669 protein-coding genes, 9 tRNA genes, 2 rRNA genes, 2 other RNA genes, 11 pseudogenes and 1 riboswitch (2 of these 694 cut by a window edge) are annotated in these 768414 nt (G+C 63.2%); of the genes and pseudogenes, 429 read left to right on the top strand and 264 right to left on the bottom strand.

The annotated features are described in order from the left end of the window. The 8 genes from AB688_RS24565 to AB688_RS24530 all read left to right on the top strand — a co-directional run. Positions 1–1703, top strand: a 23S ribosomal RNA gene (locus AB688_RS24565) (it extends 1190 nt beyond the left edge of the window). A gap of 133 nt (positions 1704–1836) precedes the next feature. Beyond that, positions 1837–1952 (top strand): 5S ribosomal RNA (gene rrf, locus AB688_RS24560). A 166-nt stretch (positions 1953–2118) separates the two neighbouring features. Further along, positions 2119–5601 (top strand): exodeoxyribonuclease V subunit gamma, encoded by a 3483-nt coding sequence (recC, locus tag AB688_RS24555; RefSeq protein WP_063546228.1) that lies wholly within the window; start codon positions 2119–2121, stop codon positions 5599–5601. Beyond that, positions 5598–9275, top strand: a complete 3678-nt coding sequence (gene recB, locus AB688_RS24550) for an exodeoxyribonuclease V subunit beta (protein WP_063546226.1) — start codon at positions 5598–5600, stop codon at positions 9273–9275. The genes recC and recB overlap by 4 nt, the downstream gene beginning before the upstream one ends. Continuing rightward, positions 9272–11347 (top strand): exodeoxyribonuclease V subunit alpha, encoded by a 2076-nt coding sequence (gene recD / locus AB688_RS24545; RefSeq protein ID WP_063546224.1) that lies wholly within the window; start codon positions 9272–9274, stop codon positions 11345–11347. The genes recB and recD overlap by 4 nt, the downstream gene beginning before the upstream one ends. A gap of 76 nt (positions 11348–11423) precedes the next feature. Then, on the top strand, positions 11424–11999 hold the full coding sequence (locus AB688_RS24540; protein ID WP_416767831.1) for a YfiR family protein: 576 nt from the start codon (positions 11424–11426) through the stop codon (positions 11997–11999). Further along, entirely contained in the window at positions 11996–13240 is a 1245-nt protein-coding gene (locus AB688_RS24535; RefSeq protein WP_063546222.1) for a diguanylate cyclase domain-containing protein, read from the top strand. Before AB688_RS24540 ends, AB688_RS24535 begins: the two co-directional genes overlap by 4 nt. Positions 13241–13303: 63 nt before the next feature. Further along, positions 13304–13771 (top strand): OmpA family protein, encoded by a 468-nt coding sequence (locus AB688_RS24530; protein WP_081255350.1) that lies wholly within the window; start codon positions 13304–13306, stop codon positions 13769–13771. 32 nt (positions 13772–13803) lie between these two features. On the opposite strand, the gene AB688_RS24525 is transcribed toward AB688_RS24530, so the two are convergent. After that, the gene (locus AB688_RS24525) at positions 13804–14754 is read right to left on the bottom strand and encodes a LysR family transcriptional regulator (RefSeq protein ID WP_063546220.1); all 951 of its coding nucleotides are present in this window, start codon (positions 14752–14754) and stop codon (positions 13804–13806) included. A gap of 131 nt (positions 14755–14885) precedes the next feature. On the opposite strand from AB688_RS24525, the gene AB688_RS24520 reads away from it, so the two are divergent. Continuing rightward, on the top strand, positions 14886–16409 hold the full coding sequence (locus tag AB688_RS24520) for a CoA-acylating methylmalonate-semialdehyde dehydrogenase (protein WP_054894278.1): 1524 nt from the start codon (positions 14886–14888) through the stop codon (positions 16407–16409). A gap of 10 nt (positions 16410–16419) precedes the next feature. Further along, positions 16420–17307, top strand: a complete 888-nt coding sequence (mmsB, locus tag AB688_RS24515) for a 3-hydroxyisobutyrate dehydrogenase (RefSeq protein WP_063546218.1) — start codon at positions 16420–16422, stop codon at positions 17305–17307. Positions 17308–17410: 103 nt separating this feature from the next. Here the strand turns inward: mmsB and AB688_RS24510 are convergent, their stop codons facing one another. After that, complete coding sequence (locus AB688_RS24510; RefSeq protein ID WP_054894280.1) at positions 17411–18094, bottom strand: FadR/GntR family transcriptional regulator; 684 nt, start codon at positions 18092–18094, stop codon at positions 17411–17413. A 341-nt stretch (positions 18095–18435) separates the two neighbouring features. Between AB688_RS24510 and AB688_RS24505 the strand changes: the two genes are divergently transcribed. Together AB688_RS24505 and gudD are read left to right on the top strand one after the other, a co-directional pair. Next, on the top strand, positions 18436–19788 hold the full coding sequence (locus AB688_RS24505; RefSeq protein ID WP_063546216.1) for an MFS transporter: 1353 nt from the start codon (positions 18436–18438) through the stop codon (positions 19786–19788). A gap of 20 nt (positions 19789–19808) precedes the next feature. Then, positions 19809–21158, top strand: coding sequence for a glucarate dehydratase (gudD, locus tag AB688_RS24500; RefSeq protein WP_063546214.1), 1350 nt, complete (start codon positions 19809–19811; stop codon positions 21156–21158). Between the two features lie 97 nt (positions 21159–21255). Here gudD and AB688_RS24495 read toward each other — a convergent pair whose 3' ends face one another. Continuing rightward, entirely contained in the window at positions 21256–22362 is a 1107-nt protein-coding gene (locus tag AB688_RS24495) for a peptidase C39 family protein (RefSeq protein WP_063546212.1), read from the bottom strand. A 200-nt stretch (positions 22363–22562) separates the two neighbouring features. Between AB688_RS24495 and AB688_RS24490 the strand changes: the two genes are divergently transcribed. The 16 genes from AB688_RS24490 (at position 22563) to AB688_RS24415 (ending at position 41558) form a co-directional block, all read left to right on the top strand. Beyond that, on the top strand, positions 22563–24041 hold the full coding sequence (locus tag AB688_RS24490; protein WP_231100340.1) for a RimK family protein: 1479 nt from the start codon (positions 22563–22565) through the stop codon (positions 24039–24041). Between the two features lie 12 nt (positions 24042–24053). Next, positions 24054–24986 carry a magnesium transporter CorA family protein gene (locus AB688_RS24485; protein WP_063546208.1) on the top strand — a complete coding sequence of 311 codons (933 nt, stop codon included), beginning with the start codon at positions 24054–24056 and terminating at the stop codon, positions 24984–24986. A gap of 418 nt (positions 24987–25404) precedes the next feature. Continuing rightward, complete coding sequence (gene gabP, locus AB688_RS24480; protein ID WP_063546206.1) at positions 25405–26796, top strand: GABA permease; 1392 nt, start codon at positions 25405–25407, stop codon at positions 26794–26796. Between the two features lie 148 nt (positions 26797–26944). After that, positions 26945–27970 (top strand): PDDEXK nuclease domain-containing protein, encoded by a 1026-nt coding sequence (locus AB688_RS24475; RefSeq protein ID WP_063546204.1) that lies wholly within the window; start codon positions 26945–26947, stop codon positions 27968–27970. A 249-nt stretch (positions 27971–28219) separates the two neighbouring features. Beyond that, positions 28220–29569: an NAD(P)/FAD-dependent oxidoreductase gene (locus tag AB688_RS24470; protein ID WP_081255316.1), complete on the top strand. Its 1350-nt coding sequence runs from the start codon at positions 28220–28222 to the stop codon at positions 29567–29569. A gap of 12 nt (positions 29570–29581) precedes the next feature. Beyond that, complete coding sequence (locus AB688_RS24465) at positions 29582–31012, top strand: gamma-aminobutyraldehyde dehydrogenase (RefSeq protein ID WP_419555255.1); 1431 nt, start codon at positions 29582–29584, stop codon at positions 31010–31012. 122 nt (positions 31013–31134) lie between these two features. Then, positions 31135–32163, top strand: coding sequence for an ABC transporter substrate-binding protein (locus AB688_RS24460; RefSeq protein ID WP_063546200.1), 1029 nt, complete (start codon positions 31135–31137; stop codon positions 32161–32163). Between the two features lie 50 nt (positions 32164–32213). Continuing rightward, on the top strand, positions 32214–33245 hold the full coding sequence (locus AB688_RS24455; protein WP_063546198.1) for an ABC transporter substrate-binding protein: 1032 nt from the start codon (positions 32214–32216) through the stop codon (positions 33243–33245). Positions 33246–33314: 69 nt separating this feature from the next. Next, positions 33315–34397, top strand: coding sequence for an ABC transporter ATP-binding protein (locus tag AB688_RS24450; protein ID WP_063546196.1), 1083 nt, complete (start codon positions 33315–33317; stop codon positions 34395–34397). After that, positions 34394–35278 carry an ABC transporter permease gene (locus AB688_RS24445; RefSeq protein WP_054894307.1) on the top strand — a complete coding sequence of 295 codons (885 nt, stop codon included), beginning with the start codon at positions 34394–34396 and terminating at the stop codon, positions 35276–35278. Before AB688_RS24450 ends, AB688_RS24445 begins: the two co-directional genes overlap by 4 nt. Before the next feature lie 4 nt (positions 35279–35282). Continuing rightward, positions 35283–36104, top strand: coding sequence for an ABC transporter permease (locus AB688_RS24440; RefSeq protein ID WP_054894290.1), 822 nt, complete (start codon positions 35283–35285; stop codon positions 36102–36104). Further along, the gene (locus AB688_RS24435) at positions 36101–37564 is read left to right on the top strand and encodes a 2Fe-2S iron-sulfur cluster-binding protein (protein ID WP_063546194.1); all 1464 of its coding nucleotides are present in this window, start codon (positions 36101–36103) and stop codon (positions 37562–37564) included. Before AB688_RS24440 ends, AB688_RS24435 begins: the two co-directional genes overlap by 4 nt. Next, positions 37561–38730 (top strand): NAD(P)/FAD-dependent oxidoreductase, encoded by a 1170-nt coding sequence (locus AB688_RS24430; protein WP_063546192.1) that lies wholly within the window; start codon positions 37561–37563, stop codon positions 38728–38730. The genes AB688_RS24435 and AB688_RS24430 overlap by 4 nt, the downstream gene beginning before the upstream one ends. Before the next feature lie 89 nt (positions 38731–38819). Then, positions 38820–39611 carry an IclR family transcriptional regulator gene (locus tag AB688_RS24425; protein ID WP_054894293.1) on the top strand — a complete coding sequence of 264 codons (792 nt, stop codon included), beginning with the start codon at positions 38820–38822 and terminating at the stop codon, positions 39609–39611. A gap of 89 nt (positions 39612–39700) precedes the next feature. Next, a complete protein-coding gene (locus tag AB688_RS24420; protein ID WP_054894294.1) occupies positions 39701–40060 on the top strand; it encodes a RidA family protein in 360 nt (119 codons plus the stop codon). Between the two features lie 4 nt (positions 40061–40064). Beyond that, positions 40065–41558, top strand: a complete 1494-nt coding sequence (locus AB688_RS24415; RefSeq protein WP_063546190.1) for a CoA-acylating methylmalonate-semialdehyde dehydrogenase — start codon at positions 40065–40067, stop codon at positions 41556–41558. Between the two features lie 149 nt (positions 41559–41707). Here AB688_RS24415 and AB688_RS24410 read toward each other — a convergent pair whose 3' ends face one another. From AB688_RS24410 to AB688_RS24395, 4 genes are read right to left on the bottom strand one after another with little or no spacing between them, the layout of a single operon-like run. Beyond that, entirely contained in the window at positions 41708–43549 is a 1842-nt protein-coding gene (locus AB688_RS24410) for a hypothetical protein (protein ID WP_063546188.1), read from the bottom strand. Positions 43550–43557: 8 nt separating this feature from the next. Next, positions 43558–47391: a filamentous hemagglutinin N-terminal domain-containing protein gene (locus AB688_RS24405; protein ID WP_063546186.1), complete on the bottom strand. Its 3834-nt coding sequence runs from the start codon at positions 47389–47391 to the stop codon at positions 43558–43560. A gap of 10 nt (positions 47392–47401) precedes the next feature. Beyond that, positions 47402–50434 carry a porin gene (locus AB688_RS24400; protein ID WP_063546184.1) on the bottom strand — a complete coding sequence of 1011 codons (3033 nt, stop codon included), beginning with the start codon at positions 50432–50434 and terminating at the stop codon, positions 47402–47404. A 42-nt stretch (positions 50435–50476) separates the two neighbouring features. Beyond that, positions 50477–51493, bottom strand: a complete 1017-nt coding sequence (locus AB688_RS24395; RefSeq protein WP_063546182.1) for an alpha/beta fold hydrolase — start codon at positions 51491–51493, stop codon at positions 50477–50479. Between the two features lie 287 nt (positions 51494–51780). On the opposite strand from AB688_RS24395, the gene AB688_RS24390 reads away from it, so the two are divergent. Continuing rightward, positions 51781–53373 (top strand): argininosuccinate lyase, encoded by a 1593-nt coding sequence (locus AB688_RS24390; RefSeq protein ID WP_063546181.1) that lies wholly within the window; start codon positions 51781–51783, stop codon positions 53371–53373. 647 nt (positions 53374–54020) lie between these two features. Here AB688_RS24390 and AB688_RS24385 read toward each other — a convergent pair. After that, on the bottom strand, positions 54021–55235 hold the full coding sequence (locus AB688_RS24385; RefSeq protein WP_063546180.1) for a cation:dicarboxylate symporter family transporter: 1215 nt from the start codon (positions 55233–55235) through the stop codon (positions 54021–54023). A gap of 101 nt (positions 55236–55336) precedes the next feature. Between AB688_RS24385 and AB688_RS24380 the strand changes: the two genes are divergently transcribed. The 12 genes and pseudogenes from AB688_RS24380 to AB688_RS24330 all read left to right on the top strand — a co-directional run bounded on the left by AB688_RS24380 (position 55337) and on the right by AB688_RS24330 (position 69434). Then, positions 55337–56284, top strand: a complete 948-nt coding sequence (locus tag AB688_RS24380; RefSeq protein WP_063546177.1) for a LysR substrate-binding domain-containing protein — start codon at positions 55337–55339, stop codon at positions 56282–56284. A gap of 269 nt (positions 56285–56553) precedes the next feature. Next, positions 56554–58077, top strand: coding sequence for an MFS transporter (locus AB688_RS24375; RefSeq protein WP_063546176.1), 1524 nt, complete (start codon positions 56554–56556; stop codon positions 58075–58077). A 95-nt stretch (positions 58078–58172) separates the two neighbouring features. Further along, positions 58173–58661, top strand: a pseudogene (locus AB688_RS27620) (MCP four helix bundle domain-containing protein); the annotation flags it as partial. Positions 58662–58775: 114 nt separating this feature from the next. Then, complete coding sequence (locus AB688_RS27615) at positions 58776–59837, top strand: methyl-accepting chemotaxis protein (protein ID WP_419555272.1); 1062 nt, start codon at positions 58776–58778, stop codon at positions 59835–59837. Positions 59838–60010: 173 nt separating this feature from the next. Continuing rightward, positions 60011–60922, top strand: coding sequence for a LysR family transcriptional regulator (locus tag AB688_RS24365; RefSeq protein WP_054895270.1), 912 nt, complete (start codon positions 60011–60013; stop codon positions 60920–60922). A gap of 131 nt (positions 60923–61053) precedes the next feature. Beyond that, positions 61054–62511 carry a gamma-aminobutyraldehyde dehydrogenase gene (locus tag AB688_RS24360; RefSeq protein ID WP_231100275.1) on the top strand — a complete coding sequence of 486 codons (1458 nt, stop codon included), beginning with the start codon at positions 61054–61056 and terminating at the stop codon, positions 62509–62511. An 84-nt stretch (positions 62512–62595) separates the two neighbouring features. Next, entirely contained in the window at positions 62596–63741 is a 1146-nt protein-coding gene (gene ydcS, locus AB688_RS24355; protein ID WP_054895268.1) for a putative ABC transporter substrate-binding protein YdcS, read from the top strand. Between the two features lie 142 nt (positions 63742–63883). Beyond that, positions 63884–64909 (top strand): ABC transporter ATP-binding protein, encoded by a 1026-nt coding sequence (locus tag AB688_RS24350; RefSeq protein ID WP_063546173.1) that lies wholly within the window; start codon positions 63884–63886, stop codon positions 64907–64909. 1 nt (position 64910) lies between these two features. Further along, positions 64911–65861: an ABC transporter permease gene (locus tag AB688_RS24345; RefSeq protein WP_063546172.1), complete on the top strand. Its 951-nt coding sequence runs from the start codon at positions 64911–64913 to the stop codon at positions 65859–65861. Beyond that, positions 65851–66657: an ABC transporter permease gene (locus AB688_RS24340; RefSeq protein ID WP_063546171.1), complete on the top strand. Its 807-nt coding sequence runs from the start codon at positions 65851–65853 to the stop codon at positions 66655–66657. Before AB688_RS24345 ends, AB688_RS24340 begins: the two co-directional genes overlap by 11 nt. Positions 66658–66692: 35 nt before the next feature. Next, complete coding sequence (locus tag AB688_RS24335) at positions 66693–68117, top strand: gamma-aminobutyraldehyde dehydrogenase (protein ID WP_063546170.1); 1425 nt, start codon at positions 66693–66695, stop codon at positions 68115–68117. Positions 68118–68477: 360 nt separating this feature from the next. After that, complete coding sequence (locus AB688_RS24330) at positions 68478–69434, top strand: IS110 family transposase (RefSeq protein WP_063545967.1); 957 nt, start codon at positions 68478–68480, stop codon at positions 69432–69434. A gap of 241 nt (positions 69435–69675) precedes the next feature. Here AB688_RS24330 and AB688_RS24325 read toward each other — a convergent pair whose 3' ends face one another. Then, positions 69676–70137 carry a hypothetical protein gene (locus tag AB688_RS24325; protein WP_054895259.1) on the bottom strand — a complete coding sequence of 154 codons (462 nt, stop codon included), beginning with the start codon at positions 70135–70137 and terminating at the stop codon, positions 69676–69678. A gap of 132 nt (positions 70138–70269) precedes the next feature. Next, the gene (locus tag AB688_RS24320) at positions 70270–71214 is read right to left on the bottom strand and encodes a helix-turn-helix transcriptional regulator (protein ID WP_063546169.1); all 945 of its coding nucleotides are present in this window, start codon (positions 71212–71214) and stop codon (positions 70270–70272) included. Between the two features lie 177 nt (positions 71215–71391). Here AB688_RS24320 and AB688_RS24315 point away from each other — a divergent pair, with 177 nt between their 5' ends. The 3 genes from AB688_RS24315 to AB688_RS24305 are packed head-to-tail and all read left to right on the top strand — an operon-like array spanning position 71392 to position 73111. Further along, the gene (locus AB688_RS24315) at positions 71392–71838 is read left to right on the top strand and encodes a hypothetical protein (protein WP_063546168.1); all 447 of its coding nucleotides are present in this window, start codon (positions 71392–71394) and stop codon (positions 71836–71838) included. Positions 71839–71841: 3 nt separating this feature from the next. After that, complete coding sequence (locus AB688_RS24310; protein ID WP_063546167.1) at positions 71842–72492, top strand: hypothetical protein; 651 nt, start codon at positions 71842–71844, stop codon at positions 72490–72492. Then, complete coding sequence (locus AB688_RS24305) at positions 72485–73111, top strand: hypothetical protein (RefSeq protein ID WP_196759875.1); 627 nt, start codon at positions 72485–72487, stop codon at positions 73109–73111. The genes AB688_RS24310 and AB688_RS24305 overlap by 8 nt, the downstream gene beginning before the upstream one ends. A 214-nt stretch (positions 73112–73325) precedes the next feature. On the opposite strand, the gene AB688_RS24300 is transcribed toward AB688_RS24305, so the two are convergent. Continuing rightward, positions 73326–74243, bottom strand: a complete 918-nt coding sequence (locus AB688_RS24300; RefSeq protein WP_063546165.1) for a LysR family transcriptional regulator — start codon at positions 74241–74243, stop codon at positions 73326–73328. Positions 74244–74369: 126 nt separating this feature from the next. On the opposite strand from AB688_RS24300, the gene AB688_RS24295 reads away from it, so the two are divergent. From AB688_RS24295 to dctM, 8 genes are all read left to right on the top strand, one after another. Then, positions 74370–75209, top strand: a complete 840-nt coding sequence (locus AB688_RS24295; protein ID WP_063546886.1) for an FAS1-like dehydratase domain-containing protein — start codon at positions 74370–74372, stop codon at positions 75207–75209. Between the two features lie 30 nt (positions 75210–75239). Continuing rightward, positions 75240–76403, top strand: coding sequence for an acyl-CoA dehydrogenase family protein (locus tag AB688_RS24290; RefSeq protein WP_063546164.1), 1164 nt, complete (start codon positions 75240–75242; stop codon positions 76401–76403). Between the two features lie 10 nt (positions 76404–76413). Beyond that, positions 76414–77763, top strand: coding sequence for an MmgE/PrpD family protein (locus AB688_RS24285; protein WP_063546163.1), 1350 nt, complete (start codon positions 76414–76416; stop codon positions 77761–77763). 20 nt (positions 77764–77783) lie between these two features. Continuing rightward, complete coding sequence (locus AB688_RS24280; RefSeq protein WP_063546162.1) at positions 77784–78983, top strand: CaiB/BaiF CoA transferase family protein; 1200 nt, start codon at positions 77784–77786, stop codon at positions 78981–78983. 19 nt (positions 78984–79002) lie between these two features. Continuing rightward, positions 79003–79830, top strand: a complete 828-nt coding sequence (locus AB688_RS24275) for an HpcH/HpaI aldolase/citrate lyase family protein (RefSeq protein ID WP_063546161.1) — start codon at positions 79003–79005, stop codon at positions 79828–79830. 618 nt (positions 79831–80448) lie between these two features. Then, positions 80449–81447: a TRAP transporter substrate-binding protein gene (locus AB688_RS24270; protein ID WP_054895249.1), complete on the top strand. Its 999-nt coding sequence runs from the start codon at positions 80449–80451 to the stop codon at positions 81445–81447. A gap of 70 nt (positions 81448–81517) precedes the next feature. Next, positions 81518–82150 (top strand): TRAP transporter small permease, encoded by a 633-nt coding sequence (locus AB688_RS24265; RefSeq protein WP_063546160.1) that lies wholly within the window; start codon positions 81518–81520, stop codon positions 82148–82150. Continuing rightward, positions 82150–83433 (top strand): C4-dicarboxylate TRAP transporter large permease protein DctM, encoded by a 1284-nt coding sequence (gene dctM / locus AB688_RS24260; RefSeq protein WP_063546159.1) that lies wholly within the window; start codon positions 82150–82152, stop codon positions 83431–83433. Before AB688_RS24265 ends, dctM begins: the two co-directional genes overlap by 1 nt. Before the next feature lie 59 nt (positions 83434–83492). Here the strand turns inward: dctM and AB688_RS24255 are convergent, their stop codons facing one another. Next, positions 83493–83978 carry a hypothetical protein gene (locus tag AB688_RS24255; RefSeq protein WP_063546158.1) on the bottom strand — a complete coding sequence of 162 codons (486 nt, stop codon included), beginning with the start codon at positions 83976–83978 and terminating at the stop codon, positions 83493–83495. A 344-nt stretch (positions 83979–84322) separates the two neighbouring features. Between AB688_RS24255 and AB688_RS26940 the strand changes: the two genes are divergently transcribed. The 3 genes and pseudogenes from AB688_RS26940 to AB688_RS26655 form a co-directional block, all read left to right on the top strand. Beyond that, a complete protein-coding gene (locus AB688_RS26940; protein WP_155738236.1) occupies positions 84323–84484 on the top strand; it encodes a hypothetical protein in 162 nt (53 codons plus the stop codon). Positions 84485–84502: 18 nt separating this feature from the next. After that, positions 84503–86056 carry a GMC family oxidoreductase gene (locus AB688_RS24250; RefSeq protein ID WP_063546157.1) on the top strand — a complete coding sequence of 518 codons (1554 nt, stop codon included), beginning with the start codon at positions 84503–84505 and terminating at the stop codon, positions 86054–86056. A gap of 203 nt (positions 86057–86259) precedes the next feature. Continuing rightward, positions 86260–86538: pseudogene (locus tag AB688_RS26655) on the top strand (integrase core domain-containing protein); the annotation flags it as partial. A 112-nt stretch (positions 86539–86650) separates the two neighbouring features. Here the strand turns inward: AB688_RS26655 and AB688_RS24245 are convergent. Further along, entirely contained in the window at positions 86651–87910 is a 1260-nt protein-coding gene (locus AB688_RS24245; protein WP_081255315.1) for an MFS transporter, read from the bottom strand. A gap of 671 nt (positions 87911–88581) precedes the next feature. Between AB688_RS24245 and AB688_RS24240 the strand changes: the two genes are divergently transcribed. Both AB688_RS24240 and AB688_RS24235 read left to right on the top strand, forming a co-directional pair. Then, positions 88582–89535: a LysR family transcriptional regulator gene (locus tag AB688_RS24240; RefSeq protein ID WP_081255314.1), complete on the top strand. Its 954-nt coding sequence runs from the start codon at positions 88582–88584 to the stop codon at positions 89533–89535. 182 nt (positions 89536–89717) lie between these two features. Next, positions 89718–90005 carry a DUF1330 domain-containing protein gene (locus AB688_RS24235; RefSeq protein WP_063546156.1) on the top strand — a complete coding sequence of 96 codons (288 nt, stop codon included), beginning with the start codon at positions 89718–89720 and terminating at the stop codon, positions 90003–90005. 440 nt (positions 90006–90445) lie between these two features. Here AB688_RS24235 and AB688_RS27610 read toward each other — a convergent pair whose 3' ends face one another. Beyond that, on the bottom strand, positions 90446–90547 hold the full coding sequence (locus AB688_RS27610; protein ID WP_419555254.1) for a hypothetical protein: 102 nt from the start codon (positions 90545–90547) through the stop codon (positions 90446–90448). A gap of 183 nt (positions 90548–90730) precedes the next feature. On the opposite strand from AB688_RS27610, the gene AB688_RS24230 reads away from it, so the two are divergent. After that, a complete protein-coding gene (locus AB688_RS24230; RefSeq protein WP_063546155.1) occupies positions 90731–91060 on the top strand; it encodes a YybH family protein in 330 nt (109 codons plus the stop codon). Positions 91061–91273: 213 nt separating this feature from the next. On the opposite strand, the pseudogene AB688_RS24225 reads toward AB688_RS24230, so the two are convergent. From AB688_RS24225 to AB688_RS24175, 12 genes and pseudogenes are all read right to left on the bottom strand, one after another. Then, positions 91274–91568, bottom strand: a pseudogene (locus AB688_RS24225) (integrase core domain-containing protein); the annotation flags it as partial. A gap of 5 nt (positions 91569–91573) precedes the next feature. After that, on the bottom strand, positions 91574–93214 hold the full coding sequence (locus AB688_RS24220) for a LeoA/HP0731 family dynamin-like GTPase (protein WP_231100272.1): 1641 nt from the start codon (positions 93212–93214) through the stop codon (positions 91574–91576). 62 nt (positions 93215–93276) lie between these two features. Next, positions 93277–96525: a DUF726 domain-containing protein gene (locus tag AB688_RS24215; protein ID WP_063546153.1), complete on the bottom strand. Its 3249-nt coding sequence runs from the start codon at positions 96523–96525 to the stop codon at positions 93277–93279. A gap of 290 nt (positions 96526–96815) precedes the next feature. Continuing rightward, positions 96816–97727: a restriction endonuclease gene (locus AB688_RS24210; RefSeq protein WP_063546152.1), complete on the bottom strand. Its 912-nt coding sequence runs from the start codon at positions 97725–97727 to the stop codon at positions 96816–96818. A gap of 327 nt (positions 97728–98054) precedes the next feature. Next, positions 98055–99923 (bottom strand): DUF2075 domain-containing protein, encoded by a 1869-nt coding sequence (locus AB688_RS24205; RefSeq protein ID WP_063546151.1) that lies wholly within the window; start codon positions 99921–99923, stop codon positions 98055–98057. A gap of 24 nt (positions 99924–99947) precedes the next feature. Continuing rightward, entirely contained in the window at positions 99948–100331 is a 384-nt protein-coding gene (locus AB688_RS24200; protein WP_063546150.1) for a nucleotide pyrophosphohydrolase, read from the bottom strand. A gap of 534 nt (positions 100332–100865) precedes the next feature. After that, the gene (locus AB688_RS26930) at positions 100866–102308 is read right to left on the bottom strand and encodes a hypothetical protein (protein WP_155738235.1); all 1443 of its coding nucleotides are present in this window, start codon (positions 102306–102308) and stop codon (positions 100866–100868) included. A gap of 339 nt (positions 102309–102647) precedes the next feature. Beyond that, positions 102648–102932, bottom strand: coding sequence for a hypothetical protein (locus AB688_RS24195; RefSeq protein WP_063546149.1), 285 nt, complete (start codon positions 102930–102932; stop codon positions 102648–102650). Continuing rightward, on the bottom strand, positions 102929–103909 hold the full coding sequence (locus AB688_RS24190; RefSeq protein ID WP_063546880.1) for an integrase domain-containing protein: 981 nt from the start codon (positions 103907–103909) through the stop codon (positions 102929–102931). Before AB688_RS24190 ends, AB688_RS24195 begins: the two co-directional genes overlap by 4 nt. A gap of 949 nt (positions 103910–104858) precedes the next feature. Then, positions 104859–106115, bottom strand: a complete 1257-nt coding sequence (locus tag AB688_RS24185) for an integrase domain-containing protein (protein WP_063546148.1) — start codon at positions 106113–106115, stop codon at positions 104859–104861. 188 nt (positions 106116–106303) lie between these two features. Further along, positions 106304–106695: a transfer-messenger RNA gene (gene ssrA, locus AB688_RS24180) on the bottom strand. A 105-nt stretch (positions 106696–106800) separates the two neighbouring features. Next, entirely contained in the window at positions 106801–107094 is a 294-nt protein-coding gene (locus tag AB688_RS24175) for a hypothetical protein (protein ID WP_063546147.1), read from the bottom strand. A 352-nt stretch (positions 107095–107446) separates the two neighbouring features. Between AB688_RS24175 and AB688_RS24170 the strand changes: the two genes are divergently transcribed. Genes AB688_RS24170 through AB688_RS24160 form a run of 3 tightly spaced genes read left to right on the top strand, consistent with a single transcriptional unit; the run spans position 107447 to position 110051 of the window. After that, positions 107447–108886: a cytochrome ubiquinol oxidase subunit I gene (locus AB688_RS24170; protein ID WP_063546146.1), complete on the top strand. Its 1440-nt coding sequence runs from the start codon at positions 107447–107449 to the stop codon at positions 108884–108886. 3 nt (positions 108887–108889) lie between these two features. Further along, positions 108890–109897 carry a cytochrome d ubiquinol oxidase subunit II gene (gene cydB, locus AB688_RS24165; protein ID WP_054894034.1) on the top strand — a complete coding sequence of 336 codons (1008 nt, stop codon included), beginning with the start codon at positions 108890–108892 and terminating at the stop codon, positions 109895–109897. 13 nt (positions 109898–109910) lie between these two features. Beyond that, positions 109911–110051, top strand: coding sequence for a DUF2474 domain-containing protein (locus tag AB688_RS24160; RefSeq protein WP_063546145.1), 141 nt, complete (start codon positions 109911–109913; stop codon positions 110049–110051). 168 nt (positions 110052–110219) lie between these two features. Here AB688_RS24160 and AB688_RS24155 read toward each other — a convergent pair whose 3' ends face one another. Continuing rightward, positions 110220–110465: a DUF3077 domain-containing protein gene (locus AB688_RS24155; protein ID WP_054894036.1), complete on the bottom strand. Its 246-nt coding sequence runs from the start codon at positions 110463–110465 to the stop codon at positions 110220–110222. Positions 110466–111176: 711 nt separating this feature from the next. On the opposite strand from AB688_RS24155, the gene AB688_RS24150 reads away from it, so the two are divergent. Then, positions 111177–112133, top strand: a complete 957-nt coding sequence (locus AB688_RS24150; RefSeq protein WP_063545967.1) for an IS110 family transposase — start codon at positions 111177–111179, stop codon at positions 112131–112133. Positions 112134–112331: 198 nt separating this feature from the next. Here the strand turns inward: AB688_RS24150 and AB688_RS24145 are convergent, their stop codons facing one another. Both AB688_RS24145 and AB688_RS24140 read right to left on the bottom strand, forming a co-directional pair. Further along, positions 112332–113456, bottom strand: coding sequence for a methyltransferase (locus AB688_RS24145; RefSeq protein ID WP_063546144.1), 1125 nt, complete (start codon positions 113454–113456; stop codon positions 112332–112334). Positions 113457–113547: 91 nt separating this feature from the next. Further along, positions 113548–114261 (bottom strand): autoinducer binding domain-containing protein, encoded by a 714-nt coding sequence (locus tag AB688_RS24140; RefSeq protein ID WP_063546143.1) that lies wholly within the window; start codon positions 114259–114261, stop codon positions 113548–113550. A gap of 204 nt (positions 114262–114465) precedes the next feature. Here AB688_RS24140 and AB688_RS24135 point away from each other — a divergent pair, with 204 nt between their 5' ends. Continuing rightward, a complete protein-coding gene (locus AB688_RS24135) occupies positions 114466–115242 on the top strand; it encodes a ferredoxin--NADP reductase (protein WP_054894039.1) in 777 nt (258 codons plus the stop codon). Between the two features lie 42 nt (positions 115243–115284). Here the strand turns inward: AB688_RS24135 and mscL are convergent, their stop codons facing one another. Beyond that, the gene (gene mscL, locus AB688_RS24130) at positions 115285–115698 is read right to left on the bottom strand and encodes a large-conductance mechanosensitive channel protein MscL (protein ID WP_054894040.1); all 414 of its coding nucleotides are present in this window, start codon (positions 115696–115698) and stop codon (positions 115285–115287) included. A gap of 179 nt (positions 115699–115877) precedes the next feature. Between mscL and radA the strand changes: the two genes are divergently transcribed. The 8 genes from radA (at position 115878) to AB688_RS24090 (ending at position 127199) form a co-directional block, all read left to right on the top strand. Further along, positions 115878–117245, top strand: a complete 1368-nt coding sequence (radA, locus tag AB688_RS24125) for a DNA repair protein RadA (RefSeq protein ID WP_063546142.1) — start codon at positions 115878–115880, stop codon at positions 117243–117245. Positions 117246–117317: 72 nt separating this feature from the next. Next, positions 117318–117821, top strand: a complete 504-nt coding sequence (locus AB688_RS24120) for an RNA polymerase sigma factor (protein WP_063546141.1) — start codon at positions 117318–117320, stop codon at positions 117819–117821. Positions 117822–117889: 68 nt separating this feature from the next. Next, positions 117890–118879, top strand: coding sequence for a FecR family protein (locus tag AB688_RS24115; RefSeq protein WP_063546140.1), 990 nt, complete (start codon positions 117890–117892; stop codon positions 118877–118879). A gap of 334 nt (positions 118880–119213) precedes the next feature. Then, positions 119214–121883: a TonB-dependent receptor gene (locus AB688_RS24110; protein WP_196759915.1), complete on the top strand. Its 2670-nt coding sequence runs from the start codon at positions 119214–119216 to the stop codon at positions 121881–121883. Between the two features lie 78 nt (positions 121884–121961). After that, a complete protein-coding gene (locus tag AB688_RS24105; protein WP_054894045.1) occupies positions 121962–122579 on the top strand; it encodes a heme acquisition protein HasA in 618 nt (205 codons plus the stop codon). Positions 122580–122741: 162 nt separating this feature from the next. Beyond that, positions 122742–124505, top strand: a complete 1764-nt coding sequence (locus AB688_RS24100) for a type I secretion system permease/ATPase (RefSeq protein WP_063546138.1) — start codon at positions 122742–122744, stop codon at positions 124503–124505. A gap of 2 nt (positions 124506–124507) precedes the next feature. Continuing rightward, positions 124508–125854 carry an HlyD family type I secretion periplasmic adaptor subunit gene (locus AB688_RS24095; RefSeq protein ID WP_063546137.1) on the top strand — a complete coding sequence of 449 codons (1347 nt, stop codon included), beginning with the start codon at positions 124508–124510 and terminating at the stop codon, positions 125852–125854. Positions 125855–125858: 4 nt separating this feature from the next. Continuing rightward, complete coding sequence (locus AB688_RS24090) at positions 125859–127199, top strand: TolC family outer membrane protein (protein WP_063546136.1); 1341 nt, start codon at positions 125859–125861, stop codon at positions 127197–127199. 123 nt (positions 127200–127322) lie between these two features. Here AB688_RS24090 and AB688_RS24085 read toward each other — a convergent pair whose 3' ends face one another. From AB688_RS24085 to AB688_RS26925, 3 genes are all read right to left on the bottom strand, one after another. Continuing rightward, a complete protein-coding gene (locus AB688_RS24085; protein WP_063546135.1) occupies positions 127323–128840 on the bottom strand; it encodes a nucleobase:cation symporter-2 family protein in 1518 nt (505 codons plus the stop codon). A gap of 260 nt (positions 128841–129100) precedes the next feature. Further along, complete coding sequence (locus AB688_RS24080) at positions 129101–129475, bottom strand: PilZ domain-containing protein (RefSeq protein WP_063546134.1); 375 nt, start codon at positions 129473–129475, stop codon at positions 129101–129103. An 86-nt stretch (positions 129476–129561) separates the two neighbouring features. Then, entirely contained in the window at positions 129562–129702 is a 141-nt protein-coding gene (locus AB688_RS26925) for a hypothetical protein (RefSeq protein WP_155738234.1), read from the bottom strand. Between the two features lie 208 nt (positions 129703–129910). Here AB688_RS26925 and AB688_RS24075 point away from each other — a divergent pair, with 208 nt between their 5' ends. The 3 genes from AB688_RS24075 to yjiA all read left to right on the top strand — a co-directional run bounded on the left by AB688_RS24075 (position 129911) and on the right by yjiA (position 133243). After that, the gene (locus AB688_RS24075; RefSeq protein WP_063546133.1) at positions 129911–131977 is read left to right on the top strand and encodes a carbon starvation CstA family protein; all 2067 of its coding nucleotides are present in this window, start codon (positions 129911–129913) and stop codon (positions 131975–131977) included. A 13-nt stretch (positions 131978–131990) separates the two neighbouring features. Continuing rightward, positions 131991–132188 (top strand): YbdD/YjiX family protein, encoded by a 198-nt coding sequence (locus AB688_RS24070; RefSeq protein ID WP_054894051.1) that lies wholly within the window; start codon positions 131991–131993, stop codon positions 132186–132188. 80 nt (positions 132189–132268) lie between these two features. Beyond that, positions 132269–133243 (top strand): GTPase, encoded by a 975-nt coding sequence (yjiA, locus tag AB688_RS24065; protein WP_063546132.1) that lies wholly within the window; start codon positions 132269–132271, stop codon positions 133241–133243. Positions 133244–133311: 68 nt separating this feature from the next. Here the strand turns inward: yjiA and glyA are convergent, their stop codons facing one another. Both glyA and AB688_RS24055 read right to left on the bottom strand, forming a co-directional pair. Beyond that, positions 133312–134565: a serine hydroxymethyltransferase gene (gene glyA, locus AB688_RS24060; RefSeq protein ID WP_054894053.1), complete on the bottom strand. Its 1254-nt coding sequence runs from the start codon at positions 134563–134565 to the stop codon at positions 133312–133314. A gap of 322 nt (positions 134566–134887) precedes the next feature. Then, positions 134888–138709, bottom strand: coding sequence for an EAL and GGDEF domain-containing protein (locus AB688_RS24055; protein WP_063546131.1), 3822 nt, complete (start codon positions 138707–138709; stop codon positions 134888–134890). Positions 138710–139081: 372 nt separating this feature from the next. On the opposite strand from AB688_RS24055, the gene AB688_RS24050 reads away from it, so the two are divergent. Then, positions 139082–139474: a hypothetical protein gene (locus AB688_RS24050; protein ID WP_063546878.1), complete on the top strand. Its 393-nt coding sequence runs from the start codon at positions 139082–139084 to the stop codon at positions 139472–139474. A gap of 86 nt (positions 139475–139560) precedes the next feature. Here the strand turns inward: AB688_RS24050 and AB688_RS24045 are convergent, their stop codons facing one another. Then, entirely contained in the window at positions 139561–139860 is a 300-nt protein-coding gene (locus tag AB688_RS24045) for a hypothetical protein (RefSeq protein WP_063546130.1), read from the bottom strand. A gap of 360 nt (positions 139861–140220) precedes the next feature. Here AB688_RS24045 and AB688_RS27605 point away from each other — a divergent pair. From AB688_RS27605 to gdhA, 5 genes and pseudogenes are all read left to right on the top strand, one after another. Next, a pseudogene (locus AB688_RS27605) lies at positions 140221–140481 on the top strand (general stress protein); the annotation flags it as partial. Beyond that, entirely contained in the window at positions 140467–140574 is a 108-nt protein-coding gene (locus AB688_RS27300; RefSeq protein ID WP_231100338.1) for a general stress protein, read from the top strand. The pseudogene AB688_RS27605 and the gene AB688_RS27300, both read left to right, overlap by 15 nt. 60 nt (positions 140575–140634) lie before the next feature. Next, entirely contained in the window at positions 140635–141510 is an 876-nt protein-coding gene (locus AB688_RS24035; RefSeq protein WP_063546128.1) for a manganese catalase family protein, read from the top strand. Positions 141511–141896: 386 nt separating this feature from the next. Further along, on the top strand, positions 141897–143564 hold the full coding sequence (gene ettA / locus AB688_RS24030; protein ID WP_054894058.1) for an energy-dependent translational throttle protein EttA: 1668 nt from the start codon (positions 141897–141899) through the stop codon (positions 143562–143564). 299 nt (positions 143565–143863) lie between these two features. Then, on the top strand, positions 143864–145204 hold the full coding sequence (gene gdhA, locus AB688_RS24025) for an NADP-specific glutamate dehydrogenase (RefSeq protein ID WP_063546127.1): 1341 nt from the start codon (positions 143864–143866) through the stop codon (positions 145202–145204). 132 nt (positions 145205–145336) lie between these two features. Here the strand turns inward: gdhA and AB688_RS24020 are convergent, their stop codons facing one another. The 4 genes from AB688_RS24020 to AB688_RS24005 form a co-directional block, all read right to left on the bottom strand. After that, positions 145337–145834, bottom strand: coding sequence for a GreA/GreB family elongation factor (locus tag AB688_RS24020; protein ID WP_063546126.1), 498 nt, complete (start codon positions 145832–145834; stop codon positions 145337–145339). A 68-nt stretch (positions 145835–145902) separates the two neighbouring features. After that, positions 145903–146259 carry a hypothetical protein gene (locus tag AB688_RS24015; protein ID WP_063546125.1) on the bottom strand — a complete coding sequence of 119 codons (357 nt, stop codon included), beginning with the start codon at positions 146257–146259 and terminating at the stop codon, positions 145903–145905. A gap of 110 nt (positions 146260–146369) precedes the next feature. Continuing rightward, positions 146370–148223, bottom strand: a complete 1854-nt coding sequence (locus tag AB688_RS24010) for a DUF4105 domain-containing protein (protein WP_063546124.1) — start codon at positions 148221–148223, stop codon at positions 146370–146372. A gap of 78 nt (positions 148224–148301) precedes the next feature. Continuing rightward, positions 148302–148790, bottom strand: coding sequence for a DUF3015 domain-containing protein (locus tag AB688_RS24005; RefSeq protein ID WP_063546123.1), 489 nt, complete (start codon positions 148788–148790; stop codon positions 148302–148304). Between the two features lie 253 nt (positions 148791–149043). Between AB688_RS24005 and AB688_RS24000 the strand changes: the two genes are divergently transcribed. From AB688_RS24000 to AB688_RS23980, 5 genes are all read left to right on the top strand, one after another. Continuing rightward, positions 149044–151482 (top strand): Lon protease family protein, encoded by a 2439-nt coding sequence (locus tag AB688_RS24000; protein WP_054894063.1) that lies wholly within the window; start codon positions 149044–149046, stop codon positions 151480–151482. 160 nt (positions 151483–151642) lie between these two features. Beyond that, positions 151643–151981, top strand: coding sequence for a hypothetical protein (locus AB688_RS23995; protein ID WP_054894064.1), 339 nt, complete (start codon positions 151643–151645; stop codon positions 151979–151981). 99 nt (positions 151982–152080) lie between these two features. Further along, positions 152081–152569: a TIGR00645 family protein gene (locus AB688_RS23990; protein WP_003247486.1), complete on the top strand. Its 489-nt coding sequence runs from the start codon at positions 152081–152083 to the stop codon at positions 152567–152569. A 136-nt stretch (positions 152570–152705) separates the two neighbouring features. Continuing rightward, entirely contained in the window at positions 152706–153011 is a 306-nt protein-coding gene (locus AB688_RS23985; RefSeq protein ID WP_054894066.1) for a DUF6482 family protein, read from the top strand. Positions 153012–153097: 86 nt separating this feature from the next. Beyond that, positions 153098–153715 carry an FKBP-type peptidyl-prolyl cis-trans isomerase gene (locus tag AB688_RS23980; protein WP_054894067.1) on the top strand — a complete coding sequence of 206 codons (618 nt, stop codon included), beginning with the start codon at positions 153098–153100 and terminating at the stop codon, positions 153713–153715. Between the two features lie 117 nt (positions 153716–153832). Here AB688_RS23980 and AB688_RS23975 read toward each other — a convergent pair whose 3' ends face one another. The 3 genes from AB688_RS23975 to AB688_RS23965 all read right to left on the bottom strand — a co-directional run bounded on the left by AB688_RS23975 (position 153833) and on the right by AB688_RS23965 (position 155707). Then, complete coding sequence (locus AB688_RS23975) at positions 153833–154078, bottom strand: hypothetical protein (protein WP_054894068.1); 246 nt, start codon at positions 154076–154078, stop codon at positions 153833–153835. Between the two features lie 146 nt (positions 154079–154224). Then, positions 154225–154566 carry a zinc ribbon domain-containing protein YjdM gene (locus AB688_RS23970; RefSeq protein WP_063546122.1) on the bottom strand — a complete coding sequence of 114 codons (342 nt, stop codon included), beginning with the start codon at positions 154564–154566 and terminating at the stop codon, positions 154225–154227. Positions 154567–154738: 172 nt separating this feature from the next. After that, on the bottom strand, positions 154739–155707 hold the full coding sequence (locus AB688_RS23965) for a polyprenyl synthetase family protein (protein ID WP_063546121.1): 969 nt from the start codon (positions 155705–155707) through the stop codon (positions 154739–154741). A gap of 244 nt (positions 155708–155951) precedes the next feature. Here AB688_RS23965 and rplU point away from each other — a divergent pair, with 244 nt between their 5' ends. From rplU to AB688_RS23940, 5 genes are all read left to right on the top strand, one after another. Next, on the top strand, positions 155952–156266 hold the full coding sequence (rplU, locus tag AB688_RS23960) for a 50S ribosomal protein L21 (protein ID WP_063546120.1): 315 nt from the start codon (positions 155952–155954) through the stop codon (positions 156264–156266). Positions 156267–156304: 38 nt separating this feature from the next. Next, a complete protein-coding gene (gene rpmA / locus AB688_RS23955; protein WP_029614211.1) occupies positions 156305–156562 on the top strand; it encodes a 50S ribosomal protein L27 in 258 nt (85 codons plus the stop codon). Between the two features lie 187 nt (positions 156563–156749). Then, positions 156750–157973, top strand: a complete 1224-nt coding sequence (gene cgtA / locus AB688_RS23950; RefSeq protein WP_063546119.1) for an Obg family GTPase CgtA — start codon at positions 156750–156752, stop codon at positions 157971–157973. A 215-nt stretch (positions 157974–158188) separates the two neighbouring features. Next, on the top strand, positions 158189–159307 hold the full coding sequence (gene proB, locus AB688_RS23945) for a glutamate 5-kinase (protein ID WP_054892485.1): 1119 nt from the start codon (positions 158189–158191) through the stop codon (positions 159305–159307). Between the two features lie 11 nt (positions 159308–159318). Next, on the top strand, positions 159319–159774 hold the full coding sequence (locus AB688_RS23940) for a CreA family protein (RefSeq protein ID WP_063546118.1): 456 nt from the start codon (positions 159319–159321) through the stop codon (positions 159772–159774). A gap of 59 nt (positions 159775–159833) precedes the next feature. Here the strand turns inward: AB688_RS23940 and AB688_RS23935 are convergent, their stop codons facing one another. From AB688_RS23935 to mksB, 4 genes are all read right to left on the bottom strand, one after another. Beyond that, complete coding sequence (locus AB688_RS23935; protein WP_063546117.1) at positions 159834–161378, bottom strand: Fic family protein; 1545 nt, start codon at positions 161376–161378, stop codon at positions 159834–159836. Positions 161379–161574: 196 nt separating this feature from the next. Beyond that, the gene (gene mksF, locus AB688_RS23930) at positions 161575–164406 is read right to left on the bottom strand and encodes an Mks condensin complex protein MksF (protein WP_054892488.1); all 2832 of its coding nucleotides are present in this window, start codon (positions 164404–164406) and stop codon (positions 161575–161577) included. Beyond that, the gene (gene mksE / locus AB688_RS23925) at positions 164403–165110 is read right to left on the bottom strand and encodes an Mks condensin complex protein MksE (RefSeq protein ID WP_054892489.1); all 708 of its coding nucleotides are present in this window, start codon (positions 165108–165110) and stop codon (positions 164403–164405) included. Before mksE ends, mksF begins: the two co-directional genes overlap by 4 nt. After that, positions 165100–166386: an Mks condensin complex protein MksB gene (gene mksB / locus AB688_RS23920; RefSeq protein ID WP_054892490.1), complete on the bottom strand. Its 1287-nt coding sequence runs from the start codon at positions 166384–166386 to the stop codon at positions 165100–165102. Before mksB ends, mksE begins: the two co-directional genes overlap by 11 nt. Positions 166387–166654: 268 nt before the next feature. Here mksB and AB688_RS23915 point away from each other — a divergent pair, with 268 nt between their 5' ends. Next, positions 166655–167449, top strand: a complete 795-nt coding sequence (locus AB688_RS23915; RefSeq protein ID WP_063546116.1) for a hypothetical protein — start codon at positions 166655–166657, stop codon at positions 167447–167449. After that, the gene (rimI, locus tag AB688_RS23910) at positions 167446–167901 is read left to right on the top strand and encodes a ribosomal protein S18-alanine N-acetyltransferase (RefSeq protein ID WP_054892492.1); all 456 of its coding nucleotides are present in this window, start codon (positions 167446–167448) and stop codon (positions 167899–167901) included. Before AB688_RS23915 ends, rimI begins: the two co-directional genes overlap by 4 nt. A gap of 12 nt (positions 167902–167913) precedes the next feature. Here the strand turns inward: rimI and AB688_RS23905 are convergent, their stop codons facing one another. Both AB688_RS23905 and cra read right to left on the bottom strand, forming a co-directional pair. Next, complete coding sequence (locus tag AB688_RS23905; protein WP_063546115.1) at positions 167914–168690, bottom strand: TatD family hydrolase; 777 nt, start codon at positions 168688–168690, stop codon at positions 167914–167916. Positions 168691–168692: 2 nt separating this feature from the next. After that, positions 168693–169685 (bottom strand): catabolite repressor/activator, encoded by a 993-nt coding sequence (gene cra, locus AB688_RS23900; protein ID WP_063546114.1) that lies wholly within the window; start codon positions 169683–169685, stop codon positions 168693–168695. 279 nt (positions 169686–169964) lie between these two features. On the opposite strand from cra, the gene ptsP reads away from it, so the two are divergent. Genes ptsP through AB688_RS23885 form a run of 3 tightly spaced genes read left to right on the top strand, consistent with a single transcriptional unit; the run spans position 169965 to position 175493 of the window. Then, positions 169965–172817, top strand: a complete 2853-nt coding sequence (gene ptsP / locus AB688_RS23895; protein ID WP_063546113.1) for a phosphoenolpyruvate--protein phosphotransferase — start codon at positions 169965–169967, stop codon at positions 172815–172817. A 1-nt stretch (position 172818) separates the two neighbouring features. Then, complete coding sequence (pfkB, locus tag AB688_RS23890) at positions 172819–173769, top strand: 1-phosphofructokinase (protein ID WP_063546112.1); 951 nt, start codon at positions 172819–172821, stop codon at positions 173767–173769. Further along, complete coding sequence (locus AB688_RS23885; protein ID WP_063546111.1) at positions 173766–175493, top strand: PTS fructose transporter subunit EIIBC; 1728 nt, start codon at positions 173766–173768, stop codon at positions 175491–175493. Before pfkB ends, AB688_RS23885 begins: the two co-directional genes overlap by 4 nt. A 61-nt stretch (positions 175494–175554) precedes the next feature. Here AB688_RS23885 and AB688_RS23880 read toward each other — a convergent pair whose 3' ends face one another. Beyond that, positions 175555–175770 (bottom strand): DUF3820 family protein, encoded by a 216-nt coding sequence (locus AB688_RS23880; RefSeq protein WP_054892498.1) that lies wholly within the window; start codon positions 175768–175770, stop codon positions 175555–175557. A gap of 224 nt (positions 175771–175994) precedes the next feature. Between AB688_RS23880 and AB688_RS23875 the strand changes: the two genes are divergently transcribed. Beyond that, on the top strand, positions 175995–176471 hold the full coding sequence (locus tag AB688_RS23875; RefSeq protein WP_063546110.1) for a ferritin-like domain-containing protein: 477 nt from the start codon (positions 175995–175997) through the stop codon (positions 176469–176471). Here AB688_RS23875 and AB688_RS23870 read toward each other — a convergent pair. The 11 genes from AB688_RS23870 to norR all read right to left on the bottom strand — a co-directional run bounded on the left by AB688_RS23870 (position 176468) and on the right by norR (position 190335). Next, the gene (locus tag AB688_RS23870; RefSeq protein ID WP_063546876.1) at positions 176468–177973 is read right to left on the bottom strand and encodes a sensor domain-containing diguanylate cyclase; all 1506 of its coding nucleotides are present in this window, start codon (positions 177971–177973) and stop codon (positions 176468–176470) included. The two genes, AB688_RS23875 and AB688_RS23870, sit on opposite strands and share 4 nt — an antisense overlap. A 213-nt stretch (positions 177974–178186) precedes the next feature. Beyond that, on the bottom strand, positions 178187–179518 hold the full coding sequence (locus AB688_RS23865; protein WP_063546109.1) for an OprD family porin: 1332 nt from the start codon (positions 179516–179518) through the stop codon (positions 178187–178189). 204 nt (positions 179519–179722) lie between these two features. Continuing rightward, positions 179723–179947, bottom strand: coding sequence for a hypothetical protein (locus AB688_RS23860; RefSeq protein WP_063546108.1), 225 nt, complete (start codon positions 179945–179947; stop codon positions 179723–179725). A gap of 129 nt (positions 179948–180076) precedes the next feature. After that, a complete protein-coding gene (locus AB688_RS23855) occupies positions 180077–181489 on the bottom strand; it encodes a heavy metal sensor histidine kinase (RefSeq protein ID WP_063546107.1) in 1413 nt (470 codons plus the stop codon). Further along, on the bottom strand, positions 181464–182138 hold the full coding sequence (locus tag AB688_RS23850; protein WP_063546106.1) for a heavy metal response regulator transcription factor: 675 nt from the start codon (positions 182136–182138) through the stop codon (positions 181464–181466). The genes AB688_RS23855 and AB688_RS23850 overlap by 26 nt, the downstream gene beginning before the upstream one ends. Before the next feature lie 9 nt (positions 182139–182147). Beyond that, positions 182148–185237, bottom strand: a complete 3090-nt coding sequence (locus tag AB688_RS23845) for a multidrug efflux RND transporter permease subunit (RefSeq protein ID WP_063546105.1) — start codon at positions 185235–185237, stop codon at positions 182148–182150. Beyond that, positions 185234–186397, bottom strand: coding sequence for an efflux RND transporter periplasmic adaptor subunit (locus AB688_RS23840; protein WP_063546104.1), 1164 nt, complete (start codon positions 186395–186397; stop codon positions 185234–185236). Before AB688_RS23840 ends, AB688_RS23845 begins: the two co-directional genes overlap by 4 nt. Before the next feature lie 250 nt (positions 186398–186647). Beyond that, positions 186648–187382: a YkgJ family cysteine cluster protein gene (locus AB688_RS23835; RefSeq protein WP_063546103.1), complete on the bottom strand. Its 735-nt coding sequence runs from the start codon at positions 187380–187382 to the stop codon at positions 186648–186650. Further along, entirely contained in the window at positions 187379–187690 is a 312-nt protein-coding gene (locus tag AB688_RS23830; protein ID WP_054892507.1) for a hypothetical protein, read from the bottom strand. The genes AB688_RS23835 and AB688_RS23830 overlap by 4 nt, the downstream gene beginning before the upstream one ends. Positions 187691–187780: 90 nt before the next feature. Beyond that, positions 187781–188680, bottom strand: coding sequence for a chemotaxis protein (locus AB688_RS23825; RefSeq protein ID WP_054892508.1), 900 nt, complete (start codon positions 188678–188680; stop codon positions 187781–187783). Positions 188681–188790: 110 nt separating this feature from the next. Further along, positions 188791–190335, bottom strand: coding sequence for a nitric oxide reductase transcriptional regulator NorR (gene norR / locus AB688_RS23820; RefSeq protein WP_063546102.1), 1545 nt, complete (start codon positions 190333–190335; stop codon positions 188791–188793). A 155-nt stretch (positions 190336–190490) separates the two neighbouring features. On the opposite strand from norR, the gene hmpA reads away from it, so the two are divergent. The 26 genes from hmpA (at position 190491) to AB688_RS23695 (ending at position 229475) form a co-directional block, all read left to right on the top strand. Next, positions 190491–191669, top strand: a complete 1179-nt coding sequence (gene hmpA, locus AB688_RS23815; RefSeq protein WP_063546101.1) for an NO-inducible flavohemoprotein — start codon at positions 190491–190493, stop codon at positions 191667–191669. A gap of 352 nt (positions 191670–192021) precedes the next feature. Next, positions 192022–192528, top strand: coding sequence for a disulfide bond formation protein B (locus AB688_RS23810; RefSeq protein WP_054892511.1), 507 nt, complete (start codon positions 192022–192024; stop codon positions 192526–192528). A 556-nt stretch (positions 192529–193084) separates the two neighbouring features. Beyond that, positions 193085–194029 (top strand): ubiquinol oxidase subunit II, encoded by a 945-nt coding sequence (cyoA, locus tag AB688_RS23805; protein WP_054892512.1) that lies wholly within the window; start codon positions 193085–193087, stop codon positions 194027–194029. Between the two features lie 3 nt (positions 194030–194032). Then, positions 194033–196051, top strand: a complete 2019-nt coding sequence (cyoB, locus tag AB688_RS23800; protein WP_063546100.1) for a cytochrome o ubiquinol oxidase subunit I — start codon at positions 194033–194035, stop codon at positions 196049–196051. Between the two features lie 3 nt (positions 196052–196054). Continuing rightward, a complete protein-coding gene (locus AB688_RS23795) occupies positions 196055–196678 on the top strand; it encodes a cytochrome o ubiquinol oxidase subunit III (RefSeq protein ID WP_054892514.1) in 624 nt (207 codons plus the stop codon). Next, positions 196678–197010, top strand: coding sequence for a cytochrome o ubiquinol oxidase subunit IV (cyoD, locus tag AB688_RS23790; RefSeq protein ID WP_054892515.1), 333 nt, complete (start codon positions 196678–196680; stop codon positions 197008–197010). The genes AB688_RS23795 and cyoD overlap by 1 nt, the downstream gene beginning before the upstream one ends. 11 nt (positions 197011–197021) lie before the next feature. Continuing rightward, on the top strand, positions 197022–197909 hold the full coding sequence (gene cyoE / locus AB688_RS23785) for a heme o synthase (protein WP_054892516.1): 888 nt from the start codon (positions 197022–197024) through the stop codon (positions 197907–197909). A gap of 120 nt (positions 197910–198029) precedes the next feature. After that, positions 198030–199157, top strand: a complete 1128-nt coding sequence (locus tag AB688_RS23780; protein WP_063546099.1) for a hypothetical protein — start codon at positions 198030–198032, stop codon at positions 199155–199157. A gap of 163 nt (positions 199158–199320) precedes the next feature. Continuing rightward, complete coding sequence (alaC, locus tag AB688_RS23775) at positions 199321–200529, top strand: alanine transaminase (RefSeq protein ID WP_054892518.1); 1209 nt, start codon at positions 199321–199323, stop codon at positions 200527–200529. A gap of 198 nt (positions 200530–200727) precedes the next feature. After that, entirely contained in the window at positions 200728–201111 is a 384-nt protein-coding gene (locus AB688_RS23770) for a YkgJ family cysteine cluster protein (protein WP_054892519.1), read from the top strand. Positions 201112–201422: 311 nt separating this feature from the next. Next, complete coding sequence (locus AB688_RS23765) at positions 201423–215408, top strand: autotransporter-associated beta strand repeat-containing protein (protein WP_063546098.1); 13986 nt, start codon at positions 201423–201425, stop codon at positions 215406–215408. 480 nt (positions 215409–215888) lie between these two features. Beyond that, positions 215889–216038, top strand: a complete 150-nt coding sequence (locus AB688_RS26920; protein WP_155738233.1) for a hypothetical protein — start codon at positions 215889–215891, stop codon at positions 216036–216038. Between the two features lie 15 nt (positions 216039–216053). Continuing rightward, positions 216054–216965, top strand: a complete 912-nt coding sequence (locus tag AB688_RS23760) for a dihydrodipicolinate synthase family protein (RefSeq protein WP_063546097.1) — start codon at positions 216054–216056, stop codon at positions 216963–216965. 14 nt (positions 216966–216979) lie between these two features. Beyond that, positions 216980–217360, top strand: coding sequence for an L-rhamnose mutarotase (locus AB688_RS23755; protein WP_063546096.1), 381 nt, complete (start codon positions 216980–216982; stop codon positions 217358–217360). After that, positions 217357–218379, top strand: coding sequence for a homocitrate synthase (locus tag AB688_RS23750; protein WP_063546095.1), 1023 nt, complete (start codon positions 217357–217359; stop codon positions 218377–218379). Before AB688_RS23755 ends, AB688_RS23750 begins: the two co-directional genes overlap by 4 nt. 9 nt (positions 218380–218388) lie before the next feature. Next, on the top strand, positions 218389–219123 hold the full coding sequence (locus AB688_RS23745) for an HAD family hydrolase (RefSeq protein ID WP_063546094.1): 735 nt from the start codon (positions 218389–218391) through the stop codon (positions 219121–219123). Then, entirely contained in the window at positions 219120–219821 is a 702-nt protein-coding gene (locus tag AB688_RS23740) for an SDR family oxidoreductase (protein WP_063546093.1), read from the top strand. Before AB688_RS23745 ends, AB688_RS23740 begins: the two co-directional genes overlap by 4 nt. A gap of 14 nt (positions 219822–219835) precedes the next feature. After that, positions 219836–220564, top strand: coding sequence for an SDR family oxidoreductase (locus AB688_RS23735; protein ID WP_063546092.1), 729 nt, complete (start codon positions 219836–219838; stop codon positions 220562–220564). After that, complete coding sequence (locus AB688_RS23730) at positions 220561–221556, top strand: hypothetical protein (RefSeq protein WP_063546091.1); 996 nt, start codon at positions 220561–220563, stop codon at positions 221554–221556. The genes AB688_RS23735 and AB688_RS23730 overlap by 4 nt, the downstream gene beginning before the upstream one ends. Positions 221557–221660: 104 nt before the next feature. Further along, complete coding sequence (locus AB688_RS23725) at positions 221661–222980, top strand: lysine N(6)-hydroxylase/L-ornithine N(5)-oxygenase family protein (RefSeq protein WP_081255311.1); 1320 nt, start codon at positions 221661–221663, stop codon at positions 222978–222980. Next, positions 222964–224028, top strand: a complete 1065-nt coding sequence (locus AB688_RS23720; protein ID WP_063546089.1) for an NAD(P)/FAD-dependent oxidoreductase — start codon at positions 222964–222966, stop codon at positions 224026–224028. Before AB688_RS23725 ends, AB688_RS23720 begins: the two co-directional genes overlap by 17 nt. A gap of 10 nt (positions 224029–224038) precedes the next feature. Continuing rightward, positions 224039–226042 (top strand): class I tRNA ligase family protein, encoded by a 2004-nt coding sequence (locus AB688_RS23715; protein WP_231100269.1) that lies wholly within the window; start codon positions 224039–224041, stop codon positions 226040–226042. Continuing rightward, entirely contained in the window at positions 226043–226858 is an 816-nt protein-coding gene (locus AB688_RS23710; protein ID WP_063546088.1) for an ABC transporter substrate-binding protein, read from the top strand. A gap of 2 nt (positions 226859–226860) precedes the next feature. Further along, complete coding sequence (locus AB688_RS23705) at positions 226861–228240, top strand: pyridoxal phosphate-dependent decarboxylase family protein (RefSeq protein WP_063546087.1); 1380 nt, start codon at positions 226861–226863, stop codon at positions 228238–228240. An 81-nt stretch (positions 228241–228321) separates the two neighbouring features. Continuing rightward, on the top strand, positions 228322–228885 hold the full coding sequence (locus AB688_RS23700) for a GNAT family N-acetyltransferase (RefSeq protein ID WP_063546086.1): 564 nt from the start codon (positions 228322–228324) through the stop codon (positions 228883–228885). Between the two features lie 50 nt (positions 228886–228935). After that, complete coding sequence (locus tag AB688_RS23695) at positions 228936–229475, top strand: hypothetical protein (RefSeq protein ID WP_054892522.1); 540 nt, start codon at positions 228936–228938, stop codon at positions 229473–229475. A 10-nt stretch (positions 229476–229485) separates the two neighbouring features. Here AB688_RS23695 and AB688_RS23690 read toward each other — a convergent pair whose 3' ends face one another. After that, positions 229486–229965, bottom strand: a complete 480-nt coding sequence (locus AB688_RS23690; protein ID WP_054892523.1) for a DMT family transporter — start codon at positions 229963–229965, stop codon at positions 229486–229488. Positions 229966–230055: 90 nt separating this feature from the next. Here AB688_RS23690 and AB688_RS23685 point away from each other — a divergent pair, with 90 nt between their 5' ends. Together AB688_RS23685 and AB688_RS23680 are read left to right on the top strand one after the other, a co-directional pair. After that, complete coding sequence (locus AB688_RS23685) at positions 230056–230973, top strand: LysR family transcriptional regulator (protein ID WP_063546085.1); 918 nt, start codon at positions 230056–230058, stop codon at positions 230971–230973. Positions 230974–231060: 87 nt separating this feature from the next. Next, on the top strand, positions 231061–231450 hold the full coding sequence (locus AB688_RS23680) for a lysozyme inhibitor LprI family protein (RefSeq protein ID WP_063546084.1): 390 nt from the start codon (positions 231061–231063) through the stop codon (positions 231448–231450). A gap of 157 nt (positions 231451–231607) precedes the next feature. On the opposite strand, the gene mnmH is transcribed toward AB688_RS23680, so the two are convergent. Both mnmH and selD read right to left on the bottom strand, forming a co-directional pair. After that, a complete protein-coding gene (gene mnmH, locus AB688_RS23675; protein ID WP_063546083.1) occupies positions 231608–232711 on the bottom strand; it encodes a tRNA 2-selenouridine(34) synthase MnmH in 1104 nt (367 codons plus the stop codon). Next, complete coding sequence (selD, locus tag AB688_RS23670; RefSeq protein WP_063546082.1) at positions 232711–233745, bottom strand: selenide, water dikinase SelD; 1035 nt, start codon at positions 233743–233745, stop codon at positions 232711–232713. The genes mnmH and selD overlap by 1 nt, the downstream gene beginning before the upstream one ends. A gap of 124 nt (positions 233746–233869) precedes the next feature. Between selD and AB688_RS23665 the strand changes: the two genes are divergently transcribed. The 4 genes from AB688_RS23665 to phnE are packed head-to-tail and all read left to right on the top strand — an operon-like array spanning position 233870 to position 237100. Further along, complete coding sequence (locus tag AB688_RS23665; RefSeq protein WP_063546081.1) at positions 233870–234724, top strand: putative selenate ABC transporter substrate-binding protein; 855 nt, start codon at positions 233870–233872, stop codon at positions 234722–234724. After that, positions 234721–235515 (top strand): phosphonate ABC transporter ATP-binding protein, encoded by a 795-nt coding sequence (locus AB688_RS23660; protein WP_063546080.1) that lies wholly within the window; start codon positions 234721–234723, stop codon positions 235513–235515. Before AB688_RS23665 ends, AB688_RS23660 begins: the two co-directional genes overlap by 4 nt. Then, the gene (locus tag AB688_RS23655; RefSeq protein WP_063546079.1) at positions 235509–236336 is read left to right on the top strand and encodes a PhnE/PtxC family ABC transporter permease; all 828 of its coding nucleotides are present in this window, start codon (positions 235509–235511) and stop codon (positions 236334–236336) included. The genes AB688_RS23660 and AB688_RS23655 overlap by 7 nt, the downstream gene beginning before the upstream one ends. Next, the gene (phnE, locus tag AB688_RS23650) at positions 236333–237100 is read left to right on the top strand and encodes a phosphonate ABC transporter, permease protein PhnE (protein ID WP_063546078.1); all 768 of its coding nucleotides are present in this window, start codon (positions 236333–236335) and stop codon (positions 237098–237100) included. Before AB688_RS23655 ends, phnE begins: the two co-directional genes overlap by 4 nt. A gap of 15 nt (positions 237101–237115) precedes the next feature. Here the strand turns inward: phnE and AB688_RS23645 are convergent, their stop codons facing one another. Further along, positions 237116–238006 (bottom strand): bestrophin family protein, encoded by an 891-nt coding sequence (locus tag AB688_RS23645; protein ID WP_054892532.1) that lies wholly within the window; start codon positions 238004–238006, stop codon positions 237116–237118. Positions 238007–238264: 258 nt separating this feature from the next. On the opposite strand from AB688_RS23645, the gene AB688_RS23640 reads away from it, so the two are divergent. From AB688_RS23640 to AB688_RS23625, 3 genes are all read left to right on the top strand, one after another. Beyond that, on the top strand, positions 238265–239320 hold the full coding sequence (locus AB688_RS23640) for a diguanylate cyclase (RefSeq protein WP_063546077.1): 1056 nt from the start codon (positions 238265–238267) through the stop codon (positions 239318–239320). A 533-nt stretch (positions 239321–239853) separates the two neighbouring features. Beyond that, positions 239854–241071 carry a type II toxin-antitoxin system HipA family toxin gene (locus AB688_RS23630; protein WP_063546075.1) on the top strand — a complete coding sequence of 406 codons (1218 nt, stop codon included), beginning with the start codon at positions 239854–239856 and terminating at the stop codon, positions 241069–241071. Positions 241072–241109: 38 nt separating this feature from the next. Beyond that, positions 241110–241574 carry a hypothetical protein gene (locus AB688_RS23625; protein WP_063546074.1) on the top strand — a complete coding sequence of 155 codons (465 nt, stop codon included), beginning with the start codon at positions 241110–241112 and terminating at the stop codon, positions 241572–241574. 61 nt (positions 241575–241635) lie between these two features. Here the strand turns inward: AB688_RS23625 and AB688_RS23620 are convergent, their stop codons facing one another. Further along, the gene (locus tag AB688_RS23620; RefSeq protein ID WP_054892538.1) at positions 241636–241893 is read right to left on the bottom strand and encodes a DUF3077 domain-containing protein; all 258 of its coding nucleotides are present in this window, start codon (positions 241891–241893) and stop codon (positions 241636–241638) included. Between the two features lie 13 nt (positions 241894–241906). Beyond that, positions 241907–242140 (bottom strand): hypothetical protein, encoded by a 234-nt coding sequence (locus AB688_RS23615; RefSeq protein WP_063546073.1) that lies wholly within the window; start codon positions 242138–242140, stop codon positions 241907–241909. A gap of 369 nt (positions 242141–242509) precedes the next feature. Between AB688_RS23615 and AB688_RS23610 the strand changes: the two genes are divergently transcribed. Further along, positions 242510–243130, top strand: coding sequence for a LysE family translocator (locus tag AB688_RS23610; protein WP_063546072.1), 621 nt, complete (start codon positions 242510–242512; stop codon positions 243128–243130). 87 nt (positions 243131–243217) lie between these two features. Here the strand turns inward: AB688_RS23610 and AB688_RS23605 are convergent. Beyond that, positions 243218–243302: transfer RNA gene (locus AB688_RS23605), tRNA-Leu, on the bottom strand. A gap of 108 nt (positions 243303–243410) precedes the next feature. Between AB688_RS23605 and queA the strand changes: the two genes are divergently transcribed. The 6 genes from queA (at position 243411) to AB688_RS23575 (ending at position 249484) form a co-directional block, all read left to right on the top strand. Beyond that, positions 243411–244460, top strand: coding sequence for a tRNA preQ1(34) S-adenosylmethionine ribosyltransferase-isomerase QueA (gene queA / locus AB688_RS23600; RefSeq protein ID WP_063546071.1), 1050 nt, complete (start codon positions 243411–243413; stop codon positions 244458–244460). A gap of 14 nt (positions 244461–244474) precedes the next feature. Next, complete coding sequence (gene tgt, locus AB688_RS23595; RefSeq protein ID WP_162144435.1) at positions 244475–245590, top strand: tRNA guanosine(34) transglycosylase Tgt; 1116 nt, start codon at positions 244475–244477, stop codon at positions 245588–245590. 41 nt (positions 245591–245631) lie between these two features. Further along, a complete protein-coding gene (gene yajC / locus AB688_RS23590) occupies positions 245632–245967 on the top strand; it encodes a preprotein translocase subunit YajC (RefSeq protein WP_054892542.1) in 336 nt (111 codons plus the stop codon). Positions 245968–246032: 65 nt separating this feature from the next. Continuing rightward, the gene (gene secD, locus AB688_RS23585; RefSeq protein WP_063546070.1) at positions 246033–247895 is read left to right on the top strand and encodes a protein translocase subunit SecD; all 1863 of its coding nucleotides are present in this window, start codon (positions 246033–246035) and stop codon (positions 247893–247895) included. Positions 247896–247905: 10 nt separating this feature from the next. Continuing rightward, positions 247906–248814 carry a protein translocase subunit SecF gene (secF, locus tag AB688_RS23580; RefSeq protein ID WP_063546069.1) on the top strand — a complete coding sequence of 303 codons (909 nt, stop codon included), beginning with the start codon at positions 247906–247908 and terminating at the stop codon, positions 248812–248814. 121 nt (positions 248815–248935) lie between these two features. Next, positions 248936–249484 carry a glycine zipper 2TM domain-containing protein gene (locus AB688_RS23575; RefSeq protein ID WP_054892545.1) on the top strand — a complete coding sequence of 183 codons (549 nt, stop codon included), beginning with the start codon at positions 248936–248938 and terminating at the stop codon, positions 249482–249484. A 97-nt stretch (positions 249485–249581) separates the two neighbouring features. On the opposite strand, the gene suhB is transcribed toward AB688_RS23575, so the two are convergent. After that, positions 249582–250400: an inositol-phosphate phosphatase gene (gene suhB / locus AB688_RS23570; protein WP_054892546.1), complete on the bottom strand. Its 819-nt coding sequence runs from the start codon at positions 250398–250400 to the stop codon at positions 249582–249584. A 151-nt stretch (positions 250401–250551) separates the two neighbouring features. Here suhB and trmJ point away from each other — a divergent pair, with 151 nt between their 5' ends. From trmJ to AB688_RS23465, 21 genes are all read left to right on the top strand, one after another. Then, positions 250552–251310 carry a tRNA (cytosine(32)/uridine(32)-2'-O)-methyltransferase TrmJ gene (gene trmJ / locus AB688_RS23565; RefSeq protein WP_063546068.1) on the top strand — a complete coding sequence of 253 codons (759 nt, stop codon included), beginning with the start codon at positions 250552–250554 and terminating at the stop codon, positions 251308–251310. A gap of 5 nt (positions 251311–251315) precedes the next feature. After that, a complete protein-coding gene (gene cysE, locus AB688_RS23560; protein ID WP_054892548.1) occupies positions 251316–252101 on the top strand; it encodes a serine O-acetyltransferase in 786 nt (261 codons plus the stop codon). 167 nt (positions 252102–252268) lie between these two features. Further along, on the top strand, positions 252269–252760 hold the full coding sequence (iscR, locus tag AB688_RS23555) for a Fe-S cluster assembly transcriptional regulator IscR (RefSeq protein ID WP_054892549.1): 492 nt from the start codon (positions 252269–252271) through the stop codon (positions 252758–252760). Positions 252761–252801: 41 nt separating this feature from the next. Further along, entirely contained in the window at positions 252802–254016 is a 1215-nt protein-coding gene (locus AB688_RS23550) for an IscS subfamily cysteine desulfurase (protein ID WP_054925565.1), read from the top strand. Between the two features lie 46 nt (positions 254017–254062). Beyond that, positions 254063–254449 (top strand): Fe-S cluster assembly scaffold IscU, encoded by a 387-nt coding sequence (iscU, locus tag AB688_RS23545; RefSeq protein ID WP_003443374.1) that lies wholly within the window; start codon positions 254063–254065, stop codon positions 254447–254449. Positions 254450–254473: 24 nt separating this feature from the next. Beyond that, positions 254474–254797 carry an iron-sulfur cluster assembly protein IscA gene (iscA, locus tag AB688_RS23540; RefSeq protein ID WP_003248536.1) on the top strand — a complete coding sequence of 108 codons (324 nt, stop codon included), beginning with the start codon at positions 254474–254476 and terminating at the stop codon, positions 254795–254797. A gap of 8 nt (positions 254798–254805) precedes the next feature. Beyond that, on the top strand, positions 254806–255327 hold the full coding sequence (gene hscB, locus AB688_RS23535) for a co-chaperone HscB (protein WP_054892551.1): 522 nt from the start codon (positions 254806–254808) through the stop codon (positions 255325–255327). A gap of 43 nt (positions 255328–255370) precedes the next feature. Then, a complete protein-coding gene (hscA, locus tag AB688_RS23530) occupies positions 255371–257233 on the top strand; it encodes a Fe-S protein assembly chaperone HscA (protein ID WP_054892552.1) in 1863 nt (620 codons plus the stop codon). 3 nt (positions 257234–257236) lie between these two features. Then, entirely contained in the window at positions 257237–257578 is a 342-nt protein-coding gene (fdx, locus tag AB688_RS23525) for an ISC system 2Fe-2S type ferredoxin (protein WP_063546067.1), read from the top strand. Positions 257579–257588: 10 nt separating this feature from the next. Continuing rightward, positions 257589–257789 (top strand): Fe-S cluster assembly protein IscX, encoded by a 201-nt coding sequence (gene iscX / locus AB688_RS23520; protein WP_027920277.1) that lies wholly within the window; start codon positions 257589–257591, stop codon positions 257787–257789. An 87-nt stretch (positions 257790–257876) separates the two neighbouring features. Beyond that, complete coding sequence (gene ndk, locus AB688_RS23515) at positions 257877–258302, top strand: nucleoside-diphosphate kinase (protein ID WP_011532343.1); 426 nt, start codon at positions 257877–257879, stop codon at positions 258300–258302. 28 nt (positions 258303–258330) lie between these two features. Continuing rightward, positions 258331–259479 carry a 23S rRNA (adenine(2503)-C(2))-methyltransferase RlmN gene (gene rlmN / locus AB688_RS23510; protein WP_063546066.1) on the top strand — a complete coding sequence of 383 codons (1149 nt, stop codon included), beginning with the start codon at positions 258331–258333 and terminating at the stop codon, positions 259477–259479. A gap of 12 nt (positions 259480–259491) precedes the next feature. Continuing rightward, positions 259492–260253 (top strand): type IV pilus biogenesis/stability protein PilW, encoded by a 762-nt coding sequence (gene pilW / locus AB688_RS23505; RefSeq protein ID WP_063546065.1) that lies wholly within the window; start codon positions 259492–259494, stop codon positions 260251–260253. Further along, the gene (locus AB688_RS23500) at positions 260250–261257 is read left to right on the top strand and encodes a RodZ domain-containing protein (protein ID WP_063546064.1); all 1008 of its coding nucleotides are present in this window, start codon (positions 260250–260252) and stop codon (positions 261255–261257) included. Before pilW ends, AB688_RS23500 begins: the two co-directional genes overlap by 4 nt. Before the next feature lie 3 nt (positions 261258–261260). After that, entirely contained in the window at positions 261261–262370 is a 1110-nt protein-coding gene (ispG, locus tag AB688_RS23495) for a flavodoxin-dependent (E)-4-hydroxy-3-methylbut-2-enyl-diphosphate synthase (protein ID WP_054892556.1), read from the top strand. A gap of 24 nt (positions 262371–262394) precedes the next feature. Further along, positions 262395–263681: a histidine--tRNA ligase gene (gene hisS, locus AB688_RS23490; protein ID WP_054892557.1), complete on the top strand. Its 1287-nt coding sequence runs from the start codon at positions 262395–262397 to the stop codon at positions 263679–263681. Between the two features lie 39 nt (positions 263682–263720). After that, positions 263721–264362 (top strand): tetratricopeptide repeat protein, encoded by a 642-nt coding sequence (locus AB688_RS23485; protein ID WP_054892558.1) that lies wholly within the window; start codon positions 263721–263723, stop codon positions 264360–264362. Between the two features lies 1 nt (position 264363). Further along, positions 264364–265506 (top strand): outer membrane protein assembly factor BamB, encoded by a 1143-nt coding sequence (gene bamB, locus AB688_RS23480; protein WP_054892575.1) that lies wholly within the window; start codon positions 264364–264366, stop codon positions 265504–265506. 117 nt (positions 265507–265623) lie between these two features. Then, on the top strand, positions 265624–267087 hold the full coding sequence (gene der, locus AB688_RS23475) for a ribosome biogenesis GTPase Der (protein ID WP_054892576.1): 1464 nt from the start codon (positions 265624–265626) through the stop codon (positions 267085–267087). Positions 267088–267281: 194 nt separating this feature from the next. Then, positions 267282–268430 carry a pyridoxal phosphate-dependent aminotransferase gene (locus tag AB688_RS23470; RefSeq protein WP_063546063.1) on the top strand — a complete coding sequence of 383 codons (1149 nt, stop codon included), beginning with the start codon at positions 267282–267284 and terminating at the stop codon, positions 268428–268430. After that, complete coding sequence (locus AB688_RS23465) at positions 268418–269209, top strand: amidohydrolase (protein WP_063546062.1); 792 nt, start codon at positions 268418–268420, stop codon at positions 269207–269209. The genes AB688_RS23470 and AB688_RS23465 overlap by 13 nt, the downstream gene beginning before the upstream one ends. A gap of 112 nt (positions 269210–269321) precedes the next feature. On the opposite strand, the gene AB688_RS23460 is transcribed toward AB688_RS23465, so the two are convergent. Beyond that, positions 269322–271877, bottom strand: coding sequence for a PepSY domain-containing protein (locus AB688_RS23460; RefSeq protein WP_063546872.1), 2556 nt, complete (start codon positions 271875–271877; stop codon positions 269322–269324). Positions 271878–272115: 238 nt separating this feature from the next. Continuing rightward, positions 272116–274404, bottom strand: a complete 2289-nt coding sequence (locus AB688_RS23455) for a TonB-dependent receptor (RefSeq protein WP_063546061.1) — start codon at positions 274402–274404, stop codon at positions 272116–272118. A 246-nt stretch (positions 274405–274650) separates the two neighbouring features. Here AB688_RS23455 and AB688_RS23450 point away from each other — a divergent pair, with 246 nt between their 5' ends. Together AB688_RS23450 and AB688_RS23445 are read left to right on the top strand one after the other, a co-directional pair. Beyond that, complete coding sequence (locus AB688_RS23450; protein ID WP_063546060.1) at positions 274651–275331, top strand: Fe2+-dependent dioxygenase; 681 nt, start codon at positions 274651–274653, stop codon at positions 275329–275331. A 2-nt stretch (positions 275332–275333) separates the two neighbouring features. After that, positions 275334–276083 (top strand): tetratricopeptide repeat protein, encoded by a 750-nt coding sequence (locus tag AB688_RS23445; RefSeq protein WP_063546059.1) that lies wholly within the window; start codon positions 275334–275336, stop codon positions 276081–276083. Between the two features lie 139 nt (positions 276084–276222). Here the strand turns inward: AB688_RS23445 and AB688_RS23440 are convergent, their stop codons facing one another. Next, positions 276223–277386, bottom strand: a complete 1164-nt coding sequence (locus tag AB688_RS23440; protein ID WP_054892564.1) for a type III PLP-dependent enzyme — start codon at positions 277384–277386, stop codon at positions 276223–276225. A gap of 606 nt (positions 277387–277992) precedes the next feature. Between AB688_RS23440 and AB688_RS23435 the strand changes: the two genes are divergently transcribed. From AB688_RS23435 to AB688_RS23425, 3 genes are all read left to right on the top strand, one after another. Then, positions 277993–278481, top strand: coding sequence for a sigma-70 family RNA polymerase sigma factor (locus AB688_RS23435; protein WP_063546058.1), 489 nt, complete (start codon positions 277993–277995; stop codon positions 278479–278481). 17 nt (positions 278482–278498) lie between these two features. Continuing rightward, complete coding sequence (locus tag AB688_RS23430; RefSeq protein ID WP_063546057.1) at positions 278499–279461, top strand: FecR family protein; 963 nt, start codon at positions 278499–278501, stop codon at positions 279459–279461. Positions 279462–279569: 108 nt separating this feature from the next. Beyond that, entirely contained in the window at positions 279570–281999 is a 2430-nt protein-coding gene (locus AB688_RS23425) for a TonB-dependent siderophore receptor (RefSeq protein ID WP_054892567.1), read from the top strand. Positions 282000–282165: 166 nt separating this feature from the next. Here the strand turns inward: AB688_RS23425 and AB688_RS23420 are convergent, their stop codons facing one another. From AB688_RS23420 to AB688_RS23405, 4 genes are read right to left on the bottom strand one after another with little or no spacing between them, the layout of a single operon-like run. Then, on the bottom strand, positions 282166–283323 hold the full coding sequence (locus AB688_RS23420) for a betaine/proline/choline family ABC transporter ATP-binding protein (protein ID WP_063546056.1): 1158 nt from the start codon (positions 283321–283323) through the stop codon (positions 282166–282168). Beyond that, entirely contained in the window at positions 283320–283973 is a 654-nt protein-coding gene (locus tag AB688_RS23415; RefSeq protein WP_054892569.1) for an ABC transporter permease, read from the bottom strand. The genes AB688_RS23420 and AB688_RS23415 overlap by 4 nt, the downstream gene beginning before the upstream one ends. Next, positions 283970–284881 carry a glycine betaine ABC transporter substrate-binding protein gene (locus tag AB688_RS23410; RefSeq protein WP_054892570.1) on the bottom strand — a complete coding sequence of 304 codons (912 nt, stop codon included), beginning with the start codon at positions 284879–284881 and terminating at the stop codon, positions 283970–283972. Before AB688_RS23410 ends, AB688_RS23415 begins: the two co-directional genes overlap by 4 nt. A gap of 13 nt (positions 284882–284894) precedes the next feature. Beyond that, complete coding sequence (locus tag AB688_RS23405; protein WP_054892571.1) at positions 284895–285608, bottom strand: ABC transporter permease; 714 nt, start codon at positions 285606–285608, stop codon at positions 284895–284897. 510 nt (positions 285609–286118) lie between these two features. On the opposite strand from AB688_RS23405, the gene AB688_RS23400 reads away from it, so the two are divergent. Both AB688_RS23400 and AB688_RS23395 read left to right on the top strand, forming a co-directional pair. Continuing rightward, on the top strand, positions 286119–287702 hold the full coding sequence (locus tag AB688_RS23400) for a peptide chain release factor 3 (RefSeq protein ID WP_054892572.1): 1584 nt from the start codon (positions 286119–286121) through the stop codon (positions 287700–287702). A 205-nt stretch (positions 287703–287907) separates the two neighbouring features. Continuing rightward, positions 287908–290301 carry a TonB-dependent siderophore receptor gene (locus tag AB688_RS23395; RefSeq protein ID WP_063546055.1) on the top strand — a complete coding sequence of 798 codons (2394 nt, stop codon included), beginning with the start codon at positions 287908–287910 and terminating at the stop codon, positions 290299–290301. A gap of 60 nt (positions 290302–290361) precedes the next feature. Here AB688_RS23395 and AB688_RS23390 read toward each other — a convergent pair whose 3' ends face one another. Together AB688_RS23390 and AB688_RS23385 are read right to left on the bottom strand one after the other, a co-directional pair. Continuing rightward, on the bottom strand, positions 290362–290811 hold the full coding sequence (locus AB688_RS23390) for a hypothetical protein (RefSeq protein ID WP_063546054.1): 450 nt from the start codon (positions 290809–290811) through the stop codon (positions 290362–290364). Between the two features lie 110 nt (positions 290812–290921). Beyond that, on the bottom strand, positions 290922–291815 hold the full coding sequence (locus tag AB688_RS23385) for a helix-turn-helix domain-containing protein (RefSeq protein WP_063546053.1): 894 nt from the start codon (positions 291813–291815) through the stop codon (positions 290922–290924). Positions 291816–292011: 196 nt separating this feature from the next. Between AB688_RS23385 and AB688_RS23380 the strand changes: the two genes are divergently transcribed. From AB688_RS23380 to AB688_RS23365, 4 genes are all read left to right on the top strand, one after another. Next, on the top strand, positions 292012–292917 hold the full coding sequence (locus AB688_RS23380; protein ID WP_063546052.1) for a DMT family transporter: 906 nt from the start codon (positions 292012–292014) through the stop codon (positions 292915–292917). A gap of 84 nt (positions 292918–293001) precedes the next feature. Beyond that, positions 293002–294513, top strand: coding sequence for a glucosyltransferase domain-containing protein (locus AB688_RS23375; protein WP_063546051.1), 1512 nt, complete (start codon positions 293002–293004; stop codon positions 294511–294513). Next, positions 294510–294896 carry a GtrA family protein gene (locus AB688_RS23370; RefSeq protein ID WP_331249976.1) on the top strand — a complete coding sequence of 129 codons (387 nt, stop codon included), beginning with the start codon at positions 294510–294512 and terminating at the stop codon, positions 294894–294896. Before AB688_RS23375 ends, AB688_RS23370 begins: the two co-directional genes overlap by 4 nt. Continuing rightward, positions 294893–295831: a glycosyltransferase family 2 protein gene (locus tag AB688_RS23365; RefSeq protein WP_063546050.1), complete on the top strand. Its 939-nt coding sequence runs from the start codon at positions 294893–294895 to the stop codon at positions 295829–295831. Before AB688_RS23370 ends, AB688_RS23365 begins: the two co-directional genes overlap by 4 nt. Before the next feature lie 134 nt (positions 295832–295965). On the opposite strand, the gene AB688_RS23360 is transcribed toward AB688_RS23365, so the two are convergent. Both AB688_RS23360 and AB688_RS23355 read right to left on the bottom strand, forming a co-directional pair. After that, complete coding sequence (locus tag AB688_RS23360; protein ID WP_063546049.1) at positions 295966–296940, bottom strand: 2-hydroxyacid dehydrogenase; 975 nt, start codon at positions 296938–296940, stop codon at positions 295966–295968. Between the two features lie 114 nt (positions 296941–297054). Beyond that, positions 297055–298002 (bottom strand): LysR family transcriptional regulator, encoded by a 948-nt coding sequence (locus tag AB688_RS23355; RefSeq protein ID WP_054894897.1) that lies wholly within the window; start codon positions 298000–298002, stop codon positions 297055–297057. A 180-nt stretch (positions 298003–298182) separates the two neighbouring features. Between AB688_RS23355 and AB688_RS23350 the strand changes: the two genes are divergently transcribed. Genes AB688_RS23350 through AB688_RS23335 form a run of 4 tightly spaced genes read left to right on the top strand, consistent with a single transcriptional unit; the run spans position 298183 to position 302914 of the window. Next, positions 298183–299697, top strand: a complete 1515-nt coding sequence (locus AB688_RS23350) for an efflux transporter outer membrane subunit (RefSeq protein WP_063546048.1) — start codon at positions 298183–298185, stop codon at positions 299695–299697. Then, positions 299697–301853 carry an FUSC family protein gene (locus tag AB688_RS23345; RefSeq protein WP_063546868.1) on the top strand — a complete coding sequence of 719 codons (2157 nt, stop codon included), beginning with the start codon at positions 299697–299699 and terminating at the stop codon, positions 301851–301853. The genes AB688_RS23350 and AB688_RS23345 overlap by 1 nt, the downstream gene beginning before the upstream one ends. Next, a complete protein-coding gene (locus AB688_RS23340; RefSeq protein ID WP_054894899.1) occupies positions 301843–302043 on the top strand; it encodes a DUF1656 domain-containing protein in 201 nt (66 codons plus the stop codon). Before AB688_RS23345 ends, AB688_RS23340 begins: the two co-directional genes overlap by 11 nt. A 10-nt stretch (positions 302044–302053) precedes the next feature. Then, on the top strand, positions 302054–302914 hold the full coding sequence (locus AB688_RS23335; RefSeq protein ID WP_063546047.1) for an HlyD family secretion protein: 861 nt from the start codon (positions 302054–302056) through the stop codon (positions 302912–302914). A 3-nt stretch (positions 302915–302917) separates the two neighbouring features. Here the strand turns inward: AB688_RS23335 and AB688_RS23330 are convergent, their stop codons facing one another. After that, positions 302918–303364, bottom strand: a complete 447-nt coding sequence (locus AB688_RS23330; RefSeq protein ID WP_054894901.1) for a universal stress protein — start codon at positions 303362–303364, stop codon at positions 302918–302920. Between the two features lie 274 nt (positions 303365–303638). Between AB688_RS23330 and AB688_RS23325 the strand changes: the two genes are divergently transcribed. The 4 genes from AB688_RS23325 to AB688_RS23310 all read left to right on the top strand — a co-directional run bounded on the left by AB688_RS23325 (position 303639) and on the right by AB688_RS23310 (position 308797). After that, complete coding sequence (locus AB688_RS23325; protein WP_063546046.1) at positions 303639–304544, top strand: LysR family transcriptional regulator; 906 nt, start codon at positions 303639–303641, stop codon at positions 304542–304544. 181 nt (positions 304545–304725) lie between these two features. Further along, positions 304726–306267 (top strand): MFS transporter, encoded by a 1542-nt coding sequence (locus tag AB688_RS23320; protein ID WP_063546045.1) that lies wholly within the window; start codon positions 304726–304728, stop codon positions 306265–306267. Positions 306268–306290: 23 nt separating this feature from the next. Continuing rightward, positions 306291–307352 carry an HlyD family secretion protein gene (locus tag AB688_RS23315; protein WP_063546044.1) on the top strand — a complete coding sequence of 354 codons (1062 nt, stop codon included), beginning with the start codon at positions 306291–306293 and terminating at the stop codon, positions 307350–307352. Then, entirely contained in the window at positions 307349–308797 is a 1449-nt protein-coding gene (locus tag AB688_RS23310; RefSeq protein ID WP_063546043.1) for an efflux transporter outer membrane subunit, read from the top strand. The genes AB688_RS23315 and AB688_RS23310 overlap by 4 nt, the downstream gene beginning before the upstream one ends. A 103-nt stretch (positions 308798–308900) precedes the next feature. On the opposite strand, the gene AB688_RS23305 is transcribed toward AB688_RS23310, so the two are convergent. The 15 genes from AB688_RS23305 to yaaA all read right to left on the bottom strand — a co-directional run bounded on the left by AB688_RS23305 (position 308901) and on the right by yaaA (position 328123). Beyond that, positions 308901–309713 (bottom strand): SDR family oxidoreductase, encoded by an 813-nt coding sequence (locus AB688_RS23305; protein ID WP_063546042.1) that lies wholly within the window; start codon positions 309711–309713, stop codon positions 308901–308903. Positions 309714–309802: 89 nt separating this feature from the next. Continuing rightward, positions 309803–310267 carry a hypothetical protein gene (locus AB688_RS23300; protein ID WP_063546041.1) on the bottom strand — a complete coding sequence of 155 codons (465 nt, stop codon included), beginning with the start codon at positions 310265–310267 and terminating at the stop codon, positions 309803–309805. Between the two features lie 132 nt (positions 310268–310399). Next, positions 310400–311854, bottom strand: a complete 1455-nt coding sequence (locus tag AB688_RS23295; RefSeq protein WP_063546040.1) for a mannose-1-phosphate guanylyltransferase/mannose-6-phosphate isomerase — start codon at positions 311852–311854, stop codon at positions 310400–310402. A gap of 35 nt (positions 311855–311889) precedes the next feature. Then, complete coding sequence (locus AB688_RS23290; protein ID WP_054894909.1) at positions 311890–312537, bottom strand: alginate O-acetyltransferase AlgF; 648 nt, start codon at positions 312535–312537, stop codon at positions 311890–311892. 17 nt (positions 312538–312554) lie between these two features. Continuing rightward, positions 312555–313712, bottom strand: coding sequence for an alginate O-acetyltransferase (locus AB688_RS23285; protein WP_063546039.1), 1158 nt, complete (start codon positions 313710–313712; stop codon positions 312555–312557). A gap of 10 nt (positions 313713–313722) precedes the next feature. Beyond that, complete coding sequence (locus AB688_RS23280) at positions 313723–315183, bottom strand: MBOAT family O-acyltransferase (protein ID WP_063546038.1); 1461 nt, start codon at positions 315181–315183, stop codon at positions 313723–313725. 182 nt (positions 315184–315365) lie between these two features. After that, the gene (locus AB688_RS23275) at positions 315366–316469 is read right to left on the bottom strand and encodes a mannuronate-specific alginate lyase (protein ID WP_063546037.1); all 1104 of its coding nucleotides are present in this window, start codon (positions 316467–316469) and stop codon (positions 315366–315368) included. 7 nt (positions 316470–316476) lie between these two features. Further along, on the bottom strand, positions 316477–317922 hold the full coding sequence (locus AB688_RS23270; protein ID WP_063546036.1) for an alginate O-acetyltransferase: 1446 nt from the start codon (positions 317920–317922) through the stop codon (positions 316477–316479). Between the two features lie 13 nt (positions 317923–317935). After that, on the bottom strand, positions 317936–319495 hold the full coding sequence (algG, locus tag AB688_RS23265) for a mannuronan 5-epimerase AlgG (RefSeq protein ID WP_054894914.1): 1560 nt from the start codon (positions 319493–319495) through the stop codon (positions 317936–317938). Positions 319496–319513: 18 nt separating this feature from the next. After that, the gene (locus AB688_RS23260; protein WP_063546035.1) at positions 319514–320992 is read right to left on the bottom strand and encodes an alginate export family protein; all 1479 of its coding nucleotides are present in this window, start codon (positions 320990–320992) and stop codon (positions 319514–319516) included. Beyond that, positions 320989–322500, bottom strand: a complete 1512-nt coding sequence (algK, locus tag AB688_RS23255; RefSeq protein ID WP_081255310.1) for an alginate biosynthesis TPR repeat lipoprotein AlgK — start codon at positions 322498–322500, stop codon at positions 320989–320991. The genes AB688_RS23260 and algK overlap by 4 nt, the downstream gene beginning before the upstream one ends. A gap of 13 nt (positions 322501–322513) precedes the next feature. Further along, entirely contained in the window at positions 322514–323680 is a 1167-nt protein-coding gene (locus tag AB688_RS23250; protein ID WP_063546034.1) for an alginate biosynthesis protein Alg44, read from the bottom strand. 36 nt (positions 323681–323716) lie between these two features. Then, positions 323717–325198 (bottom strand): glycosyltransferase family 2 protein, encoded by a 1482-nt coding sequence (locus AB688_RS23245; protein ID WP_172964813.1) that lies wholly within the window; start codon positions 325196–325198, stop codon positions 323717–323719. Between the two features lie 62 nt (positions 325199–325260). Further along, positions 325261–326577 carry a nucleotide sugar dehydrogenase gene (locus tag AB688_RS23240; protein WP_063546033.1) on the bottom strand — a complete coding sequence of 439 codons (1317 nt, stop codon included), beginning with the start codon at positions 326575–326577 and terminating at the stop codon, positions 325261–325263. A gap of 766 nt (positions 326578–327343) precedes the next feature. Beyond that, positions 327344–328123: a peroxide stress protein YaaA gene (gene yaaA / locus AB688_RS23235; protein WP_063546032.1), complete on the bottom strand. Its 780-nt coding sequence runs from the start codon at positions 328121–328123 to the stop codon at positions 327344–327346. A 134-nt stretch (positions 328124–328257) separates the two neighbouring features. Between yaaA and AB688_RS23230 the strand changes: the two genes are divergently transcribed. The 5 genes from AB688_RS23230 (at position 328258) to moaE (ending at position 332561) form a co-directional block, all read left to right on the top strand. After that, on the top strand, positions 328258–329385 hold the full coding sequence (locus tag AB688_RS23230) for a polysaccharide deacetylase family protein (RefSeq protein WP_063546031.1): 1128 nt from the start codon (positions 328258–328260) through the stop codon (positions 329383–329385). A 465-nt stretch (positions 329386–329850) separates the two neighbouring features. Then, on the top strand, positions 329851–331245 hold the full coding sequence (locus AB688_RS23225) for a PhoH family protein (protein ID WP_063546030.1): 1395 nt from the start codon (positions 329851–329853) through the stop codon (positions 331243–331245). Between the two features lie 151 nt (positions 331246–331396). Next, positions 331397–331867 carry a cyclic pyranopterin monophosphate synthase MoaC gene (gene moaC, locus AB688_RS23220; RefSeq protein WP_054894923.1) on the top strand — a complete coding sequence of 157 codons (471 nt, stop codon included), beginning with the start codon at positions 331397–331399 and terminating at the stop codon, positions 331865–331867. Further along, positions 331867–332112 carry a MoaD/ThiS family protein gene (locus AB688_RS23215; protein ID WP_063546029.1) on the top strand — a complete coding sequence of 82 codons (246 nt, stop codon included), beginning with the start codon at positions 331867–331869 and terminating at the stop codon, positions 332110–332112. The genes moaC and AB688_RS23215 overlap by 1 nt, the downstream gene beginning before the upstream one ends. A gap of 2 nt (positions 332113–332114) precedes the next feature. Next, on the top strand, positions 332115–332561 hold the full coding sequence (gene moaE / locus AB688_RS23210) for a molybdopterin synthase catalytic subunit MoaE (protein WP_054894925.1): 447 nt from the start codon (positions 332115–332117) through the stop codon (positions 332559–332561). Between the two features lie 143 nt (positions 332562–332704). Here the strand turns inward: moaE and rhlB are convergent, their stop codons facing one another. Beyond that, a complete protein-coding gene (gene rhlB, locus AB688_RS23205; RefSeq protein WP_054893970.1) occupies positions 332705–334162 on the bottom strand; it encodes an ATP-dependent RNA helicase RhlB in 1458 nt (485 codons plus the stop codon). Between the two features lie 114 nt (positions 334163–334276). Beyond that, entirely contained in the window at positions 334277–334933 is a 657-nt protein-coding gene (locus AB688_RS23200; RefSeq protein WP_063546028.1) for an alpha/beta hydrolase, read from the bottom strand. A gap of 336 nt (positions 334934–335269) precedes the next feature. Between AB688_RS23200 and AB688_RS23195 the strand changes: the two genes are divergently transcribed. The 4 genes from AB688_RS23195 (at position 335270) to AB688_RS23180 (ending at position 339427) form a co-directional block, all read left to right on the top strand. Next, positions 335270–336298, top strand: coding sequence for an amino acid ABC transporter substrate-binding protein (locus AB688_RS23195; protein WP_054893972.1), 1029 nt, complete (start codon positions 335270–335272; stop codon positions 336296–336298). A 67-nt stretch (positions 336299–336365) separates the two neighbouring features. Beyond that, positions 336366–337544, top strand: coding sequence for an amino acid ABC transporter permease (locus AB688_RS23190; RefSeq protein ID WP_063546027.1), 1179 nt, complete (start codon positions 336366–336368; stop codon positions 337542–337544). Positions 337545–337554: 10 nt separating this feature from the next. Further along, on the top strand, positions 337555–338652 hold the full coding sequence (locus AB688_RS23185; RefSeq protein ID WP_063546026.1) for an amino acid ABC transporter permease: 1098 nt from the start codon (positions 337555–337557) through the stop codon (positions 338650–338652). A 10-nt stretch (positions 338653–338662) separates the two neighbouring features. Then, positions 338663–339427: an amino acid ABC transporter ATP-binding protein gene (locus AB688_RS23180; protein ID WP_054893975.1), complete on the top strand. Its 765-nt coding sequence runs from the start codon at positions 338663–338665 to the stop codon at positions 339425–339427. Positions 339428–339462: 35 nt separating this feature from the next. Here AB688_RS23180 and algW read toward each other — a convergent pair whose 3' ends face one another. Continuing rightward, positions 339463–340623: a Do family serine endopeptidase AlgW gene (algW, locus tag AB688_RS23175; RefSeq protein WP_063546025.1), complete on the bottom strand. Its 1161-nt coding sequence runs from the start codon at positions 340621–340623 to the stop codon at positions 339463–339465. Positions 340624–340823: 200 nt separating this feature from the next. Between algW and AB688_RS23170 the strand changes: the two genes are divergently transcribed. The 3 genes from AB688_RS23170 (at position 340824) to cysN (ending at position 344562) form a co-directional block, all read left to right on the top strand. Then, entirely contained in the window at positions 340824–341582 is a 759-nt protein-coding gene (locus AB688_RS23170; RefSeq protein ID WP_063546024.1) for a Nif3-like dinuclear metal center hexameric protein, read from the top strand. Positions 341583–341727: 145 nt separating this feature from the next. Continuing rightward, positions 341728–342645 carry a sulfate adenylyltransferase subunit CysD gene (cysD, locus tag AB688_RS23165; RefSeq protein ID WP_009408193.1) on the top strand — a complete coding sequence of 306 codons (918 nt, stop codon included), beginning with the start codon at positions 341728–341730 and terminating at the stop codon, positions 342643–342645. A 15-nt stretch (positions 342646–342660) separates the two neighbouring features. Continuing rightward, positions 342661–344562 carry a sulfate adenylyltransferase subunit CysN gene (gene cysN, locus AB688_RS23160; RefSeq protein ID WP_054893978.1) on the top strand — a complete coding sequence of 634 codons (1902 nt, stop codon included), beginning with the start codon at positions 342661–342663 and terminating at the stop codon, positions 344560–344562. 61 nt (positions 344563–344623) lie between these two features. Here the strand turns inward: cysN and AB688_RS23155 are convergent, their stop codons facing one another. The 3 genes from AB688_RS23155 to AB688_RS23145 form a co-directional block, all read right to left on the bottom strand. After that, positions 344624–344869: a bacteriocin immunity protein gene (locus AB688_RS23155; protein WP_063546023.1), complete on the bottom strand. Its 246-nt coding sequence runs from the start codon at positions 344867–344869 to the stop codon at positions 344624–344626. Further along, entirely contained in the window at positions 344866–345186 is a 321-nt protein-coding gene (locus tag AB688_RS23150) for an S-type Pyocin (RefSeq protein WP_054893980.1), read from the bottom strand. The genes AB688_RS23155 and AB688_RS23150 overlap by 4 nt, the downstream gene beginning before the upstream one ends. 167 nt (positions 345187–345353) lie before the next feature. Next, positions 345354–345833, bottom strand: a complete 480-nt coding sequence (locus AB688_RS23145) for an Lrp/AsnC family transcriptional regulator (protein WP_054893981.1) — start codon at positions 345831–345833, stop codon at positions 345354–345356. A 127-nt stretch (positions 345834–345960) separates the two neighbouring features. On the opposite strand from AB688_RS23145, the gene AB688_RS23140 reads away from it, so the two are divergent. After that, the gene (locus tag AB688_RS23140; protein WP_063546022.1) at positions 345961–347166 is read left to right on the top strand and encodes a methionine gamma-lyase; all 1206 of its coding nucleotides are present in this window, start codon (positions 345961–345963) and stop codon (positions 347164–347166) included. Positions 347167–347227: 61 nt separating this feature from the next. Here the strand turns inward: AB688_RS23140 and AB688_RS23135 are convergent, their stop codons facing one another. After that, on the bottom strand, positions 347228–347665 hold the full coding sequence (locus tag AB688_RS23135; protein WP_054893983.1) for a YhcB family protein: 438 nt from the start codon (positions 347663–347665) through the stop codon (positions 347228–347230). 136 nt (positions 347666–347801) lie between these two features. Here AB688_RS23135 and AB688_RS23130 point away from each other — a divergent pair, with 136 nt between their 5' ends. From AB688_RS23130 to zapE, 3 genes are all read left to right on the top strand, one after another. After that, positions 347802–348437: an alpha/beta hydrolase gene (locus AB688_RS23130; protein WP_063546021.1), complete on the top strand. Its 636-nt coding sequence runs from the start codon at positions 347802–347804 to the stop codon at positions 348435–348437. Between the two features lie 25 nt (positions 348438–348462). Continuing rightward, positions 348463–349812 (top strand): tryptophan--tRNA ligase, encoded by a 1350-nt coding sequence (locus AB688_RS23125; RefSeq protein ID WP_054893985.1) that lies wholly within the window; start codon positions 348463–348465, stop codon positions 349810–349812. Between the two features lie 84 nt (positions 349813–349896). Next, positions 349897–350991: a cell division protein ZapE gene (gene zapE, locus AB688_RS23120; protein ID WP_054893986.1), complete on the top strand. Its 1095-nt coding sequence runs from the start codon at positions 349897–349899 to the stop codon at positions 350989–350991. A gap of 63 nt (positions 350992–351054) precedes the next feature. Here zapE and AB688_RS23115 read toward each other — a convergent pair whose 3' ends face one another. Further along, positions 351055–351951 carry a GlxA family transcriptional regulator gene (locus AB688_RS23115; RefSeq protein WP_172964850.1) on the bottom strand — a complete coding sequence of 299 codons (897 nt, stop codon included), beginning with the start codon at positions 351949–351951 and terminating at the stop codon, positions 351055–351057. Positions 351952–352188: 237 nt separating this feature from the next. Next, positions 352189–353229 carry an NADP(H)-dependent aldo-keto reductase gene (locus AB688_RS23110; protein WP_063546020.1) on the bottom strand — a complete coding sequence of 347 codons (1041 nt, stop codon included), beginning with the start codon at positions 353227–353229 and terminating at the stop codon, positions 352189–352191. Between the two features lie 257 nt (positions 353230–353486). Here AB688_RS23110 and rplM point away from each other — a divergent pair, with 257 nt between their 5' ends. The 7 genes from rplM (at position 353487) to AB688_RS23075 (ending at position 358355) form a co-directional block, all read left to right on the top strand. Beyond that, positions 353487–353915, top strand: a complete 429-nt coding sequence (gene rplM / locus AB688_RS23105; protein ID WP_054893988.1) for a 50S ribosomal protein L13 — start codon at positions 353487–353489, stop codon at positions 353913–353915. A gap of 14 nt (positions 353916–353929) precedes the next feature. Next, on the top strand, positions 353930–354322 hold the full coding sequence (rpsI, locus tag AB688_RS23100) for a 30S ribosomal protein S9 (protein WP_054893989.1): 393 nt from the start codon (positions 353930–353932) through the stop codon (positions 354320–354322). Between the two features lie 262 nt (positions 354323–354584). Further along, complete coding sequence (gene petA / locus AB688_RS23095; RefSeq protein ID WP_054893990.1) at positions 354585–355178, top strand: ubiquinol-cytochrome c reductase iron-sulfur subunit; 594 nt, start codon at positions 354585–354587, stop codon at positions 355176–355178. Next, complete coding sequence (locus AB688_RS23090) at positions 355178–356389, top strand: cytochrome b (protein WP_054893991.1); 1212 nt, start codon at positions 355178–355180, stop codon at positions 356387–356389. The genes petA and AB688_RS23090 overlap by 1 nt, the downstream gene beginning before the upstream one ends. Continuing rightward, positions 356389–357168 carry a cytochrome c1 gene (locus AB688_RS23085; protein WP_054893992.1) on the top strand — a complete coding sequence of 260 codons (780 nt, stop codon included), beginning with the start codon at positions 356389–356391 and terminating at the stop codon, positions 357166–357168. The genes AB688_RS23090 and AB688_RS23085 overlap by 1 nt, the downstream gene beginning before the upstream one ends. Positions 357169–357289: 121 nt before the next feature. Next, a complete protein-coding gene (locus tag AB688_RS23080; RefSeq protein WP_063546019.1) occupies positions 357290–357913 on the top strand; it encodes a glutathione S-transferase N-terminal domain-containing protein in 624 nt (207 codons plus the stop codon). A 10-nt stretch (positions 357914–357923) separates the two neighbouring features. Continuing rightward, positions 357924–358355, top strand: coding sequence for a ClpXP protease specificity-enhancing factor (locus AB688_RS23075; RefSeq protein ID WP_054893994.1), 432 nt, complete (start codon positions 357924–357926; stop codon positions 358353–358355). A 46-nt stretch (positions 358356–358401) separates the two neighbouring features. On the opposite strand, the gene AB688_RS23070 is transcribed toward AB688_RS23075, so the two are convergent. From AB688_RS23070 to AB688_RS23050, 5 genes are all read right to left on the bottom strand, one after another. Further along, entirely contained in the window at positions 358402–358620 is a 219-nt protein-coding gene (locus AB688_RS23070) for a YgdI/YgdR family lipoprotein (protein WP_063546018.1), read from the bottom strand. 80 nt (positions 358621–358700) lie between these two features. Further along, on the bottom strand, positions 358701–359279 hold the full coding sequence (locus tag AB688_RS23065) for a BON domain-containing protein (RefSeq protein ID WP_063546017.1): 579 nt from the start codon (positions 359277–359279) through the stop codon (positions 358701–358703). Then, entirely contained in the window at positions 359276–359869 is a 594-nt protein-coding gene (locus AB688_RS23060; protein ID WP_054893997.1) for a phosphoheptose isomerase, read from the bottom strand. The genes AB688_RS23065 and AB688_RS23060 overlap by 4 nt, the downstream gene beginning before the upstream one ends. Positions 359870–359957: 88 nt before the next feature. Beyond that, on the bottom strand, positions 359958–360329 hold the full coding sequence (locus AB688_RS23055) for a YraN family protein (protein WP_063546016.1): 372 nt from the start codon (positions 360327–360329) through the stop codon (positions 359958–359960). Continuing rightward, the gene (locus tag AB688_RS23050; protein ID WP_063546015.1) at positions 360329–362146 is read right to left on the bottom strand and encodes a penicillin-binding protein activator; all 1818 of its coding nucleotides are present in this window, start codon (positions 362144–362146) and stop codon (positions 360329–360331) included. Before AB688_RS23050 ends, AB688_RS23055 begins: the two co-directional genes overlap by 1 nt. 268 nt (positions 362147–362414) lie before the next feature. On the opposite strand from AB688_RS23050, the gene rsmI reads away from it, so the two are divergent. The 18 genes from rsmI to lpxC all read left to right on the top strand — a co-directional run bounded on the left by rsmI (position 362415) and on the right by lpxC (position 381749). Continuing rightward, positions 362415–363209, top strand: coding sequence for a 16S rRNA (cytidine(1402)-2'-O)-methyltransferase (rsmI, locus tag AB688_RS23045; protein WP_231100337.1), 795 nt, complete (start codon positions 362415–362417; stop codon positions 363207–363209). Between the two features lie 67 nt (positions 363210–363276). Then, positions 363277–363636, top strand: an RNA gene (gene rnpB / locus AB688_RS23040) — RNase P RNA component class A. A 309-nt stretch (positions 363637–363945) separates the two neighbouring features. Further along, a complete protein-coding gene (gene mraZ / locus AB688_RS23035) occupies positions 363946–364401 on the top strand; it encodes a division/cell wall cluster transcriptional repressor MraZ (RefSeq protein ID WP_004575120.1) in 456 nt (151 codons plus the stop codon). After that, on the top strand, positions 364398–365345 hold the full coding sequence (gene rsmH / locus AB688_RS23030; RefSeq protein WP_063546013.1) for a 16S rRNA (cytosine(1402)-N(4))-methyltransferase RsmH: 948 nt from the start codon (positions 364398–364400) through the stop codon (positions 365343–365345). The genes mraZ and rsmH overlap by 4 nt, the downstream gene beginning before the upstream one ends. Continuing rightward, positions 365342–365635 (top strand): cell division protein FtsL, encoded by a 294-nt coding sequence (gene ftsL, locus AB688_RS23025; protein ID WP_063546012.1) that lies wholly within the window; start codon positions 365342–365344, stop codon positions 365633–365635. The genes rsmH and ftsL overlap by 4 nt, the downstream gene beginning before the upstream one ends. Then, a complete protein-coding gene (locus AB688_RS23020) occupies positions 365635–367365 on the top strand; it encodes a peptidoglycan D,D-transpeptidase FtsI family protein (protein ID WP_162714455.1) in 1731 nt (576 codons plus the stop codon). Before ftsL ends, AB688_RS23020 begins: the two co-directional genes overlap by 1 nt. Continuing rightward, positions 367365–368852 carry a UDP-N-acetylmuramoyl-L-alanyl-D-glutamate--2,6-diaminopimelate ligase gene (locus AB688_RS23015; RefSeq protein ID WP_063546011.1) on the top strand — a complete coding sequence of 496 codons (1488 nt, stop codon included), beginning with the start codon at positions 367365–367367 and terminating at the stop codon, positions 368850–368852. The genes AB688_RS23020 and AB688_RS23015 overlap by 1 nt, the downstream gene beginning before the upstream one ends. Beyond that, positions 368845–370212 (top strand): UDP-N-acetylmuramoyl-tripeptide--D-alanyl-D-alanine ligase, encoded by a 1368-nt coding sequence (locus tag AB688_RS23010; protein ID WP_063546010.1) that lies wholly within the window; start codon positions 368845–368847, stop codon positions 370210–370212. The genes AB688_RS23015 and AB688_RS23010 overlap by 8 nt, the downstream gene beginning before the upstream one ends. Beyond that, the gene (gene mraY / locus AB688_RS23005) at positions 370212–371294 is read left to right on the top strand and encodes a phospho-N-acetylmuramoyl-pentapeptide-transferase (RefSeq protein WP_054894005.1); all 1083 of its coding nucleotides are present in this window, start codon (positions 370212–370214) and stop codon (positions 371292–371294) included. The genes AB688_RS23010 and mraY overlap by 1 nt, the downstream gene beginning before the upstream one ends. Before the next feature lie 6 nt (positions 371295–371300). Beyond that, a complete protein-coding gene (gene murD, locus AB688_RS23000) occupies positions 371301–372647 on the top strand; it encodes a UDP-N-acetylmuramoyl-L-alanine--D-glutamate ligase (protein WP_063546009.1) in 1347 nt (448 codons plus the stop codon). Continuing rightward, entirely contained in the window at positions 372644–373858 is a 1215-nt protein-coding gene (gene ftsW, locus AB688_RS22995) for a putative lipid II flippase FtsW (RefSeq protein WP_054894007.1), read from the top strand. The genes murD and ftsW overlap by 4 nt, the downstream gene beginning before the upstream one ends. Further along, positions 373848–374927 (top strand): undecaprenyldiphospho-muramoylpentapeptide beta-N-acetylglucosaminyltransferase, encoded by a 1080-nt coding sequence (murG, locus tag AB688_RS22990; RefSeq protein ID WP_063546008.1) that lies wholly within the window; start codon positions 373848–373850, stop codon positions 374925–374927. The genes ftsW and murG overlap by 11 nt, the downstream gene beginning before the upstream one ends. Beyond that, positions 374920–376374, top strand: coding sequence for a UDP-N-acetylmuramate--L-alanine ligase (gene murC, locus AB688_RS22985; protein ID WP_054894009.1), 1455 nt, complete (start codon positions 374920–374922; stop codon positions 376372–376374). The genes murG and murC overlap by 8 nt, the downstream gene beginning before the upstream one ends. Continuing rightward, positions 376371–377327: a D-alanine--D-alanine ligase gene (locus AB688_RS22980; RefSeq protein WP_054894010.1), complete on the top strand. Its 957-nt coding sequence runs from the start codon at positions 376371–376373 to the stop codon at positions 377325–377327. Before murC ends, AB688_RS22980 begins: the two co-directional genes overlap by 4 nt. Positions 377328–377332: 5 nt before the next feature. Continuing rightward, positions 377333–378202: a cell division protein FtsQ/DivIB gene (locus tag AB688_RS22975; protein WP_054894011.1), complete on the top strand. Its 870-nt coding sequence runs from the start codon at positions 377333–377335 to the stop codon at positions 378200–378202. Between the two features lie 14 nt (positions 378203–378216). Next, entirely contained in the window at positions 378217–379473 is a 1257-nt protein-coding gene (gene ftsA, locus AB688_RS22970) for a cell division protein FtsA (protein ID WP_054894012.1), read from the top strand. A 55-nt stretch (positions 379474–379528) separates the two neighbouring features. Further along, on the top strand, positions 379529–380725 hold the full coding sequence (gene ftsZ / locus AB688_RS22965) for a cell division protein FtsZ (protein ID WP_054894013.1): 1197 nt from the start codon (positions 379529–379531) through the stop codon (positions 380723–380725). Positions 380726–380837: 112 nt separating this feature from the next. Then, a complete protein-coding gene (lpxC, locus tag AB688_RS22960) occupies positions 380838–381749 on the top strand; it encodes a UDP-3-O-acyl-N-acetylglucosamine deacetylase (protein ID WP_054894014.1) in 912 nt (303 codons plus the stop codon). A gap of 106 nt (positions 381750–381855) precedes the next feature. Here the strand turns inward: lpxC and AB688_RS22955 are convergent, their stop codons facing one another. Further along, entirely contained in the window at positions 381856–382311 is a 456-nt protein-coding gene (locus AB688_RS22955; RefSeq protein ID WP_063546007.1) for a DUF721 domain-containing protein, read from the bottom strand. A 350-nt stretch (positions 382312–382661) separates the two neighbouring features. Between AB688_RS22955 and secA the strand changes: the two genes are divergently transcribed. The 4 genes from secA (at position 382662) to AB688_RS22935 (ending at position 388456) form a co-directional block, all read left to right on the top strand. Beyond that, positions 382662–385397, top strand: a complete 2736-nt coding sequence (secA, locus tag AB688_RS22950) for a preprotein translocase subunit SecA (RefSeq protein WP_063546006.1) — start codon at positions 382662–382664, stop codon at positions 385395–385397. A gap of 161 nt (positions 385398–385558) precedes the next feature. Continuing rightward, on the top strand, positions 385559–386776 hold the full coding sequence (gene argJ / locus AB688_RS22945) for a bifunctional glutamate N-acetyltransferase/amino-acid acetyltransferase ArgJ (protein ID WP_063546005.1): 1218 nt from the start codon (positions 385559–385561) through the stop codon (positions 386774–386776). 106 nt (positions 386777–386882) lie between these two features. Further along, complete coding sequence (locus AB688_RS22940) at positions 386883–387515, top strand: glutathione S-transferase family protein (protein WP_063546004.1); 633 nt, start codon at positions 386883–386885, stop codon at positions 387513–387515. Next, a complete protein-coding gene (locus AB688_RS22935) occupies positions 387512–388456 on the top strand; it encodes a Nudix family hydrolase (protein ID WP_063546003.1) in 945 nt (314 codons plus the stop codon). The genes AB688_RS22940 and AB688_RS22935 overlap by 4 nt, the downstream gene beginning before the upstream one ends. Before the next feature lie 35 nt (positions 388457–388491). Here the strand turns inward: AB688_RS22935 and AB688_RS22930 are convergent, their stop codons facing one another. Genes AB688_RS22930 through AB688_RS22920 form a run of 3 tightly spaced genes read right to left on the bottom strand, consistent with a single transcriptional unit; the run spans position 388492 to position 392044 of the window. Then, the gene (locus AB688_RS22930; protein ID WP_063546002.1) at positions 388492–389058 is read right to left on the bottom strand and encodes a cob(I)yrinic acid a,c-diamide adenosyltransferase; all 567 of its coding nucleotides are present in this window, start codon (positions 389056–389058) and stop codon (positions 388492–388494) included. A gap of 1 nt (position 389059) precedes the next feature. Continuing rightward, positions 389060–391090 (bottom strand): ATP-binding protein, encoded by a 2031-nt coding sequence (locus tag AB688_RS22925; protein WP_054894021.1) that lies wholly within the window; start codon positions 391088–391090, stop codon positions 389060–389062. A gap of 36 nt (positions 391091–391126) precedes the next feature. Then, positions 391127–392044 (bottom strand): putative 2-dehydropantoate 2-reductase, encoded by a 918-nt coding sequence (locus AB688_RS22920; protein WP_063546001.1) that lies wholly within the window; start codon positions 392042–392044, stop codon positions 391127–391129. Positions 392045–392145: 101 nt separating this feature from the next. On the opposite strand from AB688_RS22920, the gene AB688_RS22915 reads away from it, so the two are divergent. The 3 genes from AB688_RS22915 to AB688_RS22905 all read left to right on the top strand — a co-directional run bounded on the left by AB688_RS22915 (position 392146) and on the right by AB688_RS22905 (position 394957). After that, entirely contained in the window at positions 392146–392631 is a 486-nt protein-coding gene (locus tag AB688_RS22915; protein ID WP_054894023.1) for a YajQ family cyclic di-GMP-binding protein, read from the top strand. Between the two features lie 113 nt (positions 392632–392744). Beyond that, positions 392745–393587 carry a mechanosensitive ion channel family protein gene (locus tag AB688_RS22910; protein ID WP_054894024.1) on the top strand — a complete coding sequence of 281 codons (843 nt, stop codon included), beginning with the start codon at positions 392745–392747 and terminating at the stop codon, positions 393585–393587. A 125-nt stretch (positions 393588–393712) separates the two neighbouring features. Continuing rightward, complete coding sequence (locus AB688_RS22905) at positions 393713–394957, top strand: MFS transporter (RefSeq protein WP_063546000.1); 1245 nt, start codon at positions 393713–393715, stop codon at positions 394955–394957. 58 nt (positions 394958–395015) lie between these two features. Here the strand turns inward: AB688_RS22905 and AB688_RS22900 are convergent, their stop codons facing one another. Next, complete coding sequence (locus tag AB688_RS22900; RefSeq protein ID WP_054893837.1) at positions 395016–396563, bottom strand: AmpG family muropeptide MFS transporter; 1548 nt, start codon at positions 396561–396563, stop codon at positions 395016–395018. 43 nt (positions 396564–396606) lie between these two features. After that, positions 396607–396960: an MGMT family protein gene (locus AB688_RS22895; RefSeq protein WP_063545999.1), complete on the bottom strand. Its 354-nt coding sequence runs from the start codon at positions 396958–396960 to the stop codon at positions 396607–396609. Positions 396961–397113: 153 nt separating this feature from the next. Here AB688_RS22895 and AB688_RS22890 point away from each other — a divergent pair, with 153 nt between their 5' ends. The 5 genes from AB688_RS22890 (at position 397114) to groL (ending at position 401717) form a co-directional block, all read left to right on the top strand. Next, positions 397114–398121: a DUF481 domain-containing protein gene (locus AB688_RS22890; protein WP_054893835.1), complete on the top strand. Its 1008-nt coding sequence runs from the start codon at positions 397114–397116 to the stop codon at positions 398119–398121. Between the two features lie 96 nt (positions 398122–398217). Further along, positions 398218–398949 (top strand): HugZ family protein, encoded by a 732-nt coding sequence (locus AB688_RS22885; RefSeq protein ID WP_063545998.1) that lies wholly within the window; start codon positions 398218–398220, stop codon positions 398947–398949. A 65-nt stretch (positions 398950–399014) separates the two neighbouring features. Further along, positions 399015–399476 carry an FxsA family protein gene (locus AB688_RS22880; protein ID WP_054893833.1) on the top strand — a complete coding sequence of 154 codons (462 nt, stop codon included), beginning with the start codon at positions 399015–399017 and terminating at the stop codon, positions 399474–399476. Positions 399477–399735: 259 nt separating this feature from the next. Beyond that, entirely contained in the window at positions 399736–400029 is a 294-nt protein-coding gene (locus tag AB688_RS22875) for a co-chaperone GroES (RefSeq protein WP_029614823.1), read from the top strand. 44 nt (positions 400030–400073) lie between these two features. Further along, positions 400074–401717: a chaperonin GroEL gene (groL, locus tag AB688_RS22870; RefSeq protein ID WP_054893832.1), complete on the top strand. Its 1644-nt coding sequence runs from the start codon at positions 400074–400076 to the stop codon at positions 401715–401717. Positions 401718–401798: 81 nt separating this feature from the next. Here the strand turns inward: groL and AB688_RS22865 are convergent, their stop codons facing one another. Next, complete coding sequence (locus AB688_RS22865; protein WP_063545997.1) at positions 401799–402524, bottom strand: phosphatase PAP2 family protein; 726 nt, start codon at positions 402522–402524, stop codon at positions 401799–401801. A 189-nt stretch (positions 402525–402713) separates the two neighbouring features. Between AB688_RS22865 and colR the strand changes: the two genes are divergently transcribed. The 5 genes from colR (at position 402714) to AB688_RS22840 (ending at position 406480) form a co-directional block, all read left to right on the top strand. After that, positions 402714–403397: a two-component system response regulator ColR gene (colR, locus tag AB688_RS22860; RefSeq protein WP_054893830.1), complete on the top strand. Its 684-nt coding sequence runs from the start codon at positions 402714–402716 to the stop codon at positions 403395–403397. Beyond that, entirely contained in the window at positions 403387–404706 is a 1320-nt protein-coding gene (locus AB688_RS22855) for a sensor histidine kinase (RefSeq protein WP_063545996.1), read from the top strand. The genes colR and AB688_RS22855 overlap by 11 nt, the downstream gene beginning before the upstream one ends. Positions 404707–404857: 151 nt before the next feature. Continuing rightward, on the top strand, positions 404858–405538 hold the full coding sequence (locus AB688_RS22850; protein WP_063545995.1) for a class I SAM-dependent methyltransferase: 681 nt from the start codon (positions 404858–404860) through the stop codon (positions 405536–405538). A 7-nt stretch (positions 405539–405545) separates the two neighbouring features. Further along, positions 405546–406244 carry a lipopolysaccharide kinase InaA family protein gene (locus tag AB688_RS22845; protein WP_054893827.1) on the top strand — a complete coding sequence of 233 codons (699 nt, stop codon included), beginning with the start codon at positions 405546–405548 and terminating at the stop codon, positions 406242–406244. After that, positions 406244–406480 (top strand): hypothetical protein, encoded by a 237-nt coding sequence (locus AB688_RS22840; RefSeq protein WP_063545994.1) that lies wholly within the window; start codon positions 406244–406246, stop codon positions 406478–406480. Before AB688_RS22845 ends, AB688_RS22840 begins: the two co-directional genes overlap by 1 nt. Positions 406481–406525: 45 nt before the next feature. On the opposite strand, the gene AB688_RS22835 is transcribed toward AB688_RS22840, so the two are convergent. The 9 genes from AB688_RS22835 to AB688_RS22795 all read right to left on the bottom strand — a co-directional run bounded on the left by AB688_RS22835 (position 406526) and on the right by AB688_RS22795 (position 420060). Continuing rightward, complete coding sequence (locus tag AB688_RS22835) at positions 406526–409609, bottom strand: multidrug efflux RND transporter permease subunit (protein ID WP_063545993.1); 3084 nt, start codon at positions 409607–409609, stop codon at positions 406526–406528. A gap of 13 nt (positions 409610–409622) precedes the next feature. After that, positions 409623–410753, bottom strand: a complete 1131-nt coding sequence (locus AB688_RS22830) for an efflux RND transporter periplasmic adaptor subunit (RefSeq protein WP_063545992.1) — start codon at positions 410751–410753, stop codon at positions 409623–409625. A gap of 219 nt (positions 410754–410972) precedes the next feature. Then, positions 410973–412070, bottom strand: a complete 1098-nt coding sequence (locus AB688_RS22825; protein ID WP_054893823.1) for a DUF1513 domain-containing protein — start codon at positions 412068–412070, stop codon at positions 410973–410975. A gap of 2 nt (positions 412071–412072) precedes the next feature. Continuing rightward, entirely contained in the window at positions 412073–413137 is a 1065-nt protein-coding gene (locus tag AB688_RS22820; protein ID WP_054893822.1) for an imelysin family protein, read from the bottom strand. Between the two features lie 18 nt (positions 413138–413155). Next, positions 413156–414583 carry a di-heme oxidoredictase family protein gene (locus AB688_RS22815; RefSeq protein ID WP_063545991.1) on the bottom strand — a complete coding sequence of 476 codons (1428 nt, stop codon included), beginning with the start codon at positions 414581–414583 and terminating at the stop codon, positions 413156–413158. A gap of 237 nt (positions 414584–414820) precedes the next feature. Further along, positions 414821–416152, bottom strand: coding sequence for an imelysin family protein (locus tag AB688_RS22810; protein ID WP_063545990.1), 1332 nt, complete (start codon positions 416150–416152; stop codon positions 414821–414823). A gap of 160 nt (positions 416153–416312) precedes the next feature. Continuing rightward, the gene (locus tag AB688_RS22805; RefSeq protein WP_063545989.1) at positions 416313–418364 is read right to left on the bottom strand and encodes a putative bifunctional diguanylate cyclase/phosphodiesterase; all 2052 of its coding nucleotides are present in this window, start codon (positions 418362–418364) and stop codon (positions 416313–416315) included. A 307-nt stretch (positions 418365–418671) separates the two neighbouring features. Beyond that, entirely contained in the window at positions 418672–419268 is a 597-nt protein-coding gene (locus AB688_RS22800) for a superoxide dismutase (protein ID WP_054893818.1), read from the bottom strand. 192 nt (positions 419269–419460) lie between these two features. Next, a complete protein-coding gene (locus AB688_RS22795; protein WP_054893817.1) occupies positions 419461–420060 on the bottom strand; it encodes a LysE/ArgO family amino acid transporter in 600 nt (199 codons plus the stop codon). 126 nt (positions 420061–420186) lie between these two features. On the opposite strand from AB688_RS22795, the gene AB688_RS22790 reads away from it, so the two are divergent. The 3 genes from AB688_RS22790 (at position 420187) to AB688_RS22780 (ending at position 423027) form a co-directional block, all read left to right on the top strand. Beyond that, positions 420187–421077 (top strand): LysR family transcriptional regulator ArgP, encoded by an 891-nt coding sequence (locus tag AB688_RS22790; RefSeq protein WP_063545988.1) that lies wholly within the window; start codon positions 420187–420189, stop codon positions 421075–421077. Between the two features lie 49 nt (positions 421078–421126). Continuing rightward, positions 421127–422122 carry an NAD-dependent epimerase/dehydratase family protein gene (locus AB688_RS22785; RefSeq protein WP_054893815.1) on the top strand — a complete coding sequence of 332 codons (996 nt, stop codon included), beginning with the start codon at positions 421127–421129 and terminating at the stop codon, positions 422120–422122. An 86-nt stretch (positions 422123–422208) separates the two neighbouring features. Then, on the top strand, positions 422209–423027 hold the full coding sequence (locus AB688_RS22780; protein ID WP_063545987.1) for a hypothetical protein: 819 nt from the start codon (positions 422209–422211) through the stop codon (positions 423025–423027). A 12-nt stretch (positions 423028–423039) separates the two neighbouring features. On the opposite strand, the gene AB688_RS22775 is transcribed toward AB688_RS22780, so the two are convergent. Further along, positions 423040–424299 carry a DUF2599 domain-containing protein gene (locus AB688_RS22775; RefSeq protein WP_081255309.1) on the bottom strand — a complete coding sequence of 420 codons (1260 nt, stop codon included), beginning with the start codon at positions 424297–424299 and terminating at the stop codon, positions 423040–423042. A gap of 409 nt (positions 424300–424708) precedes the next feature. On the opposite strand from AB688_RS22775, the gene AB688_RS22770 reads away from it, so the two are divergent. From AB688_RS22770 to AB688_RS22750, 5 genes are all read left to right on the top strand, one after another. Next, on the top strand, positions 424709–426718 hold the full coding sequence (locus AB688_RS22770; RefSeq protein WP_063545985.1) for a hypothetical protein: 2010 nt from the start codon (positions 424709–424711) through the stop codon (positions 426716–426718). Positions 426719–426830: 112 nt separating this feature from the next. Beyond that, positions 426831–432020, top strand: coding sequence for a hypothetical protein (locus AB688_RS22765; RefSeq protein ID WP_063545984.1), 5190 nt, complete (start codon positions 426831–426833; stop codon positions 432018–432020). A gap of 93 nt (positions 432021–432113) precedes the next feature. Next, complete coding sequence (locus AB688_RS22760) at positions 432114–434000, top strand: hypothetical protein (protein ID WP_063545983.1); 1887 nt, start codon at positions 432114–432116, stop codon at positions 433998–434000. Beyond that, positions 433997–435844, top strand: a complete 1848-nt coding sequence (locus AB688_RS22755; RefSeq protein WP_063545982.1) for a hypothetical protein — start codon at positions 433997–433999, stop codon at positions 435842–435844. Before AB688_RS22760 ends, AB688_RS22755 begins: the two co-directional genes overlap by 4 nt. A 197-nt stretch (positions 435845–436041) precedes the next feature. Next, positions 436042–438240, top strand: a complete 2199-nt coding sequence (locus AB688_RS22750; protein ID WP_063545981.1) for an autotransporter outer membrane beta-barrel domain-containing protein — start codon at positions 436042–436044, stop codon at positions 438238–438240. A 58-nt stretch (positions 438241–438298) separates the two neighbouring features. Here AB688_RS22750 and AB688_RS22745 read toward each other — a convergent pair whose 3' ends face one another. The 4 genes from AB688_RS22745 to AB688_RS22730 form a co-directional block, all read right to left on the bottom strand. After that, entirely contained in the window at positions 438299–440086 is a 1788-nt protein-coding gene (locus AB688_RS22745) for a hypothetical protein (RefSeq protein WP_063545980.1), read from the bottom strand. A 225-nt stretch (positions 440087–440311) separates the two neighbouring features. Further along, on the bottom strand, positions 440312–441361 hold the full coding sequence (locus tag AB688_RS22740; RefSeq protein WP_063545979.1) for an alkene reductase: 1050 nt from the start codon (positions 441359–441361) through the stop codon (positions 440312–440314). A gap of 19 nt (positions 441362–441380) precedes the next feature. Further along, entirely contained in the window at positions 441381–442553 is a 1173-nt protein-coding gene (locus AB688_RS22735) for an MFS transporter (protein WP_054893812.1), read from the bottom strand. A 13-nt stretch (positions 442554–442566) separates the two neighbouring features. Then, positions 442567–442869 (bottom strand): ArsR/SmtB family transcription factor, encoded by a 303-nt coding sequence (locus AB688_RS22730; protein ID WP_054893811.1) that lies wholly within the window; start codon positions 442867–442869, stop codon positions 442567–442569. A 152-nt stretch (positions 442870–443021) separates the two neighbouring features. On the opposite strand from AB688_RS22730, the gene AB688_RS22725 reads away from it, so the two are divergent. Next, positions 443022–443594, top strand: a complete 573-nt coding sequence (locus AB688_RS22725) for an ACP phosphodiesterase (RefSeq protein ID WP_063545978.1) — start codon at positions 443022–443024, stop codon at positions 443592–443594. A 133-nt stretch (positions 443595–443727) separates the two neighbouring features. Here the strand turns inward: AB688_RS22725 and AB688_RS22720 are convergent, their stop codons facing one another. Both AB688_RS22720 and olsB read right to left on the bottom strand, forming a co-directional pair. Further along, positions 443728–444519: a lysophospholipid acyltransferase family protein gene (locus AB688_RS22720; protein ID WP_063545977.1), complete on the bottom strand. Its 792-nt coding sequence runs from the start codon at positions 444517–444519 to the stop codon at positions 443728–443730. Next, positions 444519–445274, bottom strand: a complete 756-nt coding sequence (olsB, locus tag AB688_RS22715) for an L-ornithine N(alpha)-acyltransferase (protein WP_063545976.1) — start codon at positions 445272–445274, stop codon at positions 444519–444521. The genes AB688_RS22720 and olsB overlap by 1 nt, the downstream gene beginning before the upstream one ends. A 136-nt stretch (positions 445275–445410) precedes the next feature. Between olsB and AB688_RS22710 the strand changes: the two genes are divergently transcribed. The 7 genes from AB688_RS22710 (at position 445411) to AB688_RS22680 (ending at position 450885) form a co-directional block, all read left to right on the top strand. Further along, positions 445411–446298, top strand: a complete 888-nt coding sequence (locus tag AB688_RS22710) for a hypothetical protein (protein ID WP_063545975.1) — start codon at positions 445411–445413, stop codon at positions 446296–446298. 42 nt (positions 446299–446340) lie between these two features. Next, positions 446341–447429 carry a serine hydrolase domain-containing protein gene (locus tag AB688_RS22705; protein WP_155738232.1) on the top strand — a complete coding sequence of 363 codons (1089 nt, stop codon included), beginning with the start codon at positions 446341–446343 and terminating at the stop codon, positions 447427–447429. Next, complete coding sequence (locus tag AB688_RS22700; RefSeq protein WP_063545974.1) at positions 447426–447722, top strand: hypothetical protein; 297 nt, start codon at positions 447426–447428, stop codon at positions 447720–447722. Before AB688_RS22705 ends, AB688_RS22700 begins: the two co-directional genes overlap by 4 nt. A gap of 45 nt (positions 447723–447767) precedes the next feature. After that, positions 447768–448349, top strand: a complete 582-nt coding sequence (locus AB688_RS22695; protein ID WP_054893805.1) for a YceI family protein — start codon at positions 447768–447770, stop codon at positions 448347–448349. 1 nt (position 448350) lies between these two features. Continuing rightward, the gene (locus AB688_RS22690; RefSeq protein WP_054893804.1) at positions 448351–449508 is read left to right on the top strand and encodes a phospholipase D-like domain-containing protein; all 1158 of its coding nucleotides are present in this window, start codon (positions 448351–448353) and stop codon (positions 449506–449508) included. Between the two features lie 79 nt (positions 449509–449587). Then, positions 449588–450166, top strand: coding sequence for a DJ-1/PfpI family protein (locus tag AB688_RS22685; RefSeq protein WP_054893803.1), 579 nt, complete (start codon positions 449588–449590; stop codon positions 450164–450166). Positions 450167–450294: 128 nt separating this feature from the next. After that, on the top strand, positions 450295–450885 hold the full coding sequence (locus tag AB688_RS22680) for a GNAT family N-acetyltransferase (RefSeq protein ID WP_054893802.1): 591 nt from the start codon (positions 450295–450297) through the stop codon (positions 450883–450885). A gap of 108 nt (positions 450886–450993) precedes the next feature. Here AB688_RS22680 and AB688_RS22675 read toward each other — a convergent pair whose 3' ends face one another. Beyond that, the gene (locus tag AB688_RS22675; protein ID WP_054893801.1) at positions 450994–452517 is read right to left on the bottom strand and encodes a fumarate hydratase; all 1524 of its coding nucleotides are present in this window, start codon (positions 452515–452517) and stop codon (positions 450994–450996) included. Positions 452518–452758: 241 nt separating this feature from the next. On the opposite strand from AB688_RS22675, the gene AB688_RS22670 reads away from it, so the two are divergent. Then, the gene (locus tag AB688_RS22670) at positions 452759–453679 is read left to right on the top strand and encodes an iron-sulfur-binding ferredoxin reductase (protein WP_063545973.1); all 921 of its coding nucleotides are present in this window, start codon (positions 452759–452761) and stop codon (positions 453677–453679) included. A 104-nt stretch (positions 453680–453783) separates the two neighbouring features. Here AB688_RS22670 and pyk read toward each other — a convergent pair whose 3' ends face one another. Continuing rightward, a complete protein-coding gene (gene pyk / locus AB688_RS22665; protein WP_054893799.1) occupies positions 453784–455238 on the bottom strand; it encodes a pyruvate kinase in 1455 nt (484 codons plus the stop codon). A 238-nt stretch (positions 455239–455476) separates the two neighbouring features. On the opposite strand from pyk, the gene AB688_RS22660 reads away from it, so the two are divergent. From AB688_RS22660 to sbcB, 3 genes are all read left to right on the top strand, one after another. Then, positions 455477–455860 carry a hypothetical protein gene (locus AB688_RS22660; RefSeq protein ID WP_054893798.1) on the top strand — a complete coding sequence of 128 codons (384 nt, stop codon included), beginning with the start codon at positions 455477–455479 and terminating at the stop codon, positions 455858–455860. A gap of 114 nt (positions 455861–455974) precedes the next feature. Then, positions 455975–456334: a PilZ domain-containing protein gene (locus tag AB688_RS22655; RefSeq protein ID WP_054893797.1), complete on the top strand. Its 360-nt coding sequence runs from the start codon at positions 455975–455977 to the stop codon at positions 456332–456334. A 49-nt stretch (positions 456335–456383) separates the two neighbouring features. After that, complete coding sequence (gene sbcB, locus AB688_RS22650; RefSeq protein WP_063545972.1) at positions 456384–457820, top strand: exodeoxyribonuclease I; 1437 nt, start codon at positions 456384–456386, stop codon at positions 457818–457820. 57 nt (positions 457821–457877) lie between these two features. Here the strand turns inward: sbcB and mvaT are convergent, their stop codons facing one another. Beyond that, on the bottom strand, positions 457878–458255 hold the full coding sequence (gene mvaT / locus AB688_RS22645; RefSeq protein ID WP_063545971.1) for a histone-like nucleoid-structuring protein MvaT: 378 nt from the start codon (positions 458253–458255) through the stop codon (positions 457878–457880). A gap of 293 nt (positions 458256–458548) precedes the next feature. Between mvaT and purU the strand changes: the two genes are divergently transcribed. Both purU and AB688_RS27295 read left to right on the top strand, forming a co-directional pair. Then, a complete protein-coding gene (gene purU / locus AB688_RS22640; RefSeq protein WP_063545970.1) occupies positions 458549–459400 on the top strand; it encodes a formyltetrahydrofolate deformylase in 852 nt (283 codons plus the stop codon). Between the two features lie 15 nt (positions 459401–459415). After that, entirely contained in the window at positions 459416–459649 is a 234-nt protein-coding gene (locus AB688_RS27295) for a hypothetical protein (RefSeq protein ID WP_081255308.1), read from the top strand. On the opposite strand, the gene AB688_RS22635 is transcribed toward AB688_RS27295, so the two are convergent. From AB688_RS22635 to AB688_RS22625, 3 genes are read right to left on the bottom strand one after another with little or no spacing between them, the layout of a single operon-like run. Further along, the gene (locus tag AB688_RS22635; RefSeq protein WP_063545969.1) at positions 459555–460547 is read right to left on the bottom strand and encodes a lysylphosphatidylglycerol synthase transmembrane domain-containing protein; all 993 of its coding nucleotides are present in this window, start codon (positions 460545–460547) and stop codon (positions 459555–459557) included. The two genes, AB688_RS27295 and AB688_RS22635, sit on opposite strands and share 95 nt — an antisense overlap. Beyond that, entirely contained in the window at positions 460544–461308 is a 765-nt protein-coding gene (locus tag AB688_RS22630) for a DUF2334 domain-containing protein (protein ID WP_063545968.1), read from the bottom strand. The genes AB688_RS22635 and AB688_RS22630 overlap by 4 nt, the downstream gene beginning before the upstream one ends. After that, a complete protein-coding gene (locus tag AB688_RS22625; protein WP_054893791.1) occupies positions 461301–462422 on the bottom strand; it encodes a glycosyltransferase family 4 protein in 1122 nt (373 codons plus the stop codon). The genes AB688_RS22630 and AB688_RS22625 overlap by 8 nt, the downstream gene beginning before the upstream one ends. A 376-nt stretch (positions 462423–462798) precedes the next feature. Between AB688_RS22625 and AB688_RS22620 the strand changes: the two genes are divergently transcribed. Further along, on the top strand, positions 462799–463755 hold the full coding sequence (locus AB688_RS22620) for an IS110 family transposase (protein ID WP_063545967.1): 957 nt from the start codon (positions 462799–462801) through the stop codon (positions 463753–463755). A gap of 172 nt (positions 463756–463927) precedes the next feature. Here the strand turns inward: AB688_RS22620 and AB688_RS22615 are convergent, their stop codons facing one another. Beyond that, positions 463928–465802: a methyl-accepting chemotaxis protein gene (locus AB688_RS22615; RefSeq protein WP_063545966.1), complete on the bottom strand. Its 1875-nt coding sequence runs from the start codon at positions 465800–465802 to the stop codon at positions 463928–463930. A gap of 168 nt (positions 465803–465970) precedes the next feature. Here AB688_RS22615 and AB688_RS22610 point away from each other — a divergent pair, with 168 nt between their 5' ends. Continuing rightward, entirely contained in the window at positions 465971–467446 is a 1476-nt protein-coding gene (locus AB688_RS22610) for a helicase HerA-like domain-containing protein (RefSeq protein WP_063545965.1), read from the top strand. A 58-nt stretch (positions 467447–467504) separates the two neighbouring features. Here AB688_RS22610 and AB688_RS22605 read toward each other — a convergent pair whose 3' ends face one another. Both AB688_RS22605 and AB688_RS26620 read right to left on the bottom strand, forming a co-directional pair. Beyond that, on the bottom strand, positions 467505–468977 hold the full coding sequence (locus tag AB688_RS22605; RefSeq protein ID WP_054893788.1) for an inorganic phosphate transporter: 1473 nt from the start codon (positions 468975–468977) through the stop codon (positions 467505–467507). A 315-nt stretch (positions 468978–469292) separates the two neighbouring features. Next, positions 469293–469493: a hypothetical protein gene (locus AB688_RS26620; RefSeq protein WP_081255307.1), complete on the bottom strand. Its 201-nt coding sequence runs from the start codon at positions 469491–469493 to the stop codon at positions 469293–469295. 415 nt (positions 469494–469908) lie between these two features. Between AB688_RS26620 and pcaR the strand changes: the two genes are divergently transcribed. The 9 genes from pcaR (at position 469909) to pcaC (ending at position 479616) form a co-directional block, all read left to right on the top strand. Then, the gene (gene pcaR, locus AB688_RS22595) at positions 469909–470778 is read left to right on the top strand and encodes a pca regulon transcriptional regulator PcaR (protein ID WP_054893786.1); all 870 of its coding nucleotides are present in this window, start codon (positions 469909–469911) and stop codon (positions 470776–470778) included. Positions 470779–471081: 303 nt separating this feature from the next. After that, a complete protein-coding gene (locus tag AB688_RS22590) occupies positions 471082–472428 on the top strand; it encodes an MFS transporter (RefSeq protein WP_063545964.1) in 1347 nt (448 codons plus the stop codon). 331 nt (positions 472429–472759) lie between these two features. Then, positions 472760–473608, top strand: a complete 849-nt coding sequence (locus tag AB688_RS22585; protein ID WP_054893784.1) for a CoA transferase subunit A — start codon at positions 472760–472762, stop codon at positions 473606–473608. Further along, positions 473605–474384 carry a CoA-transferase subunit beta gene (locus AB688_RS22580; RefSeq protein ID WP_054893783.1) on the top strand — a complete coding sequence of 260 codons (780 nt, stop codon included), beginning with the start codon at positions 473605–473607 and terminating at the stop codon, positions 474382–474384. The genes AB688_RS22585 and AB688_RS22580 overlap by 4 nt, the downstream gene beginning before the upstream one ends. Beyond that, positions 474381–475586, top strand: a complete 1206-nt coding sequence (pcaF, locus tag AB688_RS22575; protein ID WP_196759913.1) for a 3-oxoadipyl-CoA thiolase — start codon at positions 474381–474383, stop codon at positions 475584–475586. The genes AB688_RS22580 and pcaF overlap by 4 nt, the downstream gene beginning before the upstream one ends. Before the next feature lie 172 nt (positions 475587–475758). Further along, positions 475759–477048, top strand: a complete 1290-nt coding sequence (locus AB688_RS22570; protein WP_063545962.1) for an MFS family transporter — start codon at positions 475759–475761, stop codon at positions 477046–477048. A 9-nt stretch (positions 477049–477057) separates the two neighbouring features. After that, positions 477058–478410: a 3-carboxy-cis,cis-muconate cycloisomerase gene (locus tag AB688_RS22565; protein WP_063545961.1), complete on the top strand. Its 1353-nt coding sequence runs from the start codon at positions 477058–477060 to the stop codon at positions 478408–478410. Between the two features lie 11 nt (positions 478411–478421). Next, a complete protein-coding gene (gene pcaD, locus AB688_RS22560) occupies positions 478422–479213 on the top strand; it encodes a 3-oxoadipate enol-lactonase (protein ID WP_063545960.1) in 792 nt (263 codons plus the stop codon). Between the two features lie 10 nt (positions 479214–479223). Then, the gene (pcaC, locus tag AB688_RS22555; RefSeq protein WP_063545959.1) at positions 479224–479616 is read left to right on the top strand and encodes a 4-carboxymuconolactone decarboxylase; all 393 of its coding nucleotides are present in this window, start codon (positions 479224–479226) and stop codon (positions 479614–479616) included. Positions 479617–479680: 64 nt separating this feature from the next. On the opposite strand, the gene AB688_RS22550 is transcribed toward pcaC, so the two are convergent. Then, positions 479681–480205: a DUF962 domain-containing protein gene (locus AB688_RS22550; protein WP_054894504.1), complete on the bottom strand. Its 525-nt coding sequence runs from the start codon at positions 480203–480205 to the stop codon at positions 479681–479683. Between the two features lie 92 nt (positions 480206–480297). Here AB688_RS22550 and AB688_RS22545 point away from each other — a divergent pair, with 92 nt between their 5' ends. Then, complete coding sequence (locus tag AB688_RS22545; protein ID WP_063545958.1) at positions 480298–480993, top strand: Crp/Fnr family transcriptional regulator; 696 nt, start codon at positions 480298–480300, stop codon at positions 480991–480993. Here AB688_RS22545 and AB688_RS22540 read toward each other — a convergent pair. The 5 genes from AB688_RS22540 to AB688_RS22520 form a co-directional block, all read right to left on the bottom strand. Further along, positions 480893–481876, bottom strand: a complete 984-nt coding sequence (locus AB688_RS22540; RefSeq protein ID WP_063545957.1) for a LysR family transcriptional regulator — start codon at positions 481874–481876, stop codon at positions 480893–480895. The two genes, AB688_RS22545 and AB688_RS22540, sit on opposite strands and share 101 nt — an antisense overlap. 137 nt (positions 481877–482013) lie before the next feature. Next, positions 482014–483267: an OprD family porin gene (locus AB688_RS22535; protein ID WP_063545956.1), complete on the bottom strand. Its 1254-nt coding sequence runs from the start codon at positions 483265–483267 to the stop codon at positions 482014–482016. Positions 483268–483510: 243 nt separating this feature from the next. Continuing rightward, on the bottom strand, positions 483511–484965 hold the full coding sequence (locus tag AB688_RS22530) for an AdeC/AdeK/OprM family multidrug efflux complex outer membrane factor (protein WP_063545955.1): 1455 nt from the start codon (positions 484963–484965) through the stop codon (positions 483511–483513). Next, the gene (gene ttgB / locus AB688_RS22525) at positions 484962–488114 is read right to left on the bottom strand and encodes a multidrug efflux RND transporter permease subunit TtgB (protein WP_054894499.1); all 3153 of its coding nucleotides are present in this window, start codon (positions 488112–488114) and stop codon (positions 484962–484964) included. Before ttgB ends, AB688_RS22530 begins: the two co-directional genes overlap by 4 nt. A 3-nt stretch (positions 488115–488117) precedes the next feature. After that, positions 488118–489272 (bottom strand): efflux RND transporter periplasmic adaptor subunit, encoded by a 1155-nt coding sequence (locus AB688_RS22520; protein WP_054894498.1) that lies wholly within the window; start codon positions 489270–489272, stop codon positions 488118–488120. 254 nt (positions 489273–489526) lie between these two features. Between AB688_RS22520 and AB688_RS22515 the strand changes: the two genes are divergently transcribed. After that, on the top strand, positions 489527–490159 hold the full coding sequence (locus AB688_RS22515; RefSeq protein ID WP_063545954.1) for a TetR family transcriptional regulator: 633 nt from the start codon (positions 489527–489529) through the stop codon (positions 490157–490159). 82 nt (positions 490160–490241) lie between these two features. On the opposite strand, the gene AB688_RS22510 is transcribed toward AB688_RS22515, so the two are convergent. Next, positions 490242–491693, bottom strand: a complete 1452-nt coding sequence (locus AB688_RS22510) for an MDR family MFS transporter (protein ID WP_063545953.1) — start codon at positions 491691–491693, stop codon at positions 490242–490244. Positions 491694–492070: 377 nt separating this feature from the next. On the opposite strand from AB688_RS22510, the gene AB688_RS22505 reads away from it, so the two are divergent. After that, positions 492071–492940: an isocitrate lyase/PEP mutase family protein gene (locus tag AB688_RS22505; protein WP_054894495.1), complete on the top strand. Its 870-nt coding sequence runs from the start codon at positions 492071–492073 to the stop codon at positions 492938–492940. Positions 492941–492958: 18 nt separating this feature from the next. Here the strand turns inward: AB688_RS22505 and AB688_RS27080 are convergent, their stop codons facing one another. Together AB688_RS27080 and AB688_RS22500 are read right to left on the bottom strand one after the other, a co-directional pair. Continuing rightward, on the bottom strand, positions 492959–493132 hold the full coding sequence (locus tag AB688_RS27080) for a hypothetical protein (protein ID WP_172964814.1): 174 nt from the start codon (positions 493130–493132) through the stop codon (positions 492959–492961). A 126-nt stretch (positions 493133–493258) separates the two neighbouring features. Beyond that, positions 493259–494167 carry a LysR family transcriptional regulator gene (locus AB688_RS22500; protein ID WP_063545952.1) on the bottom strand — a complete coding sequence of 303 codons (909 nt, stop codon included), beginning with the start codon at positions 494165–494167 and terminating at the stop codon, positions 493259–493261. Positions 494168–494271: 104 nt separating this feature from the next. On the opposite strand from AB688_RS22500, the gene AB688_RS22495 reads away from it, so the two are divergent. Further along, positions 494272–495147, top strand: a complete 876-nt coding sequence (locus tag AB688_RS22495; protein ID WP_063545951.1) for an MBL fold metallo-hydrolase — start codon at positions 494272–494274, stop codon at positions 495145–495147. 29 nt (positions 495148–495176) lie between these two features. After that, complete coding sequence (locus AB688_RS22490; RefSeq protein ID WP_063545950.1) at positions 495177–495791, top strand: NAD(P)-dependent oxidoreductase; 615 nt, start codon at positions 495177–495179, stop codon at positions 495789–495791. A gap of 67 nt (positions 495792–495858) precedes the next feature. Here AB688_RS22490 and AB688_RS22485 read toward each other — a convergent pair whose 3' ends face one another. After that, a complete protein-coding gene (locus AB688_RS22485) occupies positions 495859–496734 on the bottom strand; it encodes a LysR substrate-binding domain-containing protein (RefSeq protein ID WP_063545949.1) in 876 nt (291 codons plus the stop codon). A gap of 112 nt (positions 496735–496846) precedes the next feature. Here AB688_RS22485 and AB688_RS22480 point away from each other — a divergent pair, with 112 nt between their 5' ends. Continuing rightward, a complete protein-coding gene (locus AB688_RS22480) occupies positions 496847–498481 on the top strand; it encodes a 5-guanidino-2-oxopentanoate decarboxylase (RefSeq protein ID WP_063545948.1) in 1635 nt (544 codons plus the stop codon). Between the two features lie 21 nt (positions 498482–498502). On the opposite strand, the gene AB688_RS22475 is transcribed toward AB688_RS22480, so the two are convergent. Continuing rightward, positions 498503–499426: an AraC family transcriptional regulator gene (locus AB688_RS22475; protein ID WP_063545947.1), complete on the bottom strand. Its 924-nt coding sequence runs from the start codon at positions 499424–499426 to the stop codon at positions 498503–498505. A 202-nt stretch (positions 499427–499628) separates the two neighbouring features. Here AB688_RS22475 and AB688_RS22470 point away from each other — a divergent pair, with 202 nt between their 5' ends. Then, entirely contained in the window at positions 499629–499922 is a 294-nt protein-coding gene (locus AB688_RS22470; RefSeq protein ID WP_063545946.1) for a putative quinol monooxygenase, read from the top strand. Positions 499923–500033: 111 nt separating this feature from the next. Beyond that, positions 500034–500267, top strand: a complete 234-nt coding sequence (locus tag AB688_RS22465) for a hypothetical protein (RefSeq protein WP_063545945.1) — start codon at positions 500034–500036, stop codon at positions 500265–500267. On the opposite strand, the gene AB688_RS22460 is transcribed toward AB688_RS22465, so the two are convergent. After that, the gene (locus tag AB688_RS22460; RefSeq protein ID WP_063545944.1) at positions 500268–500873 is read right to left on the bottom strand and encodes a flavin reductase family protein; all 606 of its coding nucleotides are present in this window, start codon (positions 500871–500873) and stop codon (positions 500268–500270) included. Positions 500874–500991: 118 nt separating this feature from the next. Then, positions 500992–501435 (bottom strand): hypothetical protein, encoded by a 444-nt coding sequence (locus tag AB688_RS22455; protein WP_063545943.1) that lies wholly within the window; start codon positions 501433–501435, stop codon positions 500992–500994. Positions 501436–501790: 355 nt separating this feature from the next. On the opposite strand from AB688_RS22455, the gene AB688_RS22450 reads away from it, so the two are divergent. Further along, positions 501791–502543 (top strand): hypothetical protein, encoded by a 753-nt coding sequence (locus tag AB688_RS22450; protein ID WP_063545942.1) that lies wholly within the window; start codon positions 501791–501793, stop codon positions 502541–502543. A 117-nt stretch (positions 502544–502660) separates the two neighbouring features. On the opposite strand, the gene AB688_RS22445 is transcribed toward AB688_RS22450, so the two are convergent. The 4 genes from AB688_RS22445 to bglX all read right to left on the bottom strand — a co-directional run bounded on the left by AB688_RS22445 (position 502661) and on the right by bglX (position 509755). Continuing rightward, a complete protein-coding gene (locus AB688_RS22445) occupies positions 502661–503980 on the bottom strand; it encodes an MFS transporter (protein WP_054894483.1) in 1320 nt (439 codons plus the stop codon). A gap of 278 nt (positions 503981–504258) precedes the next feature. Next, positions 504259–505596: a sigma-54-dependent transcriptional regulator gene (locus AB688_RS22440; RefSeq protein ID WP_063545941.1), complete on the bottom strand. Its 1338-nt coding sequence runs from the start codon at positions 505594–505596 to the stop codon at positions 504259–504261. Further along, positions 505590–507347: an ATP-binding protein gene (locus AB688_RS22435; RefSeq protein WP_063545940.1), complete on the bottom strand. Its 1758-nt coding sequence runs from the start codon at positions 507345–507347 to the stop codon at positions 505590–505592. Before AB688_RS22435 ends, AB688_RS22440 begins: the two co-directional genes overlap by 7 nt. A gap of 116 nt (positions 507348–507463) precedes the next feature. After that, positions 507464–509755, bottom strand: coding sequence for a beta-glucosidase BglX (bglX, locus tag AB688_RS22430; protein WP_063545939.1), 2292 nt, complete (start codon positions 509753–509755; stop codon positions 507464–507466). 201 nt (positions 509756–509956) lie between these two features. Here bglX and AB688_RS22425 point away from each other — a divergent pair, with 201 nt between their 5' ends. After that, positions 509957–510574 carry a TPM domain-containing protein gene (locus AB688_RS22425; RefSeq protein WP_054894479.1) on the top strand — a complete coding sequence of 206 codons (618 nt, stop codon included), beginning with the start codon at positions 509957–509959 and terminating at the stop codon, positions 510572–510574. A 103-nt stretch (positions 510575–510677) separates the two neighbouring features. After that, the gene (locus tag AB688_RS22420) at positions 510678–511886 is read left to right on the top strand and encodes a class I SAM-dependent methyltransferase (RefSeq protein ID WP_063545938.1); all 1209 of its coding nucleotides are present in this window, start codon (positions 510678–510680) and stop codon (positions 511884–511886) included. Positions 511887–511993: 107 nt separating this feature from the next. On the opposite strand, the gene AB688_RS22415 is transcribed toward AB688_RS22420, so the two are convergent. The 4 genes from AB688_RS22415 to AB688_RS22400 form a co-directional block, all read right to left on the bottom strand. Continuing rightward, complete coding sequence (locus tag AB688_RS22415; RefSeq protein ID WP_063545937.1) at positions 511994–514546, bottom strand: TonB-dependent receptor; 2553 nt, start codon at positions 514544–514546, stop codon at positions 511994–511996. Positions 514547–514661: 115 nt separating this feature from the next. Continuing rightward, complete coding sequence (locus AB688_RS22410; protein ID WP_063545936.1) at positions 514662–515615, bottom strand: FecR family protein; 954 nt, start codon at positions 515613–515615, stop codon at positions 514662–514664. Then, positions 515612–516139: an RNA polymerase sigma factor gene (locus tag AB688_RS22405; protein ID WP_063545935.1), complete on the bottom strand. Its 528-nt coding sequence runs from the start codon at positions 516137–516139 to the stop codon at positions 515612–515614. Before AB688_RS22405 ends, AB688_RS22410 begins: the two co-directional genes overlap by 4 nt. An 87-nt stretch (positions 516140–516226) precedes the next feature. Continuing rightward, entirely contained in the window at positions 516227–517246 is a 1020-nt protein-coding gene (locus tag AB688_RS22400) for a DUF4917 family protein (protein WP_063545934.1), read from the bottom strand. 128 nt (positions 517247–517374) lie between these two features. Here AB688_RS22400 and AB688_RS22395 point away from each other — a divergent pair, with 128 nt between their 5' ends. Further along, positions 517375–518445 carry a glycerophosphodiester phosphodiesterase family protein gene (locus AB688_RS22395; RefSeq protein ID WP_063545933.1) on the top strand — a complete coding sequence of 357 codons (1071 nt, stop codon included), beginning with the start codon at positions 517375–517377 and terminating at the stop codon, positions 518443–518445. Positions 518446–518711: 266 nt separating this feature from the next. Here the strand turns inward: AB688_RS22395 and nadS are convergent, their stop codons facing one another. The 7 genes from nadS to plsB form a co-directional block, all read right to left on the bottom strand. Next, positions 518712–518999, bottom strand: coding sequence for a NadS family protein (nadS, locus tag AB688_RS22390; RefSeq protein ID WP_063545932.1), 288 nt, complete (start codon positions 518997–518999; stop codon positions 518712–518714). 118 nt (positions 519000–519117) lie between these two features. Further along, complete coding sequence (locus AB688_RS22385) at positions 519118–520818, bottom strand: SulP family inorganic anion transporter (protein ID WP_063545931.1); 1701 nt, start codon at positions 520816–520818, stop codon at positions 519118–519120. A gap of 203 nt (positions 520819–521021) precedes the next feature. Continuing rightward, positions 521022–521095: transfer RNA gene (locus AB688_RS22380), tRNA-Gly, on the bottom strand. 111 nt (positions 521096–521206) lie between these two features. After that, positions 521207–522088 (bottom strand): alpha/beta fold hydrolase, encoded by an 882-nt coding sequence (locus AB688_RS22375; protein ID WP_063545930.1) that lies wholly within the window; start codon positions 522086–522088, stop codon positions 521207–521209. Between the two features lie 452 nt (positions 522089–522540). Continuing rightward, positions 522541–523227, bottom strand: a complete 687-nt coding sequence (locus tag AB688_RS22370) for a DUF4197 domain-containing protein (RefSeq protein ID WP_054894470.1) — start codon at positions 523225–523227, stop codon at positions 522541–522543. 33 nt (positions 523228–523260) lie between these two features. After that, positions 523261–523659, bottom strand: a complete 399-nt coding sequence (locus AB688_RS22365) for a YbaY family lipoprotein (protein ID WP_063545929.1) — start codon at positions 523657–523659, stop codon at positions 523261–523263. A 194-nt stretch (positions 523660–523853) separates the two neighbouring features. Continuing rightward, positions 523854–526340 (bottom strand): glycerol-3-phosphate 1-O-acyltransferase PlsB, encoded by a 2487-nt coding sequence (gene plsB / locus AB688_RS22360; RefSeq protein WP_063545928.1) that lies wholly within the window; start codon positions 526338–526340, stop codon positions 523854–523856. A gap of 231 nt (positions 526341–526571) precedes the next feature. Between plsB and AB688_RS22355 the strand changes: the two genes are divergently transcribed. Next, a complete protein-coding gene (locus tag AB688_RS22355; RefSeq protein ID WP_029614930.1) occupies positions 526572–526781 on the top strand; it encodes a cold-shock protein in 210 nt (69 codons plus the stop codon). A 64-nt stretch (positions 526782–526845) separates the two neighbouring features. On the opposite strand, the gene AB688_RS22350 is transcribed toward AB688_RS22355, so the two are convergent. From AB688_RS22350 to AB688_RS22335, 4 genes are all read right to left on the bottom strand, one after another. Continuing rightward, positions 526846–527223, bottom strand: coding sequence for a hypothetical protein (locus AB688_RS22350; protein ID WP_054894467.1), 378 nt, complete (start codon positions 527221–527223; stop codon positions 526846–526848). 19 nt (positions 527224–527242) lie between these two features. Then, on the bottom strand, positions 527243–528055 hold the full coding sequence (locus tag AB688_RS22345) for a putative RNA methyltransferase (RefSeq protein ID WP_054894466.1): 813 nt from the start codon (positions 528053–528055) through the stop codon (positions 527243–527245). After that, positions 528055–529206 (bottom strand): succinyl-diaminopimelate desuccinylase, encoded by a 1152-nt coding sequence (gene dapE, locus AB688_RS22340; RefSeq protein WP_063545927.1) that lies wholly within the window; start codon positions 529204–529206, stop codon positions 528055–528057. The genes AB688_RS22345 and dapE overlap by 1 nt, the downstream gene beginning before the upstream one ends. A gap of 200 nt (positions 529207–529406) precedes the next feature. Further along, positions 529407–531998: a glycosyltransferase gene (locus AB688_RS22335; protein WP_054894464.1), complete on the bottom strand. Its 2592-nt coding sequence runs from the start codon at positions 531996–531998 to the stop codon at positions 529407–529409. A 217-nt stretch (positions 531999–532215) separates the two neighbouring features. Between AB688_RS22335 and tcdA the strand changes: the two genes are divergently transcribed. Continuing rightward, a complete protein-coding gene (gene tcdA / locus AB688_RS22330) occupies positions 532216–533025 on the top strand; it encodes a tRNA cyclic N6-threonylcarbamoyladenosine(37) synthase TcdA (protein ID WP_065862293.1) in 810 nt (269 codons plus the stop codon). A 63-nt stretch (positions 533026–533088) separates the two neighbouring features. Here tcdA and AB688_RS22325 read toward each other — a convergent pair whose 3' ends face one another. The 4 genes from AB688_RS22325 to AB688_RS22310 all read right to left on the bottom strand — a co-directional run bounded on the left by AB688_RS22325 (position 533089) and on the right by AB688_RS22310 (position 536240). Continuing rightward, positions 533089–533499, bottom strand: coding sequence for a SufE family protein (locus tag AB688_RS22325; protein WP_063545926.1), 411 nt, complete (start codon positions 533497–533499; stop codon positions 533089–533091). Beyond that, on the bottom strand, positions 533496–534701 hold the full coding sequence (locus tag AB688_RS22320; RefSeq protein ID WP_063545925.1) for a cysteine desulfurase: 1206 nt from the start codon (positions 534699–534701) through the stop codon (positions 533496–533498). The genes AB688_RS22325 and AB688_RS22320 overlap by 4 nt, the downstream gene beginning before the upstream one ends. A 121-nt stretch (positions 534702–534822) precedes the next feature. Next, positions 534823–535857 carry a 2,3,4,5-tetrahydropyridine-2,6-dicarboxylate N-succinyltransferase gene (gene dapD / locus AB688_RS22315; RefSeq protein WP_054891087.1) on the bottom strand — a complete coding sequence of 345 codons (1035 nt, stop codon included), beginning with the start codon at positions 535855–535857 and terminating at the stop codon, positions 534823–534825. A gap of 35 nt (positions 535858–535892) precedes the next feature. Continuing rightward, positions 535893–536240, bottom strand: coding sequence for an ArsC family reductase (locus tag AB688_RS22310; RefSeq protein ID WP_063545924.1), 348 nt, complete (start codon positions 536238–536240; stop codon positions 535893–535895). Between the two features lie 281 nt (positions 536241–536521). Between AB688_RS22310 and AB688_RS22305 the strand changes: the two genes are divergently transcribed. After that, a complete protein-coding gene (locus AB688_RS22305) occupies positions 536522–538168 on the top strand; it encodes a Na+/H+ antiporter (protein ID WP_054891085.1) in 1647 nt (548 codons plus the stop codon). A 2-nt stretch (positions 538169–538170) separates the two neighbouring features. Here the strand turns inward: AB688_RS22305 and AB688_RS22300 are convergent, their stop codons facing one another. The 4 genes from AB688_RS22300 to map (AB688_RS22285) all read right to left on the bottom strand — a co-directional run bounded on the left by AB688_RS22300 (position 538171) and on the right by map (AB688_RS22285) (position 543934). Then, on the bottom strand, positions 538171–538908 hold the full coding sequence (locus AB688_RS22300) for a M12 family metallopeptidase (protein WP_063545923.1): 738 nt from the start codon (positions 538906–538908) through the stop codon (positions 538171–538173). A gap of 303 nt (positions 538909–539211) precedes the next feature. Continuing rightward, entirely contained in the window at positions 539212–540408 is a 1197-nt protein-coding gene (dapC, locus tag AB688_RS22295; RefSeq protein WP_063545922.1) for a succinyldiaminopimelate transaminase, read from the bottom strand. Positions 540409–540429: 21 nt separating this feature from the next. Further along, entirely contained in the window at positions 540430–543129 is a 2700-nt protein-coding gene (locus AB688_RS22290) for a [protein-PII] uridylyltransferase (protein ID WP_054891083.1), read from the bottom strand. Positions 543130–543151: 22 nt separating this feature from the next. After that, positions 543152–543934, bottom strand: coding sequence for a type I methionyl aminopeptidase (gene map / locus AB688_RS22285; RefSeq protein WP_054891082.1), 783 nt, complete (start codon positions 543932–543934; stop codon positions 543152–543154). A gap of 344 nt (positions 543935–544278) precedes the next feature. On the opposite strand from map (AB688_RS22285), the gene rpsB reads away from it, so the two are divergent. The 23 genes from rpsB (at position 544279) to ispD (ending at position 570243) form a co-directional block, all read left to right on the top strand. Continuing rightward, the gene (gene rpsB / locus AB688_RS22280; RefSeq protein ID WP_054891081.1) at positions 544279–545016 is read left to right on the top strand and encodes a 30S ribosomal protein S2; all 738 of its coding nucleotides are present in this window, start codon (positions 544279–544281) and stop codon (positions 545014–545016) included. A 186-nt stretch (positions 545017–545202) separates the two neighbouring features. Next, positions 545203–546066 carry a translation elongation factor Ts gene (gene tsf / locus AB688_RS22275; RefSeq protein ID WP_063545921.1) on the top strand — a complete coding sequence of 288 codons (864 nt, stop codon included), beginning with the start codon at positions 545203–545205 and terminating at the stop codon, positions 546064–546066. 180 nt (positions 546067–546246) lie between these two features. Beyond that, positions 546247–546990: a UMP kinase gene (gene pyrH, locus AB688_RS22270; protein ID WP_023381972.1), complete on the top strand. Its 744-nt coding sequence runs from the start codon at positions 546247–546249 to the stop codon at positions 546988–546990. Beyond that, on the top strand, positions 546987–547544 hold the full coding sequence (frr, locus tag AB688_RS22265) for a ribosome recycling factor (RefSeq protein WP_054891079.1): 558 nt from the start codon (positions 546987–546989) through the stop codon (positions 547542–547544). Before pyrH ends, frr begins: the two co-directional genes overlap by 4 nt. Positions 547545–547559: 15 nt before the next feature. Continuing rightward, positions 547560–548315 (top strand): polyprenyl diphosphate synthase, encoded by a 756-nt coding sequence (gene uppS, locus AB688_RS22260; protein ID WP_054891078.1) that lies wholly within the window; start codon positions 547560–547562, stop codon positions 548313–548315. Then, positions 548315–549130: a phosphatidate cytidylyltransferase gene (locus AB688_RS22255; RefSeq protein WP_054891077.1), complete on the top strand. Its 816-nt coding sequence runs from the start codon at positions 548315–548317 to the stop codon at positions 549128–549130. Before uppS ends, AB688_RS22255 begins: the two co-directional genes overlap by 1 nt. Then, positions 549127–550317 carry a 1-deoxy-D-xylulose-5-phosphate reductoisomerase gene (ispC, locus tag AB688_RS22250; RefSeq protein WP_054891076.1) on the top strand — a complete coding sequence of 397 codons (1191 nt, stop codon included), beginning with the start codon at positions 549127–549129 and terminating at the stop codon, positions 550315–550317. Before AB688_RS22255 ends, ispC begins: the two co-directional genes overlap by 4 nt. 46 nt (positions 550318–550363) lie before the next feature. Further along, complete coding sequence (rseP, locus tag AB688_RS22245; protein WP_063545920.1) at positions 550364–551716, top strand: RIP metalloprotease RseP; 1353 nt, start codon at positions 550364–550366, stop codon at positions 551714–551716. Positions 551717–551792: 76 nt separating this feature from the next. After that, complete coding sequence (gene bamA / locus AB688_RS22240; RefSeq protein WP_063545919.1) at positions 551793–554156, top strand: outer membrane protein assembly factor BamA; 2364 nt, start codon at positions 551793–551795, stop codon at positions 554154–554156. A 44-nt stretch (positions 554157–554200) separates the two neighbouring features. Continuing rightward, positions 554201–554704 (top strand): OmpH family outer membrane protein, encoded by a 504-nt coding sequence (locus tag AB688_RS22235; protein ID WP_054891073.1) that lies wholly within the window; start codon positions 554201–554203, stop codon positions 554702–554704. Between the two features lies 1 nt (position 554705). Further along, entirely contained in the window at positions 554706–555761 is a 1056-nt protein-coding gene (lpxD, locus tag AB688_RS22230) for a UDP-3-O-(3-hydroxymyristoyl)glucosamine N-acyltransferase (protein WP_063545918.1), read from the top strand. Between the two features lie 113 nt (positions 555762–555874). Further along, the gene (gene fabZ / locus AB688_RS22225; protein ID WP_054891071.1) at positions 555875–556315 is read left to right on the top strand and encodes a 3-hydroxyacyl-ACP dehydratase FabZ; all 441 of its coding nucleotides are present in this window, start codon (positions 555875–555877) and stop codon (positions 556313–556315) included. After that, entirely contained in the window at positions 556312–557088 is a 777-nt protein-coding gene (lpxA, locus tag AB688_RS22220) for an acyl-ACP--UDP-N-acetylglucosamine O-acyltransferase (RefSeq protein ID WP_054891070.1), read from the top strand. Before fabZ ends, lpxA begins: the two co-directional genes overlap by 4 nt. Position 557089: 1 nt before the next feature. Beyond that, the gene (gene lpxB / locus AB688_RS22215) at positions 557090–558217 is read left to right on the top strand and encodes a lipid-A-disaccharide synthase (protein ID WP_054891069.1); all 1128 of its coding nucleotides are present in this window, start codon (positions 557090–557092) and stop codon (positions 558215–558217) included. 1 nt (position 558218) lies between these two features. Beyond that, entirely contained in the window at positions 558219–558842 is a 624-nt protein-coding gene (gene rnhB, locus AB688_RS22210; protein WP_063545917.1) for a ribonuclease HII, read from the top strand. A 90-nt stretch (positions 558843–558932) separates the two neighbouring features. Next, a complete protein-coding gene (gene dnaE, locus AB688_RS22205) occupies positions 558933–562457 on the top strand; it encodes a DNA polymerase III subunit alpha (protein WP_063545916.1) in 3525 nt (1174 codons plus the stop codon). A 105-nt stretch (positions 562458–562562) separates the two neighbouring features. Beyond that, a complete protein-coding gene (gene accA, locus AB688_RS22200; RefSeq protein WP_054891066.1) occupies positions 562563–563510 on the top strand; it encodes an acetyl-CoA carboxylase carboxyl transferase subunit alpha in 948 nt (315 codons plus the stop codon). Positions 563511–563615: 105 nt separating this feature from the next. After that, positions 563616–564911, top strand: coding sequence for a tRNA lysidine(34) synthetase TilS (tilS, locus tag AB688_RS22195; RefSeq protein WP_063545915.1), 1296 nt, complete (start codon positions 563616–563618; stop codon positions 564909–564911). Positions 564912–565180: 269 nt separating this feature from the next. Then, a complete protein-coding gene (locus AB688_RS22190) occupies positions 565181–566809 on the top strand; it encodes a CTP synthase (protein ID WP_054891064.1) in 1629 nt (542 codons plus the stop codon). A gap of 3 nt (positions 566810–566812) precedes the next feature. Continuing rightward, positions 566813–567658: a 3-deoxy-8-phosphooctulonate synthase gene (gene kdsA, locus AB688_RS22185; protein ID WP_054891063.1), complete on the top strand. Its 846-nt coding sequence runs from the start codon at positions 566813–566815 to the stop codon at positions 567656–567658. Between the two features lie 153 nt (positions 567659–567811). After that, entirely contained in the window at positions 567812–569101 is a 1290-nt protein-coding gene (gene eno, locus AB688_RS22180; RefSeq protein WP_054891062.1) for a phosphopyruvate hydratase, read from the top strand. A 156-nt stretch (positions 569102–569257) separates the two neighbouring features. Then, on the top strand, positions 569258–569539 hold the full coding sequence (gene ftsB / locus AB688_RS22175; RefSeq protein ID WP_054891061.1) for a cell division protein FtsB: 282 nt from the start codon (positions 569258–569260) through the stop codon (positions 569537–569539). Continuing rightward, entirely contained in the window at positions 569536–570243 is a 708-nt protein-coding gene (gene ispD, locus AB688_RS22170; RefSeq protein WP_063545914.1) for a 2-C-methyl-D-erythritol 4-phosphate cytidylyltransferase, read from the top strand. Before ftsB ends, ispD begins: the two co-directional genes overlap by 4 nt. A 31-nt stretch (positions 570244–570274) precedes the next feature. Here ispD and AB688_RS22165 read toward each other — a convergent pair whose 3' ends face one another. Further along, a complete protein-coding gene (locus tag AB688_RS22165; protein ID WP_054891059.1) occupies positions 570275–571171 on the bottom strand; it encodes a LysR substrate-binding domain-containing protein in 897 nt (298 codons plus the stop codon). Between the two features lie 106 nt (positions 571172–571277). Between AB688_RS22165 and AB688_RS22160 the strand changes: the two genes are divergently transcribed. The 8 genes from AB688_RS22160 to rpoS all read left to right on the top strand — a co-directional run bounded on the left by AB688_RS22160 (position 571278) and on the right by rpoS (position 578437). After that, on the top strand, positions 571278–572390 hold the full coding sequence (locus AB688_RS22160; protein ID WP_009686067.1) for an S-(hydroxymethyl)glutathione dehydrogenase/class III alcohol dehydrogenase: 1113 nt from the start codon (positions 571278–571280) through the stop codon (positions 572388–572390). 8 nt (positions 572391–572398) lie between these two features. Beyond that, a complete protein-coding gene (gene fghA, locus AB688_RS22155) occupies positions 572399–573253 on the top strand; it encodes an S-formylglutathione hydrolase (protein ID WP_063545913.1) in 855 nt (284 codons plus the stop codon). Between the two features lie 72 nt (positions 573254–573325). Continuing rightward, on the top strand, positions 573326–573799 hold the full coding sequence (gene ispF / locus AB688_RS22150; protein WP_054891057.1) for a 2-C-methyl-D-erythritol 2,4-cyclodiphosphate synthase: 474 nt from the start codon (positions 573326–573328) through the stop codon (positions 573797–573799). Then, a complete protein-coding gene (gene truD, locus AB688_RS22145; protein WP_063545912.1) occupies positions 573796–574854 on the top strand; it encodes a tRNA pseudouridine(13) synthase TruD in 1059 nt (352 codons plus the stop codon). The genes ispF and truD overlap by 4 nt, the downstream gene beginning before the upstream one ends. Continuing rightward, positions 574842–575591 carry a 5'/3'-nucleotidase SurE gene (gene surE, locus AB688_RS22140; RefSeq protein WP_054891055.1) on the top strand — a complete coding sequence of 250 codons (750 nt, stop codon included), beginning with the start codon at positions 574842–574844 and terminating at the stop codon, positions 575589–575591. Before truD ends, surE begins: the two co-directional genes overlap by 13 nt. A gap of 41 nt (positions 575592–575632) precedes the next feature. Beyond that, positions 575633–576271, top strand: coding sequence for a protein-L-isoaspartate(D-aspartate) O-methyltransferase (locus AB688_RS22135; protein ID WP_162714454.1), 639 nt, complete (start codon positions 575633–575635; stop codon positions 576269–576271). 188 nt (positions 576272–576459) lie between these two features. Then, positions 576460–577320: a peptidoglycan DD-metalloendopeptidase family protein gene (locus tag AB688_RS22130; RefSeq protein ID WP_063545911.1), complete on the top strand. Its 861-nt coding sequence runs from the start codon at positions 576460–576462 to the stop codon at positions 577318–577320. Positions 577321–577429: 109 nt separating this feature from the next. Then, positions 577430–578437: an RNA polymerase sigma factor RpoS gene (rpoS, locus tag AB688_RS22125; RefSeq protein WP_054891052.1), complete on the top strand. Its 1008-nt coding sequence runs from the start codon at positions 577430–577432 to the stop codon at positions 578435–578437. Between the two features lie 503 nt (positions 578438–578940). Here rpoS and fdxA read toward each other — a convergent pair. Then, complete coding sequence (gene fdxA, locus AB688_RS22120) at positions 578941–579264, bottom strand: ferredoxin FdxA (protein ID WP_054891051.1); 324 nt, start codon at positions 579262–579264, stop codon at positions 578941–578943. A 136-nt stretch (positions 579265–579400) separates the two neighbouring features. Beyond that, positions 579401–581971 carry a DNA mismatch repair protein MutS gene (gene mutS / locus AB688_RS22115; protein WP_063545910.1) on the bottom strand — a complete coding sequence of 857 codons (2571 nt, stop codon included), beginning with the start codon at positions 581969–581971 and terminating at the stop codon, positions 579401–579403. Positions 581972–582118: 147 nt separating this feature from the next. Between mutS and AB688_RS22110 the strand changes: the two genes are divergently transcribed. From AB688_RS22110 to recX, 24 genes and pseudogenes are all read left to right on the top strand, one after another. Further along, a complete protein-coding gene (locus tag AB688_RS22110) occupies positions 582119–582559 on the top strand; it encodes a hypothetical protein (protein ID WP_063545909.1) in 441 nt (146 codons plus the stop codon). Positions 582560–582623: 64 nt separating this feature from the next. Continuing rightward, positions 582624–583358, top strand: a complete 735-nt coding sequence (locus AB688_RS22105; RefSeq protein ID WP_063545908.1) for a LexA family transcriptional regulator — start codon at positions 582624–582626, stop codon at positions 583356–583358. Between the two features lie 540 nt (positions 583359–583898). Further along, entirely contained in the window at positions 583899–584222 is a 324-nt protein-coding gene (locus AB688_RS22100) for a phage holin family protein (RefSeq protein WP_054891048.1), read from the top strand. An 11-nt stretch (positions 584223–584233) separates the two neighbouring features. Then, positions 584234–584731: a hypothetical protein gene (locus tag AB688_RS22095; protein ID WP_063545907.1), complete on the top strand. Its 498-nt coding sequence runs from the start codon at positions 584234–584236 to the stop codon at positions 584729–584731. Continuing rightward, positions 584728–585288 (top strand): phage baseplate assembly protein V, encoded by a 561-nt coding sequence (locus AB688_RS22090; protein ID WP_063545906.1) that lies wholly within the window; start codon positions 584728–584730, stop codon positions 585286–585288. Before AB688_RS22095 ends, AB688_RS22090 begins: the two co-directional genes overlap by 4 nt. Positions 585289–585375: 87 nt before the next feature. Beyond that, positions 585376–585702 (top strand): GPW/gp25 family protein, encoded by a 327-nt coding sequence (locus tag AB688_RS22085; RefSeq protein ID WP_063545905.1) that lies wholly within the window; start codon positions 585376–585378, stop codon positions 585700–585702. Then, entirely contained in the window at positions 585699–586580 is an 882-nt protein-coding gene (locus AB688_RS22080) for a baseplate assembly protein (RefSeq protein ID WP_063545904.1), read from the top strand. The genes AB688_RS22085 and AB688_RS22080 overlap by 4 nt, the downstream gene beginning before the upstream one ends. Before the next feature lies 1 nt (position 586581). Beyond that, positions 586582–587190, top strand: a complete 609-nt coding sequence (locus AB688_RS22075) for a phage tail protein I (protein WP_063545903.1) — start codon at positions 586582–586584, stop codon at positions 587188–587190. After that, positions 587183–588919: a phage tail protein gene (locus AB688_RS26610; protein ID WP_081255306.1), complete on the top strand. Its 1737-nt coding sequence runs from the start codon at positions 587183–587185 to the stop codon at positions 588917–588919. Before AB688_RS22075 ends, AB688_RS26610 begins: the two co-directional genes overlap by 8 nt. 39 nt (positions 588920–588958) lie before the next feature. Next, positions 588959–589555: a hypothetical protein gene (locus tag AB688_RS22065; RefSeq protein ID WP_063545902.1), complete on the top strand. Its 597-nt coding sequence runs from the start codon at positions 588959–588961 to the stop codon at positions 589553–589555. 106 nt (positions 589556–589661) lie between these two features. Continuing rightward, positions 589662–590828 (top strand): phage tail sheath family protein, encoded by a 1167-nt coding sequence (locus AB688_RS22060; protein WP_063545901.1) that lies wholly within the window; start codon positions 589662–589664, stop codon positions 590826–590828. 13 nt (positions 590829–590841) lie between these two features. After that, positions 590842–591351, top strand: a complete 510-nt coding sequence (locus tag AB688_RS22055; RefSeq protein WP_054891039.1) for a phage major tail tube protein — start codon at positions 590842–590844, stop codon at positions 591349–591351. Positions 591352–591362: 11 nt separating this feature from the next. Further along, positions 591363–591665 carry a phage tail assembly protein gene (locus AB688_RS22050; protein WP_063545900.1) on the top strand — a complete coding sequence of 101 codons (303 nt, stop codon included), beginning with the start codon at positions 591363–591365 and terminating at the stop codon, positions 591663–591665. Between the two features lie 124 nt (positions 591666–591789). Further along, entirely contained in the window at positions 591790–593820 is a 2031-nt protein-coding gene (locus AB688_RS22045; RefSeq protein ID WP_155738231.1) for a hypothetical protein, read from the top strand. A 15-nt stretch (positions 593821–593835) separates the two neighbouring features. Further along, positions 593836–594681: a phage tail protein gene (locus AB688_RS22040; RefSeq protein WP_063545898.1), complete on the top strand. Its 846-nt coding sequence runs from the start codon at positions 593836–593838 to the stop codon at positions 594679–594681. Then, positions 594656–594862, top strand: coding sequence for a tail protein X (locus AB688_RS22035; RefSeq protein WP_063545897.1), 207 nt, complete (start codon positions 594656–594658; stop codon positions 594860–594862). Before AB688_RS22040 ends, AB688_RS22035 begins: the two co-directional genes overlap by 26 nt. A 40-nt stretch (positions 594863–594902) precedes the next feature. Further along, positions 594903–595937: a phage late control D family protein gene (locus AB688_RS22030; protein ID WP_063545896.1), complete on the top strand. Its 1035-nt coding sequence runs from the start codon at positions 594903–594905 to the stop codon at positions 595935–595937. A 30-nt stretch (positions 595938–595967) separates the two neighbouring features. After that, a pseudogene (locus AB688_RS27290) lies at positions 595968–596111 on the top strand (zinc finger domain-containing protein); the annotation flags it as partial. A 52-nt stretch (positions 596112–596163) separates the two neighbouring features. Next, positions 596164–596520 (top strand): hypothetical protein, encoded by a 357-nt coding sequence (locus AB688_RS22020; protein ID WP_063545894.1) that lies wholly within the window; start codon positions 596164–596166, stop codon positions 596518–596520. 70 nt (positions 596521–596590) lie between these two features. Further along, positions 596591–597139, top strand: a complete 549-nt coding sequence (locus tag AB688_RS22015) for a glycoside hydrolase family 19 protein (RefSeq protein WP_063545893.1) — start codon at positions 596591–596593, stop codon at positions 597137–597139. Next, positions 597133–597633: a lysis system i-spanin subunit Rz gene (locus AB688_RS22010; protein WP_081255303.1), complete on the top strand. Its 501-nt coding sequence runs from the start codon at positions 597133–597135 to the stop codon at positions 597631–597633. Before AB688_RS22015 ends, AB688_RS22010 begins: the two co-directional genes overlap by 7 nt. Before the next feature lie 59 nt (positions 597634–597692). Continuing rightward, the gene (locus AB688_RS22005; protein WP_063545892.1) at positions 597693–598175 is read left to right on the top strand and encodes a CinA family protein; all 483 of its coding nucleotides are present in this window, start codon (positions 597693–597695) and stop codon (positions 598173–598175) included. Positions 598176–598279: 104 nt separating this feature from the next. Then, complete coding sequence (gene recA / locus AB688_RS22000) at positions 598280–599347, top strand: recombinase RecA (RefSeq protein WP_063545891.1); 1068 nt, start codon at positions 598280–598282, stop codon at positions 599345–599347. A gap of 67 nt (positions 599348–599414) precedes the next feature. Beyond that, entirely contained in the window at positions 599415–599834 is a 420-nt protein-coding gene (recX, locus tag AB688_RS21995) for a recombination regulator RecX (RefSeq protein WP_063545890.1), read from the top strand. Positions 599835–599897: 63 nt separating this feature from the next. Here recX and AB688_RS21990 read toward each other — a convergent pair whose 3' ends face one another. Continuing rightward, the gene (locus AB688_RS21990; protein ID WP_063545889.1) at positions 599898–601016 is read right to left on the bottom strand and encodes an LOG family protein; all 1119 of its coding nucleotides are present in this window, start codon (positions 601014–601016) and stop codon (positions 599898–599900) included. Positions 601017–601372: 356 nt separating this feature from the next. Between AB688_RS21990 and AB688_RS21985 the strand changes: the two genes are divergently transcribed. Further along, a complete protein-coding gene (locus AB688_RS21985; RefSeq protein WP_054891026.1) occupies positions 601373–601576 on the top strand; it encodes a hypothetical protein in 204 nt (67 codons plus the stop codon). A 1-nt stretch (position 601577) separates the two neighbouring features. Here AB688_RS21985 and AB688_RS21980 read toward each other — a convergent pair whose 3' ends face one another. Beyond that, positions 601578–602000, bottom strand: coding sequence for a quorum-sensing-regulated virulence factor family protein (locus AB688_RS21980; RefSeq protein ID WP_063545888.1), 423 nt, complete (start codon positions 601998–602000; stop codon positions 601578–601580). Between the two features lie 222 nt (positions 602001–602222). Here AB688_RS21980 and AB688_RS21975 point away from each other — a divergent pair. Next, positions 602223–602801, top strand: a pseudogene (locus tag AB688_RS21975) (tRNA-uridine aminocarboxypropyltransferase); the annotation flags it as partial. Here the strand turns inward: AB688_RS21975 and AB688_RS27600 are convergent. Beyond that, positions 602769–602909, bottom strand: a pseudogene (locus AB688_RS27600) (hypothetical protein); the annotation flags it as partial. The pseudogenes AB688_RS21975 and AB688_RS27600 overlap by 33 nt on opposite strands. A 280-nt stretch (positions 602910–603189) precedes the next feature. Between AB688_RS27600 and erdR the strand changes: the two are divergent. Beyond that, a complete protein-coding gene (gene erdR, locus AB688_RS21970) occupies positions 603190–603840 on the top strand; it encodes a response regulator transcription factor ErdR (protein WP_054891023.1) in 651 nt (216 codons plus the stop codon). Positions 603841–603912: 72 nt separating this feature from the next. Continuing rightward, on the top strand, positions 603913–604278 hold the full coding sequence (locus AB688_RS21965) for a diacylglycerol kinase (RefSeq protein WP_054891022.1): 366 nt from the start codon (positions 603913–603915) through the stop codon (positions 604276–604278). A 3-nt stretch (positions 604279–604281) separates the two neighbouring features. Here AB688_RS21965 and finR read toward each other — a convergent pair whose 3' ends face one another. Beyond that, positions 604282–605208, bottom strand: a complete 927-nt coding sequence (finR, locus tag AB688_RS21960) for a LysR family transcriptional regulator FinR (protein WP_054891021.1) — start codon at positions 605206–605208, stop codon at positions 604282–604284. A 121-nt stretch (positions 605209–605329) separates the two neighbouring features. Here finR and fpr point away from each other — a divergent pair, with 121 nt between their 5' ends. After that, positions 605330–606109, top strand: coding sequence for a ferredoxin-NADP reductase (fpr, locus tag AB688_RS21955; protein WP_054891020.1), 780 nt, complete (start codon positions 605330–605332; stop codon positions 606107–606109). A gap of 66 nt (positions 606110–606175) precedes the next feature. Here the strand turns inward: fpr and tsaA are convergent, their stop codons facing one another. From tsaA to rimO, 5 genes are all read right to left on the bottom strand, one after another. Further along, positions 606176–606871: a tRNA (N6-threonylcarbamoyladenosine(37)-N6)-methyltransferase TrmO gene (gene tsaA / locus AB688_RS21950; RefSeq protein ID WP_063545887.1), complete on the bottom strand. Its 696-nt coding sequence runs from the start codon at positions 606869–606871 to the stop codon at positions 606176–606178. A gap of 7 nt (positions 606872–606878) precedes the next feature. After that, entirely contained in the window at positions 606879–607340 is a 462-nt protein-coding gene (locus AB688_RS21945; protein ID WP_054891018.1) for a DUF1456 family protein, read from the bottom strand. A gap of 49 nt (positions 607341–607389) precedes the next feature. Then, positions 607390–608100: an rRNA pseudouridine synthase gene (locus AB688_RS21940; RefSeq protein ID WP_054891017.1), complete on the bottom strand. Its 711-nt coding sequence runs from the start codon at positions 608098–608100 to the stop codon at positions 607390–607392. Positions 608101–608211: 111 nt separating this feature from the next. Next, complete coding sequence (locus AB688_RS21935) at positions 608212–608670, bottom strand: GNAT family N-acetyltransferase (RefSeq protein WP_063545886.1); 459 nt, start codon at positions 608668–608670, stop codon at positions 608212–608214. A 109-nt stretch (positions 608671–608779) separates the two neighbouring features. Further along, positions 608780–610111 carry a 30S ribosomal protein S12 methylthiotransferase RimO gene (rimO, locus tag AB688_RS21930; RefSeq protein ID WP_063545885.1) on the bottom strand — a complete coding sequence of 444 codons (1332 nt, stop codon included), beginning with the start codon at positions 610109–610111 and terminating at the stop codon, positions 608780–608782. 268 nt (positions 610112–610379) lie between these two features. Between rimO and AB688_RS21925 the strand changes: the two genes are divergently transcribed. Continuing rightward, entirely contained in the window at positions 610380–612278 is a 1899-nt protein-coding gene (locus tag AB688_RS21925) for a potassium transporter Kup (protein ID WP_054891014.1), read from the top strand. Between the two features lie 37 nt (positions 612279–612315). Here AB688_RS21925 and AB688_RS21920 read toward each other — a convergent pair whose 3' ends face one another. From AB688_RS21920 to AB688_RS21900, 5 genes are all read right to left on the bottom strand, one after another. Continuing rightward, positions 612316–613608 (bottom strand): virulence factor family protein, encoded by a 1293-nt coding sequence (locus AB688_RS21920; RefSeq protein WP_054891013.1) that lies wholly within the window; start codon positions 613606–613608, stop codon positions 612316–612318. Further along, on the bottom strand, positions 613608–616250 hold the full coding sequence (mprF, locus tag AB688_RS21915; protein WP_063545884.1) for a bifunctional lysylphosphatidylglycerol flippase/synthetase MprF: 2643 nt from the start codon (positions 616248–616250) through the stop codon (positions 613608–613610). Before mprF ends, AB688_RS21920 begins: the two co-directional genes overlap by 1 nt. Before the next feature lie 238 nt (positions 616251–616488). After that, positions 616489–616565 (bottom strand) — tRNA-Met (locus tag AB688_RS21910). A 120-nt stretch (positions 616566–616685) separates the two neighbouring features. After that, a tRNA-Met gene (locus AB688_RS21905) sits at positions 616686–616762 on the bottom strand. Positions 616763–616882: 120 nt separating this feature from the next. Further along, positions 616883–616959: transfer RNA gene (locus tag AB688_RS21900), tRNA-Met, on the bottom strand. A 246-nt stretch (positions 616960–617205) separates the two neighbouring features. Here AB688_RS21900 and dinB point away from each other — a divergent pair. Next, entirely contained in the window at positions 617206–618264 is a 1059-nt protein-coding gene (gene dinB, locus AB688_RS21895) for a DNA polymerase IV (RefSeq protein ID WP_196759912.1), read from the top strand. Between the two features lie 30 nt (positions 618265–618294). On the opposite strand, the gene AB688_RS21890 is transcribed toward dinB, so the two are convergent. From AB688_RS21890 to AB688_RS21880, 3 genes are all read right to left on the bottom strand, one after another. Further along, on the bottom strand, positions 618295–619248 hold the full coding sequence (locus tag AB688_RS21890; RefSeq protein ID WP_063545882.1) for a hypothetical protein: 954 nt from the start codon (positions 619246–619248) through the stop codon (positions 618295–618297). A 20-nt stretch (positions 619249–619268) separates the two neighbouring features. Continuing rightward, the gene (locus AB688_RS21885; RefSeq protein WP_063545881.1) at positions 619269–620984 is read right to left on the bottom strand and encodes a proline--tRNA ligase; all 1716 of its coding nucleotides are present in this window, start codon (positions 620982–620984) and stop codon (positions 619269–619271) included. Positions 620985–621143: 159 nt separating this feature from the next. After that, on the bottom strand, positions 621144–622445 hold the full coding sequence (locus AB688_RS21880; RefSeq protein ID WP_063545880.1) for an OprD family porin: 1302 nt from the start codon (positions 622443–622445) through the stop codon (positions 621144–621146). A gap of 749 nt (positions 622446–623194) precedes the next feature. Between AB688_RS21880 and AB688_RS21875 the strand changes: the two genes are divergently transcribed. Together AB688_RS21875 and AB688_RS21870 are read left to right on the top strand one after the other, a co-directional pair. After that, the gene (locus tag AB688_RS21875) at positions 623195–623614 is read left to right on the top strand and encodes an HIT family protein (protein ID WP_063545879.1); all 420 of its coding nucleotides are present in this window, start codon (positions 623195–623197) and stop codon (positions 623612–623614) included. A gap of 3 nt (positions 623615–623617) precedes the next feature. After that, positions 623618–623824 (top strand): SlyX family protein, encoded by a 207-nt coding sequence (locus AB688_RS21870; RefSeq protein ID WP_054891006.1) that lies wholly within the window; start codon positions 623618–623620, stop codon positions 623822–623824. A gap of 18 nt (positions 623825–623842) precedes the next feature. Here the strand turns inward: AB688_RS21870 and AB688_RS27370 are convergent, their stop codons facing one another. Further along, positions 623843–624436 (bottom strand): cold-shock protein, encoded by a 594-nt coding sequence (locus AB688_RS27370; protein WP_054891005.1) that lies wholly within the window; start codon positions 624434–624436, stop codon positions 623843–623845. 281 nt (positions 624437–624717) lie between these two features. Here AB688_RS27370 and AB688_RS21860 point away from each other — a divergent pair, with 281 nt between their 5' ends. The 21 genes from AB688_RS21860 (at position 624718) to AB688_RS21760 (ending at position 641252) form a co-directional block, all read left to right on the top strand. Then, positions 624718–625191, top strand: coding sequence for a Dps family protein (locus AB688_RS21860; protein WP_023381917.1), 474 nt, complete (start codon positions 624718–624720; stop codon positions 625189–625191). A 179-nt stretch (positions 625192–625370) separates the two neighbouring features. Next, positions 625371–625688, top strand: coding sequence for a ribbon-helix-helix domain-containing protein (locus AB688_RS21855; RefSeq protein ID WP_054891004.1), 318 nt, complete (start codon positions 625371–625373; stop codon positions 625686–625688). A 92-nt stretch (positions 625689–625780) separates the two neighbouring features. Beyond that, entirely contained in the window at positions 625781–625999 is a 219-nt protein-coding gene (locus AB688_RS21850) for an FmdB family zinc ribbon protein (RefSeq protein ID WP_063545878.1), read from the top strand. 94 nt (positions 626000–626093) lie between these two features. Then, positions 626094–627869 carry an aspartate--tRNA ligase gene (aspS, locus tag AB688_RS21845; RefSeq protein ID WP_054891002.1) on the top strand — a complete coding sequence of 592 codons (1776 nt, stop codon included), beginning with the start codon at positions 626094–626096 and terminating at the stop codon, positions 627867–627869. Between the two features lie 108 nt (positions 627870–627977). Continuing rightward, positions 627978–628724, top strand: coding sequence for a YebC/PmpR family DNA-binding transcriptional regulator (locus tag AB688_RS21840; RefSeq protein WP_063545877.1), 747 nt, complete (start codon positions 627978–627980; stop codon positions 628722–628724). Positions 628725–628788: 64 nt separating this feature from the next. After that, positions 628789–629313: a crossover junction endodeoxyribonuclease RuvC gene (gene ruvC / locus AB688_RS21835; protein ID WP_054891000.1), complete on the top strand. Its 525-nt coding sequence runs from the start codon at positions 628789–628791 to the stop codon at positions 629311–629313. A gap of 109 nt (positions 629314–629422) precedes the next feature. After that, entirely contained in the window at positions 629423–630040 is a 618-nt protein-coding gene (ruvA, locus tag AB688_RS21830; protein ID WP_063545876.1) for a Holliday junction branch migration protein RuvA, read from the top strand. Next, positions 630037–631083 (top strand): Holliday junction branch migration DNA helicase RuvB, encoded by a 1047-nt coding sequence (ruvB, locus tag AB688_RS21825; protein ID WP_054890998.1) that lies wholly within the window; start codon positions 630037–630039, stop codon positions 631081–631083. The genes ruvA and ruvB overlap by 4 nt, the downstream gene beginning before the upstream one ends. 125 nt (positions 631084–631208) lie before the next feature. Next, positions 631209–631661, top strand: coding sequence for a tol-pal system-associated acyl-CoA thioesterase (gene ybgC, locus AB688_RS21820; protein WP_054890997.1), 453 nt, complete (start codon positions 631209–631211; stop codon positions 631659–631661). Between the two features lie 2 nt (positions 631662–631663). Next, the gene (tolQ, locus tag AB688_RS21815) at positions 631664–632359 is read left to right on the top strand and encodes a protein TolQ (protein WP_054890996.1); all 696 of its coding nucleotides are present in this window, start codon (positions 631664–631666) and stop codon (positions 632357–632359) included. A gap of 14 nt (positions 632360–632373) precedes the next feature. After that, positions 632374–632826, top strand: coding sequence for a protein TolR (gene tolR, locus AB688_RS21810; RefSeq protein WP_054890995.1), 453 nt, complete (start codon positions 632374–632376; stop codon positions 632824–632826). Then, positions 632826–633893 (top strand): cell envelope integrity protein TolA, encoded by a 1068-nt coding sequence (gene tolA, locus AB688_RS21805; RefSeq protein ID WP_054890994.1) that lies wholly within the window; start codon positions 632826–632828, stop codon positions 633891–633893. The genes tolR and tolA overlap by 1 nt, the downstream gene beginning before the upstream one ends. A gap of 26 nt (positions 633894–633919) precedes the next feature. Next, positions 633920–635191 carry a Tol-Pal system beta propeller repeat protein TolB gene (gene tolB, locus AB688_RS21800; RefSeq protein ID WP_054890993.1) on the top strand — a complete coding sequence of 424 codons (1272 nt, stop codon included), beginning with the start codon at positions 633920–633922 and terminating at the stop codon, positions 635189–635191. Between the two features lie 53 nt (positions 635192–635244). Next, positions 635245–635742, top strand: a complete 498-nt coding sequence (gene pal, locus AB688_RS21795; RefSeq protein WP_023381906.1) for a peptidoglycan-associated lipoprotein Pal — start codon at positions 635245–635247, stop codon at positions 635740–635742. Positions 635743–635748: 6 nt separating this feature from the next. Beyond that, entirely contained in the window at positions 635749–636555 is an 807-nt protein-coding gene (ybgF, locus tag AB688_RS21790; protein WP_063545875.1) for a tol-pal system protein YbgF, read from the top strand. A gap of 160 nt (positions 636556–636715) precedes the next feature. Further along, positions 636716–637363, top strand: a complete 648-nt coding sequence (gene queE / locus AB688_RS21785) for a 7-carboxy-7-deazaguanine synthase QueE (protein WP_063546860.1) — start codon at positions 636716–636718, stop codon at positions 637361–637363. Between the two features lie 16 nt (positions 637364–637379). Further along, positions 637380–638054, top strand: a complete 675-nt coding sequence (gene queC / locus AB688_RS21780; RefSeq protein ID WP_054890991.1) for a 7-cyano-7-deazaguanine synthase QueC — start codon at positions 637380–637382, stop codon at positions 638052–638054. Between the two features lie 60 nt (positions 638055–638114). Continuing rightward, positions 638115–638190 (top strand) — tRNA-Lys (locus AB688_RS21775). Positions 638191–638405: 215 nt separating this feature from the next. Further along, positions 638406–639617 carry an N-acetylmuramoyl-L-alanine amidase gene (locus tag AB688_RS21770; protein WP_063545874.1) on the top strand — a complete coding sequence of 404 codons (1212 nt, stop codon included), beginning with the start codon at positions 638406–638408 and terminating at the stop codon, positions 639615–639617. Between the two features lie 110 nt (positions 639618–639727). Beyond that, positions 639728–640606: a glycosyltransferase family 2 protein gene (locus AB688_RS21765; protein ID WP_063545873.1), complete on the top strand. Its 879-nt coding sequence runs from the start codon at positions 639728–639730 to the stop codon at positions 640604–640606. Between the two features lie 76 nt (positions 640607–640682). Then, positions 640683–641252 (top strand): CatB-related O-acetyltransferase, encoded by a 570-nt coding sequence (locus AB688_RS21760; RefSeq protein ID WP_155738254.1) that lies wholly within the window; start codon positions 640683–640685, stop codon positions 641250–641252. Between the two features lie 4 nt (positions 641253–641256). Here the strand turns inward: AB688_RS21760 and AB688_RS21755 are convergent, their stop codons facing one another. The 7 genes from AB688_RS21755 to AB688_RS21725 are packed head-to-tail and all read right to left on the bottom strand — an operon-like array spanning position 641257 to position 647816. Beyond that, a complete protein-coding gene (locus AB688_RS21755) occupies positions 641257–642312 on the bottom strand; it encodes an ABC transporter substrate-binding protein (protein ID WP_054890984.1) in 1056 nt (351 codons plus the stop codon). Between the two features lie 16 nt (positions 642313–642328). Continuing rightward, the gene (locus tag AB688_RS21750; protein WP_063545871.1) at positions 642329–643465 is read right to left on the bottom strand and encodes an NAD(P)/FAD-dependent oxidoreductase; all 1137 of its coding nucleotides are present in this window, start codon (positions 643463–643465) and stop codon (positions 642329–642331) included. After that, on the bottom strand, positions 643462–644817 hold the full coding sequence (locus AB688_RS21745) for an NAD(P)/FAD-dependent oxidoreductase (protein ID WP_063545870.1): 1356 nt from the start codon (positions 644815–644817) through the stop codon (positions 643462–643464). The genes AB688_RS21750 and AB688_RS21745 overlap by 4 nt, the downstream gene beginning before the upstream one ends. Beyond that, positions 644814–645104, bottom strand: coding sequence for a (2Fe-2S)-binding protein (locus AB688_RS21740; protein ID WP_063545869.1), 291 nt, complete (start codon positions 645102–645104; stop codon positions 644814–644816). The genes AB688_RS21745 and AB688_RS21740 overlap by 4 nt, the downstream gene beginning before the upstream one ends. Position 645105: 1 nt before the next feature. Beyond that, positions 645106–645900 carry an ABC transporter permease gene (locus AB688_RS21735; protein WP_063545868.1) on the bottom strand — a complete coding sequence of 265 codons (795 nt, stop codon included), beginning with the start codon at positions 645898–645900 and terminating at the stop codon, positions 645106–645108. Between the two features lie 3 nt (positions 645901–645903). Beyond that, a complete protein-coding gene (locus AB688_RS21730; protein WP_063545867.1) occupies positions 645904–646794 on the bottom strand; it encodes an ABC transporter permease in 891 nt (296 codons plus the stop codon). After that, positions 646791–647816: an ABC transporter ATP-binding protein gene (locus AB688_RS21725; RefSeq protein ID WP_063545866.1), complete on the bottom strand. Its 1026-nt coding sequence runs from the start codon at positions 647814–647816 to the stop codon at positions 646791–646793. The genes AB688_RS21730 and AB688_RS21725 overlap by 4 nt, the downstream gene beginning before the upstream one ends. 237 nt (positions 647817–648053) lie before the next feature. Here AB688_RS21725 and AB688_RS21720 point away from each other — a divergent pair, with 237 nt between their 5' ends. Continuing rightward, complete coding sequence (locus AB688_RS21720; protein WP_063545865.1) at positions 648054–648878, top strand: IclR family transcriptional regulator; 825 nt, start codon at positions 648054–648056, stop codon at positions 648876–648878. A gap of 18 nt (positions 648879–648896) precedes the next feature. Here AB688_RS21720 and AB688_RS27595 read toward each other — a convergent pair. The 3 genes and pseudogenes from AB688_RS27595 to AB688_RS21710 form a co-directional block, all read right to left on the bottom strand. Then, positions 648897–649409: pseudogene (locus AB688_RS27595) on the bottom strand (methyl-accepting chemotaxis protein); the annotation flags it as partial. 393 nt (positions 649410–649802) lie between these two features. Next, a pseudogene (locus tag AB688_RS27590) lies at positions 649803–650804 on the bottom strand (chemotaxis protein); the annotation flags it as partial. 284 nt (positions 650805–651088) lie between these two features. Next, complete coding sequence (locus tag AB688_RS21710) at positions 651089–652441, bottom strand: APC family permease (RefSeq protein ID WP_063545863.1); 1353 nt, start codon at positions 652439–652441, stop codon at positions 651089–651091. Between the two features lie 593 nt (positions 652442–653034). On the opposite strand from AB688_RS21710, the gene AB688_RS21705 reads away from it, so the two are divergent. After that, on the top strand, positions 653035–654543 hold the full coding sequence (locus tag AB688_RS21705; protein ID WP_063545862.1) for a YdgA family protein: 1509 nt from the start codon (positions 653035–653037) through the stop codon (positions 654541–654543). A gap of 261 nt (positions 654544–654804) precedes the next feature. Further along, positions 654805–655863 (top strand): quinolinate synthase NadA, encoded by a 1059-nt coding sequence (nadA, locus tag AB688_RS21700; protein WP_063545861.1) that lies wholly within the window; start codon positions 654805–654807, stop codon positions 655861–655863. A 94-nt stretch (positions 655864–655957) separates the two neighbouring features. On the opposite strand, the gene AB688_RS21695 is transcribed toward nadA, so the two are convergent. Beyond that, positions 655958–657391: a M48 family metalloprotease gene (locus tag AB688_RS21695; protein WP_063545860.1), complete on the bottom strand. Its 1434-nt coding sequence runs from the start codon at positions 657389–657391 to the stop codon at positions 655958–655960. A 119-nt stretch (positions 657392–657510) separates the two neighbouring features. On the opposite strand from AB688_RS21695, the gene AB688_RS21690 reads away from it, so the two are divergent. Both AB688_RS21690 and AB688_RS21685 read left to right on the top strand, forming a co-directional pair. Beyond that, positions 657511–657750 (top strand): sulfurtransferase TusA family protein, encoded by a 240-nt coding sequence (locus AB688_RS21690; protein ID WP_063545859.1) that lies wholly within the window; start codon positions 657511–657513, stop codon positions 657748–657750. A 22-nt stretch (positions 657751–657772) separates the two neighbouring features. Continuing rightward, on the top strand, positions 657773–658843 hold the full coding sequence (locus tag AB688_RS21685; RefSeq protein ID WP_054890969.1) for an AI-2E family transporter: 1071 nt from the start codon (positions 657773–657775) through the stop codon (positions 658841–658843). A gap of 69 nt (positions 658844–658912) precedes the next feature. Here the strand turns inward: AB688_RS21685 and AB688_RS21680 are convergent, their stop codons facing one another. Both AB688_RS21680 and AB688_RS21675 read right to left on the bottom strand, forming a co-directional pair. Continuing rightward, complete coding sequence (locus AB688_RS21680) at positions 658913–659386, bottom strand: peroxiredoxin (RefSeq protein WP_054890968.1); 474 nt, start codon at positions 659384–659386, stop codon at positions 658913–658915. Positions 659387–659395: 9 nt separating this feature from the next. Continuing rightward, positions 659396–659953, bottom strand: a complete 558-nt coding sequence (locus tag AB688_RS21675) for a glycine cleavage system protein R (RefSeq protein ID WP_054890967.1) — start codon at positions 659951–659953, stop codon at positions 659396–659398. Positions 659954–660213: 260 nt separating this feature from the next. Between AB688_RS21675 and dapA the strand changes: the two genes are divergently transcribed. The 5 genes from dapA to AB688_RS21650 all read left to right on the top strand — a co-directional run bounded on the left by dapA (position 660214) and on the right by AB688_RS21650 (position 663914). Beyond that, entirely contained in the window at positions 660214–661101 is an 888-nt protein-coding gene (dapA, locus tag AB688_RS21670; RefSeq protein WP_054890966.1) for a 4-hydroxy-tetrahydrodipicolinate synthase, read from the top strand. Between the two features lie 17 nt (positions 661102–661118). Continuing rightward, on the top strand, positions 661119–662234 hold the full coding sequence (gene bamC / locus AB688_RS21665; RefSeq protein WP_063545858.1) for an outer membrane protein assembly factor BamC: 1116 nt from the start codon (positions 661119–661121) through the stop codon (positions 662232–662234). Next, positions 662235–662993 carry an MBL fold metallo-hydrolase gene (locus tag AB688_RS21660; protein ID WP_063545857.1) on the top strand — a complete coding sequence of 253 codons (759 nt, stop codon included), beginning with the start codon at positions 662235–662237 and terminating at the stop codon, positions 662991–662993. Between the two features lie 29 nt (positions 662994–663022). Continuing rightward, on the top strand, positions 663023–663733 hold the full coding sequence (gene purC, locus AB688_RS21655; RefSeq protein ID WP_063545856.1) for a phosphoribosylaminoimidazolesuccinocarboxamide synthase: 711 nt from the start codon (positions 663023–663025) through the stop codon (positions 663731–663733). Positions 663734–663824: 91 nt separating this feature from the next. Then, a tRNA-Ser gene (locus tag AB688_RS21650) sits at positions 663825–663914 on the top strand. A gap of 495 nt (positions 663915–664409) precedes the next feature. On the opposite strand, the gene AB688_RS21645 is transcribed toward AB688_RS21650, so the two are convergent. The 3 genes from AB688_RS21645 to choX all read right to left on the bottom strand — a co-directional run bounded on the left by AB688_RS21645 (position 664410) and on the right by choX (position 667715). After that, a complete protein-coding gene (locus AB688_RS21645; RefSeq protein ID WP_063545855.1) occupies positions 664410–665702 on the bottom strand; it encodes an MFS transporter in 1293 nt (430 codons plus the stop codon). Positions 665703–665859: 157 nt separating this feature from the next. Continuing rightward, on the bottom strand, positions 665860–666780 hold the full coding sequence (locus tag AB688_RS21640) for an alpha/beta hydrolase (RefSeq protein WP_063545854.1): 921 nt from the start codon (positions 666778–666780) through the stop codon (positions 665860–665862). Continuing rightward, entirely contained in the window at positions 666780–667715 is a 936-nt protein-coding gene (choX, locus tag AB688_RS21635) for a choline ABC transporter substrate-binding protein (protein ID WP_054890954.1), read from the bottom strand. Before choX ends, AB688_RS21640 begins: the two co-directional genes overlap by 1 nt. Positions 667716–668037: 322 nt before the next feature. Between choX and hda the strand changes: the two genes are divergently transcribed. The 3 genes from hda to AB688_RS21620 all read left to right on the top strand — a co-directional run bounded on the left by hda (position 668038) and on the right by AB688_RS21620 (position 670181). Then, positions 668038–668742, top strand: a complete 705-nt coding sequence (gene hda, locus AB688_RS21630; protein WP_054890953.1) for a DnaA regulatory inactivator Hda — start codon at positions 668038–668040, stop codon at positions 668740–668742. Positions 668743–668867: 125 nt separating this feature from the next. Further along, on the top strand, positions 668868–669509 hold the full coding sequence (locus AB688_RS21625) for a C40 family peptidase (RefSeq protein WP_054890952.1): 642 nt from the start codon (positions 668868–668870) through the stop codon (positions 669507–669509). Positions 669510–669644: 135 nt separating this feature from the next. Further along, the gene (locus tag AB688_RS21620; RefSeq protein WP_063545853.1) at positions 669645–670181 is read left to right on the top strand and encodes a C40 family peptidase; all 537 of its coding nucleotides are present in this window, start codon (positions 669645–669647) and stop codon (positions 670179–670181) included. Positions 670182–670216: 35 nt separating this feature from the next. Here the strand turns inward: AB688_RS21620 and AB688_RS21615 are convergent, their stop codons facing one another. Further along, positions 670217–670795, bottom strand: coding sequence for a hypothetical protein (locus AB688_RS21615; protein ID WP_063545852.1), 579 nt, complete (start codon positions 670793–670795; stop codon positions 670217–670219). 136 nt (positions 670796–670931) lie between these two features. After that, a riboswitch (cobalamin riboswitch) is annotated at positions 670932–671152 on the top strand. A 144-nt stretch (positions 671153–671296) separates the two neighbouring features. On the opposite strand from AB688_RS21615, the gene cobO reads away from it, so the two are divergent. From cobO to AB688_RS21545, 15 genes are all read left to right on the top strand, one after another. Then, the gene (gene cobO, locus AB688_RS21610; RefSeq protein ID WP_054890949.1) at positions 671297–671908 is read left to right on the top strand and encodes a cob(I)yrinic acid a,c-diamide adenosyltransferase; all 612 of its coding nucleotides are present in this window, start codon (positions 671297–671299) and stop codon (positions 671906–671908) included. After that, complete coding sequence (locus AB688_RS21605; protein WP_063545851.1) at positions 671905–673203, top strand: cobyrinate a,c-diamide synthase; 1299 nt, start codon at positions 671905–671907, stop codon at positions 673201–673203. The genes cobO and AB688_RS21605 overlap by 4 nt, the downstream gene beginning before the upstream one ends. Beyond that, positions 673200–673850: a 5,6-dimethylbenzimidazole synthase gene (gene bluB / locus AB688_RS21600; RefSeq protein WP_054890947.1), complete on the top strand. Its 651-nt coding sequence runs from the start codon at positions 673200–673202 to the stop codon at positions 673848–673850. Before AB688_RS21605 ends, bluB begins: the two co-directional genes overlap by 4 nt. Beyond that, positions 673847–674755, top strand: a complete 909-nt coding sequence (cbiB, locus tag AB688_RS21595; protein WP_063545850.1) for an adenosylcobinamide-phosphate synthase CbiB — start codon at positions 673847–673849, stop codon at positions 674753–674755. Before bluB ends, cbiB begins: the two co-directional genes overlap by 4 nt. Next, positions 674748–675740 carry a threonine-phosphate decarboxylase CobD gene (gene cobD / locus AB688_RS21590; RefSeq protein WP_063545849.1) on the top strand — a complete coding sequence of 331 codons (993 nt, stop codon included), beginning with the start codon at positions 674748–674750 and terminating at the stop codon, positions 675738–675740. Before cbiB ends, cobD begins: the two co-directional genes overlap by 8 nt. Further along, the gene (locus AB688_RS21585) at positions 675737–677191 is read left to right on the top strand and encodes a cobyric acid synthase (RefSeq protein WP_063545848.1); all 1455 of its coding nucleotides are present in this window, start codon (positions 675737–675739) and stop codon (positions 677189–677191) included. Before cobD ends, AB688_RS21585 begins: the two co-directional genes overlap by 4 nt. Before the next feature lies 1 nt (position 677192). Continuing rightward, positions 677193–677714, top strand: coding sequence for a bifunctional adenosylcobinamide kinase/adenosylcobinamide-phosphate guanylyltransferase (gene cobU, locus AB688_RS21580; protein ID WP_054890943.1), 522 nt, complete (start codon positions 677193–677195; stop codon positions 677712–677714). After that, positions 677711–678766, top strand: a complete 1056-nt coding sequence (gene cobT, locus AB688_RS21575) for a nicotinate-nucleotide--dimethylbenzimidazole phosphoribosyltransferase (RefSeq protein WP_063545847.1) — start codon at positions 677711–677713, stop codon at positions 678764–678766. Before cobU ends, cobT begins: the two co-directional genes overlap by 4 nt. After that, entirely contained in the window at positions 678763–679332 is a 570-nt protein-coding gene (cobC, locus tag AB688_RS21570) for an alpha-ribazole phosphatase family protein (protein WP_063545846.1), read from the top strand. Before cobT ends, cobC begins: the two co-directional genes overlap by 4 nt. Then, a complete protein-coding gene (locus AB688_RS21565) occupies positions 679332–680066 on the top strand; it encodes an adenosylcobinamide-GDP ribazoletransferase (protein WP_063545845.1) in 735 nt (244 codons plus the stop codon). Before cobC ends, AB688_RS21565 begins: the two co-directional genes overlap by 1 nt. 106 nt (positions 680067–680172) lie before the next feature. Continuing rightward, positions 680173–681351, top strand: a complete 1179-nt coding sequence (locus AB688_RS21560) for a glycoside hydrolase family 5 protein (RefSeq protein WP_063545844.1) — start codon at positions 680173–680175, stop codon at positions 681349–681351. Positions 681352–681404: 53 nt separating this feature from the next. Then, positions 681405–681809 (top strand): MarR family winged helix-turn-helix transcriptional regulator, encoded by a 405-nt coding sequence (locus AB688_RS21555; RefSeq protein ID WP_063545843.1) that lies wholly within the window; start codon positions 681405–681407, stop codon positions 681807–681809. A gap of 63 nt (positions 681810–681872) precedes the next feature. Then, complete coding sequence (locus AB688_RS21550) at positions 681873–683075, top strand: MFS transporter (RefSeq protein WP_063545842.1); 1203 nt, start codon at positions 681873–681875, stop codon at positions 683073–683075. Next, positions 683072–683194: a hypothetical protein gene (locus tag AB688_RS27365; protein WP_256673900.1), complete on the top strand. Its 123-nt coding sequence runs from the start codon at positions 683072–683074 to the stop codon at positions 683192–683194. The genes AB688_RS21550 and AB688_RS27365 overlap by 4 nt, the downstream gene beginning before the upstream one ends. 41 nt (positions 683195–683235) lie before the next feature. Next, entirely contained in the window at positions 683236–683787 is a 552-nt protein-coding gene (locus tag AB688_RS21545; protein WP_063545841.1) for a glutathione peroxidase, read from the top strand. A 24-nt stretch (positions 683788–683811) separates the two neighbouring features. On the opposite strand, the gene AB688_RS21540 is transcribed toward AB688_RS21545, so the two are convergent. Next, on the bottom strand, positions 683812–684069 hold the full coding sequence (locus AB688_RS21540; protein ID WP_063545840.1) for a DUF2798 domain-containing protein: 258 nt from the start codon (positions 684067–684069) through the stop codon (positions 683812–683814). A 118-nt stretch (positions 684070–684187) separates the two neighbouring features. Here AB688_RS21540 and AB688_RS21535 point away from each other — a divergent pair, with 118 nt between their 5' ends. Then, on the top strand, positions 684188–685117 hold the full coding sequence (locus AB688_RS21535) for a LysR family transcriptional regulator (protein ID WP_054890936.1): 930 nt from the start codon (positions 684188–684190) through the stop codon (positions 685115–685117). A 43-nt stretch (positions 685118–685160) separates the two neighbouring features. Here the strand turns inward: AB688_RS21535 and AB688_RS21530 are convergent, their stop codons facing one another. The 3 genes from AB688_RS21530 to AB688_RS21520 all read right to left on the bottom strand — a co-directional run bounded on the left by AB688_RS21530 (position 685161) and on the right by AB688_RS21520 (position 687522). Beyond that, positions 685161–686423 (bottom strand): OmpP1/FadL family transporter, encoded by a 1263-nt coding sequence (locus AB688_RS21530; RefSeq protein WP_063545839.1) that lies wholly within the window; start codon positions 686421–686423, stop codon positions 685161–685163. Positions 686424–686568: 145 nt separating this feature from the next. Then, a complete protein-coding gene (locus AB688_RS21525; protein WP_063545838.1) occupies positions 686569–687051 on the bottom strand; it encodes a hypothetical protein in 483 nt (160 codons plus the stop codon). 246 nt (positions 687052–687297) lie between these two features. After that, on the bottom strand, positions 687298–687522 hold the full coding sequence (locus tag AB688_RS21520; RefSeq protein WP_054890933.1) for a hypothetical protein: 225 nt from the start codon (positions 687520–687522) through the stop codon (positions 687298–687300). Positions 687523–688478: 956 nt separating this feature from the next. Between AB688_RS21520 and AB688_RS21515 the strand changes: the two genes are divergently transcribed. Together AB688_RS21515 and rmuC are read left to right on the top strand one after the other, a co-directional pair. Next, positions 688479–688901, top strand: a complete 423-nt coding sequence (locus tag AB688_RS21515; protein WP_063545837.1) for a tetratricopeptide repeat protein — start codon at positions 688479–688481, stop codon at positions 688899–688901. Between the two features lie 168 nt (positions 688902–689069). Continuing rightward, on the top strand, positions 689070–690443 hold the full coding sequence (gene rmuC / locus AB688_RS21510; protein ID WP_162714452.1) for a DNA recombination protein RmuC: 1374 nt from the start codon (positions 689070–689072) through the stop codon (positions 690441–690443). Here rmuC and AB688_RS21505 read toward each other — a convergent pair. After that, complete coding sequence (locus AB688_RS21505; RefSeq protein ID WP_063545835.1) at positions 690415–693891, bottom strand: NahK/ErcS family hybrid sensor histidine kinase/response regulator; 3477 nt, start codon at positions 693889–693891, stop codon at positions 690415–690417. The genes rmuC and AB688_RS21505 overlap by 29 nt on opposite strands. 112 nt (positions 693892–694003) lie before the next feature. Then, the gene (locus AB688_RS21500; RefSeq protein WP_063546859.1) at positions 694004–695188 is read right to left on the bottom strand and encodes an MFS transporter; all 1185 of its coding nucleotides are present in this window, start codon (positions 695186–695188) and stop codon (positions 694004–694006) included. A 163-nt stretch (positions 695189–695351) separates the two neighbouring features. Here AB688_RS21500 and AB688_RS21495 point away from each other — a divergent pair, with 163 nt between their 5' ends. The 4 genes from AB688_RS21495 to AB688_RS21480 all read left to right on the top strand — a co-directional run bounded on the left by AB688_RS21495 (position 695352) and on the right by AB688_RS21480 (position 699693). Further along, on the top strand, positions 695352–696491 hold the full coding sequence (locus tag AB688_RS21495; protein ID WP_063545834.1) for a TDT family transporter: 1140 nt from the start codon (positions 695352–695354) through the stop codon (positions 696489–696491). A 208-nt stretch (positions 696492–696699) separates the two neighbouring features. Beyond that, the gene (locus tag AB688_RS21490) at positions 696700–697431 is read left to right on the top strand and encodes a GntR family transcriptional regulator (RefSeq protein ID WP_063545833.1); all 732 of its coding nucleotides are present in this window, start codon (positions 696700–696702) and stop codon (positions 697429–697431) included. A gap of 128 nt (positions 697432–697559) precedes the next feature. Beyond that, positions 697560–698834 (top strand): MFS transporter, encoded by a 1275-nt coding sequence (locus tag AB688_RS21485; protein ID WP_054890927.1) that lies wholly within the window; start codon positions 697560–697562, stop codon positions 698832–698834. A 16-nt stretch (positions 698835–698850) separates the two neighbouring features. Beyond that, positions 698851–699693, top strand: coding sequence for an amidohydrolase family protein (locus tag AB688_RS21480; RefSeq protein WP_419555250.1), 843 nt, complete (start codon positions 698851–698853; stop codon positions 699691–699693). Positions 699694–699950: 257 nt separating this feature from the next. Here the strand turns inward: AB688_RS21480 and AB688_RS27585 are convergent, their stop codons facing one another. After that, a complete protein-coding gene (locus tag AB688_RS27585; protein ID WP_414156012.1) occupies positions 699951–700655 on the bottom strand; it encodes a methyl-accepting chemotaxis protein in 705 nt (234 codons plus the stop codon). A gap of 198 nt (positions 700656–700853) precedes the next feature. After that, positions 700854–701870, bottom strand: a pseudogene (locus AB688_RS27580) (methyl-accepting chemotaxis protein); the annotation flags it as partial. Positions 701871–702138: 268 nt separating this feature from the next. Between AB688_RS27580 and AB688_RS21470 the strand changes: the two are divergent. After that, on the top strand, positions 702139–704013 hold the full coding sequence (locus AB688_RS21470) for an MFS transporter (RefSeq protein ID WP_063545830.1): 1875 nt from the start codon (positions 702139–702141) through the stop codon (positions 704011–704013). A gap of 15 nt (positions 704014–704028) precedes the next feature. Here the strand turns inward: AB688_RS21470 and sugE are convergent, their stop codons facing one another. From sugE to rdgC, 3 genes are all read right to left on the bottom strand, one after another. Further along, complete coding sequence (gene sugE, locus AB688_RS21465) at positions 704029–704346, bottom strand: quaternary ammonium compound efflux SMR transporter SugE (RefSeq protein ID WP_063545829.1); 318 nt, start codon at positions 704344–704346, stop codon at positions 704029–704031. Between the two features lie 199 nt (positions 704347–704545). Continuing rightward, positions 704546–705511: a bile acid:sodium symporter family protein gene (locus AB688_RS21460; RefSeq protein WP_063545828.1), complete on the bottom strand. Its 966-nt coding sequence runs from the start codon at positions 705509–705511 to the stop codon at positions 704546–704548. Between the two features lie 108 nt (positions 705512–705619). Further along, on the bottom strand, positions 705620–706540 hold the full coding sequence (gene rdgC / locus AB688_RS21455; protein WP_054890921.1) for a recombination-associated protein RdgC: 921 nt from the start codon (positions 706538–706540) through the stop codon (positions 705620–705622). 185 nt (positions 706541–706725) lie between these two features. Between rdgC and AB688_RS21450 the strand changes: the two genes are divergently transcribed. Together AB688_RS21450 and AB688_RS21445 are read left to right on the top strand one after the other, a co-directional pair. Further along, positions 706726–706801 (top strand) — tRNA-Val (locus tag AB688_RS21450). 13 nt (positions 706802–706814) lie between these two features. Next, a tRNA-Asp gene (locus tag AB688_RS21445) sits at positions 706815–706891 on the top strand. A 131-nt stretch (positions 706892–707022) separates the two neighbouring features. Here the strand turns inward: AB688_RS21445 and AB688_RS21440 are convergent. Continuing rightward, complete coding sequence (locus AB688_RS21440) at positions 707023–707403, bottom strand: hypothetical protein (RefSeq protein ID WP_054890920.1); 381 nt, start codon at positions 707401–707403, stop codon at positions 707023–707025. A gap of 267 nt (positions 707404–707670) precedes the next feature. Here AB688_RS21440 and AB688_RS21435 point away from each other — a divergent pair, with 267 nt between their 5' ends. After that, positions 707671–709377: a molecular chaperone HscC gene (locus AB688_RS21435; RefSeq protein ID WP_063545827.1), complete on the top strand. Its 1707-nt coding sequence runs from the start codon at positions 707671–707673 to the stop codon at positions 709375–709377. Here the strand turns inward: AB688_RS21435 and AB688_RS21430 are convergent, their stop codons facing one another. From AB688_RS21430 to AB688_RS21415, 4 genes are all read right to left on the bottom strand, one after another. Continuing rightward, positions 709378–712056, bottom strand: coding sequence for a DUF805 domain-containing protein (locus tag AB688_RS21430; RefSeq protein WP_063545826.1), 2679 nt, complete (start codon positions 712054–712056; stop codon positions 709378–709380). Next, positions 712053–712745, bottom strand: coding sequence for a DUF1266 domain-containing protein (locus tag AB688_RS21425; protein ID WP_063545825.1), 693 nt, complete (start codon positions 712743–712745; stop codon positions 712053–712055). Before AB688_RS21425 ends, AB688_RS21430 begins: the two co-directional genes overlap by 4 nt. Before the next feature lie 69 nt (positions 712746–712814). Next, positions 712815–713591 carry a type I methionyl aminopeptidase gene (map, locus tag AB688_RS21420; protein WP_063545824.1) on the bottom strand — a complete coding sequence of 259 codons (777 nt, stop codon included), beginning with the start codon at positions 713589–713591 and terminating at the stop codon, positions 712815–712817. After that, entirely contained in the window at positions 713588–713791 is a 204-nt protein-coding gene (locus AB688_RS21415) for a ParD-like family protein (protein WP_054890915.1), read from the bottom strand. Before AB688_RS21415 ends, map (AB688_RS21420) begins: the two co-directional genes overlap by 4 nt. 335 nt (positions 713792–714126) lie before the next feature. Here AB688_RS21415 and AB688_RS21410 point away from each other — a divergent pair, with 335 nt between their 5' ends. The 3 genes from AB688_RS21410 (at position 714127) to nirD (ending at position 721390) form a co-directional block, all read left to right on the top strand. Next, positions 714127–718155, top strand: a complete 4029-nt coding sequence (locus tag AB688_RS21410) for a bifunctional nitrate reductase/sulfite reductase flavoprotein subunit alpha (protein WP_063545823.1) — start codon at positions 714127–714129, stop codon at positions 718153–718155. 320 nt (positions 718156–718475) lie between these two features. Next, on the top strand, positions 718476–721028 hold the full coding sequence (gene nirB / locus AB688_RS21405; RefSeq protein ID WP_063545822.1) for a nitrite reductase large subunit NirB: 2553 nt from the start codon (positions 718476–718478) through the stop codon (positions 721026–721028). Further along, positions 721028–721390 carry a nitrite reductase small subunit NirD gene (gene nirD / locus AB688_RS21400; protein ID WP_063545821.1) on the top strand — a complete coding sequence of 121 codons (363 nt, stop codon included), beginning with the start codon at positions 721028–721030 and terminating at the stop codon, positions 721388–721390. The genes nirB and nirD overlap by 1 nt, the downstream gene beginning before the upstream one ends. Positions 721391–721951: 561 nt before the next feature. Here the strand turns inward: nirD and AB688_RS21390 are convergent. The 5 genes from AB688_RS21390 to AB688_RS21370 all read right to left on the bottom strand — a co-directional run bounded on the left by AB688_RS21390 (position 721952) and on the right by AB688_RS21370 (position 728624). After that, positions 721952–722449, bottom strand: coding sequence for an Imm42 family immunity protein (locus AB688_RS21390; protein WP_063545819.1), 498 nt, complete (start codon positions 722447–722449; stop codon positions 721952–721954). 368 nt (positions 722450–722817) lie between these two features. Next, complete coding sequence (locus tag AB688_RS21385) at positions 722818–723087, bottom strand: hypothetical protein (protein ID WP_063545818.1); 270 nt, start codon at positions 723085–723087, stop codon at positions 722818–722820. A 6-nt stretch (positions 723088–723093) separates the two neighbouring features. Further along, on the bottom strand, positions 723094–723531 hold the full coding sequence (locus tag AB688_RS21380; RefSeq protein WP_063545817.1) for a hypothetical protein: 438 nt from the start codon (positions 723529–723531) through the stop codon (positions 723094–723096). 19 nt (positions 723532–723550) lie between these two features. Continuing rightward, positions 723551–728170, bottom strand: a complete 4620-nt coding sequence (locus AB688_RS21375) for an RHS repeat-associated core domain-containing protein (protein WP_063545816.1) — start codon at positions 728168–728170, stop codon at positions 723551–723553. A gap of 28 nt (positions 728171–728198) precedes the next feature. After that, on the bottom strand, positions 728199–728624 hold the full coding sequence (locus AB688_RS21370) for a DcrB-related protein (protein WP_063545815.1): 426 nt from the start codon (positions 728622–728624) through the stop codon (positions 728199–728201). A gap of 150 nt (positions 728625–728774) precedes the next feature. Between AB688_RS21370 and pcaQ the strand changes: the two genes are divergently transcribed. Beyond that, positions 728775–729707, top strand: a complete 933-nt coding sequence (pcaQ, locus tag AB688_RS21365; protein ID WP_063546857.1) for a pca operon transcription factor PcaQ — start codon at positions 728775–728777, stop codon at positions 729705–729707. Positions 729708–729739: 32 nt separating this feature from the next. Here pcaQ and AB688_RS21360 read toward each other — a convergent pair whose 3' ends face one another. Continuing rightward, on the bottom strand, positions 729740–731095 hold the full coding sequence (locus AB688_RS21360) for a hypothetical protein (protein ID WP_063545814.1): 1356 nt from the start codon (positions 731093–731095) through the stop codon (positions 729740–729742). A gap of 271 nt (positions 731096–731366) precedes the next feature. On the opposite strand from AB688_RS21360, the gene AB688_RS21355 reads away from it, so the two are divergent. From AB688_RS21355 to AB688_RS21340, 4 genes are all read left to right on the top strand, one after another. Further along, on the top strand, positions 731367–732101 hold the full coding sequence (locus AB688_RS21355) for an FKBP-type peptidyl-prolyl cis-trans isomerase (protein WP_054890905.1): 735 nt from the start codon (positions 731367–731369) through the stop codon (positions 732099–732101). Positions 732102–732392: 291 nt separating this feature from the next. Further along, positions 732393–732833, top strand: a complete 441-nt coding sequence (locus AB688_RS21350) for a YkvA family protein (RefSeq protein WP_063545813.1) — start codon at positions 732393–732395, stop codon at positions 732831–732833. 89 nt (positions 732834–732922) lie between these two features. Continuing rightward, positions 732923–733282: a helix-turn-helix domain-containing protein gene (locus AB688_RS21345; protein WP_063545812.1), complete on the top strand. Its 360-nt coding sequence runs from the start codon at positions 732923–732925 to the stop codon at positions 733280–733282. Beyond that, on the top strand, positions 733279–733656 hold the full coding sequence (locus tag AB688_RS21340; RefSeq protein ID WP_054890902.1) for a hypothetical protein: 378 nt from the start codon (positions 733279–733281) through the stop codon (positions 733654–733656). Before AB688_RS21345 ends, AB688_RS21340 begins: the two co-directional genes overlap by 4 nt. 2 nt (positions 733657–733658) lie before the next feature. On the opposite strand, the gene AB688_RS21335 is transcribed toward AB688_RS21340, so the two are convergent. Then, on the bottom strand, positions 733659–735413 hold the full coding sequence (locus tag AB688_RS21335; RefSeq protein WP_063545811.1) for a bifunctional diguanylate cyclase/phosphodiesterase: 1755 nt from the start codon (positions 735411–735413) through the stop codon (positions 733659–733661). A gap of 120 nt (positions 735414–735533) precedes the next feature. Next, entirely contained in the window at positions 735534–737615 is a 2082-nt protein-coding gene (locus AB688_RS21330) for a carboxy terminal-processing peptidase (protein ID WP_172964815.1), read from the bottom strand. A gap of 141 nt (positions 737616–737756) precedes the next feature. Here AB688_RS21330 and AB688_RS21325 point away from each other — a divergent pair, with 141 nt between their 5' ends. After that, entirely contained in the window at positions 737757–738719 is a 963-nt protein-coding gene (locus AB688_RS21325) for an NAD(P)H-quinone oxidoreductase (RefSeq protein ID WP_063545810.1), read from the top strand. 51 nt (positions 738720–738770) lie between these two features. Here the strand turns inward: AB688_RS21325 and AB688_RS21320 are convergent, their stop codons facing one another. The 6 genes from AB688_RS21320 to AB688_RS21295 all read right to left on the bottom strand — a co-directional run bounded on the left by AB688_RS21320 (position 738771) and on the right by AB688_RS21295 (position 744073). Beyond that, complete coding sequence (locus AB688_RS21320) at positions 738771–739424, bottom strand: HAD family hydrolase (RefSeq protein WP_063545809.1); 654 nt, start codon at positions 739422–739424, stop codon at positions 738771–738773. A 13-nt stretch (positions 739425–739437) separates the two neighbouring features. Continuing rightward, positions 739438–740427 carry an ABC transporter ATP-binding protein gene (locus AB688_RS21315; protein WP_063545808.1) on the bottom strand — a complete coding sequence of 330 codons (990 nt, stop codon included), beginning with the start codon at positions 740425–740427 and terminating at the stop codon, positions 739438–739440. Further along, positions 740427–741221 (bottom strand): ABC transporter permease, encoded by a 795-nt coding sequence (locus tag AB688_RS21310; protein ID WP_054895577.1) that lies wholly within the window; start codon positions 741219–741221, stop codon positions 740427–740429. Before AB688_RS21310 ends, AB688_RS21315 begins: the two co-directional genes overlap by 1 nt. Next, a complete protein-coding gene (locus AB688_RS21305) occupies positions 741211–742050 on the bottom strand; it encodes an ABC transporter permease (protein ID WP_063545807.1) in 840 nt (279 codons plus the stop codon). Before AB688_RS21305 ends, AB688_RS21310 begins: the two co-directional genes overlap by 11 nt. Continuing rightward, positions 742047–742853 (bottom strand): alkaline phosphatase family protein, encoded by an 807-nt coding sequence (locus AB688_RS21300; RefSeq protein WP_063545806.1) that lies wholly within the window; start codon positions 742851–742853, stop codon positions 742047–742049. Before AB688_RS21300 ends, AB688_RS21305 begins: the two co-directional genes overlap by 4 nt. Positions 742854–743008: 155 nt before the next feature. Then, the gene (locus AB688_RS21295; protein WP_054895574.1) at positions 743009–744073 is read right to left on the bottom strand and encodes an ABC transporter substrate-binding protein; all 1065 of its coding nucleotides are present in this window, start codon (positions 744071–744073) and stop codon (positions 743009–743011) included. 346 nt (positions 744074–744419) lie between these two features. On the opposite strand from AB688_RS21295, the gene AB688_RS21290 reads away from it, so the two are divergent. Continuing rightward, entirely contained in the window at positions 744420–745133 is a 714-nt protein-coding gene (locus AB688_RS21290) for a UTRA domain-containing protein (RefSeq protein WP_063545805.1), read from the top strand. Positions 745134–745163: 30 nt separating this feature from the next. Here AB688_RS21290 and AB688_RS21285 read toward each other — a convergent pair whose 3' ends face one another. The 7 genes from AB688_RS21285 to minC all read right to left on the bottom strand — a co-directional run bounded on the left by AB688_RS21285 (position 745164) and on the right by minC (position 751817). Beyond that, the gene (locus AB688_RS21285) at positions 745164–747317 is read right to left on the bottom strand and encodes a mechanosensitive ion channel family protein (RefSeq protein ID WP_063545804.1); all 2154 of its coding nucleotides are present in this window, start codon (positions 747315–747317) and stop codon (positions 745164–745166) included. 48 nt (positions 747318–747365) lie between these two features. Beyond that, positions 747366–747530, bottom strand: coding sequence for a hypothetical protein (locus AB688_RS27075; RefSeq protein ID WP_172964816.1), 165 nt, complete (start codon positions 747528–747530; stop codon positions 747366–747368). Between the two features lie 140 nt (positions 747531–747670). Next, positions 747671–748960, bottom strand: a complete 1290-nt coding sequence (locus AB688_RS21280) for a M18 family aminopeptidase (protein WP_054895571.1) — start codon at positions 748958–748960, stop codon at positions 747671–747673. 151 nt (positions 748961–749111) lie between these two features. Further along, complete coding sequence (locus tag AB688_RS21275; RefSeq protein ID WP_054893839.1) at positions 749112–749747, bottom strand: RluA family pseudouridine synthase; 636 nt, start codon at positions 749745–749747, stop codon at positions 749112–749114. A gap of 145 nt (positions 749748–749892) precedes the next feature. After that, entirely contained in the window at positions 749893–750147 is a 255-nt protein-coding gene (minE, locus tag AB688_RS21270; RefSeq protein ID WP_003252572.1) for a cell division topological specificity factor MinE, read from the bottom strand. Between the two features lie 3 nt (positions 750148–750150). Continuing rightward, on the bottom strand, positions 750151–750963 hold the full coding sequence (gene minD, locus AB688_RS21265) for a septum site-determining protein MinD (protein WP_054893840.1): 813 nt from the start codon (positions 750961–750963) through the stop codon (positions 750151–750153). 95 nt (positions 750964–751058) lie between these two features. Next, positions 751059–751817, bottom strand: a complete 759-nt coding sequence (minC, locus tag AB688_RS21260; RefSeq protein ID WP_063545803.1) for a septum site-determining protein MinC — start codon at positions 751815–751817, stop codon at positions 751059–751061. 111 nt (positions 751818–751928) lie between these two features. Here minC and AB688_RS21255 point away from each other — a divergent pair, with 111 nt between their 5' ends. Further along, positions 751929–752864, top strand: a complete 936-nt coding sequence (locus AB688_RS21255; RefSeq protein WP_063545802.1) for a lipid A biosynthesis lauroyl acyltransferase — start codon at positions 751929–751931, stop codon at positions 752862–752864. Positions 752865–752953: 89 nt separating this feature from the next. Beyond that, a complete protein-coding gene (locus AB688_RS21250) occupies positions 752954–754108 on the top strand; it encodes a patatin-like phospholipase family protein (protein WP_063545801.1) in 1155 nt (384 codons plus the stop codon). Between the two features lie 24 nt (positions 754109–754132). Here AB688_RS21250 and AB688_RS21245 read toward each other — a convergent pair whose 3' ends face one another. Then, positions 754133–754948 carry a VacJ family lipoprotein gene (locus AB688_RS21245; protein WP_054893844.1) on the bottom strand — a complete coding sequence of 272 codons (816 nt, stop codon included), beginning with the start codon at positions 754946–754948 and terminating at the stop codon, positions 754133–754135. Beyond that, positions 754941–756239: a hypothetical protein gene (locus tag AB688_RS21240; RefSeq protein WP_063545800.1), complete on the bottom strand. Its 1299-nt coding sequence runs from the start codon at positions 756237–756239 to the stop codon at positions 754941–754943. Before AB688_RS21240 ends, AB688_RS21245 begins: the two co-directional genes overlap by 8 nt. Positions 756240–756463: 224 nt before the next feature. Between AB688_RS21240 and AB688_RS21230 the strand changes: the two genes are divergently transcribed. After that, positions 756464–756826 (top strand): hypothetical protein, encoded by a 363-nt coding sequence (locus AB688_RS21230; protein WP_063545798.1) that lies wholly within the window; start codon positions 756464–756466, stop codon positions 756824–756826. Positions 756827–756880: 54 nt separating this feature from the next. Here the strand turns inward: AB688_RS21230 and AB688_RS21225 are convergent, their stop codons facing one another. After that, the gene (locus tag AB688_RS21225; protein WP_063546855.1) at positions 756881–758437 is read right to left on the bottom strand and encodes a hypothetical protein; all 1557 of its coding nucleotides are present in this window, start codon (positions 758435–758437) and stop codon (positions 756881–756883) included. Between the two features lie 209 nt (positions 758438–758646). Here AB688_RS21225 and AB688_RS21220 point away from each other — a divergent pair, with 209 nt between their 5' ends. The 6 genes and pseudogenes from AB688_RS21220 to AB688_RS27275 form a co-directional block, all read left to right on the top strand. Beyond that, positions 758647–759507 carry a glycine betaine ABC transporter substrate-binding protein gene (locus AB688_RS21220; RefSeq protein WP_063545797.1) on the top strand — a complete coding sequence of 287 codons (861 nt, stop codon included), beginning with the start codon at positions 758647–758649 and terminating at the stop codon, positions 759505–759507. A 188-nt stretch (positions 759508–759695) separates the two neighbouring features. Continuing rightward, a complete protein-coding gene (locus tag AB688_RS21215) occupies positions 759696–760007 on the top strand; it encodes a DUF485 domain-containing protein (protein WP_063545796.1) in 312 nt (103 codons plus the stop codon). After that, entirely contained in the window at positions 760004–761668 is a 1665-nt protein-coding gene (locus AB688_RS21210; RefSeq protein ID WP_063545795.1) for a cation acetate symporter, read from the top strand. The genes AB688_RS21215 and AB688_RS21210 overlap by 4 nt, the downstream gene beginning before the upstream one ends. 193 nt (positions 761669–761861) lie before the next feature. Then, the gene (locus AB688_RS21205) at positions 761862–762341 is read left to right on the top strand and encodes a CS1 type fimbrial major subunit (protein ID WP_063545794.1); all 480 of its coding nucleotides are present in this window, start codon (positions 761862–761864) and stop codon (positions 762339–762341) included. A gap of 148 nt (positions 762342–762489) precedes the next feature. Then, on the top strand, positions 762490–763893 hold the full coding sequence (locus AB688_RS27280; RefSeq protein ID WP_063545793.1) for a transporter substrate-binding domain-containing protein: 1404 nt from the start codon (positions 762490–762492) through the stop codon (positions 763891–763893). Then, positions 763793–764779, top strand: a pseudogene (locus AB688_RS27275) (response regulator); the annotation flags it as partial. The gene AB688_RS27280 and the pseudogene AB688_RS27275, both read left to right, overlap by 101 nt. Positions 764780–764881: 102 nt before the next feature. Here AB688_RS27275 and AB688_RS27270 read toward each other — a convergent pair. Then, a complete protein-coding gene (locus AB688_RS27270; RefSeq protein ID WP_065862157.1) occupies positions 764882–765034 on the bottom strand; it encodes a DUF3309 family protein in 153 nt (50 codons plus the stop codon). Positions 765035–765267: 233 nt separating this feature from the next. Between AB688_RS27270 and AB688_RS21190 the strand changes: the two genes are divergently transcribed. Further along, positions 765268–766080, top strand: a complete 813-nt coding sequence (locus AB688_RS21190; RefSeq protein ID WP_063545791.1) for an SDR family oxidoreductase — start codon at positions 765268–765270, stop codon at positions 766078–766080. A 132-nt stretch (positions 766081–766212) separates the two neighbouring features. After that, complete coding sequence (gene csrA, locus AB688_RS21185) at positions 766213–766401, top strand: carbon storage regulator CsrA (protein ID WP_063545790.1); 189 nt, start codon at positions 766213–766215, stop codon at positions 766399–766401. Here csrA and AB688_RS21180 read toward each other — a convergent pair. The 3 genes from AB688_RS21180 to ngg form a co-directional block, all read right to left on the bottom strand. Next, the gene (locus AB688_RS21180) at positions 766398–766625 is read right to left on the bottom strand and encodes a YheU family protein (protein ID WP_054893888.1); all 228 of its coding nucleotides are present in this window, start codon (positions 766623–766625) and stop codon (positions 766398–766400) included. The genes csrA and AB688_RS21180 overlap by 4 nt on opposite strands. Positions 766626–766737: 112 nt before the next feature. Continuing rightward, positions 766738–767922 carry an osmoprotectant NAGGN system M42 family peptidase gene (locus AB688_RS21175; protein ID WP_063545789.1) on the bottom strand — a complete coding sequence of 395 codons (1185 nt, stop codon included), beginning with the start codon at positions 767920–767922 and terminating at the stop codon, positions 766738–766740. 84 nt (positions 767923–768006) lie between these two features. Then, positions 768007–768414: the 3' end of an N-acetylglutaminylglutamine synthetase gene (ngg, locus tag AB688_RS21170; RefSeq protein WP_054893859.1), read on the bottom strand. The gene runs 1335 nt beyond the window's last position; only the last 408 of its 1743 coding nucleotides appear in the window; its start codon lies beyond the right edge, outside the window — the gene reads right to left on this strand; the stop codon is at positions 768007–768009.

The following is a 768414-nucleotide window of genomic DNA, read 5'->3' as shown; positions in this document are numbered from 1 at the left end:
TGTAAGCCTGTGAAGGTGAGTTGAGAAGCTTGCTGGAGGTATCAGAAGTGCGAATGCTGACATGAGTAACGACAATGCGAGTGAAAAACTCGCACGCCGAAAGACCAAGGTTTCCTGCGCAACGTTAATCGACGCAGGGTTAGTCGGTCCCTAAGGCGAGGCTGAAAAGCGTAGTCGATGGAAAACAGGTTAATATTCCTGTACTTCCAGTTATTGCGATGGAGGGACGGAGAAGGTTAGGCCAGCCTGGCGTTGGTTGTCCAGGTTTAAGGTGGTAGGCTGAAATCTTAGGCAAATCCGGGATTTCAAGGCCGAGAGCTGATGACGAGCGCTCTTTAGAGTGCGAAGTGGTTGATACCATGCTTCCAAGAAAAGCTCCTAAGCTTCAGATAACTGGGAACCGTACCCCAAACCGACACAGGTGGTTAGGTAGAGAATACCAAGGCGCTTGAGAGAACTCGGGTGAAGGAACTAGGCAAAATGGCACCGTAACTTCGGGAGAAGGTGCGCCGGCGAGGGTGAAGGACTTGCTCCGTAAGCCCATGCCGGTCGAAGATACCAGGCCGCTGCGACTGTTTATTAAAAACACAGCACTCTGCAAACACGAAAGTGGACGTATAGGGTGTGACGCCTGCCCGGTGCCGGAAGGTTAATTGATGGGGTTAGCGCAAGCGAAGCTCTTGATCGAAGCCCCGGTAAACGGCGGCCGTAACTATAACGGTCCTAAGGTAGCGAAATTCCTTGTCGGGTAAGTTCCGACCTGCACGAATGGCGTAACGATGGCGGCGCTGTCTCCACCCGAGACTCAGTGAAATTGAAATCGCTGTGAAGATGCAGTGTATCCGCGGCTAGACGGAAAGACCCCGTGAACCTTTACTATAGCTTTGCACTGGACTTTGAGCTTGCTTGTGTAGGATAGGTGGGAGGCTTTGAAGTGGGGACGCCAGTTCTCATGGAGCCATCCTTGAAATACCACCCTGGCAACCTTGAGGTTCTAACTCAGGTCCGTGATCCGGATCGAGGACAGTGTATGGTGGGTAGTTTGACTGGGGCGGTCTCCTCCCAAAGAGTAACGGAGGAGTACGAAGGTGCGCTCAGACCGGTCGGAAATCGGTCGTAGAGTATAAAGGCAAAAGCGCGCTTGACTGCGAGACACACACGTCGAGCAGGTACGAAAGTAGGTCTTAGTGATCCGGTGGTTCTGTATGGAAGGGCCATCGCTCAACGGATAAAAGGTACTCCGGGGATAACAGGCTGATACCGCCCAAGAGTTCATATCGACGGCGGTGTTTGGCACCTCGATGTCGGCTCATCACATCCTGGGGCTGAAGCCGGTCCCAAGGGTATGGCTGTTCGCCATTTAAAGTGGTACGCGAGCTGGGTTTAGAACGTCGTGAGACAGTTCGGTCCCTATCTGCCGTGGACGTTTGAGATTTGAGAGGGGCTGCTCCTAGTACGAGAGGACCGGAGTGGACGAACCTCTGGTGTTCCGGTTGTCACGCCAGTGGCATTGCCGGGTAGCTATGTTCGGAAGAGATAACCGCTGAAAGCATCTAAGCGGGAAACTTGCCTCAAGATGAGATCTCACTGGGATCTTGAATCCCCTAAAGGGCCGTCGAAGACTACGACGTTGATAGGTTGGGTGTGTAAGCGCTGTGAGGCGTTGAGCTAACCAATACTAATTGCCCGTGAGGCTTGACCATATAACACCCAAGCAATTTGCTTTGCAGATTGCGGTGGTGAAGACGAAACGAACCGAAAGTTCGAAGCGACTCACAAAGATCACATATCCGAATTGGCTGGCGTGTCTGCAAAGACGCACTGGCAACCGAATTTCTTGACGACCATAGAGCATTGGAACCACCTGATCCCATCCCGAACTCAGCAGTGAAACGATGCATCGCCGATGGTAGTGTGGGGTTTCCCCATGTGAGAGTAGGTCATCGTCAAGATTCATTTCGCAAAACCCCTATCTGCGCGAGCAGGTAGGGGTTTTGTCTTTCTGGCGTTCGCCAGGTCGCATCGCTCCCCCACGCCGACACCACGCACGCCACGGGACAAGCCTGCCTCTACAGGGTATGGTTCCGTCAGCGCACCCCGTCTTCCAGAGAGCACCCAATGGCCAACAGCACGTCACTGCACCCAGGTTTCATGATCGTCCAGGGCAACCGCCTGGACGATTTGCGCAACCTGGTCGTGAGCGTGATGCGCAACTATCCTCTGGCGCCTCTGGAGAACGAAATCGCCCTAGTGCAGAGCAACGGTATTGCCCAATGGCTCAAGCTCGCACTGGCCGAAGATCCGCAGGACGATGATCAAGGCGGCTGCGGTATCGCTGCGGCCATCGACGTCCAGTTGCCCGGCACTTTCATGTGGCAGCTCTATCGCCTCGTGCTGGGCCGCGACGAGATTCCCGAGGTGTCGCTGCTCGACAAGGCACCGCTGACCTGGCGCCTGGTGCGCTTGCTGCCAGCACTGATCGAGCGACCGCACTTCGAGCCACTCAAGCGCTTTCTCACCGACGACAACGACCTGCGCAAGCGCTACCAGCTCGCCGAACGTCTGGCTGACTTGTTCGACCAATACCAGGTCTACCGCGCCGACTGGCTCAAGGACTGGGCCGCTGGAGAGCACGTGCTCAACACTGCCCGCGGCGAGCGCAAGCCCCTGGCGGATGGCAACCGCTGGCAGGCCGAGTTGTGGCGTGCATTGCTCGACGATGTCGGTGCAGAGGGTATGGCGCAGAGCCGTGCCGGCGTCCATCAGCGTTTCATCGCGCGCATGGATACCCTTGAGCAAGCTCCCGCGGGCCTACCGTCGCGGGTAATCGTCTTTGGTATCTCGTCGCTGCCGGCCCAGGCCCTTGAAGCCCTGGCCGGGCTGGCCCGCTTCAGCCAGGTATTGCTGTGCGTGCACAACCCTTGCCGCCATCATTGGGGGGATATCGTCGCGGACAAAGACCTGCTCCGGCACCAGTACAAACGCCAACAGCGCAAGCACGGCATGCCCCTGCAACTGGACGACGAATCGATGCACCAGCACGCTCATCCGCTGCTGGCCGCCTGGGGTAAGCAGGGCCGTGACTACATCAACCTGCTCGATAGCTACGATGATCCAAACAGTTACCGTGGTGTCTTCAGCGACGGGCGCATCGACCTGTTCAGCGACGCCCAGCCCACCACGCTGCTCAACCAGTTGCAGGACGACATCCTCGAACTGCGTCCCCTGGCTGAAACCCGCGACACCTGGCCTGCCATCGATCCCAGCCGCGACCGTTCGGTACGTTTCCACATCGCCCATAGTCCGCAGCGCGAAGTGGAGATCCTCCACGACCAGTTGCTTGCGCGCTTCAGCAGCGATCCGACCCTGCGGCCGCGCGACGTCATCGTCATGCTTCCGGCCATCGATGACTACGCCCCGCATATCCGCGCTGTCTTCGGCCAACTCGACCGCCATGATCCGCGCTACATCCCCTTCACCCTCACCGACCAGGGCCAGCGCGGCCGCGATCCATTGCTGATCGCCCTGGAGCATCTGCTCAAGCTCCCCGACAGCCGTTTCGCGGTGAGCGAGATCCTCGACCTGCTCGATGTCCCCGCCGTGCGCGCCCGCTTCGGGATCAAGGAGAGTGACCTGCCGACCCTGCACCGCTGGATCGAGGGGGCCGGCATCCGTTGGGGGCTGAGCGGTGAACAACGTGCACGCCTCGGGTTGCCCGAAGGCCTGGAGCAGAACAGTTGGCGGTTCGGCCTGCGCCGGATGCTGCTGGGTTACGCCGTAGGTGTCGGCGAGGCCTGTGACGGCATTGAGCCCTATGACGAGATCGGTGGCCTCGACGCGGCCCTTATCGGCCCGCTGGTGGCCCTGCTCGATGCCCTGGACGTGGCGTTCCAGACACTCGCCGAGCCGGCCAGCCCCGTGGTGTGGGGGGCGCGCCTGCATGCGCTGTTGCAGGTGTTCTTCCTCGCCGAGGAGGAGCACGACGAGCTGCTGCTGGTGCAATTGCAGGACCTGCGTGATACCTGGCTGGAAACCTGCGAGACCGTCGGCCTGTACGATCCACTGCCGCTCACGGTCGTGCGCGAGGCCTGGCTGTCGGGGTTGGACCAGGGCAAGCTGTCCCAGCGTTTCCTGGCCGGCTCGGTGAACTTCTGCACCTTGATGCCCATGCGCGCCATCCCATTCCGCGTAGTCTGCCTGCTGGGCATGAACGACGGCGACTATCCTCGCGCCCAGCCGCCGTTGGACTTCGATCTGATGGCCAGCGATTACCGTCCTGGCGATCGTTCGCGCCGCGAAGATGACCGCTACCTGCTGCTCGAGGCGCTGCTGTCTGCCCGCGACCAACTCTATGTGAGTTGGGTGGGGCGCAGTATTCGCGACAACAGCGAACGCCCAGCCTCGGTGCTGGTTGGCCAGTTGCGCGACCATCTTGCCGCCGGTTGGCAACTGGCCGGTGCCCAGCAAGGCCTGCGTGATGACCCCGGCCAGCAGTTGTTGCATGCCCTGACCCAGGAGCATCCCCTGCAACCCTTCAGCCTGCGCTACTTCCAGAAGGGCAGCGCACTGTTCAGCTACGCCCACGAATGGCAGGTATTGCATCAGCCCGTCGAGCCGGTCTCGGAGGTCGATCAGGCGCTGCCGCCCTACGACAGCGATGAGCCACTGAACCTGACGCAACTGCAGGATTTTCTCCGCCATCCGGTCCGGCATTTCTTCAGCCAGCGCCTCAAGGTGTTCTTCGAAGCGCTGGAGGCGCCAACGCCGGACGAGGAGCCTTTCGTGCTCGATGCCCTGCAACGCTACAGCCTCAGCGAGCGGCTGCTTGGCGCTGCATTGGCCACACCCGACGACGCCGAACAGGCGCTGCGTACCCAGGCCCGACGCCTGCAGGCATGTGGGCTGCTGCCATTGGCGGGTTTCGGCGAGTCGCTGCAGGCGGAACTGATCCAGCCCCTGCCAGACCTACTGCAACGCCATCGCCAGCTGTTGCAGCGCTGGCATACCGTGGTAGAGGGCGCTCTGCCGCTGCACTTCGAGCGTGGCCCGCAGCGCCTGGAAGGTTGGCTTGGGCGCGTCTATCAGGATGATGAACAGAGCCTTCTGAGCATCACCACCGTGCCCAACAGCCTGGGTGCCGGGCGCAACAGTCTCAAATGGCATCGGCTGATTCCAGCGTGGGTCATGCACCTGGCGGCCTGCGCTGCCGGTTATCCATTGCACACGGCCCTGGTCGCCAGTGACCGCACCTTGCTGCTCGCACCGATGGCCGCGGCACAGGCGGGGGATCTGCTTGCCGACCTGCTGGTGGCGCGTCAGGCTGCAATGAATGCGCCCCTGCCGGTGGCGCCCAAGACTGCTTTCGCCTGGCTGGCCCAGCCAGACCCGGACAAAGCCCAGGCTGCCGCCGAGCGCGCCTATGAAGGCGACGGCCAGAACAGCTTCGGCGAGCGCAGCGAGAGCCTTGCACTGATGCGTCAGTTCCGCGACTTTGCTGCGCTCACGGCCGACGAGACCTTCGAAGGCTGGTGCGAATCCCTCTACCGACCCCTGTTTGCCGCCGCCTGGCAGACCCAAGGCAATCCGGAGACCGCCGCATGACCCAGGCCCGTCCCTTGGCCCTGAGCTTTCCCCTGCACGGCAGCCAGCTGATCGAAGCCAGTGCCGGCACCGGCAAGACCTTCACCATCTCGGCACTCTACCTGCGTCTGATCCTCGGCCATGGCGGCGAGCAAGGCTTCGCCCGCGAGCTGCTGCCGCCGCAGATTCTCGTCGTGACCTTCACCGACGCTGCGACCAAGGAGCTGCGCGAGCGGATTCGCGCGCGCCTGGCCGAGGCTGCACGTTTCTTCAGGGGCGAGCTGGACGACGCCGACCCCTTGCTGCACCTGCTGCGCGACGATTATCCACAGGAGCTCTGGGGCCGTTGCGCCAGTCGCCTGGAGGTCGCAGTGCAGTGGATGGACGAAGCGGCGGTCTCGACCATTCACGGCTGGTGCCAGCGCATGCTGCGCGAGCATGCCTTCGACAGCGGCAGCCTGTTCACCCAGAGCCTGGAGACCGATCACAGCGAGCTGCTCGGCCAGGTCATGCGCGATTACTGGCGGCGCTTCTGCTACGGCATGCAGGGCGAAGCGCTGGCCTGGGTGCGCAGCCATTGGGTGAGCCCGGACGCGTTGCTGCCACGCATCCGTCCGTTGTTCGGCCGCGTCAGCAGGGAAGACGACGGTGCCGATCCACAGGCGCTGATCGAATCCGCTCTGCAGCGACGCCAGGCGCAACTGGGCGCGCTGAAGGCTCCCTGGGGCCAGTGGGCCGACGAGCTGCACGAAATCTGCCGCGCGGCGGTGGCCGCCAAGCAGGCCGATGGCCGCAAGTTGCAGGCGCGTTACTTCGACCCCTGGTTCGACAAACTGCGCGCCTGGGCGGGTGACGAGCAGGCCATGGAGCTCGACCTGGGCACCGGCTTCACCCGCCTGACGCCTGCAGGCATGGCCGAGGCCTGGAAATCGGGCGAGCCACCGGAGCATCCGGCATTGCACGCCATGGAGACACTGCGCGAAACCTTGCAGGGGCTGCCTGGCCCCGATTCGGCGGTGCTGGAACATGCTGCCGCGTGGGTGGCGGCGCGTTTCGAAGTGGAGAAGCGCCGGCGCGCCGAAATGGGTTTTGACGATATGCTGTTGCGCCTCGAGCAAGCGCTGCGTAGCGAGGCCGGCGAGCGCCTTGCCGCGCTGATCCGCGAGCAGTTCCCCGTGGCCTTGATCGACGAGTTCCAGGACACCGACCCGGTGCAGTACGGCATCTTCGAGCGCATCTACCGGATCGCCGAAAACCGCCCGGAAACCGGCCTGTTCATGATCGGCGATCCCAAGCAGGCGATCTACGCCTTCCGCGGCGCCGATATCTTCACCTACCTCGGTGCCCGCCGTGCCACGGCTGGGCGCCTGCACAGCCTGGACACCAACTACCGCTCCAGCCAGGCCATGGTCGAGGCGGTCAACCGCGTGTTCCTGCTGGCCGAGCAACGCCCCGAAGGCAAGGGGGCGTTCCTGTTCCGCGAGGCCAACGACAACCCGCTGCCGTTCATCGAGGTTCATGCCAAGGGCCGCAGCGAGCGCCTGCTGATCGACGGCCAGCCCTGCGCCGCCCTGCATTGCTGGCAGTTGCACAGTGACGAGCCGGTTGCCAACACACTGTACCGTCAGCAACTGGCCGCCAGCTGCGCCAGCCATATCGTTGCCCTGCTCAACGGCGGCCAACGAGGTGTGACGGGGTTTGCCAATGCGCAGGGCGAAGTGCGCGGCTGTCTGCCTTCGGACATCGCCATCCTGGTGCGCGATGGCCGCGAGGCGCAGTTGGTCCGTGCCGAGCTGGCTGCCCGTGGGGTACGCAGTGTCTATCTGTCGGACAAGGATTCGGTCTTTGCCGCCCAGGAAGCCCACGACCTGCTGGCCTGGCTCAAGGCCTGCGCCGAGCCCGACGCCGAGCGCCTGCTTAAGGCCGCCCTGGCCAGCCTGACGCTGGACCTGCCGTTGCTCGAACTGGAGCGGCTTAACCAGGACGAGCGGGTCTGGGAAGACTGGGTGATGCGTTTTCGTCTGTACCGCGACACCTGGCAGCGCCAGGGCGTACTGCCCATGCTGCGCCGCCTGCTGCATGACTTCCAGCTGCCACGCACGTTGATCGCTCGCACCGACGGTGAACGTGTGCTGACCAACCTGCTGCACCTGGCCGAACTGCTGCAACAGGCGGCCGGAGAGCTGGATGGCGAGCAGGCCCTGATCCGTCACCTGGCCGAGCACCTGGCCAATGCCGGGCAGGCCGGTGAAGAGCAGATCCTGCGCCTGGAGAGCGACGAGCAACTGGTCAAGGTCGTGACCATCCACAAATCCAAGGGCCTGGAGTACCCGCTGGTCTATCTGCCGTTCATCTGCACCAGCAAACCGGTGGATGGCCAGCGCCTGCCATTGGCCTGGCACGACGACGATGGCCAGGTGCTGCTGACGCTTACCCCCACCGACGAGCAGATTGCCCTGGCCGACGATGAGCGTCTGGCCGAAGATCTGCGCCTGCTCTACGTGGCTCTGACTCGTGCCCAACATGCCTGCTGGCTGGGTGTTGCCGACCTCAAGCGCGGCAGCCAGAAAACCTCGCAATTGCACCGCTCGGGTCTGGGTTACCTGCTGGGCGGCGGCGCCCCATTGGCGGCTTCCGTGCAGTTGGCCGACTGGCTGCAGGCACTGTGTGCCGAGGGGGCGCCCATTGTCTGTACACCGCTGCCCGACGCTGACGAACAGTGTTATCGCGCGCCGCAGGACGGCGCTGAACACCTGCCTGCGCGCAAGCCGCGCCGCGCCGCGGCAGAGCAGTGGTGGATCGCCTCCTACAGTGCCTTGCGCGTCGGCGACCAGAGTCTCGGTGCCGACAGCTCCCAGGCCCAGCAATTGCTCGACGATGAGAACGTCGACGCACAGCGGCTGCGTGAAGTCCCGGCGGAAAACGGCGATATCCACCGCTTCCCTCGCGGGCCGAACCCCGGCACCTTCCTTCACGGCCTGCTCGAGTGGGCCGGGCGTGAAGGGTTTGCCGACGTGGTCAGCCAGCCTGCGTTGATCGAACGCACTGTCGGCCAACGCTGCAACCGCCGCGACTGGACCGGATGGATCCCGACCCTGGTGCCCTGGCTGCAGCAGCTGCTGACCCAGGCCATGCCGCTGTCGTCGGATGGCCCGGTCCTGACCCTGGCGCAGCTTCAGCAGTACCAGATCGAGATGGAGTTCTGGTTCGCCAGCCATCAGGTCGACGTGCTGCGCCTCGATCAGCTCGTCGTCCGCCACACCCACGGTGGCGCCGCGCGACCGGCAGCGCTGGCGACCCAGCTCAATGGCATGTTCAAGGGCTTCATCGACCTGGCGTTCGAGCTGGACGGGCGCTACTACGTGGCCGACTACAAGTCCAACTGGCTCGGCCCCGATGGCAGCGCCTACAGTACCCTGGCCATGGAACAGGCGATCCTCGACCACCGCTACGACTTGCAGTACGTGCTCTACCTGCTGGCCCTGCATCGCCAGTTGCGCGCACGGCTGCCCGACTACGACTACGACCGCCATGTGGGCGGTGCCCTGTTCATCTTCCTGCGCGGTATCGGCGGCGCCGGCCATGGCCTGTATTTCGCCCGGCCGCCACGTGAGCTGATCGAGCAGCTCGATGCGTTGTTTCGCGGCGCCTGTGCGCCCGAGCAGCAGGACCTGTTTGCCGGAGCCGCACCATGAGCCGCACCCTTGATGACCTGTTGCCGACACCGTTGCAGGCCGAGCACCTGGCGGCCCTTGCGCCGTTGAAACACAGCCAGGACCTGCTGGCCCTGCTCGACCGTTGGGTCGAGCGCGGCTGGTTGCGTGCGCTGGACCGGGCATTCGTCAGCTTCCTCGAGGAGCGTGAGGCGGGCAGCGATCCCTTGCTGTTGCTGGCTGCGGCGCTGGCCAGTCACCAGTTGGGGCATGGGCATGTCTGCCTCGACCTCGAGCAGACCCTGGCCGAGCCCGATTTCGCCTTGTCGCTGCCGCCAGAGGGCGATGCGTTGGCGGGGCCTTTGCTGTTGCCGTCGCAGTTGCTCGCCACGCTCGAACCGAGCACCTGGCGCCAGCGCATCGCGGCCAGTCGGCTGGTGGCGTTGGGCGATGCCGAGGGCCAGGACGCGCGGCCTCTGGTACTCAGCGGTCAGCGTCTGTACCTGCGCCGTTACTGGAGCTATGAACGGCGCATCGACCGGTCGCTGCAGCAACGCATCGTGGCGGACGAGTCGATTCCCGCCGACCTGCCCGTGCGCCTGGAGCAGTTGTTCGAGGACGGCGCCCCGGCCGGTCAGGTGGACTGGCAGAAGCTCGCCTGTGCCCTGGCGACGCGTGCCGCGTTCAGCATCATCACCGGTGGCCCGGGCACCGGCAAGACCACCACGGTCGTACGCTTGCTGGCCTTGCTCCAGGGACCGGCGGTGGAGCAGGGCAGGCCCTTGCGCATCCGCCTGGCCGCACCCACCGGCAAGGCTGCTGCGCGCCTGACCGAATCCATCGGCCAACAGGTCGAGCGTTTGCGGGTCAGCGCCGAGGTACGGGCGCAGATTCCTACCGAAGTGAGCACGGTACACCGCCTGCTGGGCAGTCGCCCCGGTTCGCGGCATTTTCGGCATCACGCCGGTAACCCACTGCCGCTGGACGTGCTGGTGGTCGATGAAGCGTCGATGATCGATCTGGAAATGATGGCCAACCTACTTGATGCCTTGCCAGCGCAGGCTCGCCTGGTGCTGCTGGGCGACAAGGACCAGTTGGCCTCGGTGGAGGCCGGCGCGGTGCTCGGCGACCTGTGTCGGTATGCCGAAGAAGGGCGTTACACGCCCGCCACCCAGGCCTGGCTCGAGCAGGTCGGCGGCCAATCGCTGCAGGGCAGCGGTCTGCAGCCAGGTGATGCGCAGCAGCATGCGCTGGCCCAGCAGGTGGTGATGTTGCGTTACTCCCGGCGTTTCGGCGAAGGCAGTGGCATTGGCCAGTTGGCGCGCCTGGTCAACCTGCAGCAAGCCCGCCAGGCGCGGGATCTGCTGAGCATGCCGCCTGAGGATGTGTTCGGCCTGTCCCTGCGTGGCGAGCATGACCGCGCCTTCGATCGCCTGCTGCTGGACGGTCTGGGCCGCGGTGAGGACGGCCCGCAGGGGTATCGCCACTATCTGCGCAGTATCGGTCGCCATCGGCCGGCGCCAGGCACCCCCGCCGATGCCCCGACGTGGGAGCAATGGGCTGCCCTGGTGCTCAACAGCTTCGAAAGCTTCCAGCTGCTGTGCGCGGTGCGCAAAGGGCCCTGGGGGGTGGAAGGGCTGAACGAGCGTGTGGCGCGGGTGCTGCACAACGCTGGGCTGATCGATACCCGCCAGCCCTGGTACGAGGGCCGTCCGGTGCTGGTCACCCGCAATGACTACGGCCTCGGCCTGATGAACGGTGATATCGGCATCGCCCTGCGCCTGCCCGACGAGAATGGCGAGCCATTGCTGAGGGTCGCCTTCCCGCGCAACGACGGCTCGGGCGGGGTGCGCTTCGTGTTGCCCAGTCGCCTCAATGAAGTGGAAACGGTGTTCGCCATGACCGTACACAAGTCCCAGGGCTCGGAGTTCAGCCATACCGCGCTGGTGTTGCCTGATGCGCTAAATCCTGTGCTGACCAAGGAACTGGTGTACACCGGCATCACCCGTGCCAAGCACTGCTTCAGCCTTGTGGAACCACGGGCGGGAGTCTTTGAGGAGGCTGTCGAGCGCAAGGTGCGTCGGATTTCTGGCCTAATGCTCGACCAAGGGTGACATTCGTCAATACCTTGGCACTGCGGCCTTATGCTATCGTGCGGGTTATCTGAATCTAATTTGAGAGATTTCCCACATGACAGTGGTTGTCTCGCCCAGGGGGCGAGTGACGGGCTGTGTGCTTTCGCTAGTGATTGCCGCCCTGTCGCTGTTCGCCTCACCGGCCTGGGCGGACCCCCCTGCCACTGCAGCCCAGGTGCAGCAACGCGCCAAAGCGGTGACCCAGGTCGTGCTGGGTATCTTCAGCTATGCCCGCTGGCCTGCTGATCCTTCGCCGCTGCGCCTGTGCCTGGTCGGCCCCACCGAATATGCCGACGACCTGATCAAGGGCAATGTGCAGAATGCCGGCCAGCCCCTACAGGTGCGTCGCCTGCTCGTCGACGATTCGGGCGTTTCCGGCGCCTGCGACGCGGTGTACATCGGCAAGCTCGACGCCGGACAGCGTGACCGCCTGTTCCAGGCTCTGGTCGGGCATCCGGTCTTGAGTATCAGCGAGGCCGATGACCCGTGCACCGTCGGCAGCCTGTTCTGCCTGCACGTCGATGACGAACAGGTCAGCTTCGATGTGAACCTCGACTCGGTGGCTCGCAGTGGCGTGCGCATCCACCCCAGCGTGCTGCAATTGTCGCGGCGCAGGGCGGCGCAACCATGAAACTTACCGGCAGCCGCAGGACGCGGCCGACCTTGCGGTCAGTGCTGGGGCGAGGGCACCTGGGTGTCGCGCTGATCGCCGTCGGACTCGTGGGCGTGTCCCTGACCGTGCTCGGGGTAGCGGCATTGCGCGTCTATGCCAATCACAACCTGCACCTGATCGCCCGCTCGATCAGCTATACCGTGGAGGCGGCGGTGGTGTTCGACGACAGCGGGGCGGCCAGTGAAGCCCTGGCGGTGATTGCCGCCACCGAAGAGGTGGCAGATGCCAAGGTCTTCGACAGCCAGGGCGAGCTGCTGGCGCACTGGCAACGCGATGACACGGGCTTGCTGGCACCACTGCAGCGCCAGGTGGCCAAGGCCTTGCTGGGCGAGGCCATCCACCTGCCGATCGTCCGTCAGCAGCGCACGGTCGGACACATCGAGCTGCTGGGCCAGGGCGGCAGCCTGCTGCGTTTCCTGCTCAGCGGCCTGGCGGGCATCCTCTTTTGCAGCTTGCTCAGCGCCGCAGTCGCCATCCACCTGTCGCGCCGGCTGTTCGGCGATATCGTCCGTCCTCTGCGGGGCCTGGCCAGCGTCGCCCATGCGGCGCGGCGCGAGCGCAGCTTCGACCGGCGCGTGCCCGAGACGCGGATTGCCGAGCTCAATGAGCTGGGCAACGACTTCAACGCGCTGCTCGACGAGCTGGAGGTCTGGCAGAGCCACTTGCAGAGCGAGAACGAGACCCTCGCGCACCAGGCCAGCCATGACAGCCTCACCGGCCTGCCCAATCGCGCCTTCTTCGAAGGGCGCCTCAACCGTTGCCTGCGCAACGCCGCCCGGCAGCAGGACCATTTGGCGCTGCTATTCCTCGACAGTGACCACTTCAAGCAAATCAACGACAACCTCGGCCATGCCGTTGGCGACGAGGTGCTGATCAATATCGCCAGCCGCGTGCGTGCGCAGTTGCGCGAGCACGACCTGGTGGCGCGCCTTGGCGGTGACGAATTCGCGGTACTGCTGACCCCCCTTCATTCGCGCGAGGATGCCCAGCGCATCGCCGAGAAGATCGTCGCCAGCATGAGGCTGCCGATCCTGCTGGACGATGGCCAGCGCGTCAGCACCTCGCTGAGTGTCGGCATCGCCTATTACCCGGACGATGGCCAGGATTCGGCCAGTCTGCTCAATGCCGCCGATGCGGCGATGTACCAGGCCAAGCGCAATCGGCGCGGCCATTGGCAAGTGGCCCAGACGGAACGCTGAGCCAAGGATATGAACAACAGGAGCTGAACCGTGAAATACCCCGTTTCCCTACTGCGTTTTTCCATGCTGGCCATGTTGCTGGCGGTATTGGCCTTGACCGGTTGCCAGACCGTACCGCCCAGCGGGCTGACCCCTGAACAGATTGCCGTGCTCAAACGCGAAGGGTTTACCCCAAGCGACGAGGGCTGGGCGTTCGACCTGTCGGGCAAGGTGCTGTTCGGCAGTGACCTGGACGGGCTCAACGGCCAGAGCCAGGCGATTGTCGAGAGGATCGGCAAGGCGTTGCTGTCGGTGGGCATCAAGCGTGTGCGCGTCGACGGCCATGCCGATGCCTCGGGCAAGGCGGCCTATAACCAGCAGCTCTCCGAGCGTCGGGCCCAGAGTGTGGCCAAGGCGTTGATCAACGTCGGCATGCGGCCGCGCAACATCGAGACGCGTGGGTTGGGCAGCAGTCAGCCGGTGGCGGACAACCGCACCAGTGCCGGGCGTACCGAGAATCGGCGGGTGTCGATCGTGGTGGCGTCGAACTGAGGAATCGGGGAATGGCACCGGTGCCATCCGCCTCAATCCTGTGCAAACACCATCTCCCGTGTCTGCCCCATCAACAGCGGCGCATTCGCCTCGGTCACATCGCGGATGTAATCCCACAGTAGGGTGATCCGCTTCAGCTTGCGCAGGTCCTCCCGGCAGTACATCCAGAACTGCCGCGTCACCTCCACCTCCTGCGGTAGCACCGTCACCAGCCGGTCGTCCTGCGCCGCCAGGAAGCACGGTAGGATCGCCAGCCCGCGTCCCTGCAGGGCAGCGGTGTACTGCGCGATCACGCTGGTGCTGCGCAGGTGGGCGCTGGCGTTGGGGATGAGGTTGGCCAGGTACAGCAGCTCGGAACTGAATGCCAGGTCGTCCACGTAGCTGATAAACGGATGGCGCACCAGGTCGGCGACCTGGCGGATCGGTTCGTGGTGGTCGAGGTACTCACGGGTGGCATAAAGGCGCAGGCGGTAGTCGCACAGCTTGCAGCACACGTAGGGCCCATGCTCGGGGCGCTCCAGGGCGATGACGATGTCGGCTTCGCGCTTGGACAGGCTGATGAAGTGCGGCAGCGGCAGAATGTCCACCGAGATCGCCGGCCAGGTGTCGACGAAGCGGCTCAACTGTGGGGTGACGAAGAAGCTGCCGAAGCCCTCGGTGCACCCCATGCGTATGTGCCCCGACAGCGCAACGCCCGAGCCCGACACCTGCTCGCAGGCCATGTGCAGGGTGCTTTCGATCGACTCGGCATAGCCCAGCAGGCGCTGGCCTTCGGCGGTCAGCACGAAACCGTTGGTTCGCGATTTCTCGAACAGCAAGGTACCCATCGCCCCTTCCAGCGAGCTGATGCGCCGCGACACCGTGGTGTAGTCCACGGCCAGGCGTTTGGCTGCACTGCTGGCCTTGCGGGTGCGCGCTACCTCAAGAAAGAACTTGAGGTCGTCCCAGTTCAGCGCGCTGAGGGAGGTCAGGTCTTTTTGCATGTTGATCCGGTTTTTTTGTGCATTCTTGTTGGATGTTTGCACATCTATACTCGAACTCAGCCCCTGCACGCCACCCCGTTCGCTGCGGCGTAGGCGTCTTCGTTCCGACAATAATTCCAAGGAGAGCGCAGATGAACGCACCCCACACGCCCCACACCCAGGTCGAGCAGGTCAAGCTGCTGATCGACGGCCAATGGGTCGAGTCCAAGACCACCGAATGGCGCGACATCGTCAACCCGGCCACCCAGCAGGTACTGGCGCGCGTTCCCTTCGCCACCCCCGAGGAAGTCGCCGCGGCAGTCGCTGCTGGCGAACGAGCCTTCAAGACCTGGCGTGACACGCCGATCGGTGCGCGCATGCGCATCATGCTCAAGTTGCAGGCGTTGATCCGCGAACACAGCAAGCGCATCGCCGCGACCCTGAGCGCCGAGCAAGGCAAGACCCTGGCCGATGCCGAGGGCGATATCTTCCGTGGCCTGGAAGTGGTCGAGCATGCGGCGTCCATCGGCACCCTGCAGATGGGCGAGTTCGCCGAGAACGTCGCCGGTGGCGTCGATACCTATACCCTGCGCCAGCCCATCGGCGTGTGCGCCGGTATCACCCCATTCAACTTCCCGGCGATGATCCCGCTGTGGATGTTCCCGATGGCCATCGTCTGTGGCAACACCTTCGTCCTCAAGCCCTCCGAGCAGGACCCGCTGTCGACCATGATGCTGGTCGAGCTGGCGCTCGAAGCCGGCGTGCCGGCCGGTGTGCTCAACGTGGTGCACGGCGGCAAGCAGGTGGTCGATGCGATCTGCACCCACCCGGACATCAAGGCGATCTCCTTCGTGGGCTCCACCGAGGTGGGCACCCATGTCTACAACCTTGGCAGCCAGCACGGCAAGCGCGTGCAGTCGATGATGGGCGCCAAGAACCACGCCGTGGTACTGCCCGACGCCAACCGCACCCAGACCATCAACGCCCTGGTCGGCGCGGCCTTCGGTGCGGCAGGCCAGCGTTGCATGGCCACGTCGGTGGCGGTGCTGGTGGGCAAGGCGCGTGAATGGCTGCCGGATATCAAGGCGGCGGCAAGCAAGCTCAAGGTCAATGCCGGCAGCGAGCCGGGCACCGATGTCGGGCCGGTGGTTTCCAAGCGCGCCAAGGAGCGTGTGCTGGGGCTGATCGAAAGCGGCATCAAGGAAGGCGCCAAGCTCGAGCTGGACGGCCGCGACGTGAAGGTGCCGGGGTACGAGCAGGGCAATTTCGTCGGCCCGACCCTGTTCTCCGGGGTGAAGACCGACATGCAGATCTATACCCAGGAAATCTTCGGCCCGGTGCTGGTCACCCTCGAGGTCGATACCCTCGACGAGGCCATCGCCCTGGTCAATGCCAACCCGTTCGGCAATGGCACCGGCCTGTTCACCCAGAGCGGCGCGGCAGCGCGCAAGTTCCAGAGCGAGATCGACATCGGCCAGGTCGGCATCAACATCCCGATTCCGGTGCCGGTGCCGTTCTTCAGCTTCACCGGTTCGCGCGGCTCCAAGCTCGGCGACCTCGGCCCGTACGGCAAGCAGGTGGTGCAGTTCTACACTCAGACCAAGACCGTCACCGCCCGCTGGTTCGACGACGACAGCGTCAACGACGGTGTGAACACCACCATCAGCCTGCGCTAAGGAGACTGCCATGCGCATTGCATTCATCGGTCTGGGCAACATGGGCGCGCCCATGGCCCGCAACCTGATCAAGGCCGGGCATCAGCTCAACCTGTTCGACCTGAACAAGACCGTGCTGGCCGAGCTCGCCGAACTGGGTGGGCAGATCAGCACCTCGCCCAAGGATGCCGCCGCCAACAGCGAGCTGGTGATCACCATGCTGCCGGCCGCGGCCCATGTGCGCGGCGTGTACCTGAACGAGGACGGCGTGCTTGCCGGCATCCGCCCCGGCACGCCGGCGTTGGACTGCAGCACCATCGACCCGCAGACCGCCCGCGACGTGTCCAAGGCCGCGGCGGCCAAGGGCATCGACCTGGGTGATGCGCCGGTGTCCGGTGGCACCGGCGGCGCGGCGGCCGGCACCCTGACCTTCATGGTCGGCGCCAGCGCCGAACTGTTCGCCACGCTCAAGCCGGTGCTCGAACAGATGGGGCGCAACATCGTGCACTGCGGTGAGGTCGGCACTGGCCAGATCGCCAAGATCTGCAACAACCTGCTGCTGGGCATCTCGATGATCGGCGTGTCCGAGGCGATGGCCCTGGGCAACGCGCTGGGGATCGACACCCAGGTGCTGGCCGGCATCATCAACAGCTCGACGGGCCGTTGCTGGAGTTCAGATACCTACAACCCCTGGCCGGGCGTGATCGAGACCGCCCCGGCATCGCGCGGTTACACCGGTGGTTTCGGTGCGGAACTGATGCTCAAGGACCTGGGCCTGGCGACCGAGGCCGCGCGCCAGGCGCACCAGCCGGTGATCCTCGGCGCTGTGGCGCAGCAGCTGTACCAGGCCATGAGCTTGCGAGGCGAGGGCGGCAAGGATTTCTCGGCGATCGTCGAGGGGTATCGCAAGAAGGATTGATACGCGAGTGGGCTTGATCGCGGGCTGGATGGCCTTTCCCCTGTTACTGCGCACCAGGGGGGGGGCGCCGGTTCCGCGATTTTTTTTGCCCGCTGCACGCGGCTCAGTCGGGTAGCAGGCGATCGCGGCTGTTGGACAGGTGCAGGCAGATCGCCGCCCTGGCCGCTTCCGGGTCCTGGCGGCGGATGGCGTTGAGAATCGCCTCGTGTTCCAGGTTGGCCAGATAGGCATGCCCCGCCAGGTTGGCCCCGGCGCGCTCGGCCTGGGCCATGCGTTTGCGCGGGATCAGGCCGTCACCCAGTTGTGCCATCATCTCGCTGAAATACAGGTTGCCGGTGGCCTCGGCGATCAGCAGGTGGAAGCGCCGGTCGGCTTCGATGCAGCTGTCACCGGCGGCGGCCAGGTCCTGGTAGTCGTCCAGGGCCTGGCGCATCTGCGCCAGTTGCCGGTCGTTGCGGCGCAGGGCCGCCAGCGCGGCGGCCTGGCCCTCCAGGCCGATGCGCAGTTCCAGCAGGTCGCGCACGCTGGCTGCGTTCTCGGGGCCTACGCGCAGGCCGGAACGGGCCTGGCGTTCGATGACGAACGTACCGATCCCGTGACGTGCCTGCACCAGGCCCGCAGCCTGCAGCTTCGACAGCGCCTCGCGGACCACGGTGCGGCTGACGCCATACTCGCGCACCAAGGTGTTTTCCGAGGGCAGCTTGTCGCCCGGCTTGAACGTGCCCAGCAGCAATTGCTGGGTGAGGCTCGAGACCAGGTCGTGGGCGCGGCTGTGGGTGCGGGGCATGGCGTGGGCTCTAAGTAATACCTGTGGAAGCGGCGGCTCGCCGCTGCGACGTGTTCAGCGAAAGGACTCGGCTGAACGCCCTCACATTACTTGTATGACAAGTTATCCACAAAGATTTTTTTCATCCTGATATTCACCCTCCCATTGCCTTGGGTAATCGACCTTATAAAAGCATTTCGCCGATTTTTACCCAGTTAAACGCTTGTATTTTGCTTTTTTCGCTCAATTTTCAACTTGTCGTACAACTCCGTCGGGAATATGCTCATTTCCACCTGGATGTCAGACAACTGCCTCGTCTACCGCCAGCACCCTCAATAAAAACAATGACTGGGAGATATCCCGTGAACGACACCCCCCCTGCGTCTGCCTTGCCCGGCGACGATGCGCTGGCCAGCGCCGTGACCAAGGTCAAGCGCCATGTCCTGCCGCTGTTCGTCATCATGTTCGTGGTCAACTACCTGGACCGCGTCAATATCGGCTTCGTCCGCCCACACCTTGAAAGCGACCTGGGCATCAGCGCCGCCGCCTATGGTTTCGGTGCCGGTCTGTTCTTCATCGGCTATGCATTGTTCGAGGTGCCGTCGAACATGCTGCTGCAACGGGTCGGTGCGCGTCTGTGGCTGACCCGCATCATGTTCACCTGGGGCCTGGTCGCCACCGCCATGGCCTTCGTGCAGAACGAAACCCAGTTCTACGTGCTGCGTTTTCTGCTCGGGGTCGCCGAAGCCGGCTTCTTCCCCGGGGTGATCTACTACTTCACCCGCTGGCTGCCCGCCGCTGAACGTGGCAAGGCGATCGCCATCTTTCTCAGCGGCTCGGCCCTGGCCTCGCTGATCTCAGGTCCGTTGGCCGGTGCGCTGATGCAGATCCAGGGCATGGGCCTGCACGGCTGGCAATGGATGCTGTTCATCGAGGGCATGGCCTCGGTGATCCTGTGCTTCTTCGTGTTCTTCTGGCTCGACTCCCGCCCGCAGGATGCCAAGTGGCTGAGCCAGGCCGAGCAGCATGCGCTGGTCGAAGCCATCGACCGCGAGCAGCGCGAGCGAGAGGCGGGCGGGGTGATCAAGACCTCGGCCTGGCGCCTGCTCAAGGACCGCCAGATCCTGCTGTTCTGCCTGATCTACTTCTGCATCCAGTTGACCATCTACGCCGCGACCTTCTGGCTGCCGAGCATCATCAAGCGCATGGGCGAGCTGAGCGACCTGCAGGTCGGCTTCTTCAACTCGATCCCCTGGCTGATCTCGATCCTGGCGATGTACGCGTTCGCCGCCGGGGCCGCACGCTGGAGATTCCAGCAGGCCTGGGTCGCCGCCGCGCTGGTGGTGGCCGCCATCGGCATGTTCATGTCGACCACGGGCGGGCCGGTGTTCGCCTTCGTTTCGGTGTGCTTCGCCGCCATCGGCTTCAAGGCCGCCTCGTCGCTGTTCTGGCCGATTCCGCAGGGGTACCTGGATGCGCGCATCGCTGCGGCGGTGATCGCACTGATCAACTCGGTGGGCAACCTCGGCGGCTTCGTTGCGCCCACCACCTTCGGCCTGCTCGAGCAGCAGACCGGCTCGATCCAGGGCGGGCTGTATGGCCTGGCGGTGACCTCGGTGCTGGCCGCCATCGCCGTGTTCTTCGTCCGCACCCGTGTCAAGGGTGCCCCTGTCCCTGACCTCAAGGCCTCATCGGCCCTGGGCCAATCCCATTGAACGCCTGCCAGACAAGGACAATGACCATGCAGACGACGCCTCACTCCTCGACCCCGGTCGTCACCGACCTGCGCGTGATTCCGGTGGCCGGCCACGACAGCATGCTGCTCAACCTGAGCGGCGCTCACGGCCCGTTCTTCACCCGCAACATCGTGGTACTGCGCGACAGCGCCGGCAACACGGGCCTGGGCGAGGTGCCTGGCGGCGAGAACATCCGCCAGACCCTCGAAGACAGCCGCAGCCTGGTGGTCGGCCAGCCGATCGGCCATTACCAGCGCGTGCTCAATGCCATGCGCCAGACCTTCGCCAACCGCGATGCTGGCGGGCGCGGGCTGCAGACCTTCGACCTGCGTATCACCGTGCACGCGGTGACCGCCATCGAGTCGGCCCTGCTCGACCTGCTCGGCCAGCACCTGAACGTGCCGATGGCAGCGCTGCTGGGTGAAGGCCAGCAGCGCGAGTCGGTGAAGATGCTCGGCTACCTGTTCTACATCGGCGACCGTACCCGCACCGATCTGGCCTACCACAACGAAGCCGAGGCCGATGACGACTGGCTACGCTTGCGCCACGAGCAAGCCCTGACGCCCGAGGCGGTGGTGCGCCTGGCCGAGGCCGCCAAGGCCCGCTACGGCTTCAACGACTTCAAGCTCAAGGGGGGCGTGCTGCGTGGCGAGGAAGAGATGGAGGCTGTCACTGCGCTGGCCGAGCGTTTCCCCGAAGCGCGCATCACCCTCGACCCCAACGGTGCCTGGTCGTTGAAGCAGGCCATTGCCCTGTGCCGCGACAAGCACGATGTGCTGGCCTACGCCGAGGATCCGTGCGGCGCGGAGAATGGTTATTCCGGCCGCGAAGTGATGGCTGAGTTCCGCCGCGCCACCGGCCTGCCCACCGCCACCAACATGATCGCCACCGACTGGCGGCAGATGGGCCACGCTATCCAGTCGCAGTCGGTGGACATCCCGTTGGCCGACCCGCATTTCTGGACCTTGCAGGGCTCGGTGCGGGTGGCGCAGATGTGCCATGACTGGGGCCTGACCTGGGGTTCGCACTCCAACAACCACTTCGATATTTCCCTGGCCATGTTCACCCAGGCGGCGGCTGCCGCGCCGGGCGAGATCACCGCCATCGACACCCACTGGATCTGGCAGGACGGCCAGCGTCTGACCCGCGAGCCGCTGCGCATCGTCGACGGCCATGTACGGGTGCCGACGCGGCCGGGGTTGGGCGTCGAATTGGATGAAGACCAACTGATGAAGGCCCATGAGTGCTACCGCAACATGGGCCTGGGCGCCCGGGATGACAGCGTGGCGATGCAGTTCCTGGTGCCGGGGTGGACCTTCGACAACAAACGGCCTTGCCTGGTGCGTTGAGGCGATTGACCCGCCTGTGTGCAGGCTTGCCCGTGAGAAGGATCGCGCAGTGATTGGTGCCAGCAAACCGCTGCCAATCACCGCGCCCCAGCGCCCTTTACGCAGACGTTATCCCCCGCTCGAACAGCACCACCGCCGCCCGCACCTTGCGCCCACCGAACAGGCTCATGCGCTGGAACTCGCCGTGGCTCACCGGCAGGTGCTGGCAGTCCAGCGCCAACCGGTGCCGGCCGTGGTCGGTGTCCGGATCGTGCAGGTAGACGAAGTCGGCATTACAGCCAGTCACCAGCACCCAGTGCGGCGCCTTGCTGCCGGTCAGGCGGTAGTTGCTGATCAGCACCAGTGCCAGGCCGCCCTCGGCCAGCAGTGACGGCAGGTCGAGCGGGCCGTAGCCGAGTTGCACGTCGGTGCCCTGCAGTTGCGTGCAGAAATCCTCGTGTACCAGACGCATCACCTCTTTCTTGTTGGTCTGGCGCACGCCATCGAGAAACAGCGGGCCGTCGTTGCTCAGTTGCAGGTGCACGCGAAAACCACGGCGCCAGGCGGCCAGGGCCAGGCCGTGCGGGCTGCAACCGCCGTGTCCTGAGGTCATGAACACGGTGGTTGCCTCGCGCCACAGGCGCACCTCTTCCTGGCGTGTCGGTTGCAACTGCGGGCGCAGCGCGGCCATGGCCATCAACAGGCACGCCGGGCCACAGGTGAAGTCGGTGGTCTGCGGGTAATAGGGCACCGCGCGTGCCTCGCTGGTCGGGCGCTGGAGGATGCGCTTCTCGTAACGCAGGGCGCTGACGTGGTCCTCATAGTAGTCCTCGACCTGGGCGAAGCGTCGGTAGCCGTGGCGTTCGTACAGTGCGATGGCGCGCGGGTTGTCGACGCGCACCTCCAGGCGCAGGTAGGCGCGATCGTGCTCCAGTGCGCAGCGCTCGGCACGTTCCAGCAGTCGCGCACCAAGCCCTTCACCGCGCGCCGCTGGGGCGATGGCGATGGAGTACAGCCGCGCCAGCGAGGTGTTGCGATGGAACAGCAGCAGCGCGTAGCCCATCAATTGCCCATCGCGCTGTGCCACCAGCAAGCTGGCGTTGGCGTGGGCAATCATCCAGCGCAGGCTGCGGGCGTTGAGCCGGTCCGAGACGAAGCACTGGTTCTCGAGGGCCAGCAAGGCCGGCAGGTCTTCAAGTGTTGCCAGGCGAAATTCGATTTGCATGGGGCCGCCGTAAAAGTTGCGTAATGAAACGAGACATTCGAAAAACATCGTGCTTAATAGAAGCGTGTGTCCCAAACACAGGGCTTCAGGCAATGTCTTCGTTTCAAGAAACCTTATCGACCGGCTCCGAGGAAAGTGCGTTATCCGGCGTGCACGCTGCGAGTTATCCGCCGACGGGCACCCCCAAGTCAAGTCAATTGATGATTATCGTGGAGCGCCGTGAGGACTGGGCTTCGTACCTTCCAAGCGAAGATATGATGACCGCTCAGGAATACCTCGAACAATCGCCAGATCCTTCGCCAGGTCAACGTGTGCAAGTTATAAACTTGTGCCGAAACTATAAGTATCTGGGTCACGGTTATTATTGTTCTTTATTAGCCGAGGCCCGGGGTCATCATGTCATTCCGTCTGTAAAAAGTATCAGCGAACTGACGCGCAAGTCGTTATATGGGTTGGCGCTGGATGAGATGGCAGGCCGCCTGGAAAGTGCGTTGGTCAATCACCCTTATGGCGAAACCGAAGGTTTCACCTTGAGCCTGTATTTCGGTCGAACCGATCTGGAACCGCTGCAGGACATCGCTCGGCAGTTGTTCGAGGCGTTTCCCTGCCCGATCCTGCTGGTGGAGTTTCGCAAGACCACCTCCTGGCACATCGCCGGGGTCAAGGCCGGGGCGTTGCACAAGTTGCGGGAAAACCAGCAGGACCAGTTCGCCAACGCCCTGGACGGTTTCAGCCGCAGGATCTGGCGCCAGCCACGCTCACGGCGGATGGCGCGCTACGACCTCGCCATCCTGCATGACCCCGACGAGGCCCTGCCACCGTCCAATGCCAAGGCGCTGGAGCAGTTCGTCAAGGCCGGCCACCGCTTGGGTATCGATGTCGAGCTGATCGAGCGCAAGGACTACGCCCGCCTGGCTGAATACGACGCCTTGCTGATCCGTGAGACCACCAGCGTCGACAACCACACCTACCGTTTCGCCAAGAAGGCCGAAAGCGAAGGGCTGGTGGTGATGGACGATCCGGCGTCGATCCTGCGTTGCACCAACAAGGTCTACCTGACCGACCTGCTGCGCAGCAACCGCCTGGCCATGCCGGCCAGCGAGATTCTCTACCGCGACAACCCGCAGGACCTGGAGCGGGTCGGCGAGCGCCTCGGTTTCCCATTGGTGCTGAAGATTCCTGACGGTTGTTTTTCCCGGGGGGTGATCAAGGTCAAGGACCAGGCCGAGCTGCTCGAGGCGACCAGCGAGCTGTTCGAGCACTCGGTGCTGCTGCTGGCTCAGGAGTACCTCTACACCGAATACGACTGGCGTATCGGCGTGCTCAACCGCAAGCCGATCTTTGCCTGCCAGTACTTCATGTCCAAGGGCCACTGGCAGATCTTCAACCACCAGGCCAAGCGCGACGAGGTCAACGGCGAATGCCGCACCCTGGCCGTGCACGAAGCGCCACGGGCGGTGGTGGAGTTGGCGGTCAAGGCCGCCAACCTGATCGGTGACGGGCTGTACGGGGTGGACCTCAAGCAGGTGGGCGAGCGCGTGGTGGTCATCGAGGTCAACGACAACCCCAACCTGGATGCCGGCATCGAAGACGCCTACCTGCACGAAGATCTCTACACCTTGGTACTCGAAGAGTTCATCCGCCGCCTGGAGCAGAAGCGCCGCGGCCAGGCCTGGTAAGGAGGATTGAGCATGATCACCTGCTATACCCTGGCCCACGGCCAGTTGCGCGAAGGTGACGGGCTGGACAGCGAGGTGCTGCTGTTCGTCGACCCCGACAGCGCCGAGCGCGAACTGCTGCAGGCATGGTTCCACCTGGATGCCCACGCCCTGGCCTCGGCGCTGGACCCGGACGAGGTGTCGCGCATCGAGGCGCATCGCGACGGCCTGTTCCTGATCTGGAAGCGCCCACAGAACTACTCCGGTGGTGACAGCTTCGCCTTTCAGGTGTCCTCCTTCGGCCTGTTGCTGGATGAACGTCGCCTGGTACTGATCGCCCCGGACAGCTCGCCCCTGGACGGCCTGGGCAATCGCCATGCGCTCGAGCGCCCGCTGGATGTGCTGCTGGGCATCCTGCTCGACAACCTGCACCACTACCTTGGCCACCTGAAGGTGATCAAGCTGGTTGGGCGCGAGTTGCAGCAGCGCTTCGAGCAGTTGCTGGAAAACCGTCACCTGATGCAGATGTTCAACCTCAGCGAGAGCCTGATCCACTACATCAACGCCATCCACAGCAACGGCGCAGTGCTTGCCCGCCTGCGCAGCCACGGCGAGAAGCAGCATTTCGACGCCGCTGCGCTGGCGCTGATCGACGACCTGGTCATCGAGAACACCCAGTGCCACAAACAGGCCGAGATCTACTCGATGGTGTTCGCCGGGCTGATGGACGCGCGCGGCAACCTGGCCAACAACGCGATGAACGAAACCTTGCGCAAGCTCACCCTGATCAACGTGGTGTTCCTGCCGCTGAACCTGATCGCCAGCATCGGCGGGATGTCCGAGTTCAGCATGATGACGGCCGGGGTGCCGTGGTGGGCGTCCTATTCGTTGCTGGTGCTGGCGATGATGCTGCTGGGGGCGGGAATGGTACTGGGGCTCAAGCGCATGGCGCGGAGGATGGCATGAGCAATCTGCAGATAGGGCTGTGCGTGGTGTCGGTGATCGTGATCTTCGCGGTGGTGAACTACTACTGGGATCACCGTCGCGACCAGTAGCAACTGTCTTGCTCAAAATCTGAAGGTCCAGCCCAATTCCTGTGGGAGCGGGCTTGCCCGCGAAAAAACCTTCGCGGTGGATAGCATCGATTTGACCCGCCTTCGCAAGTCCCGGTGTCGTGATCGAACAGCTTCATGGCGCGCTGGAACAATTTGCCCTGCACCCGCGCTGTTTGAATGAAGCCGATCTCGACGCCGCCGCTCGCCCAACCCGTGAACAACGTCAATAAAATCACTTGAGCCGCGTGCAACTCATTGTCCAGAAAGGAGATAGTTTTCGCCTACGCCTGCCCGTCCTTCCTTGTGTCAGCAAAAAGAGAACAAGATCAATGAACACCGTGGGAACTGATGGCAACCTTGCACAAGGTTTCAAGCCACGTCATGTAACGATGTTGTCCATCGCCGGCATCATCGGTGCAGGACTTTTCGTCGGCTCCGGACACGCCATCGCGGCTGCCGGGCCCGCCACCATCCTCTCCTATTTCGTCGCCGGCACGCTGGTCGTGCTGGTCATGCGCATGCTCGGCGAAATGGCCGTCGCCCATCCCGACACCGGATCGTTTTCCACCTACGCCGACCAGGCCATCGGCCGTTGGGCCGGCTACACCATCGGCTGGTTGTACTGGTGGTTCTGGGTGCTGGTCATTCCCATCGAAGCGTTGGCCGCAGGCCATGTGCTCAACGCCTGGTTCCCGCAGGTCGATAGCTGGATCTTTGCCCTCGCATCGGTATTGCTGCTGGCCTGCACCAACCTGTTCAGCGTGGCCAAGTACGGCGAGTTCGAGTTCTGGTTCGCGATCCTCAAAGTCACGGCGATCCTGGGCTTCATCGGCCTGGGCTTTGCCGCGCTGATGGGCTGGTTGCCCAACCGTGAAGTCAGTGGCCTGAGCACACTGATGAGCGAGCACGGCGGCTTCGCGCCCAAGGGCTGGTCGGCGGTGATCGGCGCCTTCATCACCGTGATGTTCAGCTTCATCGGTACGGAAGCGGTGACCATCGCCGCCTCCGAATCCAACGACCCGGCGCGCAACATCGCCAAGGCCACCCGCTCGGTGATCTGGAGGATCAGCACCTTCTACATCCTGTCGATCTTCGTGATCATCTCCGTGGTGCCGTGGAACGATCCGCAGCTTGCGGTGGTGGGCTCGTACCAGCGGGCGCTGGAGATCATGAACATCCCCAACGCATCGTTCATGGTCGACCTGGTGGTGCTGATCGCCGTGACCAGTTGCATGAACTCGTCGATCTACATCGCCTCGCGCATGATGTTCTCGCTGGCCAAGCGCGGCGACGCCCCGGCCATGCTCAAGCGCACCTCGAAGGTTGGCGTGCCGCGTGCGGCGGTGTTCGGCAGCACACTGATCGGGGCGGCCATCGCCATCCTCAACTACTTCGCCCCCAAGGGCGTGTTCGAGTTCCTGCTCGCCAGTTCTGGCGCCATCGCCCTGTTGGTGTACCTGGTGATCGCCATCTCGCAACTGCGCATGCGCCGGCGCCTGGAGCGCGAGAGCACGGAACTGAAGTTCCGCATGTGGTTGTTCCCCTGGCTGACCTGGGGAGTGATCGTGTTCATCAGCTGCGCGCTGGCAGTGATGATGTATACGGAGGAGCACCGCGCAGAGGTCAGCGCCACGCTGAGCCTGGCGATCCTCATCTCGTTCCTCGGCATCGTCACCACGCGCGGGCATGACCGCAAGGTAGCGGTGCGCTCAATGGGCTAGGCAGGGCGCATGTAACGGTTGATGACGAGGGGCGCTTTTACCAGGCGCCCCTCTGTCGTTTACCACAGCGACCTCGGAGCGGTCCGACATCTTTAGGATGCACCCCTGGATAGGCTTCCTGGCTTCGAACCATGCCAGGAACCCTTCGATGAAAGACCCACAGCAACATGACCACGCAACCAACGCCACACCCGCCAGGGAGGAGCGCTTCGATGAGGTCGTGAACCTCATCCACTCGGCACGACAACGCTGCATGCAAGCCGTCAACACACAGCTCATCGAGCTGTATTGGCAGGTCGGTGCCTACATCAGTCGCAAGATCGAGAATGCCGAATGGGGCGATGCCGTGGTCAGCCAACTGGCCGCCCACCTGGCGCGCACGCAGCCGGGTTTGCGTGGTTTCACGCGACCGAACCTGTTCCGTATGCGCCAGTTCTTCGAGGCCTATCGTCACGACGAGGTTGTCTCACCGCTGGTGAGACAACTGCCGTGGACCCACAACATGATCATTCTCGGGCAGAGCCGACGCGTGGAGGAGCGAGAGTTCTATCTACGGATGGCCATCAAGGAGGGATGGTCCAAGCGCGAACTGGAGCGCCAGATGAAAGCCGCCCTGTTCGAGCGCAGCGTTGCCGACCCGCTCAAGGCATCAGCCTCTCTTGCCCAGGCCCACCCGCAAGCCCTCTCGGTGTTCCGTGATGCCTACATGCTGGACTTCCTCGATCTGCCCCAGGGGCATGCCGAAGCCGATCTGCACAAGGGCCTGCTGCAGCGTTTGAAGGACTTTCTCGTGGAGCTTGGCCGCGACTTCTGCTTCGTTGGCTCGGAGTATCCACTGCAGGTCGGTGGGCGTGACTTTGCCGTGGATCTGGTGCTGTTCCATCGCGGGCTGAACTGCCTGGTCGCGGTGGAGCTGAAGGTCGGGCGCTTCGAGCCCGAGTACATGGGCAAGCTGGACTTCTATCTCGAGGCGCTGGATCGCAACGAGCGCAAGGCGCATGAAAACCCCGCCATCGGCGTACTGCTGTGCGCCAGCAAGCATGACGAGGTGGTCGAGTACGCGCTCAACCGCAGCCTGTCACCGGCCCTCGTCGCCGAGTACCAGACCTGCCTGCCGGACAAGGCGCTGTTGCAGGCCAAGCTGCAAGAGTTCTACGCCCTCGACGCCCGCTGACCCTCCCCCGAAACCGGCTCGATCCCTATCTGAACGCCAGCCCAACCGTTGTAGGAACGGGCTTGCCCGCGAACACGGGCGTAGCCCGCGCCAGGCTGCGCGATGTCTTTTTCGCGGGCAGCCCGCTCCTGCAAGTGCGCCGGAGCTATCACCACTCGTCAAATAATCAATTGACGAATATCAAAATCACTATTAGCTTAACCATTAAATCGAACAATAAATATCGCACAGCGATACGTGAGGCTTGAATTGTACGATCCATTGGTTGATGCGAACCCAGGCCGGGCCCAGCCCCATGCGCCGTCCTACTGGGCCGATACCGCAGGCTCGCCGATCGCCGACGATGGCCCGGTGCGTGGCAACGAAGACGTCGAAGTGGCGATCATCGGTGCCGGCTACACCGGCCTCAGCTGCGCGCTGCACCTGGCCCGCGAGCACGGGGTGCGGGCGGTGGTGCTGGAGGCGAACCAGACTGCCTGGGGTTGCAGCGGACGCAATGGCAGCTTCGCGCGCATTTCCGGTGGCCGCGTACCGCTGGCTGCACTGATCGAGCGCTACGGCGCCGACACCGCGCGCCAGTACTTCAACGAGATGCGCCAGGCGCTGGACACCACCCGCGGCCTGATCCGCGACGGCAACATCGACTGCGACGCGCAGCCGGATGGCGTGTACAAGGTCGCCAGCAAGGCCATTCACGTCGAGTCGCTCAAGCGCGAAATGGGCCTGTACAACGACCTGCTCGACTACCCGGCCCGCTTCGTCGAAGCCGCCGACCTGCAGGCGGTACACGCGGGTGCCGAGTCGTTTGGTGCACTGCACATGCCCGACGGTTTCAGCATGCATCCGCTGAAACTGGCCTGGGGCGTACAGCGCATGGCCCGCGAGGCTGGCGCGCGGGTGCACACCGGCTCGCCGGTGACCGCCTGGACCAGCAGCGCGCAGGGCCATCGCCTGGTTACGCCAGGCGGAGTGATCACCGCGCGCAAGGTGGTGGTCGCCACCAACGGCTACACCTCGCGCCAACTGCACCCGGCACTGACCGGGCGGATCCTGCCGGTGCATTCGCAGATCATCGTCACCCGGCCGATGAGCGCCGCCGAAAAGCAGGCCAGCCTGCCGGGTGCCGACTGCATGTTCGACACCCGCAACCTGCTGTTCTATTACCGCCGCCTGCCGGACGATCGCATTCTCTTCGGCGGTCGCAGCGCGGTGAACGGCCGCGACGCGGAAAACCCACTGCACCGCGAGCGCCTGCTGGCGGCGCTGTGTCGCAAGTTCCCCGCGCTGCAGGGCATCGACGTGGATTACAACTGGGGCGGCTGGGTCGCGGTGACCAACAACTCGCTACCGCACTGCTACCCGATCCAGGGCGTGGCCAATGCCTACACCGGCGGCGGTTATGCCGGCAGTGGCGTGTCGTTCTCGCTGCAGACCGGCAAACGCCTGGCGCAGATGGCCTGCGGTGAAGCCCGGCCCACACCGGTGCCGTTCCTGCACCAGGCGCCCAAGCCGTTCCCGTTCCAATCCTTCCTGCGTGTCGGCCAGCGCATGGCCTACGCCTGGTATCGCTTCAAGGACGCCGAGCGCGCGTCCGTCTAACTGGAGAGCGTCATGATCTATAGCGAGTACCTTATCGACGGTGAGCTGGTGCGCGGGCAGGGCGACGAGTCGCCGATCCTGGCGCCAGCCGACGAGCGTGTGCTGCATGTGCTGGCCGATGCCTCGCCGGCCCAGCTGGATGCCGCCGTCGATGCCGCCGAGCTTGCCTTCACCGGTTGGGCGCGCACACCACCGCGCCAGCGTGGCTACCTGCTGCTCAAGCTGGCCGAGCGCATCGAAGCCGACGCCCAGGCGCTAGGCACCCTGGAAAGCCAGAACTGCGGCAAGCCGCTGCAAAAGGCGATTGGCCACGAAGTGCCGGCGGTCGCCGATGTGTTTCGCTTCTTCGCCGGGGCTGCGCGTTGCCTGCCGGGCAGCGCCGCCGGTGAATACGTCGCCGGAAGCACCAGCATGATCCGTCGCGACCCGCTCGGCGTGGTCGGGCTGATCGCGCCGTGGAACTACCCGCTGCTGATGGCCGCCTGGAAGCTGGCCCCGGCCCTGGCAGCCGGCAACACCGTAGTGTTCAAACCGTCCGAGCTGACGCCACTGAGCGCCCTGTACCTGGCGCGGCTGTGTGCCGAGATCTTCCCGCGCGGCGTGGTCAACATTCTCTCCGGCCGTGGTGCCACCCTCGGCGCGCAGCTCAGCGCCCATCCCAAGGTGCGCATGGTCTCGGTCACCGGTGACATCGCCACCGGGCAGGCTGTGGTCCGCGCCGCTGCAGGCAACCTCAAGCGCACCCACCTGGAGCTGGGCGGCAAGGCGCCGGTGCTGGTGTTCGCCGATGCCGACATCCCGGCTGCAGTGCGCATGATGCGTACCGGGGGTTACTACAACGCCGGGCAGGACTGCACCGCAGCCTGCCGCGTGTATGTCGCCGAGTCGGTGCGCGAGCAATTCCTGGAACAACTGGCTGCCGAGGTCTCGACCCTGCGTACCGGGCACCCTGAAGATCCGGCCAGCGACTTCGGCCCGCTGATCAGCCGTCGCCAGCAAGAGCGCGTGCAGGGCTTCGTCGAGCGTGCCGCGGCGCTGGCGCACAGCGAAGTGCTGGTCGGCGGAAAGGTTGTCGATGGCCCGGGCTTCTTCTTCCAGCCGACGGTCATCGCCGGTGTGCGCCAGGACGACGAGATCGTGCAGAAGGAAGTCTTCGGTCCGGTGGTGTCGGTCACGGCGTTCGACGATGAAGAGCAGGTGCTCACCTGGGCCAACGAAAGCGAATACGGCCTGTCGGCCTCGGTATGGACGCGCGATGTGAAGAAGGCCATGCGCACCGCCAGCCAACTGCAGTACGGTTGTGTCTGGGTCAACCAGCACATGACCCTGGCTACCGAGATGCCCCATGGCGGGCTGCGCCAGTCAGGCTACGGCAAGGACCTGAGCCTGTACGGTCTGGAGGATTACACCAGCGTGCGGCACATCATGATCGACATCGGCTGAGGCCGAGCAACTACACAAGAACACAAGAACACAAGAACACAACAACAAGCAGGGATGACTGCAGGACTGGATGTCCAGACGTTTCGCCAACTGTCTAACTACAACAAATGCAGGGGTTGAACATGAAACGATTCGAATGGCGTGCAGGCACCGTGGCGGTATTGCTGGGGCTGTGCACCTGGCAGGCCCACGCGGCCGAAAGCGTGACCTTCGCCGGCTGGGGTGGCGCCTTGCAGGACGCCGAACGCAAGGCCTACCTGGAGCCCGCGGCGAAGAACCTGGGCATCGCCGTCAAGGAAGACAACATGGACGGCCTGGCGGCGGTGCGCGCCCAGGTGATGTCCGGCAAGCCCAAGTGGGATGTGGTTGAGCTGGCCTCAAACGACTGCATGGTGGCCGAGAAGGAAGGCCTGACCGAGCCGCTGGACTTCTCGGTCATCAAGACCGAGGGCGTCGATCCCAGGTTCTACGGCAAGAACTGGATCGCCAGCCACGCCTATTCGACGGTCCTGGCCTGGAGCACCGAAGGCGGTGCCGCCAAGGCCCAGACCTGGAAAGACTTCTTCGATCCGTCCGTGAAGGGGCCGCGCGCCCTGTACCGCAACCCGTTCACCACGCTCGAAGTGGCCCTGCTGGCCGACGGCGTGGCGCCCAAGGATCTTTACCCGCTGGACGTCGAGCGCGCCTTCAAGGTGCTCGAGCGGATCAAGCCGCAGGTGGTCAACTGGTGGAGCAGCGGCACCGACTCGGCGCAGTTGCTGCGCAGCCATGAGGTGGATTTCCTGGCTATCTGGGCCTCGCGTGTCGAAGACCTGAAGAAGGCCGGCCAGCCGGTGGACTACACCTACGACAAGGCGCTGCTCGACTATGACTGCGTGGTAGTGCCCAAGGGCGCGCCGAACAAGGCCCAGGCCATGAAGCTGATCGCGCAGATCATGTCGCCGCAAAGCCAGGCCATGCTTGCCACGCTGATCCCCAATCCGCCGGTCAACAGCAAGGCCTTCGACACCGGCATCATCCCGGCGGAGCTGGCCAGCAAGCTGCCCACGGCACCTGCCAACGTCGACAAGGTGGCCTTCTTCGACCCGGCCTGGTGGCAAGGTCGCCAGGCCGAACTCCAGCAACGTTTCGACCTGTTCATCCAGAACTGATCGACCTTTCCGCGCCCGCTGCGAATGGGCGCGCACCTGGAGAAAAGCACATGCACAAACACATGATCAAAGGCGCTGCGTTCAGCCTGCTGGCCAGCGCGCTGTTCGCTGCCACGGCACATGCCGACGGTGGTATCACCTTCGCCGGCTGGGGTGGCGCCCTGCAGGACGCCGAGCGCAAGGCGTACCTGGAACCTGCCGCCAAGGCGCTGAACATTGCCATCCGCGAAGACAACATGAACGGCCTGGCCGCCGTGCGCGCCCAGGTGATGTCGGGCAAGCCGAAGTGGGACCTGGTCGAGCTGGGCATCACCGACTGCGTGCAGGCCGAGAAAGAAGGGCTGTCCGAGCCGCTGGACAAAAGCGTGATCGATACCCGTGACATCGACCCGGCCGTGGTCGGCAGCAACTGGATCGCCAGCCATGCCTACGCCTCGGTGGTGGCCTGGGCCAAAGACACCGGCAAGCCGGTGGCCCAGACCTGGCAGGCGTTCTTCGACCCCAACGTCAAAGGCGCACGGGCCATGTACACCAAGCCCTGGCAAACGCTGGAGGCCGCGCTGATCGGCGATGGCGTGGCCCCGGCGCAGCTGTATCCCCTGGACATCGACCGCGCGTTCAAGGCCCTGGAGCGGATCAAGCCGCAGGTCGTCAACTGGTGGAGCGCCGGTGCCGATTCGGCGCAATTGCTGCGCAGCCGCGAGGTGGACTTCCTGGCGATCTGGAACGGGCGCGTGGCCGAGGTGGCCAAGTCCGACGATGCGGTCGACTACAGTTTCGATGGCGCCATCCTCAGCTACGACTGCCTGATCGTGCCGCGCGGTGCGCAGAACAAGGACCTGGCCATGCGTGTGATCAACCAGATCATGCAGCCGACCAGCCAGGCGACGCTGGCGACCTTGATCCCCTACGCGCCGGTCAACAGCCGCGCCTACGAGGTCGGCCTGATCAGCGCCGAGCAGGCCAGTCGTCTGCCGACCTCGCCGCAGAACATTGCCAAGGTGGCGAAGATCGACCCGCATTGGTGGGTGCAGAACCAGCAGGCGGTGCAGCAGCGTTTCGAGTTGTTCATCGCCCACTAGGACGAGGCGGGCCGTGCTGGCCCGCGTCATAACCCGTGTTCCGTGCCGCTTGCGGCCCCGAGTCTGACCATGTCTGAAGATACGAAGCTCTCGACCTCCATCGACATCGAGCATGTCACCAAGACCTACGGCAGTTTTGCCGCGCTCGATGACGTCTCCCTGAACATCCGCAGTGGCGAGTTCCTGTCGCTGCTGGGCTCGTCCGGCTCGGGCAAGACCACCTTGCTGATGGCCCTGGCCGGCTTCGTGCGCCCGGACGCCGGCAGCATCCGCTTCGGCGGGCGGGAAATGGTGTTCGAGCCGCCGCACAAACGCGACCTGGGCATGATGTTCCAGAACTACGCACTGTTCCCGCACATGAACGTGTTCCAGAACGTCGCCTACCCACTGAAGTTGCGCGGCTACAGCCGTGACGAGATCCGCAAGCGGGTTGGCGAGGCGCTGGAAATGGTCGAGCTGGACAAGCTGGTCGGGCGGCGCATCGACGAGATGTCCGGTGGCCAGCGCCAGCGTATCGCCCTGGCCCGGGCGATCGTCTTCGAGCCGAAGATCCTGCTGATGGACGAGCCGCTGTCGGCGCTGGACAAACGCCTGCGCGAAACCATGCAGCTGGAGATCCGCCGCCTGCACGAGCGCCTGGGCATGACCGTGGTCTATGTCACCCATGACCAGCGCGAGGCACTGACCATGTCCGACCGCATCGCGGTGATGAGCCAAGGCCGGATCCAGCAGATCGACACCCCCGAGAGCCTCTATGAACGCCCGGCTAACCGCTTCATCGCCGAGTTCGTCGGCGAGTCGTCGTTCCTGCCGGTTGCCATGCGCGAGGGCAGGGCGTGGTTCCGCGACCAGCCGTTGCAGGCGGTGTTCAGCGAAGGCTGCCTGAACAACCCGAGCATCCTCCTGCGCCCCGAGAAACTGCGCTTCGTCGATGACGGCCAGCAGGGCCTGAACCTGTTCCGTGGGCAGGTCCACGACGTCATCTACCAGGGCGAAAGCCAGTTGCTGCAAGTGGACCTGGGCGAGGGCACGCAGGTGTCGATCCGCCGCCCCTCGCGCAGCTCCTCCGGTGACCGCCTGCCAACGCGGGGCGATCGCGTGGTGCTCGGCCTGCACCCGCAGGACAGCCTGATCGTGGGGGACTCGGCATGACTGCGCTCAACCTGCAAGGCGCGCTGCATGGCCAGGCCCTGCAACGCGCGGGCAAGCGCCACGGCTGGTTCCTGCTCTCGCCGATGCTGCCGGCACTGCTGCTGGTGCTGGTGACCTTCGTGCTGCCAATCGGCTGGCTGTTCGGCCTGTCGCTGTTCGATGCCGACGGCAACCTCAGCGCCGAGAACTACACGCGCCTGCTGCAACCGATCTACGTGCTGGCGTTCACCCAGACCTTCAAGATCGCCCTGATCGTCACCGTGGTCTGCGTGTTGCTCGGCTATCCCTACGCCTACTTCATGGTCCACGCACCGCGCCGCCTGGCGGGCCTGGCGATGGCGCTGCTGCTGATCTCGCTGTGGACCTCGCTGCTGGTGCGCACCTACGCCTGGCTGGTGCTGCTGCAGCGGCGCGGCCTGGTCAACGACGTGCTGACCTCGCTGGGCATCGTCGACGCGCCGCTGGCGCTGGTGCACAACCTCACCGGCACGGTGATCGGCATGACCCACATCATGCTGCCCTACATGGTGCTGCCGCTGTATGCGGCGATGAAGAGCATCAACCCGCTGTACCTGCAGGCCGCCTCGACCTTCGGCGCATCGCCGGTGCGGGCGTTTCGCGATGTGTTCCTGCCGCTGTCGCTGCCGGGCCTGGCCGCGGGCGCGACCTTGGTGTTCGTGCTCAGCCTGGGCTTCTACGTGACCCCGGCGCTGCTCGGTGGCGGCAAGGTGCAGATGCTGTCGATGCGCATCGAGAGCGATGTGTCGATGTACGCCAACTGGGGCGCTGCCTCGTCGCTGGGCGTGGTGCTGCTGGTGGCCACCCTGCTGATCCTGTTCATCGTCAAGAAGATCGCCGGCCTGGGCCGGCGCAGCGAGTGAAGCCATGAACCGACCCCTGAACCACTGGCTGGGCCTGGCCGCCCGCCGCGCCTGGCTGTACTTGCTGGTGCTGGCGATCATGGTGTTCCTGCTGACGCCAACCCTGATCGTGCTGCCGATGTCGCTGTCGGATGCGCGCTACCTGAGCTTTCCGCCCAAGTCGCTGAGCCTGCAGCCGTTCTTCAGCTATTTCGCCTCGATCGAGTGGCAGAGCGCAACGCGCATTTCGCTGATCACCGCGACCCTGACCATGATCCTGGCCACCACCCTGGGCACCGCGGCGGCCTACGCCCTGCACAACAGCCAGCAACGCTACCTGGGTGTGCTGCGCGGGTTGATGATGGCGCCGATGATCGTACCGTCGATCTTCATCGCCATCGGCCTGTTCTTCGTCTATGCGCGGCTCGACCTGAACAACAGCATTCCGGGGCTGGTGCTGGCGCATACGTTGTTGGCGCTGCCCTACGTGATCATCAACGTCGGCGCCGGGCTCAAGAGCTACGACATGACCCAGGAGCACGCCGCCTGCATTCTTGGCGCCAGCCGCCTGCGTGCATTCTTCGACGTGACCCTGCCGCAGATCCGCTTCTCGGTGGTGTCTGCGGCCATGCTGGCATTCGCCGTGTCGCTGGATGAGGCGGTGATCTCGCTGTTCATCAGCGGCGGCGACAGTGCGACCCTGACCAAGCGCATGTTCAGCTCGCTGCGTTCGGAGATCGATCCGCTGATCGCCGTGGTCGCCACCTTGATGACGCTGTTGTCGATCATCATGCTGGCGGTCAGCCTCACTGCGCAGCGTCGCGCCCAGCGCCGGAGCGAGTCATGAGGCTGCGCCTGCCAGGCGCCAGTGGCGCGCCGCTGAGCTTCAGCTGGAACGGCCGCCGCCTGCAGGCCCTGGCTGGCGACAGCGTCGCCCAGGCACTGCTGGCCAACGGCATTCGCGGCCTGGCCTGGACGCGCAAGACGCACCGGCCCATGGGCCTGTCGGGGCTCTACACCACGGGCGTGCTGGCGCGTGTCGATGGCGTACCCAACGTGCGCCTGGACCAGTGCCTGGTGCGCGAAGGCATGCAGGTCAGTCGGCAGAACAGCTGGCCGAGCCCACGCTTCGACCTGCTGCGCCTGGCGCGGCTGGTGCCGTCCGGCTGGATCAAGGGCGGTTTCGAACAGAGCAACCTGGTGCCCAGCGGTGGTCGACTGTTCCAGCACTGGGAGGCGTTGCTGGCGTTCCTGGCCGGGGTGGCCGAGCCCGCCGACCAGGGCTTCGCCGGCCCACCTCCGCCAGGCCAGCGGCTGCGAGCCGAGGTGTTGGTGATCGGTGCCGGGCCTGCTGGCTGCGCAGCGGCCAACCGGGCTGTGCAGGAGGGGCGCGAGGTGCTGCTGGTGTCCCGTGGCGAGTCGCCCGCGCGCTATGCCCGGCAAGCCGGTGCTGCGCTGCCGACGCTCGATCCGCGGGTGCGCTGCCTGTTCGGGGTGGAGGTGTTCGGTGCCTACCGTGAAGGTCGCCTGCTGCTCGGCGCACCGATCGATTCTGCACGCGGCGCCGTGGCTCTGGAGGCCGGCGAGGTGGTCCTGGCCACCGGGCGCAGGGTGGTGCCGACCTTGGTCGCCGGTGCCTGGCTGCCCGGGGTGATGGATGCGCGCACGGCCCTGGCGCTGGCCAGCGACCGCCGCATTGCGCCGGGCAAATCGGTGGTCGTGCTTGGCGACGGGCAACAGCAGGCCTTGGCCAACCGCCTGCGCCAGTTGGGGGTGCAGGTGGTGGCCGTGGCCGAGGTCAGTGAGCTGCAGCGGGTCGTGGGGCACAACCGGGTCAGGGCTGTACAACTCGAGCGCCTGCAGCCCTGCGATGCGCTGGTGCTGGCCGGCCCCGGGCTGTTCGACGACAGCCTGAGCTTCCAGGCCTCGGCCAGCGGGCGTCTGCAACTGGTCGGTTCGCGTTCTTCGCTACGCCGCGCAGGCAGCGCCGCCGAACCGGACCCGGCGCTGACCCCCGCGCAGGATGCTGCTGTGTTGCTGTGTCCCTGCTTCGACGTATCCGGACGCGAGGTCGATGAACTGCTGGAGCAAGGCATCGACGACCTGGAGGTGATCAAGCGCCTGACCTCCTGCGGCATGGGCCCGTGCCAGGGCCAACCGTGCTGGGACTCGCTGCGAGCCTACGTCGCCGGACGCCTCGGCGTGCCCGTGCTGCAACTGGCCCGACCGACCCTGCGCCCGCCGCGCCGGGCCCTGACCGTGGCCCAGGCCGCCGGTCTTTGCGACGTCGTGGAGCCTCTGCAATGAACCTGAATGCCCCGCTGCCCAAGCGCTGCAGCATCCTCATCGTCGGCGCCGGCATCCAAGGCCTGTCGCTGGCGTTCAACCTGGCCGAGCGCGGCGTGCGTGACATTCTCGTGCTGGATGCCGGCTACTGGCAGGGCGGTGCGTCGGGGCGCAACGGCACGCTGATCCGTGGTGCCTTCAGCTCGGTGGAGTGGACGCGCTTCTTTGCCTACTCCAACCAGCTCTGGCATGGCCTGTCGCGGCGCCTGGGCGAGAACGTCATGTACTCGATGCGCGGCTACAGCATGATCGGCGAGCGCACGGCCACCGCCGAACTGCTGCACCGTACCCGCGAAGTGCACCGCGAATGCGGCATCGATTCGCAGCTGCTCGACCCGGCACAGTTGCGCAGGGTGCTGCCGGCCCTGGCCCACGAACGGGTCAGCGCCGCCCTGCATCTGCCGGGCAGTGGCGTGGCACCGCACCATGCGGCGATGCATGCCTATCACAAGGCCTGCGAGCGCCTGGGCGTGACCCTGCGCTATCGCACGCCGGTCGCGGCCATCGACCGCAGCGCGGGCCGCGTCAGCGGCGTGCGGGTAGGGGAGCAACGCATCGATGCCGACGTCGTGGTGCTGGCCGGTGGCGCCAACAGCAATAGCCTGGCGCAGATGGCCGGCGTGCCGCTGGAGGGTTACCCGATGCGCCTCGAAGCCATGGCCCTGGAGCCGACTCGCCCGCTGATCGGCCCGGCCGTGGCCCTGCTCGACCGGCTCTGCTACATGCACCAGACCGCCCGTGGCGAGGTGGTGGGCGGCGCCGAGGTGGCCGAGCGCCCGCAGGACACCCTCAATGCCGACGTCCCGGTGATGGCGGCGACCGCCAAGGCCTACATGGAGATGTTCCCGCAACTGGGCCAGGCGCGTATCCTTCGCCAGTGGGCCGGGCTGGTCCACATTTCGCCCGATTTCGGGCCATTGCTGGGGGCGCATCCCGCCTTGCCGGGGCTGTTCGTCAGTGCCGGCTGGTGCTACGGCCATGCCGGGGCGCCGGCGGCCGGCGAGCTGCTGGCCAGGGCCATCGTCGAAGGGACGGTGGACGAACGCATGAAACCCTTCGCTGTCGAGCGCTTCGTACAAGGGCGTCCGGTGGTCGAGCCGGGCATCGTGCTGAGTCATTTCGAATGAACAACCGTGAATGGGAGCATCCTTTCGCGGCGGCCGAGCCGGCCGTCCGGGTTGCCTCCCTCAGAGCTGTCAAAAAAGGATCGAACGCCATGAGCGCCGCTGAAGAATCGCCCCTGTTCGTCACCGCCCTGTCCAAGGGGCTGGCGGTCGTCACTGCGTTTCGCAGTGGCCGGCCGAGCATGAACCTGGTCGAGCTGGCCGAAGCCACGGGCCTGAACAAGAGCACGGTGCAGCGCTCGGTGTACACCCTCGAAACCCTCGGCTACCTGGCCAAGGATGCCGTGACCAAGCGCTATCGCCTGACCCCGCGCTCGCTCGACCTGGGCTCGGGCTACCTGCAGACCAGCGAGCTGGTCGAGCGCGCCAACCCCTACCTGCACGAGCTCAACCGCGACACCGGCGAGAGCTGCAACCTGCTCGAGCCCTGCGGCATGGACATGCTCTATGTGGCGCGCTTCCCCAGCCACAAGCAGATCCCGATCCACGTGCCACTGGGCCGTCACCTGCCGATGTACTGCACCGCCGCCGGCCGTGCCTACCTGGCGGCGCTGCCGGAGCGCGAGAGCGAGGCCATCCTCGATGCCTCGCAGCTGATCGCGCACACCTCCAGCACTGTGACCGACCGCGAGCGCCTGCGCGAGATCATCGCCAATGCGCGCAAGGACGGCCATGCCTTCGCCAGCGAGCAGTACTACGTCGGTGACATCAGCGTGGCGGCGGCGGTGGTCAATGCCGATGGCTACCCGCTGGGCGCGGTCAACGTCGCCGTGCCGCTGGGGCGTTGGAGCCTGGAGGAGGCCAGGAAGGACCTGGCGCCGAAGGTGATCAACACCGCGCGTTCGATTGCCAGTGCCGTGCGCAGCCTGCGCCCTTTGACCTGAAAAAACCTGTGAAGCCCTGTGGGAGCGGTGAATCCGCTCCTGCACGGCACCGCTTTGCCCAAAAACCAGCCCAACCCCAGGAGCCAACCATGTCCATCCAACGTTTCCAGCCCAACAACAACCGCCTCAGCCACGCCCTCGTGCACAACGGCATCGTCTATGTCACCGGCCAAGTCCCGGCCGACCGTACCCAGGACGTGCGTGGCCAGACCGCCCAGGTGCTGGCGCGCATCGACGAGCTGCTCGCCGAGGCCGGCTCCGACAAGTCGCACATCCTCTTCGCCCAGGTGTGGCTCAAGCACGCGGTGCAGGACTTCGCCGAAATGAACGCCGCCTGGGACGCCTGGGTACCGAAGGATGCACTGCCAGCCCGCGCTACCGTCGAGGCCAACCTTGCCGCCGAGAATATCCTCGTTGAAATCGCCGTTCAGGCCGCAGTCAAGGAGTAAGGTCATGGCGACGATCAAGCATCTGATCCACGGCGAATCGGTCGCCAGCGGCGGGCGCACTGCCGAGGTGTTCAACCCCGCCACCGGCCAGGTCATCCATCAACTCGAACTGGCCAACCGTGCCACCGTGCAGGCGGCCATCGATTCGGCCAAGGCCGCGTTCCCGGCCTGGCGTAACACGCCACCGGCCAAGCGCGCCCAGGTGATGTTCCGCTTCAAGCAACTGCTGGAGCAGAACGAGGCGCGCATTTCGCAGATGATCAGCGAAGAGCACGGCAAGACCATCGAGGATGCCGCCGGCGAGTTGAAGCGCGGTATCGAGAACGTCGAGTTCGCCTGTGCTGCGCCCGAAATTCTCAAGGGCGAGTACAGCCGCAACGTCGGCCCGAACATCGACGCCTGGTCCGACTTCCAGCCGCTGGGCGTGGTGGCCGGGATTACTCCGTTCAACTTCCCTGCGATGGTGCCGCTGTGGATGTACCCACTGGCCATCGTCTGCGGCAACGCCTTCATCCTCAAACCCTCGGAGCGCGATCCGAGCTCGACCCTGTTCATCGCCCAACTGCTGCATGAGGCTGGCCTGCCCAAGGGCATTCTCAACGTGGTGCATGGCGACAAAGAGGCGGTGGACGCGCTGATCGAGGCTCCGGAAGTCAAGGCGCTGAGCTTTGTCGGTTCGACGCCGATCGCCGAATACATCTATGCCGAAGGCACCAAGCGCGGCAAACGTGTGCAGGCGTTGGGCGGGGCGAAGAACCATGCGGTGCTGATGCCCGATGCCGAGCTGGACAATGCGGTCAACGCGTTGATGGGCGCCGCCTACGGCTCGTGCGGCGAGCGCTGCATGGCGATCTCGGTGGCGGTGTGCGTGGGCGACCAGGTTGCCGATGCGCTGATCGCCAAGCTGGAGCCGCAGATCAAGGCGCTGAAGATCGGTGCCGGCACCCAGTGTGGTCTGGACATGGGCCCTCTGGTGACGGCGGCTGCACGCGACAAGGTGCTGGGCTATATCGACGATGGTGTCGCGGCAGGGGCCGAGCTGGTGGTCGATGGTCGCGGTTTCTCGGTGGCGGGCAACGAGAACGGCTACTTCGTTGGCGGTACCTTGTTCGACCGGGTGACGCCGCAGATGCGCATCTACCAGGAGGAGATCTTCGGGCCAGTGCTGTGCGTGGTGCGCGTGCAGAGCCTGGAGCAGGCCATGCAACTGATCAACGATCACGAATACGGCAACGGCACCTGCATCTTCACCCGCGATGGCGAGGCCGCACGGCTGTTCTGCGACGAGATCGAAGTAGGCATGGTGGGTGTGAACGTGCCGTTGCCGGTGCCGGTGAGCTACCACAGCTTTGGTGGCTGGAAGCGCTCGCTGTTTGGCGACCTGCATGCCTATGGGCCGGATGGCGTGCGCTTCTATACCCGTCGCAAGGCGATTACCCAGCGCTGGCCGCAGCGCAAGAGCCACGAGGCGTCGCAGTTCGCGTTCCCTAGCCTTTGAGGATGATCTGACTGGCGCTTTCGCGGGCAAGCCCGCTCCTGCAGGTTTATGAGCAGCCTCTCAAATGTTGGACACCCGTCCGCTTTTGGGGGGCAGCTCATGTGGGAGCGGGCTTGCCCGCGAAAGGGCCGGTCAGGCCACCACAACACTCAGCTACGGCACGCCAGTAATGCCAGCAAATGCTCGGCAAAAATCTCCGGCCTGCCCTCGAACAACCGCTGTAACGGCTTTCCACTCCCCAGATGCGCATACAGCGCGCCACGCTGCGTCGGCTCGCTCACCATGCGCACTGCCGCCTCGATGTACTGCTCCACCGTCGCGGCAATGGTCCACCCAGGCAACCCCGCCCGCCTGAACAACCCCTCGTCGATATGCTCGAACACCTCCGGCCCGGTCTTGCACACCCCCGGCAACCCCAAGGTGAAGGCGTCGATGATGCCGTTGGTGTTGCCGAACGGAAACGGACTGAGGAACAGGTCGCAACGGTCGAAGGTGTCCAGGTACTGCGCATAAGGCTGGTGCGGGTGCACTACGGCATCCGGGACATAGCGGCGGATCAGGCGCTGTAGCTGCGGATAGAGCAACCCCTGCGCCTGGCCGATGAGAAAGTGCAGGCGCACGCGGCGGCCATGGCGCTCGCTGCTGCGCTCGACGATCTGCTGGCAGGCCTGGAGAAACTTCGGATTGAGCTTCATGGTGGTGGCCGCCACGGCAATGGCCACCTCGGGGCTGTCGAGGCGTTCGCGGGCACCGAGCCTGACTTCGATTGCCGAGGGGCGGTACGGCTGGCCGTCGCTGGGCAACAGCAGCAGGCGCTCGCTGAAGCACGCAGGGTCGCCGACGAAGTCCTCCTCGACGCTGATGTAGTCCACATGCCGCGAGCCGGTGGTCGCCGGGTGCCCGAGCGCGGCCACCTGCAACGGCGCCAGGCGCAGGTTGGCGACGAACAGGGTGAGCGGGAACATGCCGACACTGGGCATGTACAGCACCTGCGGGCGCGCTTGTTCGGCGAGGCTGCGCACCTGGCGCACGCAGGCGAGCAGGTCGTCCGGGGCCTTGAGTTCGATGAAGCGGTCGAACACCTTGCGCCCCAATTCGTCGACATTGTTGGCATAGCCGACTGCCCACAGCTCGAAATGCTCACGGGCCGCTTCCAGGGTGCGCGAGTGGGTGCGGTAGATCGAATGAGCACCGGAAAACCATTCCAGCACCACCAGCATGCGCGGCTTGCCTTGGCGCGTGCTGGCTGGCGCAGGCAGCGAGGCGATGCCTTCGGCGTCCAGCTTGCGCTCGATCAGGCGGCAGATCGAACGCTTGATGCGGTGACGCTGCGGCAGGTCAGCGTAGCTGCAGTGCATGTACACGTCGTGGATGATCGCCAGCGGCAACTGATCGAGGCTGTCGAGGCTGTCCAGCCGTTCGGGCAGCCAGGCCAGCAGCACCTCGCGCTTGGAGTGCGCCGCAGGCGTGCCGAGAAAGCGCGGCGACAGCAGGGCCATGAACAGCGCCATCGCCAGTTGCGGGTTCTGCGTCCACAACAGTTCCACATCCAGCGGCAACTGCGACTCCGGCGAGTAGAGAATGCAGAACTTCACCTGTTGTTCCGGCGCCACTTCGAAGCGCTGGCTGTCCTGGCCGTGCAGGTTGAGGGTGCGCAGGATGTGGTCGGCGTTGATGAAGGCGCTGGCGGCGAACAGCGCCGACAGCCAGCGCTGGAAGTTGATCAGCTGGTCGAAGCCACCGGGGCTGATCTGGAACTGCGGATCGCTGAACAGTGCGCTGATCGCGCAGGTCAGGCGCGTCAGCACGTGGGCTTCGAGTTCGTCCTCGGGCACTGCCGGCGACACCGACAGCCTGAACTCCCCGGACAGCTTGCCGTAGTGGCGGTCGATGATCAGCAGCAGGCGCACCAGCTCGCGCGCCGCCTCCTCGTGCTGGCGCGTGTAGCAGAGCTGTTCGAAGTGTTCCAGCGCGAACGGGGTCTGGTTCATGGCGGGCCTCAGTCTTGCGCGAGCGTGTCGTCGCCGAGCAGGGCCAGGTCCAGGTGGATCTGGTCGAGCTGCGGCTGCAACGGCGTTTGCCGGTAGTCAGGGTAGAGCACCTGACTCCAGTTGGCGTTGGCCATCTGTTTTTGCTGGTAGCCCCGCACATCGGCGCTGCTGCGCTCGAGCAGCGTGGCGTTGACCAGCCCGCCCAGGCGCTGCAGCACCGCGCCGCCGTTGGCGGTGAGGGTGGTGCTGTCGCTGCCGTGGACGATATAGGCGCCGCTGTCGCTGTCGGTATCGATCAGCAGCACACCGTCGTCGACCTGCAGCAGGTTGCTGCCGCTGGCGAAGTTCAGCGCCGTGCCACTGTCGCTGCGGGCGGTGAGGGTCAGGTTGCCGTGGCCAGCGGCGATCAGGCTGTTGGCACCGCTGCCCGAGCCGTTGAAGGTGATGCCGGTGGCGCCGTTGCTGCCGGTGCCGCTCAGGCTGATATCGCCACCTGCCGACTGGATCATCACACCATTGGGCCCGGTGCGCAGGAACACGCCGTTGCCGTTGGCGCCGCCGTCGCTGCGCCCGTTCAGGCTGATGGCGCCATCCTGGGTGGCGATGGTGACCGAGCTGCTGGCGCTTGAGGGGTAGAAGTGGATGCCGTTGGCCTGCTGCGAATAGCCCTGGAGGCTGATCGAGCCGCTGCCGGTGGCGCGCAGGTCGGTCTGCCCGGTGAGCATGCTGATGCCATGGGCAGCGACCGCGCTGCCGTCGAGGCTGAGGGTGCCGTTTTCGACGCTCAGGCGGTTGATGCCACTGCTGTAGAAGTCGATGGCATCACCTGCGGCGGTAGCGCGGCCGACCAGGCTGACATTGGCGGAGCCGGTGGTCTGGATGATGTTGGTGACGCTGAGCAGGGCGATACCGTGGTCCAGTTCGTCGTTGTTGGGCGAGTGGAAGTGGCCGTCGAGCAGGATGTTGCCGCCTTTGGAACTGATGCGGTTGGTCGAGGCGGTGCCGCTGCCGCCCAGGGCGATGGCATCGGAGGTGCCGACCGAGTCGCCACGCAGGGTGATGTTGCCAGTCCCTGTGGTGATGGCTACGCCGCGCGAGCTGCCCGTGGAGTTGAGGAAGATGCCGTAGCCGCCCCAGCTGTTGCTGCTGGTGCCGCTGATCAGCACATCGCCGCTGTCGCTGCCCAGGTCGATGGCGGCGCCACGGCCGGATGGCGCGATGTCGACGCCGCGCCCCGAGGCGCTGGTGCCTTCCAGCACCAGGTTGCCGCTGGCGCTGTTGACGCGGATGTTCGAGTAGTCGCCGCTGGCATCCAGGTAGAGCGCACGGAACGAGCCGGAGCCGGTGTTGATCACCGCGTTGTCGGCTCTGAGCCGCACGTCGCCTGCGCTGCTGGCGATGTTGATGCGTGAGCCCGGTGTGTTGGCGTTGCCGTTGCCCGCCGCGATCAGCGCCAGGGCCGGGGTGCTGCCGCCAGTGGTATTGCCTTCGACGGTGATGTCGCCAGCGCTGGTCAGGTTGATCGAAGCGCTGGCGCCCGTGACGTTGAGCGCGGTGCCATAGCTGCCGCCGCTGTCGCCACCGAGCACGATGCGCCCGCCGTTGTCGCCGCGCAGGTTGACCGCGCCGGTGCCGGAGGCGGCTACATACAGGCCGCGGTTGCTGGCGCTACTGCCCTTGACCGTAAGCGTACCGCTGCCCACCGAAAGATTCTGCGTGGAGCCTGCTGCGGTGGAGCAGACCAGCACGCCGAAACCTGAAACGGCATTGCCGCTGAGGGTGACATTGCCCGCGCCGCGGGCGGCGATGTTGTTGCTGGTGCTGAACACCCGCGCGCCGTTGCCGCCGCCGAGGTTGTCGGCGCTGATGGCGATGGAGCCTGCGCCGTCGGTGAGCAGGTTGCTGCCGCCGGTGAGGATGAAGGCATCGCCTGTGCCGCTGGTGCTGGCCTGGCGGGCAATGATGTTTATGTTGCCGCCACCGGCATCCAGGGTACTGCCCGAGATGCTCACCGCCGTGGCGCTGGCGCCTGATGCCAGGGTACTCGAGGTCGCGCCACGGAGGCTGATGTCGCCACCGTTGGTGGTGATCCGCGTGCCGTTGCTGATGGCCACGCCCGTGCCGTTGCTGACGTTGGTGCTGGCGTAGCCGTTGACCGGGTCGGCCGCGCTGCCGAGGGTGAGCTTGCCGCCGTTGGTGTTGATGGTGGCGTTGTTCAGAGCGATGGAGCCGTTGCCGCTGTTGTTGAAGTTCGACAGCATCGAGACGTTCAGCGACTTGCCGTCGGCGTTGCTGATGCTGGTGCCGTTCATGTTGACGTTGCGGTGGGCGATCAGCGTCAGACTGGCATTGCCTCGGGCCTTGACGTTGTCCAGGACGTTGATGTCGCCGGAGGTGCCCGCCCCGGAAGAGGTCTGCACGATGATATTGGCGCCTTCGCTGAGCGAAGCGTTGAGCGTCGCCGAGCTGAGGTTGGAGCTGCGCCCGGCGTTGGGGGTGAATGGGCTGCTGCTGGAGGTGCCATTGCTGGCACCGCTGGTGATGTTGATGTTGAACGGATCGAGCAGCCAGGTGCCGCCCTGGCCGGACGCTGCCGCCAGGTTGACCAGGCCGGTGACGTCCAGCGCGTTGCCGGAGGTCTCGACCAGCCCGCCCTTGCCGGCACCGGCGCCCGTGGCGCTGATCACTCCTTCGAAGCGGGTGCTGTCACGCGACCAGAGGATGACCTTGCCACCGTCGCCGTCGCCCAGTGCGTTGGCCTCGATGCGCGCATTCTCGCCCATGTAGGTCGCCGTGGCCTGGTGCAGCGGGCCGCTGCCCTGGTAGTCGCCGCCCAGCAGTACGGTGCCGCCGCCGGTGCTGCCGGAGGTGTCGATGCGGCCTTGCTCGAACAGGCCGACGTATTCGCCGGTCAGGGTCACGTTGCCGCCATGCTCGCCTGCGCCACGGCCGGAGGCGTCGATCACCCCGCTGTTGGCGACCATGCCATTGTCGCCGCCGTCCAGGACGATCCGGCCGTTGCGCTGTTGCAGGCTGCGCGCCTCGATCACGCCTTCGTTGTTGACCACGCTGCCGACCATTGCATCGCTGGTGCGCGCGCTCATCAGCACGGTGCCGCCGTCGGCCTGCAGCAGGCCGCGGTTGGCGACGCTGGCACCGACTGCCGCTTCATCGACCTGCAGGTTGATCAGGCCGTCGCCGTTGTAGTCGAGGGTAATCTTCTCGCCGCCGCCGAGCACCACCGAGCCCATCCGCGCGATCACCGCGCCTTCGTTGCGCACCTCGCCGCCGAGCAGGGCAACGCTGCCACCGTCGGCGGCGCGCAGGGTGCCCTGGTTGATCACCGCGCCGCGCTGGCCGTCACCCTGGAAGCGCAGGCGACCGGCCTTGAAGTCGTCGTCGTTGATATCCAGGGTACTGGCGACCAGGCCGCCGACGTTGACGGACGCACCGTTGCCGAACAGCACGCCGCTGGGGTTGATCAGGTACACCTGGCCGTTGGCGTTGAGCTGGCCGAGGATCTGCGAGGCGTCGCTGGCGGTCACCCGGTTCAGCGCGACCGCCGAGGCGTTGGGCTGGTGGAAGTTGACCTGGGCGTCCTTGCCGATGTTGAAGCGCTCCCAGGTGGCGATCAACTGCTGGCTGTTCTGGGTCACGTCCAGCACATTGCCGGCCTGGCTGATGCCGCCGCTGCCGGAGGTGATCTGGCCGTTCGTTGGCAGGGCGCCTGCGTCCAGCGCCATGGCGTGCTGCGGCATCAGGCCGTGCACGGCGCAAAGTACCGCGAGGGCCAGGGGTTTGAGTGTCGGTCGTTGGCGACGACGGGAAAGGGTGGCGTGCATGGTCGTCTCCTCAGAACGAATAGTTGAAGCCGGTGCCGATGGCGTTGATCGTGGTGCCCACGCCCGGCGAGTAGCCGCTGGCGGCAAAGGCGCCGACCACGGCGAAGTTGTAGTTGGCCAGCGACTCGTTCTGCAGCAGCACGTAGTGGGCGAAGATCTCGCTGTTGCGGCTCAGGCGATAACCCACGCCCAGGGCGTACTGGCGTGCACCCATGCCACTGGTGTCGCACTGATAACCGGCCGCCGAGATCATCTTGCAATCGCCGGCCAGGGCGCGGGCGTAGCTGGCACGCAGGCGCCAGGCGCCGAGGCGGTGGCTGACGCCGAGCATGTAGGCGCGGCGCTTGTAGTCGGACAGGTCGCTGACGTTGAGGCTGTTGTTCACCACGCCATCCTCGGCGTAGTGCAGTTCGTCTGCCACCAGCGACAGCTGGGTGTTGCCGATCTGGTAGCCCAGGCCCAGGCGGTAGCTGTAGTCGTTGGACGATGTGCCGTCGGTGACGTGGGTGTTGCTGCCGACCCCACGCGAGTTGCGGCCAAGGCTGGCGATGCCGAAGTAGTCGACATGGCGCTCGGCCGCAGCCACCGCGGTGAAGCCACCGTTCTGGTACGTCAGGCTGCCGCCATAGAGGTAGCCGTTGTCGACGTCTTCGGCGGCTCGGGTGCCGTTGTTGGAGTAGGCCAGCTTGAGCGTCAGGCCGTTCCACTCCGGCGACCACCAGGCGACCATGCCGGACTGGCGCCGGTTGAACGCGGCATCGGAGCTTTCGCTGCTGTCGGCCCTGCTGGCCGGGCCGTTGACGTTGCTGGCCATGCTGACGTTGAAGCCCGGCGAGCCGATGATGTTGTAGTAGGCGCCAGCGGTCTTGCCGTTGAACGGATCGAGGCTGGTGGTGCTCTCCTTGAGCGGCATGTCCCAGACCCCGTAGAGCAGGGTGCCGTAGCGGTCGTCGTCGAAGGCCACGGCGGAGTTGCGCAGGCGGGTGTTGGGCGAAATCGACTTGGGCGCGGTTTCGTCGCCCGACAGCGTGTAGTTGACCGAGATGCCGTATTCGAGCTGCCACAGGAAGCGCGAGGTGTCGTTGATCGGGATACCGGCACGGGCACCGACATAAGAAACGTTGTCGCGGGCACGCAGGTAGCTGTTCATGTTGCGCCCGTTGGGCGTGGCCAGTTTGCTCTGGTCGGCGGGGGCCGCGCGGGTCGAGTCGCGCCGATCGACGTACTCGGGCACCAGGCCCAGCGAGCCGTAGAGGGTCAGCTCGGTGCTCTTGTCACGAAAGTCCTCGCGGGTGCCGAGGTCTTTGGCCAGGCCCGCGAAGGCCTGCGGCGAGCCGCTGACCGAGAGCCAGAAACGCTTGGCGTCGCGCTCGTCGCTGGTCGGACCGTCGCCGTTGGAGAAGGCCAGGCTGGCGTTCATCACCAGGTCGCGGTGATAGATGTTCAGGCCCACCCCGTAGCCGTGGCGGCTGAGGCTGTTCTCGCTGTCGTCCCAGGGCTTCTTGTTGACCTTCACCCGCCCCGCATCGGCGAACAGCGCACCTTCGGCGATGGCGCCATGGATGTTGCCCAGGTACTTGCGCAGCTCGACCCGGCCGAGCAGGCCTTCGTCACCGGCCGCTTCGCCGACCCCGTAGGCGCGCACGCCGTTGGGGCCGCCGAGGGTGAATTTCTCCGAGCTGTCGAGGTTCTTGTCGGCCCACTGACCGCTGATGGCGGCATACAGCGAGTAACCGCCGCCGAGCGCCTGCAGGCGGCTGAACGACAGGGTGCCCTTGTGGTAGGTGCCGGCGGCCTCGGCAGTCAGCGCGTCGAGGGCTGCGTCGAGCGGGGTGTTCTTGTCCAGGTGGCCGATGCCATAGCCCAGGCTCCAGCGGTTGCTGCCGGCCCAGCCGTCACGCCAGTCGCCGTACAGGGTCAGGCCTCGGAACACGGCGCTCTTGCGCACCTCGAAGGCGCCAGCGGCGTCGTCGAAGTAACGGTGTTCCTGCGCCAGGTTCAGGCCGATGTTGGCGTCGCGGCTGCGCAGCAGCGAGGCATCGACGAACAGTGCCGAAACCTCGGCGCTGCCGCTGGCGTTGGCGGTCTTCAGGCCCTTGCCGATGCTGTAGTCCATCTCGGCGTAGCTGGCGCCGACGCTGATGCCGCTGGCACCCAGCGGCAAGCGCATGCCCACGCCCTTGATATCCAGGCCCTCGAAGCTGGCCTGGTTGTTGAAGTACAGGCTCTCGCCGAAGCCGAAGGCGTCGTTGAGGCTGACGTTGGTGCTCATCCGGTTGCTGCCGGTGTAGTAGTTGCCGTAGTTGTCGAAACTGACCCGGCCGGTCCAGGCAGTCATCTCGCTCAACTTCAGTACGATGTCGACGGCGCCCGGCTGGCGCGAGGGTTGCAGAACCGCGCGCACGGAAACCCCGGCGATATCGGAGAGGCGCAGCAGTACGCGCTCCATGTCCTGCTCGCGAATCACGCTGCCGCTGGGCAGTGCGTCGACGAAACGCTGCTGCATGCCGGCATTCAGGCGCACACCCGGGCCCGGCTCGGTGCGCACCGTGCCGACCTTGCCCTCACGCACCTCAAGGGTGACCACGCCGCCTTCGATTTCCTGCGGCGGCAGGTAGGCGCGGGCCACCAGGTAACCGCGGCTGCGGTACAGCGCGGTGACTCGGTCGGCGGCGGCGCGCAAGCCGTTGAGGTCGAGTTCGCGGCCGAGGTCGTTCTGCAATTCCTGTTGCAGGCGCGATTCGCTGATCTCGCGGTTGCCGGTGAGCTTGAAGGCCGTGACCTTGAAGCTGAACGACGGGCCCGCCTGGGTAGTGCCCTGGGCCTGGCGCTGGTCGTCCTCGGCCTCGATGCGCACGTTGCCTTGGGGCTGCTGGCTGCGCTGCGCCGGGCGCAAGCTGTCGCGGTTGGTGTCGAACAGTGAGCCGGCGCTGGGCAGGGTTTCACCCTGGGCCTGGCCGGCGAGCACGGCGGCGGTGAGGAAGGTCAGGGCGCGCGGGTGCAACGCCCGGCGCACGGAGGCGGCGAGATAAGTCCGGGTCATGGCAGATTCTTTTTGTTGTTTTTGTAGGAAGTGCGAACGGCGTCAGCGGGTCGGGAACAGGGTCCTGGCAACGCTTTTCGCGGCGAACAGGCGGGCGGCGTTATGGCCGACCTTACTGACCTGGAATTGCAGGTGGTCGATGGGGATGTGCCATTTCTGCGCGAGGAAGGCTTCGTAGCGCAGGTAGTTGAGCTGACGCTCGACACGGGTAGCGCCCTGCATGGCAGCGCCACAGGCGCGGTCCATGACCCGGTCGTCCGGTTTGTTGTCGAGCTCGCCGACCATGTAGGTCAGGTTGCGTGCGGCATAGCGCTGGAACACCTGGGTGGCGTTCAGGCCCTGGCGGGTGAAGTACGCCGGTGCCCGCTCCAGGCCATAGCGGTATTGGTTGTAGCTTGGGCACATGACCGTGAGCACCGGCTTGAAGGCGCCGTCCTGCACGCGGTTGTCGTCCAGGTAGAGGTAGGACGAGGGGCTCGACACCACGTAGCGCACCTGGATGCCGCTGGCGCGCAGGCGTTGGTCGCCGTCGCCGAGCAGGGTGTAGCGCTGCATCAACTGACCACCGGCGGAGTGACCGATGAGCACGATTTCCTTCAGTGCCGGGAAATGCTGGCGGTTGCCGAGGTAGGTGAGCAGGTCGTCGAGCACGGTGAAACCGGCGATACCGGCGCGCCCGCTCTGCGACTCGGTGCCGTGCATCCACTTGTCCTTGGGCCACAGCGGCATGTCGTCGCCGGCACGGCGGTCGCTGGGGGTGAGGAAGTTGGGCGCCAGCAGCAAGGTGTCGCTGGCGCTGAAACCCGCGTTTTCCAGCAGCTTTTCGCCGCTGTCGTAATAGTCGTCGGCGTTGCGGCGCACACCATGCAGCAGCACCACGGCGCGCTGCACGGGCAGGCTGGCACGCTGCAGGTCGTTGTTGGCGAAGGCAAGGAAGTTGTAGGGGGCAGTGTCGCCCAGGCGCAGGGTCTGGGGGGCGGCGACGGCCTGGACGGCCAGCAGGCTGGCGGCCAGGAGCAGCAGGGAGCGGGCGAATGTGCGCAGAGCGTGATGCGGCATGTAACCACCTCGTAAGAGTGCGGTGCCGGTCGTATCCCGTGGCAGTGTGTGGGGATCGGCCGGTTTGATTGGAGTTATGGCGCCGATCCTAGCAGCGGTTTTTGCCGAGATAAAATATCTTGAATCGAGTGTCTTGATATCTTGAAAGTATCAAGTTGCCATCGCCGCTCTCCATACTAGAGAGATATTGGTTGGATATTTTTAATATATTTTTAATCTTCCAAACCCGCCGCTAGCATCCCGCCATGTTCGCCCCTCCTGAGCGACACACTCGCGGAACCGAAACCATGACAACAAGAAAGACCCCGCTCTACCTGGCCATTACCTACGCCCTGTTCGCCGCTGCCACGGCCCAGGCCGCCAACACTGCCGACCTGCCGTGCAAGACCACCGCCGAATGCGCCGAGCAGGCGCGCAAGATCGGCGCCACCGTCGACAAGTCCGCGCTCAAGGGGGGCCAGCAGGAAAGCCAGTTCGACTGGCTCAACCGCATCAACAAGGCCTCCATCGTCATGCTTACCGAGCAGGGCATCGTGCCGGCCGACCAGGGCAAGGTGATCGCCGGCGGCGTGCGCTATGCCATCGACCAGGCCAAGCAGCCCGACGGCAAGCGCCCCAGCGATGTGTTGCAGCTTGAGCAGGTGATGATCGACAAGATTGGTCCGCAGGCTTCGTTGATCCACTCCGGGCGCAGCCGCCAGGACATGTACGCCACCTATCGCCTGGCCTCGCTGCGCGCCGAAGTGCTGGACTACAGCGACGCCCTGAACGCCACCCGCCAGCGTCTGCTCAAGCTGGCCTCGGTCAACGTCGACACTCTGGTGCCGGCCTACACCAACGGCGTGCAGGCCATGCCGATCAGCTACGCCCACTACCTGCTGGCCTACGAGGCGTCGTTCCAGCGCGATGCCCAGCGCATCCATGACCTCTATGCGCGCCTGAACCTGAGCCCGATGGGCACCGCGGTGCTGGCCAACTCCGGTTACCCGCTCAACCGCGAGCGCCTGGCAACGCTCTTGGGCTTCGATGGCCTGCGTGAGAACTCGCTGGATGCCAGCCAGGTGTCGACCTACGACATTCCGCTGGAGGCTGCGAGCATTGCCTCGTCGTCGGCCATTCGCGTGGGCGCGATCATTGGCGATATCCACACCCAGTACCACCAGACCCGCCCGTGGCTGCTGCTCGACGAGGGTTCGACCTACACCAGCAGCGCCATGCCGCAGAAGCGCAACCCGGGCTTGCTGATGCGCACCCGCGAGTCGGCCTCCGATGTGGTCGGGCTGGCCAACGCCACCACCGTGCGAGCGCATAACGTCACTACCGGTATGACCGACTACAAGGCCGCGTTCGACGATCTGGGGCTGTTCAAGTCGGCCAACGAAATGTTCGAGCGCATGGACCTGGTGCTCGATGCCCTGCAGATCAACGCTGCTCGGGCCGAAGAGGAACTGGACGCAGACTGGACCACGTCGATGGAGCTGGCCGACACCCTGGAGCGCCAGCACCACGTGCCGTTCCGCATCGGCCACAGCTTTGCCTCGCTGATCGTCGAGAAGGCCCGTGCCGAGGGCACGCTGCCCAAGGACTTCGCCTACGCCGATGCCCAGGCGCTCTATACCCAGGCCGCGAAGAAGTACAAATGGCAGGACGACCAGCTGCCGCTGAGCGAGACCGCCTTCCGCGCCAGCCTGTCGCCACGGGCGATGGTCGAGAGTCGCCAGGGCACTGGTGGGCCACAGCCGAACGAAGTGCGGCGCATGCTGATGGAAGCGGGCAAGCGCCTGGCGGCGGACCAGGACTGGATGAAGCTGCACCGGCAGAAGCTGGTGGATGCCGATGCGGCGCTGGACAAGGCCTTCGACAAGCTCGCCGGGCAATAACGGCATCGCAATCTCAAAAATCTAAGGCGTGCCCAATCCCTGTGGGAGCGGGCTGGTCCCGCGATCGGGCGCGAAGCGGCCGCAAACCAGGCAACCGAGAGACGTCCAGATACACCTTAGCGCCTGATTTTACGGCCGCTTCGCGCCCGATCGCGGGACCAGCCCGCTCCCACAGGGATTGGGCTGGCTCTAAGATTTTGAGCAAGACTGTTGCTCCTACAGATGTGGTGGATGCCTGTGGAGCGGCGGTGTCTTCATACTTCAGAAAACTCCGAATCTCGCCGACATCCCTTCAGTTCAAGGTTGCTTGGGAATTATCCTGCGCGTCACACAGCCGTTTCTCTGTTGTTGAAGATAAGCATCGGGACTAACTTCCCTGGGGCGCCACAGGGTGAGCCGGGTTTGAGAGCTATGCCTTTCAAGGTGTTTGTGTAGAGGCTGGCAGGTGCCTGCCGAAAGGTTTTCAGCACCTATGAGATCGAGCGCCGCGCGGGCGGCGCTCGATCTCACAGGCGCTGAAAAGCTTCAGGCAAGCACCTGTCAGCCCTCACGCAATGACATGCGAACCCCCTGAAAGAGAAGGGTGTGAGAACCCCGCTATCCATCTGCACTTCAACGGCTGCCACCCATTTGAGAGCGAGCTTGTTCTAACCCAACACCTCGCGCAACCGCCCTCGATCCACCTTCCCGTGCCACCAGGCAATCGCCAGGCACGCCACACAATTGCCCACCACATTGGTCACCGACCGGCATTTCATCAGCCGCTCCACGCCAATCAGCAAACCGATGCTCTCCAGCGGCACGATGTCCAGCACGCTCAAGGTCGCCGCCAGGGTGACGAAGGCCGAGCCGGCCACGCTGGTCGAGCCGAGCGAGGTGAACAGGCTGACCAGCACGATGGTCGCCAGCAGCGAGGGAGTCAGGTCGATATGCCCAAGCTGTGCGAGAAACAGCACCGCGACGATCAGGTACAGGCTCGAGCCATTGAGGTTGAAGCTGTAGCCGGCAGTGAGGGTCAGGCGCAGGGTCTGGCTGTCGCAACCCGCCGCTTCGAGCTTTTCCACCAGGCGCGGCAGGGCGGCCACCGACGAACCGGTCGAGATCACCAGCAGCAATTCTTCCTTGATGTAGCCCACCAGCCGCGCCAGGCGACAGCCGAGCAGACGCATCACCAGCAGCGGCACCAGCAACAGGTAGGCCAGGCACGCGGCGTAGGCAGCAACGACGAACTTGGCCAGGGGAATGGCGGCGTCCAGGCCGTACTTGCCGATGATGAAGGCGATGGCACCAAACGCGGCCAGCGGCGCGAAGCTGACGATCAGGCGCATGATGCGGAACATCCAGGCCATGGTCCGGTCGAGCTGGCGGGCCAGGCGCCGGCCGGTTTCGCCGCTGCGCCCCAGCAGCAGGCCACACACCAACGCGGCCAGCAGCACCTTGAGGATCGGGCTTTCTTCCAGCGAGTCGAGCAGCAGGGTCGGCAGGCGGGAGAGCATCGGACCGTCGCCGGCCAGCAGCGGCACCGACCACACATGGCTGGAGCTTTCCAACCCCGCACCAGGGCGCAGCAGCAAAGCCACCACCAGGCCAATCAGCAGCGAAAGCAACGACATCAGTTGCCAGTAGGCCATGGCCTTGAGGCCGAGGCGGGCGGTGGCGCGGTAGTCGCTCAGGGCGGCGGTGCTGGAGCAGACCAGGATGAACATCACCACCGGGGCACAGACGCCGATGATGGAAATGAACAGGTCACTGAGCGGCTTCATCTGCACCGCCAGGTCCGGCTGCCAGACGCCCAGCAGCGCACCGGCCAGCAGGGCGAGCAGGAGCAGGGCAAGGTCTGAGCGAGAGCGATTAGGGATCATCGGGATTTTTTGTTGTTTTCCGGTTTGCCGATTCTAGCGTGAATGGTGCGAGGACTGCGCATGCGCCACAATGCTCCTCGCCACCCGTCCCCGGAGCCTGCATGGAACTTCGTCACCTTCGTTACTTCGTCATGGTTGCCCAGGAAAAGCACTTCACCCGTGCCGCCGCGCGGCTGAACATGCAGCAACCGCCACTCAGCCAGCAGATCCGCGCACTGGAACAGGAACTGGGCTTCGACCTGTTCATCCGCCATGCCAAGGGTGTCGACCTTACCGCTGGCGGCGAGGTGTTCCTTCAAGAGGCACTGGACATCCTGCAACGGGTCGAGAACGGTGCGCAGAAGGCGGCGCGCACGGCCAAGGGCATCGAAGGCAACCTCAAGGTCGGCTTCACCAGCTCGGCGGCGTCCCATCCACTGATCCCCCGCATCATCCGGCGCTACCGCGACTTGTACCCGGACGTCGATATCGCCTTGCACGAAGGCAACGCCCGCGAGCTGACCGACGAGGTGAGCGACGACAGTGTCGATATCGGCATCCTTCGCGCTCCGGTCGATCGTCCACGCGGCATCGCCTATCACCGGTTGCTCAACGAAGAACTGGTGCTGACCCTGCCGGTTGGCCATCGCCTGCTCGACAGCGGTGCGGCCATTGCCCTCAAGGACCTGGCCGACGAGCCGTTCATCCTGGTGCGCCGCCCGGGGGCGCCGGGGATGTACGCCAATTTGCTGCAGGCGTGTCGCAATGCCGGGTTCGAGCCGAAGGTGGCGTTCGAGGTCGAGCGCATGCTGACCAACGTCAGCCTGGTGGCCGCAGGTGCCGGGGTGTCGGTGGTGCCGACCTCGATGCGCGGCTTTCACGAGCACAGCGTGGCCTATCGGCCAATTCGCGACGCCCGGCCACGGCTGGCGGCGCCTATTACCTTGCTGTGCCGGCAGGACAACCCGTCGCCGCAGGCGGTGAATTTTGTGGCGTTGGCGCGGGAGCTGGGCAGCGAGTTGCGCCGTGAACGACGGGAGGCCGGTGGTGCTGCGTTAGCTACAGGCTAATGACAACGCGGCGCCTGGCTAACAAGGCCGGGGCGCTGGGAGGGTAGGGTGGTCGCAACACTGCAAAGTCTGTGGCGAAGCGATTTTGGCCGACAGGCTTGTGGTGGCTGTTCCGGCCTCATCGCGGGACAAGCCCGCTCCCACAGGGATTGGGCTGGCCTTTAGATTTTGAACAAGACAGTTGCTCCTACATGTTGTACTACCTCTGTGGGAGCGGGCTTGTCCCGCGATGGGGCCCTGAAGATCACCCCCCCTTCGGGAGCCTCACCATGTCATCCGCCCGCTTCACCCTGTTCACCGCCTCGGCGGTGTGCGCCCTGATCATCCTCGACACCAATATCGTCGCGGTCAGCCTGCCCAGCATCGCCCGTGACCTGTCCGGCTCGTTCGCCGACATCGAATGGGTGGTCAGCGCCTACCTGCTGGCCTTCGCCGCAGCCCTGCTACCGGCCGGCAGCCTGGCCGATCGTTTCGGCCGACGGCGCATGCTGCAACTGGGGCTGGGCCTGTTCGGCCTGGCCTCGCTGGCCTGCGGCGCCGCGCCGACACTGGTGTTCCTCGACCTGGCCCGGGCCGCCAAGGGCCTTGGTGCGGCGCTGCTGCTCACCGCCGCGCTGGCGGCCATCGGTCACCGCTTCCACGAACCCGAGGAACGCCTGCGCGCCTGGGCGTTCTGGGGCGCGTGCATGGGCGCGACCATCACCTTCGCACCGCTGCTTGGCGGCCTGATCGCCAGCACCCTGGGCTGGCGCTGGATCTTCTACATCAACCTGCCGCTGGTGGGGGTGCTGTCGATCATGGTCCGGCGCAGCGTCGAGGAATCGCGCGACAGCGCCACCGCGCGCCTCGACCCGTTCGGCAGCCTGACCTTCGCGGGTGCGCTGGGCTACCTGATCTGGGCACTGATCGATGCCAACCGCGTCGGCTGGGACAGCGCCCCCACCCTCGGGCGCCTGGTGATCGCGGCGTTCCTGTTCTTCCTCTTCGTGTTGGTCGAGCGCAACCAGTCGCGGCCGATGATCGATCTGCAACTGATGCGCAGCGGACGCTTCATCGGCGCTCTGCTCGGCATGTTCGCCTACGCCGCCTGCGCCCAGGTGATGATGACCCTGCTGCCGCTGTACCTGCAGAACGGCCTGCAACTGCCAGCGCTGGCCGCAGGTGCAGGCATGCTGCCGTTCGCCCTGGCGATGCTGCTGACACCCCGCCTGGGCATGCGTCTGTCGGCACGGCTCGGCTCGGCGCGCGTGTTCGCCCTGGGGTTGCTGCTGGTGGGGCTGGGCAACCTCTTGTGTTCGGCCGCAGCCGCGTACGGCGGTTATACCCGCTTCGCCCTGGCCAGCCTGGTGCTTGGCGCCGGGGCCGGGCTGCTCAACGGCGATACGCAGAAGAACATCATGGCCTGCGTACCGCGCGAGCGCACCGGCATGGCCTCGGGATTGAGCACCACCACCCGCTTCGGCGCGATCGTGCTGGCCATCGGTGTGCTGGGCGGGATTCTGGCCAGCCGCAGCGGGCAGTTGTTGCGTGAGGCGGTGGCGGGCGTGGCGCCGGGGCAACTGGACAAGGTCGGCGACATGGCGACCCGGGTCGCGGCGGGCGATCTGCCGGCGGCGCTGGCGGTGGTCGATCCGAGTCTGCGCGACACCCTCGCGCCGCTGGCACGCCAAGCCTTCGTCGGCGGTTTCGAAGCGGTGCTGACGAGTGCCGGGGTGGCGGCGCTGGTGTTCGCCGTAGTGGTGGGGCTTCTGCTGAACCGACCACTCCCCGTGCCAGTCACGCAGCCGACCTGATGATTTAATTTCATGGTCGTTATCAATCAACGCGATTAGAAGGCTTCACATTCTCTGGGTATAAAGCATGCAAAAAATGATGGCAAAAAGCTTTTATGCACTCGGGGGAGGACACCATGTTCAGAGGAATCAGCATCACCATGAGGTTGGCGCTGGGGTTTGCATTGGTCGTTGGGTTGATGCTGGTCATCACCGCCATCGGCGTGCACCGGGTGGGCGGGATCGACGCGCTGCTCACCGAGGTCAGCGGCAACACCACGGTCAAGCAGCGCTATGCGATCAACCTGCGCGGCAGCGTGCATGACCGCGCCATCGCCATCCGCGATGCCGTGCTGACCCACGATGACGGCCAGCTTTCTGGCTTCCTCCAGGACATCAAGCGCCTGGACGACTTCTACCAGACCTCCGCGGTGCCGCTGGCCAAGATGCTCGGCGAGCCCAAGGCCGGTGCCGACGAGCAACGCCTGCAGCAGCAGATCCAGGGTATCGAGCGTACCGCCCAGGCCGCCACCGCACAGCTGCTGGAACTGCGCCACAAGGGCGACTTCGAGCAGGCCCAGGCGCTGCTACTGGCCCAGGTCGCGCCGGCGTACAAGGAATGGCTGCGTAGTATCAACGCCTTCATCGACCTGCAGGAAAAGGATGTAGTGCGCGACATCGGCATCGTGCGTGACAGCGCTTCGGGCTTTGCCGGTTTGATGCTCTGGGCCGCGGCCCTGGCTGCGCTGCTCAGCGTCGGCGCCTCGCTGCTGATAATCCGCAGAATTCGCTCGACCCTGGGCGCCGAGCCCGAGGAAGTGGCGCAACTGCTGCGTGGCCTGGCCCGTGGAGAGATCGACCAGAGCGTACGCAGCCAGCACCCGGACAGCGTGATGGGCGCGCTGGGCACCACCAACCGTCACCTCACCGAGATCATCGCCCAGGTCAACCAGGTGGCGACCGACCTGGTCGCCTCGTCCAGCCGCATGAGTCAGGGCGCCGCCGCCAACCAGGGGCGCATGCAGCAGCAGAGCGACGACACTCAGCACATGGCCAGCGCCGTGTCGCAGCTGGTAGCCGCGATCAACGAGATCGCCGGTTACGCCGCCGCGGCAGCGCGGGCCTCCGAGGCGGCCGACCAGGAAGTGGATGCTGGCAAGACCGTGGTCGAAGGCACCGCCAGCTCCATGCACGAACTGGCTCAGGTGCTGGAGTCGGCCACCGAGGCGGTGTTGCAGGTCGCCTCTGACAGCCAGGCCATCGAGAGCATCATCGAGGTGATCAACTCCATCGCCGAGCGCACCAACCTGCTGGCGCTCAATGCCGCGATTGAAGCCGCGCGTGCCGGCGAGTTCGGCCGGGGCTTCGCGGTGGTCGCCGACGAGGTGCGCTCGCTGGCCAACCGCACCCAGGAGTCGACTCGCGAGATCCGCGGCATGATCGGCAAGCTGCAGGAGGGGGCCGGCAAGACTGCGCAGATCGTCGGCGACAGCCGCGAGCTGGCGCAGGGCACGGTGGAGCGTACCCAGGTCGCACAGCGTTCGCTGAACGAGATCCGTCGCGAGGTGGCAGCGATCAGCCAGATGAACAACCAGATCGCCGCGGCTTCGTCGCAGCAGGATGTGGCGGCGAGCATGCTCAGCCAGGACATCAATCGCATCCACGCCTCCTCGCGTGATGCCCACGCAGGTTCCACGCGCCTGGCCGGAGACAGCCAGGAGTTGCTGGAGCTGGCGGATGCACTGGGCAGCCGGATGGGCTTCTTCAAGACTGCCGGGTAGTTCCCCCAGGCCCGACCTTTTCGCGGGTAAACCCGCTCCTGCAGGGGTTGCTGTGGGAGCGGGTTTACCCGCGAAAAGGCCAACACTGCCCTCAACCCTGTTCGATAAAAAAGAACGCTCAATCACACATTCGATAAACCATACTGCGGAAAAAACAACAGGTGTTTTTCCGCATGATGACCCTGCGCCAGATTCGCCACTTCATCGCCGTCGCCGAAACCGGCTCGATCTCCGCCGCCGCGCAGGCGGTGTTCATCTCCCAGTCGACACTCACCCAGGCGATCCAGCAACTGGAAGACGAGATCGGCGTGACCCTGTTCACCCGCCATGCCAAGGGCATGAGCCTGACTCACCAGGGCCACCAGTTCCTGCGCCAGGCGCACCTGATCCTGGCCACCGTGGAAAACGCCAAGCGCAGCCTGCAGCAGAGCACCGACCAGGTCGATGGCCTGCTCACCATCGGCGTCACCAGCCTGGTCGCCGGCTATTACCTGGCCGACCTGATCACCCGCTTCCAGCACGCCTATCCCAACGTCCAAACCCGCGTGGTGGAGGACGAGCGTCCCTACATCGAGCATTTGCTGGTGGCCGGCGAGATCGATGTCGGCGTGCTGATCCTGTCCAATCTCGAAGATCGCCACGCCCTGCAGACCGAAGTGCTCACCCACTCGCCACACCGCCTGTGGCTGCCGCCGCGCCATCCGCTGCTCGAGCGCGACAGCATCAGCCTGGCCGATGTCGCGGGCGAGCCGCTGATCCAGCTCAACGCCGATGAAATGGGCCTGCACACCCAGCGCATCTGGAGCCGTGCCGGGCTTACGCCCAAGGTCACCTTGCGCACCGCGTCGGTGGAAGCGGTGCGTAGCCTGGTGGCGGCGGGGCTTGGGCTGTCGATCCAGGCCGACATGACCTACCGCCCGTGGTCGCTGGAAGGCGACATCATCGAAGCCCGCCCGCTGGCCGACCTCAACGAGACCCTCGACGTGGGCCTGGCCTGGCGCCGGGGCACGGCGCGCACGCCGCTGGTGGACCCATTCCTGACATTGGCCAGGGGGCAGGGCAGCCAGCGCAAGGTATCGCTTTAATCGAACGAGACTTTCTATATTTAGAATTTGTGAAGCTGCCTGTCGGGCCCTAGTCTCGTTTCTAGTGGACGCGCCCGACCCACAGCGGAGGCGCCATGCACGACGACACGAAAAAAAGAAGAAGTCCGAAAATGCCCACCAGTCTTCCGCTGTACAGCGCGCAGTTGATCGATGGCCACCTGGTTGCCGGGGAAGGGCTGGTCGAGCCCATCGTCAACCCGGCGACCGGCGAGTTGCTGCTGAATGTCGGCGAAGCCTCCCTCGAACAGCTTGAGCGCGCAGTGCAGGCGGCCCAGCGCGCCTTTGCCGGCTGGTCGCGCACGACCCCTGCGCAACGCGCTGCCACTTTGCTCGCCATCGCCGACGCCATCGACGCCAATGCTGACCTGCTTGCCCGTCTCGAGGCGCTGAATTGCGGCAAGCCCCTGCACCTGGCGCGCCAGGATGATATTCCCGCCACTGCCGACGTGTTCCGCTTCTTTGCCGGGGCCGTGCGCTGTCAGCAGGGGCAGCTCACTGGCGAGTACGTCGCCGGGCACACCAGCATGGTGCGCCGCGACCCAGTTGGCGTGGTGGCGTCGATCGCGCCGTGGAACTACCCACTCATGATGGCCGCCTGGAAGATCGCCCCCGCCCTGGCCGTAGGCAACACCGTGGTGTTCAAGCCCTCCGAACACACGCCGCTGTCGATCCTGGCTCTGGCGCCGCTGCTGGTCGATATCCTGCCGCCTGGCGTATTGAACATTGTTTGCGGTGGCGGCGAGGCGGTCGGCAGCCATCTGGTCGGCCATCCCAAGGTGCGCATGGTGTCGCTGACCGGCGATATCGTCACCGGCCAGAAGATCCTCCAGGCCGCTTCGCGCACGCTCAAGCGCACCCACCTGGAACTCGGCGGCAAGGCCCCGGTGATCGTCTGCGACGATGCCGACCTGGAGGCCGTGGTGCAGGGCATTCGCACCCATGGTTACTACAACGCCGGGCAAGACTGCACCGCCGCCTGCCGCATCTACGCCCAGGCTGGCATCCACGACCGGCTGGTGGCCGCACTGGGCGACGCGGTGGGCAATATCCGCTTCGCCCGCAAGAAAGACGCCGACAACGAGATCGGCCCGCTGATCAGCGCCCGCCAGCGCGACCGCGTGGCCAGCTTCGTCGAGCGCGCCCTGGGCCAGCCGCACATCGAGCGGGTGACCGGTGCCGCAGTGCATTCGGGCCCCGGCTTCTACTACCAGCCGACGCTGCTGGCCGGCTGCCGCCAGCAGGACGAGATCGTCCAGCGCGAGGTGTTCGGGCCGGTGGTCACCGTGACCCGCTTCGAACACCTGTCCCAGGCGCTGGACTGGGCCAACGACTCCGAATACGGCCTGGCCTCCTCGGTGTGGACGCAGAACCTCGACAAAGCCTTCCAGATCGCCAACCGCCTGCAATACGGCTGCACCTGGATCAACACCCATTTCATGCTGGCCAGCGAGATGCCCCATGGTGGGCTCAAGCGCTCCGGCTACGGCAAGGACTTGTCCAGCGACTCGCTGCAGGACTACAGCGTGGTGCGCCACATCATGGCGCGTCACGGCGAGCTGCTCGACTGACACAAGAATCCGCTGGCGCCGCCAGGGACGTTGTTCGCTTGATACTGCCCCCGACAATAGAAAGAACAATTTGGGAGATGAACGATGTACAAGACAGCGTTGCTCAGCGGGCTCGCCACCGCGCTCCTGGCCAGTGGCAGCCTCCAGGCCGCCGAAGCCCTGAAGGAAGTCGGCAAGGGCGAGGGCCAGCTCGATATCGTCGCCTGGCCGGGTTATATCGAACGTGGCGAGTCGGACAAGGCCTATGACTGGGTCAGCAAGTTCGAGCAGGACACGGGCTGCAAGGTCAACGTCAAGACCGCTGCCACCTCCGACGAGATGGTCAGCCTGATGGCCAAGGGTGGCTACGACCTGGTCACCGCTTCGGGCGATGCCTCGCTGCGGTTGATCTATGGCAAGCGTGTACAGCCGATCGACCCGAAACTGATCCCCAACTGGAAGAACCTGGACCCGCGCCTACACGATGCGCCCTGGTACACCGTCGATGGCAAGACCTACGGCACGCCCTACCAGTGGGGCCCGAACCTGCTGATGTACAACACCAAGGTGTTCCCCGCCGCACCGGATAGCTGGAAAGCCGTATTCGAGGCCGAGAACCTGCCCGATGGCAAACCGAACAAGGGCCGTGTGCAGGCCTACGACGGCCCGATCTACATTGCCGACGCCGCGCTCTACCTCAAGGCGACCCAGCCGGCGCTGGGCATCAGCGATCCGTACCAGCTCGATGAAAAGCAGTACGCCGCCGTGCTCGACCTGCTGCGCAAGCAGCACGCCTTGATCCACCGTTACTGGCACGACACCACGGTGCAGATGAGCGACTTCAAGAACGAAGGCGTCGCCGCTTCCAGTGCCTGGCCTTACCAGGCCAACGCGCTCAAGGCCGAGGGCCAGCCGATCGCCACGGTGTTCCCGAAGGAGGGCGTCACCGGGTGGGCCGACACCACCATGCTGCATGTCGAGGCCAAGCATCCCAACTGCGCCTACAAGTGGATGGACTGGTCGCTGCAGGACAAGGTGCAGGGTGACGTGGCGGCCTGGTTCGGTTCGTTGCCAGCGGTGCCGCAGGGCTGCAAGGCCAGCGAATTGCTGGGCGCCGAGGGCTGCAAGACCAACGGTTTCGACCAGTTCGACAAGATCGCCTTCTGGAAGACCCCGCAGGCCGAGGGTGGCAAGTTCGTGCCCTATAGCCGCTGGACCCAGGACTACATCGCGATCATGGGCGGGCGCTAGGCCGGGCGCTTGCCTGGGCCGGCCTCATCGCGGGGCAAGCCCGCTCCCACAGGGCTGCAAAGTATCCTGTGGGAGCGGGCTTGCCCCGCGATGAGGCCGGCAGCGACACCACAAAACCACCCTTCACCCCGGAGCCTCCACCATGCCCCCAGCCGTCCAGTTCACCCAGGTCTCCCGTCAGTTCGGCGAGGTGAAGGCCGTCGACCAGGTGTCGATCGACATCCAGGACGGCGAATTCTTTTCCATGCTCGGCCCCTCGGGCTCGGGCAAGACCACCTGCCTGCGCCTGATCGCAGGTTTCGAGCAGCCCAGCGCAGGCTCCATCCGCATCCATGGCCTCGAAGCCGCCGGCCTGCCGCCCTACCAGCGTGACGTCAACACGGTGTTCCAGGACTATGCGCTGTTCCCGCACATGAACGTGCTGGACAACGTCGCCTATGGCCTGAAGGTCAAGGGTGTGGCCCGCACCGAGCGTTTGCAGCGTGCCGAGCAGGCGCTGGAGATGGTCGCCCTCGGCGGTTATGGCACGCGCAAGCCAGTACAGCTTTCCGGCGGGCAGCGCCAGCGTGTGGCCCTGGCCCGCGCGCTGGTCAACCGCCCGCGGGTGCTGCTGCTCGACGAGCCGCTGGGGGCGCTCGACCTCAAGCTGCGCGAGCAGATGCAGGGCGAACTCAAGCGCCTGCAACGCCAACTGGGCATTACCTTCATCTTCGTCACCCACGACCAGAGCGAAGCGCTGTCGATATCCGACCGCGTCGCGGTATTCAACAAAGGGCGCATCGAACAGGTCGACACCCCACGCAACCTGTACATGAAACCGGCCACCGCCTTTGTCGCCGAATTCGTCGGCACCTCCAACGTGTTGCGTGGCGAACTCGCCAGCCAACTGGTCGGTGATGCCCGGCCGTTCTCCATTCGCCCCGAGCACATTCGCTTCGCCTTGGGCGAACGGGGAGCCAGCGACGTGGAGGTCAGCGGCCTGCTGCACGATATCCAGTACCAGGGCGCCGCAACGCGCTATGAGATCCGCCTGGACAATGGCCAGCACCTGAGCCTGAGCCAGGCCAACAGCCAGTGGGGCGACGGCCCGGCCAGCCACCAGCCGGGCCAGCGCGTCACCGCCCGCTGGGCGCGCGAGGCCATGGTGGCGCTGAGCGAGGGCGTGTGAGATGAGCCTGACCCTCGATGCCACGGCGCCGGTAGTCCGCCACGGCGCCCTGCGCGGGCTGTCCAACCTGCTGTACCGCAAGCCGGCGCTGTACCTGTCGCTGCTGCTGGTGCCGCCGCTGCTGTGGTTCGGCGCGATCTACCTGGGCTCGTTGCTGACGTTGTTGTGGCAGGGCTTCTACACCTTCGACGATTTCACCATGACGGTGACGCCGAGCCTGACCTGGGCCAACTTCGCCGCGCTGTTCACCCCGGCCAACTTCGACATCATCCAGCGCACCGTGCTGATGGCCGTGGCGGTGTCCATCGCCAGTGCTGCGCTGGCGTTTCCCATTGCCTACTACATGGCGCGCTACACCAGCGGCAAGACCAAAGCGTTCTTCTACATCGCGGTGATGCTGCCGATGTGGGCCAGCTACATCGTCAAGGCCTATGCCTGGACCCTGCTGCTGGCCAAGGGCGGGGTGGCCATGTGGTTCGTCCAGCACCTGGGCCTGGAGCCGTTGCTGAACCTGCTGCTGGGCGTGCCCGGTGTGGGCGGCAACACCTTGTCGACCTCGAACCTGGGGCGCTTCCTGGTGTTCGTCTACATCTGGCTGCCGTTCATGATCCTGCCGATCCAGGCCTCGCTGGAGCGCCTGCCGCCGTCGCTGCTGCAGGCCTCGGCCGACCTCGGGGCGCAACCGCGCCAGACCTTCATGCAGGTGATCCTGCCGCTGTCGGTGCCAGGCATCGCCGCGGGCTCGATCTTCACCTTCAGCCTCACCCTCGGCGACTTCATCGTGCCGTCGCTGGTCGGGCCGCCGGGCTACTTCATCGGCGGCATGGTCTACGCCCAGCAGGGCGCCATCGGCAACATGCCCATGGCCGCGGCCTTCACCCTGGTGCCGATCGTGCTGATCGCCGTCTACCTGTCCATCGTCAAACGCCTGGGGGCCTTCGATGCACTCTGAAAAAGCGTCCTGGGGGCTGAAGCTTGCGGCCTGGGGAGGGCTGGTGTTCCTGCACTTCCCGATCCTGATCATCTTCCTGTACGCCTTCAACACCGAAGAGGCCGCGTTCAGCTTTCCACCGCAGGGCTTCACCCTGCATTGGTTCAGTGTGGCGTTTGCCCGCCAGGACGTGCTCGATGCCGTGACCCTGTCGGTGAAGATCGCCGCCCTGGCCACGCTGATCGCCATGGTGCTGGGCACGCTGGCGGCGGCTGCGTTGTACCGGCGTGATTTCTTCGGCAAGGAAAGCATCTCGCTGATGCTGATCCTGCCGATCGCCTTGCCCGGCATCATCACCGGCATTGCGTTGCTGTCGGCATTCAAGACCTTGGGCATCGAGCCCGGCTTCATGACCATCGTCGTCGGGCACGCGACCTTTTGCGTGGTGATCGTCTACAACAACGTCATCGCCCGCTTCAGGCGCACCTCGCACAGCCTGATCGAAGCCTCGATGGACCTGGGCGCCGACGGCTGGCAGACCTTCCGCTACGTGATCCTGCCCAACCTCGGCTCGGCGCTGCTGGCTGGCGGCATGCTGGCGTTCGCCCTGTCGTTCGACGAAATCATCGTCACCACCTTCACCGCCGGTCATGAACGCACCTTGCCGATCTGGCTGCTCAACCAGCTCGGTCGCCCGCGCGATGTGCCGGTGACCAATGTGGTGGCGATGCTGGTCATGCTGGTGACCATGCTGCCGATCCTGGGCGCCTACTACCTGACCAAGGGTGGCGAAGGCGTTGCCGGCAGCGGCAAGTGAACACGCGAACAAGAACCTGAGAAAAGGAGCGCTTCATGCAAACCAAACTGCTGATCAACGGCCAACTGGTCGCCGGTGAAGGCGAGTCGCTCGCCGTGCTCAACCCGGCGCTCGGCACCACCCTGGTGGAAATTGCCGAAGCCACGCCGGCCCAGGTCGACATCGCCGTGCGCGCAGCCGACGCGGCGTTCGAAGGCTGGTCCCAGACCGCCCCCAAGGATCGCTCGCTGCTGTTGCTCAAGCTGGCCGATGCCATCGATGCGCATGCCGAAGAGCTGGCGCGGCTGGAGTCGAACAACTGTGGCAAACCCTACCAGGCTGCGCTGAACGACGAACTGCCGGCAGTGGCCGATGTGTTCCGCTTCTTCGCCGGCGCCAGCCGTGTGCTGCAGGGCTCGGCGGCGGGTGAGTACCTGCCGGGGCACACCTCGATGATCCGCCGCGACCCGGTGGGTGTGGTGGCGTCGATCGCACCGTGGAACTACCCGTTGATGATGGCCGCCTGGAAGCTTGGCCCGGCCTTGGCGGCGGGCAATACCGTGGTGCTCAAGCCGTCCGAGCAGACGCCACTGACGGCCCTGCGCCTGGGCGAGCTGATCGCGGGCATCTTCCCGGCGGGTGTGGTCAACCTGGTGTTCGGCCGAGGCCCGAGCGTGGGCGAGCCGCTGACGACCCATCCCAAGGTGCGCATGGTCTCGCTGACAGGCTCCGTGGCGACCGGCAGCCGCATCATCGCCGGCACTGCCGATACCGTGAAACGCATGCACATGGAGTTGGGCGGCAAGGCGCCGGTGATCATCTTCGACGATGCCGACATCGATGCCGCAGTCGAAGGTATCCGTGCGTTCGGCTTCTACAACGCCGGGCAGGACTGCACGGCGGCCTGCCGGTTGTATGTGCAGAAGGGTGTGTACCAGGCCTTCGTCGACAAGCTCACGGCGGCGGTGGCGAGCATCCGCCTTGGCGAGCAGGACGATCCCGAGACCGAACTGGGACCGTTGATCACCCAGCAGCACCTGGAGCGCGTCAGCGGTTTCGTCGAGCGGGCGCGGCAGGTGCCGCATATCCAGGTCACCACTGGCGGCAAGCGAGCCGACCGGGCGGGGTTCTTCTTCGAGCCGACGGTATTGGCCGGCGCGCAGCAGGACGATGAAGTGGTGCGGCGCGAGATCTTCGGGCCGGTGGTGTCGGTGACCGAGTTCAGCGACGAGGCCCAGGCGTTGGAGTGGGCCAACGACTCGGACTATGGGCTGGCGTCGTCGGTGTGGACTCAGGACGTTGGCCGCGCGCACCGGCTGGCGGCGCGCTTGCAGTATGGCTGCACCTGGGTGAACACCCATTTCATGCTGGTCAGCGAAATGCCCCATGGCGGGGTGAAGTTGTCCGGGTATGGCAAGGACATGTCGATATATGGGCTGGAGGATTACACAGCCATTCGGCATGTGATGATCAAGCACTGATCGGCGTTGGGGGCATCCCTGGGAGCTAGCCCAATCCCTGTAGGAGCGGCGGTTCGGCGTCCCGACTTGCCCGCGAAAAAGACACCGCGCTGCCTGGCACGGGCTACGCTTGTGTTCGCGGGACCAGTCGGAGCGCCGAACCGCCGCTTGTGTCTTGATAGGGGATTAGAATCTGGAGTGAGAGCGGTGAATGGCAAGCTGAATGCCGCGTGTGCCTTGAGCACGAGTGGGAGCACAAGCTGCCATTCACCGTTCCACTTTGGCGAGAGCCCGAACAGTTGGATGCGGCCTTGATCTCGAATCACAAGCGTGGGCCAAGCCAAAGTCCTCTCACTCTGTTGAGTCTAGGAGATTTTGGTGATGGTTTCCTTTGTGGGTATCGATGTTTCTAGTCGCACGCTGGACATAGCGGTGCGTCCCCAGAGCCTCAAGATCAATGTCACCAACGATCAGGCAGGGTTCGAGGTATTGGAGAAGAGCCTTCGAGGCCTCAAGGTCAAGCGTGTCCTGCTGGAGGCGACAGGCGGATACGAGCGTGAGGTGCTGAGCTTTCTGCAGAGCGCTGGCTACAAGGTCATTCGCGTAAACCCTAGGCGAGCCAGGTCGTTTGCCGAGTCCATGAATATCAAAGCCAAGACCGACGCCATCGATGCAGCGGTATTGGCGCATTTCGCCGAAGTTATCCCCGATAAACCTACTCTGCAGGTCAGTCCGCAGAGGGCGTTGCTGCGCGAGCTGCTGCAGCAGCGTGATCGTCTGGTCCAGCAGCGAGACGACGACCGGCGGCGCCTGAAACAGGCTCAGTCTGAGGTGGTCGCTCGCTTCCTGAAGTCCAACCTCCAGCACTTCAGGTCTCAGATCAGACAGATTGAGCATGAGCTCAAGCTGCATGCCGAAGGGCTGGGTGATGAACGAATTGCTCAACTAGTCCAGGTCAAAGGTATCGGGCTGGTGACGGCTGGGAAGCTTGTGACGCTGCTGCCGGAGTTGGGCCATGTGGAGGCCCGAGAAATAGCCTCGCTGGTTGGGGTGGCACCTTTCAATCACGACAGTGGAACATCCGTAGGCAAGCGCTCGATCTCGGGAGGCCGTTTCGGGATAAGGTGCGCGTTGTACATGTCGTGTTTGGTGGCCGTAAGGCAAAACCCCTCGCTCAAGGCGAAGTACCAAGCACTGCGTGAAAGGGGCAAGGCAGCCAAGGTCGCGATTGTGGCCTGCATGAGAGTTTTCATCGTACGACTCAATGCGATGCTAAGAACAGGCACCCCCTGGCAGGATGTGGAATTGCCTCAGTGCAAGAGCGCAACACCGGCGTAAATCCGAACGCCGTACGTGTGGGAGCGGGTTTACCCGCGAAAAAGACACCGCGCTGCCTGGCACGGGCTACGCCCGTGTTCGCGGGACAAGCCCGCTCCCACAGGGGATTGGGCTGGTCTTTAGATTTTGAGCAAGACAGTTGCTCCCACAAGGGATTGGGTTGGCCTTAGAGTGTGAACAACACAGTTGTCCCCACAAGGTACTGAGCGGCAGCAGGGGATAACCCGCATACCGCCTTGAATCAGTTGCTTGGCCGCTGCTTGGTCGCATCCAGCTCGGCTTTCTTGCCTGTGGTCACTTCAGTGATCTTCGCCGACTTCTCGATCGCCAGGTCGAAGGTGTCCTGCATCTTGGCGATGGCGTCGGTCGGGGTGCCGGCCAGGCCGCCCTTGGCCGCCCAATCGAAGTTCCACACCCCGGACAGGTTGTCGGCGCCGGGTACGTCATGGGTTTCGATGGCAGTGAACACATCCGGGTGGCGCTGCATGTATTTCGCCGCATCCGACACATTGGCCGGCACGTTGCCTGACTTGTTGTCGGCCAGCTTGTCGAGTTCGTCCTTGGTGATGGCCGACTTGCCGGTCTGGCGCATGTAATCGGCGATTACCTGGCTCGACTTGGCGGTGTCCAGGCGGTTGTCGAAGGCCGAGCTCGAGGCTTTTGGAGTGTTGGACCCGCTACCAGCGGGGGTGATGGTAGACATTGGCGCTGCTCCCGAAACGGAAATGAAAGGGTCGTCTTGATGACGGCTCCGGACGGTAGCATGGGCAATTGGCTAGTATTGTGAGGCTTCACAACGATTCACAACAGCTCACAGCTTTCACAGCGCAGGCGATCACTCCATACCCGGCGGATGCCCGTGGTAGGCCTTGTAGGCGTTGCTGAAATTGGCCGGGTTGGCATAGCCCAGGCGATAGGCGATCTGTGCCACTTGCCATTTGCGTTGCAGCAACAATGTGCGGGCCAGCTCCATGCGCTGCTGGCGCAGGTACTGCAGCATCGACTGGCCGAACACCTTGGCGAAGGCGCGGCGCAGGGTGGTTTCGCCCACCCCTAGCTGTCGGGCCAGCGCCAGGCTGCCGGGCGGGTCGACCAGGTTCAGGTCGAGCAGGCGTCGCGCCTCATGGGCCAGGTCGCGCTGGCCGCGAACCGTCGGCGCAGGCGCCAGCGGGCGGTTGCCGAGGTGCGTGGCCAGCTCCACCAGCACGGCCAGGCTCAGGCTTTCCTGATGCAGGCGCTTGAGCGTGCCGTGGTAGGGCGAATGGTAGAGCTGCTGCAGCAGGCGACCCAGCGCCGGGCAGCGCTCGAAATCGGTGAATTTCATGCCGTCGTCGAGCAACCCGATCAAGGATTGCAGGTGCGGATCTTCCTCGGCCAGTTCGCGCAGATAGTCGGCACCGACGCGCAACCCGGCCATGCGCGCGTGGCTGTCGGCGGGCAACTGGTCGAAGGCTTCCATGTGCTCGCTCAGGCCCAGCGCATAGGTCTTGCCGGTGAGGTAGTGGTTGAGCTGGCCGTCGACCCGGTGCTGCCATTGGCCGCTGAGCATGTGCACCAGGCACAGGCTGTCGGGCAACACCTTGTGGATGCGCAGCGGCTCGGGAAATTGCAGGTCGCAGTCGAAGTACTGCAGGTGCGCACGCACGGTGTGGGCGCGGTAATGACCGATCGCACTGCCCATGACGTGGCTGGCGGCGCTGTCGAGGACGCCCGCCTGGGCCAGCGAGCCTGGGCGGTCGAAGCTGAACTGCATGTCCAGGTAAGGGGTCCAGTGTTCCATCTGCCAAGCCTGTCCATAGGGTGTCGTGGCGGGTGGCGGAATGTTAACGCGAACACGCCTCGGGCGTCAGCCATTGTGCGCGACGGCCTGTTTGTTGTGCGCAGCGGCCAGGCCGGTTGGCAGGCTGGCCCATGCCCCTTTCAATACAAGGCCCCAGAATTTCGAGGAGCAAGCAGTATGTCGATTCATCGCAGATGGGCGGCCGGCATGGTCGCAGCGCTGGCGCTTGTGGGCGCCATGGCCCAGGCCGAGGAGCGTCCATCGGTGGCCGAAAAGGTCGTGGCGTATGCCGGCGAGCAGGGCGTGAAGGTCTGGACCCTGCGTATCGGTGAGCGCAGCGCCAACGAGGCGCTGGTGCAGGTCGAGGGCGTCGACCACGACTGGAACATGCGCATCCAGAAGATGAAAGTCGAGAAGACCGACAAGCTGACCCGCTACTACACCACGGTCGACGGCCAGAAGTTCGCTGCATTGGTGATCCAGGGTTCGGACAGCTGGAGCGCCAGCGAACTGTACCTGCCGGGCGAAGCCCAGGCGCTGAAGATCGGCTACTCGCAGGCCCTGTCCGAACAGGGCAACGCCCAGGCGTTCCTGACCGATTACCTCAATGCCCGTAACGAGTAAGCCATGAACACGCCACAACACCCTGATCCCTCCCTTTCTCCCGATGAGTACGGCCAGTCCCGAGCGGCCCAGCGCGACCGCGTGATCGCCGAACTGCGTCTGATGATCGAGCGAGTTCCTGAGCAGACCGAATTCACCAACTCCCGACGCTACAAGCTGTGGGGCCCGATCATGTTGCTGGTATCGCTGGGCATGCTGGCGATGGCCATCAACATGGGGCGAACCGGGCTGACGGTATGCGCTGGCTTCCTGGTCGTGTTTTCCCTGCTCGTCACCTGGCAGCACCGGGACGCGGGCAAGCAGGTGTTCATGCGCCTGACCCGTCGCCAGCTGTTCGTCGATACGCTCGATGCGCCGATCGAAATGGCCGAGGTGCAGGACATCCTGGTCAAGGACGAAGGGCTGCTGACCCTGCAGAAACTCACGCTCGACTCTCACGCCCATCTGCCCACGCACCATGTGGCGAGGTTGCAGGTATTCGGCAACCAGGCCATGGCGCTGAACAAACCCGAGCCGCATGTACGCATCCACTCTGCCGGGCTGATGACCGGTGGGCGCAAGCTGGACTGCGATGAAATCGCCGCGCTGCTGGGTGCCTACCGCGACGCCGCCTGTGCACAGCAGCAACTGGATGCCCTGCAGGTTCATGGCTGACACCGACCGGGAAACCTTGCTGGCCTGGCTCAGGGCTCACGCGGAGGAGTCCTGCAAGCCATGGGCGCTGCACGAATCCTCGCGTGGCAAGGCGCTGGCCTGTGGGTTGCTGGCGTTTTCGCTGGTGGTGGTCGGCGGCTGGCTGGCCAGTTTGCCTGCGCAGTGGCAGATGCAATCCGGGCACTGGTTGCTGTGGGGGCCTGGCGTGCTGCTGCTGGTTGCCGGCGTGGCTGGGCTGGCGCTCGCCGAGGGGCTGCGCCGAAGACATGGCAAGTGTGTGTTGAGTGTGACTGACGACTCTGTGCTGTTCGCCAACTCGCACGCGCCGACGCCCTTGTACTGTTTCGATGGGTTCGAAATCTACCAGCGTCATCTGAGCATGACGCTGGTGTTTTCGCTGGCAGCCATCAGCCGTGCACCGCAGCTCGCGCCGGCCTGCTTCAAGTCACTGGTGGCGCCGGATGCGTGGCCAGTGGCCGGTGGCTTGCGGGTGAAGTTGTGGGTGTGCACGCCGGTGGTGAACGGGCGGCGCGTCGATCTGCAGGCGCTGACCGACCGGCTGTATGTCTGCATGGAAGCAGCCCAGGCGCGGCGCACGCTGGGGCAGTTGGGGATGTGATCTTGAGGGAGCTTTGGGGGAACAACTGTCTTGTTCAAGACCCCAAAGCCTGCCCAATCCCTGTAGGCGCGGGCTTGCCCGCGAACACGGGCGTAGCCCGTGCCAGGCAGCGCGGTGTCCTTTTCGCGGGCAAGCCCGCTCCCACAAAAGCCCCCCGCAGCTGTGAAGGCAACTGTCTTGTTCAAAATCCAAAGGTCAGTCCAATCGCACAGGGTCACCCGCGAACACCGTCAGCGTCGGTGCCATCCGCTTGCGGCATCAAGGTCGCGATCAACGCCCGTACCGTCCCCGGCAATGCATCCAGCTCGCGCACCAGGATGCTGCGCTCACGCACTGCCCACGGCTCATCCAGCTCGATGGTCAACAGGTTCATGGTGTGGCTGTGCCGCATCGCCGAAGACTCGGGGATGATCCCGATCCCCACGCCGGCCTCGACCATCCGGCAGATCGCCTCGAAGCTCGACATCTGGATCCGCAGCGCCAGGCTCTGGCCAATACGCTCGACGTGATCGCGCAAGAAGGTCAGCAAGGTGCTGCCGTCATGCAGGCCGATGTGCTGGTAGGCCAGGGTCTGCTTGAGCGTCACCTGCTTGCGGCCCGCCAGCTCGTGACCGGCCGGCACGATCAGCACCAGCCGGTCGGTACTGAAGCGCATCACCTGCAGCCCGGCCGCCTCCACGGGCCCGGCGATGATGCCCATGTCGCTGCTGCCATCGAGCACCCCGCGCACGATATCGCGTGACAGCCGCTCCTGCAGGTCGACCGTCACACCCGGCCGCTGGGCGAGAAACCCGGCCAGCACTTCGGGCAGGAACTCGGTCACCGCAGTGGTGTTGGCGAAGATGCGGATGTGCCCGGCCGAATCGGTGCCGAACTGGGTGAACTCGGCCTTGAGGTACTCCACCTGACGCATGATCAGGCGCGCATGGGTCAGCAGTTTCTGACCGGCGGGCGTCAGCTCCACGCCACGGCTGTCGCGGTACAGCAGGCGGGTGTCGAGCTGCGCCTCGAGGGCCTTGATCCGCGCGCTGGCTGCGGCGGGGGAGAGAAACGCACGGCGCGCACCTTGGGTGAGGCTCGGCGATTCGCCGATGTGGATGAAGAGCCGCAAGTCAGCCAGGTCGAAGTGCATGGGGGAGTCCTGTCGTAGCAGAGGCGTTCGGCATTTATGAACGCTGGTTTACGCAAATGCAAATTCACAGAATGCCGGGCGCCTCGCATGATCGGCCCATAACAACAAATGCAGAGGCCCATGCTCATGACTGCTTCGACTTCGCCCACCGACTTCAGTGCCTGGATCGGCCGCACCGAAGAGGCCTGGGATGTGCTCAGCCGCAACCTGGTCAAGCGCATTGCCGCGACCTTCGGCGAGGCCGCGCCAGGCCATGGCGACGCGCTGCCGCACCTGTGGACCTGGTGCTTCTTCCAGGAGCCGCTGCCAGAGCCGCAACTGGGCAGCGACGGTCATCCTGCCCGTGGCGGCTTCCTGCCACCGGCCGACAACCGCAACCGCATGTGGGCTGGCGGGCGGGTCGAGTTCATCGCGCCGCTGAAAGTCGGCGGTGAAGCCCACCGCCTGTCGACCATCCTGCACATCGAAGAAAAGCACGGACGCACCGGCGCACTGTTGTTCGTCACCGTGCGCCACGACTACTCCCAGGACGGCCGCCTGTGCATCCGCGAGGAGCAGGACATCGTCTACCGCGAGCCCAACCCGCCCAAGCGCGGCAGCGGCACGCCGAGCGAGGTGGGTGAGTGGAGCGAAACCATCACCCCGACGCCGACGTTGCTGTTCCGCTACTCGGCGATCACCTTCAACGGCCACCGCATCCACTACGACCACCCCTACGTCACCGAGACCGAAGGCTACCCCGGCCTGGTGGTGCATGGCCCGATGATCGCCACCCTCAACCTGCGCGCCTTCGTGCGGGCCCACCCCGACAAGCCCGTGCGCCACTTCGCCTACCGCGGTGTGCGGCCGCTGACCCTGCCTGCAGCGTTCCAGGTCAGTGGCTGCATCGAAGCACCTGGCAAGGCGCGGCTGTGGGCCGGCAACGCCGACGGCACTGCACAGAGCGCCGAAGTGACCTTCGACTGACTTCCTCAAGCCTTCGCAGAGAGTCCACACATGCACAGCTACGACAGCGATGACCTCAATGCCATCCGCGAGGGCGTGCGCGCCCTGTGCGCCGAATTCCCCGCCGAATACTGGCGCCGGATCGATGAAGAAAAAGGTTTTCCGGAAGCCTTCGTCAAGGCCATGACCGATGCCGGCTGGCTGTCGGCGATGATCCCCGAGGAGTACGGCGGATCAGGCCTGGGCCTGGCCGAGGCGTCGGTGATTCTCGAGGAGGTCAACCGCTGCGGCGGCAACTCCGGCACCATCCACGGGCAGATGTACAACATGTTCACCTTGCTGCGAAACGGCAGCGACGAGCAGAAGCGGTTCTACCTGCCCAAGCTTGCCAGTGGCGAGCTGCGCTTGCAGTCGATGGGCGTGACCGAGCCGACCACCGGCACCGACACCACCAAGATCAAGACCACTGCCGTGCGCCAGGGCGACAAGTACGTGATCAATGGGCAGAAAGTGTGGATCTCGCGCGTGCAGCATTCGGACCTGATGATCCTGCTGGCGCGCACCACGCCGCTGCCGGAGGTGAAGAAGAAATCCGAAGGCATGTCGATTTTCCTGGTCGACCTGCGTGAAGCGATCGGCAACGGCCTGACCGTGCAGCCGATCGCCAACATGGTCAACCACGAGACCAACGAGCTGTTCTTCGACAACCTGGAAATCCCGGCCACCAGCCTGATTGGCGAGGAAGGCAAAGGCTTCCGCTACATCCTCGACGGCCTGAACGCCGAGCGCACGCTGATTGCCGCCGAGTGCATCGGCGATGGGCGCTGGTTCGTCGAAAAGGCCAGCCAGTACGCCCGCGACCGCGTGGTGTTCGGTCGCCCGATCGGGCAGAACCAGGGGGTGCAGTTCCCCATCGCCGAAGCCCATATCGAGATCGAGGCCGCCGACCTGATGCGCTGGCGCGCCTGCGCCGAATACGACAGCGGCGCCAACGCCGGGGCGGGGGCGAACATGGCCAAGTACCTCGCGGCCAAGGCCTCGTGGGAAGCGGCCAATGCCTGTCTGCAGACCCACGGCGGCTTCGGCTTTGCCAACGAATACGACGTCGAGCGCAAGTTCCGCGAGACCCGCCTGTACCAGGTGGCGCCGATCTCCACCAACCTGATCCTGTCGTACGTGGCCGAGCATTTGCTCGAGCTGCCGCGCAGCTTCTGAGGAGCCGACCATGCGTGATACCCAAGCCCTGGCCAGCTTCCTGGCCGACCTGCGCTATGAGGCCATCCCCGGCAGCGTGCTGGACCGCACCGAAGACCTGTTCCTCGACTGGCTCGGCTCGGCCCTGGCCAGCCAGGGATCGCACCCGATCCCGCTGTTCGAGCGTTACGCCGAGCGCATGGGGCCCTCGTCAGGCCGTGCGCGGGTGCTGACCAATGGCCGGCGCACCTCGGCCTATTTCGCCGCGCTGGTCAACGGCGCCGCCTCGCACCTGGTCGAGCAGGACGATCTGCACAACAGCTCCGTGCTGCACCCGGCCACCGTAGTGTTCTCCGCCGTGCTGGCGGCCGGGCAAGACCTGGGCAAGTCCGGCCAGGACCTGCTGCTGGCCTCGGTGGCTGGCTACGAAGCCGGCATTCGCATCGGCGAATTCCTTGGCCGTTCGCACTATCGGATCTTCCACACCACCGCCACGGTCGGCACCCTGGCTGCCGCTGTGGGCGTGGGCAAGCTGCTGGACTTCAACCAGGAGCAGTTCATCAACCTGCTCGGCAGCGCCGGTACCCAGGCTGCAGGGCTGTGGGAGTTTCTGCGCGACGCCGCCGATTCCAAGCAACTGCACACTGCCAAGGCCGCCGCCGACGGCCTGCTTGCCGCCTACCTCACCGCCGATGGCCTGAGCGGGGCGCGCAACATTCTCGAAGGTGACCAGGGCATGGCTGCGGGCATGTCCAGTGACGCCGACCCTGCGCGGCTCTCCGACCGGCTCGGCACGCGCTGGGCGCTGGCGGAAACCTCGTTCAAGTTCCACGCCTCGTGCCGTCACACCCACCCGGCGGCTGACGCGCTGCTGCACCTGATGCAGCGCGAGGGGCTGGGCCATGAGCAGATCGCTGAAGTCATCACCCGCGTGCACCAGGGCGCCATCGATGTGCTGGGGCGGGTGACCACGCCGAGCACCGTGCACCAGGCCAAGTTCTCCATGGGCACGGTGCTGGGCCTGATCGCCGTGCACGGCAGCGCGCAGTTGCTGGAGTTCCGCGACCTGGCACTGACCGACCCGCGCATCGCCACGTTCCGCGACAAGGTGCGCATGCAACTGGACCCCGAAGTGGACGGTGCCTATCCAGCGCGCTGGCTGGGGCGGGTCGAGGTGCGCTGCGTCGATGGCCGGCAGTTCAGCGCGGCCATCGACGACCCCAAGGGCGACCCCGGCAATACCCTGTCGCGCCCGGAGCTGGAGGCCAAGTTCCAGCGCCTGCTGGCCTATGCCGGGCAGCGCAGCGAGGCCGAGGGCCGTGCGCTGATCGAGCGCGTCTGGCAACTGCGTGACGCGCAGTCGCTGGCGGACCTGCATTGAACACCGAACAGGAATTTGCCATGACCCAATCCGCTCCCCGCCCCTTGGACGGCATCACTGTCGTCAGCCTGGAACATGCCATCGCCGCGCCGTTCTGCACCCGCCAACTCGCGGACCTGGGCGCGCGCGTGATCAAGATCGAGCGCCCCGGCAGCGGCGACTTCGCCCGTGGCTACGACCAGCGTGTCGATGGCCTGGCCTCGCACTTCGTCTGGACCAACCGCTCCAAGCAGAGCCTGACCCTGGACCTCAAGCAGGACGAGGCCGACGACATCCTCCAGGCATTGCTGGCCAAGGCCGATGTGCTGGTGCAGAACCTCGCACCAGGTGCGGCGGCGCGCATGGGGTTGTCGTTCGAGGCCCTGCACGCGCGTTTTCCGCGGCTGATCGTCTGTGATATTTCCGGCTACGGCGAAGGTGGCCCGTACGAGAAGAAGAAGGCCTACGACCTGCTGATCCAGAGCGAGGGCGGCTTCCTCTCGGTGACCGGCGGGCCGGGCGACGAGCAGATGGCCAAGGCCGGATGCTCCGTCGCCGATATCGCTGCCGGTATGTATGCCTACACCGGCGTGCTGTCGGCGCTGCTGCTGCGTGACAAGACTGGTATCGGCAGCCGCATCGACGTATCGATGCTGGAGAGCCTGGTGGAATGGATGGGCTACCCGATGTACTACGCCTACAACGGCGCGCCGCCACCACCGCGGGCCGGCGCTTCGCACTCGACCATCTATCCGTACGGGCCGTTCCCCACCGGCGGTGGCGGCACCATCATGCTCGGGCTGCAGAATGAGCGGGAATGGCAGTTGTTCTGTGAAAAGGTCCTGCTCGACCCGGCGCTGGCCAGCGATGCGCGTTTCTCCGCGAACTTCCGGCGCTCGGAGAACCGCGAGGTGCTGCGCCAGATCATCATCGACGGCTTCGCCGAACTGTCGCTGGATGAGGTGGTGGCACGTCTCGAAGACGCGCAGATCGCCAACGCCCGGGTCAACGACATGCAGGGCGTCTGGCAGCACCCGCAGCTCAAGGCCCGCGACTGCTGGCGCGAGGTCGACAGCCCGGCTGGCAAGCTGCCGTCGTTGCTGCCGCCGGGGCGCAATGCCGCCTTTACCCCGCGCATGGACCCGGTGCCGGGATTGGGGCAGCACAGCGCGGCGATCCTCGAGGAGCTGGGTTTCTCGGCCGACGACCAGGCCCGACTGGCGGCTGCTGGTGTCGTTTGATGACAAGGAGTGATTGCTGATGCCGCAAACCATCGTCCGTTCGGCGCTGTTCGTGCCGGGCAGCCGTCCCGAGCGTTTTGGCAAGGCCCTGGCTGCGGGCGCCGATGCCGTTATCGTCGATTTCGAGGATGCCGTCGAGGAGCCGCTCAAGCTTCAGGCGCGTGATAATCTCGCGGCCTTTCTTGCAGCCCATCCGCAGGCGCGGGTGTGGGTCAGGGTCAACGCCCCGGAGCATGCCGGGCATGCCGATGACCTGGCGTTCTGTGCGCAGCAGTCCGGCGTCAGCGCCGTGCTACTGCCCAAGGTGGAAAATGCCGCCCAGGTCGCAGTCGCTGCGCGCACTGGCAAACCGGTGCTGCCGATCATCGAGACGGCCAAGGGCTTGCTGGCACTGGAGCGCATTGCCGGTGCCGAGGGGGTCGAGCGTTTGTCGTTCGGCAGCCTGGACCTGGCGCTGGACCTGAACCTCAACACCGACAGCGCCTCGGCCCAGCGCTTTCTTGACCAGGCGCGCATGGCGGTGCAACTGCATTCACGCGGCGCCGACCTGGCGCCGCCGCTGGACGGCGTGTTTCCGGCCATTGGCGACCCGCAAGGGCAGCAGCGGGCCATGCGCCATGCCTATGACATGGGCTATGGCGGGGCGCTGTGCATCCATCCCAGCCAGGTGCCGTTGATTCATGGCGTGCTGGCGCCGAGCAGCGAAGAGCTGGCCTGGGCACGGCGGGTGGTGGACGCCAGTGTGGCGGCCAAGGGGGCCGGGGCGTTCCAGCTCGATGGGCAGATGATCGATGCGCCGGTGCTGTTGCGGGCGCAGCGGCTATTGGCATTGGCCGAAAGCACCTAGGCCTTTCGCGGGGCAAACCGGCGGCATCCCCACCGATGCATTTGTGGGTGCAACTGTCTTGATCAAAATCTAAAAGCCAGCCCAATCCCTGTAGGAGCGGGCTCGTCCCGCAAACACCGGCAAAGCCGGTGCCCGACACCGCGGTGTCCTTTTCGCGGGCAAGCCCGCTCCCACAGGAGCTGGGCTGGTTTAAGACTTTGAACAAGACAGTGGCAGCTACAGCGCTGACTCTGGGCTCAACGCTGTACCTGTAGGAGCGGGCTTGCCCGCGAATACCGGCAAAGCCGGTGCCATACCCACTGATGTATCTGTAGGAGCGGGCTTGCCCGCGAACACCGGCCAAGCCGGTGCCATCCCCACTGATGCATCTGTAGGAGCGGGCTTGCCCGCGAATACCGGCAAAGCCGGTGCCATACCCACTGATGTATCTGTGGGAGCGGGCTCGTCCCGCGATCACCGGCATAGCCGGTGCCATCCCCCACCCATCCAGGAGCGTTCACCCCAGCCAAACGCGGGCTTACACAAAAGCTGATTCTCGAAACACGCCCGATTGGGCCATCGTACCCTTGGCAACGCTTCCCTGCTGACCCCTTCCAACAACAATAAAAGGTGACACCGATGTTGAAGCTGACCCAGGCGCTGTTGTGCGCCGCCGCCGTGTCCATGGCCGGGCTCGCCCAGGCTGCCGATCCTGTGATCATCAAGTTCGCCCACGTCGTGGCCGACAGCACGCCCAAGGGCCAGGGCGCGCTGATGTTCCAGAAACTGGTCGAGGCCGACCCGCAGCTCAAGGGCAAGGTCAAGGTCGAGGTCTACCCCAACTCCTCGCTGTTCGGCGATGGCAAGGAGATGGAAGCCCTGCTGCTGGGCGATGTGCAGATGCTCGCGCCGTCGCTGGCCAAGTTCGAGCACTACAACAAGCAGGTGCAGCTGTTCGACCTGCCGTTCCTGTTCAACGACCTCGCCGCCGTCGACCGCTTCCAGCAAGGCCCGCAGGGCAAGGCGCTGCTGACCTCGATGGAAGACAAGGGCATCCGTGGCCTGGCCTACTGGCACAACGGCCTCAAGCAGCTGTCGGCGAACAAGAAGGTGATCCTGCCCAAGGACGCCCGCGGCCTGAAGTTCCGCGTGCAGGCCTCCAGCGTGCTCGAGGAGCAGTTCAAGGCCATCCGCGCCAACCCGCGCAAGATGAGCTTCGCCGAGGTCTACCAGGGCCTGCAGACCGGTACCGTCAACGGCACCGAGAACACCTGGTCGAACTACGAGAGCCAGAAGGTCAACGAAGTCCAGCCGTTCTTCACCGAGACCAACCACGGCCTGATCGACTACATGGTGATCACCAACGCCAAGTTCTGGAACAGCCTGCCTGAAGACGTGCGCGGCGAGCTGCAGACGATCATGGACAAGGTCACCGTCGAGGTGAACAAGCAGGCCGAGGAACTCAACCAGGCTTCCCGGCAGAAGATCATCGACGCCAAGACCAGCGAGATCGACCCGCTGACGCCAGAGCAGCGCGCCCAGTGGCGTGAAGCCATGCGCCCGGTGTGGGACAAGTTCTCCGACCAGATCGGCGCCGACCTCATCAAGGCTGCCGACGACGCCAACAAGCCGTCCTGATCGTCGCCCCCATCACCCATGGCCACCTGCAGCGCAGGTGGCCCGGCTTCCTTCTGTCCGGAGAATGCCCATGCACAGGATCAGACGCGTCTGGGAGCACTTCGAGGAGGGCATGATCGCCTTCCTCCTGGCAGCCATGACCTTGATCACCTTCATCTATGTGGCGCTGAACAACCTCTACACCCTGTTCTATACCCTCAGCGACCACTGGAGCTTCGCCAGCGAGCTGATGCTCGGCATCGGCGACCACCTCATGGGCTACGCCCAGGAAATGACCTGGAGCATCGCCCTGACCAAGGCGCTGTTCGGCTGGCTGATCTTCTTCGGTATTGCCTACGGCGTGCGCACCGCCGGCCACCTTGGCGTCGATGTGCTGGTGCGGCGCGCGCGCAAGCCGGTGCAACGCATCCTGGCGATGATCGCCTGCGCCTGCTGCCTGGCCTACGCCGGGTTGTTCCTGGTCGCCAGCATCAAGTGGGTGAACGCGGTGTTCGTCGCCGGTATCGGTGCCGAAGACCTCGACCGCTACGGCATCAAGATCGGCCATATCGCGCTGATCGTGCCGTTCGGCTTCGCCCTGATCATCGTGCGCTACCTGGAAATCCTCTACCGCATCTTCACCCACCGCCAGACCAGTCTGGGCCTCGCGGATGAAGCAGCGGAAGCGAGCAAACTGGCCAACCCGGGCGAGGAGTCACACTGATGACCGTTATCTGCCTGTTCCTGCTGCTGTTCGTGTTCATGTTTCTCGGCGTGCCGATCGCCATTTCCCTTGGCCTGTCGGGCGCGGTGTCGATCCTGCTGTTCAGCCAGGACTCGCTCAGCTCGCTGGCGATCAAGCTGTTCGAAACCTCCGACAGCTACACCTTCCTGGCGATCCCGTTCTTCCTGCTGTCGGGCGCGTTCATGACCACCGGCGGCGTTGCTCAACGTCTGATCGACTTCGCCAACGCCTGCGTCGGCCACATCCGCGGCGGCCTGGCCATTGCCGCAGTGCTGGCATGCATGCTGTTCGCCGCGCTGTCCGGCTCCTCGCCCGCCACCGTCGCCGCAGTCGGCTCCATCGCCGTGGCCGGCATGGTGCGCTCGGGCTATCCGAAGGAGTTCGGCGCCGGGATCATCTGCAACGCCGGCACCCTCGGCATCCTCATTCCGCCATCGATCGTCATGGTGGTGTACTCGGCCGCCACCGAAACCTCGGTCGGCAAGCTGTTCATGGCCGGTGTGATACCCGGGATCCTGCTGGGCGTCTTCCTGATGGTGACCATCTACATCGTCGCCCGCATCAAGAAACTCCCCGCCCAGCCGCGTGCCAGCTTCGCCGAATGGCTGCGCACCGCACGTCGGGCGTTCTGGGGCCTGTTGCTGCTGGTGATCATCCTCGGCGGCATCTACAGCGGCATGTTCACCCCCACCGAAGCCGCGGCCGTGGCGGCGGTGTACTCGGCGTTCATCGCGCTGTTCGTCTACAAGGACATGCGCCTGAGTGATTGCCCCAAGGTGCTGCTCGAGTCCGGCCGCCTGACCATCATGCTGCTGTTCATCATCGCCAACGCCATGCTCTTCGCCCACGTGCTGACTACCGAGCAGATTCCCCAGCAGATCACCCAGTGGGTGCTCTCCGAAGGCCTGACGCCGATCGGCTTCCTGATCATGGTCAACGTGGTGCTGCTGGTGGCGGGGAGCTTCATGGAGCCCTCGGCGATCATCCTGATCCTGGCGCCGATCTTCTTCCCGATCGCGATGAAGCTGGGCATCGACCCGATTCACCTGGGGATCGTGATGGTGGTGAACATGGAGATCGGCCTGGTGCATCCGCCGGTGGGGTTGAACCTGTTCGTGACCAGCGCGGTGACTGGGTTGACGCTGGGGCAGACGATTCGTGCGGCGTTGCCGTGGCTGTCGATTCTGTTGTTGTTCCTGGTGCTGGTGACGTATGTGCCGTTTATTTCGCTGGCGTTGCCGGAGTGGTTGGGGATGCCGTAGGGGAGGTGGCTTCTCGGCCCGAAGGCGCTGGCGATGTCAGCGCCTTCGGGCCGCAGCACTCAGGAGCCCTTGATCTGGGCGAGTCCATGGGTGACGGAGATCAAACGCATCGTCAGTCCGAACTCTTCCACGGTGCCTTCGTAGACTGCTCGATAGATACCGGGGCCGGAATACTTCACAACGGTTCCGACATTGACAGGGGCATCGTGCAGCGGGTTGCCGTCTTTGTCATAGATGACCACACGGCTATAGCCCCAGGAAGAAGAGAAGCATTCCAGCGCTACATAGTTTGTGGGATTGTCGAAGGTCAGTTCAAAGGACGCCTCAACCGGCCAATGCCCGTTATTTCCGAAGACCACAAGGCTGTTATTACCGTCGCGGTCGATCACCATGAACGTGGCATCGCTGGTATTGGGATTCAGCGTGAGCGTGTATCCCGGCCTTTGCACTTCACCTTCGAGTGTACTGCCGGGTTTCAGGTCTTTAAAAGAATCAGTGATGTAGGAGATCTTGCGGCTCTCATAAAGCTCATTCATCTTGGTCATCTTGTGCTCCTGAGGGGCGAACCTCTGAGTTTCGGTTTGGATAACGACGAACGCATGAGGGCCGGTTGTATGCCAGGCCAAACAAGAAGGAGACCTACCCGCCCTACAGGCTTGGGGTCCATGTTGGGTGAGGAATAACAGGGCCGGCAACTGGCAGACTTGTCAGTTGCTGGTGGCCTGTAGGGCTTCTATATTCAGCGCTTTTGTTTGCATTTGGATTGAGTCGGCTACGAGCATTCACAAAGCCAGCACCCTGTGTCGGCAGGGGAGCAGCATTCAGTCATACAGCCACGGCTTGAGCTCGGCCAGGTTGCTGATGACCACCTGCTGTACCAATTCACTCCGTGGCTGTCATCCTGCTGCTGCTGCTGCTGCTGCTGCTGCTGCTGCTGCTGCTGCTGATGACCTACGTGCCTTTCTTTTTGCCGGCGCGCCCTGCGCCGGGTCGGATAATCGACCGATACCGGTGCGGCATGCTGCGCAGCAGAATCTTCGGTCCCTACTGACACTCAGGCACTGAACGCATGCAGCAACTGACTGATCACACTTACGATTTCATCGTCTGTGGCGCCGGCACCTCGGGGTGCGTGGTCGCCGCCCGCCTTGCCGACCAGCCCGGCGCCCGGGTCCTGCTAATCGAAGCCGGCAGTGCCTACACCGGCCCGCAGGTCACCGACCCCGCGCAATGGCCGGCGAACCTCGGTTCCGAGCGCGACTGGGGGTTCGAGGCCCAACCCAACCCCGCCTTGAACGGCCGCCGCATGGGGTTGAACATGGGCAAGGGGCTCGGGGGCGGCTCCAGCATCAACGTGATGGTGTGGGCGCGCGGACACCGCACTGACTGGGACCACTTCGCCGAGGAAAGCGGCGACTCCGGCTGGGGCTACGAATCGGTGCTCGGCTACTACCGCCGCATCGAAAGCTGGCAAGGCCAGCCCGACGGCCTGCGTCGCGGCTCGACCGGCCCCGTGCACGTCGCTCAACCTCGCGCGCCCCAGCCCCTCGCCTTGGCCACCCTGGAGGCCGCCAGCCAACTGGGCATCCCCCGTTTCGACAGCCCCAACGGTGAGATGATGGAAGGCCCCGGCGGCGTCGCCATCGCTGACCTGCGCATCAAGGAAGGCAAGCGTGACTCGGTGTACGACGCTTATATCGTGCCACGGCTGCACAACCCGAACCTGCACATCCTCACGCAGGCGCTGGTGGCTCGCGTGTTGTTCGATGGCCGTAAGGCGATAGGTGTCGAGGTCGTGGTCGAAGGCCAACTGCAGCGTTTCTACGTGACGGGTGAAGTGATCCTGTCGATGGGCGCGGTGAACACCCCCAAGGTGTTGATGCAGTCCGGCATCGGCCCGGAAGACGAGCTACGCGCGCACGGCATCCCGTTGCTCAACCCATTGCCAGGCGTGGGGCAGAACCACCAGGACCACGTCGCCTTCGGCTGCACCTGGGCGTACTCGCAGCCGCAGCCAGTCGGCGGCGGAGGTTGCGAGGCGACCCTGTACTGGAAGAGCGACGCCCGCCTGGACGCACCGGACTTGCTGCACTGCCAACTGGAATTCGCCGTACCTTCACCCCCCGAGGTCGGCATCGCTGCGCCCGCGCAGGGGTGGACGATGTTCGCCGGCTTGGCCAGGCCCGTCAGCCGCGGGCAGTTGCGGCTTTCGGGCGCTGGTGTGCTGGACAGGATGCTGATCGAGCCGAACACCTTGAGTGCGCCGGAGGACATGGCCGCCGCGTTGGCTTCGGTCGAGTTGTGCAGGGAGTTGGGGAACCACCGTGCGTTTGCCGGGTTGGTGAGCGGAGAGGTCGTACCTGGACCGCGGGATAAGCAGGGAATGGAGCGATTCTTGCGCAACTCGGCGGTGAGTTTCTGGCACCAGTGCGGGACGGCGAAGATGGGCCGGGATGAGAGGGCGGTGGTGGATCGCGCGTTGAGGGTTTACGGGGTGAGCGGGTTGCGAGTGGTGGATGCTTCGGTGATGCCGCGGATCACCGTGGGGAATACGATGGCGGCTTGTGTGGTGATTGGAGAGCGCGGGGCGGACCTTTTGATGGGCAGTCGAGCGGTGTTGTAAGGGGTCTGCTGATACGCAGCTTTCGAGGGGACGGGGGGCGTGCGCTGTTGGCATTCTGTGTCGGCGCGCGCGGACATTCAGTCTTCCAGCCACGTCTTGAACTCGGCCAAGTGCTGATGGCCAACTGCCGTGCCAATCCAGCCCCTGGCTGCCGGGACTGGATCTTGTGAACTTCACCGATCGTTGCGTAGTGACGGTGAATGAGCCGTCAGTTGCGCCAGAGACTGTGGCGCTACCGCATTCGCCAGAGCATGAGCCGCCGAGGGAACTGCTGGGATAATGCATCGATGGAGCGTGTACTTCGCAGTTTGAAATCAGAGTGGATACCGACCACGGGCTACCTCACCGGGCAACAAGTTCAACGAGACGTTGGCCAATACCTGATGAGCCACTACAACTGGATCCGACCTCATTAGTTCAACGATGGACTGGCGCCGGCGAAAGCTGAAGAAAAACTCAAAACCGTGTCCGGGATGAGTTGACCACTACAAGGTGTTGCCATCGAGAAATGGTCAAACACCACACCGGGGCATCCAAGCTTGGATCCTGAGGCCAGCAGAAGGACCGTGCCCGACTCAATTTCGCAGCGGTGCTTTAAGAACCTTGCTCAAGGCGCTCGGCAGCCGCGGGGCGCCGCCCGGAGAACAGTGCTATCGCCAGGCCCGCAAGCACGAATCCCGCGGCAGCAGCCGGGGTTGCGACAAGGCCGTAATGGGCAACAACAGCGCCCCCGGCCAATGCGCCGGCCGCATTACCGACGTTGAAGGCGGAGACTGCGACCGACGAGGCGACATCGGACTGCGCCCTAGCGAGTGCAACCACGCGCACTTGTACGGCCGTGACGAACACCCATGCTGCGAAGCCCCACAGCATGGCGATCACGAGCGACACCGTAGCGGTCGTGCTGAACATCATCGCACCAAGCAGGATAGCTTGCGCCCCTACCGATCCCAGCATGGTAGTGGTCGCATGACCGTTCGCGAGTTTGCCACCCGCTGCCCCGCCGATAGCGGAAAAGATGCCATATGCGAGCAGCGCGGTCGGCACCGTGGCGGCGGATACACCGCTAACTTCGGTCCAAAATGGCGCTATATAAGTGTATAAGGCGAACCAGCCAGTGTTTACAAGGATGATCGCCAGGTACAGAAGCGTTAGAGGGCGGTTGTCGAATACCGAGAACAGCGAGCGGATCCCGTCGATAGCGCCCTTGACTCCCGAACCTAAATTGGCCTGTCCGGGAATGCGCGGTAACAGCAAGTGGACCGCGGCGGCGACTCCGAATGTCAGAGCCGAGATGAGGCCGTATGGCGTGCGCCAACCCAAGTGTTGGCCAATCCAAGCGCCCAGCGGCGTGCCCAGTACGGTGGCCATCGTGACCCCGCCCATCACAATCGCCATCGCCGCGCCTTGGCGGTTCGGCGCCGCTGTCGTGGCCGCGGTGGAAAAGGCGATCCCATAGAACAGGCCGCCGAAAGCCCCCGCCACGAAGCGCATCACGATCGCCAGGCTGTATACAGGCGCGATGACTCCCACAGCATTGGCCGCCATAAAGGCCAGCAGCGCGCCGACCAGCACCTTTCGCCGGTCATAGCGGCTCACGGCGCCCGCCAGCAGCGGGCCTCCCACCGCAATGCCTATCGCGAATGCTGAAACCAGCTGGCCGGCAGCCGCTACTGAGACACCAAGGTCTGCAGCAACGGCGGGCAGCGTTCCCATCATCAGAAATTCGGAGGTGCCCACAGCGAACGCCCCCGCCGCCAGAATCAATAGCTTGCGCCAGCCCAAGCTCTGGTCGGGCCCGACGGCGGGCGCAGATAGAGCTACGCCGTCTGGTTGATTCACTGTATCCATCATGAAAGCTCCTTTTGGTGGTCTGTAATTCAGCCGTTGCCGGGCACGTTAAGTGAAACGATGGTCGCAAGCGTCGTAGTCGACTCAGGGCGGCCCCGTAATCGGGGTTCGCCTGTGCCATCACGATCTTGCCGCCGGTACCGATGGCATAGCGCGCCGACAGCAGCATTCGCCAGAAGTGGCGCCGTTGTATTGCTACCGTCAGACGCCGCGGGGGCGATCACGGCCTTGGTCAGGTTCTCTCCCGCGCGGCAGGCGATACCGAGCCTGTCGGCCAGTGCGTTGCCCGCGTCGCTGAGCAGGTTGAAGCCCAGGCCGTAATCGCGAACGGACTTGAGGTTGTGAGTGACCGTCTGCGGCGAGAACGCAACCAGGGTCGCGCCGAGGTCCTCCAGTGCGGCGCGACGCTCTTCGAGCGCCTACAGCTCAATCGTGCAGTAAGGACATCAAGCGCCGCGCCAGAGGGTGATCACCAGCGGGCCGCCGGCTAGCAGGGACGCCAGTGACATGGGGACCTGCTCTGTTGACGGTGACATCGAGTGCGACGGCTTCAAGATGTTCAGACATCGAATGCTCCTGGCTGGGTTGGCAAGTTCGGGACCGGCTGGCGTCGTGGTAGCAACATTGCCGCAAACTAGAGTCAGTTGCGTAGGGGGCCAAACTGGATTAGGTTCATGCGCATTGCGAATGAAGGGTTTGCCATGCCGAAGACTCTGGACCGCCACGACTTGATGCAACTCTTCGTGCGCATCGTTGACACCCAGTCGATCTCTGCTGCGGGGCGCCTGATGGGCTTGTCCCAGCCGGCGGCCAGTCGCCGGTTGCGCATGCTCGAGGACATGCTGGGCGTACGGCTGCTCATGCGCACCACACAACAGCTCTCGCTGACCGAGGATGGCTGCATGTTCCTAGAAGATGCCCGGCGCATGCTGACCGATTGGCAGCGTAGTGCGGAGGCTCTGAAAGGGGAGCAGGGCGAATTGTCAGGCCCCATGAAACTGGCGGTCCCGTCGGCCCTGGGGCAGTCGCTGTTCGCGGATATTGCCTGTGACTTCCTGCGCCTACATCCGCGCGTTCGGCTTGACTGGCGTGTATGCGACGACCCGTGCGATCTGGCGACTGGGGGCTTTGATCTGTGGATACGGGTCGGGCCAGTACGGAACGAGTCTCTGGTCATGCGTACGCTGGGGAGCGTCGAAAGGCTGGTGGTATCAGTGCCTGGCCTAGGCGGGCTTGAGGATCCATGTACCGGTCCGGCTGAGCTGGACAGCCTTCCGGCGGTGTTGCTGTCGTCTTATGATGGGCGAGAGTTTACCTTGACCAGCCCCGGCGAAGAGGCACGCAAAGTCAAGCCGGTTGCGGCCTTCGCGACCGACAACCTGTTCGCGGCACTGCAAGCGACCACCCGTGGCATCGGCTATTCGCTGCTACCGCGCTGGCTGATTGCGGAGCATTTGCGACAGGGCAGCCTGATCGTCCAGTGTCCGCGCTGGCGACCGGAAAACCTGCGGTTGTGCATTGCGTTTCCGCAAGGACGCTTCCGTCCAAAACGCGTTAGCGCCTTTGTCGAATTCCTGCGCAGTGCTATCACCGAATCGTCGTTCGGCATCTATCTCACACCTGAGTAGGTAATAGCCCTGTGATCCGGATTCGTGAACAGGACGGCGAAGATGCCTCCAGACCGATGGCCTTTGCCGCTTTGATTCCGACGCGTGAAAGCCATCACGTGGGCGCCCTGGGATCGCGACAGTTTGATACCGATATACTCTCTGCTTGAAGCTAGTTAATTTTACTACGGGGTGTAGCTGCAATGGGTTGCGCATATGTTGTCGGTCATTTTTCAGTAAAAGACGAAAGGAAATGGGAAGCATATCGCGCCCAAGTTCCAGCCACTATAGATGCGTTTGGTGGAATGATCGTCTTCCGTGGGGAAAAGGTGCGCGACTTGGCGGGCGGGTGTTCAGAGGAAGGCGTTGTAGTGATTAAGTTTCCAGATATTGAAGCTCTGAATAACTGGAATGCGTCTGCGATGTATCAGGCGTTGATTCCACTTCGTCAAGAGGCGTCAGTTATGACGCTCACCGCCTATCAGGAATGAAGTTCATGTTGAGCGGGGTGTAATTAGTACTGATCTGCACGCTTCACTTCAACCACTCGGGTAAGTATGAGTCGCGTGCGAGTAACCTAAGCTGCTAATGGCGTGAGACACATGATGTATTGAGCTTCCAGAGTGTGTCAGATTTAAGACACGAGCTTGGCCAAGCGCAGGCTGGTCAGGCAGATTCCCACGCCGTTTATCACCGCGATCCGGGTCAAGGAGACCTCGTCGAGGGTGATTAGCCCCTCGACGTCGAGTTGCACTTCTTCACCGTCCTTCTCGAATCGTCACCGGAACAATCCGCCATTGGGAAGTCGCCCGCGAAGGCAGGGGCACGAGAGCAGGTCCTGCGGCACGTGGTGACAGCCCTGTCTTCCAAAAAGGAGGGGGATGCGGCAACCGCCATGGGGCGCATCTTGCCCAAGGGTATGGCAATCGCGTCACTGGGCACCAGATCCGCGCTGCGAACTCCCAGATCGAAGCCTGTCGCCACTACCTCGCTCGAGTTTGCCGACCGCATTGCTGATGGTGGTAGTCGACATGCCGAGATCAAGCGCCGCCGCTCGAAACGAGCCACACCGAACGATGGCGATAACTGCTTAAAGTTCGATTAGCGAATGGCGAGCCATTGTCCCGATTTCCGTAATACGTAATGCCGGTTTATCTGGCTTATCAGGAGAAAAGGCTATTGCTAACTTAGCCTCATCACGATCAAGGAGATGAACATGTCAATGAACCTACCCAAGCCAATCGCCGACTATGTCGAGGCAAACGCCCATCTCGATATCGACGGCATGATGAAGCCCTTCCTGCGCGACGCCGTCTTAATCGACAACGGCAAGCATTTCGAGGGGCAACCGGCAATCCGGCAACTGTTCGAAGAGGAAGTGATCCCGGTGAAGGCCATCTTCGTGCCCGATACTGTTCGGGAAGAAGGTGGGGATGTTATCGTCGAAGGTCCCGCGCATGGTGATTTTCCGGGCAGTCCGCTCCGCTTCACCTATCGCTTCACGCTTGTGAACGACGCCATCAAGACCCTGCAGATCACGGTATGAGCATCCAGGCAGATCCCAAAGAGTTCGCTGGCAAGCGCGTCCTCATTAGCGGCGGCACCAAGGGTCTGGGTCGCGCCACGGTTTAGCGCTTCCTCGCAGGCGGAGCCCGTGTTGTCACAGCTGCACGCATGATCAAGGACCCTACCGAGGGCGTTGAATATGTCCTGGCAGATTTGACCACTGCGCAGGGCAGCGAAGCGATAACTGTAGTGGTCAACTAATTCCGGACACCGGATTAAGTTTATTTCCTCGGCAATCGCCGCAGGTAACCCACCGTTGAACTGATGCGGTCGCTCCCAGTTGTAGCGCTGCATCAGAAACCTGCCGATGTCCTGCTGTGCCTGCGCAGCACTCATGTAGCCCACACTTGGCACCCACTCCGTTTTCAGGCTGCGGAACAAACGCTCCATAGGCGCATTGTCCAGCAATTACCTCTGCGGCTCATGCTTTGCTTGAAGCGGTAACGCCACAACCGCTGACGAAAAGCTCGGCTGCCATACTGGCTGCCGGCGGTTAGCTCAACGTTCTGAACTCAGCATCGATGGTTTCAGCTTCAACCCGCCATGCCTGGAAGAGCTGTTGACGCACCCGGCTTTCATCCAGATTGCTTTGCAGCTCTTGTCGGCGAGTATTGAGCTGAAGGTAGTCGGGGAAGAATTCTTCCTTGAAACGTTCAGCGTTCACCAGAGCGATGAAGTCCTGGCGCTGTTTTTCGAAGTTGTCGACCATCGTTGCAATGGTTTTCTTGAAGGCTTCTTCGCGTTTGTATTGCTCCCAGCTGTCCCACGCTTCGAGTGCCACACCCAGCAAAGCCAGGGCACCATTAGCGCCCTTGGCGAATTTCACTGCGCCCCAGGGTTTGAATTTCAGGTACTTGCCGATATCCATGCCAACCGTCTTGGCAATTGTCGAGATGCCATCTCGAGCGGCCAGTACCGTGGTGTTGTTGATGAGATTGCCCTTGAGCACGTGGTTGATGCCTTGTTTTCCGAGGGCTTTGACCGTCGTATTGAAGTGATTGACCTCACTGTCGAAGCCAACCTGCATCTTCTCGACCTCAAGCGTGATCGACTGGGTCTGGCGGCTGAACTCGTTTTGCAGCCGTGTAGCGAGGATGATGCCTTCGGCACCGACCTCTCGTTCGAAGAAATCGGTGAACGTTTCAAGGCTACAGCCTTTGGCCTGCAGGATCAGATCGGCGAAGTAGCGCGTGGCAAACTCGCGCAGGCTGATACGTGCTTCTTCGATCTGCTGACCGGTGCTTGCCAATTGCTTACCTAACCGACCATTGAGCTCGTCGAGCTTGCTGACTTCGAGGGAAACCTTGTGCTCGTTCTCGACAGCGATCGGCAGTTGGTTGTTGAGCACATCGCGAATTACGCTGGTGCGCATTTCATTGGCCAGCGCAGCGCTGCCACCATTGTGCTCGATCTTCGCTGTGGTCGCCGTCTGCAGCGTTGCGATATGCGACAGCGCCTTGAATTCTTCAAGGTTGGACAGCCAGTGCTCGGCCCCCAGGTCAAAGGGATTGGCAGCCACTGCAACTATCGAAAGATCGGCTGCTTCCTGATCGCTCAGACCAATCTGTTCGCGAAGCCTGCCCGTGACGTTATCGCGCTTGATCTGCAGATTGGACTGATAGTCCTGTTCGTCTTCAACATCAGCCACCTCATCGAAGCGACTGAGCACGAACACCGTGCGCGGCAGCAGACCCAAGGTGCGGAACAACCAGGTCAGATCTTCCTTATGGCTTTCCTTGATCGGGTTGGTCGAGTTCATCACGTACAGCACCAGGTGAGATTCGCTCACGTACTTCTTGGTGATGTCCTTGTACTTCTCGATGGCATGGGTTTCGGCGTTTTCCTGCTCTTTGAAACCGAACAGGCCCGGGGTGTCGATCAGTACGAAATCATCATCGACCTCGTAGATTTTCACCTCGTTAGAGGACTCTGCATGACTGATCTTCATACTGGATTTATCCAGCTTCTCCATCCAGGCTGCTGCAATCGATGTCTTGCCCTCGGAGAAGCCGCCGATCAGTGCGACCTTGAGTTTTTCACCGGATACGCTGTTGATGGCGTTCCTCAACTTGCTGCTCAGGGCCCCGTCGATTGGCACACCGGCCTGTGCACCCTGATCGAGAAAACCTTGCAACCGTTCGAGCAGCGACAGTGCGTCGGCCTGTTGGGCCTTGAATGTCTTGAGGGTATTTTTCATTACAGTTTTCCTGCGATTTCGATTTGGCGGGAGAGCACTTTCAGGCGTTTGGTGGAGCGCGCCAGCGTTTCAACCTGGCTGGAAGCTTGCTTGGCAGGCGCTTCCAGCGCCCGATCAAGTTGCTCGATCGTCTTCTGCATTTCGTTCAGTGCGCTTTCCAGATTTTCACGTAGCGCACTGCGCAGTTGTTCGGTAGCGCTGAGCAGGTTTTTATCGGTTGCCTGGCGTTGCTGAGATTTCTTGAAGTCGGAATCGAATGCGCCCCAGATCGCTTTGCCAACCGAGATCAAAGCGGTCAGTACCGAAGCCCCCACGAACCACAGGCTGGCACCGCCGGTGAAGGGGGCTGCTGCGATTCCCAGAAGGCTGGCGATCAGTCCGGCAACCTTGATGCCATTGTCGATTTTGATATTGAGTTTGAACGGCTGATTGAACTTCATGCTGCCGAGCTTTCCATAGCTCGCGGTCAGTTCCTGAGCATGCTTTTCGAATCGCTTGAGAATATCTTCGGCAGCCTTCTGGAAGGTGCTCACTTCAACGTTGATGACCTTGGGTAACTGCTTGCCCAACGCGTGTTGCTGTTCCTCAAGCTGTTCGCTCAGGGCTGCCTTGAAGGCATCGTTGCTGATGTCTCCTTCGATCTTCGCATAGACGCTGTTTCGCACCTTGCTGGCGAAGCTGTGGATCAAGGTCTCGCCTGATGATTCAAGGCGCTTCTTCAGCGCACTGAAGCTGCTGTTCAACTGACTCTTGGCGCTTTGCTCTTCTTCGTTGAGCTTGGCCGCCAGCGCCGAAAGCGTTTGTTGAACACCTGAGAGCGTGCCGGTGGTGTCGGTGAGTGCTTCATTAGCCTTATTGAAGTTGGCCCGAATGATCTTGGACTGGCCGTCACGGATCAATTTCTCGTCGAGCAACTGCAGGAAGCCTCGCAGGCGAGACTTCTCCAGGAGTTCGTCGGCACCAAAGTCCGCGAGCACCTTGGCCCGACGATTGGCGTTCGATGAACCCGGCGCGAAGTGATGGGTCGAGGCAAGGAATGCTGGCAATGCGGTCAGCGCGAACACCTCCCGGTAGTGTTTGCCAAGCTGGTCGGCCATCTTCTGATCCAAGCCAGCAAGACTCGTGTTTTCGTCTTCGGAAACCAGTGGTCGGCCGTTCAGGGAGTTCTTGGGGCTGGTGATCTTCTTGTTGAAGATTGTCCAGACTTCGGTTTGTGCAGAGAGATGCTTCTTGATCTTCTCCAGTGTGCCCAAGTTCTGCCCATCGCCCGTCTGCGGAGGTGCTGCCTGGTTGGTGACGTAGAATACGGCGTGAGCAATTTGTACGGCGCGCTCGATTTCCTCCACTACCAACCCTTCCTTGCCTTCGATACCCGGTACATCCAGCAAGGCGAAGGGGTGGCCGTCCAGTTCGAGGTCATAACGCTGTGTTTTGCGCGTGAAGTCGGCACTACCGTCACCGATGATCTGCCCGTCGGCATGGACCTTCAGCTCGGTCACCAGTTGCACCAACTGAGTTTCAACTTCCAGGCGCTGTTGTACGAGCGTCCGTTGCTGCTCAGTAGTCGCTGCCTGTTGAGCGGTAAGCGCCGTACAAGCATCGTCGCGTGCACGGGTGACTTCGGCTAACTTCTGCTCGAGTTCAGTGCGGGCGTGCTCGGCTTTCTGCCGTTCGGTTTCCAGTGTCACCGCAGCGCTTTCGCGTGCTGCCGTGGCGGTGGCCAACCGGGCAGTGGCATCGTTGAGCTGTAGTTCTTCCGGCATTTTTCTGAACAGGTTCAGCAGCCTCTGCCAGAGCGAAGCCGTGCTTTTACGTTCGGCGAGAAGGCTGTGCAAACGGGTAACGGCAGCTAGAGCATCTTTGTGTGCGTGCTCGTGTTGCTGGAGCGTGTTGTCCAACCTCTGTGTCAGCTCGCTGGACTGGGCATTGGCCCGATCCAACGCTTCGCGAGCCTGCTGGTAGGGTTGCTCGTACTGCTGCACTGCGGCGGTCAACTGCCGCGTGAGTTCATCAAGTCGCGCTTCGGTCTCCTCAATGCTTTGTTGCAAGCGCTGGAGGTTTTCTTCAGTCAGTTCGTACTGTTCGTGCAGCTTGCGGAAGGCCTCCTGGCTCGCCCGCTTGCCTGGCTCCTGCAGCAGAATCCGCAACGTCTCGATGAGTGTCGACTTGCCTGCCCCGGTTTCACCATAGAAGGCGATGGTGAAGGTGTTCCACTCGGCGTTCTTCTCCAGTTCCGCCAACCGATCGAACAGCGCGGTACGATGTTCGGTGAGCCGCCGCAGCGCTTCCTTCCTGGCCAGGTTCAAGGCTTCGTCGTCCGAAGAGTGCCTCAGCTCCCCGATAATGAGGGCCAACTCATCGTTGATTTGCTGGTAAACCTCGCGGGGGCTGTTCAGTTCGAGAGTCATGTAGGGTTCTTCGGTGGGTTTTTCGGGCGCCTGGGTTGGCGGGAAAGCATCAGCATGAACGAGGGGTGGCTCAGGAGCGTTCGGCGTAATTGCTTTGAAGCGTGTTTCGGTCAACACCTGGGGGAGTCGCTCCCAGTAATCTGTGTGACCGAAGTCGTTCATTTCGACGCTTTCGAAGTGCTCGACCACATTGCGTCCCAGGCAGGTTTCGCCCCAATTGAGCAGCAACGTCCGGTCTGTCTTGGAATACGCGTTGATCATCCTGCCTTGCAGGAGCTTGCGCATCTGACTCGCTTCAATGGCTGAGACCTCGACTGCCGCAGCCATCAGCAGTACATCGTTGATTGCCAACTGGTGCCTTTTGGAGAAGCTTTTCAGACTGCTGACGACCACCCGACCGCCAAGAGAGTGGCCGATCAGATTGATGGTTTCTACCTGAGGGTGTTTGGTGCGCAGGTACTCTTTCAGTTGATCGAGCAGCACAACACCCATGCTCTCTGCACGAGCGCGGGCATCGCTGAAGTTCTTCAGACGGTCTTTGACCACGGCCCCCACCAATCCCAAGGAAGGACCGAAGCCCCCGGTAGCGCCGACCGGTACGAAGTTAAGGCTGCCCGCACCCAGCGACCAGAATGAAGCGATGTCGAAGTGCAGATAATGGTTTGATGGCCAGAACGCAAAGATATTGATGAAGTTACCGAGTTGCGCGGGAATTCTTTCAAGCAGGAGTTGCTTGTCTTCGTCGTTGTGCCCGGCGCTGTAGCCGTGGATGAAGATATTGGCTTCGGTCGTGTTGGTGCTGGAGGACGGCGACGACTGGAACAGGAATGGCAGGGACATCGGCGGCTCCCTATCTGCAGGCGTGCTGCTTGCGGGGCGGTATTGGCCGAGAGGGGGAGTCTGAGTACTCCAGACACAGATGCGATGAGGTCTGGCGCCTGAGGAGGGAGTCCTTGGCTTGGTCCATAGCTGCAACTTCCTTGTGATCGTGAACCGGGTGTCGTGGGGATGCCTGGAAGGGAATTTACCTCGTTTAGGTGGCATATTGCCATGCCTGGAGTAGGGACGACTCAGATTCCCTGCGGAGATCGGCGCAGGCGCATCGGCAGGAGATCAACGCCTCGCCGCAGTTAGTCCTCGGTGAAGTAGTCGCTATCCAGCTGCTTCACTTCGTAGACCTGTTTAACACTGCAGCCCAGGTTGTAATCGACCATCAGGCCGGCGAGTTCGGCACCATCAATAAGCACTACTTTGATGTCCAGGCTCAGGGCAGCGTCGCGGGCTCCGGCGGAGAAGTCGGATGTAGTGATGAAGACGCCTTTACGGGCGCGTTTACGGGTCAGCGCCCCGATGAACTTGTCGATCTCCGGCCGATGCACCGTGTTACCCCAGCGCTTGGCTTGCAGATAGATGACATCCAGCCCGAGCTTGTCTTCCTTGATGATGCCGTCGATACCATCGTCGTTGGTTTGCTGGGTTGCGCTGCCGGCCTCTTTGCGTGAACCCCCGTAGCCCATGGCGATCATGAGATCGACTACTAATTGCTCGAAGAATGTCGGCGAAGCGGCACGGACTTGGGCGAGGAGGTCGTCTGCCAGCGATTGCATCAGTGCTTGATGGGCTGTGGACAGTTGTTCATCAGGAGTGGATTGCTCGGTGGGGTCAGGTTGGGCTGCCAGTATTGAGTTGGTGGCAGGGTTCGCGGTGTGGAACGCGGCGAACTCTGGAAATTGCTTGAGCCAACTGACAGTGATGCGGCCAGGGCCGTTGTTAAGGGCCTCAAGGCCGCGTGGAGTGATCTGGACCAGGCCTTTGGCCGGGATCACGAGCAGACCGGCTTTGTTTAGATAGGTGCGCGCCCAGCCGACTCGGTTGTTGATGACTGTTTGCTTACCGGAGGGGAGGCGTTCGGTGCGTTCTTCCTCGGTTAGGTTGAACTCGTTGGCTACGTGCTCGCGTAGGTCACTGAGCGTGAGCGGAGCGCGGTCGGCGACGATGGCCAGGATTGGGCGCATGAGGGTTTGGAAGTCTGGGATGGGCATGAGGGAAGTCCTTTTCAGAATTTGGGGCTGATGGCGAAGCGGGATAGGGGAAGCTTGGGGAGGTTGGGCGTTTTTGTCGAGCCGGGGTAATTTGAAACCGGTCGCTATCTATTTGTTTTTTCTAGTTAATAATTTATTGGTCAACTTGCTTGGAATACCAGTTGGAACGCAGCGTGGTCTGGATTCCGATGGATGGTGCTTTTGTGAAGCGCCCCCAGACGCGAATCGGGTCCAAATCTATCAAGCAAATGATCGTGCTGTTGATTGTCGCCCCTGCGCGTACGATGTCCCCACTCGCACGTACAGGAGCTCCCGACGACGATACCGTCAATGATTACCGTGCTGGCTAAGCCGACTCTCGAAGTACTGCGCAGTCTCTTTGTCGGTGCAGTACAGGTAGCAACCCTTCATCCCGCGTGTCATCAGGGTTCGGTACGTATTTTTGATGATCAGGTCTGTTTCACTTTTCGCGAGGGTAGGTTGCTCTTTCATCATTTTTTTCCAGCCGCGAATCGATTTATCGTGCTTGTCGCGCTCATCTGGGGATGTCACGACCTTACCGTCACGTACAACTAGGTCTGGCCCGATGATCACCCCGACGTAGTCGACTTCCAAACCTTGGCAGGTATGAATGCAGCCAACCTGCTCGATTGAGTTCTCAGCGATGATCCACAGGCTGCCATCCTGATCCAGGTTCCATTGGCGTTTGTAGTCGCCAATGACGATATCAGCAGCGGCGGGGTCTTTTTTGCTCAACCACGGCCAGCAATAGCCGGCGACCACACGAGCTTTGTTTCCGTGGTTTTTTTCATTGATCGCTTCATGCATCGCCTGAGGTGAGTCGAACACTTTAAATTCGTACTCTTGAGTCTCAAGCGTCGGATTTGCCGTCGAACGAATGCCCAGCGTGTCATCCAGCCATGCCAGGTAACCGTCAGAACCACTGCAGCGAAACTGCGAAGACAACACGTGTTCCTCCATCACAGCACCCTTGGCTTTTGCAAAGGCGCGTATCGCCTGCTTGCTTCCGATATCGCTCAAGGTTACACGCTGGTCCTCATCAATAAAGAAAATGGAGCATTTCGCTGAGTCAATCAGCTCCTTGATCTGGTTCTCCCCAAGGTTTCCATAAAGCCCGCTTTTCTCATTCAGTCGGTGAGCTTCGTCCACGATGAGCGCATCGAATGTGTTGGGCTCAGTATCGATGAATGCCCCAGAGCCTGAAAAGAAATTCGAGAAATGGCTGCGCTTGATGGTGCCGACCAGTTTGCTTTCGTAGACCTTGCGTGGGGCTGCATTCTTGGAGACGTATTTGCTCATCAGCTTCAATTCGGTGAGCTTCACCAGCAGATTGATAGCCAGAACAGTTTTCCCGGTGCCTGGTCCACCTTCGATGATCATCACCTTGGGTGCTTGGTCCGAGGCCTCGCTTGCCGCCGCCAGCGCCGACTCAAAAATTGCTTTCTGATCGTCAATCAATACGAATTCGGGTTTGCCTTTCATCAACCCCCCGAGGGCTTCGGCTAGCGCCTTGGACGGGCGAGTTTTCCCTTCGGACAGTTCGTAAAGAACCTCTTTGTTGTCGCCATGACTTATATGCTTTTTCAGAAAGCTTCTGAGTTTACTGAGCTCTTCCGGGCCTTTCAGAAACAGCGGAGCCTTGCTGATGTGGGGCTCATAGTGGGCTGAATCTATGACCCCGTCGCTGACGTAGTTATGGAGGTAGGCACACGGACGGATTTCGATGCTTTTGTCATACACCGCCTCGTTGAAGCCTTCCAGCAGCGCTGCATAGGACCATACCTGATAGGACGGGTGAATGGTCTCAATGAGGCCGCCACCCAATGCCGTTTTGACGATGGCGTCTTTGGTGGTGGCGTTGGCCTTGCTCCATTGCTTCAGCTCGATCAGTACGGCCTTTTTTGCCTGGTTTTCGTCGCGACCGGTGAGTAGAAAGTCGATTCGCTTTGACGACTGCGGAATGTGCAATTCAATGGCCAGGCCTGCATCGCTCGGGAGGCCCTCATCTCTAAGGACCTTGGCCATGTACGTCAGGGACCCTTGCCACGACCTGATTTCCGAGGAGCCAACGTTCTTGCCGGTAGCTTCCTTGTAATGCCTGAGGATGACCTCCTCAATGTCATCGTTATCGTTGTCTTTAAGAAATTGCTGTTTGGTCGCAGCGTAAACGATCACGGGTTGTCCTTAGGTGCGTGTTGGTCAGAGTCGGTCGTACTTTTTGCTGCTGCTTCTGGCTTTATCCACGGGGTACTTCTGGCCATTCGAGGCGAGTTTCCGTGTCACCGCGTCGTTGAGGTCGATACCGAGCACGCTGCTCAGGCGAACCAGGTACATCAGTACGTCCGCCAATTCGTCTTTTACGGCTAGTCCGATTTCAGGATCTTTAGCTACGGAGAGCGAATCGGCATCGCTCATCCATTGGAAAATCTCGCACAGCTCTCCTACCTCTCCAGTGAGCGCCAAGATGAGATTTTTTGGAGAGTGGAACTGCTGCCAGTCGCGATCATCTGCGAAACGCTGAAGGGATGCGGCAAGCTTCACTACGTCGATCAGTGGAGCGGATGAGCTGTCTGAGTTACTCACGGGGCTATCTCTTGAATATCGGGGGCAAAAAATGTGTAGGAAATCTAGCGTAAGATTGTAAGAGTTTTCGCCGCTTGCGCAGCTTTTTTGTGTTTTCCTCACACGCTCTCTGCTGGCCGCATTGCTTTCCAGCATTCGCTAGGTACTTTGAGCGTGGCTAAGGGGGCGCGACGCCACCCATGCCCACCGACTAGTGGCCTTTTCTCTCTCTGTTCGTTAGTTTGCAGAATGGGCCGTTTCTGGCTAGCAGGTGATGGCAATCGGCACCAGACGAACGGATGTCTGCCGTGACGTAAATCATTGCTGGGGCTGGACACATCCTCCCCGAACTGGTCAGCGGCAACAGCACTGGGCGGGCCTCCGGCGAGAGGAATCGATTGCACCAAACTACACCTTTACTCCTCTTCGACGGGAGGCGCGTCGGCGGAGGAGGTGAGTACCTATTCAGCTGAATTTTTTAGTCGAGAGTAATGGATTAAGAGTGGCAATAATCGGATCACTACTCCCAAATATTGCCGCTAATAATGTTCTCTGTTACGACATAATAATAGTATTTTTTATATTATTAAGCACCTCTTCTAGTGGCGTTTTATGTTCGAGCTTTAGCTTCTCAAGTGCAGATATTAAATCTGTGTCAGTTAATGGTATAATTAATCCGTGGCCATTTTTAAATGAGTCTCTGCATCTTTCAATGAATAATTCTTTTTTGGATATCTCTCTGCAAGTTATGATCCCAAGCATTCCTCGATTAACGGTTAATCGACCGATCATTTGATCAAGTTCAGGGTTTTGTATGTCCTTTGAATAATTCTTGCATTCGATAATTAGATACGGGCAGGGTATCTTGTGAATCATATGGAGGGTATGAAAAAAACCTTCCTTAGCTGAGTTTTCGAAGTATATATCAATCCTCTTTCTGCCCTGGTTTATCTCGGCTTCTAGTACAGGTGATGAGGCGTTTGGATAAAGTAGCATTTCAAGAATGCCAACTATTGTTTTGTGATAGTCTGATGCCGTGGATGGCCCCTGCTTAATAGAGCGTAGTTTCGCAATCAGGTGCTCTACTACTGAATTCAAGTTGAGCTCGGGATCAATTGACTCAGATGGGAGAGATCTAACCTGCTGCGCTTGCTGATCTCTGAAGGATTTAAAAACCAATGGGTGTTTTTCTGTGAAATCGAATAGCCATTCTTTCGTAAAATCCTTTACTACATTTTCCTTTAGACTCTTTTTTGAAATGTAAGGAGTTCCATCCTTCCGATGCTCGACCCATATACTGCCTGTTCTTATGTGCTCATGTTGGAGGTATTCAAGTACATGTTTATTATAGTAGTTCTCAGGCGCATAAGCCTTGCTATAAGAAACGATTGCTTTCGGGGTGAGAAGGATCTTTTTTCCTTCAACAAGCAGTGTGTCTTCATGAGTAAATATCCACTTTTTTCGAGATGCATCCCATATAGGTCCAGCGGAAACACCAGCTGTTAATTCTATTTTATGTAGTTTGCATTGGGACTGCGTATAGGTAATTAGGCTCCCTCGTATGAGGTTGGTAGTCATATCTGAAACTTTATCTTTGCCGATTCCTGGAATAAATAGTCTAAAGTCTTCTAGGTCGGTGATTTTTCCGGACTGTATTGCCTTACTTCCCATGATACTTTCGAAGAGTTTCTTTGCATCCTCACTACCAATTCCGTTACCCCTAGGTTTCCCTACAGAAAGCCCGAGGCAGGTCTCATTAGGCTCATGGAGATGTGAGAAGAGTTCAAAAGCATCGTCCTCTTTCCCTTGGCGAACTAGATCTAAGAAATGAGAAAAAAATGACCTTACTGAACTGGCAGCTTTTATCGACCAGCGATCCGGTCTTAATCCAAGAAGATAAGGATCCACAAATAATCGCGTGTCAAAATCAGTGTCAATATCGACAAAGTCAAGTTCGAATTGACTTTTGGACAGTTTGAATCGTTCCGAAAGTTTCATGTTTTTGCCTTTTTACAGTGGTCTAAGCTAGATAAATATTAAAATTAAAGTGTGAAAGTGCCGGAGGGTGATTGTCCTTGGGGTTCACGAAATGCCAGATTCGAAATAGAGGACTTCAATCCTAGAATAATTATCTGCATCCTTGACCTCTAGGGGTTGGCGAGTTTCTTTGCGCAACAGTGAACTCTAGCTCAATAGAGGCATTTTGCAATCATTGGGGCGGCAAGTGCTTGGTAGTCGAGGCTAGCGGCGTACGAGAAGGACGCAGAAGTATTCCTATACGCCCCGGCCCTGGTGGATTAGATGACGGCGTTTAGGATGAAAAAGCAGATAATCTGTCTAGTCCTGAAATTGCTTGAATATCCATGATTTCTCTAAACGGCGGGCGAGCAGCCGTACTGTCAGCCTGTAGTAGGACCGAGTCGCCTTACTTCGCCTATCGAGGCAATGATCGAGAAACCACGCAACATGCTTTCTCTGCCAAGCCCAGGGCGTATCTCGCTGCCAGCGTGCTGCGATTGCAGCTTGGATAATCGCGGCCTGTCGCAAATGGCGTTGCCGCGTTGCATGCGATCCGGTCAGCACGCCAGCCAAGAACAACTCCATATCGAATGGCTTGCTCATGTCCGCCCTCCAATGTAGGCCGCGACCACGTCGATCCGACCGTGCCCCAGCTCATTGCTGATTTGCCTCCGGGCCTCACAATCAAGGTGCCTATCTACCTGGCAACATTGGCCGCCGTTGATAGGCGCGGGGTGTTGGGTGATTTGCTCATAACGCTCACATGCGTACGCCGCTCGTAGCTCATGAAAGCCTTTGAGGTTGTGTGTATGCAGGACGTCCCGTGCAGGGCGGACGATTTCTTGGAGAACATTCAGGTATCTTTCGTGTGGCGCAATCAGGTTGTGGCTACCCGCAGGCGACACCTGCCATGCAAACCTCGTTGCCTCGCGAACTCGGTCATTCACTCCAATCCAACGTGGCGCCGAGGCCCCGGCGCGGCCGCCTTTGGTACCATCCTGAATGTTTATCCTGCCTAGCTCGTCAGCCTCACGGCTTAGCCGTGGCAGGTCAGCCAAGATGGCCTCACGCAAGCGCATGCCGGTGGCTCGCGCCAACAGAACAAGCGCGGCGGCGCGTAGCTGATGTTGGCTGCAAAGCGCATCGACGATCTGTTTAACCTGTTCGCGGTCTTGGCCCTGGGGCACCGAGTGGCGAACCCCGGTGCGCTTCATACCCAACGCCTTGCTCGGACTTGGCAGTTTCACGCACTGATCACCGCGAAGCGCCGCCATGGTCCTGTTTACGCTGGATAGCCGGTTTTGTGCGGTGCTGACGGCGAGGTCGCCGCGCACAACCATGTCGCGCAGATATGCTGCATAGTCGGCCAACACCCTCCGATCAATCTGCCGCGCATCATTGATACCGGGCCCCTGTTCGGAGCGGCACCATTTGACGAATGCCTGCCACCGATCACAGTGCGCTTTGACCGTGCCGTAATGACCGCCGCCGAACATGTCTTTCAGCGCCTGCGGTCCTGCGTAACTCAATTGCCTGCCGTAACCGAAATTGCGACCATCGCGTCTACCCACCAATGCCATATCGGTCACCTCATCTTCTGCTCTCCAATCCTCGCCCCACGTCATCCCGCCAGGAATGCTGAGTGTTATCAGGGATCAAGGCCCCTGCGACCTGTGGGGAATGTCCACTACGCAGGACTGGCGGCTCCGTACGACCAGGAGCGAGGGCATCTCATGATCTGGCCTCCTGAACACCGTTACCGGTGGGCGGGTGGAGGCTGCGCTGGCTGACGAGACCAGCGCCTGAAGATCCTGAGCCGGGTGAACGCAGCACTGCGATGACCGGTGCATGCCTGACTGTCAGTCAGGTGCAGTCCATTCCCTGGTCTGCGGCACCATCATCTGCACGGCTGTTGCTGGTGACATCAGCGTTTGTCACGCCGATTGTCATGGGGGGGATTGCCGCAAAGCCCTGTGCGATGAGGGCTGCAGCAGTGGTAGAAGTGCCCGTCTCTTTCCAGAAGAAAGAGACGGGCACAGGTTGGCGCAGGATTCGGCCAAGCGGATAGGTTGCTGCAGGGCAGCGCAATAGGAAGTGTCGTCTGGCGCACGAGGGCCATGAAATGTAGTTGGCATCCATCACCGGGGAGGTGACCGGGCGAGCTGCCGGATGCGAATCGCCCTTGGGGAGAACCACCGCGGGGCGGCGTGACCTTTAAGGTTCGGGTCACCTGGGGTGCTGTCATCGACAGCCTTTGCACGGCCAGTTCTACGCCTGTGGATAAACCCGGTCAAGGGCCGAAATTCAGCGCTCTTGGGACGTGAAAAGCGGTTATCCACCGGTGAAATTCCATGGTAAATCCCGGACAACGTCGTGGCTTTTAGCTCTTCAGAGTAAGGTCCATCCAAACAGGGCGGCTTTGCAGCCCTGTTTGGATGGACCCGCGCTGAGAAGCGGATAAATGAGGCTGCTTTCCCTGAATCTTGAGCCTTCAGTTGCTGTCGCCGGTGTTATTGCGCCTGCACAGTCCTAGCGGATCGGCACCACGTTCTTGTCTCTAACTTGGCCGTATGCAGAGGCGAGCAGGCTGCCAGTGGCGGCTTTCTGGATGTACTCACTCCACCAGGCCATCATCGGGCGACGGCGCTCAATGTAGTCGGCTCGGTTGTAGGCGCTGCGCACCTCATCCTTGTCGACATGCGCCAGTGCAACCTCAATGAGCTCCGGGTCCCAGCCATGCTCATTCAAAATGGTGCTGGCCATCGAGCGCATGCCGTGGCTGACCAACCGATCCTGGAAGCCCATGCGTTTCAACGCCATGTTGGCCGTTTGGCTATTGGCGTGGGTGCGCGGATTTCTGTCTGCCGGGAAGACGTATTCGCGATGGCCGCTGTGAGTCTTCAGTGACTCCAAGAGTGCGGTAGCGTGATCACTCAACGGGATGCTGTGAGGGCGGCGCTTCTTCATCCGCTCCGGTGGGATAGTCCAGACACGCCTTTCAAAGTCGATGTCTGCCCAGCGAGTAGTCGCCGCCTCGGCGGGGCGAGTCATGGTGTGCAACTGCCATTCGATCAGGCAGCGAGTGGTGCGCTTGATGCTGGCGTTCGCGATCTCCAGCATGAGCTCGGGGAGCTCTTCTGGCGAAAGCGCGGCCATATTCTCTTTCTTGGGCTTCTTGAATACCGCCCTGATGCCAGTGAGTGGGTTGGCGAAAATCAAGCCGGAATTCACGCCGTAGGTCATGATCTCGTTCAGCCGCTGGCTAAGACGCTTGACCGTTTCCAAGCTGCCTTTCGCTTCGATTGGACGAAGCAACGCGATCACCATCGGCGCGGTAATTTTCGTCAGTGGTGTTGTCCTCAAGTCGGGGAGCACGTGCAGTGTGAGCGACCGCCAGATGTCCTCGGCGTAGGCTGGGGTGACCGAGTCTTTCTTGAGCTCGAACCAGGCGGTGGCCACGTTCTCGAAGGTGTGTTCCGTTTCTGCGCGCTTGGCTTCATTCAACGTATTGCGCTGCACCTTCGGATCGATGCCTTGAGCTAGCAGCTCGCGAGCTTCGACTGCCATCTTTCGCGCATTCGCCAGTGACAATTCGGGGTAGGTCCCGAAGCCGATGTTGATGCGCTTCTTGGTCACCGGTTCGCGGTAATTGAAATTCCACAGCAACGAGCCGTTGCTGCGGACGCGGAGCTGCAAACCGTCACCGTCAGTAAGGACGTAATCCTTGGACGCGGGTTTGACTCCCTTGAGCTGTCGATCGGAGAGACGGAGGTTTTGAGCAGGCATGAGATTGTCCTCAAGCACTGATTCGGTATTCCAAAGATTAGCACCGGATGGGCTGGAATACCGTCTGGAATACCAGAATGGCTGGAACTCAGAAACTCTTAAAAGACCGCAAAAAGCGCTGGGAGCCTCGTATTTACTGGATCGCAGGCACAAAAAAAGACGTCCGTGGACGTCTTTGATTGATCATTTGGTGGAGCCGGGGGGATTTGAACCCCCGTCCGCCAGTACTCCGCTGTCGGTACTACATGCTTAGCCGTGTCTATTGAGTTAATCCGCAGCCGCCCGACGGGCAGGGTGCTTTGGACGAGTTGGGTAAGTTTTAGTCGCTTTGCCCCCAACGTGCTACACGACGATCCTGTTCTGTATGACAATCACTTCGGGTTTACAGGCATCCCCTAGTGATTGCTGGAGCCGAAGCTACCAGGAGAGCGGGCTCAGCTGCTTACGCAGCGAGAGCGTAGCCCTCGTAGTTTTCGTCATTGGCAACTATAGAAAGTTGCAACAGTGGATTTACGAGTTCTGTTACCAACTCGGCATGCACCTAGAGTTTCGCTACCGGCGTCGAATCCTGATCGGCCCCACACTCAGCTCTAGCTGACGTATCTCTCGACACGTGCCGCCGAGTATACGCCTTTGCACGGGCGGCGTCGACTGCTGGTGCCGCCGCCCGTTGCAACAGAGCGGCTCAGGCGCCGCTGCCGCCGGCCGAGCCGCTGCCTTTCTCGGTCTTTTCCAGGCGCTCCAGCACCTTGCTGGTGATGGCGATGCACTCCTTGGTGTCGCCGCTGGCCTGGGCGGCCTTGGCTTTGTCGACATGCTCGGTGAGTGCCTTGTCCAGGCCTTCGGACGTGGCGCCGGCGGTAGCCATGCTGTCGTTGATCTTCTGCAGGTTGATCGCGCACAGGTCATCGGCGGCGAATACAGGCGAGGCCAGCAGGGTGGCGGCCGCGAAGAGGGCGGAAAGCGCTGTACCTTTCATGGGTGTCTCCTGGTGAAGGCCTCTGGAAGGTGGGCCTGAAGGGTGGACTGTGGCCATTGGCCAAGGGTTCCATCGGGTTGATCGGGCGATCCACCAAACCCGTCGCGAGTAAAGAGGGTGAGGCAACCGGTCACGCGGCAAACAACCACACAGCCTGCCCTGGCATTCGGGACTATGCTTCCCAACAGTCGTTGATTTGGATCAATCGTTCCAGATGAAACGAGTTGGCCGCCTGGCCAGAATCCCTGCGATCGAACAGAACAATTCGACAACAGCGCACTCGATTACCGTGGGGGCAGTGAGCGCGAGGGTCACGAGCCCGAACGCGCGGATTACCTGAAGAGGAAGCACTATGTTCGGTTTAGAGGCCTTGGAGCTCGCCCGAATCCAGTTTGCGTTTACCGTATCCTTCCACATCCTGTTCCCGGCCATCACCATTGGCCTGGCGAGCTACCTGGCGGTCCTAGAGGGCCTCTGGCTGAAGACCAACGACAATGTCTACCGCGACCTCTACCACTTCTGGTCGAAGATCTTTGCCGTCAACTTCGGCATGGGGGTGGTCTCCGGGCTGGTCATGGCCTATCAGTTCGGCACCAACTGGAGCCGTTTCTCCGACTTTGCCGGTGCCGTGACTGGGCCTTTGCTGACGTACGAAGTGCTCACTGCCTTTTTCCTCGAAGCGGGTTTCCTCGGGGTCATGCTGTTCGGCTGGAACCGCGTGGGGCGGGGGCTGCACTTCTTCGCCACGGTGATGGTGGCGCTCGGCACGCTGGTGTCGACCTTCTGGATCCTTGCCTCCAACAGCTGGATGCAGACGCCCCAGGGCCACGAGATCATCGATGGCCGGGTGGTGCCGGTCGACTGGCTGATGGTCATCTTCAACCCCTCGTTCCCCTACCGCCTGATGCACATGGCCACCGCTGCGTTCGTGGCCACGGCGTTCTTCGTCGGTGCCTCGGCGGCCTGGCATCTGCTGCGCGGGCGGGATAATCCGGCGGTGCGCAAGATGCTGTCGATGGCCATGTGGATGGCGCTGATTGTCACGCCGATCCAGGCGGTGATCGGTGACTTCCATGGCCTGAACACGCTCAAGCATCAGCCGGTGAAGATCGCCGCCATCGAGGGCCACTGGGAGAACAAGCCCGGCGAGCCGACGCCACTGATCCTGTTCGGCATCCCCGACATGAAGGCCGAGACCACGCGCTTCAAGGTAGAGATTCCAGCGTTGGGCAGCCTGATCCTGACCCACAGCCTGGACAAGCAAGTGCCGGCGATGAAGGAGTTTCCGCCTGAAGACCGGCCGAATTCGACCATCGTGTTCTGGTCGTTCCGGGTCATGGTCGGACTGGGCTTCCTGATGATCTTCGTCGGCCTGTGGAGCCTGTGGCTGCGCAAGCGCGGTACGCTCTATACCTCGCGGCCGTTCCTCCACCTCACGTTGTGGATGGGGCCGTCGGGGTTGATCGCGATTCTTGCGGGCTGGTTCACCACCGAGATCGGTCGTCAGCCGTGGGTGGTGTATGGGCTGATGCGCACGGCGGACGGGGTGTCGAACCACAGCTACGGGCAGCTCGGCTTCACCCTGGTGATGTTCGTGGTGGTGTACTTCGCGCTGTTCGGTACCGGACTGGGCTACATGATGCGCCTGGTACGCAAAGGGCCGCACACCGGGGAGGGTGACGCACAGCCGCCGGGCGGTCCGGGGCAGAAACGCACGCCAGCGCGGCCGTTGTCGGCTGCCGACGATGGTGGTGCGGACCACGATACTGCCAGCCTGAACAAGGGGAACTGAGCCATGGGTATCGATCTTCCGCTGATCTGGGCCGTGATCATCATCTTCGGGGTGATGATGTACGTGGTCATGGATGGCTTCGACCTGGGAATCGGCATGCTCTTCCCCTTCGTCAAGGGCGAGCGTGACCGTGATGTGATGATGAACACCGTCGCCCCGGTATGGGACGGCAACGAGACCTGGCTGGTGCTGGGCGGTGCGGGGCTGTTCGGGGCTTTCCCGATGGCCTATTCGGTGGTGCTCGAGGCGCTGTACCTGCCGCTGATCCTGATGTTGGTGGGCCTGATCTTCCGTGGCGTGGCCTTCGAGTTCCGCTTCAAGGCCAAGGACGACAAGCGCCACCTGTGGGACAAGGCGTTCATCTGGGGTTCGCTGGTGGCCACTTTCTTCCAGGGCGTGGCACTGGGGGCCTTCATCGAGGGCTTCAAGGTGGTAGACCGCCACTACGCTGGTGGCGCGTTTGACTGGCTGACGCCGTTCAGCATCTACAGCGGCCTGGGGCTGATAGTGGCGTACACGCTGCTGGGTTGCACCTGGCTGATCATGAAGACCGAAGGGCCGCTGCAGAAGCAGATGCACGACCTGGCGCGGCCGCTGGCGCTGGTGCTGCTGGTGGTGATCGGCATCGTCAGCCTGTGGACGCCGCTGGCTTATCCACAGATCGCCGATCGCTGGTTCAGCATGCCCAACCTGATCTGGTTCATGCCGGTACCGGTGTTGGTGCTGGTGACCTTCTATGGGTTGCTCAAGGCGGTGGCGCGCAACGCCAACTACACGCCGTTCCTGCTGACCTTGGTGCTGATCTTCCTGGGCTACAGCGGGTTGGGTATCAGCCTGTGGCCGAACATCATCCCGCCGTCGATCTCGATCTGGGATGCCGCTGCGCCAGCGCAGAGTCAGGGCTTCATGCTGGTGGGGACGCTGTTCATCCTGCCGTTCATCCTGGGGTACACCTTCTGGAGCTACTACGTGTTCCGCGGCAAGGTGACCCACGACGATGGCTATCACTAGGGAGTGCCGGGCGATGGATATCGAGGAGAAGAAACCGTTGTGGCAGCGCCTGGGCTGGCTGGTGCTGATCTGGGCGCTGAGTGTCGCGGCGCTGGGCATCGTGGCCTATGGCATGCGCATGTTCATGAGTGCGGCGGGGTTGAGTACGCATTGAGCCGGGTAGGAGCACCTTCCTGGTTCAAAATCTAAAGGCCAGCCCAGTCCTTGTGGGAGCGGGCTGGTCCCGCGATCACCGGCGCAGCCGGTGCCAGACACCGCAGTGCCCTTTTCGCGGGACCAGTCGGGACGTCGAACCGCCGCTCTCACAGAGGTCACGTCCGGGTTAATGGACGCTGTTGCGGGCGATTTCCAGATCGTTCAGCAGGCCTTTGGCCAGTGCGCTGAGGTAATGCAGTGCTGTGATGGAGGCCGGGGCGGCCTGTTCCTGGTCGCTCAGGTCGCGAATGCAGCCCAGCAATACCGAAACTTCCTCCAGCACCCGCTCCGGTGACAGGCCGGGTTGCACGCGGAACATGTCCAGGAAGCTTGCGACGCCTGCGGTGGTGTAGTCGTTGGGGTGATCACTCATGGTCGAGCCCTCGCATCTACGGGGCTGGGGATGAAACGGGGTGGGTCGGGGACGATCTTTTTCATGATCTGCAACCTTGTGTGGGTTCGGGGTGCGACCACCTCGTCATTCTCACAAGACATAGGGTGGCAGCCGTGAACGGGGTGAGAAATCCGGGACACAAGAAACCCGGTCAGACCGAAGCCTGCCCGCACACGGCTGCCATAAAGGAAAACGTGTTTTCTTGAGTTTCGGGTTTCTCACACCCGGTCGCCAACTCGACGACCCAGCGACGGTATCCCTGAGACATTTCCCCGACAATCAAGACGCTTCCGCAAAATGCGTAGGATAGTTCCCAGGAAGATTTGCTTGAAGCTGGCAGGCTGCAGATTCAGAAACATCCTATCCGGCGCCTGCATTTTTTTTGTGGGAGCGGGCTTGCCCGCGAAAAGGACACTGCGGTGCATGGCACCGGCTTCGCCGGTGATCGCGGGACAAGTCGGGACGCCGAACCGCCGCTTGTGTCTTGATAGGGGATTAGAATCTGGAGTGAGAGCGGTGAATGGCAAGCTGAATGCCGCGTGTGCCTTGAGCACGAGTGGGAGCACAAGCTGCCATTCACCGTTCCACTTTGGCGAGAGCCCGAACAGTTGGATGCGGCCTTGATCTCGAATCACAAGCGTGGGCCAAGCCAAAGTCCTCTCACTCTGTTGAGTCTAGGAGATTTTGGTGATGGTTTCCTTTGTGGGTATCGATGTTTCTAGTCGCACGCTGGACATAGCGGTGCGTCCCCAGAGCCTCAAGATCAATGTCACCAACGATCAGGCAGGGTTCGAGGTATTGGAGAAGAGCCTTCGAGGCCTCAAGGTCAAGCGTGTCCTGCTGGAGGCGACAGGCGGATACGAGCGTGAGGTGCTGAGCTTTCTGCAGAGCGCTGGCTACAAGGTCATTCGCGTAAACCCTAGGCGAGCCAGGTCGTTTGCCGAGTCCATGAATATCAAAGCCAAGACCGACGCCATCGATGCAGCGGTATTGGCGCATTTCGCCGAAGTTATCCCCGATAAACCTACTCTGCAGGTCAGTCCGCAGAGGGCGTTGCTGCGCGAGCTGCTGCAGCAGCGTGATCGTCTGGTCCAGCAGCGAGACGACGACCGGCGGCGCCTGAAACAGGCTCAGTCTGAGGTGGTCGCTCGCTTCCTGAAGTCCAACCTCCAGCACTTCAGGTCTCAGATCAGACAGATTGAGCATGAGCTCAAGCTGCATGCCGAAGGGCTGGGTGATGAACGAATTGCTCAACTAGTCCAGGTCAAAGGTATCGGGCTGGTGACGGCTGGGAAGCTTGTGACGCTGCTGCCGGAGTTGGGCCATGTGGAGGCCCGAGAAATAGCCTCGCTGGTTGGGGTGGCACCTTTCAATCACGACAGTGGAACATCCGTAGGCAAGCGCTCGATCTCGGGAGGCCGTTTCGGGATAAGGTGCGCGTTGTACATGTCGTGTTTGGTGGCCGTAAGGCAAAACCCCTCGCTCAAGGCGAAGTACCAAGCACTGCGTGAAAGGGGCAAGGCAGCCAAGGTCGCGATTGTGGCCTGCATGAGAGTTTTCATCGTACGACTCAATGCGATGCTAAGAACAGGCACCCCCTGGCAGGATGTGGAATTGCCTCAGTGCAAGAGCGCAACACCGGCGTAAATCCGAACGCCGTACGTGTGGGAGCGGGTTTACCCGCGAAAAAGACACCGCGCTGCCTGGCACGGGCTACGCCCGTGTTCGCGGGACAAGCCCGCTCCCACAGGGGATTGGGCTGGTCTTTAGATTTTGAGCAAGACAGTTGCTCCCACAGGGATTGGGCTGGTCTCCAGATTTTGAGCAAGACAGTTGGCTCTACGATCACTTGCGCGCCTTGAGCACCACGAACTTCGGCGTCGCCGCGACCTGCTCCACACCGCGGAACAACCGCGACAGCTTGCTGTGATAGCCCAGGTGGCGATTGCCGACGATGTACAGCGCGCCGCCGACCACCAGCGCCTCCCGAGCCTGCTGGAACATGCGCCAGGCGAGGAAGTCGCCGACCACTTGCTGCTGGTGGAATGGCGGGTTGCACAGCACCACATCCAGCGACTGCTTCTGCTGCCCGGCCAGGCCATCATCGGCGCGAATGTCCACTGCGCGATCGCCCAGTGCCGCCTGCCAATTTTCCCGCGCCGATTGCACGGCCATGTACGACTCGTCCACCAGGGTGTAGTGCGCATCGGGGTTGACCTGTGCACTGGCGATGGCCAGCACGCCGTTGCCGCATCCCAGGTCGGCGACGCGGGCGCTGCCGAGGTTGCGCGGCAGGTGCGGGAGGAAGGCGCGGGTGCCGATGTCCAGGCCTTCGCGGCAGAACACGTTGGCATGGTTGATCAGCTCCAGCGCGGGGCTGTCCAGGTGGTAGCGGGTGGGGTAGGGCGAGGTGGCGACAGGTCGCTCGCCGACCGTGGCGATCAACAGGCGTGCCTTTTTCTGCGCAAGCGACGCCTGGACCGGGCCGATGTACTGCTCCATCAGGTCGCCGGCGGCGCGGGGCAGGTGCTTGATCATCGCCCCGGCGATCACCTCGGCGCCGGGCGCCAGCTTGCCTTGCAGGCGGATCAGTTGTTCCTCGAGCAATGCGAGGGTCTTGGGCACGCGAATCAGCACACGGTCGAACGGCCCTTGCCAATGCTCGCTGGAGGGTATGAAGGGCACGGCGTCGTAGGGTTTGCCATTGCGCGCGAGGTTTTTTTCCAGGGCCAGGTGGGCCAGGTGGGAGTCGCCGCTGCTGGTCACCTGCACCTGGCCGGCGAGGCTGGCCGCCAGGGCGCCGAAGCTGTCGTTGAGGATCAGCACGCGACACGTGGTTTGCGGTGCCTGGGCTGCCAAGTGGCTCAGCAGGTACTCGTCGGCAGCGTCGAAGGCTTGCAGGGGGTCGTTGTTCTGCTCCGGTTGACGGATCAGGTCGAGTTCGGCGAATGGGCTGGTCAGCAGGGGCATGGGGGAACGGGCTCGATGCGGCTTTGCCTGCGGTGGATGATCGCTGGCGTCAAAGCGTTCGATTCTACAGGGCTTTGCCGGTAGCGGGCAGTTACTTCCAGATCAGGCCGCGGGCGGCGGCAACTGCGGCGGCAGCGGTCTTGTTGGACACGCCGAGTTTGGCGATCACACTGCGGATATGGAAGTTCACGGTACTCTGCGACAACGAGAGAATGCAGGCGATGTCGGACGCGGTCTTGCCGTCAGCGGTCCACTTGGTGACTTCCAGCTCACGGTCGGTCAGGGCAGGGGCTGGGTCCATCAGTCTGCGGTGATGTTCGCAGATCAGTTCATGCAGTACGTTGTGCAGCCAGAGCAATTGTGCGCTCTTGGTCAGGAATTCGAGCGTCGAGACCTTGTGCTCGGGGCGGGCCACGCTGAGCTGGCTGGCGTGGTTGATGTGGTCGTAGAGCGACTGCGTCCACCCATGACGCAGGCCATGGCTGCAAGCGAGGCTGCGGTATTCGGGGGCTTCGTCGTAGAGCTTGTCTTCCCAGAGCACCGGGACCGTGGAGCGCCGGCTGAGGGCTATGATGGGGTCTTGCTCGATGAAGTTGCGATCCGCCTGATAGTGGGCATTCCATTCTTTTGGAAAATTGTTGTACAGGATTACATGGGCACGTTGCGCGGGAACATGCAGGTGCAGGGCAAGCCCTACATACTCCATGTCCATCTCCTGAACGAGTGCGATGGCATGGTCGAACATACGTTCGGGGTGCCTTTCGCCCAGCAATATCTGGAGATTTTCCGGCTTCCAATGCGACATGTTGTTGCTCCAAGTGGATCCAAATTTCGGTGGCATCCATCCGAGTGTAGGAAAAGCTGACTAAAGCGCTGGAAATTTTTCGCTATAGCGTGTGCTATCGATATAGATTTAGTTGTACCGATTTTGTACGAGAACCTACAGCTCCTCGGTGTTCCTGGGCGTCACTTTGCGCCACACTTGGCGCATTCACCTCGGGAGTCCGTCATGACCGCCAGTGCCGACAAATTCACTTCACAAACCCTGCTCGATGTCCAACCCCTGACGCCGAACCTTTTCAGCCTGCGTGTCACCCGTGATGCGGGGTTCCGTTTCCGTGCCGGGCAGTTCGCGCGCCTTGGGGTGGCCAAGGCCGACGGCAGTGTGGTGTGGCGGGCCTACTCGATGGTCAGCGCGCCCCATGACGAGTTTCTTGATTTCTTTTCCATCGTGGTGCCGGGCGGTGAGTTCACCAGTGAGTTGAGCCGGCTGGGAGAGGGTGACACCCTGCTGATCGACCGCCAGGCCTTCGGCTACCTGACCCTGGACCGCTTCGTCGGTGGCCGCGACTTGTGGCTGCTGGCCACAGGCACCGGTATCGCCCCCTTCGTGTCGATCCTCCAGGACTTCGAGGCCTGGGAACGCTTCGACAACATCAAGCTGGTGTATTCGGTGCGCGAAGCCAAGGAGTTGGCGTACGTGGATCTGATCGCCGGGCTTGAACAGCGCGACTACCTGGCCGAGTTCGCCGGCAAGCTGCAGTTCATTCCGGTGGTTACGCGTGAGCTGCACCCTGGCGCGCTGAATGCGCGGATCACCACGCTGATCGAGAACGGCGAGCTGGAGCGGGCCGCGGGGCTTGAGTTTTCGCCGGAGCATTCGAGGATCATGCTGTGCGGCAACCCTGAAATGATCGACGAGACACGCAAGGTGCTGAAGGCGCGTGACCTGCAACTGAGCCTGAGCAAGCGGCCGGGGCAGGTGGCGGTGGAGAACTACTGGTAGAAACGCTATCCGGGGCCGTATCGCGGCCCCGGAACGTTTTGGTCAGGGCTGGCGGTTCTGCGCCTTGAGCAGGTCGCGGATCTCGGTCAGCAGGGTTTCCTGCGGCGTCGGCACCGGCGGGGTGGTGGGCGCCACGGCCTCTTCGCGCTTGAGGCGGTTGATCGCCTTCACGCCCATGAAGATGGCGAAGGCCACGATCACGAAGTCGATGACGGTCTGGATGAACTTGCCGTAAGCCAGCACCACTGCCGGGATATCACCCTCTGCAGCCTTGAGCGTGATCGCCAGGTCACTGAAGTCCACCCCGCCGATCAGCAGGCCCAGTGGCGGCATGATCACGTCGCCCACGAATGACGAGACGATCTTGCCGAAGGCCGCGCCGATGATGATACCAACCGCCATGTCGACGACATTTCCCTTGACCGCGAAGGCCTTGAACTCGCTGAGCACGCCCATGTTTTATTCCTTTGTAACAAATGGTGAGGTAAACGCAGTGTAAGCCACTAAAACGCTTCATGCGCTGCATTCAGGGCTACAGACTGCCATTAGAACGAATAGTTTTGTCGCACGCAGCAGCGCCCGAGGCACATCGGGCTTGGGCTATCATGGCGGTCTTTGCCCAGGAGACTGACCCGATGGCCAAGGCCAAGCGCTTGTATGGCTGCACCGAGTGCGGCGCGACCTTTCCCAAATGGGCCGGCCAGTGTGGCGAATGCGGCGCCTGGAACACCCTGGTCGAGACCATGATCGAAAGCGGCGGCGCTGCAGCGCCTGCCGGGCGTGCGGGCTGGACCGGGCAGCAGGCGCAGATCAAGACCCTGGCCGAGGTGAGTGTCGAGGAGATCCCGCGCTTCACCACCAGCAGCACCGAGCTTGACCGTGTGCTCGGCGGCGGCCTGGTCGATGGTTCGGTGGTGCTGATTGGCGGTGACCCGGGTATCGGCAAGTCCACCATCCTGCTGCAGACCCTGTGCAACATCGCCACGCAGATGCCTGCGCTGTACGTCACTGGCGAGGAGTCGCAGCAGCAGGTGGCCATGCGTTCGCGGCGCCTGGGCCTGCCCCAGGACCAGCTCAAGGTGATGACCGAAACCTGCATTGAAACCATCATCGCCACGGCGCGGGTGGAAAAGCCGCGGGTGATGGTGATCGACTCGATCCAGACCATCTTCACCGAACAGCTGCAATCGGCTCCCGGTGGCGTGGCCCAGGTGCGCGAGAGCACGGCGCTGCTGGTGCGTTACGCCAAGCAGAGCGGCACGGCGATCTTCCTGGTTGGCCACGTGACCAAAGAGGGCTCGCTGGCAGGCCCGCGGGTACTCGAGCACATGGTCGACACCGTGCTGTATTTCGAGGGCGAATCGGACGGACGCCTGCGCCTGCTGCGAGCGGTGAAGAACCGTTTCGGCGCGGTCAACGAGCTGGGTGTGTTCGGCATGACCGACCGTGGCCTGAAGGAGGTCTCCAACCCTTCGGCGATCTTCCTCAACCGCACCCAGGAAGAGGTGCCGGGCAGCGTGGTGATGGCCACCTGGGAGGGCACCCGGCCGATGCTGGTCGAGGTGCAGGCGCTGGTCGACGACAGCCACCTGGCCAACCCGCGACGGGTCACCCTGGGCCTGGACCAGAACCGCCTGGCGATGTTGCTGGCGGTGTTGCACCGCCACGGCGGCATTCCCACCCATGACCAGGACGTGTTCCTAAACGTGGTCGGCGGGGTCAAGGTGCTCGAGACCGCCTCTGACCTGGCGCTGCTCGCAGCGGTAATGTCGAGCCTGCGCAACCGCCCGTTGGCCCATGGCCTGCTGGTGTTCGGCGAGATCGGTCTTTCTGGCGAGGTGCGTCCGGTGCCCAGCGGCCAGGAGCGCCTGAAGGAGGCGGCCAAGCATGGCTTCAAGCGCGCCATCGTGCCCAAGGGCAACGCCCCCAAGGAATCGCCGGCAGGCTTGCAGGTGATTGCGGTGACGCGTCTGGAGCAGGCCCTGGACGCACTGTTCGAGTGATCGCACTTCTTGCAAGTGATTCTCAGTAGCGAGTAGCATTCCGCCACCTTGCGACCACCAGCTGGAGTGCGTGTGGCGGAGTCCGACCTCAAGCGCTTGTTCATCAAGCATGCGAAAACCCTGCAGGGGCTGCTGACGCGCAAGGTGCGCGATCCGCAGCTCGCTGCCGATCTGGTGCAGGAAAGTTTCCTGCGCCTGGCCGAACAGCAGCGCCAGGAAACCATCGAAAACACGCCGGGCTACCTGTACCGCACGGCGCACAACCTGATGATCGACCACCTGCGCCAGCAGCAGCGGCGCAAGACCGACCCGGTGCCCCACGAGGCTCTCGAAGGCATCGTCGAAGAACGCCCAGGGCTTGAGGAGCAGGCGGCGCGCGAGCAGCATCTGCGGCGCCTGCAAACCATGCTCGAAGAGCTTCCCGAGCGCACCCAGCAGGTGTTTCGTCTCAACCGCCTGGAAGGCATGACCCACGCCGAGGTCGCCCGCCACCTGGGGATTTCCGACAGCTCCGTGCAGAAGCATCTGGCCAAGGCCCTGGCCTATGTGATGCAGTGCCTGCAGGACGGTGGATGACGAGCGGTTTACTGACAATTGCCCCTTCGGACGTCAGCCCAGACATAACCAGATCGCGAGAGAACCGTGTGAGCAGCGAGAACCAGCCCGAGCAAGCGATTCGCGAGCAGGCCGCCGAGTGGGCGGTGCGCGACAGTGCCGGCCCCTTGAGCGATGAGCAGCAGCGGGCGCTGGAGCAGTGGTGCGCCGCCGATCCGCGGCATGCCCAGGCCTATGATTTCGCCCGCACGACCTGGGCCGACCTGGGGGCCTTGGCGCAGATCGCGCCGCCTGTGCGCCGCGCATCGCCCTCTACCCTGGCCCGGCCAGTGCCTCGACGTTCGCGCCTGCGCCGGGCGATGACCGGCGTGGCTGCACTGCTGGTGCTGGCGTTTGGTGTCGCGCAGGCGCCGCAGTTGCTGCTGGACTGGCGTGCCGACTACATCACCGTGGCCGGCGAAGTACGCCGCGTGACGTTGCCCGATGGCAGCCTGGTCGACCTGGACAGCCGCAGCGCCATCACCCTGGCCTTCGACGACCGCGAGCGACGTGTGCACCTGCTGGCGGGGGAGGCGGTGTTCAGCGCCGCGCCGGTGTCGGCGCACGAGCGCAGACCTTTCGTGGTCGAGTATGCCGGGGCGACTACTCGCGCGCTGGGCACGCGCTTCGTGGTGGGGCAGGCGGGCGAGGGCGGTTGGGTCGGGATGCTCGAACACCGCGTGGCCGTCGATCTGCTGACGCCGCCAGCGCGTGGCCGTGCCGATCAGGTGGTCGAACAGGGGCAGAGCGTGCGTTATGACCACGCCAGTGGTGTGCGGCCCTGGCCGGAGCAGAATCTGCAGCGCGCCACCGACTGGGAGCGTGGGGTGCTGGTGTTCGAGCGTCAGCCGCTGGCCGAGGTGGTGGCGCGGCTCAACCGCTATCGTCCGGGGCGCTTGATGGTGGTGGATTCGCAGTTGGCGCAGCGCGAGGTAAGCGGGGTGTTTCGCCTTGACCAACTGGCGGCGGTTGGCGGGGTGTTGAGCGATGAGCTGCAGGCGCAGCGGCTCGAGCTGCCTGGGTTGACCTTGATCTACTGATCTTTGCTCGGTGGTGGGCTTTTCGCGGGCAAGCCCGCTCCTACAGGTACTCCACTGATTTTTGTAGGAGCGGGCTTGCCCGCGAAAAGAACACCGCCGTGTATGGCACCGGCCATGCCGGTAATCGCGCACCCCTCCAGCCCCCGCACAATCTTTTTTCATTTCCCCTTACTGACTTTTCCATCCCCGCACGTCTGATTGTTGAGATTGATTTTCATTACTAGAAAACGCCAACAACAGACGAGCCTTCGCAGTGACCACGCCACGACAACAGACCCTTCGACCTTTCGGTCGCCTCGCCCTGGCCAGCAGCCTGGTCCTGGGCACCTGTGCCATGCCGATGGGGATCGGCGTGGCGCACGCCGCGCCAGCGACCAATGCCGCCAGCCGCCAGATGATCCAGTTCGACATCCCGGCCCAGGCCCTCGACAGTGCCGTGCTGGCCTACGCCGAGCAGTCGGGCGTGCAGGTGTTCTTCGACAGCCGCAAGCTGGCCGGGCTCAACAGCGCCGGCCTGCACGGCGCGCATGCCGCTGAAGACGGCCTGCGCCAACTGCTGCTGGGCACCCCGGTACGCTATCGCTTCAGTGCGGCTGGCCAGGTAGGGCTGGAGCGGGTGGAGGCCGATGGCCAGGCGCTGGAGCTGGGGGCTACGCATGTCGAGTCGACCCGTGACGGCGACTGGGTCTACATGACCCCGCGCTCGGTCAGCGTCGTCACCCGCAAGCAGATCGACCAGCGCCCGCCGCGCCACGCCGCCGACATGCTCGAGCAGACCGCCGGGGTGTACACCGCGGTCAACCAGCGCGACCCCGGGCTCTCGGTGAACATTCGCGGCGTGCAGGACTATGGCCGGGTCAACATGAACATCGATGGCATGCGCCAGAACTTCAGCGTCAATGGCCACCAGCAGCGCAACGGCGTGATGTTCATCGACCCCGAGTTCGTGCAGAACGTCGAGATCGACAAGGGCACCTCCGCCGGCATGGGCGGCGCCGGGGTGATCGGCGGGATCGCCAGCTTCGCCACCATCGATGCCCGCGACCTGCTCGCCCCTGGCAAGGAAATCGGCGGCCGCCTGCGCGCCGGGCACGGTATTGGCGAGTTGGGCAACGGCACCTACTTCAACGGCAGTGCGCTGTTCGCCGTGGGCAACGAAGTCGGCGACATCCTGGTCGGCCACAGCGAGCGGCATTTCGGCGACTACCGCAGCGGCACGCAGAACGCCGGCAACCTCGGCACCCAGATGCGCGGCAAGCTCGAAGACCGTCAGGCCTGGAAGAGCTGGCTCAACGGCGAGGTCGGCGGCATGGACAGCGTGACCCGCTCGCAGATCTTCAAGCTCGGCCTGAACCTGCCCGATGAGCAGCGTCTGCAGTTCAGCTACTTCGAGACCGACACCGACAGCAAGGACGCCTGGACGGTAAAGGACTCCGGCAGCCACGACTACTACTACCGCGTCACCGGCACCAACGACATCAACGCCAGGAACGCGGCCCTGGACTACAGCTTCAACCCCAACGAGCTGATCGACTTCAAGGCCAAGCTTTACTACGTCACCACCCGCCAGGATCGCTGGAACGCCAACAACGCCTCGTCCGAGAACAGCGGCAACCGTGTCGAGGACTACACCGATCGCTACCAGACCGACACCTGGGGCCTGCAACTGCAGAACACCTCGCGCTGGCATCTGTTCCAGGCCGACAGCCTCACGTTCAACTATGGCAGCGAGGCTTTCCAGGATACCTTCCGCCCCAGCACCAACCGTATCGCCGCGGTCAACGAGACCGAGTCGCTGCCGTACGTGCAGGGCGCGAACCCCAAGGGCAAGCGGGTCATGGCCAGCCTGTTCGGCAACCTCAGCTACGAGCATGACGACTGGCTGGTGGTCGATGCCGGGCTGCGCTATGACCGCTATCGCCTGACCGGCAAGACCGGCGTCACGACCTGGATGTACCCCGAGGGTGTCACCGAGACCAACCTGCGCCGTCAGCGCACCGACCTGTTGTTCGAGGAAGACCGCGAAGAAGGCCGCTTCTCACCGACCTTCGGTATCGCCGTGAAGCCGGGGCTGGACTGGCTGCAGGTATACACCCGCTGGGGCCGTGGCTGGCGTCCGCCGGCGGTGACCGAGGCGTACATGAGCGGCCGCCCGCATGGCGGTGGCAACGAGATGGTCTATCCCAACCCCTTCCTCAAGGCCGAGGAGTCGCACAACTGGGAGCTGGGGCTGAACATCTTCAAGGAGTCGCTGCTGCGCAGTGGCGACCGCTTCGCCGCCAAGATCGCCTACTTCGACACCCGTATCGACAACTTCTCGTTTCTCGACACCAACGCCAGCCTGCCGGGCTCCAGCGTATCGGGCATCGCCCTGGGCCGCTCGGTGTACCAGAACAACCTCGAAACCACACAGTTTCGTGGCGTGGAATACAGCCTCGACTACGACGCCGGCGATTACTACGGCCAGCTCAGCTACACCCACATGATCGGCAGCAACGACTTCTGCTCCAACCAGTTCTACCTCGGCGGCGCCCAGCAACTGGTCAGCGCCGGTACCGTGCTGCGCCCGGTGCAGGTCGGCAGCCGCATCATCATGCTGCCGGTGCGGGTCTCGCGCGCCGAGGCCAATGCCACCGAGAACAACCGCGTCAGCTGCGGCGACATCATGGGCAACGCCTCCTATATGCCGGCCGACCGTGGCTCGCTGACCCTGGGCATGCGTTTTCTCGACAAGACCCTGGATGTCGGCATGCGCCTGCGCTACAGCGAGGGCAATGGCAAGAACCTCGACACCCACGGCTACAGCCAGATCGACCAGGCCATGTGGCCCAAATACAAGGTCTACGACCTGTACGCCAGCTACTGGATGACCCCCAGCCTGAACCTTGCGCTGTCGTTGGAGAACGCCACCGACGAGGCCTATTTCGTCGCCATGGGCGACGTCAACAACCTGTCCCTGGCCCGCGGCCGGACCTTGAGCGGCATGCTCGAATACCGATTCTGAAACACCCGCGTTCGCCCACTCCGGGCAACACGAGGGCAAGACGCCTTCGTTCAAACCAAGCAGCACAGAGGAACCGTCATGACTATTTCCGTCACCTACGATCCAGCATTCGGCAGCGCCACCGTCGACGACTACCTGGCCTTCTGGAGCGCAGGTTTCGTCACTGCCGGTCACGGCTACAGCAACACCGGCGGGTTCAGCAACGGCAGCCGTGATGGCGACCAGTACGCCACCCATGGCGCCAACGGTTCGGACTACGCCTTCATCGCCGACTCCGACACCTCCAACGGCCTGCACTACGTCTTCGATCCGCTGAAGGCGCCGGGCGACAACCTGAACCACTACCTGTGGGGGTCGCTGGACAACGTCAGCCTGGGCGAAGTGCTCGGCGGTGGCGGCGGCAGCGACTTCAGCCTGAGCAACTACGTGGTCAGCTTCAACGGCCTGGACCTGGATGCCGCGCTGGGTGCCGGCCGTGCCGGCAACGAAGTACAGGGCGTGATCTACGGCCTGATGCAGGGCAACACCTCGGCGCTGGAAGGTGTGCTGGACAACCTGCTGGCCAGCTACGGCGTGTCGACCGACAGCACCTTCGACGCCATTGCCGCTGCACTGAGTGGTGGTGCTGCGAACGTCGCGGCTGCCGAAGCCGTGGGTATCCAGGCACTGCCTGAAGACCTGGCCCTGGCTGCCTGACGCCAGGCATGAAAAAGGCCAATGGCAGATCGCTCTGTCATTGGCCCTGTTGCATGCACCCTGGCCCGTGTCTTGTCGGGCCCAGGCCGGGGTGCCGCGAAATTCTGCGAGGTGGCGGCTGCCAGGTCAATGGCGACGCCGCCTCGCCCTTCGAGGTCAGCGATGAGTACACCGCGCAACGCCGCCGCCGATGAACTGTGGCAGGCCCTCAAGTCCTGCCGGGGTGGGCTGGGCAATATCGCCCTGTTCACCGCCGTGGCCAACGTGCTGATGCTGGCGCCGGCGCTGTACATGCTGCAGGTCTACGACCGGGTGCTGTCGTCGGGCAACGAGATGACCTTGCTGATGCTCAGCCTGATGGTGCTGGGCCTGTTCGCCTTCATGGGCGTGCTGGAATGGCTGCGCAGCCTGGTGGTGATCCGCCTGGGCACGCGCATGGACCTGCAACTCAACCCTCGGGTGTTCGATGCCGCATACCAGGCCAGCCTCGACGGGCACAAAGGTAGCGCCCAGCAGGCCCTGGGCGACCTGACCCAGTTGCGCCAGTTCGCCACTGGCCAGGCGTTGTTCGCCTTCTTCGATGCGCCGTGGTTTCCGCTGTACCTGCTGGTGATCTTCCTGTTCAGCCCGTGGCTGGGCCTGCTGGCGGTGGTCGGGGCGCTGCTGCTGGCCGGGCTTGCCTGGCTCAACGAACGCCTGACCCATGGCGAGTTCATCGAGGCCGGGCGGCTGTCGCAGCAGGCGATGCAGCAGGCGTCGGGCAACCTGGGCAATGCCGAGGCGATCGCCGCCATGGGCATGCTTGGCGCCGTACGCCAGCGTTGGAACCTGCTGCACCATGGCTTCCTGGCCCGGCAGAACCTGGGCAGCGAGCGCAGCGCGGCAATAACTGCGGTGTCCAAGAGCGTGCGCCTGGCATTGCAGTCGCTGGTGCTTGGGCTGGGGGCCTGGCTGGCGCTGGAGCACCTGATCAGCCCGGGGATGATGATCGCCGGTTCCATCCTGATGGCGCGGGTGCTGGCGCCGATCGATCAGCTGATTGGCGTGTGGCGCCAGTGGGGGTCGGCACGCCAGAGCGCCGAGCGGCTGGGTTTGCTGTTGCGCCGTTATCCACCGTTGGCCAGTGCGATGCCGCTGCCTGCGCCACAGGGGCGGCTGCGGGTCGAGCAGTTGCATGCCCGGGTGCCTGGCGGGCAGCGGGTCTGCCTGAGTGGTATCGATTTCGAACTGGCGGCCGGTGAGTCTCTGGGGTTGATCGGTGCCTCGGGGTCTGGAAAATCGACCCTGGCCCGCCTGTTGGTAGGCGCTGCGAACCCTGAGTCGGGCAAGGTCTGCCTCGACGGAGCGGCGCTGGCCCAGTGGGATCGCCAGGCGCTCGGCGAGCACATCGGCTACCTGCCGCAGGACGTGCAACTGTTTGCCGGCAGCATTGCCGACAACATCGCCCGGCTTGGCCCGGTGGACGCCTCGGAGGTGGTCGCAGCGGCGCAATTGGCCGGTGTGCACGAGCTGATTCTGCAACTGCCGCAGGGCTACGACACGTTGCTGGGCGAAGGTGGCGCGGGGCTGTCCGGTGGACAGCGACAAAGGATCGGCCTGGCCCGGGCGCTGTATCGCTTGCCAGCGCTGGTGGTGCTCGACGAACCCAACGCCAGCCTCGACGAGGCCGGCGAGCGCGCCTTGCTGGCGGCGCTCGCCGAGCTCAAGGCGCGGGGGCGTACGCTGGTGATGATCAGCCACAAGTCGAGCCTGCTGCTGGGGCTGGACAAGCTGCTGGTGCTGCACGGCGGCGTGATCCAGCAGTTCGGCCCGACCGCACGGGTACTTCAGGCTGCGGCCCGTCCTGCAGCCCCCAGCGTCGCACCACCCTCCGCGGTGCGTAGCGGCGTGACCTACAGCTTCAACCAGGGCGGCCAGAGATCTTGAGCATGAGTGTGCACCCGTTGTTTACCCCCGCGTCTGGCGCTGCGTCTGACAAGGTTCATCAACTGCGCGACGATGCCCGAGGCCCGGCGAAGGCCGGGCGTTGGCTGGTGTTGGCAGGCTTTGGCGGCTTCCTGTTGTGGGCGGCGCTGGCGCCGCTGGACAAGGGCGTGCCGGTCAGCGGCAATGTGGTGGTGGCCGGCAGTCGGCAAGCGGTCCAGCATCCCACCGGAGGGGTGATCGGGCAGCTTGCGGTGCGCGACGGCGATCAGGTCCAGGCAGGCCAGGTACTGCTCAGCCTCGACCCAACCCAGGCCCAGGCACAGCGCGGTTCGTTGCAGGTGCAGTACGTGAATGCGCGGGCCATGGAGGCACGTCTGCTGGCCGAACGCGATTCAGCGCCCGGCGTGACCTTTGCCGCCGACCTGCTCGAGGAGGCCGCCACGCCGTGGGTGGCGACGGTACTGGAGACCCAGCGACAATTGCGCAGCAGCCGCGCCCAGGCGCTGGAGCTGGAGTTGGCGGGTGTGAGCGAAAGTATCGCCGGGGCCGAGGCGTCGCTCAGTGGCCTGCAAGGCTCGCTGAGCAGCAAACAGGCCCAGCGCGTCGCGCTGGACGAGCAACTGCGCGGCCTGCGCGAGCTGGCCCGTGACGGCTACATTCCGCGCAACCGTCTGCTCGACAGCGAGCGCCTGCTGGCGCAGGTCAACGGCTCGATTGCCGAAGACCTCGGCAATATCGGTCGCACCCGGCGCCAGGTCCAGGAACTGAAACTGCGTGCCAGCCAGCGCCGTCAGGAATTCCAGAACGAGGTGCGCCAGCAGTTGAGCGAGTCCCAGGCCAGCGCCGAGGACCTGGGCAACCGCCTGCGCAGCGCCGAGTTCGACCTGGCCCACACCCAGGTGCGTGCGCCGGTCGCCGGTACCGTGGTGGGCTTGAGTGTGTTCACCAACGGCGGGGTGATCGCGCGCGGGCAGCAGTTGATGGAAATCGTCCCCAGCGATGCGCCGTTGCTGGTCGATGCTCGGGCACCGGTGGAGCTGGTCGACCGCTTGCAGCCGGGCTTGCCGGTGGAGTTGCTGTTCGTCGCCTTCAACCAGAGCACCACGCCACGGGTGGCAGGTGAGGTAAGCCTGGTCTCGGCGGACCGCCTGCTCGATGAAAAGACCCAGCAGCCGTATTACCAGGTGCGCATCAAGGTCAGCGAGGACGGCGCGCGGCAGCTTGCTGGGCTGGACATTCGCCCCGGTATGCCGGTGGAGGCTTTCGTGCGCAGTGGCGAGCGCTCGCTGCTCAGCTACCTGTTCAAGCCGTTGGCCGACCGGGTGCATATCGCCCTGAGCGAGGAGTGAGCCGATGCGCCTGTTGTTGCCCACGGTATTGTCGGGCGTGTTGTCGGGCCTGGTACTGCCAGCGCAAGCCCTGGACCTGAGCGATGCCTATGCCCTGGCCCTGCGCAACGATCCGACCCTGCGCGCGGCAATCGCCGAGCGCGACGCGGGTGTCGAGAACCTCGCCATCGGTCGCGCGGGGCTGTTGCCGAATCTTTCCTACCGCTACAGCCGTGCCCGCAACGACTCGGAGGTGACCCAGCGCAGCCAGCTCGGTGATGTCACCAGCCAGCGTGATTACCGCAGCTACAGCTCGACCCTGACCTTGCAGCAGCCGTTGTTCGATTACGCCGTATGGAGCGACTATCGCCGCGGCGTGGCCCAGGCTGCGCTGGCCGACGAGCGCCTGCGCGGTCGCGGCCAGGAAATGATGGTGCGGGTGTTTTCGGCCTACAGCGAAGCATTGTTCGCCGACGAGCAGATTGCCCTGGCCCAGGCCCAGCGGCGCACCTACGCCGAGCAACTGCAGCTCAACGAGCGCCTGCTCAAGAATGGCGAGGGCACCCTCACCGACGTGCTGGAAACCCGTGCCCGCTACGAGTTGGCCCAGGCCCAGGAGATCGAGGCTGGCGACAACCTCGACGCGGCGCTGCGCAGCCTGCAGGCGATCACCGGCGAGGCGATGAGTGCCGAAGACCTTGCACCGATGTTGCCGTCACTCGCCGTGCAGCCGCTGGTACCGGCGCGCTTCGAGCCCTGGCGCGACCTGGCCGTGGCGCATAATGCCGAGCTGGCCAGCCAGCGACATGCCCTGGATGTCGCTGACCAAGGTGTGGAGCGTCAGCGTGCAGGGCACCTGCCGAGCTTGAGTGCCTACGTGAGCAAGGGCATTTCCAGTTCGAGCTCGGAAAGCACCTACAACCAGCGCTATGACACCGACAGTGTCGGGATTCAGTTGAATGTGCCGCTGTTCGCCGGTGGCGGTGTATCGGCGCGCGTGCGCCAGGCACAGGCGGAGCGAGATGGCTTGCAGTTCCAGGTCGATGCGCAGGTCAGCGACACGCTCAATCAGTTGCGTCGCCAGTTCAACCTGTGCGCCAGCAGCACCGCGAAGATCCGGGCCTACGGGATGGCGGTGAATGCTGCCAGTGCGTTGGTCGAGGCGACTCGGCGCAGCGTGCAGGGGGGAGAGCGGGTCAACCTCGATGTGCTCGATGCCGAGCAGCAGTTGTACGGGGCGCGGCGTGATCTGGCCCAGGCCCGGCATGAGTACCTGCGGGCCTGGGTGCAGTTGCGCTACTTGGCGGGAGTACTGGATGCCAAGGATGTGGAGATATTGAACGGGTACTTCGTGACGCGCGGTTGAAGGCGGTTCGCCGCTGCGACTTGTCCCGCGAACACGGGCGTAGCCCGTGCCAGGCACCGCGGTGTCATTTTCGCGGGCAAGTCGGGGCGCCGAACCGCCGCTCCTACAGGTATGGCATCTGGGTCAGTGCTCCGCCACCGCCTTGCGTCTGAGCACCTGTTCGCCGTGTTCATCGATGTCCATCACCGGCACTTCATTGCCATCGGCATCGAACAGCTTGCCATCCTTGAAGTAGTCGCCATCGCGCAGCACCGAGATGTCCGAATACTGGATGGTGCGCTCGTACCCGGCGGCAAATACCGACTGCTGGTCCGAATTGCCGGCCTTGAAGTGGTTGAAGATCAGGTTCAGCAGGATCGCCATGATCGCCGCCGAGCTGATGCCCGAGTGGAAGATGGTCTCGAACCAGTTGGGGAATTGATGGTAGAAGCTCGGCGCGGCGATGGGGATCATGCCGAAGCCCAGCGAGGCCGCCACGATGATCAGGTTGACGTTGTTCTTGTAGTTCACCTTCGACAGGGTACGGATGCCGCTCGCCGCCACGGTGCCGAACAGCACGATGCCCGCGCCGCCCAGGACCGGGGTGGGTACTGCGGCGATGATCCGGCCCATGATCGGCAGCAGGCCAAGCACCACCAGGATCACCCCGCCCGTGGCCACCACGTAGCGGCTCTTCACCCCGGTCACGGCCACCAGGCCGACGTTCTGGGCGAACGCGCTCTGGGTGAAGGAGCCGAAGATCGGCGCCAGGATGCTCGATGCCATGTCGGCGCGCAGGCCGTCGCCCAGGCGCTTGGAGTCGACCTTGGTGTCGATGATCTCACCGACCGCGAGGATATCCGCCGAGGTCTCCACCAGGGTCACCATGATCACGATGCACATCGACAGGATCGCCGCGATGTGGAACGTCGGCATGCCGAAGTGGAACGGGGTAGGGAAGGCGAACACCGGGCCTTCGCCGACCTTGCTGAAATCGGCCATGCCCAGTGCCCAGGCGATCAGCGTGCCGGCAACCATGGCCAGGAGGATCGACAGGCGCGAGATGCTGGCGCTGCCCAGCTTGCTCAGCAGCAGGACGATGGCGAAGGTCAACGCCGCCAGGCCGATGTTGGCCATGCTGCCGAACTCCGGCGAGGCGCTGTTGCCACCCATCACCCAGCGCGCGGCCACCGGCATCAAGGTCAGGCCGATGGTGGTGATGACGATGCCGGTCACCAGCGGCGGGAAGAACTTGGTGATCCGCGAGAACACCGGAGTGATCAGAAAGCCGATCAGCGATGCTGCCATGACTGCGCCCAGCACCGCCGGCAGGCCGCCGCCGCCCTGGCTGCCGAGAATCGCGCCCATGGTGGCCACGCCAGCGAACGACACGCCCTGCACCAGTGGCAACTGGCAGCCGAAGAAGGGTAGTCCGAGTGTCTGCAACAGGGTGGCCAGTCCGCCAGCAAACAACGATGCGGCAATCAGCAGGCCGATCTCCGCCGGGGCCAGGCCGGCGGCCTGACCCAGGATCAGTGGCACGGCGACGATCCCTCCGTACATGGTCAGGACATGCTGCAGGCCATAAGCCAGGTTGGCACCAAGCCCGAGGTTTTCGTCCTCGGGGCGCTTGGCAGGAGACGTGCTGGTGGACGTAGTCATTGGAGCAGGCTCTCTGTTTATTGTTGTGCCGATACTGTAGACAGCTCCGATAAAATATTGCCAGATAAATTGTATACAATATTTTGATCTGGGCAGCCGCAGATCCGGCAGGGCGGTGTCTCTGACCGCAATGCAGATAGCGTTCCAACATGGGAAAGGCGGTTTAGAAGGGTGTGTACAAAAAGCTCGGCAGCCCGTGAAAAGCTGTCTAGGTAGGCAGGAAATGCGGGTCGGTCATGTTCTTAGCAAGCTAAAAGATTTCAATCTTCGATAAGTTCGCGCAGCTCGCGCATCATTTCGGTGCTGTCGGCCAGGTTCAGTTCCACAAGACGGTGCAGATGGGTCATCGAGTCAACGTCTATATAGAGGCAGACAAAACCCAGCCGAGTGGGTTCTTCGTGGCGTAATTCCACCTGCATACGGACCGTGACCTCTTTGTCGAGGTGGATGAGCGCATCGAAATCCTGGGTCAGGTCTGCGTCCCAGGGCGCTGGCCGTTCGATCAGCAGGCCTTTGAGCGACAGGTCGAGCAGTTTCACAGGCCACTGTCGGTCGCCTTGGCGCAGTTCGGTGGGGGCGTCGAAGTCGATGCGCTGGAAGCGCCTGCGCTCGTCAGTTCCAGAGGGATGTGTCATGGCGGATCCTCGTCAGTTGATCTGACTATAGACCAGCCACGCTTGTCGCGGCCTGGCGGCGACTGATGCGATTCAGCCTGCGTGCCCTAACGGGTGCTGGGTTGTTCTGCGTGCTGGCGCGGCGTGGGGGTCACCAGCGGCTCCTTGCGGGCCAGCAGCGCGAACAGAATCCCTGCCGCCAACAGCACGAGCAAGCCGATTTGTATGGCCCGGATACGGTTCTTCATTGCGACATCTCTGTCCGATCAGCGATGTCGAAATATTCGGGCGGCCTGGGCCACGGCACAACTGGTAGAAATATCAGGTCGCTTTTCGCACCCTGCCCGCGCCGCTCTAGGGCGGCGCGGGCAGGGTGCAATTCAATATGGTAAAGCTGGCAAGCAGGCCCTAGACTCAGGGAGCTGTCTATTCCAACCACTTAGCTGGAAGCATGCCATGAATAACAATAACAGCCTGCTACGTCACATTCCGTGGCTGGCGCTGGCAGTCATAGGAGCCTGTGCGCTGGGTGTGGTCGCCCTGCGTCGCGGTGAAGCCATCAACGCCTTGTGGATCGTGGTTGCGGCTGTGGCCATCTACCTGGTCGCCTACCGCTACTACAGCCTGTTCATCGCCACCAAGGTGATGCAACTCGATCCGCGCCGGGCTACTCCGGCGGTACTCAACAACGATGGCCTGGACTACGTCCCGACCAACAAGCACATCCTCTTCGGTCACCATTTCGCCGCCATCGCTGGCGCCGGCCCGCTGGTCGGTCCGGTGCTCGCCGCGCAGATGGGCTACCTGCCCGGTACGCTCTGGCTGATTGCCGGCGTTGTACTGGCAGGGGCCGTGCAGGACTTCATGGTCCTGTTCCTCTCCACCCGCCGTAACGGCCGTTCGCTGGGCGACATGGTGCGTGAGGAAATGGGCCGCATTCCGGGCACCATCGCCTTGTTCGGCTGCTTCCTGATCATGATCATCATCCTCGCGGTGCTGGCGCTGATCGTGGTCAAGGCCTTGGCCGAGAGCCCATGGGGCATGTTCACGGTGATGGCGACCATCCCAATCGCCATGTTCATGGGCATCTACATGCGCTTCATCCGCCCGGGTCGCATTGGCGAGATTTCGCTGATCGGCGTGGTGCTGCTGCTGGCATCGATCTGGCTGGGTGGCGTGATCGCGGCCGATCCGGTGTGGGGCCCGGCGTTCACTTTCACCGGCGTGCAGATCACCTGGATGCTGGTCGGCTATGGCTTCGTCGCCGCCGTGCTGCCGGTGTGGCTGGTGCTGGCACCGCGTGACTACCTCTCGACCTTCCTCAAGATCGGCACCATCATTGGCCTGGCCATCGGTATCCTGATCATTGCGCCTGAGCTGAAGATGCCGGCCCTGACCCAGTTCACCGACGGTACGGGGCCTGTGTGGAAGGGCACCCTGTTCCCGTTCCTGTTCATCACCATCGCCTGCGGCGCGGTGTCCGGCTTCCATGCCCTGATCAGCTCGGGCACCACGCCCAAGCTGCTGGACAACGAAACCAACGCCCGTTACATCGGCTACGGCGGCATGCTGATGGAGTCGTTCGTCGCCATCATGGCCATGGTCGCTGCTTCGGTGATCGAGCCGGGTGTGTACTTCGCCATGAACAGCCCGGCCGCCGTGGTCGGTGCCGACGTCGTGTCGGTGGCGCAGACCGTCAGCAGTTGGGGCTTCACCATCACCCCCGAGCAGCTCGAGGCCACTGCCCGTGACATCGGCGAGCACACCATCCTGGCGCGTGCCGGTGGTGCACCGACGCTGGCGGTGGGGATCGCGCAGATCCTCCACCAGGTACTGCCGGGTGAAAACACCATGGCCTTCTGGTACCACTTCGCGATTCTGTTCGAGGCGTTGTTCATCCTGACCGCCGTGGATGCCGGTACCCGTGCCGGGCGCTTCATGCTGCAGGACCTGCTGGGCAGCTTCGTGCCAGCGCTCAAGCGCACCGAGTCGTGGACGGCCAACCTGATCGGCACCGCCGGTTGCGTGGCCCTGTGGGGCTACCTGCTGTACCAGGGCGTGATCGACCCGTTGGGCGGTATCAACACCTTGTGGCCGCTGTTCGGTATCTCCAACCAGATGCTGGCCGGTATCGCGCTGATGCTCGGCACCGTGGTATTGATCAAGATGAAGCGCGAGCGCTATATCTGGGTCACCTTGCTGCCGGCGCTGTGGCTGCTGATCTGCACCACCACCGCAGGCCTGATCAAGCTGTTCGACCCGAACCCTGCGGTCGGCTTCCTGGCCCTGGCCAAGAAGTACAGCGCCGCGCTGGATGCCGGTCAGGTCCTGGCACCGGCCAAGGACATCGGTCAGATGCAGCATGTGATCTTCAACGCCTACACCAACGCCGGTCTCACCGTGCTGTTCCTGGTGGTGGTGTTCAGCGTACTGTTCTTCGCCATCAAGGTCGGCATCGCCGCCTTGGGTCGCAAGGAGCGCAGCGACAAGGAAACCCCGTTCCAGGCCCTGCCTGACGCTTGAGAGGATTGCAGCGATGTTCAACGACCTGGGTCGGCTGGGTAAGTATCTGGGGCAGGCTGCCCGACTGATGGTTGGTATGCCCGACTACGACACCTATGTCGAGCACATGCAGAACAAGCATCCGGACAAGCCGGTGATGAGCTACGAGGACTTCTTCAAGGAGCGCCAGGAAGCTCGTTATGGCGGCAAAGCCGGCCCCAAGTGCTGTTGAACCTGCACCCTGCTTGAACCTGTGGGAGCCCGCGCAATCGGGCTCCCACAGTCATTTTCGGCTTCAATGGAGGCAAACGCGTGCATACCCCCATTCCCGTCACCGTGCTCACTGGCTTTCTCGGTGCTGGCAAGACCACCCTGCTCAAGCACATGCTCAAGGCCGAGCATGGCCTGAAGATCGCCGTGATCGAGAACGAATTCAGCGAGGCGGGCATCGACAGCCAGCTGCTGGGCGACGAACCGGTGCAGGTGATGACCCTGGCCAACGGTTGTGTGTGCTGCAGCATCCATGGCGACCTCACCCGTGCCCTGTACCTGCTGCTCGAACGCCTGGATGCCGGTGAAATCGCCTTCGATCGTCTGGTAATCGAGTGCACCGGCCTCGCCGACCCGGCGCCGGTGGCGCAGACCTTCTTTATCGACGAGGAGCTGCGCGAGCGCTATATCCTCGACGGCATCATCACCCTGGTGGACGCCAAGCATGCCGAGTTCCACCTGACCCAGACCATCGCCCAGGCCCAGGTCGGGTTTGCCGATCGCCTGCTGCTGAGCAAGACGGACCTGGTCGAAGCAGACGTGGTCGACGCGCTGCGCGAGCGTTTGGCACGGATCAATGGCCGTGCACAGATTCGCGTGGTCGAGCATGGCCGTATCGACCTGGCCGAGCTGCTCGATGTGCGCGGTTTCAATCTCAACCCGGACTTGGGACTGAGCCCGAGGCCGACCCTGCGCCCGGTGTTCAAGCCCGCGACCCCGGACCGTATCTCCACCCTTGTGCTGCGCACGGAAAAGCCGCTGGATATCGATCGGCTCAGCGACTTCATGAACGAGCTGCTGGAAGAGCACGGCAAGCAATTGCTGCGCTACAAGGGAGTACTGAACATCGCAGGCGAGGACCGCCGGCTGGTGTTCCAGGGCGTGCTCAAGCTGTATGGCTTTGACTGGGATGCCGAGTGGAAGGAGGGCGAGGCGCGCGAAAGCGTGATGGTGTTCATCGGGGATGAGCTGCCGCAAGACAGCATACGCGAGGGTTTTGCCGCCTTGGCCGGCTGACAGGGCCGCAAGACATCAGCAAAAAGCCCGGCACAAGGCCGGGCTTTTTCACATCAGGCGATTGCCAATCAGTTGCCGTACACCGGCAGCTTCTTGCAGATGGCCTTGACCTTCTCGCGAACGGCGTCGATCACCGCTTCGTTGTTCAGGTCGGCGAGGATGTCGCAGATCCAGCCGGCCAGCTCGCGGCACTCGGCTTCCTTGAAACCACGGGTGGTGACGGCTGGGGTGCCGAAGCGCAGGCCCGAGGTGACGAACGGCGAACGTGGGTCGTTCGGGACCGAGTTCTTGTTCACGGTGATGAAGGCTTTGCCCAGTGCGGCGTCAGCGTCCTTGCCCGAGATTTCCTGCTTGATCAGCGACAGCAGGAACAGGTGGTTTTCGGTGCCGCCGGAAACGACGTCGAAGCCACGCTCGATGAACACGCTGGCCATGGCCTGGGCGTTCTTCACCACTTGCTGCTGGTAGGCCTTGAACTCAGGCTGCAGCGCTTCCTTGAAGCAGATCGCCTTGGCGGCGATGACGTGCTCCAGCGGGCCACCCTGGGCGCCCGGGAAGACTGCGGAGTTCAGCTTCTTCTCGATGTCGGCGTTGGCGCGGGCCAGGATCAGGCCGCCACGTGGACCACGCAGGGTCTTGTGGGTGGTGGTGGTGACCACGTCGGCGAATGGTACTGGGTTCGGGTAGACGCCAGCGGCGACCAGGCCAGCGACGTGGGCCATGTCGACGAACAGGTAGGCACCGACTTTGTCGGCGATTTCGCGGAAGCGGGCGAAGTCCAGGACCTGCGAGTAGGCGGAGAAGCCGGCGACGATCATCTTCGGCTTGTGCTCGACAGCCAGGCGCTCGACTTCGTCGTAGTCGATCAGGCCGTTGCCGTCGATGCCGTACTGGACGGCGTTGTACAGCTTGCCCGAGGAGCTGACGCTGGCGCCGTGGGTCAGGTGACCGCCGTGGGCCAGGCTCATGCCCAGGATGGTATCACCGGCCGACAGCAGCGCCAGGTAGACAGCAGCGTTGGCTTGCGAGCCAGCGTGCGGCTGGACGTTGGCGTAGTCGGCGCCGAACAGCTCCTTGGCGCGGTCGATGGCCAGCTGCTCGACGACGTCGACGTACTCGCAACCGCCGTAGTAGCGCTTGCCTGGGTAGCCTTCGGCGTATTTGTTGGTCAGAACCGAGCCCTGGGCCTCCATGACCGCTGGGCTGGTGTAGTTTTCCGAAGCGATCAGCTCGATATGCTCTTCCTGGCGCAGGGCTTCTTGCTGCATGGCTTCGAAGAGCTCGGCGTCGTACTTGGCAATGGTCAAATCACGGCTGAACATGGCGGTCCTCAAGGATCGGGGCTGAATTGGGATGGCATTCTAACCGATTGGGTCGGGGCTGGCATATGAAGTGGCATCAAGTCGCGGACCAATGGGCTTCATGTTGCAGGCCGCACCGGGACTGGGCTGAGATGGGGCGCTAGTTGACCCCGAAGTCCGTTTTTCGATGCCTGGTGGAGGCTGGATTGGTGTCCAGCTTCTTGGGGGCGGTCCACCCTGTAGGAGCGGGCTTGCCCGCGAACACGGGCGTAGCCCGTGCCAGGCGGCGCGGTGTCCTTTTCGCGGGCAAGCCCGCTCCTACAGGGACTGCGTGGCGGCACGATCACTGGAACATGAACAAGGTTTCGTTGCTGAACTGCGCCTCGAACTGGTTGGCCGGCATCGGGCGGCCGAACAGGTAGCCCTGGACTTCGTCGCAGCCGTGCTCGCGCAGGAACTCCAGCTGTTCATGCGTTTCCACGCCTTCGGCGATCACCGCCAGGTTGAGGCTGTGGGCCATGGCGATGATCGCCCGTGCGATCTGCGCATCCTGCTCGCCTTCGGGCAGGCCGTCGACGAAGGTACGGTCGATCTTCAGCACGTCGATGGGGAACTGCTTGAGGTAGTTGAGCGATGAATAGCCCGTGCCGAAGTCGTCCACCGCGATGCTCAGCCCCAGGTTCTTCAGGCTGTCGAGGATCTGCATGGCCTCGTTGACCTCGCGCATCAGGATACTCTCGGTCAGTTCCAGCTCCAGGCACGCCGGCGGCAGGCCGGTCTCCTCGAGAATAGTGGCGATCCGCTTGCCCAACTGGCCGTCGGAGAATTGCCGGGCCGAGATGTTCACCGACACCTTCGGCACCCGCACCTTGGCCTTGTGCCAGGCCTTGAGCTGGCGGCTGGCCTCTCGCAACACCCAGTCGCCGACGTCGACTACCAGGCCCAGTTCCTCGATCACCGGAATGAAGTCGCCCGGCGGCACCAGGCCGCGGCGTGGATGGCGCCAGCGCAGCAGCGCCTCGGCGCCGGTCAGGCGCTTGCCGTCGCCGCTGAACTGCGGCTGGTAGTAAAGAATGAACTCGTTCTGCTCCAGGGCGTGACGCAGGTCGCTTTCCAGCTCCAGGCGTTCCAGGGCGCTGGCGTTCATGTCGGCCTGGTAGAACTGGAAGTTGTTCTTGCCGCGCTCCTTGGCGTGGTACATCGCCGTGTCGGCGTTCTTCATCAGCTGGCTCAGCTCGTTACCGTCCTGCGGGCTGAGGGCGATGCCGATACTGGCGGTGACGAAGAACTCGCGACTCTCCAGCACGAATGGCCGCACCAGGCTGGCGAGGATGTTCTCGGCGACGTGAATGGCGCGGTTCAGCGCCATTTCACGGCTGGTACGCGACTGCAACAGCAGGGTGAACTCGTCGCCGCCCATGCGCGCCACGGTGTCGTCTTCATCGACACAGGCCAGCAGGCGCTCGGCCATGTCCTTGAGCATGCGATCGCCGGCGGCGTGGCCGAGGGAGTCGTTGATCGGCTTGAAACGGTCAAGGTCGAGGAACATCAGCACCACCCACGACTTGTGCCGCTCGGCCTGCTGCAATGCCGTGTGCAGACGGTCCTGGAACAGGGTGCGGTTGGGCAGGTGGGTGAGGGCGTCGTAGTACGCGAGGCGGTGGATGCGCTGCTCGCTGGCCTTGCGCTCGCTGATGTCGGTGAAGAAACACACATAGCTGGCAAGGTCGCGCTCATCGTCGAGCACCGCGGTGATGCCGACCCAGGCCGGGTAGTGCTCGCCGCTGCGGCGCTTGAGCCACACTTCACCTTCCCAGGTGCCGCGTTGGTTCAGTTGCTTGAGCACATAGCCCAGGTGCGCGTCCTGCTGGCCTTCGACGGTGAGCATGTTCGGGCGCTGGTCGAGCACTTCATCGGGCGCATAGCCGCTGACCCGGCTGAAGGCCTCGTTGACCTGGACGATGTAGCCCGCCGGGTCGGTGATCAGGATCGCCGAGGTCGAGTGCTCGAATACCGTCGCGGCCATGCGCAGGTCTTTCTCGGCGCGTCGTTGCTGGCTGATATCGCGCGCTACCCCAAGGACGCCCTCGAAGCGCTCGTGGTCGTCCCACACCAGCACCAGGCGCAGCTCGATGGGTATCTTGCGACCGTCGGCACGCAGGCAGTCGAACAGGAACACCTGGGTCGGCAGCTGGCTGCGCAACTGGCGCAGTTGCTCGCGGTCGTCCAGCGCCTTGCTGACCCGCTCCATGAGCGTCTGCATGCCGCTGAGCTGGGAGGGGTTGGCGATGATCGATGGCCAGCCGTTGTCGAAGATGTAGTCCACCGAGTAGCCCAGCACCGTCTGCACCGAGGGGCTGATGTAGTTGAGCTGCAGTTGGTTGTCGGTGGAGAAGATCACGTCACTGATGCTTTCGGCGAGCATCCGGTAGCGCTGCTCGCTGTCACGCAGCGACTGGCTGGCCTCGATCTGCACCGTGACATCCTTGCCCACACCGATGATCCGAGTGACCTGGCCTTCGCCATCGCGGGCCAGGACCTGCTCGCGGATGTCGTAGCAGCGCCAGCCGCCGTCGCGGTGGCGGAAGCGCAGTTGGCAGTGCAGTGATTGGCTGTGACCGCTGTCGCGCTGTTGCTGGCGCAGGCTGCGGTAGTGCTCGGCATCCTCGGGGTGCAGCAGCAGCTCCCAGAAGTGATCGCCCATCTGCGCAAGTTCCGAGCGGTCGTAGCCCAGGGTTTGTCCCAGGTGGCGGTTGCTGAAGATCATGCGTCGGTTGTGCACGTCCTGAACGTAGAGCTGGTCGGGTACGGTACGCACGACGTCCGACCAGAAGCTTTCACGTTCGAGCAGCGACAGTTCGACCTGCTTGCGGCTGGTGATGTCGCTGATGCTGAGGATCACGGCCTGGTAGTCGCGCCGCTGCTGGGGCAGGCGGGCCATCAGCCACAGGTGCAGCTCGCCACCCAGTGGCGCGGGCAGGCGTACTTCGAGCTCGAACTGTGCGCGCTGCTCGATCAGCGCGTCGAGCAACTGCATGCCGATGCTCTCGCGGCCATCGCCGCTACCCTCGATCAGCCGTTGCCAGGCGCCCTCGTTGCAGGTCACGTTGAGCAACTGGCGTGCAACTTCGTTGATCTCGGTGATCTTCAGTTCCTGCAGCAGGTTGCGCCGCAGGCCCGGCTCCAGTGCCAGGCTTTGCTTGAGTGCGGCGAGGTTGCGCAGGTGGTAGCGATCGAGCTGGCCGGGCAGGCTCGACAGGTCGAGCACGCACAGGGCCACGCCGGTGCTCTCGAAGATATCCTGATAGCGCCGGCGGTCTTCCTGCAAGGCACGCTGGCGACGGCGCATGTTGATCAACGCCAGGCCCGGCAGCAGGGCGCAGAACAGCACCAGCAAACTCTTGCCCAGCAGCGCGGGCAACAGTTTCTCGCGGGCCGAGGTTGGGTCGTACAGGCCGCGGACCTGCCAGGTGCTGTTGTCGATGAAGGCCAGCAGCACGCTGTGCAGTGCCGATGGGTTGGCGTGGGCGACACCGCTGCGCTCGATCACCGTGCCGTCACGGCTGTTTTCCAGCAGCCAGAGCGGGTGGATTGGCGTGTTGAGCTTGCTGGCCAGCTCCTGGTAGTAGTCGGTGGACAGGCGCAGCAGCCAGTAGCCGCGGTCCTGTTCGGCGGGCTGGCGCAGTAGCAGGTAGACCAGCTGGTTGTCGCTCGAATTGCCATAGAAGTAGGCATTACCCTGGTTCAGGCGCACCAGGCCGTCGATCGTTTGACGGTCTGGGCTGTCGCGCAGGCTGTCGCCGCGGATCTGCCCATTGCTGTCTAGCCAGGCCAGGCCGCGCAAGGCCGGCAAGCGTCCCCTGAGGGTCTGCAGCAGCGCTGGCAACGCCGCCGGTGACGGTGGCTTGACGTAGGGCTGCACCAGATTCATGGCTTGCTGCGCCTTGAGCGCCATGTTCAGGGTGAGGTGGTCGGCCAGTTCCGCACTCGTCGCCACGCTTTGCTGGCGCAAGTCGGCCTGTGTGTGGCGGAACTGCGAGAACAGTTGCCAGAACAACAGACCCAGCAGGACCAGGGCCAGCAGAGCAAGCGCACCCTTGAGCGAGCCTCGCAACGAAGCAGACGGCGCAGGGCGCTGGATGGGCGGTTGGGTGAAGTTGGTCAAGCGTTGGTCCTGCGATTGGGCTGGCGAAGGCAGGGGAGATCATGCACGCGGCATGCCGCCGTGGCGCACTATAAGGCCGGACATACGAAAGCGGCTAGGTTCAACCTCATATGTATCTGCACTCGCCCATACTGCGTTGAAACGGAGCGAGCAATGCGCATGTACTTCAGTACACTGGGCTTGCTCGCTCCGTTTCGCCTTGTCTGGCCTTCGCGCAGACACATTTTCAGACTGACCCTAGCATGCCTTGGATTATGGCAAAGTGCCAGTCCATATGTCGCCGATCCAACGCTGACCGTGCATTCGGCAACCCGCTTCCACCTGTGCGAGAATGCCGGCCGTTTCATAGTCAATGCATCGGAGAAGTACGGTTTGGTTACTCACTATTCCACCAATGGCCTCGATTCCGCCTGTGGGCGCAGCAGTCAGACCCTGGTCAGCACTGCCGTGGCCGACGACGTATCCTGCAAGTCCTGCCAGCGCTCGTTCACCAAGCCCGACGCCGCGGCTGCGCAGCGCAAGACACCCTCGCTGGCCGAGCTGCGCAAGTCGGCCAAGGTTGCGGTCGAGCCTGTCGCGGCGGCGGTCGTCACGGCCGATTTGGAGCCCGCTGCCAAGGTTGTGAACAAGTCGGCGAGCAGGTCCGTCCAGACCCCTGCCCGTGCCGGCGGTTTCAGCACCAAGGCTGCCTGGGCCGCGCGCCTGGCCGAACAGAGCGGGCAGTCTCGCCTGCCGCGCGGCATGGGCAAGCAACGCCACGTCTGACCCACGCTGCTTGTGGTGGCGAGGCTTGCCTGCGAAAAAGCCCCTGCGCTGTCTGGCACCCGCCAAGCCGGTGTTCGGGGCCAGGCCTATCGATCTGTTACCCGTTCGTCATTGAACGCCTGGCCCTCGATCGCGATGCGCCTGGCATACCCGACGCCCCATACCAACGCCCGGCTCATGTTTTCGCCCGGGCGTTGGACATAGGCTTGTTCGTATAACGCCGAGCCATCGGCGCGATAGACACCGATGAACAACTGTGTCGCCCCCGTACGTGACAAGCGTGCCTGCACTTCAAGGCAGGCGCCGGTGTCCAGCGTCTCCTCATGGATTTGGTGGTGCAGGATCGGGTCGTACCACTGTCGATAGGTTTTACCTCTTTTTTTCATCTGCCTACCCTCTGCATTGTTGTCAGCGGTAGATCACTTCCTGTGCGTATTCCGTCCAATTCAAACGGCACCATCGGACAGTCGGCAGACGTGTACAAATAGTCCTTGTTTGTACACCTAAGTTGTCGTCAATCCATAAATCCAAACCCATTCCTGATTGTCATTGGACAAGACTTTCGGGCCGTTGATAAGCGTGGCTGATATGCCCGCTCGCCAGGTTTGTGTCTACAAGATTAAAGACTCAAGTTCATTAGAGCCTTTCGTCCCCGCATTCAAAATCTTTTGCACGATGAGCCGCTTGCCCCCGGTCACTCATTTACACAGACCGTTCTGTGTAACTAACGACATGAGGTGTCAATCATGGCTAACAATCAAGACAATCGTGGCAATCAGGGTGGTAATGCCAACACCAATCCGGGCAATTTCGCCAACGATCGCGAAAAAGCCTCCGAAGCGGGACACAAAGGCGGCCAGGTGTCTGGGGGTAACTTCAAAAACGATCCGGAACGCGCTTCGGAAGCAGGTCACAAAGGTGGTCAAGCATCCGGTGGCAACTTCAAGAACGATCCTGAGCGTGCCTCCGAAGCTGGCCATAAGGGAGGCCAGGTGTCGGGCGGCAACTTCGCCAATGATCGTGAGAAAGCCTCCGAAGCGGGGCGTGTCGGTGGACAGCATAGCCACGGCGGCGGTCGCAAGAGTGACGACAACCGCTAGTCATCCGTGAAAAGCGCAAGGGCAGCCGAGCTGCCCTTATGCGTTGATGAGGACCCGCTTATGTTCATGCACAACAAACGATTGCAGTACACCGTGCGCGTGGCGCAACCCAATCCCGGCCTTGCCAATTTGCTCTTGGAACAGTTCGGAGGTCCACAGGGTGAGCTGGCTGCAGCCATGCGCTATTTCACCCAGGCTGTCAGTGAGGACGATCCAGGACGCAAGGATATGCTCTATGACATTGCGACCGAAGAACTCAGCCACCTGGAGATCATCGGTTCGATCGTGGTGATGCTCAACAAGGGGGCCAAGGGCAACCTGGCCGAAGGCATAGAGAGCGAGGGCGAGCTTTACCGCTCGCTGACCGGCGCCGGCAACGACTCCCATATCACAAGCCTGTTGTATGGGGCTGGGGCGCCGCTGGTGAATTCCGCCGGCGTACCCTGGAGCGCAGCCTACATCGATACCATTGGCGAACCGACTGCCGACCTGCGTTCGAACATTGCCGCCGAGGCTCGCGCCAAGATTGTCTACGAACGGCTGATCAACGTCACCGATGATCCTGGCATCAAAGATGCGCTGGGTTTTCTGATGAGTCGCGAGATCGCCCACCAGAAGTCGTTCGAAAAGGCGTTGCACGCCATCCAGCCAAACTTTCCACAAGGCAAGCTGCCAGGAGACCCTGAACTCAATCGCACCTACTTCAATCTGTCCAAAGGCGGTGAAATGCGCGGGGCGTGGAACGAGGGACAAGACTGGGTCTACGTCGACGAGCCCCAGCCTGCAGTGGACGGCGGCGATGGATCGGCCAGTGTCCAGCTCGACGAAACCAGTGCGCAGGTTGTCGAGGCAATGAAACTCCGTACTCAGTCGAATCCAGAGGCGCAACCTTTGACCGGGGCGGAGCTCGGCAAGGTCAACAATGGACAGCAATGAGAACACCCCGCGCCGGAGCTGATTCGGCGCGGGGCGCTGGTCAACGCTTGGCTTCGGTGTCTGGAGGGGCGATCGGGCCGGGAACGCGCGGTTCACCTCTGGCGAATGGTCCTTCAGCTATTCAACCATGGCCACTTCTTCCTTGAGAATTGAGCGGCAGGCTTGCGCAGTGGCACTCTCTCCGACCGCAACCCTAGGTGGCCCGCCCCGCAAGCGCTGCCGCGGGCGTTTGGCCGCCAGCGACATGAGACCTCTTTTCAGACAGGCACATCGTACCCAGCAAGCGAATTTGCGCTGAACGCCCTTAAAGCTCGACAATGGCCCATTTTGCAAAGCTGGCCAGGTAGTTGTCAGTTTTATTCACGTTTGTGCAAGAGGTCCACAGAATGGCTCAATACGTCTACACCATGCATCGGCTGAGCAAGGTCGTGCCGCCGAAGCGGGAAATTCTCAAGAACATCTCCCTGTCGTTCTTCCCCGGCGCCAAGATCGGCGTACTGGGCCTGAACGGCGCCGGTAAGTCCACGCTGCTGCGGATCATGGCGGGTGTCGACAAGGAATTCGATGGCGAAGCCCGTCCGATGCCCGACATCAATGTCGGCTACCTGCCGCAGGAGCCCCAGCTGGACGCGAGCAAGACCGTGCGCGAAGTGGTCGAGGAAGCGGTCAGCGTGATCAAGGATGCCCAGGCGCGCCTGGACGAAGTCTACGCGGCTTACGCCGACCCGGATGCCGACTTCGACAAGCTGGCCGCCGAGCAGGCCAAGCTCGAAGCCATCCTGCAGGCCGCCGACGGTCACAACCTGGAGCGTCAGCTGGACGTCGCCGCCGATGCCCTGCGCCTGCCGGCCTGGGATGCGAAGATCGAACACTTGTCCGGTGGCGAGAAGCGTCGTGTGGCCCTGTGCCGCCTGCTGCTGTCGGCCCCCGACATGCTGCTGCTGGACGAACCGACCAACCACCTGGACGCCGACTCGGTGGCCTGGCTGGAGCGCTTCCTGCACGACTTCCCTGGCACCGTGGTGGCCATTACCCACGACCGTTACTTCCTCGACAACGTCGCCGGCTGGATCCTGGAATTGGACCGCGGCGCGGGCATCCCGTACGAAGGCAACTACTCGGGTTGGCTGGAAGCCAAGTCGGAGCGTCTGGCGCAGGAATCCAAGCAGCAAAGCGCCCACGAGAAGGCCATGAAAGAGGAACTGGAGTGGGTGCGCAAAGGCGCCAAGGCTCGCCAGTCCAAGTCCAAGGCCCGTCTGCAGCGTTTCGAAGAGATGCAATCGCAGGAATTCCAGAAGCGCAGCGAGACCAACGAGATCTACATCCCGGCAGGTCCGCGTCTGGGCGACAAGGTCATCGAGTTCAAGAATGTCTCCAAGGGCTATGGCGATCGCGTGCTGATCGACAACCTGTCGTTCTCCATGCCAAAAGGCGCCATCGTCGGCGTTATCGGTGGTAACGGTGCCGGTAAGTCGACCCTGTTCCGCATGCTGATGGGCAAGGAGCAGCCGGACTCGGGCAGCATCGAGATCGGTGAAACCGTGCAACTGGCCTGCGTCGACCAGAGCCGCGAGGACCTGGACGGCAGCAAGACCGTGTTCCAGCAGATCTCCGACGGTTCCGACCAGATTCGTATCGGCAACTACGAGATCCCGTCGCGTACCTACGTGGGCCGCTTCAACTTCAAGGGCGGCGACCAGCAGAAGTTCGTCAAGGATCTCTCCGGTGGTGAGCGTGGCCGTCTGCACCTGGCGCTGACCTTGAAAGAGGGCGGCAACGTCCTGCTGCTCGACGAACCGTCCAACGACCTCGACGTCGAGACCCTGCGTTCGCTGGAGGAAGCCCTGCTGGACTTCCCGGGCGCCGCCATCGTGATTTCCCACGACCGTTGGTTCCTGGACCGTGTGGCGACCCACATCCTGGCCTACGAGGATGACTCGAACGTGGTGTTCTTCGAGGGCAACTACACCGAGTACGAAGCCGATCGCAAGAAGCGCCTGGGCGACGCCGCTGCCCAGCCGCACCGGGTACGGCACAAGAAGCTGGCGCAGTAAGCCGGTTTCAGTTGCACAAGGATGGGGCCCTCAGGGGCCCCATTTTTGTGCCTGGCTGGGAGCGGTGGTGGCTCCATTCGCGGGCAAACCCGCTCCTGCAAGGGCTTGGAACTGCAAGCTTCCCTGTGGGAGCGGGCTTGCCCGCGAATGCCACACCTCGGTGACAATTTGTATACATTTATATAAAACGCACCAAAAAAATTCAGAAAAACGACATTTTGCCCTGTTCCAGTGCGATTGCTTCTTGATAGAGTCCGGGAAAAATCAATAAGTCCAATCCTCTTGGTGAGATGTCTACCATGATCGAATCCGTCGACCATTTCCTTGCACGCCTGAAGCAGCGTGACCCTGCCCAACCCGAATTCCACCAGGCCGTCGAAGAGGTGCTGCGCAGTCTCTGGCCATTCCTCGAAGCCAATCCCCACTACCTGCAGGCCGGCATTCTCGAACGCATGGTCGAGCCGGAGCGTGCGGTACTGTTCCGTGTGTCGTGGGTCGATGACCAGGGCAAGGTCCAGGTCAACCGCGGCTATCGCATCCAGATGAGCAGCGCCATCGGCCCGTACAAGGGCGGCCTGCGTTTCCATCCGTCGGTGAACCTGGGTGTGCTCAAGTTCCTGGCCTTCGAGCAGGTGTTTAAGAACTCGCTGACCTCGCTGCCCATGGGTGGCGGCAAGGGCGGCTCGGACTTCGACCCCAAGGGCAAGAGCGACGCCGAAGTCATGCGCTTCTGCCAGGCGTTCATGAGCGAGCTGTATCGCCACATCGGTGCCGACCTCGACGTGCCGGCCGGCGATATCGGTGTGGGCGCCCGTGAGATCGGCTTCATGTTCGGCCAGTACAAGCGCCTGGCCAACCAGTTCACCTCCGTGCTGACCGGCAAGGGCATGACCTATGGCGGCAGCCTGATTCGGCCGGAAGCCACCGGCTACGGCTGCGTGTATTTCGCCGAGGAGATGCTCAAGCGCAAGGGCCTGCGCATCGACGGCCGCCGCGTGGCGATCTCCGGTTCTGGCAACGTCGCCCAGTACGCTGCGCGCAAGGTGATGGACCTGGGCGGCAAGGTGATCTCGCTGTCCGACTCCGAGGGCACGCTGTTCTGCGAGGCCGGGCTGAACGACGAGCAGTGGGATGCGCTGTTGGAGCTCAAGAACGTCAAGCGCGGCCGCATCAGCGAGCTGGCCGAGCGTTTTGGCCTGGAGTTCCGCAAGGGCCAGACGCCGTGGAGCCTGCCGTGCGACATCGCCCTGCCGTGCGCCACGCAGAACGAACTGGACGTCGAGGACGCCCGCACCTTGCTGCGCAACGGCTGCATCTGCGTCGCCGAAGGCGCCAACATGCCGACCACGCTCGAGGCGGTGGACCTGTTCATCGAGGCGGGTACCCTGTTTGCACCGGGCAAGGCGTCCAACGCCGGTGGCGTCGCGGTGTCGGGCCTTGAGATGTCGCAGAACGCCATGCGCCTGCTGTGGACGGCGGGTGAGGTGGACAGCAAGCTGCATGCGATCATGCAGTCGATCCACCATGCCTGCGTGCACTATGGCGAGGAGGCCGATGGGTCGGTCAACTACGTCAAGGGCGCGAACATCGCCGGCTTCGTGAAAGTGGCGGATGCCATGCTGGCGCAGGGCGTGGTCTGATTCGAGATCGTCGGGGCCGCTTTGCGGCCCAATCGCGGGACAAGCCCGCTCCCACAGAGATTGGGCTGGCCTTTAGATTTTGAGCAAGACAGTTGTTCCTACAGGAATCGCGCTTGGGCTGCGCAGCAGCCCCTAACCTTCTCCCAGGATCTCGACCACCTCGATGGACAGATCCCCCGCAGGCCGCCGCCATACCACTTCATCCCCAGGCCCCGCGCCAAGCAGCGCCCGCCCCAGCGGTGAGCCCCAGTTGATCAGCCCCCGCGCTGCATCGGCCTGGTCTTCCCCGACCAACTGCACCCTGTGCTCCTCATCCTGCTCATCGACGAATCTCACCCGGCTACCGATCTGCACCTTGTCCTGCGAGGTTGCAGGTGGCACCACCTGGGCGCTTTGTACGCGTGCCCGGAAATAGCGCAGGTCGCGCTCGGTATCGGCCAGGCGCTGTTTGTCGGCATGCTCACCCTGGGCTTGCAGATCGCTGTGCAGGGCAATGAGCGCCGCCACGCGTTGCTGCAACTGTGCAAGCCCGCTGGCGGTGACGTAGTTGGGCTGGTCGCTGACCCGTCGCTCCACCGGCTGGCTGGCCTGGGCGGCGGCCTGGTCTTCGTTGACGAATGCTCGGCTCATGAACGGCCTCCTTGTTTCTGGAGACCATGGTGAGGGCTGTCGGGTTTCCCTGAATGTCTGGCTGCGACCTAATTGTGGCGATAGGCGCGCGCGGCACCGCGGTCTTTTTCCTGTTGCCAGTCGCGGTCACGCTCGTCCCAGTAGCGCTCTCGGTACTGGCGCGTGTCTTCGCTGTTCTGCATGGCATGGCACTGGCGAAAGCCGTCGTCCCAACCGCTTTCGTAGCGGCGGTCGTGCAGGTAGCGCGGCACGTCCTTGCGAAAATCACCGACCATCAACCCCGCTGCCTGGCGGCCGCTGCTGCAGCCGTCCTGGAATCCATCGGCATAGGCCGGTGGATAGCCCTGGTCGAGCATCTGCTCGTGGGTGGACTGGCAGCCGACCAGCAGCAGGGTTATCCACAGGGCAAACACGTACCGCAACATAGACTCTGGACCTCCGGGTGATAGGGGAAGTCTAGGTCGCGGATTGTCGTGGCGATGTCAAAACGCCGTCGAAGGATTGCACGTCATGATGCGAATCCCTGTGAGTGGTATCAGTACTGATACCACTTCAATTCGAGCATCACCTCGTTCTGCGCGGTGGCCAGGTGGCTGAACTCGCGCTTGGCGCTCAACCGCAGGCCCAGGTTCTGCGAAATCTCCCACTGCTGGTTCAGGCTCAGGCTGCGCCGCACTTCGCCATTGGTGAAGTAATCGCCTTTCGCCTCCAGGGTCATGTTGCCCAGCCCGTTGCGCCACAGCAGGCCGCCATTGAAACCGGCTGCCGGCGAGATGAACTCGGCGAAGTCGTTGTGGTGTTCGACCCGCACCGTACCGAGGGCGAAGCCCAGCAGGCCGTCGGCGAGCTGCCAGGTGCCACCGCCGCCACCGTTGACGTGGCTGACCAACACCTCGTCGTCATGCTTGCCCGGCACCCGCTCGAGGCCGCCGGCCACCTGCCACGACCAGGGTTTGAGCAGCTCGTTGCGCGGGGTCAGTGAGCGGATGGTGGCCAGGTCGAGGCGTTGCACCTGCCAGTCGTTGCCCTCGTACTGGCGCAGCTTGAGCTGGAGGATCTCGATCTGTGCACCGAGCGGGAAGCCGTAGGCGTTGTCGTTGAGGTCGTGGTAGGCCATGCGCAAGCCATACTCGGCGAAGGCGCGGTCTTCGCGGGTGCCGACACCCAACTGCCAGGTCCGCGACTGGTGACCGTCCTCAGGCAGGCCGGGGCGTTCGATCTGCAGCGGTGGCGGCGGGTTGCGGTTGATTGCCCGCAGCAGCTCGAAGCTGCGCTTGGCCTGTTCGGGGTCACGCTCCTGGCCGGTGGCGCGGTAGCGTTCCAGGCGATAGGCCGCATCTTGTACCAGGGCCTGGCGTTCGCGGGGCAGGGCGGTGAACGCGGGGCTCTGCAATTGCGCGGTGTCGGCGCTGACGGCCAATACCTGCTGTTTTTCGTGATGGTCCAGTGGCTCGGCGCGGGCCAGCAGCTCGCGTTCGCGCGATGGCCGGTAGCGCACATCGGACACCAGCCCCGACTGCTTGACGGCCTTGACCGTGTCGGTGGGGATGGCGGTGAGCGGGAACTGCGAGGTCAGGTCCAGCCCGGGGCGGGCGACCTGCAGCAGCTCCAGCAGGCGGTAGGAGCAGTTCTCGTCGAAGAAGAAGTAGTCGAACTGCACCTGCTTGAGTTCCCAGACGTGCTCGACCATGCGCCCGGTCTCTTCAGGCGTCAGGTCCAGCTGGTACTCCCACAGGTCGCGGTTCTCCAGGCTGCGGTATTCGGAGAGTTTCTCCTGGTACGGCATCATCGCGAACAGCCCGGGGTAGCCGCCCATCAGGCCTTTCCAGGCGTAGAGGATGCTGTTGTCGCTGCCTTCGATATAGGCGCCGAAGTTGATCGCGTAGCTGAGCAGCGTGGTGTCGTTGCTGCGGGTGTCGGCTTTGTCGATGCGCAGCAGGGTATGGCCGAACATCGAGGACGGGCTGTTGAGGTAGGCCGCCGGGAAGATCAGCACCGCGCTGTGCGGTGCGACGTCGGCGTACCAGCGGCTGTATTCCTGGCAGTCCGGGGTCGGCAGGTCGCTGAGCTGCAGTTGTTCACGTAGCCAGCGGGTGCGCGCCGGAAAGACGCATTGGGCGTGTTTGTCGCCCAGGCTCGCCGGGGCATACAGCGCATCGACCGTGGCCCGCAGTTCGCGATCCGGATGATGGGCGCCGTCCTCGGCGAGAAAGAATTTGTCATCGTCCACATAACTGCGCCAACCGCCCAGCTTGGCGGTTTCGTAGTGACCCAGTGCGATCCAGTAGCGGTCGGCGGCCAACTGCTGCACGCGCGCCTCATCCAATGAAGGTGCCGCGTAGGCAGGGGCGCAGGCGCATAACGTCAGGTAGGCGAAGCGTTTGAGCATATCGGGCAACTACTTCTGAATGATGCCGAAGGGAGGCGGGCGAAACCCGCCCCGCAAGCGGGGCGGGCAGGGTCGAACTTACGCTTCGTTAGCGTATTTCGCCAGTTGCGGATCTTTTTTCAGGACCGCGATGGTGTTGTTGTGGACATCTTCGGCAGTGACGTTGGCGCTGCTGAAGATCTGCTGGAAGTGGTCGTGGGTGACCGAGGCGAAGTGCGCGCGGTCTTCGGGTTTGACGCCCAGTACCACGGCGTAGGTGGTCAGGGCTTCGCCCTGGCCCTGGGCCATGTCTTCGGACAGTTCGTTCATGGTGCCATTCATGGCCAGCCACGATTTGCCGCCGTAGGTGAGCGCTGCCTTGGTGGAGCAGCCGTTGGTGCCGGAGGTCATGCCGAAGGTGGCGTTACCGGAGGTGCCGTTGGTGGTGGAGGCCAGGAAGTGCGCCGGAGTGCCGCGCTGGCCTTCGAACAGCAGGTTGCCCCAACCGCAGTTCGGGCCGCCTGGCGCTTCGGCCATGGCATTGATCGAAACCGCGGCGAACAAGGTACCCAGAAGAATCCGTTTCATAGCGTTATTCTCTTTTTCGATACGTATCAATGATCAGGGTTGTCTGGCAGTTCACTGCCAGGACGGGGAAGCGTTTTACCCACCCGCGCAGTTTGGAGTTTAGGCACGATCCAATAGTTGCGTAGTTGATTGCGAAAAAATCTTGGACAAACCTTTTTAACGCCTGCGACATAAAGTCCCGCGGAGCCTTGCAAGGCGCGCGCCCCCGGCGCCAGAATGCTGCGTATCCGCCCCGCCGAAGTAAGGAAACCCAATGCCCGATCCTGTTGCTGCGCGCCTGCGTCTCGCGCCCGAAGCCCTGACCCGGCGTTTTTCCCCCGAGCAGTTTGCCTTCACCAACACCGATGATCTGGAGCCGTTTCGCGGAGTACTGGGCCAGGAGCGTGCCGTCGAGGCCCTGCAGTTCGGCGTGGCCATGCCACGCCCTGGCTACAACGTCTATGTGATGGGCGAGCCGGGCACCGGCCGCTTCTCCTTCGTCAAGCGCTACCTCAAGGCCGAGGGCAAGCGCCAGCAGACCCCGGCCGACCGGGTCTACGTCAACAATTTCGAAGACACCCGCGAGCCGCGTGCGCTGGAGTTGCCGGCAGGCACTGCTGGCGAGTTCATCGCCGACATGAACGGTTTGATCGGCAACCTGCTGGCGACCTTCCCGGCGGTGTTCGAGCACCCGTCCTACCAGCAGAAGAAGGGCGCCATCGATCGCGCCTTCAACCAGCGCTACGACCGTGCGCTGGATGTGATCGAACGCGCGTCGCTGGAAAAGGACGTGGCGCTGTACCGCGACGCCAGCAATGTCGCCTTCACCCCCATGGCCGACGGCAAGGCGCTGGATGAGGCCGAGTTCGCCCAGTTGCCTGAAGAGGTCCGCGAGCAGTTCCACGAAGACATCGCCGAGCTGGAGGAGCGTCTCAACGAGGAGCTGTCCAGCCTGCCGCAGTGGAAGCGCGAGTCGAACAATCAGCTGCGCGAACTGAACGAAGAAACCATCACCCTGGCCCTGCAACCGCTACTGGCCCCTCTGTCGGAGAAGTACGCCGAGAACGCTGCGGTGTGCGCCTACCTGCAGTCGGTGCAGTTGAACCTGCTGCGCACCGTGGTCGAGCAACTGGTCGACGATGCCAAGACCGACGCGGTGGCGCGCAAGATGCTCGAAGAGCAGTACGCGCCAAGCCTGGTGGTGGGGCATCCGGTCAATGGCGGCGCGCCGGTGGTGTTCGAGCCGCACCCGACCTACGACAACCTGTTCGGTCGCATCGAGTACAGCACTGACCAGGGCGCGCTTTCCACTTCCTACCGCCAGCTGCGTCCCGGTGCATTGCACCGCGCCAACGGCGGCTTCCTGATCCTGGAAGCGGAAAAAATGCTGGGCGAGCCCTTCGTCTGGGATGCACTCAAGCGCGCGCTGCAGTCGCGCAAGCTGAAAATGGAGTCGCCGCTGGGCGAACTGGGCCGCATCGCCACCGTCACCCTGACGCCGCAGATGATCCCGCTCAACGTCAAGCTGGTGATCATCGGCTCGCGTCAGCTCTACTACGCGCTGCAGGACCACGATTCGGACTTCCAGGAGATGTTCCGCGTACTGGTCGACTTCGACGAAGACATGCCGATGGTCGACGAGAACCTCGAGCAGTTCGCCCAGCTGCTGCGCACGCGTACCAATGAAGAGGGCATGGCGCCGCTGACCAGCGATGCCGTGGCGCGCCTGGCGACCTTCAGCGCGCGCCTGGCAGAGAACCAGTCGCGGCTCTCGGCGCGTATCGGCGACCTGTTCCAGCTGGTCAGCGAGGCGGACTTCATCCGCCAGTTGGCCAACGACGAGATGACCGACGCAGGCCACATCGAGCGTGCGCTCAAGGCCAAGGCGACCCGCACCGGGCGGGTGTCGCAGCGGGTGCTCGATGACATGCTCGCCGGCATCATCCTGATCGACAGCGAAGGCGCTGCCATCGGCAAGTGCAACGGCCTGACGGTACTGGAGGTCGGCGATTCGGCATTCGGCATGCCTGCGCGGATCTCCGCCACGGTCTACCCGGGTGGCAGCGGCATCGTCGACATCGAGCGTGAGGTCAACCTCGGCCAGCCGATCCACTCCAAAGGCGTGATGATCCTCACCGGATACCTGGGCAGCCGCTACGCCCAGGAGTTTCCCCTGGCGATCTCGGCGAGCATCGCCCTGGAGCAGTCCTACGGCTACGTGGACGGCGACAGCGCCTCGCTTGGCGAGGCCTGTACGTTGATCTCGGCGCTGTCGCGTACGCCGCTCAAGCAGTGCTTCGCCATCACCGGTTCGATCAACCAGTTCGGCGAAGTGCAGGCGGTGGGCGGGGTCAACGAGAAGATCGAAGGCTTCTTCCGCCTGTGCGAAGCGCGTGGCCTGACTGGCGAGCAAGGGGTGATCATCCCGCGCGCCAACGTTGCCACGCTGATGCTCGACGAGCGCGTGTTGCAGGCGGTCGAAGCCGGGCGCTTCCATGTCTATGCGGTGAGCCAGGCCGATGAAGCGCTGAGCCTGCTGGTGGGCGAGGATGCCGGTACGCCCGACGAGAAGGGCGAATTCCCTGAAGGCAGCGTCAACGCGCGGGTGGTCGAGCGTCTGCGGGTCATCGCCGAGATGATCAGCGAGGAAGAGATCAAGGAGGCCGAGAAGGAACGGCTGGAGGAGATGGTGGCCCAGGCCAAGCCGGCTTGAGTCAATAATCCGGCGCTGGCGGCCAAGTGCTACCGTTCAGCGCCGGTTTTCCAGCAATGCCCACCTGTCATCTATGCTGGAACTTAAGGAGTTTTCAGGGTTCAGGATGGAAACAGCCTGTCTTGCAGGCTGAACAGGGCTTCTCAGAGGGGACGCCGCCATGCGCAACCTCAGCCTCACCCGCCAGTGCCTTGGCCTGGTGACCCGCATCGAGTGCAGCATCCGTCCGCTGGCCGGCGACAACGGCATGTGGACCTTGCTGTTTGCCGCCGGCATGTCCGGTGAACAGCCTTCGGCGATCAAGGCACAAGGGCCGTTTCATGGGCCGATGGTGGCCGAATCGGTGATGAACGCCGTTGTCGACAGCCTGACCCTGCACGGCTACCAGGTGGCTGAAGACCCGCAGATCTGGTGCCTGCACCTGCAGGCGCAATTGCGGCGGATCAACGGAGAACGTTGCCGCAATATCGGGGACTACCAGTTCCGTCCGGATAATTGAAGAGGACTCTGCGGCAACCCGCCGCAGACTTTTGCTGTCATTGATGGCTGGCTATACTCGCGCACGCTTTTCCAGTCCTCTCATGAGTCCCTATCCTCCATGGAACGTATTCTCGAAAACGCGATGTATGCCTCTCGCTGGCTGCTCGCACCCATCTATTTCGGCCTGTCGCTGGGCTTGCTGGCGCTGGCGCTGAAGTTCTTCCAGGAAGTGGTCCACGTCCTGCCCAACGTCTTCGCGCTGAGCGAAGCGGACCTGATCCTGGTGATCCTGTCGCTGATCGACATGTCGCTGGTCGGCGGCCTGCTGGTGATGGTGATGATCTCCGGCTACGAGAACTTCGTCTCGCAACTGGACATCGACGAGAGCAAGGAGAAGCTCAACTGGCTGGGCAAGATGGACTCTTCTTCGCTGAAGATGAAGGTTGCGGCCTCGATCGTGGCCATTTCCTCGATCCACCTGCTGCGCGTGTTCATGGATGCGCAGAACATCTCCACCGACTACCTGATGTGGTACGTGATCATCCACATGACCTTCGTGGTCTCGGCCTTCTGCATGGGCTATCTGGACAAGCTGACCAAGCATTGAGTCGGTATTGCCCTTTTCGCGAGTTCGCCCGCGAGAAGGGCGACGTGCTTCCGACCGACGAGTGGCCCCTTGTCTAATCCCGGCTTCTGTACAAAAAATGAGCACTCATGTGGGCTTCCCGCAGCGAGGTGCATCCATGAACCTGCATCAGCTCAATACCGAGGCCAGGGCCGGCCACGTCGATGAACTCAACCTGATCGCCATCGAAGGTGGCGATTACCTGCTCGAGGCCCGGATCAAGGGCCATGCCCATCCGCTGAACGATCCACGTGGCGAGCGCCTGCGGGTGCACTCGGTCGAAGATGCTCGCTTGCTCCTGCAAGCCCTGCCCATGCTGTCGATGAACCTGGTGCACTGGTCGGTGCAGGATGAGATGTGCGGGATGGGCAGCCACCCGGAGGAAGACCTCAAGGTCCCGATATCCCAGCGTTCGGCCTGGTAGCTGCTTCGCGCGGCCCCAGTGTGCTAGGCTGCTTGCCCTTTTGACCAAGGGCGCGGATGCAGTGCGCCCTTAAGCGGAGCAAGCCAATGTCCGAACTCAACCTGTCCACCGACGAATCCCGCGTCAGCTACGGCATCGGCCGCCAGCTGGGCGGCCAGCTGCGAGACAACCCACCACCAGGCGTGAACCTGGAAGCGATTCTCGCTGGCCTGACCGACGCCTTCAACGGTGCCGACAGCCGTGTCAGCGAAGCCGACCTGTCTGCCAGCTTCAAGGTTATCCGCGAAGTGATGCAGGCCGAAGCTGCCGCCAAAGCCGAAGCTGCCGCCGCCGAGGGCAAGGCCTTCCTGGTCGAGAATGCCAAGCGTGATGGCATCACCACCCTGGCTTCGGGCCTGCAGTTCGAAGTGCTGACCGCTGGTAGCGGCGCCAAGCCGAGCCGCGAAGACAACGTGCGTACCCACTACCACGGCACCCTGATCGACGGCACCGTGTTCGACAGCTCCTACGAGCGTGGCCAGCCTGCCGAATTCCCGGTAGGTGGCGTGATCGCTGGTTGGACCGAAGCGCTGCAACTGATGAACGCTGGCAGCAAATGGCGCCTGTACGTGCCGAGCGAGCTGGCCTATGGCGCGCAAGGCGTTGGTAGCATCCCGCCGCACAGCGTGCTGGTGTTCGACGTCGAGCTGCTCGACGTTCTGTAAGACTGCGTTGTCTTCATCGCGGGACCAGCCCGCTCCCACATGTGCCCTGCAGGCTCTAGTGCGTAGGTGTATTGGTGGGAGCGGGCCTTGCCCGCGAAGATGCCGGTAATGCCGGCCTCAATTCCAATCCGTTCCCCCTGGGCGCAACGCCCGCGCATAGCAGAACAGAAACAGATTCCTCACCAGTTCCTTCAGTACTCCAGGCTCGCTCGAGTTCAGGCCGTTGAGGTCCAGGTCGCCCTGGTCACGCAGTTCGTCGAGCGCTTCTTCCTCGAGTACGGCACAGACTTCGCCGGTCTCGCGATGGAGGATGCGCAGGTAAGGATGGGGGCGGTCGAGCCAGGCGTCGATCAGGTAGGTCATGGCTATTCTCCTTGGAAAGCGTTCCAATGAGAATAATTCTTATTATCAAAATAGCAAGTGACTATTGGATTAATCTTGCCGAAGGGTGCAGATGATCCCGTTGCAGGATCTGTCAGGGCCACCCGAGGGCAGCCCTGCAAATAGCCTCAGACCTTGCGCACGAACTCGGACTTGAGTTTCATCGCGCCGATGCCGTCGATCTTGCAGTCGATATCGTGGTCGCCGTCGCACAGGCGGATGTTCTTGACCTTGGTGCCGACCTTGACCACCAGCGACGAGCCCTTGACCTTGAGGTCCTTGATCACGGTGACGGTGTCGCCATCCTGCAGGACGTTGCCGACCGAATCTTTTTTCACCACGTCATCGCTGGCCGTCTCGGCGTCGCCGGTGGCCGACCACTCGTGGGCGCATTCAGGGCAGATCAGTTGGGTGCCATCCTCGTAGGTGTATTCGGAGTTGCAGGCGGGGCAGGGCGGCAGAGTGCTCACTTCGGTTCCTTGGTGTACAGAGGGTTAAAGGCGCACATTGTATAAGGTTTTGCGGCGAAAATGTTTTTTGTCCGCACCAAAGCATTCGCGGGCAAGCCCGCTCTCACAGGACCCAAGTACATCAAGTCCTTGTGGGAGCGGGCTTGCCCGCGAATGAAGACGATGCGATCTATCAGTGTGTACGCGCGACCGCAAACTCGCTCAGCTCGACCAGTGCATCACGGTATTCGCTTGCTGGCAGCACTTCCAGGCAGGCGATGGCGCGGGCGACGTAGTCGCGGGCCATCCGTGCGGTGTAGTCGAGTGCGCCGGAGGCTTCGACGGCAATGCGGATCTGCTCGAGGTCTTCCAGGCCGCCCTTCTGGATGGCCTGGCGCACCAGCGCCGCCTGCTCTGGCGTGCCTTCGCGCATGGTGTAGATCAGTGGCAGGGTGGGCTTGCCTTCGGCCAGGTCGTCACCGACGTTCTTGCCCAGGGTTTCGGAGTCGCCCTTGTAGTCGAGCAGGTCGTCGACCAGCTGGAAGGCCACGCCCAGGTGGTCGCCGAAGGTGCGCAGGGCCTCGCGCTGTTCGTCGCTGGCGCCGGCCAGCGCCGCGGCGCTGTGGGTCGAGGCTTCGAAGAGCATGGCGGTCTTGCCGCGGATGACGTCCATGTACACCTCTTCGGTGGTGCTGGCATCACGCACGCGCGACAGCTGCAGCACTTCACCCTCGGCGATCACCCGGGTGGCCTTGGACAGGATCTGCATGACCGGCATCGAGCCCAGTTCGACCATCATTTCGAACGAGCGCGAATAGAGGAAGTCGCCGACCAGCACGCTCGGGGCGTTACCCCACAGGGCATTGGCAGTGGAGCGGCCGCGGCGCATGCCGGACATGTCGACCACATCGTCGTGCAGCAGGGTGGCGGTGTGCAGGAATTCGATGGTCGCGGCCAGCAGGCGCAGGTCGTCGCCTTCACGGCCCAAGGCCTTGCCGCACAGCAGCACCAGCAATGGACGCAGGCGTTTGCCACCCGCGGATGTGATATAGTCGCCGATCTTCGATACCAGCGGCACGCGCGAGGTCAGCTGCTTCTTGATGATCTCGTCGACGGCGCTGAAATCGTCAGCTACCGCGCGGTAGAAGGATTGGGGTTGCATCGGCTGCTCCATTGAGGTTGCGCGGCATGCTAGGTCGCGGGTCCCGGTGTGTCAAGGCGCGCTGCCTGCACCCTCGGGGCGGCACTTGCAAGGCTTTACCGGGTTGCGTACAATCGCGCACCCTAACTTCCTGGGCAGCACCTGCCTTACGCAATTGCACCGGGCCGTTCCAGCCTTGTGCAGCCATGCCAGCCAATACTCATCATATAAAGCGCTGGGTGAGCAGGATTATCGGAGATTCAAAATGTCCTACGCAGTAATCGTTACCGGCGGCAAGCAGTACAAAGTCGCTGAAGGTGAATTCCTCAAGATCGAAAAACTGGAAGTCGCCACTGGCGGATCCGTGACTTTCGATCGCGTTCTGCTGGTCGCCAACGGTGAAGAAGTCACCATCGGTGCTCCAGTCGTTGCTGGCGCCAAAGTAGTGGCCGAAGTTGTTTCGCAAGGCCGCCACGACAAGGTTCGTATCATCAAGTTCCGTCGTCGTAAGCACCACATGAAGCGCATGGGCCACCGCCAGTGGTTCACCGAGATCAAAATCACCGGTATCCAGGCTTAATCCCCTAGGTCCCCTGAATTTATTTGGAGAATTGAACCATGGCTCACAAGAAGGCTGGTGGTAGTACTCGTAACGGTCGCGACTCAGAATCGAAACGCCTTGGCGTGAAGATGTATGGCGGCCAGGTTATCAAGCCGGGCAACATCATCGTCCGTCAGCGTGGCACCGAATTCCACGCTGGCTACGGCGTTGGCATGGGCAAGGATCACACCTTGTTCGCCAAGATCGACGGCGTGATCAAGTTCGAGAAGAAAGGCGAGTTCAACCGCCGTTACGTGAGCATCGTCGCCGCTTAATCGCGACGTCGCTCCAGAAGCCCCGTCATGCGACGGGGCTTTTTCGTTTGTGGTGAGCCTCTTGCAAAGCTGTTTGTCTGGGCTGCCGGCGTTGGTTTCTGATGATACGGGGCCGCCGCGCTCATTTTTGCAAGAGCCTCAGGGTTTTCTGGTTTTCAGCTCGTCGTCCGACGAGAGGCGGTTTTGAATGAAGTTTGTTGACGAAGTATCGATCCGGGTAAAAGCCGGTGACGGCGGTAACGGTTGCATGAGCTTCCGCCGCGAAAAATTCATCGAGAACGGTGGTCCCAACGGCGGTGACGGTGGCGACGGCGGCTCGGTGTACATGGTGGCCGACGAGAACCTCAACACCCTGGTCGACTACCGCTACACCCGCCACCACGAGGCCCAGCGCGGCCAGAATGGCGGCAGCACCGATTGCACCGGCAAGAAGGGCGAGGACCTGTTCCTGCGCGTGCCGGTCGGCACCACGGTGATTGATGCCTCCACCCAGGAAGTCATCGGCGACCTGATCACCCCGGGTCAGAAGCTGATGGTCGCCCAGGGCGGCTGGCACGGCTTGGGCAACACCCGTTTCAAGTCGAGTACCAACCGTGCGCCGCGCCAGACCACGCCTGGCAAGCCGGGCGACCAGCGCGACCTGAAGATGGAATTGAAAGTGCTGGCCGACGTCGGCCTGCTGGGCCTGCCGAACGCCGGCAAGAGCACCTTCATTCGCGCCGTCTCGGCCGCCAAGCCGAAGGTTGCCGACTACCCGTTCACCACCCTGGTGCCGAACCTGGGCGTGGTCAGCGTCGACCGCTGGAAGAGCTTCGTCATCGCCGACATTCCCGGCTTGATCGAGGGCGCCTCCGAAGGTGCCGGCCTGGGTATCCGCTTCCTCAAGCACCTGGCCCGTACCCGTGTGCTGCTGCACCTGGTCGACCTGGCGCCGCTGGACGAGAGCAGCCCGGCCGATGCGGCCGAAGTGATCATCAACGAGCTGGCGCAGTTCAGCCCGGCGCTGATCGATCGCGAGCGCTGGCTGGTGCTGAACAAGGCCGACATGGTAATGGAAGACGAGCGTGACGAGCGTGTGAAGGAAGTCGTCGATCGCCTGAACTGGGATGGCCCGGTCTACGTGATCTCGGCTATCTCCAAGCAGGGCACCGAGAAGCTCAGCCACGACCTGATGCGCTTCCTCGAAGACCGCGCCGACCGCCTGGCCAACGACCCGGCCTACGCCGCCGAGCTCAACGAACTCGACCAGCGCATCGAAGACGAGGCCCGTGCCCAGCTTCAGGCCCTGGACGACGCTCGTACCCTGCGTCGTACCGGCGTCAAGAGCGTCCACGACATCGGCGACGATGACGACTGGGATGACTTCGAGGACGACGAGGACGGCCCGGAAATCATTTACGTGCGCGACTGACCGGTTGCAGTACACTGGACGCCGCTCTTCGAGCAGTGTGCCGTGATCAGGCTTGGGCGTTGAGCCCATCGCGGGACGAGCCCGCTCCCACAGGTCCGCTGCGATCCTTGTGGGAGCGGGCTTGTCCCGCGATGGCCTCAACACCCTCTCACGGTACGCCGCTCAAATGAGCGGCGTTTTGGTATCTACAGATTCGACATAGGTTGGAAGAGAAGATGCGAAGCAAGGTGACGGGCGCCAAGCGCTGGGTCGTGAAGATCGGCAGTGCGCTGCTGACCGCCGATGGCAAGGGCCTCGACCGTGGTGCGATGGCGGTCTGGGTCGAGCAGATGGTCGCACTGCGTGAAGCGGGCGTGGAACTGGTATTGGTCTCCTCCGGGGCCGTGGCCGCAGGCATGAGCCAGCTGGGCTGGACCACGCGACCGAGCGCGATGAACGAGCTGCAGGCGGCTGCCTCGCTCGGCCAGATGCGCCTGGTGCAGGCCTGGGAGTCGAGCTTCGGCGAGCACGGCAAGCACACCGCGCAGATCCTCCTGACCCACGACGACCTCTCCGACCGCAAGCGCTACCTCAATGCCCGCAGCACCCTGCGCACCCTGGTCGACCTGGGCGTGGTGCCGGTGATCAACGAGAACGATACCGTGGTCACCGACGAGATCCGCTTCGGCGACAACGACACCCTGGCCGCGCTGGTGGCCAACCTGGTCGAGGCCGACCTGCTGGTGATCCTCACCGACCGCGACGGCATGTTCGACGCCGACCCGCGCAACAACCCTGAAGCCCAACTGATCTATGAAGCCCGCGCCGACGATCCGTCGCTCGACGCCGTGGCGGGCGGTACCGGTGGCGCCCTGGGGCGCGGTGGCATGCAGACCAAGCTGCGTGCCGCACGCCTGGCTGCGCGCTCCGGTGCCCATACCATCATCATCGGTGGCCGTATCGAGCGTGTACTGGACCGCCTGAAGGCCGGCGAGCGCCTGGGCACCTTGCTGTCGCCTGAGCGCGGCATGCTCGCTGCGCGCAAGCAGTGGCTGGCTGGCCACCTGCAGACTCGCGGCACGCTGGTCCTCGATGCCGGTGCGGTGAAGGCCCTGCGTGAGTCGAACAAGAGCCTGTTGCCGGTCGGCGTGAAGACTGTGCAGGGCAGCTTCCGCCGTGGCGAGATGGTGGTCTGCGTCGGCCCCGATGGCCTGGAAGTGGCCCGTGGCCTGGCCAACTACAGCGCCCTGGAGGCGCAGAAGATCATCGGCCAGCCGTCGGACGCCATCGAAAGCCTGTTGGGCTACAGCGCCGAACCCGAGCTGGTGCACCGCGACAACCTGGTCCTGGTCTGAAGGAGACGCCCATGCTGAAAAGGATGTTTGCCGTGGCAGCGCTGATGCTGCCGATGCTGGCCGGCGCCGAGGAAATCGGCCAGGTGTCCACCGTGTTCAAGTTCCTTGGGCCCAACGACCGCATCGTGGTCGAGGCGTTTGACGATCCCAAGGTCGAGGGTGTGACCTGCTACCTGTCGCGAGCCAAGACCGGCGGCGTGAAGGGTGGGTTGGGGTTGGCGGAGGACCGCGCAGAGGCATCGATCGCCTGCCGTCAGGTTGGGCCGATCAACTTCAAGGGTGAGCTCAAGGATGGCGAGGAGGTGTTCAAGGAACGCACCTCGCTGGTGTTCAAGACCATGCAGGTGGTGCGTTTTCTCGACAAGAAGCGCAATACGCTGGTGTACCTGGTGTACAGCGACCGGATAGTCGAAGGTAGCCCGCAGAATGCGGTGACAGCGATTCCGATCCTGCCTTGGGCGCATTGACTCCCTCGTGGCACTGGTCGATTTCGGCCAGTAGGCCCTTCGCAGCGCAGGCTTGAGGGCTACTCGTCGGTTTCGTCGATGTCGTCGCCTTCGAATGCGGACCGGACGGCTTCCACAATACGAGTCGCCCGGCGTTCGTCATCCAGTGGCGGATACTGTTTCTTGAGCTTCCCGGAAATCTTCCAGCCGTTCTCCTTGACGGAGCGAATGATGCGGTTGGCATCTTGGTCTGGCATCTCGACAACATCCTTGATGCGCTCCAAGGCACGCTGGAAGACCATCAGTACTCTGGCCTCCTCCGCCATTTCCGTGCGAACGGTGTGGGCGACAACGCGTGCGGTGTACAGCACGTGCTCGGTCAAGTCCGGGTATCGCCAAGCGAACCTGGCGTCCTCGTAGTCGTCGAAAAAGAAGTTGCTCGGTGTTCCGTCCTCGTGATCAATCGTCTCGCCGAAGTGGTAGGCCGTCGCATAGCGTCGCATGAAAGGCCGCGAAAACACTTCCAGTGCACGGTCATAACCTGCTCTGAATTCGGCCGAGCTGGTAATGGTGGCTGACACCGGCAGGATCACACCTTCCGGTATGGCCTTGTCACGCGCGAGGGTGTCGTTGATCAGGAAGCGATGGATTCGCCCGTTACCGTCCCGCATGGGATGAATGTAGACGAAACCGAATGCGATCACTGCGGCGCGGGCGAGTGACTCCGCCCCTTCAGTTGCGCGCTCAAAGCCCTTCAAGCCATCGAGCATCGATGTCAGGTCATCGAAGTGAGGCGCAATGTAATGCACGATGTTGTCTCGCATCGTGGCCTGCCCGACGAAAACGGGTGACCGCCGCAGCCCCAGACCAAATGCATCGTGGCCAAGAATCTCGGTTTGCAAAGCCTGGAGGCTTTGGCCGCTGAGCGGATCTTGGATACGGCCGCAATGTTGGGCGATGACATGGGCGAAGCGTTGGATGCGATCCGCCTGGTCTGCCTCCTTCTCGATCAGGAAACTGGCGCGCGATTCCTTGAACGTCAGCCAGCTGGCTGTTCTCAGGAGTATGTCCGCCCCGTAAGTACGGTCCAGTTCATTCAGCTCGGCACCAAGATCGAATCGCAATGCCTCTTGGACCGCTGCTGTCCTTCGTACGATAGGACAGAAATTATCGGTGCCCGGGAGATTGTTATTGATCCGCCAGCGTCGGATGCGCACTGGCTCGGTGCGTGTGAGGTATTGGTCGGATGCGATGGCGTCGATGTAGCCGCCATTGGTGATGTCTGGAAGATCCAAACGTTCTTGGGTCAGCCATTCGTAAAGGAATGCGCAGCGACGGGCGTACTGGCCGAAAGGCTCATCCCGGCACCAGGATTCGATTGGCTGAGGTCCGATGGCCGCGAATAGCCGTGCGAAGAATTCGAGATGGATCTCTTCGTATTTGAGCCCGAATGCGAATTGGCCGGCGAAGTCGTCGTTTGGGCGGTAGTTGGGAGGGTAGCGATTCTCGATCTGGTCCCCACTGTCACGGCTCTGGCGACTGGTTCCGATCAGAGAGTTGACGCGCAGGGGTTGCACCAAGGAGATGCCGTACCGTTCGGCGAGGGCATTGAAACCAACCTGCATAGTGGAAATCCTTTAATCGCGGTGCAAAAGCATTAATTTTCGTTTGGCAGGATGCCAAAACGATAATGGCTGGAGCTTGGCCAAAACGCTAATGCTGGCTCCAAAGCGCTAAAAAAACGCTCGTCTCATGTAAAAACAATAATATTCCGCTGTGATGGCCCCGATCGGGGCCTGGAAAGCCCCGCCCTGATAATTCTCAGGCTGTCGTCTCTACAGCTTGCTCCCGAATCACCGCTGTCTCCACATCCCGGCGGCTGATGTACTTCCAGTCCGCCTCGTCGATGTAGATCCCGTTCGGCCCGCTGCCGCCTTCCAGGTCGATCGCCACGCGCGCCGACACCTGCGGCTTCACGCTCGCCAGAATCGGCACGAAGCCCAGTTGCTGACTGGTCTCCAGCAGCGCCGCCTGGTTGCGTTCGTCGATGTCCGCCGCTTCGTCGAGGTAGTAGGGCAGGCGGATGCGCCCGGCCAGGTCGCGGTCCATCAGGTGCAGCAACAGGTACATGTTGGTCAGCGCCTTGATGGTCATGGTGGTGCCGTTGGATGCGGCGCCGTCGATGTCGGCGTGGATCACCGGCTGGCTGTTGATCTTGGTGATCTCGAAGGCCAGCTCGAACAGGTCTTTCAGGCCCAACTGGTTGTGGTTGGCCGCTACCAGCCGCGCCAGGTACTCCTTGGCCTCTTCGTTCTTGTGATCCTGCTCGGCGCTCTGCGTGAGGTCGAACACCGACAGCGTTTCGCCTTCCTCGTACTGGCCGGCACTGTGGATGATCTGATCGATGTGCTTTAGCGCTTCCTTGTTCGGCGCCAGCACCACGCGGAAGCTCTCCAGGTTGGACACCTGGCGCTTGTTGATCTCGCGGTTGAACAGCGCCAGCTGGTGCTCGAGGCTGTCGTAGTCGCTGCGGATGTTGCGCAGGGTCCGGGCGATGTCGGTGACTGCCGCGCGGCGCGCCTTGGCCAGGGTGAGGGCTTCCTCGGTGCGGTGCGAGTAGGCGTTGATCAGCAGCATCAGGCGACGTTCCATGTCGTCTTCGCTGTCGAACTTGGCCACACCTTTCAGGCGCACCTGGGCATACAGCGCCTCGATCTGGTTGTCGACGCGCTGCAGCGCCTGCCAGCTGTCCTGGTAGTCGTTGAGCAGCGGCAGCAGGTTGTCCATCGAGTCGTCGACCGGCTCCATGAACGGCGTGCCGAACGGCAGGTCGGCCGGCAACAGCTGGCGGCGGCGCAAGGCGTCGTCCAGGGTGCGCTGCTTGGCTTCCATGTCGGCGATCTGGCGGCCGACCAGTTGCAGCTTGGCCGACAACTGCTGGACGCGTTCGGTGAAGGCGTCGCTGGAGCGCTTGAGCTCGTCCTGGGCGGCTTCGAACTGCGCCAGTTGCTCCATTTTCTCTGGCTCTTCGGCGCTCAGGGTCTCGGTGCGGCGGAAGTCCTCAAGGGCCTTCTGCGCATCCAGCACCTGCTGGTACAGCGCCTCGGTCTGGGCCTTGCTCGCGGCGCGGTCCAGGGCCACGGCCTGCTGGGTCTTGAGCTGCTTGAGCTCCTTTTCCAGGCGCTCTTTCTGGTCGCGCAGAGCCGCACGGTCGGCCAGGGCCTGCAGCGCTGGCGGCTCGATGTGCGACAGGTCGATGGACAGGCCCGGCACTTCGAAGCGCTCGCCCTTGAAGCTGTCGAGCACGCCTTCAAGCGTCTTGACCCACAGGTCGCTGTCGTCCAGTTCGATGCCCCGGTCACCCAGCGGCAGGCTGAACAGCGCGCCGTTGAACAGGCGCATCAGGCGGTCGACGTCCTGTTGCGAGAACTCTTCGCGCAGGCGTGCGTAGCTGTTGTTGTCGGCGTGTTCGAGCTGCTGCTTGACCGCCTTGACGCGTTTTTCGAGGTCGCGCACGCGCTCGTCGAGGTCTTCGGCGGAGAACTGGCGCGACTGCGCCAGGGCGCCGGCCAGCTCGTCATGGGCGTCCTTGGCGGCGAGCAGTTGCTGCTCCAGGACCTTGACGTCATCGACCAGGGCGAAGCGGTGCTTGAGCACCGACAGCTCACCGAGCCAGCGCTGGATGCCGGTGATCTCGCGTTCCAGGCGCATCAGCTCCTGGGTGCCGCCACGCTGGTCGTTCTGCAAGCCATCCTGCTCGGCGCGGTAGTGCTCGGCCTGGATCACCAGCTCTTCCTTGCGCGCTACGGCGTAGTCCTGCCAGGTGCCGAGCAGGCTGTCGAGCAGGGGGGAGAGGCGGTGCAGCTTGCCGCGCAGGATGTCGCGCTGGGCCACGCCGCCGGCAAGTGCTTCGACCAGCGGGCCGGCAGCGACCAGGGCGTTGTAGTCCTGCTCCATGCGGCGCACGTCGCGGAAGGCTTCTTCACAAGCCGCGATGTAGTCGACGCTGCCCGAGCGCAGGCTGTGCTCGAAGGCATCCAGGAACAGCTGCTTGAGCTTGGCGGCAGTGATCTCGCGCATGTGCAGCAAGTTGATGAACAGCGCGCGGAAGGTCTTCAGGCTCTGCTCGCTGGTCGAGCGCAGCGGGATCAGGGTGAGGTCCAGCGGCACCGAGGTGTGGCCGCCGACCAGCAGCCGGCGCAGTTCGTCCGGCTTGAGTTCGTACGCCTTGAGGCCGTTGCGCTCGAGGTTGGTGAACAGCTCTTTCTGGCGCAGGCAGGTGTCGTCTTTCTGGTAGTGAGCCAGGTCCAGCTCACCCTGGTAGGCGAAGAACTGGTGGCCGAAGCCGCCGCCCGGGCCGCGCCCGACCACGCCGATCACGTGCGGGCCGTGGGGCAGGTTCAGTTCGCAGAGGATGTAGCTGGTGTCGCTGGCGAAGTAGAAGCGCCGCGATTGCTCCAGGCTGTACTTGCCGAAGCTCATGTCCGACATGCGCGCCAGGATCGGGAATTGCAGGGCGTTGATCGATGCCGATTTACCCAGGTTGTTCGCGCCATAGACCGAGAGCGGATGTTCCAGCGGGAACAGGCCGAGGCTGTAGCCGGCGGTGTTGAGCAGTGCGAAGCGGCGAATGCCGTAGCGTTCCTGGCTCATGCGTCAATCTCCTGTTGCTCTTCGCGGATGGCCCGGGCCAGGGCGTCCTCTTCGCTCTCTTCGCCCTCGAAGGGGGTGAGGTCGAGCGGATCGTCGGTGCGGTTGAGTTGTTCCGGGGTTTCTTCCTCGACCAGCACCGGGACCGGCAGCGGCAGGTCGCTGTGCAGGGTGGCGGCCAGGTCGCGGTCCTGCTGGACCGACAGGCACACATCGAGGAAGCGGTGCATCGGCGGCAGGAAGCGGTAGATGCCGCCTTCTTCGTGGGCGAAGCCCAGCTGGGTCATGCGGCGCAGGATCTTCTCTTCGAGCTCCTCGACCGTCTGCACTTCGGCTTGCAGGAACAGGTCGCGGTATTTCTCCAGCAGCGAGGGCAACTCGTCGCGGCCGATGCTGCCGCCGTCGAGCACGGCCATCGGATCGCGGCCCTGGTCGGCCAGGTGCTCGACCAGGATGAAGGTGAACAGCGACAGGCGCTGGGCGGTCTTGTTGACCTGCGCGGCGGCCTGTTCGGGGACGAAGTAGTAGAAGCCACGGGTGTCGCAGACCAACTCGAAACCGAGCGCCTTGAACAGGGTGCGGTACTGGTCCTGGAAGTTCGACAGTTGGGCGTACAGTTCCGGGTCGCGGCGGCTGACGTGGAAGCCCTTGAACAGCTCGCGGAAGATCGGCGCGAGCTGGGACAGTTCGGAAAGATCAAGATGCATTGGCTGGGCTCGCGGTGGATTCGGTGGCTGCCGGTTGTTGTTCGCGGCTGGATGTCAGGGCGAAGGAACGCAGGCTGACCAGGTGTTCGCGGGTGGTGTAGTCCTGGCGTTGCAGGCGCTCGCGGCTGAAGCGCTTCTCGCGCGAGAGGCGCGAGAACCAGTACAGCAACTCGTCGGTGGCGCCTTCGGGTTCCTGCTCCAGCAGCCAGACCATCAGGTCGGGCAGCGGGAGGGCGTCTTCGCAGCGCTCGAGCATTTCCTTGACCGTACGCGGCGCACGTGGCAGCGGGCCCTTGTGGGTCTTGTGCGCCTTGGGGAAGCGCGCAGGCTTGGGCTCGAAGCGGGCCAGGGCATAGACATAGGCCTCGACCTGGCTGGCGCTGCCGAGGAAGGTGCTTTGCGGACGGGTGAACATCGGCATGGCCGCTTGCGGTACGGCATCGATGCCTTTCTTGCGGATCACCGACAGCGCCAGTGCCGCGCCGCGGGTGACGGCGTTATGCCGGCGCGCTTCCTCGCGCAGCGGCAGCAGCAGCTCGCGGGCGTGGCGCAGGGTGAGCTGGGCGCTGGTCTGCATCTCGAGGATGCGCGCGTGGGTGCGCAGCAGCATGTCGTCATCGACCAAGTGGCCGAGGCGCGCCTGCTCGCCCAACAGGCGCAGCAGCACGGTCTCGACCTTGCGTACGCCCTGCTCGAAGGCACCATCGGCGTTGACCAGCTGGATCATCGGCTCGACGTATTCGTCCCAGGTCGCCAGCACTTCGGCGTAACGCTGGCGCAGCGGGATCTGGCGGTTGCTGGTCTTGGCCCGTTCGGCCACCGCGACCAGCGCCTGTTCGTCGTTGTCGAGCTTCTTCAACACATCGCGCACGCGCATGTCGAGCAGGCGCAGTTGGCGCGCCAGGTCGTCGCTGTCGCGGTTGTCGAAGGCGTCCTGGATGTGCCCGGCCAGGCGCTCGAGGTGGCGCAGGTAGGCTTCGATCTCCAGGCACAGGCCCAGGCGGTGCTCGCGACGCAGGTAGGCGAGGAAGTCGTGGATCTGCGCGTTGAGCTCGAAGCGGTTCGGGCTCTTGGCCACCGGGACCAGGATATCCAGGCGAATCCACACGTCGAGCAGCTGGGTGATGTCCTGCGGCGTGCTCTCTACCTGCTGGCGGGCCAGTTGCTGACGCAGCTCGACCAGGCTCAGGGTGCCCTGGTCGAAGCGCTCGCACAGCGGCTCGATCAGGGCCCAGTGTTCGGCTAGGGCGCGCAGGACGCGCTTGGGTTCGATCATTGGCGGGTCGACTCTTGCCAAATAAAAGGGGCGATTGTACTGCATACGGGGGGGAGGATTTCACCCCTTGGTCCGGGATTTGCGTTGATCTGTGCCAGCCTCTTCGCGGGCTTATCACCGTCGGTGGGGCTGGCGCTGTACCTGTGGGAGCGGGCTTGCCCCGCGATAGGGTCGGCACAGGCGATAAATTTCCGCCAGCCTGTTGCGGCACGCCGCCGCCAACAGCGTTAGAATGCCCGACTGAACCAAGCCCCCGGATACCCGAGCCTTGCTGACCGAACCCCGCCGCCGCGCCTACCTTTCCGCCATGCAAGTGGTGCACTGGCTGCCGCGTGCCGAACTGCCGTTCGCCGCGCCTTCGCGCCCCGAGCTGCTGTTGCCGCTGGCGCCGGTCGAGGATCTGGATGTCGAGGCGCAGCCGGTGCGCCAGGCGCCTGCGCAAGGCGAAGCCGCGCCGACCCATGCCCGCTCCGGCGAACGCCCGAAAATCGAGATCCCACGCCCCGGCAGCACGCCCAAGCCCGTTGCCAAGCCGGTCGAGCGCGAAGAGGAAGCCCCCAAGGCCGCACGTCCGGCGCCTGTGCCGCCGCCGCGTTTCGCCCTGCAGCTGCTGCGTGCCGGCACGTGCCTGTTGCTGGTGGAACTCGCCACCGGCCAGCCGTTCCAGAGCCGCGACCCTTCTTACCTGTTGCTCAAGGACATGCTGCGCGCCGCCGGCCTGCCGGACGCGCCGCAGATCATCGGCGAGCCGGTGCGCTGGCCGCTGTTCGTGCGCGGCAACATGGAGCAGGGGCCGGAGGCTGCGCGTGATTTCGTCCAGGGTTTCATCCAGGCCCGCCTCGAAGAGGTCCCCTGCACCTGCTTGTGGCTGATCGGCCTGCCAGCGGTGCGTTTTGCCGGCGACGCCGATGCCCAGGCCTACTACCAAGCACTGAAGATCGATGGCCTGGGCGACGTCTGGGCGTTGCCGGGTCTTGAACTGTTGATGGACGAGCCGCAACGCAAGGCGGACGTCTGGAAAGCGATGCGCCAGCTGATGGCGCGCTGGAAGAGCGTTGAATGAGTGACTCGATCAGTTTCCGCCCGATGACCGAGGCGGATCTGGATAGCGTGCTGAAGATCGAATATGCCGCCTTCAGCCACCCCTGGACCCGCGGGATCTTCCAGGATGCGCTCAAGTCCTACGAAGTGTGGCTGATGTTCGACGGCCAGCAACAGGTCGGGCATGGCGTGATCAACGTGATCATCGACGAAGCGCACCTGCTCAACATCACGGTCAAGCCAGAAAACCAGGGGCGCGGCCTGGGTTTGCGGCTGCTCGAACACCTGATGGCGCGAGCCTGGCAGCTCAATGGGCGCGAATGTTTCCTGGAAGTACGTGCCAGCAACCAGTCGGCCTATCGTTTGTACGAACGCTACGGATTCAACGAAATCGGTCGGCGTCGGGATTACTACCCGGCCGCTGGCGGACGTGAAGACGCCCTGGTGATGGCCTGCACCCTGTTCGAAGAGTGACCGCCTGCCAAGCTACCAGCCGAACAGCTCACAAGCGTTGCGCGTACTGGCCGCGGCCAGCGAAACGTACTCCACGCCCATGACCTCGGCCAGCGCTCGGGCGATATCGGGCAGATGTTCGGGGCTGTTGCGCGCATTGGGGTGCATCACCGGCGGCATGTCTGGCGCGTCGGTTTCCAGTACCACGCTCTCCAGTGGCAAGCGCGGCAAGGTCTTGCGCAGGCGCAAGGCTTGCGGCCAGGTGGCGGCGCCACCCAGGCCCAATTTGAATCCGAGCTTGATGTATTCGCGTGCTTCTTCGTAGCTGCCGGCGAAGGCGTGGATGATGCCTGCGCGTACGGGCTTGTAGCGCTTGAGCGTGGCGATCACCTGGGCATGGCTGCGGCGTACGTGCAGCAGCGCAGGCAATTCGAAGTCGCAGGCCATCTGCAATTGCGCTTCGAACAAGGCCTGCTGGCGTGCCTTGTCGAGCTCGGGCAGGTAATAGTCCAGGCCGAACTCGCCGACCGCGCACAGGCGCGGGTCGCCCCGCAGGCGTTCGAGCCACCCGCGCAGTTGCGCCAGGTGTTCGGGCTGATGCTGCTCGAGGTACACCGGGTGCAGGCCGAGGGCGGCCGGCAGGCGTGTGTCGCTGCAGGCCAGGTCCCAGACTCGCTGCCAGTTGCCCTGATCCACCCCCAGTACCACCATGCGCTCGACCCCCAGCGCCGCGGCGTTGCCCAGGAGGCGCTCGCGGTCGGCGTCGAAGTCGGGGAAATCCAGATGGGTGTGGGTGTCGATCAGGCGCATGTTCAGGCCGAGATGCGCTGCTTGAAGGTTCGCGCCACGGCGTGTACGCCGGGGGCGTAGGTCTTCTGCTCAATGGCGGCCAGGGCCAGTTCCAGCGCGGTGGCGGCGATCTGGCCGTGCTGTTGGGCCATGGCGTTGACTGGCAGCGGCAGGAAATCGAGCAACTGGTTGTCGCCGAAGGTGCCCAGTTGCAGCTCGCGTGGCTCGCTGGCACGGGCTTGCAGGGCATCGAAGACGCCTTGCAGCAACACATAGGAGGTCGTCACCAGGGCATCGGGCAGGTCGCCGAGCTCGTCGATCAGCGTTTCCATCAGGCGCTGGCCACAGGCGCGGCTGAAGGCGTCGCCTTCGTAACGGCGAACTTCGCCATCAAAACGCTGCAGGGCCTCGTCGAATCCTCCGGCGCGTGCCTGGCTGACCGACAGCTCCGGACGCGCACCGATCAGGGCGATGCTGCGAGGCTTGCTGCCCAGCAGGCTTTCGGTGAGTTGGCGGCTGGCCTCGCGGTCGTCGCTGATCACCGAGCAGAAGTGCGCGGGGTCGAGGCGACGGTCAATGGCAATCACTGGCAGGCCCTTGCTCTGCATTTCGCGATAGCTGTCATCTTCCGGCGGCAGGCAACTGGCGACGAACAACGCATCGCAGCGGCGAGCGCGGAACAACTGCTGCAGCTGGCGTTCGCTTTCGGGCTGGTCATCGCTGCTGGCGATCAGCAACTGGTAGCCACGGGCTCGCGCGCCTTGTTCGAGCTGCTTGGCGATGCGTGCGTAGCTGGGGTTTTCCAGGTCCGGGAGGATGAAGCCGAGGGTGCGTGTGTGCCGGCTGCGCAGGCCGGCCGCCTGGGGGTTGGGCGTGAAGTCGTGGGCCTCGACCACCGCGCGCACCCGCTCGACGGTGGCGCTGCTGATGCGCTGCTGTTCGGCCTTGCCATTGATGACGTAGCTGGCAGTGGTCACGGAAACACCGGCCAGACGTGCGATATCGCTGAGTTTCACCGCATTTTCCTTGTTATTACCGGGGCGGCCAGGGGCGCCTGATCGGGTAGTCTTACTCAGAATTGTGTCCAAGTGCAGGCGACCATTGTCGCAATTGTTCCGACAAACTGGGGCTTTTTCCTACGCAGATTATCGAGTAACGTGGCCGCCTGGTCAGATTAAACGTTTCAGCATCCGATTGAACGGGAACTGCCCCTGAGCCCGCGGGTGAAAAAACGCGTTGAATCCCACAACAATAACCTCAGTCCCGAACGACGGGTACTGCAAAAGGAGAAGGTCATGCTCGAGCTCGCGAGAGAGCAGATAGCCATGGGCCAGGTTGCCAGCGATAAAGCGGCGGCATTGCGCTTGCTGGCCGATCGGCTGGTCAGCGACGGTCTGGTCGCCGAGGGTTACCTACAGGGCCTTGAGGCGCGCGAGGCGCAGGGCTCGACCTTTCTCGGCCAAGGCATCGCCATCCCCCACGGTACCCCGCAGACCCGCGACCTGGTGTTTGCCACCGGTGTTCGCCTGTTGCAGTTTCCCGAAGGGGTGGACTGGGGCGACGGGCATATCGTCTACCTGGCGATCGGCATCGCCGCACGCTCTGACGAACACCTGCGCCTGTTGCAACTGCTGACGCGCGCCCTGGGTGAAACCGACCTGGCCGAGGCGCTGCGCCGCGCCAGCTCCGCCGACGCACTGCTCAAGCTGTTGCAGGGGGCGCCGCGCGAGCTGGCGCTGGATGCACAACTGATCGGTCTGAACCTGCCCGCCGAAGACTTCGCTGAACTGGCCTGGCGCGGTGCGCGCCTGCTGCAGCGTGGCGGCTGTGTGGACAGTGGTTTCGCAGCGCTGTTGCAGCAGGCCGAGCCACTTCCGCTGGGAGAGGGGCTGTGGTGGTTGCACAGCGAGCGCGAGGTGCTGCAGCCGGGCCTGGCGTTCGTGACCCCGCAGCAGCCCCTGCGGCATCGCGATCAGCCCTTGAACGGTCTGTTCTGCCTGGCCAGTCTTGGTGCTGCGCATCAGGCCTTGCTCGAGCGTCTTTGTCAGGTGCTGATCGAAGGGCGTGGGCAGACCCTCTACCAGGCCACCAGCAGTCGCGATGTGTTGCAGGTGCTGGGCGGCGAGGCGCCGCCCGACTGGCCCAGCGTGCGCGTGATACTGGCCAACCCCCATGGCCTGCATGCCCGCCCGGCGAAGGTGCTGGCGCAACTGGCCAAGGGCTTCGAGGGTGAAATCCGCATCCGCCTGACCGACAGCGGCCATCCCGGCGTGTCGGTGAAAAGCCTGAGCCGCCTGCTGTCACTAGGGGCCCGGCGTGGGCAGGAACTGGAGCTTATCGCCGAGCCGGCCATCGCCAGTGATGCCCTGCCGGTGTTGCTGGAAGCCATCGAACAGGGCCTGGGCGAGGACGTCGAACCGTTGCCAGCGCTTGCCCAGCCGGTCGCCGAGGTGGTGCGCGAAACCGTGCAAGCGCCGCTGCCCGGTAGCCAGGTCCAGGGCGTCGGTGCAGCGCCAGGCATCGCCAGCGGGCCGGCCCATGTAAGGATTGAGCGCCAGTTCGATTATCCGCTGCGCGGCGAATCCTGCGCCCAGGAGCGTGCCAGGCTGCGCGCTGCCCTGGCGGCGGTCGATGCCGAGCTGCAGACACTGGTGCAGCGCAGCGACAAGGCCATCGGTGAGATCTTCATCACACACCAGGAGATGCTCGCCGACCCGGCACTGGGCGATGAGGTGGATCTGCGCCTGGCCCAGGGCGAAAGTGCCGCAGCGGCGTGGATGGCGGTGATCGAGGCGGCCGCCAGCCAGCAGGAGGCGCTGCGCGATGCGTTGCTCGCCGAACGTGCCGCCGACCTGCGCGACATTGGCCGAAGGGTGCTGGCGCAGCTGTGTGGCGTCGCCGAGCAGGCCGAGCCGCAACAGCCCTATGTGCTGGTGATGGCTGAAGTCGGGCCGTCCGATGTGGCGCGTCTCGACCCGGCGCGGGTTGCTGGCATCGTGACCGCGCAAGGAGGGGCCACCGCACACAGTGCCATCGTCGCCCGTGCCCTGGGCATTCCGGCGGTCGTCGGTGTCGGGGCGGCGATCCTGCGGGTGGAGGCGGGCACGCCGCTGTTGCTTGACGGCCAGCGCGGCAAGGTCAGCGTTGCGCCAGCTGCCGATGAGCTGCAGCGTGCGTTGGCCGAACGCGATCAGCGTGAGCAGCGTCTGCAGGCCGCCTGGGCGAATCGCCATGAGCCGGCCGTGACCCGCGATGGCCATGCCGTCGAAGTCTTCGCCAACATCGGTGACAGCAGTGGCATCGACAAGGTGGTGGAGCTTGGCGCCGAAGGTGTCGGCCTGTTGCGCACCGAACTGATCTTCATGGCCCATCCGCAACTGCCGGATGTCGCCACCCAAGAAGCGGAGTATCGCCGCGTGCTCGATGGCCTGCAGGGGCGCCCGCTGGTGGTGCGCACCCTCGATGTGGGCGGTGACAAACCCTTGCCCTACTGGCCGATCGCCGACGAAGACAACCCTTTCCTCGGCGTACGTGGCGTGCGCCTGACCCTGCAGCGTCCGCAGGTCATGGAGGAGCAGTTGCGCGCCTTGCTGCGGGCGGCCGACGACCGGCCACTGCGGATCATGTTCCCGATGGTCGGCCAGATGCACGAGTGGCGCGCGGCCAAGGCCATGGTCGAGCGGCTGCGTGAGGAGATCCCGGTCAATGACCTGCAGGTGGGGATCATGGTCGAGGTGCCGTCGGCTGCGCTGCTGGCCCCGCAACTGGCCCGGGAGGTGGACTTCTTCAGCATCGGTACCAACGACCTGACCCAGTACGCCCTGGCCATCGACCGTGGCCATCCGAGCCTGTCGGCCCAGGCCGATGGTCTGCACCCGGCAGTGCTGCAACTGATCGACATGACCGTGCGCGCCGCCCATGCCGAAGGCAAGTGGGTGGGCGTGTGCGGTGAGCTGGCGGCCGATCCGCAGGCTGTGCCAGTGCTGCTGGGGCTGGCGGTGGACGAACTGAGCGTCGCGGCGCGCAGTGTCGCCGAAGTCAAGGCCCTGGTGCGCCAGGCCGATTACTCGACGGCCCGCGCCCTGGCGCGCGAGGCCCTGCAACAGGACAGCGCCGAGGCGGTACGGGCGCTGGTGGAGCGTGACTGAAATGGCCAAGATTCTCACCCTGACCCTCAACCCTGCGATCGACCTCACGGTCACCCTCGAGCAGCTGCGCGCAGGCGAGGTCAATCGCACTCATGAACAGTGCAGCCACGCCGCCGGCAAGGGCCTGAACGTTGCCCAGGTGCTGGCTGACCTTGGGCATCAGGTGACGGTCAGCGGTTTTCTGGGGCGCGATAACCTGCAACCTTTCGAAGCGCTGATTGCTCGTCGCGGCTTCGACGACGGGTTCGTTCGCGTGCCAGGCGAAACCCGCACCAACATCAAGCTGGTCGAGGCCGATGGCCGGGTCACCGATGTCAATGGCCTGGGCCCTCAGGTCGACGACGCGGCCCAGGCCGAGTTGCTCGAGTACCTGGCGCAACGGGCGGCTGGGCATGAGGTGGTGGTGGTGGCGGGCAGCTTGCCACGTGGCGTCAGCGCGCAGTGGTTCTGCCAGTTGCTGGGCCAGTTGGTCGCCCAGGGCCTGAAGGTGGCGTTGGACACCAGCGGCGAGGCTTTACGCGCCGGTCTGCAAAGTACGCCCTGGTTGGTCAAGCCCAATACCGATGAGCTCGGCGAGCTGTTCGGCATCACCGTGCAGGCTTTTGCCGAGCAGCGTGATGCCGCCCGGCGCCTGCTCGACGGCGGCGTCACCCACGTGGTGGTGTCCCAGGGCGAGCACGGGGTCAACTGGTTCGCCGCTGACCTGGCCCTGCATGCCCAGCCGCCCAAGGTGAGCATCGCCAGTACCGTGGGCGCGGGCGACTCGCTGGTGGCGGGCATGGTTCATGGCCTGCTGCAGGCCGAGAGTACCGGGCAGACCTTGCGCCGCGCCACTGCCATCGCCGCCCAGGCGGTGACTCAGGTGGGCTTCGGCATCGACGACCGCGAACAGCTGTCGCGCCTTGAAGCTGCCGTGCAACTGACAGAACAACAACAAGAGGCTCGCCGATGAACATTGCGATCGTCACCGCCTGCCCGAATGGCCAGGTGTCGAGTGTATTGAGTGCACGCTTGCTGGCCGCCGCGGCCCAACGTCGGGGCTGGAGTACCAGTGTCGAGGTCTGGGATGCCGAACACCCCGAGCGGCGCCTGAGCCCTGCGCAGATCGCCGAGGCCGACTGGGTGCTGGTGGTCAGTACCGGTTCGGTGGACCTGAGCCGTTTCGTCGGCAAGCCTGTGTACCAAAGCACCCCCGCCCAGGCGCTGGCTGATCGCGAAGGTTTCCTCGATGAAGCCGCGGCCAACGCCAAGGTGCTCGAGGCGAGCGTCGCCGAGGTGCCCGGTCGCAGCGCTGCGCCGCGTATCGTGGCGGTCACCGCCTGCCCGACCGGTGTGGCCCATACCTTCATGGCGGCCGAAGCCCTGCAGCAGGCCGCCCGGGAGCTGGGCTACGGTTTCAATGTCGAAACCCAGGGCTCGGTGGGCGCCCGCAACCCATTGTCGGCCGATGCCATTGCCCAGGCGGACGTGGTGCTGCTGGCTGCCGACATCGAGGTGCCGACGGCACGCTTTGCGGGCAAGCGCATCTATCGATGCGGCACCGGCATCGCCCTCAAGCAGGCGCGGGCGACCCTCGACAAAGCGCTGGCCGACGGCAAGCAGGAAAGCGCCGGAGGCACGGCCGATACACCCGCGAAAAGTGAAAAGGCCGGGGTCTACAAGCACCTGTTGACCGGTGTGTCGTTCATGCTGCCGATGGTGGTGGCGGGCGGGCTGCTGATCGCCCTGTCGTTCGTCTTCGGCATCGAGGCGTTCAAGGAGCCAGGCACCTTGCCTGCGGCCTTGATGCAGATCGGTGGCGAGGCGGCATTCAAACTGATGGTGCCGATGCTGGCGGGGTATATCGCCTGGTCCATCGCCGACCGTCCGGGCCTGGCCCCAGGCATGATCGGTGGCCTGCTGGCCAGCACCCTGGGTGCGGGGTTCATTGGCGGTATCGTCGCGGGCTTTCTTGCCGGCTACAGCGCCAAGGCCATCAGCCGCTGGGCGCGTCTGCCCGCCAGCCTCGAAGCGCTCAAGCCGATCCTGATCATTCCGCTGCTGGCCAGCCTGTTCACCGGGCTGGTGATGATCTACGTGGTCGGTCATCCGGTGGCGGCCATGCTCGAGGGGCTCACGCGCTTTCTCGACAGCATGGGTACCACCAACGCGATCCTGCTCGGATTGCTGTTGGGTGGGATGATGTGCATCGACCTTGGCGGGCCGATCAACAAGGCGGCCTATGCCTTCTCGGTGGGCTTGCTGGCCTCGTCGAGCTACGCGCCGATGGCGGCGACCATGGCCGCTGGCATGGTGCCGCCGATCGGCCTGGGAATCGCGACCTTCCTGGCCCGGCGCAAGTTCGCCCAGAGCGAGCGCGAGGCTGGCAAGGCGGCATTGGTACTGGGGCTTTGCTTCATCTCCGAAGGCGCGATTCCCTTTGCTGCGAAGGACCCGTTGCGGGTGATTCCGGCGAGCATCGCCGGCGGTGCGCTGACCGGGGCGCTGTCGATGTATTTCGGCTGCAAGCTGATGGCGCCGCACGGTGGCCTGTTCGTGCTGCTGATCCCCAACGCGATCAACCATGCGCTGCTGTACCTGCTGGCGATCCTTGCCGGAAGCCTGGTGACGGCGGTGGTGTACGCGCTGATCAAGAAGGCTGAGCGGGTGGAGATGGTGGTGGCCCCGGCCAAGTGATCGCCCTGGGGGCAATGGTGGAGGCTTCGCAGGCGTGCCCGCGAGGCCTCCACCACCGATCTCAACGTTTGTGCCGCAAGGGCACCAGCAACTCCCCCAGACCGTTGTGATCGATCTCATGCATCAATGCCAGCAACCCGCCCAGCTCTCCGGGCGGAAAGCCCTTGCGCGCGAACCAGGCCAGGTAGTCGCCCGGCAGATCGGCGATGATCCGGCCTTGGTATTTGCCGAAGGGCATGGTCCGTGTGACCAGCAGTTGCAGGGATTCGGGTTTCATTCGGTGAACCTGGTGCGCTGAAAACGCCGACCATACAGCAATCGCTGCGCGCATCCACCCTGCAATCTGCACGAGCGCGCAAGCGGCAATCATGCAGAACACCGCTTCCCTGCCGTTGCGCTTAAAAAATAACTATATGATTTTTATGGATTTTTCATATTTTCCAGGCTTGGCATGAAGACTGCTCCTGTCATAGGGACTATCACCTGCCAAGGAGTTACCCCATGAGCAACCCCAACAAAGACGTGATCGACGTGCTGAACAACCTGATCGAGTACAGCAAGGATGGCGAGAAGGGTTTCAAGGAGTCGGCCGATGACGTCAAGAATCCTGAGCTGAAGGCCTTCTTCGTCCAGCGTGCCGGCGAATGCGCCAGTGCCGCAGGCGAGTTGCAGAGCGAAGTACGCCGTCTCGGTGGCGACCCGGAAACCTCCACCAGCTTCAGCGGCGATCTGCACCGTGGCTGGGTCAACCTCAAGTCGATGGTGACCGGCAAGGATGAAGAAGCGGTGCTCAACGAAGTGGAGCGGGGCGAGGACCATGCGCTGAAGGCCTACAAAGAGGCTCGCGAGAAGCTGGTCAAACTCGGCCGCGGCGCCAGTGATCAAACCTATGCGCTGGTGGAGAAGCAGCTGCAAGGCGTACAGCGCAATCACGACCAGGTGAAAGTCCTGCGTGACGCTGCTCGCGCCCGCTCCTAAGCAACAGGCGTGACAGGCCCTTCTACCCGGTTACGGCCCCCCGCCTTGGCCCGGTAAAGGGCTTCATCCGCGGCACCCAGCACTGCTGTAAGGTCGTGCTGGGTGCCGGGTTGGTAAAGGCCGATGCCAATGCTGACCGTGATCGGTCGCTCATCGGCACCGAATCGCGGCATCGCCTCGACACTCAGGCGAATGCGTTCGGCCAGCAGCAGCGCGCCGGCCAGTTCGGTTTCCGGCAGCACCACCTGAAACTCCTCGCCACCATAACGCGCTGCCAGGTCGGCCGGCCTGCGAATGCAGCGATTGATGGTGCGCGCCACTTCACGCAGGGCATGATCACCGCCGGCATGACCGTGGCGCTGGTTGAACGCCTTGAAGTGATCCACATCCACCATCAGTACCGCCAGCGCCGAGCGGTTGCGTTGCGCGCGTGCCCATTCCTGGCGCAGGACCTGATCGAGGCGACGTCGGTTTGCCAGGCCCGTAAGGCTGTCGGTGGCTGCCAGCGTGGCCAGGCCTTGCTCGGCATCGTGGCGCCGACGCAGTTCGCGCCCCAGCAGCACGGTCAACCAGAGTATGCCCAGGCACAGTACTCCCGTGGCCAGGCCGACGATCAGCGCCGTGCGCCGCCAGGCCTGGAAAACTTCGGAAGAAGAGTGCGCCACCAGCACGATCAGCGGCAGTTCGCCCACGCGCGCAAACGTATACATGCGCCGCTCGTCGAACAGGTTCGAGTGCGCGCTGAAGCTGCCACTGTGCTCCTGGAGAATGCGCTGGAAATTGGGTTGCTGGCTGAAGTCGCTGCCGATCGCTGGGTCTTGTGGCCGGGTCGGCTCGCGAGCGAGCAACTGGCCGCTGGTGTTGAGCAGGTTGATGCTGCTGTGCTCGCCGATGTCCAGGCGCTGGAACAGTTCGTTGAAATATGACAGGCGCAGGGCGCCGGTGGCCAGGCCTGCGAACTCACCGTTGGGGCCGGGGATGCGCCGGCTGAAACTGATGCACCAGTCCAGATCGCCAAGCCGCGCCTTGAACGGTGGGCCGACCAGCAGACCGAGGTTGGCGTTGGTCTGGTGGGCCCTGAACACCCCCGTGCCGGCGAAGTTCGCCTGGCGTGGAATGATGCTGCTGGAGTCGCCCACCACATCGCCTTGGGCGTCGAGCCACAGCACATCGCCGCGGCTGCGGTCGACGAAGGCCTGGTTGAACAGCAGGCGTTGGCGCAACGGGCCAGGCACCTTCGGCAGCTCGCTGCGCCCGACTGCCCAGATCAGTCCCTTGAGCGACTGGTCATAGAGCTCGGCGTTGCGCAGGATGTCACTTTCGATGAGCTGGACGATGTTGCTCGAGGCGCGGATGGAGGACTGTTCGACACTGTCCCGTTCGCGGCCGAGCAAATAGCTGACGATACCTACAATCGCGAGCACGGCGAGGCAACTGCCCAGGTTGAGGATCAGCTCGGGGTGAGGCCTGGGGAGGATGGGGCGCGGGGATCGGGTGTGCAACATCGGGCTCGCTACTGCATAGGCCCCTCTTTCCGTGAGGGTTGGGCTATAAAGCGGCGGCGATATTCTAGGGAAGTGGCAATTGTCGGACAAGATTAGTCCGTCGGAAATGCATCAGGGGCTTTGCGGGACGAGCCCCCCTACAGGACTGTAGGAGCGGGCTCGTCCCGCGATCACCGGCAACGCCGGTGCCATCCGCTGAGGGAGGGCCGATCAGAACACGTTCAGCGGATAGTCGACGATCACACGCAACTCGTCGTTGTCGTTATCCACAGCCGAGTACCCCTGGCTGCCACGATGGCTGGCATAGCGCAGCAGCACCGACAGGTCCTTGAACTGGCCTTCCTGGAACACGTACTTCACGTCCAGGTCGCGTTCCCAGTGGCGCGCATCCTTGCCGTCCTCGCTGTACCAGTGGCCATAGCCGACGCTGTTCGGATCGGCCTTGGTGAGGTCCAGCTTGCCGCGCGAATACGACAGCGACGAGGTCAGCCCCGGGATGCCGAGCCCGGCGAAGTCATAGTCGTACTGCAGCTTCCAGGAGCGCTCGTTAGGGCCGTTGAAGTCCGAGTACATGCGCGAGTTGTCGAGGTAGATGCTGTCGCCCAGGTTGATGTAGTCGAACGGCGTATTGCCGTTGACCCGCTGGTAGGCGGCAGTGACGCTGTGATGACCGGCCGCCACGGTGAAGTGCAGGCTGTAGGTGTTGTTGTCGATCTTGCCCAGTTTCGACTGGCCAGTGTCCTGGGTGTGATAGAAGTGCACGCCCGGGTTGAGGCTGACCAGATCATTGACCGCGTAGGTGTAGTCGAAGTCGGCGTAGTACTGGTTCCAGATGTCTTTCAGTTCGGCGGCATAGAGGTTGGCGGTGATGTTCTCGGTGCCGTTCCACGCGGCGCCAGCCCACGACAGGTGCTTGCTGCGCTGGTCGTCGGTCTGCTGGCTGTAGTAGGTGTCGATGCGGCGGTGGCCGCTCTGGTTGTAGGGCTTGGTGAAGCTCACCTGGCCGCCTTCGAGCAGCAACCCTTCGACGCTGGTGTTGGTCAGTGCCACACCACGGAAGGTCTGCGGCAGCATGCGCGTCTCGCCACCGGCGATCACTGGATTGGTGAGGAACAGGTCACCGGCCTTCAGTTCAGTGTCGAAGCCCTTGAGCTTGACCGCGGCGCCTGCGGTGGAGAACGAATGCGGCGCGGCGCCCAGTTCGTCTTCGTTCTTCTGGTGAGTCGGCAGGATGCTGGTGCCAGCGTGGCCGCCACCGCCATCGAGCTTCAGGCCCAGCATCGCGTGGGCATCGACACCGAAACCGATCACACCGGGCGTATAGCCCGACTCGAAGCGGGCGACGGCGCCCTGGCCCCACTCGCGATTGTCGCGCACACCCTGGTTGAGTTGGTTGCGGTTGAAGTAGGCGTTGCGAAAGTGCAGGTTCAGCGACGAACCCTCGATGAAACCATCAGCTTTTTCGTCGTCCGCCTGGGCGGCATGGGGAATCGTTGCGGCCAATGCAACGAACAGAGGCGTGAAACGGAAAGCGAGGGACACGAGTAAATGCTCCTTTGGTCTAACAGTGAGGCAGTTTCTAATTGTCGGAATTGCAGTTTCTTATGAGGGACGTTACAAACCGGCTGATAATTAAAGCGCATAAAAAAAGCCGCTGATGCGCAGCGGCTTTAAAAGGCTAACATATCGACACAGGCACTGCCCATGGCGTAGCCGGAGGAAAACAGGGCGTGTTCCGGCTGCCGATCAGCTGTCGGCATTGTCATCGGTCGTGACTTTGGAAGCTGTCTGTTGCGCGTCTTTTGCTGCACCTTGGTGCTGCGCCGCATAGGCGTCCTGCGACTGTTGCAGGGTGGCGGCGATCTCTGCGTTACGGGCGACGAAGGCCGGCGATTCCTCAGCCATGGCCAGGGGCGACAACAACAGGGACGACAGGACGAAGACGCTGGCAATACCCATACTGTTGGACATTTGAAACAACCTTCTTGCGTGGCAAGTGTGAGTGAAGACAGGGCTAAGTTAGTCCTGAAGAGGCACTTGAAACAGCACCGCAGAGGATAATCACTCTTGCGCAAAAAGTAAGAATGCCTGCGTGGGTCTTCAGACTTTTACCCTAAAACCGCGTAGTTGAGCGCTCGGCAGGTTGATGCCGAAAGTATTGGCGCCCCCTTCGCTGCGTACAAAAACACTGCCGCCATGCATCAGCGCAATGGCCTTGACGATCGCCAACCCCAACCCGTGGTTACCACCGCCGCTGTTGCTGCGCGCGGCGTCGACCCGATAGAAGCGTTCGAACAGTAGCGGCAGGTGCGCTTCATCGATAGCCGGGCCGGGGTTGCTTACGGCGATGCTGACCCGCTCTTGCTCAACGTCGATTCGCACCTGGATCACCTGCCCGGGCGCAGTGTGTTGTACCGCGTTGTTCAGCAGGTTGATGAGCGCGCGGCGCAGTTGCGCCTTTTCGATCGGGGCCTGGGCATCGCCGCTGACCTCGACGCTGACGCGTGCGTCTTCGAGGATGTAGTCCAGGTAGTCGAGGGTGGTCGCCACTTCCTCGGCCAGTGACGCCTGGGTCAGGGCGGTGGCCTTGCTGCCCTGATCGGCGCTGGCGAGAAACAGCATGTCGTTGATGATGCTGCGCAGGCGCTCCAGCTCTTCCAGGTTTGATTGCAGCACCTCGAAGTAGTGCTCGGCGCTGCGCCCGCGGGTCAGGGCCACTTGGGTCTGGCCGATCAGGTTGGTCAGCGGCGAGCGCAGTTCGTGGGCAACGTCGGCGTTGAAGGCTTCGAGCCGCGAATAGGCCTGGCTGACCCGGTCGAGCGCGGCGTTGAAGGCCTCGGCAAACTGCGCCAGCTCCGGCGGCAAGTCCTGGGTGCGCAGGCGTCCGTCCAGGCGCGGTGGGGCCAGCGCCTGGGCTTCTGCCGACAGCGCCAGCAGCGGGCGCAGGCCGATGCGTGCGACCCAGTAGGCCAGCAGCGAGGCCAGCAGCACACCGAGCACGGCCAGGCCGACAATGGCCACCAGCAGGCTGTGCTGGGCCTGCCAGAAGGTTTGGGTGTCGATACCGATCATGAAACGTACCGCCGGCCTTTCACCCAGTGCCGGCAGTTGGCTGACCAGGATCTTGAACGGGTAGGGGTTGTCGGTCAGGCGCAGGTCGCGCATGCCTTCCGGGCCCTGGGCGAAGCGGCGCAACTGTTCGTTGGGATGGCCGTACTCGAAGCGCGGATCATCGCTGACCACCCAGAAGCGGATGCGCCGGTCTTCTTCGGCCAGCAGGTTGAGTTTGTTGTGGATCTTCACCCAGTGCTCCAGGGTGCCGAAGCGGTTGAGGGTGGACTCCAGCACGCTGAAACGCGCATCCAGCTCGGCCGCCGGCAGCAGGTCGAGGCTGCGATCGACCTGGCGGTACAACGCACTGCCGATCAGCACGAACACCGCCAGCGCCACCAGCGTGAACAGCAGCGACAGGCGCAGGGCCAGGGAGTTAGCCCGCACGGTTTTCCAGGACATAGCCCATGCCTCGGATGGTGTGCAGCAGCTTGTTGTCGAACGGCCCGTCGAGCTTGGCGCGCAGGCGCTTGATCGCGACCTCGACAACATTGGCGTCGCTGTCGAAATTGATGTCCCAGACCAGCTCGGCGATGGCGGTCTTGGACAGGATCTCGCCCTGACGCCGGGCCAGTACGCTGAGCAGCGAGAACTCCTTGGCGGTCAGTTCCAGACGCTGGCCCGCGCGGCTGGCCTTGCGCGCCATCAGGTCGATCCACAGGTCGGCGACCTGGATCTGCAGCGGCTCGTGGCTGGTGCTGCGACGGGTCAGGGCCTGCAGGCGGGCGACCAGTTCGAGAAAGGAGAACGGCTTGCCCAGGTAATCGTCGGCACCTTCGCGCAGGCCATGAATGCGGTCCTCGACCCGCTCGCGGGCGGTGAGCATGATCACCGGCGTCTGCTTGCGCGCACGCAGGGCGCGCAGCACGCCGTAGCCATCCAGACCCGGGAGCATGACGTCGAGCACGATCACCGCGTAGTCGCCTTCGAGCGCCAGGTGCAGGCCGTCGATACCATCACGGGCCAGGTCGACGGTGAAGCCCTGCTCGGTCAGGCCACGATGCAGGTAGTCGGCGGTTTTTTCTTCGTCTTCGACGATCAGCACACGCATGGGTTTGTCTCAACTGGCAGTCGCGGCCGCGTTGGCGACCGTGCGGCGGTGGAACACACGTTCCAGGGCCAAGTATATGACGGGGGTGGTGAACAGCGTCAGCGCCTGGCTGACCAGCAGGCCGCCGACCACCGCGATGCCCAGCGGCTGGCGCAGCTCGGCACCGGTTCCGAAGCCGAACATCAGCGGCACGGCGCCGAGCAGGGCGGCGAGGGTGGTCATGATGATCGGCCGGAAGCGCGTCAGGCAGGCCTGGTGGATCGCCTGCTCGGGCGTCATGCCCTGGGTGCGCTGGGCGTCGAGGGCAAAGTCGATGAGCAGGATGCCATTCTTCTTGACGATACCGATCAGCAGCACGATGCCGATCAGGCCCATGATGGTGAAGTCTTGGCCCATGGCCCAGAGCAGGATCAGGGCACCAAGCCCCGCCGAGGGCAGGGTGGAGATGATCGTCAGCGGGTGCACGAAGCTCTCGTAGAGCACACCGAGGATGATGTACACCGCCACCAGTGCGGCGAGGATCAGCCACGGTTGGCTCGACAGCGAACTCTGGAACGCCTGTGCCGCGCCCTGGAAACTGCCGACGATGGCGTCGGGCATGCCCAGCTCGCGCTGGGTCTGTTCGAGGATGCGCACCGCATCACCCAGGGCCACGCCGGGGGCGAGGTTGAACGACAGGTTGGCGGCCGGGAACAGGCCGTCGTGGGCGATCGACAGCGGGCCGGTGCTGGGCGGTGCGACATGGGCCAGGGCCGACAGCGGCACCATCTCGCCCGACAACGGCGAGCGCAGGTAGAAGTAGTTAAGGCTCTCGGCCTTGCCGCGCTGGCGGGCGTCGAGTTCGAGGATCACCTTGTACTGGTTGGTCTCGGTCTGGAACTCGCTGATCTGGCGCTGGCCGAAGGCGTCGTACAGCGCCTGGTCGACGTCGGTGGTGGTCAGGCCGAAGCGTGCGGCGGCCTGGCGGTCGATGTCGATGTGGGTGACGCTGGCGCCCAGTTGCAGGTCGTTGGACAGGTCGCGCAATGCCGGGTTTTCCCGCAGGCGTTCGGTCAGGCGCTGGGTCCACAGGTTCAGGGCCACGCCATCGTTGCTCTTGAGCACGTACTGGTACTGGGTGCGCGACGGGCCGGAGCTGAGGTTGATGTCCTGGCCGGCGCGCAGGTACAGGACGATGCCGGGCACCTGGGCGAGTTTCGGGCGCAGCCGGTCGATCAGTTCGCTGGCTGATACATCGCGCTCGCCGCGGGGCTTGAGACTGATCCAGAAACGGCCGTTGGCGATGGTCTGGTTGCTGCCGGTGACCCCGACGGAATGGGAGAAGGCGCGCACCGCAGGGTCGGCTTCGATGATCTTTGCCAGGGCCTTGTGCTTCTCGATCATCGCCGGATACGACACGTCGGCTGCGGCCTCGCTGGTGCCGAGGATGAAGCCGGTGTCCTGCAGCGGGAAGAAACCCTTGGGGATGGCGACATAGCCGATCACTGCCAACGCCAGGGTCAGGCCGAACACACCCAGCGTCAGGCGTTGGTGGGCGAGGGCGCGGTCCAGGCCCTTTTCGTACCAGCGCACCAGGCGCTGGCCAAAGCCGTCGTGGTGTTCCTGCGGCGGTTTGCGCATGAACAAGGCACAGAGGGTCGGGGCCAAGGTCAGTGATACCACCACCGAAATCAGGATGGTCGAAGTGGCCGTCAGGGCGAATTCCTTGAACAATCGCCCGACCACGCCGCCCATGAACAGCAGCGGAATGAACGCGGCGATCAGCGAGAAGCTGATCGAGATCACCGTGAAGCCGATCTCCCCGGCGCCCTTGATCGCCGCCGTGCGGCTGTCATCGCCGGCTTCCAGGTGACGGTGGATGTTTTCCACCACCACGATGGCGTCGTCGACCACGAAGCCCACGGCGATGACGATGGCCACCAGCGTGAGGTTGTTGAGGCTGAAGCCTGCCACGTACATCAGTGCACAACTGGCGATCAGTGATACCCCCAGCACGCTGGAGACGACCAGGGTTGCCGACCACTGGCGCAGGAACAGCGCCATCACCCCGATCACCAGTACCACCGCGATCATCAGCGTCAGTTCCACTTCATGCAGCGAGGCGCGGATGGTCTGGGTGCGGTCGTTGAGTACCGACACCTCGACCGAGGCCGGCAGCATTTCCTGCAAGCGGGGCAGGGCGTCGAGCACGCGATCGACGGTGTCGACGATGTTGGCGCCGGGCTGGCGGAAGATCACCAGATTCAGCCCAGGTTTGTCCCCGGACCAGGATTTGACATAGGCGTTCTCGGCGCCTTCGATCACCTTGGCTACGTCCTGCAGGCGCACCGGGGCGCCGTTGCGGTAGCTGACGATGAGCTGGGCGTAGTCTTCGGGGTGGAACAACTGATCGTTGGCGGCGATGGTCGAGACACTGTGTTCGCCGTACAGCGCACCCTTGGCCAGATTCAGGCTGGTCTGCTGGATGGCCTGGCGGATATCGGCCAAGGTCAGGCCGATGGCCGCGAGCTTCTCGGGCTGCGCCTGCACGCGGATTGCGGGGCGCATTTGCCCGGTGATGTTGATCAGGCCGACCCCGTCGATCTGGCTGAGCTGGCGCGCCAGCAGGGTTTCGGTGTAGTCGCTGAGCTCGTTGCCAGGCATCTGCTCGGAGCTGACGGTCAGCACCAGCACGGGGCTGTCGGCCGGGTTGACCTTGCGCCAGGTCGGTGGGCTTGGCAGATCCTGCGGCAGGCGCGCAGTGGCAGTGTTGATCGCGGCCTGGACTTCCTGGGCGGCGGTGTCGATGTTCTTGTCGAGGGTGAACTGCAGGATCAGCGTGGTCGAGCCCAGGGCGCTGCTGCTGGTCATCTGGGTCATGCCGGGGATGGCGCTGAACTGTACCTCCAGCGGCGTCGCCACCGACGACGCCATGGTTTCCGGGCTGGCGCCAGGAAGCTGTGCGGTGACCTGGATGGTTGGGAAATCTGCTTCGGGTAACGGCGCCACCGGCAGGCGCGGAAAGGCGATGGCCCCCAGCAGCACCAGGGCGAAGGTCAGCAGCAGGGTGGCGATGGGGTGGTCGATGCACCAGGCCGAAACGCCTTTGCGGGTGATCATGGCTGGCTCCGATGGTCAGCCACTTCGGGGTTGGCAGGCACGTCGGGGGCGACCTCGACCCGTGCCCCGGGCTTGAGGCGCGACTGGCCGTCGAGCACCAGGCGATCACCGGCCTTGACCCCAGCGATGATGTTCAGGTCGCTGTCCTGGTAGAGCACCTTGACCGGCACGCTGGCGACCTTGTCGCCATCTAGACGGTAGACGTAATGACCATCGACGCCGCGCTGCACCACCGGTGGCGGCACCACCAGCGCCTGCTCATCGACAGCGGTGCGCAGGCGGATGGTCACCAGTTGGCCGGGCCACAGCAGGCCATCCTTGTTGTCGAACTCGGCCTTGATGCGCACGGTGCCGGTGTTGGCCGAGATCTGGTTATCGATCAGCGCCAGGTGGCCCTGGCCGAGCAGGCTGCGTTCGCCGCCGGCGTCCATGTAAGCCTCGACCAGCGCCGGCGAGGGCGCTTTGAGCAGGGTCTGCAGAGTCGGCAGCATCTGCTGGGGCAGGGCGAACTCGACGGCGATCGGGTCGATCTGGGTGACGCTGAACAGACCCTGGGTGTCGCTGCTGCGCACCAGGTTACCGGGGTCGACATTGCGAATGCCGACGCGACCGGTTACCGGTGAGCGGATCTGCGTGTACGACAGCTGCACTTCGGCATTGGCGATGGCCGCCTGGTTGCCCTTGACCGTGGCCTGGAGTTGATTCACCAGCGCCTGTTGCTGGTCGAGGGTCTGCTTCGAGACACCGTCGTCGCTGCTCAACAGGCGGTAGCGCTTGAGGTCGACACCGGCCACCTGCAACTGTGCCTGGCTCTGGCCGAGTTGGGCGCGGGCCTGATCGAGGCTGGCGCGAATCGCACGGTCGTCGAGGGTGGCGACCAGGTCGCCTTCCTTGACCCACTGGCCCTCCTTGACCAGCACTTGGGTGAGGGTGCCCTCGACCTGCGGCCGTACATCGACGCTGTGCAGCGAAAGCACCGAGCCGATCGCGCTGGCAAAGCGCGGCACGTCCTGCTGGGTGACGCTGATCACCCTCACCGGCACGGCGTTTTGCGCGCGTGGGGCAGGCGTATCCTGGCGCAGGCGCAGCCAACCGGCCAAGGCGATAAGCAGGAGGATGGCCAGGGCGGCGAGGACGAGGGGGCGGGAGGGACGTCGCATCGAGGCTGATACCGGTCAGTGGGGGAGGGCTGGAAACCGTGCTGGCGTCTTTCGGTTCCAGACTTTTGTCAGATTCTTTTCTGCTTATAGCCCGCCGATCGGGTCGGCAACGTGACGTCTGGCTGACAGCGCTGACAGTTTCCAATCATTGATGGCCAGTTGCCAAGGAATTGAGCTGGACCAATGCTCGTCCGGGATTTGCCCTGGAGTCGAACGCCAACGTTGGAGGTGAGGGACCCTAGATTCCAGCTCAGAACCCGATAAAGGCGTAGTACACCGGCGCTTCGCCGGTCGTCAGCAGCCCATGCTCCCGCAGCCCGTCGGCCAGTTCGGCATCTTGCACATGCACAGTCCATGGCACGTGCGCTTGAGCGCTCACCTGATCCAGCGCCGCGAGAAACGCCGGCATGTCTGGCAGCCAGGCGGTAAAACCGTTGCCCTTGAGCGCGCTGGTGGTCATGCCCAGCGCCTGGCAGACGGCAACCTTGGCGGCGATGTCGTCGCGGTCGGCCTGGCGCGAGGCTTCGATCAGTGCGACCAGTTGCGGATCGACGGCCCTGTTGCCGACGATCAGTTGCGGGCCTTGTTGCCAGGCTTCGGGTGGGCAATCCTTGGCTTCGACGCGCAGAGGCAGGTGCGGGTTGACCTCGGCCGGATAGATACGACAGACCAGCGGGCGTGTTTCATAGATGCCGCACAGGTTGTTGGCATCCAGGTTGCGACAGCGCCCTGGATTGAAGGCCGCGAAGGTCACCGAGACCCGCACCTCGGCGCTCCCGCAAGGCACGGCGAGCGAACGGCGCAGCACATGATCGCGTTGCTCGACCGGCATGCCCGGGCCATCGGTGATGAAGCCTTCGATCAGCACCACGACCTGGCCGCCACTGGCAGCCCACTGGCGGGACTCGGCGAGCGTGAGGGGTACGTGGTGGCCGGTGCAGCACTTGCCGCAGCCGGTGCAGGCGAAACGAATGCCGTCGCTCACTTGGCGCCTGGCTTCCATTCGGTGACGTAGGCTTGCTGCTGGGCGCGGTCGTACAGGCACAGTTCGGTGCCTGTCTGGTTCTTCATGGATTTTGGCTTGTACACGCCTTCGATCAGCAGGGCGCTGTAGGCGGTGCGGTCGTCGAATTCGGCGGGCTTGCCCAGGGCGTGGGCGTCCTTGAACTGGCTGGCGGCCAGGCAGCGCTTGACCATCTGCTGGCGGTACTCGTTCCAGGCGTCGGGGCTGGAGGCCTGGGCAAGACCACTGGTCATGGCGAGGGCAATCAGGGCAATGCGAAGAAGGGTCATAAGCGGTACCGGCAAGAAAACCTCGGAAGGGGAGTGATTATGCCCGAGTCCTCCCCACCATCAAGTGAAGGCATTGTGTCGCCAGATGTATCAGCGCTCGGCGAACCCGACCGCTCGCGCCGCGACGACCAGGCAGTCGGTCAGCTCGGGCGAGGAAAACTTGGTGAGAATCGCGTTGGCGCCTGCGACCTTGGCTTTTTCGGCGCTCATGGCGCTGTCCAGCGAGGTGTGCAGCAGCACGTAGAGGTGCTTGAAGTCCGGGGTCTCGCGCACGGTGCGGGTGAAGGCGTAGCCGTCCATCTCGGACATTTCGATGTCCGACACCACGATGTTGATTTCCTGGGCGGTGCCCTGCAGCTCCAGCAGGACGTTGATCGCATCCTTGGCGCTGCGCGCGGTATGGCATTCGACGCCGAGGTGGCGAAGGGTGTGCACCGATTGCTGCAGCGCCACCTGGCTGTCGTCCACCACCAGGATGTTGGCGGCAGCCAGCAGGCTGGCGTCTTCTGCGCTGAGTTCGCCGGGATGCGTTTCAGGTTCCGGCGGGGCGATGCCGTGGATGACTTTCTCGATGTCGAGCACCTGTACCAGCGTATTGTCGACCCGGGTCACGCCAGTGATGAAGGAGCGGTTGCCCGAGCCGTAGGGCGGTGGCTTGATGTCGGTGCTCAGGCAATGGACGATGCGGCTGACCGCCTGCACGTGCAGGCCCTGGCGGGTGCGGCTGATGTCGGTGACGATCAGGCAGCCGCCATCCGGGTCGGCCAACGGCATTTCGCCGATTGCCCGCGACAGGTCGATCACCGACAGCGAGTTGCCGCGAAGGGTCGCTACGCCTTTGACGTGGGGATGCGACTCGGGAAGCTTGGTCAGGGGCGGGCAGGGGATGATCTCGCTGACCTTGAGCAGGTTGATAGCCATCAGCTTGCCGCTGCGCAGGGTGAACAGCAGCAGGGACAGCGAGTCCGCGCGGGCATTTTGCGTGGCCATGTGTAACCTTCAGGTATGTCTGGAAAGGAGAGATGTCGGGTTATCGGCCTGGAGTAGCCAGGCTTTAGGCCCTCATCCTGATGGTTGGCGCGGGTCCTGTGGGGCTACCGTCAGCGCAACCCCAGGCGCTTGGCCAGTCGGCTCAGGTTCGCCCGGTCCAGCCCCAGTTCGCGGGCGGCAGCAGCCCAGTTGTCCTGATGGCGCGTCAGGCAAGCTTCGATCAGTTGTCGCTGGTAGTCGTCCAGCGCCTCGCGCAGCCCGCCTTGTGGTAGATCCGTGGGCGATACGGGGACACTGGCAGCGGGTATGGCAACGGTTGGGCGCAGGTCGAGGTCGGGCGCTTCCAGCGTGAGGATGCGTGGACGCTGCGGGTGTGAGCCGAGGGCCTTGAGCGCCGATCGCCCGATCAGATGCTCCAGCTCGCGCACGTTGCCCGGCCAGTCATAGGCCAGCAATGCCGACTGGGCACCGGCGCTCAGGCGCAGGCTGTTGAGCCCCAGGCGCGAACGGTTCTGCTCGAGGAAATAGCCCGCGATCATCAGCACGTCACGCCCGCGCTCGCGCAGTGGCGGCACCAGCAGTGGATAGACGCTCAGGCGATGGTAGAAGTCGGCGCGGTAGTTGCCATTGCGTACCTCTTCGGCAAGATCGCGGTTGGTCGCCGCGATCAGGCGCACATCGACCCGGTGTTCGCGGTCAGAGCCCAGGCGTTGCAGTTGCCCGCTTTGCAGTACCCGCAGCAGCTTGGCCTGCACGGCCAGCGGCAACTCGCCCACTTCGTCGAGGAACAGGGTGCCGCCGTTGGCCAGCTCGAACTTGCCGCGTCGCTCGCCGTGGGCGCCGGTGAACGCGCCGCGCACGTGGCCGAACAGTTCGCTTTCCACCAGGGTGTCGGGCAAGGCGGCGCAGTTGAGGCTGACCAAGGGCTTGTCGGCGCGATTGCTTGCGCGGTGCAGGGCCTGGGCCACAAGCTCCTTGCCCACGCCGGTTTCACCGGTGATCAACACGGTCAGGTCGCTGCCCCCGACCAGGCGGATTTCCTCGAGCAGCCGCTTGTGGGCCTTGCTCTGGCCGATCAATTCCTTGTCCTGCCCGCTGGCCTGGCGATAGACCTCGGCGCGCAGGTGCTCGTCCTCGGCACGCAGGGCCAGGCCCTCGATACGCTCGGCCACGGTGACGGTCGCGGCGGCGAGGCTGGCGAAAGCCTGCAGTGCTTCGAGCTCGAGGCTCTGGAACTGGCCGGGAGTGAGGGCGTCAAGTGTGACTAGGCCCCAGGGTCGTTCATCGACCATCAGCGGACAGCCCATGCAGTCGTGCACTTCCAGGTCTGCATCGTGGGCGTTGACCAGGCCGTCATAAGGGTCGGGCAGGTCGCTGTCGCTGGCGAAGCGGGTGGGCTCGCTGCGGCTGAGCAGAATCTTGAAGCGGGGGTGTTCGCTGACACGGAAACGCCGTCCCAGGGTGTCCGGCGACAGGCCATCGACCGCCAGCGGCACCAGCCATTCGCCGTCAAGCCGCAGCAAGGCGGCCGCATCGCAAGGCAGCAAACCGCGCATGGCCTGCAGCAGGCGACGATAGCGCTCCTGGTCGGGCAGGTCGCGAGACAGGTCGCTGACGAGGGGGAGGAGCGCGGTGAGCAGGGGCTTTGCAGTCATTTGGACTCCTGTTGGTCATCATGACTATATATCGGAGTAGGTCTTTTTGACATGGGTTGCTTGCAGGCCTTGGTTTCATTGGGCTTTCGAGTTGGCACGATTGCTGAAGTGGGCTGGGTAACCATTCGTAGCCCAAGGCTCAGGGAGTCACTGCAATGCTCAATGCCGACCAACGTGCAATCATCAAGGCTACCGTCCCACTGCTCGAAAGCGGTGGCGAGGCGCTGACCACCCACTTCTACAAGATGATGCTCAGCGAGTATCCCGAAGTGCGTCCGCTGTTCAACCAGGCGCACCAGGCCAGCGGTGACCAGCCTCGTGCGCTGGCCAACGGCGTGCTCATGTATGCCCGCCATATCGACCGGCTGGAACAATTGGGTGGTCTGGTTGGCCAGATCATCAACAAGCATGTGGCCTTGCAGATCCTGCCCGAACATTACCCGATCGTTGGCAGTTGCCTGCTGCGCGCCATCGAGGAAGTGCTGGGCAAGGACATCGCCACCGCGGAAGTGATCGCTGCCTGGGGCGCGGCCTATGGCCAGCTGGCCGATATTCTTATCGGTGCCGAAGAGGGCCTGTACAAGGCCAAGGAAGAGGCTGACGGCGGCTGGCGTGGTGCCCGGGATTTTCGTGTGGTGCGCCGTGAGCAGGAAAGCAGCGAGATCGTCTCGTTCTACTTTGCGCCTATCGATGGCAAGCCGGTACTCAAGGCCGAGCCTGGTCAGTACATCGGCCTGCAGTTGTTTATCGACGGTGCCGAACAGCGCCGCAACTATTCGCTCTCGGCATTGTGCGATGGCGAACAGTACCGCATCAGTGTCAAGCGCGAGGCCGGGGGCAAGGTGTCGAACCATCTGCACGATCAACTGCAGGTCGGCGACACGCTCAAGCTGTTCCCGCCGTCTGGCGACTTCACCCTGGCACCTGGCGACAAGCCGCTGGTGCTGATCAGTGGTGGTGTCGGCATCACCCCGACCCTGGCGATGCTCGAGGCTGCGCTGAAGACCGAGCGTCCGGTGCACTTCATCCACTGCGCACGCAACGGTTCGGTGCATGCTTTCCGTGACTGGATCGACAGCCTGGCGGCGCAGCATCCGCAACTGCAACGCTTCTATTGCTATGCCGAGGACGACGGCAGCCGTGACGCCAATGCGGTCGGCCTGCTGACCCAGGATCTGCTGGTCGAGTGGCTGCCGCGAGCGCGTGACGTGGATGCCTACTTCCTTGGACCGAAGGGCTTCATGGCGGCGATCCGTCGTCACCTCAAGGCCCTGGGGGTTCCGGATGCGCAGAGCCGCTACGAGTTCTTCGGGCCGGCGGCTGCTCTGGAATGATCTACTGACCAGGCTGGCGTCTTCGCGGGCAAGCCCGCGAAGGGGTTGGCCTGTCCATATATAAGGAAGGATGAACAGCGCCCCGCAGCTTTCATCTTTAATCCTCCTTTAATCACTGTATCCTTCACTCCCGGGTATCGAGGGGCTGGTCCCTGCGCGACGCCCGGGCAGCCGCTTTTTTTTACCGGCCAAGGTTGAACCGATGTTGCCAACGCCGGTCACAGCATCTCCGGATAGCCCTGCGCAGCGCTGTCTCGCCGCTTCCTCGACACGCTAAGAGACCATCCCTGCGTGTAGACTTGCGCCCAGGCAGGCGGAACACGCTGCCACCTATCCATCCAAGGAATCGGCAATGAACGAACAAACCCTGCGCCTGAATCGGGAACGGCGCTTCCTCGTGCTGTTGGGGGTAATCTGCCTCTCGCTGATCGGCGGCGCGCTGTACATGCAGGTCGTGCTAGGCGAGGCACCTTGCCCGTTATGTATCCTGCAGCGCTATGCCTTGCTGCTGATCGCGCTGTTCGCGTTCATTGCCGCAGCCATGCCCGGACGACGGAGCCTGACCTTCTTCGAGGCGTTGGTCGTGCTGAGCGCAATTGGCGGAATCGTTGCGGCCGGCAACCATGTGTATATACTCGCCAACCCGTACGCCAGTTGCGGTGTCGATGTACTGCAGCCGATCGTCGACGACCTGCCCCTGGCGCGACTCTGGCCCCTGGCATTCCAGGTCGACGGTTTCTGCACCACACCGTACCCGCCCATCCTGGGTCTGTCGCTGGCGCAATGGGCGCTGGTGGCGTTCGTCCTCACTGCCATCCTGGTGCCGCTGGGCATCTATCGGAATCGGCGCCGGGCTTAGACAAAAGTCCCGATTTGATGCAGGTCTATTGCACGGTGAGATAACCGGCAAAATTTCCCCAGAGACTGATCCTGATCAACGTTGAGCCCTTGTAATACAAGGGTTTCAGGGCTATCAAGCCGGGTGCGACAAACTGTCGCGAAGTTGATTTTTCAGGCAGGATTATTACAAATCCTGTAAAAGACTGTTGCTCAATAAGTCATAGTCAAGGGGGGGCGACCTATCTACAATCGCCCCCAATTTCCGTTCGGCACTGCTTGCGAGTCGCAGGATTGAAGGAAGCCCCAGCGCTCCTTTTGCTGACTTCGACAAGTTTCGCCCAACGGCGATCCGGGCGGACACCCCTCCGCGTTTTCCCGCACCAAATGGAATTGGTCTGAAGTACAGGCCTTTAGCCTAAGAAAACCCCAAGCTCGTCCATACGCTCAACGCCCAGATCCAGCAGTCGGATCCCAGGCAGGCGCGGGTTCGAGCTCGAAATGCTAACGCTTGGCAGGACGAAGTGTTGGCGAACAAAACACATTGCATTGAAGCAAGCTGATCTAGAGGTCGTGAGATGAGTAAAAAGCGTTACCCCAGACTGTTTGGCATATTGCCCTTTTTAGGCATGCTTTTACTCAGTGGGTGCAACTGGACCCTGCTCGACCCGAAGGGCCAGGTCGGCATTGAGCAAAAGAACCTGATCCTCATCGCTACCGGCCTGATGCTGCTGGTCGTGGTGCCAGTCATCATCATGACCCTGGTCTTCGCCTGGAAGTACCGTGCTTCCAACAAGGCTGCCACCTACACCCCCGACTGGTCGCACTCGACCAAGATCGAAGCTGCGGTGTGGATCATCCCGATCCTGATCATCATCGCCCTGGGCTACGTCACCTACCACTCCACCCACAAGCTCGACCCTTATCGTCCGCTGGATTCCGATGTGAAGCCGGTGCAGATCGACGTGGTCGCTCTGGACTGGAAATGGCTGTTCATCTACCCGGAGCAGGGTATTGCCACGGTCAACAAGATCGTCTTCCCGGCTAACACCCCGGTCAACTTCCGCGTGACCTCCGACGCCGTGATGAACTCGTTCTTCATCCCTGCGCTGGGCGGCCAGATCTACGCGATGGCTGGCATGACCACCAAGCTGCACCTGATCGCCAACGAAAATGGCGAGTTCGACGGTATCTCCGCGAACTACAGCGGTGCTGGCTTCACCGGTATGAAATTCAAGGCAACCGCCACTTCGCAAGCCGACTTCGATGCATGGGTCGCGCAAGTGAAGGCTTCGCCGAAGAAGCTGGACAAGGCCGAATATGACGCCTTGGCCAAACCAAGCGAAAACAACCCAGTCGAGCTGTACAGCGAGGCTTCGCCTGACACGTTCCAGCTCATCGTCGACAAGTACGAAGGCATGAACCGTGGTCGTCCGAGCCACGAAGAAGCAGGCAGCAAAGACCTGGCCACTACCAAGGGTGTGGAAACGAGTATGCAACCAGCTGCCGGTGCAGAGGAGTAAGAGATGTTCGGTAAATTAAGCCTGGAGGCGATTCCCTATCACGAGCCGATAGTCATGGTGACGCTTGCCATTGTCGCGCTCGGGGGCCTCGCCGTCGTTGGTGCCCTCACCTATTTCCGCAAGTGGTCCTACTTGTGGACCGAGTGGCTGACCACGGTCGACCACAAGAAGATCGGGGTGATGTACATCATCGTCGCGATGGTCATGCTGCTGCGCGGCTTCGCCGACGCCATCATGATGCGTACCCAGTTGGCTGCCGCTACCGGCGGCTCCGAAGGCTACCTGCCGCCTGAACACTATGACCAGATCTTCACCGCCCACGGTGTGATCATGATCATCTTCATGGCGATGCCGTTCTTCACCGGCCTGATGAACCTGGCCCTGCCTCTGCAGATCGGTGCACGTGACGTTGCCTTCCCGTTCCTGAACTCCCTGAGCTTCTACCTGCTGCTGGCAGGTGTGCTGCTGGTCAACATCTCCCTGGGCGTCGGCGAATTCGCCAAGACCGGTTGGGTTGCCTATCCGCCATTGTCGGGGATCCAGTACAGTCCGGGCGTAGGGGTTGACTACTACATCTGGGCGCTACAGCTATCAGGCTTGGGTACGACACTCACAGGCGTGAACTTCCTGGTCACCGTCCTGAAGATGCGCGCACCTGGCATGAAGCTGATGGACATGCCGATCTTCACCTGGACCTGCACCTGGGCCAACGTGCTGATCGTCGCTTCCTTCCCGATCCTGACCGCCGCACTCGCCCTGCTGACCGTTGACCGTTATCTGGACTTCCACATCTTCACCAACGAGCTTGGTGGGAACCCGATGATGTACGTCAACCTGTTCTGGGCCTGGGGTCACCCTGAGGTGTACATCCTGATCCTGCCGGCGTTCGGCGTGTTCTCGGAAGTGACCTCGACCTTCTCCAGCAAGCGTCTGTTCGGCCACCACGCGATGATCTACGCATCGGGTGCCATTGCCGTACTGGGCTTCGCGGTCTGGCTGCACCACTTCTTCACCATGGGTGCAGGCGCCAGCGTCAACACCTTCTTCGGCCTGGCGACGATGCTGATCTCCATTCCGACCGGTGTGAAGCTGTTCAACTGGCTGTTCACCATGTATCAGGGCCGCGTGCGTTTCACTCCGCCGATGCTCTGGACCCTGGGCTTCATGGTCACCTTCTCCATCGGTGGCATGACCGGCGTACTGCTGGCCGTTCCAGGTGCTGACTTCGTGCTGCACAACAGCCTGTTCGTTATCGCCCACTTCCACAACGTGATCATCGGCGGCGCGGTGTTCGGCTACATTGCCGGCTTCGCCTTCTGGTTCCCGAAAGCCTTCGGTTTCACCCTCAACGAGAAGTGGGGCAAGGCGGCATTCTGGTTCTGGCTGTCCGGTTTCTACGTGGCCTTCATGCCGCTGTACGCGCTGGGCTTCATGGGTATGACCCGTCGTCTGAACCACTCCGACAACCCACTGTGGGAACCCTACCTGTACGTGGCCGTGGTCGGTGCAGTGCTGATCCTGTTCGGTATCGCCTGCCAGCTGATCCAGCTGTACGTATCGGTTCGCGACCGCAACCAGAACCTGGACGTCACCGGCGATCCATGGGGTGGCCGTACCCTGGAATGGTCGACTTCGTCGCCACCTCCGTTCTACAACTTCGCCCACATGCCCGAGAAGGTCGGCCTGGACGCCTGGCAAGAAGCCAAGGAAGCCGGTGTCGCCTACAAGGTGCCGGCCAAGTACGAAGCGATCCACATGCCGAACAACACCGCTACCGGTCTGTTCATGGGTCTGTTCCTGACCATCTTCGGCTTCGCTTTCATCTGGCACATCTGGTGGCTGGTGGGTGCGAGCCTGGTAGCAACCATCGCGGTCTTCGTTCGCCACGCTGCGCGTGACGACCAGGGCTACATGGTCCCTGCCGAAGAAGTGGCGCGCATCGAAGGCGAACGCCAGCGGGCCCTGCAGCTTGCCGGTGTACCTACCGGTGGCGCACGTGTCGAAACCTTTGAACGGGTGTAATCAATGTCCAGTCAAGTAATTCACGGCGATGCACATGGTCACGACCATGGGCACGACGATCACCACCACGACTCGGGCCAGATGACCGTCTTCGGTTTCTGGCTGTACCTGATGACCGACTGCATCCTGTTTGCGTCGCTCTTCGCCACCTACGCGGTGCTGTCCGGCAGTTTTGCCGGCGGCCCGTCGGGTCATGACATCTTCCAGCTCGACTTCGTGCTGGTCGAAACCGCATTCCTGCTGCTGTCCTCGATCACCTTCGGCTTCGCCATGCTGAAGATGTTCGCCGGTAACAAGGCAGGCGTACTGGGCTGGTTGGCAGTGACCTTCCTGTTCGGTGCAGGCTTCATCGCGATGGAAATCTACGAGTTCCATCACCTGATCGTTGAAGGCTACGGCCCGCAGCGCAGTGGTTTCCTGTCGGCGTTCTTCGCGCTGGTCGGTACCCACGGCCTGCACGTGACCTCGGGTCTGATCTGGATGGCCATCCTGATGTACCAGATCAACAAGCACGGCATCACGCCGACTGCCAAGACCCGCATGAGCTGCCTGAGCCTGTTCTGGCACTTCCTGGACGTGGTCTGGATCTGCGTCTTCACCGTCGTCTACCTGCTGGGGGTTCTGTAATGGCTAACGCACACGACACTCACCACGAAGGTAACCACGGCAGCGTGAAGTCCTACATGATCGGCTTCATCCTGTCGATCATCCTGACCGCGATCCCGTTCGGCCTGGTGATGTATCCGACCCTGCCGAAGAACCTGACCGTCCTGATCGTGGTGGCCATGGCCGTCATCCAGGTCGTGGTGCACCTGGTGTACTTCCTGCACATGGACCGCTCGAAAGAGCAGCGTTCCACTGTCTCGACGTTCCTGTTCACCGCTCTGGTAATCGCACTGCTGGTAGGCCTGTCGCTGTGGATCATGTTCAGCATCCACTACGAAATGTTGGCCAAGTGAGGTAAGACTGCATGTCCGTGAAGCACTTTATCCAAATCACCAAACCGGGGATCATTTTCGGTAACGTGCTTTCCGTGGCAGGCGGTTTCTTCCTTGCCGCGAAGGGCCATGTGGACTTCGCCCTGTTCCTGGCGGTGGTAGTAGGTACTTCGCTCGTGGTTGCGTCCGGTTGCGTGTTCAACAACTGCATCGACCGTGACATCGACCAGAAGATGGAACGTACCAAGAACCGCGTCATGGTCCAGGGCGGTATGTCGCTGCCCCTCGCACTGATCTACGCCACCCTGCTTGGGGTGGCGGGCTTCAGCCTGCTGTATGTCCAGGCCAACCCGCTGTCGGCGTTCTGCGCGCTGATCGGCTTCGTGGTCTACGTAGGCTTCTACAGCCTGTGGCTCAAGCGCAAATCGGTGCACGGCACCCTGGTCGGCAGCCTGTCCGGTGCCATGCCTCCGGTGATCGGCTATTGCGCAGTGAGCAACAGCTTCGACCTGGCAGCGGTCACGCTGCTGGTGATGTTCAGCTTGTGGCAGATGCCGCACAGCTTTGCCATCGCCATCTTCCGCTTCAAGGATTACAGCGCTGCCAACATCCCGGTCCTGCCGGTGGCTCGCGGTATCCTGGCGGCGAAGAAGCAGATCGTGCTGTACGTGCTGGCCTTCGTGCTCGCCACGCTGATGCTGACGCTGGGTGGGTATGCCGGTCTGGGTTACCTGGCCGTTGCGGCTGCCATGGGTCTGTACTGGTTGTACATGGCCTGGGGTGGCTACAAGGCCGAGGACGACAGCAAGTGGGCACGCAAGGTGTTCGGCTTCTCCATCCTGACCGTTACCGCGCTGAGCGTGATGATGTCGGTGGACAGCCAGACCGCTGCCGACGTGCTGATGACCTACGCACGCTGAAGCCTTCGCGCTTTACAAGAACCCGGCCTTTGGCCGGGTTTTTTGTTGGCAGATTTTCCGTCTGCGTGCAGGCGTTCGAACACACTAGTTTGGGCCTCCAAACCATCAGGAGGCATCCAAATGAGTGTTTTTACCGTCTATTTCTGTGGCACCGGGTCCCATCGTTTCGATGACAAGAACCCCAACTTCTGGAATGGTGAGCTGATCGCCACGCTGGCGAGCAATCACTCCGGCAGGGAATTCGTCGATTGGATCACAGTCGATGGCCCAGGCAGTGGCAACTTGCAGGACGATGCCCTGTTCGTCGATGACGGCGACTACTACAAAGTGACCGGCACCCTGTTCGGCAAGGGTTGGGATGAGAATGTGCAGCACGCCCTGCAGGTCATCAAGGGCAAGAGTACCTGGGCCCGCACCAAGCTCACCGAGCAGCAATACCAGAACCTGAAGAGTGCAGGCATTCCCATTCCTGATGCCGAGGCCGGCGGCTCGTGGTTCTGGCGCACTTACGACTACGGCGATCGCGCGGTGACCCCTCAGGCTTTGCAGGAGCAGTTGATCAAGCAACTGCGCAAACCCCTGATCCCGGCCACGGTCAACCTGGTGGGGTGGAGCAGGGGCGGAATCAGTTGCCACATGCTTGCCAACGCCATGGCGCAAGACCCGGAGCTGTGCGATGTAAAGGTCAACATCTTTGCCATCGATCCGGTGCCCGGCGTGGGTAACGTGCAGTCTGAGCGTGTGCAACTGGGAGCCAACGTGAAGGAGTACGTGGGGTTCTACGCACGAGACGAGCGATCAAAAGGTTTCGCCTGTGTGGTGCCTGTCACTGCATACGGTACGCGTATGAGCGTTCTCCCGATGCCGGGCCGTCATGCAACGCTGGTGGGCAATGCTTCGATAGACGGCGCAGGTTCCGGCAAGGCACTGCCTGAACCGGGGATGATCGTGCGGCACTTCGCCGAGGTTTGCCTGAAGCGTTGGGGTGTAACGTTGGACAAGTGTCTGGATTTGAGCGATGCGGCGCTGATGACCTATCACAAGACCATCGACGCGAACGATGAGCTCTACCGCGCCATGCGCAAGAAGTCCTATACCGTACTGACCGAAGGCACTGCCGATGAACGTATGGTTCACCGCGGCAGCATTGCCACGGAGTTCACCCAGGTGCGTGGCGAGCACATGGACCCCAGCGATGGGTTGAGCATCCAGCGCTTCGACTTGAACGCCTACAAGGCTTTGCGCTGATTTACACGCTTACCCGCCAACGAGCGAGTCTCGCTGGCGGGGCTGCCAATCTGTCGGTAGCCCCTTTACAACGCCAGGGCAACCAGACTATTTTCTGCCTCGGCCACCGCAGTGGCCAACGTCGCTCGGACGGTTCCGGGCGCTTACGTCTCTCGAGGAAAGCATGGCCAACCCAGGTTCGCCGCGCCGCTTTGCGCGCATCGATCGTCTCCCCCCCTACGTCTTCAACATCACTGCCGAGCTCAAGATGGCGGCACGCCGTCGCGGCGAAGACATCATCGACCTGAGCATGGGCAACCCGGATGGCGCGACCCCGCCACATATCGTCGAGAAGCTGGTGCAGGTCGCCCAGCGTGAAGATACCCACGGCTACTCCACCTCGCGCGGCATCCCGCGCCTGCGCCGCGCCATCTCCAACTGGTACAAGGAACGCTACGAGGTCGAGATCGACCCGGACAGCGAAGCCATCGTCACCATCGGCTCGAAAGAGGGCCTCGCGCACCTGATGCTCGCCACCCTCGACCATGGCGACACGGTGCTGGTGCCCAACCCAAGCTACCCGATTCACATCTACGGGGCGGTGATTGCCGGTGCTCAGGTTCGCTCGGTGCCGCTGGTACCGGGCGTGGACTTCTTCAATGAGCTGGAGCGGGCGATCCGCGAATCGATCCCCAAGCCGAAGATGATGATCCTGGGCTTCCCGTCCAACCCGACTGCACAGTGCGTGGAGTTGGACTTCTTCGAGCGTGTGGTCGCCCTGGCCAAGCAGTACGACGTGCTGGTGGTGCACGACCTCGCTTACGCCGACATCGTCTACGACGGCTGGAAGGCCCCCTCGATCATGCAGGTGCCCGGCGCCAAGGATATCGCGGTGGAATTCTTCACCCTGTCCAAGAGCTACAACATGGCGGGCTGGCGGATCGGTTTCATGGTCGGCAACCCCGAGCTGGTCAGCGCCCTGGCGCGGATCAAGAGCTACCACGACTACGGCACCTTCACTCCGCTGCAAGTGGCGGCAATCGCTGCGCTGGAAGGCGACCAGCAGTGCGTACGCGACATCGCGGAGCAGTACCGGCAACGCCGCAACCTGTTGGTCAAGGGGCTGCATGAGCTGGGCTGGATGGTCGAGAACCCGAAAGCCTCGATGTACGTCTGGGCCAAGATCCCCGAAGCTTATGCGCACCTCGGCTCGCTGGAGTTCTCCAAGAAGTTGCTGGCCGAGGCCAAGGTCTGTGTCTCGCCCGGTATCGGGTTCGGCGACTATGGCGATGACCATGTGCGTTTTGCCCTGATCGAGAACCAGGATCGTATCCGCCAGGCCATCCGCGGCATCCGTCAGATGTTCCGCGCCGACGGCCTGACCAGCAAGTAAGCCCCAGGCTCAAGCCGCAAGCAGGTCTGCGATGGCAGGCCGTTTGCGGCTTTACCTGCCACTGGCAACATGGCGCTCGAGGGTCGCGACCAGCGGCCGTCTTTTTTTCATTTCCCCTCTATCCAGCCGCTCGTGCTTGGATTAAAAATGGCGCCGCGAGCGCCCGCTCGATAACAACAACTTCCCTTCCTGGCCATCATGTCCGAACAGAACCCTTGCCTGACCTGCGGCGCCTGCTGCGGCTACTTTCGTGTGTCTTTCTTCTGGGGTGAATGCCAGTCCTCGGGCGGGTTGGTGCCCGACGATCTGGTGGTGCAGATCAATCCGACCCGTGTGGCGATGATCGGCACAGACGCCAAGCCTTGCCGCTGTATCAGCCTGGACGGCGAGATCGGCAACAAGGTCGGGTGCACCATCTACGAGAATCGTTCCACCCCCTGCCGCGAGTTCGACGCTTCATGGGAGAACGGGGTGCACAATCCCAGCTGTGATGACGCCCGTGCCGCCTATGGCCTGCCACCACTGACACCGCCCGGTGCCAACGAGCCGCACTGGCCTGACGATGGGGCAGAGGTCGCCTGAAAGTGAACGGCCGGATCATTTGCGAAACGGCCAAGCCCATCACGTTTTGCCTGCCGGACACGACCGTTCGTCGGTTGGATCCAAGCGGCGCACAGCTGTAGCCCGCGAAATACGGGCTGCCTTGAAAAAGTATTAACACCATTTGACCGCCCCGGCGGAGCCTCACGCCTGCTCGCCAGCGGCTACACATTCCCAACAAGGAATCATGTAGCCATTGGTCAGGTGTTTCGTCGTCGCGTGTTCGACTAGCCGGCAACATTGCAGTGCGAGCGTTCAAGGACCGAACCACCTGATCCACGAAGGAGCTCTCCGTGGACAGAAGCGTCGCCTCCGTTTTGCCTACCCGTCTCTCCCATTTGTCGCTCGCTGTGAGCCTGGCTGTCGGAGGACTGGCCTTCGGTCTTTCGAGCGAGCAGGCCCTGGCTGCGTGCAGCGCGGCCGGGTCCATCATCACTTGCAGCGGTGCTGCCAACCCGCTGGCGCCGAGCTATAGCAATGGCGGTAGCGGCCTGACGGTCAACGTGAACCCTGGCGCCAGCCTGGGTACCCTGCTGGGCGTGGGAGGCACGTCTCTGTCGCTGGCGGGCAACGGCAATACGTTGAACAACTCCGGCACCATCGACCCCACGTTGCTAGGGGCGTTGAGCATTCAGTCCAGTGCTGTGCTGATCGGCAATACAGGCACCGGCAGCACGCTCAACATCAACAACAATGCCACGGGTGTGATCAAGGGCACGGGTGCCTTGCTTGGCGCCAACCTTCTTAACCTGACGGGCATGGCGCTGGACGCGCGCAATGGTGCGGCCGGTACCACCACCATTACCAACGCCGGCAGCATCGGTTCCTCGGCGTTGCTTGGCCTCACGCTGCTCAGCGAGGACACGCCGGTCATCGCTGTGACCGGCGGGAGTACGGTTAACTTCACCAACACCGGCACCATCCTTGGACGGGCAGCGTTCGAGGCTTCTGCTGCGGGCAACACCTTTACCAACGCCGGCACCTTGACCGGCAGCTTGTCGATGGGGGCCAACAGCACCAACCGCTTCAATGCCATTACCGGTTCGAGTGTCGGTGCCGGGCTTGGTATCAGCGTTGCACTGCTGGTCACCAGTAATCCCAATCTGGGCTTCGCAGCCGCCGGCAAGATCGATGGCGGTGCCGGTGGCACCAACACCCTGGCCTTGCAGAATGCCATTGGTGGCGGTAGCGGAACCACCGGTTCCGGCACGATCAACGCCAACAACTACATCAACTTCAACCGCCTGATCGTCGACAGCGGGACCTGGAGCCTGATCGGCCAGGTGCTCAACGGCACCACCCAGACCACCCTCAATGGCGGTTTGGTCAACTTCGACAATGCCAGCGCCTTTGGTACCGGCGGCATCACCGTCAACGGTGGCGGGCTTGCCGGTACCGTCGCAGGTCTGAGCCTGACCAACGCCCTGACGCTCAACGCCGGCATCAACGTCGGCGGTGCTACCGACATGGCCCTCAATGGGGTCATCTCCGGCGTTGGCGGCTTGACCAAGACTGGCGCCGGCCTGCTCACCCTTGGGGCCACCAACACCTATAGCGGTGGTACCACCCTGGCCGCTGGCGGCCTCAACCTGACCAGCGCTGCGGCGCTCGGCAGTGGTGCGCTCACCGTCAGTGGTGCAAGCAGTCTGCAAGGCAGCGTGCCGCTGGTATTGAATAATGCCGTGGCGCTGAACGCGGCGCTGACCTTGCCCGGCAGCAACGCCCTGACCCTCGGGGGCGTGCTCAGCGGCACGGGCTCGCTGGTCAAGAGCGGCACCAGTAACCTGACCCTCAACGGCGCCAATACCTTCTCCGGCGGCACCAGCCTCGGCGGCGGCACGCTCACCCTCGGCAACAGCGCTGCCCTGGGCATTGGCGCGCTGACCCTGACCGGCAGCGGCGTGCTGGACACCACGGCCGCCATGACGCTGGCCAACGCGGTCAACCTCGGTGCCAACGCCCTGACCCTGACGGGCAACAACGCCCTTACGCTGGGCGGCGTGATCGCCGGCGCGGGTGGCAGCTTGATCAAGAACGGCGTCGCCGACCTGAACCTGAACGGCACCAACACCTTCAGCGGTGGCACCACGCTCAACGCCGGCAAGCTCACCGTCGGCGCCAACGCCGCGCTCGGCACCGGCGCCCTGACCCTGGGTGGCAACGCCAGCCTCGACGCCAGCACCGCAGTCAGCCTGGGTAACGCAATCAACCTCGGCGCTAACACCCTCAACCTGTTGGGCACCAGCGCCACCACCCTGGGCGGGGTGATCAGCGGCACCGGTGCGCTGGTCAAGAACGGCGCCGCCGACCTGGCGCTCAACGGCAACAACACCTTCAGCGGCGGCCTGACCCTCAACACCGGCAAGCTCACCGTGGGTAACAACAACGCCCTGGGCGGCGGTGCCCTGACCCTGGGTGGCAACGCCAGCCTCGATGCCAGCACCGGGGTCAGCCTGGGCAATGCCATCAGCCTGGGCGCCAATACCCTCAACCTGCTTGGCACCAGTGCCACCACCTTGGGTGGAGTGATCAGCGGCACTGGCGCGCTGGTCAAGAACGGCGCCGCCGGCCTGACCCTCAACGGCGCCAACACCTTCAGCGGTGGCACCACCCTCAACGCCGGGGTGCTGACCGTCGGTAACAACAACGCCCTGGGCACCGGTGCCCTCAGCCTGGGCGGCAATGCCAGCCTCGACGCGGGCGTGGCGGTCAACCTGGGCAACGCCATCAATCTGGCGGGCAACACCCTGAGTGTGGTGGGTAGCAACGCCACCACCCTGGGCGGTGTGATCAGCGGCACCGGTGCATTGGTCAAGAATGGCGCCAGCAACCTCACCCTCGGTGGCACCAATACCTTCACAGGTGGCCTGACCCTCAACGCCGGGACCCTGACCCTGGCCAGCGCTGCGGCGCTGGGCACCGGCGCGCTGACCGTGGGCGGCGCATCCACACTCGCCAACAGCGCGGCGATGACCCTGAACAATGGCGTCAATCTCGGCGCCAACCTGACCTTGGCCGGCGCCAACAACCTGAGCCTTGCAGGCAACCTGAGCGGTACCGGTGGCCTGATCAAGAATGGGGCGAGCACCCTGACCCTGAGCGGCAACAACACCCAGAGCGGTGCCACCGCGCTCAACGCCGGCACGCTGGTGGTCGGCAGCGCCACTGCCCTGGGCACCGGCGCACTCAACGCCGCCGCCAACACCACGCTGGATTCGTCGGTGGCCGGGCTGACCCTGGGCAACGCGCTTAACCTGGCCGGCAACCTCAACCTCGCCGGCAGCAACAACCTGACCCTCGGAGGCGTAATTGCCGGTGTCGGTGGCCTGACCAAGAACGGCAGCGCTACCCTGACCCTCAACGGTGCCAACACCCAGATCGGCGCCACCAACCTCAACGCCGGTACCCTTGTGGTCGGCAGCAACACGGCCTTGGGCTCTGGCGCGCTGAATGCCGCTGCCGGTACCCACCTGGACGCCAACGCCGCAGTCAACCTCGGCAACGCCGTGAACCTGGCCGGTGCCCTGACCCTCGACGGCACCGCCAACCTCGGCCTTGGTGGCGTGATCGCCGGTGCCGGTAGTCTGGTCAAGAACGGTGCCGCCACGCTGACGCTTTCCGGTCCCAACACCTACCTGGGCGGCACGACCCTCAATGCCGGTGGCCTGGTGCTGGGCAATGGCGCCGCACTGGGCGTCGGCAAGCTGACCGTGGCGGGGGCCGGTAGCCTGGATACCTCGGCTGCGCTGACCGTTGGCAACGCCGTCACCCTGGATGCCGACCTCACCCTGGCCGGCAGCAACAACCTCAACCTCACCGGTCTGGTCGACGGCACCGGCCGGCTGATCAAGAACGGCACCAGCACGCTCACCCTCGGCGGGCTGAACACCTATGCCGGTGGCACGCTGCTCAACGGTGGCGCCCTGGTGCTGGGTAATGGCAGTGCCATCGGCACCGGCGATCTTACCGTCGGTGGCGCCGCGAGCCTGGACAGCAGCGCTGCACTGAGCCTGGGCAATAACATTGGCCTGAACGCCGACCTTACCCTCACCGGCAGTAACGCGCTGACCCTCGGCGGTGTGGTCAGTGGGGCAGGGCAGTTGGTCAAGAACGGCAGCGCCACTGTGACCTTGAACGGGGTCAACACCTATGCCGGTGGCACCACGCTCAACGCGGGTGGCCTGGTGATAGGCAACGGCAACGCCCTGGGGACCGGCGCCCTGACCGTGGCCGGCGCCGCCAGCCTGGACAACAGCGCGGTCGCTACCCTGGGCAACGACATTGCGCTCAACGCCAACCTGACCCTCGGCGGCAGCAACAACCTGACCCTTGGCGGCATCATCAGCGGTACCGGAGGCTTGATCAAGAATGGCCTGGCCGACCTCACGCTGACCGGCAACAACACCTTCAGCGGTGCCGTCGACTTGCTCGGCGGCACCCTGACCACCGTTGGTACGGGTGCGCTGGGCAACGCCTCGGCGGTCAATGTCGGCGCTGGCGCCAACCTCAACCTTGGCGCCAGCACCACGGTCGGCGGGTTGAGCGGTGCCGGCGCGGTGAGCGTGGCGGGGGGCAGTGACCTGACGGTCGGCGGCAACAACCTCAACAGCGTATTCAGCGGCGCCCTGGCCGGTAGCGGTGGCCTGATCAAGGCTGGCACCGGTGCTCTGGAACTGTCCGGCGTGAACGTGCTTGGCGGCGCCACCACGGTCAATGGCGGCCTGCTCAATGTCAGCGGTTCGCTCGCCAGCTCCGGCGTACAGGTCAATGTCGGCGCCAGCCTGGGCGGCACCGGCAGCGTGATCGGCCCTGTGGACATCGCCAACGGGGCGCACCTGCTGGCCAACAGCGGCGCGACCCTCAACACCGGTGCGCTGACCCTGCACAGCGGCTCGATCCTCGACTTCGGCCTCGGCTCGCCCTCCACGGGCGGCACTGCCTTGGTCAACGTCAACGGCAACCTGACTCTCGACGGCACCCTCAACGTCACCGATCTGGGTGGTTTCGGCACCGGTATCTATCGGCTGTTCGACTACACCGGCGCGCTGATCGACAACGGCCTGCTTGTTGGCGCGTTGCCGGGTAGCGTACTGCCGGGCGATGTCCAGGTGCAGACCGCCATCGGCGCGCAGATCAACCTGCTGGTGGGCGGTGCCACCGGCACCGTGCAGTTCTGGGACGGTGCGCAAAGCGTGCCGAACGGCGTCATCGACGGTGGCGCCGGCACCTGGGACGGCAGCAATACCAACTGGACCGACATCAACGGTGTGCTCAACGGCAGCTGGGCCAGCGATTTCGCCGTGTTCCAGGGCACCGCTGGCGATGTCAACGTGGTGGGCACCCAGGCTGCCACCGGTCTGCAATTCGTCACCAACGGCTATCGCCTGATCGGTACCGGTGGCCTGAACCTGGTCAATGGCAGCAACGGTGCATTCGCCGTGCGTGTCGATCCGGGCGCTACTGCGACGATCAACGTCGGCCTCTCCGGCAGCGGCCAACTGGCCAAGCTCGACACCGGAACCCTGGTGCTGAACGGCGCCAACAGCTACACCGGTGGGACCCTGCTCAACGGCGGCACCCTGGTGGTAGGCACCAACACCGCCCTGGGTACTGGCGCGGTCAGCGCCGCAACGGGCACCACGCTGGACAGCAACACCGCAGTCACCCTTGGCAACGCCCTGGCCCTGAGCGGCGCCCTGACCATCGCTGGCAGCGCCGACCTCGGCCTGTCTGGTGTGGTTTCGGGCGCCGGCAGCCTGGTCAAGAACGGCGGTGCCAACCTGACGCTGGGCAATGCCAACACCTACAGCGGCGGCACCACCCTTGCCGCTGGCACCCTGACCCTGGGTAACGACCTGGCCCTCGGCACGGGCGGCCTGAACGTCACTGGTGCCTCCACCCTCGCCACCACGGGTAACGTGGCGTTGGCCAACACCGTTGCGCTGAACGCCAACCTGACCGTGCCAGGCACTGGCAACCTCACGCTCAACGGCGCACTCAGCGGCACCGGTGGGCTGATCAAGACCGGCACCGGCGTGCTCACCCTGAACGGCAGCAACAGCCAGCAGGGTGTTACCAGCCTCAATGGCGGAACCCTGGTGGTCGGCAGCAACACCGCCCTGGGCACTGGCGCGCTGAATGCCACAGGTGGCACTACCCTGAGCGCAGGCGCCAACGTGACCCTGGCAAACGCCCTCAACCTGGCGGGCAACCTCACTATTGCCGGCGCGCAGGACCTGACCCTGGGTGGCAACATCATTGGCGTCGGCGGCCTGACCAAGACCGGCAGCGGCACACTCACCCTCAATGGCACCAATGGCAACCTGGGCAACACCAACCTCAACGCGGGCACCTTGGTGCTCGGCAGCGCAAGCGCGCTCGGCCTCGGCCAGCTCAACGCGGCTGCGGGCACCACGCTCGATAGCAATACGGCGCTCACTATCGGCAACACCGTCAATCTGGGCGGCAACCTCACCATCGCCGGCAGCAACGACCTGGGCCTGGGTGGGCTGGTCACGGGCGCTGGCAGCCTGACCAAGAATGGCGCCGGCAACCTCACCTTGAGTGGCCCCAACACCCTGTCCGGTGGCGTGACCCTTAACGCCGGCACCCTGACCCTGGGCAATAACTCGGCACTGGGCCTCGGCAACCTGACCGTCGGCGGCGCCAGCAACCTGGCCACTACTGGCCCTCTGATCGTGGCCAATCAGGTCACGCTCAACGACACCCTGACCCTGCCTAGTAACAACGACCTGGCCCTGAGCGGCGTGATCAGCGGTACCGGCGGGCTGACCAAGACCGGCACCGGCAACCTGACCCTCGGTGCCGCCAACACCTACCAAGGCACCACCACGCTCGCCGCAGGCACCCTGACCCTGGGCAACGGCAGCGCGCTGGGCGCTGGCAACCTCTCGGTGACCGGCAACAGCACCCTGGCCACCACCGGCGCCCTGCAAGTGGCCAACGCCATCGGTCTGGGCACGGGCGCCACCTTGGGTGTCAACAACGCCCAGACGCTGACCCTCGACGGGGTCATCAGCGGCGGCGGCAGCCTGAACAAGACCAGCACCGGTCAACTGGTGCTCAACGGCGCCAACAACTACACCGGCGGCACCTCGCTGCAGGCCGGCAGCCTGCTGCTGGGTAACGCCAGTGCCCTGGGCAGTGGCGCCCTGAACGTCACCGGCGCCGCAGCCCTCGACGCCAGCCAGGCCCTGGCTCTGGCCAACGCGGTCAACCTGACCGGTGGCAATCTTACCCTCGGTGGCAGCCAGGCCCTCACCCTCAACGGTGTGGTTTCCGGCGCCAACGCACTGGTGAAGAACGGCGCCGCCGGCCTGACCCTCAATGGCAACAACACCTACAGCGGCGGCACCACCCTTAACGCCGGCACGCTGACCGTCGGCAGCAATACCGCGCTGGGTACCGGGGATCTGAGCACTGCTGCCAACACCTCCCTCGATGCCAGCGTGAACGTCGCATTGGCCAACAATGTGCACCTGGGCGGCGCGCTCAACCTGCCAGGCACCGCCGACCTGACCCTCAACGGCGTGGTCGACGGTGTCGGTGGCCTGGTCAAGGCTGGCGCCAGTACCCTGACCCTCAATGGCGCCAACAGCTACCTGGGCGGTACCACCCTGGGCGCCGGGCAACTGGTGGTGGGTAACGACAACGCGCTGGGGCAGGGCGGCCTCACCGTCGCGGGGGCCTCCACCCTGAGCAGCGGCGTCGCCAGTACCACATTGGCCAATAACGTCACCCTCAACGCTGGCCTCACCGTCGCCGGCACCAACGACCTGACCCTCAACGGAGTGATCAACGGGGCCGCCGGGCTGACCAAGAACGGCAGCGGCAACCTCACGCTCAACGGTAACAACGGCTACCAAGGCGGCACCCAGCTCAATGCCGGGCGCCTGACCCTCGGCAGCAGCGGCGCCCTGGGCACCGGCACCCTCGACGTGACCGCCGACGCCACCCTGGCCAACAGCGCGCCGATGGCACTGGGCAATACCATCGCCCTGAGCAACGGCGCCAACCTGACCGTCGACGCCGCCAATGCCCTGATCCTCAGTGGCGACGTGGGCGGCACAGGTAACCTGATCAAGGCCGGTGCCGACGACCTGACCCTGGTCGGCGTCAAGACCTTCGCCGGCAACGTCGATATCCAGGCCGGCTCGCTCACTACGCTCGGCAGCGGCGTGCTGGCCAACGTCGACACCCTCAACATCGGTGCCAGTGGCCAGCTCAACCTCAATGGCAACACCAGCCTCGGTGCCCTCACCGGCAGCGGCAACGTCGATGTCGGCGTTGGCAGCACCCTGAGCCTGGGCAGCAACAACGTCAGTACGACCTTCGCGGGTGCCCTCAATGGCTCGGGCGGCCTGGCCAAAGATGGCACCGGTACCCTGACCCTCACCGGTACCAGCAATCTGGCTGACAACACGCAGGTCAACGCTGGCACCCTGAAAGTCGATGGCAGCCTGGGCAGTAACCTGCTGACCGTCGCCAGCGGCGCAACCCTCACCGGCAGCGGCTCTGCCAATGCCTCGGTGGTGATCGACAACGGCGGCCACCTGGCAGGCCAGAGCGGCGCCACCCTGGGCCTCGGTTCGCTGGTGCTCAACAGCGGATCGATCGTCGATGTCGGCCTGGCTTCGCCAAGCACTGGCGGCACCGCGCTGTTCAATGTCGGCGGCAACCTGACCCTCGACGGCACCCTCAACGTCAGCAATATCGGTGGCTTCGGCAACGGCGTGTACCGCTTGTTCGACTACGCCGGTGCGCTGACCGACAACGGCCTGGACTTCGGCACCCTGCCGCTGGGCGTGAGCCTTGGCGATGTGTCGCTGCAGACCGCCCTGGCCAACCAGATCAACCTGCTGGTCAGCTCCAGCGGCCTGAACATCCAGTTCTGGGACGGCAGCCAGACTGCCCCGAACGGCCAGGTCGATGGTGGCACCGGCGTGTGGAACGCCGGCAACACCAACTGGACCGACCTCAACGGCACCGTCAACACCACCTGGGGCAGCACCTTCGCGGTGTTCCAGGGCACGGCAGGTGACGTCACTGTCGACGGCAGCCAGAGCGTCAATGGCATGCAGTTCGTCAGCAACGGCTATCGCCTGCTGGCTGGGACCGCCGGCCTGCTCGACCTGGTCAACGGCAGCGGTGGCGATACCAGCGTGCGGGTCGATCCCGGCGTGATCGCGACTCTCGAGGTTGGCCTGGGCGGTGTCGGCAAACTGAACAAGCTCGACACCGGCACTCTGGTGCTCAACGGCAACAACAGCTACAGCGGCGGTACCCAGCTCAGTGGCGGCACCCTGGTGCTGGGCAGCAACACCGCGCTCGGCACCGGCCTGCTGGACACTGCCAGCGGTACCACCCTGGACACCAACAAGAGCGTGAGCCTGGCCAATGCGATCACCCTCGCCGGCCCGCTGAACCTGACCGGCAACAACGACCTGGCGCTCACTGGCAACATCGGTGGCGCCGGCAGCCTGGTCAAGGCCGGGAATGCGCAACTGGCCTTGTCCGGCAACAACAGCTACAGCGGCGGCACCGCACTGAACGGCGGCACCCTGGTGGTAGGCTCCAACACCGCCTTGGGGACCGGCGTGCTCAGTGCGGCGGCAGGCACCAGCCTGGACAGCAGCCAGGCCGTGACGCTGGCCAACAACGTCAACCTCGCCGGCAACCTCAACGTGCTGGGCGGCAATGACTTGAGCCTCGGCGGCACCGTTGCTGGCGCTGGCCGTCTGATCAAGTCCGGCAACGCGCGGTTCAGCCTGCTGGGCGCCAATACCTTCAGCGGCGGCACCGAGCTGCAGGCCGGCACCCTGGTGGTCGGCAACAACGGCGCGCTCGGCACTGGTGGCCTCGACGTGACCGGCAATGCCAACCTCGACAGCAGCACTGCGGTGACGCTGGCCAATCCGGTCAATGTCAGCGGCGTCCTCAACGTGCTGGGCAGCAACGACCTGCAACTGGCCGGAGTGCTCAGTGGCAACGGCGTGCTGAACAAGAACGGCCTGGCCGACCTTACCCTGTCGGGCAACAACACCTTCAGCGGTATCCTCAACATCCTCTCCGGCAGCCTGAGCACTATCGGCACCACCGCGCTGGGCACCCAGAGCGAGTTGAACGTCAGTACCGGCGCGAGCCTCAACCTTGATGGCAACACCACCCTGGGCGAGATCGGTGGCACCGGCGCGATCCAGATTGCTGCAGGCAACAGCCTCAACGTCGAAGGCGGCGTGTTCGATGGCAACATCAGCGGCACCGGCACGCTCAACAAACTCGGCACCGCCACCCTGGCCCTGAGCAGCAGCAACAGCCATACCGGCAATACCAACGTGCAGGCCGGTGGCTTGAAGGTGGATGGTTCGCTCGCCAGCAGCGCGGTCAACGTTGCCAGTGGTGCGACGCTGTCGGGTGCGGGCAACCTCGGTGGGGCGGTGACGGTCGCCAGCGGCGGTAGCCTGGCTGCCGCCAGCGGCGCGACCCTGAACGCGGGCAATCTGGCGCTGGATGCCGGTTCGAACTTCAACGCCGCGCTCGGCACGCCGACCGGCGGCAATTCGCCGCTGGTCAACGTCGCCAACAACCTGACCCTCGGTGGCACGCTCAACGTCACCGACATCGGCGGCTTCGGTGCAGGCGTCTACCGCCTGTTCGCCTACGGCGGCAGTCTGATCAACAACGGCCTGGCCTTTGGCACCACGCCCGTTCCAGTGACCGACCTCACCGTGCAGACCGCCGTTGCCAATCAGGTCAACCTGGTGGTTGGTGGTGCCAGCAACGTGCTGTTCTGGGATGGTAGCAACACCGTCGCAAACGGTGTGATCGAGGGTGGCAGCGGTGTCTGGGATGCCACCAACAGCAACTGGACCGATGCCAACGGCGTACTCAACAGCACCTGGAACGACACTTTCGCAGTGTTCCAAGGCACTGCCGGGACCGTCACCGTCAACGGCAGCCACAGCATCACTGGCCTGCAATTCATCACCGATGGCTACGTGCTCAACGCAGGCGCAGGCGGCGAACTGCTCACCAGCACCAGCGGCACTACCAACCTGCGGGTCGATAGCGGCGTCACCGCCACCCTCAACGTAGCTCTCAACGGCACCGGCAACGTGGCCAAGTACGATGCCGGCACGCTGGTGCTCAATGCTGCCAACGGCTACAGCGGCGGCACCGCGCTCAACGGCGGCACCCTGGTGGTCGGCAACGACAGTGCGCTGGGCAGCGGCACGCTGACCGCCGCAGCGGGCACCACCCTGGACAGCAACACCGCTGTCACCCTGGCCAACGCCGCAGTCCTCAACGGCGCACTGGCCATCGGCGGCAGCAACGCGCTGACCCTCAACGGCGATATCAGCGGTGCTGGCGGGCTGGTCAAGAATGGCGCAGGCCTGCTGATCCTGGGCGGCAGCAACAGCTACAGCGGCGGCACCCAGATCAACGCGGGCAGCGTGGTCGGCAACACCACCAGCCTGCAGGGTGCGATCCTCAACAACGCGGCGCTGACCTTCGAGCAGAACGCCAACGGCAGCTACACCGGCAACCTCACTGGTAGCGGTACGCTGACCAAGAACGGCAGTGGTGAACTGCTGCTGACCGGTGTCAACGGCTTGACCGGCGCCACCACCGTCAATGCCGGCAGCCTGCTGGTCAACGGACGCCTGGACAGCGCCACGGTACAGGTCGCTACCGGCGCTCGCCTGGGCGGCAGCGGCACCTATGCCGGGGCTGTGCAGATCGCCGACGGTGCCACCCTGGCCGCGGGCCAGAGCAGCACACCGCTGACGTTAGGCAGCCTGAACCTGAGCTCCGGCAGCGCCCTGGACTTCTCGCTCGGGGCGCCAGCGGCGTCCACTACGGTAGTCAAGGTCGACGGCAACCTGGTGCTCGACGGTACGCTGAACATCACCAATGCCGGCGGCTTCGGCACCGGCGTCTACCAGCTGTTCAACTATGGCGGCGCACTGACCAACAAAGGTCTGGTCTTCGGCGCCATCCCCGGCAGCGTGGCGCTGGGCGACCTGAGCTTGCAGACCGCCATCGCCAACCAGATCAACCTGGTGGTGCAAGGCGCGGGCGACCAGTTGCAGTTCTGGAACGGTGGCAAGACCAATCCGGACGGCAGCATCGGCGGCGGCAGCGGCACCTGGGGCCCTGGTACCAACTGGACCAACTCCAACGGCACCACCGGCGAAACCTGGAGCGATGCCTTCGCTGTGTTCGGTGGCCAGCCTGGCACCGTCACCGTGGTCGGCAACCAGTCGTTCAGCGGCATGCAGTTCCTCAGCGACGGCTACCAGGTGGTGCCGGGTACAGGCGGCAGCCTGACCCCGGTCAACGGTGCCGATGGCAGCCTGGCCCCGGTACGGGTCAACGCAGGTGCCAGCGCCGTGATCAGCGCGCCACTGGTAGGCACTGGCGGTATCGAAAAACTCGACGCTGGCACCCTGCTGTTGACCGGAGCCAACACCTACACAGGTGGCACCATTGTCAGCGGCGGTACCTTGGCCGGTAACACCACCAGCCTGCAGGGCAACATCACCAACAACGCCAACCTGGTGTTCGCGCAGGGCACCAACGGCACCTTCAACGGCACCCTCAGCGGTACCGGCACCACCACCAAACAAGGGGCGGGCAGCCTGTTGCTGACTGGCAACCAGCCGTTCAGCGGGGCCTTCAACGTCAACCAGGGCACGCTTCAAGTCGGCAATGCCGACAACCCAGGCACCAACCTTGGCGCCCAGGTCACCGTGGCCAACGGCGCGGCGCTCACCGGCAACGGTACTGTCGCCAGCCTGACCAACCACGGCACTGTGCTGCCAGGGCCTGCGGGCAACCTCAATGTCAGCGGCAACTTCACCAACGCCAGCGACGGCAACCTCGTCATCGACCTGGGCACCGCGCCGGTGAACTACCTGAATGTCGGCGGCACGGCCAACCTGGGCGGCAGCCTGACGGTGGCCAACCTCGCCGGTGGCAACGGGCAGTACACCGTGGTCAGTGCAACTGGCGGCATCAACGGCACCTTCGCCAGCAACAACCTGATGAACTCGGCATTCCTCAACAGCTCGCTCGACTACGGTGCCAACCAGGTGACCCTATCGGTCAGCCGCAACGGCAACGCGTTCGCCGATGTCGCGGCCTCCAGCAACCAACGTGGTGTCGCCACGGCCCTGGAAAGCGCCGGTGCGCCGACCAGCCTGCGCGACAACATCCTGCCGCTGGACCGTCAGGCCGCGCAGTCGGCGTTCGACAGCCTGTCCGGGGAAATCCACGCCAGCACCGCGACCGTGCTGATCGAGGATTCGCGCTACATCCGCGACGCGGTCAACGACCGTATGCGTCAACCGGATTGCAGCCGCGAGGACGATCCACGCCGTACCCTGGCGCCAACCGCCAACCAGCAACTGACCAGCGAAGGTTGCCAGGGCCAGGCCGTGGGCTGGATCCGCGCCATTGGCGGCTGGGGTGACTACGACGGCAGCAGCAGCCATGCCAGCGTCGACCGTGACCTGTCGGGCTTCATGCTCGGTGTCGACCGCGCCCTGGACGATCAGTGGAAAGTCGGTATCGCTGCCGGATACACCCGCAGCAGCATCGATGCTCACCGTCGTCAGTCGGACGCCAGCGTCGACAGCTACCACCTGGCCACCTACCTGGGTTACCAGATGGATGCCTTCGCCGCACGCCTGGGCGCCAGCTACACCTGGCATGACATCGACACCAAGCGCGATGTCCAGGTGGGCAGCTACGACGACCGCCTGAAAGCCAAGTACAAGGCTCGCAGCGCCCAGGTGTTCGGCGAGGTGGGTTACGCCATCGACGCTGGCGGTATCGCCCTGGAACCGTTCGCAGGTCTGGCCTATGTCAACTACGACAGCGACAGTGCCCGTGAGAAGGGGGGCGACGGCCGCCTGAAGGCCAGCGTCGATCAGGATGTGACCTTCTCCACCGTCGGGGTGCGCGCCGGCAAGCGCATCAAGCTGGACAGCGGCAGCGAGATCACACCACGGCTGTCGGTTGGCTGGCGGCATGCCTTCGGCGACACCAAGCCCGATGCCGATGCTCGCTTCATCGCCGGTGGCGCTGGCTTCAGCACCGAAGGCGTACCGATCGCCCGCGACGCTGCGGTGGTCGAGGCGGGTGTCGACCTGGCTGTCGGCCAGAGCGGCAAGCTGGGGGTGGGGTACTCCGGGCAACTGTCCAGCGAGAACCGCGACCACGGTGTGGTGTTGAGCTTCAGCATGGGCTTCTGACGCGACATTGCAGTTGGGGTACTACAGGCGCCGTTCGCAAGAACGGCGCTTTTTTTGTCAGAGCGAAACTGTGCAGGGCGTCAAGAGGCGAAAAATCACAGGCGAATTTTACATGTCCTGTTTGAATTGATTCGGGCGGGCCGGGCATTCAAATAGAGCTATCCAGTTGGTGTGTGCCGATTATTACGCTGCTTTAATTGGGTGGATGGTCACGCCAAGAGGGTCGTTGACCCCACTGGCGCGCCACTTTGCCAGGGCGAGGATTTATTAACTCTTGTTACATTTTTGTAATAAGTAGAAACAGATGCACCGCGTATTAATATGCATTTTTTCTTTTTTCCAGCGTCGGTAACAGGTTGATACAAATACCAATTCGACAATATTCAGGACGAGCCATTTAATTGCCACCGACTTCCAGTCATGCCGATTTGCAACTTTTTGGATGTTGCACCTTTATTAGGTAGTCGTCGGTATGTCGCCATGGAAATCGACAACGTATTGAAACTTTCGGCGCGGTTTTCTGGCGTTGAACATGCACTTTATCGATGGGCGAAGGCCTGTCGTGAGGCTTTCGAAGTTGCCCTTCAGGTACTTCGCTGTGCTGTTTCTGTTGTCTACGTCAACATTTGATAAGGAGTATCAAACATGACGCAACGCCCTCTTCAAGGCGTCCTTCCGGTCGCCATCCTGCCTTACAACAGCGACCTGTCCCTGGACACCTCCGCCCTGCGCCTGCAGATCGAGCACATTCTGCATACCGGCTGCGATGGTGTGGTGATCGGGCAGATTTCCGAAGTTTCCCGACTGACCACCGCCGAGCGTTTCAGCCTTGCGGAACTGATTGCCGAGCAGACTGCGGGCAGGGGCCTGTCGATCATGAGTACGGGCGGCGAAAGCATTGCCCAGGCCGTGGAGTATTCGCGTCAAGCTGAGCGCGCCGGCTGTGATGCCTTGCTGGTAATGCACCCGTCGATGTGGGCGCTGGATGACGAGCAGATGTATACGTACTTCGCCAACGTCATCGAGAGCGTACAGGTGCCGGTGCTGGTGCATCATGCCAAGTCCCTGGCCAAACGCCCGCTGTCGATCGACGTGCAGGCACGCCTGCTCAAGGCGTTCGGCCCCGAGAAGGTCCAGTTCAAACCCGAGTCGGCGCCGACTGCACCGAAGGTCTCCCTGCTTCGTGATGCCACTGCAGGGCAGGCGCGGATTTTCGAGGGTGATGGCGGCATGATGCTGGTCGACACTTATCGACGCGGCTTGGCCGGGGTGATCCCGGCCACCGAGATCGCCGAGATCACCGTGGCCTTGTGGCGCGCCCTGCAAGCAGGTGACGAACGTCTGGCCCGAGCCATCGGCTATCCGCTCTCCTACCTGATGTGCCACATGATGGCGAGCATCGACTGCTACCTGCAGTTGTCCAAGCACTTGCTCAAACGCCGTCAATTGATGAGCAACACTTTGATCCGCCCACCGGTGGACTTCACCATGGACCCGGAAACTCTTCGGGAAGTCGAGAAAGTCTACGACCAACTTCTCGAATTCGTCAGCCAGTAATAAGGATATTACTCATGAAGCGTTTTGGTTTTTCGATTCAACTGAGCAGCGAACAAGCCGTTGAGGCCTACAAGATGCTGCACCAGGATGTGCCGCCGCAAATTGCTGGCGAACACGGCGTGCTGCGTGAAATCGGCCTGCAACGTATGTCGATCTACCTGCTGCCACCCAATACCTTGTTCATGCAGGTCGAGGCGCACGAGGCGTTCGATCCGCTGCGCGATTTCACCCACGCCTTGTCGGTCCACCCGGTCATCCAGGCCTGGGACGACCGCATGCATGGCGCCGAAAGCCCGCTTCTCAAACGCATCGCCGGCAACCAGACCGAGCTGAACTGGTGGCGTCTGGAGCAGGTGTACGACTGGGCGATCGAACAGGTGAGTGGGCAGAAATGACCGGGCGAAAACAGTCATTCGTGCTGATGGATTGCACCTTGCGTGACGGCGGCTTCCAGACCGATTGGCGGTTTTCCGATGCCATGGCGCGACAGTACTTCGATACCTGTCACGCCATGGGCGTGGACATGGTCGAACTGGGCTATCTGAACCTCGCCGCACCGGGCACTCCGGTAGCTATGGGGTCTTACAAGGCGCTCCCCGAGTCGCTGAGCGAGCAGCAGCGCGAACTGGTCAAGCCGGGGACGTTGCGTGCAGCGGTGATGATCGATGCGTGGCGTATCCTCGATCTGCCGACCCATGAGGTCGCCCAGGTCATTCTCTCGGCAGTGGCTCGTGCGCCGTTTCGCATCGAGGTCTTGCGCATCGCCGCGATGAGCAGTCAGTTGGATGCCAGCTTCGCACTCGCCCAGGTACTGGCTGAAAGCGACCTTGCCGTGATGATCAATCTGATGCAGGTCGCCGAGCTTTCGCCCGAGCAACTGGCGCACGATCTGCGCGGCCTCGGCCAGGTACCGATACAGGCGTTCTACTTTGCCGACAGCTTCGGACGCATGCTGCCGGAGCAGGTGCACCGCGTGCTGCGCCAGGCCGGCGAACTGACTGACCTGCCGCTCGGTTTTCATGCCCATGACAATTATGGGCTGGCAGTTGCCAACACGCATGCGGCACTGCAAGCCGGAGCTCGTTACGTCGACGGAACCTTCGCCGGCATCGGTCGCGGTGCGGGCAATGCGCCGACCGAGACCTTGGCCTTGCTCAAGCCCGGCCAGCAGGAAATGGCGTCCTGCGAGCGGTTTCTCGCCGAGCACATCGAGCCGCTGCGACAAGAGGCCAACTGGGGCTACTCGCCGACCTACCGCTGCCAGGCAAAACACAACGTGCACCCGACCTATGCGCAGAAGTTGTTCGAAGGTGCGCCGCTTTCGGCACTCGAGCGCATCGATATTCTCGGGCGCATCGCCGGGCACGCGGGGGCAGGCAAGTACGACCCGAGTATTCTCAACCACTACATGTGAGTGCGGGCCATGCGAATCAATCAGGCCAGGCTGGGTGACAGGCTGGCAGGCAGCAAACTCGTGTTCTTCGACTGCGATGGTGTGTTGCTGGACTCCAACGGTGTGAAGCTGGCGGCCGTCGAACACGCCCTGGCCGCCTATCCGTCGGCACTGCGCGAGCGCTGCAAGGTCAGTTTCAAGCTCAACTTCGGGCGTTCGCGGCGTTGGCACTTCGAGGCTTTCGAGTCATTGGCCGGCACGGCCGCCGAAGCGGACTTCGTCAGCACCAGCATTGCCCGTTACGAGCACTACCTGCAACAACACTACAGCGCGGCGCCACCGGTGGCCGGTGCCGCAACGCTGTTGCAGCAACTGGCGGACTGCGCGGTGAAATGCGTGGTGATCAGCGGTGGCAATGAAAAGGAAATCAATCTGGCGCTGGCAGCCAACGGCATGGACCACTATCTGGCGCGCATCATCGGCTCCCCGGTAGCCAAGGCAGCAGCGATCCGCACATTGCTTGAACAGTACGACTGCACACCCGGCGAAACGGTGTTTCTCGGTGACGCGATCGCCGATGCCGAAGCTGCCATCGTCTGCAATGTGCCGTTTCTGTTTGTCAGTGGCCACGCCCTGGTCAAGCGTGATGCCCTGAGCCAGTGCTGGCCCGTCGGGCATTGGGCGGGGGAGGTCGAGAACCTGCAGCCGGATGCACCGATCACGCGCTTCAATCTTGTCGCACAGACTATCCAGGAGGACTCATGAGCGACCATCGACATCGGCCATTACGCATCGTCGTCACTGGCGTCAGCCGTGGGCTGGGCAAAGCTCTCAGCCAGGCGCTGGCGTCCCGTGGACACCAGGTCTTCGGCTGTCAGCTGTCGGCCGAGGCGCAGTCTGCATCCACTGACAATCCGGCGCTGTTCAACGCCTCGGTGACCGAGGCTCACGAGATGCGCGAGTTCGCCAGGACTGTCATGCGTGACGGCGGGGTGGACATCGTGGTGTGCAACGCCGGGGTCATCAACCCACGGCAACCGGCCTGGGAAATCGCCGAGCAGGAATGGGCACGGGTACTGGATGTGAACGTGCTGGGTGTGGTCAATACGATGCATGCCTTCCTGCCGATGATGCTCGACCGCGGCCAGGGCTTGTTCATCGCCATCAGCTCCGGCTGGGGGCGTTCGGCCTCTTGGGGGTTGGGGCCGTATTGCGCGAGCAAGTTCGCTGTAGAAGGGTTGATCGGTTCACTCGCTGCAGACCTGCCCAACGGTGTGAACGCCATCGCTCTGGATCCGGGTAACGGGGTCAATACCCAGATGCTCTCGGTGTGCTTGCCTGATGAACACCAAAACTATATCGCACCGCAGTTGTGGGCCGAACATGCTGCCGACTACATCGTCGGGCAGCTTTACCAGGAAAATGCCTCAGGTAGCCGCACGGTTCCACATCCGGGCCTTTGACAGGAGTCGCAACGATGCTGAAAGACAAACGTGTGGTGGTCACCGGTGGTGGCCGTGACTTTGGACAGGCCGTGTCGGTCTGGCTGTCCCGCGAGGGCGCCCATGTCGACCTGTGCGCGCGCCAGTTGCAAAGCGCTCAGGCCACCTGCGAGATCATCCAGGGTGAGGGTGGCTCGGCGCGTGCGTATGCCTGTGATATCGCCGATCCTGCCTCGGTACGGGATTTCGTCCAAGCGCTGCAAGCCGATGCGCGACCTGTGGATATCCTGGTGCTCAGCGCTGCGCAGTGGCTTGAAGGCCCGCTCGGCGAGGATGACAGCGACGAGGACATTGTCAGCACCATCAATTCCGGGCTCACCGGCTCGATCACCCTGACGCGTGCGTTGCTGCCAAGCCTGCGACGTTCTGCTGCGGCAGATATCGTGGCCATGGTATCGGTGTGCGGTGTGCCACAGTTCACCAATTCGGTGGCGCATCCGGCGTTCTTTGCCGCCAAGCATGGCCTGAGCGGCTTCTGCCAGAACATGACCCACCATCTGGCTGCCGAGAACATCCGCGTCACCGGATTCTATCCGCCAGACTTCGAGGTGACCGGACTCGAGGAAACGGTTGATCCTGCCGGTCGGTTGCTCAATGGCCGCTCCATCTGGGAAACCATGCGCTTCGTGCTGACCCAGCCGCGCAACTGCCATATCGACGCCGTGCACTTTCGCGGCCCGACCCGTGCGGAACTGGGCGAATGAAACCGGCCTACGATTCGCCTGCGCGCGCCGCGTACCGGCTGGCCAGCGATGACCTGCAACTGCGTGAGGTGATGCCGGAGAATATCGAAGCCGGGTACTTTCGCGCCGATTGCGACCCTGCGGTGTTCTACGACAAGTGCGAGCAGTATCGCGCGCTCAGTCGTCTCGACCCAGGGCTGGCGTTCAGCGCTCAGGTGCTTGGCTCCTGCGCCGAGCTGTCGGGATATACGCAAGGCGATTGGGTCGTGCGTCCGGCGATTTCACCGCACTCTCGGGGCTGCGCCGTGTTGCTGGGCGAGCACGGCATCGCGGCTGCCGAAGCGGGGTTGCAGGTTGTGCCAGGGCCTTTGCTGGTCCACCGCCATGAAGCCGGTTACACGGTGTTCATCAATGGGGTACTGGAGGAGGGGCAATTCCAGGTCAGTGACGCGTGGCGTTGCCACACCCAGGACTGGCTGGCGCGGCGCATTCTCACCGCGGTAACCAGTTTGCCCCCCGCTGCCTTGCCTGCTGATCTGGTGCCGCGTCTAGCGCGGCTGGCCTCTGGCCTGGGCCTGCTGTACGGGCCACTGCACGCTGAAGTGGTGATCACTGCGCAGGGGCCGCGTCTGGTCAAGCTGGCGCCACGGCTGGCCAGTACGCCACTACCTGAGCTATGCCAGCTTGGCGGTTGGCCCAGCCAGCAGGATCTCTGGCAGAAGCGCCCGGTAGTTGACGTCGCGAGCGCTGCGCAGGCGGTGGCCGACTACTCGTTCGTGATCACCCGGCCTGGGCGTGTCCTGGCGATGCGTTTCGATCAACAGGTGCGGGCGCTGTCGAGCTTCAGCCACTATTTCCTGGCGCCGCCGACAGGCCAGTGGGTGCAGACCACCACCGACGGTACCACCTATGGCTGCACGGTGTTCCTGCGTAACAGCAGCGCCGAGGCATTGGAGGCAGATATCGCGCAGCTTCAGGCGCTCAACCTGACGGACGCCTTCGTCTTCGGCTAGCCCTCAACCGTTCAGGCAAAACCAACCGGCCCCCGGGACTGTCATCGCGTAATGACCTTCCCGTGGCCTCGCTCAGCCCGAAATTCTGTAGACAGGGAGTTCACATGAGTTTTGCAACAGACTTGGCCAGAAGCCCTTGCGAGCACAAGGTTCACGATGTGGTGGGCATCGGGTTCGGCCCTTCGAACATCGCACTCGCCATCGCACTCCAGGAAATGGCACCGCAACTGGATGTCGCGTTCGTCGACAGCGCCCCCGGCTTTGCCTGGCACAAGGGCATGCTGTTCAAGAATGCGACGATGCAGGTGTCCTTCCTCAAGGATCTGGTCAGCTTCCGCAACCCGCGCAGCCACTTCACCTTTGTCAATTACCTGCACAGCAAGGGCAGGATTGCAGCGTTCTGCAACCGCAAGGACTTCTTCCCTGCCCGCGTGGAGTTCCATGACTATCTGAGCTGGTGCGCGGCCGAGTTCAGTGATCAGGTGTACTACGGGCACCAGGTGATACGCATCGTCGAAGGCGGTGTCAGCGACGACGGTGCAGCACTGTTGCGCATCGAGATGCGCGTAGGTGATACCACCACCTCGCTGCTGACCCGGTCCGTGGTGCACTCTCTGGGGTTGGAGCCGCGCTTGCCGGAAGGCCTGCACGCCGACGCACGCATTACCCATGTTCATCATTTGCTGAAGCACTTGCAGGAAACCCCGCCCAAGGCTGACGGGCATTGTGTAGTAGTCGGAGGAGGACAAAGCGCCGCCGAGGCGGTGGAGTACCTGCTGGAGACCTACCCATCGTTGCGGGTGACAGCAATCCTCGGTCGCTACGGCTACACGCCTGCCGACGACAGCCCCTTCGTCAACCAGATCTTCGACGCCGACGCCGTCGACGATTTCCATGCCGCGCCACCCCACGTGCGCCAGCATGTCCTGCGAGTCCACGCCTCTACCAATTACGCCGCAGTGGACCTGGCGCTGATCGAGAAGCTCTACCGGCAGTGGTATGACGATGAAGTCACCGGCCAGCAACGCCTGGTGCTGGAGCGTCTGAGTCGTTTCCAGATGGCGAGCACTCATGGGAATGAGCTGCAAGTGACGTTCAGCCGACAGCTCAGTGGTGACGTGCAGAGCATCGCCTGCGACTACCTGATCTGCGCAACGGGATTTCGCCCACGCAACATCGCCGACCTGCTGTGCAGCGGGCTTGCCGCGCGACTGGTCAAGGACGAAGGTGGCGCCTGGCTGTCGCGCCACTATCGGCTGACCTTCAAGGGTGAAGCGGCGCCGCTGCTTTACTCCACCGGCATTGCCGAGTCTTCGCATGGCCTGAGCGCCACATTGATCTCCAACATGGCCATTCGTGCGGGCGAAATTGTCGACGACCTGTGTGCCAGCCTGACGCGGAGGCAGTATGAGCAAGCCGTTTGACGTAATCATCGTCGGCGCCGGGATCATCGGCGCCACCTGTTTCAAGATCTTCGGCGATATGGGCAAGCGCTGCCTTCTGATCGACGAGAAGCCGCTGGGGTGCGGCATCACCGGCGCTTCCGGGTGTATCGTGCGGGTCGCTCACAGTCACGCAGCAGCCACTGCTGCTGCGGCGCAGGGGTATCACTTCTACCGGCAGTTGGCGGACACGGCGCAGGTGCCATTCGCCCGCACCGGCTACCTGCATTTCGCCGAGCCCGCAGCCCTGGCGCGCATGCACGACTGGCTCACCGAGCACGACGTGCCTGCCGAGCTGGTCGGGCCAGAGCAACTGGCGGCGCATTATCCAGGCTTTGCGATCAGCGCCGAGCAAGCGCTGTTTGAACCGGGCTCGGGCTATATGCAGGCACGTCCTACCCTGGAATACCTGGTCGGCGCGGGGATTGCCAACGGTGGTGTCTACCGTGATGCCGTGCGCGTGCAGGGCCTGAACCTCGATGGCGCCGGGGGACGGGTAGTCGGCGTGCAGACCACTGCCGGCGAGCATGCAGCCACGCATGTGGTGCTGGCGATGGGGAACGCGACTGCAGAATTTGTGCAGACGCAGTTCGGGCAGGCGTTTGGCCTGTGGAACCAGCACATCCAGGTCACCCGTTTCAAAGGTGAGGCAGCATTGCTGACGGCGCCGTGCTTTATCGACGACGAGCACGATCTGAACGGCCGTTGGTGCCCGCTGACCCAGGGGTTCTATGTGGGCCATCCTACTGGGCAGCGGGTACCGGCCAGCCACGCCTACGCCCCGGCCGATCCTGCGCATGTGCAGCGTACCCGCGAGCGCGGCCAACTGCGTTTCCCGTGGTTACGCCATGCCCAGATGGATGGCGCGTTGTGCCACAGCGACTGCTACAGCACCCAACCGATCGCCGTGCTCGGCCAGCAGCCTGGCCTGCCGGATGGGGTATTGCTGGCCTCAGGCTTCAGCGGCGGTGGCTTCAAGATGGCGCCTTACGCTGCCATGACCCTCGCTCGTGAAATCACTCAAGGATAGAGAGACGACCGTGAAGAAGATCAACATGTTTTCCCCTGCCAAGCGCTTCTACAATGTCCACGCCCGTGCCGTCGAGTTGCCAGGCTCGAACCTCAACCTGATGGGGTGTACCTTGGCGCCAGGCGAGCAGAGCCAGGCGCACAATCATTTCGAAGATGAAATCTTCGTGTTCACCGCCGGGCATGGCGTGGTGCGTACCGCGAACGAATCGCTGCAAGTAACGGCGGGTGACGCCGTTCATTGCCAGCGCTTCGAATCGCACACCGTGCACAACCTCAGTGAAGACGCACCCCTGCAGTTTCACTCGCTGTACTGGGATGCCGGTACCGCGAACCCGGTGGCCGTGCAGCCTGTGCGCGACACACTGATTTTCGCCACTCCTCCCACGCCCAATGGCGACCTGCACCTTGGCCATCTCAGCGGCCCCTATGTTGCGGGCGACGTGCTCAAGCGCGTTCTGGCAGGTGCAGGGGCAAAGGCGTTCTATGGCAGTGGCCGGGATGACAACCAGACCTATGTGGTCACCTGCGCGGCGAAGGAAGGCCGCACAGCCGTCGACTGCGCCGAGCACTATGCCGAAGCGATCCGCCACACCTGGGGCATGTTCGGCATCGACATGGACCTTTTCATCACCCCGGACAACCAGGGTGCCTATGCCGATTTCGTGCATCAGTACCTGCAACGCCTGCATGACAAAGGCCTGATCTATGCCAAGGACACCCCGGTATTCGTCGACGACCGCGGTGATGCCTTGCACGAGGCGTTCATTCATGGCGGCTGCCCGCATTGCGGCGAGAGCAGTGATGGCAACGCCTGCGAAGCCTGTGGCCGGCCTAACCAGTGCGTCGACCTGTCCCAGCCACGGGTCAAGCGCGATGGTCGCCAGCCCCAGCTGAAGATCGAGCCGCGCCTGTTCTTCCGCCTGAGCGCGCTGGCCGATGAACTGGCCCAGTATGTACAGACGGCGAGCATGCCGGCACATGTCTATCAGCTGTGCCATTCCATGCTTGTCCAGGGCCTGCCCGATATCTGCATCAGCCACCGCAGCGACTGGGGTATACGGCACCGCCTGCCAGGGTTCCAGGACCAGATCCTGTATGTGTGGTTCGAAATGGCCTTCGGTTACCTGTGGGCTGCCGGCGAGTTGCCGGTCGCCGGCCAGGATCGTTTGGCGCGAGCCGCCCAGTGCTATTCGGGGGCGATGGATATCGTTCACTGCTATGGCTTCGACAACGCCTACTACCACACGCTGTTGTTCCCCGCGGTGTATCTGGCGCTGGGGCTCACACCGCCGGGTCATCACGTGGTCAACGAACTGCTTGACCTCGATGGCAGCAAGTTCTCTACCAGCCGTCGCCACCTGATCTGGGGCAAGGACTTCCTGGCCGAGGCGGGACGCGACTACGCCCGCATGGCGCTGATGCTGACCCGTCCCGAGGGTGTTCGCAGCGACTTCACCGTGGCCCGGATCAGCGAGCGGATCAACACCTTGTTCGCCCAGCAGTTGTCCGACTGGACCGAGAGCCTGCAGCGCAGCCTGGCGCGACAGGCAGGCAAGGTGCCGGAGCCGGGCGCTTGGTTGGCAGACCACAAGGCCTACTACGACGAACTGTGCCAATGGATGCAGAGCTATCGCCAGGCGGCGTCGCTCGATAGCTTCTCGCCACGGCGCATGGCCGAGCAAGTGGCCCAGGTGATCGACCGTGTGGCGCGTTTCGGCCTGGCCCAGGTCTACCTGGTGGATACAGGGCAGGGGCCTTGGTCCAATCATGCCCGCACTGCTGTGGCGCTTCAGGCCTTGACTGCACGTTGGCTGGCCCATGCGCTGGCGCCGTTGGCACCTGACCTCGCCCAGCAGTTGGCCGAATGGCTCGGCCTGGAAGCCCCTGAGCAGGATGCCGCCAAGGCTTGCGCATTCTTCGATGCAACCCAGGTGCTCCCCTGCCAAGGTGGCTTGCGGCTACCGACGATGTGCGCCAAGACGCTGGAACGGTTGATGCCGGAGCGTGCCTGAGTGGAACAGGTCGGCATAGTAGGTCCATTCACCGGCCCGCGTGCGGCCTATGGTCGGTGGTTGCGCCGGGCCGCCAGTGGCACGACGCTGCGAGTGTGCTGGGCGGACGATGGCGCCGATCCGGCCTTGGCGTTGGTCGCTGCCCGGCGTTTGCTGGAGGCCGGTGTGAGTGCGGTGGTCGGGCATTTCAACAGCGAGTGCGCGCGTGTCGCGGGTGCTTTGTATCAGGCGGCGGGCGTGCCCTTGTTGCTGCCCGCCGCCACGGCGCCAGACCTGTGTCAGGCCGTCGGTGCGTACCGGCTGTGTGCAAGCGAGAGGCAGCAGGTCGCAGCGATGCTGGAGTACCTTGCCAGTGCATCAGGGTACCTCGAAGAGGTCTGGTCGGATGGCTCGGTCTACGGCGAGCGCCTGGCACAGTCGCTGCGGGCTGGCGTTGGTCAGGTGCCGCAGCCGCGCGCCGGGCCGCCGATCCATGCGTTGATGGGCTCACACGTCAAGGTTGCACAGCAGATCCGCCTACATGGCCGCTCCGACACTCTGTACCTGCTGCCTGACGACTGTGTGATCGATGAGTTCGATGTGCTGCTCGAGGGCTACGAGTTGTCGACGCTGTGCCCACACGCTACTCCGGACTTCGGCACGTGCGTACGCCTGGCGCTCGGTCACGTCGAGACCGCCATCGCCCAGGGACGAAGCGTTGCCGAGTACCTGCGCAGCCACCCCGACTTCCAGGCCGGCGAGCACCGGCATGCCGGTTTTACCCTGGTGCGGCGCGATTATCGAAGCGCCGCCTCTCTGCTTACAAGGATGTCCTGAACATGCGCGCACCAAACCCCGCACTGCCCGGCATCGGCGACGCCGGCCTGACGCATGAATCGCTTGAGCTGATGCTGGAGGCGATGCGTCAGGCGCTGCTCGGCCAGCGTGCGCCGATGGCGGCACCCGCCTCGGCTGCGACCCTGCAAACCCAGGTCGGTGCCTGCATCACGGCACAGGGCCTCGGCTTGCAGGCATCGCTGAAGCTCTTCACTGAAGTGCTCAGCCGTCAGGGTGTGCCCACTGATCACCCAGGTTATCTGGCCTACATCGGCTCGGCGCCGACACCGGAAGCGGCATTGATGGATGGGCTGCTGTCGGCCAGCGGCATGATTGGCTCGGGCTGGCTGGGCGGGGCGGGTTTGATCTGGGCCGAGAACCAGGCCCTGCGCTGGCTGGCCGATCTTGCCGGTTTGCCTGCCCAGGCCGCAGGCTGCTTCGTCAGTGGCGGAACGGCTGGCAACTTCTCTGCGCTGGTTGCGGCTCGGCAACGCTATCGGGCACGGGGAGGAGAGCGTGACGGAGTGTTGCTGGCCACCGAGGGCGCGCATTCTTCCATCGTCGTGAGTGCCGGCCTGCTGGACCTCGAGGTGGTGACAGTGGCCGCCGATGCGCTTGGCCGGATGACTGCCGCGAACTTGGCGCAGTCCTTGGCCGCACTGGCCGCCGAGGGGCGTTCTGAACACGTGGTGGCGGTGGTGGCGGTGGCGGGCTCGACCAATACCGGGCAGATCGACGAGCTGTCTGGGATTGGGCGCATCGCACGCCAGCAGCAGATATGGTTGCATGTGGATGCGGCCTACGGCGGAGCATTTCTCTGCGCTGCGAGTGTGCGAGATCGCTTTCAGGGGATCGAGCTCGCCGACTCGCTGATCATCGATCCGCACAAGGGCCTGTTCGTCCCCTACGACTGTTGTGCGTTGCTGTACGCCGCGCCCGAGGAAGTGCCCGCCGCCTTCACCCAGGATGCCGTGTACCTTGATCGGATCAACGCCTCGCAAGCCTGCAACCCGATGCACTACGCGTTTCATCTGTCCCGGCGCGCCCGGGGGGTACCGCTTTGGTTTTCGTTGGCGGTACATGGTACCCGTGCTTATCAGGACACCCTGGAGCAGGTCCTGGCCCTCACCGAGCGGTTGCGGGCGTGTATCGCCGAGCATCCACGACTGGAGTTGATCGAGGCGTCAGGGCTGAGTGTCATCCTGTTTAGGCGTCTGGGCTGGCAGGCACCGGACTACGACGATTGGGCGCAACGGTGCTTGCAGGAGGGAATTGCCCTGGTGGTGCCAAGTGAGTGGCAGGGGCAGACAGTCATGCGCCTGTGCGTTATGAACCCGCGACTCGAGGAGGCACGCTGGACACGACTGCTGGCGATGCTCTAGCCCGTCGGGAGCGACTGTTCCATCCTTGACGCTGACGCTAGGCTAACGTGTTGATCTACATCTGTGCGAAGGAGCCCTGGAGTGACCCACCCCCGCAGTTTCCCCAGCGACCTGTGCCTGGACAGCCCGCGCCTGCAGCTGCGCCCCATGCGTCACGGCGATGCCGCGCAGTGGCTGACGATCATGGCTGATCCTGAGGTCATGCGTTTCTGGCACCACGCCCCTTGGCAGGAACTGGCCGAGGCCGAAAGCGCCCTGGCCGCCGACCGCGAAGCCTATGCCGCCGGCAATCTGCTCAAGCTCGGCATGTACCGTCGCGACAACGGCGAACTGATCGGCATGGTCCAGTTGTTCAATCTCGATGACGATTCGCGTCGCGGCGAGATCGGCTACTGCCTGGCCAAGGCGGTGCAAGGCCGGGGTTACATGGACGAGGCGCTGACCTGCTTCATCGACTACCTGGCCCATACCCTGCACATGCGCCGCCTGGAGGCGGAGATCGACCCGCGCAACCAAGGCTCGGCGCGCACCCTGGAGCGCCAGGGCTTCGTCCTCGAAGGCACCTTGCGTGCCCGTTGGTGCGTGGCGGGCGAGTTGTCCGACTCGGGGATCTACGGGTTGTTGCTGGAACCGCCTGTCGTCTGATGCGCGGGTGCGGTAAGGTCGGGGTTTCGCCCGATCCGATGGAGCTCCGGTTGCCAGCCTACTACATCAGCATCAGCCTGCTGCTTTACCTGCTTGGCCTGTTTTTCGATGGCGCCCTGATGGGCGCCGAGCAGCATATGCCTGCTTTGCAGATGCTGCTCTACGGCCCCTGGGGCGTGGCATTCGAGCTGTATCAGTGGTTCGCCAACCCCCTGCTGGCGCTGGCGATCCTGAGCCATCGGCGCTTGCGGCGGCTGTCGCTGCTGTTCGGCCTGCTGGCGCTATATCTGGCGGCAAGCAGCCTCGGCGTTGAGCGGCTGCCCGACAACCGCAGCTACGCGTTCCACGATGTCACAGGTTTCGGGGCCGGGTTCTACCTGTGGTCGCTGTCGATCCTGACTTTCTGCGCAGGTCAGGCCTGGTGGTGCTGGAAGGCCCGCAAGGCCGACGACATGCCGGGTTGGAACTGGCTGGACGTGGCCCTGATCGCAGCGCTCGGCGTGATGCTGTATGCCGCCACGCAAATGCCCTCGCTGCGCTTCGAGGTGGATCAGGTGCTGATGCCGCCCGAGCCTGCACACAGCCTGTAGCGGTCTGGGCTCAGGCGCTGCGTGCCGTGCCCCACTGCACCACCAGCATGCCCCCAACGATCATCGCCACCCCCAACAGCCGTGGCAGGTTCACGGGTTTCTCCGGCAGGCCCATCAAGCCGAACTGGTCGATCAGCAACGACGACAGCACCTGTCCGGCGATCACGCAGACGATGAACCCCGCCGCGCCCAGGCGTGGCGTCAGCACCAACGCGGCGGTGATGTAGATCACCCCGGCGACGCCCCCCAGCCAGGCCCACCAGGGTGCCTGGGCCAGGTTCTGCAGCTGTGGCATGGGCGCGCGCATCAGCAGCAGCGCCGGCACCAGCATCATCAGGCTGACCAGCAGCGAAACCCCCGCTGCCCACAACGGGTGCCCGAGCAAGCGCCCCAATGCGGCATTGCTGCCAGCCTGAAAAGGCACCGCCGCCCCGGCGAGCAGGGCGATGAGCAAGGGAAGGGTGGCAGACAAGGCAATGACCTTGGGCATGGCGTGAACTCCTGTGGATAACCTTGGCCCAGTCTCCTGTATGCGCTTAAATGATGGAAATTCGAATTCTGCACAGGCTTTATTCGTCATATGGATGATTTGCGTCGCATCGACCTCAACCTGCTGCTGACCCTGCATGCACTGCTCAGCGAGCAGCACGTGTCCCGCGCAGCTATCCGACTGCACCGCAGCCAGCCGGCGGTGAGCCATGCCTTGGCGCAACTGCGCGATATCTTCGCCGACCCGCTGCTGGTGCGTCGTGGCGCACGCCTGGTGCTCAGCCCCCGCGCGCAGGCCCTGCGCGACCCATTGCAGCAGGCACTGGCGCAGCTCGACGGGCTGCTGGGCAGCCCGGGGTTCGAGCCGGGCAGGGCGCGCCGCACCTTTCGCCTGGCGATGTCCGACTACGGCGCCCAGGTGGTCCTCCCTGCGCTGATGCGCGAGTTGCGCAGCGTGGCGCCGCAGATCGATCTGGTCATCTCCCAGGGCAGCCGCGAAGCGATGCTCGGGCAGTTGATCGACGGGGAGGTCGACCTGGCGCTTGGGGTGTTCCCCGAGTTGCCCTCGGAGATCCATGAGCAGGGTTTGTTCGACGAGTCGTTCGTCTGCGTGGCCGATCGCGGCACCTTGCCGGTGCGCGGCAACCTGACCCTCGACGCCTGGCTGGCGCGTCCGCATGTGCTGGTGGCAGTACGCCCCGGTATCGACAACGAGATCGACCAGGCACTCAAGGCCCTCGGCGTCCGTCGGCGCATTGCCCTCACGCTCCCGCATTGGGGGGTGGCCCAGACCGTGCTGGCCGGGACCGATCTGGTGTTGACCGTGGCCCGGCGCAGCCTGGCAGCAAGCCCGCCAGACAAGGCCCTGCGCGTATTCGAGCCGCCGCTGCCGATCAGCGCGTTCAGCTTTGCCCAGGCCTGGCATGCCCGGCGCGAGGGCGATGCTGGGCATCAGTGGTTGCGCGAGCTGATCCTTGCCCATTGTCGGGGCTGGCATTCGCGCGCGTAGGACAGGTCCGATTTCACAGGGTCACAGGGGCCATGCGGCGCACTTGCTGCTAGGCTGGCAATCTTTCCGATCAGAGGGTTCTCTTCGATGTTCAAGCATTCCCTGGCAGCCGTCGTTGCCGCGCTGATGTTCGTCTCGCAGGCCCAGGCCGACGAGAACTCCCCCACCTATACCAAATGCATGGACAAGGCCTCCAGCACCGTTGCGATGAGCGCCTGCATCAAGGATGAAACCAAGCTGCAGGACGACCGCCTCAACCGTGTCTACAAGCAGTTGCTCGGCAAGCTCGATGCGCCGCAGCAGAAAAGCCTGCGTGAAGTGCAGCGCGACTGGATCAGCTTTCGTGACAAGAACTGCAAGTTCCATGTCCAGGCCAGCGGCGGGACCATGGCGCAACTCGAAGGCGGCATGTGCGTACTGGACATGACCCGCGAGCGCGCCGCGGAGCTGGAGCGGATTCTCAGCCCCGGACAGTGAACGGTCTCGAACCCTGTAGGAGCGGGCTTGCCCGCGAAAAATACACCGCACTGCCTGGCACGGGCTACGCCCGTGTTCGCGGGACAAGTCGCAGCGGCGAACCGCTGCTCCTAGAGGTACCGCACCGGCAAAGCCGGTGCCATGCCCCGCGGAGCAATCAGCGCCGGCGCATCGCCCGTGCTTTCAAGTACTCCCGCACCTCGAGTGCATCACCGGCAAACTCGATCCTGCCCGACTTCGCCTCACGCTGGTACGCATACATCGGGTCGTAGTACTCGTTGAGCAAACCCTCGATCCAGCCTCGGTGCAGGTCCACCTCACCGCTGTGCAACTGCACTTGCAGCGCCTGCTCCAGCAGCCCATACAGCCGCTGGAAGCGTTCGCCCCCCAGACGCTTGTGGATATTGCCCATGCTTTGACGCAGGCGCTCGGCAAACAGGCGGCGCCCATCCTCTTCGCCATGCAGGGCAACGAATTCGGCACACAGGTTGATCACGTAGTCGCGCAGGATGCGCTCGACGCGATTGGCAAAACTGTCCTCCAACCACACCAGCGGATACTGCTGCATGCCTTGGTACAGCGCCAGCGGCACCGAGCAGCTGCCGACCATCCGCCCCTCGTCCTCCAGCACGAACTGCTGCACGCCCCGCGCGCGTTTTTTCAGCACGTCGATGGCCAGGCGGTTCTCGAAATCGATCGGTGCCGGTTGCACGGTGGCGCGCTTGCCGAAGCTGGAGCCGCGGTGGTTGGCGTGGCCTTCGAGGTCGAGCACGTTGTCCAGTTGCAGCAGCACGTCGGTCTTGCCGGTGCCGGTCAGGCCGCCCAGCAGCACGAAGTCACATTGCTCGACCGCCTGTTGGGTGGTGTCCATCAGGAAGGTCCGCAGGGCCTTGTAACCGCCTTTGACCCGCGGATAGTCGATGCCCACCTCTTTCAGCCAGCCCTGGACGATCTGCGAGCGCAGGCCGCCACGAAAACAGTAAAGATACCCCTGGGGATGGGCCTGGGCGAATGCGGCCCAGGCCTCCAGGCGCGCCTGCTTGACCGCGCCGCTGACCAGTTGGTGCCCCAGGGCGATGGCTGCGCTTTGGCCCTGGTGCTTGTAGCAGGTGCCAACCTTCTGCCGCTCCTGGTCGTTCATCAGCGGCAGGTTGATGGCGCTGGGGAAGGCGCCCTTGGCAAACTCGACCGGTGCGCGCATGTCCATCATCGGCGCATCGTCGAGGAACAGCTGTTTGAAGTCGGTGCAGTCGGGGCGCATCAAATCACCTCGACTGCGTAGGTCTGTCGCTCGACCAGCGTGCCGATCGGCGCCAGATCCAGGCCCAGTTCAGCGGCGATCGCCAGAAACTCCGCCTGACCCTCTGGGCTCACCGCCACCAGCAAGCCACCGCTGGTCTGCGGGTCGCACAGCAGGTGCTTCTGTTCATCGCTAAGGGCACCGATCTTGTGGCCATAGCTTTCGTGGTTGCGCAGGGTACCGCCGGGGATGCAGCCCTCGGCCAGGTAGTGCTCGACACCCGGCAGGCGCGGTACCGCATCGAACTGCAGGCGCGCGGTGAGACCGCTGCCTTCGGCGACTTCGACCAGATGGCCGAGCAGGCCGAAGCCGGTCACGTCGGTCATGGCCTTGACCCCGTCGAGCTTGCCGAAGCGGCTGCCGGGTGTGTTCAGGGTGCACATCCAGTCGCGCGCCAGGCCTTGGTCCTGTTCCCGCAGCTTGGATTTTTTCTCGGCAGTGGTAAGGATGCCGATCCCCAGAGGCTTGGTCAGGTACAGCGTGCAGCCGACGGTCGCGGTGTCGTTGCGCTTGAGATTGCGCTTGCCGACCACGCCGGTCACCGCGAGGCCGAAGATCGGCTCGGGCGCATCGATGGAGTGGCCGCCGGCCAGTGGAATGCCCGCTTCGGCGCAGACCGCACGCCCACCACGGATCACCTCGCGGGCAACTTCAGGCGACAACACGTTGACTGGCCAGCCGAGGATGGCGATGGCCATCAGCGGGTCGCCGCCCATGGCGTAGATGTCGCTGATGGCGTTGGTCGCGGCGATACGGCCGAAGTCGTACGGATCGTCGACGATGGGCATGAAGAAGTCGGTGGTCGAGACCACCCCGCGCTCGTCGTCCAGGGCGTACACGGCAGCGTCGTCACGCGAGGCGTTGCCGACCCAGAGCTTGGGGTCCAGCGCCTGGCTGCCGCTTTCGGCAAGGATCACATCCAGCACCTTGGGGGAGATCTTGCAGCCACAGCCTGCGCCGTGGCTGTACTGGGTCAGGCGAATCGGCTCGCTCATAGGTACCTCGGGGTCCAATTGTTGCGCGATTGTAGCAAAGCTGGCCTTTGCGCCATCGGCTCTTATAATTCCCGCAGTCGGTGCGTCGCCGGCACTTTCCCCGCTATTGAACCGGAGAACTCCCATGCTCAAACGCCCCTTGGCGCTCGCCGCCGGCCTCGTGCTGTCCTGCTGCGCCGTCATCGCACAGGCCGCCGACACGTTGCGGGTCAGCGCGATTCCCGACGAAGCGCCGACCGAATTGCTGCGCAAGTTCAAGCCGCTGGGTGAATACCTCGAGCAGCAACTGGGCATGAAGGTGCAGTTCGTACCGGTCGCCGACTACCCGGCGGTGGTCGAGTCGCTGGCCAGCAATCGACTGGACCTTGCCTGGCTGGGTGGCTTCACCTTCGTCCAGGTGCACCTGAAGGACCCGACCGCCACACCGCTGGTGCAGCGCGAGCAGGACGCGCAGTTCACCAGCAAGTTCATCACCGCCAACCCGGACGTGAAGAGCCTGGCCGACCTCAAGGGCAAGACCTTCGCCTTCGGCTCGATTTCCTCGACCTCCGGCAGCCTGATGCCGCGCTATTTCATGCTCAAGCAAGACAACATCAAGCCTGAGAGCTACTTCAGTCGGGTTGCCTATTCCGGCGCGCACGACGCCACCGTGGCCTGGGTTCAGGCGGGCAAGGTCGATGCTGGCGTACTCAACGCCAGTGTCTGGCAGAAGCTGGTCGATGCGGGCAAGGTCGACACCAGCAAGGTGAAAGTGTTCGCCACCACGCCGACCTACTACGACTACAACTGGACCGTGCGCGGCAACATGGACCCGGCCCTGAAAGACAAGATCAAGCAGGCGTTCCTCGCCCTCGACCCGGCCAAGCCTGAGCACAAGGCGATCCTCGACCTGCAGGCGGCCAGCCGCTTCATCGAGACCAAACCCGAAAACTACGCCGGCACCGAACAGGCTGCCCGTGAGGCCGGCTTGCTCAAGTGAGTATTCAACTGCACGCGGCAGGGCTTCGGCACGGCCAGGTACGCGCCCTCGAAGACGTGAGTCTGCGCATCGACAAGGGCGAGCGGGTGGCGGTGATCGGGCCGTCGGGGGCGGGCAAGTCCAGCCTGCTGCACCTGATGGCTACGGCCGTGCAGCCCGGCGCCGGGCACCTGGAATTGCTTGGCGACCAGCCCTGGGCTCTGTCGGCAGGTGCGCGACAACGCCTGCGGGCGCGGGTCGCGCTGGTGCATCAGGCACCGCCGTTGCCGCCGCGCCAGCGGGTGGTCACCGCCGTATTGGCCGGGCGTCTTGGCCAGTGGGGCACCTTGCGCGGCCTGCTCAATCTGCTGCACCCCAGCGATGTGCCGGGCGCGCGACAGGTGCTGGCGGAGCTGGGGCTGGCCGACAAGCTGTTCGTGCAGTGCGGGCAGTTGTCTGGTGGCCAGTTGCAAAGGGTGGGTATCGCCCGTGCGCTGTACCAGCAACCTGAAGTACTGCTGGCCGACGAACCGGTCTCGGCGATGGACCCGGTGCTGGCTGATCACAGCCTGGCCCTGCTCAATCGCCACGCGCAAACCCATGGCGTGACACTGGTCGCCAGCCTGCATGCGGTGGAGCTGGCGCTCGCGCATTTTCCCCGGGTGATTGGTATCCGCGAAGGGCGTGTGGTGTTCGATTGCTCGGCAGCGGCGGTGACCGATGCCTTGCTCGACGCCCTCTACGCCAATGAGCAACTGGCGTCGCCGACGACCGTGGGGCCGACGCTGACGGTGCAGATTCCGCGATGCTGAAGACCGATGCCCGCGACCCAGCGGCGCTGCCACGCCTGTTGCTGACCCTGTTGTGCCTGGCCCTGTTGTGGCCGGGGTTGCAGTTGAGCGAACTCGACCCTGGGGTGCTGTTGCAGGCCGAGAACCGTCGACAGATGGCAAGCTTCGTTGGCGCCTTCTGGCCGCCTGCCCATGATCGGGAGTTTCTGGCGTTGCTGTTCGAAGCCACCCTGCAGACGCTTGCCGTGGCCACTGCCGGCATGACCCTGGCATTGCTGCTGGCCATCCCGGCCAGCCTGCTGGGCAGCCGGGCATTGTCGTTAAGGGCGGCATCCCGCGCCGGTCGCCCGGGGCCTTGGTCGCGGCTGGTGCGCATGCCGGTACGCGGCCTGCTGGTGTTCCTGCGCAGCGTGCCGGAGATCGTCTGGGCGTTGTTGTTCGTGCGCGCCGTGGGGCTGGGGCCGACAGCGGGGGTACTGGCCATCGCCATCACCTACAGCGGCATGCTTGGCAAGGTCTATGCCGAGATCTTCGAGTCGGTGGACCAGCGCCCGGCTCATGCCTTGATGCAGGCCGGCAGCGGGCGGCTGAGTGCGTTCTGCTATGGCATCCTGCCGGTGGCGGCGGCGGAGGTTGTGTCTTACACGGTCTACCGCTGGGAATGCGCGGTGCGAGCTTCGGTGGTGATGGGCTTTGTCGGTGCCGGTGGGCTGGGGCAGCAGATCGACCTGTCGATGCGCATGTTCGCTGGCGCCGAGGTGGCGAGCATGCTGCTGGCGTTTCTCGTACTGGTGACCCTGGCCGATGTGTTGAGCCGCGTGTTGCGCGGGAGGCTGACATGAACCGGGCGATCAACCTGCTGGTGATCGTCGCCATCGTTGCGGCGGTGGTGTCGTCGTTCGCCTACCTGGAACTCGACCTTGCGTCGGTCAACGGCAATGGTGGCCTGGCGCAGATGGGCGAGTACGCCTCGCGTTTCCTGAGCCCCGATCTTTCTTCCGAGCACCTGCGTGCAGTGGCGCGCGGTGCGCTGGAGACCCTCGCCATGTCCGGGCTGGGCACCTTGCTGGCGATGCTGCTCGGCCTGCTGTTGGCATTGCCTGCGGCCGGGCGCTTCGGCTGGCCGCTACAGGGTGCGGCGCGCTTGCTGCTCAATGCCCTGCGGGCTATTCCTGAGCTGGTGTGGGCGGCCTTGACCGTGCTGGCAGCCGGGCTCGGGCCAAATGCCGGCACCCTGGCCCTGGCGCTGCATACCGCTGGCGTGCTGGGGCGCCTGTTCGCCGAGGCGCTGGAGAATGCCCCGGCAGAGCCGGCGGCGGCGATTCGTTTACAGGGCGGGAGCCAGGTCGCGGCGTTCTGCTTTGGCACCTTGCCCAATCTGTGGCCGCAGTTGCTGGCCTACAGCCTGTATCGCTGGGAGAACAACATCCGCATGGCCAGTGTGCTGGGCTTCGTCGGCGCGGGCGGGCTGGGGCAGATGCTCTACACCACCCTCAGCCTGTTCCAGGAAGCCCAGGCCAGCACGGTGATCATCGGCATGCTGGTGCTGGTGTTGCTGGTGGATGCCTTCAGTGATGTGCTGCGCCAGCGCTATGTGCGGGCGTAGGTGAATGGGTCGACCTCAGTCCACCCACTCCCCACACTGCGCCTCGCGCTGCATCGATTCCAGGTTCCGTTCGATGGTCTCGCAGATCGTGTCCATCGGAATCTGGTGCTCGCTGCGTCGAAACGGGCTCTGCAGGTCGGTGCCGATCCGCTCGATCGCCAGCAGCATGAACCCCACCACTGTCGAAGCCAGCGGCGTGAACCACTCCAGCGACTCGACCAGCCCGATCGGCACGATCACGCAGAACAGCGTGATGAACAACCGCGGAAAATACACGTAGGGGTAGGGCAGCGGTGTATTGGCGATCCGCTCCATCCCGCCCTGGGCGTTGGACAGGTCTACCAGCGTCGACTCCAGCCGCGCCAGGCGAATGCTGTCCAGCCGCCCAGCCTTGTATTCGCCTGCCAGCAAGGCGGCGGAGCCGGCCAGAATGTCATTGGCGAAGTTGTTCGAGCCATTGCGCCGCTCGAACTCGTGATGGGGGATGAACGCCATCAGTTCCGGCGGGCACGGCTCGTTCTTCAGGTGCGCCGCCAGGCAGTTCACATAGGCCACATGCCGACGCAGCAAGGTCGCCTTGACCGGATTGAGCCCGTCATCCGGATCGTCCACCAGCGTCAGCACCTGCCGTGCGAAGCTGCGAGAACTGTTGACCATCGCCCCCCACAGCGTGCGCGCTTCCCACCAGCGGTTGTAGGCACTGCTGTTGCGAAAGCTCACCAGCACTACAAGGGCCGAACCCAGCAGCGTCAGTGGGATCAGCGGCAGGCTGAACTTGCTGTTGAAGAACAGCATGAAATCGATGGTGACCAGGATGTCCCACACCAGCAGCCACAGCAGCGACCAGCCGATGTAGTTGAAGGTCTTTAGGACCAGGCGGTACTTGCGCACGAGGTAGTTTTTCACGCAGGGATCTCTTCGTGGAGCGGATGAAGGATCCGACGTCGGGGGCGGGGCAAGGTTCGGTGGACTGGATGTTACCGGACGTGTTTCTCGCGAGGTCGAGACGGAATTAACCCGACGGTTAGTGTATTTCGTCCAGCACGTTTGAAGTCCTGTTTTCGATAGTGGCACAATGCTCGAACGCCGACCCCCAGGGCATTTTCCCGCCTGGCTGCCTGTCCGGTGCATTCAAGGACAGTCCATTTTTTCGGTGAGCCCTCGATGATCGAGCGAACGGGTAAGGGTCTTTCCTTCGCCAAACGCATGTACCCACCCCGCGCCATCGGCACCGGGCTTGGGTTCTTCTGTGTGCTGATCGGCATCTGGCCGCTGCAGCCGGCCTGGTGGACCTGGGCCTTGCTCGCGCTGCACGGCTTCGTCTGGCCGCACGTCGCTTATCAGCTGGCCCGGTTGTCGAAGCAGCCCTTTCGCGCCGAGCAGCGCAACCTGGTGTTCGATGGCTTCGCTGGAGGCTGCTGGGCTGGTGTCATGGGGCTCAACCCCCTGCCGAGCGTGATCATCCTGTCGATGATCGCCATGGACAAGATCGCCGCTGGCGGCTGGCACATGCTCGGCAAGACCTTCCTCGCCCAGGCGCTGGGCATTGGCCTGGGGCTCTGGTTGTACGCGCCACCGCTATTCCCGCCTACCAGCCAGGCACAGATGCTCGCCTGCCTGCCGATACTGCTGATCTACCCCATGGCCATCGGGCTGATCTGCTATCAGGTCACCGTCCAGCTCGCCCTGCACAAACGCACTCTCTCGCGGCTGAGCCAGACCGACAGCCTCACCGGGCTGATCAACCACGGCGCCTGGAAAGACCTGCTGCTGCGCGAATTCCAGCGTTGCCGCCGCGACAATCAGGCCAATGTGCTGGCACTGATCGACATCGACCATTTCAAGCAGATCAACGACCGTCACGGCCATCTGATGGGCGACGACATCCTGCGCACCCTCAGCGCCTTCCTGCCGACCCACCTGCGCAAGAGCGACCCGGTGGCGCGCTATGGCGGTGACGAGTTCTGCGTGATGCTGCCCGGCGTCAGCGTGGCCCAGGCCGAGGAAGTGCTCGAGCGACTGCGCGAGGCGGTGGAGTGTTATCGCCATCCTGAATTGCCGGAGCAGGGGTTGAGCCTGAGCATCGGCGTCGCGCCTTTTGGCGGGCATCTGCAGAGCGCCGAGGCCTGGTTGCATGAGGCGGATATGGCGCTGTATCAGGCCAAGAGTGCGGGGCGGAATCGGATTGTGGTGGCGGGGCGGTATGGGGCGCTGGTGTGACACCCGCAATTGCATAGCTGCTATGTGTTGGTTTTGAGTTTGCTCAGCAGGTCGACCTCTTTTGACCCGCGCAGCTCAGAAATAAACGGAAGCCAATCATCCGATTGTTTTCGATAAGCAGGCTCCTCAGCTATGCTTAGGCGTACCCAACCCTATGGATAAACGGATTTAATCGTCCGTTTATTTAAACTAGTCGGACATATTTAGCCGCTTATGGAAAGATTTTTTCCGGTAGATTGTGAAGCAAGCCTCCAGCGTATAGGGCTTCTGGTCAAAACGGCACGCCTGGAGCAGGGTGTCCGGCAACTGGATGTCGTCAGTAGACTCGGCGTTACCGAGAAGATGCTGCGTCGCATCGAACGTGGTGATCCATCCGTCAGTGTCAGATCGTTGATGCTCGTGTTGTGGAACCTTGGTCTTACAGACAAGGTTTTCCGTCCTCTGGAGGATGCTTCAGTCTCCTTCGTTGAGTTGAAGGACGAGACCAGTGGCCGCCGAGCGCGTAGACGCCGCGCCAAGCCGGAGGACTTCTGATGCCCAGTGCCTACATCTACATGGAGCACCCCCAGACCGGTGAGGTTCTGACGCTTGGGCGCCTGACCTTGAATGGCAACCGCCCTGGCGAGTTCGTCTATTCGCCCGCCGTGCTGGACTCGAAGGTATGGGTGCCCGACCCTTTCCACTACCCCTTGTCGGATCAAGTCTTCAGCGTCGCCAGTAATCACGGGGTTCCGGGCTTTATCGACGACGCCCTGCCAGATGGCTGGGGCGAGAGGCTGCTCCAGCGCCTCAAGCGTGACCCGATCACACGTTATGACCTGCTGATCGATTCGCCCAACAGCGATCGCGCGGGAAACCTGATGACCGGGCGCGACAAAACCCCACCTATCGGTGTCGGCCAAAAGCCACTGCCACGGCTGTCGGGGTTGGACAAGTTCATCGAAGCCTGCGATGTCGTCTACGACCAGGACATCGATGAAGAGACCGCCAGAACCCTGGGCGTGCGAGACCAGCGCTCATCGGCTGGAGGAGCCCGTCCGAAGCGCACGTTCCAGGGTGACGGAAAACTCATTCTGGCCAAGCCGCATGATCGCTTTGACCAATATGAGCTGGCCCCGGTAGAGCATGCCTGCATGACCTTCGCCGCCATGAAAGGCATGCGCGTCGCCAACACCTCGCTGTACCTGGATGGAAAGGGGCCGACCTTGCTGGTAGAGCGCTTTGATCGTCGGTACGTGGACGGCGTCTTCCGGCGAGTCCCGATGCTCAGTGGCCTGACCTTGCTGAAGACGGATTGGACGCTGCTGGATCTCCAGGCCCGTTCGTACGCTCGCCTGGCCAACGAAATGCATCGTCGTGGCGTGCCGGATCAGGATCTGCGTGAGCTGTACATGCGCATGGCCTATAACGCCCTGGTCGGCAACGCGGACGACCATCCCCGCAACCACGCCGTCATTTTCATCAACGATGGATGGCGACTTTCGCCCATGTACGACGTGCTGCCGATCCTGGATGAGGGGCCTGCGAAATATCTGTCCATGAGCGTCGGACTGGATGGGGCGCGGGTGTCGCGCGCGAATCTGCTTAGCCAACGGCAGCACTTCGGGCTCGCGCAGGATGAGGCGGAAGGTATCCTTGACCTGGTTGCTGGTTGGGCCGACGAGTTGAAGGAGTACTACGCGGACTTTCTGCAAGGCAAGGTGTTGGAGCTGGCGCGCGATGCGACCAGCGCACGGAGGATTCTGGGCTGAGTCTTGGTGGTGGATTGTGTGGGAAAAAGGAGAAGCTTTTGGCCCTGATGAATGATCGGCATCAGCGATGCACCCAATTATGCTGGGGCGCGATGGATACGCTCATCATCGTGCTCTACGCATTCGGCAGTATTCGCCGTGGTCGGATTCCATTTTGGGATGATCTGCAAAGCATTGTGGCCTTGTCACGCGAGCATGGCGAGCTGGCATTATTTATCGGCCTTACAGGCGTAGCGGTGCATCTCTCGGTAGTCGCCAGTGGTTTGCTGTTTATCAAAGGCGTGCGTGCTGCGGCCTATGTCGGCCTGGCCCAGGCGCCATTTCGAATGATCCTGCTTCCCTCGATACCTATCGCCTTCCTATGGCCCAACGTCCTTGTTACTCCGGCACCCTGGCTGCTTTTTCTGCTGGGAGTTGTCGCGGAAGCCGTCAAAGTGTGGAGTTTGGTACTGTTGGTGCGAAGCCAGCGGTTCGCTCAAGCGACTGAATCACAGCCTGTGTAGCCGATTCGATTCAATGCTGGGGCTACGTGCAGCCCCAGCCTATCGACAATGCTGCTCTGACCTAGCGGCTTTCCCGCCCGCGTCCTATCTCCACGTCATCCATCACCGCCTTGACCATGTCGCACAGCAAGTGTGCGGCCCAGCCCAGGTCGGCCTCGCCGTCGGTGGAGGCGAGCAAGGTCATGCGCTTGGCGCAGGCCATCATTGCCGAGGCCTGTTCCATTGCCAGTTTCGAATCATGTCCAGGTTCGACCCGGAACAGCGGCTTGTCGCCATCGCCGTAGCCGAACCCGGTGACGCCTGCAGTGGTATCGCTCATCTCCGATGCTCCTTCAGTGACGGACCTGGATCCTGCTCAGTGCGGTTTCCGCCAGCGTCAGGGCGGCATCGACTTCGTGGGCGGTGGCGATGGTCAGCGATTGCGCGGGAGTGCCGAGGGTGAGGAGGCTGCTGTGGTGAGTGATGGCGAGGGCGCAGGTGAGGTGTTCGATGAGTTGGAGGACGAGGTCTTCGAGGGCGTGGGGATTTTCGGGGGCGAAGGGGGGATCGGGGACGATCTTTAACATGGTAAATCCTTGAGCCGTTTTCAGGAGTTGCGGACCATCGCTGTCAAACGAATGGAGGCAACCGTACGTGGGTTGACAGACCGGAGGCTCAAGAACCCGGCGCACACGAATGTGCCCCACGTACAGCTGCCATTGAGGCCAGCCGTTTGGACTTGAGCATGCGGCCTGTCAAAGCCGGTCGTTGATGAGCAACGACCGGGCGAGACTAGAACGCGCCCCATGGCACCGCAACGGCTTTAGGCGGTCGAGAGTATGTTTGGGAAACGGACTACAGGGAATGGGGAAAAACTGAAAATCGAGCCACTTATCCACAACGAAAAAGCGTCGCTCAAGCTAATCTAGGGCAACTTCCTTCCAGGCTGACCACCCATGTCCATCGCCGACAATCTGATTGCCTTCACGCTCGCCGCTACCCTGCTGACGGTAACCCCCGGCCTCGACACCGCCTTGATCCTCAGAACCTCTGCTGTGGAGGGGCGCAAGCAGGGACTGCGCGCGGCCCTGGGCATCAACGCCGGCTGCCTGCTCTGGGGCGCAGCGGTCGCCTTCGGCCTTGGCGCATTGATCGCCGTCTCCGAGCTGGCGTACGACATCTTCAAGTACTGTGGCGCTGCCTATCTGGCATGGTTGGGCGTGAACATGCTCCTGCGCCCACGCCAGTCGCTGGCGCCTGCCGAGGCCGAGGGGCGACCGGCAGCGAATTGGTTCCTCAAGGGCATGATGGGCAATCTGCTCAATCCCAAGGTCGGGATTTTCTATGTGTCGTTCCTGCCGCAATTCATTCCGCAAGGCCAGCCATTGATTGCATGGACCTTCGGGCTTGTGGGCATTCATGTGCTGCTGGGGTTGATCTGGGCGGTGGGGTTGATCAGTGCGACACAATCCATGGCGGGTGTGCTGCGCAAAGGGAAAGTGATCCAGTGGATGGACCGGGTGACTGGAATGGTGTTTGTATTGTTTGCGGCGCGTTTGGCGTTGAGTCGGCGTTGAGGTGGGCGGCGGTTCGCTGCCCCGAAAACGTCGGTCTGAATCCCGCCCACAAAAAAACCGACCATAAGGTCGGTTTTTTCTGGATCTTGGTGCCCCGAGGGAGACTCGAACTCCCACTCCTTTCGAAAACGGATTTTGAATCCGCCGCGTCTACCAATTCCGCCATCAGGGCTTGTGGCGCCGCAGTATAGAGAGGCTCCTGCAGTCGGTCAATCGGCTTTCATGGTCAATTTTCATGCATTGGGCTAAACTTCCCGGCCCTGCCAAGCCGAACACGATCATGCGCGTCGCCGATTTTTCCTTCGAACTCCCCGATTCCCTCATCGCCCGCCATCCCCTGGCCGAGCGCCATGGCAGCCGTCTGCTGGTCCTTGACGGGCCGAGCGGGGAGCTGGCGCACCGGCGCTTCACCGATTTGCTCGAGTACCTGCGCCCGGGCGACCTGATGGTGTTCAACAACACTCGGGTGATTCCGGCGCGGCTGTTCGGTCAGAAAGCCTCCGGCGGCAAGCTGGAAGTGCTGATCGAGCGGGTGCTCGACAGCCACCGGGTGCTGGCCCATGTGCGTGCCAGCAAGGCACTGAAGGTCGGCGCCACGGTGCTGATCGATGGCGGTGGCGAGGCCGAGATGGTCGCGCGCCATGAGACGCTGTTCGAGCTGCGCTTCACCGAAGAGGTGCTGCCACTGCTCGATCGCGTCGGTCACATGCCGCTGCCGCCGTATATCGACCGCCCGGATGAAGGCGCCGACCGTGAGCGCTACCAGACCGTGTACGCCGAGCGTGCCGGTGCCGTCGCCGCGCCCACTGCCGGCCTGCATTTCGACGAGGCTCTGCTGGAGCAGATCGCCGCCAAGGGCGTCGAGCGCGCCTTCGTCACCTTGCACGTGGGCGCCGGCACCTTCCAGCCGGTGCGGGTCGACAAGATCGAAGACCACCACATGCATAAAGAGTGGCTCGAAGTGAGCCAGGACGTGGTCGATGCCATCGAGGCCTGTCGCGCCCGTGGTGGGCGGGTGATCGCGGTCGGTACCACCAGCGTGCGCTCGCTGGAGAGTGCGGCGCGCGATGGTGTGCTCAAGGCGTTCAGTGGCGACACCGACATCTTCATCTACCCCGGTCGGCCGTTCCATGTGGTCGATGCGCTGGTGACCAACTTCCATTTGCCCGAGTCCACGCTGCTGATGCTGGTCTCGGCCTTTGCGGGGTATCCCGAGACCATGGCCGCGTACGCCGCGGCGGTCGAGCAGGGGTACCGCTTCTTCAGTTACGGTGATGCCATGTTCATCACCCGCAATCCGGCGCCGCGCGGCCCCGAGGATCAAGCATGAGTCGCACCTGTCGAATGTCCTTCGAACTGCTGGCCACCGACGGCAAGGCCCGTCGCGGTCGGCTGACCTTCCCCCGTGGCACCGTGGAAACCCCGGCGTTCATGCCGGTGGGCACCTATGGCACGGTCAAGGGCATGCTGCCGCGGGACATCGAGGCCATCGGCGCCGAGATCATCCTGGGCAACACCTTCCACCTGTGGCTGCGCCCGGGCACCGAGGTGATCAAGAAGCACAACGGCCTGCACGACTTCATGCAGTGGAAAGGCCCGATCCTCACCGACTCCGGTGGTTTCCAGGTGTTCAGCCTGGGCGCGATGCGCAAGATCAAGGAAGAGGGCGTGACCTTCGCCTCGCCGGTCGACGGCTCCAAGGTGTTCATGGGCCCGGAAGAGTCGATGCAGGTGCAGCGCGACCTGGGCTCGGACATCGTGATGATCTTCGACGAGTGCACGCCGTACCCGGCCGAGCACGATGTGGCGCGCACCTCCATGGAGCTTTCGCTGCGTTGGGCCCAGCGCTCGAAGAACGCCCACGGCGACAATACCGCGGCGCTGTTCGGCATCGTTCAGGGTGGCATGTACCAGGACCTGCGCATGCGCTCGCTGGAGGCGCTGGTCAATATCGACTTCGACGGCCTGGCGATCGGCGGCCTGTCGGTGGGCGAACCCAAGCACGAGATGATCAAGGTACTGGATTACCTGCCGGCACAAATGCCTGCTGACAAACCTCGTTACCTTATGGGGGTAGGCAAACCGGAAGATCTGGTTGAGGGTGTGCGCCGCGGCGTCGACATGTTCGACTGCGTGATGCCCACGCGCAACGCGCGCAACGGCCATCTGTTCGTCGATACAGGGGTGATCAAGATCCGCAATGCGTTCCATCGCCATGATGATTCGCCGCTGGATCCGACCTGTGACTGCTATACCTGCACCAACTTCTCCCGCGCTTATCTGCATCACCTGGACAAGTGCGGCGAAATGTTGAGCAGCATGCTGAATACCATCCACAACTTGCGCCATTACCAGCGCTTGATGGCCGGTTTACGCGAGGCTATTCAACAGGGTAAATTGGCCGCCTTTGTCGACGCCTTCTATGCCAAGCGCGGACTTCCCGTTCCGCCTTTGGACTGACTGTTCGCACACATAACTAAATTCAGCAACTGGAGTGCTACATGAGCTTTCTGATTCCCGCCGCTTACGCGGACGCTGCAGCCCCTGCCGCCGGCCCAGCCGGTACTGGCTTCGAGTGGATCTTCCTGGTCGGTTTCCTGGTCATCTTCTACCTGATGATCTGGCGCCCACAGGCCAAGCGTGCCAAAGAGCAGAAGAACCTGCTCGGCGCCCTGCAGAAGGGTGACGAAGTGGTCACCAACGGCGGTATCGCCGGCAAGATCGTCAAGGTTTCCGACGACTTCGTGGTGCTGGAAGTGTCCGACAACGTCGAGCTGAAGTTCCAGAAGGGCGCCATCGCCGCGACCCTGCCAAAAGGTACGCTCAAGGCTATCTGAGTTACCGGTTTCATTTTTTCCAGTCGGGGCGCGCAAAGCGCCCCGCGTCTTGAACGGGCGGCGTGATGCTGAACAAATACCCTCTGTGGAAATACCTGCTGATCCTGGTGGTACTGGCGGTCGGCTTTATTTATTCCGCTCCCAACCTCTACCCGGATGACCCGGCGGTGCAGATCAGCGGTGCAAGTTCCGCGCTGCACGTGAGCCAGGCCGACCTCGACCGCGCCACCAAGGCGCTGGCCGATGCCGGTATCACCGTCAAGGGTGGCAGCCTGGGCGAGAAGGGCAGTGCGCTGGTGCGCCTGACCAACCAGGAAGACCAACTGCCGGCCAAGGATGTGGTGCGCAAGACCTTGGGTGACGACTACGTCGTCGCACTGAACCTGGCCCAGACCACCCCGCAGTGGCTGCGCAACCTGGGTGCCAGCCCGATGAAGCTGGGCCTGGACCTGTCCGGTGGTGTGCACTTCCTGCTGGAAGTGGACATGGACAAGGCCATGAGCGCCCGCCTGAAGGTCTACGACGGCGAAGTGAAGACCCTGCTGCGCAAAGAGCGCGTGCGCTACCGTAGCCTGCCCCAGCAGGACGGCAGCATCATGCTGGGCTTCGCCGACGATGCTACTCGCGAACAGGCACGTGCCCTGGTCCGCAAGAATTTCAATGATTTCGACATCACCACCACCGAGCGCAACGAGCTCTCCGTGCTGCGTCTGGCGCTGACCCAGGCCAAGGTCGCCGAAATCCGCGAATACTCCATCAAGCAGAACCTGACCACCGTCCGCAACCGTGTGAACGAGCTGGGCGTGGCCGAGCCGCTGGTTCAGCGCCAGGGCGCCAACCGTATCGTGGTCGAGCTGCCGGGCGTGCAGGACACTGCCGAAGCCAAGCGTATCCTCGGCAAGACGGCCAATCTGGAGTTCCGCTTCGGCGCTGAGCCAGGTGCTTCGAAAGCGACCACCGAGGTCTTCGAGTTCCGTGACGGCAACCGTTCGGCTGCGGTCGAGCGTGGCTTGATCATCACCGGTGACCAGGTTACCGATGCCCAGGCGAGCTTCGACGAGCACGGTCGTCCGCAGGTGAACATCCGCCTGGATGGCCACGGTGGCGAGTTGATGAGCCGCGCCACGCGCAGCAACGTCGGTCGCAGCATGGCGGTGATCTTCATCGAGCAGAAGCCGGTGACCCGCTACGTCAAGCAGACCGTCGACGGCGTCGAGAAGGAAGTGGCGGTACAGAGCTTCCAGGAAGAGAAGAAGATCATCAGCCTGGCGACCATCCAGTCGCCGCTGGGCAGCCAGTTCCGTATTACCGGCCTGAACGGCCAGGGTGAGTCGTCCGAACTGGCCCTGCTGCTGCGTGCCGGTGGTCTGGCCGCACCGATGTACTTCGCCGAAGAACGTACCATCGGCCCAAGCCTGGGTGCCGACAACATCACCAAGGGTGTCGATGCATCGCTGTGGGGCATGTTGTTCGTCTCGCTGTTCATCATCGCCATCTACCGTGGCTTCGGCGTGATCGCCACCGTCGCCCTGGCGGGCAACATGGTGCTGCTGCTGGCGCTGATGTCGCTGTTGGGCGCGACCCTGACGCTGCCGGGTATCGCCGGTATCGTGTTGACCATGGGTATGGCGGTCGACGCCAACGTGCTGATCTTCTCGCGGATTCGCGAGGAGCTGAAAAACGGCATGTCGGTGCAGCGCGCCATCCACGAAGGCTTCAACCGTGCCTACACCGCGATCATCGACGCCAACCTGACCAGCCTGCTGGTCGGCGGCATCCTGTTCGCCATGGGTACCGGCCCGGTCAAGGGCTTCGCGGTCACCATGTCCCTCGGGATTTTCACCTCGATGTTCACCGCCGTCATGGTGACCCGCGCAATGGTCAACCTGACCTGTGGCGGGCGTGACATCAAGAAGCTGTGGGTTTGAGGGAGCTGCGATGAAAACCATCAACTTCATGGGCGTGCGCAACGTTGCGTTCGCCGTCACTGTCCTGCTGACCGTACTGGCGCTGTTCAGCTGGTGGCACAAGGGCTTGAACTTCGGCCTGGACTTCACCGGCGGTACGCTCATCGAGCTGACCTACGAGCGTCCGGCCGACCTCAAGGCGGTGCGTGCCGAGCTGGTCGAGTCCGGCTTCCACGAGGCCATCGTGCAGAGCTTCGGTGCCACCACCGACCTGCTGGTGCGCATGCCTGGCGATGACCCGCAACTGGGCAATCAGGTTGCCCAGGCGCTGCAGAAAGTGGGCGGGGACAACCCGGCCACCGTCAAGCGTGTCGAGTTCGTCGGCCCGCAGGTCGGTGAAGAACTGCGTGACCAGGGCGGCCTGGGCATGCTGCTGGCGCTGGGCGGGGTACTGATCTACCTGGCGTTCCGCTTCCAGTGGAAGTTCGCGGTGGGGGCGATCGTCTCGCTGGTGCACGACGTGATCGTGACCGTGGGCATCCTCTCGTTCTTCCAGATCACCTTCGACCTGACGGTGCTGGCGGCAGTGCTGGCGATCATCGGCTACTCGCTCAACGACACCATCGTCGTGTTCGACCGCGTGCGTGAGAACTTCCGCGTCATGCGCAAGGCGTCGCTGATCGAGAACATCAACGTCTCGACCACCCAGACCCTGCTGCGCACCATCGCCACCTCGGTGTCGACCTTGCTGGCGATTGCTGCGCTGCTGTTCTTCGGTGGCGACAACCTGTTCGGCTTCTCGCTGGCGCTGTTCCTGGGCGTCATGGCGGGTACCTACTCGTCGATCTACATCGCCAACGTGGTGCTGATCTGGCTGAACCTGAACAGTGAAGACCTGATCCCGCCGGTCAAGGCCGAGGGTGTGGACGACCGGCCGTAAGGGCTTGTCCTACGCCGTTTGGCGTAAAGAGAGGCGCGAGTGTTGAACTCGCGCCTTTTTTTTTGCTCCAAGGCAGGGAGAAGGCGGGCAATGTCCCGCGGGTATGATCAGGAGATTCCACGTGAACAAATCAATGCTGGTGGGTGCGGTTCTGGGTGCTGTCGGTGTTACAGCCGGAGGTGCTGTGGCGACCTACAGCTTGGTGAACAAAGGGCCGGAATACGCCCAGGTCACTGACGTACAACCGATCAAGCAGCAGGTGAAGACACCGCGCGAAGTGTGCAAGGACGTGACCGTGACGCGCCAGCGTCCGGTGCAGGACCAGCACCAGATCGCCGGTACCGTGGTGGGCGCCCTGGCCGGTGGCCTGCTGGGTAACCAGATCGGTGGCGGCACCGGCAAGAAGATCGCCACGGTCGCAGGTGCGGTGGGTGGTGGTTATGCCGGTAACAAGGTGCAGGAAGGCATGCAGGAGCGTGACACCTACACCACCACGCAAACGCGCTGCAACACGGTCAACGACATCAGCGACAAGGTGGTGGGCTACACCGTGAAGTACACCATCGGTGACCAGGCTGGTGTGGTGAAGATGGACCACGAGCCAGGTTCGACCATTCCGCTGGACAAGAACGGCAAGCTGGTCCTGAGCCAGGCGCAGCCCGGGCAGTGATCAGGATGCTGGCCTCATCGCGGGCCAGCAGAACCACGGAAAGCAGGCACAAAAAAAGCACCCCGAGGGGTGCTTTTTTTGCATCCGAAGCCCTGGCTCAGCGCTTCAGGTTTTCCGGCAGGTGCGGCTGGATGGCGGTCAGTACCGCTTTGAAGCACTTGATGTTGCCGGCAACGATGTGGCCTTTGTCGAGGAAGTCGTGGCCACCGTTGAAGTCGCTCACCAGGCCGCCCGCTTCCTGGATCAGCAGTACGCCTGCCGCCATGTCCCACTCGGACAGGCCCGACTCCCAGAAGGCGTCGAAACGACCAGCGGCAACGTAGGCCAGGTCCAGGGCGGCGGAACCTGCGCGGCGGATGCCGGCGGTCTGGCCGGTGAGGGCGCGGAACATGCCGAGGTAGTTGTCCAGGTCAGCCATCTGGCTGTCGCGGAACGGGAAGCCGGTACCCAGCAGGGCGCCTTCCAGGCTGGTGCGCGAGCTGACACGCAGGCGACGACCGTTGAGCTGGGCGCCACGACCGCGGCTGGCGGTGAATTCTTCCTGGCGGACCGGGTCGACGATGACCGCGTGCTCGAGACGGCCGCGGTATTTGCAGGCGATGCTGACCGCGAAGTGCGGAACGCCACGCAGGAAGTTGGTGGTGCCATCCAGTGGATCGATGATCCACAGGTAGTCCTTGCCTTCCTCACCGGAGCCGGCGTGCAGGCCAGTCTCTTCACCCTGGATCGAGTGGTTCGGGTAAGCCTTGCGCAGGGCGTTGACGATGGTCTGCTCGGCGGCGCGATCGACCTCGGAGACGTAATCCTTGGCCTCTTTCTCGTCGACCTTGATGCTGTCCAGGCGTTCGATGGAGCGGAAAATCAGTTCACTGGCGCTGCGAGCGGCGCGCAGGGCGATATTCAGCATAGGCTGCATGGGCGTTTCACCTGGAGATGTTAAAGAAGAAAGCAGCCTAGTCTATCAGAAAACTGTTCCGGCAGAAGGGTGACATTCGCATTCGTGGCGTTACGCCCGTCGCTTAGGTAAGATCGTTCCCCCCTTTATAGGCATCCGTGAGCTCGACACCTTGCTGCAGAATATTCGTGTTGTTCTGGTCAATACCAGCCACCCCGGCAACATCGGCGGCGCTGCTCGTGCCATGAAAAACATGGGCTTGTCGCGCCTGGTGCTGGTTCAGCCACTGGATTTCCCCGCGGCCGACGCCAGTGCCCGCGCCTCTGGTGCCGACGATGTGCTGGACGGCGCCATCGTGGTCGATACGCTCGAGCAGGCGCTGGCCGGTTGCAGCCTGGCGATTGGTACCAGCGCCCGTGACCGCAGCATGCCGTGGCCGATGCTCGACCCGCGCGAATGCGGGGTGCAGAGCGTCGCGCGTGCGGCCGCTGGCGAGGAGATCGCCCTGGTGTTTGGTCGTGAACACGCAGGCCTGACCAATGACGAACTGCAGCGATGTCACTTCCACGTGCACATTCCATCGAACCCCGATTTCAGCTCGCTGAATCTTGCCGCCGCGGTCCAGGTGCTCGCCTACGAGGTGCGCACAGCATGGCTGGCGGCGCAAGGTACGCCGGCGAAGGTCGAGAAGGTCGATGCCAGCGATGAGCTGGCCACCCTGGACGAAATGGAGCTGTTCTACGAACACCTGGAAAAGACCCTGGTGGACATCAGCTTCCTTGACCCTGAGAAGCCCAAGCACCTGATGGCGCGCCTGCGCCGGTTGTATGGGCGCAGCTCGGTCAACCGTTCGGAAATGAGCATTTTGCGCGGCATCCTCACCGAGACCCAGAAGGTCGCACGGGGTGATGCGCACAAGCGGAAGGACTAGAAACAATGTTCGAGCGTCTGCGTGAAGATATCCAGAGTGTGTTTCATCGTGACCCGGCGGCGCGCAATGCCTTCGAGGTACTGACCTGCTACCCGGGGATGCATGCCATCTGGCTGCATCGCCTGGGCAATGCCCTGTGGAAGCGCGACTTCAAGTGGCTGGCGCGCCTGGTGTCGAACTTCGGGCGCTGGATGACCGGCATCGAGATCCACCCGGGCGCCACCATTGGCCGGCGCTTCTTCATCGATCATGGCATGGGCATCGTCATCGGCGAGACCGCCGAGATCGGCGATGACGTGACGCTCTACCAGGGCGTTACCCTCGGCGGCACCAGCTGGAACAAGGGCAAGCGACACCCGACCCTGGAAAACGGCGTAGTGGTGGGGGCGGGCGCCAAGGTGCTCGGCCCGTTCACGGTTGGCGCCGGGGCCAAGATCGGCTCCAATGCGGTGGTGACCAAGGCCGTGCCGGCCGGCGCCACGGCAGTCGGGATCCCGGGGCGGATCATCGTCAAGACCGAAGACAGCGAGGTCGAGGCCAAGCGCAAGGCCATGGCCGAGAAGATCGGCTTCGATGCCTACGGCGTCAGTGGCGACATGCCCGACCCGGTGGCGCGCGCCATCGGCCAGATGCTCGACCACCTGCAGGCGGTCGACGAGCGCCTGGAGGGCATGTGCGGGGCGCTGACCAACCTGGGCAGTGACTACTGTGCCAAGGCCCTGCCGGCGCTGCCGGAAGAAGACTTCGCCGAGGTCAAGCAGGCTGCGCAGAGCGACACTCCGTCGCATTGATTACGCCCGGCTGATACACGGGGCGTGTGCTCGCGCCCCTTGTCTGCTATCATCGCGCCCGCTTCCCGCATGCAAACCCGACTAAAGCACTAGGTCTTATAGTTGACTTAAATGCTCGGGAATCGCATACTCGCACACATCCTGTAACTCCCGTGGTACCCATAGCCATGCGATTGACTACCAAAGGCCGTTACGCCGTCACCGCCATGCTCGACCTGGCGTTGCACGCGCAGCATGGGCCGGTATCCTTGGCCGACATTTCCGAGCGCCAGGGCATCTCCCTCTCCTATCTGGAACAGCTGTTCGCCAAGCTGCGCCGCAGCAGCCTGGTATCCAGCGTGCGCGGTCCGGGTGGCGGCTACCAGCTGTCGCGGGGCATGGAAACCATCCAGGTGGCGCAGGTAATCGACGCGGTCAACGAGTCGGTAGACGCCACTCGCTGCCAAGGCCTCGGGGATTGCCACGCCGGTGATACCTGCCTGACCCACCACCTGTGGTGCGACCTCAGCCAGCAGATCCACGAATTCCTCAGCGGCATCAGCCTGTCCGACCTCGTCATGCGCCGTGAGGTGCAGGAAGTCGCCCAGCGCCAGGACCTGCGTCGAGTCGCCGGTCGCGTTGCCCAGCTGGACAAGATTGAGACGTCCGCCGTCGACTGATGCAGCGACGAGCGACGCCAACGCCTGATAGGAGATACTCAATGAAGTTGCCGATCTACCTCGATTACTCCGCGACCACCCCGGTCGATCCCCGCGTCGCCCAGAAGATGGCCGACTGCCTGCTGGTCGACGGAAACTTCGGTAACCCGGCCTCGCGTTCCCACGTGTTCGGCTGGCGCGCTGAAGAGGCGGTCGAGAATGGCCGCCGCCAGGTCGCCGAGCTGATCAATGCCGACCCGCGCGAAATCGTCTGGACCAGCGGTGCCACCGAGTCCGACAACCTCGCGCTCAAGGGTGTCGCGCACTTCTATCAGACCAAGGGCAAGCACATCATCACCTCCAAGATCGAGCACAAGGCGGTCCTCGACACCGCTCGCCAGCTCGAGCGCGAAGGTTTCGAAGTCACCTACCTCGAACCCGGTGAAGACGGCATCGTCACCCCGGCGATGGTCGAGGCAGTGCTGCGCGACGACACCATTCTCGTCTCGCTGATGCATGTGAACAACGAAGTCGGCTCGATCAACGATATCGCCGCCATCGGTGAACTGACCCGCTCGCGCGGCGTGCTGTTCCACGTCGATGCCGCTCAGTCGGCCGGCAAGGTCGAAATCGACGTGCAGAAGACCAAGGTCGACCTGATGTCGTTCTCGGCGCACAAGGTCTACGGCCCGAAGGGCATCGGCGCGTTGTACGTCAGCCGCAAGCCGCGTGTGCGCCTGGAAGCCATCATTCACGGCGGTGGTCATGAGCGCGGCATGCGTTCGGGCACCCTGCCGACCCACCAGATCGTGGGCATGGGCGAGGCCTTCGCCATCGCCAAGCAGGAAATGGCCGCTGAAAACGTGCGCATCAAGGCGTTGAGCGACCGCTTCTTCAAGCAGGTCTCCGACCTTGAAGAGCTGTACGTCAACGGCAGCCAGACCCAGCGCGTTCCGCACAACCTGAACCTGAGCTTCAACTACGTCGAAGGCGAGTCGCTGCTGATGTCGCTCAAGGACATCGCCGTCTCTTCCGGTTCGGCCTGCACCTCCGCGTCGCTCGAGCCGTCTTATGTACTGCGCGCCCTGGGCCGCAACGACGAGCTGGCGCACAGCTCGATCCGCTTCTCCTTCGGTCGCTTCACCACTGAAGAAGAAGTCGACTACGCCGCGCAGGAAGTCTGCAAGGCCGTGAACAAACTGCGTGAACTGTCGCCGCTGTGGGACATGTACAAAGACGGCGTCGACATCTCCAAGATCGAGTGGGCCGCCCACTAAGCAGTCGCCAGCAAGAGCGGCTCCCTGATGAGGAAGGAATTGCACCATGGCATACAGTGAAAAGGTCATCGACCACTACGAAAACCCGCGCAACGTCGGCAAGATGGACGCCGAAGATCCGGACGTCGGTACCGGCATGGTCGGCGCCCCGGCTTGCGGTGACGTGATGCGTCTGCAGATCAAGGTCAACGAGCAAGGCATCATCGAAGATGCCAAGTTCAAGACCTACGGCTGCGGTTCGGCCATCGCCTCCAGCTCCCTGGCCACCGAGTGGATGAAGGGCAAGACCCTGGACGAAGCCGAAACCATCAAGAACACTCAGCTGGCCGAAGAACTGGCGTTGCCGCCGGTCAAGATCCACTGCTCGGTACTCGCCGAAGATGCCATCAAGGCAGCCGTTCGCGATTACAAGCAGAAGAAAGGCTTGATCTAAGTCGCCGCGAGGTAAGGAGTTCCGATGGCTATCAGCATGACAGAAGCCGCCGCCAACCACATTCGCCGCTCCCTCGACGGGCGCGGCAAGGGTGAGGGCATCCGCCTGGGCGTGCGCACCACCGGCTGCTCGGGCCTGGCCTACGTGCTGGAGTTCGTCGACGAGCTGGCCGACGAGGACCAGGTGTTCGAGAACCATGGCGTGAAGGTCATCATCGACCCGAAGAGCCTGGTGTATCTCGATGGCACCGAGCTGGATTTCGTCAAGGAAGGGTTGAACGAAGGCTTCAAGTTCAACAACCCCAACGTGCGCGGTGAGTGTGGCTGCGGCGAAAGCTTCAATGTCTGAGGCTTGACGTGGGTACTCCTTGCCATTTCGCCCTGTTCGACCTGCAGCCGGGCTTTCGCCTGGACCTCGACAAGCTGGCCACCCGTTATCGTGAGCTGGCCCGCGAGGTCCATCCGGACCGCTTCGCCGACGCCTCCGAGCGTGAGCAGCGTGTCGCCCTGGAAAAGTCCGCAGCACTCAACGACGCCTACCAGACGCTGCGCAGCGCGCCGCGTCGCGCGCGTTATCTGCTGGCCGTCAGCGGTCATGAAGTGCCCCAGGAAGTCACGGTCCACGACCCCGACTTCCTGCTGCAGCAGATGCAGTGGCGCGAAGAACTCGAAGAGCTGCAGGACGAAGCCGACCTCGACGGTGTTGCCGTGTTCAAGAAGCGCCTGAAGGTCGCCCAGGACACGCTCAACGAGGATTTCGCCGCCTGCTGGGATCAAGCTGCCGAGCGCGACAGGGCCGAGCGCCTGATGCGCCGCATGCAGTTTCTCGACAAGCTCGCCCAAGAAGTGCGCCAACTCGAAGAGCGCCTCGACGATTAACCCCGGCGTTGCCCGTGATGACGCCTAAGGTATTCAGATAAGCATGGCCCTACTGCAGATCGCCGAACCCGGTCAGAGCCCCCAGCCGCACCAGCGTCGCCTGGCGGTGGGTATCGACCTGGGTACCACCAACTCTCTCGTCGCTGCGGTGCGCAGCGGTCGCAGCGAGCCCCTGCCCGACGCCCAGGGCAACGTCATCCTGCCGTCCGCAGTGCGCTATTTGCCAGGGCACAGCGACGTTGGCCAGGCGGCTCGTGATGCAGCCGCCAGCGACCCGCTGAACACCGTGCTTTCGGTCAAGCGCCTGATGGGGCGCGGTCTTGCCGACGTCAAGCAGCTGGGCGAGCAACTGCCCTATCGCTTCGTTGGCGGCGAGTCGCACATGCCGTTCATCGACACCGTCCAGGGGCCGAAGAGTCCGGTAGAGGTGTCGGCCGACATTCTCAAGGTCCTGCGTCTGCGCGCCGAGCAAACCCTCGGTGGCGAACTGGTGGGGGCGGTCATCACCGTGCCGGCCTATTTCGACGACGCCCAGCGCCAGGCCACCAAGGACGCGGCGCGTCTGGCTGGCCTGAACGTGCTGCGCCTGCTCAACGAGCCGACCGCTGCCGCCGTGGCCTATGGCCTGGACCAGAACGCCGAAGGCGTGGTGGCGATCTTCGACCTGGGGGGCGGCACTTTCGATATTTCGATCCTGCGCCTGACCGCGGGCGTCTTCGAAGTGCTGGCCACGGGGGGCGACACTGCCCTGGGCGGCGATGACTTCGACCACGCCATTGCCGGCTGGATTATCGAGCAGGCCGGTCTGTCCGCCGATCTCGACCCGGCGACCCAGCGTCAACTGCTGCAGACGGCCTGTGCCGCCAAAGAGGCCTTGACCGACGCCGATACCGTCAGCGTCGCCCATGGCGCCTGGCAGGGCGAGCTCAGCCGTGCCGCCTTCGAAGCCATGATCGAACCCCTGATCGCCCGCAGCCTCAAAGCCTGCCGCCGCGCCGTGCGCGACAGCGGTGTCGAGCTGGAAGAGGTCGGTGCGGTGGTCATGGTCGGTGGCTCGACGCGCGTGCCGCGTGTGCGTGAAGCCGTCGGCACGCTGTTCGGCCGCGCTCCGCTGACCTCGATCGATCCGGACCAGGTCGTCGCTATTGGTGCCGCGATCCAGGCCGACACCCTGGCCGGTAATCGCCGCGAGGGTGGCGAATTGTTACTTCTGGACGTCATCCCGCTGTCGTTGGGTCTTGAGACCATGGGCGGGTTGATGGAGAAGGTGATTCCGCGTAACACCACGATTCCCGTGGCTCGCGCCCAGGAGTTCACCACCTACAAGGATGGCCAGTCGGCCATGATGATTCACGTCCTGCAGGGCGAGCGCGAGCTGATCAGCGACTGTCGTTCGCTGGCCCGCTTCGAGCTGCGCGGCATCCCGGCGATGGTGGCCGGTGCAGCGAAGATCCGCGTGACCTTCCAGGTCGATGCCGACGGCCTGCTCAGCGTCGCGGCCCGCGAACTGGGCTCGGGCGTGGAGTCGAGCATCCAGGTCAAGCCGTCGTACGGTCTGACCGACGGCGAGATCGCTCGTATGCTCAAGGACTCCTTCGAGCACGCAGGCTCCGACAAGCAGGCGCGCCAGTTGCGCGAGCACCAGGTCGATGCCGAGCGGTTGCTCGAAGCGGTGCAGGGCGCCCTGGATGCCGATGGCGAGCGTCTGCTCAGTGCTGACGAGCGCGAGGCCATCGCCTTCCAGATGCAAGAATTGCGTGATTTGCTCAGCGGCACCGATGGCGCTGCCATCGAGCAACAGACCAAGCGTCTGTCGCAGGTGACCGATGCCTTTGCCGCCCGTCGCCTTGATTCGACGGTCAAAGCCGCACTGGCCGGGCGCAACCTGAATGAGATCGAGGAGTAACCGATGCCCCAGGTGATTTTCCTGCCGCATGAGAAGTTCTGCCCGGATGGGCTGGTGGTCGAAGTGGAGCCAGGGACCAACATCCTGGAGCTGGCCCACGAGCACCATATCGAGATGGAAAGCGCCTGCGGTGGCGTGTGTGCCTGCACCACCTGTCACTGCATCGTGCGTGAAGGTTTCGACTCGCTGGAAGAAGCCGACGAGCTGGAAGAAGACATGCTGGACAAGGCCTGGGGCCTGGAAGCGCAGTCTCGCCTGGCGTGCCAGGTGATCGTGGGTGATGAAGACATCACCATCGAGATTCCGAAATACTCGCTCAACCACGCTGCCGAAGCGCCGCACTGAGGTTTTCAGCATGAGCCTGAAATGGATTGATGTACTTGAGATCGCCATCCAGCTTGCGGAAAGCAAGCCGGACGTCGATCCTAAATATGTGAATTTCGTCGATCTGCACCGTTGGGTGCTGGCTTTGCCAGAGTTCAGCGACGATCCGTCACGCGGCGGTGAGAAAGTGCTCGAGGCCATCCAGGCGGCCTGGATCGAAGAAGCCGACTGAGCGTCTCTGCAGGTTAGGCAATCCCCTGGAACCCGCGTATAATTCGCGGGTTTAATTTTTCGCAACACTCAAATTCTGGAGTTTTCCATGGCTGTTCAACGTACTTTCTCCATCATCAAGCCTGACGCAGTTGCCAAGAACGTCATCGGCAAGATCACCACTCGCTTCGAAGAAGCTGGCCTGAAAATCGTCGCTTCGAAAATCAAGCAACTGTCCAAGGCCGAAGCCGAAGGCTTCTACGCCGAGCACAGCGCTCGTGGCTTCTTCGGTGATCTGGTTGCCTTCATGACTTCCGGCCCGGTCGTTGTCCAGGTGCTGGAAGGCGAGAACGCCATCGCTCTGAACCGTGAGCTGATGGGCGCCACCAACCCTAAAGAAGCCGCTCCAGGCACCATCCGTGCCGACTTCGCCGAGTCGATCGACGCCAACGCCGTTCACGGTTCGGACTCCGAAGCCGCTGCAGCTCGCGAAATCGCTTACTTCTTCGCTGCTACCGAGGTAACCACTCGCTAAGCGAAAGCTTACGAGTGAGGGTGAATCCATGACGACATCTACTGGCAAAATCAACCTGTTGGGGCTGACCCTGCCGGAAATGGAACAGTTCTTCGACTCGATCGGGGAGAAGCGCTTCCGTGCCGGTCAGGTGATGAAATGGATTCACCATTTTGGCGTGTCCGACTTTGCGGACATGACCAACGTTGGCAAGGTCTTGCGCGAAAAGCTCAAGGCCGTTGCCGAGATTCGCCCCCCGGAAGTGGTCAGCGAGGACATTTCCGCTGACGGTACCCGTAAATGGGTAGTCCGCGTTGCCTCCGGCAGCTGCGTCGAGACCGTCTACATTCCCACCGACGACCGCGGTACCCTCTGCGTTTCGTCGCAAGCCGGCTGTGCCCTGGACTGCAGTTTCTGCTCCACCGGCAAGCAAGGCTTCAACAGCAACCTCACCGCCGCCGAAGTGATTGGCCAGGTGTGGCTTGCCAACAAATCTTTCGGGACCGTCCCCGCCAAGATCGACCGCGCTATCACCAACGTGGTCATGATGGGCATGGGCGAGCCCTTGCTGAACTTCGACAATGTCATCGCCGCGATGAAGATCATGATGGACGATCTGGGCTATGGCATTTCCAAGCGTCGCGTCACCCTGTCCACCTCGGGTGTCGTGCCGATGATCAACGAGCTGGCCAAGCACATCGACGTGTCGCTGGCGTTGTCGCTGCATGCGCCCAACGACGCGCTGCGCAACCAGTTGGTCCCGATCAACAAGAAGTACCCGCTCAAGATGCTGCTCGAGTCCTGCATGGGCTACATGTCCACGCTCGGTGGCAAGCGGGTGCTCACCATCGAGTACACCTTGCTCAAGGACGTCAACGATCAGCCTGAGCATGCCGCGCAGATGATCGAATTGCTGCGTGACGTGCCGTGCAAGATCAACCTGATTCCGTTCAACCCGTTCCCGCACTCCGGTTACGAGCGCCCCAGCAACAATGCGATCCGTCGCTTCCAGGATCTGCTGCACCACGGCGGCTTCAACGTCACCACCCGCACCACCCGCGGCGAAGATATCGACGCGGCCTGTGGCCAGTTGGTGGGGCAGGTAATGGACCGCACCCGCCGCAGCGAACGCTACATCGCCGTGCGCCAGATCAACGCCGATGGCAGCGAGCTGCAAGACAGCGCTGCGCGCCACTGACGGACTCCGCCGATGACCCTGCGCGCCGCGCTGTCGATCCTGTCGCTTTTGCTGCTGGCCGGCTGCGTGTCCGGCGGTGCAGGTGATCCGCTTTCCAGCCGACAGGGCAGGGCGGAGGCAGGGCGTGCCTACGTGCAGTTGGGCTTGGGGTATTTGCAACAAGGCATGACTGAACAAGCCAAGGCCCCGCTGGCAAGGGCGCTTGCGTTGAACAGCCGTGATGCCGATGCACACGCCGCCCTGGGCCTGGTCTTTCAGGCCCAGGGCGAGCCCGATCTGGCCGATGGCCATTTCCGCGAAGCCTTGTCGCAACGCCCGGATGACACGCGGATTCGCAACAACTACGGCAGTTTCCTATATGCTCAAGGGCATTTTCGCCTGGCAGAGCAGATGTTTCGCCAAGCCGCCGCCGATACCCTGTATCCTGAGCGCTCCCGGGTGTACGAGAACCTTGGCCTGACCGCACTCAAGCAGGGGCGCCGCGAGCAGGCGCACGAATACCTGGACAAGGCCCTGCGGCTCAATCAACGGCAACCACGAGCGCTGCTGGAAATGGCTGAGTTGTCCTACGAAAACAGGCATTATGTGCCGGCCCGGGACTACTACGAACGTTTCAGCCAGCAAGGCGATCATGAAGCCCGCAGTCTGTTGTTGGGCAGCCGCCTCGCCCGAGTCTTCGAAGAGCACGGCACCGCGGCCGAGCTGGGCAAGAAATTACAACGACTTTATCCCGGTACGCCGGAATATCAGCAATACCTGTCGGAGCAACGATGAAAGCCGCGCACCCCGAAGCAGCAGCAGCGATTCAGCAGAATCCCGGTGATGTCTTGCGCCAGGCCCGCGAGAACCGGAACTGGTCGCAGGCCGAGGTCGCCCGTAAGCTGAATCTCACGGTCACTTCGCTGAACAACCTGGAAACCGGCGCCTTCGACAAGCTTCCCGGACACACGTTCGCGCGCGGCTATATCCGCGCCTACGCCAAGCTCATGGACATGGACCAGGCGCCGCTCGTCGAGGCTTTCGACCAGATCACCGGGACTCACGCCAAGGGCAGCGAAGTGCACGCCCTTGGTCGTATCGAGGAGCCGGTGCGCCTGTCGCACAACATTCTGCGTGTCGTCAGCCTGTTGCTGCTGGTGGCTGTGGTCGGTGGCGGCTTCTTCTGGTGGCAGGACCAGAGCAGCCTGCGTGGCAAGGACCTGGCCAAGATCGCCCTGGAGCATGTCGAGGTCGAAAGCGCCGACGGTACCACCCAGATCCACCCGCTCGACGAGCCGGAAGACCAGGCCGTGACTGCTGGCCAGCAGCCTGAAAGCGCGCCACTGCCGCTTGAGCAGGCTCCGACCGAACCCGCCGCCGAGGCGCCTGTGCAGAGCGACCCGGCCACCTCGGCATCAGCCGCCGCTCCAGCCGCTCCGGTTGCCCAGGCTTCTGCCCAGACCCACACGCCGGCCACCACGCCCGCACCGACCGCGCCTGCCACCCACGCCGCACCGACCGCTCCCGCTGCTGCCGAGCCTGCCGTGGTGGCTGCTGGCGATGGCAAGGTCGCCATTCAATTCACCGCCGATTGCTGGACCCAGGTCACCGACGGCAACGGCAAGGTGCTGTTCAGCGCGATCAAGCGCAAGGGTGACAGCCTGGAACTGACCGGCAAGCCGCCGTTCGCGGTCCGCCTGGGCTTTGCCCGCGGCGCTCAGGTCAGCTACAACGGTCAGGCCGTCGATGTCGCCCCGTTCACCAGTGGCGAGACCGCTCGCCTGAAGTTGGGACAGTAAGTCATGCACGGCGAATCTCCGATCAAACGTCGCGAATCCCGCAAAATCTGGGTCGGCAATGTGCCGGTGGGTGGTGATGCACCCATCGCGGTACAGAGCATGACCAACACCGACACCAATGATGTCGCCGCCACCGTTGGGCAGATCCAGCGCCTGGTCGATGCCGGTGTCGACATCGTCCGCGTCTCGGTGCCAGACATGGACGCGGCCGAAGCCTTCGGCAAGATCAAGCAACTGGTCAGCGTGCCATTGGTCGCCGACATCCATTTCGACTACAAGATTGCCCTGCGCGTCGCCGAGCTTGGTGTTGACTGCCTGCGCATCAACCCGGGCAACATCGGCCGTGAAGACCGCGTACGCGCGGTGGTCGATGCCGCTCGCGACCGTGGCATCCCGATTCGCATCGGCGTCAATGCCGGCTCGCTGGAAAAAGACCTGCAGAAGAAGTACGGCGAACCGACCCCGGCTGCGCTGGTCGAGTCGGCGCTGCGCCATGTCGAGCACCTTGACCGCCTCGACTTCCAGGACTTCAAGGTCAGCGTCAAGGCCTCCGACGTGTTCATGGCCGTCGAAGCCTACCGCCTGCTGGCCAGGCAGATCGTGCAGCCGCTGCACCTGGGCATCACCGAAGCCGGTGGTCTGCGCTCGGGGACGGTGAAATCCGCCGTCGGCCTCGGTATGCTGCTCGCCGAAGGCATTGGCGATACCATTCGCATCTCCCTTGCTGCCGATCCGGTCGAGGAAGTGAAGGTCGGCTACGACATCCTCAAGTCGCTGCACCTGCGCTCGCGTGGCATCAACTTCATCGCCTGCCCGAGCTGTTCGCGGCAGAATTTCGATGTGGTCAAGACCATGAACGAGCTTGAAGGGCGCCTGGAAGACCTGCTGGTGCCGCTGGACGTCGCGGTGATCGGCTGCGTGGTCAACGGCCCGGGCGAAGCCAAGGAATCCCACGTCGGCCTGACCGGTGGCACCCCCAACCTGGTGTACATCGATGGCAAGCCGGCGCAGAAGCTGACCAATGACAACCTGGTCGATGAGCTGGAAAAGCTCATCCGCCAGAAAGCGGCCGAGAAGGTCGAGGCCGACGCGGCGCTTATCGCCCGCGGCTGATAGACAGATTCGTAAGGACTTTTCGTGAGCAAATCGCTGCAAGCCATCCGTGGCATGAACGACATCCTGCCCGAGCAGTCGCCCCTGTGGCGCTACTTCGAAGGCACCGTGGCCGGCCTGCTGGACGGCTACGGCTACAGCCAGATCCGCACGCCGATCGTCGAGTTCACCGAGCTGTTCAAGCGCTCGATCGGTGAAGTCACCGATATCGTCGAAAAAGAGATGTATACCTTCCAGGACAACAAGGACTCGCTGACCTTGCGTCCCGAAGGCACTGCCGCCTGTGTGCGTGCTGTGCTCGAGCACGGCATCATCGGCAACGGCCAGGTCCAGAAACTCTGGTATGTCGGCCCGATGTTCCGCCACGAGCGCCCGCAACTGGGGCGCTATCGCCAGTTCCACCAGATCGGCGTCGAGGTATTCAACCTGGCCGGTCCGGACATCGACGCCGAACTGATCATGCTCACCTGGCGCCTCTGGGCGCGCCTGGGTATCCAGGACGCGGTCACGCTCGAGCTCAACAGCCTGGGCACCAGCGAAGCCCGTGCGCGCTATCGCGACGCGCTGGTCGAGTTCCTCAGCGAACGTATCGATCAGCTGGACGACGACAGCAAGCGTCGTTTGCAGAGCAACCCGCTGCGCATCCTCGACAGCAAGAACGAAGGCACCCAGGCCGCCCTGGTGGGCGCTCCGAAGCTCGAAGAGTACCTGGACGAAGAGTCCCGCGTGCACTTCGAGGGCGTGAAGGCCCGCCTGGACGCTGCCGGAATCCCGTTCGTGATCAACACCAAGCTGGTGCGTGGCCTGGACTACTACAGCAAGACCGTGTTCGAGTGGGTGACCGACAAGCTCGGTGCCCAGGGCACTGTCTGCGCTGGTGGCCGCTACGATGGCCTGGTCGAGCAGATGGGCGGCAAGCCGACGGCTGGCGTGGGCTTCGCCATGGGTATCGAGCGCCTGCTGTTGCTGATCGAGACGCTGGGCAAGGTGCCCGAGTCGATCAGCCGCACGCTGGATGTCTATCTGTGCGCCTTCGGCGAGCAGGCGGAGCTGGCGGGCCTGAAGATCAGCGAGCAACTGCGCGATCGCTTGCCGGGCCTGCGCCTGGCGGTCAACGCCGGTGGTGGCAACTTCAAGAACCAGTTCAAGAAGGCCGACAAGAGCGGGGCGCTGTTCGCCCTGATCCTGGGGGACGACGAGCTGGCGCAACAAGTGGTAGGTTTCAAGCCCCTGCGTGGCCAGGGCGAACAACAGAACATTGCCTGGGATGCTCTGGCCGAGCACCTGCAAGCTGCTCTCGCGCAGGCGTGAAGCGGTCAAACAGCCGAATTGCTGAAAAGGAGTATTGGGGTGTCGAGTACCGATGATGATGGCCTGGCCGCAGCCAAGGACTGGTGGAACCGCAACGGCAAGCCGCTGCTGACCGGTGCCCTGCTCGCCGCCGCGGTGGTGATGGGCTGGCAGGCCTGGCACAAGTACCAGAGCAACCAGTCGCAAGGCGCTTCGGCGCTGTACCAGGCGTTGCTGGAAACTACCCTGACGCCTGACGGCAAGCCGGATGCGACCAAGGTCGCCGAATTGTCCGGCAAGCTCAAGAGCGAATTTGGCGGTTCGGCCTATGCCCAGTACGGCAGCCTGTTCGTGGCCAAGGTCGCGGTCGACAGCGGCAAGCTGGACGATGCCGCCGCCGAGCTCAAGAGCGTGATGGACAAACCGGCCGATGCCACCCTCGGCGAGATCGCGCGCCAGCGTCTGGCCCGTGTGCTCGCTGCCCAGGACAAGGCCGAGGAGGCCCTCAAGCTGCTCGACGGTGACGCCGACAAGGCGTTCCTGGCCAGCCGCGAGGAGCTCAAGGGTGACTTGCTGGTCCAGTTGGGCCGTGCCGACGATGCCCACGGTGCGTATGAAAAAGCCAAGGCCGCGCTGTCCGACGACGCCGCGATCGGTGGCCTGCAACTGAAGCTGGATGACCTGGCCAAAGGGGACGCGTGAAGTGACCGGTTGGAAACAAGCAGCAGTGCTCGCCCTGGCCGTGCTGGCCGCGGGTTGCAGCAGCAACAGCAAGAAGGAACTGCCCCCGGCCGAACTGACCAAGTTCACCGAAGAGGTGGTGCTCAAGAAACAGTGGAGCCGTTCGATCGGTGACGGCCAGGGTGACAAGTACAACACCCTGGTGCCGGCCATCGAGAACGACCGCATCTACGCTGCCGACGTCAACGGCAAGGTCTTCGCCCTGAACCGCAGCAACGGTGACGTGGTGTGGAAGAAGGACCTGGAGGTGCCGGTTTCCGGCGCTGTCGGCGTGGGTTACGGCCTGTTGATGATGGGCACTCTGAAGGGTGAAGTCATCGCCCTGGACTCCAGCACCGGTGAAGAGCGCTGGCGCTCGCGCGTCACCAGCGAAGTGCTGGCTCCGCCGGCGACCAACGGTGATGTGGTTGTGGTGCAGACCCAGGACGACCGTCTGATCGGCCTGGACTTCAGCACCGGTGATCGCCGCTGGATCTACGAGAGCTCGCCTGCGGTACTCACTCTTCGTGGTACCGGCGCGCCGATCGTCACCAACCGCCTGGCGGTGGCTGGCCTGTCCACCGGCAAGGTGATTGCGGTCGACACGCAGAACGGCGTGCCGGTGTGGGAAGCCCGCGTGGCCGTGCCGCAAGGCCGTTCCGAGCTGGACCGCGTGGTGGACATCGACGGTGGCTTGCTGCTGTCCGGTGGTACCCTGTACGTCACCAGCTACCAGGGTCGCGTCGCGGGCCTGGATCTGGAAAGCGGCCGTGTACTGTGGCAGCGCGATGCCTCCAGCTACGTCGGTGTCGCCCAGGGCTTTGGCAACGTCTACGTGAGCGAGGCTTCGGGCACCGTCGAGAGCGTCGATGAGCGTTCGTCTTCGGCGCTGTGGACCAACGATTCCATGGCCCGTCGCCAACTGTCGGCACCGGAAGTGTTCTCCAGCTATGTCGCGGTGGGTGACTTCGAGGGTTACCTGCACCTGCTCAGCCAGGTCGATGGTCGCTTCGTCGGCCGTGAGCGTATCGACAGCGATGGCCTGCGCGCCCGTCCCCTGGTGGTCGGCGACACCATCTATGTCTATGGCAACAGCGGCAAGCTCGAGGCACTGACCATCCGCTGAAGCTATGCTTGAGACCGTCATCGGTTTCAGGCTGCGGCGCAGGAAGCGCCGCCCGAACTCCGGCCGCTGCCTTGCAGCGGCCTTTGCATTTTCAAGAATTCACGAATGGAGAGCCGCATGGTTCCCGTAATCGCCCTGGTGGGACGGCCGAACGTCGGCAAATCCACCATGTTCAACCGCCTGACCAAGACCCGCGATGCCATCGTCGGCGACCTGTCGGGCCTGACCCGTGACCGCCAGTACGGCGATGCCAGTTGGCAGGGTCGTTCGTTCATCCTCATCGACACCGGCGGTATCACCGGTGACGAAGTGGGCATGGACGAGAAGATGGCCGAGCAGTCGCTGATGGCCATCGAAGAAGCGGACTATGTGCTGTTCCTGGTCGATGCCCGCGCCGGCATGACCGCCGCTGACCAGATGATCGCCGAGCACCTGCGCAAGCGGAACAAAGAGGCGATCCTGGTCGCCAACAAGATCGACAACATCGATGCCGATGTCGCCCGCGCCGAGTTCTCGCCGCTGGGTATGGGCAACGCCATTCCGGTCGCTGGCTCGCAAGGCCGTGGTATCAATGCGCTGATGGAAGCCGTGCTTGGCCACATCCCGCGCGACCAGGTCGAGGAAGCGCTGGATGCCGAGGTCGCCGAAGGCGAGGAAGCGGTGCGTATCCCCGGCCCGAGCGAGAAGGATGGCATCAAGATCGCCATCATTGGTCGCCCCAACGTCGGCAAGTCCACGCTGGTCAACCGCATGCTCGGTGAAGAGCGCGTGGTGGTCTACGATCAGCCGGGCACCACCCGTGACAGCATCTACATCCCGTTCGAGCGTGATGGCGAGAAGTACACCTTCATCGACACTGCCGGGGTGCGCAAACGCGGCAAGATCCACGAGGAAGTCGAGAAGTTCTCGGTGGTCAAGACGCTGCAGGCGATCAAGGACGCCAACGTGGTGATCTTCGTCATGGACGCGCGCGAGGGTGTGGTCGACCATGACCTGAACCTGCTGGGCTTCGCCCTGGACGCCGGCCGTGCCATCGTCATTGCCCTGAACAAGTGGGACGGCATGGAGCCGGGCGAGCGCGACTACGTGAAGACCGAGCTGGAGCGCCGGCTGTTCTTCGTCGACTTTGCCGATATCCACTTCATCTCCGCTCTGCACGGCACTGGCGTTGGCCACCTGTACAAGTCGGTGCAGGCCGCGTTCAAGTCGGCGGTCACCCGCTGGCCGACCAGCCGCCTGACCCAGATCCTCGAAGATGCGATCAGCGAGCACCAGCCGCCGCTGGTCAATGGTCGTCGGATCAAGCTGCGCTATGCCCACCTCGGTGGCGCCAACCCGCCGCTGATCGTGATTCACGGTAACCAGACCGACAAGATCCCGCGTTCCTATTCGCGTTACCTGGAAAACACCTACCGCCGTGTGCTGAAGCTGGTCGGTACGCCGATCCGCATCGAGTACAAGGGCGGCGAAAACCCCTACGAGGGCAACAAGAACACCCTCACCGATCGCCAGGTCAACAAGAAGCGTCGCTTGATGTCGCACCACAAGAAGGCTGAGAAGAAGCGCAAAGACAAGCGCTGATTCTCGCGTCTGCTTCTTCGCGGGCAAGCCCGCTCCCACTGGGTAACGCACAGGCATTGAGATCTGTGAGCGACCTGTGGAGCGGGCTTGCCCACGAATGAGCCTTTAAATGTTTCAACCTTTTTCCTGCCTGCCCGATCCGCTATGCTCGGACTCCACCCCGTGCCGGACCACCCCGCAGGAAAGAGGGCTCCATGATCCGCAGCAAACTGCCGAACGTCGGCACGACCATCTTCACCACCATGTCCCAGCTCGCCGCGCAAACCGGCGCGCTCAACCTGTCCCAGGGTTTCCCCGATTTCAATGGCCCGCAGCCGCTGCTCGATGCGGTCGGCCGACACGTGGCCGCTGGCAACAACCAGTACGCGCCGATGACCGGGTTGCCGGTGTTGCGGCAGCAGGTCGCGGCGAAAATCGCCCGGCTTTATGGCGCCCAGGTGGACGCCGATCAGGAAGTGACCATCACGCCGGGCGCCACCGAGGCGATCTTCTGTGCGATCCAGGCGGTGATCCAGGCTGGCGATGAGGTGATCGTCTTCGACCCGTCGTACGACAGCTACGAGCCGTCGGTAGAGCTGGCCGGTGGTCGCTGCGTGCATGTGCAACTGAGCGATGGCGATTTTCGCATCGACTGGCAGAAGTTCAGCGATGCCCTGACCCCGCGCACGCGCATGGTCATCCTCAACTCGCCGCACAACCCCAGCGGCGCCCTGATCACCCGTGAAGACCTCGACCAGCTTGCCGCCTTGATTGCCGAGCGCGACATCTACCTGGTGAGCGACGAGGTCTACGAGCACCTGGTCTACGATGGCATACGCCATGCCAGCGTGCTGGCTCATCCGCAGCTGTATGCGAGGGCCTTCGTGGTCAGCTCGTTCGGCAAGACCTACCACGTCACCGGCTGGAAGACCGGCTATGTGATTGCACCGCCTGCGCTGAGCGCCGAGCTGCGCAAGGTCCACCAGTACGTCAACTTCTGCGGCGTGACGCCGCTGCAATGGGCGCTGGCCGACTTCATGGCCGAACACCCGGAGCATATCGACGAACTGCCAGGCTTCTACCAGGCCAAGCGCGACCTGTTCTGCGACCTGCTGCAAACATCGCGATTTGCCTTCACCCGCACCGCGGGTACCTATTTCCAGTTGGTGGACTACTCGGCGATCCGTCCCGACCTCAATGATGTGGAGATGGCCCTGTGGCTGACCCGCGAACACGGCGTGGCGACCATCCCGGTGTCGGTGTTCTACCAGCGCCCCATCCCCGAGCAACGCCTGGTGCGCCTGTGCTTTGCCAAACGTGAGGAGACGCTGCGTCAGGCGGCGGAAAAACTATGCGCGATCTGAGTCAACTGCCGAACCTGAAGCTCGCCCTGGTGCAGACCACCCTGGCCTGGCATGACCGCGAGGGCAACCATGCGCATTTCGAGGTATTGCTGGAGCAGGCCCGTGGCGCTGACCTGGTGATCCTGCCGGAGATGTTCACCACCGGCTTCTCGATGGAGTCCGAACGCCTTGCCGAGCCCGAGCAGGGTCCGACCTACAAGTGGCTCAAGGCACAGGCAAAGAAGATCGATGCGGTGATCACCGGCAGTGTGATCATCCAGGCTGCCGACGGCAGCCATCGCAATCGCCTGCTGTGGGCGCGACCGGACGGCGAGGTGCTGCATTACGACAAGCGCCACCTGTTCCGCATGGCAGGTGAACACAAGCACTACACGCCTGGCGAGCGCCAGGTGCAGTTCGAGCTCAAGGGCTGGCGAGTTCGCCCGCTGATCTGCTACGACCTGCGCTTCCCGGTGTGGAGCCGCGACGCCCAGGACACCGACCTGCTGCTGTACACGGCGAACTGGCCGGCCGCGCGGCGCCAGCACTGGAACCGGCTGCTGCCGGCGCGGGGGATCGAGAACCTGTGCTACGTGGCTGCGGTGAATCGGGTGGGGACCGACGGCAAAGGCTTTGCCTATTCGGGGGACAGCCAGGTGCTGGACTTCCAGGGCGAGAGCCTGCTGAGTGCGGGGGAGGCCGACGGGGTGTTCAGCGCGGTGTTGAGCGCCGCTGACCTGGCGGCGTATCGGGCCAAGTTCCCGGCGAACCTGGATGCCGACACCTTCGAGCTGCATTGAAACTGCAGTGCTCTTTTCGCGGGCAAGCCCGCTCCCACAGGTAAAGCGTTACTCAATGCTTTACCTGTGGGAGCGGGCTTGCCCGCGAAAAGACCGATACATCAGGCGCTGGTCAGTACACATCCCGCCGATAGCGCCCATCCTCGATCAGCCGCTCGACGAGCTCTTCACCCAGAAGCCCCTTCAGCGCTGCATCCACGCCGCCTGCCATCCCCTGCAGGCTGCCGCAGACATACACACAGGCACCCTCGTCGATCCAGCGGCGCAGCTCTTCGCCTTGCTGCAACAGCACATCCTGCACATACACCTTTTCCGCCTGGTCTCGCGAGAACGCCAGGTCCAATCGTGCCAGATCGCCGCTGTCCAGCCAGCCTTGCAGCTCGCGGCCGCAGAGCAGGTCGTGGGCGCGGTTGCGTTCGCCGAACAGCAGCCAGTTGCGCTGCTCACCACTCGCGATCCGGGCCTTGAGCAGGCTGCGCAGGCCTGCCAGGCCAGTACCGTTGCCGATCAGCACCATCGGTACCGAGGCGGCCGGCAGGTGGAAGCTGCTGTTGCGGCGCAGACGCAGGCTGGCATGGCCGTCCATGGGCAGGTATTCGGTCAGCCAGCCGGAGCCCAGCCCGAGGCTGCCATCGGCATGACGCTCCTGGCGCACGATCAGTTCCAGCACGCCGTCGCTGGCGATCGAGGCGATGGAGTATTCGCGGGCACCGAGTGGAATCAGCGAATCGACCAGGGCCTGGGCGTGCAGGCCGACCAGATGCTCGCGGCTGGTTGGCAACTGGCGACTGGCCAGCGCCTGGCCAAGCGGCTCGACAAGACCCTCAAGTTGCACCGGCAGATTCGCATCGAGCCCCAACCCTTGCAGGAAGGCATCGATCCGCGCCTGGCTGTGGCGGGGCAGCACCTCGACCAGGTCGCCAGCGTCCCAGACGCTTGGGTGTTCGGCACTCAGGCCCAGCAAGTACACCGGTGCGCCCTGGCTACCGGGGTTGAGGCGCTCCCGTCCTACCAGGCGCCAGTTGCCGTAGCTGGGCGGTTGCCAGGCGGCGAGCGGACGTGCGCCGGTCAGTTGCCCCAGGGCCTGCTGCCATTGTTGCAGGGCGTTCTGGTCGGCACTGTCGACTTCGATCGGGCTGAACGCGGTGGTCGCGCCACGCTCGGCCAGCCAGGCCTGCAAACGCCGGGCGAAACCGCAGAAATGCGGATACTGTCGATCGCCCAGGGCGAGCAGGGCGTAGTTCAGGTGTTGCAGGGCCCAGGGCTGGCCCAGCACCTTGCGCTCGAAGCCGCGGGCGCTGTCAGGCGCCTCGCCGTCACCGAAGGTGCTGACCACGAACAGCGCGCGACGGGCCTGGCGCAGCTCGTCCTCGCCCAGCTCGGCGAGCGAGCGCACCTGTACCGGCAAGCCCGCCGCCTGCAACTGCCCCGCGCTCTGCCAGGCCAGTTGCTCGGCCAGGCCACTCTGGCTGGCGAAGCCGATCAGCCAGCTGTCGCCGCTGGCGTTGGCGGTGTCGACCGAGCCTCGGGCGGCACGGACCTGGCGCTTCTTGCGGCGGCGATCGAGATACAGCAGCCAGCCGGTGACGAAGAACAGCGGCATGGTCAGGCTGGCGATGGTGAGGATGATCCTGCCCGGCAAACCGAAATAGCTGCCCACGTGCAGGGCGTAGACGCTCTGTAGCAGTTGGGCTTTGAACGACTTGTCGGTGTAGCGCTCGTGACGTTTGATCTGGCCGGTGGCGGGGTCAAGCGTCACGGTGTTGAAGGCGCGCTCGTGGGCCGAGTCATCGAGCAGGTAGAACAGCGTCGCCGGCTGGCCGCCGCCAGGTGGCAGGCGCAGGTTGTAGCTGGCAAGGCGTGGGCCTGCGGCATCCTTCAGATTGCTCCAGATGGCGTCGTAGTCGACCACCAGCGGCGCTGCCTTGGCATCCGCTGCTTGTGGCCCGGGCCGGCCGCGACCTGCGCCGCGCTGATGCTGCTCGCCGGCTGCGGGTTTGTCGGCGAGCAGTTTGTTCAGGCCCTCGCGGTACCAGTCGTAGGACCAGAACAGGCCAGTCAGGGCAAACAGCAGGTAGAACAGCAGGCACCAGGTCCCGGCAACCGCGTGCAGGTCCCAGTTGAAGGCGCGGCCTTTCTTGGCCCAGTCGAAGCTCAGCCAGACCCGCCAGTTCAGGGCCCGGCGCGGCCAGCGCAGGTACAGGCCGGAGAGGCAGAAGAAGATCAGCATCAGGGTGCAGGCACCGGTGATCTGCCGGCCGGTATCGCCCATGGCCAGGAAACGGTGCAACTGCAACATGAGGTTGAAGAAGCCCAGGCCCGTCACTTCACCCTTGAGCTCGCCAGTGTACGGGTCGGCATAACGCAGCTCACCGCGGCGTTCGCCGGGCGGCGGGGTGAAGAAGAGGCGTGCGGCAGTGTCGGCGTGGGTATCGACCCAGAGCATCGCCACCTTGTCACCCTGGGCCAGTTCCGCGCGGCGCACCAGTTCCGGCAGCGGCAGCACACCCTCCTGGCGCACCTCGACCTTGAGCACATCGGCGTTGAACAGGCGCAGCAGTTCTTCCTGGAACGACCAGATCGCACCGGTGATGCCCATCAGCGCCAGCACCAGGCCGGCGGTGATGCCAAAGAACCAGTGCAATTGGAACAGCGACTTCTTCAGCACATCGATCACCTTGTGTTGCTGCCACAGACCGCGCGGCGTGCATTATGCCTTGATACGTAAAAGCCCCGCTCACAGGAATGATCGGGGCGGGGGGCGTTCTGTCTAGTGCTCGACTGCACCGGCCTCTTCGCGGGCAAGCCCGCTCCCACAGGTGTTCCACAGGTTTGAGGATTGTGGTGTCCCTGTAGGAGCGGGCTTGTCCCGCGATGGGGCCCTGGCAGACGCCAGGGCGTTCAGGTCAGAAATGCACGCTGGTGGTCAGCAGCGCCGTACGCCCGGCCGCCTGGTTGGCGAAGTGGGTGGAGAAGGCCTTGTCGTAGTACACCTCGTTGGTCAGGTTCTGCACGTTCAGTTGCAGATCGACGTTCTTGGTCAGCTTGTACGCTGCCATGGCGTCGTAGCGCACGTAGCTGTCGACCATGGTGGTGTTGGCCACGCTGCCATACACGTCATCCACATAGAAGGCGCCGCCGCCAACGGTCAGCTTCGGTGTGATGGCGTAGGTGGTCCAGAGGCTGGCGCTGTTGTTCGGCGTATTCGGCAGCTGGTTGCCGTCGTTGGCCTTGCCCAGCGGGCCACCGTCGATCTGGCGTGCCTGCATATAGGTGTAGCCGGCGAACACCTGCCACTTGTCGGTGAGCTTGCCGCTGGCCGACAGCTCGATGCCCTGCACGCGAGTTTCGCCGACGTTCTCGTAGGTGGTGGTGTTCACCTGGACGCGGGCGTTTTCCTTTTCGGTGCGGAACAGCGCAGCGGCCAGGGACAAGCGCTGGTCAAGCAGGTCCCACTTGGTACCGATCTCGTAGTTGGTGGTTTCTTCGGGTTCCAGGTCGCTGGACAGCAGGTTGCCCGAACGGTCCGGGGTGCCCGGCAGCGGGTTGCCTTCCTGGCCTTCGCCGAGCATCGCGCCCGGTGGCGTGGCGGAGGTGGCGTAGGACACGTAGATGCTGCCGTTGTCGGCCGGTTTCCACACCAGGCCCAACTGGCCGGTGAGGAACTCGCTCTTGTCGCGGCCCTTGGCTGTGGTGGCGCCGGCTGCGGTGTAGGTCTTGTAGTCGGTGTCGAAGTGGTCGTAGCGCAGGCCCATGTTCAGCAGCCACTGCGGGGTCAGTTCGAGGGTGTCGAAGACGTACAGCGCGCGGGTCTTGCTGTTGGTGGTGGTGCCTGCGTAGTTGCGCGAGATCGCGCCGTTCCACGGGTCGTCCGGGTTGGGGTTGCTCAGCGAGGTGCAGTTGTAACCGCTGGAGACGATCATGCCCGGGGTGCAGTTGGTGCTGGCGTTGCCGGGCGAGGCTGGCGTGGTGTCGGTGTTGACGTTGTAGGAGGACCGTTCGCTTTCTTCGCGGCTCAGTTCGATGCCGGTGGAGAAGCTGTTCTTCAGGCCGCCCAGGTAGAACTCGCCGAACAGGTCGGTCTGGTTGGTGGTAGTGGCGGTATTGCCTACGCGGGTATTGGCGCGGCGCCAGACACTGCCGTTGTTGACGTTGCCCTTGCTGTCGTCCGGCTGGGTGAGGATGTAGTCCTGCATGCTGTTGCCGTGGCGCAGGGTGTTCTTGATGGTCAGCGAGTCCGACAGGTCGTGTTCGACGGCGATGGTGGCGATGTCTACCCGCGACTTGCGGAAGTCGCGGCCGGTCAGGCCGTAGAAGTTGTCGTGGTCGCCACCTGCGTAAGGCTTGCTCGGGTTGGCCGAGGTACGGGCGCCGGTGCCGCCGGCCGGTACGGTGTAGGGGATGCCCGAATCCGGCAGGTCGTCGCTTTCCAGGTGGTAGTAGTCGAGGTTGACGCGGGTCGGGGTGCCCAGGCCGAAGGCCAGCGACGGGGCGATGCCCCAGCGGTCGTAATTGACCTTGTCGCGCCCGGCGACGTTGCTCTCGTGGGTCATCAGGTTGAGGCGCCCGGCCACGCTGTCGCTGAACTGGTAGTTGCCATCGAAGGTGTAGCGCTGGGTCTGGTCGCTGCCCCAGGTCCAGGCGCCGTCGAGCGAGTTGCCCAGGTGGGCGCGCTTGCTCACCAGGTTGATGGTGCCGCCTGCCGCGCCGCGCCCGCCAATCGCAGAGTTCGGGCCCTTGGCCACTTCCACCGATTCGATGGCGAAGATCTCGCGTGTCTGTGCACCCGTGTCGCGCACGCCGTCCAGGTAGGTATCGCCCTGGGCGTCAAAGCCGCGGATGAAGGGGCGGTCGCCTTGCGGGTTGCCGCCTTCGCCGGCACCGAAGGTGATACCTGGTACGGTACGCAGTGCATCCTGCAGGCTCAGGGCGTTGGTGTCCTTGATCACCTGCTGCGGGATCACCGTGACCGAGCGCGGGGTGTCCACCAGCGGCGCAGTGTATTTCTGCGAGGAGGCTTTCTCGACCTTGTACTCGGTGCTCGCCTGTTCGGCCTTGCCGTTGACGCTGGTGGCGTCGAGCGTCACGGGCTGGGCTGCGGGGTCGGCGGCATAGGCCGAGGTCGCGCTGATGGCGACGCCGATGGCGCAGGTGAGCAGGCGTGGAGAGCTGACAGCGGATGGTACATGGCGCATGTTGTTTTTGACCTTCCCCAAGGTGTGAAGGCCGCGGATGTTAATGTAAGCAATTGTAAGTAACAATTGAGACTCGTTACCATTCGCAAGAAACTTACAATCTTTACATTTTGCCCTTACGGTTTTTCCGGGTTCATGCGTCTGCGCCCGCCATCTGTATCAAAGTGATTGCCCAAACGGCACTTGCCTGTCGCAAAAGGCAATCAATATCATTGGGGCCTTTGCCCTCTGCCAGGTAACCCGCGCATGCTTCTGCACATCCCCGGCCTGTTCGACGCCGACGAGATTTCCCGCATCCGCCAGGCGCTGGAACAGGCTGACTGGGCTGATGGCAAGGTCACTGCCGGCTACCAGTCGGCCAAGGCCAAGCACAACCTGCAACTGCCCGAAGGCCACGCCCTGGCCAAGGAGATCGGCAGCGCGCTGATCGACCGGCTATGGCGCAATTCGCTGTTCATGTCGGCGGCGTTGCCGCACAAGGTGTTCCCGCCGCTGGTCAATTGCTACCGCGAGGGTGGCAACTTCGGCTTCCACATCGACAATGCATTGCGCCAGCCCAAGGGCAGCCCCGAGCGGGTGCGCACCGACCTTTCGTCCACGCTGTTTCTCAGTGAGCCGGACAGCTACGACGGCGGCGAACTGGTGATCCAGGACACCTACGGTGTGCAGCAGGTCAAGCTGGCGGCAGGCGACATGGTGCTGTATCCAGGCACCAGCCTGCACAAGGTCAACCCGGTGACCCGTGGCGAGCGTTACGCGGCGTTCTTCTGGACCCAGAGCCTGGTGCGCGACGATGGCCAGCGCACGCTGCTGTTCGAGATGGACAACGCCATACGCCAGCTCGGTGCCGATGTGCCCGATCATCCGTCGCTGCTGCAACTGACCGGCACCTACCACAACCTGTTGCGTCGCTGGGCGGAGGTTTGAGCATGTCGTATCAGTTGCGCCGTGAGGACGTGGTCGATGTCGCCGGGCTCAAGGCCATGCTTGAGCACAGCCCTGGCAAGGCCGCCCAGGCGATTCTTGCCGCAGCGGGGCAAGGTGTGGTCGAGGCGCAGGCATTGCTTGGGCAGATCCTGCTCGACGGGCACGGTATCGAACAGGATGAACGCTTGGCGCGGCATTGGTTTGCCATTGCCGCGCAGGCTGGCAATGCCATGGCCTTCAACATGCTGGGGCGTTGCCTGGAGCACGGCTGGGGTGGGGAGATCGACCTGACCCAGGCGGCCATCCATTACGCACAGGCCGCCGATGCCGACTCCGAGTGGGGCCTCTACAATCTGGGCAACCTGCTGGCGACCGGACGTGGAGTGCCGGTGAACCAGGCGCAGGCGCTGTTCTGCTACGAGAAGGCGGCGCATATGGGGCATGCCAAGTCGATGAACCTGTACGGACGTTATCTGGAGCAGGGCATCGCCACGACCGCGAGCCCGGTGCGGGCGGTGCGCTGGTATCGGCGTTCGGCCGAGGCGGGGGATTTTCGCGGAATGTTCAGTTTGGCGCTGGTGCTGGTGGAGCGAGGTGAGGTCGCCGAGGCTGCGCCATGGTTCGAGCGGGCGCGAGGGGAGGGCAACCTGAGCTTTCTGCGCAGTGCATTGGTGACGTTACAGAACGCAGGGCCGGTGCTGATGAGCTTTGCCGCGCGCTATGCCGAGGAACTGGAGCGGCGCGAAGAATGATGTCGCCTGTACTGGCCTCTTCGCGGGTAAACCCGCTCCCACAGGGACCGCGCCACATTGAAATCTGGCGCTGTACCCGCGAAGGGGCCAGTACAGGACGACACGAACGAGAACGGGGCCTTGCGGCCCCGTTCGGGTATTACAGGTAGAACGCCTTCAGCGGCGGGAAACCGTTGAACTCCACCGCGCTGTAGCTGGTGGTGTAGGCACCAGTCGACAGCCAGTACAGGCGGTCGCCAATGGCCAGGTTCAGCGGCAGGCCGTACTTGTAGTTCTCGTACATGATATCGGCGCTGTCGCAGGTCGGGCCGGCGATCACCACTTCTTCGGCTTCACCTTTCTTCTCGGTCCAGATCGGGAACTTGATGGCTTCGTCCATGGTTTCGATCAGGCCGGAGAACTTGCCCACGTCGGTGTAGATCCAGCGCTCGACCGCGGTGCGCGACTTGCGCGCCACCAACACCACTTCGCTGACCAGGATACCGGCGTTGGCGATCAGCGAACGGCCCGGCTCCAGGATGATTTCCGGGAGGTCGTCACCGAAGTCTTCCTTGAGGAAGCGGATGATCTCTTCGGCGTAGGTTTCCAGGCTGTTGGTGCGGGTGATGTAGTTGGCCGGGAAGCCGCCGCCCATGTTGATCAGCTTCAGCTCGATGCCGTCTTCTTCCTTCAGGCGCTCGAAGATCACCTTGACCTTGGCGATGGCCGCGTCCCAGACGCTGATGTCGCGCTGCTGGGAACCGACGTGAAAGGAGATGCCGTAGGGCACCAGCCCCAGGTCGCGGGCCAGGATCAGCAGGTCCATGGCCATGTCGGTCTGGCAACCGAATTTACGCGACAGCGGCCAGTCGGCAGTGGTCGAGCCTTCGGTGAGGATACGCACGTACACCTTCGAGCCCGGCGCGGCCTTGGCGATGTTGCGCAGGTCGGCTTCGGAGTCGGTGGCGTAGAGACGCACGCCCTTCTCGTAGAAGTAGCGGATGTCCTTGGACTTCTTGATGGTGTTGCCGTAGCTGATGCGGTCGGCGCTGACACCACGGCCCAGCACCTTGTCCAGCTCGTAGATCGAGGCGATGTCGAAGCTCGAGCCTTTATCCTTGAGCAGGTCGATGATCTCGACCGCCGGGTTGGCCTTGACTGCGTAGTAGACTTTGGCGAATTCGAAGCCCGCGCGCAGGTCGTCGTAGGCCTGGCTGATCATCTGGGTGTCGATGAGTACGAACGGGGTTTCCTGCTTGTCGGCGAACGCCTTCATTTTCTGGAAGGTATCGCGCGCGAAATAGTCTTCGACCTGGATCGACATGCTTAGGGACTCCATGGGCAAACTGAAAAGATAAGTGGCTGCAAACTGAACGTCCTCCGTATCCCCACTTTGGTTCGCCTACTTCCCAAGGCATGTCGCCGAAAGCAAAAAGGTCGCTGTAAAAAGCGGCGGCCTTGCTGTCTCGTCGTCAGTACTTGAGCCGGATGGATCGTTTCCAGCATGGACGTTCGGCGCGCACTTTAGGGCGTGAGGAATGCAGAATCAACCCGCAATCCCGGCGTGTTCCGGTGCAATCGACGAGCAGCCATTTGAATAACCGACTCGTGTGACCGGCAGATGTTCCCCAGGCCAATTCCAGCGTAAAGAATTGTGGAATGGAGCATGTCGGCCCGTTCGCCAGCGAACCCGTTTTCATAGGCGTCACGGTGTTTTGGCGGCGCCGTACTCGTTCGCGAAAAGCACTTGGGTGTTCATATTTATGGCCACGCAGAGCGGGTACATCCGTGCCGGAATCCATCGATAAATTTTTTGTTACCAAGGCGAAAAAATGCCCTCGGTCGAACAGGCACACGCCGATTTGCCGCTTTTAATAAGAAGTATTACTATTTGCGACTTCTTGTCCCCGCCTCCCTGACGAGCCAGACCGTGTCCGGACACAAAGGCTTTCTCGACCACTATCACGAGCTGATCGGCACCTGGACGCGCAAGTTGCGCAGTCGTCAGCAGGCCGAGGATCTCGCCCACGATGCCTTCGTCCGCGTACTGGAAAATCCGCGCGAGCAGGTCGAGCAGCCGCGCGCCTATCTGCACCAGACCGCGCGCAATATTGCGGTGGATGGTTTCCGTCGCGAAGACCGCCGTCAGGCCCTGGAAATTGAACTGTTCGATGAAGGCACCGGCCATGGCGGCGACCCGGAAGCCTATATGCACGCGCTGGAGTTGGCCGACACGGTCGAGCGGGCGCTGGCGCAACTGCCGGTCAACTGTCGGCGGGTGTTCATCTGGCAGAAGCTCGAAGGCTTGACCCAGGCCGAGATCGCCGAGCGCATGGGTTTGACCAAGAACATGGTCGAAAAGTATATGATTCGCACGCTCCGACATCTGCGTGAGCACCTGGACGTGACTACCAGATGAGTCAGGAGACCCTTTCGATGAATCAGCAAGGCGCCGACAACCCGCGCGAACAGGCCGCCGCCTGGTTTGTTCGCATGCAGGACGCGCCCGATGACAGCGCCCTGCGCGAGCGTCTGCAGCATTGGCTGGACGAGCGCCCCGAGCACCGGCAGGAATACGAACTGCTCGGCAGGTTGTGGTGTGCAGCCGATTTCATCCCTCCCGAGCGCCTCGAAGCCTTGTGGGAACCAGAGCCAGTGCGCCAACTGCCGCGCAGGCGCCTGCTGCGCCAGGCCCTGGCCGCGGGGGTGGCGCTGGCTGCGCTTGGCCTGGGTTGGGGCGGCTGGCAGTACCAGCAAATGAACCACCACGAGGTGCTCGCCACGCAGGCGGGCGAGCGGCGCCTGTTCGAGCTCCCGGACGGCTCGCGCCTGGAGCTCAACAGTGCCACGCGCATCGACGTTGCGTTCAGCGCCGGGCGCCGGCAACTGCGGCTGCTGGCCGGCGAGGCGATGTTCAGCGTCGCCCACGACAGCAGCCGACCGTTCGTGGTCGATACCGCGCAAGGCAGCGTCACCGTTACCGGCACCCGTTTCGACGTGCGTCAGGACAACGGCCTGACCCGGGTTGCCGTCGAGCAGGGGGCGGTGAAGGTCGAGGGCGCGGCGGGCTCGCTGGCGCAGTTGGGGGCAGGGCAGGGCGCGCATATCGACCACCAGGGCAAGGTCGCCGCGCCCTACACGATCAACGCCGCCACGCTCACCGCCTGGCGCCAGGGCAAGCTGGTGTTCGATAACGCCACCCTCGCCGAAGTGGTCAGTGAAGTCTCGCGCTACCGCCGCCATCCGCTGTATGTCGCACCGGGCAAGGTTGCCAACCTGCGCCTTTCCAGCACCTTCAGCACCGACGATCCGGATGCGCTGCTGCGGGCCCTGCCGAACATCCTGCCGGTGGCCGTGAAAACCCACTCCGACGGCTCCAGCGAAATAATCGCGAAATAAATTCAGGTTTTTTTCGCCTCGTTCGTCTTCCCCGCCAGCTGCAACTGCCAAGCATTTACATTTGCATGCGGTTGGCATTCATCCCGACTTTCAGGACTGATCGAAGACGTGAACAACAACAAGCCCCTGCTTCATCTGCGCCGCCTGGCGCTAGCCCTGGCGGTCAGCGCCGCTGCCACCCACGGTTATGCCGCCCAGGCCCCGGCCGCCATCCAGATCCAGGCCCAACCGCTGGCCCAGGCCTTGGCCCAGCTTGGCCAGCAGACCAACCTGCAACTGTTCTTCAGCCCGGACCTGGTGGCCGGCAAACAGGCGCCGGCGGTGTCCGGTAATCTGGCCCCCGAGCAGGCACTGCAACAGTTGCTGCAAGGCAGCGGGCTGACCTACGAGATGTCCCAGGACACCGTGGTGGTCAAGCCGGTGCAGAGCGCTGGCACCTTGACCACCGGTAGCCTGGAACTGGCGCCTACGGATGTGAAGGTGGTGGGTGACTGGTTGGGCGATGCCGACCAGACCGTGGTGCAGAACCACCCCGGTGCGCGTACCGTGGTGCGCCGCCAGGAAATGGTCGAGCAGGGCACCATGAACGTGCGCGACGCGCTGCGTGGTATCCCGGGTGTGCAGGTACAGGACTCCAACGGCACCGGCGGCAGTGATCTGTCGCTCAACGTCGGGGTGCGCGGCCTGACCTCGCGCCTGTCGCCACGCTCGACCGTGCTGATCGACGGCGTGCCGGCGGCCTTTGCTCCTTATGGCCAGCCGCAGTTGTCGATGGCGCCGATCTCCTCGGGCAACCTCGACAGCATCGACGTGGTCCGCGGTGCAGGCTCGGTGCGTTATGGCCCGCAGAACGTCGGCGGGGTCATCAACTTCGTCACCCGGGCGATCCCTGAAAAAGCCACGGCCGAGCTGGGCACCACCCTGGAAACCTCCAGGTACGGTGGCTGGAAACACACCGAGTCGGCCTTCGTCGGCGGTACTGCCGACAACGGCATCGGCGTCGCGTTGCTGTACTCCGGCGTCAACGGTAACGGCTACCGCCGCAGCAACAACGACAACGACATCGATGACGTGCTGCTCAAGACCCACTGGGCACCCACCGACAGCGACGAGTTCTGGCTCAACTTCCACTACTATGACGGCCGCGCCGACATGCCCGGTGGCCTGACCCAGGCGCAGTTCGACCGCGATCCTTACCAGTCGGTACGCGACTACGACTACTTCAGCGGCCGTCGCAAGGACGTCTCGTTCAAGTGGCAGCGCCAGCTCGACGAAGCCACTCAATTCGAAGTGCTGACCTACTACACCGACAGCTTCCGCGGCAGCGCCATTGCCGCCCGCGACCAGCGCACCCTGTCGTCGTTCCCGCGTAACTACACCACCTTCGGTATCGAGCCACGCGTGTCGCGGGTCTTCTTCACCGGGCCTGTGACCCAGGAAGTCAGCGTCGGTTATCGCTACCTGAAGGAAACCATGCGCGAGCAGGCATCACGCCTGGCGCTGATCGACAACGTGCCGACCGTCACCCCGACCTCCGATGGCCACGTCTACCAGGACCGTACTGGCGGTACCGAGGCCAGTGCCTACTACATCGATGACAAGATCGACGTTGGCAACTGGACCATCACCCCAGGCATCCGCTTCGAGCACATCAACACCGATTGGCGCGACCGTCCGGTGCTGGACACCAACAACCGCCCGGTGCCGGAGAAGAACCGCAGCATCACCAGCAACGAGCCGCTGCCGGCCCTGAGCGTGATGTACCACATGTCCGAGGCGTGGAAATTGTTCGCCAATTACGAGACCTCGTTCGGTAGCCTGCAGTACTTCCAGCTGGGCCAGGGCGGCTCGGGTGACAACACCGCCAACGGCCTGGAGCCGGAGAAAGCCAAGACCTACGAGATCGGTACCCGCTATGACGACGGCCACTTCGCTGGCGAGCTGACTGCGTTCTACATCGACTTCGACGACGAACTGCAGTACATCAGCAACGACGTGGGCTGGACCAACCTGGGCGCGACCAAGCACCAGGGTATCGAGGCATCGGTGCGCTATGACCTGGCCGGCCTGGATCCGCGACTGGACGGCCTGTCGGCCAACGCCGGCTTCACCTACACCCGTGCCACCTATGAAGGTGAGATCCCTGGCTTCAAGGGCCGCGACCTGCCGTTCTACTCGCGCCAGGTGGCCACGGCCGGGCTGCGTTACCAGATCAACCGCTGGACCTGGAACCTGGATGCCTATGCCCAATCCAAGCAGCGCGCACCGGGCACCGGGGTCAATGCCGACGGCAGCTTCACCGGCAACTACATCACCCAGCCGAGCGCCGATGGACAGTACGGCAACATTCCGGGCTATGTGACCTGGCATGCGCGTGGTGGTTATGACTTCGGCCCGCAGCTGTCGAACCTGAAGCTGGCGGCGGGGGTGAAGAACATCTTCGACAAGCAGTACTACACCCGTTCCAGCGACAACAACGCGGGGTTGTACGTGGGTGAGCCGCGCACTTTCTATGTGCAGGCCAGTGTAGGGTTCTGATACCGAGTCGCCCCATTCGCGGGCAAGTCGGATCGCCGCACCGCCGCTCCCACAGGGTCCAGCGCAATCCCTGTAGGAGCGGGCTTGCCCGCGAATAGGCCCGTACAAGCACTACCTATCCAGGATTTGATTCGACATTGCCGGGGCGCAAAGCGCCCCCGGCAATCTAAAGCGCCACCGCCTCGGCAGGCGACACGATGCTGGTCTTGGCCCCGCGCGAGCGCCCGGAACTCAGGTAGGCCGCAATGGACTCCTGGGTCACCTCGCCAAGAAACACCTGCTCGGCATCCAGCACCGGCAACCAGGCCCGATTGAACTCGTACATGCGCGACAACAGGATGCGCAGGTGCTCGTCATGGGATGCGGTGGCATTGAACGATCGCAGGAAGTCCCCACAGGTGCCTTGCTGGCGGTGCATGTCGCGCCGACGCACATACCCCATCGCCTTGTTCGCCGCATCTGTGACCACCACGTAGCGGCGGTCGTGCTCGTCGAGCAACTCCAGCGCCTCGCTCACCGGGGTCTCGGGGCTGACCGACGGCGCGTTGTCCGCGGCATCTTCTGCGCGCACCAGCAGCAGGCGCTTGAGGGTGCTGTCCTGGCCGACGAAGTTGCTGACGAAGTCGTCCACCGGGTGCGCCAGCAGCGTGTCCGGGTGGTCCAGTTGCAGCAGCTTGCCTGCGCGGAAGATGGCGATCTTGTCGCCCAGCTTGATGGCCTCGTCAATGTCGTGGCTGACCATGATCACGGTCTTGTTCAGCTCCCGCTGCATTTCGAAGAACTCGTTCTGGATCATCTCGCGGTTGATCGGGTCGACCGCACCGAACGGCTCGTCCATCAGCAGCACCGGGGCCTCGGCCGCCAGCGCGCGGATCACGCCGATGCGCTGCTGCTGGCCACCCGACAGTTCGCGCGGGTAGCGCTGGAGGTACTGCTTGGGTTCGAGCTTGATCATGCTCATCAGCTCGCGGGCGCGGTCATGGCAGCGCTGCTTGTCCCAGCCGAGCAGGCGCGGCACCACGGTGATGTTTTCCTCGATGGTCATGTTGGGGAACAGACCGATCTGCTGGATCACGTAGCCGATGTGTCGGCGCAGGGTCACTTCGTCAAGGCCGGTGGTGTCCTCGCCATTGATGAACACCTGGCCGGAGGTCGGGGTGATCAGGCGGTTGATCATCTTCAGCGTGGTGCTCTTGCCGCAGCCAGAAGGGCCGAGGAACACGCAGATTTCGCCTTCGTTGACGGTGAGGCTGACCGAGTCGACGGCTTTGACGTCCTTGCCGTTGACGTTGAAGGTCTTGCTGAGGTTCTTGAGTTCGATCATGAGCGCAGTCCTTCTGGAGTCAGGGCACGTTGCAGGGTTTGCAGGAGCAGGTCGGCGATGATTGCCAGCAGGCTGACCAGTACGGCGCCGACCAGCAGCATCGACATGTCGCTGCGGCTGATGGAGGTGAGAATGAGCACACCCAGGCCACCGGCACCGATGGTCGCGGCGATGGTCATCACGCCGATGTTCATCACCACGGCGGTGCGCACGCCGGCGAGGATCACAGGTACGGCGATGGGCAGCTCGACCATGCGCAGGCGCTGGCCGAAGGTCATGCCGATGCCGCGTGCCGCTTCGCGGATGCCTGGCTCGACGTTGGTCAGGGCCAGGTAGGTGTTGCGCAGGATCGGCAGCAGCGAATAAAGGAACACCGCCGTGATCGCCGGCAGCGGGCCGAGGCCCTGGCCGAACTTGCTGTAGAACGGCAGCAGCAGGCCGAACAGGGCAATCGACGGGATGGTCAGCAGTACCGTGGCGCTGGCTTGCAGCGGGCCGGCCAGTACCGGGAAGCGGGTCATCAGGATGCCCAGCGGCACGCCGATGACGATGGCCAGGCTGACGGCGATGCCGACCAGCATGATGTGTTGCCCGGTCAGTTGCAGGACCAGGGCCCAGTCGAGATGGGCGAAGGTATCGATCAGGTTCATCGCGCGACCTCGCTGAAGGCATGTTCACGCAGGAAAGCGGCCGCCACGCTGGACGGGCTCTGGTGCTCGACATCGACCTTGGCGTTGAGCTGGCGCATGGTCTCGTCGTCGAGCGTCTCGGCCAGCGGCTTGAGCAGGTCGGCCAGTTGCGGATGGGCGTCGAGCACGGCCTTGCGTACCACCGGCGCGGCGGTGTAGTCGGGGAAGTAGTGCTTGTCGTCGTCCAGCAGCTTGAGGTCGAAGGCGCTGAGGCGGCCGTCGGTGGTGTAGACCAGGCCGGCGAACACTTGGTTGTTGCGCAGGGCGGTGTAGACCAGGCCCGCATCCATCTGGCGGATGTTGGCGCGCCCCAGTTGCATGCCGTACATCGCCTGCAGGCCATCGAGACCGTCGGGGCGATTGGCGAACTCGGTGTCCAGCGCCACCAGGTGCTTGCGCGCCTGTTCGTCCTGCAGCACCTGGTTCAGCTGGCTGATGGTGGTGACCTGCGGGTAGGCTTCGGCGACCTTGCGTGGCAGGGCCAGGGCATAGGTGTTGCTGAATTTGGAGGGGGTCAGCCAGATCAGGTCCTTCTTCGCATCCAGGGCCTTGACCTTGTTGTAGGTCGCTTCGGCGCTGGGCATGCGTTCCTCGATGTGGTTGTAGGAAACCAGCGATACCCCGGTGTACTCCCACATCAGGTCGAGCTGCCCGGTTTCGTGGGCCTGGCGCGCCAGGCTGCTGCCCAACCCGCCGGTGACTCGGACCTGGAAGCCGTTGGCACGCAGGTACTGGGCAGTGATTTCGGCGAGCACGGTCTGCTCGGTGAACACCCGCGCGCCGATGCGCACCAGGGGTTTTTCTGCAGCTTGGGCAAAACCTGCGCATAGCAGTGCCGCGCCCAGCAGCAAGGCGATTGTCTTTTTCATGGGTTCCCTCTTGTTATCCGGCCAGGCCGCGTTCCAGCCAGCGCTTGCTGGAGAAGCTCACCAGGGCATCCAGTACCAGGGCCAGGAGCGCCGTGCAGGCGGCGCCCAGCAGCAGCTGTGGCTGGTTGTTCAGGGCGATGCCGGGGAAGATCAGGCTGCCAAGGCTGTTGGCGCCGATCAGAAACGCCAGTGGTGCGGTGCCCACATTCAACGCCAGGGCCACGCGCACGCCGCCGACGATGATCGGCACGGCGTTGGGCAGCTCCACCTGCCAGAGTTGCTGGCGCGGGGTCATGCCGATGCCGGTGGCGGCTTCCTTGAGCGAGGCGGGGACGTTTTTCAGGCCCTCGTAGGTGTTGCGCACGATGGGCAGCAGGGAGGCGAGAAACAACGCGAAGATCGCAGGACCTGCGCCGATGCCCAGAATGCTCAGGGCAATGGCCAGAACGGCCAGGGGGGGAATGGTGTTGCCAACGTTGAAGAACTGCATGAAGCGCTCGGCTTTGTCGACCCGGTGCGGTCGACTGAGCGCAATGCCGGCGGGGATGCCCACGGCCAGCGCCGCCGCCATCGAAGCCAACACCAGTACCAGGTGCGCTTGCAGGTAAAACCCAAGATCGTCGCGGTAACGCGCGATCGTGTCAGTGCCGATCCAGTGGATCAGCAGGGCCAGGATGACGAGCACGCAGGCCCATCCCATCAGCCCTTTTCCGTAGCGTTTCGCCACAGGTGGACTCCTTATGTCGTCGGCGGACACACTTCTTCGTAGCCGGCCCGTGCGGGAGGCGGGTGGTGTGTTCGCGAGTAGCAGCGTGACGCCTGCGAGGCAGTGCGTTCATGCCATGAGTCGAGCCCCGTCAGGCTCGTGAATGCTGGTGAAACCAGCCCTGAACCGAAACGGGTTGCAGGGGAGTGGACGTCTCCGAGGGCGTAAAGGTTCCCATCTGAGGCGGCATTTGGCCAGTGTTAATCACTGGCTAAGCAGGATAAAGGCGCGTGAAAAATGCGATTTGTCGCGCTGCAGGCGTTGAAAACACTAAGCTGGAGCGTTTTCGGGCGATGCCACGAATTTACAGGGACTGGGCAGGCCTCTTGGCAGGGCATCGCAAACCGGTAGGCGCGGACGTGCCACGCGAAGAGGCTGGTTCTGCAATCACTCGTGCAGCCGGCTTTGGTCCAAGCCCGAGTTCAGGTATGATATCGCCCCATTTTTCGATCCCCAGTCAGGCGATTTCCCATGACCAACCAGGCCGCCGAAGTCGCGAAGCGCCGCACTTTCGCAATCATTTCCCACCCCGACGCCGGTAAGACCACCATCACCGAGAAGCTCCTGCTGATGGGCAAGGCAATCTCCGTCGCGGGGACCGTGAAGTCGCGCAAGTCCGACCGCCATGCCACCTCCGACTGGATGGAAATGGAGAAGCAGCGTGGCATCTCCATCACCACCTCGGTGATGCAGTTCCCGTACCGCGAGCACATGATCAACCTGCTCGACACCCCCGGCCACGAAGACTTCTCCGAAGATACCTACCGTACCCTGACCGCCGTGGACTCGGCGCTGATGGTGCTGGACGGCGGTAAGGGTGTAGAGCCGCGTACCATCGCCCTGATGGACGTGTGCCGCCTGCGCGACACGCCCATCGTCAGCTTCATCAACAAACTCGACCGTGACATCCGCGACCCGATCGAACTGCTCGACGAAATCGAAGCGGTACTGAAGATCAAGGCCGCGCCGATCACCTGGCCGATCGGTTGCTACCGCGACTTCAAGGGCGTGTACCACCTCACCGGTGACTACATCATCGTCTACACCCCGGGTCACGGCCACGAGCGCACCGAAGCCAAGATCATCCAGAAGCTGGATTCCGATGAGGCCCGCGCCCATCTGGGCGACCAGTACGATGGCTTCGTCGAGCAACTGGAGCTGGTGCAGGGCGCCTGCCACGAGTTCAACCAGGACGAGTTCATCAACGGCCAGCTCACGCCTGTGTTCTTCGGGACCGCCCTGGGCAACTTCGGTGTCGACCATGTGCTCGATGCGGTCGTCGACTGGGCACCGCGTCCGCTGGCACGCGTGGCGCACGAGCGCACCGTGGAGCCGGTGGAAGAGAAGTTCACCGGTTTCGTGTTCAAGATCCAGGCGAACATGGACCCCAAGCACCGCGACCGTATCGCCTTCATGCGTATCTGCTCGGGCAAGTACGAGAAGGGCATGAAGATGCGCCATGTGCGCCTGGGCAAGGACCTGCGCATCGGCGATGCGCTGACCTTCTTCTCTTCCGAGCGTGAACAGCTCGAAGAGGCATATGCCGGCGACATCATCGGCCTGCACAACCACGGCACGATCCAGATCGGCGACACCTTCAGCGAAGGCGAAGCGCTGGGCTTCACCGGTATCCCGCACTTCGCCCCGGAACTGTTCCGTCGTGTGCGCCTGAAGGACCCGCTGAAATCCAAGCAGCTGCGCCAGGGTCTGCAGCAGTTGGCCGAGGAGGGGGCGACCCAGGTGTTCTTCCCCGAGCGCAGCAACGACATCATCCTCGGTGCGGTCGGTGTGCTGCAGTTCGATGTGGTCGCCAGCCGCCTGAAGGAAGAGTACAAGGTCGAGTGTGCCTACGAGCCGATCACCGTCTGGTCGGCACGCTGGATTGCCTGCGACGACAAGAAGAAACTCGAGGAATTCCAGAACAAGGCCATGGAGAACCTCGCCATCGATGGCGGTGGCCACCTGACCTATCTGGCACCGACCCGGGTCAACCTGTCGCTGATGGAAGAGCGCTGGCCTGACGTGCAGTTCCGCGCGACCCGCGAACACCACTGATCCCCTGCAGGATTGCGGCACAAGGCCGCTTCCGGGTAATGCGCCGATGGGCGCGTGATACCCGGAAGCGGCCTTTTGCCGTTATCGGGGGTGGTGTGCGCAATTTTTTTTCACGGGGGGGTGAGGTAACCCGGCGCGGCATCCGTGTAGTGAGTGAAAGTGCGATTCATTCGCAATAAATCCGGTCTCTCACAGGTCAGCGTCCATGAAGTTCACCCCGCGTTGCGTCCCTCTCTGGTTTGGTCTCTGTGCCCTGTCCGCAGTGGCGCTGGCACCCTTGGCTCGCGCCGCCGAGCAGGTTCAGGTGTATACCTTCGCCCAGCCCGGCCAACCACTGGCCCAGGCCCTCAACGCCTTCAGCCGCACTACCGGGCAAAGCGTGGTGTACACCTTCGAGCTTCCCAGCCAGCAGGCGCCGGCGCTCAACGGCTCGTTCAGCGCCGAGCAGGCCTTGCAGCAACTGCTTGGCCAATCCGGTCTGGCCTGGCGCCGCGTCGATGCGCGCACCCTGACCCTGGAACCTCTCGACACGTCCGGCGCCTTGAACCTGCAGGCCACCACCGTGACCTCGCAGATGGACAGCTTCAGCTACCAGCCACTGGCCAGCCCCTCGATCATGCGCGGCCAGGGGACGAACCTGGAAACGCCGCACGCAATCAACGTGGTTCCGGCCCAGGTGTTGCGCGACCAGGCGCCGCGCAACCTCGATGATGCCCTGGCCAACGTCAGCGGTATCACCCAGGGCAACAACTTTGGCGGCACCTCCGACACGGTGATGAAGCGCGGCTTTGGCGACAACCGCGACGGTTCGATCATGCGCGACGGCATGCCGATCGTGCAGGGTCGCAGCCTCAACGCCACCACCGAACGCGTTGAAGTGCTCAAGGGGCCGGCGTCGCTGCTGTACGGTATCCAGGATCCGGGCGGGGTCATCAACGTGGTCAGCAAGCGTCCGCAGCTCGAGCAATACAACGCCCTGACCCTGCGCGGCTCGACCTACGGCAGCGGCAAGAATGGCAGCGGTGGCAGTTTCGACAGCACCGGTGCACTGGGCGACAGCAACCTGGCGTATCGCTTGATCGTCGATCATGAAGATGAAGACTACTGGCGCAACTACGGCGTGCACCGCGAGTCGCTGGTGGCGCCGTCGCTGGCCTGGTTTGGCGAGGACACCCAGGTGCTGCTGGCGTATGAGCACCGCGAGTTCCTGTATCCGTTCGACCGTGGCACGGCGATCAGCAACCGCACCAATCACCCGCTGGATATCCCGGCCACTCGCCGCCTGGACGAGCCGTTCAACGACATGGAAGGCCGCTCGGACCTGTATCGCCTTGAAGTCGATCACCAGTTGGCGGACGACTGGAAACTGCACTTCGGCTACAGCTTCAACCGTGAAACCTACGACGCCAGCCAGGTGCGGGTGACCGGCGTCAACGAGGCCCGTGGCACCCTGACCCGCAGCATCGACGGCACCCACGGCGCCATGAGCCGCGACCAGTTCGCCACCCTGAGCCTGAACGGCAATGTGCAACTGGGCGGGATGCAACATGACCTGCTGCTGGGCTTCGACCATGAAGACCGCAAGGTCTATCGCGCCGACCTGATCCGCCAGGCCAGCCGTTCGACCTTCAGCTACCTCAACCCGGTCTACGGCCAGGAGCCTGAAGGCAGCACCGTGCGTGCCAGCGACAGCGACCAGACCGACAAGCTGCGCACCGACTCGCTGTTCTTCCAGGACGCCGTGCACCTGGACGAGCACTGGATCGCCGTGGCCGGTGTGCGCCTGCAACAGTACGACCAGCTCGCCGGTCGCGGCCGACCCTTCACCACCAACACCGACACCAGCGACCGCGCCTGGACCCCGCATGCCGGGCTGGTCTACAAGGTCGACGAGCAACTGTCGTTCTATGGCAGCTACAGTGAGTCGTTCAAGCCCAACTCCAGCATCGCCCCGCTGAGCGGCGGGCTGGTGCTCGATTCCTCCATCGCCCCGGAGGAGGGCAAGGCCTGGGAACTGGGGGCCAAGCTCGACATTCCCGGGCAGATCACCGGCACCCTGGCGCTGTTCGACATCACCAAGCGCAATGTCCTGGTGGCCAACTTCGACACCCGCACCGGCGAAACCCTGTACAGCAATGCTGGCGAAGTCAGCTCGCGTGGCGTCGAACTGGACCTGAGCGGCCAGCTCAGCGAACGCTGGAGCCTGATCGGCAGCTATGCCTTCACCGACGCCGAAGTGACCAAGGACCCGGCCCTCAAGGGTAATCGCCTGCAGAACGTGGCGCGCCATACCGGCTCGCTGTCGGCGGTGTACGACTACGGCAGCCTGTTCGGTGGTGATCGTCTACGTTTGGGAGCCGGTGCGCGTTATGTCGGTGAGCGGGCAGGTAACCCGACCAACGATTTCGACCTGCCGGCCTACACCGTGGCCGACGCCTACGCCAGCTACGAGACCAAGCTGGATGCGCACAAGGTGCGTTTGCAGTTGAACGTGAAGAACCTGTTCGACAAGGTGTACTACAGCTCGGCGGTGAACCGGTACTTCGTGGCTATTGGCGACGCACGGCAGGTGAGTGTATCGAGTACGTTGGAGTTCTGAGGCAGGTCAGCAGCACTCTACTTCAATGGCGAACTAGAGTGCTTTCAATATACTCAGTCATCAACGTGGTTCACGCGGGTAAGGGAAGTTGAAATACCCTTTTCTGAGGATGAACCCGTCTGCCGTTCCAGAGAGGCTGACGATGCACCTTCCGTCGATGTTGTTCAGATCGACAACACCTTTTATTGAACGGAGGGCGGTTCCTCCCAGGATGATTCCGGGGATGATGCCGACTTTCCCGCCTTGATGTTCATCCAGGGTGACAAAAGGGTAACTCCCATCTTTGGAACCATTGGGAACATTCAGAACGACCCGGTCAAGCGAGAGGGCCATACGCGCTATGATCTGAGTGAAGCCTGCGAAGAACTCATAATCAATCTTGGCATTCGAGGTCTCGGAGGTATGTTCGCTCTCGAAGCCATACCACCTCAGATTAAAGTAAGGTTCCTGCGATGTATCCGGCGCAGATGAACCATAAGATTTGTCGGGTAGTTCTGTGATTTTTTCCATTGTTTTCTCCTGGGCGATAGATTCAGTGAAGGGCGATAGGTGCCTGCTGAAACTAGACACATGATCAGGAGCCCACAACTAGCAGAATTATCAGGTACCCAGGCGAAGGTTTATCGGCTCGCAAGTTCTATTCTGCCCAACGCAGCACGATACTCCCCGGGCGTTGCGCCCATCGCCTGCCTGAAGCGATTGCTGAAATGGCTGGCACTGGCAAACCCGCACAGCAATGCCACCTGCCCCAGCGGCAGGTCGCCCTGGCGCAGCAACCGGCACGCCTGGTGCAGTCGGCGCGCCAGCAGGTACTGGTGTGGCGGCAGGCCGAAGCTTGCGCGGAACATCCGGGCGAAGTGGTACTCGGACAGATTGCAGCGCAGCGCCAGTTCATTCAGTGAAAGCGGCTGGTCGAGATTGGCCTCGATGTAGTCCACCAGATGCCGACGCTGGTGCGGCGCCAGCCCGCCCTTGAGCCGTAGCCCCTGGCGCAGGCCGGCCTGGCCCAGCACGGCATGGTCGATGATGGCGTGGGCCAGGCTGCTGGCCAGCAGGCGCTCGGCAGGTTCGTTCCAGTCAAGCCCGATCAGTTGGTGAAAGCGCAGGGCCTGCTGTGGGTCGTCGAGGAAGGTGGCTTCGTGCAGCTGCATTTCCCGTGGCTCGCGGTCGAGCAGGCGAATGCAGCCGAGGGCGAACTGTTCTTCGCTGATGTACAGGTGCGCCAGGCGGATGGTGCCGTTGACCACCCAGTTGGACTCGTGACCGGCGGGCATGATGCACAGTTTGTTCGGCGCGCCCTTGTCGCCCGGGCGCTGGCGGCGGAAGGTGCCGGTGCCGTCGGCGATGTAGCACGACAGGGTATGGTGGCTGGGGGCGAGGTAGTCACGCGCATCGTCACGGTTGCGCCACAGGGCTGCGGCCAGGCCCTCGCCCATTTGCGCGCTGGCTTCCAGGCGGGCGTTGGGCGAGCTGTGCATGGCGTTGAAGACTTGCAACTGATGAAGTGGCGGCATGGGCGATTCCTCTGGAGGGCTATCGTACTGCGGCGCGAGCGCAAGGGGAGTGGTTGCCGACGGAAAAGCGCAAGTTTGTGCAAGCGCGGGGCGGGGCGAGGGGGACAGACTTCGTGAGCGGCGGTGGGTTCTTCGCGGGCAAGCCCGCTGCCACCGCCGCTTCCGCAGACCGCCGCCAGACCCAAGGACCCCGCCCATGAATCTGTCGCTCTATTTGCTTACCGTCCTGATCTGGGGCACCACCTGGATCGCCCTGAAGCTGCAATTGGGTGTGGTCGAGATCCCGGTATCGATCGTCTACCGCTTTGCCCTGGCAGGTCTGATCCTGTTCGCGGTCCTGCTGCTGACCCGTCGCCTGCAACCGATGAATCGGCGTGGGCACCTGATCTGCCTGGCCCAGGGGCTTTGCCTGTTCTGTGTCAACTTCATGTGCTTCCTCACCGCCAGCCAGTGGATCGCCAGCGGCCTGATCGCCGTGGTGTTCTCCACCGCGACCCTGTGGAACGCGCTCAACGCGCGGATCTTCTTCGGCCAGAAGATCGCCGCCAACGTGCTGGGCGGTGGCGCCATGGGCTTGCTGGGGTTGGGCCTGCTGTTCTGGCCCGAGCTGTCCGGACACGCCGCCAGCCGTGAAACCCTGGTCGGCCTGGGCCTCGCGTTGCTGGGTACCCTGTGCTTCTCGGCCGGCAACATGCTTTCCAGCCTGCAACAGAAGGCGGGCCTCAAGCCGATGACCACCAACGCCTGGGGGATGGTGTACGGTGCGACCCTGCTGGGGTTGTATTGCCTGGTCAATGGCGTGCCCTTCGCCATGGAGTGGAACACCCGCTATATCGGTTCGCTGCTGTACCTGGTGATTCCAGGTTCAGTGATTGGCTTTACCGCCTACCTTACCCTCGTCGGGCGCATGGGCCCGGAGCGGGCGGCGTATTGCACGGTGCTGTTCCCGCTGGTAGCGCTGAACGTGTCGGCATTCGCCGAAGGCTATCAGTGGACGGCACCGGCATTGCTGGGGCTGGTCGCCGTGATGGCCGGTAATGTGCTGGTGTTTCGCAAGCCCCGGGTTGCCAAGGCCACCCAGGCAGCGTTGGCCATGAAGTGAGGCCTGTGCCCGACACCGTTGCAGAAGACGCTGGCGCTGCGCTGTCTACACTTGGCCAAACCCCTTGATCCTGCAAGGTAGGCCATGCCGACAGCCCAGCCGTGGAACCGCCCCCTGACACCGCGCCAGGCGCACCTGCTCTGCCTGCTCGCACTTGCCCTGCATGTGCTGCCGCTGATTCTCGCCGACTCGATGTACCTCGACGATGTCTGGCGCGCGCAGACCGCCACGGGGAACTGGACCGCCGAAGGGCGCCTGCTCACCCAGTGGCTGCATGCAGGGCTGAGCTTCGCCGGCGGGGCGATCAACCTGTTCCCCTTGCCGCTGCTGTTGAGCCTGCCAGTGGCGGCCTATGCCCTGGCGCGTCTGGCCATTCACTACTTCGGCCAGCCGCGCCCGACCGACCTGCTCGTGGTGTTGCCGCTGTGGTACAGCCCGTTCTTCCTGCAGAACCTGTCATACCAGTACGACGGGCCCGCCATGGCACTGGGTCTGGCGGCGATGATCCTGGCGGTGAGCCTCGATCCACGCCGGTTGTTCGCCGGCACCGTCTTGATTGCCTGCGGCCTGGGTTTCTACCAGGTGACGCTGAATGTATTCATCGGCTTGTGTTGCATCGACGCGGTGCGCGGCCTGTTGCGCGGCGATCCGCTGGCCCGGCTGGGCAAGGTGGTGACCTTGCGTGTGGTGCAGATGCTGTTGGGCGCGCTGGTGTATCTGTTGGTGGCGATGCCGTGGATGTCCGAGCAGCGTTTGACCATGCTGGCAGTGGATGCTGCGCTGCCAGGCGAAGTGATAACGCGCCTGGGCACGGCGTTCGAGCATATTGCCCTGCTGCTGACGCCCGGCAACCTGGTCCTGGCGGTGGGGCTGGCGCTGCTGGCCGCCGCTGGGCTGTGGCGCGATGGTCGAGGTATCCATCGGCAGCACGGCCTGCCAGGCCTGCTCGTGCGCGTCGCCGGCCTGCTGCTGGCGGTGCTGGTGCTGGTGGTGATGACCAGCGGCGTGATGCTGGCATTCGACTATTTCATTCATGGCGCACGCACCCTGATGGGCTTTGCCTGCGTGCTGGTGCTACTGCTCTACCTGGCCAGGCGCGGGCTGGGTGACCGCGCGCCTGATCGCGCGCTGATTCTCTGCCTGCCGCTGTTGTCGATGCTGGCGCTGGCCTACGCCCATGGCCGTCTGCTGGAGGCGCAGAAGGCGCAGTTCGCGGCGATCGGTCAGTACATCGGTCAGGACATCCTCAGCCACCCCGCGTTGGACAAGGCCCGCGCCTATTACTTGCTCGAACGCAACCAGGCCGAGGGTTGGTTACCTGCTGCCGCTGGCGCGCAGGCCCGGGCACCGTTGCTCAAGTTCATCCGCAGTTCGGACTTCGTACTCTTGCCGGAGATGATGGCGCGCGTCGGTATCGGCCAGTTCTATATCAACAGCACCGCCAACCAGAGCCCGGCGCCGACCTGGCGCGCCGATGACCTGCTGGCCCGCGGCGGCACACCGGTAGTGGACAACCGCCTGTACAGCATCTACCTCATCGGCGACCAGGGTTATGTGGTGACCAAGCCGCAGCCCAAACCCTGGACGTTGCCTTGAACGCCGGTGCGGGCGGGCTGTTGGACCAGATGCGGCGCTATGTGCTGGTCGGGTTGGGCAACACCCTGGTGCACGGGTCGGTGTTCTTCCTGCTGCACCTGCTGCTGGGGTTGCGCCAGGCGCCAAGCAACCTGCTGGCGTTTGCCGTTGCGGCGAGCCTGTCGTACTACGTCAACGCCCGCTACACCTTCGCGGCCAGGCCCAGCAAGCGGCGCTACTTGCTGTTCCTGCTGGGCATGGGGATAGTGAGTGTGGCGGTGGGTGCGCTTTCCGACTGGGCGCGCCTGTCACCCTGGCTGACCCTCGTGATCTTTTCCACGGTCAGCCTTGTAGTGGGTTACAGCTACTCGCGCAGTGTGGTCTTCAGACGGAGGACGCCATGAATATCACCCTCATCGTGCCGGTGTACAACGAGCAGGACACCCTCGAACACTTCTACCGCACCGTGCGTGCCGAGCCGTCGCTGCAGGGCATGACGGTGGAGATCCTGTTCGTCAATGACGGCAGCAGCGACGAGACCGAGGCGATCTGCGCCGAGCTTGCGCTACGCGATGAATGGGTCACGGTGATCAACTTTTCGCGCAACTTCGGCAAGGAGTCGGCGCTGTTTGCCGGGCTCGAATATGCCGATGGCGATGCCATGGTGCCGATCGATGTCGACTTGCAGGACCCCATCGAACTGATCGCGCAGATGGTCGAGCGTTGGCAGCAGGGCGCCGACGTGGTCCTGGCCAAGCGTCGCAGCCGCGATGCCGACACCCCGCTCAAGCGCTGGAGTGCGCGCCTTTATTACCGGCTGCACAACCGTATCGCCTCCACTCATATCGAAGAGAACGTCGGTGATTTTCGGCTGCTCGACCGCAAGGTGGTCGCCGCGATCCGCCAGTTGCCGGAGCAGCAGTTGTTCATGAAGGGCGTGTTGTCGTGGGTAGGATTTCGCACCGAGATCATCGAGTACGACCGCCCGCCGCGGGTGGCGGGGGAGAGCAAGTTCGGCCTGTGGCGACTGTGGAACCTGGCGCTGGACGGCATCACCTCGTTCAGTACCGTGCCGTTGCGGTTGTGGACCTACATCGGCGCGGGGGTGTCGCTGTTCGCGCTGGTATTCGCGGTGTACCTGATCGTACAGAAGGTACTGTGGGGGATCGACCTGCCAGGGTATCCGTCGTTGCTGTCGGCGATCCTGTTCCTGGGCGGGGTGCAGCTGATCGGGATCGGGATACTGGGCGAGTATGTCGGGCGGATCTACCAGGAGACCAAGCACCGGCCGCGGTATGTGGTGCGCAAGGTGCTGGGTAGGCGGCGCCAGCCGCGGTGAGCCTCCTGGATGGGTGCTGGCCTCTTCGCGGGCAAGCCCGCTCCCACAACAGCCCACATAGCTTCTGAATACGGTGGTGTTACCTGTGGGAGCGGGCTTGCCCGCGAAGAGGCCGGTACAGTCAGCGGCCAGGCTCAGCCCTTCCACACCTGCGGATTCACCAGGTCCCGTGGTCGCTCGCCCAGTAACGCTGCGCGCAGGTTCTCCATTGCCCGGTTGGCCATGGCATCGCGGGTCTCGGCAGTCGCCGAGCCGATGTGCGGCAGGGTGAGCGCGTTGGGCAGCTTGAACAGCGGAGAATCGGCCAGCGGCTCCTTCTCGTACACATCCAACCCTGCGCCACGGATGGTGCCAGCTTGCAGCGCCTCGACCAGCGCCGCCTCGTCCACCACCGGCCCGCGGGCGATGTTGATCAGGAAGGCGCTCGGCTTCATCAGCTTCAGCTCACGGGCGCCGATCAGCTTGCGGGTGGCATCGGACAACGGCACCACGATGCAGACGAAATCGGACTCGGCCAGCAACTGCTCCAGGCTGCGGAACTGCGCGCCCAGTTCCTGCTCCAGCGCGCTCTTGCGGCTGTTACCGGCATACAGGATCGACATGTTGAAGCCCAGGCGACCACGGCGTGCCACGGCGGCGCCGATGTTGCCCATGCCGACGATACCGAGGGTCTTGCCGTGCACGTCGCTACCGAAATGTGCCGGGCCTACGGTTGCCTGCCAATTGCCGGCCTTGGTCCAGGCGTCCAGCTCGGCGGTACGGCGGGCGCAGCCCATGATCAGCGAGAAGCCCAGGTCGGCGGTGCTTTCGGTGAGCACGTCGGGAGTGTTGGTCAGGGCGATGCCGCGTTCGTTGAAGTAGTCCAGGTCGTAGTTGTCGTAACCGACCGACACGCTCGACACCACCTCCAGTTTGCCGGCACCTTCGAGCTGCGCGCGGCCGAGCGTGCGGCCGACGCCGATCAGGCCGTGGGCCTCAGGCAGCGCTTCGTTGAACTGGGCATTGATGTCGCCCAGCTTGGGATTGGGCAGGATCACGTTGAAGTCGTGCTGCAGGCGCTCGGCCATGGCCGGGGTGATACGGCTGAAGGCCAGGACGGTCTTTTTCATCGGGCTACTTCTCTGCAAGGCGGTGGGACGATGGCGGCCTTGCGAAAAGGCCGCCGCGAATCAACGATTGGTTAGCAACCTACCATTGTCCCCACCTTCAGTGCAGCAGCTTTTTCAGGTGGCGATCAGCAATTCATGGGTCTTCAGGTCCGCTTCATGCGCCGCCAGGATTTCCGGCAGCGAGTTGCGCAGGTACTCGACCCAGGTCTTGATCTTGGCATCCAGGTACTGGCGCGACGGGTAGATCGCGTACAGGTTCAGCTCCTGCAGGCGATAGTCGGGCATCACCCGCACCAGGCTGCCGTCGCGCAGGCCGTCGATGGCAGAGTAGATCGGCAGCACACCCACCCCCATGCCACTGCGGATCGCGGTCTTCATCGCGTCGGCGGAGTTCACCTGGAACGGCGAGCTGGTGATGTTGACCATCTCCTGGCCTTCCGGGCCGTCGAACAACCATTTTTCCAGCGGAATCACCGGGCTGACCATGCGCAGGCACTGGTGCTTGAGCAGGTCGGCAGGCTTGTGTGCGATGCCGTGGCGAGCAATGTAGTCGGGCGAGGCGCAGACGATGCTGTAGGTGATGCCCAGGCGCTGGGAGACGAACCCCGAATCCGGCAGCTCGCTGGCCAGCACGATGGACACGTCGTAGCCCTCGTCGAGCAGGTCGGGCACGCGGTTGGCCATGGTCAGGTCGAATGTGACGTCTGGGTGCGTTTCGCGGTAGCGGGCGATGGCATCGACCACGAAATGCTGGCCGACGCCGGTCATCGAATGCACTTTGAGCTGCCCGGCCGGGCGGGCGTGGGCATCGCTGGCCTCGGCTTCGGCCTCCTCGACGAAGGTCAGGATCTGTTCGCAGCGCATCAGGTAGCGCTTGCCCGCTTCGGTCAGGGCGATGCGCCGTGTGGTGCGATTGAGCAAGCGGGTTTGCAGATGGGCTTCCAGGTTGGAGACCGCTCGCGACACGTTGGCGGTGGTCGTATCCAGCTGCGCAGCGGCAGCGGTGAAGCTGCCGAGCTGGGCTACACAACTGAAAGCACGCATGTTTTGCAGGGTGTCCATGGGTCACTCTCGATCTAGAGGACAAAATTGTGACATGAAGTGACGAAAAAGAACGTCCGACCAAAGCCGGATTATCGCTGTTTTGGTAACAAAGATTCGCAGGAATATGCGCTTATCGCCAATGAAACCCGCCCCTAGAATTGCCCGGCCCCTTCACCTCTTCCTCGGGAAATCGCAGCTGTGCCGCGTCGCAACATCGGAGCGCTTCGAGCGCTCAGTGCCTGTGCCCTTAGCCTGTCCTTGAGCGGCTGTATCGGAACCTGGGGCATCGCCCCGCAAAGCAAGACGCTGCAAGCCAACCAACTCGCCACCGACACTGCCATCCGCGAAGCCGACCGCGACGCCCATTGGCCTGCGCAGCAATGGTGGCGCGCCTATGGTGATCCCCAGCTCGATCGCTGGATGGACCTCGCGGTTGCCGGTAGCCCGAGCCTGGCCATGGCCGCGGCGCGGGTGCGCCAGGCCAGGGCCCTGGCTGGTGTGGTCGAGTCGGCGGAACGCCTCCAGGCCAATGGCGAGGCGACCCTCAAGCGCCACAACTGGCCGGAGGACCAGTTCTACGGCCCCGGCGCCCTGTCCGGCGCCAATACCTGGGACAACAACGCCGCAATTGGCCTGAGCTACGCCCTCGACCTGTGGGGCCGTGAACGCAACGCCACTGAGCAGGCGCTGGACCAGGCGCACATGCGCGCCGCCGAAGCCCGCCAGGCCCAGCTCGAATTGCACGACAACGTGGTGCGCACCTACATCCAGCTGAGCCTGCATTTCGCCCAGCGCGACATCGTCCAGGCCGAGCTGGAACAGCAGGAGCAGATCCTCGCGCTGGCCAGGCGGCGCCTCGAAGCCGGGATCGGCACCCATCTGGACGTCAGTCAGGCCGAAGCGCCGTTGCCGGAAACCCATCGGCAGCTCGACAGCCTCGATGAAGAAATCGCCCTGACGCGCAATCAATTGGCGGCACTGGCCGGCAAGGGGCCGGGCGAGGGGGCCAGCCTGCAGCGCCCGACACTGACGCTCGCGGCGCCGCTGTCCTTGCCCTCGGCATTGCCCGCCGAGCTGGTCGGCCAGCGCCCCGACGTGGTCGCCAGCCGCTGGCAGGTGGCAGCCCAGGCCCGCGGCATCGAGGTCGCCCACGCAGGCTTCTTCCCCAATGTCGACCTGGTCGGCGGCCTTGGTTTCATGGCCACCGGTGGCGGGCCGCTCGAGTTTCTCACCGGCCGCAAGTTCAACTACAACGTCGGGCCTGCCATCAGCTTGCCGATCTTCGATGGCGGGCGTCTGCGCGCGCAGTTGGGTGAAGCTTCGGCCGGCTACGACATGGCTGTTGCCCATTACAACGAAACAGTGGTCGGGGCGTTGAAGGGGATTTCCGACCAGTTGATCCGTCGCGAGTCGATGGCGCAGCAGGCACACTTCGCGGCCGAATCCGTCGCCGCCGCGCAGAAGACCTACGACATCGCCACGGTTGCCTTCCAGCGCGGGCTGACCGACTACCTGAACGTGCTCAATGCGCAGACCCTGCTGTTCCGCCAGCAGCAGATCCAGCAGCAGGTCCAGGCCGCGCGCTTGAGTGTGCATGCCGAGCTGGTCACGGCGTTGGGCGGAGGTCTGGGTGCGGGCAGCGACGTGCCGGATGAAGGGCATCAGGCGGCGCCGAAAGCGCCGGCCCTGATTGCCTCGGGACGCGGGCAATGATGCGTTGGCTGTCCAACCTGGAATGGCGCCGGGGCTTCTTTGCCTGGGCGCGCACCGACGGGGTGACCTGGGTCTACATCTTCAAGGTGCTCGCTGCGGCGTTCCTCACCCTTTGGCTGGCCATGCGCCTGGAGCTGCCGCAGCCGCGCACGGCGATGATCACCGTGTTCATCGTCATGCAGCCGCAGAGCGGGCATGTGTTCGCCAAGAGTTTCTATCGCATGCTCGGCACCCTGGCCGGTTCGGCGATGATGGTCGCGCTGATCGCGATCTTCCCGCAGAACACCGAGCTGTTCCTGCCCAGCCTGGCGCTGTGGGTTGGTCTGTGCTCGGCAGGGGCCATGCGCTATCGCACCTTCCGCGCCTATGGCTTCGTGCTGGCCGGTTATACCGCGGCGATGATCGGCCTGCCGGTGCTCCAGCACCCTGACCAGGCATTCATGGCCGCGGTATGGCGGGTGCTGGAGATCTCTCTGGGGATTCTCGTCTCGACCCTGGTCAGTGCCGCGATCCTGCCGCAATCGGCCAGCGCCGCCATGCGCAATGCCTTGTACCAGCGCTTCGGCGTGTTTGCCGGGGTGGTGGTCGAGGCCCTGCGCGGCAACAGCCAGCGTGCGCTGTTCGAGTCGTGCAACGTGCGTTTCATCGCCGAGGCGGTGGGGCTGGAGAGCCTGCGCAACGTCACCGCCTTCGAAGACCCGCACATGCGCAGGCGCTCCGGGCGCCTGGTGCGCATGAACAGCGAATTCATGGCCATCACCACCCGTTTCAACGCCTTGCACCGTTTGCTCGAACGCCTGCGTGCACGCGGCCCGGCGCAGATCGTCGGCGCCATCGAGCCGGGCCTGCATACCCTGGCGCAATTGCTCGAGCCCTACGTCGGGCGAGCCCTGACCGATGCCGATGCGCTACGCCTGACCCTGGAACTGGCAGCCTACAAGGATGGCCTCCAGGCGCAGGTGCGCGGGCTGCGTGCGGCGTACCTGGAGACCGGCCCCAGCGACGCCGACCTACTGGACTTCCACACCACCTACGAGCTGCTCTACCGCCTGGTCGACGACCTCTACAGCTACGCCCAGACCCATGCCTCGCTCGCCGCGCACAACCACGAACGCGAGCAGTGGGACGAGCCCTATGTGGCACAGACCAGCTGGCTGGTGTCGCTGGCCGCCGGCGTGCGTGGCGCCGCGGTGCTGTTGCTGCTGGGCAGCTACTGGCTGCTCAGCGACTGGCCCAGCGGCGCCATGATGACGCTGATCGCCACGGTCACCGCCGGCCTTTCGGCAGCCTCACCCAACCCCAGGCGCATGTCGTTCCAGATGGCGTGCGGCACCTTGCTCGGGGCGTTCATCGGGTTCTTCGAGACCTTCTTCGTGTTCCCCTGGATCGACGGTTTCGCCCTGCTGTGCATGGTGCTGGCGCCGGTGTTCGTGCTCGGGGCGTTCCTCTCGTCGCGTCCGGCCTATGCCGGTTATGGCGTGGGCTTGCTGGTGTTCTTCGCCATCGGTTCGGTGCCCAACAACCTCACGGTCTACGACCCATACGCCTTCATCAACGATTACATCGGCATGATCATCGGCATGCTGGTCTGCGCTGCGGCCGGGGCGATCATCCTGCCGCCGAACAGCCGTTGGCTATGGAGCCGCCTGGAGCAGGACCTGCGCGAACAGGTGCTGTTCGCCATCGGTGGGCGCCTGCGTGGCCTGGGCTCGGCTTTCGAGAGTCGCACTCGTGACCTGCTGCACCAGGCCTATGGCCTGGCGGCCGGCAAGCCGCAGGTGCAGGCCGAGCTGATGGGCTGGATGTTCGTGGTATCGGAAGTCGGCCACGCCGTGATCGAACTGCGCAAGGAGCAGGCCAACGCCCCGGTGCACCCGGCCTATGCCGAATCGCAGCCCTGGCGCCAGGCGATCCGGGTGATGGGGCGCGCCCTGGCGCGGCTGTTCCTGCAGCCCAACGCCAGCAACCACGAGCGCGCGCTGGTGGCGGTCGACCACGCCATCAGCCGCGTGCAGGCCACCGACGAACCTTTCGCCCGGCACTTCGACACGTCGGTGCTGCGCCGCGCGCAGAGCTACCTGCACTTCATCCGCACCTCGCTGCTCGACCCCCAGTCACCCCTGGCCCCGGCCAAAGGATTGCACCATGCCCCGTGAGATCGCCTTCCATGGCGTGTACATGCCCACCATGACACTGATGTTCCTGTTCGCTGCAGGCCTGGCTTGGGGCCTGGACCGCTTCATCGCCAGCCACGACGGCTATCGCTTCTTCTGGCACCCGGCGCTGTTGCGCCTGTCCCTGTTCGTCTGCCTGTTCGGCGCACTGGCGCTGTCTGTCTACTGGTGAGAAACCTTCGATGAAAAAGTTCTTCAGCCTCCTCGCCACCCTGCTGGTGCTGACCGCTGCCGTGGTGATCGGCCGCCAGTTGTGGCTGCACTACATGACCACGCCCTGGACCCGCGACGGTCGCGTGCGCGCCGACATCATCAACGTCGCGGCCGATGTGCCGGGCTATGTGGTGGACGTGCCGGTGCGTGACAACCAGCAGGTGAAGAAGGGCGATGTGCTGATCCGCATCGACCCCGAGCACTATCGCCTGGCCGTGGAGCAGGCCCGGGCGCTGGTCGCTTCGCGCAAGTCCACCTGGGAGATGCGCAAGGTCAACGCACGGCGCCGTGCCGACCTGGACAACCTGGTCATCTCCAAGGAGAACCGCGACGACGCCAGCAATATCGCCAACGCCGCCCTGGCCGACTATCAGCAGGCCCAGGCACAACTGGCAGCGGCCGAGCTGAACCTCAAGCGCACCGAGATCGTCGCCACGGTCGACGGCTACGTCACCAACCTGAACATCCACAAGGGCGATTACGCCCGCACCGGCGAGGCGGTGATGGCGGTGGTGGACGAGCACTCGTTCTGGGTGTACGGCTTCTTCGAGGAGACCAAGCTGCCGCATGTGAAGGTGGGGGACCAGGCCGAGCTGCAGATGATGAGCGGCGAGTTGCTCAAGGGGCATGTCGAGAGCATTGCCCGCGGCATCTATGACCGTGACAACCCGCAGAGCCGCGAGCTGGTCGCCGATGTGAACCCGACCTTCAACTGGGTGCGCCTGGCGCAGCGGGTGCCGGTGCGGATTCATATCGATGAAGTGCCCGAAGGCTACCTGCTGGCCGCTGGCACGACCTGCACGGTGGTGGTCAGGCCGGGCGGGGCGTGAGGGTCACTCGCCTGCCGGGCAGACCAGCACTGGTACCTGTACCCGGTCGATCACCTTGCTGCTGATCGACGGGTCCAGCAGCCTGCCGAGGCGCGACAGGTGCCGGTGGCCCATGATGATCAGCTCGCAGCCGAGTTCCCGGGTCTTGTCGACGATGGCCTCGACCGGTTGCGCAGCGACCATGCAACCCTGGCATTGGAAACCCGCTTCGCGCAGCGTGGCCACGGCTTGTTGCAGGGCGCGTTCGGCCAGTTGCTGCTCCTCGCAGGCGGCGGGGTATTCCTCCAGTTCCTGCTCGGTATAGGACGCCGGGCGCTCGTGCACGGCGAAGGTCGGGTCGATGGCCAGCAGTACCTGCAATGGATGTTCGCCGGGGCGGCAGTAGCGGCGGGCGAGGTCGATCAGGGGGGCGCTGGCGGGGGAGGCGTCGATGGCGATGAGGATGGGCATTGGCGGGGCCTTGTGTCAGGGCGGGTGAGCGGTGTCGATCTTTTCGCGGGCAAGCCCGCTCCCACTGGTTGCCATGTGAGAGCAACTGTCAGGTTCAAATTTGACAGCCAGCTAAATCCTTGTGGGAGCGGGCTTGCCCGCGAAAAGATCGACACCATTCTCGAACCTTCCCCCAACCTGGATAAATGGCCCCCCACGCACGGCGTCATTGCACCAGACGCAATCGTGCGACCTGCTACCATCGCGTTTCCCACACTCGCCACGGAAACCGGCCATGCAACTCCCGGACATGAACCTGCTTGTCGCCCTCGATGCCCTGCTCGACGAGGGCAGTGTGGTGGGCGCTGCGCAGCGCATGAACCTGAGCCCAGCGGCGATGAGCCGCACACTGGGGCGCATCCGCGACGCGCTGGGCGACCCGATTCTGGTGCGCGCCGGGCGCGGCCTGGTGCCGACACCCCGCGCGCTGGCCCTGCGTGACCAGGTGCGGGCGCTGGTCGAGCAGGCCGGGCTGGTGTTCAACAGCGGCGAGGACGTCGACCTGCCGAACCTGGAGCGCGCTTTCAACATCCGCACCAACGACCTGTTCGTCGCGCTGTATGGCGCGCGCCTGCTGCACATGATGCTGGCCGAGGCACCGCGCACGGTGCTGCGTTTCGTGCCGGAAGCCCATGGCGATGACGACCTCGTGCTGCGCCACGGGCAGATCGACCTGGTGGTGAGTTCGAGCATCGAACTGGGGCCGGAGATCAAGGTGCAGCATCTGTTCGATACACACTTCGTGGGCCTGGCGCGGGACGACCATCCGATCTTCGACGCGCCGATCACCCCCGAGCGCTTTGCCCGCTATCCACAGATCAGCGTGTCGCGGCGCGGGCGGGCCAATGGGCCGATCGACGTGGAGCTGAGCAACTACAAATTGCAGCGGCGAGTGTCGCTGATCACCCCGAGCTTCCACTCGGCGATGTTCTCCCTGCCGGATTCCGACCTCATCCTGCCGATGCCGGCGAATATCCTCGGCAATGTGCTGAAGTTCGGGCTGCCGCTGCGCTCCTTCGAGATTCCGGTGGAGTTGGAGAAGGTGCGGGTGATGCAGGCCTGGCATCCACGCTTCGACAATGACCCGGCGCATCGGTGGCTGCGGCGCACGCTGAAGGCGTGTTGCAGTGCCGAGCCTTGAGACCTGCACTGTTTTCAAGAGCAATGATTTACCTGTAGGAGCGGGCTTGCCCGCGAAAAGGCCACCACCGAAAGCGGATTGCGTCTGGCGCAATATAAAACTGCCAACAAGTCAGTTTTCGTAAGCATTCCCCACCCCTAGACTTCCCACAGCTGAAAAATGTTGCTGGAGATGTCTAGAAATGAGTTCCCTGAGCGCACCCGCCGCTGCACTCGCTGCCGCCCCGGTGGCTGCTGCGCCCGCGCAGACGCCATTCGGCCTGCGCGTGGTGGTGGGGTTGTTCGGTGTGTTGCTTGCGGTGCTTTGCGCCGGGCTCAACGAGGCGGTGACGAAGATTTCCCTGGCCGATATCCGCGGCGCCATGGGCATCGGCGCCGACGAGGGCGCCTGGCTGGTGGCGGTGTATGCCGCTGCATCGGTTTCGGCCATGGCCTTCGCACCTTGGCTGGCCACCACCTTCTCGCTGCGCCGCTTCACCATGACAGCCATTGGCCTGTTCGCCGTGCTGGGCCTGGTCCAGCCCTTGGCCCCCAACCTGCATAGCCTGATGCTGCTGCGGGTGCTCCAGGGCTTTGCCTCGGGGGCATTGCCGCCGATGCTGATGAGCGTGGCGCTGCGCTTCCTGCCGCCGAACATCAAGGTCTATGGCCTGGCCTGCTACGCCCTGACTGCCACGTTCGGGCCCAACCTCGGCACGCCACTGGCGGGCCTGTGGACCGAATATGTCGGCTGGCAGTGGACGTTCTGGCAGATCATCCTGCCCTCGGCACTGGCGATCTTCTGCGTCGGTTGGGGCCTGCCGGAGGACCCGCTGCGCCTGGAGCGCTTCCGGCAGTTCGACTGGCGTGGCGTGCTGCTGGGGTTGCCGGCCATCAGCAGTATCGTGCTGGGCCTGTCGCTGGGCGATCGTTGGGGCTGGTTCGATTCGCCCTTGATCTGCTGGCTGCTGGGCGGTGGCCTGCTGTTGCTGGTGCTGTTCATGTACAACGAATGGTCCGAGCCCTTGCCGTTCTTCCAGTTGCGCATGCTGTCGCGGCGCAACCTGAGCTTCGCCCTGGTGACCTTGGCCGGCGTGCTGGTCGTACTTTCCGGCGTAGGTAGCATTCCTTCGGCGTACCTGGCGCAGATCCAGGGGTATCGTCCGGCGCAGACCAGCCCGCTGATGATGCTGGTGGCCATGCCGCAACTGATCGCGCTGCCGCTCACCGCAGCGCTGTGCAATATCCGCGCGGTGGACTGCCGCTGGGTACTGGCGAGCGGGCTGGCGATGCTGGCGGCCTCGTGCGTGGGCAGCAGCCTGCTCACCAGCGAATGGATCCGCGGTGATTTCTACCCGTACTACCTGTTGCAGGTGTTCGGCCAGCCGATGGCGGTGCTGCCACTGCTGATGCTTTCGACCAACGGCATGACCCCGCAGGAAGGCCCGTTCGCGTCCGCCTGGTTCAACACCGTGAAGGGCCTGGCGGCAGTGATCGCCACCGGCCTGCTCGATGCCCTGGGCACCCTGCGCAGGCATTTTCATTCCAACCATCTGGTCGACAGCCTGGGCAATGCGCCACTGCTGGACGATGGCGCGGCGAACCTGGCCAGGCGCCTTCACGAACAGGCCCTGGTACTGACCTCGGCCGACCTTTACCTGGTGATGGCCTGCATCGCCGTGGCCCTGATCTGCCTGATTCCCTTTGTGCCTACCCGGGTCTATCCGCCCCGTGCGGTGGCCTGACCCTGTAGTTCGAGACAAATGACATGACCCAAGCACGCAAGACAGTTTTCATCGGCTCGGTACTCGCCGTGGCCGTCCTCGCCGCCATCGTCGGCCCCTGGATGTTCGGCAGCGACCACCGCCAGAGCACCAACGACGCCTACGTCACCGCCGACTACACCGTGGTCGCGCCGAAGGTAGCAGGCTTCATCAAGCAGGTGCTGGTCGAGGACAACCAGCAGGTCAAGGCCGGCCAGTTGCTGGCGACCATCGACGCCCGCGACTACCAGGCCGCACTGGATGCCGCCCAGGCCCAACTGCTGGTGGCCAAGGCGCAGGCCATCGATGCCCGCGCCACCCTCGAGCGCCAGGCGGCGCTGATCGCCCAGGCCGAGGCCGCAGTGAAGGCGGCGCAGGCCGAGGCCGGTTTCGCCGACCATGAAGTGACGCGCTACAGCCGCCTGGCCGAGCAGGGCGCCGGCACTGTGCAGAACGCCCAGCAGGCGCGCAGCCGCGTCGACCAGGCCCGCGCGCGGCTGGCCAACACCCAGGCGGCACTGGTGGCCACGCGCAAGCAGGTGGACATCCTCCAAGCCCAGGTCGCCAGTGCCGATGGCCAACTCAAGCGCGCCGAAGCCGGCGTGGAAAAAGCCGAGCTGGACCTCTCCTACACCCGCATCACCGCGCCGGTGGACGGCATGGTCGGCGAACGCGCGCTGCGTGTTGGCGCCTACGTCAATCCAGGCGCGCGGCTGCTGTCGGTGGTGCCACTGCAACAGGCCTATGTGGTCGGCAACTTCCAGGAAACCCAACTGACCCATGTGCAGCCCGGCCAGCCGGTGCGCATCAGTGTCGATACCTTCTCCGGCGAGACCCTGCACGGGCATGTCGAGAGCATCGCGCCGGCCACCGGCGTCACCTTCGCCGCGGTGAAGCCGGACAACGCGACCGGCAACTTCACCAAGGTGGTGCAGCGGATTCCGGTGAGGATCGTCTTCGATGATGGGCAGCCTTTGCTCGAGCGTCTTCGTGTGGGCATGTCGGTGGAGGCGACCATCGATACCCAGGGCGACACCCTGGCTGGCAAAGAGGTGACTGCGCGATGAAAGCCCATCCAGCGATTGCGGCAGCCGCTTCCACAGTGCTGCTCGCCGCGCTGTTGGCCGGCTGCACCCTCGGCCCGGATTTCCAGCGCCCCGACAGCCAGGCCCCGCAGCAGTGGAACGCCCTGGAGGGCGAGCAGGCGGCGAGCCAGCCTGTGGCAGAGCCGCTGCAACTGCGCTGGTGGGACAGCTTTCATGACCCGCGCCTGAGTGCGCTGATCGAGCAGGTCGCGGCGCGCAACCTCGATCTGCAGATCGCCAGCGCACGCCTGCTGCAGAGCCGGGCGCTGCGCAGTACCGTCGCAGCCGACGAGCTGCCGTCGGTGGATGTCAACGCTGGCTACAGCCGTGCGCGCAACAGCGCCGAAGGGCTGAGCGACCCGTCTGGCAAGGCGGGCAAGTCGGCCTTCAACTTGTGGCAGGGCGATCTTGTAGCGGGTTGGGAGCTGGACTTCTGGGGGCGGGTACGGCGCCAGGTCGAGGCGGCCGATGCCAGTGTCGAGGTGGCCGAGAATGACCGCAATGGCGTGCTGCTGGCGCTGCTCGCCGAGACTGCGGGTGACTACATCCAGTTGCGCGCGGTGCAGCATACCCTGCAGGTCACCGAGGATAACCTGAAGGTTGCCCGACACAGCCTGAAGCTGTCCGAGGACCGCCAGGCCGAGGGTGTCGCCACTCGCCTCGACGTGGCCCAGGCCAATGCCCAGGTGGCGTCCATCGAAGCGCGCCTGCCAACCTTGCAGGCGCGTCGCGATGACCTGATCAATGCCCTGAGCCTGCTGGCGGCCGAGCCGCCGCGCAGCCTGCAGACCACGTTGCTGGACGCTGGCGCGTTGCCGGCGCCGGAGCAGAAGTTCGCCATCGGCGTGCCTTCGCAACTGGCCGAGCGCCGCCCGGATATCCGCCAGGCAGAAGCCCGCCTGCATGCCGCCACCGCGAGCATCGGCGTGGCCAAGGCGGATTTCTATCCCAGCATCCGCTTGTCCGGGAGTGCCGGCTTCCAATCGATGCAGCTGGCTGATTTCGGCAACTGGGATTCGCGGCGCTTCGCCTTCGGGCCGCAGTTGTCGTTGCCGATCTTCGAAGGCGGCCGCCTGAAAGGCACGCTCCAGTTGCGTGAGGCGCAGCAGCAGGAGGCGGCGCTGAACTACCGCAAGGTGGTGCTGGGTGCCTGGCACGAGATCGACGATGTGCTGCGCTTGTACAACGCCAGCCAACTGCGCCGTGACCATTTGGCCGAGGCGGTGCGGCAGAACCGCATTGCCCTGGAAACGGCGCAGCGGCAGTACGTGGAAGGGGCGGTGGACTTTCTCAACGTGCTGACCGTGCAGTCGGCACTGTTGGCCAGCCAAGAGCAGTGGATCGACAGCTCGGCGGCCGTATCGCAGGCGCTGGTGGGGCTGTACAAGGCGCTTGGGGGCGGCTGGCAGGCGTTCGACAAGGTTTGAGATGGGTGGTGGATTCTTCGCGGGCGAGCCCCCCCCACAGGATGGACAGCACCGATTCTGTACTTGTGGGAGCGGGCTTGCCCGCGAAGAGTCCACTACCGCTTCAAAGCGGCCGCAACAACCCGAAGCGCTTGCGCAACACCTTGTCCAGCAACCGCTGCGGCAGCAGCCGTGCCATCAACGGCAAGGCGGTGCTGCCATTGCCCAGCCTCACCAGCGCCGGTGTCGGCGTCTTGCGTGTGGCTGCCAGCAATCCCTGGGCAAAGGTCGCCGCTGGGGTCGGCCTGTCCTGCGAGGCGCGAGCCCTGGCCTGCACCTGCTCGCGCAACGGCCACCACGGCGAATCCGCTACCAGTACCTGCTCGGCTTCGTGCTGTGCATTGCTGGCGAACTGCGAAGCGATCGCCCCGGGCTGCACTTCCATCACCCGGATCCCGAACGGTGCCAGCTCCAGGCGCAGGGCGTCGCTCAGCGCATGCACGGCGGCCTTCGAGGCACAGTAGGCCCCGGCGAAGGGCGTGACCAGGACTCCGGACACGCTGCCGATGTTCACCACCAGGCCTTTGGAGCGGCGCAGCAGCGGGAACAGGGCGCGGGTTACGCCGACCAGCGAGAAGACATTGGTTTCGAACTGGCGCTGCAGGGCTTCGACGCCGCCGTCGAGCAGCGGGCCCATGGCGCCGTAGCCGGCGTTGTTGATCAGGATGTCGAGTTCTGGCAACTGCTCGGCCAGCAGTGTCAGGGCCTGCGGGTCGTTGACGTCCAACTGCCGGGCGCTGAAGCCAGCGGCGGCGAGGCGCTCGACATCTTCAGGCTTGCGGGCGGTGGCCCAGACCTGGTGGCCGGCATCGCGGAAGGTATCGGCCAGGGCGCGGCCGATGCCGCTGGAACAACCGGTGATAAGAACGGTGGGCATGGTCAGGGTCTGCTGTCAGGTGAGATGTACAGCGTCTGCACCGGCCTCTTCGCGGGCAAGCCCGCGAAAAGCTCGACGCGGTCGCCCGGTCAATTGGCAAATGTACCCTGCAGGTGCTCGGCACGAAACTCCAGGGTCTGCGCACGATAGCCAGAGCGCAGCGGTGGCAATGGCAGGCAGTCTGTCCATTCGGCACCCGGCTGCAGCTCACCGGGCCCACGATAGCGCGGCGCGGCATAGGTGTTTTCGGCAAGGTTGACCGTATCGCCCGGGGTGTAGGCGGCAACCCGCCAGCGCAGCTCGGTGAGCGGCACCTTGTTGCCGTTCTTCATTCGTACTTGCAGGGCGCGGTCGGCGGGGCATTGATCGGGCGCATAACTCAGGCGCAGATCGAGACGGGCCAGTTGCGAGGCTTCGCGGCTGTCCTGCCAGACCACGAACAACGCAACCAGACCCAGGCCGCACACGGCGGCCATGGAAATCGGCAGGGCCTTGGCCGGGTAGCGCAGCAGCAGGACCAGCCAGGTGAGGATGAGAAAGGCGCCGATGATCATGAGGGTGCAGGCCTTGGTTGGGCGGTTCGATCATCGTAGCGGGAAATGACGCATGGCTCAAAAACGCCATCGCGGAACACGTCGCAGCGGCGAACCGCCGCTGCGACTTGTTCCGCGATGAAAGCGCTGCCGTTACTGCGCGATGGTCTTCACCGAAACCCCACGCTCCACCGGCGTGGAAGTACGCCCGTACACATCCTCGAAGCGCTCGATATCATCCTCGCCCAGGTAGCTCCCGGACTGCACTTCGATGATCTCCAGCGGGATCTTGCCCGGATTGCGCAGGCGGTGCACCGAGGCAATCGGGATGTAGGTCGACTGGTTCTCGGTGAGCAGGAACACGTTCTCGTCGCAGGTCACCTCGGCGGTGCCGCTGACCACGATCCAGTGCTCGGCGCGGTGGTGGTGCATCTGCAGCGACAGGCTGGCGCCTGGTTTGACGGTGATGTGCTTGACCTGGAAGCGTCCACCCATGTCCACCGAGTCGTAGGAGCCCCACGGACGGTACACCTCGAGGTGGTTCTGGGTCTCGCTGCGGCCTTGCTGGTCGAGGGTGTTGACCAGTTGCTTGACGCCCTGGACCTTGTCCTTGTGGGCAATCATCATTGCGTCCTTGGTCTCGACCACGACGATGTTCTCAAGGCCGATCACCGATACCAGCTTGCCGTTACCGTGGATCATGCAGTTGTGGCTGTCCTGCACCACCACATCGCCCTTGGTGACGTTGCCGTTGTCGTCCTTCTCGTGCACATCCCACAGCGACGACCAGCAGCCCACGTCGCTCCAGCCGGCCGACAACTGCACCACGCAGGCGCGCTGGGTCTTTTCCATCACCGCGTAGTCGATGGAGTTGTCCGGGCAGCAGGCGAAGGTGGCTTCGTCGATGCTCAGCACGTCGGCCTCTTCGTCGCTGCGCTCCAGGGCCAGCAGGCAGGTGTCGTAGATGTCCGGGTCGTGCTTTTTCAGCTCTTCGAGGAAGCGGCTGGCGCGGAACAGGAACATGCCGCTGTTCCAGAAGTAACCGCCAGCGCGGACGAACTCGTTGGCGCGTTTCTCATCGGGCTTTTCGACGAACTGCGCGACCCGCGCCACACCCTCTGGCAGCAGGGCGTCCTGGCTGGAGCGGATGTAGCCGTAGCCGGTCTCGGGTTTGGTCGCCGGCACGCCGAACAGCACCATCTCGCCGCGCTCGGCCGCCACGGTGGCCAGGGCCAGGGCGCGTTGCAGGGCTTTCTGGTCCTCGATCACGTGGTCGGCGGGCAGCACCAGCATCAGCTCGTCGCGGCCCTCGTTGACCAGTTTCATGGCGGCCATTGCCACCGCTGGCGCGGTGTTGCGCCCGAAGGGCTCCATGAGAATGGCCTGGGTTTCGAGCTTCAGGCCCGCCAACTGCTCCTGGACGATGAACTTGTGGTCCTTGTTGCAGACCACGATGGGGGTATCCATGCCCTCGAACACCAGGCGCTGGAGGGTCTGCTGGAACAGGGTGTGTTCGCCGGTCAACGCCAGGAACTGCTTGGGGAACTGCTTGCGCGACAGAGGCCACAGACGCGAACCGCTACCACCAGAAAGAATTACCGGGATCATCATGTTTCTCCAATAGTCGTTTAGAGGCAGGGGGATCAGTTGCTAGCCACGGGGCGAGTTACCCACACCGGCGACAAGCTGTTGCCGGAACCGGTGACATACAGCACGGCCGCTTCGCCGCGCTCCAGGGCGACGGGTTTGACGTCGCTGACTTTCTTGTTGCCGTCGAACAGGGCCAGGTTGACCTTGACCGGATTGATTTCGCGCTCGCCGCGACCCTTGGCGGCCACCGGCTTGACCACTTCGGTCTTGCCGTCGGCGGTCTTGAGGGTCAGCGACTGGTCGCTGAGGTTCTGCACGCGCACCAGCGCTTTCTGCTTGTTCTTGAACGGCGGCTCCTCGATCAGTTGCGGGTTGCCGCCGTTGTTGTTGACTAGGGTGTAGTACTTGTCCGAGGCCAGCTTGACCGGCACGCTCTTGCCGCCGACCTGGGCGGTGTAGTCGCCGCCAGGCAGGAAGCTGAAATCGCTGCTGGCCTGGGCACCGACCTGCTTGATCTGGGTATTGCCGACCGAGGCCGCGGTGGGCGCGGAGCTTGCGTTGTACAGGCGCACGAAGGTCGAGCCTTTCGGGGCGCTAGGGCCATAGAGTGCGGCGTCGGCGCCGGCGAAGGCCTGCAGCGATGCCAGGGAAAGGCCGGCCGCGAGGGTGAGGGCTTTGGCGATGGATGGCTTGTGAGTCATGTGCGTGTTCCTCTCTTTCAGTGGTCCGTCCGGTTGGACGAAAGGGCCAGGTTTTCTTCGGATTTACGGGTGTTCTTCAGTTGCGCGATCCACTGCGGATCGAAGCTGCTGAGGTCGTTCTTCATTGGCAGATAGCGCTCGGGGAACTCCCACACCACGACCTGTGGCGGGGCATTCTTGAAGGCGTCGCTCTGCAGGTACTTGAGCATCGGCAGCAGCGGGCCGTGGCCGTCCTCGGCATAGTTGGCGACGTCGCTGTGCAGCGCCTGTTGCAGGGCCCCGAGGAAGTTCCAGTGCGGGTTGGCGCTGTAGCTGGTGCCCACCAGTGCCACCGGGATGGCGCTGTCGGCGAACAGCGCATCGCCGTCGTCGCCCTCGGCTTGCGCCGGGCGGGTGGTGCGCTGCTGCAGGTTGTCCGGGGTTGGCAGCAGGTTGCTGAACAGCGGGTCGAGCGGCAGGAAGTTGGTCAGGTCGCCTTTGTATGGCGCAGTCTTGCCCGCCTCGGTGATGTAGGCCTGGGGTTGGCCGTCGAGCAGTTGCTGGCGCTTCACGCCTTCGGCGATGGACTGGGCAACCACTTCGGCGCCCATTGGCGTCCAGTGCGTGTCGGTGCGCAGGAATACCTGGCCACGGGCCTTGGCCTGCTCCAGTGGGGCGAGCAGGTCGGGGGCGAACACGTTGGCCTGGCGCGCCTGGGCGTGGAACTGGTTGAACAGCTCGCCGTGCAGGCTGGCGGGCGTCTCCTTGCCCAGGTACTCGGCATAGACCCGTGCCTTGGCCGGCACGATCGCCAGCACCAGCTCGATGTTCTGGCGCTGCAGGGTGTCGCGCACGCCGCGGATCAACGCCAGGTTGTCCTGCATCAGTTGGTCGGCGTTGGCGGTGGGGTTGAATTCCTCATCGCTGAACAGCCACTGGTCGCGGCCCAGCACCACGCCGGGGCGGCCTTCGTTGAACAGCTTGAAGTCCAGTGCGGCCCAGAGGTTGGTGCCCAGGCGCTTGATCGGGAACTGTTCGTCGTAGTGGGTTTCGGCGGCCTTGGCCAGCTTGCCGTCGAGCAGGGTCATCTGCCCGGTACGGTTGAAGCTCTCCAGGCCCCCGACCGACCAGGCGCCCAGGCCTACCAGCAGACCGAGGAACGACAGCGAATAGGTGATGCGAAGTGTGCGGTTCATGTCATCCACCTCAGAACTGGAAGTACAGGAACGGCGAGTAGCTCTGCGCCGAAAGCTTGAGGATCGAGGCCACGAACAGCAGCAGCACCAGTGCGCGGGTCATGACCCGGGTCCAGTCCAGGCTCAGCGTGCCGTCGCCATGTACTTGCGCCGGAATGCGCGGGGCGGCCGGTGGCGTTGCGTTGCGGTAGAAGTCGCGCAGGCCGAAGAACGCCAGGGTCAGGTAGGCGACGATCAGCGTGGCCACCTGCAGGCCGGTGAGTTGGGCGCGGTTGAGTTCCGACAGCTGCCACTGGCCGAAGCTGAACATGGCGCCGTACATGCGGCCGGCCACTTCGAGGTTTTCGGCGCGGAAGATCACCCAGCCGACGACCACCAGCAGGAAGGTGAAGGCCCATTTGATCGGGTTGAAGCGCTGCGGGTTGGTGTCGATGCCCAGCGCGCGTTCGATCGCCAGCCACATGCCGTGCCAGGCGCCCCAGATGATGTAGGTGAAGTTGGCGCCGTGCCACAGGCCGCCCAGCAGCATGGTCAGGAACAGGTTGCGGTAGGTGGCGAAGGTGCCGCCGCGGTTGCCGCCCAGGGTGATGTACAGGTAGTCGCGCAGCCAGGTCGACAGGCTGATGTGCCAGCGCCGCCAGAACTCGGTGATCGACTGGCTGATGTAGGGCTGCTTGAAGTTCTCCATGAAGCGAAAGCCCATCATCAGGCCCAGGCCGATGGCCATGTCGCTGTAGCCGGAGAAGTCGAAGTACAGCTGCGCGGTGTAGGCCAGCGCGCCCAGCCAGGCATCGCCGGTGGTGGGGTTCTGCAGGGCGAAGCAGTGGTCGGCGACCACCGCCAGGGTGTCGGCGATGAACACTTTCTTGATGAAGCCCTGCATGAAGCGGGTGCAGCCTTCGGAGAACTTGTCCAGGGTGTGGGTGCGGTTGTTGAACTGATCGACCAAGTCCTTGAAGCGCAGCACGGGGCCGGCGATCAGGTGCGGGAAGATCGCCACGAACGCGGCGAAGTCGATCAGGTTGCGCGTGGCCGGGGTGTCGCCGCGGTACACGTCGATGATGTAGCTGATCGACTCGAAGATGTAGAACGAGATACCGATCGGCAGCAGCACGTGGGTGAGGATGAACGGCTCAAGGCCGAACGAGCTGATGATCGCGTTGAGGCTGTCGACGCCGAAGTTGGCGTACTTGAAGTAGCCGAGGATCGCCAGGTCCACGCCCACGCCCAGCAGCAGCCAGCGCTGGGCCGGCTTGGTGCGCACGCCGGCAGCGCCGACTTTCAGACCGATCCAGTAATTCCACAGGGTGACGCCTGCGAACAGCGCCAGGAAGTCTACCCGCCACCAGGCGTAGAAGATGTAGCTGGCCACCAGCAACAGCAGGTTGCGATAGCGGTTCCCGCTCAGGTAGTACAAGCCGAGGAAAACCGGCAAGAACAGGAACAGGAACACGTTGGACGAGAAGACCATCCCGGTTCTCCTTTTTGTTCACAGCATCCGGGGCACAGCGCCCCCCAAACCCCCCACGGAAATGCGGGGGATCACCTTGGTCCCTGTGGGAGCGGGCTTGTCCCGCGATTGCGTCAGTCGATTCGCCGGTGTTGTCCAGTCGGACGCAATCGCGGGACAAGCCCGCTCCCACAGGGGTCACTTCATTTTTTGCTTTCAGCGCTCGGGTCGTAGACCCGGGTCATGTCGCCGCCCATGCGGAAGCTGTTGAACGGCTGCATGTCGTGCTTGCGCTTGAGGGTGTCGCCGACGCACTGGTACAGCGCGCACCAGGGTTCGAGCCAGGCGTACTTGCTGTCGACCTTGAGGTCCTTGAGGTCCTGCTTGACCCCGGCGCGCTCGGCGAAGTGCACCGGATCGCGGGCACCGGCCAGCACGCCTTCGCCCAGACGCTGCAGGGCGAAGTTGTTTTCCTTGCGCAGGTCCACGCCATTGACCTGGGCGAAGCTGGCGATCATCGCCAGCGGCGGCAGGGCGTAGTTGTGGTAGGCCAGCGCGCGCTGGCGACGTTTGATCTCGTTGGGCAGGAAGCCTTGGTCGTCGATCTGGTTGGCGCCGACCTTGAACTCCTTCACTGCCCAGTCGAACAGGTCGCGCCGGTCGGTGGCCACTGCCGTGGCCATCACCGACCAGGCCGCCCAGTAGCTATGGTTGTTGATCTTCTCCAGCGGCAGGTCGCTCCAGTCGCGCACGGTCTGTGTCGCCAGCTTGGCGAGCCACTTCTCGATCAGCTCGGCCTCGGCCTGATGCGCGGCCAGTGGCTGGGAGTTGGAGAACTTCAAGCGCAGCCACGAGCCGCTCATGCTGCCCAGCGCCCATTTGCGCATGGACTTGCCGGTGTGGTTGAAATCGGTGGACTCCAGCGCATCGGCGCGCGCCCAGGTGCCGAGCCAGGTCAGCACGCAATCGAGCTGGGCCGGGCGACCGTCGCGCATGTACTGGCCGACCATCTTGCTGACGCCCTTCTCCAGGGTGGTGATGTCGGCGGTGGAGTCGCGGAAGGCTTTTTCAGAGGCGACGTTGAGCGTTGCCCGAGCCTTGTCCGAACCCTCGTACTTGCTGCGAAACTGCAGCGCGCCGGTGTAGGGCTTGGGCGCGGCTTCGCAAGTGAAGTTGCCGTCGCTGGTCTTGAGTTTCTCGATGCCCTCGTAGTAACCCTGCGGGGGCACCAGCGCAGCCTGCGCGGCACCGCCGAACAAGGCCAGCGCGAGCAGGGCGGGGCTGAAGGTTCGCTTCAATGTCGTCATGTTCGCCTCACTGGCCGGCTTGCGCGGTGTTGCGCGCGCTGCCGGCGAAGTTGTTGCGTTTGCAGAGCTTGGCCTCGACTTTCTGGGTGCCGTTTTCCGGGCCCTGGACTTCCAGGGCCAGCAGGTTCTGGCTGGCCCAGTCTTCGTCCTCGCGCATCTGGAAGACGAAGCGTCCGTCGGTGTCGGAGGTCTCGGGTTTTTCGATCTTGATGTCCTCGTGGCGCCCGTTCAGGTACCAGAGGGTGGCCTGCAGCACCTTGACCGAGGTGTCCTCGAAACGGATGTCGAGCTGGTGATTGCGGTTGACCAGGTCCTTGATCACGCCACCCTTGCCGTTGACCATCAGCTCGTTCTTGCCCGGCTTGAGTGTGGTGCTGGCGCTCATTTGCGCCGGGCGGCCATCGCAGCCATCGTCGAGCAGGCCGAGGATCTGCCGCCAGATGGTTTCCTGGTCCAGGCGGTACAGCGGCGAGAATTCCCAGATCAGGATCTTCGGCGGGTTCTTGTGGAACTCCTCGCTGCCCAGGTACTGGATCATCGAGCCTTCCAGGCCACCGCCGGGGAAGGCGACGTTGAGTACGTCGGCGCCGATGTACTGTTCCAGAAAGCCCGAGAAGTTGTAGTTCTTGCCACTGTGGCTGGTGCCGACCAGGGTGATCTGCGCGTTGCCTGAATCGCCGAACAGGTCGTCGCCGCCGCTGGCGCCACCCTTGGGTTCGGTAGCGAACTGGTCCATGTACTGCACCGCATAGCTGGTGCCGCACAGTTGTCCGGCGACGTTGTGCAGGGTGCCGGTCTTGCCCATGCGTCCGGATTTCCGGGTTTCGAATTCCTTGCGTGGAATACCCTCGAAAGCCGGCATCTTGTGCACGGTGTCGGCCACGATCTTCGCCGCGCGCTCGGCGCCGTAGGGCGTCCAGTGCTGGTCGCCGCGGAAGTAGAAGTCCTTGCCCTGGTCGGCGGCGGCGAGCTGCTCGTTGGTCAGGGGCGAGAGGTCGGGCACGTTGTAGCCCATCCGGGCGAAGCGCTGCAGCATCGCCTGGTAGTTGTGCAGGGCTTTCTGGTAGTCGAAGGCAGCTTTCTCCTCGGGCTTGAGCATGTTACGGTTTACCAGGCCACGGGTCGGCTGGTAGACCACCACCAGCTCCACGCCGCGTTTCTTGAACGCATCGTGCACCTGCTGCAGGCGCTTGTAGCCGCCGGGCGTGGTGTCGAATTCGGTGCGCAGGTCTTCGCGGGTACGGAACAGCCAGTCGCCCTGGGCCTGCACCAGGGTGGTGAAGTTCTGCTGGTAGCGAGTGGTGTAGCGGCTGGCGTCGTGGGCCTCGGGGCACAGCTGGCAGCACGGCTCGGCGCTGAAGCTCGGTGGCTGCACGTCCTCGGCGCGCACGCCCTGGCTGATGGCCAGGAGGGCGGCGGACAGGCCGAGCAGTTTCATCAGGTGTGGGGTCATGGTCTGGGCTTCCTTAATCGATCATTTCGGTCTGGCGTTCGACCGGGTCGATCAGCACGGCCTTCTGCTGGCGTACCAGCAGGTCGAGGATTTCGTCCTGGCGCTCGCCGAGCACGCCGTTGAGGCTGATGCCGCTGGACTTGCGCGGGGCGAGCATGGAGACCTTGTACAGCTCCACCGACAGCGGCGAGTCGATCGACAAGGGCCCGGAACCGTTGGCCGCCAGCTCGCCGCCAACCACGATCAGCGACACCTTGGTGTCGAACGGGTCGAGGGCGATGTCGCGGTCGGTGTCGGAGAGGTCCTTGATATGCCCGTACACCCCGACCAGGCCGTTGGCCATGGCGATGTTTTCGTACAGGCGGATGTTCACGCTGTTGCGTACGCGGATGCCGTGGCGACGGTTGTTGATCAGCTTGTTGCCCCAGATCAGGTTGTCGCCGCTCTCGTAGAGGGTGATGCCGTCGGTGTGGTTGCGGTAGATCTCGTTGTAGGCGATCAGGTTGTTGACGCTGTTACGGTCGATCACCACGCCCGAGAGCTTGTTGTCGTAACTCTTGTTGTTGATGATCCAGCTGTCGTTGACCTCGCGCGAGACGATGATCCCGTGCTTCTTCTTGGTGCCGTACACGGTGTTGCCGGCAATGATCAGGCGGTGCGAGCGGTCGTGCGGGTCGATGCCGTAGACGATGTTGTCGCGGTAGGTCGAGTCCTTGACCACGAAGTCGCTGGTCTCGTAGCAGTAGAAGCCGTACCACATGTCGCTGAACTCCGAGCCGATGATCCAGCCGGTCGGTTCAGGGCGGCCCATCTGCTTGGCCATGTTCGGCGTGTACTGCGAGATGCTCACGCCATACGACTTGGACTTGGCATAGCCGAAGCTGGCCATCTTGCTGTTGACGATGTACGTCTCGGTGCCGCCCCAGCTGAGCAGGAACGGGCGGAATTCCTTGGGCGAGCGGAAAGTCGCCGGGCCGTTGGCCTGCTCGCGCCAGCCGGTGACCTGGGTATCGCTGACGAACAGCTTGCCGTCGTTGACGATGAACGAGCCGCCCTCCTGGGACAGGCGCAGCTCCTTGACCTTGCCGTCGATCTCCAGCACGCCCTTGCGCCCGACCACGATCGGCAGGCGCGCCAGATACACGCCCGGCGCGGTTTCGCGCAGGTACTGGGCGGGCACCTTCTTGCTCAGTTCGACCAGGTCGACATGCCCGTCATCGACGAAGATCGCCTGGGGGATACCGTGCTGGCGCTGGACCCACTCGGCGGCCTTGTTGTCGCCGCCGATGAATTCCTTGAGCGACTCTTCCTGGAGCATGCGGCGCACGCTGACCTTGCCCTTGTGGCGGCGGTCGATCTTCTGTTGCACGGCCTGCGCGGTGTAGCCGGAGAGGTCGGGCAGCTTGGGCGGATCCATCTGCAGCGGCTCGATCGGCGCGCTGGCGACGGTGTAGGTCTTGGCCTGTTGCAGCTCCTTGGCGATCACCGCCGGCTGGGCGGCGGCGGCCATGCCGCTGGCCAGCAGCAGGGCGCTGGCGAGCAGGCTGTGGCGGAGGTTCGGGTGCAGGTTCATAACGGTCCTCTCCCGGCCTCAGAAGCGCCAGATCACGTCGACGAAGGCGCGGTGCATGTACGAGTCCGCTTCCTTGCCATAGGCATCGCCGGGCTTGAACACACCGGCGCGCAGGCGTACCAGGGCCGACGGCTCGTCGATCGACTGGCTCAGCGAGGCGGGCAGCAGGCCCTGCTTGAAGTACTTGGTGACCACCACGTCCATCTCTTGGCCCAGGTCTTTCTCGCCGTTGATCAGCGGACGGTTGATGCCATCGTCGTTGACCACCGCATTGATGCCGCTGGAGCCGATGTTCTGGTTGCCATCGACGCGCCAGAACTTGTGGTAGATGAAGCTTGCGTCGTAGTCGTCGCGCAGCTGCCAGGAGGCGAACAGGGTCGCGGCCTGCAGGTTGCCCAGCTCGCCGCGGAACGCCTCGCCGAAGCGGTGCACGCGCGAGCGGGTGCCGGTGAAGTTGGAGCGGTTGCTCTCAAGGCCGGTCTGCTCGAAGTTGTTCGAGCCATCGCTGCCGCCACCACCGCTGCCACGGGCGTAGGCCGCGCCGACCTGCCACTGCGGGTCGAGGCGCAGGCGGATACCGAGGTCGGTGGCCCAGGCATTGACGTCGCCGCTCTGTTTGCCGGTGGCGACCTGGTCTTCGCCGACCAGCTGGCTGCTGAGGCTGTCGCGATTGCCGGTCAGCCAGGTAACGCTGCCCCAGTAGTTGACGGTGTGGTCGTTGCGCCAGTTGTAGGCGTCGCTGTTGGCCTCAAGGCCCAGCCAGGTGAGGTCGCCGGTGCGGGTCTTGTCGAGGGCATCGACGGTCTCGCCGGGGTTCTTCAGGCTGCCGCTGTCATGGGTATGGTGGGCGCGCAGGCCGACCCAGTGGCCGGGTGTCCACTGCGTGGCGATGTTGCCGTAGACGTGCGTGCGGTCCTTGTCTTCTGGGGCCAGCTCGGTGAGGTCGGTGCGGTATTCGCTGAAGCGTTGGGCGACACCGAGGTCGGCCTTGAGCAGGGTGGTGTCGAAGCTCCAGTTCAGCGCCTCGATGTTGGTGTCGCGCCACATGCCGTCGTCGCTGCGCAGGCGCTGGCGGCCGAAGCGCAGTTGCTCGCCGGGGTAGGGCGTGAAGCCGCTGTAGCCGATCCAGAATTCGCGCAGGGCCAGGTAGCTCTTGTCCGGCTTGCGGCTGTCGTCGCCGGTGTCGACGGCGGTGCCGTCGTCGTTCTGGCGCAGGGTGTCGGTCTCGATGATGTCGGTGGCAGTCACCGCCTGGCCCATGGCGAAGGCGCTCCAATTGCCGCGCTCGCCATACACCCAGGGACGCAGGTCCAGGCCCAGGCCGTTGACGTCGCCGCCGGAGCGGGTGCCCAGGTCACGGTCGTCCTCGGACTGGCCGGTGATCTTCACGTCCAGGCCGAAGTTCTTCACTGCGGTTTCCGCGGCCAGGGTCGGCAGCGACCACAGCAGGGCGAAGCTCAGGCCGATTCCGGCTTTCACGAAGGGATTGAGCGTCATAGCGAGTCCTCGGCGTCTACGTCTTTCTCGTCTTGCAGGGCGTCCAGGGCCAGCGGGCTGTTGCTGGCCTGGAGCATCCCGGCACGCGCCTTCTTCTCCTGCTCCAGCAGGCGCTGGGCCTGGCTGCGCTGGTCGGGCGTGAGTTGCTGGTCGAGTTGCTGCAGCAGTTCGCTGGACTGCGGCGTCGGGTTGGCCTGGGCAAGCTGGGCGAATACCCAGGCGTTGCCGGTGTTCTGGCGGATGCCGTGGCCTTCGCTGTAGAGCTGGGCCAGGGCGTAGTCGGCACTGAGCTGGCCGCCACGGGCGGCACTGAGTAGGTGGTCCACCGCTTTCTGCGGCTCGACATGGCCCAGGTAGCCGCGGCGGTAGAGCTGGCCGAGGTAGTAGTGGGCGCTGATTTCGCCGGCGTCGGCGGCGGCCTGCAGGTGTTGCTCGGCCTTCACGGCATCGGCCGGGACGGTCTTGCCTTCGTAGTAGAGGCGGCCCAGCAACAGTTCGGCGCGGGGCTGCTCGGCTTCGCGGCCCTTGTCGATGTAGGCCATCAACTGGTCGGTGTCGCCCAGTTCGGGGAAGTCGTAAAGCAGTTGCGCAAGGCTGACCCAGGATGCCGGGTTGGCCGGGGCGACGTGTTCGAGCAGATCCTTGGCGGTCTTCTCGTCGGTCTGGCCGAGGCTCCGGTCGGCGAGCACGCGGGCGACGCTGTCGACCCGTGTGGCAGGCACCGCATTGCGGGCATAGGCGGCCTTGAGCTGGTCGAGCAGGGCGGCCTGCTGGTCGGGTTGGGCGCGTTTCTGGTAGACGGTGGCCAACTCCACGTAGCAGATGTCGGTGCTGCTCAGCGCGGCCTTGCAGATCTTCTCCACCTCGGCCAGGTGCTGGTCGTAGGTGCCTTGGGTGCGGTACAGCAGCACCTGGGCCAGGCCCGCCTCGGGGTTGCCGGCGGCGCGCCACTGGTCGATCTGCTGCTGGGCGTTGATGTTCGGGAAGCTCTGCGGGTATTGCAGGTAGAGCATCGCCAGCGGGATCAGGGTGTTGCCCTCACCTTGCCTGGCCGCGAGCTTGAGCAGGGTTTCGGCCTCTTCGCGTTCGGCCTGGGTGCTGTCGGGCTTGGCCACCAGCAGGCGGCCCAGGCGTGCCTGGGCACGTGGCGAGGTAGCGGCTGCGGCGCGGTAGGTGGCTTCGGCCTGCTTGAGCTGGGCCGGGTCGCGGGTGCCAACCTGGATATCGGCCAGGCCGACCTGTGCGTCGCTGTAGCCCAGGTCGGCAAGTGCCTTGTAGTTGGCCTCGGCGGTGGCGGTGTCGCCGCGCTTCAGGGCCTCGTTGGCCAGGCGCTGGTCAGGCAAACCGACGCAGCCGGCCAGGGTGATGGCCAGGACGCAGAGCCCGAGAGCCCTGTGGGAGCGGGCTTGCCCGCGAATGGCCGGGACGTGCGATGAAGGTGTGCCTGCTGGCCCCTTCGCGGGCAAGTCCGCTCCCACGGGGACGCAGGGATAATTGTTCGGCGTCATCGTCCTGTCCCCCTCAGAGCCCGCGGGCCACGGCCTTGTCGATCAGCCAGTTCAGCGAGGGACCGCGGTCGCTGTTCACCGAAGCCGGGCGGCCGGCCAGCGCTGCAGGCAGCGACTCGTCTGGCTTGATCTGCACGCGAATGTCCGAAGCCAGGTTGTCGTTGTCCAGGCTGGCGCTGCCGACGATCACACCGGTGCGCACCTCGTCTTCGCCGGCGATCTGGAAGTTGACCCGGGTGCCCGGCTTGACCTCGTCGAACTGGCGATAGCTGAAGCGTGCCTCGACCATCGGGTTGGTGGTGCGCGGGATCAACTGGTAGACCACCTGGCCCTTGCTGGCGTACTGGCCGTCATCCACCAGCTGGCGGGCGACCACGCAATCACAGGGGCTGGTGAGGGTGCCGGAAAGTTGCTTGCCGAACAGTTCCTCGACCTTGGCTGGCTCCAGTTGCGAGTCGTCCAGATGGCCCTTGAGCAGGTCGAGCATGCTGGTGTTGAAGGTTGCCAGCGGCGCGCCCTTGACCACCTGCGCACCGTTTTCCACCAGGCTCTGCATGCTGCCGTCGCGGGGCATGGTGACGTTGGTAGTCGGTACTGCGACCACACCGGCCTCGGCGTGGCTGACGAAGTACAGACCGTACAGCGATTTGGCGACGAAACCGAAGGCGGCGATGCCGACCACGAACACGCCCAGGGTGACGGTGACGGCACGCAGGCGACCGAAGGCCGAAAGGCCGGAGCCTGCGTCCTTCTGCTTGCGCGCCTTGGTGAAGTTGTCGCGCTGCAGGGTACTGAGCACATCACCGACGCTGATCAGCTCGCCGGACAGGTGGGAGGTGATGATGTGGCGCAGGGTGGCGATATCGCGCGGTTCCAGGTTCTGGAATTCGACACCGGTGCGGCCGCTTTGTGGATCGCTCGAGCGCACCAGGAACTCGATGTCCATCGACAGCCCCAGGTTGTCGACCACGAACTGTAGGCGACCACGCACGACATCACCGACCGGGAGGGCTTTTTTGGCATGGAACGACAGACCACCGGCGGAGAGGTCGTCGACCTTCACATCCTGCGGCTGGCGCTCGCTGTCCAGGTAGCGCAGCTTGGCCGGGATGCGCACCCGGGCGTGCTGGCGCTGGGCTTCGGACTCATGCACGACGTTGACGTTCACGGCGGTATTCATGGCGATTTGTTCCTGTTGGATCGATCCGGGTTGGGCTCACACGACCATGAACAGCACAGCGACGAAGATGCTGGCGGCCGAGAAGGTCATGGTCCGAGAGGACCAGGTGTTGAACCATTGTTGAAAGCTGGCGAGGTCACGTTTCAGGGCAGTCGGCTGGCGGGTCCAGGACTGCTTGTCGAGGCGGAAGAACACGTAGATCTTCATCAGCGCGCCGACGATCTGGTTGTAATAGAGGATCAGCGGATAGGCCGGGCCGACACTGTGGCCCGAGCACAGCAGCATGATGGTGAGGATCAGGCGGGTGATGCCGATCCACAGCAGGTACACCAGCAGGAACTGCAGGCCGAACTTGAAGCTGGCGATCACGGCCACGGTCAGGCCCAGCAGGCTGGTCCACATCGACACACGCTGGTCGAGCAGCACGATGCTGGTGAACAGTCCCAGGCGCTTGAGGCCCAGGCCCAGGGCGCGGGAGTTCTGCCGCAGGTTGTTGCCATACCAGCGGTACATCAGCTTGCGGCTGGCCTTGACGAAGCTCTTCTCCGGCGGATGCTCGACCGTGTTGATCGCCGCGTCCGGCACGTAGAAGGTGTCGTAGCCCAGGCGCATCAGGCTGAACCAGCTCGACTTGTCGTCGCCGGTGAGGAACTTGAAGCGGCCCAGGCGCCAGTGCATCAGCGAGTCGCTTTCGACGTCGGCGATGAACTCAGGGTTGGTGACCACGCTTGCGCGGAACATCGACATGCGCCCGGTCATGGTCAGCACGCGCTTGGACAGCGCCATCGAGCACATGTTGATGTGGCGCTGGGCGAAGCGCAGCTTGTGCCACTCGCTCATGATGTAGCCGCCGCGCACTTCGCAGAATTCGTTGGTGGTCAGGCCACCGACATTGGGGTAGAGCTTGAACCAGGGCACGGTCTTGCGAACTACGCCCTCGGCCAGCACGGTGTCGCCGTCGATCACCGCGACCACGGCGTTTTCATCCGGCAGCATCCGCGAGATGGCACGAAAGCCATACGCCAGACCGTCGCGCTTGCCGGTACCGGCGATGCGCACGAAGTCCAGGGCGACGTGCTCGGGCGGGTTGTACTTGGCCCACAGGCTCTTGACCAGCAGCTCGTCGGACTTCTCCACCAGCGAGCAGACCACGGTGGTCGGATAGCCGCATTCGATCGCTTCGCGGATCACCGAGCTGTACACCTGGGCGGTGGTCAGCGCATCGATGCGAAAGCTGGTGACCATCAGGTACACATGAGACGGTTCGGCTGCCTTGCCCAGCTTCTGCACTTTGCGGCGCAGGTAGGGGTAGACCAGGTACAGGAAGATCATGCCGCGGATGAAATGGGTGGCGCCCATGGAGTAGCGCCAGATGCCGACTGCGCCGACCAGGAAGATGAAGTGCTTCGACTGCGAATCGAAGATATCGCTGGGCAGGGCCAGGGCGATCAGCATGAGCAGGCTCATGTAGAGCAGCCATCCGGCGCACTGCAACAGCACTGTCTGGAGCCTTTGCATGTTCAGCATCCGTCGCGAGAATCAGGAGAATGCGGGGCCGACCGGCCCCGCGTCGGGCTGGCTTACCAGCAGATGCCTTCGGTGCGGGTGAGGGTGCTGGTGGGCTTGCTCATGAAGCCGACCAGGTCGATCACCTGCTTGCCTTCCGGCGCCTGCTGGGCAAGGGCGCGGAACTGTTCGTCGCGGTTGCCGAGGATGATGACGTCGGCGCCATCGACCACCTGCTGGAAGTCGGCGTTGAGCAGCGACGAGACATGCGGGATCTTCGACTCGATGTAGTCCTTGTTGGCGCCGTGGACACGGGCGTACTCGACGTTCTGGTCGTAGATGTTCAGCTCGTAACCTTTGCCGATCAGGCGCTCGGCCAGTTCCACCAGTGGGCTTTCGCGCAGGTCGTCGGTGCCGGCCTTGAAGCTCAGGCCCAGCAGGGCGATCTTGCGCTTGTCGTGGCTTTCGATGATGTCGAAGGCGTTCTGCACCTGCGACTCGTTACTGCGCATCAGCGAGTCGAGCAGCGGCGCCTTCACATCGAGGCTGGCAGCGCGGTAGGTGAGGGCGCGCACGTCCTTGGGCAGGCACGAACCGCCGAAGGCGAAGCCAGGGCGCATGTAGTACTGCGACAGGTTCAGGGCCTTGTCCTGGCAGACCACGTCCATCACTTCGCGACCATCGACGCCGACCGCCTTGGCGATGTTGCCGATCTCGTTGGCGAAGGTCACCTTGGTGGCGTGCCAGACGTTGCAGGTGTACTTGATCATCTCGGCCACTTCGATCGGCTTGCGGATGATCGGCGCGTCGAGCTCTTCGTAGATCGCCTGCAGCACGTCGCCGCTGGCGCTGTCCAGTTCGCCGATGACGGTCATCGGAGGCTGGTCGTAGTCCTTGATCGCGGTACTTTCACGCAGGAACTCGGGGTTGACCGCCACGCCGAAATCGACGCCGGCCTTCTTGCCCGAGCAGTCTTCAAGGATCGGGATCACCACGTTCTTCACCGTGCCTGGCAGCACGGTGCTGCGTACCACGATGGTGTGGCGGCGGGTGGTGTCGCGCAGCACGTAGCCGATCTCGCGGCACACCGATTCGATGTATTCCAGGCCCAGGTCGCCGTTCTTCTTGCTCGGGGTGCCGACACAGATCATCGACACGTCGCTGGCGCGGATCGCCTCGGCGAAGTCGGTGGTGCCACGCAGGCGACCATTGGCGATGCCTTGCTGCAGGAGTTGCTCCAGACCCGGCTCGACGATTGGCGACTTGCCCTGGTTGATGAGGTCGATCTTGGTGGTGGATACATCCACACCAATCACTTCATGGCCCCTTGCCGACAGGCAACCTGCACAGACGGCACCCACGTAACCCAAACCAAAGATGCTGATACGCATCGTATTCACCTCGTGTGTTTATCACGCCGGCTCTTTCGAAGAACCGGACCGGGTTGATTGACCTGCTTTTACGGGCGCACGGATCCATGGCGAATTGACACTTCACCGAACGCAGGCATGAATGAATCCGGAGCGCAAACAGTGCTGCGCTCAAAGTTGGCAGTAAAAGGCCAGTTATAAAAAGGCGTGCCCTGAGATGCAGCCGTCTTTATTGCAACGCGTTATCGGGTGCGCTGCTGTGCTTGTTCTTTCAAGTGAATAAATCCTTTGAAATCAACCACTAGGACGATTAGTAAGGGGCGCGGCTCTCCTGCTTTAACAGACCGCTTGGTTATACCGAAGCGGTAGTCGAAGTTATCAGTGCAGGTAGTGAGTACCTGCCACTTGTCCTCTGTAAGTCATCTCTCACGTTGCACGCTCGTGATTCGTTACGGGTGCTATGAGCGATCTGCGAAGGGAGAAGTTCCGAGGTGCGTTCAGGGCAGATGAAAGATTTCTAAATATTTTTTCAGTGAGAAATACTTTCATTCTGATAGCACGGATGGGTTTCACCCCTATATATAAAGGGCGAAAACAAGATGAGATGGTTATATGCCAGTATCGGAAAAATTTTTTCAAAATTCGTCAAAAAACTACGAACGGTCTTATGGCGTTTGGCGATAAGCTCAGCCTTGCCTGTTTTTTGGCGCCGGTAATTTGGCTTTTTTGAGGCGGGGTTTGCAGGAGCGCGCTTGTTGGAGCGCTCCTGCAAGACGGGGAAGCAGGGCTAGTCCGCTGGGTGGTCGCGCAGGAACACCAGGTGGTCGGGCTTCGATTGTTCGGCGCTGTAGTAGTAGCCTTGCACGTCGAAGCGCTTGAGCTGCTCGGGATCGTTGATGCGCTCCTGGATCACGAAGCGGCTCATCAGGCCACGCGCCTTCTTGGCGTAGAAGCTGATTATCTTGTACTGGCCGTTCTTCAAATCCTTGAAGTCGACGTTGATCACGCGGGCATTCAGCGCATTCTTCTTAACGGCGCTGAAGTACTCGTTGCTGGCCAGGTTCAGCAGCAGGTCATCGCCTTGTTCGGCCAGGGCCTGGTTCAGCCATTCGCTGATGCGCGTGCCCCAGAAGGCGTAGAGGTCCTTGCCGCGTGCGTTCGCGAGCTTGGTGCCCATTTCCAGGCGATAGGGCTGCATCAGGTCCAGCGGCCGCAGCAGGCCATAAAGGCCCGAGAGCATGCGCAGGTGTTGCTGGGCATAGCTGAAGTCGTCCTCGCCAAGGGTTTCGGCATCCAGGCCTGTGTATACGTCGCCCTTGAACGCCAGCAGCGCCTGCTTGGCGTTGGCGGGGGTGAAGTCTGGGGTCCAGCTGCCGAAACGCGCGGCATTGAGGCCGGCAAGCTTGTCGGACAGGTGCATCAGCTCGGCGATCTGCGCCGGCGACAGCTCGCGCAGTTGGGTGATCAACGTCTGCGAATCGTCCAGGTACTGCGGCAGGGTATGGCGCTGGGTTACCGGTGGGGTGTCGTAGTCGAGGGTCTTGGCGGGGGAAATCACCGTCAGCATGGGTCGGCTCCTGAAATCGTCGGCGACGATTCTACGGGGCCAGCAGGGCAACGCCAAACTATGGTGACGATAGTCACAGACCATCGCCGGGGCAGGCGCTATAGTGCGCATCATCCGTTTAGGGAGAACCGATCGTGCGCATTGCCTTCGCCGTGCTGGCCGGGTTGTTCAGCCTGGCTGTGCAGGCCGCTCCAGCCAATTCCGTCAGCTTCGACCGCAGCCATTGGCCCGAGCAACTCGACAGCCCGGTGCTGTTCGACGTGGCATCGCGCGCGCAGATCCTCTCCTTCGCGCAGGTGCTGCATGAAAGCGAGATGCTCGATGAGCGCGCCCTGGCGGCGCGCCTGGGGCTGCGGCAGATCAACCTGGCGATGATCCGTTCGGTGCGGGCGCGCATGTGGCAGCGGTTGTGGGAAAACTTCCAGCAGGCCCAGCTTAGTTGCGAGCAGGATGCATCGTTCTGCTATCCGCTGGATTCGATGGCAGATTTGCGTACACGTTCGGCTACGTTCGCTACAGATGTCGGCGAATTCTACAAAGAATGGGTCGAGCCTAGCCATCAGTTCAACGTCCGTTACCTTGACGAGCAATTGCGCAAGGCGGCCTTGTTTCCACAGACCAGCAGCGAGATCGAGCGGCTGTCGAATGGCGAGCGAAGTGGCGATGAACTCAACGACCGGATGTTCCTGCTGACGTTCGTCGGCGGCCCTGGCCCGGTCGGCAGCAACACGGACCTGCTCAGCGATTACCTGCGCCGGCAAAAGCTGGGCGCAGTGTTCTTCGTGCTGGGCAACCGTGTGCAGCAGCGCCGCGACATGGCCCAGGGGGCCAATGTCGCGGCGCTCTACGCTGGACAGTGCGTGGGGATTCAGGGCTGGGAGTATCGCTCCCACGCCCAGTGGCAGGGCTGGCAGGATTCCCTGCGGCGCAGCCAGGCGCAGGTGCAGGGGCTGATGCCCGAGCAGTACGTGCCGCTGTTCCGCCCACCCTATGGGCAGCGCCGCGCCGACGGCGAGGCGTTCATGGCGGCGCAAGGGCTGCAGGTGTCACTGTGGGATATCGACGCCCAGGACGACAGCGCGCTGGATGCCGAGCAGTCGGCCCAGCGGGTGATGACCTTGATGCTGCTATGGCGCAAGGGTGTGATCCAGTTCCACGATACCTTGCCCAAGGCACAGCCGGCGCTGGAATGGCTGTTGCAGCAAACGGCGCAGAGCGGAATCGGGTGGGAGGATTGCATGGAATACGCGCATCTGCGCTAGGCTCTGTCTGAAAGCCTTGATACTCGGTGATGCTGCGTTGAAAACAGCCTGGTGCGCCAGCCCGGTCGGAATGCTCATTTACAACCCGTAAAGTCGAGCGCGACTCCGACCGTTCCTCGGCTGTTTTCGCCTTGCCTGACCTTCGTCTCAAGGCTTTTCATACAGAGCCGAGGCAGAAAATCCAGGGTCCATCATTGACTGTAGTCCCCCGTCACCTTATCGCCAAGCGCGGTTCGTCATTCGGCAAAATAAACTTCACCGGAGCGTAAAAAGTCTTTTTTCCGTCACGCCTTTTGCGGTATGAAGGAATCAGACAGCCGATTCCTGCAGCACAGGTGGCGTCATCCAGGCCCTCCTTTGCCAGGTGCGCTCCCCGCCCGTAACGACGCGGATACGGGGAGAACGGCGGTCACTCTGCGGTGCAGCGAAGCTGTGCCGTCCTGCTTTCACATAAGGTGACCGAGTATGGATGACCAAGGACGCAACCCTTCCTCCACCCAGCCAATCCTGTATGTGCTCGATACCAACGTCCTGATTCACGATCCCAACGCTTTGCTCAACTTCGAGGAGCACCACGTCGCCATACCGATGACGGTGCTGGAGGAACTCGACAAGCTCAAGACCGGTAAACAGACCATCGCCGCCGAATGTCGCCAGGCCATTCGCCTGATCGACCAGACCCTCGGTGATGCATCGCCCAACGATGTCGAGCAAGGGGTGCCGATCCAGCGTGGCAAGGGCGGGCCGAAGGGCTTCCTGTCGATCCTGATGAGCCCGCGCAACGAACCGAACCGGCTGCTGCCGGAAAACCTCAACGACAACATCATCATCAACCAACTGCTGGAGCTGCGTGCCAGGCGGGCTGACCTGGACGTGGTGCTGGTCACCAAAGACATCAACATGCGCCTGAAGGCGCGCGCCTGTGGCATCGCCGCCGAGGACTACAGCACCGACCAATTGGTCGACGATGTGTCCCTGCTCTCGAAGGGCTACCACTCGGTCACCGGCTCCTTCTGGGACCGGGTCAGCAAGGTCGACACCCGCCAGGAACGGGGCCGCACCTGGCATCGCGTACAACTGATCGACAACCTGCCGGCTGTGCACGTCAATGAGTTCATCATCGACGAGCAAGGCTTCGTCGGCTGGATCAAGGGCATTCGCGAGAACGAGCTGCTATTGCTCGACCTGCACCAGGAGCCGCTGCTGCATCAGGAAGCCTGGGGCCTCAAGCCCCGCGACATCCACCAGAGCCTGGCGCTGTTCGCCCTGCTCGACCCGGACATCCACCTGGTCAATCTCACCGGCGCGGCCGGCTCGGGCAAAACCATCCTGGCACTGGCTGCAGCCATCGAGCAGACCATGGTCAGCAAGCGCTACCGGCGTATCATCGCCACCCGCAGCGTGCAGGGGCTGGACCAGGAGATCGGCTTCCTGCCGGGCACCGAGGCGGAAAAAATGGAGCCCTGGCTGGGCGCCATCACCGACAACCTCGAGGCGTTGCACATGGATGACGAAAGCACCCATGGCAGTGTCGAATACATCCTCGAACGGGTCCCGCTGCAGTTCAAGTCGCTGAACTACATCCGTGGCCGCAGCTTCCAGCAGAGCCTGATCCTGATCGACGAATGCCAGAACCTCACCCCGCACCAGATGAAGACCATCATCACCCGTGCAGGCTCTGGCTCCAAGGTGGTCTGCCTGGGCAACCTGGCGCAGATCGACACCCCCTACCTGTCCGCGACCAGCTCGGGCCTGACCTACCTGACCGAGCGCTTCAAGGACTTCCCCCATGGCGTGCACATCACCCTGCAGGGTGTGCCGCGTTCGGTACTGGCCGAGTACGCCGAGTCGCATCTGTAGACTCGGATCGCTCATTACGCAGGCTCGCCCGCTCCCACACGGTTGTGGGGGCGGGCGAGCCCTGTTATGAGGCCGAGCCTGCCGACACATTCCCCTGCGCAAAGCTGACCCACAGGTTTACACTCTGCTTTCCCTTCACAGGAGCAGAGCAGTGCTGACTCATCTCGATTCCCAGGGGCGTGCCAACATGGTCGACGTCACTGAAAAAGCCGTGACTGCGCGCGAGGCGATCGCCGAGGCACGGGTGCGCATGTTGCCGCAGACCTTGCGGATGATCGTCGACGGCGAGCATCCCAAGGGCGATGTGTTCGCCGTGGCGCGCATCGCAGGTATCCAGGCGGCGAAGAAGACCAGCGACCTGATCCCGCTGTGCCATCCGCTGATGCTCACCAGCGTCAAGGTCGAGCTGGCTGCCGAAGGCGAAGATGTGGTGCATATCGTTGCCCGTTGCAAGCTGGCCGGGCAGACCGGTGTCGAGATGGAGGCCCTGACCGCCGCCAGCGTCGCGGCGCTGACGATCTACGACATGTGCAAGGCCGTGGACAAGGGCATGGTCATCGAGCAGGTGCGCCTGCTGGAGAAGCTCGGCGGCAAGAGCGGCCACTACAAGGTGGAGGGGTGATGAAGATCAAGGCCCTCTATTTCGCCCGTTACCGTGAGCTGCTTGGCGTTGATGCCGAGCGTCTGGAAGGGGATTTCAAGGTGCTCGACGACGTGCGCCAGGCGCTGGTTGCCAGAGGCGGCGTTTACGCCGTGCTGGCCGAGCAGAACCTGATGTGCGCGCGTAACGAGGAGCTGTGCAGGCTCGATGAGCCGGTCGAGGACGGCGATGAGCTTGCCTTCTTCCCGCCGGTGACCGGAGGTTGAGCATGGGCGTACGGGTACAGCAGGCGGCGTTCGACCCCGGTTCCGAGGTCAATGCCATGCACGCTGCCAATGTTGGCGTGGGCGCGGTGGTGGGGTTCGTCGGTTATGTGCGCGACTTCAACGATGGTCGCGAAGTGGCGGGGATGTTTCTCGAGCACTACCCAGGCATGACCGAGAAGGCCCTGGCCAAGATCGTGGTCGAGGCCGAGCAGCGCTGGCCGTTGCTCAAGGTCGAGGTGCTGCACCGCATCGGCGCGCTGGAGCCGGGTGAGCCGATCGTGTTCGTGGGTGTCGCCAGTGCCCATCGGCAGGCCGCGTTCGATGCCTGCAACTTCATCATGGACTATCTCAAGACCCGGGCGCCGTTCTGGAAGAAGGAGAACACTCAGGAAGGTCCGAGGTGGGTCGAAGGCAGGCAGAGTGACCAGGATGCTGCCGGGCGCTGGTAGAACCTCTGCCTGATGGCCGGGGCGTTGCCCCGGTTCGCGGGCAAGTCGGCGCCTACAGGTACCCGCTGCCCTCAGGTCCAGCACATTACCTGTGGGAGCGGAGGTGCGGCGACCCGACTTGCCCGTGAAGAATCCAGTACCGATCAGTGATGCTTGCGCGGCACTGGCGTGAGCAATTCATCCGGCGGCATCTCGCACTTGATCTTGCGCCCCAGCAGTTCCTCGATCGCCGGCAACTGGTAGGAGTCATCCTCGCCGGCAAAACTGATCGACACACCACTGGTGCCTGCACGGCCGGTACGGCCGATGCGGTGCACGTAGTCGTCCGGGTCTTCCGGCAGGGTGAAGTTGATCACGTGGCTGATACCGTCGATATGGATCCCGCGCCCGGCCACGTCGGTGGCCACCAGCACGGTGATGCGCCCTTCGCGGAAGTTTTCCAGGGTACGGATGCGCTTGTGCTGCGGCACATCGCCCGACAGTTGGGCGGCATTGATGCCGTCGCGCACCAGCTTCTCCTCGATGCGCCGCACCTCGTCCTTGCGGTTGGCGAAGACCATCACCCGTTCCCACTTGTTCTGCGTGACCAGGTTGTACAGCAGCTTGTACTTGTCGCTGCCCGCCACGGCATAGACGTGCTGCTCGACCGTCTCGCTGGCGACGTTCTCCGGCTCGATCTCGACGATGGCCGGATCAGTGGTCCACTGCTTGGCCAGGTTCATGACGTCGTCGGTGAAGGTGGCGGAGAACAGCAGGGTCTGGCGTTCGCTCTTGGGCGGGGTCTGGCGGATGATCTGGCGGACCTGTGGGATGAAGCCCATGTCGAGCATGCGGTCGGCTTCGTCCAGCACCATCACCTCGACCATATCCAGGTGCACTTCGCCGCGTTGCTGGAAGTCCAGCAGGCGGCCCGGGGTGGCGACCAGGATGTCGCAGTAGCGCTTTTCCAGGGCCTTGAGCTGCTTGTCGTACTCCATGCCGCCGACGAAGCTCATCACGTTCAGCCCGCTGTACTTGGTCAGGGCCTCGGCGTCCTTGGCGATCTGCACCACCAGTTCGCGGGTCGGGGCGATGATCAGGGCACGCGGCTCGCCCATGTAGCGTTCCTTGGGCGGCGGGGTCTGCTGCAGCTGCGAGATGATCGAGATCAGGAACGCGGCCGTCTTGCCGGTGCCGGTCTGGGCCCGGCCGATGGCATCCTGGCCACGCAGGGTGTAACCCAGGACCTGGGCCTGGATCGGCGTGCAGTAGGGGAAGCCCAGGTCGTGGATGGCATGCATCAGCTCGTTGGAGAGCTTGAAGTCGTGGAAGCGGGTCTTGCCTTCCTGAGGCTCGACCACGAAGTCCTCGGGCTTCCACAGGCTGGCCTGGGGCTTGGGTTTGCGCTCACGGCGGGTTTTTTCCCGGGGCGGCTCGACAGGCGCGGCTTCAGCCTTGGCCACAGGTTCGGGCTGGCTGCGCGGCGCAGACTTCGCTCTTGGCGGTTTCGGGGGCCGGGCCGGTGCAGGCTGAGGCGTGGGTGCAATCACGGGGGCAGCGGGCGCGACGGCCTGTGGGGCGGCGTCTCCCTTGCCGAATATTTTCTTGAGTGCCTTGAGCACGGTCGTCTCGTCAACTGGTTAAGGAATGTACGCCGGGCAGTGTAATGCAAGATCCAGGCTCGGCGTAGTACCGGGTGTAGTCCAATGCGCCGACGGCTACAGGCGCACGTCGATTTACAGCAGGCGCTTGGCCAGCCAGTCGTGGATATCGCTCAGTTCCTCGACCACCACCTCGTGTTCCATGGGGTATTCGTGCCAGCGCGCGGCCACGCCCCAGGTGTTCAGGTACTCGAAGGCCGTGCGGCCCATCGACGGGATCACCACCGGGTCATGCACGCCATGCAGGCATAGGGCCGGGGTACGTTGCTGGCAAGCGCTGAGCTGATGGCTTTCGTTGAAGGTCGGTGCGTAGGTGGACAGGGCGATCACCCCGCCGAGCGCTTCCTGCCACTTTATATAGGCGGTATGCAGCACTACGGCGCCGCCCTGGGAAAATCCGGCGAGGATGATCCTCGACAGGTTGATGCCCTTGGCCTGCTCGGCCTTGATCAGCTCGATGACCTGGTCGGCCGATTCTTCAAGTTGCGCCTCGTCGATGGCCCGGGCCGGGGTCATGGCCTTGATGTCGTACCAGCTCGGCATGGCATAGCCGCCGTTGATGGTGACCGGCCGGGTCGGCGCCTGGGGCATGATGAAACGGGTGCTTTGCAGACGTTCCTGCATGAATTCGGCCACCGGTAGGAAGTCGTAACGGTCGGCCCCCAGGCCGTGCAACCAGATCACACAGGCGTCGGCGGTCTTCTGGGGTTCGAGAATCAGCGGGTTGGTCATGACTGCTCCGAAAAAGTGCGTAAGAACTTATTGAGTGCGTAAAAAGAAGGCGCTGGTGGTTAGTGCCATAAAAAGATGTCGCAACTCTACAACTTTACCCCCTTGACGCATGCTTAAACGCTTAAGGCGGCAACTATGGTACGCGCTTTGCTACGTTCGTACCGATGCGATGGACGGGGACCTGAACGGTAACACCCGCCCACGTGGATGGAAGGCTGTCACAGAACAGCCCATTGCGCCAATTGACCCAAAAACAAGCCAACAAGGGTCGGATGCGCCTCATAAGGGTGCGGTGCAATTCCGGCTCGGTACAACAAGAGCATTTGGAGGTTGTTGATGAAGATGTTGAAAACCACGCTGGCAGTCCTGACCGCTGCCGCCACCCTGGGCACCGTGGGCGCCGCCCAGGCTGGCGCCACGCTCGATGCGGTAAAGAAGAAGGGCTTCGTCCAGTGTGGCGTGAGCGACGGCCTCCCGGGCTTCTCCGTTCCTGACGCCCAAGGCAAGATCGTCGGCATCGACGCCGACGTCTGCCGCGCCGTGGCTGCCGCCGTGTTCGGCGACGCCACCAAGGTCAAGTTCAGCCAGCTCAACGCCAAGGAGCGCTTCACCGCGCTGCAGTCCGGCGAAGTCGACGTACTGTCGCGCAACACCACCTGGACCAGCTCGCGTGACGCTGGCATGGGCCTGGTATTCGCCGGTGTCACCTACTATGACGGCGTGGGCTTCCTGGTGAACAAGAAGCTGGGCGTTTCCAGCGCCAAGGAGCTCGATGGCGCGACCATCTGCATCCAGGCCGGTACCACCACCGAGCTGAACGTCTCCGACTACTTCCGCGCCAATGGCCTGAAATACACCCCGATCACCTTCGACACCTCTGACGAGAGCGCCAAGTCGCTGGAGTCCGGTCGTTGCGACGTGCTGACCTCCGACAAGTCGCAGCTCTACGCACAGCGCTCCAAGCTGGCGGCTCCCACCGAGTACGTGGTGCTGCCGGAAACCATCTCCAAGGAGCCCCTGGGCCCGGTCGTGCGTAAAGGCGACGAGGAGTGGTTCAGCATCGTCAAGTGGACCCTCTACGCCATGCTCAACGCCGAAGAAGCAGGCGTGACCTCGAAGAACGTCGAGGCCGAAGCCAAATCCACCAAGAACCCTGACGTCGCCCGCCTGCTGGGTGCCGACGGCGAGTACGGCAAGGACCTGAAACTGCCCAAGGACTGGGTAGTGCAGATCGTCAAGCAAGTCGGCAACTACGGTGAAGTATTCGAGAAGAACCTGGGCAAGAGCACCCCGCTGGAAATCGACCGCGGCTTGAATGCCCTGTGGAACAACGGCGGCATCCAGTACGCACCGCCTGTGCGCTGATGGCTGCCCCCCGCGACGGCATCCGGCCGTCGCGGGTCGTTCGACTCCCTTCTTTTCGGGGCATTTCATGCAAAATCATATCGGCGCACGGAAAGGGTTATCCCTGAGCGATCCACGTGTGCGCGCGTGGCTGTTCCAGATCCTCACGGTCGTGGCCGTGATCGGCCTGGGCTGGTACCTCATCCACAACACCCAGACCAACATGCAGCACCGAGGGATCACCTCGGGCTTCGACTTTCTCGAGCGCAGTGCCGGTTTCGGCATCGCCCAGCACCTGATCGACTACACCGAAGCCGACACCTATGCACGGGTGTTGCTGGTTGGCCTGCTCAATACCCTGCTGGCAAGCGTCATCGGCATCATCATCGCCACCGTGCTTGGCTTCGTCGTCGGCGTTGCCCGGTTATCCTCGAACTGGGTGATCAGCAAGCTGGCGGCCGTTTACGTCGAGACCTTCCGTAACATTCCACCGCTGCTGCAGATCCTGTTCTGGTACTTCGCGGTATTCACCGCCCTGCCGGGGCCACGCGGCAGCATCAACATCGATGACCTGTTCTTCATCAGCAGCCGTGGCGTGAACATGCCCGGAGCCTCCATCGGCGAAGGGTTCTGGCCGTTCGTCGTGGCGGTGCTGCTGGCGGTCGTGGCCACTGCCCTGATGGTGCGCTACGCCAACAAACGCTTCGATGAAACCGGCCAGCCGTTCCACAAGTTCTGGGTAGGGCTGGCGCTGCTCGTTGGCATTCCCGGTATCAGCGCGCTGCTGTTTGGCAACCCATTGCAGTGGGAAGTGCCGCAGCTCAAAGGTTTCAACTTCGTCGGCGGCTGGGTGCTGATTCCCGAATTCCTCGCGCTGACCCTGGCACTGTCGATCTACACCGCCGCCTTCATCGCCGAAATCGTGCGCGCGGGTATCCGCTCGGTCAGCCATGGCCAGACCGAAGCGGCCCGTTCGCTGGGGCTGCGCGAAGGGCCGACCTTGCGCAAGGTCATCATTCCGCAGGCGATGCGGGTGATCATTCCGCCGCTGACCAGCCAATACCTGAACCTGACGAAGAACTCGTCGCTCGCGGCGGTCATCGGCTATCCGGAATTGGTGTCGCTGTTTGCCGGCACGGTGCTGAACCAGACCGGCCAGTCGGTCGAGGTCATGGCGATCACCATGGCTGTGTATCTGACGATCAGCATCAGCATCTCGTTGCTGATGAACTGGTACAACAAGCGCATTGCGCTGATCGAGCGGTGAGGACAGGCGCATGACTTCCCATGTTTTCAAACCCGATATGCCGCCACCGGTGAAGACCGTCGGCGTGCTGGCGTGGATGCGCGCCAACCTGTTCTCCAGCTGGATCAACACGCTGTTGACCCTGTTCGCGATCTACCTGATCTGGCTGATCGTGCCGGCACTGCTGCAGTGGGCGTTCCTGGACGCCAACTGGACGGGCACGACCCGCGCGGACTGCACCAAGGACGGCGCATGCTGGGTGTTCATCCAGCAACGCATCGGCCAGTTCATGTACGGCTATTACCCGAGCCAGTTGCGCTGGCGGGTCGACCTGACCGTGTGGCTGGGCGTGATCGCCGCCGCACCGCTGTTCATCCGCCGGTTCCCGCGCAAGGTGCCCTACGGTATTGGTTATCTGGTGCTGTATCCGATCCTCGCCTACCTGCTGCTGCACGGTGGCAGCTTCGGCCTGACGCTGGTGCCGACCTCGCAATGGGGCGGCCTGATGCTGACCTTGGTCATTGCGACCGTAGGCATCGCCGCAGCCTTGCCGCTGGGCATCCTGCTCGCACTGGGACGGCGCTCGAAGATGCCGGTGGTCAAGGCCGTGTCGGTGACTTTCATCGAGTTCTGGCGTGGCATTCCGCTGATCACCGTGCTGTTCATGTCGTCCGTGATGCTGCCGCTGTTCATGCCCGAGGGCACGAGCTTCGACAAGCTGCTGCGGGCGATGATTTTCGTGATCCTGTTCGAGTCGGCCTACATTGCCGAGGTGGTTCGCGGCGGCCTGCAGGCGATTCCCAAGGGGCAGTACGAGGCAGCCGCGGCGATGGGGCTGGGCTATTGGCGTGCCATGGGCCTGGTGATCTTGCCGCAGGCCCTGAAGCTGGTGATCCCCGGCATCGTCAACACCTTCATCGCGCTGTTCAAGGACACCAGCCTGGTGATCATCATCGGCCTGTTCGACCTGCTCAACAGCACCCGCCAAGCCACGGCAGATCCTGCCTGGCTCGGCATGGCGACCGAGGGCTACGTGTTCGCGGCCCTGGTCTACTGGATTTTCTGTTTCGGTATGTCCCGCTACTCCATGCACCTGGAGCGCAAGCTGGACACTGGCCACAAGCGTTAGGAGTTTCGAAATGAGTGAAGCGATCAAGCAGCCTGCCGGCCCCGAAGGCATCATCCAGATGCAGGGTGTGAACAAGTGGTATGGCCAGTTCCATGTGCTCAAGGATATCAATCTGAACGTACGTCAGGGCGAGCGCATCGTCCTGTGCGGGCCGTCCGGCTCGGGCAAGTCCACCACCATCCGCTGCCTGAACCGATTGGAAGAGCACCAGCAGGGGCGCATCGTCGTCGATGGCGTGGAGCTGACCAACGACCTCAAGCAGATCGAGGCGATCCGTCGTGAAGTCGGCATGGTGTTCCAGCACTTCAACCTGTTCCCGCACCTGACCATCCTCGAGAACTGCACCCTGGCACCGATGTGGGTTCGCAAGATGCCCAAGCGCAAGGCCGAGGAAATTGCCATGCATTACCTGGAGCGTGTGCGTATTCCAGAGCAGGCGCACAAGTTTCCGGGGCAGTTGTCGGGCGGTCAGCAGCAACGTGTGGCCATTGCCCGCGCGCTGTGCATGAAGCCCAAGATCATGCTGTTCGACGAGCCGACTTCGGCACTCGATCCGGAAATGGTCAAGGAGGTGCTCGACACCATGGTCGGCCTGGCCGAAGACGGCATGACCATGCTCTGCGTCACCCACGAGATGGGCTTCGCCCGCACCGTGGCGAACCGGGTGATCTTCATGGACAAGGGCGAGATCGTCGAGCAGGCCTCGCCGGATGACTTTTTCGACCGGCCGCGCAGTGACCGGACCAAGTTGTTCCTGAGCCAGATCCTGCACTGATGTGACTGGGGCCGCAAAGCGGCCCCATCTTGTTGTTACTTTTCTTCCTTGGTCGCCACCGGCGCCGGTGGCGGACGCAGCCCGACCTCGGCAATCAGCTTCAACTGCTTGCCATTGCGCATCACCTCGATGCTGATCTTCTCGCTGGGTTTGATTCGTGCCACCTGGTTCATCGACCTGCGACCATCGCCGGCCGGCTCGCCATTGATGCTCATGATCACGTCACCCAGTTGCAGCCCCGCACGCTGGGCCGGGCCGTCGCGGAAAATACCGGCGACAACGATGCCCGGACGCCCCTGCATGCCGAACGACTCGGCCAACTCTTCGCTCAATGGCTGCACCTCGATGCCCAGCCAGCCGCGAATCACCTGGCCATGCTCGACGATCGACTTCATCACCTCCAGCGCAAGCTTGGCGGGGATGGCGAAACCGATACCCTGCGAACCGCCGGATTTGGAGAAGATCGCGGTGTTGATGCCGATCAGATTGCCGTTGGCGTCGACCAGTGCACCGCCGGAGTTGCCCGGGTTGATGGCCGCGTCGGTCTGGATGAAGTCTTCGTAGTTGTTCAGCCCCAGCTGGTTGCGGCCGGTGGCGCTGATGATGCCCATGGTCACGGTCTGGCCGACGCCGAAGGGGTTGCCGATGGCCAGGCAGACATCGCCGATGTGGATGTTGTCGGAGCGGCCGATGGTGATGGCTGGCAGGTTCTTCAGGTCGATCTTCAGCACCGCCAGGTCGGTTTCCGGGTCGCTGCCGATGACCCGGGCCAGGGTCTCGCGGCCATCCTTGAGCGCCACCACGATCTGGTCGGCCCCGCTGGTCACGTGGTTGTTGGTCAGCAGGTAGCCTTCAGGGCTCATGATCACCGCCGAGCCCAGGCTCGACTCCCAGCGCCGCTGCTTGGGCAGGTTGTCGCCGAAGAAACGACGGAACTGCGGGTCTTCGAACAGCGGATGGGCGCTCTTGTTCACCACTTTGGTGGTGTACAGGTTGGCGACCGCGGGCGCCGCCAGGGTGACGGCGTCGGCATAGCTGACCGGGCCCTGCATGATCCGGGAAGTCTGCGGTGCCTGTTGCAGGTTGACGTCCTGGCTGGGCAGGCCGACCCATTCCGGGAAACGCTGGATGATCAGTGCGGCGATCAGTACGCCAGTGAGCAGGGGCCAGCCAAAGTAACGCAAAGCCTTGAGCATCGAATGAATCCTGGAAATGGGACGAGGGCCGGGGCGCGAACGCGCGCGATCATACACCTCGGTGATCGGTGAGGGTATGGATCGCGAAGCAGCCGAAGCTGATGTACGCCGGTTTCCCCGAGTCCGGCGACGGCCCATAATGGCGCCCAGTATACGAGGCCTGGCGCCCGTTGAAGCAGCGAATTACGAGGAGATTTTCCATGGCCGTCGCCCTTAGCACCCTGGTCGAGGAAGCCGAGCGCTACCTGTCCAGCGCCAAGATCCAGGATTACTGCCCCAACGGCCTGCAGGTCGAGGGGCGTCCGCAGGTCAGCCGCATCGTCACGGGCGTCACGGCCAGCCAGGCCTTGCTCGATGCCGCAGTCGAAGCCGAGGCCGACCTGGTGCTGGTGCACCATGGCTACTTCTGGAAGGGCGAGAGCCCGTGCATCACCGGGATCAAGCAGCGACGCATCAAGACCCTGCTCAAGCACGACATCAGCCTGCTGGCCTTCCACCTGCCGCTGGACGTGCACCCTGAGGTGGGCAACAACGTGCAGTTGGCGCGCCAGCTCGACATCACCGTCGAAGGCCCTCTCGACCCCGAAAACCCGCGGGTGGTCGGCCTGATCGGCTCGCTCGCCGAGCCCATGTCGGCCGGCGATTTCGCCCGCCGCGTGCGCGAAGTCATGGGCCGCGAGCCGCTGTTGGTCGAGGGGGAGGGGATGATCCGCCGGGTCGGCTGGTGTACCGGTGGCGGCCAGGGCTATATCGACAACGCCATCGCCGCGGGTGTCGACCTGTTCATCAGCGGCGAGGCCTCCGAGCAGACGTACCACAGCGCGCGCGAGAACGGCATCAGCTTCATTGCAGCAGGGCACCACGCCACCGAACGCTATGGGGTGCAGGCGCTGGGCGACTACCTGGCCAAGCGCTTTGCCCTGGAGCACCTGTTCATCGATTGCCCGAATCCGATTTAGGCAGGTGCGGTCCTCAAACCCCCAGTCATATCATTAGACCGTTTCGATCTAGCAGCCCGCCTAAATAGAATCAGGCGCTGTGATAAAGTGGCTCGCTCGAACACGGCCCGCTGGCCGTCCATAAGATCGTTTTTCGTGAGTAGCCATGGTCGACAAACTGACGCACTTGAAACAGCTGGAGGCGGAGAGCATCCACATCATCCGCGAGGTGGCCGCCGAGTTCGACAACCCGGTGATGCTGTACTCGATCGGCAAGGACTCCGCCGTGATGCTGCACCTGGCGCGCAAGGCTTTCTTCCCGGGCAAGCTGCCGTTCCCGGTGATGCACGTCGACACCCAGTGGAAATTCCAGGAGATGTACCGCTTCCGCGACAAGATGGTCGAGGAAATGGGGCTGGAGCTGATCACCCACGTCAACCCCGAGGGTGTGGCGCAGGGGATCAACCCCTTCACCCACGGCAGCTCCAAGCACACCGACATCATGAAGACCCAAGGCCTGAAGCAGGCCCTGGACAAGCATGGTTTCGACGCCGCCTTCGGTGGCGCGCGCCGCGATGAAGAGAAGTCGCGGGCCAAGGAGCGCGTCTACTCGTTCCGCGACAGCAAGCACCGCTGGGACCCGAAGAACCAGCGTCCGGAGCTGTGGAACGTCTACAACGGCAAGGTCAACAAGGGCGAGTCGATCCGCGTCTTCCCGCTGTCGAACTGGACCGAGCTGGACATCTGGCAGTACATCTACCTCGAAGGCATCCCGATCGTGCCGCTGTACTTCGCCGCCGAGCGTGAAGTCATCGAGAAGAACGGCACCCTGATCATGATCGACGACGATCGCATCCTCGAGCACCTGAGCGACGAGGAGAAGGCGCGCATCGTCAAGAAGAAGGTGCGTTTCCGTACCCTGGGCTGCTACCCGTTGACGGGCGCTGTCGAGTCCGAAGCCGAAACGCTGACCGACATCATTCAGGAAATGCTTCTGACGCGTACTTCCGAGCGTCAGGGCCGAGTCATCGACCACGATGGCGCCGGCTCCATGGAAGACAAGAAACGTCAGGGCTACTTCTAACTTCAGGGTTACTCCATGTCGCACCAATCCGATTTGATCAGCGAAGACATCCTCGCTTATCTGGCTCAGCACGAGCGCAAAGAACTGCTGCGTTTCCTCACCTGCGGCAACGTGGATGACGGCAAGAGCACCCTGATCGGGCGCCTGCTGCACGACTCCAAGATGATCTACGAGGACCACCTCGAGGCCATCACCCGTGACTCGAAGAAGTCCGGTACCACGGGCGAGGAAGTCGACCTGGCGTTGCTGGTCGATGGCCTGCAGGCCGAGCGCGAGCAGGGCATCACCATCGATGTCGCCTACCGCTACTTCTCCACCGCCAAGCGCAAGTTCATCATCGCCGACACCCCGGGCCACGAGCAGTACACCCGCAACATGGCTACCGGCGCCTCGACCTGCGACCTGGCGATCATCCTGGTCGATGCCCGCTACGGCGTGCAGACTCAGACCCGCCGCCACAGCTATATCGCCTCGTTGCTGGGCATCAAGCACATCGTCGTCGCGATCAACAAGATGGACCTCAAAGGCTTTGACGAGCAGGTCTTCGAGTCGATCAAGGCCGACTACCTGAAGTTCGCCGACGCCATCGACCTGAAGCCGTCGAGCCTGCACTTCGTGCCGATGTCGGCGCTCAAGGGCGACAACGTCGTCAACCGCAGCGAGCGCTCGCCGTGGTACACGGGCCCGGCGCTGATGGAGATCCTCGAGACCGTCGAGGTTTCGGCTGACCGCAACGTCACCGATCTGCGTTTCCCGGTGCAGTACGTCAATCGCCCGAACCTGAACTTCCGCGGCTTTGCCGGCACCATCGCCAGTGGCGTGGTGCACAAGGGCGACGATATCGTGGTGCTGCCGTCGGGCAAGAGCAGCCGCGTCAAGTCCATCGTCACCTACGAGGGCGAGCTGGAGAACGCAGGCCCAGGTCAGGCCGTGACCCTGACCATGGAAGACGAGATCGACATCTCCCGCGGCGATCTGCTGGTGCATGCCGACAACGTCCCGCAGGTGGCCGACCAGTTCGAGGCCATGCTGGTGTGGATGGCCGAGGAGCCAATGCTTCCGGGCAAGAAGTACGACATCAAGCGCGCCACCAGCTATGTGCCAGGCTCGATTGCCAGCATCACCCACAAGGTCGATGTGAACACCCTGGAGCAGGGCGCCGCCAGTGCGCTGCAACTGAACGAGATCGGTCGCGTCAAGGTCGCCCTGGACGCCGCCATCGCGCTGGACGGCTACGACAGCAACCGCACCACCGGTGCGTTCATCGTCATCGATCGCCTGACCAACGGCACCGTCGGCGCCGGCATGATCATCGCGCCGCCGGTGCTGCCGCACGGCGGCACCGGTCAGCACGGCAAGCTCGCCCACGTCTCCACCGAGGAGCGTGCCCTGCGCTTCGGCCAGCAGCCAGCTACCGTGCTGTTCAGTGGCCTGTCGGGCGCCGGCAAGAGCACCCTGGCCTACGCCGTGGAGCGCAAGCTGTTCGACATGGGCCGTGCTGTCTACGTGCTCGACGGCCAGAACCTGCGCCATGACCTGAACAAGGGCTTGCCGCAGGATCGCGCCGGTCGCACCGAGAACTGGCGTCGCGCCGCTCACGTGGCGCGCCAGTTCAACGAAGCCGGCCTGCTGACCCTGGCCGCCTTCGTCGCCCCGGATGCCGAAGGCCGCGAGCAGGCCAAGGCGCTGATCGGCAAGGAACGCCTGGTGACCGTCTACGTCCAGGCTTCGCCGCTGGCGTGCCGCGAGCGCGACCCACAGGGCCTGTATGCCGCCGGTGGCGACAACATCCCGGGTGAAAGCTTCCCGTTCGATGTGCCGCTGGATGCGGACCTGGTGATCGACACCCAGAGCACCAGCGTCGAGGACGGCGTGAAGCAAGTGCTGGATGTGCTGCGCCAGCGCGGCGCGATCTGACGTTCGCTGCTGCACCAGAAACCCCGCTTCGGCGGGGTTTTCTGTTGATGGCCAGACCCATTCAGGCCAGCCCATTGGCCTGCCGCCACGTCATCACCTTTTGAACTATGCTGTTCGCCGACTCGCTGGTGCCTGATTCAGGGTGATAGATGAGGTCTGACCCCTGCGGATGAGAGGTGATGTCGATGAAGTGCTCCAGCAACCCATCCTGGAACTCGGACGAACCTTGTGCGGTGATGAGCATTTCGACCAGTGATTCGAACTCGTCAGGTGCGTAGTCGTTCAGCTGTTGCCTGAAGGTGATCATTCCTCGACCTCCGAGGACAGCGCATATTGCAGGGCGCTCATGATCCGCATGTTGTCCATGTCGTACACCACTGCGCTGAGCTCCGGTGGCAAGAGGTGGCAGATCTGGTAGGAGCGCAAGCCTCTGGCCGTTTCACCGAACGGCGCGCGAGGCGCCCAGCCTTTCTTGATTCGGTTCAATTGCGATTCGACAAATTGCTTCGAAAGTACCGGGTCTTCGGCGATGGTCATCCAGAAGGTGCTGGAGAACTGGTCGAAGCTTGTGAAATGGTGTCCGGCGAGTTTTTGGGCAATGTGAGTGGGGATGGGTGTGGCCATGCTGTTAGTGCTCCTTGTGCATGACAGGGTGAGGTGCCCCATGATCAACGCTTGGTCAGCCAGGGAATAGATTCCGATTGCCGAGTTCTGCGCGGGTTGTTTTCGTGTGGCGAGTCAGAAAACTCCGCTACTGGTGTCGTCCAGGGCTGGCACCCACTGCAAGACGCCTAGATATGCTTCTCCCCCACCGGAATCACCCGCCTTTCCTTCACCGCCTTGTACGAAAAGCTCGAATAGATTTCCTTCACCCCGGGCAGTGTCTGCAGCACTTCGCGGGCGAATTCGCCGAAAGACTCCAGGTCCCGCGCGAGGACCTCCAGGAGAAAGTCATAGCGCCCCGAGATGTTATGGCAGGCGACGATTTCCGGGATTTCCATCAGGCGCTTCTCGAAGGCGCGGGCAGCGTCCTTGTTGTGCGATTCCATCATGATGCTGACGAATGCAGTGACACCAAAGCCCAGAGACTTGGGCGAAAGGATGGCCTGGTAGCCGGTAATGTAGCCGCCTTCCTCCAGCAGCTTTACCCGACGCCAGCAAGGTGAGGTGGTCAGGGCGACCTGGTCGGCGAGGTCGGCGACGGTGAGGCGGGCGTTGTCTTGCAGGGCGCCGAGCAGGGCGCGGTCCGTTCGGTCGAGAGGGGCTGGCATGGTATGCCCTTTTTTCGGTCTGATTGTTGTTTTTGTTCCAGAACTGCCGATGTTCACGGGGCAATTTGGAAAAAAATCCGGTGTGCCAAGGCATAAGCTTAGAACAAACAACAAGGAGGCTGTTGTCATGCGCGCCACTGTCGACAAGACCGGTTTTTCCACGCGGGCCATTCACCATGGCTACGACCCGCAGTCCCACGGTGGTGCGCTGGTGCCGCCGGTCTACCAGAACGCGACCTACGCGTTCGAAAGCGTCGAGTATGGTGCGGCCTGTTTTGCCGGCGAGCAGGCCGGGCATTTCTACAGCCGTATCTCCAACCCGACCCTGGCCCTGCTCGAGCAGCGCATGGCTTCGCTTGAAGGTGGCGAGGCGGGCCTGGCGCTGGCCTCGGGGATGGGCGCCATCACTTCAACGCTGTGGACGCTGCTGCGTCCCGGTGATGAGCTTATCGTCGGCGATACCCTGTATGGCTGCACCTTCGCTTTCCTGCACCATGGCATCGGCGAATTCGGCGTCAAGGTGAAACATGTCGATCTGAACGATCCCGCTGCGCTCGAGGCGGCGATCACCTCCAGTACACGGATGATCTATTTCGAAACCCCGGCCAACCCCAACATGCACCTGGTGGACATCGCCGCAGTGGTGGGCGTGGCGCGCCAGCATGAGCTGCTGGTGGTGATCGACAACACCTACTGCACCCCCTATCTGCAACGCCCGCTGGAGCTGGGCGCGGACCTGGTGGTGCATTCGGCGACCAAGTACCTCAGTGGCCATGGCGATATCACCGCCGGGTTGGTGGTAGGGCGCAAGGCGCTGATCGACCGCATTCGCCTGGAAGGCTTGAAGGACATGACCGGCGCCGTGCTGTCGCCGCACGACGCATCGCTGCTGATGCGCGGTATGAAAACCCTGGCCCTGCGCATGGACCGCCATTGCAGCAACGCCCTGCGCGTGGCGCAGTTCCTGGAGCGTCATCCGCAGGTCGAGCTGATTCATTACCCGGGCCTGCCTAGCTTTGCGCAGTTCGGCCTGGCGCAGCGGCAGATGCGTTTGCCGGGCGGGATGATTGCGTTCGAGCTCAAGGGTGGCATCCAGGCGGGGCGACGCTTCATGAACGCGTTGCAGCTGTTCAGGCGTGCAGTGAGCCTGGGGGATGCCGAGTCGCTGGCGCAGCACCCGGCGAGCATGACCCATTCGAGCTATACGCCCGAGGAACGGGCGCAGCATGGGATTTCCGAGGGGTTGGTGCGGTTGTCGGTGGGCCTGGAGGATGTCGACGACCTGCTGGCAGATCTTGGGCAGGCCCTCGGGAGCCGTGTTCGAGTTGAGTGATGGCCACTTCTCACGGGCACAAAAAAGGCCGCTTTTAGCGGCCTTTGTCATGCTTGCTGGGTCAACGCTTGAGGCCGTAGCTCTCGTCGAGCATGCCTGGCGAGTTCGGCGCCTTGGGCGCGTAGTCGCGTGGGACTTCGGCGGTATCCTTCGGCGGTGTCAGGCGATCGCGCGGACCTTGCGCGGCTTCGGAGTGCAACGAAGCGAGCAGGCGCTGACGGGTCAGTTCGTCCAGGGCCAGGCGATTGGCCCCGTCGGCCAGGTGATCCTGCACATCCTGGTAGCTCTGGGTCAGTTTCTTGACCAGCGAAGCAGTGCTGTTGAAGTGGGTGACCACTTCGTTCTGGTAATTGTCGAAACGCTGCTGGATGTCATCCAGCTGGCGTTGCGTACTGCTGGGAGCCGCGTTGGGGAGAAGGCGGGCCAGGGCGAAACCGACGACGACACCAACGACCAGTGCCAGGGTCGGCAGCAACCAAACAAGGAGCGAGTGTTCCACGAGTCCTTCCTCTATAAACGGCTTTGCTTTACGTTAACGGCTCAGACCTGCGCTGTATACCGCGAGCAATCGCAAATCAGAACAGATTTCCCCCCTCTAGACGAATCGACCCCCCTCGAGGTCACGGAGTAGTGCCTTGCTTGTCCGCGAAACCCCCTTGTTCATCGACGGCCCCAGTGGCCCGCTGGAAGCCTTGTACCTGGACGTGGCCGATGCCCGCGGCGTGGTGCTGATCTGCCACCCCAACCCGGTCCAGGGCGGCACCATGCTCAACAAGGTGGTCTCGACGCTGCAACGCACGGCTCGCGATGCCGGCTACAGCACCCTGCGCTTCAACTACCGTGGCGTCGGCCAGAGTGCCGGCAGCCACGACATGGGGGCTGGCGAAGTGGCCGATGCCGAGGCCGCCGCGGCCTGGCTGCGCGACAAACACCCTGAGCGGGCGCTGGTACTGATGGGCTTCTCGTTCGGGGGCTTCGTCGCCGCCAGCCTGGCCGGACGCCTCGAGGCCGACGGGGTGACGCTGCAACATCTGTTCATGATTGCCCCGGCGGTGATGCGCCTGACCGAGCAGTTCCCGCTGGCGCAGCAGTGCCCGACCACCGTGGTCCAGCCCGACGCCGACGAGGTGGTCGATCCTGCGCTGGTCTATGAATGGTCCGACACACTGACGCGCCCCCATGAGCTGCTGAAAGTGGCAGAATGCGGACATTTCTTCCATGGCAAGCTGACCGATCTGAAGGATCTGGTGCTGCCGCGTCTTTCGAACTGAGCCAAGCCTGAATAAGCGATCACCCATGACCACGCGCATTCTCACCGGTATCACCACCACCGGCACTCCGCACCTGGGCAACTACGCCGGTGCCATCCGCCCGGCGATCCTCGCCAGCCAGCAGCCCGGTGCCGACTCGTTCTACTTCCTGGCCGACTATCACGCCCTGATCAAGTGCGACGACCCGCTGCGCATCCAGCGCTCGCGCCTGGAAATCGCCGCCACCTGGCTGGCCGGTGGCCTGGATCCGGACAAGGTCACGTTCTACCGTCAGTCCGACATTCCCGAGATCCCCGAGCTGACCTGGCTGCTGACCTGCGTGGCTGCCAAGGGCCTGCTCAATCGTGCCCACGCCTACAAGGCCTCGGTCGACAAGAACCTGGAAAACGGCGAAGACCCGGATGCCGGTGTGTCCATGGGCTTGTACAGCTATCCGGTGCTGATGGCTGCCGACATCCTGATGTTCAACGCACACAAGGTCCCGGTCGGTCGCGACCAGATCCAGCACGTTGAAATGGCCCGTGACATCGGCCAGCGCTTCAACCACCTGTTCGGCCAGGGCAAGGAGTTCTTCGTCCTGCCCGAGGCGGTGATCGAGGAGAGCGTGGCCACGCTTCCGGGCCTGGACGGTCGCAAGATGTCCAAGAGCTACGACAACACCATTCCGCTGTTCACCAGCGCCAAGGACATGAAGGACGCCATCTCGCGCATCGTCACCGATTCGCGTGCCCCAGGCGAGGCGAAGGATCCGGACAACTCGCACCTGTTCACCCTGTACCAGGCCTTTGCCAGCGCCGCACAAGCCGGCGAGTTCCGCGAAGAGCTGCTGCAGGGCCTGGGCTGGGGCGAGGCGAAAAGCCGCCTGTTCCAGTTGCTCGACGGCCAGCTGGCCGAGAAGCGCGAGCACTACCATCAACTGATCTCGCGGCCGTCGGACCTGGAAGACATCCTCCTGGCCGGCGCCGCCAAGGCCCGCAAGATTGCCACGCCGTTCCTCGAGCAGTTGCGTGAGTCGGTGGGCCTGCGCTCCTTCCGCAGCAGCGTCCAGGTCAACGCCGAAGTGAAGAAGAAGGCCGCCAAGAGCGCGCGCTTCGTCAGCTTCCGCGATGAAGACGGCAGCTTCCGCTTCCGCCTGCTGGCCGCCGATGGCGAGCAACTGTTGCTGTCGCGCAGCTTCGCCGACGGCAAGAGTGCAGGCGCGGTGAGCAAGCAACTGCAGCAGGGTGGCGAGGCGGATGTGCGTGTAGATGGCCTGGGCTTCAGCCTGTGGCTCGATGGCGAGCAGGTGGCCGACGGGCCGCAGTTCGCCGATGCAAGCGCCCGTGATGCGGCGGTGCTGAGCCTGCGTGAGGCGTTGGCGCCCCAGCAGGACTGAGGCATATTGACACAAGTCTGATTGCCATTAAGCGGGCCGGTCGCTACAGTGACGGCCCGTTTTTTGTTGCCTCGCTAACGAATCATGACGCCCCTAGAACGATATCAAGCAGATCTGAAACGCCCCGATTTCTTCCATGACGCGGCGCAGGAAACGGCTGTGCGTCACTTGCAGCGCCTGTACGACGACCTGGTCGCCGCGCAGAACAACAAGCCGGGCGTGTTCGGCAAGCTGTTCGGCAAGAAGGAGCAGACGCCGGTCAAAGGCCTGTATTTCTGGGGCGGGGTAGGGCGTGGCAAGACCTATCTGGTCGACACCTTCTTCGAGGCGCTGCCGTTCAAGGAGAAGATGCGCACCCACTTCCACCGCTTCATGAAGCGTGTGCACGAGGAAATGAAAACCCTCAAGGGTGAGAAGAACCCGCTGACCATCATCGCCAAGCGCTTCTCCCAGGAAGCCAAGGTGATCTGCTTCGATGAGTTCTTCGTGTCCGACATCACCGATGCGATGATCCTCGGCACCTTGATGGAAGAACTGTTCAAGAACGGCGTCTCGTTGGTGGCGACCTCCAACATCGTGCCGGACGGCCTGTACAAGGACGGCCTGCAGCGTGCGCGCTTCCTCCCGGCCATCGCCATGATCAAGCAGTACACCGATGTAGTGAACGTCGACAGTGGCGTCGACTATCGCTTGCGCCACCTGGAGCAGGCGGAGCTGTTCCACTTCCCGCTCAACGAAGCTGCCCACGAGAGTCTGCGCGCCAGTTTCAAGGCACTGACCCCCGATTGCACCCAGGCGGTCGAGAACGACGTGCTGATGATCGAGAATCGCGAGATCCACGCGTTGCGCACCTGTGACGACGTCGCCTGGTTCGACTTCCGCGCCCTGTGCGACGGTCCGCGTAGCCAGAACGACTACATCGAGCTGGGCAAGATCTTCCATGCCGTGCTGTTGAGTAATGTCGAGCAGATGGGCGTCACCACCGACGACATCGCCCGCCGCTTCATCAACATGGTCGACGAGTTCTATGATCGCAACGTCAAGCTGATCATTTCGGCCGAAGTCGAGCTCAAGGACCTGTACACCGGTGGACGCCTGAGCTTCGAGTTCCAGCGTACGCTCAGCCGACTGCTGGAAATGCAGTCCCACGAGTTCCTGGCGCGCGCGCACAAACCCTGAAGCAGTACCTGTCCCCTGGCATGAACGGGCTTGCCCCGCTCTTGCCAGGGGAGGCTGGTGTTCTCAGGCTTCCTGCATGAACTGCTGCCGATACTGGTTCGGCGACAGTTCAGTGTGCTGGCGGAAGAGCCGGGCGAAGAAGCTCGCGTCGTCGTACCCCACCTCATAACTGATGGTCTTGATGCTCTTGCGGGTGCTCGAGAGCAAGCCCTTGGCTGTCTCGATGCGCAGGCGCTGCAGGTAGTGCAGTGGCTTGTCCCCGGTCGCGCTCTGGAAGCGGCGCATGAAGTTGCGGATGCTCATGCCATGGTTGCGCGCCACGTCCTCGAAGCGGAACTTGTCGGCGAAGTGCTCCTCCAGCCAGTGCTGGATCTGCAGGATGATCAGGTCCTGGTGCAGCTTCTGGCCGCCAAAGCCCATGCGCCCTGGCGTGTAGTTGCGCTGCACTTCGTAGAGGATGTCGCGAGCCACCGCCCGCGCGACGTTGGCGCCGCAGAAGCGCTCGATCAGGTAGATGTACAGGTCGCAGGCCGAGGTGGTGCCGCCGGCGCAGTACAGGTTGTCGGCGTCGGTCAGGTGCTTGTCCTGATTCAGGCGGATGGTGGGGAAGCGTTCGGCGAAGCTGTTGAAGAAACGCCAGTAGGTGGTCGCCTCCTTGCCATCGAGCAGGCCTGACTCGGCGAGCCAGAACACGCCGCTGGCTTCACCGCACAGCACGGCGCCACGGGCGTGCTGCTCACGCAGCCAGGGTAGGACTTGCGGGTATCGGGCGAGCAGGTTGTCGAAGTCGTCCCAGAACGCCGGCAGGATGATCACATCGGCGTCACCCAGGCCACTGTCCACGGGGAGTTGTACGTCGCTGAAGCTGTCCACCGGCTGGCCGTCAGGGCTCACCAGGTGAATTTCGAACATCGATTGCAGCCCCAGGCCCAGTTGCTTGCTGTAACGCAGGCTGGCCAGGTGGAAGAAGTCCTTGGCCTGCATCAGTGTCGAAGCGAACACCTTATCAATGGCCAGGATGCTGACGCGCCGCAACGACGCGGAGGGTTGGGTAAACATCATTGTCATTGTTCTTATAGGGTAGAGTGGTCAATCACCGGCTGGATCGTCTTATTTTTTGGCGATTGTGTCTACCCCGAAGAAATGCGCTGCCTTCTTCGCGGGCCTACCTGCGAAGAAGGCAGCAATGCTATCGCCTCAAGGCGCCGGATTCGGCTGCCCCTGGTGAATCGCCTCGATCGCCGCCAGTAGTTCGTCGCCAAGTTTCAGTTCGATGCTTGCCAGGTTGCTGCGCAACTGCTCGAGGCTGGTCGCCCCGATGATGTTGCTGGTCACGAACGGCTGGCGGGTGACGAACGCCAGGGCCATCTGTGCCGGATCCAGGCCATGTTCGCGGGCCAATTGCACGTAGCGGCTGCAGGCGGCCACGGTCTGCGGGTTGGAGTAGCGGGCGAAGCGGCTGAACAGGGTCAGGCGTGCGTTTTCAGGGCGCGCGCCGTTTTCGTACTTGCCCGACAGCATGCCGAAGGCCAGCGGCGAATAAGCCAGCAGGCCGCACTGCTCGCGGATCGCTACTTCCGCCAGGCCCACCTCGAAGCTGCGATTGAGCAGGTTGTACGGGTTCTGGATCGACACTGCCCGTGGCCAGCCCCGGCCTTCGGCCAGGTGCAGGAATTTCATGGTGCCCCACGGCGTTTCGTTGGACAGGCCGATGTGGCGGATCTTGCCGGCGCGCACTTGCTCGTCGAGCACCTCCAGCGTTTCCTCCAGCGGCGTGAACAGGTCGTTGGGCAGGTGCTGGTAGCCCAGCTTGCCGAAGAAGTTGGTCGAACGTTCCGGCCAGTGCAGTTGGTAGAGGTCGATGCGGTCGGTCTGCAGGCGCTTGAGGCTTTCGTCCAGCGCGGCGACGATGTGCTGGCGGTTGTGCTTGAGCTGGCCGTCGCGGATATGGCTGATGCCGTTGCCGGGGCCGGCGACTTTGCTGGCGAGGATCCAGTCGTCACGGTCGCCATTGGCGGCGAACCAGTTGCCGATGATGCGTTCGGTGGCCGCGTAGGTCTCCGGGCGCGGCGGCACCGGGTACATTTCGGCGGTATCGATGAAGTTGATGCCGGCGGTCTTGGCCAGGGCGATCTGCTCGAAGGCCTCATCCTGGACGTTCTGCTCACCCCAGGTCATGGTGCCCAGGCACAGTGCGCTGACGTTGAGGTCGGTACGGCCGAGCTTGCGGTATTCCATCGGAAGGCTCTCTGCTGGACAAAGAAACCATCAAAGCAGGTTGAAAATCTTTGCGCAATCTGGATAATGCTGGGCCTCTCCGTGTGGCGGAAGTGATGCACCACCACGCAGGAAGAACCCCGTCGATCATGGGCGTGCCCGACCCGAGCCCCCAAAAGCGTCCGTGCTCGGCTGCGCGCTTGCCCTTGGCAAGTTGTGCACTATCCAGTAAGATTCGCCGTCTATTTTTCGCTGGGCGGCCTCTGAGGCTTTAGAGAATGAAAACTTTTACTGCTAAACCGGAAACAGTAAAGCGCGAGTGGTTCGTAATCGATGCCGCTGGTCAGACCCTGGGTCGTCTGGCTACCGAAATCGCTACCCGTCTGCGCGGCAAACACAAGCCTGAGTACACTCCTCACGTTGACACCGGCGACTACATCGTCGTCATCAACGCCGAGCAGGTTCGTGTAACTGGTGCCAAGTCTTCGGACAAGATGTACTACTCCCACTCCGGCTTCCCAGGTGGCATCAAGGAAATCAGCTTCGAGAAGCTGATCGACAAGGCCCCTGAGCGCGTCATCGAGACCGCGGTCAAAGGCATGCTGCCGAAGAACCCGCTGGGTCGCGACATGTACCGCAAGCTGAAAGTGTACGCGGGTGCTACCCACCCTCACACTGCTCAGCAGCCTCAAGAACTGAAGATCTAACGGGATAGTTCATTATGTCGGCGACTCAAAATTACGGCACTGGCCGTCGCAAGACCGCAACCGCTCGCGTTTTCCTGCGTCCGGGTACTGGTAACATCTCCATCAACAACCGTCCTTTGGACACTTTCTTCGGCCGCGAAACCGCTCGCATGGTTGTTCGCCAGCCGCTGGAACTGACCGAGACCGTTGAGAAGTTCGACATCTACGTCACCGTCGCCGGTGGTGGTGTCAGCGGTCAGGCCGGTGCTATCCGCCACGGTATCACCCGCGCCCTGATGGAATACGACGAAACCCTGCGTGGCGCTCTGCGTCGTGCTGGCTACGTCACCCGCGACGCTCGTGAAGTCGAGCGTAAGAAAGTGGGTCTGCGTAAAGCGCGTAAGCGTCCTCAGTACTCCAAGCGTTAATACCGCTTCGGCAGTCGAAAAAGCCCGGTTCCCTGGAACCGGGCTTTTTTTATGTCTTGAACTAACCTGTCAGCATGTCCGGGCCGAGTTGCCACATAGACGCAGATCAAGCAAAGCGAGGGTTGTAGCCCGAACCAGGGGTAATCACCTTGTCAGTGTGTGGATTTGTTTCTTACCATGGCGGCCAATTTTTAGCGCCACAGACATTACTAATAGACGCCTGATCCAGCGGGCGAGAAGAAAGCTGATGGGAGAGGACTGAATGAGCAATGACGGCGTCAACGCAGGCCGGCGCCGCTTCCTCGTAGCTGCCACATCCGTGGTGGGGGCTGCGGGGGCAGTGGGGGCTGCGGTACCGTTCGTGGGGTCATGGTTCCCCAGTGCCAAGGCGAAAGCCGCTGGCGCACCGGTGAAGGTCAACATCGCCAAGGTAGAGCCCGGGCAGCAGATGGTTGCCGAATGGCGCGGTCAACCGGTGTTCATCGTGCGGCGAACGCAAGAGATCCTCGGCAATCTGAAAAAAATCACCGCAGACTTGTCCGACCCCGAGTCCAAGGCTTCGGTGCAGCCGACCTACGTCGATCCCGAGGTCCGCTCGATCAAGCCGGAAATCCTCATTCTCGTTGGCTTGTGCACCCACCTGGGGTGCTCGCCGACTTTCCGTCCGGAAGTCGCTCCCGCCGACCTCGGTCCGAAGTGGGTCGGTGGCTATTTCTGCCCTTGCCATGGCTCGCACTACGATTTGGCTGGTCGCGTCTACAAATCGCAGCCAGCCCCGCTCAATCTGCCAGTGCCGCCGCACTCGTACGAGTCGGACGACATCATCGTCATCGGCGTCGATCAGGAGAACGCATGATGAGCAAGTTCATGGACTGGATTGACGCTCGCTTCCCCGCCACGAAAATGTGGGAAGACCACCTGAGCAAGTATTACGCGCCCAAGAACTTCAACTTCCTGTACTTCTTTGGCTCCCTCGCGCTGCTGGTGCTGGTCAACCAGATCGTCACGGGAGTCTGGCTGACCATGAGTTTCACGCCCTCGGCAGAAGAGGCGTTTGCCTCGGTCGAGTACATCATGCGCGATGTCGAGTACGGCTGGATCCTGCGCTATCTGCACTCCACCGGCGCCTCGGCGTTCTTCATCGTGGTCTACCTGCACATGTTCCGCGGGTTGCTCTACGGCTCCTACCAGAAGCCCCGTGAACTGGTGTGGCTGTTCGGCATGCTGATCTACCTGGCGCTGATGGCCGAGGCCTTCATGGGTTACCTGCTGCCCTGGGGGCAGATGTCCTACTGGGGCGCCCAGGTGATCATCTCGCTGTTCGGTGCCATTCCGGTGATCGGCGATGACCTTACTCAATGGATCCGTGGTGACTACCTGATCTCCGGCATCACCCTGAACCGCTTCTTCGCCTTGCATGTGGTAGCGCTGCCGATCGTCATTCTCGGGCTTGTGGTACTGCATATCCTGGCCCTGCACGAGGTAGGTTCGAACAACCCGGACGGTGTCGACATCAAGAAGCACAAGGACGAAAACGGCGTACCGCTGGATGGCATCCCCTTCCACCCGTACTACACGGTGAAAGATATCGTCGGGGTCGTGGTATTCCTCTTCGTGTTCTGTGCTGTGGTGTTCTTCTTCCCGGAAATGGGTGGCTATTTCCTGGAAAAACCGAACTTCGAGCAGGCCAACGCCTTCAAGACGCCTGAGCACATTGCGCCGGTGTGGTACTTCACGCCCTTCTACGCGATCCTGCGGGCGGTGCCTGACAAGCTGTTCGGTGTCATCGCCATGGGCGCGGCGATCGCGGTGCTGTTCGTGTTGCCCTGGCTCGATCGCAGTCCGGTGCGCTCCATGCGCTACAAGGGCTGGTTGAGCAAGATCTTCCTGCTGGTGTTCTGCGTGGCCTTCATCATTCTCGGCGTGCTCGGTGTACTGGCGCCTACGCCCGGTCGGACCCTGCTGTCCCAGGTCTGCACCGTGCTGTATTTCGCCTACTTCCTGCTGATGCCGTTCTACACAAGGCTCGAGAAGACAAAACCGGTTCCGGAAAGGGTGACTGGCTGATGAAAAAGTTTATTGCAGTAATGTTCCTGGCATTGATGCCTGCCTTATCCTTTGCTGCCGAGCAGGGTGTGGAGCTGCAGAAGGTCGATATCGACCTGACCGACAAGGCCGCGTTGCAGGATGGGGCGCGAACCTTCGCCAACTATTGCATGGGTTGCCACAGCGCCAAGTTCCAGCGTTACGAGCGGGTTGCCGATGACCTCGGCATCCCCCACGAGCTGATGCTCGAAAAGCTGGTGTTCACGGGGGCCAAGATTGGCGATCACATGAAGATCGGCATGCAGCCCAGCGATGCCAAGACCTGGTTCGGTGCGGCGCCGCCCGATCTCACGTTGGTCGCCCGAGTGCGGGGTAACGATTGGCTGTACAGCTACCTGCACAGCTTCTACGAAGACAAGTCGCGCCCTTATGGGGTGAACAACAAGGTCTTCCCGAACGTGGGCATGCCCAATGTGCTGGTCGGGCTGCAGGGCAACCAGGTGATTGGGTGCAAGCAGATCCAGACAGTGGTCGACGGCAAGAAGCAGTTCGACCCGCTGACTGGCAGTCCTTTGACCCATGAAGCCTGTGACCAGCTGACCATCGAGCCGAAATCCGGTACCCTGACGCCCGAGCAGTTCGACGAGAAGGTCAAGAACCTGGTGACCTTCCTGGCCTATTCGGCCAACCCGGTCAAACTGGAAAGTCAGCGCATCGGCACCTATGTCCTGCTGTACCTGGCTTTCTTCTTCGTGTTCGCCTACTTGCTCAAGCGCGAATACTGGAAGGACGTGCACTGATCACGCAGTAGTTTCTGGTAGTTGAACGCGCCCTGGGGCGCTCCTGCGCAATCGCGAGGAGCCTCCCAGGGCGCGTTTGCATTTGCAGTTTCACAAGCATCCCCATGCGAGGAGGAGCTACATGGGCGCGACCAACAGGTTAGCCTGCTATTCCGACCCCGCTGACCATTATTCTCATCGGGTACGCCTCGTTCTCGCCGAGAAGGGCGTCAGTGTGCAGATCATCGACGTCATCGCCGATCGTCTGCCGCCCAAACTGATCGAAGTGAACCCCTATGGCAGCGTGCCAACCCTGGTCGACCGCGACCTGGCGTTGTACGAATCGACCGTGGTGATGGAATACCTCGAGGAGCGTTATCCTCATCCGCCGCTGATGCCGGTATACCCGGTGGCGCGCGGCAACAGCCGCCTGCTGATGCACCGTATCCAGCGTGACTGGTGTGCACTGGCTGATGTCATTCTCGATCCGCGTGCCGCCGAGGCTGCGCGTGGCGAGGCGCGCAAGTCGCTGCGCGAGAGTCTGACTGGTGTCTCGGCGCTGTTCGGCGAGTTTCCCTGCTTCATGAGCGAGGAGCAAAGCCTGGTCGATTGTTGTCTACTGCCCATACTCTGGCGATTGCCGGTCCTGGGTATCGAACTGCCGCGGCAAGCCAAGCCGCTGCTGGATTATATGGAGCGACAGTTCGCCCGCGAGCCTTTCCAGGCGAGCCTGTCCGCTGCTGAACGTGAAATGCGCAAGCTTTAAGGAGCCGTTGATGAACTCCAGTCGCCCCTATCTGGTTAGAGCACTGTACGAGTGGATCGTCGACAACGATTGCACCCCCCATATGCTGGTCAATGCCGAGTATCCGGCGGTCCAGGTGCCCCAGGGATTTGCCAGCGATGGCCAGATCGTCTTGAACATCTCGCCCAGCGCCGTGCGTAACCTGCACATGGACAACGACGCGGTGAGCTTCGAGGGGCGCTTCAGTGGCGTGGCCCATTCGCTCTATGTGCCGGCAGGCGCGATCCTGGGGATCTATGCTCGAGAGAATGGCCAGGGCATGGTGTTCGAGCTGGAGCCGCCGTTGATGGATGGCGAAGAGCTCGATGAGGAAGGCGTCGAGCCTGATGATGATGGCCCGCCGGAGGGTGGTGGCCAGCCGCCGCGACCCACTGGGCGGCCGAGCTTGAAAGTGGTCAAGTAATAAAAAAGGCGATCCATCCGGATCGCCTTTTTTATTCAAGTTCGGATTACAGGTCCTTGATCGTACGGACCTGGTCCTTGTTGATGCGGGTCGGCTTGCCGTCCAGCTGCTTGAATTCGTAGAAGCCCGAATCTTTGTCGAACTTTGGCGTGTCGAGCGTCTGCAGCTCGCGGCCGTCGTTGAGGGTGATCGTGCTCGGGGTGGAGCAGCCGGCCAAGGTGGCGAAGGCGGTGATGGCGAGAAGGGACAGCAGGGACTTCTTCATGGGCTTTCCTGGGTTGTTTGCGGCAATACCTGGTGCGATGGGCCACAGCGCGCATTCATCGCGCGCCGTGGCCCTGGATATCAATCGATGTACTCGAACAGCTTGACGATCTTCTGTACGCCAGACACACCTTGAACCACGTTGGTGGCGGCGTTGGCTTCCTGCTGGGTGACCAGGCCGAGCAAGTAGACGATGCCGTTCTCGGTGATCACCTTGATGCGCGAGCTGGGCACGTTGGCGTCACCGATCATCTGGGTCTTGATCTTGGTGGTCAGCCAGGTGTCGTTGTTGCGTGCCAGGATCGACGAGGGCTGCATCACCTGCAGTTCGTTATGCACCTTCTTGACCCGTTGTACCTGGCCGGCGGTCTGCTCGGCGAGGCTCTTCAGGTCGGCGCGCGGGGTCTGGCCTGCGAGCAGGACGATGCCGTTGTAGCTGCTGACGACGATGTGCGAGCCCTTGTCCAGGTCTGGGCTTGCCTTGGCCACATTGACCGAAACCTTGGTTTCGATCAGCGAATCGTCGATCTTGCTGCCAATGGTGCGTGTGCCGCGGTCATCCTCGATCGGCGAGTTGCGGGTCGAGGTCAATACCGAGCTGCAGCCGGAAATACCGAGGCACAGGGTCAGGGCCATGAGGCCGAGGCGCTTGGGGATCATTCTTCACTCCCGAACAGTTGGCTGTCGATCAGATCGCACAGGCAATGGATCGCCAGCAGGTGGACTTCCTGGATGCGCGCAGTGACCGTGGAGGGGACGCGGATCTCCACATCCTCGGGCAGCAGCAGCGAAGCCATACCGCCGCCGTCACGTCCGGTCAATGCTACGACAATCATTTCACGATCATGTGCGGCCTGGATCGCCTGAATCACATTGGCCGAGTTGCCGCTGGTGGAGATCGCCAGCAGTACATCGCCTGGTTGGCCCAGGGCGCGGATCTGCTTGGAGAAGACTTCGTTGTAGCTGTAGTCGTTGGCGATCGAGGTGATGGTCGAGCTGTCGGTGGTCAGGGCGATGGCCGGCAGGCTCGGACGCTCGCGCTCGAAGCGGTTGAGCAGTTCCGAGGAAAAATGCTGGGCGTCACCCGCCGAGCCGCCGTTGCCGCAGGCGAGCATCTTGCCCTCGTTGAGCAGCGCGTTGACCATGACCAGGCTGGCCTGCTCGATGTGCGGTGCCAGGATGTCCATTGCCTGTTGCTTGGTATCGATGCTGGCCTGGAACAGCCGGCGAATTCGGGATTGCATGTCCATCTGGTGTGACCTTAAGTGCGGCGGAGGCCTGCGCGACGCGCGACAGGGGCCAGCCCGCGAAACATAGAGCAAAGAAATCGGAATGGGTTCAGCATTCGAAGGCGTTTTTCAGCCATTGAAGCGGTCGACCTGCATGGTGGCTGCCCTGCAGGGCGACTACGTCGAAGCGGCAGGGGTGATCGGCCCAGCGGGGCTCCTTCAGCAGGAACATGTTGGCGGCAAGCGCCAGGCGTTTCTGCTTGCGCCCGTCGATACTTCCGACGGCGCCGCCGAAGTCCACGTGCAAGCGGTAGCGGACTTCGACGAATACTACTGTATCGGCGTCGAGCATGACCAGATCAAGCTCGCCTTCCTTGCATCGCCAATTGCGCGTCAGCAGCTGCAGGCCTTGCCCTCGAAGATAATCGAGGGCTTGGTTTTCTGCCGCGAGCCCGGCGCTGGTAGGCGAGGCGTCGGGCATCAGCGAGCCGTGTCCGGCAGGCGCTTGACCTGGCCGCCGGAGAACTCGGCCCAGGGCAGTTGGCGCTCGATACGCTGGTTGGCGTTGATGCTCAGGCTGCCGGACAGGCCCTCGACGCGGTTGTCAGGCAGCGCCTTGAGCTGGCCGAGGCGTGGCGCCAGGCTATAGGCATCGACCCCCATGGCGTACAGGCGACCCAGGCTGCCGGCAGCCTGTGGCCACTGCTGGACCACCTGCTGGCGCAAGCTGTTGGTGTTGTCCAGCAGCCATGGGGTTTCGCAGAAGCGAATGCCGTTCATGTCGTTGTACTGGTTCACGTCTCCACTGGCGCTGTAGAGGTTGGAGGTCGCATAGACCGGCACGTCACCCGCGTACTGGAAGTTGAGGGTCGGCTTGATCTGTTGGGCCTGCTGCGGGGTGGCAGCGAGGAAGATGAAGTCGATGTCCTGGCGACGCGACGGTTGTGCGGCGACATTGCCACCCACGGCACTCTGCAGGCTCTTGGCGCGACCTTCGCTCTGGCGCAGCTGGAACAGATCGGCGATCTGTTGAGCCAGGGCCACCGGCTGGGCGATGCGCTCGGCAGCGAGCAGGGTGCCGCCGTTGCCTTCCCAGTCCTGGCGGAAAGCTGCGAGCACGCGGTCGCCCCATTCGCCGCTCGGCACCAGGGCCACGGCGCGGACCAGGCCGTCTGCGCGGGCACGGCGAGAGACTTCGCGGGCTTCGTCCTCGGCGGCGAGGCCGAACTGGAACAGTTGTGGTGGCGATTTCTGCCCGGCCTCGGCGTAGTTCAGCGCCAGGGTGGTGATGGGCAGTTGCGGGTAGTCGGCGAGTTTCTTCACCAGTGGTTTTTCGAGCGGACCGATCACCAGCTGTACGCCGGCCGCCTGGGCCTGGCGATAGAAGTCATCCAGCGAGGTGAGGCGCGAGCTGTCGAAAACCTGAACCGCCGGCGCTGGCTGGCCGGATTGCTGGGCCTGGAAGTGGGCTGCCATGAAGCCGTCGCGCAGTGCACGGGCTACACCGGCCAGCGGGCCTTCCTGTGGCAGCAGCAGGGCGATCTTGGTCAGCGGCTGGCTGGCCAGTTGCTTGAGTTTGACCAGTGCGTCAGGCAACTGCTTGGCGGCCGGATGATCGGCATGTTGCTGGCGCCAGCTATCGATGGCGGCCTGCTGCTGTTCCAGGGTGCCGGCGCTCTTGACCGCCAGGGCCAGGCTGGTCCAGCCGGCGAGGGTCGGGTTGCTGGCCGGTTGCTGCAATTGGTCGGCGGGCAGCGAGGCTACCAGCGACCAGATGGCATCGTTATTCTTTGTCGCGTCCGGGCCGCTGAGCAGCGGAGCCAGCAGGATGCGCTGCTGGGCCGCAGGAAGTGCCTGGCCGTCGGCTTCGAGGGCTGCAGCATGCACGCTATAGGTGCGTACCTGCAGCTCTTCGGGCAGCTCGCCGACGCGTTGCAGGCTTGGGTGCGACAGGGCGCCGAGGGCGGCTTTGGGCTGGTTGCGGCTCATCGCCAGTTCGGCGGCCAGGGTGCTGGCGAACACCTGTTGGGCGGGTTTGAGCGTGTCCAGTGGAACCTGCTCGAGGATGCGTGCGGCGCGTGGGAAGTCCTTCTGCCGGTAGGCCATGTCGGCGGCGCTCAGGCGCAGCAGCGCGGCGTCTTCGGCGGACTTGCTGGAAGCCGCCTTCTCGAGCAGTTGCTCGATGCTGGCGTCGGGGGTGCGTGGCAGTTCGCCCAGGCTGGATGAGGGCGAGCTGGCGCAGGCTGCCAGCAGGGCAGCGAGACAGAGGGCTGTGAGCAGCCGCAGGCAAGCGATCATGTAAGGGTCCTGTTACTCGATCAAGTTGGCCGACAATTGTACCCAAGCGCTGGCCGGGGCGCGATCTTGCTGACGCTGATCCTTCACTATAGGTCGCATGTCAGGGGATGGCGGCCAAGTTCTTTGCGCCTTGTTGCGGGCGCTCGGGCTACAATGGCGCCTTTGATCGGCAAGACAGGTGTGTGCAGTGACTGATGTTGCAGGGGTTCCAAAATCCATAGCGGGTACGCTTTACGTCGTTGCGACGCCCATCGGCAACCTCGACGACATGAGCGCCCGGGCACTCAAGGTGCTGGCCGGCGTGGCGCTGATCGCGGCCGAGGATACCCGCCATTCTGTGCGCCTGCTGCAGCACTTCGGCATCGAGACGCCGCTGGCGGCCTGCCATGAGCACAACGAGCGCGACGAAGGCAGTCGCTTCATCACGCGCTTGCTGGCGGGTGACGATGTGGCGCTGGTGTCCGACGCCGGCACACCGCTGATTTCCGATCCGGGCTATCACCTGGTGCGCCAGGCGCGGGCTGCCGGGGTGAGGGTGGTGCCGGTGCCAGGGGCGTGTGCGCTGATCGCTGCGCTGTCGGCAGCGGGGCTGCCCTCTGATCGCTTCATCTTCGAAGGCTTCCTGCCGGCAAAGGCTGTCGGGCGCCGTGCGCGACTGGAGCAGGTCAAGGAGGAGCCCCGGACCTTGATCTTCTATGAGGCGCCGCATCGCATCCTCGAATGCCTGGAGGACATGGAGGCGGTATTCGGGGGAGCGCGCCCGGCCGTTCTGGCGCGAGAGCTGACCAAGACGTTCGAGACGCTCAAGGGGTTGCCGTTGGCCGAGTTGCGCGCCTTTGTCGCAGCGGATACCAATCAGCAGCGTGGGGAATGCGTGGTGCTGGTCGCGGGCTGGAGTGCGCCGCAAGACGATCAGGCGATCAGCAGCGACGCCATGCGTGTACTGGACCTGCTGCTGGCGGAATTGCCGCTCAAGCGGGCGGCGGCATTGGCGGCGGAAATTACCGGCGTGCGCAAGAATCTTCTTTATCAAGCGGCGCTGGATAAACAGAAAAGCCATTGATGGCGTAATGATATTATTTGCGGTATTGCTTGTTCTTGCTCGCGCCTGCCGTTACCCTTACCGGCGGAGAGTCGATCGGACAGTCGCTGCCTGCATTTGTTCCGCAAAAGCAGGGGGAGGAAAGTCCGGGCTCCGCAGGGCAGAGTGCCAGGTAACGCCTGGGAGGCGCGAGCCTACGGAAAGTGCCACAGAAAACAACCGCCTAAGCACTTCGGTGCCGGTAAGGGTGAAAAGGTGCGGTAAGAGCGCACCGCACGACTGGCAACAGTTCGTGGCTAGGTAAACCCCACTCGGAGCAAGACCAAATAGGGTTCCTTATGGCGTGGCCCGCGTCGGAACCGGGTAGGTTGCTAGAGGCGTCCAGTGATGGCCGTCGTAGAGGAATGACTGTCCTCGACAAAACCCGGCTTACAGATCGACTCTCCACCTCTTCTTTTCCTGCTTGAATCGATAGCAGATCCCTTCTGGTAATGCCGAAAAGTTCTTACTCTTGATAATTCACTTTAACTTCACACTCTATCCGTTTGAGTGCGCTTGATTTTTCCCGCCAGTTTTTTCTCCCGGTAGTCCTTCCGCCTTCCTTTGTTGCGCTAAATCTCGGTCCTGTAAGGGTTTTCCTTATGAACGCGCCTTGACGGTGTGGCGGACGGATTCCTATAGTGTGCGCAAGTGGCAGAAAGTGGGATGAAGTGGGTTTTCTGGCACAAAAAAGTTAACATTGTGGGGAATCGCAGCCGTGTTCCGCGGAGCCAACGCCGTCAGCCTCGATGCAAAGGGCCGTCTCGCCATGCCGAGCCGGTACCGTGACGAGCTCGATTCGCGTTGCAATGGTCAACTTATCGTGACCATCGACGCTGTTGACCCCTGCTTGTGTGTTTATCCCCTCGATGAGTGGGAACAGATAGAAGCCAAGTTGCGTGCCTTGCCGTCGCTGCGTGAGGAAAACCGTCGCCTGCAGCGTTTGCTGATCGGTAATGCGGTGGACCTGGAGCTCGATGGCAGTGGTCGTTTCCTGGTGCCGCCCCGTTTGCGTGAGTACGCCAAGCTCGACAAGAAGGCGATGCTGGTGGGGCAACTGAACAAATTCCAGCTGTGGGATGAGGATGCCTGGAACGCGGTTTCGGCAGCCGACCTCGCAGCTATTCAACAACCGGGCGCCATGCCCGATGAACTGCGTGACCTGATCCTGTGACGATAGATAGCGGCTTCAACCACATCACCGTATTGCTCGACGAAGCTGTCGAGGCATTGGCCCTGCGCGCCGACGGTTGCTATCTGGACGGGACCTTCGGTCGCGGAGGGCACAGTCGTCTCATTCTCAGCAAGCTCGGGCCGCAAGGGCGGCTGTTGGGCTTCGACAAGGATCCACAGGCGATTGCCACGGGGCAAGCGCTGGCGGCCGAAGACGGCCGCTTTGTCATTGTGCAGCGCAGCTTCGCCGAGCTCGGTGATGAAGTGCGCACGCGCGCGCTGGATGGCAAGGTCAGCGGTATCCTGCTCGACCTGGGTGTCTCCTCTCCACAGCTGGACGATCCCGAGCGCGGCTTCAGTTTCCTCAACGATGGCCCACTGGACATGCGCATGAATCCGGGCCAAGGCATCAGCGCGGCCGAGTTCATCGCGACCGCCCCCGTCGAAGAAATAGCCCGCGTGTTCAAGGAGTATGGCGAGGAGCGTTTTGCCGGCCGCATGGCGCGTGCGGTGGTCGAGCGTCGCGAGAAGCAGCCGTTCACCCGTACTGCCGACCTGGCCGAAGTGCTCAAGGTCGCCAACCCTGCTTGGGAAAAGGGCAAGAACCCGGCAACTCGCGCCTTCCAGGGGCTGCGCATTCACGTCAATAACGAGCTGGGTGACTTGGAGGCCGGCCTCGAAGCCGCGCTCGAGGCGCTGGAAGTCGGCGGTCGTCTGGCGGTGATCAGCTTCCACTCGCTGGAAGACCGTATCGTCAAACTGTTCATGCGCAAGCTGGTCAAGGGCGAGGCGGATAACCTGCCACGCAACCTGCCGGTGCAGCACAAGGTCTTCGAACCTCGTATCAAGCTGATCGGTAAGGCGCAGTTCGCCTCCGATGCGGAACTCAAGGCCAACCCGCGTGCGCGCAGCGCCGTCATGCGCGTGGCGGAGAAACTGCGGTGAGTCGCCTGTTCGCCAAGCCATTGCCAGGCGGAAGCTTCCTGATGCTTCTGCTGTTCGTTGGCGTGCTGGTGTCGGCCATCGCTGTCTCCTACAGCGCGCACTGGAACCGCCAGTTGCTCAACACGCTCTACAATGAGCTGAGCGAACGCGACAAGGCCCAGGCTGAGTGGGGGCGCCTGATTCTCGAGCAGAGCACCTGGACTGCCCACAGCCGCATCGAAAGCCTGGCCGCCGGCCAGTTGAAGATGCGCGTGCCCAACGCTGACGAAGTGCGGATGGTGACGCCATGATGAAGCTCGAGGGTGCACTCTACCCCTGGCGCTTCCGGGTCGTCGTTGGCCTGCTGGCGTTGATGGTCGGCGCCATCAGCTGGCGGATCATCGACCTGCAGGTGGTCGATCGCGACTTCCTCAAGGGCCAGGGTGATGCTCGCAGCCTGCGCCATATCCCGATTCCTGCACACCGTGGCCTGATCACCGACCGCAATGGCGAGCCTCTGGCTGTCAGTACGCCGGTCACCACGCTGTGGGCCAACCCCAAGGAGATGCAGGCGTCCAAGGATCGCTGGCCGCAACTGGCCGCCGTGCTGGGGCAGAACCCGCAGCAATTGATCGAGCGCCTCACCCAGCAGGCCAACAAGGAGTTCATCTACCTGGTTCGTGGCCTCACGCCCGAGCAGGGCCAGCAGGTGCTCGACCTTAAAGTGCCCGGTGTCTACGGCCTCGAAGAGTTCCGCCGCTTCTATCCGGCGGGTGATGTCACCGCGCACATGGTGGGTTTCACCGACCTGGATGACCACGGCCGTGAAGGTGTCGAGCTCGCCTATGACGAGTGGCTGGCCGGGGTGCCTGGCAAGCGACAAGTGATCAAGGACCGGCGCGGTCGCCTGATCAAGGATATTCAAGTCACCAAGAACGCCAAGGCCGGTAAGACCTTGGCGTTGTCGATAGATCTGCGCCTCCAGTACCTGGCGACTCGCGAGCTGCGCAACGCCATCGCCGAACAGGACGCCAAGGCCGGCAGCCTGGTGATCATGGACGTCAAGACCGGCGAGGTCCTGGCGATGGTCAACCAGCCAACGTACAACCCCAACAACCGCCGCAGCATGTTCCCGGCAGCCATGCGTAACCGGGCCATCATCGATGTCTTCGAGCCCGGCTCGACGGTCAAGCCGATCTCCATGAGTGCGGCCCTGCAGAGCGGGCGCTGGAAACCGACCGACAAGGTCGAGGTGTATCCGGGCAGCCTGCAGATCGGTCGCTACACGATCAAGGACGTTTCCAGGAGCGAGGGCCCGATCCTCGATCTGACCGGCATCCTGATCAACTCCAGTAACGTCGGCATGAGCAAGATCGCCTTCGATATCGGCGGCGAAGCCATCTATCGGGTGATGTCGCAGGTCGGCCTGGGGCAGTACACCGGCCTGGGCTTCCCGGGCGAGCGTGTTGGCAACCTGCCCAATCATCGCGAATGGCGCAAGGCCGAGACGGCCACGCTTTCGTACGGCTACGGCGTATCGGTCACCGCCCTGCAGTTGGTTCACGCCTACGCCGCGCTGGCCAACGACGGCAAGATGGTGCCGCTGTCGATTCTCAAGGTCGACAAGGCGCCGGAAGCCGTGCAAGCCATTCCGCAAGAAACCGCCAAGACCGTGCAGGGCATGTTGCAGCAGGTGATCGAGGCGCCGCGTGGTGTGTTCCGCGCCCAGGTGCCGTTCTACCACGTCGCTGGCAAGTCGGGTACGGCGCGCAAGGCCACGGTCGGCTCCAAGGGCTACACCGAAAACGCCTACCGCTCGCTGTTCGCAGGCTTCGGCCCGATGAGCGACCCGCGCTACGCCATCGTCGTGGTCATCGACGAGCCGGGCAAGGGCGGTTACTTCGGTGGCCTGGTCTCGGCGCCAGTGTTCAGCAAGGTCATGTCCGGCACCCTGCGGCTGATGAACGTGCCGCCGGATAACCTGCCGCCCGCGAACGCGCAGCAGGCCAGCGCAGTACCCGCCAAGGGAGGGCGTGGTTGATGACGATGCCATTGAGCAAGCTTTTCGCCCACGCCAGCCGCGATCCGTTGATTCGCGAGCTGACACTCGACAGCCGCCAGGTGCGGCCGGGTGATCTGTTCCTGGCGGTGCCAGGTGCCAAGGTCGATGGTCGTGATCACATCGCCGATGCGCTTGCCCGCGGTGCCGCCGCCATCGCCTATGAAGAGCAGGGCGCCACGGTGTTGCCGCTGACCGACGTGCCGCTGATTCCGGTCAAGGGCCTGATCGCGCAACTGTCGGCCATCGCCGGCCGCTTCTATGGCGAGCCGAGCCGCCAACTCAATCTGGTCGGTGTGACGGGCACCAACGGCAAGACCAGCGTGACGCAACTGCTCGCCCAGGCCCTTGATCAGTTGGGCCAGCGCTGCGGTCTGATCGGCACCTTGGGTACCGGTTTCTACGGGGACTTGCAGAGCGGCCGCCTGACCACGCCGGATCCGATTGCCGTGCAAGCCACGCTCAACGACCTGAAGAAGGGTGGCGCTGAGGCCGTGGCGATGGAAGTGTCTTCCCATGCCCTGGAGCAGGGGCGCGTGGCAGCACTGGCCTTCGATATCGCGGTGATGACCAACCTGTCGCGCGATCACCTGGACTACCACGGCAGCATGCAGGCCTACGAGGCCGCCAAGGCCAAGCTGTTCGCCTGGCCGAGCCTGCGTTGGCAGGTGGTCAACCTGGACGACGCCTTTGGTCGTCGTCTGGCCGAGGACTTTGCTCGCCGCCCGAGTGCCGATCATATCGAGACCCGGCTGCTCAGCTATAGCCTGGAAAACCCGGACGCGTCGCTGTTCTGCCGCGAAGCCCATTTCGACGACGATGGCGTGCGCGCCATCCTGGTCACCGCTCAAGGCGAACGCACACTGCGCAGCCAACTGCTCGGGCGTTTCAACCTGAGCAACATGCTCGCAGCCGTGGCCACGCTGCTGGCGCTGGATTACTCGCTGGACGAAATCCTGAAAGTCATCCCGCAATTGCAAGGGCCTGTCGGTCGCATGCAGCGCCTGGGCGGGGGCGCCAAACCGCTGGTGGTGGTCGATTACGCGCACACCCCCGATGCGCTGGAAAAGGTGCTCGAAGCCCTGCGTCCACACGCCCACGGCAAGCTGCTGTGCCTGTTCGGTTGTGGCGGGGATCGCGATCGCGGCAAGCGTCCGCTGATGGCCGAAGTGGCCGAGCGTCTGGCTGACCGCGTGCTGGTCACCGACGACAACCCGCGTACCGAGGATCCGCTGCGGATCTTCGATGACATTCGCCCAGGTTTCGCCAAGCCTGCCGACGCCGAGTTCGTCGCCGGTCGTGGCGAAGCCATCGCACACCTGATCGCCACCGCTGCCGCCGACGATGTGATCGTGCTGGCCGGCAAGGGGCACGAGGATTACCAGGAGATCAATGGCGAGCGCCTTGTTTTCTCCGATCTGGTCGAAGCCGAGAAGGCGCTTTCAGCCTGGGAGGCTCCACATGCTTAAGCCCATGACACTCAGCCAGCTGACCGCAGCACTGAGTGCTCGTCTGGTCGGGGCCGACGCCACCTTCACCGGTGTCAGCATCGACAGCCGCAGCGTGGCTGCGGGGCAACTGTTCATTGCACTGACCGGCCCGCGTTTCGATGGCCACGACTACCTTGCCGATGTGAAGGCCAAGGGCGCCGTGGCCGCGTTGGTCGAGCGCGAAATCGCCGATGTCGACTTGCCGCAGTTGCTGGTCGCCGATTGCCGCGTGGCGCTTGGCCTGCTGGGCGCGCTCAATCGCGCCGCCTTCGACAAACCGGTGGTCGCCATCACCGGCTCCAGCGGCAAGACCACGGTCAAGGAGATGCTGGCCTCCATTCTGCGCACCCGTGGCCTGGTACATGCCACCCGTGGCAACCTGAACAACGACCTCGGCGCGCCACTGACGTTGCTGGAGATCGCGCCCGATCACAGTGCGGCGGTGATCGAGCTGGGTGCTTCGCGCATCGGCGAGATTCGCTACACCGTTGGCCTGACCCGGCCACAAGTCGTCATCCTCAACAACGCTGGCACCGCCCACGTGGGTGAATTCGGCGGGCCGGAGAAGATCGTCGAGGCCAAGGGCGAGATTCTCGAAGGTTTGGGTGAGGGCGGTATCGCCGTGCTCAACCTGGACGACAAGGCCTTTGACATCTGGCACAAGCGCGCCGGCGCGCGCCAGGTGCTGAGCTTTGCCCTGAGCAACGAGAAGGCCGACTTCTACGCCAGCGACATCGGTCGCGACGCGCGCGGCTGCCCCTCCTTCACCCTGCACGGCCCAAGCGGCAGTGCGCCGGTGCAGTTGAACCTGCTTGGCACGCATAACGTCGCCAACGCGCTGGCCGCTGCGGCTGGCGCCCATGCCGTAGGTGTGAGCCTGCCGGGCATCGCCGCCGGCCTTGCCGCAGTGCAGCCGGTCAAGGGCCGTTCCGTGGCACAGATCGCGCCCAGCGGTGCGCGGGTGATCGACGACACCTACAACGCAAATCCCACCTCGATGTGTGCCGCCATTGATATACTCGCCGGCTTTTCCGGACGCACCGTCCTGGTGCTCGGGGATATCGGCGAACTGGGGCAATGGGCCGAGGAAGGCCACCGTCAGGTGGGCGACTACGCACGCGGCAAGGTCGATGCCTTGTACGCGACTGGCACCAACATGGTTCACGCGGTTCAGGCGTTCGGCGCCAATGGCCGCCATTTCGCTACTCAAGCTGAGCTGATCGACGCCGTTCGTGCCGAGAGCGTCAGCGATACCACTATCTTGATCAAGGGCTCACGCAGCGCTGCGATGGAAAACGTCGTGGCTGCATTGTGTGGTGCCAGCGGGGAGAAACATTAATGCTGCTGCTGTTGGCTGAGTATCTGCAACAGTTCTACAAGGGCTTCGCGGTCTTCCAGTACCTGTCCCTGCGCGGGATCCTGGGTGTGTTGACGGCGTTGTCCTTGGCACTGTGGCTGGGGCCCTGGATGATTCGTACCCTGCAGATTCGCCAGATCGGCCAGGCTGTGCGTAACGACGGCCCACAATCGCACCTGTCCAAGTCCGGCACCCCGACCATGGGCGGTGCGCTGATCCTGTCTGCCATCGCCATCAGCACCCTGCTCTGGGCCGACCTGACCAATCGCTATGTATGGGTGGTGTTGATCGTCACCCTGCTGTTCGGCGCCATCGGCTGGGTCGACGACTACCGCAAGGTGATCGAGAAGAACTCGCGTGGCCTGCCGAGCCGCTGGAAGTACTTCTGGCAGTCGGTGTTCGGCCTCGGGGCTGCGGTCTTCCTCTACATGACCGCCCCGACCAGCGTCGAAACCACGCTGATCGTGCCGTTCCTCAAGGACTTCACCATTCCCCTGGGCGTTGGCTTCGTGGTGCTGACCTACTTCGTCATCGTCGGTTCGAGCAACGCGGTCAACCTGACCGACGGCCTCGATGGTCTGGCGATCATGCCGACGGTGATGGTCGGCGGTGCGCTGGGCATCTTCTGCTACCTGTCGGGCAACGTGAAGTTCGCCGAGTACCTGCTGATCCCTTATGTGCCGGGCTCGGGTGAGCTGATCGTGTTCTGCGGTGCGCTGATCGGTGCAGGCCTGGGCTTCCTCTGGTTCAACACCTACCCGGCACAGGTCTTCATGGGTGACGTCGGTGCCCTGGCGCTGGGTGCGGCGCTGGGCACCATCGCCGTGATCGTCCGCCAGGAAATCGTGCTGTTCATCATGGGCGGCATCTTCGTGGTGGAAACCCTGTCGGTGGTGATCCAGGTCGCATCGTTCAAGTTGACCGGCAAGCGTGTGTTCCGCATGGCGCCGATCCATCACCATTTCGAACTCAAGGGTTGGCCCGAGCCGCGGGTGATCGTCCGATTCTGGATCATCACCGTGATTCTGGTGCTGATCGGCCTTGCCACCCTGAAGCTGAGGTAAACGAGCGTGTCACTGATCGCTTCCGACCAATTCCGCATCGTTGTCGGCCTCGGCAAGAGCGGCATGTCCCTGGTTCGCTTCCTGGCGAACCGGGGCATTGCCTTTGCGGTCGCCGATACCCGCGAGCAACCGCCGGAACTGGAAACCCTGCGCCGTGAATACCCGCAGGTGGAAGTGCGCTGTGGTGAACTGGATGTGGACTTCCTGTGCCGCGCTAACGAGCTCTACGTAAGCCCGGGCCTGGCCTTGGCTACCCCGGCGTTGCAGCAGGCCGCCGCGCGCGGCGTGAAACTCTCCGGTGACATCGAGCTGTTCGCACGCCATGCCAAGGCGCCAATCGTTGCCATCAGCGGCTCCAACGCCAAGAGCACGGTGACCACCCTGGTCGGCGAAATGGCTGCCAAGGCCGGCAAGCGTGTCGCTGTCGGCGGCAACCTCGGCACCCCGGCGCTTGACCTGCTCGACGATGCGGTCGAGTTGTACGTCATGGAGCTGTCGAGCTTCCAGCTCGAGACTACCGATCAGCTCAACGCCGAAGTGGCCACCGTGCTGAACATCAGCGAAGACCACATGGACCGCTACAGTGGCCTGCCGGCTTATCACCTGGCCAAGCACCGCATCTTCCGCGGTGCGCGACAGGTGGTAGTCAACCGTCAGGACGCCCTCAGCCGGCCCCTGCCTGTCGAAGGTCGTCCATGCTGGACATTCGGCCTCAACGCCCCGGACTTCAAGGCCTTTGGCCTGCGTGAAGTGGAGGGCGAGAAGTATCTGGCCTTCGAATTCCAGACCCTGATGCCGGTGCGCGAGCTGAAGATCCGCGGTGCGCACAACCAGAGCAATGCCCTGGCAGCCCTGGCTCTGGGCCATGCCGCCGGTCTGCCGTTCGAACCGATGCTCGAGGCTCTGCGCGAGTTCAAGGGCCTTGTCCATCGCTGCCAGTGGATCCGCGAGCGCAATGGCGTGAACTGGTACGACGACTCCAAGGCTACCAACGTTGGCGCGGCACTGGCCGCCATCGAAGGCCTGGGTGCCGACATCGAAGGCAAGCTGGTACTGATCGCCGGTGGCGACGGCAAGGGCGCTGATTTTGCCGCCTTGCGTCAGCCAGTCGCCGCCTATTGCCGCGCTGTGGTGTTGCTGGGGCGTGACGCCGAGCGCCTGGCCGAGACGTTCGGCGACAGCGTGCCGCTGGTCCGGGTCAAGACCCTGGACCAAGCCGTGCAGCGCTGCGCCGAGCTCGCCCAGCCAGGTGACGCGGTGCTGCTGTCGCCGGCCTGCGCCAGCCTCGACATGTTCAAGAACTTCGAAGAACGCGGGCGCCTGTTCGCCCAGGCAGCGGAGGGGCTGGCATGATCTTCGGCATCATCAAGCCGTATCCGTCGCCGCTGATCAGCGGTCGTGGCATCGACATCGACTTCGCCTTCCTTGCCGGCTGCCTGGCCTTGCTGGGGTTGGGCCTGGTGATGATCACCTCGGCGTCCTCGGAAGTGGCCGCCGTGCAGTCCGGCAATCCGCTCTATCACATGATCCGTCACCTGGTGTACGTCGCGATCGGCCTTGTTGCCTGCGGTGTGACCATGATGGTGCCGATCGCCACCTGGCAGCGCATGGGCTTCATGATGCTGATCGGCGCCTTCGGCTTGCTGGTGCTGGTACTGGTGCCGGGGATCGGTCGGGAAGTGAACGGTTCGATGCGCTGGATCGGCTTCAGCTTCTTCAACGTCCAGCCTTCGGAGATCGCCAAGGTCTTCGTGGTCATCTATCTGGCGGGTTACCTGGTACGCCGCCAGACCGAGGTGCGCGAGAGCTGGATGGGCTTCTTCAAGCCGTTCATCGTCCTGCTGCCCATGGCAGGCCTGCTGCTGATGGAGCCGGACTTCGGCGCCACCGTGGTGATGATGGGCGCTGCGGCGGCCATGCTGTTCCTGGGAGGGGTGGGGCTGTTCCGCTTCTCGCTGATGGTGGTGCTGGCGGTGGTCGCGGTGTTCATCCTGGTCCAGGCGCAACCCTACCGGATGGCGCGTCTGATCACCTTCACCGACCCCTGGTCCGATCAGTTCGGTTCGGGCTACCAGCTGACGCAGGCACTGATCGCCTTCGGTCGTGGCGAGTGGCTGGGCGTCGGCCTGGGCAACAGCGTACAGAAGCAGTTCTACCTGCCCGAGGCGCACACTGACTTCGTGTTCTCGGTGCTGGCCGAAGAGCTTGGCGTAGTCGGCTCGCTGTGCACCGTGGCGCTGTTCGTGTTCGTCACCATCCGCGCCTTGTACATCGGCCTGTGGGCCGAGAAGGCCAAGCAGTTCTTCGCCGCCTACATGGCCTTCGGCCTGGCCTTCCTGTGGATCGGCCAGTTCCTGATCAACATTGGTGTGAACGTGGGTCTGCTGCCGACCAAGGGGCTGACGCTGCCATTCCTCAGCTACGGGGGCAGCTCGCTGGTGATCTGCTGCGCCTGCGTGGGGCTGTTGCTGCGTATCGAGTGGGAGAGTCGAACGCACCTGGGTAGCGAGGAGCACGAGTTCAAGGAGAGCGATTTTGCCGAGGAGACCAGTCATGGCCGCTGATGGCAAGAACGTACTGATCATGGCCGGTGGCACCGGGGGGCATGTGTTCCCGGCCCTGGCCTGCGCCCGCGAATTCCAGGCGCGCGGCTACAGCGTGCACTGGCTCGGTACGCCACGGGGTATCGAGAACGAACTGGTGCCCCAGGCTGGCTTGCCGCTGCACCTGATCCAGGTCAGCGGGCTGCGTGGCAAGGGCAAGCTGTCGCTGCTCAAGGCGCCGTTCACCCTGGTCAAGGCCGTGCTGCAGGCGCGGCGCATCATTCGTGAGCTCAAGCCGGTGTGCGTGCTGGGCTTTGGCGGCTATGTCACAGGCCCAGGCGGTGTTGCCGCGCGGCTGTGCGGTGTGCCGCTGGTGATTCACGAACAGAACGCCCGTGCAGGTACCGCCAATCGCCTGCTGGTGCCACTGGCCGCGCGAGTCTGCGAAGCTTTCCCCGACACGTTCGCTGCCAGCGAGAAGCGTCGGACCACCGGTAACCCGGTGCGCCCCGAACTGTTCCTGGAAACGCCTCGTGCGGCACTTGCCGGGCGTCGTGCGCGTCTTCTGGTGCTCGGCGGCAGCCTCGGTGCGGAACCATTGAACAAATTGCTGCCTAAGGCCCTGTCCGAAGTGACTGCAGACCTGCGGCCAGAGGTGTTCCACCAGGCTGGCAAGCAACATGCGTCGGTCACCGCCGAGCGTTATCGCGAGGCCGGGATCGAGGCTCAGGTAGAGCCGTTCATCAAAGACATGGCCCACGCTTATGGCTGGGCCGACATGGTGGTGTGCCGGGCCGGCGCCCTGACCGTCAGCGAACTCGCGGCGGCGGGCCTGCCCTCGATGCTGGTGCCCTTGCCCCACGCGATCGACGATCACCAGACCCACAACGCCCAATATCTGGCTCGCGAAGGTGCCGCCTTCCTGATGCCACAAGCGACAACTGGCGCAGCGCAGCTCGCTGAACGCCTGAACGAGGTGCTGATGCAACCCGAGAAACTCAACACCATGGCCGGCACTGCGCGCCGCCTGGCCAAGCCTGCTGCAACCAGCACCGTGGTCGATATCTGCCTGGAGGTGGCCCATGGTTGAAAGCCAGAAAGCCATGCCGCAGCCCAAGATGGGCCGCATTCGCCGCATTCACTTCGTCGGTATCGGCGGCGTGGGCATGTGCGGTATCGCCGAAGTGCTGCTGAACCTGGGCTACGAAGTGTCCGGTTCCGACCTCAAGGCCTCGCCGGTCACCCAGCGCCTGGAGTCGTTCGGCGCCGAAATTTTCGTGGGGCACCGTGCCGAGAACGCTGCCACCGCCGATGTACTGGTCGTCTCCAGCGCAATCAATCCGGCCAACCCTGAAGTTGCCACCGCGCTCGAACGCCGTATCCCGGTGGTGCCGCGTGCCGAGATGCTGGCCGAGCTGATGCGCTACCGCCACGGCATCGCTGTCGCCGGTACCCACGGCAAGACCACCACCACCAGCCTGCTGGCCTCGGTGTTCGCTGCCGGTGGCCTGGATCCGACCTTCGTCATCGGTGGCCGTCTGACTGCTGCTGGCACCAACGCCCAGCTCGGTACCAGCCGCTACCTGATCGCCGAAGCCGATGAAAGTGATGCGAGCTTCCTGCACCTGCAGCCGATGGTCGCTGTCGTCACCAACATCGACGCCGACCACATGGCGACCTACGAGGGTGACTTCAACAAACTGAAGAAGACCTTCGTCGAGTTCCTGCACAACCTGCCGTTCTACGGCCTGGCCGTGATGTGCCTGGACGACCCGGTCGTGCGCGAGATTCTGCCTCAGGTCAAGCGTCCGACCGTCACCTACGGCTTCAGCGAAGAAGCCGACATCCGCGCCATCAACGTGCGCCAGCAGGGCATGCAGACGCATTTCACCGTGCTGCGTCGCGACTGCGAGCCGCTGGAGGTGTCCGTGAACATGCCGGGCAACCACAATGTGCTCAACGCCCTGGCCACCATCGCCATTGCCACCGACGAGGGCATCAGTGACGACGCCATCATCCAGGGCCTGTCGGGCTTCCAGGGTGTGGGGCGACGCTTCCAGGTGTACGGCGAGCTGCCAGTCGAGGGCGGTAGCGTGATGCTGGTCGACGACTATGGCCATCACCCCACCGAAGTGGCGGCGGTGATCAAGGCCGTGCGCGGCGGTTGGCCGAGCCGGCGCCTGGTGATCGTCTACCAGCCGCACCGCTACAGCCGCACCCGCGATCTTTACGACGACTTCGTGCAGGTGCTGGGTGATGCCAACGTGCTGCTGCTGATGGAAGTCTACCCGGCCGGCGAGGAGCCGATTCCCGGCGCCGACAGCCGCCAGCTGTGCCACAGCATCCGCCAGCGCGGCAAGCTGGACCCGATCTACATCGAACGTGGTGCCGAGCTCGCGCCACTGGTCAAGCCACTGCTGCGCGCTGGCGACATCCTGATCTGCCAGGGTGCCGGCGATGTGGGTGGCCTGGCCCCGCAACTGATGAAAAGCCCGCTGTTCGCTGGCGCTGTCGCCAAGCAGGAGAAACCGCTGTGAGTACCGCCTACGACAAACTGCACTCCACGCTCGACGTCAAGGCCTTCGGCCGCGTCGCCGTGCTGTATGGCGGCAAGAGCGCCGAGCGTGAGGTTTCGCTCAAGTCGGGCGCCGCGGTGATCGAGGCGCTGACCTCGGCCGGCGTGGATGTGGTTGCCATCGATGTGGGTGACGATCTGCTCGCCCGCTTGCAAAGCGAGAAGATCGACCGCGCTTTCATCATTCTTCACGGCCGTGGTGGTGAAGACGGCAGCATGCAAGGCCTGCTCGAGTGCCTGGGCATTCCCTACACCGGCAGCGGCATCCTTGCCTCGGCGCTGGCCATGGACAAACTGCGCACCAAGCAGGTGTGGCAGAGCCTGGGCATTCCGACCCCGCGTCACGCCGTGCTGGCCAGCGAAAGCGACTGTGTCGAGGCCGGCAAGGAACTGGGCTTCCCGCTGATCGTCAAACCGGCCCATGAAGGTTCCAGCATCGGCATGGCCAAGGTGAACAGCGTCGAAGAGCTGGTTGCCGCCTGGAAGGACGCTGCCAAGTACGACTCCCAGGTACTGGTCGAGCAGTGGATCCACGGTCCGGAGTTCACCATTGCGGTGCTGCGCGGGCAGGTGCTGCCACCGATCGCACTGGGTACGCCGCACGTGTTCTACGACTACGACGCCAAGTACATCGCCAACGACACCCAGTACCGCATTCCATGCGGCCTGGACGCTGGCAAGGAACAGGAACTGATGGACCTGACTGCCCGCGCTTGCGATGCCATCGGCATCGAGGGCTGGGGCCGTCTGGATGTAATGCAGGACGAGCAGGGCCGGTTCTGGCTGCTCGAAGTCAACACCGCACCCGGCATGACCGATCATAGCCTGGTGCCCATGGCGGCCCGCGCGGCCGGTCTGGACTTCCAGCAGCTGGTGCTGGCGATCCTGGCCGAAAGCGTAGCGACGCGAGGTTAAGAGCCATGCAAGGCGCAATGATACGTCAGCAGCAACCCGTCACCGGCCGCAGCAAGCCGGTGCCGCGCGGTGCCAGCCGACTGGTGGCCGACGAGCCCGTATCGGCGCGCCTGCCACGGCCCAGCTTCGGTGGGTTGAAACGCCTGCTGTGGCCGGTGCTGCTGGTCGCTGCCGGCTTCGGTGCCTACGAAGGCGCGATCCGGTTGATGCCTTACGCCGACCGCCCGATCACCAAGATCGCCGTGCAAGGCGACCTGAGCTACATCAGCCAGCAGGCGGTGCAGCAGCGTATCGCGCCTTATGTCGCGGCGAGCTTCTTCAGTGTCGATCTGCCGGCGATGCGTACAGAACTCGAGCAGATGCCATGGATCGCCCACGCCGAAGTGCGTCGGGTATGGCCGGATGAGGTGGTGATCCGCCTCGAGGAACAACTGCCGGTCGCGCGCTGGGGCGATGAGGCCTTGCTCAACAACCAGGGCCAGGCGTTCACCCCGCGTGAGCTGGCCAACTATGAGCATTTGCCGCAGCTGTTCGGGCCGCAGCGCGCTCAGCAACAAGTCATGCAGCAGTATCAGGTATTGAGCCAGATGCTGCGCCCCATGGGCTTCTCCATCGCTCGCCTGGAGCTGCGCGAGCGAGGCAGCTGGTTCCTGACCACCGGTGCGGGTAGCGCCGGTCCTGGCATCGAGCTGCTGTTGGGGCGCGATCATCTGGTGGAGAAGATGCGCCGGTTCATTGCCATATACGACAAGACACTCAAAGAGCAGATCACCAACATCGCCCGCATCGATCTGCGATACGCCAACGGATTAGCGGTTGGCTGGCGGGAACCGAATGCACCGACGACGGCCCAACCCGCCGTTGCGAAGAATTAGAGAGAGGCAGGACCATGGCAAACGCGCATAGCGGCAAAATGATCGTCGGGCTGGACATTGGCACCTCCAAGGTGGTGGCGCTGGTTGGCGAAGTGGCGGCGGACGGCACCCTCGAGATCGTCGGGATCGGTACGCATCCGTCCCGCGGCTTGAAGAAAGGCGTGGTGGTAAACATCGAGTCGACCGTGCAGTCGATCCAGCGCGCGGTGGAAGAAGCGCAGCTGATGGCCGGCTGCCGCATCCACTCGGCGTTCGTCGGTGTTGCCGGCAACCACATCCGCAGCCTGAACTCCCATGGCATCGTCGCCATCCGCGACCGTGAGGTCAGCGTCGCCGACCTCGAGCGCGTGCTCGACGCTGCCCAGGCCGTGGCCATCCCGGCCGACCAGCGCGTGCTGCACACCCTGCCCCAGGACTACGTGATCGACAACCAGGAAGGTGTGCGCGAGCCACTGGGCATGTCTGGCGTGCGTCTGGAAGCGAAAGTCCATGTGGTCACCTGCGCGGTCAACGCCGCCCAGAACATCGAGAAGTGCGTGCGCCGCTGCGGCCTCGAGATTGACGACATCATTCTCGAACAACTGGCCTCGGCTTATTCGGTGCTGACCGATGACGAGAAAGAACTGGGCGTGTGCCTGGTGGACATCGGCGGCGGCACTACCGACATCGCCATCTTCACCGAAGGTGCGATCCGCCACACCGCGGTGATCCCGATTGCCGGCGACCAGGTCACCAACGACATCGCCATGGCCCTGCGTACACCTACGCAGTACGCCGAGGAAATCAAGATCCGCTACGCCTGCGCCCTGGCCAAGCTGGCCGGCGCCGGCGAGACCATCAAGGTGCCGAGCGTCGGCGATCGTCCGCCGCGCGAACTGTCGCGCCAGGCCCTGGCAGAAGTGGTCGAGCCGCGTTACGACGAGCTCTTCACCCTGATCCAGGCCGAGTTGCGTCGCAGCGGCTACGAGGATCTGGTGCCGGCCGGTATCGTCCTGACCGGCGGTACATCGAAGATGGAAGGCGCCGTGGAACTGGCCGAGGAAATCTTCCACATGCCGGTACGCCTCGGCGTGCCGCACAGCGTTCGGGGGCTGAGCGACGTGGTGCGCAACCCGATTTATTCAACCGGCGTGGGACTGCTCACCTACGGCCTGCAAAAGCAGACCGAGGACCTGCCCCTGACCGGCAACAGCAGCAGCAACAGCTATGGCGATGAACCTAAGGCCCCGGTGCTTGAGCGCTTCAAGCGCTGGGTCCAAGGCAACTTCTAAGTTTCAAAGCAGTAGTGGTAGGCGCAAAAACTAGAGAACTGTAAGGAGAGGGAAAATGTTCGAGCTCGTAGACAACGTCCCGCAAAGCCCGGTCATCAAAGTGATCGGTGTCGGTGGTGGTGGTGGCAACGCCGTCAACCACATGGTCAAAAGCAGCATCGAAGGTGTGGAATTCATCTGCGCCAACACCGATGCCCAGGCGCTGAAGAACATTGGCGCACGCACCATCCTGCAACTGGGGACCGGTGTGACCAAGGGCCTGGGTGCCGGTGCCAATCCGGAAGTCGGTCGTCAGGCCGCGCTGGAAGACCGTGAGCGCATCGCCGAAGTGCTGCAAGGCACCAACATGGTGTTCATCACCACTGGCATGGGCGGCGGTACCGGTACCGGTGCTGCGCCGATCATCGCCGAAGTGGCGAAGGAAATGGGCATCCTCACCGTTGCGGTGGTGACCCGTCCGTTCCCGTTCGAGGGGCGCAAGCGCATGCAGATCGCCGATGAAGGCATCCGCATGCTGGCTGAAAGCGTTGACTCGCTGATCACCATCCCCAACGAGAAGCTGCTGACCATCCTGGGCAAGGATGCAAGCCTGCTGTCTGCCTTCGCCAAGGCCGACGACGTGCTGGCTGGCGCCGTGCGCGGTATCTCCGACATCATCAAGCGTCCGGGCATGATCAACGTCGACTTCGCCGACGTGCGCACCGTGATGGGCGAGATGGGCATGGCCATGATGGGCACCGGCTGCGCCAGCGGTCCTAACCGTGCTCGTGAGGCCACCGAGGCGGCGATTCGCAACCCGCTGCTCGAGGACGTCAATCTGCAGGGTGCCCGCGGTATCCTGGTGAACATCACCGCAGGTCCTGACCTGTCGCTGGGTGAGTACTCCGACGTGGGTAGCATCATCGAAGCCTTCGCCTCCGACCACGCGATGGTCAAGGTCGGCACCGTGATCGATCCTGACATGCGCGACGAGCTGCACGTCACCGTGGTTGCCACTGGCCTGGGTGCGCGCATCGAGAAGCCGGTCAAGGTCGTCGACAACACGCTGCAGACCGCACAGCAGGTGTACGAGTCCTCCAACCCGGCTCCGGTTCGCCAGGAGCAGTCGGCGGTGAACTACCGTGACCTGGAGCGTCCGACCGTGATGCGCAACCAGGCACACGCAGGCGCTGCGGCTGCGGCTAAACTCAACCCACAGGACGATCTGGACTACCTTGACATCCCGGCCTTCCTGCGTCGCCAGGCCGATTGATGGAATTTATCAGGGGTATAAGGGTGATTGGTGTTCAGCAAAGGCCGGGTCTGCTATCATTCTCAGCCTTTGTTGATACCAATTCGCAATTAGCGCTAAAGCGGCCAATGCCATGATTAGACAACGCACCCTGAAGAATACCATTCGTGCCACAGGTGTCGGCCTGCATTCCGGAGAGAAGGTCTACCTGACTCTCAAGCCAGCACCCGTGGATACCGGCATCGTTTTCCGCCGCGCTGACCTCGACCCTGTGGTCGAAATCCCGGCGCGTGCGGCCAACGTCGGCGAGACAACCATGTCGACGACGCTGGTCAACGGTGACGTCAAGGTCGATACGGTCGAGCACCTGCTCTCCGCCATGGCGGGCCTGGGCATCGATAACGCCTACGTCGAGCTCTCCGCCTCGGAAGTGCCGATCATGGATGGCAGCGCCGGTCCCTTTGTATTCCTGATTCAGTCCGCCGGCCTGGAAGAACAGGACGCCGCTAAAAAGTTCATCCGTATCCTGCGCGAAGTCAGCGTGGAGGAGGGCGACAAGCGCGCCACCTTCCTGCCTTTCGACGGGTTCAAGGTGAGCTTCGAGATTGACTTCGATCACCCGGTCCTCAAGGGCCAGACCCAGAGTGCAGTGGTTGATTTCTCCAGCACGTCGTTCGTGAAGGAAGTCAGCCGAGCACGCACCTTCGGTTTCATGCGTGACATCGAGTACCTGCGCAAGCACAACCTTGCGTTGGGTGGCAGTGTCGAGAACGCCATCGTGGTCGACGAGACCGGTGTGCTCAACGAAGACGGACTTCGCTCCGATGACGAATTCGTCAAGCACAAGATCCTCGACGCGATCGGTGACCTCTATCTGCTGGGCAACAGCCTGATCGGCGAGTTCAAGGGCTACAAGTCCGGACACGCGCTGAACAACCAGTTGCTGCGCAAGCTGATCGCAGAAACGGACGCCTGGGAAGTGGTTACTTTCGAAGATGCCAGTACGGCACCGATCTCCTACATGCGCCCTGTTGCGGCCGTGTAAGTTCGAACACTCTCTAGTTCATTGAGGCCACCTTCGGGTGGCCTTTTTTATTGGCGCGCCCATGGCCGAGCGGTGTTTGAGGCCTTCGCAGATAACGCCGGGAACTTCAGGTCTTGTCGTGGGCGTGTGCTGCCAGCCGTTCCAGCGCGGCCCGCAGTTTTTCGTCATCAATGCCTTGCGCCGTCTCGCGCAGGCTTTGTGCCGCTTGTTGCGACAACTCGGTGGTGTGTGTCGGGCGCGCGGGTGCGCCAACTGGTGGTTGCACCTGGAACTTGATGCGCTGCAGGTTGGCGAAGGCTTCCATGGCTCGCAGCGTTGTCAGCAGGCGCTTCTGCTGGTAGCGCAGACGCGTTGCCCAATGGCCGTCCGTCACCACCAGGAGCAGACAGCCATCGCGCCATGAGGCCACATGACAGTGTGCCCGGGCAGCGGGCTGCAACTGGCTTTCCAGCAAACGCTGCAGGTGCTCGAGGCGCTCGGCCTGGTTGAGCAGCAGGCGCAGCGGCCTGGCCTGGCGCAGCAAGGCGGCGGGTGGCTGGGCAGAAGGGGGTTTGTAGGCCATCGGAGTACGCATGAGGTTACAAGATTGGCAGTCTAACAGATGCCACCGGGGCCGTTGCCTGTGCCGGACGCTTTGCCGGCAGTACCGATCCTGAGGGCGGTGCAGAGGGGGTGGGCGCAGGCCTGTCCGCGAGGAGGCCAAACACGTTTCATGTCTTGCCGCCTTGAACTTGAGGAAAATGTCCCTATGTTAGAGAGGCCCCGTTTAAAGCGCTGTGCCAGCATCGTGGAAATCCACCACTTTCCTCACCAACGTTTCCGGGTAGAATGCTCGTTCGCATGCGGCCCAAGGGCTGCACGGGCGACTCACGGGGCCGCCCTCCATCCCTAAGTGTGGAAGATCCTGCCGATATGTTTGCGCCTTTGTTAAAAAAACTTTTTGGAAGCAAGAACGAGCGTGAAATCAAGCGCATGCTCAAGACGGTCAGCACCGTCAATGCCTTCGAAGAGAAGATGGTGGCCCTCTCCGACGAGCAACTGCGTGGCAAGACCGCAGAGTTCAAAGAGCGCCTGGCCAAAGGCGAAACCCTCGACCAGTTGTTGCCCGAAGCTTTCGCCGTGGCCCGTGAGGCCGGCAAGCGTGTCATGGGCATGCGCCATTTCGATGTCCAGCTGATCGGTGGCATGACCCTGCACGAGGGCATGATCGCAGAAATGCGTACCGGTGAAGGCAAGACCTTGGTCGGTACCCTGGCGGTCTACCTGAATGCGCTGTCCGGCAAGGGCGTGCATGTGGTCACGGTCAACGACTACCTGGCTCGCCGTGACGCCAACTGGATGCGTCCGCTGTATGAATTCCTCGGCCTCAAGGTGGGCATCGTCTCGGCCTTCCAGCCGCCGGAAGAAAAGCGCGCCGCCTATGCTGCCGACATCACCTACGGCACCAACAACGAATTCGGTTTCGACTACCTGCGCGACAACATGGCGTTCAGCCAGGACGAGAAGTTCCAGCGTGAGCTGAACTTCGCCGTGATCGACGAAGTCGACTCCATCCTCATCGACGAAGCGCGTACCCCGCTGATCATCTCCGGTCAGGCCGAAGACAGCTCCAAGCTGTACATCGAGATCAACCGCCTGATCCCGCGCCTGAAGCAGCACATCGAAGAAGTCGAAGGCCAGGTGACTCAAGAGGGTCACTTCACCATCGACGAGAAGAGCCGCCAGGTCGAGCTCAACGAGGCCGGTCACCAGTTCATCGAGGAGATGCTCACCCAGTCCGGCCTGCTGGCCGAAGGCGAGAGCCTCTACTCGGCCCACAACCTGGGCCTGCTCACCCATGTCTACGCGGGCCTGCGTGCGCACAAGCTGTTCCACCGCAACGTCGAGTACATCGTCCAGGACGGCCAGATCCTGCTGATCGATGAACATACCGGCCGTACCATGCCGGGCCGCCGCCTGTCCGAAGGCCTGCACCAGGCCATCGAGGCGAAGGAAAACCTGAACATCCAGGCCGAGAGCCAGACCCTGGCTTCGACCACCTTCCAGAACTACTTCCGTCTCTACACCAAGCTGTCCGGCATGACCGGTACTGCCGACACCGAAGCGTTCGAGTTCGCCCAGATCTACAACCTCAACGTGATGGTCATTCCGCCGAACAAGCCGCTGGCACGGAAGGACTTCAACGACCTGGTCTACCTCACCGCCGACGAGAAGTACGCGGCGATCATCGCCGACATCAAGGAAAGCATGGCCAAGGGCCGTCCTGTCCTGGTGGGTACCGCGACCATCGAGACCTCCGAGCACATGTCCAACCTTCTGCAGAAGGAAGGCATCGACCACAAGGTCCTGAACGCCAAGTACCACGAGAAGGAAGCCGAGATCATCGCCCAGGCCGGTGCGCCGGGCGCCCTGACCATCGCCACCAACATGGCCGGTCGTGGTACCGACATCCTGCTGGGCGGTAACTGGGAAGCCGAGGTCGCTGCCCTGGAGAATCCGACCAGCGAGCAGATCGCGCAGATCAAGGCCGACTGGCAGAAGCGCCACCAGCAGGTGCTGGAAGCCGGTGGCCTGCACGTGATCGCCTCCGAGCGTCACGAGTCGCGTCGTATCGACAACCAGCTGCGTGGCCGTGCCGGCCGTCAGGGCGATGCCGGTTCGAGCCGCTTCTACCTGTCGCTGGAAGACAGCCTGATGCGTATCTTCGCCTCCGACCGGGTGAAGAACTTCATGAAGGCGCTGGGCATGCAGTCCGGCGAAGCCATCGAACACCGCATGGTCACCAACGCCATCGAAAAAGCGCAGCGCAAGGTCGAAGGTCGCAACTTCGACATCCGCAAGCAGCTGCTCGAATACGACGACGTGGCCAACGAGCAGCGCAAGGTGATCTACCACATGCGCAACAGCCTGCTGGCTGCCGAGAACATCGGCGACACCATCGCCGAGTTCCGCAAGGAAGTGCTCGACGCCACCATCAGCCAGCACATTCCGCCGCAGTCGCTGCCCGAGCAGTGGGACGTGGCGGGCCTTGAGGCCGCGCTGTCCAGCGACTTCGCCATGAAGCTGCCGATCCAGCAGTGGCTCGACGAGGACGATCACCTCTACGAGGAGACCCTGCGCGAGAAGCTGCTGAACGAGATCACCACCGCCTACACCGAGAAGGAAGACCAGGCCGGCATCGACGCCCTGCGCACCTTCGAGAAGCAGATTCTGCTGCGCGTGGTGGACGACCTGTGGAAAGACCACCTGTCGACCATGGATCACCTGCGTCACGGTATCCACCTGCGCGGCTACGCCCAGAAGAACCCGAAGCAGGAGTACAAGCGCGAGTCGTTCACCCTGTTCCAGGAGCTGCTCGAGTCGATCAAGCGCGACACCATCCGTGTGCTGTCGCACGTCCAGGTTCGCCGCGAAGACCCTGCCGAAGAAGAAGCCCGCCTGCGCCGCGAGGCCGAGGCACTGGCCAGCCGCATGCAGTTCCAGCACGCTGCAGCCCCAGGTCTGGAAGGCGAGCAACTGAGCGAGGAGGGCGCCGAAGTGGCTGTAGCCTCTGCGCCCGTTCGCAACGAACAGAAGCTGGGCCGCAACGAGCCGTGCTGGTGTGGTTCGGGCAAGAAGTTCAAGCATTGCCATGGTCAGATCGAGTGATTCGATCCGTCACCTGACATCTAGGGCCGCTTGGCGGCCCATCGCGGCACAAGGCCGCTCCCACAGGCATCGCACAGAACCTGTAGGAGCGGCCTTGTGCCGCGATGGGGCGCAAAGCGGCCCTGCTTTTCGCAACTCATTTATTTTCTAGGAGCGCTCCAATGGCTGTCGGTCTCGGTCCCCTGCCTACCCTGCACCCGGTTCCCGGTTTCGAACTCGGCATCGCTTCGGCGGGCATCAAGCGCCCTGGGCGCAAGGACGTGGTGGTGATGCGCTGCGCCGAAGGCTCCAGCGTTGCCGGCGTGTTCACCCTCAACGCCTTCTGCGCCGCTCCCGTGATCCTCTCCAAGCAGCGCGTGCAGGGCACCGTGCGCTACCTGCTGACCAACACCGGTAACGCCAACGCCGGTACCGGTGCGCCGGGCCTGGCCGCCGCCGAGCGCACCTGCGCCAAGCTGGCCGAGCTGACCGGCGTGCCCGCCGAGTCCGTGCTGCCATTCTCCACCGGGGTGATCGGCGAGCCGCTGCCGGTCGAGAAGATCGAAGGCGCGCTGCAGGCTGCGCTGGACAACCTTTCGGAAAACAACTGGGCCGAAGCCGCTACTGGCATCATGACCACCGACACCCTGCCCAAGGGTGCCAGCCGTCAGTTCCAGCACCACGGCGTCACCGTCACGGTCACCGGGATCAGCAAAGGTGCAGGCATGATCCGCCCGAACATGGCCACCATGCTCGGCTACATCGCCACCGACGCCAAGGTCGCCCCGGCTGTGCTCAAGGACCTGATGCTCGACGGTGCCAACAAGTCGTTCAACCGCATCACCATCGATGGCGACACCTCGACCAACGATTGCTGCATGCTGATCGCCACTGGCAAGGCCAACCTGCCGGAGGTGACTGAGGCAAGTGGCGCGCTGTTCGAAGCGCTGAAGAAGGCCGTGTTCGACGTGTGCATGGAAGTGGCCCAGGCCATCGTCCGTGATGGCGAAGGTGCGACCAAGTTCGTGACCGTGCAGGTCAATGGCGGGGGGAATCATCAGGAGTGCCTGGATGTCGGCTATGCCGTCGCTCATTCGCCGCTGATCAAGACTGCACTGTTCGCCTCCGACCCCAACTGGGGCCGCATTCTGGCTGCCGTCGGCCGTGCAGGCGTGCCGGAGCTGGATGTCAGCCTGATCGATGTGTACCTGGACAGCGTGTGCATCGCCAGCAAGGGCGGTCGCAGCCCGAGCTACACCGAAGAGCAAGGTTCGGCGGTGATGGCCCAGGAAGAGATCACCATTCGTATCGAACTGGGTCGCGGCCAGTGCAGCGAAACCATCTGGACCACTGATCTGTCCCACGAGTACGTGAAGATCAACGCCGAATACCGTACCTGATCCACCCAAGGCCGCTGCCACAGGCTCGAAGGGGACCTGTGGAGCGGCCTTGTGTCGCGATGGGCTGCGCAGCAGCCCTGAATCCAAAGAGCAATGGAGCCGAACCATGAGCTATCACCTGATCATCGGCGACAAGCTGTATTCTTCCTGGTCGCTGCGCGGCGCCCTGGCCCTTGAGCTGGCAGGCGTCGGTTATGACGAGACACTGATCAAGCTCAACCAGCCTGATACCCGCAAGCGCATTCTCGAATTCTCGGCCACCGGCAAGGTGCCGCTGCTCAAGACCGAGCACGGCGTGATCGCCGACTCCCTGGCCATCGCCGAATACCTCAACGAACAGCACCCCGAGGCGCAGCTCTGGCCGGTGGAGGTCGCTGCGCGTGCCCAGGCGCGCTCGGCGTGTGCGCAGATGCACAGTGGTTTCTTCGCCTTGCGCGGTGCGATGCCGTTCGATCTTTCGCGCGATCAGGCGTTGGATAGCGTGCCGCTCGAAGTGCAGGTCGATATCGACCGCATCGTCGCCTTGTGGGGCGAGTGCCGCCTGATGGCCAAGGACGGCGGCCCGTTCCTGTTCGGACGGCCCACGCTGGCCGATGCCTTCTTCGCCCCGGTGGCGGTGCGTTTGCGTACCTACCGTGTGCAAGTGCCCGCGCAGGCTGCGGCATACATCGAAACGATCTACAACTGGCCGGCCTTCCAGGCCTGGCAAAAGGCGGGCTTGATGGAGTGTGACGGGTGAAACGGATCCATGTAGTTGCAGCCGTCATTCGCGGCGTCGACGGGCGCATCCTCATCGCGCGCCGCGCCGATACTCAGCACCAGGGCGGCCTGTGGGAATTTCCCGGCGGCAAGGTGGAAGAGGGCGAGGGCGTCGAGGCCGCACTGGCCCGTGAGCTGCACGAGGAGCTGGGTATCGTCGTCAGCGCCTCTCGGCCGCTGATCAAGGTCAGCCATGACTACCCGGACAAGCAGGTGCTGCTGGACGTGCGCGAGGTGTCGGCTTTCACCGGCGAGCCCCATGGCGCCGAGGGCCAGCCATTGGCGTGGGTTGCTCCGCGAGACCTGGACCAGCATGCATTTCCCGAGGCCAATAAACCGATCGTGGCGGCCACGCGCCTGCCGGATCAGTACCTGATCACCCCGGATGGGCTCGATACCCCGGCGTTGCTGCGCGGTATCCAGAAGGCAGTGGCCTCCGGCATCAGGTTGATCCAGTTGCGCGCGCCAGACATGTACGACCCCAAGTACCGCGATGTGGCGGTGGATGCGGTCGGGCTCTGTGCAGGCAAGGCTCTGCTGATGCTCAAGGGACCACTGGAGTGGCTGGGGGACTTCCCGTCTGCAGGTTGGCACCTGACGGCGGCGCAATTGCGCAAGTACGCTGCCAAGGGGCGACCGTTCCCGCAGAATCGCTGGCTGGCGGCTTCCTGCCATAGCGCCGAGGAGCTCGAGCTGGCACGGCAGATGGGAGTGGACTTTGTCACTCTGTCGCCAGTACAGCCTACCCAGACCCACCCCGAGGCCACGCCGATTGGTTGGGAGGAGGCGCAGCGCTTGATTGCAGGCTTCAACCAGCCAGTGTTCCTGCTGGGCGGGGTCGGGCCGGGTGAGCGTGAGCGGGCCCGTGAGGCGGGTGCTCAAGGTGTTGCCGGGATTCGGGCGTTCTGGCCTCAAGCCTGAGTCGCAGCCGGGGCCGCTTTGCGGCCCCGATGGTCTCAGCCTTGCGGCTTCTCGGCAGGCTGCCACAGCACCTCGGCCACTCCCTGGCGTCGGCCGATGATCCGCGCTGCGACAAACAGCAGGTCCGACAACCGGTTGATATAGGCCAACCCCACCCCCTCAAGCGGCTCGACGGCATTCAACTGCTGGCAGCGCCGCTCCGCCCCCCGCGCCTGGGCGCGACACACATGGGCCTGGGCCACCAGCGCCGAGCCGCTGGGCAGAATGAAGTTCTTCAATGGCCCCAGCTCCTCGTTCCACCTATCGATGACCGCTTCCAGGCGCTGCACTTCGGCCTGGTCCAGCGCCTGGTAACTGGGCATCGCCAGTTCGCCGCCGAGGTCGAACAGCCGATGCTGACAAGGCGCCAACACCTCGCTCAGCTCATCCAGGCCTTGCTCGGCCAGCCCGGCGAGCAGCACGCCCAGCTGGCTGTTGAGCATGTCCACCTCGCCGATGGCCTCGATGCGCGGATGGTCCTTGGGGACGCGGCGACCGTCGCCAAGTCCGGTCTCGCCCTTGTCGCCGGTGCGGGTGTAGATCTTCGACAGGCGATAGCCCATGTCATGCCTCCGTCTTGGCCGGGGGCATGGCCCCCAGCTGGCTCAAGGGCAGGCGCAGGGTGAAGCAGGTGCCTTGGCCTGGGGTGGAGTGCACCTCCATCTGCCCTTTGTGGTTGTTGGTGATGATGAAGTACGAGACCGAAAGGCCCAGACCGGTGCCCTGGCCGATCTCCTTGGTGGTGAAGAACGGCTCGAAGGTGCGCTTGCGCACCGACTCGGGCATGCCGATGCCGTTATCTTCCACCTGGATTTCGGCCCATGGCGGGTTGAGGCGGGTGCGCAGGGTGATGCGCCCCGGTTCGCTGGGCGCCGGGCGCTGATGGATGGCCTGGGCGGCGTTCTTCAGCAGGTTGAGCAGCACTTGTTCCAGTTCGTTGGCGGTGCAGGGCACGGGGCCGAGCTCGGGGTCGAACTGACGGACGATGGCCTGGCCCTTGAAGTCGAAGCCCTCCGTCAGGTCGAAGTCGTTGCCGGCGATCTCCACCGCCTGGTCGATCAAGGCGGGCAGGTTGCAAGGCGCCAGTTGGCGGTTGCTGCGGCGGCTGAAGCTGAGCATGTGGGTGACGATCTTCGCGGCCCGCGCGCCGGCCTGCTGGATGCCGTCGAGCAATTGCGGCACTTCGCGGCCCTCCAGGTAGCGGTTGATGCTGGCCAGGTCGATGCCCAGCTCGTCGGCCTGCTCCTGATTGCGCGGCAGTTCCGGCGACAGGCGTCGACGAATGTTCTGCACGTTGTGCAGGATCGCGCCCAGCGGGTTGTTGATCTCGTGGGCCATGCCTGCGGCCAGGCCGCCGACCGAGAGCATCTTTTCCGATTGCACCATCATTTCTTCCAGCGACAGGCGCTGGGTGATGTCGTCGATGCGGATCACCACCCCACGCCCGCCGCCGCCGGTCAGCGGATAGAACGTGAGCGCGTAGTGGCGTGGCTCGTCGTCCTTGGGCCAGGTGACCCGCTCGACCTTCGCTACCCGGTGTTTTTCCACCGTCTCCTTGAGCTGTGGCAGGAATGGTTTGAGTGGCTCGAAAGCGATGAAGATCGGCTGGTTCAGCGCCTCGTCCAACGGCGTTCCGGAAAGCGCGGTGGCTTCCTGGTTCCATTGCGTGACGTAGAGCTGCTCGTCGAGGGCGATCAGTGCCGAAGGCATGGAGTCGATGATGCTGTTCAGGTAGTTCTGGAAGCCTGTCAGCTTTTTCTCGATCTTGCTGCGCACCTGAACTTCCAGTTCCAGCTTGCGGTTGGTGTGGCGGGTTTCCTCGGCCAGGCCCTGGGCCTGGTCGAAAGCCGACTGGAATTCGTCGCGGGCACGCTTGAGCTGGTCTTCGCGCGCTTCGATACGCGACAGCATGGTGTTGAACGCTTCGGCAAGGCTGCCGATTTCGTCGTCGTTGCCGCGTTGCGCACGCAGGGCGTAGCTCTCCTCGCGGGTCACCTGGCGCGAGAGCTCCTCGAGGCTGTTGATCGGCTGGGTGATGAGGCGCTTGATCTGCCGGGCGATGATCAGCCACAGCAGAATGCTGAACACCAGAATCGCCAGGCTGGCAGACAGGGTGCCGGTATAGAACGCAACCGGCAATTCGCTGCTGGCCACCAGCAGCAGGTGCGCGGGTGGGCTGCCTGGACGGGGCAGGGCGATCAGCTGAGTGCTGCGAAACTCGGTGAGGCGCCAGCCGTCGATGTTGCGGTAGCGCTTGGGCATGCTCAGTGGCTGGCCATGTTGCAGTTGGGCCAGCAGGCGCCCGTCGCTGGCATACACGGCGGCGGCGCGCAGGGGTGAATAGCTGTCGAGCTCCTTGAGCAAGGCGCTGGCGGCTTCTGGGCTGTCGCTGGCGCGCGCGGAAAGCTGTGGGTTGGCGACCAACCGGCCGATGGTCTGTAGCGCCTGGGGAGCCATGCTTTCCTGGGTGATCCAGTAGGCGGCGCTGATGAAGGCCAGGTTGGCCACCAGCAGGATGGTGACCAGCAGCACCAGCAGGGCGGCCAGCAGTTTTTGCCCGACCGGGAGGTTTTCCAGGCGTTGGCGCAGGGTCATGGGCGAGGTGATGTCCGTGTCGGTGGGTGGGCAGCGTCAGTCGCTGGGCAGGTTGCGTGCCTGCAGGTTATCGACCAGGCGTTGGCGCAGGTGTTCCAGGCCAGGTGTCGCCAGGCCATGCCGGGCGGCAACGTTGCAGGCATGGCCAAGCAGGTAGTGCAGCTCGGTACGTCGGCCTGCGCGCACGTCCTGGTACATCGAAGAGTAGTTGGCCGCGGTCGCCACGATCACCCGCTGGACGTCTTCGGCCAGGTTTTCGGCCGCTTGCGCTTGCCCAGCACTGCGCAGGAGGGTGCTCAGTTCCAGGCAAAGTTCGTCGACTTCAGGCAGGTGACCAAGCAGCCCGCCGTTCTGGCAGTCGTAAAGCACCGTCAGCGGGTTGATCGCACAATTGAGTGCAAGCTTGCGCCACAGGCGGGTGAGTATGTCCAGCGACCACTCGGCCGGGATGCCGGCCTCGCTCAGATCGTCGAACCATTCGGGGGCGCCAGGGTTGCCCGGATCGCCCAGCCAATTGAAGCCCTGGCCAGCGAACCGCACCTGCCAGTCGCGCTCGCGGAACGCACCTTCGGTGCTGGAGGCGAAGATACAGCGGGCGTGGGGAGCCTGCTCGGCCACTTCATCCTGGCTGCCGAGGCCGTTCTGCAGCAGGACCAGCTCAGCACCTTCGGCCAGCCGCGGCGCCAGGCGCGCGACGGCAGGCGCGGCGTCGTAGGCCTTGCACGCCAGCAGCAGGCGGTGGATAGGGCCTTCGCCCTCGCAGGTCTGTGCCGGAATGGCGAATTGTGTTGTCTGGTGCTGTTCGATCAGGGTCAGGCCGCCTTCGGCTTCATAAGCTGCCAGGCGCTGTTCATCGCGCAGCACCAGGCGCACGGCCTTGCCCGCCCGTGCCAGGCGGCAGGCCCAGAGGCTGCCGAGGCTGCCGGCGCCGAGAATATGCCAGGTGCTGCTCATCTGCGTTTCGCAACCCGTTATAATGAGCCCGCATTTTAACCATCAAACCCGACGCGCTCCATCTTCAAGCCGAGCGCGCTTTTATTTTATGGAGAACAACCATGCCTTCGTTCGACGTGGTATCGGAACTGGACAAGCACGAAGTGCAGAACGCGGTCGAAAACGCCATCAAGGAGCTCGATCGCCGCTACGACCTCAAGGGCAAGGGCAGCTTCGAGTTCAAGGACAAGGAGCAGACCGTGATGCTCACTGCCGAAGCCGAATTCCAGCTCGAGGCGATGATCGAAATCCTGCGCCTGGCGCTGGTCAAGCGCAAGATCGACGTCAAGTGCCTGGAAACCAAGGATCCCTATGCTTCCGGCAAGGAAATGAAACAGGAAGCCAAGTTCCGCGAGGGCATCGACAAGGAGCTGGCGAAGAAGATCGTCGCCCACATCAAGGATGCCAAGCTCAAGGTCCAGGCCGCCATCCAGGGCGAGCAGGTACGGGTCACCGGCAAGAAGCGCGACGACCTGCAGGAAGCCATCGCTGCCCTGCGCGCCAAGGAATTCGACATGCCGCTGCAGTTCAACAACTTCCGCGACTGATTCTGCGGGGCAGGAACCTTGATGGCACACCAATGTCCATCGCTTCCTGCGACCGCTGAATGTCCGGCGGTCTGCTTTACTGTGCACGTGTCGTTCGACATCAGGAGATGAACATGGATTTGAACGCTGAAGTCGATCAACTGGTACGCCAGTCCGAGACTTGGATTCCCTTGATCATGGCGTACGGCAGTCGTTTGTTGCTGGCGCTGCTGACCCTGGCGATCGGCTGGTGGATCACCAACAAGATCAGTGATCGATTGGCCAGGCTCGTCGGCCTGCGGGTAGCTGACCCGGCGTTGCAGGGTTTCATCCGCACGCTGTCCAACATCGTGCTCAAGGTGATGCTGGCGATCAGCGTGGCGTCGATGATCGGCATCGAAACCACCTCGTTCGTCGCTGCCATGGGTGGTGCCGTGCTGGCCATCGGCCTGGCCTTGCAGGGCAGCCTGGCAAACTTTGCCGGTGGCGTGCTGATCCTGCTGTTCCGCCCGTTCCGCATCGGCGACTGGATCGAGGCCCAGGGTGTGAGCGGGACCGTCGACAGCATCCAGATCTTCCACACCGTGCTGCGTAGCGGTGATAACAAGACGGTCATTCTGCCTAACGGCACCTTGTCCAACGGCATCATCGTCAACACCAACCGCCAGCCGACGCGCAAGGTCGTGTTCGACGTGGGTGTGGACTACGAGGCCGACCTGCAGAAGGCGCGCAACGTGCTGCTGGAGCTGGCGCAGGACCCTCGGGTGCTGCCCGACCCAGCGCCTCAGGCGGTGGTTGCCACGCTTGGTGACAGTTCGATCACCGTGTCGCTGCGCCTGTGGACCAAGACTGCCGACTACTGGGACGTGATGTTCATGCTCAACGAGCAGGCGCGCGATCGCCTGAAGGCCGAGGGGATCGACATTCCCTTCCCGCAGCGGGTGATTCGCGTGGTGCAGGAGACTGCCGCGCAGTAACCCACGCTGTACAACGGGGCCCCTGCAGGGGCCCTTGTTTTTTGCGCCTTACACTTGTTCACAGCCAAAGCCGGTGATTTCTGGCATATAGCCTGACCCCTTCTGTCTGCACCCGAAACGCCATCATGAAACCATTGTTGTATATCACTCCTCTGCGGGCCCTGTTGTTCGGCCTGACCCTTGCCCTGTTCGAACTGCTGACCTACCTGGCCAGCGATGCCGTCATGCCTGCCATGCCGGTGGTGGTCGACGATCTCAAGGCCAGCCCTGAATTCATTCCCCACGCCCTGAACCTCTACCTGCTTGGCGGCGTAGTGCTGCAGTGGCTGATCGGCCCGCTGGCCGACCGCTATGGCCGCCGTCCACTGCTGCTGACCGGCTGCGCCTTCTTTGGTGCGGCATGCCTTGCGACCTTCTGGGTGCACGATATCGGTCTGTTCAATCTGCTGCGCCTGCTGCAGGGCATTGGCCTGGGCTTCGTGGTGACGGTGAGCTATCCGGCGCTCAACGAGGCGTTCAGCGAGGCTGACGCGGTGCGGATGATGGCGCTGCTGGCCAACATTGCGCTGCTCTCGCCGTTGCTCGGGCCGCTGGTGGGGACGTTGATGCTGCAGTGGCTCGACTGGCGCTGGCTGTTCGTCGCCTTCGCGGTGGGCGCGGTGCTGTGCTGGGGGCTGCTGTATCGCCTGATGCCTGAAACGCTCGGGGTCGAGCGCCGTGATGGCTCGCGCCTGGCCTTCACACCCATCCACCTGTTGCCCTTGCTGGCCGGTTACGCGCAGTTGCTGGGCAACCGTCGTTTTGTGGCTGGCAGCGCGGCATTGGGTTTGGTGGGCTTGCCGCTGATCGGCTGGATCGGCCTGTCGCCGGTCCTGCTGATTCATGACGAGGGGCTGAGCACCCTGGAATACGCGCTGTGGCAGTTACCGGTGTTTGGTGGACTGATCCTCGGCAACCTCATCATCAATCGTATTGCGGATCGTTATCCGCTGCCTGCGCTGGTGCGCGGTGCCCTGTGGCCGTACCTGGCCGGGTTGTGCCTGATGGTGCTGGCGACCTGGTTGTGGCCGACGGTGACCAGTGTGGTCGCTGGCATGTCGCTCTATGCACTGGGGTTGGGTGTGGCCAACGCGGTGCTGTACCGCATGACGCTGTTCTCCAGCGAGCAGAGCAAGGGGCTGGTGTCGGCGATGCTGGGGATGATCACCATCGCCTTGCTGGGGCTGGGGGGCGCGGTGTTGGCGATGCTGGGTGCAGGGGCGAGCTTGTTGCACTTTGCCTTGGGTGCAGGGATTGCCGGGGCGCTGGCGCTGTGGCCGTTGTGGTTCGTGGTGGGCGGTCGGCCTGGGGAAGGGGCTGTCGTTCAGTAGGCTTGAAAACGGCGTCGTCCTTTTCGCGGGCGAACCCGCGAAAAGGACGAGGCGATTGTCAGGGCTGCTCGGTCACCGAGTTTTCCGCCTGCGCCTGCTTGCCGCGTCCTACTTCCTGGCGCCAGTGCAGCGCGATCAGGATCAGCGTGGGCACGCCCAGCAGGGCGGTGATCATGAAGAAGTTGTGATACCCGAACTTCTCCACCATCACCCCCGAATAGCCGCCGATCAGCCGCGGCAGCAAGAGCATGATCGAGCTCAGCAGTGCGTACTGGGTGGCCGAGAACTTCAGGTTGGTCAGGCTAGACAGGTAGGCAACGAACGCCGAGGTCGCCATGCCGGAGCTGAAGTTGTCCAGCGAGATGGTCACCACCAGCATTTCCAGGTTCGGCCCCATGTCGGCCAGCATCACGAACAGGATGTTGGTACCTGCCGACGCCACGCCGCCGATGAACAGGATCGGCAGGATGCCGAAGCGCACGATCAGCAGCCCGCCGACACCGGCACCGACCAGGGTCATGATCAGGCCGAAGATCTTGCTGACGCTGGCGATCTGGTCCTTGGTGAAGCCCATGTCGATGTAGAACACGTTGGCCATGACGCCCATCACGGTGTCCGACATCCGGTACGTGGCGATCAGTCCCAGTAACAGCAAGGCCTGCCAGCGGTAGCGGACGATGAAGTCGTTGACCGGCGTGAGTACCGGCGCCAGGCCGCGGCGGCCCATGGAAGACAGGCAGGCCCAGGTCAGCAGTGCATAGAGGATCAGGCGCAGGAAGGCGCGGTCTTCGAGCAGCAGGTCGAGCATGGTCGAGTCGCCAAACACCACGCTGGCCCAGTCGGTGTTGAACATCTGGGTGAAGCTGGCGGGCACCGACACCAGCAGGATGATCAGCACGAACACCGACACCAGCTGATGCATCAACCCGTAGCGCGCCGCCGACAGCTGCGTGCGCAGCGGCACGGGGGGCTCACGCATCACCAGTGTGGTGAACAGCGCCGGCAGCATGAGGATGCCGAACAGCACGTAGGTGCCGGTCCAGGCTTTGTGCAGGTAGCTGAAACCGGTGGAGCCGAACCATTCGGCGAAGAACAGCGCGCCAGCGGTGGCCAGTAGTGCCGCGACCCGATAGCCAGCCATGTAACTGGCGGCGAGGGCAGCCTGGCGCTGGTCATCGGCGATTTCCAGGCGGTAGGCGTCGACGGCGATGTCCTGGGTGGCCGAGGCGAAGGCCACCAGCACCGCCAGGGCGATCAGCCAGGACAGGTGTTTCTGCGGATCGCACAGGCCCATGCCCATGAGCCCTACGACGACCAGCACCTGCGACAGCAGCAGCCACGAGCGACGCCGTCCCATGCCGCCGAGCAGCGGCAGGCGCCATTGGTCGAGCAGCGGCGACCAGACCCATTTGAACGCGTAGGCCAGACCGATCAGGCTGGCATAGCCGATGGTCTCGCGGGCGACACCGGCTTCGCGCAGCCACACCGAAAGCGTTGAAAACACCAGCATGTAGGGCAGGCCGGCGGCGAAACCGAGCAACAACAGCACCAAGGTCGACGGGCTGGCATAGGCAGCGAGCGCAGCGCGCCAGGTTTTACGGGGCATGGGCCAACATCTGCCTCAAGTTTGCGAAAACAAAGCGCGCACTCTAACCGCTGTGCTCCATTGGGCGCCAGCCATGGCGCGACATATCCACTCGATTATTGGTCACATTCACGCCCTCTGCGCGCAGCCTGGCGCGTTGTTCATCGCCCGACGGCGTACCCAACGCGAGGCTCAGGCGGCCACCGGCCCCGAGCACCCGGTGCCACGGCAGGCGTGTGTCAGGCGGCAGTTGCCCGAGGGTGCGCCCGACCCAGCGTGCAGCGCGGCCAAGGCCGGCCAGTTCCGCCAATTGGCCGTAACTGATCACCTTGCCAGCCGGCACTTGGCCGAGCACCGAATACAGTGCCATTCGTCGGGCTTCGGGATCGTCCGGATGCGGAATCGATTGATCAGACATCAGTCAATTCCTGACCTGAAGGTGAAACAAGATGAAAGATTGGCGGAAATGAGAATTGAACTCGTAGGCATAGGCCCGGTCTGTCCTTGCTCTGGTCGTGGGTATCTGGATAATGCCCGACTTTTTTCGTCCAACCGAACGCAAATTCTGCCTATGTCCTCTAGAGCTTTGCTGTGCCTTTTCGCCGCCACCCTCTCTGCGCCCGTGCTGGCAGACACCGTCTGGATGAAGAACGGTGACCGCCTGAGCGGCAAGATCAAGGTCTTCGACGGCGGCAAGCTGCTGCTCGAAACACCCTATGGCGGCAGTATCGCCCTGGACTGGAAGCAGGTTCAGACCCTCGAAAGCGACCAGGAACTGTTGGTCAAGCAGGACGCCTACTCCGGCGAGAAGGCCAAGTCGCTCAAGGCCGCCGAAGCCGGCAAGGTGACCCTGGCCAACGGCGATGCGCCCAAGACCGTGGAGCTCGCCAGTATCGAGCAGATCATGAAGCCGCGCCCGCTGGTCGAGGACTTCCTGTGGAAAGGTAATGTCGACCTGGCGCTGGACTACAAACGTGCCGAAAACGACACCGACGACTACGACGTCAGCTTCAAGACCACCGCGCGCCATGGCCGCTGGCGGCACAACGCCGAAGGCGAGTACAACCGCGAAACCAAGGACGATGTCACCACCACCAACAACTGGAGCGCCGAGTACGCGCTGGACCGTTTCCTCACCGAAAAATGGTTCTGGCAGGGGCGCCTGGAATACAAGCGTGACCAGATCGAGAATCTGGCACGCCAGCGTACCGTCGGTACTGGCCCGGGCTATCAGTTCTGGGACGACGAGCTGGGCGCGTTCTCGCTTGGTTCGCTGATCAACCGCACCGACTACGAATACCGCGATGGCGGCAAGGATAACTTCTATTCGGCAGCGGTGAAGTGGGACTACAACCGCTACCTGATCGGCAAGAAGGTCGAGTTCTTCACCACCGGCGAGCTGGGCAAGCCATTCGGTTCGGTCGCCGATTACTCGCTGGATGCCGAGATGGGCCTGCGCTACAAGGTGACCGAGTGGGCCTCGCTCAACCTCAAGGCCGAGAAGGACCTGATCAAGGGCACCAGCGACAGCGACCTGGACAAGACCCGCTACACCGCAGGTTTCGGTGTGGCCTGGTAAGACCGTTCTCACGGAGCTGTACAGCGCTCCTGTGGCAGGCGGCGGTGATAATGATTATCTTGTCACCCATCCAGTCCGCTGCCCCAGGAGTTCCCCGTGAGTACCAACGCCATCCGCCCCGCCCGGGAACTGCTGCTCGAAGAGTACCGCGGCGTTCTCTCGACCCTGTCCAAGTCCATGCCTGGCTTCCCCTTCGGTTCGGTGGTGCCCTACTGCCTGGACGCCCAAGGGCACCCGCTGATCCTCATCAGCCGTATCGCCCAGCACACCCATAACCTGCAGAAGGATGCCAAGTGCTCGCTGCTGGTGGGCGAGCGTGACGCCGAAGACGTGCAGGCGGTCGGCCGCCTGACAGTGATGGCCGAGGCGCGCAAGCTGACCGACGAAGCCGCCATCGACGCGGCTGCTGCGCGCTACTACCGGTACTTCCCCGATGCCAGCAACTACCACAAGGCCCACGATTTCGACTTCTGGGTGCTGGAACCTGTGCGGCATCGCTACATCGGCGGCTTCGGCGCGATCCACTGGCTCGACGACGTCACCTTGGCCAACCCTTTCGCCGGGGCGGCAGAGGCCAGCATGATCGAGCACATGAACAGCGATCATGCCAACGCCATCGCCCATTACGTCGAGCTCACTGGTCTGCCGCGCAGTGTACCGGCCGAGATGGTCGGCATCGACAGCGAGGGGATGCACCTGCGCATCGGCCAGGCGATTCACTGGCTGGCGTTCCCGAACACTTGCAATACGCCGACACAAGTGCGCGAAGCCTTGGTATTGCTGGCACGCGCCGACCAGTGGCCCACTCCGGCGAAGGTCGAGGGTTGAAATCGCGAGCAGTTGCATCCATTTGAGGTCTTATTGGAAGGTTCTCTTCCGTCGAGGAATCCTTGATGCGTGCTTTTCTACTGCTGTTCCTGATTTTTCCGGTGCTGGAGTTGTTCGTCTTCGTCAAAGTCAGCGCCGCCATCGGTTTCTTCCCGGCGCTGCTGCTGATCATCGCCGGTTCCGCTCTCGGCCTGCTGGTCATGCGCCTGGCCGGGCTGGCGACGGCGCTGCGCGCCCGTGAAAGCCTGCAGCGCGGCGAACTGCCCGCTGAGGACATGTTCCAGGGTCTGATGCTGGCTGTGGGTGGTGGCTTGCTGCTGCTGCCGGGCTTCATCAGCGATGTGCTGGGTCTGCTGTGCCTGCTGCCCTTCACCCGCCATCTGGTTGCGCGCAAGTTGCGCCAACGGGCCGAGGCCCAGGCCACGCGCCAGCGGGCGTTCCAGGATGATCCGTTCAACGGGCAGCCGCGCGATGGCGGTCACCGTCCGAATGTGATCGAGGGCGAATACGAGCGCCGCGATCAGTGATCGACAAATGAACCCAAGGGGGCCGCTATGCGGCCCCTGCTTTTTTCGGCGTGTACACGCCGATTAAAAAAATTCCATGGCAAGCCTTGTAATCGAATCGAGCGGCCTCATGTATGTGTCACCGCAAGGTTTCTGGTGGCAACACCAGACATGACACGTGGGGTTCGCACGCCGCGAGCCCCCTCCGGCAACGCCGGATAGCCTCAACCGCCGGTGTCGACACCGGCCGATGAAAACCACAATTTGGGAGAGATCGACAATGAAGCTTCGTCCTCTGCATGACCGCGTCGTCATCCGTCGCAGCGAAGAAGAATCGAAAACCGCTGGCGGTATCGTCCTGCCGGGTTCGGCCGCTGAAAAACCGAACCGCGGCGAAGTTGTCGCCGTTGGCACCGGTCGCGTTCTGGACAACGGCGAAGTTCGCGCGCTGGCCGTGAAAGTGGGTGACAAAGTGGTTTTCGGCCCTTACTCGGGTAGCAACACCGTGAAAGTCGATGGCGAAGACCTGCTGGTGATGGCCGAGAACGAAATCCTCGCCGTCATCGAAGGCTGATTTCCCCGATTTCCCTGCTAAAGAATTCCAAGGATTAAACGATCATGGCTGCTAAAGACGTAAAATTCGGCGATTCCGCCCGCAAGAAAATGCTCGTTGGTGTCAACGTTCTGGCTGACGCTGTCAAAGCCACCCTGGGCCCGAAAGGCCGTAACGTTGTCCTGGCCAAGAGCTTCGGCGCTCCAACCATCACCAAAGACGGTGTTTCGGTTGCCAAGGAAATCGAACTGAAGGACGCCTTCGAGAACATGGGCGCCCAGCTGGTCAAGGAAGTTGCTTCCAAGGCCAACGACGCTGCCGGTGACGGCACCACCACTGCTACCGTCCTGGCTCAGGCCATTGTCAACGAAGGCCTGAAGGCCGTCGCTGCCGGCATGAACCCGATGGACCTCAAGCGCGGTATCGACAAGGCCACCGCTGCCGTCGTCGCCGAGCTGAAGAACCTGTCCAAGCCATGCGCCGACTCCAAGGCCATCGCTCAGGTCGGCACCATCTCCGCCAACTCCGACAGCTCCATCGGTGAAATCATCGCCGAAGCCATGGAAAAAGTCGGTAAAGAAGGCGTGATCACCGTTGAAGAAGGCTCGGGCCTGGAAAACGAACTGTCCGTCGTAGAAGGCATGCAGTTCGACCGTGGCTACCTGTCGCCGTACTTCATCAACAAGCCTGACACCATGGTTGCCGAGCTCGAAGGCCCGCTGCTGCTGCTGGTCGACAAGAAGATCTCGAACATCCGCGAACTGCTGCCGGTTCTGGAAGCTGTTGCCAAGTCGGGCCGTCCGCTGCTGATCGTCGCCGAAGATGTCGAAGGCGAAGCCCTGGCTACCCTGGTGGTCAACAACATGCGCGGCATCGTCAAGGTTGCTGCGGTCAAGGCCCCAGGCTTTGGCGACCGCCGCAAGGCCATGCTGCAGGACATCGCCGTCCTGACCGGCGGCCAGGTCATCTCCGAAGAAATCGGCCTGACCCTGGAAACCACTACCCTGGAGCACCTGGGTAACGCCAAGCGCGTCATCCTGTCCAAGGAAAACACCACCATCATCGACGGTGCTGGCGTTGACGCCGACATCGAAGCACGCGTCAAGCAGATCCGTGCCCAGATCGAAGAGACTTCCTCGGACTACGACCGTGAGAAGCTGCAAGAGCGTCTGGCCAAGCTGGCTGGCGGTGTTGCCGTGATCAAGGTCGGTGCTGGCACCGAAGTCGAGATGAAAGAGAAGAAAGCCCGCGTTGAAGACGCCCTGCATGCTACCCGTGCAGCCGTTGAAGAAGGCGTGGTGCCTGGCGGTGGTGTTGCCCTGGTTCGCGCCCTGGCAGCCATTACCGAGCTCAAAGGCGACAACGAAGACCAGAACGTCGGTATCTCCCTGCTGCGTCGCGCCGTCGAAGCGCCGCTGCGTCAGATCACTGCCAACGCCGGCGACGAGCCAAGCGTTGTGGCCGACAAGGTCAAGCAGGGTTCGGGCAACTACGGCTACAACGCTGCTACCGGCGAATACGGCGACATGATCGAGATGGGCATCCTGGACCCAGCCAAGGTCACCCGTTCGGCGCTGCAAGCCGCTGCTTCGATCGGTGGTCTGATGATCACCACCGAGGCCATGGTTGCTGACCTGCCGGAAGACAAGCCAGCTGCTGGCGGCATGCCAGACATGGGCGGCATGGGTGGCATGGGCGGCATGATGTAAGCCAGCCCTGGCCCTAGCTGCATGAAAAAGCCCCGCCTTGTGCGGGGCTTTTTCATGCACGTGTGTCAGACCTGCGTCGACTCAGGCGATGCCGCGTTCAGCCACGGTCACCCTTGCCATCCCCCTGCGATAGAGCACCAGGTAATAGCAGCCCAATCCGATCAACCAGCAGAACACGGCGGTCCAGACGTTGTGCGAGAGAAAGTGTGCGCCCTGCATCATCCGGCCTACCGATAGCACCACCCCGACACCTGCCGCGAGGGCGAAGGCACCACGTGCCAGGCGTGGCTTGCGGTCACGCAGCACGAAGAACAATGCGAACAGGCTGAAGCCGGTCGCTGCATGGCCGCCGGGCCAGCACAGCCCTGGTTTGTCGGTCGCTGGCCGCGCTTCGAGCAGTTTGCTGTAGGTTTCCTTGCCGCCAAACTGGGTCAGGCTCCACGGGCACTGCACCGCCGTCAGTTGCTTGAGTGGCGTGACAAAACCGGTGGACAGCCCCAGGGCCAGCACCAGGCAACCCAGTTCGCGCCGCCAACTGCCCAGGCGTGACCAGAAGAAACTGGCGATGAACGCTACTACCGCCAGCAGCCCGACACCGATCACCGCCTGCTTGACCCGGTCATGCAGAATGGTCTCGAGGAAGTAGCTATGGCGCCCGATGAATTGACCCACGGACGGATCGAACATCAGGTTGGCCACGTCCATGTCCAGCGATGTGGCCTCGAGCAGCAGCAGAACCAGTGCGGTAGCCAGGGGGATGCCAAGGTACAGCCAGGGGTTGATCGGGCGGGGTCGGGCGGTGTGCATGAAGGCTCCACAGGCAAGGGGGAAGGCACGAAAGATCGGGCATTTTCGGTCCGCGGCTATGCTCTGTGTGTGAAGGATCAGTGAAAAAAGCGTCAGTTACGCTGTTTTTCCACCAAGGCTGGCGATGCCTGGCCAATGGCCGTAAGCTGCGCCTGCCGCGCACAGCGAAGCGCCGCACAGGAGACCCCGATGCGCATTCTACTGGTTGAAGACAACCGCGATATCCTCGCCAACCTGGCTGATTACCTGGGCATGAAAGGCTACACCGTCGACTGCGCCCAGGACGGCCTGTCGGGCCTGCACCTGGCCGCGACCGAACACTATGACCTGATCGTGCTCGATATCATGCTGCCTGGCATCGATGGCTACACCCTGTGCAAGCGCCTGCGCGAAGACGCCCGCCGCGACACCCCGGTGATCATGCTGACCGCCCGCGACCAGCTGGACGATCGCCTGCAGGGCTTCCGTTCTGGGGCCGACGATTACCTGCTCAAGCCTTTCGCCCTGTCCGAATTGGCCGCGCGCATCGAGGCGGTGCTGCGTCGCGCCCAGGGCGGTGGTCGGCGTACGCTGCAGGTGGCAGACCTGAGCTACGACCTCGACACGCTGGAAGTCACCCGTCAGGGCAAGCTGCTCAAACTCAACCCGGTCGGCCTGAAGTTGCTGGCGGTGCTGATGCAGAAGAGCCCGCACGTGCTGCGCCGCGAAGTCCTCGAAGAAGCCCTGTGGGGCGACGACTGCCCCGACAGCGACAGCTTGCGCAGCCATGTCCACCAACTGCGCCAGGTGATCGACAAGCCGTTCGAAAAGCCCCTGTTGCATACCGTCCATGGCGTCGGCTATCGCCTCGCCGAGGGTCGCGATGGAGTTTAAGCAGAGCCTTGCCCAGCGCATCATCATTGCCTTTGCACTGATGAGCGCGCTGGTCGCTGGCGCGTTTGCCTTCGGCATCGTCGCCACTGTTCACCTGGTCGAAGAACGCCTGATTTCCTCGGTGCGTGGGGGGGATCTGCAACGTCTGCTGCGCATGGACAGCGTCAGTGACTGGAGCCACCGCCCGCGCCCTGACCAGTTGTTCTACTTCAGCGGCGGTCGCGATGATTTCGAGTTGCCCAAGGACCTGCGTCACCTCGATGCCGGCTTCCATGAAGTGTTCCGCGACCAGCTCTCCTACCACGCCATGGTCGAGGTCGTGGACGGTCGTCGCTATGTACTGTTGCAGGACCAGAGCGATTTCGAGGAGCGTGAGCGGGTGCTGTTCGCCGTGGTGGTGGTGGGCTTCCTGCTCAGCCTGGTGCTGGCGGCATTCCTTGGCTGGCTGCTGGCGCGTCGGGTCATGGCGCCGGTGATTCGTCTGGCGCGTCAGGTTCGCCATCGTGACCAATTGCTCGGTTTGGCGCCGCCGCTTGCGCCGGACTATGCTGCCGACGAAGTCGGGCAGTTGGCGGTGGCGTTCGACGATACCCTTGGTCGCTTGCGCGATGCGTTGACCCGCGAGCGACTGTTCACCAGCGATGTCAGCCACGAACTGCGCACCCCATTGATGGTGCTCGCGACTTCCTGCGAACTGCTGATGGAGAACACCGGCCTGGACAGTCGGTCACGCGCCCAGGTGGAACGGATCGCCCGTGCCACCGAGGAGATGCGCGAGCTGGTCAAGACCTTCCTCATGCTGGCCCGCGCCCAGCGTGACGAAGGTGCGGTGGCCTCGCGGGCCAGCCTGCGCGAGGTCGCTGATGATCTGATCGGCGTGTGGCGCGACACCATCGAGCAGAAGGGCCTGACCCTCTACTACGATGGCCGTGTCAGCGCCAGCCCAACCTTGTACAACGCCACTTTCCTGCAATCGGTGATGGGCAACCTGCTGCGCAACGCAGCGCATTACACCGATACCGGTTATATCCGCCTGAGCCTCGAGGCCCGCGGTTTCAGTGTCGAGGACAGCGGCGTGGGCATTCCCGAGGAGCAGCGTGAGGCTATGTTCAAGCCCTTCGTGCGTGGCGACGAGCGCCGTGGCGAGGGGCTCGGCCTGGGGCTTTCGCTGGTGCAGCGGATCTGCGACGACCAGGGCTGGCGCGTGACCCTGACCGCCACCGCGCCCCACGGCTGCCGCTTCCAGGTAGACCTGAGCCAGGGCACCGCGCTGGCCCATGAGCAGGAAATCGACACGACACTGCAGTAGAAACCGGGGCCGTACGGCGGCCCCGACGCAGAATGTTGTGTAATGATTCGTAAGATTTAACCCTTTCGGGTGACAGTTTTTTCACATGGCGATGACCTGATGCCAACGCTTGCCCACCTAATGTGGTCGGCATTGAGTCAGGAGATGTCCCATGCGTAGCCCTATCAAACTCGAATTTTCCGAAAAGTACGATCAGCAGCACGCCCGTGAGTACTTCATCAAGCATCAGGATGGCCTGGCCCGTCGCCTTTCCCACACGCGTGACGAGCAACTTGCTCGCCGCGCCCTGACACTGGCCGGCGAGCCGGGCCTGGTGCTCGACCTGCCATGCGGCGCCGGCCGTTTCTGGCCGCTGCTGGCGGAAAAACCCAACCGCGTGATCATCGGTGCAGACAATTCCGCTGCGATGATCGAGACAGCCTGTGCGTCGCAACCGCCAGCGGTGGTCCAGCGGGTACGCCCTTTGCAAACCTCAGCCTTTGCCATTGACCTGCCGGACAACTCGGTAGACAGCATTTTCTGCATGCGATTGTTCCACCACATCGGTGATCCGGCCCATCGCAAGACAATTCTTTCTGAATTTCAAAGAGTTAGCCGCGATAGCGTGATCCTGTCGCTGTGGGTGGATGGCAATTTCAAGGCATGGCGGCGCAAGAAGCTCGAACAACGACGCAGCGCCAAGGCGGAGCAGGACAGTTACCAGAATCGCTTTGTGTTACCTGCTGCTACGGTTGAAGAAGAATTTGTGACAGCAGGCTTCAGGATTCAGGAACGTCTCGACTTCCTGCCGTTCTATGCCATGTGGCGAGTCTATGTATTGCGAAAGGGGTGAGGGATTCATGGCAGCAACTCAGGGGCAGGTGTCGCAATTCGACTACTACTGGCAACAGCAGGGGGAATGGGTCGAGGAGCCCAATCAGCGACGTGGCGGTGAAAGTGGCGTGCAGCGCCTGGATGATGGCAACGGCCATCTGCTCTATGCCAAGCGCCAGGTCGGGCATATCTACCGCAGCCTGCTGCACCCCTTCGGCCGCCCCACGGTATTGCGCGAGCTGGACGCCCTGAACAGCTTCGAGCAGTTGGGAGTGCGGGTGCCGCGCATCGTCTTTGCTGGTGCAGAACGCGATGCCGAGCACCAGTGGCGGGCACTGTTGGTCAGTGAAGCGCTGGATGGATTCGTCGATCTCGACACCTGGCACGCCCAGGGCGCTCGCGAGCATTACCCGCAGGTGCTGCATGAACGCATGCTCAAGGACCTGGCTGACAATCTGGCGCGGATGCATCTGGGCCACTGGCAGCACGGCTGCCTGTACGGCAAGCATGTGTTCGTCAAGGTGAGCGGTGAAGGTGAGCAGGCGCGGGCCGAAGTGGCACTGCTGGACCTGGAGAAGTGCCGCCGCCGCATCAGCTGCCAGCGCGCGGCCTACAACGACCTGCGCCAGCTGCGCCGCCATTCGTCGTTCAATGAAGCGGAATGGCAAACCCTGCTCTACTTTTATGAGAGGGCGTTTGGCAGCGCTGTCAAAGGGTTAGGTTGATGAAACTAGAAATAGCTCGAGCTTTGTTCCTGGTGGCCGCGCTTGGCGTGACCAGCGTAGCCGTGGCGGCCTGGGAGGTGCCACGGCCGACCGTGTTCAGCAAGAGCGATGCGGCGGGGCAGTGCGCCACGCCGCGGGTGATAAAGCCAGAGCAGGCGCAGGCCCCGGCCCAGCCGGATCATGATCTGCTGTTGTTCCTGTTCGGGATGCGCCAGGGGCTGCGGCCGTTTGGTTGAGCCCCAGGCACGAGGCCCCGCAGATGCGGGCCTTGTTGTTTCTGGCTAATGGGTTTGTGGTTTTCCCAGGCTTGAGGTTGTGCCGCCGCTCCCCTGGCGCTCATCCGCCACCGTCCGATGCGCCAGCAAGGTGTATACGCAGGGCAGCACGAACAAGGTGAACAGCGTGCCGATCGACATGCCGGTGGCAATCACGATACCGATGTCGAACCGGCTCACGGCGCCGGCACCCGTCGCCAGGATCAGTGGCACCATGCCGAATACCATGGCTGCGGTGGTCATCAGCACCGGCCGCAGACGGATCGCCGCGGCTTCCTCGATCGCCTCGCGCACCCCCAGGCCTTTTTCCTCGCGCAGCTGGTTGGCGAACTCGACGATCAGGATGCCGTGCTTGCTGATCAGCCCGATCAATGTCACCAGCCCGACCTGGGTGTAGATGTTCATGCTCGAGACGCCAAGAAACAGCGGCAGCAGTGCGCCACAGATCGACAGCGGCACGGTCACCAGAATCACCAGCGGGTCGCGGAAGCTTTCGAACTGTGCTGCCAGCACCAGGAAAATGATCGCCAGGGCCAGACCGAAGGTCACCCACAGGGCGCTGCCTTCCTGGACGAACTGCCGCGCGGTGCCGGCATAGTCGAAGGCGAAGCCCTCCGGCGCCTCCTCGCGGGCGATGCCGCGGATGGTATCCAGCGCCTCGCCCATGCTGACCATCGGTACGCCCTGGATGATCGCCGAGTTCAACTGCTGGAACTGGTTGAGCTGGCGCGGTCGGGCCCGCTCGCTGAGGGTGATCAGGGTCGACAGGGGCAGCAACTGGTCCTGATTGTTCTTCACGTAATAGTTGTTCAGCCAGCCGGCGTTGTCGCGGTAGGCCCGCTCGACCTGGGCGATCACCTTGTAGCTGCGCCCTTCGAGGGTGAAACGGTTGATCTCCGCCTCGCCCAGCAGGGTGGCCAGCGTTGCGCCCAGGGTATCCATCGACACCCCCATCTGCGCCGCCTTGGCCCGGTCGATATCGACCACCACTTCGGGCTTGTCGAAGGCCAGGTCGATGTCGAGGAAGGCGAACTTGCCCGAGGCCTGGGCGCGCTCCTTGACGCGCTGTGCCACTTCCAGCAGGGCTGGGTAGTCGCCTGCGGTGTTGAGCACGAACTGGAACGGCAGGCCTTCGCCAGTGCCCGGCAACGATGGCAGGTTGAAGCCGAAGATCTGCAGCCCGCCTATGTCCTCGAGCTTGGCCTGCACCAGCGGCAGCAGCTGCATCTGCGTACGTTCGCGCTCGTTCCAGGGCTTGAGCAGAAAGCCGCCGATACCGCTTTGCACACCATTGAAACCGTTGATCTGGAACGAGGAGTAATACTCGGGGAAGGTCTTGAACAGCGGTGTGAAACGGTCGGTATAGGCGTTGAGGTAATCCAGGTTGGCCGGCTGCGGCGAGCTGCTCATCATGAAGATCACCCCCTGGTCTTCGTTGGGCGCCAGCTCGTTCTGGGTGAACTTGAGCAGTACCGGGATCAGGCACAGGATGATCACGGCGAAGACGATGACCACCGGGCGGCTGTCGAGGGTGCCGTGCAGCAGGCGCTGGTAACGCACTTTCAGACGCTCGAAGATCTGGTCCAGGCGATGGGCCAGGCCTTTCTCGCTCTGCTCGGGGCGCAGCAGCAGTGCGCACATCATCGGTGACAGGGTCAGGGCCACGATGCCGGAGATCACTACCGCGCCCGCCAGGGTCAGGGCGAACTCCTTGAACAGCGCGCCGGTCAGCCCGGTGAGGAAGCCGATCGGTGCGTACACCGCCGCCAGGGTGATGGTCATCGACACCACCGGCATGGCGATTTCCCGCGCGCCTTCGAGGGCAGCGTCGAACGGCGTCTTGCCTTCCTCGATATGGCGGTGGATGTTCTCCACCACGACGATCGCGTCGTCCACCACCAGGCCGATGGCCAGGACCATCGCCAGCAAGGTCAGCAGGTTCAGCGAATACCCCATCATCTGCATGAAGAACAGCACGCCGATCATCGACAGCGGGATGGTGATCACCGGGATCAGCACCGAGCGCAGCGCACCGAGGAACAGGAACACCACGACGATGACGATCAGCACCGCTTCGCCGAGGGTCTTGATCACTTCATCGATGGAGGCCTGGATGAACAGCGTGGCGTCGTAGGCGATGGAGACTTTCAGTGCCGAGGGCAGCTGGCTTTCCAGGTCCGGCATGATTCGCCGCACCTCCTTGATCACCTCCAGCGGGTTGGCCGATGGCGTGGCCTTGATGCCGATGTACACCGACGGGATACCGTCGAAGGAGCTGACCGTGTCGTAATTCTCCGCGCCCATCTCGATGCGCGCCACATCGCCGAGCAGCACACGACTGTCGCCGACGGTCTTGACCGGCAGGGCGGCGAAAGCTTCGGCGGACTTCAGTTCGGTGGTGGCATTGACGCTGGTGACCACGTATTCGCCCTTCACCTCGCCGGCGGCAGCCAGGAAGTTGTAGCGGCGCACCGCGCTGGTCACATCGGTGGCCGAAAGGCCGAACCCGGCCAGCTTCACCGGATCGACCCAGATGCGCATGGCGAACACCTGGTTGCCGAGGATTTCGGCTTCGGCCATGCCTGGCAGGGTCGCAAGCTTGGGTTGGATGACCCGTGACAGGTAGTCGGTGATCTGCGGGTTGCTCATTTCGCTGCTGTAGAAGCTGATGTACATCAGCGCCGAGGCATCGGCCGCCTCCTTGCTCAGGACCGGGTCTTCGGAGTCCTGCGGCAGTTTGTTGCGCACCTCGTTGGCCTTGGCCAGCAGTTGGGTGAACAGGCGATCCGTATCGGCACCGATGCGCGCGTAGACCGAGATCACCGAAAAGTTCTGGCGGCTGACGGAGGTCATGTAGTCGATGCCGTCGGCACTGGCCAGGCTCTGCTGCAGCGGTTGGGTGATGTAGCCCTGGATGGTCTCGGCGTTGGCGCCGGGATAGGCGGTGGTCACCGTGATCAGGGCGTTTTCCATCTGCGGGTACTGGCGGATCTGCAGCTTGCTCCAGGCCTGGAAGCCGAGCAGCAGGATCAGCAGGCTGACCACGCTGGCGAGTACGGGGCGGCGGATGAATGGGTCGGTGAATGCCATACCAGCCTCCGCGTCAGTGGGGGGCCGCCGCGCCTTGGGCGTCGGCGGGCGACAGGGGCGGGTCCTGGCTGATGCGTATCGCAGCGCCCGGGCTGAGCTTGAGCTGTCCGGCGGTGACCACCTGTTCGCCAGCCTGCAGCCCCTTGCGCACCACCACCACGCCATCGCGGCGCTCGCCGGTCTGTACGGTGCGCTGCTCGGCGACCAGATGTGTCTGGCCATCGTCGGCCTTCTTCTCGCCGACCACATACACCGAGTTGCCGTAGAGGGTGTAGGTGATCGCGCTCTCCGGCACCACCACCTGCAATTGCGGATCGGGCAGCAATACCAGCAGGCTGGCGAACATGCCCGGTAGCAGCTTGCCATCCGGGTTGGCCAGGGTGGCGCGCAGCAGCAGGTTGCGCGTGCTTTCCTCGACCTTGGGGTTGATTGCGCTGAGGCGGGCAGGGAAGGTCTGGCCGGGGAAAGCCGCCACCTGCACCAGCACCTGCTGGCCGAGGGACAACTGCGGTAGCGCCTGTTCGGGTACGTTGAAGTCGACGTAGAGGCTGGAGAGGTCCTGCAGCGTGGCAATCACCGTGCCGCTGGCCAGATAGTCGCCGACATCCACCTGACGTATGCCGATGGTGCCGCTGAAGGGCGCCTTCATGCTTTTCTTGGCCAGCGAGGCCTTGAGCTGTTCGACCACGGCCTGGTTGCGCCGGTACTGGGCGGTGAGGCGGTCGAATTCACCGCGGGAGATGGCCGAGTCGCCTACCAGTTGGCTGCCGCGGCCGAAATCGACCTTGGCCAGGCCCAGGTCGGCCTGCGCGGTGCCCAGCAGCGCGGCCTCCTGTTCGCTGTCGAGTTCCAGCAGCAGTTGCCCGACCTTGACCTGTTGTCCGGAATCGAAATGCAGGTGCTTTACCGTCCCGGCCACTTCCAGGCTGAGTTCGACGCCCTGCAGCGCCTTGAGGCTGCCGACCGCCGGCAGGCGTTCCTGCCACTGGCGTTGCTCGGCCTTGGCAGCAGCGACGCTGATCGCGGGTTTGGGAGCGGAAAAGACCTGGATCTGGCGGTAGATCGAAAAGGCCTTGATGCCCCCCAGGGCGAGCACGATCAGCAGCACCACGGCCAACATGATCAGCATGCGGCGGCGTAGCATGGTCCGGTTCCTTGGATGTGATTGTCATGGGTATGGCACGACCACGGGCGATCCTGCCCACGTGCGGATGAAGGCAAGTATTGACTGTTTTTCGGGAAGTGGGAGATGTATCGACTGGGCAGGCCCTATCGCAGGGCGAGCCCGCTCCCACTACCCGTGGATGCCGGGCCTGTGGGAGCGGGCTCGTCCCGCGATAGGGCCGCTGTGGCCAGTGCTGAATCAGACCAGATGCAGGTGATTGTCCCAAAGCCCGGATGGCAGATTCATGGGCTGACCGACCAGCTCGGCCTTGCGGCAGTCGTAATAGCGGCAGCGCCCCTGCCCCGAGGTGACGACGAAGCCGTCCTTCACCGCGCCGACCCCGGCGCAATCGGGCATCGGCGCATCGAGCTTCACCGCGCCGCTGTCCAGGTCCCAGATGAACAGGCGGTTGGCCCGCGGCGCGGTCAGTGCCACCAGGCGCAGGTCACTGTGCACGGCGACACTGGCGGTGTACTGGGCCATCGACTGCAGTTGCCGCTCCGGCACCGGGAAGGCCTTGAACGCCTCGCCCGGACGCTTGATCGCCAGCAGTTCGGCGGTTTCTTCAGAACCTCCCATGAACTGCTGGCAGGCAAGGACGGTGCCGTCATTGCCCACCGCGAGATGGCGCACGCTGTTCATCTGCTGGGCCAGCGTCTCCTTGCTAAGCAGCGTGCCATCACGCTGCATCAGCACCAGGCTCGGCTCCATGGCGTCGAGGTTCATCTCTACCCGGCTTTCGGCCTCGGTGCGGATGCCTCCGTTGGCCACCACCAGGGTTTCGCCGTCGGGCATCCAGGCCACTTCATGGGGGCCGACGCCATGGGTGGGAATCTCGCCGCTGTGTACCAGGCGCTGGCCCTCGAAACGGTAGACCCCGAGCACGCCGCGCCCGGGGTCGGTGGTGTCGTTCTCGGTGGCGTACAGCCACTCGCCATCCTTGTGGATGACGGCATGGCCATAGAAGTGCCGGTTCGGTTGCGAGGTGATCGTCTGCAGCAGACGACCGTCGCGCAGGTCGATCAGGTAGCTTTCGGTACCTGGTCGACGGGCGACGAACAGGGCGACCGGCTGTTCGGGGTGATGAATGATTGCATGGCAACGCTGGGCCACTTGGGTGGCAAACACCTGGGTGCCGTCGAGGCGGTAGCCTACGGCATGGTGGCCGCCATCGGCATCGTCACGCGCCGACAGCAGCAGCGGCTCGCTGCCCTTGTTGCGCAGCAGGGTCCAGCCGCCGAGCGTCAGGGCGCTGAGCAGCACGCTACCGAGTTTGAGGGCCTGGCGTCGCAGCATGATCAGTCACCGTCGTTGGCATTGAAGCCCAGCTGGATATTCAACGCCTTGGCCAGCTCGCCTTCGTGCAGGCGGTGGACGACGTTGAGGCTGTCGTAGATCTGGTTGAGGGTCTGCTTGCCGGCATCGTCGGCGAGCAGTTCGCCCAGGGTCTTCTGGTTGTCAGCCAGCAGTTTGGCAGCGCTGGCGTAGGCATCGTCGATCTTTTGCGCCAGCGCGCTCTGATCTTTACCCAGCAGACCGCGCAGGCCTTTGTTGTCGACCCCGGTCCAGACGGTTTCGGCGGCCTTGAGCGAAGCCTCCAGGCTCTTGAGCGAGGAGTGGCTGCGCCAGGCTTCGGCCTGCAGCGGCTGAGGGATACCCTTGCTCTGACGGCCCATGGGGGCGCCGAGTTTCTTCTTCAGCGTGTCCAGGGCGGTGACCTGCGCGCGCAGCAGGTCGGCGATCGCTTCATGCGAGTCGGCGTAGCGCTGGTTGGGGAACTTGGTCATCTGCGACAGCATGCCATCGGTACTGTTCCAGCTCTTGAGAATGTCTTCGGCCAGGGCTTTCTGGTGCTCGGCGATGGCCACCAGCAGCGGGCAGTAGCGGGCTTTCTGCTCGGCGGTGGCGATGTCCGGCTTGCTGTCGAAGAGGATGTACTCGTAGGCCGACAGGCCACGGACCACGACGCTGGCCTTGCCGAGGCTGTCTGCGTCGACCGGCTTGTCGCCGCTGACCAGTTGCTCGACCTGGCGGCCGACCAGGTTCTTCTTGTCAGGCCAGAACTGCACCTGCCAGGCGCGGTTGCCTTCGGCCAATGGGCCGACCAGCAGCGGCTGCAGCTCGGCCCAGGCCTTCTGCGCGTTGAGGAAGTCGGCGCGGGCGGTGTCCAGGCTCTGCTTGCCTTCGCAATAGGCGAGAGCGCTGGCGGCCAGTTGGCGGTCGGCCTCGACCCAACGGCTGTAGGTCGGCAGGATCACCTGCTGGGCGATGGCGGCGGAGGTCACGGCTTGCTGGTCCTGCGGCGAGCAGGCGCCCAGGGCGATGGCGGCGAGGCTGGTGAACAACAATTTGGGTCGGAACATGCCCGGCTCCTTGCGCGTTTAAAGTGAGTTCAGGAAAGCCAGCAGCGCGGCGCGTTGCTCGGCATTGAAGGTCAGTACGTGACGGCGTGCAGCCTCGGCTTCGCCGCCGTGCCAGAGCACGGCCTCGAGCAGATTGCGGGCGCGACCGTCATGGAGGAACTGGGTGTGGCCGCTGACGGTTTCGGTCAGGCCGATGCCCCACAGCGGCGGCGTGCGCCAATCCTGGCCACCGGCGGCGAACTCGCTACGGTTGTCGGCAAGGCCTGGGCCCATGTCGTGCAGCAGCAGGTCGCTGTAGGGGCGGATCACCTGGTTGGCCAGTTCTGGCTCGACGTTGTCACTGCCCGTGGTGAACTGCGCTGTGTGACAGCCCTGGCAGCCCGCCTGGAAGAACAGGTTCTTGCCGGCCAGCACCTGCGGCGAATTGACCTCGCGGCGTGCAGGGACCGCCAGGTTGCGGGTGTAGAACGTCACCAGGCGCAGGATGTTGTCGCTGACTTCCTTTTCGCCGTTGTCACCGTCGCCGTTGGGCGCGGCGCGGCATTCGACCTGTGCCGGCGTGCAATCGTCCTCGGGCTTGAGGGTGCTGGTCAGGCCCATGTCGCCAGCGAAGGCGTGGACGTTCTGCTGGTTGACGTTGGGTTGCCCGGCTTTCCAGCCGAAGCGGCCGACCACGGTCTTGCCCTGGGCATCGTCCCAGACCCGGTTGGCGCGGCCGCGGATGCCGTCGTTGTTGCGATCATCCGGGTCTTCGTTGGCCAAAAGCGCAGCCTCCGGGATGGCCTCGAGCAGTCCGAGGCCGATCATGGGCGGGGCGACGCGGGCGGAGATGCGTGTGTCCGGGTGCATCGGGCCGTAGCCGAGCTGGGTGATCTCCACGGTCGGGCGGCGCAGTTCGACCTGGTGGCCATCCTCGAAGGTGACGGTCTCGCTGTCGTAGCTGACCCGCACCTTGCCTTCCGGAGCTACGCCGGGGATCGACATGTCCTGCAGTTGCGTACCGTAGACCGGTTCGGGAACCACGCCGAGGCGTTCGATTTCCTTGATGAACTGCGGCTGGTCGGGGATCGACAGGCGCACCAGCATGGACACGGCATTGCGGGCCTCGGCCTCTGGCGGATGACCTCGGCCGTCACGGATGTGGCAGTTCTGGCAGGCATTGGTGTTGAACAGCGGGCCCAGGCCATCGCGTGCAGTGGTGGTCGAAGGTGCGATCACCCAGGGACTGCGGAAGAAGCTGTTGCCAACGCTGAAATCCAGGCGGCGCTCGGGCGTGAGGTTGGCCGAGGGCATCGAGAAGGCGTTGCGGTCGCTGCGCAGGATCGTCGCCTTGCCGCCGGACAGCGCTTCGCCGGGCTCGGCCTGGGTGAAACGCGGAGCGTCGTCACAGGCGGCCAGGACGGTGACCATCAGCAGAAGAGGGAGTCGGGACAGCGACGAGGACATCGAGAATCCTGGGCGTGAGCGAAAAACCGGCGTGCAAGCTTAGCAAAATGGGGATGTTTGAATAAGAGCAATTTGCAATTGCCTGCTGAATCCGCTGGCGGCCCTTTCGCGGGCAAGCCCGCTCCCACAGGCACCAGTGGGAGCGGGCTTGCCCGCGAAGGGGCGGGTTTGGTCAGCGCAAACCCGGATATGAAAAAGGCGACCCGAAGGCCGCCCTTTCAAACCTTCACCCTGGCATCAGAACTCGTGGTCTGCGGTGTCCGGGTTCAGGTTGTCGATGCCCAGCTTGCCGGCGGCCTGCTCGATGGCACCGGTCTGCTTGACCAGCGCCGCGATGGCGTCACGCACCACCTGGTTGCCTGCAGCGTTATCGGCAGCGATCAGCTGGTCGTAGTGCTCGCCCTTGAGGGCGTGGTCGACGATCACCTGGATCTTCGCTTCGGTGTCCTGCAGGTCGGCCTTCAGGGTGGCGTCGGTGGCCGGGTCGATCTTGGCCACCAGCGACGACAGGCTCGGGCCGCTGACCTTGGAGCCGTCCGGACGGGTGTACTCGCCCAGGTAGATGTTGCGGATGCCCTTGGCGTCGTAGAAGTGCGACCAGTGGGTGTTGTCGCTGAAGCAGTCGTGCTCGTCTTCAGGCGAGTTGGCTTCCAGCGAGACCTTCATGCGTTCGCCCGCCAGTTCGCCCAGCGACAGGCTGCCCATGCCGAACAGCATCTTGCGCAGGCCATCCTTGACCGGCTCGGCTTCCAGCGAAGCGCGGTAGTTGTCGGCGACGTTCGGTGCCCAGTTGCCGACCATCTCTTCGAGGTCGCTCACCAGCAGGTCGGTGACGGCTTTGAGGTAGGCGCGGCGACGGTCGTTGTGACCACCGGTGGCACCCTGGCCTTCGAGGTAGTCCGAAGCCGGACGGTTGCCTGCGCCTGGGCCCGTGCCGTTGAGGTCCTGGCCCCAGAGCAGGAATTCGATGGCATGGTAGCCGGTGGCGACGTTGGCTTCGGAACCGCCCAGCTCGTTCAGGCTGGCCAGTTTCTCGGGCGTGATTTCCTTGACGTCGACCTTGTCTTCGCCGACCTGGATCTCAGGGTTGGCGATGATGTTGGCGTTGGCAGCCGGGTTGCCCAGGGCGTGCTCGTAGCTCTTGTCGACGTAGTCGATCAGGCCTTCGTCCAGGGGCCAGGCGTTCACCTGACCTTCCCAGTCGTCGATGATGGTGTTGCCGAAGCGGAAGGCTTCGCTCTGCAGGTAAGGAACGCGGGAAGCGACCCAGGCGTCCTTGGCGGCTTTCAGGGTCTCATCGTTGGGCTTGGCCAGGAACGCGTCGATGGCGGTCTGCAGTTGCTTGGCGGTGCTCAGCGAGTCGCTGTACACGGCATGAACCATTTCGGCGTAGTGCTTGACCACGGCCTGGGCAGCGGCTTCATCGACAGCCCCAGGTGCGGCAGCAGTGCTGGCGGCAGGTGCCTGGGCTTGCGGAGCGGCGGCCTTGTCGTCCTTGCCTTCGCCGCAGCCGGCGAGAGCGATGGCGATGGCCAGCAGACTGGCGGAGGCCAGAGGCATTCGAATCATTGTTGGTTTCCCTGCGTCGTTTGGTTGGACCATGTGTTGGAAGCGCTGCACCGTGGCACGCGAAACCGCAACATAATGCGAAAGATTTGCATTTGGTGTAAAGGGTTGGCCGTGCTTTTCGTGCAAATGTCGTTTCCAGGGTCGTCAATGACGACCACGCTCAGAGTGCCGAGACCTGGTTGCGTTGGGCGTGCTTGAGGAAGGCGGTCAGCTCGCGCGAGGGCAGCGGCTTGCTGTAGTGGTAGCCCTGACCCTCATGGCAGCCCTGGGCGATGATGTAGGTTTCCTGCTCGGCGGTTTCCACGCCTTCGGCGATCACCTGCATGCCCAGGCTCTTGCCCAACTGGATGATGGCGCGAACGATGGTGGCGTCGTCATCGTCGTCCAGCAGGTCCTGGACGAAGCTCTTGTCGATCTTGATCTTGTCCAGCGGCAGCGACTTCAGGTAACTGAGCGAAGAGTAGCCGGTGCCGAAGTCGTCGATGGCGATCAGCGCCCCTGAACGGCGCAGGCTCAGCAGGTGTTGGGCGGCGGTGCTGATGTCTTCCATCAGGCCGGTCTCGGTCACCTCCAGCTCCAGGCTGCGCGGCGGCAGGCGATAGGCCTGCAGCAGGTTGTTGACCACCCGCGGCAGCTCGTTGTGGTGCAGTTGCACGGTCGACAGGTTGACCGCCATGCGCAGCTCGCTGAAACCCAGGTCGTGCCACTCGCGCAACTGGCGGCAGGCCTGGTCGAGCACCCATTCGCCGATGGCGATGATGTTGCCGTTCTGTTCGGCCAGCGGGATGAACTGGTCTGGCGGTACCATGCCTAGCTCCGGATGCTGCCAGCGCAGCAGCGCTTCGACGCCGACCACGCGGTGGTCGCGGTAGCTGATCTGCGGTTGATACACCAGGTAGAGCTGGTTGCGCGGCAACGCCTCGCGCAGGTCTTTTTCCAGCTCTCGGCGCCGACGCATCTCGCTGTCGACGCTGGCGATGTAGAACTGATAGCGGTTGCGCGAGCGGGCCTTGGCCAGGGTCATGGTCTGCTCGGCCTTTTGCAGCAGCTTTTCGGTGCTGTCGCCGTCTTCGGGGAACAGGGTGATGCCGATGGTGGCACGCAAACGGATTTCCTGATGATCGAGGGCGAAGGGCACTTCCAGGTCGTCGAGAATGCTCTGGGCCAGCTCGGCGGCCTCGTAGGGCTGCTCGATGTTGGCTTGCACCAGGGCGAACTGGTCGCCACCCAGGCGGGCGAGGGAACCGAGGCGGCCGCTGTGGGCGCGCAGGCGGTCGGCCAGGGCCAGCAGCAACTGGTCGCCGACCTGGTAGCTGAACTGCTCGTTGATGCCCTTGAAGTCGTCCAGGCCCACGCACAGTACGGCCACACGGTGCTGCAGGCGCCCGCCATCGACGAGAATCTTGTCCAGTTGCTGTTGCAGTTGCTGGCGGTTGGGCAGGCCGGTGAGGAAGTCGTACTGGGCCATGCGCTGCAGGCTGTTTTCCGCCTCGTGGCGCAGATGGGTGTTGCGTTCGATGGAGGCCAGCAACTGGTTGGCGGTGTCGACCCACAGGCCCAGTTCGTTGCGTTCGTGGCCCTTGAGTTGGGGAATCTGGTGCTGGCTGGGGCGGTCGGGGTTGATCTGGGTGAGATGCTCGATGATTTTCGACAAGGGTTTGGTCAGCAGCCAGTGGTACACGAGGTAGAGCACCAGGCCCATGGCCAGGGCGCGCAGCACGCCGGAAATGAAGATGATGACTGCGTTGACCAGAAAGCCCTCGCCATAGCTGGCGGTATCGAGGGTGATGCTCAGGTCGCCGTAGTATTCGCTGTAGGGGCCGCGGCCGACCAGTTGGGTGGTGTAGGTGCGCTCCTGGCCGAGGATCAGGTCGGTCAACCAGCGCAGGGGCATGTCCTGCAGGGGGCGGGACTTCTGCGCGAGCATGGTTTCATTGGGGTGGCCGATGGAGGCCATGCGGACCGATTCGTCCTGGAACAGACCCTCCATGACTTGCATGCCCATCTCTCGGTCGAGGCTGTAGACCGCTTGGGTGGAGGGGTCGCGGAACATGTCGAGGATGCGCTGGGCATCGTTGTTGACGGCCTGGCGGGTCTTGTAGGTGTCATAGACGATCTGCGCACAACTGAGAACGACGCCCACCGCGAGCGCCGACAGCAGCACGACCCTGAGCAACTTGACCGACAAGCTGTTCCGAAATTCCAGCTTCAATGGGGTTTCCTTAATCCATGCGCATGCCATTATTTTGCCATCAACCTTGGCAATACACTATCGACCGATTGCCGCGGCAGGCGAGGGGCCCGTCGCTGGATGCACCCTGAGTACTGTATCGGTTATGCGGCCTTGCGACTTGAATGTCCTGCATCAACTTTCCAGAAGGTTGATGTTAGCGCGCTATTGAGGGGGAGCAAGAGAGGGCGCGCGGGAGGCTTGAAAATTAGCTGTGGTTTTTCCGTTTCCTGGACCCGGGAAACAAAAAAACCCGGCCAGGGCCGGGTTTTTCAGAGCGCTGAACGAATCAGGCCTTGAAGGTCTTGCCTTCGAACTGCTCGGCAACGAACTTCCAGTTGACCAGGTTCCAGAACGCCTCGACGTACTTTGGACGCAGGTTACGGTAGTCGATGTAGTAGGCGTGTTCCCAGACGTCGCAGGTCAGCAGCGGGGTGTCGCCGCTGGTCAGCGGGTTGCCGGCGCCGATGGTGCTGGCCAGGGCCAGGGAACCGTCAGCCTTCTTCACCAGCCAGCCCCAACCGGAACCGAAGGTGCCGACCGAAGTCTTGGTGAACTCTTCCTTGAACTTGTCGAAGGAACCGAAGGCAGCGTTGATGGCTTCAGCCAGGGCGCCAGTCGGCTGGCCGCCGGCGTTCGGTGCCAGGCAGTTCCAGTAGAAGGTGTGGTTCCAGACTTGAGCTGCGTTGTTGAAGATACCGCCCGAGGAGGTCTTGACGATTTCTTCCAGCGACTTGCCTTCGAATTCGGTGCCTGGGACCAGGTTGTTCAGGTTCACGACATAGGTGTTGTGGTGCTTGTCGTGGTGAAACTCCAGGGTTTCCTTGGAGATGTGCGGCTGCAGGGCATCGTGGGCGTAGGGCAGCGGCGGCAATTCAAAAGCCATGGTGGATCTCCTGATTCAGGTCTGTTTGCGGTTTGCGCAAGGCCGATCACGGGCGGCCCGATGAGCGTCGGCGAGTTTGTACTCTTTGCGACGCAAGGGCTGGATCATAGCACCAGCCCCCGCGCATAACCACGCAACAACTATAGGGAATAGAGGTTCCAGAGCGGTTGGGCCCCGGCGACCAGTGGGGAATCAGCCGAGGATCAGTTGCGCGGCGACGGCGAACATCATCACCGCCACCATCAGGTCCAGCAGCCGCCAGGTCCCGGGGCGTGCGAGCCAGGGTGCGAGCCAGGCGGCGCCCAGGGCCAGGGTGAAGAACCACACCAGCGATGCGCTCGCCGCTCCGGCGACGTAGGCCCCGGGCACCGTCTGCTGGGCGCCGAGCGAGCCGATCAGCAGCACGGTGTCCAGGTAGACGTGGGGGTTGAGCAGGGTCACCGCCAGGGCACTGAGCAGCACTGCCCGGCGTGAACGCAGGCCTTGGCCTTGCTGCTGTTCCAGGCTCTGCCTGGAGCAGGCCCGTTGCAGGGCCTTGGCGCCATACCAGATCAGGAACAGCGCACCTCCCCAGCGTGCGGCGGCAAGCAGGGTCGGGTTGTGCGCCAGCACCGTCGCCAGGCCGAACACTCCGGCCGCGACCAGGATCGCGTCGCACAGCACGCACAACAGTGCCACCGGCAGGTGATGTTCGCGGCGCAGGCTCTGGGCCAGGACAAAGGCGTTCTGGGTGCCGATGGCCATGATCAGGCCGAAGGCCACCAGCATGCCGTTCAGGTAACTCTGCCACATAACGGGAACACTCCACGGGCGCCACCTTTGAAGGGCGACGCGGATTCACAAGAAGATGCTGGCCATTGTCGGCAAGGGCGCTGTATAAGAAAAACAAATAGTACTCATCCGGCATTAGGAAAATCGATGTTCGACTACAAGTTGCTCGCTGCCCTCGCCGCCGTGATCGAACAAGGCGGGTTCGAGCGCGCCGCCCAGGTACTGGGGCTTTCGCAGTCGGCCATCTCGCAACGCATCAAACTGCTGGAGGCGCGTGTCGGCCAGCCGGTGCTGGTGCGTGCCACGCCACCGAGCCCGACCGATGTCGGTCGCCAGTTGCTCAACCACGTGCAGCAGGTGCGCCTGCTCGAGCGTGACCTGCAGCGCCAGGTCCCGGCGCTGGATGAAGAGGGCATGCCCGAACGTCTGCGTATCGCCCTCAACGCTGACAGCCTGGCGACCTGGTGGGCCGGGGCGGTGGGGGATTTCTGTGCCGGGCAACGCTTGCTGTTGGACCTGGTGGTCGAAGATCAGGAAGTCGGTCTGCGGCGCATGCGTGCCGGCGAGGTGGCGGCCTGCCTGTGCGGTAGCGAGCGCCCGGTGGCGGGTGCGCGCAGCCAGCCGTTGGGGGCGATGCGCTATCGCGCGCTGGCAAGCCCGGCGTTCATGGCGCGGTATTTTCCGCAGGGGTTCGAGGTGGCGCGGCTGGCCCGTACACCGGCGGTGGTCTTCGGGCCTGACGATTTCCTGCAGCACCGCTACCTGGCGTCATTGGGGATCGAGGACGGTTTCCTGCATCACCTGTGCCCGTCGTCCGAGGGTTTTTTGCGTCTGACCGAAGCCGGGCTCGGTTGGGGCCTGGTGCCTGAACTGCAGGCCCGCGAACAACTGGCCAGTGGGCAGTTGGTGGAAATCTGCAGCGATACTCCCATCGATGTGCCGTTGTACTGGCATCATTGGCGCAACGGCGGGCAACTGCTCGCACAACTGACAGAACACCTGCGCCAGGCGGCGCCAGGTTGGCTGGTGCCGTTGTAGGCACGGGCGGCGTCAACTGCATCTGTAATCTGGCAAGGCGGAGTCTTACATGCGAATTCTGGTCACCGGCGCGAGCGGCTTCATTGGCGGGCGCTTTGCGCGTTTTGCCCTGGAGCAGGGCCTGCAGGTGCGGGTCAACGGCCGCCGTGCCGAAGGCGTTGAGCACCTGGTCAAGCGCGGGGCGCAGTTCATTCCAGGCGACCTGGGCGACGCCGAGGTGGCGCGCCGTCTGTGCCAGGGCGTCGACGCCGTGGTGCATTGCGCGGGGGCGGTGGGCAACTGGGGGCGTTATCAGGATTTTCATCATGGCAACGTGGTGCTCACCGAGAACGTGGTCGAAGGTTGCCTCAAAGAACATGTGCGGCGCCTGGTGCACCTGTCGTCGCCGTCGATCTACTTCACTGGCCGCTCGCGCCTGGACATTCGCGAGGACCAGGTGCCGCGGCGTTTTCACGATCACTATGCGCTGACCAAGCACTTGGCCGAGCAGAAAGTCTTCGGTGCCCAGGAGTTCGGCCTCGAAGTGCTCGCCCTGCGTCCGCGCTTCGTCACCGGCGCGGGTGATGCGAGCATTTTCCCGCGGCTGATGCGCATGCAGGGCAAGGGACGTCTGGCGATCATTGGCAATGGCCTGAACAAGGTCGACTTCACCAGCGTGCACAACCTCAACGAGGCGCTGCTCAGCGCCCTGTTCGCCGAAGAGCAGGCGCTGGGCCAGGCCTACAACATCAGCAACGGCCAGCCACTGCCACTGTGGGACGTGGTCAATTATGTAATGCGCCAGATGCAGTTGCCGCAAGTCACCCGCTACCGCTCCTATCGCCTCGCCTACAGCCTCGCAGCTGTCAACGAGGCTGCCTGCATGCTCTGGCCCGGCCGGCCGCAACCCACCCTGACACGTACCGCGATGCAGGTGATGAGCAAGGATTTCACCCTCGACATCAGCCGCGCCCGGCATAATCTCGACTACCGCCCCAAGGTCAGCCTGTGGACCGCGCTGGATGAATTCTGCGGCTGGTGGAAGCACCTTCCGGGGCAGCAGTGAACCTGTCGGGCGGAAGATGGTCATCAGTGCGCCGCCCGGGCGGTTTATAATATGTCTCTTTGCTATTAGTGCGGTCGAACCTACCCATGCGCAACGATGCCCACGATGATTTCGATGATGTGCCGGTCCTGAGGGCGGGTACGCCTGACGATGATGAACTGCTTCCGGCTCACGTGGCCCGCGGCCGCCAGAAAGCCGCGCGCCCGGCCAGCAGCGGCCCTTTGTGGGCGCTGCTGCTGGCCTCGTTCATCGCCCTGGCCGGGCTCGGCTGGTGGAGCTTCCAGCAGATCTCGCTGATGGAGCAGCAATTGGTGGCCACTCAGGAGAGCTTCGCCCGCATCAGCGAGGAAGCTGCCGGCCGCCTGCAGGCGATCAGCGGCAAGGTCGATGCCAGCGAGTCGAACAGCAGCACTGGCAGCGAAGCCCTGAAACTGCAGATTCGCCAGTTGCAGGCCAGCCTTGCCGAGCAGAGCAAGCAGCAGGAAGGCGTCGCTGGTCAGGCCGGCGATCTGGGCAAGCGCCTGGAGCAGGTGCTGGCCGATACCCGTGAGCAGCAGAAGGCGGTGACCGAACTGCAGACCCAGTTGCAGGCGCAGCTCAAGGCCGTGAATACCGAATTGGCGGCGCTCAAGTCGGGCCAGGTCGATGGCGGCAAGCTCGATGGCCAGCTCAAGAGCCTGAGCAGCGAGGTGGCTGCAGTGAAGAAGCAAGGCGCTGCGATCGAGAGCCTGGAGCAGGATGTGCTGGTGCTCAAGAGCCAGGCGGACAACCGTCCAGCCAGCGCGGCTGCTGGTGGCGCGTCGGTGCAGGAGTTCGATGCCTTCCGTGGTCAGACCACCCGCAGCCTCAACACCTTGCAGAGCCAGATCCAGAACCTGCAGCAGCAGATCAACGCGCGGCCTTGACCGCGTAACGTTTCAGAGCAGATTGCAACCGGCCTTGAGGTAGTCTTCCAGGGGCCGGTTCGGTCGGAACGGCTCAAGGTTCCATTCGGGTTTGTCGTGGGCAATACGCATGTGGCAGATCATCTGTTGTGTCATGCTGCCATTGTCATTTTGTACCCACTGCCAATCATTGCTAAATTTCTGACGCATTTCCTGATCTGCGGCGTTCTCCGCGTCCGCTGAAGGGTTTGCTTTCACTGCTCTGGCGCAATCTGTCGGAACCAGTCCAAGCGCCCATTCTTTACGTCCCGGATTGACATCGCTGCGCTCGAACCAGTGCCCAGAGACGAAGTAACGCGCACAGATCACATCACCCAGTCTGGCCTGGGACGCTTCGACATAATCGAAACGGGCATCGCGTCCAGATTGTGGCAATGTCAATGTGATGATGGGGACGAAGTTACCGGTTTCCTGATAGAACGCACGTTGATCCTGCTGCGCCTTGTGCAACCCCAGCGGCCTGTCGTGCAGGTAGAAGAACGCCTGGATCGGCAGGCGGGTCGGGATGTCCATATCCCAGGTCTCTGCGCGCAGTTCGTTGTTCTGCTTGTAAGGCGTTGCTGGCAGAAGCCCGGTGGCCTCCACTGCGGCATTGAACCCGCTCACCGCGATCTGTCCAAGCCCATTGGCGACCGAAAAGCCGCATTGCCTGGCGGGATGATTGCCGTAGTTGGCAAGCCAGCCCTGGGCTGTAGTGATGCCCTGTAGATGGCAGGGGCGACTGCTGGCGCCCCCCTCTTGCGACGGCCCGCAACCCTTCTCTGGGCGTGTTTGCCGCCCTCCGTCGGCCGGAAAGATGCACAGGACCTGCAAGGCTTGGATACCTGCGGGCCGGGCGTCTCCAGGATAGATCATGTAGCCGTTGGTGTCGTTGAAGGCCAGGCGGTTGAAGGTGGCATCCTTGGCCAGATACATGTAGGCGGTGCCGCCATTGTTTCGCTCTTCGGGCGTCGGGTTCCAGCTTTTTTCCTGAGTCAGTTGGGTTGTGCCTCGAAGTATCACGCCAGCGCACAGGAAGCGGGGCTTGTTGGTGCTGCCGCAGTTGACGGGGGTCTCATGGTAGCGGGCCTGCAGCGCCTGTGCTGTTTCTGGCCCTGGGTCCGCCAGTGCTGCGTGACCAATAGCCAGGCTTGCTGCCAGTAGGCTCAGGTTGAGGGTGACTGGGTGCGAATGCATAGCGGGTCTCTTGAAAGGTTGATGGGACTGTTCGCGCCCTGTCAGTGCGACGCTCATGCCGTACTGCGAAGACCCTAGGTAAAAGTGTCTATCCGAGCAACTGATAAATATGACAGGTGAATGCCACCGTCGAGTTGTCGGGCACCTAGTAATTTTGTCAGGTGTGCAGGGCTCCGGTTCTTGTTAGATTTTTCTTGCGACTTTGCGATAGGGAAACAGCCAGCGCATGTTGGAATATGGCGCGCCCTCGATGGGGCCAGTAACTATGTTTAGTCCAATTATCCACCGTGCTTTGCTCCGCATAGTGTTCACGTATTCCTACTGCTGAGTTTACTGCGCATACGTGGCACGGATTCACTGGCAGAGCGGTGTGCCTGTATTTGGAAACTTTCAGACTTCTCGAAATGACTACTGCAGTCCAGCGCACCGTCGTTTCACAAAAAAACCGACTCTATGGAGTTACATCATGACCGGATACACCAAGTTCGTGGAAAGAAGCAGTGTCCAGGCCAGGCCAGGTGCCCGCTCTGTCAAGCTCACCCAAGACCCAGGGGTTCTGGACCTCAACCCGATGGAAATCGCGGGCTTGATCGACGATGTGATACTTCCCGTGGCGGCTCAAGGTAGCGACCTTCAGGTGCTTATTCCTAATTGGCCTGAAAGCGAAGATGGCTATGAACTGATCTTGACGTGGAACGGCACCCAACTCACAGGCCCGGAAGCGCGTCATATCATCACCGCTGCAGAGCAAGCAGATCCGAAGTTCAAGTTTTCATTAACTTTCCTCGCCACCCATTGGAGCTCGGTCACACCGGAGCAAGACGTAACTTTCACCCTCGGCTATGTCAATATTCCTCATCCGGACACTACCCCCGATCCTGGCCCAACTCGCCCTTTGCGCATCGATAAGTTGCCACCTGGTGGCAGCACCCCCGAAACGCTTGCAGCGATCGAGTTCCCTACTGCGGTCGAAGCTCGTAATCGAATTCTCCTTACCGACTTCGTAGCGGACCTGCTGCCGACTCAGATCAAGGGTTATATTAATCAAGAGGCGGGAGATCAAATTACTGTCACCGCCACTGACGGTGCGACACCTGTGACATTTGGCCCTTTCACCGTCCTCGGGGCAAACCGGTACACCGATGCACAGTTTGAGCTCGCGAAGCTGCAGACGCTGCCGGACTTGACGCCTATCACCTTCACCTATCAAGTCGTGGACAAGGCAGGCAACCGTTCTATCGTGTCGCAGACTCGTACACTTGAGCTTTTGCTGGAGAACGTCCCCGCCACTCCTCTGCCAACGCCGATCGTACCGATTTACGACAGTGAAGGCCTGATTCTGGATGAGCATGCCAGGGCAGGGGTGGTGGTACAGATTCCTTTGTTCGATGAGGCCACGGTCGGCGATCAGATCATTGTCATCTGGGGCTCGCAACGGGCCGATGCCGCGACCATCACCAGCATCCCGACAACTGAACCTCTGCTTGAAGTGCAGTTGCTCTATAACCTGCTCATCCGTGACGTCCAATCCGGCTCGGTCAACGTCACCTACGAGCTCTGGCGCAGCGGATCCCTCATTGGCCAACCGGACACACCTGCCGTTGTCGAAGTCGAGTTGAGAGTCCCAGGAGGCCCGGACCCTGATCCGGAAACCCCTGAAAATGAAAACCTCAAGCCTGCGGATATTGTCGGGGGCGCTTCGGGTGGCACGAACGAGCTGTCGCCTGAGGACCTGAAGGTTGACGCGATGCTGTTCATTTCTCCTGAAACGGTCGACGGCAAGCCTCTTTTCGAGGCCGGCGATATCTTGGCCTTGCTGTGGGGCGCACAACCTGCTCAATCACTGGCCCCGGTTACTGCTGCAGAAGCTGCGGGCTCCGACGCTCTTGAACGGGTCGTGCCCTCTGCCCTTCTCCAGGCCGAAGGCAGTGGCACGGTAGCGATGCAGTACACGGTCGCCCGCGAATTCGGCGCAGGTGGGGAGCAAAACGCCTCGCTCTCGCCGGCGCAAGACGTGAATGTGCTCAACGGCGATGATCTGCCGGGCGGTGGGAACCCTCCGCCTCCACCGGTATTCACTCGCTTGAATTCAAATGGTGCGATTGGGCGTCCAGAAGCTGCATCTGACCTGCCGTTGCGAATCCCTGCCTACGTCAACATGGCGGTCGGTGACCTGATCGAAGTTTATCTGAGCGCAGACACCTCAGTGGGGGCTGTTCCGGGTGCGGATATCCCAGAGGCGACCGAAACCCTGCCTGTGATCACCGTCGTGCAAAAACACATCGATGACGGCTATATCGACGTCCAGATCGCGCGAGCGTGGGCGTTCAAAGTGTGCCGTGGTTCCGCCACACCTCATTACACAGCCACCAATCCGTCTCTCACGCCTTTGATCCCAGTGAAGTCCGACTCTAATCGGACGCCTGTATCGGTCCGTGAAAGTGGAGCGCCCACTTGTCCGATCCCCGCACCGTAGATCGATTGTGCCTACTGAAAAGCCTTGCAGGTTTATGCAGGCCACCGTTCGATGAGCGTATCTGACAAACGCGGCCGCCAGTAGATTCGGTGGCCAGCGTCAGGAGTTGCAAATGAGCCAATATCGATCCCACCCTTCGGTGCAGTCGACACGCAGGGCCCCTCCAGTTCTTCCGCCGCCGGTTATCCCTGCTGCCCATGACGGCCGTGGGCTGGGCCTTTATCTGTTGGACGATGAGCAGCGTCCGCTCGCCGTAACCATACTTGCGGTGCATCTGGAAAAAGATGACATCATCAAGCTGTACTGGAACGATATTCTGCTGGACACCCAGGCTTATGTTCCCAGTGATGGGTCCCAAATGACATTTCTGGTAGCGCCGTCCCGCATACCAGAGGGCAGCGGGCGCGTGCACTACACCTGGGAAGATCCCCTCGCGCCAGTACCTGACCCCTCCACGCCTCTGGATGTAGTGGTCAAGCGTGCGGTTCCGGGCGGCACCGATCCGGACCCCACCACCGAGATCAACGAAAACCTCACGCCTCCCCAAGGCATCCCCTCTCTGATCGATGCCGAGCAGGCGACGAAGGGTGTCGATGTCATCATCGGCTCTTACCAGAACCGGAGCGTGGGAGACACCGTGTGGCTCAGTTGGCACGGTCAGATACTGCAGAAGGATGTTCCCCCTGGCGTTCAGTCTTTCGAGATCCACGTTGATCAGGATGTCATCGAGCGCGCTGGCGAAACCGATCAACTGGTGGTGCGCTACGAGATCCGCGACGAGGTCAACAACCGCTCGAAATGGTCACCCTCGGCCGGTGGCGAGGTGGATCTGGGCAGTGGTGCGCTGGATGCCCCCCACGTTCCAGCTGCCGACGCTCAGGGGCGTGTGGACTACGAGGCGTTGACTGGAGATCTGGACGTGGTGCTCGGCCCTTATACGGGTATGAAGGTCAACGATTTCTTGGTCCTCAACTGGAAGGGTGAGGGTGCAGGGGGGCAGTTGCTGCCTGAAGTCAATATCCCCCATACAGTCGTGGATCAGGACTTGCCCGGTGGGGCTTTTGTAAAAGTGCCGAAAGCCGCAGTGGCTGCGGTGCTACAGGGCCAGGTGCGGCTGAGATACCAGCTCGTCGGTGGCGCCAACCCGGTATCTCGCAACACCAGCATCAGGGTCACCGGGCGTCTTTCGCTCCGGCCGCCCAAAGTGTTGGAAGCCGAGGATTCGGTACTGGACCCTGTTAAGGTGCCCCCGCAAGGGGTCAATGTGAGGATTGAACAGTACACCAGCATGGCAGAGGGTGACCTGTTGCTCATCGAGTGGGTGGGCAGGACCCGCTCCGGGGGTATCAGTTATCACTACAAAGAGGTCACCGTGCAGGGCGTCCAGGTGGGCAATCCCATCGAGCAGTTGTTCGATAAAACCCTTGTCCAGCACATCGCTGGGGGCTCGCTCGAGCTCTACTACACGCTCACTAGTGTCGGTGGTGCCAGATCCGCCTCTGACAAGCAGAGCCTGACGGTGAGAGAGAGCTCAACCATGCCGCGTCCAGATGTGCTCCACGCACAAGGCGATGTGCTGGATCCTGTGGATGTACCCAACGGCACCACGGTGACATGCCGCAAAGGTTTGTTCACGGCGGGTGATGAGCTTGAGATGTCCTGGGTCGGCCCTACACAGACCGAGGGTGACGACACGTATTACGAACGCAGAAGCCTTAGTGCCAATCAGGCTCAGCAGGACCAGGATTTCACCATCGACTCGAAGTACATCATCCGCAACAGTGAAAAGGATATATACGTCTTCTGCCGGATGATGAACCGGCAACTGGACTCCGAGATCTTTGCGCTGAAGATTCGGGCCCTGTCCACCGAATTGCTGCCTCCCGAAGTCAAGGAGGCTGCCGGTGGCAAACTCGATCCCATGCAAGCAAGAAATGGTGCTCATGTGACGGTGCGCTATCCAGGCATGCAAGCGAGTGATCGTATCGAGGTCAGATGGCTTGGCGTGGGGGCCCCGTCGGTGCCAGAGGTCGGTGGCGACGCGAAGGGTTTCGTTGATGTACCGATCCCGGCTGCCACTGTGGGCAGAAGCATCGGTCGCACGGTCCAGGTCAGTTTTGTTCGCATCCGGGATGGGGTTCCCACCCCGTCGCAGGTACTGGAGATGGTAGTCGATGCCCTTGATACCAGCGTCTTGAGCGATCTTGAACTCGATCATGACAACAATGGGCAGTTGGATCTGGATACGTTCCAGGGCAGCCCCTCCCTGCGCGTCGGGCCTTGGCCTTTTATCGCAGCAGGCCAGCGTTATTGGTTGGTAGGGACTGGCGAGAGCGCTGACGGGGGCGCTTATCGACACGAGTTCAGATCTCATATCCCAGTTGTTGCGGGGGAGGTCAGCCGTGGGTTGGTAATGGAGGTGTATCGAAACGAACTGGAGAAGCTTGCGCCCGATAAAAAGTTCACCTTGAACCTCATGGTCAATTTCCAAGGCGAGAATGACCCGTTCAACGCCCAGGCGTTCGCCCCTTGCGAAGTGGTGGTGACAGGCGGAGTGGGTACAGGAGATCTACCCCCGCCTGTCGTGAGCGGCACCACTGGGGACGTGTTGGATCCGATCACCGCGCGCGCGGGTGCGCGGGTGCGGGTCACCTATCCGCAAATGTCGGCCAATGACCAGATCGCGCTGAGTTGGAAGGGCGTATCAGGCGTGGGGACGCCGTCGATCAGTCCGGTTCCTGGCGATTCGCGTGGCTATGTCGATATCGATGTGCCGGCGAGCGCGGTCGGAGCCAACATCGGCAAGACCGTCGAGGTGAGTTACACCAGAACACGTAATGGCTCCACGCGTCCCTCGCAACTGCTGCCCTTGCGTGTCCAGTATCTTCAGTCTCGGGATCTGGAGCGCCCGACGCTCGATGAAGCGCCCAATGGAGAGCTGGATCTGGACAGCTTTGCTGGGAATCCTACCTTGCGTGCCAAACCTTGGCCGTTTATCGCTGCAGGACAGCGTTATTGGCTGGAGGGCGCTGGTACGCTCAAGGGCGGCGCTGCCTATGAGCACTTGTTCCGACAGAACGTCACAGTCACAGCGGCTGAAGTGGGCACTGGCCTGGTCATTACGCAAATCGCCCGATCAGAGCTTGAAAAGCTGGAGTTGGACAAGCCTCTGCGCTTGACACTCAAAGTCAACTTCGAGGGTATCAATGACCTGACGCAGACGCAGGGCTTCCCGGTACTGGAGGTGATTGTCAAAGAAGGCGCAGGTAATGGGGAACTGCCCGCGCCCGTGGTCGAGGATGCGGCTTTGGGCGTACTCGATCCGATGGCCGCGCTCAACGGGGCGAGGGTGAGAGTCGCCTACCCGTCCATGCAGACCACAGACACCATCCAGCTCAAATGGCTGGGTAGCGCAGGTGCGGGAACGCCGACGCTGCCTGATGTCGGCGGGAGCAGCAACGGTTTCGTCGACATCCCAGTGCCGGTTACCGCAGTGGCCGCCAATATCGGCAAATCAGTCGAAGTCCACTATGTGCGCAAGCGCAATGGTACGGAATTGGAATCCGAAGTGCTCGACCTGCGGATCGACTATCTCCAGCCGACTGATCTCGATACTCCTGTCGTCAAGGAGGCCAGCAACGGTGTGCTCGACCTGGACAGTTTTACCGGGCCGGCAACGTTCCTGGTCGAGCCCTGGCCCTTCATCGCCGCAGGCCAGCGCTACTGGCTGGAAGGCAAGGGCACCGAGAAGGGAGGGACTCCCTATACCTACCTGTTCAGAACCAACGTGACGGTTCCGCAGGATGCCGTGACCAAAGGATTGCAGCTACCCAATCTCTATCGCAGTGAACTCGAAAAGCTTGAGGAGGGCAAACCGTTCGACCTCACCTTCAAGGTCAATTTCGAGGGTGTGAACGATCAGCCCAACACTCAGGCATTTCCGCTGGCAACAGTGAATATCGAGCGTGGGACAGGTGCTGGCGAACTGCCTGAGCCTGGGGTTGAGGGTGCGACAGCCGCAGGTGCACTCAATCCGATACTGGCACGGACCAAAGCAGTAGTGAAGGTCGAGTATCCGCAAATGCTGCAAAGCGATCGGATCGCCTTGAAGTGGGTTGGAGTATCAGGGCCTGGGACGCCGACTATTGCGCCTGTCGATGGACGCACGGCGGGCTTCGTCAATATCGATGTGCCGGCCTCGGCTGTAGGGGCGAACATCGGCAAGACGGTCGAGGTCACTTACACACGCACGCGCTCTGGTCGTGACCTGGACTCGAAGGTGTTGTCGCTGAGAATCCAGTATTTGCAATCGACCGACCTGAAGACGCCCGTGCTCAAGCAGGCGGCCAATGGCGAGCTTGACCTCAAGAGCTTCACGGGTGACGCCCAATTGGATGTCGAACTCTGGCCGTTCGCCGCTCAGGGGCAGCGATACTGGCTTACAGGGCGCGGTACGTTGAAAGCGGGTGGAGACTACGAGCACGCCTTCAGGACCAATGTGACCCTCAGCGCCACTGATGTCAGCAAAGGGAAACTCGAACTCACGGTTCAGCGCGCCCAGTTGAACCTGCTCAAGCTGGATGCGGAACTGAGTCTGACGCTTCAGGTGAACTTCGAAGGCATCAATGACTTGCCCAACTCGCAGGGCTTTCCGCCGACGCGGGTCAAGGTCGTTGAGAAGGGGCTGCCGGTTGCGGAGGTCGAGAAGGCCACTGGCCCGAACAAAGACCAACTGGACATGAACGACTTCTACAACGCATCCAGTGTCAGGGTAACGGTGCGCAAGTACGCTGGCATGGCTGCGGGGGATACGGTGATGTTGCGCTGGCAGAACCCGCGTTCGACCTGGCGCTCAGATATCGTCACCGTGGGGGCGTTGATTGATCTCACATTCCAGGTGCCGAGAATGGAACTGATCGATTCGATCGGGCAGACCGTCCCGCTCGACTACACCGTCATACGCGGTGGTGTTGGAAGCCGGGAATTTTCCGAGGTGTTGTCGCTGGTTGTCGCGCGCCAGCCGATCCTGCTCGGCCCGCCTACCTATACCGCTGCCAGCCGTACGCTCACGGTGCGTTATGCCCAGGCTGCCGTGAATCATACGGTCAAGGTGCGTTGGGATGGCGCGGTGCTCAGGGAAACAGACACCCAGCTGGTGAACCCGAACGGCAACCCGTTCGTGATCGATCAAGCCTGGGTCACGGAAAACGCTGGGAAAACAGTGCTGGTGAACTACAGCATCTCTCGGCAACTGCCTACGGAGCGCCTGCTGTTCTCGCAAGTGTTGCGGTTGCAGCTCTAGACGGCCATTACCCGCGAGGCCAGAAGCAACTCACCCCCTCTGACCCAGTGAAGGCTCTGGAGGGGTGAGTGTTGCCGCACCTTAGGAGTTCTTATGATGAACATCATGCGATGCGTTCGTAGCTTGCTCATGCTTGTGGGCATTTGGGCGCTGGCCGCTTGTAGCACAATTCGCACGGCCTCGGATGACACGCAGAGCTCGGTTTTTGCTAGCGGTGTCGCATCAGCGGGCTTCACCGTTCCTGCGCCGTTATTGGTTCAAGGGCAGGTCATCAACCGTCGGCATACACTGGGACTGGACAACTTCACCGACTACGTGACGGTTCATGTCAGCTTTCCCGATATGGCGGTGGGTCATGTTGTCGGCTTGCGCTGGAAAGGTGCCGGCGAGTTCAATGCTCCGACCCAACGGATTACCCAGGTTGGCACTCAGGTCTTCAGGATACCCAGGGCGGAGGTCGCCAAGGATGACGGTCGCACGGCTGTATTGACGGCAAGCGTGGGAGGAAATGGACTTCCCTCGCTGATCATTTCCGATCCGTTGACGGTGGCGGTACAGACCAACCTGGCCTTACCCATCCCCACGCCTGTCGTGAGCGGTCTGAATGCCAATGGCGAATACGACCTGAGCCAGGGCGATGCACAGGTCGTTGTCGATTACCCGGGCATGAAAGTGAACGACACGATACGGCTGCTCTGGAAAGGCAAGCAGTCTCACTGGAGCCCGGTGTTCAAGGTGCAGAAGGTAGAACCCGCGAGGCTCAGTATCACCACCACTCAGATGTCCGACGACAAGGACAGTGCCGCTGTGGTGACCGCCAGCGTCGGCGCAGGTGGGCCATTGCTGATTTCCCAAGGGGTGAGCGTCAAGGTTGTTGGCGAGCGGTCTAGCTTGTCGGCGCCCGTGGTGACCCAGGCAACCCCTGGGCGGTTGGACCTCAACGACGTGGCGGACAAGGTGACGGTGGTCTTCGATGATCCGGGAACGGTCTCGGGCTCGACGGTAAGGATCCTGGTCAAGGGCAAGGCGGAGCATTACACGCCAATCGCTACCGCTACCGGCCCTGGTCCTGTTACCTTTCAAATCGATCGCAGCGTGTTCGCGAATGATAAAGATGGCGATGTTCTGCTGACGGCCAGCCGCGGCGGCAACGGTACACCGATCGTGGTCTCGCCCCCACTCACGTTGACGATCGTCCAGCCCAGCGGGGCAGATATCCTTGCCAGCCTCGATGCACGCTATAACAGCGTTGGTGCCTGTGGCAACAATCGTTCGGCGTTCTACTGCAACGGCGTGCTGGTGCGTTCGGTAGATAATGGCGCCTTCGATCCCTGGGCTCCGAGCCCCAACCAGACAAGAATCGGTGCCACGTCATTCTCCTACATGCGCAAGGATGCAGTGGTCCGTGATACGTATCGTTTAGCGGGCTTCGTTTTCGCCAGCCTTGACGACGCCCAAGCGCTGGGCAAGCCGGTGCAGCCGCTGTGCATCTATCCCTTCGATGCCTCGACTGGTGTAGATCAGGCCGGCACCAAAGGTTGCGGCTCACGCGGTATTCCCAGTACCAGCCCCACCGATCTGAGCACCTGTGCCATGACGCCCACTCCGGCGACCACTCTCGCCACATGGCAGGCCTACACCCGGACGATCCCCGGGCAGTCCCGGCAATGCTCGTTGAGCGTACAGGTTCCGGCGCAGTTCGAGCTCTCCCTGGAGGCCAGGCGCAATCCTACGCCAAATCTCAACAACAGCTGGAACGAACTGATGATCGAGATCTGGCCAGTTGGTGCTGGGCAAAAGCTTCCCATAGTGGCGTTCTTTTACAAGGCCGGACAGGCGGCGAGCTTGGCCAATGCCAAAACCTTCCAGCAGAAGTTCCGGGACAAGACGCAGCGTTGGGTTCCGGTGATCTCGGTCAACTTCAGTAACCAGGTTGCGCCGTTCGCATACAACCCCGCGGATCAAGGAGTGACACCTTGAAAGGCAACATCTGGATAGTCATGAGCAGCGCCGTACTGCTGGCAGCGGCGGGTTGCACGGGTAATGCTCAAAACACCGGCCTTGGCCAGCAGGTGGGACTCGCGCGTTTCGATGTTCCGGCGCCGATTCTGGTCGAGGGCCGTGAGCAGGTTATCGGCCTTGACAATTTCGGTGATCAGCTCAGCGTGCATGTGAACTATGCGTCAATGGCTGTAGGCCACACGGTCGGGTTGCGCTGGCGAGGCAAAGAGCTGCGTGATATGCCATTGCAGACCGTCGGACAGGTGGGTGCGCTCGTATTCAAAGTGCCTAGAAGTGTGGCCCAGAACGATGTTGGCAGTACCGCTCGGTTGACCGCCAGCGTCGGTGTACCTGGCTCGCCATTGATCATCTCAAGTCCGCTCGATGTGCAGGTGGTGCAGTCGCTGCCTTTCGAGATTCCTGCGCCGAAGCTGGTCGGGATCAATGCCGAGGGAGACTATCGCTCTGGCAACGATGACGCGATGGTCAACGTCGACTACCCCACAATGAAGGTAGGGGACACCATTGGCCTCAGGTGGAAGGGACGTGAAACCACTACGTTGCCGGTGCAGAGGATCGGCAAACTGGGGCCTGTGACGTTCAAGGTGCCGGTGAGTGCTGTCAGCCGTGATGTCGGTAGCGCGGTGATGATCTCTGCCAGTGTGGGAGGGGATGGTAATCCACTGCGCATTTCCCAGGCGGTCAGTGCACGGATATTGGCGCAGTCGCCGCTTGAAGCACCCATCGCCGAGCAGGCGGTGCAGGGTGAGCTTGACCTCAATCGGATCGCAGCGAGTACACCGATCAAGGTGCAGGCTCAACGCTTGCAGAAGGACGACATCGTAGGTATGCGCTGGCAAGGGGTAGAGCGTCTGGACTTGCCCACGCAACGCTATGGCGGCACAGGCGATATCCTTTTCCAGGTCAACAAGGATGCTGTCGTCAAGGACCTGGACAAGGCCGTGCGCATTACCGCGAGTCTGGGACGTGGCGGTAATCCTCTGGTGATCTCCGCGCCCCTGGATCTGAAGATCATCAAATCCGCATTGCCCCCTGGAGAGATCGTCGCGGCACGCTTGAATGAACGTTATCGGGCGGTGCCAGCCGCCTGCAACGGCAACACGCCAGCTTATTACTGCAGTGGTGTGATAACGCGGGGCACGACCAACGACGCGTTCGATCCATGGAATCCAAGTCCTGGATCGGTAAACCTGGGGTCCGTGTCGTTTTCGTTCATTCGTATGGATTCCCATACGCCTGGTCTCTATGGACGCAGTGGTTTCATCTTCACGGATCAGGAAACTGCCATCGCGCAAGGCAAGGCCCAGACCTTGCGCTGTATCTACCCCTACAACGCAAGCACTTCGACGAACGCCAATAACAATGGATGCGGACTGCGACGTACCCTTGATGCCGTCGACCAGAGTTCCTGCGCGGCGATCAACGTTACCACGGCAGCACAATGGGTCAATCATGCGCGTGGCGTGCCTAGTTCAGCCTACCAATGCTCACTTAGTACGCAGGTAGCTTCCCAGTTCTTGGCCTCGCTGCAAGCGAGGGCTACACCTTTACCTAACATGACTTATGGCTGGAACGAAATTCTCATCCAGACCTGGCCTCAGAACATCGGCGATAGATTGCCTATCGAAGCCTTCTACTACATTGCCAGCAAGGCCGGGGGAGCGGCGGACGCCAAGGTGTACCAGACAAAGTACAAAACCCGTACCAATCTTTGGGTGCCGGTGATCCGGCTGGATGAGAGCCAGTATGGTAAGGGTGATCCCTTCACATACCTGTCTACAGACCAGGCGGTGCAGCCCTGAAGCGATTGGAGGTTAAAAATATAGGGAAAATCCTACATAGCTGATGGGAAAGGATTTGGATAATTCGCGGCCATCCAGCGTTTCACCATGATCTGCTCAGGCTCGACTGCACCTGGGCCTGAGGGTGGGGAGGCGATCCGCAGCCCTCAATTGCGCTCAGCGTAATCAGGACGGCGACTCAACACAGGAAGCCAAGCATGACACTCAACTCGCACAAATCACACTTGTCCTTCGTCGCTACCCTGGTTGCGATGACTGTTAACGGCATCGCCCATGCAAAGACCCTCGACGGGGAAAGTGCCCGGGTGGACGTTCCGGAATCCGAGTTCTATTTGTTGCTCAACGGCTCTCGCCTTGAGGTGAGCTCGAGCGGCAGCATTCTTGATGTGGAGGCGCGTAATGGTTCCCAGGTGGTCGTCGATGGAGGCGTGATACAAGGGCGAGGTCCAGCCACCGGCCTTGCTTTGAACGATGGCAGCTCGGCGCGTCTGAACAATGCGACGGTCACTGGTGGTACCTATGGTGCGAGCGGATCTTCAGCCGCAACGATGAGTGCCACCGGCGGCAGCATCACTGGTCAGAACGGCTTGAGTTTTTCAGGTGGGAGTACGTTGGACCTGGCTGGAACCTCCGTCACCGGGACCGGCGGCGTCGGAGCATTCGTACTGGGTTCGACACTCAACGCTTCCCAAGGTACGGCTATCACCGGCGCAACTTCGGGTATCGAAATACGCCAGGACCGAAACACTGCCGCGCCCGAGGCGCGGGTCAACCTCGACAGTTCCACCGTGGTCGGCCAGAACGGTGCCGCCATCGTTGTCAGGGACAGTGGCAACGGCAACAAGGGCACAGCGCACATCCTGGTTGGCAACAAGAGTCAGCTCTCGGGCAGCAACGGCAACATTCTCGAAGTCAATCGTGGCATGACGGCAGACTTCGTGGTCGACGACAGCACTCTTCAAGGTGATATCGTGGTCGATTCCACCAGTAATGCAGACATCACCCTGCGCAACCAGGCGACGTTGACCGGCAACATGACCAACGTGCGAAGCCTGGGAATCGACAATGCCACCTGGGTCCTGAGTCAACTGCAGACGGACGGTGTGAAGGACCTTTCGCTCAATGGCGGCAGGGTAGTGCTCAATACCGATGGCACGGTATCCGAGGGTTTCAAGACACTGACGGTCGATAGCTTGTCGGGCAATGGCGTGTTCGTGATGAAGGTCGATCTGGCCGAGTCCGAAGGCGACAAACTGGTGGTGAGGAATGAAGCGAATGGCAATCACCAGTTGAGCGTCAGCAGCACCGGCAACGAACCCCAGGCGGGTGCCCAGCCGCAGCTGTTGGTCCAGACCGGGGGCGGTAGTGCACAGTTTGGCCTGGAACATGAGGTCGACCGCGGCGCGTTCGTCTACACCCTGGAAAAAGGTGAAACCGATGACAATTGGTACTTGGTGCAGAAGCTTGCCGACGATGGCGACCCGATCGTCACCCCAAGCACTCGCGTAGTACTCGGATTGTTCAGCGCGGCACCGACCGTCTGGTATGGCGAGCTGTCATCGCTGCGTACCCGCATGGGCGAGTTGCGCCTGGGGCAGGGTCAGGGTGTCTGGATGCGCAGCTATGGTAATCGCTTCAATACATCCGCGGGCAGTGGTGTCGCCTATCAGCAGAACCAGAGCGGCCTGAGCATCGGTGCCGACGGAGCAGTGCCAGGCCACGATGGACGCTGGCTGGTCGGGGTCATGGGTGGTTACAGCGAGTCCGATCTCAACTTCAGCCTGGGATCGTCCGGCAAGGTCAAGAGCTACTATGTGGGTGCCTATACCACTTGGATGTCCGACGCCGGCTATTACGTCGATGGCGTAATCAAGTACAACCGTTTCGACAATCGCGGCGACGTAATCATGAGTGATGGCGTGCGAGCCAAAGGCAGCTACGACAACAGTGGCCTGGGCGCCTCGATCGAAGTCGGCAAGCACATCAAGCTCGACGACGGCTGGTACGTGGAACCCTTCACCCAATTGTCGACCCTGTGGGTTGGCTCTGACAGTTACTCACTGGACAACGGTTTGCGAGCGCGCAGTGAGGGTGCCGATTCGGTACTGGGCAAGTTGGGTGCCCAACTCGGGCGCAACATTCAGCTTGAGGGTGGCGCAACCCTGCAGCCCTATGTGAAAGCAGCTGCGGCTCATGAGTTCATCAAGGGCAACAAGGTCAGGGTCAATGACAACCGCTTCAGCAACGATCTTTCCGGCACCCGTGGGGAGTTTGCCGTAGGCCTGGCGGCTCAGGTGTCCGAGGTATTGCAATTGCACGGCGAGTTCCAGTACAGCAACGGCGAAAACATCGAGCAGCCCTACGGTGTGAATCTTGGCCTGCGTTACAACTTCTGAAAACGCCCGAGCCCGCGCACTGACTTGGGTGCGCGGGCTCGAGTTCTTGCCTCAGGGACTACTGACGGACCGTGACTGTCGACACCGGAAAGGCCAATGCGCGTGTCTTCCGATCGTTGCCTTCGAAGTTCACCCAGGTTTCGAAGCGCAGTTCACTGCCCGATTCGAGTGAGGCCAGATCACGTCTCTCGAGTTTGTAGACCAATGCCAGCCCCGCCTGTTCGGCCGTTATGACGTGCGCCTCGGCAAGTTGTCGACTGAAAGGGCCTCCCGTCGCCAGCGTGCCGCTGACAGTAAGCCATAGTCGTTGCCCTGCAGCCATGAAGAACCAATCCTCCAGCACCAATGCCGCATCTGCTGTGAAGCGTTTGAGGTCCAGTACCCCATCCGTGGCCTGCTCTGGCATTGGAGCGCGTAATATTTCTGGCGAAAAGGGCAGTACCTCCAGCGTTAAATCCTGGCTGCTGGCCTCGGGAATAGTGGGGTCGGCGCGAATCAGCCGGTAGTTCAATACCAGTGAGCGCCCCAAATGCGATGCTAGCACTGCATGTGGAACGGTCATGTACTGAGTCTGGGTGGCGCTGCCTGATGCGTAGCCTTCCACGGGGACGTATGTTCCTGGACTCTCCTGGTAATAGAGCACCAGTGTGTCGCTCGGGAGCATGCCGGGGTAACGGATCTTCGCGATTGCCGAGCCTAGAGCATGCAGGGGGGCGAGCTTGCCTCCGACTGCCTGGACGATGGCCAGGGCAGGCAGGGCCGTTGCCGGTTTGATCACCACCCGCAGATTCATGATGGGAAATGCCTGGGACGAAGCGGGATCATTGGCTCCGTCGAAGGTGACCCGTAACGAGAGTGTCAAGGTGCTGTTATCACGCAAGCCCTCCAGGTCCCTGCGCGCCAGTGGCAAGCGCAGTCCATCGGAGAGGTGTGATGGTGTGATGGACAGGCCGATAGCAACAGGTTTGGCGTACTCTGAGCCATCGCTGTTCTCGCCCTTTGCTTCCATCCAGCAGCGTTGTCCGACGGCAATCAGTGGCCAGGGTGAGGCTATGAGGTTGGCATCCGAGGCGAAGGTACTGAGGTCGAGTATTCCGTTGCGACTTTCGTCCGCGTCCGGGGAGGGGAGGTCGGTATCGGCGAAGGGTGATACCGTCAGTGTCGTCCGGGCTGACTCGATTCGGTCTGCGCCTGGTGAGACAACGCTGTAGTACAGCGTCACGCTTTTACCGACATTTGCGCCCACCACCGAGGCGAGAGTATCGAAGGACTGGCTTCCCGATCCACTGCCTGGTTTGGACTGTGGATCGGGGGTCCCTGCGCCAGGTGTGCCTTGCCAGTACATCGTGATGGTCTGGTCTGTCCGCATGTCGGGATAAGTGACCAATACTTCGACTCCGTCCTGTGCCACCATGGGGTCGAGCCTGTCCCCAGGCGCCTGTACCACGCTAGGTCGGGGGTAGTGGACCTGTGTACTGCCGATCCTCAGGACCAGTTCTTCCGAGGGAAGGCGCTGTCGTTCTCGTTCGATTTCGTATTTCACCCCGACCTGTTTTCCCTCGCTGGCAGTGACGAATCTTTTCGGGACGGGAAAAGGTATCTCGCGCCCCGCATTTGCCTGGTTGATCGGAATGTAGTCGGTGAGGGAGTCGTTCTCGTCGTTTTCCGGCCCAGTCCAGAACGCATGGAGCGTGTCCCCGACCTGGGTGTCTGCCGTTGCCGGTACCCGGAGCGAGGTGCCACCGGCGGGGACTTTTTCGGGGTCCAGTTCCCCCCTTACGGAATAGTCCACTGTGGGGCGGGGCAGTAGCGCGTTTTGTGCATGAAGGTGCGGCGTTGTCGACATCATCTACTCCCGGTGCGGGCGCGGGTTTGCGTGACGTCCTATTCAACGGTGTGAACGGCTGATTGGAAACTGGCAAAAATATTAGGTAGTACGTGCCGGGCTTGCGCCGCGACAGTCAATGTCAATGGTCGTGATCCGACCGGATCCTTATCTGGGCCTGCCAAATGCGTCGGGTCGACTGGCGGCAGAGAACGAGCCGGCAAGGCTCATTCTCTGCGGCGCGCATTACAAACGCGGATAGTCGATGTAGCCCACTGGCCCTTTGCCGTAGAACGTCTCGGGGTGCGGCTCGTTCAGCGGCGCATCGGCTGCCAGGCGTGCTGGCAGGTCTGGGTTGGCGATGAACGGGATGCCGAAGGCGACGGCATCGGCCTTGCCGCTGGCCAGTGCTGCGTTGGCGGTGGCCTTGGTGAAGCGTTCGTTGACGATGTAGGGGCCGCCGAACGCCTCTTTGATCAGCGGGCCGATGCTGTCGTCGGCTTCTTTTTCCCGCGAGCAGATGAAGGCGATGCCGCGCTTGCCCAGTTCACGGGCAACGTAGGTGAAGGTCTCGGCGCGGTCGGCGTCGCCCATGTCATGGGCATCGGCCCGTGGTGCGAGATGCACGCCAACGCGCTTGGCGCCCCACACACCGACCACCGCGTCGGTCACTTCCAGCAGCAGGCGGGCACGGTTTTCCAGCGAGCCGCCGTATTGGTCGGAGCGCTGGTTGGTGCTGCTCTGCAGGAACTGATCGAGCAGGTAACCATTGGCGCCATGGATTTCCACGCCGTCGAAACCAGCAGCCTTGGCGTTCTCGGCACCGGTCCGGTAAGCCTCGACGATGTCAGCGATTTCTTCGGTTTCCAGCGCACGTGGAGTCGGGTAGTCGCTCAGCGGACGCACCAGGCTGACGTGGCCTTTGGGCTGGATCGCGCTTGGGGCCACCGGTAGCTCACCGTTCAGGTACGACGGGTGGGAGATGCGCCCCACGTGCCACAGTTGCAGGAAGATGCGCCCGCCGGCGCCATGCACGGCCTGGGTCACGTTGAGCCAGCCACGGACCTGGTCGTTGGACCAGATGCCGGGGGTGTCGGGATAGCCGACGCCCATCGGCGTGACCGAAGTGGCTTCGCTGAGGATCAGGCCGGCGCTGGCGCGCTGCACGTAGTACTCGGCCATCAGTGCGTTGGGCACGCGGCCCTCGTCGGCACGGCAGCGGGTCAGCGGGGCCATGATGATGCGGTTGGGCAGCTCGAGGTCGCCCAGGGTGATCGGATCGAAAAGCGTGGTCATATCGCAAGCCTCGCGTAGGTCAGTTGGATGCAGCGGCCAGTTCGGCGTCGTTGTCGCCGCGCTGGTTGAAAGTGATCAGGGTGACGATCAGCGCCAGGACAGCCAGGGCACCTGCAGCCAGCGGTACGCTGGTCAGGCCCAGGCCATGGGCGATGACGCTGCCGCCGACCCAGGCGCCCAGGGCGTTGCCCAGGTTGAAAGCGCCAATATTCAGGGTCGAGACCAGGTTCGGCGCATCCTTGCCGTAGGTGACCACGTTGACCTGCAGCGCCGGAACGGCGGCGAAGGCAGCGGTGGCCCAGAGGAACAGGGTGATTTCGGCGGGCACCAGCGCGTTGCTGGTCCAGCTGAACAGGGTGGAGACCACCGCCATGGTGGCGAACACGCCCACCAGCGTGGCGGCGAGGCGGCGATCTGCAAGCTTGCCTCCGAGGATGTTACCCAGCGTCAGGCCCAGGCCGATCAGCACCAGGGTCCAGGTCACGCCGCGTGGCGATACGCCGGTAACATCACCGAGCAGTGGCGCGACGTAGGTGAACAGGGCGAACACCGAGGCCGAGAACAGTACGGTCATGCTCAGCGACAACCAGATCCGGGCACCCTTGAGGGAGGCGAGTTCAGCACGCATGTCGACCTTTTCGGCATCCTGTTGCAGGGGCAGGAAGCGGATCAGGCCGATCAATGCGATCACGCCGATGCCGGTCACGGCCCAGAAGGTCGAGCGCCAGCCGGCGACCTGGCCCAGGGCGGTGCCCAGTGGCACGCCGAGCACGTTGGCCAGGGTCAGGCCGGTGAACATCAGGGCCACGGCCGAGGCGCGGCGGTTGGCCGGCACCAGGCTGGCCGCGACCACCGAGCCGATACCGAAGAAGGCACCGTGGCACAGGGCGGTGACCACGCGGGCGAACATCAGCAGGTTGTAGTCGCTGGCCACTGCACACAGCAGATTGCCGACGATGAACACGCCCATCAGCACCACCAATGCCGCCTTGCGTGGCAGACGGGCCGTGGCCAGGGCCATGAACGGCGCTCCGATCGCCACGCCCAGGGCGTAGCCGGTCACCAGCCAGCCGGCGCCGGGAATGCTCACCCCCAGGTCGCGCGCCACATCGGGCAGCAGGCCCATGATGACGAACTCGGTGGTGCCGATGGCAAAGGCGCTCAGCGCCAGGATCAACAGTGAAAGGGGCATTGCAAGGTCCTTGTCAGAGCTCTTGGCTCATCTGCTCGAGGAAGGCCTGGATGGTTTCCTCGTTGCGCTTGAAGAAATGCCACTGCCCGACCTTCTGGCTGCTGATCAGACCTGCGCGCTGCAAGGTGGCCAGGTGGGCGGAGACGGTCGACTGCGACAGGCCGCAGCGTTGATCGATCTGCCCGGCACAGACGCCGAATTCGGTGCTGTGGTGCTGGTCGGGGAATTGCGCCGCTGGGTTCTTCAGCCAGTTGAGGATGTCTCGGCGGACCGGATGGGCCAGGGCTTTTATTATTTCGTCGAGGTCGAGAGGCATGGTTGGGCTCGTGGTGTGTAGCGGTATATCGCGATAGGGCGAAATATAAATCGGTATTTTGCGATATACAAATATGAAGAGGTTCTGAGCTCAGCTGAAATCGCTATATCGCGTTATAACGATATAAGTGTCCACGGTGATAGAATGCCGCCATGAACTACCTCGCACACCTGCACCTTGGCGGCCCCGCGCCGCAGCAACTACTCGGCAGCCTGTACGGCGATTTCGTCAAAGGCCCGCTCGAAGGGCGCTTTGCGCCTGAGCTGGAGGCGGCAATCCGGTTGCATCGACAGATCGATCGCTACACCGACAGCCACCCGCTGGTGCTGGCGGCGCTGGCGCGTTTCCCGCGGGAGCGTCGGCGGTTTGCCGGGATTGTGCTCGACGTGTTCTTCGATCACTGCCTGGCACGGCACTGGGCGGATTACGCCGATCAGCCGCTGGCGCAGTTTACCGATAGCTTTTACCGGGTACTGTTGGCCGAGCCTCAGTTGCCGGGGCGCTTGGCACGCATTGCGCCGTTCATGGCAGCGGATGACTGGCTGGGAGCCTATGGTGATTTCGCCACGCTGGAGCAGGTCTTCAATGGCATTGCCCGGCGCTTGTCGCGGCCGGAAGGGATGGCTGGGGTGATGGATGAGCTGGAGCGGCTGTATGAGCCGTTGCTGGCGGATTTTCGCGAGTTCTACCCGCAGTTGCAGGTGTTTGCGGCTACGGGGCGTTGAGGGTTTGAGGGCTGTCAGGGCCCTATCGCGGGGCAAGCCCGCTCCCACAGGTACCCCATTGTTTTTGGATACAGTGGGGTACCTGTGGGAGCGGGCTTGCCCCGCGATAGGGCCGGTCGACCCACCCCAGCAATCAGGCCGCCCTGGCCTGCCGACGCGGCACCGCCACCTCGACGTCCTCGACCCCGAACAACGCCACCTGAATCGCCTGCTGCGCCATGAACGCCAGCGCCGCACGTTCCTTGCCCTGACTCTCCACCGGCGCCAGCAGGTGAATCACCACCTCCCCCCGCTCCCGGCCAAACAGGCGCATCAAGTGCGAAACCAGGTCATCATCGCCAATGAACGGCGCGATCGGGTCCGGTTCACCGTTGCGCAGGTATTGGATCGCCACTGGCTGCACGGGCGTGCCCTGGTCGATGGCGCCGGCCAGCAGGCGTCCGTGGAAGGTGCGCAGGGCGCGGCCATCGGTGGTGGTGCCTTCAGGGAAGATCAGCAGCGGTCGGGCCTGGCCCAGTTGCTCGCTGATCTGTTCGCGCAGACGCTGGGCATCACCGCCGCCACGTCGAATGAACAAGGTGCCGGCCTTCTCCGCCAGCCAGCCGGCCAGCGGCCATTGGCGTACCTCGGCCTTGGACAGGAACGACAGCGGCGTGAGCATGCCCAGTATCGGGATGTCGGTCCAAGACACGTGGTTGCTGACCCACAGCATCGAGCGCTGCGGCAGTTCACCGACGACCCGCACCTCGAAGGGCAGGGCGCCGATCAGGCGTTTCATGAACAGGCAGGTCCAACGTTGCCGTCGCTCAAGGGAGGCGTGCACGCCCAGGCGTTCGCCCAGGGCGATGACGCTGGCCATGGCCATTCCCAGCAACAGCACCAGCACCAGACGCAGGAGGCGGGCACAGGCCCGCAGGCCCGGCATCAGACTGCCGCCTTGAAGTGGCGGGCGTAGCGCGGGCAGAGGTCATCGCGCTTGAGCAGGATGAACACGTCGGCGACCTGGAAGTCTTCGTCCCAGCAAGGCTCGCCACAGATCTTCGCGCCCAGGCGCATGTACGCCTTGAGCAGCGGTGGCATCTCGGTGATCACGTTGTTCGGCAGGGCCAGGCTGGGGAGCGGCTTTTTCGGCTCGGCGCGCAGGTGCTCGTTGCACAGGTAGCGTTCGCGCAGGCGCTGCATGATTGCGTGGGCCTGGATGCCACCGTCCTGCATGGGGATGCTGGCGCAGCCCATCAGGTAGCTGTAGCGACCTTCGTTGAGCACTTCGGCAAGCTCGCCCCAAAGCACGGCGATGGTGCCGCCGTTGCGGTAGTCGGGGTCGACGCAGGTGCGGCCCAGCTCCAGGATCGGACCTTGCAGTTGCAGCAGGCCATGCAGGCTGAATTCTTCTTCACTGTAGAAGCGGCCCAGGCTGCTGGCGGCCTGGTGGTCGAGCAGGCGGGTGGTGGCGACCAACTGGCCGGTGGCCAGGTCGCGCACACCGATGTGGCGGCAGTGGATATCGTAGTCATCCATGTCCAGGCCCAGTTCGGCGCCCTTGAGCTTGGCCTTGAATTCGGCGCTGAACACCTTGAAGCGCAGGGCCTGTGCTTCCTGCAGGGCCGCAGCGCCGACCAGGCGTTCGGCTTGCAGACGGCGTTCAGTGCTGTTGTCGCCAGAGCGAGCGATCCGAGTCATTGCGAGTCTCCATAAGCCAGCCAAATAGGGTTGCGGCCGGTCGGCTTTGTTGTGCAAAGTCAGCCTAGGTAGGCGCGGTGTCACCTCCGTGAATCTTTGGTGATGCTTGCGTGACACCCCCCACGAGGAGCATTCGATGACCTGGTTGCAACGACTCAACGACCCGCTGCGCCAGGCGCTGGCGGCCACCCTGGGCGAGACCTACGCGGCCACGCTGGAGCGCCTGGGCGCTGTCACGCCGTTCGAGCTGGCGGCGCTGGGTGGGCGCGCGATGGATACGCCGGGATTGGCCTTTCTGGTCGGTTACCAGGCAGCCTTGCGTGTGCTCTGGCCCAGCGCGCCTGCTGGATTGGGGGCCTTGTGCGCCACCGAGCGGCGCAGTGTGCGTCCGGCGGACATGCACACCCGCCTCGACGGCTTGCGGCTGAGTGGTCGCAAGGATTTCGTCACCGCAGGCCTCGACGCCGAATGGCTGTTGGTGGCGGCCCGCAGCGAAGCGCAGGGCGAGGGCGCGCGGCTGAGCCTGGCGGTGGTCTACCCCGGTGAGCCCGGCGTGACCCTCGAAGCGTTGCCGACCCTGCCATTGATGCCCGAGGTCGGCCATGCCCGTGTCGAACTGAAGCGCGCGGCCTGCGAACTGCTGGCCGGTGATGGCTGGGATGCCTATGTCAAACCGTTCCGCTCTCTGGAAGATCTCTACGTACTCACTGCACTGCTCGGATGGCTGCATGGCGTTGCCCAGGAGTGCGCCTGGCCGCAGGTGTTGCGCCTGCGCCTGATCGGCTTGCTCGCCGCCTGTGCCGAGGCCAGTCGGCAGTGCGCCGACAGCGTGGGGTGTCATCTGTTGCTGGCCGGTCTGTTCGCCCAGTTCCAGGCACTGCGGGTCGATATCGACAAGGCCCTGGTCGAAGGACCCGAACACTGGATGCAGCTCTGGCAACGCGACCAGGGGCTGCTGGCGCTGGCGGCTGCGACCCGGGAAAGGCGCCTGGCCAAGGCCTGGGCTGCTGCAGGATTGTCATGAAGCCCAGGCATGCTCCGCCGATTGACCGCGCGTGAGGTATCGATGGGCAGACTGAAGGTGGTGCTGGGTATTGTCGGGCTGATCGCCCTGCCGGTGTTCGCCGAGGAGTGGTCGGGCAGCCACTGGCAGCAGGATCCGACGCAGTACGACTGGCAGGCTGTCGACGCCTATGCCTTCCCGCTGCGCGACGATGCCGTTCGCAGCGGTGTGCGCAGCGATGCGCTGTTGATCATTCGTGACGGTCGCATCCTGTACGAGCGCTACGCCGCCCCCACAAGTGCCGATACCCCGCACCTGACCTGGTCGATCAGCAAGAGCGTGCTGGCCACGCTGTTGGGTGTTGCCCGCGGCGAAGGGCGTTTCCAGCTCGATGATCCGGCCGCCCGCTATTACCCCGCCCTGCGTGACCATCCGCAACTGCGCCTGGTCGACCTGCTGCACTGGGCCAGCGGCCTGGCCTGGCAGGAAGATTATGAATATGCGCCGCTGAAATCCTCGGTAGTAGCGATGCTCTATACCCGCGGACGCAACGACATGGCGGCCTACACCGCAGGCATGGCGCAAGCCGAGAAACCGGGTGAGCATTTCGCCTATTCCAGCGGCGACAGCAACCTGCTGGCGGCGGCCTTGCGCGGCATGCTCGCGCCGGATCAATACGCCGACTATCCCTGGCAGGCGCTGTTCACCCCGCTTGGCATCACGCATGCGGTGTGGGAGCGCGACGCTGCGGGTACCTATGTCGGCTCCTCCTACCTCTACCTCAGTGCTCGCGATCTTGCGCGCATCGGCCTGCTGATGCAGCGCGACGGGCGTTGGCGTGAGCGGCAACTGCTCCCTGCCGACTGGGTGGCCTTCAACCGCACCCTGTTCACCCATGCCGAGCCGGTGCCGAGCGATGCCAACCCCGGTGGGCACTGGTGGCTGAACCAGCCACTGCCGGGCAACCCGACGCCCTGGCCGGACGCACCTACCGACACCTTCGCCGCCCTCGGTCACTGGGGCCAGGCGCTGTACGTGCTGCCCACGCAGAAGCTGGTGATCGTACGCTACGGCGACGACCGCGACGGCAGCTACAGCCACAACGAACTGCTCAAGCGCGTGCTGGCCGTGCTGGCGAAGGAGGGCGCATGAAGCGGGTCTTGCTGGTGCTGCTGCTGGTCCTGCTGGCCTGGGGATGGAGCGAACGTCAGGCCCTGTCGGATTTTCCGAGCATTCTCCCGGCGTATTCGGCAAAGGAGTACTGCTCGTGCCGCTTCGTCATGGGGTTTGACGAGGCCTATTGCCGGGCTTATGTGAAGCAGTACCTGCCGTTGGGGCGCCTGGAAGAGGACAGCCGCGCACGCAGCGTGCGCGCCGAAGGCCTGGGACGGCTTAGCCAGGCTGCCTGGCAGGGGCCTCGCGAGGGTTGTCGCTTGCTGCCGTGAAGGCCCGCAGGGTAAGGTGGCTGGCCTTGCTTCACGAGGTTTCACATGTCCACTTTGCTCCGCCTGCTACCCGCCCTGTTACTGGCCCTGTGTCTGCCCGCCCATGCCAACTGGCACCTGGACGGCGAGTCCTCGCGCCTGTCGTTCATCACCGGCAAGAACGGCGATACTGCCGAGGTGCACCGCTTCCTGGTGTTGCACGGCACCATCGACCGCAAGGGTGTGGCTGGCTTGAGCATCGAGATGGATTCGGTGAGTAGCGGTATTCCGCTGCGTGACGAGCGCATGCGTGACGGCCTGTTCGAAGTCGAGCGCTTCCCCGAAGCGACGGTCAAGGCCCAGCTCGACCTGCGGCCGATCAACGACCTGGCCAACGGTGCCCAGCTGGAGTTGCGCCTGCCACTGACCGTGACCCTGCACGGCCAGTCCCACAACTACAACGCGCTGCTGCTGGCCACCCGCCTCGATGAGCGGCGCTTCCAGGTGGTGACCCTCGAGCCGCTACTGTTGCGGGCCGAGGATTACGGCTTGCTGCCAGGGCTGGAAAGCCTGCGCAAGTTCGCCAAGCTCAAGTCCATCAACCCGTCGGTGCCGGTGAATGCGGTGCTGATCTTCACCGCACGTTGACATGCCAGGGCCAGTCTTCCCCTGGCGGGATGGCAACCAGTTCGAACTGCTGATCGACGGCCCGGAATTCTTTCCGCGCATGCTCACGGCGATCGTGCGCGCCGAGCGCCAGGTCGATCTGGAACTGTACCTGGTGGAGGCGGGGGCCTGTGCCGATGCGGTGGTCGAGGCCCTGGAGTCGGCCGCGTTGCGCGGCGTGCGCGTGCGTTGCCTGTTCGACGACTACGGCGCCCTGGCCTTCCCTTCGGCACTGCGCCAACGCTTGCAGGCCGCCGGTGTCGAGCTGCGGCTGTACAACCGCCTGCGCTGGCGCCGGGGCCTGCGCAACCTGTACCGCGATCACCGCAAGCTGCTGCTGGTGGATGAGCACTGGGCGGTGGTGGGTGGTACCGGGGTGACCGACGAATTCTGGACACCGGGTCAGGAGGCGAGCGAGTGGCATGAAGTGATGGTGCGCATGGAGGGGCCGGTGGTGAGTGACTGGCAGGTGCTGTTCGACCGCCAGTGGCACGCCAACCACCGTCGTACCGCCTGGCGCCCGCCCGAGAACTTCGGCCTGTCGCGCCTGCCGAAGATGCCAGCGCAGGGGCAGGGCCTGGGCCGCGTGGCCTATGCCGACGCGCGCCAGCACCGCGACATCCTGCACTCGCTGGTCCGTGCGCTGAACAGTGGACAGCGTCGCATCTGGCTGGCGACGCCGTATTTTCTGCCAACCTGGAGCGTGCGCCGCTCGCTGCGCCGGGCGGCGCAAAAGGGCATCGACGTACGCTTGCTGCTCACGGGGCCACGTACCGACCACCCTTCGGTGCGCTATGCCGGCCATCGTTACTACCCTCGCTTGCTGCGCGCCGGGGTGCGGATCTTCGAATACCAGCCATGCTTCCTGCACCTGAAGATGGCCGTGGTCGACGACTGGGTCAGCATCGGCTCGTGCAACTTCGACCACTGGAACCTGCGCTTCAACCTCGAAGCCAACGTCGAGGCCCTCGACCCGCCGCTGACCGCAGCGGTGCTGGCCAGCTTCACGCGGGATTTCGCCGTGAGCGAGGAGGTCGATCTGGATCACTGGAAGGCCCGACCGCTGTGGCGGCGGGTGCAGCAGCGGATCTGGGGCTGGCTGGATCGTCTGGTAGTCAATCTGCTGGATCGCCGCAACTGAGACCTGCGCCGTATATCGGTCATGGACAAAGCGGACTATCGTGCAGTGATTGTTCCCTGCAAACGAAGGAGTGAATGCGATGACGGCGAAGAAGATTCTCATGCTGGTGGGCGATTACGTCGAGGACTACGAGGTGATGGTGCCGTTCCAGGCTTTGCAGATGGTCGGCCACACAGTGCACGCGGTATGCCCCGAGAAGATCGCCGGGCAGACCGTGCGCACGGCCATCCACGACTTCGAGGGCGACCAGACCTACAGCGAGAAACCTGGGCACAACTTCGCCCTCAACTTCGATTTCGTCCAGGTGCGTGCCGAAGGGTATGACGCGCTGCTGATCCCCGGTGGGCGGGCGCCGGAGTACCTGCGCCTGGACGAACGGGTGCTGAAACTGGTCAAGGAATTCGACCAGGCGGGCAAGCCGATCGCGGCGGTGTGCCATGGCGCACAGTTGCTGGCGGCGGCCGGGGTGCTCGAAGGGCGTGAGTGCAGCGCTTATCCTGCGTGCGCACCGGAGGTGCGGTTGGCCGGAGGACGGTTCGTGGATATCGCCATCGATCAGGCGCATGTGGATGGCAATCTGGTGACGGCACCGGCATGGCCGGCGCATCCGGCGTGGCTGGCGGCTTTTCTCAAGGTGCTGGGCACGCGTATCGGCTGATTCGAGCGGTTCTGGAGAAATACCCGTCGCGCAGGGGAAAGGGCGCATGGCGCAGCCGATGTTAGGGTTTCCCCTCAGGCCCGGCTTGGCCGGGCGCGTCACCCACATCGACAGAGCGATCGCCCCGCATGGAAATCCGCCTGCTCCACGGCGCTGCCATCGCGCCTTACATCGATGACATCGCTCGCCTGCGCCTGACATTGCTACGCGAGTTTCCCTACCTATACGAGGGTACGCCGGAGTGCGAGGCCGATGCGCTTCGCCGCTACATCGACTGCGAGTGCAGCCTGGCGATCCTGGCAGTGGACGAGGGGCGGGTGGTCGGTGCCTCGACCGGTCTGCCGCTGAGTGACAAGAGCGAGGCGTTGCGCCAGCCGTTTCTCGAGCAGGGGCGCGATCCGCGTACAGTCTATTATTTCGGCAAGTCGGTGTTGCTGCCGGCTTATCGCGGGCGGGGATTGGGTGTGCGTTTTTTCATCGAGCGTGAGTCCTATGCGCACAAGTTGGGCGGCTTTCATTACTGTGCGTTCAGCGCCGTCGAACGGCCCAATGGCCATCCGCGACGACCCGACGACTATAAGCCGCTACATGGTTTCTGGCGTAATCGTGGCTTTCTGCATCAGCCGTCCATGCGTGCGTCGTATGCCTGGCGCGATCTTGATGAAGCGGATGAGTCAGACAAGACGCTGTCGTTCTGGCTCAAGGATCTGTTGCTGTGATCCTGTGCTGAAACGGCAGCGCCCCGTTCGCGGGCAAGCCCGTTCCTTGTAGGAGCGGGCTTGCCCGCGAACGGGGCGCTGCTGTTTCAGCCTGGGATTAAAGCAGTCTTACTTCACTTCAACAGCCAGGCTCTGGGCAATCTTGTTCTGCCACAGCGCAGGGCCGGTGATGTGCACCGACTCGCCATTGCTGTCCACCGCGACGGTGACCGGCATGTCCTTGACGTCGAACTCGTAGATCGCTTCCATGCCCAGTTCGGCGAACGCCAGGACCTTGGACTTGCGAATCGCCTGGGCCACCAGGTAGGCGGCGCCGCCAACGGCCATCAGGTACACGGCCTTGTTGTCCTTGATCGCCTCGATGGCGGTCGGGCCGCGCTCGGACTTGCCGATCATGCCCAGCAGGCCAGTCTGCTCGAGGATCTGCCGGGTGAACTTGTCCATGCGCGTGGCAGTGGTCGGGCCTGCAGGGCCGACCACTTCGTCACCGACCGGATCGACCGGGCCGACGTAGTAGATGAAGCGGCCTTTCAGATCCACCGGCAGCTCTTCGCCACGGTTGAGCATCTCGACCATGCGCTTGTGCGCAGCGTCGCGGCCGGTGAGCATCTTGCCGTTGAGCAGGATGGTCTCGCCCGGTTTCCAGCTGGCGACTTCTTCCGGGGTGATCTCGTCGAGGTTGACACGACGTGCGCTCGGGCCGGCTTCCCAGACGATTTCCGGGTAGGCATCCAGCGACGGCGCTTCCAGCTCTGCCGGGCCGGAGCCGTCGAGCACGAAGTGGGCGTGGCGGGTGGCGGCGCAGTTGGGGATCATGCACACCGGCAGCGAAGCGGCGTGGGTCGGGTAGTCCATGATCTTGACGTCGAGCACGGTGGTCAGGCCGCCCAGGCCCTGGGCGCCGATGCCCAGCTGGTTGACCTTCTCGAACAGCTCCAGGCGGATCTCTTCGATGCGGTTCTGCGGGCCACGGGCTTTCAGTTCATGGATGTCGATCGACTCCATGAGCACTTCCTTGGCCATGACTGCGGCTTTCTCTGCTGTACCGCCGATGCCGATGCCCAGCATGCCAGGCGGGCACCAGCCAGCGCCCATGGTCGGGACGGTCTTGAGCACCCAGTCGACGATCGAGTCGGACGGGTTGAGCATGGCCATCTTCGACTTGTTCTCCGAACCGCCGCCCTTGGCTGCGACGTCGACTTCGACCTTGTCGCCGGGCACGATGGAGTAGTGGATCACCGCCGGGGTGTTGTCCTTGGTGTTCTTGCGGGCACCGGCCGGGTCGGCCAGGATGGAGGCGCGCAGGACGTTTTCCGGCAGATTGTAGGCGCGGCGCACGCCCTCGTTGATCATGTCGTCCAGGCTCATGGTCGCGCCGTCCCAGCGCACGTCCATGCCAACGCGCACGAACACGGTGACGATACCGGTGTCCTGGCAGATCGGGCGGTGGCCGGTGGCGCACATGCGCGAGTTGATCAGGATCTGGGCGATGGAGTCGCGGGCAGCGGGCGATTCTTCACGCAGATAGGCTTCGTGCATCGCCTGGATGAAATCGACGGGGTGGTAGTACGAGATGAATTGCAGGGCGTCGGCAACGCTCTGAATCAGGTCGTCTTGCTTGATCACGGTCATGCAGCGCGCTCCTCTTAAAGACGGGAACATTCGTAAAGGCATCGACACAGCCGACCAGCGCGTCGAAAGGCCTTGCAAGGCGCACCGGCAGGTCAGGCCGGCACAAAAAGGGCGCGGCAGTATAGCGCGGCTGCCAGTGGGAAACACCTGCGAGTGGTCTGGACCATGGTCGGCCGCTGCCAGGCATCGTTCTTGCTGGCGCTCTGTACAATGGCAACAGACTTCAGGAGACCCTTCGTACATGCCCGATCTTCGTGTGGGCGAGCGCTGCATCAGCGTTCCAACCGGCAGCAACCTGCTCGACGCCCTCAATGGCGCCGGCCTGAACGTGCCCTACAGTTGCCGGGCCGGCAGTTGCCACGCCTGCCTGGTGCGTTGCGTCGATGGCGAGCCGCAGGACGCCCGGCCCGAAGCCTTGCCGGACGACAAGCGTGAGCAGGGCTGGCGATTGGCATGCCAATGCCGGGTGGCCGGCGATATGCGGGTTGCCGTTTTCGATCCCTTGACCGACGGCCTGCCTGCGAAGGTGATTGAGGTCGATTGGCTGGGCGATGTGTTGCGTCTGCGGCTGCGACCCGAGCGTGGCTTGCGCTATCGGGCCGGCCAGCATCTGGTGCTATGGCTGGGGTCGGTGGCGCGACCTTATTCGCTGGCAAGCCTGCCGGGCGAGGATGAATTTCTCGAATTTCATATCGACTGCCGACGTCCAGGCGCCTTCTGCGACCAGGCGCGGGGCTTGAAAATTGGCGACCAGATGGTTCTGGGGGAGCTCAGAGGGGGCGCGCTGCACTACGACCCCGACTGGCAGGAGCGGCCGCTGTGGTTGCTGGCGGCAGGTACCGGCCTTGCCCCGCTGTGGGGCGTTGTGCGAGAGGCTTTGCGTCAAGGCCATCGGGCAGAAATCAAGGTGATGCATGTGGCACGCGACGCTGCCGGGCATTACCTGCAACCCGCGCTGCACCAGATGCATGGCATCGATGCCGAATGCGTGCTGCAGGAACATCTCGAGGAGGCGCTTGCCAGCTTGCGTCCGACCTCTCGCCAGACCATCGCTTTGCTCTGTGGATCGCCCGCAAGTGTCGAGCGCTTCGCGCGCAGACTGTTCATCGCCGGTGTGCCGAGAAATCAGGTATTGGCTGACGTGTTCGTCGAGCATGCCTGACGGTCTTGCAGCACCGCGGCCTATCGCGGGCTACCAAAAAAAGACCGCTCAGAAGAGCGGTCTTTTTTTGTGGGGCGCCTCAGGCCGTTGCCACGGCCTGGGCATCAACCAACCAGCGGATCACCGACGTGCAGGATCTTCATGCCGTTGGTGCCACCGATGGTGTGGTAGCTGTCGCCCTTGGTCAGGATCACCCAGTCACCCTGTTCGACCAGCCCACGCTTGAGCAGCTCGTCGACAGCCGCCTGGCTGACCTTGTCGGCCGGCAGCGAAGCCGGATCGAAGGCGATCGGGTAGACGCCGCGGAACATCGAAACGCGGGCCTGGGTCGCGCGGTGCGGCGACATGGCGAAGACCGGCACATGCGAGCGCAGGCGCGACATGATCAGCGGGGTATAGCCGCTTTCGGTCAGGGCGATGATCGCCTTCACGCCAGGGAAGTGGTTGGCGGTGTACATCGCCGCCAGGGCAATGCTCTCGTCGCAGCGCTCGAAGGTGGTGTGCAGGCGGTGGCTGGACTTCTGGTTGGTCGGGTGCTTCTCGGCGCCCAGGCAGATGCGCGCCATGGCCTGCACCGCTTCGATCGGGTACGAGCCGGCGGCGCTTTCGGCCGACAGCATCACCGCATCGGTGTTGTCCAGCACGGCGTTGGCCACGTCGGATACTTCGGCGCGGGTCGGCATCGGGTTCTGGATCATCGACTCCATCATCTGGGTCGCTACGATCACCGCTTTGTTGTTGCGGCGCGCGTGCTGGATGATCTTCTTCTGGATGCCGATCAGCTCGGCGTCGCCGATTTCCACGCCGAGGTCGCCACGGGCAACCATCACCGCGTCGGAAGCAGCGATCAGGCCGTCGAGGGTTTCGTCGTCGGCAACGGCTTCGGCACGCTCGATCTTGGCCACCAGCCAGGCGCTGCCGCCGGCTTCGTCACGCAGCTTGCGTGCGTATTCCATGTCCTTGGCGTCACGCGGGAAGGAGACGGCCAGGTAGTCCAGGTCCATTTCCGCGGCCAGTTTGATGTCGGCCTTGTCTTTTTCGGTCAGGGCCGGTGCAGTCAGGCCGCCACCCTTGCGGTTGATGCCCTTGTGGTCGGACAGTGGGCCACCGACGATCACCACGCAATGCAGCGCGTCGGCAGTAGCGGTTTCGACGCGCATGACCACGCGACCGTCGTCGAGCAGCAGCTCGTCACCTACACCGCAGTCCTTGACAAGGTCGGGGTAGTCGATGCCGACGATATCCTGGTTGCCTTCGGTGAGCGGGTGGGCGGTGGAGAAGGTGAACTTGTCACCGATCTTCAGTTCGATGCGCTTGTTGCTGAACTTGGCGATACGGATCTTCGGACCTTGCAGGTCGCCCAGCAGTGCGACGTGGCGGCCGTTCTTGGCGGCGATGTCGCGGATCAGGCGAGCGCGGGCCTTGTGCTCGTCCGGAGTGCCGTGGGAAAAGTTCAGACGTGCCACGTCCAGGCCGGCGAGGATCAGTTGTTCGATCACTTCCGGCGAGTTGCTGGCGGGGCCCAGGGTGGCGACGATTTTGGTACGGCGGATGGTCATGCACAGACTCCTATAGTGAAGCGCAGCGAAAGGCTACTCCTCAATTGAGCTGTAGTCATTGTTCCGTTGCACTACCTTGCAGGTTGGCGAGAGGGCGGTTGCACCGTCGGCAGCACCCTACAAGCAGCAGGTTACAGGTAGACGCTTGCCGCCGGGCGTCTGTGGGATGAAGCGTGCATCGGCGCGCTGAAGAAATCGGGGCGAAGGCCGATATACTGCCCATCAAAGGAGAATTCCCATGCGAGCCCTGATCGTGTTAACCATGGCGGCCAGTGTCGTCGGCTGCACCCGTTGGTCCATGGACCATCACCTGAACAACGCCTACCGTGCCTACGACCGTGGCGATTGCCAGCGCGTGATGCTGGAGCTGTCGCAGGTCGATCGCACCAGCCGTGCCCGCCCGTTCATCCATCCGGAAGTGGCGATGCTGCGTGGCCAGTGCCTGGAGCGGCAGAAACTCTATGTCGATGCAGCCCAGACCTACCAGTTCCTGATTCAGCGCTACCCGCAGAACGAGTATGCCTACCGTGCCCAAGCGCGCCTGCAGACCCTGGAGCAGCTTGGCCATCTGCGTGGTGAGCCTGCGGTGACCCGCCCTGCGCCGACTACCCCTTTGCGTTAATACCAAGGTGACAATGATTTCATCCGGGCCGCCGCTCAGGCTAAGCTAGGCTGTAAAGTAGGTGTAACGCTCACCGCCAGTACCTGGTCTTCCTGGCATAGGGTACGGAGAATCATGTTCATCGAACGTCAGATCGATCGTCATCAACTGCCTTACGTGCTCAAGGTCTTCAACCGGTTGACCGATCAGGAGATTGGCTACCTGGGGAATGCCTCCGAGGATGGGGTCATGGTGATCAGCCAGCTCCCGATCATGGTCGGCCCGGATTTCGAGCTGCAGTTGCGTGTGCCGCTTGCAGGCGGTGGCCATCAGTTCATCAATCTCACAGCCAGTTGCCTGTGGAGCCGCGAGGACCAGACCCCGGGGCATTACGATGCCGGCTTCATGCTGTTACAGGCGCCGCGCGAGTACGAGGAGTTCGTGCGCTCACTGCGCGACTTCTTCAGTTTCAGGCCGATGAACGAGTCGGCCTGAAGGCGTTCCTCCGGTAGACTCGTCCGCGAACTTTGTACAGGACGACACCGTGAGCTCCAGCATCTTCTGGCACGACTACGAAACCACCGGTATCAATCCGCGCTGCGACCGGCCGCTGCAGGTTGCAGGCGTACGCACCGATTTCGAGCTCAACGAGATCGACGAACCGGTCAACCTGTATTGCCGCCCCTCCGACGACATCCTGCCGCACCCCGCCGCCTGCCTGGTCACCGGTATCACCCCTGAACAACTGATCGCCAAAGGCCTGGGGGAAGCGGAGTTCATGACCAGGGTGCATGAACAGTTGTCGCGCCCCGGCACCTGTGGCGCAGGCTACAACACCTTGCGCTTCGATGATGAAGTCACTCGCTACAGCCTCTACCGCAACTTCTTCGACCCCTACGCCCGTGAGTGGCAGGGTGGCAACAGCCGCTGGGACTTGATCGATGTAGTGCGTACCGCCTATGCCCTGCGCCCGGAGGGCATCGTCTGGCCGCAGCAGGACGGACGCACCAGCCTGCGCCTGGAGTTGCTGAGCAAGGCCAACGGCATCGACCACGGTCATGCCCACGAGGCCCTGTCCGATGTCCGGGCCACCATCGCGTTGGCTCGTCTGATTCGCCAACGCCAGCCCAAACTTTATGACTGGTTGTTCCAGTTGCGTAGCAAGCACAAAGTCATGGAGCAGATTCGCCTGCTCCAGCCGCTGGTGCATATTTCCGGGCGCTTCTCCAGCGAACGTAGTTACCTGGGGGTGGTATTACCCTTGGCCTGGCACCCGCGTAATCGCAATGCACTGATTGTGTGCGACCTGCACATGGAAACCTTGCCTTTAATAAGGGAAAGTGCCGAGGTATTGCGTTCGCGTTTGTACACGCGGCGCGAGGAGTTGGCTGACGGCGAATTGCCGGTTCCGCTGAAGTTGGTGCACATCAACAAGTGCCCGGTGGTGGCGCCATTGAACGTATTGCGCCCGGTCGATCAACAGCGACTGGGTCTTGATATGTCGCTTGTTCAGTCTCGCGCCGAACAATTGATGCAGCAGCATGACGCGTGGCGGGACAAGCTGGAGAACGTCTACAGCGCTGATGAATTCTCACCCAGCGAAGATCCTGAGCAACAGTTGTACGAGGGATTTCTCGGGGATCGTGATCGTCGCCTGTGCGAGCAAGTTCGTTTGAGCGAGCCGCGACAGTTGGGGCAGGGGCACTGGATGTTCGATGATGCGCGCATGCCCGAGCTATTGTTCCGTTATCGAGCGCGCAACTTTATCGACACGCTGAACGAACAGGAGCAACAACGCTGGCATCGCTTTTGCCAGCAGCGCCTTAGCGATCCGCAGCTGGGCGCGCCCAACACCCTGGGCGATTTCGAGCAGGCGGCGCAGGCGAGTCTGGCCAATGCGGACGATGCCGGGCGGCAGGTGCTGGAGGCCTGGCTGGCGCATGCCGGGAAACTGCGAATGCATTATGGGTTGGCAGAATAAATAAAAACGCCGGCGATGAGCCGGCGTTTTTGTTGAAGCCATACGCAATTGTCTGGATCAGTCCAGCAGGGTTGCCCAGCTTTCAACCACGTCACCACCCCACTTGGCTTTCCATTCTTTCAGGGTCTTGTGGTTGCCGCCTTTGGTTTCAATCACTTCACCGTTGTGCGGGTTTTTGTATTGCTTGACCTTGCGAGCACGTTTGGTGCTGGTGGTCTTGGCAGCGCCACGCGGGGCCTTGCTCAGTTTGGATTCCGGGTCGAGCAGGGCAATCACGTCACGCAGCGACTTGGAGTATTCGCCCATCAGTGCGCGCAGTTTGCCTTCGAATTCCAGCTCTTTCTTCAGCTTGTCATCTTGCGACAGGTTGGCGAGGCGAGCTTGAAGTTCCTTGATAGCTTCTTCGGTGGCGCGGTATTCGTTGATCAGGGACATGGAGTGTTCCTTGGTGAATGTACAGAGAGACAGTGGGCCAATAATAGACAGGCGATACCCGCAAGTAAACAATTAATAAGGGTGTCAAATGTCGAATCATTGTGACGCAACAATAAGAATGCGTCGGTAAAGAAAAATTTACATATTGCGTTATGCGTATCTTCTCACCTCATGCGCCAGCCCGCGGAGGGGCCTGGTCGGCATTGAGCCGCCACACAGGCCAATGGTTACTGCCTTTTTCACGGCAGATGGCTAGAATGTGCGCCTTTGCGAAGTTTTCCGGAGTCTGATCCATGCGCACCTATCGTCTGACGATTGCCTGCCCCGACCGTGTCGGCATCGTGGCAAAAGTCAGTAACTTCCTGGCCTTGTACAACGGCTGGATCAACGAAGCCAGCCACCATTCCGACGAGCAGAGCGGGTGGTTCTTCATGCGCCATGAAATCCGCGCCGAATCGCTGCCATTCGGTATCGAGGCCTTCCGCGAGGCCTTTGCGCCGATCGCCGAAGAGTTCTCGATGAGCTGGAATATCACCGATTCGGCGCAGAAGAAGCGCGTGGTGCTGATGGCCAGTCGCGAGTCGCACTGCCTGGCCGACCTGCTGCACCGCTGGCACACCGATGAGCTGGACTGCGATATCCCGTGCGTGATCTCCAACCACAACGACCTGCGCAGCATGGTCGAGTGGCACGGTATTCCGTTTTTCCACGTGCCGGTCGATCCCAAGGACAAGGCCGCGGCCTTCGCCGAAGTTTCGCGCCTGGTTGCCGAGCATGGTGCTGATGTGGTGGTGCTGGCGCGCTACATGCAGATCCTGCCGCCACAGTTGTGCCAGGACTACGCGGGGCGTGTGATCAACATCCACCACAGCTTCCTGCCATCGTTCGTCGGCGCCAAGCCCTACCACCAGGCTGCACTGCGCGGTGTGAAGCTGATCGGTGCCACTTGCCACTATGTCACCGAAGAGCTGGACGCAGGTCCCATCATCGAGCAGGACGTGGTGCGTGTGAACCATGCCGACAGCATCGAGGATATGGTTCGCTTCGGTCGTGATGTGGAGAAAATGGTGCTGGCGCGCGGTTTGCGCTACCACCTGGAAGACCGCGTGCTGGTTCACGGCAACAAGACCGTGGTCTTCGACTGACCGGAGCCCGCCCAGATGGCCGATCCGCGTGACAAGGCTGGCGCCCAGCCTCCGCCGACACTCGGTGAAGGCTGCCTGGCGCGCTACGATCCCGAGGCGTTGAGCGACGAAGACGGTACCGAGTTCGAAGGTGCCGCCGAGCTCTGGGAGCAACTCAACCCGCCTGACGCCGCCAGCGCTCCAGCAACGGGCGCGCCAGCAGGCAGACGAACACCGGCCCCCCGGCGAGCAGATAGAAGTAATAAGTGACTGCGCGCCAGATCAGGATCGCCGCCGCCGCTGTCGAGCTGCCCACCAGTGGCGACAGCAGGGTCGCCGAGGTCAGCTCGGCGGCCCCTGCACCGCCCGGCAGCAGGCTGAATTGGCCGGCACTGAGCGAGAGCATCTGCACCAGGAAGCTCGGTATCCACGACAGCTCCACCCCCAGCCCCCTCAATACCAGATACAGCACGCTGTAGCGCAAGCTCCAGTGCGCGCAGGTGAGGGCGAATACCAGCGCCAGCGTGCGCTTGGGCAGGCGCCAGGTTTCGGCCAGTGCCCGGATGAAGCGCAGCAGCCTGCGTGCCCAGCGCCGACGACGGCTTTTCGACAAACCCAGGCGTTGCAGCAGACGGCCGTTCCAGCGCATCACGCCACGACGGCAGCGCAGCAGCACGACGATTGCCGCCAGCACGCCACACAGCAAGGCAGCACTGCCCAGCAACATGCTTTCCTGGCTGCGGCCCAAGCTGTGGAACAGGGCGTAGCCGGCGATGGCCAGCATGGCGCAGAAGAAGAACAGCAGGTCGTTCAACTGATCCATGGCGAACACTGCGCCACTGCGGGCGGGGCCAATGCGTTCGCGGGCCAGCAGTGTCATCAGGGTCAAAGGGCCTCCGCTACCGCCGGGCGTAGTGCAGATGGCGAATTCGGTCGCCATCACCACACCCAGGCTGCGTACTCTGCCCAGTTGCGCGCCCTGCTGGCCGAGCAGCAAGCGCAGGCGCACGGCGTTGATGATCCAGCACAGCAGGATCATGCCTAGCAGCGTTGCCATCAGCCCCGGGTCGAACGTCTGCAGGCGCGGCAAGAGTTGGCTGCCGCCGAGCAAACCCGGCACCAGCACGGCGAGCACCAATGCCAGCCCCAGCCAGGCGAGGCGGTTCATGGGCAGATCCTGCGCTCCAGCCAGGCGGATTTGGTCAGAGGCTCACGCCCTTGCTTGATCAATTCACGCAGGGTACGCAACCAATAGTTGCGTGCGCTGGCGTGGCGCATATCCACCGGATGCAGGCCCAGGCGCAGGGTTTCGGCCTGGCGCCAGCGTCGAGCCTGCCAATCACAGAGCACCCGTGACATACCGCGGCGCCATGCACTGCGGGCGCTCCAGACCAGCCCAGGAGCTTCGATCGCGGTGAAGTCCGGCAGCCGATAAAGGTGCTGCGGTGTGCTGGTGTAGCGCAGCGGCAGGCGGCGCAGGGCCTGGCGGGTGCCTTCGCTCATCAGCCAGGCGGGCGCGACGAAGCCTGCGACCGGCCAGCCCTGGCTGGCGAACAGGGCCAGGCCCGCCTCCAGACGTTGCAGGGCTTCGCGCTGCTCCAGCGCATAGAACTCGCCCTCATGGGTGTAGATCCGGCGCATGAAGTACTCGGCAGGCCCGCGTGGGGCAGGGCCATCGTCGGCGTGGTAGAAGCCGTGCAGCGCCAATTCGTCGCCGCGCGCCAGGCGCCGATCGAGCAGGCGGCAGAAGTCGGGGGAACGGGCCAATGCGTTGCGGTGGTGGAAGTCCGGGACCACCAGCCAGGTCATGGGCACGTCGCCCATTGCATCGACGGCTTCGACGAAGGGACGGTAGTCGGGCCAGGTTTCGGGCGCCACATCGTGCAGCACCAGCATCAGGCTACGCGAATCGGCGGGCGCTTCACGCATGGGCGCGTACCTGTGGCGACAGGCCAAGCACGGCCTGGTAGTGCAGCAGCAGGCCATCGACCACGCTGTCCCACGAGTAATGCTGCTCCACATGGCGACGGGCCTGGGCGCCGAGGGGGCGCACGCCGGCTTCGAAGATTTCGCGCACTGCCCCGGCCATTGCCTGGCTGTCGTTGGCCTGGCACAGGCGCCCGCACTGGTCGTTGACGATCTCGCCGAAAGCCCCGGCGCGCACGGCGACCACCGGTGTGGCGCTGGCCATGGCCTCGAGTATCACCAGGCCAAAGGTTTCCTGGTCGCCGGCGTGCAGCAACAGGTCGGCACTGGCGAGCAGGCGGGCCACTTCATCGGCGGGGCAGAAGTGGTCGATCACGCTGACGTTGTCCGGCACGTTGGCCGGCATGTTCGAGCCGACCAGCAACAGGTGGTAATGGCGACCCAAGTGGCCCATGCACTCGAGCAGCACTGGCAGGTTCTTCTCCCGCGAGCCGCGACCGGCGAAGACGAGCAGACGAGTGGTGTCGGGAAGGCCGAGCTGGGCCCGCAGGTGCGGATCGCGCCTGTCGGGGTGGAAGGTATTCAGGTCGACCCCCAGGGGCTGTACATGCACATCCCGCACGCCAAGACGGCGCAGTTTGTCGGCCATCACCTGGCTCGGCGCCAGCACCCGGTCGAAATTGCCGTAGAGCTTGCTGACATAGGCTTCGACATTGGGGGTGAACCAGTTGCCCATGCGGTTGCTGACCAGCAATGGCAGGTCGGAGTGATAGAAGCCGATCACCGGCACGTCCAGCTTGCGTCGCGCCTCAAGGGCGGCCCAGGCGGTGAGGTAGGGATCGCCGACCTCGATCAGGTCAGGCTTGAGGCGGCGCAGCACGTTGCACCAGGGCGTCAGGCGTACCGGAAAACGGTAGCCCTTGCCGAACGGCAAGGGCGGGGCTGGCACCTGGTAGATGCCATTGGCATCACGGGCGCTGGGGCCGGGGATCAGCAGACTGTGGCGTACGCCGGGCATGGCGTCGAGGCGATGGTGTTTGGCATCAAGATAGGTCCGTACACCACCGCTGGCCGGGGCGTAGAACATGGTGATGTCAGCGATGTGCACGATCAGCATCCCTCCGGGATCGTCTTCGGGTCTGTCATCCGGCGGTAACAGACCGACGGTGACGCGCCTAAAGGTTGACCTTTATGAAGGATAGTTTGTTCGATCGGGATTGGGCGGCGGGGCATCCCGACTTGCCCGCTGCGGGAGCGGGCGAGTCGGGACGCCCCGCCGCTTGTGTCTTGATAGGGGATTAGAATCTGGAGTGAGAGCGGTGAATGGCAAGCTGAATGCCGCGTGTGCCTTGAGCACGAGTGGGAGCACAAGCTGCCATTCACCGTTCCACTTTGGCGAGAGCCCGAACAGTTGGATGCGGCCTTGATCTCGAATCACAAGCGTGGGCCAAGCCAAAGTCCTCTCACTCTGTTGAGTCTAGGAGATTTTGGTGATGGTTTCCTTTGTGGGTATCGATGTTTCTAGTCGCACGCTGGACATAGCGGTGCGTCCCCAGAGCCTCAAGATCAATGTCACCAACGATCAGGCAGGGTTCGAGGTATTGGAGAAGAGCCTTCGAGGCCTCAAGGTCAAGCGTGTCCTGCTGGAGGCGACAGGCGGATACGAGCGTGAGGTGCTGAGCTTTCTGCAGAGCGCTGGCTACAAGGTCATTCGCGTAAACCCTAGGCGAGCCAGGTCGTTTGCCGAGTCCATGAATATCAAAGCCAAGACCGACGCCATCGATGCAGCGGTATTGGCGCATTTCGCCGAAGTTATCCCCGATAAACCTACTCTGCAGGTCAGTCCGCAGAGGGCGTTGCTGCGCGAGCTGCTGCAGCAGCGTGATCGTCTGGTCCAGCAGCGAGACGACGACCGGCGGCGCCTGAAACAGGCTCAGTCTGAGGTGGTCGCTCGCTTCCTGAAGTCCAACCTCCAGCACTTCAGGTCTCAGATCAGACAGATTGAGCATGAGCTCAAGCTGCATGCCGAAGGGCTGGGTGATGAACGAATTGCTCAACTAGTCCAGGTCAAAGGTATCGGGCTGGTGACGGCTGGGAAGCTTGTGACGCTGCTGCCGGAGTTGGGCCATGTGGAGGCCCGAGAAATAGCCTCGCTGGTTGGGGTGGCACCTTTCAATCACGACAGTGGAACATCCGTAGGCAAGCGCTCGATCTCGGGAGGCCGTTTCGGGATAAGGTGCGCGTTGTACATGTCGTGTTTGGTGGCCGTAAGGCAAAACCCCTCGCTCAAGGCGAAGTACCAAGCACTGCGTGAAAGGGGCAAGGCAGCCAAGGTCGCGATTGTGGCCTGCATGAGAGTTTTCATCGTACGACTCAATGCGATGCTAAGAACAGGCACCCCCTGGCAGGATGTGGAATTGCCTCAGTGCAAGAGCGCAACACCGGCGTAAATCCGAACGCCGTACGTGTGGGAGCGGGTTTACCCGCGAAAAAGACACCGCGCTGCCTGGCACGGGCTACGCCCGTGTTCGCGGGACAAGCCCGCTCCCACAGGGGATTGGGCTGGTCTTTAGATTTTGAGCAAGACAGTTGCTCCCACAGGTGCTGCGCAGCCCTGAGGCGTCAGATGCGGAAACTGCCCACCAGTTGCTTGAGGCGCGCGGCCTGCTGTTCCAGATCGGAGCAAGCGCGCAGGGTGGCCTGCAGGTTTTCCACGCCCTCCTGGTTGAGCGTGTTGATCTCGTTGATGTCCATGTTGATCGACTCCACCACCGAGGTCTGTTCCTCGGTGGCGGTGGCCACCGACTGGTTCATGCCGTCGATCTCGCCAATGCGCTGGGTCACACTGCCCAAGCGCTCGCCGGCCTGGTTGGCGATTTGCACGCCGTCCTGGCTGTGGCGTTGACTCTGGTCCATGGTCTCGACCGAGGTGCGGGCGCCGACCTGCAACTCCTCGATCATCCCCTGGACCTGCTGCGCCGATTCCTGGGTACGGTGGGCGAGGTTGCGCACCTCGTCGGCCACCACCGCGAAGCCGCGGCCGGCCTCACCGGCACGGGCGGCCTCGATGGCCGCGTTCAGCGCCAGCAGGTTGGTCTGTTGGGAGATGCTGGTGATGACCTCGAGGATCTGGCCGATGTTGACGGTCTTGTCGTTGAGGGCCTCGATATGCGCGCTGGAACTGACGATCAGCGCCGACAGGCGGTTCATCGCCTGGATATTGTGCTCGACCACCTGCTGCCCTTCTTCGGCGAGCAATCGGGCAGAGCTGGCATGCTGCGAGGCTTGTGCGGCATTGCCGGCGATTTCCTGGGCCGCGGCGCCCAGCTCGTTGATGGCGGCGGCGACGCTGTTGGTGCGGTTGGCCTGCTCGTCCGAGTTGAGCATCGAGGAGTTGGAGGCGCTGACCACCCGCAGCGCCACTTCGTTGACCTGCTCGGTGGCCGAGGAGACTTCGCGAATCGAGCTGTGCACCCGTTCGACGAAGCGGTTGAATGCGCTGCCGAGCACACCGAACTCGTCATGGTTATGGATGTTCAGGCGCTTGGTCAGGTCGCCTTCACCTTCGGCGATGTCCTCCATGGCACGGGTCATGGTGTGCAGCGGTTGCATCAGCACGCGGATCAGCAGGCCGAGCAGGGCGATGATGATGACCACCGCTACCAGCGTGGCAATCACCGCCGAGTTACGGAAGGTGCTGAGCATGCTGAAGGCTTTGTCCTTGTCCACCGACAGGCCGATGTACCAGTTGGCCGAAGGCAGGCCCTGGATGGGGGTGAAGGTGAGCAGTCGCGCCTGGCCGTCGACCTGCACCTCGGTCAACTCGCGGGACAGTTTCGGGGTGTTCTGTGGGAAGGCCTCCGACAGCGATTTCATCACCAGGGCATTGTCCGGGTGCACCAGGATCTTGCCCTGGTCGTTGACCAGGAACGCGTAGCCCATGCCGCCGAAGTTCAACGAGTTGATGATCTGTACCAGGCCGTCCAGCGCCAGGTCGCCCCCGACCACGCCGACATCGCTGGAAACCTTGTCGAGGATGCCCATGACCATCTTGTTGGTGGTCATGTCGATGTAGGGTTCGGTGAGGAGAGGGCCGCTGGCGGCCATGCCGTCCTTGTACCAGGGGCGTACGCGCGGGTCGTAGCCGTCGGGCATCTTGCTGTCGGGGCGCACGCTGAAGCTGCCGTCGACCTTGCCCAGGTAGACCGTGAGGAAACTGGAGATCAGCGCCTGTTGCCCCATCAGGGTTTCGGCATCGGCCGGATGCTGGGCGATATTCTGCGCAAGGTTTTCCACCAGCCGGATCCGCCCTTCGAACAGGTGGCGGATCGTGGTGGACGTGGACTGGCCCATTTCTGCCAGGTAACTCTCCAGATTGGCGCGAATGGCATTACGCTGGAGATAGTCGTTGTACAACGTGAACAGCGCAAAGGCCAGTATCACGATCAGAGAGGCCGCCAAGAGAATCTTGTGGCTGAAACGAAGGCTTTTGTTCATGACGTCGTCGGGTCCGCTAAGGTTTTATCGGGTCGCTCGCACGAAGCACAGCAGAAAACAGTGCAACAATCCGGTGAGCCTTGGTGGGTTGTGTCCTGTATTTCGGGTCAATATCGCCTCTGCATATCGGCCGCTTTTAGGCAAAGCTTGAGAAGAGGATGAAATAAGATGTCGGATTCTTCGCAAATCGTTGTAGGTGCCGGTCTAGACGGCTTGCCAGTCGGCCAGGCCATGCGCTTGGCCAACCGCCATGGACTGGTCGCCGGAGCGACCGGCACCGGCAAGACCGTGACCCTGCAGCGTCTGGCCGAGGTGTTCAGCGACGCGGGTGTGGCGGTGTTCGCGGCAGACGTGAAAGGAGACCTGTGTGGCCTGGGGGCGGCGGGTTCGCCCCAGGGCAAGGTGGCCGAACGCATTGCCGGGATGCCTTGGCTCGCCCACCAGCCCAAGGCCTACCCGGTGAGCCTGTGGGACATCGCCGGGCAGAGTGGTCATCCGTTGCGCACTACCCTCAGCGAAATGGGCCCGTTGCTGCTGGGCAACCTGCTTGAACTGACCGACAGCCAGCAGGCGGCGCTCTATGCGGCGTTCAAGGTTGCCGACCGCGAGGGGCTGTTGCTGCTCGACCTGAAAGACCTCAAGGCGCTGCTTGGCCATCTGAAGGACAACCCACAGCTGCTGGGCGAGGACAGCGCGCTGATGACCACCGCTTCGACCCAAGCCTTGCAGCGGCGCCTGGCCACGCTGGAACAGCAGGGGGCCGAGGCGTTGTTCGGTGAGCCGGCGCTGCAACTGGAGGATCTGCTGCGGGTCGATAGCGATGGCCGCGGGCGCATCCACCTGCTTGACGCCAGCCGCCTGGTGCACGAGGCGCCAAAGGTCTATGCGACCTTCCTCCTGTGGCTGCTGGCCGAGCTGTTCGAGCAACTGCCGGAGCGCGGCGACGCCGACAAGCCGGTGCTTGCGCTGTTCTTCGACGAAGCGCACCTGCTGTTCAACGGGACCCCCAAGGCCCTGCAGGATCGTCTGGAGCAGGTGGTGAGGCTTATCCGTTCGAAGGGTGTGGGGGTGTACTTCGTTACCCAGTCCCCGGGCGACCTGCCCGATGCCGTACTGGCGCAGCTGGGCTTGCGCATCCAGCACGGGCTGCGGGCCTTCACTGCCAAGGAGCAGAAGTCGCTCAGGGCCGTGGCCGACGGTTTTCGTCCCAATCCTGCCTTCGATACCCTGACGGTGCTCACCGAGCTGGGGATCGGCGAGGCGCTGGTGGGTACTTTGCAGGACAAGGGGACACCTGAGGTCGTCCAGCGCGTGCTGGTGGCGCCGCCGCAATCGCGGATCGGCCCGCTCACCCCGGCGGAGCGCAGTGCACTGATCGCGCAGTCGCCCCTGGCAGGGCGTTATGACAAGCCGATCGACCGTGAGTCGGCCTATGAACTGCTGACCCAGCGCAAGGGCGAGCCGGTGGAACCGGCGCCTCAGCCCAAGGCTGACGCAGACAGCCTGGCGGACAAGGCGGGTGAATTCTTGCAGAGTGCGGCAGGGCAGGCGATCAAGTCGGCGGTGCGCCAGGCCGCCAACCAGTTGGGCAGGCAGCTGGTGCGAGGCTTGATGGGATCTTTGCTGGGAGGCAAGAAGCGCTGAGTTTCCCCAGGGCATGAAAAAGGCGCCGTCGCGGGCGCCTTTTTCAATGCTGCAGGTGTCAGCCGATCGCTTTGGAGGCGAGCCAGAACAGGCCAGCCGCCAGGCCCATCGAGGCTGGCAGGGTCAGTACCCAGGCCAGCAGGATGGTCTTCACCGTGCCGCCTTGCAGGCCGCTCTTGTTGGCGACCATGGTCCCGGCAACACCCGACGACAGTACGTGGGTGGTCGAGACCGGCAGGCTGAACACGTTGGCCATACCGATGGCGCAAGCTGCGGTGATCTGTGCCGACATGCCCTGGGCGTAGGTCATGCCCTGCTTGCCGATCTTCTCGCCAACGGTCAGTACCACACGCTTCCAGCCGACCATGGTGCCCAGGCCCAAGGCCAGGGCGACGGCGACGATCACCCAGAACGGGGCGTATTCGGTGGTTGCGGTGAGGTCCTTGCGCAGTTTTTCCAGGTCGGCCTTCTCGCGGCTATCCAGTCCTGGCAGTTTTCCGACCTTTTTCGCGGTGTCGTCCAGGCACAGCAGGTAGCGACGGACTTCCACACGCTGTTCGGCGTTCAGGTCACGGTAGTCGGTCACGCCCTGGAGCGAGGTCTGCAGCGCGGCAATGGTTGGCTCGGTCTGTTGCGGGTTGCAACTGAACTGCTCCGGCAGGTCGTTCGACTTGGCCTTGCCCAACGCCAGGAACTCGCCAAGCGTGGCGGCATTGCGCTGGTAGAACTGGCTCATGTGCAGGGTGGCGTCGCGGGTGCGCTCGATCTGGTAGGTGGTGCTGTTCAGGTCGAGAACGAACTTGGCCGGGACGATACCGATCAGCACCAGCATGATCAGGCCAATGCCTTTCTGGCCGTCGTTGGAGCCGTGCACGAAGCTCACGCCCATGGCCGAGATCACCAGCACCAGGCGGTTCCAGAAGGGTGGGTGCTTCTTGTCGTCGAGCTTGCGGCGCTGGTCCGGGGTCTTGTGCATCTTCGACAGCGGGCGCCACCATTTCAGGCCAATCAGCACCAGTGCGGCAACGGCGAAGCCGGCCATGGGCGAGACCACCAGCGACATGGCGATGTCGATCGCTTTCTGCCAGTTCACGCCGTCACCCAGCGGGATGTCGCTGAGCAGTGCGTTGGCCAGGCCAACCCCGAGAATCGAGCCGATCAGGGTGTGCGAGCTGGACGCCGGGATACCGAAATACCAGGTTCCCAGGTTCCAGGTGATGGCGGCGGCGAGCAGGGAGAAGACCATGGCCAGGCCATGCCCGGTGTTCACGTTGATCAGCAGCTCGACCGGCAGCAGGTGCACGATGGCATAGGCCACCCCGACACCGCCGAGCAGAACCCCGAGGAAGTTGAACACACCCGAGAAGAACACGGCCAGGTGCGGCGGCATGGCTTTGGTATAGATGACGGTGGCTACCGCGTTGGCGGTGTCATGAAAGCCATTGATGAACTCGAATGCGAGCACGAAGGTGAGGGCGAGCACCAGGCTCACGGCTACCCAGGCATCCAGTCCGCTGAATAAATCGATCATGAAGGTTTTCTGGCGGTCGTAGGGGGGCCGGATTATGCCAGAAAACCATGGCAATCGATGCACCCGTGACAGACAGATGGCAGCTTTTCTAAAGCCGCCATGCCGGTTCGACGGTAGGGAGCAAAGCGAAATCGACGAATAAAAAACCGTTAATTTCGTTGAAATGCAGCGAATACGCGATCAATTGAAGGGCTTCGCAGGATTCAAACGATTGTATGAAATTTGTGTAATTCCATTTCATCATCGTCGATTGCAGAAAAAGCGCACGGCGCCATGGCGTTCAGCGCCATGGCGCATTGCGATCACGCCCTGAGCTCAAGGCTCTTCGGGGCGCCGTTCCTTTTCCATCTTCTCCAGTTCCTCGGAGAAGGCTTGGTCAAGGAGGCTGGCACGTTTGCGCCAGGGTTTGCGTTCCGGTTCCGGTTGGGCAGCATAAGTGGTGACTTCACCACCATAAACATCCTTGTAACGTTCTGCCTGGCGCTCGAGTTCGGCGCGCAGTTCATCTTTCGTCACAGTATCGACCTGATAAATTGAAGAGGTTCTCGGTACGGGGCTGTAACACGCGATGCGCGTGGATCCATTTCCCAGCGTGCATACAGACCCGAGCGCCGAATTATAACCGTCGAATCACCAATGGCCACGGCCTTTACTCGAGCCTGATTGTGCAGTGGGAAGTTGACCCGTTGTACTTGGGAAGTTGGAGGCGACGTACCGAGTAAAGTTCGGATAAACAGTGCAGAAATGAAAACGGCCTCGCTGGTAAGCGAGGCCGCTGCCTTTAGTCTTCTACGGTGGGTACCTGACCAGTCTCTCCAAAGAAGCCACAAGGGCATGAGAAAGGTATAAGCAAACGTGTCGGCGGTCAATTGCGATTATCGGCCGCTTGTTCGATAATCGCACGAAGCGCCGTTTTTTTTGAGGTCTGCCGATGAACGATGAAACCAACGCTTCCACGCCCAGCGATCCGCAGCGTGCCGTCTCGCCTTCCCTGGCACCGCCGATCGTCGCATCGCCGGCCAAGCGCATTCAGGCGTTCACCGGCGACCCCGACTTCATGACCTCTCTGGCCCGGGGGCTGGCGGTGATCCAGGCCTTCCAGGAGCGCAAGCGCCACCTGACCATTGCCCAGATCAGCCACCGCACGGAAATCCCCCGCGCCGCAGTGCGTCGTTGTCTGCACACCTTGATCAAACTCGGTTACGCCACTTCCGACGGACGTACCTATTCGTTGCTGCCCAAGGTGCTGACGTTGGGGCATGCCTACCTCTCCTCGACGCCGCTGGCCGTCTCGGCCCAGCCCTACCTGGACCGTATCAGCGAGCAACTGCACGAAGCGGCGAACATGGCGACCCTCGAAGGCGACGACATTCTCTACATCGCCCGCTCGGCGACGGTGGAGCGTCTGATTTCGGTCGACCTGTCGGTGGGTGGCCGCCTACCGGCCTATTGCACCTCCATGGGCCGAATCCTCCTGGCGGCACTGGACGACACCAGCCTGCGCGAGTACTTCGAGCGCGCCGATCTCAAGGCTCGAACCAGCCGCACCTTGCATGATCCCGAGTCGCTGTTCGCCTGTATCCAACAGGTGCGCGCCCAGGGCTGGTGTGTGGTCGACCAGGAGCTGGAGCAGGGGTTGCGCTCGATCGCCGTGCCGATCTATGACGCTTCAGGGCAAGTGCTGGCAGCACTGAATGTCAGCACCCACGTCGGACGGGTGACGCGCAACGAACTGGAACAGCGCTTCTTGCCCATACTGTTGTCGGCCAGCCGAGATCTTTGCCATCAGTTGTTCGGTTGAGCGTCTGGGATGGCGCGCCGCCGCAATAGGTGGACAAGCGGTAGAACTATTCTTGTGCGATAAACGCACAATGTCGTTCCTCGTGAATTGCGCCCGCCGCAGGTGCTGATTAATGTTTCTCGCAACGTTCGGCGCTGCCGACCGGACAATAACAACACGAGACAAGCCCATGACCACTGTCCCCTCGCTGCCTTGCGCAGTTGCATCGTTACCCAGCTGATTTCAACGCCCGTACCGGTTTCTTTAGCCCTGCGCCTTATTGGTCGCAGCGGTGTACCTGCGCCCATCTTCTGGATAACAACAATGAACAAACCGCAAACTGCTGTCGGCAACTGCCTCGATGTACAGTCGTTCATCAACGACCAGCCGCTGTCCCGCTATCAATGGCGGGTGGTGATCCTGTGCTTCCTGATTGTCTTCCTCGATGGCCTGGACACCGCAGCGATGGGGTTCATCGCTCCGGCGCTGTCCCAGGAGTGGGGGATCGACCGTGCCAGCCTGGGCCCGGTAATGAGCGCCGCACTGATTGGCATGGTCTTCGGCGCCCTGGGTTCCGGGCCGCTGGCAGACCGCTTCGGTCGCAAGGGCGTGCTGGTAGGCGCGGTACTGGTGTTCGGCGGTTTCAGCCTGGCCTCGGCGTACGCCAGCAATGTCGATCAACTACTGGTGCTGCGTTTCCTGACAGGCCTCGGCCTGGGCGCTGGCATGCCCAATGCCACGACCCTGCTGTCCGAATACACCCCGGAGCGCTTGAAGTCGCTGCTGGTGACCAGCATGTTCTGCGGCTTCAACCTGGGCATGGCCGGTGGTGGCTTCATCTCTGCCAAGCTTATCCCAGCCTACGGCTGGCACAGCCTGCTGGTGCTGGGCGGTGTGCTGCCGTTGCTGCTGGCGGTGGTGCTGCTGGTGTGGTTGCCGGAGTCGGCGCGTTTTCTGGTGGTGCGCAATCGCGGCACCGACAAGGTGCGCAAGACGCTTGCCCCGATCGCTCCGGCCGTGGTTGCCCAGGCCGCGAGCTTCAGCGTGCCGGAGCAGAAGGCCGTGGCTGCGCGCAACGTCTTCGCGGTCATTTTCTCTGGCACATATGGCCTGGGCACGGTGCTGCTATGGCTGACCTACTTCATGGGCCTGGTGATCGTCTACCTGCTGACCAGTTGGCTGCCGACGCTGATGCGCGACAGTGGCGCCAGCCTTGAAACAGCAGCCTTCATCGGTGCGCTGTTCCAGTTCGGCGGCGTACTCAGCGCCGTGGCGGTGGGCTGGGCGATGGACCGCTTCAATCCGCACAAGGTCATCGGCATTTTCTACCTGCTGGCCGGGGTGTTTGCCTACGCGGTGGGTCAAAGCCTGGGCAACATCACGTTGCTGGCCATTCTGGTGCTGGTCGCGGGGATGTGCGTGAACGGAGCACAGTCGGCGATGCCGTCGCTGGCAGCGCGATTCTATCCGACCCAGGGGCGTGCCACGGGGGTGTCGTGGATGCTGGGCATTGGCCGTTTCGGCGCGATTCTCGGAGCCTGGAGCGGGGCGACGCTGCTGGGGCTGGGCTGGACCTTCGAGCAGGTGCTGACCGCGCTTCTGGTGCCGGCGGCGCTGGCGACCGTCGGGGTTATCGTCAAAGGCTTGGTGAGTCACGCTGACGCCACCTGATCAGGCATTGGGGGAGTGGCCTTTTCGCGGGCAAGCCCGCTCCCACAGGGATTGGGACTGCCCCCAGGAAGTTGGACACAAATCCAACCCTTGGGGCAGTCTAGGGATTGGGCTGGCCTTTAGATTTTGAGCAAGACAGTTACTCCCTTGTGGGAGCGGGCTTGCCCGCGAAAAGGTCGCCACTCGTCATCACCGGTAACGCATTCAAACCGTTCGATAACCGCACAAAAGGTCGATTATCGGATTGTTTCCCCACCCCCGGTCTCCTTAATCTGAGCCCATCGCAGCGACGCTGCACTCAAACCCGACTCAGCCTGACCAGGAGTCTCCAATGGCAGCAATCCTCTCGCTTCATGATGCCGTGAAGCAGTTCGTCCACGACGGCGACAGCGTTGCCCTCGAAGGTTTCACCCACCTGATTCCAACCGCCGCCGGTCACGAAATCATCCGCCAGGGCAAACGCGACCTCACGCTGGTGCGCATGACCCCGGACCTGATCTACGACCAACTGATCGGTGCCGGTTGTGCGCGCAAACTGATCTTCTCGTGGGGCGGCAACCCGGGGGTCGGCTCGCTGCATCGCCTGCGCGACGCCGTGGAGAAACAATGGCCGCACGCGATCGAGATCGAAGAGCACAGCCATGCCGACCTGGCCAACGCCTACGTTGCCGGCGCCTCCGGCCTGCCGTTCGCGGTATTGCGTGCCTACGCCGGCTCCGACCTGCCCAAGGTCAACCCGCTGATCAAGTCGGTCACTTGCCCTTTCACGGGCGAAGTGCTGGCTGCCGTGCCTTCGGTTCGCCCGGATGTCACCGTGATCCACGCGCAGAAAGCCGACCGCAAGGGCAACGTGCTGCTGTGGGGCATCCTCGGGGTGCAGAAGGAAGCGGCCTTGGCCGCCAAGCGCTGCATCGTCACAGTCGAGGAAATCGTCGACGACCTGCAAGCGCCGATGAACGCCTGCGTACTGCCGACCTGGGCGCTCAGTGCAGTGTGCCTGGTACCGGGCGGCGCGCATCCGTCCTACGCCCATGGCTACTACGAGCGTGACAACCGCTTCTACCAGGCCTGGGACCCGATCGCGCGCAACCGCGAATCCTTCACGGCCTGGATCGACACCTACATCCGCGGTACCACCGACTTCACCGAATTCAAGCGCAAGCTGGAGGCTGAACAATGAGCTACTCCACCTCCGAAATGATGACCGTGGCCGCGGCCCGTCGCCTGCGTAACGGCGCCGTTTGCTTCGTGGGGATCGGCCTGCCGTCCAAGGCCGCCAACCTGGCGCGCCTGACCTCGTCGCCCGACGTGGTGCTGATCTATGAGTCTGGCCCGATCGGTGCCAAACCGAGTGTGTTGCCGCTGTCGATCGGCGATGGCGAGTTGGCTGAGACCGCTGACACCGTGGTGCCGACCGGCGAGATCTTCCGCTATTGGCTGCAGGGCGGTCGTATCGATGTGGGCTTCCTCGGCGCCGCCCAGGTCGACCGCTTCGGCAACATCAACACCACCGTGGTCGGTGATTACCACGCGCCCAAGACTCGCCTGCCGGGCGCGGGCGGTGCGCCAGAGATCGCAGGCTCCGCCAAGCAGGTGCTGATCATTCTGAAGCAGTCGCCGCGCGCTTTCGTCGACAAGCTCGACTTCATCACCTCGGTCGGGCACGGCGAGGGCGGCGATTCGCGCAAGCGCCTGGGCCTGCCCGGCGAGGGGCCGGTGGGCATCATCACCGACCTGTGCATCATGGAGCCGGAAGTCGGCACCCACGAATTCGTCGTTACCTCGATCCATCCGGGCGTGACCCGCGAACAGATCGTCGCCGCCACCGGCTGGGCGATTCGCTTTGCCGATGACGTGCAGGCCACCGCCGAGCCGAGCGAGACAGAATTGACCGCCCTGCGTGATCTTGAAGCCCGTACTGCAGCAGCCCATGGCCAGAGCGCAGGAGAAGCCTGATGCGTGACGTATTCATCTGCGACGCGATCCGTACCCCGATTGGCCGTTTCGGTGGCGCCTTGGCTGGTGTGCGCGCCGACGACCTGGCGGCGGTGCCGCTCAAGGCGCTGGTCGAGCGCAACCCGCAGGTTCGCTGGGATCAGCTCGACGAAGTGTTTCTCGGCTGCGCCAACCAGGCCGGCGAGGATAACCGCAACGTCGCGCGCATGGCGCTGCTGCTGGCTGGCCTGCCCGAGAGCATTCCCGGCGTGACCCTCAACCGCCTCTGCGCCTCGGGCATGGATGCGGTCGGCACGGCGTTTCGCGCCATCGCCAGTGGCGAGATGGAGCTGGCCATCGCTGGTGGCGTCGAGTCGATGTCGCGCGCGCCGTTCGTGATGGGCAAGGCCGAGAGTGGCTACTCGCGCAACATGAAGCTCGAAGACACCACCATCGGCTGGCGCTTTATCAACCCGTTGATGAAGGCTCAGTACGGTGTCGATGCCATGCCTGAGACTGCCGACAACGTTGCCGACGATCACCGGGTCTCGCGTGCTGACCAGGATGCCTTCGCCCTGCGCAGCCAGCAGAAGGCCGCCGCCGCCCAGGCAGCAGGTTTCTTCGCCGAGGAGATCGTGCCGGTGCGTATCGTCCACAAAAAGGGCGAAACCCTGGTCGAGCAGGATGAACACCTGCGCCCGGACACCACCCTGGAAGCGCTGGCCAGGCTCAAGCCGGTCAATGGCGCGGACAAGACCGTCACTGCTGGCAATGCGTCGGGTGTGAACGATGGCGCCGCGGCGCTGATCCTGGCATCGGCCGATGCGGTGAAGAAACACGGCCTGACCCCACGTGCCCGTGTCCTGGGTATGGCCAGCGCCGGCGTGGCGCCGCGGGTGATGGGCATAGGCCCCGTGCCTGCTGTGCGCAAGCTCACCGAGCGCCTGGGTATCGCCGTGGCTGATTTCGATGTGATCGAACTCAACGAAGCCTTTGCCAGCCAGGGCCTGGCGGTGCTGCGCGAGCTGGGCGTGGCGGACGATGCGCCTCAGGTCAACCCCAATGGCGGAGCGATCGCCCTGGGGCATCCGCTGGGCATGAGCGGCGCGCGGCTGGTGCTGACGGCGCTGCACCACCTGGAGAAGAGCGGCGGGCGCAAGGGCCTGGCAACCATGTGTGTCGGCGTGGGGCAGGGGTTGGCGCTGGCCATCGAGCGGGTTTGACCTGTGCCGTCCTCTTCGTGTGCAAGCCGCTCACGCCATCCTGTGGGAGCGGGCTTGCCCGCGAAGAGGCCGGACCTGCAAGACATAAGGCTAATGGTCAGCCCCCAAGCGGAACGAGAGTGTTACCGGGTATGTCTAGAATTGATGGTAACCCTCGAGGAGTAAGCACGCCATGACCGCAGTCCATTACACGGGCGAAGAGCGCAAAAGCCGTATCTTCGCCATCGTCGGGGCATCTTCCGGCAACCTGGTGGAGTGGTTCGACTTCTATGTCTATGCCTTCTGCGCCATTTACTTCGCCCCGGCGTTCTTCCCCTCCGACGACCCCACCGTGCAGTTGCTCAACACAGCCGGTGTGTTCGCCGCAGGCTTTCTGATGCGCCCCATCGGTGGCTGGATTTTCGGCCGCCTGGCCGACCGTCACGGGCGCAAGAACTCGTTGATGATCTCGGTGTTGATGATGTGCGCAGGCTCGTTGCTGATCGCCTGCCTGCCGACCTATTCGAGCATCGGTACCTGGGCGCCGGCACTGCTGCTGTTTGCGCGGCTGGTCCAGGGCCTGTCGGTCGGCGGTGAGTACGGCACCACCGCGACCTACATGAGTGAGGTGGCCCTGCGCGGCCAGCGTGGATTCTTCGCCTCGTTCCAGTACGTCACCCTGATCGGCGGCCAGTTGCTGGCGGTGCTGGTGGTGGTGATCCTGCAGCAATTGCTCACTGAAGAAGAACTGCGCGCCTGGGGCTGGCGCATTCCGTTCGTGGTCGGCGCCGTCGCCGCGCTGATTTCGCTGATGCTGCGCCGATCGCTGAAAGAGACCAGCAGTGCCGAGACTCGCCAGGATAAAGATGCCGGCAGCGTCAGTGGCCTGTTCCGCAACCACGCCGCAGCCTTCATCACGGTGCTGGGCTATACCGCTGGCGGTTCGTTGATCTTCTACACCTTCACCACCTACATGCAGAAGTACCTGGTCAACACGGCCGGCATGAACGCCAAGAGCGCCAGCTTCGTGATGACTGGCGCGCTGTTCCTGTTCATGATCCTGCAGCCACTGTTCGGCATGTTGTCCGACCGTATCGGCCGACGTAACTCGATGCTGTTGTTCGGCGCGCTGGGCACTCTGTTCACCGTGCCGTTGCTGATGGCGCTCAAGACCGTGACCAGCCCGTTCATGGCCTTCGTGCTGGTGACCCTCGCGCTGTGCATCGTCAGTTTCTATACCTCCATCAGCGGCCTGGTGAAGGCCGAGATGTTCCCACCTCAGGTGCGTGCCTTGGGTGTGGGCCTGGCCTATGCCGTGGCCAACGCGGTCTTCGGCGGTTCGGCCGAATACGTCGCCCTGGGCTTGAAGACGCTGGGGATGGAGAACACTTTCTACTGGTACGTGACCGCCATGATGGCGGTGGCCTTCCTGTTCAGCCTGCGCCTGCCCAAGCAGGCGGCGTACCTGCACCATGATCACTAAGGACGTTGCATGAGCAACCAACTGTTCGATGCCTACTTCACCGCCCCGGCCATGCGCGAGGTGTTCAGCGACCATGGCCGCCTGCAGGGCATGCTCGACTTCGAGGCTGCCCTGGCGCGCGCCGAGGCTGACGCAGGGCTGGTGCCGCACACCGCGGTGGCAGCCATCGAGGCGGCATGCAAGGCCGAGCGCTATGACGTGCAAGCGCTGGCGCAGGCCATTGCGGTGGCTGGCAACTCGGCGATCCCGCTGGTCAAGGCACTGGGCAAGGTGGTTGCCAGTGGCGTGCCGGAGGCCGAGCGTTATGTGCACCTGGGGGCTACCAGCCAGGATGCGATGGACACTGGCCTGGTTCTGCAACTGCGTGATGCCCTGGGGTTGATCGAGGCAGATCTGGAAAAGCTCGCCGACACCCTCGCACGCCAGGCTTTGCTGCATGCCGACACGCCGCTGGTGGGGCGCACCTGGCTGCAGCACGCCACGCCTGTGACGCTGGGCATGAAGCTGGCCGGTATGCTCGGGGCGTTGACCCGTCACCGCCAGCGCTTGCAGGAGCTGCGTCCGCGCCTGTTGTGCCTGCAATTCGGGGGGGCCTCTGGCAGCCTTGCGGCACTGGGCAGCAAGGCATTGGCGGTGGCCGAGGCGCTGGCGGCACAACTTGGCCTCGCCTTGCCCGAGCAGCCCTGGCACACCCAGCGCGACCGCCTGGTGGAGTTCGCCTCGGTGCTGGGCCTGATTGCCGGCAGCCTGGGCAAATTCGGTCGCGATATCAGCCTGTTGATGCAGACCGAGGCTGGCGAGGTGTTCGAGCCTGCTGCGCCGGGCAAGGGCGGCTCTTCGACCATGCCGCACAAGCGCAACCCTGTGGGTGCAGCGGTGCTGATCGGCGCCGCGACCCGCGTGCCGGGGCTGCTGTCGACGCTGTTCGCCGCCATGCCCCAGGAGCACGAGCGTAGCCTGGGCCTGTGGCATGCCGAATGGGAGACCCTGCCAGACATCTGCTGCCTGGTCTCCGGCGCCCTGCGCCAGGCACAACTGATCGCCGAGGGCATGGAGGTGGACGCCGAGCGCATGCGCCGCAACCTTGAACTGACTCAAGGCCTGGTGCTGGCCGAAGCGGTGAGCATCGTGCTGGCCCAGCGTCTGGGGCGCGACAAGGCCCATCACCTGCTTGAGCAATGCTGCCAGCGCGCGGTGGCCGAACAGCGCCACCTGCGTGCCGTGCTCGGCGACGAGCCACAGGTCACCGAACAGCTGTCTGGCGAAGCGCTCGACCAGTTGCTCGACCCTGCCCATTACCTCGGCCAGGCCCGCGTCTGGGTGGCGCGTGCTGTGGCCGAACATCAACGTTTCACTGCTTGAAGGAGACCGCTGTGGCGCATTTGCAACTGGCCGATGGCGTATTGAACTACCAACTCGAAGGCCCCGAGCACGCCCCGGTGCTGGTGCTGTCCAACTCGCTGGGCACCAACCTGCACATGTGGGATACCCAGATGCCGCTGTGGACCAAGCACTTTCGAGTACTGCGCTACGACACGCGCGGTCATGGCGATTCGCTGGTCACCGAAGGGCCGTACAGCATCGAACAACTGGGGCGTGATGTGCTGGCGCTGCTGGATGCTCTGCAGATCGAGCGCGCGCATTTCTGTGGGTTGTCGATGGGCGGCCTGATCGGTCAGTGGCTCGGCATCAATGCAGGTGAGCGTTTGCAGCGTCTGGTGGTGTGCAACACGGCGGCGAAGATCGGATCGCCTGAAACCTGGAATCCGCGCATCGAAATGGTCTTGCGCGACGGCGCCGAGGCCATGCGTGGGTTGCGTGATGCGTCCATCGAGCGCTGGTTCACCCCGGCGTGGTCGAGCGAGCACGCGGATCAGGTCAAGCGCATCACCGACATGCTCGCAACCACTTCGCCACAGGGCTATGCCGCCAACTGCGGAGCGGTGCGCGATGCCGATTTCCGCGATCAGTTGGGAGCGATCAGCGCGCCGCTGCTGGTGATTTCCGGGGAGGCCGACGCGGTAACGCCGCCCTCGGGTGGCCTGTACATCCAAGAGCATGTGGCAGGCGCCGAGTACACCGGCTTCCTGGCTGCGCACCTGTCCAATGTCGAGGTCGGCGAGCCGTTCAGCCGTCGCGTGCTCGATTTCCTGTTGGCCCGCTGAGGAGTACGCCATGGATGAGAAACAACGTTACGACGCTGGCATGCAGGTGCGTCGTGCGGTGCTGGGCGATGCCCATGTGGACCGCAGCCTGGAGAAACTCAACGACTTCAATGGCGAGTTCCAGGAGATGATCACGCGCCACGCCTGGGGCGATATCTGGACCCGTCCGGGGTTGCCACGCCACACCCGCAGCCTGATTACCATCGCCATGTTGATTGGCATGAACCGCAACGAGGAACTCAAGTTGCACCTGCGCGCGGCGGGCAACAATGGCGTGACCCGCGAGGAGATCAAGGAAGTGATCATGCAGAGCGCGATCTATTGCGGGATCCCGGCGGCCAATGCGACCTTCCACCTGGCCGAGTCGGTGTGGGATGAGCTTGGGGTCGAGTCGCGGGCCTAGGCCATAGCTCCCCACTGAATTCTTCGCGGGCAAGCCCGCGAAGAATTCAGCACTGTTCCAGCGTCTACACCGCCGCCTTCTTCCCGCGCACCGCTACCGGCCCGGCGTTGGCTTCCACCTGCTGCCTCAGACCGGCACACAGCCCAAGCATGAACGCCAGTTCTGCAACCACGAACAGTGGCCCGATGATCAAGCCGCTGACATCGTCGACGAAGGCGGGTTTCCTGCCCTCGTAGGCATGCCCGACGAACTGGATGATCCAGCCCAGCACGAAGGCCCCGAGCCCGGCACTTAGCCACAGCCCGGTGCTTTGCAGCGCCAGCCATTCGCCTGCCCACAGGCACAGCCCCAGCAACACGCCCATCACCAGCCCGAAGCGCAGGTCCAGGCGCAGGTAGAACCACACCGACGCTGCCGCCACCAGCAGCGCTGGCGACAGCCAGATGCCGGCAACAGGCCAGCCGGGTCGTGACAGCAGGATGCTGACCGCCAGCACGATCAGCGGAATGCCGACGAAGTGCGTGGCGATGTTGCGCGGGTCGCGATGATAGGCCGCGTATTGACTCAGGTGTTCGACGAGGTTTTTCATTGTTGTTCCTCCATCAGGGGTAGCGACAGCTTGCCCCGTTCATCCGCCGTCGTCTGTCGCCTGGCCGACAGAGTCCGTTCAGAGGAGGTGTCATGGACAACCCCCAAGCCTGGCGTGCGCAGTTGAGCCACGGCCTGTGGTTTCGGCAGTTGCCCGCTCAGGTTCAGGATAGCCTGCTGGCATTGGCGCGTTCACGTGAGCTGGCGGCCGGACAGTGCCTGTTCCAGCGTGGTGATCCGCCCTGCGGTTTGTATGCGGTGCTGGAGGGTGCCATGCGCGTCGGCGCGGTCAGCCGTGAGGGCAAGGAAGCGCTGTTGACGTTGGTCGAGCCGCCTTACTGGTTCGGCGAGATCAGCTTGTTCGACGGCCAGCCACGCACCCACGATGCCTTTGCCGAAGGTGTCACGCAGCTGTTGTGGATCCCTCAGGCAGCGCTGCTCGACTGGTTGGCGCAACATCCGCAGCACTGGCGCGACCTGGCGTTGCTGATGAGTCACAAGCTGCGCTGGGTGTTCGTCGCGCTTGAGCAGCAGCACTTGCTGGCCGCGGGGCCGCGTGTGGCCCATCGGCTGTTGCAGATCGCCGAAGGCTATGGCGAGCGCGATGTTGCCCAATGGCGCCTGCAATTGTCGCAGGAGCAATTGGCGCTGATGCTGTCCCTGTCGCGCCAGACCATCAACCAGATCCTCAAGGCGCTGGAGCAGGCGGGGGTGGTGCAACTGGGCTATGGCGAAGTGCTGATCCTCGATGCGCCGAGACTGCGGGAGATGGCCGCGCATCCAGGCTGACCAAGGTATCGATCATCGCCCGTGCTGCCGGTGACAGGCGATAGCCGCTGCGGCTGATCACCCCGCAACGCACGCTCAGCACTTCCAGCCCCGGCGGCAGGTTGCGCCAGTGCAGGCGTACCAGGCGCCCCGCGGCCAGGTCCTCGGCCACGGCTTCCTCGCTGGCGCTGCCGAGGGTATCGCTGGCCAGCACCACGCTGCGCAGCACTGCCAGGTGTTCGGTCTGCAGGTGTGGGATGAAGTCGCTGCGTCCGCTGAGATTGGCCAGGCGCTTGCGTACACCGGGAGTGAGCAGGGCGCTGGCCAGGGGGTAGGCGAACAGATCGTTGGTCGACAGGCTGTCCTTGGCCAGCAGCGGATGGCCGGGGCGGCAGAAGAACAGGCCCGGGCGCGGGTTGAGGGGCTCGGTGTGGAAGTTGGGGTCGGCCTCGAAGGGGCGGATATCGTCGACGAAAAACTCGATCTGCTCGCGGCGCAGGGCCTGGCCCAGACGTTCGGCATTGTCCACCAGCAGCTCGGTGCGAATCCCCGGATGCTGGGTGATGAACTGCTGCAGGGCGTCGGGCACCAGTCGTGCAGCCAGGGCTGGGCCGCTGCCGAAATGCAGTTCGCCGGCGTCGAGCTTGGTCATCTGCAGCACGTCGTTGCTCAGTTGTGCGGCCCCCTGAACCAGGCGCCGGGCATGTTGCAGCACCACCTGGCCTTCGGGGGTCGGTTGCAGCGCCTTGTTGCCGCGATCGACCAGGGCGCAGCCGAACTCCTGCTCCAGGCCCTGGATGGCGCGACTGAACGCGGGCTGGGTAATGCCCATGGCTTCGGCAGCGCGGACGAAGCTGCGGTACTCGGTGAGGGCGATGAAATAGCGCAGTTGGCGAAGGTCCATATCGAGATTCTGCGGAGTAGAGAGGGCTCGTTTTAGACCTTGTTGCTTATTCCGTCAACGATGGTTTAGTTAGTTGTTTAGCTTATTTTGTTATTTAGAGGGGCGGGTAAGCCCGCCCCCCAAGCGCGGCGCGACTTTCACAACAGGCTGAACGGATAACTCACGATCAGCCTGTTCTCGTCGAAGGCGTTGGTGCTGAAATCCCTGCGCATGGTGGAGTTGCGCCATTTCACCGACAGGTCCTTGAACGTACCGGACTGGATCACGTACGCCAGTTCGCTCTCGCGCGCCCACTCCTTGCCATCGGTGATGCTGCCGACATGCACGTTGTCGCCCTTTATGTAGCGGTTCATCAGGGTCAGCCCGGGGATGCCGACGGTGGCGAAGTTGAAATCGTGGCGCAGTTGCCAGGAGCGCTCCTTGGCATTCTCGAAGCTGGCGTTGTAGCTGTCGTTGGCCAGGGTGCCGCCGCTGGTGCCGTTGACTCGCATCCACTCGTCATCGCCGCCGACCTTCTGCAGGCCGACATAGAACGTATGACCCTGATAGCGCGCCGAAAGCATGGCCGAGGCGGTGCGGTTGTCCAGCTTGCCGGCACGCTCGGCGCCGTCTTCCTTGCCGATGAAGTAGCCCAGGTTCGCCCCCAGGGTCCAGTCGCCCAAGGGCTGGCTGTGCACCAGGTTGAAGTACTGCTGGCGGTAGATATCCTTGAGCTGGGCGTCCCACACGCCGACCAGGGTGCGCTTGTCGTTGAAGCTGTACTCACCCCCTGCAAAGTTGAAGCGGTCGGAGGTGAAGCCCGGGCGGCTGAACAGCGCTATGTCCTCCATGCTCGCATCGTTGCGCGGGCTGTTGCCACGGAACTGGCCGGCGTACAGGGTCAGCCCGGTGATCTCCCTGGAGGTGATCTGGCCGCCGCGGAAGGTCTGCGGCAGCGAACGACCATCGTCAGAGCGCAGGATCGGCAGTACCGGCATCCATTCGCCGACCTTGAGCTCGGTCTGTGAAATCCTGGCCTTGAGCGCGACACCCAGGCGGCCGAAGTCGTCGGCGGGGCGACCATCGTCGTGCACTGGCAGCAGCTGCGTGCCGGCCGTCCCCTTGCCGCCATCGAGCTTGACCGAATACAGCCCCAGCACATCGACGCCAAAGCCGACGGTGCCCTGGGTGAACCCGGAACGGGCGTCGAGGATGAAGCTTTGCGTCCATTCCTCGGCCTTGCCTTGGGCCTTGGCGGGGTCGACGAAGTTGCGGTTGATGTAGAAGTTGCGCAGGTTGAGGGTGGCCTTGGCGTCTTCCACGAAGCCGCCGTCGGCGGCGAGGGCGGGGAGGGCGCAGGACATGGCCAGAAGGCCCGGCAGCAGGGGGCGTGCGGGTTGCAGAATGCTCATCTGTCGTGGATCTCTTGTTTTTATGGGCGAGTCGGAGCGCTGCGGCCGGAGGCTGCAGGTCGACGCTTTATTGATGAACTTGTGCAACGTTGCGTGGAGGATGGTGCGTGATCGGAGCTGCGGCGAGCAATTCGTCGGAAGTGGAACGGGGCGATAATCGAACGCATTGTGTGAGGCGGGGTGTTGTTACCGGAAAACAAAAAGCCCACCGCGAGGGTGGGCTTGATGCTGTTGCCGGATCACTCAGCCTTTGGGCGAGTCCACCGAAGCCTGCTGGTTGGCCTGTCCGGTCTGCTCGTACCAGCCACCGCCGAGCGCCTTGTACAGGTTGACCTCGCTGGTCAGCTGCGACAGGCGATCGCTGATCAGCGCCTGCTGGGCACTGAACAGGTTGCGCTGGGCGTCGAGGAAGGTCAGGTTGCTGTCGATACCGATGCGGTAGCGACGCTCTGCCAGACGGTAGTAATCCTGGTTGGCGGCAACCAGGTCACGTTGGGCCTGCAACTGCTCTTCGAAGGTCTTGCGCGCCGCCAGGCCATCGGAGACTTCCTGGAAGGCGGTCTGGATGGTCTTTTCGTACTTGGCGACGTTGATGTCCTTCTGGATCTTCGAGTAGTCCAGGCTGGCGCGCAGGCTGCCGGCGTTGAAGATCGGCAGGTTGATCTGCGGTTGGAACAGCCAGGTCCCCGACCCCCCCTTGAACAGCCCGCCCATGTCCGGGCTCAGGGTGCCGGCGTTGGCGGTCAGGCTGATGCTCGGGAAGAACGCCGCGCGGGCTGCGCCGATGTTGGCATTGGCAGCCTTGAGCAGGTGCTCGGCTTCCTGGATGTCCGGACGCCGCTGCAGCAGGTCGGACGGCAGGCCCGCTGGCACGTCGGCCAGTTGGTCGGCGTCGAGCTTCAGCGAGGCCGGCAGGTCCGCCGGTACACCGGTGCCCAGCAGCACGGTCAGGCTGTTCAGGTCCTGCGCCACCAGACGCTGGTACTGCGACAGCTTGACCCGCGCGCCTTCGACAGCGGTGCGCGCCTGGCTCAGGTCGAGTGCGGAGGCCACGCCGACCTCGTTGCTGCGGCGGGTCAGGTTGTAGCTTTCTTCGTAGGTCTTGAGCGTTTCTTCGGTCAGCTTCAGCAGCGCCTGGTCGGCCTGCCAGGTGTAGTAGGCGTTGGCCACGCTGGCCACGAGGCTGATCTGCGTGGAGCGACGTGCCTGCTCGCTGGACAGGTAGGTCTCCAGGGCCTGTTCGCTCAGGCTGCGGACGCGGCCGAACAGGTCCAGCTCATAGGCGCTGACGCCCAACGTTGCCGAGTACTGGCTGGTGATGTTCGCTTCGCCGGTCTGCGACAGGTTGCCCGGAACCCGCTGGCGGCTGCCGCTGCCGGTGGCCGAGACCGCCGGGAACAGGTCGGCGCGCTGGATGCGGTACTGCGCACGGTAGGCATCGATGTTCAACGCGGCCACTCGCAGGTCGCGGTTGTTGACCAGCGAGGTCTGGATCAGCTTCTGCAGCGCCGGGTCGTGGAAGAACTGGCGCCAGCCCTGTTCGGCGGCGGCCACGTCTGCCGACTGGGTCGGCGAGTACGCAGGGCCTTGCGGCCACTGCGCGGCCACCGGCGCTTCCGGGGTCTGGTAGTCAGGAATAAGCGAGCAGCCGCCGAGAATGAAAGCGGTTACCGCCAGGGACAACAAAGACTTGGTCATTGCCCAGCCTCATTACGTGGAGTTTCAGGGGTGGCGTCGGTGTGCGGCTCTTTGCTGCCGAACAGCGACGACACTGCTACGAAGAACAGCGGTACCCAGAAGATCGCCAGCACAGTTGCACTGATCATGCCGCCGATCACCCCGGTGCCGATCGCGTGCTGGCTGCCAGAGCCTGCGCCGCTGGCGATGGTCAACGGTACCACGCCGAGGATGAATGCCAGCGAGGTCATGATGATCGGGCGCAGACGCATACGGCACGCCTCGATCGTCGCATCGAACAGGCTCTTGCCCTGTTCGTGCAGCTCTTTGGCGAACTCGACGATCAGAATGGCGTTTTTTGCCGCCAGGCCGATGGTCGTCAGCAAGCCGACGAGGAAGTACACGTCATTCGACAGCCCGCGCATGCTGGTGGCGATCAGTGCACCGATGATACCCAGCGGCACCACCAGCACGACGGCGATCGGGATCGACCAGCTTTCGTACAGCGCTGCCAGGCAGAGGAACACGAACAGCAGCGAAAGGGCGAACAGCGCCGGCATCTGCGAACCGGAGAGCTTCTCCTCGTAGGACATGCCGGTCCAGGAGTAGCCGATGCCCGACGGCAGTTCGCCGACGATGCGTTCGACCTCGGCCATGGCCTCACCGGTACTGTAGCCAGGCGCCGGGGCACCGAGGATCTCGACTGCTTCCACGCCGTTGTAACGCGACAGCTTCGGCGAGCCGTAGGTCCATTCACCGGAGGCGAAGGAGGAGAACGGCACCATCTCGCCCTGGCCGTTGCGCACGTACCACTTCTGCAGGTCTTCGGGGCTCATGCGGGCACTGGAGTCGCCTTGGATGTACACCTTCTTGACCCGGCCACGATCGATGAAGTCGTTGACGTAGCTGCCACCCAGCGCGATCGACAGGGTGTTGTTGATGTCGGCAATGGTGACGCCCAGGGCACTGGCGCGCTCATCGTCGACGATCAGCTGGTACTGCGGCTCGTCGTTCAGGCCGTTGGGGCGCACTGCGGAGAGGATCTTGCTCTGCGAGGCCTTGGCCAGGAACTGGTTGCGCGCTTCCATGAGCTTCTCGTGGCCGACGCCGGCACGGTCCTGGAGGAACACGTCGAAGCCGGTGGCGTTACCCAGTTCGAGCACTGCCGGCGGTGCGAAGGCGAACACCATCGCATCGCGGAAGCTGAAGAAGTGCTGCTGGGCGCGGGTCGAGAGATTGAACACGCTGTTCTCGGCCGAACGCTCGCCCCAAGGTTTGAGCATGATGAACGCCATGCCCGAACTCTGGCCACGGCCGGCGAAGTTGAAACCGGTCACGGTGAACACCGACGACACGGTGTCGGCTTCGTCCTTGAGAAGGTATTCGCGCATCTTGTCGACGACCACCTGGGTGCGTTCGGCACTGGAACCGGCCGGGGTCTGCACCTGGGCGAAGAGCACGCCCTGGTCTTCTTCAGGCAGGAACGCGGTGGGGATGCGAGTGAACAGCCAGATCATGCCCACCACGATCAGCGCATAGGCCAGCAGGAACGGGATCTTGTTGCGCAGGATGGTACCGACACTGCGCTCGTAGCCCTTTACGCTGCGGTCGAAGTTGCGGTTGAACCAGCCGAAGAAGCCGCCCTTGGCCGTGTGGTGCTCACCCTTCTTCAACGGCTTGAGCATGGTCGCGCACAGCGCCGGGGTGAAGATCAGTGCCACCAGCACCGACAGGCCCATGGCCGATACGATGGTGATCGAGAACTGCCGGTAGATCACGCCGGTGGAGCCGCCGAAGAAGGCCATCGGCAGCAGTACCGCCGAAAGCACCAGGGCGATACCGACCAGTGCGCCCTGAATCTGCTGCATCGAGCGTTTGGTCGCTTCCTTGGGGGGCAGCCCTTCTTCGGACATCACCCGCTCGACGTTTTCCACGACGACGATGGCATCGTCCACCAGCAGGCCGATGGCCAGGACCATCGCGAACATGGTCAGGGTGTTGATGCTGAAGCCTGCGGCCGCAAGGATGCCGAAGGTGCCCAGCAACACCACCGGAACGGTCATGGTGGTGATGATGGTGGCGCGGAAGTTCTGCAGGAACAGGTACATCACCAGGAACACCAGGACCACGGCTTCGATCAGGGTGTGGATTACCCCGCTGATCGATTCGGTGACCACTGGCGTGGTGTCATACGGGAACACTGCCTTGACCCCGGGCGGGAAGAACGGCTCGAGGTCGCTGATGGTCTTGCGCAAGGCCTTGGCGGTATCCAGGGCGTTGGCGCCGGTTGCCAGCTTGACCGCCAGGCCCGAAGCCGGCTTGCCGTTGAACTGCGCGCTGACCGCGTAGTTCTCACCGCCCAGACCAACCTTGGCGACGTCACGCAGGCGCACCTGCGAGCCATCGCTGTTGACCTTGAGCAGGATCTTCTCGAACTGCTCGGCGGTCTGCAGGCGAGTCTTGCCGATGATGGTGGCGTTGAGCTGGGTACCTGGCATCGCTGGCAGGCCACCGAGCTGGCCGGAAGAAACCTGCACGTTCTGCGCAGTGACGGCGGTACGCACATCGACCGGGGTCAACTGGAACTTGTTGAGCTTGGCCGGATCGAGCCAGATACGCATGGCGTACTGGGCACCGAACACCTGGAAGTCACCAACGCCGGCAGTCCGCGAGATCGGGTCCTGCATGTTGGAGACGATGTAGTTGGCCAAGTCGTCCTTGGTCATGCTGCCATCTTCGGACACCAGGCCGATCACCAGCAGGAAGTTCTTCACTGCCTTGGTGACACGGATACCTTGCTGCTGCACTTCCTGCGGCAGCAGCGGGGTGGCCAGGTTGAGCTTGTTCTGCACCTGCACCTGCGCGGTGTCGGCGTTGGTGCCCTGCTCGAAGGTAGCAGTGATGGTCATGCTGCCGTCGGAGTTACTTTCCGAAGACACGTAGCGCAGGTTGTCGATACCGTTGAGCTGCTGCTCGATGACCTGTACCACGGTGTCCTGCACGGTCTGCGCCGAGGCGCCCGGGTAGGTCACGGCGATGGCGATGGCCGGCGGCGCGATGCTGGGGTACTGGTTGATCGGCAGTTTCAGGATCGACAGGGCCCCGACCAGCATGATCACCAAGGCGATCACCCAGGCGAAGATCGGGCGATCGATAAAGAACTTCGACATGGTTTACTCCGCTTTGGCGTCGGCTTTCGCGGCGCTGGCCTGTTCAGGGCTGCCCGGCTTTTTGACGTTGGTGGCTTCGCTGACCTTGACCTCGACACCTGGACGCACGAACTGCAGCCCCTCGGTGATCAGTCGGTCGCCCGGATTGAGGCCTTCCTCGATCAGCCACTCGTTGCCCAGCGTGCGGCTGGCCTTGAGTTGACGCAGTTCCACCTTGTTATCCTTGTTCACCACCAGTGCCGTGGGCGAGCCCTTGAGGTCGCGGGTCACACCTTGCTGTGGGGCGAGGATCGCGTTGGCATTGACACCAGCTTGCAGGCGGGCATGCACGAACATGCCCGGCAGGAGGGTGTGGTCCGGGTTGGCGAACACCGCACGCAGGGTCACCGAGCCCGTGGTTTCATCGACCGAGACTTCGGAGAACTCCAGGCGACCTTCACCGGCGAACGTGCTGCCGTCTTCGAGCACCAGCTGCACCTTCGCGGCATTGTCGCCAGCCTTCTGCAGACGCCCGCTTTCCAGGTCACGGCGCAACTTGAGCAGTTCGGCGGTGGACTGAGTGACGTCGACGTAGATCGGGTCGAGCTGCTGGATGGTGGCCATGGCGTTGGTCTGGCCATTGCTCACCAGCGCGCCTTCGGTGACCGACGAGCGTCCGATGCGACCGCTGATCGGCGCCAGCACCTTGGTGTAGCGCAGGTCGATCTGCGCGCTCTTGAGCGAGGCTTCGGCCTGCAATCGTTTGGCATTGGCGTCGTCATATTCCTGTTTGGAGACGGCCTGCTCGTCGATCAGTTGCTTGTAGCGCTCGGCCAGCGAGCGGGTAGCCTGAAGGTTGGCCTGGGCATTACCCAGGTTGGCTTCATAAACGGCGGGATCGATCTGGTAGAGCTGCTGCCCTTCCTTGACGTCGCTGCCTTCCTTGAACAGGCGCTTGAGAATGATGCCATTGACCTGTGGACGGACTTCGGCGACGCGATAGGCGCTGGTGCGCCCTGGCAGTTCCGAGGTCAGGGTGAAGGCCTGCGGCTGCAGGGTGACGACGCCGACCTGAGGAGCCTGCGCTGCAGGCGCGGCTTCTTCTTTCTTGCAGCCACTGAGCAGGGTTGCAAGGGCGACGGCGGAAACCAGGGCGGTAACGGCTGGCTTGAATTGCATGAGGATCCTCGGGTCGCAGGAGCAGGGGGAGCTCAAGAATAGTGGAAGAGTCTTGTCAGAAAAATCGCTATCGAGTGGATTAGTAGCTTACTAACGAATATACTTACATTCATGGTTGTTTGTAAATACCGCGTGGTGGTACCAGGCTACTACCGCAAAACGTGATTAATGCATCCGGGAGTTGCCCTGCAGAGGCGAACCCGGCCCAAAGCCCAGGCGATTCTCGTGCCGGGCTCAGATGAGGTTGAGCTGCCATGGTCCGTCGAACCAAAGAGGAAGCCCAGGAAACCCGCGCCCAGATCATCGAGGCGGCGGAAAAGGCTTTCTACAAGCGCGGAGTTGCGCGAACCACCTTGGCCGATATCGCCGAGATCGCGGGCGTCACCCGTGGTGCGATCTACTGGCATTTTAGTAACAAGGCCGAGCTGGTCCAGGCGCTGCTCGACAGTTTGCACGAGACCCATGACCATCTCGCGCGTGCCAGCGAAAGCGAGGACGAGCTCGATCCGCTCGGCTGTATGGGCAAGCTGCTGTTGCAAGTGCTCAACGAGCTGGTACTGGACGCCAGGACCCGGCGTATCAATGAAATCCTGCATCACAAGTGCGAGTTCACCGATGAGATGTGTGAAATCCGCCAGCAGCGACAAGGCGCCATCGTCGAATGCCACGAAGGCATTTCCCGCGCCTTGGCCAATGCGGTACGCCGTGGCCAGTTGCCCGCCGACCTGGATGTCGAGCGGGCGGCCATTGCCATGTTCGCCTATGTCGACGGCCTGATCGGGCGCTGGTTGCTGCTCCCGGACAGCTTCGACCTGTTGCGCGATGCGCAAAAATGGGTCGACACAGGGTTGGATATGCTGCGCTTGAGCCCGGCCCTGCGCAAATGACACTTTGTTAAGGATTGTGATGAAGTTTTTCCCGGCAGGATTAAGCCGGGGTTAAAAGGGCCGCTTTGCGGCCCTGGCCTTTTCAATGCCCCCGTAATTGCCGGTCTGGCAACGCCAGTGCCGCCAGCAGCCCCAGCACTGCCGCGCCGGCACTGGCCAGCAGCAGGTATCGGAACGTCACCAGCAGATGCGCCTGGGTCGCCGGATCCGTCTCGCCGCCCTTCAGGCTGCCCAGCAACGGGTTGCCCAGCACCTCGAGCCCTCCGAGATGCAGCAGCGCCAGCAGCAGGCTGGACATGCAGGCCACGCCCATCGCCCCACCCAACGAGCGGAACAGGTTGGTGGTGCTGGTGGCCACACCGATATCCTTCATGTCCACCGCGCTCTGCGTCCCCACCAGCGAGGTCGGGAACTGCAGCCCGCAGGCGATACCGGTCAACAGCATGAACAACCCGCCCAGCCAGGCTGACTGCGGCGGTGTGAGGGCCATGCCGAGGATCGCCAGCGGCATCAGCAGCGCGCCCGCCAGGATCTGCGGCTTGTAGCGTCCGGTGAATGTCGTCAGGCGGCCTGCGCTGAAGGCGCCCAGTGGCAACCCCATCGCCAACGGCAGCAGGTGCAGCGCGGCACTGTCGGCGCCGGCACCGGTGATGCTCTGGAAGCGCAGCGGCATGAGCATGGTCAGCGAGATCGACTGGAAGCTGGCGAAGAAGATCACGCACCAGCACAGCACGGCGACCCGGTTGCCAAACAGTTTCAGTGGCAACAGCGGCTCCTGGCAGCGGCGTTCATGGGCGACGAACAGCACCAGGCCCAATACCGCGCAGGCAAACAGGGCCAGCACCGGCGCCGCGGTCCAGGCATGCCCTTGACCCACCAGGGTGATGCCCAGCAACAAACTGCCCAGGCCCAGGATCAGCAGCAGTGCACCGATATAGTCGACCTGTGCTTCCCGGCGTTGGACCGGCATGCCCATCAGTGCGCGGCGAATCACCCACCAGGCGCAAAGCCCCAGCGGCAGGTTGATCCAGAACACCCAGCGCCACGACAAGTATTCGGTCAGCCAGCCGCCGAGCACCGGGCCAGCCACGCTGGCCAGGGCGTACATGCTGCTGAAATAACCCTGGTAGCGCCCGCGCTCGCGAGGCGGGACGAAGTCGCCGATGATCGCCTGGCTGACCGAGACCATGCCGCCCGCGCCGATGCCCTGCAGCACGCGCGCCAGCACCAGTTGTTCCATGTTCTGTGCCAGGGCGCAGAAGATCGAGGCCAGGGTGAACAGTGCGGTGCCGGTGAGGATCATGCGCCGACGGCCATACAGATCGCCCAGCTTGCCGTAGATCGGCACGGCCACGGTCATGGCAACCATATAGCCGGAGATGACCCAGGCCAGCAGGCCGACATCGTTGAACTGGGCAGAAATGGCCGGCATGGAGACGGCGACGATGGTCTGGTCGAGGGCACCAAGAAGAATCGCCAGCATCAGCGCGCTGAGCACGCTACGCAAGTCGGCGGGGGGCAGGGCGGCGGTCACGGGGTCACACCTTGTGGTCGGAGGTAGTGAAATTGTGCTGTTCGTCGGCGGCCCGTGGCGAGTGAAATGGCTGCGAACGAGACGGGGATTGTAACCTGAGTTAGGTAGCTTCCTATGTACTGTCTGCATCGCCTATGCACGATCGGCATAAGCGCTTTCACACGAACGCGCATGGCCGCGTGATATCGTGCAGGTTCATAGCAGCCGAAATACACTGGTTTGCACCCATTTGGTGCATTGTGACCCAGGTTTCCGCATCGCTGTAATCCCGCACTTCTATTCCACTCTCTGCATGTCATGCCTGTGGCAGGGCGGAGGGTCCCGGTTCAGGGGCGGTAGTCAGCCAGTTCGACTTTTCACGTTTATGCGGAGTGATCATGCCCAAGGCTTCCCACCAAGATCTGCGTTTTGCCTTCCGCGAACTGCTCGCGTCGGGTTCGTGCTATCACACAGCTTCAGTCTTCGACCCGATGTCGGCGCGCATTGCTGCCGACCTGGGCTTTGAAGTCGGTATCCTCGGCGGCTCGGTCGCTTCCCTGCAGGTGCTCGCCGCCCCGGACTTCGCCCTGATCACCCTGAGCGAATTCGTCGAGCAGGCCACACGCATTGGCCGCGTCGCCCAGTTGCCCTTCATCGCCGATGCCGACCATGGATATGGCAACGCGCTGAACGTCATGCGCACGGTAATCGAGCTGGAGCGCGCCGGCGTGGCGGCGCTGACTATCGAAGACACCCTGCTGCCGGCCCAGTTCGGTCGCAAGTCCACCGACCTGATCTCGGTGGAAGAGGGCGTCGGCAAGATCCGTGCAGCGCTGGAAGCGCGAGTCGACTCGTCGCTGTCGATCATTGCCCGGACCAACGCCGGCGTACTGACCACCGAGGAAATCATCGTCCGCACCCAGAGCTACCAGAAGGCCGGTGCCGACGGTATCTGCATGGTCGGGGTGAAGGATTTCGAGCAACTGGAGCAGATCACCGAGCACCTGAACGTGCCGCTGATGCTGGTCAGCTACGGCAACCCGAACCTGCGTGACGACGAGCGCCTGGCGCGCCTGGGCGTGCGCATCGTGGTCGATGGCCATGCGGCGTACTTCGCTGCGATCAAGGCCACCTACGACTGCCTGCGTTTGCAGCGCGGGCAGCAGAACAAGTCCGAGAACCTCAGCGCCACCGAGCTTTCGCACACCTACACCCAGCCTGAGGATTACATCCGCTGGGCCAAGGAGTACATGAGCGTCGAGGAGTGACCGACAGGCGTTGTCGGGCTACCTGAGGGCGCTCAGCGTTGCGGTGTGCGGGACGCAGTGCTCGTGTGCGCAACTGGCTGCGGTACTGGGCTGGCTGCGCAACAGCTCGACGCGCCAGCAGGCCGAACCATAGAGCCCGGCCACGGCGACCAGGGCCAGGACGATCACGCAGCGTCTGGATTTGATGCCCATGTTGCCTACCTCCTGCTGTGACCACAGGTGATACTTGCAAGCATAGGTCAGTGTGCAGCAATTGCCTGGGGCGAACATCGAGATCGGTGTGATTTGCGTCGCAGCGGCGCAAGGCCGCTCCACGCACTAATCCAACTCCCGATCCCACTCCGGTTCTTCGCTGAAGCGTTGGGCAAGAAAGTCCAGCATGCTGCGCAAGGTCGCGGGCATGTGTTTGCGTGAGGTGTAGACCGCATTGAGGTTCAGCTCCCGCGGTCGCGCCAGGGGCAGTAGTTTCACCAACTCGCCGCGACGCACTGCGCAGGCGGCCTGGTAGGTGGGCAGCATGGCGATTCCGGCACCGGCCAGGGCGGCCTTCTGCAAGGTCAGGGCTTCGTTGGCGCTGATATTGCCCTGCACGGGCACCGCGACCTGTTCACCGGCCACCTCGAAATGCCACAGGCTGTGGCCGAAGTAGGCGTGGGTCAGGCAGTTGTGCTGGGTCAGCTCCTCGACTTGCTGCGGCGTGCCGTACTCGCGCAAGTAGGCGGGGCTGGCGCAGACCACCGAACGGCAGACACTCAGGCGTCGGGCAATTAGGTTCGGGTCCAGGTCGTTGCTGGTGCGGATCGCCAGGTCGATGCGCTCGTCAACCAGGTTGACCGTGCGATCGAGCATCTGCAACTCCACCTTCACCCCCGGATAGCGCTTCACGTACTCCGCCACCGCATCCACCAACTGCGCCTGACCGAACGAGGTGCTTACGCTGATGCGCAACTCGCCGCGCGGCGCATCTTCAGGCGCACGCACCGCTGTCTGCAGGTCGCAGGCCAGTTCCAGCATCTGTCGGCAGCGTGGCAGGGTGTCCAGGCCCGCGGCGGTCAGGCTCAGCTTGCGCGTGGTGCGCTGCATCAAGCGTGCGCCGACCCACTCCTCAAGCTCCGCGAGATAGCGCGACACTACAGGCCTGGAAAGCTCCAGGTGATCTGCCGCAGCCGACTGGCTACCCAGGTCGACGACGGTGACGAACACGCGCATGGCGTTCAGACGGTCCATGATTTGCCCGATTTCAGAAACAAACTATGTTCAAGCATCGCATTTTTTGTGACGGATCGGGCAACTAAGCTGTGTTCCATCGTCCCGCTTTCAGGAACCTCACCATGTCGATTTTCACTCCACTGCGCAGTCTGATGCTGGCCTGTATCGCCCTGACGGGCCAGGCAATGGCGGCCGATCCGCTGCACCTGGATGTCTACAACCCAGGCCATGACGCACTGTTCCCGGTCAGTTCGGTGATCGTCAGTGGCGAGCGGGAGGCTGTGCTGGTGGATGCGCAGTTCGGCAAGGCTCAGGCCGAGCAGGTGGCTGAGCGCCTGCGTGCCAGTGGCAAGCGGCTGACCACCATCTACATCAGCCATGGCGATCCGGACTATTACTTCGGCCTCGACACCCTGACCCAGGCGTTTCCAGACGCCAAGGTGGTCGCCTCCGCTGCCACTGTGGCGCACATCCGCCAGACCATGGACGCCAAGCTGGCGTACTGGGGGCCGCAGATGGGCGCCGACAAGCCCGCGAAACTGGTCGTACCCCAGGTGTTGGCCGGTAACCGTCTCGAGCTGGAAGGGCAGACGCTCGAAGTCGTTGGCCTGGACGGCCCGCAGCCCGACCGCAGCTTCGTCTGGATTCCCTCGATCAAGGCGGTGGTCGGTGGTGTGGTGGTTTCCGAGAACATTCACGTATGGATGGCTGACACCCAGTCTGCCCAATCCCACACCGACTGGCTGGCAACGCTTGCACACATCGAAAAACTCGCCCCGCGCACGGTGATCCCAGGCCACTACCTGGGGCAGAGCAGCCGTTCGCTGGATGCCGTGCGCTTCACTGCAGGCTACATCCGCGCCTTCGACAGCGAAGCGGCCAAGGCTCGCGATGCGGCGGCGCTGATCGCTGCAATGAGCAAGCGTTATCCGAACCTGGCCGATGAAAGTTCCTTGGAGCTCGGGGCCAAGGTCGCAAAAGGCGAAATGAAGTGGTAACCCCTTACAACCCTGATGGAGTGTTTCCCATGAGCAAGATCGCAATCATCGGTGCCACCGGCCGCGCCGGCAGCCAGTTGCTGGAAGAGGCTCTGCGCCGTGGCCACAGCGTGGTCGCCATCGCACGCGATCCGTCTTCGCTGCAGGGCCGTGAAGGTGTCACGGTCAAGGCGCTGGATGCCAAGGACAGTGCTGCGCTACAGGCGGCAGTCACAGGCGTGGACGCTGTGCTGAGCGCTGCGCACTTCTCCACCGTTGCGCCGCAGGCGATCATCGAGCCGGTCAAACGCGCCGGGGTCAAGCGACTGCTGGTGGTCGGTGGTGCCGGCAGCCTGCTGCTGCCGTCGGGGCAGCGGGTGATCGACAGCCCGGACTTCCCCGAGGCGTACAAGGCCGAGGCCAGCGCCGGCGTGGGCTTTCTCGATACCTTGCGCCAGGAGCCGACCCTCGACTGGACCTTCCTTTCGCCTTCGGCCGAGTTCGTCGAGGGTGAGCGCAGCGGGCGCTATACGCTCGGCAAGGATCACCTGCTGATCGGCGCCGATGGCAAGAGCTGGATCACCTTTGCCGACTACGCCATTGCCTTGATCGACGAACTGGAAAAGCCTGCCCATACGCGCCAGCGCTTCACTGTCGGCTACTGAGGTGTCGCTGCCAGCCTTTCGCAGGTGAATCGCGGCGCAGTACCGAGTTGACGGGAGCGCAGGGCGGCTAAAGACTGGCGCGTGCCTGCAGCCACTCCAGCAACTCGCCCAGCCCCGGCGGCAGGCTTTTCGACGGGCAGACCAGGTAATAGCCTTTGCCCGTCATCACCTTCAGTGCAAAGGGCATGCATAACCGCCCACTGCGCAGGTCATCGCCGATCAGCGCCCAGTCGCCGATGGCCACCCCGGTCCCCTGGGAGGCCATGGCCATCGCCATGTCCAGTGTCTCGAAATGCTGGCGTCGGCCCTGCGGCTCGAACGCAGCGCCGGCCGCCTGCAGCCACAGGCGCCAGTCACGCTCGTCGCGCGAGGGGTGCAGCAGCATGTGCCGCGCCAGGTCCTCCACTCGCTCCAGAGGCATGCCGCCTTGCAGCAACGAGGGGGCGCACACCGGTGTCAGTTGCTCGTCGAACAGCTTGCGCACCAGCGAGCCCTGCGCGGGCGGGCTGCCATACACCACTGCCGCATCGAAGGCTTCATGACGAAAGTCCACGCCGTGCTGCACCGTCGTGGTCAGTTCCACCGGTACATCCGGGCGCAGTGCCTGCCATTCCATCAGCCTCGGCAGTAGCCAACGCATCACGCAGGTCGGGGCCTTGAGCTGCAAGGTGGCGGTGCGCGCGCCAACCTCGCGCACGCCCTGTTCGATCAGGGCGAACACTTGCTGCACCCGCGGCAGCCAGTCCTGGCCTTCACGGGTCAGGCTCAGGCCACGGGCCTGGCGCTGAAACAAGGGGTAGCCAAGTTGCTCCTCGAGCCCGGCGATCTGGCGGCTGACAGCGCCCTGGGTGATGTGCAGATGCTGGGCGGCTCGGGTGAAATTGCAGTGCTGGGCGGTGACCAGGAAGGTGTGCAGGGCGGGGAGGGGAGGGAGTCGTTTCATCGTGGCGAGCCATGATCTGGAGACATGGCTAGTATGTGTTTTTTTGCATTGTCGCGGTAGCCGCAGCTTGCTTCCATGAGCACTGATTTCAACAAGAATCAGGGTAAAGACGATGGCAACCTGTGGCGAAGTACTGGTCAAACTCCTCGAAGGCTATGGCGTAGACCATGTGTTCGGGATTCCCGGCGTGCATACCGTGGAGCTCTATCGCGGGCTTGCGCGCTCGTCGATCCGTCATGTCACGCCGCGCCACGAGCAGGGCGCCGGCTTCATGGCCGACGGCTACGCGCGTACGCGCGGCAAGCCGGGAGTGTGCTTCATCATCACCGGCCCCGGCATGACCAACATCACCACGGCCATGGGCCAGGCCTATGCCGACTCGATCCCCATGCTGGTGATCTCCAGCGTGCAATCGCGCAATGCACTGGGCGGTGGGCGCGGCAAGCTGCATGAGCTGCCGAACCAGTCTGGGCTGGTGGCGGGCGTTTGCGCGTTTTCCCAGACCCTGATGAGTGCCGATGACCTGCCGCAGGTGCTGGCCCGCGCCTTCGCGGTGTTCGACGGTGCCCGGCCACGCCCTGTGCATATCGAGATTCCGCTGGATGTGCTGGTCGAGCCAGCCGACCACCTGCTGCAAGTTCGCCCGGTGCGCACCAGCCGTGCAGGCGCCGCGCCGCAGGTGGTGGCGCAGATGGCCGAGCGGCTGGCCAAGGCCCAGCGTCCGTTGATCCTCGCCGGTGGCGGTGCGCTGGCGGCAGGCGAGGCCCTGGCGCAACTGGCCGAGCAGCTCCAGGCGCCGGTGGCCCTGACCATCAATGCCAAGGGCCTGCTGCCGGGTGCTCATCCGTTGCAGATCGGCTCGACCCAATCGCTGCCGGCAACCCGTGCCCTGGTTGCCGAGGCCGACGTGGTACTGGCCATTGGTACCGAGCTTGCCGAAACCGACTACGACGTGACCTTCAAGGGCGGATTCGAGATCCCCGGCAGCCTGCTGCGCATCGACATCGATCCGGACCAGACCGTACGCAACTACCTGCCGGAGCTGGCACTGGTCGCCGATGCCAAGCTGGCTGCCGAAGCCCTGGTTGCAGCGTTGGCCGAGCAGCCTGCGGTGCGTGACGAACGCTGGGGCGCTGCCCGTGCCGAGCGCCTGCGCAACGACCTGGCTGCCGGCTGGGACCAACCGACCCTGAGCCAGACCCGTCTGCTTACCGCGATACTGGAAACCTTGCCCGACGCCGTGCTGGTGGGCGACTCGACCCAGCCGGTCTACACCGGCAACCTCACCCTTGACCTTGCGCGTCCGCGTCGCTGGTTCAATGCTTCGACCGGCTACGGCACGCTCGGCTATGCCTTGCCGGCGGCGATGGGCGCCTGGCTTGGCAGCGCCGAAGTCGTGGCTGAACGCGCCCCGTCGGTGTGCCTGATCGGTGACGGCGGCCTGCAGTTCACCCTGCCGGAGCTGGCCAGTGCAGTCGAGGCACAGGTACCGCTGATCGTGCTGCTGTGGAATAACCAGGGTTACGAAGAGATCAAGAAGTACATGGTCAATCGCGCCATCGAGCCTGTGGGCGTGGACATCCACACCCCCGACTTCATCACCGTGGCGCAGGGGCTGGGGGCTGCGGCCGAACATGTCGGCGATGTGGCGCAGTTGCAGGCCGCGCTGGCGCTGGCGGTCGAGCGCAAGGGGCCGACCCTGATCCAGGTGGACCAGGCACAGTGGCAGGCAGCGGTGGCCGGCTGAGGCGCGCGGGGGCTTGCAGATTCAACCCGCGCTCGAGCGCAGGCGCGCCATGTCGCGAATCGGCGGCGCACCATACAGCCGGCTGTACTCCCGGCTGAACTGCGACGGGCTTTCATAGCCCACCCGATACCCCGCCACCGCGGCCTCCAACCCATCGTTGAGCATCAGGCGCCGGGCTTCCTGCAGTCGCAGTTGCTTCTGGTACTGCAGCGGGCTCATGGACGTCACGGCCTTGAACCTGTGGTGCAGGGTCGAGGTGCTCAGGTTCACTTCCCGGGCCAGCTCCTCGATGCGCAGCGGCAGGTGGAAATGCTTGTTGAGCCAGGTGATCGCCTGGCTCACGCGGTGTGTCTGGCTGTTGGCCAGGGCAATCTCGTACAGGCGATGCCCCTGCGGCCCGCGCAGCAGGCGGTAGAGGATTTCGCGGCGAAACAGCGGGGCCAGCATCGGGATGTCGCGCGGGCTATCGAGCAAGCGGACCAGGCGCAGCAAGGCATCGAGCAGGTGCGCATCGGTCTTCTCCACATACAGCCCAAGCCCGGACTGCACGCTGGGCACCAGCATCGGGCCGTTTTCGGCAATCAACTGGCTGATCTCTGCCGCGTCCAGATCGATCCGCAGCCCAAGCACCGGGTTTTCCGGGCTGGCGTCGAGCCTCACCCGGCTGATCGGCATGGTCACCGACACCACCATGTAGTGCAGCGGGTCGTAGGCATACTGCTGATCGCCCAGGAACAGACTCTTGCTGCCCTGGGCCATGACGCAGAGGGCCGGCAGGGCCAGGCCCGGCTTCGAACGGATGTTGTCTTCATAGCGCGACAGGTACAGCTGCTCGATGGCCGTCGGTGGTCCGTGGGGATCGCCTGCGTGCCTCAGGATCAGGTCAGCGAGTTCCAGACGCTGGTTTTCCAGGGTCGGGTCGAGAGCGGCAAGGGCAGTGGTCATGATCGAATTCCTCCAGGGACCGGGCCAGCATAGATTTGGGCAACATCCTGCGCTAGCCAAATGCTGCCGACCGATTGCCTGATCCTGCATTGCGGCAGGATCAGGCAATCGATAGACAGAAATGGCCTAACGCAGGGTGCGGGCGAGGACCTAATCTTGGCAGCCTGGCTTTTCCGTCCCGCCTGCTTCAAGGAGATCGTTCATGACCTTGCATCAACCGGTCACACACTTGGCTTTCATCCGTGCCAGCAGCGGTCGTTCGGCGGAACTCGGCATGCGCCTGCGCGACCTGCTCGAGCCTTCGCTGCGCAGCCCAGGCTGTCTGGCGTTCACCGTCCAGCGCTCCCAGGTTGACGCCGACCTCTGGCTGCTCAGCGGCAGCTGGCAGGACCAGCAGGCCATGAGCGGTTACTTCGCTTCGCCGACGCTCGAGGTCTTCGGCGACCTGCTGCAGGAGCGGGTGGTGGCGAGCATGGACCTGCAGACCTTCGATTGAGGGTTGGTCGCGGGTAAACTTCTCGCGGGCAAGCTTGCCCATGAAAAGGCCACTACCGTAACGCCTGCTGCAGTAGAATCCCGCCCCTCGTTCAACAGCTGGAGCACAGCAATGGCACGTAGAGAATTCCCGGGCTTCGAGGCCGTTTCGGCGATGGTCCCGGTCGAAGGTGGTGGCTACCACGCGGCAATCGCGGTCAAGGCCCTGCACATGGGGGGGGCACCGCGCTTTCACAAAGTCCTGGAGGGCCAGGTATTCAAGTCGGCAATGGCCGCTGACGAGGCGGCCTGTGCCGAACTCGAACGCCTGCAGGGCGTCGGTGAAGAGGGCGAGCTGGCCTGGTGATCAGGCCTGCGGGCGACGCATCTTGAACAGGTTGCCCAGCTCGAAGTAATCCGCCGGGCCACCGCCACGCAGGATCGGCTCGGCGGCAGCAGTGTCGTAGATACCCTCTTTGAGCAGGTGTTCGGCGATATGCACGGCCACCACTTCACCCAGGATCAGCCAGCTGGGCACCAGCTCCTGATCGGCGCGCTTGAGCTGGATGATCTGGCTCACCTTGCACTCGAAGTTCACCGGGCTCTCACCCACCCGCGGCACGCCGACCACGTTCGAGGGCGCCGGTGTCAGGCCGCTCAGCTCGAATTCGTTGATATCTGCAGCCACTGCCGCGCAGCTCTGGTTCATCTGCTCGGCCAGCGGGCGCGTGGCCAGGTTCCAGACGAACTCGCCGGTCTGTTCGATGTTGTTCAGGCTGTCTTTGCGCCCGACGCTGCAGAAACCGATGATCGGTGGAATGTAGTTGAAGGCGTTGAAGAAGCTGTAGGGCGCCAGGTTCAGGCGACCTTCGCGATCATGGGAGGAGATCCAGCCGATGGGCCGGGGGCCGACGATGGCGTTGAACGGGTCGTGGGGCAGGCCGTGGCCTTTGGCGGGTTCGTAGTAGTGCATCTGCGCAGGGCCTTGGCCCTTCCTCTGGGACGGACGAGGCGCCTAGTGTGCCAAGCCTTGAGCTGGCTGGGAATGATCAAGCCCGGCCAAAGCCGGGCTGGGTGACACGCATCAGTGATCAGCTGATGCGGTGGGCGTTGGTGCGGCTGAAGCCATCTTCAGCGAAGCGCTGGCCGCCAGTGCGGTCGAAGCCGTCTTCGGCGAAACGTTGGCCGCCAGTGCGGTCGAAACCGTCTTCTGCAAAGCGTTGGCCGCCAGTGCGGTCGAAACCGTCTTCTGCAAAGCGTTGGCCACCAGTGCGGTCGAAGCCGTCTTCGGCGAAGCGCTGGCCACCAGTGCGGTCGAAGCCGTCTTCAGCGAAGCGTTGGCCGCCAGTGCGGTCGAAGCCATCTTCGGCGAAGCGTTGGCCACCGGTGCGGTCGAAACCGTCTTCTGCGTAGCTGGCCGATTGGCTTTGTGCAGCGGCGAAGGTGTGGGCGTTGGTGCGGTCAAAGCCGTCTTCGGCGAAGGCACCTGCGGCGAAGACCGAAAGGGCCAGGGTCAGGATCAGTTGGTTTTTCATGGTCGTTGCTCCAGTAGATTCGAGGGGGTTTGTTCTTGCTATGGATCTCATGCTACGCCGATTAATTTGATTAAAAAGCGCAAAAAATTACGTAAAATAATCAATTTAATCGATGTGTTTGCGCGCGAGATGTCCAAATAAGTAGCTGTCGGCTCTACCCCGCAGCATGCGGCATATCAAATATCCGAAAGCGTTCTGTCAGCGCTTGGAGGTTGCTCCACCTCAATTAATGGCGAGTTAAGGACTCAACCCTTCGTCGCTCTCGACGCCGAACGGTTTTTTCATTCCTTTCCAACCGATTTTTCAGACGTTCGTCTTCAACATCGCCGCATTCCAGAAACCGGAGCGGCACACGATGAATAAACTTCCGCAAATCACCTTGGCCTTCTGGGTCATGAAGATCTGCGCCACCACGCTGGGCGAGACGGCTGGCGACCTGCTGTCGATGACGCTCGACATCGGCTACGGCATGAGTTCGCTGTTGTTGATCAGTGTGTTCTTGCTGACGTTGCTCACCCAGCTTGATTCCCGCCGCTATCACCCAGTGCTCTACTGGCTGGTGATACTGTCCACCAGCACCGCTGGCACCACCATGTCCGATTTCATGGATCGCACGCTCGGGTTGGGTTACGCCGCAGGTTCAGCGCTGCTGATCGGCATCCTGCTGTTGACCTTCGCCCTGTGGCGGCTGAGTGGTAATCCACTGGATGTCACGCGCATCCGTAGTCGTGCGGGCGAGTTGTTCTACTGGGTTGCGATCCTGTTCTCCAACACCCTGGGCACCGCACTGGGCGACTACCTCGCAGATGATTCAGGCCTGGGCTTCGCGGGTGGCGCCCTGCTGATCGGCAGTGCCATCGTGTTGGTGGCTATGGCGCGTTACTGGACCCGAATCCCTGGTGTGGTGTTGTTCTGGGTAGCCTTCGTGCTGACTCGGCCATTCGGTGCAACCCTGGGCGATTTCCTCACCAAGCCATACGAAAAAGGCGGTCTGGACTTTGGCACGATCGGCTCTTCCATGGTGTTGGGCGCGATCCTGCTGGCGCTGGTGCTACTGGCCACCTACTACCAGCGTCGTCAGCCGCAGCAAGTGCTGGAAGTATCCTGACCTCCAGAAAAAAGGACTGACGCGAACGGTACAAATGCCCGCAGCAGAGCTTTTTTGCGGCCGCAAAAAAGGGCCGTTCCACCGGAACGACCCTTTTCAATTACAGCGAACGCAGAATCAATCAGTGGTGATGCGCGAGTGCTGCTTGGTGTCCTTCATGGTCGCGTAGACCAGCAGCGAGCAGGCGATGCAGCCGGTGACGTACCAGTAGAAGCCGGTTTCCATGCCGGCGCTCTTGAACCACAGCGCCACGTACTCGGCGGTGCCGCCGAAGATCGACACGGTCAGTGCGTAGGGCAGGCCAACGCCCAGGGCGCGGATCTCGGTGGGGAACAGCTCGGCCTTCACCACGGCGTTGATCGAGGTGTAGCCACTGACGATGATCAGCGCCGCCATGATCAGGAAGAAGGCGCCCCACCAGCTCTGGATGGTGTGCAGGGTGCTGAGGATCGGTACGGTGAACAGGGTGCCCAGCACGCCGAAGGCGATGAGGATCGGGCGCCGGCCGATCTTGTCGGACAGCCCGCCGATCACCGGCTGCAGGCACATGAACAGGAACAGCGTGGCCGCCGAGATGGTGGTCGAGTCGCTGATGCTCATGCCGACGGTGTTGACCAGGTACTTCTGCATGTAGGTGGTGTAGGTGTAGAAGGCCAGGGTGCCGCCCATGGTCAGGCCGACGACGGTCATCAGCTCCTTGGGGTGGCGCATCAGGGTGCGCATCAGGCTTTCCTTGGACTTCTCCTTCTTGGTGAAGGAAGCGGTCTCTTCCATCCCACGGCGCAGGTACAGCGCAACCACCGCACACAGCGCGCCGATCACGAAGGGCACACGCCAGCCCCAGGCATACAGCTGTTCGGTGGTCAGCACGTTCTGCAGGATGATCAGCACCGCCAGGGCGATGAGCTGGCCGGAAATCAGGGTGACGTACTGGAAACTGGAGAAGAAGCCACGGCGTTCCTTGCTGGCCATCTCGCTGAGGTAGGTGGCCGAGGTGCCATATTCACCGCCGACCGACAGACCCTGCATCAGGCGTGCGATCACCAGCAGGATAGGCGCGGCGACGCCGATGGTTTCATAGCCCGGCGTCAGGGCGATGACCAGCGAGCCTGCGCACATCAGCAGTACCGAAGCCATCAGCGCAGCCTTGCGGCCCTTGCGGTCGGCGTACAGCCCCATCAGCCAGCCACCGATCGGGCGCATCAGGAAGCCCACTGCGAAGATCGCGGCGGTGTTGAGCAGTTGTGCGGTGGTGTCGCCAGCGGGGAAGAAGGCTTTGGCGAAGTACAGCGAGAATGCGGCGTAGACGTACCAGTCGTACCATTCGACCATGTTGCCGATCGAACCGCTGAAGATCGACTTGAGACGACTGGCGGTGGTTTTTTCCGCGGCGGGCGCAGTGGCCGCCCCGGCGGGCAGGGTGGTGGCGTTATCCATCAGGGATACCTTCTCGTTGTTTTTGTGAGGCGCGCGGGACCGCGGCTTGAGAAGGGTTTTGCAGAAGCTGTGCCAAATGAGGGCGTAACGATCCGAATGAGGTGTCGGCCGCCCCATCCTTGGGCATGCCAGCGCCCCAGAAACGCGATGGATCAAGGCCTGCACTGTATCCGTAGAGCGGGCTTGCCCGCGAACAGCCGCGCTGCTTGCACCGGCCAGACACAGGCCATATGAGCGGTAACCCGCCTATTGGCAGCTTTTGATCGGCAAGATTCCGCTCATTCGCGCTCGATAAAATCCTCGCGCATCAGGCCATGGCGCTGCATCTTCTCGTTCAGCGTACGCCGCGGCAGTTGCAGCGTCTCCATGACCCCTTTGATCTCGCCCTTGTGCTGACGCAGCGCGGCGCGCAGGCATTGCAGCTCGAACGCCTCCATTTGTTCGCTCAGCGACTGACCTCCCGGCGCCACCTCGATGCTCGATGAACCCAGCCCCAGCGCATGGCGCTCGGCGGCATTGGCCAGCTCGCGCACATTGCCCGGCCAGTCATGGGCCAGCAGTTGTGCCAGTTGCGCGCCTGAAAGCGGCGGTGTGCTGCTGCGCCCCAGGCGCTCGGCGGCGGTACGGACGAAATGCTCGAACAGCAGCGGGATGTCCTCGCGCCGCTCGCGCAGTGGCGCCAGACGCAGTTCGGCAACGTTCAGGCGGTACGCCAGGTCTTCGCGAAATCGCCCGGCGCGAGCCTCGTCGAGCAGATCGGGTTTGGTCGCGGCGATGATGCGCAAGTCGACGCTGATGCTCTGGTTGGCACCCAGGCGTTCGAGTTTCTGCTCCTGAATCACCCGCAGCAACTTGGCCTGCTGGGCCAGTGGCATGCTTTCGATCTCGTCGAGAAATACCGTGCCGCCGTTGGCATATTCCAGCTTGCCGATGCGTTTGCCCTGGGCGCCGGTGAAGGCGCCGCTCTCATGGCCGAACAGCTCGGCCTCGAACAGGGCTTCGGGGATTGCCGCGCAATTGAGGGCGACGAAGGGTTTGTCGGCGCGTGGGCCGAAGTCGTGCAGGCATCGCGCCACGCGCTCCTTGCCGCTGCCGGTTTCGCCGCGGATCAGCACATTGACTGGCAACCCCGCCAGTTCCAGTACCTGCCGACGCAACTGTTGCAGGCCCTGGGACATCCCCAGCAGGGTCGCTTGCAGCCGTTCCTTGAGGTCGGCCTGCTGGTGCAGCGCGCGGTTTTCCAGCACCAGTTGGCGCTTGTCCAGGGCGCGGCGCAGGCTGCCCAGCAAGTGCTGCGGGGTGAAGGGTTTTTCCAGGAAGTCGTAGGCACCCTTGCGCATGGCTTCCACTGCCATCGGCACATCGCCGTGACCGGTGAGCAGGATCACCGGCAGGTCAGGGTCTTGCGCCTGCAGGTGCTCGAGCAGTTGCAGGCCATCCATGCCCGGCATGCGCACATCGCTGATAACCACGCCGGGGAAGTGCTGTGGCAGTTGCGCGAGACATTCCTCTGCGCGGGCGAACAACTGCACGCTGAAGCCGGACAGGCTCAGCCATTGCTCCACCGCGGTGCGGATGCTGGCTTCGTCGTCGACGACGATCACTGAATTCAACATGCAGGCTCCAGGTCGCGGGGCAGGGTAAGGCTGAAGCGGGCACCGCCAGGCAGGTTTTCGACCTGCAACTGGCCGCCGGCTTCATGAACGATGCCATAGGAAATCGCCAGGCCCAGGCCCAGCCCTTCGCCCACCGGCTTGGTGGTGAAGAAGGGGTCGAAGACGCGGGCCAGGTCGGCATCCTTGATGCCGCCACCGGAGTCGAGCACGCTCAGGTGCCAGCGTTCGTCCTCGGCTTCGATACGGATCTCCAGACGTTTGTAGCGCTTGTCGGCCATGGCGTCGAGGGCGTTGTGCAGCAGGTTGATCAGCACCTGTTCAAGGCGGATCGCGTCGCCGCGCACCCACGCAGGACGCGCCAGGTACAGCGCCACCTCGACCTGCTCGCCGCGAATGCGGGTGTCGAGCAGGTGCAGGGCCTGGTCGACCACGGTGGCCAGATCAAGACGCTCGCGCAGCCCGCCTGGGCTATTGCGTGCGAAGGTCTTGAGGTGGCCGGTGAGGGCGGCCATGCGCGTGAGCATCTGCTCCAGCGGCTCCAGCGCCTGACGCGCCTGTTCATGGCGGCCATGGTCGAGCAGCAGGCGCAGGGTTTCCAGTTGCATGCGCTGGGTGGTCAACGGCTGGTTGATCTCATGGGCCAGCGCCGCCGACATCTGCCCCAGCGCCGCCAACTTGGCCGACTGCACCAGGCCTTCCTGGGCAGTGCGCAACTCGCGTGTGCGCTCCTCGACCAGGCGCGTCAGCTCTTCGCGGCTGCGTTGGCGCAGGCGGGCGATGCGCAGGCGCTGGCTGACGAACAGCACGGCGAACACCAGGCTCAACCACACCGCGGCGCCAGACAACGCCGCGTTGCGGGCATCCTCGCTGACCTGCGGCTTGCGCAGCAGATGCAGGGTCCAGCCTTCGGTGGCCAGCGGCAAGCTCTCCCACAGATAGTCGGCGCTACCGTCCGGCCCCTGCACGCGGCTGAACGTGCTGCGTTCGTCGAAACGGGTCAGCAACTGGTGCTGCAGAGGGACCAGGGGCTGTTTGTCGTACTGGCGGGTTTCGGCCAGCTCAGCGCGGTCTGCGGCGGTCAAGGGCTGCAGCTCGCGATAGCGCCAGCCGTTCTGGTTGGCGATGAAGATGATCCCGCGCGCATCGCTGACCAGCAGGATGTCGCTGCCCAGGCGCCATTCGCGTTCAAGCTCGGGGAACTCCAGCTTGACCACCATGGCACCAAGGAAGCGTCCGTGCTCGTCGTTCACTGCGCTGGACAGGAAATAGCCCGGCACGCCGCTGGTCACGCCGACGGCGTAGAAGCTGCCGGTGCCCTGGCTGCGGGTCTGCTTGAAATAGGGGCGAAAGCCATAGTTGGAGCCGACGTACGTGGTCGGCAGGCGCCAGTTGCTGGCTGCCACGGCGAGACCGGTGCGGTCGAGCAGTTCGAGGGTCGAGGAGTTGGCGGCACCGTTGATGCGTTCGAGCTTGCGGTTCAGCGCATCCTGCAGCGATTCGCCGACCGGGCCGCGCAGGGCGTCGATCAGCTCCGGGTCCAGCGCCAGGACGGCGGGCAGGGCACGGTAGCGTTCGATGAGCGTGTGCAGGCCATTGGCGTAGAGGGTCAATTGCTCGCTGGCCCGGCGTGCGTCGGTCTGCATCGCCTGGCGCTTGGCGTGGTGCATCGCCCAACTGGCGCTGAGGGCAGTGCCGACCAGGATCAGCAGAATGATCAGGGCCAGGCGCAGTGCGCGGAAGGGTGAGGGCATGGTGCGGGTCCGGGCGTTCTGTTTAAAGTGCCGGCCCCTTCGCGGGTAAACCCGCTCCCACAAGAGCACATCCGACCCTGTGGGAGCGGGCGTGCCCGCGCAGTGGCCGCAGCGGTCTACAGCAACTCGAAGCTCTGCTGCTGCACGGCCTGCGAGTCCAGTCCGATCTGGACGTTGAACTGCCCAGGCTCGGCCACATGCTGGAGCTGGCCATTGTAGAACTTCAGGTCATCCTCGCTGATGCGGAAGGTCAAGGTTCGGGACTCGCCCGCCTTGAGCAGCACCTTCTGGAAGTTCTTCAGCTCTTTCACCGGACGGCTCATCGAAGCGCTGACATCCTGGATGTACAGCTGCACCACGGTTTCGCCATCGACCTTGCCGGTGTTCTTCACCGTCACTTCGGCCTGCAGGTTGTCACCGCGCTTGAGCGCGGTCTTCGACAGCGCAAGATCCGAGAGCTCGAAGGTGCTGTAGCTCAGGCCGTAACCGAACGGATACAGCGGGCCATTGGGCTCCTCGAAGTACTGCGAGGTGTAGTTGCCCGGCTTGCCCGGGGTGAACGGGCGACCGATGCTCAGGTGGTTGTAGTACATCGGGATCTGCCCGACCGACCGCGGGAAGGTGATGGCCAGCTTGCCGGATGGGTTGTAGTCACCGAACAGCACATCGGCGATGGCGTTGCCGCCTTCGGTGCCGCTGAACCAGGTTTCGAGGATGGCATCGGCCTGCTCGCGCTCCCAGGCGATCGACAGCGGGCGGCCGTTCATCAGCACCAGCACCAGGGGTTTGCCGGTGGCTTTGAGCGCCTTGATCAGCTCGCGCTGTACTGCCGGAATCTCCAGGGTGGTGCGGCTGGATGACTCGTGGGACATGCCGCGCGACTCACCCACCACCGCCACTACCACGTCCGATTGCTTGGCGGCCTTGACCGCTTCATCGATCAGCACGGCGGCCGGGCGCGGATCGTCGATGATTTCTGGCGCCGCGAAGTTGAGGAAGTTCAGGTAGTCGAAGATCGCCTTGTCGCCGGTGATGTTCGAACCCTTGGCGTAGATGACCTTGGCCTTGCCTTCGGTGGCGCGACGCAGGCCTTCGCGAACCGTCACCGAATGTTCGGGGCGGCCGTCGGCAGCCCAACTGCCCATCATGTCGATCGGGGCATCGGCCAGTGGGCCGACCAGGGCGATGGTGCCGGCCTTCTTCAGCGGCAGGGCCTGGTTCTTGTTCTCCAGCAGCACCAGGCTGCGCCGTGCCACGTCGCGGGCGGCCTCACGGTGCAGGCGGTCGTCGCCGTAGTAGTCCTTGAGATCGGTCTCGGGCTTGCCGATGCGCACGTAGGGGTTCTTGAACAGACCCATGTCGTACTTGGCGCCCAGCACTTCGCGTACCGCCTGGTCGAGCTCGGCCTGGGTCACTTCACCGGACTTGAGCAGGCCCGGCAGTTCCTGGCCGTAGAGGGTGTCGTTCATGCTCATGTCGATGCCGGCCTTGATCGCCAGCTTCGCCGCCTCGCGGCCGTCGCGGGCGACGCCGTGGCGGATCAGCTCCTGGATGGCGCCGTGGTCGCTGATGGTCACGCCCTTGAAGCCCCACTCCTTGCGCAGCAGATCGTTCATCAGCCAGGTATTGGAGGTGGCCGGTACGCCGTTGATCGAGTTCAGCGCCACCATCACCCCGCCTGCACCGGCGTCGAGGCTGGCGCGGTAGGGTGGCAGGTAGTCGTTGTACATTTTCGGCAGGCTCATATCGACCGTGTTGTAGTCGCGCCCGCCTTCCACTGCGCCATACAGGGCGAAGTGCTTGACGATGGCCATGATGCTGTCGGGCTCGGCCGGGCTCTTGCCCTGGAACGAGCGGACCATCACCTGGCCGATCTTCGAGGTGAGGTAGGTGTCTTCGCCGAAGCCCTCGCTGGTGCGGCCCCAGCGAGGGTCGCGGGCGATGTCGACCATCGGCGCGAAGGTCATGTCCAGGGCATCGGCCGAAGCTTCGATGGCCGAGGTGCGGCCGACCTTGGCGATGGCGTCCATGTCCCAGGTCGCTGCCAGGCCCAGGCTTATCGGGAAGATCGTACGCTCACCATGGATGGTGTCGTACGCAAAGAACATCGGAATCTTCAGGCGGCTGCGCATGGCGGCATCCTGCATCGGCCGGTTCTCCGGCGCTGTGCGCGAGTTGAAGGTACCGCCGATGCGACCGGCGGCGATCTCCTCGCGGATCTTTTCGCGCGGCATTTCCGGGCTGATACTGATCAGGCGCAACTGACCGATCTTCTCGTCGACGGTCATCTGGCTGATCAGATGGTCGATGAAGGCCCGCTTGTCTTCCAGGGGCGGGGCAGAGGTGGCGGCCACGGCCGCCTGACTGGCAAGGCCCATGGCCAGGCCCAGCAAGGACAGTTTCATCATCAATTCCGTTGTCGAGTGGTTCGCTCGCGGCCGATTTTTCGGACGGCTGTTGTTGTCTGGCCCGCTGGCGGTGTAACAGGTCGCTCCCCCATCCTCCCGCGGTCGCCGCGGATTATGCCTTATAAGTGGGGCTCGATGAGATACACTCTCGCGACCGCGTGCCGGGCTAACAACTATAAGAACGATCGAGAGACCGAAGGCATGACCCTTCTCAATGAATACGAACAACGCCAGGTTGCCGAAGCCATCGCTCGTGCCGAACAGCGCACCGACGCGGAGCTGGTGACGGTGCTGGCGCGCCACGCCGATGACTATGCGTACCTGCCGTTGCTGTGGGCCGTGCTGCTGGCGCTGGCGCTCCCCGGATTGGTGCAGGTGCTGCTGGGGTGGCCAGGGCTGCGTGGGCTGCTGGTCGCCCAGGTACTGACCTTCATCGCCTTCAGCCTGTTGCTGCGTAACCCGCGCCTGGCCGGCTGGCTGGTCCCACGGGTGCTGCGCCACCGCCGTGCCGCCGATCTTGCCCGGCGGCAATTTCGTGAGCAAAACCTGCAACGCACCGAGGGGGCTACCGGGGTGTTGATCTTCGTCAGCGAGGCGGAGCGCTATGTGACCATCCTGGCGGACGAGGGCATCGCCCAGCATCTGGACGAACGAGCACGTGCCGAACTGGTGGCACGTTTTACCGCGCAGGTCTGCGCGGGGCGCACCTTGCAGGGGTTCGTCGAATGCATCGATGCCTGCGGCGAGTTGCTCAGCCAGCACCTGCCGCCGACGCGGCGGCGCAACCAGTTGCCCAACCAGCTGGTGATCCTGGATTGAACAGTGTGTGGCGGTGCGGGCCGACGATGGGGCCTGCACAGCCACTCAAGCCTGCAAACCTGTAGAATGCCGGCCATTGCGCATCTTGAGGCACCCCCTTCCCATGTCTTCCTCCACCCCCGCTGCGGACGCCCGCGCCCAGTTCCTGACCTTGCTGGGCGATGCCCTGCACAGCGAAACCCTGACCAAGCTGGTGCTGGCGCGTCATGTCGGCGCCGACCATAGCCTGCAGCGGATCATCGCCAAGCCAGTGCAGATCAAGGGTCAGCCCTGCCTGTCGCTGGTCTACCGTCACCAGACCCGCGACATCACCCGCAACCTGCCGCTGGATCAGGCCCAGGCCCTGGTCGCCGAGTTGTTGCCGGAGAGCTTTCGCAATGCCCACCTGTTCACCGCCGAAGGCGAGGTGCAACTGGGGTTCAGCAAGAAGGGCAAGCCGCTGTTGCAACGTCACAGCGCCCAGGTGCCGCGCGAGGCTGCGGCGGGCGGGCACGATCGTGAGAAGAAACGCTATCTGGAACTGTCGCGGCCATTTCTGCGCGATCTGGGTGTGACCGACACTCAAGGTGCGCTGATTCCGTCGATGTCGCGCAAGTGGAAGCAGATCAACAAGTTCATCGAGGTCTTCGCGCATGCCCTGGGCAGTGCGCCGCTGACTGCCGACCAGGTGCTGCGAGTCGCCGACTTCGGTTCGGGCAAGGGCTACCTGACCTTCGCCATGCATGACTACCTGCGCAACACCCTGGCTCGCGAAGCGCAAGTGACCGGCGTGGAATTGCGCCCCGACATGGTCGAGCTGTGCAACGCTGCCGCGGCGCGGCTGGAGCATTCTGGCCTGGAGTTCCAGTGCGGCGATGTGCGCAGCGTGGTGCCCGATGCCATCGAGGTGATGATCGCGCTGCACGCCTGCGATATCGCCACCGACTACGCCATCCATACCGGGATCCGCTGCGGCGCGTCGATCATCATGTGCTCACCGTGCTGCCACAAGCAGATCCGTCCGCAACTGCACAGCCCAGGGCTGTTGCAGCCCATGCTGCAGTACGGGCTGCACCTGGGCCAGCAGGCCGAGATGCTCACCGACAGCCTGCGCGCGTTGTACCTGGAAGCCTGTGGCTACGAGACCAAGGTGTTCGAGTTCATTTCGTTGGAGCACACCAACAAGAACAAGATGATCCTGGCGGTCAAGCGCAGACAGGCTGGGGATAACAGCGCACTGCTGGAGAAGATCGCCCAGCTCAAGGCGTTCTATGGGATACAGGAGCATTGCCTGGAGAGCCTGTTGCGGGCCGATGGGCTCATTGCCGGCTGAGTACTGCCAGGCCCTGTGGGAGCGGGCTTGCCCGCGAAAAGCTCAGCGCCAATGTTCGCGGTGGTTCGGCGCCCCGACAAACTCGCCTCCACCGCGACTGGCGACAATCAGAAGAACCGCGTCACGCTGATCTTGGCATTGCGCCCTTGCATCAGCGCATTCTCCCCCGACAGCTCTGGTCGGGCCGACTCGTTGAACAGGTTGTCCACCGTCAGGTTGACCTCGGTGCCTTTCAGGTAGGCCTGCTGCGGCTTCCAATTGGCGAACAGGCCGTGGATCTGGTAGCTGCTGTTGGCGAACTGATCGTAGTAACGGTCACCCAGTACGCTGGCCGGCCCCTCGTAGTACTTGTCGCTTGGCAGGCGGTCGGTCTTGCGCACGAACTGCGCGGTCCAGCCGATCCGCGCATCCCAGGCCGGAATCTTCACCCCCAGCGTGGTGATCCATTTCGGCGCGGGAATATCCTTGGCCCACACATCCGGGCCCCAGGGGTTGGTGTAGGCGCCCTGGTGACGGCCGGTGATCCAGGAGAACGACGCCGAGCCGAACAGGTAGGTCGAATCGTAGAAGCTCTCGACCTCGAAGCCCTTGATCACCACATCGCCAATGTTGCGGTAGTTCGACATCAGCCCGCCGCCACAGGTGTTGGCAATGCTGCCACCGGTGACCAGTTGCTGTGGGCAGCCGATGCCGGTGGCCTTGAAGATCTCGTCCTCGATGTGGTTGCGAAACAGTGTGGTGCGCACCTGGGCGCTGTCGTTGGCCAGCACCAGGTTGTCGAAGTCGAACACGCTGCCCACGCGCAGGGCGGTGATGCGCTCCGGGTCCAGGTTGCGGCTGGTGGCTGTGCGGCTGCCGCTGCCCTGGACTTCGTACTGCTCGTCCAGCACCGGCGCCCGCCAGGTCTTGCTGTAGTCGGCGAACAGGGCGGTGTTGGGCGTGACCTTCCAGAACACCGACAGACGTGGCGACCAGCCGCTGTAGGTCTTGTCGCTGTAGTCGTGGCCGGCGGCCGGGTTGTTGTACAGCGGGGCATCGTTGGGCTTGCCCTCGTTGGTCACCTGGTCGTAGCGCAGCGACGGGGTGATGGTCACGTCACCCAGGGTGACGGCATCCTGCAGGTAGTAACCCTGGCTCCGCACCTTGCCGCTGGGCATGAAGTACGGCTGGTAGTGGCCGTAGTTGTAGCGCGGCGTGTCGTAGATGCCGCCCGGCATCCACATCTGCGTGTCGCGGTCGTGGCGGCGCACTTGCACGCCCGCCGTCAGTGCGTGCTCCAGCACGCCGGTCTCGAACAGGCTGGTGTTGGTCACGGCGAGCATACGGTCGCGGTACTCGGTGTCCATCTTGCGCCCGCCGGTGGCAGGCTGGAAGAACGCCGTGGCCAGGCGCTCGTCGGTCTGCTTGGTGTCGGAGTCGGAGTACTTCACTTCCAGGTCGACCCAGCGGTTGTCGATCGGCTGGTAGGTGTAGGTGGTCGACCAGGTGGTGTCGGTGGTGGTGCGGTTGGCCAGGAAGCGTTTGAGCGCCGCTTCGTAGCCGTACTTCTTGATGTCGGCGGCGGTGGGCGGCGTGGGGTAGGCGGTGGACGAGAACGGCGCCCAGCGTTCGCTCTGTGACTGCGACCAGGAGAAGCCCAGGCTGTGCTCTTCGTTGAAATGCACGTTGCCCTTGAACAGTGCGCCGTCCAGGTCGAGGGCGCTGTTGGGCAGGCGCGTGGGGTTGATCGGGTAGCGGCCTTGGGGATCGGGGATGTTGCTGGCCAGCTTCATGTCGCCGCCGTCGCGCTTGGTCAGGTAGGCCAAGCCATCGAAGCGGCCATCCTCGGTGCGACCGAACAGCGCCGAGCTGTACACCTGCTGGTGGTCGTTGCTGGCGTAGCCGTACTTGACCATCGCGCCGCTGTTGCGCCCTTCCTGGAGCAGGTCGCCGGCGTCCTTGGTGGTCATGTTGACGCTGCCGCCGAAACCGCCATTGCCGGTCTTGACCGAGTGCGGGCCTTTTTCCACCTCGATGTGCTTGATCAGCTCCGGCTCGATGAAAACCGTGCCTTGCTGGTAGCGTTCGAAGCCGCTCTTGGTGGCGCCGTCGACGGTCATCGGCACGTCTTCGGCGTCGCCCAGGCCCCAGATGTTGATGGTCTGCCCGCCCGGCTTGGCCGAGCCGCCCATGTTCACGCCTGGCAGAGTGGCGAGCACGCTGGGGATGTTGCTGGGCTGGTAGCGGTCGATCTGTTCCTGGTTGAGGGTCGAGCGTCCGACGTTCTGCGGTCCGATCTGCTGGCCGTCGCCGACGATGCTCATGGCGCCAAGCTGGATGCTGTTGTCGGCCTGTGGTTGCTCTTCGTTGAGCCGCACCACGTAGGTGTTGCCCATGCGCACCATGCTGAAGCGGCTGCCGGCAAGCAGGCGGGCGATCGCATCCTGCGCCTCGTAGGCACCTTGCAGGGCCGGGGCCTGGGCGTTGTGCAGCAGGGCTTCGTCGAACAGCAGCTGGACCTTGGCCTGCTGCGCCAGTTGGCTCAGCGAGCGCGCCAGCGGTAGGGCGGGCAGGTCGAACTGCTGCGGCGCGGCTTCGGCGGCCAGGCTGATAGCCAGGCACAGGGCGAGCAGGGTGGGACGAGTGGGCAAGGTTTTCAACGGACGCAACGCAGGCAACATGGATTCCCCCAAACGGCAAATGGCCGGAAAAAAGCCCGCCGTTCACGCGGCAGGCGGGGAGGAAGACGCGGTGTTGGGAAAAACCCTCACCTGCGAATGATAAAAATTCTCAAATTTATTTCGAGCGATGTTCGATGCGCAGGCGGCCGTCGCCGAGCAGTGTGGTTTTTACCGGGAGCAACGCGGGCAGAGCGGTGAGCAGTGCATCGGGATCGTGCACATCGAGATTGCCCGACACCTTGTAGCGGCCCAGGCTCGGATCGGCGAGCAGCACCGGTTGCTGGCGGTACAGGCTCAGTTCGTCGATCAGGCTCGCCAGTTCACGGTTGCGAAAGCTCACGTGGCCATCGCGCCAGTCGGCCACCGGCTGTTCCCCGAGCTCCTGACGCACCAGCGTGCCGCGTGCCGTGTCGTAGGTGACCCGTTGTCCGGCACCGAGCAGCAGCGCAGGCTGATGTTCGCCCGAGGTCTCGAAGGCGACCTGGCCGTGGGCCACGCTCAGGGCCAGCTCGCGGTCTCCACGGCGCAGGTCGAAGCCGGTGCCGACCACGCGCACGCGGGCACTGCCGGCATCGACGAACAGCGGGCGCTCCTTGTCGGGTGCCACCTCGATGTACAGCTGGCCGTGTTCGAGGCTGATCAATCGTTGTTCGGCGGTGAAGTCCAGGCGCAGGCGGGTCTGGGCGTTGACGAACAACTGGCTGCCATCGGGCAGGCGCAGGGTGCGCATGCTGTTGCTGGCCGCCAGGTTCTGATGCATCGGTGCAGTGGTGCTGCCCAGGTTGCTGGCCAGCACCGCGCACAGCAGCGCCGCAGCCATTGCCAGAGCCGGACGCCAGCGCGGCGGCTGGCGTATCGGCAGGGCGACAGGCTGGCTGGCCTGCTTGAGCGCCGCCAGGTCGTCCCACAGCTGTTCGAACTGCCGATAGGCGCGCGCATGCTCCGGGTGCTGGATCCACAGGGCGAAAGCCTTGCGCTCCTCACGCGACGGCGTATTGCGGTTGCGCGTGAACCAACTGGCCGCCTGGGCGTCGATCGGGCGCTGGTCGATGTCGTCGATAAGGCTCATTGCGGCTGCTCCCTGCCATTGTCACTGTCCAGCCGTTGCTTGCATTGCAACAGGGCGGCGGCGATGTGCTTCTCGACCATGCTTACGGAAATATCCATGCGTTCAGCGATCTGTGCCTGGGTCAGGCCTTCGAAGCGGTGCAGCATAAGGGCTTCTCGTCGCCGCGGCGAGAGTTCGCCGAGCACTTCACGCAATTGATCCAGGCGTTGCGCGTGCTGGGCGTGGTCGAGCGGGTCGTTGTCGGCCGCTGTTTCGTCCTGGGCCTGGTCGTCGAGCACGGCATGGCGCACCTTCTGCCGACGCCAGTGATCGCTCAGCAAGTTGCGCGCCACCTGGAACAGAAAGGCGCGGGGTTGCTCGACCTTGGCCCGGTCGCGGTAGCCCAGCCATTGGGTGAAGACATCCTGGGTCATGTCGGCGGCGTCACTGGCATTGTCCATGCGCTTGCGCAGGAAATGCAGGATCTCGGCATAGAAGCCGCGGCAGGTGTCCTGGGTGGCTGGGTCGGGCTTGAGGCGCTGCATGCACGCTTTCCGGGCTGGCCTGGGAAGGAAAGGGTGCGGATCTTATCGAGAATTATTTACATTTACCAGATCGCCGCGGATGAATTGTCAGTGACGTCGCGCTTGCGCCAACGGCACCGGCAGTGCCAGTTCCGCGGCGCCGAGCGGGTGGCTGGTGGCGTCGAAGAAGTGCAGGGAAACGCCAGCAAGATCGGCGAAGCGCTTGGAAAAGTGCTGCTTCTGATTGATGATCGAAGCTTCGTTCAGTGGCCGGATGGCGATGCTCAAGTGCTTGGGGCGTGCTTGGTGAATGGCTTGCAGCAGGTGTTCGTCGCTGCTGTCCAGGTGGTGGCCGAACAGGCACAGACCGTCGTGTTCGGTGGCCAACTGCGCGAGGCTCCAGGACAGATAGTCCGAGTTGCGGATCGCCCGCAGTTTCTGCTCGCTGCGGTCTTCGTTGACGAAGAGCGGCACCTCGCCAGGGATGTTCACGGCGAAGCCGTCGAGCAGTTCGCTGCCGACAGCGCTGCGCTGTCGCGTGCTGCCGTCGGGCAGCTTGAGCAGGTGCATGCCACCGTGCAGGTGCAGGACCCGGGTGCCGGTGCTGGCGGTGCGGCGTACATCGAAGAAGCCTTCGTCATCGAACAGCTGCGCGAAACCTTGTGGCGCATGTTCGATGGCCCAGGGCAGGATCAGGTCGTAGTTGCTGGTGTAGACGCTGCGGTACTGGCGCAGTGCGGCGTTGATCGACGCCAGGGTGGCGCTCGACAACAGCGTGTGCGGCGGATGCACCGTCCGGGTGGCGTGGATCAGCGCTTCCTTGATCGAGTAGTAGCGGTTCAGCGGCGCGGTGGAGTTGATCGCCAGGGCCGCATTGGCCCGTACCGTGGTGTTCAGGGTGCTCAGCACCGGTTCGAACAGCTCGGTGCCCAAGGCCTTGAACAGCGCCTGGTCGCTGATCGCCAGGCCGCTCTTGCGTCCCGCGCGCTGCGCCTGTTCGAACAGCGAGAAGTAGCCGAACGGCTTCCACAGCACCCGGCTGGCGCCATTGCCCACCAGCAGGGCGGTGCAGGAGTGGCGGGCGTTGAGATCGGGCCAGTTGGCCAGCTGGGAATCGAGAGAGGGCATCGCGCATCCGTGGGGCAAGGGTGAACGCGGGGACTTTAGCATGTCATCCAAGCTGTGAGAGGCTTGCGTCTCCAAGGAATCAGCTGCGCAGCTTCCCTTCTGAACGCGCAGCCCAAGAGGATCGATGAATGCGTATACCTGCTCTTCCGGCAATGGGCCTGGCCCTGCTCCTTTGCGCGATGAACGCCGGCGCCAGCGATGGCCCCTCCCTGGCCAAGGCCCAGCATGTTCCCCATCCGGCGGTGATCGCCCACCGCGGCGCCTCCTTCGATGCCCCCGAATCGACGCGAGCGGCCTACCTGCTGGCCCGTGAACTGGGCGCCGACTACCTGGAGCTCGACCTGCAGCGCACCCGTGACAACGTGCTGGTGGTGGTGCATGACGATGTGCTGGCGCGTACCAGCGATGTGGCCGAGCGCTTCCCCGAGCGGGCGAAGAGCCCGGTCAGCGATTTCACCCTCGCCGAGTTGAAGTCGCTCGATGCCGGCAGCTGGTTCAACAAGGCCTATCCGGATCGTGCCCGTGAATCGTTCGGCAAGCTGCAGATCCTGACGCTGGACGAAGTGATCGATATCGCCGAAGGCAACCCCGAGCGCCATCCGGGGCTGTACATCGAGACCAAGGTGCCCAAGCAGTTTCCGGGCATCGAGAAGCAGCTCAAGGAAAAACTCGAGGCTCGCGGATGGCTCGACAAACCGGGCCGGGTGATCCTGCAGACGTTCGATCGCAACAGCCTGGCGCTGCTGCACCAGCAGATGCCACAGGTGCCGAAGATCCTGCTGCTGTGGATCGGCAAGGACAGCATCGAGCCGAAGTCGGGCAAGGATTTTGCCGATTCCGCTGAACAGGACAAGGCCGCGTTCTATGCCCGCCAGGAACCAAAGGACCGTGAGGAATTCCTCCGTTGGCTGGATGCGGCCAAGGCCGGTGGCGCCATCGGTACGGGGCCTTCGGCGGTGCGCAGCAATCTGGGCGAGCAGAGCTATGCCGATCTGATCAAGCCATGGATGAACCAGGCCAGCCATGAGCGTGGCTTGCTGGTGCATGTCTACACCCTCGATGAGCGCGTGGACTTCGACAAGGCGATGAAGGCGGGGGTGGATGGTATCTTCACCAACCGGGCCGGGGAACTGCTGCGTTTTTATGGGCGTGCGCAGGTACCGGCCGAGGCGCAGTTGTTGAAGGCGCTGGGTTACTGATCGCAGCAGCACGAAGCCTCTGTAGGCGCGGGCTTGTCGGTGAAAAGAACCGCGATGGAGGACACCGGGTTAGCCGGTGATCGCGAGACAAGCCCGCACTCATACGGCGCGATTTTTTGCTGGCCAAGGTGCATGAGGTGGAACAGGTGAAGTACCCGGCTGCTTGCTATGCGGATTGATCACTCTGATCTGCAAGGGGATGGCGAGCGTGACGCAGGCGTAGGGCCGCGCGCCATTGGGTAGTGCTCTTGGAACGTGTATGGGTGTCAGTGGGAAAGCGCCTTGAGTACATGATCAGGATCATTGTAAATCGCACGTAACAGGGCTTTTGCCGGCCCTGTGGGTTCCCTGCGGCCTTGCTCCCAGTTACGCAAAGTGGCGACCTGCACATCGATCATTTCGGCGAACCGGGCCTGTGACAGGCCGGTTGCCTCGCGAATGCTCTTCACTTGTACTGCATTCACCTCGAACTGGCGCGAAGCTTGGCATTTGCCGTGAATGATCTCATCCATCTGTTGGACGCTTTCCATCAATTCGTCGAAGAAACGGTTCATACCGGGCTCCAATGGAGGACGGGTGTCTCGCACGTTGCGGGTGCGGTGTGCCCACGCGAATGACTGAAAGTAATTTACGCACCGTGCTGAGTTCTGATCCTCATGTAATCCGCTTCTGTCATTCCGCTCCCTGCTCACGCCGCTCCCTGTTACGCCACACCCGATAGGCGCGGATACCGGCGCGGACCGAGCCGAACAGCAGCTTGTCTTCCATCTCCCGCGCCATCCCCGAGCGCACCAGCATGCGCAGGAAGGTGCCGCGGGCGCGGGCGATGGCGAAATGCACGCCTTGCGCTTGCAAGGTGTCGCGCACTTCGCGCAGGGCGGCGATGCCGCTGACGTCGATGCTGGTCACGGCCTCGGCATCGAACAGCACAGCCTTGGGCTCGGGCTCGCGCTGCAGGGCTTCGAGCAGACGCATCTTGAAGTAGTCGGCGTTGAAGAACAGGATCGCGTCATCGAAGCGGTACACCACCAGGCCAGGTACCGTGCGTGCGTCCTGATGCTGGCGTACGTCGACCTGGCCTTCGATACCCGGTACCCAGCCGAGCACGGCATCGGTGGGTTGGTAGATGGTGTAGAGCAGACGCAGGATGGCCAGGGTCACGGCGAAGACGATGCCTGGCAGCACGCCCAGGCCAAGCACGCCGATGGTGGTCAGCAGGCACAGCCAGAACTCGAAGCGGCTCAGGCGCCGGATCTTGCCCAGCGACTTCAAGTCGATCAGACCCCAGCCAGCCATCAACAGCACGGCGCCCAGGGCGGCCTGGGGGATCCAGGCCATGGGAGCGGTGAAGAACAGCAGGATCAGCGCGATCACCAGCGCGGCGATGATGCCCACCAACTGGCTCTTGCCACCGACCATGTCGTTGACCGCGGTGCGCGAGTCTGCTCCGCTGATGGCGAAGCCCTGGGAAATGCCAGCGGCCAGGTTGCTCACACCCAAGGCGACGAACTCGTGGTTGGCATTGATCGCGTAGCCATGCCGCGCGGCGAAACTGCGCGCGGTGAGCATGGCGCTGCAGAAGCTGACCGTGGCGATACCCAGCGCGTCGCGCAGCAGGCTCTTGGTTTCGGCCAGGTTGCTCTGGGGCCAGGCCAGCTCCGGGATGCCCGCAGGCACTGGGCCCAGGATCGCTACGCCGAATCGGTCGAGACCGAACAGGGCTGCTAGCACGGTGAACACTGCCACAGTCACCAGTGCCGCAGGCAACCTCGGATAGCGCCTGGGCAGCCAGATCAGCAGGGCCAGGCCACCGAGGCCGATGACCAGGGTCAGCCAGTGGATCTCACCCAGGCGCTCGAGGAAATTGATCAGACTCAGCACGAAGCCATCGCCCTCGATGCGGAACCCGACCACTTTCGACAGTTGCCCGGCAATCAGGCTCAGGCCGATACCGTTGAGGTAGCCGATCAGGATCGGCCGCGAGAAGAAGCTGGCGATGAACCCGGCGCGGGCCAGGCCTGCCGCGATCAGCATCACCCCGACCAGTACCGTGACGATCACCGACAATTCGGCGATGCGCTGCGGATCGCCCATTGCCAAGGGCGCCACAGCCCCGGCGATCATCGCGCAAGTGGCGGCGTCGGGGCCGACCATCAATTGCCGCGAGCTGCCGATCAGGGCGTAGACCATCATCGGTAGTACGCAGGCATACAGGCCGTACTGCGGCGGCAGGCCGACGATCTGCGCGTAGGCGATGGCGATCGGGATCTGGATCGCGGCCACCGACAGGCCCGCCTGCAGGTCGGCGTGGAACCACTCGCGACGGTAGTGCAGGAGGTTGGCCAGGCCGGGCAACCAGCGGGAGAGAAACATGGGCAGTCCCTTGGAAATGTCTCTGGGTAGAGTAGGCGATATGCACCCGAAGCCGTCTCGCTTGCAAGCGAAATCCGGCCGCGCATTCAAGCGGATCGGCAAGGGGGCGGCCATGGGCCAGATCAATGGAAGATGCAGAAACGAAAAAAGAGCCGACGGCTCTTTTTACGGGCGCTGAAACCAGGGGTTTCAGGCGAGGAATCTGGAGCGGGTAGAGGGAATCGAACCCTCAACTAAAGCTTGGGAAGCTTTCGTTTTGCCACTAAACTATACCCGCTTCGCAGCGCGACTTTTTACCAGAACCCAAGCCTCATGAGAAGCCCAGGGTGGTAAAAAAGCCTGTCGACGACCTGAACCGGCGGGTGACGGCCACAGGTCGCCGGGCCGCTCAGATGGCCAACGCATGCTGCCCCTGCACGTAGGTGTAACGTTGGCGCAGCTCGCGTGCTGGCTTGAGGAAACCCAGCATGGCATTGCGGGTATCCTCGCAGGCGGTCTTGTGTTCCATGTCGAGGAAGTGACCGGCATCGCGAATCACGCTGAACTGGCTCTTGCCCACATGGCGGCTGAACTGCCGGGCATCCTCGACGGTGGTGTACTCGTCACGTTCGCCGTTGATGAACAGCACCGGAATATCGATGTTGCGCGCGCCCTTCAATGCCCGCTCCAGATCATGATCCAGCACCTGGTTGATGTGAAAGTGCATCTGTGCGTACTCGTGGCTGTCCAGGCTGCTTACGTGGCGGTAGTTGAAGCGCTTGAACAGCGATGGCAGGTGCTTGCCGATGGTGTCGTTGACCAGGTTGCCGACCTGATAGCGATCGCAGGCCGACAGGTACTGGCAGCCGCGCTCCAGGTAGTCGCGCATCGGATCGTTGATCACCGGCGAGAACGAACTGACGATCGCCTTCTTCACCAGGCGTGGCTGGTGCGCCAGTGCCAGCAGGGTGCACGCGCCGCCCCAGGAGAACGACATCACGTGATCGGCACGGAAGTGCTCGATCAGCTCCAGCAGGATATGCGCCTCGGTCTCTTTCGTGAGCAGACGTTCCTGGCGGTTGTGTGGCTTGGACTTGCCGGCATAGGGCTGGTCGTACAGCACCACGTTGAATTGCGGATACAGATTGCGCACCGTCTGGGCAAAAGATGCCGTGGTGGCCAGCGAGCCGTTGATCAGGACGATCGTCTTCTCTGCCGTTTCCGCGCGATAGAACTCCGTGTAAACCCGGTACTGACCTTGGATATCAAGTACAGCGATTTCTGGCCTCATGTCATCGACTCCTGGCGCAAAAAGGGCACTCGCGTCATCTAGTGGCCTGCTCAGTCGTATCGATCGCTCGACAAGGCTGCGCAGAACCCTAGGGTGCACGTTCCATATGACAGGTAGGCATTCGCCTTGAAGTGAAACCGGGGGCCCAGTGCCGATCCCGGTTGCGCGGGTCGACGGGTATTGTTGTAGGCGGGCGATCTGCCGTGCCCCAAGGCATCGAGACCCTGGGTGGCCAGCAAAAGGCGTCTTGGACTCCATGAGTGACCGATGAGTCACATGAAGACTGACGAATTGGATTCAAGCAGCCGTGCGCGGATCGTGCAAGTGCCGCCTGGGGGATCTTTTGCGCAAAACCGCCGGATGGTCGTTCTGGCGGCGCCCATGGGCGTGGGCTGGGGTGGCATCGCGGGCGTTTGCCCGCGATGCACGTTCAGGCAGTGACGTTGGGCGAATCAGAGTGCGCCGAACACTTTCTTGGCCAGGCTGGTCGCGGCCTGTGCCGGGTTCTGGCGGATACTCTGTTCTTGCTTGGCAATCATTTCGAACAGCCCATCCAGGGCCTTTTCGGTCACATAGTTCTCGATATTGGCGTCGTCCTTGATCAGGCCCAGCCCCTTGGCCTGGCCGGCGAAGCTGTTGTACTGCTGGGCCAGACCGACCTTGTCGGTAGCCTGCTTGACGATCGGCAGGAACTTGGCGCGAATCTGCTCGCGGCTGCTCTTGTTCAGGTACTGGGTGGCCGAATCCTCACCACCGCTGAGGATGCCCTTGGCATCGGTGACGGTCATCTTTTTCACCGCATCCACGAGAATCGCCTGGGCTTGTGGCACGGCAGCCTCGGCAGCCTTGTTCATGCTGTTTTCCAGGGCATCGACCTGATCGCCCTTGCCAAACATCTTCATCGCTTTGGCGGCCTTGCCCAGGTTTCCGGGCAGTTCGATGCGCACGTCAGGGTTGTTGTTGAAGCCACCAGGGGTGCTCAACTGCTTGACGGCAATCTGCGCGCCCTGAGTCAGGGCGTCCTTGAGGCCGCCGGAGGCGTCGCTCTGGGACAGGTCGCCAAGCGACAGGGCCAGGGCGCTGGCCGACAGGAGCAAGCCGGCGCACAGGGTAGTGAAGCGCAAGGAGGAGCGAATCATGGAGACTTCCTTATGGGCAGAAATGAAGCGGAATCAGCGCACCTGATCGACTTTGATCCGCACAGGTTGCGGGTCGCTGCCGTCGAGTCGGACGCCGTGGTGTTCGGTGTTGATGAACAGCAACTTGCCATCGAGCTCGATACGCGCGCTGACGGCGTAGCGATGGCCCGGTTGGACTTTGGCTGGGTCGTAGCTGAGCTGGAACGGCAGTGGCACGTTGCCTTTGACCGGACCTGACTGGCTGGCCAGGGTGACAGCCGGGGCGTCCATCAGCGAGACATCCTGCAGGTTCACGCTGAGCGTGGCGGCAGGCGGCAGGGCGATGCGCTGCAGGTAGAAGACTTCGCCTTCCAGGCTGGCCTGGTGGGGCGGGGTATGGCTGGAGCAGGCTGTGAGCAGGGTGGCGCAGCACAGCGTGAGAAGTTTTTTCATGGAATCTCCGCAGTCCTTGGCGTGGGCTTGTGGCCGACCACTGGGACTTTAGCGCAATGGCGGGTGGGGAAGGAAATCTGTCCGGTGCTCAGCGCCATGCCCGGAGCATTTGCCGCGCTGGCCTTTTCGCTGGCAAGCCCGCTCCCACAAAATCTTGCAGGGGTGGGGTTGCCTGCGAAAAGGCCAACCCTGGATCAGGCGATAGCCTGTTCTCCGGTGTCGTCCCTATGCAGCGCCACCTGCCGGATCGACAAGCGCAGCTCCGCCGACAGCACCCGCTTGGCGACGCCTTCGGCCAGCTCGGCGAGTTTGTCGTGGTAGCCGAGCTTGCCATTGCCATCCGGCAGCAGCACGCCTTCACGCACCAGGGTCTGGATGAAGTGGCGGAACAGGGTCTTGTCGAAGAACTCCGGGGCATTGAGCCCATGCAGGATCGACAGGCGCTGGGCCATCATCACGCACAGGTCTTCCAGTTCTTCGGCGTTCAGGCTGTGCTGGCCACTGTTGAGCAGCAGCGAAGTGGCCATGTAGAAACGCTGTAGCGTCTGGGTGATGGCGCGGGCCAACAGGGTGAGCAGCACGAACTGGCGCGAGCTGGGCGCCGGACGCAGGTACACGCCGTTCTCGAAGCGCAGCAGGCCTTGCTCGACCAGTGCGCTCAGCCATTGGTCGATGGCCTCGTCGAGTTGCTCCGGTGTCCAGCGCAGGAACAATTCGGCCTGCAGGTACGGGTAAAGCGCCTGGACATATTGCCCCACCAGTTCGCGACTCATCCGCGAGCTGCTGAGGAAGAAACTGGCGAGCAGCGCCGGCAGGGCGAAGATGTGCAGGACGTTGTTGCGGTAATAGGTCATCAGCACCGCATTGGCTTCGTCCAGGTAGAGGATACGCCCCAGGGCGTCCTTCTGTTCGGCCAGCAACTCCATGCTCCTGACATGTTCGATCAGCGCCTTGCCGTCGCCTTCGGGCAGGGTCACGTGGCTTGAGTAGGGCACCTGGCGCAGCAGGGCCAGGTAGAGGTCGAGCACACGAATCAGGGCGCGCTCGTCGAGCGCCAGGCGGCTGGTCGAGAGCAGCGCGAGGGCCACCAGGTTGACCGGGTTGATGGCTGCCGCACCGTTCAGGTGTTGGGCAACCGTCTGGCCCAGGCGTGTGGTGGTGTCGTTGAGCCAGTCCGGGCGGAACTGCGGGGCAAGGTCTTGCTCGCGCCAGCCAGGTTGCTGCTGGTCCAGGAACGCGCCCAGGCGGATCGGTTCGCCGAAGTTGACATAGACCTGGCCGAAGCGTTGCTTGAGGGCGCCGATGACCTTGAAGATGTCGAAAATCGACTCTTTCTTCTTGCTCGCACCACGCAGCTCTCCCAGGTAGGTACGGCCTTCGAGTACGCGTTCATAGCCGATATAGACCGGCACGAAGACGATCGGCGTGCGCGAGGAACGCAGGAAGCTGCGCAGGGTGATCGCCAGCATGCCCGGGCGTGGCTGCAGCATGCGCCCGGTGCGCGAGCGTCCGCCCTCGACGAAGTACTCCACCGGGAAGCCTTTGGTGAACAAGGTGTGCAGGTACTCGTTGAACACTGCGGTGTACAGCGGGTTACCCTTGAACGTCCGGCGCATGAAGAACGCACCACCGCGGCGCAACAGGCCGCCGATCACCGGCATGTTGAGGTTGATGCCGGCGGCGATGTGCGGCGGCGTCAGGCCATTGCGGAACAACAGGTACGACAGCAGCAGGTAGTCGATGTGGCTGCGATGACACGGCACGTAGATCACTTCGTGGCCCGGTGCGATGCCTTGCACCTGTTCGATGTGGTTGACCTTGATGCCGTCGTAGATCTTGTTCCAGAACCAGCTCAGCACCACTTCCAGGAAGCGGATCGCGGTGTAGGTGTAGTCCGAGGCGATCTCGTTGCCGTAGTGCAGCGCCTTGGCCTCGGCCTTGGCGTAAGGGATCTTCTCGCGCTCGGCTTCATCGCTGATCGCCTGGCGTACCAGCGGGTCATGGACCAGGCCCTTGACCAGGTTGCGTCGGTGCGAGATGTCCGGCCCGATCACTGCGGTCTTGAGGTTGCGAAAATGCACGCGCAGCAGGCGCTGGGCCATGCGCACGGTACGCTCCTGGCCCTTGTTGTGCTGCACCAGTTCACGCAGGTGGATCGGCGCGGAGAACTGCACGCGGGTCTTGCGGCCGAGGATCAATACACTGAGCAGGCGGCGCAGACGGCCGGTGACTGCCCAGCTGTCGGCGAACAACAGTTTCCACGGGCTGGATTCGCTGGCCGGGGTCTGCCCCCAGAACACGCTGACCGGGATGATTTGCGCATCCTCTTCGGCATGCTCGCCAATGGCTGCGATCAGGCGCTCCAGGGTGGGGGGCGCGCCGCGTTTGTCCTGGCGGCCTAGCCAGTCCGGGTCTGGGGTGAGGTAGAAGAACGCCGCAGGTTCGTGCAGCGGCCCAACGGCAACGGGCAACACGGGGCGTGGCAGCCCCGCCTTGGTGCATTCGCGGTCGACCACCGCCAGGTCAGTGAGCGACGGCGAGGGCAAGGCATAGAACACCGGGCGGCTGCGGTCGAGCTGGAGCGTCAGCGAAGACTGATTGATGGTTTCGGATCGCACCCACAGATAGAGCACGCGACGCAGGGCGCCGAAGATCAGGCGGCGCAGGGGGGAACGGGTCATGGGGTGTCTGCCCTGGAAAATGTATCAGGTGATATACCAGCAAGTTAGGCTGCTGTATCTGCATAAGTTCAGCAAAAATCGGCCATCCACGGGCCAGTCATCAAATTTTTTTGTTCTCTGTCATATACTCGGTCCGCACCTTGCAGGAAATTTCCTCAAGCAGTGTCGGCACAGGGAGGAGACCCTGTGCCTGCAAGGCGATCTTCAAAATAAAAATCCGGAGTGTTTCAGATGTCGTCTCGTGAGACTGGGAATGTGAAGTGGTTCAACGATGCCAAGGGTTTTGGCTTCATTCAGCGCGAAGGGGGAGCGGATGTGTTCGTCCACTATCGTGCGATCCGCGGTGAGGGGCATCGTACCCTGGTCGAGGGACAGCAGGTCGAATACTCCCTGGTGCAGGGCCAGAAAGGCCTGCAGGCAGAGGACGTGGTCGGTCTCTGACACGTAGTCGGCACGCTTCAAGCTGCAGGTTGTCCGTGGAACTTGCAGCCTGATGCGAGCTTTTTCAGCTGGTGCGCCAGGTGATTTCCTCTTCACCGTCGGCGCTGATGCGGATCCAGCGATCGGCATCCTCTTCACCATCCTCCTCGACCCAACTGCCCGGCGCGCAGCGCACTTCGACATTGAGCGCAGCGAAGGCGGCGCGGGCGCAAGCGACGTCATCGGCCCACGGCGTCTGATCGCTTTCCAGGTACAGGCTGTTCCATTTCCCTACAGCCTTGGGTAACCAGGTGACCGGAATGTTACCGGCTGTGCACTTGAAGGTCTGGCCTTTCTGTTTCCATTCGCTGCATGGGCCCAGGGCCTGGGTCAGCCAGTCGGCGATCTGCTTGTGATCGACGTCGGCGTCCTTGAGGTAGATCTCGATATCGGGTTGGCGCATTTCAGGGCTCCGGGTGTGCTCAGTCTTGGCGCACGAAATAGTCATAACGCATGGAAACCGTGACGTCGAACGGCTCAGGCTGCTCGATCACGCTGGCACGTTTCTCGGCGCTGGCGCGCCAGCCGTGCGGGGTCATCGCCAGCAGGTCCGCGCGGGCCTTGCCTTCGCGCAGTGTCAGGGTGAACTCGAGCACCTCTTCATGGGCGTGCTGCATGCCGTCCGGGACCAAGGCCAGGTGCTTGTCGTCGGCGTAGGGGCGCACTTCATCGTAGAGCATCTGGCGCAGCTCCATCAGGTGGCCGCTGGTCGGTCCGACCCGCATCAGGCCGCCACCTGGGGCAAGCAGACGCTTGGCTTCGGCCCAGTCGAGCGGGCTGAAGACACTGGCGATGAAGTTGCAACTGGCGTCCGCCATCGGCACTCGAGCCATGCTGGCGACCATCCAGGTCAACTGCGGCGCGCGGCGGCAGGCCCGCTTGACTGCCTCGCGGGAGATGTCCAGCGCATAGCCGTCTGCCGTTGGCAGCGCCTGGGCGATCTGCGCGGTGTAATAGCCCTCGCCGCAGCCGATGTCGAGCCACGTTGCAGGCTGGCGCTCGGCGGCCAGTTGCGCCAGGCGCGCGGCTACCGGAGCGTAGTGACCGGCGTCGAGGAAGTCGCGGCGGGCCTCGACCATCGCTTGATTGTCGCCCGGGTCGCGGCTGTTCTTGTGCTGTACTGGCAGCAGGTTCAGGTAGCCTTGGCGGGCGCGGTCGAAGCGGTGGCCGGCAGGACAGGCCACGCCGTTGTCGAGCTGCGCCAGCGGCGCCTGGCAGAGGGGGCAGGCAAGCATCAGGCGAGCAACCGCACCAGGGTTTGGTAGTAGATTTCGGTCAGCAGGTCCAGGTCGCTGGCCAGGATGCGCTCGTCCACCTGGTGGATGGTGGCGTTGACCGGACCCAGTTCGACCACCTGGGTGCCCATGGTGGCGATGAAGCGGCCATCGGAGGTGCCGCCGCTGGTGGACGGCTGGGTGTCGCGACCGGTGACGGCCTTGATGCTCGATGACACCGCATCGAGCAGCTCACCCGGTTCGGTGAGGAACGGCAGGCCCGACAGCGCCCAGTCGATCGACCAGTCCAGCTGGTGCTTGTCGAGAATCGTCGCGACCCGCTGCTGCAGGCCTTCGACGGTCGACTCGGTGGAGAAGCGGAAGTTGAACAGCGCGATCAGGTCGCCCGGGACCACGTTGGTGGCGCCGGTGCCGGAGTTGAGGTTGGAGATCTGGAAGCTGGTCGGCGGGAAGAAGGCATTGCCCTCGTCCCAGTGCTCGGCGGCAAGTTCTGCCAGGGCCGGTGCGGCCAGGTGTATCGGGTTGCGGGCCAGGTGCGGGTAGGCCACGTGGCCCTGCTTGCCGCGCACGGTCAACTTGGCGCCGAGCGAGCCGCGACGGCCGTTCTTGACCACGTCCCCGAGCAGCGTGGTGCTCGACGGCTCGCCGACGATGCACCAGTCCAGGCGCTCGTTGCGGGCCTTGAGCAACTCGACCACGGCCTTGGTGCCGTGATGCGCCGGGCCTTCCTCGTCGCTGGTGATGAGGAAGGCCACCTTACCGCGGTGATTGGGGTAATCGTTCACGAAGCGCTCACTGGCGATCACCATCGAGGCCAGGCTGCCTTTCATGTCGGCAGCACCGCGGCCGCAGAGCATGCCGTCGGCGTCGATCAGGGCGTCGAAAGGCTCATGCTGCCATTGCTGCACGGGGCCGGTGGGCACAACGTCGGTGTGACCGGCGAAGCACAACACCGGGCCGTCCTGGTTGCCATGGGTGGCCCAGAAGTTGTCGACGTCCTCGAAGCGCATCGGCTCGAGCTGGAAGCCGACGGCACCCAGGCGGTTCATCATCTGGGTCTGGCAGTCGGCATCGACCGGCGTCACCGAGGGGCGACGGATCAGGTCGCAGGCCAGTTGAAGGGTGGGCGAGAGCTCGGCTGGGGCCGTCATGGGGGACTCCGGGGCAAGGCAAGGCGGGAAATCTTGGGGGCGTTATCTTATATCAAATGATTTCAGGCTTCACGGCCCATTCGCCAGCAAGTCGCAGCGGTGGTTCGCCCCTGCCAGCCCATGCACGGTCCACAGCACCGGTGCGGTACCTGCAGGAGCGGGCTTGCCCGCGAACGGGCTGCCAAGCAGCCCACGTTGCATCAGGCCTGCTGCGGTTCGGCGGCCTTTTCTCCAGGCTTGGGCAGCGACGACAGCAACGCCATCACCAATGCCGCCAGGTACGGCAGCGACTGCACCAGCAGCATTGCTACCCAGAAGCGCATGTCGGAACTGGGCAACCCTTGCACCAGGTAGATCCCGGCCGCGGCGCTCCACAGCAGCAACATGATGAACAGTTCTTCGCGCGCCTCGGAGATCGCCACCAGCACGCCATGGCTGTCGGCGTTCTTGGGGGTGCGGAAGAACGGCATGCTGCTGGTGAAGAAGCCGTACAGCACCGCCTTGGCGATGGTGTGCGACAACGCCAGGCCGGCCAGGGCGGCGGCGAAGGCGTCCTTCATGTTGACCCCCACCGCACGGCGGTAGAGGAAGACGATCTTGCCGACCTTGAAGAAGAACAGCGCCAGCGGCGGGATGGCAAAGATCATCAGCGGTGGATCGACGCGATGCGGCACGATGATCATCGCCGCCGACCACAACAGTGCGCCGACGGTGAAGAAAATGTTCATGCCATCGGCGATCCATGGCAGCCAGCCAGCCAGGAAGTGGTAGCGCTGGCCACGGGTCAGCTCGCTGTTCCTGCCGCGCAGCAGGGCGCCGGCGTGATGCTTGATGATCTGGATCGCACCATAGGCCCAGCGGAAACGCTGTTTCTTGAAGTCGATGAAGGTATCGGGCATCAGGCCCTTGCCATAGCTGTTGTGGGCGTAGGCAGCCGACAGCCCCTTCTCGAACACTCGCAGGCCCAGCTCGGCATCCTCGCAGATGCACCATTCGGCCCAGCCCAGCTCTTCGAGCACGCTGCGGCGGGTCATGGTCATGGTGCCGTGCTGGATGATCGCGTCACGGTCGTTGCGGGTGACCATGCCGATGTGGAAGAAGCCCTTGTATTCGCTGTAGCACAGCTTCTTGAAGGCGCTCTCGTGCTGGTCGCGGTAGTCCTGCGGCGACTGCACCACGGCGATCTTCGGGTCGGCGAAGTGCGGGACCATGTGCTTGAGCCAGTTGCGGTCGACGCAGTAGTCCGAGTCGATCACCGCGATCACTTCGGCGTCCTTGGCGGTGTGCGGGATCAGGTAGTTCAGCGCGCCGCCCTTGAAGCCGGCCAGCGGTGCCACGTGGAAGAAGCGGAAGCGCTCGCCGAGTTTCTCGCAGTGGGCCTTGAGCGGCTCCCACACGGCCGGGTCCTTGGTGTTGTTGTCGATCACCAGTACTTCGTAGTCTGGATAGTCCAGGGCGGCGAGGGCGTCGAGGGTCTGTTTCACCATCTCCGGTGGCTCGTTGTAGCACGGCACGTGCACCGAGACCTTGGGCCGGTACGCAGCGTCGCCCTGCACCGGCAGGAACTCGCGTCGTCGCTTGTGAATCCATACGGCCTCGGCCAGCTCGTGGGCCTCGGTGAGCAAGACGATGAACACGCCGATGGCGCCGAGGGCCAGAAGCAAGCCTACGGTCAGGCTGAACCAGGTGCTGTACTGCTGGCTGTAGTCGTAGGCGATCCACACCAGTACCGACCCGCAGAGGAAGGTGATGAAGGTCAGGAAGGTGCGTCCGCGTTGGCGCAGGGCCGAGCCGTCGATCAGCAGCACGGTCAGGGCGATCATCGCCAGCACCACCGAAGCCACGGCCAGGGCTCGCCATTGTGGAATGGCAACCACCGGCCCTTCGAAGTTGAATTTCTGCTGGCGTTCGGCGTTGAACACGCCCCAGTAGGCGCCCACCGAGCCTTCGTCGCTGGCTTTCCAGGGTTGGTCGTAGGCTTCGATCACGAAGTAGTTGAAGCCGCGGCGGTTCAAGGTGTTGACCAGGGTGCGCAGGTAGATCGCCTGGTCGGCCTGGGTCGCATCGGCGCCGCCGCGCATGCGGCCATTGCTCGGCCAGCCCACTTCCGACAGCAGCAAGGGTTTGCGCGGGAACTGGCGCTTGAGGTCGCGGGCGCGGTCGAGCACGAACTGGATCGAGTCGCCCACCGGTACGAACTCCCAGTAAGGCAGGATGTGCGCGGCGATGAGGTCGACGTGCTTGGCCAGTTCCGGATGCTCTTTCCAGATGTGCCATTGCTCACTGGTGGTAACGGGGACTTTGACTGCGGCGCGCACTCGGTCCAGGTACTTGATCAGCGCCTCTGGCGTGATTTCTTCGCGGAACAGTGCTTCGTTGCCCACCACCACTCGCACCACGCTGCGCGAGCTGTTGGCCAGGCCGATGGCTTTTTCGATCTCGCGCTCGTTGCGCTCCAGGTCCGTACTGATCCAGATGCCCAGGGTCACACGCAGGCCCAGCTCCTCGGCCAGGTGCGGAATCTCCGCCTGGGTGCCTTCGACGGTGTAGATACGGATGCTGTCGGTGAGCTTGCTGAGTTGCTCCAGATCCTGGCGCATCTCGTCTTCGCTGGGGTACTGGCCCTTTTGCGGGCTTTCACCGAGACGGAAGGGTGAGTAGGAGAAGCCGGAGATCTGTTCTGGCCAGGCAGGGGCCGACACCGGGCGGTTGATCAGCGCCCAGAAGCCGGTGAACAGCGCGGCAATGGCCAGCACCACTACCAGGTTGAGACCGAATTTGCGTGATGACATAGGTGATTCAGTTTCCGAGGCAGGGAGCGGGAAGCTCGCGTCGTGGATCCCGCTCTGTTGTCGTCCAGATCTGCTTGTTTGATAAGACATTAAAGCAGGATTGGTAGGCTGTTTCCTAATGAACGCGCGCCGCGCCAAGACCCCCCTCATGTCGACAAGCCCGCACCGGCGTGTCCGCATGGCATATAATGCGCGCCGGTTTTTTCGGGGTATGAACATGAGCACAGAAGATCCACGCTTTGCCGGTGTCGCCCGGCTGTACGGCGATGACGGCCTGCAACGTCTGCGTCAGGCCCACGTGGCAGTCGTCGGCATCGGCGGTGTGGGTTCCTGGGCGGCGGAAGCCCTGGCGCGCAGCGGCGTGGGTGAAATCAGCCTGTTCGATCTGGACGATGTCTGCGTCAGCAACACCAATCGCCAGGCTCATGCACTGGAGGGGCAGGTGGGGCGCTCGAAGGTCGAGGTCATGGCCGAGCGCCTGCGTGCGATCAACCCGGCCTGCACCGTGCATGCGGTCGCTGACTTCGTCACCCGTGACACCATGCTCGAATACATCACCGAGTCGCTGGATTGCGTGATCGACTGCATCGACAGCGTGCAGGCCAAGGCTGCGCTGATCGCCTGGTGCCGCCGACGCAAGATTGCGATTGTCACCACAGGTGGTGCGGGCGGACAGATCGATCCGACCCAGATCCAGATTGGCGACCTCAACAAGACCTTCAACGACCCACTGGCGTCGCGGGTACGTTCCACCTTGCGCCGGGACTACAACTTCTCGCGCAATGTCAGCCGTAATTACGGGGTGCCCTGTGTGTTCTCCAGCGAGCAACTGCGCTACCCCAAGGGCGATGGCAGTGTTTGCCTGCAGAAGAGCTTCGTGGGGGAAGGCGTGCGCCTGGATTGCTCGGGGGGCTTCGGCGCGGTGATGATGGTCACCGCGACCTTCGGCATGGTGGCCGTGAGCAAGGCTGTGGAGAAGCTGGTGGCGGGGGCGCGGCGGCCCTCGGAGCGGGTGAAGGCGCAATAAGCGCGGGGGCTTCTTCGCGGGTGCCGCAGCAGGGGGGGGACCGGCGAAGCAGGTGCCGCCGACTCAGGGGCTGGACACCAACTCCGTCATCCGCAACAACACCGCATGCAGCCCATTGCTGCGTGAAGGCGAAAGGTGCCGCTCCAGCCCCAGTTGTGTGAACCACGCACGCAGGTCCAACGCGGCCAACGCTTCGCTGTCCAGCCCCTGTACCCGCACCAGCAGCAGCGCCAATAGACCGCGCAGCAGCCGGGCATCGCTGGTGGCCCTGAAGCGCCACTGTCCGTCGACCTGGCCAGTCACCAACCAGACCAGGCTTTCGCAGCCATGTACGCGGTTGGCGTCGGTCTTGTCAGACTCGTCCAGTGGCTCCAGGCGATCGCCTATCTGCATCAACAGGCGTGCGCGCTGTTCCCAGCCTTTTGCGTGGGTGAAGGTGTCCAGTGCCTGCTGGGCGTCGGCAGGCAGGCTCACCGCAGCAGCTCCAGGCCCTGGTCGAGCGCATCGAAGAAGCGCTGCAGGTCGTCGCTGTCGTTGTACAGCCCCAGCGAAACGCGGATCGCGCCTTCCAGCCCCAGTCCCTTGAGCAATGGCATCGCGCAATGGTGGCCGGCGCGCACTGCGATCCCTTGTTCGGTCAGCAGGTGGGCGATATCGGCGTTGTGCACGCCATCGATGACGAAACTGGCCAGTGCGCTCTGTGGGGTGCCGAGCATGCGCACGCCTTCGCGGTCGGCCAGGCCGCGCACCAGGTGCTGGTGCAGGCTGGCTTCGTGGGCTGCCACGGCCGCAGGATCGAGGCTGGCAAGGTAATCGAGGGTCGCGCCCAGGCCGATGACACTGGCGATCGGCGGCGTGCCCGCCTCGAAGCCCAGTGGCGCGGGACGAAAGCTTGCCTCATGGTAGTCGGCCAGTTGCACCATCTCGCCGCCGAACTGCCAGTGGCGCAGCCGTGCCAGGGCCTCCGTGCGGCCATAGAGCGCGCCAACCCCATCCGGGCCATATAGCTTGTGGCTGGAAAATACGTAGAAATCGCAGCCCAACTGCTGCACGTCGTGGCGGCCATGAACCACGCCCTGGGCGCCATCGACCACGCTCAGAGCGCCTTGGGCGCGGGCATGAGCGAGCAGCGCAGGCAATGGCTGCCAGGTGCCGAGCACGTTGGACAGTTGGCTCAGCGCCACCAGGCGTGTGCGCGACCCGATCAGTTGCAGGGCCTGGTCGAGGTCGATCCGGCCATGTTCGTCCAGCGGCAGCACTACCAGGCGCAGATTGCGGCGCCGCGCCAATTGTTGCCAGGGCAGCAGGTTGGCGTGGTGCTCCAGCGCGCTGACGGCGATTTCGTCGCCGGCTTCGAAGCCATGCTCCAGCCCGTATGCCAGCAGGTTGAGCGCCGAGGTGGCGCCGTGGGTGAAGATGATCTGCCGGGAGTCAGCGGCGTTGAGCCAGGCAGCAACCTTGTCGCGGCTGGTCTCGAATGCCTGGGTCGCTAGCGCGCCAGGCAGGTGCTGGGCGCGGTGCACATTGGCTGCACCATGGCTGTAGTAGTGGCTCAGGGCATCAAGCAGGGCCTGGGGTTTCTGTGTTGTGGCGGCGCTGTCCAGGTAGGTCTGGTGCTGCCGTTGCAGGGCGGTGATGGCGGGAAAGTCGGCACGCCAGGGGGAGGGCTGGAACATGATTGCGGGGCCTGGAATGAAAATCGGGTCTGGCGTGGTGCCAGACCCGATCTTAACATCTCAGACGCCGAGAGTCCGCTGATCGCGGGCAAGCCCGCTTCTACAGAGGCCTGCAAGGTTCTCAGTTGTGTGCGTGCAGCGCCTCGTTCAGCTCGATGGCCGACTTGTGGGTCTTGCACTCGACTGCGCCGTTGAGCGAGTTGCGACGGAACAGCAGGTCGGTCTGGCCGGCCAGGTCACGGGCCTTGACCACCTTGACCAGCTCATTGTGCTCGTCGAGCAGGTTCACCTTGGTGCCAGCGGTGATGTACAGGCCGGCTTCGACAGTGTTGCGGTCGCCCAGCGGGATACCGATACCGGCGTTGGCGCCGATCAGGCAGCCTTCGCCAACCTTGATGACGATGTTGCCGCCACCGGACAGGGTGCCCATGGTCGAGCAACCACCGCCCAGGTCCGAGCCCTTGCCGACGAACACGCCTGCCGAGACACGGCCTTCGATCATGCCCGGGCCTTCGGTGCCAGCGTTAAAGTTGACGAAGCCTTCGTGCATGATGGTGGTGCCTTCGCCGATATAGGCGCCCAGGCGCACGCGGGCGGTGTCGGCGATACGCACGCCGCTCGGGACCACGTAGTCGGTCATCTTCGGGAACTTGTCCACCGAGAACACTTCCAGCAGCTCGCCCTTCAGGCGTGCTTCCAGTTGCTGCTCGGCCAGTTCGGCCAGGTCGATGGCACCCTGGTTGGTCCAGGCCACGTTCGGCAGCAGCGGGAAGATGCCGGCCAGGGAAACGCCGTGCGGCTTGACCAGGCGGTGCGACAGCAGGTGCAGCTTGAGGTAGGCCTCGGGGGTCGAGGTCAGCGCGCCGTCTTCGGCGAGCAGGGTGGCGACCAGCGGCTTGTGGCTTTCGGCCAGGCGGGTCAGCAATGCGTGCTGGGTGGCGTCCACGCCCTTGACCGCGTCGGCGAGCTGGGCGGCCTGGGCCGGGCTGAAGGCGATCGCCTGGTTGCCGCCTTCGTAACCGAGGATCGGAGCGACGGCCGCGACCAGCTCGGTGGACGGGTTGAGCAGGGGCTGAGCGTAGAAGACTTCCAGCCAGGTGCCCTGGCGGTTCTGGGTGCCGACACCGAAGGCCAGGCTGAACAGAGTGGTGGACATGCAATTACCTCGTGCGAAATAGGGTGTGGAGCGGATCAGGCCAGTGCCGCGGCGTACAGGTCGGGCTTGAAGCCCACCAGGGTGCGGTCACCCAGATCGAGCACCGGGCGCTTGATCATCGACGGTTGAGCCAGCATCAGCTCGATGGCCTTTGCCTGGTTCAGGTCGGCCTTGCTGGCCTCGTCGAGCTTGCGGAAGGTGGTGCCGGCGCGGTTCAGCACGACTTCCCAGCCGTGCTCGTCGCACCAGCGCTCGAGGCTGTCACGGTCGATGCCTTGGGTCTTGTAGTCGTGGAGCGCGTAACCGATGGCCTGTTCTTCAAGCCAGGTGCGGGCCTTTTTCATGGTGTCGCAGGCTTTGATGCCGTAGAGAGTGTAAGCCATTGAATGCCTGGGGCTGCCGGGCCGGACCTGGCGTCCCCGATACTCCTTGAAGAATGGGTGGGGCGATTATGCGGTATCGATGGGCCTGGCGCCACGGCTTGCTGTCCGGCTAGGCGATCGATCTGTATCACGACCTCTCAGGTAGCATTGTGTTACATATTCCCGGGTGGCGTTCGACCATGGTTCAGCGGTGCATCATCACCGCCCGACGCTAACATATTGTTTCAAGGGCGAAGTCTGGCCTTTTTTTCGTGTCTGCTTTCATACAGGAAGTCTTGCCAATGCAGTCAGCCTATACCGTTCTTATCCTGCTGATGCTGGTGAGCCTTTCCAAGCTGGTCGGACGCATGGTGCCGCTGCCCTTGCCGCTGGTGCAGATCGCGGCCGGCGCGCTGCTGGCCTGGCCCACGCTTGGGCTGCATGTGGCCCTCGATCCCGAGCTGTTCCTGTTTCTGTTCCTGCCGCCGCTGCTGTTCGCCGATGGCTGGCGCATCCCCAAGCGTGAGCTCTGGCGCATTCGTGGCCCGGTGGTGGCCTTGGCCGTGGGGTTGGTGCTGTTCACCGTGGTGGGGGCGGGGTACTTCATTCACTGGATCCTGCCAAGCATTCCACTGCCGGTAGCGTTCGCCCTGGCCGCGGTGCTCTCGCCCACTGATGCGGTGGCGGTTTCGGCGATTACCCAGGATCGCCTGCCAACCCCCTTGATGCATATGCTCCAGGGCGAAGCACTGATGAACGATGCTTCGGGCCTGGTGACGTTCAAGTTCGCGTTGGCAGCTGCCATTACCGGGGTATTTTCGTTGACCGATGCCAGCCTGACGTTCGTGCTGGTAGCCATCGGCGGGCTTGCGGTTGGCGTGGGCCTCAGCTGGCTGGTGGGGCGCCTGCGTGCCTGGATGATCGCCCGGGGCTGGGACGATCCGGCGACGCATGTGGTGTTCATGCTGCTGTTGCCGTTTGCCGCCTATGTGCTGGCCGAACGACTCGGTGTCTCGGGCATTCTCTCGGCGGTGGCGGCAGGGATGATGCAGAGCTGGCTCGACCTGTTGCCGCGCCAGACCAGCACGCGCCTGCTCAACCGCAGCGTCTGGTCGCTGCTGGAGTTCGCCTTCAATGGTCTGATCTTCCTGCTGCTGGGCTTGCAATTACCCGACATCATCAAGGCAGTTGTCAGCCACGAAACGTCGTTGTGGCCGACCCTGGCCTGGCGTTGCCTTGATGTGGTGGCGATCTTCGTGGCGTTGGTGCTGCTGCGGTTCGTCTGGGTACAGAGCGTGTGGCGCGCTATCGGCGTGGTGCGCCGCTGGCGCGGTAAGTCGGCGTTGGTGCTGATGCCCAGCGCACGTTCGTGCTGGCTGTTGACCCTTGGCGGTGTGCGTGGGGCTGTGACCTTGGCGGGTGTGATGTCGGTACCCTTGCTGATCGGGGCCGGCCAGGCGTTCCCGGAGCGTGATCTGCTGATCTTCATTGCCGCCGGGGTGATCCTGCTGTCGCTGATCAGTGCCTGCATCGCCCTGCCGATCCTGTTGCGCGGGGTGACCAAGAGCCCGGACGAGCGCCTGCACCAGGAGGTGCAGGAAGCCTGGAGGCGTACTGCGGAAGCCGCCATCCATGCCTTGGAGGCTGAGGAGGTCGTCGATGCCAATGCCCCGCAGGATGCCGCCCAGGCGACGCTGGCGACCGAGCTGAAGGCGCGCCTGATGGCAGAGTACCGGGACGAGCTGGACAGCTACAACGACAGCGCCGAAGCGCGTGCATTGGCCGAACAGATGGATCTTCTGGAGCGTCGGCTGCGCCTGCGCGCATTGCGCGCGCAGCGGCTGGAGCTCTACAGCCTGCACCGCCAGCACCTGGTGGGGGATGAAGTCGTGCGCCAGGTGCTGGGGGAGTTGGACATGAGCGAGGCGAACCTGGGGCAGGTTCGTTAGCGTCAGTCGTGCGGGTAGGCCAGGCGCATCAGGTCGATGTCTTTCGCACTGAGCTCTGTGTTCTGGCCTATCTCGGAATTATCCAAGGTCATCCAGGCCGCAATCGGGTAATGCATTATGGATAGCGGATCGTACTGGGTTTTGATCAGTCCGCTGTCGGGCCGTTTGTTCAGGTATTGCTCCCTGACGTCTTGCTCTGACCAGCCAGCCGCACGCTTGTGAGCTTCGATTAGCAACGGCTCGTTCCAGGGGATGCTGGCATCGGGGTGCAGATGTTCATGTTCGAACCCCAGCGCATGGCCGAACTCGTGTAACACGGTGGATTCGAATGTTTCATCCCCCGGTATGACATTCAGCGCCATGGTGTCGTCTTCATAAGCCAGTGCATCGGTGCCGATGTCTGATTCGTTGTGCTCTGCATGCTTGCCTGTGAGGATCCTGATCTGGGCATGTTTGTCATCATCCTCTGATAGATCAAGCGTCAGGTTGGCGTCGGAAAGTTCCACCCACTGGCAAGCCAGTTCGAAGATCGACATCTTGAGCTTTCTGTCCGGAGCACCGAGAAACGAGACCCACAAAGTACGACCGGGTGTCCATAGTCGGCCGGTCTGGATCAGTCCGCGCTTGTTTCGACCGCCGTTGCTCTGGCCCCTGTTGCGGGGGTTCTCGGTAACGGCCAGATCATGGGAAAGCTGCTGATCGGTGCGGTGACGGCAGCGGGGTGGGAAGGGTGTATGCATAGGAGCGCTCCTGGTGTGCTTGGAGCTCAGGATGATCTGCGACGGATCAAGCTACGTGGCATTACATAAGTCTGTGTGGTGACGCGCGTTCAGGCATCACCGCCCCCGGGTGCTGATGCTCATGATCATGTCAAGGCCATGACCGAACTCGAGATTTGCATGCTCCAGCCCTTGGCAGGCGGCCCTCAGGATATCGCTCAGCCCCTTGGTCGGGAGCGAACAATGTGCCAGTGCAGGGGCGAGGGGGCGGTAGATAGTTGCCTCGGGGCTGACATCGACGCCAGCCCCGAGGCGAGGGGCATTTCAGCGCCCTGCGAGAAACCCGCGAATCCTTTCGGCCGCCTCGATACACTCGGCCAGCGGCGCAACCAGCGCCATGCGCACGCGTCCTGCTCCGGGATTGACGCCATCCACTTCACGCGACAGGTACGAGCCAGGCACCACGGTCACATGCTCGGCCTCGAACAGGTCGCGGGTAAAGTCGGCGTCGCTACCCGGCACCTTGGCCCACAGGTAGAAGCTGCCGTCCGGGCGCTGTACATCCATCACTGGCTGCAGGATCTCGAGCACGGCGTCATATTTGGCGCGGTACTGATCGCGGTTCGCCCGCACATGGGCCTCGTCCTGCCAGGCGGCCACGCTGGCCAGTTGCGTCTGCACCGGCATGGCGCAACCGTGGTAGGTGCGGTACAGCAGGAATGGCTTGATGATCCTGGCGTCGCCCGCGACGAAGCCCGAGCGCAGGCCAGGCAGGTTGGAGCGCTTGGACAGGCTGTGGAACACCACGCAGCGCGCAAAATCGCTGCGGCCGAGTTCGGCGCAGGCACTCAGCAGGCCAGGCGGCGGGGCGTCTTCGTCGAAGTACAGCTCGCTGTAGCACTCGTCGGCGGCGATCACGAAATCGTGCTCGTCGGCCAGGGCGATCAGTTTTTTCAGGGTGTCCATCGGCACCAGCGCGCCAGTGGGGTTGCCTGGGGAGCACAGGAACAGGATCTGGCAACGTTTCCAGATCTCGGCAGGTACCGCGTCGAAATCCGGATTGAAACCGTTGCTTTCCAGGCATGGCAGGTAGTGCGGGGTGGCGCCGGCCAGCAGCGCCGCGCCCTCGTAGATCTGGTAGAACGGGTTGGGGCTGACGACCAGGCCGTCATCGGCGCGGTTGACCACTGTTTGAGTGAAGGCGAACAGCGCTTCGCGGGTGCCGTTGACCGGCAGGATGTGCTGGTCGGCATCGAGCCAGCCGGCGGGTACGCCGAAGCGGCGCTCGCACCACTGACCGATGGCCTGGCGCAGGGCCGGCAGGCCGAGTGTGCTGGGGTAGACCGCCAATTTGTCGAGGTTGTCGGCCAGGGCCTTGGCGACGAACGCCGGGGATTCGTGCTTCGGCTCACCGATCGACAGGGCAATGGCGCGTTTGTCCGCGGCAGGCTTCACGCTGCCGAGCAGGGCGCGGAGCTTTTCGAAGGGGTAGGGCTGAAGCTGGGTCAAGGCATGGTTCATCGGCGCAAGGTCTCGTAATCGTCAGAAGGTCACGCGGGTGGGGCTGGTATCGCTGGACTGGCCGGCCTGCAACTGTTCGACGATGGCTTCCTGCAGACGGCTGCACAGTTGCGGGTCGGAGAGCGGCTGGTTGTCGGCATCGGTGATGAAGAACACGTCTTCCACGCGCTCGCCGAGGGTGGCGATCTTGGCGTTCTGCAGCGACAGGTCGAACTCCAGGAAGATCCGTCCCAGGCGCGCCAGCAGGCCGGGCCGGTCGGGGGCCGTGATCTCGAGGATGGTCACCGGGCGCTGGGCGTCGTTGAGGATGGTCACCTGCGGCGCGAAGTTGAAGTGCTTGAGCTGGCGCGGCACGCGTCGCTGGATGATGGTCGGGTAATCCTCGGGATTGCGCAGTGCCTCGGTCAGCCCTTCGCGTATCTGCTTGACCCGCTGCGGGTTGTCACCGATCGAGCCGCCGTCGTTGTCGAGCACGATGTAGGTGTCGAGGGTGAACTGGCTGCTGGAGGTAATGATGCGGGCGTCATGGATGTTCAGGTTGAGCTGCGACATCGCCGCCACGGTCACGGCGAAGAAATCGTGCTGGTCGGGCGCGTAGATGAAGATCTGCGTGCCGCCTTCGAACTCGCGCTGGGTGGTTTCCTTGATCAGCACCAGCGGACCGCCATCGGCCGGCTGCTGAAGTATTGCATCGCTGTGCCAGGCCACGTCCGCTGCGGTGTGCTTGAGGAAATAGTCGTCGCCCAGCTGCGACCAGAGTTGCTCTACATCGTCCGGGTCGGTGCCTTCGCGCACGAGAATGTCCAGCGCCGCGCTCTGGGTCTGGCGGATCTGTTCTTCACGGTCCAGCGGGTTTTCGAGGCCCCGGCGCAGCGCGCGCTTGGTTTCGGTGTAGAGCTGGCGCAGCAGGCTGGCGCGCCAGGAGTTCCACAGGCTGGGGTTGGTGGCGTTGATGTCGGCCACGGTCAGCACGTAGAGGTAGTCCAGGCGGGTTTCGTCGCCGACGAACAGTGCAAAATCGTTGATCACCTGTGGGTCGGAGAGGTCCTTGCGCTGGGCCGTGGTGGACATCGCCAGGTGGCTCTGCACCAGCCAGGCAATCAGGCGCGAGTCCCAGGCCGGCAACTGGTGGCGCTCGCAGAAGGCTTGCGCGTCCACCGCGCCGAGCTCGGAGTGATCGCCCTGGCGACCCTTGCCGATATCGTGATAGAGGCCGGCGAGGTAGATCAGCTCAGGCTTGGGCAGGCGTCCCATGAGCTTGCTGGCCAGCGGGAATTTCTCCGACACCGGGGTGTACTGCAATTTGCGCAGGTGCTTGATGAGGTTGAGCGTGTGCGCATCGACCGTATAGATGTGGAACAGGTCGTGCTGCATCTGTCCGACGATCAGGCCGAATTCCGGCAGGTAGCGACCGAGGATGCCATAGCGGTTCATGCGCCGCAGGTTGCGGTGGATGCCGATCTCGCACTTGAACAGCTCGATGAACAGACTGGTATTGCGGATGTCGTTGCGGAACTTGTCGTCGATCAGGTGCCGATGTTCGCGCAGAAGGCGTACGGTATCGGCGCGTACGCCCTTGATCTCCGGATGCTGGGCCATCAGCACGAAGATCTCCAGCATGGCGAACGGGGTGCGCTTGAAGACGTTCGGATTGACCGCTTCTATATAGCCATCATGCAGGCGAAAGCGCGTGTTCAGCGGTTGGGTGCTGCCGTTGTCGTCAGCGAGGATCACTTCCTCGAAGTGCTGGATGATCAGGTCGCACAACTGGCTGATGCTCATCACCACCCGATAGTACTGCTGCATGAACTGCTCGATGGCGCGCTTGGGGTTCTCGTCGCTGTAGCCGAGCAGCGCCGCGATGCTGCGCTGGTGATCGAACAGCAGGCGGTCTTCGGCACGTCCGGCAAGCATGTGCAAGGCGTAGCGCACGCGCCAGAGGAAGGCCTGCGAGGAGGCCAGCAGGTCGTTCTCGCTTTCCAGCAGAAAACCTTCACCGGCCAGTGCGTGCAGGTTGAGGGTGCCGTACTGGCGACGGGCAACCCAGAGTACGGTCTGGATGTCGCGCAGGCCGCCTGGCGAACCTTTGACGTTGGGCTCCAGGTTGTACTCGGTGTCGTTGTACTTGTGGTGCCGTGCCTTGAGCTCGGCGCGCTTGGCCAGGAAGAACTCCTTGCTCGGCCACATGTGCGCAGTGCTGGTGACTTCCAGCATGCGCTCGCGCAGCGTCTCGGGGCCGGCGACGGTGCGGCTTTCCATCAGGTTGGTGATCACTGTCAGGTCGGCGCGCGCCTGCTCGGCGCATTCCTCGACCGTGCGCACGCTCTGACCGACCTCCAGGCCGATGTCCCACAGCAGTGTCAGGAAGCGCTCGATGGCGTCGCGATACTGCTCGTGTTCCGCCTGGTCGAGCAGGATCAGCAGGTCGATGTCCGACCAGGGGTGCAGCTCGCCGCGGCCATAGCCGCCGACCGCGACCAGGGCAATGCCGTCCGGATTGCCCCAGTCGAACTGGTTCCAGGCCTGCTGCAGGATATTGTCGACGAACCAGGCGCGGTCCTCGATCAAGCTCCGGATCTCGACACCCTCGCGAAAGCGTCTGTCGAAGACGTCTGCTGCCTGGCGCAGAGCCTTCTTGAAGGCGGGGATGGGGCTTGCCTTGAGCGCCAGTTCCGCCTGGAACTGGCCACGGTCGAACAGCTCTGGATCCACCTGGGGCATCGAGTCGCCTTCCTGAGTTGAATTACGCCGAGGTACGGGGAATGGTGTCGTCTTTGCGCAGGGTGAAGATTTCATAACCCGTGGCGGTGACCACCAGCGTATGTTCCCACTGTGCCGAGAGCTTGCGATCCTTGGTGATGGCGGTCCAGCCATCGCCCAGCACCTTGGTGTCGGCCTTGCCCTGGTTGATCATGGGCTCGATGGTGAAGGTCATGCCTTCTTTCAGTTCCATGCCGGTGCCGGCCTTGCCGTAGTGGAGGATCTGGGGTTCTTCATGGAAGACCTTGCCGATGCCATGGCCGCAGAACTCGCGAACCACCGAGAAGCCGTTCTTTTCGGCGTGTTTCTGGATCACTTCGCCAATGTCGCCCAGGCGGCAGCCAGGCTTGATGAGCTCGATGGCCTTGTACAGGCACTCTTGCGTGACTTTGGACAGGCGTTCGGCCCAGGGCGCGACGGTGCCGACATGGAACATGCGGCTGGTGTCGCCGTGGTAGCCATCCTTGATCACGGTCACGTCGATGTTGATGGTGTCGCCATCCTTGAGCGGTTTCTCGTTGGGAATGCCGTGGCAGACCACATGGTTGATCGAGGTGCAGATCGACTTGGGGAAGCCTTTGTAGTTGAGCGGTGCCGGGATCGCCTGCTGGACGTTGACGATGTAGTCGTGGCACAGGCGGTCGAGTTCCTCGGTGGTCACGCCAGGCTTGACGTGCTCTTCGATCATTTCGAGGACTTCGGCGGCCAGGCGGCCGGCGATGCGCATCTTCTCGATGTCTTCTGCGGTCTTGATGGTGACGGTCATTACAGGCTCTCTACGGCGCCGGGCGGCGCGCAACAAACGGGAAAGGCCGGATTCTAACAGAGCAGGGCGTCGTTCTGTGGGGAGAAAACCGCGGATCCGGTGGTCTATGTGAGGCATTCTGGCGCGATTGTCGAACCGCTGCAAAAGCCGCTGACGGATGAAGCACCTTGCGGGTTCCGTTCGTCTTCTGTCTGTGGTATAAAATGCGCCGCTTTCGGGGAGGTCCCCGTCAGCTCAAACCCACACACGTGTCGACACGATGGCCTGGGTGCCCGGGATCTTCGGATCCATGGGTTGGTCATTGGGATACGTGGAGGCCCAACCCGACTTATCAAGGAACTATCATGTCCCAAGTCAACATGCGCGATATGCTGAAGGCCGGTGTGCACTTCGGCCACCAGACCCGTTACTGGAACCCGAAAATGGGCAAGTACATTTTCGGTGCGCGCAACAAGATCCACATCATCAACCTGGAAAAAACCCTGCCGATGTTCAACGACGCTCTGTCGTTCGTAGAGCGCCTGGCCCAGGGCAAGAACAAGATCCTGTTCGTCGGCACCAAGCGTTCCGCTGGCAAACTGGTCGCCGAGCAAGCTGCTCGTTGCGGTTCGCCATACGTTGATCACCGCTGGTTGGGCGGCATGCTGACCAACTACAAGACCATCCGTGCTTCGATCAAGCGTCTGCGCGACCTGGAAACCCAGGCCGAAGATGGCACCTTCGCCAAGCTGACCAAGAAAGAAGCCCTGATGCGCTCGCGCGACCTGGAAAAACTGGATCGCAGCCTGGGTGGTATCAAGGACATGGGCGGTCTGCCTGATGCTCTGTTCGTCATCGACGTCGATCACGAGCGCATTGCAATCACCGAAGCCAACAAGCTGGGCATCCCGGTCATCGGCGTTGTCGATACCAACAGCAGCCCTGAAGGCGTTGACTTCGTGATCCCAGGCAACGACGACGCAATCCGCGCCATCGAGCTGTACATGACTTCGATGGCTGACGCCGTCATCCGCGGTCGCAACAACGTTGCCGGCGGTACCGAAGTCTACGCTGAAGAAGCGGCGGCACCAGCTGCTGAGTAATTGACGCCTGGCGTCTACTTGGCACGCGAAAAGGGGGCTTGGCCCCCTTTTTGCCACCTGAAATCCTCTTGTCAGCAAGCACGCCGCATCATGTGTGACGCTGGTGTGAAGACAGTGGATTTCCAGAATTGAACGCCCGTGATGAACGGGTGGAATGGTTGAAAAACTTTCCAAGAGGATTTTGAAATGGCAGCAATTACTGCAGCGCTGGTCAAAGAACTGCGCGAGCGTACCGGCGAAGGCATGATGGATTGCAAAAAGGCCCTGGAAAAGGCCGGCGGCGACATCGAGAAAGCCATTGACGACATGCGTGCCTCGGGCGCCATCAAGGCCGCCAAGAAGGCTGGCAACGTTGCCGCTGAAGGCGCTATCGCCGTCAAGACCGACGGTAAGGTCGCCGTTCTGCTGGAAGTGAACTCGCAGACCGACTTCCTGGCCCTGCAAGACGACTTCAAGAACTTCGTCGCCGAAAGCCTGGAAGAAGCCTTCGCCCAGAAGCTGACCGATGCCGCTCCGCTGATCGCTTCGCGTGAAGCTGCTCGTGAAGCTCTGGTCGCCAAGTGCGGCGAGAACGTCAACATTCGTCGTCTGGCTCGTGTCGAAGGCGACGTGGTCGGTGCCTACCTGCACGGCAACAAGATCGGCGCTGCCGTCGTTCTGAAAGGCGGTGACGTAGAGCTGGCCAAGAACATCGCCATGCACGTTGCAGCCTCGAACCCTGAGTTCCTGGATTCGTCGGAAATCTCCGCCGAGGCCATCGAGCGCGAGAAGGGTGTCTTCCTGCAACTGAACGCCGACAAGATCGCTGGCAAGCCGGAAAACATCGTTGAGAACATGATCAACGGCCGTATCACCAAGTTCAAGGCAGAAGCCTCGCTGAAAGAGCAGGCCTTCGTCATGAACCCGGAAGTCAAGGTCGGCGATCTGGCCAAGAAAGCCGGTGCTGAAATCGTTTCCTTCACCTACTTCAAAGTCGGCGAAGGCATCGAGAAACCTGTTGACGACTTCGCTGCCGAAGTTGCCGCCCAGGTCGCTGCCGCCAAGCAGTAAGACGGACTCGTCTGTCGCCCCAAAGAGGCTGCCCGCTCACGCGCGCAGCCTCTTTGTCAAAGCGCACAAGGGTTTATCTGGCCCTGTGCGCTGGCACTGAAGCAGTGCCACGCTACAGTTAGCAGGCTGCACACAGCCCGCACGGAATTTTCTAAAAGTACGCCGCAGGAGAGACTCGCAATGGCTCAGCAGGTGAGTGGTCGCCAACCTCGCTATAAACGCATTTTGCTCAAACTTAGCGGCGAGGCCCTGATGGGCTCGGAAGACTTCGGGATCGACCCGAAGGTGCTGGACCGCATGGCCCTGGAAGTCGGCCAGCTGGTCGGTATCGGTGTCCAGGTCGGCCTGGTGATCGGTGGTGGTAACCTGTTCCGCGGCGCCGCGCTCAGTGCAGCCGGCATGGACCGCGTCACGGGCGACCACATGGGTATGCTGGCCACCGTGATGAACGCACTGGCCATGCGCGATGCGCTGGAGCGCTCGAACATCCCGGCACTGGTCATGTCCGCCATCTCCATGGTAGGCGTCACCGATCATTACGATCGTCGCAAAGCTATTCGCCACCTCAACTCCGGGGATGTGGTAATTTTCTCCGCCGGTACCGGCAATCCGTTCTTCACCACCGACTCCGCAGCCTGCCTGCGTGCCATCGAAATCGATGCCGACGTGGTGCTGAAGGCGACCAAGGTCGATGGTGTGTACACTGCCGACCCATTCAAGGACCCGCATGCCGAGAAGTTCGACCACCTCACCTACGACGAGGTGCTGGATCGCAAGCTCGGTGTCATGGACCTGACCGCAATCTGCCTGTGCCGCGACCACAAGATGCCATTGCGGGTATTCAACATGAACAAGCCTGGCGCCCTGCTGAACATCGTGGTGGGTGGCGCTGAAGGTACTTTGATCGAGGAAGGCGAAGCATGATCAACGACATCAAGAAAGACGCGCAGGAGCGCATGGGCAAGTCCCTCGAGGCGTTGGCCCGCAACCTGGCAGCGATCCGCACCGGTCGCGCCCACCCAAGCATCCTGGATGGCGTCAAAGTCCCGGCCTGGGGTAGCGAGATGCCGCTGAACCAGGTGGCCGCGATCACCGTCGAGGACGCTCGTACCCTGAAGATCGTCGCCCACGACAAGAACCTCAGCGCCGCGATCGAGAAGGCCATCCTGACCTCCGACCTGGGCCTGAACCCATCGAGCGCCGGTACCACCATTCGCGTGCCGATGCCGGCCCTGACCGAGGAAACCCGCAAGGGCTACACCAAGCAGGCCAGCGGCGTTGCCGAGGACGCCAAGGTTGCCGTGCGCAACGTGCGTCGCGATGCATTGGCTGATCTGAAGAAGCTGACCAAGGACAAGGAAATCAGCGAAGACGAAGAACGTCGTGCAGCTGACGAGATCCAGAAGCTGACCGACAAGTTCGTGGCGGAAGTCGATGCTGCGTTCAAAGCCAAGGAAAAGGACCTGATGGCCGTCTGAGGCCAGGACTTTTTCATGGAAAAGACCAAGCAGGCGGCACCCTCGTCGGTGCCGCGTCACGTCGCTATCATCATGGACGGCAACAACCGCTGGGCGAAAAAGCGCCTGCTGCCTGGCGTTGCCGGGCACAAGGCCGGCGTCGATGCGGTGCGTGCGGTGATCGAAGTCTGCGCCGAGGCCAAGGTCGAAGTGCTCACGCTCTTCGCCTTCTCCAGCGAGAACTGGCAGCGTCCGGCCGATGAGGTAGGTGCGTTGATGGAGCTGTTCTTCTCGGCCCTGCGTCGCGAAGCCAAGCGCCTGAACGACAACAACATCTGCCTGCGCATCATCGGTGACCGCTCGCGCTTCCATCCGGAGCTGCAGGCGGCGATGCGAGAGGCCGAGGCGCTGACTGCCGGCAACGATCGCTTCATCCTGCAGATCGCTGCCAATTACGGCGGTCAGTGGGATATCGCCCAGGCCGCCCAGCGCCTGGCGCGCGAAGTCCAGGCCGGCCATCTGCGCCCGGACGACATCACGCCCGGTCTGCTGCAGACCTGCCTTGCCACGGGTGACCTGCCGTTGCCCGACCTGTGCATCCGCACCGGCGGCGAACACCGCATCAGCAACTTCCTGTTGTGGCAGTTGGCCTACGCCGAGTTGTATTTCTCCGACCTGTACTGGCCGGACTTCAAACACGAGGCCATGCGTAGTGCACTGGCCGATTTCGCTTCGCGCCAGCGCCGCTTCGGTAAGACCAGCGAGCAGGTCGAGGCTGGAGCTCGTGCTTAATGCTTAAACAACGCATCATTACTGCGCTGATCCTGTTGCCGATCGCGCTGGGCGGTTTCTTCCTGCTCAACGGAGCGGATTTCGCCCTGTTCATCGGTTTCGTGGTGACCCTTGGTGCCTGGGAGTGGGCGCGTCTGGCCGGGTTGATGGCCCAGCCATTGCGCATCGCCTATGCCGCTGTGGTCGCTGGAGCGCTGATGGTGCTCTATCTCATGCCGGACCTTGCACCCTGGGTGCTGGGGGCGTCGGTGATCTGGTGGGGATTGGCCACCTGGCTGGTGCTCACCTACCCACGCAGTGCTGAGTTGTGGAGCAGTGCCGCTTGCCGTCTGCTGATCGGTCTGCTGGTGTTGTTGCCCGCCTGGCAAGGTTTGTTGCTGCTCAAGCACTGGCCGTTGGGCAATGGCTTGATCCTGGCGGTGATGGTACTGGTCTGGGCTGCCGACATCGGTGCATATTTCTCTGGCCGTGCCTTTGGCAAGCGCAAGCTGGCGCCGCACGTCAGCCCCGGCAAGAGCTGGGAGGGCGTGTATGGCGGCATGGCCGTGAGCCTGTTGATCACCTTGGTGGTCGGGCTCGTGCGCGACTGGGGGCTGGGGCAGTTGCTGCTTGGCCTGGTCGGCGCGGTGATCGTGGTCATGTCCTCGGTGGTTGGCGACCTGACCGAAAGCATGTTCAAGCGTCGTGAAGGCATCAAGGACAGCAGTAACCTGCTGCCCGGCCACGGCGGCGTGCTTGATCGCATCGACAGCCTGACCGCGGCGATCCCGATGTTCGCCGTGCTGCTCTGGGCGGCCGAATGGGGTGTGATGTGAGCCATCCCCAGCGGATTACCGTGCTCGGTGCGACCGGGTCGATCGGCCTGAGCACGCTGGATGTGATCGCCCGCCACCCCGAGCGCTACCAGGTGTTTGCCCTGAGCGGCTATTCGCGTCTGGATGAATTGCTGGCCCTGTGCCTGCGTCATCGGCCGGCGTATGCGGTGGTGCCGGACGTCGATTCGGTCGCCCGCCTGCGTGAAGGGCTGGCGGCGGCGGGCAGCACCACCGAGGTGCTGGAAGGCGAAGCAGGGCTCTGCCAGGTTGCCTCTGCCAGCGAAGTGGACACCGTGATGGCCGCCATCGTCGGCGCTGCCGGTCTGCGTCCGACCTTGGCGGCGGTGCAGGCCGGCAAGAAGGTGCTGCTGGCCAACAAGGAGGCGCTGGTGATGTCCGGCGCGCTGTTCATGGAGGCAGTGCGCACCAGTGGTGCAGTGCTGCTGCCGATCGACAGCGAGCACAATGCCATCTTCCAGTGCTTGCCCGGCGACTATGCTCGCGGCCTGGCGCAAGTGGGGGTGCGTCGTATCCTGCTGACGGCGTCTGGTGGGCCCTTCCGTGAAACCTCGGCGAAGGCGCTGATGGATGTCACGCCGGAGCAGGCCTGCGCTCATCCGAACTGGTCGATGGGGCGCAAGATTTCGGTCGACTCGGCAAGCATGATGAACAAAGGGCTCGAGCTGATCGAGGCCTGCTGGCTGTTTGATGCTGCGCCAGCCAAGGTCGAGGTGGTGGTGCATCCACAAAGCGTGATCCATTCGCTGGTCGACTATGTGGATGGTTCGGTGTTGGCGCAGTTGGGCAACCCGGACATGCGCACGCCGATCGCCAATGCCCTGGCATGGCCTGAGCGGATCGATTCCGGGGTTGCGCCGCTGGACCTGTTCGCGGTCGCCCGTCTGGATTTCCAGGCGCCCGACGAGCAGCGGTTCCCCTGCCTGCGCCTGGCGCGAGAAGCTGCTGAAGCGGGCAATAGCGCGCCGGCGGTGCTCAATGCCGCCAACGAGGTGGCGGTCGAGGCATTTCTCCAGCGGCGTATCCGCTTCCCGGAAATCGCGGGTATGATCGAACAGGTGCTCGAGCAGGAGCCGGTAGTGCCGTTGCCTTCGCTGGATTCGGTGTTCGCCGCCGACCAGCGAGCCCGGGAGCTGTCCCGGGAGTGGTTGAGGCGCCACGGCCGCTGATTTCCCATCGGCCCCAGGCCTGGCTGAACGTCATTCGGAGATGGATATGACTGCGCTCTACATGATTATCGGCACCCTGGTGGCTCTGGGTGTATTGGTCACGTTTCACGAATTCGGCCACTTCTGGGTGGCACGCAAGTGCGGGGTGAAAGTCCTGCGCTTCTCTGTGGGGTTCGGCACGCCGCTGGTGCGCTGGCACGATCGCCATGGCACCGAGTTCGTCGTCGCGGCGATTCCGCTGGGCGGCTACGTCAAGATGCTCGACGAGCGCGAAGGCGAGGTACCGCCGGCGCTTGTCGATCAATCCTTCAATCGCAAATCGGTTGGGCAGCGTATCGCTATCGTTGCCGCAGGCCCCATTGCCAATTTCCTCCTCGCCATCCTGTTCTTCTGGGTGGTCGCCATGCTTGGCAGTCAGCAGGTGCGTCCGGTCATCGGTGCGGTCGAGTCTGGCAGCCTGGCGGCATCTGCGGGCCTTGTGGCAGGCCAGGAAATTGTTTCTATCGATGGCAAGCCGACCAGTGGCTGGTCTGCGGTCAATCTGCAGCTGGTGCGCCGCCTCGGCGAGAGCGGCAGCCTGCGGGTAGGTGTGCACGATGATGGCGGCACGCTGGAGCGCCAGCATGAGATCCGCCTGAACCAATGGCTCAAGGGCGCCGATGAGCCCGACCCGATCCAGTCCCTGGGGCTGCGTCCCTGGCGGCCGGCGGTGAGCCCGGTGCTCGCCGAAATCGACCCCAAGGGACCGGCCGCTGCAGCCGGGCTGAAGAGCGGCGATAAACTCCTGGCGCTCGATGGCGTTGCACTGGGCGACTGGCAGCAGGTGGTAGACGCCGTCAGGGCACGCCCCGACGCGAAGGTGCAGTTGCGTATCGAGCGTGATGGCGCACAGCTGGAGCTGCCTGTGACGCTGGCCCGCAAAGGGGAAGGGCAGGCCTCCGGAGGCTATCTGGGCGCTGGGGTGAAAGGCGCCGAGTGGCCTGCGAACATGCTTCGAGAGGTCAGCTATGGGCCGCTGGAAGCGGTCGGTGAGGGGCTCTCGCGTACTTGGAACATGAGCGTCCTGACCCTTGAATCGCTGAAGAAAATGCTGTTCGGGGAGCTCTCGGTAAAAAACTTGAGCGGACCGATAACCATTGCTAAAGTGGCGGGCGCTTCAGCCCAGTCGGGCGTTGGGGATTTCCTGAATTTCCTGGCCTACCTGAGCATAAGCCTGGGGGTTCTGAACCTGCTGCCCATCCCGGTACTGGATGGGGGGCATTTGCTGTTCTACCTGATCGAGTGGGCGCGCGGTCGTCCGCTCTCTGATCGGGTGCAAGGTTGGGGGGTCCAGATCGGTATCAGTTTGGTCATTGGGGTGATGTTGCTCGCCCTGATCAACGATCTGGGTCGACTTTAACGCTTCGCTCTATTGCGAACCTGCCGCCGTGCTGCGGTGGCGGGTTGTTTATTGCCAGTTGGAATAAAAGGACTTCATGAAACGTCTGCTGCTAACTGCGGTCCTCTCCGCACTGATGATCGCTGAAGTTCACGCCGAGTCCTTCACCATCTCCGATATTCGTGTCAACGGCCTGCAGCGGGTTTCCGCCGGCAGCGTGTTCGGCGCGTTGCCGTTGAACGTAGGCGACCAGGTCGATGACCGCCGCCTGGTGGAGTCGACTCGCTCGCTGTTCAAGACCGGTTTCTTCCAGGACATCCAGCTGGATCGCGACGGCAATGTCCTGATCATCAACGTGGTCGAGCGCCCATCGGTGTCGAGCATCGAGATCGAGGGCAACAAGGCGATCAGTACCGAAGACCTGATGAAAGGCCTGAAGCAGTCCGGCCTGGCCGAGGGCGAGATCTTCCAGCGCGCTACGCTCGAGGGCGTGCGTAACGAACTGCAGCGCCAGTACGTGGCCCAGGGCCGCTATTCGGCCGAGGTCGATGCCGAGGTCGTGCCGCAGCCACGCAACCGTGTCGGCCTGAAGATCAAGATCAACGAAGGTACCGTCGCGGCGATCCAGCACATCAACGTGGTGGGCAACACCGTGTTCAGCGACGAAGACCTCTCCCAGCTCTTCGAACTGAAAACCACCAACTGGCTGTCGTTCTTCAAGAACGACGACAAGTACGCCCGTGAAAAGCTCTCCGGTGACCTGGAACGTCTGCGTTCCTACTACCTGGACCGCGGTTACATCAACATGGACATCGCGTCCACCCAGGTATCGATCACCCCGGACAAGAAGCACGTCTACATCACCGTCAACGTCAACGAAGGCGAGAAGTACACCGTCCGTGACGTGAAGCTTTCCGGTGACCTGAAAGTGCCGGAAGACCAGGTCAAGTCGCTGCTGCTGGTGCAGCCAGGCCAGGTCTTCTCGCGCAAGGTGATGACTACCACCTCCGACCTGATCACCCGTCGACTGGGTAACGAAGGCTACACCTTCGCCAACGTCAACGGCGTGCCGCAACCGAACGACCAGGATCACACCGTCGACATCATGTTCGTCGTCGATCCGGGCAAGCGTGCCTACGTCAACCGCATCAACTATCGCGGCAACACCAAGACCGAAGACGAGGTGCTGCGTCGCGAGATGCGTCAGATGGAAGGTGGGTGGGCATCCACTTATCTCATCGACCAGTCCAAGACCCGCCTCGAGCGCCTGGGCTTCTTCAAGGAAGTCAACGTCGAGACCCCGCCGGTGCCAGGCACCGACGACCAGGTCGATGTCAACTATGCGGTCGAGGAGCAGGCTTCCGGCTCGATCACCGCCAGCGTCGGCTTCGCCCAGAGCGCGGGCCTGATCCTGGGTGGTTCGATCAGCCAGAGCAACTTCCTGGGTACCGGTAACAAGGTGTCCATCGGCCTGACCCGAAGCGAATACCAGACCCGATACAACTTCGGCTTCGTTGACCCCTACTTCACTGCCGACGGCGTGAGCCTGGGCTACAACGCCTTCTACCGCAGCACCAACTACGACGACCTCGACGTCGACGTGGCGAGCTATGCGGTAGACAGCCTCGGTGCCGGCGTCAGCCTGGGCTACCCGATCAGCGAGACCTCGCGCCTGACCTACGGCCTGACCGTACAGCAGGACAAGATCAAGACCGGTCGCTACACCGTGGACGAGATCTTCGACTTCCTCGACAAGGAAGGCGACAACTTCCTGAACTTCAAGGCGTCGATCGGCTGGTCCGAATCGACCCTGAACAAAGGCGTGCTGGCAACCCGTGGTCACTCGCAAAGCCTGACCCTGGAAACTACCGTACCGGGCAGCGACCTGTCGTTCTACAAGCTCGACTACCGCGGCCAGCTGTTCAAGCCACTGAGCAACGACTACACCCTGCGCCTGCACACTGAGCTGGGCTATGGTGATGGTTTCGGCGGTACCTCGGGCCTGCCGTTCTACGAGAACTATTATGCGGGTGGCTTCAACTCTGTCCGCGGCTTCAAGGACAGCAGCCTCGGCCCACGCAGTACGCCGAGCCGTGGCGAAGGCAATCCCGGTGGCAAACCAGGTACCATTCGTGACCCGGACCAGGACCCGCTGCCGTTCGGTGGTAACGTCCTCGTACAGGGCGGTGTCGAGCTGCTGTTCCCGCTGCCGTTCGTCAAGGACCAGCGTTCGCTGCGTACCTCGGTCTTCTGGGATGTGGGTAACGTGTTCGACACCAACTGCGGCTCCAAGCCTGACTGCGCGAAGGTCGGTTTCTCCGACATGGCCAGCTCCGTCGGCCTGGGCGTGACCTGGATCACCGCGTTGGGCCCGTTGAGCTTCAGCCTGGCGATGCCGATCAAGAAACCGGACGACGCCGACACCCAGGTGTTCCAATTCTCTCTGGGCCAGACTTTCTAAGCTTGGCCCTTGCTTAACGACAACGGTTTATCCAGGAGTGCATCGTGCGTAAGTTGACTCAACTGGCCGTAGTGGCCGCGGCGCTGGTCGCCACCCCGGCTTTCGCCGAAATGAAGATTGCCGTTCTGAACTACCAGATGGCGCTGCTCGAATCCGACGCCGCCAAGAAGTACGCTGTCGATGCCGAGAAGAAGTTCGGTCCTCAACTGAACCAGCTGAAGACTCTGGAAAGCAGCGCCAAGGGCATCCAGGATCGACTGATCAAGGGTGGCGACAAGATGCAGCAGCAGGAGCGTGAGCGCCTGGAGCTCGAGTTCAAGCAAAAAGCCCGTGACTTCCAGTTCCAGTCCAAGGAACTGAACGAAGCGAAGGCCGTTGCTGACCGCGATATGCTCAAGCAGCTCAAGCCCAAGCTCGACGGTGCCGTCGAGGAAGTCATCAAGAAAGGTGGTTTCGACCTGGTGCTCGAGCGTGGTGCGGTAATCGATGTCAAGCCTCAGTATGACATCACCCGCCAGGTCATCGAGCGCATGAACCAAGCGCGTTGATATGACCGTAACCATGACGCTCGGTCAGTTGGCCGAGACCCTCGGGGCCACGCTCAGTGGCCCCGAGTCGCTTGAAATCACCGGACTGGCCACCTTGCAGGAAGCCGGTCCGGGGCAGCTGAGCTTCCTCGCCAATCGTCAATACCGCAAATTCCTGGATGACAGCCAGGCGGCAGCGGTACTGATCAAGGCCGAGGATGCCGAAGGCTTCACCGGCAATGCGCTGATCGTCGCCGATCCCTACCTGGCCTACGCCCGTATTTCTCACCTGTTCGATCCAAAGCCCAAGGCTGTGGCGGGAGTTCATCCCAGCGCCGTGGTAGCCGACGACGCCCAGGTGGATGCCAGCGCCAGCATCGGGCCGTTCGCGGTCATCGAAAGCGGTGCGCGCATCGGTGCGAACGTGACCGTTGGCGCGCATTGCTTTGTCGGTGCCCGCTGCATCATCGGTGAAGGTGGCTGGCTTGCCCCGCGTGTGACGCTGTACCACGATGTCACGATCGGCAAGCGTGTCGTCATTCAGTCGGGTGCGGTGATCGGTGGTGAAGGCTTCGGTTTCGCCAACGAGAAAGGTGTGTGGCAGAAGATTGCCCAGATCGGCGGCGTGACGCTCGGTGACGATGTGGAAATCGGTGTCAACACGGCTGTGGACCGAGGCGCGCTCTCGGACACGCGAATCGGCAATGGCGTCAAGCTCGACAACCAGATTCAGATCGCCCACAACGTGCAGATCGGCGACCATACCGCGATGGCGGCTTGCGTCGGGATTTCCGGCAGCACGCGCATCGGCAAGCACTGCATGATCGCGGGTGGCGTCGGCATGGTCGGTCATATTGATGTTTGCGACAACGTCTTCGTCTCCGGCATGACCATGGTCACCCGCTCGATCACCGAGCCGGGCGGCTATTCTTCCGGTACTGCCATGCAGCCGTTGGCCGATTGGCGCAAGAGCGCAGCACGTATACGTCAGCTCGACGAGATGTCCAAGCGTCTGCAGCAACTGGAAAAACGCGTCGAGACCGTGACCTCAGGTGGCCAGCCGGCATCAGAAGGCTGATACCATTTCCTGAGCAAGAGTGAACAGTCGCTAGCTGGCTCCTCTTTGGACTGCAAAAGGAGCGTGTGGTCAGCACCTGCGCTCCCTATTCTTATTACAGGCTTCCCCCCGAAATGATGGACATCAACGAGATTCGCGAATACCTGCCTCACCGTTACCCGTTCCTGCTGGTGGACCGGGTCACGGAGCTGGACTTCGAGGCCCAGAGCATTCGTGCCTACAAGAATGTCAGCATCAACGAGCCGTTCTTCAACGGCCATTTCCCGGCGCACCCTATCATGCCGGGCGTGCTGATCATCGAGGCGATGGCCCAGGCGGCCGGGATTCTCGGCTTCAAGATGCTCGATGCGAAGCCTGCCGATGGCACTCTTTACTACTTCGTCGGCTCCGACAAGCTGCGTTTCCGCCAGCCAGTGCTGCCGGGTGACCAGCTCGTGCTGGAGGCCAAGTTCCTCAGCCGCAAGAGCATGATCTGGAAGTTCGAGTGCCGTGCTCTGGTCGACGGCAAGGCCGTCTGCTCGGCCGAGATCACCTGCGCGGAACGCTCCCTATGAGTTCGATTGATCCGCGGGCGATCATCGATCCGTCGGCCAGGCTGGCTGACGGCGTCGAGGTCGGCCCTTGGTCGATCGTAGGCCCCGATGTCGAAATCGGGGAGGGCACCGTCATCGGTCCGCATGTAGTGCTCAAGGGGCCTACCCGGATTGGCAGGCACAACCGCATTTATCAGTTCAGCTCCATCGGCGAAGACACACCTGACCTCAAGTACAAGGGTGAGCCGACGCGCCTGGTGATCGGCGATCACAACGTGATCCGCGAAGGTGTCACCATTCATCGCGGCACTGTGCAGGACCGTTCGGAAACCACGCTTGGCGATCACAACCTGATCATGGCCTATGCCCATATCGGTCATGACAGCGTGATCGGCAACCATTGCATCCTGGTCAACAATACTGCGCTGGCCGGTCATGTGCATGTGGGCGACTGGGCGATCCTGTCCGGCTATACCCTGGTGCACCAGTACTGCCATATCGGCGCTCACGCGTTCTCTGGCATGGGCACGGCGATCGGCAAAGATGTTCCGGCGTTCGTCACGGTGTTCGGCAGTCCGGCCGAGGCGCGCAGCATGAACTTCGAAGGTATGCGCCGTCGCGGTTTCAGCGATGAGGTCATTCATGACTTGCGCCGTGCCTACAAGATCGTCTATCGCCAGGGGTTGACCGTGGAAGAGGCGATCAAGGAACTGGACGAACTGGCCGGGCAGCACCCGGAGGTCGAACTGTTCCGCCAGTCGATCCTCAATTCTGCCCGCGGCATCACCCGCTGACATGGCGTCGCTTTGCGTAGCGCTGGTCGCCGGTGAGGCCAGCGGCGATATCCTCGGTTCCGGCCTGATGCGCGCGCTCAAGGCGCGCCATCCCGATGTTCGCTTCATTGGCGTCGGTGGTCCGTTGATGGAAGCCGAGGGCATGCAGTCGTACTTCCCCATGGAGCGCCTGGCGGTGATGGGGCTGGTCGAGGTGCTTGGGCGCCTGCGTGAATTGCTCAAGCGGCGCAAGGACCTGATCCAGACACTGATCGCCGAGAAGCCCGACGTGTTCATCGGCATCGACGCCCCGGATTTCACCCTCAACATCGAATTGAAGTTGCGTCAGGCCGGGATCAAGACCGTGCATTACGTCAGCCCGTCGGTCTGGGCCTGGCGGCAGAAGCGGGTGCTGAAGATCCGCGAAGGCTGCGACCTGATGCTGACGCTGTTGCCCTTCGAAGCGAAATTCTACGAAGAAAAGGGTGTACCGGTCCGCTTCGTCGGCCACCCGTTGGCTGACACTATCCCGCTGGAGGCCGATCGTGCTGGGGCACGTGCTTCGCTGGGATTGGGCGACGGCCCGCTGGTAGCCTTGATGCCGGGCAGTCGCGGCGGCGAAGTGGGGCGCCTTGGCGAGTTGTTCCTCGATACTGCCAAGCGCTTGCAGGCGCTGGTACCCGGTGTGCGTTTCGTTTCGCCTTGTGCCAGTCCGGCGCGTCGTGCGCAGCTCGAGCAGATGCTGCAGGGGCGCGAACTGCCGTTGACCCTGCTCGACGGTCAGTCGCACCAGGCACTGGCCGCCTGTGACGCGGTGCTGATCGCTTCAGGCACTGCAACCCTCGAAGCCTTGTTGTACAAGCGCCCGATGGTTGTCGCCTATCGTCTTGCGCCGCTGACCTTCTGGATTCTCAAGCGCATGGTCAAGAGCCCCTACGTGTCGCTGCCCAACCTGCTGGCCCGGCGTTTGCTGGTCCCCGAGTTGCTGCAGGACGCCGCAACGCCCGAAGCGCTGGCAACCACGCTGGCTCCCTTGGTGGCAGACGGTAGCGAGCAGACCGATAGCTTCGATCAGATTCACCGCACCCTGCGCCGCGACGCCTCGAACCAGGCTGCCGACGCGGTGCTGGCATTGTTGAAGGATCGATGACATGCAGATGGGACTGGATTTCAACCTGGTCGAAGACCTGGTCGCGGGTGTCGACGAAGTCGGGCGTGGCCCACTGTGCGGTGACGTGGTCACTGCAGCGGTGATCCTTGATCCGCAGCGGCCGATCCTGGGTCTGAACGACTCGAAGAAGCTTACCGAGGCGCGTCGCGAGCTGCTGTTCGACGAAATCTGCGAAAAGGCCCTGGCCTTCTGTGTCGCTCGTGCCACGGTCCTCGAGATCGACCAGCTGAATATCCTGCAGGCCACCATGCTGGCCATGCAGCGCGCGGTGGAAGGGTTGAGCGTTACGCCGAAACTGGCGTTGATCGATGGCAACCGCTGCCCGAAACTGTCGGTACCAGCAGCGCCGGTGGTCAAGGGCGACTCCCAGGTGCCTGCCATCGCTGCCGCGTCGATCCTGGCGAAGGTCACGCGTGACCGTGAGATGAGCGCCTTCGAGCTGATCTATCCGGGCTACGGCATCGGCGGGCACAAGGGCTACCCGACACCTTTGCACCTCGAAGCCCTGGCGCGACTGGGGCCTACGCCCATCCATCGGCGTTCGTTCGCACCAGTGAGGGCTGCGTGGGAGGTCCGTGAAGGGCTTTCCAGCACGCTGATCTGATCTGCCGGGGCCGCTATGCGGCCCCAAAACATTCTGGCTAATTACGCTACAATCCCGCCCTTGTCGTTCAGCATTGCCACAGGATCTTCAATGTCGGTCTCCTTCGTTCACCTTCGCGTGCACTCCGAGTTCTCCCTGGTCGACGGCCTGGTGCGGATCAAGCCGCTGGCCAAGGCCCTGGCTGGAATGAACATGCCGGCGGTGGCGATCACCGACCAGAGCAACATGTGCTCGCTGGTGAAGTTCTACAAGACCGCCATGGGCGCAGGGATCAAACCGATCTGCGGCGCCGACCTGTGGCTGGCCGGTGCCGATCCGGAGGCACCGCTGTCGCGTATCTGCTTCCTGGCGATGAATCCCCAAGGCTATCGCAACCTGACCGAGCTGATCTCCAAGGGCTGGACCGACGGCCAGCGCAACGGCCTGGTGATCATCCAGCGCGAATGGATCGCGCCCGCCAGCGAGGGCTTGATCGGCCTGTCCGCCGCGCGTGAGGGCGATATCGGCATGGCACTGCTCTCCGGTCGTACCGGCGAGGCCGAGGCCCTGTTGCGCGACTGGATGCAGATGCTGCCGGAGCGCTTCTATGTGGAAGTGCAGCGCACCAACCGGGCGGGCGACGAAGAATATCTGCATGCTGCCGTTGCGCTCGCCGACAAGGTCGGCGCGCCGTTGGTGGCGACCAACGATGTGCGCTTCATCAAACAGTCCGACTTCGATGCCCACGAGACCCGCGTCTGCATCGGCGAGGGCTGGACCCTGGACGACCCGCGGCGCCCACGCGCCTACAGCGACCAGCAATACCTCAAGACGGCCGAGGAGATGGCCGAGCTGTTCAGCGACCTGCCGGACGCCATCGCCAACACCGTCGAGATCGCCAAGCGCTGCAACATCACGGTGCAGTTGGGCAAGTACTTCCTTCCCGACTTCCCGACGCCCAACGGCATGGGCATCGACGACTACCTGCGCCACGTCTCCTACGAGGGCCTGGAAGAGCGTCTGGCCGTGCTCTGGCCGAAAGAGACCACCCCCAATTACGAAGAGAAGCGCCAGGTCTACCTGGACCGCCTGAAGTTCGAGCTGGATATCATCATCCAGATGGGCTTCCCCGGTTACTTCCTGATCGTTATGGACTTCATCAAGTGGGCCAAGAACAACGACGTGCCGGTGGGCCCGGGGCGGGGTTCGGGGGCTGGCTCGCTGGTGGCCTACGTACTGAAGATCACCGACCTCGACCCGCTGGCCTACGACCTGCTGTTCGAGCGCTTCCTCAACCCTGAACGTATTTCCATGCCCGACTTCGACGTCGACTTCTGCATGGATGGTCGCGACCGGGTGATCGACTACGTGGCCGAGGCCTACGGGCGCAATGCGGTGAGCCAGATCATCACCTTCGGCACCATGGCCGCGAAGGCGGTGGTGCGTGACGTGGCGCGTGTGCAGGGCAAGTCCTACGGCCTGGCCGATCGCCTGTCGAAGATGATCCCGTTCGAAGTGGGCATGACCCTGGAGAAGGCCTACGAGCAGGAAGAGATCCTGCGCGACTTCCTCAAGGGCGACGAAGACGCTCGCGAGATCTGGGACATGGCCCTCAAGCTCGAGGGGGTCACTCGCGGTACCGGCAAGCACGCCGGTGGCGTGGTGATCGCGCCGACCAAACTCACCGATTTCTCGCCGATCGCCTGTGACGAAGAGGGCGGCGGCCTGGTGACCCAGTTCGACAAGGACGACGTCGAGGCTGCGGGCCTGGTGAAGTTCGACTTCCTCGGCCTGCGGACACTCACGATCATCAAGTGGGCGATGGAGATCATCAACCGCGAGCAGAAAAAGAAAAACCTGCCCGACGTCAACATCGACTTCATCCCGCTGGACGACCGCAAGACCTACGAGCTGTTGCAGAAGGCCGAGACCACGGCGGTGTTCCAGCTTGAATCGCGCGGCATGAAAGAGCTGATCAAGAAGCTCAAGCCCGACTGCCTGGAAGACCTCATCGCACTGGTGGCGTTGTTCCGCCCCGGCCCGCTGCAGTCGGGCATGGTGGATGACTTCATCAACCGCAAGCACGGCCGCGCTGAGCTGGCCTACCCGCACTCCGATTACCAGTACGAAGGCCTCAAGCCGGTACTGGCCCCCACCTACGGCATCATCCTGTACCAGGAACAGGTGATGCAGATCGCCCAGGTGATGGCCGGCTACACCCTGGGTGGCGCCGACATGCTGCGCCGGGCGATGGGCAAGAAGAAGCCCGAGGAAATGGCCAAGCAACGCGGCGGTTTCATCGAAGGCTGCGTGGCCAACAACATCGACGCGGACCTGGCCGGTAACATCTTTGATCTGGTAGAGAAATTCGCAGGTTACGGCTTCAACAAGTCTCACTCCGCGGCCTATGGCCTGGTCTCGTACCAGACCGCCTGGCTCAAGACCCACTACCCGGCGCCGTTCATGGCTGCGGTGTTGTCGGCGGATATGCACAACACCGACAAGGTGGTGGTGCTGGTCGAGGAAGTGCGCAGCATGAAGTTGCGCCTCGACGCGCCGGACGTGAACTTCTCCGACTTCAAGTTCACCGTCAACAACGACGGTCGTATCGTCTACGGCCTGGGTGCGATCAAGGGGGTGGGTGAAGGCCCGGTGGAGGCGATCGTCGAGGCACGCGCCGAAGGTGGACCGTTCAAGGACCTGTTCGACTTCTGCGAGCGCGTCGACCTCAAGCGCATCAACAAGCGTACCCTCGATGCGCTGATCCGCAGCGGTGCGCTCGATCGCCTGGGCCCGCACTTCCATGACGAGATCAAGGCCTATCAGGCCAACATCGACCGCAACCGCGCGGTGCTGCTGTCGGCGCTCGAGGAGGCGATCAAGTCGGCCGAGCAGACCGCCCGCACCGCTGACAGCGGGCATATCGACCTGTTCGGTGGGCTGTTCGTCGAGGAAGACTCCGATGTCTATGCCAACCACCGCAAGGTCCGCGAGCTCACGCTCAAGGAGCGGCTGAAAGGCGAAAAGGACACCCTCGGGTTGTATCTCACCGGCCATCCGATCGATGAGTACGAAACCGAGATCCGCCGTTTCGCTCGTCAGCGCATCGTCGACCTCAAGCCTTCGCGCGAGACCCAGACCATCGCGGGGATGATCATTGCCCTGCGGGTGATGAAGAACAAGAAGGGTGACAAGATGGGCTTCGTCACCCTCGACGACCGCTCCGGTCGCATCGAGGCTTCGTTGTTCGCCGATGCGTTCATGGCGGCTCAGGCGCTGCTGCAGACTGACGCCATGGTGGTGGTCGAAGGCGAGGTCAGCAACGACGACTTCTCCGGCGGCCTGCGCCTGCGCGTCAAGCAGGTGATGACCATGGAGGATGCCCGCACCAAACTGGCCGAAAGCCTGCGCCTGAAGATCGCCCACGAAGCGCTCAAGGGCGATCGCCTGGCCTGGCTGGGCGAGCTGATCACCCGTCATCGCGGCGGTTGCCCGATCACGCTCGAGTACACCGGCAGCGATGCCAAGGCCATGCTGCAGTTCGGCGACGAGTGGTCGATCGACCCCGCCGATGGCCTGATTCAGGCGCTGCGTGACCAGTTCGGACGTGAGAACGTCTTCCTGCAATACCGTTGAAACGACGAATTTTAATCTCGACCTGAATGCGCCAGATCCCGTAAGGTATGGCGCCAAACGGATCAACCGGCCGGCCGCCTGGCCGTAGACCCAAGACGGATGCCTATGAACCCGAATTTTCTCGATTTCGAACAGCCGATTGCCGACCTGCAAGCCAAGATCGAAGAGCTGCGCCTGGTCGGTAACGACAACTCGCTGAACATCAGCGATGAAATTGCCCGTCTGCAAGACAAGAGCAGCACCCTGACCGAAAGCATCTTCGGCAACCTGACCAGCTGGCAGATTGCCCGCCTGGCACGCCACCCGCGTCGTCCGTACACCCTGGACTACATCGACCACATCTTCACCGAGTTCGAAGAGCTGCACGGCGACCGTCACTTCTCCGACGACGCCGCGATCGTTGGCGGTACCGCGCGCCTGGACGGCAAGCCGGTGATGGTCATCGGTCACCAGAAGGGCCGCGAAGTGCGTGAGAAGGTCCGCCGCAACTTCGGCATGCCGCGTCCTGAAGGCTACCGCAAGGCCTGCCGCCTGATGGAGATGGCCGAGCGCTTCAAGATGCCGATCCTGACCTTCATCGACACCCCGGGTGCCTATCCGGGTATCGACGCGGAAGAGCGTAACCAGAGCGAGGCCATCGCCTGGAACCTGCGCGTCATGGCGCGCCTGAAAACCCCGATCATCGCCACCGTGATCGGTGAAGGTGGTTCGGGCGGCGCACTGGCTATCGGCGTGTGCGACCAGCTGAACATGCTGCAATACTCCACCTACTCGGTGATCTCGCCGGAAGGTTGCGCCTCGATCCTGTGGAAGACCTCCGACAAGGCGCCGGACGCTGCCGAAGCAATGGGCATCACCGCTGAGCGCTTGAAGAGCCTGAACATCGTCGACAAGGTGATCGGCGAGCCACTGGGCGGCGCCCACCGCGATCCGGCCAAGATGTCCGCCAGCATCCGTGCCGACCTGCTCGAGCAGCTCGACATGCTGGGCAAGCTCGACAACGATACCCTGCTCAAGCGTCGCTACGATCGCCTGATGAGCTACGGTCTCTGATTGGCAGGGGCGCCTGGCGCCCCATTCGCAGGCAAGCCGTCTCCCACTCGTGCGTTTTCTGTGGGAGCGGGCTTGCTCCGCGATGCGGTCCTCAGTGAGGCAACCATGCTCGACCTCACCCAATCCCTCTTCCCCTGGCTTAAAGCCCCCGCCTGGCACGTCGCCTTCTCCGGCGGCCTCGACTCCACCGTCCTTCTAAACCTGCTCGTCGACTACGCTCGCGATCATGAAGCACCGCCATTGCGTGCCGTACATATTCATCACGGTCTGCAAGCGGCTGCTGACGCTTGGCCTGCACATTGTCAGCAGGTCTGTGATGCGCTGGGTGTCGAACTGCGCGTGATCCATGTCCAGGTTGAGCCTGTCGCCAGTCTCGAGCAAGCCGCCCGCACCGCGCGATACGACGCGTTCACAGCGCTTCTGGGCCCCGACGAAGTGCTGTTCACCGGCCAGCACCGCGAAGACCAGGCAGAGACCCTGCTGTTTCGCCTGTTGCGTGGTGCCGGTCTGCGCGGCCTGGCGGCGATGCCTGCTTCCCGTCCGCTGGGGCAGGGGCAGTTGGTCAGGCCGTTGCTTGATCTGGCGCGGGATCAGTTGCAGCGATATGCCCAGGCATCGGGGCTGAGATGGATCGAAGACCCGTCCAACACCGATAGCCGCTTCGCCCGCAATTTCCTGCGCGCCGAAGTGTTCCCGCTGCTACGCCAGCGCTGGCCGCAAGCGAGCCAGAGCCTGGCACGCAGTTCCGCGCACCTGGGCGAGGCCCTGGCGCTGCTGGACGAACTCGCCGCCTCCGACATCGCTGCCGCAAGCGCCGGAGCAGTGGTGCCTTGGCAATGCCTGGACTCGCTGGACATGGGAGTGCTGGCGGCGCTCTCGCCGGCGCGCCAGCGTAACGCCTTGCAGTACTGGCTGAGCAGTCGTACACGTCTACCCGATAGCCGCCATTGGGCCGGCTGGGACAACCTGCGTGATGCGGCAGCTGATGCCCAGCCGCTCTGGCGCCTGACCGATGGCGAGCTGCAGCGCAGCCATGGACGGCTGTGGTGGTTGAGCGGCGATTGGCTGCAAGCGCCGCAGGGCGGGGTGGCTTGGCCGGATCCGAGCCAGCCGCTCTCGTTACCCGGCAATGGCAGCTTGCAGCTGGTGGGTGTCATTCCTGGGTCTGGCCTGCATGTCACCTATCGCCAGGGCGGCGAAGTCCTCGATATTCCAGGGCGCGGCCACCGCGACCTGAAGCGCCTGCTCAACGAGCACCGCGTGCCGCACTTCGTGCGTCATCGCCTGCCACTGCTTTGGCAGGGCGAGCGCCTGCTGGCGGTGGCCAACCTGCCGGAGCAGGGGCAGACCGACTGGCAACTGCAGTGGCAGCCGCCGACGAACGTGCAAGGTTTGAGCTGAAGGGTACATTCCGGTAGACTACCCTCCCTTCTTGATACAGCTTCTGTGGGTTCCGCGAAAACACAGGAGTTGCCGATTACCAAGCAGTTTTTTGCTGGGCTGATTCTTAAAATGACGAGCGAGCTCCACACTGGGGATACCCCCGGTCTGTACAGACGCGGCAGTTGTTCGAGATGCACTGTGATTGACGCAGGTGATCGGGGGCTTCGGCCTTCCTTCGCTTTCTCCGGCGGCGCTGGCCGCCTTAACGCAGACTTCTAGGGTTTTTCATGACGCGCTACATATTCGTCACGGGCGGTGTTGTTTCTTCATTGGGGAAAGGCATTGCCTCGGCTTCCCTGGCGGCCATCCTGGAAGCGCGGGGGCTCAAGGTCACCATGCTCAAGCTGGACCCGTACATCAACGTCGATCCGGGTACCATGAGCCCGTTCCAGCACGGTGAAGTGTTCGTCACCCACGACGGTGCCGAGACCGACCTCGACCTGGGCCACTACGAGCGGTTCATCCGCACCACGATGACCCAGAACAACAACTTCACCACCGGCCGTATCTACGAGCACGTGCTGCGCAAGGAACGCCGTGGTGACTACCTGGGCGCGACCATCCAGGTCATCCCGCACATCACCGACGAAATCAAGCGTCGCATCATCAAGGGCGCCGGCGATGCCGACGTGGCCCTGGTCGAGATCGGCGGCACCGTGGGCGACATCGAGTCGCAGCCATTCCTCGAAGCCATCCGTCAGTTGCGTGTCGAAGTGGGCTCCAAGCGCGCCATGCTGATGCACCTGACGCTGGTGCCGTACATCGCCACCGCCGGCGAAACCAAGACCAAGCCTACTCAGCACTCGGTCAAGGAGCTGCGCTCCATCGGCCTGCAGCCTGACGTGCTGATCTGCCGCTCCGACCACCCGGTCGATGCCTCTTCGCGCCGCAAGATCGCCCTGTTCACCAACGTCGAAGAGCGTGCGGTGATTTCGCTGGAAGACGTCGACACCATCTACAAGATTCCGGGCGTGCTGCACGCACAGGGCCTGGACGACTTCGTCGTCGAGCGTTTCGGCCTGCAGTGCAATGGCGCCGACCTGTCCGAGTGGGACAAGGTCGTCGACGCCAAGCTCAATCCCGAGCATGAAGTCACCATCGCCATGGTCGGCAAGTACATGGAGCTGCTGGATGCGTACAAGTCGCTGATCGAAGCGATGAGCCACGCCGGCATCACCAACCGCACCAAGGTCAACCTGCGCTACATCGATTCCGAAGACATCGAGAACCAGGGCACCGGCCTGCTCGAAGGCGCCGACGCCATCCTGGTGCCGGGCGGCTTCGGTCTGCGTGGCGTGGAAGGCAAGATCAAGGCCGTGCAGTTCGCTCGTGAGAACAAGGTTCCGTACCTGGGCATCTGCCTGGGCATGCAGGTCGCGGTCATCGAATTCGCCCGTAACGTGGTGGGCTGGAAAGACGCCAACTCCACCGAGTTCGATCGCAACGGCGCGCACCCGGTCGTCGGCCTGATCACCGAGTGGGCCGATGCCACCGGCGCCGTCGAAACCCGTACCGAAGCCTCCGACCTGGGCGGCACCATGCGCCTGGGCGCGCAGGACTGCCAGCTGATCGCCGGTTCCAAGGTCCACGACTGCTACGGCAGCGACGTGATCACCGAGCGTCACCGTCACCGCTACGAAGTGAACAACAACCTGCTGCCGCAACTGATCGACGCCGGCCTGGTGGTTTCCGGTCGTTCCGAAGATGGCGCGCTGGTCGAAGTGGTCGAGTCGAAGGATCACCCATGGTTCGTCGCCTGCCAGTTCCACCCGGAGTTCACCTCCACGCCTCGTGACGGTCACCCGCTGTTCAGCGGCTTCGTCAAGGCAGCCCTGGCACAGAAGAACAAGGCCTGATCCATGACCCAGAAGATCATTCGCGTCGGTAACATCGAGATCGCCAACGACAAGCCGTTCGTCCTGTTCGGCGGCATGAACGTCCTGGAGTCCCGTGATCTGGCCCTGAAGGTCTGCGAAGAGTACGTGCGGGTGACCGAAAAGCTCGGCATCCCGTACGTGTTCAAGGCCAGCTTCGACAAGGCCAACCGTTCGTCGGTGGCCTCGTACCGTGGTCCGGGCATGGAAGAGGGGCTGAAGATCTTCGAGGAGATCAAACGCACCTTCAACGTGCCGGTGATCACCGATGTGCACGAACCCTACCAGTGCGAACCGGTGGCCAAGGTCTGCGACATCATCCAGTTGCCGGCGTTTCTGTCGCGCCAGACCGACCTGGTAGTGGCCATGGCCAAGACCGGCGCGGTGATCAACATCAAGAAGGCCCAGTTCCTCGCCCCGCACGAGATGAAGCATATCCTCGCCAAGTGCGTCGAGGCCGGTAACGACCAGCTCATCCTCTGCGAGCGCGGTTCGAGCTTCGGCTACAACAACCTGGTGGTCGACATGCTCGGCTTCGGCATCATGAAGCAGTTCGAGTACCCGGTGTTCTTCGATGTCACCCACTCGCTGCAGACGCCGGGTGGTCGTGCCGACTCCGCCGGCGGTCGCCGTGCCCAGGTCACCGACCTGGCCAAGGCGGGCATGAGCCAGGGCCTGGCCGGCCTGTTCCTCGAAGCTCACCCGGATCCGGACAACGCCAAGTGCGATGGCCCATGCGCCCTGCGCCTGGACAAGCTGGAGCCATTCCTGGCGCAGCTCAAGCAACTGGACGACCTGGTGAAAAGTTTTCCGACGGTAGAGACCGCGTAAAGCTCGTTTCTCGGGTAAAGTACCGCCCGTTCCATCCCCTGGCCTGCCGGTCAGGGGCTCCCTTCGCCAGGCCTGCCCGTGCCATGTCGCCTGGTGAACGGCAAGAATTCCCAAAGCTGCGTTGTTTTCGTCAATTCTGGAGTGCTTACAACAATGGCAAAGATCGTCGACATCAAAGGTCGTGAAGTTCTCGATTCGCGTGGCAATCCCACCGTGGAAGCCGATGTGCTGCTCGACAACGGCATCATCGGCAGCGCTTGCGCGCCGTCTGGTGCTTCCACTGGCTCGCGCGAAGCGCTGGAGCTGCGTGATGGCGACAAGAGCCGTTACCTGGGCAAGGGCGTGCTGAAGGCTGTCGGCAACATCAATGGTCCGATCCGTGACCTGCTGCTGGGCAAGGACCCTTCCGACCAGAAAGCACTCGACCGTGCCATGATCGAACTGGACGGTACCGAGAACAAGGCCAAGCTGGGCGCCAACGCCATCCTCGCCGTGTCCCTGGCCGCTGCCAAGGCTGCTGCACAGGACCAGGACCTGCCGCTGTACGCACACATCGCCAACCTCAACGGCACCCCTGGCCAGTACTCGATGCCGGTGCCGATGATGAACATCATCAACGGCGGCGAGCACGCCGACAACAACGTCGACATCCAGGAATTCATGGTCCAGCCGGTCGGCGCCAAGACCTTCTCCGACGGCCTGCGCATGGGCACCGAGATCTTCCACCACCTCAAGGCTGTCCTGAAGGCTCGTGGCCTGAACACTGCCGTGGGTGACGAAGGTGGCTTTGCCCCGAACCTGGCCTCCAACGAAGACGCCCTGGCGGCCATCGCCGAAGCGGTCGAGAAGGCCGGCTACAAGCTGGGCACCGACGTCACCCTGGCCCTGGACTGCGCCGCTTCGGAGTTCTACGAAGACGGCAAGTACAACCTGTCTGGTGAAGGCAAGTCGTTCGACGCCGAAGGTTTCGCCGACTACCTGAAAGGCCTGACCGAGCGCTTCCCGATCATCTCGATCGAAGACGGCCTGGACGAGTCCGACTGGGCTGGCTGGAAGATCCTGACCGACAAGATCGGTGCCAAGGTGCAATTGGTCGGCGACGACCTGTTCGTGACCAACACCAAGATCCTGAAAGAAGGCATCGAGAAGGGCATCGGTAACTCGATCCTGATCAAGTTCAACCAGATCGGCTCGCTGACCGAAACCCTGGAAGCCATCCAGATGGCCAAGGCCGCTGGCTACACCGCGGTGATCTCGCACCGTTCCGGTGAAACCGAAGACTCGACCATCGCCGACCTGGCTGTCGGTACTGCTGCAGGCCAGATCAAGACCGGTTCGCTGTGCCGCTCCGACCGCGTCTCGAAGTACAACCAATTGCTGCGTATCGAAGAGCAACTGGGCGCCAAGGCCGTCTACCGTGGCCGTGCCGAGTTTCGCGGCTGAGCAAGAGATGGTAAAAAGGCAGCAGCCGGGGCTGTCTGAGCGTTCTCACTGAGCGCTCAGCGCCTTCAAACGGGTTTCTGTCGACGAAGCCTGGCCTCGGCCAGGCTTCGTGCTATCGGAAGCTCGCTGCGGCGGCCTTTTACCCTGGATATCTTCATGCGCAGTCCCTATTGGTTGTTCCTCGTCCTGCTGTTGTTGCTCGGAGGCCTGCAATATCGCCTCTGGGTCGGTAATGGCAGCCTGGCGCAAGTGGCCGAGCTGCAACAGCAGATCGCCGACCAGCATGCCGAAAACGAACGGCTGCTGGAACGCAATCGCGTGCTCGACGCTGAAGTGCTGGAGTTGAAGAAAGGTATGGAGACCGTGGAAGAACGGGCTCGTCATGAACTGGGGATGGTCAAGGAGGGCGAAACCCTCTACCAGTTGCCACAGAAATGATCCATGAACTGCCGGCCTTCTGGGCCGTGATTCCTGCCGCGGGCATTGGTGCCCGCATGGCTGCCGACCGCCCCAAGCAGTATCTGCAACTGGGCCGGCAGACCATCCTCGAGCATAGCCTCGACTGTTTTCTCGACCATCCCACGCTCAAGGGGGTGGTGGTCAGCGTTGCCGAAGAAGATCCCTACTGGCCTGGCTCGCGCTGTGCGAACGATAGGCGCATTCAGCGCGCAGCGGGTGGGCGCGAGCGTGCCGATTCGGTATTGAATGCCCTGTTGCTGTTGCACGCCCAAGGGGCGGCCGACGATGACTGGGTGCTGGTGCACGATGCTGCGCGGCCGAACCTGGCGCGCGGCGATCTGGACAAGCTGCTGTCGGAGCTGGCCGATGATCCGGTGGGCGGGCTGCTGGCGGTGCCTGCGCGCGATACCCTCAAGCGTGCCGACGCGAGTGGCCGGGTCAGCGCCACGGTGGACCGCACCACCATATGGCAGGCCTACACGCCGCAGATGTTCAGGCTTGGCATGCTGCACCGGGCGCTGGCCGAGTGCCTGGTGGCGGATGTGGCAGTGACCGATGAATCCTCCGCCATTGAGTGGGCCGGGCATGCGCCGCGGCTGATCGAAGGGCGTAGTGACAACATCAAGGTGACCCGTCCGGAAGATTTGGAGTGGTTGCGTCAGCGCTGGGCTGGGCGGAGCTGAGGCTTTAGCCTGTGCCCGCTTCTTTGCGGGCTCAGCCTGGCTGATACTCCGGCAATCCTGCCAACCCGTCCTTCAGATAGTCGACCAACCGCCGTACCTTGGGTGACAGGTGCCGCTGTTGCGGATACAGCGCCCACACCGCAGTGTTCGGCGGTTGGTGCGCCTCCAGCAGCGACACCAGTGCCCCGGCATGCAGATGCTCGAGCACGTAGTAATCCGGTAACTGACACAACCCCATTCCCTGCAGCGCCGCGTCGAGTACCGCCTGGCCGCTGTTGCAGCGCCAGTTGCCTTGGACCCGTTGGCTGATTTCACGGCCATCCTGCTGCAGTACCCACAGGTCCGAACTGCCCACCAGGCAATTGTGCCGTGCCAGTTCCGACAGGCTGTGCGGTCGGCCGTAACGCTCCAGATACGCTGGCGATGCACACAGGTACATGCGCCGCGGTGCGAGGCGCGTGGCCACCAGGCGTGAATCCTGTAGGCGTCCCAGGCGAATAGCCAGGTCCATGCCCTCGTGCAGCAGGTCCAGCGTACGGTTGCTCAGCTCCACCTCGACGCGCAACTGTGGATACAGCGCCATGAAACGAGTCACCAGTGGCACGATGAAACGCTCGCCGTAGGCCACCGCGCAGGTCATGCGCAGCAGACCTTTGGGTTCGCTGGCCAGGTCCCCCATCGCGCGCAGCGCTTCTTCGCGGCCATCCTGCAAACGCTGGCAGTGTTGCAGAAACGTCTGCCCGGCCTCACTCAGGGTCACGCGCCGGGTGCTGCGGTACAGCAGGCGGGTTTGCAGGCGTTCTTCCAGGCGAGCGATCTGTCGGCTGATATGCGATGAAGAAACCCCCAGTCGTTCGGCGGCCGCGGTGAACTGGCCCGACTCGGCGACCGCGACGAACTCGTCGATTCCTTCCCAGCGACTGCTCATTGATTATCCCTGCGTGGCAATAATGTTTTGCATTTGCCCGGATTATTCATCAAAAAAGCATGAATTACACTGGTGACTTGAACCGATACCTAGCTTGGAGCCCTTCATGATCAAGTCCCGCGCCGCTGTTGCCTTCGAGGCCAAGAAACCCCTGGAAATCGTCGAAGTGGACGTGGCCATGCCCAAGGCGGGCGAGGTGCTGCTGCGCGTGGTCGCCAGCGGTGTCTGCCATACCGATGCCTACACACTCTCCGGCGCGGACCCGGAAGGTATCTTCCCGTCGATCCTCGGCCACGAGGGCGGGGCAATCGTCGAAGCGGTGGGTGAGGGTGTCACGTCGCTGGCCGTTGGTGACCACGTGATCCCGCTGTACACCCCGGAATGTGGCAAGTGCAAATTCTGCCTGTCGGGCAAGACCAACCTGTGCCAGGCCATCCGCGCCACCCAGGGCAAGGGCCTGATGCCTGATGGCACCACCCGCTTCAGCTACAAAGGGCAGCAGCTGTTCCACTACATGGGCACCTCGACCTTCTCCGAGTACACCGTTCTGCCGGAGATCTCCGTGGCCAAGATCCAGAAGGAAGCGCCGCTGGAGAAGGTCTGCCTGCTCGGTTGCGGCGTGACCACCGGTATCGGTGCGGTACTCAACACCGCCAAGGTCAAGCCGGGTGACACCGTGGCCATTTTCGGCCTGGGCGGCATTGGTCTGTCGGCGGTGATCGGTGCGGTGAAGGCCAAGGCCTCGCGCATCATCGCCATCGACATCAACCCGGCCAAGTTCGAGATCGCCCGCCAGCTGGGCGCCACCGACTGCATCAATCCGAAGGACTACGATCGTCCGATCCAGGAAGTGATCGTCGACCTCACCGATGGCGGCGTGGACTTCTCCTTCGAATGCATCGGCAATGTCCAACTGATGCGTGCGGCGCTCGAGTGCTGCCACAAGGGCTGGGGCGAGTCGGTGATCATCGGTGTGGCCGGCGCGGGCCAGGAAATCGCCACCCGTCCATTCCAGTTGGTTACCGGCCGGGTATGGCGTGGTTCGGCATTCGGCGGCGTGCGTGGGCGCAGCGAGTTGCCAAGTTACGTGGAAATGTCCGAGAAGGGCGAGATTCCGCTGGACACCTTCATTACCCACACCATGGGTCTGGAGGACATCAACAAGGCCTTCGACCTGATGCATGAAGGCAAAAGCATCCGCAGCGTGATCCACTTCTGAGGTCAGCTATGAGCCTGGACAACATCTCCTGCCAGAAGAGCTTCGGCGGCTGGCACAAGCGCTACAAGCATCACTCCAAGGTGCTGGGCTGCGACATGGTGTTCGCCGTCTACCTGCCACCGCAGGCCGAGCAGGGCGAGAAACTGCCGGTGCTGTACTGGCTCAGTGGCCTTACCTGCACCGACGAAAATTTCATGCAGAAGGCCGGCGCTCAGCGCCTGGCCGCCGAGCTAGGCCTGATCATCGTTGCGCCCGACACCAGCCCGCGTGGCGAGCAGGTGCCCGGCGATCCGGAGGGGGCCTGGGATTTCGGGCTCGGCGCCGGCTTCTACCTCAATGCCACCCAGCAGCCCTGGGCCCAGCATTACCGCATGCACGATTACGTGGTGCAGGAGCTGCCGGCGTTGATCGAGGCGCATTTCCCTGCGTCCGATCAGCGCAGTATCAGTGGTCATTCGATGGGCGGGCATGGGGCGCTGGTCTGCGCCCTGCGCAACCCGGGGCGCTACCGATCGGTGTCGGCGTTCTCGCCGATCAGCAACCCGATGGATTGCCCGTGGGGCGAAAAAGCCTTCTCGCGCTACCTGGGTGAAGACCGCGCGCGCTGGCGTGAATGGGATGCCAGCGTGCTGCTGGCCGAAACCCCGGCTGGCCAGTGTCCGCCGTTGCTGGTCGACCAGGGCGATCGCGATGATTTCCTCGACAAGCAGCTCAAGCCTGGAACGTTGGAGCAGGCGGCGCGTAAAGCGGGGCATGAACTGACCCTGAGGCTGCAGCCGGGGTATGACCACAGCTACTACTTCATTGCCAGCTTCATCGATGAGCACCTGCGTCATCACGCCGTCGCACTTGGGCGGGTGTAGTGTTGCAGCAGCGGCCCCAATAGCGGCCAAAGCAGGTAGAATCACGCCCTGACTCAATCAGGGCGTTTTTCTATGCGTATTGGCCACGGCTACGATGTGCACCGTTTTGCTGACGGTGATTTCATTACCTTGGGCGGGGTGCGTATTCCCCACAAATACGGCCTGCTGGCCCATTCCGATGGTGATGTGCTGCTGCACGCCCTGAGCGATGCCTTGCTTGGCGCTGCAGCGCTGGGTGACATCGGCAAGCATTTTCCTGACACCGACCCACAGTTCAAGGGCGCTGACAGCCGCGTGCTGCTGCGTCATGTGGTGGCCGTCGTGCAGGCCAAGGGCTGGAAGGTGGGCAACGTCGACGCCACCATCGTCGCCCAGGCGCCGAAGATGGCGCCGCACATCGACACCATGCGCCGCTTCATCGCCGAGGACCTGCAGGTCGAGCTCGACCAGGTCAACGTCAAGGCGACCACCGAGGAAAAGCTCGGCTTCACTGGCCGTGAGGAGGGCATCGCCGTGCATGCGGTCGCCCTGTTGCTGCCAGCATGACCGAACTGGAACTGCTGGGCCCGCGCGCCAGCGGCGAGGCCCTTGGCCGCGCCGTGCTCAAGGCGGTCGCCGATGATTTTCAGGTCGATGAAGTGCTCGACATCCCACTGTCCGGTCAAGGCGAGCACCTGTGGCTGTGGGTCGAGAAGCGCGACCTGAACACCGAGGAAGCGGCCCGACGCCTGGCGCGCGCGGCCGGTGTGCCGGTTCGTGCCATCAGTTATGCCGGCCTGAAGGACCGTCAGGCGTTGACCCGGCAGTGGTTCAGTCTGCATCTGCCGGGCAAGGCCGATCCTGACCTGTCCCGTGCCGAAGACGACAGCCTGCGCGTGCTCAAACAGGTGCGTCACCAGCGCAAACTCCAGCGCGGCGCGCACTCGGCCAATGGTTTCACCCTGCGACTGACGGCACTGAGCGCCGATCACCAGGCGCTGGATGCACGTCTGGAACAGCTCAAGGTGCAAGGCGTACCGAACTATTTCGGTACCCAGCGCTTCGGTCATGCCGGCGGAAACGTCCACGATGCACTCGACTGGGCGTCTCGAGAGGCGCTGCCGGAGCAGCGCAATGTGCGTTCGCGGCTGCTGTCTGCGGGACGCAGCTACCTGTTCAATCAGGTTCTGGCGGCGCGAGTGGCGGACGGAAGCTGGAACCAGGCGCAGGTTGGCGATCTTCTGGCCTTCACGGATAGCCGTAGCTTTTTTCCGGCTGGCGAGCAGGAATGCTCCGATCCTCGGCTGGCAATTCTCGACCTTCATCCCACCGGACCCCTGTGGGGCGCGGGTCTTCCGTCAAGCGCGGGCGGGACCGCGGCGCTGGAAACGGCAGTCGGTGAGCGCCATCCGGCACTCTGCAAATGGCTGGGCAGGGCAGGACTGGATCACGAACGGCGCATCCTGCGGCTCCCTATTGGGCGGCTGACGTGGCATTATCCCGAGCCTGATATCCTGCAACTGGAATTCGTCCTTCCGGCCGGATGCTTCGCCACCGTGGTGGTGCGCGAACTTGTGGATCTGGTGCCGGCAGGGCAGACGGAAAGCCCATGCGTATTCTGATTTCCAACGACGACGGTGTTACCGCCCCCGGCCTCGCTGCGCTTCACGGTGCGCTGCAGGACTACGCCGAGTGCGTGGTGATCGCCCCGGATCAAGACAAAAGCGGCGCCAGCAGTTCGCTGACGCTCGACCGGCCACTGCACCCACAGGTGTTGGCCAACGGTTTCATCAGCCTCAACGGCACGCCTACAGATTGCGTGCACCTGGGGCTCAATGGCCTGTTGCCGGAAACGCCAGACATGGTCGTCTCCGGTATCAACCTGGGCGCCAACCTGGGCGACGACGTGCTGTACTCCGGCACGGTCGCCGCTGCATTGGAGGGCCGCTTTCTCGGCGGCACTTCGCTGGCGTTCTCGTTGCTGTCGCGCCTGCCGGACAACCTGCCCACCGCCGCCCATATCGCCCGGCGCCTGGTCGAGGCGCAGTCGCGCCTGGAACTGCCGGCGCGTACCGTGCTCAACGTCAACATCCCCAACCTGCCGCTGGAGCATATCCGCGGGATACGCCTCACCCGTCTGGGGCATCGGGCACGTGCGGCCGCACCGACCAAGGTCGTCAATCCGCGTGGCAAGGAAGGGTACTGGATCGCCGTGGCCGGTGACGCCGAGGACGGCGGCCCAGGCACTGACTTCCATGCAGTGATGCAAGGCTATGTATCGATCACGCCGCTGCAACTGGATCGCACCTTCAACGATGCCTTCGAGCGCCTCGATGGCTGGCTGGAGGGGCTGCTTTGATGCGCGAACAGGATGATCTGCAGCGCCGTGGCGGCATTGGCATGACCTCCCAGCGTACCCGGGAGCGCCTGATTCAACGCTTGTATGAAGAGGGCGTGTCGAACACCAAGGTGCTCGAGACCATTCGCCGCACCCCTCGCCACCTGTTCGTCGATGAAGCCTTGGCCCATCGGGCGTATGAAGATACTGCGCTGCCGATCGGCCATAACCAGACGATTTCCCAGCCATTCATGGTTGCGCACATGAGCGAACTGCTGCTGGAGGCCGGCCCGCTGGACAAGGTGCTGGAGATCGGCACCGGTTCTGGTTACCAGACGGCCATCCTGGCGCAGCTGGTCGAGCGTGTGTTTTCGGTCGAGCGGATCAAGGTGCTGCAGGATCGTGCCAAGGAGCGTCTGGTTGAGCTCAACCTGCGTAACGTGGTGTTTCGTTGGGGCGACGGCTGCGAAGGCTGGCCGGCGCTGGCGCCTTACAACGCCATCATCGTCACCGCGGTGGCGCCGGAAGTCCCCCAGGCCTTGCTCGATCAGTTGGCACCCGGCGGACGCATGGTGATTCCGGTAGGGGCGGCGGGCGAAGCACAGCAACTGTTGCTGATCGTTCGTGAGGAGCAGGGCTTCTCGCGCCGGGTGCTGGGCGCCGTACGCTTCGTGCCGCTTCTCAACGGGCCACTGGCCTGACGGCCGACGGAATATGTGCGGTTGTAACGAATTCTTGCGCCGCGGGCTTGTCTATCTGGCGGGGTGAGGCAAACCCCGCCAGAATGACAGCGCCCGTACGGGCCACCCAAGCGGGTCGGGCTCGGTTATAATTGAAACAATATTGCATATCGTCATATCCAGTTTTCGGCACCATGAGGGGAGCGCGGGTGGGTCACACAATCATTCGGCAGCGCAAGGATCGGTCGGTTTTCAAGCTTCTGGTGATTGCGCTGGCCATGGGAACCTTGCTGGCGGGATGCTCCAGCACCGGCTCCAGTGGCGCTCGGGTGGTCGATCGCAACAACGCGGCACCCAAGCGTCCGACCGTGACCTCGGGGCAGTATGTGGTCAAACCTGGCGATACCCTGTTCTCCATCGCCTTCCGCTACGGCTGGGACTACAAGGAGCTGGCCGCGCGCAATGGCATCTCGGCGCCCTACACCATCCGTCCTGGCCAGCCGATTCGTTTCAGCAGCGGCGCTGGAGGCTCCACCACCGTCGTATCGTCCGGTCCCTCGTCGTCGAGCAGGACCACGGTCATTCGCCGTCCGGTTGGTACGCAGACCCCGCCAGTAACAAATAGCGACAAGCCGGCAACAGCTTCCCCTGCCACAGCCGCTCCGACCGTCACCCAGGTGCCGGCCGCAGAGCGTGCGGTGGGGGGCTGGACTTGGCCGGCGAACGGCGTGCTGATTGGAAAATTCGCTTCAAACGGTAGTTTGAATAAAGGCATTGATATCGCCGGAGATTTGGGACAGCCTGTTTTTGCTGCATCTGATGGTGCGGTGGTTTACGCCGGGAGTGGCTTGCGGGGCTACGGCGAACTCATCATCATCAAGCACAATGATACCTACGTCAGTGCCTACGGCCACAACCGCAGGCTCATGGTTCGGGAGGGGCAGCAGGTCAAGGCAGGGCAGACGATCGCAGAAATGGGGTCTACGGGCACTGATCGGGTGAAGCTGCATTTCGAGATTCGCCGCCAGGGCAAACCCGTCGACCCACTCCAGTTCCTGCCACGCCGTTGATTGTTGCACCAGCCTGTTCCTGAAGACGTAAAGGGGACAGGCTTTAGCGCTGCCAGGGAATCAGGCGCCGCTAGAGTCTGAGGTTCGAACTCAGCAAAGGACTATAACAATGGCTCTCAGCAAAGAAGTGCCGGAGTTTGACATCGACGATGACCTCCTCTTGATGGAGACAGGTATCGTTTTGGAAACGGATGTGGTGTCAGACGAACCTGCTGTACCTTCGGTTCGGACCAGGGCCAAAACGGGCTCATCGCTCAAGCAGCACAAGTACATCGATTACAGCCGTGCGCTCGACGCCACGCAGCTGTACCTCAACGAAATCGGTTTCTCGCCATTGCTCTCCCCGGAAGAGGAAGTGCACTTCGCGCGCCTGTCGCAGAAGGGCGACCCGGCCGGCCGCAAACGCATGATCGAAAGCAACCTGCGTTTGGTCGTTAAGATTGCCCGCCGCTACGTCAATCGCGGCCTGTCGCTGCTCGACTTGATCGAGGAGGGCAACCTGGGGTTGATCCGCGCCGTGGAGAAGTTCGATCCGGAGCGCGGCTTCCGTTTCTCGACCTACGCGACCTGGTGGATCCGCCAGACCATCGAACGGGCGATCATGAACCAGACCCGCACCATTCGCCTGCCGATCCACGTGGTCAAGGAGCTCAACGTCTACCTGCGCGCTGCGCGCGAGCTCACCCAGAAGCTCGACCATGAGCCGTCCCCCGAAGAAATTGCCGGGCTGCTGGAGAAACCAGTGGCTGAGGTCAAGCGCATGCTTGGGCTCAACGAGCGTGTCTCCTCGGTCGACGTGTCCTTGGGCCCGGATTCGGACAAGACGCTGCTCGACACCCTTACCGATGACCGCCCCACCGATCCGTGTGAGTTGCTGCAGGACGACGACCTGTCGCAGAGCATCGACCAATGGTTGGGCGAGCTGACCGACAAGCAGCGGGAGGTGGTGATTCGCCGTTTCGGTCTGCGTGGCCATGAGAGCAGTACGCTTGAGGATGTTGGCCTGGAGATTGGCCTCACCCGTGAGCGTGTACGGCAGATCCAGGTGGAGGGGCTCAAGCGTCTGCGTGAGATCCTGGAAAAGAACGGCCTGTCCAGCGAGTCGCTGTTCCAATAAGCTGCTGCGCGCAAACAGAATGCCCCGATGACCTCGGGGCATTTTTTTGCCTGGGAAATTGTTCAACCTGCTAGCGCTGTTGCTTGGCGTGTAAGAGATCGCTTACTCGTGGTGTAAGCCTTCGCTACCACCAAGAGTAAACAATTGCCTTTTTCAGCAACGATATTTTCTTAACTCTCTGAAAATCATGGATTTTTTTGATATTTGCAAATGTGTCAGTTGTAGCATCTTGTGAGGTGCGCAGGTTGCTCGCGCTGGGGAAATCGCTAGTATCTGAAGTGTGCCGACGGACTGGCACAGGCTTTCAAGGATGATCGCCAAGGACATCGCAGGATGCGATTCATCAGGATGATGAATGGGACAAGCAGGGACTACGGAAAAAATGTGGGCGGGTCAAACCGCCCCTTTTTTTTGCCTGCGATTTCTCCTCGCTCGGGCTTGCATGAGCTCGAATGCCAGGCACAAAAAAGGCCCTTGCGGGCCTTTTTTCGTCACTGCAGCGATCAGCGCTCCAGATCAGCGATCTTGCCTGGCTTGCCATCCCATTCTTCAGCGTCCGGCAGGGGATCCTTACGCTCGGTGATGTTCGGCCATATCTCAGCCAGCTCGGCGTTGAGCTCGAGGAAGTTCTCCATCCCCGCAGGCACTTCGTCCTCCGAGAAAATGGCCTGTGCCGGGCACTCGGGCTCGCACAGCGCACAGTCGATGCACTCGTCCGGGTGAATGACCAGGAAATTCGGGCCTTCGTAGAAGCAGTCCACCGGACAGACTTCCACGCAGTCGGTGTACTTGCATTTGATGCAGTTGTCGGTGACGACGAAGGTCATTTCTAATTTTCTCCTCAGGCGACGGCAGCGTGCCCTTCCTTCCAGGGCAGCGCGGTTCACATTGGCTGCAGGCCAGGCTAATAACCTGCAGCTCCGGCAAACCGCGGCGGATTCTACCAGCTTGCGCGGCTGGCCGTTATAACAGGTTTTTCAGTTGATATAGCATTTCGATAGCTTGGCGAGGCGTCATGTCGTCCAGTGCCAGCTTGCCCAGCTTCTCGATGACCGGGTGGGGCAGGCTGGCGAACAGGTCGCTCTGGTGCGGCACGTGCGGTTCGCCCTTGGCTTTGGTCACCGGCGCCTCGTGGGGCAGGCTGGCGGTTTCCAGGCGGCCCAGGTGTTCGCGAGCGCGCAGGATGACTTGCGACGGCACGCCCGCCAGTTGCGCCACTGCCAGGCCATAGCTCTGGCTGGCGGGGCCTGGCAGCACATGGTGCAGGAACACGATACGCTCGTTGTGCTCGGTGGCGTTCAGGTGCACGTTGGCCACCAGCGGCTCGCTGTCCGGCAGTACGGTCAGTTCGAAGTAGTGGGTGGCGAACAGGGTGTAGGCGCGCAACTGCGCCAGACGTTCGGCAGCGGCCCAGGCCAGCGACAGGCCGTCGAAGGTACTGGTGCCGCGGCCGACCTCGTCCATCAGTACCAGGCTACGGTCGGTGGCATTGTGCAGGATGTTGGCGGTCTCGCTCATCTCTACCATGAAGGTCGAGCGGCCGCCGGCCAGGTCGTCGCTGGACCCGATGCGGGTGAAGATGCGGTCCACCAGCGACAGTTCGCAGCGCGCTGCCGGCACGAAGCTGCCGATATGCGCCATCAGCACGATCAATGCGGTCTGGCGCATATAGGTGGATTTACCGCCCATGTTCGGACCGGTGATGATCAGCATGCGGGTGTTGTTGTCCAGGCCCAGGTCGTTGGCCACGAACGGCGTGGTCAGTACCTGCTCGACCACTGGATGACGCCCTTGCTCGATGCGCAGGCACGGCTCGTCGACGAAGCTCGGGCAGTTCAGGTCCAGGGTCAGTGCGCGCTCGGCGAGGTTGCTCAACACGTCCAGTTCGGCCAGCGCCGCAGCGCTGTCCTGCAACGGCGCGAGGTGGCTGATCAAGGTCTCGAGCAGTGCATCGTAGAGCATCTTCTCGCGGGCCAGGGCGCGGCTCTTGGCCGACAACGCCTTGTCTTCGAACGCCTTGAGTTCAGGCGTGATGAAGCGCTCGGCGCCCTTGAGCGTCTGGCGGCGGATATAGTCGCCCGGCGCTTGTTCGGCTTGTTTGGTGGGCAGCTCGATGAAATAGCCATGCACACGGTTGTAGCCGACCTTGAGATTGGCAAGCCCGGTGCGGGCTTTCTCACGGGCTTCGAGGTCGATCAGGAACTGACCGGCATTCTCGCTCATGGCCAGCAGTTCGTCGAGTTCGCTGTCGTAGCCGGTCTTGAGCACGCCGCCGTCGCGGATCACCGCAGGCGGGTTGTCGATGATTGCCCGCTCCAGCAGGCTGGCCAGCTCCGGGTAGGTGCCGGTGATCGCCGCCAGGCGGGCCAGGTGGGGGGCCTCGAGCTCGGCCATGGCGTTCTGCAGTTCGGGCAGGGCGCCAAGGGCATCGCGCAGGCGTGCCAGATCACGTGGGCGGGCGTTGCGCAGGCCGATACGGGCGAGAATCCGCTCGATATCACCGATTTCCTTGAGTTGCGGCTGCAGCTTCTCGAAACGGTAGCCGTCGAGGAAGCAGCGAATCGAATCCTGGCGTGCCTGCAGGACTTTCAGGTCGCGCAGCGGGCGGTTCAGCCAGCGGCTCAGCAGGCGGCTGGCCATCGCTGTCTGGCAGCGGTCGATGACCGACTGCAGCGTGTTGTCGCGGCCACCGGCCAGGTTGATGTCCAGCTCGAGGTTGCGGCGGCTGGCGCCGTCGAGAATCACCGTGTCATCCATGCGCTCATGGCGCAGGCTGCGCAGATGCGGCAGGCTGGTGCGCTGGGTTTCCTTGGCGTAGGTCAGCAGGCAGCCGGCGGCGCCGATGGCCAGGGTCAGCTTGTCGCAGCCGAAGCCCTTGAGGTCCTGGGTCGCGAACTGCCGGCACAGACTCTTGCGCGCCGAGTCACGATCGAAGTCCCACGGAGCCCGACGGCGCGCTCCCGGGCGCTTCTCTGCCGGCAGGCCCTGGGGCCAGTCGTCGGGAATCAACAGCTCCACCGGGTTGATGCGCTCGAGTTCGGCAAGCAGGTTTTCCCAGCCCTTGATCTCCTGCACGGTGAAGCTGCCGCTGGTGATGTCCAGCACAGCGAGGCCGAACAAGCGTTCGTCACCCAGCAGGGCGGCGATCAGGTTGTCGCGGCGCTCGTCGAGCAGCGCCTCGTCGCTGACCGTACCCGGCGTGATGATACGCACTACCTGGCGCTCAACCGGGCCCTTGCTGGTGGCCGGGTCGCCGATCTGCTCGCAGATCACCACCGATTCGCCGAGCTTGACCAGCTTGGCCAGGTAGCCTTCCAGCGAGTGGAACGGAATCCCGCACATGGGGATCGACTGGCCCGCCGACTGACCGCGTGCGGTCAGGGTGATGTCCAGCAGTTTCGCGGCTTTCTTCGCATCTTCGTAGAAGATTTCGTAGAAGTCGCCCATGCGGTAGAACATCAGCTGGTCTGGATGCTGGTTCTTCAGCTTCCAGTACTGTTGCATCATTGGCGTGTGTGCGGAGAGATCAGACATTCAGGGCCTTGAAACAGGTGGTCTGGTGGCAATTTCGAAACCCGCAATGGTACAGGCTTTTTTCGCCTGCTGCAGGACACAAAGGGCAGGGCACCGCTATGATTTGTCGATTTTCCGGACAGGCCCGAATACAGCACGAGGAATTCCATGCCAAGGGTGGCGTTTTATCTGATGGTCGCAGGCTTGAGCCTGCCGTTACCGGTCATGGCGGCTGCACAGTGCCCTTTCCCGCAGGGTATGCAGGCGTCGATAGAGGCTTCGCGGCATGTCGTCCAGGCACGGGCTGACGGGACACCGCGGGAGCAGTTGCTGCAGGGGATACCGACCAAGCTTGACGAGCCGACCCGCCAGTTGCTGCGGGAGATCGTGAGTGAAGTCTATGACAATGAGCCGGTGCAGGCCGATGTGTATGCGGCCTATCGCTTCGAGCACTGTTTCCTGTCTCAGCAGCATGCCGAGACTGTCGCTGCAATCAAGTTCAGCGACGCATTGCCGTTGCTGCGCAAGTGCGAGCAGATCGAACCGCTGGGCGCGCGTCCGCCTTGCGCGATGCGGGCGGTGCACGCGGTGACGGGTATCCCTGAATGATCGCGTGTGCAGGGCGCGCTGTATGCATTTGCATTTCCCATCGATCTGCAGCAATATGCATTTTATGCAAAAGCGCAACGTAGCCACTGTACTCAGAGAACTGCTCGATCGCCACGGCCTGTCCCCGACGGAGCTGCACCGGCGCACGGGCGTACCGCAATCCACCCTGTCTCGGATCCTCAGCGAGAAAATTGTCGATCCGTCAGACAAGCATGTCTCCAGGATCGCCGAATACTTCGGCGTGAGCACCGATCAGTTGCGTGGCCGCATAGAGCTGGGTGAGTCCCGCGAAGCGCAGCCCATGCATGGTCATGTGGACCTGAGCGACATCAGCCTGTGGGACGATGAAACCCCCGTCGAGGATGACGAGGTGTCCGTTCCATTTCTTCGAGAGGTCGAATTGGCAGCAGGATCAGGAAGATTCGTCATCGAGGAAAGCGAGCGCGCGCGCCTGCGTTTCGGCAAGCGCAGCCTGCGCCACAATGGTGTGCAGTTCGACCAGGCCAAGTGCGTCACGGTGCGCGGCAACAGCATGCTGCCGGTGCTACGCGATGGTGCGACGGTCGGCGTCAACACCGGCAAATGTGCCATTGGCGACATCATCGATGGCGATCTCTACGCCATCAACCACAATGGCCAGCTGCGGGTGAAGCAGGTCTATCGCCTGCCCACCGGCATACGCCTGCGCAGCTTCAACCGCGATGAACATCCCGACGAAGACTACAGTTTCCAGCAGATGCAGGAAGAGCAGATCAGCCTGCTCGGGCATGTCTTCTGGTGGGGCATGTACGCACGCTGACCCGCAAATCCGCTGTATAAAAACCCGCTTCGGCGGGTTTTTTCATGCATACGAAATATCCCCGCCTCCCGCCTTTCATCCCCGTCGCCACAAACTCTACCCGGCCTACAAAATTTTTAGGCTCTCTGAAAAGCCCTACAAGCCATACCCGACAAGGCCTTCATGCATTTAAGCAACTCCTCATGCATAAATTTTTTCAAAAATGCATTGACTGCATATGCATCAGTGCATAGCCTGTATCTCAAGCCGGACAGCAACCGGTTGTTACACAGGCAGCGATGAACAGGCCTTGACTGTTCAGAGGGTTGGCAACTGGCCCGGGTGTGCAGCGTAAAGCACCACGATCAGTTATCCGGCGGGCAGGTGGCCGCGGTCGGAGTCACAAATTTGAAGCGGAACCGGTCGGTGTCACCAGATGTGACCGACGGTTCGACAACGCATTACTGAAGGGCCTGCACGGACGGGCCTTTTGGAATGCCGCGTTATACGGCAAGGGATCCACCGGCACTCGCCGGTGGCCATGACACAGGAGACAGGACAGTGACGAACGAGCAACAGGCGTTGCTGGAGATGCCGCTCTGGCTGGTGATCGTCCTGGCATTGCTGGGAGGGCTTTCCGGCGAGATGTGGCGGGCCGACAAGGCCGGTGCCCGAGGCTGGTCGCTGCTGCGGCGGCTGGCGCTGCGCTCGGGGGCTTGCATGGTCTGCGGGGTGTCGACGGTGATGCTGCTGTATGCCAGTGGCATGTCGATCTGGAGCGCCAGCGCCTTCGGGTGCCTGACCGCGATGGCGGGGGCCGATGTGGCCATCGGCCTCTACGAACGCTGGGCAGCCAGGCGCCTTGGTTTGAAGGACGAACGATAGGAGTGCGGCACATGAGCGAACTGGCCACCTTGCATGCGGCCTTGACCGCAACGATTCGAGAGGCGATTCCGGAGCTGGCATCGGTCGATGCCTATACGGAAGTAGGACATGCCCCGGCATTGCCTGCGTTGCGCCATGGCATCGTGCGCATGACTGCCGATGCTGCGCCCAGGGATGGACGCTCGGTGCTGGTCACCACCTTCGAGGCGGACATCACCCCCGATGCCGCCAACCCCGAGGCACGCCTGCAGGGCAGTGTGCTGGCCGCGCAACTGATGGACCTGTTGCGCCAGCAGCTATGGGGGCTCGACTTCGTCGAGCCCAGCCGCAATTTACGGGCGTTCTTCGCCGGGGCTGGCTGGCGCGTGCGCTGGGACCAGCCGGTGCTGCTGGGCGAACTGCAATGGCACTGGCCCGACCAACCGCCAGGCAGCCTCCGGCTGGGCTTCAGTCCAGACACGGGGCCCGGCAATGAAAGCCAGTACATCGCCCCGGAGGACCTGGCATGAGCTACGTCAGCGCCACGCATGACCGCATGCTCGCCACCCTGGTGATTCCCTGTCGTGTGGTGGCGGTGGATTTGGCCGCTGCCCGGGTCCGGGTGTCCGATGGTGGCGGCTGGACCAGCGCCTGGGTGCGCTGGCATGCCCAGGCGGCGGGCAAGGCTCGGCACTGGCGGGCGCCAAGTCTGGGTGAGCAGGGCGTGTTGCTCAGCCCCAGTGGCGAACCGGCGCAAGGTACTTTTTTTGCCGGGCTGTATGGCAATGCCGGCCTCCCGCCAGACAACCGCGAGCACGCCGAGGTCTGGCGCTTCGATGACGGCGGTTCGCTGACCTACGACTGGCAGGCCCGGCGTTATGACATCGAACTGCCCAGCGGCAACGCACGCATCAAGGTCGGTGCCAGCACTCTGGTGGTCAGTGACGGCGCGATCACCCTCGAGGCCTCGAGCATCACCCTGACCGGCAAGGTCACGGTCAACGGCCCGCTGACTGTCAGCGGCGACATCAACGGCGGCGGGCGGATCATCGATACCGCCGGCAACACGCCCAACCACAAACACTGAACCCAGCCCGCCATCGCGGGCTTTTTCATGCCAGGAGAACGCAATGGATACCCATCAACGCGCCCGGGCTTTTCCGGGAGGCGCGCCATGATCGGCCTGGACCGTCGCACCGGCTTGCCACTGGCCGGGATCGCTCACCTGCGCCAGTCCATCGAGGACATTCTCACCACCCCTCTGGGCAGTCGCCGCATGCGCCCGGACTACGGCAGCCAACTGCGCCGCTATGTCGACCTGCCGGTCAACGAAGGCTGGAAGAGCGCGGTCCAGGCCGAGGTCGCCCGCGCCCTTGGGCGCTGGGAGCCACGCCTGCAACTGGAGCGAGTGAAGGTCGTGGCCGTGCTCGACGGCCAGGTCAGCCTGGCCCTGAGCGGTCGTTACCTGGGCGACGACGCCCTGGTGGAGGTGAGCGTATGAGCCAGGTAGACCTGTCAAAACTGCCCGCCCCGCAACTGCTCGAAGACCTTGATTTCGAGGCGCTGTACGAGGCCGACCTTGAAACCTTTCGTGCACATATGGGCGATGGCTGGACGGCACAGCTGGAAAGCGATCCGGTCACCAAGCTGCTCGAAGTCGGCGCCTACCGAAAACTGCTCAACCGGGCACGCATCAATGATGCTGCGAAGGCTTTGCTGCTCGCCTATGCCCAGGGCCGCGACCTTGACCAACTGGCGGCCAACGTTTCGTTGCAGCGCCTGGTGATCCAGGCCGCCGCCCCCACCACCGTTCCGCCCACCGAGGCGATTCTCGAGTCCGACGACGCTCTGCGCGAACGTGTGCAACTGGTCTATGAAGGCCTGACCACCGCCGGCCCGCGCAACAGTTACATCCTCCACGCCCGCAACGCCTCGGGACGGGTCGCCGACGCGACCGCCGAAAGCCCGTCGCCGGCGGTGGTCGATGTCACGGTACTGAGCATCGATGACGACGGTGTCGCGCCCCAGGCGCTGCTCGACGAAGTCAACGCCTATCTCAACGACGAGGACATCCGCCCGGTTGCCGACCGGGTCAATGTGCGCAGCGCCCAGGTGCTGCCATACCGGATCGACGCCGTGCTGCACATGGCCGACAACGGCCCCGAGTACGAGGCCATCCTCAGCGAGTGCCGGCGTCGTCTGCAGGCCTGGATCAATCCGCGGCGCCGCCTGGGTGTCGAGGTCGCCCGCTCTGGCATCGACGCCCAGTTGCACATCGACGGCGTCAGCCGGGTCGAGTTGATCGACTGGACCGACATCCGCCCGAGCAAGGCCCAGGCTGCCTGGTGCACAGGCTTCGACCTCAAGCGCGGAGGCTGACATGCGAAGCCTTCTGCCGCTCAACCGCACCCCGCTGGAGCGGGCCATCGAAACGGCTGGCGACGAAGACCTCAAGGTCACCCTGCGTCAGCTCTACAACCCCGACACCTGCCCCGCGCACTTGCTCTATCAGCTGGCCTGGGCCTGGTCGGTGGATCGCTGGGACGACAGCTGGAGCGACACCGTCAAGCGTTCGGTGATTCGCTCGGCATTCTTCGTCCATGCCCACAAGGGCACCCTCGGCGCCCTCAGGCGGGTGGTCGAGCCGTTCGGTTACCTCATCGAGGTGCAGGAGTGGTGGCAGGCCCAGCCTGCCGGGGTGCCGGGGACTTTCGCGCTGAAGATCGGCGTCGAGAACTCGGGCATCAGCGAGCAGACCTACAACGAACTGTCGGCCCTGATCGACGACGCCCGTCCCGTCAGTCGGCACATGACCGGCATGGTGATCAGCCTGGAAAGCAACGGCGCCTTCCATCTCGGCTGCGCGCTCCAGGATGGCGACGAGCTCGACATCTATCCACCGGCTCCGCGTGATATCGACGTCGATGGCGTCATCGGGCGCGGCGGCCGAGAACACACAATCGATACCTTGGACATTGCACATGGTTGACCAGACTTCTCAGTTCTACGCCATCCTCACCAATGTGGGCGCGGCGAAGCAAGCCAATGCGGATGCCTTGGGCATTCCGTGGAAAATCACCCAGATGGGCGTTGGCGACGCCAACGGCACCGACCCGACCCCCAACGCCACCCAGACCAGCCTGATCAACGAATGGCGCCGCGCGCCGTTGAACCAGCTCAAGGTGGACGACAAGAACAGCGCGGTGATCGTCGCCGAGCAGGTGATCCCCGCCGACGACGGCGGGCGCTGGATCCGTGAGATCGCGCTGTATGACGCCGACGGCGACATGGTCGCGGTGGCCAATTGCGCCCCCACCTACAAGCCACTGCTCAGCCAGGGCTCGGGCCGTACTCAGGTCGTGCGGATGAACCTGATCGTCAGCAGCGCGAGCAATGTGCAGTTGAAGATTGACCCTGCGGTAGTGCTGGCTACCCGAGAGTGGGTCAGCGAGGAGTTGGCCAGGCAGGATTTCAAGCATTCGGTGCTGGTAGCGACTACTGCACCCATCGCCTTGAGCGGGTTGCAGACGGTCGATGGCGTGGCGCTGGTCACTGGGGCCCGGGTGTTGGTCAAGAACCAGGCGGCTGCCAAGGACAACGGCCTGTACTTGGCGGCCGGCGGTGCTTGGGCACGTTGCAGCGATGCCAACACCGACGCCAAGATCACGCCGGGCCTACTGGTGCTGGTGGAGAAGGGGACGGTCAATGGTGACAGTGCCTGGCAACTGGTGAGCGACGGGCCTATCAGCTTGGGTATCAGCGCCCAGGACTACGAAATGGCCTTTGGACGCAGCGGCGTTGCTGTTGGGACCTATCGCAGTGTAACAGTCGACAAGTATGGGCGTGTGGTGGCGGCGACGAACCCTAGCACTGTGGCAGGTTATGGTCTGACCGATGTTTACACTGCTGCCCAGATAGACACCGCGTTGACGCTCAAGGCTCCTTTGATCAGCCCGATGTTTACTGGAAATCCCGTTGCACCGACGCAGCCGCGTTTCACCGCCAATACAACGCTGGCGAGCACAGACTTCGTGCATTCTCGAGGTCAGCAATTCAATGGCGTCTCGGTTTACAACGGCACGTCCGTCGTTGCAGGTACCATCGCTCACGTGGGAGGGGTGGTACATTTCTGGGGTAGTGGTATTCAAGCATATACGGTACCTAACTCCGCACTCATCTCAGCCACTCCCGGCAGCACGATCCGCGTACACAACTGGGGCTGGCAAGCACTATCGGTCACACCTCAGGGAGCGGATGAATTACAGGAAAGTATGGCGACCTCATCGTCGAAGCTACCTCGAATGCTTCCACCCGATACCTATGTGGATTTGACTTACATCGGCACGGGTAAGTGGATGATGTTAGGTACCGGAGTCGAGCACCTTCGCCAGCCTTGGGCCAAGTACTTAGGTACAACGGGTTACTATCGCCTACCTAATGGACTCATCGAGCAATGGGGCTTTCGTTATTCCTTGGTGGGTGCCTCTAGTATATCCATCGATACGGTGTTCCCGGTCGCCTTTTCAACTGCCTGCTTGAGCCTGGTCGTCACCGTCGGAGTGGCGATAGACGATTACGACCGCGATCCTTCTTATCGCTTATCACGCCAAGAAGTCAGTCACGGTCACCCTACCCCTACTGGCTTCGAAGGCCAGGTCTTCAATGATAACTACCTGAACAATTCCCGTTCTATGCATTGGCGCGCGCTGGGCTATTGAACACGTGCAGAAAGTTTGAACATTCTCTAGGGAGCTGAAATGACCATTTACGCAAGTAGCCAGGCAAGAGCGTTTTACAGTGACGAGGTGTCGTCGACGCTCCCGCCTGATGCTCAAGCAATATCCGATGATCTCCACGAGTGCTTGTTGGCGGGGCAAAGCGAGGGAAAACTTATAGACTTTTCCTTGCATCCCCCGCGCCTCGTTGATGCCGCAGATTCTTGGCCAAGCAGTAAAGAACTGTCCAGACGTATCGATGACCGGGTCGCTGACGTTTATGCCAGATGGGTTAGGTTCGAACCCGAATATGCAGCCCGTGAAAAAGCTGCAGTGGCTTATCGTAAAGCAGGTTACAGCGGTGAGCCAGGGGGCTGGATTAAATATTATGCCGCCACTACGGGGCTGAGTCTTGAGGCAGCGACCAATCTGATCCTCGATAAGGCGCAACAACGTGAATCCACTCTCGAAGCCTTGGCCAGTTTCAGATTACGCAAACATGAACTATTCAACTTGGAAGGTGAAGCTAGACAAGCGCTTTATCAAGAAATAATTGAGCGAGTCCAGGCGACAACTTTGCTGCTTGAATCTCTCGAAGGCTTGCCTAATCCGCATCAGGGCGCGGGGCAGCCGTCCTAAAACCCGCCAGTCCATGCTTTGACAGAGTCAAAGAGCATTTCCCAATACCCCGCAGGCCCTGCATTCCCCGCAGGGCCTTTTTATATCCGACTTGGAGACAACCTACATGAGTGGATTCTTCCACGGCGTCACCGTAACCAACGTGGACACCGGCGCCCGCAACATCGCACTGCCGTCGTCCTCGATCATCGGCCTGGTCGACACCTTCACCGAAGGTGCCGGTGTCACGGCCAAGGCCAACGACCTCGTCCTCATCACCAGCGAGCGTGAAGCCGTGGCCGCCTTCGGCGCCGATGCGGCGATCACCAAGGCCTGCCGCGCCATCTACAGCCGCGCCAAGGCGGTCATCGTCGCTTGCGGCGTGGCCAAGCTCGAAGAGGCGGCCGAGCAGACCGCAGCGATCATCGGCAACGTGCTCGCCGACGGCAAGCGCACCGGCCTGCAGGCGCTGCTCGACGGCAAGAGTCGTTTCAACGCCCAGCCGCGCCTGCTGGTCGCGCCCAAGCACAGCGCCACCCAGGCGGTCGGCACCGCGCTGGTGGCACTGGCCGACAAGCTGCGCGGCATCGCTATCATCGACGGCCCTGGCACCACTGACGAAGCCGCGCTCGCCTACGCCAAGAACTTCGGCGCCAAGCGCGCCTTCCTGGTCGATCCGGGCGTGCGCTACTTCGACACCGTCGCCGAGGCGACCGTCGATGCGCCAGGTTCGGCCTGGGTCGCCGGCCTGTTCGCCTTCACTGACCGCGAGTACGGCTTCTGGGCCTCGCCATCGAACAAGGAGTTCGTCGGCATCACCGGCACCAGTCGCCCGGTGGAGTTCCTCGATGGCGACGACAGCTGCCGCGCCAACCTGCTGAACAACGCCAACATCGCCACCATCATTCGCGATGACGGCTTCCGACTGTGGGGCAACCGCACCCTGTCCAGCGATCCGAAGTGGGCCTTCGTCACCCGCGTGCGGACCATGGACATCGTCATGGACGCGATCCTCTACGGCCACAAGTGGGCCGTCGACCGCTCCATCACCGCCACCTACGTCAAGGACGTCACCGAGGGCTTGCAGGCCTTCATGCGCGACCTGAAGAACCAGGGCGCGATCATCAACTTCGAGGTCTTCGCCGATCCGGAGTTGAACACCGCCAGCCAACTGGAGCAGGGCAAGGTGTACTGGAACATCCGCTTCACCGACGTACCGCCTGCCGAAAACCCCAATTTCCGCGTCGAAGTCACCAACCAGTGGCTGACCGAAGTCCTCGATTCCGCCGCTTAAGGAGCGCATCTACATGGCAATGATTCCCGAAACCCTGGCCAACCTGAACCTGTTCGTCGACGGTGTGAGCTTCCAGGGCGATGTACCCAGCCTGACCCTGCCCAAACTGACCCTGAAAATGGAAGAACACCGTCCCGGTGGCATGGACATGCCCGTCGAGATGGACCTGGGCATGGAGAAGCAGGAAGCGGCCTTCACCACCACCGGCGTGCGCCGCGAGTCGCTGAAGTTCTTCGGCCTGGCCGATGGCACGGCCTTCAACGGCACGTTCCGCGGCGCCTTCAAGGGCCTCAAGGGCCAGATCAATCCGGTCATCGTCACCCTGCGCGGCTCGCTCAAGGAAGTCGACATGGGCGACTGGAAATCCGGCGACAAGGCCGAGATCAAGCACAGCGTCGCACTCAGCTACTACAAGCTGGAGGTTGATGGTCGCCTGGTCTACGAGATCGATGCCCTTGGCATGAAGCGGGTGATCGATGGTGTCGACCAACTGGCGGCGCAGCGTACTGCGCTGGGCCTGTAAGGGAGGTGCTCATGGCTCAGGAAAACCGCCAGCCCCAGTGGCTGAACCTTGCAGCCGACCGCGTCACGGTGCGTTTGTCGCGTCCGAGCGAGGCCAATGGCATTCAGGTCGACAGCCTGACGTTGCGGGCCCCGACGGTGCGTGACATGCGCAACGCCCAGGCCGGCGGCGCCAGCGACGACGAGCAGCGCGAGCTGAACTTGTTCGCCTCGCTGGCCGAAGTTGGCATCAAGGACCTCGAAGGCCTCACCTTGAAGGACTACGGCCGCTTGCAGGCCGGGTATTTTCGCCTGGTGCAGGACGACGAGGTTTGACCCGACCCGGCAGAAGGCCGCCGCAAGGCGGCTGGCCAAGGAGCTGAACTTTTCCGCGAGCGAAATCATGACCATGTCGTTCAGCGACATGGTCTGGTGGCTTTCGGATTGAGAGGATTAACGGATGGCGAACAAATCAGGGATTGCCCTGGGGGAAGCCGTCGCATCTGGCTCGGCTTTCCCTGGCGCGCTCGATGACTATCGCGCCAGGTTTACCGATCATTGGGCGCCTTACGGCAAGGCGCTGCAATCGTTTTCATCACCGCTGGATATCTGGCGACCAGGCCCGTATCCATCGGTCGTGCCACAGCTGTCGAACTGGCAAGGACTCAGTCCGGCACTGGAGCACCAGCCGTTACCCTTGGCTGAACAGGGATGGCGCGCATCCAACTCACCCCCGTTCGAGTTGCCCGCTCAGATCGTACATGCGTACCCCCAGCCTCGGCCGCGCGCAGATTCAACTCCCCGGATCAACGCTGATGCACCTGAAGCCCGACATGGGGTGGTGTCGGGGGAGGGCGAAGCAGTTTCGTCAGCCTCTGCTGATCCCACGCCGAGCCGAGCCACTGCCCGTACTCGAGCAGGGGCTGCGGCCAAGGAGGCTGCCTCTGCAACCAAGTTGGATTTGGGGTTGAAGCTCTTCCACACCGCTTCCACCGCCACCACGGCGAAGGAGCAGGCAGTGGGCTATCTCAGTGCGGTTGGGTCGGCAGTCGGCACATTAGGCGGCAAGGCCTTGGGGGCGGCGGTGCCGCGCTGGGGCACGATGGTCTCGGAGGTGGGCGGCGTTGCCTTCGGTATGGCCGGCGACAAGCTGGGCGCCTGGGCTGGCGAGCGGGTCACGAACCCTGCATCGGAGACAGCCAAGGACAAACCGCCATCAACGCCGGTATCGACTCAGTCGAAACCTGACGCGGATCCTTATTCGACGCTGTCTGGCTCAGTCAAGGACGGGCTTACGACTGCTGCGGTGGTGGGCGGGGGTTATGCCAGCTGGGAAGTACTCAAGCGGCGTTACACCAACCCAGGTGCTGTCGCTGGGACCGCCAAGGGCGTCGCAGAGAACCTCAAGGCATTGAAAATACCCCTTGCTTCGATGTTCATCGAGGCTGGTGCAAAGGCGGCCTATACCTATGGCACGGCGCAAACCCGTGAAGAAAGGTGGAGCGGTTATGGCGGCGCGGCAGGGGGCCTGATCCTTGGTGGCGCCCTGGGTGCCGCCGGATCGTTGCTGGGTCCGATCGGTACCACGATAGGGATGTCGGTCGGCAACTTTGTGGGCGATCAGGTTGGGTCGGCGTTAGGCAAATATTTGGCCACCCAGTACCCGGAGCTTGCCTCCACAGCACAGCCGGTACGGCGCGGGTTGTCGGCCAAGGTAAGCGGTACTGCACAGGAGCAGAACCCGGAGCGCGCCAGGACGTCGGGACCGCCGTCTCCTCTTCGACTGCCGGGACTTATGGCGCAGTTTGCAACCGCCGCAAGCGGTTCATCGCAACGGCGGCCTTCGATGTTGACTATGCCGAAGCCGGGTTCGACTGCTGACATTGCCGGCATGGACAAGGCTCTCGTCAGGGATCTGTTGAGACCTCCTGTGGATGAGGGGAGGGCGCCAAGTGCGGCGGCCAAGCAACGGGTTGCAGGCGCCATCGCTGAGCCTCGTGCATGGCCTCCGGCGATTCCTGGTCTTTCGTTGGTCCCCGGTATCGTGCCTTCTCCCAGATTCGAAAGTCATGGCGCCAGCGTTGCGCCCGCTGCCGTAAAGGTCGAGCTCCCTCGATCGCCTCAGAAGCCGTCAAGGCCGGCTGCTGTACTGGGGTTGCCGAAGGTTGCGGTGCAGGCCTCAGCGTCTGGACGTTCAGCTGTAATGGACAAGCCCGCAGTAGAGGTGCAGGTACCAGCCGCGCAGTTGTCGGTGCCGCCGCAAGCCAGCGTCCTGCCAGATGCTCCGCCGCAAGCCCCGGCCCAACCGGTCATTACCGGCGGGGCAGGCCAGCCCTTCAACTTCACCACCAACATCCCCATCACGCTGCAAGGCGCCGCTGTTGCACACGACCAACTCGCCACCGACCTGGAACTGGCTGTGCGCCGGGTACTGGAAGAACGGCAAAGAGCTGATGAAGCGCGTCTGGCAGACCCTCTACGACAATTTTGAACCGGAGGGACATTCATGACCTACCTGGAGCAGTTGCAGGCCGCACTGCATGCACTGGTCAAGGCGGGCGAGGAGGGGCGTCGGCGTGCCGGCGCCATGCTCGACCCGATGAACCAGGCCGTGGACCACGTCAAGGAAGCCGCGGCTGAACTCGAAGCATTGCCTTGGATCGGTCCGGCCATCGGCAAGCGCCTGCAACGTACCCTGCGTGCCATCGACTCGGCACAAGGGCGTGTCAACAAAGTGATTGCCCGCTACGACAAGAGCGTCGACGAGGTGCGCAAGGTGCAGGAGCGTGTCGATGCGTTCTCCGAACACCTAGGCAAGGCTGGCGCGGCGATCCGCAAGGTGGTGGGCGATGCCCGCGCGGTGGCAAGCGGGGTGCTCGTCACCTTCGGCTTCGCACCGCTGACAACGCCGACCGCCGAAGCGATCAAGCCATTCCCGCACCTGCTGGTGCTGCAACCGCTGAAGGCCAATGCCACACCGTACTACTTCAACCTCGATACCGCCGCGTTCGACCAGTTGCGTCGCCAGACCCGCTTTCGCTGGGCCGCCCAGGAACGCCTGAGCCGCGACAGCGCGCAGCAGGCCGTCGGCCAGGGGGAGGAGACGATCAGCATCCATGGTGCGATCTTTCCCTCCTTCAAGGGTGGTCTGGGCCAACTGCAGACCCTGCGTAGCATCGGTCGCCAGTTGCTGCCCCTGAGCCTGACCACAGGGTACGGCGAGGTGCTCGGCACCTGGTGCCTGACCAGCATCGACGAAGACCAGAGCAACCTGCTGGCCGGGGGCATTCCACGCAAACAGGGTTTTTCACTGGAGTTCACCCGCTATGGCGAAGACCTGCAAAACGTCTGACGGCGATCTGCTCGACACCCTCTGTCAACACTATTACGGCCACCTCAACCGCACGGTCGAAGCCGTGCTGGAGGCCAATCAGGGGCTGGCCGACGAAGACCAGCCCCTGCGCGCCGGCGTGATGATCCTGCTACCGGACCTGCCCACTGCCACGGTCAGCAGCGTGCAGCTCTGGGACTGAGCGCAGGCCCATATCCACACCGACAACGGAGGCATGAGTCATGCAACCTGTCTTCAGCATCAAGGCCGATGGCAAGGACATCACCGCCCTGATCAACGACCGCCTGCTACTGCTGCGCACCACCGACAAACCCGGCATGGAGTCGGATACGTTCGAGCTGCGCATCGATGCCCGCGACGGTGCCCTGGCCCTGCCGCCTCGCGGCGCGGTGCTGGAGGTGCACCTGGGCTACGCCGGGCAGCCGCTGACGCTGCTGGGGCGCTTCACCGTCGATGAGGTCGAGCTGTCCGGGCCGCCGGACACCCTGGTGATCCGCGGCAAGGCCAGCGACCTGTGCGGCAGTGGCAGAACCATCCGCAGCGGCAGTTGGGAGAATGTTCCGCTGCAACGCATCATCGCCGAGATCGGTGCGCGCAACGGCTGGCAGGCGATCTGCCCGGTCGCCCTGAACGTGCCGCGTATCGACCAGTACAGCGAGTCGGACTTCAACTTCATCACCCGTCTGGCCCGCCAGTACGACTGCACCGCCAAGCTCGCCAACGGCCAGCTGCTGGTGCTGCCGCGCCAGGGCGGGCAGAGCGCCAGCGGCAAGACGCTGGGGTTGGTAACGCTGCGGCGCAGCGACGTCAGCCAATGGCAATTTCGCCTGGACGACAAGGCCACTCGCAAGGCCGTGCGCACCCGTCACCAGGACAGTGCCAGCGGCGAGCTCAAGGTGGTCGAACTGAGCAACGCCGAAAGCTCGGGCAGCCAGCGTCCTGTTCATACCGACCGCCACTTGTACCCCAATCGCGCCGCCGCCGAACAGGCTGCCCGCGCACGCCTGGCCAGCTTCAATCGCGAGACTGCCAGCGTGCGCCTGGACATGCCTGGGCGCACCGACCTGTTCGTCGAGCGCAGCATAGAGGTCAGTGGTTTTGTCGACGGGCTCGACGGCCAGTACCTGATCGACTCGGTCGAGCAGGTGTTCACCGGCTCTGGCTGGCGCACCACCGTGCAGTGCAACGGTGGCAAGGCGGGCAAGGCTGGGAACAAGGGCGGCGCGCCGGGCAAGGTCGCTTCACTCAAGGCGTGACGGTCTACCCACTCAGCAGAGGACGTGCCCATGTTCGTCGAGTTTCGCTGCGGCCAGTGCAGGAAGCTGCTGGCCCGCATCACCCCCGCTTCCGAGCTCCAGATCAAGTGCGGCCGGTGCCGCACGCTGAATCATGTGAAAGCCACGCGCTTCGAGCCATCGCCTGCGAGCGATCACCTGGCGGAATCGTCCGCCGATCAAACTGATAGCAATGGAGAATGTAATCATGTCGCTTACCGCACAGGAAATTCAGGACTGCAAGGCACTGGTCACCAGCATCTGGGGGGCCAGCGTGGCCGCTAACCTCGACTACAACGAGGAGGTGGTGGAAGTGGTGCGCATCACGGTCGAGCAGATCAGCATCTGTTCGCAACGATTGGCCGATTTCTTCTCGGCATTGGTCATCGTCGTGGGTGGCGTCGCGGCCGCGGTGTACTCGCGGATGTGGCTGGTCAAGGGCGCCAAGCGGATCGCCGATGAGATCCAGAATCTCAAGGACGCCAACCTGCAGGCCCGTGCCTGCATCGCCCAGGCCGCAGCGACCTATCGCTCGCCGTTGGAGATGGCGTCGCTGGGCATCTGATAGCAACGCGTCGATGTTCCCGAGCCCAGGCATTGCCTGGGCTTTTTTTCTTGCGCCAAGGAGGTGCTGCATGCTCACCGAGCGGCAACTCATTCAGATTTATCCTCTGGCTGGCCAGCGTGCCAGCGCGTTTCTTACGCCTCTCAACGAAGCCATGGCCCGCTGGGAGATCGATCACCCCAAGCGTATCGCCGCCTTCCTCGCCCAGGTCGGTCATGAGTCCGGCCAGTTACGCTATGTGAAGGAACTGGGCAGCGATCGCTATCTTTCACGCTACGACACCGGCCCACTGGCCCTGCGCCTGGGCAACACGCCCGAGGCCGACGGTGATGGCCAGCTGTATTGCGGTCGCGGCCTGATCCAGGTCACCGGGCGCAACAACTACCAGGCTTGCAGCCGTGCGCTGTTCGGTGATGAGCGGTTGCTGGCGCAACCCCAGCTACTCGAGCAGCCGCGCTGGGCCTGCGAGTCGGCGGCCTGGTTCTGGCAGTCGCGCGGGCTCAATGCCCTGGCCGATCGTGGTGAGTTCAACCGCATCACCCGACATATCAATGGTGGGCTCAATGGCCTGGATGAGCGCCTCAAGCTCTGGGCCAGGGCTCGGGAGGTATTGTGCTGAGCCGCCTGCAGTTTGCTGCGTACGTTGCCTCGGTACTGTTGTCCGCCGCGTTGGCCTGGCAGGTTCAGGCCTGGCGCTACGAGCGTCTGCTCGCCGAGTCGGACGAGTTGCAGGCGAGCCAGCGGGTGGAGCAGGCCGAGGTGCTCAACGAACAGCTGCGTAGTGAGCGCGAGCAGCGCCAGGCGCTCGAGCGACGGCTGCACGACAGCGAGTCGATTCATTTCCAGGAGCTTACCGATGCGCAACACAATCAGGCTCGGCTGCGTGATCGCCTTGCTACTGCCGATCTGCGCCTGTCGGTCCTGGTCGAGCGCGACGCCACCTGTTCCACAATGCCTGCCGCCACCGGCGCCAGCGGCGTGGATCATGGCGCCGTACGCGCCCGACTTGACCCGGCGCATGCTCGACGAATTATCGCCATCACCGACGACGGCGACCGGGGGCTGATCGCCCTGCGCGCCTGTCAGGCCTACATCCGCGCGCTGGCGCCGTGAATCCTTGCCTGGGGGGATGAGGGTGGTAGGGTAGTGCGCAGTCACGCAAGGAGCCTGCCATGGACCCGATCACCGTACTTTCTACCCGCCTGGGCGAACACCTGCGCCGCTTCAATGCGCAGGTGACCACCGCCGAGTCCTGCACCGGTGGTGGCATCGCCGAGGCGATCACCCGTATTCCCGGCAGTTCGGCCTGGTTCGAGGCGGGTTACGTCACCTATTCCAACGCCCAGAAGACCCGCCAGCTTGGCGTCCCCGAGGCACTGTTCACCCAGGTTGGCGCCGTCAGCCAGGAAGTGGTCGAGGCCATGGTCCGTGGTGCCCAGGCCGCCAGCGGCGCGCGGTTTGCCGTAGCGGTCAGCGGTGTCGCCGGGCCGGATGGCGGCTCGCCGGCCAAACCGGTAGGCACCGTGTGGCTGGCCTGGGGCGATGGAGCCCGCGTGATCAGCGAGCGTCGCCACTTCGAGGGCGATCGCGAGGCGGTGCGCCGACAGACGGTGATCGCTGCGTTAGACGGCTTGTTACAGCTTGGTGCCGAGTAAATCGCTCGACGGGGGTTTGCGGAAACGAATCCCTGTGGAATAATACTGGCTACTTATACAGGTATTCCGGCCATCAGGGCCAAGTCGAACACGTGAGGATTTCAATGGACGACAACAAGAAGCGCGCCTTGGCTGCGGCCCTGGGTCAGATCGAACGCCAATTCGGCAAGGGCGCAGTCATGCGCATGGGCGATCACGAACGCCAGGCCATCCCGGCCATCTCCACCGGCTCGCTGGGCCTGGACATCGCCCTCGGCATCGGCGGTCTGCCGAAGGGCCGTATCGTCGAGATCTACGGCCCGGAATCCTCGGGCAAGACCACGCTGACGCTGTCGGTCATCGCCGAGGCCCAGAAGAACGGCGCCACCTGCGCCTTCGTCGACGCCGAGCATGCCCTCGACCCTGAGTACGCTGGCAAGCTCGGCGTCAACGTCGATGACCTGCTGGTCTCGCAGCCAGACACTGGCGAACAGGCCCTGGAAATCACCGATATGCTGGTGCGTTCCAACGCTGTCGACGTGATCATCGTCGACTCCGTGGCGGCCCTGGTACCCAAGGCTGAAATCGAAGGCGAAATGGGCGACATGCACGTCGGCCTGCAGGCCCGTCTGATGTCCCAGGCACTGCGCAAGATCACCGGTAACATCAAGAACGCCAACTGCCTGGTCATCTTCATCAACCAGATCCGTATGAAAATTGGCGTGATGTTTGGTAGCCCGGAAACCACCACCGGCGGTAACGCCCTGAAGTTCTACGCCTCGGTCCGTCTGGACATCCGTCGTACTGGCGCGGTGAAGGAAGGTGACGAAGTGGTGGGCAGTGAAACCCGCGTCAAGATCGTCAAGAACAAGGTTTCGCCACCTTTCCGTCAGGCCGAGTTCCAGATTCTCTACGGCAAGGGTATCTACCGTAACGGCGAGATCATCGACTTGGGCGTCGCCCAAGGCTTGGTCGAGAAGTCCGGCGCCTGGTACAGCTATCAGGGCAACAAGATCGGCCAAGGCAAGGCCAACGCTGCCAAGTATTTGCAAGAGAACCCGGCCATCGGTTCGGAAATCGAGAAGCAGATTCGTGAGAAGCTGCTGACCTCCGGCGCTGTCGCCGCTGCTGGCAAGGCCGCCGCCGCTGAAGCTGATGCCGACGATATGGCTGATGCTGAAGCCGGTTATTGATATCGCTGGTTGATCGCGCATGTCGTCCGTCGTACTCGACACTCCCGTCGCCGTTCGGCGGACAGCCATGGACCTGCTTGCGCGCCGCGAGCATGGTCGTGTCGAGCTGACGCGCAAGTTGCGTCAGCGCGGCGCCACCGATGAGCTGATCGAGCCTGCGCTCGATCGGCTTGCCGAGGAAGGGCTGCTCAGCGAGGCGCGCTACCTGGAAAGCTTCATTTCCTATCGCTCCAACTCCGGCTATGGCCCCGCACGTATTCGTGAGGACCTGAGTCAGCGAGGGCTGAACCGTGGCGATATCGATCAGGCACTGCGCGAGAGCGGTGTGGACTGGTCGGCCCGCCTACGGGACGTCTGGCAGCGCAAGTTCGGCGGGCAACGTCCTCAGGATCCCCGCAGTCGCGCGCAGCAAACGCGCTTTCTCGCCTACCGTGGTTTTTCCATGGACATGATCGGCCGGCTGCTCAGCGGGCGCGACCTCGATTAATGACGGCCAGTACGGCTGACCAGGCAGATATCTGCCAGGTCAGCCGTACTGGCCGTTTTTCGTTCAACCGACTTTCAGCGCTTCTCGCGCATGCTGGGTCGTGTGCATGGGCTGAGGTTTTGCCCAGTTTTCCGGCAGGTTGATGAAGTCCACCAGTTCACGAAGGCGCCCCTGATCACGGCCGTTGAAGGCGAAGGTCAGGCGGGTCAGGTGGTTGAAGTCTCCTACTTCATGTTCTGCGCTACTGTCGGGCTGTTGATGATACTTGCCGCTCAGCCGCAGGTCGGCAAAACCCTCCTGGATGTCGCATAGCGCAGCCTCGCTCAAGGGGTGCAGCATGCGGATCACGAACTGGTTCTTCAGCCAGCGGCTCGAGTGGTAGTTGCTATAGAACTGCTTGATCTCTTCAACGGCCTCGTCGGCGCTGTGTACCAGGCGTACCAGCTTCAGGTCGCTGGGCAAGATATAGCGGTTCTCTTCCAACTGACGGCTGATGAAGTTCAGGGCATCCTGCCAGAAGCTGCCGCCAGGCGAGTCCAGCAGTACCACCGGTACCAGTGGGCTTTTGCCGGTCTGGATCAGGGTCAGCACTTCCAGCGCTTCATCGAGCGTGCCGAAGCCACCCGGGCAAAGGACCAGTCCGTCGGCTTCCTTGACGAAGAACAGCTTGCGGATAAAGAAGAAGTGGAAGGGCAGCAGCTTATCGGTGCCGTCCACCGTGGCATTGGCATGTTGCTCGAAAGGCAGTGTGATATTGAAGCCCAGGCTGTTCTCGGCACCGGCGCCTTCGTGGGCAGCGGCCATGATGCCGCCACCGGCACCGGTGATGACCATCAGCTCGGAGCGTGCCAGCGTGGCGCCCAGTTCCCGGGCCAGGGCATACATCGGGTGTTCCTGGGGTGTGCGCGCCGAGCCGAACACCGTGACTTTGCGTCGGCCCTTGTAGCGCTCGAGAGTACGGAAGGCGTGATCCAGTTCGCGCAGGGCCTGCAAGGTGATCTTGGCGTTCCAGCGGTTGGCGTCGTCGCTGGCCATGCGCAGCACGGTCAACATCATGTCGCGGTAGAGGGGCAGGTTGGGGCTGTTCGGTGCCACCAGTTGCAGTTGTTCGTCAATCCTGCCCAGGTCGATTCCCTGGTCGCTGAAGTGCTTGGACAGCAGTTCATTCGGTAGGTAAGGCATTCAACGTCTCCTTCTGCAGCAAAACCTCTGACCGGTCGATGGTGAGTACCGGCCACGACACTGCGTGTGTCGCTGGCTGCTGTGGCTCGAGTGTGCATCCCGAGCATTGCAGTAGGCCTTCAAGGCCGTGATGCAGTGGCATGTATCCATCTTGTCTGTTTTCGTTGCGGATCCGGCAACGTCGTGGCGTCGGCAATCTCCTGTGCTTGCCGAAAAATGCCTGTCGTTTGCTTTCAATCTAGACGCTGGCGCGCGATCGTGCCGGTTCGCTGAAGGTCACCGTTCGTCTGATCGGATCCAATCCTTGCCGAGCTTTGTTTAACTGAGGGCAGAGGGCGATGCAGGGAGGAAGAAGCATGCATCGGTTGGTCATCGAGGTGGACCTGCAGTTGTATGAACTGCTCAGGCGTGCGGCCAAGGACCACCACTTGAGCCTGGAGGGCGAGTGCCTGCGCAGGTTGCAAGGCGCCGACAGGCAATCACGTTACCTTCAGGCCCTGCTGGCGGATCTGCGCGCCGATGAAGAACAGCGGCGCGCCAGCGACGATCAGGTCGCCTGAATCACTTTTTCTTATTGCCAGCGGTGCAACTGGCAGCATCGAACGCCTGGTCCATGACCGGCTGGTTGGTCTTGTAGACGGTGAAGCGGTAGACCATCACCGCGCCCTTGGTCATCAGTTGGCGGTAGCCGGTGTTGCGGCAGACGCTGTCGCCCAGCTGGCTGCGCACCAGCGCCGGGTTTTCCAGCATGCGCTGGGCATGTTCTTCACGCACGCTCAGGTGGTTGACCAACGCCTTGCCCTTCTCGACGGTGTAGCCCTGATCGAGGATGTCTTCGTTGACGGCGCGTGGCGTGCCGACGCTGCTCTCCTTGGCAACCTTCTGCAGCATCTGGTTCAGCTCGTAGTCCTGCTTGGACGCTGCGCTGGCGGCAAGCGGCAGGGCGAGCATCAGGCTCAGGGTCGGGACGATAAGACGCAGCATGAATCTCTCCTGGTTCGGTGACTGGCGCTTTGACCCGCGCCGGCAGGCGGCGTTCCATGAACTGGTCGCGCTCCAGGCGCAGCCGCCGCCAAAGGCTCGATTATAAGGGAGCCTGGCAGTGCCCTGCACGGCAAACCTGCGCCCGCTCTGGTAGACTGGCACCTTTGTTTCCCGCCGAGTTGTCGCAGTGTCCATCCTATTCCCGTTGCCAGGCTTGCAGCCATGAGCCATGCGGTAGCGCGTCTGCGCGCCGAGCGTCTGGCGCGCAGCAACAAACCCTTCGTCGCCCGCGGTTCGCGAGCCGATCGCTGCCCGGACTGCCGGGTTATCGCCAGCCATTGCCTGTGCGCCTGGAAGCCTCGGGTCGACGCCCAGGCCGGCATGTGTCTGGTGATGCACGACACCGAGCCATTGAAGCCGACCAACACCGGCTGGCTGATCGCCGACCTGATCGAAGACACCTGGGCCTTCGGCTGGCAGCGCACGGATGTCGATGCGCGCTTGCTGGCGCTGCTCGAACAACCCCAGTGGCAGCCCTATATCGTCTTCCCTGGTGAGTTCGTCGCACCGGAGCGGGTGGTCAACGAAGTGGTGTGCGAGCCTGGCAAGCGGCCGCTGTTCATCCTGCTCGACGCCACCTGGACCGAAGCGCGCAAGATGTTTCGCAAGAGCCCGTACCTGGACCGCTTCCCGGTGCTGAGCCTGGAGGCCGAGCAGATGTCGCGCTACCGCCTGCGCCGCTCCAAGCGTGACGATCATTTCTGCACCGCGGAAGTGGCGGCCATGTGTCTGGACCTGGCCGGCGACAACCGTGCCTCCCAGGCGCTGGATGCCTACCTTGACGTGTTCAGCCTGCACTACTTGAGCGGCAAGCGACACCTGGCACTGGACGACCAGGATGAGCCGCATCAACGCTTGCATACCTTCCTATAGTCCAAGGGGCAAGCTAGCCGGATTGGTTCATACTGTCGAGCAGGTCGCCAGGGTGGGCGAGGCCGCCGGGCAATTGGCTTGACCACCCGGACGGTGCTCGGCATCCTTGGCGCCGATTCGGCCACGACGCAGCCGCTACCCCTGGTCTGCATCGTGTCCTTGCCGCTGGCGGCGCCGCCGCCCGCGCCTTGAGTTGCCCGCCAGGCACAGGCCCCATACCCCACAGCGCCTGGCACAGAACAGGACCCCTGGATCGATGGCTACATATGAAATCCTGATTGCCGATGACCATCCGCTGTTCCGTAGCGCCTTGCGCCAGGCCGTGACCCTCGGCCTCGGGCAGGACGTACGTCTGGTGGAGGTGGCAAGCATCGCCGAACTGGAAACCCGCCTGACCGAGAAATCCGACTGGGACCTGGTCCTGCTCGACTTGAACATGCCAGGTGCCTATGGCTTCTCCGGGCTGGTCCTGCTCCGTGGGCAATACCCGCAGATTCCGGTGGTGATGGTGTCGGCGCAGGAAGAGGCGGCCGTGGTGGTCAAGTCCCGTGAGTTCGGGGCCAGCGGTTTCATTCCGAAGTCCAGCCCGCTGGAAACCATCCAGGACGCCGTGCGCAAGGTGCTCGACGGCGAAGTGTGGTGGCCGCCGCAGGCGTTCGAAAAGGTTGATGTGTCGGCCGAGGCCAAAGCCGCCAGCGAAGGGCTCGCAAGCCTGACGCCGCAGCAGTTCCGGGTGCTGACCATGGTCTGCGAAGGTTTGTTGAACAAGCAGATCGCCTACGAGCTGAGCGTTTCGGAGGCGACCATCAAGGCCCACGTCACCGCGATCTTCCGCAAGCTGGGCGTGCGTACCCGGACCCAGGCCGCCTTGCTGCTGCAACAACTTGAATCGGTTTCAGCCAACTGAGCCTTCCGGCTTCACGCTTTTTTGACCCAGGCTGGACTAGCCTGCAGGTCTTTTTCAGGTGAATTGACTCACATGTCGCCATTCAAGGGCCAGACCGGCCTGAAACGCATCTTCAATGCCGCCGGCTATTCGCTCGACGGCCTGCGCGCCGCCTTCAAGGGCGAGGCTGCCTTCCGCCAACTGGTGCTGCTCAATGTGCTGCTGATCCCGACTGCCTTCTGGTTGCCGGTCAGTCGCGGCGAGCGTGCGATCCTGATCGCGGTGTGTCTGCTGGGGCTGATCGTCGAGCTGCTCAACTCGGCGGTCGAGGCTGCCATCGACCGCATTTCGCTGGACCGTCACCCCTTGTCGAAGAACGCCAAGGACATGGGCAGTGCTGCGCAGTTGGTGGCAATGAGCATGGTGGCGCTGGTCTGGGGCGTAATCCTGCTCGGCTGACGCTCAGGCGATGGTCGGCAGCACGATCTCGTCGCTGCGCTGCACCCCCGCAGTGAAGCTGCGGCACAGCTCGAGAAACTCACGCATGGCCGAGGTCTGGTACTTCTGCTTGTGCCAGATGAAGTAGAACTGGCGCAGCAGATCCAGCTCCGGGGTTTCCACTGCCACCAGGCTGCCGCGCCTGAAAGCGTCGCGCAGCGCGAGGCGCGAGATGCAGCCAATCCCCAGACCCGACTCCACGGCGCGCTTGATCGCTTCCGTATGTTCGAGCTCCAGGCGGATGTTCAGGTTGGCGCGGTGGTGGCGCATGGCCTGGTCAAAGGTCAGGCGGGTGCCTGAGCCTTGTTCGCGCAAGATCCACGCCTCCTGGGACAAGGCCTCGATATTGGCGCGGCCGACCTTGGCCAGCGGATGTTGCGGAGCGCAGAACACCACCAGTTCGTCCTCGACCCAGGGTTGCACCTCCAGGTCAGGGTGGTTGCAGTCACCCTCGATAAGACCCAGGTCAATTTCGTAGTGGGCCACCTGTTGCACAATGTGCGCTGTATTCTGCACGTGCAGCTTGACCTGGCTTTCCGGGTGCACCTGCATGAAGCTGCCGATCAGCAGCGTTGCCAGGTAGTTGCCGATGGTCAAGGTGGCGCCGACGGCGAGCGAGCCGAAGCCGGACTTGCCGTTGAGCAGGTCTTCGATTTCCTTGGCCTGGTCGAGCAGGGCTACTGCTTGGGGCAGCAACTGATGGCCCAGGGCGTTGAGGCTCAGGCGCTTGCCGGCGCGATCGAACAGCTGGCAGCTGGACTGGCGCTCCAGTTCGGTGATGGAGGTACTGGCCGCCGACTGCGACAGGGCCAGTACATTGGCCGCTCGCGATACGCTTTGATGCTGGGCGACGGCGACGAAGACTTGAAGCTGGCGGAGAGTGAATCGCATATCTATATAACCGATAAGTCATATCTTGATAATTCAGTTAACAGATATTCTCGCTGCCCCTAAACTATCGCGCAACTGCGCGTCTTGCGCGCGCCGCGTTTTTCTTCAGGAGCCCCACTAGATGAGCAACATGAACCACGAACGTGTCCTCAGTGTGCATCACTGGAACGACACTCTGTTCAGCTTCAAGTGCACCCGCGACCCGGGCCTGCGCTTCGAGAACGGTCAGTTCGTGATGATCGGCCTGCAGCAGGAAAGCGGCCGTCCGCTCATGCGTGCCTATTCGATCGCTTCGCCGAACTGGGAAGAGCATCTGGAGTTCTTCAGCATCAAGGTGCCGGACGGTCCGCTGACCTCCCAGCTGCAGCACCTGAAGGAAGGCGACGAGATCATCATCAGCAAGAAACCGACCGGCACCCTGGTACTGGACGACCTGAACCCGGGCAAGCACCTGTACCTGCTGAGCACCGGCACCGGCCTGGCACCGTTCATGAGCGTGATCCAGGACCCGGAAACCTACGAGCGTTTCGAAAAGGTCATCCTGGTGCATGGCGTGCGCTACGTGAACGAAGTCGCCTACCGCGAGTTCATCACCGAGCACCTGCCACAGAATGAATTCTTCGGTGAAGCGGTGCGTGAGAAGCTGATCTACTACCCGACCGTGACCCGCGAGCCGTTCGAGAACCAGGGCCGTCTGACCGACCTGATGCGCAGCGGCAAGCTGTTCAGCGACATCGGCCTGCCACCGATCAACCCGCAGGACGACCGTGCGATGATCTGCGGCAGCCCGAGCATGCTCGACGAGACCAGCGAAGTGCTCGACAGCTTCGGCCTGAAGATCTCGGCGCGTATGCGCGAGCCAGGTGATTACCTGATCGAGCGTGCATTCGTCGAGAAGTAAGGCGAATTGCGGCATAAAAAAACGCAGACCAGGGTCTGCGTTTTTTTATGCCTGGAGAATGTGAGTTCAGGCTTCGCGTGCAACCTCCAGCACCCGGATCACTTCCGGCTGGGGATAATGCCAGCGCACCTGCACATCCCAGAACTTTACCCCGTAGACGCGTTCCGCAGGCGGCACCTGGTAGGCCGGGCGCGGGTCCTGGGCCAGGCACTGCTCGATGAGCTCCACCAGTGGTTCTGCCAGGCGCAGAGCATGTTCGTGGGCCTGGTGCAGGGCACTATCGCTCCACTGCACGTTGATCGGCAGTGGCGCATCGCTGGCCATCTGGTTGACGGCATTGTCGATGCTGTCGGCGTAGGGCACGTAGGGTTTGATATCCAGCACTGGCGTACCGTCCAGCAGGTCGATGCCGGACAAGAGCAGACGCCCCGGCTCCACGCCCTCGAGGCGCACCACCGACTGACCAATACCATTGGGGCGATGGGTGGCGCGCGTGGCGAACACGCCCATGCTCTTGTTGCCGCCCAGGCGCGGTGGGCGCACCTTCAGCCTGGGCTTTTCTTCCAGTGCTTGATGGAACAGGAACAGCAGCCACACGTGGCTGACCTGCTCCAGGCCCTGTACCGCGTCACCCTGGTCGAACGGCGGCAGCAGCTCCAGCACGCCACGTGCGGCAGGCGCCAGGCGCGGCTGGCGGGGGATGGCGAACTTCTCCTTGAAGCAGGAACGGACGATGCCCACCGGTGTGACGCTGTGCTGCATGATCGGCTCAGCCACGTACGCGAAGGGTCAGGCCCTTGAGGAAGTTGCGCAGCAACTGGTCCTGGCAGGGCCGGTAGTTGTCATGCCCGACCTTGCGAAACAGCGCGCTGAGTTCGGGCTTGGACACCGCGAAATTGACCGACTTGAGAATCGCGTGCAGGTCATCTTCCTTCAGCTCGAACGCCACCCGCAGTTTCTTAAGCACGGTGTTGTTGGTCACGGGCAGCTCGACGGGCTGGGGCGCACGGCTGTCGTCCTTGCCACGGCGGTGGATCACCAGGCCATCGAGAAAATGGGCCATGACGCGTTCCGGGCAGCGCACGTAGCCGGCTTCGTCTTCCTTCTTGATGTAGCCGGCAAGGACCACCGGGTTCACTTCAAGGCCGGACAGGGCGATGATTTCGGCCATCTTGGCGTCGTTCACCTTGAGCATGTAGCGCAGGCTGCGCAGGACATCGTTGTGGTTCATGTGACTCGAATCCTTTTCAGGGCCGCACCTGGCGGCGCGGCGGTATCGCTTAGAAACGTTCGCTGGCGGCCAGGTAGCGCCACTGACCCAAGGGCAGCTTGCCCATCGACACACCACCCAGGCGAATGCGACGCATACCGAGCATTTCCAGGCGAAGGTAGGCGCACAGTTCGGAAATCTGCCCAGGCTGCGGGTTTTTCAACACCAGGCGCAGGTGGGTTTCGTTCTGCCAGCTGGCCTTGGCCCGCGGCAGTTCCCGGTCATTGCGCGTGGCACCACGGGCCAGGCGCTCGAGCGCCTGCGGTGTGGTTTCACCGCGTACCTCGATGATGTATTCCTGCTCCAGGCGACGCAGGTCGGCGTCGATCTTGCGGGTCACCCGCCAGTCCTGGGTGAATACCTGCAGGCCGCTGGCGCCGCGTTCGAGCGGGGCGAGGCAAGTCAATCTGGCGAAGTGCCCGTGCAGGGGGCGCACGCCTTCGCGGTGGGCTTCGCTGAGACTTGCCATGTTCATGCTGGCGCGGGCAGCTTCACTGTCCTGGCCCTTGGGCTGGTTGAGCAGCAGGGTAACCGGCTCCAGTGTTTCGGCACGGGCACCCGGGAGCAGTTCGACACGCTGAGTTTCAACCTTGAACTGCGGTTGCTCGACCACGACTCCATCGACCGTGACCCAGCCGCCCTCGATGTACAGTTCGGCCTCGCGGCGGGAGCAGCCGAGCTGTTCGATGAGGCGTTTGGACAGGCGGACGGGTTCGGACATGAGCAGACATTCACAGGGCAGGGAAAGGTATCCATTGTACCCGTCCAAGCCGTGCTGCGGCTGGGAATCTGTGCCATTTCGGCCATTTGCACAGCGGTGGCGGCGCAGTTGCTAGCCCTGTGGGCGGATCAGTCGCATATGCAGCAGCGGATACGGCTGACCCAAGCCATCGGTTTCCGAGCGGCCCGCTATCTCGAAGCCCTCATGCAGGTAGAAACCCAGCGCCTGGGGGTTCTGTTCGTTGACGTCCAGGCGATCGGCGTTGAGCTCGGAAATGGCGTGGTGCAGCAGGCGCTTGCCAACGCCTTGGCCGCGGTGCTCAGGGGCGACGAAGAGCATGTCGACACGGCCGTTGGCGACGCCGGTGAAGCCGAGAATCCTGCGTCGAGTGTCCCGGCAGCAGACCAGCATCACGGCGTCCAGATAGCGGCGCAGTACATGGTCGCGCAGCAGCACGATGTAGGCGTCGGGGAGAAAATCATGAGTGGCGCGCACCGATGCTTCCCAGATACGGACCAGTTCGGGGTAGTCGCTGTAGTGGGGGGTATGTAGCGTCAGGTGCAAGGACATTCTGTCTTCCTCGGGTAGTGAGGAAAACATAGATGCTGCAGCACCGGTGTGCGGATTTTTTCTGTCTGGCAGGCCCTTTCGCGGTGTTATGCGCGAAAGGGCGTGACGATCAGATGGGCTCGGCCCACATGTCGTATTCGTCGGCATCGACAATACGGCAACGGACCTTGTCGCCCGGCTTGAAGCCGTGGTCACCGTCGATGAACACGCTACCGTCGATTTCCGGGGCGTCGAAGAAGCTGCGACCTACCGAGCCCTGTTCCTCGACCTCGTCGATCAGTACCTCGATCTCCTTGCCGATACGCAGTTGCAGGCGTGCAGTGCTGATCGCCTGCTGGTGGGCCATGAAGCGGTCCCAGCGATCCTGCTTGACGTCATCCGGGACTTCTTCCAGGCCCAGGTCGTTGGCTGGGGCGCCTTCGACCGGCGAGTACTGGAAGCAGCCGACGCGGTCGAGCTGGGCTTCGGTCAGCCAGTCGAGCAGGTACTGGAAGTCCTCTTCGGTCTCACCGGGGAAGCCGACGATGAAGGTCGAGCGGATCACCAGTTCCGGGCACTGCTCGCGCCAGTTCTTGATGCGCGCCAGGGTACGGTCCTCGAAGGCCGGGCGTTTCATGGCCTTGAGCACCTTGGGGCTGGCGTGCTGGAACGGGATGTCCAGGTACGGCAGGATCTTGCCGGCGGCCATCAGCGGGATCACGTCATCGACGTTGGGGTAGGGGTAGACATAGTGCAGGCGCACCCAGGCGCCCAGGCTGCTCAGCGCTTCGCACAGCTCGAGCATGCGGGTCTTGACCGGGCGACCGTTCCAGAAGTCGGTCTTGTACTTGACGTCGACGCCATAGGCGCTGGTGTCCTGGGAAATCACCAGGATCTCCTTGACGCCAGCCTTCACCAGGCGCTCGGCCTCGCTCAGCACTTCGCCGACCGGGCGGCTGACCAGCTTGCCGCGCATCGACGGGATGATGCAGAAGCTGCAGCTGTGGTTACAGCCTTCGGAAATCTTCAGGTAGGCGTAGTGGCGCGGGGTCAGCTTGACCCCCTGCGGCGGCACCAGGTCGATCAGCGGGTTGTGGTCCTGGCGCGGTGGCACCACCTCGTGTACGGCATTGACCACCTGCTCGTATTGCTGTGGGCCGGTGACCGACAGCACGCTGGGGTGCACGTCGCGAATGGTGCCTTCCTCGACACCCATGCAGCCGGTGACGATGACCTTGCCGTTTTCCTTGATCGCTTCGCCGATCACTTCCAGCGACTCGGCCTTGGCGCTGTCGATGAAGCCGCAGGTGTTGACCACCACCACGTCGGCATCTTCGTAGGTCGGAACGACTTCATAGCCTTCCATGCGCAGTTGGGTGAGGATGCGCTCGGAGTCGACCAGGGCCTTGGGGCAGCCCAGGGAGACAAAGCCGACCTTCGGCGTGGCGGGAGTGGTGGACATGACTAACCTCGGTATTGAAACAGGTCGCGCCTGCCAGTGGCGGCGCGATCCGGGCGGGCGTTTTTGGCGCCTCTGATCAAAAAGTGCGCAATTCTAGCGAGCGCAAGGTCGCTTGACCAGCAGAAAAGCGACGAGCGCTGCGCTATGCTTCGCGCCGTTGTGTCCGGGTAACAATGATAGCCGGATGACGACAGCGGTCCGGGCGCTGCGAGCATGGCGTCCGGTGCGAATACTACCGGCCCCGAGGGGCCGTCTGCGGGAGTGGTCGATGGTTCAGGCAAGCAGTCACGCCGAGGGCGGGCATGGGGCGGCACGCCCTTTGGGCCTGCTGGTGGCAGCTGTTGGGGTGGTCTATGGCGATATCGGTACCAGCCCGTTGTATACCCTCAAGGAAGTCTTTACCGGCGGTTATGGCGTACAGGTCGACCACGATGGGGTGCTGGGCATCCTGTCGCTGATTCTCTGGTCGCTGCTGTGGGTCGTGTCGTTCAAGTACGTGATGTTCATCCTGCGTGCCGACAACCAGGGCGAGGGCGGCACCATGGCGCTCACCGCACTGGCGCGGCGTGCCACGGCCGCGCATCCGCGGCTGCGCATGCTGATGGTCGGCTGCGGGCTGGTCGGTGCCTCGCTGTTCTATGGCGACAGCATGATCACCCCGGCAGTCTCGGTGTTGTCGGCGGTCGAGGGCATGGGGCTGGCGTTCGACGGCATCGACCACTGGGTGGTGCCGATCTCGCTGGTGGTGCTGGTGGCACTGTTCCTGGTGCAGAAGCATGGTACCGAGAAGATCGGCAAGGCCTTTGGGCCGATCATGGTTGCCTGGTTCCTCGTGCTGGCTGCGCTCGGCGTGCATGGCATCCAGCAAAGCCCGGAAGTGCTCAAGGCGTTCAATCCCGGGTGGGCGTTGAACTTCTTCATCGTCCATCCAGGGATGGGCGTGGCGATTCTCGGTGCGGTGGTGCTGGCACTGACCGGTGCCGAGGCGCTGTACGCCGACATGGGCCACTTCGGGCGCAAGCCGATCGCCCGTGCCTGGTTTGCCCTGGTGCTGCCAGCGCTGGTGCTCAACTACTTCGGCCAGGGCGCGATGCTGCTGCAAAACCCCGAGGCGGCGCGCAACCCCTTCTACCTGCTGGCGCCAAGCTGGGCGCTGCTGCCGCTGGTCGGGCTGGCGACCATGGCCACGGTGATTGCCTCCCAGGCGGTGATTTCCGGCGCCTTCTCCCTGACCCGCCAGGCCATTCAGCTGGGCTACGTGCCGCGCATGCAGATCCAGCACACCTCCAGTGACGAGCAGGGGCAGATCTACATTGGCGCCGTGAACTGGACCCTGATGGTCGGCGTGGTGCTGCTGGTGATCGGCTTCGAGTCTTCCGGCGCCCTGGCTGCGGCCTACGGGGTGGCGGTGACCGGCACCATGCTCATGACGACTATCCTGGTTTCTGCGGTGATGCTGCTGCTGTGGAAATGGCCACCGGTGCTGGCAGTGCCGCTGCTGGTGGGGTTCCTGTTGGTGGATGGGCTGTTCTTCGCCGCCAACGTGCCGAAGATCGTGCAGGGTGGTGCTTTCCCGGTACTGGCGGGGATCGTGCTGTTCGTGCTGATGAGCACTTGGAAGCGTGGCAAGCAGATTCTCGTCGAGCGTATCGATGAGGGTGGCTTGCCGTTGCCGGTATTCATCAGCAGCATTCGTGTGCAGCCACCGCATCGCGTCGAGGGGACGGCGGTGTTCCTCACGGCGCGTGCCGATGCGGTGCCCCATGCGTTGTTGCACAACATGCTGCACAACCAGGTGCTGCACAGCCAGGTCGTACTGTTGACGGTAGTCAGCGAGGATCGGCCGCGGGTACCGGAGTCTGAGCGCTTCGAGGTCGAGGCCTATGGCGACGGGTTCTTCCGCGTATTGCTGCACTTTGGCTTCATGGATGAACCGGACGTACCGGCGGCACTGCGCCTGTGCCATCTGGAAGAGCTGGATTTCAGCCCCATGCGCACCACCTACTTCCTCAGCCGCGAGACGGTGATCGCCTCGCGCCTGGAAGGCATGTCGCGCTGGCGCGGGAACCTGTTCGCGTTCCTGCTGAAGAACGCCAACGGCAACTTGCGCTTCTTCAACCTGCCGCTGAACCGGGTGATCGAGCTGGGAACCCAGGTCGAGATCTGATTGAAACAACAAGGGCCGCGATGCGGCCCTTGTTGTTTCACTGCTCGGCGACGTTCGACTTGCCCTGGCGGGTCTCGATCTCGCCGATCAGGCGCTTGGCCAGCGCCGGGTAGTTCTCGTCGAAGTGATGACCGCCTGGCAGCTTCATGCGCTCGCCCACGGCCGTCTTGTCGGTGCAGCCGCTTTCGTCGGTTTCTTCCACACCATAGATGCACACCACCTTGGCGGCGGGCAGCTTGGCCATCTCCGGCCCGGTCGGGGCCTCCTGGCCTTCCTTGCCCAGCCAGCCCTCCACTTCGATCTCGAAGCTGCCACTGCGGGCGAAGGCCAGCAGGATCACCGCGTCGATGCGCTTCTGGTCGGCCTCCGGCAGGCGATTGTAGATCGCCGGCAGTACATCGGCACCGAACGAATAGCCGGTCAGCACGAAGCGCTTGGTACCCCATTTCTGCCGATAGTGCTGCATCAGCTCCGACAGATCGGCAGCGCTCTGTTCTGGCGTCTTGTGCTGCCAGTAGTAGCGCAGGGTGTCGATGCCGACCACCGGGTAGCCGAGCTTGGCCATCTCGCCCGCCACGTCGCGGTCCAGGTCGCGCCAGCCGCCGTCACCGGAGAGGAACAGGGTGACGGTATCGGTGGTCTGGCCGGCCGGCACTTCCACCACGGGAATGGCCAGGGCGTTGCCATCGCGCCCCACCAAGGCCTGGGTCAGCTGGGCCTTGAGTACCTGCGGCAGGTGAATGTCATAGTCGCTGATGCTGGTTTCGGCGTTGGCCTGGTCGCGCACGAAGGCAGCGCTGGCGTCGTCGGGGTTATCGTTCCAGGCCACGTTCCAGTGACCGTGAGCGGCGGTTTTAGGCAGCTCGAGCTTGCAGTCTGGTTGTTCGAGGTTGAAGTCGACCGAAATGGCTCGGGCCTTGTCGTCGTTCTGCCCGGCCAGCCAGCGCCAGGCCTGCGAGGCGCCTGGCCCGATGCCGGCAACCAGGGTCGGCTTGCCGGAGAGCTTGCCCATGGCCTGGTCCAATGCCACTTGCTGCTTGCTGCAGTCGCCGGTCGGCAGGATCACCTGCACCAGTTGCGCTTCACCGGCCTGGCTGAGATCCAGCAGTTGCTTGTCGGTCAGTGCCTGGTCATGGGGTACGCCAACCGCGACCAGGGTCTTGGCGCGCACGCCGGGCGTGACCCGGGTGAGGTTACTGCCATCGTCCAGGGTGAGGTGCTCGATACGGGCTTCGGGGGCAGGGCGGGTCCATAGCCAGAAGGCCCCACCGCCAGCCAGCACGGCGAGCAGCAGGGGGATCAGCAGGTACAACCAGTAACGTCGGGTCATCAGCGTTTCACCAATCCAGTCAGGCCGCCAGCAATCAGGGCGGCGGTATCAGCCAGTGCAACCAGGGGGTCCAGCCCGGCTGGCACAGCCATGTAACGGGGTTCCCAGTCCGGCTGGAACTTGTCCTTGAAGCGCCGCAGGCCCTGGAAGTTGTAGAGCTGCTCGCCGCGCTGGAACACCATCGAACCCAAGCGTTGGGTCAGCGGTGCGCCGCGACGCGGTTGCAGGCCGGAAAGCGGGACCATGCCCAGGCTGAAGCGGGCGTAGTCATGGCTTTTGTAATGCAGGATGAGGCCAAGCATCATGAATTCCATGGTCAGCTTCGGTGCCTCGGGATGCGCGCGCATCAGGTCCAGGCTGGCCAACTCGTTGCTGTGGGTTTCCAGCAGGTTGGCGAAGGCCACCGGACGGCCCTGGAAGCGGATCAGTGCAATTCGGAAATGTTGCAGGTACTCCGGGCTGAAGCGGCCCAGCGAGAAGCCTTTTTCGCGCACGTTCTTGCCAGCCAGCCAGGCGTCGGAGATTTCCCTGAGCTCCTGCAGGGGCGCATGCCCGGGTTCGTGGACCTCCAGGGTCAGGCCGTCGCGGCCGCCACGGTTCCAGGTGTAGCGCAGGTCCTTCATCTCCTTGCCCTTGGCTTCGAGGTCGAAGCGGCGCAGGTCGACCCGTGCCTCTTCGCCAAGCTTGATCGCGGTCAGGCCGATGTCCATGTAGAACGGCAGGTTTTCCGCGCGCACCTGGTAGAACACCGGGCGGGCGTGGTGCAGGTCGCAGAGGTCGCGGAACTGCCAGATCATCTCGGCACGCTCCTGGGCCGGGCCGATCGGGTCGTACAAGGCGACCAGGCTGCGGCCGCGACGGGCATACATGAGGAAGGCGTTGTCGTTGGGGTGGAACAGCAGCGCCTTGTCACCGGTCAGGGCCAGGCCCCCGTCGGGCTGATCGGACGCCAGCAGAATGCGGTTGGCGCGCTGCAGTTCGTCTTCGCTCGGCAGGTGAATCACCGGGCGCGCGGTGCGCAGCAGCCAGGTCAGGGCGACGATCACCAGCAGTACTGCACTGCCCAGCGCAGCGCGCAGGCCGCGCGGAGCATCGGCGTCGAGGGTGAATTGCCACCACAGTTTGTGGCTGTAGGGGACGTCCTGATAGGCGAACAGCAGCAGCCATACCGAGGCACCGACCACGCAAGCGCTGGCTACCAGGTAGATCGGCGAGAACGGCAGCTCCAGCAGGCGGCTGGGGCGATAGAACGAGCGCCGGAACAGGGCGAGCAGGGCGGTGGTGAAGATCATCATCGACGCCTCTTCCCAGTCGAAGCCCTTGAGCAGCGACAGCAGTGCGCCGGTCAGCAGCAACACCGTGGTCAACAGCCAGGCCGCCGACAGGCGGCGACGCAGGCCCTGGGCCAGCAACAGGCAGAGGACGCCGATCAGGCTTGCGCCGAAGTGCGAGGCGTCGATCAGTCGATGCGGGATGAGAAAGCCCATGTGCTCCAGGCGGCTGTCGATCTCTGGGGTAACGCCGGAGAACAACAGCACCACGCCGGACAGAAACACCAGGATCGCCAGCACAGGAGCGGCGAGCCCGGATGCAGCCTTGATCGCCTGTTGGGCGAACAGCAGGCGGCGGGCCTCGTTTACCAGTAGCAGAACGCAGGCCACCAGCAACGGCAGCACCACGTAGATCAGGCGATACAGCAGCAGTGCCGCGGCCAGGGGCGCCGCGCCCAGCTCGTTGGCGAAGGCGGCGAGCAGGATCGCTTCGAACACGCCGACACCGCCGGGCACATGGCTGAGTACGCCAGCGGCGAGGGCCAGCAGGTAGACCAGTACGAAAGCACCGAATGGCGGGGCTTCGGGCAACAGCAGGTAGAGCACCGTGGCGGCGGCTGCGACGTCCAGTGCGGTGATGAGCAGTTGCAGGGCGGTCAGGCGTGCACCGGGCAGGCGCAGGGTGCGACGTCCGACCTGCACCAGCAGATTGTCGGCCAGAGGTTGCTCGGCGGCGCGGCGGCGATAGAGCCCCATGGCCAGGACGGCGCAGGCCAGCAATACCGCAACGGCGATGCTGCCCAGCAGTGTCGGGGACATGCGCAATGCGGTGGAGGCCGCGGTGAGGTCGCTCAAGGTGGCCACTGCTGCCAGCGGAGGCAGTGCGCAGCCCAGCGAGAGGCTGGCGAACACGGTCATCCGCGCGACTTCTGCAGCCCCCAGCCCCTTGCGCGCATAAAGGCGATAGCGCACCGAACCACCGGAAAGCATCGACAGGCCGATGGCATTGCCGATGGCGAACGCACTGAAACCACCCAGCACAAGCGTGCGGGGTGGAAGCTTGACACCTGCATAGCGGGCCGCGGACCACTCGTATCCCAGCAGGGTCACGAAACCTGCCACCGTGGCCAGCAAAGCACCCAGCAGCGCCTGCTTGGGCACGCTGAGCATGGCGTCATGCAAGGCATAGATGTCCAGCTCGCTCAGCAGGTGTCGGCAGGCGATCAGCGCCATGGCGAACAACAGCAGGGTTATCGCCAGGCCGATGGGCTGGCGGTATTTGCTGAGGCGTTCAAGCCACGGCAGACGCTGTGCTGCCGCAGGCAGGGCTGCGGTGATCGGGGCCTGGGAGTCTGGAGAGCGGGAGGTCATGAAATACCTCGTGCGGCGAGCGCGAGGAGGAGGAGACGTGCGGCCAAGTGAAAGTCCCTTTGGAAAACGTGTCCAGATAGTACTCCGGGTGGAGTAGGTTTATCCGTTTCAGGTTAGTTAAAGTTAGTTCATTGAGGTGCCAGACAAAGGGCAAAGCGCGTACGACAGGATGTTTTAAAGGGCAAACGCAACAAGCCCCGCGCTATCCAAGGATAGGCGGGGCCTGTTCTGACGAATATGGTTGCGGGAGCCGGATTTGAACCGACGACCTTCGGGTTATGAGCCCGACGAGCTACCAGGCTGCTCCATCCCGCGTCAGAGGTGCGCATTCTACGGATTATCGACGGACTGTCAAACCTTAATGCGTGTTGAGCGTGGATATTCTTCAAGGCAAAGAAAAAGGCCACTGTGTTAACAGTGGCCTTTTCTTGAATCTGGTTGCGGGAGCCGGATTTGAACCGACGACCTTCGGGTTATGAGCCCGACGAGCTACCAGGCTGCTCCATCCCGCGTCAGTGGTGCGCATTCTACGGATTATCGACGGGCTGTCAATCTTAATCCTTGATTTACGTGGGTATTTTTTCAAGGCAAAGAAAAAGGCCACTGTGTGAACAGTGGCCTTTTCTCGAATCTGGTTGCGGGAGCCGGATTTGAACCGACGACCTTCGGGTTATGAGCCCGACGAGCTACCAGGCTGCTCCATCCCGCGCCTGTGGAATCGAATTCTACGGAAATCCTTCCGTGAGTCAAGCTATTTTTCAAAAAACCCTTTTTTGTTCAATCCCTTAGCCTGTTGCACAGGCCAGAGGCTGAGCCATGACGCGGGTTGTGGCGGGTTTTGCGAGGGGGGCAGTCATACCGATCATCCTTGGCCGCGTCGGGTGGGGCTGACGAATGCCGAGGCGCGTGCTGTAATATCTGTATGAATTTACAGTACTGACGGTCAGTCATGTCCCTGCGCAAGATCATCCACATCGATTGTGACTGTTTCTACGCCGCCATCGAGATGCGTGACGACCCCCGCCTGGCGGGTCGGCCCATGGCTGTGGGCGGTCAGCCGGGGCAGCGTGGGGTGATCGCCACCTGTAACTACGAGGCAAGGGCCTATGGCGTGCGTTCGGCGATGTCGTCGGGGCATGCCATGAAGTTGTGCCCGGACCTGCTGATCGTCAGGCCGCGTTTCGAGGCCTACCGTGAGGCCTCGCGGGAAATCCATGCGATATTTCGTGACTACACCGATCTGATCGAGCCCCTGTCGCTGGATGAGGCGTATCTGGATGTCAGCGACAGCCAGTGGTTTTCCGGCAGTGCCACGCGGATTGCCGAGGACATCCGTCGGCGCGTTTCCCAGACCTTGCACATTACGGTGTCCGCTGGCGTTGCACCGAACAAGTTCCTGGCCAAGATCGCCAGCGATTGGCGCAAACCCAATGGTTTGTTCGTGATCAGGCCCGATCAGGTCGATGAGTTCGTTGCCGCACTGCCGGTGGCGCGCCTGCACGGGGTGGGCAAGGTGACTGCAGACAAGCTTTCAAGACTTGGTATCGACACCTGTCAGTCATTGCGCGAATGGTCGCGCCTGAGCCTGGTGCGCGAGTTCGGCAGTTTCGGTGAGCGGCTGTGGGGGCTTGCCCATGGCATCGACGAACGGGTCGTACAGAACGACAGCCGGCGCCAGTCTGTCAGCGTCGAAAACACCTACGACAACGACCTCCCTGACTTGGCCAGTTGCCTGGAAAAAATCCCGGATCTGCTCGACAGCCTGAACGGGCGGATTGCGCGGATGGACAGCAGCTACAAACCAGACAAGCCTTTCGTCAAGGTCAAGTTCCATGATTTCAGCCAGACCACCCTGGAACAGGCGGGGGCAGGGCAGGACCTTGAGAGCTATCGGCAATTGCTCAGCCAGGCCTTCGCTCGGGGTGGCAAGCCGGTGAGGTTGCTGGGGGTGGGGGTAAGGTTACGGGATCTGCGCGGTGCGCATGAGCAGTTGGAGCTGTTTCCTGCTCAATAAAAGAAAGGGGCGCATTGCGCCCCGTTCTTTTTACCGCTCTCCAGGGTCGGCGACCAATCTGCCGGTTTCCTTGGTCAGCGTCTTGAGGAATTCCTGCTGCAACTCCGGATCGTTGCGTGTCAGCTCGATCAGGCTCTGTTCCAGTTCGCTGGCTTCCTCTTCCAGGCCCAGTTCCGAGAGACGTTTGACCCGGTGTACCCACTGGCCAACGTCATCGTCCTCGAGGTCTTCGAAGATCAGCTCATGAGCCTCCAGCAGCTTGTTGCGCAGCGTGCCGCTGACCAGCAGGCTGGCGTCGCCGCGGATGCCGTTGTCTTCATCGATCGCCGCCAGATGCAGGGTGCCGATATGGTTGAGGTTCTGCTCCGAGAATGGGCTGTCGAGCAGGTTCAGGCGTAGCACACCATGCTTGTCGGTGGTCAGCTCGTGGGTCATCTTGCCAGCCTTGACCTCGACCAGGCGCTCGTTCCACGGCAGGCTGGTGAACTCCTCGCGCTTGTCCTTCTGGATTTCGCTGATGCCTGCGAGGTTCTGCTGTGCGCGACCGTTGGACTGCACGTTCATGAACGGGTTGAGCCCGGCCAGGCCGTAGCTCAGCCAGTCGTGGGTCATGCTCTGCGGCAGGCTGTCGAAGGTGATCACGTTGACCACGTTGGCGCCTATGCCCGCGACCACCGCCACCGCACCCAGTGGGATCTCGTAGATCTCCCGCCAGGGCTGGTAGGGCGTGTAGCGGTCATAGCGCCGCGTGACTTCGAACTCGGTGACTTCGAAGCGTCGCTGTTCATTGATGCGAACACGCCGTTGCGGAAGCTCCATCACCTTGGGCTCGCCGACGTCGATCTGCAGACTGTGCTCGAGCAACTTGCGCTCGACACGTTCCTCATGCTCGCTGCGCTGGGACATCTGGTTGGCGCAGCCGCTGAGGAACAGGGCGCCGCAGAGCGCGGCGCCCCCCAGGGTAAAGGTACTTCGCTTGGACATGTTCACTCGTGCATTGGTGGTCAGCGGCGGATGCGGGCCTGCAGGAAGGTCAGCACTTCGTTGAGCGGCAGCGGCTGGGCATCCTGTTCGGTGCGGTGCTTGTACTCCAGGTTGCCGTCGGCCAGACCGCGATCGCTGACGACGATGCGGTGCGGGATGCCGATCAGTTCCATGTCGGCGAACTTGATGCCGGGGCTGGTCTTCTTGTCACGGTCGTCCAGCAGCACTTCGTAGCCTGCGGCAGTCAGCTCGGCGTAGAGCTTGTCGGTTGCCTCGCGCACGGCGTCGGTCTCGTAGCGCAATGGCACGAGGGCGATCTGGAAGGGCGCCAGGGCATCGTTCCAGATGATGCCCTTGTCGTCATGGTTCTGCTCGATGGCAGCGGCGACCACGCGGGACACGCCGATACCATAGCAACCCATCGACAGCACCACTGGCTTGCCGTTCTCGCCCAGTACCTGGCACTTGAGCGCCTCGCTGTACTTGGTGCCGAGCTGGAAGATGTGGCCCACTTCGATACCGCGCTTGATGACCAGGGTGCCCTGGCCGTCGGGGCTCGGATCACCGGCGACGACGTTGCGCAGGTCGGCGACCTGTGGCACTGGCAGATCACGCTCCCAGTTCACGCCGAAGTAGTGCTTGTCGTCGATGTTGGCGCCGATGCCGAAGTCGCTCATCAGGGCGACCGAACGGTCGATGATGCATTCCAGCGGCAGGTTCAATGGGCCGAGCGAGCCGGCACCGGCACCGATGGCTGCGCGCAGCTCGGCGTCGCTGGCCATGACCAGCGGGTCAGCAACCTGTTCCAGCTTGGTGGCCTTGATTTCGTTCAGCTCGTGGTCGCCACGTACGATCAGGGCGACCAGCTTGCCTTCCTCGGCGCCACGCACGATCAGGGTCTTGACGGTCTTCTCGATCGCCAGGCCGTGGTTCTCGACCAGTTCGGCGATGGTCTTGGCGTTTGGCGTGTCGACCAGGCGCAGTTCTTCGGTCGGCGCTGGGCGCACGGTTTCCCGTGGAATCGCTTCGGCCTTCTCGATGTTGGCGGCGTAGTCGGAGGTGTCGCTGAAGATCACGTCGTCTTCGCCGGAAGAGGCCAGGACGTGGAATTCGTGGGAGTAGCTGCCACCGATAGAGCCGGTGTCGGCCTGCACCGGACGGAAATCCAGGCCCAGGCGGGTAAAGATGTTGGAGTACGCCTGGTGCATGCGGTCGTAGGTTTCCTGCAGGGAAGCCTGGTCGGCATGGAAGGAGTAGGCGTCCTTCATGATGAACTCGCGGCCGCGCATCAGGCCGAAGCGTGGACGGATCTCGTCACGGAACTTGGTCTGGATCTGGTACATGTTCAGCGGCAGCTGTTTGTAGCTGGACAGCTCGTTGCGTGCCAGGTCGGTGATCACTTCTTCGTGAGTCGGGCCGACGCAGAAATCACGGTCGTGGCGGTCTTTCAGGCGCAGCAGCTCGGGGCCGTATTGCTCCCAGCGCCCGGATTCCTGCCACAACTCTGCGGGCTGGATGCTTGGCATCAGCACTTCAAGGGCACCGGCGGCGTTCATTTCTTCGCGCACCACGTTCTCGACCTTGCGCATGACCCGCAGGCCCATCGGCAGCCAGGTGTACAGGCCGGAGGCCAGCTTGCGGATCATGCCGGCGCGCAGCATCAGCTGGTGGCTGATGACAACGGCGTCTGCCGGGGTTTCTTTCTGAGTGGCGAGCAAATATTGACTGGTGCGCATGGGAAGCCGTGTCGATTGCCTGAATGTTTGAAATGACCCCGCATTGTACGGGGGCGAGACGAAGGCGTACAGGATGCCCCAGGGCGCTCGGCTTGTCAGCCAAGAAAAAGCCCGGCAGATGCCGGGCTTCTTCAGGTGCGGGGCATTGCAAGCCGGGGCTTACAGGATGCTCAGCGGGTACTCGACGATCAGACGCAGTTCGTCGATCGATGCGGAGCCGTAGTAGACGCCATCGGCGGAGCGGTAAGTGGCCTGGCGGACACGGAAGCTCAGGTCCTTGGCCGGACCTTCCTGCAGGACGTACTTGACGTCGATGTCGCGTTCCCATTCCTTGCCGTTGGTGGTGCCTTCGACGTGAGCACCGGTACCACGGGCGTAGCGGGTCATGAAGGTCAGGCCCGGAATGCCGTACTCGGCGAAGTTCAGATCGTAGCGAGCCTGCCAGGACTTCTCGCCTTCGGCGTTGAAGTCGGAGCGGGCGATGGAGTTGGCGAGGAAGATGGTGCCGCCGCCGTCTACGCCATAGGCGTAGTCGCCGTCACCGGTGACCTTCTGGTAGGCCAGGGTGAAGGTGTGAGCGCCAACGTTGTAGGCGCCGGACAGGCTGAATGCACGGTTGTCCAGTTTGTCGCCATCGAAGGCGCGTACCTTGCCTTCGCCATCGCTCTTGGTGTCATAGATGTTGAAGTCGAACACCAGGCCTTGTTTGTCGGACAGCGGCAGTGCCCAGTTGACGTTGGCGTAGTATTTGCGCCAGTAGTCTTCGACTTTGGAGTAGTAGAGGCTGGTGCTCAGGCCGTCGGTCACGGCATAGGTGCCACCGAAGACGTTCGCTTCGGTCAGACCCGGGTTCTTGATGCCGAGGTTGTTACGACCGCCGATGCTGTCCTTGTAGCTCTGGGCTTGTGCGTCCAGACGGGTGAAGTGACCGGCGTTCAGCTCCAGGCCTTCGATCTCCTTGCTGGTCAGCAGGAAGCCTTCGGCGGCTTCCGGCAGCAGGCGGCTATCGTCAGTGGCGAAGACTGGCAGCGAGGTGAACTGGCCGCCGAACTTGAGGACGGTGTTCGAGATGCGTGCTTTGACGGCACCGTAGCCCTTCGAATAGGAATCTTCCGGGCGACCTTCGGAGTCGACAGGGAACAGGCCGGTGTTGGTGGTGCCACGACCGCCGTCGAGCTTGATGCCCAGCAGGCCGATGGCGTCGACACCGACACCAACGGTGCCCTGGGTGAAGCCGGATTCGAAGGTGCCGATGAAGCCTTGGCCCCACTCGGCGCGACGGCTCTGTTCGTCGCTTGGGTTGTTGCGGAAGTCACGGCTGAAATACAGGTTACGCAGCTTCACGTTGAGCTTGCTGTCGTCAACGAAGCCTTTGGAGTCATCCTGCGACGACGCCATTGCCAGTCCAGAAGTCCCCGCTGCAACAGCCAGGGCGATCATGCTCCACTTCATCACGCGCATCGTGATTTGCTCCTTTGGTTTTAGGAAGAGTACCGCTGCGCCCAAGTGTTTTAGTTATATGGGGCAGCTCTTTCTTTTTATGTCGGCGAAAATGTATATCACGCTGACTGTACTTGGCGACATGAAAAACGGAACCTTTCGGTAAGTTTACGGTCGTGTCGCTTTTGGCTAGTTCCATGTCGCAAATCACGTCCCGCTAAAGGCGGGTCGTACACCCCAGCGCTGCTTCGAAGTCCGTCACGATTCCGTAAAGAATGGCTGTGTACTCGAAGCTCCCTGGTGAATCCCTTGTCGCTGTTGTTATTTGTCGCGTTCACCGGCTAATGCAGGTGCCGTGCCGACTTGGCGTAAAAAGAATGCAACAAGCGTGCACAAAAACGATCATCGTTGATGAATTTTTCACAAATGCCCGCAAAGCGTCCTGAAACCTCCGGAAACACTGGGTTCAGGTGCTTTGAGGGTATAACGCGATGTTGATTATCGTTTGCAAAATAAAGCTGGCTTGAAAGTCAAGGTGTTACCGCTGACTGTTGATGCTGAGTAGTTTGTACCAGGCGGGTATGACAGGTGTATTTTTCGTTGCTTCATTTTGGTGCGAAAAGTAGCGCAGTGTTACCGCTTGTGGCGCGTACGTCTCGGTCGGGGGGGGGCGGACAAGTGAGTGGGTCGTGTCGTGGGCTCTGCAAGCAAGGTATCCTTGCGCTCCACCCGCGTTCGAGTCGGGTCGTGTCATTCGATGGAGGTTTGCCGTGTTTGTCCTGGATTCGCGTCTGCAGCAGGATTCCCTGGTGCTGGGGGATTTCCCGTTGTCCCGTCTTTTGCTGAGCAAGGATGCCAACTACCCCTGGTTCATCCTGGTGCCGCGCCGTGCTGATGTCAGCGAGCTGTTCCAGCTGGATCTGGCCGACCAGCAACAACTGTGGAAGGAAACCACTTTGCTCGCCGAGGCGCTCAAGGGCGAATTCCTGGCTGACAAGATGAATGTCGCCACGCTGGGTAATGTCGTCAGTCAGTTGCACATGCACGTGGTGGTGCGTCATCGCGGCGATGCGGCGTGGCCCGCGCCGGTGTGGGGCAAGGTGCCCGCGCTCGACTACGCGCCCGCGCAGGTCGATGCAATCCGCCAGCGCCTGCGTGGGTTGGCGCTTGAAGGTTTCGAGGAGGCCTGAGCCATGTCACTGGAAGCGAGAATCGTCGAGCTGGAGATGCGCCAGGCGTTTCAGGATGACACCCTTCAGGCGCTCAGCGACGAAGTGGCCGGGCAGAACCGGCTGATCGAGCGTCTGCAGTTGCAGATAGCCGAGCTGATCAAACGTCATGAAGAGATGGTCGGCCAGTACGAGGCCGGAGGGGAGGAGCCTCCACCACCTCATTATTGAGATGATGGAGGCGGGTGGTCAGCGGCGTGAAACCGCGACCACGTCTTCGGCCTGCAGGCCTTTGTCGCGATGCATTACCGAGAACTCCACGCGCTGGCCTTCGACCAGGACGCGATGGCCTTCGCCGCGGATGGCGCGAAAGTGCACGAAGATGTCATCGCCGGAGTCGCGGGAGATGAATCCGAAGCCTTTCGAGGTATTGAACCACTTCACGGTGCCGGTATCGCGCTTGCTGGCATCTTGCGGGCCTGCCTGGCTGGCGCGTGATTTGCGGCTGCTGCGGGCGAAGCCGGCGGCCAGGTGCAGGGCGGCTGCCAGTGCCGCGCAGAGCAGCGCCGACAAGCTGCCGAGCTCGGGGCGGGCAAGGACGGTGATGGTTTGCAGGATCACCGCCAGCACCAGGAGTGCGCTGGCCAGGTGTTGCAGTTGCTGGCGGGCGCCGCGGTAGTAAAGCGGTACAACCGGTGCCAGGACCAGGTTGAGCAGGCCCAGGAGTACCAGGTAGACCGCTTCGGGTTGTTGCAGGAAGGGTGTGGCGTCGGTTTTGAGGCTGGGTATGAACGACAGCAGCAAAGCCGCAACGCCCGTCACCAGATGGACGATCTTGAACATTGGGTTGGCTCACATATTTGGATAAGGCCGATCACAGGAAGAGCTGGCAGCACGGTGCGCATGAGGTATGGAGCGCGATCACGTGACTGTTCAGCCTATGCACCCGGCATTAACAGTCCGCACGGGTGGCACCCTGCCTATTTAACAGCAAAGCCAGGGGGTTCTCAAACCGCAGGGGTGGTCAGGCGATGTGTTGCCTTGTGTCACATGCAGCCGTCTGCAAGTCTTGGTACAGTGTTTTCGCCCGCTTGATCGTCAAGCCTTATGGAAAGGGGAGATTCATGGCAATCGATATCGGTATCAGCGAAGAAGATCGCAAGTCCATCGTCGAAGGGTTGTCCCGCCTGCTGTCGGACACCTATGTGCTGTATCTGAAAACCCACAACTTCCACTGGAACGTTACCGGTCCGTCGTTCCGAACCCTGCACCTGATGTTCGAAGAGCAGTACAACGAACTGGCCCTTGCAGTTGACTCGATCGCCGAACGCATTCGCGCGCTGGGGTTCCCGGCGCCGGGTTCCTATGCATTCTATGCGCGCCATTCCTCGATCAAGGAGGAAGAGGGAGTGCCCGCTGCCGATGAAATGATCCGCCAGCTGGTCCAGGGGCAAGAGGCGGTGGTGCGCACGGCGCGCAGCATCTTCCCGGTGGTGGACAAGGTCAGTGACGAGCCGACGGCCGACCTGCTCACCCAGCGCATGCAGGTGCACGAAAAAACTGCCTGGATGCTGCGAGTGCTGCTCGACGGCAAATAATGATGCGCCGGCCTATGGCCAGGCTGGTCCATCAAGCCCGGTGTCGCCTTGCGATCCCGGGCTTTTTCATTATGGGGAAACCCTTGCTGCTGCTCTGCGACGCCGGAACGGCGCTTCATTGAAGCACCCTCGACCTTGTTGTGCGGGGTATGAAGTGATCGCAATCAAGGAGCAGAACCATGGCGCAAGCAAGCAGGCACGGCGGTTGGCCAGGCAGGGATTGTCAGGATCCGTTCAGGGGTGATTTCGACATGTTGCAGGTCGTACCGGTCTCGCGGTCTGTAAGGCTCAATGGTTTTGCCACGTGCCTTCGGCTCGAGGCGGTCTACTGGCGTATTCTGGAGCGTATCGCCGAGGCCAATCGCTGTTCGGTGAGCGCTGTGCTGTCCTACGTCGATCGAGAGGTGCACCTGCGACAGGGCGGGGTGCGTAATTTCAGTGGGCTGATTCGCGTCATCTGTGTGGCCTGGTTACTTGATCCGCCGAGTACACACTGATCGCCGGGCGGGCTGCACAGCACTCCTTAACCATATATAATCCCGCTTTTTGCTGCCCCGGCAGCCAGCGTTGTGGTTGACGAGAGACCTCCATGCCCCTTTATGACTATCAATGTGCTTCCTGCGACCACCGCATGGAGGTGTTGCAGAAAATCAGCGCCGCGCCATTGACCGATTGTCCGGCATGCCAGGCGCCGGCCCTGAAGAAACTGCTGTCGGTACCCGGCTTTCGCCTGAGTGGCAATGGCTGGTACGAGACCGACTTCAAGACCGGGGCGAAGAAGAACCTGGCCGGCGACAAGGCCGACTGAGTTGAATTGCAGCGACAGGGTCTTGCACTATTAGCCCTCAGGGCGGACAAGACCTCCACCGAATACACGAATCACGAGAAGCGAAACCACGATCATGATGCGCAGCCATTATTGCGGCCAACTGAACGAGAGCCTGGACGGCCAGGAAGTCACCCTTTGCGGCTGGGTCCATCGGCGTCGCGACCACGGCGGGGTGATCTTCCTCGACATCCGTGACCGCGAAGGCATGGCCCAGGTCGTGTTCGATCCGGATCGCGCCGAAACCTTCGCCGCCGCCGACCGCGTGCGCAGCGAATACGTGGTGCAGATCACCGGCAAGGTGCGCAAGCGCCCTGACGGCGCGGTGAACGCGAACATGGCCTCCGGCGCCATCGAGATCCTCGGTTACCAACTGAACGTGCTCAACGAAGCCGAGACCCCGCCATTCCCGTTGAACGAATACTCCGACGTCGGCGAAGAAACCCGCCTGCGCTATCGTTTCATCGACCTGCGTCGCCCGGAAATGGCCGACAAGCTGCGCCTGCGTTCGCGCATCACCAGCAGCATTCGCCGCTTCCTCGACGAGAACGGCTTCCTCGACGTCGAAACGCCGATCCTGACCCGTGCCACTCCGGAAGGCGCGCGCGACTACCTGGTGCCCAGCCGCACCCACGCTGGCAGCTTCTTCGCCCTGCCGCAGTCGCCCCAGCTGTTCAAGCAACTGCTGATGGTGGCCGGCTTCGACCGCTACTACCAGATTGCCAAGTGCTTCCGCGATGAAGACCTGCGTGCCGACCGCCAGCCGGAATTCACCCAGATCGACATCGAGACCAGCTTCCTCGACGAGTCCGAGATCATGGGCCTCACCGAGAGCATGATCCGCAAGCTGTTCAAGGAAGTGCTCGACCTCGAGTTCGGCGACTTCCCGCACATGACCTTCGAAGAAGCCATGCGTCGTTATGGCTCCGACAAGCCGGACCTGCGCATCCCGCTGGAACTGGTCGATGTTGCCGATCAGCTCAAGGACGTCGACTTCAAGGTCTTTGCAGGTCCTGCCAACGATCCGAAGTGCCGTGTCACTGCCCTGCGCCTGCCGGGCGGCGCTGCCATGCCGCGCAGCAAGATCGACGAGTACACCAAGTTCGTCGGCATCTACGGTGCCAAGGGCCTGGCGTACATCAAGGTCAACGAGCGCGCCAAGGGCGTCGAGGGTCTGCAGTCGCCGATCGTCAAGAACATCCCTGAGGCCAACCTCAACGTGATCCTCGATCGCGTCGGCGCGGTCGATGGCGACATCGTGTTCTTCGGGGCCGACAAGTTCAAGGTCGTCAGCGAGGCCCTGGGCGCGCTGCGTATCAAGCTGGGTCACGACTTCAACCTGCTCACCTGCGAGTGGGCACCGATGTGGGTCGTCGACTTCCCGATGTTCGAAGAGAACGAGGACGGCAGCTTCACCGCGCTGCACCACCCGTTCACCGCACCCAAGTGCACCCCTGAAGAGCTGGAGGCCAACCCGGCCACCGCCTTGTCGCGTGCCTACGACATGGTGCTCAACGGCACCGAGCTGGGTGGCGGTTCTATCCGTATCCACCGTAAAGAGATGCAGCAGGCAGTCTTCCGTCTTCTGGGGATCGAGGCGGCGGAACAGGAAGAGAAATTCGGTTTCCTGCTCGACGCCCTGAAGTTCGGCGCCCCGCCACACGGTGGTCTGGCCTTCGGCCTGGATCGTCTGGTCATGCTGATGACTGGCGCCCAGTCAATCCGTGAAGTGATCGCGTTCCCGAAAACCCAGAGCGCTGCGTGCGTCATGACTCAGGCCCCAGGCCTGGTCGATGCCAAGGCTCTGCGCGAGCTGCACATCCGTCTGCGTGAGCAGACCAAGGTCGAGTAATCACCGCAGGCGCCCCGAAGTCGGGGCGCTTCGCGCTTGCGCGCAGGATTTTCCGCGTTCCGCCCTTCGGGGCGGAACCTGTTTCTGTTTCAAGGATTTGGAGTCGTTATGGCCGGTCATTCCAAGTGGGCGAATATCAAGCACCGCAAAGAACGCCAGGATGCCAAGAGAGGCAAGATCTTCACCAAGTGGATCCGCGAACTGACCGTCGCTGCCAAGCAGGGTGGTGGTGATCCGGCCTCCAATCCCCGGCTGCGGTTGGCGCTGGACAAGGCGCTGGGTGCCAACATGAGCCGCGACATCATTGATCGTGCGGTGGCGCGTGGGGCCGGCACCAACGAAAGCGACAACGTCGAAGAGCTCAGCTACGAGGGTTACGGCCCCGGTGGTGTGGCGATCATGGTCGAGGCCATGACCGACAACCGCAACCGCACTGCAGCAGCCGTGCGCCATGCCTTCACCAAGTGTGGCGGCAACCTCGGTACCGATGGCTCGGTGGCTTATCTGTTCGAGCGCAAGGGGCAGATCAGCTTTGCACCGGGCGTCGAGGAAGATGCGCTGATCGAAGCGGCCATGGAAGCCGATGCCGATGATGTGGTCGCCAATGACGATGGCTCCTTCGACGTCTTCACGTCTTTCAACAGCTTCTACGCCGTGCGCAACGCGCTGGAAGAGGCGGGCTTCAAGGCTGCCGACGCGGAAATCGTCATGCAGCCGACCACCAGCGCCGAGCTGGATCAGGACGGCGCGGAGAAGGTGCTCAAGCTGATCGATATGCTCGAGGACCTGGATGACGTGCAGAACGTCTACTCCAATGCGCAGATCTCCGACGAGATCATGGAAAAACTCGGCTAAGGTTTTCCTTGGTCTTCGGGGCCTCTTCGCGGGTCAGTGAAATGTGTAAAGAACCGCAGGCTTTATGACGCTGATTCTTGGTATCGACCCCGGTTCGCGAATCACCGGTTATGGTGTGGTACGCCACACGCCGCGGGGGTGCGAGTACGTGGCCTCCGGTTGCATCCGCACCGGTGGTGGCGAGTTGCATGAGCGACTGCAGATCGTGTTTCGCGGCGTCAGCGAGGTGATTCGCCTGCATGGCCCCGTCACCATGGGCATCGAGCGGGTGTTCATGGCGCGCAATGCCGACTCGGCGCTCAAGCTTGGCCAGGCCCGCGGTGCAGCCATCGTCGCTGCCGCCGAGGCGGGCCTGGAGATCGCCGAATACACCGCCAGCCAGGTCAAGCAGTCGGTGGCCGGTACGGGCGGGGCGAACAAGGATCAGGTCATGCTGATGGTCATGCACCTGCTCAAGCTGACGCAGAAGCCGCAGATCGACGCCTCCGACGCCTTGGCCATCGCCCTGTGCCACGCCCATACACGCTCCAGCCTGGTGCCCCACGGCCTGGCCACCGCACGCCGGCGCGGTGGGCGCTTGCGTCTGTAACAGCTTCATGCCCTGATACATATTTTGTCCGGGTGACACGCTCACCCGCCGCATTTGCTGATAGGGTTGTCCGGTCTCCGACCAGACGCCCGAGAGAAAGGATCGGAACGTGATTGGACGTTTGCGTGGCACCCTGGCGGAAAAACAACCGCCGCACCTGATTATCGATGTCAATGGCCTGGGCTATGAGCTGGAGGTGCCGATGACGACGCTGTACCGCCTGCCCAAGGTCGGCGAAGCGGTGACGCTGCATACTCATCTGGTTGTGCGCGAAGACGCCCACCTGCTCTATGGCTTCTTCGAGAAGCGCGAGCGCGAGCTGTTCCGCGAGCTGATCCGTCTCAATGGCGTCGGCCCGAAGTTGGCTCTGGCGTTGATGTCGGGTCTCGAGGTCGATGAGCTGGTGCGCTGCGTGCAGGCCCAGGATGCGTCGGCTCTGGTGCGCGTACCCGGCGTCGGCAAGAAGACCGCCGAGCGCCTGCTGGTCGAGCTCAAGGACCGTTTCAAGGCCTGGGAAACCTCGCCTGCGATGTTCACCCTGGTGTCCGATGGGCCACTGCCGGTGGCCAGCACCTCCAGCGCCGAAGCCGATGCAGTCAGCGCCCTGATCTCGTTGGGCTACAAACCTCAGGAAGCCAGCAAGGCGGTGTCGGCGATCAAGGACAAGGCGAACATGACCAGCGAGGAACTGATTCGCCATAGCCTCAAAGGGATGATCGTCAAGTGATCGAAGCCGACCGCCTGATCGCCGCCAGCGGGCGCGACCGCGAAGAGGTCCAGGACCGCGCCATTCGTCCGTTGAGCCTGGACGAGTACATCGGCCAGCCGGTGGTGCGCGAGCAGATGGGCCTGTTCATCCAGGCCGCCCGCGGCCGCAACGAGTCCCTCGATCACACCTTGATCTTCGGTCCGCCCGGTCTGGGCAAGACCACCCTTGCCAATATCATCGCCCACGAGATGGGGGTTTCGGTCAAGAGCACGTCCGGCCCGATCCTCGAACGCCCGGGTGATCTGGCGGCAATGCTGACCAACCTCGAGCCGCACGACGTGCTGTTCATCGATGAAATCCACCGCCTGTCGCCTGTGGTCGAGGAAGTACTCTACCCGGCGATGGAGGACTTCCAGCTCGACATCATGATCGGTGAGGGGCCTGCCGCACGTTCGATCAAGCTCGACCTGCCGCCGTTCACCCTGGTCGGTGCGACCACCCGGGCCGGCATGCTCACCAACCCACTGCGTGATCGTTTCGGGATCGTCCAGCGCCTGGAGTTCTACAGCAACCAGGACCTGGCGACCATCGTCAGCCGGTCGGCGAACATTCTGGGGCTTGCCATCGAAGACAAGGGCGCTTTCGAGATCGCCCGTCGCGCCCGCGGTACGCCACGGATCGCCAACCGCCTGCTCCGCCGCGTGCGTGACTACGCCGAGGTGCGTGCGAAGGGCCAGATCACCAAGGAAATCGCCGACAAGGCATTGAACCTTCTGGACGTCGACGAGCGCGGTTTCGACCATTCCGACCGGCGTCTGCTGCTGACCATGATCGAGAAGTTCGATGGCGGACCGGTAGGCGTGGACAACCTGGCGGCTGCGATCAGCGAAGAGCGGCACACCATCGAGGATGTCCTCGAACCGTACTTGATCCAGCAGGGCTACATCATGCGTACGCCGCGTGGTCGTGTGGTCACCCGGCACGCCTATCTGCATTTCGGCCTGAACATTCCGGGGCGCTTTGCCGAGGGTGGAGAATTTTCTGATCCTGACGATGAATGACAGATCGAATCGGGGTTTTCGTGGTCCTAGCGCTGGCACTTTGCGACAGCGCTGGCAATACGACATTTCCCCTGAAAAAACAGTTGCCGGGGCGGATTGGCAAGCTGAGGAGTAAGCACTAGAGTATGCGCGCGCAAAATCGGCAGGACCCGTTCGCTCACCGTTGTCGCGTCTATTACGAGGATACTGACGCAGGCGGGGTGGTGTACTACGTCAACTACCTGAAATTCATGGAGCGTGCACGCACCGAAAGGTTGCGGCACCTGGGGTTCTCCCAGTCCGAGCTGGCGGAACAGAATCTATTGTTCGTCGTCCACTCCAGCGAGGCACGCTACCACGCGCCGGCACGGTTGGACGATGCGTTGCGGGTAACCGCACAAGTACTTGAATTGAATCGCGCCAGCCTGCGCTTCGTGCAGCAGGTCTGGCGAGAAGCGGATGAAACACTGCTTTGCGAAGGGCAGTTCCTGGTGGCCGCCGTGCGCGCCGACACTTTCAAACCCCGGGCCATTCCCCCTGAACTGCGCGACGCTTTCATGGCGGACGGCACGGGTACTCAATCGAACGCAGGAGAATAAGCGTGGAAGCAAACGTCGTCGACCATACCTCCATGTGGAGCCTGGTCGCCAATGCCAGTGTGGTGGTTCAGCTGGTAATGCTGACTCTCGTGGCAGCCTCGGTGACCTCTTGGATCATGATCTTCCAGCGCAGCACCATGCTGCGCGCCGGTCGTCGTGCACTGGACGCTTTCGAAGAGCGTTTCTGGTCGGGCATCGACCTGTCCAAACTGTATCGTCAGGCCGGCAGCAACCCTGATCCGGACTCGGGTGTCGAGCAGGTCTTCCGCGCCGGCTTCAAGGAATTTTCGCGCCTGCGCCAGCAGCCGGGCGTCGATCCTGATGCGGTCATGGAAGGCGTGGGACGCGCCATGCGTGTAGCCATCTCCCGCGAGGAAGAGAAGCTCGAGCAGAGCCTGCCGTTCCTGGCCACCGTCGGTTCCACCAGCCCGTACATCGGCCTGTTCGGTACCGTATGGGGCATCATGAACTCCTTCCGCGGCCTGGCCAGCGCCCAGCAGGCCACCCTTGCCACCGTGGCACCCGGCATTGCCGAGGCACTGATCGCCACCGCGATCGGCCTGTTCGCCGCGATCCCGGCAGTCATCGCCTACAACCGCTTCGCTGCACGCAGCGAAACACTGATCGGTCGCTACTACACGTTCGCCGATGAGTTCCAGGCGATCCTGCACCGCAAAGTACACACCAGCGAAGAGTGATCAGGTAGACATCCATGGCCCGAGTTCGCCACAAACGCAAGCCGGTCGCCGAGATGAACGTGGTGCCCTACATCGACGTGATGCTGGTGCTGCTGGTCATCTTCATGGTGACCGCACCCATGCTCAACCAGGGCGTGAAGGTCGACCTGCCCAAGGTTTCCAGCGAAGCCTTGCCGCAGGACAACAACGTCCAGATCCTCACCATCTCGATCAAGGCCGACAAAACCTACTACTGGAACCTCGGTAGCGAAGTCGATACCGACAAACAGATGGACAAGGCGATGACCCTGCCGGAAATGACCAACGCGGTGACCAAGATCATCGCTGCCGGCCGCGACCAGGGCAAACAGACCCAGGTGTTCATCCGGGGTGACAAGGCCGTCGACTATGGCGCGGTCATGGGCGCCATGGGCGGGTTGCAGAAAGCCGGTGTCGGTAACGTTGGCCTGATTACCGAGGCGCCCTGATGCAACAGCGAGAGCCATCCGCCTCGGAAAGCTACTTCTGGCCCAGCGTCTGGGCCATTGGCCTGCATGTGCTGGTGTTCGGCCTGCTGTTCGTCAGCTTCGCCATGACGCCTGAACTGCCGCCGTCCAAGCCGATCGTCCAGGCTACGCTCTATCAGCTCAAGTCAAAGAGCCAGGCGACCACCCAGACCAATCAGAAGATTGCCGGGGAAGCCAAGAAAACGGCTTCACGCCAGACTGAAGTCGAGCAGATGGAGCAGAAGAAGGTCGAGCAGGAAGCTGTGAAGGCCGCGGAACAAAAGAAAGCCGACGCCGCTCAAAAGGCCGAGGAAGCTCGCGAGGCCGCCGAAGCCAAGAAAGCCGAGGACGCTGCCAAGGCTGCCGAGGCGAAAAAGGCCGCCGAGCAGAAGAAGGCCGAGGAAGCGAAGAAGCAGCAGGCTGATATCGCCAAGAAGAAGGCCGAAGACGAGGCCAAGAAACAGGCCGAGGAAGAAGCCAAGAAAGCTGCGGCCGAAGAGGCGAAGAAGAAAGCCGCCGAAGACGCCAAGAAAAAAGCAGCCGAGGACGCCAAGAAGAAAGCAGCGGCGGCCGAGGAAGCGAAGAAGAAGGCAGCCGAAGAGGCCAAGAAGAAGGCCGCTGCGGATGCACAGAAGAAAAAGGCACAGGATGCAGCCCGCAAGGCGGCTGAAGACAAGAAGGCTCAGGCTCTGGCCGAGTTGCTGTCCGACACCACCGAGCGTCAGCAGGCACTGGCCGACGAGCAAGGCGACCAGGTGGCGGGTGATTTCGACGACCTCATCCGCATGCGTGCGGCCGAAGGTTGGGCGCGTCCGCCATCCGCGCGCAAAGGCATGACGGTAGTCCTGCAGATCAACATGCTGCCGGACGGCACGATCACCAATGTGAGCGTGGCCAAGTCCAGTGGCGACGGTCCGTTCGACAGCTCGGCCGTGGCCGCGGTGAAGAACATTGGCCGGTTGACTGAAATGCAGGGCTTGAAGCCGAACGAGTTCAATCCGTATCGTTCGTTCAAGATGACATTTACACCTGAGGATCTAGCGTTGTGATTAAACGTCTGAGAGGACTGCTGGTCATGCTCTGCTGCGTGGCAGGCATGGCCGTGGCAGAGGAAAAGAACATCCTGGTCACCAGCGGCAGCGACCGGGCCACGCCCATCGCGGTAGTGCCGTTTGGTCTGCAGGGTGGCAGCGTGCTGCCGGAAGACATGGCCGACATTATCGGCAACGATCTGCGCAACTCCGGCTACTACGCGCCCATCCCGCGGCAGAACATGATCAGCCAGCCGACCCAGGCCAGCGAAGTCATCTTCCGTGACTGGAAAGCGCTGGGTGCCCAATACGTGATGGTCGGTAGCATCGTGCCGTCCGGTGGTCGCCTGCAGATCAGCTACGCGCTGTTCAACGTTGCGACCGAGCAACAGGTGCTGACCGGCAGTGTCGGTGGTGGCGTCGATCAACTGCGCGACATGGCGCACTACATCGCTGACCAGTCGTTCGAGAAGCTCACCGGTATCAAGGGTGCGTTCTCCACCCGCATGCTGTACGTGACCGCCGAGCGTTTCTCGACCAACAACACCCGCTACACCCTGCAGCGTTCCGACTACGACGGTGCCCGTGCAGTGACGCTGCTGCAGTCGCGCGAGCCCATCCTGTCGCCGCGTTTTGCGCCTGATGGCAAGCGTATCGCCTATGTTTCGTTCGAGCAGAAGCGTCCACGTATCTTCGTCCAGCACATCGATACCGGGCGCCGCGAGCAGATCACCAACTTCGAAGGCCTCAACGGTGCACCGGCCTGGTCGCCCGATGGCAATCGCCTGGCGTTCGTGCTGTCCAAGGACGGCAACCCGGACATCTATGTGATGAACATGGGTTCGCGTCAGATCAGCCGTGTTACGGCAGGCCCTGGTATCAATACCGAGCCGTTCTGGGGCAAGGATGGCAACACGCTGTACTTCACCTCCGACCGTGGTGGCAAGCCACAGATCTACAAGACGTCGGTGGGTGGCGGTGGCGCCGAGCGCGTCACTTTCGTTGGCAACTACAATGCCAACCCGAAACTGTCGGCGGATGAAAAGACCCTGGTAATGATTCATCGCCAGGAAGGTTTCACCAACTTCAAGGTGGCTGCCCAGGACTTGCAACGGGGAAGTGTAAAGATTCTTTCTGAAACGAGTCTTGATGAGTCTCCCACTGTTGCGCCTAACGGCACCATGCTAATCTACGCCACCCGCCAGCAGGGCCGGGGAGTCTTGATGCTCGTGTCGCTTAACGGCCGTGTGAGGCTCCCACTTCCTACCGCTCAAGGCGAAGTCAGAGAACCGTCCTGGTCCCCCTACCTGAACTGATTGCGGCGTAACAATTTTGCTTAACACACTGGGGTTTCATTAGGAGTTTCACGATGGAAATGCTGAAGTTTGGTAAATTCGCTGCGCTGGCTCTGGCCATGGCCGTAGCTGTAGGTTGCTCCTCCAAGGGCGGTGACAACGCTGGCGAAGGCGCTGTTGACCCGAACGCTGGCTACGGTGCAAACACCGGCGCTGTCGACGGTTCCCTGAGCGAAGAAGCCGCCCTGCGCGCAATCACCACCTTCTACTTCGAATACGACAGCTCGGATCTGAAGCCAGAAGCCATGCGCGCCCTGGACGTTCACGCCAAGGACCTGAAAGCCAACGGCAACCGCGTTGTTCTGGAAGGTAACACCGACGAGCGCGGTACCCGCGAGTACAACATGGCTCTGGGCGAGCGTCGTGCCAAGGCCGTTCAGCGCTACCTGGTTCTGCAGGGCGTTTCCCCTGCTCAGCTGGAACTGGTTTCCTACGGCGAAGAGCGTCCAGTTGCTACCGGCAACGACGAGCAGTCCTGGGCTCAGAACCGTCGCGTAGAACTGCGTAAGTAAGTTCTTATGCGTATGTGCCGTCGTGTTGTAACCGTCCTCGCCCTCAGCCTGCCGCTTTCTGCGTGGGCTGCGGTTCCTGTAGTTGATGACAACGGAGGCAGTTATCCGCCTTCGGGTTATGGCACGAGCGGCGCCTATGCCGGGGCAGGGGCTTCGGCCCCTGCTTCTGCACAGGGTCAGCTGTTCCTGCAGCTGCAACAGATGCAGGACCAGATTTCCCGTCAGCAAGGCATCATCGAAGAGCTGCAGAACGATGTGTCGCGCATGAAGCAGGAAAACCTGGAGCGATACCAGGATCTGGACCGCCGCATCAACAGTGGTGCCGCACCAGCCGCTACACCCGATAATTCCTCCACCGGTGGCGCATCCGATGCCGCAGGTGCCGCTGCCGGCGCAAGCGCTGCGCAGCAACCGGCTGCCAATGGCGAGCCGGCCGATCCGGCGAAAGAAAAGCTGTTCTACGATGCTGCTTTCGATCTGATCAAGCAGAAGGACTTCGACAAGGCCAGTCAGGCCTTCAGCGCCTTCCTGCGCAAGTATCCCAACAGCCAGTACGCCGGCAACGCGCAGTACTGGCTGGGTGAGGTCAACCTCGCCAAAGGCGACCTGCAAGGCGCCGGCCAGGCCTTCGCCAAGGTCAGCCAGTTGTACCCCAAGCACAGCAAGGTGCCTGACTCGCTGTACAAGTTGGCCGATGTCGAACGTCGCATGGGCCATACCGACAAGGTCAAGGGCATCCTGCAGCAAGTCATCACCCAGTACCCTGGCACCTCCGCCGCGCAACTGGCCCAGCGTGACCTGCAGAAGCTCTGAACTGCACCGCTTGAAAGAAACCCGCGCCTGGCGCGGGTTTTTTCGTTAGAATCTCTGCCCTTTTTTCGTAAACACGCTGTTGCGGATAACGCTATGTCGAGTCTGCAGCAGTGCCTGACGGAGGCGGTCAGCCTGTATAGCTGTCACGCCCGTGGCGACCATGCAAGACACATTACGTATCACCGAAGTCTTTTACTCGTTGCAGGGTGAAACGCGAACGGCTGGCTTGCCCACCGTGTTCGTGCGTTTGACCGGCTGCCCGCTGCGCTGCCAGTACTGCGACAGTGCCTACGCATTCAGTGGCGGCACACTGCGTACCCTCGACGACATTCTCGAGCAGGTCGCGGGCTTTCGTCCGCGCTATGTCTGCGTCACTGGGGGCGAACCGTTGGCCCAGCCCAACGCATTGCCTTTGCTTGAGCGCCTGTGCGATGCGGGCTATGAGGTTTCGCTGGAGACCAGCGGCGCGCTCGACATCTCGCGGGTAGACACGCGCGTCAGTCGCGTGGTCGACCTCAAGACCCCAGGTTCGGAAGAGGTTCACCGTAACCGCTACGAGAACATCGAACACCTGACGAGCAATGATCAGGTCAAGTTCGTCATCTGCTCCCGCGAGGACTACGACTGGGCAGTGTCCAAGCTGATCCAGTACAACCTCGAAGAACGGGCAGGTGAAGTCCTGTTCTCGCCCAGCCACCATCAGGTGAGCGCCAGCGACTTGGCCGACTGGATCGTCGCCGACAACCTGCCCGTGCGTTTCCAACTGCAACTGCACAAGTTGCTGTGGAACGACGAACCGGGCCGCTGATCAAGAGAGTGATGACATGACTGAAAAACGTGCGGTAATCCTGCTGTCTGGCGGCCTGGACTCGGCCACTGTGGTCGCCATGGCCAAGGCCGAGGGCTACAGTTGCTACACCATGAGCTTCGATTACGGCCAGCGCCACCGCGCCGAGCTCAACGCCGCTGCGCGGGTGGCTCGCGATCTGGGCGTGGTCGAGCACAAGGTCATTGGCTTGAACCTCGATGGTATTGGCGGTTCGGCCCTCACTGACAGCAGCATCGATGTGCCTGAAGCACCTACCGAGGGTATTCCGGTCACTTATGTACCGGCGCGCAACACCGTATTCCTGTCGTTGGCGCTGGGTTGGGCGGAAGTGCTGCAAGCTCGTGACATCTTCATTGGCGTCAACGCTGTTGATTATTCGGGTTACCCCGATTGTCGCCCGGAGTTCGTCGAGGCCTTCGAGCGCATGGCCAACCTGGCTACCAAAGCGGGTGTGGAAGGGCAGGGGTTCCGCATCCAGGCGCCACTGCAGAACCTGAGCAAGGCGCAAATCGTCGAGGCCGGTATTGCCCGTGGGGTGGACTACAGTCTGACGGTTTCCTGCTATCAGGCAGATGATGATGGCCGCGCCTGCGGCAAGTGCGACAGCTGCCGCCTGCGGGCGGAAGGCTTCAAGGCCGCAGGTGTGGCCGATCCGACACGCTATTTTTGAGAAATTTTCGATGGAGTGTTGATTTCCTCTGAGAAATCAGTAATATACGCGCCATCCAACGGGTCGTTAGCTCAGTTGGTAGAGCAGTTGGCTTTTAACCAATTGGTCGTAGGTTCGAATCCTACACGACCCACCATATTCACAGCGGTTCGCATGTATTGAGACCACTGTACGAAAAGCCCGCCTTATGGCGGGCTTTTTCGTTTGCGTCTCCGTGGTTCATGCCGGGTTCAACCAGCGTGTGCAGATCGGGGGAGCGTGACAACAAGCAAGCCTTGCAAATGACTTTAAAATGTTATGTTATAACCTTAAATTTGATCAGCTTTTTGTCGACACGAGTGCCCCTCCGCCATGGACAGACGCACCTTCCTGCAGCTGCTGTTTGCCGGCTGCACCTTGCCTGTCACCCGCCTGGTGCTGGCAAACACCGCCGAGCAGGTTCGCGGTGCAGTATTGCGCCAGGCGGCAGAGGGCACGACCCTGCTGCTGGACCTCAGTGGCCCGATACCCGCCCGCACTTTCACCCTCGAAGCGCCGCCGCGGCTGGTTCTTGACCTGCAAGGCGCGGGGCTGGCGACTTCGCTTGATGGGCTGGCCCTCAAGGGCACGCCAATCAAGGCAATTCGCAGTGCAGCGACTGCAGACGGCGGCTTGCGCATTGTGCTGGACCTGCGCTCACCGGGGATTTCCGGCGAGCTGCAGACGCTCGCCCGCGGTCGGCAGCTGGCCCTGCGTCTTGGCGGATTGCCAGTTGCGGCCGCAGTGCCGACGGGCAAGGCTGTCGGGAATAGGGCACCGCCGCAGGGGCGTGACCTGCTGATCGTCATCGACGCCGGTCACGGCGGCAAGGACCCTGGTGCAGTGGGCAGTGGCGGCGAGCAGGAAAAGCTCGTCGCACTGGCCATCGCCCGCCTGCTGGCGCGCCGCATCGATGCGCAGAAGGGCTTCAAGGCTCGCCTGGTGCGCAATCAGGACGTATTCATCCCGCTACGCAAACGTGCCGAAATGGCCCAGCGGCTGAACGCCGACCTGTTCATTTCCGTGCATGCCGACGCGGCGCCGAGGCGCACCGCATCCGGTGCCTCGGTGTTCGCCCTGTCCGAGCATGGCGCCACTTCGACCGTGGCGCGCTGGATGGCACAACGCGAGAACGATGCCGATTTCGTCGGGGTGTCCAGCGTGTTGAAAAAGCCACCCAAGGATCCGGTGGTGGCAGGCGTGCTGCTGGACATGTCGATGAATGCGACCATCTCCACCAGCCTGGACCTGGGGCATTCGGTGCTGGGCCAGCTCGAAGGCGTGGCCGGTTTGCACCAGGCCCGGGTGGAGCAGGCCGGTTTCGCGGTGCTCAAGTCGCCTAGCGTGCCTTCGATCCTGGTGGAAACTGGCTTCATGTCCAATGCCAGGGATTGCCAGCGGCTGCAGGATCCACGGCATCAGCGCAAGGTCGCCGAGGCGATTTTCGCCGGGCTCGACAAGCACTTCCGCCGGCGTGCCCCCGATGGCAGCTACCTGGCCGCGCTCGCCGCGTACCGCCTGGCCGAGCCTGGCGCCCAAGGCTGAAGCGGGCCGCTACGAGAACGCATCGGGCTTGCGTATACTGTGCGCCTTTACGGTCCAGGGCTGATCCCTGCGACCCGCTCACGGATCGCGCACAGAGGCTTGCCAGTACGATGACGCAAGGATGTACTTCCACCACTGAGGCACCGTTGATCTCGGTCGTCGCCCCCTGCTACAACGCCGAAAAGTACCTGGAGGCGGCCCTGGCGAGCATCTTTGCCCAGGACTACCCGAACTTCGAAGTCATCATCGTCGACGACGGCTCCAGCGACCGAAGCGTGGAGATGCTGCGCGCGTTGCAGTCGACCTACGATTTCACCCTGCTGACCCAGGCCAACCAAGGGGTCAGCGGCGCGCTCAATACCGGTCTGCAGCATGCTCGCGGGGTCTATGTCTCGACCCCCGATCTCGACGACATCATGCTGCCGAACTCCCTGAGTGTCCGCGCCGCCTATCTGGACGCCCACCCGAAGGTCGGTTGCGTCGGTGCGTTGATCGTCTACATGGACACCGAAGGCCGCGACACCAAGGTGCAGCATCGCACCGAAATCAAGACCTTCGATTTTGCCGAGATCCTGCGTGACGCCGTCGTCGTCGGCGCGCCAGGCTCGCTGTACCGGATGGAGGCGATGCGCGCGGCTGATTTCTACGATCCGGCCATCAAGGTCCAGGATTTCCAGATGACCTTGCGCATTGCCGCCCAGGGTTACGAGATCCACGAACTGCCGGTGTGCGTCACCCGCTACCGCCGCCACCCCAACAACCTGTCGCGCAAGTTCAAGGTGTTGCTGGAGGCTGATCTCAAGGCCATCGCCCCCTACCAGCAGTATTCGGGTTATGCCCGTGGGCGCTCGGTGCTGTTGCACAAGGCGCTCAAGTACGCCGTGGTTGCCGACAAGGCCTATGCCTGGGATCTGCTGCGCAGCATTCCCCTGCGCCACTACAACAAGACCACCCTCAAGCGCATCAAGCGCCTGATGTTCCACCGTTGATGCCGATCGAGGAGCGCCTGCCGTGAAATTTTTCAGGAACCTGGCCGAGCGCCGTGAACGCAAGCGTCTGCGGGCGATGGACAAGCTTGAGCGTGCGGCGGAGAAGATCCGCCTGCGCTATCCGCGTAGCACGGTCGGCGTGGGCAGTTATGGTATCCCCGAGGTCACCGATTTTGGTGATGATGCCGTCCTGCGCATCGGTAATTACACCTCCATCGCCGCAGGTGTTCAGGTGCTGTTGGGAGGCGAGCATCGAACCGACTGGCTGACTACCTATCCCTTTCCGGCAATGATCGACGGCCTGGAAGACATCAAGGATTACGCCCCCAGCAAGGGCGACGTGGTGATCGGCAGCGACTGCTGGATTTGCACCAACGCGGTGATCCTTTCCGGAGTCACCATCGGTCATGGCGCCATCGTTGCCGCCGGGGCGATGGTCTCCCGCGATGTACCGCCATTTGCCGTGGTCGGCGGCAACCCGTGCAAGTTCATCCGCTGGCGCTTCGACGAGCCGGTGCGCGAAGCCTTGCTGGAGGCGGCCTGGTGGGACTGGCCGATGGAAGAGGTCAAGCAGGTGGCGCGCATGCTCAGCAGCGCTGACCTGGACGCCTTCCTCGGCTACGCCAGAGCCCGTCAGGGCCGCTGAGGCGCTATCGCTCGATTGACCGACTCCAGCGCGCGTTCCACTGCGGTCGCTGCTGGTTGACCTCGTCCCAGTTCACCACCACGGCGCTCTGCTGGTACTGCTGCATCGCCTCGACCTGGCCGCGCGTGCGCTCGGTGGTCGGGGTCGTGGGGTTGGACGGAATCTGGTCGCCTTCCTCCAGCGCCGGGGCCTGGGCCGCAGGCGTCAGCAGGTAGGCGGCGAGCTTCTGCGCCAGCTCCGGCTGGTCGTTGTTGGCTACCACGCATTCGGCGAAATTCAGCACCACCGCTCCTTCCTTGGGCTGGGCGTAGGCCACCGGGATGCCCTTGGCCTGCAGGGTGGTGACCTGGGTGGGCGTCAGCGGGAACAGCGCGGCTTCGTCGGTCTGCACCATCTCGGAGATCTTCGCCGAACTGGCGATGTACTCCAGCACGTTTGGCCCGACCTGCTTGGGCCAGGCCTTGAAGCCCGGTTCGACGTTGCTTTCGTCTCCGCCCTGCAAACGGTTGTACATCAGGAAGCCATGCAGGCCGAAGGTCGAGGAGGCCAGCGACTGGAACACCAGTTTGTCCTTGAAGCGCGGGTCTTGCAGGTCGCCCCAGGAGGTTGGTGCGGCCCAGCCGTTCTTCTCGAACAGCCGAGTGTTGTAGGCCAGCCCCGTGACCCCGAGACTGACAGCTACGGCTTCTTCCTTGATACGTGCCTTCTGCGGAATCTGCGACAAGGCCTCGCTGGGCTGCAGCTTGCTGCACAGCCCCATCGAGATGGCCCGGTACATGATGCCGTCGTCGAGCATCACCACATGCATCTGCGGCTTCTTGCTGTTGGCCTGGACCTTGGCCAGGTGGTCGGCCGAGGTGCCGGGCACGATCACCACCTTGACGTTGTTCGCCTGCTCGAAGGCCGGCAGCACCTTGTCGGCGTAGGTACGCTCCATGGTGCCGCCGTTCATGCCCAGGTACAGGGTCGGGGTGGCGGCCTGCAGCGTGGGGCTGGCGGCGAGCATAGCCAGTGACAGGCAGGACAAGCCGGTGCCGAGAATACGTTTGACGTGCTTCATGAAAGCGACCTTCCTCTTAGTGGTTACAGGCCAGGTCGTGACGGACCTGGAAACGACGGATGGAAAATGCCTCGATCGGCTGGCCGCTGGCGCCGTCGCAGACCAGCTCGGCCAGCGCCTCGCCGACTGCCGGGCCGATCTGGAAGCCCGCTCCGGCAAAGCCGAAGCCATGCAGCAGGCCGGGTTGGGTGGTGCTGGCGCCGATCACCGGCTCGTGGTCGGGCAGGTAGCCCTCGGTGCCGCTCCAGGTGCGGATCGCCTGGGCACCGGCCAGAAAGGGGTAGAGTTCGACGGCGTTGCGCAGGATCGCCAGCACCGCTGATTGCCCTGGGCGAGCGCGGTAGGCGTCCAGTGCGAAGCCACGCCCGCCGCCGAGCACGCAATTGCCGCGGGCGACCTGGCGGGCATAGATGCCGCCGCCCTCGACACCGGTGCTGGCATTCATCACCCAGGGCAAGGGTTCGGTGACCAGCATCGCCGGGTGACCAGACTCCATCGGTACCGGCTCGCCGAACTGCGCCGCCAGGTCGGCGGCCCAGGCACCGGCACAATTGAGCAGCCACGGCGCGCGCAGGCGCAAGCCGCTCTGGGTGTGCAGGATGAAGCGCTGGCCATCGTGCTCGACACGGCTGTCGCCGGCCTGCTCGATGACCCGTGCGCCTTTCTGGCGGGCGGCGCGGGTGAATGCGGGGGAGACCAGGCGCGGGTTGGCGTGGCCATCGTCGGCGCAGTACGAGGCGCCGACGGCGATCTCGCCGACCCAGGGGTAGCGGGCGCGCAAGGTGCTGCGGTCGAGCAGTTGCAGGTCCAGGCCATGGTCGCGGCTGGCCGCTTCATAGGCTTGCAGCGCGACGAAGTCGGCTTCGCTGCGCGCCAGTTTCAGGTGCCCGGAGCGCAGGTACTCGCCATCGATGCCGATCAGCGCAGGCAGTTCGCCCCAGATCTGGTGCGCCCGCTGCGACAACGGCAATTGTGCCAGGCTGCGCCCCTGGCGGCGCACGCCGCCGTAGTTGACACCGCTGGATTGGGCGCCGCAGAAGCCACGTTCCAGCAAGGTCAGCGAACGGCCACGCCGGGCCAGGGCAAGCGCCGCCGAGGCGCCGACGATACCGGCCCCCATGACGATCACCTCCGAGTCGATCCACGGGCTCATGCGTCACGCTCCACGCCGAAGGGCAGGGGTTTGATCGGTGCCTGGGCGCGCAGGCGGCCGACCTCGTGCAGAGCCTTGCCGCTGCAACTGGCGATGATTTCCGCAGCTGCCGCGCCGCACATGCGGCCCTGGCAGCGGCCCATGCCGACCCGGCAGTGAGCCTTGACCCGGTTGATCTCCCAATGGCCTTCGCCGACCACGGCGCGCAGCTCGCCGACGCTGATCTCTTCACAGCGGCACACCACCAGATCATCCGCTGCCTGTTCGGCCCAGCGCTCGGGGAAGGGGAAGGCGGCTTCCAGCCCTTCACGGAAGCGGCCAATGCGTGTCAGGCGTTTTTCCAGGGTGCGGCAGCGCTGGAGATCGACGCTTTGGCCGAGGTCCTGCAGCAGCGCCAGGGCGGCGCGTTCGCCGGCCATTTCGGCGGCATCGGCGCCCATGATCCCGGCGCCATCGCCGGCCAGGTAGACATCATGCTGGCTGCTGCGCCCGGCCTCGTCGCGGCGCGGCAACCAGGCGCGGTTGAGCGTATTCCAGTCGAATGCACAGCCGAGCAGGTCGGCCAGCTGCGTTTCGCTGCGCAGCGCATGGGCGAAGGCCAGCGCATCGCATTCGGTGTCATGAAGCTGGTCGCCCTTGCGCCACAACGCCCGTTGCACCTGTTGCTCGCCTTCGATGCGTTCCAGCGTCGCGCCGTGGTGCACCGGCACGCCATGGGCGCTGAGCCAGGCGCGGTAGTACAGGCCCTTGCCCAGGGTTGCCGGTTGCTCCAGCAGTTCAGGCAGGGCGCGGCACTGGGCGCTGAAGGGCGCGCTGTCGAGCACGCCGAGGACCTTGGCGCCGGCCTTGGCGTACTGATAGGCCACCAGGTAAAGCAATGGCCCGCTGCCGCAAAACAGCACGCGCTCGCCAATGGCGCAGCCCTGATGCTTGAGCGCGATCTGCGCAGCTCCCAGGGTGTAAACCCCGGGTAGCGTCCAGCCCGGCACCGGCAGCACCCGGTCGGTGGCGCCGGTGGCGATGATCAGGCGCTGGTAAGGCAGGTGCGCGGCATGGCCGTCACGCAGGGTGTCCAGGGCGCCGTGTTCGGCGTTCCACACCAGGGTGCCGGGGCGATAGTCGATGTGCCCGGCGAGCTGGTCGAGGGTCTGGTGCAGCGCGCTGGCCTTGCGAGCCTCGAAACCGTAGAGCTGGCGCGCCGGTCGCGTGAAGTTGGCCGGTTGGCGGCGATAGATCTGCCCGCCGCCCTGGCTCGCTTCGTCGATCAGGACTGGACGTATACCGTGCTCCACCAGCGTCTGCGCGGCGCGGATCCCGGCGGGGCCGGCACCGACGATCACCACGGCGTTCATGGCCGGCGCCCCGGTTCGCGCAGCACCTGCTGGCCGGCTTCCAGCGCAGTGGCGCAGGCACGGACGCGGCGGCCATCGCCCAGCCGTACCCAGCAGTCCTGGCAGGCGCCCATCAGGCAGAACCCGGCGCGCGGCTCGGCGCTGAAGTCGCTGCCGCGCAGGTGTGCACCGCTGGTCAACACGGCGGTCAGCAGGGTGTCGCCGAGCAAGCCACTGGCCGGCTCGCCGTCGAGGGTGAATTCCAGCACCGGGCGCTGGCGCTCGGCGAGGCGTTTGAACAAGGCCATGTCAGTGCTTCCCTACCAGGACCCGATCCAGGCCATAGACCCGGTCGAGCAGAATCATGGTCACCGCCGTCAGGGCGATCACCAGTGCCGACACTGCAGCCATCATCGGATCGATGGACTCGGTGGCGTAGACGTACATCTTCACCGGCAGGGTCTGGGTGGCCGGGGACGTGACGAAGATCGACAGGGTCACCTCATCGAAGCTGTTGATGAACGCCAGCAGCCAGCCGCCGGCGATACCGGGCAGGATCATCGGCAGGGTGATCTTGCGAAACAGCGTGAAGCGGCTCGCACCCAGTGATTCGGCGGCCTGCTCGGCGCTGCGGTCAACGCCGATGGCGGCGGCGATCACCAGGCGCAGCACGTACGGGGTGATCACCACTGTGTGCGCCAGCACCAGCCAGGTGAAGCTGCCGTTGACCCCGAGCAGGGCGAACAGGCGCAGCAGCGCCACCCCCAGCACCAGGTGCGGAATGATGATCGGCGACAGGAACAGCACGTTGAGAAAGTCGCGCCCCGGGAACTGCAGGCGCGTGATTGCAAGCCCTGTCGGCACCGCGATCAGTGTCGCCAGGCTGGCGGCAAGAAACGCCAGTTGCAGGCTGTTGTTGAAGGCTTCGAGGAAGTCGGCGCGCTCGAACACCGCTTCGAACCAGCGCAGCGAGAACCCCGCCGTGGGCAGGCTCAAGGTGTTTTCCGGAGTGAATGCCACCAGGCACACCACCACCAGCGGTGCGAGCATGAAGACCACCACCAGGCTGTGGAAGGTCAGGGCCAGAGGACCGTTCTTGGACATGAGTTACCCCAGCGATTTCTTGTAGCGGCGTTCGATCATGCGGTTCCACGACAGCATGATCAGCAGGTTGACCAGCAGCAGGGCGATGGCGATGGCCGCGCCCATGGGCCAGTTCAGGTCGGCCAGGTACTGGTCGTAGACCAGCGTGGCGACCATCTTCAGCCGCCGCCCGCCGAGCAGGCCGGGGATGGCGAAGGAGCTGGCGGCCAGGCCGAAGACGATCAACGTGCCGGACAGCATCCCTGGCATCACCTGCGGCAGTACCACCAGGCGCATGACCTTGGCCTGGCTTGCCCCAAGTGACAGCGCGGCCTGTTCGGCGGCCGGGTCGAGCTTCTGCAGGCTGGTCCAGACCGGGATGATCATGAACGGCAGCATCACGTGGACCAGCGCAACGATCACCGCGAACGGGGTGTACAACAGCTTCATCGGCGCGCCACCCAGGGCCTGGATGGCGTGGTTGATCAGCCCGTCGGCGCCCAGCAACAGGCTCCAGCCGAAGGCGCGCACCACCACCGAAATCAGCAGCGGAGTGAGGATCACCACCAGGAAGATCGAGCGCCACGGGCTGCCCATGCGGCTGAGGATGTAGGCCTCGGGTACACCAATCACCACGCACAGCAGAGTGACCAGCGCGCTGATCCAGAAGGTGCGCCAGAAGATTTCGAGGAAATAGCTGTCGCCGAGCAGCGCCAGGTAGTGCTCGAAGGTCCAGTGGTCGGCACGGATGCCGACTTCGTAGTCGAACACATTGAACGACAGCACCAGGGTCAGCAGCAGCGGCACGATCAGCAGTGCGGCGAACAGTGCCAGCGCTGGTGCCGACAGCCAATAGCCGCGCAGGTCACGGTGTTGCCTGGCGCAGGTGGCGGGGGCAGGCACGGCGCTGTTCATGCGCTCACCTCGTCGGCGGCGAGCACCCGCAGCAGCTCGGGCTGCCAGTCCAGGCCGACATCGACACCTTCGCCGAGCGGGGCGCTGCCATCGTTGCGCCGCACCACGGTCAGCTCGCCCAGCGGTGTGCCGATGCGGTACAGCCATTGGCTGCCAAGGAAGTAGCGGGTCAGGATGCGGCCTTGCAGGCGACCGACGCCGTTGTCGAGCAGGTCGATCTTTTCCGGGCGCAGGCTCAGGGTCAGGCTGGCGTCGCGGCAGTGGTGCACCTGCGGCAGGCCTGCGCCGTCCAGCTCGCCGGGCAACAGGTTGGCCTTGCCGACGAAGTCGGAGATGAAGCGGGTGCGCGGGTGTTCGTAGAGGCGATATGGCTCGTCGACCTGGGTGACACGTCCGGCCTGCATCACCACCACGCGATCGCTGATCGACAGGGCTTCGGCCTGGTCATGAGTGACCATCAGCGTGGTGATGCCGACTTCGCTCTGGATCCTGCGGATCTCGAACTGCATCTCTTCGCGCAGGTTGGCATCAAGGTTCGACAGCGGCTCGTCGAGCAGCAGCACCGGTGGCTCGATCACCAGCGCCCGGGCCAGGGCCACACGCTGGCGCTGGCCACCGGACAGCTCGCGTGGGTAGCGTTCGGCGTGCCGCTCCAGGCGCACCAGTGCCAGTACCTCGGTCACCTTGCGGCGAATCTCGGTTTCGGGCTGCTTGCGCATGCGCAGGCCGAAGGCGACGTTGTCGGCCACGGTCATGTGCGGAAACAGCGCGTAGCTCTGGAACACCACGCCCAGGCCACGACTGCTGGGCTTGGCGTGGGTGATGTCGCGCCCGTCGAGCAGGATGCGGCCGCTGCTGACGTCGACGAAGCCGGCGATCATCTGCAGGGTGGTGGTCTTGCCGCAGCCTGAAGGCCCGAGCAAGGAGACGAACTCGCTTTGTTCGATGGCGAGGTTGGTGGCGACCACGGCGTCGATTGCGCCGTAGCGTTTGCAAAGATTGTCCAGTTGCAGAAAGGCCATGACTGCGTTCCACCTGTCTTTTGTCGCGTGTCGGGCACGCTTGTTGTTGGGGCAGATGCAAGGAGGCAAATCGAGGACCGATGAATACTCACGAGGCCACCGGTGTGTTGTTCGATTTGTCCCGGTGGACGCAGAGTAGGCGCAAGCCTAGGATGGCCTCAATGGCGAATTTCACTGAGTCGAGCACTATTTTCAGTTTTATTCGTTCAATGAAATTCTGATGAGGAAACGCGCAAGTTGAATTCCGATAAGCGAAATCAGGAAGAACCAGGGGTCAGTGTGGTCTCGCGTTTGTTCGCGGTATTGAGGGTGTTGGGCGAGGCGCCGGTTGAGGGCATGCGGGTGATCGAGCTGGCCGAGCAGGTAGGCCTGTCCCAGCCGACCGTGCACCGTCTGGTGCGCAGCCTGGTGGATGAAGGCATGGTCGAGCAGGAGGCACGCAGCAAGCGTTATCGTCTGAGCCTGGCGTTCTTTGCCCTGGCGGCGCGGGCAGGCAACAGCGGTAATCTGCGCGATCTGGTGCGACCCAGCTTGCTGCGCCTGTCGGCGTCGCTGGGTGACTCGCTGTTTCTGCTGGCGCGCAGCGGCTTCGATGCGGTGTGCCTGGATCGCAGCGAAGGGCCGTATCCGATCCGTACCTTCACCGGCGATATCGGTGGGCGTGTGGCGTTGGGCGTGGGGCAGGGGAGCCTGGCGATCCTGGCGTTCCTGCCGGAGGAGGAGCGCGAGGCGGTGATTCGCAACAACCTGCCGCGGCTACGGGATTTCCACCTGTACGACGAGGTGTTCCTGCGGGCGGAGGTGGAGAACGTGCGGCGCCAGGGGTATGCCGCACGCAACACCGGCGTGTTGCCAGGCATGGCCGGACTTGCGGTGCCGATCCTCGATGGCAATGGCCATGCCGTGGCTGCGTTGAGCGTGGCGACCATCAGCGACCGGCTGGGGCCGGAGCGCCTGCCGATGGTGGTCGAGTTGCTCAAGCGCGAAACGGCGGCGATCGGGCCGAGGATCAATCCGTTCGACCCGACCTTGCGGCATCCCTCGCGGGTGTTTGGGGAGTGAACACCGCAGTACCGCCGATCAGGTCCTGAACTGTTCCATCAGCGCTTGCTGTTGATTGGCCAGCCGGTTGAGCGCCTGGCTGATCTGCGCCGACTCTTCGGCCTGCCCTGACAACGACTCGGTCACATCGCGAATACCCGCCACGTTGCGGTTCACCTCTTCGGCCACCGCGCTCTGTTCCTCGGCCGCCGAGGCGATCTGCAGGTTCATGTCGCTGATCACCGCCACCGCCTCGCCGATCCGTTGCAAAGCCGGGAGCGCCTGGTCCATGCGCTGGGCATTGTCCTGGGCCTGGCGTTGGCCGGCCTGCATGGCATCGACCACGTCGCGCGTGCCTTGCTGCAAGCCTTCGATCACCACGCGGATCTCCTCCACCGATACCTGGGTGCGCTGGGCCAGGTTGCGCACTTCGTCGGCGACCACGGCAAACCCGCGCCCGGCTTCGCCCGCACGTGCAGCCTCGATGGCGGCATTGAGCGCCAGCAGGTTGGTCTGCTCGGCAATCGCGCGGATCACCTCCAGTACAGAGCCGATCTGCTCACTGCGTCCGGCCAGTGAACGGGCTTCGTCCATGGCCGCATCCATGCCCGCGGCCAGGTTGGCGATGGTCTGGCGGGTGCTGGCGATCAGTCGCAGGCCCTCCTGGCTGGCCTGGTCGGCACCCCGCGCCGCCTCGGCAGCCTGCGAAGCGTTGTGGGCGACATCCTGCGCCGTGGCGCTCATCTCGTTGGCGGCGGTGGCCACCTGCTCGATCTCGCGATGTTGCAACTGCATGCCGGCACTGGTCTGGCTGGCGATGGCGGCCGACTGGTCAGCCGTGCCGCGTGCTTCGTGCAGCGACGCCTTGACCTGGGCGATCACCGGCTGGAGCTTGTCGAGGAAGCGGTTGAACCAGCCTGTCAGTTGGCCCAGTTCGTCGTCGCGGGCGTAGTCCAGGCGACGGGTCAGGTCGCCCTCGCCGCTGGCGATATCGCGCAAGCGTTCGGCCACGGCAAGGATCGGCCGCGTCACGCCGCGCGCGGTCAGCCACACCAGCAGCAGGCCGAGCACGGCGGCGACGAGGCCGATCAGCAGGCTGCTGAGGTTTGCCTGCTGATTGTGTGCGTCCAGGCGCTGGTTGACCGCCACGGCAGGGGCGCGCAGCACCGCTTCCGGCACTTCCAGCAGCACCTGCCATGGCGCGGCGTCGGGGATCGGTGCGAACGGGTGGGCAACGCGCAGCATCCCGCCTTCCTGGCGCTCGACCGGCTGGCCGGCACGCATCGGTGCCAGCAGTTCGCGTACCGCCTCACCCAGCGCCTGCTCCAGGGGCTTGCTCAACTGGCTGGCGTCCTGGCTGTGTCCGGCCAGCAGGCCGACGGGGCTGACGATGCTGACCTGGCCCTGGCCTTCGAACAGCTCCTGGCGCCCGGCCAGGCTCAGTTGCTGCAGGTTGTCCAGGCCAATGTCCAGGCCGAGCACGCCGATCACCTTGCCGTTTTCCAGCAGTGGCAGCGCGATGCTCGTCATCAGTACCTGACGGCCGTTGACTTCGTCGAAGTACGGGTCGAGCACACAGGCCTTGGCCGTTTCCAGCGGGCAGGTCAGCCAGCGGTTGTAGGCTGAGCCGTTGGCGCCGATGCTGGTGTCGGCCAGCATCGATTCGGGCATCGCTTCGGAGGCGACCTCGCCGGAGTCTTCGCGTGACCAGTACAGCGAGAAGCGCCCTTGCTCGTTGCTGCCCAACTCGGCCTGGCCGCTGAAACGCGCGTCCTGATGCTCCAGAGCGTCCGGTTGAAATACCAGGTAGAGGCCGATCAGGTCGGGGTTGCCTGCCAGCGCGGCACCGGCTTCCTTGACCAGGTCGCTGCGCAATTGGTCACCGCCGCGTGCCCTGAGCACCTGCACCAGGCGGGCGAAACCGTTGCCGTATTGATAGGCATCCATGAAATAGCGCTGGATGCGCAGCGACTGGGTCTCGGCGTGGGCCTGCAGACGCAGCCGCGCGCTCTGGTCGAGCAACTCGGTGTTGGCAGTGAACACCTGTTCGGCGCTGCGCCGGGACTGGATCAGCGAAGTGGCGACCAGCAAGGCGACCACCGCCAGCAGACACAGGCCGGCAAGCAGGGTGATTTTCCACTGGATGGAGAGACGGCGCAGCGACATGGAGCGTTTCCTTCTCGATCAAGACAACGCCCGCGTTCAAGCGCGGGCGTTGTCGGCAGGGTGGTTCATTCGGCCACGTAGCTTGGCGGGGCGACGCGAAACGCCTTGGTCAGCCAGGCCAGGTACAGCACGCCGCACAAGGCCCAGGCGCCGCCGAACGCCAGCGAATGCTCGTCCAGGTCGATCCACAGTACGGCGATGATGCAAAAGCCTATCGTCGGCAGCACCAGATACTTGAGGTTGTTGGTCAGGCCCTTGTTGCGCCGCTCGCGAACATAGCAATGGTTGATGACCGACAGGTTGACGAAGCTGAAGGCCATCAGTGCGCCGAAGTTGATCACCGAGGTGGCGGTCACGAGGTCGAAGAAGATCGCCGACAGGGCGACCACACCCACCACCACGATGTTCAGCACCGGGGTGCGATAGCGCGGGTGCAGACGGGCGAACAGGCGGGCCGGGATCACCTTGTCGCGGCCCATCACGAACAGCAGGCGGGACACGCTGGCCTGGGACGCCAGGCCCGAGGCGATGGTGTTGATCACCGTGCAGGCGATGAACACCGACTGGAACAGCTTGCCACCGACGTACAGGGCGATTTCCGGCAGGGCGGCTTCATGATCCTGGAAGCGGTCCATGGTCGGAAAGTACGCCTGGATGAAGAACGACATGACGATGAACACCACGCCGCCGATCAGGGCGATCAGGAAGATCGCGCGCGGGATGGTGCGCGCCGGGTCGCGGGTTTCTTCTGACAGGCAGGTGACGGCGTCGAAGCCCAGGAACGAGAAGCACAGGATGGTTGCGCCGGCGACCAGTGCACTGAACTGCGTCTGTTCATCGGCGAACGGCATCAACGTCCAGGCCGTGCCCAGCCCTTCGCCCTGGTGCAGGCCGCGCACGCAGAGGTAGACGAACACGGCCATGATCGCGATCTGCACCGCCACGAACAGGGTATTGAAGTTGGCCACCAGGTTGATGCTGCGCATGTTGACCAGGCTGATCAGGGTGACGAAGGCCACCACCCACACCCATGCCGGCACCTCGGGGAACATCGCCGACAGGTACAGCTTGGCCAGCAGGGCGTTGACCATCGGCAGCAACAGGTAGTCGAGCAGCGACGACCAGCCGACCAGGAAACCCACGTGCGGGTTGATCGCACGTTGCGTGTAGGTGTAGGCCGATCCCGACTCGGGGAAACGCCGTACCAGCGTGCCGTAGCTCACGGCGGTGAACAGGATGCCCAGCAGGGCCAGGATGTAGGCGCTGGGCACGTGACCGGCGGTGATGCCGGAGACGATGCCGAAGGTATCGAAGACGGTCATTGGCGCGATGTACGCCAGGCCGATGATCACGACCTGCCAGAGGCGCAGGGACTTGCGAAACTGCTCGTGACGGCTGGCAGGGTGCTCAGGCTGCATGCTGGCACTCCCGGCGATGACGGGACGAGGCGGGCGACGGGCACGGCAAGGTCGGGCGGATGAGCTCCATGTTGTTCACCTTTTAGCGGAGCGAAGGTTCGCGCGTGGGCGCGGGAGTCAGTACGGGCGAGGCCGGCGAAACGGCGGCGCCTGGGGGCAGGGGCGGACAGGCATGATGGCGGCGCGGTCTTTTTTTTGGTGTATAGGGCGCGGAGCAAGGTGGGGAAAATAAAAGACGATTGGACGGTTGGGTGTCAAGTTAAACATGACAGAGTGATAGGTTTTCAGGTTTTTATCGGCTTTTTATCCACTCTTGAACCCTGTTATATGATTTTCACAGTAAAAAGCAGATTTTGGTGTTCGTAAAATTTTACGATCTTGGTCGTGGACCATGCCTCCTGTAACGATTTGATCAGTAAGGACAGTTGTGCTCTGTGCAGCCGTCACCCGTCGGCAGTTGTAGGACGCGTCGCAAGTGCAGGAAAATCTCCCGGGCGAACACCGCGGCCGGCAAGCGACAGTGCTACGCTTGGCACCCCCGGTCGCGTGCTTCGCGCCACCATCAGCCCTATGGACAGCAATCGGTTCTATTCATGAAGAAATCAGTAGGCATCCTTTCCGGCCTGGCCGTCGCCATCGCCGTCGTCACCACTGCCGGCGCCTGGTACACCGGCAAACAGCTGCCGACGGAACTGGAGCAGTCCATCGCCCGCGGCAACGCGGAGTTGCAGAAGGCGCTGGTCGGTACGGGTGGCACCATGACCATCGAGCTGGTCTCGCTTGACCAGCACCTGTTCACCAGCGACGCGCAGTACCGGCTCAAGGCCAACGACCTGCGCCTCGGCGAGGGTGAGCCGGTGAGCTTCGAGGTCGGTGTGATCGACCATATCGAGCATGGCCCTTTCCCTTGGTCGCGGGTCAAGGCGCTCAAGCTGCTGCCGGTGATGGCGGTCAGCAACAGCCAGTTGCAGAAGGATGACGGCACCGCATCGTGGTTTGCCGCTGCAGGCGACAAGTCGCCGGTGGTTGGCCAGGTCAGCCTGGGCTATGGCGGTGGCGTCGAGAGCGACATCCGGCTGGCGCCGGTGAAGCTGGACGAAGGTGATGGCAATGTCCTCGACTTCGCGGGCATGCAACTGGTGCTCAAAGGGGATCGTGAAGGCAAGGCGGTGGAAATCCACGGCAATGCCGAGCGCCTGGACATGACCCTGGTCGGTGATGATCATCCACCGGTCAAGTTGCAGTTCAACGGCTTCAAGATCGGTGGCGAGCTGACCAGTACCGGCCACGACATGATCTATGTCGGCCACCTGAACCTGCTGCTGGCCGATCTGCAAGCCACGCTCGGACCGAAGCAGGACGTGCTGGTGCTCAAGGGGCTGGAGCAGAACAGCCTGTACAGCGCCGAGGGCCAGGACAAGCTGGGTGGGCGCCTGGAGTACAAGGTGTCCGACATCACCTACGCCGGTCGCGCAGTGGGCAGCGGGCAGATGGTGCTGAGCATGAAGTCGGTGAACATGCCGGCCACTCAGGCACTGCTGGAGTGGTACCAGACCAAGGCGCCCGAGCTGCAGGAGGCCGCTGCCCGTGGCGAGGCGGTGCCGTCGCTGAACATGAGCCCGGAGGAGACCGCCAAGGTCCAGGGCGACCTGCAGAAATTGCTGGCCGACAAGCCACAACTGGCGGTGGAAGACCTGTCGTTCAAGACGGCCAATGGCCAGAGCCACTTCAACCTGTCGCTGGACTTCGCCAATCCGACCTCCTTCGACCTGCCGCCGGACCAGTTTGCCAAGCAGCTGATCACGCGCCTGCAGGGCAAGCTGTCGGTGTCCAAGCCAATGGTCGTGGATCTGGTGACGTTGCAAGCGTTGCTCGATGGCCAGAATGATCCTCAGGCCATTGCCCAGCAAGCCGGTCAGGCAGGCAACATGTTCGGCGTGATGGCGCTGCAGAGTGGGATGGCGCTGGAAGAGGGCAGCGATATCGTGTCGAAGCTGAACTATGCCGATGGGATGGTCGACTTCAACGGCAAGAAGATGACTGTCGAAGAGTTTGCCATGCTGATGAGCATGCACCTGGCAGCCTTGTCGCCGCAGGGCTGACGATTCCCGAAAGGGCTTTGCGGGTAGGCCCGTTTCTGCAGTGCCAATGCACCTGTGGGAACGGGTTCTTCCTTGAATGCCTCATCCCTTTGAAAAACCCTTTTGCATTCCCCCGATTGCCTGTAGCCTTCGCCGTCCGATAATAATCCGCGCCCGCAGATGGGCCGCGATGGCCCGCCACTGCCGGCCATCCGGCACCGTTAGCCGATCTGCCAGGGCCGGGTGGTACACTCGACTGACGCGCACGCAGGTCCAGCGATCATGACCCAGATTTCCGAACGTCTCCTGGTTCAAGCCCACCTTGACGCCAAGCAGCCCCATCCGCTGACGCCCGTGCAGGAGGCCGATTACCGTGCGGCCATCGCTGCCGAGCTCAAGGCACAGAACGCGGTTCTGGTTGCCCACTTCTACTGCGATCCGGTTATCCAGGCCCTGGCCGAGGAGACCGGTGGTTGCGTTTCCGACTCCCTCGAAATGGCCCGCTTCGGCAAGAACCATCCGGCTGACACCGTGGTGGTCGCCGGTGTGCGTTTCATGGGCGAGACCGCGAAGATCCTTACCCCGGAAAAGCGCATCCTGATGCCGACCCTGGAAGCTACCTGCTCCCTTGACCTGGGCTGCCCGGTAGAGGAGTTCTCGGCATTCTGCGACCAGCACCCGGAGCGTACCGTGGTGGTTTACGCCAACACCTCGGCAGCGGTAAAGGCGCGTGCCGACTGGGTGGTGACCTCCAGCTGCGCGTTGGAGATCGTCGAGACCCTGATGGATAACGGCGAGACCATCATCTGGGGCCCGGACCAGCACCTGGGCCGTTACATCCAGAAGAAAACCGGCGCCGACATGTTGCTGTGGGATGGTGCCTGCATCGTTCATGAAGAGTTCAAGTCGCGCCAGTTGGCCGACATGAAGGCGCTGTATCCAGATGCCGCGATCCTGGTGCACCCGGAGTCGCCTGAGTCGGTGATCGACCTGGCCGATGCCGTGGGTTCGACCAGCCAGCTGATCAAGGCTGCGCAGACGCTGCCCAACAAGACCTTCATCGTCGCCACCGACCGCGGCATCTTCTACAAGATGCAGCAGCTGTGTCCGGACAAGGTATTCGTCGAAGCGCCGACCGCCGGCAATGGCGCCGCCTGCCGCAGTTGCGCGCACTGCCCGTGGATGGCGATGAACACGCTGGAGCGCACGCTGGATTGCCTGCGCAAGGGCAGCAATGAAATCTTCGTCGAGCCGGCGCTGATTCCGCGGGCGATCAAGCCACTGAACCGGATGCTGGACTTTACCCAGGCGGCGCGTCTCAAGCTCTCCGGTAACGCCTGACGCCAGACCGCCGCTCCCTCAGTGAGTGATGCCCTCGCTCGCTGTGGGAGCGGGCTTGTCCCGCGATTGGGGCGCGCAGCGGCCCCTGTCCATATCAGCGCATCATGTCCTTGACCATCCGCTGCTGTTCCATGATCTCCCGCTGGCGCTGGTCGATCTGCGACGCCAGTGGGAAGTTGCTTCCCGCCCGGCGTTTGGCGTAGTCCAACTGCTGGATCGCCTGGTCGAAATCACCCACCAGCGTGAAGTACTCCGCTCGTGCCCGGTGCAGGCCAATCGTGTTGCCCGACAGGCCGCGCACCTCGGCCACCTCATACCAGACATCCGGATCGTCTGGCCGGTTTTTCACCAGGTCATCCAGCACCTTTTCCGCCTCGGCCGGCTTGTTCTGCTTGACCAGCAGGTCGGCGCTCACCTGCTTGAGCGGGTAGTTGCCCGGATACAGCCCCTGCATGCGGGTGACTCGCTGCTGGGCATCGGCCAGGCGATTGTTGGTGATGTCCAGGTCGATCTGCGCCAGGTTGTAGGTGATGTCGTTGGGCGCCTTGGCCAATAGTGGCTTGAGGTTTTCCCGTGCCTCGTTCAACTGGCCACCCTTGATCTGCGCCAGGGCCAGGCCGTAGCGGGCCGCGTCAATGTTGGGGTTTTCGTCGAGCTGGGCACGGAAACGCTTGGCGGCAAGGCCAGGTGTGCCTTCATAGGTGAGGGCAACACGGGCACGGATCAGTTGGTAGCGCAGGCTGTCCTCGACACCGCCCTTGGGCGCCTGTTCTGCGCGGTTGCGGGTGTCGGCGATACGCGATTCGGTGACCGGGTGGGTCAGCAGGAATTCCGGTGGCTTGGCGTCATAGCGATACTGGCGGGCCAGGCGCTCGAACATGCTCGGCATGTTGCGCGGGTCGTAGCCGGCCTTTTCCAGGTTGAGGATGCCGATGCGGTCGGCCTCCTGCTCGTTCTGCCGCGAGAAGCGTCGTTGCTCCTGCAGGGCCGCGGCCTGGGTGCCGGCGATCACGCCGATCCCGGCATCGCCGCCGCCGCCGGCGGCCAGTACGATACCGGCCAGCAGCGCCGCCATCATCGGCAGCTGCATACGCTGCTGGGCCTCGACACCGCGAGCGAAGTGGCGCTGCGACAAGTGCGCCAGTTCGTGGGCCAGCACCGAGGCGTACTCGCCTTCGGTCTGGGCGTTGAGGAACAGGCCGCCGTTGACCCCGACGATGCCGCCGGGCGCGGCGAAGGCGTTGAGTTCGCGGCTGTCGATCAGGATGAATTCCAAGCGTCGGTCCTGCAACTGGCTGGTCTCGGCCAGTTTGTACACGCTGGTCTCGACGTAGTCCTTGAGCTGCGGGTCGTTGAGCTGGTTGACCTGGCCGCGCAGCAGGCTCAGCCAGGCACGGCCCAGGTCGTGCTCCTGTTTCGGCGAGACGATCGCAGAGCTGGCATCCCCCAGCGACGGCAGGTCGTCGGCGTGGCCAGGAAGGGCCATCAGGCAGGCCAGCGTCAGCAGGGTGGGGCGCAGTAGATTCATGCAGAAGCTCGCGTCGATCAAAAACCCTTACTGTAGCCCGCTCGCACCTTGGCGACCAGTGGCGGTATCCTACCGACATCGTCTGCAACACCTTGTTGCGCCCGCCATGGAGACCCCCGATGATCGATACCCCCACCTGCGATGCTGAGCTCGACGCCAGCGGGCTGAACTGCCCACTGCCGCTGCTCAAGGCGAAAATGGAGCTCAATCGCCTGGCCAGCGGCGGGGTCCTCAAGGTGGTGGCCACCGATGCCGGCTCGCAGCGTGACTTTCGCACTTTTGCCCAGCTTGCCGGTCATACGCTGCTTCGTGAAACGGCCGAGTCAGGGATCTACACCTATTGGCTGCGCAAGGCCTGAGTCTTTTTCCCAAGGATCGTCAATGTTCAAAGTGCTTCGCGACTGGATGCAGCGCTACTTTTCCGATGAGGAAGCGGTGGTGTTGGCGGTCCTGCTGTTCCTGGGCTTCACCGTGGTACTCACGCTCGGTGGCATGCTCGCGCCGGTGCTGGCGGGCATGGTCCTGGCGTTCCTCATGCAGGGGCTGGTCAACGCTCTGGAGCGCTTCAAGGTACCGACGCGCATGGCGGTGTGGCTGGTGTTCGCCCTCTTCATGGGGGCGCTCGGAGTGTTCCTGGTGGTGCTGGTGCCGCTGCTCTGGCACCAGTTGATCACCCTGTTCAACGAGTTGCCGGGCATGCTCGGCAAATGGCAATCGCTGTTGTTGCTGCTGCCCGAGCGCTATCCGCACCTGGTTTCGGACGAGCAGGTGCTGCGCGCCATCGAGTCGGTGCGCGGTGAGATCGGCAAGTTCGGCCAGTGGGCGCTGACGTTCTCGCTCTCCAGCCTGCCGCTGCTGGTCAACGCGATGATCTATCTGGTGCTGGTGCCGATCCTGGTGTTCTTCTTCCTCAAGGACCGCGAGATGATCGCCCGTTGGGTCAGCGGCTACCTGCCGCGCGAGCGCAGGTTGCTGACTCGCGTGGGCGACGAGATGAATCGGCAGATCGCCAACTACATCCGCGGCAAGGGCATCGAGATCCTGATCTGCGGGATCGCCACCTATATCGCTTTCATCAGCCTGGGGCTCAACTACGCGGCCCTGCTGGCGCTGCTGGTGGGGTTGTCGGTGGTGGTGCCCTACGTGGGGGCGGTGGTGGTGACCGTGCCTGTGACCCTGATCGCGCTGTTCCAGTGGGGCTGGGGTGATCAGTTCATCTATCTGATGGCGGTGTACGCGATCATCCAGGCGCTGGATGGCAACGTGTTGGTGCCGCTGCTGTTCTCGGAGGCGGTAAGCCTGCACCCGGTGGCAATCATCTGCGCGGTGCTGCTGTTCGGTGGGCTGTGGGGGTTCTGGGGGATCTTCTTCGCCATTCCCCTGGCGACGCTGTTCAAGGCGGTGCTCGATGCCTGGCCGAGGCAGGAGCCTACGGTGGCGCCACTGCTGTAGGGGCGTAGCGTTCTTCTTCGCGGGCAAGTCGGAACGCCGAACTTGCCCGCGAAGCAATCCAAGGCGATATCAGGCCTTGTTCAGGGCCTGCGCTGCCGCCAGCACCGCATCCACATGCCCGGGCACCTTCACCCCGCGCCATTCCTGGCGCAGCACACCGTCCTTGTCGATCAGGAAGGTGCTGCGGTCCACGCCCAGGTATTCCTTGCCATACAGCTTTTTCAGCTTGATCACGTCGAACAGCTGGCACAGCGCCTCGTCCTTGTCGCTGATCAGCTCGAAGGTGAAGCCCTGCTTGGCCTTGAAGTTTTCGTGCGACTTGATGCCGTCACGCGATACGCCCAGCACCACGGTGTTGGCAGCCTTGAAGGCTTCGTGCTGGTCACGGAAACCCTGGCCCTGGGTGGTGCAGCCCGGCGTGCTGTCCTTCGGGTAGAAGTACAGCACCACCTGCTGGCCCTTGAGCGCGGACAGGCTGATGGTCTGGCCGCTGGTGGCCTGGGCCTGGAAGTCGGCAACGGGTTGGTCGATGGCAACGGCCATGGGAGCTCCTTAGACAGGGTTCTGTGGGCGCCAGGGTTCGATCAGGGCGTCCAGGTTCAGGGCGTCGGCGAAATCCAGGAACTGGTCGCGCAGCCAGCTGATCTGGGTGCCGGCCGGCAGGATCACGGTGAACTGGGCGTTGAGCATGCTGCTGCCAGTCTGCGGGGCGAGGTAGGTGTCGCAGGTCATCCCGTCGAGCTCGACGCGGTGGTCGAGGAAGAACTGGCACAGCTCGTTGATGATGTCCGGGCGATAGGCGGCGCTGACGTAGGCCACGTAGGGCAGGGCCTGTGGGCGAACCTCCTGCTCGGCGCTGCGCACCACATCGAGGGTCAGGCCGTGCTTCTTGCCAAGGCCGGGCAGGGTGGTCTCAAGACGGGCCAGGGCATCCCAGCTGCCACCGACCTGCAATACCAGAGCGCTGGTTTCGCCGTGGCGCGACAGGCGCGAGGTGACCACCGCGCAGCGGTTTTCGAAGGCCGCGCGGCTGAGGACGTTGGCAAGCTCCATGGGATTGGGGCCCAAGGCACTGATGACGAGGAATTGTTCGCGGGGGGCGGTGGACATGCAGCATTCCTAAAGCGATGAGCGGTCGGCGAAGGACGAGAGCTAGCCTCCCTGTCACCCGCATTCGCAGCCCTTTGGGGGATGACGAAGTACTGGCCTGGAGCACTGTCGACGGCCCGGCGGGCCGCACTGCGCCGATCAAAGAATCAAGGGTAGCGAAAAGCGAGGCCGAGGGGAATGCTCCGCCCGCCAGCTTCGCTTGTGCAAGGTCGATGGCGCCAGTACCATTACCGCTCTCTTTTTCCGGCAGGAGCAGTTTCATGATCGCGGGCAGTATGGTGGCATTGGTCACACCCATGGATGCACAAGGGCGTCTGGATTGGGACAGCCTCGATAAACTGGTCGACTTCCACCTGGAAAAGGGCACCCACGCGATCGTAGCGGTTGGCACCACTGGCGAATCCGCCACGCTTGACGTCGAAGAGCACATCCTGGTCATCAAGCACGTGGTCGAGCGCGTCAAGCGCAGCGCCCGCCGCATCCCGGTGATCGCCGGCACCGGCGCCAACTCCACCGCCGAAGCCGTGCACCTGACGCAGAACGCCAAGAACGCCGGCGCCGACGCCTGCCTGCTGGTGGTGCCGTACTACAACAAGCCGACGCAAGAAGGCCTGTACCAGCACTTCAAGCACATCGCCGAAGCCGTCGACATCCCGCAGATCCTCTATAACGTGCCCGGCCGCACCTCCTGCGACATGCAGGCCGAGACCGTGATCCGCCTGTCGAAGGTCAAGAACATCATCGGCATCAAGGAAGCCACCGGCGACCTGGCCCGTGCCAAGGCCATCATCGAGGGCGTCGACAGCGACTTCATCGTCATGTCCGGCGACGACCCGACGGCCGTCGAGCTGATCCTTATGGGCGGCAAGGGCAACATTTCCGTCACTGCCAACGTCGCCCCGCGCGAAATGGCCGATCTGTGCGAGGCCGCCCTTGAGGGCAATGCCGAGAAGGCCCGCGCGATCAACGAAAAACTCATGCCGCTGCACAAAGACCTGTTCTGCGAAGCCAACCCGATCCCTGTGAAGTGGGCGCTGGTGGAAATGGGCCTGATGCACAAGGGCATTCGCCTGCCGCTGACCTGGCTGAGCGAAGGCTGTCACGAAAAAGTCCGTACTGCCTTGCGCCAGTCCGGCGTACTGGTTTAATCGAGGAAGTACACCGCATGAAGCGACTGGCTGGTCTTTCCGCGCTCGCCCTGATCATCTCCAGCACCAGCGGGTGCGGCTGGCTGTGGGGCGAGGATGGCTATTTCCGCGACCGCGGCAGCGATTACCTGCAGGCGCACCCGACTGCGCCGATGCAACTGCCGCCGGACGCCGCCAACGTCAAGCGTCTGGATCCGCTGCTGCCGATCCCGCGCAACGTGGCCGACGACAACGCCACTGGCGAGTTCGAAGTGCCGCGTCCGCAGCCGCTGTCGGCCAGCGCCGACGTCAGCGATTTCACCCTGCAGCGCAGCGGCGCCAACCGCTGGGTGCTGGCCCAGCGCTCGCCGGCCGAAGTCTGGCCGGTCGCCCGCCAATACTTCGAAGACAACGGTTTCCGCGTCGCGCAAGAGCGTCCGCAGACCGGTGAATTCAACACCACCTGGCAGCGTTTCGACGAATTGTCCGCCTCGCTCGGCCAGCGTCTGGCCAGCACCTCTAGCAGCCCGGACAGCGAAGTGCGCGTCCGTGTGCGCATGGAGCCTGGCGTGCAGCGCAATACCTCCGAGGTGTACGTGGTCAGTGTCGAGCGCCCGGCCGGCAGCACTGCCGAGCCTGATTTCCCGAGCACTTCGACCAACACCGGCGTCGATGCGCTGCTGGTCGACGAGCTGCTGGCCAGCATGAACCGCAGCGCCGAGAAGGGCGGTTCGGTGTCGCTGCTGGCGGCACGCGATTTCGATGCCCCAAGCCAGGTCAGCCTGAGCGAAGACGGCAGCGGCAACCCGGTGCTGTTCCTGGGCTCGGACCTGGACCGCGCCTGGTCTGGTGTAGGCCGCGCCCTGGAGCAGGGCGAATGGCGTGTCGAGGACATCAACCGCAGCCTGGGCCTGTACTACATCAACCTGTCGGAGAAACCCGAGGACAAGCAGAACGAGCCGGGCTTCTTCAGCCGCCTGTTCGGCAGCGCGCCGAGCAAGGAAGAGCGTGAGGCACGTGCCGAGCGCTACCAGGTTCGCTTGAGCAAGGTGGGCGAGTCGGTCCAGGTTACCGTGGAGAAGAACATCAACACCGTGGCCCCGGCCGATGTGGCCCGCCGCGTGCTGAGCGCGATCCAGGACCGTCTGGGCTAAGTGCGCTTCGCGGTACTGGGAAGCGGTAGCCAAGGAAATGGCACGCTGATCGCCAGTGACGATACCTTCGTCCTGGTCGATTGCGGGTTCTCCCTGCGCGAGACCGAGCGGCGCCTGGCGCTGCTCGGGGTGTCGCCAGCACAACTGAGCGCCGTGCTGGTGACCCACGAACATGCCGACCACGTGCATGGCGTCGGGTTGCTGTCGCGGCGCTACAATGTACCGGTCTACCTCAGCCAAGGGACCTTGCGCGGCATGCGCAAGCCGGTGGAGGTCGCCGGTTTTCTCGGTTGTGGGGACGTACTGGACATCGGCAGCCTGCAGGTCAGTGCCGCGCGGGTCGAGCACGATGCGTTCGAACCCCTGCAATACGTGATCAGTGACGGGCGCCGGCGTTTCGGCATGCTCACAGACCTGGGCAGCTACGATACGTACCTGCTGGAGCGTTACCAGGGCCTCGACGCGTTGCTGATCGAGGCCAATCACTGCCGTGACCTGCTCGCACGCGGGCACTACCCGTACTTTCTCAAGCAGCGGGTTGGCGGCAGCCAAGGACATCTGAACAACCACCAGGCTGCCAACCTGGTGGCCGAGCTGGGCTGGAAGCACCTGCAACACCTGGTGCTGGCCCACCTCAGCAGCAAGAACAACCTGCCACAACTGGCCCGTCAGTGCTTCGTCGACACCTTGGGGTGCGATCCGGACTGGCTCCAGGTGGCGAATCAGGAACACGGGCTCGACTGGCGCGAAATCGCCTAGCCCAACCACTCAAGCAAGCGGAGCCCATCATGGAAAAACGCGACGAACTCTACCGCGGCAAGGCCAAATCGGTTTACAAGACCGACGACGCCGACCGCTTGATCCTGCTGTTCCGTAACGACACCTCGGCGTTCGACGGCAAGCGCATCGAGCAGCTGGACCGCAAGGGCATGGTCAACAACAAGTTCAACGCCTTCATCATGCAGAAGCTCGAAGAGGCCGGCGTGCCGACCCAGTTCGACAAGCTGCTGGGCGACAACGAGTGCCTGGTCAAGAAGCTGGACATGATCCCGGTCGAGTGCGTCGTGCGTAACTACGCGGCCGGCAGCCTGGTCAAGCGCCTGGGCGTCGAGGAAGGCATCCAGCTGACCCCTTCGACCTTCGAGCTGTTCCTGAAGAACGACGAGAAGGGCGACCCCTTCATCAACGAATCCCACGTTGTCGCGTTCGGCTGGGGCACCGCCGAGCAGTTGGTCGAGATGAAGAAGCTGTCGCTGAAGGTCAACGAAGTGCTGAGCAAGCTGTTCGATGACGCTGGCCTGCTGCTGGTCGACTTCAAGCTGGAGTTCGGCGTATTCCACGGTCAGATCGTCCTGGGCGACGAGTTCAGCCCTGACGGCTGCCGCCTGTGGGACAAGGAAACCCGCAAGAAGATGGACAAGGACCGCTTCCGCCAGGGTCTGGGCGATGTCATCGAAGCCTACGAAGAAGTCGCCAAGCGCCTGGGCGTGCCGCTGTAACCCGCACGCTCACGCAAGCGCCTGATACCACGCGAATTTTTTTCGAAAAAGGTTTGCCAGAAACGAAAACGCTGGTATGATGCGCGCCACTGGAGAGATGCCGGAGTGGTCGAACGGGACGGATTCGAAATCCGTTGTACTGGCAACAGTACCTAGGGTTCAAATCCCTATCTCTCCGCCATACCTAAAAGCCCCGCTGATGAAAATCAGCGGGGCTTTTTTATGGGCAAAATTCGACGATAGGTAGGCTCGAGGCTCTCGAGAGTTTGCGGCAGATATCAGCGCTTCGGCCTATAGTCGCGCCGGGTCGTTGCCAATTCAACGACCGGCTTTGACAGGCCACTTCGATAACTGAAACTCGAATTCCTTTTGAAACAGGTTGCTCAGGATCTGGGTGTTGCCTTGAGCATTGCAGACCGATGATTGCCTTGTGTTATGGGTCAGGAGCTGGCTGCGGCCAGAGGCCTGGTCAGGATGGCTTTGACCAGGATGCCAGTAGATCGCTATGGATCTTTGCCGACGGCGGCGCCCCCATCGCGGGACCAGCCCGCTCCTACAGTTAGAATGAACCAGGACTAAGCCGAAAGCGCGCCCGAGATTCTCGGGCGCGCTTTTTCGGTTATGCGGAGTTACTTTCCAGCGCTCTGCACAGCACTCGTAAAGATCCGTCACACCCTCAGGCAACAGCCGTGCTGCGGGCAGGCCGACGGCGATACAGCACAAGCGTTGCAGTGAACGCACACAGCGCTGCGAACATCAGCCAGTAAGCCGGGGCGGCCTTGTCTGACGTGGCATGGATCGCCCAGGTGGACACCGCCGGGGTGAAGCCGCCGAACACCGCGGTGGCGAGGCTATAAGCCAGGGAGAATCCGGCAACACGCACTTCGGTGGGCATGATTTCGGTCAGGGCCGGGATCAGTGCGCCGTTGTACACGCCATAGAGGCACGAGAACCACAGCAGCACCTCCAGCATGTGAGCGAAGCTGGGGGCCTGGGCTAGGTACGACAGCGCAGGATATGCCGTGAGCACGGTCAGCAGGGACATCGCCGCCAGCAGCGGTTTGCGTCCCAGGCGATCGCTCAACGTGCCGCCGATCGGCAGCCACAGGAAGTTGGACACGGCGACCAGCAAGGTCACCATCAATGCGTCACTGGTATCGAGCTGCAGTACGGTTTTGCCAAAGGTCGGGGCGTACACGGTGATCATGTAGAAGGCGGTGGTGGTCATGGCCACCATCAGCATGCCCAGGATCACCACCGATGCGTTGGCGCACAGTGTCTTGAACACCTGGCTCATGGTCGGGCGGTGCTCGCGTTTGGCGAACTCTTCGGTCTCCTGCAAGTTGCGGCGCAGCAGGAAGATGCACGGGACGATCAGGCAGCCCACGGCAAAGGGAATCCGCCATCCCCACTGGGACAACTCCTCGGCGGACAACCACTGATTCAGGCCATAGCCCAGGGCAGCGGCAACCATGATGGAGACCTGCTGGCTGGCCGATTGCCAACTGGCGTAGAAGCCTTTGCGCCCGGGCGTGGCCATCTCTGCCAGGTAAACAGAAACACCACCGAGCTCGGCACCCGCCGAGAACCCTTGCAGCAGCCTGCCGAGCAATACCAGGGCCGGCGCCCACAGGCCGATGCTGGCATAGCCGGGCACGAACACGATCAGCAAGGTACCGCTGGCCATGATCGCCAAGGTCACGATCAGGCCTTTGCGTCTGCCGACGTCATCGATGTAGGCGCCGAGGATGATCGCCCCCAGCGGGCGCATCAGGAAGCCTGCGCCGAATACGGCGAAGGTCATCATCAATGAGGCGAATTCGTTGCTGGCAGGGAAGAACGCGGCAGCGATCTGGGTGGCGTAGAAACCGAACAGGAAGAAGTCGAACTGTTCGAGAAAATTGCCGGAGGTCACCCGGAAGACTCTTCCGGCTTTGGACGGTGCTTTGGCAGGGAGGGGGGGATTCATCACGTGCTCCAGCTATTCAGCGAATCTTTGTAAGAGGTTGTAACTAAAGATTCTTGCAGAAAGAGCATGGGTCAAAACATGAAACTTTCATTAGGTAGGCGCCTCCCTCGCGGGACTAGCCCACGCTTTCAGGTCGGGCGGTCTCGGTAAAAGGGGCTCAATCGAGGCTGTTCCTGAGCGCTGCAAACAGCGCCTCGTACAGTGCCTCCACCTCCGGCAACCCCCTGGCCCGCAGGCAGCCATGGACCAGTCCATGGCCTGGGAAGTCATCGACCGCCACTCCGTCGTCTCTCAACCGTTGTGCATAGCGCAGGCCGTCATCGCGCAGTGGGTCGAATTCGGCCACGGCAATGAAAGCGGGCGCCAGCCTTGTGAGGTCGCGGGCGAGCAATGGCAGCGCCAGCGGGCTGTGAGTGGTAGAGGGCAGATAGACGTTCAGGCAGGCGTGCATGTCGTCGACAGACAACAGCGGTGCATCGGCACATTCGCGTCGCGACACGCTGTCCTCGTCACCCAGCGCTGGATAGATCAGCGCCTGCATGCGCGGCTGCGGCTCATCCGCTTCACGCAGTGCCAGGCACAGGGCGGCGGCGAGATTGCCCCCGGCGCTGTCGCCGATGGCTACCAGTCGTGTGGGGTCAACCGGTACATCCAGCGCGCCATCGCGCAGGGCGCGCCAGACGGCGAGGCTGTCGTGCAGGGCGGCGGGGAAGGGGTGTTCCGGCGCGAGTCGGTAATCCACCGCGACCACCGCCACTCCCAAGCGCGCCGTCAGTTCGGCGCAGAAGAATGCGTGTGAGTCGAGCCCACCAAGCATCCAGCCACCACCATGCATAAATAGCAGCGCTGGCCACCCTCCGGCCGGTGCTGCTTGTGCCGGTTGGAACACGCGCAACGGCACCAGTCCCGGCATATTCAAATCTCGCACCTGCACGCCTTCCGGGCATGGCGGGGTGAAGGCTGCGGCCATGCGCGAATAGGCCGCGCGCTGGGCTGCCAGTGCAGGATCGGCCACGCCGAAGGCGCGGGTCCGCTCGATGAAGGCCTGCATGTCGGCCGAGAGAGGGTAGCGCTGCATTACTGTTGCGCGACCAATGCTGCATTGGCGGGCTTGCCGTCGAATGTGGTCACGCCCTCGAGCCAGGCCGAGACCTGCTCGGGGTGCGCCTTGAGCCAGTCTCGAGCGGCATCGAGCGGCGCTTTGCGGTCGAGGATCGGCTCCATGACCTGGCTGACACCTTCGCTGGTAAAGCGCAGGTTGTGCAGCAGCTTGGCGACGTTGCCGCATTGTTGCTGGTAACCGGCTGCGGTCATGATCGAGACGGTGGCCGAGCCTTCGTTGGGGCCGAAGGCGTCGTCGCTGCCGGAGAGGTAGCGCATGTCGATCTGCAGGTTCATCGGATGCGGCTTCCAGCCGGCGAACACCACCCACTCGTTCTTCTGCACGGCACGCTTGACCGCCGTCAGCATGCCGGCCTCGCTGGACTCGATGCCCTTGAAACCCTTCAGGCCGAATTTGTCTTCGGCGATCATCTGTGCGGTGATGCGGTTCATGCCACTGCCGGGTTCGATCAGGTACAGCTGGTTCTTGAGCTTGTCGCGAAACCTGGCGATGTCGGCGAAGGTCTTCAGGCCCGCGTCGTAGGCGTAGGCGGGCACGGCATAGGTGGACTGCGCATCGGCGAGGGTGGCGGGGCTGATCACGTCGATCTGCTGTTTGTCCAGGAAGGGCTTGGCCACCGATTGCATGGTCGGCTGCCAGTAACCGAGAAACACATCGAGGCGTTTTTCCGCCATGCCGGCCAGGATGATCTGCTGCGAGGCGCTGGTCTGCTTGACCTTGTAGCCCAGGCTGTCGAGCAGGGCTTCGGCGACGGCGCTGCTGGCGACGACGTCGGTCCAGTTCACCGAGCCCATGCGCACGTTCTGGCAAGCGGCGGGTTCTGCGCCCCAGCTGGCTGCGCTGATACCCAGGAGTGCGGCGCAGGTGGCCGCCTTGATCGATCGCTGCATGACTTTTCCCCTCACGAGACGGTGATTATCGTTGTTATGTCATGACGCCCCGCGCGGCGGTGGCTGCCGTTCAGGTTATGAGCCGGGCGAGTGGAAAAATCGCACCCAGGCGACCTGCTTTTGCACCCAGGCGACTTCGAGTCTGGCACGCTAATGGGCGGGGCGCTTGGCCAAGGTGATGCTCTGATTGCTCAAAAATCACGCAACCTGTTGATTTTACTTGCGCTATTCCCTTCCCCGATTGTGCCGCCCGCGCTGCGGGTATAGACTTTGCGCACTCTTCACCAAAGGCCCCCTTTGGTCCTCGCGACCGCCAGCCAGCATGAAACCAATCCAGTTGCCCCTGGGTGTGCGCCTGCGCGATGACGCCACCTTCATCAACTACTATCCGGGCGCCAATGCTGCGGCATTGGGCTACGTCGAGCGGCTGTGCGAAGCCGACGCGGGCTGGACCGAGAGCCTCATCTATCTGTGGGGCAAGCAGGGCGCAGGGCGCACCCACCTGCTGCAGGCTGCCACCCACCGTTTCCAGCAACTGGGCGAACCCGCCGTCTACCTGCCGTTGGCGCAGTTGCTCGACCGAGGCGTGGAGTTGCTCGACCATCTGGAGCAGTACGAGCTGGTGTGCATCGACGACCTGCACGTGATTGCCGGGAAGGCCGACTGGGAAGAGGCGATGTTCCATTTGTTTAATCGCCTGCGTGACAGCGGCAGGCGCCTGCTGCTGGCGGCCTCGAGTTCGCCGCGTGAGCTGCCGATCAAGCTCGCCGACCTCAAGTCACGGCTCACCCTGGCACTGATTTTCCAGATGCGTGGCCTGTCCGACGAAGACAAGCTGCGTGCCTTGCAATTGCGCGCCTCGCGCCGTGGTTTGCACCTGACCGATGAGGTCGGGCACTTCATTCTCACGCGTGGAACGCGCAGCATGAGTGCACTGTTCGATCTGCTCGAACGCCTCGATCAGGCCTCGCTGCAAGCCCAGCGCAAGTTGACCATTCCCTTCCTCAAGGAAACCCTCGGCTGGTAACCCTGAAAACACCGGGCCAGAGCGGCAAAACGCAAAAGTCACATTTTTTTCGATAAAATTTGCAAATAGGTCCGATAGAAGGCATAGTTTCCCCCTTCTAAAGGATTACAGACACGGTCGTGCCCATGCTCAAGCGCTTCGCACCCCTCGTGCCACTCGCACTCGTGACCCTGCTTTTTGGCTGCGCGGCCCAAGGCCCGATTTCCCAGCCCCAGGATCACCCATCGGTCACCGCGCAAACCGCGGTCAAGGCCAAGGCTTCGCATTCGTCGGTATTCGACGAAGAAGACCTCGCCACCGATGAAGACCTTCAAGCCTTCTCCAGCAATAGCAAGCCCTACCAGCTGCCCGTCCTTGCAGACAGCATTCTGGAGCGTGGCATGTCGCTGATCGGCACCCGTTATCGTTTCGGCGGTACTTCCGAGCAGTCCGGCTTCGATTGCAGCGGCTTCATCGGCTACCTGTTCCGCGAAGAGGCCGGCATGAATCTGCCGCGTTCGACCCGCGAGATGATCAACGTCGACGCCCCCAAGGTCGCACGCAACAAGCTCAAGCCGGGTGACCTGCTGTTCTTCAGCACCAATGGCCGTGGCCGTGTCAGCCATGCCGGCATCTACCTGGGTGACAACCAGTTCATCCACTCCAGCAGCCGCCGCAGCGGTGGTGTGCGCATCGACAACCTCGGTGACCGTTACTGGAGCAAGACCTTCATCGAAGCCAAGCGTGCCTTGGCCATGGCGCCGACCACCACCCTGTCGCGCAACTGATATCAAAATGCTGTATCCTCGCACGGCGGCGTAGCTGAAAAGCTAGCCGCCGTGCGCATTTACGAATAGCGTCTAATCTAAATCCTTAACTCTTTTTTCGGCTGCGGCCGATTGGTCTCAGACAGGTTCTGACCCATGGCGATGATGACGCGCTTCGCATTCCTTTCCCTGGTGGCACTGCTTGCCGCCTGTTCCAGCCGTGCTCCGGCACCGGCACCTGTGGCCAAGCCGCAGATCACCTTCATCGACCAGCCTTCCTCGTCGCCTGTGGCGGACGATGTGTTGATCCGTGCCATCGGCCTGGTCGGCACCCCGTACCGCTGGGGCGGCAACACGCCGGATTCGGGTTTCGATTGCAGTGGCCTGATCGGTTATGTGTACCGCGACGCGGCGAACATCAACCTGCCACGCTCGACGCGCGAGATGATCGTCATGCGTGCACCGACCGTGGACATCAATTCGCTGCAATCCGGTGACTTGGTGTTCTTCGCCACCGGCGGTGGCTCGCAGGTGAGCCATGCCGGGATCTACGTGGGGGAGGGGCGCTTCGTGCATGCGCCGTCCACCGGCGGTACGGTGCGCTTGGACTACCTGTCGAACAGCTACTGGTCCAAGGCCTATTTGCAGGCCAAGCGGGTGTTGGCGCCAGGGCATCTGGCGCAGAATCCCTGAGATTGTCGGGGCTGCACAGCAGCCCCGGCGCACGTTCAAGCCTGCTTGAGCAACAACGCCACGCCCGGGTGGTATTGCCCTGACTCGTTATGCAGCTTGCGGTACGCATACGGGAAGTACCAGGCAATCGCGCAGGCCGTGTGCTTGTTCAAGTCATCGACCATATCCTGTAGTTCCTCGGGGCTTGCATGCTGCCCCGCCTTCCACGGGCTGACAAACAGCGCCCCGGCCTTGAGCTGGCTGGGATAGGCTGCCAGCCGCGCCAACGTCGCCGCCTCCTGCAGGGCGCCCGCCAGGTCCAGGCGGGCGATCTTCGGCCAGCGCTGCTCAGTGTGCAGATGAATGGATTGTTCGGCGCCGGCAATCGACAGGTCGCAGCGCCCTTCGCGCTCGCCTTCGTCACGCTGCTTCTTGCTCTGATAGTGCTGCAACGCCACCAGCTCGGCCTGCCAGGCAGCGGCGGCGAGGATACCGGCATTGGCCTGGGCGCCGTGCCAATAGGGCGCATCGCCGTCGCCATGGATCTGGTTGAAGCGGTCGATGCAGTCGATCCAGCGCTCCAGGGCCGGGCGCAGGAATTCCAGGTGCGGGTTGTTGATGATCAAGCCTTGCATGCCGCGCTCTCCTTTTATTATGGTCGCGTACAGCCGGTGATGGCTATGTGATATCACTGCTTCAATAGTGAGACAAGCATCCAGATCAACCGTTCATCGTCCGCGTTTAATTGACGCTCCCTGTGCAACCCTCTAACCTTCGCGGCGTGTTTCAGGTGCTCTGCGGATCAGCTCCGGCAGGGTGAAACTGGGAAGCCGGTGGGCGCCAGCAGGGCGCGAATCCGGCGCTGCCCCCGCAACGGTAGGTGAGTCAAGGCCGCGCAAGGCCACTGGGTGTCCGCACCCGGGAAGGCGCGCGGTTTCGGGCCAAGGCCCGGCTCACGAGCCCGGAGACCGGCCTGTCACTGTCAACGGCATCACGGAGGGTGATGCGCGCTGCCCCGTGGTATCGCCACGGCTTTTGCGCGCTCCCTTCGCCTGCCTGCCTTGTTTATCTGTCGTTGCCTGGTGCCCGCCCGCGAGTGCCCGACCGGCGCGTCGACAGCCTGCGGAGAACCCCTGATGAGCGAATCCATCGAGCGCGACGAACGCCACCTGGCACGCATGCAGCGCAAAAAAGCGATCATCGACGAACGTATCGCCAATTCCCCGAATGAGTGCGGCCTGCTGCTGGTGCTCACTGGCAATGGCAAGGGCAAGAGCAGCTCGGCCTTCGGCATGCTTGCCCGTGCGCTGGGGCATGGCATGCAGTGCGGGGTGGTGCAGTTCATCAAGGGTCGTAACAGCACCGGCGAGGAGCTGTTCTTCCGCCGCTTTCCCAACGAAGTGCGCTACCACGTGATGGGCGAGGGCTTCACTTGGGAAACCCAGGACCGCCAGCGCGACATCGCCGCAGCAGAGGCGGCCTGGGCCGTCTCCCGCCAGTTGCTGCAGGACCCGTCGGTGCAGTTTGTAGTGCTCGATGAGCTGAATATCGCCCTCAAGCACGGCTACCTCGACCTGGACCAGGTGCTCTCGGACATCCAGGCCCGTCCTCCGATGCAACACGTGATCGTCACTGGCCGCGGGGCCAAGCCGGAAATGATCGAGCTGGCCGACACCGTGACCGAGATGGGCATGCTCAAGCACGCCTTCCAGGCCGGTATCCGCGCACAGAAGGGCGTTGAACTGTGAGTCGAGCCACCCGTCATTGCCCGGCGGTGCTGATTGCCGCACCAGCCTCCGGCCAGGGCAAGACCACCGTCACCGCCGCCTTGGCGCGCCTGCACCGCAACCTCGGGCGCAAGGTGCGGGTGTTCAAGTGCGGGCCGGATTTTCTCGACCCGATGATCCTGGAGCGCGCCAGCGGCGCGCCGGTGTACCAGTTGGACATGTGGATGATTGGCGAACAGGAGAGCCGCCGTCTGTTGTGGGACGCTGCCGCCGACGCCGACCTGATCCTCATCGAAGGTGTCATGGGGCTGTTCGACGGTACGCCGTCGAGCGCTGACCTGGCGCGGCATTTCGGCGTGCCGGTGCTGGCGGTGATCGATGGTACGGCCATGGCCCAGACCTTCGGGGCCCTGGCCCTGGGCCTGGCGCGCTACCAGCCTGACCTGCCATTCGCTGGCGTGCTGGCCAACCGGGTCGGCAGCCTGCGCCATGCGCAACTGCTCGAAGGTAGCCTGACCGAAGGTTTGCGCTGGTATGGCGGGTTGTCTCGCGAGCGCGGCATCGAGTTGCCCAGCCGTCACCTCGGCCTGGTCCAGGCCAGTGAGCTGAACGATCTGGATGCACGTCTGGACGCTGCCGCCGAGGCCTTGGGCGCCAGCTGCGATGCTGCCTTGCCGCCGCCGGTGGCCTTTGTCGAACCACACGCCGACCCCTCGACCGCAAGCCTTGCCGGTGTGCGCATCGGTGTGGCCCGCGACGAGGCGTTCGCCTTCCTCTATGGCGCCAACCTCGACCTGCTGCGCGATCAGGGCGCGGAGCTCGTGTTCTTCTCGCCCTTGCACGACCGGCACCTGCCTACGGTCGACAGCCTGTATTTGCCCGGCGGCTACCCCGAACTGCATCACCACGCCCTGGCGGCCAACGCGCCGATGCGCGAGGCGATCCGCGGCCACCATGACGAAGGCAAACCCTTGTTGGCCGAATGCGGCGGCATGCTCTACCTGCTTGAGGCCTTGACCGACGTTGCGGGCGAACGTGCCGAGCTGCTGGGCCTGTTGCCCGGCGAGGCCGTGATGCAGAAGCGCCTCGCCGCGTTGGCGCTGCAGGCCGTCGAATTGCCTGAAGGCACCCTGCGTGGCCATACCTACCACCACTCGCTGACCACCACCGAGCTTGCGCCCATCGCCCGTGGCCTGAGCCCCAATGGCGGACGTGGCAACGAGGCGGTCTATCGTCTGGGGCGCTTGACGGCGTCCTACGTGCACTTCTATTTCCCTTCCAATCCCGATGCGGCGGCGGCGCTGTTGCGACCATGAACGAACACGCTTTCAGTGAGGCCGAGCGCGCTGCGGTCTACCGAGCGATCGGTGAGCGTCGCGACATGCGCCACTTCATCGGCGGCGATGTGGCGCCTGAGCTGCTCGCCAGGCTGCTGGCCGCCGCGCACCAGGCGCCCAGCGTCGGACTGATGCAGCCCTGGCGCTTCATTCGTATCAGCCAGCGCGATCTGCGCCTGCGCATCCAGGCGCTAGTGGAGGAGGAGCGGATTCGCACCGCCGAGGCCCTCGGCGAGCGCTCCGACGCCTTCATGCAGCTCAAGGTCGAAGGCATCGGCGAGTGCGCCGAGGTGCTGGTTGCCGCCTTGATGGACAAGCGCGAGCCGCACATCTTTGGCCGCCGGACCCTGCCGGAAATGGATTTGGCGTCGATGGCCTGCGCGATCCAGAACCTCTGGCTGGCCGCACGCGCCGAAGGCCTGGGGATGGGCTGGGTGTCGCTGTTCGACCCGCAGGCGCTGGGCGAGCTGCTGGGCATGCCGGCCGGGGCCAAGCCTGTGGCGGTGTTGTGCCTGGGGCCGGTGGCGAAATTCTACGAGGCGCCCATGCTGGTGCTGGAAGACTGGGCGCGTGAACGGCCGCTGAGCGAGATGCTCTACGAGAACCAATGGGGAGAGCAGGCATGAGCATCGCCTTGCTGACTGTCGCCGGCGTGGCGCTGGATGCGCTGCTGGGCGAGCCGCAGCGGCGTCATCCGCTGGTGGCCTTCGGCAATTTCGCCGGGCGTCTGGAGCAACGCTTGAATGCCGGTGGCCGCGGCTGGCGCAGCCATGGGGTCAGCGCCTGGTTCCTGGCCGTGGTGCCCCTGACCCTGGTGGCGCTGATCCTGTCGTGGCTGCCCTACATCGGTTGGCTGGTGGACGCCCTGGCGCTGTATTGCGCGCTGGGGATGCGCAGCCTGGGCGAGCATGTATTGCCCGTGGCCCAGGCCCTGCGCCAAGGGGATCTGGATGAAGCACGGCGGCGGGTGGGCTATCTGGTCAGCCGCGAGACCCGCGAGCTCGACGAGTCTGCCGTGGCCCGCGCCGCGACCGAGTCGGTGCTGGAGAATGGCAGCGATGCGGTATTCGCCGCGCTGTTCTGGTTCGTCGTGGCCGGTGCGCCGGGCGTGGTGCTGTACCGCCTGAGCAATACCCTGGATGCCATGTGGGGTTATCGCAACGAACGTTTCGAGCGCTTCGGCTGGGCCGCAGCGCGTATCGACGATGTACTCAACTACCTGCCGGCCAGGCTGGTGGCCTTGACCTACGCATTGCTGGGCAAGACTCGCCTGGCGCTCAGTTGCTGGCGCAACCAGGCGCCGCTGTGGGACAGCCCCAACGCAGGCCCGGTGATGGCCGCAGGGGCCGGTGCCCTCGGCGTGGAGCTGGGAGGCCCGGCGGTGTACCACGGTGAGCTGCACGAACGGGCGCGCCTGGGCGAGGGGCCGGTGGCCGACGCTGATGCCATCGAGCGCGGCTGGAGCCTGGTGCAGCGCGGCGTATGGCTGTGGCTGCTGGTGATCTGCACGGGGGCCTGGCTCTATGCTTGAACATGGTGGCCGCCTGCTGCGCGCTGTGCACCAGTACGGTATCGCACGCGAAGACTGGCTCGACCTGTCCAGCGGTATCGCCCCCTGGTCCTTCTCCATTCCATCGATTCCGCTGGATGCCTGGGCGCGCCTGCCTGAGGTCGAGGACGGCCTGGAGCAGGCCGCGCGCGCCTACTACGGTGTCGATGAACTGCTCGCGGTGGCGGGCTCTCAGGCAGCGATCCAGGCCTTGCCGCACTTGCGCACGCGCGGGCGGGTCGGCGTGTTGTCGCCGTGCTATGCCGAGCATCCGCATGCCTGGCAGCGCGCCGGGCATGAGCTTGTCGAGCTCGATGACGACCAGGTTGAAGCGGCCCTGGACCGCCTCGATGTGCTGCTGCTGGTCAACCCGAACAACCCCACGGGGCGCTGCGTGCCGCGCGAGCGCCTGCTCGACTGGCACGCACGCCTGGCTCGACGCGGCGGCTGGCTGGTGGTGGACGAGGCGTTCATGGACAACACCCCGGCACACAGCATCACCGATCAGAGCGGGCGTGGCGGATTGATCGTGCTGCGTTCGTTCGGCAAGTTCTTTGGTTTGGCCGGTGTGCGCCTGGGCTTCGCCATGGCCGAGGCGCCACTGCTGCAGCGCCTGGCCGAGATGCTGGGGCCGTGGACGGTCAGCGGCCCGACCCGGATCATCGGCCAGTCGTGCCTTGCCGATGGCCAGGCGCAGCGGGCGCAGATCGTGCGCTGCGCCGAAGCCAGCGCACGCCTTGCAGCACTGCTGGCCGAGTCTGGCTTGCCCGCCACTGGCGGCTGCGACCTGTTCCAGTACTTGCGCGATCCGCGCGCCGCCCAGCTTCACGGCTTTCTCGCCCGCCGTGGCATTCTCGTGCGCCTGTTCGAGGCGCCTGCCGCCGTGCGTCTCGGCTTGCCTGCCAGTGCGGCGGATGAACAGCGCCTGCGCCAGGCGTTGCAGGACTACCAGAAGGAATCGGCATGACCACCCTCATGGTGCAAGGCACCACCTCCGATGCCGGCAAGAGCACGCTGGTCACCGCCCTGTGCCGTTGGCTGTTGCGCCAGGGTGTCGGCGTGGTGCCGTTCAAGCCGCAGAACATGGCGCTCAACAGCGCGGTGACCGCCGACGGTGGCGAGATTGGCCGCGCCCAGGCGGTGCAGGCCCAGGCCTGCCGGCTGGCGCCGCATACCGACATGAACCCGGTACTGCTCAAGCCCAACAGCGACACCGGCGCCCAGGTCATCGTCCATGGCCGCGCGGTGACCAGCATGAACGCCGTCGCCTATCACGACTACAAGGCCATCGCCATGCAGGCGGTCCTGGCCTCGCACCAGCGCCTGAGCGCTGCCTACCCGGTGGTGATGGTCGAAGGCGCAGGCTCGCCTGCCGAGATCAACCTGCGGGCCGGCGATATCGCCAACATGGGCTTTGCCGAGGCGGTGGACTGCCCGGTGATCCTGGTTGCCGACATCAACCGTGGCGGCGTGTTCGCCCACCTGGTCGGCACCCTCGAACTGCTGTCGCCCAGTGAGCAGGCGCGGGTGAAGGGGTTTGTCATCAACCGTTTTCGCGGAGACATCGCCTTGCTGCAACCGGGCCTGGACTGGCTCGAGCAGCGTACCGGCAAACCGGTGCTGGGCGTGTTGCCCTACGTCACCGACCTGCACCTGGAGGCCGAGGACGGCATCGACCGGCGCCAGTCGCTCAAGGGCGATCGTGTGCTCAAGGTGATCGTTCCGGTATTGCCGCGCATCAGCAACCACACCGACTTCGACCCGCTGCGCCTGCACCCGCAGGTGGACTTGCAGTTCATTGGCCCCGGCCAGCCGATTCCGTCTGCCGACCTGATCATCCTGCCCGGCTCCAAGAGCGTGCGCGGTGACCTGGCGCAGTTGCGCGAGCGCGGTTGGGACAGCGCCATTGCCCGTCACCTGCGTTACGGCGGCAAGCTCATCGGCATCTGCGGCGGGCTGCAGATGCTGGGGCGCCAGGTGCACGACCCGCTGGGGCTGGAAGGGCCGGCGGGTTCGAGCGCTGGGCTGGGCCTGTTCGACTACGCCACCGTGCTGGAAGCCGAAAAGCAGCTGCGCAATGTCGAAGGCGTGCTGAGCCTCGAGCAGGCACCGGTGTCGGGCTACGAAATTCATGCAGGCGTCACCCAGGGGCCTGCGCTGGAGCAGCCTGCGGTGATGCTCGCAGATGGACGTGCCGATGGCGCGATCAGCGCTGACGGGCAGATCCTCGCCACCTACCTGCACGGTTTGTTCGAGGGTAGCCAGTCGTGCGCCGCGCTGCTGCGCTGGGCCGGGCTGGATGACGTCGAGGTGGTCGATTACGAGGCGCTGCGCGAACGCGATATCGAACGCCTGGCCGACCTCATCGAGCAGCACCTGGACACCGCGCGGTTGCGCGCCTTGTGTGGAGTGGCCTGAGATGCGCAACCTGATCCTCGGTGGTGCCCGCTCGGGCAAGAGCCGCCTGGCCGAGCAACTGGCCGTGGCCAGTGGTTTGCCGGTCACCTATATCGCCACCAGCGAGCCGCTGGACGGCGAGATGAATGAACGCGTGCGCCTGCACCGCGAGCGCCGGCCTTCTGACTGGGGGCTGATCGAAGAGCCTCTGGCCCTGGCCCGCGTGCTGCGCGCCGAAGCAGACGTAGGGCGTTGCCTGCTGGTGGATTGCCTGACCCTGTGGCTGACCAATCTGCTGATGCTCGATGACCCGCAGCGCCTGGTCGAGGAGCGTGACGCGCTGCTCGACTGCCTGGCCAGCCTGCCCGGCACGCTGATCCTGGTCAGCAACGAAACCGGCCTGGGCGTGGTGCCCATGGGCGAGCTGACCCGCCGTTACGTCGACCTGGCCGGCTGGCTGCACCAGGCCGTGGCCGAACGCTGTGAGCGCGTGGTGCTCACGGTTGCCGGCCTTCCTCTCATGCTCAAAGGACCTGCTCTATGAACACCTCCTGGTGGCTCGATGCCTGCCAACCCCTCGACAACGATGCCATGGAGCAGGCGCGCACCCGTCAGCAGCAACTGACCAAGCCCGCCGGATCGCTGGGCCAACTGGAAGCGCTGGCGATTACCCTGGCCGGCCTGCAAGGCCGCGAGCGTCCGACCGTCGAGCGCGTGGCGATCGGCTTGTTTGCCGGTGACCATGGCGTGGTGGAGGAGGGTATCTCCGCCTATCCCCAGGCTGTGACTGGCCAGATGTTGCGCAATTTCGTCGGCGGTGGGGCGGCGATCAGCGTGTTGGCGCGTCAACTGGAGGCGACGCTGGACGTGGTCGACCTGGGGACCATCGACCCGGAACTGCAACTGCCGGGCGTGCATCACCTGCGCCTTGGCGCCGGCACTGCCAACTTCGCACGCCAGCCAGCGATGACCGACGCGCAACTGCGCGCCGCGCTCGCGGCCGGGCGCGACAGTGCCTTGCGCGCCGCAGGCCAGGGCGCACAGCTGTTCATCGGTGGCGAGATGGGGATTGGCAACACCACGGCAGCGGCAGCCCTGGCCAGCGCATTGCTGGGGTGCCCGGCCGATGCCCTGAGCGGCCCGGGTACTGGGCTCGACAGTGCCGGCGTACGGCACAAGGCCGAGGTGATCGAGCGAGCCCTGGCACTGCATGGCCTGCAGGATGGTGACCCGCTGCGGGCATTGGCCTGCGTCGGTGGTTTCGAGATCGCCGCGCTGGCGGGTGCATACCTGGCCTGCGCGCAGAGTGGGGTCGCGGTGCTGGTCGACGGCTTCATCTGCAGCGTCGCGGCCTTGGTTGCCGTACGCCTCAATCCGCAGTGCCGCCAGTGGCTGCTGTTCGCCCACCAGGGCGCCGAGCCTGGACATCGTGCCTTGCTCGAGGCGCTGCAGGCCGAACCGTTGCTGGCCCTCGGGCTGCGCCTGGGCGAGGGCAGCGGTGCTGCGCTGGCGGTGCCGCTGATGCGCCTGGCCTGCGCCCTGCACGGGCAGATGGCGACCTTCGCCGAAGCGGCGGTGGCGGATCGTCCGGCATGATCCTCGATCTGCTGCGTCATGGTGAGACCGAACTGGGCGGCGGCTTGCGCGGCAGCCTGGACGACGCCCTGACCGCGCAAGGCTGGGCGCAGATGCGCGCGGCTGTCGCGGTGGGTGGGCCTTGGGATGTGCTGGTCAGTTCGCCGTTGCGGCGTTGCGCACGTTTCGCCGACGAACTAGGCGCAAGTCTCCAACTGCCGGTGCAACTTGAAGCGGGTGTGCGCGAGCTGCACTTTGGCGAGTGGGAAGGACGCAGCGCGGCGCAGATCATGCAGACCGAAGCGGACGCGTTGGGGCGTTTCTGGGCCGACCCCTACGCCTTCACACCGCCCGCAGGCGAGCCGGTGGCCGATTTCGCCGAGCGTGTGCTGACAACGGTCGAAACCCTGGCCCGGCAACACTCCGGCAAGCGCGTGCTGCTGGTGACCCACGGCGGTGTCATGCGCCTGTTGCTGGCCCGCGCCCGTGGATTGCCGCGCGAGCAGTTGCTGCAGGTCGAGGTGCGGCACGCTGCGCTGATGCGTCTGGCACTGCACGCCGACGGCCAGTTGCGCGAGGTGGTTTGATGCTGCCGTTCTGGATTGCCCTGCAGTTTCTCAGCAGCCTGCCGGTAAGCCTGCCGGGCATGCCGGAGCCCCGGCAGATGGGCCGTTCGCTGCTGTTCTACCCGGCTGTCGGGTTGCTGTTCGGCCTGCTGTTGTGGGCTGCCAGCGCGCTGCTGCAGGGGGCCGCGGCACCGTTGCAGGCTGCATTGCTGCTGGCCTTGTGGGTGCTGCTCAGCGGCGCCCTGCACCTGGATGGCCTGGCTGATAGCGCGGACGCCTGGTTGGGTGGCTTCGGCGATCGCGAGCGCACCTTGCAGATCATGAAAGACCCGCGCAGTGGCCCGATTGCCGTGGTCACCCTGGTGCTGGTGCTGCTGCTGAAGTTCTGTGCCCTGTGGGTGCTGGTCGAGCGTGGCGCGGGTGCCTGGCTGGTTCTGGCACCAGTGGTCGGGCGGGCTGCGATGCTCGGTTTGTTCCTCTGTACGCCTTATGTGCGTGCCGGGGGGCTGGGCTCGGCGCTGGCCGAACACCTGCCCAGGCGTGCGGCGGGCTGGGTACTGCTGGGCAGTGCGCTGGTCTGTCTGGTGCTGGGTGGCTGGCTGGCGCTGTGGCTACTGCTGGTGGCAGCGCTGGTCTTTGCGTTCTTGCGGCGGCAGATGTGCCGCCGACTGGGCGGGACCACCGGTGACACTGCGGGTGCACTGCTGGAGTTGCTGGAACTGGGCGTGGTGCTGGGGTTGGCGCTGCTGGGTTGATGATCGCGGACGATCGATCCAGAAATATCCTTCACTCATTGGCGAAGCGTCTTGTTGGTGACGGGGATACGCTCGCTATCCCTTCGCCCTGTCAGGAGTCGCCCCGATGCGTCACTGGATATTCGCCGGCCTGCTGGCGCTGGCACCGCTGCTGGCACTGGCAGCCGACCTGATCGACTTCTGGAACACCCCCCGCCATGGCGGTAACAGCTTCAATCGCCTGCCGCCGGATCAGGCCTACTTCGATGCTCTGAAAGCCTACGGTGCCACCTGGGTGCGGCTTTCCTACGACAAGTGGAGGCCTGTCGGCAGGGACTTCCTTCTGGGAGACGCCGACCACTACGGCGGGCTTGTCGCCGCCGACCTCGCTGAGTTGAAACAGGTGCTGGATCGCGCGCAGCAGGCCGGGCTCAAGGTGGTCATTGCACCGCTCTCGCTGCCTGGCATGCGCTGGTCGCAGAACAACCATGGCCAGTTCGACGACCGGCTGTGGCAGGACAAGCGTTACTGGCAGCAATCCGCTACTTTCTGGCGCGATCTGGCAGAGGCGCTGAAGGATCATCCCGCGGTCGCAGCCTATAACCTGGTCAATGAGCCCGCCCCGGAAAAGCAGGGTGGTCTACCGGAGCATGCCTCGCAAGACCAGATGAAGGCCTGGTATGCGCGACAGCAGGACGGGCCGCGTGATCTGCCGGCACTGTCGGCCAGACTGCTGGCAGCGATCCGGGAAGTGGACGACAAGACCCCGGTGATGGTCGATGCCGGCTGGTATGCGGCGGCCGATGCTTTCGGCTATTGGCCAAGGCCGCTGGCAGATGCGCGTGTCCTGTACAGCGTGCATATGTACGAACCCTACGCTGCCACCAGTGCGCCGAACCTGGCGCGCAAGCGGCCGTTCGAATACCCGGGCAGCGTGCCTTTCGCGGGGCTTGACGAGCACTGGGATGCGGCGCGGGTAGCACAGTATCTGCAACTTCCGCTGCAATGGGCTGAAGCCATGCGAGTCCCGCGTTCACGCCTGGTGGTCGGCGAGTTCGGCTGCATGCGCCGCCTGCCGGGTTGTCATCGCTACCTGGAGGACGTTCTGGAAGTGCTCGTGCGTGAGCGCCTGCACTGGGCTTTCTACAGTTTTCGCGAGGACAGCTGGGATGGCATGGACTATGAGCTGGGTACCGATAAGGTGCCATGGCGCTACTGGAAAGCCATCGATGAAGGAGCGCCCGATCCGCTGGTACGTCATGCCAGCGAGGCATTCGAGCCAATCCGTCGTCGCTTGCAGCCCTGAGCAGGCGCAGAAACTTCTTGCAACTTCCAAGGTGCGGGTATATACACGCATTTATGTTGACCAGTGAATGCATCTGCACCCATCTACGTCGTGCCGCCCGTGGGGTGAGCCGACATTACGACGAAGCCTTGGCGGATTTCGGGATCAATGTCGCGCAGTTTTCCTTGTTGCGTCATCTGCAGCGGCTCGACCAGCCGAGCATTACCAGCCTGGCTGAGGCCATGGGTCTGGATCGCAGTACCCTGGGCCGCAACCTGCGTGTGTTGGAAGCTGACGGGCTGGTGACGCTTGGCGAAGGCAGTGACCTGCGCAATCGCCTGGTGTGCCTGACCGAGGCAGGCAAGGCCTGCCTGGCTGCCGCGTATCCTGCCTGGGAGCAGGCTCAGCTACAGTTGGTCGAGCATCTGGGCGAGAGGCAGCGTGATGAACTGGTTCGCTTGTTGGAGCGTTTGGCCTGAGATGTGCCCTATAAAGCGGGTATATACCCGCACAAACCTTGCGATGGCTAGGAGACAACAACAATGACTTCTGTTTGGCGAACCAGTGGCTGGGTGCTGCTCGGGGCGGCGCTGATCCTGGCGCTGTCGCTGGGTGTGCGACACGGCTTTGGCCTGTTCCTGGCCCCCATGAGCGCCGATTTTGGCTGGGGGCGTGAAGTCTTCGCCTTCGCCATTGCCCTGCAGAACCTGATCTGGGGATTGGCCCAGCCGTTCGCCGGCGCGCTGGCCGATCGCCTGGGCGCGGCGCGGGTGGTGATCATTGGCGGCATTCTCTACGCTGCCGGCCTGGTACTGATGGGCATGGCTGATTCGATCTGGTCGTTGTCGCTGAGTGCTGGCTTGCTGATCGGCATCGGGCTGTCCGGTACCTCGTTCTCGGTGATCCTCGGTGTAGTTGGCCGTGCGGTGCCGCCGGAGAAACGCAGCATGGCTATGGGTATCGCCAGCGCGGCGGGGTCGTTCGGCCAGTTCGCCATGCTGCCGGGTACGCTTGGGCTGATCCAGTGGCTGGGCTGGTCGGCAGCGTTGCTGGTGTTGGGTTTGATGGTGGCGCTGATCGTGCCTTTCGTCGGGCTGCTGCGCGATCGGCCGCTACCCAGTCAAGGCGGCGAGCAGACGCTGGGCCAGGCGTTGCGCGAGGCGTGCTCGCACTCCGGTTTCTGGTTGCTGGCCCTGGGCTTTTTCGTCTGTGGCTTCCAGGTGGTGTTCATCGGTGTGCACCTGCCGGCCTATCTGGTCGACCAGCACTTGCCGGCGACCATCGGTACCACGGTGCTGGCACTGGTCGGGTTGTTCAACATTGTCGGCACCTACACCGCCGGCTGGCTGGGCGGGCGCATGTCCAAGCCGCGTCTGCTGACCAGCCTGTACCTGCTGCGGGCGGTGGTGATCGTGCTGTTCCTGTGGGCACCGGTGACCGAATTCAGCGCCTACCTGTTCGGCGTCGCCATGGGCCTGTTGTGGTTGTCGACGGTGCCGCTGACCAACGGCACGGTGGCGACCCTGTTCGGGGTGCGTAACCTGTCGATGCTGGGGGGCATCGTGTTCCTGTTCCACCAGCTTGGCGCCTTCCTCGGTGGCTGGCTGGGCGGGGTGGTCTATGACCGCACGGGCAGCTATGACCTGGTCTGGCAGATCTCCATTCTGCTCAGCCTGCTGGCGGCGGCCCTCAATTGGCCGGTGCGCGAACGCCCGGTTGCGCGCCTGCAGGCCAAGGCGGCATGAACCGCTCCTGGCTGCGCGGGCTGCTGGTGGCGGGTGCGCTGCTGGTGCTGGCGCTCGCCTGGTGGGGCTGGCATCAGGGCGGATTGGCATTGATGCAGCTGGGCATGGGCGTTTGTTAAGCGCTACCCTGCAAGGAATTGTCTTGTAGGAGATTGGGAACATGCTTACGCGTTGGCTCGCAGTACCCTTGCTCGCTTTGGCGGCCACTTCCTCCAGTTGGGCCGCCGGTTGTCCGGCGCTGCTGCAAGGCAGCCTGCCGGAGCTACGCGGCAAGGGCCAGGTCGATCTGTGCCAGCGCTACGCTGGCAAGCCGCTGGTGGTGATCAATACCGCCAGCTACTGCGGCTTCGCGCCGCAGTTCGAGGGGCTGGAGGCTGCCTACAAGGAGTATCACGAGCAGGGGCTGGAAATGCTCGGCGTGCCCTCCAACGACTTCAAGCAGGAAGATGCCGATAGCGAGAAGACCGCCAAGGTCTGCTACGCCAACTACGGTGTCACCTTCACCATGACCAAGACTCAGCCGGTGCGTGGCAAGGATGCGATTCCGCTGTTCGTCGAACTGGCACAGCAGAGCAGCGCACCCAAGTGGAATTTCTACAAGTATGTGGTGAACCGGCGAGGCGAAGTGATCGGCAATTTCTCCAGCCTGACCAAGCCGGATGATCCGGCGTTCCGGGCGGCCATCGAGAAGGCCATTGCTTCGCAGCCCTGATGCCGTGCTGTCTCATGCGGGCGATCAGTGCGGGTGCACGGTGATGGCCACCAGGCGCATCACCACGGGCCGTACCATCAGCACGCAGACGAACGCCACCGGCATCGCCAGTTGGTAGGCCTGGAGCACTTTGCGCAAGTAGTCCTGGTCGATGCCGGTCGTGGCAGCGGTGATCACGAAGCACATCAGCATCGCCATGATCGCCGACATGTAGAACGCGAAGACATAGGGTGTGGCACTGGCGCGGAGCTTGCGACGGCGTGGCTGGGGCAAAGGGGTCATGAGGGCGCCTCTCGGTTGGACATGAGAAGCCCAGGTTAACAATGGTCAGTTGTGCGCTGTAGACCAGCCGGGTTGAGTTCTTTATAAAGAGATTCTTACGAATCCCAAGAGCCCAGCCATGGATCTGCTCAATGCCATCCGCAGTTTCATCAAGGTCGTCGAGGCCGGCAGCATTGCCGGTGCGGCGCGCACACTGGGCCTGAGTGCGGCAGCGGTCAGCCAGAACCTGGCGCGCCTGGAGGCGCACCTGCAGGTCCGCCTGCTGTCGCGCAGCACGCGCAGCATGGCGCTCACGCCTGCTGGCAGCCAGTATTACAGCCGGGTCAAGCACGTAGAACGTGACCTGATCCTGGCCGAACAGGAGGTCACCACTCCCGATACCGAGCCGCAGGGGCGCTTGTGCATTGCCGCCTCATCGGCATTCGGGCGCCGCATCCTGGCGCCCCTGATTCCTGCCTTCAGTGCACGCTATCCGCTGCTTTCGATAGAAATGGTTGCGAGTGATCGCCGGGTCAGTCATGCCCGCGAAGATGTCGATGTCAGTCTGCGTATCACGCCGCAGCTGGAAGATCATCTGCTGGCGCGACATATCGCCCGGATTCCGTTCATCTGTTGCGCCTCGCCGGGATATCTGGCCAGGGCTGGCCGACCGACCACGCCCGAGGCGCTGCGTGATCATCGCTGCCTGGTGTTGCGTTATCCGGTCGATGGTCGCCTGCTGCGCTGGGGCTTCGTGCGAGATGGCATGCGCTTCGAGGCGGAGTTCGACAATGTGTTGATCAGCGACGACATCGAGGCCCTGGCGGAAATGGCGCTCAACGATGGTGGGGTGACGCGCCTGGCCGAGTTCCTTGTGCGTCCGCACCTGGACAGCGGTCAGTTGGTGCCGTTGTTCGACTCTGCCCAACCTGGCGAGGCCTATGCGCAGACCGAACCGATGGATGTGTTCCTGTGCGTGGCCGATCGCTTTGCCATGACCACCAAAGTGCGGGTATTCATGGAGTACCTGCAGGCGAGCCTTGGCGAGCATTGGCGCGTGCAGGCATGAAAAAACCGCCACGAAGGCGGTTTTTCATGCAGCCTGAACCCACTCAGAAGCGGTAGGTGAGCGACGCTCCGATGCCGTGAGCGCTGTTCTCGTACTTGGCCTGGTAGGTGCCTTTGGTGGCGCTGGCCAGGTTCACCTTGGTGTCCTCTTCCCACAGGTAGGAGTAGGCCACGTCGATGGTCACGTCGTCGGTCGGGCTATAGCCGGCACCCAGGCTGAAGATCTTGCGATCGCCAGTAGGGATGCGCGGAGAGCGGTCGTGGTTGTTGGTTGGCGACTGGTCGACGGTGAAGCCGGTGCGCAGGGTCCACTCCTTGTTCACCTTGTACGAGGCACCGATGGCGTGAGCCCAGGTGTCGTGCCAGTTCTGCTCTTCGCTGATGGTGCCGAACTGGCCGGCCAGCGGTGCAGGGACGTCGTTGGTGACGGTGATGTCCTTCAAACGGCTCCAACGGGTCCAGGTGCTGCCTGCGTACAGGGTCCACTGGTCGTCGAGTTCGTGGGTGACCGAGAAGTCCACCGACTCGGGCGTCTTGATCTTCAGGTCGGCGTCGAATTTGCTGCCGCTGAACGGGCCGATCAACGCGTTGTTGATCTTGGTCTTGCCTTCGAGCTTGTAGTCGACCATCGAGTGGTAGGTCAGGCCGAGGCGGGTGCGGTCGGTGGCCTGGACCAGGATACCGATGTTGTAGCCAACGGCGGTGTCATCACCCTTGATCTTCACTTCGCCATCGTTGCGGCCAGGGGAGCGCGGGTTGATGGTGCTCGAACCCAGCTCGCCCTTGATGCGGTTGATGGTCGGGCCGAAACCGATCGACACCTTGTCGTTGAAGGCGTAGCTGACGGTCGGCTGGAAGGTGACCACTTCGACGTGGCTCTTCTTGCCCCAGTAGCGTGCCGCGTGGTTGCTGCCGTAGTCGGTGACCAGGCCGAAGGGCACGTAGACGCCGAAGCCCAGGCTCCAGTGATCGTCGATTGGCTTGACATAGTAGCCCATGGGCACGCCTACGAACGGCACCATGTCACCGTCCATTTTCCCGCCCAGGTTGCTGCCGCGGCCGGAAATGTCGGTCTTGGCGATGACGGCTGCGCCGCCTACGGTGATCTGTTCGCGCTTGAGGCGCGACATGCCGGCAGGGTTTCCGTAAATGGTGCTGGCATCGTCGGCAGAGGAAGAACGACCCGCAAAACCTGTCCCCATGCCACTGACGCTCTGTTCGTTGAGGGCGAAGCCGCTGGCGAACAGTTGGCTGGAAGCGAGCGCGATAGCGACGCCGAGAGAGGTTTTGAGCATGACTGTTTTCATTATTAGAACTCCTTGGGATCTCCGGGGCGAAAAGCTACCAACAAATCACGCACTACGCCATAGCCTGTATCGGCGGAGATAGAGCGGTTTTGTAGGACAATCCGACCAAAATTCCCTTTTTTCCGGTTTGCTTGTAGGACGGTTCTTAAGATGCCTGGGACATTATCGGATTTACCCAGCAATGCCAGGCCTGTGTGAAGTCGCGCAGGCGTCCCTGCGGGTGGAATGTCTGTCGCCAGATTCGTGCGAGCCCTAGAAGATCGTCGGGGGCGGGTAGGGGAGTGGCTTGCTCTTCGATGAGCATCCATGCGATGGCAGTGGCATAGCGCAGGTTGACGGTCAGTTCCAAGTGCGGGCCGCCAAGGAAGGCATGCTGACTGGCAAGCCCGCGTATCAGGCTCGCCAGCTCGGGATCGCGGGCCAGGTAATCGTCCCAGAGCGTTTGATGGCGCGTCTCGCCGATCCTGTACAAGCCGTGACCGCGACGGTCATGCAGGGCTGCTCCAAGGCTGGACTGGCTAGCTGCGACGCCCAGCAGCAAGGCTTCGGCGCTCGCGCTATGGCGATCCAGGTAGATCAGCGTGGGGCGGATCACATATTGATTCAACTCGTTCGCAGCGATACCCATGATGCCCTCGAACTGTCAGGGGCCGACGGGCGCTGGAGCTTGGCAGCTAATGGATGATCAGGCCCGCCGGAAGCGGCTCACACCGCTCGAGTTGAAGTGTAGTGTGATAATCATGGTGTAAAGGGCTGTTTTTAAATCGATTGCTGCCGCAGCGTCTCTGCCATATGCCTTGTGGCAATTAAGCAAAGAGCGTTTCGGGCAGCAATCAAGAGCGGTCATTCATGGGGTGAATCCTCACCCATTCATTCATGCGACCAACGACTGGCGGGTGCGATCGATCACCGCCTGCAGCGGCTCTGCGTGGGTGTATTGCTCTGGATACAGGCGCTCGGTGTGGCAGGCCACGCCGTGTTCGTCGACCAGGGTGAAGCTGAAGCTGCCCTTGCGAGGGGCAACGATGAGGCACTTCAGTGGGGCGAAGGCCTGAGAAAGCGTGCCGAAGGCGCGCTGGATCTGATGGTGATTAGTCATTTTTTTAGATTTCCTGCTCAAGACACGGGATTCGATCCGTGCACAATAGAAACGTTCCGGTGACGCCTTTATTAAGGGAGGCGAAAAACCTGACCGGAACAGAGCAGCCAGAGGTAGCGCAAGCACAAGTAAGGCGCCGGGCTGACTGGTAGGTACTTCGGAAGGCGGGCAGCATCCCACGGACCAGGTTCGAGGCCACTGGGTGAAGATCCCGATCAATCTGTCATTAGGTGATTCGTGCTGGAGCGGCTGTTGCCGTCGAGGGAATCATCGAGTGGGCCGGTCCTGGTTTCAGCGGTGCTACCCGGGGAGGGTGGCCATTCGCAAGGACGTTGCGGCCAGAATTGACGTTCAGCTTGGTACTAACGGCGGCCACACTACTGGAAGGTTTGCGGCATGGCAAGCGTTTTTTGATTTTTCTTCAGCGAAGCCGATCATTATCTCTGTTTGCAGGTCATCTGTGAAGAAGTGAATTGCGGCGAAACGGCGCTGTTTTCCCGCCGTGGTGCAAGCCCGCGCACTTTGTTGGCGCACTTGTGCACCCTTGGAGCATGACTTGTAACTGTTCTGCAACGTCTTCGCCGGGCGCCGCCAATGACTTGACTGAGCCCTTAAGTCAATGAAAAAAAACACTTATTTAGGCTGGTGAAAAAATCGTCAGTTTGACTGTAAGCCCCATTCCACAGGGGTTTGCGGGCGCCAAGGGGGGGTTGTCCACCGAGTTATCCACAAGTTCTGTGGATTGTCCCTAGGGCTTGCTCTAGGACGGGCGTGCCAGCTGTTTTCGGAAGGGTCTGACACCTAGCCATGGAAAATACTTACCGCCTTTCTCTGGGGTGAAAACGTCAAGAAAAGAACCATGAAATATTTTTTTCCGACGCCCCAACGTTGCCCCGGGCCTTTGTCAAAAAAATCGAGTAGAGTGGCGCGCCTCTCGAATCACCATCGCTGTTGTCATGAAGTTTCGTGGTAAATCCCCCGCCGGTTCCCCCGCCATTGCGCCGTTGGTTTCTCCCAAGCGCTTTTCCCTGAAAGTGGCCCTGTGGCTGCTCGACAACCCGCGCCTGGCTGACAAGCGCAGCGTCAAGCACCTCGCTGGGCGCATGCTCAAGCAACCCGCCCGGCAGGGCGTGGTGGTAGCGCAGAGTCGCCTGGGGCAGATGCTCTGCCGTGACTGTGGCACTGCGCGGGATCGGCGTATCGGCCATGAGCTGCTGCGCCAGGCCGCCCGCGCCGGTGACAGTCGGGCTCAGCTCGAATATGGCCGGTTGTGCCAGGCGCAGGATCCCGAGCAAGCGCGGTACTGGCTGGAGCTGGCGGCGGGACAGGGTTCGCAGGAGGCGCGGCGGCTGCTTGGCCTGCTGCCTTCGGTGCATTAGCACCGGCAAAAAACCTGTAAGCTGCGCACAATCTAAGCGTTGACCGGAGCAAGCATGGCAGTGGACCTGGCCAGTATTCTATTGGGCATCGTGGCTGCCGCGGTGCCGTGCCTGGGGTGGGTGTTGCAGGTCCAGCGTCGGCTCGCCGCCCGCCAAACCGAAACCGGCCTGATGCAGGAACGCCTGAGTGCCGCGCAGTTGGCCCAGGCTGGCCTGCAGGCGCAGCTCGAAGCCTGCCGCGACGAGATCAGCGACCTCAGCGAAGCCAACAGCCACAAACAGGCGACGCTTGCTGCGCAGAATCGCGAGCTGGAACTGTTGCAGATCGAGCGCGACAACGCGCGCGATGCCGCCCATGCCTGGAACCTGGAGCGCGCGACCCGCGAAGCCGAACTGCGTCGCCTGGAGGCTCAGGCTGCGCGGCTGGACGCCGAACTGCGCGAGCAGCAGGAAAGCCACACCCAGCGCCTGGACGACTTGCAGGAAGCCCGCGATACGCTACGTGCCCAGTTCGCCGAGATGGCCACCAAGATTTTCGACGAGCGCGAGCAGCGCTTCGCCCAGACCAGTCAGCAGCACTTGGGACAATTGCTCGATCCGCTCAAGGAGCGCATCCAGGCCTTCGAAAAGCGTGTCGAAGAGAGCTATCAGCAGGAGGCCCGCGAGCGCTTCTCGCTGGGCAAGGAGCTTGAGCGCCTGCAGCAACTCAACCTGCGTCTGTCTGATGAGGCCACCAATCTCACCCAGGCGCTCAAGGGCCAGAAGACCCAGGGCAACTGGGGCGAGTTGATTCTTGAGCGGGTACTGGAGCATGCGGGCCTTGAGAAAGGCCGCGAGTACCAGACCCAGGTCAGCCTGAAGAGCGCCGATGGCGAGCGTTTCCAGCCTGATGTGCTGATCATGCTGCCGGGGGACAAGCAGGTGGTGGTCGATGCCAAGGTCAGCCTCACCGCCTACCAACAGTTCGTCTCCGGCAATGACGAGGCGGCGCTCAAACAGCACGTGCAGTCCTTGCGCAGTCACGTCAAAGGCCTCTCCAGCAAGGATTACAGCCGGCTGGATGGCTTGCACAGCCTGGATTTCGTATTACTGTTCGTACCCATCGAAGCGGCCTTCTCGGCAGCGCTGCAAGCGGAGCCGGGCCTGTTCCAGGAAGCCTTCGACCGACAGATCGTCATTGTCAGCCCCACCACCTTGCTCGCGACCCTGAGGGTCATCGACAGCCTGTGGAAGCAGGAGCGTCAGGGCCAGAACGCCCGCGAGATCGCCGAGCGTGCGGGTTGGCTGTACGACAAGTTCGTGCTGTTCATCCAGGACCTGGACGAGCTCGGTGCGCGCCTGCAGCAGGTCGACAAGGCCTACGCCGCAGCGCGCAACAAACTGTGCGAAGGGCGCGGCAACCTGATCAGCCGCAGCGAGCAGCTCAAGCTGCTAGGCGCGCGCGCCAGCAAGAGCTTGCCGGCCGACCTGCTGGAGCGGGCGCTGTCGGATGAGGCGCTGGCCGATGCGACGCTTACTGAACCAGGCTCAGATGCCGATTGAGCAACGCACGCAGGGCGGCGGGCTTGACCGGCTTGGCCAGGTAGTCCAGCCCTGCAGCATGCACCTGGGCGATGGTTTCGTTGCGCCCGTCGGCACTGATCACCACGCCTGGAACGGGTTCGCCCAGGCGCGTGCGTAGCCAGGCCATCAGGCCAGTACCGGTTTCGCCGTCGTCCAGGTGGTAGTCCACCAGCGCCAGGTGCGGGCGCATGCCCTTCAATAGCAGCGCCTCGCACTCGGCCTGGTTGCGTGCGGTCCAGACCTGGCAGCCCCAACGCCCGAGCAGGCTGTTCATGCCGATCAGGATGCTGTCTTCGTTGTCCACGCACAGCACCTGCAGCCCGGCGAGCGGTTGCCCGCCCGGTTCCGCGGGCGCTGCGGGCGCTGCGACGGGATGCCTGGCGATCGGCACGCTGACCCGGAACACGCTGCCCTTGCCTGGCCACGAGCGCACTTCCAGGCGATGCCCGAGCACCCGGCACAGGCCATCGGCGATTGCCAGGCCCAGGCCCAGGCCTTTTTCGGCGCGGGTCTGATGGCTGTCCAGGCGTTTGAACTCCTGGAAGATCACCTGCAGTTTGTCGTCGGCAATGCCCGGACCGCGATCCCAGACTTCCAGCCAAAGGTGCTCGCCTTCGCGTCGAGCGCCCAGCAGGATCGGGCTCTTGCCGTAACGCAGGGCGTTGGTGAGGAAGTTCTGCAGCACCCGGCGCAACAGTTTCATGTCGCTGGCGACTTGCAGCCGGCTGCCGCGCAGGCGGAATTCCAGGCCTTTCTCGGCCGCCAGTACCTTGAACTCGGCGCCCAGGGTGTCGAACAGTTCGTTGAGCGCGAAGGGTTTGATGTCGGGGGTGACCTTGCCGTTCTCCAGGCGCGAGATGTCCAGCAGGTCGCTGATCAATTCCTCTGCCGAGCGCAGCGAGCTGTCCATGTGCTGCACCAGTTGCTGGGCCTCTTCACTCAGGCCCTCGGCCTGTTGTGACAGGGCGGCGGAGAACAGCCGCGCGGCATTCAGCGGTTGCATCAGGTCGTGGCTGACGGCAGCGAGGAAGCGGGTCTTGGACTGGCTGACCGCCTCGGCATGGCTCTTGGCTTCCGACAACGCCTGGTTCAGTTGCGACAGCTCGTGGGTGCGTTCGGCCACGCGCTGCTCTAGGCCCTCGTTGGCGTCCTTGAGCGCCTGTTCGGCTTCGCGGAACGGGGTGATGTCGGTAAAGCTCATGACGAAGCCACCGCCGGGCATGGGGTTGCCAATCAGTTCGATCACCCGTCCGTTGGGGAACAACCGTTCCGAGGTGTGCGCCCGGCCCTGGCGCATCCAGTGGAGGCGCCTCGCCACGTGCACCTGCGCCTCGCCCGGGCCGCACAGGCCGCGCTCGGCGTTGTAGCGGATGATGTCGGCGATCGGTCGGCCGACACTGATCAGCCCGTCGGGGTAATTGAACAGTTCGAGATATCGACGGTTCCAGGCCACCAGATGCAGGTTCTGGTCGACCACACTGATGCCCTGGTTGATGTTCTCGATGGCGCCTTGCAGCAGGGCGCGGTTGAATTGCAAAACCTCGCTGGCTTCGTCGGCGATACGCACCACGTCTTCGAGCTGCATGTCGCGGCCTTCGATGGCGGCCTTGACCACCGCACGGGTGGAGGAGGTGCCGAGCACGCCAGCGAGCAGACGCTCGGTGTGTTCGATCCAGTCGCCGTCGGCGTTCTGGTTGGGGTTGAAGCCCTTGCCCTGGCGGTAGGCGAAGCGGATGAAGCTCTGCCGCGCGCGTTCCTCGCCGACGAAACGCGCGGCAAGGTTGAGCAGATCGTCGATCTGCACGGCCAGCAGGGGGCGGCTGCTGGGGCGGGCGCTGGTTTGCTGGCCGATGAAGCGCCCGGCCTGCCAGTGCTCGGAAACCCGGGTGCGCGACAGAATCGAGACCCAGGCAAAGAGCATGAAGTTGCCCGCCAGCGACAGCACCACCCCTTGTGTCAGCGGGGTGATCGGCAGGTCCAGCGGGTTGCCGTGCAGCCAGGCAAGGCCGGGGAACAACTGCAGCGACCAGCCCAGGCTATGGGCGGCGATCGGCAGCACCAAGGTGTAGAACCACAGGAAGATGCCCGCAGCGAGGCCGGCGAACACGCCGCGGCGGTTGGCCTGCTTCCAGTACAGGGCGCCGAGCATCGCCGGGGTCAGCTGGGTGACTGCGGCGAAGGCGATCTGGCCGATGGTCGCAAGGCTGGCGGTGGAACCGAGCAGGCGATAGCTCACGTAGGCCAGCAGCAGGATGACCACGATGGCCACCCGGCGCACCGAGAGCATCCAGTGACGGAACGCCTCGAACGGGCGCTCGGCGTTGGTGCGTCGCAGCAGCCAGGGCAGCAGCATGTCGTTGGACACCATGGTCGACAGCGCCACCGCCTCGACGATCACCATGCCGGTAGCGGCCGAAGCGCCGCCGATGAAAGCCAGCAGGGCCAGGCTCGGGTGGGCTTCGGCCAGCGGCAGGCTGATGACGAAGGAGTCGGAAATCACCGTGCCCGGCAGCAGCATCTGCCCGGCCAGGGCGATCGGCACCACGAACAGTGCCGCCAGCACCAGGTACAGCGGGAACACCCAGCGGGCCAGGCGCATGTCCTGAGGCTCGATGTTCTCGACCACGGTGACGTGGAACTGCCGCGGCAGGCAGATGATCGCCATCATCGCCACGGCGGTCTGCACCACCATCGATGGCCAGTTGATCGTCTCCTGCCAATAGCTTTCCAGGTGGATCGACTGGCGCGCCTGGCTGAACAGGTCGTCGAAGCCGTCATACAGGTTGAACACCACGAAGGCGCCCACGGCAAGAAACGCCAGCAGCTTGATCAGGGACTCGAAGGCGATGGCCAGTACCATGCCGCGATGGTGCTCGGTGACATCCAGGCTGCGCGTGCCGAAGACGATGGCGAACAGCGCCAGCACCAGCGACACCACCAGCGCCGTGTCCTGCACCCGGGTACCGGTAGCGTCGGGAGTGGCCCCGATCAGCAAGTTGACGCCGAGCACGATGCCCTTGAGCTGCAGGGCGATGTAAGGCAGCACGCCGACCAGACAGATCAGTGCAACCACCACCGCGAGCGTCTGCGACTTGCCGTAGCGGGCGGCAATGAAGTCGGCGATCGAGGTGATGTTCTGCTGCTTGCTGATCAGCACCATCTTCTGCAGCACCCAGGGTGCGAAGATCAGCAGCAGCACCGGGCCCAGGTAGATCGGCAGGAACGCCCAGAGCTGCTCGGCCGCCTGGCCGACGGCGCCGAAGAAGGTCCAGCTGGTGCAGTACACCGCCAGCGACAGGCTGTACACCCAGGCGCGCAGGCGCGGCGGCAACGGCGTGCTGCGACGGTCGCCGTAGAAGGCGATGGCGAACATGATGGCCATATAGGCCAGGGCGACCACGGCGATCAGCCCGCTGGACAACGACATGCAAACTCCGGAGCAAAAATGAAAACGCGGTCCCGATCAATCAGTCTGGCACGCGTGCGCGGGTTCGTCAGCGCAGACGATGGTCGCAGTGGCAGGTGGTCGCAGGGGGGCTCTAGATCTTCGCCCCTCGCGTCCCCAGGTAATAGAACAATGCCGCCAGCAGCACCGACAGCACCAGCAGGTAGAACACCGCCACCGGCACTACATACCCCAGGGCAAACCCGACCAGTACCGGCCCCAGTGCCGCGCCGAGGTTGGAGAGGTTCTGCGCGCCATAGTAGACGCCGCGCAGATGCTCCGGTGCGATCAGGTCGATGAACATGTACTCCGCCGGGATCACGATGATCTCGCCGAGGGTGAACACCAGCATTGCCAGGCACCAGCCCAGCACCGAGCCTGCCAGCGAGAAGCCCAGCAGCCCGGCGACGAACAGTGCCATCCCGGCCATCAGCCAGGGCATCAGGTACTGGCGGCTGATGCGTCTGCCGATCAGGTATTGCAGGGCGATCACCGTCACGGCGTTGGTCGTCACCAGCACCCCGACCAACCGCGCCGCTTCGCTGGCGTGGGCCGTCACCACCAGGTATTGCGACAGGTAGGCGGTGAACTGGCCGAACACCACTGCACTGAGGGCGCCGCCCAGGGTGAAGCACACCAGGCGACGGTCACGCGCCAGCCCGATAGCCACTTGCATGAAGCCGGCGCCGGGCAGTTGCGGCTCGCTGGGGCGTAACTGCCGATCGCCCAGACGCTGGTAGACCAGGCACATGAGCAGGCCGATCAGCGCCGAGACCAGGAACGGCAGATGGCCATCGAGCTCGATCAGCGCCACCCCCAGCAGCGGGCCGACGGCATAGCCGATGTTGCTGAGGGTGTACTTGATGGCGAACACCTCGGCGCGCTCCTCCACCGGCAGCAGGGCGCAGAATCCGGCCTTGCTGGCGATGTCGACCACCGCCAGGGCGAGGTTGATCAGCACCAGGCACAGGAAGAACAGCGCCACCGAGGGGCTCAACATGGCGACGGCGAACGACAGCGTGAACACCAGGGTTGCGACGATGATCACCGTATGGTTGCGCAGCGTGTCGACCAGATGTCCGCCATACAGGCTCAGCAACGAGGCGACGATCAGTGCCCCGCCGATCAGCAGGCCGATATGGCTGACCGACATCTGGAAGCTGTCCGACAGATAGACGACCAGATAGGGCAGGGTGATCGCGCGCGCCAGGGTCAGCACGAAGGTGGTGAGCAGCAGCAGGCGGACAGCGGAGGGATAGCGTTTCAGTGCGGCGAGCATTGCCACGTCCTTGTTGTTGGAGTTGTCGCAGGCAGCAAGCATAAGCCACCGGCTCTGGCTTGCGCTATATCTGCAAAATAGATAACAGATAGAGAAAATAACCGTTATATGGATATTCTTTGCGGGCATAAGATGATTCCACCTTACACGAGGAATCTTTGCCATGACCTGCCCACAGACCCGCGCTGCGTCCTTGCGGCCCTTCCACCAGTTGGCCCGCCCGCTGGAAGTGATCCGTCAGTTCACCCCGAACTGGTTTGCCGCGACCATGGGCACCGGCGTTCTGGCCCTGGCCTTGCGACAGTTGGAGATTCCGGCTCTGCACGGCGCGGCAGAGGGGTTGTGGTGGCTGACCGTCGGCCTGTTCATCTTGTTCTGCGTCCTGTACGGCGCGCGCTGGCTGCTGTTCTTCGACGAGGCACGGCGGATCTTCGCCCACTCCACGGTCTCGATGTTCTTCGGCACCATCCCCATGGGCCTGGCGACCATCCTCAATGGCGCGCTGGTGTTTGGCCTCGAGCGCTGGGGCGACGGCGTGGTGCCTTGGGTCGAGGCGCTCTGGTGGGGTGACGTGGCGCTGGCATTGCTGTGTGGCGTGGCAATCCCTTATCTGATGTTCACCCGCCAGGAGCACAGCATCGACCAGATGACTGCAGTGTGGTTGCTGCCGGTGGTGGCGGCCGAGGTGGCGGCGGCCAGCGGTGGCCTGCTGGCGCCGCACCTGGCGGATGTCCATACGCAGTTCCTGGTGGTGGTGACCAGCTACGTGCTGTGGGCGGTGTCGCTGCCGGTGGCGTTCAGTATCCTGACCATCCTCATGCTGCGCATGGCGCTGCACAAGCTGCCGCCGGCCAACATGGCCGCATCCAGCTGGCTGGCGTTGGGCCCGATCGGCACCGGGGCGCTGGGCATGCTGCTGCTGGGTGGCGACGCGCCCGCGGTGTTCGCGGCCAATGGCCTGGGGAACCTGGGTGAAGTGGCACGCGGGTTGGGGCTGGTGGCCGGGATGGTGTTGTGGGGAGCCGGCCTGTGGTGGCTGCTGACCGCGGTACTGATCACCCTGCGCTACATGCGCCAGGGCATGCCGTTCAATCTGGGCTGGTGGGGTTTCACCTTCCCGCTGGGGGTGTACAGCCTCGCCACCTTGAAGCTGGCGGCCTGGCTGGGCCTGGGTTTCTTCACGGTGTTCGGGCAGGTGCTGGTGGTGATGCTGGCGCTGCTCTGGCTGGTGGTGGCGAGCCGCACACTCAAAGGCGCTTGGCGTGGTGAGCTGTTCACCTCGCCCTGTATCGCAAATCGTTGAATGTGCTGACCTTTTAGTGGGTGGTCGCGCTCCCCGGTTACCTGGCAGTGCTTGAGAACGCTGCGTACCTGTGGGAGCGGTTTACCCGCGAAGAAGCCACCGTGGCTTTCAAGCCGATAGGCGGAGGATTGACAGCGTTCAGGGCAGCAGGAATACTCTCGGAAAAATTCATATATATGTTTATATAACAAGACGAGAGACAGGCCCCATGAACACACTGCCCGGTGATGCGCGTCTGCCCCGCTACCAACAGCTGCGCGACCATATGGTCGAGCAGATCGCCAACAACCGCTGGCGCCCCGGTGAGGCCATTCCCACCGAAGCGGCCCTGGCCAGCGAGTTCGACATGTCGGTCGGCACCGTACGCAAGGCCGTCGATGTGCTGGTGACCGAGGGCGTGCTGGAGCGCCAGCAAGGCCGCGGCACCTTCATTCGTCGGCCGCAGTTTCAATCCTCGCTGTTCCGCTTCTTCCGCTTCGAGTCGGCCAACGGCGAACGTGTCGTGCCCGAGAGCCGCATCCTGTCCATCGAGCCAGTCCCGGCGCCCTCGGCGGTTGCCAGTGCCCTGGGCTTGGCGCCGGAAGCCGACGTCATTCACATCGTGCGCCTGCGTCTGCTCGGTGCCCAGCCGGTGTTGGCCGAGGAAATCTGGCTGCCACGGCAGACGTTCCAGCCACTGCTTGAGGTCGAGCTGGACCGCAAGGGCCCGCTGCTCTACCCGATCTACGAAGAGCTGTGCGGTCAGGTGGTGGCCTATGCCGAGGAGACCCTCACGGCCGAGTCGGTCGATGCCGTTCACGCGCGCCTGCTGCAGATGCCGGAGGGCAGCCCGGTGGTGGTGATCGAGCGTCTGGCCCGTGACTACGCCGGCAAACCGTTGGAATGGCGCCGTTCGCGCGGCCATGCCGAGCACTTCCGCTACCGCATCGATATTCGCTGACCGGGCGTTTCACGCCCCGTTGTGACTTCCGGCGCCGTGCCAGCACGGTGCCGTGGTTCTGCCTGCCTGGCCGGCGTGCGTCCGGCTGCCCCTGACCTCGCACACACGACATAGAAGGATAAGAAATCATGTTCAGTTGGTATCGCGAAATCACCTCGCGCGAACGCAAGACGTTCTGGGCCTGCTTTGGTGGCTGGTCGCTCGACGCCCTTGAAGTGCAGATGTTTGGCCTGGCCATCCCGGCGCTGATCGCCGCGTTTTCCCTGACCAAGGGCGATGCTGGGCTGATCAGTGGCCTGACGCTGGTCACCTCGGCGATCGGTGGCTGGCTTGGCGGTACGTTGTCCGACCGTTACGGCCGGGTGCGTACCCTGCAATGGATGATCCTCTGGTTCTCCTTCTTCACCTTCCTGTCGGCCTTCGTCACCGGCTTCTACCCGCTGCTGTTCGTCAAGGCCATGCAGGGCTTCGGCATTGGTGGCGAGTGGGCCGCAGGCGCGGTGCTGATGGCCGAGACCATCAACCCGAAATACCGCGGCAAGGTCATGGGTACGGTGCAGAGCGCCTGGGCCGTGGGCTGGGGCCTGGCGGTGGGGCTGTTTGCGCTGATCTATTCGCTGGTGCCGCAGGAGTTCGCCTGGCGGGTGATGTTCTTCGTCGGCCTGCTGCCGTCGCTGCTGATCATCTGGGTGCGGCGCAACGTACCCGAGCCGGACAGCTTCCAGCGCCTGCAGAAGGAAAAGGCCATTCCCGTCAGCTTCACCAAGTCCATGGCCGGCATCTTCCGTCCTGAACTGCTGCGCGTGACCCTGCTGGGCGGACTGCTGGGTTTGGGTGCCCATGGTGGTTACCACGCGGTGATGACCTGGCTGCCGACCTTCCTCAAGACCGAGCGCAACCTCTCGGTGCTCAACTCCGGCGGCTACCTGGCGGTGATCATCTTCGCCTTCTGGTGTGGTTGCGTGGTCAGTGGCCTGCTCATCGACCGCATTGGTCGGCGCAAGAACATCCTGTTGTTCGCCCTGTGCTGCGTGCTGACGGTGCAGGCCTATGTGTTCTTCCCGCTGAGCAATACGCAGATGTTGTTCCTCGGCTTCCCGCTGGGCTTCTTCGCCGCCGGCATTCCCGCGAGTCTGGGGGCGTTCTTCAACGAGCTGTACCCGGCTGATGTGCGCGGTGCCGGGGTGGGCTTCTGCTACAACTTCGGCCGGGTGCTGTCGGCCGTGTTCCCGTTCCTGGTCGGTCACATGAGCGAATCCATGTCGCTGGGGGCCGCCATCGGCATCGATGCCGGCATCGCCTACGGCGTGGCGGTGATCGCCGCACTGTGTCTGCCGGAAACCCGCGGTCGCAACCTCGAGGCTCCGGTCTCGCCGCAGGTTGCGGGTGTGGTCGCCAAGTAACCTTCAATCTTCACGAATGAGCATCATGCCGCAAACCCCTGTATCCCCGTTCACTGCGATCGACAGCCACGCCCACGTGTTCAGCCGTGGGCTGAACCTGGCAGCGGAGCGCCGTTACGCACCCACCTACGATGCGCCGCTGGGCGACTACCTCGCCCAGCTGGCCGGGCACGGTTTCAGCCATGGCGTATTGGTGCAGCCGAGCTTTCTCGGCACCGACAACAGCTACCTGCTGGCGGCGTTGCAAACCGCGCCCAGGCAATTGCGCGGTGTGGTGATGCTCGAGCCTGGCGTTGCGCGCGACACCCTTGAGCAGATGGCGTGCCTCGGTGTACGCGGTGTGCGCCTGAATCTGATGGGGCAGGCCCTGCCTGATCTGCGCGACGCCGGTTGGCGGCCACTGCTGGAGCTGATCGGCGATCTGGGCTGGCATGTCGAGCTGCATCGACAGGTAGCCGATGTACCGGCACTGGTGCGTGCCTTGCAGCCCTATGGTGTGGATATCGTGATCGATCACTTCGGCAGGCCGGATGCGCGCCTGGGGTTGGGGCAGCCGGGATTTGCCGAGCTGCTGACCCTCGGCGGGCAGGGCAAGGTATGGGTGAAGGTATCGGGGATCTATCGATTGGGCGGCGCGCCTGGGCAGAACCTGGATTTCGCCCGCCAGGCCCTGTGCGCCCTGGAGGCGCACTATGGCGCGGACCGGTTGATGTGGGGCAGCGACTGGCCGCATACCCAGCATGAATCGGTGATGAGCTTTACCGCGGTGGTCGAGCAGTTCGATGCCCTGGGCTGCTCGGCGTCGCTGCGTCGGGCGCTGTTGGTGGACACGGCGCGGGGGTTGTTCGGGTTCGCGTAGGAGCGGAGGTTCGTCGCTCCGACTTGCCCGTGAAAGGAATACCGTGATGCATGGCACCGGCTACGCCGGTGTTCGCGGGACCAGCCCGCTCCTACAGGGATTGGGCTGGTCTTTCGATTTTGAGCAGGACAGTTGCTCCTGCAAGTAGCGCGCGGTGTCGGGTAGGAGCGGGGGCGCTGCGATTTGCTCGCGAACACCCATGCACCGCGGTGTGCTTTTCGCGGGCAAGCCCGCTCCTACAAGGGGAGCTCGGGCTGTCAGAGTTGGAACCGGCTGATCATCTGCTGCAAATGCCCACCCAGCCGTGCCAGTTCGACGCTGGACACCGAGGTCTGCTCACTGGCCTCGGCGGTCTGCTCGGAAATGTCCCTCACCGTCACCACGCTGCGGCTGATCTCCTCGGCCACGGCGCTCTGCTGCTCGGAGGCGGCGGCGATCTGCTGGTTCATCAACTGGATGCCCGACACCCGCTGAGTGATGCCCTCCAGCGCAACGCCGGCCTCGCGTACCAGTGCCACGCTGCTTTCGGTCAGGCTCTGGCTTTCTTCCATCAGGTCGCTGACCGAGCGCGTGCCTTGCTCCAGGCTGCTGATCGCCGATTCGATTTCTTCGGTCGAGGCCTGGGTGCGCTGGGCCAGGCTGCGTACCTCGTCGGCGACCACGGCAAAGCCACGACCGGCCTCGCCAGCGCGGGCGGCCTCGATGGCGGCGTTGAGCGCCAGCAGGTTGGTCTGCTCGGCCACGGCCTTGATCACGTCCATCACCTTGCCGATGCGTTGGCTTTCGTTGCGCAGGGCGTCCATCGCCTCATTGGTGGCGTCGACCTGGCTGGCCAGGCGGCCGATCTGGGTCACGGCGCGGGTGACCACACTGTCGCCTTCGCGAGCCTCGAGATCGGTGGCGCTGGCGGCCACCGAGGCTTCGCCGGCATTGCGCGCGACTTCCTGCACGGTGGCGGCCATTTCCTGCATCGCAGTAGCGACCTGGTCGGTCTCCTGGCGCTGGCTGCTGGCGCCGGCGCTGGTTTGCGCGGTGATCGCCGAGAGCTCTTCGGTGGCACTGGCAATCTGCGAGATGCCGTCGCGCACGCCGCCGATCAGCTGGCGCAGCTTGGCAGTCATGCCATGCAGGCTGTTCTGCAACTGGCCGAGTTCATCGCGGCGATTGCTGCTGGGTTGTTCGCCCAGGTTGCCGTCGGCCACCTGCTCCATGGCGCGCAGCACCCGTTGCAGCGGCTGGCTGATCTGCCGGGCGATCAGTATCGCCAGCAGGGCACCGAGCAGCAGGGCGAGGGCGGTGGTGGCGAACTGCAGCGTCTTGGCGAACTGACTGTCATTGACCACGGCCACTGCCTGGCTGTCGAGCAATTGGCCGATCAGGGTGGTGAGGGTCGCGACGTCATTGCCCATGTTGGCGCGGTAGTCCATCAGTTTGCGGGTTTCGCCGCGGAAGGCCTCGACGGCGGCGGCGTAGGCGCGCACCTGTTCGTTCAGTTGGCGGAATTGTTCGGCGAACTGGCCATTGAATACCGCGGTCAGGGCTGGCAGGTCGTTCACCGTGGTGGTGATCTGTGCATTCATCGCCTGCTCGGTGTCGGTGTTGGTGTTGCCGGTGTAGCCACGCACCTGGTAGCGCAGCAGGATCAGGTTCTCGCGGATCTGATTGATCGCTTCGCTGCGCACGTAGCGCTGTTCGGCATCGGGCAACGCGCGGACCTGCTTGCGGATGCTGTCGATCGTGGCGAACGACTGGGTGGCAAGCCCACCCATCTCCTTTTGCGCCGCGCGCATGGTGCGGTAAGACTGCAGGCTCTGTTCCTGGTTGCGCGCGTAGGCCTGCAGGGCCTGCTCGGCCTTGTCGAGGGTCTGCAGGTTGGTCGCGTTGCGCAGGATGCCGTGGAGTTTCGCCAGGGGGGCCTGGAAGGCCGCCAGTGCCTGCTGCAACGCCTTGCCTTGTTCTTCGTCACCATTGGACATGGCGTGGCGCAAGCGCGCCTCGCGCAGATCGCCCAGGGCATCGTTGAGTGCGGAGACGTCGCTGACCACTTCGCTGCGCCGCACCAGGCTGCCCAGGGCGTCCCAGCCGATCAGCGACTGGGTCAGGGTCAGCAGGAGGACCAGGCCAAAACCGAGGCCGAGTTTGTGTGCGATCTTCAGATCGCCGAACCAGGTGAACATCTGCTGCTGTGCTCCTTTTCTTGTGCGTTGGAGGAGAGCCGAAGGCTGATCCTGTTATCGGATGTAGTCATCTATATGAATTATCGGCAGCCTTGCAACATTCTGAAAAGGGGTTGCAGAAAAAATAATGGCATATAGCCATTAATTGGTTCGTCGGCGTGATGCGCTTCGCAGGCCTGTTGCCAGGGGTGGGCAATCGCGTGCAGATTTGTGGCTTCTCGCGATGAGCGGACCTCCAATTGACAACGCCCTCTCAGGAACAAGGACGATGAGTCATTCCTCGCAATTCACCTTGCTCGGCAAGCGGCGCTTCCTGCCGTTCTTCATCACCCAGTCGCTGGGTGCCTTCAACGACAACCTGTTCAAGCAGTCGCTGATCCTGGCGATCCTCTACAAGCTGAGCCTGGAGGGCGACCGGTCGATCTGGGTCAACCTCTGCGCGCTGCTGTTCATCCTGCCGTTCTTCCTGTTCTCGGCGCTGGCCGGGCAGTTTGGCGAGAAGTTCGCCAAGGATGCGTTGATCCGTGCGATCAAGCTGGCTGAAGTGGTGATCATGTTGATCGGCGCGGTGGGCTTTCTCAGTGATCACCTGGAACTGATGCTGCTGACATTGTTTGCCATGGGCACTCATTCGGCGCTGTTCGGGCCGGTGAAGTACTCGATCCTGCCTCAGGCCTTGCGCGAAGACGAACTGGTCGGCGGCAACGGGCTGGTGGAAATGGGCACCTTCCTGGCGATCCTGGCCGGCACCATCGGTGCCGGGGTGATGATGTCCTCGGGCAACTACGCCACGGTGGTGGCTGGAGGCATCGTCGGCACTGCGGTGCTCGGCTACCTGGCCAGCCGCTGGATCCCGCGGGCGGCGGCGGTGGCGCCGCAGATGAAGCTGGATTGGAATATCTTCAAGCAGTCCTGGGCCACCCTGCGCCTGGGCCTGGGGCAAACCCCGGCGGTGTCGCGCTCGATCGTCGGCAACTCGTGGTTCTGGTTCGTCGGGGCGATCTACCTCACGCAGATCCCGGCCTATGCCAAGGACTGGCTGCACGGCGACGAGACCGTGGTCACGCTGGTGCTGACGCTGTTCTCGGTGGGCATTGCCGTCGGTTCGCTGCTGTGCGAACGCCTGAGTGGGCGCAAGGTGGAGATCGGCCTTGTGCCGTTCGGCTCTTTCGGCCTGACCCTGTTCGGTCTGCTCTGCTGGTGGCATTCGGGTGACGTGCCGGCCGCTGCTGCGCCGCACGATTGGCTGAGCCTGTTGGGCATGAGCCAGGCCTGGTGGATCATGGTCTCGATCGTCGGGCTTGGTGTGTTCGGCGGTTTCTACATCGTGCCGCTCTACGCCCTGATCCAGGCGCGTACGCCTGAAGACCAGCGCGCCCGGGTGATCGCCGCGAACAACATCCTCAATGCCCTGTTCATGGTGGTCTCGGCGATCGTCACCATCGTCCTCTTGAGCCTGGCCGACCTCAGCATCCCGCAGCTGTTCCTGGTGGTGTCGCTGCTCAACATTGCGGTCAACGCCTACATCTTCCGCATTGTTCCTGAATTCACCATGCGCTTCCTGATCTGGTTGCTCAGCCATTCGATGTACCGCGTCGAGCACCGCGACCTCGATCGTATCCCTGACGAGGGGCCGGCGCTGTTGGTGTGCAACCATGTGTCGTTCGTCGATGCGCTGCTGATCGGCGGTGCGATCCGTCGACCGATCCGTTTCGTCATGTACTACAAGATCTACAACCTGCCGGTGCTCAACTTCGTGTTCCGCACTGCCGGGGCCATTCCGATTGCCGGGCGCAGCGAGGACGAGGCGACGTACGAGCGGGCCTTTGCGCGCATTGCCGAGTACCTGCGGGCCGGTGAGGTGGTGTGCATCTTCCCGGAAGGCAAGCTGACCGCCGATGGTGAGATCGATGTGTTCAAGGGTGGCGTCAGCCGGATTCTCCAGGAGACGCCGGTGCCGGTGATTCCGCTGGCCTTGCAGGGGTTGTGGGGGAGTTTCTTCAGCCGTGATCCGGCCAAGGGCTTCCTGCGTCGATTGTGGTCGCGGGTGACCCTGGTGGCGGGTGCCGCCATCCCGGTGGAGGCGGCCCAGCCTGAAGCGCTGCGCGAGGAGGTCAGTGCCTTGCGCGGCGACTTGCGTTGAGGGGAGGGTGGAAGGTCAGCTGGCGCTGACCTTCAGGCCGATCAGGCCGGCGACGATCAGCGCAACGCTGATCAGGCGCACCAATGCCATGGATTCGCCGAACAGGATGATGCCGGCGATTACCGTGCCGACTGCGCCGACGCCGGTCCAGATGGCGTAGGCAGTGCCCAGCGGCAATTCCTTCATGGCCAGGCCTAGCAGGCCCAGGCTCACGGCCATGGCGGCGACGGTCAGTGCAGTGGGGAGTGGGCGAGTGAAGCCATCGGTGTATTTGAGGCCGATAGCCCAGCCGACTTCGAACAGGCCGGCGAAGAACAGGATGATCCAGGACATGATGATTCTCCATCGTTGAAAGATGGGGCCGTCCCCGGATTGGTCACGCCTTGCGTCGTGAGGTCGTCCTCACAGTGCGCACTATATTGCACATCTGCCGGGTGACAAGCAAGTGGTGCCTGTCCGGGCCTCTTCGCGGGCAAGCCCGCTAGCTGTCTTGCGTTTGGGAGCGGGCTTGCCCGCGAAGAGGCCCGCCCGCTCAGTGCCCGACCTGCGCCTGTTCCTCCCCGGCACCGCGGGGCTCTTCCATGCGCCTGAACCAGGTCGAGAGCAAGGCCCCGGAGATGTTGTGCCAGACGCTGAACAGCGCGCTGGGCACCGCCGCCAGCGGTGAGAAATGCGCCGCTGCCAGGGCCGCGCCCAAGCCTGAGTTCTGCATCCCCACCTCCAGCGCCAGCGACTTGCGCTGGGCCAGGGGCAGCTTGCACAGCTTGCCGGTCAGATAGCCCAGCAGGAAGCCGAAGCTGTTGTGCAGGATCACCACCGCCATGATCAGCAGGCCGGACTCGGCGATCTTCGCCTGGCTGGCCGCGACCACCGCGCAGACGATCATCACGATGCTCACCACCGACACCAGTGGCAGCACCTGCACCGCCAGTTGCACCCGCGCACCGAGCAGCTTCTGCGCCAGCACGCCGAGCACGATCGGCAGCATCACCAACTGCAGGATCGACCAGAACATGTCCATGAACGAGACCGGCAGCCAGGCCGAGGCCAGGAACCAGATCAGCGCCGGGGTCAGCAAGGGCGCGAGCAGGGTGGTCACTGCGGCGATGGCCACGGCCAGTGCCAGATCGCCCTTCGACAGCCAGACCATCACGTTCGAGGCGGTGCCGCTCGGGCAGCAGCCGACCAGGATCACGCCCACGGCGATTTCCGGTGGCAGGTGAAACAGTTGGCACAGCAGCCAGGCAACGCCCGGCATGATCACGAAATGCGCCACCACTCCCAGCGCCACGCGCCAGGGTTGACGGGCGAGGGCGGCGAAGTCGTCGAGCTTGAGCGTAAGGCCCATGCCGAACATCACCAGCCCCAGCAGTGGCACGATGGCTACCTTCAGGGCGATGAACCATTGCGGTTGCAGGAAGGCCAGACAGGCGAACACCAGCACCCAGAGGGCGAAGGTGTTGCCGACGAAACGGCTGAAGGCGGCGAGGGCGCGCATGGGGGATTCCTTTTCTATTTATAGCTTTGTGAAATTCACTGGCCCTTTCGCGGGACAAGTCGGTGCTGGCGACCACACAACCACCCAGCACCGGCCTTTCAACCTGAATCAGACCCCCTGCGGAATCTCTTCCCCACCCAGGGCTTCGAACAGCACCGGCAGGAATTCGTTGAGGGTCATCATCATCAACAGGAAGCTGGCGTCGAACTGTTGCGCGGCTTCGTCGCCACCATCCTGCTCGGCCTGCTCCTGCAGCAGTTCCTCGAACTTCAGGCGCTTGATCACCATCTTGTCGTCGAGCACGAACGACAGTTTGTCTTGCCAGGCCAGGGCCAGTTGCGTGACCAGCTTGCCGGTGCTCAGGTGCAACTGGATTTCCTCGCTGGCCAGGTCCTGGCGCTTGCAGCGCACGATGCCACCGTCTTCGGCGGTGTCGCGCAGCTCGCATTCGTCCAGTGGATAGAAGCCTTCGGCAGGCTGCTGCGACTTGACCCAGTCGGTCATGGTCGCGGTCGGGGCGATCTTCACGGTGGCCGGGCGCACCGGCAGCGAACCCATGACTTCACGTAGCGTGGAGAGCAGGTCTTCGGCGCGCTTGGCGCTGGCCGAGTTGACCAGGATCAGGCCCTGGCGCGGGGCGATGGCAGCGAAGATCATCGAGCGGCGGATGAAAGCACGCGGCAGGAAGGCCTGGATGATCTCGTCCTTGATCTGGTCGCGTTCCTTCTTGTAGACCTTGCGCATCTGCTCGGTCTCGATCTCTTCGACCTTCTCCTTGACCGCATCGTTGACCACGCTGCTGGGCAGGATGCGTTCTTCCTTGCGTGCGGCAATCAACAGGAATTCACCGCTGACGTGTACCAGGGGAGCGTCTTCGCCCTTGCCGAACGGAGCGACGAAGCCGTAGGTGGTCAGCTCCTGGCTGGCGCAGGGGCGGGCCGGCTTGCTGGCCAAGGCGGTCTCCAGCGCTTCAGGCTCGAACGGGACATCCTGGGTCAGGCGGTAGGTCAGCAGGTTCTTGAACCACATGAGGGGGAATCTCTCCTTAATGCATAAGGCGGGCATTATTCTCCGAGCAGTGGTTGCAGGCCAACCCTGTCAGAGGGCCAGCAGTGACTTATTCATAGGTCTTTGAAAGATCAGATAAAAAATTTGAAAAAAGTGCTTGCCAGGGTACAGGGTCCTCCGTAGAATGCGCGCCACACCGAGACGAAGGGTGATTAGCTCAGCCGGGAGAGCATCTGCCTTACAAGCAGAGGGTCGGCGGTTCGATCCCGTCATCACCCACCACTCGATGTATAGCGCAGCGGTAGTTCAGTCGGTTAGAATACCGGCCTGTCACGCCGGGGGTCGCGGGTTCGAGTCCCGTCCGCTGCGCCATATTCCAGCTTCCAGGGCCCACTGAACACCCGGAAGCCACAAAGAAAGCGACCTTAGGGTCGCTTTTTTTGTTTCTGGCTTGCGCAAACACCACGGGGGCTGTCCATCGACACCCCCGTGGTGTTTCAGCTTCAGGGTTTGGCCACGTGCCAGACCTGGCCGACCCCTTCGCCGGTGGTATCGCCCGGCTTCTGGTCCTTGACCCAGCCGTACAGCGGCTGGTCTTTGTAAGCCCACTGCTTGCTGCCATCGTCGCGGGTAATCACGCTGTAGCCATCGGCGGCCTTGGCGTAGGGGCCGGCGGCCAGCGGCGGCCAGTTCTGCGCACATTGACCGTTGCACGCCGACTTGCCAGCGCTGTCCTTGGTGAAGGTGTAGAGGGTCAGGCCTTTGCTGTCGACCAGGACCTTGCCCAGGGCGCTGTCGCCGACCTTCGCGGGGGCATCAGCCAAGGCCAGGCCAGACACGCAGGTCAGAGCCAATGAAAGAACGAGTGCGCTTTTCTTCAACATGAGAGATACCTCTGGCGGTTATCCGAATCCGATCGGGGGAATGATGGCCTTATGCATCGGCCATGCAGGGACAACGCCCCGGTGTCAGCTTCTATTCCCGTGTTCGATGAATATTTTTTCCGTCCCTGGTGCCGCCCTGGGTCAGCAGGCACGCCGGGTTCGCATCTACGCCTTCAACTCGCTGGCTCATTGCGTCAGAATCCCCCTACACGCCGGATGCAGCCAGCAGGCCGCGCGCCGGCTCTACCTTGCAAGCAGAGACCGACCATGCAGGATGCCAGCACCTCTCCAACGCCCACGCCGTCGACCCCACTGCTGGGTATCGACCTGGGGACCACCAACAGCCTTATCGCAGTCTGGCAGGACGGCAAGGCGCAGCTGATCGCCAACGCCGTGGGCGAGGTGCTGACGCCGTCGGTGGTCAGCGTCGACGACGACGGCAGCATCCTGGTGGGCAGCGCCGCCCGCGCCCGCCTGACCACCCACCCCCACCGCACCGCTGCGGCCTTCAAGCGCTTCATGGGCAGTGACAAGCGCTTCGAGCTCGGCGAGCACCGCTTCACCCCGGAAGAACTCTCGGCTCTGGTGCTGGGCGCGTTGAAGCAGGATGCCGAGGCGTATCTGGGGTGCCCGGTCAGTGAAGCGGTGATTTCGGTGCCGGCCTATTTCAGCGACGAGCAGCGCAAGCGCACGGTCTTCGCTGCGGAGCTGGCGGGGCTGAAGGTGCAGCGCCTGATCAACGAGCCGACCGCGGCCGCCATGGCCTACGGGCTGCACGAGCAGAAGTTCGAGCGCACCCTGGTGTTCGACCTGGGCGGCGGGACCTTCGACGTCACTGTGCTGGAATACGCCTTGCCGCTGATCGAGGTGCATGCCTCAACCGGTGACAACTATCTGGGGGGCGAGGACTTCACCGAGGCCTTGCTCAATGCCTGCCTGCGTGACTGGAACCTCAGTGCCGAAACCCTGGAGCCCCAGGCGCTGTCGAGCCTGCATGATGCGATCGAGCAGCTGAAACGCGAGGTGGGCGAGGGCAGTCGCACCCTGCACTGGAGCGGTGATGGCCAGGCCCGCGAATGGGTGCTTGATCAGGCCCGGCTGCAGTCGATCTGGGCGCCGTTGCTGGCACGGGTACGGACCCCCATCGAGCAGGCCCTGCGTGATGCGCGCCTGAGCCCGCGCGAACTGGACAGCCTGGTGCTGGTCGGTGGGGCCACGCGCATGCCGCAGATCCAGCAACTGGTGGCCAAGCTGTTCGGCCGCCTGCCGTACCGCCACCTCGATCCGGACACCATCGTCGCTCTTGGCGCCGCCAGCCAGGCAGCCTGCAAGGCGCGGGATTCGGCGATCGACGAGTTGATCCTGACCGATGTCTGTCCTTACACCCTGGGGGTCGCCTCGTCCCGTGGCGAGGACGTGTCCGGGGCCTTTACCCCGATCATCGAGCGCAACACGGTGATCCCCACCTCGCGTGTGCAGCGCTTCTACAGCAGCCATCCGGAGCAGAAAGTGGTGCGCATCGCCGTGTACCAGGGGGAGCGGCCCTGGGTGCGCGACAACATTCTGGTCGACAGTTTCGAGATTCCGTTGCAGCCGACCGGCCAGGTGCAGTCGCTGGATGTGCGCTTCAGCTACGACATCAATGGCCTGCTCGAAGTGGACGTGACGTTCCTCGAAACCGGGCACAAGCACAGCCACAGCATCGACCGCAGCCCGACCGGGCTGGACAGCGACGCCCGCCAGGCCAGCCACGAGCGTCTGGCGAGATTGAAGATCCACCCGCGCGACGCCTTGCCCAATCGCACCCTGCTGGCCCGCCTGGAGCGCGCCTGGATGCAGAGCCTGGGCGATGAGCGCGACCTCATCGGCAGTTGGCTGGACGCCTTCAATGCCGTGCTCGCTGGCCAGCAGGCCACCGAGATCAGTCGCCAGCGCCAGCAGTTGAGCCAGGCGCTGGACGAGCTGCGCTACTGATCAGGGATGGTTCAGGCGCCGCAGGGCCACTTGCAGGCCCAGTTGCAACTGGTCGGGGTCGTCCGGTGAAGGGCCATAGCGGTTGGCCAGCTTGTCGCCGGGTAGCCCCACCAGAAGCAGCGGTGCGAATGGCAGCAGGCGGCTGACGGCCAACAACCCCACCAGTGCCCAGACGCCCTGGCCCAAGTCGCGCAAGCGCCGCAGGAAGGATGTCAACAGCAGCAACACGACAAGGGTCCAGAGCATCGGGCTCTTGGTCGCGGTGGTCAGCGCCGTGCCCGCCAGCAGCATCACGATCACGTGGGCGATGAGGTCGCTGCGATTGAGGCGGCTGTCCAGGCGCCAGAATGCCCAGGAGGGTACCGGCGTCTGGCTGACACGGGCCATCAGCAAGCGTTCGGCGCGAGCCAGTATCGCCATGCTGGCGCAGCGCAGGCCGGTGTCCTGGTCCGGGTCATCCTTGGCTTTCTGCAGGCGCATCAGGCTGCGGGTGCCTGGCGGGGATGCGGATTTGACCAGGTGATTGAAGGCATCGAGGATCTCGTTGAGCAGCTTGCCGTCGACCTTCTCTTCCTGCTCTACCGCTTGGCGCGGCGGACGTTTGACCTTGCCGGCGATCAGGCCATCGCGCAGCGGGGCGAACCAGGGGCTGTCGTTGTTCATCGCCTCGAGGCGATCGCGCAAGCGGGCGCGCTGTTGAGCATCGAGCTCTGGGTCGTGGTATAGCACTGCGCATAGCAGCATGTAGCCCAGTGGGTGGCCGTCGAGGGTACCGACGTCTTCTTCCAGGCATTCGAGCAGACGTACCGCGCTGGGCAGGCGAGTGCTGCCGAATACGTAACCCAGTGTGTGCAGGCGGCTGGCGACCAGGGCCTGCAGCGGGTCGCGGTCGTCCATCCAGCCGAGCAGGGCATTGTGTTCGTTGAACTGAGCCTGACGGGCGATCAGTACCTTGTGCAGGGGGGCGAACGGATGGTCGCTCGGGTAGGTGAGCTGGGCGGCCAGTTGCGGTGGCGCCAGGTCCAGCCAGCGTTGCGGCTGTTGCGCCGTGGCCAGCATGAACAACTGCTGGCGATGCCAGTTCCACAGTGCTTCGCCCTCGACCATCGGCGGCAGCTCGATGCCGTTCAGTGCCAGTTCCTCCATCAGCACCAGGCCGAATGGCACGGTGAACATGCGGCGCATGTCGAAATGCTCGTTCAGCTCGCCCAGCGCTCGTGGCGAATAAACCCGCATGCGCCGCAGCCACTCGCGGCAGGCCGGGTGCAGTGCGTCGGACTTGAGCGCCTCTGGCAGTTCCACCGGCCCCTCGTCACGTGCGCAGTACTCCACCAGTGCACGCGCCACCGGTGAGTGTTCGAGCCAATGCAGTTGCTGCGCCGCCTGGCGCTGGAAGCCTTCGAGGATCAAGGCATCGAGCGGGTCGTTGCCCAGGCGCTCATCGACAATGGTGCGCAGCAAGCCGGCTTCGCCGCGTTGCAGGGCCCAGGCCTGCCAGTAGCGGCGGTGCAATTCGCGATCGTCCTGGTTGGGCAGCAGCCAGGCGAGCAGCGGCAGTTCGTCGTCGCCGTCCAGGCGCCAGTCGATGTAGGTGGCGGCGATACCCTCAAGGCCCAGGCGCGAGGCTTCGGACCAGCGCGCCAGTGTCTGCGGCGACTGTGCCGGGCTGCCCAGGACCTGTGCCGGATCGGCCAGGTCGGCGGGCCAGGTGTCGGGCGTGCTCTGCTGGTCGAGGGCCTGGATCAGCAGTGGCAGGCGTTGCGGCTGGTAGCGCGCGCAGAGGTCGAGCAGCCAGCGTTCGGCCTGCGGGTGGCGGTGTTCGCGCCACAGCCGTAGCCAGCAGTCCAGGGCTTGCTGCTCGGCGCCCAGGGCGTCGGCCTGGCGGGCCAGCAAGAACAGCAGGTCGACATCGTCCGGCGCCTGCTGGTGCTGGAGCTGCAGGCGTGCATGCAGGGTGAGGCTGCCGATGCCGACCTGGCTGAACTGTTCGGTCAGACGCTGAACCAGATGCTCGTCGTCGGGGAACGCCACGCAGGTGTGGCACCCGGCGAACTGTGCGTACTCGAACAGCGGGCGCTCCTGATGGTAGTAGCCGAGGCTGCGGAAGTACCAAAGGGTTTCCAGTTGCGCGGCGGGGGACCAGCTTTGCATCAGGCGGGTGTCGAAGGGATCGGGTTCCTCGATGCGCTGCAGGAAGGCCTCTATCTCCTGGGCATCCTCCGGCGCCAGGCGCAGCAACTGCTCGGCCCAGCCCATGCGCTGGGCCAGCAGGCGTGCGCACTGGTACGAGATCGGTCCGCAGTTGCGCAGGTTGTGCAGCAGTCGCCAGCTGAGGTCTTCCAGTTGCTCCAGGGGCAGTTCGTCGAGCTGGGCGATGTAGTTCTGCCAGGCTTGGGGTTCGTAACGGCGAGTGGAGTCTTCGAGCAGTGCATGGAACGCCTCGAAGGCTTCGCTGGTGGACGCTTCGCTCTGTCCGTCGGCTGCTTGCTGCTCGGACGCCGCGCCGGTTTCGGCGTGTTCGCGGGCCAGGCGCTGTGCTTCCTCGTAGGCGGCGCGCAGGGCCTGGAAGCCTTCGGGGTCGGTTTCCGGATGGTGCGTCGGCAGGCGGCCGCGGTAGGCCTGGCGGATGGTGTCGAGGTCTTGGGTCGGCTCGATGCCCAGGCGAATCCAGCAACTCATGACCAGCAGTCCTCTTCCAGTGATGCCGGGCGTTCCGGCTCAGGCAACGGCAGTTCCCAGGGCAGGTCGGCGAGCAGCGCGTTGGCGCCGATCCTCAGGTTCAGAGCAATGCAGCGATTCCAGTGTTCGTTACCCTGACGCTCCAGGTTGGCGGCGAACGTTTCGTCGCTGCTGTCGGAGACATTCCACAGCGCCTTGCCGAACAGGTACCCGGCGATGTAGCTGTCCCAGCGGTTGTAGTAATGGCGAGCGCGCAAGGCCAGGCGATAGTGCAGGTAGAGGCTTTCGTCGCGGCTGATATGGCCCTTTTTCACCCCGGCGCGCAGCAGAAAGCTCATGCGTCCGATGTCCCAGGCGCGGGTTCCGCCCGGGCCGCAGTCGGGAAAGGTGCGGGCGGCGTAGTTGTACTTGACCTGGTCACGTGGTGTCAGCGTAGCGAGCAGTGCCTGCCACTGGCTTGGCAGGCAGCGCTGGAACTGCCAGTAGGCGTTGCTCATCTCGCTGGCGTGACCGTTGTCGGCCATGCCGAGCACGTCGAGCAACTGGGCACGGGTGCTGATGCCCCAGCCGCTTTCCAGGTCGGTCTGGTCTTCGCCTTCGAAGTATTCGGCGGCGGTGTAGCTGGCACCGTTGAGTGCGGCCATCGGGGCGGAGAGGGCATGCAGCCAATGCTGTGCGGATTCGTCCATGAAGAGTGTCCGGGGCGAGGGGTGTGGCGCGATTGTAGAGAGGCAGCAAGGGGGCCGTCTACGCAGGCCTCAACGCCGGCCTTCTTCCGCTCGCAGCGTCAGCACTTCATAGCCCTGCTCGGTCACCGCGACGGTGTGCTCCCACTGCGCCGACAGCCCGCCATCGCGGGTGATCACCGTCCAGCCATCTTTCAGCGTGCGCGTGCCGCGGGCGCCCTGGTTGATCATCGGTTCGATGGTGAACACCATCCCGGGCTTGAGTTTCAGGCCCATGCCGCGCTGGCCGTAGTGCAGCACCTGCGGCGCTTCGTGCATCTGCCGGCCGATGCCGTGGCCGCAGTACTCGCGTACCACGCTGTAGCCCGCCGCCTCGGCGAACTGCTGGATGGCATGGCCGATATCGCCCAGGGTGGCGCCGGGGCGCACCTGTTCGATGCCTTTCCACAGCGCCTCGTAGGTGGTGTCGACCAGGCGCCGGGCATCCTCGCTGATTGCGCCGATGCGGTACATCTTCGAAGAGTCGGCGATATAGCCGCCCTGTTCCAGGGTGATGTCGACGTTGATGATCGAGCCTTCCTGCAGCACCTCGTCAACCTTGGGCATGCCGTGGCAGACGACCTGGTCCACCGAGGTGTTCAGCGAATAGGGGAAGCCGTACTGGCCCTTGCTCGCCGGGCGCGCCTTGAGCGTCTCGACGATGAAGGCTTCGGCGCGGTCGTTGATCTGCATCGTGGTCACCCCGGCGCGGATGAAACCGTCGAGGTCGGCGAACACCTGTGCCAGCAACTGCCCGGCTCTGCGCATCAATGCCAGTTGCTCGGGGTTCTTGAGTATCACCTCGCTCATTGCAGCAGCTCCTTGAGATTCGCTTGTTCCTGGCGCAGCAGTTGACGCAGCAGTTCCTGGTAGGTGGCCTGGGGGTGCAGTTCGGCGAGCATGCCGATGCGGATCCAGTGTTCGGCCTGAGCGTTGATCGAGCGCGACATCGCGGCGCTGGCGATGCGCAGGTCTTCGTGGAGGTCGTCGCAGATCTTGACGATACCCATGGGGAGTCTTCCTGGTATATGAAGCGTATACGAATCATATAGTCGGTTGGGCGTCGTGTCATCTTCTGGTGCGCGGGGGTATCAAGACGGGGCGGATATCGCGTCGATGTTTTCGCGGGGCGACACGTCCTCCGGGCTGCGCAGGCCTGTGGGTGCGGGTTGCCCGCGCCAAGACCACCGCCATTGCGCAACTGGCCCGCAAATTGCTGATTCAGCTGCATCCGGACCCCTCAACGCCGAGGGGCCCTACATCTTCACGACAAAGGCGCCGTGTTATCCCGCTTGCCCTGCAAGCCGGGTAGCCGGCGCCTTTTGCGTTTTCAGGGAGACCACCCATGAGCAGCAGCGAGGTGCGCAGCGTTTGCCCGTATTGCGGGGTCGGGTGCGGCATTGTCATGACCGTGGCCGAGGACAAGGTGGTCAAGATCAGCGGTGACAAACAGCATCCGAGCAACTTCGGACGCCTGTGCACCAAGGGCCTCACCGCACATCTGCCGTTGTCCGCTGCCGGACGCATGGAGCACGCCTTCGTGCGCCAGCAGCGCAGCCAGCAGCCGGTACGCACCGGCATGGACGACGCCATTGCGCAATCGGCCGCGCGCCTGCGCGCGATCATCGACGAGCACGGGCCGGATGCCGTGGCGCTCTATGTGTCCGGGCAGATGTCGCTGGAGGCTCAATACCTGGCCAACAAGCTGGCCAAGGGCTTTATCCGCACCCGCCATATCGAATCCAACTCGCGGTTGTGCATGGCCAGTGCCGGCAGCGGCTACAAGCAGTCGCTGGGCGCCGACGGCCCCCCGGGCAGCTACCAGGATTTCGAGCGTGCCGAGGTGTTCTTCGTCATTGGCGCCAACATGGCCGACTGTCATCCGATCCTGTTCCTGCGCCTGCTCGACCGAGTGAAGGCCGGGGCTCGGCTGATCGTCGTCGACCCGCGTCGCAGTGCCACCGCCGACAAGGCCGACCTGTTCCTCCAGGTGCGCCCGGGCAGTGATCTGGCTCTGCTCAACGGTTTGCTCTACCTGTTGCACGAGAACGGCCATACAGACATCGACTTCATCGCCCGCCACACCGAGGGCTGGGACGAGATGCCTGCGTTTCTCGCCGACTACACCCCCGAACGGGTCGCGGCCCTGACCGGCCTTGCCGAGGCCGATATCCGTCAGGCGGCTGCCTGGATCGGTGGGGCGTCGGAGTGGATGAGCTGCTGGACCATGGGCCTCAACCAGAGCATCCATGGCACCTGGCACGGCAACGCGCTGTGCAACCTGCACCTGGCCACCGGCGCGATTTGCCGACCTGGCAGCGGACCGTTCTCGCTGACCGGTCAGCCCAACGCCATGGGCGGCCGTGAGATGGGCTACATGGGCCCGGGCCTGCCGGGCCAGCGTTCGGCGCAGGTGGCGGGCGACCGTGCGTTCGTCGAGCAGCAGTGGGGCCTGGCGCCGGGCGCGCTGCGCAGTGAAGGCGGTGAAGGCACGGTGGCGCTGTTCGAGCAGATGAAGGCCGGGCAAGTGAAGGCCTGCTGGATCATCTGCAGCAACCCGGTGGCCAGTGTCGCCAACCGCCAGCAGGTGATCGACGGCCTGCACGAGGCGCAGTTGGTGATCGCCCAGGACGCCTTCCTCGACACCGAGACCAACCGCCATGCCGATATCCTGCTGCCGGCCGCGTTGTGGGCCGAGGGCGAGGGTGTGATGATCAACAGCGAGCGCAACCTCACCCTGATGCCGCGTGCGGTCGCAGCGCCCGGCGAAAGCCTTGAGGATTGGCGCATCATCGCCCGCATCGCCTGTGCCATGGGCTATGCCGAGGCGTTCAGCTATGTCGATGCCGAAGCGGTGTACGACGAGATCCGCCGTTTCTGGAACCCCGCCACCGGCTATGACCTGCGTGGCATCGGCTATGCCGAGCTACGCGACAAACCGCGACAGTGGCCAAGTGCGCCCGGGCGCGTGGATGACCGCAGCCCGCTGCGCTACCTCAATGACGGCAGCAGCCAGGCGCTGCTGCACGACGCTCAAGGCGAGCGGCCCGCGCTGGCCTTTCCTACCCCCAATGGCAAGGCGCGATTCTTTGCCCGGCCCTGGCTGGCGCCGGCCGAGCTGCCGGATGCCGACTTTCCGCTGGTGCTCAACACCGGCCGCGTGCAGCACCAGTGGCACACCCTGACCAAGACCGGCAAGGTGCCGAGCCTGAACAAGCTCGAGCCCGGCCCCTTCGTCGAGATCAATCCCGAGGACGCCCGACGCCTGGGCATCGCCGACAAGGACCAGGTGGCGATCCGCTCGCGCCGCGGCCAGGCCGTGCTGCCGGCACGCATCAGCGAGCGGGTGCTGGTCGGCAACTGCTTTGCCCCTTTTCACTGGAACGACCTGTATGGCGAGCAACTGGCGATCAACGCCGTGACCTGCGATGCCGTCGATCCAACCTCCCTGCAACCGGCCTTCAAGCATTGCGCCGTGACCCTGGAGCGGGTTGCAGGCGAACGCATCGAGGCACTCGAGCTGCCCAGCGCGATCCCTACGGAGTCTGCCCCCATGCCCACCGACACCCTGTCTCGCCTGCTGGGCCTGGACAGCCTGCCGGCCCCCGTCCTGGCGGACGAGGAGCGTCGTTACCTGCAGGGCTTTCTGCTCGGCCTTGGGCAGGCGCGCACAGCGGGGGTGCCCAGCCTGCCGCCCGGTGCGCCGCTCGCACCCGCCAGTCGTTTGTTCGTCGATGGCTTGATCGCCGGCCTGTTCGCCCAGCCGGTGGTGGCGCCGGTCGCCATGGCCGAGGTTGCCAGGCATCGGGTGCTGTGGGCCTCGCAGACCGGCAATGGCGAGGCGCTGGCCGAGCGCTGTGCGGCGCATCTGCGCGAAGCGGGCCTGGCCGTCGAGCTGAGCTGCATGGATGCCGTCAGCCCCAGCCAGTTGCGTGGCGCCGCCAGCGTGCTGCTGATCACCAGCACCTTTGGCGACGGCGATGCGCCTGACTGCGCTTCGGCGTTCTGGCAGGCGTTGCAGGGCGAGGAGGGGGCACAGTGTGCGGCACTGCCCTTCGCCGTGCTGGCGCTGGGTGATTCCAGCTACGACCAGTTCTGCGGCTTTGGCCGCAAGCTCGACCAGCGTCTGGCTGAGCTGGGCGGCCGACGTCTGCTCGATCGGGTCGATTGCGAACCGGATTTCGATCCATCGTTCGCCACATGGCTGCAGGCGTTGTTGCCGCTGCTGGGGCCGACGGCCGCTGCGCAGGTCACAGCCAAGCCGGCGCCAGTGTTCGGCAGGCAGCAGCCCTGCCTGGCTCCCATTATCGAGAACCGTGTGCTCAATGCGCCCGGAGCGACCAAGGAAACGCGCCAGGTGGTGTTCGACCTGCAAGGCACCGGGCTGGTCTACGAGGCAGGTGACGCGCTGGGTGTCTGGCCGCGCAACTGCTCGGCGCTGGTCCAGGAGCTGCTCGAGCTGATGGGGCTCGATGGCCAGACGTGCGTGCAACTGCCCGACTTGCCGGCGATGCCGTTGGCCGAGGCGATGGAGCGGCACCTGGAGATCGCCCGGGTCACTTCGCAACAGCTTGCAGCCTTCAGCCAGGCGCCGCAGGCCGGTGAACTGCGTCGGTTGCTGCTGCCCGAGCACAAGGCCGAACTCACGGACTGGCTGTGGGGGCGGCAGTTGGCCGATGTGCTCGCCGCCTTCGCGCCGCAACTGTCACTGGAGCACTGGTTGACTCTGCTCAAGCCCTTGCAGCCCCGCATGTACTCGATCAGCTCCAGCCCCAAGGCCCATCCACAGCAGGTGCACCTGACCGTTTCAACCGTGCGCTATGGCCAGCGAAAGGGCGTGAGCTCAAGCTTTCTCGCCGACCGCGCCGAAGCGCTGGAGGTGGCGATCTTCCCGCAGGTTGCGCGGCATTTCCGACTGCCGGACGACGATGCCACACCGCTCATCATGGTTGGTCCTGGCACCGGTATCGCGCCGTTTCGTGCTTTTCTCGAAGAACGCGAAGCCCGCGGTGCGACCGGCGGCAACTGGCTGTTCTTCGGTGAGCAGCATGCCGCCTTCGATTTCTACTACCGCGAGCAGTTGCAGGCCTGGGAGGCCAGCGGTCATCTGCGCCTGAGCACGGCGTTCTCGCGTGACCAGGCCGAGAAGCTGTACGTGCAGCAGCGCATGCTCGAACAGGGAGCCGAGCTGTGGCAGTGGCTGGAGGCGGGGGCGTACTTCTACATCTGCGGCGATGCCCAGCGCATGGCCAAGGATGTCGATGCCGCGCTGCGCCAGGTCGTGGCCGAGCACGGGCGGATGAGCGCCGAGGCGGCGGCGGTTTATGTCGAGGGGTTGAGCAAGAGCAAGCGCTATCGACGCGATGTGTATTGAGTGCACCGGGATGGGGAGCGGTGCACCGGCTTGAGGCGGTGCAGCGTGCGGCGCTCTCGCGCGGCAGGCCCGCTCCTGCAGGTCGCGCAACGCTGCATCCCCTGTTGGCGCGGGCTTGTCCCGCGATAGCGCCAGCACCGATTGCACCTTGGCACGCTCCCTGCTTTTAACGATTTACAACACAGCCCCACTGATCAACGGCGATCAACAGGGGCCTCACACTGATGAGTACAGGCAAAGGCGCCTGGAGCTTCGGCTCCAGGCGCCTTTTTTTGTCTTTGCGTCGGGCAAGCCCCGCACACCGTGATCGAGGATCGGCTATGAAGGCAACAGCGAACGGCGGACAACGAGAGCGACTGGTCATTGTCGGCAACGGCATGGTCGGTCATCACCTGGTCGAGCAACTGATCGAGCGCGGCGCCCTGGCGCGCTTCGAGCTGCGCGTGTTCGGCGAGGAGCGCCAGCGCGCCTACGACCGTGTGCACCTGTCGGAATACTTCGCCGGCAGCAGCGCTGAGGCACTGGCGATGTGCGAGCCCGAATTCTACGGTCAGCACGGCGTGCACCTGCACTTGCACGAAGCGGTACTGGAGATCGACCGCACGCTGGGCGAAGTGGTCACTGCCCAAGGCCGCTACGGTTACGACCGACTGATCCTCGCCACCGGCTCCTACCCGTTCGTACCGCCGATCGAAGGCTCCACCGGTACCGCCTGCCTGGTCTACCGCACCCTCGACGATCTTGACGACATCCGCGCCTCGGCTGCCGGGGCGCGGCGTGGCGTGGTGGTCGGTGGCGGGTTGCTGGGCCTTGAGGCGGCCAATGCGCTCAAGTCGCTGGGGTTGGAGGCTCATGTCGTGGAGTTCGCGCCACGGCTGATGCCGGTGCAGCTTGATCATGAAGGGGGCGCGGCCTTGCGTGCGCAGATCGAAGCGTTGGGGGTCGGTGTGCATCTGTCTCGCGCCACCCAGTCGATCGATCCGGGCGAAGAGTATCGCCACCGCATGAAGTTCGATGGTGGCGAGTACCTGGAAACCGACCTGATCGTGTTCTCTGCCGGTATTCGTCCGCGTGACGCCCTGGGGCGTGCCTGCGAGCTGGAGATCGCGCCGCGCGGCGGTGTGGTCATCGACGGCAACTGCCGTTCCAGCGATCCACGGATCTTCGCCATCGGCGAGTGCGCGTCGTGGAACGGCAGCGTGTTCGGCCTGGTTGCCCCGGGCTACAGCATGGCGCGCAACCTTGCTGCGCTGCTGGTTGGCGAGGCCAGTGCCGAGTTCACCGGTGCCGACATGTCGACCAAGCTCAAGCTGCTGGGGGTCGATGTCGGCTCCATCGGCGACGCCCACGGCGCCACCCCAGGCGCGCGCAGCTACCGCTATATCGACGAGGCCAACGCCAGCTACCGCCGCCTGGTGGTCGACGCCAGCGGCAAGCGGGTGATCGGCGCGGTACTGGTCGGCGACAACAGCTATTACGACACCCTGCTGCAGTACGTACAGAACGGCATCGCCCTGCCGCAGGATCCGGCGGCGCTGATCCTGCCGCAGAGTGGCGGCGCGCCGACTCTGGGCGCCGATGCCCTGCCCGACAGCGCGACCATCTGCTCCTGCCACAACGTCAGCAAGGGCGCGATCTGCGCGGCCATCGACAGTGGCTGCGCGGACCTGGCGGCGGTCAAGGGCTGCACCAAGGCGGCCAGCGGCTGTGGTGGTTGTGCGGGGCTGCTCAAGCAGGTGTTCGAGCACGAACTGACCGCGCGCGGTGTGACCGTCGACAAGAGCCTGTGCGAGCACTTTGCCTACACCCGCCAGGAGCTGTATGCGCTGGTGCGGGTCGAGGGAATTCGTACCTTCAACGAGCTGCTTGAGCGCCACGGCAAGGGGCATGTCGGTTGCGACATCTGCAAGCCGACCGTGGGCTCGATCCTCGCCTCGTGCTGGAACCAGCCGATCATGGACCCTTCGCTGGTACCGCTGCAGGACACCAACGACACGTTCATGGCCAATATGCAGAAGAACGGCACCTACTCGGTGGTGCCGCGCATCCCGGGTGGTGAAATCACCCCCGACAAGCTGATCGTGATCGGCCAGGTGGCAAAGAAATACGATCTCTATACCAAGATCACCGGCGGCCAGCGCATAGACCTGTTCGGCGCGCAGTTGCACGAATTGCCGCTGATCTGGGGCGAGCTGATCGAGGCGGGCTTCGAGACCGGCCATGCCTACGGCAAGTCGACCCGCACGGTGAAGTCGTGCGTGGGCAGCACCTGGTGCCGCTACGGCGTGCAGGACAGCGTCGCCATGGCCCTGCGCATCGAGGACCGCTACAAGGGCCTGCGCTCGCCGCACAAGCTCAAATTCGCGGTGTCCGGCTGCACCCGTGAATGCGCCGAGGCGCAGAGCAAGGATATCGGTGTGATCGCCACCGACAAGGGTTGGAACCTGTACGTTTGTGGCAACGGTGGCATGCGCCCGCGCCATGCCGAACTGTTCGCGACCGATCTGGACGACGACACCCTGATCCGCCTGATCGACCGCGTGCTGATGTTCTACATCCGCACCGCCGACAAACTGCAGCGCACCTCGGTGTGGCGCGAAGGGCTGGACGGCGGGCTGGACTATCTCAAGGCGGTGATCCTTGACGATAGCCTGGGCCTTGCCGAAGAGCTGGAAGCGCAGATGCAGCATGTGGTCGACCGCTACGAATGCGAATGGGCCAACGCCTTGAAACACCCGGAGAAGCTCAAGCGCTTCCGCACCTTCGTCAACGACCAGCGGCCTGACCCGGATGTGCATTTCGTGCGTGAGCGCGAACAGCGTCGACCGGCTACGCCGCTGGAGTTGATCCCTACTGTCGAGGAGCTCGTTTGATGAACCTGTCCAATGCTGTCGTTGCACCACAGGATATCTGGCAGTCGGTGTGCCGGGTCGATGATCTGATTGCCGATTCGGGGGTGGTGGTCTGGCTCGACGGCGAGCAGGTCGCGCTGTTCTACCTGCCCGGGCAGGAGCAGACACTGTATGCCGTGGACAACCGCGACCCGCGTTCCGGGGCCAATGTTATCGGGCGGGGATTGATCGGCAGCCTGCAAGGCGAGCTGGTGGTGGCGGCGCCGTTGTACAAGCAGCATTTCAGCTTGCGTGATGGGCGTTGCCTGGAGGACGCGGCGCAGCGGTTACGGGTGTGGCCGGTGCGGATGGAAGGGGGGCAGATCGAGATTCGCTGTTTCTAGCAGGTATGGCTCCTGCCCGGCCTGTGCAGTACCTGTGGGAGCGGGCTTGCCCGCGAACACCGGCGAAGCCGGTGCCATCTACCGCGGTGTTTGCTTCGCGGGTAAACCCGCTCCCACAGGTACCGCGTAAACTTCGGGTCTGGCTCACTTTTGCAGGTCCTCGGATAAACGTGGCTCCACGGCTTTCAACTACCGCTGCGCGCACATTTGGCTTGAGGGGCACTCGCGGGAGCGTTGGTTTCAACGGCTGTCCTGAATCATAAGTCCTGCCACCTCACGCTTAGCGAATTGATATTGATGGTGAGTGTTCGCCTAAGTGATCCGGACATGATGTCGCATGAGATCTCGTCCTCGTCAATCGAAAGGCAATGCAGCCCGCTGGCGTAATTGAACGCCAGAAGCCTATCGTCAAGATACAGCGATGTCGAAACAGTACCGTCCAGTGAGTAGACCAACTCCAATCGGAGGGGGCCTGTGCCGAGCTTGCAACTCCATTGTGCATACTCTGGATCGAAATCTGCGACGAGCCCGAGCACCTCGAGCAATGTGGTTTCGAAAGAATCAATCATGGTTTTTGGGCGGGCTGAAAAAATTTATCACATCGTTCAGTGTGTTTTTTACGTATCCAGGAGGCAGGAAAATTTCTCGCACCACGTCATCGTCATGAGCTCTCCAAATGACCCGGTCCGTTGTCTCAAGCATGAGCAGAATCACGACAACGCCATCAAGGCAGGGCGTCAGGTTCAGCGACAAGAACAGAGCACCAATTTTGCTAGAATCAATCCAGTTTTGAGCGTGCTCGTACCCTTGCTCGATCTGGGAAATCACAGCTGATTTGTCCAGATTTCTTAGGGAGTCAGCGTAATCGAGATCATAATTATCGAATTTGACATTGATCATGTTCAGAAAGGTATCGATCTGCGTGATCTCTTCAGTTGCACCAATGAGATGATTGTCTAAAGATAGGTTCACGGCCATCCACCCCGACTTGAAGTTTGGCGCGCAAGTCGAGCAACAGACTGAAAACAACGCCATGTTGCCCGCGTTATAGTAGCTCATGCTGCCGGCCTTTCTTCGCATCGATGAGTGGACAGAGCAGAGTGCGAACCATCGCCACGATTCAAATACCTTTTGATGGCAGAGCCGACCTGACGATGTGCATTTCGATGGCGTGCTCATCGTCGCGCAGCGATATGATGAAATCGGGATCAGTCCCCAAGAAGGTATGAAGCATATTTTTGTACTCTGAGTGTCAGAAGTTTGTTACTCAGGATGTGATTCATTTTTTATGCGCGGGCGTTCTTGATTAGTTTCAAGCATTTGTTGTCTTTTTTGGTGGCTCAAGAATTTTGTATTTTTATTATTTTTAGCATGTCGTATTTCTAAGGGTGCTCGCGCTCAAAGGTGTTCACGGCCCATTCGTCAAGTTATTCTTCTTCGTATGCCCAAGAGATTAAATATTCCTGCAGGTGCCTGCTCAGGTTCAAATGTGCGGGCGTGAGGTTTGAAAGTGATAAGCTATTGGGCTCGGCCTGTCTTATCAGGTGGCTCGCACTGAGTTTGGCAATCATCTCAGTATCGGTGTCTGAGATTTTTGCTAGAGCACTCATGTCTTTATACTGCGAAATCAGAGATTCGTGCATACGCCATGCACTTATCTCTGTCAAATCAGCTCCCGCTGCGATGTCTTTTTGCATGGAAAATTACTCAAGAGCGTATTGATAGCTGCCGGCGATGATCTCGACGTAGCTGTCGTACCCCGCGACGATGTAATGCTTCAAAGAAAGAAAGTTGGCGGGGTCATAGAGCGAATTCTTTTCTGCCAACAGCGCTGATTCGACGACTTCATAGAATTTTGGGTCAGGATGAAGCCCGGTCTCACGCCAAATTTTTACTTCATCATCTTGACTGCCCAGGATTTCGTAGTTTTGATACTGATGCTCGAAAAAATTGAGTGTTATACAGCGCAGTTCAGCGACGCGTTCAAAAATAAGTGTCGCCATGGCGTAGGTATTATTTTCGATGTGTCCGAGTCGCTGAGCCTCAACCTGAATCGATGCAGTACCTGTTTCGTCATAGCTTGCGTTGAGTTGAGTGGTGTTGATTAGAAAGTCAACTTTCTGAGGGAGAAGTTTTATCATACCGATGATCTCGTGCTGTTCATGGACAAGGTGATACGCGCGTCACGAGTCCTGACCCATCTTTGTTGCGGGTCAGATCAATCGACTTCGAGGGCGGTTTATTTTTGAAGTCCTTTGTGAGGTGAGGAGGAGCATGCTGGTAGGGAACGAATATCGCATATTTTGGATATTTGTTTGCGCTTACGAGCGCAGCGAGCCCACGGTTGTTGAGTGTTACATACTTGCCGCTGACGGGATCTTTCGTATAGGCGATCAGCAGCTTGTCGGGAGACAGTTTATTAGTTCTTAGATCATCCGCTACGTCAAGAACAGGTCTACCTGCAATTTCAGGGACCTGGGCACCAATGGAGCTGAACTGGGGCGCAGCCCTGTTCTGGCCAAAATGCAGATCTTTCGGGAAATCCGTGAGTTCACCATGCTCGAATGGGTCGAATCCGCTCAGTCCCAGTGGGTCAATGCACGATGCGGTATTCGCCCCGTATTGATATAGGTTCACCCCGCCGATCAACCCAATCGGATCCTGCTGCGTAAACCGCCCCACCTCCGGATCATAGAACCTGAACGTGTTGTAGTGCAGCCCCGTCTCCCGGTCCAGGTACTGCCCCTGGAACCTCAGGTTCTGCTGACGGTTCTGTCCGGCATGGTGCCATTCTTCCCGACACTTGCCCCAGGTCTCGAATTCACCTTGCCACATGGTCGCGCCGTTTTCATCGGTGAGCTGCTCGGGCAGCCCGGCGAGGTTGGTGTGGAAGTAATGCAGCAGTTCGGCGCCGGGTGCGCCGTCGAGGCGGGCGAGGGGTTCGTAGCTGTCGCTGTCGGCGTAGACGTACAGGCTGGGTTTGTCGTCCTGGATTTCCTGCAACAGGCGCAGACCCTGCCAGAGGAAAAGGGTCTGGCTGACAGGGGTAGGGTGATCGTTGCGGTACAGGCGCTTGGCGATCCTGCGGCCGAGCGGGTCGTAGTCGAATACCACCCGCTCGTGCACCGGCCCGCGCTGCTGGTTTACGCGTACCAGGCGGTGCTCGGCGTCGTAGTCGAAGCGCTGGATCAGGTGCGCGCCAGTACGTTTTTCGCTGAGGCGGCCGAAGCGGTCGTAGCGGTAGCGCTTGTCCTGGTAGACCTTTAGGCGGTTGTGCCGTATGTAGCCTTTGATCGGGTAACCGTCGAGCAGGTTGCCGGCCTTGTCGTAGCCGTAGTGCTCGACCTGTTGGCCATTGCGATGAGGCAGTGTGCGGCTGGCGCCATGGATGCGTTCGGTCGGGCCATAGTCGTAGCGAACCTGGCCGCGCTGGACGTTGCCGCTGGCGTCGGTGCCGAACAGGCGACCGATGATCTGGGCGTGCATGGTCGGCTCGCCGTCGCGGGCTCGCTGACACTGGATGAAGTCCTCGCCGATCAGGTTGTCACTGTCGTCATAACGATACTGCTTGCTCAGCAGGGCCAGGCTGCCGGGGCCTGCGCCCTGTACATGCAGGGCTTTTTCCAGCAGGCGCCCGGTGCTGTCGTAGCGGGTCCGGGTCTGGATTCGGCCTTGTGTGCGCAGGACTTCGGCATGCAGCTCGTCGCGCTCGAAATCGCAGATCACACGGCCGTCGAGGTTGAGCTGATGCAAGTGGCCGCTGCCGTAGTACAGATGGTTGAGGCGTCGGCCATCAGGCAGGGTCAGGGTCTGCAGGTTGCCCAGTTCGTCATGTTCGTAGGCAAGCCGGCCCGCTTCACCGGTTTCACTCAGCAGTTGCCCGAGGGCGTCATGACTGAAGGCGAGCCGTTTTGGCTCTCCCTGCAGGTTGGTGAAGGTGATCGCCAGCAGGTTGTCGGCGAGGTCATATTCGTAGTCGGTGACGCCGTCGTCGGTGCGCTTGCGCAACAGGCGCCCGGCGTCGTCGTACTCGAAGTATTGCGACTGTATCGACGCTTCGGGTTCCGGCGGGCTGCCGGGGAACGTCGGCTCGGCGTCGCGTGCCGGGTGCAGCTTCGCCTCAATGACATTGCCCGCTGCATCGTAGCGATAGCTGTGACCGCCGCCATCGAGGTTGTGCTGGGCGGCCAGGCGGTCCAGGGCATCCCAGTGGAAGGCGTAGTGCTCGCCGTTTTCGTTTTGCAGACGCTGCAGGCGGTCGTGCGCATCCCAGGCGAAGCGAAGGGTGAGCCCCATGGCGTCGGTGCGTTGGCTGAGACGCCCACGCTCGTCGTAGTGCCATCGGGTGAGCTGCTGCCCAGGGTCGATGTGCTGGGTCAACTGCCCCGACAGGTTTACCTGGTAGCGGTCGACGCGCCCGTCTGCGCGGGTGCTTTCCAGCAGGTGGCCACGGGCGTCGAAACGATAGCGGGTGCGGTTGTTGCGGCCGTTGAAGACTTCGCTCAGGTGACCGCGCTCGTCATAGCGCCAGAGGGTGGTGCGGTTGGAGCAGTCGCTGTAGCGAATCAGTTGCCCCCGGGCGTTCCATTCCAGCTGGCGGGTCTTGCCCTGTGCATCGATGACCTGTTCCACCCGGCCTTGTCGATCGTGACGGTAGCGCGTGGTGCGCCCCAGTGGGTCGGTGGTACTGATCAGATTGCCGCGGGTGTCGTAGGCGTTGCGATAGGTGCGGCCTGCGCCATCGCTGATGTGCGTGGGCAGCGCCCAGTGCTCGGTGTAGGTGGTGCGCTCGCAACGTCCAAGTGGGTCATGGCTTTCGATCAGGCGCCCGAGTGCATCGTAGTGGTATCGCCACTCGGCGCCTTGCGGGTCGATGCTCGCCAGCAACTGGCCATGGACGACCTCTTCCTGCCAGCGCTGGCCCAGTGCATCTACGTACACCAATACCTCGTGCAACGGGCCCCACTCGAAATGTTCCTTGCGACCTAGGCTGTCGGTGACCTCGGTATGACCCTGCGCCAGGTCGTAGTGGAAGTGGTAGTCCTCGCCGTCTTCGCTCCAGTGACGGATCACCCGCCACTCATGGTCTGGCTGCGGCTCGAGCAGCGGCGGCAGGTTCGGTGTCGGACGAGGGACGGCGGCGAAGCGCTGCCACTGGTAATGGAAGGTCGCACCGCTGGCCAGGGTGTGACTGGCCATCAGGCCTTCAGGGGTATAGCTGAAGCGTCGCAGCACCTGGCCGCCCGGCTCGTGTACTTCGCTCAGTTGACCGGCAGGGGTGTAAGTGTAGGTGGCGAGGGTTTCACGGCGTTCGACCACAAAGTCGTTGCCCTCGCGCAGGAACAGACGTTGCACCTGGCCGACGCGGCGAGCATGCACGCTGTCGTAGAGCAGTTCGACCACCGTGCGGCCAAAGGTGTCGACCAGGTACTGCAGGCGGCCGTCGTTGTCGTAGAGCAGGTCAAGGCGGTTGAGGTTGCGATCCCCCAGTTGCACCAGGCGTGAACGACTCGGGTCGTGCGGGTCGGTGCGCAGCACCTGGTACTGGCCGCTGTAGATGTCCTCGACCACGGTGATGCCGGCATCCTGATGGAAGAACGCCAGGCCGTCGAGGCTGCTGACCAGCGCGCTGCCTGGCTGCAGGCGCCCCAGTTCGATACGCGTGCCTTCCTCGTCGACATAGATCCACAGCTCGCCCCCTTCAGGGTGGGGGACACGCTCCATGCGCACTTCATAAGGCAGGCTCCAGCCGAGGCCGAACACACCATCGCCGCGCGTGTCGTTGCTGTCGTAGCGCCGGGCCCACTCGATCGGCAGCAGGCCGGGGAGGGCGAAATCCAGGTCGTCAGGGCCGTCGAGCAGCTTGGCACCGCTGGAGACGATCACCGGATGGCCCTTGCACTTGGGAATCATCGACTTTGGCTTGGGTGCCTTGCCCGGGCGTGAGCGGGCCTTGCCACCCCGGCGCGAGAGGAGCATGCCGGCGACGATGCCGATGATCTTCGCCAGTGCGCTCTTGCCGTCGCGGATATCGCGCACGGTCAGGGTGCCGCCGCCGATGCGCACATTGGGTGAGAAGGTCATGCCCACAGGGCCGTCGCAGGTGGTCTTGTCGCCGACCCGAACTGCGGGCTGGCCGTTGATGAAGACCTTGTCCGAACCCTGGGCGAGGAAGTTCTTGGCCGGGTGCTTGCTGCAGGTGATGGTATCCTCGCCCCTCTCCTGGGTGCCGGGATCGGCGGGTGTAGTGATCGGCGGGTTGAAGATGCTGGCGATGTCCTGGGCCATGCCGATGATCGGGAGCATCATCGAGGCGCCCAACATGGCGTAGGCACCTACGTTCTCCAGGATGGAGGGGGGCTCGGGGGTGTCGGGCGAAGCCTCGACGCCCAGGCTGATGCCGGCAGCACGGGCAGCGGGCACGCCATTGATATGGACGTTGGCGGAGCCGGTCAGGATGGCGCCATAGGGCTCGGGCGGGAACAACGAGTTGCCGACCCAGTCACTGAAGTCGGAAATGTGTTCGCCGATGCTCTTGTCGCCGCCGCCGGGCAGCGAACTGGCCGCGCCTACCAACAGGCCGGCGGCCACCGGCACCAGTGCAGCCGCCGCACCGCCGGTGCCGATGGTGGCGGCGACGGCGGCGCCCAAGGCCGCACCCACTGCGGCCGTGGCGGCCGCATAGACCACCGCCTCGGTCAGCGCGCTGGTGAGCTCGGCCATCAACGGTGGGTGCAGTATCAGGTCGTCCTTGCGGGCGGCGTGGAGGTCCTGCGCCATGAATCCGGGCTTCCTTGCTGGAGGGGTGTCAGCGTGTCTGCAGGCTCGCCTTGATGGCTTGCCAGTGCATGAGGTCGTTTTCCGTCAGCGGTGTCTCCTTGCTATAGCTCAGTACCATAAGACGCTGTGCCTGCACATGGGGATAGGCCAGTTGACGCTGGTGCGAGCGAATTTCGCCACGCTGGAACTGCAGGCCGACTTCCAGGCCCTGGATGGCTTGCGCCATTCCGCAAGTCGTGGCTTGAGGCTCGGTGATGTGTGCATCGAGGCGACTGCGCAGTTGTTCGAGCTGCTGGCGGTAGACGATGTCGAAGGACTGGTCTGCGGGGAGCGGGCTGCGGGCGATCACCAAGGTGGTGCCGCGCTCGGGGAACGTCAGCATGTTCATGCTGCTGTCCTGCGGCAGCTCTGCGCCCAGGTCTAGTGATAGGTCCTGGGTTTGGTAAAGCGACATCGGTTGGCTCCTTGCCGGGGAAAGCTGCACCCTACAAAGCCAAGCGCCTTGAGGGCAAGCTGCGCATTGTGAGAATGGGATCGAGTCGTTGTAGGAAAGGGTATTCATAGACGACTTGCAGCTCTCATGCACACCGTTACACTGCCGTGCATGAACCTCGATACCCGCATCAAGTACCGCCATTTGCTGTGCTTTCTGGAGATCGCCCGTCAGGGCAGTCTGGCCAGGGCGGCCGATGTCCTGGCGATCAGCCAGCCGGCCATTTCCAAGACGCTCAAGGAGCTTGAGGACTTGCTCGAGACGCGCCTGTTCGAGCGCACCCGACAAGGCGTCGAGCTGACCTCGGCGGGTACCCGCTTCATGCGTTACGCCGGGCCCAGCGTCCAGGCCCTGCGCGAAGGCGTCAGCACGGTGCGCGGCGAGGCCAGGACGCCGTCGCAGGTGCGCATAGGGGTGCTGTCCACCGTCGAGGGGCTGTTGATGCCGGAGGTGCTGTGCCGCCTGCATCAACGTCATGAAGCATTGGTGATCAGCGTGGTCACCGGGGTCAGTGCGCAGTTGCTGGGGCAACTGCGCCTGGGTGAGCTGGAGCTGGTGGTCGGGCGGATGACCGACAGCCCGCAGATCCAGGGCTTGTCGTTCGAGCATTTGTACAGCGAATCCATGAGCCTGGTGGTGCGTCCTGGCCATCCATTGCTGGCACGCCAGCCACTGGAGCGGGCCAGGATCGGCGACCATGCCCTGGTGCTGCCGCCAGCAGGCACCACCATCCGCCAGCACGCCGACAGCCTGTTCGTGCAGTGTGGCATTGCCATGCCGGCTCAGCGCCTGGAGACCCTGTCCCTGGCCTTGAGCCGGCGTTATCTGCTGGGCAGCGACGCGGTCTGGGTGGCGCCGCGCGATGCAGTGCTGATCGATCTGCGCCGCGGTGAACTGGTCGAGCTGGACCTCGGTGTTCGCGAGCCTGGAGGCTCGGTGGGGATCTGTCGAAATACTGCATTGACGCCCGATGCGAGCGGGGAGTGGGTATGTGCAGTGTTGCGTGAAGTGGCCGGTCAGTTTCGCGAGGGAGCGTTTCCCTGACCTGCCACTTCCAAGGTTTGAACGGGTCAGGATTACTCTGGTTTGAGGGAAATGGCGATCACGCAAGGGATGTTATAGCCATTTTGGTGTTGCTCGTCGTTACCGCAGAACAACATCCGTTGCTTGCCGCTGTCGATGGCGATGGACATGGACCCTGAGTTTACAAAGAACCCGTCAGATGGGTAGATATCACCAAGTTGCCCATGGCCGTCCGGGGGCATGAAGGATTTGTCGAGTGTACCGTCATAGTTATACCGCACCGCCAGAGAGCGAGTATAGAAACCGCCAAATCCTACAATCATTTTTTTGTACTGAATCATGGCATTCCAACCACCGAGTTTTTCAAAAATCACGATATTGCCATGGTTGAATGTTTTATCGGGCTTGCCGTCAGGCGTAAGCCTATAAACGATTGGATTTGCTGCGCCAACTGACGCGTTCCAACGATACCCATATAGCAAAATCGACTCGGGTGATTGTGTAACGCTCATTCCGTTTGGAGTGATGTCCGGGTCAGATGTATGAATCCCGTTTTCACCAAACGAGGTATCGAGTTCACCGTCCTTGGTCAGTGCGCAGGTCAGGCAATGGGCTATACCGTTTGAGTGTGCAACAGCCGAGAAGACGAGGCGCTTCTGGTTGCCGGGCGCGGAAATCACAGCCATTCCCGTGCCATAAAAATATGAGTACTTCTCGGGTATCACAGCCTGGAGCAGCTGGTGACCAGCAACCCCGAACGACATGATTCTTTCACCTTTCTCATCCAATGCCAAAATACCATACTGATCGGTACTGGGGCTCGCGGTGATAATGAACCAGTTCGTTTCAAAGGAGACTAGGTGTGTCATACCAAACCTATAGCCCAGCATGTCTGTGACATTGACGTAGCCTTTGCCTTGCCCGAACGACTCATCGGGTTTCCCCGCGGGGGTCAGCTTCCATAGATATTGAGCATCATTCCGAGTACTTGCTGCCACCAAGAGGTTACCCGTGGTGTCCTCGGCCACGGCTGTTACAAAGTTGTATCTGGCAGTTTCTGTGTCGAAATGAAACTTTCCGCGATCGCCGAAGCTCGAAACTTCCTTACCATAACGATCAAGGCAGGTGATGAATACAATTAAGGTATGAGTGCCTCGGTTTTCTTGCCAAGCCGCCACATAGAAGCGGTTTTCATCGTGGCGGCTGGCAAGAATAAGTTCGGGCTCGCCTACCGAAGGGCGTTCTTTGCTGGTGAAATAGGCGTAGCCGTTGGTGCCGTAACCAAGATCGAAAGGAATCTTTTGCTCTTCAGCTTGATCATGCTCCACTCTGATTGGCGGGGGTGACGCAGGATCGCGCTGAGGAGCTGTTGGATCTACATGGTTATCGACCTCGGGTTTCTGTTTCATCACGGTGGTCCTTTGCGAGGATTATGTGCACCTCAAACTTAATTACCTGTGGGTATTGGCACAACTGGCAGAGTTGTCAGGTACTGCGCTCGTGCACAGTCACTCGCGCAGGGATTGCTCGGTGACAAAGGGTGACAACGATGAACCTTCGTTCATACAGGAACTTCCTGCCACAAACCCGCTCCTATGCCGGTAGCCATTGGTCATGGCCGCCTGATAAGCTCGCGGCTTTACCCTGATTGCCCTCATGGCGCATGAACAAGGAAATAGCATGAAACAGCATCGTTTGGCGGCTGCGGTTGCCCTGGTAGGCCTGGTCCTGGCTGGCTGCGACGCTCAGACCAGCAGCGTCGAGCTGAAGACCCCAGCACAGAAGGCCTCCTACGGTATCGGCCTCAACATGGGCAAGAGCCTGGCGCAAGAAGGCATGGATGACCTGGACTCCAAAGCGGTGGCCCTGGGTATCGAGGATGCGGTCGGCAAGAAAGAAGCCCGTCTGAAGGACGAAGAGCTGGTTGAAGCCTTCACCGCCCTGCAGAAGCGCGCCGAGGAGCGTCTGGCCAAGGCCAGCGAGGAAGCGGCCGCCAAGGGCAAGAAGTTCCTTGAGGACAACGCCAAGAAGCCGGGCGTGGTCACCACCGCCTCGGGTCTGCAGTATGAAGTCGTGAAGAAGGCCGACGGCCCGCAGCCCAAGCCGACCGATGTGGTCACCGTCCACTACGAAGGCAAGCTGATCGATGGCAAGGTCTTCGACAGCTCCATTGAGCGCGGCAACCCGATCGACCTGCCGGTCAGCGGCGTGATCCCAGGTTGGGTCGAAGGCCTGCAACTGATGCACGTCGGCGAGAAATACAAACTGTACATCCCGGCCGAGCTGGCTTACGGCGCCCAGAGCCCGAGCCCGCTGATCCCGGCGAACTCGGTACTGGTCTTCGACCTCGAGCTGCTGGCCATCAAGGACCCGAGCAAGCTGGACGCCGAGCCTGCCGAAGCGCCGGCCAAGTAATCTGGCAACTGCGATACCTGACGCCCCGTTTCGACGGGGCGTTTTCATTTGGGCCGCACGCTTGACGCGAACGCCGCGGGTGTCTCACTGTCTGAGCATGAGGTACCTTGACGCGTACCCAACCGCACGCCTGACGCAAATCGTTTGCCTGTCTGAAACGGTTGTGTAAAAAACGCCCGATCTGAGCGGGACCCTTGCCCCGTGGGCGCCCAGCGCCTGAAAACGCTGCCCTGTTCACAAGGTTATCCACAATAAATGTGGATAACCTTCCTGGCTGATGCTGGAGACACCATGAGCGCACCCTGGAATTTTGCCCGTTTCCTGCCGCTGGCCGAGCGCCTGCTCAGCCGTGGCCGCCTGCCGGCGCTGCTGTTCGCCGTGGCCCGCAAGGGCCCCAAGCTGGGCCAGTTGCGTGACGACCTGCGCCTGATGCAAGGCCTGTGTCTGGCCTGGTGGCGTGGCGAGTACCGTGCTGTAAGCCCCAAGGCGCTGGTGACCATCGTCGCTGGCCTGCTGTATTTCGTCAGCCCCCTGGATGCCATTCCGGACTGGATCGTCGGTGTCGGCTTTCTCGATGACATCGCCGTGCTGGGGTGGGTGCTGAAGACCGTCGGCGACGAGCTGGCGCGCTTCAAGGCCTGGCGCGACAGCCAATCACCCGAGCGCCTGCGGGTGGTCGAGCGTCTGCCGGACAGCCCGGAAGCGTTGCGCTTGGAACGTCCTCACCCTTGATTTTGGCCTGACCTGCACAGACTCCTGCACTTGGTCATATAATTGGCATAAGCATTATGCCGACGGATTACATGCAGTGAGGGGGTTGTATGGGTATTCAGGTCATCAGTCGGGACGGTCAGCCCGAGTATGCAGTTGTTCCCTGGGCCCAGTACCAGGCGCTGCTCGCGGCAGCCGGGCAGGCGCCAGCCAATAGCGACGAACCTCAGGCTGCAGTCACTGAAGGCCGTGGCGAAGTCATCGAGCAAAGCGCCAGCTTGCCCGCCCTGGGTGAGCTGGCGCAGTTGCGTCAGGCCAAGGGCCTGGCCCCCGAGCAACTGGCCCGCAGCGTCGGCATCAGCCCCTCGTACCTGGCCATGATCGAGTCGGGCGAGCGTGTGCCTGATGCGGCGATCCAGCGTAGCCTGGCGTGGCACCTGGGAATCGCCGGCTGGAGCGAGCCATCATGAGCCAGGTCAGGATCAGTCGTCAGCAATGGCAGCGCCTGCTGGACGAGCTCGACCTGGCCCGCCGTCAACGCCACCTGCTCACCTACAGGGCGCTGCTCGAGCGCCTGGAGTTGCCCACCCCCGCCATGCAAACCCTGACCGCCGCCCTGGAGTACCTGGCGCTGCTCGACGCGCGCGCCGAGCAGCCGCTGCGCAGTTCGCTGGTGATCAGCCAGGGGGCCAGCCGCCTGCCGCGTACCGGCTTCTTCGAGTGTGTCGAGCGCCTCGGGCGGTTTTCCGGGCCGGTCGATGGCATGGAGGCGGCGTCGTGGCATGCATCCGAAGTGGTGCGGGTGTTCGAGTTCGCTTACCCCGAAGAAGTGACGGCAGGGTAGGGCTACAGCACCCCGGTATCGATCAGGCTCAGACTGGGCCCGGCTGTATCCTTGGCCTGGCGCTTTGCCTGCGAAGCGAGATCGGCCAACTGCGCCGCATCCAGGCTGGCACAGCATTCCGGTCGCAGCAAAACCACGCCGATCGACAGCGACAGCAAGGGGAAGGTCTCCCGCTGCCCTTGGCGGTTGTGGGCGATGAAGCAACCGGCCTCCAGGTGCTCGCTGCGATAGAAACGTCGACATTCGCGTAGAAAATCATCGATCAGCTGGTGCAGGCGCTCGCGCCAATCGACCGACCCCAAGACCAGCATGAAATCATCACCGCCGATATGCCCGACGAAGTCGCGGCGCGGATCGACGCTGTCGTTCAGACACTGGGCCAGGCACAACAACACCTCGTCGCCGCGGGCATAGCCATAGATATCGTTGAAGGGCTTGAAGCTGTCGATGTCGACGTAGCACACCGCCGCTGCACGCTGTTGCTCCAGCAGGCGGGTCAGGCACTGGCGGATTGGAACGTTGCCTGGCAGCAGGGTCAAGGGGTTGGCGTAGCGGGCCTGCTGGATCTTCTGCTCGGTGATCAACTTGAGCACATCGATCACTCGACCCAGGCCCTGGTAGCGACCACCGTGGGTGATGATGAAATCTTCCTCGATGCGCTGCCGTGCGCGGCTTGTGAGCAGGCGGCTGACCTGCTGCAGCGACTGGCTGCGCTCGACTGCGAGGAAGTCTTCGTTCATCAGTCGGCTGATCGGCTTGCGGGCGAACAGGTCGGTGCCGAACGGCTGGAGCAGAACGTCGGACAACGAATGCCGATGGACGATACCGCAGGGGTGGCCCTGGGCATCGAGCACGGCCAGGGAGTTGAGATTGGCCTGGCGGCGAAACGCTTCCAGCACCTGCTGGGTCGGGGTGTCCAGCGCGACCGCAGGCTGCTCGATCAGCAGTGCGACGAGGTCGCTTCCTTCCTCGTTGGTCATCAGTGCACTGCCGTGCGCCGGGGGCAGCAGATTCAGGCCCTCGCGCGGGGGGAATTCCTGAGGGCGGCCGAGCAGGTAGCCTTGCAACAGGTCGACGCCCATGTCGGCCAGTACGGTCAGCTCCTCGCCCAGCTCGATGCCCTCGGCAATCACCTGGGCCTTCGAGGCGCGGGCGATCTGCAGGATGGAACCAACGAATTCGCGTTTGAGCGGATCCTGATGGATGCCGTCGATGAAGTGTCGGTCGATCTTCACGTAGTTCGGACGCAGCTCCGACCACAGGCGCAAGCTCGAGTAACCGGCACCCAGGTCGTCCAGTGCGATGGAAAAGCCCATGTCCCGATAGTGATGCAAGGCGTTGGACAGCAATTGGAAGTCGTCGGTGGGGGTTTGCTCGGTCAGCTCGATCACCACACGGCTGGGTTGCAGACCGACCTGCTCGAGCATCTTCAGGGTGCGCCCGGAAGGGTAGTGTGGCTCAAGCAGCGACTCGGGCGAGACATTGAGGAACAGCTTGCCTTCGAGCCCGAGCTCGCTGAAGCGTCGGCATGCGTTCTCCCGGCACAGCACTTCCAGCTCGCTCAGGCGCCCCGCCTGGCGGGCGATGGCGAACAGGTTCAGGGGCGAATGCAGAGGGCTGTTGGACGGTCCGCGGCTGAGCGCCTCATAGCCGAGGATGCGCCGCTCGGAAAGGCAGATGATCGGTTGGAACAGGCTGTGAATGCTGCGTTGAGCCAGGATGGCGCTCAAGGCACTGAGCTGTTCGGTGACGGTCATGGACTGCTTCCTGAAAATGAAAAGGCCGGACGTTTTGGCGTCCGGCCCTTCTATTTCACGACAGTGCGATGACTGTTTGATGACAGGTCACATTAATCTGCCATCACCTGGTCGAGTCGCTTACTTCTTCGCCACTTGCGAGCTCAGGCGCAGGTAGTCGAGCAGGATGCGACCGGTTTCGGCCAGGTAGGCATCATCTTCTGGCTTGGCGTCGTCCTTCTCCTCGGGCAGGGCGTCTTCGTCGACCTTCTTCAGTTCCTTGAGCGGCTCTTCGCCCTTGGCCTTGCGTCGGGTGTTCTCCAACGCCAGTTGCTTGGCCTCGATTTCGTCGTGGCGGGTACGGCGATCCTGCTCGTTGAGGCTGACGGTCTTCTCGTTCATCAGGCGCTGGGTCAGCGCCAGGCGGTCGCGGATGTAGGTGAACTCGGCATCCTTGACGCTACGGGCTTCATGCTGCGCCTTGAGCTGGGCCAGGAATGGCTTGAACGGATCGGCTGCCGGCTTGACCACTGGGCGGATGGTGTCCCATGGCATGGCTTCGGGCAGCGCGCTCTCGCCGATTTCCTTGGTGTCGATGATCGACGGGTAGTCGATGTCCGGCAATACGCCCTGGTGCTGGGTGCTCTGGCCGGAGACTCGGTAGAACTTGGCCAGGGTGAGCTTCAGCTCGCCATGGTTGAGCGGCTGGATGGTCTGGACGGTGCCCTTGCCGAAGGTCTGGCCACCGATGATCAGCGCGCGGTGGTAGTCCTGCATGGCGCCGGCGAAGATCTCCGAAGCCGAGGCCGAGAGGCGGTTGACCAGCAGTGCCAGCGGGCCCTTGTAGAAGGCGCCGGGGTTCTCGTCCTCGAGTACGTCGACGCGGCCGTCGCTGTTGCGTACCAGCACGGTCGGGCCTTTCTCGATGAACAGGCTGGTCAGCTCGGTGGCTTCCTGCAGCGAGCCGCCGCCGTTGTTGCGCAGGTCGATGACCACGCCGTCGACCTTCTCCTTCTGCAGTTCGGTGAGCAGTTTCTTCACGTCGCGCGTGGTGCTCTTGTAGTCCGGATCGCCAGCTCGATAGGCCTTGAAGTCGAGGTAGAAGGCCGGGATCTCGATGATGCCGAGCTTGTAGTCACGGCCGTCCTGCTTGAGCTTGAGCACCGACTTCTTCGCCGCCTGCTCCTCGAGCTTGACCGCCTCGCGGGTGATCGAAACGATCTTGGTGGTCTGGTCGTTCGGTGCGTTGCTGGCTGGGATGATTTCAAGACGTACCACCGAGCCTTTCGGGCCACGGATCAGCTTGACCACTTCGTCCAGGCGCCAGCCGACCACGTCGACCATTTCCTTGTTGCCCTGGGCGACACCGATGATCTTGTCGGCAGGAGCGACCTGCTTGGTCTTGGCCGCAGGGCCGGCCGGTACCAGGCGCACGATCTTGACCTGGTCGTTGTCGCTCTGCAGCACCGCGCCGATGCCTTCGAGCGACAGGCTCATGTTGATGTCGAAGTTTTCGGCGTTGTCTGGCGACAGGTAGTTGGTGTGCGGATCGTAGGACTGGGCGAAGGTGTTGATGTAGGCCTGGAAGATGTCTTCGGCACGGGTCTGGTCCAGGCGCGCCAACTGGTTCTTGTAGCGCTTGGTGAGTGTTTCCTGGATCTGCTTGGGATCCTTGCCGGCCAGTTTCTGGCGCAGCACTTCATCTTTGACGCGCTTGCGCCACAGGTCGTCGAGCTCGGCCTCGTTCTTCAGCCACGGAGCGTCCTTGCGGTCGACCAGCAGGTCTTCCTTGACGGTGAAGTCGATCTTGTCGACGCCCTTGTTCAGTTCGGCCAGGGCGAAGTCCAGGCGCGATTTCACGCGGTCCAGGTAGCGCTTGTAGATGGTGAAGCCAGGGTCGAGGTTGCCGCTCTTGAGGAAGTCGTCGAACTGCGTCTTCCACTTGTCGAATTCGGCGATGTCACTGGCCATGAAATAGCTGCGTGATGGATCGAGCAGTTTGATGTAGCTGTCATAGATGATGACCGAGCGGGCATCGTCCAGCGGAGGCTTGCTGTAGTGATGGCGCTTGAGCAGCTCCACCACGTTGAGGCTGGCGACGATCTCGTCGCGGTCCGGCTGCAGGCTGTCCCATTTGTTGGCGGCGGCCGCATTGCCACCGAGCGTGAGGCTGCCGAGGCCGACCATGAGGGCGAGGGCGGTGCTGGGGAGGAAATGCTTCATGCTGATTCGACGTGGGGGCAATTGATCACGCATAGTAGGCCGTCTTTTCCGTACGCCGGTTCCATGAAACCGGCTGAATACTGCAAAAAACCCGGGACATGGCGATCCCGGGCTCAGTCATGACTCAACTATGGAGGCACTGTGAAGGCATTGCAAGGCGTTGACGGACATGTAGCCTGGGTCGAAGCCGAACGTCCGGTTTGCGACGCGGGGCAGGTACGCATTCGAGTGGCTGCGGCCGGGTTGAACCGCGCCGACCTGTTGCAGATGAAGGGTTTGTACCCGCCGCCACCCGGCGCAAGCCCTTACATGGGGCTGGAGTGCGCCGGGGTGATCGAGGAGGTGGGTGCGGGGGCAGATTGGCGCGTGGGCGATCGGGTCTGTGCGCTGCTGGCCAGTGGCGCCATGGCCGAAGAAGTGATCGTGGATGCCCGCCATGTGCTGCCGGTGCCCGAGGGCCTGAGCCTACACGAAGCGGCCGCGCTGCCTGAGGTGTACGCCACGGCCTGGCTGAACATCTTCCAGCTCGGGGCGGCCAAGGCGGGTGAGAAGGTACTGGTGCACGCCGGTGCCAGTGGTGTGGGCTCTGCGGCCATCCAGTTGGGCAAGGCGTTTGGTTGCCCGGTATGGGTCAGCGTCGGCTCCCAGGAGCGCCTGGACTACTGCAAGGCACTGGGTGCCGCAGGAGGTGTGGTGCGTAACGAGAACCTCGACGCGCTCAAGGGGTTCGGGCCGTTCGATGTGATCCTCGACCCGGTAGGCGCGAGCTATGGCCCGCTCAACCTGGAGCTGCTGGCCCGCGACGGCCGCTGGGTGATCATCGGCCTGATGGGCGGGCGCAAGTTCGAAGTGGACCTGGCGCTGGTGCTGGGCAAGCGCCTGGAAATCACAGGTTCCACCCTGCGCAATCGTGACGATGGCTTCAAGGCCGAGTTGCTGCGCGACCTGCAGCAGCAGGTGTGGCCGCTGTTCGCCGAAGGGCGGTTGTCGCCACAGTTGGTCGATACCTATCCGGTGGAGTTCGCCCAGGCGGCGTATGCGGAGCTTGAGAGCAACCAGGTATCGGGCAAGCTGGTGATGGTGATCGACCCTGACCTGGCGTAAGCAGACCCGGCCTCTTCACGGGTGAAGAGGCCGGAACAGGGGCAATGGATCTCAGGACCAGCTCAACACAGGCCAGCCATTGGTCTGGGCATGCTCGCGCAGCACCGGGTCTGGATTCACCGCATACGGATGGTCCACCTTCAGTAACAGCGGCAGGTCGTTCCGTGAGTCGGAATAGAAGCTCGCGCCCTCCAGGTTCTCCTGCTCCTGGTCCAGCCACTCCAGCAAGCGAGTGATCTTGCCCTCGCGGTAGGTCAGCACGCCGTGGGTCTTGCCGGTGTACACGCCATTGATCGCCTCCAGCTCGATGGCCAGGTATTCGTCGACCCCCAGACGTGCGGCGATCGGCCCCACAAGATGCGTGCCGGAGGCGGAAATGATCAGGATGCGGTCGCCTTTCTTGCGGTGCTCGGCGATGCAGTGGCAAGCATCGCCATAGATGATCGGCTCGATCACATCCTCCACCCAGGGCTCGACCAGGTGCTCGACCTCTTCCAGCGTGCGCCCGGCGATGGGCTCCAGGCTGAAGGCCATGTAGTCCTCCATCTGCAGGTGGCCCTTACCGTACGCCTCCATCAGTTCATGGTCGCGACGCAGGAATTCCTTGCCGTCCACCCAGCCCAGCCGGGCCATCTGTTCGCTCCACAGCGACGCGCAGTCACCGTGGATCAGGGTTTCGTCCAGATCGAAAATCGCCAGTGCCATTGCTTGAATCTCCTTAAGCCACTTCCCGCAGCGCGGTGGGGTCGATCGACAGCGACACGCGCTGCCCGTCGGCATACAGATCGGCAGACGAGCGATTGAGCACGTCCACCACCACCTCCACGCCGCGCGACTCGACACGGTAGCGGATCACGTTGCCGAGCAGGCTGTGACTGCGGATCTGGCCGTCCAGTTCACCGTCCAGGCCCAGGCTGATGGACTCGGGACGGATCGCCAGGCGTGCGCTGACCGGGCGCTGCAGCAGGCGGCTGGCGCTGTCGGCGTCGAGCAGGTTGTAGTTGCCGATGAAACCGGCGGCGAACAGGTCGACAGGTGCGGTGTAGAGGGTTTCGGCGTCGCCGCTCTGGACGATGCGCCCCTGGTTCATCAGGACGATGCGGTCCGACATGGTCAGCGCCTCTTCCTGGTCGTGGGTGACGAAGATGGTGGTCAGCCCCAGCTCGCGCTGGATCGCGCGGATCTGCTCGCGCAAGTGTTTGCGGATACGCGCATCCAGCGCCGACAGCGGCTCGTCGAGCAGCAGCAGGCGCGGGCGGGTGACCAGCGAACGGGCCAGCGCCACGCGCTGGCACTGGCCGCCCGACAGCTGGTGCGGGTAGCGCCCGGCAAAACTGCCCAGCTCCACCAACTCCAAGGCCTCGTGCACACGCGCCTGGCTCTCCTCGGCCTTGACCTTCTGCATGCGCAGGCCAAAGGCAACGTTCTGTTCAACCGTCATGTTGGGGAACAGCGCGTAGCTCTGGAACACCATGCCGATCCCGCGCTTTTGCGGGCTGAGTGGCACGATGTCCTGGCCGTCGAGCAGGATACGGCCGCTGTCGACAGGTGTCAGGCCGGCGATGCAGCGCAGCAGGGTGGACTTGCCGCACCCCGACGGGCCGAGCAGGGTGACGAACTCGCCGCGTTCGATGTTGCAGTCGATGTTCTCGAAGACCGGGCTGCCGGCGTAGCTCTTTTGAAGTTTCTGGACACTGACGAAGCTCATCAGGATTTATCCTTGTTCAGGCGGTTGGCGACCCAGGTCAGTACCAGCACGAAGGCGAAATAGGAGATCACCAGCGCGCTGTTGAAGTGGCCGCTGCTGTTGCGCATGTTGTTCAGGTAGACCTGCAGGGTTTCGTAGCGGGTGCCGACCAGCAGGTTGGCGAACACGAATTCGCCGAACAGGAAGGAAAACGACAGCAGCAACGCCACCATCAGGCCCTTGCGCAGATTGGGCAGCACCACCAGAAGGGCGGCTTGCCAGGTGCTGGCGCCGAGTAGTTGCGCGGCGTCCATCAGGTCGCGCAGGTTGATCGCCTGCAGGTTGTTGGTGATCGCCCGGTACATGAAGGGCAGGGCGATGGTGAAATAGCAGCCGATCAGGATCCACGGCGTCCCGACCATGGCCATCGGCCCGCTGCCGTACAACTGCAGCAGCCCCACCGAAGACACCACCGGCGGCACCGCGAAGGGCAGCAGGATGAGAATGTTCATCAGCGCGTCGAGCTTGGGGAAGTGGTAATGCACCACGAACAGCAGCGGCAGGATCAGCACCACCGACAGTACCAACGCTCCCACGCAGACGATCAACGACTGGCCGAAGGCGGCGAGAAATCGCGGCTCGCTCCACAGTTGCACGTACCACTTGAGGGTCAGGCCGCTGGGCAGCAGGCTCGCCGACCAACTGGTAGCCAATGAGTAGAGCAGGGTGCCGGCCAGGGGCAACAGCAGGATCAGGAACAGCAGGTACACCACGGCGCGGTGGTACCAGCCGCCCTTGTGTGATTCAGCGCGCATGGTAGCTCCTTTTCAGCAGCCATTGATGGATCACCGTCACCAGGGTCATCAGCCCCACCAGCACCATGGCCAGCGCGCTGCCCAGGTTCGGGTCGAGGGTGATGTCGCCGGCCACCAGGGCGGCGATACGGATTGGCAGCACGTTGAAGTTGCCGGTGGTCAGGGCATAGACGGTGGCGTAGGCGCCCAGGGCGTTGGCCAGCAGGATGACGAAGGTGCCCAGCAGTGCCGGCGTCAGCACCGGCAGGCCGATGTGCCGCCAGAACTGCCAGTGGCTGGCACCGAGCACCGCGGCGGATTCGCGCCAGTCCTCGCGCAGGGCGTCGAAGGCCGGGTAGAGCAGCAGCACGCCCAGCGGAATCTGGAAGTAGGTGTAGACGATGATCAGGCCGGTCTTGGAGTAGATGCTGAAGTCGCCGAGCAGGCCGATCTCCTTGAGCGCCAGGGTCAGTGCGCCGTTGAAGCCCAGCAGGATGATGAAGGCGAAGGCCAGTGGCACGCCGGCGAAGTTGCTGGTCATGTTGGCGAAGGCGCTGACGAAGTCGCGCAGGCGCGAATCGACCTGGCGCAGCGAATAGGCGCCGAGGGTGGCGATGACGATGCCGAACAGGCTCGACCAGAAGCTGATCTCGAGGCTGCGTTCGATGGCCTGCAGATAGAACTTCGAGGCGAAGATCTTGCTGAAGTTGTCCAGGCCCCAGCCACTTTCACTTTGCAGGCTGGCGATGGCGACCCAGACCAGCGGGGCGATCTGGAAGATGATGAAGAAGATGGCGAAGGGCAGCAGGCAGAGCAGGGCCAGGTGGCGGCCGCGGTGGCTGGAATTCACTTGAACAACTCCCGGCAGACCGGTTTATCGTGGGCCGCGCCGAGCAGTTCGCAGATCGTGCCGCACAGCTCGGTCTGCAGGGGCTTGGCGGCGGGGTCGAGGCTGAAGGCGTCGCCGAAGACGAACAGCGGCACCTCGCGCTCCTCGGCCAGCAGGCCATTGTGCGAGCGGTCGTTGTTCATGCCGTGGTCGGCGGTGACCAGTACCTGATAGCCCTCTTCGAGCCACAGTGGCAGGTAGTCGGCCAGCAGGATGTCGGCGCTGCGTGCGGCGTTTCGGTACTGGCTGCTGTCCAGGCCGTGGCGGTGGCCGGCATCGTCGATGTTCATCGGGTGCACCAGCAGGAAGTTCGGGGCATGACGGCGGCGCAGGTACTCGGCGTCGGCCAGCAGGTGCGAATCGGGGTAGTGATCGGCGTAGTAGAACAGCCCGTGCTGGATCGGCAGCTTGGGCGCGTGGGTATGGCGGTCGCGGATCGGATCGAAGGGCGAGCGGTTGTACAGTTCGCTCATCCAGTGATAGGCCGCAGCTGCAGTGCCCAGCCCGGCTTCGCGGGCGTAGTGGAAGACGCTGCGCTGGTTGGACAGGCGATTGACGTTGTTGTGCACGATACCGCTGTCGATCGGCGCGACGCCGGTGAGGATGCACTCGTACAGCGGGCGTGACAGTGACGGCAATTCGCATTCCACGCGGTACAGCGCTGCGCGGTCGGCCTCGACGTAGGCATGCAGATGGCCCATGGCGTGGTGTGCGACCTGGTGGTTGAGGCCGTCGAGCAGGACCAGGATGACGTTGTGTTGCATGTTGGCTCCGCAGAGGAATGGGTCGGTACCGCGTCGTCCTTTTCGCGGGTAAACCCGCTCCCACAGGTATCGCGCAGGCCCGGAAGCTTGTGCTGCACCTGTGGGAGCGGGCTTACCCGCGTAAGGGCCGTGTCAGGCGCTGGAAAACCCCGCCGTCACTCCATCTCGATGATCACCTGCTCCTGCCACTTCTGCGGCAGGGCCTTGGAGGTCTTTTCCCAGGCGTCGGCGTTCTTGATCGGCTGGGCGGCCTGGTACTGCTCGTTGGGCAGCAGCTTGGCCTGGACATCGGCGGGCAGCTTCAGGTGCTCGGCGCGGATCGGGCGGGCGTGACCGATGGCCAGGTTGGTCTGGCCGGCGTCGCTGAAGATGTATTCGCGGGCAAGCTTGGCGGCGTTCGGGTGCTTGGCGTACTTGTTGATGATGGTGGTGTAGCCGGAAATCACCGAACCGTCGGACGGGATCAGCACTTCGAAACGCTTCGGATCGATCTGTTCGCGGTAGCTCAGACCGTTGAAGTCCCAAACCACGCCGACTTCCACTTCACCTTTCTCGAGGGTCTGGATGGTCGGGTTGGCCAGCGACAGGCGCTTCTGCTGGGCCAGTTTGGTGAACAGCTGCAAGCCCGGCTCGATATTGCTTTCGTCGCCCTTGTAGGCGATGGCGGCAGCCAGTACGCCGTTGGCGGCCTGGGCTGCGGTGCCGACGTCACCGATGGCGACCTTGTACTTGCCTTTTTCCAGGTCGTGCCAGGTTTTCGGGCGTTCGTCTTCCTTGACCAGGTCCTTGTTGATGATGAAGGCGATGGTGCCGGTATAGGCCAGCGCCCAGTGACCGTCCTTGTCCTTGGCCCACTCCGGCACTTGGTCCCAAGTGCTCGGCTTGTACGGCTGGGTCACGCCCTTGGTCACGGCGATCGGGCCGAAGGCGGCGCCGACGTCACCGATGTCGGCACTGGCGTTGTCTTTTTCAGCGTCGAACTTGGCGATCTCCTGGGCCGAGCTCATGTCGGTGTCGCTGTGCTTGAGGCCGTACTTCCTGGCCAGGTCATCCCAGGTGCCTTTCCAGTTTGCCCAGGCATCCGGCATGCCCACGCTGTTCACCGTGCCCTCCTTGCGGGCGGCGTCTTCCAGGGCCTTGAGGTCGGTATCGGCGGCCATGGCCGTGGTGCACAGGGCGATGGCCGAGCCCAGCAGTGACGCCATGAAGAACTTTTTCATCCGAAGCTCCTTTGGTGGGTGCCTTGCAATCGTTGTTATGAGCGCTGTTGTGAATGCTGTGGTGCAGACCTTGCCGAGAACCTTTGGTCTAGGTCAGCAAACCTTGAGCCAAGGTAGGCCTGTTGCATGACAGTTTGATGTAGGACGGGCCCGCCAACGGGGTGGCTAGAGTCCTGAAAACAAAGCGTAGACCAGAACCCGGCCCTTTATTCGCGGGGCTTGGCCCGATTCTGGCAATCGCGGTGCAAGGGCTTTGTCACAGGATCTTCATCAGCTGTGCCTAGGCTTGCTCTATTCTCCAGTTGCCCTGTTATGGGGCTGGACTAGTCCAGATAGGTAACCTTTGATGCAATCGACCCCACCGCGGGCGGTAACAGCCATATGCCATGCGCTGCAGGAACAGATCGAACATGGCCTGCTGATGCCGGGCGGCAAGCTGCCGGCCGAGCGCAAGCTGAGCGAGGTATTCGACACTACCCGGATCACTTTGCGTGAGGCACTGGTGCAGCTCGAGGCCCAGGGCCTGATCTACCGCGAAGAGCGGCGCGGCTGGTTCGTCGCCCCCGAACGCCTGACCTACGACCTGATCGAGCGCAGCCACTTCCATGCGATGGTGCGCGACCAGGGACGGGTGCCGAGCACGGAGCTGCTGGCGGCGCGCTTGCTGCCGGCGTCGGCGGAGATCTGTGCGCGCCTGCGGCTACCGGCGTTGTCGAGCGTGGTGCAGATCTGCCGTTTGCGGCGCATCGATGGGCGCGGCGTGTTGTATGCCGAGCACTACCTCAATCCACGCTACTTCCCGGGAATCCTGGCGCTGGACCTGGCACAGTCGTTGACCGAGATCTATGCCCGCGAATATGGCATCCGCTACGGGCAGGTGTGTTTCGAGATCCTGCCGACTGCATTGCCGGTGGCGGCGGCCATGGCGCTTAGGGTGTCGGCGGGGAGCCCGGGGTTGCACATCACCCGGGTCAACAGTGACCAGCATGGGCACCTGATCGACTGCGACCTGGAGTATTGGCGGCACGATGCGATTCGTATCCAGGCGCAGGCGGGGTAGGGCCGTTCGCAACGTGCCAGTTAAAGGGGCCTAGCTAGTGGCGCCAGACTCAGCCATCACCCCACCCCCAGCCGTCACCACCTGCACCGACAACCGCGGCGTAGCCAGGTCCAGCCCGGCTTCGTCGAGCTGGCGCTTCAACGCCAGGTTGAAGGCCCGTGACACCTCCCACTGCTTGATCGGCGCGGTCTTGAAGCGTGCCCGCAGGATCGCCGAGCCCGACTCGAAACTCTCGACTCCCTGCAGTTCCAGCGGCGACCAGATGTTGCGGCGCATCAGCGGATCATTGCGCAGCTTCTGCCCCACTTCGCGAATCAGGCTGATCGCCTTGTCGATGCTCATGTTGTGCGGGATGGCGATTCGGAAGATCGCATAGCCGAATTCACGCGAGTAGTTCTTGATGCTCTTGATCTCGCTGAACGGGATGGTGTGCACGATGCCGTCGATGTCGCGCAGGCGCACGGTGCGAATGGTCAGGCCCTCGACCGTGCCCAGGTGGCCGCCGACGTCGACATAGTCGTCGATGGCCAGGCTGTCCTCGATGATGATGAACAAGCCGGTGATCAGATCGGCCACCAGCGATTGCGCACCGAAGCCGATGGCCAGGCCGATGACACCGGCACCGGCCAGCAGCGGTGTGACGTTCATGCCCATGTTGGCCAGGGCGACGATCACCGCGATGATGAAGATCGCCACGAACAGTACGTTGCGGATCAGCGGCATCATGGTCTGCGCACGGGCGTTGGCCAGGCCTCGGCGCGAACGCACCAGTGCGTGGTGCACGGCGGTGTCGGCCAGGATCCACACCAGCCAGGCGGCGATCAGGGTGCCTGCCAGGCCCAGCAGGCGCACGCTGACATCATGGCCTTCGCCCTCGGCAAAACCGATCATCGAAAGCCCCCACACGCGCAGGCCCAGCTCGATGAACAGCAACCAGATGCACAGGTGGACCAAGGCGTAGCCAAAGTTCTTCAGGCGTTCGGTATACACCGCCTGACGTTTGTTGGCGCGCCGGGGTTTGGCGGCGTGGCGGCGCACCAGGCCGTTGAGCACCATGCACACCACCACCAGTACGGTGCACATCAGTGACTGACGCAGGGCGGTGCTGGTGTCGCCGGCAGAGACGAAGGTTGCGAACAGCGAGATCGCCACAAGGATCAAGGCCGGGACGAACCAGAAACTGCCAAGCAGCTCGATGGTGTCGCTGAGTGTGCGCCGGGTCAGGCGCCGCGACAGGGGCTGATTGCGGATCAGGTGCGCAATCGGCCGCCTGAAGCGCAGGATGAACAAGCCTGTGCACAGGGCCGCCAGCACGTTGGTCACGGTCGCTATCGCATGGGCCAGGTGTGTGCCCAGCGCAGTGGTCAGGCGTGGATCGCTCATCGCTTCACCGAAGGCGGCGAAGCTGCCGATCAGCCATAACGGACGAAACGCCTGGTGTCGCAGGATATGCAGGGCACGGTGGCGATGCGGGCCGTCGAGCAGAGAGAAGGCGATCACGCAGATCGCCGAAAAACAGGTGCCGACCACCAGCGCATAGGCCAGGACCATGGCCAGGGATTTGCCCAGCGACGGTGGCAGGGCGAAGCTCAGGTACACGGTGAATACCAGCGCCACCAGCCAGGGCCCGAGCTTGCGCAGGGCGAATCGCACCAGGTCCCAGGTCCGTGGGTGTTGGGGCAGCTCCTCGGTCAGCCCGAAGCGGATCCGTACCCGATGGCCGATCCAGTTGAAGGCGTAGGCCAACAGGCTCCACACGGCAATGACCGCAGCGAAGCCGAACAGGATCGCTGGCCACTGGTGCACCGGAACGACCAATGCTGCCAGCTCGTTCTGGGCCTGGTCGATTTCCTGCGACCAACGCACGAAGGGGCTGGCATCGCCGCTGAACTGCTTTTCCAGGTCGTGCATGGCGTTGCCGATCAGCCCCAGTACGCCCTGTTCCACCGTGGGTTGCGACTGTTTGCTGGCATCGCGCAGTTTCTTCAGGTCGGCCAGCAACTTGGCCCGTTGCTGGTCGTTTTCGAGGCTCTTGATCACTTCGTCCAGTGACTTGTCCAGCGGCTCGGTGGCCTGGGGTTGGGCAGGCGTGCTGCTACCCAGCAAGCCGGGCAGGCCAGCGGCTTGCACCGGAGCGATGAACAGGAAGAGCAGCAGGGTCAGGCAACGGAGAAAGGCGGGCACCGGAAAATCTACCTCAGGTCGATCGATTGCCGGAGTGTAGAGGATTTCTCAGGCGAGTTTCTCGAGGATCTTCCAGCACATGATGCCAAAGATGCCGAGGGTGCCGATCCACATCATCAGCACGCCGGCATTGCGCTCGCGCAGGCTGAAACCGATGGTCAGCAGCATCAGGAAAAGGAACACCGGCACGAACAGGGAGAGGAAGGGTGACATGAACAGAATCCTTCTGTTGTCGGGGGCATGCTTGAAGCATAGCGCGTTGAGGGGCGGAGAATTCGCGGGTAAGCCCGCTCCTGCAGGAACGGTGATGTACCTGTAGGAGCGGGTTTACCCGCGAATAGGCCTACCTGATATCAAGGGAGTTCGCGACTGCGATAGAACGCCGTCAGCACCTTCACCAGGTGCGCCAGGTCCTGGCTGCCGCACAGCTCGCGGATCGAGTGCATGGCGAAGGTCGGCAGGCCGATGTCGACGGTACGCACGCCCAGGTGGCTGGCGGTGATCGGACCGATGGTCGAGCCGCAGCCCATGTCGCTGCGCACCACGAAGCTTTGTACAGGCACTTCCTCGGCCATGCACAGGTGGCGGAAATAGCCGGCGGTTTCGCTGTTGGTGGCGTAGCGCTGGTTGTTGTTGACCTTGATCACCGGGCCGGAGTTGAGCTTGGGCCCATGATTGCCGTCATGCTTGTCGGCGTAGTTGGGGTGCACGCCGTGGGCGTTGTCGGCCGACACCAGCAACGAGCGCTGGATGGTGCGCACGTATTCGTCGCCATCGGGCAGCAGACGTTGCAGGGTCTGCTCGAGCATCGGTCCGTCGGCGCCGCACGCCGAGCAGGAGCCGACCTCTTCGTGATCGGTGCATACCAGCACGCAGGTTTCGTCGCTCTCGGCGGCCAGTAGCGCCTGCAGCCCGGCATAGCACGACAGCAGGTTGTCCAGGCGCGCACCGGCGATGAAGTCGCCATGCAGGCCGATGACCGCAGCGCTCTGGGTGTCGTAGAAACTCAGCTCATAGTCCAGCACCACGTCGGCGATCAGGCCGTGCTCGCGGGCCAGTTGCTCGGTGAGCAGGGCTCGGAAGTCGACACGCTCGTCGCCGGCGACCTGGGCCAGGATAGGCGGGAGCTCGTTCTGCGGGTTGATCGGCCAGCCCTCGTTGGCGGTACGGTTGAGGTGGATGGCCAGGTTGGGAATGATGGCGATCGGCAGCTTGAAGTCGACCAGTTGGCTTTCGACCTTGCCATCGCGGCGGAAGGTGACGCGTCCGGCCAGCGACAGGTCGCGGTCGAACCAAGGGGCGAGCAGGGCACCGCCATAGACTTCGACGCCCAGTTGCAGGAAGCCCTGGCGCTGCAGTTCGGGCTGTGGCTTGACCCGCAGGCACGGGCTGTCGGTGTGTGCGCCGACCATACGGATGCCGCCAATCAAGGGCGAATGCTTGCCCAGGCGAATGGCGATGATCGAAGAGTCGTTACGGGTGACGTAGTAGCGTCCGCCGGGCACGGTGGCCCAACTGTCACGCTCGTCCAGACGCTGGTAACCGGCGGCTTCGAGGCGCTTGGCCAGGCTGGCGGTGGCGTGGAAGGGCGTCGGGGAGGCCTTGAGGAAATCGATCAGGCCGGTATTCAGTGCTTCGCGCATAGCTCACTCCAGACAGCAGTGGCGCGAGTTTAGCGTAAATGGTCCGGAATTTGTGCGGGCCTCTTCGCGGGTAAACCCGCTCCTACAGGGTTGGTGGTGACCCCTGTGGGAGCGGGTTTACCCGCGAAAGGGCCGGTGCAGCCACAAAAATCTAGAACGGCGCCGGGCACTCGAACTTCAACCGCTGCCCAGACACCGGGTGGGTAAAGCTCAGCATCGATGCATGCAGGCACAGCCGTTCATGGGCCGCCAATGCCTCGGGGTTGGCATACAGCCGGTCGCCCAGCAGCGGATGCCCGATCGACAGCATGTGCACGCGCAACTGGTGCGAGCGCCCGGTGATGGGCGTCAGCTCAACCCGGCAATGGTCGCCACAGCGTTCCAGTACGCGCCAGAAGGTCAGGGCATGCTTGCCCTGCTCATGGTCGACCACATGGCGTGGCTTGGTGGGCGGGTCGTAGCGCAGCGGCAGGTCGATACTGCCACTGTCGAGCGTCGGCTGGCCCCAGCACAGTGCGGTATAGGCTTTCTCCGTCTCGCGGTCGTGGAACTGGCGCGACAGCTCGCGGTGACTGTCGGCATCGCGAGCCAGGAGAATGATCCCGGAGGTTTCCCAGTCCAGGCGATGGACGATCAGCGCGTCGGGGTAGCCGTTTTCCTGCAGGCGGGTGATCAGGCAGTCCTTGTTGTCCTCGGCACGGCCTGGCACCGACAGCAGCAGGGTCGGTTTGTTGATCACCAGGATGGCGGCGTCTTCGAAGAGGATCTGGATGTTCGACAGCGGCATGTTCAACGGTTCTCTGTAAAGCACTGTGGGAGCGGGCTTGCCCGCGAAGAAGGCCGGTACAAGTGCCAGGGTGATGGCGCCAGTACCGGCCTTTTCGCGGGCAAGCCCGCTCCCACAGGGGATCGCGGTGTGACAGGGGATTCTATCAGCGATCCGGCAAGGTGATGTTCAGTTCCAGAATCGAGCAGCTGCCCTGGTTTTCCAGCTCGATATGTACGTCATCGTTGCCGATGTTCACATACTTGCGGATCACTTCGAGCAGTTCTTTCTGCAGCGCCGGCAGGTAGTCCGGTTCGCTGCGCTGGCCGCGCTCATGCGCCACGATGATCTGTAGACGCTCTTTCGCTACCGACGCACTGGTCTGTTTCTGTCTGCCACGAAAGAAGTCAAAAAGGTTCATGGTTTATTTGCCTCCAAACAGGCGCGCGAAGAATCCTTGCTTCGGCACTTCGATGAAGCGCAGAGGCTTCTCTTTACCCAGCAGGCGGTCGACGGTATCGCTGTAGGCCTGGCCGGCGTCGCTCTGGTCGTCGAGGATGACCGGGATACCCTGGTTGGATGCTTTGAGGACCGCTTGCGACTCGGGAATCACGCCCTTGAGCTTGATCGCGAGGATCTCTTCGACGTCGGCGATGCTGAGCATTTCGCCCTTTTCCACGCGCTCGGGGTGGTAGCGGGTGATCAGCAGGTGTTCCTTGATCGGCTCCTCGCCGTTCTCGGAGCGGCGCGATTTGCTCGACAGAATGCCCAGCATGCGGTCGGAGTCACGTACCGAGGAGACTTCCGGGTTGGTCACGACGATGGCTTCGTCGGCGAAGTACATCGCCAGGTGCGCGCCTTTCTCGATACCAGCCGGGGAGTCGCAGATGACGTAGTCGAACTGCTCCTTGAGCTCCATCAGGACCTTTTCAACGCCTTCTTGCGTCAGGGCGTCCTTGTCGCGGGTCTGGCTGGCGGCCAGTACGAACAGGTTCTCAAGGCGTTTGTCCTTGATCAGGGCCTGCTGCAGATTGGCCTCGCCGTTGACCACGTTGACGAAGTCGTACACCACGCGGCGTTCGCAGCCCATGATCAGGTCGAGGTTACGCAGGCCGACGTCGAAGTCGACGATCACAGTCTTGTGGCCGCGCAATGCGAGGCCGGTACCGATGGCGGCGCTGGTGGTGGTCTTGCCCACACCCCCCTTGCCGGAAGTAACCACGAGAATCTTGGCCAAGGTGTTTCACCCCTAAATAAACGGGACCCGAAGTCCCAGCAAATGCAAAAAAGGCAACGGTGGAAAAGTTGCTCTTAAAATGGCGGCAGTATCCGTTAAAGACGGGTGATGTTCAACACGTCGCCGACCAGGCTCACCTGCACGCCCGAACCCCACAGCGGGTCGCGGCGCAGGTCTTCGCAGACCTTGTACTGACCGGCGATGGAGACCATTTCGGCCGTCATCTGCTGACAGAAGATCCTGGCTCGGGTGTTGCCCTTGATACCAGCCAGTGCGCGGCCACGCATGGCGCCGTACACATGGATATTGCCATCGGCGAGAAGTTCCGCACCCGGGCTCACCGAGGCGGTCACGATCAAGTCGCCGCCCTGAGCATAGATCTGCTGGCCGCCACGTACAGGGCTGGTGATGATGCGGGTCGGGCGAACCTCGGGTTCGGCGGCCACAGCGGGCGCCGGAGCGGGCTCGACTTTCTTCACTTCCGGCTCAGGTTCCAGCGGCCGTTCGCGGGCGCCGGAGGGCGGCAGGACCGGCAGGTCGATGGCAATCGCTGCGGCGATGTCCTCGATCCGGCTGGCGCGGATCGCCAGGGTGCGCAGGCCATGGTGACGGCAGATGCGCATCAGCCCGGGCAGGTCGATGGCGCCTTCGTCCGGCGGCAGTTTGTCCAGGGCCAGCACCAGCGGTGTGTTGCTGAAGAAATTGGGGGCCTGCGCTACTTTCGCCGCCAATTGGCGGTCGAGGGCTTCGAGGTCGTTGCGCGCCAGTTCCAGCACAGTGATGGCGAGCATGCTGCCCTTGAGCTGGAACACGGTGGCGGAGTCGGGTGTCTGGTTGAGGCTCATGGTCTGCATAGACGGCTTGTTGCGAAAAAAGTGCCCTGACTTATAACGATAAGACCGATTGGCCGCAACCTGCGGCCAAAGGTTGTAGAATGCCAGGCCTTTGTCTTACCGGAAGCTTCAATGGATCGTCCGCGTTTTCGTCCCTACTTCCTTCATCCACGTTTCTGGGGCCTGTGGCTCGGCCTGGGACTGCTGTGGCTGGTGGTGCAGTTGCCTTACCGAGCCTTGCTGTGGCTCGGCAGCGTCCTGGGCGCCGTGATGTATCGCCTGGCCGGCGAGCGTCGGCGCATTGCCGCGCGCAATCTGGAGCTGTGTTTCCCGGCACTGTCCGGCGACGAACGGCAGCGCCTGCTGAAGGCAAACTTCGCCTCCACCGGCATCGCCTTCTTCGAGATGGCCATGAGCTGGTGGTGGCCCAAAGCCAGGCTTGCCCGCCTGGCACACATCGAAGGTCTGGAGCACCTGCAGGCAGCCCAGCGTGACGGGCAGGGCGCCATCCTCATGGCGGTGCATTTCACCACGCTGGAGATCGGCGCGGCCCTGCTCGGCCAGGAGCACACCATCGATGGCATGTACCGCGAGCACGGCAATCCGGTGTTCGACTTCATCCAGCGACGCGGTCGCGAGCGGCACAACCTCGACTCCCTGGCAGTGGAACGCGAGGACGTACGCGGCATGCTCAAGCTGCTGCGCGGCGGGCGGGCGATCTGGTACGCGCCGGACCAGGACTACGGCACCAAGCAGAGCCTGTTCGTGCCGTTGTTCGGCATCCCCGCCGCCACGGTGACTGCAACGACCAAGTTCGCTCGCCTGGGCAAGGCGCGGGTGATTCCGTTCACTCAGAAACGCCTGGAAGATGGCAGCGGCTATCGTCTGGTGGTGCATGCGCCGCTCGAGGATTTCCCGGGGGAGAGCGAGGAGGCCGACTGCCTGCGCATCAACCAGTGGGTCGAAAGTGTGCTGCGCGAGTGCCCCGAGCAGTACCTGTGGGCGCACCGGCGCTTCAAGTCGCGGCCCGAAGGGGCGCCGCGGCTGTATGACAAGAAGAAGCGCTGATCCGGGGTAGTGGCTGCAGGCCCTTTCGCGCGCCGACTTGCCCGCGAAGGGCCCGATCCTGACAAAACCGACAAACCAGGAAGGAACCGATGGCCCCACCCCCGACTACTGGCCTGATCCTCTCCGGCGGCGGAGCCCGTGCTGCCTACCAGGTCGGCGTGCTCGCCGGTATCGCCGAACTGTTGCCCGCTGGCGCGCCCAATCCCTTCCCGGTCATCGTCGGCACCTCCGCCGGTGCCATCAATGCCGTGACCTTGGCCAGCGGCGCCACTCGCTTTGGCGAGTCGGTGCAGCGCCTGACCCGCTTCTGGCAGAACTTTCGCAGCCACCTTGTGCTGCGCAGCGACTGGCCCGGGGTCATGCGTCAGGCCAGCCGTTTCGTCAGCCACAGCCTGCTGGGGCTGGGCCGGCAGATGCCGGTGGCGCTGCTCGACAGCAGCCCGCTGCGGGCGCTGCTCAAGGCGCATCTGGACCTGGATGGCATCCACCATGCCCTGGCCAGCGAGCAACTGCGCGCGGTGGCCGTAACCGCCTTTGGTTACGAGTCCGGCCAGGCGGTGACGTTCTATCAAGGCGGCGAAGCGATCGAACCCTGGCTGCGGCACCGGCGTATCGGCGTACCCACTGCGCTGAGCGTCGAGCACCTGCTGGCCAGTTCGGCCATTCCGTTGCTCTTCGCTCCGGTGCGCCTGGGCGACGAGTACTTCGGTGACGGCGCGGTGCGCCAGTCTGCGCCGATCAGCCCAGCGCTGCACCTGGGGGCCAGTCGCGTACTGGTGGTGGGCGTCAGCGGTAACCCGCAGCGCCCTGCGTCGCCAGTGCAGAGTGCACGGGTGTTCAGCGGGCAACAGCCGAGCCTGGCGCAGATCGGTGGGCACATGCTCAACAGTACCTTCATCGACAGCCTCGAAGACGATATCGAGTTGCTGCAACGCCTGAATCACCTGAGTCACCTGATGCCTGCACATCTGGACGCCCGGCGCCTGGGCCTGGCGCCGATCGAAGTACTGGTGGTGGCGCCCAGCCAGCCGCTGGACGAGATCGCGGCACGTCATCGGCGCGAGTTGCCGGCTGCGTTGCGCCTGTTCCTGCGCGGGCCCGGAGCGACCAGGACCAGCGGGGCCGGTGTACTCAGCTACCTGTTGTTCGAGGCGAGCTACTGCAGCGAACTGATCGAACTGGGGCGCAGCGATGCCCTGGCCAAGCGCCGGGAGTTGCAGCAGTTTCTGGGGTTGGTGGGCTGAGGCCGCATGGCGGCCCCGCCGCACTCACTCGGAAATCTGCAACTTGCGCGCCTGGGTATAGACGTAGCGCACTTTCTCGTACTCGAACGGCGAGTTGGTCTGGCCATAGCGGAAATTGGTGGTGTAGCGCCGGTCGATCGCCCGCAGCAGGAAGATCTCCGGATGGTCGGTACTGACCTCGGCGACGTTGAGGAAATTCGCCTCGCGCTCGCCGACGTAGTCCACCACCAGGCCCGTGGTGTCGCGCAGGTTCGAGGGACCGAGGATCGGCAGCATGATGTAGGGGCCTTCCGGAACGCCGTAGAAGCCCAGGGTCTGGCCGAAGTCCTCGCTCTGGCGTGGCAACCCCATCTTGGTCGCCGGGTCCCACAGGCCACCCACGCCGATGAGGGTGTTGAACATCAGGCGCGCAGTGATCTCCGCCGAGCGTTTGACCTTGAGCTGCAACACACTGTTGAACAGGTTGGGCACATCCCCCAGGTTGTTGAAGAAGTTGCTCACCCCGGTGCGCACGAAGTGCGGGGTTATGTAGCGGTAGCCATCGACCGCCGGCAGGAACACCCATTGGTCGAAGCGATAGTTGAAGTGGTAGATGCGCCGGTTCATCGATTCCAGCGGGTCGTAGACGTTCAACGCGGCCAGGGTGGAGCGTTCGAACTCGCGCTGGTCGAGACCGGGGTTGAATTTCAGCTCGCGCAGCGGGTCGAGGAAGCCGTCCGATTCCACGGTAGGCGTGTCGATCACATCGGCTTCGACCACGCTGGTACGCGGTGCGGTTTCTGCTGCCAGGGCGCTGGTACTGACGAGCAGGGCGAGGGCAAGTATGAGTCTGTCAGCCACGGAAGAACTCCAGCATGGCGTCGGCATTGACGCGGTAGTTGAGGTTGCCGCAATGGCCGCCGTGTGGATAAAGGGTCAGCCGGTCGCCGAACACCTTGCGCAGGAAACCGATGTCGCCGGGGCCGAGGATCACGTCGTCGGCGTTGTGCATCACGGCGATCTTCGGGCTGTCGGCGAGGTAGTCCTTGAGGGCGTACAGGCTGACCTGGTCGATCAGTTGCAGCAGGCTGTTGCCGTCCGTGCGCGCACGCCACATGGGGATCACCTGCTCGGTCAGGTAGCAGTCGAAGTCGCATTGCAGGGCCCGTTTGAAGAACGGCGTGAGGCTGCTGCCTTCGGTGATCGGAAACTTCGGCGGAATGATCAGGCCGCGGCGATTGATCAGGTCGGAGGTGAAGGCGATGTCGGCTGCCGAGAAACGGAACGAGGTGCCGATCAGCATGGCCATCTGTTCGTTGGACAAATGTTCGCGTGAGTTCTGGAAGTCGTAGAGCAGGGCGTCATTGAGGTCGATGTAGCCCTTGTCCTGGAAGTAGCGCGTGAGTTTTTCCAGCATCAGTTCGTAGAACGTGGTGCTGCGGTCGATGCCCTTGACCTGGGTCTGCACCAGTTTGTCGAGGTTGTTGATCGAGGTGTACAGGTTCACGGGCGGGTTGAGCAGCAGCACGCGCTTGAAGTTGAAGCTGCGCCGGGTTTCGTCCAGATGGCTGACGAATGCCGCGTCCAGGGCGCCGAGGCTGTAGCCAGTGAGGTAGAACTCGCTGACCGGCAGGCGCGGATGCTGGGCGCGTACGGCTTGCATGACCCGGTACAGGTCTTCGGCATCCTCGCGGCTCACGCCGGGCGTGGCGAAGCGTGAGGCGGCGCTCATGAAGTCCCAGCTGGTGGGCGAAGACAGCTGCACCACGTGGTAGCCCGCCTGGTAGAACAGTTTTTTCAGGTATTCGGCAATGGTGCTGCTGTAGGGCGCGCCGGTGCCGGCGATGATGAACACCAATGGCGCTTCGTGGTCCTGGCGTGCCAGGCGGTAGCGGAGTTTTTTCACCGGCCAGAAGTTGTCCGGCAGGGTGAATTCGCGCTCTGGGCGCAGGTTCAGGCTGTAGTCGGACTGGTCGATATCGTCGTCGCTGGGCAGCGTCGGGCGCTGGTCCGGCGGCGTGGTGGCAATGGTCGCCTCGAACGGATTGGTCAAGGGATAGCCGTAGGTGGCGGGGTCGATGTCCCGCGCAGAGGCGGCCGCAGCCAGAAACAGGCCGCACAGCAGGGCGACGAGGCGCAACGGTCGAAGCATGGAGAGTCCCCCGGGAGAACGGCAAGGCAATGTGGAGCTAGGACCATCGTGCCCCTGGCAAAGTTGCCTGGCGCGCTGTCCTTTATTGTGGCGGATGTTGCCGTGAAGTTGGCCGCTGCGGCAATGACCGCTTTCCTCGACATTAGCCGAACCGCGCCATTTTGCCTTGCGCGGCAGGCCTGGGGGATTATCCTGAGCGCCGGTTACATTTTCTGGAGCTGTGCATGAGTCGTTGGTGGCCTGTCGTTGCGTTGCTGCTGTTTCTGCCGGTGTGGCTGGCGGCCAGTTATGGCGTGCGTTTCGGCCTGATGGAGGACGGGCAGTGGGTAGGCCTGTGCGCGGTGCCTGGCGAACACTGGCAGTGCCAGGCGCGGTCGCTGCTGGGGTTGTGGATTCACTTCCAGGTGATCGGCTGGGTGGCGTTGGGGCTGGCCTTGCTGTGCCAGGTGCTGCCGGGACGGCTTGGCTGGTGGGGGGCGGTGCTGGCGCTGGTGGCAGGGGTGCCGGCGCTGGTGCTGTACACGGCGAGCCTGGGGGTTTTTGCGGTGGTTCTGGCGGGGTTGCGGTTGGTCAGGGCCTCCAGCTAGCAGGTTTACCGGTGTTCTTTTCGCAGGCTTGCCCGCAAAAAGAACACCGCCGTTTCAAGCCCTGCGCAAACTGCGCCAAAGGGCAGCCACCATCAGCACACTGACCGCCGCCCAGCGCCAGGCCTGATGATTGTGCAGCCCTTCCTGATACAGCTGCGGCGCAATTCCTGCGCCGATGATGAATGCCAGCAGCGCGACTTCGGCCCTGCGCGCGGCCACCGGTCGCAGCAGGTACACCAGCGCCGGCAGCAGCAGCGCGGCACTGGGGAAGCTGCGATAGCGCGGATCGAAGACCATTGCCAGCATGCTCACCGCCGCTGCGAATCCCGCTGCCAGCAGCCACCATCCGGCTCGCGCCTGCAGCCAGGCGAACAACCGCTCACGCCAGCCTTCGCGCCGGGCCAGGGCCAGCGCGGCATGGGCCAGTACCAGCAGGTTCAGGCCCGCCAGCGCTGCCGCCCACAGCCACTCAGCGACAAAGCGCGCGTTGGTGCGCATCAGCTCGCCCCACAGCCCCAGACTGCCCGCGCCGACTGCCGCCAGCAGCGGTAACAGCAACGCCGCGCGGGCGTGCGCCGGGCGCCCGGCCAGGCCCAGGGTCGCCAGCACCAGCAACGCGCTGGCCAGCCACCACTGTGGCCACAGTGGCAGGTTGCTGACGGGCCCTTCGAGCACGCCTTTGTCCCGCCGATCAGCGTCGTACAGCCCCCAGTAGCCACCCACTGCGCCTTCGCTGGCGCGTTTCCAGGGCTGGTCGAAGGCCTCGATCAGGTTGTAGTGCCAGCCGTTGGCCTCGGCCATCGCGACGAAGCCCCGAATGAAGCGTGCCTCGTTGACCCGGCTTGGCTCTGCGGTCTCGCGCTGGCGGCCTTCGCTGGGCCAGCCGGTTTCGCCGATCATGACGTCCTTGGGGGCGAAGCGGTTGCCGAACACCTGACGTACCTCGGCGACATGCGCCAGGGCGTCCTCGATGCCGCGTGGATCGTCCTCCCAGTAGGGCAGCAGGTGGATGGTCAGGAAGTCCACCGCTGGCGCCACTTCCGGGTGCTGGAGCCAGAACTCCCAGACGTCGGCGTAGGTCACCGGGACCTGCACCTGGGCTTTCACCCGAGTGATCAGTTCGGCCAGGCGTTGGCCGGTGACTTCCTTGCGCAGCAGCGCCTCGTTGCCGACGATCACTGCGCTGACCACGTCCGGATTGGCGTTGGCCGCCTCGATCAGCAGCGCCACCTCCTTGTCGGTATCCACCGGGTTGGCATTGACCCAGGCGCCGAGCATCACCTTCAGCCCGTGCTTGCGCGCCAGCGCCGGAATCGCCTCAAGCCCGGTCATCGAATAGGTGCGGATGCACCGGAAGCGCTCGGCCAGCAACGCCAGGTCGGCGTCCATGCGCGCAGGGCGCAGGCGAAATGGCTGGTCGAAGGGCGACTGGTCCTTGTCGAAGGGGGTGTAGGAGGCGCACTGCAATTTGTGCGTTGGGCTCGCCGCATCGGGCAGGTGCACCGGCTTGCCCAGGCCATACCAGAGTGCACCGAGACCGAGCAGGGCGAACAGGCAGGTGATCAGGTAGAGGAGGGTGGTGCGGGGCGTGCTGGGCATCGAGCGGTCCATCGTCTGGCGCGGGTCATCGGTTGAGAGTCGCTGATAGTAGCCCGGCGCCAACAGTTTGGCATGCAAGGATCGCGCAGAACTCCGCGCGTGGATGACGCTAATGGCGAAGTGCTGTCGCTTATCGTTGGGTAAAGGTCGCTGACGGAGCAGGTCGCGCTGTGTCGCAGGTTGATGATGCAATCTCCAAGACCTGACGAGGGGATGCTTTGATGGCGACTACTACAAGAATGCGACGTTTCCTGGGCGTGACCGGCGCCCTGGTGTTGGCCATGGGTGCTGCACAGGCCATGGCCAAGGAAGTAAGCATCGGTTACGTGGACGGGTGGGCCGACAGCGTCGCCACCACCAACGTGGCTGCCGAAGTGATCAAGCAGAAACTCGGCTACGACGTGAAGCTGCAAGCGGTGGCCACCGGCATCATGTGGCAGGGTGTCGCCACCGGCAAGCTCGACGCCATGCTTTCAGCCTGGCTGCCGGTGACCCATGGCGAATACTGGAGCAAGAACAAGGATAACGTGGTCGACTTCGGCCCCAACTTCAAGGATGCCAAGATCGGCCTGATCGTGCCGGAGTACGTCAAGGCCAACAGCATCGCCGACCTCAAGACCGACACCAGCTTCAAGCAGAAGATCGTCGGCATCGATGCAGGCTCCGGAGTCATGCTCAAGACCGAGCAGGCGATCAAGGACTACGACCTCACCGGCTACAAGCTGACGGCAAGCTCCGGCGCGGCGATGACGGCGGAACTTGGGCGTTCGTATGCCAAGCAGCAGTCGATCGCGGTCACCGGCTGGGTGCCGCACTGGATGTTCGCCAAATGGAAACTCAAGTTCCTCGAAGATCCCAAGGGCGTCTATGGTGCGGCGGAAACCGTCAACAGCATCGGCAGCAAGGAACTGGCGACCAAGGCGCCGGAAGTGGCCGAGTTCCTCAAGAAGTTCCAGTGGCAGTCCAAGGACGAGATCGGCGAAGTGATGCTGGCGATCCAGGAAGGGGCCAAGCCTGAAGCAGCGGCCAAGGACTGGGTGGCCAAGCATCCTGAGCGGGTCAAGGAGTGGACGGGTAAATAACCGATAGGGCCAGTGGGTACTTTTCGCGGGTAAACCCGCTCCTGCAAAGTGCGCATTGGCCCTGACTTTGTTACCCGAATGGTAAAAGACTGTTGCATCTAAGACTAAGGTCGTCTGGTTGGCGTCCACCGGCAGCATAAAGTTAAGGCGGGTTCTCCCCTTACTGTGTTGCTGCTAGGACAAAAACAATGAACGACAGCATCTACCGATCGATACAAGAAAGTCCGCGCTTCAAGGAGCTGGTCACCAAACGCGAACGTTTCGCCTGGCTCCTGTCGGCGATCATGCTCGGCCTCTACTGCGCTTTCATCCTGCTCATCGCCTATGGCCCGCAGATTCTCGGCGCCAAACTCAGCCCCGGCTCTTCCATCACCTGGGGCATTCCTCTGGGCGTCGGCCTGATCCTCTCGGCATTCGTCCTCACCGCCATCTATGTGCGGCGTGCCAACGGCGAGTTCGATGAGCTGAACAAGGCGATCCTGAAGGAGGCGCAGCAATGATTCGTCACGCCAAAACCTTGGCCGTACTGGCCTGCGGTGCCTTCGCACCCGCCGTGTGGGCTGCCGATGCAATCAGCGGCGCGGTGCAGAAACAGCCGTTGAACATGTCGGCGATCATCATGTTCCTGGCCTTCGTCTGCTTCACCCTGGGGATTACCTACTGGGCCTCGAAACGCAACAAGTCGGCTTCGGACTACTACGCCGCAGGCGGGCGCATCACCGGCTTCCAGAACGGTCTGGCGATCGCCGGTGACTACATGTCGGCTGCTTCCTTCCTGGGTATTTCCGCGCTGGTGTTCACCTCCGGCTACGACGGCCTGATCTACTCGATCGGCTTCCTGGTCGGCTGGCCGATCATCCTCTTCCTGATCGCCGAGCGCCTGCGCAACCTGGGCAAGTACACCTTCGCCGACGTGGCTTCCTACCGTCTCGGGCAGAAAGAGATCCGCACCCTGTCGGCCTCGGGCTCGCTGGTGGTGGTGGCCTTTTACCTGATCGCGCAGATGGTCGGCGCGGGCAAGCTGATCGAGTTGCTGTTCGGACTGGACTACCACGTCGCGGTGATCCTGGTCGGCATCCTGATGTGCCTGTACGTGCTGTTCGGTGGCATGCTGGCCACCACCTGGGTGCAGATCATCAAGGCCGTGCTGCTGCTCTCCGGTGCCAGCTTCATGGCGCTGATGGTGATGAAGCATGTGGGCTTCGACTTCAACACCCTGTTCTCCGAAGCGATCAAGGTGCATGCCAAGGGCGAGGCGATCATGAGCCCGGGCGGCCTGGTCAAGGATCCGATCTCGGCCTTCTCGCTGGGCCTGGCGCTGATGTTTGGTACCGCAGGGCTGCCGCACATCCTGATGCGCTTCTTCACCGTCAGCGATGCCAAGGAAGCGCGCAAGAGCGTGCTCTATGCCACCGGCTTCATCGGTTACTTCTACATCCTGACCTTCATCATCGGCTTCGGCGCGATCCTGCTGGTCAGCACCAACCCGGACTTCAAGGACGCCGCCGGCGCCCTGTTGGGCGGTAACAACATGGCGGCGGTGCACCTGGCCGATGCCGTGGGCGGTAGCATCTTCCTCGGCTTCATTTCGGCCGTGGCCTTCGCCACCATCCTGGCCGTGGTTGCCGGCCTGACCCTGGCGGGCGCCTCGGCAGTTTCCCACGACCTGTACGCCAGCGTATGGCGCAAGGGCAAGGCCAACGACAAGGACGAGATCCGCGTGTCGAAAATCACCACCGTCGCCCTGGGCGTCCTGGCGATCGGCCTGGGTATCCTGTTCGAGAAGCAGAACATCGCCTTCATGGTTGGCCTGGCCTTCTCCATCGCCGCAAGCTGCAACTTCCCGGTACTGCTGCTCTCGATGTACTGGAAGAAGCTGACCACCCGTGGCGCCATGATTGGCGGCTGGATGGGCCTGGTCAGCGCGGTTGGCCTGATGATTCTCGGCCCGACCATCTGGGTGCAGATCCTCGGTCATGAAAAAGCCATCTACCCGTACGAGTACCCGGCGCTGTTCTCCATGATCATCGCCTTCGCGGGTATCTGGTTCTTCTCGGTCACCGACAAGTCCAAGGCTGCCGATGACGAGCGTGCACTGTTCTACCCGCAGTTCGTTCGCTCGCAGACCGGCCTGGGCGCCAGTGGTGCGGTTTCCCACTGATCGTTGATGCCGAGTACGACGCCCCGCTTGCCGGGGCGTCGTCGTTTCTGACTGATGGCATTTCTCTATCCCTGGGAAATTTCCCAAGCTCGCTGGGAAGGGTCTGAGTTAATGCGTCGATTACTCCGCGAATAATGGGCCAGGTGACGCAGTCAAGCGTTATTCCGCCTCATCACTTCAAGGAGATTTCCTCATGAAACGTCTGTTCGTGGCCCTGCCCCTCGCACTGTTCACCGTCGCATCGGCATATGCCGTCGATCCTATCGAAAAGCAGGTCCAGGTCACTGCACAGGTGCCTACCGATGCCTTCTTCGTCGAGCCGGTGGGCGGCAACTGGATGAACGATCCGCAAGAACTGTCCTGGAACTCGTTCCGCAGCGAACTGCAGCCGATCCGCAAGCAGTTGCAGGTCAAGAGCACCGTCGGCCCGATCACCGCTTACCTGGTGTCGCCGGCGGCGGTCAGCGACGGCGTGAACAGCATCGGCCTGGATGTGTCGGTGGCCGGCACCACACTCAGCACCACCTCCACCGAAGTCATCACCGCGGCGCAGGCAGCGCCGGGTGCGGTGGTCGGTTTCGAGATCGCGGCTCAAGCCGCGCCAGCCGGCGGCTATGTGCCCGGCAGCTACCAGGGGCTGGTGAGCATGATGTTCGAAACCGCCACCCCCTGATTCGCTCACTCCCTGCTTTCCATTGCCCGTTGCTGCCCCTGTCTGATGCTTGTCAGGGCGGGGCGGGCATTGCCTGCCATGATGCCTATGCCAATCTTTCAACCTATCCCCGCATGAGCAGATCCGCCGACGCTGGAGCCCGTTGGCGATGGCGGCCTACGATCCCGCGGCCTTGCAGTTGAGCACCTCCGAGCAGCGCTGGATCAGTGACAATCCTGTGGTCAAGGTGGTGCTGGACGAACAGTTGCTACCTCTGAGCTATCGCGATGCCAAGGCGGGGCTGCAGGGACTGAGCCTGGACATCCTGCAATTGATCAGCCAGCGCACCGGGTTGCGTTTCGAGGTGCAAGCCTCAGGCACTATCGAGCAGATGATCGAGTGGGTGCGTCAGGGGCGTGCGCAGGTGATTGCCGGTTTGCCCTACAGCCCGCAGCGGGCCCGCGAGCTGAGTTTCAGTCGGGCTTACCTGAGCGCGGCACGGGTGCTGGTCACGCGTGAAGACGCCTCCGGCCCTGCGAGCCTGGTCGGGCTGGAGGGGCACCGACTGGGTGTGATCCTGGGCAGTGCCGTGCCGGACCTCCTGGCCCAGCGCTACCCGCGTATCCGCTTGCAGGCCTATGGCGGGGCACTCGAGGCACTGCACGCGGTCGCACGCGGTGAGGTGAGCGCGGCGGTGCTGGCCTACGACGATGCGCGGCCGATGATCGCCCGTTGGTATCCGGGGCGCGTGAAGATCGCGGCCAGCGTATCCTTGCCGCCTGCTCACTTTGCGCTGGCCACGGCGCGCGGCGAGCAGGCGTTGCAGGGCATCCTGAACAAGGCCCTGCTCAGCCTTGCCCCACAGGAAACCGATGCCCTGGTGCGCCGCTGGCGCAATCCACTGATCGTGGGGGACGGGGTCTGGTCACGCTATCGTGGCAAGATCCTGGGGGGCTTCGCGGCGGCCTTGGGCCTGCTGTTGCTGGCGCTGGTGTGGATTCGTTACCTGCGCCGTCTGCAGCGAGAGGCGGCACGGGCGCGCCGCGAGGCGGAGGCGGCGAACCAGGCCAAGACTGGCTTTCTCACCACCATGAGCCATGAAATCCGCACTCCGCTGCACGCCCTGCTGGGCATGCTCGAACTGGCCCAGCGCAAGGCGGGCCAAGGTGTTCTCGACCGCATGGCCATCGAAGTGGCCACCGATGCCGCGCGCGGCCTGCTCGAGTTGATCGGTGACATTCTCGATGTCAGCCGGATCGAAGCCGGGCGTTTGCAACTGGCGCCGCAGCGGGTCGTGCTGGGTGAGCAGGTGGCCAGCGTGGTTCAGTTGTTCGAAGCGCAGGCGCGGGCCAAGGGCCTGGTGTTGGAACTGGACATGTGCGGTGCACAGGCGTGCGAGGTCATGCTCGATCCTCTGCGCTTCAAGCAGATCCTCGCCAACGTTCTGAGCAATGCGATCAAGTTCACCGGCGATGGCCATGTCCGGGTTGGATTTGCAGGCGCGTGCGCAGGGGGCCAGGCTGTCGGTCGAGCTTGCCGTGGAGGACACCGGGATCGGCATTGCCGCCGATGAGCTGGCCGCCCTTGGCCAACTGTTTCGCCAGGCCAGCAACCAACGACAATCGCCACGGCACAGCGCCGGGCTGGGTCTGGCCATCAGCCGCAGCCTGTGCCAGATGATGGGCGGGCACCTGAGGCTGGACAGTGTGCTGGGGCAGGGAACACGGGTGTGCATTCACCTTGAGCTGCCTTTGCTGACCGCGCAGGAAGCCCGTGAGGAGCCCGCCGTGCCCACGCCCATGACGCACTTCGCCAGATTGCGGGTGCTGGTGGTCGATGACTATCCGGCCAACCGCCTGTTGCTGGCCCAACAGCTCGATTACCTCGGCCATCAGGCCCGCGTCGCCGAAGACGGCACGCAGGCCCTGCGCTTGTGGCTGAAGGAGCATTTCGATGTCGTGATCAGCGATTGCAACATGCCACGCCTCGGTGGGCACGCACTGGCGCGGGCAATCCGCGAACATGAGCGGCGCAGCGAGCGTCCGCGCTGTCGGGTGATCGGGCTCACGGCCAGCGCCCTGGTCGATGAGCGAAACCGCTGCCGGGCTGCGGGCATGGACAGTTGCCTGTTCAAACCGCTGGGGCTGCAAGACCTGGAGCGGGTACTGACGGCGTGTCGTCCACCCTCACAGGAGAACGCATGCGGGCAATCGATTCTGGACATGGGCCATCTGATGCGCCTGGTGGGCAAGGACCAAGCTGCGCTCAATGCCTTGCTGTCCGATCTGCGCAGCAGCAACCGTAGTGATCTCAAGTGCTTGCAGGCGTTCAGGAGCCAGCCGCAGGCACTTGCGCAACTGGCCCATCGGGTCAAGGGCGCTGCGCGCATCGTGCGCGCCAGCGCTCTGGTGGAATTGTGCGAACGTCTCGAACGAACCTGCACCGAGCCGTTACCAGCGCCGGAGCAATTGAGCGCAGACGTGCGCGCCTTGCGCGCGGCGATGCAGCAACTGGATCGCCAGCTCAAGCGCCATGCCGCCACTGGCGGCATGGCGATGGCGTCATATCATCCCGAGCAACAACAGCACCAGCAGCACCACCAGTACGGCACCGACGATGCCGGACGGGCCATAACCCCAGCTGCGCGAATGGGGGAAGACCGGTAAGCCACCGATCAGCAGCAGGATCAGGATGATGATGAGGATCGTGGTCATGGGCGAAATCCTTGCGTGGTTGGGGTCAAGGGCCTGGAACTGCTGGCCTCTTGTAAATTCGGACTGTTGCCGGACCTGAAAGATTCCATTTGTGTGTCTGCCCCTTGCAGGTCGACGAGCTCGGCACTGACTGAACGGTCATGGGCTTGCATTCACTATCCTGATGAATCCTGCCTGGCTGTCCGACGTTGATTAGACTCGGTTGCAATTCAGTCGGCACAAGGCCCGTCACCATGCAAAACCGCATCATGATCACAGGCGCAGGATCCGGCCTGGGCCGCGAGATCGCCCTGCGCTGGGCTCGGGAGGGTTGGCGCCTGGCGCTGGCAGATGTCAACGATGCTGGCCTGCGCGAAACCCTGGAGCAGGTACGTGCAGCAGGCGGCGATGGTTTCGTGCAGCGTTGCGACGTGCGTGACTACAGCCAGCTCACCGCCTTGGCCCAAGCCTGCGAAGAACAATTCGGCGGCATCGATGTGATCGTCAACAACGCGGGCGTCGCCTCGGGCGGGTTCTTCGCCGAGCTGTCGCTTGAAGACTGGGACTGGCAGATCGCAGTCAACCTGATGGGCGTGGTCAAGGGCTGCAAGGCGTTTTTGCCACTGCTCGAGCGCAGCAAGGGGCGCATCATCAACATCGCTTCGATGGCGGCGCTGATGCAAGGGCCGGGGATGAGCAACTACAACGTCGCCAAGGCCGGTGTGCTGGCGCTTTCGGAAAGCCTGCTGGTGGAGTTGCGCCAGCTCGAGGTGGGGGTGCATGTGGTGTGCCCCTCGTTCTTCCAGACCAACCTGCTCGACTCTTTCCGCGGGCCGAATCCGGCGATGAAGGCGCAAGTCGGCAAGCTGCTGGAAGGCTCGCCCATCACTGCCGCACAGATTGCCGACTACATCCACGCTCAGGTCGCGGCGGGCGAATTCCTGATTCTGCCACACGAGGCCGGGCGCGATGCCTGGCGTCTGAAGTGCCAAGCCCCGCAGGTGCTCTATGACGAGATGGCCAGTATGGCGGTAAAGATGCGGGCCAAGGCGCGGCCAGGGCAGTAGCTGTTCTGCAGGTGCCGTCTGTAGGTCTTTTTACCGATCTGGGTAGGTGCGGTCTATTTCACAGCTGAATGATTGAATAGGCCGAATGCCCATAGCAGGCTCGGATTTTCCCTGGGTCTGGAGGATCGGAGCATGTTGGTAATCGGACGTGATGTCGGCGAGGTCGTCACCATCGGCGAGAACATCCGCATCAAAGTGATGGCCGTCGAAGGGGGTGTGGTGCGCTTCGGGATCAGTGCACCGCGTGAAGTGGTGGTGCACCGCTCGGAGATTTACAAGCGTATCAAGGAGCAGGAGCTGGAGCGCAGCTCCTCGTCTTAATCCAGCAACTCCCGTGGCACATCATGCTTGGCCAGTAACTGGCACTGCTGGCTTTCGAGGTCGAAGAGGATGAATGCCTGGCCTTTGGCCAAGGCCTGGCGCACGCGCAGCACGCGGGTTTCCAGCGGGGTGTCGTCGCCGTTGTCGGTGCCGTCGCGGGTGACGAAGTCTTCGATCAGGCGGGTGAGGGTGTCGGCTTCGAGTTGGTCGTAGGGGATCAGCATGTTGGCTATCGGGTTGGGCAGGTTGGGCTGCATGCTACTTGAAAGTGGGGCAGGGACGTTAATCGTCGGCGACGTCTGAGCGGGTTGAACCGCGTAGACGCCGCCGCCAGGTTCAGCTCTTGTTGCCCACCAGGCTATCGACCGCTGGCACCCGGGTATCGCTCTCCATTTGCGCATCATGCTCCAGTTGATGACTGAAGCGCTCCAGAGAAGCATTGGCCGGTTGCGAGTCGCTGGCGAACACGGGCGGGCTGAGCAGGTACGCCGACAACAGGCGGCTCAGTGCAGCCAGGCTGTCGATGTGGGTGCGCTCGTAACCGTGAGTGGCGTCGCAACCGAACGCCACCAGCGCAGTGCGGATATCGTGCCCGGCCGTGACCGCCGAGTGGGCGTCGCTGAAGTAGTAGCGGAACAGGTCGCGGCGTACCGGCAACTCCTGGTCGCTTGCGAGCTTGAGCAGATGACGGGACAGATGGTAGTCGTACGGGCCTGACGAGTCCTGCATCGCCACGCTTACCGCATGCTCGCTGGACGCCTGTCCCGGCGCCACCGGGGCGATGTCGATGCCGACGAACTCGCTGACATCCCAAGGCAGCGCGCCTGCGGCCCCCGAGCCGGTTTCCTCAGTGATGGTGAACAGCGGATGGCAGTCGATCAGCGGTTGGCGGCCACTTTCCACCACGGCCTTGAGGGCTGCGAGCAATGCCGCCACGCCGGCTTTGTCGTCCAGGTGACGGGCGCTGATATGGCCGCTGTCGGTGAATTCCGGTAGCGGGTCGAAGGCGACGAAGTCGCCGATGCCGATGCCCAGCGCCTCGCAATCGGCGCGGGTAGCGCAGTAGGCGTCCAGGCGCACCTCAACGTGTTCCCAGCTGATCGGCATCTGGTCGATGGCGGTGTTGAACGCGTGCCCGCTGGCCATCAACGGCAGCACGCTGCCGCGAAACACGCCGGTGTCGGTGAACACGCTGACCCGGCTGCCTTCGGCGAAGCGGCTGGACCAGTGACCTACTGCCGACAGTGCCAGGCGGCCGTTGTCCTGCAACTGCCGCACGCTGGCGCCGATGGTGTCCAGGTGTGCCGAGACGGCGCGATCGGGCGAACTCTGACGGCCCTTGAGCGTGGCGCGGATGGTGCCACGGCGGGTCAGCTCGAAGGGGATGCCCAGTTCGTCCAGGCGCTCGGCTACGTAGCGCACGATGGTATCGGTGAAGCCGGTGGGGCTGGGGATGGCGAGCATCTCCAGGAGGACGCGCTTGAGGTAGTCCAGGTCGGGTTCGGGGAGTCGTTCGGACATGGGTACTCCTTGGGGTCTTTGCGGGCTTTTTCGCGGGCAAGCCCGTTCGAACAAGGGCTTGTCCGCGAAAAGGCCAGCAGCGATTCAGGCCAGGGGCTGGCTATGCGGGAACAGCAGATCCACGAACCGCTCCGCAGTCGGCTGCGGTTCATGGTTGGCCAGCCCGGCCCGCTCGTTGGCTTCGATGATCACGTAGTCCGGCTGCTGCGCATCGCGCACCATCAGGTCCAGCCCGACCACCGGAATTTCCAGTGCCCGTGCAGCCCTCACCGCCGCATCGGCGAGCACCGGGTGCAACTGTTCGGTGACATCTTCCAGGGTGCCGCCAGTGTGCAGGTTCGCCGTGCGCCGCACCGCCAGGCGCTGGCCTGCCGGCAATACGTCTTCAAAACCCAGCCCGGAGGCGCGCAGGGTGCGCTCGGTTTCCTCATCCATCGGGATGCGGCTTTCACCCCCGGTTGCGGCCTGGCGACGGCGGCTCTGGGCCTCGAT

The sequence above is a fragment of the Pseudomonas putida genome (assembly GCF_001636055.1).
GTDB lineage: Bacteria > Pseudomonadota > Gammaproteobacteria > Pseudomonadales > Pseudomonadaceae > Aquipseudomonas > Aquipseudomonas machongensis.
The sequence above is the reverse complement of the archived record's forward strand: the minus strand, read 5'-3'. Positions and strand labels throughout refer to the sequence as shown.

Excerpts from the sequence above, each read along its gene's own strand:
- iscR (WP_054892549.1), top strand. The coding sequence starts at position 252,269 with ATGCGATTGACTACCAAAGGCCGTTACGCCGTCACCGCCATGCTCGAC.
- AB688_RS24460 (WP_063546200.1), top strand. The coding sequence starts at position 31,135 with ATGAAACGATTCGAATGGCGTGCAGGCACCGTGGCGGTATTGCTGGGG.
- AB688_RS21370 (WP_063545815.1), bottom strand. The coding sequence starts at position 728,624 with ATGTCGCTTTACCAAACCCAGGACCTATCACTAGACCTGGGCGCAGAG.
- AB688_RS21390 (WP_063545819.1), bottom strand. The coding sequence starts at position 722,449 with ATGAGCTACTATAACGCGGGCAACATGGCGTTGTTTTCAGTCTGTTGC.
- AB688_RS24400 (WP_063546184.1), bottom strand. The coding sequence starts at position 50,434 with ATGACCCGGACTTATCTCGCCGCCTCCGTGCGCCGGGCGTTGCACCCG.
- AB688_RS21205 (WP_063545794.1), top strand. The coding sequence starts at position 761,862 with ATGAAACGTCTGTTCGTGGCCCTGCCCCTCGCACTGTTCACCGTCGCA.
- rlmN (WP_063546066.1), top strand. The coding sequence starts at position 258,331 with ATGACGACATCTACTGGCAAAATCAACCTGTTGGGGCTGACCCTGCCG.
- AB688_RS21515 (WP_063545837.1), top strand. The coding sequence starts at position 688,479 with ATGAAGTTTCGTGGTAAATCCCCCGCCGGTTCCCCCGCCATTGCGCCG.
- AB688_RS21890 (WP_063545882.1), bottom strand. The coding sequence starts at position 619,248 with ATGTCCAAGCGAAGTACCTTTACCCTGGGGGGCGCCGCGCTCTGCGGC.
- AB688_RS23470 (WP_063546063.1), top strand. The coding sequence starts at position 267,282 with ATGATCCGCAGCAAACTGCCGAACGTCGGCACGACCATCTTCACCACC.
- AB688_RS22060 (WP_063545901.1), top strand. The coding sequence starts at position 589,662 with ATGAGTGGATTCTTCCACGGCGTCACCGTAACCAACGTGGACACCGGC.
- mmsB (WP_063546218.1), top strand. The coding sequence starts at position 16,420 with ATGCGCATTGCATTCATCGGTCTGGGCAACATGGGCGCGCCCATGGCC.
- AB688_RS22445 (WP_054894483.1), bottom strand. The coding sequence starts at position 503,980 with ATGGATAACGCCACCACCCTGCCCGCCGGGGCGGCCACTGCGCCCGCC.
- olsB (WP_063545976.1), bottom strand. The coding sequence starts at position 445,274 with ATGACTCGGATCGCTCGCTCTGGCGACAACAGCACTGAACGCCGTCTG.
- AB688_RS24490 (WP_231100340.1), top strand. The coding sequence starts at position 22,563 with ATGATTATCGTGGAGCGCCGTGAGGACTGGGCTTCGTACCTTCCAAGC.
- cobU (WP_054890943.1), top strand. The coding sequence starts at position 677,193 with ATGCGCAACCTGATCCTCGGTGGTGCCCGCTCGGGCAAGAGCCGCCTG.
- cysE (WP_054892548.1), top strand. The coding sequence starts at position 251,316 with ATGTTCGAGCGTCTGCGTGAAGATATCCAGAGTGTGTTTCATCGTGAC.
- AB688_RS22700 (WP_063545974.1), top strand. The coding sequence starts at position 447,426 with ATGAAGCGGGTCTTGCTGGTGCTGCTGCTGGTCCTGCTGGCCTGGGGA.
- AB688_RS23010 (WP_063546010.1), top strand. The coding sequence starts at position 368,845 with ATGCTTAAGCCCATGACACTCAGCCAGCTGACCGCAGCACTGAGTGCT.
- AB688_RS24425 (WP_054894293.1), top strand. The coding sequence starts at position 38,820 with ATGAGCGCCGCTGAAGAATCGCCCCTGTTCGTCACCGCCCTGTCCAAG.
- AB688_RS23760 (WP_063546097.1), top strand. The coding sequence starts at position 216,054 with ATGACGCAACGCCCTCTTCAAGGCGTCCTTCCGGTCGCCATCCTGCCT.
- AB688_RS24430 (WP_063546192.1), top strand. The coding sequence starts at position 37,561 with ATGAACCTGAATGCCCCGCTGCCCAAGCGCTGCAGCATCCTCATCGTC.
- AB688_RS26930 (WP_155738235.1), bottom strand. The coding sequence starts at position 102,308 with ATGAAACTTTCGGAACGATTCAAACTGTCCAAAAGTCAATTCGAACTT.
- AB688_RS24015 (WP_063546125.1), bottom strand. The coding sequence starts at position 146,259 with ATGTTGCGGTACGTGTTTGCCCTGTGGATAACCCTGCTGCTGGTCGGC.
- AB688_RS21935 (WP_063545886.1), bottom strand. The coding sequence starts at position 608,670 with ATGTCCTTGCACCTGACGCTACATACCCCCCACTACAGCGACTACCCC.
- purC (WP_063545856.1), top strand. The coding sequence starts at position 663,023 with ATGGAAAAACGCGACGAACTCTACCGCGGCAAGGCCAAATCGGTTTAC.
- AB688_RS21940 (WP_054891017.1), bottom strand. The coding sequence starts at position 608,100 with ATGTCCGAACCCGTCCGCCTGTCCAAACGCCTCATCGAACAGCTCGGC.
- dnaE (WP_063545916.1), top strand. The coding sequence starts at position 558,933 with ATGTCGGTCTCCTTCGTTCACCTTCGCGTGCACTCCGAGTTCTCCCTG.
- cobO (WP_054890949.1), top strand. The coding sequence starts at position 671,297 with ATGAGCGAATCCATCGAGCGCGACGAACGCCACCTGGCACGCATGCAG.
- AB688_RS22750 (WP_063545981.1), top strand. The coding sequence starts at position 436,042 with ATGACACTCAACTCGCACAAATCACACTTGTCCTTCGTCGCTACCCTG.
- AB688_RS22745 (WP_063545980.1), bottom strand. The coding sequence starts at position 440,086 with ATGTCGACAACGCCGCACCTTCATGCACAAAACGCGCTACTGCCCCGC.
- AB688_RS21175 (WP_063545789.1), bottom strand. The coding sequence starts at position 767,922 with ATGTCCGAACGACTCCCCGAACCCGACCTGGACTACCTCAAGCGCGTC.
- AB688_RS23975 (WP_054894068.1), bottom strand. The coding sequence starts at position 154,078 with ATGACCTACCTGATCGACGCCTGGCTCGACCGCCCCCATCCTTACCTG.
- AB688_RS22770 (WP_063545985.1), top strand. The coding sequence starts at position 424,709 with ATGACCGGATACACCAAGTTCGTGGAAAGAAGCAGTGTCCAGGCCAGG.
- mutS (WP_063545910.1), bottom strand. The coding sequence starts at position 581,971 with ATGTCTGATCTCTCCGCACACACGCCAATGATGCAACAGTACTGGAAG.
- AB688_RS22900 (WP_054893837.1), bottom strand. The coding sequence starts at position 396,563 with ATGCCCCGTAAAACCTGGCGCGCTGCGCTCGCTGCCTATGCCAGCCCG.
- AB688_RS23295 (WP_063546040.1), bottom strand. The coding sequence starts at position 311,854 with ATGATCCCGGTAATTCTTTCTGGTGGTAGCGGTTCGCGTCTGTGGCCT.
- AB688_RS21555 (WP_063545843.1), top strand. The coding sequence starts at position 681,405 with ATGTTGACCAGTGAATGCATCTGCACCCATCTACGTCGTGCCGCCCGT.
- recB (WP_063546226.1), top strand. The coding sequence starts at position 5,598 with ATGACCCAGGCCCGTCCCTTGGCCCTGAGCTTTCCCCTGCACGGCAGC.
- AB688_RS24320 (WP_063546169.1), bottom strand. The coding sequence starts at position 71,214 with ATGGAACACTGGACCCCTTACCTGGACATGCAGTTCAGCTTCGACCGC.
- AB688_RS23050 (WP_063546015.1), bottom strand. The coding sequence starts at position 362,146 with ATGATCGCTTGCCTGCGGCTGCTCACAGCCCTCTGTCTCGCTGCCCTG.
- tcdA (WP_065862293.1), top strand. The coding sequence starts at position 532,216 with ATGAGCACAGAAGATCCACGCTTTGCCGGTGTCGCCCGGCTGTACGGC.
- proB (WP_054892485.1), top strand. The coding sequence starts at position 158,189 with ATGCGAAGCAAGGTGACGGGCGCCAAGCGCTGGGTCGTGAAGATCGGC.
- AB688_RS22085 (WP_063545905.1), top strand. The coding sequence starts at position 585,376 with ATGATCGGCCTGGACCGTCGCACCGGCTTGCCACTGGCCGGGATCGCT.
- AB688_RS21425 (WP_063545825.1), bottom strand. The coding sequence starts at position 712,745 with ATGGACGAATCCGCACAGCATTGGCTGCATGCCCTCTCCGCCCCGATG.
- argJ (WP_063546005.1), top strand. The coding sequence starts at position 385,559 with ATGGCTGTCGGTCTCGGTCCCCTGCCTACCCTGCACCCGGTTCCCGGT.
- cobD (WP_063545849.1), top strand. The coding sequence starts at position 674,748 with ATGCTTGAACATGGTGGCCGCCTGCTGCGCGCTGTGCACCAGTACGGT.
- dapE (WP_063545927.1), bottom strand. The coding sequence starts at position 529,206 with ATGACGGCCCCAGCCGAGCTCTCGCCCACCCTTCAACTGGCCTGCGAC.
- AB688_RS22425 (WP_054894479.1), top strand. The coding sequence starts at position 509,957 with ATGACCCTTCTCAATGAATACGAACAACGCCAGGTTGCCGAAGCCATC.
- AB688_RS23680 (WP_063546084.1), top strand. The coding sequence starts at position 231,061 with ATGTTCAAGCATTCCCTGGCAGCCGTCGTTGCCGCGCTGATGTTCGTC.
- AB688_RS22450 (WP_063545942.1), top strand. The coding sequence starts at position 501,791 with ATGAATAAACTTCCGCAAATCACCTTGGCCTTCTGGGTCATGAAGATC.
- AB688_RS22565 (WP_063545961.1), top strand. The coding sequence starts at position 477,058 with ATGAGCAACCAACTGTTCGATGCCTACTTCACCGCCCCGGCCATGCGC.
- AB688_RS23735 (WP_063546092.1), top strand. The coding sequence starts at position 219,836 with ATGCTGAAAGACAAACGTGTGGTGGTCACCGGTGGTGGCCGTGACTTT.
- AB688_RS24300 (WP_063546165.1), bottom strand. The coding sequence starts at position 74,243 with ATGCACTTCGACCTGGCTGACTTGCGGCTCTTCATCCACATCGGCGAA.
- iscU (WP_003443374.1), top strand. The coding sequence starts at position 254,063 with ATGGCATACAGTGAAAAGGTCATCGACCACTACGAAAACCCGCGCAAC.
- fghA (WP_063545913.1), top strand. The coding sequence starts at position 572,399 with ATGAGCCTGGACAACATCTCCTGCCAGAAGAGCTTCGGCGGCTGGCAC.
- AB688_RS27370 (WP_054891005.1), bottom strand. The coding sequence starts at position 624,436 with ATGTTCAAGATCGTCCATCTGGTGACGGGCGTTGCGGCTTTGCTGCTG.
- AB688_RS23335 (WP_063546047.1), top strand. The coding sequence starts at position 302,054 with ATGAAAAAGTTCTTCAGCCTCCTCGCCACCCTGCTGGTGCTGACCGCT.
- AB688_RS24085 (WP_063546135.1), bottom strand. The coding sequence starts at position 128,840 with ATGACTACGTCCACCAGCACGTCTCCTGCCAAGCGCCCCGAGGACGAA.
- AB688_RS21480 (WP_419555250.1), top strand. The coding sequence starts at position 698,851 with ATGAGCATCATGCCGCAAACCCCTGTATCCCCGTTCACTGCGATCGAC.
- AB688_RS23280 (WP_063546038.1), bottom strand. The coding sequence starts at position 315,183 with ATGGTCTTCTCGTCCAACGTGTTCCTGTTCCTGTTCTTGCCGGTTTTC.
- AB688_RS21755 (WP_054890984.1), bottom strand. The coding sequence starts at position 642,312 with ATGAAGCACGTCAAACGTATTCTCGGCACCGGCTTGTCCTGCCTGTCA.
- moaE (WP_054894925.1), top strand. The coding sequence starts at position 332,115 with ATGGGCGTACGGGTACAGCAGGCGGCGTTCGACCCCGGTTCCGAGGTC.
- AB688_RS23455 (WP_063546061.1), bottom strand. The coding sequence starts at position 274,404 with ATGCGCCATGTACCATCCGCTGTCAGCTCTCCACGCCTGCTCACCTGC.
- AB688_RS24145 (WP_063546144.1), bottom strand. The coding sequence starts at position 113,456 with ATGCCCCTGCTGACCAGCCCATTCGCCGAACTCGACCTGATCCGTCAA.
- AB688_RS22695 (WP_054893805.1), top strand. The coding sequence starts at position 447,768 with ATGTCCACTTTGCTCCGCCTGCTACCCGCCCTGTTACTGGCCCTGTGT.
- AB688_RS21220 (WP_063545797.1), top strand. The coding sequence starts at position 758,647 with ATGGCGACTACTACAAGAATGCGACGTTTCCTGGGCGTGACCGGCGCC.
- AB688_RS22765 (WP_063545984.1), top strand. The coding sequence starts at position 426,831 with ATGAGCCAATATCGATCCCACCCTTCGGTGCAGTCGACACGCAGGGCC.
- AB688_RS23940 (WP_063546118.1), top strand. The coding sequence starts at position 159,319 with ATGCTGAAAAGGATGTTTGCCGTGGCAGCGCTGATGCTGCCGATGCTG.
- AB688_RS21750 (WP_063545871.1), bottom strand. The coding sequence starts at position 643,465 with ATGAGCCCGTGGATCGACTCGGAGGTGATCGTCATGGGGGCCGGTATC.
- AB688_RS24360 (WP_231100275.1), top strand. The coding sequence starts at position 61,054 with ATGCCCACCAGTCTTCCGCTGTACAGCGCGCAGTTGATCGATGGCCAC.
- AB688_RS23340 (WP_054894899.1), top strand. The coding sequence starts at position 301,843 with ATGCCCCGTGAGATCGCCTTCCATGGCGTGTACATGCCCACCATGACA.
- AB688_RS22835 (WP_063545993.1), bottom strand. The coding sequence starts at position 409,609 with ATGGCATTCACCGACCCATTCATCCGCCGCCCCGTACTCGCCAGCGTG.
- AB688_RS24440 (WP_054894290.1), top strand. The coding sequence starts at position 35,283 with ATGAACCGACCCCTGAACCACTGGCTGGGCCTGGCCGCCCGCCGCGCC.
- tsaA (WP_063545887.1), bottom strand. The coding sequence starts at position 606,871 with ATGCAGCACAGCGTCACACCGGTGGGCATCGTCCGTTCCTGCTTCAAG.
- lpxA (WP_054891070.1), top strand. The coding sequence starts at position 556,312 with ATGAGTTCGATTGATCCGCGGGCGATCATCGATCCGTCGGCCAGGCTG.
- mscL (WP_054894040.1), bottom strand. The coding sequence starts at position 115,698 with ATGGGCGTGCTCAGCGAGTTCAAGGCCTTCGCGGTCAAGGGAAATGTC.
- AB688_RS22930 (WP_063546002.1), bottom strand. The coding sequence starts at position 389,058 with ATGGGCTATCGCCTGTCGAAGATCTACACCCGCACCGGCGACAAGGGC.
- AB688_RS23060 (WP_054893997.1), bottom strand. The coding sequence starts at position 359,869 with ATGGACATGCAATCCCGAATTCGCCGGCTGTTCCAGGCCAGCATCGAT.
- AB688_RS23140 (WP_063546022.1), top strand. The coding sequence starts at position 345,961 with ATGCGCGCCACTGTCGACAAGACCGGTTTTTCCACGCGGGCCATTCAC.
- AB688_RS23250 (WP_063546034.1), bottom strand. The coding sequence starts at position 323,680 with ATGAATACCGCCGTGAACGTCAACGTCGTGCATGAGTCCGAAGCCCAG.
- cobT (WP_063545847.1), top strand. The coding sequence starts at position 677,711 with ATGAACACCTCCTGGTGGCTCGATGCCTGCCAACCCCTCGACAACGAT.
- AB688_RS22895 (WP_063545999.1), bottom strand. The coding sequence starts at position 396,960 with ATGTCTGATCAATCGATTCCGCATCCGGACGATCCCGAAGCCCGACGA.
- AB688_RS22045 (WP_155738231.1), top strand. The coding sequence starts at position 591,790 with ATGGCGAACAAATCAGGGATTGCCCTGGGGGAAGCCGTCGCATCTGGC.
- AB688_RS24335 (WP_063546170.1), top strand. The coding sequence starts at position 66,693 with ATGCAAACCAAACTGCTGATCAACGGCCAACTGGTCGCCGGTGAAGGC.
- choX (WP_054890954.1), bottom strand. The coding sequence starts at position 667,715 with ATGCAGCGATCGATCAAGGCGGCCACCTGCGCCGCACTCCTGGGTATC.
- AB688_RS21495 (WP_063545834.1), top strand. The coding sequence starts at position 695,352 with ATGACCTGCCCACAGACCCGCGCTGCGTCCTTGCGGCCCTTCCACCAG.
- pal (WP_023381906.1), top strand. The coding sequence starts at position 635,245 with ATGGAAATGCTGAAGTTTGGTAAATTCGCTGCGCTGGCTCTGGCCATG.
- AB688_RS22690 (WP_054893804.1), top strand. The coding sequence starts at position 448,351 with ATGCCAGGGCCAGTCTTCCCCTGGCGGGATGGCAACCAGTTCGAACTG.
- AB688_RS21410 (WP_063545823.1), top strand. The coding sequence starts at position 714,127 with ATGAGCAGCAGCGAGGTGCGCAGCGTTTGCCCGTATTGCGGGGTCGGG.
- AB688_RS24270 (WP_054895249.1), top strand. The coding sequence starts at position 80,449 with ATGTTGAAGCTGACCCAGGCGCTGTTGTGCGCCGCCGCCGTGTCCATG.
- mksF (WP_054892488.1), bottom strand. The coding sequence starts at position 164,406 with ATGAGCCAGGAACGCTACGGCATTCGCCGCTTCGCACTGCTCAACACC.
- AB688_RS23410 (WP_054892570.1), bottom strand. The coding sequence starts at position 284,881 with ATGAAAAAGACAATCGCCTTGCTGCTGGGCGCGGCACTGCTATGCGCA.
- AB688_RS24140 (WP_063546143.1), bottom strand. The coding sequence starts at position 114,261 with ATGTCGCATTGGAAGCCGGAAAATCTCCAGATATTGCTGGGCGAAAGG.
- AB688_RS24240 (WP_081255314.1), top strand. The coding sequence starts at position 88,582 with ATGCGCATTGCGAATGAAGGGTTTGCCATGCCGAAGACTCTGGACCGC.
- AB688_RS22515 (WP_063545954.1), top strand. The coding sequence starts at position 489,527 with ATGGTCCGTCGAACCAAAGAGGAAGCCCAGGAAACCCGCGCCCAGATC.
- AB688_RS23795 (WP_054892514.1), top strand. The coding sequence starts at position 196,055 with ATGTCCAGTCAAGTAATTCACGGCGATGCACATGGTCACGACCATGGG.
- surE (WP_054891055.1), top strand. The coding sequence starts at position 574,842 with ATGCGTATTCTGATTTCCAACGACGACGGTGTTACCGCCCCCGGCCTC.
- lpxD (WP_063545918.1), top strand. The coding sequence starts at position 554,706 with ATGACCGTAACCATGACGCTCGGTCAGTTGGCCGAGACCCTCGGGGCC.
- AB688_RS22725 (WP_063545978.1), top strand. The coding sequence starts at position 443,022 with ATGAACTACCTCGCACACCTGCACCTTGGCGGCCCCGCGCCGCAGCAA.
- AB688_RS23325 (WP_063546046.1), top strand. The coding sequence starts at position 303,639 with ATGCAACTCCCGGACATGAACCTGCTTGTCGCCCTCGATGCCCTGCTC.
- AB688_RS24280 (WP_063546162.1), top strand. The coding sequence starts at position 77,784 with ATGACCCAATCCGCTCCCCGCCCCTTGGACGGCATCACTGTCGTCAGC.
- AB688_RS23550 (WP_054925565.1), top strand. The coding sequence starts at position 252,802 with ATGAAGTTGCCGATCTACCTCGATTACTCCGCGACCACCCCGGTCGAT.
- AB688_RS22635 (WP_063545969.1), bottom strand. The coding sequence starts at position 460,547 with ATGAACCGCCTCGCCTGGCTGGGGCTGGCATTGGTGCTCGCCGTGCTG.
- AB688_RS24315 (WP_063546168.1), top strand. The coding sequence starts at position 71,392 with ATGTCGATTCATCGCAGATGGGCGGCCGGCATGGTCGCAGCGCTGGCG.
- AB688_RS21675 (WP_054890967.1), bottom strand. The coding sequence starts at position 659,953 with ATGTCCACCGCCCCCCGCGAACAATTCCTCGTCATCAGTGCCTTGGGC.
- AB688_RS23195 (WP_054893972.1), top strand. The coding sequence starts at position 335,270 with ATGAAGATGTTGAAAACCACGCTGGCAGTCCTGACCGCTGCCGCCACC.
- cyoA (WP_054892512.1), top strand. The coding sequence starts at position 193,085 with ATGAGTAAAAAGCGTTACCCCAGACTGTTTGGCATATTGCCCTTTTTA.
- AB688_RS23440 (WP_054892564.1), bottom strand. The coding sequence starts at position 277,386 with ATGTCGATCCAGGTCGAAGACTATTTCGCGCGCGATACCTTCCAGAAA.
- finR (WP_054891021.1), bottom strand. The coding sequence starts at position 605,208 with ATGCGATTCACTCTCCGCCAGCTTCAAGTCTTCGTCGCCGTCGCCCAG.
- AB688_RS22105 (WP_063545908.1), top strand. The coding sequence starts at position 582,624 with ATGCAAAAGCGCAACGTAGCCACTGTACTCAGAGAACTGCTCGATCGC.
- AB688_RS23020 (WP_162714455.1), top strand. The coding sequence starts at position 365,635 with ATGAAGCTCGAGGGTGCACTCTACCCCTGGCGCTTCCGGGTCGTCGTT.
- AB688_RS22845 (WP_054893827.1), top strand. The coding sequence starts at position 405,546 with ATGGCAGCAACTCAGGGGCAGGTGTCGCAATTCGACTACTACTGGCAA.
- AB688_RS22880 (WP_054893833.1), top strand. The coding sequence starts at position 399,015 with ATGCGTGCTTTTCTACTGCTGTTCCTGATTTTTCCGGTGCTGGAGTTG.
- pfkB (WP_063546112.1), top strand. The coding sequence starts at position 172,819 with ATGGCCAAGATTCTCACCCTGACCCTCAACCCTGCGATCGACCTCACG.
- ispF (WP_054891057.1), top strand. The coding sequence starts at position 573,326 with ATGCGTATTGGCCACGGCTACGATGTGCACCGTTTTGCTGACGGTGAT.
- AB688_RS21275 (WP_054893839.1), bottom strand. The coding sequence starts at position 749,747 with ATGCCGCTGTCGAACATCCAGATCCTCTTCGAAGACGCCGCCATCCTG.
- AB688_RS21615 (WP_063545852.1), bottom strand. The coding sequence starts at position 670,795 with ATGCAAGGCTTGATCATCAACAACCCGCACCTGGAATTCCTGCGCCCG.
- pcaQ (WP_063546857.1), top strand. The coding sequence starts at position 728,775 with ATGAACCTCGATACCCGCATCAAGTACCGCCATTTGCTGTGCTTTCTG.
- AB688_RS24410 (WP_063546188.1), bottom strand. The coding sequence starts at position 43,549 with ATGAACCAGACCCCGTTCGCGCTGGAACACTTCGAACAGCTCTGCTAC.
- cysN (WP_054893978.1), top strand. The coding sequence starts at position 342,661 with ATGTCGCACCAATCCGATTTGATCAGCGAAGACATCCTCGCTTATCTG.
- iscA (WP_003248536.1), top strand. The coding sequence starts at position 254,474 with ATGGCTATCAGCATGACAGAAGCCGCCGCCAACCACATTCGCCGCTCC.
- AB688_RS23630 (WP_063546075.1), top strand. The coding sequence starts at position 239,854 with ATGCCCAGTGCCTACATCTACATGGAGCACCCCCAGACCGGTGAGGTT.
- AB688_RS23390 (WP_063546054.1), bottom strand. The coding sequence starts at position 290,811 with ATGGAAAAAATCACAGAACTACCCGACAAATCTTATGGTTCATCTGCG.
- AB688_RS21250 (WP_063545801.1), top strand. The coding sequence starts at position 752,954 with ATGGCCCCACCCCCGACTACTGGCCTGATCCTCTCCGGCGGCGGAGCC.
- AB688_RS23245 (WP_172964813.1), bottom strand. The coding sequence starts at position 325,198 with ATGCAAAGGCTCCAGACAGTGCTGTTGCAGTGCGCCGGATGGCTGCTC.
- AB688_RS21460 (WP_063545828.1), bottom strand. The coding sequence starts at position 705,511 with ATGCGCGCCCTCGCCGCCTTCAGCCGTTTCGTCGGCAACACCTTCGCC.
- ispG (WP_054892556.1), top strand. The coding sequence starts at position 261,261 with ATGCACGGCGAATCTCCGATCAAACGTCGCGAATCCCGCAAAATCTGG.
- AB688_RS22915 (WP_054894023.1), top strand. The coding sequence starts at position 392,146 with ATGCCTTCGTTCGACGTGGTATCGGAACTGGACAAGCACGAAGTGCAG.
- tsf (WP_063545921.1), top strand. The coding sequence starts at position 545,203 with ATGGCAGCAATTACTGCAGCGCTGGTCAAAGAACTGCGCGAGCGTACC.
- AB688_RS27365 (WP_256673900.1), top strand. The coding sequence starts at position 683,072 with ATGAACCGCTCCTGGCTGCGCGGGCTGCTGGTGGCGGGTGCGCTGCTG.
- AB688_RS22375 (WP_063545930.1), bottom strand. The coding sequence starts at position 522,088 with ATGAGGCCAGAAATCGCTGTACTTGATATCCAAGGTCAGTACCGGGTT.
- AB688_RS22910 (WP_054894024.1), top strand. The coding sequence starts at position 392,745 with ATGGATTTGAACGCTGAAGTCGATCAACTGGTACGCCAGTCCGAGACT.
- AB688_RS24265 (WP_063546160.1), top strand. The coding sequence starts at position 81,518 with ATGCACAGGATCAGACGCGTCTGGGAGCACTTCGAGGAGGGCATGATC.
- AB688_RS23090 (WP_054893991.1), top strand. The coding sequence starts at position 355,178 with ATGAGCAAGTTCATGGACTGGATTGACGCTCGCTTCCCCGCCACGAAA.
- AB688_RS24345 (WP_063546172.1), top strand. The coding sequence starts at position 64,911 with ATGAGCCTGACCCTCGATGCCACGGCGCCGGTAGTCCGCCACGGCGCC.
- recX (WP_063545890.1), top strand. The coding sequence starts at position 599,415 with ATGGACCTGCTTGCGCGCCGCGAGCATGGTCGTGTCGAGCTGACGCGC.
- alaC (WP_054892518.1), top strand. The coding sequence starts at position 199,321 with ATGGCCAACCCAGGTTCGCCGCGCCGCTTTGCGCGCATCGATCGTCTC.
- nadA (WP_063545861.1), top strand. The coding sequence starts at position 654,805 with ATGACCCAGATTTCCGAACGTCTCCTGGTTCAAGCCCACCTTGACGCC.
- rpsB (WP_054891081.1), top strand. The coding sequence starts at position 544,279 with ATGTCCCAAGTCAACATGCGCGATATGCTGAAGGCCGGTGTGCACTTC.
- AB688_RS23615 (WP_063546073.1), bottom strand. The coding sequence starts at position 242,140 with ATGTTAAAGATCGTCCCCGATCCCCCCTTCGCCCCCGAAAATCCCCAC.
- AB688_RS23990 (WP_003247486.1), top strand. The coding sequence starts at position 152,081 with ATGGAACGTATTCTCGAAAACGCGATGTATGCCTCTCGCTGGCTGCTC.
- pcaR (WP_054893786.1), top strand. The coding sequence starts at position 469,909 with ATGAACGATGAAACCAACGCTTCCACGCCCAGCGATCCGCAGCGTGCC.
- AB688_RS24005 (WP_063546123.1), bottom strand. The coding sequence starts at position 148,790 with ATGAAACGGATTCTTCTGGGTACCTTGTTCGCCGCGGTTTCGATCAAT.
- AB688_RS23260 (WP_063546035.1), bottom strand. The coding sequence starts at position 320,992 with ATGACGCTCAATCCCTTCGTGAAAGCCGGAATCGGCCTGAGCTTCGCC.
- AB688_RS23420 (WP_063546056.1), bottom strand. The coding sequence starts at position 283,323 with ATGATCGAACTCAAGAACCTCAGCAAGACCTTCAACGTCAACGGCAAG.
- mraY (WP_054894005.1), top strand. The coding sequence starts at position 370,212 with ATGCTGCTGCTGTTGGCTGAGTATCTGCAACAGTTCTACAAGGGCTTC.
- AB688_RS22050 (WP_063545900.1), top strand. The coding sequence starts at position 591,363 with ATGGCTCAGGAAAACCGCCAGCCCCAGTGGCTGAACCTTGCAGCCGAC.
- AB688_RS21380 (WP_063545817.1), bottom strand. The coding sequence starts at position 723,531 with ATGATAAAACTTCTCCCTCAGAAAGTTGACTTTCTAATCAACACCACT.
- AB688_RS22310 (WP_063545924.1), bottom strand. The coding sequence starts at position 536,240 with ATGGCTTACACTCTCTACGGCATCAAAGCCTGCGACACCATGAAAAAG.
- mksE (WP_054892489.1), bottom strand. The coding sequence starts at position 165,110 with ATGCATCTTGATCTTTCCGAACTGTCCCAGCTCGCGCCGATCTTCCGC.
- AB688_RS22365 (WP_063545929.1), bottom strand. The coding sequence starts at position 523,659 with ATGAAAAAACTTCTCACGCTGTGCTGCGCCACCCTGCTCACAGCCTGC.
- cydB (WP_054894034.1), top strand. The coding sequence starts at position 108,890 with ATGGGTATCGATCTTCCGCTGATCTGGGCCGTGATCATCATCTTCGGG.
- minE (WP_003252572.1), bottom strand. The coding sequence starts at position 750,147 with ATGAACCTTTTTGACTTCTTTCGTGGCAGACAGAAACAGACCAGTGCG.
- AB688_RS23880 (WP_054892498.1), bottom strand. The coding sequence starts at position 175,770 with ATGAAACCCGAATCCCTGCAACTGCTGGTCACACGGACCATGCCCTTC.
- AB688_RS23860 (WP_063546108.1), bottom strand. The coding sequence starts at position 179,947 with ATGTCCAACAGTATGGGTATTGCCAGCGTCTTCGTCCTGTCGTCCCTG.
- ttgB (WP_054894499.1), bottom strand. The coding sequence starts at position 488,114 with ATGTCGAAGTTCTTTATCGATCGCCCGATCTTCGCCTGGGTGATCGCC.
- AB688_RS22290 (WP_054891083.1), bottom strand. The coding sequence starts at position 543,129 with ATGCCCCAGGTGGATCCAGAGCTGTTCGACCGTGGCCAGTTCCAGGCG.
- AB688_RS22790 (WP_063545988.1), top strand. The coding sequence starts at position 420,187 with ATGTTCGACTACAAGTTGCTCGCTGCCCTCGCCGCCGTGATCGAACAA.
- rdgC (WP_054890921.1), bottom strand. The coding sequence starts at position 706,540 with ATGTGGTTCAAGAACCTGCTGACCTACCGCCTGACCCAGGATGTCCCG.
- AB688_RS24135 (WP_054894039.1), top strand. The coding sequence starts at position 114,466 with ATGACCGCCAGTGCCGACAAATTCACTTCACAAACCCTGCTCGATGTC.
- AB688_RS21535 (WP_054890936.1), top strand. The coding sequence starts at position 684,188 with ATGGATCTGCTCAATGCCATCCGCAGTTTCATCAAGGTCGTCGAGGCC.
- AB688_RS24190 (WP_063546880.1), bottom strand. The coding sequence starts at position 103,909 with ATGGCATTGGTGGGTAGACGCGATGGTCGCAATTTCGGTTACGGCAGG.
- petA (WP_054893990.1), top strand. The coding sequence starts at position 354,585 with ATGAGCAATGACGGCGTCAACGCAGGCCGGCGCCGCTTCCTCGTAGCT.
- nirD (WP_063545821.1), top strand. The coding sequence starts at position 721,028 with ATGAACCTGTCCAATGCTGTCGTTGCACCACAGGATATCTGGCAGTCG.
- AB688_RS22550 (WP_054894504.1), bottom strand. The coding sequence starts at position 480,205 with ATGAAAAACCTCGTCGAACACCTGAGTCAATACGCGGCCTATCATCGC.
- AB688_RS22570 (WP_063545962.1), top strand. The coding sequence starts at position 475,759 with ATGACCGCAGTCCATTACACGGGCGAAGAGCGCAAAAGCCGTATCTTC.
- rplU (WP_063546120.1), top strand. The coding sequence starts at position 155,952 with ATGTCCTACGCAGTAATCGTTACCGGCGGCAAGCAGTACAAAGTCGCT.
- AB688_RS21335 (WP_063545811.1), bottom strand. The coding sequence starts at position 735,413 with ATGACCGTCACCGAACAGCTCAGTGCCTTGAGCGCCATCCTGGCTCAA.
- bamC (WP_063545858.1), top strand. The coding sequence starts at position 661,119 with ATGAAGCGACTGGCTGGTCTTTCCGCGCTCGCCCTGATCATCTCCAGC.
- AB688_RS22625 (WP_054893791.1), bottom strand. The coding sequence starts at position 462,422 with ATGCTGATCGTGCACATCGCTGACATCACCATGTTCTACGCCCCGGCC.
- AB688_RS22435 (WP_063545940.1), bottom strand. The coding sequence starts at position 507,347 with ATGCCCTCACCCTTCCGCGCACTGCGCCTGGCCCTGATCATTCTGCTG.
- AB688_RS22300 (WP_063545923.1), bottom strand. The coding sequence starts at position 538,908 with ATGCATACACCCTTCCCACCCCGCTGCCGTCACCGCACCGATCAGCAG.
- AB688_RS21500 (WP_063546859.1), bottom strand. The coding sequence starts at position 695,188 with ATGCTCGCCGCACTGAAACGCTATCCCTCCGCTGTCCGCCTGCTGCTG.
- AB688_RS21190 (WP_063545791.1), top strand. The coding sequence starts at position 765,268 with ATGCAAAACCGCATCATGATCACAGGCGCAGGATCCGGCCTGGGCCGC.
- AB688_RS24170 (WP_063546146.1), top strand. The coding sequence starts at position 107,447 with ATGTTCGGTTTAGAGGCCTTGGAGCTCGCCCGAATCCAGTTTGCGTTT.
- AB688_RS23015 (WP_063546011.1), top strand. The coding sequence starts at position 367,365 with ATGACGATGCCATTGAGCAAGCTTTTCGCCCACGCCAGCCGCGATCCG.
- murC (WP_054894009.1), top strand. The coding sequence starts at position 374,920 with ATGGTTGAAAGCCAGAAAGCCATGCCGCAGCCCAAGATGGGCCGCATT.
- AB688_RS22855 (WP_063545996.1), top strand. The coding sequence starts at position 403,387 with ATGGAGTTTAAGCAGAGCCTTGCCCAGCGCATCATCATTGCCTTTGCA.
- rnhB (WP_063545917.1), top strand. The coding sequence starts at position 558,219 with ATGCAGATGGGACTGGATTTCAACCTGGTCGAAGACCTGGTCGCGGGT.
- AB688_RS22495 (WP_063545951.1), top strand. The coding sequence starts at position 494,272 with ATGTCGATTTTCACTCCACTGCGCAGTCTGATGCTGGCCTGTATCGCC.
- pilW (WP_063546065.1), top strand. The coding sequence starts at position 259,492 with ATGACCCTGCGCGCCGCGCTGTCGATCCTGTCGCTTTTGCTGCTGGCC.
- AB688_RS21745 (WP_063545870.1), bottom strand. The coding sequence starts at position 644,817 with ATGAACGCCGTGGTGATCGTCGGTGCCGGCCCCGCCGGGATCCGCGCC.
- AB688_RS23270 (WP_063546036.1), bottom strand. The coding sequence starts at position 317,922 with ATGACCCCACACCTGATGAAACTGCTCGGCCTGTCCGCCGCCCTCCTG.
- AB688_RS22030 (WP_063545896.1), top strand. The coding sequence starts at position 594,903 with ATGCAACCTGTCTTCAGCATCAAGGCCGATGGCAAGGACATCACCGCC.
- AB688_RS23215 (WP_063546029.1), top strand. The coding sequence starts at position 331,867 with ATGAAGATCAAGGCCCTCTATTTCGCCCGTTACCGTGAGCTGCTTGGC.
- AB688_RS23740 (WP_063546093.1), top strand. The coding sequence starts at position 219,120 with ATGAGCGACCATCGACATCGGCCATTACGCATCGTCGTCACTGGCGTC.
- AB688_RS24420 (WP_054894294.1), top strand. The coding sequence starts at position 39,701 with ATGTCCATCCAACGTTTCCAGCCCAACAACAACCGCCTCAGCCACGCC.
- AB688_RS23305 (WP_063546042.1), bottom strand. The coding sequence starts at position 309,713 with ATGCCCACCGTTCTTATCACCGGTTGTTCCAGCGGCATCGGCCGCGCC.
- AB688_RS21440 (WP_054890920.1), bottom strand. The coding sequence starts at position 707,403 with ATGTTGAAGAAAAGCGCACTCGTTCTTTCATTGGCTCTGACCTGCGTG.
- AB688_RS21850 (WP_063545878.1), top strand. The coding sequence starts at position 625,781 with ATGCCCCTTTATGACTATCAATGTGCTTCCTGCGACCACCGCATGGAG.
- AB688_RS24530 (WP_081255350.1), top strand. The coding sequence starts at position 13,304 with ATGCTGGCCATGTTGCTGGCGGTATTGGCCTTGACCGGTTGCCAGACC.
- AB688_RS22925 (WP_054894021.1), bottom strand. The coding sequence starts at position 391,090 with ATGACCCTGCGCCAACGCCTGGAAAACCTCCCGGTCGGGCAAAAACTG.
- AB688_RS22095 (WP_063545907.1), top strand. The coding sequence starts at position 584,234 with ATGAGCGAACTGGCCACCTTGCATGCGGCCTTGACCGCAACGATTCGA.
- ettA (WP_054894058.1), top strand. The coding sequence starts at position 141,897 with ATGGCTCAATACGTCTACACCATGCATCGGCTGAGCAAGGTCGTGCCG.
- AB688_RS22490 (WP_063545950.1), top strand. The coding sequence starts at position 495,177 with ATGAGCAAGATCGCAATCATCGGTGCCACCGGCCGCGCCGGCAGCCAG.
- AB688_RS22735 (WP_054893812.1), bottom strand. The coding sequence starts at position 442,553 with ATGCCCCTTTCACTGTTGATCCTGGCGCTGAGCGCCTTTGCCATCGGC.
- AB688_RS22035 (WP_063545897.1), top strand. The coding sequence starts at position 594,656 with ATGGCGAAGACCTGCAAAACGTCTGACGGCGATCTGCTCGACACCCTC.
- AB688_RS22585 (WP_054893784.1), top strand. The coding sequence starts at position 472,760 with ATGGCAGCAATCCTCTCGCTTCATGATGCCGTGAAGCAGTTCGTCCAC.
- AB688_RS22090 (WP_063545906.1), top strand. The coding sequence starts at position 584,728 with ATGAGCTACGTCAGCGCCACGCATGACCGCATGCTCGCCACCCTGGTG.
- AB688_RS24020 (WP_063546126.1), bottom strand. The coding sequence starts at position 145,834 with ATGAGCCGAGCATTCGTCAACGAAGACCAGGCCGCCGCCCAGGCCAGC.
- fdxA (WP_054891051.1), bottom strand. The coding sequence starts at position 579,264 with ATGACCTTCGTCGTCACCGACAACTGCATCAAATGCAAGTACACCGAC.
- AB688_RS21355 (WP_054890905.1), top strand. The coding sequence starts at position 731,367 with ATGAAACAGCATCGTTTGGCGGCTGCGGTTGCCCTGGTAGGCCTGGTC.
- AB688_RS22580 (WP_054893783.1), top strand. The coding sequence starts at position 473,605 with ATGAGCTACTCCACCTCCGAAATGATGACCGTGGCCGCGGCCCGTCGC.
- AB688_RS23450 (WP_063546060.1), top strand. The coding sequence starts at position 274,651 with ATGCTTCTGCACATCCCCGGCCTGTTCGACGCCGACGAGATTTCCCGC.
- uppS (WP_054891078.1), top strand. The coding sequence starts at position 547,560 with ATGGAAAAGACCAAGCAGGCGGCACCCTCGTCGGTGCCGCGTCACGTC.
- queC (WP_054890991.1), top strand. The coding sequence starts at position 637,380 with ATGACTGAAAAACGTGCGGTAATCCTGCTGTCTGGCGGCCTGGACTCG.
- AB688_RS23385 (WP_063546053.1), bottom strand. The coding sequence starts at position 291,815 with ATGCCGCCACTTCATCAGTTGCAAGTCTTCAACGCCATGCACAGCTCG.
- AB688_RS24150 (WP_063545967.1), top strand. The coding sequence starts at position 111,177 with ATGGTTTCCTTTGTGGGTATCGATGTTTCTAGTCGCACGCTGGACATA.
- AB688_RS21345 (WP_063545812.1), top strand. The coding sequence starts at position 732,923 with ATGGGTATTCAGGTCATCAGTCGGGACGGTCAGCCCGAGTATGCAGTT.
- AB688_RS21430 (WP_063545826.1), bottom strand. The coding sequence starts at position 712,056 with ATGAGTTGCTGGATTCGCCTGGGCATCGAGCCGACCCAAGACCTCGAC.
- csrA (WP_063545790.1), top strand. The coding sequence starts at position 766,213 with ATGTTGGTAATCGGACGTGATGTCGGCGAGGTCGTCACCATCGGCGAG.
- AB688_RS24465 (WP_419555255.1), top strand. The coding sequence starts at position 29,582 with ATGATCTATAGCGAGTACCTTATCGACGGTGAGCTGGTGCGCGGGCAG.
- AB688_RS27075 (WP_172964816.1), bottom strand. The coding sequence starts at position 747,530 with ATGTCACCCTTCCTCTCCCTGTTCGTGCCGGTGTTCCTTTTCCTGATG.
- AB688_RS22530 (WP_063545955.1), bottom strand. The coding sequence starts at position 484,965 with ATGACCAAGTCTTTGTTGTCCCTGGCGGTAACCGCTTTCATTCTCGGC.
- AB688_RS24000 (WP_054894063.1), top strand. The coding sequence starts at position 149,044 with ATGCCCGATCCTGTTGCTGCGCGCCTGCGTCTCGCGCCCGAAGCCCTG.
- AB688_RS22655 (WP_054893797.1), top strand. The coding sequence starts at position 455,975 with ATGTTCATCGAACGTCAGATCGATCGTCATCAACTGCCTTACGTGCTC.
- AB688_RS21545 (WP_063545841.1), top strand. The coding sequence starts at position 683,236 with ATGCTTACGCGTTGGCTCGCAGTACCCTTGCTCGCTTTGGCGGCCACT.
- AB688_RS22775 (WP_081255309.1), bottom strand. The coding sequence starts at position 424,299 with ATGAGCGTCGCACTGACAGGGCGCGAACAGTCCCATCAACCTTTCAAG.
- AB688_RS23610 (WP_063546072.1), top strand. The coding sequence starts at position 242,510 with ATGTCCATCGCCGACAATCTGATTGCCTTCACGCTCGCCGCTACCCTG.
- AB688_RS22400 (WP_063545934.1), bottom strand. The coding sequence starts at position 517,246 with ATGCCCTCTCTCGATTCCCAGCTGGCCAACTGGCCCGATCTCAACGCC.
- AB688_RS21740 (WP_063545869.1), bottom strand. The coding sequence starts at position 645,104 with ATGGCCTTGTTCAAACGCCTCGCCGAGCGCCAGCGCCCGGTGCTGGAA.
- AB688_RS21320 (WP_063545809.1), bottom strand. The coding sequence starts at position 739,424 with ATGGCACTGGCGATTTTCGATCTGGACGAAACCCTGATCCACGGTGAC.
- AB688_RS24080 (WP_063546134.1), bottom strand. The coding sequence starts at position 129,475 with ATGACACATCCCTCTGGAACTGACGAGCGCAGGCGCTTCCAGCGCATC.
- AB688_RS21705 (WP_063545862.1), top strand. The coding sequence starts at position 653,035 with ATGAAGAAATCAGTAGGCATCCTTTCCGGCCTGGCCGTCGCCATCGCC.
- AB688_RS23655 (WP_063546079.1), top strand. The coding sequence starts at position 235,509 with ATGCTGAAGACCGATGCCCGCGACCCAGCGGCGCTGCCACGCCTGTTG.
- truD (WP_063545912.1), top strand. The coding sequence starts at position 573,796 with ATGACCGAACTGGAACTGCTGGGCCCGCGCGCCAGCGGCGAGGCCCTT.
- AB688_RS21560 (WP_063545844.1), top strand. The coding sequence starts at position 680,173 with ATGCGTCACTGGATATTCGCCGGCCTGCTGGCGCTGGCACCGCTGCTG.
- murG (WP_063546008.1), top strand. The coding sequence starts at position 373,848 with ATGGCCGCTGATGGCAAGAACGTACTGATCATGGCCGGTGGCACCGGG.
- cyoE (WP_054892516.1), top strand. The coding sequence starts at position 197,022 with ATGTCCGTGAAGCACTTTATCCAAATCACCAAACCGGGGATCATTTTC.
- norR (WP_063546102.1), bottom strand. The coding sequence starts at position 190,335 with ATGACTGCAAAGCCCCTGCTCACCGCGCTCCTCCCCCTCGTCAGCGAC.
- nirB (WP_063545822.1), top strand. The coding sequence starts at position 718,476 with ATGAAGGCAACAGCGAACGGCGGACAACGAGAGCGACTGGTCATTGTC.
- AB688_RS24295 (WP_063546886.1), top strand. The coding sequence starts at position 74,370 with ATGACTGCTTCGACTTCGCCCACCGACTTCAGTGCCTGGATCGGCCGC.
- AB688_RS21855 (WP_054891004.1), top strand. The coding sequence starts at position 625,371 with ATGGCGCAAGCAAGCAGGCACGGCGGTTGGCCAGGCAGGGATTGTCAG.
- AB688_RS24155 (WP_054894036.1), bottom strand. The coding sequence starts at position 110,465 with ATGAGTGATCACCCCAACGACTACACCACCGCAGGCGTCGCAAGCTTC.
- rimO (WP_063545885.1), bottom strand. The coding sequence starts at position 610,111 with ATGTCCACCACTCCCGCCACGCCGAAGGTCGGCTTTGTCTCCCTGGGC.
- AB688_RS21180 (WP_054893888.1), bottom strand. The coding sequence starts at position 766,625 with ATGCTGATCCCCTACGACCAACTCGAAGCCGACACCCTCACCCGCCTG.
- fabZ (WP_054891071.1), top strand. The coding sequence starts at position 555,875 with ATGATGGACATCAACGAGATTCGCGAATACCTGCCTCACCGTTACCCG.
- AB688_RS23840 (WP_063546104.1), bottom strand. The coding sequence starts at position 186,397 with ATGCGACGTCCCTCCCGCCCCCTCGTCCTCGCCGCCCTGGCCATCCTC.
- yajC (WP_054892542.1), top strand. The coding sequence starts at position 245,632 with ATGAGCTTTCTGATTCCCGCCGCTTACGCGGACGCTGCAGCCCCTGCC.
- rpoS (WP_054891052.1), top strand. The coding sequence starts at position 577,430 with ATGGCTCTCAGCAAAGAAGTGCCGGAGTTTGACATCGACGATGACCTC.
- mnmH (WP_063546083.1), bottom strand. The coding sequence starts at position 232,711 with ATGCGCCCCGACTGCACCGACTTCAAACAGCTGTTCCTCGACGATGCG.
- AB688_RS21680 (WP_054890968.1), bottom strand. The coding sequence starts at position 659,386 with ATGGCCGTTGCCATCGACCAACCCGTTGCCGACTTCCAGGCCCAGGCC.
- algW (WP_063546025.1), bottom strand. The coding sequence starts at position 340,623 with ATGCTCAAGGCTTTGCGTTACTTTGGCTGGCCCCTGCTCACTGGCGTA.
- lpxC (WP_054894014.1), top strand. The coding sequence starts at position 380,838 with ATGATTAGACAACGCACCCTGAAGAATACCATTCGTGCCACAGGTGTC.
- AB688_RS22615 (WP_063545966.1), bottom strand. The coding sequence starts at position 465,802 with ATGAACAAAAGCCTTCGTTTCAGCCACAAGATTCTCTTGGCGGCCTCT.
- AB688_RS24235 (WP_063546156.1), top strand. The coding sequence starts at position 89,718 with ATGGGTTGCGCATATGTTGTCGGTCATTTTTCAGTAAAAGACGAAAGG.
- AB688_RS21730 (WP_063545867.1), bottom strand. The coding sequence starts at position 646,794 with ATGAACAGCGCCGTGCCTGCCCCCGCCACCTGCGCCAGGCAACACCGT.
- AB688_RS22405 (WP_063545935.1), bottom strand. The coding sequence starts at position 516,139 with ATGCAGCGCCTCAAGCCCGACCCAGCCACCCAGGACACCTGCCGCGGC.
- AB688_RS23225 (WP_063546030.1), top strand. The coding sequence starts at position 329,851 with ATGGATGACCAAGGACGCAACCCTTCCTCCACCCAGCCAATCCTGTAT.
- AB688_RS24495 (WP_063546212.1), bottom strand. The coding sequence starts at position 22,362 with ATGCAAATCGAATTTCGCCTGGCAACACTTGAAGACCTGCCGGCCTTG.
- AB688_RS24535 (WP_063546222.1), top strand. The coding sequence starts at position 11,996 with ATGAAACTTACCGGCAGCCGCAGGACGCGGCCGACCTTGCGGTCAGTG.
- AB688_RS22905 (WP_063546000.1), top strand. The coding sequence starts at position 393,713 with ATGAAACCATTGTTGTATATCACTCCTCTGCGGGCCCTGTTGTTCGGC.
- AB688_RS21585 (WP_063545848.1), top strand. The coding sequence starts at position 675,737 with ATGACCACCCTCATGGTGCAAGGCACCACCTCCGATGCCGGCAAGAGC.
- AB688_RS21990 (WP_063545889.1), bottom strand. The coding sequence starts at position 601,016 with ATGCCTTACCTACCGAATGAACTGCTGTCCAAGCACTTCAGCGACCAG.
- AB688_RS22675 (WP_054893801.1), bottom strand. The coding sequence starts at position 452,517 with ATGACCGTGATCAAGCAAGACGACCTGATTCAGAGCGTTGCCGACGCC.
- pyrH (WP_023381972.1), top strand. The coding sequence starts at position 546,247 with ATGGCTCAGCAGGTGAGTGGTCGCCAACCTCGCTATAAACGCATTTTG.
- rplM (WP_054893988.1), top strand. The coding sequence starts at position 353,487 with ATGAAAACTTTTACTGCTAAACCGGAAACAGTAAAGCGCGAGTGGTTC.
- AB688_RS23825 (WP_054892508.1), bottom strand. The coding sequence starts at position 188,680 with ATGGCCACGCAAAATGCCCGCGCGGACTCGCTGTCCCTGCTGCTGTTC.
- gdhA (WP_063546127.1), top strand. The coding sequence starts at position 143,864 with ATGATCGAATCCGTCGACCATTTCCTTGCACGCCTGAAGCAGCGTGAC.
- radA (WP_063546142.1), top strand. The coding sequence starts at position 115,878 with ATGGCCAAGGCCAAGCGCTTGTATGGCTGCACCGAGTGCGGCGCGACC.
- AB688_RS21710 (WP_063545863.1), bottom strand. The coding sequence starts at position 652,441 with ATGCAGCCTGAGCACCCTGCCAGCCGTCACGAGCAGTTTCGCAAGTCC.
- AB688_RS21685 (WP_054890969.1), top strand. The coding sequence starts at position 657,773 with ATGTTCAAAGTGCTTCGCGACTGGATGCAGCGCTACTTTTCCGATGAG.
- cbiB (WP_063545850.1), top strand. The coding sequence starts at position 673,847 with ATGAGCATCGCCTTGCTGACTGTCGCCGGCGTGGCGCTGGATGCGCTG.
- frr (WP_054891079.1), top strand. The coding sequence starts at position 546,987 with ATGATCAACGACATCAAGAAAGACGCGCAGGAGCGCATGGGCAAGTCC.
- AB688_RS22820 (WP_054893822.1), bottom strand. The coding sequence starts at position 413,137 with ATGTTCCGACCCAAATTGTTGTTCACCAGCCTCGCCGCCATCGCCCTG.
- AB688_RS27295 (WP_081255308.1), top strand. The coding sequence starts at position 459,416 with ATGGCCGATCCGCGTGACAAGGCTGGCGCCCAGCCTCCGCCGACACTC.
- ispD (WP_063545914.1), top strand. The coding sequence starts at position 569,536 with ATGATCCATGAACTGCCGGCCTTCTGGGCCGTGATTCCTGCCGCGGGC.
- AB688_RS21295 (WP_054895574.1), bottom strand. The coding sequence starts at position 744,073 with ATGAAAAAGTTCTTCATGGCGTCACTGCTGGGCTCGGCCATCGCCCTG.
- tilS (WP_063545915.1), top strand. The coding sequence starts at position 563,616 with ATGCTCGACCTCACCCAATCCCTCTTCCCCTGGCTTAAAGCCCCCGCC.
- aspS (WP_054891002.1), top strand. The coding sequence starts at position 626,094 with ATGATGCGCAGCCATTATTGCGGCCAACTGAACGAGAGCCTGGACGGC.
- rsmI (WP_231100337.1), top strand. The coding sequence starts at position 362,415 with ATGAGCGCCCGGGCACTCAAGGTGCTGGCCGGCGTGGCGCTGATCGCG.
- AB688_RS21625 (WP_054890952.1), top strand. The coding sequence starts at position 668,868 with ATGCTCAAGCGCTTCGCACCCCTCGTGCCACTCGCACTCGTGACCCTG.
- AB688_RS23980 (WP_054894067.1), top strand. The coding sequence starts at position 153,098 with ATGTCCGAACTCAACCTGTCCACCGACGAATCCCGCGTCAGCTACGGC.
- AB688_RS23290 (WP_054894909.1), bottom strand. The coding sequence starts at position 312,537 with ATGACTCACAAGCCATCCATCGCCAAAGCCCTCACCCTCGCGGCCGGC.
- AB688_RS23360 (WP_063546049.1), bottom strand. The coding sequence starts at position 296,940 with ATGAAAAAGACCGTCCTGGCCTTCAGCCGTATCACCCCGGCCATGGCC.
- secA (WP_063546006.1), top strand. The coding sequence starts at position 382,662 with ATGTTTGCGCCTTTGTTAAAAAAACTTTTTGGAAGCAAGAACGAGCGT.
- AB688_RS23905 (WP_063546115.1), bottom strand. The coding sequence starts at position 168,690 with ATGCGCCTGATCGACACCCACACCCATCTGGATTTCCCCGACTTCGAC.
- AB688_RS24485 (WP_063546208.1), top strand. The coding sequence starts at position 24,054 with ATGATCACCTGCTATACCCTGGCCCACGGCCAGTTGCGCGAAGGTGAC.
- recC (WP_063546228.1), top strand. The coding sequence starts at position 2,119 with ATGGCCAACAGCACGTCACTGCACCCAGGTTTCATGATCGTCCAGGGC.
- AB688_RS21770 (WP_063545874.1), top strand. The coding sequence starts at position 638,406 with ATGGACAGACGCACCTTCCTGCAGCTGCTGTTTGCCGGCTGCACCTTG.
- AB688_RS24385 (WP_063546180.1), bottom strand. The coding sequence starts at position 55,235 with ATGATCCCTAATCGCTCTCGCTCAGACCTTGCCCTGCTCCTGCTCGCC.
- AB688_RS22005 (WP_063545892.1), top strand. The coding sequence starts at position 597,693 with ATGGACCCGATCACCGTACTTTCTACCCGCCTGGGCGAACACCTGCGC.
- AB688_RS22190 (WP_054891064.1), top strand. The coding sequence starts at position 565,181 with ATGACGCGCTACATATTCGTCACGGGCGGTGTTGTTTCTTCATTGGGG.
- AB688_RS22015 (WP_063545893.1), top strand. The coding sequence starts at position 596,591 with ATGCTCACCGAGCGGCAACTCATTCAGATTTATCCTCTGGCTGGCCAG.
- AB688_RS22800 (WP_054893818.1), bottom strand. The coding sequence starts at position 419,268 with ATGGCTTTTGAATTGCCGCCGCTGCCCTACGCCCACGATGCCCTGCAG.
- minC (WP_063545803.1), bottom strand. The coding sequence starts at position 751,817 with ATGCAGACCATGAGCCTCAACCAGACACCCGACTCCGCCACCGTGTTC.
- dapA (WP_054890966.1), top strand. The coding sequence starts at position 660,214 with ATGATCGCGGGCAGTATGGTGGCATTGGTCACACCCATGGATGCACAA.
- AB688_RS23315 (WP_063546044.1), top strand. The coding sequence starts at position 306,291 with ATGACCCAAGCACGCAAGACAGTTTTCATCGGCTCGGTACTCGCCGTG.
- AB688_RS22610 (WP_063545965.1), top strand. The coding sequence starts at position 465,971 with ATGTCGGATTCTTCGCAAATCGTTGTAGGTGCCGGTCTAGACGGCTTG.
- ftsW (WP_054894007.1), top strand. The coding sequence starts at position 372,644 with ATGATCTTCGGCATCATCAAGCCGTATCCGTCGCCGCTGATCAGCGGT.
- AB688_RS21280 (WP_054895571.1), bottom strand. The coding sequence starts at position 748,960 with ATGCGCGAAGCACTGAATACCGGCCTGATCGATTTCCTCAAGGCCTCC.
- AB688_RS21415 (WP_054890915.1), bottom strand. The coding sequence starts at position 713,791 with ATGGGTATCGTCAAGATCTGCGACGACCTCCACGAAGACCTGCGCATC.
- AB688_RS22825 (WP_054893823.1), bottom strand. The coding sequence starts at position 412,070 with ATGCTGCGACGCCAGGCCCTCAAACTCGGTAGCGTGCTGCTCAGCGCC.
- AB688_RS22485 (WP_063545949.1), bottom strand. The coding sequence starts at position 496,734 with ATGAAACGACTCCCTCCCCTCCCCGCCCTGCACACCTTCCTGGTCACC.
- AB688_RS21215 (WP_063545796.1), top strand. The coding sequence starts at position 759,696 with ATGAACGACAGCATCTACCGATCGATACAAGAAAGTCCGCGCTTCAAG.
- AB688_RS23665 (WP_063546081.1), top strand. The coding sequence starts at position 233,870 with ATGCTCAAACGCCCCTTGGCGCTCGCCGCCGGCCTCGTGCTGTCCTGC.
- AB688_RS21385 (WP_063545818.1), bottom strand. The coding sequence starts at position 723,087 with ATGCAAAAAGACATCGCAGCGGGAGCTGATTTGACAGAGATAAGTGCA.
- AB688_RS22455 (WP_063545943.1), bottom strand. The coding sequence starts at position 501,435 with ATGAAAAACCAACTGATCCTGACCCTGGCCCTTTCGGTCTTCGCCGCA.
- AB688_RS22780 (WP_063545987.1), top strand. The coding sequence starts at position 422,209 with ATGCGCAACGATGCCCACGATGATTTCGATGATGTGCCGGTCCTGAGG.
- AB688_RS22470 (WP_063545946.1), top strand. The coding sequence starts at position 499,629 with ATGACCTTGCATCAACCGGTCACACACTTGGCTTTCATCCGTGCCAGC.
- AB688_RS23720 (WP_063546089.1), top strand. The coding sequence starts at position 222,964 with ATGAGCAAGCCGTTTGACGTAATCATCGTCGGCGCCGGGATCATCGGC.
- AB688_RS23125 (WP_054893985.1), top strand. The coding sequence starts at position 348,463 with ATGACCACGCGCATTCTCACCGGTATCACCACCACCGGCACTCCGCAC.
- AB688_RS21300 (WP_063545806.1), bottom strand. The coding sequence starts at position 742,853 with ATGCAACACAACGTCATCCTGGTCCTGCTCGACGGCCTCAACCACCAG.
- AB688_RS23965 (WP_063546121.1), bottom strand. The coding sequence starts at position 155,707 with ATGCAACCCCAATCCTTCTACCGCGCGGTAGCTGACGATTTCAGCGCC.
- AB688_RS22345 (WP_054894466.1), bottom strand. The coding sequence starts at position 528,055 with ATGCTTGCCTGCCCCCTCTGCCAGGCGCCGCTGGCGCAGCTCGACAAC.
- AB688_RS23200 (WP_063546028.1), bottom strand. The coding sequence starts at position 334,933 with ATGACCAACCCGCTGATTCTCGAACCCCAGAAGACCGCCGACGCCTGT.
- AB688_RS22710 (WP_063545975.1), top strand. The coding sequence starts at position 445,411 with ATGACCTGGTTGCAACGACTCAACGACCCGCTGCGCCAGGCGCTGGCG.
- AB688_RS21985 (WP_054891026.1), top strand. The coding sequence starts at position 601,373 with ATGCATCGGTTGGTCATCGAGGTGGACCTGCAGTTGTATGAACTGCTC.
- AB688_RS23355 (WP_054894897.1), bottom strand. The coding sequence starts at position 298,002 with ATGGACACCCTGCAAAACATGCGTGCTTTCAGTTGTGTAGCCCAGCTC.
- AB688_RS22335 (WP_054894464.1), bottom strand. The coding sequence starts at position 531,998 with ATGTCATCACGCAAATTCGGTCTCAACCTGGTAGTGGTGCTGGCCATT.
- gabP (WP_063546206.1), top strand. The coding sequence starts at position 25,405 with ATGAACACCGTGGGAACTGATGGCAACCTTGCACAAGGTTTCAAGCCA.
- AB688_RS23400 (WP_054892572.1), top strand. The coding sequence starts at position 286,119 with ATGACCAACCAGGCCGCCGAAGTCGCGAAGCGCCGCACTTTCGCAATC.
- AB688_RS21765 (WP_063545873.1), top strand. The coding sequence starts at position 639,728 with ATGACGCAAGGATGTACTTCCACCACTGAGGCACCGTTGATCTCGGTC.
- AB688_RS23185 (WP_063546026.1), top strand. The coding sequence starts at position 337,555 with ATGACTTCCCATGTTTTCAAACCCGATATGCCGCCACCGGTGAAGACC.
- AB688_RS22080 (WP_063545904.1), top strand. The coding sequence starts at position 585,699 with ATGAGCCAGGTAGACCTGTCAAAACTGCCCGCCCCGCAACTGCTCGAA.
- tolB (WP_054890993.1), top strand. The coding sequence starts at position 633,920 with ATGCTCTGCTGCGTGGCAGGCATGGCCGTGGCAGAGGAAAAGAACATC.
- AB688_RS23065 (WP_063546017.1), bottom strand. The coding sequence starts at position 359,279 with ATGATCCCCAAGCGCCTCGGCCTCATGGCCCTGACCCTGTGCCTCGGT.
- recA (WP_063545891.1), top strand. The coding sequence starts at position 598,280 with ATGGACGACAACAAGAAGCGCGCCTTGGCTGCGGCCCTGGGTCAGATC.
- eno (WP_054891062.1), top strand. The coding sequence starts at position 567,812 with ATGGCAAAGATCGTCGACATCAAAGGTCGTGAAGTTCTCGATTCGCGT.
- tgt (WP_162144435.1), top strand. The coding sequence starts at position 244,475 with ATGTCCTTCGAACTGCTGGCCACCGACGGCAAGGCCCGTCGCGGTCGG.
- AB688_RS24075 (WP_063546133.1), top strand. The coding sequence starts at position 129,911 with ATGAATAACAATAACAGCCTGCTACGTCACATTCCGTGGCTGGCGCTG.
- AB688_RS24250 (WP_063546157.1), top strand. The coding sequence starts at position 84,503 with ATGCAGCAACTGACTGATCACACTTACGATTTCATCGTCTGTGGCGCC.
- AB688_RS23055 (WP_063546016.1), bottom strand. The coding sequence starts at position 360,329 with ATGCCCGACGCCTCGCCTACCAGCGCCGGGCTCGCGGCAGAAAACCAA.
- recD (WP_063546224.1), top strand. The coding sequence starts at position 9,272 with ATGAGCCGCACCCTTGATGACCTGTTGCCGACACCGTTGCAGGCCGAG.
- AB688_RS23085 (WP_054893992.1), top strand. The coding sequence starts at position 356,389 with ATGAAAAAGTTTATTGCAGTAATGTTCCTGGCATTGATGCCTGCCTTA.
- AB688_RS23075 (WP_054893994.1), top strand. The coding sequence starts at position 357,924 with ATGAACTCCAGTCGCCCCTATCTGGTTAGAGCACTGTACGAGTGGATC.
- dapC (WP_063545922.1), bottom strand. The coding sequence starts at position 540,408 with ATGAACCATGCCTTGACCCAGCTTCAGCCCTACCCCTTCGAAAAGCTC.
- AB688_RS22420 (WP_063545938.1), top strand. The coding sequence starts at position 510,678 with ATGTCTTCCTCCACCCCCGCTGCGGACGCCCGCGCCCAGTTCCTGACC.
- AB688_RS21525 (WP_063545838.1), bottom strand. The coding sequence starts at position 687,051 with ATGGGTATCGCTGCGAACGAGTTGAATCAATATGTGATCCGCCCCACG.
- ftsB (WP_054891061.1), top strand. The coding sequence starts at position 569,258 with ATGCGCAGTCCCTATTGGTTGTTCCTCGTCCTGCTGTTGTTGCTCGGA.
- AB688_RS23885 (WP_063546111.1), top strand. The coding sequence starts at position 173,766 with ATGAACATTGCGATCGTCACCGCCTGCCCGAATGGCCAGGTGTCGAGT.
- AB688_RS24350 (WP_063546173.1), top strand. The coding sequence starts at position 63,884 with ATGCCCCCAGCCGTCCAGTTCACCCAGGTCTCCCGTCAGTTCGGCGAG.
- algK (WP_081255310.1), bottom strand. The coding sequence starts at position 322,500 with ATGACGCCGAACAATTATCCCTGCGTCCCCGTGGGAGCGGACTTGCCC.
- hda (WP_054890953.1), top strand. The coding sequence starts at position 668,038 with ATGAAACCAATCCAGTTGCCCCTGGGTGTGCGCCTGCGCGATGACGCC.
- AB688_RS21860 (WP_023381917.1), top strand. The coding sequence starts at position 624,718 with ATGGCAATCGATATCGGTATCAGCGAAGAAGATCGCAAGTCCATCGTC.
- AB688_RS22075 (WP_063545903.1), top strand. The coding sequence starts at position 586,582 with ATGCGAAGCCTTCTGCCGCTCAACCGCACCCCGCTGGAGCGGGCCATC.
- map (WP_063545824.1), bottom strand. The coding sequence starts at position 713,591 with ATGAGCGAGGTGATACTCAAGAACCCCGAGCAACTGGCATTGATGCGC.
- AB688_RS23285 (WP_063546039.1), bottom strand. The coding sequence starts at position 313,712 with ATGAACCGCACACTTCGCATCACCTATTCGCTGTCGTTCCTCGGTCTG.
- rimI (WP_054892492.1), top strand. The coding sequence starts at position 167,446 with ATGAGTGACTCGATCAGTTTCCGCCCGATGACCGAGGCGGATCTGGAT.
- selD (WP_063546082.1), bottom strand. The coding sequence starts at position 233,745 with ATGAGCGAGCCGATTCGCCTGACCCAGTACAGCCACGGCGCAGGCTGT.
- AB688_RS23275 (WP_063546037.1), bottom strand. The coding sequence starts at position 316,469 with ATGACGACATTGAAGCGAACCTTCAGCCCCGCCCTGCTCGCGCTGGCC.
- bamA (WP_063545919.1), top strand. The coding sequence starts at position 551,793 with ATGAAACGTCTGCTGCTAACTGCGGTCCTCTCCGCACTGATGATCGCT.
- AB688_RS24310 (WP_063546167.1), top strand. The coding sequence starts at position 71,842 with ATGAACACGCCACAACACCCTGATCCCTCCCTTTCTCCCGATGAGTAC.
- AB688_RS21695 (WP_063545860.1), bottom strand. The coding sequence starts at position 657,391 with ATGAATCTACTGCGCCCCACCCTGCTGACGCTGGCCTGCCTGATGGCC.
- AB688_RS24230 (WP_063546155.1), top strand. The coding sequence starts at position 90,731 with ATGTCAATGAACCTACCCAAGCCAATCGCCGACTATGTCGAGGCAAAC.
- AB688_RS22350 (WP_054894467.1), bottom strand. The coding sequence starts at position 527,223 with ATGCGCCAACCCGATATCGAGATCTACCTCAAGGACGCCGACGTCGAT.
- cyoD (WP_054892515.1), top strand. The coding sequence starts at position 196,678 with ATGGCTAACGCACACGACACTCACCACGAAGGTAACCACGGCAGCGTG.
- AB688_RS22135 (WP_162714454.1), top strand. The coding sequence starts at position 575,633 with ATGACCTCCCAGCGTACCCGGGAGCGCCTGATTCAACGCTTGTATGAA.
- AB688_RS21565 (WP_063545845.1), top strand. The coding sequence starts at position 679,332 with ATGCTGCCGTTCTGGATTGCCCTGCAGTTTCTCAGCAGCCTGCCGGTA.
- cysD (WP_009408193.1), top strand. The coding sequence starts at position 341,728 with ATGGTCGACAAACTGACGCACTTGAAACAGCTGGAGGCGGAGAGCATC.
- AB688_RS22630 (WP_063545968.1), bottom strand. The coding sequence starts at position 461,308 with ATGCGTGAAGCGCCCGCCGATTCGCGTAGCCTGATGCTGGTGCTGCAC.
- AB688_RS24405 (WP_063546186.1), bottom strand. The coding sequence starts at position 47,391 with ATGCACGCCACCCTTTCCCGTCGTCGCCAACGACCGACACTCAAACCC.
- ndk (WP_011532343.1), top strand. The coding sequence starts at position 257,877 with ATGGCTGTTCAACGTACTTTCTCCATCATCAAGCCTGACGCAGTTGCC.
- AB688_RS23685 (WP_063546085.1), top strand. The coding sequence starts at position 230,056 with ATGGATGATTTGCGTCGCATCGACCTCAACCTGCTGCTGACCCTGCAT.
- AB688_RS21980 (WP_063545888.1), bottom strand. The coding sequence starts at position 602,000 with ATGCTGCGTCTTATCGTCCCGACCCTGAGCCTGATGCTCGCCCTGCCG.
- AB688_RS22320 (WP_063545925.1), bottom strand. The coding sequence starts at position 534,701 with ATGTTCCAGCCCTCCCCCTGGCGTGCCGACTTTCCCGCCATCACCGCC.
- purU (WP_063545970.1), top strand. The coding sequence starts at position 458,549 with ATGCGCACCTATCGTCTGACGATTGCCTGCCCCGACCGTGTCGGCATC.
- AB688_RS23155 (WP_063546023.1), bottom strand. The coding sequence starts at position 344,869 with ATGATCACCTTCAGGCAACAGCTGAACGACTACGCACCTGACGAGTTC.
- AB688_RS22760 (WP_063545983.1), top strand. The coding sequence starts at position 432,114 with ATGATGAACATCATGCGATGCGTTCGTAGCTTGCTCATGCTTGTGGGC.
- AB688_RS23365 (WP_063546050.1), top strand. The coding sequence starts at position 294,893 with ATGAATATCACCCTCATCGTGCCGGTGTACAACGAGCAGGACACCCTC.
- AB688_RS21640 (WP_063545854.1), bottom strand. The coding sequence starts at position 666,780 with ATGCAGCGCTACCCTCTCTCGGCCGACATGCAGGCCTTCATCGAGCGG.
- AB688_RS22255 (WP_054891077.1), top strand. The coding sequence starts at position 548,315 with ATGCTTAAACAACGCATCATTACTGCGCTGATCCTGTTGCCGATCGCG.
- AB688_RS21350 (WP_063545813.1), top strand. The coding sequence starts at position 732,393 with ATGAGCGCACCCTGGAATTTTGCCCGTTTCCTGCCGCTGGCCGAGCGC.
- AB688_RS27270 (WP_065862157.1), bottom strand. The coding sequence starts at position 765,034 with ATGACCACGATCCTCATCATCATCCTGATCCTGCTGCTGATCGGTGGC.
- pyk (WP_054893799.1), bottom strand. The coding sequence starts at position 455,238 with ATGACCATCCGCCGTACCAAAATCGTCGCCACCCTGGGCCCCGCCAGC.
- AB688_RS23310 (WP_063546043.1), top strand. The coding sequence starts at position 307,349 with ATGAAAGCCCATCCAGCGATTGCGGCAGCCGCTTCCACAGTGCTGCTC.
- AB688_RS24525 (WP_063546220.1), bottom strand. The coding sequence starts at position 14,754 with ATGCAAAAAGACCTGACCTCCCTCAGCGCGCTGAACTGGGACGACCTC.
- AB688_RS23380 (WP_063546052.1), top strand. The coding sequence starts at position 292,012 with ATGAATCTGTCGCTCTATTTGCTTACCGTCCTGATCTGGGGCACCACC.
- AB688_RS22440 (WP_063545941.1), bottom strand. The coding sequence starts at position 505,596 with ATGTTGAATTCAGTGATCGTCGTCGACGACGAAGCCAGCATCCGCACC.
- AB688_RS22705 (WP_155738232.1), top strand. The coding sequence starts at position 446,341 with ATGGGCAGACTGAAGGTGGTGCTGGGTATTGTCGGGCTGATCGCCCTG.
- AB688_RS21870 (WP_054891006.1), top strand. The coding sequence starts at position 623,618 with ATGTCACTGGAAGCGAGAATCGTCGAGCTGGAGATGCGCCAGGCGTTT.
- AB688_RS22830 (WP_063545992.1), bottom strand. The coding sequence starts at position 410,753 with ATGCTACGCCGCCGCATGCTGATCATGTTGGCCGTGGTGCTGCTGATC.
- hmpA (WP_063546101.1), top strand. The coding sequence starts at position 190,491 with ATGCTCAATGCCGACCAACGTGCAATCATCAAGGCTACCGTCCCACTG.
- AB688_RS24340 (WP_063546171.1), top strand. The coding sequence starts at position 65,851 with ATGCACTCTGAAAAAGCGTCCTGGGGGCTGAAGCTTGCGGCCTGGGGA.
- ptsP (WP_063546113.1), top strand. The coding sequence starts at position 169,965 with ATGCTCGAGCTCGCGAGAGAGCAGATAGCCATGGGCCAGGTTGCCAGC.
- AB688_RS24035 (WP_063546128.1), top strand. The coding sequence starts at position 140,635 with ATGTTCATGCACAACAAACGATTGCAGTACACCGTGCGCGTGGCGCAA.
- algG (WP_054894914.1), bottom strand. The coding sequence starts at position 319,495 with ATGAACCTGCACCCGAACCTCCGCCACAGCCTGCTCGCCAGCGCCCTG.
- AB688_RS21520 (WP_054890933.1), bottom strand. The coding sequence starts at position 687,522 with ATGACTAATCACCATCAGATCCAGCGCGCCTTCGGCACGCTTTCTCAG.
- AB688_RS24010 (WP_063546124.1), bottom strand. The coding sequence starts at position 148,223 with ATGCTCAAACGCTTCGCCTACCTGACGTTATGCGCCTGCGCCCCTGCC.
- AB688_RS23375 (WP_063546051.1), top strand. The coding sequence starts at position 293,002 with ATGCCGACAGCCCAGCCGTGGAACCGCCCCCTGACACCGCGCCAGGCG.
- AB688_RS24105 (WP_054894045.1), top strand. The coding sequence starts at position 121,962 with ATGACTATTTCCGTCACCTACGATCCAGCATTCGGCAGCGCCACCGTC.
- AB688_RS23240 (WP_063546033.1), bottom strand. The coding sequence starts at position 326,577 with ATGCGTATCAGCATCTTTGGTTTGGGTTACGTGGGTGCCGTCTGTGCA.
- AB688_RS21310 (WP_054895577.1), bottom strand. The coding sequence starts at position 741,221 with ATGCGCGCTGAATCACACAAGGGCGGCTGGTACCACCGCGCCGTGGTG.
- AB688_RS22865 (WP_063545997.1), bottom strand. The coding sequence starts at position 402,524 with ATGCACACCGCCCGACCCCGCCCGATCAACCCCTGGCTGTACCTTGGC.
- AB688_RS23145 (WP_054893981.1), bottom strand. The coding sequence starts at position 345,833 with ATGCCAGCCCCTCTCGACCGAACGGACCGCGCCCTGCTCGGCGCCCTG.
- AB688_RS27280 (WP_063545793.1), top strand. The coding sequence starts at position 762,490 with ATGGCGGCCTACGATCCCGCGGCCTTGCAGTTGAGCACCTCCGAGCAG.
- AB688_RS21925 (WP_054891014.1), top strand. The coding sequence starts at position 610,380 with ATGGTTCAGGCAAGCAGTCACGCCGAGGGCGGGCATGGGGCGGCACGC.
- AB688_RS23780 (WP_063546099.1), top strand. The coding sequence starts at position 198,030 with ATGAGTGTTTTTACCGTCTATTTCTGTGGCACCGGGTCCCATCGTTTC.
- plsB (WP_063545928.1), bottom strand. The coding sequence starts at position 526,340 with ATGACCCGTTCCCCCCTGCGCCGCCTGATCTTCGGCGCCCTGCGTCGC.
- cobC (WP_063545846.1), top strand. The coding sequence starts at position 678,763 with ATGATCCTCGATCTGCTGCGTCATGGTGAGACCGAACTGGGCGGCGGC.
- AB688_RS22670 (WP_063545973.1), top strand. The coding sequence starts at position 452,759 with ATGCCCGATCTTCGTGTGGGCGAGCGCTGCATCAGCGTTCCAACCGGC.
- AB688_RS24195 (WP_063546149.1), bottom strand. The coding sequence starts at position 102,932 with ATGAGCAAGCCATTCGATATGGAGTTGTTCTTGGCTGGCGTGCTGACC.
- AB688_RS23770 (WP_054892519.1), top strand. The coding sequence starts at position 200,728 with ATGTCCGAACAGAACCCTTGCCTGACCTGCGGCGCCTGCTGCGGCTAC.
- AB688_RS22040 (WP_063545898.1), top strand. The coding sequence starts at position 593,836 with ATGACCTACCTGGAGCAGTTGCAGGCCGCACTGCATGCACTGGTCAAG.
- AB688_RS21360 (WP_063545814.1), bottom strand. The coding sequence starts at position 731,095 with ATGAAACAGAAACCCGAGGTCGATAACCATGTAGATCCAACAGCTCCT.
- AB688_RS24450 (WP_063546196.1), top strand. The coding sequence starts at position 33,315 with ATGTCTGAAGATACGAAGCTCTCGACCTCCATCGACATCGAGCATGTC.
- AB688_RS24475 (WP_063546204.1), top strand. The coding sequence starts at position 26,945 with ATGAAAGACCCACAGCAACATGACCACGCAACCAACGCCACACCCGCC.
- AB688_RS21965 (WP_054891022.1), top strand. The coding sequence starts at position 603,913 with ATGTCGCCATTCAAGGGCCAGACCGGCCTGAAACGCATCTTCAATGCC.
- AB688_RS23070 (WP_063546018.1), bottom strand. The coding sequence starts at position 358,620 with ATGAAGAAGTCCCTGCTGTCCCTTCTCGCCATCACCGCCTTCGCCACC.
- AB688_RS22875 (WP_029614823.1), top strand. The coding sequence starts at position 399,736 with ATGAAGCTTCGTCCTCTGCATGACCGCGTCGTCATCCGTCGCAGCGAA.
- kdsA (WP_054891063.1), top strand. The coding sequence starts at position 566,813 with ATGACCCAGAAGATCATTCGCGTCGGTAACATCGAGATCGCCAACGAC.
- bluB (WP_054890947.1), top strand. The coding sequence starts at position 673,200 with ATGAACGAACACGCTTTCAGTGAGGCCGAGCGCGCTGCGGTCTACCGA.
- ruvC (WP_054891000.1), top strand. The coding sequence starts at position 628,789 with ATGACGCTGATTCTTGGTATCGACCCCGGTTCGCGAATCACCGGTTAT.
- AB688_RS24365 (WP_054895270.1), top strand. The coding sequence starts at position 60,011 with ATGATGACCCTGCGCCAGATTCGCCACTTCATCGCCGTCGCCGAAACC.
- AB688_RS21330 (WP_172964815.1), bottom strand. The coding sequence starts at position 737,615 with ATGAAGCATTTCCTCCCCAGCACCGCCCTCGCCCTCATGGTCGGCCTC.
- AB688_RS23300 (WP_063546041.1), bottom strand. The coding sequence starts at position 310,267 with ATGATCATCGGCGCCTTTCTCATCCTCACCTGGCTGGTCCTGCTGCTG.
- AB688_RS22605 (WP_054893788.1), bottom strand. The coding sequence starts at position 468,977 with ATGATCGATTTATTCAGCGGACTGGATGCCTGGGTAGCCGTGAGCCTG.
- AB688_RS21690 (WP_063545859.1), top strand. The coding sequence starts at position 657,511 with ATGATCGATACCCCCACCTGCGATGCTGAGCTCGACGCCAGCGGGCTG.
- AB688_RS24390 (WP_063546181.1), top strand. The coding sequence starts at position 51,781 with ATGACAACAAGAAAGACCCCGCTCTACCTGGCCATTACCTACGCCCTG.
- AB688_RS21645 (WP_063545855.1), bottom strand. The coding sequence starts at position 665,702 with ATGAATCCCCCCCTCCCTGCCAAAGCACCGTCCAAAGCCGGAAGAGTC.
- AB688_RS26610 (WP_081255306.1), top strand. The coding sequence starts at position 587,183 with ATGGTTGACCAGACTTCTCAGTTCTACGCCATCCTCACCAATGTGGGC.
- AB688_RS24275 (WP_063546161.1), top strand. The coding sequence starts at position 79,003 with ATGCCGCAAACCATCGTCCGTTCGGCGCTGTTCGTGCCGGGCAGCCGT.
- AB688_RS23810 (WP_054892511.1), top strand. The coding sequence starts at position 192,022 with ATGAACGAACAAACCCTGCGCCTGAATCGGGAACGGCGCTTCCTCGTG.
- AB688_RS23395 (WP_063546055.1), top strand. The coding sequence starts at position 287,908 with ATGAAGTTCACCCCGCGTTGCGTCCCTCTCTGGTTTGGTCTCTGTGCC.
- AB688_RS21725 (WP_063545866.1), bottom strand. The coding sequence starts at position 647,816 with ATGGCCTTTCTGCAACTGGACAATCTTTGCAAACGCTACGGCGCAATC.
- AB688_RS24175 (WP_063546147.1), bottom strand. The coding sequence starts at position 107,094 with ATGAAAGGTACAGCGCTTTCCGCCCTCTTCGCGGCCGCCACCCTGCTG.
- lpxB (WP_054891069.1), top strand. The coding sequence starts at position 557,090 with ATGGCGTCGCTTTGCGTAGCGCTGGTCGCCGGTGAGGCCAGCGGCGAT.
- AB688_RS22890 (WP_054893835.1), top strand. The coding sequence starts at position 397,114 with ATGTCCTCTAGAGCTTTGCTGTGCCTTTTCGCCGCCACCCTCTCTGCG.
- AB688_RS22305 (WP_054891085.1), top strand. The coding sequence starts at position 536,522 with ATGCAGTCAGCCTATACCGTTCTTATCCTGCTGATGCTGGTGAGCCTT.
- ftsZ (WP_054894013.1), top strand. The coding sequence starts at position 379,529 with ATGTTCGAGCTCGTAGACAACGTCCCGCAAAGCCCGGTCATCAAAGTG.
- suhB (WP_054892546.1), bottom strand. The coding sequence starts at position 250,400 with ATGCAGCCTATGCTGAATATCGCCCTGCGCGCCGCTCGCAGCGCCAGT.
- AB688_RS23170 (WP_063546024.1), top strand. The coding sequence starts at position 340,824 with ATGGCCGTCGCCCTTAGCACCCTGGTCGAGGAAGCCGAGCGCTACCTG.
- tolA (WP_054890994.1), top strand. The coding sequence starts at position 632,826 with ATGCAACAGCGAGAGCCATCCGCCTCGGAAAGCTACTTCTGGCCCAGC.
- AB688_RS23995 (WP_054894064.1), top strand. The coding sequence starts at position 151,643 with ATGCGCAACCTCAGCCTCACCCGCCAGTGCCTTGGCCTGGTGACCCGC.
- AB688_RS24415 (WP_063546190.1), top strand. The coding sequence starts at position 40,065 with ATGGCGACGATCAAGCATCTGATCCACGGCGAATCGGTCGCCAGCGGC.
- AB688_RS23500 (WP_063546064.1), top strand. The coding sequence starts at position 260,250 with ATGAAAGCCGCGCACCCCGAAGCAGCAGCAGCGATTCAGCAGAATCCC.
- AB688_RS21920 (WP_054891013.1), bottom strand. The coding sequence starts at position 613,608 with ATGACCCGACGTTACTGGTTGTACCTGCTGATCCCCCTGCTGCTCGCC.
- AB688_RS23985 (WP_054894066.1), top strand. The coding sequence starts at position 152,706 with ATGAACCTGCATCAGCTCAATACCGAGGCCAGGGCCGGCCACGTCGAT.
- AB688_RS23345 (WP_063546868.1), top strand. The coding sequence starts at position 299,697 with ATGCGTTGGCTGTCCAACCTGGAATGGCGCCGGGGCTTCTTTGCCTGG.
- colR (WP_054893830.1), top strand. The coding sequence starts at position 402,714 with ATGCGCATTCTACTGGTTGAAGACAACCGCGATATCCTCGCCAACCTG.
- AB688_RS23845 (WP_063546105.1), bottom strand. The coding sequence starts at position 185,237 with ATGATCACCCGCAAAGGCGTTTCGGCCTGGTGCATCGACCACCCCATC.
- AB688_RS22940 (WP_063546004.1), top strand. The coding sequence starts at position 386,883 with ATGAGCTATCACCTGATCATCGGCGACAAGCTGTATTCTTCCTGGTCG.
- AB688_RS22660 (WP_054893798.1), top strand. The coding sequence starts at position 455,477 with ATGCGAGCCCTGATCGTGTTAACCATGGCGGCCAGTGTCGTCGGCTGC.
- AB688_RS21885 (WP_063545881.1), bottom strand. The coding sequence starts at position 620,984 with ATGCGCACCAGTCAATATTTGCTCGCCACTCAGAAAGAAACCCCGGCA.
- map (WP_054891082.1), bottom strand. The coding sequence starts at position 543,934 with ATGACCGTCACCATCAAGACCGCAGAAGACATCGAGAAGATGCGCATC.
- AB688_RS22720 (WP_063545977.1), bottom strand. The coding sequence starts at position 444,519 with ATGCCGGGCCTGCGGGCCTGTGCCCGCCTCCTGCGTCTGGTGCTGGTG.
- AB688_RS22685 (WP_054893803.1), top strand. The coding sequence starts at position 449,588 with ATGACGGCGAAGAAGATTCTCATGCTGGTGGGCGATTACGTCGAGGAC.
- mprF (WP_063545884.1), bottom strand. The coding sequence starts at position 616,250 with ATGACCTCCCGCTCTCCAGACTCCCAGGCCCCGATCACCGCAGCCCTG.
- sugE (WP_063545829.1), bottom strand. The coding sequence starts at position 704,346 with ATGTCCTGGATCATCCTGTTCTTCGCCGGCCTGTTCGAAGTCGGCTGG.
- AB688_RS22520 (WP_054894498.1), bottom strand. The coding sequence starts at position 489,272 with ATGCAATTCAAGCCAGCCGTTACCGCCCTGGTTTCCGCCGTCGCCCTT.
- AB688_RS22065 (WP_063545902.1), top strand. The coding sequence starts at position 588,959 with ATGACCATTTACGCAAGTAGCCAGGCAAGAGCGTTTTACAGTGACGAG.
- ftsA (WP_054894012.1), top strand. The coding sequence starts at position 378,217 with ATGGCAAACGCGCATAGCGGCAAAATGATCGTCGGGCTGGACATTGGC.
- groL (WP_054893832.1), top strand. The coding sequence starts at position 400,074 with ATGGCTGCTAAAGACGTAAAATTCGGCGATTCCGCCCGCAAGAAAATG.
- AB688_RS21255 (WP_063545802.1), top strand. The coding sequence starts at position 751,929 with ATGGATCGTCCGCGTTTTCGTCCCTACTTCCTTCATCCACGTTTCTGG.
- AB688_RS23190 (WP_063546027.1), top strand. The coding sequence starts at position 336,366 with ATGCAAAATCATATCGGCGCACGGAAAGGGTTATCCCTGAGCGATCCA.
- gudD (WP_063546214.1), top strand. The coding sequence starts at position 19,809 with ATGACCATGCAGACGACGCCTCACTCCTCGACCCCGGTCGTCACCGAC.
- AB688_RS22415 (WP_063545937.1), bottom strand. The coding sequence starts at position 514,546 with ATGTTGCCTGCGTTGCGTCCGTTGAAAACCTTGCCCACTCGTCCCACC.
- rseP (WP_063545920.1), top strand. The coding sequence starts at position 550,364 with ATGACTGCGCTCTACATGATTATCGGCACCCTGGTGGCTCTGGGTGTA.
- AB688_RS22680 (WP_054893802.1), top strand. The coding sequence starts at position 450,295 with ATGGAAATCCGCCTGCTCCACGGCGCTGCCATCGCGCCTTACATCGAT.
- AB688_RS24255 (WP_063546158.1), bottom strand. The coding sequence starts at position 83,978 with ATGACCAAGATGAATGAGCTTTATGAGAGCCGCAAGATCTCCTACATC.
- AB688_RS22920 (WP_063546001.1), bottom strand. The coding sequence starts at position 392,044 with ATGAGCAGCACCTGGCATATTCTCGGCGCCGGCAGCCTCGGCAGCCTC.
- AB688_RS23745 (WP_063546094.1), top strand. The coding sequence starts at position 218,389 with ATGCGAATCAATCAGGCCAGGCTGGGTGACAGGCTGGCAGGCAGCAAA.
- yaaA (WP_063546032.1), bottom strand. The coding sequence starts at position 328,123 with ATGCTGACGGTGATTTCCCCCGCCAAGACCCTCGACTACGACACCCCA.
- AB688_RS23640 (WP_063546077.1), top strand. The coding sequence starts at position 238,265 with ATGATCGAGCGAACGGGTAAGGGTCTTTCCTTCGCCAAACGCATGTAC.
- AB688_RS23725 (WP_081255311.1), top strand. The coding sequence starts at position 221,661 with ATGAGTTTTGCAACAGACTTGGCCAGAAGCCCTTGCGAGCACAAGGTT.
- AB688_RS26920 (WP_155738233.1), top strand. The coding sequence starts at position 215,889 with ATGGAAATCGACAACGTATTGAAACTTTCGGCGCGGTTTTCTGGCGTT.
- AB688_RS23755 (WP_063546096.1), top strand. The coding sequence starts at position 216,980 with ATGAAGCGTTTTGGTTTTTCGATTCAACTGAGCAGCGAACAAGCCGTT.
- fdx (WP_063546067.1), top strand. The coding sequence starts at position 257,237 with ATGCCCCAGGTGATTTTCCTGCCGCATGAGAAGTTCTGCCCGGATGGG.
- AB688_RS21945 (WP_054891018.1), bottom strand. The coding sequence starts at position 607,340 with ATGAACCACAACGATGTCCTGCGCAGCCTGCGCTACATGCTCAAGGTG.
- AB688_RS22475 (WP_063545947.1), bottom strand. The coding sequence starts at position 499,426 with ATGACCACTGCCCTTGCCGCTCTCGACCCGACCCTGGAAAACCAGCGT.
- AB688_RS23620 (WP_054892538.1), bottom strand. The coding sequence starts at position 241,893 with ATGAGCGATACCACTGCAGGCGTCACCGGGTTCGGCTACGGCGATGGC.
- tolR (WP_054890995.1), top strand. The coding sequence starts at position 632,374 with ATGGCCCGAGTTCGCCACAAACGCAAGCCGGTCGCCGAGATGAACGTG.
- AB688_RS22815 (WP_063545991.1), bottom strand. The coding sequence starts at position 414,583 with ATGTCCTCGTCGCTGTCCCGACTCCCTCTTCTGCTGATGGTCACCGTC.
- AB688_RS23855 (WP_063546107.1), bottom strand. The coding sequence starts at position 181,489 with ATGTCCTGGAAAACCGTGCGGGCTAACTCCCTGGCCCTGCGCCTGTCG.
- queE (WP_063546860.1), top strand. The coding sequence starts at position 636,716 with ATGCAAGACACATTACGTATCACCGAAGTCTTTTACTCGTTGCAGGGT.
- AB688_RS21225 (WP_063546855.1), bottom strand. The coding sequence starts at position 758,437 with ATGGACCGCTCGATGCCCAGCACGCCCCGCACCACCCTCCTCTACCTG.
- AB688_RS23430 (WP_063546057.1), top strand. The coding sequence starts at position 278,499 with ATGAATCAGCAAGGCGCCGACAACCCGCGCGAACAGGCCGCCGCCTGG.
- AB688_RS21550 (WP_063545842.1), top strand. The coding sequence starts at position 681,873 with ATGACTTCTGTTTGGCGAACCAGTGGCTGGGTGCTGCTCGGGGCGGCG.
- AB688_RS24325 (WP_054895259.1), bottom strand. The coding sequence starts at position 70,137 with ATGTCTACCATCACCCCCGCTGGTAGCGGGTCCAACACTCCAAAAGCC.
- AB688_RS22505 (WP_054894495.1), top strand. The coding sequence starts at position 492,071 with ATGCCCAAGGCTTCCCACCAAGATCTGCGTTTTGCCTTCCGCGAACTG.
- AB688_RS24435 (WP_063546194.1), top strand. The coding sequence starts at position 36,101 with ATGAGGCTGCGCCTGCCAGGCGCCAGTGGCGCGCCGCTGAGCTTCAGC.
- cyoB (WP_063546100.1), top strand. The coding sequence starts at position 194,033 with ATGTTCGGTAAATTAAGCCTGGAGGCGATTCCCTATCACGAGCCGATA.
- cgtA (WP_063546119.1), top strand. The coding sequence starts at position 156,750 with ATGAAGTTTGTTGACGAAGTATCGATCCGGGTAAAAGCCGGTGACGGC.
- AB688_RS22955 (WP_063546007.1), bottom strand. The coding sequence starts at position 382,311 with ATGGCCTACAAACCCCCTTCTGCCCAGCCACCCGCCGCCTTGCTGCGC.
- AB688_RS22410 (WP_063545936.1), bottom strand. The coding sequence starts at position 515,615 with ATGAGCCTTATCGACGACATCGACCAGCGCCCGATCGACGCCCAGGCG.
- AB688_RS21210 (WP_063545795.1), top strand. The coding sequence starts at position 760,004 with ATGATTCGTCACGCCAAAACCTTGGCCGTACTGGCCTGCGGTGCCTTC.
- AB688_RS27080 (WP_172964814.1), bottom strand. The coding sequence starts at position 493,132 with ATGGGCATCAAATCCAGACGCTGCGTGATCGTCCTGGCCCTGGTCGCC.
- AB688_RS27585 (WP_414156012.1), bottom strand. The coding sequence starts at position 700,655 with ATGGCCGCCACCGTGCAGGAAGTCGCGCGCAATGCCGGCGAAGCCTCG.
- AB688_RS24395 (WP_063546182.1), bottom strand. The coding sequence starts at position 51,493 with ATGCCGCATCACGCTCTGCGCACATTCGCCCGCTCCCTGCTGCTCCTG.
- AB688_RS21435 (WP_063545827.1), top strand. The coding sequence starts at position 707,671 with ATGCAGGATGCCAGCACCTCTCCAACGCCCACGCCGTCGACCCCACTG.
- AB688_RS23935 (WP_063546117.1), bottom strand. The coding sequence starts at position 161,378 with ATGCAGGTTGGTTTCAATGCCCTCGCCGAACGGTACGGCATCTCCTTG.
- rpsI (WP_054893989.1), top strand. The coding sequence starts at position 353,930 with ATGTCGGCGACTCAAAATTACGGCACTGGCCGTCGCAAGACCGCAACC.
- AB688_RS21340 (WP_054890902.1), top strand. The coding sequence starts at position 733,279 with ATGAGCCAGGTCAGGATCAGTCGTCAGCAATGGCAGCGCCTGCTGGAC.
- AB688_RS24455 (WP_063546198.1), top strand. The coding sequence starts at position 32,214 with ATGCACAAACACATGATCAAAGGCGCTGCGTTCAGCCTGCTGGCCAGC.
- mvaT (WP_063545971.1), bottom strand. The coding sequence starts at position 458,255 with ATGTCCCTGATCAACGAATACCGCGCCACCGAAGAAGCTATCAAGGAA.
- AB688_RS24375 (WP_063546176.1), top strand. The coding sequence starts at position 56,554 with ATGTCATCCGCCCGCTTCACCCTGTTCACCGCCTCGGCGGTGTGCGCC.
- AB688_RS22810 (WP_063545990.1), bottom strand. The coding sequence starts at position 416,152 with ATGATTCGAATGCCTCTGGCCTCCGCCAGTCTGCTGGCCATCGCCATC.
- AB688_RS21230 (WP_063545798.1), top strand. The coding sequence starts at position 756,464 with ATGAGTCGTTGGTGGCCTGTCGTTGCGTTGCTGCTGTTTCTGCCGGTG.
- fpr (WP_054891020.1), top strand. The coding sequence starts at position 605,330 with ATGAGCAACATGAACCACGAACGTGTCCTCAGTGTGCATCACTGGAAC.
- AB688_RS24520 (WP_054894278.1), top strand. The coding sequence starts at position 14,886 with ATGAACGCACCCCACACGCCCCACACCCAGGTCGAGCAGGTCAAGCTG.
- AB688_RS27615 (WP_419555272.1), top strand. The coding sequence starts at position 58,776 with ATGCTCTGGGCCGCGGCCCTGGCTGCGCTGCTCAGCGTCGGCGCCTCG.
- AB688_RS21760 (WP_155738254.1), top strand. The coding sequence starts at position 640,683 with ATGGACAAGCTTGAGCGTGCGGCGGAGAAGATCCGCCTGCGCTATCCG.
- AB688_RS21620 (WP_063545853.1), top strand. The coding sequence starts at position 669,645 with ATGGCGATGATGACGCGCTTCGCATTCCTTTCCCTGGTGGCACTGCTT.
- AB688_RS24160 (WP_063546145.1), top strand. The coding sequence starts at position 109,911 with ATGGATATCGAGGAGAAGAAACCGTTGTGGCAGCGCCTGGGCTGGCTG.
- AB688_RS24445 (WP_054894307.1), top strand. The coding sequence starts at position 34,394 with ATGACTGCGCTCAACCTGCAAGGCGCGCTGCATGGCCAGGCCCTGCAA.
- der (WP_054892576.1), top strand. The coding sequence starts at position 265,624 with ATGGTTCCCGTAATCGCCCTGGTGGGACGGCCGAACGTCGGCAAATCC.
- AB688_RS22740 (WP_063545979.1), bottom strand. The coding sequence starts at position 441,361 with ATGACCACGCTTTTCGATCCGATCACCCTGGGCGACCTCGAGCTGCCC.
- AB688_RS22540 (WP_063545957.1), bottom strand. The coding sequence starts at position 481,876 with ATGGACCTTCGCCAACTGCGCTATTTCATCGCCCTCACCGAGTACCGC.
- AB688_RS24510 (WP_054894280.1), bottom strand. The coding sequence starts at position 18,094 with ATGCCCCGCACCCACAGCCGCGCCCACGACCTGGTCTCGAGCCTCACC.
- AB688_RS22055 (WP_054891039.1), top strand. The coding sequence starts at position 590,842 with ATGGCAATGATTCCCGAAACCCTGGCCAACCTGAACCTGTTCGTCGAC.
- glyA (WP_054894053.1), bottom strand. The coding sequence starts at position 134,565 with ATGTTCAGCCGTGATTTGACCATTGCCAAGTACGACGCCGAGCTCTTC.
- AB688_RS21240 (WP_063545800.1), bottom strand. The coding sequence starts at position 756,239 with ATGCTTCGACCGTTGCGCCTCGTCGCCCTGCTGTGCGGCCTGTTTCTG.
- AB688_RS27610 (WP_419555254.1), bottom strand. The coding sequence starts at position 90,547 with ATGTCGACTACCACCATCAGCAATGCGGTCGGCAAACTCGAGCGAGGT.
- ybgF (WP_063545875.1), top strand. The coding sequence starts at position 635,749 with ATGCGTATGTGCCGTCGTGTTGTAACCGTCCTCGCCCTCAGCCTGCCG.
- AB688_RS22545 (WP_063545958.1), top strand. The coding sequence starts at position 480,298 with ATGGACAACCCCCAAGCCTGGCGTGCGCAGTTGAGCCACGGCCTGTGG.
- AB688_RS22480 (WP_063545948.1), top strand. The coding sequence starts at position 496,847 with ATGGCAACCTGTGGCGAAGTACTGGTCAAACTCCTCGAAGGCTATGGC.
- AB688_RS21840 (WP_063545877.1), top strand. The coding sequence starts at position 627,978 with ATGGCCGGTCATTCCAAGTGGGCGAATATCAAGCACCGCAAAGAACGC.
- AB688_RS24185 (WP_063546148.1), bottom strand. The coding sequence starts at position 106,115 with ATGCCTGCTCAAAACCTCCGTCTCTCCGATCGACAGCTCAAGGGAGTC.
- AB688_RS21375 (WP_063545816.1), bottom strand. The coding sequence starts at position 728,170 with ATGGCGCAGGACCTCCACGCCGCCCGCAAGGACGACCTGATACTGCAC.
- phnE (WP_063546078.1), top strand. The coding sequence starts at position 236,333 with ATGAACCGGGCGATCAACCTGCTGGTGATCGTCGCCATCGTTGCGGCG.
- AB688_RS24090 (WP_063546136.1), top strand. The coding sequence starts at position 125,859 with ATGCGCCTGTTGTTGCCCACGGTATTGTCGGGCGTGTTGTCGGGCCTG.
- AB688_RS23445 (WP_063546059.1), top strand. The coding sequence starts at position 275,334 with ATGTCGTATCAGTTGCGCCGTGAGGACGTGGTCGATGTCGCCGGGCTC.
- AB688_RS23150 (WP_054893980.1), bottom strand. The coding sequence starts at position 345,186 with ATGGCCACACCCATCCCCACTCACATTGCCCAAAAACTCGCCGGACAC.
- AB688_RS24070 (WP_054894051.1), top strand. The coding sequence starts at position 131,991 with ATGTTCAACGACCTGGGTCGGCTGGGTAAGTATCTGGGGCAGGCTGCC.
- AB688_RS21470 (WP_063545830.1), top strand. The coding sequence starts at position 702,139 with ATGAGTCATTCCTCGCAATTCACCTTGCTCGGCAAGCGGCGCTTCCTG.
- AB688_RS22370 (WP_054894470.1), bottom strand. The coding sequence starts at position 523,227 with ATGATTCGCTCCTCCTTGCGCTTCACTACCCTGTGCGCCGGCTTGCTC.
- secD (WP_063546070.1), top strand. The coding sequence starts at position 246,033 with ATGCTGAACAAATACCCTCTGTGGAAATACCTGCTGATCCTGGTGGTA.
- AB688_RS24210 (WP_063546152.1), bottom strand. The coding sequence starts at position 97,727 with ATGCCCATCCCAGACTTCCAAACCCTCATGCGCCCAATCCTGGCCATC.
- AB688_RS23320 (WP_063546045.1), top strand. The coding sequence starts at position 304,726 with ATGAGTTCCCTGAGCGCACCCGCCGCTGCACTCGCTGCCGCCCCGGTG.
- AB688_RS22500 (WP_063545952.1), bottom strand. The coding sequence starts at position 494,167 with ATGGACCGTCTGAACGCCATGCGCGTGTTCGTCACCGTCGTCGACCTG.
- AB688_RS23465 (WP_063546062.1), top strand. The coding sequence starts at position 268,418 with ATGCGCGATCTGAGTCAACTGCCGAACCTGAAGCTCGCCCTGGTGCAG.
- mksB (WP_054892490.1), bottom strand. The coding sequence starts at position 166,386 with ATGATCGAACCCAAGCGCGTCCTGCGCGCCCTAGCCGAACACTGGGCC.
- erdR (WP_054891023.1), top strand. The coding sequence starts at position 603,190 with ATGGCTACATATGAAATCCTGATTGCCGATGACCATCCGCTGTTCCGT.
- ydcS (WP_054895268.1), top strand. The coding sequence starts at position 62,596 with ATGTACAAGACAGCGTTGCTCAGCGGGCTCGCCACCGCGCTCCTGGCC.
- AB688_RS21290 (WP_063545805.1), top strand. The coding sequence starts at position 744,420 with ATGCAATCGACCCCACCGCGGGCGGTAACAGCCATATGCCATGCGCTG.
- AB688_RS22165 (WP_054891059.1), bottom strand. The coding sequence starts at position 571,171 with ATGAGCAGTCGCTGGGAAGGAATCGACGAGTTCGTCGCGGTCGCCGAG.
- AB688_RS24540 (WP_416767831.1), top strand. The coding sequence starts at position 11,424 with ATGACAGTGGTTGTCTCGCCCAGGGGGCGAGTGACGGGCTGTGTGCTT.
- ybgC (WP_054890997.1), top strand. The coding sequence starts at position 631,209 with ATGCGCGCGCAAAATCGGCAGGACCCGTTCGCTCACCGTTGTCGCGTC.
- dctM (WP_063546159.1), top strand. The coding sequence starts at position 82,150 with ATGACCGTTATCTGCCTGTTCCTGCTGCTGTTCGTGTTCATGTTTCTC.
- AB688_RS23750 (WP_063546095.1), top strand. The coding sequence starts at position 217,357 with ATGACCGGGCGAAAACAGTCATTCGTGCTGATGGATTGCACCTTGCGT.
- hscA (WP_054892552.1), top strand. The coding sequence starts at position 255,371 with ATGGCCCTACTGCAGATCGCCGAACCCGGTCAGAGCCCCCAGCCGCAC.
- AB688_RS24245 (WP_081255315.1), bottom strand. The coding sequence starts at position 87,910 with ATGATGGATACAGTGAATCAACCAGACGGCGTAGCTCTATCTGCGCCC.
- AB688_RS23415 (WP_054892569.1), bottom strand. The coding sequence starts at position 283,973 with ATGAACCTGATCGATACCTTCGCCCATCTCGACTGGGCCCTGGTCCTG.
- AB688_RS23330 (WP_054894901.1), bottom strand. The coding sequence starts at position 303,364 with ATGCCCATCCTCATCGCCATCGACGCCTCCCCCGCCAGCGCCCCCCTG.
- AB688_RS24305 (WP_196759875.1), top strand. The coding sequence starts at position 72,485 with ATGGCTGACACCGACCGGGAAACCTTGCTGGCCTGGCTCAGGGCTCAC.
- AB688_RS24285 (WP_063546163.1), top strand. The coding sequence starts at position 76,414 with ATGCGTGATACCCAAGCCCTGGCCAGCTTCCTGGCCGACCTGCGCTAT.
- AB688_RS26925 (WP_155738234.1), bottom strand. The coding sequence starts at position 129,702 with ATGAAGAACCGTATCCGGGCCATACAAATCGGCTTGCTCGTGCTGTTG.
- AB688_RS21880 (WP_063545880.1), bottom strand. The coding sequence starts at position 622,445 with ATGCGCGTGATGAAGTGGAGCATGATCGCCCTGGCTGTTGCAGCGGGG.
- AB688_RS24290 (WP_063546164.1), top strand. The coding sequence starts at position 75,240 with ATGCACAGCTACGACAGCGATGACCTCAATGCCATCCGCGAGGGCGTG.
- AB688_RS24110 (WP_196759915.1), top strand. The coding sequence starts at position 119,214 with ATGCCGATGGGGATCGGCGTGGCGCACGCCGCGCCAGCGACCAATGCC.
- AB688_RS22840 (WP_063545994.1), top strand. The coding sequence starts at position 406,244 with ATGAAACTAGAAATAGCTCGAGCTTTGTTCCTGGTGGCCGCGCTTGGC.
- AB688_RS23730 (WP_063546091.1), top strand. The coding sequence starts at position 220,561 with ATGAAACCGGCCTACGATTCGCCTGCGCGCGCCGCGTACCGGCTGGCC.
- AB688_RS23180 (WP_054893975.1), top strand. The coding sequence starts at position 338,663 with ATGAGTGAAGCGATCAAGCAGCCTGCCGGCCCCGAAGGCATCATCCAG.
- AB688_RS24215 (WP_063546153.1), bottom strand. The coding sequence starts at position 96,525 with ATGTCCCTGCCATTCCTGTTCCAGTCGTCGCCGTCCTCCAGCACCAAC.
- AB688_RS23080 (WP_063546019.1), top strand. The coding sequence starts at position 357,290 with ATGGGCGCGACCAACAGGTTAGCCTGCTATTCCGACCCCGCTGACCAT.
- AB688_RS22590 (WP_063545964.1), top strand. The coding sequence starts at position 471,082 with ATGAACAAACCGCAAACTGCTGTCGGCAACTGCCTCGATGTACAGTCG.
- AB688_RS22785 (WP_054893815.1), top strand. The coding sequence starts at position 421,127 with ATGCGAATTCTGGTCACCGGCGCGAGCGGCTTCATTGGCGGGCGCTTT.
- AB688_RS22110 (WP_063545909.1), top strand. The coding sequence starts at position 582,119 with ATGCCAAGGGTGGCGTTTTATCTGATGGTCGCAGGCTTGAGCCTGCCG.
- AB688_RS22850 (WP_063545995.1), top strand. The coding sequence starts at position 404,858 with ATGCGTAGCCCTATCAAACTCGAATTTTCCGAAAAGTACGATCAGCAG.
- rpmA (WP_029614211.1), top strand. The coding sequence starts at position 156,305 with ATGGCTCACAAGAAGGCTGGTGGTAGTACTCGTAACGGTCGCGACTCA.
- AB688_RS21540 (WP_063545840.1), bottom strand. The coding sequence starts at position 684,069 with ATGACCCCTTTGCCCCAGCCACGCCGTCGCAAGCTCCGCGCCAGTGCC.
- AB688_RS23850 (WP_063546106.1), bottom strand. The coding sequence starts at position 182,138 with ATGCGTGTGCTGATCGTCGAAGACGAAGAAAAAACCGCCGACTACCTG.
- nadS (WP_063545932.1), bottom strand. The coding sequence starts at position 518,999 with ATGAACCGTTTCTTCGACGAATTGATGGAAAGCGTCCAACAGATGGAT.
- AB688_RS22020 (WP_063545894.1), top strand. The coding sequence starts at position 596,164 with ATGTCGCTTACCGCACAGGAAATTCAGGACTGCAAGGCACTGGTCACC.
- AB688_RS22160 (WP_009686067.1), top strand. The coding sequence starts at position 571,278 with ATGATCAAGTCCCGCGCCGCTGTTGCCTTCGAGGCCAAGAAACCCCTG.
- zapE (WP_054893986.1), top strand. The coding sequence starts at position 349,897 with ATGACGCCCCTAGAACGATATCAAGCAGATCTGAAACGCCCCGATTTC.
- AB688_RS23830 (WP_054892507.1), bottom strand. The coding sequence starts at position 187,690 with ATGACCCTTCTTCGCATTGCCCTGATTGCCCTCGCCATGACCAGTGGT.
- queA (WP_063546071.1), top strand. The coding sequence starts at position 243,411 with ATGCGCGTCGCCGATTTTTCCTTCGAACTCCCCGATTCCCTCATCGCC.
- AB688_RS22730 (WP_054893811.1), bottom strand. The coding sequence starts at position 442,869 with ATGCCTCTCGACCTCGACGAAATAATAAAAGCCCTGGCCCATCCGGTC.
- AB688_RS22395 (WP_063545933.1), top strand. The coding sequence starts at position 517,375 with ATGCGTATACCTGCTCTTCCGGCAATGGGCCTGGCCCTGCTCCTTTGC.
- AB688_RS23110 (WP_063546020.1), bottom strand. The coding sequence starts at position 353,229 with ATGGAATACCGCAAGCTCGGCCGTACCGACCTCAACGTCAGCGCACTG.
- AB688_RS22975 (WP_054894011.1), top strand. The coding sequence starts at position 377,333 with ATGCAAGGCGCAATGATACGTCAGCAGCAACCCGTCACCGGCCGCAGC.
- AB688_RS21485 (WP_054890927.1), top strand. The coding sequence starts at position 697,560 with ATGTTCAGTTGGTATCGCGAAATCACCTCGCGCGAACGCAAGACGTTC.
- AB688_RS21315 (WP_063545808.1), bottom strand. The coding sequence starts at position 740,427 with ATGAGCTTCGTCAGTGTCCAGAAACTTCAAAAGAGCTACGCCGGCAGC.
- AB688_RS22465 (WP_063545945.1), top strand. The coding sequence starts at position 500,034 with ATGGCACGTAGAGAATTCCCGGGCTTCGAGGCCGTTTCGGCGATGGTC.
- AB688_RS24380 (WP_063546177.1), top strand. The coding sequence starts at position 55,337 with ATGGAACTTCGTCACCTTCGTTACTTCGTCATGGTTGCCCAGGAAAAG.
- pcaC (WP_063545959.1), top strand. The coding sequence starts at position 479,224 with ATGGATGAGAAACAACGTTACGACGCTGGCATGCAGGTGCGTCGTGCG.
- AB688_RS23875 (WP_063546110.1), top strand. The coding sequence starts at position 175,995 with ATGAGCAACCCCAACAAAGACGTGATCGACGTGCTGAACAACCTGATC.
- secF (WP_063546069.1), top strand. The coding sequence starts at position 247,906 with ATGAAAACCATCAACTTCATGGGCGTGCGCAACGTTGCGTTCGCCGTC.
- AB688_RS22535 (WP_063545956.1), bottom strand. The coding sequence starts at position 483,267 with ATGAGCATTCTGCAACCCGCACGCCCCCTGCTGCCGGGCCTTCTGGCC.
- AB688_RS21505 (WP_063545835.1), bottom strand. The coding sequence starts at position 693,891 with ATGTCGTTGTCCAGCGGGCTGATCGCCGTGGTCGCCCTGGCCTATATG.
- AB688_RS21490 (WP_063545833.1), top strand. The coding sequence starts at position 696,700 with ATGAACACACTGCCCGGTGATGCGCGTCTGCCCCGCTACCAACAGCTG.
- dapD (WP_054891087.1), bottom strand. The coding sequence starts at position 535,857 with ATGTCCACCACTCTGTTCAGCCTGGCCTTCGGTGTCGGCACCCAGAAC.
- AB688_RS21735 (WP_063545868.1), bottom strand. The coding sequence starts at position 645,900 with ATGTCCAAGAACGGTCCTCTGGCCCTGACCTTCCACAGCCTGGTGGTG.
- AB688_RS22795 (WP_054893817.1), bottom strand. The coding sequence starts at position 420,060 with ATGTGGCAGAGTTACCTGAACGGCATGCTGGTGGCCTTCGGCCTGATC.
- AB688_RS24330 (WP_063545967.1), top strand. The coding sequence starts at position 68,478 with ATGGTTTCCTTTGTGGGTATCGATGTTTCTAGTCGCACGCTGGACATA.
- AB688_RS23705 (WP_063546087.1), top strand. The coding sequence starts at position 226,861 with ATGCGCGCACCAAACCCCGCACTGCCCGGCATCGGCGACGCCGGCCTG.
- AB688_RS22385 (WP_063545931.1), bottom strand. The coding sequence starts at position 520,818 with ATGTTTCTCTCCCGCTGGTTGCCCGGCCTGGCCAACCTCCTGCACTAC.
- accA (WP_054891066.1), top strand. The coding sequence starts at position 562,563 with ATGAACCCGAATTTTCTCGATTTCGAACAGCCGATTGCCGACCTGCAA.
- AB688_RS21530 (WP_063545839.1), bottom strand. The coding sequence starts at position 686,423 with ATGAAAACAGTCATGCTCAAAACCTCTCTCGGCGTCGCTATCGCGCTC.
- AB688_RS23690 (WP_054892523.1), bottom strand. The coding sequence starts at position 229,965 with ATGCCCAAGGTCATTGCCTTGTCTGCCACCCTTCCCTTGCTCATCGCC.
- AB688_RS22355 (WP_029614930.1), top strand. The coding sequence starts at position 526,572 with ATGTCGTCTCGTGAGACTGGGAATGTGAAGTGGTTCAACGATGCCAAG.
- AB688_RS22460 (WP_063545944.1), bottom strand. The coding sequence starts at position 500,873 with ATGCACTACTACGAACCCGCCAAAGGCCACGGCCTGCCCCACGACCCG.
- AB688_RS24100 (WP_063546138.1), top strand. The coding sequence starts at position 122,742 with ATGAGTACACCGCGCAACGCCGCCGCCGATGAACTGTGGCAGGCCCTC.
- bglX (WP_063545939.1), bottom strand. The coding sequence starts at position 509,755 with ATGATGAAACTGTCCTTGCTGGGCCTGGCCATGGGCCTTGCCAGTCAG.
- iscX (WP_027920277.1), top strand. The coding sequence starts at position 257,589 with ATGAGCCTGAAATGGATTGATGTACTTGAGATCGCCATCCAGCTTGCG.
- AB688_RS24095 (WP_063546137.1), top strand. The coding sequence starts at position 124,508 with ATGAGTGTGCACCCGTTGTTTACCCCCGCGTCTGGCGCTGCGTCTGAC.
- AB688_RS24045 (WP_063546130.1), bottom strand. The coding sequence starts at position 139,860 with ATGAAAAAAAGAGGTAAAACCTATCGACAGTGGTACGACCCGATCCTG.
- AB688_RS22620 (WP_063545967.1), top strand. The coding sequence starts at position 462,799 with ATGGTTTCCTTTGTGGGTATCGATGTTTCTAGTCGCACGCTGGACATA.